Below are 922,746 nucleotides of genomic sequence, written 5' to 3' on the forward strand. Positions count from 1 at the left end.
CTGCTCGAAGATGCCTGTCAGGCTATCGGCGGTAGCTACAAGGGTCAGGCTCTTGGCACTATCGGTGATGTAGGATGCTACTCGTTTGACTCGGTCAAGACCATCACCTGTGGTGAAGGCGGCGCGGTAATTACCAACAACGACACCATCTATGACCATGCCCACATGTTCTCAGATCATGGCCACGACCATGTTGGTAACGATCGTGGTGCCGAAGGTCACCCTATCATGGGTCTTAACTTCCGCATCTCTGAGATGAACTCAGCTATGGGTCTTGCCCAGCTGCGTAAGCTCGACACCATTATCGAGATCCAGCGTAAGAACAAGAAACTGTTAAAAGATGCCATGGCAGAGCTGCCAGAAGTCAGCTTCCGCGAGATCCCAGATCCTGAAGGCGACTCAGCAGGCTTCCTAAGCTTTATGCTACCAACTGAAGAACGTACCCAAGAGATCAGCAAAAAACTGGCTGAAAATGGTGTTGACGGCTGCTTCTACTGGTATGTAAACAATTGGCACTACCTGTCAAACTGGAAGCACATTCAAGAGCTTAAGTCACCAGCCGCTCTGCCGATCACATTAATCGAAGACAAGCCTGACTATACTCAGGTGTCCGTGCCTAAGTCAGACGCCATCATGAGCCGTACCATTTCGATGCTGATCAAGCTGTCTTGGAGCGAAGAAGAGATCGCCCAGCGCATCGAAAACATTAAGCGTGCTTTTGCGGCCTAAGTCTCAAGTCACTCATTTTACCTGTCGCGTCGGCCACACGCCGCGCGACGTTACTTTTTACAGTAGAAGTCTCAACGGAGAATGTTGTAATGAGTTTTAAAAATTTCAAATGCGTACCAAAAATGATTTTTGGTCGTGGCTCTTTCGCTCAGCTAGATACCGTCCTGAGTGAAGAACGTCAGCAAGCAGACGATTTCGTGGTGTTCCTGGTTGATGATGTTCACCAAGATAAGCCGCTTGCCAAGCGCGTTCCAGCCCAGCCCCATGATCTGGTGATTTACGTCAACGTGGACGAAGAGCCAACCACAGAGCAGGTTGACTCGTTAACCGAACAAGTACAAGCCTTTGCTGGCAAGCTACCTGTTAGCGTAGTCGGTTTAGGTGGCGGTTCGACCATGGACCTTGCTAAAGCCGTTTCTTTGATGCTGACCAACCCAGGCGGAAGCGCTATGTACCAAGGCTGGGATCTGATCAAGAACCCTGCAGTACACCACATCGGAATCCCAACCGTTTCGGGTACCGGCGCCGAGGCGTCTCGCACCGCGGTACTGTGTGGCCCGGTTCGTAAGCTAGGTTTAAACTCAGATTATACTGTCTTTGACCAAATCATCATGGACTCTGAGCTGATTGCCGGCGTACCAACTGACCAATGGTTCTACACAGGTATGGACTGCTACATCCACTGTGTTGAGTCACTGCAAGGTACTTTCTTAAATGAGTTTGCCAAGGCCTTCGCCGAAAAGTCTATGGATCTATGCCGTGAAGTCTTCTTGGACGATCACCCAGAGAAAGATGACAAGCTGATGATGGCCTCTTACATGGGCGGCATGAGCATAGCTTATAGCCAAGTCGGTGCCTGCCATGCGGTCTCTTACGGTCTGGGTTATGTACTGGGTTACCATCACGGTATCGGTAACTGCCTAGCCTTCGATGTGCTGGAAGAGTTCTACCCTGAGGGCGTTGCCGAGTTCCGTCAGATGATGGACAAGCACAACATCACTCTGCCAAAGAACATCTGTAAAGATCTGCCAGATGAAACTATCGCTAAGATGGTTGCCGTTACGAAGAGCATGGGACCACTATGGGCCAATGTGTACGGCGAAGGCTGGGAAGAGAAAGTTACCGACGAGATGTTGACTAAACTGTTCCGTCGTATCTAATCTGTAAGCTCAAGGAGTAAGGGGCTCTCAATGAGCCCCTTCTCTATATATACACTGTGCGAAACTGTAAATGGTAGGTATATCCAAATGAATGTGACTCTGTTAATCCCAGCTCGCTATGGTTCAAGCCGATTTCCCGGGAAGCCACTGGCGCCGATTAACGGTAAACCCATGATCCAGCACGTATACGAACGTGCGGCACTGGCAAAAGGCTTAACTGCCATTTATGTGGCAACCGACGATCTGCGTATTAAAGAGGCGGTCGAAGCCTTCGGTGGTAAGGTGGTGATGACAGATGAGAACGCCGCATCAGGCACCGACAGGATTGAGGATGCCATCACGCAACTGGGTTTGGCCGATGATGATCTGGTGATCAACCTTCAGGGCGATCAACCGCTGATCGATCCTATCTCCATCGAACAGATCATTACCCTGTTTGAGCGCCACCCTGGCGAATTCGCCATGGCAACCTTAGGCTATGAGATCACCGAAGAGCACGAGCTTAACGACCCTAAACACGTCAAGATGGTGTTCGACAACCAGTTTAACGCGCTTTATTTTTCACGGGCACGAATTCCTTTCGGTCGCGATACCCAGGATTACCCTGTGTATAAGCACCTTGGCGTCTATGCTTACACTCGTGAGTTTGTTCGCATCTTCAATAAATTACCACTAGGTCGCCTGGAAGATCTCGAAAAGCTCGAGCAATTGCGCGCCTTAGAACACGGTTATAAGATCAAGGTCGCGATCAGCGCCTTCGACTCTCCAGAGGTGGATACACCAGAAGATATTCGCATCTGCGAAGCCCGCCTGGCAGTCGACTAACTAACGTCTGGGAGATAGCCGATGTCGAGTCTCGAAGTTTGGCTCATAATCATCTTGGTACTTGGTGTTATCGCCAGCAACTTGGCGGTGCTCAAATACAGTAATAAGTTTAAGTTGCCGCCATTTGGTAAACCTAAACCAGAAGACAAGAGTGCTAAGCAGCAAAGCGTGCAAAAACCTGAGGACGCTTCTCATCCGAATGGGAAGCAGACAGACCCTAAGCATCGGGATGACGCCGCTGATACGGATAAACGCGACAGATAGCTAGGATAATTAAGCGCAGCCAATAAGCTGAGCGATAATCGACGTTCCAAAAAAAGATAAAGGCTTACCAAGGTAAGCCTTTTTTATCATTGTGAAGCCAAACATTGGCGCTTATGGTTACCCATCTAGCCAGATGTTATCACCCATATTAGCTCGTGAGACTCTCGACCCAAGTTTCGGGGTTCGCCACAATAAACTGGTATTTGTCGCCATTACTCAGACTCACCTGGATCCCATCTGGCGTAATAGGCAAGATCCCCGCGCCCTTACCCCAACAGGTCTCCACCTTAACTATCTCTTTGAGGGGTAAATGATAAGGACCATAGAGGCCATCGGCACTAAAAGACTTAAAATCGAGGGTTTCTCGATTTAGGCTCAAACGTCCATCGACTCGAATGGCATTCTTCTGTAGGGTCGCCGGGCTTGATTTTGCCTGTCGCTGTTCAGTCTCAATTGATAATCTCATTGCATATCTCCCTGCTGCAACTAAGTACCACTCTACTCTACTATAGCCTGTTCACCTTGTTAATAAGCCTTTGGTTGACTGTGGCTTTGCCACATCTATACGATGCCGTCATCTATCGATGCTTAGGTGTTGGTGAAATTAAAGTCAAACACCTAGACGAAAGCGATAAAAAGGCCAATCTTGCGATTGGCCTTTAAGAACTAGTTGCGCATATCCTGTTTTAACTCCTCTTCGAGGCGCTGACTTACCGCCTCTGGGGAACCTGTATTTCGGGCGATTAAGCCATAAGCGACAGGGATCACCAAGAGCGTAAAAAAGGTCGCCAGTATGATACCCGACAGCACCACGACCCCGATCACAAAACGAGTTTCTGCACCGGCGCCCTGAGCCATAACCAAAGGTATGGCCCCCGCAGCCGTCGTGATCCCCGTCATCAGGATAGGACGCAGACGCTGGCTGGCCGCCTGAATGATCGCCTTGTCGAACTCGAGTCCTTTATCCCTTAATTGGTTAGCAAATTCGACAATCAAGATGCCATTTTTAGCTGCAAGGCCCACCAACATGATAATCCCTATCTGGCTATAGATATTCAGGCTCTGCCCTGTTAACCAAAGGCCAATCAGTGCCCCCAGCGTCGCCAACGGCACGGTCAGCATGATCACCATAGGGTGAATGTAGCTCTCAAATTGCGCCGCCAATACCAAGAAGACAATCCCCAAGGCTAACAGGAAAACGAAATACATGGAGCTACCCGATTCCTGATAATCGAGCGACTGACCCTTATAGCTGATCACCGCTTCGGCTGGCAGATAGGTGTAAGCCAGATCGTTGAGGTAGTTAAGAGCCTCGCCCAAACTATAGCCATCGGCTAAGTTGGCTTCTATGGTGATCGCCCGCATACGGTTGTAGCGATTCAGCTGGCTGGCGTCGGCAAACTCCTCAACAGAGACAAGGTTAGCCAGCGGGATCAACTCGCGACTACGGTCAGAGCGAACATAGATGTTACTCAGATCGCTGGCGGTATTTTGATTATCCCGGTTACCCTCGATGATCACGTCATACTCTTCACCATCGCGCATAAAGGTCGTCACCAGACGCGAACCCAGCATAGACTCCAAGGTTCGGCCGATGTGAGAGATAGAAACCCCAAGATCCGCCGCTCTATCCTTATCGATCACCACCCTGAGCTGTGGCTTGGTTTCTTGATAGTCATGATCTAAACCGACAAGGTTAGGGTTTTCCTTAGCTTTCTCCAGCAAGATGTCACGCCATTTGGCGATCTCTTCATAGCTTGGGCCGCCCAGAACGAACTGCACAGGTTTTCCCACACCTCGGCCGAAGGCCTGGCGCATGACAGGGAATGCTCTCACCCCAGCCAGATCAGACAGGCGACCGCGTATATCGCCTATGATCTCAAAAGCACTGCGACGTGTTGCCCAGTCTTCGAGCACGATAATGGCCATACCATTAGAGAAGTTGGCGCTGCGACCAAAACCACGTGGTGCACGAATCAGCAGTCGCTTAATCTCACCACTCTCTACCAGCGGCATCAGGCGTGCTTCAATCTCATCCATATAAGGCGTGATATATTCAAAACTCGCCCCCTGCGGACCGTTAACGATCAGGAACATAGAGCCCCTATCTTCCCTCGGTGCAAACTCCTGAGGTACCTTAGTCATCAGGTAGCCACTGAGACCTAACGCAATAACCACCAGAGAACTGACGATAAAGGGATGGGTCAGGGCGCGCTTTAAGGTCGCCTGATAACCATTTGACAGCCAGTCCATCCCTGCATCGATTTTGCGCACCAACCAAGGGTCTTGCCCAGCCGGTTTAAGCAACTTAGAACACATCATTGGGCTTAGGGTCAGCGCCACTAAGCTTGAGAAGATCACCGCGGCGCTCATCGCTACCGCAAACTCTTTAAAGAGCTTGCCCAGATCCCCTTCAAGGAAAGTGATCGGCATAAATACGGCCACGAGGACTAGCGTCGTTGCCACTACGGCAAACGCCACTTCGCGGGACCCCAAGTACGCGGCCTTGAGGGGTGAGTCGCCCTCTTCGATACGTCTGTGAATGTTCTCCAGCACTACGATGGCATCATCCACCACCATACCGATGGCTAAGATCATCGCCAGCAGAGTCAACAGGTTAATGGTATAACCCAAGGCATAGAGGACGATAAAGGTGGCCATTAAGGACACAGGCACAGTTAACGCCGGGATCAACATAGCGCGCACACTGCCAAGGAACAGATAGATCACGATTATCACCAGGAACATGGCGATAAACAGTGTCTGATACACCTCCTTGATAGAGGCCTCGATAAACACAGAGCTGTCGTAAGAGCGTTTGATCTCCATCCCAGCAGGTAATGTGGGGTTGATCTTATCGACCAGTGCATTAGCGGCGCGGGCCACTTCCAAGGTATTAGAGGTAGATTGCTTGGAGATCCCCAGACCAATCATGGCCTCACGGTTACCACGGAAGGTGATACGTTCCTCTTCTGAGCCAATCTCTACCCTGGCCACATCGCCAAGCTTGATAAGATAGCCATCTTCCCCTTCAGCCAGTACCAGATTGCTAAAGTCTTCTTCCGTCTTAAAGGTGCGCTCCAAACGCACGGTGAAATGACGGTCTTTCGACTCTACCGAACCGGCCGGCAGCTCGACGTTTTCTGATCTCAGTACAGATTCAATATCCGACACTGTCAGGTTACGAGCTGCCAAGGCTTGACGGTCTATCCAGATCCGCATGGCGTAAACCTTGCCGCCGCCGATACGGATGTTTGCCACGCCGTCGATCACCGAGAATCTGTCGACTAAATAACGGCGGGCATAATCGGTGAGCTGCAAGGTACTCATCTGATCTGAGACCAGGTTGAGCCACATGATCACCTCATCACCACCATTAGCCTTTTGCACCTCTGGTGGATCGGCCTCTTCTGGCAGGTTGTTGAGTAGCCCTGAGATCCTGTCTCGCACATCGTTAGCCGCCGCTTCAATATCGCGGCCCACATCGAACTCTAAGGTTACAGAGGAGCGACCATCGCTACTCGAAGAGTTGATGTTACGGATCCCCTCAACACCACTGATCCTGTCCTCTACCAATTGAGTAATACGACTCTCTACCACGGCCGCACTGGCGCCGCGGTAGTTTGTTTGCACCGACACTATCGGCGGATCGATATTGGGATATTCCCTTAAGGGCAGTTTATCAAAAGAAACCAGACCAAAAGCGATCAATAACATGCTGATGACGGACGCAAAAACCGGTCGTTTTACCGACAAATCCGTCAAGATCATACTAGGGGCTCCACCTTAGCTTGTTGACTAAAACTAAAATTTTCGCTGAACTGCACCTTAACGGTATCGCCTGGACGCACTTTAAGAATACCGCGCACCATCACCTGCTCACCCACGTTTACGCCGCCGACAATCTCGACCCAACCGCGTTTACGCAAGCCGATTTGTACCTGACGACGCTCGACCACATTCTCGTCATTAACCAAGTAGACGAAATGATTTTTCTGTATCGGAATAATCGCCGCTTCAGGAATAATGAGCGCATCTCGGCTCTGCTTAATAAGCTTCACCTTCATCAACATACCCGGCAATAGACGTAGATCCTTGTTAGCGATCTCAGCGCGTACCATCACCGCGCGGGTGATGGGATTAACGCGGCTGTCGACCGACACAACCTTGCCGGTAAAGAGTTCACCCTCAAAAGCCACAGCGCTGGCTTCAACCGATTTGCCTATGGCCAAGGACTGTAAGAAACGCTCAGGCACCGAGAAGTCGAGCTTGATGGTGGAGATATCATCCAGGGTGGTGATCACAGTACCAGGTGTCACTAGGCTTCCCTGGCTCACTTGCCGTAGACCCAAGCGTCCCGAAAATGGCGCTCGGATCCGTCTGTCCTTAAGGGATGACTCCGCCTGCTCCAGCTCTGCCTTAGCGGTGTCGATAAGGGTTTGCAGCCTGTCACGCTCCAGGGCGGCAACGGTCTGGCTGGTCACCAAAGAACTAATACGAGCCAGTTCGCGCTCATGATCTTTCATCTTAACTTTGGCGACTGTCACTCTGGCGATCTGCTCTCTATCTTGCAAACGCACCAGCAATTGGCCCTTTTCCACCAGTTGACCGTCTTCAAAATTTAACTCGGTGACCATGTCAGTCACCTTAGGCGTCACAGTGATAGACTCATTCGCCTTGCCCGTACCCAGGGCTTCGACTTCGTCGCGAATAGGCTGCATCTCAGCCTTAGCAACCACGACATTTGGCGTCGGCCTGGCACGTGGTTTAGTTGTAGATTCCGTCTGTTGATTGAAATAGTAGGTGGCGGCGCCTGCCGCTAAAAGTATTGAGATTATTATCGTTTTTTTCATCAATCTTCCGAATGAATACACATTATGTTAACGGTAGTTTACCTAGTAATCTAAGTGCTTCAAGGCGTTTTACTTTTGCTTACAAACTTAACGCTTGGTTTACACTCAGGGCGATTTTCCAACACCAGAGAGGATTCCCTATTCCTCGTCACACTCGCACATATCATCTATAAAAGGGTGACTCTTTCAGCATAAGCAATAGGTTTTCTGCGCTCATAGAGGGATTCATAAACTGTCCCTGACCATAGTCGCAACCTAAGCTCTGCATCGTTTGATACTGCTCTTGTGTTTCAATTCCTTGCGCTACGGTTTCAATATTGAGTGTATTGGCCAGGTTAATAATGGTTTCAAATATCACCTTGTTGTCATAAGCCATCACCATGGGACTAATCAGGCTGCGCGCAATCTTTAGGCGATCGAAGCGGAAACGCTGCAGATAATGAAGGCTTGCATGGCTTGCGCCAACATCATCCAAACTAACTTGAATGCCAAGGCGTCTCGCTCTGGCTATCAGCGCCGACACTTCCCCCATCTCGGTGGCTAGACTCGGTTCAGCCACTTCTATTGCTAACAAGCTTGCAAGCTTAACCCCCAGCTCGCCTTGCCCTTCTAAACTGTCGAGCAAATAGCGCCCATCACAGGCAATATTCTGACTGATCCTAAAACCCTGCGGAAAAGCGTCATGGTGATCTTGCAGCAGCGCCAGTAATTGTTTCGCCACATAGTTATCTAACGAATCTAACCCTTCCTGGTGCCTCAGTTGAGGCAATAATCGCTTTGCCGAGATAATTCCAAGTGTAGGATGTCGCCAACGCAGCAGCGCCTCGGCGCCAAACAGTTTTCCATCCTTAAAGCGATACAGGGGCTGAAACTCCAAATAAAGTTCACCGTTTGCAATTGCCTCCATGAAGGCTTTTGCCAATTGCTCCTCATCACAACTCTCCTGCTCCGTGTCAAACTGACACATTTGCGCCCGCCCCTGCAACTTAGCACTTAGCAGCGCCTGGTCGGCCTGGCGCATCAGCGACGATTCACTCTGGTGCGGAGAAAAACAGGTCACCATCCCCAAACTAAACGAGAGAGAAATAGAGATCCCCCCCAAATCATGCACCTCCATCATCTGCTGGCGCAGCGCCTCAACCCTGTCATAGCATTCAGAGGGAGAGCTAATGCCTTCGAGCAGCAATGCAAACTGGTCTCCCCCAAGGCGGCTGAGGGTATCATGGGCTTGCAATGCCCCTCTGACGCGATTGGCAACCAACTTAAGCAACTCATCACCAATTTGATGGCCGTAAGCATCATTTACCGCTTTAAAATGATCGATATCGAAGAACACCAGGCCGAAGCCAAGAGGCGCATTTTCTTCTGGCTGAGTGATAGTACGTAACGCCTGACCTAAACGATCAATGAATAAACTGCGATTAGGCAACTTGGTTAAACTGTCCTGCAGGGCTAATTCGGTTAGACGGGACTTCAGCTGCATTCTGGCGATGGCATTACAGATATGTTTAGCGACAAAAACCAGTAACTGCAGATCCTCTTCACGATAACGGTAATCACCATGATAACTCTGCACCACAACAATGCCGCGACAGGAGTCACTGTCAAAAGGAACCCCCAGCCAGGCAAGGGGGAGCGCGCCGTTGATCACTATATCCCCATCACTCACCATCTGCTTAAGCCTGTTTTCATCTGCCAACAAGGGCTTATTTTTCAGCAGCACATACCCTGTGATGCCGAGTTCCCCCGGCGACATGGCGAACTGGGCATCTTGAGGCACCTCATCATATTCATCCACATGATAGGGGAAATGTAAGAAGTGACCATCATCGCTCATTAGCGCGACATAGAAATTGTCCGCCAAAATAAGCCGAGAGATACATTGATGTAGCTTGCTATAGAAGTGTTTGATCGAATCAGTCTCAAAGATGATCTCGGCGATCGCAAACAGGGTGTCCTGGATCTTACTGGTGTACTCCAGCGCCTCTATCCGCTTTTGCAAGCTAACCAGATTATTCGCTCGATGGATCTTCAGCGCCGTGATAGTCGCCAGTGCAAATAAAATATGCTCATGCTGTGCCGTGTAGAAATTCTTCTTGGGATGCTCAGTGTCTATTACTCCTATTACCTCACCGTCTACCAGCATTGGCACGGCTAACTCAGATAACCTTGGGGCATCATCGACAATATAATTAGGGAATTGGCGAGTGTCGGCGACGATCAGAGGCTGCTTTGTCTTGGCCACAGTGCCGACAACGCCCTCGCCGATTTTGAGCTCTATGGGCGCGAGGATCTCGTGAGCTGTGGGGTTTTTCGCACCGAAGGTGGCCTTTTGCACCAGCAATCCACGCTCTTGATCCAATAGATAGACCACCACATCATCGAACCCAAGTTGTGACACCACGTTTTGTGCCAAATGCCATAGGATCTCTTCCACGCCACTCAGTGAAAGCATGTCGATGGCAAATTCACTAATCACCTTTAAATACTTAGCTTCGACATCCTGCAGTTGAACCTTAGATCCCATGCCTACTCCGGCGCTATTGTGGTATCAGACTAATGAATGACAATCTCAATAACTATATGGCATAGATGGCTGACCCGCCATTTTGGCCACTACCAAAGAGGTAGTTGTTTCGTCTAACGACTCACTGTGTTTCTGTCTTAACGGATCAGGTTTTCCGCAATCTTGGCTTCCTTGGGCTAACAGCCTTTTCAGGCCCAAAAAAAAGAGGCCTAAGGCCTCTTTTCTAGTTTTTATCTGCAATCGATTATCTGACTTTGCGATCTTCGTTCATCAGCTCTGCTAAACCGCTATAAACAGCCTCGACCACCTCGTTAGATACAGGCTCATCTTCTTTATCTTTTAGATAGATGCGTGTCTTACTCACATCTACTTTATCTTGCTCAATTTGCAAGCGATAAGAACCCTCTTCTATCGGCAGCTTCTTCTCGCTCCACAGTGAGCTCCAGAAACCTGAATCATCATTGACATTGATATAGTAAAGCCCCTTGTTATTGTCCATGTCGACAATTTCAAAGCCCATCTCTGGCAGTACCAGGCGTAAACGCTCCCAAGTACGGCTGAAACTAGCATCGGCTAACCAGTAACTTATCTCGGCTGTCTCAGCATCGCTCGTTTCTGACGCCTTCACCATCTCAACATCTATGCCCAGGCTATCACGTAAGCGTTTCGCCTTAATCGCCTTAGCACGCTTAATGCTCATGTAGGCGATGGTGCTGTTAAGCATATCAACGGTGTAACGACGCTTATCTTCACCAGTTAGCAAGATATCCTGCGCCTTACCATCGAAGCTCTCTTCGTGATCAATTAATTCGATAGCAAGATTACCGTTACGGCCATGAGGACGCACATTTACACTGAATCGATAGCGTTGACGCACAGAGTAAACCTCATCGGCGCCCCACATAGAGGTCTCAATAACTTCTTGATTTTCTATCCAATCAGTCTCGATGATGCCACTTTCTCTGTCTTCTTTTACCAGCTTGATATTATGCTGATTAAAATATTCATCCAAGATACCAAAAATTTCAGTGCGCAGATCGATATCATTGTCGATAGATTCGACCACGATCTTAATGCTGTCACTGGATTCTTCTACATGGGTACCTTCTGCCATAGGCAATACTTGCAGCGGCGGACGAATATCGAGCTTCTTACCCACCAGGTTTTTATCAGCCTTGCGACCGACCTGTGGGATCTCGTATTCGGTATTGTACTTAGGCTCATTCAATCCCGCCGGGATCACCAGCTTAGGCTGTACAGTCACGTTAGCATAGTCGTCATCGCCATTGGCCTGGCGTCTGTCGATAGGTGTACTGCAAGCCGTTACGGCGGCGACCAGTAAGATTGGGGTTACTTGCTTTAGCATTTAATTATTGAACCTCTATTCGGGCATTTTTCATCGCTTCTAGCAACAGACCATGATATTCATCAGAAAGTTCCGTTAACGGCAAGCGAATATGTCCTTGGCTAATCAACCCCATACGATGAGCGGCCCATTTAACCGGAATGGGATTGGCTTCGCAAAACAGTGCTTTGAACAGATCTTTCATCGGTGCCTCTGCCTGCAGAGCAGCGTCAACATCACCTTTTAGCGCAGCATCACACATTAACTTAAACTGCTTAGGCACTATGTTGTTAGCCACTGAAATAACCCCATTACCACCTAAGGTTAGAAATTCCCGCGCCGTAGCATCATCACCGCTGTAAAGCATAAAGTCGTCACCACACAGCTGACGCAACTTAGCGACACGACTCAGATCGCCGGTGGCTTCCTTAACACCAATGATATTGGGCACTTCAACCAACTGAGCTACGGTTTCTGGCAGCATATCGACTGCCGTACGTCCGGGCACATTGTAAAGAATTTGCGGAATATCAGTAGACGCCGCTACCGCACGATAATGAGCGATAAGCCCCTTAGGCGTGGGTTTGTTGTAGTAAGGCGTTACACCTAACATGGCCGCAACCCCAAGGTTGGATTGGGCCTTGGTCAGTTCGATCGCTTCTGCGGTCGCATTGGCACCGTTACCGCCGATAACGGGTACCCTTCCTGCGGCAAATTTAACCGTGTGGGCAACCACCTCTATATGTTCTGAAATAGGTAAAGTGGCAGACTCGCCAGTCGTACCAACGGCAACAATGGCGTCAGTACCTTGCTCAATATGGTATTCAACCAGCTTCTCGAGACTGGCGTAATCGACAGAGCCATCACTATTCATGGGAGTGATTAAGGCTACGATGCTTCCGTTTATCATGTGATTTCCCCAAGGATTCAGGACTGGCTATGGTACTGATGCTAACAGGTAAAAACAAGCATAAGTATCCCAAGATCATTGAGAATGATAACAGCAGACGTTGTAGGTCAATTGTTTGACTCTTTATCACGACAGGGATCTCAAAACTGATAACATGTGTTAGCATAACCCTCCTTAAAAACGACGAATTATTCAATCGACGTTTATTTGTACAACGAGTTACCAATCAACGGGGGAGTTTCATGTCCAATCATCTGGTCGTTACCGCACTGGGTTCAGATCGTCCTGGTATCGTCAGTAAATTTGCCAGACTCGCAAGCGAATGTGACTGCGATATTGTCGATAGCCGAATGGCTCTCTTTGGTGGCGAGTTTACACTGATCATGATGATTTCGGGCGCCTGGGCATCGATCACTAAGATGGAAGCCAGCTTGCCAGCCCTGAGTGTAGAACTCGGCCTGCTGACTGTTATGAAGCGTTGTTCACAACACACGCCGCCTAACTATATCTCTCGTCTCGAAGTCACCTTCAACGGTAAAGACCAACGCGGCACCATGAATCGAATCACCCAGTTCCTGGCGGATCGCTCGCTGGATCTTGCCGCCGTTCGCTCCCACGCCGAAGAAACGCCAGATGGCGAGCCTGTGCAGAATGTGTTCCTCACTATCAATGTGCCAGAAAAGGTCGATATCGAAAAACTCGAACAAAATATCGCCTCTCTCGCCGAAGAGATGAACCTAAGCTGCCATATCGAACGTATGCAGGGTATCGAAACACAACCTAAGGATGATCTATGAAGACCTTAATGAAAGGCGATGTCGCGCCAAACTTTACCTTGCACAATCAAAATGATCAGGCCATCAGTTTGGCAGATGCCCTTAAACAGGGCCCTGTGCTTGTCTATTTTTACCCCAAGGCACTCACCCCTGGCTGCACCGTTCAGGCCTGTGGCCTGCGAGATACCAAGCCTGAGCTAGACAACCTTAAGGTAACCGTATTTGGGATTAGCCCAGATCCTGTTGCTAAACTTGGCCGTTTCGCTGACAAGCATGAACTTAACTTTAGCCTGCTCAGCGATGAGGATCACGCTGTCGCCGACGCCTTTGGCGTTTGGGGAGAAAAGAAGTTTATGGGTAAAATCTACGATGGAATTCACCGTCTTAGTTTCCTCATCGGACAAGATGGCAAGGTGGCCCATGTATTTGATAAGTTTAAGACCAAAGATCACCATGAAGTAGTGTTGAACTATATTCAACAAAACAGTTAAACATTGACTTACGAAAATCAAAAAAGCCGGCAATGCCGGCTTTTTTTAGATTAAATTATTTGATGTATGGCCATAATAACGCCGCCGCTATGCCCCACATGGTGAGACAGATAAAACGATCCAGGTAACACCATGCCTTAGGTTGTTTAAATAGCGGACTTAAATATCTCGCCCCCAGGCTCAGACCGAAAAACCACACAAATGACGCCAGCACCGCACCGGCTCCAAACAGTTGCCTATCCTCTTGCTCAAACTGAGTACTGATACTGCCCAGCAGCACCACGGTATCTAAATAGAGATGAGGATTAAGCAAGCTTATACCAAGCGTCGTTAAAATCGCCGCCCTCAGAGTATCCGCTCCTTGCGTTGCCTCCGTATCCAGTCCCTGGGCATGAAACGAAGATCGTAAAGCCCGGGCTCCATAAGCCAGTAAGAAAATGGCGCCGCCAATGCTAGCGATATCCTTAATTAACGGAAATGCCAGGATAAGGTGGCCAAGACCCGCAACCCCGGCGGTGATCATCACCGCATCAATAAAAGAACACAGGGCTGCAATAGGCAGCGAATGCGACTGCTTTAAACCTTGTTTCAACACAAAGGCATTTTGTGCCCCCACGGCGATAATTAAGCTGCCGCCAACGCCAATCCCCTGAATAAAGGCTTGCACTTTTTACACTCCATCAATCTGTCACTGTTCAATGGCGGCAAGCATAGCCAGTCTGGATAAATAAACACAGCTAATAATTTTAATGTATCATTAGCCACGCTTATTAAACCTATTGAGATCATTTATGCTGGATTATGCTCATTTAAAAGCCCTGAGTGTGGTGATCACCGAAGGGGGATTCGAACGCGCCGCCAAGGTACTCTTCATTACCCAATCTGCGGTATCACAACGAATCAAGGCTCTGGAAGAGCGTGTGGGACAAACCTTGCTGATCCGCAGTAATCCGGTGCAGGCAACCCCCATGGGTAAACGTCTGCTGCGCCACTATGCTCAGGTGAGTCTGCTTGAGAGTGAGCTTAGCGCCGAGATAGATGCCGACGATCCGTCCCTGCCCACAGTGGTTAAGATAGCCGTAAATGCCGATAGCCTGGCCACCTGGTTTCTACCCGCCATTGCCGAACTGTTTAAGCGCCACCGTTGGTTGTTAGAGTTGATCGTCGACGACGAATCCTATACCCATCACTTGCTTAAAAGCGGTGAAGCCGTAGGCTGTGTCACCACTACAGAGGCACCGCTAGCGGGCTGCTCCAGCGAATACCTGGGACAAATGGAGTATCAATGTGTTGCCACCCAAGCGTTTATCCAGCGTTACTTTGCCGATGGCGTGACCCCACAGAGTCTGCGACAGGCACCGGCGGTGGTGTTTTCCACTAAAGACAAGTTACATGAGAAGTTTCTCGGCGAATTTTTCGCCATCGAGCCAGAGCAGTGGCGCGAACATCAAATTCCCTCATCTGAGAGTTTTCTTGAGGCCATCATACAAGGCATGGGTTATGGTTTGGTCGGTCACCTGCAGGCTGAGCCTTTGCTAAAAAGCGGGGCTCTGAAAGTCATAGCGCCAAATTGCGCCATGAGCGTGCCCCTTTTCTGGCAGCACTGGAACATCAAGGCCAAACAAACCACGCTCGTCTATCGCGCCTTAGCGGCTACCGCTAAACAAGCCTTAAAGTAAAAGGGAACCTAAGATACAAAAAGGGAGCCAACTGGCTCCCTCTTAGGTCAAGTCAATCGGCGACTAACTGGCGGTCTGCTCAGTATTCTGGTCACCTTTATCGACCTTAGGCCAGGCATTGACCACTGCCTTTACCAAGGAGGCGAGCGGAATCGCAAAAAAGACGCCCCATACGCCCCAAAGACCACCAAATATCAATACCGCAGCGATAATAAACACAGGGTGCAGATCCACCGCATCGGAGAAGAGGATAGGCACTAAGAGGTTGCCATCAAGCGCCTGAATGATGCCATACCCCAACATCAGGTAACCAAACTCAGGACTCAATCCCCACTGAAAAAAGGCCACCAGCGCAATAGGCAGAGTTACCAAGGTCGCGCCCACATAAGGGATAAGTACAGAAAATCCCGTTAACACACCAAGCAGGGCTGCATAACGCAGGTCCATCACCGCAAAGAAGATATAACTGGCCGCGCCGATGATCACTATCTCAATCACCTTGCCGCGAATATAGTTAAAGATCTGCTGATTCATCTCCACCCATACCTTACGAGCCAATTGACGATTGGAAGGAATAAAGCGCTTACTGCCTTTTATCAGCTCATCTTTATCTTTTAAGAAGAAAAACACCAATAGCGGCACTAGAATCGCGTACACCATAAGCACCAACAGAGAGGCTGAGTAGCCGAGGAGTTGTTTGCCCAGATCAAAAATATGTTGGGTATCAAGCAGCTTTTTTATCTCACCAACCGAGGCATCAAGCTGTTCTACACTTAAAAACTGTGGGTAGCGCTCGACAAAACCTTTGAGTGTAATAAAACCTTTATCCAGCATGGTGGGCAGGTCTGTCACCAAGGCGACCCCCTGCTTCCAGATACTAGGCACCAGCCCGAAGGTAATAAGCAACATCACTCCCACAAACAGCACCAATACCAAAGAGGCTCCCGTCGTGCGGTTTATTCCTATTCTCACCATTTGTGCCACGGGCCACTCAAGCAAAAAAGCCAACACTAATGCCACTAGCAGCGGCGCCAATAAGCCCCCCGCAAAATAGATGGTCAAGGCGATCCCTAGCAAAATAAGTACTAAGGTCACTGCCTGGGGATCGCTAAATCGCTCTTTATACCAATTGGTAATTATCGAAAACATCTACACTTCCTAATTAGAAACCACTGCAAACAGAGCCTTATCTAGCCTCTGTTGTTAAATGACGCCATAAAAAACGGTTTAACTTACATTCATGCCTATCATCCAAATGAGATTAGGCGCCTTTCTTGATAGATAACACTAAAGCTTGTGCATCATTTTGTATCTCGGCAAATTGCCACTGGGCCTTCACCAGATACCTGGGCACATCTTGCCGTGAGCCTGCATCAGCCAAGGAAACCTTGAGTTCACCTTCATCTGGCAACTGTTTCAACGCCATCTTTAGCTTAACTAAGGCTAAGGGACATCGGTAGTGGGTTAAGTCAATAAAAGTCATAATGATCTTGCTAAAGGCAAACTCGCGCTATTATCCTAAGTCTCCAGTGAAACCACAAGCTAACAATCTCGACATGCTGTACTGACTCGCTAGTGTCAGATTTTGCCAGCAAGCTGAACTAATTAGTGGCTTTGGGCTCCAATAATCAAAGTAAGTTACATATTAACCGCTAAGGATAAGTTTGAGTAAAGTAAACAAAGCAAAATCCCTGGTTGCCGGTGCACTGTCAATGGCACTGTTTTTTAACCCGCCCTTAGGTTTTGCCAACAATGACCTCCCAGATCTTGGCACGGCAGCGGTTAATACCTTCAGTTTGGAAAAAGAGAGCAGTTATGGTGACGCTTATATGCGGGTGATCCGCTCCTCGGCGCCCATGCTAAACGATCCTGTATTAAATCAATATCTCACCGAACTGGGTAACAGACTGGTGGCTCACGCCACAGGGGTGAAGACCCCCTTCTATTTTTTCATGCTGCGTAATGATGAGATCAACGCCTTCGCCTTCTTCGGTGGACATGTTGGCGTACATACGGGACTATTTCTCAATGCCGACAACGAAAGCCAACTAGCTTCGGTATTGGGACACGAAATCACCCACGTTACTCAAAGGCACTTAGCGCGATCGATAGAGGCGCAGCAGAAAAGTTCACCCGCCACCATTGCGGGTTTATTAGGGGCGATACTGCTCACTATCGCCGCACCTCAAGTCGGTATGGCCGCCATGGCCACCACTCAAGCCTTGGCAACCCAAGCGCAAATTAACTATACCCGTCTGCATGAAAAAGAAGCCGACCGCATTGGCATGCAGATCTTGGTAGATGCCGGTTTCGATCCTAACGGTGCGTCAGATTTCTTTGCCAAACTCGCTACCCGATACCGCTTTACCACTAAACCACCTCAAATGTTATTGACTCACCCTCTCCCCGAGTCTCGTATCGCCGAAGCCAGAAACCGTGCCGCCCAGTATCCCCACAGATACATCGCCGATAATCTGGACTTCCAACTCGCCAAGGCCCGTATTCAGGTGCGCTTCTCCAGCTACAGTGAAGAGGCCGCACTTGCCTTGTTTAAGGGGCAATTGAGGAAGAACAGCTATCAGTTTAAAGAGGCGGCGCAATATGGCCTCGCCCTCGCCTTACTTCGCGCCGATAAGGCCGAGGAGTCTGAGAAGATCATTGATGAGCTTCTGACTAACGACCCTCACAATCTTTTCTATATCGATACCAAGACAGATCTGCTACTTGAAAGGGAGCAGCACCAGCAAGCGATTGATCTATTAACTCAGGAACGCAAGTTAAAACCCACTTCGCAGGTGATTAATATCAACCTGGCCAATGCACTGATTGAAGCGAATCAAGCTCGCAAGGCTATCCCCTTGCTGGAGGATATGATCTTCCTCGACAAACAAAATCAGTTGCCACTGCTACTGCTCAGTGATGCTTATAAGCAAACGGGTAATCGCGCCATGGAACATTTTGTCAAAGCCGAGTCTATGGCCTTGGCCGCCGACTACGACGGCGCGATCGATCAACTCAACTTTGCCTATCGTTTATCCGAACAAAACCCGCTGCAATTGGCAAAAATTGAGGCCAGAATTCGCCAATTTAAACAGTCCAAGAAGGCACTTGATCTACTTTAGCCCAGGAGGGTGAGCCAACTCCCTGTGACTCGGCTCACCTTTTCAAGTAGAATATCGGCAAATTTCTCTAACGGACCGAACAGTCATGACGCAAGTAAGCATTATTCATAACCCTCGTTGTTCAAAAAGCCGTCAAACCCTGGCACTACTCGAAGAACAAGGCTGCGACATCCAAGTCATCGAATACCTAAAAACCCCCCTGACTAAGGTTGAGATCCGCAGCATCTTGGATAAGTTAGCGATATCTCCACGGGAATTGATGCGTACCAAAGAAGAGGAATACAAAGCTCAAAACCTGGCTACAGTCGAAGAGGACGAGGCGCTTATCCAAGCCATGGTCGATACCCCTAAGCTGATTGAACGTCCTATCGTACTGGCCAATGACAAAGCGGCCATCGGCAGACCGCCTGAAAGCGTGCTGGCGATCCTATAGGTGCCACCTGATATGAGTTCAAAGACACTGTTTCAGATCAGCCGCGCCGCTTATGTTGCACTGCTTTTACTTATGATCGCTTGGTTTGGCAACCAGGGCCTCACCGGACAATACTCCTTAATCTTTAGCCTACTGTGGATCTTGCCACTGTTAGCACCGCTTAAGGGGATCTTAACCGGCAAGCCATATACCTATGCCTGGGCCAGCTTTATCATCTGCCTCTATATGCTGCATGGCTTAACCTTGCTCTATGTCACTGAGACCGCCCGTTTGTTTGCCGTGGTAGAGGTACTGCTCCTGAGCCTGCTGATGGTCACTCTGCCCTTCTACGCCCGTATTCGTGGCCGCGAGTTAGGCTTGGGCCTTAAGAAACGTCAAAAATAGCAGATAGCGAATAAGACAGTAACACAGACAGCAAAAAGGCACCTTAGGGTGCCTTTCTTATGCCTGATGAACAGCAGCTTTTTACTACTGCAGTTATAACCTAAGCATCTCTTTAACAAAGGGAATGGTTAACTTACGCTGATGAACTAAAGAGGCTTTATCCAAGCGGTCGAGTACATCAAACAGGGTGCGTAGATCTCTGGCTAAGCGGTTCAGCAAAAAGCGCCCCACATCTTCTGGTAACTGCAGGCCTCTCATCGCGGCACGCCTTTGCAAGGCAGCCAATTTCTCTTCATCAGCCATAGGTTGCAGTTGATAGGTGAGCCCCCACTGCATGCGCGATACCAGATCTGGCAAGGCAAAACCGCTCTCACTAGCAGAGGCGCTGGCGCTGACCACTAGGGCGCAACTCTTCTGCTCTGCGACTCGGTTATACAAATCAAATAGGGCTTCTTCCCACAGCGGATGGCCGGCAATGGCATCGATATCGTCAATACAGACAAGATCCACCTGCTCCAAGCCTTCTAAAAGCTCTGTAGAGATACTGGCATGTATCCCCAACGGCAGATAGAAACTGTTGCGATTAAGCTCATTGGCTCTGGCACAGGTAGCATGCATTAAATGGGTGCGGCCCGACTTAACCGGTCCCCAGAGGTATACCGCATTATTGGCGCTCCCTTCGGCACACCCCTGCAGGCTCTGGATTAGCTCGTCATTACCTGCCGCCGGATAATAACTGTTAAAGGTTTCATCGTCGGGCAGATAAACAGGTAAAGATAGCTGTAACGGTGAATGGGGTGACACGTATTCTCAATCTCGATGTAATTAGTACTATGCATGGGCAAGCAAACAATGGCCGCCCAGCTTACATTAACGGCCTTGCCAGATATACTCCTGAGGCGGAGTCTGTGACGATGATAACGGATCTAACATTGGCTCAGCATTCAACTTATCCTGGCTATGGATCCTTGGCTCTAGGCTAATGAGACGATAAAGATCTTCCTCACTACCAAAAAGTTGCAATGAAAACTCCGCGGTGATCCCTTGCAAACGAGTCAGGGAAACAGACTTCACAGCACTGAGCTGGCGCAGATAGCTTTCAATATCCAGCAACTGCTGGCGGTCAGTAATGTCGATAAAAGTCACCTGTGTAGTGTTAGCCTCACCGCTATCGGCAATGGCATAACGCTCAACATAATACTGGCTAATGGCCTCAAAGATAGCACTTAACGCGGCATCGACATCGGCCACTTGAGCCGTTTGAGTGACCAATGGATTGAACAGAGGCTGTTCGCTACTGGCCGGATATAAGGTTAAGTTATAACTGAACTGACCGTCTGGAGTGCTATCAAGAGAGACCATCGCAAAATAATCGCTGTGATAACGCTGACTAGCCTTAGCGACCTGATCGGCAAACATGCCTCTGACATCATTTACACTAATGGCCATTGAATCGTCCAGATCCATAATAGGCAGCATCATAGGTAAACCTCGAGCCTGAGAAAAATCGGCTATCGAGGCGCGGTTTTCTGACAGGGAGGAGTCATTTAACAGTTCACGCTGACCGTCATTTTCTTGTGCCAACCAAAGCAAGGTCAGCGGACGCTGCTTACCCCATACTGGGAGCTGGGCTTGCCTTAACAGATTGATGATCTTGGTATGATCAAACGATGCCTGCAGATATTGCTGGCCTTCCCGTTCTTGATAACCAAATTGACGTATATAGGCGGTAGGCTCGGCAATAGCTTGTTGAACCAGGGGGGCGTCGAGGGCCTCTCTATTACCGGTATTCTTCAATACCACATCTTGCATCGCCTGTTTTAAGGCTTGATTTTTCTCTTGCTGGCTGCGATCGGCAACCTTAACCGCACTCTTGTCGAGCTCGGCCACTTCAACCGCAGACGCCTTCAGACTCGATGCACACACAAGGGCAAAGATCACGACAGAAATAAGACTCTTAAACATCCGTATCTATTCTATTGACGAACACAATGGCGGGAGTGTAACACATAAGCCTAAGCCATGCCTGTGTTCGATAAGGGTCAAAAAGGCTTTTTTTGTCTCTTTGGCAAAGGCTCGCCGCAGAATGTGATCAAGATATGTGCAAACATCTTAGCAAAACGATAACATTGAACGGTTTAGCCTAAAAAGAGAATAACAATGAAACGTTTAGCAATTCCCCTACAGGGCGCACAAATGCTATTTGTCGCCTTTGGCGCACTGGTATTGATGCCGCTTCTTACCGGACTCGACACCAATGTTGCCCTGTTTACCGCAGGTATAGGTACTCTGCTATTTCAACTGGTCACAAAGCGTCAAATCCCCATCTTCCTTGCCTCCTCGTTCGCCTTTATCGCTCCTATCCTCTACGGCGTACAAACCTGGGGGATTCCAGCCACTATGGGCGGATTAATGGCGGCAGGCTGTGTCTATTTGATATTAGCCAGTCTGGTGAAATTAAGAGGTGACAGCTTTATTAAGCGCCTGTTGCCCCCTGTAGTTGTAGGCCCGGTGATCATAGTTATCGGTCTGGGTCTGGCCCCCGTAGCCGTTAACATGGCCTTAGGAAAGAGTGGTGACGGCTCGCTGGTTTTGGTGGATCCAGAACATGCCCTAATCATCTCTTTAGCATCACTGCTGACCACAATCGCCGTGGCAATCTTTGCTAAAGGCATAGTCAAACTCATGCCAATTTTAGCTGGAATCATAGTCGGTTACGGCCTAAGCCTCTTCTTCGGAGTGGTGGACTTCTCTCCAGTTGCCCAGGCAAGTTGGTTGGCCATGCCTAACTTTGTTGCCCCCGAATTTAACTGGCACGCGATCGCCTTCATGATCCCGGTCGCTATTGCTCCAGCGGTAGAGCACATCGGCGATATTCTGGCCATATCTAACGTGACAGGCAAAGACTACATGAAAAAGCCCGGTCTGCACCGTACCCTAAGCGGTGACGGCATTGCGACTATCGCTGCATCAGCCTTAGGTGGACCGCCAAACACCACCTACTCTGAAGTGACTGGCGCCGTTACCCTGACGAAATCCTTTAATCCTGTGATCATGACCTGGACCGCGATTACCGCCATCTTACTGGCCTTTATTGGTAAGCTTGGTGCCCTGATGCAAACCATTCCAGTTCCTGTGATGGGTGGGATCATGTGTTTGCTGTTTGGTTCAATCGCCGCAGTTGGTCTGAACTCCTTGATCAAAAATCATGTTGATCTCAGCGAGCCAAGAAACCTTTGCATCGTTGGTGTCACTCTGGTCTTTGGCATTGGTGGCATGGCATTTGGTATTGGTTCATTCAGCCTAACAGGTATCAGCCTTTGCGGGATTGTGGCCATTACCATGAACCTCCTGCTTCCTCAGAGTAAGCCAAAACAAGAAGTTGCCTAACCTTTTGCTTTAGACACAAAAAAAGCCCTTCTTGGAAGGGCTTTTATCTATCGCTTGGTTAGGCCTGAGGCTGATTAAGCTTCGCCTTCTTCGCTCGCGTATTTCGCGGCGGTATCGGCGATCAAGGTTTGTAACTCACCCTTTTGATACATTTCAGTCAGGATATCACAACCGCCAATCAGCTCGCCTTCAACCCACAGCTGTGGGAAAGTTGGCCAGTTAGCATACTTAGGCAGCTCGGCACGGATATCTGGATGCTGCAAAATATCAACATAGGCAAATTGTGCACCGCAGTTGATCATGATCTGCGCCACTTGTGAAGAAAATCCGCAGCTAGGTAGCTTAGGAGAACCTTTCATGTAGAGAATGATAGGATTTTCAGCGATTTGCTGTTTGATTTTTTCTACAGTTTCGTTTGTGTCCATCTTCTTTCCTAAATTTTGCAGCAAAGCTACGTCAACAAATTTAGCCTATTGTACGCTAGGTTCTATCATAACAAAAACCTACTTTTTTCAGGGATATTGGTTAAGTTAGATTGCCGATTGAATTAATCTAAAAAATCAACCAAACAATGATTCACATCACAATTTTATCAGGTAGAATGTGCCCTTGTGAGCAAACCTAAAAAGACAATTGAATGTCAATGGAGAAAAAACATGGCTTTTGAATTACCAGCACTGCCTTATGCGAAGAACGCACTCGAGCCCCATATTTCCCAAGAAACCATCGAGTACCACTATGGTAAGCATCACAACACCTATGTAGTGAAACTAAATGGTCTTGTTGAAGGCACTGAACTTGCCGAGAAGAGCCTAGAAGAGATCATCAAGACTTCTACTGGCGGCATCTTCAACAATGCAGCTCAAATCTGGAACCACACTTTCTACTGGAACTGTCTGTCACCTAATGGCGGCGGCGCAGCCACTGGCGATATCGCTGCTGCAATCGATGCCGCTTTCGGTTCATTCGATGCATTCAAGGCTCAGTTCACTGACGCAGCTGTTAATAACTTCGGTAGCGCTTGGACTTGGTTAGTTAAGAAGGCTGACGGTAGCGTTGCAATCGTGAACACCAGCAATGCTGCAACGCCTCTGACAGAAGAAGGCGTTACACCTCTGCTGACTGTAGACGTATGGGAACATGCCTACTACATCGATTACCGTAACGTTCGTCCAGACTACATGGCAGCGTTCTGGAACCTGGTTAACTGGGATTTCGTAAACAGCAACTTCGCTGGTTAATCCTCATTAACTACCTTAATTAAGGAGCCTTAGGCTCCTTTTTTTATGGGATTTTATCTATCGGTCTAACCCGGTTTCACTAAAGCTCCCTCAAGCACTCTTCATGCCTTATGACTAAGCCTTGTTATCGTTAGCAATCCACTGTCACCTGCTCACTACAGTTGCAACAATTGCATTTGCAACGATTTGTCATTGTTTTTATTGTACTTTTTTGATACCCAGATCTCATATTGCGACTATTATAAGTAGTAGGTCACTGATTTTCAGTTGTCCCTAAAGACATATCGTTGGCTTTTCAGGGGGTGGAACATGGGCATTTTCGAGCATTACCAACAGCGCTATGAAAAAAAACTAGACGAAGAGTATTCACTGCAAGAGTTTCTGTCTATCTGTAAAGAAGACAGGATCGCTTACGCCTCGGCTGCCGAGCGCTTATTAACCGCGATCGGCGAACCAGAGGTAGTAGACACATCCAAAGATCCGGTATTAAGCCGCATCTTCTCTAATCGGCTAATCTCCCGCTACCCTGCCTTTAAAGATTTCTATGGCATGGAAGACTCTATCGAGCAGATAGTCGCCTACCTCAAGCATTCTGCTCAGGGGTTGGAAGAGTCCAAACAGATCCTCTACCTGCTTGGGCCTGTAGGTGGTGGTAAATCCTCTTTGGCTGAGAAGCTAAAGTTCCTGATGCAAAAGGTGCCCATCTATGTCCTCAGTGCCAACGGTCAACGTAGCCCAGTCAATGACCATCCGTTTTGCCTGTTTAATCCCGAGGAAGATGGCGAGTTACTTAAGAGCGAATATAATATTCCTGAGCGTTACCTGAAGACCATCATGTCCCCTTGGGCAGTTAAGCGTCTGCATGAGTTTGGCGGAGACATCTCCAAATTCAAGGTGGTTAAAGTCTTCCCAGCCATTCTGGATCAGATAGGTATCGCCAAGACAGAGCCTGGTGATGAAAACAATCAGGATATCTCCTCCTTGGTCGGTAAAGTCGATATTCGCCAACTAGAACACTTCGCCCAGCATGATGCTGACGCCTACTCCTATTCTGGCGCCCTTTGCCGCGCTAACCAAGGTTTGATGGAGTTTGTCGAGATGTTTAAGGCGCCCATTAAGGTGCTACACCCGCTACTCACGGCCACCCAAGAAGGTAACTATAACGGTACCGAAGGTTTATCCGCCCTCCCCTTTAACGGCATTATTTTGGCTCACTCCAACGAGTCGGAATGGACCACATTTAGAAACAATAAGACTAACGAAGCCTTCCTTGATCGTGTCTATATCGTCAAGGTGCCATACTGTCTCAGGGTCTCTGAAGAGATCCAGATCTATGAGAAACTGCTAACCAACTCAGAGCTATCCCAGGCGCCCTGTGCCCCTTACACACTAGAAACTCTGGCACAGTTCAGCGTGTTGTCGCGCATCAAGGCACCAGAAAACTCATCGATTTACTCTAAGATGCGCGTCTATGATGGCGAGAGCCTCAAAGATACCGATCCTAAGGCGAAATCCTATCAGGAGTATCGAGACTACGCCGGTGTCGATGAGGGAATGCAGGGGCTGTCCACCCGATTTGCCTTTAAGATCCTCTCTAAAGTGTTTAACTTCGATCACAGTGAAATCGCCGCTAACCCTGTGCATCTCTTCTATGTGCTGGAACGGCAGATTGAACAAGAGCAGTTCCCGCCGGAAACTGCCGAGCGCTATCTGGAGTTTCTCAAAGGTTATCTGACACCTAAATATATTGAATTTATCGGTAAGGAGATCCAAACCGCCTACTTAGAATCTTACTCTGAATATGGTCAGAATATTTTCGACCGCTATGTCACCTATGCCGACTTCTGGATCCAAGATCAGGAGTACCGAGACCCTGAAACCGGCCAACTGTTCGACCGCGCGGCCCTAAATGCCGAGCTGGAAAAGATCGAGAAGCCTGCCGGGATCAGCAACCCTAAAGACTTCAGAAATGAGATAGTCAATTTCGTGCTGCGGGCGAGAGCTAACAATGAAGGGTCCAACCCACTTTGGACCAGCTATGAGAAGCTGCGCACCGTCATCGAGAAGAAGATGTTCTCTAATACCGAAGATCTTCTCCCTGTCATCTCCTTCAATACCAAGACATCTACAGATGATCAGCGTAAACACGATGACTTCGTTAACCGTATGATGGAGAAAGGCTACACCAAGAAACAGGTAAGACTCTTGTCTGAGTGGTATCTACGGGTTCGTAAATCATCTTGATCACCCGTAAACGGGGAGCTTGCTCCCCGCTAGTCTTGGGAGGTGCGCATGGCTAATTTTATAGACAGAAGATTGAATACTAAGGGAAAGAGTACAGTCAATCGTCAACGATTCATTAACCGATATAAGCAGCAGATCAAAAAGGCCGTCAGCGATGCCGTTACTCGCCGCAGTGTCACCGACATAGATAAAGGCGAGAAGATCAGCATTCCGACCAAGGACATTAGCGAACCTTCGTTCCATCAAGGCCAAGGGGGGATGCGTGAGCGCGTGCATCCTGGAAACGATCAATTCTCCCGTGGTGATAAAGTGGAACGCCCTCCCCAAGGTGGTGGGCAAGGCAGCGGTCAGGGAGATGCTTCAGATTCTGGTGAAGGTCAGGACGATTTCGTATTTCAAATCTCGAAAGATGAATATTTGGAACTGCTTTTTGAAGATCTTGAACTGCCAAATCTACAACGCAATCGACTCAATAAACTGGTGGAGTATCAAACCTATCGCGCAGGTTTTACCAATGATGGGGTTCCCGCAAACATCAACATAGTGCGCTCGCTACGCTCGTCTTTGGCTCGACGTATCGCCATGTCCTCGTCGAAAAAAGCCCTGCTGGCTGAGTTGAAAGCCGAACTTGAATTACTGGAGCAAACACCGGGATCCCAGGCAGAAAAGATCATCGCGCTGAAAGAGCAAATAGCAGAACTGGAAGCCAAGATCGCCAAGGTGCCCTTTATCGATACCTTTGACCTGCGTTACAACAATTTTGCCAAGCGCGAGGTTCCCTCAAGCCAGGCAGTCATGTTCTGCCTCATGGATGTTTCAGGATCCATGGATCAAGCCACCAAAGATATGGCTAAACGCTTCTATATCTTGCTCTATCTGTTTCTTACCCGTACCTATAAAAATTTGGAGGTGGTCTATATCAGACATCATACCCAAGCCAAAGAAGTAGACGAGCACGAGTTTTTCTACTCTCAGGAAACCGGCGGCACTATAGTCTCCAGCGCGCTAAAACTCATGCATGAGATCCAGCAAGAGCGTTACCCTGAAAGCGAATGGAACATCTATGCGGCTCAGGCATCAGACGGCGACAATTGGGCGGACGACTCACCAACCTGCCGACAACTGCTAGACAAGAAGTTACTGCCCGTGGTGCGCTATTTTAGCTATATAGAGATCACTAATCGCGCCCATCAAACCTTATGGCGCGAATATGAAGGACTACAAAAGACTCACGATAATATTGCAGTTCAACACATCAAACAGGCAGAAGACATTTACCCTGTATTTAGAGAACTGTTTAAGAAACAAGCTGTTTAGGGGGCCTTATGAGTTCAAAAAAGCGCACTGTATTAGATGACGGTCCAGATTGGACGTTCGAATTGCTGGAATCTTACCTCACCGAAATTGAACGCGTGGCGGCCCACTATCGACTCGATACCTATAAGAATCAAATCGAGGTGATCACCGCAGAACAGATGATGGACGCCTATGCAGGCATAGGTATGCCTATCGGCTATACCCATTGGTCTTTCGGAAAGAAATTCATCGAAACTGAACAGGGGTACAAACGCGGCCAAATGGGGTTAGCCTACGAAATAGTCATTAATTCCGATCCCTGTATCGCCTACCTAATGGAAGAAAACACCATCACAATGCAGGCGCTGGTCATGGCTCACGCCAGTTTCGGTCACAACAGCTTTTTTAAGAACAACTACCTATTTAAAACCTGGACTGACGCCGGCTCCATCATAGATTATCTGGTCTTTGCCAAGAACTATGTCAGGGAGTGTGAAGAAAGATACGGCGCCGAACAGGTGGAAATCATTCTCGACTCATGCCATGCCTTAATGAGTTATGGTGTCGACCGCTATAAGCGTCCGAGCGAGATATCCCTGAAGGAAGAGAAGGTTCGCCAAAAAGAGCGTGAAGCCTATCTTCAAAGTCAGGTGAATGATCTCTGGCGCACTATCCCGCTGTCACCTGATGTCAAAAAGCAGAAGGATGTGCCCAACTTTCCAGCCGAACCTCAGGAAAATATTCTTTATTTTATCGAGAAGAATGCACCGTTACTCGAACCCTGGCAACGGGAGATCGTCCGTATCGTACGTAAGATGGGACAATATTTCTATCCCCAGAAACAGACTCAGGTAATGAATGAGGGATGGGCGACCTTCTGGCACTACACCATACTCAATCACCTCTACGATGATGGCCTGGTCACCGACAGGTTTATGATAGAGTTTTTAAAAAACCACACTAACGTGATTGCACAGCCCAGCTATAACAGTCCCTACTACTCAGGCATCAACCCCTACGCCTTGGGCTTCAATATGTTTGTCGACATACGCCGTATCTGTGAATCGCCAACCGAAGAGGATAAGCGTTGGTTTCCGGAGATCGCCGGCAGCAACTGGCTAGACACGCTTCACTTTGCCATGGAAAACTTTAAAGATGAGAGCTTTATTAGCCAGTACCTGTCACCCAACATCATACGTCAGTTCAAGTTTTTCAGTATCTTAGACGATGACAAGAAAAACTACCTCAGTATCTCGGCGATACATGATGATATCGGCTATCAAGAGATACGTCAGGCACTGTCGCAACAATATAATTTATCGAACATCGAACCTAATATTCAGGTGCAAAGCGTAGCTATTTCCGGCGATCGCTCCTTAGTCTTAAGGTATATTCCAATCAATCGTATCCCGCTACATGAGAGCAGTCATGAGGTCGTAAAACACCTACACAGGTTATGGGGCTTTAATGTCACCTTGGAAGAGATCAATGAACTAGGGGAGCCTATTGTTATCGCTAGCTGCCCCGTAAAGCCAAAAGAGAACGAATAGACTTGCTACAGACATAAAAAAAGCGCCTCTCGGGCGCTTTTTTTAATTTCAAATACGCGATTAAGCGTAAACGAAATCCACGTGCTCAATCATAGGCTTGAACGCGTGACGTTGCATAGCTTGAACACGAACTTTAACTTCTTTACCGTCTAGAACGATAGTGATGTCGCTGTTGTAAAAATCATCATTCGCTTGAATGTTGATGATTGAACGGTGTTCGAATTCAATAGAAACGGCTTCTTTGCCCGCACCATAAATAACAGCAGGAACTTTACCAGCATGACGTAGGCGGCGGCTCGAACCTTTCCCTATTTCAGTACGGGTTTGTGCGGTAATTGTGTAAGACATAATTTACTCACTTAATAAATAGTAATATAGGTGGTCACCGTTTTCGACCAACAGTGACCTCATTTAAAGCGAGCGAATACTAGCACAGAGTATCGGCTTTAACAAACATAAGTTGTTTAGCCTCTCCTTTTAACTACCAGGTCCGCACTGGGCCTGTATCGACATGAACGAAACCAGAGCTTGGATAATAGCCGACACCGCCAAGTTTCAGAGAAACCGCTGCATCACGTAAATCCTTAAGGTTCACGTCAGGCAATGCAATATCCATCGCCATTCCCTTCATGTGATAACTCTTCTTCGCCACACCTGAGCTTTTGTTGGCCAACATCTGATTGGTCCTGGGCGAGCGATAGCCAGAGATCACATGAAAGTCCTCATCGACCTGCAATGTTTGCTTTAACGAAAACAACAGGTCAAACAGGCGCTTATCCATCGGCGCGGCTTCATTTTGACGATGATCGCGCAATAAATGATTAAAATCACTTAAGGTATTTGCTTGATAATCACCATCTATCCAATAGCTTCCCTGCCCCCGCTCTCCAGTATGCCGGTTATAAAACCCTAATGACCTCACACCTTGAGTCGAACGACTCGCTCGTGCTTTAGACGGCACCATAGAAAACATTGCTACACCACCTAGGCCTAATAACAACTGCCTACGTGCAGGACAAACTATTGTCACATTAACACCACCGATTACTTTTTGAACAAAACAGCGGACAAATTACCCGTTATTGCCAAGGAGATCAAGTATTAGTTTTTGCTGTAGGCCAGATAAACACTGGGTTAGCGGCTATTTTGAGGCTTGTAGATCGAGGCTAAAATTCTGATTCTTTTTATATATATCTTCTCTAAATTGGGCGATGTTGTTTCCATCAACCCAAGAGGTCCAATAGACAAGGTGGATAGGCAAACCCGAGTCAAAAGCAAACCACTGTGTCTTTTCGCGCTCTATCTGCATCCGTACCCAGGTCTGTTTATCTCGCACTAAATGAGACGCCATCCAGTTGGCCAGTTGCTCAACCTTCTCAACCCTGATACAACCCGATGACAGCGCCCTATCGCTGCGGGCGAACAGCTCCTTGTCTGACGTATCGTGGAGATAAACACTGTACTCATTGGGAAAGAAAAACTTATAACGTCCAAGGGTATTCCCTACACCTGGCTTTTGCACCAAGCGATAGGGAAACTTACCTTTGGCAATATCCGCCCATTCATCATCGGACTTGGTAACCCGATCCCCCTGATAGTCAAACACCTCAAAATTTCGACTGGTGATATAACTGCCATCTTCACGCACCTTAGGTAAAAGATCATGGGTTAACAGCCTTCGCGGAACCCGCCAACTGGGGTTGAGCACCAAGTTTTTTATCTCACCGCTGATAATAGGCGTTTGACGATAAGGTTTGCCGACAATCACCTTAGAGCGCAAGGCCACTCTGTTGTCATCCACCAGTAGCATCTCGTAGGCGGGTATATTGATCAGCAGATAACGGTCGCCAAGATTGGCCAGAAATTCGGCGCGACGAATAAAATTATACGCCAACAGCTGCGCGCGCGCCTTGGGATCGCGATTTAGCCATCTCAAGGTTGCCGGGCCTATGATGCCATCTTGCTTTAGGCCATGGCGCGCCTGAAACCTCAGTACCGCCTCTTCGAGTAATGCATCATAAAAGTACGAACCAGTCTCCCCTTGAGGATAGTCGCCTAACGCCTGTAAACGGCCTCTAATCTCACTAATCGCTCCATGGGTGTCTCCGGGTTTTAACCAACCTTGAGGAGAGATCATCCCCCAGGGCTGATGCTGAGCCAACCATAAGAGATAGCGCACTCGATTACTTAACATCAAATAGTCAGGAACTTGAGGCTCACTGGCGATAACCGCCGCATAGGGATCATTTTGTGTCAGTGGCAGAATGCCTGTAGCAATGCCTTGTTGATGCCAGAACTGAGAGACAGCTTCGGCAATGGAATAAATACGTGCAGGAGATAATGGCTGCTCATCACTTAGCTGTTGACGATAAGCTGAAAACTGGCTTTTACCACTCGCCAAAGTGATCACCTCAAGCTGATTGAGCAGTGATTCATTGGCCGCGGCAAGGCGCTCATCGGCAAAAGCTTGAGGTGGCAAACCTAATAAAAGCAAGATGCAAAGCAGTCTAACAACCATAATGACCTCCTTGGGTAATTATGGCTCATAGATTTAACGCCAACCTAGCCGACTAAAGACGGATTTTTTATAAGCTAATACCCGATCCAAACAAATCGGGCACTCATAACTGTATTTTTGAGATGCTGGTTAACTGAGAGTCGAGCGTGTTATTAAGGTTTTTCCCGTGCCAGGGTAATATCTTAGCTGCCAATTCTCACTACCTTTAGCCCGGTTGTCACGAATATAATTAAAGTAGCAATAGGTGTTACTCTCATCGATCTTTCCGCCTGAATACCAGTAAACAATATCGTTACTGCCGCCAAAAGCTGCATCACCATGTAAGGCTAACTGGTATTCGTTATTATCGAGTAAGCCTTGCCAAAGTTGACGGCAAAAATCCCCTTGCAACTGTGTTCCATTGTTTCCACCGGTCTGAGTTGCCTGCCCTAAAGGATAGCCTGTCGTGGTCGAGTCTAGAGTGCCGTCCCCAAAACAGGCCAGATCCAATACATGACCACTGGCCCCCGAAGCGGCCCAACAGCTGTGATAAAGAGATACACCGGAAGTAAAGGCGGCAAATGCTCCCTTAGCAGCACTGTCATGAGCATCCTGGCTGACCGAAATAAATCTAGGCACAGCAACCACAGCAAGAATCGCCAAAATGACAATTACCACCACTAATTCAACCAGAGTAAACCCACTTACTTTACGCATCTCGCTTATGATCCTTATTAAGCTGACTCAGATAACTATTGTATAGCTTTGTTGTAAAAAGCCGATCGGTTAAAGTTATAAAATGAGATAGAACATTGATTTTTATAGAATAAGAACAAACAAAAAGGCCTCAACATAGGTTGAGGCCTTTTTGTCATCAATTGATGGTACCCGAGGCCGGACTTGAACCGGCACGCTGTTACCAGCGAGGGATTTTAAATCCCTTGTGTCTACCAATTCCACCACTCGGGCAAAGTGTGTTTTATCGCAAAGTTGCATTAAAACATAAAGTGGAGGCGCGACCCGGAGTCGAACCGAGATCGACGGATTTGCAATCCGCAGCATAGCCATTCTGCCATCGCGCCTTAGGCTAAGATTGGAGCGACATATCGGGTTCGAACCGATGACCTATACCTTGGCAAGGTATCGCTCTACCAACTGAGCTAATGTCGCCTATTCATCTTATTTCGCGTCAGTGTCTTACAACTTGTTTCCCCTGACTGCGGATTGGCATTCTACCGATTTACCCTCAAGTGTCAACGCTCTATTTCACCTTAATTTGTCGTTTGCACACTTAGTGATCGCATTGCATTTTAATTGTGCGATTCGTCGGTAAGATCAGACCAAGCCGCCATGATATAACTCACCATCGACCAGAAAGTTAACACGGCCGCTACATAAAACAGTGCAAATGCCAAATAAGTCAAAAAGGGATTGGGCTGCCAAATAAGCCCTATGATAGCTATCATCTGGGCTGCCGTCTTATATTTACCGATCCAGGAGACGGCAACGGCGCCCCTTTTTCCTATTTCAGCCATCCATTCCCTTAGCGCAGAAATCACTATCTCACGACCAATCATGAACAGCGCAGGCAAGGTTAACCAGATACTCTGATATTCAGCCACGAGCAGCACCAGCGCCGTGGTCACCATGATCTTATCGGCTACAGGATCGAGGAAGGCCCCAAAACGGGTCGATTGCTTTAATTTTCGAGCCGCATAGCCATCTAATGCATCAGTCACAGCAGCCAACCAAAACACCAAAGCGGCCGCAAGGGGTGACCAAGAATAAGGCACATAAAAAAGCACTACGAAAACAGGTAGTAATATTAATCTAAAAAACGTGAGAGCTATCGGTACATTAAACGGCATGTGAAAACCAATTATCTAAAAGCAGCGCCAATCTTGCCTTAATTTTCTCACCCTCGCAACGCATCATGTATTGTTTGTGCCATTTCTAGGCTAATGCCCGGCACTTTTGACAATTGCGCTACGCTGGCCCCTTTAACTTGCTGTAATCCCCCCAGGTATTGCAACAAGGCCTTGCGACGTTTTGGTCCAACACCGGGTATGGCTTCAAGTGTCGATGTATTACGCGTCTTTTGGCGTTTATTGCGATGACCCGTTATCGCAAACCTATGTGATTCGTCGCGAATATGTTGAATAAGATGCAGCGCCCCTGAATCTGCGGGCAGGTGGAAGGCTATCTCATTTTCACCATAGATGAGCGTCTCAAGCCCTGGTTTACGTCCCTCACCCTTGGCGACACCTATCAGCGTGGGAGCTACGTCCAAGTGCGCAAACTTTTCATTAACCACTTTCTGAGCGATCCTGAGCTGACCCATACCGCCATCGATAAACAAAATATCAGGGATCTTGCCATCGGCCTCAATCTTATCGAAGCGGCGACTGATCGCTTGCTTCATTGCAGCGTAATCATCCCCTGGGGTGATCCCAGAAATATTATAGCGACGATACTCACCTTTGCTTGGCCCTTCTCGATTAAATACCACACAAGAGGCCACGGTACTCTCGCCCATGGTATGACTAATATCGAAACACTCCATGCGACTAATAGCCTGAGTCTGCTCAAGCGCCTCTTCTAGCAACAAGAAACGCTCTTCCACGGTATTTTGATGAGACAGGCGGGTTTCCACTGCATTCTTGGCATTGGCATCGGCAATGCGCAAAAAGCTGGCACGCTCGCTGCGCACCTTGGTCTTGATCAGCAGTCGCCTGTTTGAGGCCTGCTCGATCGCCTGCTCAAGTTCATGGATATCCTCAAACTCGTGACTGACAATTATCTCTTTTGGCAGGGTTCTCTGGCTATCCAGATTAAGGTAAAACTGCAACATAAAGGCGCGTAGCACTTCACTCACTTCAGTTTCATCAGGTACTGCCGGGTAATAGCTGCGACTACCGAAGATCTTGCCGTTCCGAATAAACAGCAGATGAAAACAGGCGATGCCCGAGGCGTAATAGGCACCAATGACATCCATATCCCCCGAATCGTTTGACACCTCCTGCTGCTCGGCCACGCGGCGCAGTGCACTTATCTGATCGCGAAAGCGGGCCGCCTCCTCATAGTGCAGCGCTTGCGCCGCCTGCTCCATCTTGGCCACTAAAGTCGCTATTACCTGCTGATCCTTACCGCGAAGAAATAGCATTGCCAACTTAACCTGCTCGGCATAATCTTCATCGCTAATCTTGCCCACACAGGGCGCGCTGCAGCGGGCTATCTGATATTGCAGGCAAGGACGCGAACGCGCTTTATAGTAAAGATCGTCACACTGACGAATAGGGAATAGCTTCTGCATCAGATGCAGGCTCTCTCGTACCGCACCGCCATTCGGATAGGGGCCGAAGTAGAGTCCCTTCTCTCGCTGAGGCCCACGATGATAGGCCAGACGAGGATGGCGGTGGCCACTTAAGAAGATATAGGGGTAGGACTTATCATCACGCAGCAGCACATTGTATCTGGGCATATACTGCTTGATGTAATCGTTTTCCAGGATCAGTGCATCGGTTTCACTGGGCGTCAGGGTCACATCGATATTGGCGATATGGGACACCAATGCCTGGGTCTTCACATTAGGCAAATTACGCCTGAAATAGGAACTCAGTCGCTTCTTAAGATCTTTCGCTTTACCCACATAGATAACGACGCCTTGGGCGTCATACATGCGATAGACGCCGGCTGAAGAGGAAACGGTTCTTAGAAATTGGGACGCATTAAAAGTATCTGTCACATCAAGGCCATAACACAGGGGTTAACACACTAAAATTGGCCTGTATCTAACATCTTGTAGCGAATGGCCAGTCGGGTTAGTTCCACATCGCCACTGATCCCCAACTTAGCAAACAAACGATAGCGATAGCTATTAACTGTCTTTGGACTCAAGTTGAGTTGCTCAGAGATATCACTCACCCGCTCGCCGCTGGTGATCATCATCATGATCTGCAGTTCGCGTTCAGATAACGACTTAAACGGATTTTCTTCCGACTGATTAAACTGACTCAACGCCATCTGCTGAGCGATCTCTGGAGATAGATAGCGTTGCCCGTGAGCCACCTGACGAATGGCCTGGATCACCTCGGGCGGTGTGGCTCCCTTGGTCAGATAACCAGACGCCCCCGCTTGCATTACCTTGGTAGGAAAAGGATCTTCGGTATGTATGGTCAAGACGATGATTTTAGCATGGGACTGATAGCGTAAGATTTTGCGCGTCGCCTCGAGGCCCCCAATACCCGGCATATTCATGTCCATCAGGATCACGTCAGCCTCATTGTTTCGACACCACTGCACCGCTGACTCGCCATCCCCTGCTTCGCCGACAACCTTGATCCCGCGCTCATCTTCTAAGATGCGGCGGATTCCTGTTCTTACTAACTCGTGGTCATCAACTAAATATACAGAAATCAACTTCAATCTACCCTGTCAGCGAATACCTAACCTACATGAATGGCGCGTAGGAACACTCTGTAATTTAGCCCAAATGGGGTAAAGAAGAAAGCGGAAAATAAATTCAACTAAGCATATGAATTATAAGTGAACTATTTTTACTCGCTTTCTCACTAATGGGAACATTCGGCTATTTTACTTCCCATAGTCATCAGCGCTCATACTTAAGCATGAGCGAATAAAAGTAAAAAGGATGCCTTGCATCCTTTTTATAGCTCATGTTGCGCTTAGCCTAGGGATTCAGGCACACAGACCCATCCCTGCATCAAGACTCGGGCGCTGCGACTCATGCTCACCTTTTCTACCTGCCAACGGCCAGCTTGTTCTATGGCCTTGGCACCCACCTTAAGCGTCCCAGAAGGATGGCCGAAACGCACGCTTTCGCGCTCGCCGCCACCCGCTGCCAGATTCACTAAAGTGCCGGGAATAGCCGCTGCCGTGCCAATGGCCACCGCGGCGGTTCCCATCATGGCATGATGCAGTTTGCCCATGGACAGGGCGCGCACATGCAGGTCTATCTCATCGGCCGCGATCTGCTTACCGCTAGAGGAGATATAGCCCTTAGCTGGTGCCACGAAGGCTATTTTTGGCGTATGCTGGCGTGTTACCGCCTCATCGAGCGACTGGATCAGCCCCATCTGCAAGGCGCCGTGGGCACGAATGGTTTCAAAACGCTCAAGCGCGGCTGCATCACCATTGATCGCCTCTTGAAGTTCTGTGCCTTCGTAACCTAGCTGCTCCGCCTTTAAAAAAATGGTCGGGATCCCAGCATTGATAAAAGTCGCATCAAATACTGGCTCACCTGGCACAACTAAGGTATCGACCAGATTGCCTGTAGGGAACATGTCGCCCTCGCCATCGGCGGGATCGACAAACTCCACTAGCACTTCTGCCGCAGGAAACGTAACGCCATCGAGCTCAAAATCGCCCAGTTCCTGCACCTCGCCATCCACCATAGGCACATGGGCAATGATGGTCTTGTGAATATTTGCCTGCCAGATACGTACTACTGCGATACCGTTATTAGGCACCTTGGCACTATCCACTAAGCCCTGAGTGATCGCGAAGGCGCCAACCGCCGCGGTCAGGTTACCGCAGTTACCGCTCCAGTCGACAAAAGGCTTATCTATCGCCACCTGACCAAAAAGGTAATCGACGTCATGATCACTACGCTCACTCTTAGCAAGGATCACAGTCTTACTGGTGCTCGATGTCGCGCCGCCCATGCCGTCCGTGTGCTTACCATAAGGATCTGGACTGCCGATCACGCGAAGCAGTAAGGCGTCACGGGCCGGTCCGGGCTCCTGGGCATTTTTAGGCAGATCCTTTAACGCGAAAAAGACACCCTTGCTGGTGCCGCCGCGCATATAGGTAGCCGGAATTTTCATCTGTTTCATTGGGTTATCCTTTAAAAAGCGGGTAAGACGCACTTGCCCTACCCGCCATTAACTGCCCTAAGCGTTCGCTTCGAGGAAGTCCTGCGCGAAGCGCTGCAACACGCCGCCCGCCTGATAGACCAACACCTCATCGGCAGTGTCTAGGCGACAAGTGACAGGCACTTCGATACGCTCACCGTTTTGACGGGTGATCACTAAGGTGAGATCAGCCCTCGGCGTCGGCTCGCCTAATACATCGAAAGTTTCGCTACCGTCGATGCCGTAAGTGTGACGGTTTTCACCGGCCTTAAACTCCAGCGGTAGCACGCCCATGCCAACGAGGTTGGTGCGATGAATGCGCTCGAAACCTTCGGCAACAATCGCCTCAACACCTGCCAGTCTTACGCCTTTGGCTGCCCAGTCGCGAGAAGAACCCTGACCATAGTCGGCTCCAGCAATGATGATCAGTGGCTGCTTACGATCCATATAGGTCTCGATGGCTTCCCACATACGCATCACCTCACCTTCTGGCTCGAGGCGGGTCAGTGAGCCTTGCTTGACCTCACCATCCACCAGCGCCATCTCGTTGAGCAACTTAGGGTTAGCAAAGGTCGCACGCTGGGCCGTCAAATGATCGCCCCTGTGAGTCGCATAAGAGTTAAAGTCCACCTCGGGCAGCCCCATCTTCGCCAGGTATTCACCAGCGGCGCTGCTGGCCAAAATAGCGTTTGAAGGCGACAGATGATCTGTGGTGATGTTATCCCCAAGAACCGCCAACGGACGCATGCCTTTGAGGGTACGTTCACCCGCCAAGGCGCCTTCCCAATAGGGGGGACGACGAATATAGGTGCTCTGTGGGCGCCAGTCATACAGTGGGCTAACCTGCTCGCCATAGTCAACCGCCAGGTCGAACATAGGGGTATAAATATCCCTAAACTGCTGAGGCTTCACGCTCGCCTTCACGATAGCATCGATCTCTTCATCACTTGGCCAGATATCCTTAAGACGGATAGGCTCACCCTTGTCATCATGGCCTAAGATATCTTTTTCGATATCAAACCTGATGGTACCGGCGATAGCATAGGCCACTACAAGTGGTGGCGAGGCCAAAAACGCCTGCTTAGCGTAAGGATGAATACGGCCATCGAAATTACGGTTGCCCGACAGTACCGCCGTAGCGTATAGGTCTCGGTCGATCACCTCTTGTTGGATCACAGGATCCAGAGCGCCACTCATACCGTTACAGGTGGTGCAGGCAAAACCGACGATACCAAAGCCCAGCTGTTCCAGTTCAGGCAGGAGTTCGGCATCTTTAAGATAAAGCTCAGCCACCTTAGAGCCTGGCGCAAAAGAGGTTTTCACCCAAGGCTTACGCACTAAGCCAAGTTCATTGGCCTTCTTGGCTAAGAGGCCCGCTGCAATCACGTTTCTTGGGTTACTGGTATTAGTACAGCTGGTGATGGCGGCGATGATCACCGCGCCATCTGGCATCAGCTTCTCATCTTGCTCTACCACACCGGCAATGCCTTGACTGGCCAGCTCACTGGTGGCCACCCGGCGGTGCGGGTTAGACGGCCCGGCGATGTTACGCACAACGCTTGAGAGATCGAAGGTCAGCACACGCTCATACTCAGCGTCTTTAAGACTATCGGCCCACAGACCCGTCGTCTTGGCGTAATTTTCCACCAGTTTGACCTGCTCGCTGTCACGGCCTGTGATGGTGAGATAGTCTATGGTTTGCTGATCGATATAGAACATACCGGCCGAAGCGCCAAATTCCGGCGTCATGTTGGAGATAGTGGCACGATCCCCAAGAGTCAGATCCGCGGCGCCTTCACCAAAGAATTCGAGATAAGCCGAAACCACCTTCTCTTTGCGTAAAAACTCTGTCAGTGCCAGCACGATATCTGTCGCCGTAATGCCGCTTTGACGCTTACCTGTCAGTTCCACGCCGACGATATCGGGTAGACGCATATAGGAAGGACGCCCGAGCATGACGTTTTCGGCTTCCAGACCGCCAACACCAATGGCGATAACGCCCAGCGCATCCACATGAGGCGTATGGCTGTCAGTCCCCACCAGAGTATCTGGAAATGCCACGCCGTCACGAGCCTGGATCACAGGCGACATCTTCTCCAGATTGATCTGATGCATGATGCCATTACCGGGCTGGATCACATCGACGTTTTTAAAGGCGGTCTTGGTCCAGTTGATAAAATGGAATCTATCTTCGTTGCGGCGATCTTCAATGGCGCGGTTTTTTTCGAAGGCATCTTTTTCAAAGCCCGCATGCTCCACCGCCAACGAGTGATCCACAATTAACTGAGTCGGCACCACAGGGTTCACCTTGGCAGGATCGCCCCCCTTCTCTGCGATGGCATCACGCAGACCAGCCAGATCCACTAAGGCAGTCTGACCGAGAATGTCGTGGCATACCACACGCGCCGGATACCAGGGAAAGTCGAGATCGCGCTTGCGTTCAATCAGCTGACCCAAAGCATCGTTAAGTAATTCGGGTTCGCAGCGCCTGACTAGGTTTTCTGCCAGCACCTTAGCGGTATAAGGCAGTTTGTCATAGGCACCTGTGCTCAAGGCTTCGACGGCGCTGCGGGTATCAAAATAATCAAGAGAGCTGCCGGGAAGCGGTTTACGGTGTAAAGAGTTCATAGGGTTATCCACGGTGTTATGAATTAAAGCAACCAAACCAAAAACAGCCCCTGAGCCTTAAAGACAGAGGGGCTGATATCTAGGCTTATCTTTCGCTGATAGGAACCACTTTACGTGGCTCAGAACCTATATAGTCCGCGCTTGGTCTGATGATGCGGTTGTTCGCACGCTGCTCCATCACGTGAGCCGCCCAGCCTGTAAGGCGTGAGCAGACAAAGATAGGGGTAAACAGCTTAGTTGGGATCCCCATGAAGTGATAAGCCGATGCATGGAAGAAGTCGGCGTTACAAAATAGCTTCTTGGTGTCCCACATGTACTCTTCACAGGCTACAGAGATATCGTAAAGCGAGGTATCACCAAACTCTTTAGCCAGCTTTTCAGACCAGGCCTTAATGATCACGTTACGCGGATCGGATTCGCGATAGATGGCGTGGCCAAAGCCCATGATCTTCTCTTTACGCTCCAGCATGCCCGCCATCTGCACCTTGGCATCTTCTGGCGAACTGAACTTTTGGATCATCTCCATCGCCGCCTCGTTGGCGCCGCCGTGCAGTGGGCCGCGAAGCGAACCGATAGCGCCGGTAATGCAAGAGAACATATCTGACAGGGTTGAAGCACAAACGCGTGCAGTGAAGGTTGACGCGTTAAATTCATGCTCAGCATAAAGGATCAAGGACACATCCATGACGCGGCGATGTTGATCCGATGGCGTCTTACCATTAAGCAATTTCAGGAAATGACCGCCTAATGAATCTTCATCGGTGACGCAGTCGATCTCAACACCGTCATGACTGTAGCGATACCAGTAACACATGATTGCCGGAAACGCCGCCAGCAGACGATTAGCTGCCTTATGCTGTTGACTAAAATCCGTTTCTGGCTCTAGGTTACCCAGGAAAGAGCAGCCGGTACGCATCACATCCATAGGGTGGGCATCGGCTGGGATACGTTGTAATACCTCTTTAAGTAACTGAGGCAGGTCACGCATAGACATCAGCTCACTCTTGTAGGCATCCAGCTGAGCCGCGGTTGGCAGTTCGCCATTAAATAGCAGGTATGCGACCTCTTCGAAGGTGGCGTTATCAGCCAGATCAGATACATCGTAACCACAATAGGTTAAGCCTGAGCCTGATTTACCCACTGTACATAATGCTGTTTCGCCCGCACTCTGTCCGCGTAGTCCAGCGCCGCCTAATTTCTTATCTACCATAACGTCTTCCTATTATATTTTTGTCTATCCCTAGTACTGCATCATCTAGGTTGTAGGGTGAATGTGCTGTCTAGGGTGCCCCTTTACCGAGGCACCTGGCTGTATTACTTATTCTTACCTTCGGCAAACAGGCTATCGAGCTTCTGCTCATACTCGTGATAACCGAGGTAATCGTATAGCTCCATGCGGGTCTGCATGGTATCGAGTACCGCTTTCTGATCGCCATCGCGCAAGATAGTTTGATAAACGTTCTCAGCCGCCTTATTCATGGCTCTGAAGGCACTTAGTGGGTAAAGCACCATGGCTGCGCCCCACTGACCAAGTTGCTCACGATTCCACAGCTCGGTTTGACCAAATTCGGTGATGTTGGCCAGGATTGGCACATCTAACGCCTCGGCAAAGGCGCGGTAATGCTCTTCAGTCTTTACCGCCTCGGCAAAGATACCGTCGGCGCCGGCAGCCACATAAGCCTTGGCACGTTCGATAGCCGCTTCCAATCCTTCCTGCGCGAAGGCATCGGTGCGGGCCATGATGAAGAAATCAGGATCCGTTCGCGCATCCACTGCCGCCTTGATACGATCCACCATCTCATCTACCGAGACGATCTCTTTGTTGGGGCGATGACCACAGCGCTTTTGAGCAACCTGATCTTCCATATGTACAGCTGCGGCACCGGCTTTTTCCATATCTTTGATGGTCTTGGCAATATTAAATGCGCCCCCCCAACCGGTATCGATATCGACAAGTAATGGGAGATCGCACGCTGAGGTGATGCGCTGCACATCCACGATCACATCGTTTAATGAGGTCATGCCCAGATCCGGCAGACCATAAGAGGCATTTGCCACGCCGCCGCCAGAGAGGTAGATCGCCTTGTGACCGATCTGCTTGGCCATCATGGCCGTGTAGGCATTAATAGTACCGACGATTTGCAACGGCTTATTGTCGGCCAATGCCTGACGGAATTTCTTTCCTGCGCTCATGCTCGCTTCCTCTTATGACTGAATGGGTGAAAGTTTGTTTCGAATATTATTTCGTGAATAGGTGATATGCCTGCGCATCAAGATCTCGGCTAGCTCTTCGTCTCGATTGGCGATCGCCTGGACGATATGCCTATGCTCATCATAGGCTGTGGTGACCCTAGGCCCCGCCATGCCAAGCTGTACGCGGTACATACGCACCAGATGATAGATACCCTCGAACAGCATAGAGATAAGGTGCTTATTCTTGCTGCCGAGTATGATGCGATAATGAAAATCCACATCACCGGCTTCCTGATAATAGGACTCCCCCTGTTTGACGTCGTCAAAATGACTTCTGAGCAGTGCTTCCAGCTCAGCAATCTCTTCATCACTCATGTTTTTGGCCGCCAGACGTGCCGCCATGCCTTCGAGGGATTCGCGGATCTCATACAGGGCCATTAAGCCCTCTTCGCTCAGTGCCACGACTCTGGCACCGACATTGGCGCGCCGTTCGACGATATGGCATGACTCGAGACGATTAATCGCTTCGCGGATCACGGCTCGGCTCACACCATAAGTTGTCGACAATTCAGTCTCACTGAGTTTTGACCCGGATGCGATCACCCCTTCGACAATATCCTGCCTAAGTTGGTAGAAGGTTTTATCTGCCGTGGTGACCGGCGTTTGGCTGTATCGCGTCATGAATTATGTGATCGTCATCAAACATTTGGTTGTCGACAATATAGCCATGAAATAGGATTTTCTCAAGCCAAAACCCGATAATTGTCGACAAAAAGACTGGATTATCGACTAAAGTCTTAAGTGGTCCACCTTAAAAAAGTCTATCTTTATGCCTCAAATCCTCGCCCCATCTCAGCGGAAACTAACGAGTTGAGGTCGACTAAGCGCACAAACGCCTTGGTAAGGCCACAAAGCAAGTAGGACGTACTCAGCAAACGAATAAACAGCGGCCCGTCACCAGGATTGTCGACAAACTGGCTTGAATAAGCCAAAAACAGCGAAACTTAGAGAGAGGCTGAGCGAAACTGTGCTAACATCAGGCCATGTTTACATAATTCGCCCCAATTAATGATCGCACACTCAATCGACATTGCCGCTTTATCGCCTCAATTTCAGTTACCTCAGGTAGACCAGCTTAACGCCAATCCACACAGCCGATTACTGGGTCAGGAACGCACCCTGGATGCGTTTAACCTGCTTGCTAATACTCAGGGGCAACACATGTACCTTGCCGATCACAGCGGCATAGATAGAGAGCAGCTACTCAAGGCCTTAGTTGACCATCAGGGATACAGACCGGCTCACTACCTTAACCGCCTGGCGCCAGACGCTAAGTTGCAGTGGCAAACACAAGCCGGCGAAGACTGCGTCTGTGTTGCCAACACTCCCTATCGCTATCTGAGTGGCGCCATAAAGCGTCGCGATCTTATCGGCCACCTCGACGCCCATGATCCCAGTGTCTACCATCCGGGCGCCCTAGCCGACTGCGATTACCTGTTTATCTGCGCCGAATCTCTCTGGAAACGTGAGGGCCTGTGGGAACTTGTGATGGAGGCGGCCCATAAGGGTGAATATCAACTGCATTCTCGCTGGTCTTCAATTCCGCTGCACAGCAAGATAATCTTAGTGGGCAGCAGCACGCTTTATAGCATCAGTTATTTAGAAGAGCGTAACTTTCCCGCCGCCTTTCCCCTGCTGGGTGAGCTAGTAGATGAAATTTCATTGGCAGAGTTTAGCGAGCAAGATTATGGCAACTGGCTGGTCACTATCGCTGCCGCCAACCAGCTCACCTTAGATCAGTCTGCCCTGCAGCCACTGTTTACCCATAGTGCACGTCTAGCCGAACATCAACGCCACCTGAGCCTCGAAACCATAGGCATTAGTCAGCTGATGGTACAAGCCAGCCTTTATGGCAAGAGCACTCAACTGAGCGGCGACAGCATCGAGATGGCACTGGCTCGCCACAAGGCGAGGCACAATGCCTCACAGAGTCTGTCGGCGCAGAGCTTCGACGATAACTTCATTAACCTGCCCACCCAAGGCGCCATGATTGGCCAGATCAATGGCCTGACCGTGCTGGACGCCGCCGAATACACCTATGGCGAACCGGCGCGAATCACTGCATCGGTACATTATGGTGACGGTGAAGTCGCCGATATCGAGCGTAAGTCAGAACTGGGCGGAAACATACACGCAAAGGGTTTAATGATCCTCTCCTCTTGTTTGTATCGCATATTCGGTAAAGATGCCCCGCTGCACCTCAATGCTAATATTGTTTTCGAACAGTCATATCAGGAGATCGATGGTGACAGCGCGTCACTGGCCGAATATTGTGCGCTAATGTCTGCCATCGCCGAGCACCCCATAGAACAAGGCATTGCCGCCACAGGCGCCATAGATCAATTTGGCCAAGTGCAGGCCATCGGCGGTGTAAATGAAAAAATTGAGGGCTTTTTTGACCTGTGTCAGCGACGCGGCCTGACGGGCACCCAAGGGGTTATCATCCCAAGCTCTAACGTACAGCAGCTCAACCTGGATCCCCAGGTCATTAAAGCCGTTGAAGACAAAGCGTTCCACCTGTACCAGGTAGAGCATATCGATCAGGCTGTGGCCATCCTAATGAACAAACCTGCCGGCAGCCGTGATGAAAATGGTCAGTTTCCCGAAGAAAGCCTCTATGGCATGGTCCAGGCGCGATTGGAAGGCTTAGCGGGCTATCCCGATGAGGAACGCTCATTTTTTGCCAACTTGCTCGATAAATTGAAACTTTCTAGCTGATCGGAGTTGTTTGGCGTACACGTGTTCGCTAACCTTGGCGACTCAAATTGCTAGAGTGAAGTTAACAATGAATAAAGCTAACAGTTTCAGTAAAGAAGAATTAGTCGCCTGTGGACACGGTAACCTATTTGGCGCCAACTCGCCTCGTCTGCCTATCGACAACATGTTGATGATAGATCGCATCACTAAAATTAACGATAACGGCGGTGAGTTTGGTAAAGGTGAAATTGTTGCTGAGCTAGATATCGACCCGTCACTTTGGTTCTTTGGCTGCCACTTCGAAACCGATCCTGTTATGCCAGGTTGCCTGGGCCTAGACGCCATGTGGCAGTTGGTTGGCTTCTTCCTTGGCTGGGAAGGTGCGGAAGGTAAAGGTCGTGCACTGGGTGTTGGTGAAGTGAAATTTACCGGTCAGGTACTACCAGATGCCAAGAAAGTCACCTACAAGTTGACTATCAAGCGAAAGGTCTATCGCAAATTAGTGATGGGCATCGCTGATGCCGTGATGGAAGTAGATGGCCGCGAGATCTATTCGGCGACAGATCTAAAGGTGGGTATCTTCACCGACACATCAAGTTTCTAAACGTTTTACCTGTTCCAGATATGAAAATGCCCTCTTAACAGAGGGCAAATATCTAAATCACTTGTTAAATAATCCGCTAAGTCGGCCATCGACACCTTCGCGCCATCCTCCGAGCCAGTGTGATTTAGAGTCCAATGTAGAATAAGGACAGTTATCCTTAGAGCGGCCACCTATCCCGGCCTGGAATCCCTTTGAAAAAGCTCTATCTAGACGATCTCGTTTTTGTCTTTTCATGCAAGCATCCTCTGTTCTTAAATCCTAAAGGCCGAAGCCTCATTGATAGAAATAGAACTTTTTCAGCACGAGATCAATCAAAAATTTCGCTTTACGCCTGGTTATTTTTTAAACTCATGAGATCATTATTTAAAAAAAATCGGGGAAAAAACCCCGACTTTTATTTCGATATGTTCTAACGAGCATTAGCCTCTAAAACGACGCCTTAGCCAAACCAGTGGAAGCACAAATAACCAAGCGAAACTTGCCGCACCTTGGCGTGTATAGTTACCATCACTTGAATTGTCATCCTCTACCACTTCACAAGCACTGCCTGAAGTGGTTGGCTTAAGTACTACCATACGTGGCAGAAAAGCCGTCACAGGCTGACCATTAGCATTAAGCAAGAATAAAGGCTTACCATTCTCACCTATTACCAGATTACCTTCAGTATCAAACTGATAAGAAGGCTTACGAATAAATGCCGTGCCGACTATGGTGCCATCATCGTTAATGCTGCTCGCCTCAACGATACGAATTTCACTGTCATAAAAGAGCACATCGCCGTTGCCATCGACCACTTCAACCTTATTGCGGGCCCATTTACCTTCTCCGTCCTGTACATAGCCTTTTGACTCACAGACCAAGAGATCGTCGATAACATTGAATTCATCACTGTTCTTGTCATACAAGAAGGCGCCTTTCATGCGTGGCTTTTCCTTCTCACTGGTGACTTCAACAAAACCGACAACCTGATCTTTATTGTTGATATCCCTTGGACGAGAGCTGCGATCGGACATCACAGGGTAAAAATCATTCGGGGTTACAAAAGTGGGGTCCGCGGCATTGGTGTCTAAGTAGAAGAACTTGTCGCGCTGATAACCTTCTATATAACGACGATAGCTACCCACTAAGATACCATTATCATTGATATCATAGGCCACAGAGGAGAGCTGATCATTGGTCATCTTCACCCAGTGGTACTGGTATTGACCTTCGTTGTCCTTGGCCCAATAGGCCGCATCGAACGCCAACTTATCTTTGTCATTGTTACGATAGACGTGAGAACGACCAGCGACAACACCTTGACTGTTTATCCCTAAACCCTGAGCAGTAAACACACTGTCAGAAGTCGATTCAAGTCCCAGAGGCAGCTCGGTTGGGGTCACATCTGTGCCATCAAATTGCCACACAAAGGCGCGTGTCTGATAGAGAATACGGCGGACATTGTTACGATCTGGGTATTGTTCGTTTTGTACACACACATCTATAGGGAACTTGTCGCCTGTAATACAATTATCGACACGAGTCTTACTGCTCTTGGCCAGATCAGTAGTGGCATAACCTGTCACCAGGTTACTGTCGTTAATCGCCGCGGCCACCGAGACGCCGCCCACGACAACATCGGTATCATCTTTGGTGTATACAGTGTAAGGCGGCACCAAAGAGATATCTGTACCATCGGCTGCCTTTAAGAAACCACGTTCCTCAAACTCACGGTAGTACCAATATTCCTGATCTTGATTGTTGTCGTTACGCTCACCGGTAAATTCGGTTTTTTGCTCCGGTGCCGTATAGGTACCCACCTTGATTCCATTGTTGTTAATGCCGTAGTAATAGGCATTGACTGAGTTAATGGTTTCAGGTTGCTCTTCATTAGTATCTTTAGGGTGCGTGGTCCCAAAAACGGAATCGAAGGTGGGAAGCCAGCTACCTGCTGCGCCGTTACCGTCAGCAGTAAAGGTAAAGTTGTTGGCTAAAATAGGGAGATTGATTGAGTAAGAGACTAACTGCTCAGGCGGAATCCCGTCTTCGATATCAATAGGGCCGTCCGAGTCTTCGTCGACTTCGAGCTTTTTCTTACCCTTAGAGATCCCAACCAGCTGATCTTGCTGATTCACAAACATACCATAACCATTAATGGTCGACTCTAAGGTGCCATTTAAGTCATAGTCTTCAATATTCTGAATCTCATAGACAGGTGCTGCGTGAGCCGTTTGCAACGCTGTGATCACCCCGGCAGCGACTAACGATAAGGCTCTATCAAACTTCAACTTCATTTATTTTTCCTATTATTCTATCGTCTATTTGAGGGCTTCAAGCTCTTCCCAACGTTCGAAACAAACTTCTAATTCCTGCTCAAGTGACGCCAACTCACTTAAACGACTGTTCACCACCTCTTGCGCCTGCGAATAGAAATCGGGCTCATTGATGACAGTTTGTAAGGCTTCTATGTCGGCTTCGAGTTGCTCCATCTTAGCCGGCAAGGCATCCAGTTCTCTTTGCAATTTATAAGACAGCTTCTTCTCAGCCTTTGCTGCGGCCTTAGTCTCGCGCTTGACTGGCTCGGCAACCTTGGGTTGGACAGCGTCCTTGGCAACTGGTTCCTCAGAATAAAATTTTGCCCCTTGCGAAACAGCATCTTGGTAACCGCCGACATACTCGCTCCAACCGCCATTACCGGTAAACCACCAGGAACTGGTGACTGTGTTATCGATAAAGGCACGATCGTGACTGACTAACAGCAAGGTCCCCTGATAATCGGTCAGTAGCGACTCTAGCAACTCTAAGGTCTCAATATCAAGATCGTTTGTCGGTTCATCGAGAATGATCAAGTTGGCGGGTCTTAGCAACAGGCGAGCTAAAAGCAGTCGGTTTTTCTCTCCACCCGAAAGTGCCTTGACTGGCGTGCGGGCACGCATAGGCGAAAACAGGAAATCTTGCAGATAACTAAGAATGTGTCTGTCCTGACCGTTAATGGTCACGGTTTTCTTACCTTCGCCGACGTTGTCTTCGACAGTTTTCTCTGGATCAAGTGCCTCTCGATACTGATCGAAATAGGCAACTTCCAACTTAGTGCCAACCTTAACTTCTCCTGATTGGGCCTCAAGTTGGCCAATCAACAACTTGATAAGCGTCGATTTCCCGCAACCATTAGGACCGATAAGTGCAATTCGATCGCCTCGCATCACAGAGGTGGTAAAGTTCTTGACCAGGTTTTTATCAGGCAGGTTGTAGTTAAGATCTTTGATGTCAAACACCAACTTGCCCGAACGCTCGGTATCGGCGACGGCCATCTTGGCCCCGCCCTGACGGTTAATACGCGCCATGCGCTCCATACGTAGCGCCTTAAGTGCGCGCACGCGTCCTTCATTACGTGTTCGACGCGCCTTAATCCCTTGACGGATCCAGGTTTCCTCTTCGGCAAGTTTCTTGTCGAACTGAGCGTTTTTCTCCTCTTCGACCCTCAGCCACTCAGCCTTGCCATCAAGATAGGTCTGATAGTCGCCGGGCCAAGAGGTGACCACGCCGCGATCAAGATCCACGATACGCGTCGCCATGCGCTGAATAAACCCACGGTCATGACTGATAAACACAATCGCGCCACGATAGCTGAGCAGAAACTCTTCGAGCCATTCGATGGTATCGATATCTAAATGGTTAGTCGGCTCATCGAGCAGCAGCAGATCGGGCTCGCTCACCAAGGCTCTCGCCAAGGCAACCTTACGTTGCCAACCACCCGATAGGCTGTTTAGGCTGGCATCGGCATCCAGGCCGAGCATCTCACAGGTCTGATTAATGCGGGTATCTAGCTGCCAGCCGTTAAGGTGGTCGAGATCAGACTGAAGACGTTCCATCTGTTTGAGCATACGCTCCATCTCATCAACGCTGGCGCTAGCGATGTCATGGGAGAGTTGATGATAGCGCTCTAGCTTTTCGCCGACCTCTTGCAGACCGGCCGAAATATAGGCGTATACCGTCCCCTGCTCTGCCTTAGGTGGATCTTGCTGTAAACGGCTGACCTTAACATCTGTTGCGATATTAAATTCGCCATCATCGAGCAGCACTTCACCACCAATGACCTTCATCAAGCTAGATTTACCTGCGCCATTTCGCCCTACAATACACACTCGCTCGCCAGCTTCTATGGTGAAATCGGCATTTTGTAATAAGGGGGTGTAGCCATAGGCCAATGAGCCGTTATTTATACGAACCAGACTCAATTTATACTCCTGTAAACTGTTGCAGCTGCTCTCGATCAAAAGGCCAATCGAGCTCTGAGCCATCTTCTTGGTTGCGCAGCACCGGGATACGAACGCCGTAACGCTCGGCTAAAACGTCATCGTCACAAATATCCTGCAAGGCATAGTCGATATCTAAAGTGGCGATGATCGCCTGAGCCTGCTCACACAGGTGGCAGGCCTCGGTATGAAATAAGATATAGGCACTCACTTTAAGCATGGGTGATCAACCAAGTATTATGAATATGGGGATTGCGCTTGTAATCCAGCGGTAGCGTCTGCTTATCCAGGTTGCTTACCGTGACCCCAAGGGCACACAAGGCGTCGATTTCCATCTTGAACTTACGCTTATTGTTCGAAAACAGTATCTCTCCGCCTGGACGCAGCAGCTTCACCAAGGCGCTCAGCAGCTTGACATGATCCCGCTGTACATCGAAGGAGTCTTCCATCCGCTTAGAGTTTGAGAAGGTCGGCGGATCGATAAAGATAAGATCGTACTGCTCCTGGCAATCATCTATCCACTGCAAGCAGTCTCCTTGAATAAACTGATATTGCTTGCCTTTAAGGCCATTTAATTCGAAGTTGTCTTGCGCCCAATTAAGATAGGTATTAGACATATCCACGGTGGTCACCGACTTAGCGCCGCCCAGCGCGGCATGCACAGAGGCACTGCCTGTGTAGGCAAATAAGTTCAGTACATCACGGTCTTTGGCTTTCTCGCCCACGAGTTTACGGGTTAGCCTGTGATCCAGGAACAAACCTGTATCCAGATAATCTTTCAAGTTCAGCTTAAACTTGGCGCCATATTCGGTAGTGACTAGCTCAAGCTTGGTGGCATCCAGTTTTTGGTACTGATTGGTTCCCTTTTGACGCTCGCGGGTCTTGAGAATGATCTTGTCAGGGTCGACACCAATCGCCTGCGGCAGCACCAAGAGGACATCGGTTAGACGCCTTTTCGTCACCGCCTCTGGAATCGTCTTAGGCGCCGAATACTCCTGAATCACCACATGATCCAGATAAATATCCACGGCGACATTATACTCAGGGATGTCGGCATCATAGAGACGATAGCTGTCTATGCCCTCTCGCTGAGCCCATTTGCTCAGCTGTTTATGGTTTTTCTTAATCCGATTAGCAAACGCGCTGGCGACCTCGCTTACCTCACCGCCTTGGCTCAATACCTGACCAGGGTCGATGCGTCGAGTGCTATTGGCGTGCAGCGTATAAAGGTTAAAAGCACATTCGAGCGCACCATTATACATCTTCATCTGCTTGTCAGCTTTGAGCTTAAGGGCTGATAGCAGCTCGATATCGCTATTGAGTACTGCCACCTGCCAACCGCCGAATTCGGCCTTTAGCTTGTCGCCCAACTGATAGTAGAGCTGTAAAAGCGAGGTGACATTACCAAGGCGTTCACCATAAGGAGGGTTAGTGATTAGATAGCCCTGCTCCACAGGTGGGGTGACATTAAGCGCATTGGACACCGAAAACTCAATAAGCTCAGCCACACCGGCATTTTGGGCATTACGTTTAGCCAGTGCCACCAGGCGCGAATCGATATCCGAGCCATAAAATTTAAGGTCACAGCGCTTCACACCCATAGAGGCGCGAGCCTTGGCTTCACTAAGCAGTTCCTGCCACACGCCATCTTGATGGCGCAACCAGTGGTCGAAACCAAAACGACGACGCTGCAGCGCTGGTGCGATATCACAGGCCATCATTGCCGCTTCAATCAAGATAGTACCGCTGCCACAAAAGGGGTCGAGCAGATCTTTAGGAGCTTGCTGCCAACCACTACGAACTAACATATTTGCTGCCAGATTTTCCTTGAGGGGCGCCTCACCTGTTGTCGCGCGATAACCACGTTGATGTAACGCAGGGCCAGAGAAGTTAACCCCTAAGGTGATTTGACCCCGGCGAAAATGGGCGTCTATCTTGAAGTCTGCATCGACACGAGCCACATCTGGTCGTGGGCAACCATCGTCACGAAAACGGTCAACTACCGCATCTTTAACCTTTAGCGCGCCAAATTGTGAGTTTTTAATAAAACCACCGACACCATGAAAATCTATGCTAAAGCTGCTCTTATTAGAAAAATGTGTTTGCCAGTCTATGCAATAAGCCGCGTTATAAAGCTGCTCAGGTGTTTCGCACGGGCCTTTGTAGATCACTAAGATGATACGGCTGGCCAGGCGTGACCAAAGCGTAATGCGGTAAGCTAATTCCAGCGGCGCTGTAAAATAAACGCCGGCAACACTTTCTTTTATTTCCGTAGCGCCAAGTTCTGCCAACTCAAGGGACAACGCGTATTCATAGCCTCTTGGGGCTGCAGCAAAAAAATTTAACATGGATAGATAGACACACTTCAAAAATCAATCCGTCATTATACCTTGTCCACAGATTAAATGATAAAAAGTTCTGTCAGATGAGTGCCTAAAATTTCGCTGCGTGATCAATAAGCCCGCACTCTGTTGGATAAATAAACGCTTAACACCAAATCCTCGATTGTTACTTGCATTGCTCGTCTCATATCGATATAGTTCGCCCCGCTTTGACGCAGAGAGCACTGACTTAACCCAGGTAACATGAGTTAACTTAGCATCAAGTTCGAAGGTCAAAGTGTGTTAGAGAGGATAATATCGCTCTCAATACGGACGCGGGATGGAGCAGTTTGGTAGCTCGTCGGGCTCATAACCCGAAGGTCGTCGGTTCAAATCCGGCTCCCGCAACCAATTTCTTTTGTAGCAAGAATCAAAACAACTACGGCGTTTCTTACGGACGCGGGATGGAGCAGTTTGGTAGCTCGTCGGGCTCATAACCCGAAGGTCGTCGGTTCAAATCCGGCTCCCGCAACCAATTTCTTTTGTAGCAAGAATCAAAACAACTACGGCGTTTCTCACGGACGCGGGATGGAGCAGTTTGGTAGCTCGTCGGGCTCATAACCCGAAGGTCGTCGGTTCAAATCCGGCTCCCGCAACCAATTTCTTTTGTAGCAAGAATCAAAACAACTACAGCGTTTCATACGGACGCGGGATGGAGCAGTTTGGTAGCTCGTCGGGCTCATAACCCGAAGGTCGTCGGTTCAAATCCGGCTCCCGCAACCAATTTCTAATGAAATAACTTTTCTAAACACTCCCTTGGTTATTCCCCTTTCTCAAACAGCTAAAACCAAAACGCTAAGCAAAAAGCTCATCGGGCTCAGCTCTTATAAAAGCCGCGAAGGTCGTCGGTTCAAATCCGTTCCTCCAACCAATTTCTAATGAAATAACTTTTCTAAACACTCTCTTGTTTAACCCTTTTCTCAAACAGCTCAAACCAAAACGCTAAAGCAAAAAGCTCATCGTGCTCACTCTGATAAAAGCCGCGAAGGTCGAAGGTTCAAATCCGGCTCCCGCAACCAATTTCTAATGAAACGACTTTCTAAATACTCTCTTGTTTAAACCCCTTTCTCAAACAGCTCAAACCAAAACGCTACAGCAAAAAAGCTCGTCGCGCTCACTCTTATAAAAGCCGCGAAGGTCGAAGATTCACAACCCGTTCCTCCAACCAATTTCTAATGAAATAACTTTTCTAAACACTCCCTTGTTTAACCCCCTTTTCTCAAAAAGCTAGAGCAAAACGCTAAAGCAAAAAGCTCGTCGCGCTCAGCTCTTATAAAAGCCGCGAAGGTCATTGATTCACAGTCTGCTCCCGCAACCAATTTCTAATGAAATAACTTTTCTAAACTCTCTCTTGTTTAAATGCCTTTCACAACAAGCTAAAGTAAAATGCTTGGCTGCCCTACACCAATCGGGCCGTTTCAAAATTTTCTGCATGCTCAAAAACCAATGTCCGGTTAAAAAACAATCTATAGCCGTTAACTGTTTTCTCGCGCTTTAATTTACCTTAGCAAGCTAGCCCTTCTATAAAGCCCTTCTATAAAGGCCTTCTATAAAGGATATGGGAGTTGTCGATTTTATAGCATTAAGCGAGAAAAACGCGAGAGGTTGATTTAATCAATAGATCGGAAAAATGATTTACGAGCAATCGTCGTAATAAAATAAATTGATCAAAAAACAGGCATAAAAATAGGGAGCATCTGCTCCCTAAATAAATCTTGAAATTTTTTAAGCTGCCGCGATCTGACGATTGGCTTTTAATGGATGCAATCTATCATTCATCACTTTAATGCAGTCAAACTGGCGCATCGTCTTACTGTCACTCAACTGCAACTGGGGTGATAACAGCATAACCAGGGAGGCCTGAATATTCGATTCGACCACTAAAACCTGTCCCACTTCCCCTTGGCATTTCAACTGGAAGACCTTGCCTAGCTCACTGTAAACACACACTGCCGATGTATCAAAAAACCATGACTTAGGCATCTGTGGCTTTAACAAATAATGAGCCGCTGTTGCGTTCAACGCCAACTGAACCCTCACCGCATCGGCAATATTTAAAGACTTTCCAATACGCTCAATAAATTCGATATAGAACTTGGCATGTTCTACACTAAATTCCGTCGTCGCCAAGGCATCTGGAATAAGTGCTTTCGTTTGATAGGGAGTCAGAAATTCCATATCCGAACCTAACGAAACGCTTAATACCCCATACGAATCGTTATATATCCATTGCCAATCCCTTTGTGGCATTAATAACATAACGTGTACCTATATACCTTAATACAGCTCGATAATAGATTATATTTCACTCAATATCAAAAAAAATTTTACAAATATGATATAGATAACAACATGTTATATTGATCTAACGCGATCTAAATAAGATCGCGCGATCATTTTGAGATCTAAATAAGATCTTATTTATTTTTTACGCGATATGCGTCGACGATCTCTTTAATTAATTCTGGGCCACGATAAATAAAACCAGAATAAATTTGTACCATAGTCGCTCCTGCATCCAATTTATCAAATGCATCCTCCGCACTATTAATACCACCAACACCGATAATAGGTACTTGCCCTTTAAGACAAACCGCTAACTGTTTGATCACTTTAGTTGATAATGAATTCAATGGCTTACCGCTCAAACCACCGGCTTCATTAGAATTAACCAAACCACTAACACCATCACGTGTCAGGGTTGTGTTGGTGGCGATGGCACCATCAAACTCATTACGGATCAAAGATTCAGCAATCTTTTCTATTTCTTCAGGTTGCAGATCCGGGGCAATTTTTAATGCGATCGGCACATACTTACCATGCTGCTCGGCAAGATCTTTTTGCTTGGCTTTTAATGATCCAAGGAGATCATCAAGCAGGTCTCCATACTGTAAACTGCGCAGACCAGGAGTGTTAGGCGAGGAAATATTCACGGCAATATAGGCCGCATAAGGATACACCTTGTCCATACAGATAAGGTAATCTTCCTTGCCCTGCTCTACCGGTGTGTCCTTATTTTTACCTATGTTCACCCCAACCATGGCGCCAGACTTAGCCGCTTTTAGATTGGCCACCAAGTTATCAACACCTTTGTTGTTAAACCCCATACGGTTAATGATCGCCTTAGCCGGCTTCAAACGAAACAAACGTGGCAAGTCATTACCAGGTTGAGGTCTCGGTGTAACAGTACCAACCTCTATATGTCCAAAGCCCATCGCATGGAACGCATCGATACATTCACCATCTTTATCCATGCCGGCAGCGAGTCCAACAGGATTTGGAAACGTAAGTCCCATAAACTCTACCGGCGCAGCTTGCAGCTTCTGCGCGTAAAAGCAGTTTAACGGCGAATTCGCAGTTGATTTCAGACTACCTATAGCTAAGTTGTGCGCCTTCTCTGGGTCCATCTGAAACATCACTTTCTGTGCGATTTTGTAAAACATGCATTCTCCTAGACCGAAAAAAGCCCCGGCATTTGCCAGGGCTGATGACTATATTTTAGTTTTATGATTAACCTTCACAATGAAGGATCAACAGATTTAGCTCACGTAGGGCGACTGAGAACTTAGCAAACTCATGAGTCTGCGAGGTCTTAAAGTCTGCAAGCATGTGGAACCATCTTTCCAATAAGCCCTGATTGGATTCGACCCACTGTTCAATAATGGCATCAGCGTCACAAACCGATGTGCAAGTACGTAACACCGCTGAACTCAGTGAACGTTGCTGCCAATCAAGCTCTTCCCTAAATGCCGCTCGCGCCAACGCTTGCCAATGGTTCGCCACTGGTTGTGCGCTGATCTGCTCAAGGAACCAGTGCAGGTCGATGCGCGCACCAAGTTTATAGTAAGTCTCGGCAACTAAGGCTACCGGCTTATCTTCCAACTCAGCAATTTGCGAGATATCCAAGGCGGAGAACAGCGTACTCATATTAACGACATCAGTCGCTACCTGCTCTGGCACACCCTCTCTCACTAGGGCAGCGATCTCGGCGCGTATACCGTTGACTTCATCTTCCACCATATATTGGTGAACATTTTGACGAAGCTCTTGGAATACAGGGCTGAAGAATGCCACTACCTGTTCAATCGTCTGGTTACGATTACGATGACGTAAGAACCAACGACATGCGCGGCGTAGATTACGACGCAATTGGTGTAGCATCTCACCCTGAACAACCGCAGGGACCACACCATTTAGCGCCGTGATCGATTTAGTTAATTCAGCTAAACCAAATACTTCACGTGCCATAGTGTAGCAGATCGCTGCTTCAGCGACTGAGGCACCTGTCTCATCTTTCATACGCTGTACGAAATTTAATCCCATATCGTTGACCAACTCGTTGGCCAACGAAGTCGCGATAATTTCAGCTCGCAGCGGGTGAGTCACCATACGGTCGCTATACTTCTCTTGTAGCTGACGCGGGAAATACTCAATCAACAGCTGACTTAAGAATGTATCGTCAGTAATTTCCGGTGTCAGCAACTGCTCTTTCAATACCATCTTGGCGTAAGCCACTAATACCGACAGTTCAGGACGAGTTAGTGCCTTGCCATTAGCTAAGCGCTCTGCCAGCTCATCATCAGATGGCAGGAACTCTAAGGCTCTGTCGAGCTTGTCTTCTTTTTCTAGGTAATGGATGAAGCGGATCTGCTCTTTCAACTGCTCGGCGCCGCGCACCTGAGTCACAGAGATGGTACGGGTCTGATCCTTACAGTCTTGCAGTACGATGCGGCTGACTTCGTCAGTCATCTCAACCAACAGACGATTACGCTGTTTCACCGTCATCTCACCTTCGGCCACCATGGCGTTTAGCAAGATCTTGATGTTAACTTCGTTGTCCGAACAGTCCACACCACCCACGTTATCCACGAAGTCGGTGTTCATACGGCCGCCGTTTGCAGCATATTCGATACGACCAAGCTGGGTACAACCTAAGTTACCACCCTCGCCTATGATGCGAGCCTGAACTTCTTTACCGTTAACACGCAGCGCGTCGTTGGCACGGTCGCCTACTTCAGCATGAGTTTCGCTGGTAGCCTTAATATAAGTACCGATACCACCGTTCCAGATCAGATCCACCTTCATCTTCAGCAACTCTTTAAGCAGCTCGTTAGGTGTCATAGATGCTTTCTTAGTATCAAGCATCTTCTTCATCTCTGGTGTCAGTGTGATTGACTTGGCCGAGCGCAGGAAGATGCCGCCACCCTTTGAGATCAAGTCTTTATTGTAATCTTCCCAGCTAGAACGCGGCATTTCGAACAGACGTGCACGCTCTTTGTAACTGATCGCCGCATCCGGATTAGGGTCGATGAAGATATGCATATGGTTGAAGGCTGTCACCAGACGGGTGTGCTCAGAGAGCAGCATACCGTTACCAAATACGTCACCGGCCATGTCACCAATCGCCAAACAGGTGAAATCAGTTGTCTGGCAATCGATACCAATTTCGCGGAAGTGGCGTTTAACCGATTCCCATGCACCACGTGCCGTGATACCCATCTTCTTATGATCGTAACCGTTGCTACCACCAGATGCGAAGGCGTCACCTAACCAGAAGCCATACTCTTCAGAGATAGCGTTAGCGATATCTGAGAAGGTCGCGGTGCCTTTATCGGCCGCCACAACCAAATATGGATCGTCTTCATCATGACGTACCACATTAATAGGAGGAACGATTTCACCTTCGACAATATTGTCAGAGATATCCAGCAGTCCACGGATAAACAGGCGGTAACATTCTTGACCTTCGGTAAAGAAGGCATCGCGTCCACCGTCTGTTGGCAGTTGCTTACAAACGAAGCCACCCTTGGCACCTACAGGGACAATTACGGTGTTCTTCACCTGCTGGGCTTTCACCAGACCCAACACTTCGGTACGGAAATCTTCACGACGATCTGACCAGCGCAGACCACCACGAGCCACCTTACCACCACGAAGGTGAACACCCTCTACTCTTGGAGAGTATACAAAGATCTCAAACTTCGGCAGCGGACGTGGCATTTCTGGGATCTCTTCAGGCGAGAACTTAAATGACACGTAAGGCTTGTTACTACCATCTGGCAGCACCTGATAGAAGTTGGTACGCAGCGTTGCATTGATCAGATCCAGGTAACGACGAATGATACGGTCGTCATCTAGGCTAGACACATCTTCCAGACGCATATCAATCTGCTCAACAAACTTAGCTAAAGTACGAGTCTTGAGCTTAGGGTTGAACTTACGGATAAACATCTTCACCAGAAGATCGGCTATCTGTGGGTAGCAACTGAAGGTCTCTTCGATATACGCCTGACTAAAGGTCGCATCGATTTGACGCATATATTTTGCGTAGGCACGTAGCACTGAAACTTCACGGCCCGATAAGCCAGTAGCCAGAACCAGACGGTTAAAGCCGTCATCTTCAAGCTCTTTACGCCAAACCTGTGATAATGCTGTCTGGAATCTATCTTGGCTATCGGCCAAATTATCGACCGCTGCACCTTGTACCGTCATCAAAAAGTCCAAGATCCAGAAGGTTGCACCATCTGCGGTGATCACTTCATAAGGACGCTCATTGATCACACGTAGGCCGAAATTTTCCAGCATAGGCAATACGTCAGATAGATGGATCGGCTCATCTTTATGGAACAGCTTTAGACGGACTTTGTTGTCTTTTAATGCCGTTTCCTGTGGCTGATAGAAGAGCATGCCCAGTTTATGGTCATCGTCAAGGGCCTCTAGGTGCTCGACATCAACCACGGCTGAGCTAGGCAACACATCTTCTTTATAGCTACGGGGGAACGCATTAACATAACGCTTCACCAAACGGTTACCCGACTCTTCGCCTTGGGCAGTGATCAGCGCTGTGTTTAACTTATCTTCCCATGAACGCGCAGCTTCAATTAGATTGTTTTCGATGGCAGCCACATCTACATCCGTAATATTATTTTCAACTTTGACTATGTAATGAGTACGCGCGAGCGTTGACTCAGAAAAATAAGTCGTAAATTCAACATCTTCTTTAGTATTGAAGTGTCGAGCCAAGATACGCTGAGTATCTTCACGCAGCTTAGTGTTGTATCTGTCCTTAGACACATACACCAGGCAAGAGAGAAAACGGCCAAAGCCATCTTTACGAACAAATAGCTTAAGCTTGTCGCGATCTTGCATCTCAAGCACGCCGCGGGCCATGTTGGCCAGTTCAGTTTCGCGCGCCTGAACAATCTCGTCTCTTGGCAAGGTTTCGAGAATATGCATCAAAGCCTTGTAGTCATGAGAGTGTGGCGTCAGGCCAGAGTCGTCGAGCACACGCTGGATTTTCTCTGCCAGCAGCGGGATCTCACGTGGGCTGCGGTTGTAAAGATTAGAGGCGTACAGACCGATGAATCTATCTTCACCTATCACATTGCCTTGCTCGTCAAATCGCTTAATACCGATATAATCAACATATGCAGGACGGTGAACACGGCTCTTCTCTGTGCTCTTGGTCAGAATAAGTAAGCTGCTATCCAGTGCTTCCTTACGAGCAGAATCAGACAAGCTTGAAAGCATCAAGCCTTTAGTATTCTTAGGTTTTCCCGGTACGTTCATCAAGCCAAGACTGGTCTCGTTTGCCGGTACCAGTTCAAGGTCACCTTCCACCTTATGCAGGTCGTAACGACGATAGCCCAACAAGGTAAAGTGATGATTGTTAAGGTAAGTTAAGAAGTTAATCGCTTCATCTAACTCACGCTTCTCACCAGGAAAAGGACGGTCTGGCAGCTCGGCAATGGTCTCGGTCAACTTGTTAGACATGGCCTGCCAATCGTTAACCGAAGCGGCGACATCACCCAGAACAGACTGAATCTCTTTCTCAAGGCTCTTGATATCAGCGTCGCTGCTGAGTCTATCGATCTCAATCAGGAACACAGCCACTCTATCGTTATGCTCGTCCTTATCGTCGTTATAGCTGACACTAGTGATGTCGCCTTGCTCACGCTTCACGGTCAAAGGCGTATGCAGCATCATATGGGTAGTGATCCCCATACGGTTTAGCGCCATCCCCACAGAGTCAACCAGGAAAGGCATATCAGGTTGAATCACCTCGATAATCGAGTGGGATGATTTCCAACCATGCTTAGATTGACTCGGATTAAACACGCGAATATGGGTCTCGCCAACAGGCGTTTTGTTCGCGGCATTCCAGAGACTGAGTACGGCGCCGTAAAGATCACTGTCATTGCGGTGTTGCAAGTCATCTTTTGACATATGGGCATAAATACAAGTTGCGAACTGTTCAACTTGTTTGGCTTGTGTATTGGGAACTTTGGAGTGAATGAGGCTGACTACGTTCTCAAGTAGTACTGAAGGCATTGCATCTTTCAAGGCCATGTTGCTGTTTCCTTTAGGGTCTATGGCAGCGTTTTTGTAATTTTATGGATGCTTGAGCATATGACAGGCCAAATCTAATTATGTGACCTAAGTCATAGCGCGAAGTTTATTACTAAATGTGCCAATTTTCGAGAACTATTTTAGTGGTAGATCCTCATCCCTCGGGGTTTTGCGGCCATATGGAAGCTCATGATGAAAAAACAATCGTAAAGTAAGCGTAACTATGCAAAAAAAGAGAGAGCCAATGCTCTCTCTTTCAGTCCACTATCGCGGCTTACGCCAAAAAACAGCGCCGATCGCCGGTAAAATAATTATTGCGCCTAACATATTCACTAAAAACATGAAAGTTAACAGGATCCCCATGTCCATTTGGAACTTTAGCGCAGAAAAGAACCAGGTACTTACGCCTATGGCTAAGGTCAGGCCGGTAAAGATCACCGCACTGCCCCGCTCGACTAAGGCCTGATGATAGGCCGTCTGTACTGGCATACCGTCTCTGAGTTTCACCGCCATGGTCGACAAGATATAGATGCCGTAATCGACACCTATCCCCACGCCGAGGGCAATAACAGGTAAGGTACTTACCGCCAAGCCGATGTCGAGTTGGGTCATCAGCGCCTGGGCCAGTGTGGACACCACATAGAGCGGCAGGATCACGGCAATAGTTGCTCTAATCGACCTAAAGCTGATTAGACAGAGCACAAACACTGCGCCATAAACATAGAGCATCATCGGCATCTGCGCCTCGGCAACCGCCTCGTTGGTGGCGGCCATCACCCCCACAGGCCCCGATGCCAGCTTAAACTTAAGCTTGTCGTTGTCCATCTTGGCTGACAGGGTTTTAACCTTATCGATCACCGTCTCTATAGTTTCTGCCTTGTGATCTTTAAGAAACAGATACACAGGCATCACAGAGCAGTTCCCGTCGAGCAAGCCCGAAGTGGTTGGGATCTGCCCTACCGCCTGAACCAGACTCGCAGTGGTGCGCGGCAACACCTGCCACTTGGGATTACCTTCGTTAAAGCCGGCGTTAACCCGCTTAGCAACAGACGCCAGGCTCGCAGTAGACTCCACACCAGGGGTATTAGCCACTAACCACTCAAACTCATCTATCTGTGTCAGCACATCATGGTAGGTACAGGCCTCAGGGAAGGCTTCGACAATCACAGTCATCACATCTGTGGTGATAGAGAAGTGATCGGTAATATAGAAAGTGTCCTGGTTGTAGCGACTATCAAAATGTAGCGCCGGCGCTCCACCTTGCAGATCGCCTATTTTCATCTTGTTCGCTTGCTGCAATCCGACGCCATACAGCACCACAGTGGCGACGAGTACTACGGCTGCATACTTAGGCGTGGCAAAATAAGAGAGTTTACGCCAAAGCTCATCGACACGGCTATTTTCCTTGGGTGGCAGCGCCTTCACTTCGGTATATGAGATCAGCAGCGGCAGAAGCACCAGGTTGGTCAGAATGATCACTGCCACACCCAAGGAGGCCGAAATTGCTAGCTCACGGATGATACCGATATCAATCGCCAGCAGAGTCATAAAACCAACGGTATCAGAGAGCAGCGCAATACCGCCCGGGATCAGCAGGCTTCTAAAAGCCAGCGCCGCCGCGGCTTTGGTGATCTCGCCCTCACCAACACGGCGTCTGACCGCGTTGATCATCTGCACCCCATGACTCACCCCGATAGCAAACACCAAGAAAGGGATCAGTATCGACATGGGATCTAGGCCAAAACCCACCACAGTGAGCAAACCTAGCTGCCAAACTACGGCCACCAAACTACATACTAGAGGCAGCAGGGTCAGCTTTACGGATTGCGAGAACAGATAAACCATCACGGCGGTCACTAAGATGGCAATCGCGAAGAAAAGCACGACGCCCTTGGCGCCTTCGGCAACATCGCCGGCCATCTTTGCAAAGCCGATAATATGAACCTTTATCTGATCGTTTTCATATTGACCTCGCAGCTCATTTTCAAGCTGACTGGCAAAGGCCAAGGTATCGAGGGGCTCACCGGTTTGCGGGTCAAAATCCATCAATTGGGCCGTTACCATGGCTGCCGAGTAATCTTCCGCAATGAGGCGCCCGACGATACCGGCCTTCTCAATATTACTGCGGACCACCTCTAGCCCGGCAGGCGTTGTGGAAAAATCAGCCGGAATCACCGGGCCACCGGCAAATCCATCTTCCACCACCTCGGTAAAACGGGTTGAGGGTGAATAGAGAGACTTTACCTGAGCACGATCGACCCCAGGAATGAAGAACAGCTGATCATGGACCTGCTTAAGGGTATTGAAAAAATTGGGATTAAATATGTTACCGCTGGTGTCCTCTACCGACACCATGATGCTGTTAGCGCCGCCGAACTGCTTCTGATGCTTCAGATAAGTCTGCATATAGCTATGATTAAGCGGAATATTCTTAACAAAAGCCGCATCCATCTTCAGATGACTGGCTTGAAACCCGAGAAACAGAGTTGCCAGCAAAAAGGCGAATATTACATAGGCCCGTTGCCGAAACAGGAAGGACTCTAATCCATTAACTAATTTATCTAACATGCCTGGGCCTTATTATTCTTGTTGTAATGCAACGAAGCCTTTTGTACCAGCAAGCCAAAGCTTGCCTTTGGTATCCTTACCAATTGACACTAGGTTTTCCCCTTGGCGCTGTGCCACCAACTCGACGCTATCATCGGCGGTAACATCAATGACCACACCACCGTTGCCCACGAGCCTGACTTTATCGTCACTGAGCACTATGCCGCCATTGAGGGTAGAGTTAGTGGTGAGCGCTATTTCCTGCCACTGCTCAAGATCCCCATCGCTCTTAAACAGATTCCCCCTGAGACCGAGCACATAGATCCCCTGCTTAGCCACTAACACATTAAAAAGTGACCCTTCATATGGGAAATCAATACGTTGCCAGCTCAGACCATTGTCTTGTGAAACAGCAGCTAATCCGAGCTCGCCCACCATCAAAAGACGGTTATCGGCTAAGCGTACAACGCGATTAAAATGCGGCAATAAAGTACTACGCTCTTGAAGATAAAGGCTTTCATCCTCCGCTTTTAGCTCCTCTAGATAAGCCTGATCTTCTTCATATAACAGCTCAGTATGAAACTCCTGCTGCCACTGCTTACCGCCATCGAGAGTACGATAGAACAGGCCATAAGCGCCAATGGCGATCCCCTGCTGGGCATCAAAGAACAGCACATCTAAGAAAGGCTTTTCGATTTCAGCAGAGCTCATCTGTTTCGCCCAAGTCTTGCCGCCATCTTGAGTATGCAAAATGGTCGCATCATGCCCCACTGCCCAGCCAAGCTCAGGCGTTAGCAGCGTCGCCTTGGTTAACAGTGCACGGGTTGGTGAACTAACCTGCTGCCATTGATCGGTAAAATGAAATAGATGACCACGATCGCCAACGGCAATCACAGTCTCTCCCTGCTTGGCAATATCCAATACCAGAGAGTGAGTGGCCAAGGGTTGTTTATCTGAGCCAACCACTTCTTCCGCGCTATAAGCAGGAAACGTGGAGGCAATAAACAGAGAAGATAACGCGACAAGCCGAAGCATGCTAAACCACATACAAACTTCCTTTCGTGAAATGAGGGGCCTGTTGGCCCCTCTCCCCTAATTCTTTATAGAATTAGTCCATAACGCATAAGTGCTTAACGAATACCAGCACGTCTCAATGCCGCTGGCGTAAAGTTGGCTTCACTCAGCTGGGCATCAAAGTTATACATACGTCCTTCGTTGTCGAGACCCATAGCCAGATAACGACGTGACTGTAGATCATGGATCACTTCAAGCGTGGTCCAGTGTGTTGGTACTTCATAGTAGTTAATCGCATGAGCGACGGCGACACGGTATAACTCGTCGCGGTTGTCATACATATCCGACAAAGACACCTGCCATGAATCTTCATCTAGGTAGAAGACACGTGTCTTATAGATATGACGCATCCCCTCTTTTAGTTGCGCCTTGACCACCCAAACACGGTGTTTCTCCCAACGAACATGCTCTGGATTGATATGACCAGGCTGCAGGATCTGCTCATATTTTAGCTTGTCTGAATGGAGCTTATAGTCGTTGTAGGGAATGTAGATCTCTTTCTTACCCATTAACTCCCAGTTGTAACGAACTGGCGAGCCGTTGAACATATCGAAATCATCTGTTGTGCGCAGACCATCAGACACTGTGCCCGGGGTATCGAAAGCGACATTTGGCGCCTTACGTACGCGGCGCTGCCCTGTGTTATAGGTCCATGCCTGACGAGGCAAGGCTTCCTGATCCATGGTCTCTTTAACCAAGAGCGCGGTACCTGCAAGACGAGCTGGCTGTGTCACGACCTGCTTAAAGTAAAACAGGGTATTAGACTCTTTCAATTTATCCAGTGTCATCTCTGGGCGAGAATACTCAAAACGTATCTCTTCGGCGGTTTCTACTAAGGTGTAGCTACCCGATGCCGTTGGCGCTGCCTGGCTACGGGCAGTCTCAACGTCTACGCCACGAAAACGCAATACGTGGTTCCAAATCGCTTCTAAACCATTTTGTGGAATAGGAAACGGCACACCAATCGAGCCCCCAGAAATCCCGTTACCATCGGCAACCAATTCGGCGCGAGTGGCATTGGCTTTAGTCGCGTCGTACACAAACTGAGGAACAGAAGCGGTTCGGCGAGTCTGATACACATTCATCTTGAACGTATCAGGATAAAGATCAAATAGCTTTAGCTGACCTTCGGTGAGATGGTCCTTATACTGATCTTTATTGGCATTGGTGATAGTAAACTCAATCTTATCGGCTGCGAAGGGATCGGGATGATGCATACCTTTCTCATAACCCGCCACAGCTTGGGTAATACCGCCATCCCAGGCTGGAATAGAACCGTCGGCGTTACCCGCCTTTTCGCCACCTAGCGGCGTCAGTTCGGTACCGAGTTTTGCCGCCTGCGCCTCTGATACTTTCGCAAAGGCCGTTGGCGCAGTTAAAGCAACGATCACAGCTGCCGACAATAGTGTTAATTTTTTCATTCTTATTGTCCTTGTGAATTAGATTGAATACTTGATGTTAAATGACACGTAATCACGATCTGACATCAGATTCGTGGTGCCAACACCACCGAAGAAAGAGTTATAGGAAACATCGGCTCCCCAACGGCTCTGGTAATCGAAGTTAATGCCGATGGCGACTGACTTCTTACCTTCGGTGAAAAGGAACATAGGATCGGGTGTGATCCCTTTAACATCATGGGAGAAGATGATGCGCGGTGCCATGTTGACCCCGGCAAACAGGTTGTTGTATTCAGCCTTGGCCACAAAACGATAGCCCCAGGCAAAATCGGTCGGGAATGGGTTGGTTTCAGGGCCATTGTGAACAGCCTCGATGATCCCTGGCATATCAGGGTTACCGCCTGAACGTGCCGTCCCCGGTCCATTGAGACGCAGCTCGTCAAAGCCAGGCATATCATGGATCCATACGCCACCGACCTCGGCCAACACCACCAGGTTATCAGTGCCCAGAGTCGGACCAAATAGATGAGTAAAGGTCACCTGCGCTTGTGTGGTATCACGCAGAATATAGCCTTCGGCCGCTTCACCCGAGCCGATGCCCTTCACCTGTGAAATACCGTCTAAATCTGGGCGAAGACCCGCGTTGGCTAGCTGCTGTGGCATAGCGGCAAACAGCAATTCTACATCATCGATCTGCAGTGGCTCATCTTGACGATGGGCAATTTCACCAGCTACCGAGGTATCGCCAACCAGAGTATTGAAACTAAAGCCGTATAGTTTGATATCTTCCGGGTATTCAATCTGCGCCTTGGAGAAGGTCTCTAACCCCAGCAAGGTTTGACGGTCAACTTCACCACCTGTCGCGCCAATGGCAGCCAGGGTCGCTAAATCTTTACCTATTGCCTCTTGGGTAAAGTTAGCCGCTGTACCGCTGATCAACGGACGTCGACTATGGTAATTCATGTAATAGAAACCAAACTCTGTCTCACCTAGCTCAGGGGCATAGTAACCTAGCTTAATACCATATTGGCCCGAGTCACTGGCGCTGGCCTGATCTTGCATCAGGGTCACTTTGGTTGGATAAGCCAAGGCAAGTGATCCTAAGGTCGCAGCATCATACTGGCCTGACGCCACCATAGCGGACAGCTGTTGATACTCTTCGATCAGAAAATCTAGATTAATATCTGGGTTGGCGTTAAAGCCAAGCTGAGCGTTTTGCGAGTAACCACCGTAACCGGCGAAATCATTGGTTGAGAAATAAGAACCAGGTGTTGGAACCCAAACAGGCTGCCAATCATACTGATAAAAGGCTTCAAGGGAGAGCGATTCACTAATACCCAATGATGCCCAAATCATCCCTTGAGGTCTGAAGGCTTCTTTCAGTTCTGCACCCGGTGCATTAAGAATATTCAGGTCAACTGGATTGATCACACCAATACCATGTGGAATAAGGGTACTTTCACCCCATGACACCACCTGGTTACCGATACGGACGCTAAGTGGATTGGCACCATCGTTAAAGTCGAAATCACCATAGATGAATGCATCCAGCAAGCGCACATCTTTACATTGCACTTCAGAAGCTTCTGAGTCGGCACAAGGATCATATTCCTTGCCCGTTATCGGATCGCTGTAGCCGTAGCTACCATTGTTGGCTTTCTGATCGTAGAAATACATGCCACGAGCAAACAAACCGAAATTCTTATACTTTAACGACAACTCGTGCAGGCCTTTAAAGACCATGGAGGTCACATCGCCCTGTGAGTAGAGCAAGTTACCCAAATCACCGTTGCTTGAGTAAGACCCTGGCTGAGCCCAAATCTCAGTCGAAGTGTACTTAGTATTATTAAATGCCGAATAATTAGACCAATCGAAGCGCGGGTGATTAACCTTGCCAATCTGGTCATTCCAATCACGTTCTTCTACCCGCCAACTTGCACCGGCACTGAAGGTTGAATCGAATGAACCTTGCACTTCTCCCCAATCGAATGACACGGCTTGTACGCCAGATGTCACCCCAACACTCAACGCCGCAACGATCCCCAAAGCTAGCGCTGACTTGTTAAAGCCATTTTTAACGTTTTTCATTTTTAGCTCTTCTCCGTAACCTGCTGGATTCTTTGTTATAGGAATGATGGCCAACATCTTGTTAGCGTACAGGTAACACCATTGTTACAGCATTTAGGTGGGATGAGCAAGGCGAAAAAACAGAAAATTACCTTGAGATTTGTACACTTAAGCTAAAGGACTTATCTATTTTCAAACGACTGATTTAAATTCTTTCTAACAAGTCATACCAGATGAAAAACGGCTATTGAAAAAACAAGCAGAAACAGGCAATTAAACTTTTAGATTGGGAGACAAAATTTTGAGTGGAGCACAATCATTCGTTTGAAGTATATACTCTAAAACTTATAGTGGAGTGAGGGAAACGAACTGTCCGTTATCATCGAGTTCCAGTCGAAAATAACCCTTTATGCCTGACGTGGTTAAAAAAGGCCGAAAATGGCGAGCGTGTATCCAGAGGATCTTCCCTGAAATATCTCTAACCTCAATTTTATCGATACTTCCTTGATAGTAATTGAGAAAATCCTGGTAACTCACCTGAATAGGAAAAGTAAATATCATCATAGTCTTAGTTTAAAAAAATGGCGAGATGCTAAGCACCTCGCCCTACTAACTTATGCCAGCGCCTTAGACACCTTCTCGTAAAGGTCCTTCGACAGATCTGGCAAGGCCAATATCTCTTCTAGCGCAGCTCGCATCAACTTCTGACGCTGCTCATCAAACTTCTTAAATTGGATCAATGGCGTGATAATACGCGCAGCAACCTGAGGATTTAAGGTATTGAGTTTAATGATTGCCTCGGTCAAAAATCGATATCCGCTACCATCAGGCTGATGGAACGAGAGCGGATTAGCCGCAGCAAAAGCGCCAATCAAGGAACGTACGCGATTAGGGTTGGAGAAGCTAAAGGCACTGTGCAGTGTTAACTCACGCAGCGCCGTCACGCGATCCTCACCTAGACAACAGGCATGTAGAGTCAACCACTTGTCCATCACCAATGGCGTATCGGCCCATTTCTGGTGAAAATCAGAAAGTAAACTGTCTCGTAATTGAGACGCTTCCTGATTCAACGCAGCCAGGGCGCCTAGGCTGTCGGTCATATTGTTGGCCTGTTCATATTGTCGCTGTGCCAAGACTTGATGAGCATCAGACATCTGCAATAGCAGGGTTAAACAAGCATTCTTTAAGGCTCTGGCTCCGGCATCATCCTGGGAGGCCAACTCACGATAGCGCGCCACAAGTTCATCTTCACAACCTGAGGCAATTTCCTCAATCAAAAACTCTCGCGCCGCCGCCAATGCGTCCAGATCGACCTGTCCCACCTGCTCTACCAAGGTATTCAGGCTTGGGAAGTTCAGCACCTCTGCAAGTAACGCCTTGTCCAAGGCTTCATCGAGCAGCAAGCCTTTAACCGCATCGACGAGTCGAGGGTCAACATACATAGACTGCTGCGCCTTAAGATGTTCAACGTTACCCCAAACGGCCTGGCTAAATAAGGCTGCAGAAGCCTCCCATTTAGCCACTTCGCTACTCGCATAACGCATCAAATGAATGAGTTGCTCGACGCTATAATCAAACTTGAGTCTGACTGGCGCCGAAAAGTTTTGCAGTAAAGACGGCACAGGGCGCTCAGCCATCTCACTAAATACCAGTTCTTGCTCTGTCTCTGTGACGCTAAAGACTTGACTGAGTAGCGAACGACCATCGCTAGCGATCAGCTCAAGATCCAACGGAATATGTAAAGGCAGCTTCTCGCTTTGATCAGGCGTTGCCGGAGTATGCTGGCTAACAGTGAGGCGATACTCTTGCTTATCCGCATCATAGGCCTCAAGGATAGTCAGCTCAGGCGTACCGGATTGACTATACCAACGCCTAAACTGGCTCAGATCTACACCGCTGGCATCTTCCATCGCCGCCACAAAATCATCACAGGTTACCGCCTGTCCATCATGACGCTCGAAATAACACTTCATCCCCGCCTGGAAGCCCTGCTCACCTAATAAGGTGTGCATCATGCGGATCACTTCGGCGCCCTTGTTATACACGGTCACGGTATAAAAATTGTTCATCTCAATGACGGAATCTGGACGGATCGCATGGGCCATCGGCCCACTATCTTCGGCGAACTGCTGATTCTTGATCACCTTGATCGCATGAATACGATTAACCGCGCGTGAGCCCATATCGGAACTGAATTCTTGGTCTCTAAAGACAGTCAGCCCCTCTTTCAGGCTCAATTGGAACCAGTCGCGACAAGTCACCCGGTTGCCGGTCCAGTTATGGAAATACTCATGCCCTACCACAGACTCAATACCGTGATAATCCTCATCGGTGGCTGAGTCTTTATCGGCCAACACATATTTTGTATTAAATACATTCAGACCTTTGTTTTCCATGGCGCCCATGTTGAAGAAATCCACCGCGACGATCATGTAGATATCAAGATCATATTCTAGGTCGAAGCGGCTTTCATCCCAGGCCATCGACTTTTTCAGTGACAGCATCGCATGATGTGCCTTGTGCAGATTACCTTTATCGACAAATACCTGCAGCGCCACTTCGCGGCCGCTCTTAGTGGTAAAGCTGTCGCTAAGCAGATCAAAATCACCAGCCACCAAGGCGAACAGGTAAGCGGGTTTGGGGAAAGGATCTTGCCAACAGACAAAATGACGCCCATTGCCCAGATCGCCACTGTCGACGCGGTTACCATTACTCAACAGATAAGGAAAGGCTGCCTTATCGGCTTCGATACGCACCGAATAGACAGCTAGAACATCGGGGCGATCGAGGAAATAAGTGATACGTCTAAAGCCTTCCGCCTCACACTGAGTACAATAGGCGCCATCAGACATATATAGCCCTTCGAGTGCCAAGTTTGCCTGGGGATCCAGCTGAGTCACTATGGTTAGCTCAAAGGATGCTAAATCGGTATCAAGATGCAACTGGCCTTCGACCTCGCGGTACTCATGAGCTTGGCCATTGACCAGCAACTGACTCACTGTCAGGCTCTCACCATCAAGTACCAAGGTCTTGGCTGTGTCGTTAACTCGGCGAACCTGGCTCACCGCCGTTACCTGAGTGTTAGCACCATCCAATACAAAGGAGAGATCCACCTGGGTTATTGTGTGGTCCGGTGCTCGATAATCTTTTAAATATTTGGCCTTAACCTGTGCCATTCACATTCCCTCATCTGAAAAGATTATAAAAAAACGCGCCAATAGCGCGTTTTTATTAAGTCTGGCTCAATACTATTTCACCTGATTTTTAGCCACTTTATCCATATCCACCAGATCCAGTGTGATATAGACAGTTTCATCTAAAAACGCATCAGGCGCTTTCACATCGTCTTCGGCGTCATCTAGCGATTTAAGCGCTTCTAACCCTTCCACCGCACGGCGCTCGTTAAGACGGGCAAGTTGCTTATCGTCATTGGCTTCACGCTCGGCGATACGCTCTTTCTCCACCAGAGAAACACTGGTTTCTTTATGGCTCTTCTTAAACTCTGCGATATCTTGCTCGATATAGCCAAATTCAACATCTTTCTTAATACGCTGCTGATGACGTGAGTCCAAATGAGTCACTAACTCAGGGTTTATATCGCCAAGGGTACCGTATTGAGCAACAGGCACCTTGTCCCATGGCAGTGCATTGTCTTCTTCAGCCTCGCCATACTCACCAGGCTCCAGAGCACTCGGGAATGGAATATCCGGTGTGACCCCTTTTAGCTGTGTACTACCACCATTGATACGGTAGAACTTGGCAATAGTGTACTGCACATGGCCTATCGGCTTGTCGTACATATCATAGATACGACCAAGACTCTTATGCTGTTGTACCGTGCCTTTACCAAATGTCGACTCACCGACGATCAATGCTCGGTCATAATCTTGTAAAGCAGCAGCAAAAATTTCTGATGCCGAAGCACTATAGCGATCTACCATCACGGTAAGTGGCCCTGAATAGGTCACACGGCCGTCGTTGTCGCGATTTTGTGACACCTTACCGTTTGCGTCACGGATCTGAACCACTGGACCCTGCTCGATAAACAGACCGGTTAACAGTGTTGCTTCGGTTAAGGCACCACCACCATTACCACGCAGGTCAATCACCACACCTTCGACTTTAGCTTCTTTGAGTTTCACCAACTCTTTGGTGACATCCTGTGACAGGTTCATGTAGAAGCCAGGGATCTTAATCACTCCCACCTTGCGACCAGCATAATCACCGGTTGATGGTTCAATCACTTCTGAGGTCGCGGCGCGATCTTCTAAGCGTATCTTGTCACGAACTATGGTGACATCGATAGGCTTAGCCGCTGAGCCCCCCTTCTTAGGCAGGATCTGCAAAATCACCTTGCTGCCTTTAGGGCCCTTGATCAACTCGACCACATCGTCCAGTCGCCAGCCGATCACATCGACTATCTCTTTACCTTCCTGGCCGACACCCACAATACGATCTTCCGGCGCCAGTTTTTCACTGTTAGCCGCAGGGCCACCAGCAACCAGGCTCTTGATCACCGTATAATCATCATCCATCTGTAATACCGCGCCTATGCCTTCAAGGCTTAGGTTCATCTCCATCTGGAAACGTTCGGCGTTGCGAGGTGACAGGTAACTGGTGTGTGGCTCGACGCTACGAGAGAAGGCGTTCATCACACCCTGGAATACATCTTCACTCTTGGTCTGACTCAGACGCTTGATGGCATTGTTATAACGCTTCTCAAGTACCTCAACGATCTCATCCCAGTTCTTACCGGTCAGTTTAAGGTTCAAGGCATCGTATTTAACACGTTGACGCCACAGTTCGTTAATTTCAGCCTCATCTTTCGGCCAGGCGGCTTCATCTCTGTCGTACTGGTAACTATCACCAGGGAGATTAAAGTCCATCTCCTTATCCAGCAGGGATAACGCATAGGCGAAACGATCGTAACGACGCTGCTGCACCAGATCGAACATCTTATAGGCCGGCGCTAAATCACCGCTCTTCAGCATATCATCGAACTGATTTGAATACTGTTTGAAACTGTCGATATCGCTTTGAAGCAGGACATTGCGACGGTAATCGAGCTGCTTAAGATAGCGCTCGAACACCTGCTGTGAAAAGGCATCATCCAGATCGAATCTGTGATAATGGGCGCGAGTGAACAGGCCTGTCACTCGCTTGCTTGCCACTTTATGTTGCGGCTCTTGTGTTAAAGAGGGCAACTCGCTAGATGGAATACTGGGCGTCAGTGCCCAAGCCGAGAATCCTACAAATATGCTGGCAATGGATGCTGCCAGAGTGAGTTTTCGCATCAACAAGTTACTCCTTTATACGATGAACAGTTATAGCAGGATATGTTCTACAGGTACTTTTACCGTCAATCCCGAATCTAACTGCACTTGAACATCTTCTTTCTTGATGTCCAGAATAACGCCTGCGACAGGCGATTTACCTAATTTGACACTCACGCGTTGATTTGGTTTCAACTCGGTGAGTACGGCAGGACTTAAATTTTGCGCCTCAACTTGCGGCTTAGTCACCTTAGGAGCAGGCTTGCTGCGCTTAGGTAATGGCTTTTTAAAGGCCTTCTTTTCTGCCTTAGGGCCTGGCTTGTCAGTCTTCTCCGCAGCGGCTTTCGCTGCACGCTTAGCCTTGGCCTTCTCCTGACTTTCTTTCAGTGTAGCCTGAGCATGATCAATATGCTCTTGCTCCAGCTCGCCACACTCATTACCGTCAAGATCGACACGCTGCGCCCCAGCTTTAACGCCTTTAAGATAACGCCAGCTACTGGTGTAACGGCGCAAGGCGATTCTTAATTGCGTTTTACTGACTTTAGAATCATCAGCTAACCTTTCAGCCAAGTCTTGAAACAATCCTATTTTTAGAGGCTTAGTTTCACCTTCAGCGATAAAGCATAAAGGAAATGTTTCATATAAATACGCAAGAATTGCGTTGGTGTCGGTCAACTTTTCTGTTGATTCCATCATTACTTCCACAGTTTAAAAGGGACTATCACCTTGTCACGTTATGGCGTGGGTCGGCGTGTCGTTCATATTGGTTAGACATCGGGTCGTTAATTAAGGCATTTCAGCCCTCGACCGCACAATCCAACATACCTTATCAATTACATTAAACAAACGCCAAGTATTCATTTCAACTAATGAAATGTAAAAGCGTGTGATTTTGCATTCATCAAGCGGCCTATTATAAAGGTGCGCGAGATGAAAGCGACCATCAATTGTGCAAAATTGGTTGTAGTTTAAGCAAATAAAGCCTTTTCTAGGCTTTTTACGCAGGACTCCAGCCCCAATTGATCTTTCTCATCGAAACGGGAGAAGGATGGACTATCAATATCTAACACGCCAATGACCTCTCCATCACGGCGCAGCGGAATTACAATTTCTGAATTACTTGCCGAATCACAAGCAATGTGCCCTTCGAAACTATGCACATCGGCAACGCGTTGGGTGCTATCTGTTTGAGCAGCAGTGCCACACACCCCCTTCCCCATAGGAATGCGCGTACAGGCTACTTTGCCTTGAAAAGGCCCCAGGATCAGTTGCTCACCTTGAAGCAGATAAAATCCCACCCAATTGATATCCTCAAGGTGCTCATTAAGCAGCGCTGAGAAGTTCGCTAACGCCGCGATAAGGTTATCTTCCCCGGCGAATAAGGCGTCAACTTGACGGGAGAGTGTCGAATAACAAGGTGCAGTCATACTATTTTCCTAACTATATTAAGTTTTTGCTTCAGCTTTTTTCGCCGGTTTCTTCGCGGGTGCGGTCTTAGTGGTCGCGCCGCCTTTTAACAGGCCCATTAACTGATCTTTATTTTCTGCCATGTAGAAACATAGCTGCTCGATTGCATTTTCGTCTAAGCCTAAATCAACTTGCTCGATAAAAGGAAGAAGATTATCTGCAATATCGAGCATCTTATCGTAGGCATCGGCCTCCTTCTTAGATGTGAATGTCATCTTCTCCACCCCTTCTCTGACTACGACAAATTTCGTTATAACTGCCATATCACCCTCACACTGTTTTTATATACAGTTGTAGAATCTCATAAATACAACTTCTTATGCAAGTATCAAACTTTATCTGATAGAATCTGCTGCACTATTGGCTCCAGTTTAAGGGGTATCCTTAATAAGGATTTCAATAGATTGGCTATAGTAATATCTTATAGGCAGTAGATTACTGGTCTATATCAAGAAATTGCTCGTTAATAGATGACCATAGCAAACAGGAAACGCCCGAATATAAGTATGAAAACAGAGGTGTTAGACAAGAGTATTGTGCTTTGCCGCGCTTGCGATCTCGTCGTAAGAAAGCGCGCTTTGCCTACGGGCGTAAGGGCTCTGTGCCCCCGCTGTCATACCAATCTATATGATACTCCCTACTGTTCCATCAACGGCATGCTAGCCCTTTGTATTACGGCGTTGATCCTCTATTTTCCCGCCAATTTTTTCCCTGTGCTCGAGATGCATTTTCTCGGTAGTATTCGTACCACCACCATCACTGGCGGCGCCATGTCGGTCGCGTCGCAAGGCTATTGGGTCGTGGGCATAGCAGTATTGGTCGCGGCGGTCATTGCACCAGGACTGCTAATATTATCCATACTGAGTCAGATACTTATCATCAAGTATCGATTGAAAACCCCCTTCTTTCGCGCCATCTATAAGAAGTTGCTCAAACAACACAGTCTTCTGGCACAGCTTTCTATGTTAGAGATCTACATGATCAGTATCTTCATATCGGTTTTTCAGCTTTCAGATTACACGGATCTCTACTTCGGCATAGGTACCTTCAGCTTTACCATGCTGTTTATTATGGTTATTTTCATGCAGCGCGAATATGACATAGAACATATGTGGAGTGTACTGGATGAGTAAGCAAGTACAGTCAGCACAGGGCGAAGCACTGGGGTTAACTAACTGCCCAACCTGCAAATTTTTATGTCATGTAGAACAGGGCACCTGCCCACGCTGTGGCCAACCCGTGCAAAGTAGGGATCGCACCAGCGTGCAAAAAAGTTGGGCCTTATTGATCACCGCTGCCATCTTATTATTTCCGGCCAACCTCTACCCCATCACGATTATGACCAGTCAGGGGCAGGTACGACAGGACACCATTTTGAGCGGGATCAGCCATCTGGTGCATCTGGATCTCTTACCGATTGCCATTATTCTTTTTACCGCCAGTATCTTAGTCCCCATGCTAAAAATCTTTGGCCTGGCACTATATTTGACCGCCATCAGTTACCGCTTGCCTATCTCGAAAAAGACACTGATGACCGGCTTTCATATAATCGAATGGATAGGCCGCTGGTCTATGTTAGATCTATTTGTGATCTCCATTACCGCAGCGCTGATCAATATGGGACAGATATGGGATGCCAAACCCGCGCCAGCGGCCACCGCCTTTGCCTTAGTCATTTTGCTCACACAACTTGCCGCAAAAGTATTAGATACACGTTTACTCTGGGACCGATTGGAATCGAAAGATGACACAAATTGAAACACCAAAAGTCGTTAAGAAAAAGCTCTTCTCTCCCATCTGGTTGCTGCCGTTAATTGCGCTAGCACTTGGGGCTTGGCTCGGTATTAAGAGTATTCGAGAATCCGGTGTCGAAGTGCGTATCCATTTTCCCAGTGCGTCGGGGATAGATGTTGGCAAGACATTAGTCAGATACCAAGGCTTAACCGTAGGTAAGGTGGTCGACATCAGTATTGACGATCAGCTGCAAGGGGTTTATGTCGATCTCTTGATGGACTATCGCTCTACCCCTTTCCTTAAAGATGAAACTAAGTTCTGGTTGGTTACCCCTAAGGCCTCCATTACCGGCGTCGAAGGCTTAGATGCACTTTTCTCAGGTAACTATATTGCCATTCAGCCAGGCGATGGCGACTACAGAAACGAATTTATTGCCGAAGATCAGGCACCGCCCGTGGCCCCCGGCGCTGATGGCTTGATGATAGAGCTCACCAGCGAGGGACTAGGCTCACTTGATGTCGGCTCACAAGTGTTTTATCGCCAAATCCCGGTCGGCAACATCGTCGGTTATCGTCTGGTTAACGACGACAGCATCTTGTTTAATGCCTACATCGAAAAGAAATATGCCCACTTGGTTAAACAAGACTCGCGCTTTTGGAATGTCTCGGGCTTAGCGCTGGATGCAACCCTCTCTGGTATCAAGGTCAAAACTGAGAGCCTGGCGGCTATCTTAGCCGGCGGCGTAAGCTTCTCCTCATCTCCTGGCAGCGACAAAGCCGAGGCCAACCAAACCTTCGCCATTTTCGAAGATAAAGACAGCGCGCTGGGCGGTATTAGCTTTACCTTGACCGCAAAGGATGCCGATAGCCTGAGTACTGGCGCCGATATCGTATATAGAGGGATTAATATCGGCCGCATCACCCATACCCAGCTTAGCGAAAGCGGGGTGAGCTTTGATGCAGTGATAGAAAACCAGTATGCGGATCTTGTAGGCCAAGACAGTCAATTTTGGCTCGAGGGCGCCGACCTATCACTCAGTGGCATCAAACATGCTGCTCGTCTAGTCACCGGCAATGTGGTGGCATTCCTACCTGGCAGCGGCGAACGTCAAACGAGCTACAAACTACTGGATACAGCGCCGCAGCAAGGCTTATTCCCTGTTATTGTGCACCTTACATCCGATGAAAACCCTGGGATCCGTGCTGGCGCCCAGGTACGCTATAAACAACTGCCCATAGGCGAAGTCAGCGCCGTCGAGTTTAAACAAGATTTTTCCGCGCTGGACTATCAAATTAACATCTGGCCAGAGTTTGCTTCCCTACTGCGCCAAGACAGCTATTTTGTTGCCGAATCGGCGCTGGCTATCGACGCGTCACTCGAAGGGGTTTCGGTAAGCACCCGGGATCTGGACACCTTCACTAAGGGTGCTATCAGTCTCAACCCAGGCAAGAGCGACAAAACATTTAATCCCAAGCAACCACTGCCTTTATTTGCCAACACTCAGCAGGCGGAGAGCTATTTTAGTCAGCTAAATCGTCTCAGAGTCGAGTTAAGCAGCGCAGATGGTGCAGGCCTTTCAGCACACTCTCCTATCTATTATAAGAAGATGCAGATCGGCGAAGTCGAGCGGGTCGACTGGCACAGTGACAGTGAGCAATTCAAATTAGTGCTCGGCATAGACAAGGCCTTTGCTAAGTTAGTGAAACCCAACAGCGTCTTTTGGCGCAATGGTGCGCTGAGCGTCGACGCCAGTTTAAATGGGCTAAAGGTCGATCTGGCACCTCTTGAAGGCGCAATTAAAGGCAGTGTGTCCCTGGGTCTATTGGATGCCGATAGTCAAGGCAATCAAACCCACCTCTATGGCTCTGAAGAAATGGCCCGCGCCAAGGCAACGCCCATCAATATAAGCTTTGACGCCAACACACGATTAAGTGCCCATGCCCCCATACGTTACCTGGGTCATCAGATAGGCGAAGTGGAGCGCGTTAAGCTTAATCAAGATCTACAAACTGTCACGGTCGATGCCTACCTCTATGGCGACTACGCAGCCCCTTTCCTTGCCGATGATGCCCAATACTTCATCGTCGATGCCGAGATCTCACTCTCAGGCGTCTCGGCGGCAGAAACCTTACTCACAGGCCCCTATGTCTCAGTGCTACCTGGCCAGAGTCAACACAGCATCAGTCAGTTTATCGGGCGTGTCGAGTCACCAGCTAAGCTCAGCCAGGATGCCCTCACCTTTACCTTAGTCGATGACAATCTGGGCTCCATGAAGGTTGGTACACCTATAGTGTTTCGCGGTATAAAAATAGGTGAAATCAAGCAGGTGCAGCTATCAGATAATGGCACTCAGGTACTGATGACGGCGCAAATCGCCAAGCATTATCGTCATCTGGTCAATCAAACCAGTCAATTCTGGGATCTCTCAGGGATCAAGGTCGACCTAGGTCTCTTCTCTGGTGCCCAGATTGAAACCGGCTCATTAGAAACTATCATCGCAGGTGGTATAGGCGTGGCAACCGAAAGCAGCAGCTCACAAACCAATCAAATCGCCGAGGGACAGCAGTTTGAACTGCACCCCAAAGTCGACCCCAATTGGCTAAAGTGGGCGCCAAATCAACAAACTATTGATTAGCAAGCACTAGTATTAAACTGCAGCTACCCCCTTTCGCGGCTATGCTTGAAGAAGCCAGCGCTTAGGGGGCATAGCCAGGCACTAAGCGCGAACAGAGTGACAAGTTTCCCCTTACAGGCTAGGCCCAGACCAGCTGTTTTAGGAGTCGATATGAGCAAAGATTTGATGCGCGAAGCCGCTATCAACCTCAAGAAAGCCGTACCCTTGATGTTAAAGCATCAAATCCCAACGACACCGACCAACTACGCCTTGTGGTATGCCTATGTCGGTCAACAAAATCCCCTACTCATCGACAAATTAGACAAGATAGTTAACCAGTACAATACCTGCCCACCAGTGACCGCCGAGTTGCTCTACCGCGAGCATATCGCCGACCCCAACGAGGTCAATGTCCTCAACATGCGTCAGAACCTTGAGGCCATGACCATAGAACTGTCGCAATCGATTAAAGACACCAACCAAGATGCCACGGTTTTTCAGCAGCGTATCGACAGTAACTTTAATCGGCTCAATCGCATCGAAGAAGAAGGCTTAAGCCTGGAGAAGGTGTTAGGTCTGGTGCGGGATCTGGTGAAAGAATCTGATGAGATCCGTCAGACCACCGAATATTTTACCGGACGATTGGACAAGGCCCAGGAGGAGATCGCAGCCCTGCGCGCCGAGTTACAACGCTCCGAGCGTGACGTTTACCATGATGCCCTTACCGGCGTGCTTAACCGCCGCGCCTTCGATCAAGATCTGAAAGGCCTGTTAGCACAGTCACCTGAGGGAACCTGTCTCATCTTGGCCGATGTGGATCACTTTAAAAACGTTAACGACACCTACGGCCACCATCTGGGCGACAATGTGTTAAAAGCGGTTGCCAAACGCCTGGGTGAATCCTGCCGAGATGGCATTAAGCTCTACCGCTACGGTGGTGAAGAGTTTGCTTTGCTGGTGCCTAACAGTCATCAGCGTAAGGCACGGCAACTGGCCGATGCCATGCGCCGCTCACTCGAGAAGATCACATTGAAAGATAGACGTAAAGATCAGCTTATCAATAAGATCAGCGCCTCTTTTGGTGTCAGCGAATGGCAGACTAAGGACACCTTCGAGTCGCTGATCGAGCGAACTGACGGTTTCTTATATGATGCTAAGCATTTAGGCAGAAACCGGGTAATGCCTCTGTAACTCAGCCGACTTAGGTAGAGCAGGCTCAATGAGCGCTACCTCACTTTCTAGCGGCGCGGCAACCACCACAAAGCGCTGTCGACTCTGACCAAGTAGACTATCGAAGGGATAGCAGGTCACCAGAGTCAAGCGCAATTCAGATTCATTAGTCAGCAAGCGCGTATCTTCCTCATCCACTACCTTGGTCCCCAGGACGCGGTAGCGCACTATCTGAGACGAGGCATCCTGCACAGTGATCATCTGGCCCGAATGTATCCCCCGAAGACGCGAGAAATGAGTGTCTCTATGACCGGCAATAACTGTGTTCCCCCAATGATTGATCTGATTATCCGCCAAAATAGCGGCGGGACCAAAAGCCAGGTTACGTCCTGAGGCGCCCGCCAACACATAAAAGGGTTCACCGTGCTGTCTGCCCTGCTCATCGATAAAATGCAGCTTAGCCACGGGGTAGGTATCGGCCCAGCTCCAGGGCTTATGCTGCTGACGATCGCTGAGGGTTTTATCCCATGCTCGCTCAATCAAAAACTGAGCAAAATGCGCCTTAGCTTGCATATATCCTCCTTTGAATATCAGTGTCATGGCCGCCATCAGTGCGGTAAACAGCAACACATGCCTCAGGCCTAAGCGTCTGCGACGGTTCATGAGTGCACCTCACTTAGACGTCTGCGCCACAAACGGTGCAAACAGGGTAGATAACTGAACCAATAGGCAGCGATTAAGGCGAGCATCATAGCGCCAACAGCCAGATACAGACGGCTCTCGGTCGCCGTCTGAGGCCACTGCTGTTGAACGGGAAGCATAGCAGGTTTAAACAGCTCCATTGCATCGACGCTTTCAGGACGCGACGGTGTCTTATCCACGGCAATCAGGCTGGTATAGGGACTGACCAGATGATAATCCATCGCCAAACGGGTCACACTTGCCTTCACCGCATCGAGATTATGAGGGTTTTTACCAAGCTCCAGACTGGCAATTTGATTGCGAGCCCAGATAAGATCGATGCCGCGCGGCTTTTCCTGTGCCGACAGGGCCAATCTTCGCTGCCAGTTCTTACCATCCAGATCCCCAGAAATGATTAACGCATCACTCACGGCGCGTTGAGTAGCGGTTAATCTCAGGGCCACCATAATGGGTTCATGGGCATAGAGATCCCCAATCTGCACCGGCCAGTAATCTGGGATAGAGCCATCATCTAGGGTGAGAGTCACATTGCTGATCTGTGGCGACTCTATCTTTTCTAACAACTCCCCTATCTTGGCGTCCACCTCGCTGATCTTGCCAACATAGGTATAAGTGCCGCGCCCAGCCCTGGCGGCGCGCTCCATAAAGTAGCCATTGGGGGCCGCGCCTATCCCTACGGTAAACAGGCGCTGGCGACCGATATTGGCGGCAATCAGGGCAAACAGAGAGGCCTCGTTACCTATGGCACCATCGGTAATAAACACCACCTGTTTTAGGCGTTGTGACATTGAAGTGGCTGGATCCGGCTGACTCAAGGCCCGCAGTAGTGCCGGCGCCATCTCAGTTCCGCCATCGGCTTCAAGACTTTGTACAAATAGATTGGCCTTACCTAAGTTTGCCGCGGTCACCGGCAGCGCCATGGGTGATAGGCTGCGCACTGAGCTGTCAAAGGCGATCACATTGAAGGTGTCCTGGCTACCAAGTCCAGCCAAGGCATTTAAAATGGCGGATTTGGCCTGCATAATCGAATCCCCCGACATGGAGCCTGAGGTGTCGATTACCAAGGTCAGCTCCCGAGGCAGACGCACACGAGCCTTATCTTGAGGTGGCATCAGCATCACCAACGCGTAGCTATCTTGCTCTTTGACCTGAGCTGACGGCTCTCCATGAGTCTTACCTAATTGGCTAAACATGACCGCGCTGGGCTGCTCGGCCAGCTGCGGGCGCCACTTAAGCATAAAATCCCTGTCAGGACGCAAGTTATTGGTCAAACTAAGGCCAATTTTAGTGCCACCAAGTTGCGTCTGACGCATCTTGTGATACGGGGTTTCCAAGCGACTGATGGCCATGCCGGCATCTAGTACCACGTCCAGATAGAGCTTCTGCTCTCCTGATGCTTCTGGGACTCTATTGCCGAATGCCGATTGACCATCTCTCAGGTTAGCCTCTGCGTTTGGATCATATCTTGGGGTTATGGCGGTTGGAAAACGCAGGCTAAATTCGCCATCTTGATAACGCACCTGCTGCTGATAGGCTATCTCCACCACTAAGGCCTCACCCGGTCCAAGGTTAGCGACCTCAGATGAAAAGATATTCGGTCTTTGCTGACTGACCAGACTGGCCTTCTTACCACTGGCCTTGGCTTGCTCAAAGGTTTGCCGTGCCACCGCCTTAGGTTGGATCTCCCCGACGATCACGCGCTGACCTATCTGCAGTGTCAGACTATCGACCGCCGCATCGTGAGGCAGAGGAAACTGATAGCGGCCATTGAGCCAATGGTCGCTGTCGTTCACAAAAATTTGCTTTACCGAGACACGGTTGATCCAGCCAGAAATATTCATCTTCACTTGCGTATCCACAGCCAACGCCGTGGAAGACACTGACTTCTGACCCAGCTCGCCGCCGAGCTGATACTCCAGCACGCCTTGTCCAAGCACCTCAAGCTCATCTTGCTTAGTTTGAGTAAAGTGGCTTTCACTGACACTAGGAATTGCCCGCCCCCAAGCCGGGGTTGTCAGGCCAATCGTAGTCAAGCCAATCGTAGTCAAGCCAAATGCAGTTAAACTCGTCATGGCGAACAGGGTCATGTTCACTTCCCATAGCCGCGCCAATAGGCGGCGTCCTAGGGGAAAAAAAGCCCCCCTCGGGGGGCAAGGGTCGGTCTGGGATATCCTTAGACTCGCGCGCGGCAACATTTTAATTCTCCTTCTTACACGCTGCTTCATGGGCCTGACTTAGTTAGCTGCCAGTGCGGTATCGCCTGGCACTAACTTGATGGTCACGCGGCGATCGAAAAAGTCATTCTCGAAACTCTGTTCATCTTTCACTGGCGCGCTGGCACCAAAGGCCTTAGCGTCAAGGCGAGATGCATCCACCCCTTTGGCAAGCAAGTAACTTCTTACCTCGGCAACCCGCTGCTCAGAGAGCGCCTGGTTATAGCTGCTGTCACCTCGTCTGTCGGCATAACCGGTAAGATCTAACTTGAGCTGAGGTGATATCACCATGGCATCGGCTACCTCATCGAGCTGGCTCTGAAAATGGGGCTCAACGGTAGAGGAGCCGGTTTTAAACTGAACATTCAACCCGAGCGCCAACTCCTCTAGACGAGTGCCCTGATGCTGTCTGAGCTGGGCCAGCTCCACCTTGGCCTCTTGATACTCCTCCTGCACCGTCATGAGCGCCTCATTTTGCTGCTTGAGTGCCATCAGCCGAGACTCTTTTTCTGCCAGTGCCGTCTGTTGCTGTTTAATCTCACTGTCATTGGCCACCGTCTGACCTATCATGCCGCCGGTAAATGCGCCGATGATCGCGCCCACAGGGCCTGCCACCACGGCGCCCAGCACTATGCCTGATCCAACGCCGATCAGCGCTTCTTTATCACTCGATACCTCGGTTGTCGCTTGAGTGTTAGGGGCAGCGAAGGCCGCTGAGCTGCCAAATAACGAAACACTGATTAACACGGCAATGATCTGCTTCTTCATGGGAAATTCCTCAAGTTGACATGGATGGGTTATTTAGAACCTTGTGGTTCCTGTCGATGAGGTCATTAAATAACAGTGAAGTGGCAAGTCAGGGGTGCAAAAATGACGATGCAGCGACCAAATGTGGCAACAAAATGGCATTTTAGCCACACCACTTTTTTCGCCGAAAATTTGCTGTATAGTCACTTCCCAGAAACACGAAGCTGTATTGGATAGATAATGAAGCGTATTGCAATAGTGGAAGATGAAGCGGCTATCCGCGAGAATTACAAAGAGGTGCTACAGCAGCAAGGCTATAGTGTCCAGGCCTATGCCAACCGCCCTAGCGCCATGGAAGCCTTCAATACTCGTTTACCAGATCTGGCGATCATCGATATTGGCCTCGAAAATGAGATTGATGGCGGCTTTACCCTGTGCCAATCCCTCAGAGCCATGTCTAACACTTTGCCGATCATCTTTCTGACTGCCCGTGACAGCGATTTCGATACCGTCTGTGGGTTGAGACTCGGCGCCGACGACTATTTGAGTAAAGATGTCAGTTTTCCCCATCTGATCGCCCGCCTGGCGGCACTATTTCGACGCTCGGACATCCAAAATGGCGCTAACCCCCAAGATGGCATGATAGAGCACGGCAACCTGACCATAGATGTCAACCGTATTCAGGTCTACTGGAAACAGCTGCCTATCGAGCTGACGGTTACCGAATTTTGGATGGTACATGCCCTGGCCAAACACCCCGGACATGTACGCAGTCGCCAAGCGCTGATGCAAGATGCCAAGATCTATGTGGACGACAGCACCATCACCTCCCATGTAAAGCGGATCCGTAAGAAATTTATTAGCCAAGATCCTGAATTTGATTGCATAGATACCGTATATGGCATGGGTTATCGCTGGGACAACCAAGACTAAGCATGTTTAATCTACCCATCGGCCTGCGCACTAAGGTCGCCATCCTCTCCCTGTTTCTGCTCTGCCTGCCTTGGTTGGGCTACCAGTATGTGTGGGAGATGGAAAAATACCTGCGCTATGGTCAGGAAAAAACCTTGGAAGGGACCACTCAGGCCCTGGCCACCGCTCTACACGAACGCCCTAAACTATTCGACAAACAAGCCAGTTTCCTGTCACAGGTAAAAAAAGGACGGGATCTCTACGCCTATCCTTTAAGCGGTCCCATACACCTAGATGGCAAATTAGGCGAGTGGCAAAACAATCGTCATCGCGCCCTGGTTTATGGCGCCGACCACCAGCTATTTAAGGCCGATGACGGCAAGCCCCTTAATGTCAGTTTTACCCATATGGTGGGTAAATACGCCGGTTACCTGTACGCCTATTTCGAGGTAACCGATCCTAAGGTGATCTACCGCGGCACTAACAGCCTGAGAATCGACAATAACGACCATCTGGCCATCGCCACCTTGGCGCCCGATGGTCATTTTCGCCGCTATATCGTCGCCACCATACGCGATGGCTGGATAAGCGCCTTCGAACTGCCTGCCGATCCCAAACGCTCTCAACCGGTTACTCCAGAAGTGCGCATACAGGGCAAATGGCTCAAAACCGAAAAAGGCTACAACATAGAACTCAGAATGCCGCTGGAGATGGTAGGCAGCAAGCTGGGCTTTGCCATCGTCGATGTCAACGACAGGCGTAAACGCAATGTTGAGGCGATTGTCGGTACTTCGGCCACCGACGATGTCACCAAGCTAGGCACTGTGCTTGTACCTTCGCCAGAAATTGAAAGCATCATCAAGGGGATGAGCCATAACAGCTCACGGATCTGGGTGGTGGATCGCCATGGCCGGGTATTGGCTAAATCCGGCGATATCTACAGCAGCACCAATGTCTGGGCGCAAACCGCCACAGAACAGACACCCGACAGCTTCTGGGGGCGATTTAAGCAAAACTATTTGCATCCCCTCTACTACCGCATTTTGACCACGCCGCCGAAACATTTTGTCGACTCCCTGAAAGACTCGACCGTATTGGAGGGCAGCCATATTCGCAAGGCCTTAGCCGGTCAGTTTGGCTCCACCTGGCGCCTGTCGCCCGATGGCAAGGCGGTGATCCTCGCCGCCGCCAGCCCCATCTGGATCGATAACACCGTCATGGGCGTGGTGATCGCCGAGGAAACCACCCACGGCATCCGTACCCTGCGCAACAAAGCGCTCGAGAAATTGTTCAACGTGATCTTAACCGTGATGAGCATGGGCACCCTGGCGCTCTTCTTCTTCGCCTCCAGTATCTCCAGCCGTATTCGCAAGTTACGCGATGACGCAGAGCAGGCGATCGACAGCCAGGGACGGATCAGAAAGGCGATTGTCGGGTCAAAGGTGCGTGATGAAATTGGCGATCTTAGCCGCAGTTTCGCCAGTATCGTCAGCCGTTTGAGCCAATATACCCATTATCTGGAGAATATGTCCTCCCGTCTGGGCCATGAACTGCGTACGCCAGTAGCCGTGGTTCGCTCATCGCTTGAGCACCTCAACAGCCAGGGACTGCCGCCTCAGCATCAAAAATATGTGGACAGAGCCCATGAAGGGGTTAGCCGACTCAATATGATCCTCAATAACATGAGTGAAGCGACGCGCCTCGAAGAAGCCCTGACCGATGCCGATGTCGATAACTTCCCCCTCGACAAGGTGATCGCCGGCTGTATGCAGGGCTATCAGATGACCTACCCCAATCAGCGCTTTGAACTGGAGATCGATAAGGAGCCGATGCCGATGCGCGGCGTGCCTGAATATATCGCCCAGTTAATGGACAAGCTGATCGCCAATGCCATCGAATTTAGCCAGCCTGAAACGCCCATCAAGGTGTCACTCAAAGCCAAGGGCAAACAGGCACTGCTGTGCGTCAGCAACCAAGGGCCATCTCTGCCGGCGAACATGGGCGAACAGATCTTCGAGTCCATGGTCTCGGTACGCGACCAGAAAGTGCAAGACAAGCCTCACTTAGGGCTAGGACTCTATATTGCCAGGCTGATCACCGATTTCCACGACGGCAGTATTCGCGCCGAAAATCTGATGCAAGACAATCAAGCCATAGGTGTCGCTATCCACATCCGTCTGCCACTTAAAACCCAATAGATGCAGGCCGATTTGCCAGGGTAAACACATAAGTAAATCTCACTTTCATTTAGCCGTATAGATGTTAAGATGGCTGCATTGCCTAGCCAAGATGAGTAGATGGGATGAAAAAAGAGACCAAGATAGTTAGCGTCGGCCGTGACAAGAAATGGAGTAAGGGGGTGATCAATCCCCCGGTATTTCGCGCTTCCACCGTGGTATTCGACACCATAGAAGAGATGCGTTACGCCACTAAAAACCGCGCCAATGGCGAGATGTTTTATGGCCGCCGCGGCACCCCTACCCACTTTGCCTTTCAGGCGGCCATTGCCGAACTTGAAGGTGGCGTGGGCACCGCGCTCTATCCCTCTGGTTCAGCCGCCATCTCGGGCGCACTACTCTCTTTTCTCAAGGCAGACGATCATCTCTTGATGGTCGATACCGCCTATGAACCCACACGGGATCTGTGTGACAAGCTGCTCAAAGGCTTTGGCATAGAAACCACCTACTACGACCCGCTGATCGGCAAAGGTATTGAGGCGCTAATCCGCCCCAATACCAAGGTGCTGTTTCTTGAGTCTCCCGGCTCTATCACCCTAGAGGTGCAAGATGTGCCGACCTTGAGCCGCATTGCCCATGAGCATGGTCTGGTGGTTATGCTGGATAACACCTGGGCCTCCCCTATCAACAGCCGCCCTTTCGAACTGGGCGTCGATATCTCCATTCAGGCCGCCACCAAATATATTGTTGGCCATTCAGATGTGATGCTGGGCACGGCAACCGCCAACGAGGCTCATTGGGAGCAGCTTAGAGAAAACAGCTATCTCATGGGGCAATGCACCTCGGCGGACGATATCTACCTCGCCAGCCGTGGGTTGCGGACCCTTGGGGTTCGCATGGCGCAACATGAAAAAAATGCCCTTAAGGTTGCCAATTGGTTGGCTACGCGCCCAGAGGTGGATCACCTGCGTCACCCCGCCTTTACCACCTGCCCTGGGCATGAGTTTTTTAAGCGCGATTTCAGCGCGTCTAACGGCCTCTTCTCCTTTGTACTCAAGGAAGGCAACATCAAGTCGATCACCGCCTTTGTGGAAAACATGCAGCACTTTAAAATGGGCTTCTCATGGGGCGGCTATGAAAGTCTGATTCTGGGTGTTTTTGGTATCGACAAGCTGCGCACCGCCACTCAGTGGGACAGCAGCAAACCCCTGATCCGCTTGCATGTGGGGCTGGAAAACCCTGACGATCTCATCAAAGATCTCGAGGCCGGCTTTGAGCGCTATAATGCGGTATTAGATGGCCGCAACGAGTAATGCATTACCTACGTCTTACCCATAGTGATTAAACAGTGGCAACTCAACTGCAGCAATTACACTGGCGTAAATAACCCACAGCAAAACGCCGTCAAAGATGACGGCGTTTTGTTTTTGGCTCAACTTATTTTGGCTCTACTTATTTTAGTTTGACGCTGGCTGTCCATTTGCTGAGCCACTCGTTTGCCAAGCCTGTGTGCCATAAAGCGGCACGGTGGACAGGCTGTGTTTATGGCTGCCATCAGTCTCCTTAGTCGAATAGGAGAGGTAAATCAGCGTCTGGTTATCAGCGTCATAGATGCGTCTCACCTTTAGCGACTTAAACAGTATGCTTAGAGATGCCTTAAACACCACCTCGCCCTTTGGACTCTTGTCGATATTGGCGAGATCTCCAGGCAATATAGGTCCGGTTTGACGACAAGCAATCCCCATATCTGAAGGATCGGCAAAATCCAGATTGGCCTCGACACGACTAATATGACAGGTCACGCCAGGGATCATAGGGTCACGGCGCGCTTCGATGATCACATCTTTAGTGGTAAACAGGCCCAGGCTCACCTTACCCACATCATCACCACAGCCACTGAGTACAAATAGCGCCGCGACGCCCGCCAGCCGAATTAATGCTTTCATGCTTACTCCATCTCTTCTTAGGAAAACAGCTTTTGAGCCCAGCGCGTCAGACCTGCTGTCACACTGCCAAAATGATCGCCCACCACTATCTCTGTCTCAGGATACATCTGGGCGATCTTTCGATAAATCGCCGGGCTCTTGGCCGTGCCGCCTGTCACATAGATAATATCTGCTTGTGTTGCTGCCTGGTCCATCGCCTGACGCATTAGCGATTGGATCAGGCTAACGGGTTGTTCGATAGCCTGGCTAAAGCGCTCAAGGTCGACATCGGCATTAAGCGCCGCGTCGATATACTCCAGGGTAACACAGGTGGCTGGCGCGTCCGACAGCGCAATCTTGGCCGCTTCGGCGCTGCGTACCAAACGGTAACCCAGTTGCTCCACTTGCACTTTTAGCAATCTCGCCAAAAGATCGGCACGCGTAGCGTCCTTGATAAGCTCCTCAATCATCTTGCGGCTCGTTAAACTGGCAAAATCGCGCTGAGCACTGATGTCGTTAACCGCCACCGCATTCCAAAATGGCTGACTCGGCACCGGCAGTCCATTCACCATATGAGAACCAAGCCCCAGGTGCTGCATAAAGGCCTTCATCGCCAGGGCGATATCCAGATCGTTTCCGCCGATACGTTGACCACTATGACCGAGAAAGTCTTCACTACGATCTGCCTTATTGATATGAGATGGTCCCATCTTCACCACTGAGCAGTCGGTCGTGCCGCCGCCGACATCCACCACCAACACTGTCTTATCTTGGTTAAGACTGGCCTCAAAATCCATACCCGCAGCCAAAGGCTCAAACAGAAAACTCACCCGCTCAAACCCGGCACGCTTGGCGGCCAGGGCTAAAATAGCTTCGGCCTGACGATTACTCTCCTCACCGCCTATGCCTTGAAAATTCACCGGGCGCCCGATCACGGCATGAGTGGCAGTGCCGTGAGCCTGGAGCTGCTTATCAGCCAGTTGTTTAATATGCATCATCATCAGGGTGACGATATCTTCAAATAGGGCGATTTGGTCCGCTCGCAAACCAGTGGCACCGAGAAAAGATTTGGGCGAGCGTACATAAAAGCCCTCTTCGGGCATATCCAGATAGTGCTGCACCGCCTGCTCACCGACAAACACCGCCTGCTCGTCGCTATCAAGATCCAACGCCTGACGGGCGTGGCGTGCGCGGCTTAACTGAGCCGAACGAAGCTTGGCATAATCCGCCTTAAGATCGCTCGCAAGCGCCTGATACACAGCTTCGCTGATCAGTTCCCGATCGAACGCATACAGGGTCGATACCAGATAGTGAGAATCCCCCGCAAGAGGCAAAAGCTGCACCTTGCCATCCAACATCACACCAACGGCGCAGTTAGCGCTGCCATAATCGAATCCAACAAACATGCTTAGCGGCTCCCGCCCATCAAAAAGCCGAGAAAAATAACACACTGAGCTGAAAAGACAAGCAAAGGCGGCGCGCAAAATCGACTAGACTTAAATAAGTCATAAGGAGTCGCTATGCGGGTTTGTATTGGGCGCATCATACGTTTAACAACTCTGTTCCTACTAATCGTACTGAGTCTGGGTCAGGCTATGCCCGAAACGAACACAAACGCCTCAACCGTCTCATCTGAGCCACAAGTTAAAGCGGTGCCACTGATGCGTTTTAGCGGCGCCATAGGTCCCGCCATCGCCGAATACCTAGGCAGTGAGATCCAACATGCCAACGAGCTACTCGTGGCTGAGCGCCCGCCGTTGCTGATCATTGAACTCGATACGCCTGGCGGCTTAGTGTCAAGCTTACGCAGCATTAACCAAGCTATCCTCAGCTCCAAGGTGCCTATCGCCTGTCTGGTCGCTCCTTCAGGGGCCCGAGCCATGAGCGCCGGTACCTATATGCTATACGCCTGTCATATCGCAGCCATGGCACCCGCCACCACTTTGGGCGCCGCCACACCTGTACAAATGGGAATGCCCAGCCAAAATGAGAAACCATCAAACCCAAGGGACAAAGATCCATCCAAAGGGGATGACAGCAAGCAGCAGGGATCTAACGACAACGCCATGACCCAAAAGATACGTAACGATGCCATCGCCTATATTCGTTCCCTCGCCAATTTAAGAGGCCGCAATGTTGAATTTGCCGAGCAAGCGGTGAGTGATGCCGCAACGCTCACTGCCACAGAGGCTCTGGAACAGAATGTGATCACCCTGATGGCAAGTGACGCAGGTGAACTCCTGACAAAACTCGACGGTATGGAAATTGTTTTAGACGGCGAGCCCCATACCTTCAACCTTAAGCAAACAAGGCTAGTGCCCCACGAACAAAGCTGGCGAAGTCACTTCATCGCCACCATTACCGACCCCAACATCGCCTATATCCTGATGTTAATCGGTATCTATGGCTTGCTGCTTGAATTTTATAGCCCTGGCGTAGGTATCGCAGGCGTCATTGGGGGCATCTCCCTTCTGGTCGCCCTCTATGCATTTCAGTTGTTGCCCATCAACTATGTGGGTTTGGGTCTTATCCTGTTAGGCATAGCCCTGATTATCGCCGAGTCTATGGTGCCAAGTTTCGGCATTCTCGGCCTTGGCGGGATCGTCGCCTTCGCGCTGGGATCCCTGTTTTTGATCGACGCCGATGGCGGCGACCTCGCCATCTCGCTGCCATTGATAGCGGCAGTAACCGTCACCGCCGCTGGCTTTTCTCTCTGGGTACTCTCAAGTCTCTGGAAAACGCGCAAGGCCGCCAATGTCAGCGGCGATGATCTCATCATAGGCGCCATGGCTACCGTAGTCAGTGGATTTGAACACTATGGTCTGGTCAGGCTCAACGGCGAATGCTGGCAGGCCCGCTGTGACACTCACACCCAAACAGGGCAAACCGTCATTGTGCAGGGCCGCGAACGACTCACTTTAATCGTCGCCCCCATACCTAGCCCTACCGAGGCAAACCCGCCTCAGGACTCCGGAGGTCGCTAATGGAAACCTTTACCTACGATACGCAACTCTTTTTCGTCGCGCTTATCTTCTTATTGCTAACATTGCTGCTCAGCGCCTTTAAGATATTGCGAGAATATGAGCGTGGAGTCATCTTTATGCTGGGCCGTTTCTATCGCGTCAAGGGACCCGGTCTCATCATAGTGATCCCTTTAATTCAACAGATGGTACGGGTCGATCTGCGTACTGTGGTGATGGATGTCCCCACTCAGGATGTGATTAGCCGTGATAACGTCTCGGTACAGGTCAATGCGGTGATCTATTTCAGAGTGCTCGATGCGCAAAAGGCGATCATCAATGTGGAGGATTTTCTTCAAGCCACCTCACAGCTTGCCCAGACCACGCTACGATCTGTGCTGGGGCAACATGAGCTGGATGAGATGCTGGCCAACCGTGACATGCTCAACACGGATATTCAATCTATCCTCGACAACCGCACCGATGGCTGGGGAATAAAGGTCTCCAATGTCGAGATAAAACATGTAGATCTTAACGAAACCATGGTACGAGCTATTGCTAAACAGGCCGAAGCAGAGCGGATCAGACGTGCTAAAGTTATTCATGCCTCAGGGGAAATGGAAGCCTCAACCAAGTTAGTTGAAGCGGCACAAAACCTCAAAAAATCCCCCAACGCCATCTTACTGCGCTACCTGCAAACGTTAACGGAAATTGCCGGCGAGAAAAATTCCACCATCCTATTCCCCTTGCCAATGGATCTGCTCAAAGGGGTCATGCGCCGCTCGGCCGAAACTGACGAAGCGGCGGAGAAAAAGCCTCAGGACTAATGGCCGAAGCGAGTCACTTCAAAGCGATTGAGGAGCCGATGCACCAGATAACAGGCCATCAGGGTTAACACTATGGCGCCAAAAATACTGGATGCCCGATAGAGGCTGCTATAAAAAAGATCATTTGATGGCGTCAGGTTTTGCCCATAAAGCGTCCCTAAGGTAGTCATAGCACCAAACCCGACACCCGACCCCATCGCCTCGGTCACGTGGGCCTGGCTGAACAGCAGGGTCACTAACCAAAACAGCGGCAGCAAGAGCAGCAACTCATGGGACCAGGTATAGAGGAACAACTGCATTAAGAGACCACAACTCACTCCAAGTACAGTCCCTATGGCGCGGCGTCTGGCATAACCTAAGGCACCATTCCAATGCATGGGAAAAAGTAACATCAAGGTCGTCCCTTGGGCTGCCAGGGAGTCCCGCAGATCAAACACCTGAAACACCACAAAAGATAGGGTGGCGATAGTCGCCCCCATCAGCGCCTCGTGACGCATGCGATGAGGAGCCTTGGGAATGGCCGCCATCGGCGCCCGCTCTTCAACGTCAGGAAATAGATACATCATCAGGTAAGCGATCAAAATGGAAACGCCACAGCCCATAAAGTTGTTGATCGCCAACTCGGTCACATCGGTATCTGGATAACTGGCAAAATGCAGCATGATGCTCAGGCTAATCACCCCGGTGGCACCAAATAGAAACAGGCTCCCGCGGGACATACAGGCAAAACGATAGAGAAACAGCAAGAAGGCTACCATGGACATCACCAAAGGGTGTGAGCCCAAATACTCGGCCAGCAGCGCCACTTCTATGATGGCGATGGCCGAGGAGGCCATCACCTGTCGCACCACATGCAGTGACATCTTAGGTAAGATCCCCAGCATCAACATGGGCAGTACGGTAAAGAACACCCCATAATTGAACTCAAGCACCTTACAACAGAGAAACCCCAAAGTCGCACCGGTAGCGATTCGCAGACACTGACGCAGATCGTTAGCGCTTAAGGCATGATGACGAATTAACACACAACGCCCCTAGTAGATATAATGCAGCAGGCTGATGAATTTTATCTGCAGCTTGGCTAAGAACTCATAGATCACGTTACTAGGCTGAAGTTGCACCGTCGCCTTGGCACCCGCCGGCAGTGTCATGGTCACATCTGGCGCCAACTGGAGGTGAAGACGAAAACGCTGAGCATCACGCACCCAACGATTGGATTCTGTCGGAGTTGCCAGGCGTCCATTGGCATCAAATTGCGCCTGACTGACACCAGCATCGACACTGCTTACACTTGCCTGAAACAGCTCACCAGGACGGCCATCGAAAGCCACCAGCGCGCTTGCACCTGGGTGAACATTTCGCAGGTTTTTCTCACGAAAATCGGCAATCACATCGACATTATCGAGCAGCAGTGCCATCACAGGCGTAGACTGGTTCACCATGTTACCAGAGGCTAACTGCACGTTAGTGACCACACCATCATGCTCGGCGCGGATCTGGGTATAGCTCAGGGCCAGTCTGGCCTGAGAAAGACGATTCTGCGCTTGACGCAACTTAAGGTTATCTTCTCCAGCCTGACCTCTTAGTGTCTTAACCTTGGCAAGCTGCGCCTTGGCAGCCAAGAGCTGTGAACGACTGGCTTTCACTTCTGTTTGCGCCTGATCGATCATCTGTTGTGACACGCTCTGATTGGCATAAAGAGATTGCACACGTTTGGCCTCACGCTGCTTAAGTGCGTAGGCGATCTCCTTGGCATTCACCTCAGCGTTAGCCGCCGCGATGGCAGCATCCAGTTCAGCGTTATCTTGTCTGGCCTGCTCCAGCGCCAGTTCAGCCTGCTCCTGAGCCAGCAAAAACGGCGTCTTGTCCAGGCTGAACAGTAGATCCCCACGCTTTACCTTCTGGTTATTGGCGACCTCAACCGCTACAACCCTACCACTCACCTGAGGGGCTACCTGGGTAATGGTGCGAGTGGCCATCGCCTGGGTAGTCAAAGGCATCTTAAGATCGGCAAACAAAAAGTAGCCAAACAGCATAATAAAGCCAATACAGGCAAACTTAACTAAACGGGCAAATTGCTGATCCGGTGTCATTGTCTTTATTTTTCCTCTTTGGTCATTGTGTGTGATTGTAATTTTCTCGTGGCGTTTTCACTGATACGGTTAAGGACAAGCTCAAAAACCTTGAGCTCCTCTGGGCTGATCCCCTGATAGAGTTCGGCGCGCAGATCAATAATGCGCTGACAAATGAAGGTCAGCAGATCTTGCCCTGCCTGTGTTAAGGAGACGCGTCTGACCCGCTTATCATGCTCACAACAGTGGCGCTCGATAAGCGACTGCTGTTCTAGCTGGTTTAAGGTACGCATGAGCGAAGCCAGCTCAATCTCAAGGGCTTCGGCAAGGGCTTTCTGGCTCGTTTCCTGACCCATACGAAAGAGCTTCCATAGCACGCTCCAACGACTATGGGTTAAGCCCAAAGGCGCCAGTTCAACATCGGCGACCATGCGCCACAATCGCGCCAATCTGGCCACGCGCTCGGCATTGGATGACTCAGTCCAATCTCTGTCTTGATCTGTCATATGGGCTCTCCTTGCGAGGTTATGACGCTTGACATATTACTTAGCAGGCTAAGCATTGTATTTATTTAGCAGGCTAAGTAAATAGCTAAATGAAAATTAAAGACAACATGTCATTAAACTAAAGCGCCTAAAACCTTAATCTTTAATCACTTAATCTGTCTTATTCTGCAATGGCTAATCAGGTTCCAACACAATAGACAAAAAATGAGCTGCAAGTGTAAGGCAAGCTGAAACACACAAGAGGTAGAAAAGATTGGGATATTGACAACAACACCGCTTAAGCGGATGGGAAAAGATGGCGAAAATAAAAAGCGAGCATTGCATAACACAACACTCGCCTTTGCTTCTTACGTTGAATACATTGGCAGACACGCTCTAAACTCAAGCTACCTAAACCTCTGCCAATACTGCTCTTCAAGCAGACAGTCGCCCGATGCAACTCATCTCTAGCAGCCATTTAAGTATAGACTCAGATCTTAAAAAACGCGCAAGTTTCGAGGTAAAAAAATTAGCGAACACCCTGCTCTGCTTGGCGCTGACGACGCTGTGTCTTGTCCTGACGTCGCTGATCAATAACCTGTTTTACATCACTACCAATATGGGATTCGCCGCGCGCCTTGGCTAACTGCACCTGACGCTCGCGCTCGAGGAAACGCTTGCGCTGCTTTTCAGACAGCTTGTCGATGCAGTGAGGACAGCTGACGCCCTGCACATAGTGCTCGCTTTGCTTGTCTTCCTCTGTGATCGGCAGGCGACAGGCATTACATTGATCGTATTGCCCTTTTTCCAGGTTATGGTTAACCGACACACGGTTATCGAACACAAAGCATTCACCTTCCCAGAGACTCTCCTCTGGCTGCACCTCTTCCAGGTACTTGAGCACACCGCCTTCTAAGTGATAGACCTCATCAAACCCTTGCTCTTTCAGGTAGGCTGTCGACTTCTCACAGCGAATACCGCCGGTGCAGAACATGGCCACCTTCTTATGCTGGCTAGGATCCAGATTCTGCTTTACGTAATCGGGAAATTCACGAAAAGTTTGTGTCTTAGGATCGACGGCATTTTTAAAGGTGCCTATGCTGACTTCATAGTCGTTGCGGGTATCGATAAGCAGCACCTCGGGATCAGAAATTAGTTTATTCCAATCTTTAGGCTTCACATAGGTACCGACCACCTTACGAGGATCGACACCTTCGACTCCCATGGTCACTATCTCTTTCTTCAGCTTAACCTTAGTGCGATAGAAAGGCATCTCATCATCAAACGACAACTTGTAGACAATGTTATCGAGTCCTGATTGACCATCTAACCAAGCCAGCAGTGCCTCAATTCCGGCCTGACTGCCGGCAACGGTACCGTTTATTCCTTCACTGGCGAGCAGGAGAGTCCCTTTAATCCCCAATGATTCCATCTCCTTCAGCAAAGGCTGCTGCAGGGCGGCAAACCCTGGCAGAGAGACGAACTTATATAACGCACATACAACGACTTGAGACATATTGACCTCTTTTACTGCTCCCTGAGGCTTAATCCCCAGTGCATAACAAAGCGCCTTTGTGATCTATGGCGCAAAATGGAGGCGAATTCTACCTAAATCACAGTCAAACAAACAGGGAGAAAAAGTAAGGGTATTAGGCCGCGGGGCCTGACCGTAAAACTATGGGGTTGCGATCTCGACCAAAGCCATGAAAAATAGCGTGCTCAACAAGGAGACTTACATGCCAAGGCCTATTTTATACTCATTTCGTCGTTGTCCCTACGCAATGCGCGCCCGTCTGGGGCTCTATTTAGCCCAGCAAGAGGTGGAACTGCGGGAGATAGTGTTAAAGCATAAGCCTGAGCCCATGTTAGCGGCGAGCCCAAAGGGCACAGTGCCTGTGTTAGTACTCGATGATGGCCGCGTCATCGATGAAAGCCTTGAGATCATGCTCTGGGCATTAGCCCAGCAAGATAGTCACCAACTACTTAGGGCTGCACCGCAAGTTCATCAAAGCACCATGGCACTGATAAGCGACAACGATAACCAGTTCAAACCTTGGCTAGACAAATATAAATATGCCGATCGTCATCCAGAGCACTCGGCAAGTGACTATCGCGCCAAAGGTGAAGCGTTTGTTCGCACCCTTGAAGCGCGGTTAACGCAATCAGCGCAGCTTGTCTCAGATAGGCCTAGCCTCGCTGACTATGCCATCTTCCCCTTTATACGTCAGTTTGCCCATGTGGATAAACAGTGGTGGCAACAGGCTCCCTACCCTAAGGTGCAAGCTTGGCTCAGCGAGCATATCAATAGCCAGGCTTTTGTTGCGATCATGAAGAAGTACCCCACCTGGCTTGAAAGTGGTGAGAGCTTCTCTCTGTTTTCAAAATAAAAGATAATTTAGCCCAATAATAATATGTAAAAAGGCGCCATATTGGCGCCTTGATCATCCTCTAGCCGTTAAACAGGCTCATCAGTGCAGTGACAACTGATACACGCTGATGCTACCGCTGACCTCGTTACCTATGATGAGCAGAGGCTGAGCAGTTGGGCTGTCGCTGGCGGAAACAAAAGCCATGCCTTCAGGGCCGAGATCTCCTGCCGCTTCAGGCGTGCCAGTGATATCACTGCCATCAATTTCGAAACCCACCTCAAAATCACGATTAACGACATAATCAACAAACTTAGGCGCAAATGGATTGGTGATCTCATAGATCATAAAACCCGACGTTCGTTCTAAACCGATAAAGGCGTAGCGCTTACCGTTAACCTCACCAATCGCCAGCGCCTCAGGCTCGGCGCCTTTATCGTCGCTGCGACTGTCCCCCTTGTTCTCTTCATTGCTGTTGTTAAAGTTGCTGCCCAGCAACGCGGCAGTAATGCGGGAAAAGTCGCTGCCGCTATCAAACACCTGCTGACCATTTTGATCCCAAATAGAGAAAGACCGACCACCATAGGCCACTATCTTGTCATAGTCGCCATCACCATCTTGATCGCCCATGGAGGTCGTCACCTTTAGACGTCCTAACTGCGTCTTATCTTGAGCCGCAGCATATTGAAGATGATTGGGATCGAGCAGCAGGTCGGCTGCACGCACTTCTTCAGAAAATCCCCCATAATCGCGCGAGTCACCTTCGTTGGCCGTCACCAAAAAGTCACTGCCATGCCACTGAAAACTGGCGATGGTATCGGGCTGATACAGACCCACTACGCCTGGATAGGCCTGAAGGTTAACGCGATCGTCTTTGTCACTGGCATCGATGGCATTTTGCGCTGCGCCAAAATCCTTCTCCCCCAAAGGCCAGATACTGATGACCTGCTTCTGAGCGATATCGATCACCGCGATGGCATTGTTTTCCTGCAGGCTGACATAGGCGCGGCGATTATCTGCCGACACGCTGATATATTCAGGCTCTAAATCCTGCGCCACGCTGGCACCTGGGCCATTGATCTTAATGTTAGCGGCCAATTCACTCTCTCTGGCGGCGCCCACATTAAAGTCACTGAAATTGAGCAGCGTGGCACTGGTTGCCGGTACGCCATCGACCACATCGATGAAGGCAATCGTCCCGAGGGGATCGACCAGATAGTCATCGCTTGGCTCCCCCTCACCCGCCACCAAGACCTGTTTACCGTCATGGCTAAATACCAGGTTATCCGGCAACGCGCCCACCTCGACTCCGTGCATAAAACTCACCTCGCCCGATGTGCCGATTCGGTAAAAGGCGACGTAGCCCATGTCTTGCTTGCTGTTGCCAAGGGTATCGCCGCGCTCAATGGCCGCCGCCAGCAGATCGCCATGAATGGCCAGACTATTAACGCCTCCAAGGCGCTCATGACCAAGATCTTGCGCGACATCCAGTTCACGCAACTTAGGTAAATTGTTAAGGGTCAATGCCACCTCAGCACCTACTGGCTGCCCGCTAAGACCCGAGGCATCAATGATATCCACCTTACCACTCTGGGCATTGACCACAAAAACATGACCGGTCGCGCCATGAAAACCCAGGATCTCCGCGGCGCTTTGGCCAAACACACCCGAGGCGTAGCGACCAATCAAGTCGGCCATTAGCTGCTGCTCAGCCTCTCGACATAGATATTGGCTCTGCTCAGCGTTGATCTCGGCGCTATCGAGCATGCCATTGCCATTGAGGTCCAGTCCCGTCTGTATCAGCTGGCCACCTAACGGGCATTGGCTATCTCCTGCGGCAACCTCTGTCAATTTCACCAGGCTATTGGCGCCATGACTGCCATCCACACCGTCCTTGCCGTCGTCACTATTACAGGCCGTCACACCTATACTTGCCACCACCAATGCTATTACCGTTTTTTTCATGGGATTATCCTTTGTCGTTAGCGCTAATCGGCACGATTTACCATCCTAAAAAAGAATGATAAGTGGCCTGTAAATGGCGCTAAGCTAAGAGGCAGATAAGGCAAACTCATGACAGGTAGATGACAATTTAACGACACTCAACCACCATTTCGGGGTCGCTGGTAAAATTTCACTTTGTCACTGATTAAAATCGCGCTAAATTTTGGTTCGGTATGATTACGGATAGAGAATCCATGTGCAGATTTTTAACCTATAGTGGCCCCAAGGCCCTGATGTCCCCCTTGATATTTAAAGCATCTAACTCTTTAGTGATGCAAAGTAAATACGCGCAAAAACGTAAGGTGCCCACCAATGCCGACGGCTTTGGCTTGGGCTGGTACCCTACCCAGGATGATCCCATTCCGGCCACTTTCGTCAATGTCGACCCCGCCTGGAGCAACCGTAACCTTAAGATGATCGCTGAAAAAGTGGAGACACAGCACTATTTCGCTCATGTGCGTGACGCCTCCAAGGGAATGCCCGTCAGCCAGGCTAACTGCCATCCCTTCTCCTGCATGCACTACCTTTGGATGCACAACGGCCGTCTGGATCAGTTTGATAAATTTCGCCGTCAGTTACTTAATCAACTTTCAGATCGTGCCTTTGCATTGATCAAGGGCAACACAGATTCCGAATATGCCTTCGCCCTTTTCATGGATAAACTCGGCTTTGTCGAGCAGGCCAGCCTGGGTCAACTGGAACAGGCGATGGAAGACACTATCGCCAGCATCATGAGTCTTCGAAAAGCAGCCGGTGCCGACACCAATGCCTTCATTAATTTTGCGGTGACCGACGGCAGACATACCGTTGTGACCCGTTTCGCTACCTTAGAGGGCGCTAAACCAGCCTCACTTTTTTATGGCCGCGGCCTGATAGGTGAAACGCAAGAGAGCATCGACTTTATTCCCCATAACGGCAAAGATGCCTGCATCATCATCTGCTCCGAGCCCCCTACCGATCAGAGTGAGTACTGGACTAAGGTGGAGCGCAACCACATGGTCAGTGCCATAGGCAACGAGCTGGTGAGCCAGCGAAAAATTCTCCTGCCTTATCAGGCAGAGCTCTAACCCAGAACTGGCGGGCTCGTCCCGCCAGATACCTGCAAGGTTTTGTTACAAAAGCACCAAAGGCGCTTTGGTCAAAGCGCGATAAAGCATTAGCCAAGACTTGGCCAGATCCCTTACAATATCCCTTCCCCCGGATAACACCCTTTCTCTGTTATCACACCCAAAAAATAACCCTAAACCCGTCACAAGAGGTATGAGTGAACAATACGTCGATCCCGCCATTTCAGTCTTCAAGACCACAGGGCACTCTGAGTCTCGCCCTGTTAATCCCCATGTTATCCGCTATCGTGGCCATCACGCCGCTGGCGATCGATATGTATTTGCCTGCCATGGCGACCTTGGCAAGCAGCTTTAATTCCAGCATCACCACAGTCCAGCAGTCACTAAGCCTCTACCTAGCCGGTTATGCCATGGGCATGCTAACTTTCGGCCCTATCGCCGATCGCATTGGGCGTCGCCCCTTAGTGATCATCGGTCTGACGGGCTTTATGCTGGTGAGTTTGGCGCTCGCCTTTGTGACGAATGTCGAGCTGTTTTTGGGGCTGCGCTTTGTGCAGGCCTTCATTGGCGCCGCGGCCACTGTTGTTGTGCCTGGCTATATCAAAGAGGTGTACGGCCAAAATACCGCTAAGGGGATGTCTTACGTCAGCCTGATCATGATGCTCGCCCCCCTTGTGGCGCCCACTTTGGGCAGTCTGATCCTGGAATTTGGTGACTGGCATCTGATCTTCTTTATTCTCGCCTTTTATGCCAGCCTGTTACTTTGCTTGGTGCTCACTAAACTGCGCATGCCCAGTGACAATCAACATGAGGGGCGCAGCCAGAAATCTTTCTTCGGTGCCTATGCCGTTGTCTTTACCAAACCTGGCGTTAAGCTGCATATCGCCAGCGGCGTCATGACCTCGTTTGCGTTTTTCTGTTACCTCACCGCATCACCATTCGTTTACATGGAGGTGTTTGGTCTGGATAAGAGCCTGTTTGCTATTCTGTTTAGCACCAATGTGGGCGCCCTGATGCTGGCCAATGTGATCAACAGCCGTATTGTGGTCAAATATGGCTCTCGCAGAATGTTAAAAGTCGCGACCTTCCTCGCGGCGATTTCTGGTATCTGCCTGCTGAGCGTCAACCTCCTCGGGCTCAGTTTTCACTTTACCGTTGCTATGCTAATTCCCTTCATGGGCTTTTTAGGCATCATGTCGGTCAATGCCGATGCCATCGTCTTGATGAAATTCCAGCAAGAAACTGGCACAGCAACGGCTGTCATTGGCACCTTAAGATTTGGTTTTGGCGCCCTGGCGGGCCCCTTGCTGGCACTCTTTTATACAGGGACGGCCGTCCCCTTCTCAGCCCTCATGCTGGGTGCTGTCACCTTAGTGGGGCTGTTTCAATTTCTTGCCCATAACCAGCATAAAAAGTATTAACTATGCCAAGATAGTCCAAAAGGTCGCCGATACCAGCCATGTCGGCGCCCTATCAGGTTAACTAGCCTAACTATATGATACTTATGTCTAATGATACACTAAGCATATAAGCGGGCCCTTGATACATCACAGTATACCTCGACTAAAAAGCGCTATTTTCCCCTCTTAAACGTGAGTTTTGCTCAAGTTGTCATTTTTTTGCAGAGAAAAGGCTTGAATTCATCATTCTTTGGCATATGATGAAATTCTGTTCATTAGCAACAGTCACCTGAACTTAGGAGCCATACACTGGCTTTTAAGATAAAGCGCGAGTCTGAATTACCCTTCAGACTCTTTGTTTAGAGCGATTACCGTCGCTGTAGCAAGATACTGCATACCGTCGCGGTAACTATGAGGGATCAATAATGGAAAAACTTTCCGGCGCCAGCATGATCGTCCGATCATTAATCGATGAAGGCGTTAAACACATTTTCGGCTACCCTGGTGGCTCAGTTCTCGATATCTACGATGCTCTGCATCAAAAATCTGGCATTGAACATATTCTCGTACGCCATGAACAGGCCGCCGTGCACATGGCCGATGGTTATGCCCGCGCAACAGGTAAAGTGGGTGTGGTACTTGTCACCTCAGGCCCAGGTGCCACCAATGCGATCACAGGCATCGCCACCGCCTACATGGATTCAATCCCACTGGTCGTCCTCTCGGGTCAGGTGCCCAGCAACTTGATTGGTAACGATGCCTTCCAGGAATGCGACATGATCGGCATCTCTCGCCCCGTGGTGAAACATAGCTTCCTGGTCACTGATGCCAAGGATATTCCGGGCATCATTAAGAAAGCATTTTATATCGCTTCAACCGGTCGTCCCGGCCCTGTGGTGGTAGACATTCCTAAAGATTGCCTTAACCCGCAAATTTTGCATGAATATCAATATCCAGATGAGATAAACATGCGCTCTTATAACCCCACGACTACGGGACACAAAGGACAGATCCGCCGCGGACTGCAGGCACTGATAAAAGCCAAGAAGCCTGTGCTTTATGTGGGCGGCGGTGCGGTGATTTCCGGCTGCGACCAACAGATCCTCACCCTGTCTGAACGTTTAGGCATTCCTGTCGTCAGCACACTCATGGGCCTAGGGGCATTCCCCGGCACCCACGCCAATAGCGTCGGCATGCTCGGCATGCACGGCTGTTATGAGGCCAATATGGCGATGCACAATGCCGACCTTATCTTCGGTATCGGGGTAAGATTTGACGATCGCACCACCAACAATGTTGAGAAATATTGTCCCAATGCCACCATATTGCATATCGATATCGACCCGTCATCCATCTCTAAGACGGTCAGGGTCGATATCCCTATCGTAGGCTCGGCGGATAATGTGCTCGATAATATGCTAGCCCTGCTGGACAGTGATCCAGCAATGAAAAACGATGAAGGTGCCATCGATTATTGGTGGAGCGAGATCAATCAATGGCGCAGTCGCAATAGTCTGGCCTACGACACCAATAGCGAGCGTATTAAGCCGCAACAAGTGATCGAAACGCTGCATAAGCTGACCCAGGGCGATGCCTATGTGGCCTCTGACGTGGGACAGCACCAGATGTTTGCAGCCCTCTATTACCCCTTCAACAAGCCGCGTCGCTGGATCAACTCAGGCGGGCTGGGCACCATGGGATTTGGCCTGCCAGCCGCCATGGGGGTGAAGATGGCGATGCCTGAAGAAACCGTCATCTGTGTCACAGGTGATGGCTCCATTCAGATGAATATTCAGGAGCTATCAACGGCGCTACAGTACGACACACCTGTAAAAATAATAAACCTAAACAACCGTTTCCTTGGCATGGTAAAACAGTGGCAGGACATGATCTACTCGGGTCGTCACTCCCACTCCTATATGGACTCAGTGCCTAATTTTGCCAAAATTGCCGAGGCCTATGGCCACGTGGGCATGACCATTAGCGATCCCGCCGAGCTAGAAGCCGGCCTGGAAAAGGCCCTTGCAATGAAAGACAAGCTGGTTTTTGTCGATATCAGTGTCGATGAAACTGAGCACGTCTATCCCATGCAGATCCGTGGTGGGGCAATGAATGAAATGTGGCTAAGCAAAACGGAGAAAAGCTAATGCGTCGAATTATTTCTGTATTACTCGAAAACCAGCCCGGCGCCCTATCTCGTGTAGTAGGCCTTTTCTCTCAGCGAGGCTACAACATCGAAAGCCTGACGGTAGCGCCGACAGATGATATCACCCTGTCACGACTGAATATTACCCTGGTGGCTGACGAAGCAGTACTTGAGCAAATTGAGAAGCAGCTACACAAACTCATTGATATCCTTAAGGTATCTAACATTACCGAGTCCAGCCATATCGAGCGGGAGCTGGCCTTGGTGAAGGTAAAGGCCAAGGGAGCGGGTCGCGAAGAGGTCAAACGCACAGCAGACATCTTCCGCGGTCAGATAGTGGATGTGACGGCCGAGCTCTATACCATTCAAATGGCAGGCACCTCAGACAAACTCGATGCCTTTATCACGGCTATCGGTGAGGTCACTAAGGTTATCGAGGTATCACGCTCTGGCGTTGTCGGTCTGTGCCGCGGCGAAAAAGCGATGCGTGCCTAAAACGATAAATTAATCTTATTTAGGCCTCAACTAAAAACGCCAGCAGCTGCTGGCGTTTTATTATTGATGCTGGACTGATGCGCTTAGTAACCACCCTCGGCAAGTTTGACCTCCTCCAATAGGCAGCATAACCAACACCTTAGCTAAAGCTAGCTAGCCCAAGACAAACTTTGAGATAGGGCTACCTAAAAAACGGCCAGCTAGCTATCATGAAACCAGCTAAGCCATCCCTGACGGAACGCCCATTGAAAACATTCGACTTTAACCTGCTGCCCTTACTGGAAGTTTTACTCGAGGAGCAAAGTGTCACCGCTGCGGCAGAGCGCCTACACCTCAGCCAGTCAGCGGTAAGTAAGCAACTCAATAAGCTCAGAGAGTCCTTCGACGATCAACTGTTTGAGCGCACCGCCCACGGCCTTCGCCCAACACCTAAGGCTAAACAGCTCGGGCCTGAGATCCGCCAGATCCTGAACCAGGTCTCCTCTCTTACCCGCCCCAGTGACTTCGATCCCTCAATGAGCCACAGGCGTTTTCGCCTCGAATTGGTCGAGACAGCTTACTCGCTAACCTATCCGCGTTTCATGCCAACCCTGCTTAAACAAGCGCCTAAGATCACTATAGATAGCCAGACCTGGCACAACGAGAGCATGGAGCGTCTGCTGCGCTGCGATACCGATCTGGGGATTGCCTGCCGAGAATGGGACGAACGCTCACTACAGCATGTCAATAACCTGCCCAGCGCCTTGCGCTACGTCGAACTGACCCGTGACATCTCTCTATGTCTGGTACGCGAGGGCCACCCACTGCTTAGCGAAGAATGGAACCTCAATACTTTCCTCAAGTATCGCCACATACAGGTCACCTTTGGCGGTATCTCCCACTGGCTGCTTGATGATGTACTGCAGATAAAACACCTTAAACGGGATATTGCGGTTAACCTCACCGATTTTAATAGCGCCATGCAACTGTGTGAGCAGAGCGATCTTATCCTCTGTTCACCGGCAAAATACGCCAAAGAGATGATGGGTCAATATAAGCTGGTCTCCTTGCCCGCCCCCACACAAATGGTCCCCGGCACTTATCTGCTGCTCTGGCACAAACATTTCGATCTCGACCCCAGTCATCGCTGGCTGCGGGAGTTAATCATCGACTCTGTGCAAGGGTAAGAAACTTGAGAAAGGCCCATAAAAAAACGCCAGCGAGATGAAGGCTGGCGTTTTGCTTGGAGATGGAATCTTAGGCTAGAAGCCTTCGACTCCTTTCATGTCAGGTAAGTGGTGAGCAATACCCTTATGACAATCGATACAGGTTTTCTCGCCACTGGCCAATGACGTGGAGTGCATATTGGCCGCACGTGTCGATTGACGAGTAAAATCCATGTAGTCGAAATTGTGGCAGTTACGACATTCGAGCGAATCGTTGGCTTTCAGTCGTGCCCATTCATGCTCGGCCAGTTCACGGCGCTTGGCCTCAAACTTTTCACGAGTATTAATAGTGCCAAATACCTTACCCCAAACCTCTTTTGAGGCCTGCATCTTACGGGCTATTTTGTCTGTCCAGTTGTGGGGAACATGACAATCAGGACAGGTCGCACGCACACCACTTCGGTTAGTAAAGTGTATGGTTGTCTTCAACTCTTCATACACGTTATTTTCCATCTCGTGGCAACTGATACAGAAAGCTTCCTGGTTGGTCGCTTCTAAGGCAGTGTTGAATCCCCCCCAGAAGATGACCCCGGCAATGAAGCCGCCTAATGTGAGAAAACCTAAGCTGTAATGCACGCTGGGCTTTCTTAACACCTGCCAGATTTTTTTCAACTTATCTAACATACGGCCGCTCCTAGTGCTTAGTTGCTTCAGCTTTGATTAAGTGGTCGATATCGATAAATTCATTATCTACCAGAGTTTTAGCATCCAGCTGTGGCACGTGGCACTGAGTACAAAAATAGCGACGTGGTGATAGATCCGCTAAGAAGTTGTTCTCTCTATCCATGTAGTGAGTCACACTCACCATAGGCGCCTGTGAATCCCCTGTACGCTTGCGGGCGTGGCAAGACATACACTTGTTTACCTTAAGGTCGACCTGATAACCGTCGATCTTATGTGGGATCACAGGCGGCTGCATGGGGTAGTTACGCACCTGCTTAACGTCTGTGTTACGAACCTTAGGCATCACAGGTGGCGTCGGGTTAGTGTCAAGCGGCGCCTGTCTCAGGGTGGCCACCTTTTCATCTGGCACACTGGCAGCGCTGACGTTAAATACTGCAGCCGCAGAGAGACTCACCAGGGTCGCAAAAGTTACAAATTTCAATGTTTTCATGGTGATCCTCCTTATGCCTTAACCACTTTAACTGCACACTTCTTAAAGTCAGTCTGTTTAGACAAAGGATCCGTCGCATCTAGCGTAACCTTGTTAATCAGCTGGCTGGCATCGAACCAAGGTACAAAGACCAGGCCGACGGGTGGCTTGTTACGACCACGGGTCTCGACGCGTGTCTTTATCTCACCACGGCGTGACACCACCTTCACCTCATCACCACGGCGCAGGCCGCGCTTCTTGGCATCATCTGGATGCATGAAGCAGACTGCATCTGGGAAGGCGCGGTACAGCTCAGGCACACGTTGAGTCATAGAACCTGAATGCCAGTGCTCTAGCACACGACCGGTCGATAACCAGAGGTTAAACTCTTCATCTGGTGACTCAGCGGCAGGCTCGTATGGTAGTGCGTAGATAACCGCCTTACCATCTGGCTTACCGTAGAACTGGAAGCCTGTACCTGGTTTCACATAAGGATCGCTACCCTCACGGAAACGCCACTTGGTTTCTTTGCCGTTCACTACAGGCCAGCGTAGGCCATGCACTTCATGGTAGGTATCGAAGTCCGCCAAGTCATGGCCGTGACCGCGACCGAAAGCAGCGTACTCTTCAAACAGGCCTTTTTGTACATAGTAACCAAAGTGCTTGGCTTCATCGTTCATGTACTTAGGATCCGCCTGCTCTAGGGGGAAGTTATCGACATTACCGTTTTGATAAAGAACCTGGAACAAAGTCTTGCCCTTGTATTCTGGATTGGCCGCCAGCACCTCTTTTGGCCAGACTTCGTCGGTAGTAAAGCGCTTAGAGAACTCCATCAACTGCCAGAGATCTGAGCGAGACTCGCCCGGCGCTTTGACCATCTGATGCCAGAACTGGGTACGACGCTCTGCATTACCATAGGCGCCCTCTTTCTCCACCCACATAGCGGTAGGCAGGATAAGGTCAGCAGCCTGAGTCGTCACCGTTGGGTAGGCATCTGACACTACAATGAAGTTTTCAGGGTTACGGTAACCAGGTAAGCCCTCTTCATTCATGTTAGGGGCGGCCTGCATGTTGTTGTTCACCTGCACCCAGTAAGCATTGATGTCGCCATCTTTGAGGCGGCGATTCTGCTCTACCGCATGATAGCCAGGCTTAGGTGGAATGATGCCATCAGGGATCTTCCAAATCTTCTCGGCAATCTTTCTGTGCTCTGGGTTATTCACCACAAGATCTGCTGGCAGACGATGTGAGAAGGTGCCCACTTCACGAGCGGTACCACAGGCTGAAGGTTGACCTGTCAACGAGAATGGGCTGTTACCCGGCGTTGAGATCTTACCTGTTAGCAGGTGGATGTTATAAATCAGGTTGTTACACCACACACCACGGGTATGTTGGTTGAAGCCCATGGTCCAGAATGAGGTGACCTTGGTATTCGGATCGGCGTAGAGTTTCGCCAGTTCAATCAACTTATCTTCTGGCACGCCTGAAAGCTTGCTGACTGATGCCACATCATAGTCGGCAACAAAGGCCTTGAAGGCGTCAAATTCAATCGGGGTAGACTTGCCAGCCGTCTTCACGTTCTTAGCTTTTTGTTGTAGAGGATGGCTTGCACGCAGACCGTAACCTATGTCGGTTTCACCCTGACGGAAGTTGACATGCTTTTTAACGAAGTCCCAGTTCACTGCATCGTTTTGAATGATGTAGTTGGCAATGAAGTTAAGGATTGCCAGATCTGTCTGCGGCGTAAAGACGATACCGAGATCGGCTAAGTCGAACGATCTGTGAGTAAAGGTCGATAGTACTGACACCTTAACATGCGGTGCACTCAGACGACGGTCGGTGACACGGCTCCAAAGGATGGGGTGCATCTCGGCCATGTTAGAGCCCCAAAGCACAAAGGCATCGGCGTGCTCCATGTCATCATAACATCCCATAGGCTCATCGATACCGAAGGTGCGCATAAAGCCACCCACAGCAGACGCCATACAGTGACGGGCGTTAGGGTCAATGTTGTTCGAGCCAAAGCCTGCCTTCATCAGCTTAGAGGCGGCATAACCTTCCCAAACTGTCCACTGGCCTGAGCCAAACATACCAATAGCGGTTGGGCCCTTTTTCTTAATGGTGGCTTTCCATTTTTCCGCCATAGTGTCGAAGGCGGTGTCCCAGCTAACCGGCGTGAATTCACCATGCTTGTCGTACTTACCATTGGTCATACGCAGCATAGGGGTCTGTAGTCTGTCTTTGCCGTACATGATCTTAGACAGGAAGTAACCCTTGATACAGTTCAGACCGCGGTTCACCTCACTCTCAGCATCACCATGGGTGGCAACGACTTTACCGTCGCGTGTTGCAACAATGACCGAACAGCCAGTGCCGCAGAAACGACAAGGTGCCTTGTTCCACTCAAGCTTAGTCTGCTCTGAACTGGTAATCAGGTTGCTTGCTGTTGCAGGCAGGGCTAAACCAGCTACTGAGGCAGCGGCCATAGCCGCATTTGCCTTCATAAATTCGCGTCGATTCATCTTCATTTTTCAACCTCTTCAAGCACTTCACTCTGGTGATACACCATGGCTGCGGACAGCACGCCCTCAATTTTGTTGATCGCCTCAATGTCAGCCATCAGCCCCTTCTGGGTCATGCCTTCGAGCACAACAACCAACTTGATCTCATCATTGACAGACAAATCAGCGTTTTCCATCTTCATGATTGTCTGTCTGACACTGGACATAAATTCAGGCTTAACCTGAACCACTAAACTGGTGACGTGAAGTTCATTGCTCATTGATATTTTCACTCTTTTATATTTGTTTGATAGCAGTGGTTTAACCTGCACCTGGTGGTCCGGTTAGTATCTGGCTAAACCAGATAGCAAACCCCAAACCAGAAACGAGTATCACTGACAGCAGGGGAGCAAGAAAAACGGTTAGAAACACAAATATTTTCAGCTCTAAACTTTTCTCTTCATTAGGTGTGGAACTCATGCATCCTCCAACGGGTCATGCCGATTTTCATCTCAGATAAAGCCGGCTTGCCAGTGGTTGGTGTGGGCCAATCAATCGATAAAACCGTACTTTTTTTCCTGGTATTTATGGTATCAATAACTTATTAACATTCTGTATACCCCTAAATCGGTAAATTCTATGCAGGTTTGATCTGGATCATCCTTTTGAAGCAGATAAAACCCGGATCACTTCTCCTAGACATATTTTTCGATTGAGAAAGCAACAAAATGAATAAATTAGCTATTCACAAACAACTAAAACATAGTCATAAAATCGCGATTTAGTAAGTCAAAACGTGATCTAAATCGTAAAAATATATCAATGGGGGTAGACTCGGTTTTCCAGAGGTAATAAAAAAGCACCCATTGCGGGTGCTTTTTTAGTCATAATGACAACAATCAGGCTTCGGCGATACGGTTCAGGATACGCTTCTCAGAGATGGGATAGGCGGTACCCAGCACCTGAGCGAAACAGGAGACGCGATACTCCTCTATCATCCAGCGCGCCTCTTGCAGCGCCTCGGGAACGGCTGCACTACGCGGCACCTTGGCCAGCTGTGCCGCCAGCGTCTGCTGCACATTATTGATACTGTGCAGGTGCAAACGATCGCGATTGGGATCGACCGGCAGCTTATCCAAGCGATTATCAATCGCCTTAATATAACGAATTAAATCTGCCAGGCGCTGCCAACCGCACTGCTCTACAAACCCTTTAAACACCAGGTTATCCAGCTGAGTTTGAATATCACTCATCGCAAAGGCGATATCCAGACTAATCTTGCCTTTAAGACGCTTTTTCACCTTTTGATACAGGGTCAAAATCTCCTCTACCTGCAGGGCTATCTTGGCCGCCATAGGGTTAAGATCCTGACGCACGATATCTTTTGCCTGTTCAAACTGCGCTTCGCTGCGCACATTTAAGCCCTTCTGATCCAGCAGCTGCTGCACCGCCGCCGACAAGATATCATCGATTAAATACTGCACCTGCCCAAAGGGATTAAAATACATCGCCAATTTAGCCTTGTTGGGCAGGGTATTCTGCAGGTGCTTAACTGGCGATGGCATATTGAGCAGCAAGAGTCGCTGCAAACCGGCCTTGTGACTGCGACTGGCTTCATGCTCATCGTCAAATAGCTTAATCGCCACACTAGTCTTATTATCCACCAGCGCAGGAAACGCCTTCACCTGGAAATTACCGCGGCGCTTTTCATACTGCTTGGGCAGCTCACCGAAGCTCCACTGAGTTAGCTCACTCTGCTCAATACCACTCTCGGCCACATTGCGGATCGCCTGGGTCACCTTACCCTGTAACTTATCTTTAAGCTGATCCAGTTCCCGCCCTTGGGCCAACAGCTTGCCGTTATCATCTTCAACCTTAAAGTTAATAAGCAGGTGCGGCGCCAATTGAGAGAGGTCAAAATCATCTGGCGAGATACGCACGCCGCTCATCCGCAGCAGCTGCTTACACATGGCCTCCAGCAGACTCATCTCACCGCTGATATTCGTGCTGCTCTTAATGCTGCTCTTAATGCTAGTCATCGCCTGCAGGCAGGCTCTGGCGTAATCTGGTGCCGGCACAAAGTTACGTCTAAGGGTTTTCGGCAAAGATTTGATCAGCGCAGTGATCTTCTCTTCCCTCAGCCCAGGCACTAACCAGTCGAAGCCTTGAGCCTCAATCTGATTAAGCAGCGCCACAGGCAGATGCACTGAGACGCCATCGTCAGGATCGGCGGGTTCAAAATGGTAGCTCAAGGAGAGGTTAAAGTTGCCCTGATGCCAGCTGTCGGGGAAATCCAGCGCAGAGACATGCTCATCGCTGCGTTTCATCAGCTGTTCACGCTCGAAATCCAGCAGATGGGGCTGGCGCTTCTTCTCCTGCTTCCACCAGGTCAATAACTTAGGCGCGTTGTAGATCCCCTCGGGAATGCGCGCCTGATAGAAATCCACCAGCGCCTGCTCGTCCACCAAGATATCGCGGCGACGAGACTTATGTTCCAGTGCTTCGATATCTTCCAGCAGGGCGCGATTTTTAACGAAGAAGGCTTCCTTGGTGCGAAGTTCCCCTTCTGCCAATGCACTGCGAATAAAGATCTCACGGGCCTCAACAGGCTCGATCGGGCCATATTGCACTCGGCGGCGATTGACTATGGTTAACCCATACAGCTGCTGATTCTCCAGCGCCACCACACTACCCTGCTTGGCCTCAAAATGAGGTTCGACATAACTCTTTTTTACCAGATGGCCGGCCAGTGGCTCGACCCATTCTGGCTGGATCTTGGCACAGCAGCGGGCAAACAGACGCGAAGTCTCGGTCATCTCCGCCGCCATGATCCATTTTGGCCCCTTCTTCGCCAGCGGCGATCCTGGGAAAACGAAGAACTTGCGATTGCGGGCGCCAAGATATTCGTTGTCCTTATCCTTAAAACCAATATGGCTCAGCAGGCCGGTCAGCAGGGATTTATGCAGCAGCTCATAGTCGGCGGGCTCACTGTTGAGCTTCCACTTGAGGTCATGCACTGCCTGACGCAATTGCGTATAGAGATCCTGCCACTCACGCACCCGCAGGTACGCCAGGAATTCCTGCTTACATAACTTGCGGAACTGACTGGCCGACAGGGCCTTTTGCTGCTCCTTGATATGATCCCACAGCTTAACCCAGGCGATAAAATCGGAATCCTTATCGTTAAAGCGGCGGTGGGCCTCATCGGCGGCCTGCTTCTTATCCATAGGACGCTCACGAGGATCCTGAATCGACAAACCCGCAGTGATCACCAATGTCTCATGCAGACAGCCATAGTCTTTGGCCTGTACCACCATGCGCGCCAGACGCGGATCCACCGGAATACTCGCCAGCTGGCGTCCAAGAGGCGTCAGTTGCAATTGCCCCTTGTGCTTGCTCACTGATTGCAACTCTTCCAGCAGCAAGAAGCCGTCGCGAATGTAACGCGCATCGGGCGGCTGAATAAAGGGGAAACCTTCGATGTCGCCAAGGCCAATGGAGAGCATCTGTAGAATCACCGAAGCCAGGTTGGTTCGTAAAATCTCGGGATCGGTAAACTCGGGGCGATTGTTAAAGTCGGCTTCATCGTACAGACGAATACAGATCCCCGGCGCCACGCGGCCACAACGGCCCTGACGCTGATTGGCGCTGGCCTGAGAGATAGGTTCAATTGGCAGGCGCTGTACCTTAGTGCGGTAGCTATAACGACTGATACGTGCCGTCCCCGGATCAATTACATACTTGATCCCTGGTACCGTCAGCGAGGTTTCCGCCACGTTGGTGGCCAGCACAATACGTCGCCCACGATGGCTCTTAAACACCTTAGACTGCTCTCCATAGGAGAGGCGCGCATAGAGAGGCAGAACCTCGGTATCTTGATACTGCTGTTTGTTGAGTTGATCCGCCAGGTCGCGGATTTCACGCTCGCCATTGAGGAAGATAAGGATATCGCCGGGCCCCTCGCCCATCAGCTCCTCAACCGCAGCAAAGATGCCGTCGGTGAGATCCAAGTCTTCATCCCGCTCGCGCACTAAAGGACGATAGCGGGTCTCCACCGGATAGGTTCGACCCGACACCTCGATAACGGGCGCATTGTTAAAATGCTTGGAAAAACGATCCACATCTATGGTGGCCGAGGTGATGATCACCTTGAGATCCGGGCGGCGCTTGAGCACACTCTTGAGGTAACCCAGAATAAAGTCGATATTCAGGCTGCGTTCGTGGGCCTCATCGATAATGATGGTGTCATATTGATCCAGGTATTTGTCTGAACTCAGCTCCGCCAACAAGATACCGTCGGTCATCAACTTAATATAGGAGGTCGGCTTAATGGCATCGGCAAAGCGCACCTTAAAGCCCACCACTTCGCCTAAGGGACTGCCTAGCTCTTCGGCCACACGGCTTGCGACGCTGCGAGCAGCAAGTCGACGGGGCTGGGTGTGACCGATAAGGCCGCGACTGCCAAGGCCAAGCTCGAGACAAATTTTAGGCAGCTGAGTCGTCTTACCCGAGCCGGTTTCACCGGCCACAATCACCACCTGATGGTTGGCGATCGCCTCGGCAATTTCCGCACGTTTTTGTGAGATTGGCAGGGCTTCGGGATAGCTGATCTCGGGTCGGTTTTGCAAACGTTCCTGTGCCTTGGCCGCTGCAGCAATGGCCTGCTCAGCTAACTTAGCCAATTGCTCATTTTTCTGCTCACCATCGGCCTGTTTTTTTAACCTATGCAAGCGGCGTTTGATACGTGAGGCATCGGCCTGATAACACTGATTCAAGAAGGCATGAGACAAGGGGTGACGTGGCGAATTCAAATGCAAAACCCATATAGCAAAACACAAAGCAGAGATCCTACCAAGTAACGGTCCACTTTGGTATGGAAAATCGCGCCAGACGGGCGAATTTGTTCACCTTTTCTCTTACTGAGGCCCCAATACTGGGATACGAAAAAAGGTGAACTGAAGCATAAGCTTAGGCAGGCTTGAGATAACACTCCTGCATAGAGTTATTGATCGCCCTCAGCACGGCATTTCTATCTATAATGCCAATGACCCTGCCCTGATCGACAACCGGATAGATTTTTGGCTTAGGCAGCAGCATCTGCTCGGCAAGGCTTATGATGGACTCATCTTTAGCAACGCTAAGCACATCGGTGCGCATACAGTCGCTCACGTTGGCGGTAAGATCACAATGATAGGTACTCTTTAGCATCACGGCTAAACAATCTTGTTGCGACAAAAACCCCACTAAATGACCCTGTGTATCAACCACAGCCGCGCCTAATTTTTTTTGTGTTAACAGCTTTTCGACTGCAGCAGCCAGTGTCATATCCGCCTGTAATAACACGGGTTGGCGATCCATATAATCAACGACTTTCATCGACTCCATATTCTGACTCCTTTTTAGTGTCTGCACCTTAAGTGTATATAAGGTTGGTCTAAAAAGCCGAAGATTTGACCAATTTTATTTATAAGCAGACAAAACAGCCACTTACTGAACAATCAAAAAATTTGAAGCCGATCAATTTCACCCGTCAAATTGGGACATTTTGACCCACATTTTAAAATTAACTTGATCCAGCTCATATCGCGGCAAGCTTAAAAGCCCTTGCGATTCACAAGGTTTACAAATGTTGACATATATCAACATTCGCGCAGAACTTGAGGCCTAAACTAAGTCATTGAAACGTGCCACTACATTTTCGCATCAAAAAGAAAACAAAGGGTTAACCATGGACACACATGCCGCCTTATATCAGCAAGGCCAAGCACGCCTCGAAGAGTTACGTCGCTTAGCGCCTCGTCATGCTCATACATTGCAAGACAAGATGGAAGAGCATGGCATTAGCCGTCGAGACTTTATGAAATGGAGCGCCGCCGTTACCGCGATGCTCGCGCTACCATTACCATTTAGTACCTTAGTTGCCGAAGCCGCCGAACTGGCCGATCGGGTACCGCTCATTTGGCTGCACATGGCCGAATGTACTGGCTGCTCCGAATCATTAGTTCGCGCAGACACGCCTAACCTCGACTCCCTTATCTTCGATCATGTTTCATTGGAATACCATGAGACCTTGATGGCCGCTGCGGGTTGGCAGGCTGAAGAGAACCTGGAGCATGCCCTGGAAGCCTATAAGGGCAACTATCTACTCGCGGTCGAAGGGGCTATACCTACGGCCAACAACGGTGCCTTCCTAACGGTAGGATGTAAGGGCCATACTGGACTTGAGATCGTCACCCATGCAGCCGAGGGCGCAGCCGCCATCATCTCTGTGGGTACTTGTGCCGCCTTCGGTGGCGTTCAGGCCGCAGCGCCGAACCCAACCGGCGCTAAAGGTGTCGACAAGGTGATCGATAAGACAGTGGTTAACTTAGGTGGCTGTCCACCGAGCGAAAAGAACATAGTCGGTACACTCATGTACTTCATCATGTTCGGTAAACTTCCCGCACTGGATATGTTTAACCGTCCTAAATGGGCCTATGGCGCACGGGTACACGATAACTGTGAACGTCGCGGCCGCTTCGATGCCGGCGAGTTTGTCGAAGAGTTTGGCGATCAAGGTGCAAAAGACGGCTACTGCCTCTACAAAGTGGGCTGTAAAGGACCTTATACCTATAACAACTGCCCCACAGAAAGATTCAACCATCACACCAGTTGGCCAGTACTCGCAGGTCATGGATGCATGGGCTGTTCTGAACCTAACTTCTGGGACGATATGGCCGACTTTGAAAAACCCCTTGGTAGACAGCTCCTTCATGGACTGGACGCAACGGCCGATACTGTCGGCGCAGTGATCTTGGGTGCCACAGCTGTAGGTATCGGCGCTCACGCTGTTGCCAGCGTATTTGCCAATTCTAAGGAGGACTAATTCAATGAGCAAACGTGTAGTTATCGACCCTATCACTCGAATCGAAGGCCATCTGCGCATCGAGGTCGAAGTCGACGAAAATAATGTTGTTCAAAAAGCCTGGTCCTCTTCCACTCTTTGGCGTGGCATCGAGGTGATCCTTAAGGGACGTACCCCGATGGATGTGGGCCTTATCGTACAACGTATCTGTGGTGTCTGTACCTATTCCCACTATCGCTGTGGTACCGAGGCGGTTGAGAACGCCTTAGGATTGAAGATCCCACTAAACGCCAAGTATCTGCGCTCGCTGATGCAGACCTCGCTTTATATGCACGACCATATAGTACATTTCTACCACCTCCACGGGCTGGATTGGGTAGATGTGGTCTCAGCACTAAGCGCCGATCCTGCTGCAGCGGCACAAGTTGCCCTTAAGTATACCGACAAGCCAATCGCCGCCGGTGAAGGTGAACTACGTGCAGTACAAGAGCGTGTTAAAGGCTTTGTCGAAACCGGTAAACTCGGCCCCTTCGCCAACGCCTACTGGGGTAACAGCACCTATAAGTTTACCCCAGAGCAGAACCTAATCGCCCTGTCACACTACCTTAAGGCACTGGAAGTACAGCGCGTTGCCGCCGAAATGTTGGCCATCTTTGGTGGTAAGCAGCCACATCCACAGTCACTGGTAGTCGGCGGTGTTACCTCGGTACGTGACATGCTCAGCCCTGCCCGTCTGCAGGAGTGGAAACAGAAACATGCCATAGTGACCGACTTTATCCATCGCGCCTACAAGGCCGATATCGTCATGGCAGCAGAAGCCTTCGGCGGAGAGCCTAGCGTGCTGGGCGGCGTCAATGTGAAGAACTTCATGGCAACTAATGACTTTGTCTTAGCCGATGGCCAATACATGTTTGATCAGGGTGTGATCATGAATGGCGATCTTGCCAATGTCAGTGATTTAAACCCAGATCTGATCAAAGAAGACGTTAGCCACGCCTGGTACGATGCAGAGGGTCCTCAACATCCATATGACGGCACCACTATCCCTAACTACACAGGTTTTGTAGAACGCGACACTGTGTACGGTAAGTTGCCGACACTGGATGGCGACGGTAAGTACAGCTGGGTGAAATCACCACGCTATCAAGGTGAGCCTGTCGAAGTGGGACCACTTTCTAGCCTGCTGGTCAGCTATGCCCGCGGAAACAAGGTGGTTGTCGATGCCGTTAACGGTCTGTTGGAAGTGACAGGTCTGCCGGTTGAGGCGCTGTTCACCACGTTAGGCCGCACTGCGGCGCGCATGCTGCAAACAGTGATTGTTGCCGAAGAAGGCCTTAAAACTTTCGACGCCCTCATTAGTAACATTCAAGTCGATGAAGCGACCTATGTGAAACCTGAAATCGATTCGAACAAGGAGTATGTGGGTCACGCCATGATTGAGGCGCCACGCGGCATGCTCAGTCACTGGATCCGTATCAAAAATGGTTTAGTCGAAAACTACCAAGCTGTGGTGCCCACCACCTGGAACGCAGGTCCTGTGGACGCAGCGGGTAAGGTAGGTCCTTATGAGGCATCGCTAATAGGACTGAAGATGGAAGATCCGACTAGGCCCCTTGAGGTGATACGTATCATCCACTCGTTCGACCCTTGTATGGCCTGCTCGGTACACGTAATGGACTATAAGGGTCAAGACTTGGGTGAGTTCCGTATCGACCCAAACGGCAATAACTAAGGAGCAACTCATGGCTACACACAATGTACCCTATGAGAGAGCCTTTATCTTCAGCGCCGCGATCAGGATTTTTCACTGGTTGCGAGCGCTAGCCATATTGGTTCTTGTCATTACAGGTTTCTATATTGCCTGGCCGTTCTTGGTCGCACCAAGTAGCTCTGATGTCTTGGTTCAGGGATGGATAAGATTTGCTCATCAAGTGTTTGGCTTTCTGCTATGTGCCATCACTTTAGTCCGAGCTTATCTGTTCTTTTTCAGCAAGAGTGATATTGAGCGGCGATCCTTTAAAGATGTCACCAGTGTCAACAGCTGGATAGTGCAGCTTAAGTCCTATCTCTGGATGGGACACCTGGACAAGAAAGGTGTCTACGGCCCATTACAGTTTGTCACCTACTTTGCCATTTCTGTGGTCGCAGTACTTATCTGCATTACGGGACTGGCACTGTATGCCAATGTCTACCACTTAGGTCTAGGCGGCATGTTGGCTGATATGGCTGCTTGGGTAACCAGTGCCATGGGCGGTTTGGCTCAGGTACGTATCTGGCACCATTACTTTACTTGGGTGTTTATTATCTTTGTCGTCATTCACGTCTACATGGCGGTATGGACCGGCATTAGATTTAAACATAATTCGGTAGATTCTATTGTCTCTGGCTATGACTACCACCCTAAGAAACATTAAATAAGGGCGCCATGAAAATACTGTTACTCGGTATTGGTAATGTGCTGTACGCCGATGAAGGGATCGGCGTACATTTTGTCAATTACCTACAAGAAAACTATCGCTTTAGCCATCCGTCGCATCAGCTCGATGTGATGGATGGTGGCACCTTAGCCCAAGGGCTAATTCCCATTATCTGTAAATACGACTATCTTGTAGTAGTCGATACGGTCAACGCCCACGGCGTAGGCCCAGGAGAAGTTTATTTTTTCGATTTCGACAAGGCTCCCAGCGAAATCGATTGGCAAGGAAGCGCCCATGAGGTGGAGATGTTACAGACATTGACCATGATGGAGATGGTCGGAGACAGACCTAAGACCTTCGTACTTGGCTGCACGCCAACCGTACTCGAACCTATGACACTGGGGCTCACCCCGAGTGTCGCCGCCGCCGTTCCCCTGATGGAAACGACAATACTGACCCATTTCAAGTCCCTCGGATTCGAGATCGAACGAATCAACCACGTGGCGATTGAAACTCTCATTCCAGATTCTTATAAGCGCGGTGTATCACTAAATGAAGACAATAAAATTTGAATTTACCTGTTCACGACAGGTGCCGCTTTACGCGCATTTATGTAACCGATACCTAAATTATGGTGATCTAAACATCCATATCGGTTATCAAGGTGGCGCCTATTTTATCGAAGCCCAGGGCCAGCAGAGCGAGCTCGAAACCTTAGCTGATGCCATCGCGCAAGACTTCTTAATTTCTGTCTGGCTCACCGATTCTCGTATCGCCCTAATCGACGCCCCAACGGGCACAAGCAAATCTTTACCCACAGAGTCCCTCTCCCAAGAATTTTGTCAGCAGTGTGCGCCGCACTTTGGTGATAACCAAGCGTCCCAATTTGGTCAACTGGATCTTGTGTGCGACTGCTGCCACGGCGAGCAACGCATTCATCAGGACTATCGAGGCCTGACCGCCACCGACATTCAGGCCATGTATAACACCCTGATGGCTGAGGGTGAACTTAAATTGGCAGGCGGTATTCACCTTAGTCTCAATCCACTAGCTATCCCTGCTCGTCCGCGCCTGCTTATCTGTAACCCGAATACCCTCAATGCGCAGTTCCACCTTAGCGATCCTCAGGTGCTGGCCCTGTCGAGCATTGAAAAACCCCTTATCTGTGTCCGCCCCATCAAAGAGCATCCAAAGCTCGCCGAGCCACTATACGATCTCTGCTTTGCCTACAACCGCCTACTGGTGATCTTGGCTGAGCACCTGCGCCAACATGGCACAGATTGGGTCTACCTAGACGATCCCGCTCAAGGCGAGGCACTGGCCTATATCGATGGCCAATGGGCCGACATTCACAGCTCACAGCCCAGCAGTATCCGCATTGATTCGGCAAAACAACCACTGCATGAGGCTGTGCTGTTAGCAGATCAAGACACCTATTATTACGCCAGCCACAGCGATAAGCCGAAGGGACACTATCGGGTGGAAAAAGGGCCTAAGATCAAGGCGCAACATAGAGAGCTAAACGAGGCAATTCTCGGCGATGACGAACTGGCGCTGTGCGCCTTGCATAGCGTCAATCTTGAACATGGCCTTAGCAAAAACAGCGCCGTTATCTATCTTAGCCGCGAATATGGTGGACAGATCTACACCTTAGATAGCAAGTGTGAAGCCGAGCGTTTCTTTGCCCTGCCCGAGTTGCCTGAAAACGGCTATGAGATCTATCATCAGTTGGAACAGAGTCCACAGCGTAAGGTGCTCGAAAAATTCAAACAGCATTATCCTGAAGATTACCTGCGCCTTCTCGATCTTAAACTGCCCGCTAAGCGCCATAGCCTCAGCGCCCTCTGGGCCGTTGGCGCCGTGATTCTGGGGCTAGAGAGCCGCTCACTAAGCCTTAGCGATCTTAACGATGCCCTGATTGCCAGCGCGCTGGCCCATCGCGGCGCTAACTCTCCGCGCATCGACTATCCACTCACCCGAGGCGAGGCCTATCGCAGCCTCAACTGGTGCAAGACGCTGGGCAGCTTGATCAGTTTCCGTCTGGCTGATGACAGAGACAGCAATAAGCTCGCCTTTGGCATGCACGACTCCTTTGCCGACTATCTGGCCAACTGGATTGAGCATCTGGACCTCAACCTTGGGGTCAAGTCAGTTGCCCTGGCCGGTAGCGAGTGGGCTAACCCGCTTTTGTGTCAGCGCGTTGCCCTGCGGATCGGCAAAAACTTCCCCATCAAACACAATCAGCAGCTTGAGATAGATGGCAACAACCATGCTGTCGGCGCCCTGCTGCTGAAAAAACGCAGGCTTTAACCATGTCACGCACTTTGCCAAAGGCCGCAACAGCGACCAAGCGAGTGAGACTGGAGATCACGGGTATCGTCCAAGGGGTTGGTTTTCGCCCCTTCGTCTATCGCTGGGCGATTGAGCTTGGGCTGCTAGGCTTCACCTTTAACCACAGCAAAGGGGTAACGGTAGAACTTCAGGGAAACAGTGAGGCCATTAACGCCTTCATTGAGACCCTTAGCCAGACGCCGCCTCCTTTGGCGCGCATCGACAGCTTGAGCGAGATAGAGATCCCCCTTGAAGATTGCGACAGCTTCGAGATCCAGCACAGCCAAGCCGATGCCAAGGCCGTAGTTGCAGTGTCCAGCGATAAAAGCAGTTGCCAGGAGTGTCTCGATGAGATCATGGACCCGAGTAACCGCCACTACCAATACCCTTTTACCAACTGTACCAACTGTGGCCCCAGGTATACCCTGATCCGCGCCCTGCCCTATGACAGACCCAATACCGCCATGGCTAACTTTGCCATGTGTGACGCCTGCGCCGCCGCCTATCAAGACCCGCTAGACAGGCGCTACCATGCCCAGCCGGTAAGTTGCCCCCAATGTGGGCCGCAGCTGTCGCTACTCTCGGCTGAGCAAAGCCTGGTTGCCGAGAAAAATGCCGCGCTGGAACAGGCCGTTGAACTGCTTGCCCAAGGTAAAACCCTGGCCATCAAGGGATTGGGTGGCTTTCATCTGGTGTGCGATGCCACCAATGATGAGGCGGTGCAGAGACTGCGCAGGCGTAAGCAGCGCCCCGCCAAGCCCTTTGCGGTCATGTGCGCCTCACTGGAGATGGCGAAAACCTTGGCCAGGGGCAGCGAGGCTGAATGGCTGCTGCTACAAAGCGCCGAGCGCCCTATCACACTGCTGCAAAAAGCGCCGCACCAAGGTGCCCTAAGCCCAGCCGTGGCGCCCGGCATTGATAGACTAGGGCTATTTTTACCTTATACCCCCTTACATCAGCTACTGCTTGTCAGGCTTAACCGACCTCTGGTAGCCACCAGTGCCAACCGCAGCGGCGAGCCCATCATCACCCATGCAGAAGATATCTTCAAACGCCTAGCTGGCGTCGTCGATGCCGTGCTGGATCATAACCGTGAGATCCTTAACGGCTGTGACGACAGCGTGGTGCAGATGATTGATGACAAGCTACAGGTGATCCGCCTCGCCCGAGGCTACGCACCGCTGACTCTGGCCATGCCCGAGGCTGTTCCCCAAGAAACGCTGGCAGTAGGCGCTCAGCAGAAAAACAGCATTGCCTTTGGCTTCGATCACAACCTGGTGCTCAGCCCCCATATCGGCGATCTCTTTAGCCTTGAGGCAGAACAATATTTTACTGACACCCTAGCCACCTTTAAGCGCCTGTACCAGTTCAGTCCTAAGCTGTTGGTGAGCGACAAACACCCAGATTACGCCTCGACCCAGTGGGCGCAGCAAGAGTGCCAACAACAAAACAAGGTGATTAGCTACACTCAGGTGCAGCACCATTACGCTCATATTCTCAGCGTGATGGCGGTCAATCAGATCACTGACAAGGTGCTGGGCTTTAGTTTCGATGGTACAGGCCTTGGTGATAAGCGCCAGCTTTGGGGCGGTGAAGCCATGCTTGCCGATGTCAATAATTACCAGCGCGTCGCCCATCTGAGCCCCATGGCACTGATTGGCGGCGAGCAGGCGATTAAAGATCCCCGCCGCATCATGCTGGCACTGTTATTCGAGCGCTACTCGCCTGAAGAGATTAAGGCGCTCCCGCTCAACGCACTTAAGGCACTGCCCGGCAGCCTTATCGGCAACCTGCACACCCTGTGGCATAAAGGTGTGGCCACCCAGATGACCAGTTCTATCGGCCGTCTGTTCGATGCCGCCGCCTGTCTGCTAGATCTGATGCAAACCACCCAATTTGAAGGCCAGGCGGGCATGTTGATCGAAGCAAAGGCCAATGCGGTTACCGAGTCGCAGCTAAGCCAATCGGAAATAGGCTTTACCCTCAAGGAGATTGACGGTGTTTGGCAACTCTCGGCGCTCTGGCAAGAAATGGTCGATGCCCTGCTGCATTGGCAGGATAAGCCCGACGGCATAAGCCTGATCGCCCGCGCCTTTATGAATGCGCTGGCACAGGCGGTAACTGATTGCGCCGCGAAACATAAGGGGCTTGATGTGGTGCTCTGCGGCGGCGTGTTTCAAAACCGCTACCTGCTTAGCGAGACACGCAAGCGCCTGAATATGGCAGAAATTAAGGTACTGGATTCAGATCAGGTACCGGTGAACGATGGCGGCATTGCCCTGGGGCAACTCTGGTACGCCATACACAGTAATAGCAAGGCCCAGGGTAAGTGGGAACGCACTATCGAATAACGATTTACGATAACCGTTATTTCCCACAACAACTTGAGCCAATTTGATTAACAGGATTTTGCCTAAAACTGACCCGCGTCAATGAAGTCTTTGGGTCCCTAGCGCAAAATGGCATTAACGCCTTAGATTTTTTGGAGTTCATTATGTGTAAAGACTGCGGTTGCTCTATCACTCGAGATCACAGCCATGAGCACGACCACGGCCATGAGCACGGTCATTCCCATCATCACGACCACGGCACCCTGCGTAGCAATCCTCAGCTCAACGACAAGAAAACCCTGTCGGTGATCCATAAAATCCTCGATAAAAACGACCATGAAGCGGCCCACAACCGCGCCCACTTCGAAGCTCACAATATCACCGCCTTTAACCTGATGAGCAGTCCGGGCAGCGGTAAAACCACACTGCTGGAACACCTTAAAGAATACACAGATCTTAACTATGGTGTGGTCGAAGGCGACCTGGAAACCTCCCGCGATGCCGACCGCCTGCTGGCTAAAGGGATCCCCGCCTTTCAGATCCAAACCGGCTCCGCCTGCCACCTGGACGCCTTTATGGTGCATGACGCCCTGCATCATGTGGATCTGGCATCGCTGGATATTTGCTTTGTCGAAAACGTCGGCAACCTGGTCTGCCCCGCCTCTTATGATGTTGGCACCCATTTCAATGTGGTGCTGGTCTCAGTGCCCGAAGGCGACGACAAGATAGAAAAATATCCTGTAATGTTCCGCAAGGCAGACCTGGTGTTGATCACTAAGGCGGATCTGCTGCCCCACTTTGACTTTAGCGTCGAGGAAGCCAAGGCACAGGTAAAACGCCTCAATCCTGAGGCCGAGGTGATCATTACCTCCATTAAGGATGGCGACAGCATGCGCGCCGTTGTCGACTGGCTAAACGCTCACAGGAGCCATTAATTATGTGTTTGTCTATCCCATCACGAATTGTCGAGTTGCATCCTGAGGAGCAGGCCGTCACGGTAGAGACCCTAGGGGTTAAGCGCAAGGTCAGCAGCCATTTAATGAGTGAGCCTCTGGAGATCGACGACTATGTACTGATCCATATTGGCTTTGTGATGAACAAGATAGACAAAGCCGACGCCGAGCAGAGCCTGGACCTGTATCAGGAGATCGTTGCCAAAATGAATGAACAGGAGGCCCAATCATGATAGAGCTAAAACAGCTGTATCAGGGCTTTAGAGATCCTGACACCATTCACAACCTAGCCAAAGAGATCGCCCTTCACGCCGCCAAGCATGAGGGCAATATCTACATCATGGAGGTGTGTGGCGGCCATACCCACACCATCATGAAGTATGGGCTTAATCAGCTGCTACCAGACAATATCGAGTTTGTGCATGGCCCAGGCTGCCCCGTGTGTGTCATGCCCAAAGAGCGTATCGACCATGCCGCCATTCTGGCATCCCTACCCGATGTGATCCTGGTGACGTTAGGGGATATGATCCGCGTGCCCGGTTCAAATGGCAGTCTGGCCGAGTTTAGAGCCAAGGGCTGTGACATTCGCCCCCTCTACGACCCCATGGATGCCTTAGCTATCACCAAGGAGAACCCGGATAAAAAGGTGATCTTCTTCGCTATCGGCTTTGAGACCTCAACGCCCATGACGGCGGTGTTAATTGAACAGGCTGAGCAGCAAGGGCTGGATAACCTACTGTTTCATATTAACCATGTGCTGGTGCCGCCGGCGATCGATGCTGTGATGGCCGATCCACAAGCCAAGGTAAATGCCTTTATCGGTCCCGCCCATGTCAGCGTGATCTCAGGCGCCAAACTCTACCGCCCCGCCGTTAATCAATACGGTACTCCGGTAGTGGTGTCCGGTTTTGAGCCTGTGGATGTGATGGAATCCATCCTGCGCATCGTTAAGCAAAAGGTCGAGGGGAAAGCCGAGCTCGACGTGCAATATAGCCGCGCTGTCAGCGAAGATGGCAATGTGCATGCCCAGCAAAAAGTGAACCAATACCTCACCATCAGACCACATTTTCGCTGGCGAGGTCTTGGGCCACTAAACGAGTCGGCATTAATGCTTAAGCCCGAATATTCCCACCGCGACGCCGAGGTGATCTATCGCGACATGCTCAATGTGGCCGATATCGACGATCACAAAGCCTGTCAGTGCGGTGACATCTTAAGGGGCATCGCCAAACCTAAAGATTGTAAAGTCTTCGGTCGTGGCTGCACCCCTGAAACGCCCCTTGGTAGCTGCATGGTCAGCTCAGAAGGTGCCTGCAATGCCTATTACCGCTATAACGGAGTCTAATCATGGCCGACAACAGCAATGAAAAGAAAGTACAACTCAGTCACGGCGGTGGCGGCAAAGAGATGAATCGTCTGATCCAGTCGATCTTCTTTAAAGCCTTTAACAACCCGATTTTAGCCAGTGAGGAAGACGCCGCCCTGCTCCACTTCGATGGCCAAACCGCCTTTACCACAGACTCTTTCACTGTCTCACCGCTGTTTTTTGCCGGTGGCAACATAGGCAAACTCGCCATCGCGGGCACGGTTAACGATCTGGCGATGATGGGCGCCGAGCCCCAATACCTAAGCTGCAGCTTCATCATCGAAGAGGGCTTTGCCATCAAGGATCTCAAGGCGATTGTTGCCAGCATGGCCGAGGAGCTGCACAAAAGCGGCACCCGCATCGTCTGCGGCGATACCAAGGTAGTGCCTAAGGGCTGCGCCGATGGCCTGTTTATCAATACCTCTGGTGTGGGCCGCGTGTTAAAGCCACAGCTCTCCGTGAAAAATCTGCAAGTAGGCGATGCCATCATAGTCTCAGGAGATATCGGCCGTCACGGCGCCGCCATCTTGATGGCCCGCGAGGGACTCACCCTAGAATCTGAGCTGGTCAGCGACTGCGCCAACCTCTGGCCCGTGGTCGAGCAACTTATCGCCTGCAACATCCAAGTTCACGCCATGCGCGACGCCACCCGCGGCGGCCTGGCAGCTGTGCTCAACGAATGGGCCAGTGCCTCAGAGGTCGGCATTACCGTGGAGGAGAGCAGAATCCCTGTGTGTGACGAGGTTAAAGGCCTGTGTGAACTCTATGGCTTTGAGCCCCATGACCTGGCCAACGAAGGCACCTTCATTATGGCGGTACCGGGCGAAATCGCCGAGGGCGCACTAGAGATCATTCAACGCTACGGCCAGTGCCAACAGGCAGCCATTATCGGCCATGTCGAAGAGGCTCACACAGGTAAGGTGGTGCTCAAGACCCCTTGGGGAAGCAGTCGCTATCTCGACCTGCCCCAGGGTGAATTGCTACCAAGGATCTGTTAATGCACGAATATTCGATTGTCACGGCCCTGCTGGAACAATGCGAGCAGCATGCTGTCGCCAACCAGGCGAATCGCATCACTAAGGTGGTGATAAAAATCGGCGTCTTGAGCGGTGTTGAGCCCGCCCTACTGGCTACTGCCTTTGAAACCTTCAAACTGGAGGGGCGCGCCAGAGAGGCCGAATTGGAGATCATACATCAGGAATTGGTGCTCGAGTGTCAGGCTTGCCATAGCACTCATACCATCAAGGAACGAAGTGTCATTTGTCCTAGCTGCAACAGTTTTCAGACCCGCATTACCGAAGGGGAAGAACTACTGCTGATGCAACTAGAGCTAGAAACCGATGAATAAAACTAAACATAAATGGAGTATTACAATGAAAAAAGCCTTACTGCTACTCGCTAGCCTTCTTCCCGCAGCAGCCTGGGCGCACCCAGGGCACAACGGCGTAGGTCTGTTCCACCACCTTAACGACCTACTCCCCATCATCGCCCTGGTGATCATCGTCGCCGGCGTGATGCTGTGGAAGAAACGCTCTTAAACCAAGCGTTACCGCAAGACGTAAAGACAGCGTTAGACTCCCCACAGAGTCTAGCGCCGTTTAGATCCGCCTAGCTAAAGCTGAATTTCAATTAATTAGCTTCAATAGGTTCACTGTGATACTCAGCATTTCGATTAAGCAAGCACCTCTCAACAAACCACGCACTCATCACTCTTCACTCTTCAGCGTGTCAGCAGCCCGTTTCCTCTCCCACCAATTAGACTTAAAACCGACTAGAGCAACTCAGATATGACTCTTCAAGCCTTGCAACGAGCCTTAACGATAAGCAAGACTAGTTAAATAAAATTAATTATATAAAACTTAACCAAAACATTTATTAAATTATACAGGAGGTGTCGTACATCCAAAATTTAAAGTCTTGGTGCTGGCATTCCAAAATATAGCTTCCAATGTGATTTCCATTTATCATTTAAAGAAAACAATGGCTTTCTACCATTCTCTTTAAAAACCAACCACTCCAAACCTAAAATATTATCTTTTCTAAGCTCACGAGACATATTGTTCGTAGCGATTTTTGGTCTGCTCACACTGAAAGTCACATGCTCGTTTATTACTTTAGTTAGCTCCGATGCATAGCTAGTGTCGTGCCCTTTTGCTTTTCTTAACACTAGTGCCACCAAGATAATTGGAATATAAATAGTACCACCTACTTTTATTGTTCCAATATTTACAGGGATCGCCTTCAAAAGATCTTTATCAAGAGATTTGTCAACAATTATTGTTCTTTTGTTTTTATTAATTGGTAATTGTAAATGCTCTGTAGAAGTAACTAAATCAAGCCTAGACTGACCCTTAACCATATCTAAATTTAATATTGAGTTTCTAACAGACCTATAGTCTGACTTAGGAACTTCAACATATTGATCCTCATCATTTTCATCCGCTTCAATGATCAACCCCTGCGGCGCATTTTTAGATGACATTAACTCAACGTAACATCCGTAGTCCAGCACATATAAAGTATACTTCTTACCAACTGTATTTTGCGCTGAAACCCCTTGTTTTAGCACGTGGATAATTCTCATATCATAAAGATAATCTATTAGCTCATGATTTCTTTCATTACTAATTAGGAAGCCACGTGATTTTCTAATACCTATTACTTCATTAATGATTTTATCTAGCAATGAAACTGCTGAAGGTCTACTGTTAAGCGCTGCATGTTTATTTACTTGGAACCATTTCCTAGCAGAATTACGAACATGTGGTATTGATATTTTGTAGTTAAGAGCAACTTGCGCCGCTAGAGAGATTATATTAATAGCATCACGTGGAACGCCTTCAGCTGCACGAACAAATTCATCAAATGATGAAGCTTGACTAAACACATCGTTTATAAACAGGTTAGCCTCTTTATCGCACAAAGAATTTTTATCTAAAGCAACAACATGTCGATGCAGTAAATTCTTAAAAAACTCTTTAGCTGCTTCACTGTCATTGTCAAAGACCATATACTCATCTAGATTTATTACTGATGAGGCATCAGATCCTAATTCAATACCGATACAGGCATTAGTATCTGATTCGCGTTCCATAAAATTACACCTATGAGAAATAGCAGCAATTTTTACGGTTATACCTGGAATAGGGAAAAGAATCCTTCGTAATAACTCTGCAAGATAGGGCTGAAGGTCTAAAGGGGTTTCAGACCATTCATCAATTAATACCCATAGTTCTTTGCGAGGTAATTTTGAAACAATTTTACTAAGTAATTTAGTTATTGCTCCAAAGTGAATTCTTAGAACTTTCTTACCAGTAACCTTATTTCTCTCGGCATTAGCTAAATTATTTGACTCTGTAGCTGAAAATCCGACCGACATGCCATTTAAAGACAAATCAGCCTTCGATAAATTACTATTAATTAACTGTCTAGATGAGTTTAACTCCTTTTCTGATATACCATCTATACTTATGGCTGTAGCTTGCTCAATAAATTCATTCAGTAGCACAGCTATTTCAGTCGCATTTTCTAGATTATTTTCAAAAACATATTCAAGAATAACTTCATGGATAATGCATAATGTATCAGATAAAAGTCTTGTAGCTCTTTCACTCAATGGAATATCTTGGTCAGAAAAAATACCACCCGAAGAACCTATTAATCTCATGTCAACAGGAACACTGATAATACCATTATTATTTATTTCATTATTAAGCACGGCAAAAAAGTGTGTCTTGCCAGTCCCTCTTCGGCCAAACATTATTTGATTGTCTGTACTTGAGAGCAGAGTGTATGTGGGGCCAACATCAACAAATGACTTCACTAAATAATCAGGCTGCAATTTCTCTGCTCGTTTAGCGAGTCTCATTAAAATTGAATTAATAGCTCTCATAACAATCCATTATTTACTAGTTTTCATAATATTAACTGAATGAATACTTATAATCCAGAGACTTTCAAGCTACCTTTTGACTCTCTACTCTTCCTAAATGCAGCCAAATCGAAGAGACATTGGATACCGAGTGTAGATACGCCGGTGAGCTTCCGAAACAGGGATGTTTCGGTAGAGCCTATATGGATATATTTACGGCGTCTCACAGGCGTATCTGCACGCCCCCCCGCCGGGCAGGCGATTGATTACTGTGAAGGTACAACCTTAAACCCACTCAACAGATAAAATTGCCGCCAAAAGCTACAAATTAACTTAGAAGCGGCACCCAGAAACCCAACTATTGAAATGTCACGTCAATATCCATAAACATCCGACGACAAACCGATTTAGGTCTAATCGCTGGACAGGCAATTAACAATAATAAAGATCCGAGCGCCCAAACCGCTCGCTACACAACCCACCTCAAATTACAACTTCGCACTCATCGCGCCAATCAAAAATAATGCCAACTCTCCCAGCACTTCCGACAAAGAGTCAAAAAACAGGCTGTTTGCTAATAAACTGACAGCGTCATTTTTACCTACATAAGCAACCCCTTAATAAATTTTTATCCATAAAATACAAATGGTTACACCTTAGATTAATACACTAAAAAGCGGCAAAACATTGACAGTTTATTTCTTGAAATTTAGGGCGTATAGTGCGTTTCTAGTTAAGTGATACCAGGGTGAAAATGATGTTTCGTTTTACAATGTACTCCATCGTGGCTTATGCCTTTTGGCTAACCTTTGTCGATGTTTCCACCTACTTGGAGCAAGAGACAGACAACAGCTGGCTGACGAACATTAAACAGGAATGGGCGAGCTTTAAACAAGATGAGCAGCCTGTCGATGTGAGCAGCATTAGCGTGCAATATGATGATTGCGAGGCCCGCAATAGCTGCAACGATCAGAGTGTCCCAGTGGGCGAATAGCCCATTGGCCTCAATTTGATATCTGAACTTGCAAACGCTAAGTCTAGCCTTGGGTTAATTTCTAAATCGCCTAGTCAGCCCTGGAAGATCCCCGCTAACGTAAAACCACTGACCACCACGAAGAAGATCCACTGAAACAGGGAGCGAAATGCCCCCTTTACCTCCGCAAAATAACCTATATAGATCTGCCAGATCGCAAACAGCACAAAGTTTAGCGCGATAAACAGCAATAAGGCATAGCTTTGCATATTCGACATCAGCTCAAAAGCGCAGGCGATCAGCACTAAGGCCGATAACACCAAAAACACTGAGATATAGTGAAACACACAATGCATGATGGACTTAGCGATAGGGTCAAAGTCTGCCTCAAGCATAGGCTTGAGAAAGCGCTGCTTTCCTATCGTGAAATGGCCGATACAGGTAAAAGTGGCGATAACGCCAGCGATGAGCAAATAGATATTCATCGAGTCTCCATGAAAACAAGCATTAAGAATCACTCCTAACTAGACCAGTCTAGTCGATTCCCTGTTTCATGCCCGATAACAAAAGAGTGCGCAAGCGCACTCTTTTTAATGACTCTTTAATGACTCTGCTTTCATGACTAAATTTTAACTTTAATCACTGAGCGGGGACGATTTAGTCTCTAAACCTATATAGGCCTACATGGTCGCCATGATCCAGTAATCCAGACGTTCCTGTGGATTGGCCATCAGCTTCTGGCAAGGGCCCTTATAACGCCCCATCAAGCTACCCAGGTTATTGTTGCTTGGTAGGCTCGCTCTTTGCTTGGCGACTGTGGTTTCAAGTTGCTGCTCAACTTGGTCGGCAGCCTGGTATTTCTTCGCCAGTGTGACGGCATCTTCGCCAGACTTTTTTAAACGCTCGCCAACCGGTTTCATTTGCGGTGCATTCATACCCGCAATGGTTTCTGATGCAATTTGATAATAGGCGGCGCATTCCAGCACCTCTTTATTAAATGCCAGTTCCGCGTCTGAGGGAGTGTTAGCGGCCACTGCGCCGTTGGCCATCAGGGCTAACAATGAAATTATGAGAGTCTTGCGCATCAATACTGTCCTTGTGCAGTGATAGATAATGAACCATTTCTACTTTAGATGTCACTGAATATCAAGGCTATAGCTTAAAAATTCTTGCTCGAGGGTAAAGCCAAGAGATTCATAGAGAGCCTGCGCCTGGTGGTTTTCTTTATGGGTTTCTAAGAATATCGATGCGACGCCTTTGGCCTTGGCATAGTCGATAGCAATATTCATCAATCGGCGCCCCACCCCGACACAGCGGGCGTGCTGAGTCACGTAGAGATCGCTTAAGATCAGCATGCTACTAGCATGAATTGAGCTAAAGCTAGGGTAAAGCTGGCAAAATCCCAAGGCATTGCTCTGACCATCGAGGACCACAAAAATCACAGCATCCTGATTGCTTAAACGTGAATGAATAAATTTAGTAGCGAGTTCGATATCACTCTTTTGGTGATAGAACTGGCGATATTCATCAAATAACGCAGCCACGACTGCCGTGTCTTCCAACCTTGCTCTGCGTAATTCTCCTGACATTAATCCTCCCTGTTGTTGAATCGTCACTTAGATTAGCCTTCATCTTGATATTGCTGCATACGAAACTTAAGCCCCTGCTTAACCGATGGCCACTCAGAGTCTATGATGGAATAGACTACTGTGTCTCTGATGGTGCCATCTTTGAGGATACGATGGTTTCTCAACACCCCATCCTGCTTGGCCCCCAGACGAGTGATCGCCTCACGGGATGGTTGATTGTGCCAGTGAGTTCTAAACTCTACTGCAATCACATCTAGCACCTCAAAGGCATAGGTCAGCAGCAACAGCTTACACTCGCTGTTGATCCCGGTGCGCTGAGCGCTCTTGGCATACCAGGTATGGCCAATCTCGATCCGCCTGTGGGTCTGATCCCAAGACATCAAGCGAGTACAGCCAACTATCTGACCAGAGCGTTTGTCTCGCACCGCAAAGGCCAAAGCTTCCCCTCGTTGTTCGCTGGCTAACGCCTGCTCCACATAGGCCTTCATCTCATCGGGATGGGGCGCAGAGGTGTACCATAAGTTCCACAGCTCACCATCACTGACCGCAATAGACAGCGCAGGTATATGCTCCTCTTGCAGTGGCTCTAACACCACATGCTCACCGTTTAAACAGCCTCTCAAGAGATCTTGATTCATGCTCATGCTCCGATGCTCTGGTTGTAACAAATTCAGATGAAGAATAGATGAAACTAACATGGCACTTAACGCCAGTAGGATATAGTAGGAGCTCTGCCCCCCGCCCCTATTTAGCTTGTCCAGCCTTGCATTATCTCCTTCGTACTTTGACACCATGATGTTTATCTTGGTGCCTTGCTACACCTGTAGGCTAGCCGATACCAACACGCTAACAAAATAATCAATTTAATTAAAGTGTTATCTTATATAGCATCACCTCATCATCCTCAGCCCAAGGCATGGTCCCTTGGCTCTCGAACCCGAGTTTAGTCAGTAGCGCACGCGATGCTTGATTGTCGTGATTCACTATTGCCAGCAATGTTTGCAGCTTAAGCTGTTTGGCATGAGCCAGCACAGCCTTACTCGCTTCTAACGCATAACCTTGGCCTAAAAACTCAGGTAGCAGCGCATAGCCCAGATCCGTCTCGGGTAGTTGCTCCCTGCGAACCAAACCAGCCAAACCTATGATCTCTCCACTGGCCTTTAGCACTATGCTATACATGCCATAACCGTGTTGCTGATAGCTGCTTATCGGCCCTTCGATAATATAGTTTTCTGCCTGCATTAAGGTGCGCACACCGCGATCACCAATATTATTGATAAAGCCTTCGCTATTGAGCAGCCTAAGCATAAATGGGGCATCTTTTACCGTCATCTCACGCAGGAGAAGACGCTCGGTTTCTAGGGTAAGCAATTAATTCTCCTAGGTTACTTTCAGTTCCGATGATCTCGACTATACTGTGATTGGTTCTACATAGGAAGTGGCACTAATGACAAAACATACGCCGAAAATCAGTCAATATCATGTCATTGCGGCTGTGGTCGCAGCGGAGCTCAACCAAACCTTAAGTTACTGTAAACAGATCAATTTGACCGCTAGTAATGCTCAGGCCGCTTCAGCTCGGGTGGGCAATGCCGCCTTGGGATTTAAAGCCTTAACGGGTTTTATCGATGACCTGGCGTCCTACACAATGAAAGCCGCAACAGATATCAATCAACTTGCCCATAGGGCCAGTCGACTCGCCACCGAAACGGCCAGAGCAGCGGTTGCCCTCAACCATTTCCAACAGGCTAAAGTAAAAGCTGCTAATGCGCCCTATGGCAATACCATTAACCCCGCCGTCGAAGCCACTGAAGCTAACCACAGTCGCCTGCGGCACGAATTTGATCGCCTCATCGATAAGATGGAAAACCAACTCTATGAGCTGAAACGCAATCTGCGCACCGCCAATATTCTTGCCTCTATCTGCCGCATCGAAGCCTGCCGCGTCGACACGGCCAACCAGGCCATCTTTAACGATGTGGCGAATCGGGTCGACGATGTAGCCCAGCTGATCCGTAAAAGGGTCGACCATGCCATCGCCCTGTTTGGCAACACAGCCCCCTAACCACGGCACCACCCATAATCATAAAACAAGGAGTCGATTCCATGAAAAGTGAGCTGATCATCGAAACCCCCACCCATAAGTGGCTCTACTTTGGTCGCGACCCCGAAAAACCCGATAAGATCATCGACACCAACCAGTACATGGTCGTCAGTAGCCATAAGGCCCTCTTGATGGACCCTGGTGGTATAGAGCTATTTGCCGCTATGCTGGCCAATATTGTCAAACATATTCCACTGGAGCAGTTAACCCACCTGTTCGCCTCTCATCAGGATCCGGATATTATCTCGTCGCTGGGACTATGGGATCAGACGCTACCCAAGGCGAAACTCTACTCGCCCTGGCTGTGGGAAGGCTTTATTCGTCACTTTGGCATGAACAACATCAGTTATGAGCCCATTGCCGATAATGGCGGCAGCCTCGCCCTGGATCAGGTGGAGCTGCAATTTATTCCCGCCCACTACCTGCATGCTTCAGGTAATTTCCATGTCTATGATCCTGTGACTAAGGTCTTGATGAGCGGCGATGTTGGGGCAGCCCTAGAAGATGCTCAAGCCGATATCTATGTGGATGATTTCGAGCAGCACTGTGCCAAGATGGCCTATTTTCACCAAAGGTGGATGCCCTCGAATCGGGCCAAGAATGATTGGATAAACCGGGTGAGAAAGCTGGATATTCAATACCTCTGCCCGCAACACGGCAGGATATTTCGCGGTCCTCAGGTCAAGCAGTTCCTTGACTGGTTCGAAACCCTCAATGTCGGCGTGGGCGTCTAGGCCTGGCATTGGTAACACACCACAAAAAAATGCCCGCTAATCGCGGGCAACACAATCACTTAGGGTGAAAACCTTGCATAGGTAGGATGCAGGCTCCCCTTCACTTTGCCAGTTTTCTCCACAGTGTAAACCCGACCAAAGTCGAAGTTTTCCTCATAAAGGGCGACCTAAAGATAGCGCACCGCTGATTCGGGTGACTTTTGCGGCTTTAAGGGCGCCTTCACGGCAGGGGTACCCAGATAAAGAAAACCCACTATCTGATCTTGCGCCGACAAGCCCATCGCCTGGTGCAGATGGCGATTAAACGCCAAGGGACCTGTGCGCCAAATCCCCCCTAACCCCATGGCAAAGGCTGCTTGCTGCATCGCCATGCAGGCACAACCCGCGGCAATATGCTGTTCAAGTGGCGGTACCTTAGGGTGCTCCGTCACCTTAGCCACCACAGTCACGACCATAGGGGCGCGCAGCGGCATATTGCCCGCCTTGGCCAGCGCCGCTTCATCGGCACCTTCACTTTGCATGGCTTCGACAAATAAGGCGCCCAGACGTGTTAAGCCTTCATCTTTGGCAATAATAAACTCCCAGGGACTGAGGCTGCCATGATCCGGCACGCGCACAGCCGCTGCCAGGATCTGATTTAACTGCGCTTCATCGGGCGCTGGCGCCACTAATCTGGGACTAGACTGACGGGTTAACAGAAGTTCGATAGCATCCACGAAGATTATCCTGTAATTAAAATCTTGCTCGAGAGTAGCAAATTGGCAATAAAAATCCCACCAAATTGGTGGGATTTCGTCACTCGAGGCCAAGGTGATTGTTTAGCCTATATCTATGACTTGCCTATGTTTTAACTAGGTAACGCCGCGCGATAAAATAATCTAGGCTGGTATAACGACCACCGCCTATCACCAGCAAGGCCAACAACATAAACAGATAAGTGATGGCAAATTCGATACCATTGTTCAAGATCACAAAGTTACCCGACGATGTTAGCCAATCATAGTGGCCATGTTCCTGAAGCAAAGACTTGGCTGCTGCCAGTTTCTCCGCCGAGGCCAATACCTGCTCGTTGGCCAGCCAGGAGTTAGGATCGGCTATCGCTAACCAGCCATTCTTCCAATGCACGCTAAAGGCCGCCACCGCCATGGTGACCATCAAGGGGATAGATATCAGTCGGGTGGCTAAGCCCAGGATCAACAATATGCCCCCCAAAAACTCACTGCCTGCAGCCAGAGCCACCATCACCTCGGGCATTGGCAAGCCAAGACCCCACTCGGCATTACCAAACCAGGCCGCCGTATCGCTAAAATTGGACAGCTTATTGTAGCCAGCTTGCATGAGAACCGGCGCCAGATAGAGTCTGAGGGCCAAGGCCGCGATCCCGTCTACCTGACCTATGGCTTTAATAAATTGGGCGTACAACTTCTGCATAGCTTACTCTCTCATTAATTTGTTATGACCTAATAGACCCAAATCAGAGGATTTAAATTTCGGCCGATAAATCAATCGCGTCAAATCTGTCTATTTGAAGATAGTCTATGACACTAAAAATGAGAGTTCTGAATAGAATTAGGCTATTAACGCCATAAAGTCATCGAAACATTGCAGGTAGTCAGCCACACTATGGGGCAGACTCGCATCAGGCTCGGTCTGCACGCCTTGAAAGCATGCCCCCCCCTGACTTGCCATCAGCAGAGCCCAACAGGCTGCAAACATCCAGTAGAGGGCGACCGCGTTTGGAATCGCTGCCTGCGCCCTGTCGTTAAGGTGGGGGTGTTCGCTTAGGTAGCCCAAGATCAAACTATGACGCTGGTTTGAGGAGAGCCTGTGGCTCGCCAGTACACTGGCAAGATCCACTAGAGGATGGGAGCTACAGGCATATTCATAATCGATACACCACAGACGCCCCTCACTCATCAACAGGTTATGAGGATTCAAGTCCCTGTGACTGTATTGGGGTGACACCATGCAGGCATCTAAGCTCAGCAGTAACTCATCGACTCGCTCGCTAAGGGCCTTTAGTGCCTGCCATCTCTGCTGCCATGCCTGCTGGTAACTTTCGGGCAAACTTGGGCCATCGGCCATCGTTTGAAGCTGCTGATAATAGCTATGCCACTGTTCCCCTACCGACATAGAATTAGCCGGTAACGGCAGTTCGCTGAGCCCTTTCAGCAGCCTCAACAGCGCCTGCTCGCCACCAGGCCAACACTCATGTTCCTCTATAAGCGGATGAGCGGGATTAGCCGTCATTAGCTGACTCCAGTCCTGCTGGGTCTGAATATAGCGACTCAGATAAAAACGACTGTCGTCTGACACATAAAGTAACTCAGGCGCCAGTTGCGCTGTTTGGGCCAGGCGCCAATTCATCACCTCATCGTCTCGCTTGCAGATCTGACTGCTGGCCTGGCTATTGATCCGCAGCACAAACTGCCCGTTGCCAGTCACTAGGTGATAGTTCTGATTACTCAGACCGCGGGACAAGGGAGCGACTACCCAGCTGTCATCTATGTAGCAACCCAGCTTTGCGAAAACCCTTTCCACCTCGCTTAGTACATTAGAAGGCAGATGGCATTGCAACCAAGTTGTTGCCTGTTGACGATTAAGCGCCATAGTGGCCCTTACTTATGCGTAAAGGGTAACAAGGCAGCTTAATCATAGGAGTAAGCGCCATCCTCGCCCATCCCCTGATGCATGCTGGTGCGCCACAAAAAGTAACCACCTATGGCCATGCCCACATACAGAATAAACAGCAAAGAGGTCAGCATCAGTCCCTTATTGAGATACAGGTAGATGGAAACAAGGTCGATCACTACCCAATAAAGCCAATTTTCCAGTACTTTACGGGCCACCAGGTAAGTTGTCATCACGGCAAAGCAGCTGGTTGCTGCATCGAGATAGGGATAGGACGCCTGGGTGTAACTGGCCATCAAGTGACCGACCACTAAGGAAACGACGCTGGTAGCCAGAATAAGATAGAGGTGTCGCCCTAGCGACCAGCTAACCACTTCTACGCCGTTATCATCGCCACCACCGTATCGCCACAGCCAGAAGCCATAAACCGCCATCACCATGTAATAGACATTTAGCAGCGACTCCATCAGCAAAGAGACCTCCCAAAACAGCACGGTATAGATAGCCGTACTCACTAAGGCTGCCGCCCAGCACCAGATGTTGCCGCGCATGGCGAGCGCCAGATAGGCCAAGGCCAGTAATACCGCCACGGCTTCCCAGGCTGTCAGGCCATTGGCCTCGGCGAAGGCGCCGGAAAGTGTCGCCAATAAGGCAGACCAGAGATCTGTCATAGCTTAAGCATCGCTCCTGTTATCAGTGGGTCAGTCTTGAATTACTGTTGGTGAGAGAGATCCAACTCGCCGCCAATAAACTTGACCACAAATACCGCCTTGCCCCACTTCTCATGTGCCGCCTGCATTTCGGTTGCCAGCATCGCCATCACCTCGCCATACTCGCCGCACACCTGTGTGGCCATAGCATTGGTTCGCCGCTCGATATTGGCATAGGTATCTACCCTATCGATAAACCATTGAATGGGGTCGATATAATTATCCTTTAACGGATACATGCTGATTTCAGCTGTTAGTTTCATCTTAGCTCCTTTTGGGGGCGATTGAATGCTCGCCCCTTAGTGAGGGTTATTACATGAATTTGACGTTAAGGGTGACGCCTAGCTGACGCGGATCGCCGTAACGAATATATTGTTTATCCGCCCAGCCGTTATCAGGCTCATTACCGAAATAGAAACCGCGCACGCCGTACTTTTCATCAAGCAGGTTGCGTCCCCACAGATAAGCCGACCAGGTCTCTGTCTCATAGCCTAAGCGGGCATTAAACAAGGTATAGGCCTCAGACTGAGAGTCGTTACTGTCAGAGTAGTAGAACTTACTCTTCCCACTGGTCGTTAAGTTAACAAACCAGCCCATTTCACTACGATAGGTGGCGCCAGCACTGTAGGTAAAGTTAGGCGAGTGAGCCAATTCGCGTCCGCTCAAATCCACTTCCCCACCATATTTATCCTGGTAGACATAATCGCCATAGGCTGTCTCGAGCCAGCCCAGTGTGCCATAGAGTTTTAAGTTATCGGTGGCATACCAGTTGGCTTCAAGCTCGGCACCATAGTTGTGTGAGCTGCCCGCGTTTTCGACGTATAGGATAAATTTCTGTGGCTCATCGGGATTTTGCTGAGAAGCCGAGACCTGTTGATCCCGTCTGTCCATGTAGAAGAGGGAGAAATGGGTGCTTGCATCACCATCGAGCCACTCAGACTTGATGCCAAGCTCATAGTTATACAAGGTCTCTGCCTGGAACTCTTTTTTGTCGCTTAGCGATAAGGGAAGTGACATGTTAAAGCCACCAGCCTTATATCCTCTGGCAATACGGGCATAGGCTTGATGCTGATCGCTCAAGGCTTTACTCAGGGCGATATGACCGCCCCACATGTTTTCCGATGGTGCAAAGGCATCTTCGGCCGAGTCACTGTATTCGCTTTCACGGCGCTCGAAGCGTACACCGACAGAGAGCGCATAGCCCTGACCTAGCTCGCTATCTAACTGACCGAAGAGTGCTAAATTGGTTGCCTCATATTCGGCAGTCAGCCCATCTTCCCAGCCGTTATAGAATTCAAGGGTGTCGTTGTCTTCGGTGAGCCTGAGACCATAGATGCCCACCAACCAGTCGGTACTGTCGTTAAAGAGTCGACCTGCATCCGTCGAGCTTAGACGAAACTCTTGCGATAGCGTGGTTCGATCCCCCAGTTTGTTCCAGGTATAGTCATACTGACACGGCTCCCCGTCACAACTGCGCGCCGCCCAATATTCAGGGTTGGCCCAGTCACCATCATAGCCATGATGAGTATCACTTTGTGCCATAGAGCTTAAGGAGACCAACTCGAAATGCTCGGCGCCCGAATAGGTCAATTTTAGCGAGCCGCCCGTAGTGCGCTGCTTATCCACGCCCGGTTCATCGGTTAAGGTATCAAAACCGTTATTATCTAATGTCCAGGCATCATAGCCGTTATTGAAATTGGCGTGCATCAGGTTGAAATCGGCCACTAAATCATCGGTGGCATACCAGCGCAGTTTGATGCGCCCGGTAAATTCATCCCGCGCATTGGTATCATCACGGCCCAGGTAAAGGTTATCTCGGTAGCCATTTTGATCATGTTGTTGCAGCGACACGCGATACAACAACTTGCCTGAATCACTTAAGGGGCCTGAACTAAAGCCGCTAAAGGTACGCAGATTATCGTCACCTAGCTGCAGCTCGGCGCCATGCTCAAATACTGAGGTCGGGTCGTTACTCTTAAGGTAGATAAGGCCTGCCAAAGCGTTAGCTCCATATCGCGTCCCTTGCGGTCCGCGCAGTACTTCCACCTGCTGCAGGTCATACATGCTGGAGACCATCCCCAGACCCGACAGATCGATATCGTCTATGATGTAACCCACAGAAGAGTTAGGCGCTCCCTGATACTCTTCCTGCTCACCCACTCCGCGGATCTGAAAATATTTGGCTCTGGAGCTGCCGCCAGACCAGTTAAAGTTAGCAATAGAGTTGAGCACATCTTCAAAATGCTGCGCCCCTTCATCTTCTATCTGCTGCTGCTCGATAACGCTAATGCTGGAAGGCACCTTATCTAAGCTCGACTGACGAAAGTCGGAGGTGACAACAATCACTTCCATCTCATCTGTGGTGACAGGCGTATCGCTGGCGAAAACGGTGGTTTGGGTTAATGCAGCCGCCACGGCAAGGGCGACAGGAGAATAGGATTTTAATGTAAACATAGGACCTCAAATAAATATTGAGATCCGGCACTTAAAAAAGCGAGAAAGAATGCACAGTTAGATAGTGTTAAATCTAGTGTTGTGGCCCATTCCTACGCCGGTATTAGCCGGATCAGGTTCTAAGGGTTTGTCTAGCGAACATCTCAGTCAATGCGAAGCCTTTAGCTTGGCGTTAACACCCCTTGGCGAGGCCGATTATACATGAGTCATACAAAGAGTTGACATTTTTAACGCATATTTTGCGCATGGCCCATAAAAAAACGCCGGCAATGCCGACGTTTTAATCAATATATAGCGACCTTAGTTTGAATAGGCCTGTCTAACATAGAGCTCACAACGCACTGCATTAGCATTGGGGGACAAAGCGGTCACCTGCATCTGCTGCTTGCCATGTAACTTAAGGGACTTCCAGCTAACTCCCTCATCTTCGATGGTGGCGCCGTTAATGTCATACCAGGTAAACTTATATTGCAGCTGCAAATCTGTCTTTGCCTTACTGATAATAGTGCCGCGGGCCCTTAAAAATCCCGCATCTACTACAGTCAGGACTCCTGTGACATCCACGTCGGAATGAAAGGAGCGGTTATCAACCCTGCTTTCACCGGTAGAGCTCGCCATGATCCCGCCGGTATGGGGCGCACAGGCACTCAGCCCGAACAGAATGGCAACTATGGCTAATCCCTTCTTCATCAGTATTCTCCTTACACGCCGAAGCGTATCTGATCACTCAATCAAAAAGTGGGCTCGGGCAGTGGCAATGAGCGCCTTACGATTGGTTTGCCAGCAGTTGATATTCACATTGGCCACACGGCGGCCCTGACGGGTAATTTTACACTCGGCAAAACTATCTCTATGGTGTCCCGCCCTTAAATAGTCTATCGAGAAATCGACGATCTTAGGCACCTTAGTGGTTTGCATAAACACCATTAACTGCACAATAGCCGACATTTCCATAAATCCGGCAATCACGCCACCATGGAGTGCTGGTAAGGTAGGGTTGCCGATATTTTCATCTTTTTTGGGTAACTGAAACACCAACTCATCACCGAAACGCACCACCTGCATACCAATAAACTTAGCATAAGGTACGTGATCTAAGAGATGGCCGAAATCATTAAGCTCGGTCGCCTTCTTAACGATATCTTTAACATTCAAAGCTTTGTGGGTATCTTGCTCAGGTACTGTCATTGGCCCTCTCCCATTAGCGCCTGTCTAAAGGCTTCACCCACCATTTCAGGACTGATACGCATAAATGAACCCACGGCATGGGCAATAGGATCATCGATAGAATCCTGATAGGCGATCGCCCGGGTAAAAGCCACGCTCGATGACAATTTATAGCACTCGGCAAAACCGTAGACACTCTTGTTTGGCTCGGCGGCCTTCATATAATCGACCCGCAGATCTAAGGTTGGCGACAACTCCAGCGACTTGTACTTGTCAAAGATATTACAGACCACTGCTGTGCCACTGGCGGTATCCATAAGCGTGGTGATCACGCCGCCGTGGATCACACCTGTATCGGGGTAACCAATCAATTCGCTACTGTAGGGAAGCTCGATCAACACATGCTGTTCGCTGGCTTCAAGCACGCTGAGGCCGAGACGGCGACACTGTACCAGCTGGTCCACAAAGCGAGTCGCCAAATCAGTCAGCGGAAAAAAATCAGGATTTGTCTTCATATGCTCTCCAGCGTTTTTCAGCAATCGCCATTAGCGACGAGACACTAGCGGGCCTAAGAAATCACCGCCCAGCAGATGCATATGAATATGGAATACTTCCTGCCCACCATGTTTATTGCAGTTCATGATCAGGCGGTAGCCATCTTCGGCAATACCAGCCTCGTCAGCGAGCTTTGCCGCCACTGTCATCATCCGGCCCAGGGCCTTTTCGTCCGATGCCTTGACATCATTCACTGTGGGGATCAAATGATTAGGCACAATAAGAATGTGCGTCGGTGCCTTTGGCTCAATATCTCTAAAAGCTGTCACTAATTCATCTTGATATAAAATATCGGCAGGGATTTCGCGTCGAATAATTTTACTGAAAATGGTCTCTTCGGCCATTGCACTATCCTCGATATAGGGTTAACCCTGTCAGTATACTCACAAAATACCATTTTGTGATCCGTCATATAAATAAAGGAGTTATGCCCTGTATCGAGTGGCGAAATTTATATCAGCTAAGCTGTTTAATACATAAAAAAAGCCCGCCACCTTAAAGGTGCCGGGCCACTATAGGTGCTAGCAGTTATCTAATCGAACGCTAATTTATCGCTATTTAATTTATCTTGCTGCTTGAGCTGCTTCAACTCTTCGCGCTCGGCTTCAATCTCCATCAACTCGGGTGATTTGAAAGTCATTTTGATATAGGCATCCTGGCGGGTTTTTGCCAGCTGCTCGAGCGCAACATAGGTACCGTCTTCATCGATAGCATACCAACGTTTACCCGAACAGGTTCCCTGCAACACGCATTGATAAGAGCTCAACTCACTGGCAACATAGTCTGTCTTTAGATAGCCAGACTTAATAAGAGACTGTTTAACGATTTGAAAATCATCATTTAGCTCATCAGCATGCACGCCATATTTGTAACTCGTCATGGTAACTTGCAACAAGCCATGCTGCACATCACCGGACAGCAAATAATGTTCTGCGATAGAGAGGGCCTTAGGTACAACTTGGGTCTGCACCCAAATATCATCTCCCTGATGCTTAGCCTCTTCATACAGGCTAACATCATCGCCCCATTTAAGACCAAAAGGTGCCACTCCATGTGCATAAAGAGGCAATAACACTAATAATAATGCTAACTTTTTCATGGCTTTTTATTCAGCAAGTCAAAAACTTGACGAATTGTACTAAAAGCTTGCTGAGTTCGACATAGACACACAAAGAATAAGGCAATAATCTTTTTAAAATTAACTACTAAGTCACACTAAGTGATAAGAACTATTACTTAGTCACATTATTTTTTTTGCGTCAGTTTTCTAGCGTTTAATAAGCACATCAAGTACATTTTTCTTGCCTAAACCACCAAGAGAGTAGAGATGTATCCAGTTTTGACTTGTTCTGACTGACTTATCCCTGGCTGACTTTGGCCATCACCCTGGCTTCCGAGTGTGCCTCTAACCAATATTTTTGTAACACTGGGCTGCGAAGGCCACTGGCTTGATCCGCTAAATTCCACGCACCTTTCCAGATCCCATCGGCGATCATATGCACTACGGCACTTTCAATTGCCGAAGCAACGCACAAACTCACTGGCTCATTGGAGGTATAGCCCAGCTCTGATTCAAGTAGCTCCTGGGCATCGATAAACTTAAATACACCAGCGGTGATCTCTTTAGAGAGGATAGACTTAGTCGTCGTCACGCTGCTGAGCAAGCGTCCGGTTCGAATATCCACAGCCCTCAGGTTAACCGTGACGGTATCAACCCTAAACTGGGTAGCGGCACCTATGCCTAAATAGCGAGCACCCGCCCCGCCAGTTCTTACATTTGTGTCATAGGCGACAATACCGCCCTCCATCAAAATCTGCGCCGAATTCAACTGGGGGAGCTTGTTGGCATCGCCTTTTAAACCCGCCCTAACAATTTTGCGCTCGGTGAGCAGATTCTGCAGACCCTCACGCTCTACCGGAATAAACCAACTTGAATCATTTAATGCCTGCGCCAAAAAGGCGGTACCGCTTTGGGGGACGGCGGTAGAGAAGTTACTCGAGGGGATCGGCTTATACTGGCCCGTCTGGTCGCGAAAATCATAAACAGCGGCGAGCATGACACCTTGAGGCGCGGGTAAGTTGATGAGATCGTAATAACTCTCACCTTTTGGCATCAGACTTGATGAGGCCTGTACTCGCTCAAGCTCACTAGTGCTTGAGCATCCGCCCAAGATCACTAGGCTAATGACTATTAAAAAATGTTTCATTTTTAGCCACCTACACTCGAACTGTCACTCAGGCCACCCACTTCGATCACTGTCGTTTCCCCAGTAAGCAGATCGGTAATATGCACCAGCAGCATGCCATCTTCGTTGACTACTTGAATCTCAAAATCTGTGGTTTTAAGGTAGCCTTCGCCGCCATTGGCCGCATCGTTAAACAGCTGACTCATTAAACGAGACTCTAAGGAACTTGCCATTCGTTCCAGCGCACTTGGCGGTGTGTAACCTGAGCCGCCCTTATGATCATTTTGCGCTGAGGCATTGGCCAACAGATAGGAGCCATTAAGGTAGCTGCCGCCAAAATTGGGGTTAACTGGGGTGTAGATAAGCTGTGTTGCCTGACTATTGAGGCTTAGTGTGCCCATCAATAGCACAGCGACAGCCAGATAAGGCTTAGCGTGATTCATCATTCAATATCCCTATTAAAATTCATCAGGCGCTAAATCGGGATCCAACCACTGAGCCCAGCTCGCCTGTTGCTTATTTTGCTTCAAAATCGCATCAACCCGCTTTGCCGACTGAAGTGCCAGCTTATCCAGCTGACGGCTTGCCGGTGAAACGACTGTCACAAACACCGGCTTGCGATTGTGCAGTACACTGATCTTGCTACCGCTTCGCGCTGTAGCCAGCTCGACAATGCTTAAGCCGCCATGGTCCGTCATACCGCCAATATCGCGATAGGCGGCCACAAATTCTCGATAAAACCTGTGGCCTATTCGCGTCATAGCGCGGTTGAGGATCAAACCATCGATGAGATCTGACTCCTGGCTAGGCGCGGCATCACTGGTGCTCTGCGCGGCCATGCGAGAACGCTCCTCCACATCAGTCACCTGACAATAAACGGGTGCCGAAATGGCCGCTAACAAGAGTAAGCGGCCGAAGACTATCACTGCTGTACCTCATGCAGATGCGTCTGTGCCCAAGCAATAGCTTGACCACGACTCGACACACCTATTTTTCTAAACACACGATAAAGGTGAGTTTTAATAGTGCTCTCACTGACAAACAGCTGATTGGCAATGTCCACATTGGTGCTGCCGGTTAATAAAGCTTGCAGTACCTCGCGCTCTCGAATGGTAAGATTATCGGTACCTTCAAGCTGTTCCTGATCCAAAGTGGCACTGAGCAAATCAGCAGGAATAATAGTTTGCCCCCGCAGCACATTCGCCAACGCCTTACCTATCTGTTCTAGCGAGGCGTCACCATAAAATACAGCGGCGGTTATGGGAGAAATTAAAAATCGTGCATCGATGAGTTTGGGGTAATGTAGAAACACAACGCGGGCACTATAGCGTTTCTCTATCTGTTTTTGTAACTGATAGGCACGCTGTACATCTATCGTCGCCAAATCAATCACAACCAATGAGTAATTCCCTTCACTCATAGTCACTTCTACAGACTCAGGCGCCACTTTTGTCAATTTAACCAAAAACTCTTGTGGCCAACGTGTCTCCAATAGATCGATCAAGAGTTGCGACCGAGAAACGACTACCCAATTTATCACTTTGAACATCCTGCTCACTCCATGTCACTAGCTATTAGCGTATTCCATCAACCGATATATCATAACAACTATAGATTTAAAAAATAACATCTTAATTGCGCTAATTTTATGAAGCATGAGCAGAATAATTCGTTAGCCTAGGTTACATTCGCCCGACATTTCATCATTTCCCGGGTTTTAACGATAACCCTGGGTAATAGTTGCCCGCTGTGCATTGCCCCATTGAGTAACGATAACCCCATGACCCGAGCCATTTTGGTAAATAGTCACCCCATTGTCGGCGCCAGATTGTTGTACAAATGCGCGATTGTCATTACCTAGTTGCTCGGCATCCACCGATAAACTCACGCCCAATTGCGACACGATCAAACTATTATTAACGCCAACCTGCAATAAACTGGCTTCAATAGCCTCTCCCTGCTGTAGTAAATAGGCCTGATTACCGATCCCTTGCTGACGAAGATCCGCGCTATTTGCCTCGCCCAGCTGTGACATTCTTGCGTTATTATCTACACCGGTTTGTACTATCTCACCCTGTAAAAGATTTCCGTTTTGGAAAATAATGGCCTGATCACCGCCACCTGCTAACTCATTAAACTCACTAAGATCCGCAGCAACAACTGTCACCGAGTTTAAGCCAAAACTCAGTAATAAAAATAAATACCGGCTAACTATACTGCGCAAAAAAACGGCTTTTAAACTAGGAATCATCTGCTTAGTTAGGGTCATTTGACGCACCAGATTGCTTTTAGTGGCCAAGATTATCTATCTAAGTCACAGCTTGTACGTCCACAATGAGTATTAACTCCAGTTAGCCAAAGTATCTATTCAGCAAATAGGACTAATACTTTTCTACTAAACAGGAGTCTCAGCGACTTAGATTCGGCAGTAAGCAAAGAGAGTAACGGCGATAGGAAAGTCAATAAAACAGAAGAAGGAAGGAGTTACGCTTTGCTGCAGACATAAAAAAACACCGACGATAAGTCGGTGTTTTTTCACATTATAAATCTGTTTACTTCAGCACAGATTCAGCAGTACGACCGTCATCATGACAGCTGTCACAAGTCGGTTTGTCACCTACGTTAGAATCATGAGGAGCATGGCAGTCAGCACACATCAGATTACCGTCGTGTGGCTTATGCACTGCATCCATCTCAGACAAGGTACCGTGACAGCTTTGGCACTGCTCAAACTCGTGAGCACCATCTGCAGAAGGCTCGCCATCGGCGTGACATGCTTCACAACCTTCCATCTCAGCGTGCATTTCTGCAAGTTCCTGAGGTTCAGCCATTGCCGCAGGAGACAAGGCAAGTGCCGCCAAACCTGCACCAAATAACGCACTTAATATTTTATTGCTCACGATAATATCCTCTTTTATGTTTGGTTTGGCTGTGTGGGGTCTAGTTGTTATATCCCATCATGCCTTGTTCCTAATTGCACAACTTAGCTTAAAATAGCTAAGGTTTTGCAAATAGGCAAATTTTCTCTAGCGGCGATAGTAACAACAGCAATTCCTTAAAAACGTGCACTTAATCAAATATCTATGCCGCAAACCACAGAGTTACAAACAAATTTGATCTAAATCACACTAATATCATGCGATTTGGCAAGTCGAACTCCTCATCATGGCAATTGATGGATAAAAACGAAAAACGGGAGCGATTAGCTCCCGTTTCATTTTAACCTACCCTGTTTTACTGGGCACGTAACGCTTCGATACGCTTCTCAAGTGGCGGATGGCTCATCAACAGCTCAGCCATCGACTTCTTACCATTGATACCGAAAGCCGCCATCTGCGCTGGCATCGCACCCGTTTCAGGGCCTTGACGCAATCTATCAAGGGCTGCGATCATCTTATGCTTACCCGCCAACTTAGCACCGCCAGCATCGGCCTTAAACTCACGAATACGAGAGAAGTAAGCCACAATCATAGATGCCAGAATACCAAACAGCATATCAAGCACAAACACAACCGCCATGTAGGCAAACATACCTAGACCTTCGCCCTCTTCATCATTGCTGGAAACGAAGTTGTCGATAATGCTTGCCACTACACGGGCAGCAAAGATCACAAAAGTGTTTACCACGCCTTGGATAAGCGTCAGGGTCACCATATCACCGTTAGCCACATGGCTTACTTCGTGGGCCAATACCCCTTCAATCTCATCCTGCGTCATGCCATATAACAGCCCGCTACTCACGGCGACCAAAGAGTTATCTTTGCTCGGACCTGTGGCGAAGGCATTGAGTTCTGGCGACTGATAGATAGCCACTTCAGGCATCTTGATACCCGCCTGATCGGCTTGACGCGCAACAGTTTCAAGCAGCCAGCACTCCATGTTGTCACGAGGAGTCGTGATCACCTCACAACCCATGGTCTTTTTCGCCATCCACTTAGAGATCGCTAGACTGATAAAGGCGCCACCGAAACCGAAGATCGCCGCAAACACTAACAAGCCGCCCATGGTCGATGTGTTAACACCGAGAATGGACATCACAATTGACGCAACCAGCAAAATTGCCATGTTTGTCGCTATCAATAAAAAAATACGCTTCATGTCAGCTCCTATAAGCTTCTATATGAGACACCCTATGTGTCATCTGTCTACCTAACTGACATAATATGTCCACTTTGACAGAGTTCAAGGGGGGAATCATAAAAAATTTTTCAGGCAATGGGATTGAGAGTGTATCCACGCCTAAAAGTGTAGATCTTGATGTGGAGTCTAGAAGCCCCATATTAAGCGAATCTTAAATTTAAGGGCTTTAAAAAGATAAGCCGTTAATCTTTATTAATAATTACTCAACTGACGCTGATTCAGGCGATAACTTGCTCAAATCAAGATATTGCGCAGCGTTCTCGGCGTTAGATTCTGCTAGGTAAGGGATTATGCCTAAACAGGGTGCCTGCATTAACGTCGTGAGTGTCGATAGATTATCACTGGTCACATCCATTAGAGGATCGACACAATTTGCCACCCAGCCCGCAATCCTCACGCCGTCATTAAGGATAGCTTCTTGGGTTAACAAGGCGTGATTGAGACAGCCCAGCTTCACGCCAACTACTAAGATCACAGGCATATCAAGTTGCGACACCACATAGGAGAGAAACCCTTGAGGATTGATCTTACCTGCTTGCCTCAGATTTTCGTTTAGAGGCAGACGCCAACCACCAGCTCCTTCAACCAGAGCAAAATCCACATCCATCAAAGGTAGCGACGCTAAATGCTCAGCGACCGTCTGAGCATCAAGGTTTACCCCAAGCTGCTTAGCCGCAATATGGGGCGCAATCGCAGGTTCAAAGGCAAAAGGATTCACTTGTGTATAATCCAGGCGCACACTCGAGTGTTCCATTAAAGCCAAGGCATCAGGATTTCTAAGTCCCTCTGTGGTCAACTCGCAACCTGACGCAATGGGCTTAACGCCCAGCGTACTGCCCTGCTGCTTGGCAAGATACAACAAGGATGAGGCGACCAATGTCTTACCACTGTCGGTATCGGTTCCGGCGATAAAATAGCGCATAACAGCTTTCCTCAGCTAACCTTTGCGGCTGGCATGAATAAATAAGATTTTATAAGTCAGCGGGATGCCTTGTGGCTGACGCAAACCCTCTGCAAGCGCCTTCAGCGCCTGCCAATCTTTACGTCCCCGAAGCTGCGACTGTGTCTGCTGCGCAGCGCCATCTACAGCCGCCGAAGCCCCAACGCCTTTGATGGAGTAAAGCAAGGATTTCAGCTCGTCGAAATGCACCTGTAGGGACTCTACGACGCCACTTTCCACTTGCCAATTTGCCTCATCGAAGCAGCTAAGAAGCGAATCGGGCTCGGCAAAGGGATTGACTCTCAACCCCAGAGTTTGCAATTCAGGCAGGCTGCCATCGACCACTATAGCAAGATGACACTGGCCTTCAGCGCGCACCACTCGGGTAAGCTCTGTGACAACACTGTCAAAGTCGCGGCACCATTGCAGGGCTAAGTTTGAGTAAAGCGTATCGATACAGGCATCTTGCAAGGGCAGTGCCTGAGCATCGGCGCATAGGGCGCCAAAATGGGGAAATCTTACCTGCATCTGTGACAGCATGCCAGGGGCGATATCCAGACCTATCACCTGGGTATTGTTTGAGCTATCGTCAAAAGCAGTGCCCGGGCCACAGCCCAGATCCAACAAACGCCCTTGAGGCGTGATCTTAGTTAGCAATCTGGCCGCGCTTTGACGCTGCAAGAGATCGTGGCGCTGATACTGGCTTGCCGCCTGGGAAAATTGCCGCGCTATCTTATCGGCGCAGCTGACCCCAGCTTGGGCAGAAAACTCGACTGCTGTACTCACAAGTCTACTACTCACTAATTAGGCATCCTTTGGCTTATCTGTTACGCCTTGCTCCCTCAACACGAGATTAAGCTGTTTCACCAAGGCATCAATATCGGCCCGGCTATGATTAACATTGAGGGTGATCCTCAGCCTGGCGCTACCCTGAGGCACTGTGGGCGGTCTGATGGCACCCACCCAAAATCCGGCGGCTTTAAGGTTAGCATTCACCTCAGATAGGGTGTTGATGGCACCAACCACCAAAGGCTGAATAGGAGTCTCGCTGCCGAGCAGCTCGATACCTTGCTGCTGACAAACATAGCGAAAATAATCGACCACCTGTTTCAATCGCTCACGCAGCTGACTGTCTTCTCCCACCCGCTGCACCGCCTGCTTTGCCACGTAGGCATTAGCCGGCGACAAGGCGGTAGAATAGATATAGTCCCGGGCATGGGCTACCAGGAAATCAATACAGGTGCGAGAGCCTAAAATGGCGGCGCCTTGGCACCCAAGCGCCTTGCCAAAGGTGACGATTTGAATATCACAGCAAGCGGCAGTCATCGCCTGTCCAGAGCCAAGTGGCAAGACCCCAAAACCATGGGCATCATCGACGATCAACCAGGCATCATTCGCCTTAGCTAAATCATACAGGGCTTGAACAGGTGCCTGATCGCCATCCATGCTAAACACGCTTTCTGTGACGACAGCGACAGGCTGATGCTTTTGCACCAGACGCTGAGCCGCCGCTAAATCATTATGGGCAAATCGCCTGAGCTCGGCGCCGCTCTCTAATAAGCCATCGATAAGGGAGGCGTGGATTAGCTTATCGGCTACCACTACCGCCTCTTTATCAAATAACGTCTTCATTAGGGCGCTGTTAGCACTAAAGCCACTGCTAAAGAGTAAGGCCGCCTCATGGCCTGTGGCCTCACACAAGGCCTGCTCTAACTCATAGTGTGCCTGACTATAGCCGGTCACCAGTGGCGAAGCGCCGCTGCCCACACCATAACACCTAGCTCCCTCTGCCAGCGCCGCGATCAAATCGGGAGACTGACTCAGCCCCAGATAATCATTGCTGGCAAAGTTACGCTTAAGTTCCTGCTCATGAGTTATCAGACCAGGCGATTGGGCCGTTTGGCTCAGCAGCTTTCGTTGCCTGAGCAACCCCCTGGCCTCGGCGGCCTGCATCTTAGTGAGGATCTTATGATCGAGTCTGGTCATGGCTCTGATTCATGCCTCTGATAAGGGTTCTGGGCGACTATAGCGCCGCAGCGTCGTAGAAAGCTTGGCTTGCTTTGTCTTTAACCGCTTGAGCCTTGGCAAACACCGCCTTCTCCTCTTCTACCGTTGCCGCCTGGCCCTGCTCAGGATGCAGTCCGAGACGCTTAAACAGCGTCATATCTTCATTCTCTTCAGGGTTACTCGTGGTCAACAGCTTACAGCCGTAGAAGATAGAATTGGCACCAGCAAAGAAACACATGGCTTGCAGCTCATCGGTCATCTTTTCACGCCCAGCCGACAGACGTACGCGAGAAAGCGGCATCACAATACGGGCCACGGCGATGGTACGCACAAATTCCAGCGGGTCGAGATCGTCCAGATTCTCAAATGGGGTACCGGCAACCTTAACCAACATATTAATGGGCACAGACTCGGGATGCTTCTCCATATTCGCCAGCTGTTGCAACAATCCGGCGCGATCGCTCGCCTGCTCGCCCATGCCCACAATACCGCCCGAGCACACCTTCATGCCCGCCGCGCGCACATTGTCCAGGGTATTGAGTCTGTCCTGATAGGTACGTGTAGTGATGATATCGCCATAGTATTCTGGCGAGGTATCAAGGTTATGGTTGTAGTAATCAAGACCGGCGTCGGCCAGCTCTTTTGCCTGAGAAGGAGACAGCATACCCAAGGTCATGCAGGTCTCCATACCCATCGCCTTCACTTCGCTGACCATATCCTTAAGGTAAGGCATGTCACGCTCATGGGGATTACGCCACGCGGCGCCCATGCAGAAACGTGAAGCGCCAGCAGCCTTGGCGGCTTTCGCCTCGGTGAGCACTTTCTCAATTTCGATAAGACGTTCTTTTTCGAGCCCGGTATCGTAGCGGGCGCTCTGAGGGCAATACTTACAATCTTCCGGGCAAGCGCCAGTCTTGATCGACAAAAGACGTGAGATCTGTACTTCGTTCGGGTCGAAGTGCTGGCGATGAATGCTATGGGCTTTAAACAGCAGATCATTCATAGGTAGCGCGAAAAGCGCTTCAATTTCATCACGTTGCCAGTCATGACGTAAGACTAATTCGGACATTATTTACCAACCCTCACCTTGCAATTTTTACGTCGAAACCATCAACTCCGACGACATTTATGTTGCTTAGCATACCCTTAGGTCTTAATCTGTCAACGCCAACCAGTTTAATTGGTTTACTAATGATTAAAATTTAACCAGGGAGTTTTATGTCTTCACTCACCCCCATAGATCACCAATTTGACAAAGAGCATATCTGGCACCCTTATACCTCTATGACCCAGGCGCTACCCGCCTATGGTGTGGTGTCTGCCAGTGGTTGTGAACTGACCCTGGAAGATGGCAGTAAGCTCGTCGACGGCACCAGCTCCTGGTGGGCCTGTGTCCATGGTTACAGTCATCCCGATATCCTAGAGGCGATGCAAAAGCAGCTATCGACCCTAAGTCATGTGATGTTTGGCGGTATCACCCACCACAGCGCCATCGAGGTGAGTAAGAAGTTGCTGGCCATGACCAGCGACAATCTGACTAAGGTGTTTCTGGCCGACTCAGGCTCCATTGCGGTCGAAGTGGCGATGAAGATGGCACTGCAATATTGGCAAGGGCGTAATGCACCGCGTAAGCAAGGTATTCTAACGGTTAAGCAGGGCTACCATGGTGACACCTTTGCCGCCATGAGCGTGTGCGATCCCGAAGGCGGCATGCACACCATGTTTGGCGAAGCGGTAACAAAGCAGTTATTTGCCCCCGCCCCCAAGACCCCCTTTGGCGAAGCCCTGCAAGAGGGCGATCTCGAGGCGATGGAAGCACTGCTAGAGACCAATCACGAGACAACAGCGGCGGTGATCATCGAACCCATTATGCAAGGCGCCGGTGCCATGCATTTCTATAGCGCCGACTACCTTAAAGGGCTGCGCGCCCTGTGCGATCGCTTCAAGGTGTTGTTGATTTTAGATGAAATCGCCACCGGCTTTGGCCGCACCGGCAAGCTGTTTGCCTACCAACATGCCGATATTCAAGCCGATATTCTCTGTCTGGGTAAGGCGCTAACCGGAGGCTATATCTCGCTGGCGGCGACCCTGTGTAGCGACGAGGTGGCACTAGGGATCAGCGACTCGCCATCTGGGGTCTTTATGCATGGGCCCACCTTTATGGGCAACCCTCTAGCCTGCGCCGCGGCCTGCGCCAGCTTGGATCTGATCGCCAAAAACCGTTGGCAAGATCAGGTCGCAGCCATCCAGACTCAGATGAAACAACAGCTCTCGCCAGCGCGTGAGATTAAGGGAGTAAAAGCGGTGCGCTGTTTAGGCGCCGTCGGCGTGATTGAGATGGAAAAGAGTGTCAATACCGGTAAACTGCAGCAGGCCTTCGTCGAGCGCGGAGTGTGGATCCGTCCCTTCTCAAAGTTTATCTACATCATGCCACCTTACACCATCAGCGAGACCCAGGTCAGTCGACTCACCCAAGCCATGCTTGAAGTCGCCGCCTTAGCTGGCGCCCAGACAAGTGAAGCTGCAGATTTTATCAGCCACGGTTAACCTCAACTTGGCCCATCGAGACATTAGTCAAAGATGGGCCCAATGAGATCTTATAAGGCATTTAGCGCCGCTTTGCGGCCAAAGAAGGAGCCTGACGGAAGGTCAAGCATTACAGACGACAGGTCAATTGCGTACCTGGTTAAACCTGCCCAGTCTTAACCAACCAGGCTTTAAGGTGAACCATCCCCTCGTCGATAGAGACGAGCGGCTGATAACCAAGATCTTGCTTTGCGGCCGAGATATCAAAATAGTGGCTGGTAGAGAGCTGTCTGGCGACAAAACGCGTCATGATCGGCTCCTCGCGCTTACCCAGCAAACCGTAAACGCCCTCAAGCACAGCGCCCGCCAAGTAAGCAAGCGCAACCGGCACCCGTTTATTGACCTGTGGCAGCGCCGCACAGGCCAAGATCTTATTGAGCATCGCCGCCATGGTGATAGGCTCATCGTTACTCAAGAAGTAACATTTTCCCGCGCAGCGATCCGGGTCGCGCTTTAAGGTCAGCGCCGCCAAGATATGCGCATAGGCAGCATTACCGACATAGATGGTATCAACCCGTTTGTCCTCTTTACCCACCAGTTTCAGCTTGCCCGCGCGGGCCCTGGCGAGCACTCTGGGCACCAGGTGTGGATCTTCCGGCCCCCAGATAAGATGAGGTCGAAGGGAGACGGTTTTAAGCTGGCCACCGCCGGATACTGGCGAACCGTTGGCGGCCGTGACATGCTGCTCGGCAATCGCCTTAGACTCACCATAATAATTCAAAAACCGACTGGCATAGGGCGCACTTTCATCTATGCCCGACTCATCCTCACCAGCAAAGGTAACGCTGGGCGTACTGGTATAGACAACACTTTGAATCCCCAAGCTTTGACTGGCCTTGAGTATATTGTCACAGCCTTGCACATTGGGGCTAAAGTAACTCTGTTTACTGCCCCAAACCCCCGCCTTAGAGGCCACATGGAACACCAGATCGCAACCTGCCATGGCGCTGGTTAGCGCCTTAAGATCGCAGATATCACCGCTGATCATACGCACGCCCATGGCCTCAAGCTCGGGATACGCTCCTCTGGCAAAGCCAGTGACTTGAATACCCGCGGCGCAAAGGCGCTGACATATCGCCTTGCCCAAAAAGCCGCCGGCTCCCGTGACGAAGGCGTGACGGCAGTGAGTGGCAAGCTGGCTGAGGGCCTGCTGCTCTTTAGGAGCCAGACTTAGTTGGTTGGCTAAACTCTGATGTGTCATGGTCACGCCTAGCTACTCCTTGTAGGTTGACTGGGCCCATATCGCGAGTTTTTCTCTAAAGATTTTCGCGTTATGGCGGATATCCACCGGAAAGCCCGGATGAATAAGAAATCGGCTGATCCCTTGAGTTTGCTCGTGGGCTTCACCAATCAGCCTCAGCTCGGTATAGAGTGCGGCGGCATTGCTGCAGCTTAGTCCCTGTTTCAGCTCCAAACAGATGAGTGGCGCTACTTCTCCGTTAACCTTAATGCCAACCAGGGCCGAACGCTTAATATCGCTGTGGGTGTTGTAGATGCGCTCACAGGGAATAGAATAATAACTTTTAGGCTTGCCTTCTAGATAGCAATCAACCCTATGGGCCTTACGACCACACATCCACAGGCGTCCTTGACTGTCTAAATAGCCCAGATCCCCCATGCGGTGATAGTGCTGCCCCTGCTCATCGAAAATCTTGGCTTCTCGAGTGGCCTTATCACGGCGATAGTAGCTAGGGCTCACCATGGGCCCTCGCACCACTATCTCACCTATCTGGCCAGTTGGCAGACAAAGATCCGGTGACCAAGTGGGGATCTCGGCTTCATCTATGGCGATGATGTTAATTTCTACGCCGGAAATGGGCTTGCCGACACAGATCCCGCCGCCATTGTCGGTAATCTCCGTCGTCTCAAACAGGGCCTTGCTGCCAATCATGCTAAGCGGCAATGACTCGGTCGCCCCATAGGAGTTAAGTACGGGCGCCTCGGCATTTAGCATCTGGCTAAAACGTTTTATCGAGGCGATGGTCGCCGGCGCACCGGCCGAGATCACCCGCCTCAAACTGCTTAACTTGAGCTGAGTGCTGCGGGCCTCAGCTGCCTGTCCCAAACGCTCAATCAGCGCAGGATTAACAAACATATTGCTGCACTGATAACGGTCAATCGCCGCAAATATATAATCAGGATTGGCGGTAATGGGCTTGCTGGCATCCATGTCCGGCACGATAGAGGCCATCCCCAGCGCTGGCCCAAACAGGGAGAACAGCGGAAAGGTCGCCAAATCCCGCTCACCGGGCGCAATTTGATAGTCGGTTTTTAAGGCGCTTATTTGCGCCTCAAACATGCGATGTGAATAGACAACCCCTTTTGGGGTACCTGTACTGCCACTGGTAAATAAGATGGCGCACATCTCATCATCATCCAGCTGCGCCATAGTAAAGCGCCCTTTCGAGGCGCCCATAGCGGCGAGCTGTTTCAGGTTGGTACCACCCCACAGGGCGCTGCCGCCAACGGTCACTAAACGGGTCAGGCTAGCCTTACCCCAGCCAAACAGGCGTCTGGCCAAATGAGCTTTAGGGATACCGATAAAGGCATCGGGCTCAGCCTCTTCAAAACATTGCTTAAGGTTTTTAACCCCCATACCGGGATCCACCAAGATAGGGATAATCCCCGCCTTAAACAGGGCAAATGTCAGGGCAAAAAACTCAAGGCTGGGGGTAACCATCAATACAGCCTTATCACCGCGCTTAATGCCGTAGGCGTTAAGCCCATGGGCTAAGGTATCGCTCATCTCATCGAGCTGAGCAAAATTAAGCTCTTGATAAGTCAGCTTTTTGGTAAATAAACCTCTAGCCTGCTGCACGGCAACCGCCAATTGCTCAGGTAAGATCTCGGCGGCATGATGCAGATGACGGCACAGATTAGCGCCCGCTTGAATACCCTGTGACATATTGGCCAACCTTATCTTGAGTTACTGCGCCATGAATTTTTGCACCTGGGGCACCACTTGCTCGCTGGCGTCTTCCAGAATGTAATGACCACAATCGGCAAACTCGTGCACTTCGGCGTTGGGGAAACGGCGCTTCCACTCATCGAGGAAATGCTTGTCGAATACGAAATCTTTCAATCCCCAGCAGATCAGCATAGGTAGTTGGCTAAAGTTAGACAGTTTATCGCTGATCTCGTTTACCAATTCGTAGTTACGATCCCCAGGTTTTAACGGGATATCCTGCACGAAGCGCAAGGTTGAGATACGATTAGCCCATGAGTTAAATGGCGCGACATAGGCCTCGCGAATAGGCTTAGGCATAGGCGCACGTTTCACGCCCACGTATGAAGCTATCGAAGAAAAAGCATTAAAACCGCGCACCAACACTGTGCCTAACAAGGTGTTACGGCAGATCCACAGCGACCTGGGAAAAGGCTTAGCCTCAGGCAGATGAAAAGCGCCGGTATTGAGCACCACCAGCTTCTTAATCCGCTCAGGGTAACGCGCCGCAAAGCCCATGCCTATCATGCCGCCCCAGTCATGGACGATCAGGGTGATATTCTCTTTCACTTCGAGATGATCCAGCAGTGCTTCCAAATCGTCGATACGATTCTTCAGGGTATAGTCATAACCGACATCGTCAGGCTTATCGGACAAACCACAACCAATATGATCTGGCACTATGCACTGGTGCGTCGGGCTAAGGCTTGAGATCAGATTGCGATAATAAAATGACCAGCTGGGGTTGCCGTGCACCATGACCACAGGCTCACCTTGGCCTTCATTGACATAATGCAACTTATGGCCATTGCGATCTAAGTAATTGCGCTTAAACGGAAATAGCGAATCAAGCATGGAGGTTCCTGTTTTAATTATTCTTTGCCAGGCGCCGCCTTAGGGCGCCGCCAATATGCAATGCTATAGGGAATGATACGAAAAAGGCACTACCACTTGAGGCCGAGCATCATGCAGTTGAGTCCACTGCCGATCCCCAGAAAACTTACCTGATCGCCCTTACGCAAAAAGCCCTGATCGTGTGCCATCGCCGCAGTAACAGGCAAAGATACTGTGCCCATGTTGCCCAGCAACTGATAGGTAGGAAACTCTTTCTCTTGCGGGATATTCAGCGCGCTCAATACCTGTTTACGGTTTGATGCACCAACCTGATGACAGATCACCTTGTCCACCTGTTCCACCAGCCAGTTACGCTGCTCAAGGAAATGTTCCCAGGTGTGTCTTGCCAGCTCGACGCCCTCTTTTAACAGCGCCACGCCGTCGGTACGCATAAACTCACGATACAGCTGAGTGCCCGCCTCCTGTAATCCCCACTGACAGAGATTATGATGTTCGGGCGCCGAAAGATGACTCGCACCTAACAGCTGATGCTGACGCTCACCTTTTAGCGGCAGGCTGCCATCGGTCAAGAGCACGGCCACCGCGCCCGAACCACCGGTTAGGGTTGCCAGCGACTGAGCATAGTTTTGCATGGTGGGCTCGGCGAGCATGTTATCTATGGTGATATCGACAATGTGACGGGCCGATTCACAAGAGACCACTAGGCCAGCTTTAATCTGCCCAAGCTCGATGCGATTGGCGATGTCGAGAATACCAGAAAGTACGCCCAGACAGGCGTTACTGATGTCATAGATAGCCGTGTCTTTAGACACTCCCAGCTCGGCCGCGATACGACAAGCGGTTGCAGGCTCATGTTGATCGCGACAAACGCCGGTATACACCACGGCGCCGAGATCACTGACACTGATCCCCGTCTCCTCGATAGACTTGTGAGCCGCCGCCAGAGCGCCATCAGACAATCTATGGCCCTTGGGCCACCAACGACGCTCATGAATCCCCGTTAAGGCAGCAAGTTGCCCCATAGGGATCCTAAACTTTTGGTACAAGGGAGCTAATCGAGACTCTAACTCTGAAGTCGAAACCACTTCAGGTGCTAGCTCATAGGCCAGACTATTTATAAAAACGCGAGAATATTTCATGAAACCGTTCTGTTTCGCTCATTATATCGGCACTTATTTGGCCAATTTTTATCATTCAGTGTTAACCCGCCATTTGAGCAAGAAACGGCGCATGATTCAATAAAAAACGGCCATAGGGCGGCTTTTTTAGACATAATTAACGAAATTATCCCAAAGACGCCACGCTTTGATCCGTCATGCAAAGTTTCAGAAAAAAACGGCTGGTCACAAATTAAACGTTAAAAGGACAAAAACACCATTAAGGCAAATTGGCCAAAATAAGCGCATTTCTGGGAGTCAGATTCAGATCGCAAAACCGGGTTAACGCCACCTCATACCCCTGCTCTTGCAAAAAGTTCACCCTGTCGAGCAGCAGCCAGGCTTCAAGACTTTCACGAAACAGATGGGCCACCAGGTCAATTCGCCTGGTCAAACGTTGACGGGCAAGCCCTCGGGCCAGATAGACCTCTTCATCCCACTGGGCTGGCAAATCGACCTGCTTTTGCGCCGCGGCCCAGAGACAAAACGCCTTGAAGCTACCACTTAACTGGCTCTGCTTCAGCGCGGGAATAGGCAGATAATGCGCAGCCCCCCTCACATCACGCTGTAAGCTATCAAACCCTAGACGCCAAGCCACCTCTTGCAAACGCAGCGCCCTCGCCTTAGGGTTTGCGATAACCGAACGTTGTAGCGGCAATTGCAGATCGTGCTTGCTGAGCCTCAATTTGCTTGCCTGACCTAAACCAGAGAGCGCTTGATAATGGCTATGGGGGATCAGGTGGTAGCAACAAGGAGCCACCGCCAGCGCGCGGGTCCCCGCCTTGGCGGCGCCGCGCAGCAAGCTGAGGTGAAGCTCACCGCAGGCATGGAGCGCCACGGCATGTTGTTCGGCCTTAAGCAGTCGCTGAGCCTCGCCAGATAAGGCATCACCGCATACAAACCTCTGTGATAGCTGCCACTGGCTGGCAAACTGCTGGCCGGCGTCACATAGGCTCTGCTGCCACTCCAGGCTCACGACTGAACTTGCCTTGCACTTTGCCAAGAGCCGTCCTAGGTGCCCCTTGCCGGCGCACCACTCGAGTACCTCATAGTCGCCTGAGTTCACCCTACTGGCAAAGGCAAGGATCTGCTGCCACTTGCGCCCCTTGATATGGGCGCTAAAGTGGCCCAGCTCACTCTCATCGAGCTCAACATCTTTCGCTGATGACACTTGGCTGCCCGCCCGTGCGCTTTCACTCATCAAAGCTAGGGGCCATGAGCATCCGCGGGCGGTGAGATCTTCAGCCAATGCCGGAATTAAGCGCTCGTTAAGGGCTTCACTGTCACTGTCCAGCCCATCGAGCTCATCGTCTGCAATTTGCCATACCAAGTCTGCAAGGCGAGGAAATTCCGCCTGCCAGGGCAAGTCATCAGCCTCGAAGGCCTTAACCTGCCACAATGCCCTGCTGTCTGTCAGTAGACTATCTAAGGCGGTAAACGCTTGTGCATACGACATCTGAGTTCCTTAACAAAAAAACGCCGGTTAACAAAGACCGGCGCCCATAAATTGTAAACCAGCTTGGTCGCCAATCACAGCCTGGAGCATGTTAGCGTTACGAAAAGCTTAGCTTTGTGGCTGTTTCAGCGCCATCCGCTTACCCAGCCAAACCCCTAATCCCAGGGGAGCAAAGAAACAGACCACAAAAAACAGCACCAGATAGAGAATTAGACTCTTAAAGGTTTTAGTCAGCTCTTGAAACGCCAGCTCAACGGCATGTTGACTGATGGTATCAAGATCGGCAGCCGCCGCGACTCGCTGCCGATCCACCATCTCTTCCAGCGCCAACCGTTCCTGCTTAACCATCTGCGCTAATGCCTGACGCTCAATAGACAGCTTGGCTAACTTGTCATCGGTTGATTCGCTAAGCTGCGCGAGCAAAGGGGCCAGCTCACGACGCAGATCCACCGCCAGCGCTTGCATCATCTCAGGACTTTGCGCCATCAACTGCTGAAACTTGGCCGAGGTGTCACTGATGCTCAGTAGGGTGTGCTGGACTGTCTCAGGGTTAATGTTGGCATGGAGCGCGTATAATTCAGCCTTCCAGCCCAATATTTTCGGGGTCTGCTCGGCAATCATCGCCATACGATCCGATACATCGCTCATCACCTCAGGTACAGTGCCGAAAGTGGTCACCGCCTCAAACTCGTTAATCTTGCGATAGGCTAGCCAGTCATTAAAGGCTGAGTGTCTTGCAAAGGTTAGATCGTTAATCGGATTTTTCGCCACATAGTCTTTGATAAAACCCTGATATTTCTCAAATTCAGTCGGCGTCACAAAACCTTTTACCGAACGTTCAAAATCGGCCTGCAGCACCTTACTCACTTCGATGGCGATCCTTTGCTGCTCACCAAAGAGCGACTGACCGGCACCGCTGTCGAAAAACGCGCTCATCTGCGCCGTCAGCGTCCAGGTATCCACCATGGCGGCAATGGGGGAGGCCTGAAAAATCGCCCGCTGCAGCGCCTGTTCACTGTTAATCTTCCACATCAGGGTATTAGATTTGATCGTTAGCTGATCGCCCTGAGCCTGAGCTATTTGATCTGCCCCCTGCTCCACCTTGGCATAGAAGGTATGACTAAAGTCGCGGCTAAAGACACGCATGTTGAGCTGTGCCTGAGGCAAGGGCTCAATACCGCTTTCTAGCTTAACTTCTAATAATGAACAGGCCGATAAACTCAACATACCGATCACCAGTAGGACAGCTCTGTATCTCAGCCCCATAACAACACCCCATAAAATTTCACAAACAATTGAATTTAAACAATTAAATGGTGAATGCTAACAGTTGTACCTGCAAGGTTCCAGCGGCAGACCAAGGTTGAATCACGGCACTAGCTACTTTAGAATGCGGCCAGGATCACAAATTGAGTAAAAACAGAAACGATGCAATCACCCTGCGTGGCCCGCTGCGGCTTAAATGATGAAGATATCTGTATGGGCTGTTTTCGGCATATCGATGAGATTGTCGGTTGGGGGCAAGCTGACGAGTCACGCCAAGCCCAAATTTGGGATAATGTTGAGCGTCGAAAATTGGCTGGGCATAGGAGCGAAAACCGGCAGATCATCAGCCGTCAGAAGTGGCTTGAGGCGGAGCAGCGTCTCGCAGCGCAAGACGCGAAAATCTAACAAGGCGCGAGCCTTACTTCTTATTCATCATACTCTTAAGGTCGGCGAAGGGATTATAGGTGGCCGCTTCTACCTGAGTTTCACTCGTCGGGCCATACTGAATTAACTCTTCATACTTGGCATGTTCGTTATCGTGACAATAGAGACAGAGCAGCTCCCAGTTTGAGCCATCGCTCGGATTATTGTCATGATTGTGATCCCTGTGATGCACTGTCAGTTCTCTGAGATTGGAATGGGTAAATTCGCGGGTACAACGTCCGCAGATCCAGGGGTAGAGTTTCAGTGCCTGCTCGCGATAACCTGACTCGCGCTTGGCCTTATATTCACGTGCTTCGGCCAGCACTTTATCTAATTTACTTTGACCTTGATGGGTAGACATAAGCTCGTCTCTCTTTTTGCCCAAGCGTCGGGCGACTTAATTCAGTGGCAATATACCTATACTTGCCGTAAAAGGGAATCGGCGGCGTGGCACCTTAGCGCTCAACATCCCCTTTAAGCATGAGTATAACGAGTTAACGCGATGAATTAGCGGCGTACCAGCCAAGCGCCAACGCCAAAGTCTCAACCATAAAATCTGCCTTTAACGCCATATAAGCTTCACTGTCATGCTGACCCTTTTTTGCAATGCGCTGCTTTAGCCGACCATACTCACCCGCCATTTGTGGATGCGCGATAAGATAATCACGAAAGGCGAGATGGGCAGTCAGCTGCGCACTCCCAGATTGAAACGCATGCAGATGATGGCTGCGCTGCTCTCCCCCTTTTTGAAAATAACGGCGACCGGCAATACCATGCTCACCACGTGCCCGATAACCCAAGCGCTGAAGTTGGCTGCTTTTGGCGTCAAGCGCCGCTAGGCTATCAACCTCAACCAAGATATCGATAATGGGTTTGGCCGCCAGTCCAGGCACCGAGGTACTGCCAATATGCTCGATAGTGATAACCCTATCGCCCAGCACAGCTAGCAACAGCACCTTCTCCGCCTCAAAGACTTCTGGCCAATGCCTCTGGTAATCGAGTACCTCTATGATACGGCTCATCGCACCTCTTTAGTCCTTACACTTCGCAACATATACAGGGCAAACAGGCCACTCAACAAAAACACGAAGGAGAGCAGCGGCTGGAACTCCCCTTTTCCTATCAGGTTCGCTATCGACACCAGCTCATCGATATTCACCCAGATATAAGCCCCAATGAGCGCCAGTAAGACCAAGGCAAAATAACGCACCATCCAGACGCCTAGCTTATCATCACCATCCAGTCGACGATTAAAGCGCGCCACACCAAGCCCAAATAGCGGTGTAAGCAGGAGTGTCCAGACCGCCAGGTAGTTAAGCCCTAGGGGCAAGGTGCCCGCAAAGGAGAACAAAGGGTAAACGATAGTGTAAAACAGTGCCATCAACAGCATCTGCCCCAACAGCGATAACAGCGCAGCCCAAAGAGTGCTGGCTTCGCTATCTAGGCCTCGTCTGGCAGCCAAGATCTCAATCAAGGTGGTGTAAGCAGCAGGAATAAGCGCCACCATGGCCACGGCGCCAGAGAATATGACCATCAGCATAAATTCACGATAGAAGGGAAAGTCTGACAGCCGATTGGCAATGGTGAAGTAATCAAACTGCGCCCCATAGGGACCATAGGCTAAGGTCAAAAACCAATCATTCAGCTGACCTAGACTTGGCGCCTCGCCGCCAATCAAATAATTGCTCAAGGGCCAATAACCAAGATAAAAGAGCGTGGCGGCAAATAGTGGCAGGGAAAACAGCATTACTAGGGTAACCAAGACGCTAGTACTCTGACGTCCGCCAAACAACAAGATCAAGCAGAGTCCCCACGCGGGGTTAGTGAAGATAAAGAAAGGTTTAGTACGAGCTACCTCAGCCAGATAAAGGTAGCCCCCCTTAGTCAGGCTATAGGCCAACAGCGCCGCAAATAATATACCGATACCGGCGCTCACCTTACGCCCTTTAGCGCTATCAAACATCGCTAACACGATAACAAGCCTCCCTTTGTGACTCTTAATGCCCGGCTTTACGAGCCAAGGTTGATTAAACTGATTTGCAGCCTTACTTAGCCTAATACACAACCCTTCAACAAAGCTTAACCGGTAACAGCTATCCCTTTCTCACTATTAACCCTAAAGCCAATAGTCATCAAGCAATGACCAAGATAACACTATCAAGGACAGGGCCTCGCTTTAAGCAAAAAACGGCATAAAAAAAGCAGCCTAGGCTGCTTTTAATTAACTCATGATCTTACCATCATGATGCTGGCTCATCTAAGCTAGGCTTAAATCTGCTTCATCTCTTCATAAGTGGTATGACGCACATCTTTACCCTTAACATAGTAGATGATGTATTCACAGATGTTCTGGCATCTGTCGCCCACACGTTCTACCGCACGCGCCGCCCAAAGCACATCGAGTACCTCAGGGATAGAGCGTGGATCTTCCATCATGTAGGTCATCAGCTGACGAATAATGCCTTCATATTCGCTGTCGAGCTTAGCGTCTTCCTTGTGCAGCTCGATGGCGACATCGGCGTCCATACGCGCCAGTGCATCCAGGGTCGAGTGCAAGGTACGGGTCGCGTGGCGTCCCATATGCTCGATACTCACCAACAGCGGCTGCTGATTCTTGAGGCGCTTGTCCAGCGCCGCATTCGCGATCTTTACACAAGCATCACCGATACGCTCAAGGTCGGCAATCGTCTTCGAGATGGCGATAATAAGGCGTAAATCACTGGCGGCAGGCTGACGCTTAGCGATGATACGGGTGCACTCCTCATCGATAGAGACCTCCATACCATTGACGCTATGGTCGCCATCAATCACCTTCTGCGCCAGTTCGGCATCCAGGTTGCCCAAAGCATCCAGAGCTTGCTCCAGCTGACGCTCAACCAAGCCCCCCATGGCCAATACGCGGTTACGGATATCATCGAGCTCGGCATTGAACTGACCCGAGATATGTTTATTTAAGTTCATGTTTTCCATTGACATTCAACCTTATCAATTCTTGCAATTCAAATCCGGCTCAGGCCCAATTAACCGTAACGACCTGTGATGTAATCTTCGGTCTTTTTCTTCTTTGGCGTAGTAAAGATGGTGTTGGTGTCGGCATACTCCACCAATTCGCCCATATACATGAAGGCCGTCTGATCCGATACTCGGGCCGCCTGCTGCATGTTGTGGGTCACGATCACCACGGTATATTTCGACTTAAGCTCAGTGATCAGCTCTTCGATGGTCAAGGTTGAGATAGGGTCGAGCGCAGAAGTTGGCTCATCGAGCAGCAAGACTTCTGGCTCGATAGCGATAGCGCGGGCAATCACCAGACGCTGCTGCTGACCACCTGACAGACCGAAGGCGTTGTCATGGAGACGATCTTTCACCTCATCCCAAATCGCAGCGCCACGCAGTGAACGCTCGGCGGCTTCATCCAGTTCACGACGGTTATTGATCCCTTGCAGACGCAAACCGTAAACCACGTTCTCATAGATAGACTTAGGGAAAGGGTTAGGACGCTGAAACACCATACCCACGTTACGACGTAAGGAGGCCACATCCACCTTCTTGTCATAGATGTTCTGGCCGTTCAGCAAGATCTCGCCGCCGATATGGCAGTTATCCACTAGGTCATTCATGCGGTTGATACAGCGCAGCAAGGTTGACTTACCACAACCACTGGGGCCGATAAAGGCAGTCACCTTCTTCTTGGGGATCTTCATCGATACGTCAAACAGGGCCTGCTTGTCGCCATATTTTAGATCTAAGTTACGGATCTCAAGTGCGGTCTGTTCGCTGCTTAAATTATTTAAGTCTAAAGTCTCTGTTTTCATTACCGACTGATCTATCGAAATCATATCTGTTCCTAATCACTTCAGGATAAAGGTTATTCGCGCCCTAGCCTAGCCCAGGCGCGATTAATTCAGGTTTTAGGTTAGTGTTCCAGCGAGCGATATTTCTCTCGCAGGTGATTACGTACCGCGATGGCGGTCAGGTTAAGACTCACAATCACAGACACTAACAAGAAGGAGGTCGCGTAAACCAATGGACGCGCCGCTTCTACGTTAGGGCTTTGGAAGCCCACATCATAAATATGGAAACCCAGGTGCATGAACTTGCGCTCAAGATGCACGAAGGGGAAGTTCATATCGATCGGTAGGGTCGGCGCTAACTTCACCACACCCACCAGCATCAAAGGCGCTACCTCACCGGCCGCGCGGGCGACCGCTAAAATCAAACCTGTCATAATCGCCGGGCTCGCCATAGGGATAATGATGCGCCACAGGGTCTCGGCCTTGGTGGCCCCCAGTGCCAAGCTTCCCTGGCGTACCGAACTCGGAATACGGCTAAGGCCCTCTTCGGTCGACACAATCACCACTGGCAGCGTCAGAATAGCCAGCGTCAATGCCGACCAGATAACCCCTGGTGAACCAAAGGTCGGTGCCGGCAATGCCTCAGGGTAGAAGAGTTGGTCGATTGAGCCACCAAGCATATAGACGAAGAAGCCCAGGCCAAACACGCCATACACGATTGATGGCACACCCGCTAAGTTAATGACCGCGATGCGGATCATCTTAGTAATAGGGCCCTTTTTCGCATATTCATGTAGATAGATAGCCGCGACCACGCCAAATGGAGTGACGATAACCGCCATCAGCATCACCATAAACACGGTACCGAAAATGGCCGGGAAGACACCGCCCTCTGTGTTGGCTTCACGGGGATCGGCGCTGACAAAGTTACCCACGCCACTAAACCAGTGACCCAGCTTACCCAAGATCCCCAGACGGTTTGAGTAGGTTACGCCCAAGATGCTATCTAGCTTGAGGGTCACCTCTTCACCGCGCATATCACGCACGATCACCGCATCACGGCCAGCCTCGGCGCGCAGGTCAAAGAAGGCCTTTTCCAGTACCTGGTATTCGGCCTGAAGCTTATCGCGCTCGGCTTGAAGCTCAAGCTTACGACTGTCGGTCAGGGCGTTGTCCAGTTCATAACGACGCTGTTTAAGACGCAGGTTTTCCAGCGCATAGTTGATGGCACCAATCTCGCTCTTTTGCAAGCTGGTCGCCTTATCGCTTAGGGCTACCGCTCGGTCAATATGTTCCTCAAAAGAGGCTTCCACATCCTTGAGCGGCAGACGCTTACCGTCTTCAATGATGGCGATAGGATAACCGAAGAAGTCACCGTTTTTTGCACGTTCAAGCTTGGCAACATCCTCCGGGATTGTGCGCGACAAGATATCTGTCTCCAGCACCCAGCGAAAATCTAGACCGACAAACTCACGGTTACCAGTTTTGATCAGATAGCGGGTCACCAGCTCACCGGGATCTTCACTAAACTTGTGTCCAGCTGAGACCAGACGTTCGGTAGGCACAGCCTCCTTATCGTAGATCTCACCGATAATGGTTGAGCGCTTGCCCTGCTGATCCACCACTTCCCACTGGTAGATCTGCGCTGGCCAGAAGTAACTCAAACCACGCCATGCGATTAGGAGCAACAAACCTAATACAGCGATCAAACTGATACTCACGGCGCCACCTGTCATCCAGATCCAGGGGGAACCCGACTTAAACCACTTACCCATTACACTGGCCTCTTAACGTCACAGGCGAAAAATTAAATATCGATAACATGCCAATCTCCCTTACAGTGAACTGTAGCGTTCACGCAGACGCTGCCGCACCACTTCAGCAATGGTGTTGAAGAAGAAGGTAAAGATAAACAGCACGAAGGCCGCCAGGAAGAGCACGCGATAATGCGAGCTGCCGATAGCCGATTCTGGCATCTCCACGGCGATATTCGCCGCCAGGGTACGCATCCCCTCGAACACGCTCCATTCCATGATGGCGGTGTTACCTGTAGCCATCAGCACAATCATGGTTTCGCCAACGGCGCGGCCGAGTCCCATCATGACTGCAGAGAAGATCCCCGGGCTGGCCGTCAGCAAGACAACCCGTGTCAGCGTCTGCCAGTTGGTGGCACCCAGTGCCAGGCTGCCGTTAGAGAGATGGCGCGGCACAGAGAACACGGCATCTTCAGCAATAGAGAAGATGGTCGGGATCACCGCAAAGCCCATGGCGATACCCACCACCAGCGCATTACGTTGGTCAAAGGTGATCCCCAGCTCGTTAGTGATAAACTGACGGCTATCACCGCCAAAGAAGGCCACTTCGATCGTCGGGCTGATATAGAAGGCAAACCAACCGACGAAACAGATCACTGGCACCAGCATTAGCTCTTGGTAAGTCTCAGGCAGACGCTGTTTCCAGCGACCGGGCAGCTTGTACCAAGCCAGTGCGGTCAACAAGATACTGATAGGCAGAAGCACCAGTAACATAAAGATTCCCGGTAGGTGATCTTCAATCAAAGGCGCTAGCCAGAGACCGGCTAAGAAACCAAGAATAACCGTCGGCAAGGCTTCCATGATCTCAATGGTCGGCTTCACTACGGCGCGCACTTTTGGCGACATAAAATAAGCGGTGTACACGGCACCGGCAATGGCCAGCGGCGTGGCGAACAGCATGGCATACAGCGCAGCCTTCATGGTGCCGAACGCTAGCGGCATCAAGCTAAGCTTGGCCTCGAAGTCATCGGAACCTGACGTTGACTGCCATACATATTGCGGCTCAGGATAACCTTCGTACCACACCTTGCTCCACATGGCGCTCCAAGAGACCTCAGGGTGACTGTTTTCGACCGCAAACAGGTGCAGCTTGTTACCGGCCTCGACCACCAGGGCGTTGGCTCGTGGACTAAAGCTCATCTGACTGGCGTGGGCCAGATCAAAGGTTTCGGTAAAGAGTTTGCGCTGACTCGTAGTGTAAAGCAGATCCAACTCGCCAGACTCGCTGACGGTGGCAAAGCTCTTGCGATAAAACTCACCGGCAATACGCTTCACACCCGCCTTGTTTTTAAATTCGCGGATCTCCTGGTATTGACGCCCCTTGTCACCATTAACCTGGAAATATTGGAAGACTTGACCATTGTCATAACTCACCAGCAGTGAGCTGGCACCGGCCAACAGAGCGACATCAGTCACCTTGGTCTTAGCGCGTTCCAGCTCAATCACCTGACTTAGGGCGACCTCATCGACATAACGGATATCGTAAACAAACAGACGATTACCCGAGCGCAGTAAAAGCTGGCGCTGATCTGGGGTCATCAGTTGCTGATCCACTTGAGTAGGCGCTTCCTTGATAGGACTCGTGGTCGCTTGCCACTCCACCTCTTCGGTCATCATGTTCTCTTCACCGTTATGGCGGGTCAGGAACCAACGACCGTCAGCATCACGGTAGGCGAAGCTGAGTTTGTCAGAGGCTGTGGCAAATGTCAGTTGATACAGAGGCTTACCCGCCTCAGACACCTGCAGCGGCGTTTCACCCAGCATATAACGTACGCTTGGGGTGATCAGACGCTTATTGCCCGGATAGCTCACCGCGAAATTCACGCCAGCGATAATCACCTGGCCGTTAGAGAGGCCATAGGCAAAACGCTGCTCACTTGGCACAGAGGCAACGCTGCTGACGATCTCTGCGTCCGAGGGCACCTGCACTTGCTCATGCTTAACTAAGCTGGCGTTCAGCGAACTGTAGAAGCTCACTTCACCATTTTGTGCCACTCGATAGAGGATCTCATTTTGCTCATCACTCCCCACCATCAGCGCTGGCGACGTAGCGTTTTGCAGTTCGACATTCATCACAGGCGCGACATCTGCCCCATCAAAAATCGGCTTTACAACATAGAGTAGGTAGAAAAAGATCAGCAAAAGGGCCACAAACACCATGGTGCCGCCCATCGTCACCCCAACTTGGGTAAGCTTATCTTTAAATGCTCGCTTGCTGGAGCCCTTGCCCGTCAACAAATTTGTTGCAGTAGAACCAGGTTGAATTACCTGAGTTTCCATTAAGAACCTCGTTTATTTTTGTTCAGTAGAGTTTTCGCTGGGATTGTCGTTTCTGCTATGTTAACTATAGTGAATCGAGGCAAGCCCTTTTTCTGACAGTCGGGATTATATGACGCAAAGATGACACTATTGTTACAGCTCGAAAATGTCATCATTATAAGAGGTTATTTAGCTTTTTGAGCCGCTTTTTAGAGTGTTAACGACTAAGCTAAATAAGGTCCCACCTTGCCCTGGTCTTCTCGATACACAGCACTCAACCAACTGATGGAGCCGATGCGAAATGTTACGATACTTAGTTACCCTGCAAGTTGCCGATAAACCGGGATTGGTCGAACAGATAGCCCATAGCGTTAGCCGCCACGGCGGTAATTGGCTCGACTCTGAGCTGCGCCACATCGACGGTATCTTCGCGGCTATTTTGCTACTCGAAGTGCCCGCGGCTAACTGGGACACACTGCTGGAAAACCTAGAGTGTATCGAAGGCCTGACCCTCACCTACGCTAAGACCCGCAAGGCACTGGCACCAAAAACCATCCGCCGCTACTCCTTGGTGGCCTATGACAGACCCGGGCTGGTACATGACATTTCAAATAAGATCAACGAACTGGGGGCCAACATCGAACGTCTCTCCACCCATTACGAGACCGCCAGTCACACGGGTGTCGCCCTGTTTCGTGCCAACTTTAGCTTAAGCGTAAAAGATGAAGCCGCCGAGCAGCGGCTCACTCAGGCGCTATACACCATAGGTGACGACGTAGTACTGGATATTGTCGATTAACGCCTAATTCTTAATAAAGGCTCAAACAAAAAGCGGCAATTATGCCGCTTTTTGTTGTCTCGATTTTATCAAATACCGCAGCGGCAACTGGCTTATCAACATCCCCAGCAGCATCAAGCCACAGCCGAAAAGCGCCCGACCTGACAGACTTTCACCCAGAAATAACACGCCACCTATGGCGGCAAATACCGTCTCCAGGCTTAAGATAATGGCCGCGTGGGCCGGATGAGCATGCTTTTGCGCCAACACCTGCAGCGTATAGGCCACCCCGACAGAGACCAAACCGGCATAGGCCAGTGCGCCCCAGGCGGCTTGAATTCCCGCCATGCTAGTGGTCTCCATAGCCAAAGAAACCACAAAACTGGCCAGAGCGCACACCAAAAACTGGCCACAAGCTAATACCACAGGAGCAACTCTGCGGGCAAAATGGTCCACCGCCAGTATATGCATTGCCCAAAAGAGTGCGCCAACCAGCTGCAAACCATCACCGTATGCAATGGTAAAATTCTCACCCACACTTAAGAAATAGAGCCCCACCGCGGCGACGGCGCAACCAAGCCAAGTGTTGCTGCCGGTGCTGTGTTTTAAAAACAACCCGAGCACTGGCACCAGCACTATGTAGAGCCCGGTAATAAAACCAGCATTAGCGGCCGTGGTGTGCAATAAGCCAACTTGCTGGAAAGAAGCTGCGATAAATAAAATACCGCCACATCCAAGTGACCCTATAAGTACTTGGCGTAAAAAATCTTTGTCAGCCACGCCTTTGAGTCTGCCCCGACGTTTCAATATCCAGATCAGTGGCAGCAAACTCAGTGCGCCAATGACAAAACGCAGACCATTAAAGGCAAAAGGCTCGAGACTCTCCATCCCCAGACGCTGCGCCACGAAGCCAAAGCCCCAAATGGCAGCCGCCATCAATAACATCAAATTCGCCACACTTCCCCCAAACCTCTATAAGCCAATAGCAGGCGACTATTCTGCCGAGGCGATGATCACTTTACAATGGTGTGTGCAGAATAAAAAACGGCGCCTCAATCTAAAAGACCGGGCGCCAAATACACAAGTACAAAAAGGGCCTCATCCCTGAGGCATTACAGACAGAAAGTGAATCGTAAAACCTAAAAATCTCCGATAGCTAGCGGCCTTATCACGCTGTGGTCAGCCCAGGTAAAGCCGCATGCTCACCAGGAGCCCAAAGCCAGGCAGCCCCTCGAACGCCTGATGAAGCACCGTGGCGATTTTTCACCACCTGCGTCGCACACTCACCACCAAGCACATACTTGGGAAGTAGTGCAGGCAGATACTCATAAATCAGATCTATGTTGGAGACACCTCCACCAAGCACGATCACATCGGGATCCAATGCGTTTATCACATGAGCCAGCGCCCGAGCCAGACGATCGATAAAACGACCAAATGCCGCCTCGGCCAGAGGGTCGCCCTTGGCCATCAAGGCGACAATCTCGATACCGCTGGCTGCCTCGCCTCCATGAGCGCGAAAGTCACGTACAAAACCTGTACCGGATACGAAGGTCTCGATACAGTCGGCATTGCCGCAAAAACAGCGTGTAGAGTTGAACTCGTCGGCCGTCATCCAAGGCAAGGGGTTATGGCCCCATTCGCCGCCGATACCGTTGCCGCCGCCGTGCACCTTATGGTTAATAGCGATCCCGGCGCCACAGCCTGTTCCCAGTATGGCGCCAAACACTACAGCTTTACCTGCTCCGCTACCGTCGACCGCTTCAGAAAGCGCAAAGCAGTTGGCATCGTTGGCGATACGCACTTCACGTGACAGCATAGCTCCCAAGTCTTTATCCATAGGTTGGCCATTGAGCCATACTGCATTGGAGTTTTTTACCCTACCAGTGACTGCAGATACCACTCCAGGGATCCCTATGCCAATGCTGGCCACCTGGCCGGTCTCGTTTTCAGAAGCGTGAACCAGGGATGCTACCGCCTCCAGCGTGGCACGGTACTCCTTTGGTGTGGCAACGCGTTTGCGAAACACCTCTTCGCCATTGTCGTTCAAGGTCACCAACTCAATCTTGGTGCCGCCCAGATCTATCCCACTTCGGTACATGCTGCTCTCCAAATACCTGTTAAATCATTAAAGTGACTGAAGCTTGCCGCAATCTGACAGCAAAACATGAGGCGATGGCGAATCGCTACTTTGTGCTTTGGCCTCTTCAATCGCGATATTTGCCAAGGTGAGTACATCACCCGCACCAAGCGCTAAGGTCATGGGGCTAAACACGCTACTCAGCTCTTTGACACCAAGGCTAAAGCAGCTAAGTGGCACCTGATAGCGGCGCCATTGGCCATCGGCCACCAAACTCGTACTCAGATTAAGCGCCTGACCACATGCACCTTCGCACTGCATGGAAAGCTCAGCATTGGCAGGTGTTTTCTCAAGCACAGCATCAAAGCCCAGCACCGCTGTTTCACGATTAAAGCGGCGCAGGTCCATGGGGAAATCATCCCTAAAACTCAAGCGTCCAGCAGCGGCAAAGCTAAAGCGGCGCGCATCTTCCTGTACCTCTCGGTTAATGCTTCTTACCGACCAGGGCCCTTGCTGCCATACTCCTGCCCCTACCCTATGCATGCTAGCCTCGTCCCCTACGGCCAGATGCCAGGGCGCCTTCAGAGCCTTATCGAAAATGGCCAGTCTGGTTGGAACCCCTTCATCACCGCTGGACTCATCGAGCTTGGTAAGCGAGGCATCCTCTTGATAACTAAAACCTTCCCAAAGGGGGAACAGTGGCGCCTTCGACGATTCAGCCTGGGCGCTTGCATTGCTACCCGCTAATTGAAAACCATCGTCAGCAGGGGTTGCCGGCCAGGGAAACGGCAGACGTCCAACAAAGTCCTGTCTTGGCTTAGCCGCTTTATCGCCTACCAGCACATCGGCCACACCTGCGCCCTCGCTGCCTGGTAGCCAAGCAGCGACAAAGGCATCTGATGCGTTAAGCTCAGGGTTCATCCATAGCGGCCGGCCTGACAAGAACACAGACACCAAGGGCAAATCTGCCGCCTTGACGCGTGCTAACATGGCTAAATCACGCTTATCGCCACGCTGGTATTCAAGATTATCCAGGTCGCCATTGCCCTCGGCGTAAGGCGACTCACCAAACACAGCTACCACTAGGTCCGGCTTAAAATCTTCGGGAATACTGCCATCGACACTGAGACGTGCCTCACCGCCGCCGGCCTTAAGCGCCTCGGCGAACCCAGCAAAAATAGAGGTGGCACTTGGGAAGTCAGCATTGGTCACGTCAGTACCCTGCCAGGTCATGCTCCAGCCACCAGACTGCTGGGGAACATTATCCGCCCCTTCACCTATCACCAGCACCTTGGCAGATGACTTGATGGGCAACAAAGGCGCTCCATCAACTGGGTTGTTTTTCAGCAGTACCAAAGACTCTGCCACCGCTTTTCTGGCAAGCGCCCTATGCTCAGGATGTCCAATCCAGCTGGCATCACCGGCAAAAAGTCGTTTTGCGGGAGACACCCCATCAAAGAGTCCGGCGCGCAGCTTAACCCGCAGAATACGCTTCACCGCATCATCGAGACGACTTTTCGGTACGGCACCAGATTTAACGTCGGCAATGGTATTCGGATAAAGCGCCTTCCAGCTATCACCAGGGGCCATCAAAATATCCACCCCTGCGTTGATCGCGGCGGCGCAGCGCTCATAGCTGCAGCCTGGCACAAAGCCATGCCCCAACCAATCGCCTACCACAACACCGTCAAATCCCAACCGCTGTTTAAGCACTTGAGTGAGGAGATACTGGCTGCCATGAAGCTTTTCACCATTCCAGCTGTTAAACGAAGCCATCACGGTTTGCACGCCTTGCTCAAGCGCCCCCACATACCCCAGACCATGCCTGGCGATAAGGGTCTGTTCATCTACCCGGGTATCGCCTCGGTCATCGCCATTTTCTGTGCCGCCATCACCGATGAAATGCTTGGCAGTCGCCAGAGTATGCTCGCCATCCAGCCAGGCATCACCCTCGCCCTGCATACCTGCCACAAAGGCGCGAGCATAACGTTCGATCAGTTCTGGATCGCGGGCATAACCTTCGTAAGTTCGACCCCAGCGCAGGTTGTCCACCAGCGCCACAGTGGGGGCAAACACCCAGTCGATCCCCGTCGCCCGCACTTCCTTGGCCGTCGCTGCCGCGATTGCTTTGATAAGCGCTGGGTTTTGCGCTGCGCCCAAACCTATGTTGTGCGGGAACAAGGTCGCGCCAAACACATTGCCATGACCATGTACCGCATCGGTACCCCATATGGGCGGTATGGCAATGCCATCTAGCTCAGTATCCATGGCCGCCTGATACATAGCATCTGCAAGCTTTACCCAATCGGCTGCGGTGGCCTTGCTATTGTTACCTGGAAAAGAACCGCCACCGTTTAAGAAAGAACCAAAACCAAAGCGGCGCATATCCTCTACGCTAAAATCACGTATTTCAGGCTGGATGATTTGCGCCACCTTCTGCTCAAGGCTCATCTGCTCAAGCAGTGCATCAACTCGGGCCTCAAGGGTGGCATCTACAGGCGCGCGATACACGCCTTGTGGCCACAACTCGACACGTTTGCCATCTATGGATGAGCCAGATTCTGCGGTTGTTGCCCCGCTTGGCGCAGCCATCACAGTGGTCAACCCCAGCACGCCACAGATCAGCGCCGCTGTTCGCGTTAGCGTCCGTTTCATGCGCGTTCCTCCGCAGGCTTTGATCCGTTAAGTCCATAAAACAAGATATAGGCGTAACAAAGAACCGGCAGTAAGAAGGACACGGATAAGCCCGCCGCATCGGCAAGCATACCTTGAGCCAGTGGCACGACTGCTCCACCCACAATCGCCAGACATAAGATACCGCTACCCTGTGCAGTGGCTGGACCTAAGTTTTTCAATGCCAAACTGAAAATGGTAGGGAACATAATAGAGTTAAACAGGCCCACAGCCAGAATCGACCACATGGCCACGGCCCCTTCGCTGACCACAGCGACCACCACCAGGAGCGCTGCCATGGTGGCATTAAAGCCAAGCACCTTGCCCGCCGGAATTTTTTGCATCACAGCAGCCCCGATAAAGCGACCGACCATGGCGCCTCCCCAGTAAAAGGCGATATAGTGCGCCGCTTCGGCTTCAGCCATTGCCGCCACATGAGCTTGACCGAGGAAATTCACCAGCAGACTGCCGATAGCCACTTCGCCGCCCACATACACAAAAATACCGACAGCCCCTAATACTAGATGACGATGACTCAGCGCCGAAACCGGCTTACTTGCCTCAGCACCTGTTAAGGTTTCTTCTTCCTGCCCTTGAATATGGGGTAATTTAAGCAGCGCAAACACCACAGCCAGGATGAGCAACATGCCACACAGGAGCAGATACGGCAGTTTGACCGCTTCGGCCTCTGCCTGCGCTGATGCTTCCACCGCGACCGACAAAATCAGCACTGAACCAAAAGCTGGTGCAACTGTGGTGCCAAGGGAGTTAAACGCCTGAGTCAGTGTCAGGCGGCTCGATGCCGTCTCCACCGAACCTAGGGCTGTCACATAGGGGTTCGCTGCCACCTGTAACACGGTTATACCGCTGGCCAAGACGAAAAGCGCGCCCAGAAATAATCCGTAGCTGGCTATAGCCGCTGCCGGGTAAAACAGGCCACAGCCAAGCGCAGCGATGAGCAGCCCCAGTACTATGCCCTTTTGATAACCCAAGCGTTTTACCATGACGCCCGCTGGCACGGATACCAAGAAGTAAGCGCCGAAGAAGCAGAACTGGATCAGCATCGCCTGGGTATAATTTAAGTTAAATACCGCTTTAAGATGCGGAATTAGAATGTCATTCAGGCAGGTAATAAACCCCCACATAAAAAACAAAGTCGTCAATGAGACCAACGCAAAACGGTTGTTTTCCGTCTGGCCGCCTTGCGATACTGCAACACTCTGGCTAGGTGTGGTTGCCATCTTCTCTCCCCTAAATTTGCTGCGTTGGGCAGTGTGAACCATATTGGTGATTGACCTTTTTCGGTTCTGCCACTAGATTAATGTAAGCGCTTTCATTTTTAACATTACCTTAACCCTTGTCAACCTATTTTGCCCAAGGAATCATTGAATCCATCAGGGTCAGTGGCAGGCACCACAGGTGAGTAGGGACAATTTCAGGAACAGAACAACAATGAAACAAATACCAGCATTCACACTACCGAGTGATTCGGCCATGATGCAAAAAGACTTTTTGTTCGGGGTCGCCACTGCTTCTTTTCAAATTGAAGGTGATCTTCACCATCGTCTTCCCTGTATTTGGGATACTTTTTGCGCCCAGCCCGGAAAGATTGCCGATGGCTCGAATGGCGAAGTGGCCTGCGATCATATCAACCACTGGCGCGAAGATGTGGCATTAATCGCTTCCCTCGGTGTCGATGCTTACCGGTTGTCAATCTCCTGGGGGCGAGTGCTGAACCAAGATGGCAGCATCAATCGTGAGGGAATGGCGTTTTACTCTGGCCTGATCGATGCGCTTAACCTGCGTAATATCACGGTGTTTGTTACCTTATATCACTGGGATTTACCTCAACATCTTGAAGATAAGGGAGGCTGGCTTAACCGAGATACTGCCCTCGCCTTCGCCCATTACACTCGCATTGTGGTTCAGGCACTAGGAGATCGTGTCTATGCCTACTCCACCCTTAACGAACCATTTTGCAGCGCCTTTCTTGGCTATGAGGTAGGTATTCACGCCCCCGGACATTGCAGTCGCAAGGAAGGCCGTGCCGCCGCCCATCACCTGCTGTTAGCCCATGGCCTGGCCATGGCTGAAATTCGCCGTTTCGCCCCCCATGCCAAGGCTGGCATAGTCCTTAACTTCAGCCCCGCCTACGCCTTCCAGGACTGCGAAGCAGATCGAGAGGCTGCCCGCAAAGCTCATGAATACCATAATATTTGGTATTTGATGCCACTGATGGAAGGCCGTTATCCCGACATCATCAATAGCCTAGACGCAGATGAGCAGCCACCCGTACAGCCCGGTGACATGGAGATCATTCAAGAGAAAATGGATTACCTCGGCATTAACTATTACACCCGTAATGTGTATCAAGCCGGTGGCGATTTGGGCTTTGAGGACGTGCGCATAGCGAATGTTCCCCGCACAGCCATGGACTGGGAGATCTGCCCACATGCCTTTACCGATCTGTTAAAAGACCTGTCACAGACATTTGACCTGCCACCTATCTACATCACTGAGAACGGCGCCGCCGAAGACGATATGGTCCGTGAAGGTGAGGTACATGACCCAATGCGACTCGACTATCTGCAATCACACCTGCTGGCAGTACATGACGCGATTGAAGCAGGCGTAGAGGTTAAAGGCTACTTCGCCTGGAGTTTGATGGATAACTTCGAATGGGCCGAAGGCTATCGTAAACGCTTTGGCTTGGTATACGTTGACTACACCACCCAAGAACGCACCCTCAAATCGAGCGCCAAGGCCTACCAAGAAATGCTTGCACTCAGACACTCGCTAAGCCAACAATAACAAAGGAGGTCGCCATGTTAAGCGTCAGAGAAAAAATCGCCTACGGGCTTGGCGATACCGCCAGCAACATAGTATTCCAAACCGTCATGCTGTTTTTGACATTTTTCTACACCGACATTTTTGGAATATCGGCCGCCTTTGTTGGCACCATGTTTTTAGCCGTACGCATAATGGATGCGGTGACCGATCCCCTGATGGGCTACTTTGCCGATCGCACCAAGACCCGCTTCGGCCGCTATCGTCCCTACCTACTTTGGTTTGCCTTTCCTTTTGGCGCCATCAGTGTGCTGGCGTTTACCACACCCGACTTTAGCGAAAGCGGCAAAGAGATCTATGCCCTAATCACCTATGCGTTATTGATGCTGGCCTATACCGCTATCAACATCCCCTATTGTGCCCTCGGCGCAGCCCTGACCACCAATCCGGCCGAACGGGTGTCGGTGCAATCCTACCGCTTTGTGTTTGCCATGTTGGGTGGACTCATGGTCACTTCCCTCACCCTTCCCCTGGTGGATTTTTTTGGTGAAGGAGACAAGGCCAAGGGCTATCAGCTCACTATTCTTGCCATGAGCATAGTGGGCACTGTGATGTTTCTGCTCTGTTTTGCCGGCACCAAGGAACGGGATTTCTCTACTGATGATAGCGGCGATGATCCAAAGGCTGCAGCCAAGGCGCTGTGGGCCAATGATCAGTGGCGAGTTCTGTCGGGAGCGGCCATCTTCTTGCTCACCGGCTTGGTACTCAAATCGACGCTCGCCATCTATTACGTTAAATATGTGCTGGGACGCGAGGAGATGATCAGTCTGTTCGTCACCTGCGGCGTGATCGGTAATATCTTTGGGGTGGGACTGGCGAAAAAGCTTGCCGACAAGGTATGTAAGGTCAAGGCCTATATCCGGCTACAGCTGATTGCCGCCGCACTTTGCCTACTCGCCTGGTTTGTCCCAAGCGATCAATATATGCTGGCACTGGTGCTCTATGTCGCCTGGAACTTCACCATCAATATGGGCACACCACTGTTATGGGCCAAAATGGCTGATACCGTGGATTATGGCCAATTTAAAACCGGGGTGCGCACCACTGGATTGGTCTACTCATCGGTGATCTTCTTTATCAAGCTTGGCCTGGCTATAGGCGGAGCCTTAGCTGGTTGGCTGCTTGCCGCCTACGGATATCAGGCTGATACCGCCCAAAGCCAGGACACACTGAATGGCATGGTGCTCTGTTTTACCCTGTATCCGGCACTGGCTTCAATCGCGGTTGCCTTTATCATGCGACGCTATACACTAGACAGTCAGCGCGTGGCACAAATCAGTCTGGCGCTGGAACAAAAACATTCAGGCACATAGCAGTTCAAGGAAAGCCAGCTCTCATGGCCACAATTTATGACGTTTCCATCCTGGCAGGCGTGTCGCTAGCGACCGTCTCCCGGGTAGTCAACAACACAGGCAAAGTCAGCGAAAAGACATGCAAAAAAGTCCATGATGCCATGGAGCAGCTGGGTTATCGCCCTAACAGCATAGCCCAGTCATTGGCGTCCAACCGTTCTAACAGTGTTGGCGTCTTGGTCTCCCAGCTCGATGGGCCTTTTTACGGTCCCTTGATGCGGGAAATCGAATCGGTACTACGCGCTGCCAACAAGCATGTGATCATTGCCGCCGGACACAGTGATGCTGCCCAGGAAAAGGATGCGGTAGAGTTTCTGTTATCTCGCGGCTGCGATGCGCTGATTGTGGATGCCGAAATCCTGTCCAATGAATACTTGCAGAAACTCTGCAAGGGCAAAACCCCTGTGGTACTGATCAACCGCCATGTGGATGGCATTGAAGATCGCTGTGTACACCTGAATAATCTCGAGGGCGGCCTGCTTGCCAGTCGCCACGTGCTGGAACACGGTCATCAGCAGGTGGCCTACATTTCCGGGCCGCTCTTTAAGCTCGATGCCAGAGAACGTCTCGAAGGCCATAAACAGGCGCTGACAGAAAAAGGGCTAACCTTCGATGAACGGCTGTTTTTCGAAGGCGATTTTCGTGAAGAAGGTGGCTATGAGGGCATGGCGGTGCTACTTGAGCGTGGTCAGCCCTTTACCGCTGTGGTGTGCGCCAACGATCAGATGGCATCGGGTGCTATTGCGCTCTGCCTCGAGCGAGGATTACAGGTCCCCCAGGATATCTCCTTCGTGGGATTCGACAATATCCCCTTCCCCAGGTATATCTCTCCCAAGCTCACGACCGTGTGTAACCCGATACAAGATATGGGACACATGGCAGCCAATTGGGTCTTAAAAGAGGTGTATGACAATCGCGAGGTGAACTTTAGTCATCGCTTCGAACCTGAGCTGGTTGTACGAGAATCGGTTCAACCTCCTAAGGCATAATCTATTTTTTCTCCATCCAGGGGTGCCAAAATCTGAAAAGCTGTAAGCGCTTACATTTTTTCAGATGATTATTTGAACGCCCCGACATACCATCTAAATCACGCCATTACAATGAGTTAGATTAAGTTATGGCGAATATCACAAAAATTTAGGCAAACATTTTTCCAACATTTGACCCACAAATGGTTGACATAAAAACGTCATCATCTTAATTTATGTAAGCGCTTACATTTATACTCGCAGGCGAAGTTGTATGCAAACCTGTAAGCTTTACAACAATAGCGTCCCGAGCTGCACCGCAGCCAAGGGTCTCTGGGAGAGGAACCTGATGCAACAATTACAATTCAAAAAATCAAAGCTAGCTACCAGTGTATCTCTGGTACTGGGCTTTCTGTCTGCCCTACCCGCCATTGCCGAAGAAGCCCCTGTGGTGAACGGTGATATCGAAGTTATCCAAGTCACAGGTGTACGAGGTTCGCAGGCTAAAGCCATGGAACTCAAACGCCAATCCGCCGGTGTAGTGGATGCCATTTCTGCCGAAGATATCGGTAAATTCCCCGACACCAACCTAGCCGAATCGCTACAACGAATCACTGGTGTGTCTATCGACCGTGTCAACGGTGAAGGCAGCAAGGTGACAGTACGTGGCTTTGGCCCAGACTTTAACCTGGTACTACTGAATAATCGTACTATGCCCACCGCTCAGGTAGCAGGCGAATCGACCCGTTCGTTCGAATTTGCTAACCTCGCCTCTGATGCGGTCAGCGGTGTAGAAATTTACAAAACCGGTAAGGCCGATGTCAGCTCTGGTGGCATAGGTTCAACCATTAACATCCGTACTGCCCGCCCTTTCGACACCCGTGATCTTGTGGCCAACATTGGCGTGAAGGCCCATCATGACACTAGCGTAGAAGATGGCAGCTCTGTGACGCCTGAGATCTCAGGTATTTTCAGCAACACCTTCTTGGATGACTCTTTCGGTCTGGGTTTATCAGCCTCTTACCAGAAGCGCGACAGCAACACCAAGAAAGCCACGATTGACGGATGGCGCCAGAACATAGATGGCGAGTTAAACCCTAACGCCGTCGTAGTAAACGAAAACAAAAACCCTTACGGCAATACCTTCTACGCCCGTAACATAGGTTTTGCCAGCCAGGATACCGAGCGTGAACGTACCAACGCTCAGCTGGTATTCCAATATGCCCCTAACGATGACATCGAAATGACGCTGGATTATACCTACTCCAAGCTGTCTGATGTCTCCAATACTGACACTTGGGGTCTATGGTTCTCAGGTCCAGGCAACGCCACCGAAGCTCATATCAATGAAAACGGCACCTTTGATTATGTGACCGAAGTGGGCGGCGACTACTCAAGTACCATGCAGCAAAACGCTTCAGACAATATCAACAATTCGCTTGGCTTTAACATTAAATGGCAGGCGACAGATAACCTTGCGCTAAGCTTCGATGCCCATGATTCTAACGCCACCGCCGAAGGTACATTGGGTGACTATGCCGATAACAAGTTCTTTATCCTAGGCGCGCTCAACATCGCCGACAAGACCTATGATGCCACCAGCACAGAGATCCCGCTGCTTGGTGCCAACTATGGCACACTCAACCCTAACGGCGAACCACACCTGCTGCCTGAGCATTATGCCTCGCTATTTGCCGGGGTTCGTGCCGGTCGCAACGAAACCGACGTTAATCAGTACCAGTTCGACGGACAATGGGTAAATGATAACAACGACGCCCTGTCATCTATCGACTTTGGTGTCTCTTTCACCTCTATGGAAACCCGTGCACAGGGCTCTTACACAGGCCCGATCAGCGCAGGCTGGTACGGCAACATGGGACTATGGAAAGACGATGTAAGCTATGTGGGACTGGGCTCAGACTTCTTGTCTGACTTCTCAGGTGGTGGTAGCGACATGTTGATCCCCTACTACTACAGCTACGATCAGCAAGCCGCTATGGAAAAAGCCGAGGCTCTCTATGACGTAGAGTATGTCTCAGCACCTTGGCAGGACGATCACCTGATCGAGGAAGACACTACAGCTGCCTACATCCAGGTAAACATCGACAGTGAATTTAACGATATGCCTCTGAGTATCGTTGCCGGTTTACGCTATGAACAAACAAACGTTACTGCCAGCTCCATGCAACAAGAAGCTCAGCAACTGGTTTGGCTAAACCCCACAGAGTGGCAAACCGTTTATGCCGATGATTTCTCTTACAGCCATGAAACCCATGACTACAAAGAGTTTTTACCAAACCTAGATATTAACCTGGAAGTGGTTGAGAACCTGGTTGCACGTTTGAGTTATAGCCGTACCATTACACGCCCAACCTTAGCGTCAATGCGTGCCACTACCGCTCTGACACCCATCCCGAAAGTCGGTTCACGTACCGGTTTCGCCGGTAACACGTCGCTTAAGCCTTTCAGCTCGAATAACATCGATTTGTCGCTGGAATACTACTACGACGATGCCAGCTACGTATCTGTGGGTTACTTCAACAAGGAAGTGGAAAACTTCCTGATGAATACCATTGAAACCGTAGAATACGATCACCTGCGTGATCCATACTCAGGCCCAGCTGCCGAGCAAGCCCGTGCTGAGCTGATCGCCAACAATGAAACCCCAAGTGATGAAGCCGTGTTCCAATGGCTGATTGACAACGGTTATGGCAATGCCGACGGTCGCGTACCTCAATCAGGAAATGATCCCGTTGCCGAGTGGAACATCAGCAAGCCTAACAACGTCGAAGATCTAAACATCAACGGCTTTGAGATTGCATGGCAACATTGGTTCTGGGATACAGGCTTTGGTTTTGCCGCTAACTACACCTTAGTAGATGGCGATACCGAGTATGACGTAGAGCGCGTGGACGAGCAGTTTGCCCTGCCCGGAATGTCTGACTCTGCCAACATGTCTGTATTTTATGAAAACTATGGCGTGCAGGCGCGTCTGGCCTACAACTGGCGCGATACCTTCCTGTCAGGCATGGGTCAGGCTGAAGCCGGTGGTCCTGCTCCTCAGTTCACTGAGGCCTATGGTCAGTTGGACATCAGCGTGAGCTATCAGATCACCGACGGCCTGTCCATCTTTGCCGAAGGCATCAACGTACTTGAGCAGGAAAAACGCGTCTACGGCCGCTACGAGGAGCAAATGCTGCTTGCACAGCAGAACGCTGCCCGTTACTCCGTTGGCGTACGTTACAACTTCTAAGCAAGAAAAACAGGCGCTATCAATTTAGCGCCTTGGGTGAGCCTACCCTGCTTAATAAGGTAGGCACCCTAACTGCAAACGAATATGGAAACCCTTTAGGTCATTGACAGGGATTAGGTCTTTGCCGCGGCACCCGCCGCGGCTTTTTTTATCTACACAGAAAGGAATCGAGTTTCGCAATGAAACTGTGCTATGACGAAGCCAACCGATTCCACATCGATGCAACATCAATTAATGCACCATATAAGTTATCAATACCGCGTTTAGTCTGGCGACTACTTTACGTTAACCAATAACAGCCAACACCATTCGACACCGGCCTGTGCTGTCAGTTATTAGGTTGGGAAGAGAGGCGGCGGAGGAAAAACTACAGAATAACCGAGTAGTATTTATGCTGGGCAATGCATGAATATATCAAGTTAATTCACACAACTGGGAGACCTGAATGATGAGGCCCCCAGATGCGATTGTTCACGTGCCAGCTTTGGTGTCAATTTGATTTTTTCGCTAATACTGATATGGCCTTGAAGCGCTAACGCTCACCGTCTTTCTTTTGTTCGTACATCGCCGCATCAGCTGCCGCCATCATTTCTTCTAACGAGTGCTCTGTCTCATATGAGAAATTCGCCACACCTGCACTGTATTCTATAAGATAAGGTTTGTTGATAGCCTTGTTCATTGCGTCCATTTCTGTTTTAAATCGATCCAGAATGATCGCAATTGTTTCATCACTGACGTCTGTCAACATGGCAACAAACTCATCCCCGCCCAGCCTGCCAATCACATCACTCTCACGGAACACACTGCGCATCACTTCTGCAAATTGCTGTAATGCAAAATCACCTTCATGATGCCCGAAATTATCATTAATCGGTTTAAACTTATTAAGGTCAAATAAAATCACTGACATTGGTATTTTTTTTCGCCGGCAGACCCGTTGGCTATGCTCGGCCAGTGTTATAAATCCTCTTCGGTTCGATATTAAGGTTAATTCGTCAAGTGTTGCCAATTGAATTGATCTGATTTCTTGCTCAATCATGGCTCCCAAGTCGTTTAATAGCTGCTTATCTTCTTCATTCAAATGCTTAGGCTTCGAGTCGATTAAGCATAATGTCCCTATCTTTATCCCTTGTCTCAATTTCAGTGGATAGCCCGCATAAAAACGGATATTAGGCTCTTGGGTAACTAGAGGGTTATCAGCAAACCGGACGTCTTCAATCGCATTAGGAATAATGAATAAACCATCTTGATTAATGGCATGGCCGCAAAACGATATATCGCGCGGTGTTTCAGATGCATCCAAACCTTGTTTAGATTTAAACCACTGCCTATTTTCATCAACGAGGCTAACCAGTGAAATCTCTACACCAAACATACGCTTAGCCATTCGAGTGACGCGATCAAACCTTTCTTCATGCGAGGTATCGAGGATTTTCAGTGTTCTTAAGGCATGAAGCCTCTCTCTTTCATTGGCAGGCAGTTCAGGCTTAATCATATGGCTCCTATATCTTGAAAGACTTGCTAGAACCTAGTGTACCTCAATAACTCCATAAAAAAATAACCAAACACTATTCAGCAAACACAATAAATCCCCCCCATCCCCTCACCCACCCAAAGCAACATGTTCAAATTCTCCATGGCAGCACCTAGATGCTGGCCCACGCCATTTTCATCTTGCCCCCTTTAACTGTTACACTCATCACAAATTAACGAAGAGTCAGCGCTGCGGCGAATGACTCCAACGCAATTGAGAGTGTCATGCAAGGAACCTTGAGAAAAATGCGCACCAGGCTCGATGAGCAGGGCCTGGCCAGTTACCATATGCTGTTGGGCGACAATGAAGTCGAGCTTAACCCTCTGATCGGCAGCAAGATAAACTTAACCCACACAGGTAATATCTTTTGCTGCAACTGCGGCAAGAAAACCAAGAAGAGTTACTCCCAGGGCCACTGCTTCGTCTGCATGAAGAAGCTAGCAAGCTGCGACATGTGCATCATGAAGCCCGAAACCTGTCATTTTGCCGAAGGCACCTGCCGCGAACCCGAGTGGGGTGAGGCCAACTGTTTTGTGCCTCACTATGTCTACCTCTCCAACACCTCGGGACTTAAGGTCGGGATCACTCGTCATACTCAGTTACCAACCCGCTGGATAGATCAGGGCGCCACTCAGGGCCTGCCTATTCTTAAAGTCTCCAGTCGTCAGCTATCTGGCCTTATTGAAGTAGAGCTAGCCAAAATGATTGCCGACAAGACCAACTGGCGCGCCATGTTGAAAGGTAATGCCGAGCCCTTGCCGCTAAAACAACACGCCGAGGAGTTGCTGCCGCAAATTGAGCAGCATATACATAGCCTGGCGATGGCCCATGGCGAATATGCCATCGAGCGACTGGATGAGGAGATAGTGGCTATCGACTACCCGGTGAGTGAGTTTCCGACCAAGATAGCCTCCCACAACTTCGACAAAGACCCGAATGTAAGTGGCACCTTGTTGGGCATTAAGGGTCAGTATCTGATCTTCGACACCGGCGTCATCAACCTGCGTAAGTTTACCGCCTACGAGGTAAGCTTTAGCGCTAATTAAACGTCTGATACGCAATTAGGCCTGCATACCATCGATGTGTGCAGGCCTAAAGCCCCACTCAAAGGCAATAAACAGCTTAATTAGCCAGCCTAAATGACCCCATAGCAACAGCCGCCCTAATAAATACATCGTTCAATACGTTACTGCCAACCTCTTTAAAATGTAACATATGTAAATTCCAAGCAAATACAAATGATAATCTATATCATTCGCATCAAATAATTGTTACCCATTATTCGGACACACTTAGGATAATTTGATGCCATCACACTTCACCCTAAAAAAATCCCCTTTAGCTCTCTATACCAGTCTGTTTTGTCTTGGCCTGATAAGCCCTAGCGTCATCGCCGATGATACTGGCATAGAGCGTATCATTGTCACCGGTAGCCGCAGCGCCGAGAGCATCGAAGAGGTGCCCTCCTCTGTCACCTTGATCGACAACAAGACCTTGGCGCAGGACATGCAGATCACCTCCGAGCTACAAAACATGTTGGCCTTTCGTGTACCGGGCATGGCGCCCAGCACTGGCACCTCGAGTAATGCCGGCCAGACTTTGCGAGGTCGTAAGGCATTGGTGATGATCGACGGTGTACCTCAGTCCACTCCGCTGAGAAACGGCAGTTTAGGTATACGTTCTATCGATCCTAGCGCAATTGAGCGTATCGAAGTGATCAAGGGCGCAACCTCTATCTATGGTAATGGCGCGTCAGGCGGGATCATCAACTACATCACCAAGACCCCTAGCAGCGATGCCAAGGCGAGCGTCGAACTGGGGGCATCGAGCAAATTCAGTGCGGTTAAATTTGAAGACAGCGCAGGTTATCGCTATCACGCCAGCCTGGACGGGACACTGGACAAATTCAGCTATGTGGTCAGCGCGGTAGAAGAAGAAACAGGCCTGGAATATGACGCCGAGGGCGACATCATAGGGCTTATCTACGGCCTGTCTGAAACCAAGTCGCAAAACCTGTTTACCAAGCTGGCCTATGAGTTCGACAGTGAGAAACAACTTCAGCTGACCTACAACTATTATGAGGCGCAGCAAAATGCCGAGCTGGTGGATGTCACTGGCAGTGTCAACAGCGGCGAGAAGACCTATGCCATCAAGAGCAGCGCGCCTAAACCCGGTGTGCCACAAGGGCCAAGAGGCAACCACAACCTGATGCTCAAATACACAGATCAGGAGCTCTTCAACCAGACTCAACTGACCTTAGATGCCTACTATCAGAAGATTGAAAACATGTTCTTCTACTCGGCGGCGCTGGCCAATCCCAGCGAGGGGTATGATGGTGGCCAATCGCTGATCCGCTCGGAAAAACGTGGCCTGAGGGTGAACTTCAACAGCTACACTGACTGGGACAATGTGTCGGCAAGCTTCATCTATGGTATCGATGCCCTGAACGATATCAGCTCGCAACCTCTGAATGATGGCCGCATCTGGGTGCCCGAGATGGACATGAGCAACCTGGCGGGTTATCTGCAAACTAAGTGGGTGATCTATGATGACTGGATCCTCAAGGCGGGATTACGCCACGACAGAGTCGACATTAGCGTCGATGACTATGAAACCCTTAAGGTGTGCCGCACCGCAGAGACTTGCTCTGTCCCCTTCGATGTCACAGGTGGTGAACTTAACTTTACCTCCACCACTTATAATCTAGGGCTGCGCTATCAGCTAAGCGATGCCTTTAGCCCATTCGCCAGCTTCTCTCAGGGCGCCGACATCTCTGATCTAGGCAGATTACTGCGCACGGCAACCGTTAACGATATCTCGCTGATTCAGACCGAGGCCTCTATCGTCGACAACTATGAGATTGGTTTCTCAGGCCAGTATGACAAATTGAGCTATGAGCTGGCGGCCTATCGCAGCACCTCAGAGCTGGGGACCAGCAATGCCTATGATCCGGTAACAGGGGTCTATATGCCGGTGCGCGCCCCGCAAAAAATTTGGGGCTATGAGGCACAATTGGCCTACCAATGGTTGGATAACCTAGGCACAGATTTCAGCTACAGCTGGGTAGAAGGAAAAGATACCGAAAAGGATATCTATTTGGACGGCCAGGTGATCTCGGCGCCGAAATTCACCGCTTCGGTCAACTGGCAGCCGATTGACGATGCCAACATCGCCATCAACTACCTGTATGTGGGCGATCGCAAGCGATTTGAGCCAGTCAATGGCCAGTATGTGGGTGCCCAAGGTCCAGTCAGCCATTACAACCTGGTTAACCTAAGCGGTAGCTACCAACTAGATAACTGGCAGTTTAGCCTAGGGGTAGAGAACCTGTTAAATGAAGACTACTACTCTGCGCGCTCTCAGGCCTTTACCTATAGCGGCTACAACACTAAAGGGTTGGGGACCACCATCAACCTTGGCGTGAAGGCACGTTTTTAGCGGCCAATAAAAAGCGCCGCACAGTCTAACTGGCGGCGCTTATGACATACTTTTGATCGGTAAAGGGCTAATGGTTAAGCGATGCATGTCGCTTTGACGTTAGCCATTTTCAGCTATTATTTTAGTCGTCTGTTGCCTTATGTTTCCCCAGCACAGTGATCTTACCCTTCTTGGAGACCCCGGCAAGGCCCAATGCCTGGCTACCGACGCTGTCATAGGTGAGTTCAATTCGCTCAAGGTGCGCCTCTCCTTTTGGCACTATGATCGCCCGGCTCGATAACCCTTTGGTTAACACCCCGAGATTATCTACCTTCTTAGACTCACCATCGGACATAAACAGCTCTACCTGCTTGAGGTTCACCGTCCCTTGTTCACATTTAAGCTTAATACTGACTAAGTCCTGCTCCTTGCGACCCAAGTTTATCTTATCCACCTCGGCCTTATAGTCGACCGTCTTCTGAGCGATCTCACTCCACTCCCCAGCCTTCACTGGTTGCGTCAACAAAGGCAGTAGTAGCCCCATCACCATTAAGCCTTTAACTGTGTGTCGTAACATCTCAATACTCCTTATCTCAAACGGTCACAATAATCATTGCCACACACTAGCTTAGTCTATCTGTGCGGCGCTGATGATCCGTTAAAGTTGTTGCGGTAGCTCGCTGAGCATCTTAGTGATCACCCTAGACAATCTGCTATCAGTCCCCTCTTTTGCCTGTGCATTGTCCTGACTCAAAGGCGTAAACCCTTGTGCCAGCACCTGCCATCTTGGCGAAGCGAGTTTGGGATCAAACACCATTAACAGTACAGTTCCCTTCTCATAGCGCCCCATGTCGACTCCCTGATTAGATGCACCAGGCACTAGCCCAACCTTTTGCAAGATCTCGCTATCACTCATCTTGTCGCCTAATGCCACACCATAGCCTATCAACAGATCCGGCGATTGTGACATTGAAACTTCTTGATACCCCTTGGCCAACATCACTGCCTGAATCGCCTCACGCATACGCGTCTTTAACGCATCGGGCTGCACCTCATCACCTACCCTTAACTCGGCAACACCAGGATGTAACGCAAAGCGAGATGGCTGGTCACCAAGAAACCTCAAATCGCCGCTGGCCACCAGGGTTAAACGATCCTCAGGTGTCATAGGCAGTTGCAAGGGCGTCTCCTCGGTAACAGTGCAGGCGGTGACACTCATCATGAGTATCAGGCTAAGCAAGCATGTTTTCATTGGCTATCCTTATCAAAAGTGTAAAAGTCAGTATCTAAAATCAGTCGCATCGTGACCAGAATGAACAAAGTATAAGCTAAGTATCATGAACCTAGGCTGACAAAACGTTAACATTCATCTCCTTAGTGTATCTGTTCACATTTTGGCCCTTTCAAACCCGCCAGGACCAAAAGTAAAAACGCCAGCACAAGGCCGGCGTTTATCATGGTGAGGCGTATCGCTTTTAGTTCGCCTCGAGCGTCACCACTAAACTGGCACCACTGCTCGAAGGCGCACCATCTGCGCTGACATAGAACCAGCCTTCTGTCGGTGCGGCCACACGGATCTTTTCCTGATTACCGGTATTGTCCGACTTGTACTGATAATCTGAAGGGCTCGCCCAGGTCGCGCCATTGGCGTATAGATCCAGGTTACCACTGCCGTGATCCGTATTGATCTCAATGGCCGCAGTGTTGGCCGGCACATAGAAATAGTAACTGGAGTGCCCGTCGGCCACACAGACGGCTTGGCCAAATTCTACGCCACCATAGCTGTATGGGGTGTTGCTAACGCAGGCATCCTCGACACCAGCATCACCACCATTATCGGGAGTTCCATCAGCTGTTTGACTTACCTTTAGGGTCACCCCATCAAACGCAGTAACGGCCACTGTCGAAATATAGACCCAACCACGATTGGCAATAACACTTATCAGCTCATCGTTACCTGTGCTCTGTGACTTGACGTCATAGTCACTGGTCGAGGCCCAGGTTTGCTGGTTAAAGTAGATATCCAGATCCCCTTCACCACCTGAGGTACTGATGTACAGCTGTGTATTATCTTGATCGACATAGGTGTAGTAATAATTGATCCCTGTGCCCGCCACACATTCAGCCTGCTCCTGAATGAGTTTGCCATCGGTAATGCTTGTGTCGCCGCAATGGCTCACGGGCCCACCACCATTGGCGGCATCGGCGTTATCGCCAATACCATTTCCGTTCTCATCGGCCCACTCGGTAGGATCGCTTGGAAAGGCATCTTCACTGTCGATCACCCCGTCGCCATCGCTATCAATCGGCGTGACTATGCCGCCATCAAGTGGTGTGTCATTACTGGATACCGTCAAAAGCCAGCTATTCCATTCACTGTCATACTGAGTGCCAATAGTGTTATCGATATAGCTGAGCCAAGCAGCCGCATCTCCGGCGCGGGCGTACACCAGAAGCGCGTCAACATCACTTCTGTGCTGTTCAAACAGAAAGCGCACTGCTAAGTAGCCCCAACGGTAGACTCTCTCTGTACCACTGTCATAGGTATTGGCCAGGATCTCACTGAGGCTGAAGCTTTGACTACGCCCAATAGCGATCGCCTCGTCATTACGATTTTGCTGAGAAATATATTCAGCCAATCCTTCTGACCACCATACCGATTTACCAGTATCGATATCGAAATGGCTAAAACCACCGTACAGATTAAAGCGACCATCGAGATAATGCACATACTCATGTCTGAGATTCCACACCAAAATATCTTCAGTCCAGGTGGCCTCATGTGCAATAAAACGGGCTTGGTTATCCGGGTTGGAGGGGGTGCCTTCGAGGTACATACCGCCATTGTCTGTGTTGATGCCAAAAATAATACCGGCATAGGCATCATAGTCATCATAACTGTCGAAGATATTGACCTCGAGATCCTGATTGTAATCATCGGCCACGGGGTCGCCGCTGGTCGCCAGCACCTGATGGAACAGCACTTCTTCATCCCCCATCAAATCACACGACTGCTGTAGCTCCTGATTGGTAAGTTGCTGCGCGCGGATCTTAATGGTGTCAGAGCAGCTATAGTGAATACCAAGCACGCTACTTTCCAGCTCAGCTTCCCAGCCGCAGATCCCAAAGCTGTCGCACTGTCCAGGGTTGTAGTAATCCAGATAACCAGCGGCATCAGCCCACTGCTTAGACAGGCGGGCAAACTTACTCATATATTGCTGCACGCCATCGTTGAGCGAAAGCTTCAGACTCTCAGGCAGCCCCCAGTATTTCTGGTACTCATAGAAACGGCCAAACTCATGAAAGGCATCTGAGGATTCGAAGGCATAATTAGAGTTGATGATATAGTCTGAGGTCGCCACCTTAAGCAGCGCGGCGCGCAAAGCATCATACTCCATTGAGGCCTTAGTGTACTTCTCATCCCAATTGCCACGATAAAGGGTGGTTAGCGCCTTAGTCAGTGCACTTCTATGATACCAGGATGCCAGATGCTGCTCGCTAAACTGATCAAGATATTGTGTGATCACCGCCACCGAATCATAGTAGTTGTAAGAACTGTCCCAAGCGATGAAATACTCCTGCAATGTGTTGCCCTGCATGTCGCTCAGGCTGGCCATAGCCGGGTTTTTCGCATATTCGAGTAGCAGTTCGCGCATGGCATCGCTGGCGCGAGTATCGCTATAGCTCAAATCCTCGTTATAGTATTCGATATAAAATGCGCCACGTAGAAAGTAGAACAGGTTAAATAACTCACTACCGCTACTGCTGTCATAGGTCGCCGCGCTGGCCTTAGCCAAATTCGCCACCGCGACCACATTGTCGGCCTGATACGCCTTTACCGCCGTGGCGTCGTTACGAGAATATAACTCAGAGATACAGGAAAACTCCGCCTGACGAACAAAATCATACAGAGCCTGATCGGTTAACGTATCGAACTGGCTATAACCATTACAGGGGTCCGTCTCAGCCGCTGGCCCTTCAGCACCTTGATTGCCCTGAGCGCCCTGAGCGCCAAAAGGGCCTTGCAGAGCAGAGTGGCCATTAACCCCCTGCTGTGACTCTTGCCCTGTAACTGGTGGTGGCACCTTATCACCCTCAGTAACCAATGCGGCGCCTCTTGGCTTACGCGCAGCCTTATCGAAGCGCGCTTTGCTCTGGCCATTGTCAACATCAGCCCGTTGCACCGCCGCTTTCATCGTCTGTTGCGGCATGGGTTTAGAACGCGGCGCGTCATTGGCACTCACAACCTGTGGCGCCACAAGCAGTGAACAAGCTAACGCCAGGGCGGTGGGAGTAAAACGGCGAGTAAGCACACCGCGAGATATAATTGTCTTTGTCATAGTTGGTCTCCAGACCTATCGGCTCGGGCGAGCCGATCATTACTCAGGTTTAAGTCACTCGATTCACCTTCTTTGAGGTGTCGTTATCGAGCATTTAGCACATCCTTGTTAACCCGTAGTTAACAATTTATTGCAAGCAAGTTATATTTTATACAATATATAATTGCAAGCGAGACAGAGAAGATTTACATCACCAGATAGGTAAATCTGCCGATTTAAAGCTAAATAGTTAATGATTTACAGTGAGTTATAAAATGTGCAAAAGCTTGGGAAATTTTTCTGGTCAGAATGTCTTATGTCGGCGATCATAGGCCATCGTTAACAGGTACTAGAGACACACGCTACATGGAACTGGTTTTTGCCATCGCCCTTTTCGCCTTTTCCTCAGGGATCACCCCTGGGCCCAACAACATTATGTTGATGACCTCTGGCGTCAATTTTGGCATCAAGCCCAGTCTGCCCCACCTGGCGGGGATCTGTATTGGCTTTCCCTGCATGGTTCTGGCGATCGGTTTGGGATTGAGCGCCGTCTTTCAGGCCTACCCACTCTTGCACCTGATCATCAAATATATTGGTATCGCCTACCTGCTCTACCTGTCTTGGCTCATCGCCAACAGCAGCAGTAAGATGGAGGGTAAACAGACCGCTAAGCCACTCTCTTTTCTCCAAGCGGCGGCCTTTCAATGGGTCAACCCTAAGGGCTGGATCATGGCCGTGGGCGCTATTGCGACCTTTACTGTGATTGACCAACCACTAACACCACAAGTTCTCACCATCGCCAGCGTCTTCTTCAGCGTGGCACTGCCCTGCGCCTTGGTGTGGTTAGGCTTTGGTGTGGCACTCAAACGGTTACTTAAAAATCAACGTCAACAAAAAGGCTTTAACATTGCCATGGCACTCTTGCTTGTGGCCTCTATCATCCCTATGATCGCTCCTCAATAACGAGATCAAACGGAGCTGCCGGTGTCTGATACACAGGTCTATCACTGCGCTGAGGATGCGCCAATCGCCTTAGAAACCCAGAATTGGGTGGAAAAGGTGATCATGAAATACAACATCTGCCCCTTTGCCCGCCGTGAAGTGGAGCGTAACAGCATCCGCTATACGGTCGCCCAGCATAGTCAGATTGATAAAGTATTGGATGAGCTGATTCAGGAATGTCATTTGCTGGAGCAGCAGCCACAAATCGAGACCACACTGTTTATCATGCCACGGGGCTTTGAGGGCTTTTATCTCTACCTGGATCTGGTGGATATCGCCAACGACCTGCTTATCGAGCAGGGCTTTGAGGGGGTCTTTCAGCTCGCCAGTTTCCACCCGGATTACTGTTTCGAAGGCGAGCCCCAAGACAGCGCAGCAAACTACACCAACAGGGCTCCTTACCCAACACTGCATATCATACGAGAAGCCAGTATGGAGCGCGCCTTGGCCGATTATGACGATCCTGAGTCTATCCCCGAGCGCAATATCGCTTTTGCCGAACGTAAAGGCGAGGCCTTCTTCGTCAAGTTACTACAAAGCTGCAAACAGACCGATTAATTCAAGGGAAAGAGCAACCGATGGCAAGCAAATATTATGTGGTATGGGCAGGACGCGAGACGGGCATCTTTACCAGTTGGCCGCAAACCAAGGCGCTAGTGGACGGCTTTGCCGGGGCGCGCTATAAATCCTTCAAGACATTGGCAGAAGCAGAGGCCGCCTTTGGCGCTAAGCCCTCTCAGACCAGCAAGCCTAAAACGGCCAGTCGCAAAGCAAGCAGTCAGATCGCCGCGAGTGAACACCCCGACAGCGATATCGATATCTATACCGATGGCGGCTGTGAGCCCAATCCCGGCGAAGCAGGCTCAGGCCTGGCACTCTATCAAGCGGGTGAATTGACTGAGCTCTGGTATGGGCTTTATAACCCCAAGGGCACCAATAACACCGCCGAGTTAAACGCCCTATATCAGGCTCTCTTAATGGCGCAGCAATATAGCAAAATGGGCAAGAGCGTACATATTCACAGTGACTCCCAGTATGCGATCAATTGCATCACCAACTGGGCCTATGGTTGGAAGGCCAAGGGCTGGCAACGTAAAACCGGCGAGATAGCCAATCTTGAGATCATCCAGCAAGCCCATGAGTTATATGACAGTTTAAAAGCGGCCATCAAACTCACTCATGTGGCGGCGCATGTCGGCATTGAGGGCAATGAGCTGGCCGACCGCATGTCTATCCACGCCATCGACAGCAAGGAACCGAGCTTTTGCCGCTACTCGGCGCCGTTAGATATTCCGGCTTTATTGGCACTGCGGACGGGCTAATCCCCGTCCATAAAACACTCTCTAGATCACGACAACACAGTCGCGGCCATTCTCTTTAGCCCGGTAGAGCGCCTGATCTGCATCATTAAACAGCCTGTCTTGATCATCGTCCCAGCGATAGAGTGAGACGCCGGCGCTGACGGTGATAACCACCGGAAAGTCGCTCTCTTGGCTGCGATGTTTGATATCTTGCCTAAGTTTGTCGGCGAAAGAGGTCGCCCCTTCGCTGTCGGTATCCTCGAGAATGATCACAAACTCCTCGCCCCCCCCAGCGGCCAACAAAATCTGTCTTACGTATCGCCTCTTTGAAGATTTTAGCCACCCGCTGCAACACATCATCGCCCACCAGATGGCCATGCTTATCGTTGACCGCCTTGAAATGATCGATATCGAAGATACACACCGCCAGCGAGGTCTGCTGTCGATTGCTGCGACTAATCGCTGCCGCCAGTTGATGGTTAATGGCGCGACGATTGGCGACCTTGGTTAAGGGATCGGTATTGGCCTGAGACTTATACTGCATCTCGTCACTGAGATCTTTAATCACCACAATGCTGTGTTTCTCACCACCAACCCCATAGGTGGCGATAGAGATACTGGCGGGAAAAACATCACCATTCAATTTCTTACCGTAAAAAATAGTATTACGTTGGGACATGGGTTGCACCCGGTCTGACTTTTGAAACTCCATACGCAGCTTCTTATGCTTCTTCTTGGTAGCACTGGGCACCAGATCATCGACATTTATTTTATTTAGCGCCCGCTCAGAAAACCCAAACAGCCGCATGGTTTCCCTATTGGCAGAGATGATGGTGCCATGCTCGTTGACCGAAAAGATAGCATTAGGCGCACAGCGAAAGATCATTTCGAGATCTTTTAGCTTGATGGCCAGACGTTTATTCACATATCGGATGAAGCTAAACACTAAGATACTAACCAGCACCAGGGCAAAGAGGATCACCAGCAACATTTGATTCAGACGTTGATGGGCACTTTCCGCCCGTTGAAACAGGCTGTTTGGCACCTGGCTCTGACTGGCAAGAATGGTGGCTATCGCCGCAATTGCAGCAGTGTCATCCACCCTCACCGCCAAATCGATAGCTTGAACGTCGCGCTTTTGCTCCACCATCTGGCGCAAGCGTGGCAGATGTTGTCGATATTGTTCCACTACAGACGCTATCGCCTTCACCTGAGCCTCATGTTCGGGAGCAAGCTGAGCATACTTACCTAATGAGCGCAGCCCTAGCTCAATCTCAGCTTCAGCGCGCCTCAAATAACTGAGATCGTGACGAATAACGGCATTTTTGAAGTCGTGAATAAAGCCTCCGTAGCCTAATGCCACCATGGCATCGTTAAACAAGGCCGTCTTATCCAGTTCCTCATAGGTGTGATGCTTCCAGTCCTGCTGAGACTGATTAATGCTAGCCATCAAAATATAAAACGCCGCGATGAGAAAGACGAGATACAAGATAGCCAAACTGTATATTTTAAAAACCTTCATGGGATGGCGCATTCACGTTTCATCCTTAAACAGAACAGCCGCCATACGGCGATGATTCGTTGCAGGCGCTGTGCTCACATTACTGGCGGCAATAGCCACTAAATAGGAACGCGGTTAAGCGCCGCCAACAGAATGAAAAGTATAGTCCACTTCAACCTAGATACCTGAAATTAAGCACAAAAGTCGTAGTTGCTGCGGGTCATTAATCCAACGCTGCTTGGCTCTGCTGCAGGTTTTGGCGTGCCAGACGTTTGTGCATCAGCGCGATAAGCTTACCCACCAGCACAATAATCACAGCCCCGGTCAACACAGGCGAAAAAAGAAACCACCAATCCTGGCCTGTCAACATCACCAATAACGGCGTCGCACCCGCCGGTGGATGAGTTGTCTTAGTCAGTAGCATGGCGCTAACAGCAAGGCCGCTGGCCAGAGCCAGGGTAAACGGATTGACACCGACATAGTGGAAAAAATAGAGGCCGATGGCGCAGGTTAACAGATGACCGAAGATCACGTTTCTTGGTTGCGCCAGCGGGCTCTCAGGCACGCCAAACACCAACACAGCCGTGGCACCGAACGGGACCATCAACAGCACCAGATCGGACTGCAGCGTTTCGGCGTATGACAGAAGGCCAATCGCCAAGGCGGCACCCATTCCAGAAATTAACGCAAAAGCCAGTTTATTCATCTTGATCTTTTCACTCCGCAAATGTAGACAAGTCTGTCTACTCGCAAGAGTAGACAACCTAGTCTACCGATGTCAAGATATAAAAAAGCGAGGCGATCATGACAGATAAGCGACAACAACTAATCGATACCGCCCTCAGCCTCTTTATTAAGCGAGGGATCAATCTGGTGGGCATCAACGAGGTGCTTAAAGTCTCTGGGGTGGCCAAGAAGACTCTTTATCACCACTTCAGCAGCAAAGAGGCGCTGATCGTTGCCGTGCTTGAGACCCGCCACAAAATTTACATCGACTGGCTCAATCAGAGGTTAAGCCAAGGCCAGGACGACTTTGGTAAAATTGAAGGGCTCTTTGCCGCCCTCGATGATTGGTTTAATGATCGCGTGCCTGAGCTGAGTGAATTTCATGGCTGCCTGTTTATCAATTCGGCCATTGAATGTGGTGACAGTCGCTGTCAGGTATCACGCTTTGCCAAGTATCATAAGCAGGCCGTCAGAGAACTGATTCGCGAGCATCTCGAGCAGCAAGACGACGCCCTGCTGGACCTTATCTGTCTACTCAAAGAAGGGGCAATAGTCTCGGCCATGGTGAGTCAGAATAAACAGGCCGCTAAGCCTTGCCCGGCGTTCATTGCCACCTACCTAAATGGAAAAAAGTGTGAGTGAGCATGGTAAAGAATTGTTCTCACTGACGCGCCATAGGGTAAGGATCAAGTTCATGCCCGAATTGGCCTTAAGCCTCCTGAGTATCAAGCATAAAAACAGCAATATTAAATGTTGGGTCTCATCGATAGCTTGTGAGACAATCGCGCCATGAAAATCTATCGTAAGTTACACAAGGCCCCTTTTAGAGTGCTGCGCATTAGTCGCCGCCGCTTTGGGCTGCGTTTGAAACGGGACATGCTTGCGCTCAAAGATGCCCTGGCCCAGGAAAAACAGGAAACCAAGGATATGTTGGTTGCCTATAAGCGTTACACCCGCAAACAGGCCAGTAAAGAGGAGCTTCGCCTGGCCAATAAGCAGCTGGCAGACCTGATCAAAGGCCTGGGGCTTAGCGTCTTTGCCGTACTGCCTTTTGCCCCTATCACCATTCCCGTAGTGGTAAAACTGGGGAAGTTAGTCGGGGTCGAAGTACTGCCCAGCTCCTTCAATAATCTCTCCGAACGCAAGGTGCAACTTGGCCGTGAGGCTCAAGCCACTAAACGTGCTCTCAAGGCTGTAGAAAAAGCCAGCAGTGAATAATCCTCCGCTTTCGTCTCAAGGGGCGGGCATGCTAATCTAAGTTGAATTTTGACCTCAATAAGATGATGCCCAATGACTCAAATACTCCTCTCTGGTTCCGAAGGGATCCCACTGACACTGCTCAGTACCAATGATTATAACGACTGGCTAAGCAGCCAAGACAAAACGGTAAAAAACTGGTTAACCAACACCCAATTCAGCGGTAAAGGCATGAGCCTGATCCCAGGCAGTGAGGGCGCACTCAGCCAAGCCCTCTATGTCACCGATGATAAAGACTCCCACTGGGTTTTCGGCGATCTGGTTAACGAGCTACCTGCGGGCCAATACCTGCTCGATGCCGATGCGCAAACCTGTAAGCTCGCAGGCTTTAGCTGGGCCTTAGGCGCTTACAAGTTTGATCGCTACAAACGCAATGACAAGACCTACCCTCAACTGGTACTCAAAGACGCTGCACTGGTTGCCCAGACCTTACAGATGGTGCGTTCGGTATCGATAGTGCGCGATCTGGTCAACACCCCTGCCGCCGACATGATGCCTCAGCACCTTGGCGAAACCATGGAGTCATTGGCAGCCGAGTTCGGTGCCAAGGTCACCCAGATCGTCGGCGATGACCTGCTAACCCACAACTACCCCACCATTCATATGGTTGGCCGCGCCAGCCACAATGCGCCGCGCCTGATCGACCTCACCTGGGGCGATGAAGATGCACCTAAGGTCACCTTGGTGGGCAAAGGCGTCTGCTTCGACTCAGGCGGATTAGATCTTAAACCTGGTGCAGGCATGCGCCTGATGAAGAAAGATATGGGCGGTGCAGCTCATGTTATCGGCCTTGCCCACCAGATCATGGCAGCTAAGTTGCCAGTGCGTCTGCGTGTATTGGTGCCTGCGGTGGAAAACGCCGTGTCGGCCAACGCCTTCCGTCCAGGTGATGTGATCACTACCCGCAAGGGGCTTACGGTCGAAATTGACAACACTGACGCCGAAGGCCGTCTGGTACTGTGTGACGCCTTGGCCGAAGCCAATGACGACAAGCCCGATCTGCTGATCGATTTCGCGACCCTCACGGGCGCCATGCGTATCGCCCTGGGTACCGAGCTCCCTGGCTTCTTCAGTAACGATGATGAGGTCGCAGCGGGGATCACTGCATCCGGTCTGGCGGTAGAAGATCCTGTGTGGCGCATGCCGCTGCACAAGCCTTATTTTGACCTGACCGGCAGTGATATCGCCGATCTGGCCAACTGCGGCAAGGTGCCCTTTGGCGGCGCCATCACGGCGGCCCTCTACCTGGAAGCCTTCGTCGACGAGGAGATCAGCTGGACCCATTTCGACGTTATGGCCTGGAATACCCGCAAACTACCGGGTCGCCCCATCGGCGGTGAAGCCTTCGGTATCCGCGCCGTGTTCGACTACCTGGCCGAACGCTTCGCCAAGTAGCCTGATACAAAAATAAGCGATAAAAAAGCCCAAGTGATGATTCACTTGGGCTTTTTATTAGCCTAACAGACTAGGTTCTACTGACAGCTGACGAGATTTATTCCTCTACGCCTTTGCTGCGCAGGAACTCATCATAGGTGCCCTTGAAGTCATTCACGCCCTGTGGGGTGATCTCTATGATGCGGGTGGCCAGTGACGACACGAAAGCGCGGTCATGACTGACGAAGATCAAGGTACCTTCGTACATCTCCAGCGCATTGTTCAGTGACTCGATAGATTCCATATCCAAGTGGTTGGTCGGCTCATCCATCACCAGAATATTTGGCTTTTGCATGATCAGCTTGCCAAACAGCATACGTCCCTTCTCACCACCTGAGAGTACGCGTACCGACTTCTTAATATCGTCGGAGCTAAACAGCATACGGCCAAGGTAGCCACGTACACTCTGATCGTCATCTTCTGGTTTACGCCACTGACTCATCCAATCAAACAGTGTCATGTCATTTTCGAAATCCGATTCATGATCCTGAGCGTAGTAACCAATGGCAGCGTTTTCTGACCAATGAATGGTTCCTGTATCCTGTGGAATATCGTGGATCAGGGTGCGTAGCATGGTTGTCTTACCCACACCGTTTTCACCCAATACGGCGATACGCTCACCCACTTCGGCGATCAGGTTGAAGTCTTTAAACAACGGGCCGTTGTCATAACCTTTAGACAGCTCTTCAACCACCAAAGCATTACGGAAAAGTTTCTTCTCCTGCTCGAAGCGGATGAAAGGGTTAACACGGCTTGATGCTTTAACTTCTTCGAGCTTGATCTTATCGATCTGCTTAGCACGTGAAGTCGCCTGCTTCGCCTTAGAGGCGTTGGCAGAGAATCGCGCCACGAAGCCTTGAAGCTCGGCAATTTGCGCTTTCTTCTTGGCATTGTCAGACAATAGACGCTCACGGGCCTGAGTCGCCGCCGTCATATATTCGTCATAGTTACCCGGATAGACACGCAGCTCACCATAATCGAGATCCGCCATGTGGGTACACACAGAGTTGAGGAAGTATCTGTCGTGCGAGATGATGATCATGGTGCTGTTACGCTGGTTGAGCATCTCTTGCAACCAACGGATGGTATCGATATCCAAGTTGTTGGTGGGTTCGTCAAGCAGCAAGACATCTGGATCACTAAACAGCGCCTGAGCCAACAGCACACGTAGCTTGAAGCCTGGGGCGATTTCGCTCATTAAACCAAAATGTTGCTCTAGCGGAATACCTACACCGAGTAACAGTTCGCCGGCACGGCTTTCTGCGGTGTAACCGTCCATCTCGGCAAATTCCATCTCCAGCTCGGCCACCTTGATGCCATCTTCTTCGCTCATCTCTGGTAACGAATAGATGCGATCGCGCTCCTGCTTCACCTTCCACAGCTCGGTATGTCCCATGATCACAGTATCGACAACATTGAACTCTTCGTAGCCGAACTGGTTCTGGCTCAGTTTACCCAGACGCTCATTCACATCCAGAGAAACATTGCCCGATGTCGGCTCAAGCTCACCGCCTAGGATCTTCATAAAGGTTGATTTACCACAACCATTGGCGCCGATAAGACCGTAACGATTGCCGCCGCCAAATTTTACTGAGATGTTTTCAAACAGTGGCTTAGAGCCAAACTGCATGGTGATGTTCGCTGTAGTGATCAATGTGAAATTCCGAATAATTTAGTTAAGCGAAGCGCCGCCTGCCGGGTCGAAAACCCTCCATGGCAAACCTAAAGGTCGCCGGTGACAAGCTGATTAAAAACCGCGCTAAAGGGATATTTTAAAGCGCGCTACTATAGCCACTTTAGTCTGTTTTATCAACTTAAGCGGACTATTTTCCCACCGAGGCGATCGCAGCGAGCGAGTGACAAAGCGGCAGAATTTAGTGGCGTAAGGCCTCACCATTATCGATCAGTAACAGCGAGCGCTGATCAGCCTGACTGTCAGCTGGGCTAAAGCCAAACACCTGACCATAGAAGGAGAGCTCGGCATTTAACGCGGCAACACGATTGCGCGGCTTTTTCACCCCATGCCCTTCATCATCAAACAGCAGGTATGCCACGGGCACACCCCGACGTTTAAGGGCGGCATAGATAACATTCGATTGCTGCGCCGGCACCACAGGATCATTTGCGCCTTGCACAAGTAATAATGGCTCTTTCAAGTCATCCAGATGATAGAGGGGCGAACGCTCGCGGTAGAGAGGGGAATTGGGCTTAAGCTCTCCCACTAAATGATGCAAGTATCCCTGCTCGAACTTATGGGTCTCCCTGTCCAGAGCCATCAGATCGCTCATTCCCGAATAGACCACGCCCGCCTTAAAGGTGTTATAGAATGCCAGCGCCGAAAGCACGCTAAACCCGCCGGCGCTCATGCCGCGGATCGCCAACTTGTCAGGGTCGACCCAGCCACGACTCATTACGTAGTTGGCTGCCTCGATAGCATCTTCTACCTCCGCGCGGCCCCACAAACCATAAAGACTCTGACGATAGGCTCGGCCAAAGCCTGAGCTACCACGATAATTCACATCCAGCACCGCAAAGCCACGGCTGGTCCAAAACTGAATATCTCGGCGAAAGCTTAAACTGGCGCGCCAGGTGGGGCCACCATGGAGCATGATGATGAGAGGTGGGCGTTGATCATCCGGCGCGATATATTCAGGATTCATCGGGCCATAAAAATAACCATAAACAGGCAGGCCGCTGATATCGGATGTAAATTTAATCGGCTCTGCGCGTGAGACATATCGTGGATCCATTATGCAGAGTTTCGGGGCGTACGCCAGCTCCACCCCGCGCCCACGAATACGATAGATCCCCTTCTCTGGCGTTATCTTGCTGCCGACGAAATAAACACTATCAGGCCCCTTAACCAGTTGTTTCACCTCGGCGAACTCGGCGGCGATAGACTCGGTTATCCTAAGCTGGGTATAGAGACGCAAAAGATGAGTCTTGCCCTCATGCTGCACACTGGCGATGAGTTGATCATCGGTTTCAAAAGCATAGCTATGATTACCCAGTTGCCAGTCAGGGCTAGCAAACTCGGCCGCTTGTTCCAATACAGCCTCTGGCGAGCCATCAGGTTTGATACGATAGATATTCCACCAGTTTGTAAAATCGGCGATCACATACAGCTCGCCGCTGGGGCTGTATAACGGCTGGGTAATTGCCCCCTGCATCTGACTTAACAATCGTCTCGGGCGTACAATCCCCAGGTCAGGATCGAGGTCCGCCACCCAAAGCTCTGTGTTATCCCAGGGCATATTGGGCTGTTGCCAACTTATCCAGGCCAATTGGGTACCATCGGGCGATACTCGCGGCGAGCTGTAAAAGTCGCTGCCGCTGACCAAGGTTTCTCCCTCATTTTCAAAGTTGAGGTTAAGCGCTACCAAGCTCGCCTTAGGCACACCTGACACGCGATGATCTTCCCGTACACAGATAAGCCGAGACCCCTTTGAGTAAGAGACACAATCGGCATGTCGGGTATTGGCGGGCGTAATGACAACAGGCTGCTGATTTGGCGCGATACGATACAGCCTTTGATCATCGCGTTTTACCGCAAACAGGCTGCTGCCAATGGCCAGAATAGGCGCGCCGCCATATTCATGAACACGGCTTTTCACATCAAACTCTGAAGGGATAATATTGACTAAATCACCGGATAAGCCAAGTTTGTTGACCCCGACCTTGCCGCCGAGATTTGCATCAACCTGAGTGAAATAAACACCATCTTCGATGGGCATAAGTACCCCGAAGCTATCGGAGGGAGCATATACCGCCTTGGCTGACAGCAAAGAGTGCCAGCTGCCGTAATCTGCGATGAGGCGTCCGCTGCGCTCGTCGCGCAAAGGCTCAGGGACGGGGACTTGAAAAAGGCGCATCAAGAGCATGGCAGCCACGGCAAGCCACACAAGCACCCAAGTCAGGTTTTTTAACCGCCTCGCCATAGCATCACTTCACTAGTACTTTCGCCAAAAGAATATTTTACGTCGCAACCATATGAGGGTGAGTTTCTGCTTCTCGGCGCTTAGGCCAAAATAGATGCAGAGCCAGGGGGAGATCAGGATATACCAGGGTAAGACGTTGGCCGATGACTGCGTCACCAGCAGAAAGAAGAAACCAGTATAGATCACCACCACCCCAAGTACGCCTACAATCAACATCAGCGTCTTGGTCGCTTGTTCAAACCATATCATCTTTCTTTTCTTACTCATAAGGTTATACCAATCCTAGTGAATAACTGATCATTTCGGCTTGTTAACACGTCCGATAAGGGGATTTCTATTTTTGACTGTAGAATAACTACTTATCTAAAAATCCTGCCTTGTTCTCGAACGTTTTTCCCGCGCGATGTCTGATCACTTACTTACCGTGATTGGTATTAGATTACATCAAGTGGTGCGCCTTCGCACATTGCACTTTCACACAATGATTAGGGATAGACGTCACCATAAAAAAACGGGCACAGGGCCCGCTTTTACCTATCACTTCGTCAAGTGTTAGATACGAATACCACCGTCGATCTCAAATACGCGACCATTAACATAGTCGTTTTCGATGATGAACTTGACGGTAGAGGCGATTTCGCTTGCCTGGCCTAAACGTCCAACCGGCACCATCTTCTCCAAACGCTCTAAAGCTTCTGGCTTCATGGCCGCCGTCATCTCAGTTTCGATAACACCTGGCGCCACCGCCGCGCTGCGGATATTGTAGCGTGCCAGTTCTTTGGCCCAACCCACAGACATAGCTGCAACGCCAGCCTTAGAAGCGGCGTAGTTGGTCTGACCGATATTACCCGCTTTTGCCAAGCTAGAGATGTTGACGATCACCCCTTGCTGCTTAGATTCGATCATGGCTGCCGCCGCTTCACGTCCGCAAAGGAAAGAGCCTGTCAGGTTAACATTGATCACCGCCTGGAACTGCGCCAGTGACATGCGATCTGTCACCTTGCCCTCTTTGGCTTTGACCAACATGCCATCGAGTAAGATGCCTGCGTTGTTGACCAACACATTGACCTGGCCAAAGTCTTCTAGGATGTAACCGAAACCGGCCACCACATCTTCTTCATCGGTAATGTCGAAAGCGTAACCTTGAACCTCAGTGGTATCGCCAATATCGGCGCAGGCGCGTTCAAGCTTCTCCTGATCCACATCGATAAGTGCCAACTTGGCACCCGCAGCGGCAAGTTCTTGTGCCATCGCAAAACCTAGACCACCGGCACCACCTGTGATGACAACAACCTTATCTTTTAAATCCATCAACTTACCCTTTCTTATTAAACTGCTCAAAAATACTGGAGAAATCACGCTTACCATTACCCTGACGGGCATGATTGACATACAGGCTACGAGCCAGCGCCCCCATAGGGGTACTCGAGTTAGAGAGCAAGGCTGCCTCTTGGGACAGACCTAAGTCTTTCACCATAAGATCAACCATGAATCCACCCTGGTAACCATTTGATGATGGCACGTTTTCCATCACATCTGGACAAGGATTATATTTATCTAGCGTCCAATTACCACCACTACTGACTTTCATGATCTCAGAAAGGACCTTAGGATCCAATCCATGGTCTATCCCCATCTGAATAGATTCGCTAGTACCTACCATAAGTACAGACAGTAGCATGTTGTTGCAGATCTTCGCGACCTGACCGGCACCTGGGCCACCGGCATGGAAAATATTAGCACCCATGACGTTTAGCACACCCTGAGCCTGCTCAAAGGCGGTATCGCTGCCGCCACAGATAAAGGTCAGCGTGCCCGCCGCTGCACCTGCGGTGCCGCCCGATACTGGCGCGTCGATAAACTCGAGATCCTTAGCTTTGGCCTGCTCGGCAACAAAACGTGCGCTCTCGGCGTCTATGGTTGAACAATCGATCAGCAAGGTGCCTTGGGCCACCACATCTATGATGCCTTTATTCTGCTCATCTCCCAGATAGAGACTGCGCACATGCTTACCCGCAGGCAACATGGTGATCACTACATCGGCCGCAGCCGCTGCCGCGCAAGCACTCGGCGCCGACATTGCACCTTGCTCGACCACATGGCTAAGTGCCGCCTGAGAGAGATCGAAGGCTTTAACCGTATAACCGGCCTTCACCAGGTTGACCGCCATTGGGCCACCCATATTACCTAATCCGATAAATGCAACTGTATTCATGTTTTGCTCCTTTTCTTCAGGCTTTGCCTGAAAAATTATTGGCCTAAGGTGCGCAGTGGATCGTTTTGTGGATCCCATGGCGAGGTCATTAGTGATTTAACCATCTCTTGTGGCACGGCCTCGACAGTCTCATACAGCCACTGTGGCCGACGGTCCTTATCGATAAGCAGTGCCCTCACCCCTTCAGCAAAATCACCGATTGAGCAGCAGTTACAGCTCAGTCCCAGTTCCAACTGGAAGACCTGACTCAGACTCAACTCTGTGCCAAGTAGCGACTGCTGATACACCAGATGCAGACTCAAAGGACTACCTGCCAGCATGGTGCTTAGGGCGCGCGCCAGCCAAGGCTCACCGTCTTCCACCGCCTTTACCTTGGTCATGATATCAGCCAGCTCACCCTCCATTAGGGCATCGATCTCGGCTTGATGTTGCTCGAGGACACTCGCGCCCATAGGTTGTTCGCAGCGGCTCGACATCGCCTCGAGTAGCGCGTTTAATTTGCCATGATTAGCACAAACATCGCTTTCCCAGTCGACGCTGGAAAGCGCGTCAAACAGTGGCTGCTTGTCATTTGAGTTAAGGAAGTGATTACCTAGGCCCACATAGAAGGCATCGGCGCCATCCATGTTATAGGCGGTCATCCCTAAGAAACGGCCCATATGGCCCGGCATTCGGTTGAGGAAGTAGCTGCCACCTACATCAGGATAGAGGCCTATGGTCACCTCTGGCATGGCGATGCGTGAACGCTCGGTCACTATTCGATGACTGGCGCCAGCCATCAGGCCGAGACCGCCACCCATAACTATGCCATCGCCCCACACCAATACCGGCTTGTCGAAGGTATGCAGCAGATGATCGAGGAAATATTCTCGGGTAAAGAACTCCTGAGTCACCTCAGGGATCTCACCGGGCTGCTCTCGCGCCGCCTGATAGAGAGCACGCACATCACCACCGGCACAGAAGGCTTTCTCGCCAGCGCCGTCCAGCACCACCATGGCAATGGCATCATCATCGGCCCAGTCGGTTAACTGAGCGGTCAACGCTTGCACCATATCCATGTTAAGGGCGTTGAGCGCCTTCTCCATGTTGAGGGTAGCAACCCCAACCCTTTTGCCGGATAGGGTGCCTAAGGTCTGAAAGACCACACAATTTGTCTGCTCAGTCATTAGCGGTTTTTCCAGTTTGCTTTGCGCTTCTCAAGGAAGGCGTTAACCCCTTCTGCCTGATCTTCGGTATCAAACAGCCCCACAAACAGCTCACGCTCAAGCGGCAACGCCTGGGTGCGCGGCATGGTGCGGCCAGACTGAATAAGCTGCTTACACACGGTCACACTACTTGGGCTCTGGTTCGCCACCTTCTCGGCTAGCGCCATGGCAGTAGCTAAGGCTTGCCCCTTCTCGACCACCTCTTCGATAAGACCGATACTTAGCGCCTTGTCGGCATTAACACGCTCACCGCACAGGATCATACGCTTGGCCCAACCCTCACCCACCAGGGCGGTCAGGTTTTGGGTGCCGCCCGCACAGGGCAGCAGGCCAACGGTGGCTTCTGGCAGAGCTAACACTGATTGCGCCTCGGCAATGCGAATATCACAGGCCAAGGCAACCTCTAAACCGCCACCCATAGCATAGCCGTTGATGGCAGCGATAGAGACGCCACGAAATGCGCTTAACGCCTCAAACGCCTCACCAAAATGTTTCGCCATAGTGGCCGCATTACCCTTGTCGCCGTCGGCAAATAACTTGAGATCGGCGCCGGCGCTGAAAAACTTCTCGCCTTCACCAGTCAGTACCAGAGCGTAGATCTCCTTGTTGGCGTTGAGCTCGGTGACCTTCTGCTTAAGCAGCGCCAGGCTGTCTGCCGTCCAGGTATTGGCCGGTGGATTGTTCATGGTCAGTACGGCGGTATGGCCGATGATCTGTTCAACTATCGCTGTCATCTCTCTTCTCCCTGACTATAAGATTTGGCTGGCATTTTCGTCGAGTAAACGACGGGCAATGATAAGACGCATGATCTCATTGGTGCCCTCTAGGATCTGGTGTACGCGTACGTCGCGGAAGTGACGCTCCAGCGGATATTCGCGGATGTAACCGTAACCGCCGTGCAGCTGCAACGCGCTATCACACACGTTAAAGCCCACGTCGGTGGCAAAGCGTTTGGCCATGGCGCAGTAGGCTGTGGCTTCTGGATCGCCACTATCGAGTTTAAAGGCAGCCAGACGCACCATCTGACGGGCAGCCACCAATTCGGTCGCCATGTCGGCTAGCTTAAATTGCAACGCCTGGAAGGCGGCGATCGGCTTACCAAACTGCTGACGCTCGTTCATATATTGCTGGGCGCGCTCAAGGGCTGCTTGAGCAGTACCGACTGAACAGGTAGCGATGTTGATACGACCACCGTCGAGGCCCTTCATTGCGAAGGTAAAGCCCTGGCCCTCTTCACCCAATAGGTTGGTCACGGGCACACGCACCTTGTCAAAGGTGATCTCGCGGGTCGGCTGGGCATTCCAGCCCATCTTATCTTCCGCCTTACCGTAAGTGATCCCTTCGGCATCGGCCGGAATGGCAATCGCCGAGATCCCCTTAGGACCTGCTTCACCAGTGCGGCACATGACCACTAGCAATTCGGTAGAGCCTGCGCCCGAGATAAACATCTTGGCGCCAGAGATCACATATTCGTCGCCTTCGCGCACGGCCTTAGTCTTGAGTGAGGCCGCGTCGCTGCCCGCCCCCGCCTCGGTCAAACAGTATGAGGCTAGCTTGCTGCCAGTCGTTAACGCCTCAGACCATTCGTCGCGAAGATTCTGAGAGCCAAAGCTAGTGACCATCCAGGTGGCCATATTGTGAATGGTCAGCATGGCGGTAGTCGCGGTACAGCCCATGGCGAGCTGCTCGAAAATAATGGAAGAATCCAGACGAGACAGGCCCATGCCCCCTTCCGACTCGGGCGAGTAGAGTGAGCAGAAACCTAGCTCACCGGCTTTTTGAATCACGTCTTTAGGAAAATGATGTTCTTCATCCCACTTGGCGGCAAAAGGTGCCAGCTCTTCCTGGGCAAATTGGGTAGCCAGTTCGGCGAACTGACGTTGGTCTTCATTCAGATTAAAATCCATCTGATCTCTCCTTTCGCGCCTTTGTATTTGCCTTGAATCTATGATTCGGCTTATTTATGGCGGCGCTTAACTTGTTGAAGGCTAGTAATGATAAAAGCGATTCGGCCCCGGCCTTATCGCTTTTACCTTGCAAGGTCTCTTATTGCCGCCTATTTCAGGGCAATTGTCATGTTAGGCGCATGGTGCTCCGCCTCGACGATATCTGTCTCAAACCAGCGAGCGGTGATCGTCTTAGTCTCTGTGTAGAAACGCACCGCCTGCTTACCGTAGGCGTGCTGATCGCCGTAGAAGCTGCCTTTCCAACCGGTAAACGAGAAGAATGGCAGTGGCACAGGAATAGGCACGTTGATCCCTACCTGACCCACTTCGATGTTGTGCTGATACTTACGAGCAGCGGCGCCACAAGCGGTGAAGATAGAGGTACCGTTACCATATGGGCTGTTGTTAACCAGCTCGATCGCCTCTTCCAGCGACTCCACTTCCATGCAGCACAATACTGGGCCGAAGATCTCTTCCTTGTAAATGCTCATGTCTGTGGTCACATTGGTAAACATGGTTGGGCCAACCCAGTTACCGTTTTCATAACCTTCGACGGTAAAATCGCTACCGTCCAGCAGACACTCGGCGCCCTCTTCCTTACCCTGGGCAATCAACTTAAGCACGCGCTCCTTGGCGGCAGGGCTGATAACAGGGCCATAGGCCGCATCTTTGTCGTCCCATACGCCCGGTCTGACCTTGGCGATAGCGTCACGCAGCTCAGGGATCCACTTCTTGGCTTCGCCGACAAATACCGCTACCGACAGGGCCATACAGCGCTGACCGGCCGCGCCCACAGAGGCGCCTACTAAGTTGTTGATCACCTGCTGCTTGTTGGCATCTGGCATGATAACGCAGTGATTCTTAGCACCGGCAAAGGCCTGAACGCGCTTGAGGTTGTCGGTACCTGTCTTATAGATGTACTGACCCACGCCTACAGAGCCAACGAAAGAGATCGCCTTGATATCCTGATGACTAAGCAGCACGTCTACCGCTGTCTTGTCACCGTGTACCAGTTGCAGTACGCCCTTAGGCGCGCCAGCTTCTTCGAACAGCTCAACCAGACGCTGGGGCGTCAAAGGATCTTGCTCAGATGGCTTAAGCACGAAGGTGTTACCACATGCTATTGCCAGTGGGAACATCCACAGTGGGATCATTGCCGGGAAGTTAAACGGCGTAATACCAGCGCACACGCCCAGCGGCTGAGTGTAACTATAGGTGTCTATGCTGCGGGCCACGTTTTCAACGGTTTCACCCATGATAAGGCTAGCGATATTGCAGGCATGTTCTGCCACTTCGATACCGCGCCATACGTCGCCCTTGGCATCTTCGAAGGTCTTACCGGTTTCCTGGGCCAGGATTGTCGCGATCTCGTCATGATGCGCTTTCAGCAGGTGCTGGTAGCGGAACATCACGCGGGCGCGCTCAGACACAGGCACCTCTTTCCAGGTGGCAAAGGCTTGCTTGGCGCTGGCGATCGCGGTTTCAACTTCTTCTACCGTGGCGGCGTTGATCGTGGCAATCACCTCGTTATTCGCCGGGTTAGTGACAGAGATCTGTTGCTGGCCGCTACCTAAAATAAACTGACCGTCGATGTAATGTTTTACTTGAGTTGTCATATCGCTTTCCTAAATACGTCTAACAGGCATGGACAAATGCCGCTACCTGATGATCTGCTATGTAAGTGACAGCAAAAAACTCACATAATCATGGGTGAATGCATAGGCTCGCTGACGCGAGCCCAAAAAAGGGAGTTACACTTCGATAGCCATAGCGGTCGCTTCACCACCACCGATACACAGTGATGCCACACCGCGCTTAAGGCCTCTGGCCTTCAGGGCATGAATAAGAGTGACCAGTACGCGGGCACCTGAGCAACCGATAGGATGACCCAGGGCGCAGGCGCCGCCATTGACGTTGACCTTAGCCTCGTCAAGGCTCAGCTCAGAGATGGCCAGCATGGTCACCATGGCAAAGGCTTCGTTGATCTCAAACAGATCCACATCGTCTTTCGACCAGTTAACCTTATCCAGCAGCTTGTTCATCGCGCCCACTGGCGCTGTGGTAAACATTGAAGGCTCTTGTGAATGCGTCGTATGGCCCTTGATGGTGGCCAGCACTTCTAAACCGCGCTTGCTCGCCTCGTCTGCGCTCATCAGCATCAATACCGCGGCGCCATCAGAAATGGAGCTTGAGTTGGCCGCCGTGATGGTACCCTCTTTCGCGAAAGCTGGACGCAGGGTTGGGATCTTCTCGGGTCTGGCGTTGCCAGGCTGCTCGTCAGTATCAACCACGATATCGCCTTTACGGCTGGCCACGGTAACCGGCACTATCTCAGCCTTAAAGGCACCAGATTCGATAGCGGCATTGGCTTTTTGCAACGAGCTTAGGGCAAAGTTATCCATTGCCTCGCGGGTGATACCGAAATCATCGGCGGTCTTCTGGGCAAAAGTACCCATGGCGCCGCCCGTGTAGGCATCTTCTAGACCATCGAGGAACATATGATCCAGCACCTTGCCATGGCCCATGCGCATGCCGCCGCGCGCCTTATCTAACAGGTAAGGTGCCTGACTCATGCTTTCCATACCACCGGCAATAACCACCTCGGCGCTGCCGGCTTTAATCAGATCATGAGCCATCATGACAGTCTTCATGCCTGAACCACACACCTTGTTGACTGTGGTCGCACCCACTGACAGAGGGAGATCGGCACCTAAGGTCGCCTGACGCGCTGGCGCCTGGCCGAGACCCGCTGGCAATACGCAGCCCATCAAGACTTCGTTAACATCGTCGCCCTGAACGCCTGCAGCGTCCATGAGTCCCTTAATCGCCGTGGCGGCGAGTGTCGGTGACGGCACGCTGGAAAGGGATCCTTGGAATCCACCCATAGGGGTGCGTTTCGCCGCAACAATCACGATTTCTTGGTTAGTTTGCTCTGTACTCATCTTCCGCTCCATTCAAGGTACTTATGCGCTCATGTCACACGGCTTCATGGTGAAAGCGTGATCATGTTCAAATAATATCACTGTGACGTTTACGCGAACGTAAAGCAAGCATTAACTGGTCGAATTTCACTAACTTTAGTCTAATGTTTTGTCAGGCTGCATTTACAGCGCAGGCACAAGATGCTGCACTTTGACGGCGCGTCATCAAAAACGAACGCAGCGGGAAAATTTAACAATAACGACAAAAACCCATACTAAACAACACTTTGTGTTGCTCGAGTTCAATCTAGGCTTATTTAGTAGGAAAATGAGTCACTATTTATGGGGGCAAAAACAGCAAAAAATAATGTCGCAGATCGATCCATTGCGAGTTGGTTTAGCCAGGGAATATCAGATGCTAGCAGCGATTAGTGGGACGAGTATCTTACCCTTAGGGTCAACCTTTCACCATTGGTAAAAGATGAGCCTCTGGTGCGGAACAGACACTGATGAGACAACCCCTTGGGCCAGCAAGAAACGGCACAAATGCCCGCTCAACCAGGTGTCCTTGAACAATTAAGCGCTATGGTGAACAGTGAATGCCTTGTTTAATTGTGGAGACTCTTAAGCAAAACGTTAGCCCTACAGAGAGAGCGCCATCAAGCCCACGCCATCGAAAAGCAGTGGTTGACCGAAACCGCGCAGCCCAGCCTTGGTGACCAATACGGCATCCTCATCGCTACAGAGTATGAGGGGATACTCAGCCAAACTCGATGCCTCGAGTTGACACGCGGCCCTGACGCTCATTGCCACTCCGCCGTCACTGAGATCGCAATGGGGTAAAAATTGATAGGGGAGCAAGCCCAGACCACTCAAATCGCTAAGCGCCTGGTGATTAACATCACCGCACAAGGGAGCACAGGCAATCGTCGGGGTCATCAGCATAGCGCCAGCGCTCATGCCAATTAAGATCCCACCTCGGTGACAATAGTCAGAAAACTCCGTCATCAGTCCGCGGGCATGCACTTGCGCTAAAAAGCCAAAGGTATCACCACCGGCGAGATGAATCGCTCTGTAATTTAGTAACCTATCCAACCCCGCCGTAGAAAAGCCTTGCTCAAGATCCAGATAATGCTCAAGCCTCAAGCCTAAACGGGAATATTGCTCCTGCGTCGCCTTATAGTAACTTTGCTCCGACTCATGGCCTGAGGCCAAATAACCCAGGCTATCGCCTTCGCTGAGCACCTCGGCGATAGCCGCCTGCGACGCCATGCAATCTAGATCACTCATCAGTACTGATGACACCTTGCTCCTCCTTGTGGGCGTTTGCCATACCAGACAAAATACTCGGTTTATATCCTTTAAAGCTTGCTTTTGACCTTTGCCACGGCTCGGTTATAACGACACATCAAGCTCACCTTGAAACACGCAATAGTTAACCTTGATATTGGCGCTTTATCTCGACTATTTCGACCTGGTAACTCTTGTACCAAGCTTGCCTGCCTAGCTGCTGGGCAACTCTATGTTCGCTATCTTGTTTCCAGGCCAAAATATCGGCTTCGCTGCGCCAATAGGAGATGGCGATCTCCAGCTCCCCTTCGGTCACAGCAATAAAGTCCTGGCAGTGGTATTTCTCCATCGCTAATTGCCGCATTTGAGCTGCCATCTCACTGTATCTGGCATCCAAGTGGGCCACCTTGGCCTTAAAGATCACCGCAAACATCTCCTTCCTCCCCCATATCGATATAAATGGGCTGCGCTGCTTATAACTGCTCGAACTGACGCGCCATCGCCTGGATCTGTTTGAGCCCTAAGCCATGTTGATTGCGCTCTGCACACAGACGCTGATGAGCCAAGTCACCAGGATTGCCTATGAGCACGATGCGCACCTGATAGCCCATCGCCTTGGCGGCAGCCTCATAGGCCATAAACTCCCAATGAGCCATGTTGGTGTTATCGCAAATCACTATGCCTTCGCCCCTTGATAGAGCTTGAATAAATGCAGTGAGATTAAACTGATGGTACTGGGCGAGTCGACTGGCGTCGAAACGATACTCGCCCTCTTTGACAAAATAACTGTCAGTTGAAAAGTAGCCTCTACGGCGAATCGCCTCACCGTCACTTTTCCCTGCAATAAATTGCTCCACCCAGTAACTCTTTCCGCTACCCGGCAGGCCGCGCATGATAATCGCGAGTCTGCTGTGAGCGGCCGGTGCCGCTTGCGGCTCACGCTCTGGGTGGCTCACCCCTGAGCTCACCCTTTAGCGGCCTGGCTGAAGGGCTGATCGCTAATCACATCACCAGCAAGGATCTGCTCAACCAGCTGCGGTACTATCTTGCTGGCCTTGCCTTGTAGGTGATACTGGAACTGACTATGGCGATCCGCTGGCATTAGATTCACTTCCACTGTTTGGGCACCATGATGGTTAGCAGTATCGACAAAGCCTGCCGCAGGATAAACCGTGCCTGAGGTGCCGATGGCAATGAAGAGATCACAGGTATCTAACGCATGCTGAATACGGTCTAACCCTATGGGCATCTCACCGAACCAAACCACATGGGGGCGCAGGCGCTGGGCGGGAATACAGCAGGTACAGGTATGGTTAACGCCAAAGTGATCCGTCAACAAAAAGGTCTGGTGAGAACGCGGGCAGCGTCCCTTGGTCAATTCACCATGCATATGCAGCAGGCGACGAGAACCGGCACGCTCGTGAAGATCATCGATATTTTGTGTGACCACCAACAGCTGGCCGTCGAACTCCTGCTCCAACCTTGCAAGTGCTTTGTGCGCGTCGTTAGGCTCTATCTCGCCATTATGGAGCTGTTGCCAACGTTCATTATAGAAACGCTCAACCATCTCAGGGTCGCGCGCATAACCTTCTGGCGTGGCGACATCTTCAATTTTATGCTCTTCCCAAAGTCCATCTTGATCCCTAAAGGTTCTCAAACCGGACTCTGCCGAGATCCCTGCCCCGGTTAACACTACAATCTGCCGATACATCCCGCTTCCTTCTCGTTATCATTATACTGGGGCCCAGTTCACCACCAAGGCACACTCAGGCCAGAATCTCATCCTGCCAGATACTTCTGTGTAAGACTATTAGGCATTAGTCTCAATAACATTACAAAAAGTACGCCTTAAATTCAGCCTAAATTCCACAGGTAGGGCCAATTTAGAACAAATTTCTGCCGATGCGAACAATATGCAAGATCAAAGGTTTAAGTTTTCAATTTCACCCCCTATAATGGTTCTCAACATCAACTACTGAACCACTATTGGCAATGCTAATGGTTCTTCAATCCAGAGATTAATAATGACAGATGGAAATCAAGCGCTAAAAAAAGCGGGATTAAAGGTCACCTTACCACGAGTCAAGATCCTCGAGCTGATGCAGGAGCCCGAAAACCAGCATATCAGTGCAGAAGAACTATATAAAAAACTGCTCGATATTGGCGAAGAAATAGGTCTGGCTACGGTTTACCGTGTATTAAACCAATTCGATGATGCAGGTATTGTTACCCGTCATCACTTTGAAAGCGGCAAGGCCGTGTTTGAACTGTCCTCTACCCACCATCATGATCACCTGGTATGTCTCTCATGCGGTAAAGTGATCGAGTTTTCTGATGAAATGATTGAGCGACGCCAAGACGAGATTGCGATGAAGCACAACATTAAGCTGACCAATCATAGTTTGTACCTCTATGGCGTATGCACCAACGACGAGTGCGACCACGGCGACGAATAATTCGGTGCTAAGTCACCCATAAAGAAAAACCAGCATTATGCTGGTTTTTTTGTTTAAGGTGACACCTAAGGTTTAGTCACGCTGATTTACAATACCTTATGAAACACTTTCACCTTGTGGCCCATAAATTTACTGTGTTCGCGCTCGACCATGCCCAACTTGCGCGCTACTCTTTCTGAGCCTTTATTCGCAAGCAAAATCAATGCAATGGCCTCATCTATACCATGAGCTTTAAATCGTGATAACGCTGCTTGTCCCGCCTCCGAAGCGATCCCCTTGCCCCAATATTCAGGCAGGTAGCGATAACCTAACTCAACCTCATCAAACTCTTTGATATAGGTTGGGCCACAAAAACCTATCACCTTGTTATCGGCCTTGTGTTCAACCGCCCAGCGACCATAGCCACGTTCGCGGTAGTTTTTAAGCAACACGTTTTCAAAAATATCCTGAGCCTGCGAGCGACAGGTCATTGGCGCACCAGGGATATAGGTTAATACCTCAGGAATGCTGTTTAGCAAGTAGAGACTCTCCACATCCTGTGCCTCAAATTGGCGTAAAATCAGCCTTTCTGTTTCTGCGATGATCACCACCCGCTCCTTTCATTTCCCCATCTAGCGTTTCAATATACCCATAACACGTTAGATTAGGAAGTATTCATCCAAGCTTAAGCGGGCATAGCTTTACACTAACCTCGCTTAAAATAAGTAAAAATAACATAAGTCTCAACGTGAACAATTGCTAAAACAATTGCAATGGCGTTCAATAGACAGCTAAGGATAAGTGTCTGCAATACTGGAATGCGTTATGACTATCATGCAAAAGGTCTTTTGGCTTATCGCCACCCTAGGCAATGGGGCCGGACTCTATTACTACCTCAAGTTTGGCGGCACTGGCGCCGCGTTTCTCCTCGGCTTTACCCTGCTCTACACCCTAATCGGCGCCTATGATCTGCTGTTTAGCTCTCATACACTCAACCGCCTCTACCCAGTGGTCGCCTATCTACGTTATTTCCTTGAATCTTACCGGGTGGAAATACAGCAATATTTTATCGCCGGCGACACAGAAGAAGCCCCATTCAATCGCGAGCAGCGATCCCTGGTCTACCAAAGAGCCAAAAATGTACGCGATACTATCGCCTTCGGAACCCAGCGCGACCTATTAGAAGAAAATTATTTAAGCCTGTGGCATTCACTGTCACCTAAACAGATCGACGAACAGGCCAAACGGGTGCGCATTGGCGGTCCTGACTGCACTAAGCCCTACGACGCCTCCTACTTCAATATCTCCGCCATGAGTTTTGGCTCCCTCAGCGCCAATGCGATTGAGGCCCTTAACCTGGGCGCCAAAAAGGCAGGCTGTTACCACAATACGGGGGAAGGCGGTGTCAGTCCCTACCACCTCAAACATGGAGGCGATTTAGTGTGGCAGATAGGTTCTGGGCTATTTGGCTGTCGCGACGATGAGGGCAATTTCAATCCCGACACTTTCGAGAAGATGGCCAAGCACCTCCAGATCAAGATGATAGAGATAAAGCTCAGCCAAGGCGCTAAACCGGGTAAAGGAGGCCTGTTACCAAAGGCCAAAATCACCCCGGAGATCGCCCGTATTCGGCATATATCCATGGATAAGGATTGTGTCTCCCCGGCGGTCAACCCTGAGTGCACCACGCCCATTGCTCTGCTCAACTTCGTCAATCGCCTGCGAGAGTTAAGCGGCGGTAAGCCTGTGGGCTTTAAGCTCTGTATAGGCAATCCGGCGGAGTTTCTCGCCATCTGTAAAGCGATGCTAAAAACCAATATCACACCCGATTTCATCACCATAGATGGCGCCGAAGGCGGCACAGGGGCCGCACCAGTGGAGTTTAGCAATCGTTTAGGCATGACATGTCTCGAAGGGGTCTACTTTGCCAATAATGCCTTGGTTGGCGTGGGACTGAGGCATAAGATCACCCTGATCGCTGCGGGTAAGACGGCCTCAAGTTTCGATCTACTGACCAAGATTGCCATGGGCGCCGATCTGGTCAATGCCGCCCGTACCATGATGCTGTCGCTGGGCTGTATTCAATCGAGAAGCTGTAACACCAACATGTGCCCAACGGGTATTGCTACACAAGATCCTGCGCGCTCCAAGGCCCTGGATGTAAAGAAGAAAAGTGAACGGGTGAAGAACTTCCACCAAAACACCTTAAAAGCCTTCTATGAATTGGTAGGCAGCATGGGACTGGATAATCCCGACAAGTTAAAGCCAAGAATGATTAAACGCCGTTCACCTTATGGCCTGCTCATCTCTACCGGTAGCCTGGTAGCGCCCCTGACCCATAACGCCATCATAGAGAATAAACTGCAAGGCACAGCCTGGGCATCTTGGTGGCAACAGTGTAGCGCCGAAGATTTCTATTGCGAAGACACCTATATCCTCACCCCTGCCGAATTTGGCCTATCTCACCGTAATGAAAATGAACGCAGGGAAACCCGTAGTGACCATAGGCAGTCATAAAGGTTATCTAAAGCAGTCATAAAAAAAGGCGCCCTAAGGCGCCTTTTTTATCAAATGCTTAAAGACTTAGCGAATTACCAGCCAGTCTTAGCACGCAGTGCACTACCGATGTCGGCAAGTGAACGAACTGTAGTCACGCCTGCCGCTTCTAGCGCTGCAAACTTGTCTTCAGCCGTACCTTTACCGCCAGCGATGATCGCACCAGCGTGACCCATACGCTTACCCGCAGGTGCAGTCACACCGGCAATGTAAGACACTACAGGCTTAGTCACGTTAGCTTTGATGTACTCAGCCGCTTCTTCTTCAGCAGTACCACCGATCTCACCAATCATCACGATGGCTTCGGTCAATGGATCGTTTTGGAACATTTCCAATACGTCGATGAAGTTAGTGCCTGGGATTGGGTCGCCACCGATACCAACACAAGTTGATTGGCCGAAACCTTCATCGGTAGTTTGCTTAACCGCTTCATAGGTCAGCGTACCAGAGCGAGACACGATACCCACTTTACCTGGCTTATGGATGTGACCTGGCATGATACCGATCTTACATTCGCCTGGAGTGATAACACCTGGGCAGTTTGGACCGATCATACGTACGCCAGTCTCTTCCAGCTTAACCTTAACTTCCAGCATATCCAGAGTAGGAATACCTTCAGTAATACAAACGATTAGCTCGATACCACCGTCGATAGCTTCTAGGATAGCGTCTTTACAGAAAGGCGCAGGTACATAGATAACAGTTGCAGTCGCACCCGTTTCAGCTACAGCATCTTTTACTGTATTGAAAACAGGCAGACCCAGGTGAACCTGACCACCCTTACCTGGTGAAACACCGCCAACCATTTGCGTGCCATACGCGATAGCTTGCTCAGAGTGGAAAGTACCTTGACCGCCAGTGAAACCCTGACAGATAACCTTGGTATCTTTATTAATTAATACAGACATTATTTGCCCTCCGCAGCAGCAACAACTTTAACAGCAGCATCGGTTAGCGACTCGGCTGCAATAATGTCAAGACCAGAGTTAGCCAGTACTTCGCGACCGAGATCTGCGTTAGTACCTTCTAGACGAACAACCACTGGCACTTCAACACCTACTTCTTTAACCGCGCCAATAATACCTTCGGCGATCATGTCACAACGTACGATACCACCGAAGATGTTGACAAGAACCGCTTTCACGTTAGCGTCAGACAAGATGATCTTGAATGCTTCGGCTACACGCTCTTTAGTCGCGCCGCCGCCCACATCAAGGAAGTTAGCTGGCTTGCCGCCGTGCAGATTAACGATGTCCATAGTACCCATTGCTAGGCCGGCACCGTTTACCATGCAACCTACGTTACCGTCTAGGGCAACATAGTTCAGCTCGAACTTGGCCGCGTGTGCTTCACGAGCGTCATCTTGTGATGGATCGTGCATGTCGCGGATCTTTGGTTGACGGAACAGAGCGTTGCCATCGATACCGATCTTGCCATCCAAGCAATGGATGTTGCCTTCTTCAGTGATAACCAGAGGGTTAATCTCAAGCAATGCAAAATCGTGGTCGTTGAACATAGTCGCCAGACCCATGAACACTTTGGTGAACTGCTTCATTTGCGTTGGGTTTAGACCCAGCTTGAAGCCAAGATCACGTGCCTGGTAAGGCTGAGGGCCAGTCAAAGGATCGATAATCGCTTTGTGGATCAGTTCTGGAGTCTCTTCAGCAACTGTTTCAATCTCAACGCCACCTTCGGTAGACGCCATGAAAACAACGCGACGTGTCGCACGGTCAACAACGGCACCTAGGTACAGCTCGTTTGCGATATCAGTGCAGCTTTCGACTAAGATCTTAGCAACTGGCTGACCTTTCTCGTCAGTCTGATACGTTACTAGGTTCTTACCTAACCAATGCTCGGCAAATGCTCTGATCTCTTCTTTATCGCCGGTAACTTTTACGCCACCTGCTTTACCACGGCCGCCAGCGTGTACTTGACACTTAACAACCCACATATTTCCGCCAATATGGCCAGCCGCTTCTACCGCCTCTTGAGGGGTATCACAAGCATAACCTTCTGACACTGGTAAACCATATTCGGCAAATAGGGCTTTTGCCTGATACTCATGCAAATTCATGATGATCTATCCGTATACTTCTAATCTAATCCAACCGACTCTGTTGAGCCGGTAGCGAGGGGTGATGCCTACCGTTACCGACAGGCATCTAAACAACATCGTCTTACAGGTCTAATAGCAGACGAGTTGGGTCTTCCAGGAAGTCCTTAATGGCCACCAAGAAGCCAACAGACTCACGACCATCGATGATACGGTGGTCATAAGAGAGTGCTAGGTACATCATAGGTAGGATTTCTACCTGACCATTAACCGCCATTGGGCGATCTTTAATGGCATGCATGCCTAAGATCGCGCTTTGTGGCAGGTTAAGGATAGGCGTAGACATTAGCGAGCCAAACACACCACCGTTAGTCACGGTGAAGTTGCCGCCAGTCATATCTTCAACGGTAAGCTTGCCATCACGGCCCTTGATCGCCAATTCACGCACGTTACGCTCAATGTCGGCCAAGCTCATGGTGTCAGTGTCACGCAGTACTGGGGTTACCAGACCACGAGGCGTAGATACCGCGATGCTCACGTCGAAGTAGTTGTGATAAACGATATCATCACCGTCAATAGAAGCGTTCACTTCTGGGAAACGCTTAAGCGCTTCGGTTACCGCCTTCACATAGAAAGACATGAAACCAAGACGGATACCGTGCTTCTTCTCAAACAGATCTTGATACTGCTTACGAATGTCCATGATAGGCTTCATGTTGACTTCGTTGAAGGTAGTCAACATCGCCGTAGAGTTCTTCGCTTCTAGCAGACGGTTAGCGATAGTCTTGCGCAGGCGCGTCATAGGTACACGCTTCTGGCTGCGCTCGCCAAGCGGAGCAACAACCGCTGGCTCAGCAGTTTTAGCCGCAGGCGCTGACTTAATAAAGGCTTCCACATCTTCTTTAGTGATACGTCCACCAACACCAGTGCCTTTAATCTTGGCAGCATCTAGGTTGTGCTCGGCGATCAGACGACGTACCGATGGGCTTAGCGCATCGTTAGACTCGTCAGATTCAGCCGCTTGAGGCGCTGCAGCTTCGGCCTCTTCCTTAGATACTTCCTGACCAGCAACGGCGCCAGCAACAAACTTAGCAATAACGGCTTCCGCTAGCACTGTGTCGCCTTCTTCAGCCAGGAACTCAACGATTGAACCATCTTCAGGCGCAACCACTTCTAAAACTACCTTGTCGGTTTCGATATCGACTAGGTTTTGATCACGAGACACTTGCTCGCCAGCTTTAACATGCCATGTGGCGATGGTTGCATCAGCAACTGATTCTGGCAGTACGGGTACCTTAATTTCGATACTCATGGAAAGCTATCCTTTTTATATTGTCTATTACTACAGTTTTAATGCGCTATTAATTAAAGATTCTTGCTGCTGAGCGTGCAGAGCCGGATAACCGCATGCGGGTGCTGCCGAGGCTTCACGACCTGCATAGGTTAATTGGGCACCGGCTGGAATGGCCGACCAGAAGTGGTGCTGGCTGCAATACCAAGCGCCCTGGTTCTGAGGCTCTTCCTGACACCAAACGAAATCTTTAACGTGCTGATACTGGGCGAGGATCTGCGCCATATCTTCGTGTGGGAACGGGTACAGTTGTTCTACACGAATCAGCGCAATGTTGGTCTGGTTCTCTTTACGACGCTTCTCAAGCAATTCGAAGTAAACCTTACCACTACAGAAGACCACGCGATCGACCTTGCTGCTATCAAGCTCATCAATCTCACCAATCACATTTTGGAACGTGCCTTCGGCAAGTTCTTCCATGGTCGACACGGCCAGCGGATGACGCAGCAGTGACTTAGGTGACATAACCACCAGAGGACGACGCATAGGACGCACCACCTGACGGCGCAGCATGTGATATACCTGAGCTGGTGTCGAAGGAACACACACCTGCATATTGTGGTTTGCACAAAGTTGCAGGAAACGCTCCAGACGTGCACTCGAATGCTCTGGGCCCTGTCCTTCGTAGCCATGAGGCAACAGCATGGTTAAACCACACAGACGGCCCCACTTCTGCTCACCAGAAGAGAGGAACTGATCGATAACCACCTGAGCACAGTTAGCGAAGTCACCAAACTGGGCTTCCCAAATGGTTAACCCGCCGGGTTCTGCTGTGGCATAGCCGTACTCGAACGCCAATACTGAGGCTTCAGACAATACCGAGTCAGAAATATCGATAGGGCCTTGCATATCAGACAGCTGACGAAGCGGCAGATAGGCAGTCGCGTCATTCTGATTATGTAGCACGGCATGACGGTGGAAGAAGGTACCACGGCCTGAGTCTTGACCCGTAATGCGCACGCGCTTGTTGTCGTCCAAAATAGAGGCGTAAGCTAAGGTCTCGGCAAAACCCCAATCCAGTAGCTTGTCACCAGCTGCCATGGCCGCACGATCTTTGTAGATCTTAGCAACGCGTGACTGCAACTTATGGCTCTCAGGCACATAGCTGATCTTCTCAGCCAAGGCTTTAAGGCGCGCCAGCGGCAATTCGGCAGGATAAGCCTCATCCCACTCGCGATTCAGATAAGGCGTCCAGTCAACTGTGTGCAGCGTCATCGGACGCCACTCTTTCACCACGCAATCCCCCTTATCCAGGGCATCGCGATAGTCGTTGATCATCGACGTCACTTCATCTGCACCAAGCGTCTTCTCTTCGATCAGGCGATCGGCGTAGATCTTACGTGGTGTTGGATGCTTTTTAATCTTGGCATACATCAGCGGCTGAGTCGCACTGGGCTCATCGGCTTCGTTATGGCCATGACGTCGGTAACAAACCAGATCGATCACCACATCACGCTTGAACTCGTTGCGATAATCAACCGCAACCTGAGCCACAAAAGCAACGGCTTCTGGGTCATCTGCATTGACGTGGAAAATGGGCGCCTGAACCATCTTAGCGATGTCGGTACAGTACTCAGTAGAGCGGGTATCTTCAGTCAGGTTGGTGGTAAAGCCCACTTGGTTGTTGACCACGATACGGATACTGCCACCCACTTTGAAAGCACGGGTTTGAGACATGTTAAAGGTCTCTTGGACAATACCTTGACCGGCAATCGCGCTGTCGCCATGAATAGTGATAGGCATGACCTGCAGACCAGTCTTACAGCCGCGGCGGTCAAGACGTGCTCTTACCGAGCCCATAACCACAGGGTTAACGATCTCAAGATGCGAGGGGTTAAAGGCCAGGGCTAAATGCACATTGCCACCTGGCGTTTCGAAATCTGATGAGAAACCTTGGTGATATTTAACGTCACCCGAACCATTGAGCTCATCGCTATGCTTACCAGCAAATTCGTCAAACAGTTCTGATGGCTTCTTACCTAAGATGTTAACCAGCAGGTTTAGACGACCACGGTGAGCCATGCCCACGACAATCTCTTTGGTACCCGCTTCGCCACCGCGATAGATGATTTCACGCATCATTGGCACTAGCGCATCACCACCTTCCAGCGAGAAACGCTTGGCACCTGGGAACTTGGCCCCAAGATACTTTTCCATCCCCTCGGCGGCATTTAGGCCTTCAAGAATTCGGGTTTTAGTGCTTTTATCGTAATTAGCGCTACCTAATGATGGCTCCAAGCGTTGTTGAATCCAACGCTTCTCATCAGTATCCGTGATATGCATGTATTCCGCGCCGATAGCACCACAATAAGTGGTCTTCAGTGCTTTCACCAGATCACCTAGCTTCATGGTGTCGCCACCGTGAGCAAATGAACCAGTATTGAATTCACGCTCCATATCTTCGCTGGTTAAGCCATGGAAGGCAGGGTCCAATTCAGAGACGGTTTCGCGTTTCCATATACCGAGAGGGTCCAGATTCGCATTCTGGTGGCCACGGAAACGGTGCGCGTTAATCAACTGAAGAACTTTAACCTGTTTAGCGTCGACTTCGGGATCCGTCACACGAGCAGCGCTCTTGTGGCGGCCTTCTAACGCCAAACTACGGAAATATTCACGTACTTTAGAGTGGGCAGCTTCGGGTACATCTGCTGTTGCACCGTTGGCATATGGGAGGTTATCAAACACCGCTCGCCAGTCGTCTGAAACTGACTGAGGGTCCTCTTGATAGGCTTCATACATCTCTTCTACATAGGTCGAGTTCGCGCCACTCAAGTGAGACGAATCGAGCCAGGCTTTCATGATGCCTTGGTGCATTTCTATTCCTTTCAAACTTTATACACGTGTTTTTAGCCAAAGTATTGAAAATGCAATCCCAGTTAAACGCCCTGCAATTGCAAAATATCTGCCGCCCCTAGAGTCCAGATTTCACGGCATGTGTAGTTCCATTACATAAAAGAGCCACTTCTCACATAGGAGAAGTGACTCTCAATGAGCTATATAATTATTAAAATTAGCTCAGTGTGTTGCATTTATACTGCTCGCTTCAGCAACATGGACTTAATGTGTCCAATTGCTTTCGTCGGGTTGAGTCCTTTCGGACACACATCAACACAGTTCATGATGCCATGGCAACGGAATACGCTGTATGCATCGTCAAGCTCAGACAAACGCTCTTCGGTCGCGGTATCGCGGCTATCGATAAGGAAACGATAAGCATGCAACAGGCCGCTTGGTCCGACGAACTTGTCTGGGTTCCACCAGAATGATGGACAAGCCGTTGAACAACACGCACACATGATACACTCATAAAGACCATCTAAGTGCGCACGCTCTTCTGGCGATTGCAGATGCTCACGAGCTGGTGTCTTTTCATCGTTGATCAGGTAAGGTTTGATCTTCTCATACTGCTTGTAGAACTGAGTCAGGTCGACAATCAGGTCACGCACAACAGGCATACCCGGCAGTGGACGTATTTCCAGTTTCTTACCCTTGAAGGTAGAAATAGGCGTAATACAAGCCAGACCATTCTTACCATTCATGTTCACGCCATCACTACCACATACACCTTCACGGCATGAGCGACGGAACGCCAACGTTGGGTCTTGAACCTTCAGCTGCATCAGGACATCCAATACCATCATATCGGTACCTTCAGCCACTTCCAGCGTGTAATCCTTCATGTAAGGCTTAGTGTCTACTTCAGGATTATAGCGATAAATAGCAATCTTCAAATTCATCTTATCTTCCTTAGTAGGTACGCTTGATTGGCGGGAAGGCTTCACGAAGCTTAGGCTCCATGTTCACCGCACGCTTGGTCATCTGCTCTGTCACAGGATCGAACAGGCTGTGGCATAACCAGTTGTCATCATCACGCTCGAGGTAATCTTCGCGTGAGTGCGCCCCACGACTCTCTTTACGGAAGTTAGCCGCGTAAGCCGTGGCGATGGCTGTTGCCATCAGGTTGTCCAGCTCTAGACACTCGATACGCTGAGTGTTGAACTCTTTCGAGTTATCAGACAACTTGGCATTGGCCAAACGCTCACGAATCGCCTTAAGCTCTTCGAGACCTTCTGCCATGGCGTCACCGCTACGGAATACTGAGAAGTTAAGCTGCATACACAACTGAAGATCTTTACGGATCTTCGCAGGATCTTCACCGTCTTTGTTACTTTCCCAACGGTTTAGACGCTCAAGTGATTTCGCGATGTCGGCATCGGTAGCATCTTTAGGATCAGCAGTCTCATCCAACGCCTTACCCAAGTGTTGACCCGCTGCGCGGCCAAAGACCACAAGGTCAAGTAGCGAGTTACCACCGAGACGGTTGGCACCGTGAACCGATACACAGGCAATTTCGCCCACGGCAAACAGACCAGAAACATCAGTTTCGCTGCCGTCTTCATTCTTACGAATCACCTGACCGCTCACCTTAGCAGGTAGACCACCCATCATATAGTGACAGGTTGGCAATACAGGGATTGGGCCATCGGCCGGATCGATATGCGCGAAGGTACGAGACAGTTCACATACGCCAGGTAGACGTGCTTCGAGGGTCTCTTTACCTAAGTGATCAAGTTTCAATAGACAGTGAGGACCTAATGGGCCATCGAGACCACGACCTTCACGAATTTCAGTCATCATAGAACGCGCAACCACGTCACGCGATGCTAAGTCTTTCGCGTTTGGCGCATAACGCTCCATGAAACGCTCGCCGTCTTTGTTTAGCAGATATCCGCCTTCACCACGACAGCCTTCAGTGACCAGTACACCCGCGCCGGCGATACCGGTTGGGTGGAACTGCCACATTTCCATATCTTGCATCTGCACACCAGCGCGCATCGCCATACCGACGCCGTCACCCGTGTTGATGTGAGCGTTAGTGGTAGAGGCGTAGATACGGCCAGCACCACCTGTCGCTAAGATAGTGGCTTTAGACTTGAAGTAAACAATCTCACCGGTTTCGATTTCGATTGCAGTACAGCCAACGATAGCACCATCTTCGTTTTTCACGAGATCCAGTGCGTACCACTCAGAGAAGACTTCAGTCTTATGCTTAACGTTCTGCTGGTATAGGCAGTGGAGTAGCGCGTGACCAGTACGGTCGGCCGCAGCAGCGGTACGAGCTGCTTGCTCGCCACCGAAGTTTTTAGACTGGCCGCCAAAAGGACGCTGATAGATCTTACCGTTTTCGAAACGAGAGAATGGTAGACCCATATGCTCAAGCTCGATAATGGCTTCTGGACCGGTTTGACACATAAATTCGATAGCGTCTTGGTCACCGATGAAATCGGAACCTTTTACCGTATCGTACATGTGTTGTTCCCAATGGTCTTCATGGGCGTTTCCTAGGGCTACGGTAATACCACCCTGGGCTGAAACGGTATGAGAACGCGTTGGAAATACTTTAGATAACAGCGCGCAGCTCTTACCTTCTTTAGAAATCTGTAGTGCAGCTCGCATACCCGCGCCACCGGCGCCAATTACGATTGCATCAAATTCACGAACTGGAATACTCACTTAAACACCCCACACAATAACAATGCCAGCAGCCAGATAAGAAAGTGCTGCTACGACGAAGACGAATTGGAGTACGCCACGAACTGCGACCGGCTTAACATAGTCGGTTAACACTTGCCAGATACCGATCCAGGAATGAACCAGAATGGCAACCAAGGCTAAAAGCGTAAACACTTTCATCGGCAAAGCACTGAATAACCCGTGCCATACGTCATAAGTGAGAGGAGCACTAGCGGCAATGAATCCTACTAAAAAAATAGTGTAACAAGTAAGGATCACGGCACTAGCACGAAGAAGAATAAAATCATGAACGCCACTGCGTCCAAGACTCGCTGCATTTGTTACCATACCCAAATCCCCGCAATGATTGACCATGCCGCAGCAATAACAAACGCGGCTTTCGCTGAAGCGTTACCTGAGTCCAACTCTTCCCAACAACCGGTATCCATAATCAGATGGCGTAAGCCAACAATCAGGTGATAGCCAAGCGCAGTAAGAATTCCCCAGACGACAAACTTAACGATGAAGTTATCAAATAGAGATTGAATGCCCGCGAAACTCTCAGCAGATGCGAGTGACTCACTCAACAACCAGATAAGAATGCCGACGGCAAACAGCATGATGACACCGGAAACACGGTGTAGGATTGACGCAATCGCTGTTGCAGGAAAGCGAATGGTCTGCAGATCTAGATGGACAGGTCTTTGCTTTTTCACGTTCTGCTCACTCTGCTCCATTGAGCATTATTTTTGTTATTGAACCTCTTTCGAACGAAATTTGACCAGCAAGCAAACTTACCACCTCCTCTCGCCTCAAAAGAAAAGTTGAAACAAACAGTTAACTAATTCAAAAAACACTAATTAAGCTTGTAAATAATGGTTTTCGAATTGGTTTGTTTGTAGCTCTTTCGAGCCGAAGCAAGTATACGCCCCACAAATGTCAAATACAAACATCACATTATGCAAATTTTGTTTTTTTGGTAAAAAATTCTAGCAAGTTGCTTTAATGACGGGCACTTACGTCAAATTAAGACCATGGTCTAACAAATTTAAACAGTTATTTAAATTGAAATGTGATCTAGATTCACTGTAAAGTATTGGCGTTTGACAAAGCCGCACTCACATAAGAATGAAGTAAGGAGAACGGGGTATGGCTGATAATATAGCCAAATTGGAACTACCAGGGAACGATTCGATTGAACTGCCTATTAAGAAAGGAACGGCGGGATTTGATGTTATCGACATCAGTAAACTCGGTAGCAAAGGTCATTTTACATTTGACCCAGGATTCCTAGCGACAGCATCCTGCGAATCAGCTATCACCTACATTGATGGCGCCCAAGGTATACTTTTACACCGTGGTTACGCTATCGACGAACTTGCCGTCGATTCAGATTATTTAGATCTTTGTTATCTGCTGCTTTACGGTGAGCTACCTAACAAGGCTCAATACGACAAATTTGTCTACACGGTAAAGACACACACTATGGTTAACGAGCAACTTGCGTCGTTCTTCCGTGGTTTCCGCCGTGATGCACACCCAATGGCTATGCTATGTGGTGTCACAGGTGCATTGTCTGCATTCTATCAAGACTCTCTCGATGTTAACGACGAACACCACCGCGAAATTGCGGCGTTCCGTTTAGTCTCTAAGATGCCGACTATCGCCGCTATGTGTTACAAGTATTCAATTGGTCAGCCATTTGTTTACCCACGTAACGACCTAAGCTATGCGGGCAACTTCCTAAGCATGATGTTTGCGGTCCCTTGTGAAGAGTACAAGGTTAACCCTATCATCGAGCGTGCTATGGACCGTATCTTTATCCTGCACGCAGATCATGAGCAAAATGCTTCTACCTCTACTGTGCGTCTGGCTGGTTCTTCAGGAGCGAACCCATTTGCGTGTATCGCAGCGGGTATTGCCTCACTGTGGGGACCTGCACATGGCGGCGCAAACGAAGCTTGCCTGAACATGCTAGAAGAGATTGGTACTGTTGATCGTATTCCTGAGTTTATCGAACGTGCAAAGGATAAAGATGATCCATTCCGTCTGATGGGCTTCGGTCACCGCGTTTACAAGAACTTCGACCCTCGCGCCAAAGTCATGCGTGAAACTTGCCACGAAGTGCTTGCCGAGCTTAAGGTTAACGATCCACTGCTCGACGTAGCGATGGAGCTTGAGCGTATCGCACTGGAAGATGAATACTTTGTGTCTAAGAAGCTTTATCCAAACGTAGACTTCTACTCAGGTATCATCATGAAGGCTATCGGTATTCCAACTAGCATGTTCACCGTACTGTTCGCTCTAGCGCGCACTGTAGGTTGGATTGCTCACTGGAAAGAGATGTTGGATCAGCCTGGTCACAAGATCAGCCGTCCACGTCAGCTTTACACAGGTTCGGCAGAACGCGGCTTCGTCAAACTAGATCAGCGTTAATCCCTGCCTAATCTTAAAAAGCACCCTTAAGGGTGCTTTTTTTATGCCTATCTCGCTTTATATACGCCTTTTTAAGCCTGTCCTTTTATGGCTCGTCTAATATCACGCATCCATGCCATGATGTTCTAGACCTATTTTTTGCTCACATTCGGCCCGCCAAACAAGAGAGGCTTCGACTAGAATATTAAAGATACATTTTGTATCAAATCCAATTTGCGCTCCCATGGCTAACAGTCATAACTTTAAGTAGTCAAAATCATCACTTGTTAAACATTTTCGCTACAAACCAATTAACAAGTTCATCAACTCAAGGGTTTAGTTGATTCAAGCAATTGAAAAATATAGATTTAAAATTTTGGCACACCTTGTGCTTACTAAGGCTAATTGGATAAATAACATAGGTATCTTCACATGGAATCTTTTTCAAAGTTTAAGTTGGCACTTCCCCTACTATTTGTTGCCGTACTCAGTGCATGTGGCAATGAGGAAACAAAAAAAGAAGAAGAAAAATACGCCGTTCCCGTTGAAACCACGACTGTAATACAAGGTGACGTCTCCTCCTTTTATAGCACTACTGCAACCCTGGAAGCGCCTCAGGAAGCCGATGTCGTTAGCCGTATCGCGGGTCTTATCGAAGAGATTAAGGTTGAAGAAGGGGATCGCGTCACCAAAGGGCAACTGTTAGCCGTGATTGATGCGAAACGCCAACGCTACGACCTGGCGCGCTCTCAAGCCGAAGTGGAGATCATCGAACAAGAACTGAATCGTTTGAAGAAGATGGGTAATAAAGAGTTTATCAGCGCCGACTCCATGGCCAAACTCGAATACAACCTGCAGGCCGCCATCGCCAAACGCGACTTAGCAGCACTGCAAGTAGAGGAAAGCATGGTCCGCTCACCCATCGACGGTGTTGTCGCCAAGCGCTATGTCAAGGCCGGTAACATGGCCAAAGAGTTCGAGCAGCTCTTCTATGTGGTTAACCAAGATGAACTTTACGGCATCGTCCACCTACCAGAAGCACAGCTGCAGAGCCTGCGTTTAGGTCAGGAAGCTGAGCTATATGCCAACAAGCACACCAAAGAGACTGTTCACGCCAAGGTTCTTCGCATCAGTCCGATAGTGGACCCACAAAGTGGTACCTTTAAAGTCACTCTGTCTGTTCCGAACCAAAATGCCCAACTCAAGGCGGGTATGTTTACCCGGGTAGAGTTGAGATACGATACTCATAGCAATGTGATAACCGTTCCCTACAACGCTGTAGTCAATCAAGATAATCAATACGCCCTATATGTCGTCCAAGGTGACAATGCCCTGCGCCGCGAAGTCTCACTAGGTTACCGCGAAGCCGATACCGTTGAAGTCGTGTCTGGATTGGAACCCGGTGAGCAGATAGTGATCCGTGGGCAACAAAACCTCAAAGATCAATCCTTAGTTGAAGTGATCAGCCAACTAGACGTTGCTCGCGCACAACAATAACGGGAACTCAGCTTATGTCGATTATTAATACTTCCGTTAAACGGCCGGTATCCGTGTGGATGTTTATGTTAGCCGTGATCCTGTTTGGCATGGTGGGCTTCTCTCGTCTGGCAGTGAAACTACTGCCGGATCTCAGCTACCCTACCATCACCATACGCACCCAATATGAAGGCGCCGCGCCGGTCGAGGTGGAGCAGCTTGTCTCTAAGCCGATCGAAGAAGCCGCCGGTATCGTTAAAGGCCTGCGTAAGATTAGCTCCATCTCCCGCTCTGGCATGTCCGATGTCGTACTCGAATTTGAATGGGGTACAGACATGGACATGGCGAGCCTAGAGGTCAGGGAAAAGCTAGATACCATTGAGCTGCCGCTGGATGTGAAAAAGCCACTCCTGCTGCGCTTTAACCCTAACCTGGATCCAATCGTCCGTCTGGCGCTCTCCCTACCCGACGCCGATGAACAGTCACTCAAGCAGATGCGTACTTTTGCCGAGGAGGAGCTAAAGCGTCAGCTGGAATCTCTTAGCGGCGTCGCGGCCGTCAGACTCTCTGGCGGTCTGGAGCAAGAAGTACATATTCAACTCAATCAGGAAAAACTGACCCAACTTAACCTTAATGCCGACAAGATCCGTGAGCGAATCGCTGCCGAGAACATCAACCTTTCTGCCGGTAAGGTGGTTCAGGGTGAGAAAGAGTATCTGGTACGTACGCTAAATCAATTTAACTCCTTAGATGAGCTTGGCCAGATCATCGTCTATCGCGACAAGCAAACCCTAGTGCGTCTGTTCGAGGTAGCCGACATCATAGATGCCCACAAGGAACGTAACGATATCACCCGTATCGGCTCGGCGGAATCTATCGAACTGGCCATCTATAAAGAGGGTGATGCCAATACGGTTGCTGTGGCGCGCAAGGTTAGCGCTAAATTAGATGCCCTCAAAAAGCTTAACGAAAAAGCGGAGCTTAAGGTGATCTATGACCAATCCGAATTTATCGAAAGCGCGGTGAGCGAAGTCACCTCGGCAGCACTGATTGGTAGTCTGCTTTCGATGCTGGTGATCTATCTGTTCCTTAGAGACATAGTGCCGACCCTTATCATCTCTATCTCGATTCCGTTCTCCGTGATCGCCACCTTTAATATGATGTATTTTGCCGACATCAGTCTCAATATTATGTCACTGGGTGGTATCGCCCTGGCGGTGGGACTTCTGGTTGATAACGCCATTGTGGTGCTGGAAAACATCGATCGCTGTCGTAAGCTGGGAATGAATAAACTAGACGCCGCGGTAACAGGCACCAAAGAGGTAGCGGGTGCAATCTTTGCCTCGACCATGACGACTCTGGCAGTATTCGTGCCTCTGGTATTTGTCGATGGCGTAGCCGGTGCGCTTTTCTCGGATCAGGCGCTAACGGTAACCTTCGCCCTACTGGCCTCACTACTGGTCGCGCTGACCACGATTCCAATGTTGGCATCGCGCGAAGGCTTTAAGGCGCTGCCCCACCTGGTACAGAAACGTGAAAAACCTGTGCTAGACACTAAAATGGCCAAGGTAAAGCATTACGGCGCAACCGTTTGCTCCTTCCCTTTCGTACTGCTATTTAGTTACTTACCGTCACTACTGCTAACCCTGGCACTGATACTCAGCCGCGCCTTCTCCTGGCTTGCGGGCTTGGTGATGCGCCCAATCAGCTTAGCCTTTAACTGGTTTTATCATCTCCTCGAATACCTGTATCACAAGCTGCTGAGTCAGGCCCTGAAATTTAGCTGGGTAACGCTGGCCATTGCCCTCACCCTCACACTAGGCACCATGAGTTTGATCCCAAGGCTTGGCATGGAGCTTATCCCGCCGATGAACCAGGGTGAGTTCTATGTGGAGGTCCTACTGCCTCCTGGCACGGAAGTGAGCGAGACAGACAGAGTATTACAGAAGCTGGCATTATCTATCAAAGACAGAGAAGATGTTAAACATGCCTACAGCCAAGCCGGTAGCGGCGGGCTAATGACTTCAGATACCTCTCGCGGCGGTGAAAACTGGGGACGTCTGCAAGTGGTACTGGCCGACCACCAAGCCTTTAATGAGGTCACCCAGGTGCTGCGCACCACAGCGATGCGTATCCCTGAGTTAGAAGCCAAAATTCAACATCCTGAGCTGTTTAGCTTCAAGACGCCACTGGAGATAGAGGTGATTGGCTATGACTTAGCTCAGCTCAAGCAGACCGCAGATAACCTTATCAGCGCGCTGTCTGACTCGGATCGTTTCGCCGACCTTAACACCAGCCTGCGTGACGGTCAACCAGAGCTTAGTATCCGCTTCGACCACGCTCGCCTGGCTGCCTTGGGTATGGACGCACCGACGGTTGCTAACCGTATCGCCCAGCGCATCGGCGGCACAGTCGCCAGTCAGTACACTGTCCGTGACAGAAAGATCGACATCCTGGTACGTAGCGAACTAGAGGAGCGTGACCAGATCAGCGATATCGATTCGATGATCATCAACCCCAACAGCAATCAGCCGATCCCGCTGAGCGCCGTTGCCGATGTGTCTTTGAATCTGGGGCCCTCAGCCATCAACCGTATCAGCCAGCAACGAGTAGCTATTGTCTCGGCTAACCTTGCCTATGGCGATCTCAACGATGCAGTAGTTGAGGCCAGAAGCATCATAGATCAGCAAAACCTACCAAGCTCGATTCAGGTACGTTTTGGCGGACAAAATGAGGAGATGGAACACTCCTTCCAGTCACTGCAAATCGCTTTAGTATTGGCAGTATTTCTGGTCTACCTCGTTATGGCCAGTCAGTTTGAGTCGCTCATTCATCCCCTGCTTATTCTTATCGCCGTACCTATGGCGGTCGGTGGCAGTATCTTTGGCCTGTTCATCACCCAAACTCACCTGAGCGTTGTGGTGTTTATAGGTCTTATCATGCTGGCAGGCATAGTGGTGAACAACGCTATCGTTTTGGTGGATCGCATCAATCAGTTGCGTCAACAGGGCATCGCTAAGCTAACGGCCATCGAAGAAGCCGCGAGATCCCGCCTGCGCCCCATCATCATGACCACAATGACGACAGCCTTAGGTTTGGCACCTATGGCACTAGGCTTAGGCGATGGTAGCGAGGTACGTGCACCTATGGCGATCACCGTTATCTTCGGTCTGTCTCTGGCAACCCTGCTAACACTCGTGGTGATCCCGGCGCTCTACGCCCTGTTTGACCGCAAGGCATTTGATGTACCTGCCGAAGTCGCTCAAAAGGGAGAATGAGTATGAATATCACTCGTTTAGCCATCAGTCGGCCTGTGACCACCAGCATGTTCTTCGTCGCTATCTTGCTCTTTGGCTTAGCATCGAGTCGTCTGCTGCCTCTGGAGATGTTTCCTGGCATCGAGATGCCCCAGGTGATGATAGAAGTGCCCTACAAGGGCTCTACTCCCGCCGAAGTAGAGCGGGAGATCACCAATGTGCTAGAAGAGTCCCTCGCCACCATGGGAGGGATCGAAGAGCTGAGATCGCGCTCATCGCAAAATGGCGCCGAAATTGAACTCAGGATGAAGTGGGGCGAAAACGTCTCCACCAAGAGTCTGGAAGCCAGGGAAAAGGTGGATGCCGTGCGTCACCTGTTGCCTAAAGATGTGGAACGCGTCTTTATCCGCCAGTTCTCTACCGCTGATATGCCGGTACTGACCATACGTATCTCTAGCGAGCGGGAACTCTCTGGTGCCTTTGACCTACTGGACAAGCAGCTTAAGAAGCCGCTTGAGCGAGTCGAAGGGGTCTCTCAGGTGAGTCTTTATGGCGTTGAACAAAAGCAGATTGAGATACGACTCGATGCCGATAAACTCAGCGCTACCGGCGTAAGCAGCACGGCATTACAACAACGTCTGAGCCAGGAAAACTTTATCGTCAGCGCCGGTACACTCAGGGCCAACACTAGGGTGTATCAAGTATCGCCTAAGGGCGAGTTTCGCGACCTTGATGATATCTCAGCCTTAGTGTTGATCCCTGGCGTGACCTTAGGGGACGTCGCCTCGATTCGCTACGCCCTGCCTGAGCGCCTGGACGGTCGTCATCTGGATCAGAAATATGCCGTCGGTCTGGATGTATTTAAGGAATCCGGTGCCAATCTGGTCGATGTATCTGAACGGGTACTCAAGGTTATCGAAGCGGCTAAGCAAGATCAGCAGTTCAACGGCATCAAGCTGTTTATCATGGAAGATCAGGCCTATGGGGTTAAATCTTCCCTATCGGATCTGCTGACCGCAGGCTTAATCGGCGCCCTGCTCTCATTTGCTGTGCTGTATCTGTTTCTGCGCAACCTCAAGATGACACTTGTGGTGGTTTCCTCTGTGCCCATCTCACTGTGTATGACACTGGCGGGCATGTACTTCTTAGGCTATAGCCTGAACATTCTCTCGATGATGGGCTTGCTGCTGGCAGTGGGGATGCTGATCGACAATGCAGTGGTGGTAAGTGAAAGTGTGTTGCAGGAAAAACAACATCAGGGCAAAGCATCGACCTCTCAAGCTGTGCTCACCGGGGTTAACAAGGTTGCTCTGGCGGTACTGGCTGGGACGCTCACTACGGCTATCGTGTTCCTGCCCAATATCTTTGGGGTAAAGGTGGAGCTGACCATCTTCCTGGAACATGTCGCCATTGCGATCTGTATCTCGCTGGCGGCGTCACTCTTGGTCGCCAAGACGCTGATCCCCTTGATGTTAAGCAAGCTGCATTTTGAGATTGAGACCGACCCTAAGCCAAGCAAACTGCAATCTTTTTATGAGCGCAGCCTTGCATGGATCTTGTGCAGACCCAAGCGTTCAGGCGTGATTGCCGTGATCATCTTGGCATCGACTGCCCTACCACTGAGCATGGTGCAGCAAGACCAAAACGATGGTGAGGGGAACAACCGCCTCTACATCAACTATCAGGTAGAGGGACGCCACAGTCTGGATGTAACCGAGGCGATGATCAACCGCATGGAAGATTACCTCTATGCCAATAAAGAGGAGTTCTATATCGACTCAGTCTACAGCTACTTCTCTGCTGACCGAGGTCAATCGACCCTGCTATTGCAAGAAGATGCCGACATAGATATCAAGGCGCTGAAACGCAAGATACGTGAAGGCTTTCCTAAGTTCTCCATCGCCAAGCCACAGTTTGGTTGGGGCAATGATAACAATGGCATTCGCGTAACCTTAACTGGCCGATCAACTAGCGAACTGATCACCATCAGCGAACAAGTGGTTCCTTTGTTGGCCAAGATTGAAGGCCTTAGCGATGTGCGTTCAGAGCTCAACAGCACGCAGCAAGAAGTGATAATCGAGCTGGATCGCACTATGGCAGCGAGACTTGATTTAAGCCTCAGCGAGCTGGCGCGTAATGTCTCTATGGCGCTTCGCGGCTCACCACTACGCTCTTTTAGACACGATCCAAGCGGTGAACTTCGCATCGAGTTAGCCTACGATAAGAAGTGGCGCGAATCTTTGGAAAAGCTCAAAGAGCTGCCAATCGTCCGTCAGGGCAGTCGCGTCTATACACTTCAGAGCCTGGCCGAGATCTCGATTCGTCCACGATTTGACACTATCCGCCACTACGATCGTCAAACCGCGCTCTCTATTGGCGCTAACTTAGATGAGATGACCACTGAAGCGGCGCAAAAAGCGATAAAGCAGGTGATGGATACCGTACAGTTCCAACCTGGCTATGGTTACTCGCTACGTGGCGGTTTCCAGCGCCAGGACGAAGATCAGGCCATCATGGCGACCAATATGATCTTGGCTATCGCCATGATCTATATCGTCATGGCTGCCCTGTTTGAATCTTTGCTGCTGCCAACGGCCATCATTACCTCTATCCTATTTTCCATTACCGGAGTTTTCTGGGCACTGTTACTGACAGGCACGTCAATGTCTATCATGGCAATGATTGGGATTCTGATCTTAATGGGCATAGTGGTTAATAACGGGATAGTCTTGGTGGATCAGATAAACCAGAAAACACCTGAACTGGATCGCCTCTCCGATACCATACGCCAAGTGTGTATTACACGTTTACGTCCGGTATTGATGACGGTTGGTACCACAGTATTGGGACTTATTCCGCTCGCCATGGGAGATACCCAAATCGGTGGCGGCGGTCCCCCTTATGCGCCTATGGCAATTGCCATCATAGGTGGCTTAAGCTTCTCGACGCTTACCAGTCTCTATCTGGTGCCGCTCTGTTATCAAGCACTTTATCGTATGCGCCATCAGGCAGCGATAAAACTTGGCAACGCCGATCAGTTTACCCGCCGTATCATGCCGTGGGCGCACTAAAACTTAAGGAAAAGAAAAGGCTGCTTCTTGCAGCCTTTTTAATATGCAACTATATAAACTGATTCAACAAATATAAAAAGGCTCCCCAATGAATAGCATGGCTCGCTTCACTCTAACCAGCTTACTGCTTTACTGTGTAAGCATTAGCTACACTGCCGCTGAGGATAAATTTGCACAGGTAAAAATCTCAGCCACCAAGTTAACCGAGCATATCTATATGCTTAGCGGTGCTGGCGGCAATATCGGTGTGTCCGCCGGCGAGGATGGTGTACTTATCATAGATGATCAATTTGCCCCTTTAGCCGACAAAATTAGTGCGGCGCTGGCCAATATTCAAACTGGCAAACCCAAATATATCGTCAATACCCACTATCATGGGGATCATACTGGCGGCAATGGTTTCTTCGGACAAACTGGCGCCATATTCGCCCACGATAATGTACTTAAGCGATTAGCCAGCGACGAAAATTTTTCACCCGAGGCGCTACCAAGCATCACCTATGAACAAGGGATCAAGATCCATTTTAACCGCGATACCCTGCACCTAGTACATCTGGGCGCTGCCCATACCGATGGCGACAGTGTCGTGTTTTGGCGCAACGCACCTGTGGTGCATATGGGCGATCTCTTCTTTAAAGACAGATTCCCCTATATCGACCTGAAGGCAGGAGGCTCTGTGCTCGGCTATCGAGACAGTGTTGCCACCATATTAGCCAGGGTCGATGAAGATACTAAAATCATACCTGGCCATGGCGATCTCGCCACAAAACAAGACCTTATTCGTTTCAAAAAGATGCTAGATCTGTCTATCGACTGGATGATGCAGCAACTTAAAGCCAAAAAGTCTCTCAACGAGATAAAACAGCAGGGATTACCCGAAGCACTACAGGGGTGGGGCTGGAAATTTATCTCACAAGAAACCTGGATAGACACTCTCTATAACGGCCTAAGTGAGCAATAACGACAATGAGGAGACTTTGTCTCCTCATTTTTTGGCGAATGCTGTCATTACTGGCTAACTCATATCACTCAAAAAGTCATTTTATAGCCAGACACTCAAAGGGTTAGCAAGTAGCATATCATTCAACTGAATTGACTAAATTCATGAAAGAAAATCCCGCCCATTGTTCGACCTTCAAACAGCCTTTTTAAAGACTCAGTAAAATCACAATTAGAAACACTACCAACTTGCATTACTCCCTAGCTATCCTAAAATTTAAACATCCTTCATAGCAAATGCATTGGCTGTCTTGGGGCCCTCGCTGAGGATTGACTGTGAGTAATCGCAATAGGAATTTGGCTCACAAGGAACGTAACATATTGGTATTAAACCTTACGGACGAAAGGTGTTTTACCAATAAACAAACTGACTCATCCCAGTGGCAATTTAACCTTGCTTGCACCTTAGAGTGCGCTTACCAAACATTGCAACACACCCCCTGCCAGGTTGCGATAGCCGTCATAGACTCTGCCCATCAACAGGTTGTCTTACGCGCTGTAGAGTTACTGTCAGCGCGTCAGCCTGACCTATTATGGGTGGCGCTTTCCGTAGACTGCCCCAAGAAAATGAAGGAGCTCTGCTTCTGTTTTACAGACTACTTTTTAGATCTACACCACCTGCCTATTGACTGGCCACGACTCGAACATACCTTAGGTCACCTCTATGGCATGGCGAAAATAAATGAGCAATGGAGTCAAAAGCACCCTTCCAATAAGCCCGCATCCTTTTTCTTTGGTAAATCCGAAGCAATGCAAAGCTTGCGCGACACCCTCTATAAAGTTGCCAAATCCGACGAAACTGTGCTTATCGGTGGTGAAACAGGCACCGGCAAGGGGCTATGTGCTAACTTGATCCACTCGCTATCTGGACGTAAAAACGGTCCTTTTATCACCGTAAATTGCGGCGCCCTGCCCCCAACGCTTATCCACTCGGAGCTATTTGGCCATGAAAAAGGCGCCTTCACCGGGGCCGACAGACAATACATAGGCCGAATTGAGCGCGCCGATAAAGGCACGCTATTTTTAGATGAAATAGGCGATCTCTCTCTAGAGTTACAGATCAATCTTCTGCATTTTCTTGAGGAACATTACATCGAGCGGATCGGTGGCCAAAGCACAACCGACGTAGACTGTCGCATCATCTTTGCCACTCATGTTAATCTAGAGAATGCCATTGAAGAAGGCAGATTTAGAGAAGATCTTTACTATAGAATCAATATCATACAAATAGAAATTCCCAGTCTAAGGCAACATAAAATTGACATTCCCCTGCTTGCCGAGGATTTTTTGGCCAGATTGGCCCCCCCCAACCGTCGAGTTGCGTTTAACCAAGATGCCTTACAAGCCATGACCCAATACCAATGGCCTGGTAATGTGCGTGAGCTTAAAAACCGTATCCAGCGAGCCATCATCATGGCCGAAAGTGATGTGATCACCGAAGCCGATCTTGGCATTAAATTGGCCTGCCCGGCTAACGATGAGTCAGACGTAGTCGATTTTGCTAAACACAGAACCGAAATTGACACAGAACTGCTACTGGCTGCTATTAAGCGTAATCATCACAATATCTCAGCAGCCGCCCGTGAACTCAATATCTCCCGAACGACTTTCTATCGCCTCATCAAGAAGTGCAAGATAACGCTATAGCTAAGTTTAAGTGGCACAAACAGAGGATCGACTTATGCCATCAATTCAATCGACAGTAATTGTCTGCCTGTCCTTGCTCTTCCTCAGCACTGGATGTCAGCAAAAAGAGGATGAGAAAGTGCATCAGGAACTCGCCTATCTTAAACAAGAAGTCGGTCAGCTTAAGCAGCAAGTAGCCATTATGAGCAGCCAGGTTAAAGAGATACATGCCATTGCCATGCAGAGCCAACAGCCACAACACAAAACCCTACCCAACCAGAATGATCCTGATGAGCAAGGCAAATTACCCTCATTAGGCGCAGCAACGGCACAAGTAGCTATCGTCGAATTTTCAGATTACCAATGCCCTTACTGTAAACGTTATATAGACAATACCTTCGCAAAAATAAAAGCCAACTATATCGATAAAGGTAAGCTGAAATATATCACCAGAGATTTCCCACTGGGCTTTCACCCCAAAGCCAAAGGCGCCGCTATTGCCGCAAATTGCGCCCAACAACAAGAAGCTTATTGGCCAATGCGCGAGGCCTTGTTTCAAAATATGCGTCAATTGGGCGACAAACTCTATCAAGACACGGCGATGCAACTCTCACTGGACATGACCAAGTTCGCCACTTGCCTCGAAGATCAAACCATCCTGGCTAAGATAGAACAGGATATCGTTTATGGCTCATCGATAGGCGTTCGTGGTACGCCAAGCTTCCTCATAGGTAAACTTGAAAACAATCGACTCATAGAGCCCAAGTTAGTGGTTGGAGCACAAAGCTATGACACTTTTAAAGCGGTGATCGACGCCTTAGAAAAACCGACCCAGACCAATTAACGGAACTAACTCGACTAACTCAACGAACTTAACCCTTAATTAAGCTAACTAACTCAAATCTGGCGCCGCAAAGCACTTTATAAAGGCATTTATCTTGTATCACTTGACGGCGCTTTACCTTCCTCACCCAGCACCATTTTTTCAATAACACCATAAGTTTGGCCAATCATTAAAATCTCATCTTTAGCAAGCGTCATGTCCACGTTTCGTTTGGACAACGCACAGTGTTACACATATGTAACACCCCACCTAATCCAATCGCCCTAAAAGCAAAGTAATCCGCTATTTATCAAAAACTTATCTTTCTGGCCCAATGCTTGCTCTTATTAGGCCATCTATTTGGACGCTGCACCATGAGGCACTGTTTTATTCGCCATCAATGCAGCCACTAAAAGCGGCATACGCCGAAATAGTAGTAATAACCTAGCAACAACGAATAGGCACTTAGTCGAAATTGATCCCAATTTCAACGACGTAAAGTGATGAACTAACAAGACGTTTTATCCATATTAACTTGTTAATAAAGGTCAATATTATGAAACGATTTAAATCTAACCGGCTTGTCAGGGCATTGGGTATCGCCCTCATAAGCAGCGCCAGTCTATATGGCGCTACCACCTCGACCGCTAATGCAGACCTTTTCCCTGGATTAGAACGGGAATATTGTATGGCAAATGCCTATCTGGCAGAGGACTCACGTAATTCTCTACCCCAGGACTCCTTAAACTGTACCGCCAATGATGTGGAAATCACTGAGGTAACTAATCCAAGTCTAAAAGAGTGTACACCAGGTGATATCATCACCTTCACTGCAGATATAAAGGTGAGAACCAACGCTAACGAGCGTTATGACACCACCTTCTACCTACCATTGACCGATCAGAGCCCTCAGGATGTTTCCGTGCAGCTCTCCAATGATGAAAACATCAATGGCTTAACTTATCCCTTCTATTGCAGCCTGTTATTACCTATGGCTAGCGACGCACTACCTGAACAGACTTATTCCAACCTTGATTTCGATGCATGTGGTGATATCACGAAAAAGTGGGGTAATGATACCTATGAGTTAAAAGAGCAAAGCATCACTATGCTGTGTATCGACGAAGACGATAACAACGAAGCAGACTTTCACTACTGCGCCGCTTGGGATAACCAAGAACGAGACAATTGTACTGTAGATCGCGACCCAGTCCCTGGCCAAGTACCAAACACCAAATCTAAGTGTAATTGTGCCACCCTTAATGTTCCTATCCTGATTAAGGCACCAACTGTTGAAAAAACACTGATTGGTACCAATACCCATGACGAACCCGGTGGGGTCTACGAGTTCTCATTAAGCTTAACCAACCCCAATAAATTATCTTCTCTATTCATCGCTTCACTTAGCGATGAGATTGACATAGGTGCCGATGGTAACTACGACAAATCCATTGACTTATGGGGACCTACAGAACCTGTGGGAACTGACGACGGTATTTACCTAGTCTTTAGCAACTGTGAGAAACCTGTAGATCCGGAAACAAGGTTTGAGATTGCCCCAAGTGCAACTTACAGCTGTACTTTCAAGGTACACATTGTCGACACAGATCTGCCAGATCTCCCTGATACTCCAACGGAACTCTACAATGACGTTATCAAATTAGCATTGGAAAAAAGAAATGAGTCTCCAGTTTTAGACGGCGTAAGCTGTTCTAGTGTTGGTGTTTCAGCGGTAGATGGCGAACACTGCTCTAACATAAAACAGGTGCAGGTAACAAATAAATCACCAGTCATTAAAGTAACGAAAACTCCCTACCCAACTCAGGTTCCGGAGTCTGGCGGTGATGTTGAATATACCGTTACTGTAGAGCTTATCGCTCCAACCGGTACTTGGGATTCCCCTATGAAACTAACCTATCTAAACGATGATAAGTTTAACAATGTCTTCGGCATTTCCGGTACTGATTGCACCATAAATACTATGATTTACCTTGGTGTTCCTTACACTTGCCATTTCACAGGGCACATTGATGCCACTAATGACCCATCCCACAAGAATGAAGTGACGGCTTGGGCGTATGACAATGAAAACACCAAAGCTGTAGCGAGTGGGTCAGCAACTGTGCTCATCAGTAATATTCCATCCTCCATCACCCTTGAGAAAACCGCTAATCCAACCTCAGTTCCTGAAACTGGAGATGACCTTAGCGTATTCAGAAAAGTGAACTACACCTTCAAGTTCAGTGTTGATGATATGGTAAATGGCCAAACCACTGTTGATCCAGTCACATTCAGTAGCCTGACAGATGACGTTTTCTTAGACCTCACTGACAAATGTAAGGTAGATACTAGAAATGGAAATCCAATTCCCGAAGAACCGCTATTAGGATTTGTCCTACTACCCGGTGAGAGCGCAAGTTGTACCGTCGAGGGTTTGGACGTGCAAGGTAATTTCGGAGATACCCACACTAACGAAGCGACTATCAAAGGTAAAGACGAAGATGGTCAAGATGTAATGGCTATGGATACCGCGGATGTAACCTTCATCAAATCTGAAGGTAAAGTTAAACTCGACTTTGCAGCCAGTATGCTTGTGGTTGTCCGTATGACCAACGATGACATATTTAATGCAACACTAACAGGTATGACAGTTGGTGGAAAAGATGTCTTTACTGAAGAAGCTCTAATCGGTTCATTCAGGCTGTTGAACAACGGTGGTGATTTTGATATGACTCCTTATGGCGATTGTGTAAAAGATCACCCCTTCGGTTACCTAGGTGCAATCGATGACTTTTACGAGTGTGCCTTTACCATTGAATTTGAGCCGGGCTTGGAAAATAAAGATGCAATTGGCTTATTGCAGGATATTATCGTCACACTAACTAACAGTCGCGGCGATACTTTCAATGCATCAGTCACTGTTAAAGTAGAAACTCAAGAATAAGGTTTGTATCTTCAACTTGTTGATATAATAAAAATAAAGCAAAAGCCAAGGGTATTGCCCTTGGCTTTTTATTATGAGTATAGTTTATTTTTTACCATTACCTTTACCACCGGTACCACCACCGCTTTGACCTATGGTCACTGACGCCGTCGCGGTTAACTCACCGTCGCTGATAGTATAGCTAAAGCTATCACTCCCCTTGAAACGCTTACCCGGTGTATATTGCACACGGCCATCGGCCAGCAAGGTTACGCTACCTTTGCTACCTTGAGTCACGCTAACCAGAGTTAAGGTATCACCTTCAGGGTCACTGTCATTGCTCAGCACCGCGATGATGACTGATGAACCGCTAGATACAGATGCACTGTCGTTTACCGCAACCGGTGCTGTATTCGCTTGCTGAGCCACCTTGTACTGTGCCTGTGCGCTTGCTTGATATTGATTGTCGCTCTTGTCTGCCGCGCTAAAGCCCAGACCATAGGCACCTGCGGTCGCAGACTGCGCAGAGCTAACACTCACCACGACACTCGTACTTTGACCACTTGCTAGGCTAACGGTCGCCCCGTTGGCGTTCCAGCCCTGAGGTACGGTTGCGCTGATCGCAAACACGGCATCGGCACAGCTGTCTGCATTCTGGTTTGTCACTGTCACTGTATAGGGAACCAGGCTACCCGCATCATATTCGCCTGCGCCACCGCTCACGCTGACACTTGGTTGAGCTAGAGTGCATTGCTTGGCAGGATCAAGAACCGTATAGCTGGCATTCGCACTGCTTTGTAGTCCCGCATTTTGACCATTGCTAGCAATCAGGTTGAAATCAAATTGTCCATCGGCTGCGCTTAGGCTAGAAGTCACCGTTAGGCTGACGTTCTGGCTTTGGCCAGGAGCAAGATTCACCATAGTCGCAGTTGCCGACCAACCCGCAGGCACATTGGCAGCCAGATTAAAGTCGCTCACATCACAGCTATCACTGTCTAGATTAGTCACTATGCCTTGGTAAACCACGCCTGTACCAGGTGCAACCTCACCGCTGCTGTTGTTGGTCAGTACGAACTGAGGTGCTGCTAACACACACTGTGCAACTGGAGCCTGAACAACATAGCTAACCAGTCCGGTAGCCACTAGATTGCTATCTTGTGCATTTTGCGCAGTGACATCTAGGTCATAGAAACCGTCGTTGGCATCACCGCTCGAAACGACACTAAAGCTCACATTGGCTGTAGCGCCGGGTGCCAGGCTTAGGCTTGCACTGCTGGCACTCCAATTAGCGGGTACCTGAACGCTAACACTAAACTGAGAATCACCGCACTCTAAGCTATCGTTGTTTGTTACTGTTGCGCTGTAAGTAACGGCTGTACCTGGTGCAACCCAATCACTGTTTTGTGAAAGCGCAAGTGTAGGATTAGCCTGTACACATGTGCCACCTGAATAAGACACGGTAACTTCAGCCCCAGAGCGATCTGCTGATTCAGTGGTTATCGTCACACCAGCGTCATTATCTGTATAGCTATAACCAGCTTTCAATCCAGCATCATCCAAATCTGCAACGCTACTTTGTGGAGTCATATCAAGTATCAAACTACTATCTATTCCCGTCTTACTGCTATTTAGATGCACTAACACCCCTTCGGTCACAGCCTTTCCTGATAAGTAACTGTCGAAACCTACTGCTTGACGATACTCAAGGTAATACCATAGTGGCTCACCACTCAGGCTATCGGTACCGCGACGCACCTTTAATCCTTTAGCGCCACCTTGTGACTCACCCACTAATGGCTCAAGACGATAAGTACCATCTACATTAACCGTTACAATCTCGCCACTTGACTCACTCAGCCAGCCTAAACGTGCCTTATTAAACACATTGAAGTGGCCTTGAGAATCACCCATCACATCCAGTTTGTCACCATATGTAATATCCACGCACGTGTTACTAAGATATCCACTACCACAACTCATTTCTTTGGCATGTCGTAATCCTAGGTTATGACCTAACTCATGGCCGATCGTTTCTAAATTTAACTCACCATTGATCCAAGCACGCGAAGGATTCCCCCCTAATGTACCTTGTCCTAACCAACCACAGCCTTCCATTTTTGGCATCATGTAAACCAAGCGCTGATACTGGCTCAAATCGATACCGCTATCGCGGGCCGCCTGCTGCGCATAACTATCCATACCATAGTAATCACAAGTGCTGTTGATTGGCAGCGTTAAATAACCTTTAACATCGCCGCTTAACCAAGTCTGACCGTATGAAGCCTCAAGATAGAAATCATTTACCTTGCCAAATACCATCTGTTGTACTTCGGCTGGTGTCCAAGGTTGTTGAGGATTGTCCTGGAAATTAAGCAATAGCACTAAAATGCGCTGTTCACCCGTGGTATTTGCAAGAGAAAGCGCCGCACCGGTACCGGAAGAAGAAACTGTGTTGCCATCGGTTAAAGCGAGCACTTCGAGATCGCCAATTAAGGCATCGCCAGCCTCATCGCCGCCAAATAGCCAACCTTCTGCACGAACCTTTGCTCCGGGTTGTAATTGATTTGCCTGTGCCTTTGAACTGCCCGAAGCCAAGAAAAATTTAATTAGACCAGTTTCGGTACGCACCATGTACTGCAGACGATGTTCACCTGCGTCATCAAAATCTTCATAGACCATTTCCAGCTCACCGCTGATCGTCTTTTTCTGGGCTAGTTTGGCCTGGATCTCGGCGGGCATGCCACGACGCTTTGCCATAGGCAATACAGAAGAGACGACGCTATAAGGATCGAGTGTTAGAAGAGCCTGCTGTTCTACTTGTCTAGCCGCCACCAGCGCTTCAAGTTGCTGGTAAAGCGCCGCGTCAGAAGCATGAGATGCACCTTCATTTGACTTAGTGGCGTTCAGGAATTGTGCAGCAGCTGCTGATAGTTGTAGCGTCTGAGTTTCAAGCTCCGCCTTATGAGTCAGACGTGCCTGTTGCTTGGCTTCACGTTTAGCTTGAGCCGCCGCAGAGGTTTGCTCACCATGAGTGCCTGCATGCACTGGCATGATAGCCGACGCCGACAACAGGCCTGCGCCCAAAAGGCCCAAACCAAAGGTTTTTAGGAAAGTAGAATCGGTACGCGCAGCGGCGCAATGAACTGAACTCATAGCTAGGGCCTCTCAAAGTCAACATCACTTCGAAAGCTCCCAGTACAAGTACAGGGCTCTATCAACGCTCATTCGGTAACCCAGCCACCCTTTGCTATGCAATTAGGGCCTGTGGCTTTGCGTACATTAATTTCTTAATGCTTGCCGTTTCGAGAGTGCTTTCGAAAAAACCTTCTGGGCCGTGAAGCCCAGAGAACACGGGCATTCTAGCAAGTTGATTAGGTTTAACTCAACCAAAAAATGATTATTTTTTAACCAATTTTTAAAACCTCATGAAAATCAACGCACAATGAATGTATAAATGCCACACAGGCTGACGCAACCAGAATAAACATTGGTGCGGCGCCACCGATAAAGGATGTTTCACCACAAATTAAGCTAAACCCGATATTTTGAACCAAGAAAGACTAAAAAGAAGAAATCACCTCGAAACACCAGTGACTATTTTGGCGCCTCGAAGCGGAACAGATAAGAAATGATGAACTAAGCGATATCTTTAAAATGTTTTAATAACCAATAGACTGGACGAAGATCTTTACCACCAATGGACTTTAGCGGTGCGATGAGATAATTCAACCACTGCCACTTTAACATCTGCTGCTGAGATTCCTGCCAGAGTGATTCGCCACCAGCGTTGCGATAGGCGGCAATCACAGGCTCGGCGATCTCTGGGTGGGGACCAATATAACGATAGAGGCTGTGAATATAGACTAAAAGATCTCTGATCTGTTGCTGATGCATATCGCTGTCTTTCTGATTTGCCTCGAAATCGATAAACGCCACCTGCCCATCATCCCAACAAATATCGCGCAGCGCGGGTCTACCGTGCGCTAACCCTTTCAAATGCAGCTGTGCTAGGCCTGCGGCGCTATCTTTTAATATCTGTAATTTCTCGGCCTCAGAAACATCTGCATTCAACCAGCGATTCACCGGCATGCCCACATCGGCCACCACCAAAAAATCCTCGCCGCTTGCAACCAATTCAGGCACAGGAGCACCTTGTTGTGCAAGTTTAGCCAGGGTGGCGATTTCAAGCTGTAACGAAGCGTGGGGCTGTGCCTTGAGCAAACGCATGGCGCCAGTTAGGTGCTCAGCCTGCTTAAGCCAATATTTATGCCCTTGATGTTCGAAACTGACTACTCGTACACCTTGATTTTCCGCTAACAATTTTTCAATCACGCTTTGAAGGCTAGTAACAGTCACACAAGGTACTCCGATAAAAATGAACAGGGATTATCAGTGCTGGCGGAGGCAAAAGCAATATTTGGGGCAACGGACGTGGGTTCTGTGAGCAATTGGGGGGATAAAATGAAAGAGACGCGCCTGTCATCACGCGTCTCAATAAAAGGATTAAGCTTCTTCAGTCCAAGGTGTTGCCTTGGTTTCCAACAGCACAGGGATCCCTTCATTAATGGCATAGGCTAAACGGTCAGCCTTACAGATAAGCTGTTGATTAGCTTTGTCATACTCAAGCTTACCCTTACACACTGGGCAGGCTACTATCTCTAAAAGTTTCTTATCAAACGCCATGTTATTTTCCTTGTTGTACTTCTTTTCGCTGCTCAAGCAGCCTAAGCAATTGCAGTTCAAACTCTGGTGATATCTTGGCATCTACCGGCAAATACCACCAGTTAGACTTTGCAAAATCGCGACATTTAACCGCATCTTTCTCTGTCATCAACACCTTAGCACCATGGGCAATGGCCTCAACATCCTCGAGCCGATAGGCCTGATGATCATCAAACGCATGTTGGATAGCTGGATTAATCCCCATACTGGCTAAGGTATCGAAAAAACGCTGGGGATTGCCAATTCCAGCCATAGCAACCGCATCTGCCGTTGAATCAATATCGGCCTCAATGCCATTTGCTACATTGCGCCATGACGCAGGCACTAGACCCATGGTAAATTCATCCGAGTGCGTGCTCTGCCCATTGACTAGCGTAAGGTCTACCCTCTTTTGACGCCAGCGTCCTTCTCTTAACGGCCCGGCAGGCAAGAGCAAGCCATTACCGAATCGACGCTTGCCATCGAGCACTAAGATCTCAATATCTCTTTGCAGGGCATAGTGCTGTAAACCGTCATCGCTGATGATGATATCGACCTTTTGCCACTCCAGCAGTGCTTGCCCTGCCGCAACTCGGTTACTGCCAATCACCATAGGCACCTGAGTGCGCGCAACTATCATGGCGGGCTCATCCCCTACCTCACTGGCTGACATGCCAGCAAGCACCTGCTTAGTGCCGGTGAACTCAACCCCATAACCACGACTTATCACCCCGGGGTGATAGCCATGACGGCGCAGCAGCTCAATAAGATAGATGACGGTTGGTGTTTTACCGCTTCCTCCAACTGTGATGTTACCAACAACGATAACAGGCACAGGGAGTTGCTGACTTTGCTTCATGCCTAATACAAACAGGCGTCTTCTTACACTGGTGATCAGATAAAACAGACCACTAAGCGGCAACAAGAGGCAGATAAGCAACCAGTGGAAGCCTAACTGCCTGTCGTACCATAGGCGATTAACGAGATCCTGCATTAACTACCAAACTGCATCTGATAAAGGTTGTAGTAGATCCCCTCTTTCGCCAGCAACTCTTTATGAGTGCCTCGCTCAACGACCTTACCCTGATCAACGACCAGGATCTGATCGGCATTTTCAATGGTCGACAAGCGGTGGGCAATGACGATGGAGGTACGATTCTGACGCAGGTTATCCAGACCTGTCTGAATAGCCTTTTCCGATTCGGTATCCAGCGCCGATGTTGCCTCGTCGAGGATTAATAGCGGCGCGTCGCGCAGTATCGCTCTTGCAATGGCGATACGTTGTCGCTGTCCACCCGATAACATGACGCCGTTTTCACCCACCTGAGTATGAATCCCCTCAGGCATATTACTGATAAACTCCCAAGCATTGGCAAGCTTAGCAGCGTCAATGATCTGCTTCTCGGTCACCTCTCCGGGATACGCGTAGGCAATGTTGGCAGCTATCGTGTCATTGATCAGGGTGACCTGCTGGGAAACCATGGCCACTTGCTGACGCAAAGAGGCCAGCTTGTAATCTCTCAGGCTGACATCATCGAGGCGAATATCACCACTTTCAAGGTCAGAATAGAAGCGGGTGATCAGGCTGGCGATGGTCGATTTCCCCGAACCGCTGCGGCCAACCAGTGCCAGGGTTTCCCCAGGGTTCACGCAAAAATCCACCTCTTTAAGTGCCAAGCCTTCTTGATTGTCATAGCGGAAGTTAACCTTATCAAAGCAAAGGCGCCCCTCAACTCGCTTAGTTTCAAAGGTACCCTTGTCTACCTCTGTCGGCGTATCCAGAATGGCGAAGATAGTGCTACACGCAGCGATACCTCGCTGAAATTCGGCGTTAACCCGCGTAAGGCTCTTGATTGGCTGCAACATGGCGAGCATAGCCGCTAGGATAGTAGCGAAAGTCCCCGCAGTGAGATCGACGCGCATGCTCTCAAGACTTGAGGCATATAGCACGAAAGCCAACGCAAAAGAGCCTATCACCATCACCAGTGGCTGGCTGATCGCCTGAGCCAGTGCTAGCTTCATGGTGCGTGAACGGTTTTCGTCATTGACCTTGGCAAAGCGTTCAGATTCGGTTTTCTGTCCACCAAATACCAACACATTCTTGTGCCCTTTGATCATCTGCTCAGTAACTGAAGTCACGCCACCCATGGCGGTCTGGATCTGCTTTGATACTTTGCGAAACTTCCGACTGACCACAGCAATCACCAGACCAATAAGCGGCCCGACAATCAGGATGCATAAAGAAAGCTTCCAAGAGTTGTAGAACATCACACCTAACATACCGATAACGGTAATACCGTCTCGTACTATGGTGATCAAGGCGCTACCCGATGCCCTGGCAATCTGCTCTGTATCGAAGGTTACTCTGGAGATCAAATTACCACTGCTCTCTGCATCGATATAGCTAACAGGCAGTTTAAGGTAATGTTCAAACACCTGCTGACGCATATCCATGATCATTCGTGCACTGATATAGGAGATACCATAGGTAGATAAAAAGTTCGCTAAGCCACGTAAAGTGAACAAGCCTATCACCACAAATGGTGCGGTTTTTAACACGTCACTGTCTGAGTTAAAGCCGCCGCCCATGCCCAGATCGACCCCTTCAACCAATCCAGGGGTTGCTGGCACATTACTAGCAAACCCTTGATCGATAAAAGGTTTGATTGAATAAATAAACGTTGCGTCCACCAAGCCATATAACACTAGGCCGAACACAGACAGAAATAACACCCCTTTAAGCGGGACAAAATAAGTAAGCAGTCTCAGGAAAACGCTGCGCACTTCACTTTTCGAAGAATTTGTCATTCAGGATCTATCGTCGGTGCAAAAAAGCGTATTCTACTCTGGATTAGCAAACTCACCAAATTCAAAGCGTTGATTGTACCAAAAAGGCGCCAGATCCCGCCGATAGCCCCTGACTCGAATACCGCTCTCATCTAGGCTAATCGTCAGTTGGCCATTGTCTGATACGCTATATTGCTTGGCCTGTGCTCCGGCGTAGCGGCTCACCACATGCGGCTTTGGAAAACCATACCGATTGTTGAATCCCGCCGCATAGAGGACGACTTTTGGTTGCACAGCGCTAATAAAGGCCTGGCTGGATGAGGTGTTACTACCATGATGCGGCGCAATCAAGATATCGCTATCTAGCAAACTTATTCCAAGTAAGGCTTGCTCCCCCTCTAGCTCTATGTCACCCGGGAGCAAGACATGGTGGGTACCGTCGCCGATTCGCATCACACAGGAGCCGTTGTTACCCGCCAGCGGCTGAGCCGGCCCAAGTATCTGCACATTCAATCCTTGCCAAGCTATCTGTTTAGGGCGACAGTCGATAGCACCACGATAAGGTAGATCGGTTATCAAGCTCAGCTTGGGAAACTGAGTCTGCAAAAATTGCGCGCCACCAGCATGATCGTTGTCGCCATGGCTTAACACCAAATAATCGACATCACTAATGCCTTTATACTGTAAAAATGGCACTATCACCCGCTCTGCGTAACTAAAGTGGTCACCAAAGGCCGCCCCGGTATCATAGATAAACGCCCTATTTTGTTTCTCGATCACCAAACTTAACCCCTGACCCACATCCAAAAGGTGCAGCTGCCAATGCTTGTTCTCAATCAGCCTTGGTGGAACAAGCCAATAAAGACATAAAGGCAAAATTAACGGCAGGGACAACCAACGCCAGCGATGGGCTCCATAGCGCCAAACCGCAAATGCCGCCCATAAAAACAGCATGCCTGCAAGTAAGACAGAGGCGGCCGGCAGCCAGTGCAGTGGTAGAGATGGCAGCAGATTAAAACTGCTCGTCAGGGGCGCAATGGCCCAATCGAGTAAGCTAAGCGGCAACGACAGGCTAAGACCTAAGCGCTCAGCTAAGGCCCAACACATCATAGAAACAAAAGTCAGTGGGATCACTACAAGGCTAAACCAAGGTACAAACACTAAATTGTAAAGCACACCATAAGGCGCAAAGCCGCCAAATAACAGCGCCTGTAACAGGCCAAGCATAATGCTTAACCGCCACTGAATTTGCCACAGTGCGCTGATGCGCTGCCTGATATGCCCGCTAAGCGACATGTTTTTGGGCACCGATGGTATCCGCTGGGTCATATAAAGGATCAACGCTAGCGCGCCGAACGAGAGCCACAAACCAGCGCTAAGAATACTGACGGGATCCAGTAACAACACCACAAAAAGCGCCCACAATAAACGTTCAAACGCCGAGGCGTAACGTTTTAATAAGCCCAGAACAATCACCATGAACAACATGATCAGTGCCCGCTGGGTTGGCAGTCCCAGCCCAGCAAGATAGGCAAAAAGCATACAGCAGCAAAGCGCCAGCAAGGCGCTGAATTGACGGTTAGACAGGCCGATACTGGGACGTTGACGCGCCAACAGGTAGCCGCTCAATCCCATCACCCACAGCGCCAGAACCGACAGGTGCAAACCAGAGATAGTCACCAGATGACCAGTACCCGTTTGCCTCAATCCCTGCCAGTGCTCCTTAGTGATCCCTTGCTTATCGCCTAACATCAAGGCTCGGATGAGATCGCCATTATCCTTGCCCGTCACCGCCTGTTGTAGTTGGGTGATCAAATGAGCCCTGACTCCCTTGGACTCAGATAAACGCCTGGCTGACTGCACATTGCCCTTGCCAATAATATGCTTTGACAACAGAAACGCTTGTTGATTAAAGCCTCCCTGATTAAGCACACTGGTAATCGATTTAGGGGCCAGCGTGAACTGCCACACCTCACCAATGGCGACTTTTTGTTCGGTTTGCCAACGCAATCGTAAATATTTACTCGGGAAATTAATGGGATAGTCAGATAAGAGGCGAATATCCAGATTAATCCAGTCGCCGTTTCGATAAACTAGTGATATGATTTCGCCCCTTACTGATGGACGTTTGCTTGTGTTATCAGGCGTTAATAGCAAAAGTTGGTGACAAAATAGGCTCATCCAAGCCAAGGCCAACAGGCTTCCGGCCAGTAGCTTAGACCATTTAAGCATGATGAAAGCGAGTAAGAGTGCTATACATGCCAAGGAATAGGTTAACAGAGATGGCCAGAGCAGCGCTGAAATGAGCGTGGCGCAATAGCCAAACATAAATCGATTCATAATGAATAATTTAAGACTGCAATACTAAGCTATGCCAAAAAAATTCATTCAGCGTTATATGCCCAAGCCTGAAACGCTGCAAAACCATAAGCATTTACAGATGTTTGGTAAGCTGCTTCATAAACCCAATCTTTGGGCACTGAATCGACGCTCCGCGCCGCTAGCCTTTGCGGTAGGACTGTTTGTAGCCTGGATCCCCATGCCATTTCAGATGGTGTTAGCCGCCGCTCTTGCTATTTTGTTTAACTGTAATTTACCTCTAGCTGTCGTTCTGGTTTGGGTAACTAATCCTATAACCATGCCGTTTATGTTTTACGCCGCTTACCTCCTTGGCGCAAAGCTCCTGCATCATCCCCCCCAAGAATTCGTGTTTGAAGCCAGCTGGCATTGGATAGAATCTTCACTCTTTACCATAGGCCCACCCTTCCTGCTTGGCTGCATAGTACTAGGACTTATCTTTGCTGCCTTGGGCTACTTTATCGTCCACAACCTGTGGAAATACTCCATTCTGTTTAAATGGAAAAATCGTCCTAAATAATCCCTGCTGACATCGGCAACTTTTGCGCTGCCCCTGCGACCAAGCAATGTATTGATTCACCGCCAACGAAATTGAGACACATCAAGGATGAAGCAAGCAGGAGATGACACTAAGGTCTGCTTTGGCATTTGTAGCAGATAAAACAAAACACGCTGTAACTTCCTGCTTTGACATTCAAACTTAGCTTCTGGCGTAAACTTAAGTTAGAATAAACAAGTCATTTACATAAATAATACATTTCTTCTGCTCGACGACATGCCTTGAATGACATTACTTGTTAAAGATAATCAAAAAAAAATGCAGGTAGGCCATGTACTTAGGTTCAAATAGAAAACATATTGCGATCTTTTCTCTATTCTCCTTTCTCTTCCTGATCGCCACCATATTGACCATCACTGCGCTGGCAAAATATTTTGTGGATAATGAGATTCAACAAGCAGAAGAGAATTTACGTAAAAATCTGGCTCTAATCCGCTTTAATTTTGAAGCGACCATCTATAAAGATACCTATCTGGCAGACAGTCTCGCCACCGTCGTCACCATAGATCCTGAGTTTGCAATGACAAACTGGGATGTCATCGCAGGTAAACTGCTAGGTAAGGCCCAGTACGTGAGAAGCGTAGCCATTGCCCCCAATAACGTCATCTCCTTAGTGTATCCGCTTGAAGGCAACGAGGCCGCTTTGGGTTTCGATTTCAGAACCCAACCGGCACAACTAAAAACCGTGCTACTCGCAAAAGCACAACAGTCTGTGTTTATCGCAGGGCCGGTGAATTTGGTTCAGGGAGGATTAGGCCTAATAGCCCGTTACCCTATTTTTGCTGATTACCCCATAAATAACCAATACTGGGGCGGCGTGAGCGTCGTCATGAATTACAACCAGCTACTTCATGACACTGGCATCACTCAATTTCAGGGTGGCGATATTGCCATCAAAAAACAGATCACGGCAAATGAAGCCGAAGAGGTCTTCTATGGCGACCCAAGCATCTTTGACAAACCTGATGTGGTCTACCCGGTGAAGCTTCCTAGTGGCACCTGGAATATGGCGGCAAAATTCCACATCGAAAATATGGCGGAAATCACCAAACTGAGAATGAGTGTCATCAGTGTCGGGGCTGTTGCTGCCTTTATTCTGTACCTCGTGAGCATATTTCTATTTCGCACTTATCAAAGTACCCATAAAGCGGCGTTACATGACGAGCTGACCCACCTCCCCAACCGCCGTTTCATTATCACTGAACTTGACCAGCTGATTAACAAGCAGAATCAGCCCCAATTTACGCTGCTCAATATCGATCTTAATGACTTCAAAAGGGTTAATGACGACTTAGGCCACGAAGCGGGTGATGAACTACTGAAATATATCGCCAGTCGTCTCGTGGCAGAGGTAGGGATAAAAGGGACCGTCGCCAGATTTGGCGGCGATGAGTTTTTAGTCTTACTCTATGATCTTAATGATGAGCAAGCGATCGAATCGATAATGAACCAGATCACTGCTTCAATTGAGTCACAGCCTTTTAGCTGGCAATCTCATCATCTCACGCCATCGCTCAGCATAGGCTATGCCATCTACAAGGGCCAAAATGCCAACATCAAAGAGTTACTCTCCGATGCTGACAGGCGCATGTATCAGCAGAAACGCGCCTACCGAGAAAATCGATTGGCTTAACGTCCGGCCAGAGCCTGCGCCGGATGAATGCGGCTTGCCTTCCAGGCGGGATAAAGAGTGGCCAACAGGCTCATCAACAGCGCTAAACCGATCACCAGTAACACGTCCTGCAATAACAGTTGTGAGGGAAGAAAGTCGATAAAATAGACATCGGCCGACAATAACTGCACGCCCAATACCTGCTCTATCGCGCTGGCTATGGTACTCAAATTCAGCGCCAGGGTGATGCCTAAGCTTGCCCCAATAAGACAACCTAAGATGCCGTTGAGCGCCCCTTGCACCACGAAGATCCCCATGATGGTCGCTTTTGCCATGCCCATAGTGAGCAAGATAGCGATTTCAGACTGTTTGTCACGTACCGCCATCACTAAGGTCGACACAATATTAAAGCAAGCCACGGCGATCACTAACGCCAAAACTAAATACATCACGGCTCGAACCAATTGAATGTCCTGATAGAGATGTCCCTGGGTTCGGGTCCAGTCAGACAGGTACATATATTGCTGTTGGCTATAACCTAATGAGCGGATCAATCTTGGCGCCGAAAACACATCATCGACCTTAATACGCACGCCACTCACTCCCTCATCAATCCCAAGGAGCTCTGCCCCGTAGGCCATAGGAATGTAGGCCGTGGTGAGATCTAACTCTCCCCCCAGCTCAAAGATCCCCACCACCTTAAATTGATGACTCTTGGCCGAACCGATTCGAGAACCGCCCTCTTTTTTCGTCGCAAAATTGGGCGTGTAGAGGCTCAAGGTGCTACCAAGAGAAAGATCTAACGCATTGGCAAGCCCTTTACCTAACACGATATTATTGGTGGATTCGCCTAGGGCCTGCCAGGCATCGCTTGGCATAAAATCGGCGATAGTGGAGACCTTAGCCTCCAACTCCGGCGAAATCCCAATGACAGTCAACCCTTGAAAGCCACCAGGCTTTTGAATTAACCCCTGCAGGCGCACAAATGGCGCAGTTGCGACGATTCCCGGGATCTTTTGTGCATCCTTAGCGATTTGTGGCCAATCATGCAGCGGCTCGTTCACCCCAATTAACTCACCATGGGGCACCACGCCCAGTAAACGCTGCTCAAGTTCCTGCTCAAAGCCATTCATGGCCGATAGCACTGTGATCAATACGGCAACGCCTAGGGCAATCCCCGCCGTCGAGGCAAATGAGATAAAACTGATAAATCGATTCGACTGACGCGCCATATAGAAGCGCCAGCCTACCCAGAAGGCAAGATGCTGTCTCATGCCATCTCCCAGGCGGCGAGCTCACAATCTTGCATCTTAAGCTGTCTGTCCATGCGCGCGGCAAGTTTAGGGTCATGGGTTACCACCACAAATGCCGTACCCAACTGACTGCCTAACTCTCGAATCAGCTCATAAACGGTATCACCACTGGCAGCGTCAAGGTTACCTGTAGGTTCATCGGCCAGCACAAGTTTAGGGCGATTGATCAAGGCGCGGGCAATCGCAGTACGTTGTCGCTCACCGCCTGACATCTCTGCCGGCGTATGATTAAGCCTGTGAGCCAATCCCACACGGGTTAGCAGTTCGGTCGCCTGTTGCTCTACTTCTTGACGTGGTCGCTGCTGAATGAGTCCTGGCATGGCCACATTCTCAAGAGCGGTAAATTCAGGTAACAGATGATGAAACTGGTAGATAAATCCCAGTTCCTGATTACGTATGGCGGCCTGACGTGAAGGCGTTAGCTGATATAGATCTTCACCATCGAATAGCACCTGACCGCTACTGGGTTTGTCCAGTGTGCCCATAATATGCAGTAAGGTACTCTTGCCCGAACCCGAACTCCCCACTATGGCTATCTGCTCGCCCCGATAGATGCTTAGGTTCACGCCGTTTAGCACTTGAGTATCTATGCTGCCCTCGTGATAGCGCTTGCTGACGTTACTGACTTGAAGTAACAAAGATTTTTCTGGTTGCGTCATAGATCACTCATACCTTAAAGCTGTGGCCGGTTGTACACTTGCCGCCCGCAGCGCGGGATAAACGGTTGCCAAAAAAGTGATAGCTAAGGTGCCGACAACGATAAAAGAGAGCTGACCTAACTCCAACTGCACCGGCAGGCGTTGCCCTGCCCCTAAAATAGCTATCCCAAACATAGAAAAAAGCGTGTTGATATTCACGGTGGCCAGCACACCTATGACTAAGCCACCAAGTAACCCCAAAACGGCATTGAGTGACCCCTGGATCATGAAGATCCCCATAATACTGGAGGTTGTCAGCCCTTGGGTTTTTAGCACGGCGACATCTGTGGTTTTGTCCACCACCATCATCACCAGCGCCGACACGATATTAAAAGCGGCCACGGCAATGATTAGACTCAACATGAGCGACATCATGTTCTTCTCCATCTTCACGGCAGAAAACAGATGACCATAATTATCGCGCCAGTCACTGGTAGTAACAGGCTCACCAGCCGCCTCGAAGGCCGCCTTCACCTGAGGAGCCAGTTTGCTGGCCATAAAGGGATCGTTTAAGTAAAGACGTAATGACTTAATCGCCTTAGGGGGTTGGCGCATTAATCGCAGTGCATCGTCATGATGCACATAAGCCAGGCTAGCATCGACCTGTGAGCCCATCTCGAATATGCCCGATACCAAAAAATTACGCTGACTGGGCACAGGTCCAAGTGGCGAGTAGACAACGCCATCACCGCTCAACACCCGCAGCTTATCGCCGATGGCGACATCTAGACGGCGTGCCAACTCGGCGCCGATAACGATGCGATATTTGCCAGATTCTAAGCTAGAGAGCGAACCATTAAAGTGACTATTTAACCGCGCTAGATTTTCTTTTTCCAGCTCAGGGTAGATACCATAAATTTGCACCGCACTGATATTGGTCGGCGCCTGTAACATCGCCTGAGTCGCTACGCTCGGGCTAATGGCCAATATCTGCTTACCATCCACCAGTCTATTGGCAACTTCCTGCCAATTCTCTAAGGCCTGTTCGCTGTGCACCGTCAGTTGTGGCACAGCACCGAGAATACGCTGCTTAAGCTGCCCTTCCAGTCCATTCATCACTGAGCTGACAATGATCAAGGCAGCAACACCGAGCAAGATCCCCGACACCGCAAACACTGTGATGAAAGAGGCAAAAGGGTTAGCCTTACGTGCTCGCCAATATCGGTAACCTATGGTCCAAGATAACGCTAAATTCATGTTTGGCAGGGTCTCTTCACGCCGGAGTCTTGATAAATCATTAAGATGCGCACGATAATAGGGGTAATGGCACCCTAAAAACAAGAGGCAATCCGTTGAACAGCCAATCAAACTCCTATTTTAGCGTCGCGCATAGGTTCGCCGCTTACCTATCGCCCTGGCCGGAGGAGCAACCGCTGCCAAACGAAGCCCAGCTAAAAGCCATGCTGCCACTGGGGATGCAGTTGATTAGCGAAGTGAAGGCCATGGAATCCGATTGCCTGCTACAGCTTAGAAATCTGGATGATGACGCCCGTATTGTGGTCGATTATCTTAAGCTGCAATCGCGTAAAATCGACTTGGTATTACAGCATATACTGGAACAGCAACCCCATGAGGGCGAGCGCTGTACGGGTTTACATTTTGGTGGCAGCGGCGTACATCTGACAAGTCCATCTCAGCTTGAGCCCGGGCGGGCCTATCGCGTCACCCTCCACATCAAAGAAGCCTTAATATCCATGCTTTGCATCGCCCAGTGCACACGCTGCGAGAGCGATGATACACAAGGCGGTTTTGACTGTGAGTTAACCTTTATTGAAATTCTCGATGAAGACGTTGAACAACTGGTCAAGGCCAGTCTGAATATTCAACAAAAACAACTACAACAACGTAAAAAGCAACAACAGAACCCGAGTTAGTTTTCACTGGCACTGGCGGGGCTAAGTCTCTACAATGACGGGCATCATTGTCGATTTTTGGCCTTAGTCTGTTTTCATGAATGCTTTTTCCGTTCTCACCCCACCGAAAGTCAAAGGGGTTAAGTCACCCCAAACCCTGAGCCAACTGACAGGTGCCGCCCAGGCCATCAGTCTGGCGAAGCTATGCGGGCAACATGACGGTCTCACCTTAGTCGTGACGCCAGACACGCCTAGCGCCCTGAGACTCGAGGCGGAGCTAAGCTACCTGCTGTCGCCAAGTTCGATACCTGTGTTGCTCTTTCCCGATCGAGAAACCCTGCCCTATGACAGCTTTTCACCCCATCAGGATCTGGTATCTCAGCGCTTAGAGACTCTGTCGCGTATTCCCAGTGCAACTCAGAGCCTAGTCATAGTGCCGATGAGCACCCTGATGGTGAAATTGCCGCCGCAGTCGTTTTTAACCGGCAATGTTCTGCTGCTTAGCAAGGGGGATAACTATCCCTTAGAAGCCGTTCGTAGCAAACTGGTAAACACAGGCTACCATCATGTCGAACAGGTCTATGAACATGGTGAGTTCGCCGTTCGCGGCTCAATTATCGACCTCTTTCCCATGGGATCCCAGACCCCTTATCGTATCGAGCTGTTTGACGATGAAGTGGAGTCTATCCGCCAGTTCGATCCGGAAACCCAGCGCTCCAGCGGTGAAATCGATGCTATCCGTCTACTGCCGGCCAAGGAGTTTCCCACCCATGACGAGGCTATAGAGGGATTCCGTCAGCGCTATCGCCGCCAGTTCGAGGTGGTTGTCAAGGAACCCGAGTCCATCTATCAGATGGTCAGTCGTAAGGTGATGCCGGCGGGCATTGAGAGTTATCTGCCGCTATTTTTTGATGAAACCGCCAGCCTGTTCGATTACCTCCCCTCAGGTTGTCAGTTGGTGGAGATAGGCGAATTAGAGGGCGCCGCCAAGAGCCACCTGCAAGAAGTGCATCAGCGCTATGAAAATCGCCGAGTCGATCCCTTAAGGCCACTGCTGCCCCCTAAAGATCTCTATCTGCTCACCGAGCAAGTCTTCGAGGCCTTTAAGCAACTGCCGCGTTTTTTGATTAAAGGCAATGATTATGCGGGCACCAGCGTGCCGGCCAAGCTCGATGCCCTGCCTGACGTGGCCGCCAATCATAAATTAAAGCAGCCGCTGCTCGCCCTGAAAACATTTGCCGACAGCGGCACGCCGATATTGTTTTGCGTGGAATCTGAAGGTCGACGCGAAGCGCTACTAGATCTACTGGCCAAGATTGAAATTAAACCAGTCCTTTTGGATCACATAGATACCTTTGCCCAGCAGCCACAGCCATTTGGCTTGATTGTCGCGCCGCTGGCGCAGGGCGCCATCTATCACCCCAAGAAAGGCCCTCACTGGGCGCTGATTTGTGAGACTGAGCTGTTTGGTCAGCGCATCGCCCAGCAGCGACGTCGCGATAAACAACGTCAAGTTAGCCAAGATGCGCTCATTAAGGATCTGGCCGAGCTAAAGGTGGGTCAGCCTATCGTCCATCTGGATCACGGCGTCGCGCTCTATCAGGGCCTGGAAACCTTGGACACAGGCGGCTTGGTCGCCGAATACCTTAAATTAGAATATGCCGGTGGTGACAAGCTCTATGTACCTGTCGCCTCGCTCAACCTGATCAGCCAATACAGCATAGGCGCAGATGATGCGCCCCAGCTCAATAAACTAGGCAATGAAAGCTGGACTAAGGCCAAGCGTAAGGCAATAGAGAAGATCCGCGACGTTGCGGCTGAACTGCTGGATGTCTATGCCAGACGCCAGGCTCGCCCAGGTGAAGCCTGCCGACTGGATCGCGAAGAGTATGCTCAATTTGCCGGCAGCTTCCCATTTGAAGAAACCGTGGATCAGGAAACCGCCATAGATGCCGTCCTCACCGACATGTGCAACCCCATCTCGATGGACAGACTTGTGTGTGGCGATGTGGGATTTGGTAAGACAGAGGTCGCCATGCGCGCCGCCTTTGTGGCGGTCAATGACGGTAAACAGGTAGCGATACTCGTCCCCACTACCTTGCTCGCGCAACAGCACTATGAAAACTTCAAAGACAGGTTTGCTGACTGGCCAATTAAAATTGAGGTGATGTCTCGCTTTAAGACCGCTAAAGAGCAGCAAACCGTTCTCAAGCAATTAGAACTTGGTCAAGTCGATATTGTGATCGGCACCCATAAGTTGCTGCAGTCCGAGGCTAAATTTGAAAATCTCGGCCTATTGATCATCGATGAAGAACACAGATTCGGTGTGCGCCAGAAAGAGAAGATCAAGGCGCTACGCGCCAATATCGACATTCTCACCCTGACCGCCACGCCCATCCCTAGAACCCTCAACATGGCGATGTCTGGGATGCGAGATCTCTCCATAATCGCCACGCCACCGGCCAAACGCCTGGCGGTCAAAACCTTTGTGCGCGAATATGACGATGCCACGGTGCGCGAAGCCTTATTGCGTGAAATCTTAAGGGGCGGCCAGGTTTACTTTTTGCACAACAGCGTCGAGACCATAGAGAAACGCGCCCGTGAAATTGAGGCTTTGCTACCCGAGGCGCGAGTCATCACCGCCCATGGTCAGATGCGCGAGCGCGATCTGGAAAAGGTGATGTCAGACTTCTATCACCAGAAATACAATGTATTGGTCTGCACTACCATCATAGAAACCGGTATCGATGTGCCAACGGCCAACACTATTGTTATCGAGCGGGCCGACAACTTCGGCCTGGCTCAGCTGCATCAGCTTAGGGGCCGCGTAGGTCGCTCGCACCATCAGGCGTACGCCTATCTGATGACGCCTCATCCTAAGCGGATGACCAAGGATGCCATTAAGCGACTTGAGGCCATTGGTGCCCTTGAAGATCTCGGCGCGGGCTTTATGCTGGCCACCCAAGATCTTGAGATACGCGGCGCCGGTGAACTTCTTGGCGACGAGCAGAGCGGCCACATCTCTAAGATCGGCTTTACGCTCTATATGGAGATGCTCGAAGATGCGGTAAAGTCCCTTAAAGAAGGCAAAGAGCCCTCGCTGGATCAAATGTTAAGGGGCCAGTGTGAAATCGACCTGCGCATCCCGGCCTTGCTGCCGGAAGATTATGTGGGCGATGTGAATATACGCTTATCTCTCTATAAACGTATCGCCAATTGCAGTAGCTCTCAGGCGCTGGACGAACTCAAAGTGGAGTTGATTGACCGTTTCGGCCTACTGCCGCAAGCCACCAAGAACTTGCTCGAGATCTCCCTGTTTAAACATCAGGCCACGGCTCTTGGCATCGCCAAGATCGAGATGCACGCCAAAGGCGGTAGCTTGGAGTTTAATGATGATCACTGCGTCGATCCTGGCTTTATTATCGGCTTATTACAGAGCCAGCCACAAAATTATCGTATGGACGGCCCAAGTAAGTTAAAATTCCTGATGCCGACAGAGACAGACAAGGATAGGCTAGACCTCTTGTCGCTGATCATCTCTCAACTAATGCAACATCGCCTTGGAGAACCGCGTGCTTAAAAAGAGTCTTTTATTGGTAACCACCCTCACCTCACTGTCTTTTCCAACTTGGGCAGACGCAGAGCGTTGGTTTGAAGTGGAAGTCTACCTGTTTGAGCGTCAGGGAAGCCAGCTGGAAGAAACCTTGTCAGCACCGACGAGCCGCCATACTCGTCAACCCATAGACATGATCTCCCCCCTGTTTGCTACCGATATCACAGGGGCAAGTTTGGGATTGGAAGGTTGTAGTGCCCAGCAATGGTTAGAAACACCTGATGCGTGCGACAAACAGTTGCAACAGGCACAGGTCACCCATCCAAGCAGCATTCCCGTTACCATAGGCGCAGCGACGCCACAATATGCGACACCAGGTGCTGGCACAGTATTACTGGCCGATTCTCAGTCACAGTTTGGCGACATGATAGCCACCCTAAAACGAGAAGCGGGCCACAAGGGGCTGCTACATATGACTTGGCAACAATCTATGTTGCCGCGCCATCAAGCCAAACCTGTGCGCCTCTTTGCTGGAGAAGATTACTCAGATCGCTTTAATGAGAGCGGCTTTGCCACCAATGGGACTCAAGCGTCACAAAATGAAGCGATTCCACAGTTTAACTTCGATCTAAATTTCGACGACAAACAAGCAGAGCCTATCTGGGCACTCGATGGCACGCTCAATATCTATCTGAATCACTATCTTTATGTGGAAACTGGTTTAACACTCCATAGAGAAGGGAGCAAACGTCAGCCACAATTAGCTGATGAGACAGCAATGCTCCAGGTCCCCTATTTGCACAGTATCTATATGACGCAAAACAAGCGGGTGAAGAGTGATGAAATACACTACTTTGATCATCCGAACATGGGAATGATTTTACAGATCAGAAAGATGGAGCAGCCCAGCGAATCTGGCTCGCTTTAGTACAAAGCTAGGCTGATATATCCCAAAGCTAACTCATAGAGAGAAAAATCGAGGTCGATCTCATCTTCCTCGATTTCTTCGACCAACACCATTAACCACCGCGCTTCCAGATAGCTGCCATTATGCTCACGTCATTATAGCAATGGTGTTAAGCATCAATTCGAGCATCGCTTAGTGCTTTGGTGTAACCCTAAAGAAATACCAGTAAGTGAGAACACCTTAGCGGCGAACTTGCGTCAATAGACAGAAAAATCGAGGTAGATCTCGTCAGCCTCATCTTCTTCGACTAACACATTGTCTACTACAGACTGAGGCGAGCCCTGCTCACTCCAGGCAATAAAACGGTCTACCGCCGAGCCACCACCTTGCAATAAAATCATCACACGGCCATCTTCAAGATTTTTCGCATAACCTGTCAGCCCCAGCTCATTTGCCTTAAGCTGACTGTAGCGCCTAAAACACACGCCCTGAACCTTTCCCGATATTGTCAATAATACCCGCTTCATCTGCGCCTCATTCTTCTTATCATCTAACCCTTTGAAGATAACCCAATCTGGTGGGATGGGCAAAAAACAGACAAAAAAAACAGCTAACTAATAAAGTGGTTAGCTGCATCGGGCGACATACGCAAACTGGGAAAAGGTCTTTAAGACCATCATGTAACAATATGTATCATGTTGTATCATAAAATGGATAAGTGATGCTAGATTTGAATGGCAAGAAATGACTATTACATACGATTGCGCAGTCATCTGAACACAGAATAATCAACTAAACTTTGCTCAAGCTTTCTCATAAGTCGCTAGCAATCTGTCATTGGCAGCAGAAGTCCCCCGTTAGAAGGTCTAAATGACGCCCATAAAAAAGGAGCCCTCAGGCTCCCATTTCAAGAGGTTTAGTTTACTGCTGCTCTTTAAAGGCTTTAATCTCAGTCAGGTGCGCAGACAAGGAAGGAAACTTATGTAACTGCTCTTCATCCCATACTATGGGATAAAACGGGGTCAACGCATCGGCAACCGCCTCGTTGTCATGCACCTCATCCTGACGGGATAAGATACACATGCCGCGTCCCTTGTGCTTCTCTCTGAACTGGCTGACACACTTGCTGGCGATATCCGCATATTCCTCAGGCCTGTCAATTTTTCCCACCATGTTGTCTTCCGGATGCAGATTAGGATTTATCATCACTGTCTTAAGACCATTCAAAAATCCTATACGCTCTGCCCAGTAGCCTCCAAGGCCGACGCCAATTGCCAGTGGCGCTGGGTCATCACTCTGTTTCAATTGACGACTCACCTCATTAAGCAGATATTGCATATCATGCTTGGGATGAAGCGTGCTGTAACTGACCAGACGCACATCGGGATCGACAAACTGCAACTGGCGCATTTTTTCATGATTACCTGGACTGGTGGCATCAAAACCATGGAAATAGAGGATCATCCTGTTACCTGCTGATAAAGAGTGAATATTAACTTTAGCTAACTCATCACAAGCTGTTGTTGCGCTACATCAAATTTAGCCCATACAAATCTGCTCTGCTATCCTTCTTGCCTCAAGATAGCGAGATTCATCCTCAAGCGCCTTGGCCACCTGAGTGCTATTAGCCAAGAGTTTACGCGCCGGTACTTGCGGGCCCTGCTCCGGCCAGGTAAAAGTGGAAAGCAGCTGATTGACGCCTTCACTATCGTTACAGAGCAAAATCATGTCACATCCGGCCTCAATGGCCGCCTTTGCACGCTCGGGATAGCCGCCAACAACACCTGCGCCTTTCATACCCAGATCATCAGAGAAGATCACGCCATCAAACTTGAGCTCTTCCCTTAACACCTGCTTTAGCCAATAGGCAGAGAAACCTGCCGGATTGTTATCCACCTTAGGATAGATAACATGAGCCGGCATAACCCCTTGCAGGCGCTGCTTAGCCATCAATTGTTTAAATGGCTTCATGTCCAAGGCGCGGATCTCATCTTCACTACGCTCATCAACTGGCTTGGCGATATGTGAATCGGCCGCCACACTACCGTGGCCGGGGAAATGTTTCCCAACTGCAGCCATTCCAGCATCGACCATTCCCTGAATAAAGGCATCGGCCAGCACAATAACCTCGTCGGGCTTATCGCTAAAGGCGCGCTTACCGATCACCTGGCTGATACCGTTCAGATCCAGCACAGGAGCAAAACTCAAATCGATATCACAGCTCAATAGCTCCACAGCCATCAGAAAACCCAGCTCGGTAGCCCACGCCTTCGCCAAGGTCATATCCTGCTTTGCCGCCGGTAAGATATCCCCCATCGCTGGGATCTTGCTAAAACCATCAATAAAGCGCTGAACCCGGCCCCCTTCGTGATCCACGGCAATGAGGAGTTCAGGGCGCACGGCACGCATTGAAGCCACCAGCTCACAAAGCTGCTGGCGATCCTGATAATTGCGGGAAAACAAGATGACGCCACCCACCATAGGGTGCATAAGTTGGCGGCTCTCCAGCTCATTCATTTGAGTGGATAACAAATCCATCATTAAATAACTCAAAACTCCCCCTAAAAAAACTGTTAAACAAGCTTAATAATCAAACTTTAGTAAAAAACAAGTTGAATAACTAGATGGCATAAGTCTTTGTATAAATTTGATAAAGCAGCCTTTATCTCACTCATGAATCAAGAGACAAACTCATTAGCAATAGTATGCCTAATGCGAAAGTAATTCCTAAAAAAAACTAATGCGAAAGCTGCGACTAAAGTATGGGATACTTAATAATTGATAATCTTAATGTGCTCGCAAGATTAGCACAACAGGGCAATATTGACGCCCCTTGGGCATGAATAATTTATTTAGCCTAAAATCACTGAGACTGAATAACGAAAATAATGAATACGACAGGGTTTTATAATGATTAGCGTTTTTGACATGTTTAAAATTGGTATCGGTCCCTCAAGCTCCCATACCGTAGGCCCCATGAAAGCGGGGAATATCTTTATTCAAGATTTAGAGAAACATGGTCACCTTGCAGAAACAGATGAGCTGAGATCTGAGCTGTTTGGCTCCCTAGGGCAAACAGGTAAAGGCCACGGCACAGGTAAAGCCGTGATCCTCGGCCTCATGGGCGAAGCCCCCGAAACCGTCGATACAGACAAAATCGATGCCACACTGGCACAGGTACACGACAGCCAAACCTTAACCATGCCCAATAACAAGGTGGTACGCTTTAGTCGTGAAGATGGTATTACCTATCACAGACGCAAGAGTCTACCGGCCCATGCCAACGCCATGACCCTATACGCCTATGCAAAAGGCAATTGCATCTATCAGCGCACCTACTACTCGGTAGGCGGCGGCTTCATCTTAGATGAAGATGAGATTCTCGCTCAAGACGCCTCCCCCGCCTCGCCCATCGAAGCAGCGCCCTATGACTTTAACAGTGCCGCCGAGCTGCTCGACATGTGTGTCGAAAACGGCCTGAGCATCTCTGCGCTGATGATGGAAAACGAACTGTCCATCGCCAGCGAGAAAGAGGTGAAAGAGCGCCTGTGGACCATATGGCAAACCATGAAGAGCTGTGTCGAACGTGGCTACCAAAAAGAGGGCATACTCCCAGGTGGTCTTAAACTCAGACGCAGAGCGCCAGCGCTTTATCGTCGCCTCAAGGCTGAGAGCAAGACTGTCGTCGATCCTCTTACTGCCATGGACTGGGTCGATCTGTTTGCGCTAGCGGTAAACGAGCAAAATGCCGCAGGCGATCGCGTAGTAACCGCGCCAACCAATGGTGCTGCGGGCATCATCCCTGCCGTACTTTGTTACTATGACACCTTTGTTCAAGAGGTGGATGTGGATATCTGCTGTCAGTACCTGCTGACCGCTGCTGCCATCGGTATTCTTTATAAGAAGAATGCTTCCATTTCAGGCGCCGAGGTAGGCTGCCAGGGTGAAGTCGGTGTAGCTTGTTCTATGGCCGCTGCAGCGCTTACAGAGATCATGGGCGGCACGGTAGAACATGTGGAAAACGCTGCCGAGATCGGTATGGAGCACAACCTGGGTCTGACCTGTGATCCTGTCGGTGGCTTAGTACAGGTACCTTGTATCGAACGCAACGCCATGGGCGCGGTCAAGGCCATTAACGCCTCACGCCTGGCGATGCGCGGCGACGGTAACCACAAGGTCTCACTCGATAAGGTGATTAAGACCATGATGGATACAGGTAAAGATATGCGCAGTAAATACAAGGAAACCGCCAAAGGCGGCCTCGCGGTAAATATCGTAGAGTGTTAATCCACTGCTTAAAGAAAAACTCGCCTTAAGGCGAGTTTTTTATGGGACCAGTACAGCTTGTTAGCGTATGGGCAGTTCCACATCCGCAAAAAGATTCTCAATCAGTTGTGGATCTCTAAGCGCCACCGCTTTTTCTACAACCTCTTTGGTCAGGTGCGGCGCAAAGTGCTCGATAAACTCATACATATAGTTACGTAAGAAGTTGCCCTTCCTAAAGCCTATCTTGGTCGTGCTATGGGCAAACAGATGGCTGGCATCTATGGCCACCAAATCTTTATCAATCACAGGGTCGATCGCCATCGAGGCGATAACCCCCACACCTAATCCTAATCTGACATAGGTTTTTAACACATCGGCACTGGTGGCGGTAAATACCACGCGAGGATCAATACCAGCGCGGTTAAAGGCCTTTTCAATTTCAGACTCTCTGTCGAAACCAAAGACATAGGTCACCAAGGGGAAACGCCCGAGGTCTTCAATGCTTATCTGAGTACGTGACGCCAGCGGGTGATCTTTGGTCACCACAATTGAGCGGTTCCAGTGATAACAAGGCAGCATGATCAGATCGGAATAGAGGTGCATCCCCTCAGTGGCAATGGCAAAGTCCGCGTCACCACGTGCCGCTAACTCGCTAATCTGAGAGGGTGTGCCCTGGTGCATATGCAGATTAACCTTAGGATAGCGGTCAATAAAGGCTCGGATAATACTGGGCAGCGCATAACGGGCCTGGGTATCTGTGGTAGCTATATTCAACTCCCCCTGATCCGGCTTGGTATACTCTTCCGCAACCTTTTTAATGCTTTCTACCTTACCCAGAATATCATTGGCGATATTGATCACCTGCTGACCGGCAGGAGTCACATGGGTAAGATGCTTGCCACTGCGACCAAAGATCTGAATTCCCAACTCATCTTCTAACATCCGCACCTGTTTACTGATCCCAGGCTGAGAGGTGTAAAGGTTCTCTGCTGTCGCCGATACATTAAGGTTGTGGTTAACCACTTCGGCAATATATCTGAGTTGTTGCAGCTTCATCGTCTATCCTTTGCAAAGGCCGGCTTCTCCAGGGGAGTCACAGCCAGAATTCAGTACGCTAACATAATAGTTATGTATAAGAATTAGTTATAGTACAGGCATAAAATTAAATCAAAGGGGAATATAGCATAGAGGTGAGATGAATCACACGACATTAAGATAAAGCTAGTCTAAGATAACTATGCTAGCGTATTGATTTATAGTAGCATTAATGGAATTACAAAAAGAATGGTAGCTCTATGATATTTACTTTGGTTCTGATCCTCATTGGTGCGTTGCTGCTACTGGTTATTGGCATCAATGTGATCCAACAACAAAAAGAACGCGCCGAAGCCGAACGCAGAACTGAATTAGCCAGACAGAGAGCCATTATTGACGAAACCGAGAACGTGCTTTCATGCACAGGCATGTTCCCCTGCTCTACCAATCTGGTTCTGATCCTCTATAAGCGTGTACAAGAAGCGTTGACCTTGTCAGTCTCTCTCGGTGGCCCTCAAGCTAACGATTACAAACGTCGACTCACAGATCTCAGTGGTCAGATTGAAAACTTACAAAACGCTCAAAAACAGACACCCGCCATCGAAGGTTTTCGCCTGCCGGATACCGATAAGCAGATCTTAGATTTAGTCAAAGTGCTTAAGAAGCTCAAGGCGATATTGCGCGCCGAGCACAATAAGGGCAAAGTTGACCCAAACATTTTTGCTCAAGAAGAAGCTCGCGTCGATAATCTGCAGCTGAGAATTAATGTCGATTCCATGCTTTCCCGCGCCCGCAGCGCCTGTTTTATGAAACAATATGGTTCCTCTAAACAGATGGTCACTAAGGCGTTAGCCACGCTGCACACGATTAAGGCGCTGACGCCAAACGATCCTTTTATCACCAATAAAGTGGACGAAGCCAAATTACTACTCGATGAGATCATGGGCGCCCAGAAGATGGCGCAGCCTAACGCGCCGCAGCAGAAGAGTGACGAGGATGATATCGACGTGCTGTTCCAGCCGAAGAAGAAATGGTAACAGCGGTCGCTACGACACAAAAAAACCACCGCATTGCGGTGGTTTTTTTATAGCTCAAACACTTTGATATCGGAACGCTTAGGGCGCCAGCCGGTCGATATCCCAGGCGTTTTCTTTACCGCTTGAATCTTTACGGGTATAGAGGAAACGATCATGCAGACGATATTCGCCGCCTTGCCAAAACTCTATGCTGCTAGGACGTACTCGATAGCCACCCCAGAACTTAGGTAGTGGCACTTCGCCCTGGCTAAATTTAGCCTTCATCTCGGCAAACTTGCTCTCCAATGCCTGACGGGCCGATATCTTGCTGGACTGTTTAGATACCCAGGCGGCAATCTGACTCTCTTTAGGACGCGTCACGAAGTACTTGAGCACCTCTGCAGTCGACAGCTGCTCCGCAACCCCTGTCACCGCAACCTGACGCTCCAGAGCATGCCAGGGAAACAGCAAGCTCACCTTGTTATTCTGCGCAATCTGCTCCGACTTACGACTAGCAAGGTTGGTAAAAAACACAAACCCCTCGTCATCGAAGCGTTTTAACAACACGATGCGCTGAAACGGCTGACCATCGGCGTCGACAGTCGCTACCGACATGGCGGTAGGATCCGGCAGGATCTCAGAATCCCTAATCTGCTCTATCCACTTCTCGAACAAGACCATAGGGTTATCCGGCATTTCTTCTCGATGCAGCCCACCCAAGGTGTACTCACGTCTAATATCACTTAAGTTCGACATCTGCTTCCTTACCCGTCCTGATTTAGCTTACTTCTTATGTGCGCAGGCCCAAACGTGCAGCATCTCTAGCCCTAAGGTTGCGCCCGCAAGCGCCGTAATTTCGGCGCTGTCATAGGCGGGGGCCACTTCGACGACGTCCATGCCCACTACATTCATGCCGCGCAGACCACGGATGATCTTCATCGCCTTGTCGCTGGTGAGACCACCACAAACAGGAGTGCCCGTGCCAGGGGCAAAAGCAGGATCCAAACAGTCGATATCGAAGGTGACATACAATGGCATATCGCCGACACGGTCTTTAATCTGGGCAACAATCTCATCGGCGCTTTGCTCATTGGCAGCGGCCGCATCGATAACCTTGAACAGATGGCTTGGCTTGTCATATTCGGTACGGATCCCCACCTGCACTGAATGAGAGGCATCGATGATCCCTTCATTAGGCGCGTGGAAGAACATGGTGCCATGGTCGTACTTGCTGCCTTGGCTATAGGTATCTGTGTGCGCATCGAAATGCAGCAGCGCCATCTTGCCATGTTTCTTATAGTGAGCACGCAGCAGCGGCAGGGTCACAAAATGGTCACCACCAAAACTGAGCAGCGCCTTACCTGAATCAAGGATCGCCGTGGCAAAGTCTTCGACACGCTGGGTGAAATCGGCTGCATCGCCACAGTCGTATACGAGATCGCCCGCATCGACCATTTTTAGGTGATCGGACAACTTAAAATCCCATGGCCAGCGGCACTCTTCCCAGGCCAGATTCACCGACGCCTGACGAATAGCGCCAGGGCCCATACGACCACCCGAGCGACCTGTAGTGGCCATATCAAACGGCAAGCCCAAAACCACCACGTCAGCATCGCTTTCAAGCGGTTTAAAATCCAGTGGTTGTCTTAAATAACCAAATGCATTTGAGTAAAGCGAGTAATCAGGCTTATCTGCAATAGTGGTCATATTTGCTCCAAATAATAGAAGTAAAGATCACAGCGTAACGGGCAATAACTGCTCACAATCGCGCTGCTTATAGTGTTTTATATAAAGGCCTAGGCCATCTGCCAAAGTTAATTCACCGCTGGCCTGCAGGCTATACTGCTCGGCGCAGTATCCCGGCTCCTGGGCCTCAAATCCTGAAACATCCCAACTTACCGGATTTAAGCGGTTTAGCAACTCATTTACTATACCGCCAAGATCTTCGCCGAGCGACAAATTCGTTTCCAGGCTCACATAGGAGCTCGCCTCTTGTGGGGTGATGTGCACCGTGAAATAGTCATCCCCCCTAAGGGCATTGAGTGAATAGCCCAGTGGCGAGAACAGGTGCGCATCAAAATAAAAACCCGGTAACAGCTGAGATAAATTGAGCCTGGTGGCTATCCCCTCGGCCGTTTGCCTGTCGCTAAGCAGATAGTCGGCCAACTCACCACGAATATGATACATCTGCACCGTTTGAACCGGCTTAAGTTGCACCATCTCTCCAGATAAAAAAAGCTGGTGATGATGACCATCCAAATGGCCAATGCGATAGGCATCGCCGCTTAGCATCCCCCTAAGCCGGGCGATATCGTCTTCAAAGCGGCTGCTTTGCAAGGCGGGTAAAATCTCGCTCTTACGCTGGTAACTCAAGCTGGCAATCTGAACATTACCGAGTGATTCAACCAGACTCAGTACCGTCTCGATAAGCCGGGTATTACCACAGGTGATGAGCACCAGATTATCGTGCCAAACAAACAAGCTGGACTCGCTGAGCAGGTACGCATCGCACTGCTCACAGCTCAGCTTGGAGAGGATCTCTGTATCACTCTTTAAAAGAGCGCGGCGCCAAAAGTCATCGCCCAAAGATCTTAGCGACGGACTAGCTGCCACTAAGGTTAGCGATAAGCGTTTCTCCGCCCCTTCAAAGTACATCGACTCGCTCCTTATCGTCTTAAAGGATCTCGGCTGGCGTTAGCCGAGATCCCTAGGCGAAACAGGCTAGCTTGCCAATCAGGAGAAATCTTCCAGATAGGTGTAGCCTTTCAGTCCAATCTGCAGCTCTTCAAGAATATTGGCGCGCTCATCTTCTTGAATATGCAGGTTTACCAGCTCTTCATAGGTACGCATGAAAGAGACAGCGTCTAGGTTCACATAACGCAGTACATCGGCCACGGTATCGCCAGCCAGAACTGACTCAATATTCACTAGACCATCATCGTCCAGTCGCACTACGGCAGAGTTGGTATCACCAAACAGGTTGTGCATATCCCCAAGGATCTCCTGATATGCACCCACCAGGAAGAAACCGATAAGATAAGGACTCTCTGCACTCCAAGCCGGGACTGGCAGGGTAGTTTCAATACCTTGACCATCCACGTACTGATCCACTGTACCGTCTGAATCACAAGTAATATCCAGCATCACGGCGCGGCGCTCAGGCGCCTTATCTAGGCCACTCAGCGGCATTATTGGGAACACCTGATCAATACCCCAGGCATCTGGCAGTGACTGGAACAGTGAGAAGTTCACGAAGAACTTATCTGCCAGTTTCTCATTGAGTTCGTCGATCACAGGGCGGTGGAAACGGTATTTACCACTCATCACCCCCTTCAATTCGTAACAGACGCGCAGATTCATCTGCTCCGCCCAAGCTCTGTCGGCCAGACCCATCTGCCCCAAAGCAAATAGCGAATGTACCTCAGCCAGATCGCTTTGCACATCATGGTAAATCTCAATCAGGGCACGTTGATCGGCGCGGCCACTCACCTCTCCCCAAGAGTCCCACATATTTTTCAGCTGCTGCGGCGCGTCATCATCCGGAGCTTGTAACTGCTCAGGCTGATAGGCTTCGGTGCCAATCACGTCGGTGATCAACACCGCGTGATGAGCCGTCAGGTACCGACCAGACTCAGAGATGAGGCGTGGCATAGGCTGATCGTGCTCACGGCACATGTCATTGAGCACACTGACGATATTATTGGCATATTCGGTCAAGCCATAGTTCATCGAGTTACTGCTCTGGCTGCGGGTACCGTCATAGTCAACGGCCAAGCCGCCACCCACGTCGAAGCACTTCACATTGGCGCCCATCTTCTGCAGTTCACAGTAGAAACGCCCCGCCTCACTCACACCGCTGCGGATATCGCGAATATTGGCAATCTGCGAGCCCAAGTGGAAGTGCAGCAATTGCAGGCTATCCAGCATGTCGTGGTCTTTAAGCGAGTTGATCACGTTCAACACCTGAGCCGCTGACAAACCAAATTTTGATTTTTCACCGCCGCTGGCCTGCCATTTACCCTTGCCTTGGAAAGCCAGACGCACACGCAGACCCAAACGAGGAGTCACACCTAGCTTCTTAGCTTCGTCGAGAACAACCTTAAGCTCAGATAGCTTTTCAAGTACGATATAAACTTGATGGCCCAGCTTTTCACCGATCAGCGCCAAGCGGATATATTCGACATCTTTGTAACCATTACAGATGATCACCGAGCTGGCCTTCTGCGCCATCGCAAGCACAGCCATCAACTCAGGCTTACTGCCAGCTTCCAGACCCAGCTGTGGCACCTCTTTAGACACTTGGCTGGCTAAGATCTCTTCTACAACCGTTTGCTGCTGGTTAACCTTAATAGGATAGACAAGCAGATAGTCTGATTGGTAATCGTAACGAGTGATCGCCTGATTGAAGGCATTACACAGGCTATTGACCCTGTGATGTAAAATTTGTGGGAAACGCACTAAGACGGGCAATGCTACGCCGGATTTAACCATATCCTTGGCGAGTTCATTTAAACCAATAGTGTGCTCAGGATGATTTGGATCGGGCGATACCGTCACCTCACCGGCCTCGCTTATGCCGTAGAGCCCAGAGCTCCAGTAATTTACGTTATAACCAACATAAGCATCTTTAATAGACCAATTACTCATATTTTCTCAACCTGTCTATTTACATTTATATTCGGCAGATACTTTGTCTGCCAACACATTAATGTTACTTACTATCGCACCTATCAGGTAAATAAGCCGCAACATCAACACCGTTTCTTGGGTGTCAGATATCGAAGTTATCCTTCGAGTCCCCGCCATATTAGTTAACTCAATTTATACTTGTCTAAAGTAAAAAAAGGCGCGCAATTAAACCCCTGAATTTAACTAAATGCAAGTATCATTATCACATTAATTTATTACAAGGTTTTTTGCACCCAAACAGGCGACAATACTGACTTTTATCCCTGACAGGTGTTCAAGCTTTTTTACAGTAAATTCAGCTTGCTGCCGGATAGCAGCATGCAGATTAACGCCCCTTTATCGGCGCCTTTCTGCCCACTCGTCTCACTGACCTTTAGCTCAAACCCCGCTGTCACCAAAACGCATCTACACCCAGGGCGTTAAATTAATGAGATTAACCCCCTTAGGCTAAAGCATCTTGCTGAGAATTCCACTATAATCGCCACACTTAAACTTGTTAGTAATGTCATAGAGAACCCCATGATAGAGATAGGAAAGAGTTGTACCCTGGAGATCGCCAAACGTGTCGACTTCGGTGTGTACTTAAATGCCCACGAATTTGGCCAAGTCTTGCTGCCTAACAAAGTCGTACCTAAAGAGTGCGAGGTCGGCGACAAAGTCGAGGTGTTTCTCTATCTGGACTCCGAAGATATGGTGATCGCCACCACTAAACGTCCTAAAGCTCAGGTGGGGCAATTTGCCTATCTAAAGGCCATCGCAACCGGCCCTTACGGCGCTTTTCTCGACTGGGGACTGGATAAAGACTTGTTTCTTCCCTTCGGCGAACAGCACAGAGAGATAGAAGTCGGTCGCTCTTATCTGGTCTATGTCTATGTCAATAGTGCCGATGAGCGCATCGTCGCCTCATCGAAGATCGATAAATTTCTTGATAAGACACCGCCCCCGTATCGTAACGGCCAAGAGGTGAATCTCATCATCGCGGGCACCACAGATTTGGGCTTTAAGGCGATTGTCGATAATGCCCATTGGGGTGTGCTGTATAAAAATGAAGTTTATCAGCCGCTCAAATTTGGTCAGCGAGTCAAAGGCTTTATTAAGCGCGTGCGCAGTGATGACAAGATAGACTTAATCCTGCAACGCGGTGCAAAAGATGAGCTTGATAAGCACGCCACTGCCATCTTAATGAAGCTCAATCAAGCAGGTGGCTTCCTGCCACTTACCGATAAGACGGATGCTGACGTCATCTATGCCCAACTTGCCATGAGCAAAAAAGCCTTTAAGAAGAGTATCGGCGGCTTGTACAAAAGTGAGAAGATCACCATCGAAAACGACGGCATACGTTTGACCGAATAGAAGTTGAGCATTGGAGGCGCCAAGCCTCTGATTGTCTTTGCATAAAAGCATAGCTCTGATATAACAGGGCTATGCTTTTCTTATATGGATATCTTAACCATGAAACTCACCTCCCATGAAGCACGTGTCATCGGCTGCCTGTTGGAAAAAGAGAAAACCACCCCAGAGCAATATCCACTCTCTCTCAACGGTCTGACCTTAGCCTGTAATCAAAAATCTAGCCGCGATCCTGTGATGAACCTGTCGGAAGCGGACACTCAGGCAGCTATCGATTCTTTAGCCAAGAAGCGCCTGATTGCTGAGCAAAGCGGCTTTGGTTCCCGAGTGGTGAAATATAAGCATAGATTCTGCAACACCGAATTTAGCGATCTCCAACTCAGCGATGACAAGGTCGCCATCATCTGCCTACTGCTATTAAGAGGCCCACAAACGGCGGGCGAGCTCAGAACCCGAAGCAACCGCCTATATGGATTTACCGATGTTGGCCAGGTAGAGCAGGCATTGGAGGCGCTATCGCAAATGGAGTCCCCCTTGGTACGTCAACTGCCTAGAGAGCCGGGCAAAAGGGAATCTCGCTTTGTCGAGCTATTTAGCGACACCGCCGAGCAACTCCCCACACAAGCCTATACCCAGCCACAAAATGAGCCACCAGGTGATGCACTAAGCCATGCACTAAACGAAAGAGTCACCCAGCTTGAACAGGAAGTCGCCGAGTTAAAACAGCAACTTGCCGACCTTGCTGGTAAAATTTAACGACAATCTGACACACTTAGACAAACCTAGAGATGTTAGGCTGGGTGCAAATTTAGTGATAAAGGAATCATATTTGGAAAACGTAACCCCCCGGAGCTCATGGAGTGCGGCCTTGGAACTGGCCAAATTCGAGCTTAAAAAAATCCTCTTTAGCACTCGCGGTATGATAGGTTTGGCAACGTTCGCGCTGGTCTGGTGCCTTATTCTCTGGTATCCGGTAAAACAAGCTTCTATCTATCTGTTCTCACCAGATTTTAAACAATTACTCGAAGGCGTATTTGGCGCTGCCAATGTAGGCGAACTGCTGTCATGGAACGTGGCGGAAATGGCCATTGTCTGGGTTGCGGCTCTCTATCTGTTCCCTATCTTTAGCCTGTTCGTGGGCGCCGATCAGTTTGCCTCCGACAGGGCCAGGGGAAGCTTTCGTTTTCTCACCTTGAGAGTCAGCCGAGATACACTGTTTTTCGGCCGTGTCACTGGGTACCTGCTAATCCAGGGAATTTTGCTCCTATTGACTCTGGTAGCCACCCTGCTGCTGGTCGCCTATCGTGATCCATCCCTTGTCTGGCTGGCCATGGGCTCCGGGCTCTTGGTGTTTACCAATATCATGATAGTCTTGCTCCCCTTTACTGCGCTGATGGCCCTGTTGTCATTGCACGCCAACTCGGCGAGGCAGGCCAGTATCTATGCGGTTTTGATTCTTGCGGGTGGCACTATCATCAATGGGATAATCTCTCATTACCTACCGGATCTCAGCGCCGCTCTGCAATGGTTGATACCTGGCGCTCAGCTCTCAATGATGATCAATACCAAAGGACTCAGCAGTCTCGCTGTGGCGGCCATTCCTTTGCTTCAAGCCTGTGTACTCCTGCTATTAGGAAGAAGTTATATGGCGAGGATCGCACTATGAATCTGATCACCTGCACACACCTTGGTAAACAATACGGCAGCAAACGAGCACTTAATGATGTCAATCTTGAGCTAACCTCGGGTCAGCCCATTGCGCTGGTTGGCCCTAATGGCGCCGGTAAAACCACACTGTTTTCGCTGCTATGCGGCTATATTCGCCCAAGCGAGGGCAAAGTCACCATTTTAGGCCATGCACCGGGTAGTAATGCACTACTTGGTAAGGTAGCCGCCCTCCCCCAAGACGCAAGACTCGATCCTAACCTCACTGTTGAGGCACAACTGGGTCTGTTTGCCCGCCTTCAAGGCTTTAGCGGCACAGACGCGCAGCAAGAGGTCAAGCGTGTATTGGCTCTGGTGGATTTGGCTGATATCGCCCCACAAAAGCCCTTATCTCTCAGTCATGGCATGAGCAAACGCGTATCGATCGCCCAAGCGTTAATTGGCTCTCCCGAGTTAGTGCTGCTTGATGAGCCCACGGCGGGGCTCGACCCGGCGAATGCCAAGGCCATTCGCGACCTGGTGCGCTCACAAATCGGCAAGACGACCTTTGTGATCAGCTCTCACAACCTAGCAGAACTGGAAAAACTGTGTGATAAGGTGCTCTATCTAGAGAAAGGTGTTCTGAACCAATCTATCTCAATACAAGATGATCAGGCCGACGAATATCTAACTCTGACCATGCACAGCTGTGATGATGAGGCATTGCTGGCAGCTCTGCGTGAGCTTCCTCAGGTACATTCGGTAAAATCTAGCCAGGCTCAGGAGTTTGTCCTCCACTACCAGTTGGGCGCCGATTTTGCCCTAGAGACCCAGCTGTTTACCCTGTTTAAACAGCACAATTGGCGTTATCGCGCCATCCAGCGTGGCAGAACCTTAGAAGATAAGCTGTTCTCTCAAGCCTAAGCTCCTGCTCCATCAAAACAGAAAGCCAGCATTATGCTGGCTTTTTTATCTCCTACTGTAAGGGCTCTGCTATCCCTGTGCCTTAGTTGCGTATCTTTGTCTAAAGCGGTTAGAGCTTTATACCTAGATGCTAAGCCTTTAGGTAAATTGCAGACAAAAAAAGAGCTGTGATAAAAATCACAGCTCTTGGAATTCTGTTGTTAAATAGCGCTTGGCTACTTAAAGGTCAGCTTAGATAACAGTTACGTTCTCAGCTTGTGGACCTTTTTGACCTTGAGTCACAGTGAACTGCACTTTCTGACCTTCGTCTAGAGTTTTGAAACCGTCAGAGTTGATCGCACGGAAGTGTACGAAAACGTCTGGGCCAGACTCTTGCTCGATAAAACCAAAACCTTTGTCAGAGTTGAACCACTTAACAACGCCAGTAACTTGAGACATGATATAAATCCTGTAACTAAATAAAATAAAGCCTTAAACGGCAGTAGAGCTGGAAAATGCCGGTATTACTTATGTTAACAGGACGAACTGGTCGTATTGAACACATAAAGTTAAGCCCAACCTTCAAGCTGAGTTCACTATAAATCATTCTGACCGTATGTCAACAAACATTCAAAGGGCTAAATCCTATTTTTTACTTACATATCTGTCAGTTGTTAGAAAAAATTCATCTTAAAAGTCGTATAAAAACACTAATTTATTTTAAGCGGATAAAAATAGACAAATGAAACAATGATTAACCAGCTAGCAGGCACGAAAGACCTCAAGCTTAAAGTCGAGCTCACAGGTTAAAGGTGCGGCGATTAATGCCTGCTTCTGAGCCGCAGTAAATTTCCAGTGATATGGGGTCATCGCTAAAAAATGGCCAATATCCTCCCCTTGGGAAATGGTCATTTCCTGGGTCAGCCGCTCGCTGTGAAGTCGCTCAAATCCCTCAATCTGGCTATCCACCTCGGGATTTTCCCTTGGTGTATCATAAATCACCCGCTTCAAAGCAAAATGATGCTGCGGACCTGCGGCCACAGTAATTAATATGGCCCCCGCTTTGGCCACGCGCCTTAGTTCCTGATCTTGCGATGGCGCATAGATACGCAGCATAAAATCGAAACTCTGATCGGCAAAGGGCATTTCATAACTACTGGCAACACAAAAACCTATCTGAGGATAGCGCTTGGCAGCATATTTTAGCGCCGACTTGGAAATATCCAGTCCCTGCAAATCAAACTCATGGTTAGCAGTCATCACCTGGTGCAGGCGGTGAGAGTAATAGCCTTCACCACAGCCAATATCCAACCCATGCCGCGTATCGTCGGCATATTCAAGAGCCAGAGCATTCACCCTATCACTCATGGCCTGATAATACCCCTTATTTAAAAATTCGCGTCGGGCGAACATCATCTCTTTGTTGTCACCAGGATCTTTTGAACGCTTTTTTTGCACCGGCAAGAGATTAACATAGCCCTCTTTAGCGCAATCAAACCTGTGGTTTGCCTCACAGCACCAGGTGCGCTCCATAAGCGAAAGCGGGCACCGACATATAGGACAAAGGTAATTCATTTACTCTTCCAAAGCTTGTTTGACCCTAAAGCCCCAAGCTAGTCTTCTAAAAACATCTGCTCAACCATCAGGTTTAGCTCGGGCGGGGCGAGAAGTTGGTATGACTCAAGCTTACGTTTTAGAGTATCCAGGTCCTCTTGCTGATTAGCGGCATCTTGCCAATTAGGTCGTTGCACGCTTTGATAGTAACGATGGGACAAGAGTTGCTTCTTACGCAGCAACTGTCCATCCACGTTAGTCACTTCGCTCAACATTACGCCGTGTTGCTTAACACTGTTATGATTAGCATAGTGCGCCAGCTCCTGTCTGACCTGTTCAATCTCACCGATTTCCAACAGCAGGCCCTCGGCCGACAGGGTATGGTCCTGGCATCTAGCCAACACAGCATTAGCGCGGCGTAACTCTCTTGGGCCCCCAAATAAACGTAGATCACGCTCTAATGGAACCAAGAGCCATTTATGATCAAATTGAGGGTGAAAGATGACTTCCTGATTGATCTGCTCTACGCCAATAGTTAGCCCCGCGCGCAACATCTCTGCACACATGACAGGCGACATGCCGATGGCGCTAAACAAACGCCAGCCTTGACCATGTGTACGAGACAGGGGTTCTGACACAACACCAGCATCGAAGGTGCGAGCCTTACCTGATATCGGGTCGCAAGTTAGATAGGGATGCGCCCTGACAATCAATGCACTTGTCCCTTGCGAGGTTTGGCTAATCACGCACTCGAGTAAGTGCCCTCCCATCGTCTGCTGCAAGCTGAAATCGCTCACTGGCTCACGTAAACGGAGATGTAACTGACCCGTCTGCGTCAGTTCGATAAATTGCGGCTGCGTGAGTAGTGGTTCAAACATGGGTTATTCCTCATTAGCCGACCATTGTAACTGGCTAGCCAAGTGACTGCCAACTTCAAAGTGACGTTATTTCAATCAAATAGGGCAAATAACCCGTTAAACTAGTGCAGGCATAAATCAGGGTGCTATGATAAGTGCCACTAATCACACTCTAGCCTTACTCTATGCCAGCGAATCAATCACCCAGCATCTTTTGGCACGATTATGAAACTTTCGGTGCCAACCCGGCCAAGGACAGACCCTCGCAGTTTGCCGGTATCCGCACTGACATGGATCTCAACATCATCTCAGAACCTGAAACCTTTTATTGCAAATTGGCCAGCGACTATCTGCCCTCCCCTGAAGCCATCTTAATCACAGGGATCACTCCACAGCTGGCAAACCTGAAAGGCATGCCAGAAGCTGAGTTTATGGCAAAGATCCACGCCCTCTTTACTGAGCCCAACACCTGTGTAGCAGGTTACAACTCGTTAAGATTTGACGATGAGGTGACCCGCTATGGCTTCTATCGAAACTTTTATGATCCCTATGCGCGCGAATGGCAAAACGGCAACAGCCGTTGGGATATCATAGATTTAGTCCGCGCCTGTTACGCCTTAAGACCACAAGGTATTGTCTGGCCCGAAAAAGAGGATGGCAGCCCAAGTTTTAAACTAGAGCTGCTGACAAAGGCCAATAACCTCAGCCATGAAAAAGCCCATGACGCCATGTCGGATGTCTACGCCACCATTGCCATGGCGAAACTGGTTAAGCAGCAGCAACCTAAGCTATTCGACTATTACTTTAATCTGCGTAAGAAGAACGAAGTCAGCAAGCATATTGACGTACTCAATATGCAACCCTTAGTGCATGTGAGCTCAAAGATAAGCGCCCTTAACGGTTGCACCACACTTATTGCTCCTGTTGCACACCATAGCACCAATAAAAATGCCATCATCTGTGTCAACCTTGCTATGGACATCACGCCGCTGCTTGAACTCAGCGCCTTAGAGATACGTGAGCGCATGTACACGCCAAGGGCCGACTTGGCCAGCGACGAGTTGCCCGTAGGCTTAAAGCAATTGCATATCAATAAATGTCCGTTCATTGCATCCGCCAAGACGCTAACAGATGAAAACGCAGAGCGTTTAGCGATAGATAAAGATTTTGCTCGCGAGCAATACAAGCGCCTTCGTCAACATCCCGAGATCCGAGAGAAACTGGTCGCCGTCTTTGACATCGAACATGACAATGCAAGCAGCGATCCCGACTTGCAGCTCTATAGCGGCGGCTTTTTCAGCCATGCAGATAAGAGCAAGATGGAGATCATACGCCATACAGCCCCCCAGCATCTGGCGGCACTAGAACTGCAATTTGACGATCCCAGATTACCTGAAATGCTATTTCGTTATCGGGCACGCAACTACCCTGAAACCCTGGATGATACAGAGCTGAGACGCTGGCGAACATTCTGTCAGGCGCGCTTAAATGATCCAGACTATATGATAAAGCTGGAGACCTTAGTCAATGACACTGAGTCAGATGAAGAAAAGCAAAAATTATTGACGGCGTTATGTCATTATCTTAGCAATCTTTAAGGGAAACAGCGGTCGAAATGGGAGTAAGATCCCGTTATCATGGTAACTTAGTTACTAAAATGATTTTCCAATAGCTTAACAATTTAAGGATCAAGCTCATGCAAGATAGATTTGTTCACTGCATAGCTCAACTGCCACAACCTTTGGCAGATCATTTAGTCCCTTTATTGAATCAGGACTTTGTCGGCCACATGGATGCCCAGCAAGTCGACGACTTAGCCAAAGCCGCTAATATGTCGCACGATGAGTTACTGCTTGCCATCTTGCCCGTGGCAGCAGCATTGGCAAGACCTCCCATCAGTGAGTTTTATGTGGGCGCCATCGCCAAGGGAGCTAGCGGTGATATCTATATGGGCGCTAACCTGGAGTTGGATGGTGAGGCACTATTTCATAGCGTACACGCCGAGCAAAGCGCTATCAGTCACGCCTGGCTAAGCGGTGAAACGGGTATTAAAGATATCATAGTCAACGCCTCGCCTTGCGGACACTGCCGCCAATTTATGAACGAGTTGGTTCAAGGTCAAGCCATTAAGATCCACCTGCCAGAGCAAGCAACTCAACCTTTATCTCACTATCTACCCTATGCTTTTGGGCCAAGCGATCTGAATATTAAGACTCCCTTACTGTCAAAACAGCAACATGATTTTGCCCTGGAAAGTTCAGATCCCATGATCATAGAGGCGCTGGATCACTTAAGTCTCAGCTACGCCCCATACAGCCAGAGCTATGCCGCCGTAGTGTTAGAAACCCGAGACGGAGCCACCTTCTGCGGACGGTATGCGGAAAATGCAGCGTTTAACCCTTCCATGCTCCCCATGCAGATGGCGTTATCAGCCATGGCCAGACATAACCGTGATTTCAGCGAGATCAATCGCGCCGTACTGATCGAGTCCAGCCAAGGTAAGATCTCCCTAGTGGGTGCAACCATGGATGCCTTGCACGCGGTCGCGGCGGTTGAGCTTGAACATATCATGGTCGATCCGGTTTAATCGATAAGTGCCTGCCCGCTTACCGAGGCTCAGATTAAACTCAAGTAAAAAAGGACTGCCTAGCAGTCCTTTTTTGTGTCTTAGCATCGGCTCTTTTCTAAACGCGCCAGGAGACTCGAAGTATCCCAGCGCTGACCACCTTGAGCCTGCACTTCGCTATAGAATTGATCCACTAAGGCGGTCAATGGCAGGTGTGAACCATTGCGGCGCGCTTCATCCAGAGCGATGCCCAAATCTTTACGCATCCAGTCCACCGCAAAGCCAAAATCATATTGTCCCTGCCACATGGTTTGATAGCGATTCTCCATTTGCCAGGATTGAGCGGCCCCTTTGCTGATCACTTCGACCACTTTTTCACCGTCAAGACCTGCACTGCGGGCAAAATGTAAACCTTCAGCCAAACCCTGCACCACACCGGCAATACAGATCTGATTTACCATCTTGGTTAGCTGACCACTGCCCACCTCACCCAGCAACTCGGCGCAACGAGCATAGGCTTGCATTACCGGCTTGGCAGCCTCAAAGGTTTGAGCCTCACCGCCCACCATCACGGTTAACACACCATTTTCAGCTCCAGCCTGACCACCAGATACTGGCGCATCGATGAAACCAACGCCTTTAGCCTTCGCTGCGGCGCCTAACTCCCGGGCGACATCGGCAGAAGCCGTTGTATGGTCAACTAAGATACTGCCCTGTGCCATGGCGGCTAAAGCGCCGGTATCACCCAAGACGACGGAGCGTAGATCGTCATCGTTACCTACACAGACAAACACAAAGTCTTGCCCCTTGGCGGCTTCAAAAGGGGTTGCGCACCAGTTACCGCCATAATTATCACACCAAGCTTGTGCCTTGGTCTGGGTGCGATTATAGACAGTAACCTCATGACCGTGCTTCACCAGGTGACCCGCCATAGGGTATCCCATCACGCCTAATCCTAAAAATGCTACCTTTGCCATCTTCTGTCCTATCTCTTTATTAATTAATACTGTTTATTCACCTTCTTGAAGAAAGGTTTTATTTGGGGGTACAAGGCCTTGTGGGCTGTAAACACGGGGCATATTGTGCCACATGCTAAACGATAGATTCGAATTTTTCACTAGGGCGCCGCATCTGTACTCTTAAGCAATCAACAGTCGGACAAAGCTTTCTTCTGTTAGAGCTTTAAACAAAACGCCGCTACATCACCACACTGACACAAATTGCAGATGTCGATTCCCTAGTGCAATATCAAAGCATGTACAAGCGCAAAGCTTCATCGTCCAAAGCGAAAAAATAGGGGGAATCACTATGGCTAAGGACGCTAGCAGCGTCTATCGAAAGACAGCCCTGAGTGATAGACGCGAGCAGACAGATTAAGGCTTGAGATGGGCTTCCATCTCAGTGCCAATCCTCTTACGCATATCCATCAGACGGATGGCCGAATCTCGCATCACCTTATCCTCCTCAGTGACCGGCACCCATTCTGGCACCGGCGTAGGGTGACCCTCATCATCTACCGCCACCATGATCACTATGCAGTGCGTGGTGAGGTGACGATCAGCATTTTTAGGATCGCCAGCCTTTACATCTATTCCCAGATGCATAGAGGTGCGACCGGTATAGACAACCTTAGCGCTCACCTCTACGATATTGCCGACATGAATAGGCTTTATGAAGCGTATGCCGCCGGCATAGGCGGTAATACAATACTTGCCACTCCATCCAGCGGCGCAGGCATAAGCCGCCAAGTCGATCCATTTCATCACAGCGCCACCATGGACCTTGCCACCAAAATTGACATCGGCTGGTTCGGCCAGAAATCGTAAAGTGATCTCTCTATCTTGTCCTGCCATTGCTTGTCGCCTCATTCTAAATAGTGAATCTAAAGTGTACTGCAAAGCAGGCTGAGATAGTAACGAAGAATCACGCTACTCACTGATTAGCCCCAGTTAATCACGCCATGACATGCCATTACAATCAAAGGCAAGCTTAACCGATACAGCCAAACCTGCGCACTTGCGCCTAGCAAACGAGACAGATCGACAAACCGATAAAGCAAGAAACCCAGGGCGAAAAACATTAGCACCTCGATCCCGGCAAACGAGTCGCTCTCTCCCCCGCCATAAATGGCAGTGATCAGCAGCGCAAACCAAACACAGGCAAAGGCGCAAGCCGCGGCGGTTAAAGTCTTTAAACCAATAGGGATACTTAACTTCTGCTCACCACGGATCAAGGCATTCAAATTAGCAGTTAACAAACCAACAATAGGCAGTAAGGGAACAACGACGGGATTTAACACAATGGCACCAATAAAGTGAAGTGAATAGAGCCGGATTATCTGCCCAGTTTTAAGTGCTGCCAAGAGAGATGAATAAAGCTTCATCGACGCGTCATTTGGGCTTAATTCAAACATAAAAAAAGCACCATTAAGGTGCTTTTTTCTAATTACTGCTAGCTTTTACTCACCACGTTTAAACAGGAGTGAGCCATTTGTACCGCCAAAACCAAATGAGTTGCACAGTGCGTAATCAAACTGATGAGCTCGAGCCGTGTGAGGTACAAAATCAAGATCACAGCCTTCATCTGGATTATCCAGGTTAATTGTTGGCGGAATAATCTGATCGCGCAGCGCAAGCAAGGTGATAATCGCTTCGACTGAGCCTGCAGCCCCTAACAGGTGTCCTGTCATCGACTTGGTAGAGCTCACCAACAAGTTGTAGGCATGATCGCCAAACACACTCTTCACCGCTGAGGCTTCAGCCTTATCGCCGGCGGGTGTCGATGTGCCATGAGCATTGATATAACCTACACGTTGCTTTTCGATGCCCGCATCTTTGATGGCATTTTCCATCGCAGCGGCGGCGCCTGCACCATCTGCCGGTGGAGACGTCATGTGGAACGCATCACCGCTCATACCGAAACCTACGAGCTCGCCATAGATAGTCGCGCCGCGCGCTTTAGCGTGCTCGTACTCTTCCATCACCATGATGCCCGCACCGTCGCCGATGACGAAACCATCTCTGTCTTTATCCCAGGGACGACTCGCCGCAAGCGGATCATCATTACGGGTAGACAGCGCCTTGGCAGAACCAAAGCCACCCACCGCTAGCGGACAAGTCACATCTTCAGCGCCACCAGCAATCATCACGTCCGCATCACCATAGGCGATGGTACGTGCTGCAAATCCTATGTTGTGCACACCTGTAGTACAGGCTGTGGTCACCGCAAAATTAGGGCCAGTCATACCATATTTGATCGAAAGATGACCCGCGATCATATTGATGATGGTACTAGGGACGAAAAAGGGAGAGATTTTGCGTGGACCGCCTTTTAACAAGGCAGAATGAGCCGCCTCGATGAGCGGCATGCCACCCATACCCGCGCCGATAGCGGTACCGACCCGAGCAGGGTCTTCTACTTCCATATTCAGTCCAGCATCTTCAATGGCTTGAATACCAGCCGCCATACCATATTGAATAAAGAGATCCATCTTACGGGCCTCTTTCTTAGGTAGGTACTGCTCAACATCAAAATCTTTGACTGAACCGCTAAAACGAGTTGAAAACTCGCTGGCATCAAATTTGGTTATGGGTGCGATACCGCTTTGTCCTGCAAGCAGTGCTTTCCAGGACGCCTCTACGGTATTGCCCACAGGCGTGACCAGACCAATACCTGTAACGACTACACGACGTTTAGACACGTTTTCACCTTTGACTAAAATGAGATGAAGGTCTCCTTTGAGACCGAAATAAAAAGGCCTACTAGGTTATAGCACAAGAAAACGGGATAGGCGTTCGCCCCCTAATGCTCCTAGTTCGCAAACAAAAACAGGCGGCATAATTGCCGCCTGTTTTAGAGAATTCAGTATTACTGATTCTTAGAAACGTAATCGATCGCTGCTTGAACAGTAGTGATCTTTTCAGCTTCTTCATCAGGGATCTCAGTGTCAAACTCTTCTTCTAGAGCCATTACCAACTCAACGGTGTCCAGAGAATCTGCACCTAGGTCGTCAACGAAAGATGCTGCTGGTTTTACGTCTTCTTCTTTAACGCCCAGTTGCTCGATAATGATTTTCTTTACACGTTCTTCGATGTTGCTCATTAGTTTTCTTTCCTATTCAAATTACGCACTTGCGTAAGATTGCGAGTAGTTTATTCAATTTGGCACACAATGCAAGCTTAACTTTTGTGGTCTAACCACAAAACCTACGTAAGTCTACGCCAAAAATCAATCAAAATCAGTCGGTTGTTATAACCAACGTTTAAACCATGTACATGCCGCCGTTTACATGCAGAGTTTCCCCTGTAATGTAAGCCGCTGAATCCGATGCCAAAAACAGTACAGCATTTGCAATCTCTTGCGGCTGCCCCAGTCTTTCCATTGGAACTTGTGACATAATACCTTTTTGCTGCTCTTCCGTCAGCTCATCCGTCATATCTGTCTGGATAAACCCAGGAGCAATAGCATTCACTGTTATTTGACGAGATGCAACCTCTCTTGCAAGAGATTTTGTAAATCCAATCAAACCAGCTTTTGCTGCGCAATAGTTCGTTTGGCCTGCATTGCCCATTGTACCTACAACAGAGCCAATGTTAATAATACGGCCACTACGCTTCTTCATCATTGAACGCATCACCTGTTTAGAGGTGCGATAGAGAGATGTCAGGTTGGTATCTATGATATCTAACCACTCATCTTCCTTCATTCGCATCAAAAGATTGTCGCGTGTGATACCCGCATTGTTGACTAGAATATCAACTTCACCGACTTTTTCTTTGATCGAGGCAAATAATTGGTCAATTGAATCGCTATCTGTCACATTTAAGACCAAGCCATGGCCTTTATCGCCCAAATATTCCTGAATCGCAGCTGCGCCGCGTTCACTGGTTGCCGTGCCAATAACCACAGCACCTGCTTCCACTAAGGTTTCGGCAACTGCACGGCCAATACCACGGCTTGCACCTGTTACCAAGGCAACCTTGCCAGTTAAATCTAGATTGAAACTCATCTATTACTCCTTATTCGCTCAGTGCAGCAACTGAGGCTGGATCATTAGCCACTTTTGCACTCAGCGATCGATTAATTCTTTTTGCCAGACCCGTTAATACCTTACCCGGACCGACTTCAACCAACTGGCTGACGCCATCTGCGGCCATCATCTCGACCGTTTCAGACCAGCGAACCGGACAGTAAAGCTGACGTACCAAGGCATCTTTGATCGCTTCAACATCACTTGGCTGAGCCACATCAACGTTATTGATCACTGGAATGCTCGGCGCTGTAAAGCTGATAGCACTTAATGCCTCAGACAATTTCTCTGCGGCAGGTTTCATTAATTCGCAATGAGATGGCACGCTCACCGGCAAGGCAACAGCCATCTTGGCACCGGCTGCCTTACAAGCATCGGCAGCACGCTCAACCGCAGCCTTCTCACCAGCAATAACGACCTGACCAGGACTATTAAAGTTAACCGGTGCAACCACTCCGCCCTGCGCTGCGTCTTCACACGCCTTAGCAATAGCCTCGTTATCTAAGCCGATAATAGCAAACATGGCACCAGTACCAGCGGGCACAGCCTGTTGCATCAGTTGTCCACGCAGCTCAACCAGTTTAACGGCATCTTTGAAATCGATAACACCGGCGCAAACCAATGCCGAGTATTCACCTAAGCTATGGCCGGCAAGCATTGCAGGCTGAGGCGCCGAGGTAGCTTGAATCGCGCGCCAAATTGCTACGCTGGCAGTTAACAATGCAGGCTGCGTCTTATCAGTTTGATTCAGAGTTTCAGCTGGGCCTTCTTGTACCAGTTGCCATAGGTCATAACCCAAAGCTTCGCTGGCTTGGGCAAACGTTTGACCAATGATTTCATTCTCTGCAGCCAATTCGGCAAGCATGCCTACGGCCTGAGATCCCTGCCCAGGGAAAACATAAGCAATCTTTTCCATTTTTATATACCTTTGCTAAATCAATGTATTCTAGTACTAAAATCGACTAAAAACGAACAAGCGCACTGCCCCAGGCAAAACCAGCCCCAAAGGCTTCGAGCAGCAGGAGTTGACCACGTTGGATACGACCATCACGCACGGCTTCATCCAGCGCGATAGGTACTGAGGCGGCAGAGGTATTACCATGCTTAGCTAGGGTCAATACCACCTTGTCCAGACTCATATCTAACTTCTTGGCCGTCGCCTTAATGATACGGAAGTTAGCCTGGTGGGGAACCAACCAGTCAATTTCAGATTTTTCCACGTTATTGATACGTAACGTTTCGGTGACCACATGAGACAGTTGAGTCACGGCAACCTTGAAGACATCGTTGCCTTTCATGGTCATGTACCCTACGGCCTCAGAGGACTCGCCAGCACGTGGTGGGAAGGAACACTTAAGCAGATCGCCTTGACGGCCATCGGCATAAATATGGGTAGAGATGATACCGGGCTCTTCAGAAGCACCAACCACAGCGGCGCCGGCACCATCACCAAAGAGGATGATGGTGGAGCGGTCGTCAGGCTCGCACAAACGTGACAGCACGTCGGCGCCGATAACCAGCACCTTTTTGGCGGCGCCAGTTTTTACAAACTGATCGGCAACAGATAACGCATAGACAAAGCCTGAACAGGCCGCAGCCACATCGAACGCCGGAATCGTATGCACACCTAACATGGCCTGAATTTCACAGGCGGCGGCAGGAAACGCGTTGCTGGCACTCGTGGTACCGCAAACAATCATATCCAGCTCTTTCGGGTCAATGCCCGCCATTTCCAGGGCCTTGACGGCAGCGGCATAACCCATGGTTGATACAGATTCGTCTTTGGCGGCTATTCTGCGCTCTGAAATACCGGTACGTTCAACAATCCACTGGTCATTGGTATCCACCATCTTTTCCAGATCTTGATTGCTACGGACTTGCGCTGGCAAATAACTACCAGTTCCGAGAATTTTTGTATACATAAGGAGATATCAGTTATTTATGTCTAAAAGGATCGACTCAAGACGTTCTTCAATCATCTTAGGGAGTCGACGTTGTGCTTCGGTCACTGCCAAACTAATTGCTTGTAAATAGGCAGATTCATCCGCACTTCCATGACTTTTTACTACAATGCCGCGCAATCCTATCAGACTTGCTCCGTTATAGTGGTCGGGGTTCATCTGATTTAAAACACTATTAATGCGCGGCGCGATTAACTTGGCCATTAATCGTACAAAAAAGCCTTGAGTTAAGCCTTTCTTCAACTGATGTACGAGGAGTCTTGCGATCCCCTCTGAGGTTTTCAGGGTAATGTTGCCGACAAAACCGTCACATACGATCACATCGACATTTCCCGAATAGATATCATCGCCTTCAATAAAACCGGCGTAATTGAGCTGTGGGCTTTGTTGTAACAGCTGCCCCGCTTGCTGTACCTGATCGTTACCTTTGATCTCTTCAATCCCCACATTAAGCAGGGCCACCTTAGGCTCAGGATTTTTATCCACCGCCTCACACAGCACAGACCCCATTACAGCAAACTGAAACAGAGTTTCTGAGCAACAGGAAACATTGGCACCAAGATCGAGCAAATATACAGGCTTGTGGTTGACCGCAGGCAAACAGCTCACCAGCGCCGGACGATCGATCCCCGGCAGGGTTTTCAGCAGCACCTTAGAGATGGCCATCAAAGCGCCCGTATTGCCGGCACTTAGACACGCTTGGGCTTTCTCGTCTCTAACCAATTCGATAGCCAGACGCATTGAGCTTTGCTTACAGTTACGCAGCGCATGCACGGGTCTATCGCTCATCTTAACCACTTCAGTGGTATGCAGGAGTTCGATACGAGAAAGCAAGTCAGATTCAAGGTGGCTCAGTAAAGGTTCGATTTGCGACCTGTCACCCACCATGATGACGTGTAAGAAGGGGTATAAGCGAAGTGCCTGCAAGGTTGCAGGCACTGTGATGCGGGGGCCAAAATCGCCCCCCATCGCATCTAACGCAAGCGTCAGATTAGTCATTAGCTATCAACAGATTACTTGTTGATAACCTTTTGACCACGGTAGAAACCGTCTGCAGTCACGTTGTGACGACGATGGATTTCACCACTCGTTGCATCCACAGACAGTTGAGCAGTGCTCAATGCATCGTGTGAACGGCGCATACCGCGCTTTGAACGAGATTTTTTATTCTGTTGTACAGCCATTTGACCTGTCTCCTAGATTACTTGCTCTTCAGTTTTTCTAACACTGCAAACGGATTTGGACGCTCCTCTTGAGCGGGTTCAATCTCGCCTACCACTATATCTTGATCGCCTTTGCTGCAACTGTCGTCAACATGCATAGGAATCAAAGGCATAGCTACTATCAATTCATCTTCAATCAATTGATGCAGACGAATTTCACCTATCTCATTGCACTCAATAGGGTCATACGCATCCGGGAGCTCATCGATTTCTGCCTCAGACCCGCAAGGGCTAAAACAAAAGTCGACCGTAACCTCAGTGGTAAATAGCGTCATGCAACGTTGACAATTCAGAGTGAGCTCCGTCACAGCCTTCCCTTTCAGGTAGACTATCCCCTGTATATCCACACCACATTCAAGCGACACTGCCACATCGGAACAGTCGCCGGCACATAACTCATTTAATCGCTTTAATTGCACACCGGGAACAACGCCTTCATAAGAAAGCTTGCTGGCCGCTGCGCGTATAGGATCAATTGAAACCGGTATCTTTACTGTTTGCATAAGGCGCGCATATTATAGTTTGAATTACGCTGAGTCAAAGGAAAATTTATCTCCTTTACCGTTCCCGATAACGAAAGCTATAAAACCCATCATTAATTCAAAAATTATTGGAACGAAAATTTTACCCAAGGGCCGATGGATACTCAAGCCCTACACGCTTAAAATAGAAGCATTCGCGCAGCCTTAGCACCCGCTTTTTATCACCCTTGCTTAAATATAGCCCGTCTGCAGCCAAGCGGGTTAAACACCTGACTCCCGTGATATTCAAACCCGCCGATATAATAAGGTCAGTCGCCTTAGCTAACACCTCCCTTTTTGGATAAAATCGCTTATCATGGCCACCAGAAACTTTCTGCCAACGACGTTTATCCTGTGACATTCAATCTTGGCATAACAGAAGAAATTTAGGGCCAATCGATGAGACCACCAATCATACTCGCCTCCACCTCAGTTTTCCGTCAATCCTTACTCGAGAAACTCGCCATCAAGTTTGATACCTGCGCACCAGAAGTCGATGAGACTCCCCGCGAGGGAGAGTCTGCAATCGCTTTAGTTGAAAGACTTGCACTGGCCAAAGCAAGAGCCGGTGCCGATGGCCGAGAGCAAGGCCTAGTGATTGGCTCAGATCAGGTCGCTCTGATACAAGGCGATATTGTGGGTAAACCTCTCACAAGAGAGCGAGCAATCGCCCAACTCGAGCGCGCCTCAGGCAAATCCATCACCTTCTATACAGGGCTCGCTCTGTATAATGCGGCCACAGGGGCAAGCGAGGTCATCTGTGAACCCTTTACCGTGCATTTTAAAACACTTAACTCGCAGCAGATAGCCTATTACGTCGACACAGAGCAACCTTTATACTGCGCCGGAAGCTTTAAATCCGAGGGCTTAGGTATCGCACTGTTTGAACGTCTCGAAGGCCGCGACCCCAATACCTTAGTGGGTCTGCCTTTAATTACCTTAACAGAGATGCTGCAACGACAAGGTGTGGATGTGCTAAGCCCTGCACCTAACAATGCCTAGACAGCGATTTACACTGGCATAGCTGACATATCCAGCAGAACACACCAAATTCAAACTTCACAAACTGGGAAAAACTGTTTAACTTGATAGTGTCCTATCACACTTTGATAACATAAACAGCGACAAGGAAGTCATTTATTTGGGTGGTTATCTGTAATGACTGATCTTGAAGAAGCGCTGGCTCTGCTTGCCGCGCCCTGTGTTGATGAGCGTTTCTTTCAACGCGCTCTCAAGGCGCTTGCCTTGGTCACTCAATGTCGTTGGGCAGCCTTTGCCCGGCCTTCGACTCATCGAGGAAAAATCGAAGTAGTCGCCTTTTGCGATCTAAAACAAAGCATTCCCGGGTTTGAATTTGATTTAAAAGGCTCCCCCTGCGAAGCCATCTATGAGATGCGTTATCCCAACACCCATCTTTTATATGCTAACGATCTACCTCTTCGCTTTCCCGATTTTCAACTCATTAAAGATCTGGGCGCAGTCAGCTACCAGGCTGAGTTGATCTTAGATGATGAGGGGCGCCCCATAGGACATATCTTAGTCATGGATACCCTACCCCAGCGTGAGAATACTAAGTCCCGCGAATTTTTCAGATTATTGGCGCAGCGTATCGGCATCGAATATAAACGACTCTTACTCTCCAGGGAGCTATCTGTGCATAAGGAGATGATCGCCTCGACCCATCATATGATGTCTTTTGTCGATCAGGATTATCGCTATCTAGTCGTTTCTAAAGGTTATGAGCATATGCTCAACTGCGATGCCAGCGATATTATTGGTAAACATGTCAGCGAGATCCACGGTAAAACTATCTTTAATGACTATTTAAAACCGCTACTGGACAAAACTCTGGCTGGCGAGTCAGTCAACACCCAGACTAAAATCCACCCACCCTCTCATACTGAGCCTCAATATTTAAATGTGCATCATAATGCGCATCTGGATGAAAACGGCCAAATCAAAGGGGTCATAGTATCTGCCCACAACATTACCGAACTGCAAAAGGCTAAAGAGGAGAGTGAGTACCTGGCGCTCCACGACTCACTGACCAAATTACCTAACCGTCTCGCCCTGTTTAATCGTTTTTCAGAGATACTCCCCGAGCTTCCACCGCAGGAGATAAGCTTAGCCGTGCTCTATCTCGATTTGGACGATTTCAAGTTAATCAACGACAACTACAATCATCAAATCGGGGACAAAGTATTACAAGGGGTAGCCGAGATTCTCAGGCAAGCCTGTCCTCAGGCCGAGATGGTCGCGCGCATCGGCGGTGATGAGTTTATTATCCTGCATAGTTTTAAAACACAAGACAGTGCAGAGAAACACAGGCAGTTAAACCAGCTGTGCCAGCAACTCAATCAGATGCTAGATGAAGGGATATACCATGAAAGCGAGCACTTACGTCTTGCGGCCAGTATTGGCTGTCATTGGGTCAATCCTGAACAGAGAGACGTTTCGGCACTGATCTGCCAGGCTGACAAATCTATGTACCGAAACAAAAAGCAGAAACGGCTAAACTAAGCTTGACCCGTAATAAGGGGTAACAACTCCAATGGCCGTGCCGCAATGGCTACTGGGTTAGCTTCACTCAATTTTTGCGCCGAATGGGCACCGTAACTTACACCGATACCATCTATGCCAGCATTGTTGGCCATATTGAGGTCGTGCACCGAATCACCAATCATCACCGCCTTCTCAGGTGCCACACCTACGAGCTCAAGTAGCTCATGCAACATCTGCGGATGGGGCTTACTCTTAGCTTCATCCGCGCAACGACTCGCCATAAAATGTTCAACGAAACCTGTCTCGTTGAGCACCCTGTCTAAGCCAGCGCGAGCTTTGCCTGTTGCCACCGCTAATTGATGACCCGAGGCTTTGAGCGTTACCAATAACTGTTCTGCTCCTTCAAACACTGGGCTTGGCGTCTGATTCAACTGTAAATATTGCTTTCGATAAACATCGATCATGGCTTTGCGAGTCTGCTGACAGGCACTTGGATGCAGAACATTTAACGCCTCATCCATAGACAAGCCAATAATATCGCGGATCGATGATTCGCTTGGCACCATCATGCTCAACTCGATGGCGGTCTGCTGCATACAGGCAACAATCTTACTCACCGAATCCATTAGGGTGCCATCCCAGTCGAAAATGACTAATTCGTATCGTTTCATGCCTTATCCAACTTATCCAATAACTTTTGCAATACAGTATCAAGTGGCGCCTTAACCTGCATTATCTCTTCTGTCACCGGATGGGTAAACTTAAGCTGCGCCGCGTGCAAAAATAGGCGATTAAGCCCTAATTCACGCATGGCGTCATCGAACTTTTGCTCGCTATATTTATCGTCACAGGCAATGGGATGACCCGCATATTGGCAATGTACGCGGATCTGGTGCGTTCGACCTGTCACAGGACTGGCCTGCACTAAGGTTGCCCCCTTATAGCGCTGCTTTATCTTAAAGCGAGTCTCTGAAGGTTTGCCTTCTTGGTTCACCCGCACGATACGCTCACCCGACTTCAGCGTTAATTTAAGTAGCGGCGCATTAACTACTTTATCATGGCTCTGCCATTCGCCGCGCACTAAAGCAAAGTAGTCTTTCTGCATCTTCTTATAACGCAACTGATCATGTAGATGTTTCAGGGCGCTGCGCTTCTTGGCAATAAGCAAGACACCAGAGGTATCCTTATCGAGACGATGAACCAATTCAAGAAACTTCTGCTGCGGCCTTAGAGAGCGCATCGCTTCGATGACACCAAAGTCGACGCCGCTACCACCATGGACGGCGATCCCCGCGGGCTTATTGAGTACAATAATCGCCTTATCTTCAAATAAGATGCGATCTTCTAACTGAGACACCTTGGTCAACTTAGCACTCGGACCTGGCTTATCCTCGTTGCTAGATATCCTGACAGGCGGGATCCTGACCACGTCACCATCTTGCAACTTGTACTCAGGCTTAATACGTTTCTTATTGACCCGTACCTCACCCTTGCGCACAATCCGATAGATCATGCTCTTAGGTACGCCTTTCAGTTTAGTGACTAAAAAGTTATCGATTCGCTGGCCCAAATGGTCCTCATCTATGGTGACCAACTCGACCTTGTTTAAAGCTTGTTGACTATTCATGCTACGCCTTGTCTCTTTCAAGCCGCATATTGTACATCAGATAAGAAGTTTTGTGCCTTTCCATTTGCTGATTTTCTGGATTGTTGCTATATTTGCCACGCGAATGGGGATAAATAGTGAATAAAGTGTTCACAAATCGCCCAAAGCAAGCGCGAAGAGCGGAGACTAAAAGATATTTTTACTGAGTAGTAAGTTATTGACTTACAGGTTGTTATACAAAAATAAACCGAGAAAACGAGTTTAAACAACTAAACACAGTATGAATACCACATTTCAAAGTGGTTTCTCTAAGAATAGCGCCCCAAATTCGAAGTTTAATTTTAACTTGTCGTCAGACGAGCACATATCGATTTTGGCATTACCGGAAAGCACATTAGAATTTATGGGGTTGGTTGACGTTTTACAACGAATTCCTTGTTTTTAGCGATTTTAAAAAATAAGCCATAAATAGGATGCGACACGCAGCGATTGCGTCTTACAAAGATTGCGCACCTTTGCCCAGACCCAAGCCGTGAGGCTTTGCTCGTCAATTCTGGGCCCGTAATGCATCGAAAAAGCTTGGTTTGATGACCTTATTTTAAGAAGAAATACGTCATCATGAAACGGATGTTAATTAATGCGACTCAATCTGAAGAGTTGCGCGTTGCCCTAGTTGATGGGCAACAACTGTACGATCTAGACATCGAAAGTCCAGGTCACGAACAGAAAAAAGCCAATATTTACAAAGGTAAAATTACCCGCGTAGAACCTTCACTCGAAGCGGCTTTCGTTGACTATGGTGCAGAGCGCCACGGTTTCCTTCCCCTCAAAGAGATTGCACGCGAATACTTCCCCAAAGGCTACTCCTTCCAAGGCCGTCCTAACATTAAAGAAGTCATTAAAGAAGGTCAGGAAGTCATTGTTCAGATTGATAAAGAAGAGCGTGGCAACAAGGGCGCGGCCCTTACCACCTTCATCAGCCTGGCAGGTTCATACCTAGTATTGATGCCTAACAACCCTCGTGCTGGCGGGATATCACGCCGTATCGAAGGTGATGAGCGCACCGAACTCAAAGCGGCTATGTCTGAGCTTGAAGTGCCACAAGGCATGGGGCTTATCGTTCGCACCGCCGGTGTAGGCAAAGACGCAGCTGAGCTAAAATGGGATCTTAAGGTGCTTCAGCACCACTGGGCCGCCATCGAAGAGGCAGCGCAAAACCGTCCAGCACCTTTCCTGATCCATCAGGAAAGTAATGTTATCGTACGCGCCATCCGTGACTACTTACGTCGCGATGTAGGCGAAGTGTTGATCGACCACCAACGTATCTACGAACAAGCCAAACAACACGTGGCTCTCGTTCGTCCTGACTTCGTTGATCGTATCAAGCGCTATGAAGCAGAAGTGCCTCTCTTTACCCATTTCCAGATTGAAACCCAGATCGAGTCAGCCTTCCAACGTGAAGTACGCCTGCCATCGGGTGGCTCTATTGTGATCGATCCTACTGAGGCTCTAACCTCTATCGATATCAACTCTGCCCGCGCAACTAAAGGCGGTGACATCGAAGAGACGGCACTCAACACCAACCTTGAAGCGGCTGACGAAATCGCCCGTCAGTTGCGTCTGCGTGACTTAGGCGGTCTGGTAGTTATCGACTTTATCGATATGACACCCGTCAGACACCAGCGCGAAGTGGAAAACAGAATGCGCGATGCCGTACATCACGACAGAGCTCGCGTTCAATTAGGCCGTATCTCTCGCTTTGGTCTGATGGAGATGTCTCGTCAACGTCTGCGCCCATCGCTTGAAGAGTCTGCCGCGCACCTCTGCCCTCGCTGTCACGGCCAAGGTACGATTCGTGGTACAGAATCTCTAGCGCTTTCTATTCTGCGTCTGATGGAAGAAGAAGCGATTAAAGAGAACACCTCTCAAATCGAAGCTGTAGTACCTGTCGATGTAGCCGCCTTCCTGCTTAACGAAAAGCGCAAGGCTATTCGCATCACAGAGCAGCGCCACAATGTCGAAGTCTATGTGATCCCAGATCCAAACATGACTACGCCAGACTATCGTGTGACACGTCATCGTAAAGATGATCAAATTAGCGAATCTAGCTACAAGTTACTGGAGAAGCCAGAATCTAAGCTTTACGAACCCCGTAAGCTTGAACGCGCCGCCTCTCCTGAGCCAGCACTAAAAGGTTTCTCAGCACCCGCTAAGGCTGCCCCTGTCAGCGAAAAGCCTGCTCCTGTGAAGGAAGTGGCTAAGACTCATGCAGAACCAGGCCTCATCGCCAAGCTATTTACCGCTATTGGTAAACTATTTAGCAGCGAGCAAGAACAGCCGAAGGAAGAGAGCAAGAAAGAACAGCCTCGTCGCAACGCGCAAAACCGTAACAGTCGTCGTAACAACCGTCGCAACGACCCACGTAAGAGCCGCGATGAGAGCAGAGAGACCAAAGAAAGCGACAACAACAAGCGTAGCCGCAGCGCTAAGCCTGATGACGATAGTCGCGCCGCTAAGGGCCGCAATGATAAACGCCAAAAGCGTGATGAGAAGCCGCAAAGCCAAGCCAAGGAGACTGAAAGTCAAGAGCAGCAACCTAAGCAGGAAGCCGCTCGCGAACGTCGTCAACGCCGTAACATGCGCCGTAAGGTCCGCGTACAAACTGAGCAGCAAAAAGCCGATGAGGCCGCATTAGCTCTCGAGGTTGCCGAGCAGGCAAACGAGAAGTCTGTTCAGGTTGAAGCCGATACAGCCAAGACGGATGATAAACCACAACGTCAAAAGCGTCAGCCGCGTAAGAGCAAGCCAAAGCAGGAAAAAGTTAAGGCTGAAGATGAAGTGCTGACTACCCCAGTCGAAGGCGAAGAGCAGACAGAAACAGCAGCACCTCAAGTTGAAAAACAGGTCGATGACGTTGAAGCCCAAGCCGATACTGCAAAAGCTGATGTTGTAAAAGCTGAACCAGCAGAGGCCACCGCATCTGAAGAGGAAACCACCGAGGCTTCAGGCCAAGAGGGTGATACTGAATCTAAGCGCGAGCCTCGTGAAGGACAGCGTCGTAGTCGCCGCAGCCCTCGTCATCTACGCGCCGCGGGTCAACGCCGTCGTCGTGATGAAGAAAGCAACGGTGAAGCCAATCAAAATGCCGAACCTGCGTTTATTCCAAATGATGTGGAAACCGCGCCAATCCTCTCAGTTGAGCAGGAAGCAACAGAAACTGGTAACCATGTCGATGACACAGTACAAGAGAAGCTCACTCAAGAGAGTGTTGCCAATCAACCAGAAGCGCAAGACGCTGATGTCGTCAACGAAAAAGGCGAAGCTGCTAAAGAGGAAGTAAAGGCCAAACCTAAACGCCGCGCACCTAAAGCAAAAGCCGTTGCAGAAGAAACTGAGGCAGATAACACGCAACAAAATCTGCCACTAGCTGAGGAGGCTCAGGCTAGCCTGAAAGAGGAAGTTCAGGTAGAACTAGACTTGACCAGCACAGTTGAAGAAGTCAACGAAAGCCAAGCTGAACAAGCGCCAATAAGTGAGCCAGTGGCTACTGAAGCGCCAGCAGTTGAAGTTGCACCGGCAGAAACCTCGAAACAAGAGCAAAAGCCTGCGCAAGTTGAAACTCCATCAGTTGACGTCGCAGCCAAAGTTGTTGAAACAGAGGTTGTGGTTGAGACTGCAGCACAAAGTGCAGTTAATGAGCCAGCACAGTCAGAGGCTGAACCAGTCGTGACTAAAGCCGAGAGTGTGCAGGTTGCAGCAACACAAGTGGCCTCAGCACCAATGGCTAAGCCTGCTCAGGTACAAGCGCCTCAAGTTAAGGTTGCTGTAAAACCAGCTCCTGCAGTTGAAGCGAGTACGCCATCGCCAAAAGCGGAAGATAAGGTTGCAGCAAGAACCACTAGCCGTTTTGGTGCTATGGTGAGTTCGACTATGACCAAACCTGAAGTCGAAGCCAGAGCCCATGTAGAGATCCCATCGGGTCGCCAATATGAGCAAACGGCGAAGGAGGCAGCGGCTGAGTCAACCAAGCGCGCCAACAGCGCAAATTCGGACATGGCTCGTCCCTAGGGTATAATTAGCCTCTACTAAAAAAGCCATGCACTATTGCATGGCTTTTTATTTTATTGGCGCAACTATTTTGCTAGTATGCGCGGCCGATAATCATTCAACTAACAAACTAATAACAGAGGCTAAATGTTCGATCTTATTCGTCACAAAACTGCCAGTCACAGGGCTGACTTGTTATCCGGACTCACGGTTGCCTTGGCACTGGTTCCCGAAGCTGTAGCATTTGCATTCGTTGCAGGTGTTGAACCTATGGTAGGCCTATATGCAGCCTTTATCATGGGACTGGTGACGGCGCTAATTGGCGGTCGGCCCGGCATGATCTCCGGCGCGACGGGCGCTATGGCTGTGGTTATGGTGGCTCTGGTTGCCGAACATGGCGTGCAGTATCTCTTTGCCGCTGTGGTGTTGGCAGGCCTCATACAGGTTGCCTGTGGCCTGCTAAAACTAGGAAAGTTTATCCGTATTGTGCCCTACCCTGTCATGATAGGCTTCGTTAACGGCTTGGCGATCGTGATCTTTCTCGCCCAGCTGGGGCAGTTTAAAGTTCCCGATGCCAACGGCGTATTAACTTGGCTGCCGCAGGATCAGTTATTGCTGATGTTAGGGCTTGTGGCATTAACCATGGCCATTATCCACTTTTTACCTAAGCTGACCACGGCATTTCCCTCGTCCCTGGCGGCAATTCTTACCGTAACGGCCATCGTAGTCTACTTCGAACTCGATACCCGAAATGTATTGGATTTCTTAAAATCCATGACGGGAGAAGAGAATGCCACCATAGCGGGTAGTCTGCCAAGCTTCTCGATTCCGGCTATTCCATTCAGTTTGGAAACCCTCTACATCATTCTACCCTACTCCTTTGTTCTGGCTGCTGTGGGCCTAATCGAGTCGCTGTTAACCCTTACCGTGATCGACGAAATGACCAGTACCCGAGGTAAAGGCAATAAGGAATGTGTCGGCCAGGGAATAGGTAATATCACCAGTGGTTTCTTTGGAGCCATGGGGGGCTGTGCCATGATTGGTCAGTCAATGATCAACATCAACTCTGGTGGCCGAGGTCGCCTGTCAGGCATCACAGCTGCCATCGCGCTACTCGCCTTTATTCTGTTTGGCTCGGCACTGATTGAGATGATCCCGCTGGCGGCGCTGGTTGGTGTGATGTTCATGGTGGTATTAGGCACCTTTGAATGGGCCAGCTTTAAGGTAATGCGTAAAGTACCTAAACATGACGCCTTCGTGATTGTTCTGGTAACGGTTGTAACCGTATTTACTGACCTTGCCTTTGCTGTATTTGTCGGGGTGATCGTCTCGGCCCTAGTATTTGCCTGGGAGCACGCCAAACATATCAATGTCGATGTCAGCGAAGACGCTAACGGCTGGAAAGTCTATAAGCTTAATGGCCCGCTCTTCTTTGGCTCTGTTGCCGAGTTTTTAGAGCTGTTTCACGCCAAGACAGATCCTGAAGATGTGATTGTCGATTTCCAAAATTCTCGGGTATGTGATCACTCGGCGTTAGAAGCCATAGACACCCTGGCAGAGCGTTATGTCAGCTCTGGCAAGCGTCTACACCTTCGTCACCTCAGCTATGACTGTAAGCAGTTACTCCACAAGGCTGGCGATCTGGTAGAGGTTAACTTAATCGAAGATCCACATTATAAGGTGGCCGACGACAAGTTAGACTCTTAAGCAAATCCACTTAAGCAAAAAGGCGCAGATTGCGCCTTTTTGCTTTTTATACCGTGCCGGATTTTAGCCGCTGTTTAAACAAGGCCTTCACCTTCTCGACCTTAGGCTTAACCACCATCTGACAATAAGGCTGTTCACTATTATGCTCAAAGTAGGCGTCATGATAACTCTCGGCAGGATAGAAAGTATCTAACGCTACCAGCTCAGTCACGATTGGCTTATCGAAGACATTGGCATCGGCGAGCTGCTTGATCATCTGAGTCGCTATTTTTATCTGCACATCATTATGGGCAAATATCGCCGAACGATATTGGGTTCCCACGTCGTTGCCCTGTCGATTAAGCGTGGTGGGATCATGACTTTGCCAGAATACCTCTAGCAACTCTTCAAAGCTGATAATGTGGCTATCAAACTCTATCTGCACCACCTCGGCATGCCCTGTATCACCGCCGCAAACTTCACGGTAGTTAGCCGTTGTAGCGTCACCACCTGCGTAACCCGACTTTACCGAGATAACCCCTCTTAGCTGAGCAAAAATAGCCTCCAAACACCAGAAACAGCCCCCCGCCAATGTCGCCCACTGTATATGGCTGTCGGCCGCCTGAGACCTTGACTCCCCCTTAAACACCATAGAGACTGAATTTACACAGTGTCGAAGGTTTTTATCTGTCAAATACTCCCCCTCAAACAGATGTCCAAGGTGCCCTCCGCACTGGTGACACACTATTTCAGTGCGATGTCCATCGGCATCCGGAACCCGTTTCACTGCGCCAGGGATCTCATCATCAAAGGCTGGCCAGCCACAATGCGCATTAAACTTGTGCTCAGACAGGTAAAGCGGTGCATCGCAGCGCTTACAATGGTATACACCAGGCGCATCATGCTGATTGTATTCACCACTAAAGGGCCGCTCAGTGCCCTTATCTTCAATAACATGTCTTTCAAATTCAGTTAATTTGCGCATAGTTAAATACTCTTACTCTTCCATACTTCTATTACTACCACTGATGCGGCTAGACCGCTTTCATATCACATAATAAAAGAGACAACAGCAGATAAAGACCCACTATTTTACTAGGTTATTTCAGTATTATAATCTTTTTTCAGCTGTTTAGTAGCTAATGGCTGATTGTAGTATTGAAATGGCGCTCCAAAAACTCATTCATTTCCTTAATCAAACAATATAAATGTGATTTTAGTCACACCCGATTGCCCTAAAAGGATCGCGGCGGTACACTTTCTGCGGGGTTCAATAACAAGAAAACAAAATATGAAATTAGAAACAATAGACTACCGTGCCCAAGACAGTGCCAAGCGATTCGTCGAGTCCTTACGCGAAACTGGATTTGGCGTACTCTCCAACCACCCAATCGACAAAAATTTAGTCGATAAGATCTATGAAGAGTGGCAAGCCTTCTTCAACAGCGATGAGAAACAAGACTTTCTTTTTAAAGCCGAAACCCATGACGGCTTCTTTCCAGCCGAGGTATCAGAAACCGCCAAAGGCCATACAGTTAAAGATATCAAAGAGTACTATCACGTCTATCCCTGGGGACGTATTCCAGAATCACTCAAGGCGAACATCCTGCGCTATTACCAAGAAGCCAATGCCCTGGCGGAAGAGTTATTAGGTTGGGTTGAAGAGCACACCCCTGCCGAAGTTGCTGCCCACTACTCTATGGCGCTGCCAAAGATGATAGAGAACAGTCATAAGACCTTGCTGCGTATTTTGCACTATCCACCCATGTCGGGAGATGAAGAGCTGGGTGCGATTCGCGCTGCCGCCCATGAAGATATCAATCTGCTCACCGTGCTACCTGCAGCTAACGAGCCTGGTCTTCAAGTGCAAACCAAATCCGGTGAGTGGTTGGATGTACCGAGTGATTTCGGCAACCTGATCATCAATATTGGCGATATGTTACAAGAAGCTTCCGGCGGCTACTTCCCGTCGACGACCCACAGAGTGGTCAACCCTCAAGGTGCCGATAAGACACGTTCGCGCATCTCGCTGCCCCTCTTTCTCCACCCTAAGCCAGAAGTCGTGCTTTCCGAGCGCTACACCGCCGATAGCTATCTGATGGAGCGTTTACGCGAACTAGGCGTTATTTGACGACATACACTATTATAAAAAGCGCCTGTTGGCGCTTTTTATTTATGATTTTTAAGCCATATCAAGGTAAAATCCCTCCCCAAATTTTCAAGAAATAGAGTACAAAGATGGCAATTCAGTGGTTTCCGGGTCATATGCACAAGGCACGCAAAGAGATTGCAGAGGTCATGCCTCAGGTCGACTTGGTGATCGAGGTGCTCGATGCCCGTATTCCCTACAGCAGCGAAAACCCTATGGTCACCAGTTTGCGTGGTGATAGACCCTGTATCAAGCTACTCAATAAATCAGATCTTGCCGATCCGGCCATCACCCAGCGATGGATTGACTACCTTGAACAGGAACAAGGGGTTAAGGCTATGGCCATCACCACCTTACAAGCTGCTCAAGTACGCAAAGTACCTGAATTATGCCGTAAGTTGGTTCCCAATCGTGACACCGTCGAGAAAGATATTCGCACCATGATAATGGGCATTCCCAACGTAGGTAAGTCAACGATTATCAATACCTTGGCGGGAAGAGTAATTGCCAAGACAGGTAATGAGCCCGCAGTCACTAAAACGCAGCAGCGCATAAACCTGAAAAATGGCATCGTGCTCTCTGATACGCCCGGCATACTCTGGCCCAAAGTAGATAACGAAGCCAGTGGTTATCGTCTGGCGGTGACAGGTGCCATTAAAGATACGGCAATGGAATATGAAGATGTAGCCATGTTTGCTGCCGAGTATTTCTTACAAGCCTATCCAGAGGCGATGCTGGAGCGTTATAAGCTGAAAGAGCTACCCAAGGACGACATAGGCTTGCTGGAAGCCATTGGACGTAAGCGCGGCGCTCTCAGACCGGGCGGCAGAATCGATCTGCACAAGGCCTCTGAACTGCTCCTGCACGAATTCCGCTCGGGTAAAATAGGCCAGTTGTCACTGGAAACCCCTGAGATGGCCGAAGCCGAGAAGGCAGAAGTAGCACGAATCCTGGCCGAAAAGGAAGCCGAGAAGCAAGCCAAGCTAGAGGCTGAACGATTAAAGCGCTCAGGAGTGCGCCACAACGATTAATCTGTGTCTGTTTTCGCTCGACAATGACAAATGAGAGCGACGATACCATGAGATTGCGATGAGCCATGAAAGGGCTCATCGCCATTCAAATTAAGGTGCAATACGAAGCAATAGCTGCTCACAGCTGGCCTCGAGGAGATCAAGCACCTGCTCAAATCCCTCATCACCACCATAATAAGGATCTGGTACTTCACGCTCCCCCTCGCCTAAAAAAGAGAGCATTAATGCCAGCTTAGACTGATGCTGAGTCGGACAGCGCCCTCTTAACTCACGCAGATTAGCCTTATCTGCCGCTAATATCAGATCAAAACGTTCAAAATCTTCATCCACCACGCCCCTCGCCTTAATACCGCTAAAATCTAACCCTCGACGCTCACCCGCCAGACGTGCTCGCCTATCAGGCCCTTCCCCCTCATGATAGGCCGAGGTGCCCGCCGAATCACAAACCAAAGTGAGACCACGTTTAGCAAGTAATCCCCTGAAAACCGCCTCGGCCGTTGGCGACCGACAAATATTACCCAAACAGACAAAGAGTACTGAGCTAACTGAAGACATAATTTTCCTTTTACTCTATAGCGGCTCTCTAATGCGCAAAAAACTGGCAAATCTCGGCACGCCCTTACTGGTATAGCCATAATACTTGTAGGTAACGGTACTGCCAATGGCTGGCGGCTGGCGGCGCTGGGCATCACTAAAGCCGCTACCGATTTTAAAACGTATCCCTTTACTGGTTTCAACCAACAGCGCCCCCATCATGCCTTGGTACTTACCTTTGCCTGGCAGATGAGCGAGCACCTTTGCCTCCGCATCTTGATAAGACTTAACTTTAACCAGATCGCCATTTCGTCCAGCACGGTAACGGGCGCTTTCATGATGCAGCATCAAACCTTCACCACCTTGGGCGACAAGCTCTGCCAGGGCTCGATTCAACGCTTCTTGACCCTCGATGCGACTCTGTTTGATAACCTCAAGGAACTCTGACAGCTCAGAATAACGCTTTAGGGCCTCGGCGTAGCGTTCGCTAAAGGGTAATAGGATAGCCGGGTAGTCAAATACCATAAACTTGACGTCGCGCCACCGCTCTGGATTGGCATCCGAATCTCGTACCAAGGCCGAGATCTCTTCAAAGCCTTGGCGCTTAATCCAAAGTTCACCATCGAGTGGCTCGTTAGGAAAACCTTGAGTAAACCAAATAGGTAATTTAATAGGGTGCCCTGAGCGTGTCCACATTCTAGCGCCATCCCAGCGACCTCTCACACCATCGAACTTTTCACTAACCAGATACTCATACAACGGATGGCTAGCTTCCTTGCTACCGGCCAATTGCAAGCCAGATTGAGAGGCTGTTACGGTCGAGCCAGCGCTATCATCTAGATTATCTGCTAATGACCAAGCTGAAATGCTCGTCATCAGCATCGTTAAGGCTAACCACCAAGGACAAAGATAGCGACTGAGATAATAAGTAGTGAAATGCATAAGCTCCTCCGTGAGCAAATGGATAATAAGACAAAGATTAAGTTTAGCGTAAAGCCTTTCAGGCTGATGTTTTGCTGGTTATGAGAGTGTTATACTAGCGCCCACTTTGAGACAGGGCCCCTCACACAGCACAATTTGCGCCACAAACGGACCCAATAAAACAATAGTAACGAATGGACACCTATGAAACCGGAAAATAACCACGGCATCAAACGCATCTTTAGGGCAACAGGTTTCTCTATCCAGGGCCTTAAACTCGCATGGCAATCAGAGGCTGCTTTTCGACAGGAATTAATCTTGGTCGCCTTCATGTTGCCGGTTGCCTTCTTACTCGACGTGACTGTTGTTGAGCGTATTCTTCTCATCATGACACTGATGATTGTCTTAATCGTCGAGCTGCTTAATTCAGCCATAGAGGCGGTTGTAGATCGTATCGGCCCTGAGATCCACCCCCTCAGCGGTCAAGCAAAAGATATCGCCTCCGCAGCCGTGTTTATCGCATTGGCTCTTTGCGGGCTCACCTGGCTACTCATTATTTGGCCATTAATATTTTAAATTCTGTCCCGTTCTCTTCGTCTCTGACACCTATTTTGAGACGAAGAGAATAAACTTAACCTAACTCTCATATTCAACAAAAACGCTGCTACCTTGACATTTTTTGATACAAATCATTCACAATTAAAAATATCCTGCTAGAATGATTTACGTGTAAAAAAGTCTTACTAAAAAAATCAATAACTTATTATAATTATTAGTTGATAGAGGTTGTAGTTAGTGGTTAAATCGGTCGCCATATTAAGCTTAGGTCTAATAAGCTCTTCGGTATTCGCTGCAGGGACTGACAGCTCATATTCGGTATCGAAACCAGTAGAACCCAGCGAAGTCATGCTAAAAGTCGGCGGCTTCTACTCCAACTCTAACTCCAGCATGGATGTTACTAACCCACTTCTGGGTAATAATTTCAAACTCGATTTCGAAGAAGACTTAGACTTAGAAGAGTCGCAATTTCTGCCATTTTTTGAGGCAAGCTATCACTTTAATTCTCGCCACAGTATCTATGTCGATTGGAAACAGCTGCACCGTAAAGCAGAGGTACAGAAACTCACTGTGCCCTTTCAGGTCACCTTAGACGATCAGGTTTACGATATTCAGTCTGGTGCCAGGTTAGAAACCACCCTCAATATAGATATTGCGCGTCTAGGTTATGCTTATAACTTTTACCAGGGAAATAACTTTAACCTGGGAATGACACTTGGCTTGCACACCATGTTTATCAAGACAGCGTTTGATGGCGACATCGGTGTCTGCGCCAAGGGTGAGACCCTACAGCAATGCGCACAAACGGCCACCCCAAGATTTGTCGATGAAGAGGTAACGGCCCCGCTGCCTGATGTAGGCCTGTATGGCGACTATGAGTTTAGCCCAGGCTTTAAATTTAATGCCCACGCGCAATATTTCTACATCAAACTCGATGATATCAAGGGAAGCTTGGTGGATATTCGTGCAGGTGTCGAAGCCGAAATCACTAAGAACTGGCATATGTCAGCCTCCTTTAACTACTACAAGGTCGATGTCGATTTTAAGCGTAATGGCTCAGATGAGCTGAATGTCGCCGACTACAACCTTTATTACAGCTTTATTGGCCCTATGTTGTCGGTCAGCTACCGCTTCTAATCACCAGCCTATTTCTTAACCATAAAACTGATAACAGACCCAGATGGCGGCGCAGATCCCTGCAAAGTCTGCGCTAAGCCCACACACTAACGCGTGGCGGCCATTACGTATCCCCACGGCGCCAAAATAGACGGCTAGCACATAAAAAGTGGTCTCAGTACTCCCCTGTAGGACCGCCGCCAAACGTCCGGCAAACGAATCTACTCCATGATACTGCATGGTTTCCAGCATCATTGCCCGCGCGCCAGAGCCACTAAAAGGCTTCATCAGCGCTGTCGGCAAGGCATCGATAAAGCGGGTATCGCCTCCCAACAAGTTAACCAGTGCTGCAATCACCCCAAGCAGATAATCGAGAGCCCCTGAGGCGCGCAGTAATGCAATCGCCAGCAACATGGCTAACAGATAGGGAATCAGCTGTACTGCCTGGGTAAACCCCTCTTTGGCGCCACTCACAAATTCATCATAGACCGCCACCTTGCGTAGCCCTGCGACCAAGATAAAACTAAAAATCAGTAGCACTAAGATGCCATTGCCCATCGTTGTTGAAAATTCGCCGATAGCAGTGACAGTCAAGGTGCCAAGGTAGAAAACCAAGGCCGACATTGCAGCCAGCAGTAGGGCGCCATACCCGAGTATGACGCTATTAAATAACGATATCCTTTGATACAGCGCCACGACCAATACACCAACCAGGGTCGAAGCCGTCGTCGCCAACAAGATAGGTAGAAAGATATCCGCCGGCGCCTCGGCACCTTGCTGGGCGCGGTAGAGGAATACCGTCACGGGAACTAAGGTCACCGAGGAAGTATTGAGCACCAGAAAAAGGATCTGTGCGTTGGTGGCCACACTCTTCACCGGATTGAGCGTTTGCAAGTCATGCATCGCCTTAAGCCCTAAAGGGGTTGCAGCGTTGTCCAGTCCGAGTACATTGGCAGTCAGATTCATTGTCACACTGCCAAAAGCGGGATGCCCTCTTGGCACCTCTGGCATCAGGCGACTTAGCAGCGGTTCAAATAGCCGTGCAAAAACACCGACTACACCTGCTTTTTCACCGACACGCATTAACCCCATCCATAAAGATAAGACGCCAATCAACCCCAAGGCAATTTCGGCGGCCAACTTGGCACTGGCAAATAGGGCATCGACCACAGCAGACAATATCTGCCATTGGCCTTGAAACAGGCTAATGGCGATCGCCACTAAGGCGACGACAAAAAAGGCAAACCAAACACGATTTAACACCCGGGACTCCTTTCACCCAAAGCTTTACTCAAGGCGCAATAATGGATGTGGTATACTGCCGAATAACAATATCTCTTTTCTGCTTCCTATGGTTCAACTAAATCAAAAATTTATCAATAGCATAGCTAAAGATATGCCGGATCATCTCTCGATGGATGAGTTTATCAGCTACTGTGCCAAGCCCCTTCGCCCTTCTATCAGGGTTAACACTCTCAAAATAGCAACTTCAGACTTCATCACGCTGATGAGTGCCAAAGGCTGGCTATTCGAGCCGGTGCCTTGGTGTGTTGACGGATTTTGGGTAAAGGTCGACGAGTCGGTGCAGTTAGGCAACACCATAGAGCACATTCAAGGGCTATTTTATATTCAGGAGGCCAGCTCTATGCTGCCGCCTACGGCTCTCTTTCCCGAGCCTATAGAGGATGCAGCGTCCCTGACTGTACTCGATATGGCGTCTGCCCCTGGCTCAAAAACCACTCAGCTGGCCGCCATGATGACCAATCAAGGCTTACTGGTCGCCAATGAATACTCCTCCAGCCGCGTGAAGGTACTGCATGCCAATATGTTGCGTATGGGCGCCAGCAATATAGCGCTAACACACTTCGATGCCAGAGTATTTGGTCAGTACCTTTATGAGACATTCGATGACATATTGCTCGATGCCCCCTGCGGCGGCGAAGGCACAGTACGTAAAGATCCTGACGCGCTCAAACACTGGGACGAAGATGAGATTGAAACCATCGCTGCGGTCCAGCGCGACCTTATCGAGTCGGCGTTTTTGGCGTTAAAACCTGGCGGCTCTCTGGTCTATTCAACCTGTACCCTAAACCGACGTGAAAACCAAGATGTGTGTCTACACCTCAAAGCCAAATACGGTGAGGCTGTGCAATTTGAATCCCTTGCAGCACTATTTCCCGGCGCCGAAAAGGCCTGTACCAACGAGGGCTTTTTACATGTCTGGCCACAGATCTTTGACAGCGAAGGCTTCTTTATCGCCAAGATTTCAAAATTGTCCACTGTTCCTCGCGCTGATGAGGAGCCTCGCAGACAGAAGAATTTTCCCTTCGCGTCTGCGGGCAAGAAAACGAGTCAGGCGCTGTGCGACTACTTTGACACTAGCTTTGGGATCGATCTCACTACGCGGGGCGAGATAATGCAAAGAGACGATGAATTTTGGTTGTTCCCCTACAATATTCAACCGCTCATCGGCAAGATACGTTTTCAGCGCATTGGCCTCAAACTGGCCGATGCATTAAAGAAAGGCTTTAAGCCCCGCCATGAAGCCTTGATGGCGCTGGCCAATAATACGCAAGGGATCCCGCTGGACGAAGTTCAGGCGATTCAATACCTAATGGGACGTGACATTACTTTAGCCAATAAAGAGAAACCTCAAGGTGAGCAGTTGGTTAGCTACCATGGGGCCCATTTAGGCCTGGTAAAACATTTGGGAAATAAACTCAAAAATAGCCTGCCACGGGATCTGGTGCGAGATAAAATCTGCCATTCTGAAATGAGTGAAGTTGAACCGATATCCAAGTAGATCGACTTAAGTCGATCCTTCTGCGGAGGCCTCAATTACCAGTTGAAAACATTTTGTTACAATTTGACTGAATATTTACCAAGGGTAGCTCGGCAGTGAGGCTGAGTTTGACTACACTAAAAGCCTGAGACAAATTCGAGGCAATCTCAAACAGTAGCGCACGGCTCTGCAAAGAGCCATTCCCCTAGACCCAGAACAATTGGAATAGTTTTGGGTCTTTTTTTGTCTCAAATATCTAGAAGCTATTATATAGAGACAATACAGGGGTCGATATTTAAAGCCCTAACCTTTCACCAGCCTAGAGAAGTTTAGCTGCGTCTTTAAACAGCCTAAAGAAGTTGTCACCGGTATATTGAGCAAGTTCTTCATACTTCTCGCCACGCAGTTCGGCCACGAACTCGGCCACATCACGTACAAATGCAGGCTGATTCTCTTCACCGCGATGGGGAACAGGTGCAAGATAAGGCGCATCAGTCTCCACTAGGAGTCTGTCTTTAGGTACCTTACGGATAACGGAGCGCAACTCCCCTGCATTTTTAAAGGTGACAATGCCAGATACTGAGATATAAAAGCCGAGATCGATAGCGGCCTTCGCCATATCCCAATTTTCAGTAAAGCAGTGCAGTACTCCACCGACTTTGTCGGCCTGGCCCGCTTTTAACATGGCAATGGTATCCTCGCGCGCATCACGGGTATGAACGATAAGCGGCTTATCAACCTCTACCGCCAAGGCGATCTGCTGCTCAAAGCAAGTTTGTTGCAACGCCTTGGTCTCACCAGAGTAGTAATAATCTAATCCTGTTTCACCGATGGCGACCACTTTTGGATCTTTGAGGTAAGCATGTAACTGCGCCGTATCAAGCCCCTCCTGTACATCGAGCGGATGTACGCCAGCCGACAAGAACACCTGTTCAAACTCTGCCATTTTCGCCTGCATGGCCGCAAAACCTTGCTGACGAACATTGACGCACAAAAAGTACTCCACACCTCTGGCCTTAGCCTGGGCAAGTATATTTTTCAATGAGTCCTGATCTGGCGCCGCCTTTAGACGATCAAGATGGCAATGGGAATCGATAAGCACGCAAAAATCCTAAGTCACTACTAAAAGGAGGCAAAGGATAGCTATCTACATAGTGCAGGTCAAATCGCCTGAAGCGAGTTCGCGAGAAAGTAGGTTTTCGATATGATGTTTATGGGTAGAGGCATCGGTAACGATCTTTACCCCTATGCCTGCTGGTCGACCGCCCGAGGCGCCCAACGGATTGATCCAAACAACCAAGCCTTGAAACTCATGACGAACGGTAGAACCAGGCAGTTGATAGGCAATGGTTAACTCCTGCCCTAAATAATGGCTCTCAGTTGTAGCCACAAATAAGCCCGCCGGCTGGATAAAGGGCATGTAAGCTCTATATAGCTGATGTAATGTATCAAAATTAACCACGAGATCGACCATATTATTTTAACTTGTTGTTAGCGACTGATACTCTAAGATAAACGCCTGAAAAACGGCCATAAAATTCACATTGGGCATCATACTCAAGCTATGATACGTCTCCATCACCTCGGCTGCAAATTTTGTTATCTTAATGTTAATTAGCGCGTCAGCATTTTTCTGCTTGACCAGTTTTTGTCGTAGAACAACATACAAAACTTTAAGTGCATCAGAAACTTGCTTTTCATTTATATTAGTTAAGTTAGCACACAGGTGTCCAGACGACAAACTTTGTATCCAGGCTTTTCTAAGGCTAACCAAGGTCTCATAACGCTCATCTTTTAAAGCACTTAACAGATCGACAGGTCCGCCGACCACAGGCAAGCACCAGGTGACATCGCGCTCCAGGCTAAACTGCTCGTTAAGCCAAGTCTGTACCGCTTGCCTGCTAGGCAACTGGCAATGTAAGCGCTGACAGCGGCTACTTATGGTAGCCATCAAACGGCTAGGGGTATCACTCTGGAGCAGTAGCAATGTTTGCTTTCCTGGCTCTTCCAAAGTTTTCAACAAGGCATTGGCCGCCGCCGTGTTGAGGCGTTCACAGTTTTTCAGTACTGCCACCCGCATCCCGCCCTGCTGAGCGGTTGCCGTCAGTTTCTGACACAGTTCACGTACTTGATCGACCTTGATCTGATTACCATCGGCCTCGAGATTATAAAAATCCGGATGATTACCCGCAGCAAATAACTGACAGCTCTTGCAAACGCCGCAGCCTCCTGTGGTCGTTGTCGCCGTGCAAAGAGCGGCTTTGCCTAATGTCTGCGCCAGCTCCATGCCACCGTAGCCTTGGTGAATCCCCAAGAGGTAGGCATGCCCTTGCTGCCCCGTCATCAGCTGATGACAAAAAGATGCGGTAGGCTCTGTTAACCAAGGCAGCAGCATAGTCCCTTCCTGTTTTATCATTACCAATCTTGGCGCTGTAGCACAGCTAAGATCTCTTTATGCACTTCAGCCATAGTCTGACTTGCATCGATCACCACGATAGACTCGTCCTCGTTAGCGATTTTCAGATAGGTCGCCCTGGCACGCTCGAAAAAGCTCAGGGCCTGCTGCTCAATTCTATCTAACGCGCCACGATCCCTTGCTCTTTGCAGCCCAAGCTTTGGGTCGATATCCAAGTATAAGGTGAGATCGGGTTTAAAACCCTTTAGGGTCGCCTGGCTCACGGCCTCGACCAAAGGCATCAATTGACGACCACCACCTTGGTAAGCCAAAGAGGAAAGATTGTGACGATCACCTAGTACCCAACGGCCCTTTGCTAATGCAGGCTTGATCACATTGGCAACCAGTTGAGCCCTAGCGGCATAAATGAGTAAACACTCTGATTCGTCACACAAGGGGTCATTCGGATCGGCAATCTTAACCAAGTCACGAATGCGCTCGGCCAACGGTGTTCCACCCGGTTCACGAGTGCAAACGGGCACCTCACCGTTGTGCTTTTCAATAAAGTCTCTGACCAAGGCGATGGCACTGGATTTTCCTGCCCCTTCCAAGCCCTCAATAACAATAAATTTCGCGCTGCTTTGCTTCATCGATTTCTCTGGTATTTATCTACAGCACGGTTGTGCTCGTTTAATGTTTTAGAAAAGATATGGCTGCCGTCATTCTTCGACACGAAATAGAGGTAATCAACATCAGCTGGTTGCGCCGCCGCCATTAAGGATGCAGTGCTTGGGGCTGCTATGGGAGTTGGCGTCAAACCATTAATACGATAAGTATTGAATGGCGTTTGCTCCCGCAGATCTTTACGTGTGATGTTACCTTGATAGCGATCACCCATACCATAGATCACGGTTGGATCGGTCTGCAAACGCATCCCCTTACGCAACCTATTGGTAAATACCGCCGAGATCCACGGGCGCTCACTGGCCTTGCCTGTCTCTTTCTCAATAATAGAGGCCATGATAAGCAGCTCATAAGGACTTTTTAACGGGATGCTTTTATCCCGCTGTTGCCAGGCCTTATCGAGTTCCTGCTGCATCTTTTGGTAACTCTGCTGCAAAATCACCAACACAGAATCACCGGCGCCATAATGATAGGTATCTGGGTAAAACTTACCTTCGGGCAAGTTGGACTCATCACCATTATTTCGCAGCACTCGCAGGAAAGGCTCCTCCTGCCACTGAATGCGAGGCAACTGCTTCAGAAGTGCTCGCCACTCTTTGATACTTTGACCTTCGATAAGGGTAACTGAAAACACCATCTCACGTCCCTGATTGAGCTTCTCAAGCAACTCGATAATGCTCTCATTCGGGGTGATTTGATACAAACCACTGCGGATCTTGGCAAGCTCAGGATGTAGCTTGACCAACACCTTAAGCTTCCAAAGCTGATCTATGGCACCGGTTTGCTCCAATGCCAGAGCCATCTGCGAAAAAGAGGTGCCGCGAGCAACTTCAAATTCCATAGGCTGTTGAAGCTTAAGGGGCGTCTGGCTATAACTCACCACACTTTGATAAACCCAATATAAACCTACCGCACTCACACATAGCAGGGTGAAGAGTGTAGCAAGCACACCAATAATCAGTTTTCTCATAACGTTAGTTTTAATTCTTGCCTAATGTTTGCCAGCAGCGGACTTAGGCTAAATGAATGGTTATCTATTTGGGTAATGCCAACGGCCCCAAACAAGCTATTACTGGCCAGGACATGGTCAAATTTCGCGAGTTCACTGGGCAACACCTGACGCGCCTCAACATTAAAACCGGCAGCGACAAACCAGAGTATCAACTGCTCACGCATCACTCCCGCCACACCAGAAAAATGCAGGCTCGGCGTTACCAGTGTTTGTCCTTGAATAAAAAAGAGGTTTGCCATAGACGCTTCAACAATACCAGTATCAGTGTCGCAGACCAGCCAATCATCAAAGCCTTCGGCGAGCGCCTGAGCCCTGATCAACACTTGCTCGAGTCGATTTAAGTGTTTGATGCCGGCCAGCAGCGCCTGCTTGGCCAGACGCACCTGACTGGTTTGCAGTCTGATGCCTGTTTCTTGCCACTGGCGATAATGAGCAGGGATCTCATGAAGCGATATGACCTCTGTTAGCTGCGGGCTTTGTGGTGGCATGTAACCTCGTCCACCGACGCCTCTGCTAATGAGTAGCTTAAGACAAAAATCGTTTGAATACTGGGTATCGCCCTGCGCACAAGCTTCTGCCAGTTGACTACGCAATGCCTGAGTCGCTTGCCAGGGGATCCCCAAGCGCTTCGCGCCTTGTGCTAATCGCAGTAGATGGTTTTCTAGGAAGGCTATCTCACCACCTTGGCAACGCATGGTAGCAAAAAGGCCGTCGCCATAGGCGAGGCCTCTGTCGAGCGCCGACACGCTGGTGTTTCGCTGGCCGTTAATCCAAATCGCTTCAGACATTAGTTGTCCTGGCTGATCCGACTAGCAAGGGCTTCTTGCAGAGCGTTGTGTTGGGACCACTAAGCTCGATATAAGGAGCCCTACGGCCTTGAAATACGCAGAACTGATCACTTAATTTAACATCGCCACTGACGCCACTGACGCCACTTATGGTATCAGCACCCAGACGCGGCGCGATCACAATATTGCCGTGGTCTAAACATGTTTCAATGTCTAAATCAGTTAAACGCATCCCAGCCGAACTCCCAAAATACCTAATCTATTTTGCTAAAAGATGTTGAATTCTAGCTTTTAATATATCGGTCGCAATGCGGTTTTTACCACCGCGAGGCACAATAATGTCAGCGTATTGTTTAGAAGGATCAATAAACTGCAGGAACATAGGACGCACAGTCTGAGTATACTGCTGCATGACTGACTCCATAGTGCGGCCACGCTCTGCCACATCACGCGTCAAGCGGCGCATAAAACAGATATCCAGAGGCGTATCCATAAACACGCTGGCATCCATCTTCTCACGCAGATTTGGATCGGTTAGCAGTAAGATCCCTTCAAGAATAATCACCTTCTTCGGGGTCATAGTGACAGTCTCAGCCAAACGTGTATGTTCTGTGTAGCTATACTGAGGAATTTCCACCGCCTGACCGTTTTTCAGCGCGCTAAGGTGCTCGCACAAGAGTTGATGATCCAGTGCCTTGGGGTGATCATAATTGGTCAATACTCGCTGATCCATCGACAGATGACTCTGATCTTTATAATAAGCATCTTCGGCAATCACACCTATCTGGTCAGTGCCCAAATCACGACATAACTCCTCATAGATAGTCTTCGCGATTAGACTCTTACCCGACGCCGATGCCCCAGCGATACCAATTATGACACATTGCGAATTCATGCTTTTAAACCTTACTCATCATCTGAAATTGAAATAGATACGACACTCTGTGTCTGGCTCAGGGCAAGTTGTGCCCCGACTTTTCTGGCAATCTCCTTATACAGCAAGGCCACTTGGCTCTCACCGTCGGCGACCACAGTCGGCACACCTTTATCCACATCCTCACGAATATTGAGTTGCAGAGGCAATTGGCCCAGCAACGGCACATTATAGCGCTCAGCCATCTTAAGACCGCCATCTTCACCGAAGAGGTGTTCCTTATGACCACAATCACTGCAAATATGGAAGCTCATATTTTCCACTATGCCCAGCACAGGTATATTCACCTTCTGGAACATGCTTATCCCCTTCTTGGCATCTGCTAGGGCGATATCCTGCGGCGTAGTCACCACGACTGCACCGCTCACAGGCACCTTTTGCGATAAGGTGAGCTGAATATCACCTGTCCCTGGTGGCATGTCGATCACCAAGTAATCCAGTTCTGGCCACAAGGTCTCGTTGAGGAGCTGTGCTAAGGCGCCCGCCGCCATAGGGCCGCGCCACACGGCAGCTTCATCACCACTGACGATAAAACCAATCGACTGTGCAGCGATGCCATGGGCCTCGGCAGCCGTCATCATCTTGCCGTCAGGCGAAACAGGGTTAAAGTTGGGCACACCAAGCATTAAAGGAATTGAGGGACCATAAATATCGGCATCGAGTATACCCACCTTGGCGCCTTCGGCTGCGAGCGCCAACGCCAGGTTAACTGAAGTGGTTGATTTCCCCACGCCGCCTTTACCAGAAGCTACGGCGATCACCTGCTTGACGTTTGGTAAGGGTTCAACGGCGCCAGAAGAGATAACGGCAGGTTGAAAATCGATTTCACATTCCACTTCATCGATGGCATCGAGCACTGCTAACTTATTGGTGATTGCCATAACGGTGTCGCGATACTGGCTCTGACAGGGATAAGGATAACAAAGCCCAAGTTGCAATCGCTTGCCTTCGATATCTAGCTTGGTCACACAACCTGCGCTCACCAAACCTTGCATTAAATAGGGATCTTGATGGGCATCTAAAATCGCCAAAACCGGACCAAGCAGATCATCACTGAGATGATAATTCTGAGACGCTGAAGACAAAACGACTACCTCCGAAAATAAATTTGAATAAGTGTATCAGAAAAACTCTTCATATTCGGATAGATTTAATTCACTTAAAGCAGCTTTTGATGAAACTTTAGCGATGATCGGTTAGTATCTATGCCATTCTTTTTGGGCACTTACTGATTTAGAGACAAGATGGCAACTTCACAACGTAAAATTCTCGTGACCAGCGCACTTCCGTACGCCAATGGCCCCATACATTTAGGTCACATGCTTGAATATATTCAAACCGATATCTGGGCGCGTTTTCAAAAGCTACGCGGCCACGAATGTCACTATATCTGTGCAGACGATGCCCACGGCACACCCATCATGCTTAAAGCACAACAGCTGGGCATGGCGCCTGAAGAGATGATCGCTCAGGTACAGAAAGAACATCAGCAAGATTTTGCCGACTTTAATATCCAGTTCGATAACTTCCACAGCACTCACAGCGATGAGAACCGTGAACTGGCAAGCGAGATCTACTTAAAGCTGCGCGATGGTGGCTATATCAAGTCGAAAACCATCTCTCAGCTATTCGACCCTGAAAAGTCTATGTTCCTGCCGGATCGCTTCGTGAAAGGCACCTGCCCTAAGTGTAAGTCTGTCGATCAGTATGGCGACAACTGTGACAGCTGCGGCGCGACCTACAGCCCAACGGATCTGATCGATCCTAAGTCGGCGGTATCAGGCGCAACACCTGTGATGAAAGAAACTGAGCACTTCTTCTTCGACCTTCCCGCCTTCGAAGAGATGTTAAAAGAGTGGACCCGCTCAGGCTCACTGCAACAAGAGATGGCCAACAAGCTGGGCGAATGGTTCGACCAAGGCCTACAGCAGTGGGATATCACCCGTGATGCCCCCTATTTTGGTTTCGAGATCCCTGATGCGCCGGGTAAATTCTTCTACGTCTGGCTCGATGCTCCTATCGGTTATATGGGCTCATTCAAAAATCTGTGTAACAAGCGTAGCGACCTAAGCTTCGACGAATTCTGGGCCAAAGACTCTACCGCCGAGGTGTACCACTTCATCGGTAAGGATATCGTTTACTTCCACAGCCTCTTCTGGCCAGCCATGCTTGAAGGTGCAGGTTACCGTAAGCCAAACAGCGTATACGCCCATGGTTATGTGACGGTAAACGGCGCCAAGATGTCAAAATCTAAGGGTACCTTTATCAAGGCCAGAACCTATCTGGATAACTTAAACCCTGAGTACCTGCGTTACTACTACGCGGCTAAACTCAGCAGCCGTATCGATGACCTAGACCTTAACCTGGAAGACTTCGCTCAACGCGTCAACTCAGATCTCGTGGGTAAACTGGTTAACCTCGCCTCACGCACCGCAGGCTTTATCAGCAAGCGTTTCGATGGCAAGCTCGCCAAGGTAGCCGATACCAGCCTGAGCGAAACCTTCCTCGCCAAAGCCGATACGATTGCCGAGTTTTACGAAACCCGCGAATTTGGTAAAGCAATGCGTGAAATCATGGCGCTTGCCGATATCGCCAACGCCTATGTTGCCGATGCTGCACCTTGGCAACTAGTTAAGCAGGAAGATAAGCAAGAGGAAGCCCATCAGGTGTGTAGCAATGCGCTGAACCTGTTCCGCATCCTGGTTACTTATCTTAAGCCTGTGTTGCCTAAACTGGCCCAGGATGTTGAGACCTTCCTGCAACTTGAACTGACTTGGGATGATTTAGCCAAAGATCTGAGCGGTCACGAAATTGCGCCATTCAAGGCCCTGATGCAGCGCGTCGAAATGAAAAACATCGAAGCCATCATTGAAGCCTCGACCGAAAACCTCCAGGTAACTGAAGCCCCTAAAAGCCAGCTGGAGCTTGACCCTATCAGCGAAGAGATCAGCTTCGATGATTTTGCCAAGTTGGATCTGCGTATCGCTCGCATCGCCAAGGCAGAGCATGTACCTGAAGCCAACAAGCTACTTAAGCTGCAACTCGACCTAGGTGGCGAAACCAAGCAGGTCTTTGCCGGTATCAAGTCAGCCTATGCCCCAGAAGACCTAGAAGGCAAGCTAACTGTGATGGTGGCCAACCTGGCACCACGTAAGATGCGTTTCGGCATGTCTGAGGGTATGGTGCTTGCCGCAGGACCGGGTAAGAAAGATCTGTGGATTCTGGAGCCCCATGAAGGCGCTCAACCTGGCATGCGAGTCAAGTAAGCCAAATCCCCTTTGATTTAAAGCAAAAAGGCCGCTAATTAGCGGCCTTTTCTTTTAGGTTATCACCTAATAATAAGCTCAGTTCACAGCGCCACTACACTGGGTTGTGGATATCCACAAAGTGATGGGTCAAGCCAAACTCATTCGCCAGATGCTCGCCCAATGCCTTGATACCAAATCTTTCTGTGGCGTGGTGACCCGCAGCGTAGTAATGAATATTTTGCTCTACGGCGCTATGGAAGGTGCGCTCAGATACTTCGCCGCTAATAAAGGCATCGACACCTAGCTCAACCGCGATATCGATATAATCTTGAGCGCCGCCACTGCACCAGGCCAGATGATGGATAGCTTTATCACTCTCGCCAAGATGCAGCGCCTCACGTCCTAGTACGCTGGCAAGATGAGCAGCAAACGCACTTGGCGCCATAGGTTCATCCAAACGTCCTTGCCACACAAGGCCTTGAGCAACCCCTTCTACCGATTCCGCATCGATAATGCCTAGCTCTCGAGCCAGCTCAGCATTGTTGCCCAGCATAGGATGACCATCGAGCGGAAGATGATAGCCATAAAGATTAATATCATTATTAATCAGCGCCTTAATACGGCGATACTTCATGCCGGTAATGGTCTCTGACTCCCCCTTCCAAAAGAAACCATGGTGCACCAGCAGGGCATCGGCATTTAGCTCAACCGCTCTATCGATCAACGCCTGACAGGCGGTCACTCCAGTCACAATCGTCTTTATTCGCTCCTTACCTTCCACCTGTAAACCGTTGGGGGCATAGTCCTTATAATTGCCCACCTGCAGAAATTCCGTAAGGTAGCGGGTTAATGCTGTGCGATTCATCTAAGCTCCTAATCTGAATCAGATAAGATAAGCCAACCTCTCACTCAAGCACGAAAAATTAGCTGTGATATTAGCGCCTAGTTTAGCCATATCTGGGGCTCAGTTCATAGAAATACGTTGAATTTCTGTGAAAATTGGACATTTCGGGCGTTTCAACTATAAAATTAGGCCAAACCTTCAATTACACATTAAAAGAAATAGGTTAATACTATGTCAAAGTTGACCAAAGAAGAGGTAATTAGCTCACTCGAAACGGCCTTGAGTAAAGCCCAGGGTAAGAGCGTGACTATCGAGCAGAAAGGAAGCTGGTATAAGATCGATGGTGGTAAATCTCTTCGTTTTAGTGATTTAGAGGCCATGTTGGCCGAGCAAGGCACAGCGACTCCAGCTGCAAAAGCCACACCTAAAGCAGAAAAGCCAAAGGCTGCTCCTAAGAAGGCGGCGCCAGTAAAGGCTAAAGCTACTGCTAGTAAATCAACTTCTGGCGGTATGACGCCAAAAGAGCTATGGCGAGCCAAGCTTGCAGGTAAAGGACAACTACCTCGCGGTTTCTAAGTTAAACCGGCAAATAATGCAGAAGAAAGGAGCCTAGCGGCTCCTTTTTTATTTGTACTATTGCTCAACAAATAATGCCAGCTACATGGCCAGATCGACCCGCACCCGGCCTTGCAGGTACACCACTCGAACTTCATCATCGACATTAAAAATCATACCTGGGTCATAATCTTGGATAACCATCACCTCTTGGCCATCTTCATAGCGGATCATCAACTCCACGAGTTTGAGTTGCTGATAATAATCGTCGCCCGCTCTGTGGCCTATACCGCCACCTATTAAGGCACCTAATACGGTCGCCACATCCTTACCGCTACCACCACCAAACTGGTGACCTATGACGCCGCCTATGAGCGCGCCGCCAAATGTACGCCACCCCTGATTACGATCTTCAACCAATTGAGTTTGTGTAATATTGCGCACCGAGGTTACATAGCCATATTCGACCTTCTCAACTGGCACAGCTTGATTCCGCTCATAGGCTGCATTCACACCAGCACACAGACCCAAACTTGCCGCTAAGATAAAAACTGACCAAATAAGGCGAAAGTGAAGCGCTGCAGGTTTCAACATAAGAGGTTTTCCGCTAACTTATAAAGAGGCCGATAACTAATTTTACTCAATTGTGAACTCACTGTCCTATTTAAATCATGAACTGGCAAAGTTCCCCTCACCGGAGTTTGCCTTAACCGATCCAAACGGACTCTTGGCCATCGGTGGCGATCTTCACCCCAAGCGACTACTCAACGCCTATTATGAGGGGATTTTTCCTTGGTTTAACGAAAACGACCCCATACTTTGGTGGTCGCCAGACCCGCGTGCCGTATTCGTACCGGGTGCACTCAAGGTTAGTCGTAGCCTCAAGCGTCACATCAAACGAAGCAAGTGGCATTTCAGCGTTAACCGCGCTTTTAATCAGGTAATTGAAAACTGCGCCCTTACTCGCCAAGGCAAGGAAGGCACCTGGATCACAGCTGAAATTCAAACTGCCTATAAAGCCCTTCATCAGCAGCACAAGGCGCATTCGGTGGAGGTATGGGATGATAATAAGCTCATCGGCGGCCTCTATGGGGTCGCCATTGGCCAGGTATTTTGTGGCGAGTCCATGTTTCACCTGCAAAGCAATGCCTCCAAGGCCGCCATGGCGATGTTGCATCAACATCTGCTCGCACACAAGTACCGCCTAATCGATGCCCAGGTCATGAATCCTCATCTGGCGTCACTGGGCGCAAAAGCGCTTAAGCGTAACGATTTCATCAACTTGTTGAAGCGTTTTCGCGATGTTGAAGTCGCCAGCGATGCCTGGCATCCCCAAGAGGTGCAGCTTGAGCTCTAGATCGGATACCATTCAAGTGGGCATGACCCACACTTTCGACTGCAGTTACCTGCCCAACAAACAAGAACAACTGTTGGTACTGCAAGAAGAATCGCTCGACTTAACCTTGTTTGAAAAGTTACTCGCCTTAGGGTTTAGACGCAGTGGCGAAACCATATACAAGCCTCATTGTCCCCACTGCCAGGCTTGTCTGCCAATAAGGATCCCCGTAGGCGCTTTTCAGCCCTCACGTCGGCAGAAGCGCACCCTAAAGCAAAATCAGGATATCAGCTGGTCTCTGGTTGATGCCTGCAGCGACGAGCACTATGCATTGTACGAGACATACATCAAGGCGCGTCATCATGACGGTCCCATGTACCCGCCATCGAGAGAACAATACGATCATTTCGTGCAGTGCAGTTGGCATCCCCCCCAATTGCTGGAACTCAGGCTTCAAGGCAAACTCATCGGCGTTGCGGTGACCGATATACTGCCTAACAGCCTATCTGCCATCTATAGCTTTTTTGCGCCTGAATTGGATAAACGCTCTCTGGGATCCTTTATGATCCTACTGCAGTGCCAGCTTGCAAAACAGATGAATAAAGCACATGTTTATCTGGGTTATCAGATCCATGAGTCGCGTAAGATGAATTACAAGACCGCCTATCACCCCTATGAGATCTTAACCACAAACGGTTGGCAACGAAGCGAATAAAGCGAAGAAATCAGAAAAAAGAAAGCAAACAGATATTTGCCCAGATAACGAACACCTCTTTACAGCAGCGCCAATTTGCGGCATGATACGCCCGTTTTTAATATTTGAAGGCTAACAGGATAACTGATTAATGGCGAAAGAAGACAACATTGAGATGCAAGGCACTATTCTTGAAACCTTGCCAAATACAATGTTTCGAGTAGAGCTAGAGAATGGTCACGTAGTAATCGCCCATATCTCAGGCAAAATGCGTAAAAACTACATCCGTATTCTGACGGGTGATAAGGTCACTGTACAGCTGACCCCTTATGATTTGAGCAAAGGGCGCATCGTCTTCCGTTCACGCTAAAGTTAGCTAACGAAATAAAAACCGGCAGAGCCGGTTTTTTTTGTTCCTGCACGGATAGTTCCTGACCAGAGAACAGGCGGCGTTATCCTTTGTGATAAGCCCATAACAAATCATAAAAAAGGCTGCAATTGCAGCCTTTTTTCTTTATGTCTGTGTCAGCTTTTCCGGTCGCTCGACCTTAATGCTCAGCTTATCACCGTCAACATCAACATAGGCCGTACCGCCCTTCTCAAGTTGGCCAAAGAGGATCTCATCGGCAAGCGGACGTTTAATCATCTCGGTGACCACGCGCGCCATTGGCCGCGCGCCCATCGCCTTATCATAGCCCTTCTCGGCCAGCAAGGTTCTGGCTTCATCGCTCACCTCAAGCACCACAGATTTCTCATCAAGCTGCGCCTGTAACTCGACCAGGAACTTATCAACCACCTTGGCAATCACTGTCATATCCAGATGATTGAACCAGATGATCTCATCTAAGCGGTTTCTAAATTCAGGCGAAAAGACTCGATTAATCTCAGACAAGGCGTCCTGACTATGATCTTGCTGCTTAAAGCCAATCGATTTACGCACCGTCTCCTGCACACCGGCGTTAGTGGTCATCACTAAGGTCACGTGCCTAAAGTCCGCCTTACGGCCATTGTTGTCCGTCAAGGTGCCGTGATCCATCACCTGAAGCAACAGGTTATAGACATCAGGATGCGCTTTTTCAATCTCATCGAGCAATACCACACAGTGAGGATTCTTTATCACTGCATCGGTCAACAAACCACCCTGATCGTAACCAACATAGCCTGGTGGTGCACCGATAAGGCGAGACACGGTATGACTCTCCATGTACTCAGACATATCAAAACGCACCAGCTTGAGGCTAAGACAGGACGCCAGTTGGCTGGTTACCTCGGTTTTACCTACACCGGTTGGCCCGGCAAACAAAAAGCTCCCCACAGGCTTGTGAGCGCCGCTCAGGCCACTGCGCGACAGACGTATCGCCGAGCTAAGTGCTTCAATGGCCTTATCTTGACCAAATACCACCATCTTGAGATTACGCTCAAGATTTTTCAGCATATCCTTGTCGTTTGCCGAAACCGTCTTCTCAGGGATCCGCGCCATCTTGGCGATAATCGACTCGATCTCCGCCTGGCCTATGGTCTTCTTACGCTTGCTAGCAGGTTGCATCGCCATACGAGCCCCTGCCTCATCGATAACGTCTATCGCCTTATCGGGCAAGTGTCTGTCATTGATATGCTTATCCGATAGCTTAGACGCAACCGAGAGTGCTGCCAGGGTATAGCGCACACCATGGTGCTCTTCATACTTGCTCTTGAGGCCTTGTAGGATCTTGGTGGTTTCTGCCACCGAAGGCTCATTAATATCGACTTTCTGGAAGCGTCTTGCAAGGGCTCGATCTTTCTCAAAGATACTCTGGTATTCCTGGAAAGTGGTTGAGCCCATGCAACGCAGGTGACCGCTAGACAGAAGCGGTTTTAATAAGTTAGACGCATCCATCACACCGCCTGACGCGGCGCCGGCACCAATGATGGTGTGGATCTCGTCGATAAACAAAATTGCATGTTCGTCTTGCGCCAGCTCCTTAAGTAGGCTCTTGAAACGTTTCTCAAAATCCCCGCGGTATTTGGTGCCCGCCAGCAGTGCACCAAGATCTAAAGAGTAGACGGTGGCATCAGCCATCACCTCGGGCACTTCATCGTTAACGATGCGATAGGCTAAACCTTCAGCGATTGCCGTCTTACCCACGCCCGCTTCACCCACCAATAGCGGGTTATTCTTACGACGGCGACATAAGATCTGAATCGAGCGCTCAATTTCATCGGCGCGGCCAATCAGAGGATCGATATTGCCCTTGCGTGCCTCTTCGTTGAGATTCGCAGTAAATTGCGACAGCTTACTGCGCTCTTCCGGTTCGCTATTATCTTCAATCTGCTCAGGCTCTTGGGCATTGTCCAGTTCATCGCGCGCAACACCGTGCGAGATGTAGTTCACCACATCAAGACGGGTGATCTCACCGTTGCGTAACAGGTACACCGCCTGGGATTCCTGCTCGCTAAAAATAGCCACTAAGACATTGGCGCCGGTGACTTCATTGCGACCAGAAGACTGCACATGAAAAACCGCGCGCTGCAGAACACGCTGAAAACCTAAGGTGGGTTGGGTTTCTCTATCATCATTTGGGTCGCTGATAATAGGAGTGGTTTGTTCGATGAAACTCGACACATCTTCTCTTAGTTTGTCGAGATTCGCACCGCAGGCCAATAACGCCTCTTGGGCCGCTGGATTGTCGATTAACGCCAATAGCAGATGCTCTACGGTCATGTATTCGTGCCGCGCGTCTCTGGCTTGCTGAAACGCCAGATTCAAGGTGACCTCTAAATCTTTATTTAACATAAGCACCCCCTAAAATAATCACAAAACTTCGATCTTCAGGCTTTCTCTAATGAACACAGTAACGGATGTTGGTTTTGTCTTGCAAACTGATTTACTTGTGCGACCTTAGTTTCTGCAATGCCAAAAGGGAAAACGCCGCAAATTCCCTTACCCTGATGATGTATCGCCAACATGATATCTGTGGCTTCTTGTTCGTTTTTATTAAAAAAGAGTTGTAACACCTCGATGACAAAGTCCATCGGGGTATAGTCATCATTATTTAAGATCACTTTGTACATAGAAGGCGGCATAAGCTCTGTTTCCGCGCGCTCTTCAATGTGCTCAATATTACCTACTTTACCCATATTTCAATATTAGCCTCTAGTTTTGGCTTCTTCCAAATGTTACTACCTACCCAGGATAAACCTATCACTCATCCGACCATTAAAACCATTTCCCGGTATTCCCGCGCCAATTGTTGCCTTTTTGTTAAATTAATCTTGACATCCGCTTTTACTGGTTTCATTCTGTTCATCGAGCGGTGAATTTACCCCGCCTCATTAAGTTTTACTATCTTACTGGTCAGTAAACAACAGAAGGAAGTGGAAGTATGGCAAACGGAACTGTGAAATGGTTCAACAACGCCAAAGGATTCGGGTTTATCTGCCCTGAAGCTGGTGGTGAAGACGTTTTCGCACACTATTCTACCATTGAAATGGAAGGCTATCGAACTCTAAAAGCAGGCCAATCAGTCCAATTCGAGGTGGAACAGGGGCCTAAAGGGATGCACGCGTCAGCGATATCGCCCACTAAATAGTGGGTTTAAAAAAACAAAAAAGGCAGGGTTATCCCTGCCTTTTTTATTTATTGTGAAAAAGGCGCACAAGGCGCCTTTTTCAACCAGCTATTAGCTTAACAGCTGATTAAGTGTTGCACTTGGACGCATCGCCGCTGTTGCCTTAGCAGCATCCAGGCGATAGTAACCACCCAAGTCAACTGCCGGACCCTGTGCACCGTTTAACTCTGCAACTATCTTAGCTTCGTTATTGACAAAGGCTTCCGCTAATGGCGCAAACTTAGCCTTAAGCTCAGCATCACTGTCCTGCGCTGCTAATGCCTGAGCCCAGTACATGGCCAGATAGAAATGGCTACCACGGTTATCCAGCTCACCCACACGACGTGAAGGCGAACGATTCTCGTCGAGGAACTTACCAATGGCATTATCCAATGCATCGGCCAATACCTGGGCCTTAGGATTATCATAGTTTTGGCTCAAGTGCTCGAGTGACGCGCCAAGGGCCAAAAACTCACCGAGAGAATCCCAGCGCAGGTGACCTTCTTTCTCCACCTGTTGAACGTGCTTAGGCGCACTACCACCAGCACCTGTCTCAAACAATCCACCACCACTCATCAATGGTACGATTGAGAGCATCTTAGCACTGGTACCCAGCTCAAGAATTGGGAAAAGGTCCGTTAAGTAGTCACGCAATACGTTACCCGTCACCGAAATGGTATCCAGGCCTTGTTTGATTCGCTCCAGTGAGAAACGAGTGGCTTCAACCGGCGCCATGATATGGATCTCTAGACCATCGGTATCATGCTCAGGCAGATACGTGTTCACTTTGGCAATCAGTTGGGCATCGTGGGCACGGTTCTCATCAAGCCAGAAGACGGCAGGCGTTGACGACAGACGCGCGCGGTTTACCGCCAGCTTAACCCAGTCACGGATAGGCGCGTCTTTCACCTGGCACATTCTCCAGATATCACCCGCTTCCACATCGTGAGACATGAGTAGATTGCCGGCAGCATCGATAACCTTCACCACACCGTCTGCAGCCATTTCAAAGGTCTTGTCATGGCTACCATACTCTTCGGCTTTCTGTGCCATCAGGCCAACATTGGGTACGCTACCCATGGTAGTTGGATCGAAAGCGCCATGCTCTTTACAGAACTGGATGGTTTCTTGGTACACACCGGCGTAGCAACGATCTGGGATCAACGCCTTGGTATCTTTCAGCTTGCCATCTGGTCCCCACATCTGACCTGATGAGCGAATAGCCGCAGGCATAGAAGCATCGATAATCACATCGCTTGGCACGTGTAGGTTGGTGATACCGCGGTCAGAATCAACCATGGCCAACGCAGGACGCTCGGCGTAGATAGCGGCGATATCCGCTTCGATTTCGGCCTGCTTTTCCGCTGGTAGGCTAGCGATCTTGGCATAGACGTCACCGAAACCATTATTAACATCGACACCTAGCTCTTCAAACAGCTGGCCATGCTTGTCAAATAGTGACTTGTAATAAACCTTCACCGCGTGACCAAATAAAATAGGATCTGACACCTTCATCATGGTGGCCTTCAGGTGCAGTGATAACAGCACATCTTCAGCTTTTGCAGCCTCAATTTCGCGCTCCATATAAGCCACTAGCGCCTTCTTGCTCATGGTTGAGGCGTCAATCACTTCGCCAGCCAGCAGCTCAAGGCCAGATTTTAGCGTCTTGCTGCTGCCATCTTTACCTTCAAACAGAATATCGACACTGGTTGGCGCATTGACAGTAACAGATTGCTCACTGCCGTAAAAATCACCTGCATCCATATGGGCAACGTGTGACTTAGAATCACGGCTCCAAGCTCCCATTGAGTGTGGGTTCTTTTTGGCGTAGTTCTTTACCGAAGTTGGCGCGCGACGATCTGAGTTACCTTCACGCAATACTGGGTTTACGGCACTGCCCTTAATCTTGTCATAACGCGCCTTGATATCGGCTTCTGCATCATTTTGGGGCTCATCAGGATAGTTAGGCAGCGCGTAACCTTTTTCCTGCAGCTCTTTGATACAAGCTTTTAATTGAGGGATAGAGGCACTGATGTTAGGCAGTTTGATGATATTGGCTTCTGGCTTAGTGGCCAATTCACCCAATTCAGCGAGGGCATCTGAGATCTGCTGTTCTGGGCTTAAAAATTCAGGAAAATTAGCAATAACACGGCCAGAGAGTGAAATATCACGAGTCTCAACACCGACGCCTGCGGCGGCAGTAAAGTGCTTGATGATTGGCAGTAAAGATAGGGTCGCGAGTGCCGGAGCTTCATCAGTCTCCGTATAGATGATCGTTGGATTGTCGTTCATTTTATTTCCTACGTTTTTATAAAATAAATTGTTTATGAATCAAATCACTATGATGTAATTATTATAATTTTACGATGGCGAATGCGAGGCATGAAAAGGATAAACTGTAAGGGTGAACGCCCAAGGGACATGCCCTGACACTTAAACCGATTTAATGCAAAACAAAGCGCGGTTAACATCTCAAATTCTGTTCACGTTTTGCTATCGATCACATTTAATTGGCCGACATCATAAATCATTCACGCCAATATTCAAATTCCACTAATGGCGAATGCACAGTACAATGTCAGCATTAGCATACACTACCCCAGAAGTTTGCCACTTGAGTCAGACCAAACCCACAAAATCTAAAATCACTCGTCGCAGCCAAGGCCCAAAAACCTCGAGCGCCGTCAATCCCAAAGGCAAACCTCGCTTGCATAAGCCGGGGAAATTTACCTCGAAAAAGCCCAAGCCGCGTCCGGAAAATCCCATCATAGTGCTGTTCAACAAGCCATTCGATGTCTTGTGTCAGTTTACCGATGATCAAGGGCGTAAGACCCTCAAAGACTTCATCCCCATAGAAGGGGTTTACGCCGCCGGGCGTCTGGATCGCGACAGCGAAGGCCTGCTGCTACTCACCAACGACGGCGTGCTGCAATCTCGTATTACCGAACCGAAAAAGAAAACCTATAAGACCTACTGGGTGCAGGTCGAGGGCATTCCAACCGACGAGGCCATCGAAGCACTCAGAAATGGCGTGAATCTAAAAGATGGCCCAACGCTGCCGGCAAATGTCACTCGTATGCCTCAACCTGACATCTGGCCGCGCACGCCGCCGGTAAGAGAACGCCAGCAGATCCCCACAAGCTGGTTATCTATTGAGATCTGTGAAGGACGCAACCGCCAGGTCAGACGAATGACGGCCCATGTCGGTTACCCTACCCTCAGATTAATTCGTTATAAAATAGGTCAGTGGTGCCTAGATGAGATTAAAAACGGCGAGTATAGAGTCTTACCCCAATCCTAACGAGGTCATAGATGGAGCGCTATAAACCCAATGTCACGGTAGCCTGTGTGATCGCCTGCGAAGATAAATACCTAATGGTAGAGGAGCTTATCGATGGCAAGCTCACCTATAATCAGCCCGCAGGTCATCTGGAAGCCCATGAAAGTTTAACCCAAGCCTGCGCGCGCGAGGTGCTGGAAGAGACAGGACTTGCCATCAAACCACAATCACTCATCAAGATTTATCAGTTTCAAGCCAATGAAGATTTGGCCTTTCTTCGCTTCACCTATGCTTGCACCCTTGATGAGTTACTCACACCAGCGCCCCAAGACAATGCCATCTGCCGCGCCCTGTGGATGACCCTCGATGAGATAGAGCAACGCAAACTACAGCTCAGAAGCCCTCTGGTATTGCAATGCATACACGACTATCGCCAGGGAAAACTCTTTTCGACTGACGTGGTCAATAGCCAGTTTCTCCTGTTAGCCCAAAGCCACAATGCATGATAGAATATGCCCCCGCATATTACGGCGACACATTTTCCAGATAGCAGGTCAAATTGGGATCTGCCCGACTTAGGCGAAAGCCACTTTAGACAGCTGGACAAAACGCCGTAGCTACACATATTTAATTGGTTTTTAGGATTTATGGCATCAATCGAACCCAATCCAAACGGTAAAAAAGTGATCGTCGGCATGTCCGGCGGTGTTGATTCATCTGTTTCCGCCTATCTTCTCATACAGCAGGGCTATCAAGTCGAAGGCCTGTTCATGAAGAACTGGGAAGAGGACGATACCGATGAGTATTGTGCCGCGGCAGAAGATCTTAAAGACGCTCAAGCCGTTTGTGACAAGCTCGGCATCAAGCTGCACACGGTCAACTTTGCCGCTGAATACTGGGATAACGTGTTCGAATACTTCCTTGCCGAATACAAGGCCGGTCGTACCCCTAACCCAGACATCATGTGTAACAAAGAGATTAAATTCAAAGCATTTCTTGAGTTTGCCGACGATATCTTAGACGCCGACTACATTGCCATGGGGCATTACGTGCGCCGCAGCGATGCTTCGGGCCAGAGTCAGATGCTGCGTGGCGTCGATGGCAACAAAGACCAGAGCTATTTCCTCTACACCTTGAGCCACGAGCAGATCGCTCGCTCACTGTTTCCCGTTGGTGAGCTGGAAAAAAGCGAAGTGCGTGACATCGCCAAGAAGATGGGTTTAGTTACCCATGATAAGAAAGACAGCACGGGCATCTGCTTTATTGGCGAACGTAAGTTTACCGATTTTCTAAGTACCTTCTTACCAGCACAGCCTGGCAAGATAGAAACCGCCGAAGGTGAAGTGATTGGCGAGCATCAGGGCTTGATGTATCACACCCTGGGCCAACGCAAAGGTCTGGGCATTGGCGGAATGAAAAACAGCAATGACGATCCTTGGTATGTAGTAGATAAAGATCTCGAACGTAACGTATTAGTCGTCGGCCAAGGCGGTCAGCACCCTCGCCTCATGTCAGTGGGTTTCTATGCCGATCAACTGCACTGGGTCGACAGAAAGGGGCCGGCCGATGGCGCAGCGATCACAGTTAAGACGCGTTATCGCCAGCAAGACGTTGCCTGTACCCTTACCTATGAAGGGGAAGATCGCATCAAAGTGATCTTCGACGAGCCGGTAGCGGCCGTGACCCCAGGCCAGTCAGCCGTGTTTTATGACGGTGAAGTCTGCCTTGGCGGCGGTATCATAGACACCCTGATAAGAGAGTAAACCGTGAGTGAGCCGATTTTCGACAGAACCATGGCCTTTGCCGGTATTCTTCAGGCAATTGGCCAAGTACAGAAGGTCGCCAGACATGGCCAGGCTGACGATGAGATGCTTGGCGCTTGTCTAAACACCATTATGGTGACCAATCCCGATAACACTGCCGATGTATACAGCGACAAGGCTGCATTGAATCGTGGCTACCAACTGGTGTTGAATCAGTTGGGCGATGACAAGCAGAAAGATGTTGAGATCACCCGTTACCTCATCGGCATTTTGGCGCTAGAGCGCAAGCTATCCCGCAGTGCGAACGCCATGGGCATGCTGGCCGAAAGGATCAATCAGGTACACAGACAGCTGCACCATTTTGCGATTACCGATGATCAGGTAGTCGCCAACTTTGCCGGCATCTACAGCGACATTATCAGTACCTTAGGTCCCAAAATACAGATATCGGGCAATCCCGAGTTTCTGAAACAACCTCTGGTACAACAAAAGATACGTGCCCTGCTACTGGCTGCCATGCGCAGTGCAGTGTTGTGGCGCCAACTTGGAGGCAAGCGCAGACACCTTGTCTTCTCGAGAAAAACAATAGTTGATACAGCTAAGAAAAGCCTCACCCTATAAATAATAAGCTAAGTTCATTAAAGGAGCTTCTAATGGAACTTTCCGCACTAACTGCTATCTCTCCGGTAGACGGTCGTTATGGTAGTAAAACCGCCTCATTGCGAGGGATTTTCAGCGAGTACGGCCTGACCAAATACCGTGTTCAAGTCGAAATAAACTGGCTAAAGCTGCTATCCAGCTGCCCAGAAATTGAAGAAGTTCCTCCTTTTAGCGAAGCCGCGCTGGCTTTGCTCGATCAGATCAAAGACAACTTCAGCGAAGCAGATGCAATGCGCGTCAAGGCCATCGAAGCCACCACCAACCACGATGTGAAGGCGGTCGAGTACTTTATCAAAGAGAAGATCGCGGATAATAGTGAGCTGGTTGCTATCGATGAGTTCGTGCACTTTGCCTGTACCTCTGAAGATATCAATAACCTGTCTCACGGTCTGATGCTTAGCGAAGCTCGCGAGCAGGTGCTGGTGCCTTACTGTCAGCAGATTGTAGACAGTGTTAAGAAGCTAGCGACCGAGTATCGCTCTGTGCCACTGATGTCTCGTACCCACGGCCAGCCAGCCTCTCCTTCTACCTTAGGTAAAGAGATGGCCAACGTAGCCGTGCGTCTTGAGCGTCAGCTTAAGCAGATCCAAGCGGTTAAGATCATGGGTAAGATCAACGGCGCCGTAGGAAACTACAACGCTCACCTGTCAGCCTACCCTGAAGTTGACTGGCACACCCTGTCTGAACGTTTCGTGACCAGCCTGGGACTCAACTGGAATCCTTACACCACACAGATCGAGCCACACGATTATATCGCTGAGCTGTTCGATGCCGTTGCGCGATTCAATACCGTATTGATCGATTTTGACCGTGACATCTGGGGTTATATCGCCCTGGGTCATTTCAAGCAGAAAACCGTTGCTGGTGAAATTGGTTCATCGACCATGCCGCACAAGGTTAACCCAATTGACTTTGAAAACTCAGAAGGCAACCTGGGTATCGCAAATGCTCTGATGCAACACTTGGCGGCAAAACTGCCAGTGTCTCGTTGGCAGCGCGACCTGACCGACTCTACAGTGCTACGTAACTTAGGTGTGGGCATGGCTCACGCGTTAATTGCCTACCAGGCGACCCTTAAAGGGATCAGCAAGCTGGAGGTGAACGAGGTTCACCTGCGTGAAGAGCTGGACCAAAACTGGGAAGTACTGGCTGAGCCAGTTCAAACCGTTATGCGTCGTTACGGCATCGAGAAACCATACGAGAAGCTTAAAGAGCTGACCCGTGGTAAGCGTATCGATGGCGAGCAACTGGCACAGTTCATCGACAAGCTGGAACTGCCAGCTGAAGTCAAAACTGAACTCAAGAAGATGACGCCGGCAAACTATATCGGCCGCGCCGAAGCCTTTGTAGATGATCTAAAGTAATCATCCCATAGGGTTAACATAAAGGCGGTAGGCAAATGCTTACCGCCTTTATTATTTTCAGAATATGATCTTTTGGGCTTATACTGCCCCCATTTCCCCACCACAGCTTGGCGAATCACTCTATGTACAGCCTCAATTTCGATACACAAGATTTTTTAACCCATCACTGGCAAAAGCAGCCTCTGGTGATCAAGGGCGCCTTTAAATCTTTTCATGATCCTATCGCCGCCGATGAGCTGGCAGGACTCGCCTGTGAAGAGGAAGTCGCCTCGCGTATCGTGCTGACCCAGCAGGATAACTGGCAAATCATTCAGGGGCCTATCGAAGACTATGCCCCTTTTGGCGAAAATAACTGGCAGCTCCTGGTGCAGGCCGTCAACCATTGGTACCCAGATGCGGAGCCTTTGGTAGACGCCTTCCGCTTCATCCCCGACTGGCGCTTCGATGATCTTATGGTCTCTTACGCCACACCGGGCGGCGGCGTAGGCCCCCATATCGACAACTATGATGTCTTCTTGCTGCAAGGCGAAGGCAAAAGGCGCTGGAAAGTCGGTCCCAAAGGCCATTATGCCCCACGTGGAGGCGATACCCACACCGCGCTTATTGATGACTTCGAACCAATAATCGATGTAGTGCTCGAAGCCGGTGACATGCTTTATATTCCGCCAGGCTTTCCCCACCGAGGCGAGACCATAGAGACGGCACTGAGTTACTCAATAGGCTTTCGCGCACCTAGCCAACAAGAACTCTTTAGCAGTATTGCCGATCATTTAATCGACACCAATAGCGGCAATAAGCGCTTTACCTCTAATCAGGAACCTACAAGCCCTGGCCTATTGAGCATTGAGCAGCAAGAAGGCATGTTAGCCTTGGTCTCTGAGATCTTGTCTCAGCCAGAACACTATCAAACGTTACTGGGTCAGACCCTAAGTCAGAACCGCTTCGAGCTGGATCTTTGTAAGCAAGGGGACAATTACGCCCAGGTAGAGCTAATGGAAGCCCTGGAAGATGGCGCCAGCTTACAGCGCATCGGCGGACTTAAAGTGATTCGTCTCGAAGGCGATAAACACGCCAGACTCTTTATCAATGGTGAGATCTACACCTTTAGTGAAGACGATGAGTTAGATGAAGAACTCCTGCTGCTAGCCAATCAGTTTAGCTTCGAAGGCGAACAGGCAATGAACCTCTGTCAGCAGCAAGCAATTGGGCAATATTTTGTTTGGCTGCTCAATTCGGGATACGCCTACCTCGCCTAAGGATATGGCTCATATTGAGCGCAAGTCCGAACGAAAAACACAAAAAAGCCGCCTCTGATGGGCGGCTTTTTTGTTGCTATAAAGGCGCTTGTTAAAAGCTGTAGCTGTTTAAAACGCTTAGCCTTCTTTCCACAATTTTTCGTCGTTGTGGATCTGATACAAGCTCTCGGCACGCGACACGAGTAGCTGAGCAAACTGAGCCTGAGTCTTATCTTTTACGGCACCTGATTTAACCAGATTTTCCGCTTTAAGCTGCCACATCATAGAGAAATGACGGATCGCATCGCGAGCCGTGGCGGCAACCTTAACGTCCACATAGTCTGAAGGCAGGTCGCCAGACATGACCCAGAAGGTTTGTGGTTTTGGCTGCTTTGACTCCATTTTCCACACGGCAAGAAATGGCGCAAGGTAACGGCTCTCTTCGGCAATCACTTTACTCGGGATAACCCCTTTCTCCGCCAGAAAGCGGTTAGCCTTCTGAAAATGCTCTTTAACCCATTGTTGTGTCATTGCTTCTTGCTCTTCTGGGGTGAGCGGTTTGCTGTTCTCGACTGCTTGTTCCGTCATACTGCTTCCTATTGTTATAGTTATGTTGTGAAGGGCGAATTAAGCTTGGCAAGCTGCATTTCTGGGGAAAACCCACAGACAACTTTACGTTAACGTAAAGTGGAAAGCAAAATTGCCACACCGATCACAATAAATACCAATCTTTGCTTTGTTGAGAGTATCGCTAAATGCTATCGTTCTGCAATAAATATAACAAGCCGTCGACAGAGCCAATTTGGCGTTCGGCGTTTTAATTCCCAAGCGGAGAACTCATAAAGTGGCAGTATTTAATCATATCTCATTTGATGACCACGAACAGGTCGTATTTTGTCATGATAAGGAAAGTGGTTTACGTGCAATCATAGCCATTCACAACACCAACCTGGGCCCAGCTGTAGGTGGTTGCAGAATGTGGAACTATGAGTCTGACGACGAGGCGTTGACCGATGTATTGCGTCTGTCTCGCGGCATGACCTACAAGAATGCCCTTGCAGGTCTATCTATGGGTGGCGGTAAATCAGTGATCATTGCCGACCCTAAAGTAGAAAACCGTGAAGCCCTATTCCGTGCCTTCGGCCGTTGTATTCATACCTTGGGCGGCAAATACTACTCAGCCGAGGATGTGGGAGTATCTACCAGCGACATCATGATCGCTCACCAAGAAACCCCTTATATGGCAGGTCTAGAAGGCCAAAGCGGCGATCCATCACCATATACTGCACTGGGTACTTATCTGGGCATTAAAGCCGCCGTTAAGCACCAGCGTGGCTTGGATAGCCTTAAAGGCCTTAAAATCGCCATTCAGGGCGTTGGTCACGTAGGTTACTACCTATGCCGTCACCTGCATGAAGAAGGTGCCGAGTTGATCGTGACTGATATTCACCAGTCATCACTGGACAAAGTGGCTTCCGAGTTTGGCGCGACTGTTGTTGCTCCTCAAGATATCTATCACCAAGACGTTGATATTTATGCGCCATGTGCCTTGGGCGCCACCATCAATGACACGACGATTCCACTACTGAAAGCCAAGATTGTGGCAGGTTGTGCCAACAACCAGCTTGCTGAGCTACGCCATGGTGAGAAGCTCAAAGAACTGGGTATCCTGTATGCCCCAGATTACGTGATCAACGCTGGCGGTATCATCAACGTCTCGTTCGAAAAAGATTATGACCCGCAGAAATCCACCGCTAAGGTTGAAGAGATCTACAACACGCTACTAAAGATCTTCGAACTTTCTGATGCGCAAAACCGCACGACAGCAGACGTTGCCGATGAACTGGCACGCGCCATCATCAATGGCAAGAAGTGATCTAATCGCCTAGTTTTGCCATTAGCGCTAACACCTAAAACCACCGATATTCGGTGGTTTTTTTGTCTTCAAACTTTTATGCTCCATTTGGATACCAAATATTTCATCCAATTTACCGAATGAAACTCCTGAAAAATAATTTTCCTTTTACCGCCAAAGGGATAATTTTCAGACATAGATTTTTCACAAAAGCGTACTGGAAATTGTCATATTCCTCTGCTTGACTTAGAGGCTCATCATCTTCGCTAGGATTGCATTATGATTAGTTTCAAGTACAACTTTAATCAGGATTTGGTGGAGTTACAGGCCAGTAATTGGATAGGCCTAGAGCAGGTATTTGTTAATGGTAAGCGGGTCTCTCGCAAGCTAAACTTCGGTCCAAAGAGCGAACATCAAGTTAAGCTTCATGATGGTAAACCTTGTAAGTTTCAACTATTTATCGATCCCAACAGTGACCAGATGATCTGCCGCATCTACAAGCATAACCGCTTGATTGCCAGTATCAAACAGGGCAAAGAAAACCTGATGCAGAGCAGACTAATGTTACAATCTGTCATCATACTCACGGCGATTTCAGGCCTGGGAATGCTCTTGGTGGTCTAGCCCCTTCCTATTTATTTAACACACCAAGCTCAGTCGACTGAACAACACAAAAGGAATTTATCACCCGCAGACATAGCAATAGACAATGACCTCTGTGACGGTGAGATTCTGATAATTTGGGCCGCTCTCTGTCCGAAGAGCTGTCAATGTCGTAGCCTCACATCCATGGACGAGCATGCTCAGCCAGCGACTCATGCACTGATGAGCTCTAGGGCCTAGCTAAGGGATTAAAACAAGCCACACGAGTGCCAAGCTCGAGCGTTGCAGTTAACAGAGCTTTAGGGATATTCATCTTGATGACATAAAATCAGATTTACATTCAGCCTGTTTAAGACAAGCCATTAATCTTATTGAGTAGATAGATAAACTGCTGCGATTCGAATTCGGATAGATTACCAAGGAACTGCTCATTAACGCGCTCCGCCTCGCAGATCAGATCCTGTTCAAGCGCCTTAGCGCTATCGGTTAGAAAAATCTTAAAGGCGCGACGATTATCCGCTTCCTGGTGACGCGTAATATAACCCTGCACCTGAAGCTGATCCAATAGGCGAGTCATAGTGTAGTTCGCAACATCACAGCGCTTAGAAAGTTCTGTCTGGGTGATCCCCTCCTCTTGCCATAGGGCAAACAGTACGGGCCAGAGTTTAATGTCTAGTTCATAGCGCTTTAGCCTCTCATCCAAGGCCTTTTGAAGTTCGATATTCAGATGAGATACCAAGTATCCCAAGCTTTCATAATGTTTCAATCAGCACCTCCAGAAACAGCGGGCATACATTAATACTAACATCTGGTTCTAAAGAAACTAGGGCTAGGAGACGGGTAATTCGTAACGAAAAACCATTTGCCTTATCTAAGAAAGGCTTAGCTGTTATCCCAAGTCTTCATCTTCATGCAGCAGGTATTGTGCGATAAAGCGGTAATAACAAGCTCTTCCAAGTTTAGCCGATAATCCGCTCGCTAAGCCGACAGATATTGTCTCCTCGCCCACCACAAAGGCCTGATAACCCGTGATAGACAACTGGCTACCTATGGAAGTCATCAAGCTGAAACTACCGTCATCATTAGATTCATAATCATTGATAACAAAAGGATAATCAGCAACATCCACCAGCACTTTCTCTGCCGGGGTAACCAGAAGATAATCCTCACCTTGGCGACGCAAGATGGTGGCAAATAGACGGCAAAACTTATCAGGCAGGGGCTCTTGACGATAAAACCAGCGCCCTTGCCCATCGATATGAAATAGTGGCCTCTCATCACACAGGGGCGCTCCCTGTGTGATCTGCTTTAATTGCGCTACAGGCTCAAGCTCAGTCACAATATCTGCCTCAGTTATTGTCGATAAGACTCAACAGGGCCTGTACCGGATGTTTAGGCTTAAAGCCTCCGAAGCGTTTGACCTGGCTGCGACATGAATAACCTGAGATCAGTATCTCTTCCTGTGGCAGTGACTTAATGGCTTCATCCCAAGACATTTGATAGAGAGCCTTAGAGCGTTTAAGGTTATCATTCTCATGGCCATAGGTGCCCGCCATACCGCAGCAGCCAAGACTGAGAGTCTTTAACTCGGCACCAAATCCTTCGAAGATCGCCTGCCACTCTTTGGCGGTATTAGGCTTAGCCGTCGACTCTGTGCAGTGACTAAACCAAGTAAAACGCTTGCCGCAGCTTGTTGCTGGTTTACGGGTTTTCATCACCTTAAGCAACCACTCATTGGCCAGCAGCACGTTAAAGTCGCCGCGATTTTCTGCCAAGATCTCTTTATATTCATCACGATAGCAGAGCACCATAGCTGGGTCCACGCCCACCATTGGCATGCCTAGGGCATGCACCTGATTAAGGAAGTCGGCACTTGACTGAGCCGTCTTGGCAAACTTATCTAAGAATCCCTTAATATGGATTGGCTTACCGTTGGGCTTAAAGGGAAGTAGCACTGGCTTATAACCCAGCTTTTCGATCAGCTTGATAAAGTGATAAACCGTGTCGGCCTCGTAGAAGCTATTGAAGGGATCTTGTACCACCAGCACATATTGCTCACGCTCAGCGGCCGGGATCTGCTGCAATGCATTCAGATCGTAGCCGCGGCAAGCATGATTCTCCAAACGCTGCTTGAGTGTTGGTACCGAGAGGGCTGGTGCATCGACATAGCCGATAGATTGCTTAATGACCCACTGACTCAGCTTGTTTTGTGAGGCAAAGTTGGTAATTTGAGGCACCTTAGCCATCAATGGCAGACTCTCTTCAATCCCCGCCACCAGATAATCTTTCACCGGGCGCAAATAACGCTGGTAGTAGATGTTAAAGAACTGCGCCCTGAACTTAGGCACATCCACCTTTACGGGACATTGCGAGGTGCATGCCTTACAGGCCAGGCATCCCTTCAACGACTCCATTACCTCATGAGAGTAATCATACTCACGCTCTTTCTTTAGGGTGTTCTGCGTGCGCTGCAGCCAGCCAAGAGGCTTGGCTTTTGCTAAGGCATCGACATCAACGCCTTCGGCTTCCAATAAACGCAGCCATTCACGCATTAGACCCGCACGGCCCTTGGGCGATTGCACCCTGTCCCCGGTCACTTTAAACGAGGGACACATAGGCGAATAGACACTGTAATTAAAGCAGAGACCATTACCGTTACAGTTCATCACATCGGGGAAAGCTTCACGGGTTTGGACCGGAATTTGACGGTCAAAGGCGCCGCGCTTAGTGCTATCCACATTATAGAGTAATGGTCCTGTGCCCTTAGGCGCTACCAGCTTGCCAGGGTTCAGCTTATTGTGAGGGTCGAAATACCCTTTTACTTCCTCCAGCAAGCCAAATAGCGTCTCACCAAAGACCGCTGGGCCATACTCTCCGCGCACCCCTTTGCCATGCTCGCCCCACATCAGGCCGCCATATTTAAGGGTCAATGCTGCCACCTGATCCGATACCGTCTTGAGCAGTCGTTCATCTTGGGGATCGCACATGTCCAGCGCCGGACGCACGTGTAGCACGCCCGCATCCACGTGGCCAAACATGCCATATTGCAACTGGTGACTGTCCAGTAGCGCTCTGAATTCCATGATAAAGTCGGCAAGCTTCTCTGGTGGCACAGCTGTGTCTTCGGCAAAAGCGATCGGCTTGCGACTCCCTTTGGTGGCGCCAAGCAATCCCACGGCCTTCTTACGCATGGCGTAGATGGTGTTAATACTCGCCCTATCGGCAGTTACCTGATATCCCAGTAAACCCGCCTGCTTTGCTTCAAGCTGACTGTCGAGCATGGCTTGTAACTGCTTAACCTTCTCTTCGACTTCCTCTTGCTCGCCGGCAAACTCCACCATATTCAGGCCATCAATAGAGGCGCCAGGCACCTCCTCAATAAGTGATGCAACCGAATGCCAGATGATGTCCTGTTTGGCAAGATTAAGTACCTTAGAGTCCACGGTTTCTACTACAGTGGCCTCGGCCTTCACCAGATCGGGGGCATGACGCAGCGCCGATTGAAAAGAGTCATACTTGATGTTTACCATCATGCGAGTCTTGGGCAGTGGCGTGATATCAAGTTTCGCCTCAGTGATCACCGCTAGCGTGCCTTCGGAACCCGTTAGAATGCGTGACAGGTTGAACTCATCTTGTGAGGCGTTCCAGACATTTTTCAGGTCATAACCGGTCAAGAAACGGTTAAGCTTGGGAAAACGCCTCTCCACCTCGTCTCTATGTTCACGTGTCATACGGGCGATATCCCGCTGCAGCGTCTCGCCCAAACTAGGAGATTCGAGCGCATCGAGCGTTTCGAGCGCTTGCAGATCCAGCGGCTTAGTTTCCAGCACACTACCATCATGCAGCACGCTGGTGAGCTCAAGCACATGATCAGAAGTCTTGCCATACACAAGTGAACCGGCGCCCGAGGCATCGGTATTGATCATGCCGCCCATGGTCGCGCGGTTAGAGGTCGACAGATCCGGACTAAAGAAAAAGCCATGAGGTCGCAAAGCATCATTTAGTGCGTCTTTGACCACACCAGCTTGCACCCGCACCCAACGCTCTTTCTCATTTATCTCAAGCACCTGAGTAAAATAACGTGATAAGTCCAAAATCAAACCATGAGTCAAGGCCTGACCGTTGGTACCAGTTCCGCCACCTCGGGCACTGAAAACTACCTTATTAAATTCAGGCTTAGCCGCCAGGCTCATGATCAAGCTGACATCGGCCTGAGTCTTAGGATATAGCACCGCCTGGGGCAGAAACTGGTATACAGAGTTATCCGTCGCCTGGGCTAAACGGGCACTGTAGCGCTTATCGATATCGCCGCAATAATGACTCTTGGCAAGAGCATCAAGAAACGCCAGATAAACAGGCTCAAGGGTCTGCTGATGGGATAACTTTGGGAGCATGATGACTTCTTTATTAAGGTAATTATTAAAATAATGTTGCCATTATAAACAAAAAAAAGCCGCTAAAAAGCGGCTTTCGTCAATTAGATTACTCTATTTAAAGAATAATTAAGCGTGTGCTTCACCTAGGTATAACCAGGTATCGATAACCGTATCAGGGTTTAGCGATACTGTGTCGATACCCTGCTCCACCAACCAAGCTGCAAAATCAGCATGGTCTGAAGGACCTTGACCACAGATGCCCACGTACGCGCCTTTGGCTTTAGCGGCTTTAATAGCCATCGCCAAGAGGGCCTTAACGGCTTCGTTACGCTCATCGAACAGGTGGCTGATGATCCCTGAGTCACGGTCAAGACCTAGCGTCAGCTGAGTCAAGTCATTTGAACCGATAGAGAAACCATCAAAAATCTCGAGGAACTGGTCGGCTAGTAGCGCGTTAGAAGGCAGCTCACACATCATGATGACGCGCAGACCATCTTTACCACGCTCAAGGCCTTGCTCTTTCAGCAACTCGATAACCTGACGACCTTCTTCCAGCGTACGAACGAATGGGATCATGATCTCTACATTCTTCAGACCCATCTCGTTACGAACACGCTTGATGGCTTCACACTCTAGGGCGAAGCAGTCACGGAACGATTCAGAGATATAACGGCTAGCACCACGGAAGCCCAGCATTGGGTTCTCTTCCTCTGGCTCGTAACGGTCACCACCTACTAAGTTAGCGTACTCGTTAGACTTGAAGTCTGACATACGTACAATCACTTTCTTCGGATGGAAAGCCGATGCTATAGTCGCAATACCTTCAACCAGACGCGCGATATAGTATTCAACAGGAGACTCGTAGCCAGCAATCATCTCGTGGATCTCTTGCTGCAGCTCGGCGCTTTGGTCGTTGAACTCAAGCAGTGCCTTAGGGTGAATACCGATCATACGGTTGATAATGAACTCAAGACGGGCCAGACCCACACCTTCGTTAGGTAGACGGGCAAAGTCAAAGGCGCGGTCAGGGTTACCCACGTTCATCATGATCTTCATTGGTAGTTCAGGCATAGCATCTACGCGAGACGACACGACATCGTACTCTTGAATGCCTTCGAAGATGTAACCTGTATCACCTTCGGCGCAAGAAACAGTAACCGGCTGGCCATGCTTGATCTTATCAGTGATATCACCACAACCCACTACCGCTGGTACACCTAATTCACGGGCGATAATCGCAGCGTGACAAGTACGGCCACCACGGTTTGTGACGATAGCGCTAGCACGCTTCATGATTGGTTCCCAATCTGGGTCTGTCATGTCAGTAACCAGAACGTCGCCTTCTTGGATCTGATCCATATCTTCGATAGAAGCCAGAACCTTAGCGGTACCGTTACCAATCTTGTGGCCAATCGCGCGGCCTTCACCAATCACTTCACTCTTGGTCTTCAGGTGGAAACGTTCAATCAGCTGCACGTCTTCACGTGAACGAACAGTTTCAGGACGCGCCTGTACTATGTAAAGCTTGCCATCGTTACCATCTTTTGCCCACTCGATGTCCATTGGACGACCATAGTGTTTCTCGATGATCATGGCTTGCTTAGCCAGCTCCATCACTTCTTCGTCGCTAATTGAGAATTGACGACGCATGTCGGCAGGCACATCTTCAATCTTCACCTGCTTACCATGGCTCAGGTCATCAGAGTAAACCATCTGAATCAACTTGCTACCAATGTTACGACGAACTACAGACATGTGACCTGCAGTTAAGCTTGGCTTGTGAACATAGAACTCATCAGGGTTTACGGCACCTTGTACAACCATCTCACCCAGACCAAATGAAGAGGTCACGAAGACCACATCGTTATTACCGGACTCAGTATCCATGGTGAACATCACCCCTGAAGCCGCGGTGTCAGAGCGAACCATACGCTGTACGCCAGCAGAAAGGGCAACACCTTTGTGGTCGTAACCTTGGTGCACACGGTATGAGATAGCTCGGTCGTTAAACAGTGAAGCAAATACATGCTTGATGGCAACCAGCACAGCTTCGAAGCCTTTCACGTTTAGGAAAGTTTCTTGCTGACCGGCAAATGATGCATCGGGCATATCTTCGGCAGTCGCTGAAGAGCGAACAGCGAAAGATGCATCGCTAGTTTCTGAGGCAAGCTTGTCGTACGACTCACGTACAACCTGCTCAAATTCGCTATGGAATGGGGTATCGATAACCCACTGTCGGATCTGTGCACCTGCGGTAGCGAGTGCATTCACGTCATCGACGTCTAGAGCTTCTAGCGTCTCGTATATCTTCTGGTTAAGTCCGCTTTGTTCAAGAAATTCATTGAACGCAAAAGATGTGGTCGCAAAGCCACCAGGCACTTGAACACCTGCATTAGCTAGATTGCTGATCATCTCCCCAAGAGAGGCATTCTTACCGCCTACCTTGTTGACGTCACCCATGCCTAATTCTTGATACCAGAGTACATATTGCTGCACAGTTCTATCTCCGCAAGTTTATTTCAGTGTGGCCCCTTCACACGAGGGCAGCGGCATTTTACACTCCACAGCAAGACGCGTAAATCTATAATTTTATTTGTAATTTTATTACTACAAGAGGTCAAAATGTCACGTAAAGTCTTTTATATCTCAGATGGGACGGCGATCACAGCCGAGGTTTTTGGCCATGCAGTATTGTCTCAATTTCCAGTTGTGTTTGAAGCACTTACTATTCCATTCGTTGAGACCACTCAGAGAGCCGAAGCGGTAAAAGCACAAATAAATGATTGTTTTATTACAACAGGCGAACGACCACTTGTGTTCCATTCTATCGTTAAAGCTGAGATTAGAGACATCATCTATAGCAGCGAGTGTATAGATTATGACTTTTTGAACACCTTCGTGGCGCCACTGGAAGATCAATTGGGCGTTAAGGCTGTTCCGGTGACGAATAGAACCCATGGTAAGGCAAATCATAGTTATGAAGCGCGAATCGACGCTATCAATTACGCCATGGAAAACGATGATGGTCAGACCCTAAAACATATCGACAAGGCAGACATAGTATTGCTGGGCGTATCCCGTTGCGGCAAAACCCCCAGCAGCCTCTATCTGTCAATGCAGTTTGGCATCAAGGCTGCCAACTATCCTTTTATTGAAGACGACATGGATAACCTTAAACTGCCCGAGGTGTTGAAAAAGAATAAACACAAGTTGTTCGGCCTGACTATCGATCCCGTTCGACTACATGAGATCCGCCAAAGCCGCATGGAAAACAGCCGCTACTCTTCACTGAGACAGTGTCGCATCGAGGTAAAAGAGGTTGAAATGATGTACAAGCGCGAGCGTATTCCCTTTGTCAATACCACTAACCACTCGGTTGAAGAGATCGCCACCAAGATTCTGGATATGACAGGACTCGAGCGTCATATGTTCTAAAACGTCATCTATATAAGTCTTAGAATCCTTGTAAATCGCAAGCTAACTGCACAGATGTAAAGAAATACCGGAAATTTTCATCTGTTTACCCCTGTGCAGCTAGCAACTATTGGTTATAATCCGAGGCAATCAGGCGAAAGCCAAGACAAACGCTCGGTATATTGAATGACCATTAAAACAGACGAACTACGCACCACATTACTATGTAAGGCCATTTCACCTGCTAAACTCGCATCTGAATACCCGCTTACTCAAGACGCTGCCGATTACCTGGTTCAACAAAGACGTGAAGTTGAAGCCATATTGACCGGAGAAGACAAACGACTTCTGGTGATCATCGGCCCCTGCTCTATTCATGACACTCAGGCCGCTATCGAATACGCCAAGCGTCTTGCCGTGTTACACAGAGAACTAAAAGACTCACTGTGCATCCTGATGCGCGTCTATTTCGAGAAACCACGTACAACAGTGGGCTGGAAGGGACTGATATCAGACCCTGATCTCGATGGTAGCTTTAATGCGAACAAAGGACTAAGGCTAGCTCGTCATCTGCTACAAGAGATCACCGAGCTAAAACTGCCAATCGCGACCGAGTTTCTCGATATGGTCAACGGACAATATATTGCCGATCTCATTACCTGGGGCGCAGTTGGTGCTCGCACCACCGAAAGTCAGATCCACCGCGAGATGGCCTCAGCGCTCTCTTGTCCGGTTGGCTTTAAAAATGGTACAGATGGCAATATCAATATCGCCATCGATGCTGTGCGCGCCGCCAAGGAACCACATATCTTTTACTCGCCAGATAAAGATGGCGCCATGGCCGTTTACCGCACCAGCGGCAACCCCTATGGCCACATCATACTGCGTGGGGGCAAACAGCCTAACTATCATGAAGCCGATATTCAGGCTGCCGCTCAAAAGCTGAAGGATGTTGGATTGTCTCATCGCATGGTAGTTGACTTCAGCCATGGCAATAGCCAGAAGGAACACAAACGCCAGCTAGAAGTCGCCAAATCGATTATGGCGCAGCTTGAGCAGGGCTCCACTGCTATTGCAGGCATCATGGCCGAAAGTTTTATCGAAGAAGGCAATCAAAAGGTGGTGGCGGGTGAACCACTGGTTTACGGCAAGAGCATCACTGACGCCTGCCTGAACTGGGATGATTCTGAGCGCTTACTGCGAGATCTCGCTAAAGCATCTCAAGCGCGTATGGCCAAGCTTGGCTAACGACAGCGCGCTGGGTAAAAAGGCTTCCGCTAGGAAGCCTTTTTTATTTGAGCAAAACAAAGTTTGCACCACAAGATACAGCGCTGTCATTTAACTGGGATTGAAAGTATAATCCGCCAGTTTTTTTATGCATAACCTTAAGGTTGCCGTATGCCCCTAACCCACACAGACACTCACTTTAGTGAAGAAATTCTTGCGCGCATCGAACAGTCAGAAGCGCGGGTGATAAAAGCGATTTTCCCCTCGATCACCAACCACCACAATACCCTCTTTGGTGGCGAAGCCCTGGCATGGATGGATGAAACTGCCTTTATCGCTGCCACACGCTTTTGCCGTAAAACCTTGGTCACCGTCAGCTCCGACCGTATTGATTTCAATAAATCGATTCCGGCCGGCACTCTAGCAGAGATCATCGCCAAGGTGATCCATGTAGGTAACACCTCACTCAAGGTTGAGGTGAATATTTTTGTCGAAGATATGTATCACGATCATCGTGAGCATGCTATTCGCGGTGTATTTACCTTTGTGGCGATAGATGAAGATCGTAAGCCCACTCAGGTCTGGACAAAAAACTAATCTCTCCTTAAGGCGAGTGTTCACTCGCCTTACGTCTCCTATCCAAACACTTAAATAAGCACAAACATCTGGGCCGATGCCGATAGCTTTCCATTAGACTTAAGTCTAATAATCATTTGTAAAATAAAAAAATCCGCTGCCCTTGACACAAAAGCAATAGAATACTGAGTCAGTTATCTGGTACATTGAGTTTACCTTCAAGTGCAACAAAGATAATCAAAAAGCAATGAAGCTAGAAAATTTGCACATCATCATCGCCGATGATCACCCGTTATTTAGAAATGCGTTGCGACAGGCTCTGAGCGGCGCATTTACCGATACCCAGTGGTTTGAAGCCGACAGCGCCGATGCGCTGCAATCTCTATTAGAACAGGGAGATGCAGCCTACGACCTAGTCTTGTTGGATCTACAGATGCCAGGTTCCCATGGCTACTCTACCTTGATCCATCTCAGAACCCACTTTCCGGAACTTCCAGTGGTGGTGATCTCCGCCCATGAAGATGCCATGACCATCAGCCGCGCCGTGCATTACGGTAGCGCTGGTTTTATACCGAAGTCCGCCTCTATGGAAACCTTGGCCGAGGCCCTCACCTCAGTCTTGTACGGTGATATCTGGTTACCGCAAAATATAGAGCTGCAAGAAATTAACGAAGATGCCACCGATCAGATGGCAGCCAAGCTTGCCGATCTCACGCCTCAGCAATACAAGGTGCTACAGATGTTTGCCGAGGGCCTGCTGAACAAGCAGATCGCCTACGATCTTGGTGTGTCAGAAGCCACAATTAAGGCCCATGCTACTGCAATCTTTCGCAAACTTGGGGTCAGAAACCGCACTCAGGCGGTAATTGCCCTGCAGCAACTAGAGATGGATAAAGTCGAGCTCTAAACAGCGCGAAACCATTATTTTAGACCTAAAAAAAGCCGAACATTTGTTCGGCTTTTTTGCGCTTCATCAAAACCTCTAATTACGAAAGATTACGCGCATGAAACCTCAGGTGGTCTTCGATAAAGCTGGCGATAAAGTAGTAGCTATGATCATAGCCCTCCTGCATACGCAGGATCAGCGGATAAGCTTTCTCCTCGGCCACAGCGATCAAAGCCTGAGGTGTTAACTGCTCCTCGAGAAAATTATCGCTGCTGCCTTGGTCAATCAAAATTGGCAGATCGCAACTGGCTTCTTTCATCAATTCACAGGCATCATAGGCCTGCCAGTCATCACGATTCTTACCCAGATACTGGGTAAAAGCTTTCTGTCCCCAGGGGCAATTCATCGGGTTAACGATAGGACTAAAGGCAGAGATAGACCGATAGCGCTCAGGATGCTTCAAGCCTATGGTTAAAGCGCCATGACCGCCCATGGAATGACCAGCAATGGCACGCGCCTCCGTCACAGGGAAATGGGCTTCGATAAGAGCTGGCAGCTCCTCAACCACATAATCGTACATCTGATAATGCGCCTGCCAAGGCGCCTGGGTCGCATTCAGGTAAAAGCCTGCCCCCTGACCTAAGTCATAGGCGGGATCATCGGCCACCTCCATTCCTCTCGGGCTGGTATCCGGCGCAACGATAGCCATACCTAACTCGGCGGCAATACGCAAAGCGCCCGCCTTTTGCATGAAATTCTCATCCGTGCAGGTGAGCCCTGAGAGCCAGTAGAGCACTGGCACCTTTTGCTCACTGGCCTGGGGCGGCAGATAGATGGCAAAGCGCATTGGGCAGTTAAGCGTACTCGACTGATGCTGATACTGCTTATGCCAACCACCAAAGCTTTTGTTACTACTGATATTTTCTATGGTCATTGTCTCATCCCTAAAGGGCGCTGCGACTAACAGCGCCGCATCCTGTTTTATCGGTTAAAGTGCACCACAGAGCGGATACTCTTACCCTCATGCATAAGATCGAAAGCCGTGTTGATCTCCTCAAGTGCCATAGTATGGGTAATAAAGTCGCTCAGTTTAAACTCACCACGCAGATACTTTTCGACAATCTCTGGCAGCTCTGAACGCCCTTTGACACCGCCAAAGGCACTGCCACGCCAAACACGCCCGGTGACCAGCTGGAACGGACGGGTCGAGATCTCTTGGCCTGCACCTGCAACACCTATGATCACTGACTCACCCCACCCCTTATGACAACACTCAAGGGCTGAGCGCATCACATCGACGTTACCGATACATTCAAAAGAGTAATCAACGCCACCATCGGTTAACTCGACAATCACTTCCTGAATCGGCTTGTCATAATCCTTCGGATTAATGCAATCGGTCGCACCTAACTGACGTGCCAGTTCAAATTTGCTCTCGTTGATGTCGATGGCAATGATACGTGTGGCGCCCGCCATGGTCGCGCCTATGATGGCAGATAAGCCGATACCGCCTATGCCGAAGATAGCAACGCTGGCCCCCGGCTCAACTTTTGCTGTATTGAGCACCGCCCCCATGCCTGTGGTCACGCCACACCCCAGCAGGCAGACCTCTTCCAGTGGCGCCTCAGGGTTCACCTTGGCCAGTGAAATTTCAGGCAGTACTGTGTATTCGGAGAAGGTTGAGCAGCCCATGTAGTGGAAGATCGGCTGACCATCTTTATAGAAGCGAGTGGTGCCATCTGGCATCAATCCCTTACCTTGGGTCTCACGGATCTTTTGACACAGGTTCGTCTTGCCCGACTTACAGAACTTACATTCACCGCACTCAGGGGTATAGAGAGGAATAACATGATCCCCCACAGCGACACTGGTGACACCTTCGCCGACGGCCTCAACGATACCGCCACCCTCGTGACCCAAGATCGCGGGGAAGACACCTTCAGGATCATCACCCGACAGCGTGAATGCATCGGTATGGCAAACACCCGTCGCCACTATCTTAACCAAGACTTCACCCGCCTTGGGATACATGACATCCACTTCTTCTACCGACAGAGGTTGACCTGGACCCCAGGCGATTGCTGCCTTAGATTTAATAAATTTGTCTGTCATCTCGCTTGCTCCATTAACTGTTTCTGTCTGCCCACTTCAATGTAGTCGCTGGCCATTGGCTTGTCGTGCCAGCAGTTGCATCGCAGTGAATTTGATTACTTGCCTCTATTTTATTTATTTCTTATAAGATGATAATCTGCATTTTAAGCAAATCATTTTTACCACCTGGTAATAATAAAGGACCATCTATGCAAGAATGGGAAGGGGTCAGCGAATTTGTAGCGGTCGCCGAAACCGAAAGCTTCACCCAGGCAGGGAAGCGACTGGGGATCTCTACCGCCCAGGTAAGTCGCCAAATCGGCGCACTGGAACAGAGACTAAATACTAAGTTACTGTACCGCACCACGCGTAAGGTCTCGATGACAGAAGAAGGTAATCTCTACTACCGCCATTGCCGTCAGGTGCTTGATGGTCTGGATGAAGCCGAACGCGCACTTAGCAGTTTAAAGGGCCTGCCCCAGGGCTTACTGCGCATGACAGCCCCGGTTGCATATGGCGAAAAATATATTCTACCCGTCGTCAACGATTTCCTATTAGCCTATCCGAGCGTCGAAGTGGATATCGAACTCACCAACCGTCAGGTCAAGCTAATCGATGCAGGCATAGATCTGGCAATCCGCATCGGCAAACTCGCCGATTCCAGCCTGATGGCCAGACGTGTGAGTCAACGGATCAACTATGTTTGTGCATCGCCCGATTATCTTAAGCGCTTCGGTGAACCCCATAGCCTGTCAGAACTCAGTCAGCACAACTGCCTGCAGGGTAACTATGACTATTGGCGTTTCATCGAGCAAGGACGAGAGCGTCAAGTCAAAATAAAGGGCAACCTGCGCTGTAATACGGGCCATGGATTAAGGGATGCGGCGCTCAAAGGCCTAGGGCTAGTGCAGCTGCCCAACTACTATGTCGGTCAGGATCTTAAAGCGGGGCGTTTGGTGTCTGTGCTCAACGCCTATCAGGAACCAAACGAAGGCGTCTGGGCCCTGTATCCGCAAAATCGCCACCTCTCCCCTAAGGTCAAGCTGATGGTCGAATTTCTCGGCGAGAAGCTCCCTTAATCTTTAGACTTAGGTTAATCGCTAAAAAGCGGCTTAAAATGCAGCGATAGCAACAAAAACGCCGCCTCCACTCTAGGTGAAGGTGCGTTTTTATCTGTTGAACTAAATCTGGCCTATACCACAGGCCAATATTTAGGTACTGGCGGCGAGCAAACGCTGATAGAGGGCATCTTTCAGCTCAGCCCTTTCGTGCTTCAACTGACTCATGGCGCTATCGTCGATAGGCGCATCATTTAACTCTAAGGTTCGGATCTCTTTATCGAGTGCGCTGTACTTTTTGTTGTCTGTGGCGAACCCTTCATCGGATTCAGTCAATTTGAGGATCAAGTCTTGATAATCTGGAAAGTCGTTCACGAGCGAGTGGTTTTCACCGAGCATAAGGCCTCCTTTATTTGAGCAGATAAATGGATCTAAATTATGCCTTGTTGATAAATGTAGCACGCCATCACGCTCCCGATCAGTATTCACCTCACAAAATACTGCAAAGAGTTGATAAATTAAGTTTTAACCCGCTGTTTAATGAGGTTTACAGTGATGATTCTTTCCGCGGCAGACTATCTGAAATGCTCCATCATGCGGTAGTAAAGCATCCCGAGTGCCATACCTTGATTACCCAGCCAATCGCCTACTGGCAAGCGGATCTGCTTCATGCCCGCAAATAGATCAAACTCGGCTAGCTGCCCACGTACCGCCTGACTCATGATTTCCCCCATGATATGAGAGGTCGCCACGCCGTGGCCAGAATACCCCTGACAGTAAAACAGATGCTCTGAGACCTTACCAAGCTGTGGAATGCGATTAACCACGATACCCGCCATGCCGGTCCAGTCGAACTCTATCTCGACCCCTTTGAGGCGTGGGAAGGTGCGTTCTATCGCCGGACGTAACTCGGCGGCGACATTTTTTGAATCCCGCCCTGAATAGTTGGTGCCACCACCAAACATCAGTCGGTTGTCGGCGGTCATGCGATAATAGTCGAGCACGAAGCGGCTATCGTATACGGCTATGTCATGGGGATTAAGCTGCCTGGCCAATTGTGGGTCTAGCTTCACTGTGGCGCAATTACCCAGTGATGCGGGAAACAGCATACCGCTCAACTTACGCCGCGCCAGTTTATGATAAGCATTGCCCGCAAGTACCGCGCAGTTGGCAGTAATTCTGCCTTTATCCGTTGTGACCGTCACTCGCTTGTCATCACGAATATCGAGCACCTGTGAGCCTTCGAAAATTAAGGCGCCGTTGGCCTCGGCGGCCCTCGCCTCGCCGATGCAGAGGTTGACCGAGTGCAGATGCATGTTACGGCGATTCAATAAGCCACCATGATACAGCGGCGTGTCCAGATAGTCGGGAATGTCGGCCTTACTCAGCAAGGTTAGCTCATCCCCCATGCCCCTTCTGAGCCCCTCTTCATAGGTAGCCTGCATCTCGGCCATATGAGCCGGCTTATAAGCTGTGTGCAGATGACCAAACTTGAGATCGCAATCTATCTGATATTTCTCGACCCGCTTCTTAATGATCTCATGGCCACGCCAACGCAGATTCCAGACAAACTCTTCCGCTTCTTGGCCGATACGATTGCGGAGCTGTTTTACCATAGCGTTATCGCCGGAGAGACTGCCGGTTACCTGGCCACCATTGCGTCCGGTCGCCCCCCAGCCCACCTTATTGGCCTCGACGACTGCGACTTTAATCCCTTGCTCTGCCAACTCCAGGGCTGTTGCCACCCCGGTAAATCCAGCACCAATGATCACCACATCAACATCAACCTCCCCCTCCAAAGCAGGGTACTGTGTCTCTTGTTTGATGGTAGCGTTATAGTATGAGTTACAACGGGGTAATGGCATCTGGCTTTCCTTAGTTGATCAATTAGTTGCGCAGCTTACAGCAGCTTTGTTTTATATTTTTTACAACATGTTTGATATTCGAGTATACCTAGGTGCAAACTTAGGTCAACTAAATAAAGTCAGAGAAAACAGTGAGAGGTTAGCGCTGGCTAATACAGCGCTAAATAGCGACTATCAATCCAATAGCCAACAAGCGTAACAAGCACAAATTGAGTTGATTTAAAGTAAGGCCGATGTGGCTTTCCCCCCCTTACCTAACCAAGCACAGAAAGCCAAGCACAGAAAGCCAAATACAGAAAGGCAAGCACAAAAAGCCAAACACAGAAAAATCTTTTCCCCGTTACATACAGACAAATATGATTTGGTTAAATTTGTTTATTGCGCCAGCCAGCTGTGACTGATCAGCAGCCTATCATCTTGATAAAGGCTCAATGTAAAACACTCGCCAGCAACGATCTGCCCTACCCCTTTAGGCGTGCCCGTCATCAGGATATCGCCATCCTCAAGCTGCATGAAAGTGCCTAGCTCAGCTAAAATAGCACCAGGCTGATTAATCATCATAGTCACATCACCAGACTGACGTAGCTCCCCATCGACAGCTAAACGAAACGATAAGGAGGCCAACTCCCCACTCAAAGGCACAAACTCGCTAAAGAGTGCCGCGCCGTCAAAGGCCTTCGCTCGCTCCCAAGGGAGTCCCTTGGCCTTCAGTTGACTCTGTAACTGGCGTTTGGTGAGATCTAAGCCGACACCGACCGCCTCAAATCGACCCGCCTTCACCATGAGGCAGAGTTCAGCCTCATAATGCAGTGGCTCCTGATGCACACTTAATAAGGTGTCTGAAATCGCCGAGTTGGGCTTAACAAACAACACCATATCGTCTGGGATCTCGTTGTTGAGTTCCTTGATATGCTCGACATAATTTCGTCCGACGCAGACTATCTTGCTCGGTGTCAGGTGTTGCTCTAAATATTTAACCGAACGCAATCTTCACTCCTTCGCTGTTAATTTAGATAATTTTTACTTCACTAAGCTGGATATCAGCGCTCGCAGCGCTGCGGGTTTAACCATCTTAGCCATATAGTGATAGCCACGCAGCTGCACATCGTCCACCAAATCCTTACGGGTATTAGCGGTGATCAAGATCCCCGGAAGATGCTCGCCATACAGAGCCCGGATCCCATCCATGGCATCAACCCCATTTTGGCCATTATCCAAGTGGTAATCGGCGAGCACAATATCTGGAGCAACCCCTTTCAAACCCAGCTTGATACGAGCATCGGCCAGATCACTGGCGCAGATCACTTCACACTGCCAACGACTGAGCAAGCTTTCCAAGCCTGCAAGAATTGCCTCTTCGTTATCGATACAAAGCACCTTGACGCCTGCAAGCGGTTGCATCACAGGATTAGCCTTCTTGGGTAGTGCCACCTTGGTTTTTTCACCTAAGGGGACGGTAATGGAAAACATTGAACCCTGCCCTAATTTGGACACCACGCGTATATCATGATCCAGCACCCTGGCAATGCGATCGGCAATAGCAAGACCTAACCCTAAACCGCTAACGCTCTTACTTTGAGGATTATCCAATCGTTTAAACTCTTTAAAGATCTCCCCAACTTCCTGCTCGTCGATGCCACAACCCGTGTCGATCACTTGGATCTCCAGTGCGCCGGCTCGGTGACGACACCCCAGCAATACCCGATTCCCCTTGGCATAGCGGTAGGCGTTGGTTAGAAAGTTCTGCAGCACACGCCTAAGCAAGCTGAGATCTGAGCTGATGATGCTTGAGCTAGCCACCATGGAAAACTTGATACCATAGTCCTTGGCCATCGCATCAAACTCCACCGCTAACCCCTCTAGCAATTCTGCCACCGAGAAATCGCGTCGATTCACTTCCACCATGCCCGAATCCAGCTTGGAGATATCCAAGAGATCGGTCAGCAGCTCGCCAGCTATCTTGAGCGAGCTATTAACATGAGACAGTGTGGTGCGCCCCTCCTGATCCAGATTCGGATATTGTGCCAATGAGGCGGTAAACAGACGAGCGGCGTTTAGAGGTTGCATCAGGTCGTGGCCAACAGCCGCCAAAAAACGGCTCTTAGAAGCATTGGCATTCTCTTCCTGCGCCTTAGCCTCTAGCAACTCACTATTTAATAGCGCCAGCTCATAGGTACGCTCTTTTACCCTGGCCTCCAGGGTTTCGTTAACCTCCTGCAGCGCCTTAGCATGTTCACGATACTGGGTGATGTCGGTAAAAGTCATCACAAAACCGCCGCTGGGCATAGGATTGCCCTGAATCTTAATCACCTTGCCATCCTGGCGCTCGCGCTCAGACACGTGAGCCGTACCATTACGCATATGTTGCACCCGCTTGGCTACCTGCTCCTCCACATCGCCCGGGCCGCAATAACCACGCTCAGCATTGAAACGCACCACATCAGCTATCGGCATCCCCGTTTGCAGGAAATCCTCCGGGTAGTCATACAGCTCAACATATTTGTAGTTCCACGCAACCAGATTCAGGTCTTTATCCACCACGCTCATCCCTTCGTAAGCGTGCTCTATCGCGCCTCTGAGCATATCCTGACTCAAAATGATCTTAGAGGAAGCTTCATCCACCAGGCTGAACACCTCATCAAGCGCCAAATCGCGCCCTTGCAGCACTGAATCCATCACCAAAGAGGCGCTGGATCCCCCCAAGACGCCAGCCAACATATGCTCGGTATGGGCTATCAGCTCAGGCGAAGCGACCTTATGCCAACTGTCACTGCGCACCGCTTCATCGGAAAAACGTGAAAAACTCTCATAGGCGCGTGTCGGGCTGACAAAGCGGCTGGCCAAGATCAGCAGATCTTGCTGTGAGATAGGGCTTGCCTTACGGTTACTGGTGTTTTTCAGCTCACCTGGTGTCACGAAGGCACTGGCCTGGATCCGCTCTGCCACACCGGCACGAAACCAGATAGAACCCAGCACATAGCAGGCAAGGTTGGCCAGCAGCGCGGTGAGAATATCACGCACATTAGGATTGATGCTTTCAAGCAGTGCCAGTTCACCACCAAATACCCCCTGACTGTCGCTTATTCCCTGCACGAGTATGTAACACCAGAGACTGAAACCGACGATCAGTCCTAAATAGACTCCACCACGATTACCATGTTTCCAGTACATGCCACCGATCAGTGCAGGAGCCAACTGCGCGAAGGCGCCGAAGGAGAGCATGCCGAGCGCGGACAGCGAATCACTGTTCATGAAAGAGAGGTAACTGAAATAACCCAGGCCTAAGATTAAAACGATGGCAATGCGGCGAGCATTTAGTAAAAACTGAGAAAACTGACTGAAGTTCTTCTGACGGATCTTGCCTGAGTGCAACATCAAAGGCACCAGCCATTCGTTACTGACCATAACGCTAATGGTCACCACGGCGACAATCACCATGCCTGTCGCTGCCGAAAGAGTACCCAGCAGCGCAATCACCGCCAGCATAGGCTGATCCAACGCCAAAGGCAGATTGATCACATAGGTATCGGCCGACACACTGTCCCCCAGTATCAACTTACCTGCGAGGGCGAGCGGCGCTACAAACATGCCAAAGAGGATCAGATAAAGCGGAAACAGATACTTGGCCTTTACCAAGGTGGGCTCATCCTTACACTCCACCATCATCACGTGAAACTGACGCGGCATACAAAGAAATGCCGCCATGCCCACCAACAACTGGGGCATCAGATTCTCAAGGCGAAGCTCTGGATGACTAATAAGCTGACGTTCACTTGCCTGCTGCCAGATATCACCAAAGCCATCGAAGAAACCGAAACTTATCACCACGCCGACTAAGAGAAACGCCGCCAATTTGACCAGAGACTCGAAGGCAATAGCCAGCATCATCCCTGGGTTATGCTCTGTGGCATCAAGTTTGCGGGTACCAAACAAGATCGCAAACAAAGCTAAAATGCCGGTCACGATAAGCGAAACCCAAGCGCCATCATAGAGGGCACCCTCGGGCTGGAACAGATTGAGACTAAACACCATCGCCTTAAGCTGCAAAGCGATATAGGGCATGATACCAAACAGGGCAATAAGGGTGACGATAGCGGCAATGGTTTGCGACTTGCCATAACGCGCGGCAATAAAATCGGCCACCGAGGTGATGTTTTGCGCCTTTGAGACAATCACCATCTTACGCAGTAAACCAAACCCAAAGGTAAAGATAAGGATAGGACCAAGAAAAATAGGCAAGAAGGACCAGAGATCCTGCGCCGACTGACCTACAGTGCCGAGAAAGCTCCAGGAGGAGCAATAAACCGCTAAACTTAAACCATAAGTCCAAGTCTGTATTTTCTTAGTGATCCGCCCAAACCAACGCTCTGCTCCCCAAGCCAACAGGAAGAGTAGCGAGACATATAATAGGGCAATCACACCGACAACCAGCGTCAGATTCATAGCAATTCCAATTCTTTTAATTATTCTGCGCTAAATACTAGCTTAAATCTCATGCAAATATAATCACAACAGACTAAAAATTAAGGATATTTTTTTACTAGACCAAGGTCTAATAGAGGTAAAGAGCCTAAGCATTCCATACTTTATCCACGCACAATTAGAAATAAAAGGAAGTCAGATGAGCACCCAGTCTCTCTACAAAGTTCCAAGCGAAATCGCGGCGAATGCCCATATTAATGACGAAAAATATAAAAAAATGTATCAGGAATCAGTGGTTAACCCCGAAGGTTTCTGGAGAGAGCACGGCCAGCGCATCGATTGGATGAAGCCTTTTACCAAGGTAAAGAAAACCTCTTTCGACGACCATAACCTGTCGATTAACTGGTTCTACGATGGCACGCTCAATGCGTCAGTTAACTGTCTCGATCGTCACCTGGCAGACAATGCTGACAAGCTTGCCATCATCTGGGAAGGTGATGATGCAGCAGAGCAACGCACACTCACCTATGGCGAGCTGCACAAAGAAGTATGTAAGTTTGCCAATGCGCTGCGTAGCCAAGGGGTACGTCGCGGTGATGTGGTGACGGTTTACATGCCCATGGTGCCAGAAGCTGCCGTCGTCATGCTAGCTTGTGCTCGCATAGGTGCCATCCACTCTGTGGTCTTTGGTGGTTTCTCGCCAGACTCTATTGCCTCTCGTGTTATCGATGGCAAATCTAAGGTAGTGATCACCGCTGATGAAGGGGTGCGCGGTGGACGTACCATTCCACTAAAAGCCAACATAGATGCGGCACTCTCTCACCCTGACGTCAATTGCGTTGAAAAGGTGATCGTGCTTGAGCGCACAGGCAACCCAGTCAACTGGGTAGAAGGCCGCGACATCAAATGGGATGCACTGATGGAAACCGCATCAGAGCATTGCGTTGCCGAAGAGATGGGCGCCGAGGACCCACTTTTCTTGCTATACACCTCAGGCTCAACCGGTAACCCCAAGGGCGTACTGCACACCACTGGCGGCTACCTGGTCTATGCTTCGATGACTCACGAATATGTGTTTGATTACAAAGAGGGTGAGATCTACTGGTGTACCGCCGATGTGGGTTGGATCACCGGTCACTCTTACATGGTCTATGGACCGCTAGCTAATGGCGCGACCATATTGATCCACGAAGGTATTCCTAACTACCCAAGCCCTGCTCGTATGGGTGAGATGATCGACCGCCACAAGGTCAACATACTGTATACCGCCCCCACCTTGATTCGCGCCCTGATGGCCGAAGGTAAAGAACAATTTGATAGCTTCGATGGCAGCTCGCTGCGCATCATGGGTTCGGTCGGTGAGCCGATTAACCCTGAAGCCTGGCGCTGGTACCATGAAGTGATCGGCCATGAGAACTGCCCTATCGTGGATACCTGGTGGCAAACCGAAACCGGTGGCATCTTAATTTCGCCACTACCGGGCGCCACAGACACTAAGCCAGGCTCGGCTACTCGCCCATTCTTCGGCGTACAACCTGCACTGGTGGACAACATGGGTAACATCATCGACGGCGCCGCCGAGGGTAACTTAGTGATCCTCGACTCTTGGCCAGGGCAGATGCGCACCGTGTATGGTGATCATGACAGATTTGCTCTGACCTACTTCAAGACATTCCGCGGCATGTATTTCACCGGTGACGGTGCTCGCCGTGATGAAGATGGCTACTACTGGATCACGGGTCGTGTCGACGACGTGATTAACGTATCGGGCCACCGTCTGGGTACAGCCGAAGTTGAGAGTGCTCTGGTAGCACACGAACATGTCGCCGAAGCGGCTGTAGTGGGCTACCCTCACGACATCAAGGGCCAAGGCATCTATGCCTATGTCACCTTGACTAAGGGCACTCAAGAGAGCGAAGAGCTGCGTCAAGAACTGCGTCAGTGGGTGAGAAAAGAGATTGGCGCCCTGGCGACGCCGGATCTCATCCAATGGGCTGGCGGTCTGCCTAAGACACGTTCAGGCAAGATCATGCGACGCTTCCTGCGTAAGATCGCCGCTAACGAAGTGACTAATCTGGGTGATGCATCGACACTGGCCGATCCAGCGGTGATCGACACCCTTATCGAGACACGTCTCAATCGCAGCGAATAAACGCTCAATAGACTAAATTCTCTCTTCTAGCCCCTCTTTGAGGGGCTTTTTTTATATTTCTCCCCTAGCCGCTACAAATCTACGCTGCTATCCTGACTGACCCAATCACAGATCACATAGCCGTTTTGCAACTTAGAGACTACCAACGCCAGGCCGTCGACGCCGCCATCAATCATTTTAAGCGCAGCGATGAGTCAGCCCTCCTGGTACTCCCGACCGGTGCAGGGAAGAGTATCGTCATCGCCGAATTGGCTCGCATTGCCAAGGGGCGCACCCTAGTGCTTACCCATGTCAAAGAACTGGTAGCGCAAAATGCCGAGAAGGTTGGTTTACTGACCGACGAGGCCAGTATCTTTTCCGCTGGCCTTAAACAGAAATCCACCCGCAACAAGACAGTGCTCGCCAGCATCCAATCGGCAGTGCGTAATCCCGAGCAGTTTAACCAACCCTACTCTTTAGTGATCATCGACGAATGCCACCGCGTCTCCAACGAGAAAGAGAGCCAGTATCAGCAACTTCTTAACCATCTCAAGGCACAGAACCCGAAACTCAGGTTATTAGGTCTAACGGCTACCCCCTATCGTCTTGGCAGTGGTTGGATCTACCGCTATCACTATCATGGCAAAGTCGGGAATACTGAGCAGCCAGTGTTTGAACACTGCATTTTTGAACTGCCGATGCGCCCGCTCATTAAGCAGGGGTTTCTGACGCCCCCCAAGGTGCTTGACGGCCTATCAGCCCAGTATGACTTTAGTGAGCTCTCACCCAGTGCCAATGGCGAATATAGCGAGACCGAAGTTGACTCCCTGCTAAACCACGCCGGACGCGCCACAAAGGCGATTGTGGAACAGATAAGGCAACTGACCAACACCCGAGCAGGCACTATCATCTTCGCGGCGACCGTGCGTCATGCGCAGGAGATCATGACGCTGCTCGACAGCCCCCAGGCAGGGCTTATCACAGCCGATACGCCAAGCCAGGAGCGCGATGCCATCATCGACGCCTTTAAACGTCGGGAACTCAGCTATCTGGTCAATGTGGCCGTACTGACCACAGGCTTTGACGCCCCCCATGTGGACCTTATCGCCATCTTAAGACCCACGGCTTCAGTGAGCCTGTTCCAGCAGATGGTTGGTCGGGGCCTAAGGATCTGTGAAGGCAAGCGGGACTGCTTAGTGATCGACTATGCCGCCAATGGCTTCGACCTCTTCTTCCCCGAAGTAGGGCGTCCCAAGCCCGACAGTAAGAGCGTGCCGGTACAGGTTCCCTGCCCTGTCTGCGGCTTTGCAAACATCTTCTGGGGACTGGTAGATAATGATGGCGATATCATCGAACATTTTGGCCGGCGCTGTCAGGCAACAGTTGCAGGGCCTGATGGCAAGCAGCAGTGCGACTTCCGTTTTCGCGCTAAGGCTTGCCCTGAATGCGGTGAAGAAAATGATATTGCCGCTAAGGTATGTCAGCACTGCCAGTCGACATTAATTGACCCAGATAAGCGCCTTAAAGAGGTACTGCAACAGAAACATCATCATCTGTTCCGATGCCAGGAAATGCTTTTCGAGGTCGATAACGACCGACTCAAGGTGCGTTACCTGGATATCGAGGGTAACGATTTCTCCTGTTATTTTAATTTTGCTACCAAGGCACAAATTCGGGCTTTTTACGGCGTATTTGTGCATCAACATACACGCACTCCAGGCCAGAAACAGCCCTCATTTAACAAGCCAGAGCAGGTAGTCGCCGCGCGGGAGCTTTTCCGAATACCGGATCTTTTGTTGTTGAAAAAAGGTAAGCGAGGCTGGGAGTTGGTTGAGCGTTTCTTCGACTATCGTGGGCGATTCGACAGCCAGCATAAGTTTGTATGATCTGGCATATGCAAACCTCGCTGCCCTGTGGTATAAAGTCAGCAACATTTACTTCTGGAGCGAATATGTTTGTTGTAATTTTCGGCCGCCCAGGCTGCCCTTACTGCGTTAGAGCGGTACAACTGTCAGAACAACTGGTTGAATCCCGTGATGATTTTAAGTTTAAGTATGTCGATATTCATGCAGAGGGTATCACCAAGGCCGATCTGGAAAAGACGGTAGGTAAGCCAGTTGAAACTGTGCCTCAGATCTTCATCGATCAGGAGCACATTGGTGGTTGCACCGAATTTGAACAATATGTTCGCGATAAAAATTTGCTATGATTGATAAAAAAGGAGGCTAAGCCTCCTTTTTTTTATTTTAACGTCACGTCCTAAAGGACATATTTCACCGAGAAGATAACGCGGTTTAATTCACCCTTATCACCATTTTGCTTAGTGTTTTCAGCGTACATATATTCCACCCCAACCGTCATAGGTTTCACTGGCGAATAGAGCAAGTTAATGTAGCCAGAATAGGACTCTTCATTCACCAGACCACCGGTCAATGCCACATCATTGTCCGCCTTAAAGCCAGATAGGGTAAAGCTCGAGCGCCATTTATCATTCCACCAATGACGGTACGAGGCAAAACCGCCATAGGAGCTGATGGTCTCAATATCGCCATCGGCATCCAATACGCCCGCATTGGCATAGTTAAGCGCCATATAACGCCCCATGCCATCACCAGCAGTTGCCGACAGTTTAAAATCATCATCACCAATCGGGATCACCCCAGTAAAGCTGACACCGTAACCCATGGTTTGAGAGTCAATATCACCCTTTTCAAGATTCAACTGGCGTGCCAGACCCGCCAAGGTAAACTTAGAGCCACCTTGGGTGTTAAAGTTATAACGCACAACAAAATCTGGCACCATGCCGCTACCGCTGGTTATACGACCGCCACCACCGTTAGGCGTTACTGTGGTTTCAGGGTTTTCTAAGGCAAACTGGAATCCACCATTGGTATATCTCACCTGAGTCTGACGCACGAAAGGCGTGCCATCTGCCGCACCAACAAAGTCTAAGTTTTCTGGCAATGCACCAGGATTTTGGAAGGTCGTCCAGGTCTGGCCCACGGTCCAATTGTCAAAGCTCACAAAGGCGTGACGAATACGTGGCGAGTAACTGTTAGATACTCTCTCGTTACCATCTGTATGCGTCATGAAGTCTAATTCGATGAATCCAGTCAGCTTGTGACCATCGAGATCTGTTACTGTCTTAAAATTGAAGCGAGACTCTCTCGCTTGAAAATCAACAACTTGCTCGCCATTCCCAGGTGTTCCATAGATGGTGCCTGGTACATAAAATTGGCGAGAAAGATTGCCCGAGTCTGGTGCCCCATTGCTGTAATCACTAAACATGACATCGGCTTTTACATAGCCACCAAACTTAAATTCTGTCTCGGCCATCGCAGCACTGGAACCTAGCGCCAGTATGGTTGCTGCAGCTGCCACAGACATTTTTGCGTGTTTCATCTGTCCTCTCCCTTTTTCATTATTATCGCAATGAATATGACGGAGTTAACAAACAAGTAACATTAGCAAAACGTCTATAAGACAAAGGTCGAATAGCTAAGGCTAATATGCGAGAAAAAGCTAGTGAATTAGTCTAGGTTGGGCGAAGTACAGTCTAATCGTCAAAACCAGTCAGCAAATAATGCGACGCATTAAACCGACTAATGCTTAGCGGCAATAAACATGGATCAACGAAGTTAGAAATATTTTAAGAAGAAAAATTAAAGCGAGGAAGAAAAAAGGTGGGCGTGAAGGCTTCGAACCTTCGACCAATATGGATTAAAAAAGTAAAGCCAACTGCTTCTTTACTTAAAGCACATCCAATGAGTTATTAGATCACTAATATTGGGTCACTCCTATTTGAACTGTGGCTAGTTAACCGAAATCGACAACAAATAATGAGGAGTTCAACAAAAACAGGGATGATTGAAGAAGTGGTGGGTCGTGAAGGATTCGAACCTTCGACCAATGTGGATTAAAAAGTAAAGCCAACTGCCTCTTTGCCTAAAGAGCATCGACTGAGCTAACAACTTTCTAAATTATCAGAAGAATTTAACACTTAGAGGAAGTGGTGGGTCGTGAAGGATTCGAACCTTCGACCAATTGGTTAAAAGCCAACTGCTCTACCGACTGAGCTAACGACCCATCTTGGATGCCTAACTGTTTAGCCACTGTCAGAAAAGTGGTGGGTCGTGAAGGATTCGAACCTTCGACCAATTGGTTAAAAGCCAACTGCTCTACCGACTGAGCTAACGACCCATTTTAGATGCCTAACTGTTTAACCACTGTCAGAAAAGTGGTGGGTCGTGAAGGATTCGAACCTTCGACCAATTGGTTAAAAGCCAACTGCTCTACCGACTGAGCTAACGACCCATCTTAGATGCCTAACTATTTAACCACTGTCAGAAAAGTGGTGGGTCGTGAAGGATTCGAACCTTCGACCAATTGGTTAAAAGCCAACTGCTCTACCGACTGAGCTAACGACCCATCTTAGGTGCCTAACTGTTTAACCACTGTCAGAAAAGTGGTGGGTCGTGAAGGATTCGAACCTTCGACCAATTGGTTAAAAGCCAACTGCTCTACCGACTGAGCTAACGACCCATCTTAGGTGCCTAACTATTTAACCACTGTCAGAAAAGTGGTGGGTCGTGAAGGATTCGAACCTTCGACCAATTGGTTAAAAGCCAACTGCTCTACCGACTGAGCTAACGACCCATCTTGGATGCCTAACTGTTTAACCACTGCCAGAAAAGTGGTGGGTCGTGAAGGATTCGAACCTTCGACCAATTGGTTAAAAGCCAACTGCTCTACCGACTGAGCTAACGACCCATTTTTCAGACTAAATCTCGTTGATTTAGCGCCCAACCGACTACGTCGCTTTGAGGGCGCCTATAATACCTTTTTCATCTTCTCATGCAAGTGCAAATTCCCCATTTTTTTTTGTTTGCATGAAAAACAGACTAAGAGTATGTTTTTTAGTTAAATAGAGATTAAAGTCCCACCATCTGCTGTTTTGCTATGCGCGCTGCAGCACTATTGGCATATTCGCTGACAACTTGCTGGTAATAACGTTTCGCCGTAGCATTGTCATTACGCTTTTGCGCTATCATACCGAGTTTCACCAGGCTATCGCCTCGTTTATTAGAATCTTTAAACTGATTCACCACAGTATCGAAGGCTTTTGCCGCTTCGGCAAACTCACCTTTGTTATACAATAACTGCCCAAGCCAATAGTTGGCATTCGCGGCATAGGTGGAATCAGGATATTGACGTATAAATTCACGAAACGCCGGAATGGCTTCATCATACTGACGCTCTTTCAACACCAGATTAACCGCACGCTCATAGCTTGCTGTTTCACCTAAGGAAGAGCTCGCAGGACCTGAATTAACTGGCGTTGCTGCCACTTGAGTAGTCTTCGTTTTACTCAAGTTAGCGATATCTTCATAGAGCTGGCGTTGGCGCTGCAACATCTGATTGATTTGATAGCTTTGTTGCTCTGTGAGCCCGCGCAAATCCAACACCTCTTGCTGAAGTGTATCCAAACGCTGCTGCATCTCAAATTCGGCCGCCTGTTTGGCTTTTATGATCCGCTCTAAACGCGCAACTCTATCATCGGGGGAACCGCCTGCAATATCCTCAACGGGTGCAGGTGCCGCGACTGCGACACCAACACTCATTAGAATAGCCGCGGTAACAACGGCAGTTTTCATAGTTAACCCTATCTAACGCTTAGTAAACCAATACCGCACGGCGGTTCTTAGCAAAACCATCATCGGTGCGAGAGAAATCTTGTGGTTTCTCTTCACCATAGCTGACGATGCTCATCTGGCTTGGCAATACGCCCATGCTTTGCAGATACTTGGCAACGGCTTTAGCACGGCGTTCACCCAAGGCAATGTTGTACTCTGGCGTACCACGTTCATCGGCGTGACCTTCGATCATCACGCGCACGTTAGGGTGCTCAAGCAGATACTCGCCATGGGCATTTAGCACTTCAGAGAAATCAGACGATACTGAGCTTCTGTCAAAATCAAAGTAAATGATATGCTCTTTACGCAGCTCTTGGTATTTAATGCGCTGCTGCTCCTCTGGTGTCAAAATAGGGGCCACACCACCGGTTTCAACACCACCGCCAGCAGTCATTTCGCTACTTTCGCTGCCACTCATTGAACCGCTCGCATCGGTTTGTGACTCAGAAGTTGAGCTACACGCGCTAATAGCCATAATAGGCAGTGCAACAACCATAGCTTTCAACAGCTTATTCAGATCCATTTTGTAATCCTTAATCTCGTTCTCAGTAGTAAATTTATAAGAAAGGTGACCAAGCAGGAGATTTCACCTCCCCTTGACCCACTGGCAATCTCGCCTTAAATCGTCCATCCATAGAGACGGCAGCCAACACCTGCTGACCTTGATAAGTTGTGCCATAGATCACCATAGTGCCGTTAGGCGCTATGCTGGGCGACTCATCCAGACGCGTACTTGTCAGCACCTGCATAAAGCGGGTCTCAAGGTCCATACGGGCAATATTGAACTTACCCTTGGTGCGATTCACAAACACCATGCTGCGACCATCAGGTGAAATAGAACCACCCAGATTCCACTCCCCTTCGAAGGTCAATCGTGTCACTTTGCCTGACGCCAAAACCACTTGGTAGAGCTGTGGGCGACCGCCACGCTCAGAGGTAAATATCAGCGACTTACCATCAGGTGTCCAAGAAGCCTCGGTATCAATCGCATAGTGATTCGTCACGCGCTTAATCGCCTTGGTGGCAATATCCACCACATAGATCTCTGGCTGGCCATCTTTCGATAGGGTTATCGCCAACTTCTTGCCATCGGGCGAGAATGACGGCGCGCCATTGATTCCAGGGAAGCTGGTGACCTTAGTTCGTTGCTGAGTATAGATGTCCTGAACAAAGACTTCGGCCTGCTTGTTCTCAAAACTGACATAGGCCAGACGACGACCATCGGGAGACCAGGTCGGCGACATCAGCGGCTCGGGCGAGCGCAATAGCATCTGCTCGTTATAGCCATCGTAATCGGCAATCATCAGCTTGTATGGCGATTTGGCCTTATGGTCAACCACCACATAGGCGATTCGGGTCAAGAAGGCACCGCGGATACCGGTGAGTTTTTCATAGACGATATCACTGATGCGGTGGCCATACTGCCTAAACTGAGCAGCGCTAATCACGGTTTCACGGCTATCGAGCAAGTATTCACTCGCCGCCTGAGGACCGCCCGATTGCATCTGGGCTTTAACCAGATCGATAAGCTCGAAATTCACTAAATACTGGTCTGGTCCATAAGGTTTTACCGTCCCTATCACCACGGCTTCGGCAGCCACATTTGACCAAGACTTGAGATCCATCTGTGACAGGGAGCCTATGTTACGCTGAGGCAATCCCAGTTCATCCATGGGTTTAAAGGTTCCACTGCGGGTCAGATCTGACATCACCACGTCAGAGATCTGTTGCGGCATAGGTGTGTTGCCCTGCCACACAAAAGGCACTACGGCGATAGGACGCGCGGCATCGACCCCTTCAGTGATCACTATATCCAGTGCCGCCTTGGCCGGAATGGTTAAAAATGCCAGCCCCAAGATGAGCCATCTTCCCAAGTTTTTCATGGAACTCCTTTAATTAAACTCCGGTTGTACGGTGAGATTAATCTCTTTTAGCTTGTTATAAACATCGGCTTCCGGCGAGACAGGTAGACGTCCAGCCTTGTTAATCGCCGCCTTCGTGGCACGGCAGACCACAGGATCACCGGACACGATTTCATTACCTGTCACAAAACCATCTTTTGCCAAACGAATAAAGACCCGACAGCTCTTGCCTCGCATCGACTCATCGACAACCAAATGACGTTGAATCGTCGCACGTATCATTGATGTATAACGCTGCACCTCGCTCATCACCTGCTTATTGCGAGTCTGCGACAGAGCGGCCTGCTCGGCGGCTAACGCCTCTTGCATCATACGTTCTTGTTCGCGGCGTGCGGCTTCTTCAGCCTTACGTTTAGCCTCTGCCTCAGCCTTGCGCTTACGCTCTTCGGCCGCTTTCTTAGCGGCAGCCTCTTCAGCCTTGCGTTTTGCCTCGGCTTTGGCAGCGGCTTCTTCAGCAGCTTTACGTTCAGCCTCTTTCTTCTTGCGCTGCGCCTCAGCCTTAGCGGCCTTCTCCTTTTCCTGCTGCTCTTTAAGCTTGGCGGCCTGAGCGGCCTTGGCAGCATTTTGGGTCTCTATCTCTTTCTGCTTGCGCTCTTGCTCTAACTTTTTAATACGTTGCTGTTCGCGCTCACGAGCCTCGCGAGCCTCTCGCGCCTTACGATCCAGCTCTTCTTGTCGCGCCTTCTCTTTGCGCTCTGTCGCCAGCTTCTCGGCTTTTAATTTTTCCACCTGTTCGTTGACCCGCTTCTGATCAACGATCACAGCTTGGATCGCCGGGGCGCTCGCCTGTGGCACTACCTTGGGCTTCTCACTGAAATCAACGCCCATGACTAAGATCACTATCACACCAATATGAATACTGGCTGAAACGATGAGTGGAATGGTAAAATCTGATTTCCCTGACACCTGCTACTCCTCAGGCGAATCTGTCATCAAGCCTACCGAAGGTACACCTGCTTTTTGTAACGTCACCATAAGCTGGATCACCCGCTCATAGGGAATACTTCTGTCGGCTTTAACCACCACTGGGCGCTCTGGCTCTAACTGCACTATCGCGCTCACTCTCACAGCAATCTCTTCGAGATCCAGCACCTCTTTGTTACTGGTACTGCCAATATCCAGATAGTAATCACCATCGGCATCGATAGAAGCGACCACAGGTGGTTTGCTATCGGCAGGCAGGCTTTCAGCCTCCCCTTGGGGCAGATCAACCTTCACCCCTTGGGTGACTATGGGCGCTGTTACCATAAAGATGATCAGCAGCACCAACATCACGTCGATATAAGGTACAACGTTGATCTCGGCTACCGGGCGACGCCTCTTACGTTGATAACCCTGCTGCATTAGCCGGCTTCCTTCTCGCTATAGGCTTGACGATGCAAGATGCTGGAAAACTCTTCCATAAAGTTGGCGTAGGACATCTCAATTTTCTCAACTTGGGTCGAGAAGCGGTTATAGGCAATGACCGCCGGGATCGCCGCAAACAGACCCATAGCGGTTGCAATCAGGGCCTCAGCAATACCTGGTGCGACCATGGCAAGCGTGGCATTTTCTACCGCACCTAAGGCGATAAAGGAGTTCATGATCCCCCAAACAGTGCCAAACAGGCCGATATAGGGGCTGGTCGAGCCGATAGTGGCCAGCAGCGGCAAATGGGTTTCCAGCTTCTCAAGCTCTCTTGAGAGCGAGACTCTCATGGCTCGGTAACTGCCATCCATCACCGCCTCGGGGACCTTGCCATTAAGGGTACTTAGGCGGGCATACTCTTTAAATCCGGCGTAAAACATCGCCTCCAACCCTGTGTTACTCTCTTGCCTCGCTGATAGCTCTTTGTAGAGTTTATTAAGATCGACACCGGACCAAAATTTGTCTTCAAACTTGAGTGAACGCTGACGAGCCGACGTCAGCAGGCGTCTGCGCTGAATAATCACCGCCCATGACATCACTGACAGCGCCAGCAGGGTCAACATGACAAATTTAACTAACAGACTGGCCTGTAAAAACAGCCCGATAAAAGAGATATCAGCTTCCACCCTTTAACTCCTGAACAATATGATGGGGAATGGCTTTGGGCCGCATGCGCGATAGTGCAACACAGGCCACCTGAATGAGTCCTTCACAATAGAGTGTGCCAGCCTCGTCAAGCAAACGTTGCCTGAATACCATAGAGGCCTTCTTCATCTCTATGACTTCAGACTCGACAAAAAGGTCCTGCTCGAACCGAGCTGCCACTTTAAAATCCAACTCGGCATGTTTAACGACAAAAGCGATATCGTCTGCCAATAGCTGGGTCTGCTTAACGCCTATATGTTTGAGCCACTCGGTGCGGGCTCGCTCGAAGAAATTAAGGTAGTTTGAGTGATACACCACTCCACCAGCATCAGTATCTTCGTAGTAAACGGATATAGGCCAACGAAACATAGCGTGAGACTGCCCAGCATTCAGATTAAACAGACGCCTACTATACCGAGTGCCCAGGCAATTGTGAATGCTTGAAGCCCTGCAGACTAAGACTTAGTGCATAAAATTTTGTTAATAAAAAAGGGAAGTTATTCACTTCCCTTTTAACTCTGTCTGCTTAACCACCAATCTTACTCGGCACTGCAAGGCCAAAGTTGTGCATTAAGAAACTATAAATATCGGCAAACTCATCTATCTTCATCGCTGTCGGCTTACCGGCACCATGGCCCGCCTTAGACTCGATACGCATGATGATAGGCGCATCACCCGTCTGCCTGTCTTGTAACAGGGCACCAAACTTAAAGCTGTGCAGAGGCACGACGCGGTCATCATGGTCGGCCGTCATTACCATAGTAGCTGGGTAATCACGTTCGGCGATATTATGGTATGGCGAATAGGCAAGCAGCGCAGGGAACTGTTCGGCGTTATCGGCACTGCCATACTCACTGGTCCACGCCCACCCAATGGTGAACTTATGGAAGCGCAGCATATCCAGCACACCAACAGCTGGCAACACGGCGGCAAAAAGCTCTGGTCGCTGAGTCAAGGCGGCGCCCATCAACAAACCACCATTACTACGACCATAGGCACCTAGCTTACTGCTATTGGTGTATTTGTTGTCGATCAGATACTCGGCCGCAGCAAAATAATCATCAAATACATTTTGCTTCTTATCGAACATCCCGGCCTGGTGCCAGCTCTCACCATACTCGGCGCCACCACGTAGGTTAGGCACGGCGTACACGCCTCCCATATCCATCCAGGCAATATTGGCTGGGCTGAATCTTGGAGTAAGCGAAATTGAGAAACCACCGTAGGCATACAACAGAGTTGGATTTTCGCCATTTAGGGTCAAACCTTTCTTATATGAGATCATCATTGGCACGCGGGTACCATCTTTACTGGTGTAAAACACCTGCTCTGACACATAGTTTTCAGGGTTAAAGGCGATCTTTGGCTTGGCATACAGGCTAGACTGACCGGTTTTAAAATCAAACTTATAGGTTGTCTGTGGCTGCACATAGCTATTGAAGGTGTAATAGAAGTAATCTTTACTGCGCTTGCCATAGGGACCGGCAATCTTACCCTTGCCCGGAAGATCGACATCCTGACGCTTAACACCGTCCATGCTAAAAATGGTTAACTTACCCAGCACATCGTGCAGATAGCTCACCACCAGATGATCATTGATAATGGATACAGCTGCGATGGGGTCGCTCGACTCAGGAATAACGGTCTTCCAATTTGCCTTAGCCGGACGATTCACATCGATAGCCACTATCTTACCGTTAGGCGCATTTAGATCAGTCTTAAAATAGAAAACAGACTTATCATTACCCAGGAAGCTGTATTCTGCTTCCAGCTCACTGATCAGCTCCACTACCGGGGCGTCAGCTTGGGTAAGCGACTTATAGAAGAAACGATTTCGGCTGTCAGTCCCTTGAGAGATAGAGATCAGCAGATAATCGCCTTGCTCTGACACTTCGGCGCCAAAGCCCCAATCTTTGTTTTGAGGACGCTCATAGATTAACTTATCTTCAGATTGGTCTGTGCCTAGCTTGTGAAAATAGACCTTCTGATTAAAGTTAACGTCGGCCAACAGGTTGCCACCTTCGGGCGCGTCATAACGAGAGTAGTAGACACCCTGATTATCGTGACTCCACTCAGCACTAGAAAACTTAATCCACTTAAGTTCATCTTTTAGCATTGCGCCACTTGCCACATCGACAAACTGCCACTGCTGCCAATCCGAACCTGACTTCGAAACGCCATAGGCAATAATTTTACCATCGCCACTAACCGAGACACCGCTTAATGCCACAGTGCCATCAGTGGAGAAGCTATTGGGATCTAAGGCCACTTTTTCTTCGCCAGCCTTGTTTTTCACATAAAGCACAGACTGCGCTTGTAAACCGTCGTTGCGGTAATAGAAGGTGTTATCGCCACGCTCGATGGGTGCCGTCACTTTCTCGAAGTTCCACAGCTCTGTAATACGATCGACAATCGCCTGCTTATTTTCCAACTGGGCTAGAAAATCATGTCCTGCCTGCTGCTGTTGCTTGACCCAGCTGTGAGTCGCTTCACTTTCTTCCTCTAGATAACGGTAGGGATCAGCGACCTCTACCCCATGCAAAGTCTCGACAACCCCTTGAGGCTGAGTAGCAAGCTGTGCCGATGTCGGTTCACTGGCATGGTAGTGACAGCCCATGAGTGCCAAACCTATCCCGGCAAGCAAAAGGTGTTGCTTTGATAATATCGTCTTAAGAGCCATGTGTAGCCATCCTGGATATCTCGTTATTATTAATGGTAAACCTGTGAGCAAGCGCCCAATTACGACGTACTATACAAGTAAAAAAAAACCGTGCAATGGTTACAAATAAACTAATCAGGGGCTTGCCTGAGATACCTGTTAATAAAAAAACAACATGGATGAATTATATAAATCGTGAAATTATGCAACAATTTTGCTTAATCAAGCGCAAATAGCCAATATGTATGAATTCACCACTTCCAGAGCGCTCATTTGATATTAGAAATACTAATCTGAGGCGGGAATTTTTCTAGTTTGTAGGAGCAATGGTCTGACCCTATAATTCGTCTCGTTTTCAGGAAGTGTCTACCGCGCTGGTAGATATGAAAACAAGAACTCCGATTTCCCGTGCCAGTCACGTGAATTCATCCCTGGTTCTTATGCTTGACTTCCTTCCTTCAATTTGTTGATTGCAATATATTATTTGCGGCCCACTTAAGATTAAGTGGGCTTTTTTTTTGCCTTAAAATCCCACTCTCCTTAAATATCGTAATCAATGCCTGCCAAACGCCAAACGACAGAAACAACAAACCGGCCATTAAGACCGGTTTGCTAATGCATGAAACGCTTCTGGAAAAAGTTAGAGCGGTTTACTCAGACGGATCACGACACGTCGATTTCGGGCACGTTCATCTATGGTCGCATTGGAGGCCACATGACGACGCTCACCATGACCTAGAGTGTGAATTCGCTCCTGTGGGATCCCTGCAGACAGGAATAGCTGCTTAACTGAATCCGCTCGTTTCTCTGATACCTTCTTATTGACCGAACGCCCACCGAAACTATCGGTATAAGCATCAATCAACACAAGTTCGACTTCAGGATCATAAGAGAGATACTCCTGAACCTTGGCGATCTGCGCCTTGGAGTAACGGGTTAACTCTTGTCCCCCAAACTCATAGGTCAGCACAGTAAAGGCAATATCTTCAAAACTATAAGGCAAAAGGTTGGCCAGACATGATTTAAACTCGGCATAACGACGGCCAAAATTGGCCGCGGATAGGCCGACTGCCACCTTACTGGAACGGTTATACCAATCGGCATAATAAAAGGTTGGCTGCATGCCGCGCTCAAGTTCATTGAGCATGGACCAAGCCGCCTTTTTCGGCACTTCACCGCTAAAGTATTTTTGATAAGTCAGCTCGGTGATTGGACGAGACACCACACCCGGGCGCCAAGCAGGTGCCATGCTCATCAGCTTGGCATTAGTGACCTCATCGGGCTTCACCCACATATCCAGACTAAAGTTCAAATCATGATCTTTACCGGCGCGACTGGTAAACACCGCCTTTCCGTATGCTGGGATCTCATGTTCGAGACGACAGATGATGGGACTGGCGTCGCTTAAACGCCATGAGGACTGTTCCAAAGAGGCCACATAGTGACGCAACTCTGCATGTGCCGTCGTCGTAAGACTCAAGCCAATACCGAATGTCATCGCACTTAGCACTCTCAACCACATAGACAATCACTCTTATTAATTAGGTTACTTATCCCTATCGGCCTTATTTAGCTTTCCTTTAGCCTATATATTGACCAATCAAACATGACAAGCTCCCACCCGATACTTCATAATAGCCACCCACTCATCATTTTGGATATTTTAATGAGCGAAATTTGCGACGCAAACAAACTTAACCACAGATTTCGTGGTTACTTTCCCGTGGTTATTGATGTTGAAACTGCGGGCTTCAATGCCCAAACCGATGCGTTGCTGGAGATCGCCGTTACCATGTTAAAGATGGATGAGAAGGGTGATCTGGTATTAGACAAGACACTGCACTACCACATCGAGCCCTTCGAAGGGGCTAACTTAGAGCCTGAAGCCCTCGCCTTTAACGGCATAGATCCAAGCAATCCACTGCGCGGCGCAGTGAGTGAGAAAGAGGCCTTTTTGGAGATCTTTAAAGAGGTCAAAAAGCATCAAAAAGCCTCTGATTGTCATCGCAGCATCATAGTGGCCCACAACGCCTCCTTCGACCATGGTTTCGTGACCAAGGCGATAGAACGTAATGGCTTAAAACGCACGCCGTTTCATCCCTTCGCGACTTTCGACACTGCGGCTTTGTCAGGTCTGGCTCTAGGGCATACAGTGCTAGCTAAGGCCTGCGAGATTGCCGGCATCCCATTCGATAATAAAGAGGCACACTCAGCCCTCTACGATACCGAGCGCACCGCCGAGCTGTTTTGCCATATTGTGAACAAATGGAAAGCTTTAGGCGGATGGCCACTTAGCTCTGATAATGCCGACGATTCAATGGAAGAACAGAGCGAAAGCCAAGATAGCAGTTCAAGTTAGCGCGATGATCAAATCCAGTTAATGCACTCTAGATAGTGCCACTTTAACGGTTTACCTCATCACAATATCAAAGGGGATGCAGCGCAATAGCACCGCTATCCCCTTTTTAACAATGAAACGATATTAAAGCACCGTTTACAACCCAGTGTATTGATTTAATTTTAGCGTATTAATTAGCGCAAAAATCTCTTCTAACTCTTTAAACAATTGTTCAATATCTTCTTGAAAGCTTAACTCTTTTTGGATATCTAGTTTAGATTGGAAATAATCATGACTACTCGCTATTTTAAGCAGTAACTTCCCGTCTTTAAAACAAGCTTCCAGTTCAGAATTATAGAAGCGCCCTATTGAGAGCAAGCGTTCCATCGTCGCGGTATTAAGCAAGTAACGAGCTTCAACCTGATCGCTACTGTACACTTCAAACTCTCTTTCAAAGTTTACATCTTCGAGCCTAACCCGCGATAAATCACTTTTGAAGGCATCCAATTTGTTACCGAACATGCCTCTATCTTTGCTAATCAGGGTAATACCTGAAAAACGTTTAGAGATATCAAATTCAATTAATATGCCATTGAAAATATTTTTGTATCGGGTTTGATTATCATTATTAGTACTATCTTTTACATCCAACCCTAATTCCCGTAGCAAAAATTTAATGCCTTGATACTTCCCTTTGAAGGAGTCTTTAAAATAGCCACGGTCATATTTAGGTAAGATACCGTAATCTTTGTACGTTTCTAACTCTGGCAAATTTGGCGGATTGAGTTTAAATTCCTTACCAAAATAACGAATGAGAATAGGATAAAGCTCACTAAAAATGTCTCCGCTTAATTTAGTCACTTCGCCACATGCCCAAACATAAACGCCTGCGATCATTGCAAATACCGTCATGGTACCGAGCAGACTTATGGTGAATAGTTGGCCGTCATCAAGCACTGCTAAGCTATAATACATCACGGCAAATCCGACGAGAAATAATGGGATGACGAGTTGGCCTAAGGGTTTAGCAATTTTGGCTCGTTCGTTGTATCGCTTGACAGCATCTAAGCGCATCTTTTCATAGGATGCACATTTTGGGGCAATATTGCGCTTGTAGTACTGACTAAAAGAAAGTTTATCCTTTTCAGGAACATCAAACTCCATCGGATTCATTTATCACTCCTTGAATATGTTTTAATGCGACGTAATACCTACGAGCCTATAGTTTTGGTCCTTAACCGTATCAACGTGCATCATTTATATAGCAAAAACAAAAAAGCCGCGATCCTCGCGGCTTTTTTAGCTACAAACTACTATCTTAAGATTATAGTGAGTCAGCGTTGTCAGTCAGGTAAGAAGCAACACCTTGTGGGCTTGCGTCCATACCCTTGTCACCTTTTTCCCAACCAGCTGGGCAAACATCACCATGCTCTTCGTGGAACTGAAGCGCATCGATCATACGTAGCATTTCATCAACGTTACGACCTAGTGGTAGATCGTTAACCACTTGGTGACGAACCTGACCTTCTTTGTCGATAAGGAAAGAACCACGGAAAGCCACACCGGCTTCTGGATGCTCAACGTCATAGGCTTTACAGATCTCATGCTTCACGTCAGCAACTAGCGTGTATTGCACTTGACCGATACCACCCTTGTCTACAGGAGTGTTACGCCATGCGTTGTGAGTGAACTGAGAGTCGATTGAAACACCGATAACTTCTACGCCACGCTTCTTGAACTCTTCCATGCGGTGATCGAAAGCAATCAACTCAGATGGGCATACGAAAGTGAAATCAAGTGGGTAAAAGAATACTACAGCTGGCTTTCCTTTAATCGCTTCGCTCAGGGTAAAGCTATCTACGATTTCGCCATTACCAAGAACTGCTGCAGCAGTGAAATCAGGAGCCGGACGGCCTACTAATACGCTCATTTTATATCTCCATCTATGGATTGAAAAAGCTTTTAATTATGAACTCCAAAGCATTATAGGCAGTCACCAGCGGGACACAAGTAATTTGGGATCATTGTCACCTTTTATAATAAAAATTCATCGAGTTGCCTAACTTATCACCTGCGGCCCCCGACCTTGGTATGCATGTTTACACTTACGCAGTAAACTTGAATACAGTTCAGTTACATCTCTGTCTTATTTCAAAGTTAAAACGCCTTGGCGCTGGACAACACGGGCTATTGCTGGCAAAAATAGCTTCCCATTACAGATTAAAAAATCAGATTGAATCAATATGAATGCAGTTGTTATAGCCGTTTGCTTGATGTTGGGCCTTAGCCTTGCGCGAGTAAACGTCGTCATCGCGCTCACCGTGAGTGCCCTGGTCGCCGGGCTCGTCGGCGGCATGGACCTTCAGCAAACGGTCGAAGCCTTTAATACCGGCCTGGGCGGGGGCGCGCAGATAGCCCTGAGTTATGCCCTACTGGGCGCCTTTGCCGTCGCCTTGTCGCACTCTGGCCTCACCACGCTTATCTCCCGTAAGGTGATCGCTCAGCTAGGTCAAGAACAAAGCCCTGGTAACATCAACAAGGTACGCTGGCTCTTGCTACTGGCTATCCTGGCGATGGCGGTCTCTTCACAGAACATTCTGCCGATCCATATTGCCTTTATACCGATTCTGATCCCGCCGCTACTGCATGTAATGTCTAAGCTCAAAATGGATAGACGACTAGTCGCTTGCGTGTTGACCTTTGGCCTAGTGACCACCTATATGATCTTGCCTGTGGGCTTTGGTGGCATCTTCTTAAATGACATCTTGCTATCGAACCTCACCAGTAACAACTTGGAAGCCGTGCGTGAGCAGATCCCACCAGCCATGCTGATCCCAGCCCTGGGCATGGTATTTGGCCTGTTTATCGCCGTGTTTATCAGCTACCGTAAGCCTAGAGAGTATAAAGAAGAACTGATTCTGGCGGCCGAGCCCGAAGAAACCCTAAATCGCCGTAATATTTTCATCGCCCTGATCGCCATTGCATCGACTCTCATCGTCCAGCTCTATACTGGCTCAATGATCTTCGGTGCACTCATCGGCTTTATCATCTTTAGCTTTTCAGGGGCGCTCAAACATGTCGCCGATCAGGATATCTTTAACCAAGGCGTGCGCATGATGGCCAACATAGGTTTCATCATGATCTCCGCAGCAGGCTTTGCCGCTGTGGTCAAAGCCACTGGGGATGTAAGCACCTTGGTAGACTCCCTCAGCCATCTTATTGGTGATAACAAAGCCTTGGCAGCATTCTTAATGTTGGTGGTCGGCCTGCTCATCACCATGGGGATTGGCTCATCATTTTCTACCATTCCCATTATCGCCACTATCTATGTACCACTGGCCATTAGCTTTGGCTTCTCAGTACCAGCCACCATCGCCCTCGTGGGCACGGCAGCGGCGCTAGGCGATGCAGGCTCGCCAGCATCAGATTCGACCCTGGGGCCAACTGCGGGTCTTAACGCCGACGGTCAACATGACCATATCCGCGATAGCGTTATCCCAACCTTTATCCATTACAATATTCCGTTGTTGATCTCGGGTTGGATAGCAGCCATGGTGCTGTAATTATCACGAGCAATAAAAAAGGAGCCTAAGGCTCCTTTTTTATTGTGTTATTGATTGCGCGGCAACTTACTACTTATTAAAACTTACTACGCATTAATTAGTTCACGGTAATTACTTAGTACCGAAAATCTTATCACCGGCATCACCCAGACCTGGCAGAATGTAGCCATTCTCGTTGAGACACTGGTCGATAGAAGCGGTATAAAGCTCAATATCAGGATGCGCTTTTTCCAGTGCAGCAATCCCTTCAGGCGCCGCCACCAATACCAATGCTTTGATTGCGGTGCAGCCGCGCTCTTTCAGCAGGTCGATGGTCGAGATCATAGAACCACCTGTAGCCAGCATAGGGTCTACGACCAATGCGATACGCTCATGCATATTGCTGGCAAGCTTCTCGAAATATGGCACTGGCTCTAGGGTTTCTTCATCACGATAGATACCGACTACCGAAATACGCGCGCTAGGTACATGCTCAAGCACGCCATCCATCATACCCAGACCGGCACGAAGAATTGGCACGACGGTCACTTTCTTACCTTTAATCTGCTCAACTTCAACTGGACCGTTCCACCCTTCAATGGTGACCGTCTCGGTTTCAAAGTCAGCTGTCGCTTCATAGGTTAACAGGCTACCGACTTCTGCCGCTAACTCACGGAAACGCTTAGTACTGATGTCTCCCTCACGCATTAATCCAATCTTATGACGTACTAAAGGATGCTTAACTTCGACCACTTTCATCGTTCTCTCCTGATGCTATTCCAGTTTTTTTCAGCAAATTGTACCGATTCTAGTAGATTTGTTCACAATCGAAAACTTAAAGTTTTACAAACACGGCAAATCGTGACCTAAGTCCGTTTGAATATTCAAAATCATCCCTTTCGAGTGCCCACACAAGCTGATAGAATAGCGCCGCATAAAAATCCAATAACGATGTACCCGAGAGGATCCTCCGTGAGCACTCCTACCCAGCTAAGCTATAAAGATGCAGGTGTTGATATCGACGCAGGCAATGCCCTGGTTAACAATATCAAATCTGCTGTTAAACGTACCCACCGTCCAGAAGTTATGGGCAACCTAGGTGGTTTTGGCGCACTTTGTGAGTTGCCAACTAAGTACAAACATCCAGTTCTTGTGTCTGGCACCGATGGTGTTGGTACCAAGCTTAGACTGGCTATCGATTATAAAAAGCATGACAGCGTCGGCGTCGATCTCGTGGCAATGTGTGTTAACGATCTTATCGTTGCCGGTGCCGAGCCACTGTTTTTCCTCGATTACTACGCCACAGGCAAGCTAGATGTAGAAACAGCCACCTCTGTCGTTAACGGCATCGCTGAAGGCTGTGCTCAGTCAGGTTGCGCCCTGATCGGTGGTGAAACCGCCGAAATGCCAGGCATGTATGAAGGCGAAGACTACGACTTAGCTGGCTTCTGTGTTGGCGTTGTGGAAAAAGAAGATGTACTCGATGGCTCTAAAGTCGTTGCCGGTGATGCGCTTATCGCGCTGGGCTCAAGCGGTCCTCACTCAAACGGTTACTCGCTGATCCGTAAGGTTCTCGAAGTCAGTCAAGCGGATCCGCAGCAAGATCTTGAAGGTAAGCCACTTATCGATCACCTGCTGGAACCCACCAAGATTTATGTTAAACCGCTGCTTAAGCTGCTTGAAAAGCACGACGTTCACGCAATGGCTCACATCACTGGTGGCGGATTCTGGGAAAACATCCCACGCGTACTACCCGATGATGCCAAAGCCGTCGTAAAAGGTGACTCTTGGCAATGGCCAACTGTATTTAACTGGTTGATGGAAAACGGCAACATCGCAGAATTTGAGATGTACCGTACCTTCAACTGTGGTGTCGGCATGATCATCGCCCTACCACAAGATCAGGTTGAATCTGCTTTGGCACTGCTAAAGGCTGAAGGTGAAAACGCTTGGCTAATCGGTGACATTGCCAACCGCAATGGTGACGAAGAGCAGGTGGAGATCCTCTAATGACAGATTGCTGTCGCGTTCTCGTCCTTGTCTCTGGTAACGGCAGTAATCTGCAAGCTATCATTGACGGGTGTGATGACAACCTGCAAGCCGAAGTGGTTGGCGTTATCAGTAACAAGCCAGACGCTTACGGTTTAGTGCGCGCGCATCACAGCGAGATAGACACCAGCTGCGTGATCCCCCATCAGGGTGAATCTCGCAGCGACTACGATCTGCGTCTCAAGGCGGCTATCGATAAGTATCAACCCGACCTGATCGTGCTTGCGGGCTTTATGCGTATCCTAAGCGATGATTTCGTGAAACAGTTTGAAGGGCGAATGATCAACATTCACCCCTCGCTACTACCGAAATATACCGGCTTGCATACCCATCAGCGGGCTATCGACGCCGGTGACAGCGAGCACGGTGCCAGCGTGCATTTTGTGACGCCAGAACTGGATGCTGGCCCGGTGATCCTGCAGGCAAAAGTGCCCGTCTACTCTGAAGACGATGCCAGCATGCTGGCAGCAAGAGTACATGAACAGGAACATGCCATCTATCCGCTGGTCGTAAAATGGTTTAGTCAGCAGCGTCTGCGTATGGCAGACGGCAAGGCCTACCTTGACAACGAGCCACTTGGCCCAATGGGCTATGCCGCCGACTAAGCACTTTGAGACTAAGCGTTGTGAGATTTAGTGCTGTGAGACGAACAAAAAAAGAGACCCAAGGGTCTCTTTTTTATTGCCCAGGCGAAACTCAAAAAGAAAAGTTAAGAGTGGGAAGTGCCACTCGCGCCCCAAACACTTATGACTAAACCACTTATGACTAAATCAGGTCTACTAGCGGCAAGGCTAAATATTTCACTAAATTACATTGTTTTTAAAGCACAATTGGTTTTAGATGAAGGCAATTGACTTTCTGCTAGCAAGACGAGACCTAAGATGAAAAATGTAATTTGTGATATTGATGGTGTGCTGCTACATGACAATAAGTTGATCCCTGGCAGCGATAAGTTCATCCATCGCATTCTTGAACAAGGGAATCCTCTGGTCTTATTGACCAATTATCCGGTGCAAACAGGTAAGGATCTGCAAAATCGTCTCGGCGCCGCCGGGATCCACGTACCAGAGGAGTGCTTTTACACCTCAGCCATGGCCACGGCCGATTTTCTTAAACACCAGACTGGCGACAAGGCATACGTGATTGGCGAAGGCGCCCTCACCCACGAGCTCTATAAAGCGGGCTTTACCATTACCGACATCAACCCCGACTTTGTGATTGTCGGCGAGACCCGCTCCTACAACTGGGATATGATCCACAAGGCCGCCCAGTTTATCGCCAGTGGTGCCCGTTTTATCGCCACCAACCCAGATACCCACGGCCCGTCGCACAGCCCAGCCTGTGGCGCACTGTGTGCCCCAATCGAGCGCATTTGCGGCCGCAAACCCTTCTATGTGGGTAAACCCAGCTCCTGGATCATCCGCAGCGCCCTGAACCATATCGGCGGGCATTCGGAAAACACTGTGATCATCGGCGACAATATGCGCACCGATATCTTGGCAGGCTTCCAAGCCGGTCTTGAAACCATCTTAGTCACCAGTGGCGTCAGCCAGGTCAAAGATATCGACAGAGAACCCTTTAGACCGAATCATGTGTTTGACTGTGCTGGCGATATCGACGTCATCTAAGTCTATTGACCACAGAAATCACTAGCTAAATCGCGCGGCCCAGACCGCGTGATTTTTATCCCTAGCCTAAACAAGATTTATCGCTAACTGCCCTGCTTTCATTCACTCTCTGCTAAACATAAAGCGTAACATTTAATCGCCCCACCTCCCTTGATATTGACGCTCTTCTTAGTTCATCATGTTGGCGCGATTAATAATACCCATCACAGTAAGTCAGTGATCAGAAACAGCCTAAGAAAAACGTTCGAGAACAAGGCAGAACTTTTTGATAAGTAGTTATTCTACATTCAAAAATGCTAACGCAGTTATCGGGTGTTTTAACAAGCTAGTATGATCAGCGATTTACTACGATGATAACAATAACAATAGGAAGTCACATGCGATTTGCCCTACCTGCCTGTGCACTGGTACTACTTAGTGCCTGCAGTCAGCATACGTCAGACATAAGCGCCGACGCCAAAACTCCAGAATTTAACGAAGCCAGATTCAGACTGGATATTCAAACCCTATCTTCAGATAAGTTTGAAGGGCGTGCCCCAACCACCCAAGGTGAAACTCTCACCTTAGATTATCTCAGTAAGGCCTTTGCCGCCGCCGGGCTAGTCGGAGCTAACGACGGTAGCTTCTTACAAGCCGTGCCTATGGTCAGTTACACCGCCAGCGAGTCACAGCAAGTGACTCTGGGCGACCTGCCGATGCAATACCGCCAGGATATCGTCCTGGGTAGCCGCCACGATAACCAAGGCATCGACATCAAAGATGCTCCTTTAGTCTTTGTCGGCTACGGCATCACGGCGCCAGAATATGACTGGAACGATTATGAAGATCTGGATATGAAGGGCAAAATAGCCCTTATCCTGGTCAACGACCCAGGCTTTGCCCTGCCCGAGTCGGGCAAATTTAACGGCAAGGCAATGACCTACTACGGCCGATGGAGCTATAAATTTGAAGAAGCCAGTCGCCAGGGCGCTCTGGGCGCCATCATCATCCACGACACCAAGCCGGCCTCTTATCCTTGGTCTGTGGTAGAGAACAGCTGGACTGGCGCTCAACAAGATCTGGTGCTCGATAAAGCGATCCAGGATAGCCGTGTACAGGTAGAAGGCTGGATCACTAAGGAAAAAGCCAACGAACTGTTTAACAGCGCAGGGTTATCCCTAGCCACTTTACGGGATCGCGCCGCCAGCAGCCCGGTCAACGTCGCATTAGAAAAAACCGCCAACATTACCTTTAGCAATAAGGCCGAATACGCCAACAGCTATAACGTGGTTGCTACGCTCCCCGGACAGGACGCCAGAGATGAACATATCCTCTTTACCGCCCACTGGGATCACATAGGAATGGACCAAAACAAGAGTGGCGATCAGATCTATAACGGTGCTCTGGACAATGCCTCGGGCACAGCTGGTATCCTTGAAATCGCTCGTCAGTTTGCTACGCAAGCCAAACAGGGTAAGCCACTCAAGCGTTCGCTCACCTTTATCGCCACCACTGGCGAAGAACAAGGACTACTGGGCTCGCGATACTACGCCGCTAATCCACTTTATCCACTAGAAAAAACCGTTGCAGTGTTTAACCTGGACAGCACCAATATCTATGGCCGTACATCGGATTTCACCATAGTGGGTAAAGGTAAGTCTCAACTTGAAACTTACCTTGTCGATGCGGCCAGCAGCCAACAACGCACCGCGGTCAGTGAAACACGGCCTGAGTCAGGCGGCTTCTTCCGCTCAGATCATTTCAGCTTTGCCAAATATGGCGTACCAGCAGTGTTTGCCGGCGGCGGTAATAACCCTGTCGATGAAGCCACGGCAAAATACAAGGCGGAGATGAAAGAGCAGATGAAAGGCTGTTACCACAATGTGTGCGATGAGTATCGCGCCGATTGGGATCTCTCTGGCGCCATAGAAGATCTTGGGGTCTACTATCAGGCTGCCCAGCGCCTAGGCAACAACGGCGACTGGCCAGGCTATTATGCGGGCACAGAGTTCCATCAACTGCGTCCGGCCAAAACAACGACAACAGCAACCGCCGAATAAATCCGCTTTTGGCAAGGACATAAGTAAAAAGGCTTCCATTGGAAGCCTTTTTGTTTATTTATCCGCCAGTCACGTCGCTTTTTGCCAACTCGACCAAAACCCGGACTGAGATTCAGAATGCACAAATCTCACCGACAATTACAAACTAAAATTGTTGATTTCACAATTAAACCTAAAAAAGACAAAACAATCCTCAAAAACAAGGCCAAATTAACGACAAAAACACCTTTGTAATCGACAATTTTATGACGTTTTGACAATCAAAAGCCTTGGCAGATGAAGAAAATGCTGTCAAAGTGATTGGCAACTGAGATTTATACCGTTTTTTGGAGCTTTCATTATGTGTTCAATATTTGCGATTCTCGACATCCAAACCGATGCCACGCCGCTGCGCCAGGTTGCGCTAGAGATGTCAAAGCTGCTGCGCCATCGCGGCCCAGACTGGTCTGGGATCTATGCCAGCGATAAGGCTATTCTGGCCCACGAGCGTCTGGCTATCGTCGATATTGAGCACGGTGCTCAGCCGCTGTTGTCAGAAGATGAAAGCCTGATCCTTGCCGTTAACGGCGAGATCTACAACCACAAGGAACTTAAAGCCGAACTCGGTGACAAGTACAGCTATCAGACCAACTCAGATTGTGAGGTGATCCTCGCCCTGTATCAGGAATACGGCACCGAATTTTTGGACAAGCTCAACGGTATCTTCGCCTTCGTGCTCTACGACAAGCGCACAGACAGCTATCTGATTGGCCGGGATCACATGGGTATCATCCCCCTCTACACAGGTCATGATACCGAGGGCAACTTCTACGTGGCCTCAGAGATGAAGGCACTGATGCCCGTCTGTAAGACAGTCGAAACCTTTAAGCCTGGCCATTACCTGACAAAGGGTGGTGAGACCCACTACTACCAGCGCGACTGGAAATCCTTCGAAGCGGTGCAAGACAACCCAGCCAGCGTCGAAGAGCTGCGAGGTGCACTGGAAGCCGCCGTCAAGCGTCAGCTGATGTCTGATGTACCCTATGGCGTGCTCCTGTCCGGTGGACTGGACTCCTCTGTCATATCGGCCATTACCCAAACTTTCGCTAAACGCCGTATCGAAGATGACGGTGCCAGCGATGCCTGGTGGCCACAACTGCACTCTTTTGCCGTAGGTCTCACTGGCGCACCGGATCTCGCCGCGGCGCAAAAGGTCGCCGATGCCATTGGCACCATTCACCATGAGATCACCTTCAGCTTCCAGGAAGGCTTGGACGCACTAAAAGATGTGATCTATCACCTGGAAACCTACGATGTCACCACCATACGCGCGGCAACGCCTATGTACCTGATGGCCCGTAAGATCAAGGCGATGGGGATCAAGATGGTCTTATCTGGCGAAGGGGCTGATGAACTGTTTGGTGGCTACCTCTATTTCCACAAGGCGCCAAATGCTCAAGCCTTCCACGAAGAGCTAGTACGTAAGTTAGACAAGCTGCACCTGTTCGACTGCCTGCGCGCTAACAAGGCGATGGCGGCCTGGGGCTTAGAGGCTCGCGTGCCCTTCCTCGACAAAGCATTTATCGACACCGCCATGCGGATTAACCCTGAGGCCAAGATGTCCAAAGGTGGCCGCATCGAGAAGCATATTCTGCGTGAAGCCTTCGAGCACAAGTTGCCTAAAGAAGTGGCTTGGCGTCAGAAGGAGCAGTTTAGCGATGGCGTAGGTTACTCTTGGATCGATGGTCTCAAGGAACATGCTGCGGCGCAGGTAGACGATCTGCAACTGGCAAACGCCAAATTCAGGTTCCCTTACAACACACCGGAAACCAAGGAAGCCTACTTCTACCGTTGCTTCTTTGAAGAGCACTTCCCGTTACCGTCAGCGGCTGAAACTGTACCGGGTGGTAAGTCGGTCGCCTGCTCGACACCAGAGGCTTTGGCATGGGACGAGAGTCTACAGGGGATCATCGACCCCTCTGGTCGCGCAGTGCAGTCGGTACACGAAAGCGCTTACTAAATCTACTCAGTAAAAAAGAGACCAAATGGTCTCTTTTTTAATAGTATTCGATGTTCTGCTCAGCGAAACGCTCGATCTCCCGCATAAACAGCCCCTCTTCATAAGCTTGACCGATCAGCGCCTGCATCTTAGCCAGCGGCAGGCCGATCTGATGGCGCTTACTCACGGCAAAATAGACCTGACGCTCCTCTTCATAGCTGTAGGGATGCACCTTTAACTTGTTTTCAAAATCGCTGAAACGCGCTTTTAGGCTAGGCAAAACCACCTCGGAGACGATGAGCAAATCGAAGCGTCCCTTAAGCAACATATTAGTCGCCGAAATCACATCATTAGTCTCCACCTTATGCAGACTTACATCCTTATCGAAACGCTCGAAATACTCTGTCTGACGGGAGATAGCTATGGTGAGCGGCGTAAGATCCTCATAGCTTGTCACCGACGTCAAGGTTTTCTGACTGATAAAGACAAAACGGCCATCGGAGCGATAGGGCAGAAAGTCGCTATAGACTTCGCGCTCGGGCTTGGCGTAGAGTCCCGCCAGTAGATCGACGCCACCATTTTCCAGCATGTGTAGACAACGGGCAAAGTTGGGACTGGTAATATACTCGAGTCGCCGCTCTAACAAAGCGGCAAACAGCTCAAGTGCTGCGATGTGCTCCCCTTTTGGGGCTTCACCCGGCACCAAAATTTGAAAAGGGGGATAATTATCGACACAAACTCGTATCGCGCCCTCCTCCTTCGCCACTAAGCTAGCAGAAAACAGGCTAGCAGATACAAGCCCTGCCATTAGCCACAAGCCCTTAGTAAACTTCATTCAATAACAACTCCTCGAGCTTTCCTCACCCGCAGACCATGATGCTCCTGATAAATTACACTCAGCTAGCCATTTATCCGCTTAAAGTAGTGCGCTTTCGCTATGTCTAACACCTCTATGGTGATACTGGACACTTGCCTACACAGGGGCGCGATGCGCCTATCGATAGCCTGTAACAACAGCTGTTTCTGCTCATCGGTGCGCCCGGGCATAATCTTCAGCGTAATATGAATGAAACTGGCATCTTCGATTTCGCCGACACAGCTATACTCGGCGCCATAGGCACGAGTCTTAATCGCGGCAGGCTCAAACAGTTCGCTCTCTATGGCACCTTGATGCACAGCCTTTACCAGCGCTGAAATCGCTATTTGCTGCGCCAAGGGGGCGCTATATTCCACGATACAATGAGGCATACTTACTCAGACCATACCGCAAACTCGTTACCGTTTGGGTCCTTAAAATGAAAACGACGACCACCGGGAAACGAGAAGATCTCCTGTGTGATCAAGGCGCCCGCATCGGCAGCTGTGGTCAAACATACCTCCAGCGCCTTGGCATAAATGACGATCAAAGGCGCGCCGGAGGCGATATTAAATCCTTTATCCGACAGATAAAATCCACCCGCAATGCCGGCATTGGTAAAACAGCTGTACTCGGGGCCATAGTCTTCAAACTGCCAATTGAACACCTTTGAAAAGAAGGCCTTAGTCGCGGCGATATCCTTAACAGGGATCTCAATATAATTAATAGTTAAATTTTGATTCATTGCATCTCCTTGCTGCGAATCTGCCCAGGCAAACGAGCAGATTATTCTGCACTCAATTTACTCACTATCCTAAGCGAAAGCGAGTATTAAGTCCTATCGGCTTGTTAGTAACAGCCACCAATCAGGCATAAAAAAAGGGAGCCAGGCTCCCTTCATTATTTACTCGATATTATCCCAGCAGCGCCGCCAGTAAACCAATCAAGCCACCGAATACACCACCCCAGACCACCAACCAGCCTAAGTGCTGTTTGATCATCTGCTGCACTATCTCTTTCACCAACTGCGGGGTCAGCTCGGCCAATCTTTGATCGACAATGCTCTTTACCTTGGCCCTGAGATCCGCCAACACATCAGGCTGCTCAATCTCATTTTTGAGCAGTTCATAGAACTCATCACTCTGAGAAAGCTCTACCAAAGAGGCTTTCATTTTGTTGATAAATGGCTCTTTCAGTGGGGCAATCGCCTCTGTGCCACCAAACATAGCCAGCATGCCGCCAAATGAGGATTGTTCGACCGTGGTCACCAAGGCATCGAACGCCGGCGTCATGTCCACTTTTTCAATCACAGGTTCAAGATTAATATGGGCAACGCTCCCTCCTTGCTGAGACAGAAATTTATCAATGTTTTCATTGGTAAAAAACTGCTCCATCATCAAGTGGGCGATCCCCGCCTTAAACTCTTCGAATCTTGCAGGTACCACGCCGCTACCATAGAGGCCCGGAACCTTTTCAAACAACATATGAATGGCCAGCCAGTTGGTCACGGCGCCAGACAGAGCAAACAGACCGACGCTAAACAGGATAGGCAGGTCAAGAAAATAGCCGCAGACCACCAGCACGGCGGCCAGTAAATTAGTGATAAGGCTCTTATTCACTGATTTATCTCCAAGGATCCAAACTAAAAAAACGCGCTATCTTACCACAAGCAAAATCCCTGAAGACAGACTATCGATTTTAGTTAATAGCGTACTCGGCAAACAAAGTATTGATTTCACTCTCATCGACCATGATAAAGCCATCGCCGCTTAGGTGTTCGCGACGCACTGCAATCACGTTAGTATCATCGGCAAGTTCTTTGGCTTTTTTCACCAAACACCTGGCAATACCGCGATGGCGGAAGCTTTGTTCGACAAACAGATCATCGAAATACCAGACAGGCTTGAGTAAGCGAGAGCAGAAAGAGGGGTATAACTGAATAAAACCAACGACCTGATCTTCAACCTGAGCAATAAAAATAACCGAATCATTCTCGTGCAGACGAGCACGAATGAACTCAAGGCTTTCGGCCAAGGCCGTATCCTCCCCCAGACTTTGACGATAACAGTCAAATAGGGAGGTTAACGCAGTCAAGTCATCTTCAATCGCAATTCTAATCAGCATATTCCGTCCTTGAAACCTGTATTGACCCAGGATGATAGGTGACCAATACAGTTACATCCTCATGATTTATTTGATGTTATCATAAAGAGACCGAAAAAACAGTGCAAACCTGAATGAAATCGTCGGACCTCTCAGACTAGCCTCGCGGACGGGTGCGCAGATCTTTATATTCGAAAGAGAGGCTATGGATCCGCTCGATGGGAAAGCCATTTAAGAAGGCTACTTCTCGACTCTCATTGACTAAACCAGGCTCACCACACAAAAACAGCTGTTGTTGACGATCAAATTGATGACTCTTTAGTGCCTCTGTAAAAGGGTTGGCATGGATCACTCGACGGCCCTTGCTCTCACTCTGTCCCGTGATGCACGCCTGGTACTGAAACTGGCGATGTTCCAGCATCATTTTTAACAACTTATGATGGAGATAAAGGTCGTTATCATCCCGCGCGCCGACATAAAGAAAAATCTCCCCTTGATGTCCCTGCGCCAAGGCCTGATTCAGGATGCCATAAGCCACCCCCAAGCCACTGCCAAAGGCAACAATAATCAACTTAGTGTCCCGATAGGCGTTACGATAGTAACGACTACCCAATGGGCCCTGAACCAAGAGTGACTCACCAATCCCTGCATGGTGGTAGAGCCAGTCACTAAACTGACCATTATACTTGCGCCTGACATGCAGCTCGATCAGCGAATCCCCCGGCTGATTCACCGGCGAATAACTTCGGGTGAGGCCGTCGAAACGTCTAACATTAATATATTGACCAGGATGGTGAAGCAGCGGCTCATCGAGAGAAAGACAGATACGCACCACAGCCTCATTGATAAATTGCTTTTGCTGAATCTTGGCACCGATGAAGAGATCCTGAGGCAAAATGGATTTCAGCCGCAAAGAGGGGGTCGGCTTACATTGGCAGGAGCAGAGGTAATGTCGCTGCTTTAGACCCAAGGTCAGTCCACGCTGGGCACCTATCGCCATTTCTCCATCGACATGTTGCAACAGACACGTTTTACACACCCCCTTCTTGCAGGAGTAGTTTACTCTCTGGCCATGACGGATAAGGGTGTCTAACACGGACTCTCCCGCTTGTGCCTCAAATGCCTGACCGTCGAGGTAAAATGTTGTCATAACTATCGATTTATCTCGTAAAAATGTAAATTATTTAATGTTTGGTCGTTCATTATCGTTAATAATACGACTAAAATTATAGCGACTGATTCACAAACGTGCGGACAGTAATTTTCACCGCGCCCTTCCCTGAATCTTTATCAGTTCGTCTACAACATCATTAAGGTCATTATGTCTTCCGTCCCATCTTTTTTTACTCAATTAGGACAAAAATATAAGCAGTTACCTAAATATCAACGATATATTGGTATCAGTCTTACCCTGTATTTAACATGGACCCTATTATTGGGTCTACTGCTTCCTTATGTTTTGACCCAACAAGTCCCAAAACAGCTATCCAAGCAGTTGCAAAGACCCGTGGCGCTGGCAGAGGTGAAGATCAATCCCTTTACCTTAGAAGTCGGGATCAAGGGATTTGCCATCAATGAAAAAGATGACCAAGCCTTTGTCGGCTTTAACGCCCTCAATCTGAATATCCAGTTTTGGGATTCTCTGTTTCAGCAAGGCCTGAGCCTAACCGATATCACTTTAGATCGCCCCCATGTCAAGGTTAAACGCGTCCAAAGTGAGCAACCGCTGCGGTTTAATTTCTCCGATATCCTGGAGACGTTAGCCCAAAACGGGAAAGCCGACCCAGCGCCAGAACCTGAGACCAGCGAAGCGATCCCCCATTTTATCTTGCATAACCTCGCAATCGTCGATGCTAACCTGCAGCTCATCGACGAGATAACCCAAGGCGAAGTAAGCTACCCCAAGGTTAACCTCAAGGTCGCCAGTTTCGACTCACACAACCCCATAGCCGAAACCCAGATTGATAGCCAGAACGGCGATAAGGTCAACCGCTATCATATGGAATTCCACAGTGCTCATGGTGGCAAAATAGCCCTCACAGGTCAGGTTCAATTAACACCTTTCGATCTCATTGGTGAAATCAGTCTGACCCATATCGATCTACCGCAGCTTTGGCCCTTTGTTGATGAATACTTTGATGTGTCTCTCGACCAAGGCTATGTGGACTTCGCCACTCATTACCGTGTCTCTCTGGTCGATGACAAACTAGAAGCCAGCGCAACCCAAGGAGAGCTCAGCTTTAACGCCCTGCGGCTCGCTCATGAGCAACAGCCACTGATCACCCTTGGCCGTTTGGCTCTGGTTAACATCAACGCCGATCTGGCTAGCCAAAGCCTTGAAGTCGACGCCTTGCAATCTGAAGACCTAACAGTCAATGCCCGCCTCGACGATAAAGGGATAGACTTAGCCATGTTGCTCACCCCTAAATTCAGCGGGGATTCACCAGCGCCAGCCTCTGCGCCTAAGAGCGGCGACGAGCAAGCAAGCGCCGACAAGCCAGATACAGAGACCTCACTGGCGGAGGCTGAAGCCGGTGCGACAAGCTGGCATGCAAAGCTAAGCCAAATCGCCATCAGCAACTATCAACTTAACCTTACCGAGCAGCTATTTAAAGATGAGAACCACTGGCAAATTGAGCAGTTCGAGCTGACCACAGGGCCTGTAGACGAAAGCCTGAGCCAGCCTATCGACTACCAACTGGCGCTGGTGATTAATCAACAAGCCAAGCTACAGAGTCAGGGGCAAGTCAACGCGCTCGCTAAAACGGTCAGCACCCAGGTGGCCCTTTCTGACCTAGGTCTTAACTGGTTCCAGTCCTATCTTGCACCTTACGTCAATATCAAGGTGGATGGCGGTCGCTTGAGCAGCCAAGGAACGCTGACTGCCGACGCCAGTGGGCAAATGAACTATCAGGGTGCGCTGCAGGTGGACGAACTGCAGGTCAAAGATACTATGGCCAACAAGACGCTGGTCAAGTGGCAGCAACTGGATGTGAATCAACTGATCTTCGATATGCAGGAAAATAGCCTGGCCATAGATCAAGTGACCTTGAGTAAACCCTACGGCCGAATTGTCATTAACGAAGATCGCACCACAAACTTTCAAGATCTTCTGGTCGCAAGCGATGCTCCAGACCAAGAGAGTGTGAAAGACACACCAGCGAATGACACAGCACAGGCGGCCAAACCTATGGCACTGAGCGTCAATAAGGTCCTCTTTAAAGATGGCTCAACCTTCTTTGCCGACAACTCCTTAACGCCCAACTTCGCCGCCAGCATAGAGCAGCTCGAAGGCAATATCGCCAATCTCTCGTCAGGCAGTGACAAGGCGGCAGGTGTCGATATCAAAGGTAAGATAGACAGATACGCTCCGGTCACCTTAAAAGGTGAGATCAATCCGCTACTGGAGCTGCCCTACCTGGACCTGGATCTTAGCTTTAAACATGTTGAGCTCACCTCGGTGAACCCCTATTCCGGGACTTATGCGGGCTACTATATCGATAAAGGTCTGATGTCACTGGATTTAAAGTATCAGCTAGAAAACAATCAACTGGTAGGAGACAACCACTTGGTGGTCGACCAGCTCCAATTAGGCAAGAAGAGCGACTCGAGTCTGGCTACCTCACTCCCGGTCACCCTAGCCATCGCCCTGCTGCAGGACAGACATGGGGTCATAGATCTTGGACTGCAGGTCTCTGGCGATCTCAACGAACCGGACTTTAGCTTTGGCAGCATTATCGCCACCGCCATTACCAATGTGATAACCAAAGCCGTGACGGCCCCCTTTAGTCTGCTGGCTGGACTGCTGGGCTCGGACGATGAGCTCGACAAAGTAGCCTTTGAGCCTGGTCAAGCACAGCTCCCTGAAGAGAGCCAGTCTCTACTAACCAAGCTGTCTAAGGGCTTGGCAGACAGACCTAAGCTGACCGTCAGCGCCAAGGGAGCAGTAGATCTTACCCGTGACAGCCAGGCCCTGATGACAGCTCAGCTGCATCAAGCGCTCATCACCGAGGCTAAGATTGAAGCAACGGCTCTGCCAGCAGATCTCACCGCCAGCACCTTCCCCACCAAGGGCGTGCTATCGGATGCGCTTAAGTCTCTCTATGAGAAAACATTACTACGGGATCCCGACGAGATACTCAAAGAGATAAAGCAGCGAAACACCGAGCAGGAGGTAAGCCAAGAGGAGCTGCAAACCCGTTGGCATATCGCCCTATACAACTATCTGGTATCTGCGCAGCAACTCACTGACGATGCCCTTGGCCTGCTCGCCCAGCAGCGCGCATTGGCGGTCAAACAATATCTGATTGAAGACGCTAAGGTTGATGCTGGACGAGTCTTTGTTCTCGACAGTCAGGCCGCGCTCGATACCAGCGCACCTCAGGCACTGCTCACCCTCAGCGCCCAGTAAAGAAGCAATTGTCACACAGCGGCCAAGGTAAATTCTTGGCCGCTTTTTAATACCTTTTCATCCCCCTAGCCAACTAAAACCCGCTCCTTTTTTCCTTATGAGTTCACATTTAAGCTCAGGGCTTTGATCTCAATCACGCTTGCGATAGAATCCGCTCCATCAAAAACGTAGAGGAGTCGTTAATGTTTATTGTTCGTTGGGTTTTAGGTCGAATTATCCTGTTTCTGAATTTTGTATTTACCCCTAAGAAGCGCCAACGTCCGCTGGCCGAGCAAGCCAAAGTCGATGAGCAGACCCAAAGCCTGCAACTGTATCAGTACGCCGCCTGCCCCTTCTGCGTCAAGGTACGCCGAGCCATTCGTCGTCAGGGATTAAATATCGCGACCATAGATGCCAAGCAGACAGATCATCAGCAGACACTGGTAGAACAAGGTGGCCTAGCTAAGGTACCTTGTCTACGCATCGAAGAAGCTGGTGAAACTAAATGGATGTATGAATCTTCAGATATCATAGATTATCTCAATAAACGTTTCGCTTAAGCGATTAAGGGCACCAAAAGGTGCCCTTTTTTATTGACCAAACCTAAGCTTAGAGTTGGGGCATCATCCCTTTAAGGACGATATCATCGTAGGTTACGACACCAAGGATCTTACCCGCCTCAATCACGGGCGCCTTGTTGATGCCAAAGCGTTCGAATAACCTGGCGGTATAGCGAATGTCCATGTCGGCGTGCACAGATAGCACAGGTTTTATCATGATCTCATAGACATTAACCCGCTCTGGCGATTTGTCTTTGGCCAACACCTTACGCGCGATGTCGCTCATCAATACCATGCCGTATTCGTCATGCTCGTGGCGTTTATTAACCAAAAGCATACTGACATCATTGCCCACCGCTAACTTGATCGCCTCTGCTACGGTATGCAGACCATCGACCATCACATAACTGTCTTTCATGACGTCACTGTTCTTAATTAGCCTGCTTGGTTTCATAGTTGATCCTCAATCTCTTTGCTGAGTTTTTCGACTTGATGGGCGACACCCACGGCGTCCTCCACATCTATCTGTATAGCAATCCCCTGCCCTGGGTTAGTGTCGAACTCCCCTACCCGGCAAATGGTTTCCAAAATGCTGCGACTCATGTGCTCCTCTACCAACCAGAGGATCACATCACGCTGAATATCCAGCCCCAACCCCATGAAGGTCTTTTTCTTTTCCAGTCCTTCACCGCGGGCATGGTTAATCACTGTAGCCCCCGTGGCGCCCGCCTCTCGCGCCGCATCGAGCACGGTATCGGTACAGGTGTCATCGACAAAGGCGACGATAAGTTTAAAGCGCATGGTCTCGCTCCTTAGCGGATTTTCGCTGACTTAAGAATTCCACTAGCTGGGCATAACCCATCACAGTGATCATAGGAAACAGGCTAGCAAAGGCAATCAAGCCAAAGCCATCGATAAGTGGGTCACGCCCTGCTACATTGGTTGCCAGGCCCAGGCCAAGCGCCGCCACCAAGGGAACCGTCACGGTCGAAGTGGTGACCCCGCCCGAATCATAGGCCAGCGGCACTATCATCTTAGGGGCATAATAGGTCTGGATCACCACCAGCACATAGCCAGCCATGATGTAGTAATGAATAGGATCGCCCACTACGATACGAAAGCAGCCCAGTGATATCCCCATGGCGACACCTATGGCAACTGAGATTCTAAGCCCTTGAATGCCGATGGCGCCGCCCGATACTTCGTTGGCCTTGATTGCCACGGCAATCAATGAGGGTTCGGCAATTGTGGTACTAAATCCTATGGCGGCGGCAAACAGATAGACCCAAAGGTAGTCTTGCCAAATAAAGGGCGCATCCCCACCCTCGGGGTGAAGGAAGTCCGGCGAGGTTAATTGACTGGCCATACTCTGGCCGATAGGAAACAGCGCCAGTTCCAGCCCCACCAGGAACAGGCTGAGCCCAATGATCACATAGACAAAACCCAACAACACCCGGCGCCAATTGGCGATGGCACGCTTAAGCACCCCAAGCTGGAAACCAAACAAAATAACCGCTATCGGCACCACATCACGGGCGGTCAATAACAGTGTGTCGAGCATAGTACTGAGATAGTTCATCACAACACCCACATGCCATAGAGCAAAACGAAAATCATAGGTGTCAGACTGGCAAAGGCGATCAGCCCAAAGCCATCTAGCATAGGGTTTCGCCCCTTAATCACACTGGCCAACCCGACGCCCAAGGCGGTCACCAAGGGCACGGTAATGGTGGAGGTGGTAACACCACCAGAGTCATAGGCGATACCGATAATATTTTCCGGGGCAAACGCCGTCAGCACCATGACACACAGGTAACCGCCGATGATCAGATAATGAATTGGCCAGCCTTTGAGGATACGAACCACCCCGAGCAGAATAGCCAGCCCCACAGAGATGGCCACAGTCAGCCGGAGTCCCATGGCATAACGATCCATCGCCTCAACACTCGCACCGATAGCACCTGAGTTAGCCGCCACCTCGGCGGCTTCGTTAGCCACGGCGGTTAAAGCCGGCTCTGCAAGCGTAGTACCAAAGCCGAGGGAGAAGGAGAAGACGACTAACCAGAAGACACTGCCCTTACGCGCCAGCGCCTGAGCCAAAGACTCACCAATGGGAAATAGCCCCATCTCGAGACCGAATACGAAGAAAGTCAGGCCAAAAACGATAAACACTAAGCCAAGTAGGATCTCGGCCAGGTTTGCCGGAGCCTGTTGCAGCACAAATATCTCAAAGAATGCCACGACACAGATGATAGGCACCAGATCTCGAAAACTACCGAGTAATGAGCGAAACAGGCTGATCAAGGCCGACATGCAGACTCCTTAGCATTGAGGAACTCCTAACACATTTCCCCTTACCTTGAGTGTGCCAACACGCTAACAAATAACAACATTTTTTTCACAAAACCCCACATTTACGTGAGCGACATCAAGTTAAGCGGAGAAAGTCAGCCAAAGTAAGTCTGTTAACTTGGGGTGCTATCCCCTGACAATTGGGGTATGCTCCTCGAGTAACGCATAGCTAAGACTAATAACCAGCGAAATAAAGATAACAATCAAATGCCAATACGCTCATTACTCTGTTTCATCCTGCTTATCAGCCTGAGTGGCTGCGCCAGCAAACGCGATGTGGACGATTTCAACATCCGAGTCGAAGATACCTTTCAAACCGCCATCAAGGGCAATGGTATTAAGCTATTCACCTATAGAGTCAAATACGCCGAACTGCCGACTCTAGAACAGCCCCATATGCAGCGCGTCAGGCAGATTGAAAGAATGAAACGTTCGGGCAGTAACAAACGCTCTATCTATCAGCCTGATTTAAGTCGCTGGACAGAGCAGATAGAACTAGGCCTGGAGAAGACCATCGCCATGACAGGATACTGCCGTGAAGGTTATCTGGAACTGAGCCGCATCATAGAGGAAGGACGCGGCGAGATCCGTGGTGAATGCAACGATGGCGCGACCGATGCCGACATCAGCAAGTTTGCCGACAACCATTAAGCCAGCTTATCTTAGGCCTCGTGACTAAAACGGCCGTGGGCTAAAAAATGGACTGTCTGAGCAATCACAGCCCCGCTATTCATCATAAAGGGGTGAGTCACGGGCAGACAGATATGATCCCGCATGCCATCAAGCTTAGTGTTAGCCACCGAGACCTTACCATCATTGGGATCTGGCAATAGCGTCGACAGTAATAGATTGATGCTGCGGGTTCCGGCAATCACCCCTAGTTCAAAATTTGCCGGGCCTAAGCTGTTGGGCACACTATCTCTTTCTGTACCAAGCTGCATTCCGGCCGGGCCGTTGATCCACTTAAATCCAGGAAAATGCTTTAGGCTATCCACAACCTCACTCCCCTGATTGGGCGGGCCTAACATCACCACGCGGCCAAGGGCAGGCAGAGGGTTGATACTTAGGTACTGACGCACCAAGATCCCCCCCATTGAATGGGTCACGAAATGGATCTTATCGCCACAGCACGCTTTCAACGCCTTGTCTATGTGCTCGGCCGCAAGCGTCTGAATATCGAAACGTGTTGAAGGATAGCCAAGGTTCACGCAGTGATAACCAAGATCCGACAAGGCGGCCGCCATCTTCTCCATCGAGCCTCGCGTGCGGGCTAAACCATGCAATAAGACCACTGATTCAGAGTTGCTTGTCATCGTATTATCTGCCACTTACGCTTAATCAACTTAGTCCATCGTCGACTCAGACGAGTTCAGCCTTTGCCTGCCAACACTTTGCCAACGACCACGATTCTGAATGCGTTGTAACAAAGCAAATTCCCAAGGGCAATCATCCGTGCTTAGTGTTGTCATGTGATTTTGTAAGGCTTGGCTAGCCGACTCCAATCCATTGTGCTGGGCATACAAAAGTAAACTCAAGGTCAATGAACACTGCTCTATGGGATTGCTAATTAAGGCCAAATGCTCAATAGCATTGGATAAATTCATATTCTGCTTGATGATTTCCAGTGTTTCTTTTTCACTGGCCTCAGGCAAATGCCTCATCGCTAAATCAAGCATGTCCCAATCAGGCTCGCTCTCAATGGACTGGAACACAAAGTCTCTAAAATAAGAAGCCCCCATAGGACAAAGGTACTCATCACCGGATCGCTTAATGACCTCTTCGAGTAACGATTCTCTTCTTTCACGCCATTGCTGCCAATCAGCCCCCGTATCGATATCGTCAAAAAGGAAAGCCAACTCACCTAGATTGATTGCTGAATACACACCAGCGCAAATAAAGTCTATCCCAGTTTGATAGACTTTTTGATGCCACTTCACCGTTTGACTGACATCAACGGGTAAGCCGTTTTCTCCTGTAAACCTGTGGGTCGCCATGATATTCATGCAACCAGCATGGCCACTTTCGGCACACCTTTGCCATAAATCATAGGCTTTAACGGGATAATTAAGCAGATGCATTGCCACATGACCACCGGCGTAGAGTATGTGATCAGAGCCGGTCTGTTGACTAACAAACTCGATATCTTCTAAGGCCATCTCAGACTGAACATAATCGACTCTTTGACCAGAGTTTAACCTGTACATGTTAATGTTCTTCAGACTCAAGCCCCTGACTCTTCTTAACAGTACCTGATCATCTATATTCCACTCATTGGTCTGTAGCACTTGACTCAGTTGCGATATCACCTGTTCGGCAGTTTGAATATCCTGACCGCTATAATCAAACACCTGAATGACATTTTCTCTCAGATAATTAATATCGCGATTAATTTGCTCAAGGGACTCTTCTGCCAAACCATTTGCTGACAAAAATAAAAATAGAGCCGTACAGCAAGCTGCTAAATATCTAGTCATTTTTCGCATCCATTCGTCTTCAACGCCAATCATTGAAGCTGGTTAATGTACCACTCGCAATACTAAGCTTACTGAGAATTCATCAACTGAAATTCAATCAGGTACAGTGTCTGAATCTCGCCATATATCTCAGTGATCACCGCCTTTAACTGCTCCAGCGTCATATTCTCCTGCTCGGCGTGCCGCGGGTTTAGTGCATCAAAGGCGAGCTTTTCGACTCGCAGCACTTGAATGTCGCAAAAGTGTCTCCCGGTTTCAAAGGTCGACACTGACAACACCTGCCCTGGGGAAAAATGAGACTCGCTCTCATCCCTAAGGGTGATAGTTTTAGCACCACTTAAAATATCTGCCTCGAAACGCTCAAAGAAGGTGATCTTGCCATCACAGCTTAATGAAGCCATATTTCCTCTATCTGCTATCTTTGCCTATAGCCGCTTGGCACAGATTAGGTTAAAATCCGCCCCCGGTTTAAGCTATCTGGGTTTAAACCCTTATTTTATCTGAATCAAAGACCCTGGTGGAAGTATGAACAAGAAACAAAAGATGCTTAAAAAGACGGCAAAAAGAGCCAAAGCCCGTCACAACAAACATACGCCGCCGACAGTGAAGAAATATATCTCTAAAGGCGATCGCGCCAAGATGCTGGCTCAAGAGCAAGCTGAAATGGCCGCTAAAGCAAACGCTGCTGAAAAAGCCAAGAGCGAGGAGCAAGAGGCTCCGACTCAAGAAAGTGATAACTCAGAGGCTTAATCTCGCTCCTGACCGACCACTAACTCGGTCACTTTGTTACTCGCTTCACAATCTTGCTCTTCACTGATCTGCGCCATCTGGGCGCAGGATGAAGAGAGTGGGTTTGGGCTACTCGGGCTCAGTTCCTCATTCAGATCATCGTTAGCACTTTCTTGCACGGCGCCATTTTGCACCTTATCCACCAGACGATAGGCAGTCCATACCCCCAGGACCCCAAAGAGGATCGCTCCGAGCACCTGACCTATCAACACCCCTTCGACGCCCCCAAGCTGGCCGCCATAATAGACGAAAGGTATGGTACCCAGCGTCGCCTTACCTACGTTAAACAGGGTCGAATATTTAGCTTTGCCCAAGTTATTAAACGAGGCATTGGCCACGAATAATGCCCCTGAAAACACAAAAAACACGGCAATATAACGGCAGAAGAAGCGGATCAACTCGGCGCTCTCCCCCTGCATGGCAAACAGGGTCACTATCTGCTCCTGCAGCAGAAGCAACAACAGCGAGACCGAAACCACGTAGATGGCGCAAAATTGCAGCGCCTTGGTCAGACTCTGTCGTACCCTAGCATACTCCTGCGCACCAAAATTCTGCCCAACGATGGGGCCGATGGCGCCACTCAGCGCGAAGATCATGCCAAAGGCCACCGGCGTCAACCTGCCAATCACAGCCCAAGCCGCCACATAGCTATCACCAAAATCGGCAATGGCCCTGGTCACCACAGCATTACCTATCGGGGTCGCAATATTAGTCATCATGGCAGGGCCCGCAATGGCAAAGATAGGCTTAATATCCTGCTTGAAAGCGGTTAGATCGAAGCGGCCAAACAGCTTATGTTTCACCACTACACCGCGAGCGGCAACCACGAGCACGGTAAGGCGCGCGAGCACAGAAGCCAGCGCCGCGCCCTCAATGCCCATGGCCAACAAAAAAATAAAGATGGGATCGAATAGCAAGTTTACGCCACCACCGGCCAGCGTCGACAGCATAGACAGTTTGGCATCGCCAACCGCGCGCAGCGCAGCGCCCAGAGCCATAGCCAAACAGATAATGGGCATGGAAGGCACTAAGATATAGAGATAACTCGCCGCCAATTCGGCAGTACGCCCACTGGCTCCCACTAAGGTAAGCAGCTCAGGAATATACCAAGTCACCACCAGGGACACCAAAGTCGCCACCAACACGGTTACGACGGCGCTATTGAGCAATAACCGTTTAGCCAGTTCAAACTCTTTTGCCCCCACAGCTCGTGACACCAAGGCGCCAAGTGCGATAGCTAAGCCGATACCGATAGAAGTGGTAAAAAAGGAAATTGTACCCGCATATCCCACCGCGGCCGCCAGCTCCTGCTCCCCCAACATACTGAGGAAAAAGATGTCGATAAGATCGACGACAAACAGCGCCGATACCCCTATGGCGGCGGTAGAACTCATTACCCAGATGTGGCGCATAATAGAGCCCTGCACAAACTTTGCAGTGGTCATAATTCTATTGTTATTCCTTGGCTATTGGCACAGACAAAAACTTCTAAAGATCGGTTTCCAGTTCGCTGCCACACTTATCACAGTAGAGGGCTGACACTTCGTGTCCCATCTTAAGGCAGTTGCTACAACGGCGCAGATCTTTCTTACGCACCATCTCCTGTGAGATCTCAGAGGTCAAGATACCTGTAGGGATGGCAATAATTGAGTAACCGATCAGCATGGTTAGCGCGGCGATCCCCTGCCCCAGAGTGGTCTGCGGCGTGATATCGCCATAACCCACTGTAGTGATGGTCACTATGGTCCAGTAAATCGACTTAGGCATGGAGGTGAAGCCATGCTCCGGCCCCTCCACCACATACATGATGGCACTGAGCACCATGACGATCAGGCTGACAGAGAAGAAAAACAGAAACACCTTGCGACCCGACTGCATCATGGCGCGCAGCAAGAGGTTGCCCTCGCTGAGATAGCGCAGCAGCTTAAGCACTCGAAATATCCGAAACAGACGCAGCACACGAATAACGAGGGTAAAGCTGGCTCCGGGGAAAAGGAGCGCCAAATAACTTGGCAAGATAGAGAGCAAGTCCACTACGCCGTAGAAGCTGCGGGCATATTGCACCGGCTGAGCCGAGCAGTAAAGTCTGAGCAGGTACTCTATGGTGAAGATGCCGGTAAAGCACCACTCGGCGATACGGATCCACTCGCCATAACGACTGTGAATACTGTCAATGGTATCAACAAATACTAAGGCAACACTCAGCACGATACAGACGATGAGACTGATATCGAAATACCGTCCCGCCTTTGTGTCTGTACCAAAGATGATCTGCCTTAGCTTTAGTTTCAGTGTCTCTTGGGGGATATCGTCCATCGCAATCAAAAATCCTTATGACTCTCGCCTAGAGGCGCATACCAGATGTCACCGGCAGCAACATCGAATTAACCGATCCAGCTTAATCTAAAATAAGGTATGATGAACACCCAAGTTGTGGCTTTATTTTACCGAACCAAGATGATGCAGACATTTTTTAAACAACTCCTGCTGCTTTGCCTGCTCGCCCCAGTGGGGGTTACCTGGGCGAAATCGAGTGGCTTGAGCTCACCACACAGTGCCAGCAAGAGCCAGCTGGGCAAGGTCGATCTTGTGGTGGTCAATAAATCTGAAGCCAGTATGCTATTGATGCGACAGGGTAAAGTTGTTAGACGTTACAAGATAGCCCTGGGCGATCGCCCTGTGGGTCACAAACAACAAGAGGGCGATCAGCGCACTCCTGAAGGTCGCTATATTCTTGACTATAAAAAGGCCGACAGCGCCTACTACCGCGCCATTCATATCTCCTACCCAAATGATGAGGACAAGCTCAGAGCCGCCGCCCTGGGTATCGATCCCGGTGGACAGATCATGATCCACGGCCAAAATCCTAACTCCTCACTCACCCCGGACGAAGCCCAGCGCCTCAACTGGACCGACGGCTGCATCGCTATCAAGAACGAAGAGATAGACGAGCTGTGGCGCGCCGTCGATACCGGCACCCCCATAGAGATCTGGCCGTAAACGGTTAACTTTACCTAATAACCATCATCCGCAATCGCCCCACCATGGACTAAGGAGTATGTATAATGACATTCAGAAATGAAATCATTACCCTAGCCACCTTAGCAGCGCTTACCCCCGCCTTATCACTTGCAAACGCCACAAATTTAGGTCCATTAATGACCTATTCCCAGTCGCCACTGCAATCTAATTCGTTATCGCCACAACTGCGTTCTGGTTTCAGTTTGGCGCACCAAACCAAAGAGTTCTATATTTCGGCGACGAGCTCCAGTGTTTGGGCTGAAAATGAGGTATATCATGCGGACTACTATCAAAATAGTGTACTGATGGGCACCAAATGGCAGTTTACGGAAAAATGGCAAGCAAACATTCAATATCGTTGGAATTTTTCCGCCAATAACCATTTAGATAATGTCACCGATAAATTTCACACACTATTTGGTTTCGATGCGAACGGACGAGATAAAATTAAGCACAATCAAAACAACATTATTATTCCTGAATACGGCATCAAGGTGACCGATTTTGAAGGTGAAACCTTATCCAGCGCATTCAGCTTCTACACTCAATATCAGCTTATCCAAACTCCCCATCACGGCCTCTCTGTCGGGGGAAGTCTCTATTACAATCATGTGGGCTCAGGCCCTTTTAAAGACTCAAGATTCGAACAGGGACTTCAATTAAACTACAGCTATCAAAATCGTAGTCATCATATTTACACCAGCCTTGGGGTTTCATATCGCCACAACGAAGAGGTATTTGCCCAATTACCCTATCGTAACACCACCTTTGCCATGCTATTCGGTTACCAATATGACCTGGATGACAATCAGGAACTCATGTTCGAACATCATTGGTATGAAGGCTCAGCGAGCAACATTGCCGATATCTCTGACCCCTCTAACGAAATTGTTCTTGGGTATCGTTATAACTGGCAGAAAACATCACTAGAATTTGTCATATTAGAAAATATCTTCAATATGGATAACAGTGCTGATATCTCATTTACGCTTTCTTTAAGACACAGAATCAAATAGGGTTTCTGCAAAATGCAAAATCAAACCATAACAAGTCAGCTCGTTCAAGATTGGGCGGATTTTTCACAACAGATTCAGAATTTTATCGCAAATTTAGGACTAAATGACTTAAGTTGCGATCATGTCGCAATTCGGGTAAACAGCAATGCTGTAGCAGATGAACTGCGAGATTATTTTCTGCAGCGGGGGCAGTTGATCTCAAACAACCTCATCAATGGCCGTCCTATTTTAATCTTCGAACTTTCCGAACCACTGCAGTTAGGCGAGTTATCCATCGAGTGTGTCGAACTGCCCTATCCTGGCGACAAAGCGTACCCTATGGAGAGTTGGGAGCATATCGAACTGGTGCTGCCTGGCGGTGCGACCAGCATTGAAACACTGCGTGAGCAGCTACTCGAGCGGGTGCCAACACTCGCCCCTGTGCTGGCTCAGGAAACAGAGATTAAGGTGAAAATGAGCTCGCCAAAGGGAGAGCACGAGCGCCTGCCAAACCCCACTATCGCCTTCAAACGCGGACATCTCTGCATTAAGGTTCATCCCCACGGCATTAAAACGGTTATCGCCTCTGAAGCTAAATAGCTAAATCACCATAGAAGCCAAGTAGCCAGTTAGATTGGCACTTGGCTTCTGGTTCAGTCACAAAGGCACGATTTAAGCGGGTTTAATGTTCTGATTCACCCTAAACAGATTGTTCGGATCGTACTGCTTCTTCAGTTGCTGCAAACGCCCATAGGTTTCACCATAGGCTGCCTCGGTGCGATCGGTTTCATCATCGGTCAGGAAGTTGATATAGGCGCCGCCGCTGGCAAAAGGTTTGGTCTTATCAAAAAACTCCCGCGCCCAGGCGATACAGCGTTTATCGTCATCGGCAGACTCCCAGCGAACATGCACATTTAACACGTACTGAGCATCACGGGCCGAATACGCCATGGCATCGGCAGCAGGCAGGCAAGTAGCACAACCTATAGAGGCGATAAAGATCTCACACTGATCTGTGGGCAGGGTGCCGGCATATTCAATGGCCGTATCGATAGCCGCTTCACTAAGATCGGTAAAATTGTGAGATTTCCAGTAATTACGTGCACCAGGCGTCAACAAGGGGTCGAAGGCTTGCTGCCAGGCGGCAAAGGGTTGTACGCCAACATGCTCACCGACAGGTGTGCCAAATTGACGAAGCGGTGCGATCAACTTTTCACCTTCCACGGGATCGCCGGCATAGCATATCGCCAACACGACCACCTCTTTTCCATGTACCGCTTCGGGTAAAAATGGCAGTGGCGGCGCCTTACGTGCCACCATCCAGACACTCAAATCGTCAGGTGCGCTAGCGGTAAAGTTGGCAAACTGGCTGATAACTGATTTTGCCTGTTCGAAGGGATATACAATCAAGCCACTGAGGAGGTCAGGCCCCACAGGGTGCAGTTTAAACTCAAATTGAGTGACTATGCCGAAGTTACCGCCACCACCCCGTAGTCCCCAGAAGAGTTCTGGCTCGCTGGCTTGACTGGCAACATGCTGATTTCCATCGGCAGTCACCACATTGGCAGAGATCAGGTTATCGACAGTCATACCAAACTTGCGGCTTAACCAGCCAAAACCGCCACCTAAAGTTAATCCTGCAATCCCTGTGGTGGAATTAATCCCCACAGGTGTCGCCAGGCCATGTTTTTGTGTGGCACTGTCCAAATCTTCAAGCGTACAGCCCGGCTCAACCCAAGCCACTTGTTTGTCGGGATCGACCTTGACCTGTTTCATTAGTGACAGATCGATCATCAAGCCATCGTCACACAAGGCCTTACCCGCAATATTGTGTCCACCGCCGCGAACCGAGATGAGTAATTGATGTTCTCTGCCGAAATTAACGGCTTTGACCACATCGTCTGGCGAAGTGCATCGGGCTATCATTCCCGGTTTTCGATCTATCATGCCATTCCAGATCTGTCGCACTTCATCGTAATGGCTGTCTTGGGGCAATATAACATCGCCACTAAATTCAGCCTTAAACCTGTCCACCTGAGATTGTTGTAAGCCTTTCATACTAAGCTGCCTCTTATGAGTCACATCGTCGCGCAAACAATGTATGTGCTAATAAGTGCTATGCTCACTCCCTTAAGTTCAACAACTATCTTAGTGCTAGTTAGAGTAATGAAGTCAATTTACGGATTTAATTACGGCAATTTAAAAGAGCATAAGTCTTTATCTTAGTAGAAGTCAGCCAGTTTAGATAACCAGACTCACACTAAAACAGCGGTGTATTGGTTAATAGAGGACAACTTTAAAGAGGTTTAACTTTAGTGCTTCTCGATATAAAGGATAACTTCTCCCACTTTAATGCCAAACTTGCTCATTTCGGTCTTGTTAAATAAGCGCTTGTCATCGAGCAGAAACATCCAATCGTCTAGCGTTACCTGGTAGATCTCACCATCTACTGGGATCTCAAGTTCATATTGCCAAAACAAGGCGGCGCCTCGGGTGCGACCGAAAGCTGTGCCAACAACATCCTCAGCACTCCCTTGATAGGAGTTCTCATCAAGCTTGGTTAACTGCCAGGTGCGTTGAGTCTTCTCACCATCATCAAACAGAAACCACTCCTTTATCTCTCCCTTTTCGCCTTGCCAGTGAGCCAAGATATCCACTTCGAAACGTCTTAACAGGGTACCGGACCGGTCAAGTACTATGCCATAGGCCGTTAGCTTACCGTCGAAAAACTCATCAAGATGCAAGGCTGGTGAGGTATCACTGTAGTCCTCTAAAGATGCACTACCGCAGCCACAAAGCAGCAACATAGGAAACAGCAAACATGCTAAAACGAATTTTTTCATTGTCTTAATCCCAATAGGCCTTGTCTTAGTTCTGGCTCCGAAGTGCGTTCAGACAACCAGATGGCGAGAAACGCTTCGCCAAAGGTCTGATCCTGGATCTGCCCCAGCTTCTTGTCGCCAAAGTAGAAATGACTGTCACCCTGGGTGTTGACCCATAACGTCAGGCTGTCTCCCTGACGCACATCTGGCCACAGCCCCTGAATATGTGCCTGCCAACGCACTATCTGCTCATCTGAGTAGCCCAAGTGACGCCACTGGTCTATGGTGGCCTCAATAAGCGCATCATTGTCGATGTCGCGGTAGTAATTGATCCGCAGCGCCTTATCACCGGCGGCTTGATAATCCGGCTCTGCGCCGTAGAGCTCGGCGCGATATAAAGTCCAAAACAGAAACTGCATCTCGCCGCTACCTATCTTGTGCAACCTATCGAGATCAGCGGCCTGAGCGCTCAGACTAAAGAGTAGTAGCAATAAATATTTGCCCATGACTCACCTCACTTTATGACCTTGTTAGCCTTAGCTGGCTGGGCCGATAAGAGCCCCTGCCCCCAAAACAACAAAGGAAAAATCACGGCCCAAACCGGCGCTGCGATCAACCAAAAATTAAGAGCAGACTGCCCAGAGGCTAACGCGCCCAGATTGAGGCCGGCCCAATAACTGCCCGCCCCGCCAAAAGCGCCGATAAGCATCAGCCATGGCAGTCCCAGCCGCGACAAGGGCCTGAGACTGTGATTAAGACTCATTAGGAAGATAACCCAGAGCAAGACAAGCCAGAGAGGAAACGCCGACTCTAGACCTCTAAATACGCCAAGCGCAATGAGTCCACCATCCACCAGGAGTCCAAGAGGCAGCAGCGCCATCAATCTGAGATCCGCTTTTAAACTGGGCGACAACAGACAGTGCAGTACAATCAGCGCAGCGATGATATAACTGGCCGACTCGGTCAATAATGCCGCCGACCACCAGGCAAGCTGGAACAAGCCAAGATTAATAAGCCAGAACGCTTTCATCCTGCAGCCCCTTATATCTAGGCTTGCGCGCTACCAGATGATGAGTCGCAATTACCCGCTCCTTAAACGCCCCTTCGCAGTAGCAGAAGTAAAATAGCCATAGGCGCTTAAAGTTATCGTCATAACCCAAGGCGTTAAGCTCGGGCCAAGCCTGCTCAAATGCCTGACGCCAGTCATTAAGGGTTCTGGCATAATGCAGACCAATATCTTGCAAGTCGCAGATCACCATGTCGGTGCGCGCAGCAATATGCTCGCCCATCACGGCTACCGACGGCAGGCAACCTCCGGGGAAAATATACTTCTGAATGAAGTCGACCCCTTTACGGTATTTCTCGTAACGCCCATCGCTGATAGTAATGGCCTGAATCAACATCTTGCCATCTTCCTTAAGCAGCTTGGAGCAGGTAGAAAAGAAAGTCCCCAGATATTCATGACCTACAGCTTCAATCATCTCGATTGAGACCAGCTTGTCATACTTGCCAGACAGGCGGCGATAGTCTTGCTTTAGCAAGGTTACCTGCCCAGTCAACCCAAGCTTTTCAATACGCGCCTTGGCAAACTGATATTGAGCATCTGAGATGGTTGTGGTGGTGACGCGGCAGCCATATTCCTGTGCCATAAAGATCGCCAGCGCGCCCCATCCCGTGCCTATCTCCACTACATGATCGCCACGCTTAAGCTCTAATTTGTCGCAGATGGTTTGCAGCTTGTTTTGCTGCGCCTGGGCGAGGGACTGAGCAGATTCGCTGTAGAGGGCGCAAGAATAGAGCATAGAATCATCAAGAAAACGCTCGTAAAGCTCGTTACCTATGTCGTAGTGAGCCAGGATGTTGCGCTTAGATCCAGTTTCGGTATTGAGGTTTTTTCGTCTCAAGAACAGGTTTTTAACCCGGGTCAGCCAGGCCATTTTAGTTTCGATCGCATCCAACTTCGCCTGGTTGCGAGCCATCACCTGAATCACAGCCGTCAAATTAGGGCTAGTCCATTTACCATCGAGAAAAGCCTCGGCGGCGCCAATACTGCCGCCTTGTATCACATCCCGGTAAAATCGCGGGTCATGCACCACTAATTGGGCGTTTAGGGGCGCCTCACGGTCACCAAGTACCAGATGATTATCGCCTTCAATAAGCTCAAGGCTAGCATTGTCAAGTTCACCCAGTAATCGGATCACCAAATTACGATACTTGTTGTTGGTGCCAACAGAGATTGCCGCGCCGCGAGGCCTTACACCGTTTTCTTGTTTTACTATCTGTTCCATTTCTACCTCGCTAACTGAAAATACCGTCACATTGTGACTATTGGTTTTGGCTAACTCTGGCTAGTCGTTCTCGCTAACTCTGGCCGTCGCTATTTTGTTGAACCACTGGCGCCGTCCGTATCTGGATGGGAAATAAAAGGCACCCGCTTAAGATACAGCTTGAGCGCCTGCCAGTAGATCCCAGCGACCATTTTCACCGTCATCGATGGTATGCTTATCCAGGTACGCAACAAACTCTTCTGGTTTATTGCCTCCCTGGTCAATGCCATGGTCGCGTCGAACACCTTATGCTCTTTGTGATTCTCGATATGCACTAAGGCCTTAGCTGAGGGGGGGGAGACGCGCCAATGATAGGTCATCTCCATCTCCATAAAGGGCGACACATGAAAAGCCTTCTTTATCTTCATCTCGCCATCTAACCTCAACAAGTAGTAATGCCTTTGATTCCAAGGCGTATTACTCACTTCGGCCAACATATACTTACAACTGTCTTGCTCGTCATAGCAGAAGTAGAAATTAATCGGGCTGAAATAGATCCCTAAGCAGCGGCACTGGGCTAACATCAACACCCGGTTACTCTCCTGCCAACTACCACCTAATGCTCTGACTTTGTGACCAATACGTTGCTTTAAGCTGCCAGGTTCATTTTTGAGGTAATCTTTTTCATTAAATCGAATGGGATTGAACCAATCAGTGCCAAACAACCGACTCCGCTGGGTGAGTGCTGGCAGCTCATCAAGGTCCAGCCCCATCATGAAGAGGCGATATTGAAAGGCATGCTCAACATCGCCAAAGCGGCGATGACGCACCTGACCTGTGTAAATGCCGCTATGCTTTTGAGGCGAGGTTTTTAACGCGCTCATAGGGTCATGCCAAAGCGTTTGGTCACATCCAAGGCACTACGCACCCCGTCTTCATGGAAGCCGTTATACCAATAGGCCCCAACAAAATGGGTATGATGCTGGCCGCAGATCTCCAGACGTCTTTGTTGAGCTCGGCAGCTGGCCTCGTTCAGCACAGGGTGGTGATAGACAAAGCTTCGCAGCACCTTGCTCTGGTCAATCTCCTCACTCTGATTAAGGGTGACGCAGAAGGTCGTGTCGCTGTCTATGCCCTGTAAAATATTCATGTTGTAGGTGACGCAGGCCGGACGACTGACATTATCGTCCAGCCGATAATTCCAGCTTGCCCAGGCTAAGGGCCGATTGGGCAACATGCCAACATCCGTGTGCAGCACCACCTCGTTGCGACTATAGGGAATTGCGCCCAAGACAGCTTTCTCGGCTTCACTGGCATCTCCCAGCAGGGCCAAAGCTTGGTCCGAGTGACAGGCAAAGATCACCTCATCAAACTCATGTGACTCGCCCGATGCCATCATAAGCTGGACGCTATCGTCTTGGCGGGTCACCTTGTCGATACGGCTATTGAGGCGCACCGGCTGTGAAAGGCTTGCCAGAATCGCCTTAACATATTGGCGCGAGCCACCAGGGACCACGTACCACTGGGGTCTGTCACTGATATTGAGCAGGCCATGGTTGTAGAAAAAACGAATAAAAAACTTCAGCTCAAACTGTTCCATCTCGGCCAGACTGGTGGACCAAATCGCTGCACCCATGGGCAAGATGTAATGTTCACAGAAGAAACGAGAAAAGCCATGCAACTGCAAAAATTCGCCCAGACGCATTCCCTCAGGAATATCGTTATCGGCATAACTTTGCTTACAAAGGGCATTGAATTTTAATATCTCACGGATCAAGCGCCAGAAACGGGGACGAAACAGGTTACGGCGCTGAGCAAACAGCGAGTTCAACCCGTGCCCATTGTACTCAAATCCGCTCTGTCTGTTATGGACACTAAAGCTCATCTCTGTGGGCTGACCGCTTATTCCCAACATCTCCAGTAGTCGATTGAAATGGGGATATGTTCTGTCATTAAACACGATAAAGCCTGTGTCGATGGCATAGTCCCGCCCTTGGTGATGCAGGTCCACTGTGGCGGTATGGCCACCAACATAATCGTTATGCTCAAACAGGGCCACCTCATAATGCTTATCGAGCAGATAGGCACAGGTTAACCCTGAGATCCCCGAGCCAATAATGGCAATTTTTTTCATTGTTATACCATCCTTAATGCCAGACGGCGCCAGAGAGGGAAAGGTAGCAGCGCAAGCAGGCGCATCATAAATACAAACAGGCGTGGGAAGCGGATCTCGCTCTTGCCCTTGGCAATGCCGCGTATAATGGTTTCGGCAGCCGACTCTGCGCTGATGATCATCGGCATGGCAAAGGTATTACGATCCGTCAGCGGAGTCTGAACAAACCCTGGGTGTACTAGGGTTACGGCAATATCATGTTTTGCCAAATCGATTGCCAACACTCTGGCCAGATAACTCAGTCCCGCCTTAGAGGCACCATAAGCCTCGGCACGCGGCAGGGCCAGCAGTTGTGCGCTGGAGCTTATCAGCACCAAACGACCACCGGGTGCCATTAATGGCAGCCACGCCTGTAACGCATAGCCTATAGAGATAAGGTTAATATTGATTATCTTGTCGAAACGCTCTGCATCAAAGTTGAGTGCATCGTCTATGTACTCACAATCACCAGCGTTAAGGATCAAGAGATCCAGCGGCCCCTGATTGGGATCGGGCTGAGGGTAACTATCATATTGCAGCAGATCGAAACACAAACCACTGATATTGGGCTGGCTCGCCGTGAGGGTGGCAAGTTTGGCCTGACTACGGCCGCAGGCCAGTACCTTATCGCCCGCTTTGGCGTAAGCCAAAGCTAACTGCTGCCCTATGCCAGAAGTGGCGCCAGTGATCATTACATTCATCATCTGATCCCCTATTTGACTGCTCGGCGCTTGACCGCAAGAATAATGCTACCTAACACGGGCAGGTGCTCATACAGCATGGTGCCCAAATCAAAATAGTCCCTGTGGTAGATCACCTTATTATCTTTGGCGCCGAGTCGTGAATGCCCTTCCACCTCAATAGGTTGGCTTGCGTTTAATTGCTTGTGCCTAAACGTCATGGTCCAGTAGACAGCGGCTTCACTTTGTTGCTCGATGACATGATCGATAGTGAAATCACAGCTGACCACCTGTAAATAGAGACCGTCAAAATAATCCAGCAACTCCTCTAGCCCCTTGAGATTATGGAGAGGATCGATAAATTCAACTTCGGGATGATAGACCTGACGCAACGCCTCCAGGTTATCTGTCCCCAGTTCGCCATACACGGCGATAAAGTTTTGTAACCATAATGCCTGCGTCATCGTCTTTATTTTCCTATTCCACTTTATAAAAGGCTAAGGCCCGCAAGCGCGCCGCCTTGTGATCGACTATCGGCGCCGGGTAGCTTCCAATCTTCCCCTGACTCTCTAAATATTCATGGGGAAAGTGAATCTGCTTATCCGGCACATCATTAAGCTCTGGTAGATACTTACGAATAAACTGACCTTGAGGATCAAATTTCTGACTCTGAGTAATGGGATTAAAGATCCTAAAGTAAGGCTGAGCATCACAACCTGTGCTTGCCGCCCACTGCCAACCGCCGTTATTGGCACTGAAATCACCGTCAATGAGATGCTGCATAAAAAAACGTTCACCCCAGTGCCAATCCACCAGCAGGTGTTTAGTCAAAAAGCTAGCCACTATCATGCGCAGTCGATTGTGCATCCAGCCGGTGTGTCGAAGCTGTTTCATCGCCGCGTCCACAATGGGATAACCTGTGCGACCTTCGCACCAAGCCTGAAAGTGAGCCTGGTTATTGGGCCAAGGCAGCGACTGATACTTGGGCTGAAAACTATTGCCCTTGATAAGCCCAGGAAAGTGAAACAGCAGATGCTTATAAAAATCACGCCAGATCAACTCATTAAGCCAACTAAAGGCCCCATGCTGCATGTCATAGATCACCTCTGGGTGGCGCTGCACCAGTTGCAATGCCAACCAGCGTGGGCTAATCGCGCCAATCGCCAGATAGGGAGAGAGTCCTGAAGTGCCCTTGATAGCTGGAAAATCCCGCCGCTCAGCATAATCGAGCAGTTTGTCTTCCCAGAAACTCGGTAACAGGTTCTCCATCACCTGAGCACTATCTGGCCAACGACTCGAATCTACCTTGGGATAGTCAAACTCAATCGACTCAAGAGTGAGATCAGCGGTGGTCTGCAAAACAGGGGGTGAGGGTTTAGCTGGCGTTGGTAGACACTCAATGCCGGAACTGGCGACAAGCTTAAGCCAGGCCTTCTTAAAGGGGGTAAAGACCTTGAACATCTCGCCCTGCTGGTTGCGTACGCTCCCCGGGGGCAAGATAGTATCGTTTTGCCACAACCTTAGGTCCAGGCCTGTATCCAACAGCTGCTTGTCTCGTATCACCTCATCGAGTTCAGGTTCGCTGTTGGCCAGCAGCAGCCTTATCCCCTGGCGTTGACAAAAGTCGGTAAGCAAGTTCACCTGCTGCGTATAATCAGCCGCGGAGAGCACCTGTAGCGCGATACCATACTCTTTTAACTGACTTGCCATCAGAGCAAGATGGCGACGAATAAGATCGACCTTTATCGGCGCCATGTCATGGTGTTGCCACTGGCCCGGGGTCGCGATAAAGAGTGCCTGTTTCACTCCCAGCCTCAACGCCTCGGTCAAGGCTGGGTTATCATGGACGCGAAAATCTCGCCTCAGCCACAATAGTGCACTCAATAGCCATACCTCAATCTCAACTCCTTAGGATGAGGGTTCAGGTAAGTCTGCTGCTGCAGATACTCATTAGGAAACTCAATCAGATAGTGCTTGATCAGTGTCAAAGGCACCAGCAACGGCGTCAGCCCCTCACGATAGGCGGCGATCTCCTGGGTCAGTTCATGGCGCTTCTTCTCATCGAGTTGACGCTTAAAATAGCCTTGTAGATGCTGCAGTGTATTGGTGTGACTACGACGAGATGCCTTGTGCTTGAGCGCTTCCATCAGGCCAGAGATATAAAGCTGTGCTTGCTCCTCGATGCTGATATCAGCTCGCGCCAACAGGCGTCCCAAGGCACGATAACTCTCCACATGATGGCTCATTACCAGATACTTATGGGCACTGTGAAACTGAATAAGCTTATGACGGGTGATCCCCTCAGCCTGCAGTTCCAACCACTTCTGATAAGTAAAGATACGTGTCGTGAAGTTTTCCCGAATAATGGGGTCGTTCAGGCGGCCATTTTCTTCACAGGGTAACAAGGGGTTAGCCTTCATCACCTGCTCGGCAAATATTCCCACGCCGGTAGACTCAGAGCCTTTACCGTGGTGGTGATACACCTTAACCCGCTCCATGCCGCAGCTTGGGCTCTTGGCACAAAACACGAAACCCGCTAACCCCTTATAGCCTTGGGCCGCTTTAGCACCAAAAGCCTTCAAGTCTTCTGTGACATCTCCGCTGCCGTCAGGACGAGAGACAGTAATAATATTGTCTCTGATGATCTGCCTAATCGTCGGTCTGGGCACCGGCAGGCCAATGGCCATCTCGGGACAAACTGGCTTAAATTCGGCAAAATCAGCCAACTGCTCCATACAAAAGCCCGATCTCTTATGGCCTCTGTCAAAACGCACCGGCTCTCCCATTACGCAGGCACTAATGCCAATCTTTAACTTTTTTGTCATGGCTCCTCCACTTAGCACATTGGGCCTTATCAGAGATTAGTAGATAAATCGTCCTATGGGGTTTAAGAGTTGACTCATCCCCTGGGTGAAATGAATGGCGTCGCTGGACACAGTTAGACAGACACACCCCTCTTGAGTAACGGGTTGATGAGTATGTTCGCCATCAAGCCAGATGAAGTCACCTCTATGATATTCACCCATCTCATCACTAAAGCTACCCTGTAGCAGCAGAGTGATCTCAAACCCTTTGTGGGTATGACAAGGTACGCTGCCACCTTTGTCTATATGCAGTAGGCTCATCCTGAGTTCGCCATCATCCAGCGCCAGACGTGAGCGAGATAACTTGCCAAGTCCTTGCCACTCCTTCAAGGCGATAGATTTCAGCGCCCCTGGCAGCGGGATACGTTGACCAGCGACAGCAATTTCGGTGACGGTTTGTGGCAACTGACGAGTGTCGTCACTCTCCTGAGCCGTGATGGCCGCGATGCAATCATCAAACTCATCTACTGTAGTGGAACTATTTAAATTACTTACACCCAATGAATCCTCAAAACCCAATGAGTTGTCCAGGTCATCAAACAGCGCCTCTATGGCTTGGGTCTGCTCAGTCGCATCAGTCACCCCGTCAGTCATCTCGCCGAAGACGTCGATGGCGGCCTGCTCGGTGAGAGCCTGCACGGCCAGTTTACACTGGTCGCAAAGCTCTACATGGCTGGCCACCACGACGGATACGGAAGCTGGTAAGGTACCGGCGACAAATTGCGCCAAGACGTCAGAGTTGGGATGGTAATTAATCATGCTGCTGGTCTCCCATCTGCTGTTTAAGTTTCGCTAGGGCAAGTCTGAGTCTGGACTTTATCGTTCCAATGGGGACACCAAACTGTTGTGCTAATTGCTCTTGAGAAAGCTCTTGATAATACACGCCTTTAACCACGGCGCGTTGAGCTTCAGGAAGGCTGTCTACATAGGCGAGCATCTGCTTTTCCATCAGGTGATCGGAAAATTCTGCAACCTCCTCTTGAACCTGGCTTTGAGCCTGCTCTAGGGGCCAGATGTCGTCACCCAGGTTAACCTCGGCTTTCGCCTTTACCCGCCTGAGCATATCGAATGCGGCGTTGCGCATCACGGTATAGACCCAAGTGGTCGCTGCGCCTTTGTCGCCATCATAAAGATGAGCCTTGCGCCATACATTGCTCATTGTCTCTTGCACCAGTTCGCTTGCCTGGGCTTCGTTGCCTAGCTGCTTAATCCCAAAGCGTTTTATTTTGGGTGCAAAAAAGTGAAACAGCTCGGTAAAGGCCTGTTTATCCCGTGTCTGAGCGACTAAGGTGAGCCAGCTCGACAGCTCAGCCGGCACCTGCGTCTCAAGGTGACTGTTAATTTTTACACTCCCTTTATCTGGAGCGCTTGCACTAGTTATTTGCTGCATCTCTACTCACGTATGACCCAAACTTAAGGAGCAATACGTTGGCGCAAGCGACAAGGATCAATTAATTTTGTCTTGTCCCAAAATTAATGTATCGAGAAAGGACTTCGCCTGACGAAAACTGCCTGGCAAAATAAATTTCTCTTTCTCATTCAAAGATAAAGGCAATATCTCTAAAAAGCGAGCGCAGACCCAATCCAGTTGCTTAAATTGTGGTTGCGGGTACAGCTCAGCGAGCTGAGGATGCTGAGCAAACAGTTCTTGCAGCGCCTGGCCCAGCTCACCGCTTCTCGTCAGCGGACTATCGTCCGGCCAGTGAGCACGGTAGCGGCTTTTGGCCATCAACAATCCATCCTCTTGCTGATAAAAGCCATCAAGGCTCACCAGATGCATCGCCTTAACATCGATCACCAAGAGACCGTCTTCGCTGGTGTGGAAATCCACTATCTCCACCTTAGTGCCCCAATTAGGGACATTAAATGCAAACTGCTTATCGTAGCGAGCAATCACAAAGCCCCCTTGACGACTGGCCTGGGCAACCATGTTGATATAACGCTGCTCGAAGATTTTCAGTCGCTGCACGCCGCCTGGCAGGATAAACAGCGGCAAAGGGAACACTGCCAAGGTTTGCTCGGCCGCGGGTGCAGGTATTTGGCTCTGGCGCCCCTCTCGAGGCGATTGGCTATCATGGTCTTTAATCACAATTACTCTCGGATTATCTCTTGATAAATTAGTGCTTAAAGAGTCGAGGCTTATAAATCAGGAATTAACAGTTAAACGGTTAATGACCTAGCGCACTCAAGTCTTTAAACCTGATGCAAAAGATACGTAATCCCCTTGGGTATCGATCACCCAAATGACGAAACGGTAAATGGAGATAATAAATGCCATAAAAAAAGCGACCCTCAGGTCGCTTTATAGTGATATCACGCGGTTACGACACTGATCACTTGGCTTGTTTTACCACGCTGGCCATGGGCGGCACGACTGTGACGGGATCGAGGCGCATCTGAAACCAGTTAAGACGCCAATCGAGATGCGGCCCCGTCGCCCTACCGGTAGCCCCCACCTCGGCGATTGGCTGACCCTGTTTAATCTGGGTGCCCGGCTCGACATAAAGCTTGCTCAGATGCAAGAAGCTTGAGCTCACACCATAGCCATGATCAATAATCAGCGTGCCACCAGAATAAAACATATCGGGGACAGAAAGCGTGACAATCCCATCGGCCGGCGCCACGACGACTGTGCCCGTCTTCGCCGCCACATCGACACCATAATGAGGATTGCCCGGCTTGCCGTTATATACCCGCTGACTGCCATAAACCCCTGAGATCCGCCCGGTCAGAGGCCAGATAAACGGCTGTGAAAAGGCGGTCTGGCTCGAGAAGGTTTCCCGAGCGGCCTTAACCTGCTTGCTATCTTTCGCCGCGCGTTCCAGCGCCTTTGGATCAGGCTTCATGATCTTCTTAGCGATACCATTAACCTTGTCGATCTTATAGGCCTTCTCGCTTATCTTGAGCGGCATGATCTGCGTCAGGCCATCGGGATAGACCAGTTTGAGTTGCTGCTCAAGCGGGGCTTGTCGCTCGAAACCGAAGGCAAACAATCCCTCGGGACTCACCTTGACCGGCTCACCATTTAACCAGACCTGAGTCCCAGACTGGGCTTGGCCGCGAATAAGCGCCCCCTGCTCCATCTTGCCACTCAGACTCACCTCGGCTAAGGCGCCAGTGACGGTACCAAGTAACACTAATCCAACGACTGCTCGCAACCAGTTCAAATCAATCTCCTTTGCTCTTAACGCTTCATACCTTTCGACACAATGGCGCCTTTGCCAACCCCTTCATAGGCAATAACCTTAAAGTCACTCTCAGGGTTTTCAGTTGCCAGGGTTGTGGCAATAAAGTCTGCGAGCAGCTCTACCGTGGTATCGTGGGGAATGATCTCGCAGCGCTTCTTAGGCATGGCCAGCTGAAAATCGCCTTGGGGTGCCACATAGTGAAAACCATAATGAGTTTCATCGCTTACCGTGGTTTGTGGTGACAACTCCAGCTCATCGACCTCGACTAAGTCCTCTTCAGATCCCAGATAGATATCTTTCCAGCGGCGGGCCCAATACTCATCCCATTTAGGCGCTGCGATGCCATTTTCAAACACATTGATGGGGCTGCGATGACCGTGAGCGATACGCTGGCAATTGCCGTCATGTTTCTTCAGGCCGTGAGAATAATGATAGTAAGGGGTTTCATGCAGCTCGTTGCGCAGCGTCAGGGCGATACCCTGCACATTCTCTGGCAACACCTCTTTTAAGGCTTTTTGCAAGAAGGCATTAACGCTCTCGAAATCGATGATCTCGGTTGGGATCAGGGCAAAGGCCTGAGCCGGACAGGCAAGATGGATATCGCCCTGGAGGCTATTGAAATCCATCCACACACGGTCGCCTTGCTGTTGCCATCTGACTTCGGCGCAGGCCGTGGGGATCAGCAATCTGTGGTCGGCAACATCGTCGATGGTGTTTTTTATCGTGCGTTTGACCTTGGCAAAGTCCAGCACCATATTTTGCTCATCAAGGCCGCCATCGAGCAGCACATCGACAATCCAACTCTCCCCTACCATGCCACGGATTGGGCAAAGGTATGAAAAATCGATTACGGTTAAATCTCTAACAAAAAGTTGCATTTACGCTCCGTAGGCAGAAAAACAGTCCACCTTAGTTGGTCCCATCGGCAAACGGCCGGAGGACCCAGTAGTTTCAACAGATAATTTCAACTCATCTGCGATATTTTAGCAAGTCGCGCAGGCTCAAGCGTTTAACACTTAAGCCAGCCGACCCACTTTAAGCATCATAAGGTTAATGGACTTACTGACCACCCTTAAGGCGGCGATCTAACTGATCTTTCAGGTTAGCCGGCACGCCTTTGATAAGAATCGAGTCAGAGATAGGGTCATAGATCACCCGCTCACCCAGATGCTGACCATCGAAACTAATAGTGACGCCACCGCCTGTGCCCGAAAACTTCTTCAGCTGACGCAGGGTCGGCTTATCGCCGGGAAACTCATCTTCTAGCTCATAGTCTCCGCCTTGGGCGAAGTCATAGAAAGAATCCATCCCCGCATCGGCCAGTTCATCCGCCAGATCTTTTAGCTGAATATCGGCACCGGTATCCACCCGCTCAGTACAATATTCGAACACTTTCTCACGGCACTGTTGACGCTCATCTTTGGTCAACTCGCTGCTGGCGACAAAATCTTCAACCGCATTCATCAGCGACTTGTTCTGTGCCTTAGTGTTAACCCCTTCGACACATCCCATGAAGTCGAGGAAAAAATCGGCGACTTTACGACCGGCGCGGCCACGCACGAAGGAGATATATTTAAGTGAATCAGGATCGGCCTGCCACTCGGTCAGGTCGATACGTGCCGCCAACTGCACATTGTTCAGATCCAAATGGGTATTTTGTGACAGCTCCATATCGTCGAGCACAGTCATCGACGACTTGGCATTAAGCAGCGACACAAACAGATAATCACTGGTCATATAGGTGTAGCAGGCCATCAGCAAAAAGCCGCCTTGGCTAAAGTCATATTTGGCCAACTCTTCCTGCAACAGTTTCCCCGCCAAACCGGAAAACTCAACAAAGCCCAGTTCGCCACCCAAGTAACTACTTAAGGCCTCTTTAAACTTGGGATTGGCTTCACCATCTTCGCCATGGGTACCAAAATGGCCAAACCCTTTGCCCGATTTGCTGGTGTAGGTTTGATGTAGCTCTTCGAGCATGGTTTCAACCGCCTGACTATTTAATAGCGGTTGTGGGCGCAATCGACAGCTAAGTTGGCCTTCGCCATCTTGGGATATTGCGTGAATAATTGCTTGTTCGACGTTAATACTCATAAGCCTCGATAGTGATGTTGGTAGAAATCCGTTATTATATGCTGCTATTTCAAATTAAAGTGAAAAAATTTTAAATATGGCTATCCAATCAAAATATTCAAACACCCAGGTAGAAGCCGTTATCGCCGAGGTCCTGGCGGTACTCGACAAGCATCAGGCGCCTACCGACTTAAGCCTCATGGTACTGGGTAACTGTGTCACCGACCTGCTTCACCGCAAGGTGCCCGAAGAGGCTCGCCTACAAGTGGCCGAGCAATTTGCCAAAGCCTTGTCGCAATCGGTGAAAAGCTAAGGTTGATGCCCTTCTTGCGCAGTAAAAATCCTGTTTTTATTCGCAAAAAACTGGCCAATACGCCTTAAAAAAAATTAAGATAGACAAGTATTTCAACTAATAACGGATCCCTATGATCGAGCGAAAAAAAGAGATGGGCCGTGATCGCGTGTCACGCTTAGTCAGCTGGGGGCACTGGTTCGCCTTCTTCAATGGCTTCTTGGCGATGATTGTCGGCGTCCGTTATATTGAAACCGTTGGGGCTCCCGAGTCCTGGATAGGCTGGAGCTATCTGGCCATCAGCACCCTGGGGCACTTCAGTTTTCTCGCCTTTATCGTCTATCTGGTGGTGCTGTTCCCCATCACCTTGTTACTCCCCTACTCCAAGATATTGCGTGGGCTAGGAGCCTTTGCGGCCACCCTAGGGCTCTGTATCTTGCTGTATGACACCCTGATTTATGACGACTACGGCCTGCACCTTAGTCCTTTTGTGTTCGACATTGCCTGGGCCGATATTAACGCCCTGTTGCAGGGCACATCCTATATCGTTACTCCCCTAGGGATCATCATTCTCGAACTGACCGCAGCCAACTTTTTGTGGAAACGGATAGAGAAGATCCGCAAGTCCAACTATGGTCCCAAAGTGGTGCTGGTGATTGGCCTCTGTTTTGTCAGTAGTCACCTTATCCATATCTGGGCAGATGCTGCAGACATTACAGAGATCACTCGTCTGGATGACGCTTACCCGCTCTCTTATCCGGCCACGGCGCGCTCCTTTATGGAAAGCCATGGCATCGAAAAAAGCAGCATAGGGCAAGATGCAAGCAAGCTACAACCCACACTGAATTACCCTATTAAGCCACTGCAATGCAGCGCCGGCACTGACATCAATATGTTAGTCATCGCCATCGATGGCTTCAGAGCCGATCTGGTAGACAAAGAGACCATGCCGTTCCTGTATACATATGGCCAGGCTAACCATGAATTTAAGCAGCATCTCAGCGGTGGCAATATGCACGCCAGTGGCATGTTCTCGCTGCTCTATGGCCTGCAAGGCAGTTATATTACCGCCGAAGATCTTAACTACCGCCCACCCGTCTTTACCCAGGAGCTGGTTAAGCTTGGCTACAGCCTAGCTAGGTTCGCCCCAGAGATGGAGAATCAGGTGCCTCAGGCCATCTATCAAGACTTTACGCCGCACCTGCATTCCCTTAGCAGCGGTGTCGCTGATGCCGATATTCAGTCTATCGATAGCTTTAATCAGTGGCAGACCCAGCAGGACAAGCCCTGGTTTGCCCTGATCAATCTGCAAAGCCCAGACAGTTACGACACGCCCGTAGGCTTCTTAGGCATTGAGACGGTGAAACCTGCGACGCCGCTGAAACCGGCGCAAAAGGTACTGTTTAATCAATATCGCCAATCACTGAATTTTATCGACAAGCAGCTACAACGCCTGCTCGAACGTCTGCCAAGCAGTACCTTTGTCATGATCACAGGCGTATCAGGTAAAGCCTTTACTAGCGACAACGATAACCAACGGGGCAATCTGTCTCCGGCGAATGTGCATGTGCCAATGATCATCCACTGGCCCGATATGCAGTACGACAAGACGGTCAGCTACCCTAGCAGCCACTATGGTGTCGTACCGACCCTAATGACCCAGCTGCTTGATTGCACTAATAAGGCCACCGACTACAGCGCCGGGCGCAGTATTTTGCAGCCTCAGAGTGAAAACTGGACCTATATTGGCGATAACTTGGTATTTGGTATCTATCAAGAAGATGAGATCACTGTGATCGACAGACACGGCAAATATCGTATCTATGATCGTGACTATAGGAAGCGCCTTCACAACAAGAAGATTAGTGCACCTGAACTCATTCAGGTAATGCGCGAAGGGCGTCGTTTCTATAATCACTAGCGACCTAGTACTTAGGCTAAGAGGGCTAACGACTATAAACTAGCCAGTCGATCATGCTCCGCAGTTGAAAGGCTTGCACTGGCGCAAACGACTTGATAAAGTTCGGCGTGTTCAGAGCAGACCCCAAGTCTTTGCTGCTTTGGATAAAATCGGTATGTAGCGCAGCCCGGTAGCGCACTGTCATGGGGTGTCAGGGGTCGGAGGTTCGAATCCTCTCATACCGACCACATTCTAAAACAAAAAAGCCTGTACTTTTTAATGAGTTACAGGCTTTTTTGTGTCTAATGATTTATTGTTGGTAATTCAAACATAGTCAAACTCTGGTCAAACTCTGGTCAAACCTACGACGAAAATCCGCATTAAATCTGGTGTCCTTTCGATTACTTTTTGTAGTGCACGCAACAAAATGTTTTGGGCGCCAACGATAAATTGTTCCCCATTCCTCACATAAATTAGTTCTTTATTTTTCCAACATTATCGACCCTAAACCAACAATTCCCTCCCGAGATCCTAAATACTCATACGACTAATAAGGTCGCATCTGGACAAGAAAGGAAGAGTATGAGTAACACATCCTTCAACCATCAGTTGATCTGGCTAAGCAGCTTGATCAAGCAACTCTGTAAGGCCATCGGTGACGAGCTGAGCTACGCCAGTGTGCAGGAATTTGAATTAGAAACAGAGCGGGAGTTTCTGTTGGTTTCGGTACGCAGATACCTCCTGCGAAATGGCTTAGATGAGCGTGAGACAGAGCTCACTTTGAGTTTCTTAGAGGAATGTTTGAATAGTTCGCCGCTGGCGAACCTAGTTATCAAGGAAAACATTCACTAGGAGACTAGGAACAGCAATGAGCAACAAGAAATCACATGTTAATTTGCATACTCAAACTGCCGCCCAGCAGCTGATTTGTCTGAAATGATGCAGCTCTCATCATCGATATCTAAATTAGCTTAATCGATTTCCAACCAAGGTCGAAATTAATTACAAGTTGATAGCTATACTTAATAATATTTAAATTGTATTACTTAACAAAACATCTTATTATTCAGTTTTATTTGGAGCTTTTAAAAATCACATTATTTATACTAATGTGATTTTTATTATTAAGGGTGTTGTTATGAACCATAAAATCAAAGCATTACTTATTATGTCTAGTATAGCGCTAACACTGACTGGCTGTATTACCACGAGTGCTGAGCGTGAAGCTGAGCGCATTAAGGTTGAACAAAATAAAGCTGAATATGTTGCTAAAATGGAAAATAGAAACAAAACGCTAATTTATAATCATGCTTGTTATTACGCTATCGAAGGTATGAAATATCACTCACTGGGTGAGGAACAGGGTGTTCGGGATCAAATCCAAACCTATGATAACGTGAAAATGGAATATTTTAGATGGATCGTTAACGGTAATTCAGCCAATCGCGTTCAAGAACAACAGGCTCGAGCTTTAATCCCAAATACAAATTCACGTGATATTATTAAGTGGTATAAAGAAAGCAACTGCCTTCAGCCTAAAGGGTGAGGAACAAAAGTGCCTAAGAGTCGTTGGCTTATGCAGGGACAAAAACGATTTTGAAATTTCCTCTAAATTTTATCCGTGATATTACATTTTGTACCGCTGTTTGTGTATTTTCGATATTGTTTTCAATTTCGAAATGAATAAATATGTTAAAGGAAAGGTTTGACCTTGCCTTATCATTTTCCTGTTAGCTGTACCATCCGTTTGGGATCGCTTCCGATTGTTCGTGTGGGTATTTCCAGTGACGAAGTTAACGTCTAACAAGATTCCGCATTCTTGCTCGAACACTTTCGCTCTTTTGCCATTCTACAGTTGCAGATTTCCTAATCTGATTGGAGTGGAAAATGAAAGGAGAACGGTGTCAGCCGTTCTTATTTTTAAAGATAGTTGGGACAAAAGCGCCTTAGGTCGCAGGGTTAGGCTAGGACATTTTTGAGTTACGATTCGTCACAAAAATGGCTGATTTTGGGTTAGACAAAGTATGGAAAAGCTCAAAGTCTATGGCCAATTTTTATTGGCCACGATATTCAAATATTTTTTAGTCTAAATATTTTATGATGTTGGTTTTAATATTTGAATTAATACCCCAATAATGACAACTACCATTATAAATATGATAGGAATGTTAGTGCTTTTGGGGCATGTATTGTTATTTGAATTTGTACTAACTTTTTGTGTTTTATCATTTGATTGAACTTGTGGCTTTGCTGTAGTTTGTTGAGTCTTTTGAGTAGGTTGAACCTTTGGCTGATTATTGTTTGCTATCGATTTTGAGGCGACATCGAAGCCGAATGCCTTCGCTGTATTCATTTGCATAATCAATTCGGTTTGTGTTACATCCAAACAGAAATATAGCTCGCCATTGTCCATATGATTATAGGTTATTGGCATAAAAAATAAGTGACTAAGTTCTGGGTGATAAATATCGATACCTATGCCTTCAGTTTGTGTTTCATTTTTTCCAAACGAAAAGAAGGTAACCCAATCTGCTTCTGCATTTTTAATTCTTTCTGATAAATTTTCCGATAGAGGGTCTGGCCCAAGATCTTCAGGTGCATTGACTAAATTATCCACCTTTCCATTTATGACACTGAATCCAGTATGAAGCCTATCTGTTAGTCCGAATCTAGTCGTATTCATAGCGTTATAGATGAGACTAAACATACAATCATTGAGGTTTTCGTATCCCAAAGCTGCAATTGATGGAAACTTGAAAAGTTTAGGGTTAATAAGTATGTCGAGCGGCTCCTTCATGTTTTCAATAAGCATTTTCGCAGTGTACTGATTAGGTCCAATCCCTCGAATATCTGCAAACATGCAAATTTCGGCATTATATTCAGCTTTTATAAGGAAAAGACCTTTTGATTCTTCAGTCATTTTTGGTCACTACTGTCATTGGTATAAGAGTGTTTGAATTTTATTTTTCGAGAATCGATTTGTCGAGTATTTAGCTCAAAGTTTCGAAGTTTAGTTGATGTTTATTTTAATTCTCTTAAAATTTGATAGTACTCCTATAGACACATGGTCACATTACTAAAATTTGGCCAACAGAACTGGTTAAACTGTTTAGGCTCCCTAAGTCCATATCTAACTAAAAGGTGTCTAGGAAATCAGTGGCGATTCAAGTTGAATCGCCACTCCACAAGGTATAAAAAAATAGCGCCCAGATGGACGCCATTTGTATGAGATTGAAATCTGATCAAAACTGCATTCTTAATTCTTTTATGTTTATTTAAAAGTGACCTAGACAGCTGATTAAATTATATCTGACGCCATTAACACACAAAGAACTAACCCAAAGATTGATTAAGATTATTTTCAATCTATTCAACATCAAACCTTAAAGTTTCAGTAAAAACATATTTGCGTTGATTTCCGGCAAAGTCCTTAATATTTAACTCAGTTAACCCCCAAGTACCTGGGGCTGAACCCACTGGCAAAATAGTTTCAAAAATATATTGAATTGGGGTTGTTGCATTACAGTGCTCAATTTTTTCAAGTGCGTGAGCATGACATGAGAAGTATCTTGTATGAGAATTAGGTGAATGCCCCTCTAAACCATTAGATGAATCTCCATGCCAATAATGAAACTCTTGACCTTGAGGATTTCGTAAACGAATTCCCGATATAGCGAGTCCAGATGCATTAGAAATTGGCTGATCTTCATAAGCCCAATAGTAAATTCTAACTCTTGTTTCACCATTTGGTTTTTCAGGGTTTAAAGGTTCCCCAACAATACGTAAACAACGCTCTTCTAAATCGTCACTTTGACAAGCTTCAGCTTCTAAAACAGGTGCTTGTATATCTGGCGTACTACCTTCCAGTTTCAGTGACACTGGGTTTTCATAAGTCGGATGATCAAAAGCAAAATCTGCTCTTCCATGATTTAATGCATTGTCGCGCATGGACACATATGCAGGAGAGTAATCACCTGGTGGAGTAAACCGAGTGACTAACCAATTTATTTCACATAGATGCGAAGCTTCTGGGTCATCAACTTCAGGAATCTCATAAGCATAAAGATCATGGCTATATAAGCCCCACTCTCTATCCGCACTAATATTAGCTATTCTTGTAAAACAATTCCCTCCATCCATAGAGCGATCCTCATCAATTAACCAAGAGACCTGTAAAATCTGCTCATCATCATGAATTTCAAAAGGCAAATTCTCAGACTCATGATTGAATAATTTAAGAGACATACTATTTGCTACATATTCAGGTGGTGTATAGTCAGCATCAGGGTTATTAACATATAAACGCCAGCCATAATCTGAGCTACTAAACTTCTCGATTCGTCTGTTACCAACTTGGTCTGTAACTACAATTTCCTTAGGAGTCCACCAACCCGCTGCAGCCATAGATGGCAATGTAAATTCAGCATAAAGTTGTGAATCCAAAGTTTCACCATTAACAGGTACCAAGTACTGATCATGATAAGTGCCTATAGGGCTGTATAATCTCATGTATGCTTGTGCAGCCCCCTCAAAGCAGTATTCCTCTTCTACATCACCACATTGTTCATTAGTATGTAAACCAAGTTGTACTCTGACTAATTTCTCATCAGAAGGACCACCATCAACAGTGATGCTTACTTCATTAATTTTTCCAGGATAGACATAATCTGGATATAAGTTCAGTACTTCAAAAGTTAGATCTGGACGAATTACACTAAGGTAAATAGATCCTTGCATAATATAGTCACGAATAAACTCATACTTAGGCAAAGATCTCGAGCGCAATAAATCTGGATTATTTAGAAAGAAAGCAATACTTTCGGCCATATCTTCATTTGGGTTTAATTGGGCAGAGTAGGCTGTAACAAACTCAGTTGTGCTACATGATGCCCAATCTTTATCAATAATTGGCTCTCCATTTAAAGGAGGGTGATCATGAGCTTCAGTTTTTATCTCTAAAGTATCTGGATCAACATTCTGTGGTACCCACTTATTTCTATCCGCTTGCCAAGAAGTACAGTCACCATCACCATTTCCAGGAATATACCAGCCAGACTGCTTAAGCCATTCATATTTCAACTCTGAGCTAAAAACATGATCCCACATAAAATGAGCTTTCTCATGAATCACTAGGCGTTGAATATCAGATGCAAAAAATTGTGTAAAAGCTGACTCCATATATTCAATATAATGAGCACTTGTCCAAGCGACTGCCGGAGCTTGTGCATAGAGCGGATGAGGCAAACCATTACGGCGTCTTAACAAGTAGCGAAGGCCATCATCTTCATTCGGGAAGCTTAAATCATGCATTCCAGGAGGAAATTCTTCAAAAGTAGCAATAATTTCAATAAGCTCAGATGGCTGAAACATTTGCCAAACACTTGGGGAACGGTCTTCTTCAATGACAGGTATTGTTTGATATAATCCTTCAAAATTAGCGTCGACCGCAATTTTTATACCGTATCTATTTTTCAATATATCTGCAGCAAGTTCTATGTCGTTTCCATTGTCGGTAAAAAACCGCACACCAGCTTTAAATAACCTATTAGAGTAAAATTTGCCTTTCTTACCGTCTACAGTCGCAATGACTGGTGATGCGTAAGTAAAACTTTCGCTATAAATTCTAACTAGTGGTTGTTGACCTTCTCTTTTAATAATTTCAATATCATTATGGATATATTCATCAGTTAACTCCCATTGGCTTTGAAATTTTTTATTGTCACTATTATCGCCACTTTCACCTGGTAAAGTTTCTAGGCCTGTTCTTAAAAGTGATTCAAATAACCTGTAAGCATGCTCTGGAGTCCAATTTACATCGGTATCCAACAAGCTAATTCCAAACATATTGAACAGGTTAATACTTGCATGAGAATCAACATCACTAAAATCTGGGCCAGTAATTTCAATTGGTAGTGGCTCATTAATGTAAGAAGAATGTTCCCGTCCAGAAACATTTACATCTTCAGACCAATAATAGCTATATCTCCCTTGCTCTAAGCCATCGATGATTTCACCATCAAATTCAACTTTTTTACCAGGCTGAATAATAATTGAAGAGCTAGAATCACGACGATTCAAAGAATCTTGAATGCTTTGAAAGTGGTAACCACCTTGGCTGACTGTAATAATATAATCTTGGTTTTTATTGAGCCCCTTGAAATGAAACTCTCCATTGGAGTCGATAGAAGTAGTTTTTAGCTGTGTATCATTACCTACAGATATCAGTGTCACTATAGCAGAGCGCTTATCGTCGAAATTATTCAATAAACCAGCGATCTCTGTATCAGGTATAGGAGGAAGAGGTTCAGTAATAGGAGTCTCTCCTTCACCAGGATTCTTATCCCCACCATCACCGCAATCAACAAAACAAGGGTCTGTAATTGGTGTACCTTCTACTGGAGGTATAATAGGATCAGTAATAGGAGTCTCTCCTTCACCAGGATTCTTGTCCCCACCATCACCGCAATCAACAAAACAGGGTTCAGTGATTGGCGTACCTTCTACAGGAGGAAGTGGCTTAACATCTGATGAAGAATCTGAACCACATGCGGTCAAAACAATTGTTAGAGAACAAGCAAGTAAAATTTTATTCATTAAAGGTATTCATCTAAACTTTAAAGTGACGTTCATTGTCATGCATTAAAAATAATGCGAGACTTTAATCGAAATCGAAGTGTCTGAATATTAATTTGAAAAGAAATCAATCAAATAAAACCTCAAAACAACAGAAAATCAACGTTACATTTCCAAGTAAAACAGCCAACTTACTGGTAGCCAACACAAACAATACATCCCCTTTTTTTGATTTCAGATATCCGTTGCCAAGATACTGACGTACCTTCCTCTTTTTAAATAAAAAATGTCTAGTAATTTGAGGAAAGATCAAACACCTTTCGACTGCAACCACAAAAGAGTGATAAGAAACATTTGGTTAGCAATTAACTAGTGATTCACTTACACTTCATATAACAGCCCAAGTGGCATCACTGGGCGGCTGTAGCCATGGAGCTTAGATAGGGAAGAATATCATTGATCAATAAGAATCATCTTGGTTTTGCAATGCTGCTGGGTGGCCTCGGCCTTCTGGTTAACCTGTCGCCTATCCCTCTGTTTGGCAACCAGCAACTTATTATAGGTAATCTCTTCTTCGTGATCGTGGCCATTTTTCTCGGCCCCTGGTATGCCCTGCTCACCGCCCTGTTATGCGCCATCGGCCTCTTTATTACCTGGGAGAGCTGGCATGTGTTCCTGCTTTTCCCCATAGAAGCCCTCTGGCTAGGTTATGCGCGGCGCAAGGAGTTTTATACTCTGTACGCCGACATCACTTTTTGGTTACTGCTTGGGATGCCCATCTTCTACCTGTATGCCCACTTAGTATTTCAACTGCCAAATAGCTATATGAGTTTTATCACCCTGAAACAGGGGATCAACGGCATACTTTACACAGCTTTGGGGGTCATGGTGGTAACCCTGCTGCCGGCCCATCTGCATATTAAAGACAAGTTAGTTAATCGAAAACGTAAGAGTTTCAATGCTCAGCTCACCTACACCTTTACCCAGGTATTAACCCTGGCACTGCTAGTCTCGGCGCTGATCTTCAACAACAACGCCATCGAACAACAGCAGAAAGATGTGAAACTCAATCTGGAGGACTCGGCCGCTCATCTGGGGAAAGCGACCGAAAGTTTTATCGATGGCCATATTAACGCCATCGATAATGCGGCGCGCTGGTTAAGCCTGTCTAAATACGATCCGGGCGAGTGGCAGGGATTACTATCAAAACTGCATCAAAGCTATCCATTTTTTATCTCTATGCTTATCGCCGATGACAAAGGGGTGATCTCAGCTGCCAGCCCTACCTCACGACTGGACAAAGACGCGATCGCAAACAAGAGCCTCAGCGTCATGGACAGGCACTATTTTCAAGAGTCCTTCTATAACCAGCTGACTTTCGTGTCACCGGCCTTTCTCGGGCGAGGATTTGGAAGTGATCCTATCGTTGCCATTAGTGCGCCACTGTACGCTTACGACAACCCTATTAATCCTATTGGCATTATCGAAGGCTCGTTAAACTTAACTAAGTTTGCCAGCATAGATGAGCGCAATCGCGAATTTAATGAACAGGCCATGATGTTGACCGATGAGAATAATCTGGTGATCTATGCCTCGGAATCACTCAAGCTGGCCCCCCTAACCCCGCTTAAGGTCAACACCTCAGGCCACCTTTATCGTACCAGCCTGAATATGATCAATATTCACCAACTCGACAGCGCTAACCCCGAGTTTGCCTACGCCAAATATGTGTTAAAGAACGGCTGGTCGCTCTATGTGGTCATGCCCTTCTCGCCGCTGGTAAAACAGGTAGAACATCAATACCTGACTACCTTCAGCGTGCTATTTCTAGCCTTTATCATTACCATCTTGTTGATCAAGGTGATCAGTCGCCGCTTAACACAGCCGCTGGAAACCATCGCCCAAAAATTCAGTCAATGGGGCATGGCTGAACACAGTGATGAGATTCAGTTAGATTCAGCGCCAAGAGAGATCTTTGCCCTCTCCACTAGCATACAGAAGAGCAAACAGGAGCTCATAAGCTACCAACTGGAACTAGAGGAGAAAGTGGCGCTGCGTACGGTAGAGCTTGAAGAGGTTAACCGTAAGCTTCAGTCTCTGGCCGAGCGAGACGAACTGACCCAGCTCTTTAATCGCCGCTACCTCGAGCAGCATTTCGAACCGATACATGATCTGTGTAAACGCAGCTGTGCTGCCTTGGCCTTCTGCATCATAGATATCGACCACTTTAAGCAGATCAACGACACCTACGGCCATCAGGCGGGCGATACCGCGCTCATCGCCATGGCACAACTGATGCGACAATTTTTTAAACGAGATACTGATATCGTCTCCCGCTATGGCGGCGAAGAGTTTCTGGTTATATTGCCGCAATGCAACGCCCTTCAGGTAGAGCAACACCTCAACCAATTTAAAGAGGTAGTGGCTAACCATAAAATAACTATCCAAGGAGAGCAGGAGATCGCGCTCACCGTCAGTATCGGCGCTGTGATAAGTAATGCTGGCTATATGAAGGATATTGACCACTGGTTTAAGATGGCCGATCTCAATCTATATGAAGCTAAAGAGAACGGCCGTAATCGTGTAGTCTGCTCCCTGCTATCGGACGACGATCAGATAGAAGCTTTTCAAGTTTTATAGACATACCACTCACGATGAGTGAAGTGCAGACCTTGACTCATTTATTATCAGTACTGGCTTCTCTATCGGCAATAAAGCTGTCCACACGCTGCAGCACGTAAGGAAAGAAGGGGTTCCACTTCTGCCTGAGTATTTCTCCGGGTGACACACCTAAGATCCCCCGCTCGCCACGGGCCGCAGCGGCGCCTATCTGTACCCTGTCGATCCCTTTATCAAACTCAATACCATACAAGTTATCTGTCGCCGGATAAGGTAAGGCAACATGTGACAGAGAATAAACCCCTGTTGGCCAACTCAGGCCTAAGGGCAGTTGCTCAACCGCCTGATCGGGTCGATAGCGGTTAGCCTCTACTTCGGCAATACGTTTAGATTCCCCAGGCTCTTGCCGGTTCTGCACTAACGTCATATCGAAACTTGGTGTATCGGGTTGCAATACAGGCAACAGGCTAACTAAGGGGTCTTTGACTACCAAGGCCTGATTTATCGTCAACCGATTAATATCAAACAGCACCAATTGATGATCTTTTACCGGCAAACGTTGATAGAGATCTCTTACCACGGCGGGGGTCGATACCGTGCTGTCGGCGACAGACTGAAAGGTGAGAACACTGCCGAGCTGAGCCAAAACCTCTGGCGAGAGTCCATCCATTAGACGCTGATTATGCTCGGCTAACTGGTACACCACATCTCCAGCATTCACTGCAAAGGAGTTGTACTTGAAGGGATCATATTCGGTCAAGATAGAGTTCCAGCTGAGTTTCTCCAGCCCCAGCAACTGCCCTAACTTGTCTTGCCACTTGGCAGCTGCAGCCACAGGTGACAGACCGATAGCAGGCGAAAGAAAAATCATCCCCCGATAACTGGTATCGTCGCCGCGCTTTAGCGCCTCAAGTTCATGGTTTAATGCAAGCGCCGCCCCGGTTGAAAACGCCACCACATAAATTGGCTTATCGCCTAATTGCGCCTTAAGGTGCTCTGTAGCCAAAGAGACCGCCTTCGCCATCTCTTGCCAGGTGAGATCCACCAATCCCGAGGGGATGGTGCCATGACCTGGTAATCTCAGCCCCACCAGGTGAGCGCTTGATTTGAAATGAGTCGCGAAATGAGACAAGGCGTAGGGAGAGTCTGACATGCCATGCAGCAACAAGACACCAAACTCTGCCTTGGCATTTGGCCACTCATAACTGCGATTCCATGCCGTTAACCAATTATCGGGATCGGCATAGCTACCATGTACATAGCGATTGAGAGGTTGATCCACCCAGTTCTGGGTCTTGTGATAAACCTTACGTTCCACCTCGTCAAACAGCTTGGCCTCAAGGGACTGGTACTCGCGAAAATCTTGTACCTGCTTGTCCAAGCGAAATTGATGTTCAAGGTGGGTGGTATGCCATAACGAGAGATCTGGACGGGCATTTAAAAACCAGATCCCAAACGCCAGCGCTGCACTGACGATACCGACACAGGCATAAGTGATAGCAATAGTAAGATGTTTGGTCGAATGAATAAGAAATGTCTTCATAATGAAAAACCGCGGCTCCTTTTGCGTTACCCATTAACATACACGGCTTTATTGCGTAAACTCCAGCCCCAAACGCCAAGGAATGAGTAATATGCCTCACAATGTGAACGCTTTAGGCCAGCCTAAGGCCAAGCGCTGCTTTTACCTGCCCAATCCCCCCGCACTGCCACCCGATTGGCAATGTGAGCAGCCAGGCAGCCTGGACAGCCTTATCGCTCTCAATGGCAACCATTGGCGTAAGATCTTAGTGATCATGGCCAAGATCTGTGCACCAGGTCCCCAGTGGCGCCCCTACTTGAATCTGTTACTCAAACACAATGAACAGATACGTTTTGGCGCAGCGCAGCTAAGCCCCTACGCCAGAGAGCATTTTATCTGCGGCCAACAAAGCGCCATCGCCCTAGGGCTTCAGCCCCTTACCCAGCCGCAGCAGTTTTCGCATCAGACCCTAACCGCCGGTCAGGTATACTGCCTGCCCTATCTGGATTACCGCCAGTGCCCTAACGCGCTGATTGAGTCGCTGCGTCAACAACTGACTCAATTTGACTAGCGATATCTTGCGTCGTCTAACCAGAGAGTAAAGTAAAAAAGGCGCCATTGGCGCCTTTAGTCTGCTTAATCCCTATCAATGATATTCCCTAGCAATCATATTCCCTATCAATCATACAGGGTCGGGATAGGCTTACGCTTATGCTGGGTTGCATTATAGATGGCGATCAGCCGCGCCTCGACGGCGGCATCCACAGGCTTACCCTCAAGAAAGTCATCAATCTGATCATAGGTTAGTCCAAGGGCAACTTCGTCTTCTAGCTGGGGTTGGTCGCACTCAAGATCGGCCGTAGGCGCCTTATCCACCAAGATAGCTGGCGCGCCCAGCGAAGCCGCCAACTGACGCACCTGACGTTTACTCAGACCAAATAGGGGCGCAAGATCGCAGGCGCCATCTCCCCACTTGGTATAAAAGCCAGTGATATTCTCGGCGCTATGGTCTGTCCCCACCACCAGGCCACCGGTGAGACCCGCGATCTCATACTGGGCAATCATACGCATTCTGGCTTTCACATTGCCTTTAACGAAATCGACACTGCTTTGAGGATGAGAGATGACGCCGGCTGACTCTAATCCGGCTAAGGTTTGATGGTGGATCCCTTCAACCCCTTCACCTATGTTTACCGTCACCAGTTTGCTGGGCTGGATAAACTGACAGGCTAACTGAGCCTCGTCCTCATCTTTTTGAACCTTAAAAGGTAATCTTACCGCGATAAACTGATAGCTTCCCTCAAACTCGCCTTCGCTGTTAAGCTCATCCACGGCCAATTGGCACAAGCGGCCCGCCAGGGAAGAATCGACGCCACCGCTTATCCCAAGTACTAGACTGGTAGCGCGTGCCTCTTTGAGTTTCGCTTTAATAAAGGCAACACGTCTTTGTACCTCATATTCCACTTCAATATGGGGCTGCACCTTCATTTCACGTATGATCTGTCCTTTCACTGGTCCGACTCCAATTTGGTTAATTATCAGCGTTATTCTCGGCTGTCCATTATGAGCCAAATCATCGGGAAATTCACGACCAAAGCATAGCCTTGAACAATAAATCCACCTTGAACCAGCAATTATTTACTAGTCATAGGAAAAGTCGCTAGGCTACACTGGCCAGAGAATCAACAGCACAGTGGAATCATCTTGTCTGGCACGGTAGAAAAAATTGATTATTGGCAATCGAGCATCTTAAAAGAGGTGGAGCTCAGCCGCGCCCAATTTACCCACTTTGCCTTCGAGAAACATGTGCATCTTGACTATCACATAGGTGTCGTCTGCCGCGGAGGTCAGCGCTATCACCATAAGGGATGCGAGTACCGCCTGACGCCAGGCAACCTCTCCACACTCAACCCAGACGAGAGCCACAATGGCCAAAGCATCACCGACACAGGCTATGAAGCCCTAGTGATGTCCCTACCCACCAGCTATGTAAAACAGGTAGGCGACGCCCTAAACCAGAGCGAGCTCTATTTCAGTGCGCCGCTGTTAGACGATGCCAGACTCAGAACCTACTTTATCCAGCTGCACAGACAGCTGACCCATTACCAGCAAAGTACCAGCGCCCTTGAAGCCGAAACCTTACTGCTGGGTTTTATCAGCGAACTCTTTTATCGTCATGGTCAATTGCACAACCTGCCAGAAAACCGGGCTAAATTAAGCGGCTTGCAACTTGAGCAGATAAAACAACAATTTCATGAAGGACTGGATCAGGAGTTCGATCTTGAGCAGTTGGCACTCTCTGTTGGGCTGAGTAAGTTTCAGTTTCTGCGTCAGTTCAAGGCGGCTACCGGCATGACGCCCCTTGCCTATCTTAAACGCCTCAGACTGGAATATGCCAAGAAGGCGCTGATGCGCGGCGACAGTGCTATCAGCACAGCCTATGAACTGGGCTTTTTCGATCAGAGTCATTTCAACAAGGCCTTTAAGCGGGCATTTTTAACCACACCGGCACATTTTCAAAAACTGGTCACGGCTTAGGTCTGTGAAACTAGATGTGCAATATTTTACAATCCTGGCAAGCGCAATCGGCCTAGTATCGCCATAAAGCCCAATCTCCAAAGGTCAAAACACACAATGGAATTACAACTACAACTACTGGTTTCACTGGCAATCATACATACGGTCGCCCTGGCTAGCCCGGGGCCGGACTTCGCCTTGGTGGTTAAACTCGCAGCGCAGGAACACAGACGCACGGCAGTCGCTGCCGCATTAGGGCTGGCCGTCGCCATCACAGGTCACACATTACTGAGCCTCACCGGCGTTAGCCTTATCATTAAAAGCTCGCCGACCCTCTTTATTGCGGTGCAGTTGATTGGCGCCAGTTATCTTGGCTGGATGGGTATAGGCGCAGTACGCGCCGCCGTCGCACACTGGCGAGATGAGCAAAAGCTCAGCCCCACGAGCACTCAAGGACATGGCCTAGGTACCACCCAAGGCTTTATACAGGGGGTCTCGACTAACCTGCTCAACCCCAAGGCGCTGGTGTTTTTTATTACCTTGTTTTCCACCTTGATCACCCCTGAAGTGACGCTGGCGACCAAGGTGGCTGCCACAGTAATGATATTCGCGCTCTCTCTGGGCTGGTTTAGCCTGATTGCCCTGGTGCTGTCCCATCCCAAGATGCAGCTCAAAATGAAGCGTGCCACACCGTTAATCAACCTGATGACGGGCTTGTTATTTATCTTTGTGGCAGGAGTGATTCTATTAGGCGCCCTCGCCCGCTAAGGGGCGAGACGCCTTAGTGAGCAGATTAAGCGCTGGCGAGCTGAGTTTTGATATAGTCCAGCGCCGAGCAGACAGCCGTAACCTGCGCCTGAATGCAATTTTCATCATCAACTTGGGGACTGTCAGGATAGACTTCTGTGGTGGTGTTGTATTTAGCATCACTAAAACCGCTGCACAGACCCAACGCCTTGGTCGCATAGTTGATCACCCCGAACTGGGTAATGGGCGCACCAATCAAGCGTCCCTGCTCGTCGGCAGGTGCGATATGGGTCACTTTAGATACCGCCTTGATAATGGCCGACTGCATCTCTTCGTTCGGGTTTTCACTATCGCCTACCAAGTAAAAACCGTCAGGGATATTCCAGTTGCTGTGCACTGTGGCGTCTCTGGCCGCCAATGCCGGGCGAAACTCGCTGTTATCTGTGTCAGTGGTCTCGTGCAGATCGATATGGGCCATCAGCGACAATTCAAAACCCGCTACCCATTGCATTAAGGCACGAGACTCCTGCGCCGGACTATCGGCATAAAAAGAGCGGTTAGGATCAATCGCCTCGGGATTCCAGCGATTGATGGTCTCGTAACCCCATGGGCTAACGCAGGGTGCCACCAGAATATTAAAATCCTCGCGGTACTCGGCAGCCTTAGTGCTCAAAAACCGCAGCGCTCCCTGAACACCACTGGTTTCATAGCCATGCACACCACCGGTCACCAAGATTGTCGGCTTATTTTCATCCCAAAGACGTGACTTAAAACCAAACAGAGGATATTGCCCCTCAGCATAGTTGAGCTCGCCATACTGCACGGCTTCAAATGCATCATTCACCTGACTGAACTTAGCCTGCACCTCTTGTTCGTAAGAGCGCTTTTTTTGCTGCGCCTCACGCCACTTAAGCTTTTCAGCATCGCCCCACGGCTTACCCGCCTCACCAATCCAATAACCCTGCTTATTCGTCATTATGCTTATCCATAGTGCTTTTCGTATTTGTTTCTGCCGAGCTGCGTTAGCAACACTGCGACACCTTGGCCTATCATACCCAAACTTGCCCCAAGATAGAGACTCTTGAGTAAAAATCATCGCGGCCAGATAAAAAGCCAACGCCTTGAAGACGCTAGCGGGATAGGCACGGCGGGCAATCTTTGTTAGGATCGCCGCCGAGGAGAAACCATGAAAATTTTTAGCTACCAGCCCCCGGCCATTCCCTGGCTCGATATACGTTATCAGGATCGTGACATCGTCATACTCAATAAGCCATCAGGCCTATTGTCTAATCCTGGCCGCGCCGAGGAAACCCATGATTGTGCCATCAACCGTCTGTTACAGCGCTTTCCCGAAGCCATCTTAGTACACAGATTAGACTGCGCGACCTCGGGGATCATGGTGTTTGCCCTCAACAAGAAAGCCGAGTCTAATCTCAAGACCCAGTTTCAAAATCGGACGACAGAGAAATATTATGTGGCAGAGGTTCAGGGCATCATGGCCCAGGATAGCGGCAAAATCACGCTGGCAATGAAGGCAGATAGCGAGCAGCCACCGCTACAAAAGATCGCCGAAGATGGCAAACCGGCCACCACCTATTTTGAAGTGTTAGAGCGGCGCAGCAATAGTACCTTAGTGAAGCTCAAGCCGATCACGGGCCGCACACATCAGCTCAGACTGCATATGAAAGCACTGGGACACACCATACTAGGGGATGATTTCTATGGCGATGAGACGGTGATCGCAGCCGCGCCACGTCTGCATCTACACGCGGAGCACCTGGGAATTACCCACCCCTATAAACAGAAGCGACTCAGCTTCTATAGCCGTCACCCCTTCTAAGTCGATGGCAGGTTTAGACAGTGTAAAAAAGGCGCCCTCTGGCGCCTTATAACGATTTATGCCGCTCGTTTAGCGGTGTAGAAGCATTCGTCGCTATTGCAAAACTGCAGGTTATGATCTTTCGACAGCAGGAAATACTCGCCAAATAGATTGCCACCTAAGTCTTCAAGCTTTAACCCATGTTCCAACGGAGTCGCCTGCATCTCATCTAGGCTATGGCAACCGTCGTTGTACCAGGTCTCTAAAAACAGCTTATCGCCCTGACGGTAAAGCGTGATCTTGTCGCCCAATGAGGGACGTTCATCTATCCACTGGCCGATAATTTCGCGTGTATCCATATCTTGCTCCTGCCAATTTAACCGCTTGCGCTTTTCAACAACCGACATTTCGATAACTTGAAGTAATGACTGCGAACCACTTGCGCAGGTTTTGTCTAACATTACCCTAAGCTCAGATCTCATATTTATTTAACCTCTAACACCCGCAAATGTTGCAAAACTGTAAACAAAAGTCATCTTAAACCAACAAGTTAAACCGTATTATCTTGTCCCTTTATGTGAAATTGTACCCCAGGAGCGAAATAAAAACGCGATCTAAATCACTTTTGATGCATTATTTAAGTAAAGTGTAATACAAATTTTTTTCAAGACGCTAGGCGGAAAAGATATTACAAGCGAACAATGAAGTGGCAAATCGGTTCATTCACCTGGGCGGAAGGATACCCGCCATAAAAAAAGGAGCCCGAGGCTCCTTTTTACAATTGGGTCTTTCGATTCAGATCCCTTAGACCTGTTTTTCTGCCGCCTCGCAGGCCGATGCGGTAAAGAGCACATCGGTTGAACTGTTGAGTGCCGTCTCTGCAGAGTCTTGAATCACACCTATGATGAAACCAACGGCAACCACTTGCATAGCGACATCATTTGAGATGCCGAACAAGCTACAGGCCAGGGGGATCAGCAGTAACGAGCCACCGGCCACACCTGACGCGCCGCACGCCGATACCGCCGCAACAACACTTAATAGAATCGCAGTCAGAATATCCACCTGGACCCCTTCGGTATGCACGGCAGCCAGTGTCAGCACTGTAATAGTGATCGCAGCGCCCGCCATGTTAATGGTTGCTCCCAGCGGAATTGATACCGAATAGGTATCTTCATGCAGATCTAACTTCTCACACAGGGCCATGTTGACCGGTATATTCGCCGCGCTTGAGCGAGTAAAGAAGGCGGTCACGCCACTCTCTCGTAAGCAGGTAAACACTAACGGATAGGGATTACGACGGATCTTAAACCACACGATAAGTGGATTAACGATCAGGGCGATAATCAACATAGAGCCTAGGAGCACGCCAAGCAGTTGAGCGTAACCGGCAATAGCTTCAAAGCCTGTTGCGGCAAAGGTGTTCGACACTAGGCCAAAGATACCTATAGGTGCCAAACGGATCACGAAGCGTACCATTTGCGACACGCCATGGCTGACGTCGGCAAATACCGTCTTAGTGGTTTCAGAGGCGTGGTGCAGCGCAATACCTAAACCGACACCCCAAGCCAAAATACCAATATAGTTCCCTGTCATCAGGGCGTTAACTGGATTATCGACCACTTTAAACATCAAGGTACTGAGTACTTCACCAATCCCTTCTGGCGGGGTTGTTCCCTCGGCACCGCTCACTAGTACCAGCGTGGTCGGGAACAGAAAACTCATGGTGACAGCGGTAATCGCAGCGGCAAAGGTACCAAACAGGTAAAGCACTATGATAGGACGCATATTGGTTTTGGTATTCTTCTTCTGATTGGCAATCGATGCCGCCACCAGAACAAAAACCAAAATAGGAGCAATCGCTTTTAACGCGCCGACAAACAGATCACCAAGGAAAGCGACACTTTGCGCCGATGAAGGTGACATACTCGCAAGCACCACACCGGCAATAATCCCCAAGATAATTTGCAGCACTAAGCTGCCATCTGCCAATTTGGCAAATAAAGAACGATTTTGATTCATTGATTGACCTGTCATTATAATTAATTGTGTTTTAACGCTTGCTGATCACAGCCAGTGTTTGTCGAGATGAACAGTCTTCATTATCATATTTGTATTCTCAATTACCGCTCATCTACCTGCCATACAAGCCAGACGAGAGCGCAATCGAGCGAAGACACACTTTCAAACACAGGGCCAGCGCAAGGTTAAACTTCCTTCATCCTGTGTTTTATAGAAACTCCCTTCCCTTGTCTAGCAATCGACGTGATTTCGTTTTAGATATTACCCATTAGCATCATAAACATAACAAAAATCTAATCTTTACTCTGCTTGATGCCGCTTAGCCCCTCTGAGCATCGCCTCGATCAACTCATGAGCATCGAACTTGGTCAGGGCTTCATTTGCGCCCACCTGATGGGCCTGGCTCACACTGATCTCGCTAGAGAGAGAGGTATGCAAAATAATATAGGCATCGGCTAAGGCTGGAGTGTTCTTCACCTCGAACGCCAGCTCGTAACCATCAAGGCCTGGCATCTCGATATCGCTCACCAAGAGATCTACCGGACGACCTTCCTGGGCAGCATGTTCCATGATAGAGAGGGCTTCGCGGCCATCTGACGTGACCAGATAAGGGATATTGATGCTGTCCAGCGCATCGCTAAGTTGTTTGCGAGCCACCATAGAATCATCCACCAGCAGAATATTCAGCGGCTTTAAGATCTCTCGCTGCACGTCGGTTAAGATAGCGCGCTGGGCTGCGGGATTAGCAGGAAATATCTTTGACAATAGCAGCTCAACATCCAAGAGCTGCACCAACTTATCATCGACACGGGTCACCCCCGTGAGGAAAGCATGTTTTCCCAAGTTCTCTGGCGGCGATTCAATATCGCGCCAATTGCACTCAATGATCTTATCTATACTACGCACCAGAAACCCCATCACCATGCGTTGGCAATCGGTAATGATGATATAAGCGTTGGCACGCTCTTCTTGGGTGATTGGCGCATAGCCTACGGCGGCGGCCATATCGATAATGGGAATAGTATGGCCCCGCACGGTCGCAGCGCCAAGAATGGCGGGATGGGATTGGGGAATGGCGCTGAGATTGGTATAGGGAACCAGTTCACGAATTTTCAAGGTTCCCAGGGCAAACAGCTGAGTGTGCGACAAGCGGAACAACAGCAACCCTTGAGATTGGCTCGCCTTACTTTTCATAATCTTACCGACATTCTTATGTTTATTTATCGATGAGTTTAACCCTAGCACAGCCTGATTAAATTGACGATGCTCAAGGCTTGATAATTTATCTCTACAACTGAGATTCTATCGGCAATAGACCGATGAAGTCTGCCATAAAACGGCGCCAGAAACTGGCATCGGGATCGGCATAATAGATCTTACCGTCAAAATCATCGTGCCAGATTAACTCATCCCCCTGCAGGGCCAAACGATAGCTGCTGCGCTTAAGGGATTGCTCGATAGAGGAAACCACTTCGCGTGCAAACTCGCTCTGCTCGACTATCAACCCCATCTCTGTGTTAATCCAAGCCGATCTCGGGTCGAAATTAAAAGAACCAACAAACACCGACTTTCGGTCCAAAATAAAGGTTTTGGCGTGCAGACTCGTGCGCGAACTGCCTTTCCAGGCACTGGGACGGCGATTGATATCGACTTTTACCTCATACAAGGCGATACCATTTTCCAGCAGACGCTGACGATACTGTTTGTAGCCTGCATGCACCGCCAGTACATCTGTGGCCGCTAAACTGTTAGTGACGACTGTGATCGCGATACCTCGCTTAGCGGCATTAATCAACGCCTGAGTGCCTGAATCGGTTGGCACAAAATAGGGCGATACAATCAATACCTCTTTTCGCGCCTGGGCAAGAAACTCACCGAGATCAGAGAGCAGCCATTCTTGTTTAGACTCGCTATTTGCCTTCTGGGGTGGATCAAAAATCAGCTCGGCATCCCCCCAATACCAGGGAATCCCTTTTTGGGTGATCTGTTTTACAAGTTCGCTGAATTCGAGTCGCTCAAGGTACTCATCGTGAACAAAATTTTGTTTATTTGTGGCCATGGCTTTAGCTGCGGCCTGATGCATTTCGCTGGTCGCCGCCGGCACCAGATTCGTAATACTCTCCACCTGCTCGCTATTCCAATACAGATCAAATTGATCCGATACCTGGTCCACCACGGCGCCTATGGTCAAAAGATCAAAGTCGCCGAAGTCTACATCGCTGTTCTTGGAAAAATACTCATTTCCTATATTGCGCCCGCCGACAATGGTGATCTGATTATCTACGGTGAGCGATTTATTGTGCATCCTATGATTAAGGCGTGAAAATCCAGTCAACATCGCCACACTTCTGAAAGTGCGCTCATAGGACGGGTTGAACAAACGGATCTCGATATTAGGATGACTTGCCAACAGGATCAGGGCATCGTCCAAGGTTTTAGTGGTGAGATCATCGAGCAGCACCCGCACCCGCACCCCGCGTTCGGCGGCATCTATCAGATACCAGCTCAACAGGCGGCCGGTCTCATCGTTATGGTAGATATAATATTGCAGATCGATACTGGTACGCGCAGACTTGACGATGGCAAGACGCGCAGCAAAAGCATTGACACCAGAGGAGAGAGGTAAGATACCGGTTTTACCTGGATGCGCCGACAAATCATCGGTCAGATATCGCGTCATCGGGGAATTATCTGGCGTCTCAAGTTTATAACTCGGTGTTACCGGATGGGGAGGTGGCAAGCTGCTACAAGCAGACATTGCCAATATAAAGAATAAAACCAGGCTATTTTTTACCATTGAGAATTTCATAACGTCCTGTAAAACCTTTTGATATCAGCGCCTAGGCTATAACATAGGTATTAGTATCACGCCTGTAAAGCATATAAAACATCATAAACAAATTGATCCCACCCGTCGGAACTAAAGGCGATATCGCGTACGGCTCGAACCTGACTTACCGCGTGCAAAGGCGCCGCGCCATTTTCCATCAGATAATAGGCCATCAGTAGACCGGTTCTGTCTTTGCCAGAGCGGCAGTGGATCATAACCGTTAAGCCTTGAGCCTCACACTCGCGGATAAAGGCCAGGGCCTTGGGCAACTGGGCCACACATAACGCCTGGTCGCCCTCTTGAGGTGGAATATTCTCCGATAGAGGAATGCAGGCGTAGCGAAGGTCCAGCCTAGCCATCTCTTCGGGATCACAGAGTTCCCCCTGGTTAACCGATAAAATAGCATCGATCCCCTCAGCCTTAAGCTGCCCGAGATCCCACTGGATCAAATTCGGGCCACAACGACCGGCAATCACGCCTTCTACTAACCAAAACAGCTGCTGCATACGCCCTACTTTTTCTCAATATCTGCCATTAAACGCCGCATACTATGACGGATTCTTCCAGATCCCGTCATTGATCTTTGGTAACTTTTTACGCTTTTTTTTACCGGTTCCGGCGGGCTTTGCCACAGGTTTCCCTTGGCGTGATGGACAATCTTGCGGCGCTTCGTCGTCGGCCTCGAAACCAGCATACTGCTCTCTTGGCAGACGCAGCTTATTTTTCTTTTCTATTACTGAAAAATGATGATATTCATCGTGGCTGATCAGCGAAATGGCTTCTCCCTGCTCCCCTGCGCGACCACTACGCCCAATGCGATGCATGTAATCTGCGGGGCTACGTGGCAGCTCAAAGTTAATCACCACAGGTAACTTGTCGATATCGATGCCGCGAGCCGCTATGTCTGTAGCGATCAGCACGGTTGTCTCGCCGCTTTTGAAATCCTCAAGTACACGGCTTCGGGTCCCCTGGGCCTTATCGCCATGGAAGACTTGCGCGCTAATGCCGCGCTTGGCCAGTTTCTGCGCCAGGTGATCACAGCTACGCTTGGCACTGGCAAACACCAATACCTGACGCCACTCACTAGTCTTAATCAGTTCGGCCAGCAATGCCGTCTTACTGCTACGATTGACCGTATAGACGCGCTGGATAATATCGGCGCGCTCTTCATCTTGCAGTTCAACCACCTCAGGGTCGACCAACAGCGCGTTGGTCAGTTCTCGCACCTCTTCAGGAAAGGTCGCCGAAAACAGCAGTGTCTGTTTCTGCTTAGGTAAAAGCTTTAGGATCTCGGCGAGTTCTTCAGTAAAACCCAGGTTGAGCATACGGTCGGCTTCATCAAGCACCAGTGCCTTAAGCTGAGATAAGTTAACCGCATTGCTAGAGACAAGATCCAACAGACGACCAGGAGTCGCCACCAAAATATCTGTGCCGCCGCGCAGCGCCAGCATCTGGGTATTGATAGAAACACCACCAAAAACGGCAACCACTTTCGCCCGGGGAGCCAGTTCTCCGCCGTAGCTGATAAAACTGTCAGCCACCTGCTGGGCTAATTCACGGGTCGGCACCAAGACCAAACCACTGACATGATTACCGCCGCTAGCCCTTTGCCCCGCCAGTTTTTGTAATAAAGGTAAGGCAAAAGCCGCCGTCTTACCCGACCCCGTCTTAGCGCCGGCCAACAGATCACGTCCGGCTAGGATAGCGGGGATCGCCTTGGCCTGAATGGGCGTGGCCTTTTGATAGCCAAGGTGATTCAGCCTGGCTTGTAATGCCTTAACCAAATTCAACTGGCTAAATTCAACCGTCGACACGGGCAGTTCTGAAGGAGCGGATGGGGTCATGATAAAAGTAAGCTACCAATACAAAATACAGCCGACTATTGTACCTAAGATTGGTCCACAACACCTAATCTTTAGCGCATCATCTTTATCAGATTATATTTGCGATATCACCTTGGCCACATCAGCCAACCAGACGCTAGCGGCCAAGATCTGACTCAAGGCTTGCGATATTGGCCTCTAACGTCAGCAGCTTTTGCTTTATCGTCAGCCCATAGGCATAGCCGGTTAAGGCGCCCCCTTTACCGATAATACGATGGCAAGGAATGATGATGGCGATACGATTGGCACCATTAGCACTGCCGACGGCACGCACCGCTTTGGGATTGCCTATGGCATTAGCGATGTCGCTATAACTGGCGGCCTGGCCAAAGGGGTGAGTCAACAAAGCTTGCCACACCTGATGCTGAAAAGCCGTCCCCACAGGCGCCAGCGCTACGCTAAAGGCTTTCAGTTGACCAGCAAAATATGCTACCAACTCCTCCTCTGCCTGCTTAAGATGCGCCTCGGCTCTGGCCTGTTCCTGCTCGCTAGCCGTAATAAGACTGACGGGGCGAGCGACAAAGCCGTCGTCTTCTCCAGGCAGAAAGCTTAGGTGTGACAGACCAAACTGATTGGCAGCCAGACTCAAGCGGCCAAGAGGCGTATCGAGCACTTTTTGCGCTAAAGCCTGATCGCCAGCAAGACCAAAGTCGCGGCTTAGGGGCGTGTATTCAAGTTGTGGGTTCTGTGCACTCATTGTTGATTCCATAGTTGCAGGGTGAGATAGCTGCCCCAGGGCGCAACCTCTTGTGCTAATTGATGACTCAGCTCTTGATAATATTTCTGAGCTTGTTTTTTTACCGCCTTAGGGTCTTCACACGCTTGCCTCGGCCATGACCCAGGCGAGTTCAGCAAAAGCTGCTGTTTGACCACGAGATCGCTACTAAGTAGCACATCAGGCAGGCTCAGCCCGCGCAGGCGCACATAATCCAATGTCCAGGGGCCAATGCCTTTTATCTGCAGCCAGGACTCGATATCCGCCTCGGGGGCTTTAGCCACAAATGTCGCCAGCGCCCGAATCGCCTCTTTTCGCACTCCCGGCATCTTCAGCCCTTCCAGGCTGGCACCAGTTAGTTGCTCTGGCTGCGGAAACAGGCGTAGTGTGCGCTCACCCAAGGTTACCGTCTCGCCATAGTCGGCCACCAGTTGTCCCAACAGCTTAACCGCCTGGGTGACGCTCACCTGTTGACCCAATATGGCTCGGCACGCTGCCTCAAAGGGTGACCAGACACCGGGAATACGCATTCCGGCTTGTACCTTGGGCAAGGCAGCCCCTAAGCCGCTCAGTCTATCGCCTATGGTGAGGGGCTCCGCGTCGAGATCTAATAGGCGACGAATATGGCTGACAATCCCTTTTAACTCCCTGAGATCTTCCGCCCTTGCCAGATGAATGTCCACATAAAAGCAGGCCTCCTCTTCACTGTGTTTGGCGGTGAAATGCCCCCTAACGCCATTCAGTGTAAAGCTGCGCCCATAGCTCTGCTCATCAATCCATTCCATCTCTGGAACCATTCTCTGGGTGTAGAAATCCCTGAGATGCGTCCAGTCATAGGGCGGCCGATAGGCAAGTTTTAAGGTCAGTCCCTGTTTAGCCGACGGCGCCTTTGCTCCAGTTTTGCGGATCTCGCTCGGAGTCAATTGCAGCTGCTCTCGAAAGATCTCATTAAAACGTCTGACACTATTAAACCCAGCGGCAAAAGCGACTTGAGTGATCGGCATCTGAGTCTGATGCAGCAACTGTTTGGCAAACATCAACTGCTGATAGAGGGCATATTGCTTGGGAGAGGTTCCTAAGGATTGCTGAAACAGCTGGCGTAGATAACGCTCGCCTATGCCTAAACGCTCGGCCAGTGCGCTCATTGAGATCGCCTGCGGCCCAGCTAACACGCCGGCATTAATCAAATTGAGCGCGCGATTAAGACTCGTCTGCGTACCAAGCCAAGGGTTGGAACCGGGGGCACTGTCGGGTCGGCAACGTAAGCAGGGTCTTAGCCCAGCCTGCGCCGCCGAGATAGCATCAGCGAAATACCTGACATTAGCCTCATTGGCGGGCACAGCCGGACAGATAGGTCGACAATAGATCCCGGTGGAGAAGACACCGACAAAGAAAAGCCCATCGAATCTGGCATCTCGGGACAAACGAGCAATTCGGTATTGCTCCGCTTTGACGGGATCATGTAGCACGCCCTGGCCTGACTTGGCTAGCATGAGGAGTACCCCAAAGATCGCTTAAAATCACATTGCAATGTCACTGAGTTAGGCTCATTTAATATAGGAATAGACTCACTCTAATGGAGGAGAAGTTCAGATACTAGCGGAAAACGGTACTCATGCTAACATGCCCGATTAAGTAACAATACATCGCACTCAACCCGCGGCTACTATATGATTGAGGCATATCAAGTCTGATGATAACCCTCAACTTTATAAGGACTTAAATGTTTAAGCGTTTTGAATCATGGGTTTCTGCTCTACCAGATGATGAGGCAGTACAGCCACCGCGCGGCATCTATAAGTTTTGCCGTCACTACACTCGCGGCTTCGAATTACCATTGGCCTTGATGTCGATACTCACCGCCCTTCTGGCGATACTCGAAGTGTCACTGTTTGCCTTTATGGGTGATCTGGTGGATCTGCTGGCCAACCACAGTCCAGAGACGCTGTTTGCCGAACAGGGTGACAAGTTGTTATTGATGTCGGTATTGGTTCTGGTGGTTATCCCGTCTCTGGTGCTGCTTCATGCCCTTGTTGTCTACCAAGGTCTGCTGGGCAACTATCCCATGTCGATCCGCTGGCTTGCCCACCGTTATCTGCTCAAACAGAGCATCTCTTTTTACCAAAACGATTTTGCCGGGCGTATCGCCACTAAGGTGATGCAAACTTCGCTAGCAGTGCGGGAGACAGTAACTAAGCTATTAGATGTATTGGTTTATATCTTAGTTTACTTTCTTTCTATGCTGGTCATCATCGCCGATGCCGATCTGCGCTTGATGCTACCTATGCTGGCTTGGTTGGCCCTCTATGTCGGCCTGCAATTTTATTTCCTACCCAAGCTGAAAAAGGTCTCCACCGAACAGGCCGATGCGCGCTCCACCATGACAGGGCGTATCGTCGACAGCTACACCAATATCGCCACAGTGAAACTGTTTTCACACACCCAAAAAGAGGCCCAATATGCCAAAGACAGCATGACGGGCTTCCTCGATACCGTGTATCGGCAGATGCGCCTGGTCACTGGTATCAACGTCAGCGTGCAGGTCATTAACTACTTACTTGCCTTTACCGTCGCCGCCGTCTCCATCTGGCTGTGGCGTGACAGCGCCATCACCATAGGGGCCATCGCCGTAGCAGTGAGCTTGTCGCTCCGACTCAACGGTATGTCTCAATGGATCATGTGGGAGATCAGCTCACTGTTCGAAAACATCGGCACGGTTGCCGATGGCATGAATACTCTATCGCGTCCGACCAGCGTGCAAGATAAAGAAAATGCCGCCCAACTTACCGTCTCTCAAGGCGAAATCGCCTTCGAACAGGTGAGTTTTCACTATGGCGAAGCCAGTGGCGTGATAGAAGATCTCAACCTGAAGATCAAACCCGGTGAAAAAGTGGGTCTGGTGGGTCGCTCCGGCGCGGGTAAATCGACTCTGGTGAACCTGCTCATGCGTTTTCACGATGTCGAGCAAGGTTGTATCACCATAGATGGGCAAAATATCCGGGAGGTAAATCAGGACTCGCTGCGAGCAAACATCGGCATGGTGACCCAAGACACCTCTCTGCTGCATCGTTCGATCCGCGACAACATACGTTATGGAAGACCTGACGCCACAGAGGAAGACCTGGAAAATGCCATCAAACAAGCTCAAGCCTATGATTTTATTCAGAGCCTGAGCGATCCTGAGGGCAACCATGGCTTGGATGCCCAAGTCGGTGAGCGCGGTGTAAAACTTTCTGGCGGGCAGCGTCAACGCATTGCCATCGCCAGGGTGCTACTGAAAAACGCTCCGATTTTACTCTTAGATGAAGCCACCTCCGCGCTCGACTCCGAGATTGAGGCCGCAATTCAGGAGAGTCTCTATCAGCTGATGGAAGGTAAAACGGTGATCGCCATTGCCCACCGTCTGTCGACCATTGCCGCCATGGATAGGTTGATCGTGTTAGATCAAGGCAAAATCGTCGAGCAAGGCACGCACCAGGAGCTGATAAAACAAGGTGGGATTTACGCCCAGCTTTGGGCCCATCAAACTGGTGGCTTCCTGGGTGTAGACTAGGTTCTTCACTGTCTCAAACTGGATGCCTAAAGATCTGTTCCTTAGGCATTGCTACCCGCCCTAACCTATTGAGCTAGTTTGTCGGGAACCATCCCGGCTCGGTGAATACCCAGTCATTGTCTTTCACTGGGGTATGACAACTGACACACACCTGCATCCCTCCCTCAAATGGCGTCTGCTCGGCGCCAACCCAACGCGCCCATCCCCAGCCATAGGTGTCGGCATACTTAACCGAGTCCTTGAACATAAACTCGGCATGGACAAAGTCTTTAGGCCCTATCGCCTTAGGCCAGTGAGCTAATTCACCCGCTTTCCACACCACCTTGGCCAGAATGGCACCGTCAGGCCAGGGAGAATGTTCACCGCTACGAGCCGCCTTAATAGCCACGTCATTGCCCAAAATAGCCCTTACCGTATTATTGTCGGTTCTATGGGACACGGCGATGCTTGACCAGGTCTGCCAACCTAGTGGATAGTCAATGCCATGGGAAGGTAAAGGCGTTTTGTCAGCTGCATAACCATTTGATGAAAATAATGAAACGGCTGATAACAGTATTAAAAGAATTGTCTTCATTGTCTGACTCACTCTGTTGCGAAAAGCACAAATTACTGGCTTAACTATTAGTGTGTCAGTGTAGTCTCAATAGGAAAGCTTTGCCGAAGGTAATGTAAGAAAGGAATTATGTAATGAGTTCAAGCTTGGATGAAAAGGCCGTAGCTTTGATATCAAAAAACTTATCATTTCGCTTCTGTTTCATCGCACGATAAAAGAACAAATCAACTAACTTACTTGCGTTAAGCTCCTTTGTCGTAAAGTGAATCTCAACTTGGTTCGGTAAAAGGCTAAAACTAAAATCAAGACTCATATTCAATAGCTTACGTGCAATGGCCTTCCCCCTTGCTTCTTTATCAACATAGATTTGACCGATGTAAGTGACTGATTTTTTGATATGGTGCCTGAAGTAACAATAACCAATAGGACTCTCATCTTCGACCGCAACCATTACCCAACGAAGATACTCAACATCATTAATCTTGCTCTGTGTGATATCAGCTAACACTAAATTCTCAAAGTCTCGTGCTAGTTCACTTGAAACCTCAGACAGGTCGAATTCTGATTGGAAAACATCGAGATCTCTAGATATGAACATCAACATAATTGCCCTAATGCATCAGGTTAACGATTTTCCTGAAGTGCGGCACATAATGCCCCGCTCGGCGAAAGCAGATTAGTTTGGCGAAAATAGGCGAGACACAAGCAATTGGATAGGCTCCTGCTCTGTAAGTATTTGATGGCCTCATTTTGAGGCATCAGGGTGCCAATCAAATTCGTGCCATTGCAGCTGAGGAGATCGAAGGAAGGATAAGAGAAATGACAGATGAAAAAAAACCACCCTATTGGGTGGTTTTTTCCGCGTAACTAAACGCTTATTTGGTGGAGCCTAGCGGGATCGAACCGCTGACCTCAACACTGCCAGTGTTGCGCTCTCCCAGCTGAGCTAAGGCCCCGAAACTGGTTGTGACTATACAGTAAAACCTGAATAAACACAATGTCTTATTTCAAAATTTCTTAAAATAAGAAGTGGTATCCCATAGGGGATTCGAACCCCTGTTACCGCCGTGAAAGGGCGGTGTCCTAGGCCTCTAGACGAATGGGACGCCGTCCTTACGTTTAGACTCCGTAAGCGAGTGAATACTCATTGAAACCTGTAGGCTAAGCTTCAATGCTATCGAATCGTCAACTTAATAGTCAACCACTCAAAAAAGTGGTATCCCATAGGGGATTCGAACCCCTGTTACCGCCGTGAAAGGGCGGTGTCCTAGGCCTCTAGACGAATGGGACACTGTTGGTACCTTATACTCTGTACCGAGTGAATACTCGTTAAAGCCAGTAGGCTATTGCTTCAACGCTATCGAATCGTCAACTTAATCAGTCAACCACTCAAAAAAGTGGTATCCCATAGGGGATTCGAACCCCTGTTACCGCCGTGAAAGGGCGGTGTCCTAGGCCTCTAGACGAATGGGACACTGTTGGTACCTTATACTCTGTACCGAGTGAATACTCATTGAAGCTAGTAGGCTATTGCTTCAACGCTATCGAATCGTCAACTTAATCAGTCAACCACTCAAGAAAGTGGTATCCCATAGGGGATTCGAACCCCTGTTACCGCCGTGAAAGGGCGGTGTCCTAGGCCTCTAGACGAATGGGACACTGTTGGTACCTTATACTCTGTACCGAGTGAATACTCATTGAAGCTAGTAGGCTATTGCTTCAACGCTATCGAATCGTCAACTTAATCAGTCAACCACTCAAAAAAGTGGTATCCCATAGGGGATTCGAACCCCTGTTACCGCCGTGAAAGGGCGGTGTCCTAGGCCTCTAGACGAATGGGACACTGTTGGTACCTTATACTCTGTACCGAGTGAATACTCGTTAAAGCTAGTAGGCTATTGCTTCAACGCTATCGAATCGTCAACTTAATAGTCAACCACTCAAAATAAGTGGTATCCCATAGGGGATTCGAACCCCTGTTACCGCCGTGAAAGGGCGGTGTCCTAGGCCTCTAGACGAATGGGACACTGTTGGTACCTTATACTCTGTACCGAGTGAATACTCGTTAAAGCCAGTAGGCTATTGCTTTAACGCTATCGAATCGTCAACTTAATAGTCAACCACTCAAGAAAGTGGTATCCCATAGGGGATTCGAACCCCTGTTACCGCCGTGAAAGGGCGGTGTCCTAGGCCTCTAGACGAATGGGACACTGTTGGTACCTTATACTCTGTACCGAGTGAATACTCGTTAAAGCTAGTAAGCTATTGCTTCAACGCTTTTCAAATTAGATGGTGGAGCCTAGCGGGATCGAACCGCTGACCTCAACACTGCCAGTGTTGCGCTCTCCCAGCTGAGCTAAGGCCCCTTACCTAACTTGTCACCTTTGAGTGCACCGCGAGCATCTGCCGGCTGTGTCTCAACTGCGAGGCGCATTCTATGCAGCACACCCAAAAGTGTCAACTCGTTTTTTAGGAATTTATTCTATTTGCTACAAATTCAATCGCTTTGGAGATTCTTTGCTCACAACGAGCCTTTCCAACCAAAAATGCGGTTAAATCTACAGCAGGCGACATACCGGCACCCGTCACGGCGACACGCAGTGGCATACCTACCTTACCCATGCCAACTTCTAACTCTTCAGCAGTCGCTTCGATCGCTTGATGAATAGCTTCAACAGTCCATTCGTTTAGCTCAGCAAACTTCTTCTGTAATAACTGCAGCGGCTCTAATGCAACGCCACGCAGATGTTTCTTAGCCGCGGTTTCATCGAAATCATTAAAATCTTCATAGAAGTAGCGGCTAGAGGCTGCCAACTCTTTTAATGTCTTGGCGCGCTCGGCCAGTGCCGAAACCACTTCAGCCAAAGCTGGGCCGTTTGAAGTCTCGATATTTTGATCTTGCATATGCCACTCGAGATGCTTGGCTACATACTCAGGTGCCAGCTCCTTCATATAGTGCTGATTCAACCAGATCAGTTTTTCGGTATTAAAGGCAGATGCCGCCTTATTGATATCATCGAGCTTAAATAGCTGCTTCATCTCGTCAATAGAGAAGACTTCTTGATCGCCGTGTGACCAACCTAGACGCACCAGGTAGTTAAGCAGCGCTTCAGGCAGGTAACCGTCATCACGATATTGCATAACGCCTACAGCACCATGACGCTTAGACAATTTGGCGCCATCGTCACCCAAAATCATCGCTACATGAGCGTATTCTGGTACTGGGGCGTTTAACGCCTTCAGAATATTGATTTGACGCGGCGTATTGTTGATATGATCTTCACCACGTACCACGCAGGTGATCCCCATATCCCAGTCATCGACCACAACACAGAAGTTATATGTCGGCGTGCCATCGGTACGGGCAATGATTAAGTCATCGAGTAAGTCGTTTGAGATCTCGATACGACCACGCACGTGATCATCAAAAACCACACTGCCTTCTGTTGGGTTTTTAAAACGCACCACAAAAGGCTCATCGGTATCACGCGGCGCTTTATCACGACAACAGCCATCATACTTTTGCTGTTCGCCTTTAGCCGCCTGCTCTTCACGCATCGCTTCGATACGCTCACGGCTGCAGTAACACTTATAGGCTGTGCCCTGCTCTAACATCTGCGCGATGATCTCGTTGTAACGATCGAATCGTTTGGTCTGGTAGTAAGGACCCTCATCCCAGTTCAGTCCCAACCACTCCATACCTTCTAAAATTGCAGCACAGGCCTCAGGGGTTGAACGTTCGAGATCCGTGTCTTCGATACGTAAAACAAATTCGCCTTGGTTAGCGCGGGCATATAGCCATGAATAAAGTGCCGTACGAGCACCACCTACATGAAGAAAACCGGTAGGACTTGGAGCAAAGCGCGTCTTAATCGTCATAATGGGACAGTAACCTGTTATCGAATCGTCTAAATATAGACTGAGCTATTTAAATGTGGGGGCTATTCTAACAGCCAAATGGGATAAGAGAAAATAGCTAGCCCGCTGCCTGGGCTCACTAGGCATAAAAAGTTGATCCCCTATCACTGGGGGTTTAGACGCACTGCAATAATTGTGTGCCTTTATTGGCTAAGAGCATATGGGATAAGCACAGCGTTCATAAAAGAGAACCACCAAGGATACGGTTTCCCCAAGCAGTTACACAAATAGGTAGCTTATCCAGGCTAGCTAGAGCCATATCAACGTATCGCCTCTGCTTACTCTATAAAGAGACACGCTAGAGCGCTCGTTCATCTCAACCAATCGTTATTCTCAACCAATAAAGAGTCTTACTCGAACCCTCAGCTTTTCAATTGTAGAAACATGACGATTCGGCGTTGCCCAAACCACAAGCTAAGTGAATGTAACTGCCTGCTTATACTTGCTACAAAGCACAAACACCTCCCCTAGCCTTTTCTTTTGTTCAACAAGCTAACCACAAAGGCTAACGATTTGCCTAAAGCCAAACGAGTAAACCATCTATTGCTGCGCTCAGCATCCCCGCCTCTGTGCAGGCTTTAGTCAGACGGTGATAGTAAATAATCCTGATTTGTTTAACATTAAGTCAATCCGAACAAATTTGAACCGGACTCATTATTTTCTCGAAAAAAGCGTTGACAGTAGATCGTTCCCCCCTATAATACGGCCCCACACAGCGAGGTCGATTAGCTCAGCTGGGAGAGCACCTCCCTTACAAGGAGGGGGTCACTGGTTCGAGCCCAGTATCGACCACCATACACTGTATGGCTGTAACAATTTGAAGTATCCCAGGTCGATTAGCTCAGCTGGGAGAGCACCTCCCTTACAAGGAGGGGGTCACTGGTTCGAGCCCAGTATCGACCACCATATTTTGGTAATACCGAAATAAACACTTCAAATTAACGTTGTGAGATATTCCCAGGTCGATTAGCTCAGCTGGGAGAGCACCTCCCTTACAAGGAGGGGGTCACTGGTTCGAGCCCAGTATCGACCACCATCTCATTTAGTGAGAGAGTATCGAATATAATAATGTCCCAGGTCGATTAGCTCAGCTGGGAGAGCACCTCCCTTACAAGGAGGGGGTCACTGGTTCGAGCCCAGTATCGACCACCATTGTTATCACAATTTGCAAGACTACTGTATTTATCCCAGGTCGATTAGCTCAGCTGGGAGAGCACCTCCCTTACAAGGAGGGGGTCACTGGTTCGAGCCCAGTATCGACCACCATATCTTCAAGGTATGGCTAAGAAAAATCACAGTCAGTATCCCAGGTCGATTAGCTCAGCTGGGAGAGCACCTCCCTTACAAGGAGGGGGTCACTGGTTCGAGCCCAGTATCGACCACCATATTTCTTCTTCATCGCTCAATCCCCCTATTTATAATCAAACAGCCTAGCAACAAGCCTTTGCAGCTTAGATGCGCTATTGCGATTCCCTTAGCCTCAACTATTCTTCATTAAGACTTTGCTCAAACCCAGTATGATTAAAGGTGGTTGACTATGGCCGATGTCACTCAATCTGCGTCGCTCGCAAGCATTGCCGCATACCTTAAGCTCACCCATGATTGTGATGAGCAGCAAGCTATGATCGAAGCCAAAGAGGTGATGCAAAACCTTGTTTCAATGAGGCAAAAGGGCTTTATCACAGGCTGGTACTTCGACACCCAGGGGCATCTGGAATTGCTGCCAAGTGAGGCGATACTCAAACGCATTAATCCCGCCAAATAAGTCGCAAGTCATCCAGAAACATATATCTTAGTGTATCCATTTGTCTCTCCAGCCATTTAAATAAACAAAATACTTTACTTAATATATTGCTGAGGTAAAGTGAGTCTATTCTCAGACTCTTTTGAAAGGCCGTCATGCTCTCCATCAGCTCTTTGAAACCCGCCGAACACAGGACGGCACAAAGCATTCTTGGTGTCACCTTAGTAGTGACCTTAATCAGTGTCGCGGGCATCGCGCTGCCCTACCCTGTGTTAGCACCGCTATTTCATGACAATAGTTCACCACTCACTCAATTTATGGGCCTGCCTAGTGAATTTTTGATGGGGATAGTTCTTGGCATCTATCCCCTTGGAATCATCATAGGCGGCAGTTTTATCGGCAGTTGGTCTGATACCTATGGCCGCAAGCGATTGCTTAGCCTAACCTTAGTCGGCAGTGCATTTGGATATGCCCTCACAGCTCTGGCCGCCTATTCGGAACATTTCTTGCTCTTTTGTCTTGCCCGTTTACTGACTGGGATTTGCGAAGGTAATATTGCTATCGCCAGGGCGATTGCCGCCGATCTGCACCCTCAAATAGATAAAACACGTAGCTTTTCGCTGATCAGCGCCATGGGCTATGGCGGTTACCTTCTAGGTCCTTTGGCCGGTGGGTACCTGATTACCTGGGGAATGGAACTGGTATTTGGCGCAGCGGCAATCGCCTGTCTGTTGTGTGCCCTGCTCAGCCATCAACTACTGCCTCGGCAACTGGATAACCCACAGACCAACGCTGAAAAAGGTTCGAGCTTAGTTCTTCTCAAGGAACCCGCCCTGCGGCGATTTTTCCTGCTCTATCTGCTGCTGACCATGGGGGTAAATTTCTATTACGAATTCTATCCACTGCATCTAGTGCAGCAGCAAGACTTCACGCCGGCGCAGATAAGTTGGGTGACAGTGCTGCTCACCGCTTGCATGATCGCCACCAGCATCTGGTTCACCCCAATGTTACAGCGCAAATTAAATCATGCCAGCGCCAGTCTAGTGGGCATCACGCTATTTGGCGCTTCCCTCGCCTGCTTTCCCTACCTAAGCAATAGCAGCTACCTCATCACCTTTATGACTATCGGTGCAGGGATTGCCATCTACAACAGTTTTCTACCCAGCTATCTTTCTACCGCTTATCAAACCAGGCCTCAAGGGCAACTGATGGGCATGTTGGTGACCATCTTCTGTATCGGTAACCTATTAGCCGCCATCACAGGTGGCCTGTTGGCGATACTCGATGTCAAACTCGTCCTGCTCATTGGTGCCTTTTGTGCAGCCGCCGCAGGAGGTGTTTTATATCACGGTCACTTCAAGGCGCAATATTGGCCTACGCACAAATCGCCGCAACTATGAGACAAACATCAAATTTACTCCAGTCAAAATGGGTGGTTTTCCACCCATTGACCTAAGACGAATGGGCGACATCCTCCCCATCTCTGGCGATTGCCGCCCACCAAGAGTTTTGCAACATGCTGATATAGTTTGATTTACATTATTTAAACATCTTTGGCCTGGTCCTTGCCTATAATTCCTATGAGTTAATCAATTCGCGAACCGGCAGTCGCCCTAAGGCACTGAAGGATTAACAATAAAAGGGATAACAAAATGACCAAACTCAACACCTGTACCTTTATCAAACAGATCGTCAAGATGACCTCAATTGCCGCACTATTGGGGGCCAGCCTCAACAGCTGGGCGGCGCCAACCGAAATTAAGTTTTCACATGTGGTCGCCGAAAACACGCCTAAAGGCCAAATGGCGTTAAAATTTAAAGAGTTAGTCGAAGAGCGTTTACCTGGCGAGTATCAGGTCAATGTGTTCCCTAACTCACAGCTATTTGGTGATAACAACGAACTTTCAGCACTACTGCTAAACGATGTGCAGTTCGTGGCACCGTCACTGTCGAAGTTCGAACGCTACACCAAGAAATTACAGATATTCGACCTTCCTTTCCTGTTTAAAGACATGGATGCCGTCAACCGCTTTCAACAAAGTGAAGCTGGTCAGCAACTGCTGAACTCAATGAAACGCAAAGGGGTTGTTGGCTTAGGCTACCTGCATAACGGCATGAAGCAATTTTCAGCCAGTAGCCCGCTAGTGTTGCCAAAAGATGCCGAAGGTAAGAAGTTCCGCATCATGGCATCTGATGTCTTGGCGGCGCAGTTCCAGGCTGTCGATGCCATTCCAGTGAAGAAGCCTTTCTCTGAAGTCTTTACCCTGCTGCAAACCCGTGCCATCGATGGTCAGGAAAATACCTGGTCAAACATCTACTCTAAGAAGTTTTTTGAAGTACAAAGTAATATCACTGAAAGTAATCACGGCGTACTGGACTACATGGTAGTCACCTCAAACACCTTCTGGAAGTCACTCCCGGCAGACAAGCGTAAAGTCATTAAAGCGTCACTGGATGAAGCGATTGCTTATGGTAATGACATCGCCGCAGCTAAGGTGAACAAGGACAAACAAGCCATCATCGACTCTAAGCGCTCAGAGATCACCTATCTGACACCTGAACAGCGCACCGCATGGGTCGATGCCATGAAGCCTGTATGGGCGCAGTTCGAAGATAAGATTGGTAAAGATCTTATCGATGCAGCTGTTGCATCAAACCAATAATAAGCGCTAACCCCCTAACTTAATAGGAAGATATTGAGGCCGTTTCCAATGGCATTCGGCCTCATTCCTATTTAAGGAGTTCTTGAGATGATATCTCGGTTTTTTTCCCATATCGAAGAGTTAGTGCTCAACACCTTGATCACTTCGATGACCCTACTGGTCTTTGCAGAGGTCATCGCCCGCTTCTTCTTCAACACAGGCTTCTTATGGATCCAGGAGCTCACCCTTACCATCTGCGGCTGGTTCGTTCTCTTTGGCATGTCTTACGGTGTGAGAGTTGGTGCTCATATTGGCGTGGATGCTTTCGTCAGGAAACTCCCTAGAGCTGGGCGTAAATATACCGCCACCTTGGCCGTCGCTATCTGTCTGGCCTACTGCGGCATGTTTCTGGTGGGTAGCTGGGATTATCTGGCCAAGATGTACCAAATTGGCGTACCGATGGAAGATATCGACCTGCCCCATTTCTTAGTCAGCGGCCTCGACCCTGACGCTGCCTGGGAATACCTGCGTATCGACGTGGAAGAACCGGCCGTGCCTTTGTGGATATCCCAGAGTATTTTGCTACTTGGCTTTGCGTTACTCACTTGGCGGTTCCTACAGCTGGGTGTCGCCATCATCACCAACAAGACAGATGGTTTTGTCTTTGCTGATGAAGCTAAGGAGAGCATGCACCTGATCGATCAAGAGGCTCAGGCCGACAACGAGCAGCCGGGAGACAAAAAATAATGACTATAGCAACCCTGTTTATCAGCCTGTTTTTCTGTATGCTCCTAGGCATGCCGATCGCCATTGCGCTGGGTTTTTCCAGCATGTTGACCATCTTGCTGTTCTCCGATGATTCACTGGCCTCGGTCGCCTTAAAACTCTATGAGTCCACCTCAGAGCACTATACCCTGCTGGCGATCCCCTTCTTTATTCTTTCGTCGGCGTTTCTCTCCACCGGTGGCGTCGCGAGGCGTATCATCGAATTTGCCATGGACAGTGTCGGCCATATCCGTGGTGGCTTGGCGATGGCCTCAGTAATGGCCTGTATGCTGTTTGCTGCTGTCTCTGGTTCATCGCCAGCAACTGTGGCCGCTATCGGCTCCATCGTTATTGTCGGCATGGTAAGAGCCGGTTATCCGGAAAAATTTGCCGCAGGGGTGATCACCACCTCGGGCACCTTAGGGATCTTGATCCCCCCCTCTATCGTGATGCTGGTTTATGCGGCCGCTACCGAAGTTTCTGCAGCGCGCATGTTTATGGCAGGCCTTATCCCAGGCCTGATGATGGGGCTATTGTTAATGCTGGCTATCTATATCGTGGCCCGCATTAAAAACCTACCCTCTCGCCCCTTCCCTGGCGTGCGTCCCTTGGCTATTTCAAGTGCTAAAGCAATGGGTGGCCTTGCGCTTATTGTCATCGTTCTGGGTTCCATCTATGGCGGTATCGCCAGCCCCACAGAAGCGGCGGCGGTCGCCTGTGTGTATGCCTATTTTATTGCCGTGTTTGGCTATCGAGATATCGGGCCGCTGAAAAACGTCAGCTGGCGTAACAGCGATGAACCTCTGTTTAGGGCCACAGCACGCAACCTCGCCTTTATGGTGTTGGCTGTTATTAAAACCCCAGCAGACAAAGAGATCCGCCACGTGGTACGTGACGGTGCGAAAGTCAGCATCATGTTGCTGTTTATCATCGCCAACGCCATGCTATTTGCTCATGTGTTAACCACAGAGCGGATCCCCCATATCATCGCAGAAACCATAGTGGGTATGGGACTGCCGGTTTGGGGCTTCCTCATCATAGTCAACTTGCTGCTGCTGGCGGCGGGTAACTTTATGGAGCCATCGGCCATCTTGCTGATCATGGCGCCCATTTTGTTCCCGATCGCAACTCAACTCGGCATAGATCCTATCCATCTAGGTATTATCATGGTGGTGAACATGGAGATAGGTATGTTGACGCCTCCGGTTGGGCTCAATCTATTTGTGACCGCCGGGATCACTGGGCGCAGCATGGGGTGGGTGATTCAATCCTGTATCCCTTGGCTAGTGTTGCTGCTCTTCTTCCTGGCCCTGATCACCTATATTCCGCAGATCTCCCTGTTTCTACCGGAATATATAGATAAGTTAAACGGTTATTAAAATACTTGATTTTGTTTAACAATTGGGCGAGTCTGAAACGGGAACAAGCTCCCACTATTTCAGGCTCGCTTTTCAATTGGACATGCCTTTTATGTCAATAACGATAACAAGAAAAAAATACCTCGGCATCGGCTTAATTATTTTGCTGGGCCTCGCCTTTATCCTACGCGCCGCCTATTGGTTTCATCTAGAACACGGCTATGAGATGACGCGGCAACAATCTAATGCGCAAATGAAAGAGTTACTGAGCTTTCTCTCAGGCTCTCTTAGTCGCTATGAAAGCATTCCTCAAGTGCTATCAACCAATCCCTTGCTGGCTAACGCTTTGGCACAACAAGACGATCCAGAAACCATCACGCCACTCAACCTCTATTTGGAGGAGATCCAAAGCATTACAGAGGCACTGGATATCTATCTGGTCAATATCAATGGCGACGCTATCGCTGCCAGCAACTGGCAACAGAGCTACTCCTTTATCGGCAAAAACTTTGGCTTTCGCCCCTATTTCAAAGACGCAATGAACGGAAAAATGGGGCGTTATTTCGCCGTAGGAACCAGCTCCAACAAGCGTGGTTACTACTTCTCCTACCCTATCTACAACCAAGGCTATCCGATTGCCCCGAATCAGGGCGATGCCAAGGTTGTCGGCGCTATCGTCGTCAAGGTTGATGTCACAGAGATCGAACAACAAAGTACTGGCATGGCCAGAGGTAGCAACTATGAATTTGCTATCAGCGATCCCGACAATATTATTTTCCTCTCCAGTCAACCCAAGTGGCGCCTCACCTCTCTGGTGCCTGTGACCCGTCAACTCAAACAGCACATTACCGCATCACGGCGCTACGCCAACCGCGACATTAATCCGCTAGAGATAGAACCACCCTTTACCGCATCATTGGCGGAAGATTATCAAATCTATCAAATTGGCGGCGATAAGCATGGCAAAGAGTATATGGATAACGCCGCCATGATGAATGATGCCGGCTGGCGGGTGCATATACTTTCCCCTATGGCACCCATCTATCAATCACTGCCGCCACTACTCTTGCTCTATGGCGCCCTCTACCTGTTATGCGCCCTGGCACTGCTGTTTGCTATTGAAAGGCGCAAAAATATCCGCCGCATGCAACAGGCGCACGAACAACTTGAGCAGAGAGTCAAAGAGCGCACTCAAGCGTTGGAAACCAGTCATCAAGAGTTAAAAGAGACGCAGGATGAGCTGATCCAGGCCGCTAAGTTAACGGTTATCGGTAGTCTCTCGGCCAGTATCAACCATGAGATCAACCAGCCGCTGGCAGCTATTCGCAGCTACGCACAAAACACCCAGACGCTGTTGTCCCGCGCTAAGTGGGACGATGTTTCTAGCAATATCATGACCATCATAGAGCTGACCGATCGCCTGGCCGCGATCGTATCGCAATTTAAGAGCTTTACCCGCAAGAGTAAGGGTAACGATAAGGCGGTCAGCGTGGCTCAGTGCATTAAAGATGCCCTAACCATAGTTCAGCCCGAAGTCGATAAACAAGGCATTAATCTTGTGCTCAGAAACACTGACTGTGAGACGCTGATCTGGGGCGACCCCATCCGCTTACAACAGGTATTGATTAATCTGATGAGCAACGCCATGGTGGCCATGCGCGCCAGCAGCCCAAAACAGTTAATCATCAGCGTTAACCTCAATGACCGCGTCGAGATCACCATTGAAGATACCGGCACAGGCATAGATGAGAGTCAGATGCAGAAAATTTTCGACCCTTATTACACCAGCTCCCGTCAGGGTTTGGGACTGGGCCTCTCTATCTCCAGGCGAATCGTCGAGGCAATGCAGGGCAAAATCAGCGTGGCGAATCGCGCCGAAGGTGGCGCCATCTTTAATATTACGCTTCCAATACATGCAGCGGGTTAGCCATGCAAAATCAAATTTTTAATCAATACGATATCCTTATCGTCGACGACGAGCCCTTGATAGGCTCGGCCCTGGTACAGCTGTTTGAATTAGAATCCTACCGCGCCCTCTCCTTAACCGACGCCAAGCAGATTGGTCAGGGACTACCAGATAACTGGCCCGGCATAGTGATCTCAGATGTGAACATGCCCGATACCGATGGCCTCGCCTTGATGCGCACTCTGCTTTCCCAGGACAAAGATATCCCTATCATCTTGCTGACTGGTCACGGTGACATCGCCATGGCGGTACAGGCGCTCAAACAAGGTGCCTACGATTTTATTGAGAAACCTTTTAACAACGAGCATATGCTGGATATCGCCAAGCGCGCCCTGGAAAAACGCGCGCTGACGCTGGAAAACCGCAGCCTGAAGCGGGAGCTTGAATCCCAAAGCACCCCAGGACCGCGTATCTTGGGCCATAGTCCGGGGATCAAGCAGATGCGCCACATCATACATCAGGTGATCGACATGCCCGCCGATGTATTGATTGAGGGTGAAACAGGCACAGGCAAAGAGCTGGTTGCCCGTTATCTGCACGATCACAGCCCTCGCAGTGAGGCCAACTTTGTTGCCATCAACTGCGGCGCTATTCCTGAAACCATCATCGAGAGCGAGCTGTTTGGCGCCGAATCAGGCGCTTTCACCGGCGCCGATAAGACCCGCATCGGCAAGTTCGAGTATGCCAACGGCGGCACACTGTTTCTCGATGAGATTGAGAGCACCCCCTTGTCCTTGCAGGTCAAACTGCTGAGGGTATTGGAAGACAGGAAGGTGGAGCGCCTTGGCTCCAACAAAAGCATAGATTTGGATATTCGCATCATAGCTGCGACTAAGGTAGACCTGAAAACCTTGTGCGATACCGGTGAGTTTCGCCAAGATCTTCTTTACCGTCTTAACCTGGTGACAGTGCCAATCCCGGCCCTTAGGGAGCGACGTGAGGATATCGGATTACTGTTTCTGCACTTTGCCCGCATTGCCTCGGCGCGCTACCACAAGGCACTGATCCCCCTCACTGCGGAATACACGGCTCAGCTGGTCTCCCACGACTGGCCCGGTAATGTACGCGAACTGCGTAACCTGGCCGAGCGCTATGTGTTACTCGGCCCAGAAGCGGCCTTTGCCACCTCGCTGGGTCAAAGCAATCAGCTCAATGCCAATATGTCACTACAACAGCGGGTAGAGTTTTTTGAGCGATTATTGATTGAAGAAGCGCTGAGTAACAACAAGGGCAGCATCAAGCTCACCATGGAGCAGCTCGAACTGCCGCGCAAAACGCTTTATGACAAGATGCAAAAATTCGGTCTCAGCCGAAAGACCTTTCTAAGCTAACCCTTCATCCATTAGCTCGCCGCATCAAGCAGTGGCGAGCGTGGTCTGTGGGTGCGCTTTAGCATCGCCACGATGAGAATCACGCCACTTAGCAATGTCAAGCTGCCAGCCACCACACCGCTCCAGCCCCAATGCTGCCAAAACGGCAACAGGAATGGCCCGCCGAGCGCCGCACCTAAATAGTAGCTACACAAGTAGAGCGCCGTGGCTTTCGCCCTGTGCTGCTGAGCACGTTGGGCCACCCAGGCATTGCAGACGCTATGAAAGGTAAAGAAGCCAAAACTCGACAGCAGGAAACCTATGATGATGGCGCTGCTGGTATCGCCTAGGGTGATCAGGCTACCGACACACATCATCGCCGCCGAGAGTACAAATAGTGGTTGACGCCCTAAGCGTGTCACCCATTTCGCCGAGCGAAATGAGGCATAGGTGCCACTTAGGTAACACAGGAAGATCAGTGTGACCTGAAACTTGCCCCAATAAAATGGCGCCTGCATCAGGTGCAGCTGAATATAGCTAAACTGATTGACCATCACCATAAAGGCGAGCGCGCCTAACAGATAGAGTTTCACTAAGGTGCTGTCACCAAGGTGCAAGCCAAAGCCCTTCAGATCGGCAAGGCCGAAGCGACTCTTGTGTTGACGGCGACGGATCCGCACTCGGTCGAGCCGCGGCAGTAATGCCAGCACACCCATTACACCAGCCAGGGTTAACACAGTCACTAAGCCCATGGCCTCTACCCAGTTTAAATACTCTGTCATCAAACCGCCGAGCAGACGCCCGGCAATCCCTCCAAGGCTGTTGGCGCCTATGTAGATGGCTCCAGCCTTGAGCAGCACGCTGGTATCGAGCAGATCCTTAAAATACGCCATGGCGATGGCTGGCACCGCCGCCAATAACACCCCTTGAAATAAACGCACCGCCACCAGCGCTGAAAAGTCCTGCACCCAGATCAACATGAAATCTGCCACCACCAGCAAAGCCAGGCTCCATAGCAAGGGCTTGCGCCGTCCCAGCTTGTCCGACAGGGTCGCATAAAAGAGCAGCGAAAAGGCCATGGAAAAACTGGTAACCGACAACAACAGGGTGGCGTGCGCCGGTGACACACTAAAACTGCTCGCGATCAGCGGCAACATCCCCTGCACCATATACAGGTTGATGTAGATCACCACGGAGGCCAAAGAGAGGCCCCAGATCAAACGAAGTTGTAGTGCACGGCTGGCTGTCATTTTCTGCGAGTTCAAAGGAGTCGATAGACACAGGCTAACACCGGCGCTAACATAACAAAAATAGATTATAACTATGATGTCGATAAGATGATGTTATAGGTAAATTGAAGATCAGCCCATTAAAACGAGCCTTTAAACAACAAGGCATTAGCTCTGGTGATTCAAGATGGATATCAAACAGCTTAGGCAGTTCGAGGCGCTCACCACCAAAGGCAGCTTTACCCTGGCGGCTAAGCAACTCAACATTGCCCAACCAGCCCTGAGCCAGGGAATAAAGCGCCTTGAGCAGACGCTTGGGGTCACGCTGATCAATCGCAACAAACACTATCGTGGTCAAGATGGCAGTCGTCTCACCCTTACCGCCGAAGGCGAGGCCCTGGTACAACACGCCAGGCTGATCCTCAAGCAGGTCAAACAGGCTGAGGCCCATATTAAATCCATGGCCAACCTGACCAAAGGCGAAGTGCGTATCGCAGTACCAGGCATGCTGGGCTCCTACTATCTGCCGTCGCGCCTGATGGCCTTTCGCCACAGATATCCGGATCTCAAGCTATCACTGTTTGAAGGCGGTACCCGCGACAGCTTGCGGATGTTGCAAAACGAAGAGGTCGATATCGCCATCATCACAGGGCAAGACCTACAGCCTAATTTCGACAGCCATCTGCTGCTCAGAGAGCAGATGGTGGTAGCCGTGGGTGAAGAGCATCCGCTGGCCGAGCATGCAGCCATCACGCTAGAGCAGTTTTTTGAGCAGGAACTGGTGATGTTTAAGCCGGGCTATTTTCACCGTGAGTGGATGCTGTCACAAGCCAAAGCCTTGGGTCTTGAAGCCGATATCGCGTTTGAAACTAACCTGATCAATCTCATCAAACAGGTCGTCGCTCAGGGCTTTGCCATCACCAGTGTGCTGGAGATGGTGATCGAGGCAAGAGATCCTATCCGCGCCATCCCCTTCTCTCCGGCCGTACACCTTGATCTGCACATCGCCTGGAATAGAGAACGCCCCATAGGTCTGGCCGACAGGGCGTTCGTCGAGTTCTTAATGAATAACCCCTAGCGAGCCGCTAACGGCTTCATTAGGCTAATCTAACTGGCATCGGCCTGACGCTCGGGCGCCGCCAATTGAAAGGCTTCAAGCTGATGACAATTATCCCAAATACGGCGAATATTCGGATATGGCGTCAAATCGACCTTGAAGCGATTGGCGTTATAGACCTGAGGGATCAGGCAAAGATCCGCCAGCGTGACCTCATCGCCATAGCAATAGCTACCGGCGTGTTTTTCCAGCTGCTTTTCAAACGCGCTAAAGCCCTGATGGATCCAGTGGTGGTACCAGGCGTTTTTAGCCTCTTCATCGAGACCTAGGGTATTCGTCAGATACTGCAACACCTTGAGGTTATTCAGCGGATGTACCTCACAGGCGATTGAGAGCGCCATGGCTCGCACCTCGGCTCTTGCCTTGGGCTCCTTTGGCAACATCAAGGTTCCACCATACTGCTCGTCGAGATATTCGATGATCGCCAGAGACTGAGACAGAACAAATTCGTTGTCACCTTCGATAAATGTTGGCACCAACTCCTGGGGATTAAGCGCTGCATACTTAGGCAAGTGCTGCTCGCCACCCTCTTTAACCAGATGCACTGATTCGAGCGTGGCATCCAGCCCTTTTAAATTGAATGCGATGCGAACCCGGTATGCGGCGCTTGAGCGCCAATAACCCAATAATTTCATCACATGGCTCCTTTTCTCTTTCCGCCCATTGCCCGGCGGCAGTTACAAAAACGGGGCAACCTTAGCCGCCCCGAAGTCTCAATAAATCTGAGAATTAACCTTTGTACTCAACCACCTGCTGGTCGATAGCACCAAAGATTGATTGCTCGTTTTCATCCAGCATCTCGATACGCACGCGATCGCCAAAACGCATAAATGAAGTCGATGGCTTACCGTCGCTGATGGTCTCTAGCATACGAGTCTCCGCCAGACAGCTAGAGCCAGCGCTGCGATCATAGTTAGAGATAGTACCTGAACCTATGATTGCGCCAGCGCCCAATGGACGAGTCTTAGTGAAATGGGCAATCAACTGGCTAAAGTTAAAGGTCATATCGATGCCACAGTTTGGCTTACCGAACAGCTCGTTGTTCAGATGAGTGATCAATGGCAGATGCACCTTAGACTCACGCCACTTATCACCCAGCTCATCCGGGGTGACAGCGACAGGTGAGAAGCTGCTTGAAGGCTTAGACTGGAAGAAACCGAACCCCTTGGCCAATTCAGCAGGGATCAGGTTACGCAGCGACACATCATTCACCAGCATTAACAGCTTGATATGCTTCTCAGCTGAATCAGCGTCTATGCCCATAGGCACGTCATCGGTGATCACAGCAACTTCAGATTCGAAATCTATGCCCCACTCTTCGCTGGCCAGCTCGATATCCGCCTTAGGAGCGATAAAACAGTCCGAACCACCTTGATAAACCAAAGGATCTGTCCAGAAAGTTTCAGGCATCTCGGCGCCACGTGCCTTACGTACCAATTCAACATGGTTTACATAGGCACTGCCGTCGGCCCACTGATAGGCACGCGGCAAAGGTGACAAGCACTTGTTCTCGTCAAAATCGACGGTGTTCTCAAGCACACCTTGGTTAAGCGCCTCATAAAGCTCTTGCAGTTGCGGCTGAAGCAGATCCCAGGCATCCAGCAGTTGCTGCATGGTGTGCGCGATAGCCGGAACCGCAACGGCCTTGGTTAAATCCTTACTCACAAGCATCAGCTGACCGTCACGACGGCCGTTGTTATAACTTGCTAACTTCATACCCACTCCTATCGAAATCTTATTCTGCCAGACCAGACAAACACACAGGTCAATGGTCTGGTGCAATCAATTTGGCATAGAAATACCCTATGCGCGCCGAGATAGGAATAGCGTGACACAAATCACATTAAGCCTATCACTTACTCAATATGTAAACATTTAATTACAGCCAGTAAAAACCCCAACACTATGGGGTTTTCACTTTAGCTCTGCCGGAAAAAGCAGCAACTCACTGGCAATAAGGTTTTACATCCCTTTTTGCTTGTTGATCTTATACTCTCTCAGTTTGTTGGCGATGGCAGTATGTGACACCCCAAGCTTTTTGGCCAACTGACGTGTACTCGGATACGCAGGATAGAGGCGTCTAAGCAGGCTTGCCTCAAACTGTTTCATCGCCTGATCTAGGCTGCCCTCAAACTGATGATCGAAGTAGCCAAAGCCCTCGGCATAAGAAGGGAGTTTAAGTTGATCCACTGTCAATTCCGCCGAGCCATCCCACATAGATACCGCGCGGAAGATGGCATTTTTCAGCTGACGCACGTTACCCGGCCAGGCATAACCCAAGAGATGTTCACGGCACGGAGCCGAGATACGACGGATAGGTATGGAAAGCTGCTGACTGTAGTGCTCGAGGAACATCTCGGTCAGAGGGATGATATCCACCTTGCGCTCTCTGAGTGACGGCATATGGAAACTCAGCACATGGATGCGATAGTAAAGATCTTCACGGAATTCACCGCTTTGACACAGCTCCGCCAGGTTCTTCTGGGTCGAGCAGATGATGCGCACATCCGAGCGCACCTCCACATCACCGCCCACACGGCGGAAGGTGCCATCCTGTAGAAGGCGCAGCAGTTTAACCTGCGCCGCCTTAGACATCTCGGCTATCTCATCTAAAAAGACAGTACCGCCCTTGGCCTCTTCGAAGAAACCACGTTTCACCACTTCGCCACCACTGACGTAACCAAAGAGTTCCTCTTCGGCGGCGCTATCTGGCATGGCGGCGCAGTTAATCGCTATAAAGGGATGCTCGCGGCGCATGCTGGCATCGTGGCAGGCTCGGGCCATCAACTCCTTGCCTGTGCCGGTTTCGCCCGTAATCAGCAAAGGTGCGTCGAGCTGGGCCATACGTCTGGCCTGAACCAACACCTCTTTCATCTTATCGCTGACCGCCAACACATTTTCAAAACCAGTAGTCTGATTCTGTAGGGCATTAAATTGCTTACCGACTCTTGCCGGTGACTTGAGCGACACCACGGCGCCGGCCAAAATGCTCTTATCATTCTCATCGGGTAGATAGATAGGCAGCATTTCAGCCAGGTACTCGCTCTGACCAATATTGACTCGAGTTGCCTGAGCCAGCACCAAAGGTTCACTGAGCCAACGATTGAAATTAAACCCTTGCACCCAGTGGTTAAGCGGTTCATCGAGGACTTCATGTTCGCCCATATTAACCGTCATCAGCGCCGACTCGTTAATGATACGAATGCGTCCCTTGACGTCGATGGAAAACACAGAATCTGGCAGGGTTTTTAGCAGCGTCTTAAGCGCATAATGCTCCTGCTCCGATGGCATGAAAGAGACGGTGCGCACATCATGCACCCCCTCCACCTTTCTGATCAAAGGTAACAACTCGCTGAGCACATCAAAGTTAACTTCAGCAAACTGCAGATAGAGAAATCCCTGGTTACTGGCATCGATAGCTATCAGGTTAATACCATAGCCTTCGAGGATCTCCAGAATATCTTTTGCTAGACCCACGCGGTCGATGCAACTTACTTCTAAGCGCATACCCTTTCGTCCCTTTTTATATTTATTACTTCACGGTTTTTGGGATTATCGCGAGCATGGTTGCGCATCATGTCAAAACAGGTGTGACACACGACGCAGAAATGCCGATAAAACGCCTATACGTTAGAGTGTAATGAGATTTGTGGCAAGAGTTGTTTACAGTAGATTATAGGTGCTGCCAAAAAAACAGCGCCATAGCTAGGCTATGACGCTGATTTTATATTAGTTTTTACTTAGCCTAATAACTGGTCTGTCTTGGCAGCCATGATGAAATCATTACGGTGCAGCCCTTTAATCGAGTGAGACCACCAGGTCACTGTCACCTTGCCCCATTCGGTTAAGATCCCCGGATGATGAAACTCCTCTTCCGCTAAGTCTGCCAATTTATTGGTAAACTCCATTGCCAGCTTAAAGTTTTTAAACTTATAGACACGCTCAAGCTGCATGATACCGTCACGCACTTCTACGCCCCAATCTGGGATCATGCGGATCAGCTCGGCCAACTCGGCATCGGTCACCTTAGGCGCATCGGCTTGGCAGGCTTCACACTTCATTTGGGCTAATTCAGTCATACTTCTTCCTTCTCGTTTTCTTAACTGGCTTGCTTAACTGGCTTTAGATTTTGGCTCAAACAGCGGGGCATGTAGCCCAAGCTGACGCGCCTTAGTCACGGCGCCCATGATATCCATTTTGACGATTTCATCTAAATAATCGATTGATTCAATGGTGTAATAAATCGGCTGCATGATGTCGATACGATACGGCGTGCGCAAGATATCGATCAAATCGAAAGGCTTAACCACAGGGGTATCGCTCATGGCATACAGTGTCTCACCCGGCGAGCTCAAAATGCCACCACCATAAATCTTTAACTCATCGTTAGCCTGACGGATCAAGCCAAATTCTACGGTAAACCAATACAGACGCGCTAGAAACACGCGTTCCTCTTTCGACGCGGCCAGACCCAACTTACCGTATTCGTGAGAGAAACGGGCAAAAGAGGGGTTGGTCAACAATGGGCAATGACCAAATATCTCATGAAAGATATCCGGCTCCTGCAGATAGTCGAACTCCTCTTTGCTGCGAATAAAGGTCGCGACCGGAAACTCCTGGTTCGCCAACAACTGGAAAAACTTCTCGAACGAGATCAAGGCCGGCACGGCAGCGGTCTTCCAACCGGTAGCCTGTTGTAGCACAGCATCGATCTCGCCTAGCTGCGGGATCCTGTCTGAAGCCAAGGCAAGATCCTCGAGCCCTTTCAGGTAAGCATCACACGCATAGCGGGGCAAATTGCCCTTCTGTCTGTCATACAGTGCTTGCCAGATCTCATGTTCGTTGTCAGGGTATTTGATGAACCCATGACTATCAGGCAATCTCGCCTGATAAGTGGTTTGTTTACTCATGATAAATACTACACAATTGACTGCTCCTGCCTCCATATTTGACTAAACGCCATGTTTTGTTAACAGGATCACACTTTATAGTTTTGACCACACTGGGCTAATTGTGTAATCCAAAATTTACACTTATGGATAACTAACCTACAGAAACAAATAAAATCAACAAGATAAAAAACAAACAAATGTAACAACCGTGAAACAAATGCTGAGTTTTAGACCATTCTCATTGGCTTAGCGAACCCTGACGAGATTTATGTAAGGGTATTTTTCACTTATGGTGGCTCGCCACACAGTCAAGGACCTCAGATCACCAGACAAACAGAGGTTAATAAAGCTTCACACTTTACATAGGCCTAAATCCCCTGACTTTTCAGAGCGCTTTTATTAGAATAGAAAGGCATTTGCGCAGCCAACTAGGATTAGGATGAAACAGCAAAAAGTTAGTAAGGCGATCATTCCCGTCGCGGGTCTTGGCACACGCATGCTTCCGGCAACTAAGGCTATCCCCAAGGAGATGTTGCCCATAGTGGATAGACCCTTAATCCAATACGTAGTCAACGAGGCTATCGCCGCCGGGATCAACGAAATCGTCTTAGTCACCCATGCCAGTAAAAATTCCATCGAAAACCATTTCGACTCGAGTTTTGAGCTCGAGGCGCAGCTTGAGCGCAGGGTAAAGCGCCAATTGCTGGCCGAGGTACAGGCCATCTGTCCCAATGACGTAACCGTTATCAGCGTACGCCAGTCCCAAGCCAAGGGATTGGGGCACGCCATCCTATGTGCCCAGAAAGTCGTCGGCGATGAGCCCTTTGCCGTATTGCTGCCCGATGTCATCATTGACGACGCCTGCTGCGATCTGACTCAAGACAACCTCGCCGAAATGGTCAAACTGTTTGATGAAACCCAGGAGGGTCAGATCATGGTCGAAGGGGTACCCGAAAACTGTGTCGATCAGTATGGTATCGCCGATGTGAATGGTCATCAGCTCGAAGTGGGTCAATCTAAACCAATCAATGAATTAGTGGAAAAACCTAAGGTCGGCCAGGCACCATCCAATCTGGCAGTAGTAGGCCGCTATGTGTTGCCCAAACAGATCTGGCCCCTGCTGAGTAAGACGCCAGCCGGCGCCGGGGATGAGATCCAACTGACCGATGCCATCGCCATGCTGATGGAGAAACAAACAGTCAACGCTTACTATATGCACGGCAAGAGCCATGACTGTGGTAACAAACTCGGCTATATGCGCGCCAACGTAGAGTACGCGCTGCGCCATCACGAAGTGGGCAGGGATTTTGTCGACTACCTCAAAACATTAGTATCAGATTTATAACAGGATAAAGATTAATGACGATTTTAGTCACAGGTGGAGCCGGCTACATAGGTAGCCACACTGTCGTTGAGCTACTCAATGATGATCAACAGGTGGTCATCATAGACAACCTGAGCAACTCCAGCGTCGAAGCGCTAAAACGGGTCGAGCAGATCACTGGTAAAGGGTTCACCTTCTATCAGGGAGATGTACTCAACAAGGCCTTCCTGCAGAAGGTCTTTACCGACCATAATATCGATTCTGTGATCCATTTTGCCGGGCTTAAAGCGGTCGGTGAGTCAGTTGCTCAGCCACTGAGATACTATGAAAACAATGTCACCGGCACCCTAGTGCTGTGCGAGGTGATGGCCGAGTTTAACGTGAAAAACCTGGTCTTTAGCTCTTCGGCCACCGTCTATGGCGATCCGGCCTCACTGCCCATCACTGAAGACTTCCCTACAGGAGCGACCAATCCTTACGGCCAGTCAAAACTCATGGTCGAGCATATCCTTAAGGATCTACACCATTCAGATCCTAGCTGGAACATCGCCAGATTGCGCTACTTCAACCCTGTGGGCGCCCACGAGAGTGGCCTTATCGGCGAAGATCCCAACGATATTCCCAACAACCTGATGCCCTTTATCGCCCAGGTTGCTGTTGGACAACGTGAGAAGCTCAGCGTGTTTGGCGATGACTATGACACCCACGATGGCACTGGTGTGCGCGACTATATTCATGTGGTGGATCTCGCCAAGGGTCACCTCAAAGCGCTCGAAAAGCTTAATACTCAACCAGGGCTAGTCACCTATAACCTGGGCACAGGTCAAGGCTATAGCGTACTGGACATGGTTAAGGCGTTTGAGAAAGCTTGCGGCCACACCATCGCCTATCAGATCGCGCCCCGTCGCCCTGGCGATATCGCCGCTTGTTACGCCGATCCACACAAAGCGCAGAGTGAACTCAACTGGCAGGCGACGCACAGCATCGAAGATATGGCTAACAGTAGCTGGCATTGGCAGTCGTCCAATCCCAACGGCTACAAGGCCTAAATCAGACTTAGGGAGCCTTGGCTCCCTTAAAACCTCAGAGTAAAACTATGAGCAATCGCATCAACCAAAGCCGCCGTAACCTCTTTAGTCGCCGCAAGAACCAGGTGATCCGTCCGCCTTGGAGCCGCACCGATGTAGAGTTTACCGACATCTGCACTCGCTGCGACAAATGTATCGAGGCGTGCGAGACCCAGATCCTCTTTCGCGGTGATGGTGGTTTTCCTGAAGTGAATTTCAGTCGAGACGAATGCACCTTCTGCGGCGAGTGCGCCAAGATCTGTCCCGAGCCGCTGTTCACCGATCTTGAGCGAAGCCCATGGCAGATAAAGGCATCGGTCAACGACACCTGTCTGGCCAATAGCGGCATCTATTGTCAGACCTGTAAAGATGCCTGCGATCCCAGAGCGATCACCTTTACCCCAGGCATAGGTCGAGCCCCCAAGCCTGAGATAGACACTGAGCTGTGTACCGGCTGCGGCGCCTGTGTTGCCCCCTGCCCTAACCAGTCAATCAAGCTGGCTTGAGCCTAGCGCAAGGTTGCCAAAAATCTGACAGCGAGCGCCAAATATTAGTGGTTTTGCTGCACAAAATTTAAGGGTACTATTGGTCCAAACGGGCCAAAAAGTTAATCATTATGTTTGGAAAGAAAAATAACAACGCAGGTCTCACTTTTATAGCACAAGGGACTAAATTATCCGGGGAAACGCATTTTGCGGGCGAAGCCCTTATTGGCGGCGAAGTGCACGGTAAGATCAGTGCGACCGGTAAATTGACCATTGAAGCCGATGGTTATATCGAAGGCGAGCTGCAGTGCAAAGAGCTTAAAGTCTCTGGCGTGTTTAAGGGTAAGATGAAGTGTGAAAAGCTTAACATTACCAGCACGGGCAGTGTCGAAGGCGAGATTGCCTGTAACTCGATGGAGATCTTCGAAGGCGGCCAGTTTATTGGTATGCGAGTGCGAGAAGAAGTCGCCCTGCTCTCCAGTGAGCCTGACAACACAGACTTTCAGAGCAAAACAGAACATCAAGGCGAGTCTCAGCTAGATAATTATATTAAAGAACTGACAACCTCTTCATAGACTCCCAGCTTTCTATAAAAGCCCAGCATGGCTTGAGTAACAAGGCCACACTATTGTGTGGCCTTGTTTTTATATTCCCGAACCAGGGCGATAAACTCCCTCGGCTCCCGGTCTAAACAATCCACCGGCAGATAGACATGGTAACCCAGTTGCGTGTTGAGCTGCTCGCAGCGCCGGGCAAACATTGCCTGTACCCCCTTAAGCTGCTCTCCTTCCAGGGTAAATGGGGTGAACTCAGAGTTAAGATAACGCTCCAGATCCGCCAGCTCACCATCTAAGGTCAGCGAAGACATTAACAGCGGGCGCTGCTCACTCAATAGCCCGGTAGCCAGTCTTGGCGGAATATCATCGATCAACGGCCACAAAGACTTTAACCTTACCCCTATGTAGGGAAGATCATGGCTATCAAAAGACTGAATACTTCGCGGAATATCGACTCGCTGTATGTTCTGCCACTCCATATAGATGGTGCCCCTGTGATGGTGATACACCAAGCCTCTAGGGCGCAGCTCTATACTCACGTCTGGTTGCAACCACTTAGCCGCTCCCAGCACAGTAAAGATCATACCGAAAATAAAAAACACCATCCCCGGCCCCATAAGCGCCTTGGAGACGATAAACATCACCAAAGCACAGGCCAAGGCGATGATGCCAACTAAGGTGAATGTGCGCGCATTGCGCTTGGTCATTGCGCGAATGACAACAGCTTCTTGTTCCATAATCTCCAAACGTTAATCTGCTAGGGCAAATTTAATCTTCAGCCAAACCTGTCCCACATACTCATGAATGGCCCGCTGAGAAGCCAACAGATTACGGGCATCTAACTGCCACCAGTAGCCGCCACGGGCAATAAAATCGGCAGGTGCCGCTTGAGGATGCATGCCTGCCTGGTGAAATATCATCATAGCTCTGGGCAGATGAGTCGCCGAGGTCACCAGCCTAAAGGGCCTATCACCAATTTCCCACTCGAGAAATTGTGCCTCTTCCAGGGTATCCTTTGCCAGCGGAAACTGAATGATCTGCTCAGGTTTTACCCCAAGCTCCATGGCAGCATTGGCCATTACCTGAGCCTGAGGAATGGCGTCGCTGCCTCCCCAACCGCTAACCACCAGCTGACATTGCTGACCAAGCCCGAGTTGCCTCACGCCTTCTGTTAGGCGAGCCAGCGCCGTGGCCGACAGCTGCAGCGTTGCCCGCTCAGAGATGCTTGAGTCATGGCCAGAACCGAGCACCATCACCACGCAGCCCTGCGCCATGGGCGTATTATTCACCGGATATTGTTGCTCAAGGGTATTGGCCAACTGATAACTGCCCCACTGACTGCTGAGCAGCAAGAGGATAGTAAAGGATGAAGCAATCAGCGTCTTGACCAGTTTACGTCGCCTGAGGATTACGATGGCGATAAGCAGAAGAAATACCGATAACGGGATCGGCATTAACAGTTGTGAAATTAGTTTTTTTACCCAGAACATGGCTATCCTTTGCCCCCAATGAAAAGTGGGGGCAAGTGTAACCTAGCGCCGGACGTAAGTCATTACCACAGCCAAGCGGCGCCGCGCACGCCAGATGAGCCGCCATACATATTTTGCACCACTGGGGTACGACATTCGCCGCCAAGCACATACTTAGACAGCACGGCAGGTAGTCTTGGGTAGATGGCTTCGATGTGAGACACACCGCCACCGAGCACGATAATGTCTGGGTCGAGCATATTGATCATATGCGCCAGTGAACGCGCCAGACGATCGATAAAGCGCTCAAATGCCGCAGTTGCCAGCTCCTCACCCTGCTCCATTCTGCGGGCAATCTCGATACCGCTTGGGGCATCGCCGCCAGCCGCCTTATAGTCGCGCACAAAGCCGGTACCAGAGATAAAGGTTTCAATACAATCTTTGTTACCGCAGAAACATTCGGTCGAATTAAATTCATCAGGGGTCATCCAAGGCAGTGGATTGTGTCCCCACTCGCCGCCGATGCCGTTACCGCCACCATGCACCTTGCCGTTGATGGCAATACCACCACCACAGCCTGTGCCTATGATCACCCCAAACACCAATCCCTTACCTGCCGCAGCACCGTCCACAGCCTCGGAAACCGCGAAACAGTTGGCGTCATTGGCCACGCGAACCTCCCGCTCTAAACGTGCACCTAAGTCTAAATCGAGGGGATGGCCGTTGATCCAGGTAGAGTTAGCATTCTTTACCAGACCAGAGAAAGGCGAGATCACCCCGGGGATACCGACGCCCACAGTGCCCTTTTGGCCCAATGTGGATTCGGCTTCGTTGACGAGTGCCTCGATAGCATCCAAGGTGGCATTGTATTCTCGTGGTGTGGGGACCCGCTTTCTGAACAGCTCCTTGCCCGCTTCGCTCAGGGCCACCAGCTCTATCTTGGTTCCGCCCAAATCAACACCCATTCTCATCATTCTCTGCTCCAATCTTATTCTCTTTATCTTACTTTTCGAGCCAATGCTTCGCCGTGGCAATAAAGTAGGGATTTAAAATGTCTTCTTTCTGGTTGTAATCCAGTGGTAGCCCCGTGTCGGCATTGATCACACTACCGCCAACACTCTCTAATACAGCCTGGGCCGCCGCAGTATCCCACTCGCTGGTGAGGCCCAGTCTGGGATAGATATCAGCCTTACCTTCCGCCAGCAGACAGAACTTAAGCGAGCTGCCGATACTGGTCATAGTGTGCTCGCCCAGCTCATCGAGATAGGCGGCTAAGCCAGGACTCACATGGGAGCGGCTTCCTACGACTCTTGGCACACTCGGCGCCTTGATTTGCTCTTGTGTCAACTCAACCAGCTGATCGCCGTGGGCTAACCAGGCTCCCAGATGCAGGGCGCCGTAATAGCACTTATCTAATACAGGTGCGTAAACCACACCTGCCACGGCGCGACCATTTTCGATATAGGCGATATTGACGGTAAACTCGCCATTACGCTTAATAAACTCTTTGGTGCCATCAAGCGGGTCTATTAGCCAATATTGCTGCCATTGACGACGGGTCTCCCAAGGGATATCGGCCGCCTCCTCTGACATCACGGGGATCTCAGGGGTTAAACGCGCCAACGCATCAACAATCACCTTGTGACTGGCCAGGTCGGCGGCCGTCACAGGACTATCATCAGCCTTGGCCGTGACTTCAACCTCATCGGTGCCGTAAACGGCCATAATTGCCTCGCCCGCTTGTTTGGCTATCTCGACCAACTCGGCTAACCATTCTTGCTTAAATGTATGACTCACAATATGAATTCTCTTCTTTGCTCGATGCCTTTTAGTATGCCATCTATGATCCCAAGAATTTAATAACAATTTGATCATACTTTGTTTAAAAGATACTAAGCTAGCCACTACCCCAAGAAAAGCCTTTAACACGACTTGCATTCGTATTCAGGCATGTGTCACTTTGGGCTAAAGCAGGCTTATACACGGCTTCATTTCTACTCTGCTACGTAATACTGACAACGACTCACCAACTCAAGTCTCACAAATACAATACCGATAAGCCACTGCTTTGAAACAGCTAAATGACAAATACGCTCTCATCGCACAAAAATGTACAATTACCTTGTATATTAATTAATTACTTATAAAATCTGCCCATGATTAAATGACAGAAATTTCGCCTTCATATGAACAAATATCTCCCGGCAGGCCTACTGCTTATGTGCAGTTTCTCCAGCCAAGCGGCTTGGTGGATTGAGCCGACAGATCTACCGCTACGCGCTGACATTCAATTGCTTGCCGATACCGGGATCATCAAGCAACCTGTGACGACCTATCCCTTGATGTGGGCAGGTATCAAACAAGATCTCGATAGCGCAGAACTCCCTCAGCTCACATCCGCCCAGGCTGCTGCCTACGACAGGGTGATAAACGCTTATGCCAAAGATCATCAAGGCTTAGACACCAGCTTTACCCTGAGCGCAGCAACCGATACCGCGCGCTTTTTGGGGTTTGGCCATGACTACCGAGATAAGGCGCAAGCCACGGTAGATGTCGAGGTCACTAAAGAATGGTTTAGCGGACGACTCTCTGCCAGCTACCATGACGATCCAATAGATGGTAAAAGCGCTCGACTGGACAACAGCTTTGCTGCGGTAATGCTAGGTAACTGGATTATCAGCGCCGGCGCGCAGCATAAATACTGGGGACCGGGCTGGGATTCAGGTCTAATCCAAACGACCAACGCTCGCCCTATGCCGGGCATTACTTTTAGTCGCCATAACAGCGCTGCCTTCGAGACGCCTTGGCTTAACTGGATAGGCCCTTGGACCTTTACCACCAGTTTCAGTGAGATGGAGAGTGACCGCTATGTGCCTGAAACCAAACATTGGGGCGCTCGAGGCACACTCAGACCTATCTCTCAACTCGAGGTAGGCTTCTCCTGGACCATGCAGTGGGGCGGCGAAGGATATGGCAATAGTCTGGGTGACTGGTGGGACGGTTTGTTTAATGGCGGACAATCAGAAGGCGAAATTGAAAATGGCCAAGAGAACATGCTCGCTGGCTATGATTTTCGCTGGTCAGACACCGCCTTTGGCATCCCCTATGGTATCTACTATGAGCGTATTCATGAAGACTATCACCACGGCAAAAACAAGTTGATCAACGCCGCCAACATGGGTGGGGTCGATTTTATGATTAGCGAAATTAACACTCGCTTCTTTGTTGAATATTCCGATACCAAGGTTGCCTGCGGCATTGACCCCAATGCGTACAACTGTCTGTATGAACATGGTTTTTATAAAAGCGGCTACCGCTATTATGGCAAAAGCCTCGGCAGTACCTATGACAATGATTCTGAAACCTTAGTCATTGGTGGGATCACTCAGTTAGGGCGCGGCCACAGTATCACCAATAAATTCCGCTGGCTGAGACTCAACACCGATGGTATCGATACCGGCAATGAAGATGGCGGCAACCCCGTATCCCCTGGTGAATATGAGCGGGTATACCAACTTGATACCAGCTACCATAGGCCTTGGCTAAAGGGCACGCTAAAACTTGGCGGCACAGTGAGTTATCGTGAGTTTGTACGGGCAGGCGATGACGATTGGGACGCGACCCTCTATGCCCTGTGGGAGAGAAGTTTTTAAGCCTTAGCATCAACAGGCATTGAAGTTTTCCCCGTGAGCCACCTCCTCCATACACTGGCGCCAACCTATTGATTAGGAGACGCGCCAGCTTGCTTGGGTTTACTCGATTTGAATTGCCCAAATTCACTATCCTGCTGCTAATCGCAAATATGCAAAATTTAAGCAAGCGATAGAGTCCCTCTATATATAACAACTTTCTGATACTAATCGAGTAATTCCAGCCTCAACAATTTGTCATTGTTTTTAGCAATCCTAGACCCATTGCACTTGTTCAAATTGCTGCTATACCTTATGGACGAAAAGGCAAACCTGTAGCAATACAGAGACGCAAAACCACGGGTCTCCTCCAAGTTCGAGATAGCCGGGTTACCGTTAACTACATTATAACGGAGCCCGTTTTTTATCGGCGTAATATGCACCGATAGCTTTCGGACAAGCAAGGAGCTAAAGAAATGAAAAAGAGTAATGTGTTACTAGCGTCAGTAATTGCGAGTTTCTCGCTTTCCGCACTCGCAGTGAATGATGTTATTTATCTTTCAGATACCATGGGACCTGCTGATGGAAAATCAGCCTTATATCGCGTTGATATAGACTCAGTTAGTGGGCACGCAAACCTGTCGTTGTTGCCAGACGGCATCGTTGATTTCAACCATGTCGATTCACTCGCCGCAGAACAAGACGGCAGTATCATATGGTTAATCGATAACAATTCCCTCATTAAATATGAAGTCGCCACCGCTACAGTAGATCTAATTGGCCCACTAGCGAACTTTTCAGGAGACTCAGATCAAGCTGCCGTATCTCCAGATGGAACGCTATATGTTACCAATAAGACTACAGGCGGACTCTATTCAATAAACAAGTCTACAGCAGAGGCTACTTTAGTCGGGACATTAACGGTAGGTAATGGTGGTGATATCGCATTTGATCAATACGGCACACTGTATATGGTCAACCAGAATGGTCTTTTCGAGCTTACCCTTCCCATTCCTCCCTCAGAAACAGTAGGCGCAGAACTTATCGGTCCTGTTTCTGAGCGCTACACGGGGCTGGCATTTCGTGCTGGAGGCCTGGGCAACCTTTTAGGCTCAAATGGTATAGGTAACGCTATTAGAGAGTTAAGCGTCGTTGACGCTTCTGCCGTAGCTAACGGTAATTATCCAATGTACAAAGATGATCTGCCATTTGATCACCTTTATGGTGACATGACTACAGGCCCATTAGTCATGTGCAGTAAAACGATTGGATATTGGAAGAACCACGCATGGAATGGCGCTACTGTTACCATTAACGGCTTGCTAATCGATGAAATCATTGGCCGTTTCGGTGATAAAGAGGAAGGTGATAAACCCTATAATGGATCACTTTGGAGTGCTAAAGGTAAAACCTACAGCATGCTCTATGCCCAGTTGATAGCGGCTAAGCTCAATACAAATAATTCTTATACTGTACAGTTACTTAATGACGCTGAAGCTTTCTTATTCGAGAAAGACTTTAATGATGTAGTAAGCAAAGCGGATAGATCAGAGTATTCGGCATTTGTTCAAGCCGTCACAGCATTCAATGAGGACAATCACTGCGATAGTGAATAAACATTATTAGCATGTTGGCACGGTCTTCTGGCAACAGAAGACCGTTTTTTAGCTTTGAGTAGAGGTGAAATGAATATCCGCTACTGAACTATATAACTTTTAGCTAGGGAAAGGTTATAAGGTTCATACTCTTATACGGAGTAGGAGTTGGACTCTTGGTTAAACGGTATTAGGACGCTATAGCTCTGTAGCAACCGCGCTCAGCAGCCCCTGCTCGGCGAGATAATCCACTACCTGCTCGGCGCACTGCTGCACCGATTGCTCAGCATTGTTGACATGCACCTCTGGCGACAGTGGCGCCTCGTAGGCTGAGTCTATGCCGGTAAAGTGTTTAATCTCCCCTGCTCGGGCCTTTTTGTAGAGCCCCTTAGGATCGCGCTGCTCACAGACATCAAGCGGCGTATCGATGAAGATCTCGATAAACTGCCCCGCGCCCAGCAGGTCACGCACCATCTTACGATCGGCGCTAAAAGGTGAAATAAAGGCGGTTGAGACCAGCAAGCCAGCATCGACAAATAACTTAGCCACTTCACCGATACGGCGAATATTCTCAACCCTGTCTTCGTCGGAAAAACCTAAGTCGCCATTAAGGCCGTGACGCACATTGTCACCGTCGAGCACATAGGTCTTACAGCCTTTGTCATGCAGCAGACGATCAACCGCATTGGCGATAGTCGACTTGCCCGACCCACTCAGACCGGTAAACCAAAGCACGGCACCTTTATGACCATTGGCCTGTGTACGCTCATCATGAGACACGCTGGCCTGGTGCCACTGGACATCGCTGGATTTCACATTTACATCGACTGTCTTATAGGGGGACATCGGCTTTCCTTAAAAATCAATTTTTACTGCTAGGCAGTGAATTAAGACTGAGCAAACCCATGGCTAAAATGGGAAGAACACAGGCACGGCTAACAAAACAATCGCGCCATAGGCCAAACTTACGGGAACACCTACTTTTACAAAGTCCATCAGGCGATAACGCCCGGCGTTATACACCATGAGATTGGTCTGATAACCGTAAGGGCTGATAAAGCTACCGCTCGCCGCAAAGGCCACCGTCATCACGAAGGGCAGAAAATCCACCCCAAAGCCTAAGGCGATACTGTAGGCGATGGGAAACATCAAGGCTGCCGCCGCGTTATTGGTAACAAGCTCGGTCATCAGCCAGGTGGCCAGATAGACCAGCAGTAACGCCAGCATCAGATGATCGCTATCTGCGCTACTCTCTACCCAGTTTGCAACTAACTCTGCCACACCGCTATTAACCAGCGCGTGAGACAGCAAGATGGCCGAAGCCACCACCAGCCAGATATCCACAGGGAAGCGGCGCACCACCTCATTGACATTGAGGCACTGACTGAAGATCAACACGCCCAGCAGTAATAACATGCCTTGTAGCATCTCGACCACGCCAGTGGCGGCAAGGGTCAAGGTCAACACAAAGCCGCCGATGGAGATCCAGGCTTTCTTGCCATTAATGCGGGTCTCAGGCTCAACGCCGCTAATCACAATAAAGTTCTTGCTGATATTGTGGCGGGTAAGGAAGTCCTTACCGACCGCCAGCACTAAAAAGTCACCCGCTTTAATCTGCACCTCACCGAGCTTACCGGAGATCTCTTCGCCATCACGGCGAATGGCCACCGCAGCGGCGTCAAACAGGGCACGAAAGCCCGCCTTCTTCATGGTCTTGCCCACCAGCACACTTTCCTGTTTCACCACCACTTCGGTGAGGTTAGTGTCGAGCAGACCATTTTTTTCGGCAAACATCTCAAGGCCTGAGAACTGGCTGAGCTGCATCACCTTAGTGATATCGCCGCTGAAGATTAGTCTGTCGTCGAGTTGCAGTACCTCGGTGGGCGTGACCGGACTGATAAGGCGCCCGTTTCGCACCACCTCAACTAAGAACAGCGATTCGAGATGCCTTAGGCCATTATCTTCTACCGAGCGGCCGATGAGCTCTGAGCCCTCGACCACCTTGGCATCGATGAAATAGCCTTTAGAGCAGGTCTCCTGATGGGCGATATCCGGCAGCCAGCGTGACACCAAACGCAGTACCAGGCCGCAACCCACAACCAGCAAGGCTCCTATCGCAGTAAAAGAGAAGAAAGAGAGCGACTGGCCTGATGCATCAATCACCATACTGTTGACAATTAAGTTGGTCGAGGTACCGACCAGGGTCAGTGTGCCCCCCAGAATTGCCGCATAAGAAAGCGGTAGTAATAACTTACTCGCCACATGATGGGGGTTATTGCGGATCGGCGACAACAAGGTGGCCACCACGGCAGTGTTGTTGAGCAAGGCAGAGCTCAGCGCCGTCATGCCAAACAGACGCAGCCAGGTGGTGCGATAACCGCTCACTATCACCTTTGAGGCGATAACCCGCAATAGCCGGGTCTTCTCCAAAGCAAAAGAGCAAAGGATCAAGAGCACCAAGGTCACCAAACCCGGGTTCGACATACTGGAGAGTAGCTGCTCTTTAGTCACCAGGTTAAACGCCACCAACACCAGCAGGGTCACGCCAAACACCAGCGCAGGCCGGTTTTGAAAGCGCACCAAGCCCGCGATAGTCGCGACAAAGATGGCGATGGTGAGATAAGCGTTAAATGTCATAGTGTCCTAATGTCATAGTGTCCTATCTTAATCCGGCAACATGCTGCTACGCTAATGCGAGCAGCATCGGTTTAGATTCGCTTATGCCTTGGAGATATCCTTCACACCCCAATGCGGGAAATGCTTACGCACTAAGGCGTTCATCTCAAGCTCGAAGGCAGAGATCTCACGTTGCTTGCCCTTACCAGCATCGATCGCCTTGCGGATCATCCCCGCGCCCACAGTCACATTGGTGAGCCTGTCGATGATGATAAAGGCGCCCGTTGCACGATTGTCATCATAGGCATCAAACTGCACAGGCTCGGTGACCGAGAAGTGACAGTTGCCCATCTCGTTCAGCGCCAGTTGCTGGGTGCTATGCTGGGTCAGATGATTGATATCCACCTTGTAATTAATGGCATCGGCATAACCGTATACCGCCTTACTGCCTAACTTGAGCGCATACTCTCGGTCGACACACAGGGGTTCTTCAGTCATCCACACCACGTCGGCCTCAAAATGAGTGGTCGAATTGGGTTTATCGTGAGGACGCACCAACATGTCACCGCGGCTGATATCTATCTCATCGGTAAGCGTAAGGGTTACCGCTTGCCCAGCCACCGCTTTTTCCAGCTCACCATCGAAGGTGACGATAGACTTGATGCGGCTCTCTTTACCTGATGGCAAGGCGGCAATCGTATCGCCGACACGGATCTCGCCCGACGCAACCGTACCGCAGAAGCCTCTGAAGTCGAGGTTTGGACGATTGACATATTGCACCTTGAAACGGAATGACTCGCTTCTGTCCTGCTCCACAGAAACTGTATTGAGCAGTTTAATCAGCGTTGAGCCTGGGTACCAGGTCATGTTCTCGCTTTCGTTCACCACGTTATCGCCCTTAAGCGCCGAGATCGGCACGAAGCGCACGTCGGTAAAGGCTAAATCTTTAGCAAATTCACGGTAAGCCTTCTTGATCCCCTGATAGATACCTTGGTCATAGCCGACGGCGTCCATCTTATTGATGGCGATGATCACATGCTTGATGCCAAGCTGTGAGCAGATATAACTGTGACGACGGGTCTGTACCTGCACCCCGTGACGGGCGTCGATTAGAATAATCGCCAGATCAGAAGTTGAGGCACCTGTTGCCATGTTGCGAGTGTACTGCTCGTGGCCTGGGGTGTCGGCAATGATGAATTTACGCTGCTCGGTGGCAAAATAGCGGTAGGCCACATCGATAGTGATCCCCTGCTCTCGCTCTGACTGCAAACCATCAACCAGCAAGGCCAAGTCAAAAGCCTCATCTGTGGTGTTAAAACGCTTAGAATCTTTCTCAATGGCCGCCATCTGATCTTCGAAGATCATCTTGCTATCGAACAACAAGCGTCCGATCAGGGTCGACTTACCATCGTCCACGCTGCCACAGGTCAAGATACGCAACATATCTTTGTTTTCGTGAAGCTTTAGGTAACCTTCGATGTCAGTCTGCAATAATGTGTTTTCAGTAGTCATGGTGTTTCTCGTATTCGTTATCTGCTGCGTACCTGGCCTATGGGCCGTGGGTGCTTAAAACCTCAAAGCCTTGAGTTAGAAGTAACCTTCCATCTTCTTCTTTTCCATCGAGCCGGCGGAGTCGTTATCGATCACCCGTCCTTGTCGCTCTGAGGTAGTACACAACAACATCTCCTGAATAATTTCCGGCAACGTGGTTGCCTGAGACTCGACGGCCCCCGTCAGCGGATAACAGCCCAAGGTTCTAAAACGCACCATCTTATGTTCTGCGGTTTCACCGGGCTCAAGCTCCATGCGATCATCGTCGACCATGATTAACGTCCCATCGCGCTTCACCACAGGACGCGGCTCGGCAAGATAAAGCGATGGGATCTCAATATTTTCCAAATAGATGTATTGCCAAATGTCCAGCTCGGTCCAGTTAGACAGCGGGAATACACGGATACTCTCGCCCTTGTCGACCTTACCGTTGTAGATATTCCACAACTCTGGGCGCTGATTCTTAGGATCCCAGCGGTGCTTGCTGTCACGAAACGAGTAGACCCGCTCCTTAGCGCGAGATTTCTCTTCATCGCGGCGCGCGCCACCAAAAGCGGCATCGAAACCGTGCATATCAAGTGCCTGCTTAAGCGCTTGTGTCTTCATGATATCGGTGTGTTTGGCGCTACCATGGGTAAAGGGCGAGATATTCATCTCCAGGCCGCGAGGATTCTTATGCACGATAAGGTCGAAACCATGCTGCTTAGCCATGCGATCGCGAAACTCGATCATCTCCCTGAACTTCCAGTTGGTATCGACATGCAGTAAAGGAAACGGAATTTTGCCAGGATAAAATGCCTTGCGCGCCAGATGCAGCAACACCGAGGAGTCTTTGCCTACGGAATATAGCATCACGGGATTCTCAAACTCTGCGGCAACTTCACGCATGATCTGAATCGATTCTGCCTCGAGTTGTTTAAGGTGGGTTTGCTGTGTCGACATATGGCTTTCCGTTTTATTCCAATGTTATCAATTTGCTATTAACCGATACGCCAACCTACTCTACATTTCATTCAACATAAAATCTAAGCATGGTTAACCAAAATTCGGCATATAACAGGATAATACCAGCACGGCGCTCTTTTAGAAGTTATAAATATTAATTTATTTATACCAAAAAGAAATAACAAGTAATCGAAGGGAAGATGGAATGGTAGTCGAAGTGGTTGCTACCTGGATGTCGAAAAGTGAGAGCTTGAGTAGTTGAGCGTGGGGCTTCGGTCGGCAGCCTTACCTAACCATAAGTGATAATACAATAATGTGAATCGCCGCTTCAATCTGTAGACTTCAGCGGCGTAAGCAAGGTGAGTTGCAATTGAAGTGAGCTTCTTAACGCTCCATATTCATCGATTTTAGCAACACAGGGCTGTTGTAATCGGAAACTTCGGATTTAGCATTGTTCCAAAACTGACGGCGAGTCAAAAAGTAACCAAACAAGAGTGATAGCAATAAGATCTCAACGAAATTATACCGAATAAATAATAGCGCTGATGCTATTTGTTGAGCTAACTCTTCAACATACTTGGCCTGATTGGCTGCTTCACCAAACGCACCATTTAGCATGGCGATAGCAAATTGCAACGCAATATATAGCGCAGCTGCGACGACTAAACCAACAGGTTTTAAGTACCACTTTTTAGGTTTGCTGACACCAAGTACTAATAGGTATAAACCGGCAAACAGTGCACCACCAGTTAACGCATTGAGAAGCTGCGGTGGGTGTTGAAACGCTGTTATTGTGTTGTAATAAAGACTCAGCGCGACATGGGGGAAAAGCAGTGTAAACCCTAGTGCCAAAGCTAAGGTTTTGCCTTTGCCGATGTTTTTCCAATAGTATCGCTTTATCAATTGATAGCTAGCGTAGAATAATCCTAATACCATGACATAATTCGCCAGCGGATGTATGCCAAACAAGGCAAAGTCAGCTTTTATTACGGCTAACACCCATTGAGGGTATTCCATGATCCCCATTCGCATTTGCGTTTCATCGGCAAACTGAGGAAACAGTAGCGCGATGATAATGCCCAAAGTAAGAAACAAGTAGCTGTATTTAACGAAACTACCCAGCATATTAGGGATGATACCCTTAACACTTTGCTTTTTAAGCTGCGCTACCAGGCTGGTATAATTAGCAACTACGGCATCTTTGATATCTGTCGATACCCAGTTCTCCTTTAACAGGGCAATATCACTCTTGGTCGCATCCGCTTCTATAATATTTTTAATGGCTGGTGTTGCAAGTGCATCGGTATCATGCCTTTTATTACCCGCACCAAGTTTCTGGCCAACTTGCCATACGGCAGGATCGTAGATACCACCTGCATCATGAGTCAGGTTTTGTTTACCTGCAAAGCACATTTTTGTGTTTACGTTGTCAATGCTGGCAGTGAATTGCAGTGTCGGTAATGTGGCTGTAAATGCGTAAACAAAAGTGCAACCATCAAGATCGCCTTCTACATCGACCTCTTTAATATCGGTAAGTCCATGAACAATTTTGAGCCCTGTACGCTTGATAAAATCGCCAGTCCACTCATGGTAGTCACTGCTGGTATATTGCCATTTCGAACTACGTTTGGCTTCGCCATCTATGGTGTAACTGTAATAAAGGTAACCTCCACCATCACATGTTCTACAAGTGACATGACCTTTACCATTACAGCTTGAACAAGTGCTTCTACCGCTACCGTAGCATGAGGAGCATGACTCTGTAGTGTAAACGGTTCGATTATTATAACTGTCATACCGACTCACACTTTGTCGACCACTACCATTACAGGAATAACAACTTGAGCTCCCACTGCCATGGCAGCTACGACAAGTTGTACAGCCAGAACCACTGCAGTTGCTGCAAATGTCTTGACCCACATAAGTATCAGGCGCTGAGTCTAAGCGGGTATTTTTGATTAGAAAGTTTTTTGATACATCAGGTCCCAAAATCTTAATAAAGCGCTCATTGAAGAGTGGATCTCTGCCGCTGACATATTCTTTTGCGGCTTTATTGGCTTCATCATTCGCATCAGAAGAGGTGCCACAGTTAACCCCCGCAGGGCGATGACCGCCATGTTCGTGGGCGTTAACGCCAATTTCAATTCTCCAGCCAAATGTAAAATTCAGTTGGGGGTGTTTGGCTTGTTCATCCGACAAGTTCACTGGCACATCCACGCCAGTGAGTTGCTTACCGTTATTTCTAATAAAATCTTGAAATTGTTGTAACTGACTCATGTGATTACCTCTATTGATCACAGGTTAAAGCGTGATGGTAAATTGGGTTTTGTCTGCTTTTAAATACACCCATTGCCGTACATCCTGGTGCCCTGGCGCACTGACTTTGATGTCGTAACCACCCGGTGATAAAAGCATGCCAGCCTTATACTTAGGTTTAATGTTCATCACAGAAATCTTAGCGTTATCAACATTGGTATTTATCGTCAGGGGTAACTTTACACTTGGTTTTTCTGAGTGAGTGTTCGCAGCGACTGGGGTCATTCCGTGCTCGGGTAACACGGCTAAATCAAACTGATTAAGGGGGCCGCTAACAGCATCAAAGCCTTTGGTGATCAGCAAGGTGTTATCGATAGCAGAGCCGATAGGCTGTACCAAGGGCTGCGTAACTAATAACCACTTAAGAGCGAATGAGACGCTAGCCGAATCATTCTTCTCCATCTGATCGAAGAAGTAGTTCACGGCCGAGTCTTCCATGGTGTACTCGTTATCCCCTATCGACATAGGCACAATAAATATCGATGCCAATAACGTCATGGTGATCGCCGGCTTGACGTAAGGTTTATTGTTCTTCTTCTCAACAGATTTAGCCTGTTTGGCTTGCACCAGTTCTACCAACTTCATAGGCAATTTGAGCACGGTTAATAGCACTAATGTCAAGCTTATCGACATCGAAATTGGAGGGATGATGGTGGCTCGCAGTGCCGACTTACCGGTGGATTCAAAGGCTCCCCCGTCAGCAAACTCAGCTTTTTGTGCCTGTAGAACGTTGAGATACTCGGTGGTTTTACGTTGAATATTGGGCTCAATGATTTGTTGTTTAAATTGACGATTATTCCAATCGGCCAGAGTCGGCTTCACATAAAGATCGCCCATTCGTTTGGCAATAAGCTGCTGGATACCACTGTCGCGTTGGAATTGAGCCCAGCTCAGGTTTGGCGCCAGATCGAGGTTCTTCGCGCGCATATTGTTACGCCATTGGCTATCGGCCTCCTGCTGCACCTTACTCGCTACGGCATTATCGAAGGTGCGGCGATCGGTGAGCGACCAAGCGGTCGGTAGCGTCAACCCCTTTTGCTTTAGCTTGCTATTGACCTTAACGCTTGTTAATTCATGCACTCTGAAGGTGTGTAGCGAGTCGATCCCTAATGGATAGCCGCCAGACTCTTTAATAAAGTCCGGCTCCATTTTTACCATTAGCACTCGTTTATAATGATTTACGTCATTGGTATAAACCATGCGGTGATCTTTGAAACCCGCATCGCCTCCTGTCACCGCATCAGCCGCCTGCAAGGCAGTGAACAGCCCAAAACTCATCACGCCGGCAATGAGAGAATTACCGATGTTTTCTGCCGTAGAGACCTCTTCCCGCACGAGCCAATCGTCAGGTGGAATATAAGGAATGCTGTATTTCTTTATCTCTCGGTCATAGCCATCTTGTAGGCGTTGGAAACAGCGGTCACGGGAGCTGCCCTTACTCCTATCGGCACATTTATTCCGTTGCTCAAAATAGTCATAGATCTTAGGGGCGATCTGCTGGGCACGTGAATCCACGCGCGCTTCATACGCAGTGACGCCTTGTTTGTAATCCTCCCAGCCTTGCTTAACCTGATTTTGGACATCCAACCAATACTCATCAGCACGTTCAGGTGAGTTTGCAATGGTTTGATTGTATTTGGTTGAGCCCTGGGCATACTCCAGGTAATTGTCTCTTAGTGTTTGACGAAACTGATCATAATCTTGGTAATGGCTATCAAAGTTTGACATCGCTTTATCACGGATAAACTTCTCCATAATCATGCGTTTCTTTTGTGACAGCTCACTGACCAGCTTGTCGTCGGCATACACCAGTCCGCCAAATACTGATAAGAACGCTTTTTCTGTCCCACTGTGGGCTTTGTCGGGATCGTATTGAATGCCTTCAAATTGGATCGACTTTTCGATTAAGGCACTGCGCAATACTTGAGAGAAATACGCTTGTTGACGCTCTTCAGGTGTCGAGGCATCAATAATAAAATGATCCACGAGCCACTTTTGACCAAAGAAAACAGTCGGCCAGGTGATTAACGCGATCACAGCAAAATACCCAAGAGCACGGCCAACCTTGGCGACTTTTCGGCCCCTTAATAGAAGATCGGCAAGCAGTAAAGTAACGCCAATACCACTAATGGTGCGACCAAACAGTTCGACTGCCCTTAACTCTTCATCACTCGAATTATGTCCGCCAGCGACATCGGTCAAAGCGGCGTTAAATACCGCTTCAGGAAAGAGATAGAGTACTGAGCAGATAAACATAAGCAGCATCCACCAGAAGGGTTGACCTGCGCTGGCTATCTGCTGCTCAATCTTTTGTTGTTTTTGCTGTTTAACGGCCTTTGAAGCTTGCTTTTTTTGCACCTTTTTCAGCTGCTCTTCTGCAGCAGCCATCTTACTTTGTGTGGGTGCAGTGTTAAGCAACTCTGTGGCAAATGGACTGTGTTTTTTATCGGTCATTTTTGCTATTTGGTAGAGTTATAATAATGGTGTTGCTGACATTTGTTTCCAACTGCTCATCGACAATGGTCGGAAACTGATGGGGATTACTTAATGGGGCTTGCTGCTTAGTCGACGATTGCACCGGCTGAGAAGACGTTGAGCGGTTCGCAATCGCTTTCAGTCCGTCGTTTAAAGAGATGTAGTAACCCTCTTGCTGGTACCCTAACATTTCGTTAAAGCGATCGAAGTCAGCATCCGCAGGTAGCGCGGCTATGTATTGTCCCGTTAGGCTCACAGGTTGATAGCGTCCGCTAGGTTGTGCGCTATTAAACAGCTTTTGGCATATTTGATAAGGCGTGCTATCGACAATGACACCATCGGGCAGTTTGGTGCGAGGTAAGTTTTTAAGCTTGGATTGATGATAGTCGGTGCCATTGATTGAATATGTGTACACTTTCATGCCGTTGCTTCTGGCACTTATCAATACGCTCGGGTTTTGCACGTAACTGCGAATATCAAGGTGTAAACCGGAATTGCGCCCGATGCGCTTAATGATGGTGTTGAGGCCTGAGGTGGAGGCATAATTCTTATAGCGTGAACGGTAACGCTTAGTGCCATATTTACCCGCTAATTCTAGGTGGTTTTGATTATCTTGATAGAACCTATCATTTTGGGTCGCTTTACGGAGATCGCCGCGCAGTTTTTCTACGCTACTTGGATGGGCACCTTGCACAAAACCAAGGTAAACCGTGGGATTTATTCCTCTCAATTTTTCTAAAATGTCGAGATCTGCAGCCGAATAATAGTATCCACCAAGGCCGATTGTGCTGCGTAGCATATGATCTAGCTCAGCAAGATCATGACCATTGGCATCAGATTTAATTTCGACATTGAGTTTCTGATTAGCACTACGACGATAACCGGCAAAGGCACTAAATGCCTCGTATGCAGTGATCGGACGGATGTCTATCAATGCATTTGACTCTTTAAGACGTAATTTTAGGTTGGCATATTGCTGCCGACTCATCTGTTTAATCTTATGACGTTCACCTGTGTAATACACCGTGGCCCGGCCCGTTTGGCTGTCGTGATGGTTAACCCAGGTGCCATCCTTTAGCTGCATGACATCGATTTCAACGCTATTGTAGTTATCCTTCAGGGCTTCGACGATTGCGCTAGTGCTGCTTTCAGGGAAACGAAAGTCACCTCGGTGCGCCGAAATATCTAACGGGCATTGCGCAGTAGACACCATCTTAATATTGCCATTTTCGGCAAGGTATAAATTTCGATCGGCAAGCGCCAGTTGAATATCAACCATATCGAGTCCACCAACCCTGACATCGCTGGGCAGGTGACTCAATGAAGATGGAATGTGCTTTGAAGGGGGAGGAAGCTCATTTTGCGTCGATTTACAGCCCGACAGAGCAAGTAGCGCCAGAGCCAACGCCACGCAATAACGGCGGGACTTGCAGAAGTAATTCACCATAGTGATAAAATTAAACGTTATTAATAATCAAATCCTTATAATTAACGATGATAAATTAAAAAAGGCGCCATTCATAGACTAGGCATAAAGTTTTATTAAGAAAAATTTATGTTAACCAATACGTTACGTGGTTATGTATTAATCAGTTAAGCGGATAAAACAAAACCCTTTGCGCCGTTTATGTGTCAGATATTCAGGCAACACACTTTCAGTGCAAAGCATCGATTTGTTGTTCGGTATTTGTCATATGGGCCCTGGCGAGCCTAGTTTTACATTCAGCGTGATAAATGAACTAAGTACGTATGAGTAAGTGTCAGGTTTTTCAGGCCTTACCAGTCCGCGCTATAGGATAAAGTAGATTATCGAAGGAATCGCTACCGATGCACATCTCGTCAAAATGAGTCCTGACACGTTTGAAGTCGCCTTGAAAGGAAATCGCCAAATACCTTGAGGCCGGAACCCAGTCCACGGCAACCCGACTATCTGCACTAGTCTAGGATGGACAGAAGGTCCTAGTTTTGTCGGCTTTGTTTTTCTCTATCGACCCTTAAACAATCCCCGCGTACTCATCCAGCCCTTTATGACCTCTTGCCGTTAAAAAGTCTAGCAGCGCTTTGGGACTGCGATTCAAGATCCGCTCAATCGGAAAATCAACTGCTTGAATCAACTCGATAGCTTTCTCGAAATCACCCAAACTGAAAGCAACATGGGAGTCTGAGCCCACAACCAAATAGCCTCCAGCCTCTTTTACTGCCTGGGCAATCGCGGTGCAGTTTTTCAAGCTACCTTTTCGTGACGTCAAAAATGAGGAGTTGTTGATCTCAAGGGCAACATTGTGAGTCGCCGCCGCTTCGGCAACACGTTTAATGTCTATGGGATAAGCAGGATTACCCGGATGACTGATGATGTCTACATTGCCACTTTCAATGCAATTGACTAATGCTTGAGTGTGGGCAGCTTGAGTGGATGGTGGAAAAACGGGCTCATGAAACCCGGCTAGCACGATATCTAGTTCATCAAGGTAGTCACCAAAGAAATCAATATCACCCTTGTCGTTTTTAATATTGGCTTCAATACCTCTCAGCACACCGATACCATCGACAATCCGAGGCAATACACGCATGTTGACGAAATGCCAAAAGTGAGGCGCATCAGCCATATCTGGGCCATGGTCAGTGATTGCAAACAGCTTAACGCCCTTCTCTTTTGCCACAGCCAGATAATCATGGACCGTACTATAGGCATGGGTTGAGGCAATGGTATGGGCATGAACATCAACAAGGAACTTCATCGGCGATTCCGTTAGCATGAGGCCAGGTTAGAGAAGAATGACAATAGAGAGACTAGTCTACTCATTTCAACTGCATTACTCCATAACGCAGCACTCAGAAACCGCAGCACTCAGAATGAAACCGATTGGCCTGCTCTATCTCTTCAGCGTTCAAAAGAGTTGATGAATTAAACAATCAGTTTGTCCCAATGACTAAATAGTTAGTGCCTATTGCCATTAAAAAGACGTTGTATGTTTTTATATCTAAATAAGGATAATGAAATAATCGCTAGTAATCATTATTTAATGAACTAAGAATGCAGCTTAATTTGGCTGTTCATGCGCTGCGAAATTGAATTCGCACATGGTTAGATAGGGATCCTGCGAAATGTGATGAAAATGCTAAAGCTTCTTGATTATTACTTCTGTCTTAATTTCCATCACACCGAAAAAACATTGAACGACACCACTTTGATCGCTAGCCTTTCTTCTTCCTGTGTAGTGGCATAGTGAATTTGGCCACCTGAATAGACGAAGTGATAGACTAACTTCTGGAAAAAAGGTGGTAGAAATGAAGAACACAAGACCGACATTCAGTGCAGAGTTCAAATTAGAAGCTGCGCAGCTGGTAACGAAACAGGGATACAGCATAGCTGAGGCTGCAAGCGCGATGGGCGTGAGTAATTCAGCCATGCGTAAATGGGTAAACCAGCTTCGACAAGAGCAGCAAGGCATATCCCCCAAAGGCGCACCGCTCACCCCCGAACAACAGCGGATCCGTGAGCTGGAGAAGAAAATCCGCCGCATTGAAGAAGAGAACACCATTTTGAAAAAGGCTACGGCTCTCTTGATGTCAGACTCACTGAACAGTTCTCGTTAGTCGAGAAACTCAAGAAGAGCCATAGCGTAAAACGGATTTGTTCAGTATTTGGTATTCACCGCAGCAGTTACAAGTATTGGCGAGGCAGACCTACCACCATTGACTCGCAGCGGGTAAAACTGCACAGCTTGGTGCGGGAGGCTTATGAAGCCAGCAATGGGTCAGCGGGTGCCAGAACCCTGGCTGATATGGTGACGACTGCTGGCGTTAGGTTGACGCGCTATCGTGCCACAGGACTGATGAAGAAGCTGGGGCTAGTGAGCTGCCAGGTGCCGCAACATCGCTACAAAAAGGCAGACAAGGAGCATGTCGCCATCCCTAACCTCCTTGACCGCCAGTTTGCAGTGACGGCTCCCAATCAAGTGTGGTGTGGCGATGTGACCTATGTGTGGACAGGCAAACGATGGGCTTACCTTGCCGTTGTTCTGGACTTGTTTGCACGGAAACCGGTGGGGTGGGCGATGTCATTTTCGCCCGATAGTGCGCTAACAAGCAAGGCACTAACCATGGCCTTTGAGGCGCGAGGAAGGCCGAAAGACCTAATGTTCCATAGTGACCAAGGAAGCCACTATACCAGCCGCCGCTTCCGCCAACAGCTCTGGCGTTATCAGATTAAGCAGAGCATGAGTCGACGAGGAAACTGCTGGGACAACAGCCCGATGGAGCGCTTCTTTAGAAGCTTAAAAACAGAATGGATACCGATGACAGGCTATCGGGATATCGGTGAGGCTAAGAGTGAGATTTCGCGATATGTGACGGGGTATTACAGTCAGCTGAGACCACATCAATATAACGGTGGGCTGACACCCAATGAGTCAGAGCGAAGATACTGGCTTGAATACAAAACCGTGGCCAATTTTAGTTGACCACTACAGTTATAAAAAAGAGGACCTACGCAGTGAAAGCCAAAAAGTGATAGACCAGCTTTATATCGAACAAATAAGACAAATGCCCATCAATAACTTCGACTTCTCAAAAAGCGGCTTATCTTCCAATGAGGCTGGCACCATGTACGGCAAACTGATGGGTAGGGCAGTATATGAAACCAAGTACTCCCTTAAAGTATTGGATGTGATTGCGGTATACGGTTTACCAGCGAGTGTACTGCACAAGCAAGAATAAAATCAGATGCTAGTTGACCAGCGTTTACCGCTCAGAAATGAAACGTCATCCCTTCGTTTCTTTAAATTGCAGCAGCGATAGGGTCATGATTGAGGGTAAGTGGCACTTGATCGCTTCTATTAGGGTCTGCAAGACAGTACTGAAGTCATCGAAGGGCGTTTGCTTAGGCTTATTTTCAAGCGCTGATCTTTCGCACCGTTTCGGTATTAGAAAAGTCATTATGAAGTGATGAATTCAAGCAGAAACCACTGGACAAAAAACCAGTAGTTGATATATTGAAAGCTGTCTTTTTAACCAATACTTGCGATGTGCGGACTATTGGGAAATGAGGCGTTCAGGTTCAGTTGCGGGTTTTAATAACCCGGTTAACCTGATAAAGAAGCAGTTGGGACAGGATGGCGGCAACCACCCTGCCCCGTATCGGCTGCAGAAGACTATTAACCACCCCCAGCCGATGGCGAGATCTTAACGAATTCCATCGGATAGGGACAGATCTATTTGATGGAGACGATTATGGCTCATATTCGTATTCGCCCTAATGGGCGTATTCAGTTCGACCTACACCTCTACGGCCAACGCTTTCGTGAAGGCACCAAAATGATGGCCACCCCGAAAAACTTAGCCAGTGCTAAAGCCACCCTAAAGCAGATGAATGCTGAGATAGACTTAGGTAGCTTTCAGTACCGAGACTACTTCCCCAACAGTAAAAAGGTCGCTCTGTTTGAACAACTGCAACGCACACGACATCCCGACCGTCAGTACCCTTTCTTTGATAACTACGCCAACCAATGGTTTGAACGCCAAAAGGCCAAGTGGAAGCAAAGTTATCAAGGCAGTGTTCGGACAGCGCTGACAAAATATCTCATCCCAGAGTTTGGCAATACCTTAGTCAATGAAGTCAGTCTGACTCAAATTGATTTCTTTCGTCAGAAATTACTGGATATAAAGAAGGAAGATGGAACTCGGCAACTCTCCAATCGCCGCGTGAATAACATTCTGTGGCCACTCATCGCCATTACCAGCCTAGTATCTGAAGAGTTTAAGTTTGAGTACCCATTGAGGCGCTACCGCTCCTTGAAAGAAGAAAAGGCAGAGTCTTACCCCATGACCATTGCCGAAGTGCGCTGCTTTCTTTCTGTGGTCCCTAAGCAGTGGAAAGACTATTTCATTATCCGGTTTTGGACTGGCATGCGAAACTGTGAGGTGCATGGATTGGAATGGGAACATATCGATTTTGAGCACCGATTGATCCGTATTCGACAAAACTGGGTCAACGGGGTGGTATGTGATGTGAAAACACCGAAATCGCGTCGAGATCTGAAAATGTGCGACACTGTGTATGATGCATTTAAGCGGATCAAAGCCGCCAATCGCTCAGGCAATAATTTTGTGTTTACAGGGCCTTCAGGTACGCCACTGCAAACCCACTATGTCAGTCGCAAATTATGGTACCCGACATTGAAAAGTGCGGGGCTAAAAAAGCGCCGCCCCTATGAAACTCGTCATACAGCTGCGGTATTACATATCGCTGCCCTTGAAAATCCACTCTACATATCTCAGCTGCTGGGCCACAGTGATACACGGTTACTGTTTGACGTCTATGCCCCTTATGTCGTTAATGCGTCGCGCAATGACGGCAACGCTTTTGATCAACTCATGAGCTCAGAAGCCGTCGCGTCGTAGATCCGCAATCAACTGGTTTATTCAATTGCTCACTGAAATTGAGTGGGCAATTGTTCCAGTTGGTTCCTCTCTCCCATCGAACACTAAATGGGTGGCTTGTACTTGGGTGGCGCAACCGACAAAGCTGACTGTTCAACGAGTCCTATGCAAAACATTGAAGCAAGCACTAATATCCATTGTCAGCAGTCTTAGCCAGTCGCTTTCTCAGCTCCCTCATGACTAATACAAACCTAGCACAGCTTTCCTTTACTAAGCCCTATGGGGACAACAGTGAAAGTAAGTACTGACCATAGCTGTTATTCAGCATAGGCTTGGCAAGACGATGAATATCCTCATTGGTCAGCCAGCCATTACGCCAGGCTATCTCTTCAAGACAGGCTACTTTTAAGCCCTGCACTGTTTCTATGGTTTGAACAAAAGATGAAGCCTGCTGCAGACTGTCGAACGTACCGGTATTGAGCGGATAATAGATCATCGGCTTGTCATAGACAGGCAGCTGCTTAGATACGCCGCGTGTAATGGGGTATAACCGCGTGCCAGTACCATCCGCTAATAAAATACCTTTCACTATACCGCTCTCATTTAGTCTTAGCTTATAACTCTAAATAGATAATACACTACCCTGAAATGAAAAATGCCCACTTCAGCAAGCCAAAGTGGGCATTAAAATTCTCACCTAGATTATTGTGCTAGCAAGTTCTCTAACTGCTGACGAAACTCTTTACCCAGCTTTTCATTACGTAGGCCGTATTCAACAAAAGCCGTCATATAACCGAGCTTATCGCCACAATCATGAGATTTACCTGCCATATTGAAGGCTTCTACAGTATCAGATTCAATCAGCATATCAATCGCGTCTGTCAATTGGATCTCATCACCTGCACCAGCGGGGGTTTTAGCTAGCAAATCCCAGATTTTTTCTGACAAAACGTAACGACCTACAACAGCAAGATTAGATGGAGCTTCATCGATGGCCGGCTTTTCAACCATAGCCTTAATGACTGATGATTCACCAGGTGCGATATCCACTCCGCCACAATCGGCAATCCCGTACTTGTTTACTTCATCTAGAGCCACTGGCGCAACCATAATTTGGCTAGCTTGAGTCGCTTTATAATGTTTGATCATCGCAGCCAGGTTTTCTGAGCTTTGGTCGGCACTGTATTCATCCAATATCACATCGGGCAATACAACAGCGAAAGGATTATTGCCAATACAAGGTTTAGCGCAAAGCACGGCATGGCCAAGCCCCTTAGCCTCACCCTGACGTACATGCATAATTGTCACGTCTTTAGGGCAGATTGATTGCACCTCTTCAAGCAGCTGACGCTTTACACGCTTCTCTAGCGTCGATTCGAGCTCATAGGAGGTATCAAAGTGGTTTTCGATAGCGTTCTTACTGGCGTGAGTCACCAACACAATCTCTTTTACACCTGCTGCAACACACTCATTCACTATGTATTGAATAAGCGGTTTATCAACAAGCGGAAGCATCTCTTTGGGGATAGCCTTGGTAGCAGGAAGCATACGGGTACCAAGCCCAGCTACTGGAATAACAACTTTCATAAAAAATACTCGAAAAAGAAAACTCCACAAAATAAGAGGAGTTATATTGGATTGAGAAAAAATTAAGACACCAGAGGAATGACCTTGTTGTCCTTAATGTCATTGTTCTTGCTATCTTGATTTTTCTGTAACCAGACTAAATCACAAATACCGTCTGTTGGACTAAACCCTGTTGGCGTAGAAAGAAGAATATCTCTTATCACTTCATGCTGGAATTCATGACATGCTTTATCTAAACGCGCCAAGATCGCTTGAAGTTCAGCCCAATTTAAAAAGGCCTCATTGGCCGTCATTATGCGCTCATGCTCAGTACCGGTAACGTCGTCACCAATCAGTAACTCTTCATAGAGCTTCTCACCTGGACGCAAGCCTGAAAACTCAATCGCTATATCACCATCAGGATGATTATCATCTTTGACTTCAAAACCACTCAGGCGGATCATCTTAGTGGCCAAATCAACGATCTTCACTGACTTGCCCATATCCAAAACAAAGACATCCCCGCCTTTGCCCATTGCACCGGCTTGAATCACCAACTGAGAAGCTTCGGGTATGGTCATAAAGAAGCGGGTAATTTCTGGATGGGTTACTGTTACAGGACCACCATTTGCGATCTGTTTTCTAAATAGCGGCACAACAGACCCGGAAGAGCCCAAAACATTACCAAATCGGACCATACAAAAACGAGTAGCACTTCCTTTATCCGCTAATGCTTGAAGAACTAACTCGGCCATACGCTTCGTTGTCCCCATCACATTCGTTGGCCTAACAGCCTTATCAGTACTAACTAACACAAATGTTTCAACATTAGCAGCAATAGCGGCGCGAGCAGTATATAAAGTACCAAACACATTGTTACGCACACCTTCAACAACGTTATGCTCGACAAGAGGTACATGCTTATAGGCTGCTGCGTGATAAACCGTTTGCACCTTAAAAGCTTCCATCACAGCTTGAACACGATTCTCTCGCTGTACAGACCCCATCATGGGATAGATTTTCACATCGAGAGATAACTCTTTTGCAATGGCATTAAGTTCGCGCTCAATGGAATACAAACCGAACTCAGACAGTTCAAAAAGCACCAATTTCTTAGGTGACTGCTTTAAAATCTGCCGGCATAACTCCGAGCCGATTGACCCCCCGGCCCCGGTAACCATCACCACTTTGTTACGAATGTTAGCTGCCAACAGATCAGCTCTAGGCGTCACACAATCGCGACCGAGCAAATCATCGATTTCAACTTCTTTAATATCGCTATAAAGCTTATTGCCACTAACAAGATCCGCCATGGCAGGCAAGGTAAGCACTTGCACAGCTAACGACTCTAACTGCTCCAAAATGGCCTGTCGACGAGAGCGAGATGCACTCGGAATAGCGAGTAAGATTTTGGTAGCCGCTTTTTGCTTGATTAACTTGCGAATGATAGAAGGAGAATGAACATGAACCCCTTGGATAACAGTGCCGTGAAGCGTTTCATCGTCATCAACAAACGCAAACGGATAATATTCATGGCTTTGTACCAGAGCAGTTAACAACTGTCTGCCACTGACACCCGCGCCATAAATAATGACGGGTTCCCCGACACGCTTCATTCCAGACCCTACCATAGAGCGCACTATTGCCCTGGTGCCACCGATAAACACTAATGAAAATGCGGCATAAATTATTGGTACGGTTCGCGGCAGTTGCGCATCAACATAAAAGGCAAAAAGCACCAACATGATGGTTGAGAGCATCACACCGAAACCGATCGCCGTCAGGGCTTGCAACCCCATGTAGCGCAATACTGCACGATATAACCCAAGCTTTGCAAAACCCACTAAGCTCAAAGGAACTACGATAAAAAGTAACAGCCAGTAGTGGGAATTGGCCAGCACAGAAATGTCATCGATGCGCACGAGCAATGCGGTCCAAAACGCAAAACTGAGAAAGAATGCATCAATGATGAGACTAACAACACGCTTATGCGTGCGTTTCAAACCAAACAAGCTTTGCAAAAAATCCATTTTTCGCTCCAAAAAATTAAAGTTCATAATGTACTACATCTTAAAGTACGTGACTCAACCATAATACAACCGCAAAGGCACTCATATTATCACATCAATCGTGCCATGGGGATCACCATCGAAGCTTGTTACGAAAGCATACAAACTCCAAGTAGTAACTAACAACTCCCCCTAGGAGAGTAGGATACTCTAAGCTATCGGTTTTGGAGACCGAATTTTAAAAATACCTCGTGAGACACGATTCGCGTGGTTATAGAAAACTGAGACAGTTTGCATCGGCAACATTCTAGCTATACAGAGGCAATACAGTGTCTCTTCCAATAGATAGAACTATTCTTTGAACAAAAAGTTAATCAGAACCGAATAAATCACGTGTATAGACCTTTTCAATCACATCATGCAGTTCTTCCACCATGCGATTTGAAACAATCACGTCACTGCACTCTTTAAATTCACCGAAGTCTTTTATAACTCTTGAGTGAAGAAATTCGGCATCATCCAATACAGGCTCATAAACCACAACTTCAATCCCTTTCGCCTTTAACCGTTTCATGATCCCTTGAATGCTTGACGCACGGAAGTTGTCCGAGCCCGTCTTCATGATCAATCGGTAAATCCCCACCACTTTAGGCTGACGTTTTAAAATCGAATCAGCGATGAAATCTTTACGGGTACGATTAGCATCCACAATGGCCCCGATGATGTTATTGGGCACATCCTGATAATTGGCTAACAGCTGCTTGGTATCTTTAGGCAGGCAATACCCCCCATAACCAAATGAAGGATTGTTATAGTGATTGCCAATACGCGGGTCTAGCCCCACCCCTTCGATGATTTGACGGGCATCTAAGCCATGAGCTTCAGCATAGGAATCCAGCTCGTTGAAATAAGCAACGCGCATCGCAAGGTAAGTATTCGAAAACAGCTTAACCGCTTCGGCTTCTGTCGACTCAGTAAACAGCACAGGAATATCTTGCTTCTGCGCCCCTTCAACCAACAAGTTCGCGAATATTTGGGCACGTTCTGAACGTTCACCCACAATGATGCGCGATGGATGAAGGTTATCAAACAGTGCTTTACCTTCACGCAGAAACTCTGGCGAGAAAATAATGTTATGGCAATTGAACTCTTGCTTTATGCGCTCGGTGTACCCTACCGGAACAGTAGATTTGATCACCATGACCGCGTTGGGATTAATCGCCATCACATCCTTTATGACCGCCTCGACTGAGGAAGTATTGAAATAGTTGGTCTCGACGTCATAATCGGTCGGCGTGGCGATCACCACATAGTCAGCATCTGTATAAGCCGTTTGTTTATCTAAGGTTGCTGTAAAATTAAGCGCCTTATTTGATAAAAAGTGTTCGATCTCGGCATCCACAATTGGGGACTGCTTATTATTCAGCATCGCCACCTTATCAGGGATGATATCCACGGCAACAACTTGGTTATGCTGGGAAAGCAGCATGGCGTTTGAGAGGCCCACATATCCTGTGCCCGCGATGGTTATTTTCATTATTAAAATTCCTAAAAAATGAAACGGTACTAATTTTAAAAAAGTAAGTGCCAATTAAAAGCAAATGAACATAACGAAAATAACCTACTTTATCGCATCACCAGAACCAGTTCCTGTGACAGTCATCAAAATATACTTAAAGTATTTTTTTACGGTAAGTGTATCAACCATTTCTTTATCTGTTTGAGCCAATAATTTAGGTGTCGACATATCAATATTTTGTACTTGGGCTAAACCTGTAATCCCAGGCAAAACATCATACACGCCTAAAACATCTCGTTCTTTAATTAGTTCCTCTTGATTGTATAAATTCGGACGAGGACCAACTAAGCTCATTTCACCTTTGAGAACATTAATCAATTGTGGTAATTCATCGATTTTAGTCTTACGAAGGAATAACCCTAACTTAGTAATTGAGGCATTACTGGCTAGATGGCTAGCTACAGACTTAGTTTCAACTGACATTGTACGAAACTTAATCAGCTTAAAAGGTATCTGATTCTTGCCTACACGTGTCTGGACAAAAATTGGTGAACCTGTATCAAACATGCCAATAATTGTCACAATGAGCAAAATTGGCCAAAGTAACAGCAAGCCCAAAAAGGCTGCTAGGAAATCAATTAGACGAATCATGTAAGTACTCTATTTGTTTTTTTTAAGTAAAAAAGCTTCTGCCGTTTGTTTGAATCCTTCTTGCAAGCTCTGAGGAGGATTCCAACCTAAGGCTTCTTTTGTATGACTAATATCAACTTGCAATGAGCCGGTTAGTCTATCCACAACATCTGATTTGTTGAATAATTTACCTACCCACTTATACAACCAAACGGGAACAGGTAATTGTCTAGTAGTCTTGCCTAGAGCAGTGGCTATTTCGCTAACCATTTCAGAAGTCGAGACATCATAGCCATCTGACACCAGAAACACTTGGTTAGCCGCCTTCGGGTGTTCAATGCACCTGATGATCAAATCAACTAAATTATCGACTGATACCAAGCTTCGCTTGTTATTAGTAATACATCCAAATGGAAGCGGTATACCTTTTGAAACAAAACTCATCAACGAAGCAAAATTTGCTTTCACACCAGGACCATAGACCAATGTTGGACGAATAATCACCACATCCATTCCTGAACCTTTGGCAACTGCCTGCAACTGCAGCTCTGCTTCCGACTTAGACAAACCATAATCATCTTGAGATGCGTGAGGGTCGCTTGAAGTAAAAGGCTTACTTGGTTGACTACTTTCACCATTAACCTTGATACTGCTGATAAAGACAAATCGCTTCACACCGGCCCTAATAGCTTGCTTCGCTAGGTTAACGGTTCCAGCTGTATTTACCTCTCGATAGAGTGCTAATGGGTCTGTCACGTTATCATCCATTACATGGACTCGCGCAGCACAATGAATCACAGTTCTACATCCGATAAGCGCCTGGGAGTAATCATCAAAACTATTTATTTCTGTTTGAAAAAACGGATAGTCTTTATGTTTACTCTCTGCACCTCGGTCTAGAAGGACAAGATCCTTACTGAGACTCCGCTCTACAATACGACTACCTAAAAATCCATTGGAGCCAGTAATCAAAATCATTTAAAAATCAACCCCATAATTTTCTCCGGGTACTTACTCAGTACTGACAACCAAGAACAATGTAACCCATTATTTCTACAAGATTGAATAATTTCTCTATTAAGCAAAATATTTGAAGTAAATCCCGATGTACTGATCCCCCCCTCCCGCATTTTAACAATCTCTTCTTGTAAATAACAGAACGAAGAATTAGGGATAGCAAATGCTCTCACTAAGAAATCAAAATCAGCCGCGATTTTAAAGTCCAAACTATATAAACCAACCTGACTAATAAAAGATCTTTTAAAATAACAGGATGGATGGGCTGGCATAAACCCTCTTGAGAATTTGTCTTTATGAAACCCCTTTGATGAGTAATGACGCGTTTTTTTAGTCAATGTGAAATCGTAATAGCCAACATCACCATAGACACCATCAACACTTTCTACATTCTCAACAGCTCGCACAATACGTTGAATACTGTTGCTATCAGCCAGTATATCATCTGAGTTAAGGATGCCTACTAGCTCACCCGTAGCTAGGATTAATCCTTTATTCATTGCATCGTATAATCCTTTATCTGATTCACTAACATGAATAGCAACAAACTCACTGTATCTTTCAACAATAGAGTTTGTCGCGTCGGTAGAGTTACCATCAATTACTATATGTTCGATATTGTTATATGTCTGTTGAGCAACCGACTTAAGTGTATCTTCAATCGTATTTTCTGAATTATAACAAACAGTGATTATTGAAACTTTCATTTATGCTAAATACTTCTTATGGAATTCAAAGTGATCCGAACCAAATCAGTTGCCCTTAAATAACTATCGGCCTCAGCGTAACACCTTAATTCAGGTGCGTTCCCTGATGGACGTAGATGCACAACCTCACCATTATCAAGCCTCAAACGCAACCCATCAGTATCATCCATACTATCAATATTAAAATCACTTAAACCACACTGTAACAACAAACCTTGAGGGTCTATCAAGCCTTTATTAATAATAGCTAAACTCTTGCTGCGCTCAAAATTTTGAATCCGATCACTCGCGGTATAAATATTTGGTAAATCACTAACTAAGTCTGAAATACTACCAGTACCGACACTAGTTAACACTGCCAAGGCAGGAAGGAGTGCGTCTCGTGTAGGCAAAGAACTAAGGGTAAGACCATTCACATTGATAGCTGTTCCGAGTATAAATCCACCATTAGCTTCAAACCCTGCTACATCAAAGTTGGATAGCTTTAACTTATCAAATGCGGCAATCACATAAGGTGAACCAATTTTTGTTCTAACAACCTTTTTAAATGCACCACAATCTTCAATCGCTGAATTACAGCTAACCGGAACGGCTAATGCTTCAATTCCTAAGTGTTTTGCGGCAAGTAAGCATAAAATATCACCACGTAAATAGTTACCAGTTTCATCGGATAACAGAGGTCTATCACCATCACCATCTGTAGAAAAAATCGCATCAAGCTGAAACTCTTTCTGCCATTTAACAGCCATATCGATATCAGATTTGCAAACTGCTTCTGTATCAATCGGAACAAAGTTATTACTGCGACCAAGGCTAATTACTTTTGCTCCTAACTTCTCAAACAAACCTACGTATAAGTCGCGTCCCGCACTAGAGTGCTCATAAACCCCTATGCGCTTACCTTTTAATGAATCAGCACTAAATAAATTGAGATATCGCTCTACATAAGCATTCGCTGCTCGTTCAGAAACATCAGGTAATGAAGCAACGCTGAAATCAATAAGAGCGCATTCAGAAGCTAAAATTGCCAATTCCTCAGATTTGCTTATTTCACCATCTGGGCGATAAAACTTCAGCCCATTTCTGTCAAATGGAATATGGCTACCAGTAACCATAATAGCAGGGACGTTATCCGAAATTGAAGTAACAGCAAGTGCAGGTGTTGGAATCACACCGTAATAATCAACTTCTAAGCCAATTGCTTTTGCTGCTGCAATACAAGCTGCAGCAATATCAGGACTACTTGGGCGGTTATCAATCGCAATAGCCAAACGCTTAAAACTAAAGTTTTGTTGCATGACTTGAATAAACGCTAAAGTAAAGGCGGCGCATACTTCCGGTTTAAAGTCTGTAACCAAACCACGAGCGCCACTAGTACCAAAAGCAACCCCACTTTCTTTGATGACTAGGGAAACACTTACCTGCATCATCAATTTACCCTGCCGTATCTGTCTTCAAAACGCACAATATCATCTTCTCCAAGGTAAGAGCCTGACTGTACTTCGATTAACTCAAGTGGCACTTTGCCAGGATTTTCCAGCGCATGGACTACCCCGACCGGAATATAAGTGGATTGGTTCTCGGTCAGCAAAATATCTTTATCACCATTGGTGACTCTTGCCGTACCAGTTACCACAATCCAATGTTCAGCACGATGATGGTGCATCTGAATAGAAAGCTTCTCACCTGGCTTAACCGTAATGCGTTTGACTTGGAAGCGATCACCATTATCAATCGAATCGTATTTCCCCCAAGGACGGTAAACTTCACGGTGATGTTGCCACTCGCCACGATCTTCTGTTTTTAGCTGCTCCACAATCTTTTTTACTTGCTGTACTTCAGCTTGTTTCGCCACCAAAATCGCATCTTTGGTTTCGACTATTACTACGTCGTCCAAACCAATTGTAGTAACGAGCTTTTCTGTCGCGTGAACATACGTATTACGAGTATTGAGGTTAATAACATCACCTCGACAAGCATTACCATATTCGTCTTTATCTGAAACTTCCCACAGTGCAGACCAACTTCCTACATCACTCCAACCGCAGTCCATAGGCACAACTACCGCTTGCGCAGTTTTTTCCATCACCGAGTAATCAATCGAATCATCAGGACACGCTTCAAACGCCTCTTTATTAACACGTATAAAGTCCAAATCGGCTTGTGTTGCCGCCATGGCTTGCTCACATGCACTAAATATATCGGGCCGATGGGTTTTAAGCTCAGCCAAATACGCACTGGCTTTGAATAAAAACATACCACTGTTCCAGTAGTATTCACCTGACGAGAGATATTCCTGAGCAGTTTCTAGATTAGGTTTTTCAACAAACTGTGCCACGCTAAAACCAGCATTATCACCTTGCACGTTGCCACGCTTGATGTAGCCGTAACCTGTTTCAGGAGCAGTAGGTACAATACCAAAGGTTACTAACTTATCCGCTTTCGCAAACGGCAATGCTTGCTTAACCGATGAACAAAATGCCTCTTCGTCTTTTATAACGTGATCAGCCGCCAACACAAGTAATAGCGGGTCACTACCATTTTTCAGAGCTTGCATCGCTGCTAAAGCGATTGCAGGTGCGGTATTACGTCCCGCCGGCTCCAAGATAATACCGCTGGTTTGGATGGCGTTAGCTCGAAACTGCTCAGCGACCGAAAAACGGTGTTCTTCATTACAAATAACCAAAGCTGGCACATGCTCAATCCCTTTTAAACGCTGCGCGGTAGTTTGCAGCATGGAATCTTTACCCAATAAGGTTAAAAACTGCTTAGGAAATTGTTGACGTGAAAGCGGCCATAAACGCGAACCAGAGCCGCCGGCCATGATGACAGGTAATATCATTTTTAATCCTTTTCGAGTAAGTCAGTTGTGTGATTCTCAAAATACCACCTAGTGTGTTTGTGGACCTTAGCATTGGTCATCAATTGAGGGATATCGAACCACTGATACCCCCCGTGCTGTAAACCTAAAGGTAAATTATCCAACTCACATTCAAGCTTCAAAATAAAGGCAATGGCCACATAGTGGGTAGTTATCTCATCACCAAACACATAGTCGTCATAAAAATGGTCAAAAGGACCCAACAAGCTCGCCTGTTCCGTGGTAAACACTTGACCGAGTTCATCTTGGGTTAGACGCTTTAAGGCATCAGCTATGGCTTCATTTTTTAGTATTCGCCCACCAGGCACAAACCAATAGTCCTTAGCAGGGCGATTTAAACGCCGCCCTAACAAAGCTTGTCCCTTCGTATTGATAACAACCAAATCAATGGAGACTAACGGCGTACTGGCAATCACCGCTTTGAAAGTGTCTTGGTCTAAAAACATCACACAGCCTACTTTCTAAAATTATCTTGGTTGGCTAAGAACCAGTCATAGGTCAATGCAAGACCTTGCTCTAATTCAATTTTTGCCTGCCAACCCAGAGCTTTAAGGCGAGATACGTCCATAAGTTTGCGCGGAGCGCCGTCAGGTTTGGTCGCATCAAACTCAATCTCACCTTCAAAGCCAACCACTTTGGCAACCGTTTCTACCAGCTCTCTAATCGTACAATCAACACCAGTGCCGACATTAATGTGACTTAACATAGGCTCTGTGTTTGCTTCATAGACTGCTTGCGAGAGGTTCATGACATAGATAGATGCGGCTGCCATATCATCCACATGCAAGAATTCTCGCATCGGTTTACCAGAGCCCCATGCAACTACCTTCGCATCACTGTTAAGTTTGGCCTCATGGAAACGACGTAATAGTGCAGGAATAACGTGAGAATTTTCTGGGTGGAAATTATCGTTCTCACCGTACAAGTTCGTTGGCATCACCGAGCGATAGTTTCGACCATACTGGCGATTGTAAGACTCGCACATTTTGATTCCGGCAATTTTTGCTATAGCATAAGGCTCGTTGGTCGGCTCTAAAGTGCCTGTCAGTAGCGCCTGCTCTGTCATCGGCTGCTCAGCCAGCTTAGGGTAGATGCACGACGAGCCTAAAAACAATAAATTCTGCACGCCCGCTAAATGTGCACTGTGAATAATGTTGTTTTGAATTGTCAGGTTTTCATAAATGAATTCAGCTGGGTAAGTATTATTTGACACAATCCCACCTACTTTGGCAGCAGACAGGTAAACTTGGTCGATTTGCTCTGATGCAAAAAATTCACGTACAGCTTGCTGGTCAAGTAAATCAAGCTCGGTGCGGTTACGTGTAACAACCTGAACATTTTCACTAGTATGCAATTGACGAGTTATGGCTGAGCCAACCATGCCATTATGACCCGCCACAAATATCTTCTTCATTCTCAGCCCTAATTTCTTTCAAAACGAAAAGCTAGTATTTAGCCAGCTCTTTGTAAATACCATCTACCCTAAAAGCCTATTCGACCGAAACGCTAACATCGTAGCCATAACTTTTTAATATGGCATGCTGCTTAGCCTTATTTAAATCGTTTCTAACCATTTCTTCACACATTTCTTCAACTGTGATTTGTGGTTCCCAACCTAGTTTGTGTTTCGCCTTAGACGGGTCACCTAATAGCGTTTCTACTTCAGCAGGGCGAAAATAACGTGGATCCACCTGAACGATTACATCACCCACTTTAAGTGCTGGCGCATTATCTCCTTCAATGCCCACTACCGTCGCCACCTCCTGAACGCCTTTACCGCTAAACTCTATTGTAACACCCAGTTCAGCCGCAGACATACGTACAAACTCACGAACAGAGATTTGCTTACCAGTTGCAATAACAAAATCTTCCGCGGTATCTTGTTGGAGCATCATCCACTGCATACGCACGTAATCTTTAGCATGACCCCAGTCACGTAATGCATCCATGTTACCTAGGTATAAACACTTCTCTAAACCTTGAGAAATATTCGCTAATGCGCGAGTAATCTTACGGGTCACAAAGGTTTCACCTCGACGTGGAGACTCATGATTAAACAAAATGCCATTACAAGCGTACATACCGTATGATTCGCGGTAATTAACTACGATCCAATATGCATACATTTTTGCCACTGCATAGGGTGAACGCGGATGAAATGGTGTAGTTTCCTTTTGCGGAATCTCTTGAACTTCACCGTAAAGCTCGGACGTCGAAGCTTGGTAAAATTTTGTTTTCTTTTCCATGCCTAAGAAGCGAATTGCTTCTAGCAAGCGCAAAGTACCGATCGCATCGACATCAGCCGTGTACTCTGGCGCCTCAAAAGAAACAGCAACGTGAGACTGCGCACCTAAGTTATAAACTTCATCTGGCTGCACCTCTTTTAAAATACGAGTTAGATTAGAGGTGTCGGTTAAATCACCGTAATGCAGGAAAAAATTAGGGTTTGACTCATGACGGTCTTGGTAAATATGATCAATTCGCGATGTATTAAAAGAGGATGCTCGACGTTTAATACCGTGCACTTTATATCCTTTCTCTAATAATAACTCAGCTAAGTAAGACCCGTCCTGGCCTGTTATTCCTGTAATTAATGCAACTTTCATATTATTTATCCTAACAAATTCTAAATCTTGACACTATTTTTAGCAATGAAAAGACTCTTATGTACACCTTAAATGCTAAACTATTACCCTCGCTGGCACCACCATTAGAAACATTAGAACCATGTCTGCGATATAAGAGTAATGGTTCATCTATAAGTGATACACTAAAATAAAATTCAGAAACCAACGTCAACCAAGAGTCGTGAGTAATAACTTTATATTTCAACGGCATTGGATTAGCTTTATCAAGCACTTTACGCTTAAATGCCATACAACACCCCAAGTAACCTATCCGAACAAAATTTGCAACAAAACCTGGCTTTACATTCCTATAATCAAAATAAGAATCCATCAGAATTTGTAGATTATAATCTACGACTTTAGCATCATGAACAACAAAATCTGACTTTTTCAGCTCCTTAAGACATTTTTCAACCTTACTAGGAAGCCATATATCGTCTTGGTCAGACAAAAAAATTACATCGCCAGTCGCTTTTTCAATCGCGTTGTTAAAGTTTGTGCTGTAACCTCTGCTCCCCTCATTAATGAACACTTTTATCCTGCCATCATTAAAAGCACCGATTATAGCCAGAGTATCATCAATTGAGCCATCGTCAGAGATAACAAGTTCATCATTGGGACCCAATTGACTTAATATGGAACAGATTTGTTCCCTTAGAAATTCAGCCCCATTAAAAGTTGCCATACACACACTAATCAAAATGAACCCCTTTTAAAACTCAATGCCAAAGAAAAAGTCAATTACTACGTTCACGAGACGTTCTATTACAATTAGCCAAAGCGAACACCAAAAGAAAAAAAACAGGCATAAATATAGAAGAAAAGAAAGCGTATATCTTAACATTGTAAATCAGAAAAAAAGTCAAAAACACTAGCACGGGAAAAAAATCTGCAACTCTTCTTATTAATGTGAGCGGAATTAAGATTACTATTGACAATTGGAACAGAAAATATATAAGACCACCATAATGCAGAGTTTTCAAATAACCTAAATCAACCCCTACCAAGTCCTTCCCAGTTCCTAAAAAAGATATATAATCAGCTACCTGAGCAGCCCAAATTATAAGTCTTCCGGTGGTATCATAATACCCATCGCCCTGCCCTATTGAACTTAAGCCTTCAATAAACAGAATAAGAAAAGGAAAAATCTGATTAACAATTAAAGAAAACAAAAAAAGCACTAGTATAAAAATTAAAGTAACCGCAAATCTTTTCTGGAAAACAAAATGATAAATAAAAAATGCTATTGGACCTAATACCATAAATGTTCTACCAGTAAAAAATCCTGCAGCAAGAAGAAAAAAAGCAAGAAAAGTTTTAGTTTTTGTAACATTAATTGAAAGTAAAATAATGGCAGTTAAAATCAAAAAGCCTGCAGCATCAAAGGAAGTTGTTAATCCATTACCTCTACCATACCACCACAGCTTTTCATAGCGAATGAATGCTCCTAAAAACTCAAAAACCTGCTGATTCAATGCTCCTGCAACAACTAAAATAGAATGTACGACTACAAATACAACAAAAACCGTATATAGAATTTCACGAAATCTAACAAACAACTGACTAATCACATAATAATATAAAGGAACCCTAAAACTCCTGAGGACTTCATTTAAATAATCTCCACCATGATAAGTAATAATGAAAATTGAGTGGCAAATAAATATTATAAACAATAAATACAATATTTTTTCATTGCTGCTAACGTTATACTTTAAATTATCACCTGCAGTTAACAACACAACCGCAATCAGTGTAAAGATATCTGATAAAAATACTGGCCCAACAGACAGATTGTTGAACATAAGGCTAAAACAAAACAGTAAACTTGCTGAGAAAAAGTCTACTTTTCTATCATTTATCAACAGATACACTCTCTAAAATTTGAGACAACTGTACATCCCAACTAAAATTGGACCTACAAAACTCGTTGATCGCGAGCCTATTGCTAGTGGTTAAAAGTTTCTGATACAGTGTAAGGAGATTATCAATATTTATAATAGACTCATCATTCTTAACATTAAAAACAAACCCCGAACTATCAATACTCTTATCGATATGCGATTTTAAAACAGGAAGACCATAAGACAGGTACTCTTTTGATTTAAGTGAATTGTTACTCAAGTTGCCAGATCTGAACCGTCCCAACGAATCGACTCCAATATGAGTACTTAAAAGTATTGACTCCAATTCTTTACCTGTGAGTTGCCCATGAAATAAGACATATTGTGAAAGATTTTTATCTTCCACCATATTTTTAAGCGGAATTAACTGAGGACCATCACCGACAACATTAAACTTGATTTTGATCGAAGTTCCAATCTTTCTAATATAAGCTTCAATTGAATTTATAAATCTATCAATACCATGCCAAGAGTGCATAGAAGATACTGCGGTAAACACAATTGTTTCAGGAAAGGTCGCAGACTCTAATTCCCTCAAAGTTTCTCCCCGTTTCTCAATTGCCATCCTATCTACAGCATTGGATATGCAAATTGTTTTCATGCCAAGAATATCCTTATCGTTTTCAGTAAAGGTAACGGCATAATCAACAAACTCATGTAACCTACACCTGAAAACCTTGTCAATCTCTAGTTTAACTTTCGACAAAAAGCCCAAAGAATTGTATTCAGAGTCGTACGGAAAAGTCGGAAATTCAAGCACTATTATAATATTATGTTTCTTTAACTCACATAAAAAACGAAGAAAAGTCGGCGAAGAAAAGTGAGTGTACCTAATGTAAATCAGTTCAATATTATTATCAATTATAAACCTTAATAGATTGTCAAATTGATAACGTAAAAGCAAAGGTGTAAAAGCCCACCTTTCTTTCAATACACTACCATCACTTGATACCCTGTATTTAGAACTATCATGGGCATAAATGAAGTAATAATCATCTGATAAAAATGACATAGCTTTAGATTGAGAGGTTATCTTTATTCCAACACCAGTGCTAAAATCAACTTTATCATTTACAAAGAAAAGAATATTCAAAAAACACCACCAATCGATTATTACTTAAATTATTTGAAGATCATCTCTGCCCACTTCTTAGCAAGACTTTGACGGCCTGAAATATCCAAGACGCTTGAATCCACCGAATGAAAATTATTTATTTTCAAAACTGATTCAAGGTTATTTACTGTATACTCCGCACAAATATTACCGTGCTTTTTTTTAGCAAAATAAGAAAAGGCACTTTTATTAACCAATACATTGCAACCGAATGAAATCGCGTGATAAAAAACGCCAGAAGCAATCATTGTAGAATCATCGTTATTAACAATTACATGCTTACAAGTTAATAGCTTTGAATTAAGCTCTTTTATATCTATAAACTCATTTCGCCAGGTTACAGAAAGCGCTCTCTCACAAATTATTTTACATATTTCTTGTTCCAGTTCAGTATCATTGCACTTACCCCAAATTGTAAGAGCAATATTTTCTGGCCACTCGTTTAAAAGCTTGTGTAATTTTTTATAACGACTAACTGTACCGAAAATGAAATAATCGACACTCCTTTCACAAATATTATTGAGAGCCCCCAAGAAATCCTCATCATTCAAATACAATGGGTGAGGAACAAAATCAAAGCCATCTATATTATCAGTATGAGCAACTTTTTTTGAAGCCATTTTCTCAATAAGATACTTACTTAAAGAAAAAATCAAGGAACCGCTTTGTGAACCATGCGGCTTATAGTTATGTTTAATATAAATAACTTTACTGCAAAGACTTTTTATATACAAAACTTTTAAAATAAAAATAAAAAATAGAGACCACCTATATTTAATGCTTCGCCTATCAAAGACAGAATCTTCATACCAATTCAATATTGCACAATTTCGCTTTCGTTCAAAGATATTATAAAACTTTAGGCAATTAATACCCTTAACTCTAACGCCACATATATCAGATATAATGTTATTTGTAATATGCAGATATTCATTATCAATGTTTCCTGAAGGTGAAATAAAAACATTCATAATTTTCTCCGACGATAGTAAATAGACCACCCTACCTTTTTTATTAAATCACCAAGCATAGAGTCATAAACACTATAAAGTCTTCCGTTTGAATTAACAGTAATAGCAGAAAGTCTTTTTTCGTTTAAAATGGCCTCAGCTTTTCTATAAATCAACTCTAAATCATCTGAATGCGATTTATACCATGAGTGCTGCTGTTGGTCTACTGGCCTTAACCAAGAATTAATATGTGCAGATAATTCAGAGCAAACCCTTTTGTTGCTGAATGAAATATACTTATCAGTTACCCTTTCAATACATTCGCGACCACTAACGATAGCTTCACTGAATCTTTTAACCATCTTTACATTTGCCATAAAAAGATAAGTAGAAACCCAACTACTAAAAGCCATTCCATCCAGTGAACATATTCTATTAGTTCTGCATACTTCTCCAATAATAACTGGTTCAGGTTTTTTAAGCTTACTAGCCATCCATTTGAATAATAAAGAATCTAAAACAGAAAAGCTACGGTGATTATTAAATGTATCATTACCAAAAAGAAAAATGTCACCTTCATTAACAATATTACACTTTTTGATGTAATCTATTCCTTTTGCCCATCCACTGAATTCAGATAAAGTATTATCACCTGTTATAAATGTAACATCACCCGAGGCCTTGTAGTTAAATACAGAAGATAAGTTATTTTCAACAACCAAAATAGTACAATCAGAACCCAAAATTAATTTAGAATGAAAAACAAAAGATTCAATGACACTTTGCTTACAGATGTTTGAATAGACCAATAGTATTGCGTATTTTTTACCCAAAACAAAACCTTTAATTAGTAAATTAGACCTAGCAAATTAAATAAAAACTATCTTAATATGACAACATCGAGATATATAGATAAACAAATTTATTTTAGCAACTTACATAAAATCAAGATTATATATTAAGAAATAAAAAATATGTTACAACAGAAATATTTTAGGAAACAATTATTTATAATTTTTTTTTAATTCATCGCCACCATAGAGCCAAATAAAAATTGACGCTTATGTATGACCAAATCCATTTAAATTATAAGAAATAATTCCACATATAACATTAACACTTATCAAAAATTAACTTAGAAAAATCTCGCACTTGCTTTTTAAATAAGGCCTTTTCTGACCTAATGTTATTTCTATAATCTTCAAATTTGCTGTGATGCTCATTAAAATTATCAAATACATTTCTAATTAATGTTCCGATATTATCAATAGACTCTTGAGACTCCAAAAATTTATACTCATCACAAATATATACATCCTCCTTATAATCCGCACTTCCTTTTCGCCCTGTAATTACAACCGCGTCGGCCATTGCCGCTTCTCTTGGGATTCTATCTTTTCCGGGATGCTCACCAAAGTCTATGTAAACTTTACTCCTTGCTAGAAGGTGTGATACTTCCTTAGCGCTCATATTCTGAATAGGAACAAAACTTATATCATTTAACTTACTAATAACACTAGCTGTAAAGTCGACTCCCTTTTTAGGGTTGAATGCTACAATATTTTCCTTTACCTCATTTACTTCTAAAAAATGCTCACTACTTAAGTAGTCACTTAGCATGTATGATCTTTCTATTCCATTTTTTTCAAGAAACTTTCTTGCGTAAAAACTTTGAGTTAAGTGTGTGAACTGTTGCATCTCATTAACTAATAAAGGCTTAGCTCTATTCAGAAAATGCTTTTCAATTAACCACTTGAGCTTTGACTTTATAGTTTTTGGTAGCTTTTTGGTATAATTGTCAACTGATAACCACCAAATAGCAGCATTTTTAAACTTTATACCACTTAAATAATCGGTAGCGACTTCAGGAACAACTAAATAAGTACTCTCTTTACAGCAATCTTCCAGCCTAATTTGAGGAGCATTGTACATCTTATACGCTTGTGGAGTTTCAGCTCTTCCTTCAAAAGGATAATATAAAATTTTAGAAGGTACTTTCAATAAGTTCATCTCATGCACAAACTGATGTAATAACTCAGGGCCACCTGTAGTCACATTTGCAGGACAAAGTACAACTAAATTTTTCATATTATACCTCTATCTTATTAACTGTATTTAATGCCGAACGTATGACTTGATGCATATCATAGTACTTATATTCTGCCAATCTTCCGCCAAATATAACATTATCAGCCTTAGGGAGACTGCGATATCTTTTATATAACTCCATGTTTTTACTATTATTTACAGGGTAATATGGTTCATCCCCTTCCTTCCATTCTGAAGGGTATTCCTCTGTTACAACCGTATGATTAGTGTCCACAGGATCAAAATGCTTATGTTCTATAATCCGGGTATAAGGAATATCTCGTTCTGTAAAGTTTATTACAGCATTACCTTGGAAATTTGCTTGCTGCAAAACTGAAGTTTTAAACTGCAGAGTTCTATATTCTAACTTCCCTAACTTACATCCGAAATATTCATCAATAGGCCCCGTATAAATTACACTCTTAGCACAAGCTTCTAACTCGTCTCTATTTTCAAAGAAATCTACATTCAGTCTAGTATCTACACCATCAAGCATTTTTTCAATCAATGCTGTATAACCACCTAATGGTACACCTTGATACTTGTCTGAAAAATAGTTGTTATCGTAAGTAAAGCGGACTGGTAACCGACGAATTATAAAAGCAGGTAAATCAGTGCAGTTTCTACCCCATTGCTTTTCTGTATATCCTTTAATTAACTTTTCATAGATGTCACGACCAACTAAAGATATTGCTTGCTCTTCTAAATTTGTAGGCTCTTTACCATTTAACTCTTGACGTTGCTTATCAATCTTTTCCTTTGCTTCTTTAGGAGTTTTTGTTCCCCAAAGTTGATAAAACGTATTCATATTAAATGGCAAGTTGAATAACTGACCTTTATAATTTGCTAATGGGGAATTTGTAAACCTATTAAACTCTACAAATGAATTAACGTAATCCCATATAAATTTATCATTAGTGTGGAATATATGGGCACCATATCTATGCACTTGAATTCCACCTTGGTCCTCTGTATATATATTACCACCTATATGTTCTCTTTTATCTATAACCAGTACTTTTTTACCTTTTTTTTGCAGTTCGTGAGCACACACAGAGCCAAAAAGTCCAGAACCAACAACCAAATAATCGTATTTCATTTATTTAAACACCCGTAAATCAAACTTAAAAAGTGGTATTTGCCTTTTAAACACCTTTTGCAACATTAGCAAAGTAACGATACTCTCGGTGATAACAACGGAGATAGCGGCGCCCTCAGACTCCAACAAATAACATAGTGGAATCAATGTCACCAAACTAATAACTCCTGAAAGCATTAACACTCTTGAGAAATCTTTCTTGTAGCCATGAGTTAGTAAAACTTGAACCCCCAGAATATTACTAAAGCCGACTATAGCGGGGAGCACACTGAGAATTCTTAACACTACGCCACTTCTTTCATACTCCTCTCCAAACAACAACTCGACAACTAACGGCGCGAATATAAAAACCACTAGACTAATTATGCAAGTCAATATCATTTGGAGCTTCATCAAATACCTTACGACCTCTAAAGCATCTTTTTTACTTTTAGCCATCAAATTATTTATTCTAGGATAGAACGAAGCTGATATTGGAGAATAAATACCCTGAGCAGCCTGAATAAGTTTATTAGCAGATAGATATATAGCTACACTAACTGGGCCAGAAACAATACCTAATATAACCGTAGTACTAGTTGTATACAAACTAATTGCGGCAGTAGACAAAAACAAATGCCAACCATCAGACATTTCTTTTTTTATACCACTTATGGAAGGTGGTGACCACACAACCCATTTTCGTTCAAAGATAATGTACGAAGAAAAGAATACTATAGACAGTGACGGCAACGAACTAATTAGCGCAGCAATCCAAATATCATTACTGTCATTAACAAACATAATTAAAAACGGAATATTAATGATCTGAACTACTATTCTGAATATTGATATTACCCCTAGTTGCTCCTTCCCCTGGAATAACCACTGCGGAAACAAGGCTGTTCCTATCACAGATATATATGCGCACAGCAATACCGGAAAAATTTCATTTATATTGCTTATAACACCTGAAAGCAAAAAAAGTATTAACAACCCTATAATTGATAACATCATCCTAGCGGTTATTACGCACCAAAATATAGCACTTACTTTATCTTTCTCATCATTGAGTTTTGCTATTTTTTGTGTAGCAGATAAATCAAAACCATAATTAACTACAATTATAAAATACTGAACTATTGCTAGACTAAATCCCAAAGTACCATAGCCTTGAGGCTCTAACACCCGAACAAGGTAAGGCAGAGTAATTAAAGGAATCACATAACCTGCAATACGTATACTAAAAAGAGATGTGATATTTTTAATTATCGTTCTATCTAACATTTAGAAAAAGCCTTAAATGCCATCGCTTTACAGTCTTTTTCTGATAACATTACTTTATGTGTAATAGGCCAATCAATCCCTAAGTAGTCATCATCCCATTTAATAGATATCTCAAATTCCGGGCTGTAGTAATTTGTACATTTATAAACAAATTCAGCCTCATCACTCGTCACATAAAAACCGTGGGCAAACCCTTCAGGCACCCAAAGCTGTCTTTTATTTTCCGATGACAAATACACGCCAACCCACTGACCGAACGTTGATGAATTTTTTCGAATATCTACTGCTACATCAAATACCTCTCCAGCAATGACCCTTACGAGCTTCCCTTGAGTATTTTCGGTCTGGTAATGTAACCCTCGTAAAATTCCTTTCTTGGATTTTGAATGATTATCTTGCACAAATTGCGTTGGTTTACCAGTTACGAGCTTTTCAAATTGTTTTTGATTCCATGTTTCCATAAAGAAGCCACGCTCATCACCAAATACTGTTGGCTCAATGATTTTTACATCTGGAATTTTAGTGTCGATTATTATCATGCTTAATATTCTTTAATTTTGGTTAATGCTTTTTTCCAGTCACTGGGTAAAATGCCAAAAATACGTTTTATCTTGTGACAATCCAGCGTTGAATTAGCCGGTCTTTTCGCTGGTGTAGGATATTGGTGAGTGGAGATAGAAGTTAACTTTGGTGCTTTTTCCAATGTGTTTTGCTCTAAAGCTTGAGTAAAAATAGCGTGTGCAAATTGATACCAATTAACGTAAGGCATACCTGAGAAATGATACACTCCCCAAGCATTTTTTCCTGCATGCGACTGATGCGCGATACAGATTAACGCTGCAGCTATATCTGCGGCATAGGTTGGGCCACCAAACTGATCTCCAACAATACTCAGTGAATCGCGTTCTTTCCCTAAACGAAGCATAGTTTTAACAAAATTATTTCCGTGCTGACCAAATACCCAAGCAGTTCGAAGAATGATGTGTTTTTCACACGCTTGTATAACAGCCTGCTCTCCTGCTAGTTTACTTGCGCCATACACACCTTGGGGATTTGTTACATCATCTTCGTTATACAAGCCATCTTTATTGCCTTCAAATACATAATCGGTCGATATATGTAAGATTGATGCCCCAATGGATTGTGCTGCTTGAGCCAAATACTTCGGCCCATCACAATTTACTTTATACGACAGTTCTTGCTCTGTTTCTGCTCGATCAACAGCCGTATGGGCAGCAGCATTGATAATTACATCGGGCTTAAATTTATTAACTACATCGTTAACCGCTTGCTGTTGAGTAATATCTAACTCTTGTGCATCTACAGCTAAGACTTCAGCCTTATCTTGTAATTGTTCAACCAAAAAATGACCAACTTGCCCATTGCAACCTGTAACTAATACTTTCATGTTGACTCGCTATTTATTAGACTTTGTAGCTAGTTTATGTAGATACTGACCATAATCGTTTTTCAACATAGGCCTTGCAATTCGTAATAAATCTTGTTGATTTAACCAGCCCTGTTGAAATGCTATTTCTTCTAAACAGGCAACCTTTAAACCTTGTACATGCTCTAATGTTTGAACAAATGAAGCCGCCTCATGCAAACTTTCATGTGTTCCAGTGTCTAACCATGCAAAACCACGTCCTAAAAGCTCTACATTCAAAGAACCATCGTTAAGGTACATTTCATTGAGCGTGGTAATTTCTAATTCTCCGCGTTCAGAAGGTTTCACCTGTTTTGCCAATTCGACAACACGGTTATCGTAGAAATACAAACCTGTTACAGCGTAATCGGACTTTGGATTTTGTGGTTTTTCCTCTATAGAAATAGCGCGCATATCGTCATCAAACTCTACCACGCCAAAACGCTGTGGATCTTTCACCTGATATCCGAATACCGTCGCACCCTGCTCACGAGTAGCCGCATTTAGTAACATTTTAGTAAAAGATTGACCATAAAAAATATTGTCACCTAACACTAAACAGCAACTATCATCACCTATAAAATCTTCGCCAATAATAAAGGCTTGCGCTAAACCATCAGGGCTTTCTTGAATAGCATACTTAAGATTAATTCCGTAATCACTACCATCACCTAGCAGGCGTTTAAAGCTTTCATTATCCTCTGGCGTAGTAATGATTAAAATGTCCCGGATACCTGCCAACATCAGCGTTGATATAGGGTAATAAATCATTGGTTTGTCGTAAACGGGCAACAATTGCTTAGATACGCCCCTAGTCAAAGGATATAATCGAGTTCCTGAGCCACCGGCTAAAACAATCCCTTTCATTACTTATCCCCTTCCTGTGAGCTACTAATTACGCCTAAACGTTCTCTTTGATAAGAACCGTCTTGCACACGTTGACTCCAAACCTGATTATCAAGATACCACTGTACCGTTTTGCGAAGTCCTGTTTCAAAGGTCTCTTCAGGCAACCAGTTCAGCTCTTTACTCATTTTGCTAGAATCAATAGCATAGCGACGGTCATGACCTGGACGATCTGTCACATAAGTAATTTGTTCTGAGTAAGGAGCACCCTTAGGCATTAGCTCATCTAAAATGGCGCAGATAGTTTGTACTACTTCCAAATTTTGTTTTTCATTGTGACCACCAATGTTATAGGTTTCACCAATCACACCTTCAGTAACCACCTTGTATAACGCACGAGCATGATCTTCTACGTATAGCCAATCACGGATCTGGTCACCTTTGCCATAAACTGGCAAAGACTTGCCTTCTAATGCATTCAAAATCACTAGAGGGATCAGTTTTTCAGGGAAGTGGTAAGGACCATAATTATTGGAGCAATTGGTCACAATTGTTGGCAAACCATACGTGCGTAACCAAGCGCGAACAAGGTGATCACTAGATGCTTTAGATGCCGAATATGGACTACTAGGAGCATAAGGAGTTCTTTCAGTGAATAGGGGTAACTCGTCTGAATTTTGCACTTCATCGGGATGAGGTAAGTCACCATAAACCTCATCAGTAGAAATATGATGAAAACGAAAGGCTGTCTTTTTATCTGCAGATAGCTCGTTCCAATAAGCACGAGTCGCTTCAAGAAGGGTGTAAGTACCAACGATATTGGTTTGAATAAAGTCAGCTGGACCTGTAATTGAACGATCTACATGAGACTCAGCAGCTAGGTGCATAACAGCATCTGGCTTGTGTTCATCGAAGACTCTATCTAGTTCAGCGCGATCGCAAATATCAACTTGCTCAAAAGCGTATCTTTCATCTTTATCTATGCTTACGAGTGACTCAAGATTGCCAGCGTAAGTTAACTTGTCGACATTAATTGCGCTATCTTGTGTATTGTTGATAATATGGCGAATGACAGCAGAGCCGATGAATCCGGCTCCACCTGTGACTAGAATCTTCATTTTTTACTACCAAATTTGATGAGTTTAGCCATACTAAATGGCTATTTAGGAATGATAAATTTCACTTAAGGATCTCAGCTTTTCAAACACTGCTGAGACTATTTTTTTGAATTTGAGACAATCGAATCTTCGTTATCCCTTGAGGAGCCTAGGTTTTACGTTATTTCCGAAAACGGTCCCAATAGGCCCTTAAAATTTTTTGATCTAACTTTCTTTTCTTACAAAATGTCTTATAAGAACCAGCATTACAGCTAACATACCGCCTAGCATGGTACCTAGTACGCAAATCAGCGCACGTTTCGGCTTAGCCTTTTCTTCGGGTACTAATGCAGGATCTATTGTTTTAAATACATATTCGTCTCGTACTTCAGCAAACATGATGGTTTTGGCTTGCTCTTCGATTAGCTTGTATAAAATCGTGCGGATATCTGCTACGTTAGTTTGTGCAATTTGCTTGTTTAAAAAGTCACTGCTTCGAATAGCCTCTGCGACATCACGCTCTTTCATGACTTTATTGATATCTTCAACTAGCCAATTAACCCATTGCTGAGCTATCGCTGGCGACAAATGCTCAACAGATACGGTTACCATACCCGTGTCCTTTGCAGAATTGACGCTAACTATCTTACTAAACTCTTTATAGGCTTCCTGCATCGATGGTTCAGGCTTAAAAGGGGCTTTAACTTCTCTTACCCATTTTTGGGTTCCTGCATCATATAGCTCGTTATCATATACAATGCTGTTATCAGCCATATTCCACTTTTCAGCGGCCATCAAATCAGGCAACAGATTGTGCTTTTTAATAAAATCACTGGCAAATTGGCGTGATTTCATGACCTCAATGGCCATCTGAGTTTTATCAACACCACCACCGCTACCTAAGTTAATACCAGCCATACTCGCCAAGCCGCCAAACTGAGAAGCTAAAGCACTTAAGCCGCCGCCTTGCTCCTCACTGGCTGGGGCTAAAAGCGCTTCAGACTTGTAAATATTTGGCTGCATAATGGCAAAAATCACTGAGCCAATGGCAAATATGGCGGTTATCGCAATAATCAGCCATTTGCCTTGCCAGATAACGGAAAACAACTCTCGTAGGTCGATTTCATCATCTGCTTGTTGTACTTGGGCGCGCATATCGGAGAATTGGGCATCGCCGTAGTTTTTTATCTCGGTGGACATAGATTTTGTGTCTCTGAGTCTCATTATCCTAAAAAGAAACCAAGCACTTTAATGAGAGGCTCATCAAAGTGCTCATATATAAGGTTATAAATTGGCAATAGTCGCTAACGCAACGGCGCTGTTATAAATAATGCCTGTCACTTGCGTCCACAGTGTCAGGTTATCTTTATACTCTGTGTCTAATGGCACAATAATGGTGTCACCGGGATTAAGCTCTGTCTTATTGCTAAACCACATAGAACGATTAGGGAGCAGTACAGACCCATTAGCCTTAACGATATAAGTTCTATCTTCATCGGCACGTTCTCTGGCGCCACCAGACATTTCAAGGTATTGCTCTAACGTTAGACCTTCCTTAAACCTGTGGGTAGCAGCGTGTTGCACTTCGCCCATTACGGCAATCGTCTGCTTCACTGACGGCACATAAAGAATATCTTGATCTTCAAGTTGAAGATCTGCCTGTTCAATACCAATTGATATGGCGGATAAATCAACAACTAAACGCCCTACTGCTTTGATGTTTTCAAGGTCATCTAGCATCATCTTAGCATCGCTATAGTTCACCACTGATCCATCTTTGGATACTCCGCGGGTCGCTATATCACGTCTAAGTTGATCGGCTAACTTTTTAATTTCTAACTGCTCTTGCTGACGCACTGACTCACGTACAAACACAGAAGAAGGCAAATAGGCATACTGGGTAAAGCCACCCGCACGATCGATAACATCGGCTAGCGTCTCACCTCGGCGAATACTATAAACACCAGGGAATTTAACTTCACCGCGAATTTCTACCGCTTTACTTTCCTGCCAATCAGGCGTTGTCATCACTGTAAGGATATCTCTCGGACTAAGAAGCACGTTGGCATCAGCACTTTCAGCTAAAGCTTCATCCAAATTGATACTCGAATGGCTAACAGTAGACTCCTCATTACCTAATACAGTCGAGGTTAACTCTGCTCGAGCAGTATAGGCACCTTCTACCAGTCCGCCGGCTGCAGCAACTAAGTCCTTAACCTTGGCGCCTTGCGTAAGCGGATACACACCTGGATGACGCACTTTGCCGCTTATCGCAACAACTTGCGTGCCGTTATCTGAATTTCCTTGTGAGGCCAACTGAGCAACAACCGGATACAAGAGTTCACTGCGGTTCATAACGCCACTGAGCTTAATAAGCTCCTTGTCGTCGAACAAGTTGGCCAACATCTTACTAACTTCACCTTTGATTAATTGCTCTTTATCATCGGGTGCTTCTTTAGCAATCACCACGCCACCAAGTTGGCTACGCTTTGATAACTGCATCTTGTCTAACTGAGAAAATCCCGCTTTAAACAGATCGTTACCCACCAGGCTGTCACCGGTGAGAGAGGTGACCTTTTTAACTCTCTGCTTTACTAACTTATTTAACTCATAACGGTTTTGGGTGTCATCGCTATAGTTAAATAGCATGATCTTATCACGAGGCGCTAATCGCAAATCTTGAGTTACGTCTTTCTCAGCAATAGCGCGACTTGGCGAAAACTGTAATACCTTAACCTTGCCGTAGCGATTGACCTCTCGCACGATAATGGCGTAGTTAAGATCGGCCGACATTGAAAGATCACCCCAAAGAGACGGCAAAAGATCACTGATTTTTTGGCCGTCAAACCATTGGTACTTTCCAGGACGAACTACGGCGCCAACAACGGTAATAGCTTCTTCAAACTGACCCGAGGCGTTTTTAACGCGAATGAAATCGCCAGCCTGCGCCTTAGTTGATTTTCCTTTTGAGGAAGTCAGGTCAACATTGACTATGCTACGAAGACCATTGCTATTGTAACGCTCAATGCTGCTGCTCTTTGGATAGGCACCGGGTTTTACGCCCGCTGCCATAGCGACAATATCGGCAACCGTTTCATTGCGTTTTAACTCATAAATGGCTGGGCGGCGCACTTCACCAGTAATGCTAACCAATCCACCTACTGGAGGAACAAACACAACATCGCCAGAACGCAGACGAATATCGCCCGACGCATCACCGCGCATTAAGAGATCATAAAGATCCATGCTGCCAACTAACTGACCGTTGCGCTTGACCTGAATGTTACGTAGTGAACCGATTTCATTTACGCCACCAGCAACAAATAATGCTTGAGTAATAGTAGACAAGCTAGAAACGGTATAAGAACCAGGCTTGTACGCATCACCGGCAATAAAGATACGAATAGAACGCAGCTCACCCATAGTGATATTTGACTCGATACCAATCATCTGCTGCGAAATGCGATAACTGAGTGTCTCTCTTAGCTCAGCAAAGCTTAAACCGGCAACTGAAATAGGCCCCAGCTCAGGAAATTGAATAACCCCTTCACGATTAATGACTAGGTCATACTCTTTATTCTCTTTACCAAAAAGCTGCACCTTAATGCCGTCACCTGGACCCACTAGGTACTCACTAGGCACAGGGACATCGGAAACTGGCGCAAAGGTGGTGGGTTCACCTTGAAAAAGCTCATAACCGAAGCGCTTTAACTCACTTTTCTGTTGATCTTGTGAAAAGTTAAATTCACTCTCTGCCTCAGCAGAGTGGTCAACCACGTCATTAGTCGCTCGAGGCTGCACTACTTGAGGGTTATCAAGCTTCTGCTGCGAAGCGTTAGCTCCTCCAAGAATAGAGGGATCAATGCCGTACTGACGTGCTAATCGTTGCTGCTCAGAAGCAGGCAGATTTTTAAACTGCTCTATCATTTGCGGCGAAGGAGTGATCGCCTGCGCCTGCGTCCCCATCAAAAATAGGGCTGCAACCGCCGTTATTATGATTTTTTTGGTTCGTTGTAACACCGATAATCTCCGTTGATAAAGGCAAGGTTTAAATGTTGATTCGAGTTTTAAATTTTTAATCTGTAAGTATGAAGAGTTAAGTTTTAAGGCTCAGAGCTCAATTCAAGAATTCAAGGCAACGCTGGCGATCAGTCAATGTGCCAGCCCCATACTTCCAAGCAGTTGCTTTAAGGCACGCTACCGATTATTCCGTATGTCCATATACTCCACCCAGCAGGCTTGCTAAAGCAATTTAGAAGTGTTCCTGACACTTCTATTGCGTGGCGGCGACCTGACTTAGTACATCCTATATTTCGCTCTTCGAGCCAGCTAAAGCTGTTAATGATTGTTCCCGACAATCATTTTCGGCTATCGCTTAACGAATACTCTCTCAAAATGCTAAGTGTTCATTCGATGCCCTGCGGGCACGCTACCGACCCGCGTGGCGGTCGACCTGACTCTGTACATCCTGTACTTCGCTCTTCGAGCCAGCTAAAGCTGTTAATGATTGTTCCCGACAATCATTTTCGGCTTCACTAAAAGACAGAAACTGTTCTGTCTTTTGCCTTTCAGGCACGCTACCGCCCATAGGTTGCGGCTCCCAACATGCCCTTCGCTCTCGCGAAACATCAGATTTTAACTTCGTCTTGTCTAAAACACTTTGATTAAGATGCCCAGAAAGCTGACATACTAATCAAAGTATTTTGTACTACCTTGTAGCAAAGCGACTCATTGTAATAGAACGATGAGACAAATACTGCTTATATATGCACCAGTCGACGCTAAAAAGTGATTGCGACGAATGTATCAATACAAAAGCTGTACAACATTTCCACTCAGTCCTACTCTTACGTTACTTTTCAGAGCAAGATGTCAACAAATCCCACAAATAAAAATGCATTTTGCATAGCCTTATGGCAGATCTCTTACAAACATTAGCGTCAACAACCTACTTCTTAGTGCTAAATGAAGCTTCATTTGCCTAAATCGGATCAAATCCCCTTAATACTGGCTCTGGGTACTGACACCCTTTTTTGTTGGCCCATGATTTCAAACAAAATATGACAACGCTTATCGCCGTTCTGCTCCTCGAAAATCCCTTCCAGATCTACAAACGGTCCTTCGACAAACTTCACCTTGTCACCAACAGCTAACTTAGGTTCAGCATTTTCATCAAGCAGATCATCACTGGGCAGTTGTAAGGCGTTAAGCATCTTAGCCTCACGCATCTTAATCGAATGAATGATGGCATCGTCGATCGCTGTCATCTCTTCTCGGCAGCCAATGATGCGCGAAACACCACGGGTAGAGTGAATTTTGCTCACGCTAATCTCAAGTGGATCAAAATAGATAAACAGGTAACAGGGAAATAGGGGCAAACGCTTAACGCTGGTTTTGCCGGCCTTGGTGATCTGTTGGGGAAGCGTAGGTAAGTAAGTCTCTATCTGTTGCATTGCAAGATTTTGCTGCGCACGGGTTTCACCGCGAGGTTTGCAATATACAAGATACCAAGACTTCATAATTTCCTTAAGGACCTAGTTTTATCGTTAGCTAAAAGGTTAGTTTCCGCTGTGGCAGGATCCACAGTGGTCTTACTTTACACTCTGAGAGTGTTTTGCAAGACGCATCAGATTAACGCGTAATGCAAAGATAACGAGATAATTCAGGTGACATCCAATTCACGGCCGAAATCATAGCAAATACTCTAGTGCAAAGAAAAGAGCAAATACACTCTTTTTGGTGTACCCATTTTGTAATCAGTTCAAGATGCAAATTTTCACTAGAGACTGATATAGATTTAAGCAGGCTGGCTTTCAACGAGTAGTAATTCCAGTGGCGATTTGTTAGTCACTTAGGCCAGCTAAATTGACTTTTAGGCGATTAAAAGGGTATATAAGGTGGGCTTGATAAAATTTAATACGCTAAATATTAAAAAATAATAAATTCTCGCAACACATATAGAACGCTGTTAATCATATTGACCAACATTATCATATGGTTAAGCCAAGTCAGGCAGTTCTATCTATAAAGCGATGAATATTAGCAACAACCATTTTTCTACATAGTTTTTGTTATGTAGGCAATCACAAGCTGAAGGTGGAAGACTTACATGAGCGCAGCAAAACCCCAAGGTACGATGCTCGGGCATCCTAAGGGACTGTTCCTGTTATTTACAACAGAGTTATGGGAACGTTTCAGTTACTATGCGATGCGAGCCATTTTGGTACTTTATCTCGTCGACGCAGTACAATCCCAAGGGGGCCATGGTCTAGGTTGGACCCAGGCCGACGCCCTTAACCTCTACGGAACATTCACAGGTCTTGTTTATTTAACCCCTCTCATCGGTGGCTGGCTAGCCGATGCTTTCCTCGGTCAACGTAAAGCCATCATAATTGGTGGTGCGCTTATGGCCGCTGGTCAATTTATCCTAGGTACGCCCCATGCTTGGGTGCAGGGCATGGAAACCGAAGTCTTTTATGTAGGTTTAGGTGTGCTTATCTTAGGTAACGGCCTATTCAAGCCAAACATTTCTACCATGGTAGGTGACCTGTATGAAGAAGGCGATCATCGCCGTGACGGTGCATTCACCATCTTCTACATGGGTATCAACGTAGGTGCTTTCCTATCGGGTATCATAGTGGGTTCAGTCGTAGCCTACTTCGATGGTAACTTCCAAGCAGGTTTCATCTGTGCCGGTATCGGTATGGTCATCTCGCTAATTATTCAGTTCATGTTTGCACAAAAGCTACTTGGCGATATCGGTCGTACGCCGGCAGCCCAGCTTGAAAAGCAAAGAGCGGCAGAAAAAGGTGAAATCCGTAAAGAGCCACTAACTAAAGTTGAGCGTGATCGCATCAAGGTGATCATGATAATGGGTCTTTTCACCATCATCTTCTGGGCGGGCTTTGAGCAGGCCGGCGGCCTGATGAACCTATTCACCAACGACTTCACCAACCGTATGATAGGCGGCTGGGAAGTGCCAACCACTTGGTTCCAATCTTTGAACGCCATGTTCATCGTGATCTTCGCCCCAGTCGTGGCCTCTATTTGGGTACGTTTAGGCGCTAGAGAGCCAAACTCTCCGGTTAAGTTCGCCTTAGGTCTGGTATTACTGGGCATTGGCTTCCTATTCATGATCGGTGCAGTACTTGAAATGGGTGGCGACGCCAATGCTAAATCAAGCATGTGGTGGTTGGTTGGTGCTTATTTCTTCCACACCATGGGTGAGCTATGTCTGTCTCCTATCGGTCTGTCTATGGTGACCAAGCTGGCTCCACTTCGCATTGCATCACTTATGATGGGTGCTTGGTTCCTGTTTGTTGCCGCAGCTAACAAGATTGGCGGCATCATCGGTTCTTTCATCGGCCATGGCGGCGCGAAAGAAGAGCAGCTAGCTAACGCTATGTCTATCTTCGCAGGTATCGCGGTAACTGCTGCGCTATCAGGTATCATCCTTTACTTCATGGCTGACAAGCTGGTTGACTGGATGCACGGTGCTGAAGATAGCCATCATCACACCGAAGAAGAAGCATTAGAAGAAGAGATCGCTGTGACTGCTGAACATGAAGCAATTAAGCGATAAGTAGCCATAATTAGTCCTCAATGTGTTAACACATTTTAGAACGAGACAACGTTACTAAAAAAGCTTGGCAATGATTTGCCAGGCTTTTTTATTTTTGAATTTCGAATCACAAGCTTGATACTTTCAGCCCATTGCTTAACCGGCTATTCGTGATTAGTGAAGACGACTAAAAGCTCATCTGAATATAACCACCGGCGGCTACCTCAGGACTGTAGCTCAAACCAACAAACTCATTATTCAATAACATGTCTCTATGCTCAGCGATACTGGAAATCACACACAGGCTCTCTCCCGGCATTAAATTACGAAACTGCGTACTGGGTTGGCCCCACTCTAAAATCCCCAGTTGCAGCGCATCAGGTAATGCCAGAGGCATTAAGCCTTCCTCGTTACGGATATAGCACCTCAGTCCCTTACCTGCCTGAGCAATAGATGCTCGATAGTGCGTCAGTTCAACCACGGCGTAGACGATATCCACATAGATATCTAAACCCGACTTACTCATCCGCTCGTTGAGATAACTGAGCATGTTAAAAGGCTCAATGATGGTCTCTGTTTCACCACTGCGAAAACGTTTTAGTTTCTGGTTGACGAAGCTCTTCAGTAGCACGCTGGCAAAGGCGCAGCGGTTGTCCTGAGGATGAAAATGAGCCATATACATGATCAAATACTGTTCGCCTACGTTGACGCTATCAATAAAATAGGCACTCACTTCATCATGCTTGAACAAGCTGTAATCTATTTTAGCCTTGGGGTAATCAATCACCGATGGGGGGAAAAGCTGTTGTTGAACACTCCTGGCAGCCTCGGCATTTTGCTCAAGAAGGCTCAAGTGCTCCTCTAACTCTTGATAGGATAATTCATCGAACTCTTCAAGCTGCACATCTTGTTGGCTCGAGCCACCCACACACTGGCGGATAGCGTTTTCGATAAGACAAAGATCGTTGACTGGCTTTACCAAATAGTCACTGGCACCGACTCGCAGCGCCTCAACGACATCGGCCATCACCTGGTTGCCTGAAATCACAATAGAAAGGGTATCCGGTTTACGCTTGATCATCTGTTTGAGCATATCTAAACCACCCAGAATAGGCATACTTAAATCGGCGAGGACAATGTCGAAATCCTGCTGGCTAAACTTTTCTAACCCTTGCTGACCATCATCGGCCTCCACCACGGTTGCGCCGCGATTCACCAGAAAGGCAGCCACAATGCTCCGAAATACCGGATCGTCTTCCACCAACAAAATCACTAGATCTTCTAACGCCATTAAGCTTCCCCGGGCTTGCACTCTGGCTAAGCCGAAAAATCTAGTACATCCCTATACGCCTAGATAAGCAACATCTTATCACTTATTTACTCGCCTAATATAAAACAATGGGTTATGCGAAACACTGATGTTAATCAAGCTCAGTCATATACTCGTCGAGCAATTCATCGTCATCTGTCGATTCAGGTATATCGCCGTCATACACTTTATAGTCAAGATGCTGAAAATACGCTTCCTTAACAAAAGTGTAGGGGTCAAGTGCATTATCGACAAGTCTTTCTTGGTCAATCGCTGAAGCACGATTATGCAGGTTCTTTAACCCCCACTTGGCTAGCGATTGCCACAGGGTTAACTCAGACAAGGGGAAATAGAGACCATCTACCCAATCCGAGGCGATCTCTCGGGTAACGTAAGGCCCTAAAAACGGCGCCATAAAATAGGGACCATTGGGCACGCCGTAATAACCTAACACCTCGTTAAAAGCATCCTGTTTGCGCGGCAGGCCCATCATGTCGGCGACATCGATCACTCCCAGCAAACCTATGGTGGTGTTAATGGTAAATCGTCCACCGGCATTTGCAGCCCAACCCCACTTGCCTTGTAGGGCGTTATTCACCATTGAGCTAGGCTCTTCGAAGTTGAGCACAAAATTATTAACACCCGTTTTTACCGGCCTAGGTAGAATATCGTTATAACCATGAGCCACTGGGCGGTAAAAGTACCTATCCAGATAGAGATAGTTAAAATCCCACATGGCGCGGTTAAAACCTTCCCAGGGATCTCGCTCATCATTGTAGATAATCTTTACATCTGCTGTAGTGCCGTCCGTTGCACCCTCGCTGTTTGTCTCTGCCTGGGCCATCGCCAGGGGACCAACCAATAGCAGACTCAACGCAATCCATTTACACTTCATATAAATTAGTTTCCTAATTAGTATTGATCACGGCTAAAGTCCCAACCCTAGGTTGACGATAAAGTATCAATACTAGACTACACAGTTTGGTTTTCCTTTTCAGTTCGCTAAGGATACTCAGCTATAACTGTAGGTCAAATTGAAATTTGTAATAAGACATTCACAGCGCATCAATTTTGAGGTAACGCTTGACTCATAATCGTATCGATTTACCCACAGCCAATGGTCTAGCAGCCAAAGCCTCGCCTGTGCCTGCTGCTAAGGTGGAAGCGCAAAATATCCCCGTTGAAATATTGCCCTCCCCCGCTGGCGATAGACTCAGGCTCAATGGTCGTGAACTGCTCATCACCTATATCGATGCTAAAGACCAACAGCGACTTAGCCAAGATGCCATTCGTCTTACAGTATTGACCCAATTAAGCGCCGCCGCGAATTCAACCAGCCAATTTAGTGGACAAGTCATGGCCTTAGGTGAGCCACAGACCATGACAATCCCCAAGGGATTACTCGCCTACATTCATGGTAATCAAATAAGCCTGGAGCAACTCACCGCATTCGCTTCCCGCCCTCAGGGATATCCGTTAGGAGAGGTGCAGGTATCGGCAAATAACCTCTATTTTAATGAGTCACAACTCGTCAGGTTAATGGGCGCGCAATTACCCGCAGGCCAGTACATAGCCAAAATAGAGCTGCACCAAGGTCAGTTAGCCCTAACACTTACACCAAAACTTGCTCAGGCTAATCTGCAGCTTTCAGCTACATCGGCTCTCGTGACTAACACAGCCACGGCAACCAGTGCTCAGGCGATTGAATCGCTGCTGACCCAAACCCTGGTGAGCAAACCTGAGTTAGCAAGTGCTTACCAGGTGCTTACCCAAAAGTTATCTGGGCAAGCCTTAGGCCGGGAGATGTATCAAGCACTAGCGCGAGAGCTGAGCTCAATCAAAACAACGACCGCGCTGCAACCGCCAGCTGTGGAGTCGGTTAAACAAGGTGTGCAGCAGAGTCTCCCCCCACTTGTTGAAAAGCCGCTAATAAACAAACAGCCAGATAGCTCCCCTCAAACCCTTGGGCCTGCTAGCAATCAAGCACCAAGCAAGAGAGATATTTTGGGATTAACCGCGCTAGCCAAAATGCCCATCAACGGCCCTGATAGTGCTTTGCGGTTAAGCGAGACTCGCATTAATACTCTGGCATTAGCAAACGTCAGCGAGCTCCGTCAAAGCTTGCTCTTTAAACAGATAGCAAGCATGCAAACCGGTATCAAACTGCAAACCGATTTAACCAGCCAGCAAGGCGCTGGCATGAAAGCAAACTTAGGCCAAAATGCCAATTTGACCTCACAGCAAGCAGTAGGCATAAAACAGAGCCAAGCGGATATGTCCCTTAACCAACTGGGACTTAATGACAAAGGTCTTAATGATAGAGGACTTAATCATAGAGGCCTTAACCTGGCACTCGGGCAGTTGGCCGATAAGGCGCTAGTCGCCCAAAAAGCGATGGGCGGAAAACTTTCGCTACTCAATTTAATGCAGCAAATGCTACCGCTAGCCTTTCCCCGCCCTCTCAGCCAGTTAGCAAGTCCTAGCTTTTTAAAACAGGAACTTGTCGATAGCCTTGCGGGCATCACCAATGGCGCCGCGCCCGTCTCCTCGCTATCCAGTATTAGTAGTCATGCGGGCACCATAGGGGTGCTGTTTCAATTACTCCTGGGCAGGCAGGTACAAACAAATACGTCTGCAAAGACGCCAGCAAGTTTACAGGGACTACAAAAGCTTGCCTCGGGTAGCCAACTGCTCGGCATACTGGAAAAGGCCGGGGGCTTAGAGTTAATGGGGAAATTGCTCTCAAACTTCTCTTTATACCAGCAGGCAAGTAGCGATACACCTCAGTCGACTAACTGGTACTTCACCCTCCCCTACATGATAGAGCACAGGCATGAGGAGCTAGAGGGGCATTTTGAGCAAGAACAGCAAGACAAAGACACTCAAACTCGTTGGCGGCTGCAGCTCAAGTTTAACCTGTCAGACGCTAGCCTATTGATCAATGCCGAGGTGAAGCAAGGTAGGCTGAATTTAGGGTTTACCTCAGAGAGTCAGACCCTACTTGATAGCATAGGGAAAAGGCTTACCGCCCTGGAACAGAAGATCATCGCCATCGGCTTAACACCAGAGCATATTCACACAAAGGCCTCTCAGGTCCCGGCGTCACTGCTCCCAGGCGATCACTATTTGGTTAAAGTAAAGGCTTAATGATGACGATATCAGACAAGGACCATAGATCCACACAGGCTGTCGCCTTACAGTATGACGGTAAAACGGCGCCACAGATCACCGCAAAAGGCGAAGACCTAGTTGCCGAAGAGATCATCGCCATCGCCAAAGAGGCGGGGATCTATATTCATCAGGATGCTAACTTGAGTAACTTTTTACAGAAACTCGAGATTGGCGAAGAGATCCCCAAGGAGTTATATCTGCTCATTGCAGAGCTCATCGCCTTCGTTTATATGCTCGATGGGAAATTCCCCGAGCGGTGGGATAACATGCATAAACGTATCATGCAGGAGGTATAATCAAGCCAAGATAGGCTTTAACGCCCCTTGCCATGCAGTCTGAGCAATAACTCTGCCTCGGCTTTTGGCAGTTCACACTCTTTAACTAACTCATCGATATCGGCCCCCAACTCCACCATCTTCATGGCGCGGGTATAGAGCCTGGCTTGAGGCTCATCGGCAACCGACTCGTCGATGCGAGCCTCTTGTTTCGTCACCCGCTTCTCAAGCTCAAGCATGCGACGCCCCACCCCTATGGTGCCTGATCTTAGTTCCTGTAACTCTTGTTTAACAGCCTCGCGCTGGCGATCATTTTCTTTTACCAGCAAGGTTAAGGCGTCAATCTTCGCCCTGAGCTTATTGGTCTGTTTCTGCTGATACAACACCAAACCAAGACAAGCAACCACATACAGTAATGCCGCAATTAAGATCTCATCACCTATCATAGATGCGCTACTCCGATATCCTTTGAGCCAAAGGTCGCTATAAGCAATATTTTACTTTCACCATTAAAAAAGCCATCGAATCCAGCGACGGCTTTTTTACAACTTAACAGTAGATAGTTTAAAGCTGCGCCAGTTCCATCCACTCTTCATCTGAGAGTAACTTATCAAGATCCACCAAAATGAGCAGCTCATTGTCACGGTTGCTGACGCCTTGGATAAACTTGGCACTCTCTTCGGTACCCACGTTCGGCGCATTATCAATCTCAGAACCACGCAGATAAACCACCTCTGCCACACTGTCGACCAAGATACCGATCACTTGCTTTTCAGCCTCAATGATCACAATACGGGTAGAGTCATCCACTTCGGCAGAAGGTAGACCAAAGCGTGAACGGGTATCAATCACAGTCACCACATTACCGCGAAGGTTGATGATACCCAATACATAGTGAGGAGCCCCTGGTACAGGCGCTATTTCAGTGTAACGTAACACCTCTTGCACCTGCATGACATTGATGCCATAGGTTTCGTTATCTAAACGAAAAGTGACCCACTGTAACACTTCATCATCTTTACCTGCGGCAACTGCCGCGACGTTTTTTGCATCTGCCATATAAACCTCAGCCAATAGAGTCCTGACTACCTAAACCCAAATTTAACAACTCAATCAATGCCTGCACATGTAATATGCCGCACATCTGTTCTTTTACGACGCCGGCCAGCCAAGGGCGTTTGCCCGCTTTGGTGCGCCAATTTACTTCTGACTTTAAAATTTTTACCGAATTAACCAAGGACTCACAGGCCAGTCCCCAATTGCTGTCCTCTAAGAGTACAATATATTGGTAATCAACAGATTGCGCCAGTTTATCGTCATATTTTTCCGGCATCACCCAAGCGCCGGAATCGACCACATTAAGTTGTGAATCCCTATGGGTCTGCACCCCAAGATACCAAGCAGGTCGCCCCATAATATGGTTAATGCGCTCCACCTTCACTATGCCGCCCAAGCTCACTAAGGGAACCGCCAGAGTCAGTCCGGCGACCTTGAAAAACAGCACCTGGAACTCATCATCCAACTGCTCAACCAACTGCTCAGTCACACCGGGCGGTGTCGCCCCAACTTGTGTCTGTGGCGCCTTGGTTAAATCAAGTTCTTCGACTGTCTTATCCTTTAGCTTAATATTAGCCGAAGTTTCTAATTTTTCTTCTATTTTTGCCTTTACTTGCGTCGATGTAACTGTGCTAGTTTCGGTTTTAACTTGAGTCGGTTTAGCCGTTGTTGATTTGATATGAGTCGATTTGACATGAGTTGCAGCCTTTAGCTGTTCAAGCGCGGCCGTCTCTGTCTGTACTTGAGTCTCTGTCTTAGCATCGGCCTCGGCAACCGGGGCAAGGAGCTGCTCAAGAGCTCGCTTATTTAACGACGTCGTAGCGGGTAATGCCTGGGTATTGACCGGACGCGCCTCTGCCTGACGAGATTGCGGCTGCAATTTTACTTGTGGCTCACTCTTTGGTTGTTGAACCGGTGGTGCCGCTTTTAGCTCATCTTCAGGACCTTCTGATAAAAGAAGCGCAAAATAATCAAAAACCGCCTCATCAGCCGAGTTTGACATGGGCAAACTCCTTACTCAGCAGATGATCGAGTAACCTCTCATAGGCTTTTACACCGCGAGTGTGACTGGCGTAATGGGAGGCCGGAAGATGCGCCAAGCTGGCATCACGAAACTTAGTATCGACGGGAATAACATCGGGCCAGAGAACGTCACCGTAGTCCTCGCCAAGTTGTTGCAAAGCCGCCGGAGAGGCCTTGGTGCGTCGATCGTACATGGTTGGAATAATGGTGTAGCTGTAAGTGGTATTCTTTGATCGTCCCATCAGGGTCATGGTTTTAACCATGCGATCTAGCCCCTTAATCGCCAAAAACTCTGTCTGCACCGGAATAATGATATGCTCGCTGGCTGCCAAAGCATTGACCATTAAGACCCCCAGCACGGGTGGGCAATCGATTAACGCGACATCATATTGGTCGGCAACCAGATTAAGTAGCCGCTTGAGGATCAGCCCCATCCCTTCTTGATGACCTAAAGAACGGTCGAGTGTGGCGAGCGCCATGGTTGCAGGCAACAGATGGATACCTTCAACCTTAGTTGGCACTATATGCTCAAGCACCAGCTCTCGGGTCAGGCTCTTGTGTTTTAAAAAGAGATCATAGAGTGACGCTGGTACCTCTTCCGAATCTATGCCGAGGTAATATCCAAGGGAAGCATGGGGATCTGTGTCTATCATCAAGACACGTTTGCCCCGCTTAGCCAAAGCGCCAGCCAGACTCGCCACTGTGGTCGTCTTACCAACGCCCCCTTTTTGATTTGCAATGGTCCAGATCTTCAAGAAAAACCCCTTAAATCCGCAAGCTTATCGCCATCAGGTTATTGTTTTAGTTATCTTCGCGAGTCGTGACTCGAATGCCGCCATGGGGCAGACTTATTACTTTAACACCATCTTTATTTTCTGACAGCTTAACCGCTTGAGGCGGCGTTTGACTATCCTGATCGCCGTTATTTGCGGCGCTCACCACCTTTTGTGGCGCTTTTATTTCATTGCTCGCTTGCTCAGCATCTGCCATAGGGAGCAGTGGCGACAGATTGGGCTGAACCTCGGTCGCCGTCAGCGCAATCGCTTCTGGCACTTCAGCCTCCTCAGGTCCTATCTGTACCCTCACCTCTGCTCCAGGCTCTGCCTGTTTAAGCAAAGATTGGGTAAACTCAGGGTTAGACTCCATCCAGTCAGCGAGTGCCTGTGCCTGCTCGTCGGGTACCATTAGCAGAACCTGACTCTTTTCCAGCTCGGCTATCTTCTCTTCGAGCAGCGCGTTTTTGTGGCGTAACTCCAGATAAAGCAAGCCAGTAGTAAAACTACAAACCAACAACAAGAAAAACAGCAGCAAGACTATGCTACTGACGCCCTGTCGTTGCTTAGCCACGGCCACTCTCACGTAAGATAGACTCGGCCATGTCATCAAGCGCGATCGACTGGCTGGCTATTCCAGCGGCCGTCACCGCCTGAGGCATACCATAAACCACGCAGCTGGCTTCATCTTGTGCCCAAATGGTTGCGCCAACATTTTTCAGCATACGCGCCCCTTCACGACCGTCCGCACCCATACCGGTTAAGACCACGGCAAGCGTCTCGCCGCCACTCAATTTAGACGCAGATGCAAAGGTGATATCAACGCAGGGCTTATAATTCATATCGGCACTGCCCGCCACTATCTTAATGCGCCCGTAGGTTCCGCCGCGCTCAAGCATCATCTGCATGCCACCCGGAGCCAGATAGGCACAACCTGCCCTGAGTTGGTCGCCATTTTGCGCCTCTTTAACCTCTATGGCACACAAGCCATTTAAACGAGTGGCAAAGGCAGGCGTAAAGGCTGCCGGCATATGTTGAATGAGCAGAATAGGATGAGGGTAATTTGCAGGAAACTTGGTCAATATGCGCTGCAAGGCAACCGGTCCGCCAGTAGAGGTACCAATGACGAGCATTTTATACTTCTTACCGCTGGCTCTGGTTACCGGCGCGCTCGTACGCGGTGCTGGCCGCTGGGGCTGAGCCAACTCTCTAGACGGTGCAGTGGTAGCTTTAGGCTGGGGCGTTCTCGGCAAAATGGGCCTGAACAAACGACGGCGACCCAATGCCTTAATGCGCTGCTGCAGCAGCGATATCGCCTCATCCTTATTCGTAGCAATATCTTCGAAACGCTTAGGGAGGAAATCCAGTGCTCCGGCTTCCAGAGCATCCAGTGTCGCTTGCGCCCCGTCGTGGGTCAGCGATGAAAACATCAAGATGGGAGTTGGACATTTTGCCATGATCTCACGTACGGCGCTGATACCGTCCATCACAGGCATCTCGATGTCCATGGTGATCACTTGTGGTTTCAGTTGCTGCGCCAACTTGACCGCTTCGGCGCCATTAGAGGCTGTACCAATGACTTCAAGATCCGCATCCTTAGTGACTATTTCACTGACTCTGCGACGAAAAAAGCTTGAATCATCGACAACTAATACTTTTATGGCCATTCAAATTCCTATGAAGAGCAGGACCTTTGCCGAAACAAAGCGTGACGCCATATGGCATCACGCTGCTCCTATACGTCACTGTATCACTAACTGTTATTTTTTGTTTTTGGCGTAATGCTTTAATAATCCAGGCACGTCTAAAATCAGTGCAATGCCACCGTCCGAGGTAATGGTGGCGCCCGCCATACCGGGAGTTCCGTGTAACAAGGTTCCCAGCGGCTTAATGACCACCTCTTCCTGACCAATCAGAGCATCGACCACAAAACCGATCTGCATGGTACCTAACTGAACAATCACCACGTGACCATGTTGCTTGTCACCATGCTTAAAGGTCACCGCCTTACGGCTTAGCCAATGCTCTAGATAGAAGAGCGGCACGGCCTTATCTCTAACGATCACAGTTAATTGACCATCGACGATATTGGTCTTGGTAAGATCCAGGTGGAAGATTTCGCTAACACTGGATAACGGCAGGGCAAACACTTGCTGCGCCACTTCCACCATCAGGGTCGGCATAATCGCCAACGTGAGCGGCACCTTAATCTCAAGGCAAGTCCCCTTACCTTTCATGGAGTCAATATGCACAGTACCGTTTAGCTGGGTAATGCGTGTCTTGACCACATCCATACCTACGCCACGGCCCGAGATATCAGAGATCTCAACCTTAGTGGAAAAACCTGGCGCAAAGATAAGATTGTAGGCTTCTGCATCAGACATGCGCGCAGCAGCGTCTTCATCTAAAACACCGCGGCTAATGGCTATCTGCTTAAGCTTTTCAGGGTCCATCCCTGCGCCATCATCCTCGATCTTAAGCAGGATATGATCGCCTTCCTGACTCGCCGACAGTGTAATGGTACCGGTACGGGATTTACCGTTGGCCTCACGCTCGTCAGGCATCTCGATACCATGATCCACCGAGTTACGCACCAAGTGCACTAACGGGTCGGCAAGCGCTTCAACCAAATTCTTATCAAGATCAGTATCTTCGCCTATCATGCGAAGATCGATCTCTTTATTCAGACTACGGGCTAAATCGCGTACCACTCGAGGGAAGCGGCCAAACACTTTCTTGATTGGCTGCATACGGGTCTTCATCACCGCACCTTGAAGATCCGCCGTCACCAAATCGAGGTTAGCTAGCGCTTTAGACATATCCTCGTCATCACGGGAGATCCCTAAGCTAAGCAGGCGATTACGCACCAATACCAGCTCGCCCACCATATTCATGATCTGATCGAGTCTTGCCGTATCAACACGCACTGTGGTTTCAGCTTGTGGCATGTTGGCAGCAGGGGCTTTAGCAGCCACTTTCTCTTTCACCACAGGTTTAGCTGCTGGCGCCTCGACAGGCTGAGCTTTAGGCACACTTGGAGCAGGAGCACTGGCTTTGGCTGGGGACGCTTGAGGGGCTTTCGTCGCAGGAGCAGTTACCGCTTTACTGTTTTCCTTACCAGGGCCCGCGCCGCTACCATGTAATTCATCTAACAGTTTTTCAAATTCATCGTCGGTGATCTCATCTGCGTCAACCGGCGGTGCGCTTGGCTCTGGCACCTTGGCAATGGGGGCCGATGGTGCCTTAAATTTCCCAGACCCATGAAGTTCATCGAGTAGTGATTCAAACTCATCGTCAGTGATGTCATCGCTGTCGCTAGCCGCTGCTGGCGCGCTCTCACCATTTGATGCCGTTGACGGCCCCTTACCGCTGCCATGCAGAGCATCTAAAAGGGCTTCGAATTCAGATTCGTCAATCTCATCGATATCGCCTTCACCGGCGATGGAAGTCACAGGGGTATCGCTAACTGGCTCGTCAAAGAGTTCGACGCCGTCATCGGCGGGTTGGTCAAACAGTTCAACACCGTCATCGCCAGGCAGGCCAAACAGTTCAATGCCATCGTCAACAGGTGCATCAGCGACAGGAGTACTGTCACTACTGGCCTGCGACGCAGCACCGCCCTGCTCTGAAGGCAATAATTCACCTGAACTTAATAACTTTAAGTTAGCCAACAAGACGTCATCGGCAGGGCTCTGCTCAACACCCGCTTGGGTTTCGGCAAACATTGAGTTGATGGAGTCTACCGCCTGAAGAATGATATCCATCAGCTCGGCAGAAACACTGCGCTTACCCGTGCGCAGCAGATCGAAGGTATTTTCTGCTTCATGGCAGACGTCTACCATGGGCGTCAAACTAAGGAAGCCTGCCCCGCCCTTTACGGTATGGAATCCGCGGAAAATGGCATTGAGTAGTTCGGTATCGTCAGGATTATTTTCTAACGCCACCAACTGTTCAGAGAGAAGCTCAAGAATCTCACCCGCTTCAATCAAAAAGTCCTGCAGTATCTCTTCATCAACATCAAAGGACATTCATATGACTCCTACTTAGAAACCCAGACTCGAAAGCAAGTCATCGACTTCATCTTGCCCTGTCACGACATCATCACGCTGATCAGCGTTCATAATAGGACCTTCTGCTTCGACACACTTCTCTGACGCACGAGGCTTGTCCGTTGCTGGCTGTTCGCCAAACACGGTTAACATAGAGACCAAGTTGCTCTCTACCTCTCGCACCAACTCAATGACCCGACGGATCATCTGTCCGGTCAGATCTTGGAAATCTTGGGCAAGCAGGATGTTATTGAGTAACTCTTTTAACCGATTAGAATCCGATTCGCTTCGCTCGATAAACTGCTGAACATCGTGACAAAGCGCCTTAAATTCATGCAGCTCAATATCACGTCTCATCAAGCGATCCCATGAGGGTTTCACCGACTGAACATTCATGGTGAGGGCATCTGCAAGGGGCAGAGACTCTTCAACGGCGTCCATGGTTTTGTTAGCGGCCTGCTCTGTCATATCAATGACATAATTGAGGCGCTCTTTTGCATCGGGGATTTCACTGTTCGCCAACTCAATGAGACGACCATCCACTTGAAAGTCCACAATGGCACTGTGAAGCTGACGGGTAAGACGACCTACCTCATCAAACAGCTCTTTCTGAATCGGGCTGGCGATATCACGTATGAGTTCGTCGGCCTGCTCTTGTTGACCAGCTTCTAGCAAGTCCACAAGCTCCTTAGCCTGTGCTAGATTGATCAGCCCTGAAGTATCTGCCTGCATAGCCCAACCTTGATTAACCGAGTCGTTCGAAAATTTTGTCTAACTTCTCTTTCAATGTCGCCGCAGTAAAAGGTTTAACTACATAGCCATTCACACCAGCCTGAGCCGCCGCAATGATCTGTTCCCTTTTTGCTTCCGCAGTGACCATTAACACTGGAATGTGTTTCAGGTCGTCATCGGCACGGATAGCCTTTAACAGGTCGATCCCCTGCATACCTGGCATGTTCCAATCGGTTACGACAAAGTCAAAATCACCCTTTTGCAACATAGGCAGGGCTGTCGAACCGTCATCTGCTTCCTGAGTGTTATTAAAACCCAAGTCTCTCAACAAGTTCTTGATGATGCGTCTCATTGTTGAGAAGTCGTCAACAACGAGAATCTTCATATTCTTGTCCAAGGTTTCCTCCGCGGAGCTGTTTTTATATTGCTCATGTAATCGTTATATTTTGGTCCAATGCTTGAGTTTCGCTTTAAGTCTGAGCATCGCCTGGCTATGAATCTGGCTAACTCTGGATTCGCTGACATCAAGTACGGCACCGATCTCTTTTAAATTTAATGCTTCGTCATAATATAACGACAAAACTAATCCATCTCTTTCTGGCAGTAACTTAATCGCCTCCACAAGGGCCTCATGAAACTGTGTCTCTGCCAGTGCTTCAAAAGCATCATCTTGATGATCGTCTTCGTCTCTTACTACATCGACCGATACACCAAGATCTTCAATTCCAACTACTTTCCCGACAGAAACATCATTAAGAATATGATGGTACTCATCGAGCGTCATATCAAGTCGATCTGCAATTTCATTGTCTTTTGCATCTCGCCCAAGCTCTTGTTCTAGCTCATCTATCACCTGGGCAACACGTCTCTGATTACGATGTACTGACCTGGGCACCCAGTCACCACGACGAATCTCATCCAACATGGAGCCACGGATACGAATACCAGCAAAGGTTTCAAACTTGGCGCCCTTGCTGCCGTCGAACTTGGTTGAGGCCTCAAGCAGGCCCATCATACCTGCTTGTATAAGATCATCCAATTGCACCGAAGCGGGCAGACGAGCAAGTAAATGGTGAGCAATCCTTTTAACCAACGGTGCATACTGTTCGACAATAGAAGCTTTGTTATCTAAACAAGTATACGCAGCGGCTTTACTCACTCGTACGATCCTCTTGATATTCAGGGCGTTGAACTAATCTTTCCACAAAGAACTCTAGGTGTCCGCCGGGCTGTTGCGGCACTGGCCAGCTAATAATCTTGTTAGCTAAACCATGGTAAGCAATTGATGCCGGCGACTTAGGAAATGCCTCGACAATCAATTTTTGTTTACGAACTGATTTGCGAAGGTTTTCATCGAAGGGGATTGTCGCAACCAGCTCCAACGCCACGTCGAGAAAACGGTCGGTTACTTTGCTAAGTTTAGCAAATAACTCCATTCCTTCTCGTAAACTTCTGACCATATTGGCCACAATCTTAAATCTGAATACACCATGCTCTCGGCTAAGAATCTTAATTAAAGCATAGGCATCGGTAATTGAGGTAGGCTCATCACACACAACCACCAGGACATCTTGTGAGGCGCGAGAAAAGCTTAGCACCATATCTGAGATCCCGGCAGCCGTATCGACGACAAGAATATCAAACTGGGTTCTCATCTCACTAAAGGCACGAATAAGACCCGCGTGCTGCGCTGGTGTCAGCTCGACCATAGCCTGAGTGCCTGAGGTGGCAGGAATAATACCAATTCCCTTAGGACCACGAACGATAATATCGTCAAGGTCTGCATCGCCCGATAATACGTGGGAGAGATTGCGTTCAGCTCTGAGCCCCAACATGACGTCGACGTTCGCTAAACCTAGGTCAGCATCAAGTACAAGCACGCGCTTGCCCTTCTCAGCCAGGGAGACCGCGGTATTGATCGAAACGCTGGTTTTACCCACGCCACCTTTACCACCGGTTACGGCAATTACTTTTACTTTTTCGTTATATGGTTGATTCATCATACGTAAACCGCTTGCTTGATCCCGACTCATTATATTACTCAAATGCGTAGGCCCGTTCATATGACCTTTCGTTATTCTGTATTGGTTGCACTTTCTTTTCGAGTACCGACAACGCCTTGTTGGCCAGGGCTAAGGTGTCGGCGACTTGCATATCTTCTGGAACTCTTTGTCCATCAGTGACATAACTCAATGGTAACCCACTTTGAATCAAAACACTTAATGCCGGAGCCAAGGCCACTGATTCGTCTAATTTGGTCAAAATCGCGCCGGACAATGGGATCCGAGTAAACTGCGCGACGGCATCTTCAAGCACTCTTCTTTGACTTGTAGATGACAGTACCAGATAACTGCGAATAGGTAATCTGCTATTTGCAGTTAAATTATCAAGTTGTTGGAACAATCTCACATCTCTTTGTCCCATTCCCGCCGTATCTATCAATACTAGCTTGCGATTGCGAAACTGATAAAGAATTTGTTCCAACTCATTGAGATCATGTGCTTGCTTGACCGGGCACCCCATTATTTTGCCATAGGTTGCCAGCTGCTCATAGGCTCCAATGCGATAATGATCCGTTGTTATTAACGCAACTTGATCTGAACCATGATGTGCAGCAAATCGAGCGGCTAATTTTGCAACACTTGTGGTCTTGCCCACACCTGTAGGACCCACAAACGCGACGACGCCTCCCTGACGAACAATGTCATCTCCTTGGTTATCCAGCAGATTAGCCAGACTACGCGGCAGCGCTTTCACCAAATCAGCAGGGGTGTAATGTTCGCTCAAGGCCGATAACTTAGCGGCGACCTCTGGACTAAACTCAGCATCAAGCAGGCGACTCTCTAACATGGCACCCACAGGGTCCAAACGTCTCTTCTGCTCAGAGAGCAAAGAGGTGACTTGATCGGTTAATAGGTTGCGCAAAGATGCCAGCTCTTCGCGCATAGATTCAATCTCACCACTGGCGACACTATGCTTATCACGCTTAGGTCGGCTTTGGGTTTCAACCTGAGAGGGAGCGGTAGCCTCTGCTTTTGGCGCCTTCAAACCTTGTGCCCATGCAGGCATCTCGAGCTCGTCGCTTGACTGATTCAATTGCTGACTGACACGATTTTGTTGACGCTCTAATAAAGCTTGCAGCGAATCTGCCACCGGCGCAGGTTGTTTTTTTGACTCCGCCTTAATGGGCTGACGACCAATAGAAACCTTCTCTTCAGCCAGGTCGAGAAAACTGGGGGGAATAGCGCTGGCTTCACTTGCCAAGGACACACTAGGCTTAGTCACACTAGCCTTCTTAGGCTCGTCATAATCGACCGCCGCCACAATTTCGATGCCACCAGTGACCTTCTTGTTAGACATGATCACCGCATCTGAGCCTAATGTTTCTTTAACCTGGGCCAATGCAGAGCGCATATCTTTTGCCAAAAAACGTTTAATTTTCACTTAAATACCCTCTACTGGCCGACCGCTGATACGATACGAATTTGTTTCTCATCGGGTACCTCTTGATAAGAGATCACCCTTAAGTTTGGAATCGTATGTTTAACAAAACGCGACAGCGTCGAACGTAACATACCCGAAGTCAGTAAGATGGCTGGCTGACCCACCATCTCCTGACGCTGGGATGCGTCAAGTAACGACTTTTGCATCCTCTCGGCAAGGCTAGGTTCGATATTCGGCCCCTCGCCTCCCGTTGCCTGCATAGACTGATGCAACATCTGTTCCAATTCCGGCGCCAAAGTTATGACGGGGATTTCCGGTTCTGGCCCGCTTATTTCTTGTACAATCATGCGTTTAAGCGCGATGCGCACTGCCGCTGTCAACACCTCGGTATCATTGCTCTTAGGCCCGTACTCAAGCAAAGTCTGAACTATGGTCTTAAGATCGCGTATCGACACGCCTTCATTGAGCAGGTTCTGCATTACCTTCACCACAGTACCCAGCGGCAAGACATCGGGAATAAAGCCACTGACCAGCTTAGGCGAGTGCTTGGCAAGCATATCCATCAGCTGTTGTACCTCTTCGTAACCCAGCAGCTTAGAGGCGTTATTGGTTAGCAGCTGACTCAGGTGAGTGGCCACTACGGTCGCGGCATCTACCACGGTATAACCTAAGGTTTGAGCATGCTCTCTCAGTTCAGGGGCGATCCATACAGCCTCTAACCCGAAAGCGGGATCTGTTGTCTCTACACCATCGAGCTTGCCGTAGACCTGACCAGGGTTAATCGCCAGTTCACAGTCATGACGGATCTCTGCTTCACCCGAGGCCACTCCCATCAAAGAGATGCGATAGGTGTTTGGCGCCAAATCTAAATTGTCGCGAATATGCACCGCCGGTACCAAAAAGCCCAGTTCTTGTGACAGTTTTTTGCGTACGCCCTTGATACGTCCAAGCAGTTCACCACCCTGACCCTTATCGACCAAGGGGATCAGACGGTAACCCACTTCCAGACCAATGGTATCAACCTGCTGCACATCGTCCCAGCTAAGCTCTTTGGGCTTAGCATCACCCGGCGTTGCTGGTGAGGTCTTAGCAATCTCCAGGGCGCGTTGTCTATCGAGATCTTTTTTACGATGCAGAAAATAGGCGCCTGCCGCAGTGATCAAGCCAAAACTGAGAAAAGCAAAATGGGGCATGCCGGGCACTATACCCATTATCAATAGCACGCCAGAAGCAATGATCAGCGACTTAGGATTATCGAACATCTGGCTCATCACCATCTGTCCCATATCCCCAGATTCATTTTGGCGTGTCACCATAAGGGCCGCCGCGATCGACAACAAGAGGCCTGGGATCTGCGCCACCAAGCCATCACCTATGGTTAGCAGGGTGTAAATCTCAACTGCCGAGGAGAAATCCAGCCCATGCTGGACCATACCGATAACGAAACCACCTAAGATATTGATCACTAAGATCATGATGCCCGCGATAGCATCGCCTTTCACAAACTTAGAGGCACCATCCATCGCGCCATAGAAGTCGGCTTCTTTGGTCACTTCGGCGCGGCGAATACGCGCCTGATCTTGATTAAGCACGCCAGCATTAAGGTCAGCATCGATCGCCATCTGCTTACCCGGCATAGCATCCAAGGTAAAACGAGCGCTCACTTCTGAGATTCGTCCGGCGCCCTTAGTGACCACGGCAAAGTTAATGATGATGAGGATCAAGAACACCACCAAACCCACGGCATAGTTACCGCCAATAACCACTGAACCAAAGGCCTCAATCACCTTACCGGCGGCGTCGCCACCATTATGACCTTCGAGCAAAACGATACGGGTTGAGGCAACGTTGAGCGCCAAGCGCAGCAAGGTCGCTACCAAAAGTACGGTCGGGAATGCGGCAAAATCTAATGGACGGTCGGTGTAAATGGCCACCAATAGCACCACTAAGGCCAAGGCAATATTAAAAGAGAACAGAATATCCAGCAGGAAAGCTGGCATAGGCAAAACAATCATCGCCAATGCAGCCAGCACCAGTATAGGAGTACCTATACCTTTGAAGTTGGCAGGTTTTACCTGTTTAATCTGACCGAGCGTTGCTTTCAAATCCATCAATCTAGCGCCTGAACTTTGACATCTAGTGATGGTTCAGCAAAAAATACGCCAACTTAAGGGGTGAATAAACAAGGCAACAACAATCGCTTAAAGATTAAACACAGGTCGCCATAAAATGATGTTCAACCAAGAAAGCTGCCCATTAATACTTGAGGTCGTTTGGGATTGGCTGATTAAGCGGGATAGGCGTCGGACGTTTGCCGCCCTTTTGTTGGTACTGTCTTAGCTGGAATACATAGGCCAGCACCTGAGCCACGGCGGTAAATAGGCCCTCGGGGATCTCCTGATCTATCTTGGTAGTATGATAGATAGCCCTGGCAAGCGGCGGCGCCGACACAATCGCCACATCATGCTCACGTGCTATCTCTCTGATTCTAAAGGCCACATCATCGACCCCTTTCGCCAGCACATAGGGCGCAGCCGCTTTGGTGACGTCATACTTAACCGCCACCGCATAGTGCTCTGGATTCACGATAATCACATCGGCATTGGGCACCTCTGCCATCATGCGACGCTGAGCCATCTCACGCTGCATCTGCCGTACCCGGCCTTTCATCTCGGGCTGCCCCTCGGTATCTTTATATTCATCCTTGATCTCTTGCTTGGTCATTTTCAGCTGCTTGTTGTGATTCCAGATCTGAAACGGCACATCAATTACCACTATGATGACCGTTGAAGAGCAGAGGATAATAAACATCCACACCAACAGATCTAACGCGTTATAGACATTCCCAGGCAGATGCCCCTGGGAGAGCGTAAGAATATCGACAAAATAATAACTCAGCAGCAGATAAGCCATGATGGCGACAACAGAAAACTTGGCGATCCCCTTAGTCAACTCCACTAAGGCCTGCACGCCAAACATCCGCTTAAAGCCACTGACAGGGTTCATCTTGCTGCCCTTGGGCATAAAGGCCTTAACCGAGAAGGTGATCCCCCCCAGCACCACATTCCCCAAAAAGGCAACAAAAGCCAGAAACAACACAAAACTGGCCATGGGGATCGTCAGTTCACTGAGCACCATCTGCCAGATGTTTAACATGCTATTGGTGTCGAAGATCTCGCTTCTGTCCATGGTAAACAGGTTACTCATCACAACCATCAGCGACTGACCCAAACTGGGCCCTACGATAGCGAAGCCTACAGCCGCCGACATCAATACGGCAGAGGTTCCTAACTCTTTAGAACGGGCGACCTGACCTTTTTCTCGCGCTTGTTCGCGTCGCCTGGGGGTCGCCTCTTCGGTCTTCTCCTGACTGGTATCATTATCTGCCATCAGAAGCTCCCGTCTGTACTACATTGCAGCTGCACCAGATCGCATAGCAACAACTGAGCCGAACGCCAAACCTCATCGAAATGAGCCATAATAGGCGTGAGCGTTAACCAGAGAATAATCAAGCCACTAACCATGGTCACAGGGAAGCCAATGGCGAAGATGTTTAGCTGGGGCGATGCTCGCGTCATCACACCAAAAGAGAGGTTAATCAATAATAAAGCAACGATGGCGGAGATAGACATAGTCAATGCCGCGCCAAACATATAGGCGCCCCACTCCGCCAAACGGCGATAACTGGCAATGCTGATCCCCTGTTGAGACACTGGAATGGTGTCAAAGCTGGCTACTAGCATCCGGATAAGCACCAGATGCCCATCGACTGCCAGAAAAATCATGGTGGTCAGCAATAGGAAAAAGTTACCAATCACCGGAGTTTGTTGCCCAGAGCCTGGGTCGACCATGGAAGCGAAACCTAAGCTGGTCTGCATACCTATGATCTGACCGGTCAAGACGAACGTCTGCATGATAAGTAGAGTCACAAACCCCATGGCGACACCGATCAAGATTTGCTGCGCGGTCACAAAAACTGCGCCCAAGGAAAACAGCTCTATCTCGGTATTAACGGGTAACACAGGCGCTATGGCGAAGGTGATCGCCACAGACAACAGTAAACGCACTCGGGTCGGTGTGGTGTTAGCGCCAAACACCGCCATCACCATCAACATGCTAGACACCCTAAACAAGGGCCACATATAGGCTGACAGCGTCTGCATTATGGTCGACAGCAAGATCTCCATCTCAGTGAGACTCGCAGCTCAGCAACACCTGGCTATTCATGGCTAGCCCACCACCAGAGGGATCTGGTTGACCATCTCTAGGAAAAACTCCATCATGGTCTGTACTAGCAGGTGGCCTAAGAACATCAGGGCAAAGAGTGTCGTCAGCAGACGCGGCAAGAAGCTCAAGGTCTGCTCGTTAATAGAGGTCGCCGCCTGAAACACTGCCACCACCAGACCAATCACCAGCCCAGGCACAATGATCATCGACACTATGGTCACGATAACCGAGAGTGCTTCACGAAAGATGTCGACTAGGGCTTCGGGTGACATAAGCGCTCCTAAATCCCAAAACTATTGGCTAGGGTGCCCATCACCAGGCTCCAACCATCCACCAGCACGAATAGCATGATCTTAAATGGCAATGAAACGATCATTGGCGACAGCATCATCATACCCATGGCCATTAAGATACTGGCCACCACTAAATCCAACACCAAAAAAGGCACAAACAGCATAAAGCCTATCTGAAAGGCGGTCTTAAGTTCGCTAGTGATAAAGGCTGGGATCAACACGCTCATCGGCGCCTCTTCCGGCGACTGAATATTCTGATAACCAGAGATCTCGACAAAGGTTTCCAGATCGGTCAGCCGCGTCTGCGCCAACATAAAAGCCCGCAGCGGCTCTTTGCCCTTGTCATAGGCCTGCTCTATGGTCATGCCGTCATCGATATAGGGTTTGACTGCCTGATCATAAATTTTGTCAAACACCGGCGCCATGATGAAGAAGGTCATAAACAGACTCATGCCGATCAACACCTGGTTTGACGGTGTCTGCTGCAAACCAATGGCTTGTCGCAAAATCGACAATACCACAATGATGCGGGTAAAAGAGGTCAGCATGATCACCATGGCAGGCAGGAAGCTTAGCGCCGTCATTAGCAGCAATATCTGCATAGTGACAGAATATTGAGTCGAGCCATCGGCGCCTGTAGTTACGGTTACCGCTGGGAGTATCCCGTCCTGCGCCAGCGCCAGTTGCGGCGCCATCACAGCCAGGAGTAGCAAGAATGAGGTCAAGATCCGTTTCATGTTTTTAATTAGGTTCATGACTGTGATGACTTTGCCTGGCGCAGACGGCTGGCAAAGGAGTCCTGTTCTATGGTGATTGGATTATCGAGCTTATCGATAAGTGAGACTTGCTGCGGCGTTACTCCCAACAGATATTGTTGACCGTCGACTTCGACCAACACCATCTTTTCCCTCTGCCCCAAAGGGGTAACGGCCAGGGTTTTCAACACCCCGTGTGAACTAGGAACCAACTTCAAGCGCTTCACCAGATAAGCGAGCAGAAAGATCAAGGCAATGACCAAGATCAATCCACCCAGCATATTGGTCATGGTGGTTAACGCCGGCTCTCGCTCTATGCTCGCCTGAGTAGTCGTCGCGGCGGCCGCAACGACCATCAAGGATGAGATCCCCATAGACCTTCCTTATTTGAGTTTCTTAATCCGCTCAGTTTGGCTGATAACGTCGGTCAGACGGATACCAAACTTATCGTTGACCACGACCACCTCACCGTGGGCGATCAGGGTACCATTGACCATCACATCTAACGGCTCACCGGCAACACGATCCAGCTCCACCACTGAGCCTTGGTTCAGTTGCAGCAGGTTACGGATATTAATAAAACTGCGACCCACTTCCATGGAGATGGTTACAGGAATATCCATGATAGTATCGAGTTTGGCCGCTTCCTCTTCGGTCAGCGGTTTGCCGCTATCGGCCAGCTCATCGAGTTCGACTGCCTGAGCCTCCTCCAGCGCCTGTTCGGCCATGGCTGCGGCCCAATCGTCACCTGTATCTTCTGTGCTCATTGATTTTTACCTTAAACGCTTTGGTTAAATATTGTTGAGATCCCGAGACTTACTCTTCTTAGTCACCAGTTGTAACTCTGTCTTTACCGTCTCAGGTCTTGGAATTTTCTCACGGATATTGAGTGCCAAATTCTCTCGTGAACGGCCAAGCTTACAGCGGTAGGTCGGCAAATCCTCTACCCGCAGCACGATATATTCGGGCATCTCCACCGGAATAATGTCACCCGCCTTAAAGTTCATCACCTCTTTTAACGAGATCTGTTTCTCAACTATGGTGGCGTCAAGCCCCACTTCGACATCCATGATCTCATCTTTAAGGGCCTGGGACCAACGCATGTCGGTATCTTGGGTATCACTTTGTACCCCGGCATCGAGCAGTTCACGAATTGGCTCTATCATGGAGTACGGCATGGTGATATGAAAATCGCCGCCACCACCATCGACCTCAATGTGGAACGAACTTACTACCACCACCTCTGTCGGACTCACTATGTTAGCCATGGCGGGGTTGACCTCAGAGTCTAGGTAATCAAACTCCACGTCCATCACTGGCGCCCAGGCTTCTTTATAATCTTCGAAGATAATCTTCAGCAGCAGCTGAACGATACGTCGCTCAGTCGGGGTAAACTCGCGTCCTTCAATCTTGGCATGAAAACGGCCATCGCCGCCGAAAAAGTTATCCACCAAGATAAACACCAAACGGGCTTCCATGGTGATAAGTGCCGTGCCTTTTAAGGGACTAAAACGCACCATGTTTAGGCTGGTCGGCACAAACAGCGTATGCACATATTCGCCAAACTTGAGCATCTGCACGCCGTTAATCGACACCTCGGCAGCACGACGCATCATGTTAAACATGCTGATCCTCAGATGCCGCGCGAAGCGTTCGTTGACGATCTCCAGGGTCGGCATGCGCCCACGGACAATACGATCTTGTGACGAAAAGTCGTAAGAGCGGGCATCTAAAGCGGAATCGCTTATCTCTTCCTCTTCGACATCGTCGACACCATGAAGCAGCGCATCAATTTCGTCTTGGCTTAATAGATCACTCACAATATCGTCCTATCATACTTATTACCCTCGATGGCGCCGGCTTATTGCATTACAAAACCGGTAAAGAGCACCTTTTCAACCACTTTACGCCCGGTCACCGGCTGCAAGGTATTTTGTACATTCAGCAAAGCTAGTTGACGCAGCTCATCTTTACCCGCCAGGGAACTGAGTTTCTGCACGTCGGCACTACTAAAGGTAGTCAGCAGCGCATCTTCAATCAGCGGAATATGTTTCTTAATCAAAACATCGTCGTCCGAACCACGTACCATGAGCTGCACCTTGATCTCCACCAAACGCGAGCGATTCTGCCCCGGCAGATTAAACAAAAATGGTCTGGGCATCCCCACATAGAAGGCTTCGCGGTTATTGACCGGCTCACTCTGCTCGGTTTTCTCGCCTTCGGCGCCCACCTCTTCACTGGGCTCACTACCCGAAAACATAAACCAGGCACCAACAGCCAATAAGATCACCAACACTGCACCGATCGCGGCGAAGATAATGAGCTTTTTCTTGCTCTTGGGCTCTACATTTTCTTCAAGTTCTAACGATTCTTCTTCAGCCATCTCTTATCCCTATAACACGCTGCATCGTCATGATTTTTTAGCGCATATCAAACGATTGAGCAATCATCTCTGCCTATAGGTTACCTGCTTATGCATAATAATCTATACCCGAACGGTAACTTGTTGCGTTATTCGACGCTAGCAGGCTTTCTTCTGCCGAAATTTCATCCATATCAGATAAACCTTGGCCTGAAGCTTCCCCCTGCTCTGAACCATCACCTTGCTCTTGGCCACCTTGGGAGACATTACTATCGGTCAGTTGCATCCCTTGCTCGGCAAGCATCTCGCGTAAACGGGGAATAGCCTGTTCGACCAATTCCCGAGTCTGGGTCTGGGTCACATGAAATTGCACCTGAGTATGCTCACCCTGTACCTGCACCCTCACCATCATATGCCCAAGCTCTGGAGGATCGAGCCTGATCTCTGCCTGTTGCACCCCTTGACTCACCATGGCCACCAACTGCTGCCGCATCACAGGAGAGAACTTTTGAATCATCTCCTGCATCTGCGCGGCAGGCTCACCCTGGGGTTTGATGGATAGCTGGTACTGAGGCGTACTCTCGGCCCTGAGCCCTGTTAACGACTGAGCAGAAATGAGCCCTGATTTATCCAAACCAGAGATATCAGAGCCCTCACCCGCTTTAGGCGTCATACTCACCGCGAGATTGGCATCCTTTAGCGCATCGACTGCGGCCTTAACGCCGCGAGTCTGCATTGAAGTCGCCGCGATAAACTCAGTCTGACGACTCTGCTCTGCGCTTGGTTTCATCTCTGGCTTTGGATCAGCCAATATAGATTGCGCCTCTTTACCGGCGGCAAGACCTGCAGCAAAGGTTTTTTCCTGCCCTGCTAAGTCACCTTGTTGCGAACTCGGCGCGATGGAAACAGTACCAGATTGCACACTATTGGCTGCCAAATACTGTTTTGCTTGAGCAATCAGAGCTTTAATATCCTGCTGAGCGCTTGTCAGTGCATTATCATTCTGGCTAGCAGCGCTTTGGCCATTAGCGGCCTGTGAACCAAGACCTTCAATACCATGAATAATGGCTTGTAGCATCTGCGGCGGCAAGGCGATTAACTCCTCCTTGGTCAATCCGCTTTGCGCCATGATCTGATCGAGTGATGCCTCGGGCAACTGGGCGACTATGGCCTCGCTGCCTAATCCGGCCTCACTTCCAGACCCTTGGCCATTTGGTGTGATCACAGGTAAGATCTCTGGTGGTGTAACAATGGGAGGGACGAGCGCCACTATCTCTTTCAGCTCCCCCTCTTCCAGCTCTCCATCTCTCATCTCAAATTTATCTGCCTGCCCCTTTACTATGCTGGGCATCAGCTCATCGTCGCCAGCCATATCAGCTTCACTCTCATCCGGCGGCAAAATGGCGCCGCCAGCGGCAATCTCAGAGCCCGTTTCAGCATCAACGCCGAGCTTAGAGGCAAGGTCAATCTGCGCCAACACATTGGCGACATCACCACTTTCATTGGCCTTGTCCTGAGACTCATCCTGTACTTGGTCGGAACTCGAACCCTTGGCGCTATTGTCCGCACCTTGGCTCAGCTCAACCTGGGTATCCGTTCCCTTTTTGGCCTGACTATGCTCAACCTCTTTTGTACTGGCTTTCGCCAAAGCCTCTGAAAAATCGTTATTTTCTGACTTTGACTCACCTACCAAACTAACATCTGACGGGTTAGGCTTTACTCCACCTTTTTCTCTGCCTGACTCGGCATTAGAGAGGAGTATTTGGGTCATCTGTGGCATGCTTCCTCCAACACTCGTCGCGGGAGCCAACATTATGCGGCTACACCTAAGCGTCAATTATTCGCTGTCGCGATAAACTCATGATCAATTACAAAGCAATAAAAATGCCAAGTTAAGCTCAGCAAGCAAGAAATAAGGGATTAGATAGGAGACTAGCACTAGGAATTGCGCCAGGCGAAAGCCAATGGGTTAACGACTGGACTGGCGGAAAAACTGCTGCGAGGCAAATTCGTCAATCACCTTCTGTTCCTGTTTAGCCTCAAACTTTTGTTTCGCTTCCGCCTTGTGACTGAGCAGGAGTTCTACCGCCTTTCGCTTTTGCTGCTTAGTCTGCCAAAACTGCTGTGCTTTCAGCCGCTGCTTGTCTGTCTCTGACACGGCAAATAACTGCTTTTCGATAGCATCATCGATCTGGCGAATAAATTGATGAAATTGATGATAACTACTAGCGGCAATCACTTGCCCCTGCTGACCTTCCATCTGCTTCATATAATCGAGACGATATTGCTGCAAGGCATCAAGCTGCTGACGACATTTATTGAGCGTCAATTGTGCCGTTCTAAGCTGAATTGCCGCCTGTTCTTCGGCCTCAAGCGCCAACTTAAGCACTGTCTCCAGGGGATCATGTTTTGCCATAAGCGTTAATCTCTCCGGTCAACTTAGCGCTAAACCTGACACTGGGCACTTAACTGCCCCAACATCAAGGCACTGGAATCGAAACTGATCGCCTCTTTCATGGTTTGCCGTAGGAAGGCATTCATGGCCGGCTGCAACCGAATCGCGTTATCGATACGCGGGTCGCTGCCCTGAGTGTAGGCGCCGATGGAGATAAGATCCCGGTTCTGTTGATACAGAGAGTACATCTGCTTTACTCGTCGTGTCGCTTCCAGATGCGCCTCGCTGATCACCATGGGTGCCACACGGCTAATAGACGCTTCGACATCGATCGCCGGGTAATGACCCGAATCGGCCAACGTACGCGACAGTACGATATGGCCGTCGAGGATCGCCCTCGCTGCATCGGCGATGGGATCTTGCAGATCGTCGCCTTCGGTTAATACGGTATAAAAAGCGGTAATTGAACCTTGGCCCGCGCCGCCGTTCCCGGCACGCTCCACCAGCTTAGGCAATTTGGCAAACACCGAAGGCGGATAACCTTTGGTTGCTGGCGGCTCACCAACGGCCAACGCGATCTCTCGCTGCGCCTGAGCATAGCGGGTCAGGCTGTCCATCAGAAGCAACACGTTATAGCCAAGGTCACGAAAATACTCGGCGATACGGGTCGAGGTTTCACAAGCCCTTAGCCTCATCAAGGGCGATGTATCGGCTGGCGCCGCCACCACCACGCTGCGGGCGCGGCCCTCTTCCCCCAGGATCTCTTCGATAAATTCTTTCACTTCGCGGCCACGCTCACCAACCAGCCCCACCACAATCACATCGGCGGTGGTGCCGCGAGTCATCATCCCCAGAAGCACACTCTTACCCACGCCTGAACCGGCAAACAGGCCCATACGCTGCCCCTTACCCACGGTTAACATGGCGTTAATAGCCCTTACCCCAACGTCCAACGGCTCGCTAATGGCGCGGCGAGCCAGAGGGTTTAACATAGGAGCACGACGAGTCGCTTTCTGATCTGTGTGCAATTGCCCCAAACCATCGATTGGGGCGCCATTGCCGTCAAGCACGCGGCCAAGCAGCCCCATACCGACATTAATTCCTGCCTGCTCACCAAGCGGGGTGACCTTGGCCCCTGGCATCACGCCATTTAGCTCTTCGATGGGCATTAGATACAGCAATTTATCGTCAAAGCCTATCACCTCGGCAACAAGATCTCCTGCCATGGTGGCTATGCTACACAGACTCCCCACGGGTGCCTTGCAACCCGTCGCCTCAAGGGTGAGACCCACCACGCGCACCAGCTGACCACTGGCCTCTGGCATAAAAGGGACAACGCTATGGGTGTGTTGCCTTAGCTTATCAAGCAGTCGGCTTTGACGGGTCTTCATTTTGACTGGTCTCTTGTGGTGCATCGCTTGAAGCAGTATCGTCTGCCGACTCGCTATCGCTTGTCTCAGTGACTGAAGGCTGCGACCCAGACTCTGCTGAATCCGCCTCTGGCATTTTCTCCATCGCGGCTATCTGTTGTAATCTTTGCTGCTCGAGACGCTGCTCACTCTGCACTAAACCTTCGAAAACGGCTTTGATGCGATGCTCAAGCCCCATATCAATCCTGCTGCGGCTATTGCTGACGATGCACTCACCGCGGCTTAGAGTTGGATCGGACTCTAATTCCCAGTGATTCTTGGTTAATTGCGTACTCTCGTAGAGTCGCTCGACGATGGCGATATCCTCAGGGTGCAAACGCAGATGCGCCCCTTGCTCTTTAAGTGGCAAGGCATCGACCCCTTGACGCAGAGCAGCGAGAATATGCTCGGGATGTGTATGTAGTTCGTGACCTATCACCGCCTTGGCTAAGGTCATACTGAGCTGCACCAGGGCTTGTTCTATTTCGGTATCCAGCAAGGACAAGGGCGCCGATAATTGCTGCATTATGGCTTCAAACTGGGCAACATTTTGCTGCGCCTGCGCCAATCCCGAAGCTAAACCCTGCTCTTCTCCCTGGCGATAACCTTCTTGATGCCCCTGCTCTAACCCTTGCAGTCGTCCCTCTTCTAGCCCTTGGGCAAAACCGGACTCTTTTCCCTGGGCAAAGCCTTCAGCTTCGGCCTCGGCGCGAATCGACTCTATCTCCTCCAGGGTTGGCGGCATCACAGGCTCATCGAGCGGTTTCTTCTCTTTTTGTGCGTCGAAACGCCCAAACATATTCTCTTTGGGCTCTTCGATAACAGGAGTGACATCGGGCAACTGCCAATGGCTAAAATCGGCCTGGGATGAGCCACTAACATGCGGGGTTTTCTTATCGTCGGCATTACTCATTAGAGGAACTCATCTCCGCCGCTACCACCGAGGATGATCTCACCGGCATCACTCAAACGACGTGCAATCGATAGGATCTCTTTCTGAGCCACTTCCACTTCGCTGATCCGTATTGGCCCCATGGCCTCAAGGTCATCTTTAAGCAGCTCGGCGGCACGTTTTGACATGTTACCCAGTATCTTCTCTTTAAGTTGGTCGTCGGCGCCTTTAAGCGCTTTCATCAAGACATCCTGCTGCACTTCACGCAGCAAGGTTTGAATACCCATATCGTCAACATCTGCAAGGTTTTCAAATACGAACATAAGATCTTGGATCTGCTGCGCCATCTCTTCGTCGCTTTCGCGCAACGTCTCCATCAACTGACTCTCAACACCTGTGTCGAGATAGTTCATGATATTGGCCGCCGCCTTCAAGCCGCCCATCTTAGCCGCCTGTGCGCCGCCTTGACCGGCAAACTGTTTCTCCATGATGTCATTAAGCTCTTGTAGGGCTGCCGGTTGCACCTCTTCAAGGTTGGCGATACGCATCATCAAATCGAGACGGGTATTTTCTGGCGCCTGAGCAAAAATCTCGGCGGCCTGATCCGGCTCCAGATATGAGAGCACTATGGTCTGAATTTGTGGGTGTTCGTTTTGAATGATAGTCGCCACCTGACGGGCGTCCATCCATTTGAGCGACTCTAGCCCCTTGGCGCCACCGCCCATGATGATCTGTTCGATCAGGTTGCCGGCCTTGTCTTCACCTAGGGCCGCAGTAAGGGCATTACGCACAAACTCTTCGCTGTTAAAGCCGATAGAGGAGTATTTTTGTACCTCCTCCAGAAACAGCTTGTGCACACCGATCACCTTACTTTGCCCAAAGTCTTTCATGGCGGCCATTGCCATGCCCACCTTCTGAACCTGTTTAGGCTCGAGGTGTTTTAGAATCGAGGCTGCATCGGCCTCACTCAGGCTAAGTAGCAGGATGGCTGTCTTCTCGATGCCAGTAAGATCTTTGGTATTGAACTCACCACTGGCTGTGTCGATCTCTTTATCATTACTCATTTTCTTGTAACCATCCCTTGACGACTTGGGTAGAGAGCTCAGGCTCATTAGCTACCAATGCACGTATCGCCTTTATCATATCATCGTCTTTATGCAGATCCGGTATCAAAATCGAGCCATCGTCAGCATAGCTGTATTCCGCATCGGGACGATTGAGCATACCCAGCGTATCGGCGGCGTATTGATCTTCAATCTCGGCCAATTCATCACCCAGTGTTGGTGCGTCAGGCATCTTCTGTCCATCTGGGTAGATGAGACGCTTCAGCATTGGCCTCACGACGAAGAGGATAAGCGCCAGAATGATTAAGCCGCCCATCACCAGTTTGATCGCTCGCCAGAACCAAGGCTCTTCGTAGATAGCAAGCGCAGGCGCTTCTTCGACCAGCTGATCCATAAAGGGCACTGTCACAACCTCAATCATATCACCGCGCTGGGTATTGAAGCCCACAGCGCCTTCAAGTAGGCGACGAATATTGCTCAGCTCCTGCTCGGTACGGGCAACGCGCGTCACCTGACCATCTTCTCCAGCAGGCCCAGTCTTGAAGTCGACCGCCACCGAAACGCTCACACGTCTAACCACACCTATCTGCTGACGGGTATGGCTAATGGTGGTGTCTAACTCATAGTTACGAGTTGCCTCTTTATGACTGGATCCTGGCAGGATTTTTTCCTGAGAGCTTCCGGTGGCTTGCTGAGGAATATTGGCTTCCATTGGCGGCTGATTGCTCAGCGCTCCGGCAATACCGCCAGTGCTGGCGCCGGTTGAGTTATTCTCCACCGTCATTTCACTGCGTACTGCAGGAAGGTCAGGGTTATAACGCTTGGCGGTCTGCTCGACGGCAGTGAAGTCCATATTGACATCCACCTGAGCGGTAAAGTTTTCTGGCCCCAAAATAGGCATCAAAATCGATTCAACCTTGTTGCGATACTCGGCTTCCTTTTGCTGTACTAGCTCAAGTTCGCGGCGCGCTCGGGCGGATACTGCCGTCTGACTTCCCGAGTTTAGCAAGCGACCGTTAGAATCAGTCACTGTCACACGGGTCGGCTCCAAACCATGAACGGCTGAAGCGACGATATCAACAATCGAGTCAACCTCTTCTTGACCTAGTCCACCGCGACGGGCATTGACGACCACAGTTGCGCTTGGCTTAGAACGATTACGGGCAAAAACATTTTCTTTAGGAATCGCTAGGATCACCTTGGCACGGCTGACACTCTTAAGCTCTTCGATAGTGCGGGCCAGATTTTGCTCCTGACTGTTCTTCAGTCTCGCCGCTTCCATCCGCTGGCTAACGCCAAAACCACTGTCTTTAGTAAGAAAATCATCACGGCCAGGCGAGTTGTCGATGCCTGCGCGGCTGAGCATCATCTTGACGTCTTGATACTGATCTTCAGGCACCTTAAGCACATCGACGTCAATTTGGTAATTGACTTTGTTCTTGTCCAGCACATCAAGCACCTGCACCATCTCTTGGGTATCCATCTTGCCTAGAGGACGGTATTCAGGCTCCTGTGCCCACAGCATGACGAAAACTGCCAATGCTAAACAGATAGCCAGCGCCAGGATCATGGTGATCTGCCTAAGCATATCGACACCGCCAAACATGCCGCCGCTTGGCTTATGCTCTTCTTGTACGCCACCAGCCAACATATCCTGTGCTGTGCCAGCGCCTGTTCCGACTACCATATCTGTACTCACGATAAATACCTGCTGTTTTGAATCATCTTAGGGTGATAGTCACCAGCCATGCCTAGACAGGCATACTCATGATCTCTTTATAGGCTTCGACCAACTTATTACGCACCTGAACGGTCGCTTCAAAGGCAACGCTGGACTTTTCGCGAGCGATAACGGTATCAGACAAGGTCACACGGGTGTCCCCCATGTCGAGACGTGTCTGTAACGAGGAAGAGGCTGCCTGCAGGGCATTAACGTTTCCGACAGCCTGCGACAGCAAGTTACCGAAGTCACTGCCACTGGTATTAGCCACTTGTTGAGTGATATTGGGCGTGATCGCACCAGGCTTAATCTCGCCTGTGAGTGACTGCATCTCTTGCAGTAATGAATTGGCACCTATCTGCATATTGGCCTCCGCTATCGTCGTGAATTTGACGAAATCTATTCTTATTCAGTCCAATGCAATATGTTTGCCAAAAATGGAAATAGCGTGACGCCAGCAGCTTTAAACAAGGGCATAGGCGAGAATGAAAGAGACAATGAGGAGAGAAATAGAGAAAATGATGGGCAACAAGAAAAGCGAAATGCAGGCACTAGGTGAGCATTTCGCTTTTCTCTTTTTACGCTTTTACCGACTTCATGCGGGGATCTGAATCCCCATATCGCGCATTCGCGCCATCTTATACCTTAACGTCCTGGCGCTGATCCCCAGCTTTTCAGCCACCTGCTTACGACTGCCATTACACTGGTTAAGAGTTTCAAGAATGATCACATGCTCTTGGGCCTTAAGCTCATCCCCGAGACCATCGGGCTCAGTTTGCTTATGCTCACTGTCACTCAGTGGTTCCAGCATCACATCCTGTGTATCGATAATGATATCCTTGGCACCAATGGCATCACCTGACTGTAAAATCAGCGCGCGCTGTACCACGTTATCCAGTTCACGTACGTTGCCAGGCCACCTATGTCCTAACAAACGCCGACACGCCTGATCGTCCAAAGTTGGCGCCTGCGCTAGACCCGCCGCTTTAGCATGACGCAACACTAAGTGCCGCGCTAAAGGCAAAATATCGGCCGGACGTTGATGCAAGGCTGGCCAAGTCAAAGGGAATACATTGATGCGATAATAGAGATCTTCCCTAAACTCTCCTTTAGTGGCCATCGACTTGAGATCTCGGTTCGACGTTGCCAAAACGCGCACATCGAGCTTAATGGTCTTACGCCCACCGAGTCGCTCAACTTCACGCTCTTGCAACACCCGCAGTAATTTGGCTTGCAACCCCAGATCCATCTCTGAGATCTCATCGAGCAGCAAGGTGCCGCCCTGAGCCTGTTCAAATTTACCCGGACACGCCTGATAAGCCCCGGTAAAGGCGCCTTTCTCATAACCAAATAGCGTGGCTTCTAGCATATTCTCGGGGATCGCGGCGCAGTTTATCGCCACAAACGGCTGCTCAGCCCTTTGACTGTGCTGATGTATGTAGCGTGCAAGTACCTCTTTACCCGATCCACTTGGTCCCATGATCATCACAGAAGCATCGGACTGCGCCACTTTCTGCGCCAACGAGAGTAGCGCCAGGCTGCGCTCATCGGCGACCACGGGTTGATCCTCAATGAGTTTAGGCTTGAGGTAACGAGAGACCTGATTAAGCAGCACCTCTGGTGCAAAGGGTTTGGCGAGATAATCCACCGCCCCTAATTTAATTGCGCTGACGGCGCTGTCTATGGTCGCATAGGCTGTCATGAGCAAGATGGGGATCTGTGAGCAGTGCTGCTGCAGGTAAGCCACTAAACCCAGGCCACCTATGCCTTCCATCTGCACATCACTGATCACCATATCGAAATCGTGCCCCTTGAGCGCGATTATCGCTGCTTCGGCCGACTCGACATCGACACATTCATATTGAGCAAGTAACAGAGTATCCACTAATGCTTCGCGCAGTGAAGCATCATCTTCAACAAGTAGTATCTTGGCTTCAGCCATGGCTCACCTCCGGGGTCGACTCGGCTTGGACCGCTGGCAAATTAAATGAGGCGCGGCATCCCTTCCCCGCAATACAATTGAGCAGCAGGCGCCCTTGGTGGTTAGCAACCACAGTTTGCACAACCGCCAAGCCAAGACCTGTACCTTGCGCCTTGGTCGTGAAGAAAGGCTCAAGCACCTTCTCCTGCATTGCGGTGTCTAACCCTTTTCCGTTATCGACGACTTCAAAGGCTATCGCATGCCCATCATCGACGGCATTTAGCCATACCTGACTGGCGCCGGCTTCTATGGCATTGATCACCAAATTGTTAATCGCTGAGCTAAGCGCGGCAGGATTAGCTTTAAATAACTGAGTGGATGCAAGATTTAAATGCAACTGACAAGATTTTCGCTCGGCAATGGGCTCGCAGTTTGCCATTACAGACCCCATGACATGCTGCATATCACAGACCTCGCTCAACTCCTGCTGACGCCCCTTGGCCATCAGCAACATATCATCTACCTGCTGTGACAACTCGTTGAGCCTATCAATCAACTTACCTTGGAAACGTTCTCTGGCCGGTTGTGCCAAACTAGGACTTCCGAGGTTAGCCGCATATAACAGCGCCGCCGATAAAGGCGTGCGAACTTGATGAGCTAAACTGGCCACCATTTTGCCAAGAGCGGAGAGTCGCTGCAGATGGGAGAGATTTTTTTGTAGCAAGCGGGTTTCGGTCAAGTCTGTCAAAACAATAAGCTGACCGGGTTCTGGCGTTAGTGGGGTGATAGCCAGTTTAACTCGGCGACCATTTTTCAATGATACCTCGTGGCCATCATCATCCTGTGGAGAAAAGGCGCGATTGATGATCTGCAACCAGCGCATTCCAGTTAAGGGCTGTCCCAACAGTTGCACGGCGACAGGATTGGCATCGGTAACTACACCATCCCCATTGATGATCACTACGCCTGAAGGCATGGCCTGTAAGATATGCTCCATGCGACTGGACATAGCATCATTGGCAACGACACCGGCGACCATAGAAGGTCCCCGTGTTGCCTGCGCCTGTGCTGAATATGCCACCTTGGGATTTGCGGCCATAACCACTCCGTCAATAAATTGCTGCTAACCGAGTGAATGCAGATAATATGCCAATTAAAAAATCATAATTAACAAAGAATTATAGTTAAGAAACGACAAAGGCCCTGAAATGGGCCTTTGTTTGTTGCATTGTGGCGAGCTGGAATTAATCTTTACTCATGCCGTACTTACGCATCTTCTCAACCAGCGTGGTGCGGCGAATACCAAGCATTTCAGCAGCGCGGGCAACGACGTTGTCTTGTTGATCCAATGCCTGGCGAATCATGTCTATCTCAAGCTCTGCCAGCAGATCTTTAAGGTTAACGCCTTCCGGCGGCAACTCGCTAGGGAAACGGCTCTCTGGAATATCGACCGCTACCTCATCACTAAAGATAGACGCCAACGCATCGCGCTCCAGCTCCTCTTCGCTGACCTGCACCTGATATTCCGGCACATCAATATGGCGGTATTTCAACGGCAGATCGTTCACATCGACCAAGCCACCAGGATAAAGGATGGTAAGACGCTCAACCAAGTTAGACAGCTCACGCACATTACCCGACCAGCTATGTTCTTTAAGAGACTCAATAGCCCGCTGGGTAAAACGTACCTTGCCACGACCTTCGTTGTAGACGCGGCTGACTAACTCTTGCAATAGTAATGGAATATCGTCTTTGCGCTCACACAGAGCCGGCATCTCTACAGGGAAGACATTGAGGCGATAGAAGAGATCTTCTCTAAACTCGCCATTGGCGATCATGGTCTCTAGCTCTCTGTGGGTCGCGGCGATAACACGTACGTTGGTATGTATGGGCTTACTGCCACCAACCCTTTCAAACACGCGCTCCTGCAAAACCCGAAGCAGCTTAACCTGCATCTGCAGCGGCATATCACCTATCTCATCGAGAAATAGGGTGCCCCCTTCGGCAAGTTCAAAACGCCCTTTACGGGCGCTGATGGCGCCAGTAAACGAGCCCTTCTCATGACCAAATAGCTCACTCTCCAGCAGCTCTGGCGGTATAGCGCCACAGTTCACCGGAATAAATGGGCCATCGCGGCGATCAGAAATATAATGAATATTACGGGCAACGACCTCTTTTCCCGTACCAGACTGGCCTAAAACTAATACTGTGGCATCTGAACCCGCGACCTGATTAATCAGATGGCGAACCTGAGCAATACCTTCACTGCGGCCCACTAAACTACGAAATAACTTGGTCTGATTACCACTGGTTGGCACATCGGGACGTTTGGTGTGCACAAACACCTGACAAAAATGCAATAACTCTGTCAGCTGGGGATAGTTCAGCGGCTCTTCGATACAACCTAAAATATTACTTGCTGAGACATCACCGTTAGCACCCAGCAATAAAATCGGCTGCCAAGGCATGGAAGTAGCAATAGATTGCAACAAGGTCTTAGACTGAGCCTCTTGTGCAATAACAAGCGCTCTATAGCGGGTATTCGACATTCGAGATTCGAGTTTATCGACAGGAAGCAATTCGACTTGCTCACCAAGAAACTCAAAAACACAAGATAAGCGATTAATTCGCTCTGACTGATTACCGACAAGTAGAATTCGTTGATCTGTATGCATCATTTAAGAAGGCCGTAAAGCACTCAGTGTTATTCGCATTAATTATTAGTGTTAGTTGCTTAGAAAGCGAGATAATCGTTTTAAATCAATTTTGCAAAAAACGACTATCACACGGAATAGTGTATTATCAGCAGCATATTAGCAAGTATCAGATTCATTTTCTGACAAACTCATCTGATTTTAGAGCAAATTCTCAACGTATCAAGCAACAGGCGCCAATCAATTGACGCCTGCCAAAAAGTTATTGTTCAGAAAGGTAGTAACTAAGGCTAAATTGCTTCTGTGTGCGATGCCAAATGATGCTCATTTTGAGGAATCGCATCCCAACCTTCTTTGATGGTTTTAAGCAGTGTGACCACATCGTCTATGGCCTTAACATCATTGTTAACATTAGCCTCAGACAAACGTACCAGCATATAGTCGTAGAGCTGTGAAAGATTTGCGGCAACATCACCTTCAGCATCCATATTTAGGCTGCCATTCAGACCATTTACAATGCCGATGGCCTTGCCGATCAATAAACCTCGCTGAGCCACATCGTCCTGTTCAATGGCGCATTTCGCTTGGGCTAAACGCTCTATTGCACCAGTCAACAACATTTGGATAACCCGATGCGGTGAAGCAACACTTAAATCACTCTCCACTGAAACCTTTCGATATGATTGCATTGAACCACGCATATTTACACCTACCTGTTTGATTCTATTGCTTGATAAGCCTTAATTTGACGCTTAGCAGCAGTATTTGAATGTAATAATGACAAACGATGACTCAACACCTTTTTACTTTTAACCGTTAATCTTTGACTGAGTATAAGCTGATGTTCAAGTGCTTCTCTGTCGGTAAAGTCATCATCAGACACTAAAGCTTGCAACAAGGTTGCCCGCTTCTCTATTAATTCATGCAATTCCTGCACCAAACTAGACGACAATTCATCCTCAGCACTCACACTGTTGATTTTATCTAAAACTAACAGTGCCTTACTATTAATATCGTCTAACAGATTAATATACTCGTTCACTCCGACCTCAACCATTCATTCAATTGGTGCTAGCAGTGTTAATCGTCATGCCAATATTTCGACTCAGCTATCAGCAGCTTTGAAACGCAAATAACATCACTCTTTTGAAACTAGTTATTTTGCTTCACCACGCCTGGCAACGAGTCTAAACGGGAAATCAACATATTCGACTGTGAGTTTAAGTTCGCAACCACCAAGTCCATCGCGTTAAACTGCTTATATAATCTATCTTCATACGCAGCCATTCTGCGGTTTAACTGTTCACGACTATCGGCAATACGCGACAACTGCTCATCTAACGAATTGTCGCGTCCATCGATAATCCCTCCCGACTTCACATAAGTATCAACCAGGTTCGACATTTTGTGGGCAAGACCAGTTTCTTCAGTGGAAAACAGTTCGGCAATAGCTGACTGATTATTTTCAATCGAATCTTTCAGCTTATCAGAATCGATTTCCAGTAAACCTTCACGAGTCGTCTTCACCCCGAAGTTAGCTAACATCTGCATGCCATCTGAGGTGTCTACACCAGATGATACCATTCCACGTAACTGACTCTGGATGCTTCGGGGTAAAGCATCGCCCTGTAATATACCCGCTTGCTTAGTATCGGCGTCATATCCGGTGAGGTCCTGAATCGTAGTCATTAACGCATTATATGACTCGACAAAGCCTTCAATTGCGCCCTTGGTTTTGGCAGTATCCTGGCTGACTGTCAGGGTCGTGGTCTTAGCAATATCGGCATCAGTTAGGGTTAGTGACACGCCTGTTATCGCATCGTCTATACTATTGGTTTGTGATACCACTTTAACGCCATCAATGTGCACTATGGCATTTTTAGCGGGCGTCAGCTCGCTCATAGTAAAGGTATCAGAAAGCCCTGTACCCACACCAGTGTCGGTAGCCGTCACCGAAATGCTGTTATCTTCGCCAGTCTTTTTCGAACCCAAGACCAACTGAGGCCCTAACTCACCATGAATAATAGTCGCCGTAACATCTGTGTTGTCTTCGGCAGTATTAATCTTTTCCATGATATTGGTGAGCGAGTCGGTATCCGACACATCAATATTAAAGGCTGTACCGCTACCGACACTAATAGATAAAGAGCCTTCACCTATGGGAGAAGTATCATCGGCAACCACAGCGGTACCAACTTTTTGGCTTTGTGCCAGTTGCTCCACTTGCACTTGATAAACACCCGATACCGCGGATTTATCTACGCTAGCAGACAGATAATCTTTGGTTGAAGTAACCACTTTTTGACTACCAAAGGTCTCTGCCTTAGTTAAGGATTCAAGTTTACTGTTAAACTCAGACATGGCGCTTTTTAATGCCCCAATGCCTGAGATTTGGGCATTAAGCTTACCTTCGTTGACATCAAATTTAGCAATTTTGCTGGCACTCTCAGCATTAACCAATGCCGAAACAATACCACCAATATCTATACCTGAACCAATACCGACTGCAGTTAAACCCATAGTAACCTCTACTAGACCTCAGTTTTCATTAACAAGCCCGCCACTTCATTTAGCTTTCGGGCGATCTCTAATGCTTCCTCATTGGGGATCTGACGGATCAAATCACCGCTTTGTACGTCAATCACCTTGACCACTTGCAAACCTGAATCTTCGTCGATATTAAAGGCTAAGCCTTTTTGCATCAAACTCATACTCGCAGCAATGTCATTAACAGCTTGATTGAGTTCTTCGGCGTCTGCTTTTGATACCTGATTTACCTGACTCACCGAACGCTCGGTATCGCCTGCGGATTGAATACCCTCATCCGCTAAGGGGGGCGACACCAGCTCGGCCTTTTTATCGACCATGTGCGCCAAGCTATCTTTTCGCTGCGACGGCATCGAAGTATTAGGAAAATTAACGTCCATGATACACCTCAATCTATTACTTTTAAGCAATTAATAAGCCAAAAATGACTTTCATCGATTGTCTAACCGCTTAATATTGAATACACCCCACTTATAAGGCAAAGGGAGAGCCGTTGCCGACTCTCCCTATCCACCTTACTCACTAACGGCTTATCACTCGATTATAGTAGTGATAGGGCCACCTGTGGCAGCTGATTCGCTTGAGCTAGCATGGCAGACGAAGTCTGAGACAGAATCTGTTGCTTGGTCATCTGTGCGGTTTCCTTGGCGAAATCGACATCCTGGATTCGACTACGGGCGTCGGATACGTTAGTCGCAATGCTATTGAGGTTGTTGATGGTAAAGTTCATGCGGTTTTGTACTGCACCTAAATCCGCTCGTTGGCTGTCAATGCCTGCAATAGCTGAATCAATAATAGCCAACGCACTTTGAGCCCCCTCAGCAGTACCTATATCAATAGTGGATACTGAAGCCAAAGAAGAAGCTGTAGCCCCTAATGCTTCAGCTGTAGTACTGCCTGTAATAGTAAAGCTGCTAGAGCTATTCACTTCAACATAACCAGATGCGGTCACATCCGCAGCAGCTGTAACTGCCGAGCCACTCAAATTACCATCAGCGTCATAGGAGTCCATGGTAAATGCTGTAACGGCAGTTCCTGATACTGAGTAGCCGGTAATACTTATGTTATCGCCATTTTCGTTGACGAGCTCAATCTTGCCCCCCTCCAACTTGGCACTCAAACCTACACTGCTTGCACCGGCATTGATTTGATCCACGATATCTTGAGAAGAAGTGGCACTGGTAATACTAAGAGTATTTGTACCGCTGGCCCCTCCTACATCCAAATCAAAACTCACAGAATTCGTGCCCGCAGCTGGTTGAAAATCCAACTGCACAGCAGTTCTTGCTTCTGCTTTTACACCTGTACCAGTTGCACCATTTATAGCTGCAGCGTATTCAGCCGCTGATGAATTGGCACCAACACTCAGACTACCAACTGTCTTACCATTACCTGACACAGTTAAAGTGTCGGCAGTTACAGTGTTTGTCGTGCCAGCAACAACAGCACCGAACTTACTTCCACCACCTGCAATCTGATTGCTACCAATCGCAGTCGCAGACACATTACCAAGTGTTACAGAAATCGTTTCATTAGCATTGGCACCAACCTGAAATGCCTGAGTTCCATAGCTACCATTCAACAACTTTTGGCCACCAAAGGAAGTAGTATCAGCTATACGAGTAAGTTCTGTTTGCAGTGAGGCAATTTCTTTCTGCATAGAAGCGCGATCTTCTGCAGAGTTAGATCCGTTAGCTGACTGTAGGGACAAGTCACGCATACGTTGCAGAATATTGGTTGACTCCTGCATCGCGCCTTCGGCAGTCTGCGCAATCGAGATACCATCGTTGGCGTTACGTTGCGCCACCCCCAGACCATTGATCTGGCTGGTCAAACGGTTGGAGATTTGCAGACCGGCGGCATCGTCTTTGGCGCTATTAATACGCAGCCCCGATGACAACCGCTCCATTGATGTTTTCAATGCGTTATTGGCATTGCTGAGGTTCTTTTGTGAGCTCAGTGAAGTCACGTTAGTATTGACGGAAATTGCCATAGTTGGTTCCTCTCTTGCTGGTTGACCGCTGGCTAGCTGTCAAGCCAGGCGGAGCTAATCTGTACATTAACTGTAGCGGCGGCCAGCAGAGAAACTTTAGCCAAAATATATTATTTTTTACCAACCTCATTAAGTCTATGTATTTTATAGATTTAAATGCGAGATATAGCCATAGCAATCAACTAACGACTGTACTACTTTAACCAGCAGCAAGAGTAAATGAGACACAAGGGGCCTTTAGACCCCTTGTGTCTCATTATATAATTTCCAGTTCAAAGTTAGCCAAGTAACGACAAAGCTACCTGTGGTAGCTGGTTCGCCTGGGCCAACATGGCAGACGAAGTCTGAGACAGAATCTGCTGCTTGGTCATCTGTGCGGTTTCCTTGGCGAAATCCACATCCTGGATTCGACTACGGGCGTCAGATACGTTAGTCGCAATGCTATTGAGGTTGTTGATGGTAAAGCTCATGCGGTTTTGTACTGCACCTAAATCCGCTCGTTGGCTGTCAATGCCTGCAATAGCTGAATCAATAATAGCCAACGCACTTTGAGCCCCCTCAGCAGTACCTATATCAATAGTGGATACTGAAGCCAAAGAAGAAGCTGTAGCCCCTAATGCTTCAGCTGTAGTACCGCCTGTAATAGTAAAGCTGCTAGAGCTATTCACTTCAACATAACCAGATGCGGTCACATCCGCAGCAGCTGTAACTGCCGAGCCACTCAAATTACCATCAGCGTCATAGGAGTCCATGGTAAATGCTGTAACGGCAGTTCCTGATACTGAGTAGCCGGTAATACTTATGTTATCGCCATTTTCGTTGACGAGCTCAATCTTGCCCCCCTCCAACTTGGCACTCAAACCTACACTGCTTGCACCGGCATTGATTTGATCCACGATATCTTGAGAAGAAGTGGCACTGGTAATACTAAGAGTATTTGTACCGCTGGCCCCTCCTACATCCAAATCAAAACTCACAGAATTCGTGCCCGCAGCTGGTTGAAAATCCAACTGCACAGCAGTTCTTGCTTCTGCTTTTACACCTGTACCAGTTGCACCATTTATAGCTGCAGCGTATTCAGCCGCTGATGAATTGGCATCAACACTCAGACTACCAACTGTCTTACCATTACCTGACACAGTTAAAGTGTCGGCAGTTACAGTGTTTGTCGTGCCAGCAACAACAGCACCGAACTTACTTCCACCACCTGCAATCTGATTGCTACCAATCGCAGTCGCAGACACATTACCAAGTGTTACAGAAATCGTTTCATTAGCATTGGCACCAACCTGAAATGCCTGAGTTCCATAGCTACCATTCAACAACTTTTGGTTACCAAAGGAAGTAGTATCGGCGATACGAGTCAACTCTGATTGCAGAGCAGATAACTCTTTTTGCATGGCAGCTCGATCTTCCACGGAATTAGAGCCATTAGCCGATTGCAGCGACAGATCACGCATACGTTGCAGAATATTGGTTGACTCCTGCATCGCGCCTTCGGCAGTCTGCGCAATCGAGATACCATCGTTGGCGTTACGTTGCGCCACCCCCAGACCATTGATCTGGCTGGTCAAACGGTTGGAGATTTGCAGCCCGGCAGCATCATCCTTGGCGCTGTTGATCCGCAGGCCAGATGATAGACGCTCCATAGAAGTTTGTAGGTGGTTATTGGCACCATTCAGGTTTTTCTGCGCCTTCAGTGAAGTAACATTAGTGTTAACTGTAATAGCCATATTGCTTTCCTCTTAGTAGTAGCATTGCCAAGACTAGGAGCTTGGCTAAACGTGTTAATCAGGTTAATCAACCAAACTGCTCATATACTCTCTAGATCTCTAGAACAGTAACTTCAGGTCGATAACCCTTGAACATTGCTGATATAAAATATCGTGGTAATCGATGCATTCAATCTGCTTGCTAATTAGTCGCCTTGCAGATCATTCGATTCAAATTTTTCTATATATAGTCAAACAAGGTTGTTGATCCGACTTTAGTAAATACGCTAGACACCGCATTTAGTGCCACCTGCTGCTTTTCAAGCTCAGTAATGGCTTCGGCAAAATCGAGATCTTCTAACAGCGACAGTGCAGAGGTATTCACCAGTTTTTCCTCAGTGTGGCTTGATAGATAACTTTCAGCCCGTTTAAGGTCATTACCCGCTATGCCTCTGTCAAAATCTATCTGTTGCATACCGTTACTCATTTGATTCAATAACTGTGCCAATTCAGAATCACCTTGCGGTGTATTGACTTTTGATGGATCTTCAAGAAGCGCTATCGCCTGATTAATGGTGTCGAAAATACTCACCTCGGTTTGCGGTGACAGCGTAAAGGAGTCTCCCGCAGCGGGCGCCCCGTCGATTGTCACTTCTATACCGTTAAAGCTAACTGGGTTACTGGCATCAAAATTAGCAAACGTCCAGGTAGTCGCAGGAGTAGCAGAGTCTGTTACCGTTAAATCAAGACCACCCGCGCCATTATCGGCAAAATCAAAGGTGTACTGCTCGGGAGCTACAGGCACGTGACCTGCTTGATCGACTATTTTTGCGCTTTCAATATAGATATCGCCTGTTTGCCCCGGCAAATAATTGACACTAAAGTCGCCCAATGGATTGGCTGCTTTCATAAAAGCACTATCACCCGGCAAATTGGTGCCTATGGTAACGCTCGATGCCACGATTGCTTGCCGTATGCCGCTATCGCCGCTGTAAATAACTTGCCCTGTACCGTCGAACGAAAACGGTTTAGTCGACGTCTTGTTGCCCGAAAAAAGATAATTGCCTGATTCATCTTTGCTGTTGGCAATACTGAGTAACTCTTCGAGGCTCGATTTCATCTCATTGGCAATAGTTTGCCGGTCTGTTCCGCTAAGGGCACCATTGATCGTCCTTAATATTTGATCCTTTACTGAGCTAGCCAGCGTCTCGGCACTGCCTAGCTTGCTCTCGGTCAAGGCCAGGCGATTGGTGGCATAGTCGATATTCTTCATAAACTGATCGACCAAGGCATTTTGCTGATTGAGGTTATCGATACCAATCGCCGCCACAGGATCGTCACCCGCGGTATTGACTCGCTTGCCGCTGGCGATCTGATCGATGATCTTGCTGGTTGCCGATTGCTTGTTAAGCACGCTATTAATGTTTTGATTAAACATCTGCGCCGTTGAGATCCGCATAATAAAAGCTCCTATCTCACCGAACTAAATAAGGTGTCGAAAATTTCAGTGGCCGTGGTCATGATACGAGCCGATGCCTGATATGACTGTTGAAAACGCATCAAGTTGGCAGCTTCTTCATCCAGGTTGACCCCTGATTCACTCTGCACTCGGGTATAAGCTTGGGAGTAAACCGCTTCGGCAGACCCCAGAGCGACCTCGGCAGCTTTTGCCTTGCCGCCAACCTGCAACTTTGTGCCTTCATAGACGTCGGCAAGGGTCGAACCGCCATTGTTCATCAGCTTGGTTTCCGCAAGCTTAGCCATGGCGACCGCATTGGTGTTATCCCCTTCGGCAAAGCTGAGATCGAAGGTAAATCTATCGGTTGTCGAGACGCTGGCATCCACCTCAAAGGTGAAGCCATAAGCGCTGATAGACGGCGGCGTATAAGCTGCCGTACCAAGGGTATTTCCGGCTGCATCAAACACTTCAAAGGTACTCGTCCCAGTATCTATCGCAAAGGTCAGCTCACTGCCGGTTAACGGAAAATTAGCCGCATTGCGATTATCGATACTCACCAGTTTGACCAGTTCGCTGCCCGTACTGGTATTGCTGGAAATCTTGGGTGCGGCAGCGGCGATCCCTTTAGGATCTGTCATCACCACCTTGATACCGGCTGCGGCGCCTGATGTTGGACGTATCTCAAACCTGTCGCCCGACGCCATGACACCAGAATCAATATTAATGCTAAAGCCATCGCCGCCGGTCAACTGAGTGCCATTTAAGGTCAATGGCGTCACAGTGCCGGTTTCTTGATCCCTGAGTTCATAGGTAGCTGGCGCAGTGAAGCTCAGCTCATAGCTGCCGCCAGACAGGGCACTGACATCATCAATGTTGACCCTAAGTGCTGCATTGCCTGTGTTGTTCTCATAAGCCCCGACACGGCCAACGGACATGGCGGGATCATTGATATCCAAGAAGAGATCACTCCCCACCTCACCATTAAGAGCGAAACCTTGAGACTGGGCTTGATTAAAACTGTCGGCGATCCCTAAGGCTAACTGACCCATCTCCAGCTGAGACGGAATTAAAGTGTCATCACGAAATTGAAACAATGCCCCTAGGCTGCCACCCATCTTGCTGGGGTCGACAACTAACGTCTGGCTGCCAGCGGTGCTGGTGATGCGCAACTCGCCAGGATAAGGATCGCCAGTGGTTGAGCCCATCTGCATCGAAACCTCACCAGACACCAGCATCACAGCGCCGCCCAGCATAATGCTCTTAGCGCCAGATTCGAGTGGGATCACGTTAACCTGAGCGTATTCGCTGAGCTCCTGGATCAAGGAATCTTGCTTGTCGAGCAACTGCATATCAGCACCCTGGGACTTCATCAACTCTTGGTTGATATGACCAAGCTCAGTGCTGATCTCGTTAATCCTATCTGTCATCGCCGAGATCTGGTCATTGGTCTGTTTCATCTGACCATCGAGATGCGACTGCATCTGGTTTAGCGCCTTGGCGATCTGATCGGCATTGCCCAGCAAACTGCCACGAATACCCATGTCGTCAGGTAAATCCGCCAAACTATTCAACCCGGCAAAGAGATCGTTAAGGCTCTGAGGCACAGCCTTGCCTATCTGAGAAAACAGCTGGTCAAGCTCGCTCATCTTGGTCTGTGTCGTCTGCGCCTGACTCATCGCCGTCTGACCGATGCGCAGCTCACGCGCAGCGTATTCGTTATAGATACGTTTCACGTCGGTAATATAGGTACCGGCACCATAAAAGCTATTGCCCAGACGTTGAGATTCCAGGCTAGATTGCTCTGCCACCTGACGATGATAACCATGCGTATTGGCGTTAGTGATATTGTTACTGGTCACCGCCAGCTGTGACTGTGAGGCAAGCACGCCGGTACGGGCGATATTAAGCAGATCCATCGACATTATGCTTTACCCCTTGTTTCACCTGTTGTTAATTGAGAATTCATCACCTATCACTCTCCGATCATTACTCGCCAAGCATGGCTGCGCCGAGTTCTTTGGTTACGGCCTGCATCACCTTGATCACCTTATCGGCGTAATCTGGATCTGTGGCATAACCGGCGTCTTGCAGGCCACGGATAAAGGCTGCGGGATTAGCGGCCTGCTCCATAGCCTCTTGATAACGAGCGCCCTCGGAAATGAATGAGACGAAATCGTCAAAACTTTGTTTAATATCCTGGTACACCCTAAAGTCGGCGCGCTGTTTCACCGCAACCCCATGTTCAAACTCCAGGGTACTCACGCCGGCGCGTTCGCCATCCCAGCGGCGATCGGCCTTAATATTGAATAGATTATTGCTGGGCTGACCATCGGCGCGGCGCACCATTTTCTGTCCCCAACCGGTTTCGAGTGCCGACTGGGCAATCAATACCTCTGGGCTGGTACCCAGCGCTTTCGCAGCCTGCTCGGCATGGGGATAAATCGCCTTCACAAACGCCTCGCGGCTCTCAAAGCCCTTATTTGCCAAAGCAGTCGGTGCCTGCGACGGCAATACTTTGCCGCTCACCAGTTCATCAAATATGTGAGGCAGGGGCTTGTCGGCGCTCGATGCCTTGCTTTGAGGCTCAGTCTGAGGCACTGCTTGTTGGGTACTATTGGCAATCGGACTCACCATGCCACCACGCAGCACAGAAGCCGGCGTCAGCTGACTGGTCTGCGGCGAAAGTTGCTGCACCATGAGATCAGCAAGGCCCAGCATCCCCTTGTCCGACAGATTGACCGACATCTGCTGATCGTGCATCTGCTCGTAAAACTTGGTGTATTGGCTATTCATGGGGCTGTCGGACTCAAACACGGCATTGGCGTCACGCATGCTTTTCATCAGCATCTGCACAAAGATACCTTCGAACTGCTGCGCCACCTCTTTAAGCGCTGCCTTGTCATCTTTTTGCGCCTTGGCACGTAGGGAGTCCAGGCCCCCTATGTCCAAGAAATGCGATGCGTTTGACAGCTTATCCATGTTGAGTCCCGATGCCTTTGCGACGACTAAATCGTCTGTGACAAAATTTAGATGATGATAAGTTCACCATGCAAAGCACCTGCCACCTTTAACGCCTCAAGTATCGCCAACACATCTGAAGGCGCGGCGCCAACCAGATTCACCGCACGAACCAACTCATCCAGCGTAGTGCCGGGATTGAACAGGAACATACGGTTATCCTCTTGAGAGACATCTATGGTGCTGTCAGTGGTCACGACTGTATTGCCGCCCGCCAGCGGATTAGGCTGAGATACCTGAGTCGCCTCGGCAATGGTTACGGTTAGGCCACCATGGGTCACAGCCGCTGGGAGTAGACGTACATCTTTACCCACCACTATGGTACCGGTGCGGGAATTCACAATCACCTTGGCCGACTCAGAGGCAGGCTCTACTTCGATATTTTCAAGTGTCGCCAAAAATGCCACACGCTGAGAGACATCACGCGGCGCGCTCACCTGCACAGAGGCGGCATCTAACGGACGGGCCATGCCTGGACCTAACAGCTCGTTGATAGAGTCGGCCAGACGTTTTGCGGTCGAAAAATCGGCGCGGCGTAGGTTAAAGGTCAAATGATCCCCTGTCGAAAATGGGGTCGCAACGGTGCGCTCAACAATGGCGCCATTAGGAATTCGGCCGACAGTGGGGGTATTTTGAATCACCTTTGAGCCATCGAGCCCTTCGGCGCTAAAGCCACTGACCACCATACTGCCCTGTGCGATGGCATAGACATTACCATCGACCCCTTTTAGGAAAGTCTGCAACAAGGTGCCACCGCGCAGGCTCTTGGCTTCACCAAGACTTGAGACGGTCACATCCAAAGTCTGACCCGGCTTGATAAACGCCGGCATATTAGCGTGCACCGCGACAACGGCGACGTTTTTAATCTTAGGGCGGAAGTTATCGGGCAAATTGATGCCGAAGTTCTTCAGCATGGTCTTAAAAGTCTGCTCGGTATAACGCGTCTTCTCACCCGTACCAGGCAAACCCACCACTAAGCCGTAGCCAATCAGCTGGTTGCTACGCACCCCTTGTACATTAGCAATATCTTTGATGCGCTGGGCCGAACTGACGCTTGAAAACACCATCAGGGCACAGGCCAAAATTATTTTGATCTTCATGGCATCGCTCCTTAGAAGGGCCACCAGTCACTCATAAAGAACTGGCTTAACCAGCCCACTTTCTGAGCATCGGCAAAGGTGCCTGTACCACTGTATTGAATACGGGCATTGGCCACGCGTTGAGAATCAATCGTGTTATCGGGGCGAATATCTTGCGAGCGCACTATCCCGGTTACCCTGACAAACTCATCGCCATTATTGATGGTGATCCACTTTTCGCCGCGGATCACCAAGTTACCGTTGTTAAGCACCTGCATCACATTGGCGGAGATACTGCCAGACAGGCTGTTGCTCTGATCCGCATCTGACTCACGCTTGGTATTCATGCTGTCTTTGTAGCGCAGATCGATAGGCGTACCGCCTATGGTCACATTGCCGCCACCGGCATAGATGGGATCTAAACTCAGATCCGAGCCCTTCTTGATCTCATTGTTGGCGCTCTTTTTCGCCTGAGTCGACTCTTGCAATATCACGGTAATGATATCGCCAACCTTAAGCGCCTTGATGTCTGAATAGAGGCTAGATGCTTGGCTGTCTTGATACATGGAGCCAGTTGCCGCAATTTTTGTCGGCGGCGCCTCGGGATACACTGGCGCATAATAAGGGTCATCGGCAATCGGCTTCTGAATGGTTGAGCTGCAACCCACCAGCGCCATGGCGACCACTAAAATAAGCGACTTAGTCATCTCAAACCTCTACAAATTCTGATTGACGTAAGAGAGCATCTGGTCGACGGCCGAGATCACCTTAGAGTTCATCTCATAGATTCGCTGACTCTCAATCAGATTGACCAGCTCTTCGGTCACGTTAACATTAGAGGTTTCCAGCGCCCCCTGACGTATTGCGCCCATACCATCCAGTGATGCTGTCCCCTGAATAGGTGTGCCACTGGCGCCTGTTTCCAGGTAGAGGTTCTGCCCCATAGGGTCCAAGCCACTCGGATTGATGAAATCAGACATACTCAGTTGACCCACCACTTGGTTTTCAGCCGCGCCGGGTGTCTTCACCGAGACTTCCCCTTCGGCGGACACCGTAATGCTGGTCGCATCATCGGGAATAGTGATAGCAGGTTGCAGTACATAGCCTGAACCCGGGGTCACGATTTGCCCGGTATCATCTAAGGTAAACTGACCATTTCGGGTATAGGCCGTAGTGCCGTCTGGCAACTGCACCTCGAAGAAGCCTGGGCCCTCAATCATCAGATCCAGTGAGTTATCTGTGGTCAGCATATTACCTTGGGTAAACATCTTCTGAGTCGCGACCACCTTAGTACCTGCGCCTATGTTTAAACCATTCGGCAACTTGGTATTGGAGGCACTGATCCCGCCCGCCTGATTCACAGTTTGATAGAGCAGGTCTTCGAAAACGGCTCGGCTTTTTTTGTAACCAACAGTGCTGGCATTGGCAACATTGTTGGAGATCACCGAGATATCTGTTTGCTGGGCATCTAAGCCAGTCTTACTAATCCATAACGCCGGATGCATAATCTATCTCCTAACTAATGCGCATTAATGACGAAGAGGCACGATCCATCTCTTCGGCGGTTTTCATCATCTTGACCTGCATCTCAAACTGTCGTTGCAGATCGATTAAAGAGACCATCTCATCGACGGCATTAACATTACTGCCTTCGATAGCGCCGCTCTCCACACTGACATTGGGATCGGCTGCGGCGACAACGCCAGACATTTGACGGAACAAGCCATCCTCGCCGCGCATCAGGTTTTGATTACCTGGGTTAACTAATTTGATACGACCGACCTCTTCGATCACCTCGGCGGTTGAGCCAAGCGGTCTCACCGAGATAGTGCCGTCTTGGGCAATCTCAATTTTTTCGATAGGAAGCGGTAATACGATAGGACCTGCGTCACCCATAATAGGGTTGCCTCTGTCATTACGCAGTAGGCCTGTGGTATCGAAACTCAAGCTACCTGAACGGGTATAGGCCTCGCTGCCATCGACAGCCTGCACGGCTATCCAGCCATCACCTTTTACCGCGATATCAAGATCACGCCCCGTGGTCTTTATCGGTCCGGCGGCATAGTTGGCCGACGGATTCTCTGTCATGGAAAACACCCGCGTTGGCAACCCTTCACCAAAGGCCTGCATGGATCTGGCTTGCTCCATATCTGACTTAAAACCATCTGTGTTGGCGTTAGCAAGGTTGTTGGCACGCACCGCCAGCGAATGCATATTCTGCTTGGCACCACTCATGGCGACGTAGAGTAATTTATCCACTTGCTGCTCCGTCAATGTTTCAACTAAAACTGTCTAATAACAGAACAAAGCAAACATCATGCCAAGCAATAGGGTACGTTGCAGGGGGAAGATCAAGCAGTTAAAAGCAAAGAAAGGACAAATAAGAGAAAGCGGCAAAAGAGGCGGAAATGTGTTGCCGCTTGGCAACACATTTCTCGGGGTAAGATTAACGGATCTGCAGTACCGTCTGCTGTAGCGTGTTGTTTACTTCCAGCGTCCGTGAGTTTGCCTGGAAATTACGCTGAGCCGAAATAAGGTCCACCAGCTCTGTCGTCAGATCGACGTTTGACTGCTCTAGCGCCGATGAGCGTATGCTACCAAAGGTACCACTGTTGGCTTCACCCGCCAGTGCCGGGCCAGAGTCCAGGCTCTCTTTCCAAGAGGTATTGCCTACCTGGGTCAGTCCCTGCTCATTTGAGAATCTGGCTAATGCAACGCGTGCTAAAGGAACAGTAGAACCATTGCTATAGCTGGCGTTGATCAAACCATCCGCGCCGACTTCCACGTTAGTCAAACGACCTACTGTGGTGCCGTCTTGGCTCAACTCAGTCACCTCAAATGGCGAGGCGTACTGAGTCGGGCTGTTAAAGTTAAGCGTGAGTGTCTGGGTGCCGTCAGTGCCTGGACCCAAGACGTTGGCGCCGCTCACGCCCAGCTGCTCAGTGGTAATGACGGCCGGATCGCTACCTGTATAGGCACCCGTGTCATTGAACGAGAGCACTGAGCCTTTCCAACCACCGGCATTAACGGCTGTACCACTTGAATCTGCTACGCCGTCACCTGTGGTATCACGACCGTATGTACCCGCAGCGCCTGCCAAGTCAACCTGCTTGCCGTCTACCGCGTAGAAGGCCACCCAGTTACTGGTGCCGGTATAAGCGGCTTGCGGTGGACGTACGAAATAGGTCGTCAGAATATGTGGCTCACCCAATGAGTCATACATGGTCACCGAAGTCGAATTGTTGTAGGTGTCGGGATCGTTTGGATCAAAGGCCGCAGGATCTAAGGTTGACTCACCCGCATTAAGGTTCATCTGAATGCCAATGTTGTCAGTTTTCTGCGGACTGCCGGCAGTGTCGGGGATCTTAACCGGCTGAGTGGTGGTTAAACTCACCGACGTTGAGTTACCATCTTTATCCACCGGGAAGGTTTGCAGATAATTACCGGCCGAATTAACCAGATAGCTATCGGCATCGACCTTAAAGGCCCCTGCACGTGTGTATGAGAGATCTTGTGAACCCACTTCAGAGGAGGTCACAAAGAAACCGCCGCCATTGATCGCCATATCCAGCGCGTTACTGGTAAATTGCAGACTCCCCTGCTGGAATTGCTGCGCCACCTGCGCCGTAGTAACACCGCCACCGACTGTCGTTTTGCTGTTGGCAAAAATTGAACTGGCATAGACGTCGGCAAACTCTGCGCGCGACTCTTTAAAACCTGTGGTGTTGACGTTGGCTATGTTATTCGCCGTGGTATTGAGATCTTTTTGCGCCGCCGCGATACCACTCAATGCAATGTTAAATGACATAAATCACCTCACTAAAAATTTGTAATCTGTTCTGGATCGAATGCCCTAACGCTCTGCTTTGTCTAGGTTTCAGACACGGCCAGAACATCACCGAGTTTGATACCGCCTATGCCTCTGAGATTGAGAATCGCCCCGGTACTTGCCGTTCCTAGGGAAACACTCGTCACATGAGCGTAAGTCGATACGGCTAAATCTTCACTCTTACCATCTACCTTGCCCGATGCCTTGATGGCGTAATTGCCGCTGGCAACAGGTTCGCCATTCTTATCAAGACCATCCCAGGCCACATCGATATTGCCGCCTTCACTGCCATCGACGGTAAAGGTCTTAATCAGTTGCCCCTTTTCATCTTCGATGCGTACCGTGATTGACTCGATAGGCTCTGGGGTACTGATCACCCCTTTCAATACCGGGTCTTCGGCTGAGATATGCCCGGTATCAGAGGGGATCAATACCTTCTGTCCGACCAACCCAGATGCCTGCAGTGCCTGACTCGAGGTCATCACAGTATTGAGGTTAACAATCTCTTCATTAAGCTTGCTGATGCCATCTACGGTCGAGAACGAGGCCATCTGCGCGATCATCTGGTCGTTATCCACCGGCTTGAAAGGATCTTGCATCGATAGCTGCTGACTGAGTAAGGAGAAGAAATCCTCTTGAGTCAGCTCCTGGCTCTTAGCTTCAGGAATTGATGACTTCTCTTGCAGACGCATACTGTCAAGAAACGGATTACCCGTGGTCTGAGTAGCCTGTTGACTACTCGACGCCTGGGGCGACACAGATTTACTGCTCTGCGCAGCTGAGCTCTGAGAAACCTGGCTATTTAATGGATTAACTAGGCTCACAACCTACCCCCTAGGATTTGCCAATGCGTAAGGTCTGTTGCAGCATAGATTTTGCCGCTTCAGCCACCTGTACGTTCATCTGATAGGAACGTGAGGCTGAGATCATGTTGGCCATCTCCTCCATCACATTGACGTTAGGCTTATAAATAAAACCGTCAGCATCGGCTAATGGATGATCGGGTGAATACTCTTTCTGTAACGGTTTATCGCTCTCCACTATGCCGGCGACTTTAACGGACTGACTGGTTTGCTGCTCATGGCTTGCCTTGGCCAGCTCAGCCTCAAACACAGGGTGACGAGCACGATAGGTCTTATCTATGCTACTAGAGACTGAATCGGCGTTGGCAATGTTGCTGGCAGTGGTATTTAGTCTTACCGACTGCGCTGACATGCCTGAGCCCGCCACATTGAATATATTAAAGAGGCTCATGATTAGGTTCCTTTAAGTGCTTTTTTCAATCCGGAAAACTTACCGTCAAGAAAACCCAACGACATTTGATACTCGAGGGCATTCTGCATAAACTCAGACTGCTCCTGCTGGATATCTACGGTATTGCCGTCGCCTGTGTCGGGTTGGTTAGGCACCCGATAACTAATGTGTTGCTTTGATAAGGCCGCCAAGTCGAAATGCTTTACGTCGCTGCGACTCATTTCCAGCCCACCTTGAGCCGTGCGAGCCGCTTGAAGTGCCTTATCAAAATCCAGATCTTTAGCTTTGTAATGAGGGGTATCGGCATTTGCTATGTTAGATGAGATCACCTCGGCACGCGCCGAGCGTATACCCAGCGTATACTGATGTACCCCCAATGCCTTATCGAAACTAATCGCCATAAAATTGCCTCCTCACACGAATGCCATAAACAAAGCAATACTTGTGCCAATAAAAACCATTCAAACGAAAAGCAGAGATAAAGGCGAAGCATAAAAAATGCCAGCAGAGGCTGGCATTAGAGAGGTTTATTGCTAACTCAGGTAATTAGCGTCTTAAGTACGCTTTTGATAGTAGATCCCGGGATTACATCGCACCATATCAAACTCGTCGGTCAAACCGGCAATCGACTCAGATGCCCCCAAAAACAGTATCCCTTTAGGATTAAGGGCGGCAGCAAATTGCCGCAATATCTTGGCCTTTGCCTCTGGGGCAAAATAGATAAGCACATTACGGCAAAAAATAATGTCGAACTTGCCGAGCAGAGTGTAGCTTTCCAGCAGGTTGTGGGCTCTAAAATTCACCAAACGCTTAACATTAGCCTTCACCACCATAGAGCCGTTGGCTCCTGGTTCAAAAAACTGACGCTTGCGCTCATCAGATAATCCTCGTCCCAAGGCCAGGTTATCGTATTCCGCGGCTTTACAACGCTCTAGCATGGAGGGGGACAAGTCTGTCGCTAATATGGTCGCACTACCAGGTAAGGCTCCTGGCTTACGCTGCTGATATTCCAAGATAGTCATCGCCAATGAATAAGGCTCTTGTCCAGATGAACAGGCGGCAGACCAGATCTTAAGCGGCCGCCCTAAACGGGAATATTCAGGAAGCAAACTATTGCCCAACAGCTCAAAAGGATAACGATCGCGAAACCACAAGGTTTCGTTGGTGGTCATAGCATCGATCACTTCAGCCCTAAGCTGACGCTCGGTGGGCTTCATGGAATGCTTAACCACCTCAGACAAGGAAGGAAGGTTGTACTTACCCATCAAAGGTGCGAGTCGGCTACGAACCAAATATTGCTTATTGTCACCCAACACGATGCCGCTGTGTTGCTCCAGAAACAATTTAAATTGGTTGTACTCAGCTTCGGCAAGTGATTTATTCGGCACCTTGATATCCCAATATCAAAAAATAAAACAGGCTACAACATACACTATAGCAAGCATGACAGAGCTCAGCGTTATACATTAGCTAAGTCACTGATACAAGTTTAAACTTATCAAACTTAGGCTTAGGACCGACTTAGGTCAAATTACAAACTAAGATGCTTGTTAACCGCAGCCGCTAACTCATCAGGATTAAATTTCGCAATAAAATCATTAGCGCCCACCTTCTCCACCATCGCCTGATTGAATACACCGCTGAGCGAGGTGTGCAGTACAACCTTAATATCTTTCAGTTTAGGGTTATCACGAATCTCCGCCGTCAAGGTATAACCATCCATCTCTGGCATCTCAATATCTGAGATGATTAGCGGAATTTCGGTTGCGACATTGTCCATCTCCGCCGCGACACTCACCAATTTTTCTAAAGCCTCACGCCCATCTTTTGCGGTATCTATCTGCAGGCTCAAGGACTCGAGGGCACGAATGATCTGCTTGCGCGCCACCGCCGAATCATCAATCACCATGATGTGATAATGGCGATCTCTGTCGATAGTAAGCTGCGCATCCACTTCCTGACTGATCTGGGTTTTCACTGGCGAAATCTCATCAAGGATCTTCTCGACATCTAAAATTTCTACCAGCTCACCTTCTATCTCGGTAACCGCCGTGAGATAAGAATAACGCCCCGCACCTTGTGGCGGCGGCATGATAGCTTCCCAGTTCATATTGATGATACGCTCGACCGACTTGACCAAGAATCCCTGCACGCTACGGTTGTACTCAGAAATAATAATGAAACAACCTTCGGTATTCTCTAACGGCTTGCCGCCTGTTGCCGCGCTAAGATCAATCACAGAAATGGTTTGCCCACGTATATGGGCCACGCCTCTCACAAAAGGATTCAACTTAGGTAGTGCGGTTAACGGCGGGCACTGCAGTACTTCTTTCACCTTAAATACGTTAATGCCAAACCTTTGCCGCCCATTTAACTTAAACAGCAGCAGCTCTAAGCGGTTTTGTCCTACAAGTTGGGTGCGTTTATTAACTGATTCAAGAATACTCGACATAATGCCTTTGCCCTGTTGTCGGGTGAATGCGAAGCCGTTCCCATGGTAAGTATGAGTATAGGCATAGTAATTGCTTTATCTAGTTATATGACAACCAGACCTCTACTTTGTCAAATTTATGACTCTAATTTCTCACAAAAAATGGCAAAGTCTGAGCCTTCAAACGAAGTATAGGTGTAATCTGGCTAATCAAGCTAGTCAATTCAATATGAAAGTAAATTTTGCATATTTTCTGTTTTTGTTACTCACCTCTCTGCCGACAATGGCAGCGGAGCCAGCCAGCGTTCCCTCCGTCTCGACCATAGCAAGATTAGCAACAGAGGTGGTGCAAGAAAAAATCACCTTACCCAAGGATGCCAAGCTGATCATCACGCCACAAAGCTTGGACACCAGGCTATCACCGCCAGCCTGCCTGGGTATGCCTAAGGCCGAGATTGCCAGCGATCGCGCCATCAGTAAAAACAACACTGTCAAAATCAGTTGCAGTAGCCCGGAGCTCGATTATCCCTGGCAGATATTCATTTCGGTTCGGGTCGAAATTCTTTTTCCCGTGGTTGTCGCCAACCAGACATTGGGACCGGGCGAGCTCATCGAAGCCGATCAGATCCGCGTCGACTATGTTGAGCAGAGCCAACTTAGAGGCCAACAATTTGATGATCCAGCAAGCGTTGCCGGGACCCGAGTTAAACGCAGAATCCCCATCAACCAGCCTCTTTTTAGCAGTAATCTCTGTTTCGTCTGCAAAGGCGATAGTGTGGCAATTTTTGCGCGTTCAGAAAATTTCGAGATAAAAACCAACGGCGAAGCGCTAAATGATGGTAACCTTGGTGACAGGATTCAAGTACGTAACAGCCGCTCACACAAGAGCGTTGATGCACACGTTATAGGCATTGGTGAAGTGGAAGTCAGGATGTGATCTTGATGACCTTTAACACGCAAAAATTTATACTGTTTTTTGAAACTTATTGCTAAAGCTTTGACCATGAGTGCCGATAGACAAGTATGTTGATCTCATTTATGTAAGTTGGACCCCAAAATGCCTATAGATATAAAACACGTAAATACAAATACTAACAGTCGAATTGGCAGCGCCAATTCAAGCAAAGCGTCACTGGGCAAAGACTCAGCTGCAACTGCTAGCACTCAATCAAATACGATAAAGGGTGACTCTGTCTCTATCACCTCTCAGGCGCAACAGCTCCAGAGTGCACAGGCCAAATTAAACGATATTCCTGAAATCGATATCAAAAAGGTTGAGCAGATCAAAGCCGCCATCGCTGAGGGGCGCTATAAAATAGATGCCGATAAACTGGCCAGCAATATTGCCCAGTTTGAAAAGGAACTCCAGGATCTTAACTAAGACGTTATGACGCAGATAACCGATATCATCGCCAATCAACACAAATTGCTAGACAACTTGAAGCAAACCATTGAGTCAGAGAAAGCTGCCTTGATCGCGCAAGATGCCGATCAACTGTTGCGTCTGGCTAATGAAAAAGCCGAGTTGTTAAATGAGATCAAACTAGGTGATACCGAATTAGCTGCGCATCCTGAACTAGGCAAGCTCACTCAAGAGCCTGCGCTTATTGCGTTAGTTGACGACGCCAAGCAGGCATTGGCCGAATGTAAACAGCTTAATGAGCAAAATGCCGCGCTTATCGAACACAGCATGGCCAGTGTCAATCGATTCTCACAGGCGCTACAGGCAAGTCGCAACGCCAACAGCCTGACCTATGATGGTAAGGGGAAGACCTCGACCATCTCGACGCTTGGCAATAACCTGAAAGCCTAGTTATTGCTCTGAAGCCAGGTTTCCAAAAAGTCACGGCTCATAGTAAATCTGAAGACATAAAAAAGCCTCTTTAAAGAGGCTTTTTTATTTGGCTGATGTAGTTGACTAATTCAGTTCCCTATCGCACTTAAAAATAGGTCACTTCCTTCACTGTTTGCGGCCTATTCTGCTGTTGGTATAAGGCCCAAACCTGCTGAAAATCAAGCTCAAGCTCAGTGACATAATGATCGCCAGCCGGATAACTCTTCACTACCTTCGCGCCGCGAATCACGCCGCTCACCGAGGCCTGAATATTGTCATCGGATAACATCCAATCTTTTACATTGCTCGAGGCTGACAACTGTTGGCCATACACCTGCTCGGCCAGCTCTCGGTAGGCAGCTATCTTAGACGCCTGCATTGCCATCAATACCCGTTGAGAGGCCTCTTTTGCTGGCTGGGTCGCCAGCGGCGCATAACCAATAGCGGTTAATTTAGGAAAACTCTCCGGCGCCTGGGTTTCCCATTGGATATATCTATCTTGAGAGGCACATCCACCTAGCATAAGCAGCAATGCCACTATCATGATTCTCATTGGTTAACCCCCTTAATCTGCACATCAGCCTGCCCTTCGGCGCTGTAACGAAAAAGCACACCGCCTTGGGAAGTCACCTTTTCTGACAGGCTAAGATAATCTGCCAGCTCTGACTGACCCACACTCGCGCCAGCCACAGAAACAACACGATTATTGGTCACATTCACTATGCGACTATTAATCACCACCCCATTGGGGTTAAGGCTCATGGTCGAGGCCAATACATGCTCTACGGGCAGATCCGTCGGCAGCTGACGCCAATCACGGGTCAAGATAAGCTCTCCCTGCTCAGTCACCCGCAGGTTCTCGCCTACGTTAATATCCACCAGATTAAACTGATGGTCGTGCATGGCCGCGATCAATCCCTGCTGTATCTGTAACCCCAGTGCATTGGTTATCTTGAGGTTGTCCAATAATACAGGTGTCGCAACCAACAAGGGTTGTTTGGGCGTCAGCTGATCGTTTTGACGCACTAGCTCATTAGCCAGCTGCTGGGTCAAATGAATCACTGCCGAACTGGCAGGCAAACTATTGCCGCTCTGCAAAGTCGGCGTATCACTCTCATTTGCCGCACAGGCTGCTAACAGCATGAGGGAAGATATTATCAAAGCGTTTCGCATCTTGATGTCCCATGGTTTCTCGATATTGGCGTGAACCAATATACCAACTTGGCGGCGTCATATATTCGGCCAGCCAAACCTATTGGCAATTATGCAGCAATATATATGCCATAACCTATGGATGTTCTCCTTACGCGCAAAGACTTGCTCGACTTTGGCTCATTACAGGATTAACCCATAGTGACGTAGTCATAAGCCTAGGTACTATCGAATGCCATAACCTCTCCGACAGAGAGGTTAAACTCAGGCACGGATATTGCTTTGAGCTTATTCATCAATCAGGAACATGAAAAAGGGTGCGAAACTGTCAGCATTTTGGCACCCCGTACTGGATTAATCTGCTCAATTGAGACGATACAATGAAACGACTCCACTTAATATTGCTGTTACTTGCCAGCTTTCACACTCATGTGATGGCGCAGTGGCTAGAGGCTCAGGGCGAAGCCAAAATCATCAACGGCAATATTACCCAGGCCCGCGAAGATGCCATTGCACAGGCTCTAAGCTATGTCACATTACGCTCTGGCGGCCAGTTTACCAGCGTGCAGCGCACCCAAAATGGTCAACTCACTCAAACCGAGCTTTCCCTGAGCCAGCAGGGTCAGGTCGAACTGATCAGCGAGCAGATCCAAGGCGACAAACTGACCCTGAAGCTGCGCGTCGACGTGATGCAAAACAATGACCTCCCCAGCTGTCAACCACAGCTTAAAGCCGCCATTTTAGTGCCTCAGGCACAAATCGCCGATCGAACCCAATTAAGGTATGGCAATTTGGGAAACTTTGAAAAGGCGCTGTCTGAAAAACTTGGCACCATTATAGATCGTGAAGGTAAAGCAAGCTTTGCCCACGTTCATGCCAATGAACGTCTCGATATTGAGGAGTCTTTGATCGACATTCGTGGCTACCGACTCCCCAGCTGGCTCAGCGAGATCACCGACAGCCAATATATATTGCTACCCGAAATCCTCGATATATCAACAGAGCCTGTAGAAAGCGGTCTTTTTGGAATGTGGAACAACTACCCTCAGCGTCAATTTCAGCTAAGGCTTTCTCTTTACCATGGTATCAGCGGCGAGCAGATCTGGAGTGAGTACTATGACGCTCCAGCGCCATGGGAATTTGAGCGTCAGGCCACAGTACCGGCCCAAAGCAATCGTTTCTGGGCCTCTAGCTATGGCAAGAATATCGAAACCCTATTGAGCCAAGCCGGTGAGGATATCGACAAGGTGCTCAACTGCCGTCCCATATTGGGACAAGTGGTTTCACGCGTCGATAACCGGGTGATCATCAATCTGGGCCGTAACCATGGCGTTAAAGTCGGTGATCAGTTCCAATTGGTACTTCAGCAAAATCTGCCAGATCGCCTGGATAATATGCGCGCCGTTGCCAGCGAATCTCGCGCAAAAATAACCATAGAACAGGTCACCCAAGAAAGCGCTACCGCACTGTTGCAAGGTGCCAATGGGGCCATCAACATACAAATTAACGACATCGCGATAAAAATCTAGCTTGGTTTAGCGCACTAATTAAGCAACTAAATCTAAAGCCTTTTCATCGTGATGAAAAACAGTATAATCACTTGCGTCTCCCTATAGCTCAACAGGATAGAGCAGTCGCCTCCTAAGCGATCGATCGGGGTTCGAGTCCCTGTGGGGAGACCAGTTAGACCTTTTTACTCATAAAATTCAACCGCTTACGATTTTAGCAAAATCTGGTGCCGCCCCTGTACCGCCATAGAACAGGTCTTTTTTAGCACTTTTTGTTATTACTTTTCTGAATAACGCCTGTTTTACACAGTTATCCTCAGTTGTAGACTTTTTGCCCCATTTTTAATAGTTTTTGTCTTACTCTAGACAAGGAAATACCTGAAAATGGATGAGTCTTCGGAACAAAATAAAAATCCCCCCATGACCTCTTCAGCCACACCCTGTGGCTTAAGCAAAGCGCAGAGAATATTGAGTGGAGAAGAATCCACTAAAGAATTTGAATCATACAGTAATGCAATGCGTGCATTAGATAAATATATTAAAGGTGGCGATCGATATGGAGCAGAAAATGCTTCACAAGAAGAGCAACTTAAAATTCTGGCAAAAGATCCTGATGGACTAGACCTACTCGATGAGAGCAATAAAGCGATAGCTAAAGTTTTTAGTGCACTTTCTCAACTTGTGATTAAAGCTCTCGATATCCAACCAGACCCAGAGAAAGTTAAATTGGTTGCTTCTTCTAAAACCATTTCAGAGCTTTTGATAAACATAAAACCTGTACTAGGAATTCTCCTTGAAGACTTCAAGGGAGTAAGGCCAATTATCTACATTGAAGGTGATGAAGATAGTGATGAGAATATTCAAAGATTTAATCTTTTAAAAAGTGCAATCGCCTGTCATCTTGGGAATTTACCAGAGCAATCCACTATGTTTTTTGATCAGCTTTGGGGAAAAGTTTTGGGGCAAGAAAATCCAAATAGTAAATCCCTTAGAGAGGAAATCCTTAAAGTACAAGGTGTCATAGAGTCGGCAAAATCTTATTCAAAAAAGGGCGAGCCATCTCGACATTCCAAAAATCGCCAGCGTAAAGATTACGCCATCTCACTCTATCGGAAAAAGTCTTACCAAAACCCAAGTCAAGCCAGAATCACCCTCTACACTGCGATTGCAGCCTATGCGAAGGATATCAACCACCCATTTAGTTCTGAATATCAAGGCATGCAAACCGTCTACAAATGGTTTTTGGAAGAAGAACGTATTAAAAATAAGTTGTCTTGACTCAAGTAACAAAGTCCATCTAAACTCACATTTAGGCGCCCGCCTCACTTGCATGTGAGTGAAAACAGGCAATCTGACGAAAGTCCTGAAAATACAGCTTTACCCATCTATCACATTCATAGACAAGCCGGGTCGAGTTCGCTTTCCATAATCACATGCGGAACTGAAACACAGTACAGCGCTCGATCCGTGGAGTTTGTTTATGAACATGCTTTCCACTCAGGCCTATAACATTTTCGTTAAGGCCCAATCTCTGCCGAATTGTACCCTCACCCGAGCCCAGGTGTACGAAGTCATTGCCGCCTACTTTGGTCAGCAAAGTTATGCCGCATTAAAAAACGCAGCAGATCCTTCAAAGCTCGATAAGCCAATTCCTGAAGAGGCATACCAACGCTGTATTCAAAAATCGGCGACACTGAAACAAACCGAGGATGTCGCTGCCAAGTTGGCACATTTGGTAGCTTCCGAATTGGAGTTCGTTAACTCATCACATGCAGAGCTTATAAACCGGCAAGTATTCAATTATCTGTATTGTATTTTTGACGAAGATGACTCGTTAGATACTTTGCCTAGTGATCACACCTTTGAGTTTGAAGGCATAAAAATCGACGTGCCGACGCTGTTCGAAAGGCTTAGAAAGATATCCCGAGAAGGGAATAAAGAGTCAAGGCTTTTGGAAATGCTTTGGTTAGATGCAGAGTACTCAAGGGTGTACCAAAATGACGCCAGCGAACACTGGTACAAGCGCAAACTTGCAGGTGATAGTTTAGGTGAAGTTCAAATAGAGTGGGCAGATAACTACGGCCGTATGTTTTCTGCTAAACAAGCTCTGGAAGCTTTTCGAGCTGCCACAAATGTTTCCGACCTTGCGACCCCCAATGTTGAAGAGATTCTTACCACCGAAGATTATTCACTTCCCAAACAGTCCATTTGCTATCAACTGGACGCAGGTGAAATCATGTGGCGAGTAATTGAACTCTGGGAAATCGCATTGGACGACGAGTCAAAGACCGAAATCGAATTTCTGAACCAATGGGACAAGTTGTTTGCATTTCAAGAACCTCGGCGTGACTCACTTGCTCAGTTAGCCGAGTCCGAAACAGACCCTGTAAAGCAACATGCTTGGCTTGAGTTTGCCAAATCAAACGATATCGACCTTGAGCAAGATAATATGTACCTCATCAATTCGTACACTGGCGAAGTGTGGGAACATGACTTTGATGGCCCCGTAGAAGCGGCTGGCTATCAAGCGATATCTTTGCCCCCATTGCCTCCAAAGCTAAAGCCGCAGGTTTCGGAGCGCGTTGAGGCCATGCTTAAGCTTCAGCAAATAATCCATAAATTATAATTAGTTAAGATATGCTTCTCAGGGTGAGAAGCACCTTTTACACCCTGAGCGGCGCATACATACTAACCGCCCTTCCCTAACCTTGCTCCTGACTCATTCAAATTGATCAGGAGCAACCATGACAAATCCACTGTTAACCCCTGCCGAAGTTGCCAAGACGCTTGGCGTGACTGAAGGCACCCTATCCGTTTGGCGCTGCACCGGGCGCTATCCTCTCAAGTTCGTCAAAGTTGGGCGGCGGGTGATGTACCGCCAAATCGACATAGACACTTTCGTTAACGGGAGGGTCTATGAACATACTCTTTAACGGCTTTATTGCCTTCTGCATCCTGTTGCAACTGATACAGATGCTTTTTGGCCTGTCGAAATTTGGCGACGACTTAACGTCACATTACGAGTCCAAGGCTCCATTAACGGCCCCGGCTAACGAGTACCCATCAGCCGCAATTAGCCCCATGTACCCGTTAACGGGTACGGAGTGCAAAACCCAAACGGGTACAAGCACCGTTAACGGGTACGGTTCAATCACCAAATTCGGTGCCCGTTACCTAACGGGGGCCAAAACATCCATCCCGAATTGGCCCTACTCTACTTGCCATAGTTCGGCCCCCCAGCTTGGGGAGGTGCAGCCATGAGCAAAGCGAAGCGGAACAAGCACCATAACGGCAACCGAAAGCCCGTACCGAATTTGGAAACGGCATCACCGAACCTAACCAAAGCAGATACCCAACTCAGCACCGAACAGGCAACTTTGCTGGCGTGGCTGACAAAAGGCCGTTCGGTGGACGTCTGCACCGAACTTTGCGCGGATTTGGGTAAGGTCGCCGAAATGGCGGATTATCCCGGCCACTTCAATAAGCGCAGCCTGTTTGCGCTCAAACGGGAAGGGCTGACACAGGAGCAAGATTGCTTCTTTGCCGGAATGCGCTGGTGCCGGGTCGGTTTAAGCCCCAAGGGGCAACAGCTTGCCGCCCTGATTGCGGAAACAGCTTTACCTAAAAGCGACCTGTTAACGGGGGCCGACTATGCCTGAAGTCCATCCACACGATAACGAATGGCTGAACAAACAGCTTTATGGTGTGCCCGAGGTATTCCGGCAAGAGATCATGGCCGACTATGCCGCCAAAGACTCTCGCCGGGAAGCAAACCTGCATGTGCTGGCCGAGCGTAAAGCCATTGCCGCCGTTATGGGAAAGTTCGAGCGTTTCTATCACATCAACATTCAAGACAGAGATTGCACACAGGCAGCCAAGATCCACTCCCGCCATGTACTAAGGCTACTTGCCAACAACCCCCGCCTGAATCTGGTCGCGCTCTATGCTCTGATTACTGGCTACATCCAAAGCCAAGGCATAACACCGCCGCAGCTTGCAAAACGGGTTTTAAAAGCCATCGCTTTGGGCCATATCGCCGGGAATGACGCCATTAAGGTAAAGGGCGCAATCAATCGCGCCAAGGATGAGCAGTGGTGGCGCAGAAAGCTTAAAACCATACACATCAGGGAAAGTGAAACCCTGTCTCGGCGCTACAACCAGGTAAACCGGGCAAAAGGGATTTACATCAGCAACCTAGGCCTTGGAAAAATCCGCCACCGCTGGCAGGAAAACCAAAGCTTTTTGGAAGGTACCATAGCCACAAACGAGCTGGGCTTCAGTGCCAGTCTTGCCGAACTCTCAAGCCTGAATGTGTCCAATCCCAGCATTCGCAGGCAGGAACTTATGGTCAGAACCCGAGGCTTTGAAGAGTGCAGTAAAGCCATGGGCCATCAGGCGCTGTTTATCACCCTCACCTGCCCGTCAAAGTATCACCGCAGCCTGTCAAAATCCGGCAGCAAAAATCCCAACTGGAACGGCGCAACCCCGCTCGATGGCCAACAATACCTTCGCCGCACCTTTGAGCGAATTCGCGCCGCCCTTGGCAATCAGGACATTGGCATTTTCGGCTTTCGAGTGGCCGAGCCTCACCATGACGGCACGCCCCATTGGCACCTGTTACTGTTTGTTGAACCCGAGCAGGCCAAAGCCCTGTTAAAAGTGTTTCGCCGCTACGCCTTTGAAGAAGACGGCAATGAACCGGGCGCAGCCAAACACCGCCTTAAGGTGGAAGAAATAGACCCAAGCAAAGGCTCTGCAACTGGCTATATCGCCAAGTACATCTCCAAGAACATCGATGGTGAAGGCATAGACCAAGATCTGTATGGCAAGGATGCCAAAGACTCAGCTATTCGGGTTCGCGCTTGGGCCTCGCTGTGGGGCATTCGCCAGTTTCAACAATTGGGCGGGGCCAGTGTCACCGTATGGCGGGAACTAAGGCGCATGGAAGCCATTAAAGCCGTGGAGCTGGATTGGATAGAGTCTATCCGCCAGTGTGCCGACCAAGGCGACTGGCAAGGCTACACCGAGCAAATGGGCGGCGTCTTTTGCAAACGCCGGGAGCAAGTGATCCGCCCCTTATATGAACAGGTACGGGAAGCCAAGCAAAATCCAGAGTCAGTTCCGGAAACCAGCCCCGGAAATCCTGAACATTCCCGGATTAACCCGGAAATAGCGCCTGAAACAGGGCCCGGAACCATTCCCGAAAATTCGGAAACACTTGCGGGAATAGAAGCCGGGATTCCTGAAACTGGCCCGGACGAGTGCCAGCCATTCTCGGAGTTGATATCGGAACCGATGCCAGAAACAAACCGGAAATTGCCGGAAATTCCCGCAATCAAAACTAACCGCTACGGCGATGAAGCCCTAACCCGCCTCAGAGGCATTGTCAGCTTTGGGGTGGAAATCATCACCCGAATCCACCAATGGACGCTTTCGCAAGCAGACAGCACAGACCGCTTTTCCTTGGAGTACTGTCAATAAGTGTACAGACCATGCAGAACCGCAAACGCGCAGTGACACAAGTCATTTAAAAGCCGGATGAAAGACGGTAACATCACACGTCAATTACTAGGCACCCTAGTAGTCGAACAAGAAACCCGCAAAGCCGTTAGTTGAGCAAACTTAACTTTTTGTACGAAAGAGCAAATGTCCTACAGACGATTGAAAGGTACTGTGGTACGTTCAAGCTAACTGAAACACTTGTTCCATACAATCATACCCTTAGGGGACAGCAGGAACGCTGGAATCCGAAATCCAGTGCGGAAGCGTGTCTGAAAGATAAGCGATAGAACAATTTTTGTCGCTTAGCTGGAGCCGAATGGCCTCTGGCTCGCCACGCGACAAAAATGTCGGGAACATTTTTGAGCGGCTTTAGCTATCCCGAAGGGAGAAGCACAGGATGTGCAGAATAATCGGAAGCAAGCCCAAAGGACAAAAAGCCTTCGCAGCAGCTAAATAAGCTACCTGCTGTTGGTACTTTTTTGTTCGCCGATACATAAATCACCCCCTTCCTCAGAAGAAAGAACAAGCTTTTAAGGTAAGCGACCTTGCGAAATATCACTGACAAAATGTTAGAGATCCATTAATAGTTCCAAGTGTATTTGTTGTATGAAACAATTCAGAAAGACAGAAGATTGAAACAAGGTATTTAATTTAAATGGCAAATGAAAATAGCGGTTTGCAGTCAGCAAAACGTAATAAAAAAGATGAGTTCTACACTCAATTAGTTGATGTAGAGCGTGAGTTGCGCCACTACCGAAATCACTTTAAAGACAAGGTTGTCTATTGCAACTGCGACGATCCTTATGTCAGTGCATTCTTTGAGTATTTCACGAAGAACTTTGAGTTTCTGGGTCTTAAGAAGCTAGTTACAACCTGCTATAAAAGCCAGAAAGTCGACTTATTCAGCCAGAACGACTCTGAACAAGCAACTAAGCTAGAGTATTTAGGCGGTGCTAAAAATAGCCTACCGACGCCGGATGACATCGGTGTGACCATTCTCAAAGGTGATGGTGATTTTCGAAGTCAAGAGTGTATCGAAATTCTAAAGGAAGCGGATGTTGTAGTTACAAACCCACCTTTCTCTCTATTCAGCGAATACGTGGCTCAATTAGCAAGTTTAGACAAAAAATTTATTATCATCGGTCACCAAAACGCAATCACTTACAAAGAAGTCTTCCCCGTTATTAAAAGTAATCGAATGTGGCTAGGATATGGATTCAAGCGAAACATGGCTCACTTCATAGCCCCCCATTATGAAGATACAGCGTCGGATGCCGACCACAAAGAAGGGATGATTCGAGTATCAGGCGTGGTTTGGTATACCAGCTTAGATCACAATAAGCGTCACGAAGAGATGATATTAGTTCAGCGTTACTCTGGAAATGAGGAAGATTATCCAAAGTATGATAATTACAATGCTATTGAAGTATCAAGAACGCAAAATATACCTATGGATTATGCTGGCTTTATGGGCGTCCCTATAACCTTCCTTACCAAGTACAATCCTGAACAGTTCGAGATAGTTGGCGCAACCGAAAGTGAAGGTAAAGGCTTCTCAAATGGTCTTTGGAATCCTGAAAGTGGAGTTGCTCAAGCGATGATTAATGGAAAAAAAGTCTATAAACGGCTCTTTATCAGAAATTTGAACCCCATGAACCAAGAGGTATAAATGGATATTGCGTTAAATAAAATAACGATTAGAGAGCTCATTTCTAGCTATCAAGATAATGATGAGGCTGGAGTTGTTGGTTTCAACGGTTTGTTAAATATCCGACCACCATATCAAAGAGAGTTTGTCTACAATGACAAGCAGCGTGAGGCTGTAATTGATACCATAACTAGAGGTTTTCCACTCAATACTATGTATTGGGCGGTAACTGATAGTGGTTTCGAAATTATTGATGGCCAGCAAAGAACCATTTCAATCTGCCAATATGTGGATGGTGTGTTCTCATATAAAGATCGTTACTTTCACAATCTTCAGAAAGACGAAAAAGATTCAATACTTGACTACGAGCTAACAGTTTATCAGTGCAGCGGCACAGATAGCGAGAAGCTTGATTGGTTTCGAACAATCAATATAGCGGGCGAAAAGCTAACTGACCAAGAATTGAGAAATGCAGTTTATGCTGGCTCATGGACATCTGACGTTAAACGCTATTTTTCGAAAACACAATGTGCCGCATCTCAGATTGCTGATAAGTACATGACCGGTTCCCCTATTCGACAAGACTATCTTGAGACAACAATTTCATGGATAAATAATGGCGATATAGAAAACTATATGGCTGAGCATCAGCATGATAAAAACGCAAATCAAATATGGCTGTATTTTCAAACAGTAATTAACTGGGTGAAGGCAATATTTCCAAATTATCGTAAGGAAATGAAGGGGATATCTTGGGGTTTGTTATACAATACTCACAAGGAAGATAGCCTAGATCCCAATACGCTAGAGGCCGAAATTGTAACTCTCATGAGTGACGATGAGGTTACTAAAAAGAAGGGGGTATATGAGTATTTGCTTACCCGTAATGAGAAATACCTGAGCATAAGGTCCTTTACTGACAGCCAAAAAAGAACCCTATATGAGCGTCAAAAAGGTATTTGCCCTGCCTGTTCAGAACATTTTGAATTTGATCAAATGGAGGCCGATCACATTACTCCTTGGTCGCAAGGTGGGAAAACAGATTTGAATAACGGACAGATGCTTTGCCGTGATTGTAACCGAAGGAAATCTGACAAATAAGATGTCCAACTGTGTTCAGGCGACTGTCGTAAGTGCATATTGCCTGTCCGGTTTTCAGCTGCGCGGAATGCCACCCACAAATGCGGACGTTGATTTCTTTCCTCAACTCTCGCCGCTCATCCGGCGAGAGTATCCGCTTATCATTTCAACATCCTCCTGACCAATTTCGCTACTTTACCGCTCTATTTACTTTCCAGCAAAAATGGCCAGCATCAAATACGACCCTCATTTCAACCCTCAATGTTTAGTTGATCGAAAATATTTTGATGATGCTCTAAATACCTTTCAAATCTGGATATATCATCCGTTTTCAGCTTTCCAGTAGCTAACGCGTCCCCCTCCACAATTCCAAGCTGTTTCAGTAGTGCTCTATCAAGTTTATCGCTAAGTTTAAGACGGTATTCATTCCCTACTCTTTTAAAAGTAATCAGATGTTGGTCAAATAGACGGTCAATATGCGCACACAGAAGAACTCCATTTGCACCGTCTAATCGTTCGTTTGTGGTTTCACAGCTTCGCCACGCTTTAATATGCGATGCCACTAACATCTCTTTTATAGGAGTCAACGTCACAGCACAAATCTCACCACCCCAGACTTTAATAACATCTTGCCTGAATTTCCCTTGCCCGATTCGCGCCTGAATCAACCGTTCGCGCTCAGACTCTTCTAACGACATAAGAGCGTTCAAATCATGATAGAAGTTCCCCATACCATCATTTGTGATTTCCTTGTCGTAGGTTTTATTCAGTGCAGAAGTATCTAAATCAAATAGCTGATAAAGAAATTTCTTATCAGGCCCAATCTTTTCGTAGTGCTCAGCTAGTTCTTTGCTAATTCTTTTTTCTTCAATTTCATTTAATGAATATATATAACGAAAAACAAATGCATCATTTTTCGAATTTTCATCCCAAACTATGGCAAATAGAGGCTTCGAGTACCCTTGCTCTCTAATGTAATCGTTACCGTTATTAAATAATGCAACGACCCCCCTGCTTGGGTCATTTTTAGCGTAATGGATACTTTCAAACCGAGAGCGAGTCCTCCACTCACCTTTTTCATGTAAAGCATTTAAATGGATGTATTTTGATGCACCTTTCCTGCTCATATTTTAGTCCTTAATTGTAAATGCTGGTCACTCAAACACATTTATTGATAATCCCTAGCAGTTCTAGTCGTTCGTTCTGAGAAAGTGTATTAATTTCTCTTGCGATCCTTTCAACCTTCGACTCTTGCTCCGCAGTGCCCAATAGCTGCGCAGTAGTGATTCCCAGCTCGTGTCTCACCTGCTCTATGTCCAAGTGGGCATAGGTGCTGGCGGTGATACTGATATCACTGTGTCCTAAAAGCTTACTGGTGGTTTGAATGTTACCACCACGCATAACGCTCCAACTGGCGATGGTTCGGCGCAAGTCATGAATGGTGACGCTCTCGCCCTTCTTTTCACTTCTCAGCCCTGCTCTTTCAGTAATACGCCACCAAAAGCTGCCCTTACCCGACTTTTCAGTAATGTGACCTGACAGACTTTTGTTTGCGGGGAAGACATATTTCTCACCCCGTTTCATCTCGCTACTTCGGCGCTCAAGTATTTCCATCACCTCTTTGGTTAATGGCACTGCATGGGGCTTTTTCACTTTCATCTTAGTGGTTGGGATAAGCCAGATACCGCGCTGATGGTCGATCTCCTTCCACTCCATACTGAACACGCAGCTTTTACGTTGACCAGTAAGCAGTAGCGTCATGACCACATCTCGGTAAATGGCTTCTTCACTATTGAGCGCCTCAAGCAGATTTTTAACTTCCAACTGACTCAGAATGCGCTCACGTTTGGTATCGGCCAGTTTTTTGATTTTGCTAAAGGGATTAGTTTGCTGTTCGGCGAACATCGACTTAAGCAAGGTTAAGCACTTATTGCGTACTGATACCGAGCGTTTAGTTAGAATCAGTTTTAACAGATTACTGGCTTCCTGCTCAGTGATCTTATCGATAGGCAAATGGCCGATTCGTGCTTGCAGATGGGTTCGCCATGTGGCGCGAATATCTTGTAAGGATTTTTGACGCCGCTCACCCGATTTAATCTTTAACTCAAATTCCACTTCAAAAACGTCAAACAATTGCTGTACCGACATTGAAAGCGCGCGTTCAAGCTCAGCATCAAGTTTCTGCTGGCGTTTTACCTCATTGGGGTTCTGACCTTCGGCCAATTCAGATGCGTGTTTTGCGGCGAGTTTACGGGCGTTTTCTATTGTAATTGTTGGGAAGTGCCCTATAGTAATTGTGACGTCTCGACCTAAGCGCTTGCGTCGAAAGCGAAAAATGGTTTTTCCAGACGGCAAAACGTCTAAAAATAAGCCTTTAATTGAGTCTCTATGGGCAATATCATGGATTCTATAGCGTTTTTGGGGTAATTTTAGCTGTTCAAAACTACGTTTTGTGAAAGGTATTTCAGTGTTCATAATGACTTACCTGTAAATCCGGTGCCGCCCCTGTGCCGCCATAGGGAGTAATTTTAACCAATTTACAGTAATTTCGGTTAATGTCAAAAATGCCAAAATACACCATAAAGTGTTGAATAATAAAGAATGATTAAAAATCATCAATTTTCGTTAAAGTCGCTAAAGCTCTCCTGTGGGGAGACCAGTTAGTGAACTTACCTATAATATGAAGCATGACTTCAAGGGACAGTGTCAATGACTGAGCTTTTTAATGCCAATCTCAACATCATCAGCCAGCGTTGGCCAATTATTGCCTCTGCACTTCAACACGCATCTTTTGAGCATTTAGACGCAGCTCTCGTTACCGGCCAAAATCAAACCATTAGCGTTAATAGTACTTACCTCGGTTGTCGTCTTAATCGAATGTATCGTTCCCCAACGAGTATCTGTATATCAATTGGATCTCTTGCCTAGCCTTTGAGCGAGAATCACAATCGGTTTCAATCTTGATTTGCCCATTAGAAATAGGCTCATGTTGGATGAGAATAATCAAGCAGCGCTCAATTATCTCAAACAAATAAAGCCCTAAAGAATATTTAGGCGCCTCGGGTAAATTTATCCTAGGCGCCGTTTCCCTTGTCCCCGGCAAACCGTATAATAGCGCCCGTTAACCAATTTTATTGCCGATAGCGAGGTCCTGTGGCGCACACCTATATCCCACTCGAACAATACAAACGTAAATGGATCTTTAACCATAAAGATCTGCCTGTCACTGATGAAGATAAGGCGCATATCAAGCCACTTGATCAAAAATCATCGATGACGGTCTGGAATCAGTGGGTGAGCAATAAGAGCAGCCGAAGCGATCAATTTACCAAAGGCGAGTGGCCCGCAAAAGGCGATGCCTGGCTGGAAACCGACCACTGGCAAAGCGCCTGGGACAGCGAATCTCCGGCATTACCTGAACTGTTTCAAGGCCATTTCGATTGGAGTGATGATACTCAGGTGTATTTCTGCTACGACAAATATCAGATAATAGAAACTCGCTGGGACGTGTTCGTACGCAACTGGAAATGTTTTCTCTTCTTCGATGACGGCCCACTGCTGATCTCCCCGAAGAAAAAACAAGCGGCTTTCTTTCATCAAAGTGGTCAATATCAAGTCGGCCAACGCGGCTAATCATCTTTTACAATAACTTGAGGTTTTATGAAGTCACTCATCCGCAGTCTGCTATTCGTTTCACTTTGCTTTAGCATGCCGCTGGCCGCCAAGACGGTCGCCGATGTCTCACTTGACGAGCAGCTCACCCTGAGCGACCAGAGTCTGCAACTAAATGGCGCAGGGGTTCGTAGCAAGTTTTTTATGGATCTCTATGTCGGTAGCCTCTACACCCCGAGCCCTAGCACCTCACTACAAAGTGTCCTAGAAGCTCCTAGGGTGGCCATTCGCTTAAACATCATCTCAGGCATGATCACTTCAGAGAAGATGCAAGATGCCATTATCGAGGGATTCGATGATGCTACAAATGGTAGCCCCCAAGGCATTCAAGCTGAGATCGATGCCTTTATGGCCCTCTTTTCGGCGCCTATCGTAAAAGGCGATCAATTTACTCTGGAAGCAAACAAAGATCTTGGCGTCACCGCCTACAAGAATGGCGCAAAACAAGCCACGGTTGAAGGCGAAGCCTTTCGCCAAGCACTGCTGAAGATCTGGCTGGGCGACAAGCCGGCCCAAAAAAGCCTAAAGAAAGCTATGCTAGGTAAGTAAAAAGTTAAGTAAAAAAGTTTGAGATACAAAAATGGCCTGCAACGAATGTTCAGGCCATTTTTATATTAAATATCAGCATACTAGAATCGGTACTGGGCAGAAAAAGCCAGTGCAACTTGGTTATCAAGCGACTCTTGGGTCTGGGGCGCCGAGAGCTCTATCTCGCTGTTAAAGTAATAACCTAAGTAGGCATTAAAACTCAGCGGCTTACTGGCTTGCCAACCGGCCCTGACAAAACCAACCCACTCGTCAATCTCTATAGTGACATCGTCATCTTCTACCAAAAAGCGCTGAGTGCGCTTCGAACTGCCAATACCGATATCGATAGACTCATACCACTGATAACTCAACTCCAGCCCCGCTGGGCCGCTAAAGCCAGCAGAGAAAGGGTTAGCCAATTTCAGTTTGTCGGTTATCTGCCAATTCACCGCCAGGTAAGGAATGGTTCTCACCTCTGAGATATCGTTTAGGTAGGCAACCCCTAACCCCAACATGCTACCGCCGTCAAAGCGGTACATACCCGAAGCGACCAGACCATAGCTCTGGGCATTAGAGCCGGACGCACCATCGGCGTAGGCATATTGAAGCTTAGGGGCAAAGAGTAACAGCCAACGATCGGTAGGACGGTAGCTAAGCCCTATTCCGACGCCATATCTGTCCACACTTGACCAAGGCTGGACCCCATCGAGTAGGGTCGCGCCCCGTCCGCCCCAGTCAAAGTCTAACCTGTCGTAATTCAGGCTGGCACTGATAGACAACTTACGGCTTAAGGGATAACTTGTCTGCGCGCTGAACAGCCAGGTATCACGCTGCAAATCCAGTCCGCTATCACCCACATCGGCCGCACCGACCCCAATCCCCGATACCGACAGTGTCAGCGGAGAATAGCGACGCTCTGCCGCCTCGGCAGATGCACTCGCCATTAGGGCAACAGTCACTAACAAGGTTTTAATCTTAATGATAGAGCTAATACTATGCTTCATACCCTCTCCCTGGGGATACTTAGATGGGATTAAATTTTGGCTAACATCTATTTGATATCGTTGCGCCAATTTACTCTCTATAGCTTAGTACGAACAAAGCGTTTAAAAGATCACTTAGTCTGCCATTTATAACTGAGCATCAAACTTGGCAACTATCGTTTGTCAGCAAAAGGTTGGCAGCGATAGGCACGCAAGAACATAGTCACTGTCTCTTGAATATAGCTGGACCGATTCGCGATTAAATCATCCACAGGTAAGCCTAACTCAAGCTTAAGACGCATCTCGCCAAACAACATCATACACAGCCTTACCGCAGCACTGCGCAGATCGCCAAAATGATATTGACCTAGCTTCTCAACCTGTTCGAAATACGCTTCGAGCAGTTTCAATAAAAATTCGGGACCGGCATTAAAAAAGAGCTCAGAAATTTCCGGGTGGGTGTCGGCCTGGGCCACGCAGGTCTTAAATACTTCAATCGCCTCGGGTGAAACAATCATCTCGCCAAAGTAGTTGCCGAAATTCAACAGCGCCTGCTCGGGCTGTTCTGGGCTGGTAAACAACTCTGCCGTTACCTGATGTACAACACACTTAGATTCGATTGATGCGACGAACAGATCATCCTTGCTACCAAAATGTGAATAGACGGTCTGCTTAGAGACGCCCGCCAGTTTTGCGACCTCATCCATGCTGGTATTGGGAAAACCTTGCCCACAGAAGAGATCTATCGCGGCGTTTAAGATCTGCGCCTTCTTCTGTTCGCTGCGGCTAAGGGGGGCTTGTGCCATTGAAACTCCGTATAAGGTTTCTTTTTTATTACAAGATAATTTATACACAAACTAGACTAGACAGTCCAGTTTTATCAAATTAGACTAACAAGTCTAGTTTAACGTTTTATTCACCAACTGTTAACCACGGAAGCGTATCAGTATGACTTTGTTTTCTGCTAAATCCCTCACGGGCATCTTGCTATGGAGCAGCCTCACCGCCATCATCACAGGATGTCAGCAGGCGCCGACGCCTGACAGTGACCCCAGTGCCAGCAGCGAACATTTTCCCAAAGTCTCCAGCCAGCGCCTGATCCCCTCCGATGGATACGACACCACTCAGGTCTTTACCGGCAGCATACGCGCGGGCAACACGACCGCCATCGGCTTCGAGCTGGCGGGCAAGATCAAACAACTGGCGGTCGACAGTGGTAACCATGTTAAGCAGGGAGAGCTGCTGGCCAAACTCGACACCTCACTACTAGAGGCCGAAAAGCGTGAGTTAATGGCGAACCTGGCCCAAAACAAGGCCGATAGAGAACTGGCACAGAGTACACTTAAGCGGACTCAAGCCCTGAAGCAACAAGGCTACGCCTCGGATCAACAAATTGATGAGCTCAAAGGACAGCTAAGCAGCCTGCAAGCCGCCGAGCAGCGGCTAAGAGCGGCTATCGAAGCCAACGCGCTGCGCATCGAAAAATCGACATTGGTGGCGCCCTTCGAAGGCGTTATCGCTAAACGCAACAACAATTTAGGCGAAGTGGTTGCTTTAGGCGCGCCGCTGTTTACCCTGATCCAGCATAACAATCCTCAAGCGATTGTCGGCGTGCCTGTGAGTCTTGCACAAAGCCTGCAAGATCGGCAGGAGCTGCAGCTTACGGTCAATGACAGCCCATATCTCGCCACCGTTGCCGGTATCGGCGCCGAGGTTAACCCTATAACCCGCACTGTGCCTGTGCGCCTCACCCTGCCCCCCGATGCCAAGGTGATCAATGGTGAGCTAGCCTATCTGCACCACAACAAAACCGTTACCGCCCAAGGCTTTTGGGTACCCATCTCGTCACTCACCGACGGACTGCGCGGCCTATGGAACCTCTATGTGCTGGTCGAGCAAGGCCCAAATCAATACCTTATCGAGCGGCGCGATATAGAGATCCTCTACGCCCATGGTGACCAAGCTTATATCACAGGCGCCCTCAATGCGCAGGAGCACTTTGTCACCCAAGGCTTACACAAGGTAGTGGTCGGCGAGCTGGTCACCCTCAACACGCAAGTCGCGACGAGGTAAGTGATGATTAAAGCTCTAGTGGAAAATGGCCGCCTGGCTAGCCTAGTCATCGCCCTGCTGATTGTCGCTGGCCTTGGCGCCATTAATAGTTTGCCACGTATGGAAGACCCCAGCATCACCAACCGATTCGCTTCTGTGGTCACCCATTACCCAGGCGCCTCGGCAGAGCGGGTCGAGGCCTTGGTTACCGAGGTACTGGAAAATCAGCTCAGACGCCTGGAAGAACTTAAACTGGTGCAATCCACCTCGCGCCCCGGGATCTCAGTCATCCAACTTGAGCTAAAAGATAGGATAACCGACACAGACCCCGTCTGGTCTCGGGCCAGGGATCTGATTAACGATGCCAAAAATATTCTTCCCCCCGGCGCCCAAGATGCCCTGCTTGATGATCAGCTCGGCTACGCCAATACCGCCATCTTAGGCTTAGTCTGGCAAGGCCCGGGCGAGCCGCGCCAGGATATCCTCAACCGCTATGCTAAAGAGCTTCAAAGCCAGCTCAGGCTGATCCCTGGCACAGACTTTGTGAAACTCTACGGCGCGCCCACCGAAGAGATCTTGGTGCAGATAGATAGCATGAAGGTCAATCGCATTGGCCTAAGCGCTGCGGCCATCGCCCAGATCTTGGCCAGTGCCGACACTAAAGTCTCTGCGGGCGAGATCACCAACGACAGCTTTCGCGCCCTGGTCGAAGTGTCCGGCGAGTTAGACTCGGTCACCCGTATCAAACAGGTGCCGCTCAAAGTCGATGCCAATGGCCAAATTATTCGCCTTAGCGAGGTAGCCAGTGTACTCAGGCAGCCCAAGACACCGGCGACCAGCATTGCCCTTATTGAGCAGGCGCAAGGGATCATGGTGGCGGCGCGCATGCTCAATAACACTAGGGTCGATCTCTGGCTGCAAAAAGTCCATCAGGTGGTCGAGCAGGTACAGGGAGAGCTGTCGGCAAATGTGGAGATCCAGTGGCTGTTCGATCAAGAAGGCTACACCACTACCCGCCTTAGCGATCTTATCGCCAGCCTGTTAATGGGCTTTGTGATCATTCTTGTCGTACTTATGCTGACCCTGGGACTGCGCAATGCGGTGATCGTCTCGCTTTCACTGCCACTGACCGCCCTCTTTACCTTAGCCTGCATGAAATATGTCGGGCTGCCGATACATCAGATGTCGGTGACAGGCTTAGTGGTGGCTCTTGGGATCATGGTCGATAACGCCATCGTCATCGTCGACGCCATCGCCCAGCGCCGTCGCCAAGGACTCGATCGCCTCAGCGCCGTTGGTGAAACCCTTAAACATCTCTGGCTGCCGCTGGCAGGCTCAACTATCACCACCATGCTAGCCTTTACCCCCATCATCCTTATGCCCGGAGCCGCCGGGGAGTTTGTCAGTGGCATCGCCATTTCGGTGATCTTCGCCCTGCTGGGTTCTTATCTCATCTCCCATACGCTGATCGCCGGATTTGCCGGCCGTTTTGGCGCCAAAGGAGATGCCAGCCATTGGTATCAGCGCGGGATCAATTTTCCCATTATCGCCAGCGCGTTTAGCAAGACCCTGGATATCGCCCTAAAGCGCCCTCTGCTGGCTGGTATGATCATCGGCATCCTACCGGTAAGCGGGTTTATCGCCTCGGGGCAGATGACTGAGCAGTTTTTTCCGCCTTCTGACAGAGATATGTTTCAGATAGAGGTGCATCTAGCGCCGCACTCCAGCATAGACAATACCCGCGCCCTGGTGGAGCGTATCGACGCCAAACTCAGAGCCACAGGGCAGATGCAAAGGCTTGACTGGGTGATAGGCGGTAATGCGCCCTCTTTTTACTATAACTTGCTACAGCGTCAACAAGGCGCTGCTAATTACGCCCAGGCCATGATTAAAGTGGCCAATTTTGAGCGCGCCAACCAGCTGATCCCCAGGCTTCAAATTGAGCTCGATGCCGAGTTTCCCGAGGCGCAGATCCTGGTACGTAAACTCGAGCAAGGGCCTCCCTTTAATGCCCCCGTTGAGCTGCGCATCTCTGGCCACAACTTAGATACCTTACGAGAAATTGGCGATGAAGTGAGACGCATACTGATCACCACAGAACATGTGATCCACACCCGCGCCACCCTGAGCGCCGGCGCGCCTAAGGTATGGTTTCAAATCGACGAAGATGCCAGCAAGATGAGTGGTCTGAGCCTCACCGATATCGCCAGCCAGATCCAGATGGCCACCACAGGGATCAATGGCGGCAGCATCTTGGAGCAAACCGAATCGCTGCCGATACGGGTGCGCACCCAAGATCTGATGCGCGAGCAGCAAACCCAGCTATCGCAGCTCAATCTATTGTCCACCAGTGGTGTCGGCATTCCACTATCGGCGCTGTCCACCAGCCGCATCGATGTCAGCCTGGGCGCTATTCCGAGGCGTGACGGTCAGCGCGTTAACACAGTAGAAGCTTACCTTGAAAGTGATGTATTGCCGCAGCAGGTGCTGGATCAGGCCAAGACTAGAATCGATGCCCTATCGCTTCCAGCGGGCTATCGTATCGAAGTGGGCGGCGAGAGCGCCAAACGCAACGAGGCCGTGGGCAACCTGCTATCAAACATCGTCTTGGTGATCACCTTGTTACTTGCCACCGTGGTGCTATCGTTTAACTCCTTCCGTCTCACCGGCATCATACTGCTTAGCGCGGTGCAGTCGGCGGGCCTCGGACTACTGGCCGTCTACCTGTTTAACTATCCTTTTGGCTTTACCGTGATCATCGGTCTATTAGGCCTTATGGGACTGGCGATTAATGCCGCCATCGTTATCTTGGCCGAACTGGAAGATATGCCCAATAAACGTGAGGCGCCTATCGATGCCATAGTAACAGTCGTGAGCAGCTGCGGCCGACATATAGGTTCCACCACCATCACGACCATAGGCGGCTTCCTGCCACTGATCATCGCAGGCGGCGGATTTTGGCCACCATTTGCCATCGCCATCGCAGGCGGCACCGCACTAACTACCCTGCTCTCGTTGGTCTGGGTACCTACTATGTATCAGCTGCTGATGACCAAACGCCATACCACGCCAGCCGCCGCTTTTCAGCCAAGCTAACCCGTGAACACTAAGATGCGCAGGCTCGCCCAGCTATGGGTGATCCAGCGCATATTTAGACTAATTGCCGACATCGACCTCATATTTTCCTTTACTTAAATAGACCTACGTCAAAACAATCTTACATCGCCTTGGTTACATTTAGCGACAGTATAACCACAAGGTGGATTAACAAGATGAATTATAAAAATTGGCCTATAGCCAAGCAGATAGGCACCCTCGCCCTGATCCTAACCATAATCGTATTCGCCATCATCAGCAGCGTATCCTACTTCACTGCGGCCAAGGTGTTGGAAGAAAAAGCCATGACCGCCGTTAAGGCGCAGATGCACAGTACAGCCGACCTCATTGAGCTGGAATATAACAGCCTGTTGTCGCTGGCCAGACGCAACGCTGACGTACTCAGAGCCATGTATCCAGGGCAGTTTTTTAAACCCGATAAAACCGTGATGGTATTGGGTAAACCAACACCCGCCCTGGCTCATGAACGCGAGCAGATCAATGCTTCCAAGAGTAAAGTCGATCGCTACTCTAACCTCACCGGCGGCAATGCCACCGTCTTCGTCCGTGATGGCGATGACTTTATCCGTATCTCTACTTCGCTAAAAAAAGCCGATGGTAAGCGAGCCCTGGGCACCTACCTGGGCAAGAAACACCCTGGCTATGCCTCGTTAATTGCAGGCAAAGAATATGAAGGTTATGCCAAATTATTTGGCAAAGATTATATGACAGTCTACCGCCCCATTACCGGACCTCAGGGCGATATCATAGGCATACTCTATATCGGCTTCGATATCTCTGAAGCCTTAACCGAGCTGCAAAGCTCGATGAACCAACTGCAACTGGAAGAAACCGGTTTCTTTACCCTTATCCACACTGCCTCCAACTCAATCATCGCACGCCCTAATCAAGCGTCAGGCACCCAACTGACCGAGGCTCTACTCGATGGTTTACCTTTAGAGCAAGCCAAGCGCAACGACCAGGAAAGCGAATACTTAAACAGTAACAACGAACCCATGTATAGCTACGCCGTCAGCATCCCGGGTTGGCAATGGACCTTGCTTGGCCAAGTGAAAAAGAGCGAACTTAACGAAGAGAGCCTGAAACTCTTGACCATCAACGTGGGGGTCGCGGCCATGGGAGTGTTACTCATTACCACACTCCTCTCTATGGTGCTGATCAAAACCCTGCGACCACTGCGTCAGCTACAGCATCAGCTCACCGAGCTGGGCCAAGGCAACCTGACCCAAGAATTTGACGAAGTCAGCGTCGACTCCAACAATGAGGTCGATAAGATCACCCTAGGTGCCCGCCAGATGGCCATCAGCCTAAGAGAGCTGGTCAATGCGCTGCGCACCTCGGTCGATACCCTGGAAGAGCAAGCCCAAAATGCCCAGGAAGTTGCGCGCCTCAACGGCGAAGAAGCTCAATCGCTGATGGCACAAACAGATCAAATCGCCACCGCCATCGAAGAGATGTCTGCCTCGGTGCGTGATGTGGCCAACCATGCTAGCGAAGGTGCGACCCAGAGCCAACAGGTCGACAATGCCTCCCGCGAAGGTCATCAACAACTGGATCAACTGGTCCAGGGACTGGGCAGACTTAGCGAACAACTCGATGCCAGCCACCTGAGTGTTGAAAACGTCAGCAAAGAGAGCGAGGCGATCAGCCAGGTCACCGAAGTGATCAACAGCATTGCCGAGCAGACCAACCTACTAGCGCTCAACGCTGCCATCGAAGCCGCCCGCGCCGGCGAACAAGGCCGCGGCTTCGCCGTGGTTGCCGACGAGGTGAGAACCCTGGCCCAGCGTACCCAAACCTCGATTGCAGAGATCAGCCAGACCATCACTCAGCTGCAGCAGCAGATCAAGGTCACCGCCGAGCAGATGGGGCAAAGTCATCAGCTGGGTACAGCCTCGGCCACCCAAGGCCAGGAGGCTGCAACCAACCTCAACCAGATCACCATCAGCATAGGTGAACTGGCTGTCGCCTCAACCAGCATCGCCAGTGCCACCGAGCAACAGAGCGCCGTGGCCGATGAGATCACCCGCAACCTTCACGAGATAACAGAGCTCGCCCGCGAGGGTGATCAGCGCGCCAGCGACACCGTCGACGCCGCCCAGAGCCTCTCGCTCATCGCCTCCGACATCAAACAGAAGATCAGCGTGTTTAAGTCATAGCTTCTGGCTAACGCTCATCTCAACGAAAAAAGCCGCTTCAAAGCGGCTTTTTTATGTCTGGCTAACATAGCAGTAGCTGAGTTTGCGTAGCGAGGTGTCGACTCTTGGAAATTTATTGCCCAGGTAGTTTAACGATTGAAGCGCTGTGGCTTGGAATGGATGTTTAACGTTTGCCGGCATAGCCATCGGCAAGGAAGCCTTAACCATGGCTTCATAGTGTATCAATTGCCTGCCGCAGGCCTTATGTGCAAACACATTTGTGACACGCTGCAAGCACTTCCTTGTGAGCTCTACCTCGGCATCCATGCCTCGGAAGGTCACAAATGTGTTTACACCAGTATCTATCGTCTCTTCGATTTGGCGCCTTTTGGTACCCTAAGACTGCCCAAGCATACAATCTAATGCGTTTGTTAGCCGTATTGCAGCTTACTCGAATTATCGAAGTAAGACAGTTTGTTAGAAGATTCGGTCAAACTCTTGATTTCACTTAAAGGGGCGTCGGTAACATAGTGCGCGCGAGTTTTCATGATTTGAGCTTGCCAAATTTGTCTGTCGCTTCGTAGCTCCCATTCCAGCTTAAAATGATCATTTTCAAAGACAACATTGAGGTATTTAAGGCGTTCAACGCCATGACAAACACCATCAATCTCAACACTGTTCATATCCGGCTTCAAAACTACAAGGCTTGGATCGCTATACATCCTGTAAATTCTGTAAGATAACCAAATAAAAAAAATCGGAATATAGAGAGAGATAACAATAGCTTTACCCACTAGATCTGGTGGAAATCTTTCTAAAAAAATATAAAAAGGTAAGAAAGCCAGAATACACAGCAATGGTACAGTTAATTGATCCACTGAATAGACTTTTTTAAACGAGGCATCAGTCAAAATTCGACCTCATAAAAGAGCATAGATATACAACACCGTTGTTTAGGGTTATCGAAAAAGAACGGAGCAGCGTGTAAATTGCCACAGCTGCGCGCATTATGCGCGGCGAACGACTCAACCCTATAATGTGACATGCAAGTTATTGGCACTTAAACTCAATCTCAGTTTGTAGTGGCATAGTGAATTTGGCCACCTGAATAGACGAAGTGATAGACTAACTTCTGGAAAAAAGGTGGTAGAAATGAAGAACACAAGACCGACATTCAGTGCAGAGTTCAAATTAGAAGCTGCGCAGCTGGTAACGAAACAGGGATACAGCATAGCTGAGGCTGCAAGCGCGATGGGCGTGAGTAATTCAGCCATGCGTAAATGGGTAAACCAGCTTCGACAAGAGCAGCAAGGCATATCCCCCAAAGGCGCACCGCTCACCCCCGAACAACAGCGGATCCGTGAGCTGGAGAAGAAAATCCGCCGCATTGAAGAAGAGAACACCATTTTGAAAAAGGCTACGGCTCTCTTGATGTCAGACTCACTGAACAGTTCTCGTTAGTCGAGAAACTCAAGAAGAGCCATAGCGTAAAACGGATTTGTTCAGTATTTGGTATTCACCGCAGCAGTTACAAGTATTGGCGAGGCAGACCTACCACCATTGACTCGCAGCGGGTAAAACTGCACAGCTTGGTGCGGGAGGCTTATGAAGCCAGCAATGGGTCAGCGGGTGCCAGAACCCTGGCTGATATGGTGACGACTGCTGGCGTTAGGTTGACGCGCTATCGTGCCACAGGACTGATGAAGAAGCTGGGGCTAGTGAGCTGCCAGGTGCCGCAACATCGCTACAAAAAGGCAGACAAGGAGCATGTCGCCATCCCTAACCTCCTTGACCGCCAGTTTGCAGTGACGGCTCCCAATCAAGTGTGGTGTGGCGATGTGACCTATGTGTGGACAGGCAAACGATGGGCTTACCTTGCCGTTGTTCTGGACTTGTTTGCACGGAAACCGGTGGGGTGGGCGATGTCATTTTCGCCCGATAGTGCGCTAACAAGCAAGGCACTAACCATGGCCTTTGAGGCGCGAGGAAGGCCGAAAGACCTAATGTTCCATAGTGACCAAGGAAGCCACTATACCAGCCGCCGCTTCCGCCAACAGCTCTGGCGTTATCAGATTAAGCAGAGCATGAGTCGACGAGGAAACTGCTGGGACAACAGCCCGATGGAGCGCTTCTTTAGAAGCTTAAAAACAGAATGGATACCGATGACAGGCTATCGGGATATCGGTGAGGCTAAGAGTGAGATTTCGCGATATGTGACGGGGTATTACAGTCAGCTGAGACCACATCAATATAACGGTGGGCTGACACCCAATGAGTCAGAGCGAAGATACTGGCTTGAATACAAAACCGTGGCCAATTTTAGTTGACCACTACAGCTTGCGCATCCGACCTGAACGGAACCATATCTTTAGGAACAGCTTTAATGAGTTGAAGTTCTTTCCCTTGAGCTTGGCAATAAGAATTTGCTTCTTTTAAAGCATCGGCTTTGACCGCTGAACCAGTGACATCGAATCCCTTTTCAGATCTAGAGATCATATAGCTATCATCGCCTAATGGGACGACTCCAGATGATTGCGCGCAGGCGGTTAATATTGAAATAAAGCCAATTACTATAACTCGATTAATTTTCATTTTTCTCTCAATTCACATAACGCTGCATTAAGAGGTGAACAACACCACCAACCAACCTAACGCATTGTGCCATAAACACTAAATTTAAAGTAGAGCCAAAAATGCCCAGCATTGAGAATCCCTTATAAATGCTTTGCTGTGTATGTTTTTCAACCTAGCCACTTGATTCCAACTGTACAAATACCCATATGTGAATTGTGTGGTTGCACACACAGGTGATCCATTAACTTATTCATTTGAGGAAACTATATGGCTAATAAAGACTACAACGTTTATCAAGGTGCTGACGGCACATGGCGAGGTAAACGCCAAGATGCTAATAGAGCAAGTGTAACAGGTAGTACCCAGAAAGAGGTTTTTGAAAAAACTAGAGAACTAGCTAAAAAAGCTCAATCTGAAGTATCTATACACAGAGGTGACAATAACAAAATCCGTGATAAGCATAGCTATGGGAATGACCCTAAAAGCTCAAAGGGCTAACAATTAATCATTTGGGGAAATGGATGTCCCCAGAATATACATAACGCCACCAGCAGGGACCGAAAACCAGAGCGAAGCGACCGTTTTTGGTTCTTCTGGCTGACTTTGTTAGGCTGGAGCATTACCCCACGCCTCCGACTTAAACCTATCCACTGTTTCTTCAATAGCCTCTTTGGGGCCTAGCTATAACAATAAATGGAATCAGAGTTAACTTTTTGAGGGAGTTGATTAGCGCGTATTGATTGGCTTTTTCATTCCCTGAATGGCGTCGTCGATGTTTGATTCGAGTTGGCCTAACTCAGTCCTTGATTGGTGATACTTTAATCTATCTTGTAGTAGGCATTCAACATGTCACCTCACATTTTAACGCGCTTTTTTCTCTAAAAATAATAACTTGTATCAGTGAGCAACAAATGCCGCCAAATCGAAGAGACATTGAGACACCAGTGTAAACAGGTTTTTGGCCCTCGGCGGCATGGACGCCGCCGTGGAGCGTATAGGGATATATTCACAGCGTGCCAAAAACGTGTTTGCACATCCCTCGCCGGGCAGGCGGTAGGTTGCCATGAAGGTACAACCTTCAAATGACCTCAACAAACGCCAATGAAGTCTGCGGCAAGCACTAAATATCAATAAAGGTACGACTTTCAAATCCCCATCCAATCCAAATACCGCCAAACGCTCAACCACTGTCACTCCAAGCGCTAACCCGTGCGCCTAAAACACGGGCAATAAAAAACCCCGCATTCTCATACGGGGTTTTTCGACTACGAATTCAAAGCTTAATCTTTATGCTCTGGATCCCTATCCATGTTCTCAGTATTCTCTAACCACAAGGCGTTAATAATACCGAAAGAACACGCCAGCAAAATGCCTAATATCCAAGCAAAATACCACATAATGTCGGCTCCTATTAGTAAAGTGACGTCTTGTTGTCTTCGATGTAGCTACGGCTTAAGCGACCAAACATCTTGAAGTAAGTCCAGATGGTGTAGCTTAGCACGATAGGTACGAAAATAGCGGCCGCCCAGGTCATGACCGTCAGGGTCATGTGACTGGCTGTCGCATCCCACATAGTCAGGCTCACGTTAGGCTCAAGTGAAGATGGCATCACGAATGGGAACATTGCTGCACCACAAGTTAGAATCACCATAGCCACTGCCAGCGAGCTGAACAGGAAGGCAAAGCCAGAGCGGTTAAAGCGGCTCGCCAGTAGCGCCAGTAACGGCATAGCAACACCCAAGATAGGGAACAGCATAGTCACTGGATACTTATCGTAGTTAGCCAGCCATGCGCCCGCCTCTACAGCAACCGTCTTAAGAGCTGGGTTAGATGCACCGTGGGTGTCGATAGTTGAGGTAATCACATAACCGTCGATACCGTTGGCTAACCAAACGCCCGCCAGGGTAAAGAGCACAGCGACTAAAGCCGCAGCCACTTGGGTAGCTGTCGCCGCACGAACGCGCAGCTCGCCTTCTGTCTTCATCTGTAACCAAGAGGCACCTTGCATGATGATCATAGATACGCTCACCAGGCCGGCCAGCAGACCGAATGGATTGAGCAGACCAAGCAGACCGCCGTGGTAAGTTGCACGCAGGTACTCGTCAAAGTTAAACGGTACACCTTGTAGCAGGTTACCAAAGGCAACACCTATGATGAGCGGGGGGACGAAGCCACCCACAAACAGCGCCCAATCCCAGGTCTTACGCCATCTTGGATCTTCGATTTTAGAACGGTAATCGAAGCCCACAGGACGCAGGAACAAGGCAAACAGTACCAACATCATGGCGACATAGAAGCCAGAGAAGGATACCGCATACACCATAGGCCAGGCAGCAAACAGGGCGCCACCTGCGGTGATCAACCATACCTGGTTGCCATCCCAATGGGGGGCAATAGAGTTAATCATAATACGGCGTTCGGTATCGTCCTTACCTATGATAGGTAGCAAGGCACCTACGCCCATGTCAAAACCGTCGGTAACGGCGAATCCGATGAACAGCACACCAATCAGCGCCCACCAGATAAATCTTAATATTTCATAATCAAACATAATGAGATCTCCGGCTTAAGCTTCTAGATTTTCAAAGTGATAGCGGCCCGTCTTAAGACTACTCGGTCCCTTACGTGCAAACTTGATCATCAGGTAAAGCTCAATCACCAACAGGACTGTGTAGAACAGCGTGATAGAGATGATACTGAACCATAGATCCGCCACCGTTAGGCTAGAAGCTGACATGAAGGTTGGCAGTACCTCAGAGATGGTCCAAGGCTGACGACCGTATTCGGCGACGAACCAACCACACTCGATGGCAATCCAAGGCAGTGGTAGGCTGTATAGCGCGGCCTTAAGTACCCATGGCTTCTCTTCGATCTGATGACGTGTACTCTGCCAGAAGGCAGCAGCAAACACGAACAGCATGACAACACCCAGGCCAACCATCACACGGAAGCTCCAGAACATAGGCGCAACCGATGGAATAGAATCTTTAGCCGCGGCCTTGATCTGCTCTTCGGTGGCGTCAACTACATTGTCTGTGTAACGCTTAAGCAGCAAACCATAACCCAGGTCGACTTTCGCCTCTTCAAACGCTGCACGAAGCTCTGGCGTTTCGTTGCCGGCACGTAGCTCGGTCAACATGGCGTACGCCTTCATGCCTTTGCGGATACGCTCTTCGTGTTCAACGATTAGGTCACGAATACCGGTAACCTCTTCATCAAGAGAACGAGTCGCGATGATACCCATAGCATATGGGATCTTAATGGCATAATCTGTGTGCATGGTTTCCTGATTTGGGAAACCAACGGCAGTAAAGGCCGCAGGAGCAGGTTCTGTGTGCCATTCGGCTTCGATAGCCGCGAGCTTAACGCGCTGCGCCTCACCCACCTTATAGCCAGACTCATCACCCAGTACGATAACCGACAGGATAGACGCCATACCGAAGCTTGCTGCGATAGCAAAAGAGCGACGGGCAAATGGCAGGTCACGCTTTTTGAGGATGTAGTATGAGCTGATGGCCAGTACAAACATGGCGCCAGCCACATAACCAGAAGCCACAGTGTGAACAAACTTCACCTGAGCAACAGGGTTAAACAAGACTTCTGCGAAGCTTGTCATCTCCATACGCATGGTTTCGTAATTGAACACGCTACCCACTGGGTGTTGCATCCAACCGTTAGCGACCAGGATCCACAGCGCAGACATGTTAGAGCCCAGCGCCACCAGCCAGGTAACCGCCAAGTGTTGACGCTTACTGAATCTGTCCCAACCGAAGAAGAACATACCCACTAGGGTCGATTCCAGGAAGAAGGCCATCAAACCTTCAATAGCCAGCGGTGCTCCGAAGATGTCACCAACATAGTGCGAATAGTATGACCAGTTAGTACCAAACTGGAACTCCATCGCCAAACCTGTAGTAACACCCAGGGCAAAGTTAATACCAAATAGCTTACCCCAGAACTTGGTCATATCTTTATAGATCTGCTTATTGGTCATCACATAGAGTGATTCCATAATGGCCAGCAAGAACGCCAGCCCCAAGGTCAAAGGTACAAACAAGAAGTGATACATAGCCGTCAGCGCAAACTGCAAGCGCGAGAGCTCTACAACCTCTTCAACAATCATCAGTGACTCCTTAGGTGGTGCGATCATTCTTCAAGGTAAGATCCCCATCAACCCTGAAAAATGCCTAATTAGGAATTTTATCATTCAAGTAATTTGTCAGACCTGAATCTCACAAACCGCCAAAATTAAACTTTTTGCCTTTCTCAAACGTCTCTGACGCTCAAAAAAGCACGCTTACCAACAATTTCGAGACAGGGCTCACAAAACCCAACACTTTTTGAACACGCGTCTCAAAAATCAGCCAGCACAATCAATTTAAATTATTTTTTTCAGAAACTTACATTAAGGCGTACCAAACGTACCCTGGCCATTTTATACCATTCAAATTTGATTCAAATCAATCAATCCCGGCGGGGATAGTGGGTTTTGCGGACAGCGCCACACTTCACCCCGCAACACGCTTGCCTAAATACCAAAAACGTGGTAGGGGAAAATATAACCAAGATAAAACCAATAGTTTCTATAGATTTAAACCAAATTCACACCAAACCCAATATTTAACAAGTTTTAACAAATGTTGAGTCAATATATCTCAACACAAAATACAAGTAGCCAAATAAATAGACAAATAAAAACATGCACTTAAAGAATTAAAACAACTGATACCACAATCAAATCAAGCGCAGTTAATTAGAAAAACTAATGGTTAGCTCTAATTTTAATCGTTTGTCGACAAGAGCACATTTGCTTACTATATCCCTGTGTTAAGGAGACGCCTCAATCAACCCGGTGACGTAGCCCGGTAGGCCAAGACTCCGCTCACATCATTAATCACTGTGTGGAGAATCCAATATGAAAAACCTATTTGAACGTCTAGTTAACTGCTACAAGCGCACTTTTGTTGAACTCTATACTGCAAGAGAGATGTAAATAGCGCTTCTGCCCTAATTACTTGAAGTTTTGTTAGCGCAAAACGGCCACCGTTTTCTCCTCGAAAGCGGTGGCTTTTTACTATCTAACGCATCATTACTGTTGGTTTGAATTTAGTTTAGCAGAAGCTAAATAAATGAAGGGCTAAATTCCTCCTTTTCACCTTTAGTTAGCTAATGCCCTACTTTGCTGGCACTTAAGGTAAAAACTCTAATAAAGTCGTTTTTATTGCTATTTAGTAGTTCAAGATGTAGTGATATACAAATAAGTGCATGTATATAAGACGGTTTAACCTACCCCTTTATGGCTATAAAAAAAGGGCCTCGAAATTTCGAGGCCCTTTTTGTGTCACTAAACCGTGCTGACTTAGGTTAGCCTAATTTAGCTCTGACGTTTCTGAACATTCTCATCCATGGGCTATCTTCGCCCCACTCGTCAGGATGCCATGAGTTAGCAACGGTTCTAAATACGCGCTCAGGGTGTGGCATCATAATAGTCACACGACCATCAGTGCTACAGATCCCTGTCAGTGCATTCGGAGAACCGTTAGGGTTCTCTGGGTACTGAGTCGCTATTTGGCCATGACCATCGACGAAACGCAGTGCGATAGTACCAGAGGCTTCTGCGGCGGCTAGCGCCTCAGGCGATGCGAACTCGGCGCGACCTTCACCATGAGACACAGCGATCGGCATACGTGAGCCTTCCATGCCTTCAAAGAAGAGTGACGGACTCTTCTGCACTTCGACCAGGCTGAAACGTGCCTCGAAGCGCTCAGAGCGGTTACGCACGAAGTGTGGCCAATGCTCAGTGCCTGGAATAATATCTTTCAGGTTAGAGAGCATCTGACAACCGTTACACACACCAAGGGCAAAGCTGTCGCTGCGCTCAAAGAACTGACTAAACTGTTCACGGGCGCGGGTATTAAACAGAATCGACTTAGCCCAACCTTCACCAGCGCCCAGTACGTCACCGTAAGAGAAGCCACCACAGGCCGCCAGGCCCTGGAACTCTTCTAGGCTGATACGGCCAGAGAGGATATCAGACATGTGAACGTCGCGGCTCTCGAAACCTGCGCGATCGAAGGCCGCAGCCATCTCAAGGTGTGAGTTAACCCCTTGCTCGCGCAGAATCGCCATCTTAGGTGCAGCCCCCTTGAGAATGTAAGGCGCGGCAATGTCTTCACTTGGATCGAACTTGAGATCCACCGTCAGACCTGGCGCGTCGGCCACCTGCTTAAGCTTAAACTCTTCCTCTGCACACTCTGGGTTATCACGCATCGCCTGCATGCGGTAAGTGGTTTCGGCCCAGATGGTACGCAGCTCGGTACGAGACTCGGCCAATACCTCATTCGATGCATCGCGAATAATAATGCTGTCACCGGCTACCGGCTTAGCAACGACGTGACAAGCCACACCGGCCGCTTGATATTGCGCCTTGATCGCTTCGCTATCGGCGGCACGTACCTGAATGACGGCGCCCAGCTCTTCGTTAAACAGACGCTCTAGGTGAGTGCCCGTAAGCGCGCTGAGATCCACATCTAAACCTGTGTTGCCGGCAAAGGCCATCTCAACCAGAGTCGTGAACAAACCACCGTCACTACGGTCGTGATAAGCCAGTAGCGCCTTATCGGCCACCAGCGACTGAGTCACCTCGAAGAAGCCACGCAGCAGCGCAGCATCGGCTAAATTTGGCGCCTTGTCGCCCAGCTGACCGTAAACCTGCGCCAGACATGAGCCACCCAGACGCTGTTCACCCTGACTTAAGTCAACCAGTAACAGCTCGGTGTCACCCTTATCGCTTCTCAGCTCAGGGGTTACCGTCTTACGAATATCTTGCACCGCACCAAAGGCTGTGATCACCAGCGACATTGGCGAGGTTACCGCCTTCTCTTCGCTACCATCTTGCCAGGCGGTCTTCATCGACATTGAGTCTTTGCCTACTGGGATGGTGAGATCCAGCTCAGGACATAACTCTTCACCCACGGCTTTGACCGCTTCATACAGACCGGCATCTTCACCAGGGTGACCAGCCGCTGACATCCAGTTGGCCGACAGCTTGATGCGCTTAAGCGAACCAATATCACTGCCCGCGATGTTCATAATAGACTCGGCCACCGCCATGCGCGCCGAGGCGCCAAAGTCTAGCAGTGCCAATGGCGTACGCTCACCCATAGACATAGCTTCACCCGTGTATGAGTCAAAGCTTGATGCGGTCACGGCGCAATCGGCGACTGGCACCTGCCAAGGACCGACCATCTGGTCGCGATTCACCAAACCGGTAACCGTGCGGTCACCAATGGTGATCAGGAAGGTCTTCTCGGCGACAGTTGGCAGACGCAGTACGCGGCGCACCGCTTCTTTTAGCTCAATGGTCTCTTGTGCCAGGGCTGGCGAATCGGCCTTTTGTGACACGACGTCACGGCTCATCTTAGGCGCCTTGCCTAATAGCACTTCCAGCGGCAGGTCGATCGGCTTGTTGTCGAAGTGCTCGTCTGACAGAGTCAGATGACGCTCTTCGGTCGCCTCACCGACAACGGCAAATGGCGCGCGCTCACGCTCACAGATGGCAGTAAATAGCTCAAGATTTTCCGGCGCAACAGACAGTACATAACGCTCTTGCGACTCGTTACACCAGATCTCCAGCGGGCTCATGCCTGGCTCGTCTGACGGTACGTTACGCAGCTCGAAACGGCCACCACGTCCACCATCGTCAACCAGTTCTGGGAAGGCGTTCGACAGACCACCTGCGCCCACATCGTGAATAAATTGGATCGGGTTATCTTCACCCATCTGCCAGCAGCGATCGATCACTTCCTGACAGCGACGCTCCATCTCAGGGTTGTCACGCTGTACCGAGGCAAAGTCGAGATCTTCACTTGATTGGCCTGAAGCCATTGAAGATGCCGCGCCGCCGCCCAGGCCGATATTCATCGCAGGGCCACCAAGTACGATAAGCTTGGCACCAACGGTGATCTCACCTTTTTGGACATGCTCTTCGCGGATATTCCCCAGGCCACCAGCCAGCATAATGGGCTTATGGTAACCACGTACTTCGACACCGTTGTGGCTCGACACTTCCTGCTCGTAGGTACGGAAGTAACCCAAAAGAGCCGGACGACCAAATTCGTTGTTAAATGCCGCGCCGCCCAGTGGACCTTCGGTCATGATGTCCAGCGCTGTAACGATACGATCTGGCTTACCGTAATCCCCTTCCCATGGCTGAACAAAACCAGGGATCTTAAGGTTAGATACGCTAAAGCCTGTCAGACCCGCCTTTGGCTTAGAACCACGACCGGTTGCGCCTTCATCACGGATCTCACCGCCTGAACCTGTGGCCGCACCTGGGTATGGGCTAATCGCTGTCGGGTGGTTGTGTGTCTCCACCTTCATCAGGATATGCATCGGCTCGGTGTGATAAGCATAAACACCATTTGGCTCAGGGAAGAAACGACCGGCAACAGAACCTTCCATTACGGCAGCGTTATCTTTATAGGCAGATAGCACGTGGTCCGGGGTCTTTTCAAAGGTGTTTTTAATCATCTTGAACAATGATTTAGGCTGCACTTCGCCATCAATGGTCCAGTCGGCATTGAAGATCTTGTGACGACAGTGCTCTGAGTTTGCCTGGGCAAACATCATCAATTCAACATCGTTAGGGTTACGGCCCAAACGAGTAAAGTTTTCAACCAGATAGTCAATTTCATCCGGCGCCAGGGCTAAGCCTAACTTAAGGTTAGCGGCCTCGAGCGCTGCCTTGCCTTCACCCAGCACATCGACGCTGGTGAAGACCGCAGGCTCGGTGCGGGCAAACAGACTGGCAGCCTGTTCGAAATCAGACAGGATCACTTCGACCATACGGTCGTGGAGTAAACCGACTAACTGTTTTTGTTGAGACTCATCCAGATTATCGGCCTGAACATAGTAGGCAATGCCGCGCTCCAGGCGCTTAACCTTATTCAAACCACAGTTATGTGCGATATCGGTCGCTTTCGACGACCATGGAGAGATGGTGCCCGGACGTGGCGTCACGAAATACAAAGTGCCTTGAGGCGCATGTGCTTCGATTGCAGGTCCATAGGTTAACAACTTGGCTAGCTGCTGGGTTTCACCAGCATCCAACGCCTCTGTCAAATCGGCTAAATGAATGAACTCAGCATAGATGTCCTGTACAGGAAGCGCCGCACTCTTACAGGCTTCCATTAACTTTTGAACTCTAAACGCTGATAATGCAGGGGCTCCGCGGATGATCTCCATCACGTCTATTCACCTTATTAATTATAATTGCAGGGTCAGATCTGGCGCTATTATAGGGAAATGTGGGGCACAAATCATCCGTAGAGTCGCTTCAAAACCGAGTTTCCCTCGATTTATTATCACCATAGCGCGAAAACAGCTTTACGTAACAAAGAAACTGGCGCGGCCCTAATTTCATGCCCCATAATTAAGCTGCCAGAAAGCAAAAATCATCCAACAAATATAAGCCATTCACGGCCGAAAAAATCGTCATTATTGCGTTTGTTCACCTTGTGATATAATCGTCGGCCGCGTTTTATAAAACGGATTCAAAAATAGTAACTTAATGAGAGTTTTCCTGCTGATTCTATTCTGTGTTTCGCTACTGACTGGCTGTCAGGGCGAGCGCGTGGACGCAGCAAAAGTCTCTACGCCTGCACCGAAAACGCAACTTAATGTCGGCACCCTCTATGGCGCGCAGATCTATGTCACCACGGGTCAGGGCGTAGCCGGCTTCGACTATGAGATGGCTGAGCGATTTGCCAACCATCAGGGGCTTGAGCTCAACATGCGGCCCTACTCCACCATAGGTGAGCTCTACCGCGCCATGCAAGCAGATGAGATAGATCTTATCGCCGCGGGGCTGGGCGATACCCAAAGCCGACGCGAACAGTTTAGACTCGGTCCACCGCTCTATTATGTTAATCAGGTATTGGTCTACAAGCAGGGGGTAAAATACCCTACAGATATCAGCCAGCTTGATGACAACATTACGGTGATCTCTGACTCCTCCTTTATCGAGACGCTGGCGGATCTGCAAAAGCTCTACCCTGAGCTGGTGTGGGATCAGCATGGCGACAAAGACAGCGAAGAGCTGCTGGCGATGATCGCCCGTGATGAGATCAGCTATACCATCGCCGACTCAACCACCTTTGAGATCAATCGCCGCTACATGCCTGAGCTTAGAGCCGGCCCTGTGCTAAGAGAGGAACAGGCGGTAGTCTGGCTGTTACCGCCCACAGGTAGCGATCAACTGATGAGCGATCTGCTGAGCTTCTGGCATCAAGAGAAACGCGCCGGCACTCTGGCTCACCTCAATGAGAAATATTTCGCCCATGTGAAGCGCTTCGATTATGTCGATACCCGCGCCTTCCTGCGCGCCATAGATACTAAGCTGCCCAAATATCGCGACGACTTTGTCCATTATGCTGGCGATCTCGACTGGCGCAAGCTGGCAGCGACCGCCTATCAGGAATCCCACTGGAATCCCAATGCCCGCTCGCCGACCGGGGTACGCGGCCTGATGATGCTCACCCTGCCGACAGCAAAACAGATGGGGATCGATAACCGTCTCGACCCTGAGCAGAGTATCCGCGGCGGCGCTAAATACTTAAGCGACATCCTCAATCGCCTGCCGGAATCGATCCCGGAAAACCAGCGGATGTGGTTTGCCTTGGCGTCATACAACATAGGCTATGGTCATGTAGAAGATGCTCGCAAGCTGGCGCAGTCTATGGGACTTAACCCCAGTGCCTGGCGGGACCTGAAAAAGGTTCTGCCCCTGCTACAGAAGCGTAAATATTACAAACATACCCGCTATGGCTATGCCAGAGGCAGCGAGGCAGTGCATTATGTGGATAACATCAGACGTTATTACGACACCCTAGTGTGGATTGACAACCAGCATCAGGAATTACAAGATGACATAATGGAAGCGCAACAACAAACGGCCGAAAAGCAATCACAAAGCGAGATTTCCGGAGCACAGCCCGAGTAAAAGTCACAGGCTTGTGGTATAGAAGAATGATAGGCCTAGAGGAGGTTCAAAATGAGAAAAAAATCCTTAAACAATCTGTCTTCACGGCGACGCACGCTACTTAAGATACGCCATCAACACACGATAAACCGACAGAAGCAGTTCTTCACCTTTATCAAGCAGCCCAGCAGCGATAACTCACTGGACTAGGCTAAACGATAGCTAAACAACAAAAACAAGGGCTTATTGCCCTTGTTGCTTTTCTGCCTGCTTCAAGGCCTTCTTCTCTTTACGTCGGCGGCGAAAAAAAGCGCTAAGCTGCTCACCGCACTCTGTTGCGAGTACCCCTGAGGTGACACTCAGCTGATGATTAAAGGCGCTGTTTCGCACCAGATCCAGCACACTTCCGGCCGCGCCAGTTTTAAGATCATCGGCGCCATACACCAGACGGCCGATTCTGGCGTGCACCATAGCGCCGGCGCACATGGCGCAAGGCTCTAGGGTGACATACAAGGTAGTATCGAGCAGACGATAATTCTCCACCATCTGCCCCGCGGCGCGAATACACTCCATCTCGGCATGAGCACTGGCATCATGACGACAGATGCTGAGGTTATAGCCTGTCGCTATCACCTTATCATCCTTAACCAGCAGGGCGCCGACCGGCACCTCGCCTTGCAGCTCAGCCTCGGCCGCCAGCGTCATGGCTTGACGCATATAGTCTTCATCTTTTAGCGCCTGTTCATCCAGGCTGACTGGGGTTTCCAATGGGTTACTCATCTTTGTCGATCTTTAGTCACTAACGCTATTAGGATAATGGCCTGTGTCAGAAATGTCTCTTAGATAAAAAAGGGACATATCACTATGCCCCTTCCATTATTGTTTACAAGCTATCGCAGGATTATTCCCACTCGATAGTTGCCGGTGGCTTACCTGAGATATCGTAAACCACACGAGAGATACCGTCGATCTCATTGATGATGCGGTTTGACACTCTGCCAAGGAAATCATATGGCAGGTGCGCCCAATGCGCCGTCATAAAGTCGATGGTCTCTACCGCACGTAGCGATACAACCCAGTCGTACTTACGGCCATCACCCATTACACCTACGCTGCGCACAGGCAGGAAGACGGTAAAGGCTTGGCTCACCTTGTTGTACAGATCGGCTTTATGCAGCTCTTCGATGAAGATGGCATCGGCACGGCGCAGTAGATCGCAGTACTCTTTCTTCACTTCACCCAGTACACGTACCCCCAGACCTGGTCCTGGGAATGGGTGACGGTAAAGCATGTTATAAGGCAGGCCAAGTTCCAGACCTATCTTACGTACTTCATCTTTAAACAGCTCACGCAGCGGCTCAACCAGACCCAGCTCCATATCATCTGGCAGACCGCCGACGTTATGGTGTGACTTGATCACATGGGCCTTACCTGTGGCACTGCCTGCCGATTCGATAACATCTGGATAGATGGTGCCTTGGGCTAGCCACTTAGCGTTCACACACTTACGTGACTCTTCATCGAAGATATCGACAAATACCTTACCGATGATCTTACGCTTGGCTTCTGGCTCGGCTTCACCAGCTAGGGCGTCGAGGAAACGGTTTTCGGCGTCCACATGAACGATGTTGAGACCGAAATGGTCGCCAAACATCTCTAGTACCTGGTCGGCTTCATTCAGGCGCAGCAGACCATTATCAACAAACACACAGGTCAGTTTGCTGCCAATAGCGCGGTGCAGCAGCATGGCCACTACCGATGAGTCAACACCACCAGATAGACCTAGGATAACCTCGTCATCCCCAACCTGCTCCTTGATACGAGCAACCGCGTCTTCGATGATAGAAGAAGGTTTCCAGTTGGCTTCACATTGGCAGATATCCAGGGCGAAATGCTCAAGCATACGCTTACCCTGACGGGTGTGAGTCACCTCTGGGTGGAACTGAACACCGTAGAAACGCTTCTCTTCGTTGGCCATTGCCGCGTAAGGACAAGTATCTGTCTTAGCCACAGTCACGAAACCTTCAGGGATCTCAGAAACCTTATCGCCATGACTCATCCAGACGTCAAGCAGCGCCTTGCCGCTATCGCTGACCGCATCTTCGATGCTCTTGAACAGCTCTGAAGGAGACTGTATTTCAATCTGGGCATAACCGAATTCACCTTCGCCAATCCCCTGGATCACCTTGCCGCCCAGCTGCTCTGACATGGTCTGCATACCGTAGCAGATCCCCAGTACAGGCACGCCTGCATTAAAGACATATTCAGGAGCACGAGGTGAGTTGTCGGCAGTGACACTCTCTGGGCCACCGGCCAGAATAATACCGTTAGGCGCAAAGCCCTTGATCTGCTCTTCAGACACATCCCAGGCCCAAAGCTCACAGTAAACACCGATCTCACGGATACGGCGGGCAATCAATTGCGTGTACTGAGATCCAAAATCGAGAATGAGGATCTTATGATCATGAATGTTGCTCATGCTTTACCTTTTATCTTTCAGAATTTTCGCCAATGTTCGACATTTATCGATACCTGGCTTAAGAAAAGGCAGTGTATTTTTCAATGACACTGCCTGATTTCAATAATTAAGAACGGCTACGATAGTTAGGCGCTTCTTTGCTGATGGTCACATCATGGACGTGGGATTCACCCATACCCGCCGAGGTCACCTTCACAAACTCCGCCTTCTCGTTAAGATCTTTAATAGTAGGACAACCTGTGAGGCCCATGCATGAACGCAGGCCACCCATGTACTGGTGGATGATCTCTTTTAGCTTACCCTTGTATGGTACGCGACCTTCAATACCCTCAGGTACCAGTTTGTCGGCGGCGTTATCGCTTTGGAAGTAACGGTCAGAAGAGCCTTGAGTCATGGCGCCCAGAGAGCCCATACCGCGATAAGACTTATAAGCGCGACCATTGTATAGCTCAGTTTCACCTGGCGCCTCGTCGGTACCGGCAAACATTGAACCTGCCATGATGCATGATGCACCTGCGGCCAGCGCTTTAGCTAAGTCGCCTGAGAAGCGGATACCGCCATCGGCGATAACAGGAATATCCAGATGCTTAACCGCTGCGGCGGCATCTGATACTGCGGTGATTTGCGGCACGCCCACACCTGTTACGATACGTGTCGTACAGATAGAGCCAGGGCCAATACCCACCTTAACGGCGTTCACACCGGCTTCAACCAGTGCCAGAGCACCTTCGGCTGTCGCCACGTTACCACCAACAATCTGTAGATCTGGGTACTTAGCGCGGGTGTCGCGAATACGCTGTAGCACACCTTCAGAGTGGCCGTGAGAAGAATCGATAAGCAACACGTCGATACCGGCTTTTACCAGTGCATCGACACGCGCTTCGTTACCGGCACCGGCACCGACAGCGGCACCAACACGCAAGCGACCAAATTCGTCTTTACAAGCGTTTGGCTTCTCTTCTGCTTTTTGGAAATCTTTTACGGTAATAAGACCTTTGAGTCTAAAGTCAGCGTCAACCACCAGGACTTTCTCGACGCGGTGAGCGTGCATCAACTTCTGCACTTCATCCAGCGGAGTGCCTTCTGGTACGGTTACCAGGCGCTCTTTAGGTGTCATCACCTGGTCGACGGTACGAGACCAATCGGTAATGAAGCGCACATCACGACCTGTGATGATACCCACCAACTCATTGGCTTCATCGACTACAGGATAACCGGCAAAGCCGTTTTTCTCCGTCAACACTTTCAGTTGCTCAAGTGTGGTATTTGGCGTGACCGTTACAGGTTGCTGAACGATACCGGCTTCATAGATCTTCACTTGGCGAACTTGCTCGGCCTGCTGCTCTATGCTCATATTTTTATGGATAAAACCAATACCACCTTCCTGTGCCATCGCAATGGCAAGGCGCGCTTCAGTCACGGTATCCATGGCTGCAGACACAATTGGCATATTGAGTTCTATCTTTTGGGTTAAACGAGTCTTGAGAACGGCAGTGTTAGGGAGTACGGTCGAGTGTGCAGGAACAAGCAACACATCATCAAAGGTTAGTGCTTCTTTTTTTAAACGTAGCATGGCAACATCTCCCCATGTAGGTGATATAAGAGGTAAAATATTGCGGCGGGATTATACCTTGCATATTGGGCTTGGTAAATGGAAAATAGTAAAAAAGTCGCTTTAGTTGCAAAATATCTATGAAAATGCCGAAAAATAATGTTTACACCGTCTCGCGCCTCAATGGCGAAGTCAGGCAATTGCTCGAAGGTGAACTGGGTAAAGTCTGGCTTGAAGCAGAAATATCCAATTTTTCGGCCCCCAGTTCAGGCCATTGGTATCTCACCTTAAAAGATAATTATGCCCAAATCCGCGCCGCCATGTTTAAGGGACGCAACCGCGCTGTCACCTTTCGTCCGGCCAATGGTCAACAGGTATTAGTTAAGGGCGCCATCAGCGTCTACGAACCCAGAGGCGATTATCAACTGATTATCGACTCCATGTTACCCGCAGGTGATGGCCTACTCGCCCAGCAATATGAAGCCCTTAAGCTGAAGCTGGCCGCTGAAGGACTCTTTGCTGCCGACACTAAGCGACCATTACCAAGCAATATTCAGCGTATCGGCGTGGTTACCTCGGCTACAGGTGCCGCCATCAGAGATGTTCTCCATGTGCTTAAACGGCGTGATCCCTCCATTGAGGTGATTATCTATCCAAGCCAGGTACAGGGGGAACATGCCGACAAATCGTTATGTCACGCCATCATGCTGGCTAACGACAGGATGGAAGTCGATGTATTGCTGCTCACCCGAGGGGGCGGATCCCTGGAAGATCTCTGGAGCTTTAACAGCGAGGCCTTGGCTCATACCATCTACAACAGCGCACTACCTGTGGTCTCGGCGGTGGGTCATGAAGTGGATACCACCATCAGCGATTATGTGGCCGACCTACGTGCCCCAACCCCTTCGGCGGCGGCTGAGCTGCTGTCCCAAGATGCCTTAAGTAAGGCTGATAAGCTCAAGATGGCCATGACCCGCCTCAGGCAGGGCTGGCAGCATTACGGCCTCAAACAGGCGCAGCGCTTTTCGCAACTCGAGCATAGGCTACAACGACAAGATCCCAAGCGTCGCTTACAAGTGTATGAGCAGCGCTTCGATGAGATGCAGCTTAAGCTTTGCGCCGCGCTAAATTCAAAATTACATAAACTAGAGCGTAACCAACAACAGCTACACGCTAGATTACATCGGGTCTCACCCAGCCATCAGCTCGCCTTGGCCAGCAACCGCCTAACCAACCAGGAGCAAAGACTGCATAGCGCCATGCAGGCAAGGCTTAATGATGCCCAGCGCTCCCTAGAGTATGCCGCCCATCAGCTAGAAACCGTCAGCCCCTTAGCAACCCTAAGCCGTGGCTACAGCATCACCTTAGATGCCAAGGGCAAGGTACTACAGCGCTGCTCAGATGTTAAAGCAGGCGATCGCCTCACCACTAAGCTGCTCGATGGCGAAGTGCACTCTACCGTCAATTGAGTCAGGTTAAGATCAAAAAACGCCCTTGCGGGCGTTTGAGTCAGACAGTGAATCTTTTACTTTCTCGGGCCAACAGGCACCATGATATGAGCATAGGGCGTGCCCTTCCACATCACATAAGGACCTCCCGCATAGGGATCGGTTGGTAGACTATCGAGTAATGCCGGATCAGGCATGATGATCATCAGATGCGGCCCTTCTACAATCCATTGATTGTCTTGGGTCTCGCCTTCGGCGTAGGGATCTGTGTTACTCGCTCCGCCATCACCAGCCAGCATGTAGGAGATACCTACCGCCTTGGCTTGAAACGGCTTCTTGTTACTCCAGGCATCGGCCCACTCCATCCAGGGGCCATCCATACACATAGGCGCCGTACCTTTTAAGCTTGGTGGCGTTGGAAAGCAGGTATAATTGCTGCTGCCTTGTTGCAGGACATTCTTGTCCCAATCCATCACTGTGACCTTATCCCTCAGGGTCGGCGGTGCGGCGCTGAGAGCATCCGCCAATAAGGCCTGTTTATCTGCTGCTTGAGCGGCGCTAGCCAAAAATGCCAGAAAAATAGCAAGCAACAGGGGTTGTTGGTGTTTCATAACATATCCTTAGGTGAGTTTAACTACCTTAAATACTGCACTTTAAGCATAGTCGCCATCAACACAAAGACTCGCCAAAGCCATCCTTCACGGCATATAAAACCAAAAGATAAGCACAGGACAGATTAATACACCAATACGCCTGGGCGACGATTTTAAACAATCAGGCATGACCAATAAAAAAGGCCAGCACAATAGCTGACCTTTGATAACGACAAGAAAGATTACTTCTTCTTGTCTTTGATGTGGCTCATCATACGCTTACGACGACGCTCCTGACTCACAGTCAACTTCTTAGTGTTGAGGCCATCGAACGGGTTGCCCCCTTCCTGGAAGCGCACCTGAATTGGCGTCCCCATCACCTTGAGCGAGCGGCGATAGTAGTTCATCATGAAGCGCTTGTAAGAGTCCGGCAGCTTCTTCACCTGATTACCATGGATCACCACGATAGGCGGGTTATATCCGCCAGCATGAGCGTACTTAAGCTTCACTCGGCGACCGTTAACCAATGGCGGCTGATGATCTTCCTGCGCCATCTGCATGATGCGCGTCAGCATTGAAGTGCTGACGCGGCGAGTCGCACTCTCGTACGCTTCCTGCACAGATTCAAACAGATGCCCCACCCCAGTGCCATGTAACGCCGAGATGAAGTGAATACGGGCAAAATCGATAAAGCCCAAACGACGGTCGAGCTCGCTCTTTACCCGTTCTTTAATTTCTTGATCGATACCGTCCCACTTGTTGACGGCGATCACCAGCGCGCGACCTGCGTTCAGGGCAAAGCCCAGCAGGCCAAGATCTTGCTCGGCGATACCTTCACGGGCATCGACCACCAAGAGCACCACGTTGGCATCTTCCACCGCTTTAAGGGTCTTGATCACCGAAAACTTCTCAACGGTTTCATGTACTTTGCTACGACGACGCACACCGGCAGTGTCGATAATCACATATTCCTGTCCATCGCGTTCCAGTGGAATATAGATGCTGTCACGCGTCGTACCTGGCTCGTCATACACGACAACGCGCTCTTCGCCCAGGATACGGTTAGTCAGCGTCGACTTACCTACGTTTGGCTTACCGATAATCGCCAGTTTGATCGGCAGATCCTGCAGACGCTTCTGTTCGGCTTCGGCTTCTTCCTCTGTGTACTCACGCTCGTCGCTTTCCTCATCGCCCTCATCGTCGCGGGTGAGTCCTAAAGCTTCGGCATAAGGGGTCAGAGCATATTCGATCATATTAGTCACGCCGCGCCCTTGGGCGGCAGCCATCTGGTAGACCTCACCCAATCCCAGCGCCCAAAACTCGGCGCAAGACGAATCGGCATCGATACCATCGACCTTGTTAGCAACGACGAAGGTAGTCTTCTCACGGCGGCGCAGATGCTCGGCAATCGCCTCATCGGCAGCGGTCAAACCGGCGCGGGCGTCGGTTAAAAACAGCACCACATCGGCCTCTTCGATCGCCGCCAGCGACTGCTCAGCCATGCGGGTTTCGATCCCCTCTTCGGTACCATCGATACCACCGGTATCTACTACGATGAATTCATAACCAGATAGATGTGCACGACCATACTTACGATCCCGAGTCAGACCTGGGTAGTCAGCTACCAAGGCGTCTCTGGTGCGCGTAAGACGATTAAACAGGGTCGACTTACCTACGTTTGGTCGGCCAACCAAGGCCACAACTGGAATCATTTTCTTGCCTCTAATTTACAAATCTATCTGAATATCTTAAATAAAAAGCCCCCAGCACAAGGTCCAGGGGCTTTAAAAACTGTTAAAGCTCGCCTTAGGGAAGCGTAATTCTTGCTACCTTGCCATCGCGACTCTGGACGTAGATCTTATCATCTATTACCAGTGGCTGGCTAAACAAACCTGAATTATCCACTTCAACCCGTCCCACAAGCTTACCTGAGGCGCGATCGATGAAATGCAGATAACCTTCAAAATCTCCCACAACTAAATAGTCTTTATAGACCATAGGTGAGGTCAATTCACGGTTAGTCAGCTCGCTGTTGCTCCAGCTTTCCAGACCGTTGCGCTTGTCGACCGCGTAGATACGACTGTGATCATCTACCAGATAAAGGTTTAGACCAGCAGAGTCCAACTCGTTGAAGCTTGAATACTTACGGCTCCAGACAATACGTCCGGTGCGTAGTTCCATCGACACCAGGTTACCATTGTAACTCACGGCATAGATGTTATCGCCCACGATCAGCGGCTTCATATCCACATCAGCCATGCGAGTAAACTCGTTACCGCCTTTGGGCGTATAGATAGGCTGTTCCCATGCGGCCTGACCATTGGCTTTCACTATCACAGCAACTTTGCCATCGGCAGTACCAACGAAGAAACCACCAGCTTCATAAGCCGCGGCGCCAGTGCCTCTAAGGGTCAGTGTCGGTAGCTTATTCTCATAAACCCAGAGCTTCTCGCCATTGTCGACATTGTAGGCTTCTAGGCTACCTGTACTGGTGTGAACCACGACCACATCTTCACCGACGGTCGGTGCAGATAACAGCTCACCGCCAGCAATAACATGCCAAATCATCTCGCCAGTTTCAGCATCGGCAGCAGCAAGCAAACCACTCTCACCACCAAAAAACACCTTGTTACGAGCGGCGGTGATGCCAGAAGAGAGACGCGCGCCTTTATTTTTGGCCAGCGCCCGCTCTTTAAACCAGGAGCTGATATCAATAGACCATACCTGCTCGCCAGAGGCCTCATCATAGGCAGCCACTTCGCCATGACGATCCATCACAAACAGCTTGTCGTATCGCACCGCCGGACGGATATTGGAGTAGTAATCTCCCACTCCCTTACCGACAGAGGTACTCCAGCTCACCTCAGGAAAGACACTTGCTTCGATCTCCGGCAGCGGACTGACCGGCTCTTCTTCGACATCATTGGAAGAACAGGCCGACAGCAAACCCAGGCTCAGGCTACACGCCAGTAATGTTTTGCACCAAGACTTCATGGGCAGCTTCCTTATGCCTTGTTCAGGTTATCTAGCTTCATCTGTAATGCTGGGCTTGAAGTCGCACCGCCATTATCTAGGGCTGATTGATAGGCACTCTTGGCCTTGTCGGCTTCGCCTTGACGTACCAGGAAATCACCTTTTAACTCGTCGCGTTGTACGCTAAAGGCTGGGGTATTGATCTGCTCAAGGGTTGCCAGCGCAGTGGCCAACTGACCTTGCTCAGCTTGTACACGAGCAAGACGCAAAGCCGCCAGTGCCACAAGCCCCTCTTCTGGCTTGTCGGCCAGGATCTGCTTAAGCGCCTGCTCAGCCTTCTCCAGCTCACCGGCTTCTACAGCCGCTTTAGCTACAATCAGTTGTAACAAAGCTTGATAGCCTTGCTGGCTACCATGATCTTTAGCAAAGCTCTCGGCCGCAGCCAACATGCTTGAATCGGCCTTCACCGAATTGCTAATAGTTTGGAAAGCTTCAGAGGCTTGTTCGGCCTGAGCCACTTTATAATCTGAATAGTAGTTCCAGCTATACAGGCCACCCAGGCCCACTACTGCACCTATGACAATCGAGCTGCCATAGTCTTTCCAGAACTGTTTGATAGCATCGACTTGTTGTTCTTCTGTGCTATAAATTTCCACGTTTCTCTTCCTCTTTAAATCAGTTCTGCAACGTAAGCTGCTAACGAATCCTGTGCAACTAATTCTTGTTCTTTATCTTCGCGCAGATATTTCAGCGCCACCTGGCCATTGGCCAGTTCGGTTTCACCGATCACTATCGCGAGCTTAGCGCCACTCTTGTCGGCACGCTTCATCTGCTTCTTAAAGTTTCCGCCGCCACAATGGCTCATCACCTTGAGGCCGTCAACTTCTCTTAACTGCTGCGCCACCTTTATGGCAGCAACGCGGCAATCATCACCCATGGCGGTAACATAAACGTCAACCGGTCCAGATACGTCATCGGTCAGGCTGAGTGTTTCCAGCATCAGCACGATGCGCTCAAGTCCCATGGCAAACCCCACCGCTGGGGTATCTTTGCCACCAAGCTGACCAACCAGGCCGTCATAACGACCACCCGCCAAAACGGTCCCCTGAGCCCCTAAGCTATCGGTGACCCACTCGAACACTGTGCGGTTATAGTAATCTAAACCGCGCACCAGGCGAGGGTTAATTTCGTATTTGATGCCAACGGCATCAAGTAGTTCACATAAATGTGAAAAATGGCCGCGACTTTCTTCGCCCAGATAGTCCATCAGCGCCGGAGCATCTCCCAGAAGCGCCTGCACATCCGGGTTCTTGCTATCTAATACGCGCAGCGGATTAGAGTACATACGGCGCTGGCTGTCTTCATCAAGCTTCTCTTTATGCTGCTCGAGGAAAGCGACCAGGGCGTCACGGTATGCAGCGCGCTCATCGGCATCGCCTAAGGTATTCAGCTCGAGTTTGACATGCTCGCTGATCCCCAGCTTCTGCCACAGGCGAGCTGACATCATCAAGACTTCGGCATCGATATCGGCCGAGGCGATACCATAAACCTCAACGCCAAACTGGTTAAATTGGCGGTAACGGCCCTTCTGAGGACGCTCATGACGGAACATAGGGCCCATATACCAGAGGCGCTGCTCTTGGTTGTACAGTAAACCATGCTCGTTACCCGCACGTACGGTCGAGGCGGTGCCTTCAGGACGCAGAGTTAAGAGGTCGCCATTGCGGTCGGCAAAGGTATACATCTCTTTCTCGACAATGTCTGTCACTTCACCGATAGAACGTTTGAACAGGTCGGTACTCTCGACGATGGGGGTACGGATCTCGCTGTAACCATAGGCGGCTACGGTATCACGCAGCACGGCTTCTAATTTTTGCCATAGAGGGCTCTGGGTCGGCAGAATATCGTTCATTCCGCGAATCGCTTGAATCTGTTTTGCCACTGTATCAACTCGTCCGAATTTAGCTGTAAAAAATAAAAAAGCGCCTCGCATTATAGGCGCATCATCAATAAACGCAAAACCGGCGCTATGCGCCAGTGAGCTGCGCCACAAATGAAGTTATTCACCTCATCTTGTGCGCAGCAACTTACCCTTTATTCAGTGATATCTTTGGCGGCAATACGTGCGTCAACACTGGCCACCTTGGCGCGGATCTTTGCCTCAAGCTGATCGACAATATGTTCGTTGTCGAAACGCTCTTTTTGACGAACGCCATCGTCGTAGTAGCCACTCTTACGGTTGCCACCTGTCAGACCAATATCTGACACTAAGGCTTCGCCGGGACCATTGACCACACAGCCAATGATAGAGACGTCCATAGGGGTCACGACATCTTCTAAACGACGCTCTAGCTCGTTGACCGTGGCAATCACATCAAACTCCTGACGAGAACATGATGGACAGGCGATGAAGTTGATACCGCGTGAGCGAATTCGCAGCGATTTTAGGATATCGAAGCCAACTTTGATCTCCTCGACCGGGTCAGCCGCCAACGAGACTCGCAGGGTATCGCCTATTCCTTCGGCCAGCAACATGCCTAGGCCAACCGCGGATTTCACCGCGCCTGCGCGAGCACCACCAGCCTCAGTGATCCCAAGGTGCAGTGGCTGTTTAATCTGTTTGGCCAGCAAACGATAAGACTCCACCGCCAGGAAAACATCTGACGCCTTCACGCTCACCTTAAACTGGTCGAAATTGAGTCTGTCGAGAATATCCACGTGACGCATGGCGGACTCTAGCAGAGCTTCGGGGGTTGGCTCCTTATACTTGTCCATCAGATCTTTCTCTAATGAACCACCGTTCACCCCGATGCGAATAGGAATATTCTTGTCACGGGCGCATTCCACCACATTACGGATGCGCTCTTCGTTGCCTATGTTACCTGGGTTGATACGCAAGCAATCCACGCCATATTCAGCCACCTTCAATGCAATACGGTAATCGAAGTGAATATCGGCGATCAGCGGGATCTTAGTCTGTTGCTTGATGAGCTTAAACGCCTCGGCGGCGTCCATGGTAGGCACTGAGACACGTACAATATCGGCGCCAACATTTTCCAGCGCGCGGATCTGTGCGACTGTCGCCTCCACATCCGTGGTGCGAGTGTTGGTCATAGATTGCACAGCGATGGGGGCACCATCACCAATAGGAACATCACCCACATAGATACGTGTCGAAGGGCGGCGGATGATTGGAGACTCGTTGTACATCTTTAATTCACTCTTTTACTTCAAAGATTGGCGGAACTTACCGTCAGTCTGGCAACACGGCCACTGGGGTACTTGGCCAGATCGATATCTTCACCGTTAAGTCGCATGGTCAGCGACTGGGGAGCGCCCAATATAACCTTAAACGGCTCCTGACCAAAGAGATTCATCTCCTTGCCAGCCTGCTTAAGTCCGTTAACCAATACTTTGCCCTCTGCATCGGTAATTTTTATCCAGCAATCACCGCTGAGGCTCAAGGCTAACTCCGCCTCAGCGCTTACCTGCTCGGTCTGCACCGCTTGGGCAGGTTTAACTTGTTCATCAGATACTTGCGGCAATGACTCGCTCGCAGTTGGCTCTAAAACCTTAGCGCTCTGTGTCGATACTTGTGACGCAAGGGCTATATCACCTTGTGGCTCTTGGACTATCGGCTCGCGATCTTCTTCTATGCCTGTCATGGCTTGAGGATCCTCACCCAAAGGCAAATCACTACTCAGCATCGATAACTCGGCAGCCTCTTCAACCGATGGCTGAGAGAGATCTACATCGGCCACCAAGGCCGATTTCTGCACCCACCAAAGTACGAGCAGGGCAAGCAACACGAAGACGATTAGATAGGTCACTAACATCAGACGACCATCTCTGGCCTGACGAGTGGTCTTACGCGAGAAGCTCTGCATGGTCGGCGCGGCGACCACAGGAAAACTCTCAGCAAGATAGGTATCGACCTTGGCCTTATCCAAGCCAAGAATACGGGCGTAATTTTTCACATAGCCTTTGACATAGGTAACAGAGGCGATGTTGTCATAATTATCAGCTTCGATATCGCTGACAATGGAGGGACGTAGATTTAACTGTTCAGCAACGCTGGTCAGCGTCATCTGACGCGCTTCGCGCTCAGCCTTTAGCCACTGGCCCAATGTTTCACTGGTTTCCTTTGGTTTTTCTGCATCATCCTTGAGCATATCAATTTGATTTTCAGTCATTAGTGCAAACTTGCTCTATACTGCTTAGCCTCATTGGAAGCGGGAAACTTAGCCAGGAGAAGAATACCAAACTTTCTCACCGCTTCTGGGTCATTTAGGCCTTGCTCAATTTTAATTCCCAACGCTAGACTCTGAGCCGATTCGGGCACCACTCTATGGTAACGCGCCAAGCCTTTCTTAGCGGCGGAGTAGTTCCCCAGATCCAGTTCGATCTCAGACAGTTCTATTAGGGAGTTGGCACGACGGGGGTCATAATTAAGTGCCATCTCGAAGTAGCGTTGTGCTTTTTGAAGATCACCCGACTTGCGGCTACAGATCCCTAGGTTCTCGTAGCTAGAGGCAGAGCGGGTATATTTGGGCATCTTTACTGCCCGAAGAAACATCTTTTCGGACTCATCGTATTTCCCCTGCTGGCAGAGAAACACGCCGAAATTGTTCATTGAATCACCGGTGGCGTCGTTGACACTAATGGCATTACGATATGCCTTTTCTGTCAATTCGAACTCACCAACCGATTGATAATAATAGGCTAATGCCACATGTACATCTTCGATGTTGGGCGCAAACTCAAGCGCCTTATCCAGATTGTATTTGGCTTGTTCACTATTGCCTTTTTGCAGATAGGTCAAGCCGAGCTGCACACGTTGACGCGCAGCGGCCACGTTATCAAAAGTGCGCTCGGTAACAGGCACATCTGTGCCGCTATAGGTTCTTTCGGTTACACATCCCGACATCAGCGCAGAAGTCAGAATGACTAACAGGGTCAATGTGGGCTTTTTGCTTAACATACGCAAGCCTATCTAGTAGCAGATACAATAAGTTAGTTTATTGTGACTGAAATCTGACTATCTTGCATGCGTTTTTTCGCTAAACGTTTGGTTCTGTCGCGAATATCTCCGGCTAACTGGCCACAGGCCGCGTCAATATCGTCTCCGCGGGTCTTACGCACTATCACGGTCAAGCCATATTCCATCAAGACTTTAGAGAATCTGTCGATACGAGAGTTCGACGAGCGCCCATAGGGAGAACCCGGATAGGGGTTGAAAGGAATCAAGTTGATCTTACAAGGAGTATCCTTCATCAACTTTGCCAACTCGTGCGCCTGATCTGTGCTGTCGTTAATATGATCTAACATCACATACTCCAGCGTCACACGGCCACGGTTAGCGTTAGACTTAGCTAAGTAACGACGAATCGCCGCCAGGAAATCCTGCAGCGGATACTTCTTGTTCACCGGCACCAGCACATCACGTAGCTCATCATTAGGCGCGTGAATACTCACAGCCAAGGCCACATCCAAGTTATCACCCAAGATATCCAAGGCAGGCACAACACCCGAAGTCGATACCGTCACGCGGCGCTTAGAGAGACTAAAGCCAAAGTCGTCCAGCATGATATCGATAGCAGGCATGACGTTTTTGAGGTTAAGCAGCGGCTCACCCATGCCCATCATCACGACATTAGAGATAGGTCGCTCACCGGTGTCTTTCTGAAAACCGAGAAAATGCGACACGCGCCAGATTTGACCGACAATTTCAGACACTGTGAGGTTACGGTTAAAGCCCTGCTGGGCGGTAGAGCAGAAAGTACATTCCAGCGCACAGCCCACCTGAGATGACACACACAAGGTAGCGCGGTCTTCTTCTGGGATATAAACCGTTTCAACTTCCTGACCATTACCTACGTTGATAGCAAACTTAATGGTACCGTCGGCAGACTTCTGATAGCTAGAGATCTCAGGCGCCACCACCTCACAACGCTCTGCTAATTTTGCCCGCAGCACTTTATTGATGTTGGTCATCTGTTCGAAGTCGCTTACGCCAAAATGATATAGCCACTTCATCAATTGATCGGCACGAAATGGCTTTTCACCCATCTCGGTAAACAATGCTCTCAATCCTTTACGATCGAGATCCAATAAATTGATCTTTTTTTCACTCATTTTGACTAACCTCAACACCAAAACCTGCCACAGGGCGGCGAATTATACAGATATCAATAAATTTTAGCCAGTAACGAAATAGACTATGCTAGAATCGCCCTCAAGCTAATATTGGCTTGCTACTCGGAGTTGTTTTACCTCCCTCATGATAACCCTTATTGTTATTGTCTTTGTCGCTATTGGGATCTCTTTCCTATGTAGTGTGTTTGAAGCTGTGCTTCTGTCTGTTACACCTAGCTTTATTGCGAACCTAAAAGAATCTCACCCCGTTGCGGCCGAGCGTTTAAGCCGTCAAAAAGAGAATGTGGAATCGCCACTGGTCTCTATTTTGACCCTAAACACTATTGCCCATACCGTCGGCGCCGCCGTTGCCGGTGCGCAAGCTGCGAAAGTATTCGGTGATGAGATGCTGGGTGTTTTCTCGGGTGTGCTCACCTTCTTGATCCTCTTCTTCTCAGAGATCATCCCTAAGACCCTAGGCGCTAACTATTGGCGTAGCCTGGCACCAAGCGTGTCCTTAGCACTGCTATGGATGGAGCGCATCACTAGGCCGCTAATTTGGATGTCTCAGCAGGTCACCCATAAATTGGGTAAAGGCGACGAGGGACAATATATTCGTCAAGAGATGAGCGCCATGGCAAAGATTGGCCATGAATCAGGCGAGCTGGACGAGCAGGAGTCTATGATTCTGACCCAGATGCTGTCGGTGAAAGAGATGCCGGTAACTGCCATCATGACCCCAAGAACCGTGATGTTTAGCGTACCAGCAAGCATGACCCAGTCGGCATTTGCCAAGGCGCACAAGAAAAGCCCCTTCACCCGCATTCCAGTTTTCGATGGTGATCGCGACAATATAGTCGGTTATGTCAACCGTAATACTATCTTGTTATCTGAGCGTGAAACGCCCCAGGCACCTATCTCGGCGGTGAAACGCAATCTGGTTATCGTGCCAGAAACAGCCAAAATCTTACCCCTATTTCAGCTGATGATTAAGCGCAATACTAAGATTGCCATGGTGGTAGATGAATACGGTAGTGGTCTGGGCATAGTCACTCTAGAAGACATTATTGAGTCGCTATTGGGACTTGAAATTGTCGACAGCAACGATCCTGTGACTGACATGCAGCAGTTAGCTCGACGTTTGTGGAAGCGCCGCATGACCCATAAGGGGATACGCATCTCTGATGAGGGCTCGGCAGAAGAGGATGATCTCCCGAGAAGTGACCCACAGGAAAGCAGCGTCACCGAGGCTCAACCTCTGGGTAAAATAAGTAAATAACTTAAGATGAGTTTATAAAGGGAAGCAAATGCTTCCCTTTTTCATTTAGTGCCGCTGAGGTATACTAGCCCGCTTCACAATATGAGGCCTACATGACCAACAGATACTCGCTCAAGCTTGCACATATCAACGACACCCACTCCCACTTCGATCCCTCACGCGTTCAATTTCTGCTGACTCACCAGCATCAAAGCTATGAGGTCTACAGCCATAGTGGTGGCTATGCCAGGATCGGCTATCAGGTGGCCAAGGCGCGTCAGCAAGCGGCAGATGCCGAGCAAGATTTTCTGTTTCTGCATGGAGGCGACAGCTTTCAAGGCACCCTCTACTTTAACCAGTTTAAAGGCGTGGCCAACGCCGATCTGCTCAACCGCCTCGCGCCAGATGCCATGGTGCTCGGTAACCATGAGATAGATGCGGGCAATCAACCAGTTAAGCAGTTTCTCGATAACATCAATTTCCCTCTAATGGCGGGTAACATGGATCTCAGCCAGGAAGATCTTCATAAACAAGCCAGACTTGCGGGGCACCCGAGGCTCTTAGACTACTGCTCCCAAAGCCAGACGGCCAAGGTGCTGTTTAAACCCCTTGGCGACAAGCAATTAGCTATCATAGGCATCACCTTAGATCAGATGAAGGAGATCGCCCGGCCCGATGAAGATACCCACTTTGCCAACGCAATAGAAACCACCGCCAATACTGTGGCTAAGCTCAAAGCTGAGGGGATAGATCATATCCTAGTGTTGAGTCACCTAGGTTGGGATAAAGATAAAGTGTTAGCCCGTGAGGTCTCAGGGATCAGCCTTATCGTCGGCGGTCACTCTCACACCTTGCAGGGAGAATTTAGCCAGCTTGGCCATAGCGCCCTGCCCTATGGTGAAAGCGTCAATCACACGCCCATACTGCATGCGGGAAAATATGCGGAAACCTTAGGCTTGTGCGATATCGAATTTGACCAGCAAGGCCGTGTCACTCACTTAGCCGGACACAACTACTTCATGCTCGATAAACATCTAATTATCGAAGGCGAGCAACAGATCTCCAGCGCGACTTACGCAGCACTAAAGCAGCAACTCAGTGAACACCCTGGGGTCTTGTGGGACGAAGAGCTGACAGAGATCAACCAAGTGATCAGAGAGCAATACCAGCCCGCTATCAGTGCACTGGAACATCAGGTACTGGGCTTTGTCCCAAGAAACCTTATTCATACACGTCTGCCCAGTAAGGCACTTCCCCATGGCAGTGAAATTGCGCCCTGGGTGTGTAAGAGCATATACCACGAGACGCGCCAGCTGGATCTTCAGGTCGATTTTGCCCTGCACAATGCCGGCGGCGTGAGACAATCACTGAATAAAGGCGCAGTCACCATGGCCGACGTGCTTGGCCGTCTGCTTCCTTTTGCCCTGCCATTGGTCAGATATAAGATTTTAGGTCGTTTCCTCTATCAAACCCTAGAGTCGGCCATTAACTCTGCCACCAACAACAGCATCACAGGAACCGGCGCAGGCAGTTTTCCCTATACTTATGGTCTTAAATATTGCTATGACGGCAGGCAACCTCAGGGCTCAAGGATCCTACAGCTGGAGGTATTGACCGAAATCGCCGGTGAGATGCAATGGCACAGCGTAGTGCCCAACAGACTGTACTGCGGCGTCTCATCGGCCTACACGGCATCTGGCAAGGAAGGTTATCAAGATCTGCTTAGCGCCGAAGAGCAGCAGTCGATAGCCTCGCTGACCCTACCAGAGGCTTTTATTCGCTTCATGCAGCGAGAACAGGGATTGCACGGCGCCATGCCGCCCCATATCCAATACACGAGTCACCTAGAGTTCTTATAATACCTAAACTCCATGACTCATGGATTTCACCAGGTAATAGGCCATAAACACCTGGCCCAATTTCTCCTGATAACATTTATGGCGCAGGGTAAAACCTCGGGCGATAAATAGGGGGCGTGACAGGCAGGAAGCATCCACACTCAAGGTTTCTATCGCCTGGGAGTAGGCCCAGTCTTCAAGATGACGCACTAACTCGGTGCCCACTCCCAGTCCCTGATAGTCAGGATGCACATAAAGACTGTCGATATAACCTCGTGAGCGATAGTGAGTCTCAACATTCACAAAACCCACACAGAGCGGCAGCCCTCCCAGCAATCGCTGTATATCCACAGCCAGCCAGGCTTGCGAACGCGTCAGGCGTTTATGCCAATGATAGCCAGAGCGTGGGGCCTGTGACCAAGCATGTTTCTGCGCCTTTGAATAATGGGTCTCATCTATAGCCTGTACCGCCTGATGATACAGGTGACTCACTGCAGTCGCATAACCCTTGTGATAGGGAATTATTTTAATCATCGCTAAATGCATGAAAATGTTATGAGCCAGCGAAAAAAATGCGGCCCGCCAATAGCTGCTTATATTAGTGGCAGATTAGGCAAAAAAATAGTGCCGATAATTACTTAGCGGCACTATATCTTTATTCGTCAACTAGGCTGAACGATCAGCTCTATGTTTATTTCTTGTCGATGCGACCCACAAACAACAGCTCATCGAAGGTACGATTAAGCGTCTTGCTGGTAAAATCATTCATCCACATCTGCTCTTGTACCACAACAACGTCGCCTTTTTTGACCTCAACCTGAGGACCAGCAGCCCAGAAAGTCTTATCGGCCTCTTTGATCTGAACATAGGTATAACCGCCACCGTTCATGGTATCGACCACAGTGCCCTGATGCACAACACCAGCAGCCCAGGCACTTGAAATTCCCAGTGCCAATGTAGCCGCAGCGGCTAAACGAACTAATTTAGTTATCATTGTCATTCCTTAAGTGTTTGCCTTTAACCCCTGCATTAAAACATGGCGTTAACCATAAATCTCTACCAAGACCCTCTAAAACAGCAATCAATGAATCAGTTTTAGATCAAGCTCTCATTACCGACTTTTATCCCTGAGTCCGCGGAACTAATAACGGCTTTAACATGCCTTCTAATCCATTAAGCTTCACTTCATAGATCAGCGCCAGTTGTTGGCCCAACTTACCTTCGGGAAATCCCTTCCCATGAAACCAGACTAAATAGGGCTCAGGCAGCTCTAATAGTCGCAATCCGGCATATTTACCAAATGGCATTTTTTGATTAATTGCCTCAATTAAGGCCTGTTGATCCATCTGCTCATCCTAAATGGCTGCGAGTTACTCTGTTAGCCCAAGCTTACGTGACAGCGTCTACCAGGCCAAGCCCTGACAGCGGACATTGCCTAATACTTGTTATTTTTTAATAAGCGCCTTTGAAACATAAGACAATTTTCTGTTGCGGTAGGCCAACCAAGTTCAAAGTTTTAGTTATTACACATATAACATTTTTAACTATACGGCATAGCTTTAATCAACAAATGAAATAACGATAAGATAAAAGTCTTACACTTTTAAGGTCATGGAACGTAAACCCCCTCCAAAAAACTCACAAAACAACAATAACTAATTGTTTTTATTAAATTTAAAATCTTTTTGCTTAATTAAAAGCTAGTGGCGTCAAATATCTGCCAAAACACCAAAAACGTCAAGTTAATGACAAGCGCCATAATCAAAAAAAACGTCAAATTTCATGTAGTTGACCAACAATTAATTAACACCTAAATTGAACACATACCCAAACAGGTGAAGTCACAAGACTGAAGTACATCACTTGGGAACCTAATAACAAACATCGGCAATCATTGGCAGTCGAGAGGAAATAGAATGATCATTTTAGTTGGCGGTGAAAAAGGCGGCAGCGGTAAAAGCTGTCTAGCCCAAAACATAGCGGTATTTCTCACAGTAGAATGCGGCGCCTCAGTCATCATGGTCGATTGCGATCCCCAGCGGACCACCTCAGATTGGATTCAAGCCCGTAACAACAACGGCACCCTGGCCAGCATCAACTGTGTTCAGCTTTACGGTAAGATCCGCAACGATCTGCTCAGCCTAGAGCAACACTATGACTATGTACTGGTCGATTGTGGTGGTCAGGATAACCTGGCGCTACGTGCAACCATGTCTGTTGCCTCTCACGTCTTGATGCCACTGCGTCCTAAGCGCAGAGATTTAAAGACTGTTAGCCACATGGATGACATCGTCGCCACCTGTATGATGATTAACCCTAAGATGCGCGCCTCTTTCGTTATCACTCAATGCCCAAGCTTGCCAAACCAGGCCAACCGCATTTTCGAAGCGAAAGAAGTCTGTAAAACTTATGATATCAACGTACTCGACGCTATCACCTATAGCCGTAACATTTATGACGACAGCGAAGAGTCGGGTTTATCTGTGATGGAAACTCAGCCTAAAGGAAAGGCGGCCGATGAGATCCGAGCAATCGCCTGCGAAATGCTTCAGGCAGCCAATGCCACTGAGATTCGTAATCGTCTCGCTGAAAAACAGATGGATAAGTTAAGGGGTAATTATGGGTCTGGCCGATCTCAAGAAAAACTCTACGCAGTCTAGCGCAGCAAGGCAGAATCGAAAGCTGCTGAACATTTCGCTCGACACCTTAATCGATGACTTCATCGACGATGCGACCCACTATGCGGCCGGGCAACCTGCGCAAGTTCAGCAGATGGCCGAGATTATCGCTTTAGAAACCGGATTTGACGGCGAGTTTAAAGCTCGTCATCAAAGAAAGGCCGCTCCTAAGGTGGTGCCAAAAGGTACTGGGCCCTACCGCAAGGCCACTTTTACCTTGAGCGAGTCAGCCATTGCGCACCTCGCTGAGTTGGCAAGTGGCTGTGATGTGGCAAAATCTAAGCTGATCAGGTTTCTGATTGAGCACCATTATTCCTTGTCGGAAGGTGAGCGACAACAGAAGGAGCAATCCATCATAGTCGACTGATCTCGCTTCCACATCGCACTGGGCTACGCATCACCCAGTGCGACCTAAGTTTCATTCCAATCTCCCAACCCTTTTCTGGCAGCGACAGATTTCATTTGTCCAAATTTACTGGCTGCCAGCTTTTTTTCTTACGGCTTTACGATTGAATTCCTGCCACATGGCCACATATCTTGCTATATCATTAGGAGATTTTTATGTTGGCGCTCTTTATTATTGCCTTGGTGAGTTGTGCGGCCATCGGCTACATACTGTTTAAACCAAGTTATATCAGACACAGACGCGCCCAGATCGCCAAGCGGCCGTTTCCCACCAGTTGGCGAGCAATATTAAAGCACCGCATGCCCTACTTTCGCGCCTTGCCAAGTGATCTACAATTGCAGCTCAAGCGCCATATTCAAATCTTTATCGCCGAAAAGGAGTTTGTCGGCTGTCAGGGGATAGAGATAGATGATGAGATTCGAGTGACCATTGCCGCTCAGGCGTGCTTGCTGCTGCTTAACCGCGATACAGACTACTATCCAAAGTTAAGGCAGATCCTTGTCTATCCCAGCCTGTTTATTGTCACTCATCATCAACAAAACAGTGATGGCGTGCTTTGGGAGCGGCGAAACATTCTCTCGGGGGAGTCTTGGGAGTATGGCAAGGTGATCCTCTCTTGGCATAATACTAAGGAAGATGCCGCCCAACCCTATGATGGCCATAATGTGGTGATCCATGAGTTCGCTCACCAGTTAGACCAGGAGGACGGTCATTCCAACGGTGCACCTATCCTGGCAAGCCCCCATGATTATCAAAGCTGGTCTGTCGTCATGACCCAGGAATTTGAGCAACTTTGCCACGATGCAAAATGGCAGCTCCCCAGCTTATTCAACTACTATGGAGCCACCAATGAGGCCGAGTTTTTTGCGGTGATCACAGAAACCTTCTTCGAGCGTCCCCATGAGTTTTACCAGCAACATCAAGCGCTTTATCAACAGATGAGTCATTTTTTCAAATTAGATCCGGTAAACTGGCACTAATATTCGCAAAAAGGAGTTGCACCATGACCGCAAGGCTACCCCATTTTTCTCTGCTCTTAGCAAGCTGTGCCCTACTATTTTCCAGCCTGTGCCGGGCCGAAATTCCAGCGGCGGCAACCGAAACCCTAGATAATTTACATCGCTACGCGGCGAGCGCCGACTGGGACAGGTATTTTGATCTCTACACGGAAGATGCCCACTTCATCGGCACTGACGCCAGTGAAAATTGGACCATGACACAATTTGCCGAGTACGCCCGTCCCACCAAGGGCTGGCGTTATAGCTTAATCTCTAGGAGTCTTCAACAGCACGGTGATGTGATTGTGTTTGATGAGCATCTGAGCAGCAATTCCTACGGCAACTGCCGGGGTACAGGCACCTTAGTGCTTACCGATACTGGCTGGAAGGTACTGCAATACCACCTGAGCTTTCCTATCCCCAACGCCATGGCCAAACGGATCACGGCGCAGATTAAGGCGACTCAGGGTAAATAACCTTAGTGTACCGACACCGACAGGCAGAGATTCGTCAGCTGGGCAAAGTGAGTAAAACGCTCGAAATCTTCATCGGCTAGCTTACGCTCAGAACTGTGTCTGTCGGCATATAACAAGCCGATCACCTTGTTATCAACCAATATGGGCGCCAACATAAAGCCCTGTGATGAAGTGTGTTTCTTTAACTCTTCATCTAGGTACAAGCGCCATTTTTCAGATTGTGGATTGTCGATAAACAGCGGCTTCTTAAGATCTATACTTTCGGCAAACACATTCTTGCCCTGATACAACTCGACAATAAATTCATTTTTCATTTTGTCGACATTATCACCAAGGACGACTCTTGGTTGTATGCGTTTCCGATTAGGCGACAGCAACATTACGGCGCAGCGATCCATGCCGATACCATCGAGCAGACCACTCAGGGTAATAGTGATCACTTCATTGAAGTTCGCCTTGTTGATGGCGCAATCGGTCAATTCACGCAGTTTTTTAAGCTGCAGACTCACATTGAACTCGCGTACCTTTATCGGCTCATCTTGTTGCGATGGTGCCAAGGTAAGTTGATGAGTATCGGGCAAAAATGCCACCAACACCTTTGCGCCATAGGTATCGGCCAGCTTTCTGGTGGCGTGACTGCACTGGATCATACGCCCCTTGAATTCATCCACTTCAAGTTCCAACATATCGGCCGCTTGCTTAATTCTGCGGTGTAGATCTTCGATATCATCCTTAGCGTCACTAGCCATTAACTCGCTGATCTTATTAGCAAGGAATATAGAGCGGATCTCAGGGGTTCGTTCATTAGGATTAGACAGTGACTTGACCAGCACCTCACCTAGGCCCCAGTTTTTGGCGATCCCCATCGAAAGTTGAGTAAAGGAGGTTCCCAGCACCTCTCTGACCACGGCGCTGGCTTCTTTAGCATCTACCTGATTCAGGCGGGCATCGAGCCTCTCAGTGGTCTCGCCCCCCATGCTCCAAAAAGCGCTCTCACCCAGGTGATACAGAAGCGCGGCAATAAACACCTCCTCCTGCAACTCCTCGTCGTGATCCCTTAGCATCATCTTAGCGAGCATGGCTGCCTGAAATGCTCTGGCCATCAGGGTCAGTAGCCTATGATAAACAGGTTCAGACAAACCTTTGTTTTCCAGAAGGCTACTAAGCAGCTTTGCCGTAATACAGATGTTGCGAATGGTATCGAAACCCAAGACTACCGCCGCGCGGCTCACCGTAGTGACATGGGAGATCCCCTTGTTATAGATGGCGCTGTTAGCCACCTTAAGAATACGCGAGGTCAAGGCATTATCATGCATTACACTGCGGCCTAGTATCGCCAAAGATGACACATCATCTTTAGCCAACTGCTCCAGGGTCTTAACCGTCGAGCTCAGCGCCGGCATCTCCTGTTCGCTGATGCGTTTAGTCCAGTATTCGGCACCTTTTCCTGACGTTGCACTATTCAATGCGTTTTTACTCTTAATGAAGGGTTTGCAAATACGCCAACGAAAAACGGCGCGATTGATGAATTATAGGCAGAAAAACTTATAACATAACAATTACATCAGTCGCCAGTCGCAAATCGTGTTTAGTCCACAATGCTCTGTTACTTGGCGAGGATTTCACCTTTATATCGACACTGCAGGTAATTTGATGAGCACAAAATAAAAAAGGCGGCTCAAGAGGGACCGCCAAGGCAAGCAAAATAAAAAAGTATTGAAAGGAAAGAAAAACCTCGCACTGCACGTAGGAACACAGTGCGAGGAACAACCGCTGCTAAAGGACAGCAAGTCGAAACTTTAGAACTGATCCTCTTCGGTCGAGCCAGTCAGTGCTGTCACCGATGACTGACCACCTTGAATCACGTTGGTGACCTTGTCGAAGTAGCCTGTACCCACCTCTTGTTGGTGCGCCACAAAGGTATACCCCTTCTTAGCCGCCGCAAACTCAACTTCCTGCACCTTCTCAACATAATGCTTCATACCTTCACCACGAGCATAGTCATAGGCTAGGTCGAACATGTTGTACCACATGTTATGGATACCGGCTAAGGTGATGAACTGATACTTATAGCCCATGTCCGACAACTCCTGTTGGAAGCGAGCGATAGTGGCATCATCCAGATTCTTCTTCCAGTTGAAAGAAGGTGAGCAGTTATAAGCCAGCAATTGATCTGGGTACTGGGCATGAATCGCCTCTGCGAAACGACGTGCCTCTTCAAGATCTGGCTTGGCAGTTTCACACCAAATGAGGTCGGCGTAAGGAGCATAAGCCAAGCCGCGAGAGATTGCCTGATCTAAGCCAGCGTTTACGCGGTAGAAACCTTCAGAAGTGCGCTCTCCAGTGATGAAGTCACGATCATATGGGTCGCAGTCTGAGGTCAACAGATCCGCTGCGTTTGCATCGGTACGGGCGATAACCAGAGTCTCTACGCCACTGACATCGGCTGCCAAACGTGCGGATACCAGCTTTTGCACAGCTTCTTGTGTCGGCACTAACACCTTACCGCCCATGTGACCACACTTCTTCACCGAAGCTAGCTGATCTTCAAAATGCACACCTGCGGCGCCGGCATCGATCATATTCTTCATCAGTTCATAGGCGTTAAGTACACCACCAAAGCCCGCTTCGGCATCGGCAACAATTGGCAAGAAGTAGTCGGTGTAACCTTCATCTTGCGGATCTACCTGGTTGCTCCACTGGATCTGGTCAGCACGGCGGAACGAGTTATTGATGCGCTGTACCACAGCTGGCACTGAGTTCGCCGGATAGAGAGACTGATCGGGATACATGGTACCGGCTAGGTTAGCGTCTGCGGCAACCTGCCAGCCCGACAGATAGATAGCTTCGATACCTGCCTTAGCTTGTTGCACAGCCTGGCCACCCGTCAGGGCGCCCAGCGAGTTGACATAGCCCTTCTTGGCACCGCCATTAACCAGTTGCCATAATTTCTCAGCGCCGCGAGTCGCTATGGTGTTTTCCGGGACAATTGAACCGCGTAAGGCCACTACGTCCTCTGCTGAATAGGGACGGCGAACGCCTGCCCAACGTGGATTTTCAGCCCAATCCTTTTTTAACGCATCAATCTGTGCTTGACGTGAATTTTGTGTAGTTGCCTTAGTCATAATCTTCTCCATCTCAGGTGTTTACATCCAGCTCCCTTAATACCACTCACATTCAAAGGCGCTAAATAAGTAGGGGTCAAAGACCCTTTTCAATTGTGTAATCAATCAGGTGTTAAGCCTCTTCGGCCTGGGTCAAAATCTCGTAGCCTGGTAGGGTGAGAAAATCCACCAACTCATCGGCCGTTGTTATCTCTTCTAGCAACACCGCCGCTTGGGTATATCTACCGTGGGTAAAGCGATCTGGGCCAACTTCTAACTTCACATTGGCTAACTCTTCTACCAGCATCTCTTTGAACAGTTCCTTGGTCACCAACTTGCCGTTTGACAGCTTCTGCTCATGTTGGATCCACTGCCAGATAGAGGTTCGGGAGATCTCTGCAGTCGCCGCATCTTCCATTAATCCATAGATGGGCACACAGCCATTGCCGCGAATCCACGCCTCGACATATTGCAGCGCGATACGAATATTCAGACGCATGCCTGATTCGGTACGCTCACCGTCACAAGGCATCAGCAAGTCCCTGGCCAGAATCGGTGCATCCACATCACGGGTGATATGCAGCTGATTAACGTGATCTTCACCTATATATTCGTTGAAGATCCCCATGGCAGTGTCGGCCAGCCCAGGATGTGCCACCCAGGTGCCGTCATGACCATTTCGCGCCTCAAGCTCTTTATCGCCACGCACCTTGACCAATACAGCTTCGTTTTGCGCCTCATCTTTGGCGGGAATAAAGGCCGCCATCCCGCCCATCGCCAAGGCGCCACGCTTGTGGCAGGTCTTAATAAGTAGACGCGAGTAAGCACTTAAAAACGGCTTGTCCATGGTCACCGCCTGACGGTCTGGCAAGATACGGTCACTATGTTTTTTCAACGTTTTGATATAGCTAAAGATGTAATCCCAACGACCACAGTTGAGCGCGACGATGTTAGAGCGCAGCTCATAGAGAATCTCCTCCATCTCAAACACCGCAGGTAATGTCTCAATCAAACAAGTACATTTAATGGTGCCAGGTGCAAGGCAGAAGCGTTCTTCAACAAAGGCAAATACCTTGGCCCACCAACGCGCCTCAACATGGCTCTCTAACTTAGGGATATAGAAGTATGGGCCGCTACCCTTCTCCAACAACTGACGGTAGTTGTGGTAAAAGTAGAGGCAGAAGTCGAACAGTGACCCTGGAATCGCTTCACCATTGAAGGTCACATGCTTTTCTTTAAGGTGCAGACCACGAACACGCGCAATAAGCACTGCGGGATCGTCATTCAAGGCGTAGTGCTTACCTGTGTCAGGCGCTGTGTATTCGATATCGCCACGTACAGCATCACGCAAATTGATCTGCCCCTGAATCACCTTAGGCCAGCTAGGTGCAAGAGAATCCTCAAAATCGGCCATAAAGACCTTTACGTTGGCATTGAGCGCGTTGATGATCATCTTGCGATCAACAGGTCCGGTGATCTCTACCCGTCTGTCCTGTAGATCCTCTGGGATGCTACGGATCTGCCATTCACCGTCTCTGATAGCACGGGTTTCTGGTAAAAAGTCAGGCAAGGCGCCTGCATCGATCAGCGCTTGCTTTTGCTTACGCATTTCAAGCAGTTTCGGAACCTCTGCCGCAAACTGGCTACACAAGACGTCGAGGAGACTCAGTGCACCTTCATTAAGCACAAGCTCTTGACCCTCGACAGGCGCCCCTAGGATAGATAATCCCGTATCTTGCTGATGTTCATTCATTACTTGTTCAGTCATCCCGATATCTCCCAAGCGCTTATTTACCGCATAAAGCCAATTAATCTGCTGTGAACCATACCCTTGTGGGTCATACACCTTGAAACACTGTGTTAAAAGTTCCAAATGTACGTTTTGAACAAAACCTACTAACAAACAGTTGTGATTGCAACAATACCAACGTCTATAAAAGCAGCAAAAAATGACAATAAACAAGATAAAAAATTGGTAATACCAAGCTAAGAATAACAACTTAAAACATTGATTTACAACACATTAAAATATCAAAAACTTTATAAACACCACCTAACAATTAAAGTTGTCTGACAAATTAACCAATCACCCGCCACTGAAAGTTATTACGTAATTTAAATACGTATTGTAAATTTAAAATTACACAAATAATGCTTTAATCCCTAAGAAATTAAACTCTACAGCGTTTTGCTTTCCCCGCCAGTCAACTCCACAAAAGGCATTAAAAACAATACTTTGACAAAAAATGCACAAACACGAAAATCAAACGAGCGTTTTAATTTTACGTTTACGTTAACGACACCCAAAGCCATTCCAATTGTCTGTCACAAATTGGTAACGTTTGTCGATCAACATCACGATTTTTTTTGGTTAGCTGCGAAAATAATTAGAAAAACCGTCGTTTTTGCATATTTATCCGAGTGATGAGCTTAATCTCTTATCGAGACGCTCTCCCCGGTTGCTATTTAGAGGCTCGATATAGATAGCATCAAAGGTAATCGCCGCTGTTCAGCGACAAACTCCATCCAAGCTGTCCCGCAGGTAGGGAGAAATGAACCAAGGTAAACAAGAGATCATGCCAGGGATATAACGGTCTGAAGCATAAACGGCAGAGCAAAGCCGTGATTTAAAAAGAAGGGTAAGTGATAAGGTCAGCACAAAGGTCCTCACCTCAATAGCCAATAGCCAAAAAGCAAAAAGAAAAACTGGTAACGGTAAACGCAATCAACCTGAGACGGTTTAATAAGATTAGACGCTTGAGTCACCAATCTGACTTAACTCAACTAAAACACCTTAATTTCCCTTTCCACCTAATCAAAATCACTGAGGCACAGTAAAAAATAAGGTGAATAAAGATAAAGTGAATAGATGTAAGCCTTGAGCAAACTCAAGGTTTACAACAGAAGGCGAAGGTTAGGACTTATATTTCGGCTGCGAGACAGAGTGATAGTTTGACTTTGTTTATTACGCTTCATCTGCCAAAGGTTAAGCGTTGGCAGCCTGCTCTAGCACCCTGTCCATGCTAGGGCGATAGGTCACCACACAATTTCGACCATTTCGCTTAGCCTGATACATAGCCAGATCCACTCGTTTCATCAGGGGATCCAAACTGAGATCAGCTTCGAGACTGCTACAGACACCGAAACTGGCCGTGATACTTAAATCATTATAATGAGGGCGAGTTTGAATAGCCTCTATTGCATTGCAGCACTGCTTGGCGATCTTTAAGGCCTCCTGCTCCCCCACATAAGGTAAGAAAATGGCAAACTCTTCGCCCCCCATTCGAACAAAAAGATCTTTGCTCTTCAAGTGGGGAGACACAGCTTCAACGACACGTCTTAGCGCCCAATCTCCAGCGCTATGACCGTAGTTATCATTGATGCTCTTAAAATGGTCTAGATCGAACATAATCACACTAAACACACTTCGGTGGGCTAGCACATCAATAAACAGATTCTCAGCAAAATCTTGCCCTGTGCCACGATTTAACACCCCGGTTAACGGATCAAGCTGAGAGATACGCTTATATTTTCGCCTTTGCACAAACATAGTGGCGCCAAAGATGATAAGCCCCACGGAACAGCCCAAGGCGATCGTTAAGGCCATACTTTCATTGTATCTTTCGAGTTCGACCACCTTTTGTTGTGCGGTGTAGAGTGCCCGATCCTGATTTAGCATCTTAATTTCACGAGTCTTCTCGGCATTTTCAAATTTAGCCATCTGGTAAGCATAAGCTTTGGCCTTAGTCTCATCTATGCTCGCCTCGCTCAGCTTCATATATTGATCGAGATATTGATAGGCTTGCTGATAGCTCCCCTCCATTGCCAATGCATCGGCCATGACCTTTATGGCGCGTTTTCTCTCTTCAAGTACGCTAGGCTCATCTGGCTCGTCAATCACTCGCTGGGCATATTGTTTGGCGCTATCAATCTCTTTTTGACTTAAATATGTTTCCGCCAATAAGGCGCTAACATCGATGATCTCTAGCTTAAATTTAAATTTTTCATATTCAGAGAGTGCAGACAACAACAGAGTCTGTGCCTGTTTAAGCTCGCCGAGTCTAAGGTGTGAAGTGCCTTTGCCTTTATCTGCCATGGCAACAATTAATGGAATATTATGCTCTTCACAAAAAATATGAGTGTCAGTAAACTGCTGTTTTGCAAGTTCATAATTTAAAAGTTTTAATTCGGCCGCTGCCAACAGTAATTGGGCATAACACTGCTCTTTGGGCGATGTTCCCCGGCTAAGTCCAAAAGCCATTAACCCATAGCGTTTGGATTCATCATAGACTTCAAGATCCAGATACAGATTGGCCAATCTTAAATAGGAGGTCATCTTGATGGTGACATCATCTATCTGTTCTATCCTATCCAGATTTTTTGCCATGGCATCCAACGCACCTTGATACTCTTTCATGGCGATCAGTGAGGTGGCTTGGTAAAGGTAGATAGAATTGAGGGTCTCAGGGGATTGGCTAAGTTGTTCGGCCTGTTTAAGCAACTCAAATGCACGCTGATAGTTGCCGTTATAAACTTCTTTATTACTTTCTAGGGTCAGAACCCTAGCTCGCTGCTCTCTAGTCAAGTGCTGACTATTTTCATTAAGGTAGGCAATGACCTCAGACGATTTGGTTGGTTCGGCAATCAGCGAGGCTTTTAGCTCATCAATAACCGCATCATAATCTACATCGTCCGCCACTGCTTGATAGCTGGCAAACAGAGCGAAAAGAGAAACCAATATGAGTCTGAGGTAATACATGGCCGTTAACTACAGCTTAGTTGCTGTCATCTGGATTAGTGACAATCAAGTAAGCTTGCGTGTCACTGCTGTCACCTGATAGCGAATCTATCTGCTCTTTATCACCAGACATAACAGCTGCAATCTCTTCATCCGACAATCCATAGTTCTGCATCACCCCTTCAGGATCGGCCTTATAAGCCTCTAATAGCGCGGCATCCGATCCTAATTTTTGAAAAAAATCACTTAGCTTCGACATATCATTCTCCATTGTTATGTAATAACACTAGTTGCTAGAAAAATGTTTGACCACTTGCAGCTAATCAAACTTAATTTGCTCTTTAACCCAGTAAGTCTTCAGAAATTCCCAGTTTTGCCAAAATCTTATGATTCACTTTTAACGACTGCGACGGCGGAATCAGCAGTGTTGTTATCGACGTCAACTTCGCATGAGGCAGATCTTTGAGTAATAGCCTATCGATTCTCGGCGACTGCACCGGCAAATTCGGCGCCTCGTAGAGAATGACCTCATGCTCTAAGGGATACCACTCATTAAGCTGCTCGACTAACACCTGCAAGCAATCGGCGTTAGTATGAAACTTGGTTAAGGTGTGCTCACCGGCAATGCTAATCTGCCATAGTAATAAGTGGGTGGAGGGATCTGGTGTGTGACAATAAAACATGAACTGACTGGCTTCGAAACTTTGATGGCCCGATTGACCAGGATCTATTCCAACATCGGCCCATAAACAGGCTTCTGCCGAGATCCCAGGCTCCATTTTAGCATCAAAGCCCTCTTGCCGAGCCCGTTTAATAGCAAGATGTGAAACACAGGCAAATACACCAGGATGGCCATACAAGGCGCACACCACTCGCTTTCCCGCTCGCACCTGAGTGAGTATTGCCTCAACCATCTGCTGATAGGTATCTCGCCGACTCTTAACCTCATCGCCTTGAGCATAGTAACCATGCAATGAACGGACGTCGCTATTCAGGGTTGTTAACCACTGCAGCGCGAAGGCATCGGGTACCAAGGAAAACACGACATCGGCTAGTTCGATATAACTCTTACTAAGCACAGTTATCTGACCGCCTAGGTTTAATCCAGTGCCGACACAAACTAAACTACCTTTTTTACAGGCTTGATCCATTTATGTATTTCCAACTTGTGCCATACGCTGTGACAACCACCCATTGATATCAGACTTACTGTACCTTTTTTAACCACGGCGTCGACTGGCTATACCGTAGAGGGGTAAACCAAATTAACTTACCACAATTCGGGATAAAACAAACACTAACAGTTAATATCCCAATCAATTTTCAACACTAAATTGATCTTCTCGCCCTTTTCTGCATGTCAATTTATCCGCTAGACAAGAAACTTAATGCCAAACCATCGGTCTGACCTATTCACACAAGCTGCCTTAGTCAATTAGCAAGGCTAACACCAGGCTGACACCGACAGCGCAAGGAGACGTATAAAAAGTCGATAGCGCTTGTCAGCATAGGGAATGCTTGGGTATCATGGCCGACAGATTTTTAGGGAAGTAGCGCATTTCAATGACCATAAAAAAACATAGTATGACTCTATTAGGCGCTGCGGCGCTGTCTCTTTCATTAAGCGGATGTGGCGCTTTTGACTGGCTGGTTTACAAACCTGACGTGCCGCAAGGCAACTATATGGAAACCCAGCAAGTAGAAAAGCTCAGAATCCAGATGACCAAAGAGCAGGTCGAATATATCTTGGGGCGTCCGGTTCTTAGAGACAGCTTCTCAGATGATACCTGGTACTATGTCTACCACTACAAAAATGGACGTGATGCCAGCATTACCCACAAAGAACTCGTGCTGCACTTCACTGGCGACAAATTGACTCAAGTCGATGGCGACTATGAACTGGCCGCCGACTTTAATACGCCGCTTGATCAAAGTGAACTACCTGAACTTAGCGCCCCCAAAGGTGACCTAGTGCCGCTTAACCCTGAGCAGCGTCCAGATACCAAGCCGCTCGTAGAAGAGAAAAAGACGCAGGAACTCAACGAAGTCAAAGAGTTTGAATAACATTGCTTGAAGCGTTACGCATACATTAAAAAAGGGTCTAAAGCTTAGCTTTAGACCCTTTTTTAATGATAACTCACTCGGCTAGCTCACCTTAGCCCCTGTGGTTTTATTGGCTCGCCCCTCATTTTTAGCCTTTTCAGCACGTTGACGGCGTACATCCTTAGGATCGGCAATCAAGGGACGATAAATCTCTACCCGCTGACCAGGGTGCAACACCTCATCATGCTTAACTGCGCGGCTAAATATTCCCAATTTGACCTTCTCCAGATCTATCTCAGGGAAAAAACGACACATACCGCTCTGTCTAACTGCCTCGATACAACTGGTGCCAGGCTCCACCATCACATTGATACGCTTTTGCTGCGAGGGCAAAGCGTAAATAACCTCAACGGCAAACTTATCTTGATCGCTCATCTTACTTCCTAGGAATCTTAAAAATCGCTATTGGCTGTAAACCACTTTGGCACGACTGGTAAACGCAGTAACCATAGATGACATCAATTCTTTAAAAACCTTACCAAATGCCATATCTGCAATCGGGCTGGAAAATTCAAAGCTAAGCTCAAAGTCCACCTTACAGGCATCTTCGGTTAATTCAGTAAACTCCCACCGGCCATGTAGGTGTTTAAAAGGCCCATTTTCAAGCTCCAACTCAATTCGCTTACCAGGGATCACTTGATTGCGCGTAGTAAATGTCTTACTAATCCCCGCCTTAGACACATCGACCGAAGCCAACATGGTTTTGCCATCAAACTCGAGCACCTTACCACCGACACAGCCAGGCAAAAACTCCTTGTAGGATTCAACATCATTGACTAACTCGTACATCTGCATAGCACTAAAGCGGACTAACACACTGCGGGAAATCTTGGGCATATGACTGTTTAACCTGAAACCTTGGCCTTTACACCATAAAGCAAAAAAATGATTTTAACATGCTAGCCATGGCGGGTCACCTCAACCATTAAGCTTGCCTCGAACAAAAAAACGCCATCTCGACCACTTAAAGTGGGCAAATTAAACAAATAATCGCGGTAGCCAATTCCAAATTGATCAAGCGCGCGTATAATAGCCCTCCTATGGCAAAGAAAAACGCAAAAAAATCAAAGAACCCACCGGCAACGATTGCTCGTAATAAACGTGCAAACTTCGACTATAAATTTGAAGAAAAGTTTGAAGCCGGCTTGTCCCTGATGGGATGGGAAGTGAAATCGATCCGAGTCGGTAAGGTCAACCTGTCTGAAAGCTATGTGTTTCTCAGAGACGGTGAAGCCTACCTATTTGGCTGCACTATCACACCTCTAAACACCGCTTCGACCCATGTGGTGTGCGACCCTATGCGCGATCGCAAGCTACTGCTTAACCGCAGAGAGCTGGATAAGTTGCAAGGTCTGGTAGACCGTCAAGGCTACTCAATTGTGCCGATCTCTATGTACTGGCGCAAAGGCGCTTGGGTTAAAATTGAGATAGGTTTGGGTAAAGGTAAGAAAGAACACGATAAGCGCGACGATACCAAAGAGCGCGAGTGGAAGATTGAAAAATCTCGTACCATGAAAAAAGCCGTTCAACAGTAATTAGCGTAAGCTTACTGTTTAAACAGGTAAAATGGTCGGATAACGAACAATCAATTGTAACAACATGATTTATCCTTGGTGTTAGAGGATTTAGCAGGTTACAATCAACATTGTACTGGGGGCGATTCTGGATTCGACAAGATTCACGAAACCCTAGGAGCATGCCGAGGGGCGGTTGGCCTCGTAAAAAGCCGCACAGTTATAGTTGCAAACGACGATAACTACGCTCTAGCAGCTTAGGCTAGCTAGCCATCTTGCTCACGTTTCTCAAATGGGCAGAGTATTAAGATGGTCACCTTTACATTTGATAGCGAGGGAACCACGTTCAGGGGTGAACCGCGAAACAGTACTGAACTCGCCAATTGCAATCCTGTCTTTCGGAGTGTACTTGGTTAACCAAAAGAGAGACTAAGCATGTAGCGCCGAGGATGTAGGCTTTTTGGACGCGGGTTCGAGCCCCGCCGCCTCCACCAACACAAAGGTTAGCAATAACCTTCAAAGGCCGCTAAACCCTTACCAGACGGGTTTAGCGGCTTTTTTGTATCTGTCGATGTCACATTACCCACTAAAGCCAAATAAAGTACTTAAATTCAGATATTAAGACACAAAAAAGCCCCGACATATGTTGTCGGGGCTTTCATCAACGATTCTGACTTTAACTAGCCTCTAATTTAGAGCACTAGACACAGTCACTTAACTTAGCACTTCACCAGCGACTGTTCGACGCTTTGCATCTGGCTAGCGAGTTGGCCGTAATCATCCATCATGAAGTTGATGTGTCCTAGCTTGCGGTTGGGCTTGGCGGCCTTGTTGTACCAGTGCAGGCTAGCGTTGGCACTCAGGGCGTCCATAGGCGGTGCAGCAACCCCTAACAGGTTCAGCATGCCCGTCTTACCTATGGCCGAAGTGGCCCCTAGGGCGAGTCCGGCGACGGCACGAATGTGGTTCTCAAACTGGCAAGTCTGAGCGCCGAGCTGGGTCCAGTGACCGCTGTTGTGCACCCTTGGCGCCAACTCGTTGACCAGCAGCTTATCACCCACCACAAACAGCTCCATGGCAAGTACACCTACATACTGCTGTGCTTCCAGCAGCTTGGTCATATAAGTTTGCGCTTGCTGCACCATCTCGGCACTTAACCCTCTAGCCGGTGCCATTGAGCGCACCAGAATACCGTTCTGATGTTGGTTCTCGGTTAGGGGGTAACAGCTCACCTCACCACTTGCACTACGCACACCGATAATAGACACTTCGGCGTCAAAGGGGATCCATTGCTCAGCCAAATAATGACCTGCTTTCAGCTCAGGCAATACCTTGGCAAGCTCCTCATCGCTACGCACTACCCACTGATTTTTGCCGTCATAGCCTTCATCGAGCGACTTGATCACCATGGGGTAACCTAATGTCTTGGCACTCTCTTCAAGGCTGACGTCATAGGTAAAAGGCGCGCAAGGAATATCAAGCTGGGCTAACAGCTGCTTTTCATGAATACGGCTCTTGCACTTGGCAATACTGTCAACATTGGGCCTAATAGTGCAATGTGCTTCGAGTGCACGCACTAAATCCAGATCCACTTGCTCCTTCTCGACCGTAATAACGTCCGGTTGTCCCAAGGCCTTATAGAGTTCGCTTACACTCTGTCCTAGCTGCCAGGGAACCACAGGGCCCAGGCCTTCGACACAACTGAGATCCGTATCAGGGCCACCATCGGCCACAAAGCTAAATTTAAGGCCTAAGGGAATGCCCGCCAGCGCCATCATACGCGCCAGCTGACCACAACCTATGATGCCAATGCGCATTATTCTACCTCCAGCGACACACCTGAGGTTTGGCTAGCGCGCCAGTCACATAGACGCTTGGTCAGTTCTGCATCGCCCAGCGCCAAAATTTGCGCTGCCATTAGGCCGGCGTTAAAGGCGCCTGAATCACCAATTGCCTGAGTGGCTACCGCGACTCCTTTTGGCATCTGCACGATAGACAGCAGGCTATCCATTCCTTTTAGGGCCTTACTCATTACGGGTACAGCGATCACCGGGAGATGTGTCATGGCCGCCGTCATGCCCGGCAGATGCGCCGCGCCGCCAGCACCAGCGATAATCACCTCAATCCCCTCGTCTGCTGCGCCATGGCTAAAGCTCACCAGACGCTCAGGCGTGCGATGGGCCGAAACCACCTGTTTACTGTAAGCGATACCTAGGGCATCCAGGACTGTGGTGGCATTTTTCATGGTCGGCCAATCGCTCTGTGAACCCATGATGATTGCTACTCTTGCTTTGCTCATACGTGCCTCTTAATTTGATAACCAATTTGTGAACAGCGCATAGGTAGGAATGCCCACCAATACGTTGAACGGAAATGTAATTGCTAATGAATAGGTGATCGACAGACTCTGGTTGGCTTCGGGAATAGCGACCCGCATGGCCGCCGGCACCGCGATATAAGACGCGCTAGCCCCCAGTACAGCCAGTAAAGTTGCGCCGCCGTTCGACAGCCCCATCTGTAAACCTAAAATACAGCCCAATAAACCGCCTAGCAGCGGCATAAATACGCCGAACGCCAGCATAAAGTTGCCCATATGCTTGAGATCTTTAAGCCTGCTGGCCGCGAGCATGCCCATCTCAAGTAAAAAGAGTGCCAATATGCCATGAAACAGATTGAAGAAGAGCGGCGTGATCCCTTCAATACGCTCAGCCCACAAGTAGCCAATGATTAGGGCTCCGACGAGCAACACTAAGCTTTGATTGCAAAACACTTCATGAATCAGCTCGCGCCACTTAACATTAGTACCCGAACGTCTAGCAAGGGCGATACCTACTGCAATGGCAGGGACCTCCAGCAACACCACAAATAGCGGGAAATAGGCTTCATAACTGATGTTTTGCGTCTCTAGAAAGGCCACGGCCACCGCATAGGTGCCTATACTGACAGAGCCGTAGTGAGCGGCGATAGAGGCCGCATCTTCAAGCTTAAGCTGGCCGATAAAACGCAGAATGGGAAAGGCGATCAGAGGAAGAACCAAACCAAGCCCAATCACCAAAAGTGACTGAGGCAAAAGGGCTATCGAGCCGTATTTAGACAACGCCACGCCACCTTTAAGACCGATGGCCAACATAAGAAATAGGGTCAGACTCTGATACAGCGCCTTTGGAAACTGGATGTCAGATCTCAATAACGTTGCCAAGGCGCCGAGGATAAAAAAGGCTATCGTGATATCGAGCTGCATCTTATGCGCCCTTGACTTGCAGGCTAGGCGCAGGTTTTACGGCACGACGCTTAGATGACATCTTGATGGCAATTGACACTAGACTCAGTGAAATCAAACTGATGCCAACAATAAGCAGTCCCATACCGTTGTGACCTTCATTCATGGTGGCAAAGGCGAGTGCCGCAACCATTAAGCCAACAAAGATACTGAAAAGTGATTGTTTCTCTGCCAAAACAAATTGAAATAGGTGTTTCATAAGATCCCCCGTTTACGACTGATACCGCAACGTTTTCGGTGTTCTTTCAATAGCGACGATCTTGCCAAAAATAATTTATATATAAAAATAGATATTTTTATGTTTTTATATAGATAAAAATCTATACATGGAGTGACGACTATGTCTCTTAGGCTACAGGCACACTTAGGCACCCTCAGACAGATGGAGATCTTATTGGCTGTCTATGACTGTGGCAGTGTCAGTGGCGCGGCCGAAACGCTACACCTCACTCAGCCCACCATCTCTATGCAGCTAAAAAAACTGGCTGAAGTGATAGGTTTTCCGCTGTATAACATTGTCGGGCGTAAGGTGATATTTACCGAAGCGGGATTGGAGGTCGTTAAGGCAGCGACCGAAATCCTCGACAGTTTTGCGCGGCTAGAAATGTCCCTGTCTGATATGGGAGAGTTAAAGTCGGGCACCCTGCGTCTGGCCGTGGTGACCACCTCAAAGTACTTTATTCCCCATCTGCTGGGCCCCTTTTGCGAGCGTTACCCCAATGTCGCCGTTCAGCTAAATGTGGGTAACCGACAACAGATCATCGAGCGACTCAAACAAGGGATTGATGACTTTTATGTGTTTAGTCACCCGCCAGGAGAGCTCAATACCGAGAGCATAGAGTTCTTCAACAATCCCCTGGTGGCCATAGCCCCCGAGAATCATCCCTTCGTCAGTCAGGAAGGCGTCTCTCTGGCAGAGCTCTGCGAGGCACCCTTCTTGATGCGTGAGAATGGCTCGGGCACTCGCTTGGCCATCGAGCGTTTTATGGCTAAACAGGGCGTTAAACTCAACGTCAAGATGACCATAGAGAGCAACGAGGCGATCAAGCACTCTGTAATGTCAGGGCTAGGCGTCAGCATACTCTCGGCCCATACCCTCGCCTTTGGTGGAAATACCGGATTGGCTCAGCTAAATGTTAAGGAGCTGCCGATCAACTCCAACTGGTATTTTCTCTGGCTAAAATCTAAACGCCCCTCGGCGATCGCCCAGGCCTTTTTGACCCATGTGGAAAGCGAGGGACGCGAAATGTTGCTGACCGAGCTCGCCAAGCACAAGCTATAAAAAAGCCCCAGAGAATGGGGCCTTTTATTGTGTCCTGGTGAAGATCTAGCTTATCTATGCGCCATTTTGCAGACATTTATACAAGCTAGGTCATTAGGGGGCGCCACTATAACTGACCCCCATAGGCAATGGCTGACAAATTCAGGCTTACGGATTATCTAAACTAGACCTAGCGAAACCCATTGTTACCAAGGTGCTTGAGGTGACTGTGGCCAGCCAACACCAGTAAACCTGCGAATATACCTAGATTCTTAATGAAATTTTGCATCTCATGTGCCGCTTCAAGCCCTTCGAAATGCCAAAAATCATGCAGTGTAACGTTAATCAGTAACACCATCATAGCTAACAGCGAAGCAATCACTGACGTATAACGGTTTAATATTAAACAAATTCCCGCAACAATCTGGCTAACGCCGGCACTGGCAAGCAGCAGCGGAATTAGCACCATCTGATGTCGCTCCATTAAGGCTACATGCATATCCCAACTGACAAACTTCATGAGCCCAGGGACAAGAAAATAGAGCGCAAGCATGATACGCCCAACTATGATACCCGCAGAAGCGAATCGTTCATCCATCGAATGACTATTCATAATTTGCACTTACAAAGACTCACCATTAACCATTAGTCCTACGTCAATGCTGTTGCTTACGGCGTTAGAGTAAGGACAAATCTGATGAGCCGTTTTAACCAAGTCAGAAGCTTGCTCCTGCGGCAAATCCAGCTCGACACTTAGGGCCACAGTCAAGGCAAAACCGCCTTCGGCGCGAGGCCCTATACCAACCTTAGCGGTGACTGGCGCCTGAGACAATTTGACTTTTGCTTCTTTGGCAACATGCAAAATGGCATTTGAGAAACAAGCGCTGTAGCCCGCCGCAAATAACTGTTCCGGGTTGCTCGCCTCGCCAGTTCCGCCCATCTCTTTAGGGTAGCTAAGAGCAATAGATAGCTTGCCATCATCGGTTGCTACCTGGCCATTACGCCCTGCACTGGCTGTTGCTTGGGTTTCATATAAGGTTTTCATGTTAACTCCTAAGATCACTTCAAAAGATAAATTTAAATTGCGCACAATTCATTTAACCCAAGTTATACCCCCAAATTAAATTGCGTGCAATTTAAATTTTAATTCCTGCGACAAAGCGCTCACACAACACCAAATTGAAAGACCCAGTCGATGCCCTGAATGAGATCAATATGAAAACCTAAAAACCGTACTGTGAGAGAAAACGATAAAAGGCGCTAATGACCACTAGCCTCACCTTCATAATCCACCGCAAACCATCCCATACCTCTAAAAGTTAGCTGACTTCAAACTGAACCTCTCCCCACCCCAAGAGATAAAGACCAATACTCTACCCAATTGGTGTTATACAAAATAAAGCACCAATAAATGCTTGCTATTCAAACCTTAATAAGATTAAACTCCGAAATTGTAACAACTGAGTAACATTTGTTAACACCAATAAAAATAACCTCAATCAAAAGGAAAAATTGATGAGCAAACTATTCAAATTATCAACACTCGCCATCGCTACCACCTTACTAAGTCAATCGGCCCTTGCCGATGGGATCGCCGCTAAACTGCAAATGAGCCAAGACAGCTTTAGTAGCGATCAAGACGTCATGGTGACCCTGACGTTAACCAACGAAGAGAATGTACCGGTAAAACTACTTAAGTGGTTTACCGCGGCAGAGGGTGTTGAAGAGTCGCTCTTTAAAGTCACAGCAGATGGTCAAGCTCGCCCTTATTTAGGCGCTCATTACAAGCGCCCAGCACCAAGCCATAAGGACTACATCAAGCTAAAAGCGGGTGAGAGTATCTCTTACCAAGTAGAACTGTCTTCACTATATGACATGTCGGCAACCGCCAACTATGAGATCAGCTATGATGTCAGCTCTATGCAACTGTTTTCTCCTAACCCGGGTCAGGCGAAAAAACTAGCTCGTCTCGGTATCGAAGGGATACAGTCTGAATCAGCCAGTTTCTATTTGGAAGGTCGTGAGTTTAAGGGCGGTGCCAATAAAGGTAAACCCGGCACTGGTGATGGCGGTGGTACGACACCAGACGGCATCTCTTTCACTGGACGCTGCAGCAACTCACAACAAAGCGATATTCTGGCGGGTCTAGCCGCGGCGAAAAACATGTCAGCCGATGCGAACCAGCACCTAGCCACTGCCAGCAGCAATTCACAGCGTTACAGCACCTGGTTTGGCGCATACAGCTCATCTCGCTGGAACACGGTGAGCAACAATTTCAGCAAAATTGATAACGCGTTAAACAACGAGCCCCTCACCTTCGACTGCAGCTGTAAGAAGCAATACTTTGCTTATGTTTACCCAACGCAGCCATATAAGATCTACATGTGTAATGCCTTCTGGTCTGCCCCGACAACAGGTACCGACTCTAAGGGCGGTACTATTATCCATGAAACCAGCCATTTTAATGTCGTGGCTGGTACCGACGATATTGTCTATGGCCAAAGTGGTGCAAAATCATTGGCGATCAGCGATCCAGCTAAAGCAATACAAAATGCTGACAGCCATGAATATTTTGCTGAAAACACACCTAACTTGAACTAATCTAGTTGTACTCTTTCTTGTCATTATGGGCGGAAGTTTCCGCCCTTTTTTGTTCTCACCTGTTCCTATAAATGCCTATTCGATAAATGCTTATGTCAAATCCCTTAGGATACTTATCAGTTAGCCTCTTGATGCTTTGGATGGTCAGTATGAATAGTCTTGCTCAGCAAGCCATGCCCAGCTGTCGCCTATATAAGGCGGATCAGGCAAATAGCCTCACCTTTGAGATCAGCGCGCCGCCAGATAGCCAATGGTACCTGCTTAGCCGTGCCACACCTTTCGATGCCTGGTTTAGTGAATTTTTGACCCTAACCGATACTCAGCGCCAGACAGTTCTCGAGTATCAAGGCGCACTGGCCAAGCGCGGCCAGCCCAGCGACGATGAATACCTGCTGTTACCAACGGATAAACCGTTAACCGCATCGCTGCAGCTTTCTCAGGCCTACGTTATCGCACCTGGCGAGTATCGGGTATCGCTCAAGACTTTGCATCTAATCCAAAGTTTGGACCACAAAGAAGATGCGACTTACCTTGAATGCCCCAGCTTATTAATAAGTCTGCCCTGATCTTCAGACATAAAAAAACCACCCAGAGGGTGGTTTTTTATCAATGAAACTCGACGCCGATTAGACCAATTTCATCTCTTGAATGATCTCATGGGCTATCTCTGGTGTCGTACTTACTGGCTTTTGATGTAAATCTGCCTTCAACTGACCTTTTCTATGCTTTAGCGCCGCATCAAGTTTTTTGGCTGCAGCCGCTATAGCCGGATACATAACATCGTCACTCCCAGAGGCTGATATCCGACTACCTTCATAATTCGTACTGAGTTCGACCTGATACTCTCCATGCTCTTTGGCAATGATGACATCGAGTGAGATTAACGTGGGGAAATGGGTCGCGATTTTGGAAAACTTTTGATTCACATGCTCTTTTATTGAATCGGTAATGTCTACGTGGTGACCAGAAAGATTTATTTTCATAGGTTTTCCTTTTTAGGATGACTTCAATAATGAACTTGGGATGAGTGAAAGAAAAAACAAGGGGTGAAACGCTTTTTTTTCATTTAACGCCTATTTAAGCATGGGCGAAATCCAAGTAAATATCCATTCAGTGTCTACTAATGTGTACTCCCCATAGAGGTTAAAAGCAAGCAGGCAAAACAGAATATCAGGCACAAATGGGGTATATCGAGCATAAATCCCACAAAGTAAACAAAATTTAATCAATTTGTCTTTTATCTACCACACTCATGATAATCGGTTAGCTTTACATGTAAATGCGAATGAGAATTTATGTCAACAAGGGTAAGATACCGTATACCTAACACACCATGACATAACCGATAGTGAATAGCGCCATAGCCAAGTATCAGTCGCTGTTTGAGCGAGACCTCTCTCCCACAGCTTCCGTCATTATACGTTTACTCTGCTCTCTTCTCGGCGGTTACGGCACTGCAGCACTCGCCTGCGTCTTACTGACAGAGTTATTACCCCTTAGCCGAATCGATGCGGTACTGATTGCAACCATGAGCTCTTTTAGCCTGTTTGCTGCCATGATCATTCGACTTTTTAGCCTGAAATCCCACAAACGCGTGGTACTGGAACCTCTGACAGTTTGCTTAGCGCTCTATTGCCTCACCTTAGCTTTGGGTTAATACCATGAAAGAAACCTTTTTCCGCTCTATGACCTGGCTGCATACTTGGGCGGGTTTAGCCGTCTGCTGGCTACTCTTGCTTATCTTTTTTGCGGGTAGCTTGAGCTACTTTCGCCATGAGATCACCCTTTGGAGCAAACCTGAGCTACACCAGGAAGTATTTCAAAGCTACTCTCAAAAGCTACTAAACAAACAGATCGCACAAGGCCAGAACTACTTGGCCGAAGTCGCACCCGATGCTAATAGCTGGATCATCAGTCTGCCTACCGAGCGTAAACCTTACCTAAGCTTTGCCTGGCAAGATGCCCCGCTTAAAGGCGAGCGCCGCGGTAAATATCACGAACATGTGGTCAGTCAGAATAGTCAGCAGATGATCACCGAAATACGCGATTCGAAAGGGGGCAACTTCTTCTATCGCTTACACTTTGATCTTCATTACCTTCCGGTAGCGACTGCGCGCTGGATTGTTGGCCTGGCCACTATGGCGATGCTTATCGCCCTGATCAGCGGCGTGGTGATCCATAAACGCATCTTTAAAGACTTCTTCAGTTTCAGACGCGCCAAGGGAAGCCGCTCATGGCTCGACGCCCACAATGTGAGTGCCGTCATGGCGCTGCCCTACCACCTGATCATCACCTATACAGGCCTGATCACCCTGATGTTTATGTTCATGCCTTGGGGCGCCTTAACTCAATATGATGGCGATGTACGCGCCTTTCGCGCCGACCTCAATCCCGCCCGCATGCAGATTAAACCAAGCCAAGTATCCGCCGAGTTGGTTCAAGCAAAGCAGCTATTACCACAAGTAGAGCAGCAGTGGGGCTTGGCGCCATTAAAACAGGTGACCATAAACGCGCCAGGACGTGATAACAGCCGCATCAGCTTCACCCTCAATAGCGCCCATAAGGTGACAGACAGCCGCACTATGCTTAGCTTCGATGGCGTCACCGGCCAGCCACTCTTTAAAGAAGATCTCAAAACGGCGACCTATCAGACCTATGATACCCTGATGGCCTTGCATACCGCGCGCTTTGCCGACTGGGCACTAAGGGGGCTGTTCTTCCTCTGCGGACTGATGGGCTGCGCCATGATCGCCACAGGCACACTTCTTTGGGCGGTAAAGATTGCTCAAAAACAGCAAAAAGCGATACTGGCAGGCGCTAAGCCTTCGATGGATCTTAAACTCGTCAATGTCCTCAATATCAGCGTGATCTGCGGGCTGCCGCTGGCTAGCGCAGTGTTTCTCTACGCTAACCGCTTACTGTCCGTCGACCTGAGCGACAGAGCCCAGCGCGAAGTCGATAGCTTCTTTATCACCATAGCGGTTATCGCCTGTATCGCCATCTGGGACGCAGTACGAAACCAACAATCATTAGCACGCTGGCGACAATGGCTAATGCTGACCGCCTTTGCGTTTGGGGCACTGCCACTACTCAACGCGGTGACCTCAGGACAACACCTTGTCGGCAACATAGTCGCCGGTCAATGGACCTTGGCCGGAGTAGACATCGCTTGTTTGCTGTTTGCCTTAATCGCTGGCTTTGCCGCCAAGCGAGTATCTCAAGCTCCAGGTCTGATTGAGCGCTCTATGCCTGCTAAGCACACTGGCAAAATGAAGGAGGTACGCCCATGATCGCGGCACTGTCACTGACTTTTACCGCCTTTGGCGCACTGGCGCTGGCCATGTTCACTCATTTTAAGAGCTGTTTTAATAAGGCCCCCAGCAGTAAACAGCAAAGGATATTCACCTTGCTGGGCTGGGGCTTATTAGCACTCAGCTTTAGCCTATTGATTCAAGAGTATGATATCGCTTATGCCAGTATCACCTTTTTTGGTGTCATGAGCGGCGCAGCGCTTACCGTTATCTTGCTACTCAGCTATCAAGCCAAAACCCTGCCCACCGCCATGATAACCGCGACAGTTATTGCGTTAGGCAACCTCGTTATATGAGATAACAAGCTAGGTTAAAAAGGAGCTAGGGGATTAGTTTACAAAGCTGAGTTTACAAAGCTGAGTGCACAAAGCTGAATATATAAAGCTGAGTGCAGAGAATCAGTTTCGATTGATAGACACTTCAACTAAAGCTATTAACTTAAGCCTGTTAACTTAAGCCTCTAAACTTAAATCGCCTGTTTGCACATATTTCATTCAGCCTGGATTCAGTCACTGTTGTTTATCATCTGCTTATACTCAGGCAGATATTAACAGGCATCTAGGTGCGAATTTCAAAAACGACGGCTTACCAGAAGTGGATGCGTCACGATTCCAGCGCAAATGGAAAAACTAAGTCCAAGGCTCAAGTAGGGCTTTATCGGCAATTGGCTAACGCCGCAGACCATACCCAAGACAAAGTCACACTGTCGCCATTGGCGCTGCAGTTAAGTGCTCAGGCACATCAAAAAAACTGAGACCCCAAGCGAGCTCTGGCAGCGCAAAAGCGCCTTGCAAATCTAACCTTTTAGATTCAATAGATTTTGCTGAGGGCAAAGCCAGCAATCTTTGCTATATTGGCCATCTCAGTCACTAACTCCCAAGCCAGATGTCTTTTTCAGTCACCATCTCTTGGCCGCAAACCAGAGATCAAGATCAACGCAGCAAAGATCATCAACTCGATTTTGCCAGTGGCCAAACACTTGAAGGTTCTGCGGCTCCTGAGTATCAAGGCAGCCAGGATAAGGTCAATCCAGAGGAGAGCCTGCTTAGCGCACTCGCTGCCTGTCATATGTTGAGCTTTCTAACCATAGCGCAGAAGAAACGCCTTGAGGTAATTAGCTACCAAGACTGTGCCAGCGCCGAGCTTGGCCGCAATAGCCAGGGGCGCACGGCAATCACGCAAATCACGCTAAATCCTAAAGTGATATTTAACACAGAGCAGAGCGAAGAGACGTTAGCCAAGCTGCATGCTTTGGCTCATAAACATTGTTTTATTGCCAACTCCTTAACCAAAGAGCTGACGATAAAGATAACACCTAGCTAGAATCGACAGCTCGAGCATTGCAGTCCGGATTGAGTTCCATCCCCCGATACATCGAGTCAAGACAGGCAGATAAGCGAGGCTATGGCAATCCATTAGCCATTCATTTGGCTATCACTCTTTTCGATTGATATCTGCCACGCGACAACCAATCGTTTCAAATCAAGCCATCTTTCAATAAAAATGGAGGTTACCGACCTGGGAACTGCTTGGTCGGTAACCCCCTAAAACTTACTTAGTTAACACAAGGCGTTAATGCACAGTTTATTTAATGTCTTGGGCCATCCCTTTTGCAGGCATAGGCTGTGCCTTGATCGGCAACACAGGTTCAACTTCCAATTTCTGCTTAAGGTAGTTGATCGCCTTGGTCAGCTGGGCATCTTGTCCCTTGAAGGTGGCATGGGGCAGGTTATCCACCTCGATATCCGGACTGATACCACGCCCCTCGACAATCCAGCGACCATCCATCGCATATTGCGGATACTCGGCAACTCGCGCCATCCCCTTATCGGTCAGAGCGTTACGTCCAGACAACCAAACGCCTGCGCCTGCGGTTTGCTTACCGATAAGCGGCGCCAAGCCTAAGGCCTTGATGCCAGCAGAGAAGGTCTCACCGTCTGAATAGGTTAGCTGATCTGTAAGCACCACAAGATGACCACGGAAGGTCTGCTGCATATTGGTGTTTGGCGTGCCTTGAGTCGGCTGCCAGAACATCCAGGCACGGCGCAGCAGTTTTTCGATCACCCAGCTATCGATATTACCGCCGCGATTACGGCGCACATCGATAATTAGGCCTTTCTTATCGATATTAGCGTAGAACTCGCGGGCAAAGCTGGCGATATCACCCGCGCCCATGGCATAAAGATGCAGGTAACCTATCTCGCCATCGCCCGCCTTGGCGACTTTCTGGTTATTGTTACTGACCCAATCCAGGTATCTCAGCTTGGCATCGTTGCGATTGGATACAGGCAACACTATGGTCTTGATCTCACTGCGTCCACGCTTGAGCGTCAGCAACACCTGCTTGCTAGCCTGATTGCGCAGATAACGCGCCACATCGGCAACGCTAGTCACCGGCTTACCATTAATCGCAAGAATGAGATCGCCCACCTTGGCATTCACATCCACCTTTGCCAGCGGCGCAGCCAACTCAGGCAGCTCACTATCGTTTTGATAGATATGTGCAATCTTGACCCCATTTTCTGTTTGCAACAGACGAGCCCCTAGATTGGCCCCCTGAGGAAGGTTAGGGTTTTGCGGCAGATCGCCACCACGCACCTGCGAGTGCAAGGCATCCAGCTCACCCATCATCTGTTTGAAGATATCATTAAGCTCATGGCGATCTGTCAGCCTGGCCAACAGCGGCTGATACTTGGTCTTGGTCGCCTGCCAGTCGAGACCGCGCATCTGCTTATCGAAGAAGGAGTCTCTGTGCATCAGCCAGGCATCTTCAAACATCTGTTGCCACTCTAGCTGAGGCGAAATGGCCAGTTGCCACTGCTCGGTCTGCACTCTGGCGTGGGCCAGATCTTTCGGCAAGGCATCACCCGCATCGACAATCAGCATCTCTTCGCCGCCTTTACTGTGACGACGCAAAAATAACTTGCTGTCGTCGGCCGAAAGCGCATAGCTGGCGACATCTTCGCTGAAGGTCTCCACCTTAGGCGCCAGTGGATCAAATTTAATCCAATCGAGCTTAGGAGCCTGGTTAGCATCCACCGACCGCGAGATGAGATAAAGGCCTTTGTCTGTCACCTGTAGCTTACTGTAATTCCCCGAAGCGACAGGCACCTGCCACAGGCGCTCGCTGAGCCCCTGCCACTGCACCTGTATCTTTGCATCATCCGCTTCGTCCTTTTTCTCAGCTGTCACGCTGAGCTCATTCGGCTTACTGAAGGGAAAGCGCGCCTCAGGTGTCAGCGCCAGGGCAAAGATCTGCCCACGCTTGTCAAAAACCGGGCCCATGTTACGATCGCCCCAAGGCGATGTCGGCGTGGCGTTAAAGGCACGGTTTGAAATGAAATAGAGCCATTGACCATCAGTGCTGAAGGCTGGCGAGAAAGATTCATACTTGTCGCTGGTCAGCGCCTGGGCTTTATCTTCCTCCAGTGAATAGAGCACAATTTGAGGCCTAAGCTGGCCACGTTCATCCTTGGTCACGGCGATAAAACGGCTATCGTTAGACCAAACCACATCACCATAAGGGCCAAGTCCCTGACCATTGGTCATGATCTTAGTGTTGCGAGCCTTCTTGAGATCCAATAACCAGAGATCGCCGTTGTAATCATCATGGGCAATATATCGGCCATCGGGTGACAGGCTCAGCCCCATGCGCAGGGCGCTGGCATCCTGAGTCAACTGCTTAGCCGACGCACTGCCATCGGCCGCGTAGCGCCAGATCTCCTGCTCGCCAGAGGCGTCGCTGATACCATAGACCCACTTGCCATCTGGGCTCATCACGGCGCCGCGCACCCGGTAATCCCCTGGCAAGGCCAGCTCCACCAGCCGCGACCCATCTGTACCCGCCACAGCAACATGGCTACGAGCTGTGATCACCACCTTGTCCCCTTTAGGAGCCAAGTGCGTAGAGGTGGCAAACTTCATAGGTTGGTTGACCCAGTGCTCGCGACGCTCGGCAAAATCAGAGGTTAAGTGGATCTCCTCTGTGGTGAGGCGATTACTGGCAATATCGAAAAGCTTGATGTCGGCGCCTTGCTGAAACACGATACGGCCATTATCCAATCGGGCACCACGCACCTGCCAGGCATCAAATTGTGTGTGTTGACGCAGATCTTTGCCATCGAGCGTCATCGACCAGATGTTATCGTTGCCACTGCTATCACTGACAAAATAAAGACGCTCTTGCCACAGCATAGGCTGACGAACAGAGCCATCATGGCCCGCGGTTAACGGCTCCGCTTCCTGCTCGCTACCCAGCTTAAAGCGCCACAACTCTCCTTTGGCGCCGCCGCGATATACCTTAGCGTTATCGCCCGTGGCCTGCAGACCGAAGCGGGTAAAGTAGACATATTGCCCTACACTATCAATCACGCCCTCGATGGCATCCGCCAATGGCAGATCTTGCGTCTTGAGTGTCTGAGGATCGACGCTGCGTAGCACCCAGTAGTTCGCCGGACCAAAGGCATTATCGGTGGCATACAGCACCTGGCCATCATGGGTCCAGCCTTGAACCCGCACTCGGCTATTTTCGAAACTGACTCGTTTGGCCACGCCGCCCTTAAGCGGCATCACATAGACCTCACTCGCTCCCTCATAGTTGGCGACAAAAGCCAGCTGGCGACCGTCGTTTGAAATCGCTGCCCCGAGCTCCTCTGCCGGAAGACTGGTTAAACGCCTGGCCTGGGGATCACCCAGTTGCTGCAGCCAAAGATCGCCTTCAGCGGTAAAGACCAAGGTATCGTCATGTAGGGCTGGAGAGCGGTAATAGCCAATATTCTCTGACGCGGTTGAATTGACAGTCTGAATATTGTTGGTCTGAGAAGCAAAAAGCGGAGAGGATGAAGCCGTGCCCAATGCCAAGACGCAACAGGCAAAAAGATGAGAAAGTTTCATAATACGCTCAAAGTAAGATCAAATTTATTCTTATGGGGCAACAAGGTAGCAAACTTTCCTTAAATCTACAGTAATTTATAACCAAAGAAGTATTAGCAAATGTGTACAAGTTTACTGAGGCGTAACAACTCCTCACCTGAGGTCGCTAGAGGACAAGATATGGATAATAAGGTAACGGCTAAGGTTTCAGCTTCTGCGGACAGAGTAAGCGCATTGGGTAGTTTTTCTCGAGCCAGCCTGAGGCGCTGGCGGCAAGCGTTAGTCAGGCACAACTTTGATAGATAAGGCCTGGCAGCGACACGCCATAGCCAGCCTAGGCACCTTTTTCATCCCTTTTATCCCTTCTCCACCTTTTATCATCTGACGTTTTGACTAGATATTGCTCCTTATGAGCAATCTATTCGAGAGTCGCTGGGGATTTTGGATGCGATAACATACCTGATTGCATAAGCAAAACGGGGCGCTAAGGCCCCGTTTATCATGCTAATGCTTCAGCTTAAGTCACTCTTTCCCCTGTCGATGGGCCTTAATTTTATCTACAAGCGCTAACCACTGAGCATGCTGAGGATGGCCGCTGTCTTGCAATCTTGGACGCTCCTTCAACAGTCGCTGGTACAGGGTATCGGCATCGCTCCACAACTCACTATCGACCAGCTGTTGTAGATGATTTACCGCCTGAATATCTGAAATATTCGCCTTAGCTTGGCCATCCGCGTTTATCGGTGCTGCCAGCTTATGACTCTTTTCGCTTTGCGCAACAGGTCCCTGCTGCTCACTAGATTCTGGTGCTTGCTGCGACATTGTCCGCGGCTGCATCTGACTCGCACCGTCTGACGGCTTGACGGCTCTCATCGACTCGACGGCTTGATCGCTGGCCATCATAGGCATCATCTGCTCAGTAATGGGGGGCTGTGGCTGATTTAAATTAAGCAGTAACAAGCTTGAAAGCAATAAAACCGAGGCAGCCGATGATAATGGCCAGCGATATTGACGCCAGAAACTGACGACCTTAACATCCCCATTACCCGCCGACTCATTAAGCTTGCTTTGATGTTGGCTCGCCATAGCCAATATTCGCGCGTCGAGTTCGGCCGAAGGCTCTTCGTTAGCCTTAGCCTGATACAGGGCTTTTAGCTGAAGATTCGAGATCTCCTGTTCGCTTCTATCTGACATTCGCGTGCTCCTGCCATTTCTGTTGCACACAGGCTTTGAGCGCCTGACTGGCATAACGAATACGGCTCTTGGTCGCCTCCATGCCCGCACCGGCTATTTCGCCGATCACTGCCGCCGTAAATCCCATCTCCACACTGAGCAAGAAAGCCTCCTTCTGCACATGGGGAAGCTGGCTAATGCAATGCTTTAAAATTATCGCCTTCTGTTCTTCTTCAAGCTGACTATCGGGCACCGCCACATCACTTGTTAACTGTGACTCTAATGTCTGCTCTTCCCCTATAGGCTCACTCAAGCTGTCTACCGGTTTAAGGGCTCTGACGTGATCGATCAGTAAATTATGAGCGATTCGATAGAGCCAGGTGGTGAACTTGGCTCTTTGCTGATAACCACTGGCCGCCTTTATCACTCGGCTCCAGGTCTCTTGATAAAGATCCTCAGCCAGGGCACTGTCACCTATCTGACGCATGAAATAACGATACAGGCCACCCTTGTGCTTATGGTAAAGCAGCTCAAAGGCCTTCTGATCTCCTTGGGCATACTGCGCCATTAAAGCCTGATCACTATCTGTCTCGATTTCAGATACTTGTTCCACGCTGGGACTCCCTCATGTCAGCTCCTTCAGCGGAGAGAAATGGATGCTATAGTGAGTCTGCATCGCCCGACGTGGTTTGTCCATGCTTAGCCAATAACTTGCGAGTTAATTCAACTATATGGCTAACTAACGCACCAAATTTTCAGTGCTTCGCGTACTGAGTTTTAGGTAAGCCTTTAGTGATGTAAACGTATCAGCTAGCAAAAGGGGTTATTGCTGCCCATAAAAAAACCGCGAACCTAAGGCTCGCGGTTTATTTTCGATAAGTTGCGCAATTATGCTTGAGCTAGCTTCTCTTGCAGCTTGGCATCTTTGGCTTGTACGGCTTCTGCCGATTTGGCACGTTCTTCTTTTACCGCTAGCGCCAAGGCATCGTCACCAACTGCAAGCATTTGCGCTGCCAGGTAACCTGCGTTCTTCGCACCTGCGCTACCAATCGCCACAGTCGCAACAGGTACACCGCCAGGCATCATGACAGTTGATAATAGGGCATCGTGTCCCTGCAGTGGACCACAATCAACTGGCACACCAATCACTGGACGAGTAGTGATACCCGCTACAGCACCTGCCAGGTGAGCAGCCAGACCCGCTGCGCAGATAAAGACTTTACAACCACGCGCTTCGGCATCGGTAACGTAAGCGTGTGTTGCCGCTGGCGTGCGGTGCGCCGAGGTAACTTTAGCTTCAAATTGAATACCGAAGGTTTTTAACACATCTAAGGTGGCTTGCATTGTTGGGAGATCAGAATCTGATCCCATTAATACGGCAACAAATGGCTTAGTCATCTTTTATCCTTTTTGTAGGTAAGGCTATTGTTTTGCGCGCATTATAGTCATTTTTAAATGCAGATAACAGGGGCCGAGCGGATTAACTCAACCAAAGAAAAAAAGCATAAGCAGCAAAAGCTTAGCTTAAATTCACCTTAAAAATATTGTACCGCTGATAAAACAGTGAGTTCTGACCTGTTGCTTACCCAAAAAACAACCGCCACAACCAGGAAGAATCTAAGTTTTCCTGACAAGTGCGATACTGAGCCGCATAGCGCTTAGCACGCTTATCCACCTTGTCGGCCACCTTAATCAGCCAGGGTTTTTGCTTATAAGTACCACGCTTATAGCCTCCCCAACCTTCGTGATAGTTAAGATATTGATTGCGAGCATCCCACTTAGACACGCCGTTGATCTTCTGGGTCTTGTAGATGAACCACCCCATGAAATCCATCGCATCATCGAAGTTACTGCGACTGGACCAGGAATTACCTGTCTCACGGACATAATCATCCCAGGTCATGGTTTTGGCTTGTGCATAGCCATAGGCGTCACTGGCTCGCCCAATAGGGATAAAGCCGAGGAAATATTCCATCGGCGGAGCAGCGTTGTGTTTGAATGAGCTTTCCTGGTACATCATGGCTAAGGGCACATGCACGGGCACGCCCCACTTTTCACGGGCATCGACCGCGGCCTCATACCAGTCACGGTTCTCCTGGTAGATGGCGCAAAGATTTTCTGGATCCTTAGGCGGAGAAGTGGCGCAGCCTCCAAGGGAGAGCAATAACATGGCGGTAACTAGGGCGGAAATTCTTGTCATCAAAAGACCCAAAACAATAAGCGATTCAAAATAGGGGCTATTAACCTTTGTCGTTAGTTTCTGCGTCCGTTTATCGGCGATTGCTTGTTTGTTGCCATTGACATCGCGAAACAGTACTTCAAGATTCGCGCTTGGCTCAAAATGCGTTTAAATCAAACAGAAGTAAACTTCAAAGCTCAACAGAGCTTAGTTTCACATCCTTACCCACGAGAAGCAATCGGCAGCGGTCAAATTTAACGCCAAGAGGCTGTTTACTAATTGGTTTCGCTAATAAACTCACATTCATGGGGTTCCTGCGCCCAAACGACAGGCTGCCAGTAATCGGTATCTAAACCTCGATAGATCTTATCCTGATTAAATTGGGCGGCCAGATGGTAGCGTTGGTTGGCTTCAAGGTGCAGGGTCAAAGTCTTGGTTTGGCGCGCCGCGAGTTTCACTTTCAATCGCGGCGAGTCGATAAGCTCGGCTAGGGTAAATTGATACTCCCCTGGCGCCAGGCGATAATTTGGCCTTGAGATCACCGGCTTACCATTAAGGTGTGTCACCACGGCGCGATAGAGCCCCTGGGATTCATCCGGCATCTGATAGCCGGACACAGTTGCACATAAGGCGTCTTCGTCAGGCCCAGAGGCGCAGCCTGACAAGATAGCGAGCGCCGCAAGATAACAACTGACTTTTCTACAAGCTGAACTGACTCTCATGTCACTCGCCTTAACCTTATACCACTTGTTCTATTGGCTGCGGCGCCTCGGCAAAGTAATCGGCTAGGTACTGTTCAAAGTCCTGCACCGACTCGGCTTCAAGCTGAGCCTGGTCCTGCAGCGACTGCTCGGCCGCCGCCTCATAATCCGATGCAACCTTAGGGCTCAAGGGATAATCCAACAAGGCGTGATAATACTCTTTAGCCAGCTCCTTAACCCATAGACTGTGATCGACGCCTTTAGCCATCAAGGCCGACATCACTCTGCCAGACAGTGTCTTAGCAGGGTCTTGAACCGCCTCATACCAATGAGCCAAACTCTGTTGATACGCATCTTCCTCGCCATCGAGCAGCTTAGCTAAGGTTTCTAGCTCGCCAAATAGCGATTCTAGCCAGTCTTTCAACCCTATCTCTTCTCCTGCCTTACACAAGGTGAGCCCAGGTTGACGCCCATGGGTGATCACTCGGTTCAGGTTCTCGCTAATCGCCGCCTCATCTTGAGCATCGCTCTTAGGCGATGGCGTAAGCAGGCAGTAGAGCAAGAAGAGATCGAGAAAACGCACCTGGTCGGCCTCGATACCTACCGGGCTAAATGGATTGACATCCAGCGCTCGCACCTCGATATATTCAACCCCGGCACGGGCGAGCGCCTGAGAGGGTTTCTCTCCCGCCTGGGTCACGCGCTTAGCACGAATAGGCGAGTAAAACTCATTCTCTATCTGCAATACATTAGAATTTAACTGGCGAAACTCACCATCAACCTTAACGCCTATTTTCTCAAAATGGGCTGACGGCATCTTAATGGCAGCATTGATCCCCGACAGATATTCGCCGAGGGAGTTGTAACTGATATTAAGCCGTTCCTGCTCCTTGTTGGTATAACCAAGGTCACTCATGCGCAGCGAGGTGGCATAAGGTAGATAAAGCGTGCCCTTGCCTAGCTTTTCGAAAGCCAGATCGGTTTTCTGATCCTTGATAAAGGAGCTACACAATGCCGGAGAGGCGCCAAATAGATAAGGGAGTACCCACACCAGACGGCGGTAATTTCGAATCAATCCGAAATAGGACTCTGAAATAAAATCGCCAAGGTTCAGACGCTTATCTGACACTTGATAAAGCTTTTGCCACAGGTCATCGGATACGGAAAAATTAAAATGCACTCCAGAGATGATCTGCATCTGCGCACCATATCTGTAGGTTAGCCCTTTACGATACAAACGCTTAAGTTTGCCAGTGTTAGAACTGCCATAGTCGGCAATGGGGATATCGGCCACATCACCGACATAACAGGGCATGCTAACCGGCCAGAGCTGTTGCTCTCCCAGATGACGAACAGTGAAGGCGTGGGTTTGAGTAAGATCCGTCAGCAGTGCGTCAATGTCTTGATACACGGGTGTAATGAACTCGAGCAACGACTCGCTATAATCAGTAGTGATCCGCGAATTCGTTAGCGCTGCTCCTAATGCCTTTGGGTGCTTATCTGTTGCCAGATGACCAGATGGTTCGATACGTAATGCCTCGCGCTCTATGCCCCGTATCATCCCCGCCAGTGCGGCTCGTCCCTGCTCATTATCGAGTAGGCCAATCACTTCATTGAAAGAGTTCAATATCTTTGTCTCTCATTGCTTCAACCGTTTGCCTTGCAAGTCAGACCTGCAATAAGCGCGTTTGCTTTCGCCATCACCACAAAATAGCCGCTGTGCTAGATCCTTGGCAAGGGAAAAAAATAAAGCGGTGAGCAGAGTTAATGCTCACCGCTGATGCCTTATATATGGGCGTAATATCGAAATTACAACTCCAAATGACTCACCTTGTAGCCTAAGGCTTTAATCTCGGTCTCGATTTTAGCGCTATCACCGACGATTAACACTATCATATTGTCCATTTCGAGTTTTTCCTTGGCCAGGCGATTAAGTTCATCTTTTCCTATTTGCTTGATGATCTTTGCCTGCTGCTCGGTATAGTCGGGTGACAGATTATAGCGCTGGATCTTACGCATGAAACCCGCCTTTTGATAGGGGGTTTCATAATCTAGCGCCTGTCCCTGTGAGATCGAGCTGCGCATAAAGGCCAGTTCTTTGTCCGTCATGCCTTTGGCCTGATAGCCCTCAATCTCTTTGGCAAATTCAACTAGTGCCTTAGCCGTCACATCACTGCGTACACTGGCTGAAGCCTCGAACAAGCCTTGCTCGCTGCCGCCACTGAAGTAGCTACGTGCACCATAGGTATAGCCCTTATCTTCACGCAGATTAAGGTTAATTCGGCTGTTAAAGGCACCGCCTAAGGGATAGTTCATCAAATAGGACTTAAAGAACTCGCCGGTGGCGTCAAATGCCATGGCACGCTTACCGATTTTAATCACAGATTGCGCCGCGCCCGGCTTATCGAGAATGTAGACAGTACCGGCATCGAGTTTAGGCAGCTCCGCCAGAGTTGGCAGTTTACTCGCCTCTCCAGTCCACTTTGATAAGCCTGTTAACTTAGGCATCAGCTCCGACTGTGACAAGTTAGTCACGGCCACTATCTGGGCGTTACCGGCGCGATATTGCTTGTCGTAGAAAGCCTTAACATCATCGAGTGTCAGCTGAGACACTGTATCTGGGGTGCCCATGGCGCTCACACCCAGTGCTGTGTCACCACCATAGAGTAAGGCGTCAAACCGAGTATCGGCCAGATAGTTAGGGTCGGACTGCATATGCTGCAGGCTCTGCATGTGTTGCCCAATCACACGGGTAAAATCTTGCTCTTTAAACCCTGGGTGAAAGAGTTTCTCCTCCACTATGGCCAAGGTCTCATCAAGGTGCGAGGTTAGCGCTGAGACTTTGATATAGCTTTGATAAACACTGCTACCAAAGCTGACGCTACTGCCTATCATCTCCAGTGCCTGTGCCAGCTCCTCGGTGCTGCGCTGCTCGCTCGACTCATTGAGCATGGCTGCCGTCAGGCTGGCAAGTCCCGCCTGTTTAACGTCAACAAGACGATGCCCGCCATTGAGGTAGATAAGCAGCTCGACCGTGGGGGTCTCGTCGCTTTCAGTTCCCATTACTGCGATACCGTTACTTAATGTATCTGTCCACAGACTCGGCGCAGTGATCACCGGCGCCTGTTGGGCGCTTGGCATTTGACTACGATCGAAGCTGCTGTGGGCCTCAGCCACCTCTGTTACGCCTGTTACCGCCTCAGCAGCCACTCGCGGCGCAGGCGGCACAAAGTTATCCTCATGGGCGATCAGCTGCTTCTGCCCCTGGGGCACTACACTCATCACAACCATAGGTTTGTCCTTGATATAGGTGTTAAACACCCGCATCACATCTTCTTTGGTCACGCTGGCATAGCGCTTAAGATCGTGCGCTATCATATCGGGATTACCAAAGAAGGTTTGATTCAGCGCAAGTGTCGATACCTTACCCTTGACGCTTTGCAGGCCAAAGATAGTGCTGGCCTCGAACTGAACCTTTACTTTTTGCAGATCGTCGTCTGTTACGCCCCGCTGTTCAAACTCGGCGATAGACTCCTTGATACGCTGCTCCACATCAGCCAGCTGACCGCCTCGTGCTGGATTGGCCAGGGCGTAGATAGAAAACTGACATGCCAGCTCTTGGCAAGGATGGCTTACACCAGCCTGCACAGCATAACCATCTTTCACTAAGTTTTTATAAACCAGTGATGTGGGGCCGCCGCCGATAATGTTGGCTAATAGGTCCAGCGCCGCTTCATCTTCATGGCTGGCATAGACGGTTGGAAATGCCATGCGCAGCAGCGGCAAATGTACCCTGTCTTCCATCGAGATATAACGTGTCTTGTCCAAGGTCACCAGTTGCTTGGGCTCAGGTTTCACCTCTGGGCCTCTTGGGATCTCACCAAAATACTTGTTCACCCAAGCAAGGGCCTGCATCTCGTCAAAATCACCACCTATGGTCAAGGTGGCATTGTTAGGTCCATACCAACGCTGGAAGAAATGTTTCACATCATCGAGCTCGGCGCGGTCAAGATCTTCTGGCCAGCCAATCACCGGCCAAGAGTATTGATGACCCGATGGATAGAACGCCTGATTGAAGCGCTCGTTCATCCGACCATAGGGCTGGTTATCGATACGTTGTGCCCGCTCGTTCTTCACGGTTTCACGCTGCACCTCAAACTTGTTCTCGGTCAAGGCTGGCAAGAAATAGCCCATGCGATCCGACTCTAACCAGAGCATCTTTTCCAGCTGATTGCTGGGTACAGTCTCAAAATAGTTGGTTCGATCTGTGTTGGTGGTACCGTTAAGGGTGCCTCCGGCTTCCGTCACCGTCTTAAAATGCTGCTCATCGCCTACATGTTTAGAGCCCTGGAACATCATATGTTCAAAGAGATGTGCAAAACCTGAACGTCCAGGCAACTCCCTTGCCGACCCCACATGGTAGGTCACATCGACGTGAACCAATGGATCGGAACGATCTTGATGCAAGATAACCGTCAGGCCGTTGGCCAGTTGATATTTTTTATAGGGGATGCCAACACCTGATTCGGCTAAGGCCACATTCTCAATCAGGGAGACGCCCTGAGGGAGCGCCGTTTGCACAGGCGCAGTCGCGCAGGCGCTCAATGCCGCTGAGATAGCCGCGGCCAATATCCATTTTTTCATTTATTACTCCTACAAGAAACAACCAAGGTTTACTGCCGAGGTTAACGCCCCAGGGTAGCAGCCAAATAGCTTACACCCAATGTAGCGCTAATGCCGCAACTAGCAGATAACGCAACCCTTTCCCGATCAAAATCATCAGACTGGATTTAAGCAAAGGCATCTTCATCCAGCCCGCAAGTAGACACAAGATATCGCCGATAAGCGGCGTCCAGGCGAGCAACAGGCTCCAATAGCCATAACGCTCAATCAATTTAACGCTATGACGATACCGACCACTGGCCAGTTCCTCAGGCGTCTTGGCCACACGGCCCAAAGCCCCCAAATAATAACTGGTCAAGGAACCTAATGTGTTCCCCAGGGTAGCCGCGATTACCAAAGCAAGCCAGGTCTCAGGCGCCTGATCGATCAGCGCCACCAACAAAACCTCAGAACCTCCAGGTAGCAAGGTTGCGGCGAAAAAGGCGCCACTAAAGATCAACCATAACGCGGTCATAATTTGCTACCTAATGAAAAAAAGTAAATTTTTATGTGCAATCTATTCAAAATAATAATGTTACCTAAAAGTGAAAATTTAATCTTATTAAAACAAACTCTTATATCACAATAAGTTATAACAAAATCGCTTTGGTAAGCAAGGTAAAGCCCAGATACAATGTCAGGCTCTCTCGTTAAGGTTGAAATACCTGGATGGCTCATGCTAGAACAAGCAATTCACGATTGATAAAAAACGCCATCCACAATAACAACTTAAAAAATTTGGAACAAACCCATGTGGCAAACAATTAAACAGATCCCCTTTTGGCAAAAAGTTCTCGCCGGTTTTATTTTAGGGGTGAGTCTGGGCATTATTCTGGGCGAACAAGCAACACACCTTAAGCCTTTGGGCGATCTTTTCATCGCAGCCATCAAGATGTTGGTTGCCCCGCTCATCTTCTGCGCTATTGTCGTCAGTATCACCTCACTGGGTAATGATGTCAGCCTTAAACGCCTAAGCTTTAAGACACTGGCAATGTTTATGCTAACCGGCACTATCGCCTCGCTCATTGGCCTCACCGTGGGTAGTCTGATCGACATGGGCGGCTCAATGGAGCTAGCCACCACAGAGGTGCGTGAACGCAACGTGCCAGGCTTTGCCCAGGTGCTACTGGATATGATCCCCGTTAACCCTTTTGCTTCTCTTGCCGAAGGTAAAGTACTGCAGATCATCGTCTTTGCTGCCTTAGTCGGTATTGCCATCAACAAGATTGGCGAAAAAGCCGAGCCTTTGAAACGTACGATTGAAGCCGGTGCAGAGGTGATGTTCCAGCTTACCCGTATGGTGCTGCAACTAACGCCTATCGGCGTATTTGGTCTGATGGCCTGGGTGGTTGGCGAATATGGTTTGTCGACCCTGCTGCCGCTAGGTAAGTTTATTGGCGCCATCTACATTGCCGCCTTGATCCACATACTGTTCGTTTATGGCGGCCTGATTAAATTCGCGGCAGGGCTAAGCCCAGTCCAATTTTTCAGAAAGGCGATGCCAGCTCAGTTGGTGGCCTTTACCACGGCCTCTAGCTTCGGCACTCTGCCAGCCAGTACCCGCGCCACAGAAACCATGGGCGTATCCAAAAAATATGGCGCCTTTGTACTGCCGTTAGGTGCCACCATGAACATGGATGGTTGTGGCGGTATCTACCCGGCAATCGCGGCTATTTTCATCGCACAAATCTACGGTATTCCGCTAGAGATGACCGACTACATGCTGATTGCGGTCACCGCAACGGTTGCTTCAGTGGGCACAGCCGGTGTACCTGGTAGTGCCATGGTCATGCTCTCGGTAACCTTAGGCGTAGTTGGTCTGCCACTTGAGGGAATCGCCTTTATCGCCGCCATCGACCGAGTGATCGATATGATGCGCACAGCGACAAATGTGACGGGCGACATGATGACTGCCGTGGTGGTTGGTAAGTCTGAAGGTCAGCTAGATGAAGAGCAGTTCTACCGCAATGATGAAGTTGAAACTTCAAAGGCCACAGGCTAAGCCTTACCAGCTCCCCAGAAAACAATAAGCCGCTTAATGCGGCTTTTTTATTGCTAATTGCTTGTTAAAACAGAAATACTGGGTTTAAATCATATAAGACTCGCCTCTAGCAATAAGGTACTGATAAACCATTATGGCTCGCATGTTTTTACTGCCGATCATCTTAAGTCTATTCTGGGCACTCTTTCTCTATCTTAACGGCGTGCCGTTACGACAAGGCAAGAAAGGCTTCATCTATATCATAGCAATCAGTGCAACCCTGATGCTGTCACTCGGCTTCCTGCTCTGGCTCACCGCCGAACAAAATCTACGGGGCTAAAACAGCAATGCCGAGTACAGGCACAAATTTTATAACAACACTTACTTCTGGTCAGTGAATGCCGCTAAGTGCGCTTCCAACTCTGCTTCTGTGGTGGGCAGTTCGCTTAACTCAAAGGTCAATGGATGGCCGCCATTCAACATAAACACTGAATGCTCACCGTGATCATAATGAAACCATTTACCGTTAACACAGATATCGGTATAGCAATTAGGTCGTAACTCCATCATTCGATCCTCTCTCAAAATGGGCTTAGGCTCACTAAAACACAGCGAATGCGAACCAGATCACACTTATAAAACACTAAAACGACACACTAGGCGTTGATCTGCATCAATTGCTTTAGCATTAGCTTGATTAAGTTATATCGCATAGACCACACGTAAAACGGCCAGCACGCAGGCTGACCGTTCAAAACCGAGTAAAACTTTAGCGATTAGCCACCCAATACCGCTAAGAGAACCCCGGCGGCAACGGCGGAGCCCAGGACACCCGCTACATTGGGCCCCATGGCGTGCATCAAGAGGAAGTTCTGCTGATTAGCCTGCAGCCCTACTTTATTGACCACCCTAGCCGCCATAGGCACAGCCGATACACCGGCCGCACCAATCAGAGGATTGATAGTGCCTCCAGACAACTTGCTCATCAGTTTGGCCATCAACACTCCGGTCGCCGTACCAATACCAAAAGCCACGGCGCCCAAGACTAAAATACCTAAGGTTTCCACCTGGAGAAATTTATCCGCCGATAGCTTAGAGCCGACCGCCAAACCCAGAAAGATAGTGACTAAGTTAATCAGCTCATTCTGCGCCGTACTAGATAACCTATCGACCACACCAGACTCTCGCATTAGGTTACCCAGACAGAACATGCCCACCAAAGGTGTTGCTGCCGGCAAGAAGAGTATGGTCAACCCTAGTACCGACAAAGGAAAGATGATTTTCTCTTTCTTACTCACCTCACGCAGTTGCTCCATCTTGATCTGACGCTCGGCCTCTGTCGTCAGCAGCTTCATGATAGGCGGCTGGATAATAGGTACCAGAGCCATATAAGAGTATGCCGCTACCGCAATTGCACCAAGCAGATCTGGCGCCAGCTTAGAGGCTAAGAATATAGCCGTTGGCCCATCAGCGCCGCCGATGATGGCAATCGCCGCCGCATCTTGCATCGAGAACTCAAAACCAGGTACGGCATTGAGAGCGATAGCACCAATTAAGGTGGCAAAGATACCAAACTGCGCCGCCGCCCCCAGAAGCAACATCTTAGGGTTAGCGATAAGGGCACCGAAATCGGTCAAGGCGCCGACCCCCATGAAGATCAATAGCGGAAAGACGCCGGTTTCAATCCCTACATGATAGGCGTAGTAAAGCATGCCGCCCTCTTCGGTGAAGCCCCCATTAGGGATGTTAGCCAAGATGGCACCAAAGCCTATCGGCAACAGCAACAGCGGCTCAAATCCTCTGGCGATAGCCAGATAGAGTAACACCACGCCAACCGCCATCATAAATAGCTGGCCAGAAGTGAAATTGGCGATCCCCGATTCCGCCCAAAAGGCAATTAATCCGTCCATTGTGGCTCCTAAGCTATGGCAAGCAGTTGATTGCCAACGGCAACAGAGTCACCTTCCTTAACGCAAACCTTGGCAATCACACCATCTGATTCGGCGCGGATTTCGGTTTCCATCTTCATGGCTTCGAGAATGATCACCACATCCCCCGCCTTAACGGCATCGCCAGGCTGCACATTCACCTTGAAGATATTGCCCGACAACGGCGCATTCATGGGCGAACCCTCACCAACACTGGTTGCAGCGGGTTCTGGCGCCGCAAAAGGCACGACATTCTCGCTAGGCACTATTTGACTGATATCGCCACCCGGTGAGACCTCAACCACAAAGCTCTGACCTTGTACATTGACCGTATAGGTCTCTTTACCTTTCGATGGAACGGCCTGCTGTACATCGTTGCTAATCGACGGCTGAAGCGCTTCTGGCTTAGGCTCAAAGGCATCTGGGTTATTGCGGTTTTTAAGGAACTTAAGACCGATTTGTGGAAAGAGTGCATAAGTCAGCACATCATCGTCCAATTCTGCAGCCAAGCTTATCTGCTCGCTACTGGCTTTGTCCCTCAATTCAGCCCTAAGGCTGTCTAGCTCGGCTGGCAGCAGGTCGGCAGGACGACAAGTGATCGCCTCACCACCGGCCAATACTTTCGCCTGCAGCTCACTATTCACTGGCGCCGGCGTAGCGCCGTATTCACCCTTGAGTACACCTTCTGTCTCTTTAGTCAGTGATTTATAACGCTCACCTGTGAGTACGTTAATCACTGCCTGTGTGCCAACAATCTGTGAGGTAGGGGTCACCAATGGAATAAAGCCAAGGTCTTCACGAACCTTAGGGATCTCCTCAAGCACGAGATCTAACTTGTCTGTAGCCCCCTGCTCTCTCAGCTGATTTTCCATATTAGTGAGCATGCCACCAGGCACTTGGGCACGTAGAATGCGCGAATCGATCCCCTTTAGTTCCCCTTCAAAGGCAGCGTATTTCTTGCGTACCTCTCTGAAATAGGCTGCGATCTCTTCGAGCAGCGCCATGTCATAACCTGTGGCTCTGTCTGTGTCTTCCACCATGGCCACTAAGGTCTCTGTGGCGCTGTGGCCATAGGTTTGGCTCATAGAGGAGATAGCGGTATCTAGCACGTCAATACCGGCCTCAATAGCCTTCTGATAGGTCGCTGTACTTAACCCTGTGGTCGCATGACACTGCATGGAAACGATCAGATTGGTCTGCGCCTTTAGCTGGCTAATCAACTCATAGGCGTCAAATGGCTTTAGCAGACCTGCCATATCTTTGATACAGAGTGAATGGCAGCCCATATCTTCCAGGCGTTTCGCCATATCGACCCAAGTCTTTAAGGTGTGGACCGGGCTGGTAGTGTAAGAGATAGTCCCCTGAGCGTGGGCGCCAACGTCGACCACAGATTTAACTGCAGCCTCAAGATTGCGCACATCATTCATGGCATCGAAAATACGGAAGACATCTACACCATTGTCATGGGCTCGCTCAACGAAACGATGTACTAGATCATCACCATAGTGGCGGTAGCCCAAAAGGTTCTGGCCTCGAAGCAGCATCTGCTGCGGCGTGTTAGGCATAGCTTTCTTTAATTCACGAATACGCTCCCAAGGATCCTCTCCCAGATAACGAATACAGGCATCAAAAGTCGCGCCCCCCCAAGACTCCAATGACCAAAACCCAACTTTGTCTAATTGGGCGGCGATAGGAAGCATATCTTCGATACGAAGACGTGTGGCAAGAATCGATTGGTGTGCATCTCTTAGAACAACATCGGTTAATGCAAGTGGCTTGCTCATAAAAACTCCCTACTCTTTATTATGCTTTGGCGCGGTATTGATGTATGGCTGCAGAAATTACGGCGACCATTTTAGGATCTACACCAGTAAAATGGGGTACACCTTCGTCAGAAGCGTCTGATACAGGCGGTACATGGGCCTCTGGTGCAAATTTCCAAGCAACCAATTTCACAACCCCAATGAGTATAGTGAGGAATATAAACACCAATCCCATACCTAGCCCCATGATCATCAACGCTTCCATTATCTGTTGAGCCATTGAATCCATACAGTCCTCTCAGGTTAATCGCGCTCTTAGATTGACGATTCAGCCATCTACAAGCTATTTATTCACAATATGCGCATTTAAATAAACACAAGTCGCTACAGGTGTCGACCGGTTAAGCGCAAAAAGCTCTCCTGCGACCAGGAAACCTTAACCAATCTATAACAAAAAGGCGAGCACATTGTAAATTGGTCTTACCATAATAAGACTAATTGATGATAGGCCGTCTTACATTCCATAATAAATTAACTGTAATTTTAGCGATTCATCAGAAATTTAGGCACCAAGACTAGATTTACGTTAAAAACCTAGAAATGAGTTAAAAATTGAATTCACAAAAAAGAACAAGGCATAGTTGAATATGCAAGTTTATGCATAAAAAACAGTAAACAAAGGACTATCTAGGCAAGACTGGATAAATGAGCAGGGAAAATCAAGACATAAAAAAACCCGCAACCAAAGTTGCGGGTTTTAATAATGGCGGAGAAGGAGGGATTCGAACCCTCGATGGGAGTTAAAGCCCATACTCCCTTAGCAGGGGAGCGCCTTCGGCCACTCGGCCACCTCTCCGTCTAAAATGGTACGCGTGAGAGGATTCGAACCTCTGACCGCCTGGTTCGTAGCCAGGTACTCTATCCAGCTGAGCTACACGCGCAAATTCTAGTCTTACAAACAAAACGACGGTAAAAACCGTCGATTTTTTTAAATATGGTACGCGTGAGAGGATTCGAACCTCTGACCGCCTGGTTCGTAGCCAGGTACTCTATCCAGCTGAGCTACACGCGCACAGAATAAAACAGTAGAAGAAATAGATGGTACGCGTGAGAGGATTCGAACCTCTGACCGCCTGGTTCGTAGCCAGGTACTCTATCCAGCTGAGCTACACGCGCATCTTATATCTATAAACCTACTTTCACTGAAAAACAAATGGTACGCGTGAGAGGATTCGAACCTCTGACCGCCTGGTTCGTAGCCAGGTACTCTATCCAGCTGAGCTACACGCGCCCTGTTTTGTCAGTTAAGAAATGGCGGAGAAGGAGGGATTCGAACCCTCGATGGGAGTTAAAGCCCATACTCCCTTAGCAGGGGAGCGCCTTCGGCCACTCGGCCACCTCTCCGTTTTCTTGGCGCACATATTACTGTTTGAAGAAAATAAGTCAAACCATTTCTCCTAAACAAATACTGTTTGAGCTGTTTTTAAGCAGTTACCCCTGATTATCCTACAGCCCTGTATGCTATGTCGCCGTAATGGTTAAAAAGCTTACAATGAAAAACAAAAAAGCCAGCAAAATTGCTGACTCTTATCATGTTACACTGGTTAAATCTTTCGCTTAAAAATTGCCGCCTTCAGAAGAGCCACCTGACTTTTCAGACTGGATACGCTGATAAATCTCTTCACGATGAACCGAAACTTCTTTTGGTGCATTGACACCAATACGAACTTGATTGCCCTTTACGCCTAAAACGGTGACAGTAACTTCATCACCAATCATCAGTGTTTCACCAACACGACGAGTCAATATCAGCATTTTTTTGCTCCTTTAGTTCCTAATTCTGCTTTTACGGCACTATTCCGTTATAACCTTATTATACGGTCAGCTTAGTACAAATTAATAGTGTTCTGACAAAAAACACCCATTTATTGCATGTTAATTCGTTTAAATGTGCCACACATCGCTGATTTATCAGATATGAGCATAAGAGATAAATGGGATAGTAAGGACGATCAATTAAACCAGCATTAAATTTAGCACTTTAAACTGTACCTTAGCTTAAGAGAGCATCAATTTGACACAAAAAAAGCGCTCAAAGAGCGCTTTCTTTCATTAGACAACTTATGCCAAACGTTCTGATAACCAAGGGATAACAGAATCAAGCGCTGAACTTAAGTTTTCAGGTTCGCTACCGCCTGCCTGTGCCATATCAGGGCGTCCACCGCCCTTACCACCCACCTGAGCGGCAACCATGGCCACCAGTTCACCGGCCTTCACCTTAGCGGTCAGATCTTTGGTCACACCGACAATTAGGTTCACCTTAGCATCACCTGCAATACCCAATACGACTATGCCTGACTGCAGCTTCTGCTTAAGTTCATCCTGTAGCCCACGCAGCGCTCCAGCTTCAACGCCTTCAAGCTGCTTCACCAGTACCTTTACACCACCAAGCTCTTGCGCTTCACCAGCCAGATCGGCACTGGTCGCCGCAGCAAGCTTATCTTTAAGTTGTGACAACTCTTTCTCTAACTGCTTGGTCTTATCCAGCTGCGCCTTCAGCTTGGTTACCACTGAGGCGTTGTCGCCTTTAAGTAGCGCGGCAGCTTGTTCAAGCTGTGCCTGCTGCTCAGCCACATAGGCCATTGCTGCAGCACCTGTCACGGCTTCAATACGGCGAATCCCTGCTGCAATCCCCCCTTCTGAGGTGATCTTAAACAGACCTATGTCACCAGTGCGCCCCACGTGAGTACCACCACAGAGTTCGATAGAGAAATCACCCATAGTGACAACGCGCACCTGAGAGTCATATTTCTCGCCAAACAGGGCCATGGCACCTTTTTCTTTAGCCTGGTCGATATCCATCACCTCAGCCTTAAGCTCATGGTTACGACGGATCTGAGTGTTCACCAGATCTTCAACCTGTTTTAGCTCTTCACGCTTCACGGCTTCGAAATGAGAAAAGTCGAAACGTAAGCGATCAGGTTCAACCAAAGAACCTTTTTGACTGACATGACTACCAAGAACCTGACGCAAGGCGGCGTGAAGCAAGTGTGTCACAGAATGGTTAAGCTCAGTGCGATGTCTCAGCTTCTTATCAACTGCTGCGTAAAGGGACTGACCTAAGTTGATGCGACCACTCTTCACCTGACCAATATGGCCAACGGCCTGGCCATACTTTTGCGTGTCTGTAACGGTAAACTCAATGCCGTCGGCGTTAAGAAGCCCTTTATCACCACACTGACCACCAGACTCACCATAGAAAGGCGTACTTTCAAGTACGATAACGCCTTGTTCACCTTCAGCTAAGGCATCGACTGCCTGACCATCGGCGTAGAGGGCGACGACCTTAGCTTCACCGTTCAGATTGTTGTAGCCACAAAACTCTGTCTCGGCATCGATCTTAAGGCTGTCGTTATAGTCAGTATCAAACTGACCTGCTGCCTGAGCACGACTGCGCTGCTCGGCCATCGCGGCTTCAAAACCGGCTTCATCTACCGTGATATCACGCTCGCGGCACACGTCTGCAGTGAGATCAACAGGGAAACCATAGGTGTCATAAAGTTTAAACGCGGTTTCACCATCGAGTACCTTACCTTCAAGCTGGCTAAGGGCATTGTCCAGAATACCAAGACCGCGCTCTAGGGTACGCGCAAACTGCTCTTCTTCGGCCTTAAGTGCCTTCTCGACGATCGCTTGGGTGGCCACCAACTCTTTGGCGGCGTCGCCCATCACTTCAATCAGGGTTGGTACCAGTTTATAGAAGAAAGACTCAGTAGCCCCTAACTTGTTACCATGACGCACGGCGCGGCGAATAATACGGCGTAACACATAGCCACGGCCTTCATTAGATGGCATCACGCCATCGGCCACTAAAAAGGCACAAGAACGGATATGGTCAGCAATTACGCGCAGTGACTTGTTTTCCAAGTCAGTCACACCGAGGATCTCAGCCGTCTTCTTGATGAGTGACTGGAAGATATCAATCTCATAGTTAGAGTGCACACCCTGCATGATCGCAGCAATACGCTCTATGCCCATACCTGTATCAACAGAGGGCTTTGGAAGCGGTTCCATGGTACCGTCGGCTTGACGGTTATATTGCATGAAAACGATGTTCCAGATCTCGATGAATCTGTCACCGTCCTCCTCTGGCGTGCCAGGTCGACCACCCCAGATATGCTCGCCGTGATCGTAAAAGATCTCAGTACAGGGACCACAAGGACCTGTATCACCCATCTGCCAGAAGTTATCTGAGGCGAAGGCGGCCCCTTTGTTATCACCGATACGTATGATGTTTTCAGCGGCTACACCAATCTCTTTGTTCCAGATCTCAAAGGCTTCGTCATCAGTCTCATAAATCGTGACACACAGGCGCTCTTTGGGCAGCTTGAGTTCTTCGGTAAGAAAGGTCCAAGCGAAACGAATCGCGTCGTGCTTAAAATAGTCACCAAAGCTGAAGTTACCCAGCATCTCGAAGAAAGTATGGTGACGGGCAGTATAACCAACATTATCCAGGTCATTATGTTTACCACCGGCGCGCACACAGCGCTGGGCAGTCGTGGCACGACTATAATCGCGCTTGTCTTCCCCCAGGAAAACATCTTTAAACTGGTTCATACCAGCATTGGTAAATAGCAAGGTGGGATCATTACCAGGTACCAGTGAACTGCTGTCCACAACCTGGTGACTGTTTCTGCGGAAAAACTCCAAGAAAGCACTTCTCAGCGCTGCAGTGGTTTGATACATGAAATCATCCTGAATTAGATTATTTTCGCGGTGAAGGCTCGAGCTCCACCGACAGCTCTAGTTAGCCAAGCATTATAAGCAGTCTATTAGTGAACAACCAGAGGTTTAACTGAGGATAACTAAAGAAACCCTAAAAAGCGTGCGTTTGCCCCAGGGGCATAGCTAAAAAAGGTCTAGTCATTAAAAGCGAATTACAGGTCGGGTTCGACCTCTAACGCATAGGCCACCTGGTCAAAGGCGAAACCTTGGGAAAGTAGATAACGAACGCGTTTAGCGCGCTCTTTTTGATCTTCTATCGGGCCGCTGGCAGCATATTTCTTGGCCGCTTTCTGTTTCGCCAACTCGAACCAGTCGCAGTCACTTGCATTAAGCGTATCTTGAATAATCTCTTTAGCCAGTCCCTTCTGCGCCATCGATTGGCGTATTTTGTTCTGACCATGGCCCTTAGCAATATGAGAACGTAATAGTAATGCAGCAAATCTGGCGTCATCCAGATAACCTTGACTTTCGCACTGGGTCAAAACAGCCTCTATCTCGCTATCGATAAAGCCTTTTTGCGCCAACTTACTCTTAATCTGGTAGCGAGAATAATCGCGGCGGGCCAAAAGACCCACCGCAACTTGCATGGCCGACATGCTCATAAGGAAACGTGTAGCTTATGACTAAGGCTTAAAATACTTCGCCAGTTTCCAGGTCGATATTTTCATCGCCCGTCGCCGATTTTGCGACCACTTCACCACCGCCAAGTAACATGGCACGCAGCGCATGATCGATCTCTGCAGCCACCTCTGGGTTTTCAACCAGATACTTACCTGCGTTGGCACGGCCTTGACCAATCTTGTCACCTTTGTAGCTATACCAAGCACCTGACTTCTCAATCAGCTTATGGGTAACACCCAGATCCACCAGCTCGCCAGTACGGTTAATGCCTTCACCATATAGAATCTGGAACTCAGCCTGTTTAAATGGCGCAGCAATCTTGTTCTTAACCACTTTCACCCGGGTTTCGTTACCTATGACTTCTTCACGATCTTTGATGGCGCCGGTACGACGGATATCCAGACGAACAGATGCGTAGAACTTAAGTGCGTTACCACCCGTAGTCGTTTCTGGGTTACCAAACATTACACCAATCTTCATACGAATTTGGTTAATGAAGATCAGCAAGGTATTCGATTGCTTGAGGTTACCCGCGAGCTTACGCATCGCCTGACTCATCATACGCGCCGCTAGACCCATGTGAGAATCACCAATTTCACCTTCAATCTCAGCCTTAGGCGTCAGAGCCGCTACCGAGTCAACGATGATCACATCAACCGCACCAGAGCGAGTCAGGGCGTCACAGATCTCAAGGGCCTGCTCACCGGTATCAGGCTGTGAACACAAGAGGTTATCAATATCTACACCGAGTTTCTGAGCATAGATAGGATCCAATGCATGCTCGGCGTCGATAAAGGCACAAACCTTACCCTCGCGCTGCGCCGCAGCAATCACTTCCAGTGTCAGTGTCGTTTTACCAGAAGATTCAGGGCCATAGATCTCAACGATACGACCAAGAGGCAAACCGCCGGCACCCAATGCAACGTCCAGCGACAGAGAACCTGTTGAAATGGTTTCAACATCCATAGAGCGGTTTTCACCTAACTTCATGATGGAACCTTTACCGAACTGCTTTTCAATCTGACCAAGGACCGCGCTCAGGGCTTTCTCTTTATTCGCATCAATCTTCATTCTGCTTTCCTCTCAATCACAGACGCTGCGCTGTGGGGTATCCGTTATGGTTAAGCCTGGGAAACGGCAACTGCATCGTTTTAGGCTATCTGAATATGCAACCTAGTATACTGTACAATCATACAGTATCAAGTACTGTATGAGATTATTTTTGCCTAAATCGGTTTAGGCCCGCTAGAGACATTACTGGTTTATTCGCGCTAAATTTACCCAAACGAGCGGGATAAATGCGCAACCAGTCTAAATTTATTGTTAGTATTGACGCCATTCATTCTGTAATAATCTGCACGCTATTACAGACTCTTTTCGCAGCAGGAAACCTTGGTTAATTCATGAACGCCGTCGATACTCAACACCTTGAAAAGCACACCCCTATGATGCGTCAATACCTGACGTTGAAAGCCGAAACGCCTGATATGCTGCTTTTTTATCGTATGGGAGATTTTTACGAGCTATTTTATGACGATGCAAAGCGTGCATCTGAGCTGTTAGGGATCTCCCTCACAGCCCGGGGCAAGAGCGGCGGCGATCCCATCCCTATGGCGGGCATTCCCTACCACGCAGTGGAGGGCTATCTGGCTAAGCTGGTGCAATTAAGAGTCTCTGTGGCTATCTGCGAACAGATAGGCGATCCGGCAACCACCAAGGGGCCGGTGGAGCGAAAAATTGTTCGCATCGTCACTCCCGGCACTTTGACCGATGAAGCCCTACTTCAGGAACGGCAAGATAACCTGTTAGCGGCCGTTTACCACGGGAAAGTGGGCTTTGGCTACGCGACGCTAGACGTCTCCTCGGGTAGATTCGTCGTGACAGAACTCGCTAGTCGCGAGGCACTGGAAGCGGAGTTGCAGCGTACTAATCCCGCCGAGCTCCTCTATAGCGAAGATTTTAACGAACTGAGCCTGATTAACTCCCTGTCCGGCAAACGCCGCCGTCCAGAGTGGGAGTTCGATTATGACACCAGCTACAAGTTACTGCTCGAACAGTTCGGTACCAAAGATCTGTACGGTTTTGGCCTGGGAGAAGTGCGCCTGTCGCTGCAGGCGGCGGGCTGCCTTATCCAATATGTCAAAGATACCCAGCGCACCGCCCTGCCCCATATCAATGCGATCACCCGTTTTAACCAGTGTGACAGCATAGTACTCGATGCCGCGACTCGTAAGAATCTCGAGCTTACTCGTAACCTTCAAGGGGGCAGTGAAAACACACTCGCTTCGGTACTTGATAACACGGCGACACCTATGGGAAGTCGCATGTTACAAAGGTGGATCCATGAACCACTGCGTAACCACAACATCATCAATGCCCGCCACGATGCTATCGACGAGCTGTTAAACAATGGCTTTCATGAGCCGCTACACGAACAATTAAAAGCCCTTGGCGACATTGAACGCATTACGGCACGTCTGGCAATACGCAGTGCTCGGCCAAGAGATTTCGCCCGTCTGCGCCAGGCATTAACCCTATTACCTGACATTCAACAGACACTGAGCCAATGTCACAGCGCTCACCTAAGCACGCTATCGCAGTCAATGGGTGAGTTCCCACAAGAACATGCCCTGCTCAGCCGCGCTATCGTCGACAATCCCCCAATGCTGATCCGCGATGGCGGCGTGATCAAAGAGGGCTACCATGCCGAGCTGGATGAGTGGCGCAAACTCAGCCAAGGGGCGACCGATTACCTTGCCGAACTCGAAGCCCGTGAGAAAGCCGCCACCGGCGCCTCCACCTTAAAAGTGGGCTATAACCGAGTGCACGGTTACTATATCGAGGTGAGTCGGCGCGAGTCCGATCTCGTCCCAATGAGTTATCAACGCAGACAAACTCTTAAAAATACCGAGCGTTATATCGTTGCCGAGCTTAAAGAGCATGAAGAAAAAGTGCTCTCCAGCCAAGGTAAGGCGCTGGCGCTCGAGAAACAGCTGTGGGAAGAACTGTTTGACCTGCTGATGCCTCGCCTGCATGAGTTGCAAGAGTTTGCTCGGGCGGCGGCAGAACTGGATGTGATCACTAACTTTGCCGAGCGCGCAGAGCAGCTTGACTATCACAGGCCCGAACTGACGGCCCAGAGCGGCATTTATATCGAGGCAGGGAGGCACCCTGTGGTCGAGCGCGTCAGTCAAAGCCCGTTTATCGCTAACCCAGTGTCACTTAATCCCGCAAGACGCATGCTAATTGTCACCGGCCCCAACATGGGCGGTAAATCAACCTATATGCGCCAGGTCGCCCTGATCACCTTAATGGCGCACATCGGCAGCTTTGTGCCGGCACAAAAGGCCGCGATAGGGCCGGTCGATCGCATCTTTACCCGTATCGGTGCCGCCGACGATCTCGCCTCGGGGCGCTCAACCTTCATGGTGGAGATGACTGAAACCGCCAACATACTCCACAATGCCACGCCAGAAAGCTTAGTGCTCATGGATGAAATTGGCCGCGGCACCTCAACCTATGATGGCTTATCGCTCGCTTGGTCGGCTGCCGAGCATCTGGCGCAAAGCCTCAGGTCGATGACATTGTTCGCCACCCACTATTTCGAGCTAACTCAGCTACCCGAACAAATCGAGAATGTGGCCAACGTACATCTAGATGCCATAGAACATGACGATACCATCGCCTTTATGCATGCAGTACAAGAGGGAGCGGCAAGCAAAAGCTATGGCCTACAGGTCGCCGCGCTGGCTGGCGTGCCCGCCAAGGTCGTGCAAGCAGCCAAGCATAAGCTACATCACTTGGAAAGCCGAGACAGAGAAGAGGGATTGCCCGAGTTAAGACAAGCACAGCTAAGCCTCGCCATGCCTGAATCTTCAAAAGCACTGGACAGATTAGACACTATCGATCCTGATAGTCTCACCCCCAGACAGGCGCTTGATCTCCTTTATGAGCTAAAACAACTTCGTTAAACAGCAAAAAGCGCACCTTAAGGTGCGCTTTTTTAAATAAGGTATGGGGTCGACTCTCAAAACAAAGAATATCTTCCTTGGGCTTCAAATTACCATAACACACTAGCATGGCTCTTCCAGGCTCAACACCTTTGAAGAGGCATCAACTTTGAACCACTAAGCCTACACCCCACTTGCTCTTGTTAAACTCGGAATATCGCTTCTACCGATAGTCCTTGTGCGCTGAGGAGATCCTTCAGACGCTTCAGGGCTTCAACCTGAATTTGGCGAACTCTTTCACGAGTGAGTCCTATCTCTTTACCCACATTTTCCAGGGTCGAAGGCTCATAACCCAGCAGACCAAAACGACGGGCAAGTACTTCTCTTTGTTTGCTGTTTAGCTCATCTAACCAACGCACTACAGACTTAGACATATCATCGTCTTGTACCTTGTAATCTGGCCCTACGCTATCATCATCGGCGAGCACATCCAGCAAGGCTTTGTCGTTGTCGCCACCAAGTGGAGTATCGACTGAGGTGATACGCTCATTAAGCTTTAGCATCTTGCTCACGTCACTACTTGGCAAGTCCAGTTGCTCGGCAATCTCTTCTGCCGTTGGCTCATGATCTAATTTGTGCGCAAGCTCCCTGGCAGTACGAAGGTAGACATTAAGCTCCTTGACCACATGAATAGGTAGGCGAATGGTGCGAGTTTGATTCATGATCGCACGTTCTATTGTCTGGCGGATCCACCAGGTGGCATAGGTTGAAAATCTGAAGCCGCGTTCGGGATCGAACTTTTCGACCGCACGGATCAAACCTAAATTACCTTCTTCAATCAAATCCAGTAATGCCAAACCACGATTGTTGTAACGACGTGCAATTTTTACGACGAGTCTGAGATTACTCTCAATCATACGGTTGCGAGACTTATCACAGCCTTTTAGGGCTTTACGTGAGAAATATACCTCTTCTTCCGCACTCAATAGGGGGGAAAATCCGATTTCACTTAAATACAGCTGTGTCGCATCTAAGTTCTTTTGTAAGTCATCTTGTACTTGCTGTTCTAGTTCTGCGTCTTTGATCACCTTCTTGCTGTTAGTCACTGATAGATCAGACTCGTTCTTAGACAAGTCAACCAAGGGCTCCGCGACGGCGGTAGATTGTTTACGACCCATAATATACTCTCCCAAATTTTACATGCTAATTTACTGCACTTTGCTATCCTCCAATTGCCAAAATGGCGCCTATAAAAATTATGATTTAGGCAAAAATTTAAGTGGGTCAACGGATTTTCCATGATACCGAATTTCAAAATGCAGCATCACCTGGTTGGTGCCCGTCTGTCCCATACTCGCTACCGTTTGTCCTGCAGTAACGAATTGCTTCTCTTTAACTAAGATCTTATCGGCATGGGCGTAAGCACTGAGATAGTCATCGCTATGCTTAATAATCACCAAATTGCCATATCCCCTCAGCGCACTACCTGCATACACTACCCGCCCATCAGCCGCAGCCTGTATGCGATCGCCCCGAGATCCTGCGATCTTAATTCCTTTATTACCTTGTTCCTTGGTAGAGAATTTTCCGATCAACTTGCCCTTAACAGGCCAATGCCACCGCTGCACCTTCTTAGGTAGAGTACTACTCGGCTTGTGGATAACAACGTTAACATCTTGTTGGTCAGTTGTAACAGCGTATGCTGATTTATCGCCCCGATCAAGTGATTTTTTCACCGGTGCCATTTTACTGACGGTCGGCGCCTGACTTTGCTTAACCGGTTGTTTATTAAAACTTTTGCGAGTGTCTTGCTGCCTATTACTCGCTAATACTTGACTGCTTTGCTTTGTTTTGGCATTTGTAACATTCTTTGTCGATTTTAGCTTTAAAACCTGTCCGGGATAGATGGTATATGGCTTGCGAAGCCCGTTATATCGGGCGATTTCGGCAAAATCTTTATTGGCGGCCCAGGAGATCGAGTACAGGGTATCTCCACGCTTGACCTTATAGTGGTCGGATGTGAGGCCACCTCTTTTATAGGCAGTCTTCACCGGAGTGTTTACGTTAACGACAGGTGCTGGTGTATGGGCCTGAAAGCTACAACCCGTCATCCAGATCGACAAGAATAATATAACAAAATGAACGACGCTCTTTGACAAGACTCTCATCATAGCGCCAGCCCTCTGCTCCAAGGCAGAGGCCTTTCTATACGTGTCACAACCACTAAGCCAATTCACCATTAACCAGAGGGACAAATTTGACCATTTCTATGGTTTTCGAGAAAAATTGATTGCCCTGGCGACTGACTCGCATCAACTGCTGAGTCTCTTCCCCTACGGGGATCACCAGCACACCACCATCTACCAGCTGCTCCAGCAGTGCTTCGGGAACACTGCTTGCCGCGGCTGTCACCATGATGGCATCGAAAGGCCCCTTATTGGCCCAGCCTTTCCAGCCATCACCATATTTAAAGGAAACATTATGAAGATCGAGTCGCTTTAAACGTTGACGCGCCTGGATCTGTAAACTCTTAATCCGCTCAACGGTACACAACTCGTCAACCAACTGGGCGAGAATGGCCGCCTGGTAACCCGAGCCTGTGCCAATCTCCAATACCCGCTTGGGCTTGGTTTCCAATAACAGCTCTGTCATCCGCGCGACAATATAGGGCTGAGAGATCGTCTGACCCTGGCCGATAGGCAAGGCAGTATTTTCATAAGCCTTGTGCCCCAGAGCCGCATCAAGAAAAAGTTCTCTTGGCGTGTTAGCCACCACAGATAATACATCAGTATTGTTAATACCAGCTCGCTGAAGGCTATGTGCCAGATTCAGTGCCGCCGTGGTGGTTACCCCATTCATAATTGCTCTACCCATTGCTTTATTTTTGGAACTTGTTCAAAGGCCGTCAGATCAACAGTTAAAGGCGTCACAGATACATAGCCATTAGCAACCGCGTGAAAGTCTGTCCCTTCACTGGCATCTTGCTCTTCACCCGGAGGGCCGAGCCAAAATATTTCACGTCCGGCAGGATCTTGCATGCGCACCATCCCCTCAGCCCTGTGCCGCGCCCCAAGGCGTGTCACCCTTATTCCTTTAATTTCATCCAGCGGCAGATCCGGCACATTCACATTTAAAATTTGGTCCGATGCAATAGGGCTTTCAATAAGCCCTGCCACTATCTTACAGGCATAATAGGCGGCGCTATCATAATGTTTCAACTCTCGGCCTACCAAAGAGATGGCAATGGCGGGTAAGCCTAAAAAGCGCCCTTCCATCGCGGCGGCAACCGTCCCTGAATAAAGGGTATCGTCGCCCATATTGGCACCGGCATTGATGCCAGAAACCACTATGTCTGGCTCCTCAACATAAAATTCACGAATCGCCAGATGGACACAGTCGGTTGGCGTGCCACTGACTGAAATATAACCATTGTCTAACTTATTAATTCGCAAAGGGTTAGTCAAGGTCAATGAGTTACTGGCGCCAGAGCAGTTACGATCTGGCCCTACCGTCATCACCTCATATTGTTTTGCCAAGGCATTAGACAGTGCGGCAATTCCAGGTGCCGCTATACCATCGTCATTGCTGACTAATATTTTAATCATGGGCTTGTTCACTCGCTGCGGCTCGACGAGCCTGAAACTCTCGCTCTTTGACATCCTGATAATCCACCAGTTCCCGCAGTACAGAAGTGGCAAAGCTGCCCGCTGGTAGTGCAAACTTGAGGACCAAGGTATCGTCGTTAATCTCGTAACTGAGTTGCTGGGGTAGCAAGATAAGCGGGCGACGTTCTTGATTCAATCCCGCCTGCTCAAGGCCTGCACAATCTTCAGCAAAGGGCTCACACACACTCTGCTCAAACGTCAGAGCCTCGGCTTCACACAGCGCCTGACCACGCCCCCATAAGGGCGCCGAGAGCAAAATATCTTGCTCATCCAATCGCTTGTGTAGCGCCTCATCCCAAGGGTTGGCGACAAAGTAACTCTTACTGCCCGCCAGCATCACGCAATCCCCCTCGAGCACCTTAAGCTCGAACTGACGTAAACGCTCGCTGACCACTTGATTAAAGAGATGTGAGCGCACTGCTGACAGATAGATACTGCGCTTATTTCTATCCTTGACCTTCTTGCTGCCGTTGAGCATCTGACGGCCAAAAATCAAATTTTTACCGTCATGACCAAATCGCTGCTCACCAAAGTAGTTGGGCACACCTGTGTGTTTAATCAGCTCAAGACGCCTGACCACTTCATCCATATCGGAGACGGCTCTGAGCGTCAGGGTAAAACGATTGCCTGCAAGTGCGCCGGTGCGCAGCTTCTTACCGTGACGGGCACTGGAAAGCACAGTTAGCTGTTCACTGTTTAGCGATTGCCAGTCGGGCATGCTCTTACCCGGGATCCTTACCCCAAACCATTGCTCTGTGATAGCGTGTCTGTCTTTCTGCCCCGCAAAGGTCACTTCTTTCGGGTGCACACCGGCAAAGCTAGAGAGCATACGTGCCACATCGGCGGTATTAAGCCCCGACTTGCGAATATGCAGCATATGATGCTCCCCCTCACCAGTGGGTAGAAAGGGCAGGATCTCCTGCACGATAAAATCACTGTTATGGGTTCTCAAATCGGCACTCGCCTGAGGCTGGCCAAACAAATAATGCAATGGGGTCATAACTCTCTCTTATCTTGGCTCAGCGCACATGAGCACCACGGCTTCTACGGCGATGCCCTCTTTTCGGCCAGTAAAACCAAGCTTCTCGGTTGTGGTAGCCTTAACATTAATAGCCTCAATATCGCTGGCTAAGTCTTCACTCAAGCACTGACGTATGGCATCAATATGCGGCAGCATCTTAGGTGCCTGGGCAATAATGGTCACATCAAGGTTGCCTAGCTGGTAGCCTTTATCCCGCGCGAGCTGATAACAGTGGCGCAGTAACACTCGGCTGTCAGCACCTTTGAACTCAGGGTCGGTATCGGGAAAATGTTTGCCGATATCCCCCAGCGCCATGGCGCCAAGAATGGCATCTGAGATGGCATGCAGCACCACATCCCCATCGGAATGGGCAACCAAACCGGTATCATAAGGCACTTCAACACCGCCTAAAATCAGCGGCAACTCACCACCAAACTTGTGTACGTCGAAACCGTGGCCGATACGTATATTCATCTTTCAGTCACCTTTAGTTGAATCTGGGTCATCTGCCTGGGCCGCCTGTAGAAACAATGCAGCCAATTGCAAATCGTCTGGATGGGTTACCTTAATGTTGTCAAAGCGGCCACTTACCAGTAGTGGCTGACCACCAGCCCACTCCATCGCCGAGGCCTCATCGGTAATAGCAACTCCCGACGACAGTGCCTGGGCAAGATTTTGTCGCAAAGACACCACAGGAAACAACTGCGGGGTCAGAGCATGCCAAAGGTTTTCTCGGCAAACCGTATTCGCTATCTTGCCATCGGCCGTTGAGCGCTTCATGGTGTCTCGCACTGGCATGGCTAAGATGGCGCCCTGGTGCTTACCAGCTTCGGTTTCACAGGCGGCGATCAGCTTATCGATATCGGCATGACTTAGACAGGGACGAGCCGCGTCGTGAACGAGCGCCCAGGCAGAATCTGGCGCCACATTGAGCGCGCTCAGCACAGAATCGGCACGCTCTTTACCGCCCACGACAGTCATGAGTTTGGGATGCGTTGCCTGAGTCAGCTTGGCAAAATGAGTATCTTCTGGGCTCAGGGCTAGGATCACCTGCGTTATACGCGGATGTTCCAATAGGCGATCTAGGGTATGCGCCAGAATAGCTTGATGATTTAACATCAGATACTGCTTAGGGATCTCAGCGCCCATGCGCGCACCAATACCGGCGGCGGGAACGATGGCAACGAGATCTTTGATGGAACTTGTCATTGATTTGAACTCATGTCAGGTTTCAAGGCCATGGCGGGAGCCATTACCTACTGCTCGCCTATCTCGGCTTTACGCTGAGGCTCGCCCACTACACGAAAAAAAGTTTCGCCCTGTTTAACCATACCCAGCTCATTACGAGCCCGCTCTTCAAGGGCCTCAGTGCCGCGACGAAGATCGAGGATCTCTTCTTTGAGTACCTGATTGCGTTCGATTAATTTGGCGTTGCTCTCACGCTGCAACTGGATCTGTTCTTGCAGCTGAAAAGATTCGGGTAAACTATTTTGCCCCCACCAGAGTCGATACTGGAGCAGGCCAAGCAGCGCAAACATGGCGATAAGAAGTCGCTTCATCCTTAATGGGCTTTATCTCTGTTAAAAGGCTGAACTGATATTACAACAAAAAAGGCCACCAAGTGGTGGCCTTTTACCAATTTAACCGCAAAAAACTCGGTTATGCTTGGCCTTTAATCTCGCTACGGCCCTTATATGGCGCTTTTTCACCTAACTGCTCTTCGATACGTAGCAGCTGGTTGTACTTAGCCACACGGTCACTACGACACAGTGAACCAGTCTTGATTTGACCCGCTGCAGTCGCTACCGCAAGATCCGCGATAGTCGCATCTTCGGTTTCACCACTACGGTGAGAGATAACCACTGTGTAACCTGCGTCTTTCGCCATGCGAATTGCCGCTAAGGTTTCAGTCAGTGAACCGATTTGGTTGAACTTGATCAGAATAGAGTTAGCGATCTTGTTCTCGATACCACGGCTTAGGATCTTAGTATTGGTAACAAACAGGTCATCACCGACCAGCTGAATCTTGTCGCCAAGGATTTGTGTCTGGTATGCCCAGCCATCCCAATCTGACTCGTCCAAACCATCTTCGATAGACACGATAGGGTACTCTTCGGTCAGTGACTTAAGGAAGTCAGAGAAGCCGTTTGAGTCAAATACCTTACCCTCGCCAGATAGATCATACTGACCATCTTTGTAGAACTCAGATGCTGCACAGTCAAGAGCCAGTGTTACATCTTCACCCAGCTTGTAACCTGCTTTTTCTACCGCAATCTTAATCACTGCCAAAGCATCGGCGTTAGACGCTAAGTTAGGCGCAAAACCACCTTCATCACCCACAGCAGTGTTAAGACCCTTCTCTTGCAGAACCTTCTTCAGGTTGTGGAAGATTTCGGCGCCCATGCGCAGTGCTTCACGGAAGCTCTTAGCACCAACAGGCTGAACCATGAACTCTTGGATATCAACGTTGTTGTCGGCGTGCTCACCACCGTTAAGGATGTTCATCATAGGCACAGGCATAGAGTACTGGCCAGGAGTACCGTTTAGCTCGGCGATGTGTGCATACAAAGGCATACCTTTAAAAGCAGCAGCGGCTTTAGCAGCAGCCAGAGACACGGCCAGGATAGCGTTAGCGCCTAGCTTGTCTTTGTTCTCAGTGCCATCCAGGTCGATCATGATCTGATCCAGCTCGGCCTGTGCCGTTGCATCTTTACCCATTAGGGCGTCACGGATCTGGCCGTTGATGTTAGCGACAGCAGTCAATACACCTTTACCCATGTAACGGCTCTTGTCACCGTCACGCAGTTCTAGTGCTTCACGGCTACCGGTAGAGGCACCCGATGGCGCAGCAGCCATACCAACAAAACCACCATCTAGATGTACTTCCGCTTCAACCGTTGGGTTACCGCGTGAATCCATGATCTCGCGACCAATGACATTGATAATTTTAGCCATAATTTCCTCGACTTTAAGTTTAAGATTTAAGTTTAAAAAGTTAATGCAAAACTAAAATTCTTATCGCTAAATTTACATCATCTGAAACAAAAAAGCCGCCTCCGAGAGTCGGAAGCGGCCCTTGTATATAGATTAGCCTAAATCGCGTTTTTGGTACGCTACGGCTGCAGCAACAAAACCTTGGAACAATGGCTGACCATCGCGAGGTGTTGATGTAAATTCAGGGTGGAACTGACCCGCCACAAACCAAGGGTGGTTAGGGAGTTCAATCATTTCAACCAGCTGACGATCTGTTGACAGACCGCTAAATACCAAGCCAGCTTTCTCTAAACGTTCTCTGTATGTGTTGTTCACTTCGTAACGGTGACGGTGACGCTCTACACAGGTTAGGCCCTTGTAGGCTTCTGCCGCCTTAGTACCTTCGATCAGATGACACAGCTGTGCGCCTAGACGCATGGTGCCACCGAGATCTGATTCTTCATGACGTTGCTCGATATTACCTTGTTCGTCAATCCATTCTGTGATCAAGCCCACAACTGGATACGGCGTGTCTTTGTTGAACTCGGTTGAATGCGCATTTTCTAAACCAGCCACGTGGCGAGCGAATTCAATCAGTGCCACTTGCATACCTAGACAGATACCGAAATAAGGTAGGTTATTTTCACGGGCATACTGAGCCGCCATGATCTTACCTTCGACGCCGCGCTCACCGAAACCGCCCGGTACCAGGATACCGTCAAGGCCTTCCAGTACTTCTGTGCCTTTGGCTTCGATATTTTGTGAATCGATATACTTAATGTTCACCGATACGCGATTAAACAGGCCGGCATGTTTCAGCGCTTCGTTAACCGACTTATAGGCATCTGGTAATTCAGTGTACTTGCCCACCATACCGATAGTAACTTCGCCTGTTGGGTTGGCTTCTTGGTAGATAACGTTTTCCCACTCAGACAGATCGGCTTCTTTACAATCAAGACCGAAACGCTTGGTGACCAGATCATCCAGACCTTGCGCCTTCAGCAGTGCTGGGATCTTGTAGATACTATCGACATCTTTTAGTGAGATCACCGCACGCTCTTCAACGTTACAGAAAAGCGAAATCTTCGCCTTCTCGTTAGATGGAATCGCGCGATCACCACGGCAAACCAATACGTCTGGTGCGATACCGATAGAACGCAGCTCCTTCACAGAGTGCTGTGTCGGCTTGGTTTTAACTTCGCCCGCCGCGCCAAGGAAAGGCACCAGGGTCAAATGCATAAATAGGGTACGATCACGGCCTAGTTCTACGCCCAACTGACGAATTGACTCAAGGAAAGGCAATGACTCGATATCACCAACGGTACCGCCGATCTCAACGATCGCCACGTCGTGCCCTTCTCCGCCCTCAAGCACTTTCTCTTTAATTGCATTGGTAATATGTGGGATCACCTGAATGGTGGCGCCCAGATAGTCGCCACGACGCTCTTTGCGCAGCACTTCTTCGTAGATACGACCCGTGGTGAAGTTGTTACGACGGTTCATCTTAGTACGGATGAAACGCTCGTAGTGACCCAAGTCGAGGTCAGTTTCAGCCCCATCTTCAGTCACGAATACTTCACCGTGCTGAGTTGGGCTCATGGTACCTGGATCCAAGTTAATATAAGGATCCAACTTCATAATGGTTACATTAAGGCCTCTAGCCTCTAAAATTGCCGCCAATGATGCTGCTGCAATGCCTTTACCTAGTGATGAAACCACGCCACCAGTAACGAAGATATACCTTGTAGTCATGCTGAACCTGAGAAAATGAGTTGGAAATATGTGCTTGTATGAAAGCACTAGGACGGGGCGTTATTATACCAAAGCCCATCGGTTTCGACAAATAGGTAACGGCAACTATTTTAGTCTTTTAGGGGATCATTTCGCTTGACTTGCTCCCAATAAGCGTCCAGTTCAGCGAGCGTATGCTCCTGCATCGATTTATCCGACTGGGCAGCCAAGGCCTCGACGCCGCGAAAGCGATGCTCAAATTTATGCGTTGCCCGGCGCAGCGCCTGCTCAGGATCCAGCTTAAGATGCCTTGCCAGATTCACTACGGCAAACAGCAGATCCCCGAGCTCATCTTCCATCTTGTCTCTATCCTGGGCAGCAACCTCGACCATCACTTCGTCGATCTCCTCATGGATCTTGGCCACCACAGGCGCTAAATCATTCCAATCGAACCCGACCGTCGCCACTCTTCGCTGCACCTTGGCCGCGCGGGAAAGGGCCGGCAGGGCTTTGGGAATATCATCGAGCACCGAATGCAGTGAGCGACCGGCGCGTTCTTTGGCTTTGATGCTCTCCCAGGTTTCACGTACCGTCTCACTAGAGGCCTGGTTCATCTCGCCAAACACATGGGGATGACGCTCGGTGAGCTTAGTGCAGATCTTTTCCACCACCAGCTCAAAATCGAAACGCCCCTGCTCCTTACCCAGCTGACAATAGAAGATCACCTGAAACAGTAGATCCCCAAGCTCCCCCGGCAGCTCATCGAGGGCGCCGCGCTCTATGGTGTCGGCCACCTCGAAGGCTTCCTCCAAGGTAAAAGGAACTATAGTCTGATAGCTCTGCGCCTTATCCCAGGGGCAACCAGCCTCTGGGTCTCGAAGCCGCTCCATGATGGTCAGCAGCTTCTGGATATCGGATTTACTCTGCATCATCTTCCCTATCAAAAAGGCGACCTAGGCCGCCTCTTAGTTTTATCGTTTCAGCGATTAGCGAATGACTTAAAGACGTCTCGCCTCGATAACACCGCTCACCTGAGACAGCTTGGCGATCACTCGCGACAAGCCCTCGAGATTATACAGCTCAAGCTCCAGCTCGATGGCGGCGGTCTGGGTCTTCACATCGGAAGATGAACTCATGGCCAGCACGTTCGATTTCTCGGCCGCCAACACAGAGGTAAGGTCCCTGAGCAGACCGCTGCGATCATTGGCCAATACCTTAAGCTTTAATTTATAACCACCAGAATAGTTCTCGCCCCAGACCACATCGACGCTGCGCTCTGGATGCACCCGCATCAGCTCTTTGACCTGCTCACAATCGGCCCGATGCACAGAGATCCCTCTACCCTTAGTGATAAAACCAAAGATCTCATCCCCAGGCACAGGCTGACAGCATTTTGCGATATGACTAAGCAGGTTACCGACACCATTGACCTCAACCTGGCCTTTGCCTTTTCCGGTTGAGCGCGCCTGATTCTTCTTCAGCAGATCTTCAAGGGCTTCCTCTTCAGACACCTCATTGATGCGCATCCGGCTCTGAACATGGTTAACCACCTGATTAAGCCTGACATCACCACCGCCGATTCCGGCCAGCAGATCATCCATGCCCACCATGTTGAAACGTTCCACCGCGCTTTGGGCATCTTTAAGAGTCAGGCCTGAGCGCGCCAGCTCGGTCTCGAGCATCTCGCGGCCGGCGACAATATTCTTGTCTCTGTCTTGCTGCTTAAACCAATGCTGGATCTTAGAGCGGGTACGCGAGGTCTTGATATAGCCTAGGTTAGGGTTCAGCCAATCCCGCTTAGGGTTGGGATGCTTAGAGGTGATGATCTCCACCCGCTCACCGGTTTCCACCTGATAGGTAAAGGGTACGATACGACCATCGACCTTGGCACCAATACACTTATGCCCCACCTGAGAGTGAATATAGTAGGCAAAATCGAGCACGGTTGAGCCCATAGGCAGATCCACTACGTCACCGTTAGGGGTGAAGACATAGACCCTGTCCTCAAAAACCTGGCTGCGGACTTCATCCACCAAATTGCCACTCTCGGCCACATCTTCCTGCCACTGCAGGATCTTACGCAGCCAATTGATCTTCTCTTCGTAGCCGCTCTGCTTACCCGTGGTGCCCTCTTTATATTTCCAGTGGGCGGCCACCCCAAGCTCGGCATCTTCATGCATCTGCTCGGTACGGATCTGTATCTCTACCGTCTTGCCCTCTGGGCCTACCACTATGGTGTGAATAGATTGATAACCGTTAGGCTTAGGGTTAGCAACGTAATCATCGAATTCGCGCGGGATATGATGCCAAAGGGTGTGCACCACACCTAAAGCGCCATAGCAGTCTTGTAAACGCTCGGTGACGATACGCACGGCGCGCACATCAAACAGCTCATCGAAGGTGAGATCTTTGCCGCGCATCTTCTTCCAGATGCTATAGATATGCTTAGGTCTGCCATAGACCTTGGCGCGGATCTGCTCCTCATCCAGCCGCTGCTGCAGCTGGTTAACGAAATTCTCGATATAGATCTCACGATCCACCCGCTTGCCATCAAGCTGCTTGGCAATATCCTTGTAGACCTCAGGGTGCAGATAGCGAAATGAAATATCTTCCAGCTCCCATTTGAGCTGACCTATCCCCAGACGGTTGGCTAGCGGCGCATAGATATCGGCGATCTCACGGGCCAACAGCACACGAGTCTCCTCGTCGGCATTTTTCACTTCCCGCAGCAAACAGATACGTTCGGCCAGCTTGATCACCACGGCGCGGACATCTTCCACCATGGCCAGCAGCATCTTCCGAATGTTATCGATTTGAGGTTCGGCGTTGCGGCTCTGCTCATTGACCTTTAGCGCACCTATGGCATCCATAGTCACTACGCTGTTCACTAAGGTAGTTAACTTGTCGCCAAACAGCTCAAGCATCTGCTCCTCAGTCAGCAGGCCGGCATCAAACACCACGAAGATCACTGCCGCTTGTAGGGTTTCGATATCCATGTTGAGTGGGGCTAGGATCTCAATCAACTCGCGGGCACGACCGATTAGCAGGGTATCGTTAGCATCATGTTTCGCCACCAAATCCTCGACCTGTTTGATCAGAGCGAGTAAGGTGCTGGCCTCTTCGGCGTCACTCAGATAACGATTAACCCATTCGGTTAATTGAAAATCTGTGTCTTTAAAATGTGCTTCTCTAACAGATACCATCTACTGCATGTCCTTTATAACTTAAGTTATTGCCCCTAAATTGCTCGACCTGTTCTGTCATCCTGAAAGTGTCACATGACATAGCCAATACCGAACCCACTATCTTGGGGATTCCCCCGCCAATGTCAATTGATATGCGTCGACTATTTGGCCGCTTAATCGACTTATTTATCCAACTCAAACAAGGCCATGGCCTCGATATGATGAGTCTGGGGAAACATATCGATAAGCCCGAGACGGCTCAGTACATATCCCTGTGCCAGTAGCGGCTCACAATCTCTGGCCAGGCTCACTGGATTACAGGAGATATAGACAATCGCCTTGGGCTTCATCTTCTTTAACCATTGTAGACTCTCAAAGGCGCCGGCTCTGGCGGGATCCAGCAATAACTTATCAATCCGCCCAAGCCAGTGCGCATTAGAGAGATCGGCACTCAAGTCGGCATGGTAAAACTCGGTGCCTTCGACACCGCTCGCCTCGGCATTGCGTTTAGCCTGGGTAACCATAGCCTCGACTCCTTCGACCCCTACTAGCTTAGCGCCGGCCTTGGCCAGCGGCAGGGTAAAATTCCCCACGCCGCAGAAAAGGTCGAGCACCCGCTCGCCCGGCTCGACTTGGAGCCAGTCGATCGCCTGAGTGATCATCTGCTGATTGATCTCGCCATTGACCTGAATAAAGTTACCCGGCGAGAAGCCAAGCTGACTTCCATCATTCAGGCGGTAATAAGGTAAACCCGATTCACCAGTTACAGTCTCTAACTGACCATCGTCGTCCAGCAGGGTGACGCTGACCTGATGGGCCTGTCCAAAGGCGATTAACAGCGCCTTATCCTTATCATTTAGCGCAGTAGTGATACGCACCACCACACCATCGCCCGAGTCCACCGACAAAAGCTCCACATGACCCAAAGTGCGTTTGCCACTGAGTTGATTCAGACAAAGGTTTAAAGGTTGCAGCAGATCCGATAGCGACTTAGCCAGCACAGGGCAAGCATCGATATTGACCACATCGCTACTGGCCAAGGCGCGAAAGCCTAAATTGAGCTGCTTGCTATCTCGCTGATATTGCGTTGCCATACGAGCGCGGCGGCGATAATGCCAGCCCTCACCCGACAACGACGCACTGATATGCTGGGCTTGGGTACGCCCCATCTTCTCAATAAGATTCACCAGGGCAGCTTGCTTGGCATCACGTTGTGAATCCAGCGCCAGATGCTGCAGGTCGCAGCCGCCGCAGCGACCATAATAGGGGCAGTTGGGCTCAATACGCGCAGTGCTTGCGCTCTCAACCTTAATGAGCTTGGCTTTGGCGTGACGCTTCTTCTGTTCTGTTATCTGCGCCGTCACTCTCTCACCGGGCAAGGCACCAGGAATAAAGACAATTTTTCCCTCGCCATCTGCTATCCCTGCCCCCAGATGGTCGAGCTGGGTAACATCGAAACTTTGCTTGGCGAGAGTTCGCTGAGTTTTTCGGGGTTTAGCTTTATAAAATTGTGCCATCTAGGCCTCTAAAACAATAAAAATACTAGTAAAGACTGCACAAAGTCTGGCAGTCTAATGTAACCTATAACCAACGCAGACGAATAAAACCAACTCCATGAATAGTGCAGATAATATGACTAAATACAGCCTGAGAGCCTGGGTTCTCGTGCTGGCATTAGCGCCCACTATTTTGGTTGGTATTTTGCTTGGCAGCTATTTTACCATAAATCGTTTCTATGAACTGGAAGAAAGCTTAATCGAAAGGGGCAGCAATATCATCGAGCCCCTGGCCATTTCCGCTGAAATTGGCCTGGAAACCAAAAATTTCGAAACCACCAAACGCCTGATCACCTCGGTGCAACTCAACAAGTCTAATCTGGTGCAGTTTATCGCCATTTTCGACACCAACAACCGGGTAATAGTGACCTCGCACCACTATAAAAATCATGAGTTTATGCGCTATAACGAGCCCATAGATTCGTTGCAGACCACAGCAATTGAACCCTTTGGCGACAGCATCATTATGCGCAGTCCCATCTTCTCCAGCCAGCGCGAGCTCTTGGTCAGCCCCTACGACAGCAACACCATGGCACAGCAAGTTAACTCTGCCAAGCTTGGCTATATTGCCGTGTTGCTCAACAAAGAAAACGCTCTGCTGGAACAGCACAGAGCAGCCGTAGCCGCCTTCATCATAGTGCTGATCGGCGTACAGCTGAACCTACTGTTTACCTTCCGCCTGGTAAAAAACGTCACTCACCCCATCACTGAAATGGTGCGCGTAGTGGCCAAGATCCGTGAGGGCAAGCTAGACACAAGGGTCGATGGCAACCTAATCGGTGAGTTGGATCTGCTCAAACGTGGTATCAATGCCATGGCAAGCTCCCTGTCGGAATACCATGAGGAGATGCAGCAAAATATTGACCAGGCGACCTCAGATCTGCGGGAAACCCTAGAGCAGATTGAGATCCAAAACGTCGAGCTGGATCTGGCCAAAAAGCGCGCCCTCGAGGCCAGCCGTATCAAGTCTGAGTTCTTAGCCAACATGTCCCACGAACTACGTACGCCGCTCAACGGGGTGATAGGTTTTGCCAAACAGCTACTCAAAACGCCACTGCATGCCAGTCAGCAGGACTACATCAAGACCATAGAAAAGAGCGCGACTAACCTGCTGGGGATCATCAACGACATTCTCGACTTCTCCAAGTTGGAAGCGGGCAAGATGGAACTGGAGAACATGCCTTTTGCCCTACGCGAGGTGATTGACGATACCATCTCTCTGCTGGCCAATAGCGCCAAGGACAAAGACCTCGAACTCGTGGTCGACATAGATCCGAGCATCAACGATAACGTCTCGGGTGACGCCCTGCGGGTTAGCCAGGTGATCACTAATCTGGTGGGTAATGCCATCAAGTTCACCGACAGCGGCAGCGTTCATCTTAAGATACGCCTCACCAGTGAGGAGCCAGAAAAGATCAATATTCGCTGTGAAGTGACAGATACAGGTATAGGCATAGACAAACAGCATCAGGCCCAGCTATTCCAGGCATTTGGTCAGGCTGACTCCTCTATCTCGCGCCGTTTTGGCGGCACAGGTCTTGGTCTCATCATCACCAAGCGACTGATCAATCGTATGGGCGGCCAGATTGGTTGTATCTCGGCACCGGATAAAGGCTCCACCTTCTGGTTCACACTGCCACTTAAGTTAAGCCAATACCCTATCAGTCAGGCGCTGGAAACCGACAAGCTTATCGATAAGACAGTATTGTTATTCGAGCCACGCAAGCTTTCACGCAAGGTACACGAAAACTTACTGCAGCATTGGGGGATGCAGAGTGTCAGCATCACAACGCCCGAGGACTTGGCCCGTATTGCCGGTGAAGAGGGGCGTCACTTCGACTACGCCATCATCAGCTGCAACGATCTGGCCAGCAGCCCAGATCTGCTAGAGGTACTCAACAAGATTGCCCAGATCAGCGACTACACCCTCTATATATGTAGTAGCAGCGATAGCGCCACCAAGATGAACCTTATCCAGCCAAACGTCGACAAGGTGATGCAGGCGCCTGTAGGCGAGCGCGCCCTGGCCGTTACCCTAATTAATCCCCACCGCGCTCAATATGAAGCCATGCCCTTTAAAGAAGCGGTGAAGGCAACTCAGATTCGTGAGCCGATGAGCGTATTGGCGGTGGATGATAATCCGGCCAACCTGAAACTCATTGATACCCTGCTCAAGGAGCTAGTCACCAAAGTGACTGTGGCCAACAACGGCCAGGCGGCGGTAGAGCTTGCTAAGGCAAAGAGCTTCGACCTTATCTTCATGGATATTCAGATGCCCGGCACTGACGGATTTAGCGCCACCAAGCAGATACGCGAATATTCGCTCAACCGCAATACTCCCATAGTGGCGGTGACTGCCCACGCGATTGCCGAAGAACGAGAACGTATCGACCAGAGCGGTATGGACGGCTACCTGCCAAAGCCTATCGATGAGGCAGCGCTTAAGAGCGTGATCAGCCGCTGGAAGACAAGGCCTCAGTTTACCCACTTCGATCAGCACACCCTTAATTGGGAACTCTGCCTGACCCAGGCCAACCAGAAAACCAGTCTGGCACTAGAGATGTTGCAGATGCTGATCGATTCGCTGCCCGAAACCCGAGAGAATATCTCAACCGCCTTGGAACATCAGGACAGTGAGGCGATGATAGCCCATGTTCATAAGCTCCACGGCGCCAGCTGCTATTGCGGCGTACCTACCACTCAGCGGCTCTGTCGAGAGATTGAACAGTCACTCAAGCAAAATGCCGGTGTCGATCTGGTCGAGCCGGAAATACTTGAGTTACTTGACGAGCTTTCTAAGGTAGAATCGGCCGCAAATCAAGTAATAGCCCAGTTATCTATGGATGTGATCGATGAGTAATAAACCCGGTTTTTTTAAACGCCTTAAGGCCCTCGAACTGGAGCAGAAGAAGCTCTTCGCCATCGCCCTGTGTCAGCGCATGTATCCCAACTATCAGTTGTTTAGCGAAGTGTGCGAATTTGGCGATCCTCAAGTGCTAGACACCCTGCTTAACCTGCTGTGGCAATCTATGTACGATCAAAAGCTTAAGCTCAATATCGAACTCTACCTGGAGCGTCTGGATCTCAACACGCCTGAGCCCGCCGATTTCGATGTTTATGGCGTCTACCCGGCCATGGATGCCGCCGTTGCCCTAACCTCCTTGCTAAGCGCCATTCAAAGCAAGGTAGAAGACGATATCACCAATATCAGCAAACTCTCCTCAAGTACCGTAGCCAACTACATCGAGGCAACAGTCGATGAGGAGATGGATGAAGAAGCGCTGGATGAGTTCATCTTCAATCATGAGGTGATGCAGGAAGAGAAAACCCTGCAGGCATCATTACTGGAAATCATCGAAGAAAATCCAAAAATCACTGCCGACTTCGTCAAGGCGCTGCGCAAAGAGATAGTGCAGTCAGGCGTTTCCAACATAGGGATCTCCGTGGGTGCGTGATGCGCAAACTTATCTACCAAGGATTTGTGCTCACTAACCCGGATGGGTTAACTAATACCTGGTGTCTGACTATCGGGGAGCAGCGACGCGTCGGCTCCCTATTTGAACTCAGACGCCAGATCCATTTCTATCAGGAACTTGGCATCTTACCGCCGCCCAAGCCTCTGCAAAGACGACCAGGCCCCCAGCATTAGACTTTCGCGTTATAGGGACTCGCCAGGCTAAGTGTTAACCTTAAGGTCAGTATTAAGCGAAAGCGGATATTCCCCCCGCTAGACTCACGCCAAGGAAGCAGCCTGTCTATGTTACCCACTCTCTCGCCACTGATAGTGGTGTTCGGCATCATGATCACCGGCTTTATAGTCCAGAAAGCCCGGCTACTGCCCGAGGGCAGCGACAATGTGCTCAACCAATATGTGTACTACATCGCCTTTCCCGCGATCATGATGATAGTGCTGGCCGAAACCCCAATTGAAGCGATCACTAACTGGGGCTTTATCGGCGGCTACAGTCTGGCGATGGCCGTTATCTATCTGATCACAGGCTTATTTTCCCTCTGGATGCAGCCCAAAGACAAACCCTTAGCCGCCATTCGCGCCCTTAACACTACCTTTGGCAACACCTCGTTTATCGGTATTCCGCTGATGATGATGCTATTCCCCGGCGATCAACTGGCCCTGGCCGCCGCTGCGCTGGCCAGCCTATTGTCGGTTACGGTATTTGCCATTGTACTGGCCCAGCTGGCGCTGTTTCAGGGACAAACCGACAGTGCGCTGAAGACAGTGTTCTTCGCCCTAATCCAAAACCCCATCATATTGGGTAGCTTAGCGGGGGTTGCTTTATCGGCGGCCCACATAGAGCTGTATCGCCCCATCGCCGATATCATCAGGCAGTTTGGCATGACTTCTAGCCCCTGCGCTCTGTTTGCCATCGGCATGGTGCTGTGTAAAGCCAATCAAGGAAGCCGCAACGCAGCTGGAAACCAGTCGCGCATTGTCGAACTGACTATGCTTAACCTAAGCAAACTCCTACTGCAGCCCCTATTGGCCTATCTACTGCTCAGCACCCTTGGCATCTCAGGGGCACTACTACAGATGGGAGTGCTCTTGGCGGCGCTGCCCACCGCCGCCAGCGTCTATCTGCTGGCACACAGGTTTAACGTGGGCGCCACCAGTAGCGCACAAACCATCAGTCTGGGGATAGTCATTAGCTTTGTCACCATTCCCTTACTGCACCACTGGTTACTCTCTGGCGGTGAAAATCTATTTTAACGGGTAAAAAGCACACAGGTATTTACTGTATAAAAAATCAGTATATACTGTGCATGAATACAGTACTTTGTAAAAGGATGTCATCATGCTTTGTCAGCTCAGCATCAATAACTTTGCCATTGTCCGCTTTTTAGAACTCGACTTTAAGTCCGGTATGACCAGCATTACCGGTGAAACCGGCGCAGGTAAATCGATCGCCATCGATGCCTTAGGGCTTTGCCTCGGTAACCGCGCCGATGCCAACACAGTCAGACCGGGCGCCACCAAGGCAGAAGTCAGTGCTCGCTTCGCCCTCAACGATATCCCATTGGCCAGACGTTGGTTAGAAGACAATGATCTTGAGCTTGACGACGAATGCATACTGCGCCGCACCATTGGCAGCGATGGACGCTCACGCGCCTACATCAATGGTAATCCAGTGCCTCTTAATCAGATGCGCGCCTTAGGCCAGCTGCTTATCGGCATCCACGGCCAACATGCTCATCACGCTATGTTAAAGAGTGAGCATCAACTTACCCTGCTCGACAGTTACGCCAACCACAAGATGCTGCTCGAAGCCTGCAGCGCCAGCTACCAACGCTTTAAGCTGATCCAAAAGGAGCTGAGCCAACTGCAGCAGTCACAGCATGAGCGCATCGCCCGCAAACAACTGCTGCAATATCAGGTTGAAGAGCTGGACGAATTCGCCCTGGGCGAAGAAGAGTTTGAAGAGATAGAGGCCGAGCATAAGAAACTCGCCAACGGCACAGCGCTGATCCAGGCCTGTCAGCGTACCCTCTATCTGCTACAGGATAGCGAAGAGGGCGCTATCGAATCTTTGCTCAACATGAGCCTAGATCAAGCCCAGGAGCTCGAAGGTTACGATCCTGAGCTTAAAGGGGTGGGTAACATGCTCAATGACGCCTTGATCCAGGTTCAGGAGAGCAGCAGCGAACTACAACGTTACTTAGATAGATTGGAGCTGGACCCAGATCATTTTGCCGCCCTGGAGCAGCGCCTATCGAAAATCATGATGCTGGCACGTAAGCACCATGTAAGCCCCAAAGATCTCTATCAGCACCATCAGGCACTGAGCCAGGAGTTGAGCGAACTGGACTCAGATGAAGAGAAACTCGATGAGATCGCCCAGCAGCTTGAAAGTTGCCGCGAGAGCTTTATCGCTCATGCCCAAAAACTCAGTCAGAGCCGCCAGCGTTACGCTAAGGAGCTAGACAAGCAGGTAACCCGCTCGATTCATGAACTCAGCATGCCCAAGGGCAAGTTTGTCATCGACGTGCAGTTTAACCCCGAAATGATGTCGCCCAACGGCTGCGACACGGTGGAGTTTCAGGTAACCACTAACCCTGGGCAGCCGCTGCAACCCATCGCCAAAGTGGCCTCGGGCGGCGAGTTGTCTCGTATCGGTCTAGGTATTCAGGTGATCACCGCCAAGAAGGTAGCGACGCCAACACTTATATTTGATGAGGTCGATGTGGGGATCTCAGGTCCTACCGCCGCCGTGGTCGGCAAGATGCTGCGCAGCTTGGGCGAATCGACTCAGGTGCTCTGTGTGACTCACCTGCCCCAAGTCGCCGGTAATGGTCACCAACATATGTTCGTCAACAAACAGAGCAAGGCTGGTCAAACCGAGACCTCTATGGTGCCACTGGACAAGCACCAACGTATCGAAGAGTTGGCTCGCCTGCTGGGCGGCGATGTCATCACCAACAACACCCTGGCCAATGCCAAGGAGTTACTGCAGGGCTAAGCCAGTAAGATCAAAAAATTGGCCACTATTAGGCTAGTTAGCAAGCAAAGCGCGGCAATATTCTAGCCGCGCTTTTTTATTTGTGTCCGATAGCAGGTCTCGCCAACGCACAGCTATTTGCACAAAAAAAGCTGACTCTGATAGACTGAGTGCTCAGCTGTCGATACGGCATCGAACACCACAAGGATTTGAAATGCGTCATTTTTTACATGCTTTGAAATGGATCTTATTCACCCTGCTACTCATTCCCGTCGGCGGCTATCTCATCTTACTCTTGGTCAATCTGCAAGATAGCGAGCCATCAGCGCAGGCGAGCGCCTATCTTGAGCAGGTAAACACGGAAGAGGCCGCCTTGAGTCAGCATCTTGAACAAAACCCTTATCTTTACGCCTTTGGCTTTGATGCGCCGAAAGATGATGACCCGATGGCAATAGGGCTTAAACGCTATCAAGCGCTCAAACAACTTGCTGTTTTAGAAAGGCCAACACCGACTGTCGACGAAAAATTCGAGCGTCCCCAATGGCCAATTACCACTTGCCTCAAACAAGAAGACTATCTCGATGACTGCGCAGCCCTATTGGCCGAACCAGAAAAGCTTAAGGCCACACTCAATGACTATGCCTGGCTGGTTGAGCGCTACCACACCCTGCTCTCTCTCGGTCATTGGCAAGATGATACCCACTTCAACTCGTATAGTAGCCTAATACCTATCCAACACCTTATCGCCGCTCAACAACTGTACCTTATCGACGCCTACCTCAACACGGTAGAACCAAGCTCTCTAACAGCGGCTATCGATAAAGATATGCAGTTCTGGCAGCAGGCAGCGATGCGGATCAACATGCTAGGCAATAAATTTTTATCCATAGCTGCACTCAAGCAAAACATGAAACTGGGGGAGGTACTCGTAAGTCATATGCGAACAGAGGGTGAGGAGACTCAATTACCTAGCCTCTGGCAGCAGCCCATCTCAGAAGAAGTGTTGTCCCTAAAGCGGGTTAAACGTGGTGAGTGGCACTTCCTAACTAAAGTGAACCAATCATATGAGGCAGGTGAAGACGCCAGCATCACAGCTAAGGTCGCCGAGGCGCTGCTTATGCCACTGTTGCAACAACAAGATACCGCCAACCGCTACGCAGATATCTTAACTGGCAAGGCCAACATTAAACCGTGTCCCGATAACTTCTCACTATCGACCCTAACAGAGTACGGCTATAACCCAATGGGTAAATTTATCCTCTGTTCTGGTATTCCATCGTTTGAGAGTTACCAGGCCAGTGCAAATCAGGTGGAGTCGCTGCGCGCCGAGCTTATTACACGCTTAACCGCTAACCCTGCCAATTCGGCTGAGATGGAAGCTGAGGTTAGAGAAGAAGCTAGAGAGAACTCGCCAGAAGAATAAGCCTTCTGATTCGATCATCGTCTTGCTCTCATCCCCTGACACATATCAGGGGATCTTTAACGCATAAGTTTATTCCGGTATGCGATCGAAACCGGGCACAGCTAATAGATCCTGACCCCAAGTTGCTCGCTCGGCCATAAAAAGCTTTGCTGTCGGCGCAATAGGCACCTCGACATCCAGACAGCCTGCAGGCACCACGACCAGATTTAACGCCTCCAGCCGGTAAGGCATAGGCGAGCCACACACCTTACAGAAACAACGGCTATGCCGACTGTTCGCCAGTTGAAAATGTTGAACTAACGCCTCCCCTCGCCGCCAGCTGAGGGCTAAATGATTGGAAAACAGATTGGCTCCATGAAGCGAGCCTGTGCCCTTCTGACAGCGGCTACAGTGACACAAATAAAATGCATCGAAACGACCCACTAAGGTAAAGGCCACGCCGCCACAAAGGCAACTGCCACTGAACTCAACGTCCGACTTGTTTTGATTAGGGCTCTCATCATCCATAACCTGTCTCCTCTTGCCTGACAGCAACTAAAACTGAGCATATATTTATGCCCCACAACAAATCAAATTTTCCCTGCAGTGCTAAAAACAAAAATCCCGATTGTCTTGACACTCAGGTCTTCGACACTCGGGATTTAATTTGAACTTAATTTGAACTCAATGACAATTGGGCAAGCCAATCTCTATGCAACCAGATAGACAATCCCCTGCAAGCACAAAAACGCAAACACCCCAGCAAGCACATCGTCTATCATAATGCCGATACCGCCATGGACCTTGGCATCCAATACCTTGATAGGCCAAGGCTTGAGGATATCGAAGAAGCGAAATAGCACAAAACCAACTGCCAACCAGGTCCAGCCTGCTGGCGCGGCGATGAGGGTGATAAGCAGCCCTGCCACCTCATCCCAGACAATAGCGCCGTGATCATGCACTCCCATATCTTTAGACGCCCTTTCACAGATGTAGAAACCGGCGAGTACGCAAAGCAGGGTCAGTCCCAGATACCAACTGAGCGGAAGCCCTACCATCAAGAAGTAGAGGGGGAAAGCCGCCAAGGTACCAAAGGTCCCTGGCGCCTTGGCCGCAAGACCTGAGCCGAATCCCAGTGCCAAAAAATGAATAGGATTTGCTAACGAAAGTTTTTTAAGAACCGGATCGGTTGACCATAACTGCATGCTTAAAAGTGCTCAAAACCAAAATTTGTCGGTGCGTAAGGCTCGCCATCTTTGATAAGGCGCAGCTTATCACCTGTAGCAATCTGGCCAACTTGGCTAAAGCTCACGCCAGCGTGAGCCAGCGCCGTTTCCAATGCGCCGCGCTGGGCCTCGGGAACGGTAAACAGTAGCTCGTAGTCTTCACCACCGGTCAGGGCATAACCCAATGCTTCGGCCTCATCAAGAGACTCGCGCATCTGGGCCGATAAAGGCAAACGATTCACATCCACCACGGCACCCACCGCCGAACGCTTAAGAATATGACCTATGTCTGAAACAAAGCCATCTGACAGGTCGATAGCGCTTGAGGCCAAGCCCCGTAGCGACTGCCCCGCTAATACCCTAGGGGTTGGAAAATAGTGACGCTGAATAAAGTGCTCCCGCGCCGCGCCCGAAATGGCCAGCTTATTGCCTAAAATAGCCAGTCCGACGGCCGAATCACCCAGCGAACCGGTAACATAGATCCAATCACCATTCTTGGCACCGCCTCGGGTTAACGCCTTGCCCTCTGGCACCTGACCATTGATCGTGATAGTGATCGACTTAGGGCCGCGCGTGGTATCGCCACCCACTAACGCAACGCCATAATACTCCGCCGCATCATTAAGCCCCTGGCTAAAATCCTCGAGCCAGCTCTCATCTACCTCGGGCAAGGTAAGCGCGAGCGTCATCCAGGCGGGCTCAGCCCCCATAGAAGCTAAGTCTGACAGGTTAACCGCCAGCGCCTTATAACCCAATGCCTTGGCAGGCATGTCTGCATAAAAGTGCACGTTTTCAACCAAGGTATCGCAGGAGATGGCTATCGCCTTGTTCTCGGCGGGCTGAACGAGGGCGCAGTCATCACCAATACCAAGATGAACGTCCCGGCGGGTCTGACCAAGGTTGGCAAAGAAATGATCTATTAGTTTAAACTCTTTCACAGTCTTAAGAACCATAGTAAGGGTTAATCAGCTAGCACACTTTTTGACGAGGGAGGTGTCGAGGCTAAACCTGTACATAAAAAACGGCATCCTGGGACGCCGTTTACTGTATCACTTTTTAGCGACTATCTTGTCGAGAATGCCGTTAACGAACTTGTGACCATCTTCAGCCCCGAAGGCCTTAGCTAGTTCAATCGCCTCGTTAATCGCCACCTTGTAAGGCACATCCTTACGGAAAGTCAGCTCATAGGCAGCAATGCGCAGCACTGCTTTCTCGATAGGCGAAACCTCATCGAATGGGCGCTCGAGGTGAGGGATAATCAACTCATCCAACTGAGCCGATTTAGTCGTGGTGCCTGATAGCAATTCACGGAAATAGCTAACGTCGACACCATCGATCTTCTGCTCGGTGAGAAATTCATGCTCCACATCGGCAACATTATTACCGCTTAGCTGCCATGAATAGATAGCTTGTACCGCTAGACGACGGGCTTTACGGCGCTCTGAAGGTTTCATTTTGGTTCCTAATCTTACAACTGCTGTTCTAGTTCTTGCAGAACATTGACCATCTCTAGCAGACCAAGTGCCGCTTCGCCGCCCTTGTTACCTGCTTTAGTACCAGAACGCTCGATAGCTTGTTCAATGGTATCAGTGGTCAAAACACCGAATGACACAGGAAGATCGAACTCAAGCGCTACCTGAGCCAATCCCTTGTTACATTCGCCTGCAACAAAATCAAAGTGTGGCGTACCACCACGGATCACGGCGCCTAGCGCTATGATGCCGTCAAATTTACCGCTTGCTGCAACACGACGTGCCGCAAGTGGCAGCTCTACGGCACCAGGTACACGAACAACAGTAATGTTGTCATCGGCAACCTGACCGAAGCGCTTCAATGTATCCACCGCGCCTTCTAGCAGACTCTCAACCACGAAGCTGTTAAAACGTGATACCACGATTGCCACTTTGGCATTTTTCGACTCGATATTACCTTGAACTACGTTCATTTATCTTACCTAAATTAGCTTAACAAACCCGGCACGGGAAAAAAGAGGCGGTATAATACCACAGCCTACGGCGTTGATCCCCATGCAATTTATATCAAATAGGTGAAATCCTATCCGTGTGAATTATTCTGCAATATATTCAGTCACTTCTAAACCGAAGCCCGATAGCGAATGATAACGCTTAGGCGAGCTGAGCAGACGCATACTGGTGACACCAACATCGGCCAGGATCTGCGATCCCACACCCACTTGGCGTGAAGTGCCCTGCCACTGTGCTGGCGCTGCCGCCTCGCCCTTATCTTCAGCTTCAAAGGCTTTTACCTTAGCAACCAACTCTTCGTTACTCTGCTGATGGCCAAGTACTACTAGCACGCCGCCTTCTTCGGCAATACGCGCCATGGCTTTTTCTAGCGGCCAGCTGCGCTTCTCATCACGCTCTGAGTGCAACAAATCATTAAAAGTGTTTTGCAGATGCACACGCACCAAGGCATTAGGCTGTACTTCGCCCTTCACCAATACATAGTGCAACTGGTTATCTATGGTGTCGCGGTAGGTGATCATATCAAACTCACCGAAACGAGTCGGTAGCTTGCACTTAGCCTCACGCACCACTGTGGTTTCTTTGGTGTTACGGTATTCAATCAGATCCGCAATGGTGCCTATCTTAAGGCCATGCTTCTCGGCAAACACCTCAAGATCTGGGCGACGGGCCATGGTGCCATCTTCGTTAAGGATCTCAACGATCACGGCCGACGGCTCATGACCAGCCAAACGAGCCAGGTCGCAACCGGCCTCGGTATGACCAGCGCGGATCAGTACTCCGCCCTCTTGGGCCATCAGAGGGAAAATATGCCCTGGCTGCACGATATCAGATGGCTTAGCGTCGCGGGCAACCGCCGCCTGAACGGTGACGGCTCTGTCATGGGCAGAGATACCCGTGGTCACACCTTCAGCCGCCTCGATAGACACAGTGAAGTTAGTGGAGAACTGAGCATTGTTGTTAGTTACCATCAGCGGCAGGTTAAGCTGCTCGCAGCGGGCCTTGGTCATGGTCTGACAGATGAGGCCGCGGCCATAGGTGGCCATAAAATTGATCGCCTCGGGCGTCACCAGGTTGGCGGCCATGATCAAATCGCCTTCGTTCTCTCTATCTTCGTCATCCATCAAGATAACCATCTTACCCAGACGGATATCTTCGATAATCGCTTCTATACTGTGTAGTGCCATTGTTAGACCTTGAATTGTTAGACCTTGAAATATTTTTATAGTAGGAGTTATTTAATCTGCTATTGGCTGGGATTGCCAGCGTCTATCTTAAAAAGCCGGAGCGAGCTAACAGATCCATAGTGACTGCTGAGCTTTTGGCTGGATTTTCCTCTGCCGACTGAAAACTTAGTAAGCGCTCCAGATGCCGGGCGATCAGATCCACCTCGATATTGACCCTGTCACCCGCCTTAAGATCGATGAGTGTCGTTTCGCTGGCGGTGTGGGGCACTATGGTCAAACGAAAACGCTCACCATCCACCTCGTTTACTGTAAGGCTGACGCCATCTATGGTGATAGAACCTTTATGGGCGATATAGCGCGCCAACCCCTTAGGTGGGGTCAACCAGAATTCGATCGCCTTGCCGCGATACTGTCTGTCATCCACGCTGGCCACACCATCGACATGACCACTTACCATATGGCCACCAAGACGCGTTGTGGGGGTAACCGCCTTTTCCAGATTAACCTTTTGTCCCACCTGATAGTGGGCAAAGCCGGTAAGCGCAACGGTTTCGGCAGAGATATCGGCCACATAGCCATCGGCCATCTGCTCAACCACGGTCAGACACACGCCGTTGGTCGCTATGCTGTCACCCAGCTTAACGTCACTTAAGTCCAGCTTGCCGCTAGCCACTGTCAGGCGAATATCATCGCCGCGACGTTCAATTTTTCTCAGGCTGCCTACAGCCTCAATGATCCCAGTAAACATGACTAACTACTCTTATCGCTAGGTAAATGATTGTGACTCAATTGAAAGGTAAAACGTCTATCGGCTCCGACGCGCCTTTCATCGCAAAGCTTTAGGGCAGGCAACTGCGCCATCTCAGTATAGTCTGGCAATGCCAATAGATTTCGCCCATGGCCACCTAAGATTTTTGGTGCCTGATACAGCACCAACTCATCGGCAAGCCCTTGTGCCATAAAGGCGCCGGCCAGGGTCGCCCCGGCCTCGACCATCACGCTGTTGACCTGAGTGCCCAGATGTTCCAGCAGTGCCTTTAACGGCACCTGTCCATTATCGCTCGGCAGTTGCAACTGACTCACCTGCTCAGGCCAGGCGCTCACCACAGCATCAGGATAGGGCCGGCAGCTCACCAGTAGCACGGGCGAATCTGTGTCAAACAGCTTTGGCTTAGCGCCAAGACGCGCGCGGGAATCGAGCACGACTCTCAGTGGCTGACGAATGTCGGCATCGGTTAATTGCTCACCTAAGCCGCCCAGCTCCTGATGGCGAACATTCAGACTTGGGTCATCGGCCAGTACCGTCTCTATGCCGGTCACGACGGCATCAAAACGGGCACGCATACGCTGCACATCACGGCGTGCCTCTGGACCGGTTATCCATTTAGAGACGCCGTTAGAGAGCGCCGTCTTGCCGTCGAGACTCGCCGCCAGCTTGATGCTGACCCAAGGGAGGCCGGTACGCATACGTTTCATGAAACCTGGGTTGAGGGCGGCGGCATCTTCTTGTTGCAAGCCAACCTCGACCTGAATGCCAGCCTCTTCAAGCATCTTGATGCCACGACCAGAAACTTGGGGGTTGGGATCGGTTACCGCCACCACGACGCGGGCCACTTGAGCCTTTATCAGCGCCTCGGCGCAGGGCGGTGTTCGCCCATAATGGCTGCAAGGCTCTAGGGTCACATAGGCGGTGGCACCTTTAGCTTTTTCACCTGCCATGCGCAGGGCATGCACCTCGGCGTGGGGACCACCAGCGGCGATATGAAAACCTTCACCCACCAGAGTTTCCCCTTGTACGATCACACAGCCGACATTGGGATTGGGGCTTGTGGTGTATTGCCCCTTGCGGGCCAATTGGATGGCGCGCGCCATCATCTGGGAATCAAATTTGGACCAAGCCATGTGTCGCTCGCCATCTCGTCAGAAAAAGGGGGAAGCCCCAGATACGCATTTGTCCTACTTGGCCGGTTTGGCCTTATCGTTTTGCAACTTGGCAATCGCCTCGCCAAATTCGGACACATCTTCGAAAGCGCGGTATACAGAGGCAAAGCGGATATAAGCCACCTTATCGAGATTCACCAGATGATCCATCATCAGGTTACCTATCATCTTAGAGGTCACCTCACGCTCGCCTGTGGCTCTCAGGGTCGATTTAATCTTGCTCAGCGCCTGCTCTATCTCATCCATGGACACTGGGCGCTTCTCTACCGCCCTCAGCATACCTCCGCGTAACTTATCTTCGTCGAAGGGTTGGCGACTACCGTCTTGTTTAATCACTCTGGGCATCACCAGTTCGGCGCCTTCGAAGGTGGTAAATCTTTCATGGCAAAGCAGACACTCGCGGCGACGACGTACTTGATGACCATCGGCCACCAGACGAGAATCGATCACCTTAGTGTCGGTTGCGCTGCAAAACGGACAATGCATTGAGCCTCCAGCAAATGCTAATCAGTATCTCAGAGAGTTTTCCCTTGCAATAGATACAAAAATGGCCGCTACTAATATTAACATCAGTAGCGGCCATCGAAGTTTACCCGATTTAACCCTTAAGGTTAACCGTAAACAGGGTACTTAGCGCACAATTCAAGCACCTGGTTCTTCACGCGCTCGATAGTGGCTTCATTGCTGATGTCATCGAGAATGTCACAGATCCAGTTAGTCAGCTCAACCGCTTCAGCTTCTTTGAAGCCGCGACGAGTGATGGCTGGAGAACCGATACGCAGACCTGAAGTCACAAAAGGTGAGCGTGGGTCATTAGGTACTGAGTTCTTGTTTACCGTGATGTTGGCACGGCCCAGCGCCGCATCAGCATCTTTACCTGTGATATCTTTAGCGATCAGATCCAGCAGGAACAAGTGGTTTTCTGTGCCGCCAGATACCACATCGAAACCACGCTCGATAAATGTGTTAGCCATCGCCTTAGCGTTCACAACCACTTGCTGTTGATATTCCTTGAACTCAGGAGACAGCGCTTCCTTAAAGGCTACCGCCTTACCGGCGATAACGTGCATCAATGGGCCACCCTGACCACCAGGGAATACCGCAGAGTTCAGCTTCTTGTAAAGGTCTTCATCATTCGCCGCAGACAAAATGATACCGCCGCGAGGACCGGCTAGGGTCTTATGGGTAGTAGAAGTTACCACGTGTGCATGTGGCACTGGGTTTGGATAAACACCGGCGGCGATCAGGCCAGCAACGTGGGCCATATCGACAAACAGGTAAGCACCAATCTTGTCGGCGATTTCACGCATACGTGCCCAATCGACGATACCAGAATAGGCAGAGAAACCACCAATCATCATCTTAGGCTTGTGCTCAAGGGCCAGACGCTCCATCTCGTCGTAGTCTATCTTGCCAGACTCGTCGATACCGTAAGGAACGATGTTGTATAGCTTACCAGAGAAGTTAACTGGAGAGCCGTGAGTCAGGTGACCACCGTGAGCTAGGTTCATACCCAGTACGGTATCGCCTGGTTGCAGTAGCGCCATGTAAACTGCGCTGTTGGCTTGTGAGCCGGAGTGAGGCTGAACGTTGGCGTATGTCGCGCCAAACAGTTCCTTGGCACGTTCGATGGCCAGGTTTTCAACGATGTCAACATGCTCACAACCGCCATAGTAACGCTTGCCAGGATAGCCTTCGGCGTACTTGTTGGTCAGCTGAGAACCTTGAGCCTCCATCACGCGAGGAGAAGTGTAGTTCTCCGAAGCGATAAGCTCGATGTGCTCTTCTTGACGACGAGTCTCTTCCTGGATCGCTTGAAACAGTTGCGGATCAAAGTCAGCGATGTTCATCTCTTTTTTCAGCATTGGTCACTCCAGCTGTGAAAGTCTTATAAGGTAGGGTTGCGCCGTATTCTACAGTGCATTCGATCACAATCCCAGCATTTGCGACATGAAAATAGTTGCGATTAAGACTGAGAAATGCTCATCAAATTGGCCCTTAAGGCAAAATAACGCCACTGACGCCTTGTTTTGCAACAATTACTCTTTGATGCGGGATAAAAAGGCGCGATTACAGCCTTTTGTACGAAAACACTGTTTTGAAAACTTAACAACAATGCGGGTCACTAACGGTCATTTCGTCTGCGTAATGGTCAACAAGTTGCAGCCAACAGCCTTGCTCGCGGCCATCGACCTCTCTTAAGCGATATGCGTATCTATGCAGCAGCTTGCTCAGCGGCAATTATTTCATTCACCACGCAGTTTCAGGCCCGAGTTGTGGTGTATAGTCAACGCCAATTAAACGCGAACTCAGTTCATTAATCGCGGTGTTATTACGTCCTGATGAACAAATGCGGCATTGAGGCTCGAAACAAAAGTTTGCCGTCATCGAATCAGGTACTAAAGCCGTCAAAAATCCGATTTAAGTTCAAACTCGATTGCAGTAGAATTGCCCCCATTGTTTCGTCAGTGAGTAAATTTTATGGCTCAGTTTGTATACAGCATGCTACGCGTGGGCAAGATAGTCCCGCCCAAGAAGCAGATCCTCAAAGATATTTCCTTAAGCTTTTTCCCCGGCGCTAAGATTGGTGTCTTGGGCCTCAACGGCTCGGGTAAATCCACCTTACTGCGCATCATGGCCGGTATCGATACCGAAATTGAGGGTGAAGCGCGTCCGATGCAAGATCTTAAGATAGGTTACCTGCCTCAGGAGCCTAAGCTAGATCCGAATCAAACCGTGCGCGAAGCCATTGAAGAGGCCGTCAGCGAGGCCAAGAACGCCCTGACCCGTCTCGATGAAGTCTACGCCCTGTACGCCGAGCCTGATGCTGACTTCGATGCACTGGCCAAGGAGCAGGGAGAACTGGAAGCCATCATTCAGGCACAGGATGCCCATAACCTTGACAACATTCTTGAGCGCGCCGCCAACGCCCTGCGTCTGCCTGACTGGGACGAGAAGATTGAGGTACTCTCAGGGGGTGAACGTCGCCGTGTCGCCATCTGCCGTCTGCTGCTAGAAAAGCCAGACATGCTGCTACTGGACGAGCCGACCAACCACTTGGATGCAGAGTCTGTGGCCTGGCTTGAACGCTTCCTGCAGGAATACATAGGCACAGTTGTGGCCATTACCCACGATAGATACTTCCTCGACAACGCCGCAGGTTGGATCTTAGAACTCGACCGTGGTGAGGGTATCCCATGGGAAGGCAACTACTCTTCTTGGCTGGAACAGAAGGATGCGCGTCTGCAACAGGAATCTGCTGCCGAGAGCGCTCGTCAAAAGACGATTGCTAAGGAGCTTGAGTGGGTTCGCCAAGGTGCTAAGGGCCGTCAGTCTAAGGGCAAGGCCCGTATGGCGCGCTTCGAAGAGCTCAACACCAACGACTACCAGAAGCGTAACGAAACCAACGAGCTGTTTATTCCGCCAGGACCACGCTTGGGCGATAAGGTGATCGAGGTAAACAACCTCACTAAGTCATATGGCGATCGCGTGCTGATCGACAATCTGAGTTTCAGCGTTCCTAAGGGCGCTATCGTCGGCATTATCGGTGCTAACGGTGCCGGTAAATCTACCCTGTTCAAGATGATATCCGGTACAGAGCAACCCGATAGCGGAAGCATCGAAATAGGTGATTCAGTGCAGATCGCCTCTGTGGATCAGTTCCGCGACTCGATGAATGACAAGCACACAGTGTGGGAAGAGATCTCAGGCGGTCAGGATATCATGCGTATCAACAACACAGAGATCCCAAGCCGCGCCTATGTGGGTCGTTTCAACTTCCGCGGCGGCGATCAGCAGAAGATCATCGGCACCCTATCGGGTGGTGAGCGCAACCGTGTGCATCTGGCCAAACTGCTCCAGGCGGGCGGCAACGTGCTACTTCTCGATGAGCCAACCAACGATCTCGACGTCGAAACACTACGCGCCCTAGAAGAAGCCCTACTGGAATTCCCAGGCTGTGCCATGGTGATCTCGCACGACCGTTGGTTCCTCGACAGAATCGCTACCCACATCCTGGATTACCGCGATGAGGGTCAGGTGAACTTCTACGAAGGTAACTACACCGAATACTCGACTTGGCTGAAAGAGACCCTGGGCACGGATGTGATTGAGCCGCACCGTCTTAAGTACAAGCGCATCAGCTAATTCGCAAAGTCTTACAAAAGTAAGTTAAGCGAATTAAGTCGAGCAAAAAACCAGACAAACGGAGGCAGAAGCCTCCGTTTTTTTTATCGCCTTTGACTAGATCTTCCCTCCCCCGACAGGCCATTCAAAACTCTCTGGCACCTAGATAAAAGCGTGGTAGGATTGAACGCCTATCCGCCCACAACATCAGAATAATAAAAGGATTTGTCTTGAAAAGATCACTCTGGCTAATGCCTGTAAACTCAGCGCTAAAGACTACTACCTGGTGCCTAGCCAGTTTGTTGGCCCTACAGACCGCATCCGCCCAGACTCAAGTAGCGCAAGATACAAACGCAGTGACTCAAACGATTACTAATTCAAGTATTAGTGACGGCCCCTACCTATTTCTCAACCCCAAGGCTGAGATGGCCGATTGGATCTGTAAAGGCGAGCACAAGCAGACCCGCGTCAACCAAGGTAAATTACACCGCCCCGACCATTGTGGCCAGCTACCCGAGCCCGTGCTAAATCCACATGCCACTGAGATACTGGCCGACAGCTACCAAGGCGTCGATAAGATAGCGGCCCTCAGCGATGTTCATGGTCAATATGAGGTGCTCATTCAGCTGCTGCAACAGCACAGAATCATAGATAAAAATAACGACTGGTCCTTTGGTAAGGGCCATATGGTGATGACAGGGGATATGTTCGACCGTGGCCCTCAGGTCAACGAAGTGCTCTGGCTGATATATAAGCTCGACAAACAGGCCAAGGCCGCAGGTGGTCAACTGCACCTCTTGATGGGTAACCACGAGCAGATGGTGATGCGCGGCGATCTGCGCTATGTCAACGAGAAATACCATACCGCCAGCTCGCTGCTTAATCGCAGCTATGATGCTCTCTACGGCCAAGACAGCGAACTCGGCCAATGGCTGAGGAGTAAGCACACTATCGTGAAAATAAACGATACCCTGTTTCTACACGGTGGCATCAGCAAGGAGTGGGTCGACCGCGGGTTAACACTCGCCAGGGCCAATCAACTCTACCGGGACAACGTCGACAAATCTAAGCCTGAATTGAAACAAGATGATCTGCTGAACTTTCTCTTCTTTGGCAATGGCCCCACCTGGTATCGCGGCTACTTTAAGCCAAATTTCGATACCCAGGAACTGGCCAGCATCCTAGACTACTTTAAGGTCAAACGGATTGTAGTGGGCCACACCTCACAAACACGCGTGCTTGGTCTGTTCGACAACCGGGTTATCGCCATCGACAGCAGCATCAAACTGGGGCAGTCCGGTGAGCTGCTGCTCATGGAAGAAGACACGCTCATTCGCGGTCACTATGACGGGACACAAACGCCGCTGTAAAAAACTAGCATGCTTAAACTGACAAGCCGCTAACTATCGCCGCAGTCCTCGGGCTAAACGCCTAGCCTGAGGACGAGATGATTTCCCACTAATGCTCCAGTGATCCAGTGAAACATGTACGCCAGAACGATAACCCCAAGCTATCCTTGCACTTTGCTGAATCGAACTAAAGCCCCTCCTGAAACGCCGACCTTCTCTCACCTAAAACGCTGACCTCCTCTCACCTAAAATGCTGACCTCACCTCTCCCAAGTCTTACGGCAAGCCTTTGCTAAGCCCTTTTGCCATAAATGTGACCCGTTTTACATTACACAAGTTGATAATGAAATTGATTCTCATTAAGATTGATGGCTAGTTTTATTTTTTAGCCAAGCTTGTCCCCTCCGAGGGAGAAGACTAAGGCGCCAGATCACTAAAGGCATTAAATCCTATGCGTCGTCTCTTATGGAAATGGCATGGCTGGCTCGGACTTGTCGCCGCCCTGCCACTGTTTATTATCGCTCTGACCGGCAGTGTGCTGGTGTTTAAAAATGAACTTGAACATCTGTTGATGCCTGAAAAGGTGCTCGCCGCCAACGAGACTCGCCTGAGTTTCACCCAGCTCCTCAGAACAGCTGATGAGGCGTTACCACAGCATGAGATCCTTGGTTGGCAGTTTGCGGCTCACCCTGGCGAGGCAGACAAGCTCTATGTAGCCAAACAGGGCACCTACGACTGGCAGATACTGTTTGTCGACCCAAGCCGAGGCGAACTACTGAGCCAACCCGTCGGCTTGAGTCACTACTTGCTGGATTGGCTGCTGGAGTTACATTACACCCTGCTGGCGGATCATCTGGGGCTTACCCTCACGGCGATAGTATCTATCTTACTGATCTTAATGTCACTTTCTGGATTTATTCTACATCGTCAGTTCTGGAGAACCTTCTTCACCCTGAGATGGGGCAAGAGTCTGCGACTCTTTCTCAGCGATAGCCACAAGATGCTGGGGATCGTCGGCGCGCCGCTGTTTCTTATCTTAGGCTTCACCGGCGCCTGGTGGAACATAGCGCATCTGATAGAGGAGTGGCACGAGCCGGATCCTAAGACCCTCACCATCACCCAGAGCTACTACAATAAGCAGCTGGATGTCGATGGACTATTGACCCAGGCTAGCCAGGTGATCCCTGGTTTCGAGACTCACTATGTTCGCTTCCCCGACAAGAGCTATGCTGGTATCCATCTATTTGGCGCCGCTAGCGATCGCGGCGCGTTTCGCAGCGACTATGGCTCTATCGTCAGTTTTGATGATAAAACCGGTCAGCTCACAGCCAGCGTCGATGCCACCCAGGCGGGCGTACTTTATCAGTTTGTCGACAGCTTCCGCCCACTGCATTATGGTCACTTTGGCGGGCTCATCAGCAAAATTATCTGGTGTCTGGTAGGCTTTTTCCCAAGCCTGATGGCCCTTTCCGGTTATCTGATGTGGCGGGCGCGGCGCAAACCGCAAAAACGGCGCCATGGGAAGCAAGCCAAAGACACCCCAGGCAAACGAGGCACTAAAGAAAGCTTGGCCAAGGCCTGATAAGATAAAAAAGCCGGGTGATAACCCGGCTTTTTCGATGACGACTCGATAGCGCTCTCGATGGTACTCTTGATAGCAATTAGCCCTCCATGGGCTCACTATGCTCTAGTATACGCCCCTGACTGGTGCTGAACGCCTCCTCTTTTTTGACACACTCGTAGACACGCTTCACCATCATGGGTTTACCATCTGTGTGCGGCAATGCGGGCAGCTGACGACCGATAAGCTGCTTTTTATATTGTGGCGCCTTGCTGGGCTGCCAAGAGAAACGCACCAAGGTCTGCCCCTTATTGGTTTCGATAAAACACTTATAGTCTTCGCGAGGTTCGGCCCTCAGCGGCCCAGCCATCACACTGCATGCCAGTAACACAGTCCTAGCCCTGCTTTAGGACTAGGCTGAAAGATATAACTAACGACTTAACTTAAGCATTTCTCCATGCGTAAATGGCTCTTCACTTAGCTAAGGGCTTTCTGCCTAGCTAAGGGCTTCTTGCTTAGCAATGGCCTCATCGAGCTGCTGGGCCACAAAGCCTGGTGAGCGGGTGCGCCCCGAGATCAGACGATACATGGCTGGGATCACCAACAGAGTAACCAAGGTCGCAAACGCCATCCCGAAGAAGACGACTGTACCGACAGCGACACGGCTCTCTGCGCCAGCGCCAGTGGATAAGATCAAGGGAACTGCGCCAATAAGCGTGGTAACGGCTGTCATTAAAATTGGTCGCAGTCGCCGCGCCGAGGCATCGATAATCGCCTGATCCAGCGACACTCCTCGATCCCGCAACTGATTAGCAAACTCGACGATTAATATGCCGTTTTTGGTCACCATGCCGATCAACATGATCATGCCAATCTGACTATAGATGTTAAGCCCAAGCCCCATAATATAGAGGCCGATAAAGCCGCCCAAGATCCCCATAGGTACAGTTAACATAACCACTAAGGGATTGATAAAACTTTCAAATTGCGCCGCAAGCACCAGATAAGCCACCAGCAGAGCTAATGCAAAGACCAGCATGACGCTACTTTGATTTTCCTTAAACTCTTTGGATTCACCCGTATAGCTGATACTGATATCCCCAGGCAGCAGGTCGATCGCCTTGGCATCGAGAAAATCCAATGCCTGACCTAAGGTATAACCCTCACCGAGATTGGCCTTAAGGGTGATAGACTTCTGTTTATTGGTGTGGCTGAGCTTATGGGCCGAGGCGACCTCCTCGACATGGGTTATGGCATCTAGGGTCACTAACTCACCGTTGGCGGCGCGCATATAGATCTGACTCAGATCTGCCATGCTGTTAAAGCTCTCCTCCCGGCCCCGCAGATAGACATCATACTCTTCTCCACGCTCAATGAAGCTGGTCTCGCTGCGCCCACCCAGCATCACCTCCAGGGTCTGAGACACCTGAGAGACACTGATCCCAAGCTCGGCGGCGCGCTGCCTGTCCACACTCACCAGCAGCTCGGGTGTGGTTTCGGCATAATCGAGATCGGCGCCGGTCAGCACAGGCGATGCATCAGCGATGGCCTTAAGCTCACTGGCCCACTGAAACAGCTCATCATAATCTGTGCCCCCCAGAACAAACTGCACCGGCTCACTGGACTGCCCTCTAAAGCCTGGCAACATGGGCCTGACCATCACATCTGGTATGCCTTTTAAGGCCTTAGCAACGATACCTAGCGCCTGCTGCGCATTAATATCACGCATCTTCCAATCTTCGAGCTGCATGATAACAAAACCGGTTTGATCTCCGGCTCGGCCACCAAAAGCTGGCGCCTGGATGCTAAAAGATTTGATCACCCCCTGACTGAGCAAGGGCATCAAACGCTGCTCGACGATATCCATATTGGCGGTCATTCGGTTGTAACTGGTCCCCTCTGCCCCTTTAACAAAGGCGAAGATAACTCCCCTGTCTTCCTGCGGTGCCAGCTGCGCGGGTACTTGGCGCATCAAGAAAGCGCTACCAACCACGCAGGCGATAATGACCACAGGCGCCGCCAGTCGATAGCGCACCGCCCAGGCTACGCAGCGACGATAAACCGCTTCCAGGCGGCAAAATCCCTTATCCATGAGCCGATTAAGGCCATTGGGCTGGTGCTTATGCTTGAGCAGCTTACTGCCCAGTACCGGGGTCAGGGTTAGCGCGATAATAGATGAGAAGATCACTGCCACGGCAAGCATCACGGCAAACTCGGTAAAGAGTCGACCCACCATGCCATCCATAAATGAGATGGGTAGAAACACCATCACAAGTACTGCCGTCGTCGCCACCACCGCAAAACCGACCTCTCTCGCGCCTTTATAGGCTGCCAAGATAGCCGACTCACCGCGCTCGATATGGTGAAAGATATTCTCCACCACCACGATGGCGTCATCCACGACCAGGCCGATGGCTAAAATGAGCGCCATCAAGGTCAAAAGATTGATGGAATAACCCAGATAGTTGGCGGCGATAAAGGCAGAGATCAGGGAAACAGGCACAGTGACCGCCGGGATCAGGGTCGCCCGCGCCTGACCGATAAACAGGTAGAGCACCAGAACCACTAAGGCACCTGTGATATAGAGGGTGTTATAGACTTCGCCGATAGATTGGTCGATAAACACGGTCGAGTCATAATCGACCGACAACTGAGTTCCTTCTGGCAGGAATTTCTGCAGCTTGTCCACTTCCTGATGTACCCGCTGTGCCACCAGCAGTGGGTTAGCATCTGACTGAGCCACGATTCCTAAGCTCAGGTTGGGCACACCATCGCTCTTAAAGGTCGAGTTTTCATTCTCGGCGCCAATAAACACCGAGGCTACATCTTTAAGATAGATGGGGCTGCCATCGCTGGCACTACGCACCACTAAGTAATCGAAATCTTCAGGATGCAGATAGAGTCTGGCGGTGCGCACCGTCATCACTGTCGTGTCGTTACGCACCTCGCCGCCAGGGCTCTCCAGGTTCTCGCTGCGCAGCGCGTTGATAATATCTGTAGTAGTCACCCCGCGCCCGGCCATCAACTCAGGATCCAGCTGCACATACATCACCTTGTACAGGCCGCCGGAGAGGTTGACCGAACTCACCCCGGTGATCAGGCTAAACCTGTCCTCCAACACCCGCTGGGCATAATCGGTCAGCTGGGTTCTGTCCATGGTGCTGGAACTTAAATTGATATAGACCGAGGGCTCGCCGGAACCATTATCCTTAGAGACGATGGGCTCATCGGCCTCATCGGGCAGACGTCGCTGCGCCCGAGCGACCGCATCGCGCACATCGCTCACCCCTTCGGTCAGATCCCAATCTAAATCAAAGCTAATGGTAATACGGGACATGCCATTGCGAGTCACAGATGTGATCTCATCTATACCACTGATACCTGTCAGCTCATCTTCTAACGCTGTGGTGATCTGACTCTCCATGATGCTGGCGGAGGCGCCGCTATAGGTGGTCATCACTGTCACCACAGGACTCTCAACATCCGGCATCTCTCGCACCGCCAGTTTAGAGAAACTCACCAAGCCGAAAACAGACAGCAGCAGACTGAGCACAATCGCCACAACCGGACGTTTAACCGATATATCCGACAGCAACATTAGCCTTGCTCCCCAGCTGATTCACTCATTGAGCCACCGTCGGCGAGCTGCGCGCCCTCAACATCTTCAACCTTGATGCCATCACGCATATTGACCAATCCCTTAACCACAATTCTCTGCCCTAACTCAAGGCCACTGGCGATCAGCACCTGATCATCGATACGCGCCCCCAGCGTTACCTGAGTGCGACGGGCAATCTGGTTATCGTCAACCACATAGACAAAACGCTTAGTGCCCGAGTATTCCAGCGCCTGCACCGGCACGACGGCCTGGGTGACAGGGGCAAAGTTTAACCTGGCCGATACCAGCATCCCCGGCCTGAGCTGGCGACTGGGATTGTCGAAATTCACCCGCACCTTAAGATTGAGTGTTTCGGGATTAATCCTGGGGGCCATGGCGACCACCTTGCCGTGAAATAGCTCCCCCGGCCAGGCGCTGCTGCTCGCCGCAACCGGCATACCAAGATAGATCTGCGACAGATAGCGCTCTGGGATCTGCAGATCCAAACGCATGGTGGAGAGATCATCCAGACTCACCAGTTCACTGCCGGCGCTAACCATCTTACCCAGACTAAAATCCACCAGCCCCACGACTCCGGCAAAGGGCGCCCTCAGAGTGTGATAATCCAGATCCGCCTGCGCAGCCGCCAGACGCGCCTTGGCAATATCGACACTGGCCAGCTGAGCATCTATCTCAGTTTGGGTGATGGCGTGCTGGCCGATAAGACGATTAAACTCGCTCAACTTTCGCTGCTCATCTTTCAGATAGGCTTTCGCCTCGGCCAGATTGGCCTTAACCTTGGCATCGGCCAGACGCACGAGTATCTGTCCCTGGGCAACCTCTTGATTATCGGTCAGATCGATCTGCTGAATTTTACCCGGCACCTCTGAGGCGATCTGCACCGAGCGATTTGCCGCCAACTTTCCAATTAAGGAGAGATGCTGAGAAACCTGATGCTCTGCCACTAAAGCACTGGCGACAGGCACTGTCCGCTGCGCCGCACTTGGGGCACGCTTTGCCGAGGCATGGTCACTTTTTCCGCTATTAGCAAGGGCAACGCCTAAGGTGAGTAGCAAAGCCAGCGCGGTAAAAATGAGAGGCAAATATTTCTTGTCCATGAAGGCGGTATCTTATTCTATGGGATTATTGAGAGGCGCTATTGTAAAATGACGCCTTCACTTAAAGGGTAAAGCAATGTAAAGCTGAGCAAAGCGGCGCAAGGTTTTAATCGAAAGAGTGCAAGCAGATATGTCGGCCAAGCCTGGCAAGGGAGATTAAGCGCCAAAATGCGAGATAGTGAGCAGATGAGGATACAACTCGACTGGCTTGAGCCGGAGCATCGCAGGGCAGCCTTTAGCTTTTACAAAGCATTCATGCCCCACGCTAGGATCAGCAAAAAAGAGGCGCTATGCGTCGCCTATCTTGATGCAAATGCTGGGCAGCTTATGGCCGGCGAGGTCATCGCTGCGGCGCGCCTGCGCCCCATAGGTCCCTATCGCCTGCTCACCGGCGTGTTGATTCACCCTAAGCTTCAAGAGCAGGGGCTTGGGTCTCAACTGATGCAAGCGCTAAAACCAGAACTTGGTCGCGCCCCCAAGCTTTCTGCTATGTGAAGCCGCACTTTGCAAATTTTATCAAAGACATGGATTCGCGCCGCCTCAACACCCACCAGCCGAATTGTCACAGCTTCAGCGACGCTATCAAGAACAAGGTAAACCACTGCAGCTGATGCAATACCTTGATAAGACCCCAAGCTAACTTGAGTTTTTCTGCAATAACATTAAAGTAAAGCCACTATAACAATACCTAAACACCCGACAGAAGGTGGCCTTGTTGCATCAATCTTGTTTCGATAGACCTATTATCATCATCTCAGCACCGAGATCCGGCAGCACCCTGCTCTTTGAACTCCTTAGCCATAGCGAGTCGCTTTGGACCATTGGCGGCGAAAGCCATGGCGTGATTGAGAAGCATAGACAGCTCAACATTACCGCCAAGGGGTTTGCTTCAAATGCCCTGGATGAATCTGACTGGGATCTTGAGATCAACCGCCAATTGAAAAATGACTTCAAAGCGGCATTGATCGATAACCGGGGCCAGCCCTATCATGACGATATGGGCCCCGTGCGTTTTCTGGAGAAAACCCCAAAAAACAGCCTGCGGATCGATTTTCTCAACAAGGTATTTCCCGACGCGCGCTTTATCTATCTGGTGCGGGATCCCAAAGAAAATGTCGCGAGCATAATGCAGGCCTGGCGCAGCGGTCGTTTTCGTACCTATCCCGGACTCCCGGGCTGGAATGGTGACTGGTCTCTCCTGCTGCCACCTAATTGGCAAGCGCTCAGGGGCGCGCCATTAGAAAAGGTCGCTAGCTTCCAATGGCGTCAGGCCAACGACCACATCATGGCCTCGTTAAGCAAGTTACCCGACGAGCGCTGGCACCTGGTGAGCTACCATGATCTGGTCAGCGATCCTCAAGGCACCACCCAAAAGATTGTCGACTTTTGCCAGATCCCCATGGATGACTCGCTGAGCAAGTGCAGTAGTGGCGAGCTGCCCCATTCGCGCTATACCGTCTCGGCGCCCAAGGCAGATAAATGGCTGGCCAACTACCCGGCTATCGCCGCCATCTGGCCAGAGGCACAAGCATGCCTTAACAAGATAAATCACCTGCTCACCGCTCGTGGCATGCGCCCATTTAATACCGAGTTGCCCACGCCGCCAAAGGATATTGAAACGCCATTAGCGCCGAGGACTGCAGATTCAGCGCAGCAAGGCTATCCCAACACACCGCGCAACGCCCCCTGCCCCTGCGGCGCAGCGAAACGTTATAAAGAATGCCACGGCAAATTGGCCTAGGGATTAACAGATTATGAAGTTAGCAAAAGAGTTCTATCGTCTTCCACTCAGCTTCGATGTCGAGCGCCTCCAGCAAGAGTTAGCGGCATTTAGTGAAGCCGATTGGCGAGCTCATCACGAGAGCTTTAAGGGCAATTCGGCTATCGCCCTTATCTCGGTAGGCGGCAGCTTTAACAACGAATTTAAAGGCCCCATGAGCCCAACCCCAGCGCTGCAACAAAGCCCTTATCTGCAACAGGTGATCGCCTCTTTCGGTGAGGTGATTGGCCGCTCGCGCCTGATGCGTCTGGCCCCTGGCTGCGAAGTGCCCCTGCATAGTGACATCAACTATCATTGGCACAACCGGGTGCGTATTCATATCCCCATAGTCACAGACGAGGCGGTGCAGTTTCACTGCGACGATAAGCAAGTGCATATGGGCGTGGGAGAATGCTGGATATTCGATTCCTGGAAGTATCACAAGGTGGTAAACAACAGCGATAAGATGCGGGTGCACCTGGTAATAGACACCATGGGCTCGAGTCGCTTCTGGCAGATGATCAATGACGCCTCACTGGCCTACGGCGATTTAGATAATCCAAGCTTTACGCCTGAGCACCTAAGTTTCATCCCAAATAAACAGGTTGATATCATCACAGAGAAAGTGAACTTCCCCTTGGTGATGCCCCCGAGCGAAGTGCGCCTGCTGACTCAGGAGCTCAGCGATCAGATCCAAAGCGCAACACATAATGACCTCGAGGCGAGCCAGCGCTTTATCAAGTTACTCAATGATTTCGCCTTAGACTGGCAGGCGCTTTGGTCACAATTTGGTGACGATAAAGCCGGGTGGGACGCCTTCCATCGCTTAAGACAACAGACGCTGGCACAGGCAGCGCCGCTAGAGGATCGGGTGATGGTGGACAGCCAGACATCGGCGATGAAGGTGCTGGTACACCTCATCATGGGGCCAGCCATGAGCCCGGAATTGGCCCAGGCAAACACGCCCGCGCCTCAATCAAGGTCGCAATCGACGCCGCCAGAAGCTTCACCACAGCCTCGAGGGGCAAGAACACAGCCTCTAGCGACAAGACAGCCAAGCGATTCTCGATTAGAGCAGTCAAGCGGCCCGATAAAAGCGCCACAGACAGAAGCGGGACTGACTCGCAACAGCCCCTGTCCCTGCGGCTCAGGCAAAAAATATAAACAGTGCCATGGACAGCTTAACTAGCTAATAATGGGCTGGGACGCCAAGTTTGGACTCAAAAAAGGGCGACATGAAAGTCGCCCTTTTTATATTAGAGTGATTAACTCAAGAAGGTATGGCGGGCGTTATCGGCAATCTCAGTCAGGGTGCGATAAGCATTAGGGATAAAGCTTGCGTACACCTCGCTCTGACCTATCGCCTTAACATTCATCGGTCGTCTTACCTGGCTGGCGCTGGGCGTTAACACGCTGCGCTTTGACTCATAAAACTTAAGACAAGCTGGCTCAAACCCTAAACCGGCATAATCTAGCATGGCCGGGATCTGCTGATCAGGCTGCTTCACCAACGCCTCGAAACACAGATGGTAGAGACTGTCGCCATAAACTTGTTGCCAGTGCTGCATCAACTCCAGGTATTGCTGCCAGTAATGACAGATATCGTCCAGATGGTAAGAGTAATCGTGACCATGGCTAAAGTGCTGCTTATAGACCCCCATGGCATTATCTCTGGCATCGCGGATCACATTGATAACCTTGGCCTCGGGGAACAAGGTTTTAATCAGCCCGATATGAAGAAAATTATTGGGGTTCTTGTCTATCACCAGAGTCGGTGACTCGACGCCTTGCGCCTCAAGATATTGATTTACCTGCTCGATATAGCGTTGGCGCATCTCGGCAATCAGCTCACCTGAGAGCTGAGGTAACATGGCGCCATAGCCCCCCTTTATCTCAAGACTCAGCGCCAAGCGCTCTATGAAGGGCAGCTCGTCGGTGGCCGCCACCTGAGTGTGACTCGCCAGGATCTGTTCACACAGGGTTGTGCCCGAGCGCGGCATACCGACGATAAAGATAGGCGTCCAAGGTCCGCTAGTCTCCTCTAAGCGCGGCGTCACCTTAGCCGACTTCAGGCTGGTGACCAGCTGAGTAAAGGCCTCCTTTTTGAAAGGACGCTGAGGTCGCATCAGTTGATTAGCGACTCGCACTGCTTCAAAGGCCTGCTCGGTTGCTTGTTGCTGCTCATAAACGCGATTGAGGGCAAAGTGAAACAGTGACTGACTGGCTTGAGAAAATGCCTCTGAGGCGATATTGGCCTTGAGCGCGGCTTCATCCTGCTCGGTAAAACGATAGTTTTTCAGATCCGCCAGACTCCAGTAGGCTGTGGCCTGCTGGCTCGGCGCGAGACGAATGTAGTCATGATAATAAGCCGCGGCCTTGTCTGTATCACCCTTGGCCTTGTAGACATGCCCCAGATTGAGACTGGCCTGCGCCGCATGCTCAGTGCTGGATAACGCCGCGAGCAACCCCGACTCAGCCAAGGCCATGTCACCGGTTTTGCTGGCATTCATCCCTAATCTAAACTGCAGGCTCAGGGCCTCGGGGGCCTTTTCTACCAATGGTTTAAGCAGCTTCACCGCATCGAAGAAGGCTTCCTGGCGTTCATACAGGCTCACCAGATTGAGCGTCGTCGACTCATCAGCCTGATAACCCAGCTGCAGCGCCTTAAGGTAGGCACTCATCGCCTGGGGAAACTCGCCATTTCGAAAGGCGAGGTGCCCCGATAGCACCTGGGCCTCAACATTATCAGGATCTCGTCTCAGCACCTTACGAACATAGATACCGGCAGAGGAAAATTTTCCGCTCTGATAGAAATCTTTGGCTTCCTCTAAATATCGCGCTTCTCGGCTCAACTCAAACTCCTGTTGTTATTGTTATTCTAACTACTGATGTTGGCAGGCCTATTCTAAACACCGCCCAGATGCAAAAGCAACGAAGTGATAACAATCTCATCTTTTGCCGTAAAAGCCTTTGTCTCTTTGCACTGCTGAGTTATGGTCAGTACATCATCTCTTTGCCAGTGAGTCTGCGTGAAACGTATCGCCCTGTTCGTCGATGTGCAAAACATCTATTACACCTGTAAGCAAGCCTATGGCCGCCAGTTCAATTACCGTGAGCTGTGGCAGCGGCTGAGTCAGGAGGGCGAGATAGTGCAGGCAAACGCCTATGCCATTCACAGAGGCGATGACGGCCAGCTAAAGTTTCAGGATGCGCTCAAACATATTGGCTTCGAGGTCAAGTTAAAGCCCTTTATTCAGCGCAGTGACGGCAGCGCTAAGGGGGACTGGGATGTGGGGATCACCATAGATATCATGGAATCTGCCGCCAAGATCGACACAGTGATCTTACTCTCGGGGGATGGCGACTTCGCTATGCTGCTTGAACATGTCGCTCGCAAACATCCGGTAGAGACTCAAGTCTACGGCGTGCCAGAGCTGACAGCCAGGGCGCTGATGGAAGCTGCGACAGAGTTCCATCCCATAGCCTCCCCGCTACTTTGCTAAGACCAAGCCGCTATTGCGCAAAGGCCAAGCCGTTATTTTACTAAGCCTTAGCCGCTATCAAGAGAGGCGATAGAGCTGTTGGCAATAAGCCTTGGCCGAGTCCGCCCAGCTAAAACGTTTTTGACTGGCCCGCTTACAGATCGCTTGCCAAGGTTCGGTGCCTATCATAGGCAGCACCTCTTCAAGCGTACTCAAAAGCGATTTAGCCTGCTCCGCCAGATTATCACCATAGAAGACAAAACCATCCTCGCCGTGAGTAACTGTATCCTTAAGCCCGCCAACCCCATGCACCAGACAGGGCTGGGCGGCGCGCATCGCCAACATCTGACTGATCCCGCAGGGCTCAAAGGAGCTCGGCATAACAAACAGGTTCCCCTTCTCGTAGAGGGTTTCCGATAACGGCAAGTCAAAGCCATTGATAAACAAAAGATTTGAATATCGCCCCGCCAGCTCAGCCAGTTGGCGCTCGAGCGCCTCATCGCCACTGCCCAGGATGGCCACCAAGCCGTTAAGCGAATGCTGGGCCAACATCTTAAGCAGATGTTCCAGGGTGCTAATCCCCTGAGCATCACGGTAGCAGAGGATCGCCATCTTCTGATCCGTCAGTCGCCCTACAGAGGTCAGCAATAAGCAGGGAAGATCTTGCTCTTCGGCTTGGCGTCTTAACCTTGCCAGGGTAAGCAGCGCCAATTGATCCACGCTGCGCACCCAAGGCGTGGCGCTCAGCCAACCTTGAATGGCGCGCTCGGCGCTGTCGATGAGGGGTAACAAGGTATCTATGCTGCCCTTGAGCAGTGCCTGACGCTTGGTTAGCTGACCTGCTCGTCTGGGCTGGCTCGGGTATTCGCAGCCATTTAGGATGCCAAACAAGGCGCCCTCCTGCTGCTTGTGCTGGAGATCGTCCTCCAGCCCTTCGCCGCCAACAAAGCCATCAGGTGCCGATGAGGGGCGCAGCACCTCCTGGGCATAACTGGGTGAGACCAGATGCACCCGATCGCAAAGCACAATTGCCGCGCGTAGCGGGTTAAAACATTGGGGGTATCTGGGATCTGTCACCTTAGCCAGCGCCTCAGCACCAAGGCCGTCAAACAGCTGCGGCAACCAGGCCTGCAAAGAGGAGTGCTCCTGACACAAAGGCCGGGTCCCTTGTATGGCCAGATTATGAATAGACAAGATAGCCGGAATGGCCCGCAGCGCCTCATAGTCTGGGGCAAAGGCGCGCAGCAGCGCCAGCACGCCGCAATGCCAGTCATGCAGGTGCAGATAATCGGGCCGAGGGAAAAGCGCTGAGACTATTGCCTTTCCAACCCCTAATCCAAACAGGGCAAACTTATTGGCGTCCTCGGCAAAGGGGCGCTCACTGCTGCCTGGGGTATAGATCTTCCCCCCCTGATCAAACAGGGGGTGATCCAGCAGATACAGATTCACTTCAGGCAGACTCGGATGAACGGCCCGGTAAAGCCCCAGCCAGTGAGGCTCACCGTAGAAGTTCACCACCAGCTCCCCCACAAACTTGGCTTCCTGCTGCCGATGCAAGAAGCCATAACTTGGCATGATCACATCGCTGCAGACCCCAAGTGGATAGAGCGCCGCCGGCAGGTCACGGATCACATCGGCCATGCCGCCCACTTTAGCGCCCTTTAGCGCACCATTTTCGGCGGCAACCATCAACACGCGCTTCATGGCGCCTTCTTCATGCGTTTTATTCATAGCCCACCGGTAGCCCCAACATGTCGCGGGTCACTAAGGTGATCCCCCCTTCCGAGACCCTAAAGCCGCGCGCCCTGTCATGGTCGTGGCAATGACCGATAACAGTCCCCTCTGGAATAATGCAACCGCGATCTAAGATAGCATTCTTAATCTGACAGTTACGCAGCACCACCACATCGGGCAGCACCACAGAGTTTTCCACCGTAGAGTAAGAGCAGACCTGCACCTCGTTAAACAGCACGCTGCGCCGCACGGTTGAGCCTGAGATGATACAGCCACCTGAAACGATAGAGTCCACCGCCATGCCGCGGCGATCGTCATCGTCAAACACAAACTTGGCTGGCGGCATCTGCTCCTGGAAGGTCCAGATGGGCCACTTGGCATCATAGAGGTTAAGCGCCGGAGTGGGTGACAGCAGTTCCATGTTGGCCTGCCAGAAAGAGTCCAAGGTCCCCACATCGCGCCAGTAAGCCTCCTCGTCGGTGAAGCCGCTTCTGAAGGGGTGGGCGTAGACCTCATGCTCCTCGATGATAGAGGGGATGATATCCTTGCCAAAGTCGCGATCTGAGTTCTCGTTCATGGCATCTTTCTTAAGCTGCTCAAACAGAAACTCAGTGTTAAACACATAGTTACCCATGGAGGCCAGGCACATCTCAGGCTGTTCTGGCAGATGTTTAGGCACCTCCGGCTTCTCTTCGAACCCCAAGATCTTATTCCGCTGATCCACCTCTACCACCCCAAAGGCACCGGCGGCCTCGGCCACAGGCACCTCGAGACAAGAGACCGTCATGTCGGCGCCCGACTCGGCATGGGCTGCCAGCAAACCGGCATAATCCATGCGGTAGACGTGATCGCCAGAGAGGATCATCACATACTTAGGCAGCTCGTGGCGTATGATGTCGATATTCTGGAACACGGCATCTGCGGTGCCCTTATACCAGCTTTCAGAGTAGCGCTGAGACGCAGGCAATATCTCCACCGACTCCCCCAGCTCCTTCTTAAAATGCCCCCAGCCGCGCATCACGTGGCGGATCAAGGAATGGGATTTATACTGCGTCACCACACCGATACGACGGATGCCCGAGTTGATACAGTTCGACAGTGGAAAATCGATGATACGGAACTTGCCGCCGAAATAGAGCGAAGGCTTAGCGCGCCAGTCGGTCAATTCATGTAAACGCGAACCTCGCCCTCCAGCCAAGATTAATGCATAGGTTTCCCGGGTTAAGTTACTGATATATCGTGGGCTAGGATTCATGTTAGGCATAAGTACTCACTCCTTGAGATAAAAAACACACCTGTTGTTTGACCGCCATAGCGGCGCGATTGACCCTATAAGATTTCATTAGGCTATCCCCCAAATCTCGTCTCGGTATTGACCAATGGTGACATCGCTGGAAAAGCGACCACTGGCGGCGGTATTGCGTATGCTCATCTGTGTCCAATGATGGGGATCCCGATAGGCCTTGGCCGCCTGCACTTGGGCGAGCCGGTAGGACTCAAAATCGGCGGCGATCATCCAGGGATCCTTGGGACAACGAATGCTGTCGATGATGGGGTCGAAGATCCCAGGTTCAAGCAGATTAAAGTGGCCGCTTTCCAGCAGGCTCATCACCTCACTTAGCGCCTGGGACTTGGCGATAAAGTGCTGAGGATCGTAGTGAGGTTTCAACGCCTCCACCTCGTCGGCGGTGAGGCCAAAAAGAAAGAAGTTATCTTCGCCAACCTCTTCGAGCATCTCGATATTGGCGCCATCTAATGTGCCTATGGTGAGGGCACCATTCATCATAAACTTCATGTTGCCCGTGCCCGAGGCCTCCTTTCCGGCGGTGGAGATCTGCTCGGAGAGATCCGTCGCCGGGCAGATACGCTCCATGGCACTGACGTTATAGTTGGGATAGAAAGCAAAGCGCAGGTAAGGGGTCACTAGAGGGTCTGAGTTGACCATATGGGCCACATTATTAGCGAGCTTGATCAGCAGCTTGGCCATGGCATAGCCCGGAGCCGCCTTGCCACCAATCAACACACATCTTGGGGTAATATCGGTAAGCTTGCCCTGCTGGATCAGGTGATACAGATGGATCACATGCAAAATATTGAGCAGCTGGCGCTTATACTCATGAATGCGTTTCACCTGCACATCAAACATCATTTTAGGGTCAAAGCTCACGCCGCATTCTTGTTTCACCAGAGCCGCCAACTGGCGCTTGTTACTCTGTTTCGCCGCCTGCCAGGCCTTGATAAGCTCCTTATCATCGGTAAAGGCATTGAGCGCGCTGAGCCGACTAAGATCTTTCACCCAGCCCTCCCCTAATCGCTTATTGAGCAGCTGCGCCAATGCAGGGTTGCTCTGGGCCAGCCAGCGCCTTGGGGTCACGCCATTAGTCTTGTTGTTAAACTTCTCGGGCCACAGGGCGTAGAAGTCCTTAAACAGGCCAGAGGTCAACAGCTGGGTATGCAAGCCAGCGACGCCGTTCACCGAGAAGCTGGCGACAATCGCCAGATAAGCCATGCGAATATGAGACTCATCTCCCTCTTCGATAATGGACATGGCGCGCAGCTTGTCGCCGTCACCTGGCCAGTGATGAGCCACCATATCCAGGTAACGGGCGTTGATCTCATAGATGATATCCAGCAGCCTGGGCAGCATGTGAGCAAACATGCGCACCGGCCAACGCTCCAGCGCCTCGGGCAGCAATGTATGGTTGGTGTAGGCCATAGTCTGGCTGGTGATTGTCCAGGCCTGATCCCAGCCCAAGCCATACTTGTCCATCAAGAGGCGCATCAGCTCAGGGATCGCCACACTGGGATGAGTGTCGTTAAGCTGCATCACATGCTGACGGGCAAAATCGGTGAAATCTGCACCATGCTGACTCACCCAGGTATTGAGCAGATCCTGCAGGCTGGCAGAGGAGAGAAAGTACTGCTGACGCAGCCTCAGCTCTTTGCCATTCTCGCTGGCATCATTGGGATAAAGCACCATAGTGATCTGCTCGGCTAAGTTTTTACGGGCAACCGCCTCGGTATAATCCCCTTGGTTAAACTCTTCGAGATCGAAGTCGTCCGTGGCCTCCGACTTCCACAACCTAAGGGTATTGATCCGCTCGTTACGGTAGCCGGGCACAGGCATATCATAGGCCACCGCCAGCACATCCTGAGTCTCCACCCAGGTGTATTGGCGCTTACCATCGCGGTCGATATAGGACTCGGTATGACCGAAGAAAGGCACGGTCACATTATGGCTGGGCACACGCACCTCCCAGGGATTACCATCGCGCAGCCAGCGATCGGGACGCTCTACCTGATAGCCATCCCACAGCTTTTGGGCGAACATGCCGTACTCATACCTGATGCCATAGCCGGTGACATTGAGATCCAGGCTGGCACAGCTGTCGAGAAAACATGCCGCCAAGCGCCCAAGACCACCGTTGCCCAAGCCAGCATCATGCTCCTGCTCCTCCAATTGTTCGAGCGCCACGGCATAGTCCTTCAGTACCTGCTCAGTTTCCTGATTCATGTCCAGATTCAGCAAGGCATTGCTCAGGGCTCGCCCCATAAGAAACTCAAGCGACAGATAAGCCACCCGCTTATTGCCCGCCTCTCGATCCTGCTGGCGGGTGGCGCGCCACTTGGGCAGCATCTGATCTTTTACGCTCAACGCAAACGCATAAAACAGCTCCTGATCGTCCCGCTCCTTGGGGGCCAGACTCTTATCGATATGGCGCTCAAAGCAGGCTCCTAAGGTCTCACAGGGATCGCAGATGAGACTGGCGGGCGACACCGACTCATCACTGGTGCTTGTCACTTTCACCTTACGTTCACTGGCCTTGTTCGTGGTCGCTGGTTTACTGGTCCTAACTGGCTTATTGGTCCTAACTGACTTAGTCGTCTTAGTTGAACTCATCTAGACTCTCCTGTCGCTTGTGGCGCTGAAGTAAATTGCGCGTAATAGATCATCAGGCTTCTGTCTTGCAAGACCAGGCTGGCCCCCTGCAACAAGCCCTGCCTGTTAGTGGCCTTGCCATCTTGAGGACAGTCCTGGGTGCTGAGCAGGCATTGCCACTGCACTATCCCCTCAAGACTTGGCAGGGTGAACTGCTGTGGTCTGTCGTCGGCATTGAACATCAAGAGTAACGCCTGACGGCAACCGGTCTGCGCCTCCAGCTCGCCGCTGATCACCAGGCTCAGGGTACGGGTCTGTGCCTCGCCCCAGTGCGCCTTAGTCATGGGCTCTCCCTGGCGGCAGAACCAGTCGAGACCTGGTGAGGCAAAATTGGCGCTCTCGTGGATATAGTCTCTGTGGCAGAGCATGGGGAAACGGCGGCGCAACTTGATCAGATTCATGGTGAAGCTCAGCAGTTCATCGCTGGCGATATCCTTGCGCCAGTCGAGCCAACTACTGGGGTTATCCTGACAATAGGCGTTGTTATTGCCGTGCTGACTATGGCCCACCTCGTCACCGGCCAGCAGCATGGGCACCCCTTGAGACATAAAGAGTGTGGTGAGCATGTTGCGACACTGACGGGCCCTCAGTGACTTAAGCTCCACCTCATCGCTCTGCCCTTCATGGCCATAGTTGTGGCTATAGTTTTCGTTGTGCCCGTCGCGGTTCTGCTCACCATTGGCCTGGTTATGCTTATGGCGATAGCTCACCAGATCCATCAGGGTAAAGCCGTCGTGGCTGGTGATAAAATTGATGCTGGCAGCGGGTTTGCGCCCCGCATGTTCAAACAGGTCACTGGAGCCGTGAAAGCGAGTCGCAAACTCGGGCAACATGCCGGCATCGCCACGCCAGAAACGACGCACCGTATCGCGATACCTGTCGTTCCATTCGCTCCAGCCAATGGGGAACTGTCCCAGCTGATAGCCTCCGGGGCCGATATCCCAAGGCTCAGCAATCAGCCGCACCTGGCTGAGCACTGGGTCTTGACCTATGGCATCGAAAAAACCAGAGCCAACATCGAACCCATGTTCTTCACGGCCTAAGGTGGTGGCCAGATCGAACCTAAAGCCGTCGACCCCCATCACCTCAACCCAATAACGCAGCGAGTCCATCACCAGCTGCAATACTCTGGGATGGGACAGATTCAGGGTGTTACCACAACCGGTATCATTGATGTAGTAGCGTGGCTCACTCGGATGCAAACGGTAATAGCTGAGGTTATCGATCCCCTTAAAGCTATAGGTTGGCCCCAGGCGGTTGCCCTCGGCGCTATGGTTGTAGACCACATCCAGTATCACCTCGATACCGGCGCGGTGCAGGGCGCTGACCATGTCACGAAACTCATTGATCCCGGCGCTGCCATGCTGGCCACCCGCTGCTGCGGTACTGCTGAGATAGCCATGATGGGGCGCGAAAAAACCTATGCTGTTATAGCCCCAGTAGTTAGTCAGTCCCTTCTGCTGCAAGAAAGCCTCAGAGACAAACTGCTGCACAGGTAACAGCTCCACCGCCGTGATCCCAAGGTGATTGAGATAGCCAATACTGGCCGGATCCCCAAGGCCGGCAAAACGACCTCTGTTTTCCTCTGGCACCTCTGGGTTTTGCTGACTAAAACCTTTGACATGCAACTCATAGATCACGCCGCGTCTAAGCGACAGCGGGCTCTCTCGCTGCTCACCGGGATTCATTAGCGGCGCAATAGGCGCTAAGCCCTCAAGGTCAACCACCACACATTTGGGCATCTCAGCGGCGTTATCCAGCTCGCAGAAGCTTAAATCCTCCAGCTCATGACCAAACTGATAACCATAGTGAGATTTGTGGTCAATGATCGGCCCCGACAACTGCTTGGCATAGGGGTCGAGCAGCAGCTTGTTGACGTTAAATCTATGACCAATAAGTGGCTGATAGGGACCATCGACCCGATAGCCATAACGGCAGCCCGCCTTCAGCTCAGACACATGGCCATGCCAGATCTGCTGAGTCTGGCGCTCCAGACGAAAACGGGCTATCTCAGTCTCTTCCTCATCAAACAGACAAAGATAGACGGCGCTGGCATGGGCCGAAAACAACGCGAAGTTAACCCCGTCACTGTCCAAGGTGGCTCCTAAGGGATAGGGCTTGCCTTGGGTCAGTCGCATGACACGCTCTCATCAAGCTCCAACACCAGACAGGCCAATGGCGGCACGCTGATACAAGCGCTTTGGGCCTGGCCCTGATAGGCAAGTGGCTCACTGTGGATCATCCCCTGATTGCCCACATCGCTACCACCGTAATAGTGACTGTCACTGTTAAGCCGCTCGCGGTAATCGCCAGGTAGAGGCAGGCCGATACGAAACTCGCGGTAAACCTCAGGGGTCATATTAACGATGAACACCAATTGCTTATCGCCGCTTTGACGGATAAAGCTAAGCACTCCGGCGCTGGCGTTGTCGCAATCGAGCCAGCGAAAGCCCTCACCATGATGATCATCGCCATAGAGGGCAACACTCTGCCGGTAAAGGTTATTGAGATCTTTCACCCAATGCTGCATCCCCTGGTGCGGGGCATAGGCCAGCAGATGCCAATCCAGGCTGCGTTGATGATCCCACTCATCTCGCTGGGCAAAATCGTCCCCCATGAAGAGCAGTTTCTTACCTGGATGACCCCACATAAAGCCCAAGTAGGCTCTTAGGGTGGCAAACTTCTGCCAGTCATCGCCTGGGATCTTATGCAGCAAAGAGCCCTTACCATGAACCACCTCGTCATGACTGAGCGCCAAAATAAACTGCTCGGTGAAGCAATACATGAGGCTGAAGGTCAACTCATTATGATGATGACTGCGGTAAATGGGGTCACGGCTAAGATAGCTCAGGCTGTCATTCATCCAGCCCATGTTCCATTTAAAACCAAAGCCCAGGCCGCCCTCTTCCACCCGCTTAGTAACACCGGGCCAGGCGGTCGACTCCTCAGCAATCATCATGATGCCGGGAAATCCTTGGTAAAGACGGGTGTTGAGATCTTGCAAGAAAGCGATGGCATCGAGATTTTCGCGACCGCCATGGACATTGGGTAGCCACTGATGAGGCTCGCGACTGTAATCGAGGTAGAGCATAGATGAGACAGCATCCAGCCTCAGACCATCGAGATGAAACTCCTGCAGCCAGTAGTGGGCATTGCTAAGCAGATAGCTCTGCACCTCGCCGCGGCCATAGTTGTAGATCAGAGTATCCCAGTCGGGATGCTCCCCCTGACGGGGATCTTGGTGTTCATACAGGCAAGACCCATCGAAACGCATCAGGCCGTGAGGATCCTTGGGAAAATGCGCCGCCACCCAATCGAGGATCACCCCAATGCCGGCCTGATGACAGGCATCGACAAAGGCCTTAAGCTCATGGGGCTGACCAAACCTGTGAGTCGGTGCATACAGTCCCACGGGTTGGTATCCCCAGGAACCATCGAAGGGGTATTCACTCAGTGGCATAAGTTGCAAATGGGTATAGCCCATCTCGACGACATAAGGGATCAGCTCATCAATCAGCTGGATATAGCTGAGATATTGCTCGCCGCTCTCCCCCTGACGGCGCCAAGAGCCCAGGTGCACCTCATAGATGGAGACGGGCTCAGCATGCCACGCCTGCTTGGCGCGTTTGGCCAACCAGGACTTGTCCTGCCAGGCATAATCGAGCTGCGGTGGCACGATAGAGGCATTACCCGGCGCCCCCTGCATGGCGCGGCCAAAGGGATCAGCCTTAAGGACCCGCTCACCCTCTTGAGTAACAATCTCATATTTATAGTGGGTCAGCGCCTTCATCTCTGGGATAAAGATCTCCCACACACCATTGGCCGGATGATGGCGCATCACCTGACGCCTGCCGTCCCAATCAATTCCATCGTGCACCAGCGACACCCGCTTGGCATTGGGCGCCCAGACACAAAACTGCACGCCGTTGACACCATCGACCTCACGCCAGTTCGCCCCCATGAAACGATAGGCCTGCTCCTGACGCCCTTCGCTGAACAGATACAAGGCCTCCTCACTGAGCTGGCTGGCATATTGATAAGGGTCGCTGCGCTCCTCGACGCTAAAGGGATAATGCACTCTGAGGCGGTATGCAAACGGATTCACTCGCCGTCCTGCCAGCCCGGCAAAGACGCCCTGGTCACCATATGGGGTCAACTCGGCTACTTTGCGACCATCCTGAGCAGCGATCAGCTCGACTCGCTGCGCGCCGGGCAAGAAACAGCGCACCACCAGACGTTTGACCATGCTTGCCCCTGGGGTTTTAGGTGTCTTGCTGCCCTTAGCCATAGAAGCCACCTCAATGGGATGCATGCCCAATAAGGCAAAGATATCGACATAGTTGGCAGCCAGCAGAGCTTCAATGTCACTTGGCGCAATCAGTGGTGTTGGCATAATCGGCATAGTCATCTGTTATCCCTTTGCTTGTTTGTATCATCGGCTGAAATTAGACTGACGCAGCTGCTCGTCCGCCTGGCGAAATGTGGCCTTAGCTTGAGCTTGCTCTGCGGTGCGCCCTTGAACGATCAATCCCAGTAACCGTTTAATCGAGGGCGACTGTCTCAAGCTGGTCAGGCTGTAGGGCAGACGACGCTGCCAGTTGGCATATTCCTGCCAGGTACCGGGAATATTGACCCCATGGCTTTCACAGCAGAGATCCGCCAGCTGCACGCTAAAGAGGCTTGAAGCAGACTGCGCCGCCACCTCAACCCAGGCGGCCAATAGCTGCAGATAATCTTCCTCTAGCTGCCCCTTGGCGCCATTGACGGTTAGCCAACTGAGCAGCTGCTGACGCTCTTCGTCTCGCAAACCAATCGCCTGCGCTAACGCCTGATCACTGTCGATGAGCCCCAGCTGGCGTTTTAGTTGCAGGTCGCTCTTGGACCACCAGGCCTGCAGATTGGGCACATCATGATTGGCCAGCATCATTAAACTGGCCGCCTTGTGTTCACCGGGCGGCTTAAAGCTGTCCCCATGACGGCAAAAATAGAAGAGCTCGTTGGCATAGATCCCCGCCTCGCCGAGTTTGGCGCGCACCTCATCGGGCACTATGCCTAAGTCTTCACCTATCACCACACAGTTGCGGCGCATGCTCTCAAGGCGCACAATCGCCAGCAAGGTATCCAGCGGATAAAACACATAGGCGCCAGCGCCATCGGATTGCTGGCTCGGCCACCACCAGAGTCGCAAAAGCCCCATTACATGATCTAATCTGAGTGCGCCGTAATAACGCATGTTGCTGCGGATCAGCGCAATAAACTGATTAAAGCCAGACTGAGCCATGGCGATAGGATCGGGCGGTGTCAGCCCCCAATTTTGCCCTTTGGGCGCAAAATCGTCTGGCGGTGCGCCTATGCTGGCCTGCTGGCAATAGAGTGAAGCTTTATGATTCACCTCGGCGCCATCGCCGCGCACACCTACCGCCATATCGCCGATCAGCCCTATGCTCATGCCTACGGCAATAGCATGGCGCTGGCAATCGATAAGCTGGCCGTGAGCAACAAACTGCAAATACTGATGAAAACCTACCTTTGCCGCCTCACTTGCCCCATGGGACTCTGCCTTAATCGCCTCTAGCTCGCAGAAACTCAAAAGCGCCTCTCCCTCCTGCGCAATAAACTGCTTAAAGGCCTTTTCACGCGCTCCGCCACTGCCGAGCACATCGCGGCAAAACACCCGATAAAGGGCGTTAAACAAACGGTATTTCAGCTGAGTTAATTTGGGGTAATCGAGCCAGTCATCGCGATTAAGCCGCTCTCTATCTAAGGCACAGGTTTGTAATAAGGCAGTGATCTCGTCCGCCTCACTCACCGATTCAATATGAATATAGAGCGGATTTAGCCTGCGTCTGTCACTGGGGCTATAGGGGCTGATATAGGCCTCCTCCTTATTAAAGGAATCGCCTAAGGCGTGTAGCGGATTGAGTTGAATAAAGTCACAGCCATAATCACTCAACCAAGCGATCAGACTGTTAAGATCGCCAAAATCGCCTATCCCCCACTGGCTCTCACTGCGCAGGCTATATAAGGCAATGCTGATCCCCCAAGGCTTACTCCCCTCGCTAAGCTGCTTGGCCTTAGGCGGTGCCAGCAGCATGGTGCCATGGTGTGCTTCGCTATCCCAATCTACGGGCTGCGACCCTGGCTCGGTGCAGCAGACGGATAATCTGTGATAGCCCATGGGAAGCGGCCGCTCAGCATTGATAAAGGGGGCTAGCGAGACACGATAGCGATAATAGGCATGTGAGTCGTAAAAATAATCACCGACCAGCTCAAGATCTGCGAAGGGAATAGTCAGTTCGATAGGCGTACCTGCCTCAGTGATGATACGCACCCTAAGCTCCCGCGACCAATGACTTGGCAGGGAGATAATAAAACTTGGCGCAGACAGGCTGGCATATTGAAACGGCGCCAGCGGCCGCTGCCATGGCGCGACATCCAAGTCATAATTACGCTGATTGATGGCCTCCTGGTTGGCACGAACAAACGCCTCTGGACTGAGTTCTTCACAGTTAAACTTAGGCTGCTGGCACGTACTCAACATGCAGGCCAGTATACCGATACGATCGGTCAAATTATGCTGCACTGTCCGTCCAGAGTAGTCGGTATAGCTTGCGCCCACGCCCTGCAAATAGAGTAACTTATCTAAGCTCATCGCCGATTTCCCTGCACGTCATCAAACCGCCCTAATATCCTGAGCAGTAAACATGCCAAACACAGGTAACAAGTTGACGACAGATTTATGTCAATCAGGTGAAGCGTTTTAAGCGATAAAAATCATAAAGTTAATAGAATACACTCCACACAGTCCCGCAAAGTAACCTGCAAGTGATGAATGAATCGACAGGAATGCTTGCACAAATATTGTGCAGGCGAACTAATTCGATGCAGCAAATCTTGGTCAATCCGGTTTAACCCAAAATAACGCTGAACAGGTAAATTGACCTTATTTCAACCTTTGAAAGTCACAGTTATAGATTTTCAAAACTGAAAATCCATCAAATTTCGTATTTGTCATAAATTTACAATTTTAGTTGTACAGATCTAAGTTCTCGCCATCCTTTAGGCTATCCAACCCCTTTTTACGAGATAGATCACACCTTTGGAGCAACCTGATTGGTACTTTAGTTACCAGAAAAGATAACAACTTTTAACTTTAAGCATAAAAAGGTGATTTTATGGCTGCTAAATTTTTTATCCCATCCGTTAACGTATTAGGACAAAATGCAGTTGACGACGCCATTGGTGATATTAAAACCCTGGGCTTTCAGCGTGCGCTGATCGTCACCGACAAGCCACTGGTAGAGATAGGCCTGGTTGGCCAGATCGTCGAGAAATTCGGCGCGGCGGGTATCACATCGACTATCTTCGATGGCGTGCAACCTAACCCGACCGTAGGTAATGTCGAGGCGGGTCTGGCGCTACTCAAGGCAAACGACTGTGACTTCGTGGTATCTCTGGGCGGCGGCTCACCACATGACTGCGCCAAGGGTATCGCCTTGGTCGCGACTAATGGCGGCAATATCAAAGACTATGAGGGTCTGGATATGTCGGCAAAACCTCAACTGCCACTGGTTGCCATCAATACCACGGCAGGTACCGCCAGTGAGATGACTCGTTTTTGCATCATCACCGACGAGTCGCGTCACATTAAGATGGCCATTGTCGACAAGCACACCACACCTATCCTATCGGTCAATGATCCTGAACTTATGCTGCTCAAACCTGCTGGCTTGACCGCCGCAACAGGTATGGACGCCCTGACCCACGCCATCGAGGCCTATGTGTCTATCGCGGCCAACCCTATCACAGATGCGTGTGCCATTAAGGCGATTGAGCTGATTAAAGCTAACCTGGTGGAAGCGGTAGAAAATGGTCAGAGCCTTGAAGCCCGCGATCAGATGGCCTACGCCCAATTCCTAGCGGGTATGGCCTTTAACAACGCCAGCTTAGGTTATGTTCATGCTATGGCCCACCAGTTAGGCGGCTTCTATGACCTGCCACACGGTGTCTGTAATGCCCTGCTGCTGCCACACGTTCAGGCCTACAACGCACAAGTGGCCGCGCCACGTCTAAAGGATGTTGCCAAAGCCATGGGGGTCGATGTTGCCGGTATGACTGATGAGCAAGGCGCAGCTGCCGCTATCGAAGCAATCAAGGCGCTGTCTGTCGCAGTGAAGATCCCTGAAAACCTAACCATGCTGGGCGTTAAAGCCGAAGATATTCCAACATTAGCCGACAACGCATTGAAAGATGCCTGCGGCCTGACGAATCCAAAACAGGCGACCCACGAAGAGATCTGCCAGATCTTTACTAACGCACTATAGCTAGTCCAACAGTTTAGAATTTCTCCCTGCAAACTGAAATTCTGCCAAGGCCCACCATTGGTGGGTCTTTTTAATGGCGATGGCAAATGATGACTTTAAGCGGAATAAAGCGTGCCGATACAGCTAAGTTTACTAATAGACGCAAAAAGTCAGCTTTTTCGATGTTTTAAATATAAAAAACCAGCACTAATAGCTAAATGCTCTTTTTACGTCACACTTTCGGACTAGTCCATTTGGATACGTCTGTTATAAACTGATGTCAGCTCGCTTTTTCCCTGCAAAGATTCAGCTAGCTAAAAGGCTCGCTGCCCAGATTGGGCGACGAGCCTTTGTCTTATGGCGAACTATTACGAATCTTGGCACTAAGCTTCGCCATCAATACCAACAAGGACGTAACTTTTTTATTACCATAAGCCAATGAAAGCATTGCAATATAAGTTTAACGTAGTAAATAACCACTCTGATAATGAAAATAAACCCTAGGTAAATGGCTAAAGTGTGTTATCGTAGCCGTGCTCTGTTGTTCAGGGTTATTAGTTAAAAGTATCAAGTAAAAGTCAAAACCTTAGTCAAATCTGCTACATTTTTGTCCTCAGTTTTCCCTTAGCTTCATCGTAATACTTAATAATTCAACGGCTCGGCATACCGCAACGTCGCGGTTTTTAAATGAATTAAATAAGGGACAAATATGTCTAATACAACTGGTACAGTTAAGTGGTTTAACGAAGATAAAGGTTTTGGTTTCATCGAGCAGGCAAATGGCGGCGCAGACGTGTTCGTACATTTCCGTGCTATCGTATCTGAAGGATACAAAACCTTAGCCGAAGGCCAAAAGGTTTCTTTCGATGTTGAACAGGGTCAAAAAGGCTTGCAAGCGACGAACGTAGTTCCAGCTTAATTGACTGCTTGATGAAAAAAGGCGACCTAAGGTCGCCTTTTTTGTGCCCTGATTTTAGCATTTAGCTATTGGCTCGCCTGATGTTCCCCTTTCAAGCGTTCACGCAATCTCTGCATAATCACATAAAACACAGGTACTAACAGGGTACCTACCAATGTTGCCGCCATCATGCCACCAAAGACTGAGTAACCCAACGCCCGGCGACTCCCAGCTCCGGCGCCAGTGGCTATCACCAAAGGCAATACCCCCAGCAAGAAAGAGAAGGCCGTCATCAGCACCGCGCGAAAACGCAATCTGGCCGCAGTTTCTGCCGCATCCAAAATACTCTTGCCCTCTTCCCTGAGTTGCTTGGCAAACTCGACGATCAAGATGGCATTTTTACAGGCCAGGCCGATCAAGAGCACTAAGCCTATCTGAGCATAGAGGTTGAGCTCGCTTCCCACTAACAAGATATTGAGGAAAGCCCCTAAGATGGCAATAGGCACCGCCAACATCACCGCAAAGGGAATACTCCAACTCTCATATTGCGCCACCAAGAACAGGTAGGTAAACACCAGCGCTAAGGCGAAGATCACCGGCGCCAGGTTACCCGCCTTGATCTCCTGATAAGTCTGCCCTGTCCACTCAAACTTATAGCCCGAAGGCAGAGATTGCTGCGCCGCTCGTTCCATCGCAGCAATGGCGTCACCCGAGCTATAACCGGGCGCAGGGAAACCATTGATGGTGGTCGAACTAAACATATTGTAGGCGTTCATCACATCCGGCCCCAAGATAGGCGTCACCTTAACCAGGGTACTGAGGGGCACCATCTCACCAGTGGCGGAGCGCACATAAAAATTAGCGATATCCTTGTCAGAATTTCGAAACTCCCCTTCGGCCTGCAATATCACCCTAAATACCTTACCAAACCGATTGAAATCGTTGACATACATAGAGCCCAGCATGGTCTGCATGGTCGCGAAGATCTCGTTTAATGAGATCCCCAGCGCCTTTGCCTTGTCACGATCCACATCCACAAACATCTGCGGTACATCGGCACGGAAATTACTGAATGCCATGGCGATTTCGCTCTGCTCGTTGGCCTTCATGATCAAGGCCCGCATCACGGCAGCCAGCTCCTGTGGTGAGCGTCCTTGTGTATCTTGCAGCACAAACTCAAAGCCACCTACGCTCCCCACCCCGGGAATAGGTGGCAGAGAGAAGGCCATCGCCTTCACCGAAGGATTGGCGGCATATTTTGCCTGTAGTCTGGCCACAATAGCGGCCTCGACCATATCAGGCGAGCTGCGCTCCTCCCAGGTGGACAGGGTCACAATCATCAAACCACCGTTGGAAGAGACAGAACCGGTTAAGATACTAAAGCCACTGGCATGAATCACATTTTCAACCCCGGGCTCGGCAAGCGTCTGTGTTACCAGCTCACGCATCACCTCCTCGGTACGGTTGAGCGATGCCCCATCGGGTAGTTGAATGTCCACCATAAAGGCTTTCTTATCTTCCATGGGCACAAAGCCTGAAGGCAACACCTTGGCAATCCCCCCCGTCAGGCCGATAAGACAAACATAGGCTACACCGACCAACACCAATTTACGCACCAGAGAGGAAACCAGCTTCATATAGCTGCCGGTAAAGCGCTCGAAATAGCGGTTAAACAGATAGTGAAAACCTTGTGTATGTGTCTTGGGCGGCTTCAACAAGGAGGCACACAGTGCCGGACTCAGGGTAAGCGCATTGACCGAGGAGATCAGCACAGAAATACAGATGGTCACCGAAAACTGGGCATACATCTGCCCCGTGATCCCCGGCATCACAGCCGTGGGCGCAAACACCGCCAGCAGCACTAAGGTGGTGGCGATAATAGGTCCTGTCACCTCTTTCATCGCCTTAGAGGTCGCCTCAGCTGGCGAGAGTCCCTCATCTTGCATCAGACGGGTCACGTTCTCCACCACCACGATGGCGTCATCCACCACGATACCAATGGCCAAGATCAACGCGAACAAAGAGACGGTATTGATACTCATGCCAAAGAGCAGAAGAAACGCAAAGGTACCCACCAAGGAAACGGGAATCGCGATGCCTGGCACTAAGGTTGAACGCCCATCTTGCAGGAAGATAAACACCACAAAGACAACCAGAGCGATGGAGATAAAGAGCGTCTGAATCACCTCTGTAATTGAAGTCTGAACAAATTCAGTGGTGTCATAAAGCACCTTGTATTCCAGATCGTCCGGGAAACGGCTAGCCAGGTCCTCCATCTCGTCCTTGATCGCCGCGGCCACATCCAGCGCATTAGCGTCAGGAGCCTGATAGATGGCGATAATGGCCGACGGTTTATTGTTCAGCTTGCCCTGTGCGTCATAGGTTTGCGAACCCAGCTCGACCCGAGCGACGTCGGAAACGATCACCTTAGAGCCATCGGGGTTAGCACGAATCATCACCCGGCCAAACTCCTTGGGATCCTTAAGGCGTCCCTTAGTCTGCAGGGTATATTGAAACTGCTGATCGGGATCCACAGGCGCGGCACCGATACGACCGGCCGCAACCTGAATATTTTGCTCTTTCAGGGCGGCAATCACATCGCTGGCTGTCACGCCAAAGCTGGCCATATTATTAGGATCCAGCCAGATACGCATGGCGTAATCCAGCGCGCCAATCACCTGTACCTTAGAGACACCATTTTGCCTCGCCAGCGCATCTTTAACGTTCAGGCCGGCATAGTTAGTAATAAAAAGGGAATCAAAGGTCTCATTGGGTGATACCAGGTTTACCACCATTAAAATGTTGGGACTTTGCTTTTCGACTTTAACGCCCTGGCGCTTAACCTCCTCGGGCAGTCTGGGCATGGCCTGCTGCACCCGGTTTTGCACTTTCACCTGCGCCATATCGGCATCGGTGCCCACATCGAAGGTAACATTCAGTGAATAGCTACCGTCGTTGGCGCTCTTGGACTGCATATAGAGCATGCCTTCGACGCCGTTGACCTCTGCCTCAATAGGCTGAGCTATGGTGTCTTTGACAATATCGGCGCTGGCCCCCGAATAGCTAGTGCTCACATTAACCTGAGGCGGCGCTATCTCGGGAAACTCGGCGACCGACAAGATAGGAATAGAGATTAAACCTACCAAGGTCAACACGGTCGAGATCACGAAGGCAAATTTTGGCCTATGAATAAAAAACTCACTGATCATAATGACTCCCGATTAGCCATTGTTGATATCTTGAAAAGGCACAACCTCTTGTTCAACGGCATTGACCTCAATCCCGGGGCGGATCTTCTGTAGACCATCCACCACGATTCGCTCTCCCTCATTGAGACCACTCAGGACACGCCAATCGACACCGAAACGATTACCCAGTTCAACGACCCGCTTCTGCACCTTGTTTTCATCATCCAGTACCATCACGAATCGGCCTTGCTGATCTTCCTGCACTGCTGCCTGAGGGATCAAAATGGCCTGCTCACTGATGGGCGACTCTATCACTAAGGTGACAAACAGACCTGGCAGCAACAATGTGCTGTCATTCTTAAAGGTGGCTCTGAGTTCTAGCGTGCCGGTCGCGGCGTCGACTCGGTTACTGACAAAATCGATATAACCTGTCTCCTCAAACATGGTGCCATTGGGCAAACGTAACCTTATGACAATATCCGACAACTCAACCTCATGCTTGGCCGCCTTGGCAAAATTCTGTTTAGCGGAAATGATGGTTTTTTCGGCGACCTGAAAATTAACCCACATGGGTTGTAACTGCACCAGACTGGCCAGCTCGGATTGTGGCGTAATGATATCGCCCTGACTCACTTTGGCACCACTGATGCGACCAGAGATTGGCGCATACACCTTGGTATAGCTTAGCTGTAACTCGGCGGCTTTCACTGCGGCCTCTGCCTGAACGACGCCCGCTGCTGTGGTCAATTTTCGACTGGTGAGCTCATCCATATCCTGGGCGCTGATCATGCCATCGGGCAACAGGCGACTTCCACGCTCCCAATTCATCACTGCCACATCTCGCGAGGCAACCGCCTGTTTAAGTAGCGCCTTTTTCTGCGCCAGCTCAGCTTCAAAAGTAGAGGGATCTATCTCAAACAAAAGATCCCCCGCCTGCACATCATCCCCTTCGACAAAGCTCCGCTTTAACAGCTGACCCTGGATCTGGGATTTGATCACCACATCTTCCGAGGCCCGCGTGCGCCCCACGATCTCTGTCTTAGCCCTGATCTCCTTCAGCTCTGCAGTATTCACCACCACACTGGGCAATACCGCGGGACCGGGAGCTGGCGCCTTGCCACAACCGGTCAGCAGCAGTGCCCCTGTCACCAGAGCAAACCAAGAAAAAGATGATACATTTCTAGCAAACATTAGGGCCTCCAGAGCACCAAGCGACAAACCACGAATAACGTCTATCAGACGGCAGACAGGTTAGATTGCCAAATTAAAGTCTTACAACTGCTTATCATATTAGTAACAAGCTAATGCTTTAACCAGGAATAGCAAGTGCAATTAGCTGACCTAGTTAGCATTTTCATCAAGTTTTCGACTGGGAATGACTAGCCATCATGGGTGATTGAAACAGCAACTGGCATAGCAGGGAAAGAGGAGCCGTCTCCATTAGCTGATGCTTTATTAAGCAAATGGCAAAACGCGCTTAAAAGTGAGACACAGCACAAGGTTATGCCTTAGCCCATCGTGCTACAACAGGTTAAGGGTCTCTCCACTAGACAAAGTGTATCCGGACAGGCCTGGCGAATAAATCTTGACCCTAAAGAAATGCAGTGCCTATGATGGCCCTTGTATCCATAATCAGGAAGGTAATTTATGACAGCCATTTCCCATGTCTATAACTACACAGTTAGATGCCCGCACGTTAAGGATCCCGCCCACCCAACTACCTGGCAAAACCATATCGAATTCAATCAGTCATGCGAAATAGGCCTCAATCGCATCACCAAGTGGCACGATAGATCTGGCCACCGAATCTTCGAACAAGATGGCTTTATCGTAAGAGAAGCCGATGGTGAAAGCGCCTACTTCTCCATGCAGAGCGACCGACTGAAAAATGATGGCCACATTTTGGTGACCTTTAAGATCTTCATGGACGATGCGACCAAGGACAGCTCGGTGCAGGAGATCATGGTGCATCTGATCAAAGACTATCATCAGAGGTTATCTAAGCTAAACTCCATCGCTTAGCCATCCCTCCAGAGCCAGACCGCACAAGATCTGGCTCACATTTTTCTGGTTACAAAACAATCTAGATCACATTTATCGTGCGCCAGAATGTGATACACACCGCCTTAAAACGAAAAAACCAAAATTGTAAAGCATTAAAATACAACAACATACCTAACAAAAGCTTTGTTTCGGTCCGTTATCCCCACCATTCCAGGCTAATTGCCTAAATATCATCACAAGCTTACACTTTTCTGAAATTGAAACAGTTCTTTCTGGCGTATTACGTCAACCTAGCCTCAACTTAAGTTTAAAATAGGAGCAACAACCTCATGGGTGCAGTGGCCAATATCGTCATCGTCGGCGGTGGTGCAGGTGGAATGGAGATCGCAACCAAACTGGGTCGTAAACTCGGTCGTAAGGGCAAGGCAAAGATCACCCTTATCGATTGCGCCGACAGTCACATCTGGAAACCCCTACTCCACGAGGTCGCCACAGGCGCATTGGATATCGGCATAGACGCCATCAGCTATCGCAGCCACGCTGCCGCCCATGGCTACCACTTTCAACAAGGTGCCATGACAGATATCGACCGCGAGCACAAACAGGTGATCCTGGCGCCGATTAGCGATGACAAGGGCAACGAACTCCTACCGGCAAGACGCATCGACTACGATTACCTGGTGCTGGCCATCGGCAGTATTGCCAACGACTTTAATATCCCAGGCGTAAGAGAACACTGCGTCTTTCTCGACAACACCGAACAGGCGATGCAGATACGCACCATGTTGCTTAACAAGTTCATGCGCTATGCCAGCCATCATCAGCTGGACGATAAGATCAAGATTGCCGTAGTCGGTGCTGGCGCAACCGGAGTCGAGATGTCGGCCGAGATGCACCACGCCGTGGAACAGCTCAGCGGCTTCGGCTACAAGATAGATACCAGCCTATTAGAGGTCACGCTGATCGAGGCAGACTCGCGCATTCTGCCCAAGGTGGAGAAACAGGAGATCTCACTGGCGGTGACCAAACAGCTCAACCAGATAGGTGTTCGGGTCATGACAGGTACGCGCATAGACAGGGTCGAAGAAAATCAACTGCATACCTGCGACGGCCAGACCATTGCCAGCGACATGACTATCTGGTCTACCGGGGTTAAGGCACCGGACTTTATGCGCGACATCGGCGGTCTGGAAAGCAACCAGATTAACCAGGTGATGGTGAAGCCCAATATGCAAACTACCCGAGATCCCTATATCTTCGCCATCGGCGATTGCGCCGCCTGCCCACAACCAGACGGCTCCTGGGTACCACCAAGAGGCCAGTCGGCGCGCCAGATGGCGCTAATGACCGCCGATAATATCTGTTTGATGTTAGCTGGAAAAACGCCTAGCAAGGAGTATCTGTACAAAGATCTCGGCTCTCTGGTCAACCTGTCTAAGTTTCATACCGTTGGAAACTTAATGTCCTTTATCGGCGGCGGTGTTCTGGTTGAAGGTAAGATAGCCCGCTTCGTCTACACCTCGCTCTACAGACGTCACCTGATTGAGCTGCATGGCATTTTTAAAGGCACTCTGCTGATGTTCGCCAAGGGGATCAGCCGCATTATCCACCCCCACCTCAAGCTGCACTAAGTATCAAACAGCAAGGTATCAAGCACTATGCACCAATGGCCTCCCTCATGGGAGGCTGTTACTCTTAGCGCTTACAGGTTAAAATAGGGTTGCATTTGTAACTAAGAGATCATTATGAAAAAAATTATTAGCGCTATTATGATCCTTGGCGCCCTCTCGGCTTGTGCCGAACTTAAAGACGCCGGTCGTACCATAGGTCAGACGACCAAAGAAGTCACCACAGATATCGGCCACGCCACCCGCGACACCACTAAGGCTATTGGTCACGCCTCACGCGATGCGGTTAAATCGGTAAAAGAAGATCTCAGCAAAGAAAACTAGCGCCGGCATAAATACCAGCGCTAGCAAAAGAAAAAGATAACAAAGGGCAGTTAATGCCCTTTTTTGTTAGGCGGCGTTAGCACGTATACCGTGGGGCTTAGGCAAGCCGCTCTCATCCACATTGACAAATATCATCTTGTTTATAGTCACCACAGGCAGTCGTGTCACCTTGTTGCGCACCTCACAACAGACGGTAATAGAACTCACCCCTGCGCTAATCAACTCTAAGCCAAACTCAATCACATCACCCTGACGGGCCGGGGTCATAAAGTTTATCTCAGAGATCAATTTGGTCACTATGCTTTGACTGTTCATCTGACAGGCAGCAAAGATAGCCGCCTCCTCGTCGATCCAACTTAATAGCTGTCCGCCGAACAATGCATTGGCGGGATTTAAATGTTCAGGTTTAATAAACCGACGGCTGTAATATTTCATTTCAGGCTCTCCCTTCTGAATTCACCCTTTAGCCGTACAAGAAACAGACCAACAAACAATAACAAATAAAAACAACAGCTTAAAAACTTACACTGAATAATCAACTCACTATTTTAGTGCTTGGTGCACCAAGTTAATTCAAAGGTAGCGCCTTGGCTTACATCTTAGCTTCATATAATTGCAATCAAAATTCATCAATTCTGTCATCTGCATCCCTGACAATCAGGCCGCTTTATCTCAAATAGCGAACAATTTACTTCAACCCAATACGGATGATGAAAGTGATGATGATAAAAAGATTAGCTGCGTTGATCTCTTGCAGCCTAGTAACCATGGCCGCCAATAGCGCCGTGTTACCCAGCGTTCAAACTGATAGCCATTGGTATAAGGAAAGTGCCGAGCGGGTATCAGACAAGGCCACACTAGAAACCAAAGCTAAGGCCAAAAACGTCATTCTGTTTGTGGGCGATGGCATGGGGATCTCCACCCTGACCGCCGCGCGTATCTACCAAGGCCAGCAGCAGGCAGGTAACCAGGGCGGCGAAGAGAACTTCTTAAGCTTCGAGAAGTTCGACCATACCGCCCTGATAAAGACTTATAACACCAACCAACAGACCCCAGACAGCGCCGGCACCATGACAGCCATCGCCACAGGCGTTAAGTCTAAGGCGGGCGTACTCTCGGTATCTGATCAAGCGCTACGTGGTAACTGCCTGTCATCTAAGGGCAACGAGTTAGTCACCCTGGTGGATCTCGCTAATGCCAAAGGCCTATCTACCGGTGTGGTAAGTACCGCACGTATCACCCACGCAACACCAGCTGCTACCTATGCCAACAGCCCTGAGCGTAACTGGGAAGCCGACAGTAACCTACCAGCCGAGGCCGTTGCCAACGAATGTAAAGATATCGCCTATCAGATGGTAATGCGTGATAAGGACAATGCCCTGTCTGTCGCCCTGGGTGGCGGTCGCCGCGCCTTTATTCCTGAAACCGTTACCGATGGTGAAAACAAAACAGGTAAGCGCAAGGATGGCTTGGATCTCACTAAGGCCTGGGTCGAGAACTTCGACAACGCCGCTTATGTGTGGAACAGCGAAGCATTTGACGCCATCGATGCCAGCACCACAGATCACCTGCTAGGCCTGTTCAACTCCTCTCACATGGAATATGAAGCCGATCGCGCCGACGATGTGGGCGGCGAACCTTCACTGACCGAGATGACAGAGAAATCGCTCGAGATTTTGAAGAAGAACGACAACGGCTACCTGCTGATTGTCGAGTCCGGTCGTATCGACCACGCTCACCATGCGGGTAACGCCAAGCGCGCGTTGGCCGATGCCGTCGAACTCTCTAACGCCGTTAAGGCCGCGGTAGAAAATACCGACCCTGAAGAGACACTGATCCTAGTGACCGCCGACCACAGCCATGTGTTCACCATCGCAGGTTATCCAAAGCGTGGTAACCCTATCCTTGGCTTAGTACACGGCGTTGACGGCACTGTTTCGACCGCCCTGGATGGCAAACCATACACCACCTTGGGCTATACCAATGGTCCAGGCGCCGTTGTGGGTAATCGTGACGATCTCTCCTCTGTCGATACCCAAGACAAAGACTTCATGCAACAGGCACTTGTCCCTATGGGCAGCGAAACCCACGCTGGTGAAGATATCAGCCTGCATGCCACAGGCCCAGGCGCAAATCTGGTTCAAGGCGTGATGGAACAGAACGTCATTTTCCACATTATCAACCAAGCACAAGCGCTTGGCGGTACTAAGTATTAATTGGGAGCAATAAAATGAATAAGAAATTACTTGTACTGTCTTTAGCCGCCATTCTCGGCCTAGGGGCTTGTGGTAGCGACGGTGACAACGGCAAAGACGGCGTAGCCGGAACACCAGGCACAGACGGTAGCAACGGCGCAGATGGTAAAGATTGGACCGGCGTGAATCAATGGTACGTCGATGGTCAAAACCGCGTCACCAAGGCGGCAGACATGGCCAAGAACAACCAAGCGGGCGCCGCCAAGAACATCATTCTTTTCGTGGGTGACGGCATGGGCGTATCAACCGTGACGGCGGCACGTATCTTAGATGGTCAGCTTAAGGGGCAAACCGGTGAAGAGAACTCGCTCTCTTTCGAAACCCTGCCTCATCTGGGTCTGGCCAAAACCTATAACGTCGACGGTCAGACACCTGACTCTGCCGGCACCATGACGGCTATGGTCACAGGTGTGAAGACAGACGTAGGGGTGATCTCCCAGGCCGAAGGCGTCGAGCGCGGTGTCTGTTCAACGACCTCAGGACAAGACCTGGTCACCTCACTGGAACTGGCCGCCATGGCGGGCATGTCTACTGGTGTGGTATCAACTGCTCGCGTTACTCATGCGACACCGGCAGCAACCTATGCCCACGTACCAGAGCGTAACTGGGAAGCCGACAGCAATCTACCGGCCGAAGCTGTGACCAACGGCTGTAAAGATATTGCCGCCCAGATGCTGGACTTTAACAACGGCAAAGGGATCAACGTGGTCATGGGCGGCGGTCGCCGTGCCTTTATCCCCAATACTGTGGTGGATCCAGAAGGTAAGTCGGGTAAGCGTAATGATGGTCGCGATCTAACGGCCGAGTGGCTAGCGCAGTATCCTAACGCCAGCTATGTTACCGACCGTGATAGCTTCCTGGCGATGGATACAAGCACCACAGAGCACGCCTTAGGTCTGTTTAACTCATCTCACATGGAATATGACTACGACAGAGTCGAAGCTGGCGTTAATGGCGAACCTTCACTGGCAGAGATGACGGCCAAGAGTATCGACATTCTGAGCAAGAACGACAAAGGTTTCGTGCTGATCGTCGAAGCGGGTCGTATCGACCATGCTCACCACGCAGGTAACGCGGCTAGAGCCCTGTACGACACCATAGCGCTCTCTGAAGCGGTACGTGTCGCTATGGAAAAGACTTCGGCTAAAGACACTCTGCTGATGGTTACCGCTGACCACAGCCATGTGTTCACCATCGCAGGTTATCCAACCCGAGGTAACCCAATCCTTGGCTTAGTGAAGAGTAACGATGCCAACGGTCAACCCTCGGTCACTAACTCTACCGATGCCAACGGCCTGCCCTACACCACAGTGGGCTATGCCAACGGTCTGGGCTTTGGCTCACTGACAACCGGTGGTGACGAGCGATACAACTACGCCGCAGCGCCTGGTCGTGTGGATCTGAACTATGTCGACACCCAGAGTGCAGGTTTCCATCAGGAAGCTCTGGTACCACTAGGAAGTGAAACCCACGCCGGTGAAGATGTGGCCATCTTCGCTCGTGGCCCTGGCGCCAGCTTAGTGGAAGGCACAGTCGAGCAGAATCACATCTTCCATGTGATGAACTTCGCCGGTGACCTAGTCAACAAGGCAGAAACCGCCGCAGCGCAATAAGGCGCTACGCCCCGCAGCCTGATGCCCTTTTAGACACTAAGGTATCAGGCTGCTTATTTGATTTTAGAGAAACATCAGTAGGTCTAATATGTCTCGCACAACACTCAAGTCTGTCTCACTCTTCCTAGGCGTTGCCTGCACTTTGGCCTTCAGCCTACCCACTTTGGCACACAGTCAGGGGCATGCTCATGCCCAAAGCGGCGCTTTTATCTGTGACAGCGCCACTCAGGCCACACGCTTTCAGGCCAACTATCAAATCACTATTGGCACAGGCGACAAGGCTCAGCAGCATCAGCTAACCCTGACACGCTTCGATGACACCATCATCTACCAACGAGGCCCCATCAGCTATGAAGCCTGGCAGAAGAACGGCGAGTATGTGCGCTACTTTCCCGAGCATAAGCGCTCTATCAGCTATCGCCGTAGCGATCTGCTAGCACTCAATATCCACACGGATCTCGACAAACAGTTTCACCTGCTCTCACCTGCCGCAGTGAACCAATTCGATAAGGGCGAGCAACATCAAGATGCCTGCTTCTCGCGCCAAGCCTACCAGCATCAAGGTGAGCAACAATCCTTGACTCTCGACTGGATAAGTGACCTCAAACTGCCCGCCAGCCTAACCATCACTCAGGGCGAGCAAGTGGTTCACTACCAGCTGACCAAGCTGACTCAGGTTAGCCAGGAACATTTTGCCAGCTTAACCTCGGGGTATCAGGATCTCGACTTTGCCGATGTGGGCGACAGCGAAGCCGACCCTTTCATCGCCAAGATGATCACCCAGGGCTTTATTCAGCATGGCAGCTCAGGCTTCTACTCAGCAGACGGCCAGCAGCTTGAAGGCGGCCACGGCCATCAGCATTAATCATGCCTAACAGCGAATCGCCCCATGCTTGAGCATAGAGTTGCTAGGTAAGAGCGCTTAAGTAAAGAGCGCTTCCGTAAAAAGTACTTAGGTAAAAAGTGCTTAGGTAAAAAAGTGCATAAGTAAAAAAGCCATCTCAAGGATGGCTTTTTGCATTGTGGTGCACGCACAAAATCTGACTTAGAGCAGCGCCTTGAGCTTATCGATAAAGAAGTCGATATCTTCGCGGCGGATATCGGCGTGGGTGACCAACCTCAGTGTCTTACCAGGACTAATCAAGATGCCATGTTGCTTCAACGACTTAGCCAAGCTGTCGATAGCGAGCCCGTCGGCCACCCGGGCAAACAACATATTGGTCTGCACTTCATTAAGGTCCACCTCAAACTCATCGAGGGTGCTTAACCGTTCAGCCAGATAACGGGCGTTGTCATGATCGATTGCCAGGCGTGATACCTGATCGTTCAGGGCAATCTCACCGGCAACCGCCAGAATCCCCGCCTGACGCATGCCGCCGCCGAGCATCTTACGCCAGCGGCGGGCCTTGTTGATCAGTCGTTCATCGCCAAGTAGCAGCGAGCCTACCGGGGCGCACAACCCTTTTGATAGGCAGATCGAAACTGAGTCGAAGTGTTGGGTAATGTCGGCAATATCCAGATTCTGCGCCACTGCCGCATTGGCAACACGGGCTCCATCTAAATGGATCTTGAGTCGCTTATTAAAGGCCAGTGCCTGGGCATCGGCCAGATAAGACTGGGGCAACACCTTGCCACCTATGGTGTTTTCCAGGCTCAACAAACGAGTGCGGGCAAAGTGGAAATCGTCCGGCTTAATGGCCGCCTCGATATCTGACAGCAAGATGCTGCCATCGGCCTGATTAGTAAGTGGCTGAGGTTGAATACTGCCCAGCACGGCGGCGCCACCACCTTCAAACTTATAGTTATGCGCCTGCTGACCACAGAGATACTCGTCGCCTCGATCACAATGGGACATCAACGCCAGCAGGTTAGCTTGGGTGCCCGACGAGGTAAACAGGGCACTTTCGAAACCAAAACGCTCGGCGGCCATCGCCTCGAGACGATTTACACTGGGGTCGTCACCATATACATCATCGCCCACTTGGGCATCAGCCATCGCACGGCGCATTGCGGCCGTTGGCTGGGTTACCGTATCACTTCGAAAATCGATCATTTTCCCCCGTCCTACTCATCTTAAACTGCTACACAGAGCTGAAATAGTACTCTTCACCGACGGGGCTCGCTAGCACCAACAACAAAAATTCTTATCTAAAGCCTAAAGACGGGCCAGTTAACCTGAAGAAACTAATCCGGCTACTTTCTCCAGCAAGTGCCAAAACGGCAAAAAATCGGCAACCAAGAGTTCTAAGCAACAGGTAAAAGATTAAAAAATCTAACCCTAAATCCTCAAAAAATCTCGCTGTTCTTTGTCATTGCTCACTGGCAATATGCGCTCTCTTTTTTTCCGACTGAATCGACAATGCAAGAAGCTGAATTTATCACCCTACTCTGGCTCATCGGCATACTGGCCGAGGCCATGACAGGCGCCCTATGCGCCGGCAGAAAACAGATGGATCTGTTTGGTGTGGTCATCATAGGCTGCGCCACAGCCATAGGTGGCGGAACCCTGCGGGACATTCTCCTGGGCAATTATCCCCTTATCTGGGTAGAGAATATTCACTACCTGCTGGCCATCGCCTTCGCTTCACTGCTGACTGTGATTATCTCGCCCGTGATGCGCTACCTCTCCAAGCTATTTCTTACCATAGATGCGCTGGGGCTAGCGGTGTTTTCCATTATCGGCGCCCAGAAGACCTTGATGTTAGGCTATAGTCCGACGCTGGCCATCGTCATGGGCGTCGTAACGGGCGTCTTCGGTGGCGTGATCCGCGACATTCTCTGTAATCAGGTGCCACTGATCTTTAAAAAGGAGCTCTACGCCTTGGTCGCGCTGACCACGGCTAGCCTCTATATCTTACTGCGCAGCTATGAGGTCGCCGAGTGGATTAACCTGGCCATCAGCCTGAGTGTCGGCTTTAGCTTCCGCATGCTGGCCATTCGCTACCACTGGGGTATGCCTAAGTTCGACTATCAGCATGGCAACCAGGACAGTCAGGCCCACTAAATGGGGTAGTGCTCAGCCTGGAGCGCCTACATTCAGGCACAAAAAAGGTCGGCAATTGCCGACCTTTCTCATATCAAATCACCAGGCTTATGCCGCTGGCGTCTCTTTGACATAGATATCCATCTGTGGATAAGGAATACCTATGTTGTTCTCGTCCAGTGCCATCTTGATCTGCTCTAAGATCTCAAAACGGGCTGGCCAGTAGTCGCTGCCTTTCACCCAAGGACGCACCACGAAGTTAACCGAAGAGTCGGCCAGCTCGGTCAGTGCCACAGTGTAAGCGGGATCTTTAAGGATGTAAGCGTTGTTATCGAGTACATGCTTAAGCACTTCCTTGGTCTGCTTAAGGTCGGCATCGTAAGACACACCAATCACTAAATCGATGCGGCGCGTCTCCATAGCTGAGTAGTTGGTGATGGTGCCATTCATGATTGATGAGTTAGGCGCCACAATCACCTTATTATCTGGGGTGCGCAGCTTAGTTGAGAAGATAGTGATCTCGTCAACCGTACCGGCAATACCTGCAGCCTCGATGTAGTCGCCTACGCGGCAAGGACGGAACAGAACCATGAGCACGCCTGAGGCGAAGTTAGATAGCGAGCCTTGCAGCGCCAAGCCAACAGCCAAGCCGGCGGCACCGATAACGGCAACCAAAGAAGCCGTTTGCACGCCAATCTGACCCAGTGTGGCGATCACGGTAAACACAAACACCAAGGCCCAGGCCATGTTGGCCACGAAAGAGACCACGGTTTTGTCAATCTTACGCTTATTCATCAACTTAGTGGTAAGCTTCTTAGCCACATTGGCCAGATACTTACCGATGATAAAGATGATAATGGCGAAGACCACCTTAAGACCATAGGTCACGATCAGATCAGGCGCCTGCTCGATATACTTATCCAAATTTTCCATGTAACGCTCCCTAATTAAACGGGCCAGTCATTATCTGGCCTCAACCATAAACTCAACGCGGCGGTTCAAGGCTCTCCCGCTCTCCCCTTCATTATTACTGATGGGCTCGCTGGCGCCTTTGGCGACGATTGAAAATCGCTCCGCCTGAAATCCATAATCTTCTACTAAAATCTGTTTTACCCGCTCGGCTCTCTGACGCGATAGTGCAAGATTGAAGGCTTCTGAGCCTATATTATCCGTATGCCCCACCAAGATAAGCCGTGCATTCTTGTGCTGCAAAAAAGTTTTCACCCGGGCCAGCTGCGACCACTGGGATATTGCTATCTCGGCACTGGCAAAGGCGAAATAGATGCTCACAGTCCCCTTATCACAGTCGGTAAGTAACTGTCCCTTAGCCATAAGGCACTGGCTATCGGCCTCTTGTATCTCACAGCCTCTGGCATCGACCGCCACATTAGCGCGCGTCTTAGGGCAAGCATCTTTACCGTCGGGCACGCCATCAAGGTCACTGTCAATGCCCCCTTGAGCGGCGATGGCGCCAGTGAACCACAAGCTGCCAAGCAGACTTAGCATCAAGCGTTTTAGCTTACGGGTAGAAGTCTTGCTCATTTCAAGCCTAGCCACTTTTAAGTTACTCATGCCGAAGGTACCTCAAAAGGCATGAAAAACAATCAAATATAAAGATGCAGACAGGAATACATTTTATATCCTTCTGCCTGCATCTCCAATATAAGAATATCTATCTAATGAAATTAATTCTCATTTTAGCCATTACTTAGCCAGTTAATGCCAGCTTATGCTTTCGAGTTAAGGCGTTGCCCATAAAACTTAGATCTTGCCCAATCAAAAAGCCAGTTAAAAATAATGGCATAGAAGAAAAACACCACGAGGAATACCGCTTCCAGCATCAGTGCCTGCCAAATAGCAATGCCCAGAAACCAGGCCACCGCAGGTACAGACACAAATACCAGGCCGCCTTCGAAACCCAGGGCGTGAACCACACGCAGCTTAAGCGAGCGCTTGGTGCGCTCATCCCCCAAATACCGATCAAACCAAAGGTTATAGCCATAGTTCCATATCATGGTATACAGGCTAAGACCCACACCGACCGCCGCCATCTCACCCAAGCTGTGACCAGTAAACCAGATAGCAATAGGCACCACAAATGCCAAGGCAAAGAGCTCAAACAGCGCAGCATGTAGGATTCTTTCTGTAGTAGACATTATCTGACCTCCAACAAATTAACTTGCGCCTATTTTCATCCCTAAATAAGATAGGTAAAAGTTAGATACCATCTGGTTTTACGATATGCCGACACTGGAACAACTGCAGCTCTTCTTAGCGACGGTGGAGACAGGCTCCTTCTCGGCCGCCGCCAGGCACCTTAACAAGGTGCAATCTGCCGTGAGCCAGCAGATCATCAACATGGAGATAGACTGTGGCCATGAGCTGTTCGATCGCTCTGGCCGCTATCCAATACTCACTGCGGCTGGAGAGGCCCTGCTGCCTCAGGCCAAGGCAGTGATCGCCCAGCACCTTAGGCTGCAATCACTTATCACCTCGCTTGACGCTGGCTTGCCACAGCAGTTCCGTCTGGCGATCGATGAAGGGGTGCCCTTCTCTGAGCTTAGCCAGCACCTGAATCTATTTGCCGATAAATATCCCTTGATCCAGCTTGAGCTTCGCACCCTGCCCAGTCGGGAGATCATCGAGCAGGTGAGGCAGCGAAGTGTCGATATGGGGGTGATTTTTAGTGAAGAGATTTACCCACAGCAGATAGATTTTGAATCTCTGGGGTCGGTGAAATTTGAACCTGTGGTCAGCCCACATCATCCGCTGGCTCAGGAGAAAATGAATAATCTCGACAGCTTAAAACTCTACCGTCAGCTCACCATTGGCAGCAAGCAGGGTCAAGAGTGGAGTTTTCAGGCGGAGCACTCGCCGCAGCTCTGGCTGGCAGACAATTATTATGCCCTGCTCGATTTGGCAAAGTCGGGTTTCGGTTGGGCGCTACTGCCAGAGCATCTGGCGCAGGAAGCCTTGGCCAAAGGGCAATTGCGGCATATTCCGCTCGACATGGAACAGATGGGCTGGATAGCCAACGTGGATTTGATTCAGCACAGCAGTGTCAACCAAGAGGTGAGTCAGGTATTTCGTCAAATCTTGCGGGCGGCCATCGCCTAACGCCTATAAAGTAGATAAGCCGAATCCGCTTACCCTGTCAGGTAGAGCATTTGCGGTTCATCCAGTGATGATAAGTGAGCTGAAAGAGGCGAGCCTATCGCCCGCCTATTGTATCTTTAGTGGCTCAGTGACGCCTGTTGATACCAGTGGCTCCAGGCAGGCCTTGATGAAGTGGCCAACTGAGATTGCAAGCCTTCAAGCAAACGAATCAATAATGCCCTGTCTTCACTCTTAGCTGAATAAAACAGGGGATCATAGAAGCAGCGACGTTGCAGCGGCTCTAACTGAGTGTCGAAGCCGCGATCCACACCTGAGACGCAAAGGTCGCGTGCCTTAAGTTGCAGTGACAGCGCCGCTTCGTCTTCCAGCAAGTGAGCGACCGGTCCCATGAGAAGAATTAACGCTAGGCGTCCTGGCGGATTCTTCTGCCAATGCTCAAGCTCGCCCGACTTGGCACCGCTCAATAGCTGTTGCCAATGAGTGAGTGTCTCCTGACTTAGCTCTTTCGCCTCGACACCCTCGCCCTTCTCATAGTGCTGAAACCACTGCTGTAAAAACTGTTCCACGCTGCCCCCTAGATACGATTAAATCATGAGTTTAAAAAGTCCTGGCCGAGGCAGCATAACACCTGGGCTGTACTCGAATAACTTGGACTTTGGTCGAATCCTCGAGGGCGCTACACTTTTATCGAAAAAAAAAGAGATAAAAAAAGCGACCTACAGGCCGCTTTAATCGCAAGATGATGGGCTATTTAGCCTCTTTCTGTGGTGGATAGTTGAGCATCATAGCCGCTACCGCCTTGTTAACCACTTCGACACGCTCTTCTGGCGTACTCTTATCCCGTATGGTATCGGCTACCGAGCCGCGCCAAATCAACTTTCCTGATTCTCTATTGATCATGTCCAGCACTAGGGTACCCACCTCGTACTCTCGCACCGTGGTCTGGGTACGTACACTGCTGCCCCAGCCCCAACCTGGGCCATAGTAATAGGGGTCATAACCAAAGTTGGTATTAAAGGTATCGACATTGATCTTCTTATCCACCTTGGTGAAGTAGTTCACCAGTATATCGGCGCTATCGGCTTCAACCTGACTTAGGCCCTTCATCTGCAGCTCACGATTAACCGCCTCACGGACACGCTGATCCATTAAGCCATCTAAGTTATAGGTGGTGTCATCAGTCTTCTTAACCACCCATGCATAGCTCTTTACCTCATCGAAATTGACTTTAGGATCGTAATCAGAGCTGGTTTTTAGTGTGCTACACCCAGATAAGGCCAGTGCGGCGGCTAAGATAATCACCTTTTTCATAAACTCTCCAGCATGTTTTAGACATGACTAATATCAGGATTTATCCTAAAGCTTACATAGCAAACCTCTGTTCTACAACTCTTCTTTATTGTAAATAACGATTCATTCAGCTTGACTTCAACAAACACCTAAATGATAATGATTATCAATTAAGGTTATAGAGGTTTTAGCCATGACTTGGTTTATCACTGCATTTATTATCGCCAGCGCCATCTTTATGTTTGCCCCAAAAACGTTGGCAGCTCCCATGGCCGACAATGCCAAAATTCAGCCGTCACAGTGGCTGCTTTTTACTCTGCCCTTGCTGTCACTCATCATCTTGATGATTGCCCTGGCATTAGGCTATACCTCAAGCCATGCCAGCATCGCCATAGGCTTCGCCCTGACGGGCTGCAGCGTAGCCATCAGCCGCTTTCACCGCTTTATTTTGCCCTGCGCCGCCTATACCGGCCTGTCACTAGTGATGTTAGCGCTGCAATATCTCTAATTTTTGCATGAACAGTTTTGCTCACTAATTGCGTCAGCACGCCTGTCGCCTTGGGATACCTCCCTGCATTTGGTATCTGTTTCTATCCATGACCACCTTAGGGTGGTCTTTTTTTTGTATCTAACGATTACTCCTCCCACAAGGGAGTTTCAATTTGATAAACTCAGGGTATCTTAGTTAAGCGTGTGATAGATGATGAGAATCGATCCCAATATCGCCCTGGTGTACAGCACAGATGGCGGCAAAATCGACCAACCCAAAGAAACCAAAGCCGTGCCCCAGGGCGACGGCATAGTCAGAATCCATAAAGACAGTAAGGGCCGTAAAGGCAAAGGCGTCTCTGTGATCAAGGGCTTGGGCCTGGATGAGAAAGAGCTTAAAGCGTTAGCACAGAAACTCAAAAAACAGTGTGGCTGCGGCGGCACAGTAAAAGAGTTCAACATAGAGGTGCAGACAGATAACAGAGAGCTGCTGAAAACCCTACTGGAAAAACTCAATTATCAGGTCAAACTGGCGGGTGGATAACCCATTGGAGTGCTAGATGGATAGTTTGCAAAATCATTTACTCATTGCCATGCCATCGCTCAAAGATACTTTCTTCGAGCGCAGCGTGATCTACCTGTGCGAACACAATGAGCAAGGTGCGATGGGGCTGATGATCAATCGCCCTATAGGGGTCGATGTCAATGAGCTGCTCAGACAGATGGAGCTGGATGATTTTCACACCATAGACAGCATTAACAGTAAGGTTGTGGTGGGCGGCCCCGTGGGGCAAGAGAAAGGCTTCGTACTGCACACGCCGCAAAATCAATGGAGCAACAGCCAGCAGATCAGCGACGATCTTATGCTCACTACCTCAAGAGACGTGCTCACCTCATTGGGCAGCAAAGAGGCACCGGAGCAGTTTATCGTCGCCCTGGGCTACGCGGGTTGGGGACGCCACCAGCTTGAACAGGAACTGGCCGACAACACCTGGCTCTCCATCCCCGCCAATACGGATCTTATGTTCAACACTGAGCACGATCAGCGCTGGCAAAAGGCCACCGAATCATTGGGCTTTGATATCTGGCAACTCTCATCCCAGACAGGTCACGCCTAACAGCAAAGGATAAAATTCGTTATGAGTTCAGCAAGTGTCTTGGGCTTCGACTTCGGCACCAAGAGCATAGGCGTCGCCATCGGCCAGCAGATCACCGGCAGCGCCACCCCCCTCGCCTCTCTCAAGGCCAACGACGGCATTCCCAGATGGGAAGAGATAGAGGCACTGATTAACGAGTGGAAACCCGACCTTATCGTCGTCGGCCTGCCCCTCAATATGGATGGTACAGAACAGGAGATGACCCAAAGGGCCCGCAAGTTTGCCAACCGCATCAACGGCCGCTTCGGCGTCAAGACCGCCACCCAGGATGAACGCCTCACCACCGCCGACGCCAAGGCCAGGCTGTTTGAAATGGGGGGCTACAAGGCCTTGTCGAAGGGCCAAGTCGATTCCATGTCGGCGGTGCTCATCATCGAAAGTTATTTCGAGAATCTCTATTAAGATTTGATGTTTAGATGGCGGCCAATCAAGGCCGCTTTTTGTTGCCCGACTTTTATTGCCTAGAGTTAGACTTACCCTTTTTAACCTATTCCCAAAGGTTGCTGGCTTTTATCTAGCTACCGCTAGCGTTAACCGTCACTGTTTTGAATTGCTTGGCAGCAGGTGCAGTGCAAAGACGCACCAATGTCGCGAACACAGAGATGTGTATGAGCGACCTTTTTGTGTATTGGAAAGGGCTTAACCCGGACTTAGTTTGTTCCTTAGTAAAGCTAACTGTAGCGTTAACCGTCACTGTTTTGAATTGCTTGGCAGCAGGCTTTATGTGCAGATACGCCTGTGAGACGCCGTGAATAAATCCCTTTAGGCTCTGCCGAAACATCCATGTTTCGTAAGCTCACCGGCGTATCTACACCCAGTTATCCATCTCTTCGATTGGACTGTATGGGAAAGTTCTAGACAAAAAAACGTTAGGCTTACAGAGCTAAAATTTGGCTTTCGAACAAAACTTCTATGGGATAACACCCGCATAACGGGTAATAACACGTAGGCTAAAATTGGAGCGAAGCGACTGAGCCTACGTGTTATTGTCCCAGAGAGCCTGCGAGCGAGTTCATGCGTTTGTTATACAAATTTACTTGCTACTGTCGCGTTCGTTAATTCCTTTCAATTTTTCAGCCGGTAGGCTGTTATATATATCTTCAATCTCTTTAGGTTCGGTGATCATTTTCTGGGCAATAAAATTTACGAGACGAAAAAGTTGATTAGCGATATCTCTATTATCATTTAAATCAATTGTTCCAGGATGCACTGCATCGTTACCTATAACTCTTACACTGTCTAATGCCTCTTGTACTTTGGGAGGCAAACCTTTTGCTACAAGAGCTTTAATATCCGCGTTAATATTCTTTCCCGGTTGTCCAAGGTGAGCACACAGCTTTTGTATGCCTAATCGCAATAAAGCAGCTGCTCCTCTTGGAGAAAGGTTTACAATAGTTCTCGCTTCCTCATAATCAAGTTTTACATCATTAGGTAAGTCTTCGTTTGGCCCTTCAACTGAGATATTTGAGGGGAATAGTAATGTGTCTTTGTGCCAAATTGTTGGAAAATTGCAGTGGTCACAGTAAGAAATTCTAAAACGATCGTCTTCTCTCTGTCCTCCATAACCACTAGATAGAGTTGAACCTTTCATAAAATACCACTGCTGTTTAGTATAAACATGGCAATTTGCACAGTTAAATGCATCACCACCTAAGAAAGGTGGAATATATTTACCCTTCATTCAAAACTCCATTTCGAGAATTCGTACAACCTTTAATTAGTACATATGTGCGTTGGACCAGTGAAAACGCGCATGGTTAACTAATTGTATTACAAAGAAGTTATCACCTTTACTTCAAATACACCATCCAGAAAAACGCGCATGCGCGTTTCCCAAACCTACTATCTACTTAACGAATTTCGTAAGTGATAGATTTTAAAGATATTTATTTAAACCGAAATGGGGAAACGCGCACGAACATAGGATAAAAACTTCTAAGCCAGAAAGTCGGTTTGCTACTGAACCACCGCCAACTTCCTAACTCATTATTGGGTAAAATAAAGTTATTTTTCAGCTCCCTGATCATACTAAACAAGGTCAAATCGAAGAGATAATTAACCCGGTGTAGATGCATCTGCGGACGTCGATGGCAGGGATGCCATCGTCGAGCCTCCACGGACGGATGCACGGCGTGTAGCAGATGTATCTGCACAAGAGCGAGCCGCAGGCTATTGATGACATTGACGCTCAGTGTTGCAATCACTGCCATAAATTGAAATGAAGCCGAAAGCTTCAAAAAATTGCAGCCACTCCCTCGAAGAAAGGCAGCGAAACTTCCTATAACAATGACTCTCGAAACGAGAGAAAAGTGAAGACTCAATATTCAAAAACAAAAATGCCGAGTCCTTTTCAAGACTCGGCATTTCACCAATGGCCACCTTGAGGCAACCAAGCCCCCCCTTTAACCTTCCCAGTTAAAGATAAGGCCTCACCAGATTCGCCATCATCTCAATATGATCATCCCTATCATTAAGACAGGCAATGTAACGATACTTTTCGCCACCCGCCTGAATGAACACTTCCCGATTCTCATGTTCAATCTCTTCGAGGGTTTCCAGACAGTCGGCGCTAAAGGCCGGACAGGCAATGGCAATATCATCGACGCCTTCTTTTGCCAAGGCTTCTAAGGTGGCATCCGTGTAGGGTCCAAGCCACTTGGCCTTACCAAAGCGCGACTGGAAGGTGGTGATATAGTCGCCATCGGTGAGTCCTAGACGCTCCACTACCAAACGGGTCGTCTTCTGACACAGGCAATAATAGGGATCGCCAAGGTGCAGGTTACGCTCGGGCATGCCGTGGTAAGAGAGCACTAACTTCTTCGGCTTACCATGTTGCTCAAAATCATTAGCGATAGAGTCCGCCAGCGCCGCAATATAGTCGGGATGATCATGATAAGTGTTGATAAAGTGCAGCGATGGCAGGTAGCGCCACTGGGCAAGCTCTTTGGTCAGGGCATCGAAGGCTGAGGCCGTGGTGGGCGCTGCGTACTGAGGGTAAAGCGGCAAGACAATAAGCTTGTCTGTGCCCTCACTATGCAAACGTCTCAAGGTCTCCTTGACGCTTGGCTGACCGTAACGCATGCAGAATGCCACATTGACGTCACTGCCACTCAATTGCTGCGCGAGCTTGTCCCTTTGCGCCTTAGTGATCGCCATCAAGGGTGAACCCTGCTCTGTCCAGATAGATTGATACAGGGCAGCAGACTTGGCCGGGCGCACTCTGAGTATGATGCCGTGCAATATCAGCATCCATAGCAGCTTAGGGATCTCCACCACTCTGGGATCTGATAAAAACTCCGCCAGATAACGGCGTACGGCGCCTGTGGTTGGCGCATCTGGGGTGCCCAGGTTCATCAGCAGCACAGTGGTCTTGCCGCGAGCGCCATGACCCTGCTGTTTGCTCAATCCAAAATAGTTAGCCAATTTGCTTCCTTGTTTTTACGCTAAGATGCCAATTACTTTATTGTGAACAGGCACCTGGGTGAATACCAAAATTTAAATTACTCGAATTAGGTCCCACTTTAACCATGGCTGACCTTATACCCAGCCAAAGTACGCAGCCAAGGCCTGTGAGGATCAAGGCTGACACATAAAAAAACCGATAAATGCTTTATCGGTTTTTCGCGAAGGCAATAACACCTAGTCGAGATCCAGCGTCACACCTTCCATAAAGCCTGAACTTGCAGACTCTGAGCTTTGCAGCTTAATCATCAAGCGCAGATCGTTTGGCGAGTCGGCGTGATGCAATGCATCCGAGTAGCTGATCTCACCTTCCACATAGAGCTTGAGTAGCGCCTGGTCGAAGGTCTGCATCCCCTGCTCGTTGGATTTCGCCATGGTTTCCTTAAGCAGATGCAGCTCGTTCTTCTGGATAATGCTGGAAACCCTTGGGGTGTTAATCAATACCTCGATCGCCGCACGGCGACCCGTACCGTCACTCTTTGGTACCAACTGCTGCGCCACAATGCCGCGCAGGTTTAACGACAAGTCGAACAGTAACTGCTGATGCTTACTCTCTGGCACCAGGTGCATGATGCGGTCCAGCGCCTGGTTAGCGTTGTTGGCGTGCAAGGTTGCCATACAGAGGTGACCGGTTTCGGCGAACGACAGGGCAAACTCCATGGTTTCCTGGGTTCGGATCTCACCGATCAGAATCACGTCTGGTGCCTGACGCAAAGAACTCTTTAGCGCAGCATCGAAAGAATCAGTATCTATACCTACCTCTCGCTGAGTGATGATGCTCTTGCGATGGTCATGGACAAATTCCACCGGATCTTCGATGGTCAGAATATGGCCGCGAGCATGGGCATTGCGATAGCCCACCAGGGCCGCGAGCGAAGTCGACTTACCCGTACCCGTACCACCCACCATGATGATAAGACCGCGCTTACTCATCACTAAGTCTTTCAAAATTGGCGGCAGATGAAGATCTTCGACTAGCGGGATCTTGGTCTCGATGCGACGCATAACGCAACCTGGCGACTCTCGCTGCCAGAAGGCGCTAACACGGAAACGCCCCAGATCCTTCTCGCCATAGGCGAAGTTACATTCGCGGGTCTCGTGAAACTCTTTGCGCTGAGCCTCTGTCATCAAGGCTTCGACAAACTCCAGTGACTGAGCCGGCGTAAAGGGATTTTCGGCAAGGGGTCGCACCTCACCATCAACCTTGGCGCTGGGAGGAAAACCAGCCGTGATGAATAGATCCGATGCCTTACGCTCTACCATCACCTTTAAAAATGGACGAACTTCCATAATCAAACCTTACTAGAAACTAGCGTTTTTATTAGAACTCTTAGACATTGCATCTTCACGGGTGATCAGGCCGCGATTGACCAGATTCTGCAAGCATTGATCCAGAGTCTGCATCCCGTGAGCCATACCCGTTTGAATGGCCGAGTACATCTGGGCCACCTTGTCTTCACGGATCAGGTTACGAATAGCCGGTGTACCCATCATGATCTCGTGAGCTGCCACACGGCCGCCGCCTACCTTTTTGATCAGGGTTTGCGAGATAACCGCCTGCAGTGATTCAGACAACATGGTACGTACCATACTCTTTTCACCTTCAGGGAAAACGTCGACCACACGGTCAATGGTTTTCGCCGCTGAGGTGGTGTGCAGTGTACCGAATACTAAGTGACCGGTTTCCGCCGCCGTCATGGCCAGACGAATGGTTTCAAGGTCACGCATCTCACCCACCAGGATCACGTCCGGGTCTTCACGCAGTGCGCTACGCAGCGCCGCGTTGAAGCTGTGGGTGTGTCTGTGCACTTCCCTCTGGTTGATCAGACATTGCTTATTCTGGTGCACGAATTCGATAGGGTCTTCGATGGTCAGGATATGGTCGTGACGGTTTTCGTTCACATAATCTATCATGCCCGCCAGGGTGGTACTCTTACCCGAACCTGTGGGGCCGGTTACCAGCACCAGGCCACGAGGGAAGCTGGCAATCTTTTTGAAAATATCGGGGGCACCGAGTTTTTCCAGGCTTAAGATCTCGCTGGGAATAGTACGAAACACCGCCGCGGCGCCGCGCGATTGGTTAAAGGCGTTCACACGGAAGCGAGCTAAATTGGGCACTTCGAACGAGAAATCTATCTCTAAGTGCTCTTCATAATCTTTACGCTGTTTGTCGTTCATGATGTCATAAACGAGGCTATGTACGCCTTGATGATCCAGGGCCGGCAGATTAATCTTTCTGACCTCGCCATCAACACGTATCATGGGAGATACTCCCGCTGAAAGGTGTAGATCCGACGCGTTGTGTTTTACACTAAAGGCAAGTAACTCTGTGATTTCCATAGTATGGGATATCCATTCAACCAAAAACTTACAACATGACAACAATAGCAGACAGACTGGCTGACGCCCACCAAAGAATCGCTCAAGCGGCGCAAAATTCATCACGTGACAGCAAGGACATACAGCTGCTGGCAGTCAGCAAAACCAAGCCTATTTCACAGATAGTAGCGGCATATGATGCCGGGCAACGGCTTTTTGGTGAAAACTATGTCCAGGAAGGGGAAGAGAAGGTTAATGCCCTACGTGAAAGCCACGGTGACATAGAGTGGCATTTTATCGGCCCACTGCAATCGAACAAGAGCAAGAGTATCGCCGAACATTTTGATTGGATGCATACCCTGAGCCGAGAAAAAATCGCCAGACGCCTGAGCGAGCAGCGCCCAGAGGATCTGCCGCCGCTTCAGGTCTGTATACAGGTGAATATCAGCCAGGAAGAGAGTAAGTCGGGAGTCTCGCCAGAGGAGATAGCGCCGCTGGCCGATGCTATCTCGGCCCTGCCCAAGCTGACACTCAGAGGGCTAATGGCCATTCCGACCGCCACCTCTGATCAATCGGTACAGCAGGCTGAGTTTCGCCAAATGCAAACCCTGTTTAAACAGCTACAACAGAGCTATCCGGCAATTGATACCCTCTCCATGGGAATGAGCCAAGATCTGGAACTGGCTATCGCCTCGGGCTCGACCATGGTGCGTATCGGCAGCGCCATCTTTGGCGAGCGCGACTACGCCAAAGCTTAAGCTTTGGCCTTGTAATTTAACCCAGTGCCCAAATATAGATAATTAGACGAATAAATAGAGAGCCTTATGACACAGAAGAAGATTTGCTTTATCGGCGCAGGAAACATGACCCGCAGTATCACCAGTGGCTTGGTAAAAGGCGGCTATGCGCCGCAGCTGATTCATGCCACCAACCCCAGCGAGGCCAAGCTGGTCGCCCTGAAAAATGATTTAGGCATCATAGTCTCCCACGACAATCTTAACGCGGCCAAAGATGCCGATGTTATCGTGCTAGCGGTGAAACCTCAGCTGATGCAGCAGGTGTGTGAAGAGATGAGCGGCCTAGATCTCAAAGATAAGCTGATTGTCACCATCGCCGCAGGTGTCACGGCCGAGCGTTACCATAGCTTCTTTAAGCAGCCAATAAAGCTTATCCGCACCATGCCCAACACTCCCACTCAAATCGGCCTTGGCATGACAGGCCTCTATGCCCAGCCAGGGGTAAGTGAAGCCGATCGCCAGCTGTGTGAGCAGATCATGAAGACGGGTGGCGAAGTAGTCTGGGTCGAAAAGGAAGATGATCTCAATCAAGTTATCGCCCTCGCAGGCAGCTCTCCGGCCTATTTTTTCCTTATGATGGAGGCTATGATTGACAGTGCCAAACAAGATGGCGTCGATGAGCAAACCGCCAGAGAGATGGTGCAGCAGGCAGCCTTAGGCGCGGCCTCTATGGTAAAGCAAAATCCGCAGCTTTCTCCGGCGCAGTTAAGAGAAAATGTCACCTCTAAGGGCGGCACCACGGCGCAGGCGCTGGCGGCGTTCGAACGCGCAGGTCTAAGAGAGATAGTGCGCACCGCCATGCATGACTGCATGGACAGAGCCCAGGAGATGGCAAAACAGTTTTAGGTCTAGCCCTTTTTTATTCGAACAGATTCATTCGATACATATAAGTAGAGAAACACAATGGATGCATTTAGCTTTTTAGTGAACACCCTGTTTGACCTGTACCTTATGGTGGTCATTATTCGTATCTGGCTGCAGCTTGCCCGCGCCGATTTTTACAACCCCTTCAGTCAGTTTGTCGTGAAGGCGACCCATCCTATCGTCGGCCCTATGCGTCGCGTCCTGCCGCCATTGGGCAGTTTAGATACGGCTTCTGTGGTACTCGCGCTTGCGGTGGTCGTGATTAAGTTTGTGATCCTCAGCCTGATGGCGGGCGCTGATATAAACCTGCCGATCATACTCCTGGTAGCCCTGGTCTCTGTGATTAAGCAGGCAGGCGTCTTGCTGTTTTGGATGCTTATCCTGCGGGCGATTCTTAGCTGGGTCAGCCAGGGACATAACCCGATTGAGATGGTAATGGCGCAATTGACTGAGCCACTGGTTGCTCCAATACGCCGAATCATTCCCCCCATGGGCGGCCTGGATTTCTCTGTAATGATCTTCATGTTCGGCCTGATCTTTATCAACAAGTTGCTGTCTCAATACGTTCCCTTCTGGGCCAACGTCTAGATGCCACCCGTAACACGAGAGCAGGAAGATCTATTAATCAGGCTCTATATTCAGCCGAAAGCCAGCCGGGACCAGATCATTGGTCCCCATGGCGACGAGCTTAAGGTTGCCATTACCGCTCCCCCCATCGACGGTAAGGCTAATGCCCACCTTTGCAAGTTTCTGGCGAAGCAGTTTAAAACTGCCAAGGGCAATATCCTTATCGAAAAGGGGGAACTGGGGCGCCACAAGCAAATCCGCGTGTTGATGCCCAAGGCGATCCCTGAGGTGATTGCGACCTTAATCCCATGAAATGTGTAAGCAAATAAAGCCAGCGGCCCCAGGTTAAGACTTTAATAGCTATACTAGAATCAATTGTTCCGTGACAGGAGTCCACCATGATACGTACCCTTTTCTGTGCCTTGGCGCTTATGCTGCTTTCCATGAGCAATGCCTTTGCAGAGCAAAAACAGACAGTCGGTAATTTCGATATTCACTATGTTGCCCTGGGCAGCACCTTTATTACGCCATCGATTGCTAAGACCTATGGCATCACACGCAGTAGCTATACCGGGCTGATTAACATCTCGGTGCTGGATACCAATGCCGAGGGCAATCCGGCCGTGCCCGTGGAGATCTCAGGGATCGCCAACAACCTGCTCGATGCCAGGGTTGAACTGTCATTTAAAGAGATCCGCGAAGGTGATGCTATCTACTATATTGCCGAGGTGCCCTACCGTGACGATCAGGAGATCAACTTTCAGATCGCCATCAAGCATGGCAATAAGCTCAACACTCAGCTGAAGTTTAAGCAGAAATTCTACGTCGATTAATCAGTCAAAACCGATAGCTCTCAATAACGCCGCGCACTTAGATTCGCGGCGTTATTTTTGCTGGCTTTGCTCTATCGTTTCCCGCCCAGCTTGGGTATCATTGCCGCCAATGAAACCTGCCACAATGAGTCACTAAACATGAATCAAATCGTACTAGCCAGCGGCAACAAGGGGAAACTGAAAGAGTTTGCCGAGATCCTCGCCGAATATGGCATAGAGGTCCTGCCTCAGAGCCAATTCAATGTCGAAGAGGTACCGGAGACGGGCACCACCTTCGTTGAGAATGCGATCATCAAGGCGCGTCATGCCGCCGAGGTCACCGGCCTTGCCGCCATCGCCGACGACTCAGGTTTAGAGGTGGATGCGCTTGAAGGCGCACCAGGGATCTACTCCGCCCGTTACGGCGGCGAAGGGGCAAGCGATAGCGACAACTACACTAAGTTGCTCGGCGCCCTAGGAGATTCAGACCAGCGCCGCGCACGCTTTCAGTGCATCTTGGTCTATATGCGCCATGCCAAAGATCCTACTCCCATCATCTGCCAGGCGTCTTGGGAAGGCACCATAGGTTTCGAGGCTAAGGGTGACAATGGCCACGGCTACGACCCTATCTTTATTCCCGCTGAGCATGAATGCAGCGCCGCCGAACTGAGCAGCGATGAGAAAAATGCCCTCAGCCACAGGGGCAAGGCGATGCAACTGCTGCTAAGCGAACTTAAGGCTAAGGGTGTATTAGGTTAATGCTACAGCTACCTCCGCTCAGCCTCTATATTCATATTCCCTGGTGCGTGCAGAAATGTCCCTACTGTGACTTCAACTCCCATGGACAGCATGGTGAGCTGCCGCAGCAAGAGTATGTCGATGCGCTACTAGCGGACTTAGCAGCCGATGCCGCTTATGTTCAGGGACGTAACCTGCACTCCATCTTTATCGGTGGCGGTACTCCGTCTTTGTTTGATGCCAGTCAGATTAAGCGTCTGCTCGAGGGCGTCGCTGGGCAGATCCCTTTTGCAGCGGATATAGAGATCACCATGGAGGCCAACCCAGGCACGCTGGAACATGACGACTTTAGCGCTTATCGCGCCGCCGGCGTCACTCGACTCTCCATAGGAGTCCAGAGTTTTTCCAGCGATAAACTCAACCTCTTGGGCAGGATACACGATAAGCAGGAGGCTGAAGTCGCGGCAAGCAAGGCGGCCGAGGCTGGCTATCAAAGCTTTAATCTCGATCTGATGCATGGCCTACCAAACCAAAGCTTTGAAGAGGCGATGCGTGATATCGACACGGCGGCGGCGCTTAATCCGCCTCATCTCTCCTGGTATCAGCTCACCATAGAGCCCAATACCCTGTTTCACTCTAAGCCCCCTCAGTTGCCTGACGATGAAGATCTTTGGCAGATCTATGAGCAAGGTCAACAGCGCCTCAAGGCACTCGGCTATGAACAGTATGAGATCTCCGCCTACGCCAAGCCGGGATATCGTTGTCGCCACAACCTCAACTATTGGCAATTTGGTGACTATCTGGGCATTGGCTGTGGGGCCCATGGCAAGATAACCACTGCCCAAGATCAGCGTATCTGGCGCACGGTCAAAATAAAGCACCCCAAGGGCTACCTTGGTGCCAGTGATTACCTTTTCGATAAGAGCGAGGTATTGCCAGAAGACAGGGCATTGGAATATCTGATGAACCGCCTCAGGCTAATGTCACCTATTCCCAAAAGTGAATTTGAAAGCCGCACCGGCTTGTCCGCCCAGGTGCTCGATGAAGGTATGGCACGCGGCGCCGCCAAAGGCCTGGTCATTATCGGCGAGGAGCATTGGCAACTCACAGCCAAAGGCAACATGTTCGTCAATGAACTCCTTGGACTCTTTTGCGAATAATCTTTCCCCTCATCAGAGGGGAATAGAAACATTTTCTAACACTTAGTTCGCATATTTAATTGTCAGCTTTATTAGGATAATGGGCACCAAACAACGGAAGCCCTACTTATGCCTATAAAAACAAAAACGACAATTATCGCCTTCTCTCTGGCGACCCTTATTTCCGGCGCCCTTCACGCCGCTCCTATCTCTCTATTACATAGTGCCTCTGAGCCAAGCGCCCAGTTGAGCACTCAGGAATCATTAAAAGCCAATCAACTGTTTGAAGCCATCTTCATGGAGAATGTGATGGCCAGCCCCATCCGACAGACACACCTGGGGATTAAGAAAGACTACGACAAGTGGGATGAGCGTGGTGAAGCCGCCGATAAGGAGAGCCTGGCACGTAACAAGAAACACCTTGCTCAACTTAAGCAGCTAGATATCGCTAAACTCAATGCACAGACTCGCTTAAGCTATGACCTGCTGACCCAAAAGCTTGAAAACAGCATCAGCGATTATAAATGGCGCTTGTACAGCTACCCGGTAAACCAGATGTACGGTGGTCACTCTATGGTGGCCTCTTTCCTGATTAACCAACACCAAATAGACAGCGTCTCAGATGCCAAGGCCTATATCAGTCGACTCAATGGTGTGCCTCGCTATATGCAGCAGCTAGAGGCTGCGCTGGAAGAGCGCGCCAAGGTGGGGATCATCGCGCCTAAGTTTGTCTTCGCCTATGTGTTATCCGACAGCCGTAATATCATCAATGGCGCCCCCTTTAACCAGGGAGAGGATAGCGCCATCTGGGCAGACTTTCAGCGTAAAGTCGCCAAGTTAGCCATAACAGAAAGCGAGCAACAGCAGCTACTTGATGAAGCTAAACAAGCTCTCACCGCTCAGGTTAAGCCTGCCTATGACAAGCTGATCGCTTACATAGAAACCCTTGAGAAGCGCGCCAATACCAAAGATGGGGTGTGGAAGTTCAGAGATGGCGAAGCCTTCTATGACAATGCCTTGGCACGCACTACAACCACAGATATGACTGCCGATAAGATCCACCAGCTGGGTCTTGCCGAGGTCGATCGTATCCACCAAGAGATGCGCGCCATCATGAAGAAGGTCGGCTTTGAAGGCGATCTTAAGGCCTTCTTTAAATTTATGCGCGAAGATAAACAGTTCTACTATCCAGATACTGAAGAAGGTCGCAGCGCCTACTTAAATGACGCCAAGACGCTGATCGATAACATCTCTTCCCGTCTGGATGAGGTGTTTTATGTTAAGCCCAAGGCGCCCATGATAGTCAAGCGCGTCGAAGCCTTTAGAGAAAAGTCGGCGGGCAAGGCCTTCTACAACCAACCTACCCCAGACGGTAGCCGCCCAGGCACCTACTACGCCAACCTTTACGACATGGAGGCCATGCCCAAGTATCAGATGGAGGCACTTGCCTATCATGAAGGTACCCCTGGCCACCACATGCAAATAGCCATCGCCCAGGAATTGGAGAGCATTCCTAAGTTCAGAAAGTTTGGCGGCTATACAGCCTACATAGAAGGCTGGGGACTCTACAGTGAGTACTTCCCTAAGGAGATGGGCCTGTATCAAGACCCTTACTCTGATTTTGGTCGCTTGGCCATGGAGCTGTGGCGCTCATGCCGTCTGGTCGTCGATACCGGCATACACGCTAAGAAGTGGACCCGCGAGCAGGGCATTCAGTATTACATGAATAATACCCCTAACGCCGAGTCTGATGCAGTTAAGATGGTCGAGCGCCATATTGTGATGCCATCTCAAGCCACAGCCTACAAGATTGGTATGCTAAAGATTGTCAATATTCGCGAGAAGGCCAAGGAGATCATGGGAGACAAGTTCGATATTCGTGAGTTCCACACCTTAGTGCTTAAGAATGGTCCGCTACCCTTGGATATATTGGAATCTAAGGTGATGAACTGGGCCAACAATGCCTAAGTCGCTAATACTTAAGTCACTAATGCTTAAGTCACTAATGCTTAAGTCACTAATGCTTAAGTCGACAATGCTTTATTGAACAATGTTTCATAGCCTCATTAAAAAGGCCGCTCCTTTGAGCGGCCTTTTTATCTAAGTGCTATCTTAAGTGGCATCTTAATGCCTTTCTGAGTGCAGCAATACTTGGGCGATGAACGATGGAAATTACCGCATAGCTTTAAAGCAGCTATTAATCAGCCTCAAAGCCTTTATCTGACACCTTAATGCTTTCTTGCATTACTTTCGCTGGTTGCTGAGCCATGCTCTGCTCATCGCCATGGGTCAGGTAACTGACAACCAGGCTTGAGGTAACATCGAATGGCTCATCGATTGTAAGCGACTTTATCTCGATTCTGTCGCCAAGCAGATGCGTGCCAAGCTGTTTTATTTCACCACTTTGATGATTAAGGCTAAACAAGCCCAAATAACAAAACACGCCACTGCCCTGATTGGAAACAAAAAAGGGCGCGACAAATAGCATATTCTTGCTTGCATCAATGCCTGCGCCATTAATCGGCAGAATCTTTTGATAATCCAGGTTCACGCTGCCACGCTCTGGGCCATCCTGGTAGTCACCACTGACAAAAGGGCTGTCGCCTAGGCCAACCCTGGTTAATTGTGCCTCTGCGTCAGACTCAGGCAATTGGATAACCCAGTGCTTATGAGTCTTGATACTAAACAGAGTCAGAATGACATTATCCCTGTCTTCATTAAGGGGAACCACAGTACCATCTTGCTGTACGACATAGAGATCATCGTCAGTAAAGTTAAACCGGTAGATCCCGGCTAGGATAACAAGACCAATCAAGGCGGCAATAAGTAATACAATTTTCTTAATCATAAACATCCCTTTAACTGCCATGGGCATAAACATGCGAACATTCACAGCACAATACCCTGAGTTTTAATCCAGTACCATAATAGATAAATTAAATAATCTTTATTAGACAGCTATATTTCACCACAAACTTAGGTAAGCCTGCGCAAAAAAGAAGTGAAGAGATAGCATCGCATGACGAAATAGCGGCCGAATTGAGAGGGGGAAAAAATGAGGACGCTTAAAAGAAAAATACCCCAGCAATAATTGCTGGGGTAAACCAAAACTAGGATGATGGTTTTAAGGCTAGCATTGTTTTAGTTCTTAAACCGCTGCCAGCATTGATCCAAGATTGCAGTAACGCCGACCTGTGTAACCAAACATGAGAGGGGTCATTCTCATCCTCAGCTATCTGAATCAGGTCATCCCGATATCAACTGCAACTATTGTATTAAATAAAGAACAGACTGCAACGTGAATTCTGTTCAAGGATTAGCTCAACCTAAATAAGCCATTGCAAATCAGATAGGCAATACTTTTTTAACTATATGATTTTAAAAAAATAACCCTGGGCATTTCTCACGCCCAGGGTTATCGTCTTGTTAAGAGAACAATGTTTTTAAGTTATTGATAACTGAAAGTAGCAATAACCTTGACGCTGACATGGACAAAATGCTGCTTTTTCAGTCACTTCAGGTTATTTACGCTGAGCATACAGGGCTGCATATGGTTCATCCCAATATGGAGGCGAGCCAATATGGTCTTTAATAAAATCGATAAAGGCACTGACCTTTGGCGCCAAGTGCTTACGTCTTGGGTAAACCGCCTGCAGAGGCAGGTGATGCGTCAATTGCCACTCAGGCAATAATGGCACCAAAGTCCCCTTCTCTATCTCATCTTCGAGCAGGTAACTGGCCAGATAGACGACACCTAAACCGCTCACAGCGGCAGACTTAAGTGCTGGGGCATTGTCGACTCTGAAATTACCCGACACACCTATCTCGCAGTAATCATCACCCTTCTTAAACTGCCACACGCTATGTTCGTGCCACTCACCCTGGTAAACGAGACAGTTATGATCTACCAACTGCTCGGGGCGATCAGGATAACCATGCTTAGCTACATAGTCTGGCGATGCGGCTAACAGAAACTGACACTTCATCAAAGGTCTGGCAACCATGCCCAGCGGCAACTGCTCTGACATGGTCAGTAAAAGATCTAGTCCTTCGCTGACCACATCGACCTTATGATCCAGCAAACTGACCTGCAACTCCAACTCAGGATGTCTGGCCATAAAATCAGGCAATGCAGGAATGATATGCATGGTACCGAAAGACTGCGAAATCCCCACCTTGAGTACACCACGTGTCGCATCATTGAGATTATGCACACTGGCAACCGCCTGGTCTGCGTCGCGAAGTAACTCCTCACCTTGTGCATAAAGTAGCTGTCCGGCTTCGGTTAAACTCAGGCTTCGAGTGGTACGCTGTATCAGCTGAACACCTAATTTATGCTCAAGATCGGCAACCTGAGTACTGACTTTTGACTTAGAAATCCCCAATTTTCGCGCTGCAGAGCTAAAACTCCCGGCGCGAGCAACATGAGTAAAAATTGCAATAGGTTCTAAAAGTTCTAACATTTAAATAGCCTTAAGGTGTATGCGACACTATAAATACCAATTATAAATCATAGAGATACCTCAATGGTTTAGAGTTATCCCCTTGACTATGCAGATTATTTTAAGAGTAGAGTCAGACTGTTAGCCATTTCAATTTCGTTATCGAAATTTAGCCAGCATTGTTATTATTTTTACAAGTATACCAAAGATTTGCACTTTGATTCTAATACCTATTTTTTAGTCACTATACACCCAGATAGGACATTAGGAAAAGCCAATAACAAAAACCAACTTGAAGGCAAAAAAAAGCCCTGCACCCAAGGTAAGTGCAGGGAAATGTGGATCTTACGATGCCAGAGGAATTAACTTGCGAATTACTCGCGCAGCGGCTGCTGTTTAGCGCTCACTAATGGGAAATCGCTCAGTGCGGGGACTTCGCTGCGCAGCTGTGACTCAATCATAACCAGCTGCTGAAAGTTGTCACACAGCTTGTCGGCGCGCGCTTCTAAATCTGTTGCCTGTTGCTCGATTTGGGCTTCGATATCATCACCGACTCGCTCCATCTTGGCAGAAAAGGCGTTCATCTTCTCTTCGAAGGTATCACCATCGCCGTTCATCATCTCGCTGCCCAGGGTCATCATCATGCTACCGATTGAGCTTTGCACTACCTGCTCCATCTCTTTTTCAAACTCCTTACCAAAGGTGTCTTCCAGAGAGGACTCGGTTGCGCCAAGGTAAAACTTATCGCCATTTTGATAGGCTACGGTATCGATACGCTTAGCCAGGCTATCCATCATCTCATCAATCTTAGCGCCGGCGGCATCACCGAGTAGCGGCGTTAATGCCATGCTTACGGCGGTAGAGGCGATATCCACGGCGTCATGTACCACATCGATCACCTCAGGAAGTTGCTTAGACACCTCCCCCGCATACTGATTAACCAGTGCCTGCTGTTTGTCATTAAGCTGGACTCTGTCGCCATCGACATAGAGCTGACCCAGCTCGATACGATAGACCTCTTTTTTTGATTTACTGACAACCAACTTGCTCGGCTCCACCGAGACATCATAGTTGAGACTCACCTCGCACTGCTTGTCGTCACGGCCAAAGGAGATCTGGTTATCTTTACCCTCGCCGGCCCAAGCCGAACTCGTTGTCGCTAGTACAAATGCAGTCAGTCCAAGAGATGCTGTCAGTTTCTTCATGTTCTTATTCCTTAAGTCGTCGATGATTCACATAATGCGTAGCTCAAGGGGCACCATGTGTCGTTGATTACAGAGAATACAGATATCATGCCAAAATTAACCAACCCAATACAATCAACAAGATAGCCATATTCAATAGGATAGACCGAGTGAGAAAAGTTAACTCTCCAACCAGTTTTTAGTGAATTTTACTAACTGATAAAGCGGCGATCGCAGCCTTTAAAAGATAGAGCGGCCCAAGGCCTGGGAGAGATGTTCAAGTGCGGCGGTTCCCGCTAATGAGTTGCCATTCTTATCTAGCTCGGGTGACCAGACACAGACACTCATATCACCTGGGATCACGGCAATAATACCGCCCCCGACGCCACTCTTACCTGGCATACCTACCCGATAGGCAAACTCTCCTGCTCCATCATACAGGCCAGATGTCGCCAGTAGGGCATTGAGTTTACGGGTCTGGGTGGGTGATACCACAGGCTTACCGTCTATGCTCTTGCCAGCGTTTGCCAGGTAGAGCATCGCCTTTGACAGATCGGCGCAGCTCATCTTAAGGGCGCAGTAATGAAAGTAGTTTTTTAGCACCTTATCGACATCGTTATTAAAGTTGCCGAAAGACTTCATCAGATAGGCGATGGCCGCGTTGCGGGCGCTGTGTTCATATTCAGAGGCCGCGACACGCTTATCGTAAATCACATGGGGATTGGTGCTCAGTTTTCTCACCACCTCTAGCATATGATGCTTGGGTGCACCCAAACGGCTTTGCAAGAGATCGGCAATGATCAGGGCGCCAGCATTAATAAAGGGGTTTCGCGGCACGCCGCGCTCAAGTTCAATCTGAACCAGAGAGTTAAAGGACTGTCCCGAAGGCTCTTTACCGACACGAGACCAGATCTCCCTCTCTTCATACAGGGTTAAGGCCAGCGTGAGGCTAAATACTTTAGAGATACTCTGAATCGAAAAGGGCTCGAGATAATCTCCAGCCCCTATCGTTTGACCATCAACTGTGGTGACGGCGATCCCCAATTTTTGGGGATCCACCTCGGCTAAGGCTGGAATATAATCGGCAACCTTACCCTTGCCCAGCAGCGGACGGACCTGCTCGATAATATTTTCGAGCAGTGCCTTTTGCGGCATTAGTTCCACCAAATATCGTACAGTTCGCTAACCACAACATCTTTAGCTGGCTGATTCTTCCAAAAATCGCTCACGGCTTGGCGATCTTCTTCGGTGCACTTGCCTATGGTCTGGGTCGCGATGATCCCTTCCCACTCTTTATGACCGCCACCATGAAAACCCAGTTTTCTGGCTTCAATCACCTGATCGATAAACTGATCGACAATGTCATCGATCTGTTCTTCGCTTACCGAGTCTTCGAAGGTCCAGTTTACGTCGAAACCTAACTCTTGAAATTCATCGATGCGTAATTTCTTGCGTAAACGACGACTACGTGTTGCCATGTGTATACCCTCTCTTTATAGAAATTCAGCTTACTCGGTACGCTCAAACATCAGATCCCAGACACCATGGCCTAAGCGATGGCCTCTGGCCTCAAATTTGGTCAAAGGGCGATGATCGGGGCGAGGCACAAAATCGCCACTGGCAGATTGGTTTTTATAACCTGGTGCCGCGCTCATCACCTCTAACATATGCTCACTGTAGTTTTCCCAATCGGTCGCAAGGTGGAACACACCACCCACTTTCAGGCAGCGGCGAATAAGCTGAGCAAACTCAGGCTGCACGATACGACGCTTATGATGGCGCTTCTTATGCCAAGGATCGGGGAAGAACAGCTGCACCCTGGCTAAACTACCGCTTTGAATGCTATTTTCCAATACTTCGATGGCATCATGGTGAAACACGCGCAGGTTTGTAACACCCGCTTCTGCCGCATCGGCCAAGCAGGCGCCCACGCCAGGCTTATGCACTTCGATGCCGATAAAGTTAAGCTCAGGCGCCGCCTTAGCCATCTCGACCAGTGAGGCCCCCATACCAAAGCCAATCTCAAGCACAGTATCAGCCTCACGGCCAAACACCTTAGCCAGATCCAGCGGCTCGGGAGAGTAATCCAATCCCATGATAGGCCATTGCTGCTCCATGGCCTGCGCCTGGCCTTTGGTCAGACGTCCTTCACGTAATACAAAGCTTCTAACTTTACGAAGGTACTTACCCTCTTCGTTAAACTCTGCTGTGGTCACTTCGCTCATTATTTTTCAGCCTCTGATCTGCCATTAGTTGGCCATATAGCGCCGAGAAAAAGTAAGCGTCAAGCATCTCAAGGCTCGACTCACAAACTCATTTGATCCGACCAGGATCCTGACACTTATATGATTGGAAAATTATAAAAAGAAGGGCATTATCCAAAGTTACTGCGCTAAGGCAAGCCCTATGTTGCCAAAGTATACCAATAATCCCGACAGGCGCGAATTGTGCCTTAACAAGGATGCCATTTAGGTTGAGAAAAACCTTACCCGTCTATACACTGAGCGCCATGAAAACAGAGCAATTTCACCAGCGCATCGTCTCCTGGTATGACGAACATGGGCGCAAACACCTTCCCTGGCAACAAGATAAGACCCCCTACAAAGTTTGGGTATCTGAGATCATGTTGCAGCAGACTCAGGTAGCAACCGTTATCCCCTACTTCGAAGCCTTTATGAAGCGCTTCCCAACCATAGTGGATCTGGCAAACGCCGATCAGGATGAGGTGTTGCACCACTGGACAGGCCTTGGCTATTACGCCAGGGCCCGCAACCTGCACAAGAGTGCTCAGATAGTGGCTAACGACTATCAAGGGCAATTCCCCACAGAATTTGAGCAGGTGCTCGCCTTGCCAGGAATTGGTCGCTCCACCGCGGGTGCAATACTCTCACTATCTCTTGGTCAGCATCACCCCATCTTAGATGGTAACGTCAAGCGAGTGCTGGCCAGGCATGGCGCCATCGCCGGTTGGCCTGGAAAACGTGAGGTCGAAGAGCAGCTGTGGCAACTCACCCAAACATTGACGCCGCAAGAGGGCGTAACCAAATACAATCAGGCGATGATGGATATTGGAGCCAGCATCTGTACCCGCTCAAAACCTAAGTGCGAGCTCTGCCCTGTTGCCATCGACTGCAAGGCACAGTTAATGGGGCGCCAAACGGATTTTCCCGGTAAGAAGCCGAAGAAATCAATTCCAGAGAAGCTAGCCTTTATGCTGGTCATTAAAGAAGGCGATCAAGTACTGATGAGTAAGAGGCCCCCCGCGGGAATATGGGGCGGCCTCTGGTGTTTTCCTCAGTTTGACAGTCAAAGTGCACTCGAGGAGTTTGCCAATGCTAAGGGGCTTACCCTCAAGAGTCGTGACCCCTTTGACAGCTTTCGCCATACCTTCAGCCATTTCCATCTGGATATCAGTGCCTATATTGCCGAGAAAACCACAACTCCACATGAGATCATGGAAGAAGCGGCATCTCTCTGGTATAACATAGCCAAGCCACCCAAGGTTGGACTCGCCGCTGCAACGGAGCGGCTACTGTCTAACTTAGGTTCAGTATTAAATAAGGAGTAATCATGGCGCGTACAGTTAACTGCCAGTATCTAAAGAAAGAGGCAGACGGCCTAGCCTTTCAGCTATACCCGGGTGAACTCGGTAAGCGTATTTTTGACAACATCAGTCAGGAAGCCTGGTCACTCTGGCAGGCCAAGCAGACCATGCTTATCAATGAGAAAAAACTCAACATGATGAATGTTGACGATCGCAAGTTCCTCGAAGAGCAGATGGTAAACTTTCTGTTTGAGGGCAAAGAGGTCGAAATTGAAGGCTATGTGCCGCAAAAAGATGACGAATAATAAAAAAGCGCCGAAAGGCGCTTTTTTGTGTCTGGCAGATACTCTTTACTTCAAAAAGAGATTACTGGCGGATACCTTCGACCACAAGATCCAGGGTTACATGGCTAGAGGCTGGTCCAAGGTCCATCTTGATATCATAATCTTTCAGGGCAAATTCTGTTTGTCCAACAAAACCGGCGCGATAGCCTCCCCACGGGTCTTGCCCCTCACCGATAAACTTACCATCTATCGCCACCGGCTTAGTGACACCATTAAGAGTCAGATTGCCATTAAGCACGAACTTACCCTGGCCTAAATCTTCCACCGAGCTTGAAACAAAGCTAGCCTTGGGGTGCTTGGCAACATTAAGGAAATCTTCGCTTCTTAAGTGCTTGTCACGTTCGGCGTGGTTTGAATCCAGGCTTGCAGTGTCGATTTCAACATTGACCTTTGCATCGCCGATCTGCTTGCTATCGAAGCTAAAGTTACCTTCAAAGTCGTTAAAACGCCCAACGACAAAACTGTAGCCCAGATGACTCACCTTAAACTGTATCGAGGCATGAGCACCTTGAGTATCTATTACATAATCGGCGGCTGATGCCGTCATAGGAAGCATGATTGCACCTGCACCTATTGCGCTTAAGAGTGTGGCGCCTAATAAAGCCTTCTTCATTGTGTCTCCTTAATGTTTAACATGCGTTTTAATGTTGCGTCTCTGTCTATGAGGTGATGTTTTATGGCGCCCAAGGCATGCAGCGATACCAAAGCGATAAAGCCATAGGCTAAATATTGGTGCAGCCAACCGGCAATATCCGCCTGCCCCTCGAACAAACGCCCGAGACTGGGTAACTCAAGCAGCGAAAACACACCAATCGCACGGCCGTCGGCCGTGGAGATCAGATAGCCGGTGATTAAAATGGCAATCAGCAACAGGTATAGCAGGCGATGAACTATGGCCGCCGATACCTGCTCCCACCTTTTATGCTCTGTTAACGCCTTGGGGGCCGGGTTAAATCCACGCCAAAGCAAGCGACACAGGGTGGCGACTAACAACAGGACACCGATACTCTTATGCAGATCCGGCGCCTGCTTGTACCAAGGGCTGTAATAGGTCAACTCAACCATCCATACACCAAGGGCAAACAGCACCAATACGACAATGGCCGACAACCAATGCAAGGCGATGCTGATAACCCCATAGCGGCTCTGAGTATTTTTAAACACGATTCATCCTCATTAACGACTTAACACCATGTTAACTTCGGTTTATCTAGATAAATATCGCGTAATTTCGCCAATTAACTTCTAGATTTTAGAAAGGTTTCAACCATAGAAGCCTTATATCGGGGGAAACAGAGGTAAGCTAGGAACAGATATGGTCTCTTTAAGACAAAACAGAGTAAAAAGTCAGATTTCATCACTCAATTTGTACTAAAAACCGACATCATTGCTAAAAAGCCAGCACTTTGAGCATTAACTAGCCATGCGGTTAAAATTATCCAAAAAAGCACTTGCAGGATAAATATCAGCGCTATATTATACGCGCACTCCAAACGGGACGGGTCACAAAGACCTGGTTTGAAGTAGTTAACTAGACACTTAGTTTAGTTGCCCGAATAGCTCAGTCGGTAGAGCAGAGGATTGAAAATCCTCGTGTCCCTGGTTCGATTCCGGGTTCGGGCACCACAATTTAGCCGGCATAGCTCAGTTGGTAGAGCAACTGACTTGTAATCAGTAGGTCCCGAGTTCGACTCTTGGTGCCGGCACCATATAAAGCAGCCTCGACATTGTCGGGGCTTTTTTATATCTGTAATTTACCGCCCCTTGATGGGATTCATTGCACTCCTGATACCAACCTCCCCTCTCTTAATAAAGCCGTCATTAACGAGTTGCCCCTTGATACTAGGCAACAAAAAAGGAGCACTAGGCTCCTTTTGTGGTTAAGTATATTTTTTAATATTACTTCCAGCTGCGCATCTTATAGCCTTTAACCGCATAGAAGAGAATAAACAGGTAGCATGGCAACATCACCATATAGCCGCCCTGCTGACCGAGAGAGGTCGCCGAGCTAGTGAGTCCCCAGAAAAGCGGGCCGAAGGCGCCGCCTGCAATCCCCATCACCAAGAGCGCTGAGCCAGTACTGGTCAGTTTGCCCATGCCAGAGAGCGCCAGAGGCCACACCGCAGGCCAGACGATGGCGTTAGCCAAACCTAAGAAGGCGATCATCAGCAGAGTGTCGGGCAACATTGCACCACCGAAAGGCACTAAGAGTATATTTGCAATGGTATAAGATTCGTTGTCGCCAAACAGGATACCTAAGGTTAGCAAGAGCCCCAATATCGCAGAGATCATCAACGCTTTAGGCTGAGAGATAAAGCGAGGAATCGTCAGAATACCAAGCGAGTAACCCAGAACCATACAGATCATGGTATAGGAGGTCATCACACCATAGTTCTCGACCCCCAAAGAGAGTGCGAAGGTGCCTATGGTATCACCGGCAATCACCTCGACGGCGACATAGAAAAAGAGCGCAACCACGCCAAGCGCCAGGTTGGGATGCGATAATGCCTCACGAGTATGGCCTTTGCTGCCTTCTTCTGGCTCATCCTCATTTTCAAGCTCAGGCAGTGGCGACTTCTTCACCAGCACAGCCAATACCCCGATAAAAATGGCCATTCCCAGATAAGGGAAAACCAAACCATTAGCCATCTCATCTATCTGAGCCTGAGTAAGCTCTGTGCCCACACGATCTTTAAAGCTATCTAAGATAAGTGCGGTAAATACCAGCGGCGCGATAACCCCAGCACCTTTATTGAGGATCCCCATTACGCTTACACGGGCTGCGGCCGATTCTTCGGGGCCAATTCTGACCACATAGGGGTTCACCGCAGTTTGTAGCAGCGTTTGCCCTGTGCCCATGACCAACTGAGCGAAGAGAAACAGTGCAAATATCTGAGTCTTAGCCGCAGGAATAAACAACAGACCGGCAATCATCATGATCCCCATCCCCATTGCCATACCAGTTTTATAACCTACCTTGCGGATCACCCATGCAGAGGGCAAAGCGGTAAAGGTTACGGCGATATAGAAGGAGAAGAGGATGAGGGAGGCTTGCAGAGGGGTGAGTTGCAGGATCTGTTTAAGGTAAGGCATCAAGGACCCGTTCAGCCAGGTCGCAAAGCCCAAAATAAAGAAGAGCCCTGCCACGATCGCCATAGGGATCACGCTGCTGCGCTTACTTTCACTATTTAATGTCATTTCCATAAGCCTGTTTTCTTATAGTAATTAATCTTTGGATATCAGTTTGCTGATATCGGCTCGGTACATTTACGGCTACTGCAACAAGAGAGCAAAGCGGCGAAAGCATTGCCTTACTCTGCTCCATTGTTTCATCGATGTTAAAACATAAACACAAAAAAGACAACGCTGTCATTTTGTGTTTTTAACAGGGAGACCTAACCCTGCGTTTTAGTTATCAAAATGTCACGCCATTATTCACACCCAGGCTTAAACCTTGATGAATATGCCGCGCTTATACATCCAATAGAGTAACAGCCACTGCACTAACAATAGGGCAAGCGCCGAAGCCAGTGGCTGCATATCAAAAGGCAGCGCATGGATCAAACCACCAAACAAACTGCTAGCCAGATATTCCCATTTGACCAGGCTTGATGCCAAATAGATGATGATGGCGTTGCACCCTATCACGACAAATACAAACGAGAGGCGATGTAGCTTTATCACATCCACCAGCGCGTAGAAGATAGCCAGTAGTATTAAGCTCCAGCCCGTAGTCACCAAGACAAAGCTGCTGGTCCAGAGATCTTTGTTTACCGGCAGGTAAGGGTCTATCAACCAGCCAAGAGCAACGCAAAGGACGCCCGCTAATAACAAGGTAATCACCTTGGCCCACTCACCTTTGGGATGAGCCTTAACGATAAAGTGACCGGTAAATACGCCAGCTAAGGCATTTACTATGGCGGGAAAAGTCGAGAGGATCCCTTCGGGGTCAGTTGCCCTCCCCTGGTACGTTATACCGGGAAGAAAATGACTATCTACATAGGCGTTAATAGAGCCAGACATAGACAGATCGCCGGCCACACCACCAGGAACCGGCAACCATAACTGCAGCGCGCCATAGCCAAACAAGATGCCAAACGCCAGCAATATCTGGGTACACAGACAGGTATGCCATACCAATAAGGCAGCAAAGAACCAGGCAAAGGCAATGCGGCCAAGCACGCTAGCATACCTTACCTCATCGCCAGCCATGGGGACGCCAACGCCCCAACCATGGTTATAAAGCACACCAAACACAAGTAGCAAAAACAAACGTTTTATTGCGTGACGGTAGAGCGGCAGCCGCTCAGTCCAGGCAAGGCTGTCGATACGTTTAGGAGAGAGACCTAAGGCAACACCAGAGAGGAAGATAAATAACGGAAAGATAAGGTCGTAGAAGGTAAAACCATGCCACTGACTATGGTGCATCTGGGCATCGGCGATGCGCCAGCCCTGCCAGCCAGTCCAGACAAGTAGCGCGGCAAACAGTGCCTCACCGCCCAAGATCCAGAACATATCGAAGCCGCGCAGGGCATCGAGTGACTTAAGCCTAGGTTTAACTGTAGGTTTTGGACTTGTCTTATTCATTGAATCCATCAGGGGATCTCTTATCATTGTTCTTATAGATTAAAGCCCCGAAAGCTAGCTTTCAGGGCTCGAGACTGCTGACCTACTTATTTAGGCCTGATACACCAAATGGCCATCAATATAGGTTTGAGCTACTCGATTATCCTGATCGAGCAGCACCATATCTGCCTTGGCGCCCACTCTAAAGACACCACGCTGGCGATGACCAATAAACTCGGCAGGATACTTAGCCGCCATTCTAAGCGCCTCTTCCCTTGGAACGCCGAGCATGGCCACACTATTATTTACCGCGCCCACCATATCCAGCACACAACCTGCCAGCTCACCCGTCACCGCATTGAGTCTGTCTCCTTTACGGATGACCTGGGTGCCAAATAGCTCGAAACTGGCGTTATCATCCATGCCCACTGGCGGCATGGCATCAGTCACCAGCATCACCTTGCCTTTTGGCTTGGCAGCAATAGCCACCTTGGCAGACGCTGGGTGCACATGATGACCATCGACAATCAATCCGCACCATGCGCTTTGGCTCTCAAGAGCCGCGCCTACCATTCCAGGCGCTCTTGAATCCATGGGAGACATGGCATTAAACAGGTGGGTAAAACCGCTCGCACCAGCCTCAAGTGCTTTAATCACAGTGTCATAGTCGGCATTGGAATGGCCAAGACAGACGCGAACACCTGAATCAACTAAGGTACGAATCACCTCAGGCGCCACATTTTCAGGCGCCAAGGTTACCACTTTAGTGCCCAGATCTTCCCTAGCAAAGATAGCAAGCTCAGCCTCTGAGATATGGCGAATAAAATTAGCCGGGTGCACCCCTTTTTTGGGGACGGAGAGGTGAGGTCCCTCAAAATGTATACCTAACACACCTGGGGTATTAGCCGCTAATGCCTCGGCGACTGTGTCTGCCGCCGCTTGCATCACACCAAGATCATCTGTGATCAGGGTAGGTAGAAAGCCCGTGGTACCAAACCTTGCGTGGGCCTGGCCAATGGTTTTAAGACACTCGACACTTGGCGCGGCATTAAAGAGTGCGCCGCCCCCGCCGTTCACCTGCACGTCGATAAAGCCGGGCACTAAGGTTCCAGCCAGATAGATGGGCTCGATGCCAGGCGCCTTTTCAAACGCGGTTATATGGCCAGCCTCTAGGGTAATGGCTTGGTTATGATGATAGTGCTCGCCATCGAATACTCGCTCGGCGATCAGTGTCTGTTTCATATACTCAATTCCTGGCAAAACATGGTCATACAATGATGGTTTAATCTTGGCTGATGCCGTGACGCTGACGCGCAAAATAAGCTGCGCCTAATTCTGGTGGCGCCAATATAGGAGAGATCTTCTCAACTACTCCCTTGTCTAACCAGGGTGCTAAAGGCTCCGCAAGTCCACCTATCATAGAAAAACGCGGTGGCTTAACCTCAAACAACCTCTTAGCCAAGGCACTGATATATTCTGCGCCTTCCATCACAATCGCTTTAGCGACCGGATCTTGCTCCTGGGCACAAGATAACACCGTACGAGCCAAGGTGGCATAACAACCTGAAGATTGACCAGCCAGATGCTCGACTATTCCCATGGCGTCGCTCACCTTGAAATGAGACAGTAATCGTTCGGTAAGTTGTGTAGCAGGGCCGAAGCCGTCGAGATGCAGAAGCACCTGCTGAGCCGCCTGCAGGCCTAGCCATGCGCCACTACCTTTATCACCCAGTGCGAAACCATGGCCGCCCAAGCTCAGAGATTTATCACCGACATGGGCATATCCACAAGAGCCAGTGCCAGTAATGATCACAGCGCCGTCACCGCCTCTATGAGCCCCAATACAGGCCGTGTGCAGATCTGTGGTGACATACATCTTCGCAAACGGGTGTTGCCAGCTGGTAATTTCATTATAGAGGTGCTGTACATTGACGCCGGCAAGACCGACACCCGCGATAAGTTGCTTGCTATCACCTGGCGCCAATCCCGCATCTTTAAGCGCTAACTCAGTCGCCCCAATGATAGAATCAAAGGTGTGTGTTAGACCGTAAAGCGGATTAGCACGCCCTGCCACACCTGTACCCACGACGCTATCATCGCTGGCATAAATCGTTGCACGGCATTTGCTGCCACCGCCGTCTATGCCTATGAACAGGGCTTGTTCCTCTGTCTGGTTAAATCCCATCACGGACCTCTTTCACAGTTTTATTATCCAGGGCGAGATCTAAAACCGCCCTGCCCACTGACTAAGTTAATGCCATGTTACACCAAAAATGACAACGCTGTCATTTAATATTTTAAATCGCCTTAAAGCTAATTAGCGCCTCTAAAAATAAGGCGTCTTCAACTGAACTTAAGTCCTTTAAACTGGCAAATTAGAAAGCGTAGCTTGAGAGCCTAAAAGCGGCTCTCAAGCTAGATGAAGCGTTAATTGACTCTAAGAATCCGCCCCTTGCGAACACCATCGGCGGCCACAGCTCTGACCTCAACCTTACCCGATACCTTCACCGCTTCGGTATAGGTCTGCCAAGGGCCGTCGTCGACGCGATATTCCACGCCAAGACCTGGATAGATAATATTGGTGTGCAGATAACCCTCTTTAATCTTGGCCCCTACTGTCGGCACTCGATAGGCGATACCTGCCTTGTCTAACTTAGCCAGCTCCTTGTGCCCTAGAGTATTAGCAAAAACTTGCCACTGGGCGGTTTGCGCAGCCCGCATCTCAGGGGTGAAAAAGTTAGACTCTGGGCCATATTTGGCTCCTTGATATTGGTAAGGCACTTCCCAATCAGCCTTGTGCCACGCCCTTTCGGCCAAGGCTAATAGTCGCGGAAACACCAGATACTCGACCACTTGATCGCTACGTACGGTCTCACTCCAAAGCTGTCCCTGGATCCCCTTGAATCGCACACCAGCATCGAGTGGCCCACTGATACGATTACCCTGCTCATCAAGCTTTAGGGTATCGTCGGCTTCGAAGGTGTTACCTTCGATATCAGTCCACTGCTCGGCATTGGCAGGCAGGTTATCCGGCATAAAGCTAAATAGCTTACGTTCATTAGTGCTGCGACTCGCCCAGTAATAACCATGCTCTTTAGGATCTGCCTCGTAGGGAAAATCGAAATAAAGCACCTCGGGATTACTTAATACTGTATCCCAACCCAAATTGGCCTGAGCATGGGCGCGTTTATGGCCGCCGTGTGCCACTACGTCCCAAATATTGGTTTGATTCTTCTTCGGCATACGCTCAGGACGGGTATGGCTCATGCCATCACTCCAACCTGCCGCTTCTATGCCTTTAGCTGCCAGCATGTTGGCAACTCGCTCGATAAAGTAAGCGCCAAAGTCTGCCTCATTGTCTAGGCCATTACCTTTCTCTTTGAGCAGTGCCTGGCACACTGGCGATTCAACCCAGGCGCCTGCAGTCTCATCGGCACCGATATGATACAAGGTCAATGTTTGCCCAGCCGCCTGATGCAACTTGGCTATCTCGCTAACCACCTTATCGACAAAGTGATAGCTTGAGGCCATACAAACGTTGAGCGTGTTGTCGTCATAATATTGAATAGAAGCATATTGCGTCGTATCCAGCGGATCGATCAGGCGATATTCATTAGCGCCGGCCTCATCCCCCTTAGCCATCAGCTTGCGATACCTGGCTTCCATCGACTTAATGGCGGCACGCGAATGCCCTGGCATGTCCATTGATGGGATCACCTGGATCTGTCTGGCACTGGCGTATTTGAGGATCTCAATATAATCGGCCTTAGAATAGAAACCGTTGACCTTACTGGTTGCATCAGGGCCACTTCCCAACTGAGGTAAGAGGCAGGTGTTTTCTTGCAGATCATGACAGCGGCGACTCCCCACCTCTGTCAGCTCTGGCAACCCCTCTATCTCCAGGCGCCACCCCTCATCGTCTGCCATATGCAGGTGCAACTTATTAAGTTTATACGCTGCCATCTGATCCAGCAGATTCAGGATAAACTGCTTACTGTGAAAGTTACGCGCCACATCCACATGCATGCCACGAAACTCATACCTTGGCTCATCTTCAATATGCATGGCACTTATCGATAGAGTATTTAAATCGATAAGACTCGCAAGTGATGACAGACCATAAGAGAAGCCGGCGTCTTCGGCCGCGGCAATAGTGATGCCGTCTTGACTAATAGTAAGCTGGTAGCTCCCCTCACTGACCGCAGATGGCAGAGTGGTGAGCTTGAGTAAAATCCCCTCGGCTGAAGCATTAACGCCCAAGCGAGATAATCTATCGAATGCAGCCTGTACCGATACCATAGAGACATCGCCCAGCATCAATCGATAGCCAGCTGCCAGTGAAATGGGTGCACTCTGGCTGTCTATGATCTGCTTTTTAGGGGTGGGAATAATGCTGTTAACGGCAAGTTCGGGACGGTTTTCGATATCTTGATTGGCATCGAACAACACCTGAGGTGTTGCCCATTTCAACTTATCGGTATCGCTGCGCTTATATTGAGTCTCAGCGCTAACATAGGCTTCGACATAGGGACGCTGCTCCATACCTGTTGCAGCATCTTTGCTTAATTGGGTACTGGCAATCACCTCAGGTTCAAGACCCGGTACGACAATATAGTAATTGGGCATGGCATCGGTTTCAGACAGCTGCCACAACTCACCTAAAAAGGTGATATCAACTGGCTGACCTTTTTGAAAGCCTGCAAACTTATCTGTCGGCGAGATCCTGTGTAGATCGCCTTTAACTTGTATCAGCTCAAACTCGTCGGTCAATACTTCTTTTACCGGACGCATCTGGCTGTAATAGATTGCCCAATCCTTTTCGGCAAAATCAGTACCTGGGAGCAATCGAATCTGCGCCGCAAAGCAGCGACCGTCGACACCTGCCGAGGTGCATTGCTCGGGGTAATTAGTTAAGGTGCTGTAGGTGACGTCCAGACTTGTGGCAAATTGATGCAGTGCTTGCTGCGCCGGGGCTTTAACTGAAATTTGAGTCTGCGCAGATTCGGGCTTTGACGCTTCGAGACTGGCCTGCTGACTACAGGCTGGTAATCCAAGGCTAAACAGCAGCGCCAATGGGATGAGCTTATTATTCATTGTTATCCTCACATCTTTATACAACTTGAAGCTTCAAGTCTTCTTGCGGCCACCTTTCCCCTTTCAGTATCGGCAATAAACATCCTTTATATTGCAAGATCTGAGATCGCCACCACTTTGATTTTTAATAAGGCCTAGCGCTTTTACCGGGCAAAATATGCCAGAAACTCAGCAGACTTCCTCATCACGACCGGTGAATTTAGCCAATAAGGTCAGCTTCCACCAGTAGCTGTGTAAAGTTTGCATTTAGCCTCCCAAGAAAAAAATGCTAGATGTGCCATGCTTCATCGACGCCGAACAAACAGCAAATCTTTGACTCAATAACACATCTAGCCATCTCTAGTATCTGGGGAGAGACTATAGGAAAAAACAAACACAATAACCATAAAGATAAATGGCTACTGCCAATGCAAGCGTTAGGAGACCTCTCCCTAACAATGCAAACCTTACAAAACGAACGTGTCACACAAGCAAATGACAACGCTGTCATTCATTAATCTACCTAAGAAAGAACAGAATTTCTACATTTTTTTGACATTTTGAGGCAATTTTTTCTGCCGATGATGACAAAGCGCCTTTCTGTGGTTGTTTCTGCCTAACTAGAGCGCCTCATTAAGTCACACCTGTGTGACAACGCTGTCAACTCTTGCTAACATCTTATGCGCTCATTTTAAAAGCCGCCTGCTTCGCCAAAACCATAAGCTCTTGTTAGCGTCAAACTGACATGGTTTAGGTAAATGATGAGATAGGCTCGATTTGGGGATCTGTGAAAAAACGTAACCTTAAGACGTTATCACTTGCACTTGGCCCCATTCAGACGGTAAAAGATAGACCAGTAGTTACCTGATAATTGTGTTCACATCTCAGGTAATCGCCACAAACTAAAATTAATTAAGGTATCAAGATGGCCAAGATAGTCCCTCTTTCAACGGAAAAGCATTTAAACACTAAGCTAACTCACTCAAACGATTTCAGCCGTTTCAGCAAAGAACATCTGATCCCAGTACTGGCTAGAGAGATCCCCAGCCTTGCCTCTGAGTTTCCGATCGTTTTTGTAAAGAATGGTGAAACGGGCCACTTCATCCCTGTGGCCATCATGGGAATTGAGCCAGAGGTCAACCTGTACTGCCAAAACAACCAGTGGGATGCCCCAATTAGCCCTATCGGCTTTAGCAATGCGCCACTCTCTATCGCCAAAACCTCAGCCGAGGGCGACAATGTGATCGTATGCATAGATGAAGAGAGCCACATGGTTTCTCAAGAGGAAGGTAATCGCCTGTTTACCGATGATGGCGAGCGAAGCGAGTACTTAACTGCCAGAACTAACGCCCTATTGGACGTGGCGGCAATGCACCAACAAACCCAAGCCATTTGCCAATATCTTGCGGATAAAAACTTACTTACCCCGCAGCAATTAACCATCAAGTTGGAAAAATCGGAGCAGAAGATCAACATCAATGGCGTCTATTTAATTGATGATAAAACCTTAAATGAACTTAGCGATGAAGAGTTCCTCGAACTGAGAAAGAAGGGTCTGCTACCCATCATCTACGCCCATAGAGCCTCGCTCAATCAGCTGTCGCGTCTTATCGCCAAACAAAACCAGTTCGATAAGCTGCAATAAGCATCCACTTTAAGCTAATGGCGGGACGTTGGAATCAACAACGCCCCGCCAAATCGATTTACCTCACACAAAATTTACCCATCTTAGAGCTTCTCAACTCAGCACTTTTGTAAGCCATACGCTGCGATTTTTTCTAGTAACTCTCTGTGATCGGGCAGCTCGCTCACAAGATGCTGCGCAACCTTAGCTATTTGCTGGGCCTGCGCTTGACTAGCCTCACTTTGCTCAGCCTGGGGCGCAGCTTTCGCCGTCGGGTAATGCATGCCATAGAGCACATAAAGATAGTTTTCTAAATCAAACACCTCAAACTTACTAAAAAAGTCTTGTCTGATAGGCACATGGTTGCGCCATAGGGCTAACCTGTTGGCCAATTCACTCGGCAACCCCGAAGGCGCACGATTATCTCGCCAGAAGGCGGAATCCTCTCTATCTGACAAGTAATAGTGCACCTTGATAAATTCAACCACCCGCTCCCAGGCATAGGTCATCACCTGATTAAACTGCTGTCCAAGCAGGTCGAGGGCATCCCTATCGGTAGGAAAACGGTTAGCAATGAATCCTGCGGCAAAATCGGTCAGTAAAATAGAGGTGGCCTCTAATGGCTCGAGAAAACCTTGGGCTAACCCCAGAGAGAGGCAGTTTTTATGCAAGAACTCCTTACGATAACCGAGCTTCATTGGCAACACTCGGTACTTATACTGCGCCAGATCTTGACCCAAATAGCGAGATAACTTATTCAACGCCTCGTCGTCATCCATATATTCAGACGAATAGACAAATCCTACCCCGCGTCTGTTAGTTAGGGCTATGTCCCATATCCATCCCGCCTGATGGGCGGTAGCCAAGGTATAAGGCGGAATCGACGCATCGGCAGCAATGGGCACCTGCACCGCTATCGCCTTATCGGCGAAGAGCTGATGGGATTTATCGACAAAAGGCACCTTGAGCGTTTTATCGATCAGCAGCGATTCAAAACCACTGCAATCGATATAGAAGTCAGCGCTGATACTGCCTCGGCTATCGGTTTCAAGGGAGCCTATATCGCCACTGCCCGTTAGCGAAACATCGAGAACATTCGCCATAATATGCTCAACATTAAAACGGCAAATGGCATTCTCGGCCAACAACTTGGCAAACTTAGCCGCATTGAGGTGATAGGCATAACCTAATGCCCCTTCATACTCGCTATGGGTGATCTGCTTTGGCGCCCGGCCCGCTTCGCACACTTTGTGCTGGGGCGAAACCAGATCGCCATAGGCCAGATCTGAATTGGTCAGCCAATGCTGAGTCAGATCCTCACCAAGTGGGCTTGGCATGTCGAAAAGATGATGGTAAAAATTGCCCTCTCCATGACGGCCCTTATCCATCCAATTAACAAACTTAATGGACTGTTTAAAGGTCACATCACAGCGGCGAATAAACTCCGACTCACTGATCCCAAAACGCTTCAGGCTCTGACGAATAGCCGGCACAGTACCTTCGCCAACACCGATAATGGGAATATCGGGCGACTCCACCAGACTGATTAGAACGTCCTCTCTATGCGCTAAAGCCTTACCTAAATGATTGGCCGCTAACCAGCCTGCCGTTCCGCCACCCAGAATAATGATACGTTTAATGTCCATAAACCACCTACGCTAATATGTCATTGGGCTTACTGCTAATAAAAAGCCCAGCAAATGCCGGGCTTCTTTAGATTTTACTTTAAGATTAGAATCTTAGTGCAATACCGACCTTGTATCTTGCTTCACCATCGAAGCTCCATACTGGGTAGTCATCCTTGAACTCGTTAATCACATCTGGGTTATCTATTGGTGACACACCAATCTGAATGCTGTCTTCTTCGGTCAGGTTAACCGCTTCGAAGGTCAGATCCAACCACTCTGTCACACTGTAGTTCATGCTCAGATCCAGTGAGCCATAGTCCTGATGCTGACGGTTGCCGTAGAAACCAGGCAGTTCACGCATCATATACTCACTGCGCCAGTTGTAAGCCAGACGAGCAGAGAAGCTCTCCATCTCGTAGTAGCCCACTAGGTTAACTGTGTGCTTAGAAGAGTCAGAGAATACACCGACTTTGTCAGGATAGTTCTCGGCAGGTGAGCCGGCATCGGCAAAGGTATAGTTAACTGAGTAACCTAAACCATTATCGAAAGAGTCTTGCAGCTGCAATTCCACCCCTTCAATACGGCCACCGTTAGCATTGTACTTCTCACTCACAGTCCAGCAGTCATAAACTCCCTCACCACAAGCACTACCACCTTGCTCAATCAGATTAGGATCTTCAATACCGATCTGCTGGTTAAGCTTTTGACGAGTGGTGATAAATGAGCTTACGTCCTTGATAAAGTAAGTCAAAGATGCCAAACCTTCACCGCCGAAGTACCACTCCAGGCTCACATCAGCTTGAGTCGCCTTAAATGGGTCTAGTGCCACTGAGCCGCGGTTCAATTTCTCGTTGCCAGGTGTACCATCGTTCAAACCTGGCAGCGTAGAAGTCGCAAACAGATCGGCATAGTTTGGTCGAGACATTACCTGCGCCGCAGTGGTACGCAGTAATAGATCAGGTGTCAGATCGAAAGTCACGTTGATGCTAGGCAACACGTCGCTATAGCTAGACTTGTCAGTGCTCAGTTCATCGGCAAACTCACCGGTTGAACTCAGCGCATAGTAATCAGACTCGATATCAGTTGAAATGAAACGCAGACCAAAGTTACCGCGAATACCTTCGCCTTCGAAGTTTGCCATGGCGTATGCAGCCAGGTTCTTCTCGTTCAGTGTACCGTAGCCAGACTTGTCACGGGTAAAGCCATCGACAGAGGCTTTAGCATCGCGGATCATGGCATCAAAATTAGGCTTAGGCAGAGTGAAACCAGCGCCCGCAGAGATAGTTCCTGAATAGTATTCAGAAGCATCTCTGGATACTATGTCACCGACGATAGCAGCATCCGTTTCCTGAGTCACATCATGATCGGCGTAGCGCACACCGGCCTTAATTGAGGTGATAGCCCCAAAATCGACAGGCACGGTGAAATCGACCTGAGCATAGGTCTCTTCGTCTGTGTTAGGTTGCTTCTTCAGCGCCCAGCCCGCAGTAGCTAATTCGCTGTTAAAATCACCCGCGTCGAATGACTTTTTGGCGATATCAATCAGGATTTTCTCACCAGTAGCATCGTAACGACCGGCAAAATCACCTGGCTGACCAATAGAGTTACCATAGTTAGAGGTTAAGCTAGTACCACCGTCAGCCTTGGTATTACCTACACGGCCTTCCATGGTGAATCTGTCACCTTCGTATTTGAAGTCAAAGTCATAGGTATCAGATGACATCTCGGCTTCACGAGCCCAAGTTTGCGCCCATGCAAATCCGCCTTCACCGGTGTGAGTGATATCAACACATACACCTGCAGCATTTGTCTCATTACAGGTACTAACACCCTGCTGTGTTGGGAAAAGGAAAATAGAGGTGTTAGCGTTGTTTGCCTTAAGATCCAGGCTAGTTGCAGTAAAGCCAAACTCTAGGTTATCGGTTGGACGATACTGTAGGGCAACGTTGTAAGCGGTACGCTCACGATCTTGTTGGAAGGTTGTTGGCACTATCTCGCCCCAACCAAGCAAAGTTTCAATACCGTTACGCTGATACTCGGTTTGCGAACCGGCAGCAGAAACCAAGATACCAAAGTTTTCACTTTCGTTGGTCCAGCTGTAAAGACCAGATAGCGCAGGATCTGTTGCTTCAGAAACCGTACCGTAGTCGCCTTTAGCGCTTAAAAACAGCGTGTTAGCGTCCAAATCTAATGGCTTGCGCGTCTTAACAACGACAGTACCACCAATACCACCTTCTGTGATATCGGCTTGAGAAGATTTATACACTTCAATACCACTGATCATCTCAGGTGGCAGCAAAGAGTAGTTAAAGCTACGGTCGATAGCCTGCTGATCGAACCAACCGGTTGAGGCTACCGAGTGGCCATTTAGTAAGGTGCGTGTTAATTGCGCCGAAGCACCACGGATAGACACCTGCTGTCCCTGACCAAATTGACGGTTAACAGATACCCCCGGGATACGACCCAGTGATTCACCTACGTCTCCGTCAGGAAACTTACCAATATCTTCAGCTGTTACTGCATCAACAACAGCATCAGAGAATCTTTTAGCGTTGATCGACGCCTTCATCGACGCACGTAAACCACGCACTTCAATTTTTTCAATATTATCCGTATTGACAGCTTCTGCATCGGCTTCAGCCGCCATTGCAGAAACAGACATAGCACCACTCATGAGCAATGCAATGTTTGTAGCTAGTACACTTTTCTTAAAAGTAGATGGTCGCATCTCGTTTCCCTTCCATAACTTTATTATCTTTATTCGTATTCATAACCATCCCCGAAGGAATGACAACGCTGTCATGTGAGTACAAAGATTACACAACAATTAACAGATGTGCCACAACAAAATAACCAAAAGCGGAAAATTCTTCGGTTTTATACATTTACCAAACAAATTTAAGAAACACGGTAACGATTTAACGTGCTGATTATTATCAATTATTTCAATATTGAATTCGTGTTACTAAACGAGAGTTAACTAAGGAAATCAATTTGATGATTGCTTAATAGGGTAAAAGTTAGCAATATTGTCGCCAGGGGAAGTGAGATTTGCTGTCTAACCATACAGTATATCGTTTGAGACATATTTATTTTCTGTTGCAGCTAAAACTGCACAGACACAACGAGTATCCGCTAGATGAAAGTCACCATAAACGATGTCGCAAAACATGCCGGCGTTTCGATAAAAACGGTTTCAAGGGTCACGAATAACGAACCGTCAGTGCGTCAGACGACCATAGATAAGGTAAATCAAGCCATTGCGGCATTGAATTACCAACCCAATGTCGCCGCCCGAAATCTAGCAGGAACTAAATCCTATGTAATTGCCTTCGTCTATGACAATCCAAACGCTTACTATGTCATTGATATGCAAAATGGTATTTTGTCATCATGCAAACAACGCGGATATGAACTGCTTATCCATCCTTGCGATGCCAAGTCAGACAATATTTGCCAGGAACTGGTCGATATGGTGCGCCATGCAAGACTGTCTGGATTAGTGCTGACACCACCGCTATCTGAAGATCCAAAAGTCTTGGCGGCGCTAGATAAAATTGGGGCCAACTATGTCCGAATCATCGCCGGGGAAGAGGCGGATTATGATACGGGTTTATCGATTATGGTAAACGACAAGCATGGTGCCATCTCAATAACCCAACATCTGATTGATTTAGGCCATAAAAAAATCGCCTTCTTAAGTGGCGATCATCAACACGAGTCGACTAAAGCCCGCCTGGCAGGCTTTACACTCGCTATGGAGAACAATCAATTAGAGGTTGACCCATCAAACATTATTAATGGCCAATATTCTTTCGAGTCAGGTGTGCAAGGTGCCAAACAACTCTTGGCTAAAGCAGAGCGCCCTACTGCCATTGTGGCCTGTAACGATGAAATCGCCGCTGGCGCGCTCTTTGCGGCTAGATTAGAGGGCGTGGCCATCCCCGAAGAGCTCTCAATTGTCGGGTTTGAAGACAGCCCCTTTTCCAGACAAACATGGCCCAAACTAACCACAGTCCATCAGCCCAATAAGCTGATTGCACAAACCGCCACCGAGCTGCTTATTGAGAATCAAGGTAATAAACAAAGCGAACTGACTTACCAGGTCTTTATTCCTCAACCTGTGATCAGAGACTCCTCATCGAGTCCTAGATAACTTGGTAAGATTAGCCTATGCCATAAAAAAGCCGCTGATATTAATCAACGGCTTTTTTAATCTTCATGTCTCGTCCTGAAATGTGTTTACACATTGAGGACGACACATCACCTTAAACTGCTTCTTCGTTCTCTTCACCGGTGCGAATACGAATCACACGCTCCACTTCGGTAACGAAGATCTTACCATCCCCGATTTTACCTGTTTTGGCGGTATCAACGATAACCTCTAAGGCTTGCTCCAATTGTTCATCTTGGATCACTAACTCAATTTTAACCTTAGGCAAAAAATCAACCATATACTCGGCGCCGCGATAGAGCTCAGTATGCCCTTTCTGGCGACCGAAACCTTTGACTTCAGAAACCGTCATGCCGGTAATACCGATCTCCGCCAGAGATTCACGCACATCATCTAACTTAAACGGCTTAATAATGGCCTCGACCTTCTTCATCAAACGCTCCCTAATATTACGTTAACCCTAAGTTTATGAAGTACTAGCTTACCACGTCCAATTAATCCGCCAAAGATGATTATATCGAGAGGTAAAACGATTCAATATTCATAGAACAGAACAATATATCAGTCCCCCATCAACCAGCATCTGCTTATCTATACTCTATAAACCCGCCGTAAAAAGCTGGGGCAAGTCATTGCAGGACGCATAGACTCAACAATCGCAAGGAAATGCCATGAAACTTAAAAATGGATTTACGCTCATTGAGCTAATGGTGACCCTGTCGGTCGCTACCATACTCCTCTCCATAGCGGTACCCAACTTATCCAGCCTACATCAGGCATATCGCGCCGATGCAGCGATAAGAATCATCCAACAAACACTTCAGTTTGCTCGAAATGCCGCCATTAATTATGGTGTGCGGGTAACTGTATGCCCAATCAAAGATAATCAATGCACTAATGATTGGCACTTAGGACTCAGTGTTTTTACTGACTCAGGAACCAGCAATCAACTCGATGGTAATGACAAACTATTGATGCAAACAGCCTCATTCGATCGCGATGACTTCGTTTACTACAACCGCGCTGCGGCGCGCTTTCAGCCTGATGGTCTAGCATCGGCTAGTAACGGAACATTAAGATATTGCCCAAGCTCGGCCGATAGCCCTCATTCTAAAGCGGTAGTCGTCAATCAAGCAGGTAGAGTACGCTTTTCAAAGGAGAAAAATATCAGCTGCAATCAGTAACTATCCCTTAGCTAGCAGTAGATGCCAAATTTAATCAAGCTGACAAATTATTGGCATTAAAAAGAATAGCTTATATATACTGAAATCCTAAAGCTTCTCGCTTATACTTTGTAACAGTAGCAGTGAGGATCCTTAAATGCGTAAGAACAAGAAAGGTTTTACCCTAGTAGAATTAATGGTGACAGTTGCCGTGGCAGCCATTTTGCTGGCCGTAGGTGTTCCCTCTTTAACCTCTATTTATGAAGCAATTAGGGTCAATAATAATATAGAGAAAATCAATAATATTCTCGCCTTTGCCCGCAACCAGGCCATCAGCTATGGCGCAACGGTGAATGTGTGTGTTATGAAGAATGGCAATGCCTGTGACACAGGAGCAAACTGGAACAAGGGTATTCGCATCTACACTAAAGACACCAACAATGTAGAACATGAATTACGTACGCTTGATGCCTTTAACGTCAACGATAAATTAAAAGGGCCTACAGCTGAAATCACTTTCTCTCCTGAGGGACTTTCCTCGAGCGGAACATTTATATATTGTCCGGGTGGCAAAGCCAATGGCTCTAAAAGCGTGACAGTGAGTAGCAGCGGCTTAGTTAGCTATGCAACAAACAATCAGTCTTGCTGAAGCTAAATTAATAAAAGTATCATCCACAAATAAGCCCGACATCTACTTTGATATCGGGCTTTTTTAAAAACATTGATTATTTTAATGTCTGTTTATCCTTCACTTTAGCTTGCTTACTGCTGAAGTCTTGACTCAGGGGCACGCACTCTTCAACGCTTTTAATAAAGTATTTCTTACCTTTATTATCGGTTCGCTGCTTGCCTACAAGACTTGCTGACTTTAGCTGAACATCTTTACTTTCCCAACGATAAAATACAACTTTGTACCCTTTAGCAGAACTATTAATAAAACATTTATAATCCTGCTTGGCTGCCAATATTGGCTGGCTTATAAAAATACCCAGCACGCTAACAATACTCATGATAAATATCTTCATTTCCAACACTCCGTCGAAGGCCCTTTTTCCCCTGTCGATGTCATTGTAATCGTTGCGCATGTTGAGTCCCTGCTCGCCTGTGCACCTTGCGCTGTTGCAGTAATTGTGAACGAGTTAGTACCCGATGATGCCACACTATAATGACCATGTTCAGTTAAAAAGGGGGATGTAGTAAAACCTAACTCAGTCATATTAGTGGCATAGGCACGATTATCCAGATAATACTGTTCTTGCAGGTTTGCTACCCTCATCACAGCAGCGACGCCTTCAGAGCGAGCGCTTTTTGTAATGTAATCAATATAAGATGGATAAGCGATCGCAGCAAGAATACCTATAATAATCACCACAATCATCACTTCTATTAAGGTAAATCCCTTCAACTTAAAACTTTTCATCAATACAGTTACTCATTTATGTGGTAATAAATTTTGTTGGTTATTAAGCACGCTCCAAGATCAATTGTGCCCGTACAATTAAAACCATTCTCATCACAAAGCCCACTACCAATGATCAACTTAGCTTTGGTCTCACAATCGAGAACCGACTTAGGGTCTGAATTAGGATCAGGCTCCGGCTTGGGTGGAATAATAATCTTTGGCGGCTGAGGAATACAATTATCACATACATTCTCCCAAGGGTCCCCTAAACCAGGAAGACCCGGTTCATAATCAGGATCATAAGTGAAATTAAACCGCCCACCTTTATGAAGATCAAGTGCATAAAGGCGTCCCTGTGAAGAAACTGTACAACTTTGACTATCTTCAACTACTGGCTGAGTCGGAATAAAAGAGGTAAAATACACCTTACCTTTAATAATCACAGAAGGCGCCAAACTTTTCTCTCCAGAAACTGAGAAGTTAAAAAACCAACCTCTCTTGGCACCAAATGCAATATTTTCAGCTTCGGTTTCAGGAGCTGCCGAAGTTACATCATACAAATTTTCCAATGTAAGTGGTGCTGGAATTGCTGTTACCCCAGTACCAGAACCAAATTGTTGAGTATTAACATTTCTATCTTGTAAGACAAAAAACATATCATTCACCCCTAAACCTAAGGGGTTCGCTCTGTTACCTGTACCAAGAGTCACTGCATCATAAGGCACATTTTGTGAAACAACCTCCGTTGTCGTTCCTGTCTCTGTCGTGATTGTCACATTAGTGATATTGGTAAAGGTCGTTTGAGCAACGACAGGCTCGTAGAAGAAACGACGGTCGCCGTTTGATAGAGCACTTCCTAATTCAGCAAACTTAAAACCACTCCAAGTATCCTCATCCTCTGAAGGTAAATCCATACGCCAAACATTACCTCCAAGATCAGCAGCATAAAGACGATCGGTATACCCATCACTATTGCTGTCAAGCGTAGCAATTGAGCCGACGATCGAATCTTCTATTCCTGGCAAATCTGTATTACCGCTGGCTCCGAACTTGTGAATTAAGGAACCATTTTTTGCATCTATTAAATACACCATTCTGCCATCTATATTAGTCCCTGAACCGGAGCTAGAATCATACCCTTGGCTGTAACCGCCGCCCACTATCATAACAGGGTTTTCATGACCTAATATTTTAGTAATAATAGGGGTGGACCAAGTTTGGCCTAAGCTACTAAAACCTAATGTATTATTTGACACTTCCCACAACAACGAAGGGGAATCAGGATCTGTAATATCAAAAGCAAAATAAGAATGCCCTCCACGACGCATACCTACGAATAACCAAGCTTTACTTATCGTACCAGAGGAACTTCGTTCAATATAAGCTGTTGGCGAACCATCCATACCATATACGTTATGTCCAGCCAAGTAGCTATTTCTACGAATCGTCGCTATGTTTGGTAATAATTGATAAGGCATAAACGCCCAACTCTCATCTACCGTATTTCCATAATCCCTAAATGCATGCAAAACCCCATGGTTAGTACCGACAAAAATACGCACATTGGTACCATCACCACCATAATCAATAGCTAAAGGCTGAGAATGAAGCGGGTCCCCCATTATATCCCCCCTGACTCCATTAAAATCGATTGAAGTTAAAGTACCGTCATCATAGGTATCGACATTCTTACCTTTAATCCATTCAAAAGTAGCATTTAATTCACTATTAACATCTAATGCTGGCAATCCTAAATAAACCGCTAACGCATCGTCACTACCTGCGTAAATTGAAGCATTAGTTCTCGTTAAATAATCTAGGCTCGCTTCGGAACCTATATCGCTATAAATAACTCGATTATCTGGAACAATAGCGCGTGCAGCTCCTCCAGCCACAACAACATTACCGCCATCTTGTCTATCGCCATTTTCATCAAGATAGCCGCTATCACCACCTGAAGTACAAGTACTCCAGAAAGTACAAGCTCCCTCTGAGATCCCCCCAGAACTATCGATAGCAGCCTTTCCTTTAGCATCAATAAGAGTTCCTGTTGAATCGACTTTTAACTTCTTCAAATTCCCTGCCCACTTAGGACTCTGTTGAGGACTAAAAAGCGCATAATAGGCTGTGTCTAGAGTTCTAGTAGGATCGGCGTTACTAAAAGCAACCCCTGGTGCAGAAAACCGCTGGCCGGTGGTTGAAAAGTTGTCAATAATATTGCTTATTGCCTCTTGCAGACCGACCACATCATCTGCACTATGATAGGTCCCTAATATTTTTCGACCATGAGGAGTATCTACATAGGAACGGTTTGCAGTTTCAATCAGCAAAGGCTCAGCATCAGACTCATCTCCAAGACTAAAGCCAATTGTATGTGTCACAACTCTTTGCTTATTTTCAACATTAGGCAAGATATCATTAGCAAACATATACTCCGCAAGCGCTGGTAAATAACTCACCTTAGGTGTGCCATCACTCTCACTGCCATAAGTGTAAGGATCATTATTCAATAATTTAATGTTATCGTCGGCACTGGTATCCAAGACTGGTGCGCCATCAGTAATATAAATAACATGTGCAACTTTATTACAGGCAGATAATGGGCTTATATAGCTTGCACCATTCTCAATGCTGATATCATATATAGGCTGATTAGCGGCATACTTAACATCACCACTATTATAATCACTATCACTATGCCCAAAAGTTATTGCCCCTCCTGAAAAATATTTATATGCTTCGAACAAAGTTTCACATAATGGCGTATTAGTTTCAGCAGGTAAATTTGTAATAGTATTGATCAATGCATCTTTTTCTGCAGCGGAGCGATTGCGGACTCCGGCGACTATACGACCACCATCACGATCACCTTCGTCTGGATAATTCAGATTAAAAACGGCCAAACCAAAATCCACTGATGGAATTGTACTGATCACCCCTGAGATAGCTGTTTTAGCAATGTCCAACCGATTTAATCCACTACCTGGAGGCAAGTCCGGCAATAAGCCAGCCTTATAAGCAGTATGCCAACGAAGATAATTATCTGTATAGAGAGTAACTAATTCACCGTTGTTCCACGCTAACTCTTTTGCTCGACCTTGTGCTCCACTTGTATTATCCCAAGGATTATCCACATCACCATCTTTAGGGTATCCATTGGGAAAGCCGGTCGCATAAGGCGAACCATCATCATTATTACTGTTCACCACTGCATCAATATCTTCCCAACAATCGACAGGGCTGTTCTTCTCTGCACCACTATTTTGTTTTATAGGTTGCCAGGTTCCTTTACCGCTTCCTGATGTTTTAAATTCTCGAATATACCCAGTAAAACGACCATATGTATTTAATGCATCACGTGCTGCTTTACAACCATTTACATAGTCGTTAAAACGTCTAGACTCTGAGGGACTATCCGGAACAGGTAATGACGATTCATCCATACCGGTACCAATTGTAAAATAAATCATTCGCCCCTGATAAGAATGAGAATTTCCTACCGGAGGATATGTTTCCTCCGAATCATAACTTCCTGGTAATCCATCAAGGATAGTGTCCATGCTATTGGAGTTATCAAATATAATCAGAACTTGAGGACGAACATTATTAACCGCAGGATTCAGGTATAAATCCGTATCGTCCGCGAAAGATTGTACCGGAAAGCATAAAGCCGCAACAGAGATTGTAACTAACCATTGATAAAATTTCATATTTAACTCCCACTGAGCACTTCTTGCTCAATCCCTGTAACGACTGTTACTTGACCCAAATTATTTCTTCCAAAACTCACTTGACTAGAAATCTGTATTCGGCGACATTTAAACAAATTAGTTCCACTTGCATTGACGCTGCGCTGGCAGCCCACATTCTCAGGTTTCACAATTAAATTACCTGCCCCATCATCAACTAAAGGTAACGGAGTAAGCACCTGCGTACCTTTAGAAAAAAAGTTCTGATCGTCGATAGTCGACATGTTAGCCAAAAAGGCTGGTGTTTTATTTAATAAAATCGCGGCGATTCCACCATCAGCCAAAGCCTTTGCTTCGACTCTCTCGGCTCCAGCACCGGCCATCCGCAATGATTGGGTTGAATTTACTGCAAGTGCAACACCAATCACAGTCATCATGATTAAGATTATTAACGAGAAAAACAGCACTACGCCTTTTTGTCTTGTTAAACTATTCATAGCTTTTTTCATAACTCCCCTTAACTCCGAATCAGCACCGGATTTTCAAGAACTATGGTTGTCGATAACACCTTGCGTCGATAATTATCTTTAGGGATATCAAGAAGTTTAAAGTCGGCACTAGGGGGAGCACTATATTTGTCACCAAGAATATAAGTCGTTTCATTTTTATAGTTGGGATCTGCTTTAATCGATCTAACGAGTACATAGACCTTAATCGCGACTAATCGTTGAAACGATTCGTTATCCCACATCAAAGAGCTCACTTCATTCTCAGGAATATATCGGTCTGGCGTACCATCACCATCATTATCAAACCCATACAGAAAGCGCATGTTCTCTATGCCTTCAACAAGCTGCTCATCATTTCCCATGCCGGAGCTATTAAGAGTTTTACGCCTTAAACTGGGGATGCCATTGCTATCGTTTGCGATAAAATACACATGATGCTGGTACTGCCAGATCCTGGCATTGGTCAACCCTGTAGATGGGACACCATCATTAAAGAAGATCGCCTGACTAGATGTTGCCGAAACAAAATAGTTACTGCTATTACCTGTAGCTACACTCGGACCAATAAAACGCTTAATCTGCAAAACATCGGTACCAGGTTTCACATTTGACGATGCAAGACAGGTTAATGAACTTCCACTTACACCACTCTCGTATCCCCATAAACGCCTAAAATGCGCAGGTTGATCAGCAGGAAGCGAAGCATTGTTTAATCCGGCTCCCACGCAATCAGTACCAGTAATTTCTGTGTCGACTGTAGTATTGACCCCTATAATAAAATCCGTCCCGGTCATATCTCCCATAAAACCCAGCTGTGAAATATCACGCTCCATTATCGCCAATGCTATGCGGCCATTTTCCTGTAACTGATTGAACTGACTAGTTGTAGTGACATTCGATGAAGACATGCTAAACATGGTAAACACGCCAGCGGTCAAAAACAGGGCGATAACCATGGCCACCATCAACTCGACCAATGACATGCCCAGTTGTGACTTTGTTACATGATACATTATAGTTTTCATCTAAATAATCACCGTCTTGATCGAAAACACTCGTCTATTTTCTTTATCTGATGCACAAGAAGTATCTACATTTGCTGCATCTATTGTTGTTTTCCGTATACCTCTCCATACCATTACTACTGTCACTGTGTTCGTTGCCACAGAAATACAAGCCGTAGGTGTATCCAAGCCACCGACATTATTTCCACCAGCAACCTCTGCAGAACCAGAAAATAATGTTTGCCACTCATAAACATCCCAGCTTTTCATTTCGCTAGGAGAACAAACCGCACTACCACTACAAGCTTTAGGAACTGTTCCAGTAGGAGCACCAGCATACATGTTCTCATAAGAAGTTAGCTGACTCGGATTCAATCTCATTCGGTTAATGATGTCGTTGGCGTAGTATGAAGCCTGGGTTTGCTGAAAAGACTCGAAGCTGCCTCGTTTAGAGACAACGTGAAGATTGAAGATGCCGATTAAGCCAATAACTAAAATGACGAGTGATACCATCACCTCAATTAGGGAAAACCCTTTCCCACGTTTTACCATGATGTCAAATCTCCGATAATAGCCATACTTTTGACAGTCGTTTCAGTTGTTTAGTCTTTAAAAATCTGAATGTTAGCATAACTTTAAACTATACTAGTTAATCATAGATTAGTCGAATATTACGCGCTAGTAATATTAAGTCTAAAAATGTATCTCCATATAGCCAGGATGATTTTTAAGCAACAAAAAAGGAGGCCTTGGCCTCCTTTTCTCATCAAAACAATCAGATATAGCTAACGCAATTCCGCCGGAACGGCAAACACCGTATCTTCTTTTCGCCCCTCAACCTCGGTAATAACGCTCGGCGCCAACTTGGCAATGGCATCTATAACCTGTTTTACTAGGACTTCAGGAGCTGATGCACCCGCTGTAACGGCAACCTTTTCGATACCGTTAAACCATTCAGAGTTTATGTCATCGGCATTATCGACAAGGTAAGACTGAGTCCCCTTCTTGATAGCCAGCTCCATCAAACGATTAGAGTTAGAGCTGTTTTTCGAGCCCACGACAATAAAAAGGTCAACGTCATCGGCAACATTACGTACGGCGTCTTGTCTATTTTGAGTCGCGTAACAAATATCATCCTTACGCGGTCCCTGGATAGACGGGAAACGTTTTTGCAGCGCCGCGATCACATCGGCAGTATCGTCCATCGACAAGGTGGTCTGAGTAACAAAGCAGAGGTTTTCTGGATCTTTAACAACCAAAGCTTCAACATCCGCCGGAGACTCCACCAAGAGCACGCCCCCTTCAGGGTTATCATACTGCCCCATGGTGCCCTCGACTTCAGGGTGTCCCGCATGACCGATTAAGATACATTCGATCCCTTTGCGGCTCGCACGAGTAACCTGAAGATGCACCTTAGTGACTAAGGGGCAGGTCGCGTCAAACACACGTAGTCCGCGTTTTTTCGCTTCGGCGCGTACCGCCTGAGATACGCCGTGGGCACTGAAGATCACTATGCTATCGTCAGGTACTTGATCCAGCTCATCGACAAAAACTGCGCCTCTGTCTTTGAGGTTTTGTACCACGTACCTGTTGTGCACCACTTCGTGACGCACATAGATAGGCGGTGAAAACAACTCAAGCGCCCTTTCGACAATGCTAATCGCCCTGTCGACACCGGCACAAAAACCACGAGGATTAGCCAGCTTGATCTGCAAGCTTTGTGGAGGTTGAGTCATAATTAGAGCTCCTGAACCACTTCCAATTCAAATGTCACTGTACGACCCGCTAACGGATGATTGAGATCGACGGTAACAGAGTCACCAAGTACATCGCGAACGATACCTGGAATCTCACTGCCGCCAGGACCTGCGAAACTTAGGATAACCCCGGCTTCGAGTTGCATATCGGCTGGAAACTTGCTCCTGTCCATATGATGAATCGCATCGGGATTCGACTCCCCAAAGGCATCTGCGGCCTCTAGGGTAAAGCTGTGTTTGTCCCCTTGCTTCAGGCCCTTCAGCTCTGCTTCAAAAGCAGGACTCAAGGTTTGATCGCCTATGTTTAACTTGGCAGGCTTACCTGAAGCTTTAGTACTATCGGCGGTAGAGCCATCTTCTAGCACTATATTCATATGACATAATAATGAACGCGTAACAGTCACTTAATACTACCCCTTTGCGACATCTTTGCCGTCTGGTTTACTCTCTGAGATAAACGAATCCAAGATAATAAGCCCGGCACCAACACAAATCGCCGAATCGGCAATATTAAAAGCAGGGAAATGGCTCGTCTTCCAATAAAAATCGAGAAAATCAACCACAAAGCCATGTTGCAGCCGGTCGATAAGATTACCCAGCGCCCCACCTATGACTAAGGTATAGGCCAGATTTAGTCGCCACATAGCGTTTGGTTGCTTACGCAGCCAAACAGTCAACAAGGTACTAAAACCGACAGCCACAATGGTAAACAGCCAACGCTGCCAGCCACCCGCATCGCTTAAAAAGCTAAAGGCAGCGCCATAATTTCTCACATAAGTGAAATTAAAAAATGGCAATAAGTTAATTGACTCTCTCAGGTCAAAATTGGCTAACACCCATTGCTTGGATAGTTGATCGGCGATAAACACCAATACAACTACCCAATACCAACGTAAGCCACTCTCTTTCCAGCTAGATGGCATTCTATTCCCTTATGCGAACTGACGTACTTCGCCATCACCTTCAATATTGGTGACGCAACGTGTACAAAGCAGTGGGTGCTCAGCAACCTGGCCCACATCTTCTCTATGGTGCCAGCAGCGGTCACACTTAGCCGCCTCGGTCTTAGCAACTAACAGTTTTAGACCGGCAAGCTCAGTAGCTACCGCATCATCACCCGCACTCGCCAGCGGCGCAATCTGAGTATTAGAGGTCAGCAGCACAAAACGCAGCTCATCTCCTAACAATGCTAGAGACTCGGTTAGGGAATCATCAGCGTAAAGCGTGACTTCAGCCTCTAAAGAACCACCAACGCGTTGTTCACGACGCGCTTGTTCAATCGCCTTGTTCACTTCGTCACGTACCGTGATGAGGTTTGTCCAGTACTCGTCGCTCAGGTCGCTATCTAGGGTGACTGAAGCTAAACCTTCAAACCAGGTCTGAGTAAACACAAACTCATCGCGCTCACCCGGCAGAGATTGCCATACCTCATCGGCAGTGAAGCTTAAGATAGGCGCAATCCAGCGCACCATGGCTTCGGCAATCAAGTAGAGTGCACTCTGACAGCTGCGACGAGCTAAGCTATCGCCCTTAGCCGTATATTGTCGGTCTTTGATGATGTCCAGATAGAAACTACCTAGTTCGACAGAGCAGAATTGCATCAGCTTCTGCGTCACCAAATGGAAATTATATTGCTCGTAAGCCTCTAAGATCTCAGCTTGCAAGGCTGCGGCACGGCGTACCACCCAGCGATCCAATGCCACCATATCTTCAACGGCAACGGTATCCTTAACAGGGTCAAAACCATTGAGGTTTGCAAGCAAGAAACGCGCAGTGTTGCGGATACGACGATAGGCATCGGCACTACGCTTAAGGATCTCGTCAGAGACGGTCATCTCACCGCTATAATCTGTCGCCGCGACCCAAAGGCGCAAAATGTCGGCGCCAAGTTTATTAGTGACTTGTAGCGGGGCGATCACGTTGCCGATAGATTTAGACATCTTACGGCCCTGACCATCCACGGTGAAACCATGGGTTAATACCTGCTTGTACGGCGCCTTGCCACTCATGGCCGTTGAGATCATCAGAGACGACATAAACCAGCCACGGTGCTGGTCACTACCCTCAAGGTAAAGATCGACAGGATGACCATTATATTCTGGACGCGCGGCAACCACAGATGAGAAGGTAGAACCTGAGTCATACCACACATCTAAGGTATCAGTGACCTTACGGTATTGGTCGGCCTCTTCGCCTAACAGCTCTGCTGCGTCAAGATCCCACCAAGCTTGAATGCCTTCTTGCTCGATTCTGTGGGCTACACGCTCCATTAAGGCAACGCTATCAGGGTGTAGCTCTTCGGTCTCTCTGTGTACAAACAGGGTAATAGGTACACCCCAGGTACGCTGACGCGAGATACACCAATCTGGACGGTTTTCAACCATCTTCTCGATGCGGCTCTGTCCCCAGTCAGGGATCCATTGTGTCTTCTCGATCTCACTCAGTGACTGACTACGCAGCCCCTTTTGATCCATAGAGATAAACCACTGCGGCGTCGCGCGGAAGATGATAGGTGTTTTATGGCGCCAGCAGTGTGGGTAGCTGTGACGATAGGCCACATGATTCAGCAGCGCGCCTTTCTCTTCAAGCAGCGCAACAACGTTATCGTTCGCTTTAAAGACATGTTGACCAGCAAAGAACTCAGTGTCTGGCTTATAAACACCATTGTCTCCCACAGGGTTAGCCACTTCCAGACCATACTTTTGACCAATCACGAAGTCATCCTGACCATGGCCAGGGGCTGTATGCACCACACCTGTACCCGAGTCGACAGTCACGTGATCGCCAATAATGACAGGTACATCAAAATCGTAGAAAGGATGCTTAAAGCGAAGCAGCTCTAATGCCTGACCTTTAACACTACCAAGTACACGGTGCGTCTCGGCGCCATAACGCTCAAGGCAAGACTCAACCAACTGCTGCGCCACTATGATGGCCAGTTGCTTGTCTTCTTTAGTGAACTCAACCAAATCGTAATCGATATCACCGGCCATTGAGAGGCCACGGTTCGCAGGCAGGGTCCAAGGGGTCGTGGTCCAAATAACGGTCGCGACATCGGCGTCACATTGCTCGACACCGAATTTAGCCAGCACTGCAGCCTTATCTACCGCCAAGAAGGCAACATCAATGGCTGGTGAGGTCTTATCTTCATATTCAACTTCAGCTTCCGCTAACGCCGAGCCACAATCGGTACACCAGTGTACTGGCTTAACCCCTTTGTGCAGATGACCATTATCAATAACCTTAGCCAGTGAGCGAACAATGTTGGCTTCGGTATCAAAATTCATGGTCAGGTAAGGATTTTGCCAATCTCCAAACACACCAAGACGGATAAAGTCTTCGCGCTGGCCGTCAACCTGCTGCGCCGCATATTCACGACACTTCTGACGAAACTCGGCTGCTGTCACCTTCTGTCCAGGCTTACCCACTTTCTGCTCGACCTTAAGTTCGATCGGCAGACCGTGACAGTCCCAACCCGGAATATAAGGCGCATCGAAACCCGACAAGGTTTTAGACTTAATAATGATGTCTTTTAAAATCTTATTTACTGAGTGACCAATATGAATACTACCGTTCGCATACGGCGGGCCGTCGTGCAAAATGAAGGGCTTGGCACCTGTGCGGCTTTCACGAATCTTTTGGTACAGCTTATTCTCTGTCCAAGATTTCAACATCTCTGGCTCGCGCTTTGCCAGGTTACCACGCATCGGAAACTCAGTTTCCGGCAAGTTTAAAGTAGATTTATAGTCGCTCATTGATCCTATACCGTTAATTTAGCTAATAGAGCTCAGCCTGCATCTAAGCCAAGCAGAGCCTTGGCTCTGTCAGCATCATCTTTAATTTGAAGCTTCAGCGCATCTAATGACTTAAATGGCTGTTCATCCCTAATCTTTGCCACCAACTCAACTTCAACTGTGCGGCCATAAAGGTCACCATCGAAATCAAACAGATGGACTTCTAACTGACAATTTTGTCCATTGACTGTGGGCCTGAAACCCACATTGGCAACGCCTTCGTAAATATCGCTGCCGTCCCAATACAGTTTCACCGCAAAGACACCTCTCACCGGAGAGACCTTGCGTTTTAAGGCGATGTTCGCCGTTGGAAAACCTATGGTTCGGCCAATTTTTTCACCGTGAGCCACCTTGCCACTGAGCGCATAGGGATGTCCCAATAGGCGCCTTGCCTGCTCCAGATTACCTTTAGCTAACTGAGAGCGGATCTCGGTGGAACTCACCCGCTTATCGCCAATGATAAAACTATGGGTATTGACCACAGCAAAGCCATATCGCTCGCCGGCGGCTTTCAGCATCTCAAAATTTCCACGTCGCTGCTTGCCAAAACAGAAATCATCACCGACCACCAGATACTTAACACCAAGCTGCTTAACCAAGAGATCTTCGATAAAGGCTTCGGCGGGCATCGAGGCAAACTTCTGATTGAAATTGACACATAGCAGACGATCTATGCCGAGCTCATCGAGCAAGACAATTTTATCGCGCAGCAAACTCAGCCTGGCAGGGGCATTCTCCCCTCTAAACAGCTCTTGAGGCTGTGGCTCGAAGGTCATCAGTGTCGCAGGAACCTTGAGTTGCTTTGCTTTTTTCACAAGGGCAGCAATGACTTCGGCATGACCACGGTGCACGCCATCAAAGTTACCAATAGTCAGCACGCAACCCTGGTGTCTGGGTAAAATATTATGTATACCGCGGATCAGTTCCATTACATTCAATAACTAGCAAGCATAAGTTCGCGGATTATATACTAGCTGAGAAGGATAATCAGCACTCAAAAGCCAGCTTTCATCCTCCAAGGGCGAATTCCTAACAATAACATAACCAACAGGTACACCACAGCCCCCGAACCGATCAACAAGGCCAGTTCTGTCGCCCGTCCCACAAAGGTAAAATTCAACCAGTCGTCCATGCTCGGCATCAAGTAATAGAGCACCGACATCATTAGCACTGCGGCGGTAATGGTTTTACCCATAAAGACAAAGGTTTGCTTTGGCACTTGATAAACACCGGCGCGATGTAAACCGCGATAGAGCAAACAAGCATTAAGCAGCGCCGACAGAGAGGTCGCAATCGCCAATCCCACATAGCCAAAGGGAAATACAAAGATAAGATTAAACACCATGTTGCTCACCATTGCGATAATGCCATAACGCACGGGCGTCTTAGTATCCTGACGAGAGTAATACCCAGGCGCTAACACTTTAATCAGCATGAAACTTAACAGTCCCGACCCATAAGCCATCAAACTGTATGAGGCCATATAGACATCATCGACGGTAAAGGCGCCGCGCATAAACAGCACCATCAGCATAGGCTTGGCTAACAAAATCAAGCCGCACATCGCTGGTACGCCCATCAGTAATATCGCTTTAATGCCCCAGTCCATAGTCTTGGCAAAGCCATCTCCCTCGGCATTTACATATTTCTTCGACAGCGCGGGTAAGATCACAGTCGCAATCGCGATACCAAACAAGCCCAAGGGAAACTCCAACAAACGGTCAGAGTAATAGAGCCAACTGATCGAGCCTGTCATCAAGAAACTGGCGATAAAAGTATCGAGCAGTAGATTGATTTGCGACACCGACACCCCAAACAGCGCCGGCAGCATCAAGGTGCGAATCTTCACCACGCCGGGATGATGCCATCCCCACGAGGGCTTAACCAAAGCCTTTTCTCGCATCAAGAATGGAATTTGAAACAGAAACTGAATTAAACCACCAGCAAAGACGCCCCACGCCAAGCCTATTTCCGGCTGTTCAAGCCTGGGGGCCAGGAAAATGGCAGCGCTGATAATTGCCACATTCAAAAATACCGGCGTAAAAGCCGACACGGCAAACCGCCCCCGAGTATTTAGGATAGATCCGGCCAGCGCAGTAAAGGTAATAAACCAGAGGTAAGGAAAGGTGATCTTCAGCATCAGCGAGGCTAGCTCAAATTTTTGACCATTGGGCTCATCGTTCAACCAAGCCAAAAACCAGCCGCCACCAAATAGTGCCGTCAAGACCGGAGAGGCGATCACTCCAATCAAGGTCACCAGGGTCACTACTACTCCGAGCGTGCCGGCCACTTTAGCCAGCAACAGCCTTACCGCCTCGTCATCATGCTTCTCTTGGTATTCGGTTAATACAGGCACGAACGCTTGAGCGAATGCTCCTTCGGCAAATAGTCGACGTAAAAAATTAGGAATTTTATTAGCGAAAAAGAAAACGTCTGCGCTGCTCCCAGCCCCCATTAGGTTTGCAATTACAACGTCTCTCACTAAACCTAAAACACGAGAAATCAGCGTCATAGCACTCACTATCATGCCTGACTTAAAAAGTTTCTTGCTCAAAGCTCCCCCTGAAACGAGCACCACAGGTGTGTCGAGCAAGTTAAAAAGTCGACTTACCCCCTGTCACCAAGCAGCAAATACTGCTAGAATTGCGCACCATATTACACGAGTTAGGTTGAAGAACGCCAAGTCTGCTCTGATTATTTATCTTTAAGATAAAGATCCGATCATTGTCATTGACAAACTGACTAAAAAAAGGCATATTCCTCGACCTTTAAAAATATCTAACCCTTTTAGGAGTTGCACCTTGGCTAATAGCAAGTCTGCAAAGAAGCGCGCGCTTCAATCTGAAAAACGTCGTCAGCACAACGCTAGCCGTCGTTCTATGCTACGTTCTTACGTTAAGAAAGTTATCGCTGCGATCAACACTGGCGATCACAAAGCGGCAACTGAAGCATTCAATGCTGCACAACCAATTGTTGACCGTATGGCGACTAAAGGCCTTATTCACAAGAATAAAGCTGCTCGTCATAAGGCTCGTCTAAACGCTAAGATCAAAGCACTGGCTGCTTAATCTGTCGCGATATAAAAAAACCGGCTTAGGCCGGTTTTTTTGTATCTAAAATATAGTGGGGCTGCTAAAAGCCGCTCAATCTCGCGCCCGAAAAAAAAAGCTGACAGCATACTGCCTATCAGCTTTTCTCCCTGCACTATATCATCTCTACCTAGTGGCAATAGATGGTATTGAGTAACTTAATAATCTCGGATACTTCCTTGCTTTTTAGCGAATAAAATACCGTTTGCGCTTCTTTTCGCGTTTCAACTAAGTTGTCTTTACGAAGCCATGCTAAGTGTTGCGATAGCGCAGATTGGCTAAGCCCGAGCTTTTTATTCATCTCACCGACACACATCTCACCTTCGCTCAACAAGTAGCATAAGATGAACAGTCGGCGTTCATTTGCCAGAGCCTTTAGCAATACAACAGCATTATCCGCTCGTTGCTGCATCAATTCTATATTCATTACGAGCAATTTCTCCTAAAACAAACCCCGGCACTAATATAGCGTTGACTTAAAGATATAGTCGGGACATAAAGCACACTTTTTGCTAGATTGTTTTCAAAAATGGGACATACGTAATAAAAATAAAGGAAACTCATGAAAAGCTCCCCTCTCCCCCTCTTATTCACCCTCTTTTTTACCGGACTAGCAGGTTGTCAAAGCACGACAACAGAAGACACAAATCAAAGTGTTAGCGCACAGCTACAACAAAAAGCACTCGAGTCCAGCTTATCTTACGATATTGTCGAGTCATTGACGGTTGAGGTTGGCCCAAGACTCGCTGGTAGCGAGAAAGACCTAATCGCCGTTCAGTGGGCCGAGAACAAGCTTAACTCACTCGGTTTTGACAAGGTCTATAAAGAAGCCGTTAAGGTTCCCGTCTGGCAACGCGGAGAGGCCAAGGCCAGCATTGTCTCCCCTTTCGCCCAACCTTTAGTGATCACAGCCCTCGGTGGCAGTGTGGGCACGCCAGAAGAAGGCATCAATGCCCCTATCGTACGCTTTGAGTCCCTCGAAGCGCTAAAACTCGCCGAGCCTAGCCAGGTATTGGGGAAAATCGTGTTTATCGATCACATCACCCCTAGGTTTAAGACAGGTAAAGGCTATGGCATCACAGTTGGTGGTCGTTCACGCGGCGCCATTGCCGCAGCCGAAAAGGGCGCCTTGGCCATTGTCATTCGCTCTATCGGCACAGATCATGACAGGATGGCACACACGGGTATGATGCGTTACCAAGAAGGGGTTGAGAAGATCCCAGCGGCCGCTATGTCTAACCCCGATGCCGATCTCATTGCCTTGATGCTAAAGCGCGATCCCAATGTCATACTCCACCTTAAGCTGACCCCTAAAAACCTGGGCTATGCCACCTCATATAATGTTATCGCCGAAGTCACTGGCAGCAGTAAACCCGATGAAATAGTGCTTATCGGCGCGCACCTGGACTCATGGGACGAAGGCACAGGGGCTATTGATGATGGTGCTGGTGTCGCAATTGTCACTACGGCTGGGCATCTTATCTCCCAGCTACCACAACGGCCAGCCCGCACGGTTCGGGTTGTACTCTATGCCGCAGAAGAGTTGGGGTTGATTGGTGGTAAGAGCTACGCTAAAGCACATCAACATGAGCTGGATAAACACTATATTGCCGCCGAATCTGACTTCGGCGCAGGATATATCTACCAGCTAGACTTTAACGTCGCAGACAGCGCCTTTGCGGCCATACAAGCCCATACAGCCTCAATGCAAGCCAACGGCGTTGCCATGGGGAACAACCAGGCTTCAGGCGGGCCCGATGTCTCTATGCTGCCTAACCATGGCGTTCCCGTCGCATCACTTAGACAAGATGGCACCGATTACTTTGACTATCACCACACGCCAAACGATACCTTAGACAAAATCGATCCCAAGGCCTTGGCACAAAATGCCGCCGCCTATGCGCAGTTTGCTTACCTGATGGCGCAATCAGAGATTGAGCTTAGACCGCTAACGTCTAAGGCCAAGTAGACAATCTCAGTTAAGCGAGAGTCGAAATTCCAACCTTAGTTTCAGACAAAAAAAGCAGCCGATGGCTGCTTTTTTCATGGGGTTGAGCCGTTGTGGCTCTGGCATTCGCTAGGCTTGCTCTTCTCTGAGGAATACAGGCTCATTAACGCTCGAATCCGCTTCACTGTAATAGTAGCCGGCCGTATCAAACTTAAGGAGATCTTCATAACGGCTGACATTATTGTCCAGCATATAACGCACCATCATGCCGCGCGCCTTCTTTGCGAAGAAACTAATGACCTTGTACTGGCCATTCTTCTTATCCTTGAAAATAGGCGTTATCACCTGACCTTGGATCTGCTTAGGCTTAACCGCCTTAAAATATTCATTTGAAGCAAGATTGACCAGAATGTCATCCCCCTGCTCGGCAAGGGCTTTATTGACCTCTGTGGTGACAATATCGCCCCAAAACTGATACAAGTTCGCTCCTCTTGGGTTCGACAGCTTAGTGCCCATCTCCAGTCGATAAGCCTGCATCAGATCCAATGGGCGTAGCAAGCCGTACAAGCCAGATAAGATACGTAAATGCTTTTGTGCTCGTTCAAGACTTTGCGCCGACAAAGTATCGGCATCCAGTCCGGTATAAACATCGCCACGAAATGCAAACAAGGCCTGTTTAGCATTGTCCAGATTAAAATCCTTGTTCCACTCGGCAAAACGCGCCACATTCAAACCGGCTATCTTGTCACTTACCTTCATTAAAGAGGCGATATCTGCTGGTGTTAGCTCTCGACATACCTCGATCAGCGCTTCACTGTGCTCAAGCAGTGTCGGCATGGTAAAGGTTTGAGTACTTGCTGGTGTTTCATAATCCAGGGTTTTAGCCGGAGAGACTAAAATCAGCATAAATTGTCCTTATTTCTAACGATCAACGAGACGTCTATCATACTGACGCTGACATAAAAAAACCACGCCCATAGGACGTGGTTTTTTAGATGGTACTAATAGATATTGGCTATTAGCGTCGAGGTATTAGCCTACACCTCAGGCACGGCTATCGACTTATCTTGATCTTTAGTCAGTACCGCCGCGTTAGGCTTACCTTTCCAGATCTGCTCATCGAGCCCATTTAACTCTGGGAACTGCGCCGCATCAAAGGTAGGCACCTTGCCTGCCTTCAGCTGTATTTCGTAATCTTTAATCACCGCATAGGCGACCTTAGAGAGCATGACAATCGCAGCAATGTTGACCAGCGCCATCAAGCCCATAGACACGTCGGCAAAATTCCATACCAACTGCAGTGAAGCAACGGAGCCCGCCATAACCATAGCTAGCACTGCAACACGGAAGCTATACAGTATCTTCTTACTCTTACTGAGGAACAGGATGTTGCTCTCGGCATAACTATAGTTAGCAATGATCGAGGAGAAACAGAATAAGATAATCGCAAATGCCACAAAATAGGCGGCCCATCCACCCACTTCATTGGTCAAGGCTAGTTGCAACAAGCCAATGCCTTTCTGCTCGCCAGGCGCATCTAACACTCCCGACAGCAAGATAATGGCTGCCGTTGCGCTACAGATCACGATAGTATCAACAAAGACCCCTATCATCTGCACAAAGCCCTGTGATGCCGGGTGATTAGGATTCGGCGAAGCCGATGCTGCAATGTTGGCTGCGCTACCCATACCGGCTTCGTTTGAAAATAGTCCCCGGGCGATACCCGCCATCATAGCGCCCATCGCGCCGCCGGCGGCTTCTTCCCAACCAAAAGCACTTTTTACTATGTAGGCAATCGCCGCAGGAACTTGCTCAATGTTCATCGCAAGCACCACCAGCGCAATCGCCAGATAAGCCACCGCCATGATAGGCACGATAAGCTCAGAAGCCTTAGCCACCTTCTTGAGGCCTCCGCTAATGATATAGGCCGATGCAGCAACTATGACTAAGCCAACCATGGTCTTATCAAAACCAAAGGCATTGTTAAGCGCGTCTGTCATGGTATTAGCCTGGGCGGCGTTAAAGGCAAAACCGAAGGCAATGATCAGCAAAATAGAAAACAGAGTTCCCATCCAACGCTTACCTAAGCCTTTTTCCATATAGTAAGCAGGACCACCACGATACTGGCCATCGCTGTCTTTGATTTTATAGACTTGTGCTAAGGTTGATTCAATAAAGGCGGTCGCCATCCCCAGCAACGCAATGAGCCACATCCAAAAAACGGCACCCGCACCACCGACAGTGATCGCCACGGCCACACCGGCCATGTTTCCGGTACCCACCCTTGCAGCCATAGAGGTACAAAACACCTGAAAAGATGAAATACCGTTTGTTTTCTCACGGCCCTGTAACACTAGCTTAGTGCCATGACCAAACATTCTGAGCTGAATAAAGCCCAATCTTAATGTAAACAACACGCCCGCAGCGACCAGCACGTATATCAGCACGCTACCCCACAACATGCCGTTAACCGCGTTAATCGCAGAGTCGATTAAATTTAATACAGATTCAAACATAGAACTTCTATAACCCTTAGGACGTTTACGGCGCCATAGTAAAACAAGTCGCCATCGTTGTTGAATTTCCTTCCCAATTTGATCGAATATTTTCGGCAGGATTATCTTTTCGAATTATCCTTTCATGATGCTAAAGCAACATGCCTGCCGAATCCGACACGCCAAAATAGCATACCATCAAAAAATCACCATGTGACACAGATCACACTTACCCATTTACATGACATTGGCATCACGCAACCAGACACAAACAAGCTACTGTATTAACGTGGATAACATAGTATTTACGACCAAAAATTTAACATTCTGTAAATTTTATCACTTTGCAAAAATAAGATATTGAACACGTTTTTGTAATAAAATTACAAATATAGTGCCTCACATAAGCTTTGATTAACTTTTTGCTTACTATAAATGGGGTTATTTATGTCACAACAGCAAGAGATCACCGCACTCAAGAAATTTGTAAGAGCAACCAACTTCTTGGCTACCTCGCAAATTTACTTAAAGCAGAACGTTCTGCATAAACGTCCGTTAGAACATAGCGATATCAAGCCCAGACTGCTAGGTCACTGGGGAACTTGCCCAGGTATCAACTTCGTCTACGCCAACGTTAATCGTCTCATCAAGAAAACCAATCGCCCTTTCCTTTACCTTGTCGGCCCAGGCCACGGCTTCCCAGCAGTGCAAGCTAACCTGTTTATGGAAGGATCGTTAAGCCATTTCTATCCTGAGACCATCCCTTACAACGAGACAGGTATCGAAGATATCTGTAAGAAATTTTCAGCCGCCTATGGTTATCCATCACATGCTAACCCTGAAGCACCGGGTCAGATCCTAGAAGGTGGTGAACTGGGTTACTCATTATCAGTGGCCTGGGGTGCTGTACTGGATAACCCTAACCTAATCGCTACCGTACTTATCGGTGACGGCGAGTCTGAAACCGGCCCATTGGCGGCATCTTGGTATGCAAACCGTCTGGTTTCGCCAGCCAACAATGGTGCCGTACTGCCAATCGTACACATTAACGGCTACAAGATCTCAGGCCCAACCCGTATGGGTCGCATGAGCCACGAAGAGCTTGAACTTGAATTTAAAGGCCTTGGCTACCATCCAATCATTGTCGACAGTGATCTTGAAGAAGATGTCTATCTGCAGATGACCAAAGCCATGGATGATGCCTATGCCATGATCGACGCGATTCAGACCAAAGCTCGCAGTGGCGAAGATGTCGTTAAGCCTCGCTGGCCAGTGATCCTGATGCGCACAGCTAAAGGCTGGACAGGTGTCGCCGAAGATAACGGTAAGAAGCTAGAAGGTAACTGCGAGTCGCACCAGGTTATCGTTAACAAGTGTGCTAAAGATAAACAGCACCTGGAAGCACTGGACCAATGGCTTGCCAGCTACAAGTTCAGTGAACTCTATAGCATCAACGAGCAAAACCAGATCGTCTTTGACAAAGATATCCAATCACTGCTTCCACCAAAAGAGCTTTGCTGTGGTCGTCAACACCTGAGCTATGGCGGTGAAGTGGTACGTTCACTGAACAACCCTAAGCTGGAAGATCTGGCCTACGGCGCAGAAACACCAAGAGGCCAGCGTGGTTACTCTATGCTGAAGATGGGTCAATGGATGCGTGACGCCTTCAAGCTCAACAGAGACCAGCGTAACCTGCGTATCTTCAGTCCAGATGAAACTTACTCTAACCAGCTTCAAGCTGTGTTTGAAGAGACAGATCGTGCATGGCAATGGCCAATTGAAAGCTGGGACGAAGATATGTCTCGCGATGGCCGCGTACTCGAGTTGCTATCAGAAAACTTGCTCTTTGGTATGCTGCACGGCTACACAGTAACAGGTCGTCACGGCATGTTCCCCACTTATGAGTCCTTCTCGCAAGTGGTGTCGTCTATGGCCGACCAATACTGTAAATATGTCTATGCCAGCCAGGGCGTACACTTCCGTAAGCCGGTTCCTGCTTGTAACGTCGTGCTCTCTTCACTGCTCGAGCGTCAAGATCACAACGGTTATTCTCACCAGAATCCATCATTCTTGGGCGCTATGCTTGAGAAACACCCAGAGATCATCTCGGCTTATCTACCTGCCGATGCAAACTCTACTCTGGTCTACACTGAGCGCGCCTTCGCCGACCGCGATAAACTCAACATCATTGCCGCAGGTAAGAAAGAACTACCACAGTGGCTAACGTTGGACGAAGCACGTCAACAGGCCAAAGATGGTGTCATGGTGTGGGATTTTGCCTCAGATGATAATCCTGATGTGGTACTGGCAGGCTGTGGTGACTATGTCACGCAAGAGTGTATGGCATCTCTGGTTATCCTACGCGAACTGTTACCAAGAGTGCGCGTACGCTTCGTCAGCGTAACAGAGTTGACCAGCAGCGGCCTGGGTAGCCGTAAGTTCCAAAGCAAACCTTGGATGATGGATGAGATCTTCACCGCCGATAAGGGAGTGGTATTTAACTACCATGGTTATCCAAACACCATCAAGAAACTGGTATTTGATTACAAAGGTAGCCACAGATTCCGCATTAAAGGCTATGAAGAAGAAGGCTCAACCACTACGCCTTTCGACATGGGTGTACGTAACGGTACCTCTCGCTACCACTTGGTTATCGACATGGCTTACAAGCTATTCCAGCAAGGTGTTATCGATGAGACCCAACATGTGGCCATCACCACCGACATGCTACAACGCTTAGTCGATCACCGTAACTATATTAAAGCGAACGGTGTTGACCCAGAAAACATCGAAAACTGGGTGTGGACACGTTAAGACTAGATTAACGCCACATTAATCATTCGACTAGAAAAAAGGCGCTTCCTAGAGGAAACGCCTTTTTTATTACCATATAACCACTAATCATAAAAAAATTACCTGTTATACATGGCAATTTCTATATCCTCGTAAGATAATAAAAAGGCTAGCGATAATACCAAAGGAATCCCCCCACAAAGTGCTGGCATGTTTTTACAGGGTAGAAACAGCATGGGGGACGATAAAAAACAAAGGAATTGGAAAATGATGAACAATACATTGAAAGCTATTCTGCTTACATCAATGCTCCCATTTGCAGCTAATGCAGCACAAGAACTTACTCCTTGGTACGTCGGTGGTGGTTTAGGCGTAAACAACTACGAACCTAACTGCGATCAGAAAACCATGAAAGAGTGTGGTGAAGATGATCCTTATGCTTGGGATGTATTTGGTGGTTATCTGTTTAACGACTACTTCGGTATTGAACTAGGTTATCGCGACCTGGGCCGCGCCGAATGGGTCGACTATGCCAACAAACTTAACGACGCTGGTGCACGAGGAATGACACTAGGCCTTGTCGGTTTCTGGCCATTTGCCAACCACTGGAGCATGTCTTTTGAAGCTGGTGCAATGAACTACCTGCTTTCAAACAACAAACAGTGGGGAAGCGAGTACTACAGCGATAGCGGTGTAGCGCCATACTTTGGCGCTGGTATCGGCTACAACTTCACAGAGAACCTCAAGTTGCAAGCCAAGTATCGTCGTTATGAAAATCTCGATGAAAACGAGTGGAACACACTCGAAATGGAGAGTAATTACTGGGGTCTTGAACTCAGCTACCGCTTTGGTCGTACAGCGCCTGCCGCCGCAGTAGCCCCTGTCGTTGTCGCACCAAAAGATTCAGACAATGATGGAGTCACAGACGATAAAGACCAGTGTGCAGACACCCCAAGCAACCACAAGGTTGACGCCAATGGTTGTACCATCTATCGCGAAGTCACTGAAAAGCATGAACTGGGCACCATTCGTTTTGCCAATAATTCAGCCGTTGTGAACTCGGCATCTTATGATCAAATCGAAAAACTGGCTAACTACATGAATACGCACCCACGCTCAACCGTGGTAATTGCTGGCCACGCCTCTAACGTAGGTAACCCAGATTACAACATGGAGCTGTCTGAGCGTCGTGCCAACGCCGTTGCCGAGCTATTAGTTAGCAAATATGGTATTAACCAGCAGCGCGTAAGTGCTAAGGGTTATGGTATCACTGAGCCGCTAATCGAAGGTAATAGCCCTGAAGCAAACAAGGCTAACCGCCGCATCGAAGCACACGTAACAGGCGTACAAAAAGAAGCGGTATTAAAGTAAATCGATAAGGATTCACTGAGATCTTCTTCACTAAAATCGCTGCTTAGGCAGCGATTTTTTTTCCTGTCATAATTTAATGGTTATACTCTAAATCCGTTTAGGGAAAACGTCAGCCTCACTAAATGGCTACGGTTAGAATGCCTTTTACTGATATTTAGCAACTTTTCTGTAATTTTTTTTCATTCACGGTTGGAAATATCGGCAAAATCGCGTCTAATAGCCGTTAGCAAACCACACACTTAAGCTGCTTCTTAAGAAGGATGTAATTTTCATGGCTAATACACTAGAGCAATTCAAATCGATCACTACCATAGTCGCCGATACCGGGGATATCGAAGCCATCAAGCGTTATCAACCGCAAGACGCTACCACCAACCCCTCTCTCATCTTAAAAGCAGCTCAAATACCAGAATATAAACACCTGATCACCAACGCTATAGAATGGGCCAAGACCCAGAGCGATGATCTGGCACAACAAGTCGAAGACGCAGGTGACAAACTCGCGGTCAACATTGGCTTAGAGATCCTGAAAATTGTTCCTGGCCGCATCTCCACTGAAGTCGACGCCAGACTCTCTTTCGATAAAGCCGGCTCCATTGAAAAGGCTCACAAGCTGATCAAACTTTATGAAGAAGCTGGTATCGACAAGTCACGCATCTTGATCAAACTTGCTTCAACCTGGGAAGGTATTTGCGCCGCAAAAGAATTAGAAAAAGAAGGTATTAATTGCAACCTAACACTGCTTTTCTGTTTCGCTCAGGCCAGAGCCTGTGCCGAAGCGGGCGTTTACCTTATCTCACCTTTTGTGGGTCGCATCCTGGATTGGTACAAAAAAGACACAGGTAAAGAGTACAGCGCAGAAGAAGATCCAGGCGTTGTCTCAGTCACCAGCATCTACAACTACTATAAGCGCCACGATTACAAAACTGTCGTCATGGGCGCTAGCTTCCGTAATACGGGTGAGATCATCGAACTGGCTGGTTGTGATCGCCTCACCATAGGCCCAGCGCTACTGGAAGAGATGGCCAACAGCAACACCCAAGTGGTGCAAAAACTGAAACCGACCACAGATATCCAAGCACCTGGTGCTCCGCTAACCGAAGCCGAGTTCCGCTGGGAGTTTAACCAAGACCCAATGGCCGTAGAGAAACTTGCCGAAGGTATCCGCAACTTTGCTGTCGACCAAGGCAAACTTGAAGAGATGTTAAAAGCAGAACTGGAAGCTTAAAAGGTAATTACGTTATGACTAAGCTTACTCAGCAAGCAGCCTGGGCTCAGCTCGAGGCTCAGACTAAACAGCTGCCCCATATGCGCGCGCTATTTAATGCCGATCCAAAACGCTTCGACAAGATGTCCTTGTCAGCTTGCGGCTTACTGCTGGATTATTCTAAAAACAGGGCCGACGAACAGACCTTGAACCTGCTGTTTGATCTTGCCAAGACTGCAGGCCTTAGCGAAAAAATTCGCGCCATGTTCAATGGCGAGATCATTAACAACACCGAAAAGCGCGCCGTGCTGCACACAGCGCTTAGAGCTAACGCCGACGAAGTTATTCTGGTCGACGGCGTCAATATCGTGCCAGAAGTCAAACAGACTCAGGCCAAGATGACCAAATTTGTCCAAGCCGTGACCTCAGGTAAATGGAAAGGTTACACGGGTAAGGCGATCACTGATATCGTCAGCATTGGCATTGGCGGCTCTTTCTTGGGCCCCAAAATCGTTACCCAGGCCCTAAGACCTTACTGGAACCCTGCCTTAAAATGCCACTTTGTGGCCAACGTCGATGCGACCTCTCTGTGTGAGAAGCTGCGTCTGGTCGATCCTGAAACCACCTTATTCGTGATGTCGTCTAAGTCTTTCGGCACTCAAGAAACGCTGACCAACACACTGAGCGCCAAAGCTTGGTTCCTGGAAAACGGTGGCTCTCAGGCCGATATCGCCAAGCATTTCGTCGCTGTGACCTCCAATGTCGCCAAAGCCACCGAATTTGGCATGGATGCGGACAATATCTTCCCTATGTGGGACTGGGTAGGCGGACGCTACTCACTCTGGTCGGCTATTGGTCTTCCTATCGCCCTGCTGATTGGTATGGATAATTTCTACGAGTTGCTTGCTGGGGCTAAGGCCATGGACAAGCACTTTGTTGAGACTCCTCTGGAAAGCAATATGCCGGTGATCATGGGGCTATTTTCATTGCTGTATGGCAACTTTTACCAGGCACAGTCTCACGTGGTATTGACCTATGATCATTACCTCAGAGGCCTACCAGCTTACTTCCAACAGCTGGATATGGAGAGTAATGGTAAATCTGTCACCCTTAACGGTGATAAGGTTGATCACTCCACAGGTCCAGTTATATGGGGCGGCGAAGGCACTAATGGCCAACATGCCTACCATCAGTTATTGCATCAAGGCACTGCGCTTATCCCAGCGGATTTCATTTTACCCTTGCAAAGCCACAACCCTCTTGGGGAGCATCACGTCCAGCTAGCGTCCAACTGTATTGGACAGACTCAGGCACTGATGCAAGGCAGAACCTTCGACGAGGCACTTGCCGAACTTGAAGGCAGCTCGCTAAGCCAGGATGAAAAAGCGCTAATCGCCAAACATAAGGTGATGGAAGGCAATAAACCAAGCAACACCCTATTGATGAATAAATTAACGCCTGAGACACTCGGTGCCTTAATTGCCCTATACGAGCACAGAACTTTTGTTCAAGGTGCGCTATGGGATATCAACTCTTTCGATCAGTGGGGCGTCGAGCTTGGCAAGACCCTGGGCAATGATGTGTTAGCAAGACTTCAGAGTCAGCAAGAGGCAACAGCTTTAGATGCCTCGAGCAATGCCCTCATCAACCTCTATAGACGAAGCACCATCTAACTCGTCTCGATAAAAAAGCCAGTTTTCACTGGCTTTTTTATTCTCTGCAGCAAATATCACCACACCTCTTCCTATTTTGTACGTCAACCACAAATAGAGAGACCGTGATGACGCCATAAACAATTCACCCAAAGTTAACATTGTTGAAACATTTCTCTTGCACCATAAATTGGAAGTGTGATATTTAATTGTTGAGAAAAAATACAACAACAGGAGGTTGCCATGAATCGTTTAGATTATGGTAGTGCGCTAGATGATACCGTCATTGAAAGACCAAACAGTCGTTCGCGAAGCTCCAATAAGAAGCGAAAATGGCGTGAAATAGAGGCTATCAAAGAAAAACAACGTTTGATTAAAGAGCTTCAGGATATCGATAGTAGTTTCGAATATGACTTAGATAACCTTCTGATGTAAAGAGATGAAAAAATAGCGCCACTGGCGCTATTTTTATGTCTGTTTTTCATCTAATCTTCTGCTCTAGCAAGATACTCTTTTAGTTCCTCGAAGAGTAAGTTGTCGTCGTCACTAAACAGGGGATCACTAATTAATTTCTCCTGGCACATATCGGCCACCTCTTCCCATTGCGCCGGCGTCATCCCAGCTTCCCAAATGGGAAACAATTTAGCTTCTTCATACATCATGTGTTTTCGTTGCGCTTCCACATAATCTTTTAAGGCCTGGCTCAAAATCTCATTCTGAACAGGTACATCACTTAATACTAAATTCAGGCTGGACATCAAGCTTGAAGAATTATCAATCAATTGATGATGTTCTTCACCTAACTGTTTCTCCAACTCTTCACCGGGGTGAGTCTTGATATAAAACTCATTGATTAAATCTTCGAGCGGATGATGACTATGTTCGGCATAGCTCTGCATGTACTCGACGATATCTCGGATCAGGTTAAAGTTGACGGCTTCGCCATTTTGCAGCCTTTGCTGCTTATTTTTAAGAACATTTAACAGTATCGCGATATGTTTATGGTCATTATGAAGTCTCGCTAACATCGTCACCTCCAACCTTCTTGGCGCCTTTAGTTACTATAGTAAATTGTTGAACTTTTACTCACACTAATATGTAAGCCGTCATGATGACGTGACTCAGATCAAGTAAAGTGAACATAAAATAGTCACTTAGGAACACTTGCTCCTAAAACATCCATCACCTTCGCCAGAGAAGACTGCAGGCGTGTAAAGGCGACACTGGCCGATTTCACCTCTTTTAAATTACGCTCAATCAGGCCCGTAAAGTAATCTTCCTGCTCTATGGTCATATCCAACACATGAAAGCTACCCCGGATCTCGGTATTCATGTTGATAAGCGCCGAACTAAATCGCTCATCATGCTCCAAGGTCGCCGCATTGATATCCGCAATCAGGGATTCGATATCGACAAATACCTTTTTCAAGGTCTGCTGCCGATTGATATCTAAGACTCTTGCCTCAAGGCCTTCGACCACGACCGCGATGATGTCACGTAACCGGCCGTACATGACTTCATCTTTAATCGGCATGTTTTTAATCAAAAAAGAGACATGTTTGTCGTTACATATAGTGCGACAACCAAAATCAAACAAGCGGCCATGCTTATCCAGCAGCTCAAGAATATTTGATTCAATTGGACTAATAGCGGCATGTTTAGGCGCAAAATACTCGACACATTCGCCGCGGATCTCCAAGCAGGTATTGAGATTTAGCTGCGCCATCAGATCAAAAAAGGCATCAGCCAATGACTGGTGGTCGTTACACAGAAAACATTGGCGGAAAAACTGCAGCACGCTGCCATACTGAGATGACTCAGTCATAGACTGAAACGCCATATTGCGGGAGACAGATTCCGCCTTGATTAACTCTCGCTGTTTAAGTTGATAATTCGCAACGCTATGAACCTTGGCTAGTAACTCTTTAAGCTCAAACGGCTTAGCGATAAAATCAACCGCATTAACTTCATAGGCCTTTAAGCGCTCTTCCAGCGTATTCATCCCAGAAACAAACAACACTGCCACATCCTGGTTAGAAGCCAGCAATTCGCTGCAAAGGGTAATACCATCGGTGTCGGGCAGATTAATGTCCATCAAGAGCATATCGGGTGTTTGCGCTTGCAGCGCGGCGCGAAACTCCCCAGCACCATAAAAAGGCCGCACCTTGAAATCATCCTGCAACATTTCGACGATTAACTCACAGTAATCCCTGTCATCATCGACTACCCAGATCTCCATGTTGGTCATCTTAAATCTCCTTGAACGAACTCAATTCCAACCCCTTCAAGTCCCCTCACGAAAGCGCGAAGATCAAAGGGTTTTTGTAACACCTGAAAAGGTAAATCTTCTCGGCTGCTGATCCCCACCTCCCCCACATAGCCAGAAATCAACAACACAGGGATGGTCTTGTGCTTGTTTAAGTCTGTGACCAGCTCATAACCGTTGATCCCGCCGGGCATCAGCAGATCCGAGATGATTAAATCGATATTGTCTATCCCCTCTTTGTATTGCTCTTTTACTAACAAGGGATCGGTATAGGCCAACACCTCCATCCCCATCATCTGACAATAGTCACAAAGCACCTCGAGCAGATCTGGCTCATCATCAACAATCAATACCCTGACAGGCTGCGTCACTTGAGGATAGTCCAGCGAGCTGCGCTCTCGCTCAACCGAGCGAGCCACAGGCTTAATAGCGGGAAACCAGAGACGGATCTCTGTGCCCTCGGGGCCAGTTCGTATAATGCTCATGTAACCGTTAGAGCGTTTAACAAACCCATACACCATAGAAAGGCCAAGCCCCGTGCCCTTACTCTTATCCTTGGTGGTAAAAAAGGGTTCAAAAATCTTATCCAGCACGTGATGGGCGATACCGCTGCCCTGGTCGATCACCGACACCCACACATAGTCCCGACTTTCTGTACTGACGGTATTTCCCACTCCAGGCAGATAGCCCGACAAATACTGCTCGCCGGTCTCTATAGTGATTAGTCCCTCGCCATTCATGGCATCCTTGGCATTAAGGACCAGATTGATCAACGCATCTTCAAGATCGCCACGATCGACGCAGATATCACGCATTTGATCCGCCATCTTGACGCACAGTTCAACCTGAGTGGTTAACGACTTACCCAGCAGCTCCTCAAGCCCCTCAATCACCTCATTCACCTGCAGAGGCTGGGCGCTAAACTGTTCCTGTCTGGAAAATTGCAGCAAACGCCGAGTAAGATCCGTACCGCGCTGGCAAGCCTTCAGCGCCGTGGCCAAATAACGGCCAATGGAATCATCCTTGCCCTTTAATTCCATTAGTTCTAAATTGCCTTTCAGCACACCTAAGATATTATTGAAATCATGGGCGACACCACCTACCAACTGCCCCATGGCCTGCATCTTTTGGGACCGTGCCATGGTATTTTGTAATAGCTTTTGCTGGGTAATATCGCGGCCAACCAAGGTAAACAGACTGCCATCTTCAAATGGTTCGTTAAGGGCGATCAGATGGGTATGTAAAATCACCTTTTCCCCTGTCGCTGTCGCACACTCCAGCTCACCCGCAAACTCCCGCCTCAACTCAATCGCCTCAAGCAGCTCTTGCGCCTTTTCATCATCACCGAAGAAAAGCTCGATAGACTTACCAATCAGCTGACTTCGGGGATACTGACTGATCGCCGTGGCCGCCGCATTGGCATACATAACAACGGGCGCCATGCCTTTCTGGCGCGACGCCACCACTATCATATCTTCACTATTGCTGACGATAGATTGATACATCTGGGTATCGATTGACTTAATGATCTGCGCATTGCGGCTCTGTAACCAATCCTGACTCTGTTGCTGCAACATGCCGCTGATACTGTCGGCAATAAAAGGCTGATAAGAGGTGAGAAAAGAGAGCCAGCCCTTCGCTGGCCGGTAGAAGAAGATATTGACGTCAAGCCCTTCGACAGGCCATACGGTAAAGCTCTGCCATTGATGCGCGCCCATATGTTCATCAAGAAAAGGCCAATCCTTTACCTGTCGCCAGAGGGTGATATAACGGATAGAGTCGCGACACCAACAGGTCACATTGGCGGGCATCTCGTCACTATCCAGCAAGCGCCGAGACAAGATCATCACAGACTCAGCGCCGCTACTTTCGGCTAAGATACGGCACAAAGGCAGTAGCACATCGTCGCCACGAATAAACTGCCCTTGTAACTTTCCCAGCTCAGCAATCAGCGCCGGGCCAAAGTCCATAAATTCAGATTGAGAGAGAGCCTTAAACACGATAGAGTCCATTCCGATAATGACTATTGATGGTTTAGGGGAAAATTCCCATTTATTGAGCATAGTCCAGCCCCGGAAAATCGCTTAAAAATCTTAAACAATTTATGAACTTGTTCGATATCCATGAGGGAAACATGTCAGAAAGCCATTGGGTTGGTGCCCATGTTAGCGCCGCCGGCGGTATCGCCAATGCACCACTAAACGCACAGAAGATCGGGGCCAACGCCTTTGCTCTGTTTACTAAAAACCAAAGACGTTGGCAGGCGGCTCCTCTAAGCCAGGAACAGATCCGTGACTTTAAAACCAACTGCCAACAGGCCAATATCAAACCCGAAGCCATACTGCCCCATGACAGTTACCTGATTAACTTAGGCCACCCTGATGAGGCCCAACTGCAGCGCTCAAGAGAAGCCTTTTTAGATGAGATGCAGCGCTGTGAGCAGATGGGGCTTAAGCTGCTTAACTTTCATCCTGGCAGTCATCTCAACAAGATAGGAATAGATGATTGTCTCGCTCGGATCAGTGAGTCGATAAACCTGGCACTGGACAAAACCCAAGACGTAAGTGCCATCATTGAAAATACCGCAGGTCAAGGGTCAAACCTGGGCCATAGCTTTGAGCAATTGGCGCAGATCATCGATAAGGTCGAAGATAAATCCCGTGTGGGTGTTTGTATCGACACCTGCCACATGTTTGCCGCAGGCTATGATCTAACCACCCAAGCCGCCTGCGAAGAGAGCTTCAAGCAGTTCGACGCCATAGTGGGTAACCGCTATCTTAAGGCGATGCATCTGAACGACAGCAAGACGCCGCTTAACAGTCGAGTCGACAGGCACCACTCACTCGGCGCCGGTTATATAGGCATGCAAGCCTTTAGCTTCATCATGCAGCACCCGGCCACTCGCCATATTCCACTCATATTGGAAACCATAGAGCCGGAGATCTGGCCCCAGGAGATCAACTGGCTACGAAGTCAGGCCAAGTCATTGTAAGCATTTGTACACTATGGCAATCACCCTGGCGCGATTGCCATGATCAAATTGGTCTTCCTGTAGCCAAACAATATGGCTGCCTTGCAGCGACTCGCCCTGCGTTTTAGCGCTCTCTTTCGCCGCCCTGAGCGGCGCATTGCCAGCTCCCATGCCCGTCACCATCGCGAAACTATCACAATGAGTCACCTCAAAGTCATAGGCTTCATTTATACGCGATTGCAACACAGGTTCGTTCGATGCACAGGCCGATAGGCCCACCAGGGCAAGTAACATCAATCTCAAAGGCAACACCTCATGACTCAACTTTATGAAAAAGGGCTGAAAGATAAGTTATTTACATCACTTTGATTGTGACGGCTATCACGCCTGATATAGGCCGATTGTTACATTTAGTATCTCAGGCTGAATGACCAAAAGATGAAATGAATAACCATTTAGGCAAACGACAGGCGACCTTAGTGTTACCTATCTTATTAGCACTTTCGAATTGACTACCCACCTCGGTTAAAGCAGGCCCAGAACTGAAAAAGAAAAACCAAGGCGCTAGGCCTTGGTTTGATACACTGCTAAGTTTTCAATAAGGGAAAAGACTCGGCTACTCAACGACCTATCTCACCCCTTTATCAATAGTACCGACTAGGCTAACACCTCAAACAGATGTGCCTTAAGCTTAGCGAAGTCTGAGGGCAGCTCTGCCGACAAGATCGGCTTATCCTTCACCGCCTGCAACTCTGGTGGCAGAGGAAGTGTGATTGCCAGCGCCTCTTCGACAACCTCTTTAAATTTTGCCGGATGAGCCGTACCGAGGAAGATCCCTTGCTCGTCTGATGACAGGGTTAAAGAGAGGGCTTTAGCCGCAATGGCAGCATGGGGCTCAGATAGATAACCACCTTGATGAAGTTCAGCCAATGCCTCGACCGTATCTTGCTCAGACAGTCCAACTCCCACAAGCTCACTCAACGGCCAGTTCATCACCTGCATAATGGCCTCGACTCTAGGCCAGTTGCTTGGCTCAGCCACATCCATGGCGTTTGATAGGGTCGCCACTGTCGCCTTAGGCGACCATTCCCCCTCGGCCAAATAACGTGGCACAGTATCATTACTATTGGTGGCTGCAACGAAACGCTTCACCGGCAGCCCCATCGCCTTGGCAAATAGGCCCGCCGTGAGGTTACCGAAGTTACCGCTGGGCACAGCGATTACAGGATCGCCTTGATTACTCTGCTTAAATTGAGCGACCGCCTCAAAGTAGTAACATATCTGCGCCAATAAACGACTGATATTAATTGAATTGGCTGAGTTAAGGTGCAAGCCATCACGCACATCGCTATCTTCAAAGGCAGCCTTAACCATCTCCTGGCAGGCATCAAAATCGGCCTGTACCGCCACGGTATGAATATTGTCACCCAGAGTGGTAAACATCTTCTCCTGCAACAGGCTGATCTTGCCCTTTGGATAGAGCACCACTACCTGCACCTTATCCAATCCATAAAAGGCATCGGCCACTGCGGCGCCCGTGTCACCGGAGGTGGCGGTCAATATGGTGAGCTTATCGTCCTGTGCCAAGCTATTGAGACACTGGGCCATAAAGCGCGCGCCAAAGTCCTTAAAGGCCAATGTTGGGCCATGAAACAACTCCAGACAATAGCGCTTGTCATCGGCCTTGGTCAGTGGCAACGCAAAGTTAAAGGCGCGTTCCACCAGCTTATTCACCATCTCCTGACCCAGCTCCTCGGCCAGCCAGGCACCAAGGATCGCCTTAGAGCGCTCGACAAAATCCATCGCCAGCAGCGCGTCGATATCTTCCAATCTTGGGATACTCGCAGGGAAAAACAGGCCGCGGTCCTTCCCTAGCCCTAATTTAACTGCCTGGGTGAAACTGACCTTCTGCGAAGGGTGTTTTAAGTTATAGAGTTCCATCTTGATCCGCCTATTGATCTAAAATTGATTCGTCTACGCGGCGCGTGCCGAGCATATCGATTTGACATATATGGGAAAAACCCGCGCCAGAAGTTACATAATGCGCGTCTAGCCAGGCCTTGGCCTGCTGAGCCGTTTGCAGGTTATCGGTAACCGAAAAGAGCGTGGGTCCGCTTCCTGAAATACCTGTCGTTGCCATACCCAGTTCGGCCAGTGCAGCGCGCGCCTCCTCATAGCCGGGAATTTCCGAGGCGCGGTAAGGCTCCGCCAATACATCCTTTAATACCTCGATGGCCAACTTGGCATCTTGGCGGTAGCTGGCATGTACAAATGCACTAAGGTAACGACCAAAATCAATCGCCACAGATTTATCATATTGCGCCGGCAACAGTGCCCGCATCTTGGCAGTAGAGAGGGAGATCCCAGGGTAAGCCACCACCCAATACCAGTCTGTAAATACGGGGAGTCCCTGACACACGACACTTGGGGTATCCAGCATCAACTGCATGCCACCAAGGTAACAAGGCGCCACATTATCATAGTGAACCGAGCCGCTGATCTTGCCCTCAAACTCCCCCATCAGCCTTAGCAGAGCATCACTGTCATAGGGACGGTCAAAGTGCTCGTTTAGGGCGTACAGGGCGGCAACCACTGAACTGGCACTCGACCCAAGACCACTGCCCACCGGCAGGTTTTTCTCTAACGTCATGGCGACGCCCGAATCGTTGCCGAGCTGCTCAAGAAAAAAGATCGCACATTGGAAAACAATATTCTCTTCGCTGGCCGCAGGCAGTTTATCGGCCCAGTGACCCGCTAAGGTCAAAGACACTCCATGGGGCGCAGATGTAATGGCTACTCGGTCTCCAAGCAAGCTACCATCAACAGGCGCCAAGGCGGCGCCAAGCAGGTCGAATCCGACCCCGACGTTGCCCATAGAGGCCGGTGCGTAAACCGTTAAACTCATACACCCATCTCCCGCGTCCAGTTAAGGGTTCTCAATAGATCGGCAAACACACCTGCCGCCGTGACTTCGGTACCCGCGCCATAACCACGCAGCACAAATGGGATCGGCTGGTAATAGCGGCTGTAGAAGGCCAGCGCATTCTCCCCACCTTTAACGCTGTAAAGCGGATCATTGGCATCGACCTCGGCGATCTTCACCCGGCAGCCAACCTCATCAATTTGACCGACATAACGCAGCACCTTGCCCTCAGCCTTAGCGCTAGCAACGCGCTGGGCCAGCTCGTCATCTAAGCTACTCAGATTCGCCATAAAGGTTTCGACATCACCAGAGGCATCAAAGTGACTTGGCAACACTGACTCAACCTCGATATCACTCAGCTCTATCTGCATACCAACTTCACGGGCAAGGATCAGCACCTTTCGCGCCACGTCCATGCCGCTTAGATCGTCTCGAGGATCTGGCTCGGTAAAGCACTTTTCGCGTGCGATACGTGTCGCCTCAGACAGGCTCATTCCCTCATCGAGCATACCGAAGATATATGATAGCGAACCAGAGAGTATGCCATTGAATTTCTGCAGCTGATCACCGGCAAACAGCAATTTCTTCAGGTTGTCGATAACTGGCAAACCGGCACCGACAGTCGTCTCATAGAGGAACTGGCGACGCTGATGCAGCGCCGTCTGTCTGAGTGCCCGGTAGTAGTCAAAATCACGGGTATTGGCCTTCTTATTAGGTGTGACCACATGCAGTCCGGCATTCATTACTGCAACATATTGGTCCGACACGGCTTCGCTAGAGGTGCAATCCACCAGCACAGGATTAAGTAGCTGTTGATCTTTGGCCCAAGCGAGCATCTTATCCAGATCGCACGCTTCTTGACTGTCACTTAGCAAGCCTTGCCAATGATTAAGGTCTATCCCCTTGGCATCGAGCAGCATGTTACGCGAGTTGGCGACGCCACAGACGCGCACCGTAATATGCTGCGCCTTAAGCATTTCAGATTGCTGCTTAACCTGCTCAAGCAGACCAGCACCGACATTGCCGCAACCTACCAGGAAGACGTCCAGATAATGCTGCACATCGAAGAAACTCTGATGACAAGCGGCGATGGCATGCTTGGTCTTACGCAGCTCAATTACCGCCGAAATAGAACGCTCAGAAGATCCCTGGGCAATGGCCACTATGTTGACATTGGCCTGCGCCAACGCCTGGAAAAACTTACCCGCAACGCCTTTGTGGGTGCGCATACCGTCGCCTATCAAAGAAACGATAGCCAGATGATGACGCATGGCGATCTCTTCGAGGATTTCACTCTTAAGCTCCAGCTCAAACTCCTGCTCTAGTGCCAAACGCACCCGCTCGGCATCTTGTGTCGCCACACAGAAGCTGATGCTGTATTCGGATGAACTCTGAGTGATCAAAGATACTGACACCCCGGAGCGAGAGATGGCGCCCAATGTGCGGCTCGCCATACCCACCATCCCCTTCATGCCAGGACCTGCAATATCAAACATGGTTTGATCGTCAAGGTTTGAGATCGCCTTGACGTTCAGGCCGGTTTCATCGGCTTGGTTAGAAACTAAAGTGCCAGGGGCCTGAGGATTGAAACTGTTACGTATATAGCAAGGGATATGATATTGAGCGATAGGGGCGATGGTTTTTGGATGTAACACCTTGGCCCCAAAATAGGATAACTCCATCGCCTCTTGATAACTGAGCTGAGTTAGCAGCTTAGCATCGGCAACCACGCGTGGGTCAGTGTTATACACGCCATCGACGTCAGTCCAGATCTCACAGCAACTGGCATCGATACACGCAGATAAGACGGCAGCGGAATAGTCTGAACCATTACGACCTAAGGTCACGATACGACCATTTTTATCGCCAGCGGTAAAACCAGGCATGACCCAGACTTGGTGAGCATCGAGAGAAAGCTGGGCAAAGCGCTGTTTGCTCAAGCCGATATCGACCACCGATTCCAGCGCAGGGCCGTTAGCTACAAATAACTGCTGTGGTACCAACTGGTTGGCCGATACACCTTGAGCAAGCATCAGCTGTTCCATCAGGGCGGCAGAGAGACGCTCGCCACCCACCACGATTTCGGCGCGAACAAAATCGGGACACTCACCCAGTAATACCACACCTTGAAGCTTATCTTGCCAGTGTTTAAGCTGACCGGCCAAAACCTCTTCGAGTCCAGCGGTTTGTTCGGCACTTAAGGATTCAAGCCCAGCCTGACCATATAAGGTCTTAAACACCCCATGTACCTGACCCAAGACCGAAGAGAAATCATCCCCTGCCACCGCCAGATCCACCATTTCCAACAAACCGTTAGTCACTGTTGCTGGAGCACTTAACACCACTGCCGTAGGTTGTTCACTGGCCGAGGCCAATACGATCTGCGCCGCACTGTTAAACCTCTGCCAATTGGCCAGCGAGGTACCGCCAAACTTCATTACCTTCATATTCTCTCCTTAGTACCGCGCCCCAGAAACAAAAAAACCCGCTCCTTGATGGGGAGCGGGCTTAGTCATTTCAAATCGTTTCTTTCGAGTATGCTTAGCCGGCCCCCACGCTGGTAATCGTGGTGGTAATAATGGTGGTTACTACTCGGTTTAGGCTAAACATATAAATTCTATTCGGTCACATTCAATGAGTTTGCGTCATGTCGTTACAGAATTGCCTTTTTTGCCCTCAGGTGTCAACCCCTGAAACGAAACTTTATAAAAATACAGTTTCAACAAGCATGGCAGCCAAGAGCGCAAAAACCTATACCCCACGACATCTAAACCATCGACAAAGCGCTACCCACGCTATCTCACAGAAGACACAGCTCAACCCAGCATCAAAAATTTTCATTTAAAAACAATAAAATAAAAACATCGCAAGCCCAAGCGCTCTAAAAATAGGGTTAAGCTGATAAATCAATTAAAAGCCTCAAAAATGACTATAGAAGGGCGTTAAACCCACCCCTCTAAATAATAATATTTTTTCACCTATAGTGAATAAAAATACAAAAATAGATTGAGGTAGCCGAACTCTACCTCCCACGCTGTATCTATCAGATCAAAAATTTATCGATTTACCTCTAAGAAGCAGTGTTAGGTCATCGCCAAGTGAGGAAAACCAAGCTAAAATGCCGCCACATTCTGAATTGGAGGCGATATGATAATCACCCAACACACAGCTGTTAGCATCCATTACAGCTTAACGAATCAACAAGGCGAATTGATCGAGAGTTCTTTTGAAGGTGAGCCAATGCTATATCTTCATGGTGCGGAAAACATGATCCCCGGCCTGGAAAAAGCGCTCGAAGGCAAAAGTGTTGGCGACAAACTCGAAGTCACCGTTGAAGCAGAAGAAGCTTACGGTCCTTATCACGATGGTTTACGCCAAGACGTTCCTTTAGCGGCCTTTGGTGATATCGAAGATATCGTTCCTGGCATGCGCTTTATTGCCGAAACAGAAATGGGTCAGCGTCCAGTACAAGTCACCGAAGTGAAAGATGATGTGGTTGTCGTTGACGGCAACCATCCACTGGCGGGCCAAACGCTCAACTTCAGTGTTGAAGTATTATCTGTTCGTGAAGCAAGCGAAGAAGAGATTGCCCACGGTCATATCCATGCTGCAGGCGGCTGCGGTGGGCACGAGCATAGCCACGAAGGTGGTTGTTGTGGCGGCGAAAGCCATAGCCATGGCGGTTGCTGCAGCGAAGATACTGAAAAACCAGCCAAAGAAGGCTGTGACGGTAACGGTGGATGTGGCTGTCGCCACTAACTGCTCAATCTCTTAACCTAAAGCGTTACATTGCCTCCAGAGAGTCAAACTCAGGTAGGAATATGAACAAAGCTGGCCACCTTTTACTAGGTGATGCCAGCTTTTTTACTTTATGCTGCAAAGGAAAGTGATAGAAGCCTGTATACGATAAGGATATCGAGAATGTTAGCTAAGCCAGTTTATGAAAAACTCCCTACCCTGTATCTGACCATCGGTACTGCAACCATACTACTGAGCGATGGCACCACCCCGAAGCTCTTAGCTATATTGGTCTTCATGCTCGGCGCCCACATATTTAATCTACGCTCACAGAATCGTCGTAGCGACAATCCTAAACGCCGCAAGAGTGGTCTTTGGCCAGATGCCCTCTATAATCTGCTGCCCTATGGCTATCTGCTGGCGGCAATATTTGTCTTTCGCCATACTTCTTCTAACACCTTGTTACTGGTTGCCGGAGCGTTAGGCTGTTACTCACTATTTCGCCTCGCTCAACGAAGCCACTATCGCAAACACCAGCTGCCACGGGCTATTAGAGTCATATAGCTAGAGGATCAACGCCTTAATTCTATCGCGTTGGGGCTCAGGCATATGCTTTAAGTAATTCGAGCAGCGAGTAATGGTCGCAATACTGATTTCAAACTCAGCGGCAATCTGTCGCTGACTCATCTCGCCGATAAGCAAAGCCTGAAACACCTTCAAACGTCCAGCAATGGCACTGCGCTCCTCTTCGGTTAATAGCAGCTCAAACAGATCGATCAAGGCTTCATGATCTTGATGATTAACCACCTTCTCTAATACCAGATCCCAACTTGCGCGCACATAGCCCCCTAAACTGTACTTGTTTACCATTACACGAAAGTGTACCAAGAATTGACCTACTCTGGCTATGAAGGATTCGCCAGCATTTAGCGAGCCGTATAGGAGTTAGACACATTCGGCAACATTTTGATGAGCATATTAGAGAAAAATCTATAGTATCTGATAGTTAAATAAGATTAGAATGCTTGCGCAAGATCACATAAACCAACAAAGTAGTGAGAATGAACGCCATGAAAAAACAGCTCAAACTTAGCCTGCTAGCCATAGCAGGTAGTGCCCTACTTGCTTCAGCGGTACAAGCCAATAATTTTAAAGAGACTGACGATGCCATTCACTACCGTCAATCTGCGTTTGGCCTAATCGCTCACAACTTTGGCGACATGGGTGCCATGTTAAAAGGCAAAAAGCCTTTCGATGCCGAAGTCTTTGCCATGCGCGCACAAAATGTTGCCGCCTTGAGCAAACTCCCTGCAGAGGGATTTGTCGCCGGTTCTGACAAGGGAGACACTGGTGCTCTGGCAAAGATTTGGAGCGATAAAGCAGACTTTGATAGCAAGATGAGCGCATTTCAAGATAATGCAGCCAAGCTCGCCGTTGCCGCGCAATCTGATGATCAAAATGCTATAAAACAAGCCTTTATGAACACAGGAAAAAGCTGTAAAGGTTGCCACGACGTCTACAAGAAAGATTAATAAAAGACGAATGAAAAAGGGGAGCCACTTAAGCTCCCCATCTTCTATCTCAAATGAGCCTTATAACATGGCTGCAATAGGCCAAATTAAATAGTTCACCACCAACCCCGCTAGGACCCCTACTAAGGTTAACGCCACCAGGCTAGAGCGAAACTCAAACTGAGTAACATGATCACGACTCACACGCTTATAGCCAGTTATCATCGCACCAACCAATTTATCTCCCTTAATGCTGTGCCAGACCACTGCAAGAATATGCAATAGTGCGAGAAGCAAGAGTAAATTGAAATTTTGCTTATGTAGCCAGGTCAAACTACTGGCCACTTCGCTGCTGACATAAGTGTACAAAGGACCTTCGGTAAAGATCTCATCGGTCGAAAACAGTCCGGTAGTCAGTTGCACAACCAGCACTAGGATCATGGCAACCACCATATAGCCACCGAGAGGATTGTGACCAATACTGTGCTTTTCGGGCTGCTTAACATAGGCCAGCACCTGAGAAGGCGGTTTAACAAAATGGCTAAAGCGCGAGGTCTCACTGCCTATAAGCCCCCAAAGTACACGAAATACAATCAGGACAAGCAGGCTATAGGCAAATACCTGGTGCCACTGCATCTCTCCCACGTCTGCGCTCCACCATAAAGCCGCTAACAAGCAAATCATCAACCAATGAAACAGGCGAGTAGGCAGATCCCACACCTTAATTTTAACTTTGGATTCTATAGCGTGTTTTTCTGAGGACATCCGATTACTCATCACGTTAGAAAATAATGAAATCGATGATATTTGAAGCGTGGTGGGGAGGCAAATAGATTTATGTAAGCAGTGTTATCCAGTCAAATATGCCCACTAAAATTGAGAAATACAAGCCAATCCTAATGTTTATTTTGCAATTTTGTCTAAGGGCTCAAATAACCAACGAACGGATATAATAGGCCTCAAAAAGTTGATCTAGATCACGTTTTAAAGGGGGTAAATTGGTAATCTGAAGTCAAGGAAACAACGAAAGGTTCGACATATGATAAAGATTACAAGTAAAGATTTCGAAGTCACAGCACCTATCCGTGAACGTATCGAGAGCCGTTTAGAGAAATTGAGCAGACACGATGTGCAGCTCATCAATCCACATGTAATCATAGGTCAAGAGAAGCAAGGGTTTAAAATAGAAGCTTCAGTCGGTATACCAAGTAACACCTTATTTGCTCAGGCGAAAGACAAAGATCTCTATGCAGCAATTAATGCAATGGGTCAAAAATTGGAGAAACAGCTAAATCGCCTCAGCCACAAACCAGAAGGAGCACGCTATACCGCTCCGGTGATGGAGCCAACACCTGATAGCGTCGACATCGACGATGAGTATGAAGAAACTTTAGATAAGGACTACGCAGCTTAACAGTTTTATTTAACGATAAGTGGCGAATCATCGCCTCAGGTGAGATACCGAGGAACGAACGCCAACGAATAGGCACAAAAGCCACTTACCCGACTTTGGTGAATCGCCACCAATCTAGAGGTCTATAGTCAGGCAAAGGGTAACGGGGACGCACAATCAGTAAGCCACAGATGCCATAAATAAGGCAGTGGAATTAAGCTAACAAACTAGCTATGTTGTCCGCCCTTGTTATACTTACAATAAGTCCTGTTTTTAGACGTCAAAATAAAAACAACACAGGAGTAAAAGGTCAAATCAATCTAGAACGAAACGTTATACCGTTAGCTTTGATTTTTACTGACGACTCACACAACCTAAGGCTTTTGATAAGCCCGCAATAGGAAACAGGCATAGCGCCAAACTAGTCGTCCCCTGAAGGTCAAAAGGATCGCCTTGCTAAAACCAATTAGCAAACAGCCATCCTGAGCAGATAAAGAGGAGCGCAATCCCATTTTAACATTGAGTTCTTTTTCCGTAACTGAGGCAGCCTGAAAGCCAATAAAGGCAAACCAACGTAATAGACGTTAACAGGCCATTGGATCACCGCTAGTCGATTAGCCCGCTGCCTCTTCCTTATCACTTGCCGCAGCTTATTTATAACTGCAGGCTGACAGAAAAGGAGGATGACCCATTTTAGATTCAGATCTTTTACTCTCTCGGCGCACCTTATTTAGGTGCGCTTTCTATTACAAGCGCCCAACCTCTCAGACCCGAGGCAATATGCCAAGCGATGAAAAGGATAAATTCTCACTTTGTCCTTTTTTTGATTGACAGGTCTGGGAGCAAGATTTAATTTGATGACTATGAAAACGATCACTAACGCTTTTTTTACTTTCTTTTTTATTCCACCCTTCTAGGGAGGCGGAATTTCGGTGTAAAAACGAAAGTAAGAATTCCAAAGCCTCCCTTTATGGGAGGCTTTTTTATTTGATGAATACAGCAAGAAGCGTTCAACGACAGAGGACAGCATGACCAAACCACAGCCCCTTAGCCACACACGGGAACAGATCACCGCGCTCGACAATGAACTGCTGGCACTATTGTCCAAACGAAGGGCACTAAGCTTAGATGTTGCTCGCAGCAAAGAGGTCGATATTCGCCCCATTCGTGATACTCAAAGAGAAAAAGAGTTGCTGGCACGCCTGGTAAAACAAGGACGCGAGCAAGGTTTAGACGCTCACTATGTATTATCTCTCTATCAGAACATCATTGAAGATTCTGTATTAAACCAGCAGGCCTATCTGCAAGGCCGAGCCAATCCAGACTTTCAGAAACAGCAATACAACATCGCTTACTTGGGCGCGCGAGGCTCCTACTCCTACCTTGCCGCCACCCGTTACTGCGAGCGAAGACAGGTTGGCATGCAAGATCTCGGCTGTAAGAGCTTCGATGAAATTGTCCAGGCAGTGGAATCAGGCCACGCCGATTATGGATTTTTACCGATAGAAAATACCTCCTCTGGCTCAATCAATGAAGTCTATGATGTGCTACAACACACCAGCCTGGCTATCGTTGGCGAAACCACCATCGAAGTTGGTCATTGCCTGCTAGCCAAACCTGGCAGCACCCCCAAACAGATAAAAACCATCTATGCCCACCCCCAACCTATCAGCCAATGCAGCCGCTACTTAAGTCAGCACCCTGAATTCAAATTAGAATACTGCTCCAGCAGCGCCGAGGCCATGGAGCGAGTGCTCGAAGCTAATGATGACAGTGTCGCCGCGATCGGCAGTGCCGAAGGTGGAGCCTTGTATCAACTCGAGGCCATTGAACGTGAGCTGGCCAATCAAAAGATCAACCAGAGCCGTTTTATCGTGGTAGCCCGCAAAGCCATCGCCGTGCCCGAACAACTGCCAGCCAAGACCACGCTGATCATGGCTACCGGCCAGAAGCCAGGCGCTCTGGTGGAAGCACTATTGGTGTTAAAAGCCCATAACCTCAACATGAGCAAGCTTGAATCCCGGCCGATCCCGGGTACGCCGTGGGAAGAGATGTTCTATCTGGATCTCGATGCCAATCTGGCCAGCAAAGAGATGCAACAGGCATTGAAAGAGCTCGAGCGTATTACTCGTTTCATTAAAGTCCTCGGGTGTTACCCCTGCGAAACCGTAAATCCAACTCAGCTAAGTAATAGCCAGCTGGCGATAGAGCCCACCACTAGCCGAGAGGCCCAGCAGGCCAAAGAAAGCTCGGATACTGGACATAAACGCCATGAGCTCTCGCAACATCCACTGGCAACCCAAGTCGTCACAGGTCAGCTGCGCATTGGAGATGGTCAATTTGGCGCCATTGCCCAGCTCGCCCTAGGCATAGATCTTAGTCAGTTCAGTCAAGTGGCCAAACAGATTAAAGAAGCGGGGTTTCAAGCGGTCAGCGTTAGCGAGTTCAACGCCAGCCCAGATGCCAAACAGCTACTGAGTGAAATGAGAAGAGCCCTCAATCAATTCGATCTCGCCTGTATTGTTGCCATCGAATACGAGACCGAGCTAACACTAGCCTGTGACTATGCCGACCTCTTGATGATCAGCGGTAAGCAGATGCACAACAAGCACCTTTTAGAGCGCGTTGGCGCCCTGCATATTCCGGTGATCTTAGAGCGCAATACCATGGCAAGCCTGGATGAATGGCTCGATGCGGCCGAAACCATATTGGCGGCGGGTAATCAGCAGCTGGTCCTTAGTGAAGCCGGCATTCGCACCTTTAACGAGCAGCGACCGACGTTAGATTTCTCAGGATTGATCAGCCTTAAACACAGCACGCATCTGCCTGTCCTAATCAACACTCGCTACGCCTGCGTAGATGATGAACTGGCGAGTCAGGCGAGCGCAGCAAGAACTCTAAAGGCCGATGGTCTTATACTTGGGATTAGTGACGCTATACTGGCGCAGCAACTGCAAACCCATAGCGAGATCCTAAGCCGTCTTTATCGGGGTGACTAATCATCTATCGCCCACAAAAAAGAGGACCTTAGGTCCTCTTTTTTAATTAAACTGCGCTAAATCGCATGACCATCAAGCAGGCTCATCCAACCCTTAATGGTGCGATGACAAAACCACAAGAGTGCCAATAAGGAAAGGCTGATCGTCAACCAGCCCTGGGGCACCAGATAAGCCAGTAGCAACATCGACAGTAGCGACACGATAGACCAACGCTGCCATCGAATGTGAGAATAGAGCAAACTGCTCATCTTATCGCTCTTCTGCCCAAGGCTGATCAATAGCGCAAACAGCGGTGGTAGCAGCAACAAAGGGAATGCCGACATCAAAGCATAGAGCAGATGCCCAAGGCTATGGTCGTCCAAGACGACAGGCTGTGACGTAGTCGATACCATAAGGGCAGCTCCAAGCAATCAATAGGGGTTAAACTAATGGTAGAAAGACGCAATACCGTGCCTTCATTATTAACCATACTGTGTCATTGCCCATAGCGCAAATTTGCGAGCTGATTTGATTAAAGCGACAGAGTTACATCCGATTTCAACCGCGTCGAACAAGCCAATACGAAACCTTGCTCTATCTCCATGGGTGTTAGCGTCATTTCACTGCTGGATTCTGTCTCACCGCTTAATACCTGACACTTGCAGGCGCCACAGACGCCGGAGCGACAGGCGGCAATAATAGGCAATCCTTTAGCTTCAATCCCCTCTAGTATCGTCTGCCCCTCATTTAGGCCAGCGGTTACATCACCTATTTGTAGAGTAAAATCCGTCCCGTCTTGAGCGCTTATCTCAGCCGAGGCCGCTGGCGCACCAAAGCTCTCTTCATGGTAGCGACTCATGTCGAAACCCGCATCATGCAGCATAGTCTTCACGGCTTGCATGTAAGGCGCAGGCCCACACACAAATACAGTACGCTCAAGATAGTCGGGTACTGCCTCTGACAAGGCCGCTAAAGTTAACCTACCCTCAACGCTCGCGAACGCTTCAAGCCGCTCTCCAGACTCTATAGCATAGAAGAGGTCCATGGCCTGATGACGCTCGGCCATCGTCGCTAGCTCGTCATGGAAAATAAGATCTTTGACTGATTTAGCACTGTGCACAAAGGCGATGTCGCTACCAATCTGAGTATCGGTTAACCAGCGCGACATGGAATACATGGGCGTGATACCGCTGCCTGCACTCAAAAATAAATAGCGGCTGGCAGATATATCGATAAGGTTAAAAGCGCCATCTGGGCCGGTCACATTAACGCTGTGACCCACCTTCAAATTATCGATAAGATAATTAGAGACGCGCCCACCGGAGATACGCTTAATGGTCACTACCAGCGAATAGGGACGCGAAGGCGACGAGGAGATGGTATAACTGCGCGCAACACGCTCACCATCTATGTCCAGCATAAAGGTAATAAACTGGCCAGGCTTAAAATGAAACTTTACCCGCTGAGCCCCCTGAAAGCGAAAGCTGGTGACATCATGGGTTTCCTGCCAGCGCTCTACACAGGCGAGTCTCACCTCGCCGCGCTGCCAGTTGGGAGATAGATAATCTTGTTGATTCATGGGTGACTTACCAAACAAAAGAAACGCCCACGACATTAGCGTGGGCGTTTAGAGGCATTTCTTACGCAACGTTCAAAATGGCATTGAGGTCTTGTTCAACCGTTGTGGTGCTGCGCAAACCGAACTTATCTTCTAACACCTTTAGCAGATTCGGTGTTAAGAAAGCCGGTGCACTTGGGCCAGTGCGAATGCTCTTCACACCCAAAGACAACAAGGTCAACAAGATGACAATAGCCTTCTGTTCAAACCAAGAGAGTACCAGGCTCAGTGGCAGCTCATTGATCTCACACTCAAATACCTCTGACAAAGCGATCGCCAGCTGAATGGCAGAGTAAGCATCGTTACACTGACCGATATCCAGCAGACGCGGAATACCATTGATATCGCCAAAGGAAAGCTTATTGAACTTATACTTACCGCAACCTAAGGTCATGATGATAGAGTCCTGAGGCGCCGCCTTGGCAATATCGGTAAAGTAGCTACGTTCAGCCTTGTCACCGTCACAACCGCCAACCAGGAAGAAGTGCTTAATCGAACCGTTTTTAACATTTTCGACAACGGCAGGCGCGGCGGCCATTAACGCATTGCGGGCAAAACCTATGGTGATGTGATGGGGGATCTCATCATAGGCAAAGCCCTCAAGGGATAAGGCCTTATCGATCACCGCAGAGAAGTCATCCCCCACGATATGGGTCACGCCCGGCCAACCCACTATGCTGCGGGTAAAGATACGGTCGGCGTAGTCGCCCACATTAGGATCGATAATACAGTTAGAGGTCATCACCACCGCACCAGGGAAGTTGGCGAACTCTTTCTGTTGGTTTTGCCACGCACTGCCGTAGTTGCCGACCAGGTGTGGATACTTTTTCAATTCTGGATAGGCCAACGCTGGCAGCATTTCACCATGGGTGAAGACGTTAATGTCCTTACCTTGGGTTTGTTGCAAGATAAGCTCTAGATCTTTCATGTCATGACCCGACACTAAAATCGCCTTGCCCTTCACCGCAACCGTATTGACTTGAGTCGGCTCAGGGTGTCCAAAGGCCTGGGTCTCGCCTTCATCAAGCATCGCCATAACCCGATAGTTAAGCTGACCAATCTCCATGGCAGTAGCAAACAACTTGTCGGCATCGACAGAATCAGAACCTAAGAAGGCCATGATCTGGTGAAACTTAGCTGCCACATCACTATCTGTCTGCTCCAGTACGCGGGCATGCTCCATATAAGCGGCCGCGCCTTTAAGACCATAGAGACAGAGTAAACGCAGCCCCATAATATCTTCATCGACCTGATCTTTACCGCGATTAGGCAGTGCCTGAGCCGCTTGCGCCAACATCTCTTCCTTAACACTGGCAAGTACTAAACTTGCTGCTGGGATAAGCGTCTCAACGGTCTTACCTTGTGCCTTACACGCTGCCTCATAGGCCGTTTGCAATTGGGTGCGATAGGCATATGCCTGCTGGGTATAGGCTATGATACGCGCATCATCAAAGTTAACATTGGTCAGGGTCGCGAAGAATGCCTTGGGAACGAAGGTGTCGATAGCCTCGTCAATAATGCCAAATTCACGGGCTTTCTCAGCATAGGCTGACACGCCTTGCAGAATATAAATGAGTAGATCTTGCAGATCTGAGGTCGCGGCCAGCTTGCCACACATACCTTGAGAATAACTACAACCATTACCGGCAGGGGTTCGAATCGTTTGCTCACACTGAATACAAAACACAATACTGCTCCTTTATTTAATCATGCCTTTTTTTTGCATGTTTTAAGGCAGTCTACTGTGGTAGCTTCAACGACAAAAGTGAATCTTGATAGCAATGTGAGAAACTATGAAGCGGATCAAATTAGTATTTTCGAATCTAAACCGTCAAATTAAAGAGTAAAGAAATTTTAAAACAGTTACTTGCTTCGATATCTCCCCATAAAAAAATGGCGCCATTAGTGAAAGTCACTTGGGCGCCCATAGGGAGGTTTGATCGCTAATAAGGGTTAGCCAGTCTTCATATCGTTGACTGATTGCAGCATGGCTCGACTCTCACGCTGGAATTGCGGCGCAAAATCCCCAAACCAGGCGGCCACTTCTTCAAACTCGCGGATAAAGCCCTGCCTGTCACCGCGTTTCAAGAGTTCGAGTGCGTGAGCATAATTGTCCAGGTAATCCCCAATGGCCGTTAGGCTCTCCTGCTGAGCGAAAATAATGTCGGCATAAAGCTCAGGACTCTGGGCAAAAAGGCGCCCCACCATGGCCAGTTCGAGCCGGTAAATCGGCGAGCTAAACTGCAACAGATTGTCGATATCGGCCGCCTCTCGGTATAGATTCAAACCATAAACGAAAGAGGAGAAATGACGCATCGCCTGCACTAACTGCATCGCCTTATCATGCTGCTGGGCATCGGCCTCAACCAGCCGCGCGCCCCATATACCTATCTGCTCCAGCAACCACTCATATTGCTCGCGACCACGGCCGTGACACACTACTACCACTTGCTTTGCCAAGCTGCCCACATCTGGACCAAACATAGGGTGCAGCCCCACAACAGGGCCAGGATGGCTGGCGAGCATCGCCTCAAGCGGCTTCTCTTTGACCGATGTCAGATCGGCCAAGATACAATGACTTGGTAAATGGGTTAACTTGTCACGGATCAGCTCACAGGTGATACTGATGGGCACTGTGACTATCACTAACCCAGCCCCATCGAATATGGCCTCGGCCTGCTGCCAGTCATCTTTATCAAGTGACTTCACCTGATAGCCAGACAAACTCAGCATCTGCGCAAACAGACCGCCTAACTTGCCCTCACCACCGACGATCACCACATGGCCAAGATCTGTCTTCACCTGTTTGAAACCGACATCTTTCTCGTTGAGATAAGACTCACGCATCAAACGGCGCAAAATATCTTCGATTAGCTGGGGCGAGACATTCATCTTAGCCGCCTCTTCCCGACGCTTGGCCAACATGGAAGCCTCTCGCTGCGGCGCATAGATAGGCACACCGGCGGCATGCTTGACGCCGCCCACTTGGGCGACCAGATCCAGACGCTTACGCAGCAGATGCAACAGCTGCTGATCGACGCTGTCGATATGTTCTCTCAATTTTTCCAGTTCTTGGGTGGTTTTCTCACTCATTTGCGCGTGTTCCATCAAGCATTGACCGCCTTGAGCATATCAAATCTGTTGGGTAAAACCGATGCCAATTGCGCCGCGCCCTGACGTAAAAGCTGTTCGGTAGTCTGCCAGTCAATGCAGGCGTCGGTGACCGACACCCCATAGGCCAGCTCACTCATAGGCTTATCACAACTCTGATTACCACCATTTAAATGGCTCTCTAACATGACACCGATAATCGACTTGTTACCATTGGCGATCTGATCGAACACATCTTGGCAGACCATGGGCTGCTTGGTGTGATCTTTACTCGAGTTGCCGTGGCTGCAGTCCACTATCAATCTGGCATTGAGATTAGCCGCATGTAACTGCTGCTCACTCTCGGCCACACTTTTGGCATCATAGTTAGGCGTCTTACCACCACGTAAGATCACATGCCCATCAGGATTACCCGCGGTTTGCAGCAGCGCAACCTGCCCTGCCTGGTTAATCCCCATAAATCTATGACTGCTGGCCGCCGATTGCAGCGCGTTGATCGCCACACCTAACTTACCGTCGGTGCCATTTTTAAAGCCCACAGGCATGGAGAGGCCTGAGGCCATCTCTCTGTGAGTCTGTGACTCTGTGGTTCTCGCCCCAATGGCCGACCAGGTCACTAGCTCAGAGATGTACTGTGGGCTAATAGGATCAAGTGCCTCGGTGGCCAATGGCAGCCCAAGCTCTGCTAACCAAATCATCAGCTCACGAGCCTGGCGTAAGCCTTTCTCGACATCGAAAGATTCATCCATATCCGGGTCATTGATCATCCCCTTCCAGCCCACGGTAGTACGTGGTTTCTCGAAGTAGACACGCATCAGGATGTAAAACTCATCTTTAAGTTCATCGTGTAAGGTCTTTAGTCGCAGCGCATACTCTTTGGCCGAAGCGATATCGTGAATAGAGCAAGGTCCACTCACCACCAATACACGGTTATCACGCTTGTGCACTATGTCCGATACCGTTTTGCGTGCATTAAGCACGTAATTATAGGCAGCATTCGACAGGGGCAGTTGTTGCTTTAACTCTTCCGGGGTCACCAGCACTTTTTCTGAACTGATGTGAACATTATTAATCGTATCTTGCTGCATACCTGTCACCAACCTAACGTCTCTTCTCATACCAACTTGTAATATTGTAATGCTACACCATTACACCAATGGAGTAACTATGCCTGTTGACCAAATTTAAATCAAGCAGAAATTAGCTTTTCAAACATAATTCACGATCAAAACCAATATGAGGTTACATAAACGCTGGGAGATAAGTTTTAACTGTCACTGAAAATGAGGGAGTAGGAACTTGGTGCCTAATACTAGAAAACTACTAGAAAACAAAAACCCGCCATTTAGGCGGGTCATTGTGCGAACACTGCATCTTATTTTACGTTTTAACGAGTGCTTACTTAGCAAGCTTCTCGCGGATACGTGCAGACTTACCTGAACGCTCACGTAGGTAGTAAAGCTTAGCACGACGAACACGGCCGCGACGCTTAACTTCGATGCTAGAGATGAGTGGGCTGTGAGTCTGGAACGCACGCTCAACACCTTCGCCATTAGAGATCTTACGTACAGTGAATGCAGAGTGCAGACCACGGTTACGCTTAGCGATAACAACGCCTTCAAACGCCTGTAGACGCTCTTTACCGCCTTCAACAACACGTACTTTTACAACTACTGTGTCACCTGCACCAAATTCTGGTACGTCTTGCTTCATTTGCTCATCGTTGAGCATTTTAATGATGTTATTCATGAATAAACTCCATACTAGTAATAACTGACCACTTTTACTCGCCTGCTTGGGCGGTATTAACAAACTCGGCTAATAGCTTGGTTTGTTCGTCAGTCAGAGCTAGATTTTCAAATAATTCTGGTCGTCGTAACAAAGTTCTTCCGAGACTCTGCTGCAAACGCCAGCGTCTAATATGTTCGTGGTTGCCACTAAGTAATACTGCCGGTACATCGATACCATCAAGGCTTTCGGGGCGAGTATAGTGGGGGCAATCCAGTAATCCGTCAGAGAAGGAATCCTGCTCTGCCGATGCCTGTTTTCCAAGAACCCCTGGAACCAAGCGTGATACCGAATCAATCAGGGTCATCGCTGGGAGTTCACCGCCCGAAAGCACGTAATCCCCTATCGACCACTCTTCATCCACTTCCGTTTGTATAATGCGTTCATCGATACCTTCGTAGCGACCACACACTAGAATCAAACGCTCCGATTTAGCTAACTCTTGGACGCCCTGCTGAGTCAGCTTGCGTCCCTGAGGAGAAAGATAAATCACCTTTGCCTTGTTACCCGCCGCCGCTTTAGCAGCGTGGATGGCATCGCGTAGAGGCTGCACCATCATCAACATGCCAGGTCCGCCGCCATAAGGCCTGTCGTCCACTGTTCTATGTTTATCATGGGTGAAATCTCGAGGATTCCACGTCTGCAACTCTAACAAACCGTTACTTACGGCCCGACCCGTTACACCAAAGTCTGTTACGGCACGAAACATCTCTGGAAACAGGGTTACTACCCCTAACCACATCTGTTGTCCCTCGACTTAGAAGTCCGGATCCCAATCCACCAAAATTTGTTTTTCCGTTAGGTTCACCTCAAGGATGAACTGCTCGGTAACAAAAGGAATCATACGTTCCGTTTTGCCAAAGCCATCTTTCGCGTTGGCCTTCACAAGTAGCACGTCGTTCGATCCTGTTTCCACGATCTGGTCGACCTTGCCCATGTTATAGCCTTTCGTATTCACCACGTCACAGCCGATAAGGTCACGCCAGTAGAACTCGTCTTCTGGCAGTTCTTTCATCGCCTCGGCGGGAATGGCAATCTCACAGTTAGTGAGCATTTGCGCTTGGTCTCGAGTGGTAACACCTTCTAGCACGGCGATAATCGCCTTGCCTTGGTAGCGCCACTGTTCAACCTTGACTTCGCGCCATTCACCTTGCTCTTTAATCAACCAAGGAGAATAGTCAAAAATATCTTCGACAGAATCGGTATAGCTAGTGATCTTCAACCAACCTTTAATGCCGTGACTAGCGCCTAATTTGCCTAGTACGACTGGGTCTTGGTGACTACTCATCAATCTATACCTTAACGCTATTAAGCAGCAGCTTTACGAGCGTCTTTGATCAGTTTCGCTACACGATCAGTAGTAGCAGCACCGTTAGCAACCCAGTGTTCTACACGATCAAGATCTAAGCGAAGCGCTTCTTCTTGACCTTGAGCAACAGGGTTGAAGAAGCCAACACGTTCGATGAAACGACCGTCACGAGCGTTACGGCTATCAGCAACAACGATGTTATAAAATGGACGCTTTTTTGCGCCGCCTCGAGCTAAACGAATGGTAACCATGCGTCTTTTATCCTCTAATGATTTGCTTCGTTATGAAGCAAAAATAAAAACTGGAACCCCGTGTTCGCGAAGAGTCCCAGATAGAAAGCCGCACGATTCTACCTGAATCGGCGACGAATGCAACATTTTTACACGACAATACTCTACAGCATATGACTTACTCATCATTGGGAATATGCAACTCAAACCGCAGGCAATAAGCTTAAAAAGCTAATTAATGGTAAGTGTAACCCAAAAGGTCAACGGCAACTTGACGGCTATTGAACATCCCCCACCCTAGAAGACTTATCCGCCAAAGTCTGCGTCTGTTGCTCTTCCTTAAGCACACCGCCACCGAGTGAGCGATATAGCTTGATCATCGCCAACAATTTGTCTCGTCTCACCTCACTTAAGCTAAGCTCGGCATTAAACAAGCTTCGTTGTGCATCCATAAGATCTAACGAACTCGATACGCCATTGCGATATCGTAACATCGCTAGGTGAGTATATCCGCGTGCTGCTTCGACCAGCTCTTCTTGCGCTTCAATCGCTAACTCAGAGCGCCGAAAACTATTCATGGCATCGTTAACTTCAAAATATGCTGCCAACACTGTGCTGCGATAAGCAAGTAGAGCCTGCTTCGATTCCTCTAGGGCTATATCGTATTGGGCCGCGATACTGCCAGCATTGAAAATAGGCGCAGTAATACCTCCAAGTAGTGACCAAGTGACTCCTTGACTATCAAAGATCTTATCTAAATCCTCAGATTCCGTGCCATAGCGACCAGTAATGTTAAATTTAGGGAAAAAAGCCGTTTTGGCCAACCCCACATTCGCGTTGGCCGCAATTAATGCCAGCTCTGCAGCTTTGACATCAGGCCTCTGTGACAGCATTTGTGACGGGATGCCCACCCTAAAAGAGGAAGGAAATGGCACTTCGGCAATGAGTGACGCTAAATCACCCTCTACTTTAAGCGGATAATCATATTCGCCGAGCAAAACCCTTAACTGATTAGCTTTTTCTTGACGTGCAAAATCGAGAGACGGCAAGGTGACTTTAGCACTCTGGTATTCCACTTCAGCTTGCTTAACCTGCAAGCTTGAAATCACCCCATTTTGTTTTCTTAACCTTGCCAAATCACGCTCTTTTTTACGCAACTGAACCGTATTGACAGAGATTTGATAACGCTGCTCAATATCAAGCCATTCATAATAACGACTGGCAACATCGCTTATTAGGCTAATAACCGCCAAATTAAGCGCTTCTTGTGCCGATAGAAAATGTGCATATTCAGCTTCACTGCGACGCCGATTAGCTCCCCAAATATCAAGTTCCCAAGACACTGTACCTGCAATATCGAAGTCATTGCTGTGAGTGGGATCTGCGCTGATTATCCCACTGTCGATTGAACGCTCTGCATTAGCCTCTAAGCCAATTTCCGGATAAAGCGTCGCGTCAGTCACTGTCACTTTCGAACGAGCAGCGATGAGGCGAGAACGTACCGCCTCAAGATCTAAGTTTTGCGCTAACGCATAAGAGATAAGTTTACGCACATTGGGGTCAAGGTAAAATGACTGCCATGCCACAAGACCATCATTGTCGATGGTATCTTGTACCAACTCGTGATGATATTGCGCCGGTAGCTCAAGGTCTGGATGCTGATAATTAGGCCCCATTGCACAACCCACTAAGCCCAGTACCATCGCTGTAACTCCTATGACCTTAGCCTTAGCAACCAAAGCGAGCTTTAACGCGAATCTAGCTTGATCTCCGAGACGTTGATTAGCCATGAGCATTGCCCTCCTGCGCAGGATGTTCATTCGCTGCAGTAGGGTTTATTTTAGACTTTAACCAGCCTGCGGTCGTGACGAAAAAGAGGGGCACCATAATAATACCTATAGTGGTCGCAAACACCATTCCGCACAGAATAGGGATAGAAATGCTCTGGCGACTCACAGCGCCAGGCCCCACAGATAACACTAGCGGCAACACGCCTAAAATGAATGCCATTGAGGTCATCAGAATGGGGCGAAAACGCATGTTGGCTGCCTCTAGCGCGGCCTCAAGATAGCCTTTTCCTTCCTTAAGCAATTGATTGGCAAACTCGACAATCAAAATAGAGTTCTTCGCCGCCATCCCAATCAGCGCAATAAAGGCGACTTGGAAGAATAAATTACTCTCCATGCCACTGACCCAAGTGCCTAAGGCTGCCCCCAACATAGCAATCGGTGCGATGAGCAATACCGCTATGGGGATAGTCCAACTCTCATAGAGTGCAGCTAGGAATAAGAATACAAACAACATGGCTAACGCGACAGCGATACTGGTTTGATTGGCTGACTGTACCTCCTGATAGGTGATTCCTGTCCATTCGTAACTAAACTCATTGGGTAAAATGGGTTTAGCAACTCGCTCTATGGCTCTAATCACATCACCAGAGGCATAACCCGCTGCCGGCGTTGCATTAATAGAGGCGCTGCTAAATAAATTGTAATGAGTTACCGCAGCAGGGCCAACAGAATACTCATACTTCGCCAGCACACCGATAGGCACCATAGCACCGCTGGATGAACGCACATAGTAATCTTTTATCTGCTCAGGAAACTGACGATAACTCTCCTCGGCTTGCACTTTTACTCGATACACACGGCCAAATAAATTGAAATCATTAACCGTAGAAGAATCTGTAAAAGTTTTTATCGTACTGTAGATATCAGCCACATTAACGCCAATAGCCATCGCTTTGGCTTCATCAACCGTTAAGTGCAGCTGTGGTATCGCACTTTGAAGGGACAGCCCTGCCGTCGAAATTTCTGGTTGTAATTTAAGTTGTTCAACCAGCTCACCAGCGGTTTCCATTAAGCCTTTAAAGTTTGTCCCAGAGGTGTCTTGTAGCTCCATTTCAACCCCAGAACCATTACCTAATCCTGGTACTGCCGAGGGTAAATACACGTTGAACTCAGCTTCTAATATATCGAGTAACGCGTGATCTATCTCTTTCATCACTTTTTTAACCGTTGCATCACTCTGCATCCGCTCAGACCAAGGCTTAAGAATAATTTCGAATTGACCATTTGCTTGGTTAGAGCCTGAACGACGATTCTCTCCGGCCAAGGTAAACGAATATGCAACAGCGGGATGGGCCAACACTTTGGCTTCGGCTTTCTTTAGCACAGCTTGTGAACGATTCACGGTTGCGCCATCAGGTAAGGTCATATCGATAAAAAAGCGACCTTGATCTTCATCAGGCATAAAACTCGACGGTAGGTTTGACATGATCATATAAACGCCACCGACCATAATGGCAAACACCAAATAACTGCGTGTAGCCTGCCGAGCAGTTAATGCAACGATCGCGACATATTTACTGGTACAAATATCCAGCTTGTCGTTCATCCATTTGAAAAAACCCGAGGTGGCCTTATCTCCTGGCCTTAGCAATAAGGCACACAAGGCTGGCGACAATGTCAGCGCCACGATCGTAGAGATCAACACCGCCACGGTAATCGCTATGGCAAACTCACGGTACATGATCCCGGTTATCCCCGATAAAAAAGAAACAGGCACAAATACCGCCGCCAAGACTAAGCTTGTTGCCACCAGCGCGCCAGAAAGCTCTTTCATGGCAACACCGGTCGCCTCAACGGAGTTTAAGCCCTTTTCATGCATTAAGCGCTCAACGTTTTCCACGACCACAATGGCATCATCAACCACAATACCGATCGCCAGCACTAAGGCCAGTAAACTAACAGTGTTGATTGTAAACCCAAACGCCAGCATGGCCGCCAGCGTGCCAATCAATGATACTGGCACCGCAATTGCGGGGATCAAGGTTGCCCGCAAGTTCTGCAGGAATAGATAGACCACCAATATCACTAGTATCAACGCTTCAATTAACGTTTTAACCACTTCTTCAATCGAGTTTTCAATAAAAATCGAGGCATCAAAAAAGACTTCCCAGTTCATACCTTGAGGGAACTTTTCTGCCAGTGTCGCCATTTCGTTTTTAACTTTTTTGGTCACCTCTAGGGCATTGGCGCCGGGTAACAGGTAAACCTGCAAAATGGTCGCATTGACCCCATTTAGTTGTGACTGTAGGGTGTAGGATGACGAGCCTAACTCCACCCGCGCAATATCACGCAACCTGATAAGAGAACCATCGCTATTGGCACGTACAATAATCTCTTTAAATTGCGGCACACTGCTCATACGCCCCTCTGCGGTGATAGGCATTGTCATACTTAGGGACTCTGCATTGGGCTGAGAACCAATAGCCCCCGCGGGCGACTCCTTATTCTGTGCTTTTACCGCTGCGATCACGTCGCTAGTCGTAAGGCCATAACCAGCCATAATATCGGGCTTTAACCAGACTCGCATTGAATAGCTTCGTGACCCGGTATTTCGCACTCGCCCGACGCCTGGGATACGTTTAAGGGCAGCTTGAATATTGATGGTAGCGTAGTTACTTAAATAAATTTCGTCATAGCGATCATCGGTCGATGTTAACGCCAATTTAAGTAGCTCAACCGAGGCTTCTTTCGATACAGACACCCCTTCGGTTTGCACATCAATGGGTAAGCTTCCAGCGGCTTGTTGAGTTGAGTTTTGCACATCAACCGCAGCCAAGTCAGGGTTAGTGCCAACATCAAAGGTAATGGTGACATTAGTGCTGCCAGAGTTAGTGCTCTTAGAGCTCATATAAATCATGTTCGGTAAACCGTTTAATTCTTGCTCTAACGGTGTAGCAACCGACTCTGCAGCCGTTGTTGATGCGGCACCAGGATAGGAAGCCGACACTTTAACTTGTGGCGGCGTAATATAAGGATATTGATCTATCGGCAGTTTAAACATGGCAATTAAGCCAAGCAGCACGATCACAATGGAGATAACACAAGCATAAACCGGTCGAGTCACAAAAAATTGTGCCATGGTTACTGCTCCTGTTCTTGTTCTAACGCTTGCTGCTTAAGCGCCTGTTCTTTTTGAGCTCGATCTTCGCGCTGTTGATATTCTTGTTGAGTTAATGGCTCAGCCAGTTGACCGTGACGAACGCGGTGCATACCTTCAACAATCACCAATTCACCCGCGCGTAAACCACTCTTAACCACTACCCCCATCTTACCCTGGTGCTCTATCACGATAAAACGCCGCTCGACCTTATTATCAGGTTGCACCACCATGACATATACCCCGCCCTGTTCGACCTGGGTAGCCTTTTGTGGGATCACTACGGCGTCATCTATCTCATCAAGCTTGATCCGTACATTGGTATATTGACCTGGTAGCAGCTCTTTATTGGGATTGGGTAGCTCAGCCCTTACTTGAAAGGTACCCGTTTCAGGATTAACTGACGGGTCGGTAAAGCGCACATCCCCCAAATATGGGTAAGCACTATTGTCGGGTAAGGTAATAGCCACAAAACCTTCGACGGCTTTACCTTCGGTCTCGGCTTCTTTCTTGTCAGAGTAACTCGTCATGCGACGACGGGCATTAAGGTAATCTAAAGCCGACATATTGAAGGTGACATAGATGGGGTTAACTTGCTTTACCCGAGTAAGCAAAGATTGACCATTACTGCCAACGAGTGCACCTATATCAACCTCTGAACGGCTAACTAAACCAGATATCGGCGATTTAATCTCTGTATAACTCAGCTCCAACTGAGCTTCTTCCAACTCAGCCATACTTGCCGCAAGACTTGATTTAGCTTGGGATAACACTGATAACGCATTATCAAAATCGAGCTGACTAGCAGCATCTTGCTCATACAAAGGCCTTAAACGGTCCACATCACGCTTGGCTTTATCCAAAGCTGATTGCTGTGATTCGACATTGGCTTTTAAACGATTTACCACTGCCAAATAAGGTCGATTGTCAATGCGATATAACACTGCACCTTTTTTTACCGCACTACCTTCGATGAAGCTTTTTTCTTCAACAAAACCATCAATACGTGCCCTAACCTCTACATCAAGTGATGCTTGTGTCACGCCAATGTAGTTGCCATAAAGTGGCACATTGGTTGAACTGACTTTCTCAACAACAACTAACTTAGGAATGATTTTCGGCTCAGTCTTCTCGCAGCCAACTAAAGAAATTAATGCCACAATGACAACGACTAAGTGTTTTGCCGGAAAAACTATTCTAATCATGAATATGTCCTAAATTAATCAATCGTACCACGCAGCACAAGGCTGCCCATTTCAAACTCAACGAATCAATGAGCAACGTTAATACGATGTGGTGTGCAGGAATAAGTGTAAATGCTAACATCCAACAACATCAAGAGAACAACCAAATAGCAGCAAGATAAAAAACCATAAAATCAGTCAATAACCTCAGTTGCAGCTTTCTTCGACATCGCAAAAAAAAGCTCAAGCGTATTGCTTGAGCTTTATGATTTGCGAATTTTAAAAAGACTTAATTAACGGCCAGGCATCTTCATGCCTGGAGGCAGCATGCCACTCATGCCGCGCATCATCTTCTTCATGCCACCTTTACCCGACATTTTCTTCATCATCTTCTGCATCTGGGTAAATTGCTTGAGCAAGCGGTTCACATCCTGGATCTGAGTGCCCGAGCCCATGGCGATACGACGCTTGCGAGACCCTTTGATAATATCAGGGCGCTTACGCTCAGCAGGCGTCATAGAGTTAATAATAGCCTCCATTTGCCCGGTTAGCTTACCATCTTGCACCTGAGCCAAGGCTTCTGGCGGCAACTGACCCACACCGGGTAGCTTCTCCAGCATATTCATCATGCCGCCCATGTTTTTCATCTGTTGCAGTTGCTCGCGGAAATCTTCTAAGTCAAAGCTGCCGCCCTTCTTGACCTTAGAGGCCAGCTTCATCGCCTTCTCTTTGTCGACGCCGCGTTCGACCTCTTCGATCAAAGAGAGGACATCGCCCATGCCAAGAATTCGTGAAGCAACACGATCCGGATGGAAAGGCTCTAACGCATCGGTCTTCTCGCCGACACCTAAAAACTTAATTGGCTTGCCAGTGATATGACGAATCGACAAGGCCGCACCACCGCGGGCATCACCGTCGACCTTAGTCAACACCACACCAGTCAGTGGCAACGCCTCATTAAAGGCCTTGGCGGTATTGGCCGCATCCTGACCTGTCATGGCATCGACCACAAACAGGGTTTCGATAGGCTTAACGGCGGCGTGTAATGCCTTGATCTCATCCATCATGCTTTCATCGACATGCAGGCGACCTGCGGTATCGACAATCACCACATCGATAAACTTGAGCTTGGCGTGAGCCATGGCTGCGTTAACGATATCGATAGGCTTCTGGCTAACATCCGATGGGAAAAATTCAACTTCGACTTCGGCGGCCAAGGTTTCCAGCTGTTTTATCGCCGCGGGGCGATAAACGTCGGCACTAACCACGAGTACCGATTTTTTCTCTCTTTCGCGTAGGAACTTAGATAGCTTGGCGACACTGGTGGTCTTACCCGCACCTTGCAGGCCCGCCATCATGATCACCGCGGGTGGCTGCGCCGAGAGGTTTAATGCCTCGTTGGCTTCGCCCATGGCGTTTTCCAGTTCACTCTGGACTATTTTGATAAAGGCCTGGCCAGGACTCAGACTTTTAGAGACTTCCTGGCCGACGGCACGTTCCTTGACGCTGTTGACGAAGGCTCGTACAACGGGCAAAGCGACGTCTGCTTCCAGTAGCGCCATGCGCACTTCGCGTAACGTTTCTTTAATATTGTCTTCAGTTAAGCGACCACGGCCACTGATGTTCTTCAGGGTTCGTGATAATCTGTCGGTTAGGTTCTCAAACATTATCGCGTTCTTTACCGGTTAGAATTTACATGATTGGGGCGTATTATAGCGATGCACAGATATTATGCTACCGCACTGCGTAAGTTATGGCTGGGACATCGCACTATTTTGCAGGCAAGAAAATGTCAAAACTTAGGAGTAACGCTCAGAAAGTGCTAATTTTTGTGTGTAAAGCCTCTGCCCAAAATAGTCTCCATCGTGTTATTCTAACAATCAACTAACGAGACAAACTCGGCCGCTTAGTGCGAGCCGTTTTACAACAAGAAAGCTAACATAACGGTAGGTTAATTTTCGATGGTGATTTTTTCGGCTTCTGCCATTCTATTTTACAGTATCGCGCTCGTCTTAGTGGTCAGTCGACTGTTTCATGCTGATGGCCCTAACCGTAAAGCCGTCGCGGCCGTTGCCGCTGTGGCCGTGGTACTTCATGCCGCCGCACTGTATCAGGCCATCTTTACCGGTAACGGTCAAAACTTTAGCCTGACCAATGTGATCTCCATGGTGAACTGGATTATCTCCTTCACCTTTACCATTTTGATGTTCCGTCTTAAGGTCATTGTGGTCGTGCCGGTTGTCTATGCCTGCTCGGTGATCTCTGTCGCCTTGCTGTGGCTACTACCGCCCGAATATATCACCCACTTCGAACTCTATCCTGAAGTCCTTGCCCACGTGGTGCTGTCGCTGATGGCATACAGTGCACTGATGATTGCTGCCTTGTACGCCATTCAACTGGCGATGATCCAAAACAAGCTGAAAAAGAAACAGTTGATGCTCAGCCCGGCAATTCCCCCACTAATGACAGTTGAAAAACAGCTGTATCATCTGGTGATTATCGGTGTGGTGCTGTTAAGCCTATCGCTGGCAACTGGCTTTATCTTCCTGGACGATATGTTTGCCAATGGCCAAGGCCATAAGGCTATTCTCTCTATCATGGCTTGGTTTACCTATATCGCCATGTTGGGCCAACAATACTGGGTAGGCTGTAAGATCCGCACCGCGGTCGCCTACACCTTGATAGGAGCGACTCTGCTCTCTCTCGCCTATTTCGGCGCCCGTATCGTTAAAGAGTTAATCCTGCAATAGTGAGCCCAGCAGAGGCTAAGTACTAACATTCATCTGGGTCAGTATTGACTAAAGTGCTACCCAGGTGAACTTGACTCTTTGTCCAAACCGCTGTATTTACTTATGCCTTAACGCTATTCTTACTCATCAACGCCAAAGTGGGGCCACTGATTGGAAGCTATATCCACCAGCGTACTTCTAATACTTCTATTTGTACTCATTATTATCTCCGCCTACTTCTCTGGCTCAGAAACCGCCATGATGTCGCTCAACCGCTATCGCTTACGGCATCTGGCTAATAGCGGGCACAAGGGCGCCAAGCGAGCCATCAAGCTGTTAGAGCGTCCTGACCGTTTGATAGGTTTAATTCTGATCGGCAACAACCTGGTGAATATTCTCGCCTCGGCCATTGCCACCATCTTAGGTATACGCTTATTTGGCGATCTGGGGGTCGCCATTGCCACTGGTGTGCTTACCTTAGTGGTGCTGGTGTTTGCCGAAGTGACGCCGAAAACCGTGGCGGCCTTGCATCCTGAACGCATCGCTTTTCCTTCGAGCATACTGCTCAAGGCGCTATTGGTCGTGCTATCACCTCTGGTGAAAATCGTTAACTTTATTACCTCCACTTTCCTGCGCTTACTGGGAATTCGTTCGGTGAAGGCCGATGATGCCCTGAGTCAGGAGGAGCTGCGCACTGTGGTGCACGAAGCGGGCGCCCTGATCCCTCAGCGCCACCAGGAGATGTTGCTGTCTATCATGGATCTGGAAAAGGTCACGGTCGAAGACATCATGATCCCCCGCTCGGATCTCTACGCCATCAACATTAACGATGACTTTAGCCGCATCAATAGACAGGTGATTCAGAGTCCCCATACCCGGGTATTGCTATACCGCGACAACATAGATGATGCGGTAGGCTTTGTGCACTTAAGAGATGCGCTGCGACTGCAATCTAAGCAGCAATTCAGTAAGTCCTCACTGCTAAGGGCAGTAAAAGAGATCTACTTTATTCCAGAAGGAACGCCCCTTAACGTGCAGCTGGCTAACTTTCAGCACAATAAGGAGCGCATCGGTCTAGTAGTGGATGAATATGGCGATATTCAGGGGCTGGTGACACTGGAAGATATTCTGGAAGAGATCGTCGGCGACTTTACCACTTCGATGATCACCACACCCAGCGAAGATATCAACAAGCAGCAAGACGGCAGCTTTTTGATTGACGCCACCATCAACATCCGTGATCTGAACAAGGAGATGGAGTGGCATTTCCCTATCGACGGACCTAAGACACTTAACGGGCTAATCTTAGAATATCTGGAAGAGATCCCCGAGCCCAATACTTCGATGCGTCTGTGTGGCTATCCGCTCGAGGTGGTAGAGGTTGCAGATAATATGGTCAAGACGGTACGGGTGATACCCCAGCACTACAAGGCGCCCAAGGGCAGTCGAAAATAGTGTTCCACCACTCACAAAAAAAGGCGCTCTAAAGCGCCTTTTTGCTTATTATCACTTATATGAACACTGTTATTAGCCGCCCTTACTGGCATGGGTTAAGGCGCGGCGCTTCTCTATCGCCAGAGGCGTTATCGCCTTGTCCAGCTCCTTCTCCAGCCCTAGCATAAAATAGAGCTCAGCCATCAGGAAAAAGGGGCCAATAAGCAGCTGGTTCAAGTCGTCGATAAAGGCCGGCTTAGCTTTCTCATACTTGTGGCCAATAAGCTGAAAGATCCAGCCAATCACGAAGATACTAATGGCGATAGGCCAAGCCTGATCCTGCAGTGACACTAAATAGGAGGTGTAGAGCACAGGAAGAATAAACAACATCAACCCAAGGGCGAGTCTCGCATGCAAGATGAAATAATAGAGCAAGACAAAAACGGTAAACAGCCCAGCCACATTAAATACCAGACCCGATGGTTCATGGGTAAAAAAGGTCACAGGTATGCTGTTTAACATCACAAAAGCCGCCCAGATGATCAGCGGTATCCCCACAAAATGCGTCTTAATATTAGTGGGATTGAGGTGAACGCTCTTATAGGTGGATAACTGCTCAATCGCAGATTTCATGGTTAGCTCCATTATCTTATGGCTTTTAGCGTTCCATCAACTCTTCCCAACCAGGCCATTAAGACTCAAGGGATGAAGCACAACGCTTGTCTGATTCAACCTAAGCTAAAACATTTCATCAACAGATACCAGCCTAAAACAAAAGCAGCATAAGTTTTTATAAATCAGGAGTATAAGACTCAAACACGCTAGAGCACTCAAGCCGAGTACTCGCGCCAATCCGAAAGAAGATTTCAAACAAAAAAGGTGGGGGTAGCATCCTGCCTTAGCAGGATTCCAGGATCACGGTTGCCGTAGCATAATGCTTTTCATCGGCAATGGAGATATGTGCGCGCGCACCGCCAAGTGTTGTGAGCCTATCTGCCGCACCATCGCTAAAGGTGATTGAAGGAGCGCCGTTGGCATCGTTACTGATGGCAATATGTTGAAATGAGACGCCGCGCCCTATTCCGGTACCCAATGCCTTGGCGGCAGCTTCCTTAGCGGCGAAGCGTTTGGCCAGGTAGCGCCCAGGCTGCGCGGAGGCAACAAATATCGCCATCTCAGTCTGGGTCAGCACTCGCTTGGCCAGTGGACATTTAGCCAAGGCTAACTCATCACCCGCCTCGGGCACCTTGTTGACGATACGCGCGATCTCGACGATATCAGTCCCTAAGCCTACGATCATAAGTTCTCCTTCAACACGCGCCCAATAAGGGCGCATGCCTTTACACTACTGACCGCTACGGCCTTCGACCATCAACTGCTTCATGTCGCGAACGGCCTTATCTAAACCGTCGATAGCGGCGCGGGCAATAATGGCGTGGCCAATATTAAGCTCATAGAGCTCAGGAATTGCCGCGATAGGCTTAACATTGTGATAGTGCAGACCATGACCCGCGTTAACCACTAAGCCTTTACCATGGGCATAGGTGGCCATCTCTGTGATACGCGCCAGCTCTTTTGCCTGCTCTGCATCTGTCTCGGCATCGGCATAGCAACCTGTGTGAAGCTCGATAACTGGGGCGCCCACGGCGACCGTTGCATCAATCTGCACGGGATCGGCGTCGATAAACAGCGATACCTTGATGCCAAGGGCGGTCAAACGCTCAACTGCGGCGCGGATCTTCTCCTGCTGACCGGCTACGTCTAAACCACCTTCTGTGGTCAGCTCTTCGCGCTTCTCTGGCACTAAACAGACATAGGCAGGCTTAACCTCACAGGCGATATCCAACATCTCCTCGGTCACCGCCATCTCGAAATTCATGCGCGTCTTGATGGTCTTAGCCAACAGATAGATATCGCGGTCGCAGATATGACGTCTGTCTTCACGCAGATGCACGGTAATGCCTTCGGCGCCCGCATGCTCGGCAACGGCTGCAGCATGTACGGGATCTGGATAGCTGGTCCCACGGGCCTGACGTAAGGTAGCAATGTGATCAATATTAACGCCTAGATGAATGCGGCTCATGGAGATTCCTTAAGTGTAGAGTTTAGCGATTTGAATTTTGTGCCTATTTTACTCAAGCTTAAGGGAAGGCCACAAGGAAAACACCAAATGAAAATACTCAAGTCTACGCCCTCACCGCGACTGCAGCGTTACTTACTGTAGCGAGATGGACGGTTACCCTTTAAAAACAGTGCCCGGGACTTGAGTGGCTTGTCTCCTAACAGCGGCGCCAGCAGCTGCCGCATCAACAGCTTAGCCTGCTTAAATTGGTCTGCGACTAGCTTATCTTGCTCCAGCGCCAGCAGCATCTTGCCACTAAAATGGTTAGGCTTAGGGCCAAGCGCCGTACTAAAGCCCTCCTCAGACAGCAGGCGATAATAGTAATCGGCTTCGATAGGGCTACCATCGATATCCCGGGTCAGGGAAGGCATCACCCCAAGCTCTTTAAGTAGTGCTAACTCAAACTGTCTGAGCTGGGCCTCGCTAAAGCTTGCCGCCATGGCCATCAGCGTCTTGTGATAGGTAAAGAAAAACTGCTCGGCGCCATGTTCAACCGACAGACAGCGTACCATCAACTCGTTAAGATAGAGACCAGCAAAGCTGTCGCTGCCACTTAAGGGCACGGCCGGACTGGCCGCTTCCACCTGGTACAGGCTCTTAAGACTGCTTCGACCCGACAGTTGAAACAATAGGGGCTGAAAAGGTTGCAGTATGCTCTTGATGGACGATTTACCGCTGCCAAGGCGCGCCACGGCATCGACCCGGCCGAGGCCATCCACCAATAGATTAACCAGCACACTCGACTCCCTGTAAGGGCGGGTGTGTAGTACATACCCCCTTTGCATGTATCCTTTTCCTTAATCGATACTCATAAAAAAGCCGAGATGACAAAAGTACTCACTTTCATCATCTCGGCTCAATCTTATCCTGCCGGCCTAGCTTTCGCCATAACCCAGTGAGCGCAGGGCACGCTCATCATCCGCCCAGCCGGACTTGACCTTAACCCATACCTCGAGGAACACCTTATTATCGAATAAGACCTCCATATCCAGGCGGGCCTGGGTGGCTATGGTACGGATGCGCTCACCCTTGTTACCGATCACCATGCGTTTTTGGGTCTCACGTTCAACCAGAATCAGAGCATTGATCTGATAGACGCCATTTTCCATCATCTTAAACTGCTCGATCTCCACCGTGGCATCATAAGGCAGTTCATCCCCTAAGAAGCGCATCAGCTTCTCACGCACGATCTCAGATGCCATGAATTTCTGCGATCTGTCGGTCACATAATCTTCCGGGAAGAAATGAGGTGACTCAGGCACAGACTCGAGCGCGAGATCCATGATGCGCTGCACATTGGTGCCATGGGTAGCCGAAATAGGCAGAATCTCATCAAATTCAAATTTAGCAGCTAAGCTCTGCAGATGCGGAAACAGCGCTTCCTTATCCTTGATGTTATCCACCTTGTTGATCGCCAGAATCGTCTTACGACCATCATCACGGCTTTGGAGCTTCTTCAGCACCATCTCATCGTCCGCGGTCCAGTTAAGACCATCGACCACAAACACCACCAAACTAACCTCGGCCAGGGAGCTGGACGCGGCGCGGTTCATCAGGCGGTTGATGGCGCGTTTTTCTTCGATATGCAGTCCTGGGGTGTCGATAAACACCACCTGACGCGGCCCATCGGTATGGATCCCCATGATGCGGTGACGCGTGGTCTGCGGTTTCTTGGAGGTGATCGAAATCTTTTGGCCTAACAACTTATTCAGCAGTGTCGACTTACCCACATTGGGACGACCAACGATCGCCACCATGCCGCAGTAGGTCACTTCATATTGAGTGCCACTGGCCCCTTGGTTCATTCGAGCCAAGAGTTCATCTAAACTGGGCTCTTGCGCCTGTTCGGGTTTATCGCTCATGATTTAATACGCTCCAATACTTCTGCCGCGGCAATCTGTTCTGCCTTTCTGCGGGAATTTGCCACGCCAACAACGGCCTCTTTCAACTGCTCCACTTTGCATTCCACGGTAAAGGTTTGCGCGTGGGCTTCGCCGCTAATATTCACCACCTTGTATACAGGTAGTGGCTGTTTAAATCCCTGCAGGTGCTCCTGCAGCAGGGTCTTTGGATCTTTCTGATTCACCGGCTCTATCACCGCCAAGCGGCTCTTATACCAGTTTAGTACTAAAGTGCGACAAGCCTCGATATCAGCATCAAGATAGATGGCGCCGATAATGGCTTCCATGGCATCGGCCAGAATAGATTCACGGCGGAATCCGCCACTCTTAAGTTCGCCAGGGCCTAACTTAAGATAGTCGCCAAGCTTAAACTCTTTGGCGATCTCTGCCAGCATCTTGCCACACACAAGCGTGGCACGCATGCGGCTGAGATCGCCTTCGGTCGCCTTGGGAAACTGTTGATACAAGGCATCTGAGATCACGATTGAGAGAATCGAGTCACCTAAAAACTCAAGTCTTTCATTATGCTTGCTGGCCGCACTCCTGTGGGTCAGCGCCTGCTCTAACAGGGCAATTTGCTGAAACTGATAACCTAAGGTTCTACCCAAACGCGGCAGATTTTTAATGGGTTCCATCTACACAATTCCGCCTACACGGTTAAAACGTACACCTGTCGGTACCCAAGTGGGCAAAAAGTCCGATGGCTTACGCTCAAATTCAAAACTAATCCAGATCGCTACCGCCTTGCCAACAAGGTTAGCTTCAGGCACAAAGCCCCAGAAGCGCGAGTCGGTACTATTATCGCGGTTGTCGCCCATCATGAAATATTGTCCCTCTGGCACCACAAACTCACCCACTGCCAGATTACCTTCACGGAAGTAGTAAGAGGTTGGCTCACCGCGCCCTGGGTTGATCAAAATATCGTGGGTCACATTCCCTAACTGCTCCTTGTAACGTAGCAGTGGAATATTATCTTGGGTGAACTCTCCCTGATTGACCCCAACGCGCGCTATCTTCTCAAGCTTTGGACATTCACTCTGTCCCTCTGGGCAGGCTTTTTGAATATAGAGGTCCTTGTTACGATAGACGATGCGGTCGCCCGGCAGGCCGATGACACGCTTGATATAGTCAATTTGTGGATTTTCCGGATATTTAAATACCGCCACATCGCCGCGCTCAGGCTTTCCTGTTTCTACCAGTTTGCTGCGCCACACAGGATCTTTTAGCCCATAGCTAAACTTCTCTACCAGGATAAAGTCACCCACCAACAGGGTTGGCATCATAGAACCTGAGGGAATTTGAAACGGCTCATAAAGAAAAGAGCGTAAGATCAACACGAAAGCGATAACTGGAAAAATAGAGCGCGAGGTTTCCACTATGGCGGATTCACGCACGATTTTTTCAGCACTCTCTTCACTGATCTCCTGATTAGCGGCCTGAGCTATCGCCAGCTTCTGTTGGCGCTTCGGCGCTAACACCAGGGCATCAAACATCCAGATCAAGCCACTGCCCAGTGTCACCAAGACCAAAATAAGGGAAAAATAAGCTGCCATACGCTAACTAACTCCTGCGAAATGAGATTGTCGGTACCTGCCTAGGGAGCAGGTCAATAGCCCATTTATACTGTAACAAACAAAGCGCCGCAAACCGCGGCGCTCATTATCGATCACTATTAACAATTATTAACTAAAAAGTGATTACTCGTTGAGCTTGAGCACTGCCAGGAAGGCCTCTTGAGGCACTTCAACATTACCCACCTGCTTCATACGCTTCTTACCCTCTTTCTGCTTCTGCAGCAGCTTCTTCTTACGCGACACGTCACCACCATAACACTTAGCGGTTACGTCTTTACGCAGTGCTTTCACTGAAGAACGGGCAATGATCTGACTGCCAACGGCGGCCTGAATTGCGATATCAAACATCTGTCTAGGAATAAGCTCTTTCATCTTGTTGACCAAGGCCAAACCTTGGTAACGCACGTTAGCCTTATGCAGAATCATCGCTAGGGCATCGACGCGATCGCCGTTAATCAACACATCCAGACGCACCATGTCGGCGGCCTCGAAACGCTTAAAGTTGTATTCCAGCGACGCATAACCACGACTGGTTGATTTCAGACGATCAAAGAAGTCCATCACCACTTCGGCCATCGGCATATCATAGGTGATTGCCACCTGATTGCCGTGGTAGACCATGTTGGTCTGTACACCACGTTTCTCGACACAAAGGGTGATCACATTACCCAGGTATTCTTTCGGTACCAGGATATTAGTCTCCACGATAGGCTCGCGCATCTCTTCGATATTATTCATCGGTGGAAGATCCGATGGGTTATCGACATAGATTGTCTCGCCCTTAGTGGTCACTACCTCATAAACTACCGTAGGTGCTGTCGTGATCAGATCCAGGTTATATTCGCGTTCCAGACGCTCCTGAATGATCTCCATGTGCAGTAGGCCGAGGTAACCGATACGGAAACCAAAGCCCAGTGCCGATGAGGTTTCTGGCTCGAAGAAGAGCGACGCATCATTAAGACTCAGCTTGTTGAGCGCATCACGGAAATTTTCATAATCGTCGGTCGAGATAGGGAATACGCCCGCATATACCTGAGGCTTCACCTTCTTAAAACCAGGAAGAGGCTTGTCAGCGCCATTCTTGGCCAGCGTCAAAGTATCGCCCACTGGCGCGCCGTGGATCTCTTTGATGCCCGCAATCACGAAGCCCACTTCACCCGTATTCAGCTGAGTCGTATCTGTCTGCTTAGGCGTGAAAATACCGACGCGATCGGCTGTATGGGTTTGGCCGGTCGACATCACCTTAAACTTGTCACCCTTCTTAAGCATGCCGTTCTTGATGCGCACCAAAGAAACCACGCCCAGGTAACTGTCAAACCAAGAATCGATAATCAATGCCTGCAGCGGCGCATCAGGATCGCCTTTTGGTGGCGGGATCTGCGCAACAATCGTTTCCAGCACATCGCTAATACCAAGACCCGTCTTCGCCGAACAGCGCACCGCGTCAGTGGCCTCGATACCTACAATATCTTCAATCTCTTCAGCGACTCGCTCTGGGTCGGCCTGAGGTAGATCTATCTTGTTGAGTACAGGAACCACGTCGAGATCCATTTCGAGAGCGGTATAGCAGTTTGCCAGCGTCTGTGCCTCAACACCTTGCCCGGCATCGACCACTAACAAGGCGCCTTCACAAGCCGCCAGTGAACGCGAAACTTCATAGGAGAAGTCCACGTGACCAGGAGTATCGATGAAGTTAAGCTGGTAGGTTTCACCATCTTTGGCTTTATAGTCGAGTGTCACACTCTGGGCTTTAATGGTAATACCGCGCTCACGCTCGAGATCCATTGAGTCCAATACTTGCGCCGCCATCTCGCGGTCAGACAAGCCACCGCACTCTTGAATAAGACGGTCAGAAAGGGTTGATTTGCCGTGATCAATATGGGCAATAATCGAAAAGTTTCTAATATGCTTCATTGTGCGAAATGACTAAACTCGAAATTGAAAATTATCTAAAAGTGCCGAATTGTACCCGATCGACAACCTAATACCAATTGGAATCATTCAGACGGTGAAAATAATAGACTAGCTGACTGAAGACACCTTGCTAAGGGGGTGCCCCAGACGGGAGATGATAACAGGTTGACTGTTTATCTCTATGGCCTTGGCCCAGCGGCGCCCGACCATCCAGGCACTAACAGCCCCGAGAATACCTGTGATAATGGCCGGTATATCATTGCCAGCGAGATCCAGACTTTGCGCCATAAAATGGCCTATGCCTGCGCCGATAAATAAACCCGCCAGCGGCATTAGATAGACGATAGCAGCGGCCTTTAAGATCACGCTTTCAGGCAGGCCAAGCTTAAGCAGTTCACCCGCTTCATATTGGGTATTACTGGGCAGCGAGAATCGCTGCACTTTAGGAGAAAAAGCCTTGGATACGGCAGAAGTTCCACAACTCTCATTGTTATCACAATGATTACAGGCATTTTTAACTTTCACTTCAACAGTAACCCAGCCATCGCCCGGGCACCTGATCACTGTGGCGGTTTCTTCCATCATAATCAGATCACTCTATAGTGATGCTTTTTGCGATACGGCTTAGTGTCTCTGCAGGCACCTTGCCCACAGCAACGACTTCGGCGTTACCCACCCTTTCAGTTGCTAAGGACAAACCGTTACGTGTCATCAACTCATCGGGCAGCGCGGTATCACCGGCTCTGGCCACATACACTGAGATATTGACTAAACCATCGCTTAGGGCAATGTACTCCACCGCCTCATGGCTACCAATCAGCCTGTGATTATCCTTCACCAAGATCTTAAAACCTTGGGGCAACCAAGTGAATTGCCAGTTATCGGCCTGTTCCCTCTGGGGCTGCGGCATGATCTCGGGCCAATCCTGCTTATAGGCTTCATGCAAAATCGCTGGCGCGTCATCTAGCACAATCAGCTCTACGACCAGTATCTGCTCGAGTAACTGCTTCTCAAGATTGAGCATGTCATAACGTAGAGGCAGATAGGTATCCATATCCAGCCACACCTGATAACCGTATCTATGGTCATCATTAGGAATAATTCGCACCAACTGACTGGGGCGCCCTGCAAGTCGCGAACGACCGCCGAGCACAAACTGATACCCAGCTTCCAGGTTGGAGATAGAGCCAGCAAAGGCGGGAGGTAATACCCCTTGGATACGATCAGCTCTCACGCTATAGGCGGGTTGGTCATGTTCGATAAAGGTGACGGTATTACCGACACGCACGGCATTTTTCGGCGGACCATTAAGGTGTTCGAGAAAAGCCACCTCTTGGTCATCGACCATACCGTGAATATAAACCAGGGGACGAATGTGATCCGCTTGAAGGTGGATCAAGGACATCTTGAATTCTTGCCCTTTCAAGGCAAGGCTCATATTTTCAAGCCAAGCCTTAGCGGACAGTTCTTCCTGCGCGCTGACAGGAAAAACCAGGACTAACAGGGCCAACCAAATAAGACGCAAGCTAACTCCTTAACCATACTAATCTACACATATAGGGTAACAGTGTGACCAGTATAAAAAGCTTTTAGTGATTAACCGGGATCGGTGTCATCTCACCATTGTCGTCTATATTGGCACTGTTGTTCAATCTTTGTTGCAGCATATGATCTTGAATATAGGTGTTAATGCGATGACGCTGCTCCATCACACGCTCATTGGTATAGCTTTGATTTTGCTGCACAGGGCCCGTCTGCAAACTCACCGGTGATGCGCTACCAATCAAAGGACGGGTATTGAGTACCGGCATAGGCGCCGCATCTTCGATACCAGTCTGATTATAATTTTGTACACCAATCACGGCTACCAGTGCCACACTGGCCGCAATGGCATACTGACCAAACTGCTTAAATAGCGGGACCACCTTGGCAAACTGACTTTGGGGCGCGACTTCAGGCGTATCGACACGCTTAGGCACCAGGATACTAGGCTCATGCTCGATAGCCGCAGCGATATTGGCACTGAGATCTAAATTGATCGCAGCTGGCAACTCACCACGCATTGCATCACCTATCATGTGATAATCACGCCACTTTTCATGCGAATCCGTATCGGCTGCCAATTCAGCCAATACCTGCTCGTCGACTTCACCGTCAACGGCAGCGGAGACCCATTCCTGACCTAATTTATCCATTTATCACCCATATAAATTTAGTGTATCGAGTTAAATGCTTTATCGTTCCAGCAAAGGCTGCAACTTCTTGTCGATGGCTTCACGCGCTCTAAAAATACGAGAACGCACAGTACCCACAGGGCACTCCATCACATTGGCAATCTCTTCATAACTCATCCCATCGAGTTCACGTAAAGAGATGGCCATCTTCAATTCTTCCGGCAAGGTATCGAGCGTATCGAAAACCACTTTCTGAATCTCATCTGACAACATAAGACGCTCTGGGGAGGCGAACTCCTTTAGCGCATCACTGCCGTCATAGTATTCGGCTTCTTCTGCATCGACATCATTGGCAGGCGCTCGCCTGCCCTGTGCCACTAAATGATTTTTCGCGGTATTCACCGCGATGCGATACAACCAAGTGTAAAACGCACTCTCACCCCTAAAGTTAGGCAGCGCACGATAAGCTTTAATAAAGGCTTCCTGTGCCACATCCGCCACATCCGCCTGATTCCGCACATAACGGGCAATCAGATTAATGACTTTGCTCTGGTATTTCTGTACCAGCAGGTTAAAAGCGTTTTTGTCTCCTTGCTGCACTCGCTCAACGAGTTGTTGATCACTTATCTGTCCACTCATCCGAGCCGACTACTCCTAAATCTAAAATGCTGATTTCTCAGTCGCTCGAATCATATTCACATATGTAGACTAGCCCACACCGAAAAAGTTCTAAAAAAAATTGCGATATCCAAATTTATTTTCTACCGCGAGATCTGTATCCATAAATTCCGTCTTGGTTTACCATAGACAATACTCGCATAACTTACCATGATACCTGATGAAACAAGTAGTTGAACATCAATCTGACGTTTTGGTTATCGGCAGCGGGGCTGCTGGTTTGACTTTAGCATTACATCTGGCTGAAAAATCAAACGTTATCTTACTCTCCAAAGGTCCACTCAGCGAAGGCTCCACCTATTATGCACAGGGTGGTATCGCCTCAGTATTCGATGAAGAGGATACCATCGAATCTCACGTGACCGATACCCTGATTGCCGGGGCGGGGTTATGCGACGAAGAAGTTGTGACCTTCACCGCCGAAAACGCCAAGAGCTCTATGGAATGGCTGATCCATTGCGGTGTCGCCTTCGATAAGGAAGAGACCGCCGACGGTGATAAAAGCAAGGCGCCGTACCATTTAACCCGTGAAGGAGGCCATAGCCATAGGCGTATCTTGCACGCGGCCGATGCCACAGGCAAAGAGGTACAAGTTACGCTGCAAGAGCGCGCGCTCACCCACCCCAATATCAAGGTACTGGAGCGCTACAACGCCATTGACCTGATCACCACCCGCAAACTCAAACGACCCGGCAACCGTGTTCTTGGTGCTTATGTATGGAACCGCGACGAAGAACATGTGGAAACCGTCAAGGCACGCTTTGTTGCCCTGGCCACAGGTGGTAGCTCAAAGGTATACCAATACACCTCAAATCCTGATATCGCTTCGGGTGACGGTATTGCCATGGCCTGGCGCTCGGGTTGCCGTGTGGCCAATATGGAGTTCAACCAGTTCCATCCGACTTGTCTCTACCACGCCGATGCGCGCAACTTCCTATTGACGGAAGCGCTTAGGGGCGAAGGGGCCTATTTGAAACGCCCGGACGGCACCCGCTTTATGCCCGACTTCGACGAGCGTGGCGAACTCGCCCCTCGTGATATCGTGGCTCGTGCCATCGACTATGAGATGAAGCGTCTGGGCGCCGATTGTGTCTATCTGGATATCACCCATAAACCCGCTGACTTTGTGATCAAACATTTCCCGACTATCTACAAACGTTGTCTAGAGCTGGGTATAGATATCACTAAAGATCCTATCCCTGTCGTACCTGCCGCTCACTATACCTGTGGGGGCGTGATGACAGATCTCCACGGCCAAACCGATCTCAATGGCCTCTATGCCATAGGTGAAGTGGCTTATACTGGTCTGCATGGCGCCAACCGCCTCGCCAGTAACTCACTACTGGAATGTTTAGTATTCGCCCGCGCCGCAGCCGAAGATATCGAGAGCCAACTGACTAAAATCCCTATGCCGGGTGCGCTGCCCGCCTGGGATGAGAGTAAAGTATCCAACTCAGATGAAGAGGTGGTGATTGCCCACAACTGGCATGAACTGCGTCTTTTCATGTGGGACTATGTGGGGATCGTACGCTCAGATAAACGCCTTGAGCGCGCGCTGCGTCGCTGCGCCATGCTACAGCAGGAGATCCAGGAGTATTACAGCAACTTCAAGGTGAGCAATAACTTACTCGAACTGCGTAATCTGGTTCAGGTTGCCGAGCTGATCATTCGCTGCGCCATGGAACGTAAAGAGAGCCGTGGGCTGCACTACAATATCGATTACCCGAATAAGGGCAATAACCCGCTACCTACCATATTGCTCCCAGAGCAATAACCTAAGTTAACCAAATCTGAGCAATAGACGACACAGGTGCCGATAGCCTGTGTCGTCAAACATATCCCGCCACAGAATCACCAAACGCTTATTGTCATCACTACAGAGCCAAAAGAGTACGGCAAAAGGACTCACCCACACCCGCCGATAATACAGAGCCACACAGTTTTCTGTTTGCGCAGCGCCTTGTGACTTTTCATCCAGCCCAATCTTACCGGACTCATCCAGCCAGAAGCCAAATGACCAGTGTTTGAGTATCCAAAATTGATAAACAAAGAAACCGACCACTGCCGATAGCAGGGCGTATTTGATAATAACAAACCAGAGAAGGGAAATTGGCGGCCAGACCAAGAATGAACTTAGACAAACGGCCGCAAAACATATCAGCGAGAGTCGCTGATCAAATGAAGCGACAAGGTCAAACTTATGGCGCCGCCCGGCCACGAACTTTTACGACCATATCGGCAAGCAGAGGATCGGGACACACTTCATGACCCATAAACCAGGCAAACAACTCGGGATCTTCACACTCTAACAAACGAACAAAAACAGCTTTGTCATCATTAGAAAGATGCTCATATTGCGTTTCAACAAAGGGTTGAAACAATACATCAAGCTCTAACATGCCGCGTCGGCACGCCCATCTTACTCTGGCAATGTTCATTGGCTCTGACACACAACTACTCCCTTATTTTTAATTGGCAATAGTGTACCAGTTAGGCTAACGGCTTCACACCGTTTTTATAAGCGTTCCACCTCAAGATCTTTACCGGCAAACAGATCACTAAAATCGGTTTCCAGCAATGATTTCACCGCCGGATGCTGAATCATCCGCTCGGCAAACATAACATGATAAACCTCTTTAATATCATTAGTTTCCCCTAAAAGATGAATATCATGGGCGAGAATATCTTGCTTATAGATGGAGGGCGCCACAAAGATCCCCTTCTTAAAGAAACCGAAGGCTTTCATCATGGCAGCATCATCGAACTCTCCAAGAATGGTCACATCCAGGCCATTCTCATCAAACCAATGGTGCAGCTGCTGGCCAAGCGAAGTACGTTTGCCCGGGATCAACAGCTTGCCCTGCTCCAGACAAGCGGGAAAGGGTTGTTCATAAGTAGTCGATGAGAAAAATGCCACGCCGCACTCCCCGAGCTTCTTAGATAAGATCTCGGGATATTTGAGTGACTCGCCGGCACAGTCGGACAAGATCATATCCAGCTTATGGGCTCTTAGGCGTTCCATCAGGCTCTCGTGGGTTGCCTCATAGCAAGCCAGGTGCATAGAGCCATCGCTGGGGACAACAGAAAGTAACACGCGGCTGGCCAACGCCTTAGACAAGGCATCGGCGATGCCTACCTCAAACAAGATGTTATTATCCTTTTGATAGTTAAGGATATCTAACATCTCATAACTCAGACTAAACATCTTGTCCGCATAACGGAATACCAGCTCACCCAGCTCAGTGGGCTCAAGGTTACGCCCTACCCGCTTAAATAGCGTGCCGTTGAGACGCTGCTCCAATACGCGGATCTGCCCAGTTACCGTCTGCGGGGTCAAACATAAGGTCTCGGCGGCCTTAGCCACCGAGCCTTTTTTGTGCACCATCCAAAAATAGTAGAGATGGTTGTAATTAAGATGGGACATCAAGGTTTGCGAATCTCCCGTCCTATTTCAGACGCTGGCAATCCATCAGGTCGTACATCACTTCGCTGAGGGAATCGACAGAATCGATTTTGCCCATCTCAAACGCCTCAGCGAGTCCCTGTACCAAGGTTTCCCTCTCTGGTAGACGGCTCTCACAATAGGTACGATTTGCTTCTTCGAAGCGTTTACCACTGCGATACTTAAGAGCGCGAGACTCATAACCATTACTCTCGACTCTTTTCCCCATAGCATTGGGCTTATACATCAGCGCACCGTCAACCACCCCTTCAAGGTAGTGCTGACAAGACTCGCTATTGATATCCTGATTACAGGCGGCCAGTTGGCTAGCCGAGGCGCCCCCAGCTAATCCCAACGAGAGCATGAGTGTCACGACGATTTTTTTCATGATTTTTCTCCTTTCTCTGGCAGCACTTTAGATAACCAAAAATACCCTATTACCGCCGACGCGATAGATCCTGTCAATATGCCCAATCTTGCTAAATCGCCATAGGCTTCACCTTCACCGATAAAGGCCAGGGACGAGATAAACATCGACATGGTAAAACCGATACCACACATTACGGCTACGGGCGCAATATGACGCCAGCCCATACCATCTGGCAGTGCGGCAAGTTTGAGCTTCACGGCCACAAAACTAAATAGCAGTACTCCAAGCGGCTTACCAAGCAAGAGTCCCAAGGCAATCCCTACTGGTACAGGCGATAGCAGATCCCCTAAACTCATACCCGACAGATCCACGCCCGCATTGGCAAAGGCAAAGATAGGCAAGATCACAAAGGTGCTCCAAGGGTGCAGACTATGCTCTAAATTTTCAGAGGGTGAGCTACCGTCTTTCGCCCGCAGTGGAATACAGAAAGCAATAATAACGCCCGCCAAAGTCGCATGGACCCCAGATTTGAGCACGGCAATCCACAGGATCAGGCCCACTACGCCATAAGGCGCCAATGAGGTGACCCCCTTACGGTTGAGCCCAACCAGAATCACTATCGCCAGCGCTGCCACCACCAGGCTGATGGTCGACAAATCTGTGCTGTAGAACATGGCAATGATCACCACCACGCCTAAGTCATCGATAATGGCTAACGCAAGCAGAAAGACCTTAAGCGCTACCGGCACTCGGCTACCCAACAGGGCCATGATACCCAATGCAAAGGCAATATCTGTTGCAGCAGGAATCGCCCAGCCCACCTGAGTGATGGGGTCGGAATAGTTAAAGATGAGATAGATCGCCGCCGGAAAGATCATGCCACCGATGGCAGCAAAAGTGGGCAGAGACGCCTGCTCACGGCTCGACAATGCACCTTCAAGCAGTTCACGCTTCACTTCCAAGCCGATCAGCATAAAGAACAGGGCCATCAAGCCATCATTAATCCAATGAATGAGAGTCTTATCGATATCTAGGCTACCGACTCTCACCTGCATTTCTGTATGCAAGAAACCCTGGTACAAACCAGACAAGGGAGAGTTGGCCATGATCATGGCTAGTAGCACTGCGGCCATCAAGAGGATGCCGCCAGCTGATTCTTGGCTTAGAAAATTTCTAATCGCCTTTTCCATAAATTAAACTCCAAAAAACACTTAATGGATCGAGTCTAGCGGAATGCAACCTAACTGAATAATCGTTTGCATCAGCATTAAACATCGGTAATTCCGAAGTATCAAGTGTAGACTCTCTATCGAGACTAATCAACGTGATGCAATTTGACAGCTTGTTCACCAAGCCTAAACCTTTATGTGACAACACATACAGGCATATACTCGATAAATAGAGGTTTTTTTATGCAGAATAAATTAATAAAGCTCCAGTGACGATAATCCGCCGCTGGAGCTTTACCTCAGAAATTCCTCAGTCTTATGACTGAAGGTTATACAGAGAAAGGGTACTGGATCGCGTCATGATGCTGGTAACCTGTCACTTCGAAATCATCCATAGTGACCCAGGTTTCAAGATCTTCGAGCGACTTGATATCAGGATTGATATGTAGCTGAGGGGATGGGAAGGGCTGACGCTTGAGCTGCACTTCTTGCATTAAAGGCAACTGATCTTCGTAAATATGAGCGTTGACTATCTTGTGGTAAGCCTTACCCGGTTTATGGCCAGTGATCTGAGCGACAATGGCCAACAGGGCAAACACCTGCACCTGATTAAAGTTAAGTCCAAGCGGGACATCGCATGAGCGCTGGAAACTATTGAGATAGAGAGTGTCACCTAGCAAGGAAAAGTTATGGGTGTGCATACAAGGGCGCAGACAGCCCATATGGAATTCACCAGGATTATAAAAGCTTAAGATCTCGCCGCGATCATCTATTCCCCTGGAGAGGTTATCGATAATTTTTCGAAGCTGATCCACTGTGCCGCCATCAGGTTTCGCCCAAGCTCTGCCCTGAACCCCATAGACCCGGCCCATATCATCATGACCTTTACGGTGGGGATTGTTAAGCCAAGCGGTATTTTCGTTAGCGTTAGCATCCCAAGTCTTGGCACCTAACTTTCTAAAATCAGCGGCGTTGTCATAACCTCTGAGATAACCCAAAAGCTCAGCGATAGCCCCTTTCCAAAAGCTTTTGCGTGTGGTGATCAAGGGAAACTCATTACCGGCCACATTATATTCCAGATCGGCGTTAATCACGGTTAAGCAGCGCTTGCCCGTACGTTCGTTCTCGACCCAAACGCCCTCATTGATGATTCGCTCACATAACGCCAAATACTGTTTCATCTTGTCCTACTTTTTATTGTTACTTATAAGTGCGCGCAAGACGCCCACTGCTTATTCATCCTTTCCCATTTGCCGATTAGGTCAGGGCTATCTTGATTCCCGTAAAGAATAACATGACGGCGAAGATCTTTTTCAGTCTTGCCGTCGGCCAAATACTGGCAGCTTTCGCCCCCAAGGGCGCCGTCAACATTGAGGTGCAGACTATGCCCAGCAAAGCCGGCAAATAGATATACCCTAAGGTGTACTCAGGCAGGCCTTGGGTCGCCCAGCCAGCAAAGACATAACTCAGGCTACCAAACAACGCGATCATCAGACCTGTGACCGATGAAAAGCCGATAGCATGGCGCATCTGCACGCCAGCCCAAGTCAGGAAAGGGATCAATAAGATGCCACCACCAATCCCCATCAGCGCCGCAATCACTGCAATAATACAGGCCGCAAGGAATAAGTAGGGCGCTGGGGGTAAGGAGCACTCGACCTCTGTAGCCTTAACGGGAAAAACCATCTGCACAGCCATAAGCACCAAGAAACCAGCAAATATCTGCTTAAGCAACTCGGCGGAAAAGAGTGAAGAGATAAAGCCTGCCGACAGAGCACCAATGATAAAACCCGGCAACATAATAGTCAGTAAATGCCAGGGAATATTACCACGGCTATGATGTGCCCTGGCTGAGGAGAGTGAGGTTAAAATAATCGCCGCCAGGGAGGTTGCTATCGCCACATGGGTCAGATGCTCGGGTACCACGCCCGCCTTAGGTAACAAAAACAGCAGTACAGGCACAGCGATCACACCGCCCCCTATGCCTAACAGACCTGCCATAAAGCCAATAAAGGCACCTAAAGCAATGCAGCTAACAACTATGGTGAACATGAAACCTCTATCGCGATGGCAAAATGAGGCATTAGCTTAATGGAAATAATGGCAGATTGAAATTACCCAAGCCCAGTTATAAGAACTCATCCAATTCGTTATCTTTAAGGTATTGAGTCAATAGCTGCCTCACCTCGGCTCCATTGCTGAGCGATAGTGCCTCATTGAGGATGGCACTGAGATCGCTATAGGAGACTCTGCGGATCAAATAATTGATCTTGGCAAGGTTACCCTGGTTCATACTCAACTGGGTGTAGCCCATAGCCACGAGCAAAAGGACGCCTATCGCCTCCCCCGCCAGCTCACCACACACACTGATTGGCAGTCGATAGTGCTTACAGGCTAATCTCGCCTGCTTCAAGGCCCGTAAAATACCTGGATGGTAGCAATCGTAAAGGGTGCTGACTCTGGGGTTGTTACGGTCGACCGCCAGTAAATATTGTGTCAGGTCGTTGGATCCTACTGAGATAAAATCGACCCGTTTAGCTACCTCTTCCAGCTGGAACAAGAGCGCTGGCACTTCCAGCATGATCCCTAACTTAGGTCGCTGTAGATCCGGATGAACATCTTGCTTCACCTCAAGATAGGCCTGCTCAAGATAGGCGATAGCCTGATCGATCTCATCGAGGCAACAAACCATTGGTAGCAAAATATGTAACTGATCGCGCCCACCGGATGCATTTAACATAGCCCTTAGTTGCACCAGGAAAAGCTCTGGATGATCTAGGCTTAGGCGTATTCCTCGCCATCCTAGGAAGGGATTCTCTTCGGTGATAGGCAGATAAGAGAGCGGCTTATCACCACCGACATCTAAGGTACGCATCACCACCGGGCGGCCAACCGCCGCATCTAATACCTGGCGATACACCTCGACCTGCTCAGCCTCACTGGGAAAGCGAGTCTGCAACATAAAAGGGATCTCGGTACGATACAGGCCAATACCATCGGCCCCTTCGGCTATTTCCGAAGCCAAGCTGCTCAAGAGTCCGGCGTTGAGATAGAGATGAATACGACGCTCATCGAGAGTTGTAGCGGGTTGTGAAAGCTCAGCCGCATACCGCTTTTGCAATGCCTTCTCGGCCGAAATCAAACTGCGATATTCACTAATCAGAGTCGGCGTTGGCGAGATGAGCACCTGCCCCCGATTGGCGTTGAGAATTAACTGCTTACCATCAATCCCCGCATTAAGGATCCCCTCTACCCCAATCACAGCGGGAACACCAAAGGCGCGCGCCAAAATCGCGGCATGGGAGTTTACTCCCCCCTGCTCAGTGACAATCCCAACGAGCTTATGCTGGGGAAATTCCGCCAACATGGTCGCCGTGGCTTCCTTAGTCACCAAGATCACCGGCACATCGAGTTCCAGCTGCATCTTTTGTGGCTCAATCAATTCACGCAGAACACGCTGACCTAAGTCACGAATGTCGGTGGCGCGCTCTTGCATATAGGGGTCTTGCATCTTAAGGAAGTGGTCGATGTAGCGCAGCGACACACGGCTCACCGCAGAGATCGCCGTCCAGCCCGCGTGGATCTCCCGCACATACTCACCGCCTAAGCTGGTATCATCAAGCAGTAAAAGCAGTGCCGAGAAGATAGATTGCACCTCTTTCTCATTCTCGCCATCGAAACGTTGCGACAGGGCACTTAGGGTATTGCGACAAGCATCTAACGCCTGACTCAATGCCTGTAGCTCAGTTTCGATATCCTGGGTCTGATGCTGCTGTTGATCTAAGGCTATTTCACCACCTAGCACCATAGCATGGGCAATCACCACGCCACTGGCCGCTGAAGTCCCGGTATAAAGACACTTATCTGGCGCCGATTTCACCTCAGCCTTCTTACGCTGCTCACGCACGGCTACCGCTAACTGGGCAGCCAGGGTCATCAGGAAGGCCTCTTCGGCCTCACTAAACTGGCGGGCATCGGCCTGCTGCACAACCAGCACGCCTAAGATCAATTTTTGAAAGATGATGGGAACGGCGAGAAAGGCACGAAAATCTTCCTCGTCGACTTCGGTAAACAACTTGAATCTGGGGTGTTGCTGGGCATCGGCCAGGTTAACGGGTTCTTCGCGCTCGGCCACTAGTCCGACCAAGCCTTGGCTCATGGGCATCTTGACTCGGCCAACGGCCCTGGGGTCCAGACCATCGGTCGCAGAAAGCACCAACTCCTGCTCCTCTAAGATATAGATAGAGCAGCATTGGGTTTCCATTGCCGATTTAGTTTGGCTAACGAGTAGCGATAAGGCAGATTGAAGATCTTCGGCTGCGGCTACGGCCTGAGTAATATCCCTGAGCGTTTTTAACACAGCCTATCTCTCCATCTTAATCTTACCTGCGGCGACCTCGCCTTCTGCCACTATGGGTATTTTCCTGCGCCTGAAACGCTAACGTCGTCGGCGCAAACTCTTTCATCACCTTGCGGTAAACATCACGTTTAAAGGATACCACCTGCCTGACAGGATACCAGTAACTGACCCAACGCCAATCATCAAACTCAGGATGCCCCGTGGCCGCCAGATCGATAGCCGACTCCTGACTCTTTAATTGTAATAAAAACCACTTCTGCTTCTGTCCGATACATAAGGGTTTACTGTCTTGCCTAATTAACCGTTTTGGTAATCTATAACGCAACCAGGAACGAGTTGAGGTTAACACCTGTACATGCTCAGGCTTTAACCCAACCTCTTCATACAACTCCCGATACATGGCTTGTTCGGCACTTTCGCCTTCATCCACGCCACCTTGCGGAAATTGCCAGGAATGTTGACCAAAGCGTCTGGCCCACATCACCTGCCCAAAGCGATTACAGATAATGATGCCTACATTTGCACGAAAGCCGTCACTATCAATCACATGGACTCCAAATTGAAATATTCTAATGAATCGATTGTTTCACAAAGCGGCGTCGGCGGCAATTCCCCGTTAACAGATATTGATTGGATAAAAAACCAATTTTTTTGCTTTTATCAACAGACACTCTCGATATCAACCGAGGATATCCACAAAATCTGTGGATATCTCTGTTTGAAACTCAGTTAAAATTGTCAATTTAGCCTAAATGAAGATCAAAAGCCTTCATTTGAGGCTGACAAAATACAAAGCTAAAACGCTGAATAAAAATAGAAAATTTTTGTAAAAACCATAGGGTCATTTGTTCACAAACTGCGATCGCACAAAAAACACCCAAAGGGTGAATGGAATAAAAAGACACTTGCAGTTATTTAAGGTTATTCACAGATAAAAGCAATTATGTGATATTGCGGCGCTAAACAGCCCGCTAAATCCCCTTGACATGAGCCTTTTTGTTCATCTTGCCAATCAACACTCACAGTTATCCAATAATTCTGTGGATAAGTATGTTGGAAAGAGTGGGGAAATCACGGAGTAACTCGATAAGCGACCAGAAGATATCAAGACCAAATAAGAGTTAATAGTTAAATTTCATTAACTTAAGCAAAGCTTCAGCTGTGGTTAACTCAGCACAAAGATTTCGGGCAAATTTTAACCGTGATTGCTAAAGTGTATAACTCGGGTAGAATCCTTCCTATGAAAAGCAGATCCTTACCACCGGCCTCCGTCGACGAACTCATGTCTCGGGCCCAAGATATGGCAGGCCTTACCTTAGGCCAACTGGCCGAACTACACGCCATTGCTGTGCCCGACAATCTCAAACGTGATAAAGGCTGGATAGGCCAACTCATTGAGCTTGAGCTGGGTGCCACCGCAGGCTCAAAACCTGAACAAGATTTCTTGCACCTGGGCGTAGAGCTCAAAACGATTCCTGTGGATGAGTCAGGTAAACCCCTTGAAACCACCTATGTCACTGTGGCACCACTTATCAACATCAGCGGCCTCAGATGGCAAGACAGTCTGGTCTTTCATAAGCTACAGCGGGTGCTGTGGATACCGGTGGAAGGAATTCGCCATAAAGCCGTAAGCGAAAGACGCATAGGTACGCCTATCCTCTGGACCCCAAACGAAGAGGAGCTGTCGCAGATCCGCCAGGACTGGGAGGAGATCATGGAGCTAATCGCGCTAGGCAAGGTAGAGCAGATCACAGCCCGCCACGGCGAAGTACTACAGCTAAGACCCAAGGGGGCTAACAGCCGAGCCCTCACTCAAAGTATCGCCAGCAATGGCCAAATAAAACTGACCAATCCCAGAGGCTTCTACCTCAAGATCCCTTTTACTCAGCAGATCCTTAACCGTTATATCTGTCCTTAATCAACGCCAAAACCGAGTGTGTTGATCCTCAAGTAGACTTATAAGCAATGGGCTGGCTGGCTAAATTTACATCAGTAAACGCTAAGAAAAAACAACAAACACGGTAGCTTAACAATTTAGAAACATAAAATTGTCGCTTTTTTGGCACATCTAGACTTCATTTGACCTAGATCACAAATATCACTGGAAATTGTAGGGGTGTTTTCTATACACTAGCGCATCCTGAGATTTGTGCAGCAGTTAGGAATTATCTGTCACCGTGAGAGCACGCATTCAAGCAAAGAAGCTCATATTTGCCATTTTCGCTTGGGCTATCGCCATGGCGGCGTTCGTCTTTTTCCGCTATGCCCAAACACCAGAGCTACCGCAATGGGCGGTAGGGACTGCCGATCTCGCGACGCTGGCAATCTACATGGGGATCATCTTTGGTAGCCTGCATTGGATGTCGAATCTCATCGCAGACTATAGCGCCATCAACCGCCTGCCCTATCTGTTTTCGGTGATCTTTAAGGGACTCTTCCTTCTGCTTGGGGCCACAACGCTGGCCTATATGACCCAGTTCCTTAACATGTGGGCCATCGAAAACCATATGTCGACCCTCAGGCAGATGCTGACCGCCCATATTCTATACAGTCCCGCATTTCAGGCACTTATCATCTATCTCGTCGCGGTACGTGTGGGTCTCGCCTTTATCGAGCAGATGGCACTGCTGGTCGGCCCTCGAATCTTGCTCAATATTGGCTTGGGGAAGTATCACAGACCCAGATATGAGCAGCGTCTGTTTCTCTATCTGGATATGGTAGCCTCGACCACCCATGCCGAGTCTCTGGGAGATTACCGCTTCAGTCGTCTGATCCAGGACTGTTTTAGCCTACTGTCGGATACCGTGGTGAATAATGATGCCGAGATCTATCGCTACATGGGCGATGCTGTGTTGATACACTGGCCACTGGAAAACGGCATCATAGAAGATCGCAGCTTCAACATTTACTATGAATTCAGTCAGCAACTCAACTGGCAGCGCAAATATTTCGAAGAGCAGTATGGTTTTGTGCCTAAATTTAAGGCCGCAGCTCACTGTGGGCAAGTGGTCGCGGCAGTCGTGGGTGTGCAAAAGCAAGAGATTAGCTTCTTTAGCGACGTGCTCAACACCCTGGCAAGATTGCAAGATCAGTGTAACCCTATGGGTCAACGCATGTTGATCTCAGGCTCCTTGCAAGCCCTCATAGATACCAGTAAAAGTCACTACGACTTCGCCAATCTCGGGCCGATTAAGCTCAAGGGGAAACAACACTCTATCGAGGTATATGGCGTTTCCCCCAAGGGTAGCAATAATTAGGACCTGTTTTCCTTTCAGATTTCATTTTTGTTCAATCTAAACCCGTTTTGCTCGAGGCATGAGTCTCGAGGCATGAGTCTCGAAACATGAGTAATGATGCATATTTGTAATATGTGAATTGCAAGCACCTAAGAACGAGCAACTAAGAACGAGCAACTAAGAAATCGTCTGAAACGATCTCTAACAGCTTTGCAGGCCATTTCATAATCAACAGGGTGCGTTTAGAAGAATACCCTTGAGCAGTATTTATGGGGCAGCGCTTGTAGGCCTTTGCTACTGCATTATCGCCGGTTTATGTCGCTCACTACAGATCACCGACTCTGCTAAATACAAATCACCTACAAACTTTCGCAAAAACAAACAGAAAAGATCAACAGCCCTTAGCTTTCCGCCTGCTCCAACAAACTTTGAATCGCCTTGCCCAAGGTTCTAAAGGTCATGATACGGCTGGAAGTCTGACGCCACACTAAACCTATGTCTCGATAGGGCGCCTCACCAGGTGGGGTCAATGCAATCAGATCTGTGTCGTTCAAAATCCCAGCATCTATCGCCATCTGTGGCAAAAAAGTGGTGCCTAACTTGCTGTTTACCATCTGCACTAAGGTATGCAGACTCGTAGCGGCAAAGGGGTTGATCTTATCACTGTCGGCCAGACGACAGGCACTGATGGCATGACCGGTAATACAGTGCTCAGATTGCAGCAGGAAAATACTCTCATCGGGCAGCGCTTTATAATCGATCGGCTGTTGTACCTCGCTGCTCAGCTCCTTATGCATCACCAGTTTAAAGGGATCTATGCCCACTTTCATGCTGTGGTATCCGCTGGTATCGACCGGTAACGCTAACAGTAAAAGATCCAGCTCGCCCTTCCCTAGCGCATCAAGTAACCGCTCTGTGGTATCTTCTTTTAAAAACAGGGTCAGCTCTGGATATTCCTGCTGACAATGTTTCACCACTCGGCTTAGCAGAAACGGCGCTATGGTAGGGATGCAGCCCAGACGAATATCACCTGTCATGGGTTGCCCCTGGTGCTTGACCAGTTCCACCAGATCATCGACATCGGTCAGCAGCTTGCGTGAACGCTGAACCACCTCTTCGCCAATGGCGGTAAAGATAAAAGATTTATGATCCCGCTCGATCAATTGATGGCCGAGTTGCTCTTCCAGATTTTGAATGCCACTCGACAGGGTAGACTGGCTGACATGGCACAGCTTGGCCGCGCGATTAAAATTCTGTTCCTGATAAAGATTCACCAGGTAGTAAAGGTTCTTTAGACTTGGCAGATGTTTCATAAAATCGATTACCAGCTTCCATTTACATTCAAATACTCTATCTAACTCTAGCACAAGCACCATTAGGATTAACCCACTCTTGTGCCAGAAGTGTGAAGCGCTACCCAAAAGCGGCTAATTAACGCACAAACTAAAACGCCCCCGATGATCACTCATCAGGGGCGTTGGTAAACTCAGTAGCTTAAGCTTAGGGCTTAGGCTTTCGACTCTAAGTAAGCCTTCAGCTCAGCCAAGTCGTTGCTAGCATTATCGACAATCACCTGTAACCAATTAGCGTGCTCGGCCGCCCACTCTGGCGCTTCGCCATGTTGCAATAACTGAGCATACTGCTGGATACGCTTTAAGCCAACAGAACCGGCTGCGCCCTTAAATTTGTGCGCTTCAGAACATAAGGTATCTTTGTCTTGTGCTTCTTTAGCATTCACCAGGTTGCCAACATACTCAGGCATCAACTGCTCAAACAAGACAACACTCTTAAGCAAGGTACCTGCACCAATAGCGCTGCAGTACTGCTCAAGGGTATTGAGATCCAATATTGATTCTAACTCGGCTGTTGCCATATTAAGGCACCTCTCGAAAAAATGCTGACGGGACAAGAATAAAATTTACCCCATAATAGCGCCTAGAATGGTGGGCGCAACTAATTGAAGCATATGCAAGTTAAATAGGCTCTTATTTAACCTTTCATTAACCACATATTAAATTAGTTGCCCAATTATTCACTTTTTTAGCCCCTAAATTGAAAATTGATCACTTAGCCTATCGGGTCAAATAATGCCCTTGTCCCCCGAGAGATTCGAGGTTCTTCACTATCGCGACTAACCCCTCCCAGCGATAGGCGCACCAATCGGGTGCCAACAAGATAGGCTTCTTAGCATAAGCAGTAACACGATGAAAAATCACCTCTTTAGGCGTATGGCGTATCAACTCTCCGACACTGTCGGCATAGGCTTGCTGGGACAATAATGTCATCCGCCCAGCGCGCCAAGCCTTAGCCATGGTGCTGCCTTCGACGATATGTAGTGGATGAATTTTTAATCCATCGACACCCGCGGCAAGTACCGCTTGGTGGCTAGCTAAAAAATCCTCATGTGTTTCACCGGGCAGCCCCAAAATAAGGTGGGTACAGACCTTTAACCCCGCCATTCTTGCCCGCGTCACTGTGTCTCTATACTCCTCAAACCCATGACCACGGTTGATTCGCTTAAGCGTCTCTAGATTGGCACTTTGCAACCCAAGTTCCAGCCAGACCTCAAGGCCGCGCGCCTGATAGCCCGCCAGTAACTCAATCACTTCATCGCTGACGCAGTCGGGACGCGTACCGACACACAAGCCGACAATATCTTTATCGGCCACCGCCTCATCATAGCGCTGCTTAAGTAATCGATACTCATCATAGGTACTGGTATAAGCCTGAAAGTAAGCGATAAACTTTGTGGTCTTGCCTTGAGCACGCTCGCGCCCCTTCGCCAGTTGCACCGCAATGGAATCGACAGTGCCATGCTCATGACTAAAAGAAGCCACGTTACAGAAGGTACAGCCACCTCGCCCCAGACTGCCGTCTCGGTTTGGACAGGTAAATTTAGCATCTAAGGTCAGCTTCTTTAGGCGCTGGCCATATTTGGCTTTGCAATGCAGACCAAAAGTATTGACGTGACTATCCAGTCCCACGGGGTTCTCTCTCGAAAAATAAAAGGCAGGGATTGTAACTGGCCCTAAAAATGAGTTCTTGGCGCTACATCAATGTTTAGCCCCTTAACCCGTGTCCCACATCACAAACTGAAGCTAAACTTAGCCCCGCTGCACACTCTGGCTAATACATTGGTCTTAGATTTGTTAAAAAATTCACTGTATCTGCAATAAAAATCATTTTTTTAGATTAAAAGACAATAACCCTATTTGTTACATTTTGGTAAAGGTCTTTTGAGACTTAAATCAAAATTCTTTTTATTCATAATGTTATAGCGCACCAAAAACAGTTTACGTTAACGTAAAGTTAAATTTAAAAGCGTATAAAACACGCCTTGCCAGTCACATTTTATGCATAAATTTGAATTGACCTTTTGCTGGGCAAAAGTTAATTTGGATGGTTCGGGTGCACATCAATCGCATGAATTTCCCCGACGAAGTATTGGTTAGTATTAGGGAGTTTTTATATGAGCTTGTATCACCCCAGTTTTGAACGGGATAACTGTGGTTTTGGCTTAATCGCCCAAATGGATGGCGAAGCCAGCCATAGAATTGTACGTACTGCCATTCATGGCCTGGATCGCATGAAACACCGTGGTGGTATTGCTGCCGATGGCCGTACCGGCGATGGTTGCGGCCTGCTTATGCAACTCCCCATTAAATTCTTCGAAGCCGTCGCCAATGAAAACGACTGGCACCTGAGCCGCAAGTTTGCCGTGGGCATGCTGTTTTTAAGCCAAGATGAGGCGGTAGCAGACTATACCAAGCGCACCCTTGAGCGTGAGTTAGAAAAAGAAACCTTAAGCGTAGCCGGTTGGCGTGAAGTCCCGGTTAATCCTGAGGTGCTTGGCCCTATCGGTCAGGCCAGCCAACCTAAGATCTGGCAAGTATTGATTAATGCCCCTATCGGTTGGCGAGAGAAAGATCTCGAGCGTCGCCTCTATATGGCGCGTCGCCGTCTCGAACAACAGATGACAGACTGTAAAGACTTCTATGTCGCCAGTCTCTCCGGCCAGGTGATCGTCTATAAAGGGCTAATGATGCCCGCCGATCTGCCAGCCTTCTATCCAGATCTGGCCGATATTCGCCTACAAAGCTCTATCTGCTTATTCCACCAGCGTTTCTCAACCAACACTTCGCCCAAGTGGCCTTTGGCGCAGCCGTTTCGCTATCTCGCCCACAATGGTGAGATCAACACTATCACGGGCAACCGCCAGTGGGCCCGCGCACGTGCCTACAAGTTTAATGCACCGCTACTCCCGGATCTGCAGCAAGCCGCTCCCTTTGTGAATGAAAGCGGTTCTGACTCCTCTTCGCTGGATAACATGCTGGAGATGCTGCTTGCCGGCGGTATGGATCTGTACCGCGCCATGCGTTTGCTTATTCCGCCTGCATGGCAGAGTAACCCAGAGATGGATGATGAATTAAAGGCCTTCTACGACTTCAACTCCATGCATATGGAGCCTTGGGATGGTCCAGCGGGGATCGTGATGACCAATGGTCGCCATGTGGCCTGCGCGGTGGACCGTAATGGCCTGCGTCCGTCACGCTATGTGATCACCAAAGACAGAATCCTGACCCTGGCATCAGAGATCGGCATCTGGGACTATGGACCGGACGAGGTACTCGAAAAAGGCCGTGTTGGCCCAGGTGAGCTATTGGTGCTCGACACCCTTAACGGTCAGCTCTACTCCTCGTTCGAGATTGATAACGATCTTAAACGCCGCCACCCCTATAAAGAGTGGATGGCCAAGAACAGTCAAACCCTAATCCCCGCCGAGCAGATGCCTGGCGAGGCCCAGGGCGTATGCGAGTTCTCTGCTGACACCCTAGTGCAATACCAGAAGCAATTTGGCTACTCTCGCGAAGAGTTAGAGCAAGTGATCTGGGTGCTGGCCGAGAAAGGCGAAGAAGCCACAGGCTCCATGGGCGACGATACGCCGATGGCGGTGCTGTCGAAAAAGTCTCGTACTCTGTACGACTACTTTCGCCAGAAATTCGCTCAGGTAACCAACCCTCCTATCGATCCCCTACGGGAAAAGCACGTGATGTCGCTGGCCACCTGTGTCGGCCGCGAACAGAACCTGTTTAATGAGACCACGGGTCACGCCTACCGCGTGATGTTTAACTCGCCTATCCTGCTCTACAGCGATTTCAATCAGCTGCTGGCGCTGGATTCGACCTACTACCGCGCTAATACGGTGGATCTCAATTACGATCTCAGCGAAGGACTAGAGGCGGCGATTCGCCGCGTCTGCGACGAAGCCGAGCGCCTGGCGCGCACCGGCACCACTCTGCTGATCCTGTCCGACCGAGCCACCGACAAGCGCAAGCAAGTGATCCCCGCCGCCATGGCCGTGGGCGCCGTGCAGCAGGTGCTGGTCGACAAGAGCCTAAGATGTGACACCAACATCATAGTCGAGACCGCCTCGGCCAGAGACCCGCACCACTTCGCCGTGCTGCTGGGCTTTGGTGCTACCGCCATCTACCCTTACCTGGCCTACGAAAGTATCTCTGCGCTGGCCAGCCGTCATGGCGTACGCGAAACCCAGCAGCTGATGCTCAACTTCCGTCAGGGCATCGACAAGGGACTACGTAAGATCATGTCCAAGATGGGGATCAGTACCGTTGCCTCTTACCGCTGTAGCCAGCAGTTTGAAGCTATCGGCCTCTCATCAGATGTGGTCGAACTCTGCTTCAAGGGTGTGGTCAGCCGCATCGAGGGCGCGAACTTTGCCCTACTAGAGAAAGATCAACAGGCGCTGCAGAAGCTGGCCTTCCAGGCCCATCAGCCGCTACCTCAGGGCGGTCTGCTGAAGTATGTTGAAGGCGGTGAGTACCACTGCTTCAACCCGGATGTGGTTAACACCCTGCAGCAGAGCCTACGAGACCAGGACTATGGCGTCTACAAGCGCTTCACCGAGTTGGTGGACGACAGACCCGTGGCAACCCTGAGGGATCTCTTCACCGTTAAGGCTGACAATAAGGCTGTCGAACTCGATAAGGTCGAAGCCGCCGAGACCCTTTACCCAAGATTTGACAGCGCCGCCATGAGTATCGGCGCCCTCAGCCCAGAAGCTCACGAGGCGCTGGCCGTTGCCATGAACCGCCTCGGCGGTCGCTCAAACTCGGGCGAAGGCGGGGAAGATCCACGCCGCTTTAATTCTGAGCGTAATTCGGCCATCAAGCAGATCGCCTCGGGCCGCTTCGGCGTCACGGCGCACTATCTAGTGAACGCCGAGGTACTGCAGATCAAGGTCGCCCAAGGCGCTAAGCCAGGTGAAGGCGGTCAGCTGCCTGGCGACAAGGTGAGCGTAGAGATCGCCGCGCTGCGTAATGCACGCCCAGGCGTCACCCTGATCTCACCGCCGCCGCACCATGATATCTACTCTATCGAAGACTTGGCTCAGCTGATCTTCGACCTTAAGCAGATCAATCCTAAGGCGATGATCTCGGTCAAGCTGGTATCTGAGCCCGGCGTGGGCACCATTGCCACCGGCGTGGCCAAGGCCTATGCCGACATGATCACCATTTCAGGTTACGACGGCGGTACGGGCGCTAGCCCTATCACCTCGGTGAAATATGCCGGCAGCCCGTGGGAGCTGGGTCTGGCCGAAGTACACCAATCACTGGTGGCTAACGGACTGCGCCATAAGATCCGCCTGCAGGTGGACGGTGGCCTTAAGACTGGCACCGACGTGATCAAGGCGGCCCTGCTAGGCGCCGAGAGCTTCGGCTTCGGTACCGTACCTATGATCGCCCTTGGCTGTAAATACCTGCGTATCTGTCACCTCAACAACTGCGCTACAGGTGTCGCGACCCAGAACAAGCAACTCAGAGACAATCACTACCACGGCCTGCCCGAGCGCGTGATGACCTACTTCGAGTTTATGGCCCGCGAGATCCGTGAGTGGATGGCGGCATTGGGCGTCACCGAGTTTGAACAACTGGTCGGTCGCAGCGACTGGCTCTCGGCCTTAGAAGGCACTACAGATAAACAGCAGCAGCTGGATCTGTCGGCCATTCTCTATAAGCCGGAAGTACCAGAAGGCTGCGCCCTCACCTGGCGTGAGACTAACCCAACCGATGACAAGGGCGAGCTTAACCAGAAAATTCTAAGTCATTGTCAGCAGGCAGTAGATCAGGGCGAAGCCTTAGAGGCACGCTTTGAGATCAACAATACAGACCGCTCTGTGGGCGCTGCCCTGTCTGGCTATATCGCCACCAAGGTTGGCCGTCAGGGTGCCAAGGCACCGATACAGCTTAACTTTAGCGGCAGCGCGGGTCAGAGCTTTGGCGTGTGGAATGCACCAGGCCTGTCCCTGAACCTCTGCGGCGATGCCAACGATTATGTGGGTAAAGGCATGTCGGGCGGCAAGATCACCCTCTATCCGCCAGTGGGCAGCATGTTCCAGAGCGAGAAGAGCGTGATCCTGGGCAACACCTGCCTCTATGGCGCCAGCGGCGGCAAGCTGTTTGCTGCCGGTCAGGCAGGCGAGCGTTTCGCCGTACGTAACTCAGGCGCCATCGCCGTGGTCGAAGGACTGGGCGATAACGGCTGTGAGTATATGACTGGCGGCATCGTCGTAGTGCTGGGCAAGACAGGCGTTAACTTCGGCGCAGGTATGACAGGCGGCTTCGCCTATGTATTCGACCGCTTCGGCCACTTCAACCGTCGTCTCAATACTGAGATGGTGGATATGCAGAAGGTGACGGCGCCGATACAGCAACAGCACCTAAAAGGATTGATTGAAGAGCATGTAGCCGAGACCGGCAGTGAGCACGCCAAGATGTTGTTAAACGATTTTGAAAACTGGATCGATTGTTTCGTCCTGATCAAGCCTAAGAATGTGGCGCTCGATGATCTCTTACGTCTGGAACAATCTGAACCTGCATTAGCAGTGGTAGCGGGGTAATGGCCATGAGTAACGATTTTCAATTTATTGAAGTAGGCCGTAAGGATCCGACCAAACACGACGCCAAGAAACGCGCAACGCAGTTTATCGAGATCTATCAGCCCTTTGCACAGCCTCAAGTGAAAGAGCAGGCTGACCGATGCCTAGACTGTGGTAACCCCTACTGTGAGTGGAAATGTCCGCTGCACAACTATATCCCCAACTGGCTGCAACTGGCCAAACAGGGACGCATTCTTGAGGCGGCTGAGTTGGTCCATGAGACCAACACACTGCCGGAGATCTGTGGCCGCGTCTGTCCTCAGGACAGACTGTGTGAAGGTGCCTGTACCCTCAACGACGAGTTTGGCGCCGTCACCATAGGCAACGTAGAGAAATACATTACCGACACCGCTATCGCTCAGGGCTGGCGCCCGGATATGAGCAAGGTGGTTGAACGTAAGGAGCGCGTCGCCATCATAGGCGCGGGCCCGGCTGGCCTTGGCTGCGCCGATATCCTCGCCCGCAACGGCGTCAAGGCGGTGGTGTTCGACAAGCATCCTCAGATAGGCGGCCTGCTCACCTATGGTATTCCCGCCTTCAAGCTGGATAAATCTGTTATGGCGACCCGCCGCACCGTCCTCGAAGGGATGGGGATAGAGTTCAGTCTCGGCGTTACCGTAGGCGAGGATATCGGCTTCGATACCCTGCTGGACGAATATGATGCCGTCTTCCTCGGCATGGGCACCTACACCCCGATGAAGGCCGGTCTGGAAAACGAAGATGCCAAGGGCGTCTACCAGGCCCTGCCCTATCTGATTGGCAACACCCACAACGTCATGGGCACCACAGACGATGAAGCCCCTTATCTGAGCCTGGCCGGTCAGAAGGTGGTGGTACTCGGTGGTGGCGACACCGCCATGGACTGTGTACGCACAGCCGTTAGGCAAGGCGCCAGCGAGGTGACCTGTGTCTATCGCCGCGACGAGGCCAATATGCCAGGTTCGCGCCGCGAGGTGCAAAATGCTCGTGAAGAGGGAGTCAACTTCCTGTTCAACCGCCAGCCGACGGCTATCAAGACTCATGATGGTGTGGTCAGCGGCATCGAATGTGTCGAGACCGCTCTGGGTGAGCCTGACGAGTCGGGGCGTCGTCGCCCTGAGCCGATTGCAGGCAGCGAGCAGCTCATCGAGGCCGATGCCATCATCATCGCCTTCGGCTTCCAGCCGAGCCCTGCCAAGTGGTTTGCCGACTATGGTATTGAGCTGGATCAATGGGAGCGCGTGGTCGCCCCTAAGGTCGCCGACAATCCGTTCCAGACCAGCAACCCTAAGGTGTTCGCCGGTGGCGACATGGTGCGCGGCTCAGATCTTGTGGTCACAGCCATCGCCGAAGGCCGTGATGCAGCATTGGGGATCTTAAACACCTTCGAAGCTTAGGTTCGTTAACTTGAGAATCTAAACTTCAACCGTTTGGCTTGTGATTGGCGCTTTAACTTTGAGTGAGAGTTAAAGCGCTTTTTTTGGCCTGGGGAAAACCAGGCTGGTTTTTTGGTTTTGTTGCTTCTGGCTATGTTGGTATTTGGTGGGGTGTTGAAGGTCACACCTTCATGGCTACCTAGCGCCTGCCCGGCGGGGGCGTGTGGGGGACTTATAGATTGTAGCGTCTGGCCTGTTTGGGCATTTGATGGGATTTTGAAGGTCGCACCTTCATGGCAACCTAACGCCTGCCCGGCGGGGGAATGTGGTAATACTTTCGGGTTGCAGCGTCTACCAGTTTGAGTATTGGGTGGATTGTTGAAAACCTCACCTTCATGGTAATTAATTGCTTGCAGCAGGCTTATGTGCAGATACATCTGCTACACGCCGTGAATCCATATATGGACACCTCGATAGATTCAATAGCTAATTTGTTAGTAACAAAAGATATTACTGCGTCCGTATATCCGACCTGTTTATGAGCAATTAGAGGCTCTGGCCTTAATGAGAACCGCGCCTCTACGCCTTAACCGTCCCTCCGAACTCTTAGGTTCATGGACTCTCTCAGGTGTTGTAGAGGCCGGTATTACCTGTTGTTACATTACTTTTTAGCAGTACATGGTTTGTTTTACTTACAGGTCAAACCGCTCTGAACTCCGTTTTCTTAAATAGAATAGCCCAAACAATTCTTGCTAACTTGTTAGCCAGTGCGACTGCAGACTTGTGACTGCCTCGCCGTTCGATAAGCGTTTTAACCCAAACAGACAGCCTGTCTTGCGCTGTTTTACAGTGTCTTATAATCGACCAAGCACATTGAATAAGTAGCTTCCTGAGGTAACGGTTACCTCGCTTCGTTATCCCGCCAAGACTCTGCTTTCCACCGCTTGAATGCTCTTTTGGCACTAAGCCAATGTTTGCTGAAAAATGTCTACCGTTTTTGTAGGACGAACCATTACCTGCAAACGAGACTACGGCTGTTGCCGTAATTTCTCCTATTCCCTTTATTTGCATTAGTAGTTTAGCTCCTTCGGAAGCCTGGGCCTGCTGTTTGATATCCTTTTCTGATGACTTTATGGCTTCATCAATCGCGCTCCACTCTTGGTGTAGCAGAGTAAAGTGGACTCGAGCTCTTTCGGTTAATTCATTTTCTGCATCTTCAATTAAGTCAGGTAATGCTGCTTTAAGGCTTTCTTTGCCTTGAGCAATAACGATACCATACTCATTTAGCAGGCCTCTGATTTGATTAATCAATGTTGTTCTGGCATCGACCTGCCTTTCTCTGATTCGATGCGCCAACATCATATCAACCTGCTCTAACGTTCTAGGCTCTACAAATTGAATATTAGGTCTATACGCTGCTTCACAAATAGCGAAGGCATCATTACGGTCGTTTTTATTACCTTTGACAAAAGGCTTCACATGCTGAGGGGGAATTAACCTTACTTGATAACCTTGAGCTTTTAAGCTTCTTCCCCAGTAATTTGACCCGCTACAAGCCTCCATAGCTATGATTGCATCAGGGTATTGGGCTAAAAACGCCATAAGTTGATGTCGACGAAGTGCACGATTAAATACAGATTTACAAGCCTGATTCACACCACAAACTTGGAAGACATTTTTTGCCAAATCGATACCAATTAGAGTAACTTTCATAGTGGACACCTTTTGTTGATATTGAACTCGCAAATTCAATATGGCGCTTTTGACGCCGACTTTACAAGAGGTGTCCATCTCATCATCCGTGGAGGCTCGACGATGGCATCCCTGCCATCGACGTCCGCAGATGCATCTACACCCGGTATCTAACGTCTCTTCGATTTGGCCGCTCTTGATAACGTTTAGGAAAACTAAATCAGCACTCTTTAGATTGCTCGCCTTTTTTGGGACCAGCTCACATTCTCCTTGTTATGCAACTATATTATTGGTATAAATTTCATGCGCTTAAAAGTTTTTATTACGAGATGCATGAGGTGATGACGATTTACATATCCGACATTCTCGCTAATAAGCCTTAACTGTTGCGATCGAACTATGAAGATTACTCAAATAACGAGAAGAGACCTCTTCGATGCAATTATCGTAGAGAAAATAGATTGGGCGGGCTCACTTGAAGAGCCTGAGTTTTTGGCACGTATTTACAATCTTCAGGAGATCAGCTCAACGGATCAAAGATTTCCAGATGCAGCCGGAGATATTTGGCAGCATAGAGTCAATAACTATGACTGGGAAGATCATTGGATTTTTCACGACTCTCGATTTCAGCTCATGAATGGAGATGACGAAATATTACTTAGGTTTCTAGCTGAAACAGTTCACCCAATCGTTTGGTCAGATGCAACTGAGTCGCAACGATTAGTACAGCTATATAACGAGTTCTTACGAAATGATGGCTTTGAGCTGGCGGAAAAAACACGTATTTCAGGGAAGCCCATTTACATAGGAAGAAATGTCGGCACGGCTTCAATGCCGGGAATGTCATCAGCTAAAGAAGTTCTTAGTGGTACAGACTTAGTATATGTTGCTCAACAGATTACTCGCATGGAGGCTGCGGTTAATAATGATCCTAGCTTAGCTATTGGTACAGCCAAAGAATTGATAGAAAGTTGTTGTAAAACGATTCTCGCGGAAAGAAATATCGCTGTGGGAAATTCTGATGACGTGCCAAAACTTGTGAAAGCAACTGTTAAGGAGCTAAAACTTACACCAAGTGATATCCCGGATGAAGCTAAAGCTGCTGACTCTATTAGAAAGCTTTTGAGCAATTTAGCAACGGTTGCGAGTGGAGTAGCTGAACTAAGAAATAAATACGGAACAGGCCATGGTAAAGAAGGAAATGCTAAAGGATTGAGCTCGCGTCATGCAAAGCTAGCGGTTGGAGCCGCATCAACATTGGCAGTATTTTTAGTTGAAACGCACCGTGAACAGAGTGACAGTTAACAAGCGCAAGCATCCTACTCGCTACGTTTCAGGCTTTTCCGAGCGTTAATTCGACAGATTTCAGAACCTGAATTTAAGGTATTAATGTTTCTTCGCAAACTCATACCTATCCAAGAATGATATAGCTTTGACAGGTATTGGATACCAGATGCGGCTAAATCGAAGAGATGGATGACCTGGTGTAGATACGCCGGTGAGCTTCCGAAACAGGGATGTTTCGGTAGAGCCTACAGGGAATGTATTCACGGCGTCTCACAGGCGTATCTGCACATGAGCCTGCCGCAGGCAATAGGTAAACCATAACCTAATGGTTATAAACCCCACCTTCAAACACCAAATAAGTTTAACGCTCAATTAGCGAAACCGAATTGCCGCAAGCAATTCAAAATAACGCCTGATGTCTCGGCGTGAGTCCCCCTATCTCGCCACCGAACCACTTTATTGATATATTAGCGGCCATTATCTATGACAGGCTGCGCCACGGGCGCGGCCAGATCCACCTCCACCATAAAGGGCATTCAATGAAAATTGGTATTATCGGCGCCATGGAGCCAGAAGTCGCTCATCTTATCGCGTCTATGACAGACACTCAGACCCAAACCATCGCCGGCATAGAGTTTGTTGCTGGACAGCTTGAGGGCAAAGAGGTGATCGTCACCCGCTCTGGCATAGGTAAGGTCACCGCCAGTGTCGCCACTACCCTGCTGATTGAGAAATATGCCCCAGATTACGTGATCAACACAGGTTCTGCTGGCGGCTTCGTCGACAGTCTGGCCATCGGCGATATCGTTATCTCCTCAGAGGTGCGTCACCATGACGTGGATGTCACCGCCTTTGGCTATGAAATTGGCCAGATGGCGCAGCAACCCGCCGCCTTTATTCCCGATGCTAAGCTGGTTGATGCCGCTAAGCAAGCCGTGGCAAGCCTGGGTGAGGTGAAGGCAATTGAAGGCCTTATCTGCACCGGCGACAGCTTCATCTGCGATCCTGAGCGCACTAAGGTGATGTTGAAAAACTTCCCCACCATGGCTGCCTGTGAGATGGAAGGCGCTGCGATTGCTCAAGTTTGTCACCAGTTCAAGGTGCCCTTCGTTGTGATCCGCTCACTGTCAGACAACGCCAACAACGACTCACCGGTCGACTTTGACAGCTATCTGGTCAAGGCGGGTCATCACTCGGCACTGATGGTGATCGCCCTGCTAAAACAGCTTTAAGCATCACGCCTTAAGGCTGACACCGCAAGATGCAGGATCTTATTCAGCAGTTACTGACGGACAGCCCCTTTTACCAAGGGGCTGCCATCTTGTTGGTGGCAATAGTGATGGCGCTGCTTGCGCCGCTCCCCCGGGAATACCAGGCCTTCTACTGGTTTTCTCACCTGGCCAAAAGCCTGTCGGCCAAGGTAGCTCGGAGCGATCGCGATGCGGGTCAGCAGCGACTGGCGGGCAGCCTCTCTATACTGCTATTAGTTGTTCCCTTCTGGCTGATCTTAAGCTTTCTGCTGGAGCTTGCTGCTTTTCCCTGGTTCTTCGAGTGCGTGTTTCTTTATCTCTGTCTGTGCGATGAGCAGTTTCATAAGGTGGCCGAAGAAACCGCTCAGGCGCTCAGCCGTCAGGATAAACAGCAAGCGCGCCAGCTGCTGAGTCACTGGGTCTATCGTGACACCCGCGAGCTTTCCGAGGTTGGACTCTGTAAGACAGTTATCGAAAAACTGCTTACCACTTCCATCTATGGCACGGTCGCCACCATACTCTTTTTCGCCATCGGCGGCGCGCCTTTAGTCCTGGGGGCGAGGATGATCAAACAGCTGGAGTACACCTGGCCGGCGCTCAATCCTGAGTATCGTGAGTTTGGCCGCCCGGCCTATCTGCTGAGCTCTTTAATCTATTGGCTGCCCACTCAGGCCTGGAACTTCACCTTGGCTATCCAGGGAGGCCCTGGCGCCCTGATGCAGCTGTTAAGACCACCTAAGAGCCCACAGCCGGTCAACAATTACCTGCCTACCTGCGCCTTGGCGGCTAAGGTGCTCAATACAGAGCTTGGCGGCCCACAAAAGTTTGCCGGTCACAAAGTGGTGCTTATGCGCATAGGTACAGGTCCCAAGCCGACCCTCCACACCATCAGCGCCGCCCTAAAACTGGCCCGGCTCAGCAAAGGCATCTGGATACTCTCGCTGCTTTTACTCCCCTGCCTCTGGGCTATCTTGAGGCTGCTGGCACACGCATAATCGCTACATCTCAGGTATCACGGCCCGTGCTTTTGACTAGACAAGCTTCAACCGCTTGGTATTATTCTCTTCTGGCCGCAACATCATGACGCTATAGGCATAACGACTTTGTTTGATAACCTCCATATTTCACTGACCACACCGGCGCTGCTATTTCCGGCTATCTCATTGTTATTGCTAGCCTATACCAACCGATTTTTCTCACTGGCGGCCTTGATCCGCAGTCTGAGCGCCGAGGGAAAGCCAGTACACTCTGGTCAGCTGAAAAACCTGCGCAGACGCATCGTCATCATTCGCCGCATGCAAGAGGCGGGCGTTTCCAGCTTCGCCCTTTGCGTTTTGTGTATGATCTTCATCTATATCGGTTTTAATAAAACAGGTTCTATCATCTTCGGCTCAAGCCTGCTGCTTCTGCTCTATTCTCTGGTACTGTCTGTGATTGAGATCCGTATCTCGGTCGATGCCCTGAACTATCACCTACAAGAGCTAGATCAATGAAGGAGTGGATCTACTTTTTCGACCTGTGCGGCACCGCAGTCTTTGCCCTCTCTGGCGCGCTAGCGGCAGGACGTCACCGTATGGACCCTTTCGGAGTCATAGTTCTGGCCTCGGTCACCGCCATCGGCGGCGGCAGCATACGCGATGCCCTGCTGGGAACCACACCGGTATTTTGGATCCGCGACCCTAACTACATCATAGTGATCCTGGCAACCGTACTGCTGACACTGATCTTTATTCGTAAACCCAAGAAGGTGCCGCAATACACACTGCCGGTAGCCGATGCCTTAGGTCTGGCGCTTTTTACCGTGATCGGTGCAGAAAAAGCACTCAATCTTGGCCTCAGCGGTATGATTGCCGTGGTAATGGGCTTGATAACTGGCGTGGGAGGCGGCATTATTCGTGACATACTCTGTCGCCAGGTGCCCATGATATTACGCACCGAAATCTATGCGACTGCCTCGATTTTTGGTGGGATCAGCTATACCTGTGCCATCGCCTGGGGCTTGGCAGATAAGGTGGCCTTGGCCGTCGCCATGATAAGCGCGTTAGTCATACGACTGGCCGCCATCAAGTGGCACCTACGACTTCCGGCGTTCGACTTAAAGAAAACATAAGATGATCAAGCAGTTTTTAGTTAGCATTCTGATGATATTGCCCCTGGCATCCCAGGCGGCACCTGGCGATATGCCCGCCGAGCAACAGATGGCGATCAAATATATCCAAGCGCTGACCGATCACGACTATCGCACCCTAGCCTCTTTCTATAATCGCGAGAGCATCTTTAAAGACCGCACTGCCAGCAAAACCTACACAGGGCAGCGCGATATTATCGAGTTTTTCGAGCGCGCCCATCGCGGCGTACTGGAATATGATTTCAACATAGAACATATGTATAACTCAGGCTCTTTGGTGGTGATGATAGGTAACTACCATTACCGTGGTCCGGGTAGTCTGTTTGGCAAACCGGGCAAGGTGATCGAGCTGGCTATCCCTGGCGTCACCACCGTCAGGCTGGATCTGGCCAATCACAGAGTCAAAGAGCATGAAGATCTAATGGATTATCAGACCATGCAAGACCAGCTCGCCACCCAGTAATACTTTACCACCAGCCTTCTGGCCGCTAAATTACTAGCATCAAACGAACATAAAAAAAGGCCTGCATCTGCAGGCCTCTTTACATTAATACTCTCAGTATTAACCGCTAAGCGGTTAAACCAGAGTGATCTTGGCAAACTTGCGCTTACCTACCTGGAACACACCTGTCATGCCAGAATTTAGCACTAGGCGGCTGTCTTCAATCTTATCGCCATCAAGCTTGGCGGCGCCTTGCTTGATCATACGCATCGCTTCAGAGGTCGAGCTCACCAAACCGGCGTCTTTAAGCACGTTGGCGATACCGATACCCTCACCGGCAACAATCTCAATCTCTTGGATATCATCGGGAATTGCGCCTTTTTGGAAGCGATTGATGAACTCCTGATGCGCCGCTTCTGCCGCCGCCTCGTCGTGGAAACGAGCGATGATCTCTTTAGCCAGGGCGATCTTCACATCTCTTGGGTTAGTGCCATTTTCGACATCGCTCTTGAGCTGGGCAATCTCTTCCAGTGGACGGAATGAGAGCAGCTCGAAGTAACGCCACATCAGGTCGTCAGAGATAGACATGATCTTACCGAACATCTCACCGGCAGGCTCACTCACACCGATATAGTTGTTGGCAGACTTAGACATCTTCTTCACACCATCCAGACCTTCCAGCAACGGCATCATGATAACCGTTTGTGGCTTCTGACCCGCGGCTTTTTGCAGCTCACGGCCCATCAACAGGTTGAACTTCTGATCCGTACCACCCAGCTCGACATCGGACTCTAACGCCACCGAGTCATAGCCCTGTAGCAGTGGATACATAAATTCGTGGATAGCAATCGACTGTCCCGAGGCGTAACGCTTCTTAAAGTCGTCGCGCTCCATCATACGTGCCACAGTTTGTTGTGACGCCAGACGTATCATGCCCGCAGCGCCGAGCGGCTCTAGCCAGCTTGAGTTAAATTCGATACGCGTCTTGGCTGGGTCCAAAATCTTATAGACCTGCTCTTTATAGGTTTCGGCATTCGCCAATACCTGCTCGCGGGTCAGCGGTGGACGCGTGCTGTTTTTACCACTCGGGTCACCTACCATGCCGGTGAAATCACCGATCAGGAAGATCACTTCATGCCCCAGCTCCTGGAAGGCACGCATCTTATTAAGGATCACCGTATGGCCAAGATGGATATCTGGCGCGGTAGGGTCTGCCCCCAACTTGATGCGCAGAGGACGTCCCTCTTTGAGTTTTTCCAGCAGATCCGATTCGAGCAAAATCTCGTCGGTACCACGTTTAATTTCTGCTAATGCTTGGTCTAAATCAGCCATCTTGGCAGCTACTCCTGAGAGCCGGTAAGTAAATAATGGGGACTAATGTTACTTGTTAGCCAGCACAAATGAAAGAGTGTACACTAACAGGATCGGCTTAAGTGTTAGAAATTGGTATCGGAGTCAATGGGAAAGATCATCACACTCTTAAAACTATTACCCAGATTGCACCAAATCATATTGAGTGCCTTAGTGATCATCACCCTAAGCGTGATATTTATTCCCTCAGAAGATGCTGAAGCCTCCCGCTCAACCAATACTGCGCTATCGGGTAAAATCACCTTTGGTGATCGCGACAACTCGCCCGCCAGCAAAGATGACACAGGCAGCGACGCTAAGTCTCATGCTTACCCTGTCCCGCTCGCCTTTCGCACGCCAGAACCTCCAAGCGCCGATGAAATAGCCCGTGATACCCAAGCGAGCGATAACCTAGATCTCAATGACAATGCCCTGACTCAGGTGAGCATTGCAGACGCAGCCCCTGAAGCGGAAAGAGAGAGCAGCGAAGAGTTTACCGTACGCCGAGGCGATACCCTGGCGGCGCTGTTTAAACGCGCCGGCCTGAGCGCCCGCGATGTCTATGAAATCACACTACTCCCCAAGGCCAAAAAGAACCTACTGAAGATACTACCTGGTGAAGAGATCATTATCGTCAAAGATGATGCGGGTCAGCTCAAGCGAGTGGTCTACCATTTAGACCCTATCTCTACCCTGAAGATCAGCAAAGATGCCAAAGGCTACAGCGAAGAGATCATCAAGAAGCAGGTGGAGCAGCGCACCAAATTCGCCAGCGCCACCATCAACAGCAACTTTTGGAACGCTGGGGTGGGCGCAGGATTAACGCCGAACCAGATCATGCAGCTGGCTACCATCTTCGGCTGGGATATCGACTTTGCCCTGGATCTACGCCAAGGCGACAACTTCGCCATTTTGTTTGAAGAGGAGTACGCCGACGGTGAGTTTTTGCGTAACGGTAATATCTTAGCCGCCGAGTTCTACAACCAGGGCGATCGCTATACGGCGGTGCGCTACAAAGATGGTAACTACTACTCAGAGGAAGGACGCAGCATGCGTAAGGCCTTCCTGCGCTCACCGGTCGACTTTAAGTATGTTAGCTCCAGCTTCAACCCGCGCCGCCTGCACCCTGTGACAGGCCAGGTAAAAGCCCATAGAGGGGTAGACTATGTCGCCGCCGTGGGAACGCCGATCAAGGCTGCCGGTAAAGGGCGAGTCACCAAGTCAGGTTATAACCAGTACAATGGCAACTATGTCTTTATTAAGCATAACGAAACCTATACCACCAAATACTTGCATCTCAAGCAGCGCAAGGTGAAACAGGGGCAGACGGTGAAACAGGGGCAGATCATCGGCACCCTGGGCGCTACCGGCCGGGTAACTGGCGCCCACCTGCATTACGAATTTATCGTCAACGGCGTGCACCGCAACCCACGCACGGTCAAGCTGCCACAATCACTGCCCATCGATAACAAGGAAAAATCTACTTTCCTCGCCCTAAGCAAACAATTGATGGCTAAACTTGAACAGAACAAGCAAGTGCAATTGGCCTCCCATTAGTCTCTCTTTTTAGGTCAACAGACCCCAGGACACCTTGATGAGCAAACATTACTATATCGGTCTGATGTCGGGCACCAGCATGGACGGTGTCGATGCCGTGCTAGTCGACTTCACCGATAACAAGATCACTCTGGTCGATACCTATACCGAGCCCCTTCCCAGTCATCTGCTCAGCGGCCTACAACGCCTTTGCCAGTCGGGCTCAGATGAGATCAACCGTATGGGCATACTGGACCGCAGCGTCGGCAAGCTGTTTGCTCAGGCCGTCGAAGGCTTGCTGGCCAAGAGTGGCGTAGACAGACATCAGATCACCGCCATTGGCAGTCACGGCCAAACGGTGCGTCACATGCCTAACCTGGAGCTGGGGTTTACCCTACAAATTGGCGACCCTAACACCATCGCCGCCCTCACAGGCATAGATGTTATCGCCGATTTTCGCCGTAAAGATATCGCCCTCGGTGGTCAGGGCGCACCTCTTGTGCCCGCCTTTCACCAGGAGCTGTTTGCCAAACCTGGCCACCAGCGAATGATCCTCAATATCGGCGGCATCTCTAACATCACCTATCTACCTGGCGATGCCAGCGCTGTGATAGGGTTTGATAACGGTCCGGGCAATACCTTGATCGACACCTGGATTAAACAGGTACAGGGCGAGGCTTACGATAAGGACGGTGCCTGGGCGGCTAGCGGCAAGACAGACGAGCAGCTGCTTAAGCAGATGCTGTCTCACTCCTATTTCTCACTCAGCGCCCCCAAAAGCACAGGACGCGAGCTGTTTAACCAGGCATGGCTAGAGCAGCAAACCGCCGACTTTGGTTACCTGGATGAAGCGGATATTCAATCTTCCCTGCTCGATTTGACCTGCCACAGCATAGCCAACGACTGCCTTAAGCTCACCGATAAGGCCGAGCTTTATGTCTGCGGAGGCGGCGCCTTTAACACTGAGCTACTCAAGCGTCTAAGTGAGTTACTGCCTAACTACCAGGTTAATACGACTGCCAGCCTAGGTATCGCTCCACAATGGGTCGAGGGGATCGCCTTCGCCTGGCTGGCGATGCGCCATAAGCTTGGCTTACCCGGTAACCTGCCCGCCGTTACAGGCGCTAGCCGCGAGACAGTCCTCGGCGGCCTCTTTCCCGGTAACTGATCACGACAGCTAACACTATCCAAGGCGCTGCGCACCGCCCGCCTCGGCAACAAAACTGTTAGCCTAGGGCGGCGCAGATTGCTATTATGGCGGCCAATCGGCCCAGCCACTAAATGATGAAAGAGACCACAATGACCAAGAGTGCACAACAAGCCAGCCAGATGACCCCAGAGGCGCGTTACGACTACCTCGTCGAGCAGGCCAAGGAGACCAAAACCCTATGGACCCTACAAGACGCCGACGGCTGCGTCATGCTGACCACAGAAGATGAAGATTGCATCCCTATGTGGCCCTGCGAAGAAACGGCCAAAATGTGGGCGGTCGATGATTGGGCCGACTGTATTCCCTTGGCTATCGCGCTGGACGAGTGGCTGGAACGCTGGGTACCTGGCATGCAAGATGACGATCTGTTTGTCGCCGTCTTCCCGGTACAGGAAGATCTTGGCGTGGTGATCCCACCCTATGAACTAGAGCAGCGCCTGACGCCCAAGGCGCGTCACTAATAGGCTCACCAATTAGCTCATGGGAGAGAACAAGTTGTCGACGCCAGAGATAACAGAGACAAAGGCCCAAATAGACGCCTCTCAAGCCGTTACAGAGCAAACTGCCAGCGCACAGCCTGCAAAGGCCAAGTTACCTAAGCGCTTAATGGCGCTGCTGGCGCTACTGACGCTCGCCTCCATCAGTGGTTTGATGGCTAAGCAAGGGGTACTGTTTTGCATGCTCACCCTGCTGATGGTGATAGCCGTTCTAGGCCGTCAGAAAGCAGGGCTCTATATGCTCAGGGGCTACACCCTTATCCAGCTGGGCCTGGTGAGTCTGCTGCCGGTGATCTTATATGACCCAGACAACCTGGTGGCAGGTCCATCAACTTTTCATCTGGGAGAGTGGCAAGGCAAATTGCCAGATTGGTTAGTGTTCACTGTACTGATACTGCTTGCTCTGCTGCAGGTCTGGATAGCCTTTACCCCAAAGGTGAAGGCCTACTGTCATATTAAGA

808 protein-coding genes, 39 tRNA genes, 1 other RNA gene, 2 pseudogenes, 3 riboswitches and 1 other annotated feature (2 of these 854 cut by a window edge) are annotated in these 922,746 nt (G+C 49.1%); of the genes and pseudogenes, 286 read left to right on the forward strand and 564 right to left on the reverse strand.

What is annotated here, in order from left to right:
- The 4 genes from kdnA to CFF01_RS10085 all read left to right on the forward strand — a co-directional run.
- Positions 1 to 729 carry the 3' portion of an 8-amino-3,8-dideoxy-alpha-D-manno-octulosonate transaminase KdnA gene (gene kdnA / locus CFF01_RS10070; protein WP_033538380.1) on the forward strand. The gene continues 459 nt to the left of window position 1, outside the view, so the window shows 729 of its 1,188 coding nt (coding positions 460-1,188); its start codon lies off the left edge, out of view; the stop codon is at positions 727 to 729.
- 89 nt (positions 730 to 818) lie between these two features.
- Positions 819 to 1,889: a 3-deoxy-alpha-D-manno-octulosonate 8-oxidase KdnB gene (gene kdnB, locus CFF01_RS10075; RefSeq protein ID WP_033538379.1), complete on the forward strand. Its 1,071-nt coding sequence runs from the start codon at positions 819 to 821 to the stop codon at positions 1,887 to 1,889.
- Positions 1,890 to 1,976: 87 nt separating this feature from the next.
- Positions 1,977 to 2,714: an 8-amino-3,8-dideoxy-manno-octulosonate cytidylyltransferase KdsB gene (kdsB, locus tag CFF01_RS10080; protein WP_088904709.1), complete on the forward strand. Its 738-nt coding sequence runs from the start codon at positions 1,977 to 1,979 to the stop codon at positions 2,712 to 2,714.
- 21 nt (positions 2,715 to 2,735) lie between these two features.
- Complete coding sequence (locus tag CFF01_RS10085) at positions 2,736 to 2,978, forward strand: DUF2897 family protein (RefSeq protein ID WP_088904710.1); 243 nt, start codon at positions 2,736 to 2,738, stop codon at positions 2,976 to 2,978.
- A gap of 148 nt (positions 2,979 to 3,126) precedes the next feature.
- On the opposite strand, the gene CFF01_RS10090 is transcribed toward CFF01_RS10085, so the two are convergent.
- The 6 genes from CFF01_RS10090 to dapA form a co-directional block, all read right to left on the reverse strand.
- Positions 3,127 to 3,444: a hypothetical protein gene (locus CFF01_RS10090; RefSeq protein ID WP_088904711.1), complete on the reverse strand. Its 318-nt coding sequence runs from the start codon at positions 3,442 to 3,444 to the stop codon at positions 3,127 to 3,129.
- Positions 3,445 to 3,644: 200 nt separating this feature from the next.
- Positions 3,645 to 6,749, reverse strand: a complete 3,105-nt coding sequence (locus CFF01_RS10100; protein ID WP_088904713.1) for an efflux RND transporter permease subunit — start codon at positions 6,747 to 6,749, stop codon at positions 3,645 to 3,647.
- On the reverse strand, positions 6,746 to 7,831 hold the full coding sequence (locus tag CFF01_RS10105) for an efflux RND transporter periplasmic adaptor subunit (RefSeq protein WP_033538375.1): 1,086 nt from the start codon (positions 7,829 to 7,831) through the stop codon (positions 6,746 to 6,748). Before CFF01_RS10105 ends, CFF01_RS10100 begins: the two co-directional genes overlap by 4 nt.
- 163 nt (positions 7,832 to 7,994) lie before the next feature.
- Complete coding sequence (locus CFF01_RS10110; RefSeq protein WP_088904714.1) at positions 7,995 to 10,358, reverse strand: EAL domain-containing protein; 2,364 nt, start codon at positions 10,356 to 10,358, stop codon at positions 7,995 to 7,997.
- A gap of 244 nt (positions 10,359 to 10,602) precedes the next feature.
- Complete coding sequence (gene bamC / locus CFF01_RS10115) at positions 10,603 to 11,724, reverse strand: outer membrane protein assembly factor BamC (protein ID WP_033538373.1); 1,122 nt, start codon at positions 11,722 to 11,724, stop codon at positions 10,603 to 10,605.
- 4 nt (positions 11,725 to 11,728) lie between these two features.
- Positions 11,729 to 12,613: a 4-hydroxy-tetrahydrodipicolinate synthase gene (dapA, locus tag CFF01_RS10120; protein WP_088904715.1), complete on the reverse strand. Its 885-nt coding sequence runs from the start codon at positions 12,611 to 12,613 to the stop codon at positions 11,729 to 11,731.
- A gap of 242 nt (positions 12,614 to 12,855) precedes the next feature.
- Between dapA and CFF01_RS10125 the strand changes: the two genes are divergently transcribed.
- Complete coding sequence (locus CFF01_RS10125; protein ID WP_033538371.1) at positions 12,856 to 13,410, forward strand: glycine cleavage system protein R; 555 nt, start codon at positions 12,856 to 12,858, stop codon at positions 13,408 to 13,410.
- Complete coding sequence (gene bcp, locus CFF01_RS10130; RefSeq protein WP_088904716.1) at positions 13,407 to 13,880, forward strand: thioredoxin-dependent thiol peroxidase; 474 nt, start codon at positions 13,407 to 13,409, stop codon at positions 13,878 to 13,880. The genes CFF01_RS10125 and bcp overlap by 4 nt, the downstream gene beginning before the upstream one ends.
- A 55-nt stretch (positions 13,881 to 13,935) precedes the next feature.
- Here the strand turns inward: bcp and CFF01_RS10135 are convergent, their stop codons facing one another.
- Positions 13,936 to 14,547: a LysE/ArgO family amino acid transporter gene (locus CFF01_RS10135; RefSeq protein ID WP_033538369.1), complete on the reverse strand. Its 612-nt coding sequence runs from the start codon at positions 14,545 to 14,547 to the stop codon at positions 13,936 to 13,938.
- Positions 14,548 to 14,671: 124 nt separating this feature from the next.
- Between CFF01_RS10135 and CFF01_RS10140 the strand changes: the two genes are divergently transcribed.
- Positions 14,672 to 15,559 carry a LysR family transcriptional regulator ArgP gene (locus CFF01_RS10140; protein WP_088904717.1) on the forward strand — a complete coding sequence of 296 codons (888 nt, stop codon included), beginning with the start codon at positions 14,672 to 14,674 and terminating at the stop codon, positions 15,557 to 15,559.
- 63 nt (positions 15,560 to 15,622) lie between these two features.
- Here the strand turns inward: CFF01_RS10140 and CFF01_RS10145 are convergent, their stop codons facing one another.
- Together CFF01_RS10145 and CFF01_RS10150 are read right to left on the reverse strand one after the other, a co-directional pair.
- Positions 15,623 to 16,708 (reverse strand): AI-2E family transporter, encoded by a 1,086-nt coding sequence (locus tag CFF01_RS10145; protein WP_088904718.1) that lies wholly within the window; start codon positions 16,706 to 16,708, stop codon positions 15,623 to 15,625.
- Between the two features lie 112 nt (positions 16,709 to 16,820).
- Positions 16,821 to 17,042, reverse strand: coding sequence for a sulfurtransferase TusA family protein (locus tag CFF01_RS10150; protein WP_033538367.1), 222 nt, complete (start codon positions 17,040 to 17,042; stop codon positions 16,821 to 16,823).
- A 181-nt stretch (positions 17,043 to 17,223) separates the two neighbouring features.
- On the opposite strand from CFF01_RS10150, the gene bepA reads away from it, so the two are divergent.
- The 3 genes from bepA (at position 17,224) to CFF01_RS10165 (ending at position 19,498) form a co-directional block, all read left to right on the forward strand.
- Positions 17,224 to 18,681, forward strand: coding sequence for a beta-barrel assembly-enhancing protease (gene bepA / locus CFF01_RS10155; protein WP_088904719.1), 1,458 nt, complete (start codon positions 17,224 to 17,226; stop codon positions 18,679 to 18,681).
- An 85-nt stretch (positions 18,682 to 18,766) separates the two neighbouring features.
- The gene (gene arsC, locus CFF01_RS10160) at positions 18,767 to 19,114 is read left to right on the forward strand and encodes an arsenate reductase (glutaredoxin) (protein ID WP_033538365.1); all 348 of its coding nucleotides are present in this window, start codon (positions 18,767 to 18,769) and stop codon (positions 19,112 to 19,114) included.
- A gap of 12 nt (positions 19,115 to 19,126) precedes the next feature.
- Positions 19,127 to 19,498: a DUF2069 domain-containing protein gene (locus tag CFF01_RS10165; protein ID WP_033538364.1), complete on the forward strand. Its 372-nt coding sequence runs from the start codon at positions 19,127 to 19,129 to the stop codon at positions 19,496 to 19,498.
- Positions 19,499 to 19,591: 93 nt separating this feature from the next.
- Here CFF01_RS10165 and hda read toward each other — a convergent pair whose 3' ends face one another.
- Complete coding sequence (gene hda / locus CFF01_RS10170; protein WP_088904720.1) at positions 19,592 to 20,302, reverse strand: DnaA inactivator Hda; 711 nt, start codon at positions 20,300 to 20,302, stop codon at positions 19,592 to 19,594.
- A gap of 66 nt (positions 20,303 to 20,368) precedes the next feature.
- Positions 20,369 to 21,463: a DUF2066 domain-containing protein gene (locus CFF01_RS10175; protein WP_088904721.1), complete on the reverse strand. Its 1,095-nt coding sequence runs from the start codon at positions 21,461 to 21,463 to the stop codon at positions 20,369 to 20,371.
- Between the two features lie 195 nt (positions 21,464 to 21,658).
- On the opposite strand from CFF01_RS10175, the gene CFF01_RS10180 reads away from it, so the two are divergent.
- Entirely contained in the window at positions 21,659 to 22,888 is a 1,230-nt protein-coding gene (locus CFF01_RS10180; RefSeq protein ID WP_088904722.1) for a uracil-xanthine permease family protein, read from the forward strand.
- Positions 22,889 to 22,962: 74 nt separating this feature from the next.
- On the opposite strand, the gene CFF01_RS10185 is transcribed toward CFF01_RS10180, so the two are convergent.
- Complete coding sequence (locus tag CFF01_RS10185; protein WP_033538360.1) at positions 22,963 to 23,313, reverse strand: Grx4 family monothiol glutaredoxin; 351 nt, start codon at positions 23,311 to 23,313, stop codon at positions 22,963 to 22,965.
- A 231-nt stretch (positions 23,314 to 23,544) separates the two neighbouring features.
- On the opposite strand from CFF01_RS10185, the gene sodB reads away from it, so the two are divergent.
- The 4 genes from sodB to CFF01_RS10205 all read left to right on the forward strand — a co-directional run bounded on the left by sodB (position 23,545) and on the right by CFF01_RS10205 (position 29,219).
- Positions 23,545 to 24,129 (forward strand): superoxide dismutase [Fe], encoded by a 585-nt coding sequence (gene sodB, locus CFF01_RS10190; protein WP_088904723.1) that lies wholly within the window; start codon positions 23,545 to 23,547, stop codon positions 24,127 to 24,129.
- Between the two features lie 309 nt (positions 24,130 to 24,438).
- On the forward strand, positions 24,439 to 26,373 hold the full coding sequence (locus CFF01_RS10195; RefSeq protein ID WP_088904724.1) for a PrkA family serine protein kinase: 1,935 nt from the start codon (positions 24,439 to 24,441) through the stop codon (positions 26,371 to 26,373).
- A 48-nt stretch (positions 26,374 to 26,421) separates the two neighbouring features.
- A complete protein-coding gene (locus CFF01_RS10200) occupies positions 26,422 to 27,690 on the forward strand; it encodes a YeaH/YhbH family protein (RefSeq protein ID WP_033538357.1) in 1,269 nt (422 codons plus the stop codon).
- An 8-nt stretch (positions 27,691 to 27,698) separates the two neighbouring features.
- Positions 27,699 to 29,219: a SpoVR family protein gene (locus CFF01_RS10205; RefSeq protein WP_088904725.1), complete on the forward strand. Its 1,521-nt coding sequence runs from the start codon at positions 27,699 to 27,701 to the stop codon at positions 29,217 to 29,219.
- 60 nt (positions 29,220 to 29,279) lie between these two features.
- On the opposite strand, the gene rplY is transcribed toward CFF01_RS10205, so the two are convergent.
- The 15 genes from rplY to CFF01_RS10280 all read right to left on the reverse strand — a co-directional run bounded on the left by rplY (position 29,280) and on the right by CFF01_RS10280 (position 43,091).
- Positions 29,280 to 29,567 carry a 50S ribosomal protein L25 gene (rplY, locus tag CFF01_RS10210; RefSeq protein ID WP_033538355.1) on the reverse strand — a complete coding sequence of 96 codons (288 nt, stop codon included), beginning with the start codon at positions 29,565 to 29,567 and terminating at the stop codon, positions 29,280 to 29,282.
- Positions 29,568 to 29,700: 133 nt separating this feature from the next.
- Positions 29,701 to 30,249 carry a DUF882 domain-containing protein gene (locus tag CFF01_RS10215; protein WP_088904726.1) on the reverse strand — a complete coding sequence of 183 codons (549 nt, stop codon included), beginning with the start codon at positions 30,247 to 30,249 and terminating at the stop codon, positions 29,701 to 29,703.
- 111 nt (positions 30,250 to 30,360) lie between these two features.
- Positions 30,361 to 31,737 (reverse strand): L,D-transpeptidase family protein, encoded by a 1,377-nt coding sequence (locus tag CFF01_RS10220; protein ID WP_088904727.1) that lies wholly within the window; start codon positions 31,735 to 31,737, stop codon positions 30,361 to 30,363.
- 129 nt (positions 31,738 to 31,866) lie between these two features.
- Positions 31,867 to 32,433, reverse strand: a complete 567-nt coding sequence (locus CFF01_RS10225) for a prepilin-type N-terminal cleavage/methylation domain-containing protein (RefSeq protein WP_081953777.1) — start codon at positions 32,431 to 32,433, stop codon at positions 31,867 to 31,869.
- Positions 32,434 to 32,598: 165 nt separating this feature from the next.
- Positions 32,599 to 32,685 (reverse strand) — tRNA-Leu (locus tag CFF01_RS10230).
- Positions 32,686 to 32,724: 39 nt separating this feature from the next.
- Positions 32,725 to 32,798 (reverse strand) — tRNA-Cys (locus CFF01_RS10235).
- A gap of 12 nt (positions 32,799 to 32,810) precedes the next feature.
- Positions 32,811 to 32,886, reverse strand: a tRNA-Gly gene (locus CFF01_RS10240).
- 140 nt (positions 32,887 to 33,026) lie between these two features.
- A complete protein-coding gene (gene pgsA / locus CFF01_RS10245) occupies positions 33,027 to 33,584 on the reverse strand; it encodes a CDP-diacylglycerol--glycerol-3-phosphate 3-phosphatidyltransferase (RefSeq protein ID WP_033538351.1) in 558 nt (185 codons plus the stop codon).
- A 47-nt stretch (positions 33,585 to 33,631) separates the two neighbouring features.
- A complete protein-coding gene (gene uvrC / locus CFF01_RS10250; RefSeq protein ID WP_088904728.1) occupies positions 33,632 to 35,461 on the reverse strand; it encodes an excinuclease ABC subunit UvrC in 1,830 nt (609 codons plus the stop codon).
- A gap of 29 nt (positions 35,462 to 35,490) precedes the next feature.
- Entirely contained in the window at positions 35,491 to 36,135 is a 645-nt protein-coding gene (uvrY, locus tag CFF01_RS10255; protein ID WP_033538448.1) for a UvrY/SirA/GacA family response regulator transcription factor, read from the reverse strand.
- A gap of 266 nt (positions 36,136 to 36,401) precedes the next feature.
- Positions 36,402 to 37,571, reverse strand: coding sequence for a 2-methylaconitate cis-trans isomerase PrpF (gene prpF / locus CFF01_RS10260; RefSeq protein ID WP_088904729.1), 1,170 nt, complete (start codon positions 37,569 to 37,571; stop codon positions 36,402 to 36,404).
- Between the two features lie 57 nt (positions 37,572 to 37,628).
- Complete coding sequence (gene acnD, locus CFF01_RS10265) at positions 37,629 to 40,217, reverse strand: Fe/S-dependent 2-methylisocitrate dehydratase AcnD (protein ID WP_198387034.1); 2,589 nt, start codon at positions 40,215 to 40,217, stop codon at positions 37,629 to 37,631.
- Positions 40,218 to 40,302: 85 nt separating this feature from the next.
- Positions 40,303 to 41,427: a bifunctional 2-methylcitrate synthase/citrate synthase gene (prpC, locus tag CFF01_RS10270; RefSeq protein WP_033538347.1), complete on the reverse strand. Its 1,125-nt coding sequence runs from the start codon at positions 41,425 to 41,427 to the stop codon at positions 40,303 to 40,305.
- Positions 41,428 to 41,531: 104 nt separating this feature from the next.
- Complete coding sequence (gene prpB, locus CFF01_RS10275; protein ID WP_088904730.1) at positions 41,532 to 42,410, reverse strand: methylisocitrate lyase; 879 nt, start codon at positions 42,408 to 42,410, stop codon at positions 41,532 to 41,534.
- A gap of 12 nt (positions 42,411 to 42,422) precedes the next feature.
- Positions 42,423 to 43,091, reverse strand: coding sequence for a GntR family transcriptional regulator (locus CFF01_RS10280; RefSeq protein WP_033538345.1), 669 nt, complete (start codon positions 43,089 to 43,091; stop codon positions 42,423 to 42,425).
- 387 nt (positions 43,092 to 43,478) lie between these two features.
- Here CFF01_RS10280 and CFF01_RS10285 point away from each other — a divergent pair, with 387 nt between their 5' ends.
- Positions 43,479 to 45,188 (forward strand): S16 family serine protease, encoded by a 1,710-nt coding sequence (locus CFF01_RS10285; RefSeq protein ID WP_088904731.1) that lies wholly within the window; start codon positions 43,479 to 43,481, stop codon positions 45,186 to 45,188.
- Between the two features lie 67 nt (positions 45,189 to 45,255).
- On the forward strand, positions 45,256 to 45,771 hold the full coding sequence (fabA, locus tag CFF01_RS10290) for a bifunctional 3-hydroxydecanoyl-ACP dehydratase/trans-2-decenoyl-ACP isomerase (RefSeq protein ID WP_033538343.1): 516 nt from the start codon (positions 45,256 to 45,258) through the stop codon (positions 45,769 to 45,771).
- A gap of 57 nt (positions 45,772 to 45,828) precedes the next feature.
- Here the strand turns inward: fabA and rmf are convergent, their stop codons facing one another.
- The 5 genes from rmf to rlmKL form a co-directional block, all read right to left on the reverse strand.
- A complete protein-coding gene (rmf, locus tag CFF01_RS10295; protein WP_011865614.1) occupies positions 45,829 to 46,005 on the reverse strand; it encodes a ribosome modulation factor in 177 nt (58 codons plus the stop codon).
- Positions 46,006 to 46,190: 185 nt separating this feature from the next.
- Positions 46,191 to 48,044 carry a DUF3466 family protein gene (locus CFF01_RS10300; protein ID WP_088904732.1) on the reverse strand — a complete coding sequence of 618 codons (1,854 nt, stop codon included), beginning with the start codon at positions 48,042 to 48,044 and terminating at the stop codon, positions 46,191 to 46,193.
- A gap of 24 nt (positions 48,045 to 48,068) precedes the next feature.
- Positions 48,069 to 49,988 (reverse strand): ABC transporter ATP-binding protein, encoded by a 1,920-nt coding sequence (locus CFF01_RS10305; protein ID WP_088904733.1) that lies wholly within the window; start codon positions 49,986 to 49,988, stop codon positions 48,069 to 48,071.
- Between the two features lies 1 nt (position 49,989).
- The gene (locus CFF01_RS10310) at positions 49,990 to 50,226 is read right to left on the reverse strand and encodes a glutaredoxin family protein (protein WP_088904734.1); all 237 of its coding nucleotides are present in this window, start codon (positions 50,224 to 50,226) and stop codon (positions 49,990 to 49,992) included.
- Positions 50,219 to 52,354, reverse strand: coding sequence for a bifunctional 23S rRNA (guanine(2069)-N(7))-methyltransferase RlmK/23S rRNA (guanine(2445)-N(2))-methyltransferase RlmL (rlmKL, locus tag CFF01_RS10315; RefSeq protein ID WP_088904735.1), 2,136 nt, complete (start codon positions 52,352 to 52,354; stop codon positions 50,219 to 50,221). Before rlmKL ends, CFF01_RS10310 begins: the two co-directional genes overlap by 8 nt.
- Positions 52,355 to 52,661: 307 nt before the next feature.
- Between rlmKL and CFF01_RS10320 the strand changes: the two genes are divergently transcribed.
- From CFF01_RS10320 to CFF01_RS10335, 4 genes are all read left to right on the forward strand, one after another.
- Positions 52,662 to 52,738 (forward strand) — tRNA-Met (locus CFF01_RS10320).
- Between the two features lie 47 nt (positions 52,739 to 52,785).
- A tRNA-Met gene (locus tag CFF01_RS10325) sits at positions 52,786 to 52,862 on the forward strand.
- 47 nt (positions 52,863 to 52,909) lie between these two features.
- Positions 52,910 to 52,986, forward strand: a tRNA-Met gene (locus tag CFF01_RS10330).
- Positions 52,987 to 53,033: 47 nt separating this feature from the next.
- A tRNA-Met gene (locus tag CFF01_RS10335) sits at positions 53,034 to 53,110 on the forward strand.
- 1,002 nt (positions 53,111 to 54,112) lie between these two features.
- On the opposite strand, the gene CFF01_RS10340 is transcribed toward CFF01_RS10335, so the two are convergent.
- The 13 genes from CFF01_RS10340 to CFF01_RS10400 form a co-directional block, all read right to left on the reverse strand.
- Positions 54,113 to 54,646 (reverse strand): cell division protein ZapC, encoded by a 534-nt coding sequence (locus CFF01_RS10340; protein ID WP_088904736.1) that lies wholly within the window; start codon positions 54,644 to 54,646, stop codon positions 54,113 to 54,115.
- Between the two features lie 158 nt (positions 54,647 to 54,804).
- Positions 54,805 to 55,830, reverse strand: coding sequence for a quinone-dependent dihydroorotate dehydrogenase (gene pyrD, locus CFF01_RS10345; protein ID WP_088904737.1), 1,026 nt, complete (start codon positions 55,828 to 55,830; stop codon positions 54,805 to 54,807).
- A gap of 67 nt (positions 55,831 to 55,897) precedes the next feature.
- The gene (locus CFF01_RS10350) at positions 55,898 to 60,736 is read right to left on the reverse strand and encodes an NAD-glutamate dehydrogenase (protein ID WP_088904738.1); all 4,839 of its coding nucleotides are present in this window, start codon (positions 60,734 to 60,736) and stop codon (positions 55,898 to 55,900) included.
- Between the two features lie 264 nt (positions 60,737 to 61,000).
- Positions 61,001 to 63,304, reverse strand: coding sequence for an efflux RND transporter permease subunit (locus tag CFF01_RS10355; RefSeq protein WP_088904739.1), 2,304 nt, complete (start codon positions 63,302 to 63,304; stop codon positions 61,001 to 61,003).
- Positions 63,305 to 63,316: 12 nt separating this feature from the next.
- Positions 63,317 to 64,330, reverse strand: coding sequence for a WD40/YVTN/BNR-like repeat-containing protein (locus CFF01_RS10360; protein WP_088904740.1), 1,014 nt, complete (start codon positions 64,328 to 64,330; stop codon positions 63,317 to 63,319).
- 83 nt (positions 64,331 to 64,413) lie between these two features.
- Positions 64,414 to 65,778, reverse strand: coding sequence for a DUF1329 domain-containing protein (locus tag CFF01_RS10365; protein ID WP_033538333.1), 1,365 nt, complete (start codon positions 65,776 to 65,778; stop codon positions 64,414 to 64,416).
- A gap of 18 nt (positions 65,779 to 65,796) precedes the next feature.
- Positions 65,797 to 67,845, reverse strand: a complete 2,049-nt coding sequence (locus CFF01_RS10370) for a DUF1302 domain-containing protein (protein ID WP_033538332.1) — start codon at positions 67,843 to 67,845, stop codon at positions 65,797 to 65,799.
- A 324-nt stretch (positions 67,846 to 68,169) separates the two neighbouring features.
- A complete protein-coding gene (locus tag CFF01_RS10375) occupies positions 68,170 to 68,385 on the reverse strand; it encodes a DUF2835 domain-containing protein (protein WP_033538331.1) in 216 nt (71 codons plus the stop codon).
- Positions 68,386 to 68,438: 53 nt separating this feature from the next.
- The gene (gene pepN, locus CFF01_RS10380; RefSeq protein ID WP_088904741.1) at positions 68,439 to 71,000 is read right to left on the reverse strand and encodes an aminopeptidase N; all 2,562 of its coding nucleotides are present in this window, start codon (positions 70,998 to 71,000) and stop codon (positions 68,439 to 68,441) included.
- 72 nt (positions 71,001 to 71,072) lie between these two features.
- Entirely contained in the window at positions 71,073 to 73,118 is a 2,046-nt protein-coding gene (gene prc, locus CFF01_RS10385; RefSeq protein WP_088904742.1) for a carboxy terminal-processing peptidase, read from the reverse strand.
- A 30-nt stretch (positions 73,119 to 73,148) separates the two neighbouring features.
- Positions 73,149 to 73,790 (reverse strand): RNA chaperone ProQ, encoded by a 642-nt coding sequence (gene proQ, locus CFF01_RS10390; protein WP_033538328.1) that lies wholly within the window; start codon positions 73,788 to 73,790, stop codon positions 73,149 to 73,151.
- A gap of 275 nt (positions 73,791 to 74,065) precedes the next feature.
- Positions 74,066 to 74,524, reverse strand: a complete 459-nt coding sequence (locus CFF01_RS10395) for a GAF domain-containing protein (protein ID WP_033538327.1) — start codon at positions 74,522 to 74,524, stop codon at positions 74,066 to 74,068.
- 18 nt (positions 74,525 to 74,542) lie between these two features.
- A complete protein-coding gene (locus tag CFF01_RS10400) occupies positions 74,543 to 74,827 on the reverse strand; it encodes a YebG family protein (protein WP_033538326.1) in 285 nt (94 codons plus the stop codon).
- A gap of 243 nt (positions 74,828 to 75,070) precedes the next feature.
- On the opposite strand from CFF01_RS10400, the gene CFF01_RS10405 reads away from it, so the two are divergent.
- The 4 genes from CFF01_RS10405 to CFF01_RS10420 all read left to right on the forward strand — a co-directional run bounded on the left by CFF01_RS10405 (position 75,071) and on the right by CFF01_RS10420 (position 80,103).
- The gene (locus CFF01_RS10405) at positions 75,071 to 75,697 is read left to right on the forward strand and encodes a paraquat-inducible protein A (protein ID WP_033538325.1); all 627 of its coding nucleotides are present in this window, start codon (positions 75,071 to 75,073) and stop codon (positions 75,695 to 75,697) included.
- Complete coding sequence (locus tag CFF01_RS10410; protein WP_088904744.1) at positions 75,690 to 76,322, forward strand: paraquat-inducible protein A; 633 nt, start codon at positions 75,690 to 75,692, stop codon at positions 76,320 to 76,322. The genes CFF01_RS10405 and CFF01_RS10410 overlap by 8 nt, the downstream gene beginning before the upstream one ends.
- Entirely contained in the window at positions 76,309 to 78,933 is a 2,625-nt protein-coding gene (locus CFF01_RS10415; RefSeq protein ID WP_088904745.1) for an MlaD family protein, read from the forward strand. The genes CFF01_RS10410 and CFF01_RS10415 overlap by 14 nt, the downstream gene beginning before the upstream one ends.
- Positions 78,934 to 79,083: 150 nt before the next feature.
- Complete coding sequence (locus CFF01_RS10420) at positions 79,084 to 80,103, forward strand: GGDEF domain-containing protein (protein WP_088904746.1); 1,020 nt, start codon at positions 79,084 to 79,086, stop codon at positions 80,101 to 80,103.
- Here CFF01_RS10420 and CFF01_RS10425 read toward each other — a convergent pair.
- From CFF01_RS10425 to pdsO, 3 genes are all read right to left on the reverse strand, one after another.
- Positions 80,074 to 80,745 carry a class GN sortase gene (locus CFF01_RS10425; RefSeq protein WP_088904747.1) on the reverse strand — a complete coding sequence of 224 codons (672 nt, stop codon included), beginning with the start codon at positions 80,743 to 80,745 and terminating at the stop codon, positions 80,074 to 80,076. The two genes, CFF01_RS10420 and CFF01_RS10425, sit on opposite strands and share 30 nt — an antisense overlap.
- On the reverse strand, positions 80,742 to 82,895 hold the full coding sequence (locus tag CFF01_RS10430) for a marine proteobacterial sortase target protein (RefSeq protein WP_157704977.1): 2,154 nt from the start codon (positions 82,893 to 82,895) through the stop codon (positions 80,742 to 80,744). Before CFF01_RS10430 ends, CFF01_RS10425 begins: the two co-directional genes overlap by 4 nt.
- A 123-nt stretch (positions 82,896 to 83,018) precedes the next feature.
- Positions 83,019 to 83,765, reverse strand: a complete 747-nt coding sequence (gene pdsO, locus CFF01_RS10435) for a sortase-associated OmpA-like protein PdsO (RefSeq protein WP_033538321.1) — start codon at positions 83,763 to 83,765, stop codon at positions 83,019 to 83,021.
- Between the two features lie 219 nt (positions 83,766 to 83,984).
- On the opposite strand from pdsO, the gene pdsR reads away from it, so the two are divergent.
- The 3 genes from pdsR (at position 83,985) to CFF01_RS10450 (ending at position 88,146) form a co-directional block, all read left to right on the forward strand.
- Positions 83,985 to 84,677 (forward strand): proteobacterial dedicated sortase system response regulator, encoded by a 693-nt coding sequence (gene pdsR / locus CFF01_RS10440; protein WP_033538320.1) that lies wholly within the window; start codon positions 83,985 to 83,987, stop codon positions 84,675 to 84,677.
- A gap of 2 nt (positions 84,678 to 84,679) precedes the next feature.
- Entirely contained in the window at positions 84,680 to 86,854 is a 2,175-nt protein-coding gene (gene pdsS / locus CFF01_RS10445) for a proteobacterial dedicated sortase system histidine kinase (protein WP_088904749.1), read from the forward strand.
- A 104-nt stretch (positions 86,855 to 86,958) separates the two neighbouring features.
- Positions 86,959 to 88,146, forward strand: coding sequence for a cystathionine beta-lyase (locus CFF01_RS10450; RefSeq protein WP_088904750.1), 1,188 nt, complete (start codon positions 86,959 to 86,961; stop codon positions 88,144 to 88,146).
- A 144-nt stretch (positions 88,147 to 88,290) separates the two neighbouring features.
- On the opposite strand, the gene CFF01_RS10455 is transcribed toward CFF01_RS10450, so the two are convergent.
- Together CFF01_RS10455 and yegD are read right to left on the reverse strand one after the other, a co-directional pair.
- Positions 88,291 to 88,779: a CreA family protein gene (locus CFF01_RS10455; RefSeq protein ID WP_033538317.1), complete on the reverse strand. Its 489-nt coding sequence runs from the start codon at positions 88,777 to 88,779 to the stop codon at positions 88,291 to 88,293.
- A gap of 17 nt (positions 88,780 to 88,796) precedes the next feature.
- Positions 88,797 to 90,164 (reverse strand): molecular chaperone, encoded by a 1,368-nt coding sequence (yegD, locus tag CFF01_RS10460; protein ID WP_088904751.1) that lies wholly within the window; start codon positions 90,162 to 90,164, stop codon positions 88,797 to 88,799.
- Between the two features lie 114 nt (positions 90,165 to 90,278).
- On the opposite strand from yegD, the gene CFF01_RS10465 reads away from it, so the two are divergent.
- Both CFF01_RS10465 and CFF01_RS10470 read left to right on the forward strand, forming a co-directional pair.
- Entirely contained in the window at positions 90,279 to 91,742 is a 1,464-nt protein-coding gene (locus CFF01_RS10465) for an NfeD family protein (protein WP_088904752.1), read from the forward strand.
- Entirely contained in the window at positions 91,742 to 92,545 is an 804-nt protein-coding gene (locus tag CFF01_RS10470; protein WP_088904753.1) for a slipin family protein, read from the forward strand. The genes CFF01_RS10465 and CFF01_RS10470 overlap by 1 nt, the downstream gene beginning before the upstream one ends.
- Here the strand turns inward: CFF01_RS10470 and CFF01_RS10475 are convergent.
- From CFF01_RS10475 to trhO, 4 genes are all read right to left on the reverse strand, one after another.
- Positions 92,542 to 93,570 carry a DUF2955 domain-containing protein gene (locus tag CFF01_RS10475; RefSeq protein WP_088904754.1) on the reverse strand — a complete coding sequence of 343 codons (1,029 nt, stop codon included), beginning with the start codon at positions 93,568 to 93,570 and terminating at the stop codon, positions 92,542 to 92,544. The two genes, CFF01_RS10470 and CFF01_RS10475, sit on opposite strands and share 4 nt — an antisense overlap.
- Before the next feature lie 9 nt (positions 93,571 to 93,579).
- Positions 93,580 to 94,638, reverse strand: coding sequence for an HlyD family secretion protein (locus CFF01_RS10480; RefSeq protein ID WP_033538312.1), 1,059 nt, complete (start codon positions 94,636 to 94,638; stop codon positions 93,580 to 93,582).
- Between the two features lie 5 nt (positions 94,639 to 94,643).
- Positions 94,644 to 95,123, reverse strand: a complete 480-nt coding sequence (gene slyA, locus CFF01_RS10485; protein ID WP_033538311.1) for a transcriptional regulator SlyA — start codon at positions 95,121 to 95,123, stop codon at positions 94,644 to 94,646.
- Positions 95,124 to 95,631: 508 nt separating this feature from the next.
- Entirely contained in the window at positions 95,632 to 96,618 is a 987-nt protein-coding gene (gene trhO, locus CFF01_RS10490) for an oxygen-dependent tRNA uridine(34) hydroxylase TrhO (RefSeq protein WP_088904755.1), read from the reverse strand.
- Positions 96,619 to 96,838: 220 nt separating this feature from the next.
- On the opposite strand from trhO, the gene CFF01_RS10495 reads away from it, so the two are divergent.
- Positions 96,839 to 97,489, forward strand: a complete 651-nt coding sequence (locus tag CFF01_RS10495) for a glutathione S-transferase (RefSeq protein WP_088904756.1) — start codon at positions 96,839 to 96,841, stop codon at positions 97,487 to 97,489.
- 81 nt (positions 97,490 to 97,570) lie between these two features.
- On the opposite strand, the gene CFF01_RS10500 is transcribed toward CFF01_RS10495, so the two are convergent.
- On the reverse strand, positions 97,571 to 99,433 hold the full coding sequence (locus CFF01_RS10500) for a choice-of-anchor I family protein (protein ID WP_088904757.1): 1,863 nt from the start codon (positions 99,431 to 99,433) through the stop codon (positions 97,571 to 97,573).
- A gap of 233 nt (positions 99,434 to 99,666) precedes the next feature.
- On the opposite strand from CFF01_RS10500, the gene CFF01_RS10505 reads away from it, so the two are divergent.
- The 5 genes from CFF01_RS10505 to CFF01_RS10525 all read left to right on the forward strand — a co-directional run bounded on the left by CFF01_RS10505 (position 99,667) and on the right by CFF01_RS10525 (position 105,746).
- On the forward strand, positions 99,667 to 100,539 hold the full coding sequence (locus CFF01_RS10505) for a class II glutamine amidotransferase (protein ID WP_088904758.1): 873 nt from the start codon (positions 99,667 to 99,669) through the stop codon (positions 100,537 to 100,539).
- Positions 100,540 to 100,736: 197 nt separating this feature from the next.
- Positions 100,737 to 101,960, forward strand: coding sequence for a multidrug effflux MFS transporter (locus CFF01_RS10510; RefSeq protein ID WP_232479422.1), 1,224 nt, complete (start codon positions 100,737 to 100,739; stop codon positions 101,958 to 101,960).
- Between the two features lie 404 nt (positions 101,961 to 102,364).
- Entirely contained in the window at positions 102,365 to 104,086 is a 1,722-nt protein-coding gene (locus CFF01_RS10515) for an acetolactate synthase 3 large subunit (protein WP_088904760.1), read from the forward strand.
- Positions 104,086 to 104,580: an acetolactate synthase small subunit gene (ilvN, locus tag CFF01_RS10520; RefSeq protein WP_033538304.1), complete on the forward strand. Its 495-nt coding sequence runs from the start codon at positions 104,086 to 104,088 to the stop codon at positions 104,578 to 104,580. The genes CFF01_RS10515 and ilvN overlap by 1 nt, the downstream gene beginning before the upstream one ends.
- A 245-nt stretch (positions 104,581 to 104,825) precedes the next feature.
- Positions 104,826 to 105,746, forward strand: a complete 921-nt coding sequence (locus CFF01_RS10525) for a LysR substrate-binding domain-containing protein (RefSeq protein ID WP_088904761.1) — start codon at positions 104,826 to 104,828, stop codon at positions 105,744 to 105,746.
- A 75-nt stretch (positions 105,747 to 105,821) separates the two neighbouring features.
- Here CFF01_RS10525 and CFF01_RS10530 read toward each other — a convergent pair whose 3' ends face one another.
- The 7 genes from CFF01_RS10530 to CFF01_RS10560 form a co-directional block, all read right to left on the reverse strand.
- Positions 105,822 to 106,409 (reverse strand): cytochrome c3 family protein, encoded by a 588-nt coding sequence (locus CFF01_RS10530; protein ID WP_033538302.1) that lies wholly within the window; start codon positions 106,407 to 106,409, stop codon positions 105,822 to 105,824.
- 10 nt (positions 106,410 to 106,419) lie between these two features.
- Complete coding sequence (locus CFF01_RS10535; protein WP_088904762.1) at positions 106,420 to 106,899, reverse strand: nitrate reductase cytochrome c-type subunit; 480 nt, start codon at positions 106,897 to 106,899, stop codon at positions 106,420 to 106,422.
- 11 nt (positions 106,900 to 106,910) lie between these two features.
- Positions 106,911 to 109,400, reverse strand: a complete 2,490-nt coding sequence (gene napA, locus CFF01_RS10540; RefSeq protein WP_033538445.1) for a nitrate reductase catalytic subunit NapA — start codon at positions 109,398 to 109,400, stop codon at positions 106,911 to 106,913.
- 2 nt (positions 109,401 to 109,402) lie between these two features.
- The gene (locus tag CFF01_RS10545) at positions 109,403 to 109,660 is read right to left on the reverse strand and encodes a chaperone NapD (protein ID WP_033538300.1); all 258 of its coding nucleotides are present in this window, start codon (positions 109,658 to 109,660) and stop codon (positions 109,403 to 109,405) included.
- 40 nt (positions 109,661 to 109,700) lie between these two features.
- Positions 109,701 to 109,859, reverse strand: coding sequence for a periplasmic nitrate reductase, NapE protein (locus CFF01_RS10550; RefSeq protein WP_033538299.1), 159 nt, complete (start codon positions 109,857 to 109,859; stop codon positions 109,701 to 109,703).
- Positions 109,860 to 110,278: 419 nt separating this feature from the next.
- Complete coding sequence (gene hrpA, locus CFF01_RS10555) at positions 110,279 to 114,190, reverse strand: ATP-dependent RNA helicase HrpA (protein WP_408640493.1); 3,912 nt, start codon at positions 114,188 to 114,190, stop codon at positions 110,279 to 110,281.
- A gap of 157 nt (positions 114,191 to 114,347) precedes the next feature.
- Complete coding sequence (locus CFF01_RS10560; protein ID WP_088904763.1) at positions 114,348 to 114,764, reverse strand: CBS domain-containing protein; 417 nt, start codon at positions 114,762 to 114,764, stop codon at positions 114,348 to 114,350.
- A gap of 343 nt (positions 114,765 to 115,107) precedes the next feature.
- Here CFF01_RS10560 and hyaA point away from each other — a divergent pair, with 343 nt between their 5' ends.
- From hyaA to CFF01_RS19200, 12 genes are all read left to right on the forward strand, one after another.
- Positions 115,108 to 116,244, forward strand: a complete 1,137-nt coding sequence (gene hyaA / locus CFF01_RS10565; RefSeq protein ID WP_033538297.1) for a nickel-dependent hydrogenase small subunit — start codon at positions 115,108 to 115,110, stop codon at positions 116,242 to 116,244.
- 4 nt (positions 116,245 to 116,248) lie between these two features.
- Positions 116,249 to 117,955, forward strand: a complete 1,707-nt coding sequence (hyaB, locus tag CFF01_RS10570; RefSeq protein WP_088904764.1) for a nickel-dependent hydrogenase large subunit — start codon at positions 116,249 to 116,251, stop codon at positions 117,953 to 117,955.
- Positions 117,956 to 117,965: 10 nt separating this feature from the next.
- Positions 117,966 to 118,637: a Ni/Fe-hydrogenase, b-type cytochrome subunit gene (cybH, locus tag CFF01_RS10575; protein ID WP_033538295.1), complete on the forward strand. Its 672-nt coding sequence runs from the start codon at positions 117,966 to 117,968 to the stop codon at positions 118,635 to 118,637.
- Between the two features lie 11 nt (positions 118,638 to 118,648).
- Positions 118,649 to 119,212 carry a HyaD/HybD family hydrogenase maturation endopeptidase gene (locus CFF01_RS10580; RefSeq protein ID WP_088904765.1) on the forward strand — a complete coding sequence of 188 codons (564 nt, stop codon included), beginning with the start codon at positions 118,649 to 118,651 and terminating at the stop codon, positions 119,210 to 119,212.
- A complete protein-coding gene (locus CFF01_RS10585) occupies positions 119,193 to 120,950 on the forward strand; it encodes a NiFe hydrogenase (protein WP_088904766.1) in 1,758 nt (585 codons plus the stop codon). Before CFF01_RS10580 ends, CFF01_RS10585 begins: the two co-directional genes overlap by 20 nt.
- Positions 120,951 to 120,952: 2 nt before the next feature.
- Entirely contained in the window at positions 120,953 to 123,322 is a 2,370-nt protein-coding gene (hypF, locus tag CFF01_RS10590; RefSeq protein WP_088904767.1) for a carbamoyltransferase HypF, read from the forward strand.
- Between the two features lie 143 nt (positions 123,323 to 123,465).
- Entirely contained in the window at positions 123,466 to 124,236 is a 771-nt protein-coding gene (gene hypB / locus CFF01_RS10595; RefSeq protein WP_088904768.1) for a hydrogenase nickel incorporation protein HypB, read from the forward strand.
- Between the two features lie 2 nt (positions 124,237 to 124,238).
- Complete coding sequence (locus CFF01_RS10600) at positions 124,239 to 124,487, forward strand: HypC/HybG/HupF family hydrogenase formation chaperone (RefSeq protein WP_033538291.1); 249 nt, start codon at positions 124,239 to 124,241, stop codon at positions 124,485 to 124,487.
- Positions 124,484 to 125,599, forward strand: coding sequence for a hydrogenase formation protein HypD (gene hypD / locus CFF01_RS10605; RefSeq protein WP_088904769.1), 1,116 nt, complete (start codon positions 124,484 to 124,486; stop codon positions 125,597 to 125,599). The genes CFF01_RS10600 and hypD overlap by 4 nt, the downstream gene beginning before the upstream one ends.
- Before the next feature lie 2 nt (positions 125,600 to 125,601).
- The gene (gene hypE, locus CFF01_RS10610; protein WP_088904770.1) at positions 125,602 to 126,618 is read left to right on the forward strand and encodes a hydrogenase expression/formation protein HypE; all 1,017 of its coding nucleotides are present in this window, start codon (positions 125,602 to 125,604) and stop codon (positions 126,616 to 126,618) included.
- Positions 126,618 to 126,968, forward strand: coding sequence for a hydrogenase maturation nickel metallochaperone HypA (hypA, locus tag CFF01_RS10615; protein ID WP_088904771.1), 351 nt, complete (start codon positions 126,618 to 126,620; stop codon positions 126,966 to 126,968). The genes hypE and hypA overlap by 1 nt, the downstream gene beginning before the upstream one ends.
- A gap of 25 nt (positions 126,969 to 126,993) precedes the next feature.
- Positions 126,994 to 127,158 (forward strand): hypothetical protein, encoded by a 165-nt coding sequence (locus CFF01_RS19200; RefSeq protein WP_181404186.1) that lies wholly within the window; start codon positions 126,994 to 126,996, stop codon positions 127,156 to 127,158.
- Positions 127,159 to 127,529: 371 nt separating this feature from the next.
- Here CFF01_RS19200 and CFF01_RS10620 read toward each other — a convergent pair whose 3' ends face one another.
- The gene (locus CFF01_RS10620; RefSeq protein ID WP_088904772.1) at positions 127,530 to 129,512 is read right to left on the reverse strand and encodes an ORC-CDC6 family AAA ATPase; all 1,983 of its coding nucleotides are present in this window, start codon (positions 129,510 to 129,512) and stop codon (positions 127,530 to 127,532) included.
- A gap of 736 nt (positions 129,513 to 130,248) precedes the next feature.
- On the opposite strand from CFF01_RS10620, the gene CFF01_RS10625 reads away from it, so the two are divergent.
- Positions 130,249 to 130,485 carry a hypothetical protein gene (locus tag CFF01_RS10625; RefSeq protein ID WP_088904773.1) on the forward strand — a complete coding sequence of 79 codons (237 nt, stop codon included), beginning with the start codon at positions 130,249 to 130,251 and terminating at the stop codon, positions 130,483 to 130,485.
- Between the two features lie 74 nt (positions 130,486 to 130,559).
- Here CFF01_RS10625 and CFF01_RS10630 read toward each other — a convergent pair whose 3' ends face one another.
- The 5 genes from CFF01_RS10630 to CFF01_RS10650 form a co-directional block, all read right to left on the reverse strand.
- Positions 130,560 to 130,949, reverse strand: coding sequence for a hypothetical protein (locus tag CFF01_RS10630; protein WP_088904774.1), 390 nt, complete (start codon positions 130,947 to 130,949; stop codon positions 130,560 to 130,562).
- Between the two features lie 195 nt (positions 130,950 to 131,144).
- The gene (locus tag CFF01_RS10635; protein ID WP_033538283.1) at positions 131,145 to 131,549 is read right to left on the reverse strand and encodes a hypothetical protein; all 405 of its coding nucleotides are present in this window, start codon (positions 131,547 to 131,549) and stop codon (positions 131,145 to 131,147) included.
- Between the two features lie 51 nt (positions 131,550 to 131,600).
- Positions 131,601 to 132,053: a GNAT family N-acetyltransferase gene (locus tag CFF01_RS10640; protein WP_033538282.1), complete on the reverse strand. Its 453-nt coding sequence runs from the start codon at positions 132,051 to 132,053 to the stop codon at positions 131,601 to 131,603.
- Positions 132,054 to 132,085: 32 nt separating this feature from the next.
- Positions 132,086 to 132,691, reverse strand: a complete 606-nt coding sequence (locus tag CFF01_RS10645; RefSeq protein WP_088904775.1) for a GNAT family N-acetyltransferase — start codon at positions 132,689 to 132,691, stop codon at positions 132,086 to 132,088.
- Positions 132,692 to 132,920: 229 nt separating this feature from the next.
- On the reverse strand, positions 132,921 to 133,424 hold the full coding sequence (locus tag CFF01_RS10650) for a GNAT family N-acetyltransferase (RefSeq protein ID WP_033538280.1): 504 nt from the start codon (positions 133,422 to 133,424) through the stop codon (positions 132,921 to 132,923).
- 76 nt (positions 133,425 to 133,500) lie between these two features.
- On the opposite strand from CFF01_RS10650, the gene CFF01_RS10655 reads away from it, so the two are divergent.
- Both CFF01_RS10655 and CFF01_RS10660 read left to right on the forward strand, forming a co-directional pair.
- Positions 133,501 to 134,118 (forward strand): chemotaxis protein, encoded by a 618-nt coding sequence (locus tag CFF01_RS10655; RefSeq protein ID WP_088904776.1) that lies wholly within the window; start codon positions 133,501 to 133,503, stop codon positions 134,116 to 134,118.
- 41 nt (positions 134,119 to 134,159) lie between these two features.
- Positions 134,160 to 134,891 carry an oxygen-binding di-iron domain-containing protein gene (locus CFF01_RS10660; RefSeq protein WP_033538278.1) on the forward strand — a complete coding sequence of 244 codons (732 nt, stop codon included), beginning with the start codon at positions 134,160 to 134,162 and terminating at the stop codon, positions 134,889 to 134,891.
- Positions 134,892 to 135,058: 167 nt separating this feature from the next.
- Here CFF01_RS10660 and CFF01_RS10665 read toward each other — a convergent pair whose 3' ends face one another.
- From CFF01_RS10665 to bioB, 22 genes are all read right to left on the reverse strand, one after another.
- Positions 135,059 to 135,607 carry an NAD(P)H nitroreductase gene (locus CFF01_RS10665; RefSeq protein WP_088904777.1) on the reverse strand — a complete coding sequence of 183 codons (549 nt, stop codon included), beginning with the start codon at positions 135,605 to 135,607 and terminating at the stop codon, positions 135,059 to 135,061.
- A 124-nt stretch (positions 135,608 to 135,731) separates the two neighbouring features.
- Positions 135,732 to 136,322, reverse strand: a complete 591-nt coding sequence (locus CFF01_RS10670; protein ID WP_088904778.1) for an HvfX family Cu-binding RiPP maturation protein — start codon at positions 136,320 to 136,322, stop codon at positions 135,732 to 135,734.
- A gap of 138 nt (positions 136,323 to 136,460) precedes the next feature.
- Entirely contained in the window at positions 136,461 to 137,501 is a 1,041-nt protein-coding gene (locus CFF01_RS10675; protein WP_088904779.1) for a phosphotransferase, read from the reverse strand.
- Positions 137,502 to 137,539: 38 nt separating this feature from the next.
- Positions 137,540 to 138,193: a nicotinamide riboside transporter PnuC gene (gene pnuC, locus CFF01_RS10680; RefSeq protein WP_088904780.1), complete on the reverse strand. Its 654-nt coding sequence runs from the start codon at positions 138,191 to 138,193 to the stop codon at positions 137,540 to 137,542.
- A gap of 41 nt (positions 138,194 to 138,234) precedes the next feature.
- Positions 138,235 to 138,495 (reverse strand): hypothetical protein, encoded by a 261-nt coding sequence (locus tag CFF01_RS10685; RefSeq protein WP_033538274.1) that lies wholly within the window; start codon positions 138,493 to 138,495, stop codon positions 138,235 to 138,237.
- A 49-nt stretch (positions 138,496 to 138,544) separates the two neighbouring features.
- Entirely contained in the window at positions 138,545 to 140,686 is a 2,142-nt protein-coding gene (locus CFF01_RS10690; RefSeq protein ID WP_088904781.1) for a TonB-dependent receptor, read from the reverse strand.
- A gap of 72 nt (positions 140,687 to 140,758) precedes the next feature.
- A riboswitch (TPP riboswitch) is annotated at positions 140,759 to 140,879 on the reverse strand.
- A 107-nt stretch (positions 140,880 to 140,986) separates the two neighbouring features.
- The gene (locus CFF01_RS10695) at positions 140,987 to 141,376 is read right to left on the reverse strand and encodes a YcfL family protein (RefSeq protein ID WP_088904782.1); all 390 of its coding nucleotides are present in this window, start codon (positions 141,374 to 141,376) and stop codon (positions 140,987 to 140,989) included.
- A 33-nt stretch (positions 141,377 to 141,409) separates the two neighbouring features.
- Positions 141,410 to 141,874: a PaaI family thioesterase gene (locus CFF01_RS10700; protein WP_033538271.1), complete on the reverse strand. Its 465-nt coding sequence runs from the start codon at positions 141,872 to 141,874 to the stop codon at positions 141,410 to 141,412.
- On the reverse strand, positions 141,871 to 142,368 hold the full coding sequence (locus CFF01_RS10705; RefSeq protein WP_033538270.1) for a PaaI family thioesterase: 498 nt from the start codon (positions 142,366 to 142,368) through the stop codon (positions 141,871 to 141,873). The genes CFF01_RS10700 and CFF01_RS10705 overlap by 4 nt, the downstream gene beginning before the upstream one ends.
- Before the next feature lie 30 nt (positions 142,369 to 142,398).
- Positions 142,399 to 142,752, reverse strand: coding sequence for a purine nucleoside phosphoramidase (gene hinT / locus CFF01_RS10710; RefSeq protein ID WP_088904783.1), 354 nt, complete (start codon positions 142,750 to 142,752; stop codon positions 142,399 to 142,401).
- Between the two features lie 188 nt (positions 142,753 to 142,940).
- Positions 142,941 to 143,507 (reverse strand): hypothetical protein, encoded by a 567-nt coding sequence (locus CFF01_RS10715; protein ID WP_088904784.1) that lies wholly within the window; start codon positions 143,505 to 143,507, stop codon positions 142,941 to 142,943.
- 259 nt (positions 143,508 to 143,766) lie between these two features.
- Positions 143,767 to 144,615 carry a CsgG/HfaB family protein gene (locus CFF01_RS10720; RefSeq protein WP_033538267.1) on the reverse strand — a complete coding sequence of 283 codons (849 nt, stop codon included), beginning with the start codon at positions 144,613 to 144,615 and terminating at the stop codon, positions 143,767 to 143,769.
- Positions 144,616 to 144,617: 2 nt separating this feature from the next.
- Entirely contained in the window at positions 144,618 to 145,037 is a 420-nt protein-coding gene (locus CFF01_RS10725) for a curli assembly protein CsgF (RefSeq protein WP_088905931.1), read from the reverse strand.
- A gap of 15 nt (positions 145,038 to 145,052) precedes the next feature.
- Positions 145,053 to 145,520, reverse strand: a complete 468-nt coding sequence (locus tag CFF01_RS10730) for a curli production assembly/transport protein CsgE (RefSeq protein WP_088904785.1) — start codon at positions 145,518 to 145,520, stop codon at positions 145,053 to 145,055.
- Positions 145,517 to 146,143: a response regulator transcription factor gene (locus CFF01_RS10735; protein ID WP_033538266.1), complete on the reverse strand. Its 627-nt coding sequence runs from the start codon at positions 146,141 to 146,143 to the stop codon at positions 145,517 to 145,519. The genes CFF01_RS10730 and CFF01_RS10735 overlap by 4 nt, the downstream gene beginning before the upstream one ends.
- Before the next feature lie 168 nt (positions 146,144 to 146,311).
- The gene (locus CFF01_RS10740; protein WP_157704979.1) at positions 146,312 to 146,863 is read right to left on the reverse strand and encodes a curlin; all 552 of its coding nucleotides are present in this window, start codon (positions 146,861 to 146,863) and stop codon (positions 146,312 to 146,314) included.
- 283 nt (positions 146,864 to 147,146) lie between these two features.
- Positions 147,147 to 147,494, reverse strand: coding sequence for a tetraheme c-type cytochrome CctA (gene cctA / locus CFF01_RS10745; protein WP_033538265.1), 348 nt, complete (start codon positions 147,492 to 147,494; stop codon positions 147,147 to 147,149).
- Between the two features lie 334 nt (positions 147,495 to 147,828).
- Entirely contained in the window at positions 147,829 to 148,692 is an 864-nt protein-coding gene (gene htpX / locus CFF01_RS10750) for a protease HtpX (RefSeq protein WP_088904787.1), read from the reverse strand.
- Positions 148,693 to 148,933: 241 nt separating this feature from the next.
- Positions 148,934 to 149,656, reverse strand: coding sequence for a dethiobiotin synthase (bioD, locus tag CFF01_RS10755; protein ID WP_088904788.1), 723 nt, complete (start codon positions 149,654 to 149,656; stop codon positions 148,934 to 148,936).
- A 15-nt stretch (positions 149,657 to 149,671) separates the two neighbouring features.
- Positions 149,672 to 150,475: a methyltransferase domain-containing protein gene (locus tag CFF01_RS10760; RefSeq protein WP_232479423.1), complete on the reverse strand. Its 804-nt coding sequence runs from the start codon at positions 150,473 to 150,475 to the stop codon at positions 149,672 to 149,674.
- A gap of 3 nt (positions 150,476 to 150,478) precedes the next feature.
- Positions 150,479 to 151,660: an aminotransferase class I/II-fold pyridoxal phosphate-dependent enzyme gene (locus CFF01_RS10765; RefSeq protein ID WP_088904790.1), complete on the reverse strand. Its 1,182-nt coding sequence runs from the start codon at positions 151,658 to 151,660 to the stop codon at positions 150,479 to 150,481.
- A gap of 37 nt (positions 151,661 to 151,697) precedes the next feature.
- Positions 151,698 to 152,750: a biotin synthase BioB gene (bioB, locus tag CFF01_RS10770; RefSeq protein ID WP_033538260.1), complete on the reverse strand. Its 1,053-nt coding sequence runs from the start codon at positions 152,748 to 152,750 to the stop codon at positions 151,698 to 151,700.
- A gap of 149 nt (positions 152,751 to 152,899) precedes the next feature.
- Between bioB and bioA the strand changes: the two genes are divergently transcribed.
- A complete protein-coding gene (gene bioA / locus CFF01_RS10775; protein WP_088904791.1) occupies positions 152,900 to 154,228 on the forward strand; it encodes an adenosylmethionine--8-amino-7-oxononanoate transaminase in 1,329 nt (442 codons plus the stop codon).
- 139 nt (positions 154,229 to 154,367) lie between these two features.
- Here bioA and oleD read toward each other — a convergent pair whose 3' ends face one another.
- From oleD to CFF01_RS10805, 6 genes are all read right to left on the reverse strand, one after another.
- Positions 154,368 to 155,468 (reverse strand): 2-alkyl-3-oxoalkanoate reductase, encoded by a 1,101-nt coding sequence (gene oleD, locus CFF01_RS10780; RefSeq protein WP_088904792.1) that lies wholly within the window; start codon positions 155,466 to 155,468, stop codon positions 154,368 to 154,370.
- A 12-nt stretch (positions 155,469 to 155,480) separates the two neighbouring features.
- Positions 155,481 to 157,172 (reverse strand): olefin beta-lactone synthetase, encoded by a 1,692-nt coding sequence (gene oleC / locus CFF01_RS10785; RefSeq protein WP_088904793.1) that lies wholly within the window; start codon positions 157,170 to 157,172, stop codon positions 155,481 to 155,483.
- A 21-nt stretch (positions 157,173 to 157,193) separates the two neighbouring features.
- Complete coding sequence (locus CFF01_RS10790; protein ID WP_088904794.1) at positions 157,194 to 158,066, reverse strand: alpha/beta fold hydrolase; 873 nt, start codon at positions 158,064 to 158,066, stop codon at positions 157,194 to 157,196.
- A gap of 89 nt (positions 158,067 to 158,155) precedes the next feature.
- Entirely contained in the window at positions 158,156 to 159,205 is a 1,050-nt protein-coding gene (locus tag CFF01_RS10795) for a 3-oxoacyl-ACP synthase III (RefSeq protein ID WP_033538255.1), read from the reverse strand.
- Positions 159,206 to 159,443: 238 nt separating this feature from the next.
- Complete coding sequence (locus CFF01_RS10800) at positions 159,444 to 160,679, reverse strand: methyltransferase (protein ID WP_088904795.1); 1,236 nt, start codon at positions 160,677 to 160,679, stop codon at positions 159,444 to 159,446.
- Between the two features lie 108 nt (positions 160,680 to 160,787).
- Positions 160,788 to 161,906, reverse strand: coding sequence for a chemotaxis protein (locus tag CFF01_RS10805; protein ID WP_408640494.1), 1,119 nt, complete (start codon positions 161,904 to 161,906; stop codon positions 160,788 to 160,790).
- Between the two features lie 201 nt (positions 161,907 to 162,107).
- On the opposite strand from CFF01_RS10805, the gene CFF01_RS10810 reads away from it, so the two are divergent.
- A complete protein-coding gene (locus CFF01_RS10810; RefSeq protein WP_033538252.1) occupies positions 162,108 to 162,350 on the forward strand; it encodes a DUF1289 domain-containing protein in 243 nt (80 codons plus the stop codon).
- Between the two features lie 13 nt (positions 162,351 to 162,363).
- On the opposite strand, the gene CFF01_RS10815 is transcribed toward CFF01_RS10810, so the two are convergent.
- From CFF01_RS10815 to CFF01_RS10845, 7 genes are all read right to left on the reverse strand, one after another.
- Positions 162,364 to 162,729: a YajD family HNH nuclease gene (locus tag CFF01_RS10815; protein ID WP_033538251.1), complete on the reverse strand. Its 366-nt coding sequence runs from the start codon at positions 162,727 to 162,729 to the stop codon at positions 162,364 to 162,366.
- Positions 162,730 to 162,862: 133 nt separating this feature from the next.
- Complete coding sequence (locus tag CFF01_RS10820) at positions 162,863 to 163,390, reverse strand: GrpB family protein (RefSeq protein WP_088904797.1); 528 nt, start codon at positions 163,388 to 163,390, stop codon at positions 162,863 to 162,865.
- Positions 163,387 to 164,340: a hypothetical protein gene (locus CFF01_RS10825; protein WP_157704981.1), complete on the reverse strand. Its 954-nt coding sequence runs from the start codon at positions 164,338 to 164,340 to the stop codon at positions 163,387 to 163,389. Before CFF01_RS10825 ends, CFF01_RS10820 begins: the two co-directional genes overlap by 4 nt.
- A gap of 296 nt (positions 164,341 to 164,636) precedes the next feature.
- Entirely contained in the window at positions 164,637 to 165,338 is a 702-nt protein-coding gene (gene phoU, locus CFF01_RS10830) for a phosphate signaling complex protein PhoU (protein ID WP_033538248.1), read from the reverse strand.
- A 50-nt stretch (positions 165,339 to 165,388) separates the two neighbouring features.
- Positions 165,389 to 166,207 carry a phosphate ABC transporter ATP-binding protein PstB gene (gene pstB / locus CFF01_RS10835; RefSeq protein ID WP_088904799.1) on the reverse strand — a complete coding sequence of 273 codons (819 nt, stop codon included), beginning with the start codon at positions 166,205 to 166,207 and terminating at the stop codon, positions 165,389 to 165,391.
- Between the two features lie 77 nt (positions 166,208 to 166,284).
- Positions 166,285 to 167,937, reverse strand: a complete 1,653-nt coding sequence (gene pstA / locus CFF01_RS10840) for a phosphate ABC transporter permease PstA (RefSeq protein WP_033538246.1) — start codon at positions 167,935 to 167,937, stop codon at positions 166,285 to 166,287.
- 60 nt (positions 167,938 to 167,997) lie between these two features.
- A complete protein-coding gene (locus CFF01_RS10845) occupies positions 167,998 to 170,256 on the reverse strand; it encodes an ABC transporter permease subunit (RefSeq protein ID WP_088904800.1) in 2,259 nt (752 codons plus the stop codon).
- Positions 170,257 to 170,536: 280 nt separating this feature from the next.
- Between CFF01_RS10845 and CFF01_RS10850 the strand changes: the two genes are divergently transcribed.
- Entirely contained in the window at positions 170,537 to 171,034 is a 498-nt protein-coding gene (locus tag CFF01_RS10850) for a glycine cleavage system protein R (RefSeq protein ID WP_033538244.1), read from the forward strand.
- A gap of 39 nt (positions 171,035 to 171,073) precedes the next feature.
- Here CFF01_RS10850 and CFF01_RS10855 read toward each other — a convergent pair whose 3' ends face one another.
- From CFF01_RS10855 to CFF01_RS10870, 4 genes are all read right to left on the reverse strand, one after another.
- On the reverse strand, positions 171,074 to 171,958 hold the full coding sequence (locus tag CFF01_RS10855) for a DMT family transporter (protein ID WP_088904801.1): 885 nt from the start codon (positions 171,956 to 171,958) through the stop codon (positions 171,074 to 171,076).
- A gap of 223 nt (positions 171,959 to 172,181) precedes the next feature.
- Complete coding sequence (mak, locus tag CFF01_RS10860) at positions 172,182 to 173,114, reverse strand: fructokinase (RefSeq protein ID WP_088904802.1); 933 nt, start codon at positions 173,112 to 173,114, stop codon at positions 172,182 to 172,184.
- A gap of 27 nt (positions 173,115 to 173,141) precedes the next feature.
- Complete coding sequence (locus tag CFF01_RS10865; protein ID WP_232479424.1) at positions 173,142 to 175,748, reverse strand: glycoside hydrolase family 3 protein; 2,607 nt, start codon at positions 175,746 to 175,748, stop codon at positions 173,142 to 173,144.
- Positions 175,745 to 177,007, reverse strand: coding sequence for a sugar MFS transporter (locus tag CFF01_RS10870; protein ID WP_033538241.1), 1,263 nt, complete (start codon positions 177,005 to 177,007; stop codon positions 175,745 to 175,747). The genes CFF01_RS10865 and CFF01_RS10870 overlap by 4 nt, the downstream gene beginning before the upstream one ends.
- A gap of 220 nt (positions 177,008 to 177,227) precedes the next feature.
- Between CFF01_RS10870 and CFF01_RS10875 the strand changes: the two genes are divergently transcribed.
- The 4 genes from CFF01_RS10875 to CFF01_RS10890 all read left to right on the forward strand — a co-directional run bounded on the left by CFF01_RS10875 (position 177,228) and on the right by CFF01_RS10890 (position 184,186).
- Positions 177,228 to 178,577, forward strand: coding sequence for a GH1 family beta-glucosidase (locus CFF01_RS10875; protein WP_408640517.1), 1,350 nt, complete (start codon positions 177,228 to 177,230; stop codon positions 178,575 to 178,577).
- A 14-nt stretch (positions 178,578 to 178,591) separates the two neighbouring features.
- Entirely contained in the window at positions 178,592 to 179,926 is a 1,335-nt protein-coding gene (locus tag CFF01_RS10880; protein WP_088904804.1) for a glycoside-pentoside-hexuronide (GPH):cation symporter, read from the forward strand.
- A gap of 23 nt (positions 179,927 to 179,949) precedes the next feature.
- A complete protein-coding gene (locus CFF01_RS10885; RefSeq protein WP_088904805.1) occupies positions 179,950 to 180,954 on the forward strand; it encodes a LacI family DNA-binding transcriptional regulator in 1,005 nt (334 codons plus the stop codon).
- Positions 180,955 to 181,282: 328 nt separating this feature from the next.
- Positions 181,283 to 184,186 (forward strand): TonB-dependent receptor, encoded by a 2,904-nt coding sequence (locus CFF01_RS10890; protein WP_157704983.1) that lies wholly within the window; start codon positions 181,283 to 181,285, stop codon positions 184,184 to 184,186.
- 532 nt (positions 184,187 to 184,718) lie between these two features.
- Here CFF01_RS10890 and CFF01_RS10895 read toward each other — a convergent pair.
- Positions 184,719 to 185,681 carry a sensor domain-containing diguanylate cyclase gene (locus CFF01_RS10895; RefSeq protein WP_088904807.1) on the reverse strand — a complete coding sequence of 321 codons (963 nt, stop codon included), beginning with the start codon at positions 185,679 to 185,681 and terminating at the stop codon, positions 184,719 to 184,721.
- 263 nt (positions 185,682 to 185,944) lie between these two features.
- On the opposite strand from CFF01_RS10895, the gene CFF01_RS10900 reads away from it, so the two are divergent.
- Both CFF01_RS10900 and CFF01_RS10905 read left to right on the forward strand, forming a co-directional pair.
- Positions 185,945 to 186,766, forward strand: coding sequence for a DUF2797 domain-containing protein (locus CFF01_RS10900; protein ID WP_088904808.1), 822 nt, complete (start codon positions 185,945 to 185,947; stop codon positions 186,764 to 186,766).
- A gap of 259 nt (positions 186,767 to 187,025) precedes the next feature.
- A complete protein-coding gene (locus CFF01_RS10905; protein ID WP_088904809.1) occupies positions 187,026 to 189,158 on the forward strand; it encodes a TonB-dependent receptor in 2,133 nt (710 codons plus the stop codon).
- Between the two features lie 121 nt (positions 189,159 to 189,279).
- Here the strand turns inward: CFF01_RS10905 and CFF01_RS10910 are convergent, their stop codons facing one another.
- The 3 genes from CFF01_RS10910 to CFF01_RS10920 all read right to left on the reverse strand — a co-directional run bounded on the left by CFF01_RS10910 (position 189,280) and on the right by CFF01_RS10920 (position 193,477).
- Positions 189,280 to 189,714 carry a hypothetical protein gene (locus CFF01_RS10910; protein ID WP_088904810.1) on the reverse strand — a complete coding sequence of 145 codons (435 nt, stop codon included), beginning with the start codon at positions 189,712 to 189,714 and terminating at the stop codon, positions 189,280 to 189,282.
- A gap of 81 nt (positions 189,715 to 189,795) precedes the next feature.
- Positions 189,796 to 190,389, reverse strand: a complete 594-nt coding sequence (locus CFF01_RS10915) for a DUF4136 domain-containing protein (protein ID WP_088904811.1) — start codon at positions 190,387 to 190,389, stop codon at positions 189,796 to 189,798.
- A 223-nt stretch (positions 190,390 to 190,612) separates the two neighbouring features.
- Entirely contained in the window at positions 190,613 to 193,477 is a 2,865-nt protein-coding gene (locus CFF01_RS10920; RefSeq protein ID WP_088904812.1) for a M9 family metallopeptidase, read from the reverse strand.
- Positions 193,478 to 193,822: 345 nt separating this feature from the next.
- Here CFF01_RS10920 and CFF01_RS10925 point away from each other — a divergent pair, with 345 nt between their 5' ends.
- From CFF01_RS10925 to CFF01_RS10935, 3 genes are read left to right on the forward strand one after another with little or no spacing between them, the layout of a single operon-like run.
- Complete coding sequence (locus tag CFF01_RS10925) at positions 193,823 to 194,419, forward strand: LysE family translocator (RefSeq protein ID WP_033540815.1); 597 nt, start codon at positions 193,823 to 193,825, stop codon at positions 194,417 to 194,419.
- 21 nt (positions 194,420 to 194,440) lie between these two features.
- The gene (locus tag CFF01_RS10930; protein ID WP_088904813.1) at positions 194,441 to 195,016 is read left to right on the forward strand and encodes a DUF1415 domain-containing protein; all 576 of its coding nucleotides are present in this window, start codon (positions 194,441 to 194,443) and stop codon (positions 195,014 to 195,016) included.
- Between the two features lie 20 nt (positions 195,017 to 195,036).
- Complete coding sequence (locus CFF01_RS10935) at positions 195,037 to 195,780, forward strand: ribonuclease H1 domain-containing protein (RefSeq protein WP_088904814.1); 744 nt, start codon at positions 195,037 to 195,039, stop codon at positions 195,778 to 195,780.
- Positions 195,781 to 195,801: 21 nt separating this feature from the next.
- On the opposite strand, the gene CFF01_RS10940 is transcribed toward CFF01_RS10935, so the two are convergent.
- The 3 genes from CFF01_RS10940 to CFF01_RS10950 form a co-directional block, all read right to left on the reverse strand.
- Positions 195,802 to 196,032 (reverse strand): diguanylate cyclase, encoded by a 231-nt coding sequence (locus CFF01_RS10940; protein WP_157704985.1) that lies wholly within the window; start codon positions 196,030 to 196,032, stop codon positions 195,802 to 195,804.
- Entirely contained in the window at positions 195,974 to 197,281 is a 1,308-nt protein-coding gene (locus CFF01_RS10945) for a sensor domain-containing diguanylate cyclase (RefSeq protein ID WP_198387036.1), read from the reverse strand. Before CFF01_RS10945 ends, CFF01_RS10940 begins: the two co-directional genes overlap by 59 nt.
- 202 nt (positions 197,282 to 197,483) lie before the next feature.
- On the reverse strand, positions 197,484 to 197,966 hold the full coding sequence (locus CFF01_RS10950) for an HPP family protein (protein ID WP_033540812.1): 483 nt from the start codon (positions 197,964 to 197,966) through the stop codon (positions 197,484 to 197,486).
- A gap of 98 nt (positions 197,967 to 198,064) precedes the next feature.
- Here CFF01_RS10950 and CFF01_RS10955 point away from each other — a divergent pair, with 98 nt between their 5' ends.
- From CFF01_RS10955 to CFF01_RS10965, 3 genes are all read left to right on the forward strand, one after another.
- Complete coding sequence (locus CFF01_RS10955) at positions 198,065 to 198,628, forward strand: TetR/AcrR family transcriptional regulator (protein WP_088904817.1); 564 nt, start codon at positions 198,065 to 198,067, stop codon at positions 198,626 to 198,628.
- 147 nt (positions 198,629 to 198,775) lie between these two features.
- Entirely contained in the window at positions 198,776 to 199,204 is a 429-nt protein-coding gene (locus CFF01_RS10960) for an LETM1 domain-containing protein (RefSeq protein WP_088904818.1), read from the forward strand.
- 72 nt (positions 199,205 to 199,276) lie between these two features.
- Positions 199,277 to 200,638 (forward strand): leucyl aminopeptidase family protein, encoded by a 1,362-nt coding sequence (locus CFF01_RS10965; protein ID WP_088904819.1) that lies wholly within the window; start codon positions 199,277 to 199,279, stop codon positions 200,636 to 200,638.
- A gap of 97 nt (positions 200,639 to 200,735) precedes the next feature.
- Here the strand turns inward: CFF01_RS10965 and CFF01_RS10970 are convergent, their stop codons facing one another.
- The 14 genes from CFF01_RS10970 to cobB all read right to left on the reverse strand — a co-directional run bounded on the left by CFF01_RS10970 (position 200,736) and on the right by cobB (position 215,903).
- Positions 200,736 to 202,331, reverse strand: a complete 1,596-nt coding sequence (locus tag CFF01_RS10970; protein WP_033539634.1) for an ABC-F family ATPase — start codon at positions 202,329 to 202,331, stop codon at positions 200,736 to 200,738.
- Positions 202,332 to 202,551: 220 nt separating this feature from the next.
- Positions 202,552 to 204,615, reverse strand: coding sequence for a S9 family peptidase (locus CFF01_RS10975; protein WP_088904820.1), 2,064 nt, complete (start codon positions 204,613 to 204,615; stop codon positions 202,552 to 202,554).
- A 12-nt stretch (positions 204,616 to 204,627) separates the two neighbouring features.
- Positions 204,628 to 204,882: a hypothetical protein gene (locus CFF01_RS10980; RefSeq protein WP_088904821.1), complete on the reverse strand. Its 255-nt coding sequence runs from the start codon at positions 204,880 to 204,882 to the stop codon at positions 204,628 to 204,630.
- 285 nt (positions 204,883 to 205,167) lie between these two features.
- Positions 205,168 to 205,926 (reverse strand): SDR family oxidoreductase, encoded by a 759-nt coding sequence (locus CFF01_RS10985; RefSeq protein WP_033539631.1) that lies wholly within the window; start codon positions 205,924 to 205,926, stop codon positions 205,168 to 205,170.
- A gap of 4 nt (positions 205,927 to 205,930) precedes the next feature.
- Positions 205,931 to 206,830, reverse strand: coding sequence for a 3-hydroxyisobutyrate dehydrogenase (gene mmsB / locus CFF01_RS10990; RefSeq protein WP_088904822.1), 900 nt, complete (start codon positions 206,828 to 206,830; stop codon positions 205,931 to 205,933).
- 35 nt (positions 206,831 to 206,865) lie between these two features.
- Positions 206,866 to 207,996 carry an enoyl-CoA hydratase/isomerase family protein gene (locus tag CFF01_RS10995; RefSeq protein ID WP_088904823.1) on the reverse strand — a complete coding sequence of 377 codons (1,131 nt, stop codon included), beginning with the start codon at positions 207,994 to 207,996 and terminating at the stop codon, positions 206,866 to 206,868.
- Entirely contained in the window at positions 207,996 to 208,769 is a 774-nt protein-coding gene (locus CFF01_RS11000) for an enoyl-CoA hydratase (RefSeq protein WP_033539628.1), read from the reverse strand. Before CFF01_RS11000 ends, CFF01_RS10995 begins: the two co-directional genes overlap by 1 nt.
- A 15-nt stretch (positions 208,770 to 208,784) precedes the next feature.
- Positions 208,785 to 209,942 carry an acyl-CoA dehydrogenase family protein gene (locus CFF01_RS11005; RefSeq protein WP_033539627.1) on the reverse strand — a complete coding sequence of 386 codons (1,158 nt, stop codon included), beginning with the start codon at positions 209,940 to 209,942 and terminating at the stop codon, positions 208,785 to 208,787.
- A 149-nt stretch (positions 209,943 to 210,091) separates the two neighbouring features.
- Positions 210,092 to 211,597: a CoA-acylating methylmalonate-semialdehyde dehydrogenase gene (locus CFF01_RS11010; protein ID WP_088904824.1), complete on the reverse strand. Its 1,506-nt coding sequence runs from the start codon at positions 211,595 to 211,597 to the stop codon at positions 210,092 to 210,094.
- 135 nt (positions 211,598 to 211,732) lie between these two features.
- On the reverse strand, positions 211,733 to 212,923 hold the full coding sequence (locus tag CFF01_RS11015; RefSeq protein ID WP_088904825.1) for a thiolase family protein: 1,191 nt from the start codon (positions 212,921 to 212,923) through the stop codon (positions 211,733 to 211,735).
- 621 nt (positions 212,924 to 213,544) lie between these two features.
- A complete protein-coding gene (locus tag CFF01_RS11020; protein ID WP_157704987.1) occupies positions 213,545 to 214,207 on the reverse strand; it encodes a Type 1 glutamine amidotransferase-like domain-containing protein in 663 nt (220 codons plus the stop codon).
- A gap of 130 nt (positions 214,208 to 214,337) precedes the next feature.
- Complete coding sequence (locus CFF01_RS11025; RefSeq protein ID WP_033539623.1) at positions 214,338 to 214,625, reverse strand: antibiotic biosynthesis monooxygenase family protein; 288 nt, start codon at positions 214,623 to 214,625, stop codon at positions 214,338 to 214,340.
- A gap of 40 nt (positions 214,626 to 214,665) precedes the next feature.
- Positions 214,666 to 215,085 (reverse strand): AAA family ATPase, encoded by a 420-nt coding sequence (locus CFF01_RS11030; RefSeq protein WP_088905933.1) that lies wholly within the window; start codon positions 215,083 to 215,085, stop codon positions 214,666 to 214,668.
- A gap of 71 nt (positions 215,086 to 215,156) precedes the next feature.
- Positions 215,157 to 215,903, reverse strand: a complete 747-nt coding sequence (cobB, locus tag CFF01_RS11035) for a Sir2 family NAD+-dependent deacetylase (RefSeq protein WP_033539622.1) — start codon at positions 215,901 to 215,903, stop codon at positions 215,157 to 215,159.
- 313 nt (positions 215,904 to 216,216) lie between these two features.
- Between cobB and fur the strand changes: the two genes are divergently transcribed.
- Positions 216,217 to 216,648 (forward strand): ferric iron uptake transcriptional regulator, encoded by a 432-nt coding sequence (fur, locus tag CFF01_RS11040; RefSeq protein WP_033539621.1) that lies wholly within the window; start codon positions 216,217 to 216,219, stop codon positions 216,646 to 216,648.
- Between the two features lie 86 nt (positions 216,649 to 216,734).
- On the opposite strand, the gene CFF01_RS11045 is transcribed toward fur, so the two are convergent.
- Complete coding sequence (locus CFF01_RS11045) at positions 216,735 to 217,235, reverse strand: GNAT family N-acetyltransferase (protein ID WP_088904827.1); 501 nt, start codon at positions 217,233 to 217,235, stop codon at positions 216,735 to 216,737.
- Between the two features lie 217 nt (positions 217,236 to 217,452).
- Between CFF01_RS11045 and CFF01_RS11050 the strand changes: the two genes are divergently transcribed.
- On the forward strand, positions 217,453 to 219,144 hold the full coding sequence (locus tag CFF01_RS11050; RefSeq protein WP_088904828.1) for an FMN-binding glutamate synthase family protein: 1,692 nt from the start codon (positions 217,453 to 217,455) through the stop codon (positions 219,142 to 219,144).
- Positions 219,145 to 219,218: 74 nt separating this feature from the next.
- Here CFF01_RS11050 and sucD read toward each other — a convergent pair whose 3' ends face one another.
- The 8 genes from sucD to sdhC form a co-directional block, all read right to left on the reverse strand.
- A complete protein-coding gene (gene sucD, locus CFF01_RS11055; RefSeq protein ID WP_033539619.1) occupies positions 219,219 to 220,091 on the reverse strand; it encodes a succinate--CoA ligase subunit alpha in 873 nt (290 codons plus the stop codon).
- On the reverse strand, positions 220,091 to 221,257 hold the full coding sequence (gene sucC, locus CFF01_RS11060) for an ADP-forming succinate--CoA ligase subunit beta (protein ID WP_033539618.1): 1,167 nt from the start codon (positions 221,255 to 221,257) through the stop codon (positions 220,091 to 220,093). Before sucC ends, sucD begins: the two co-directional genes overlap by 1 nt.
- 103 nt (positions 221,258 to 221,360) lie before the next feature.
- Complete coding sequence (gene odhB / locus CFF01_RS11065) at positions 221,361 to 222,548, reverse strand: 2-oxoglutarate dehydrogenase complex dihydrolipoyllysine-residue succinyltransferase (protein ID WP_033539617.1); 1,188 nt, start codon at positions 222,546 to 222,548, stop codon at positions 221,361 to 221,363.
- A 30-nt stretch (positions 222,549 to 222,578) separates the two neighbouring features.
- Complete coding sequence (sucA, locus tag CFF01_RS11070; protein ID WP_088904829.1) at positions 222,579 to 225,401, reverse strand: 2-oxoglutarate dehydrogenase E1 component; 2,823 nt, start codon at positions 225,399 to 225,401, stop codon at positions 222,579 to 222,581.
- A 215-nt stretch (positions 225,402 to 225,616) separates the two neighbouring features.
- The gene (locus tag CFF01_RS11075) at positions 225,617 to 226,324 is read right to left on the reverse strand and encodes a succinate dehydrogenase iron-sulfur subunit (RefSeq protein WP_033539615.1); all 708 of its coding nucleotides are present in this window, start codon (positions 226,322 to 226,324) and stop codon (positions 225,617 to 225,619) included.
- A 10-nt stretch (positions 226,325 to 226,334) separates the two neighbouring features.
- Positions 226,335 to 228,101 (reverse strand): succinate dehydrogenase flavoprotein subunit, encoded by a 1,767-nt coding sequence (gene sdhA, locus CFF01_RS11080; protein WP_033539614.1) that lies wholly within the window; start codon positions 228,099 to 228,101, stop codon positions 226,335 to 226,337.
- Positions 228,102 to 228,449 (reverse strand): succinate dehydrogenase, hydrophobic membrane anchor protein, encoded by a 348-nt coding sequence (gene sdhD / locus CFF01_RS11085; RefSeq protein ID WP_033539613.1) that lies wholly within the window; start codon positions 228,447 to 228,449, stop codon positions 228,102 to 228,104.
- Positions 228,443 to 228,838, reverse strand: coding sequence for a succinate dehydrogenase cytochrome b556 subunit (gene sdhC, locus CFF01_RS11090; RefSeq protein ID WP_033539612.1), 396 nt, complete (start codon positions 228,836 to 228,838; stop codon positions 228,443 to 228,445). The genes sdhD and sdhC overlap by 7 nt, the downstream gene beginning before the upstream one ends.
- 412 nt (positions 228,839 to 229,250) lie before the next feature.
- Between sdhC and CFF01_RS11095 the strand changes: the two genes are divergently transcribed.
- The 8 genes from CFF01_RS11095 to CFF01_RS11130 all read left to right on the forward strand — a co-directional run bounded on the left by CFF01_RS11095 (position 229,251) and on the right by CFF01_RS11130 (position 244,712).
- Positions 229,251 to 230,537: a citrate synthase gene (locus CFF01_RS11095; RefSeq protein ID WP_033539611.1), complete on the forward strand. Its 1,287-nt coding sequence runs from the start codon at positions 229,251 to 229,253 to the stop codon at positions 230,535 to 230,537.
- 411 nt (positions 230,538 to 230,948) lie between these two features.
- Positions 230,949 to 232,013, forward strand: a complete 1,065-nt coding sequence (locus tag CFF01_RS11100; protein WP_033539610.1) for an efflux RND transporter periplasmic adaptor subunit — start codon at positions 230,949 to 230,951, stop codon at positions 232,011 to 232,013.
- A 14-nt stretch (positions 232,014 to 232,027) separates the two neighbouring features.
- Complete coding sequence (locus tag CFF01_RS11105; protein WP_088904830.1) at positions 232,028 to 235,270, forward strand: efflux RND transporter permease subunit; 3,243 nt, start codon at positions 232,028 to 232,030, stop codon at positions 235,268 to 235,270.
- A 2-nt stretch (positions 235,271 to 235,272) separates the two neighbouring features.
- Positions 235,273 to 238,320, forward strand: coding sequence for an efflux RND transporter permease subunit (locus CFF01_RS11110; protein ID WP_088904831.1), 3,048 nt, complete (start codon positions 235,273 to 235,275; stop codon positions 238,318 to 238,320).
- Between the two features lie 88 nt (positions 238,321 to 238,408).
- The gene (locus CFF01_RS11115) at positions 238,409 to 239,281 is read left to right on the forward strand and encodes an MBL fold metallo-hydrolase (protein ID WP_088904832.1); all 873 of its coding nucleotides are present in this window, start codon (positions 238,409 to 238,411) and stop codon (positions 239,279 to 239,281) included.
- A gap of 314 nt (positions 239,282 to 239,595) precedes the next feature.
- Positions 239,596 to 240,966, forward strand: a complete 1,371-nt coding sequence (locus tag CFF01_RS11120) for a sigma-54 dependent transcriptional regulator (RefSeq protein ID WP_088904833.1) — start codon at positions 239,596 to 239,598, stop codon at positions 240,964 to 240,966.
- A gap of 34 nt (positions 240,967 to 241,000) precedes the next feature.
- Positions 241,001 to 241,789 (forward strand): thioredoxin domain-containing protein, encoded by a 789-nt coding sequence (locus CFF01_RS11125; protein ID WP_088904834.1) that lies wholly within the window; start codon positions 241,001 to 241,003, stop codon positions 241,787 to 241,789.
- A 535-nt stretch (positions 241,790 to 242,324) separates the two neighbouring features.
- A complete protein-coding gene (locus tag CFF01_RS11130) occupies positions 242,325 to 244,712 on the forward strand; it encodes a hypothetical protein (protein ID WP_198387037.1) in 2,388 nt (795 codons plus the stop codon).
- A gap of 84 nt (positions 244,713 to 244,796) precedes the next feature.
- On the opposite strand, the gene CFF01_RS11135 is transcribed toward CFF01_RS11130, so the two are convergent.
- The 6 genes from CFF01_RS11135 to CFF01_RS11160 all read right to left on the reverse strand — a co-directional run bounded on the left by CFF01_RS11135 (position 244,797) and on the right by CFF01_RS11160 (position 254,519).
- Positions 244,797 to 247,844 (reverse strand): Ig-like domain-containing protein, encoded by a 3,048-nt coding sequence (locus tag CFF01_RS11135; RefSeq protein WP_088904835.1) that lies wholly within the window; start codon positions 247,842 to 247,844, stop codon positions 244,797 to 244,799.
- 71 nt (positions 247,845 to 247,915) lie between these two features.
- A riboswitch (cyclic di-GMP riboswitch) is annotated at positions 247,916 to 248,000 on the reverse strand.
- Positions 248,001 to 248,327: 327 nt separating this feature from the next.
- Positions 248,328 to 249,047 carry a BUD32 family EKC/KEOPS complex subunit gene (locus CFF01_RS11140; protein WP_033539603.1) on the reverse strand — a complete coding sequence of 240 codons (720 nt, stop codon included), beginning with the start codon at positions 249,045 to 249,047 and terminating at the stop codon, positions 248,328 to 248,330.
- A gap of 147 nt (positions 249,048 to 249,194) precedes the next feature.
- Positions 249,195 to 249,374, reverse strand: a complete 180-nt coding sequence (locus tag CFF01_RS11145; RefSeq protein WP_033539602.1) for a Trm112 family protein — start codon at positions 249,372 to 249,374, stop codon at positions 249,195 to 249,197.
- Position 249,375: 1 nt separating this feature from the next.
- The gene (gene lpxK, locus CFF01_RS11150) at positions 249,376 to 250,386 is read right to left on the reverse strand and encodes a tetraacyldisaccharide 4'-kinase (RefSeq protein WP_088904836.1); all 1,011 of its coding nucleotides are present in this window, start codon (positions 250,384 to 250,386) and stop codon (positions 249,376 to 249,378) included.
- Complete coding sequence (gene msbA, locus CFF01_RS11155) at positions 250,386 to 252,200, reverse strand: lipid A export permease/ATP-binding protein MsbA (protein ID WP_088904837.1); 1,815 nt, start codon at positions 252,198 to 252,200, stop codon at positions 250,386 to 250,388. Before msbA ends, lpxK begins: the two co-directional genes overlap by 1 nt.
- Positions 252,201 to 252,233: 33 nt before the next feature.
- Entirely contained in the window at positions 252,234 to 254,519 is a 2,286-nt protein-coding gene (locus CFF01_RS11160; RefSeq protein WP_088904838.1) for a DNA internalization-related competence protein ComEC/Rec2, read from the reverse strand.
- 31 nt (positions 254,520 to 254,550) lie between these two features.
- Between CFF01_RS11160 and CFF01_RS11165 the strand changes: the two genes are divergently transcribed.
- On the forward strand, positions 254,551 to 255,057 hold the full coding sequence (locus tag CFF01_RS11165) for a DUF2062 domain-containing protein (RefSeq protein WP_088904839.1): 507 nt from the start codon (positions 254,551 to 254,553) through the stop codon (positions 255,055 to 255,057).
- Between the two features lie 310 nt (positions 255,058 to 255,367).
- Positions 255,368 to 256,729: a diguanylate cyclase domain-containing protein gene (locus CFF01_RS11170; RefSeq protein ID WP_088904840.1), complete on the forward strand. Its 1,362-nt coding sequence runs from the start codon at positions 255,368 to 255,370 to the stop codon at positions 256,727 to 256,729.
- On the opposite strand, the gene lolE is transcribed toward CFF01_RS11170, so the two are convergent.
- From lolE to CFF01_RS11185, 3 genes are read right to left on the reverse strand one after another with little or no spacing between them, the layout of a single operon-like run.
- Positions 256,726 to 257,982 (reverse strand): lipoprotein-releasing ABC transporter permease subunit LolE, encoded by a 1,257-nt coding sequence (lolE, locus tag CFF01_RS11175; protein WP_088904841.1) that lies wholly within the window; start codon positions 257,980 to 257,982, stop codon positions 256,726 to 256,728. The genes CFF01_RS11170 and lolE overlap by 4 nt on opposite strands.
- A complete protein-coding gene (gene lolD, locus CFF01_RS11180; RefSeq protein WP_088904842.1) occupies positions 257,979 to 258,680 on the reverse strand; it encodes a lipoprotein-releasing ABC transporter ATP-binding protein LolD in 702 nt (233 codons plus the stop codon). The genes lolE and lolD overlap by 4 nt, the downstream gene beginning before the upstream one ends.
- Before the next feature lie 3 nt (positions 258,681 to 258,683).
- The gene (locus CFF01_RS11185; protein WP_088904843.1) at positions 258,684 to 259,916 is read right to left on the reverse strand and encodes a lipoprotein-releasing ABC transporter permease subunit; all 1,233 of its coding nucleotides are present in this window, start codon (positions 259,914 to 259,916) and stop codon (positions 258,684 to 258,686) included.
- Positions 259,917 to 260,011: 95 nt separating this feature from the next.
- Here CFF01_RS11185 and CFF01_RS11190 point away from each other — a divergent pair, with 95 nt between their 5' ends.
- From CFF01_RS11190 to CFF01_RS11200, 3 genes are all read left to right on the forward strand, one after another.
- The gene (locus CFF01_RS11190; RefSeq protein ID WP_088904844.1) at positions 260,012 to 260,593 is read left to right on the forward strand and encodes a hypothetical protein; all 582 of its coding nucleotides are present in this window, start codon (positions 260,012 to 260,014) and stop codon (positions 260,591 to 260,593) included.
- A 76-nt stretch (positions 260,594 to 260,669) separates the two neighbouring features.
- Positions 260,670 to 264,152: a transcription-repair coupling factor gene (gene mfd, locus CFF01_RS11195; RefSeq protein ID WP_088904845.1), complete on the forward strand. Its 3,483-nt coding sequence runs from the start codon at positions 260,670 to 260,672 to the stop codon at positions 264,150 to 264,152.
- Between the two features lie 13 nt (positions 264,153 to 264,165).
- Positions 264,166 to 265,053, forward strand: coding sequence for a peptidoglycan binding protein CsiV (locus CFF01_RS11200; RefSeq protein WP_232479425.1), 888 nt, complete (start codon positions 264,166 to 264,168; stop codon positions 265,051 to 265,053).
- Positions 265,054 to 265,289: 236 nt separating this feature from the next.
- Here CFF01_RS11200 and CFF01_RS11205 read toward each other — a convergent pair whose 3' ends face one another.
- The 3 genes from CFF01_RS11205 to nagZ form a co-directional block, all read right to left on the reverse strand.
- Positions 265,290 to 265,559: an acylphosphatase gene (locus CFF01_RS11205; protein WP_033539639.1), complete on the reverse strand. Its 270-nt coding sequence runs from the start codon at positions 265,557 to 265,559 to the stop codon at positions 265,290 to 265,292.
- Between the two features lie 394 nt (positions 265,560 to 265,953).
- Positions 265,954 to 266,496: an alpha/beta hydrolase YcfP gene (gene ycfP / locus CFF01_RS11210; protein WP_033539591.1), complete on the reverse strand. Its 543-nt coding sequence runs from the start codon at positions 266,494 to 266,496 to the stop codon at positions 265,954 to 265,956.
- Between the two features lie 75 nt (positions 266,497 to 266,571).
- Positions 266,572 to 267,585 carry a beta-N-acetylhexosaminidase gene (gene nagZ / locus CFF01_RS11215; protein ID WP_198387038.1) on the reverse strand — a complete coding sequence of 338 codons (1,014 nt, stop codon included), beginning with the start codon at positions 267,583 to 267,585 and terminating at the stop codon, positions 266,572 to 266,574.
- A 357-nt stretch (positions 267,586 to 267,942) separates the two neighbouring features.
- On the opposite strand from nagZ, the gene CFF01_RS11220 reads away from it, so the two are divergent.
- Positions 267,943 to 269,319, forward strand: coding sequence for an L-serine ammonia-lyase (locus tag CFF01_RS11220; protein WP_088904847.1), 1,377 nt, complete (start codon positions 267,943 to 267,945; stop codon positions 269,317 to 269,319).
- Between the two features lie 60 nt (positions 269,320 to 269,379).
- Here the strand turns inward: CFF01_RS11220 and cysB are convergent, their stop codons facing one another.
- On the reverse strand, positions 269,380 to 270,354 hold the full coding sequence (gene cysB, locus CFF01_RS11225; protein ID WP_088904848.1) for an HTH-type transcriptional regulator CysB: 975 nt from the start codon (positions 270,352 to 270,354) through the stop codon (positions 269,380 to 269,382).
- Positions 270,355 to 270,593: 239 nt separating this feature from the next.
- Between cysB and CFF01_RS11230 the strand changes: the two genes are divergently transcribed.
- A complete protein-coding gene (locus CFF01_RS11230; RefSeq protein ID WP_088904849.1) occupies positions 270,594 to 271,370 on the forward strand; it encodes a hypothetical protein in 777 nt (258 codons plus the stop codon).
- Between the two features lie 78 nt (positions 271,371 to 271,448).
- Here the strand turns inward: CFF01_RS11230 and pdxH are convergent, their stop codons facing one another.
- The 4 genes from pdxH to speA all read right to left on the reverse strand — a co-directional run bounded on the left by pdxH (position 271,449) and on the right by speA (position 275,996).
- Complete coding sequence (pdxH, locus tag CFF01_RS11235) at positions 271,449 to 272,105, reverse strand: pyridoxamine 5'-phosphate oxidase (protein WP_088904850.1); 657 nt, start codon at positions 272,103 to 272,105, stop codon at positions 271,449 to 271,451.
- A gap of 27 nt (positions 272,106 to 272,132) precedes the next feature.
- Positions 272,133 to 273,056 (reverse strand): agmatinase, encoded by a 924-nt coding sequence (gene speB, locus CFF01_RS11240; RefSeq protein WP_088904851.1) that lies wholly within the window; start codon positions 273,054 to 273,056, stop codon positions 272,133 to 272,135.
- A gap of 27 nt (positions 273,057 to 273,083) precedes the next feature.
- The gene (locus CFF01_RS11245) at positions 273,084 to 274,004 is read right to left on the reverse strand and encodes an adenosylmethionine decarboxylase (RefSeq protein WP_088904852.1); all 921 of its coding nucleotides are present in this window, start codon (positions 274,002 to 274,004) and stop codon (positions 273,084 to 273,086) included.
- A gap of 78 nt (positions 274,005 to 274,082) precedes the next feature.
- Positions 274,083 to 275,996, reverse strand: coding sequence for a biosynthetic arginine decarboxylase (speA, locus tag CFF01_RS11250; RefSeq protein ID WP_033539583.1), 1,914 nt, complete (start codon positions 275,994 to 275,996; stop codon positions 274,083 to 274,085).
- A 561-nt stretch (positions 275,997 to 276,557) separates the two neighbouring features.
- Between speA and CFF01_RS11255 the strand changes: the two genes are divergently transcribed.
- The 4 genes from CFF01_RS11255 (at position 276,558) to CFF01_RS11270 (ending at position 279,956) form a co-directional block, all read left to right on the forward strand.
- Positions 276,558 to 277,391, forward strand: a complete 834-nt coding sequence (locus CFF01_RS11255; RefSeq protein WP_088904853.1) for a CvfB family protein — start codon at positions 276,558 to 276,560, stop codon at positions 277,389 to 277,391.
- A gap of 99 nt (positions 277,392 to 277,490) precedes the next feature.
- Positions 277,491 to 278,144 carry a YceH family protein gene (locus tag CFF01_RS11260; protein ID WP_088905935.1) on the forward strand — a complete coding sequence of 218 codons (654 nt, stop codon included), beginning with the start codon at positions 277,491 to 277,493 and terminating at the stop codon, positions 278,142 to 278,144.
- 55 nt (positions 278,145 to 278,199) lie between these two features.
- Complete coding sequence (locus CFF01_RS11265) at positions 278,200 to 279,054, forward strand: ABC transporter permease subunit (RefSeq protein ID WP_088905936.1); 855 nt, start codon at positions 278,200 to 278,202, stop codon at positions 279,052 to 279,054.
- The gene (locus CFF01_RS11270) at positions 279,051 to 279,956 is read left to right on the forward strand and encodes an ABC transporter ATP-binding protein (RefSeq protein WP_033539580.1); all 906 of its coding nucleotides are present in this window, start codon (positions 279,051 to 279,053) and stop codon (positions 279,954 to 279,956) included. The genes CFF01_RS11265 and CFF01_RS11270 overlap by 4 nt, the downstream gene beginning before the upstream one ends.
- Positions 279,957 to 280,187: 231 nt before the next feature.
- On the opposite strand, the gene CFF01_RS11275 is transcribed toward CFF01_RS11270, so the two are convergent.
- The 3 genes from CFF01_RS11275 to CFF01_RS11285 all read right to left on the reverse strand — a co-directional run bounded on the left by CFF01_RS11275 (position 280,188) and on the right by CFF01_RS11285 (position 282,367).
- Positions 280,188 to 280,394 (reverse strand): cold-shock protein, encoded by a 207-nt coding sequence (locus tag CFF01_RS11275; protein WP_011865413.1) that lies wholly within the window; start codon positions 280,392 to 280,394, stop codon positions 280,188 to 280,190.
- A 303-nt stretch (positions 280,395 to 280,697) separates the two neighbouring features.
- On the reverse strand, positions 280,698 to 281,510 hold the full coding sequence (gene rlmA, locus CFF01_RS11280) for a 23S rRNA (guanine(745)-N(1))-methyltransferase (RefSeq protein WP_088904854.1): 813 nt from the start codon (positions 281,508 to 281,510) through the stop codon (positions 280,698 to 280,700).
- A 38-nt stretch (positions 281,511 to 281,548) separates the two neighbouring features.
- Entirely contained in the window at positions 281,549 to 282,367 is an 819-nt protein-coding gene (locus tag CFF01_RS11285; protein WP_088904855.1) for a hypothetical protein, read from the reverse strand.
- A 164-nt stretch (positions 282,368 to 282,531) separates the two neighbouring features.
- Between CFF01_RS11285 and sbcB the strand changes: the two genes are divergently transcribed.
- Complete coding sequence (gene sbcB, locus CFF01_RS11290) at positions 282,532 to 283,944, forward strand: exodeoxyribonuclease I (protein WP_088904856.1); 1,413 nt, start codon at positions 282,532 to 282,534, stop codon at positions 283,942 to 283,944.
- A gap of 98 nt (positions 283,945 to 284,042) precedes the next feature.
- Positions 284,043 to 284,933, forward strand: a complete 891-nt coding sequence (gene cdd / locus CFF01_RS11295; RefSeq protein WP_088904857.1) for a cytidine deaminase — start codon at positions 284,043 to 284,045, stop codon at positions 284,931 to 284,933.
- 80 nt (positions 284,934 to 285,013) lie between these two features.
- Here the strand turns inward: cdd and CFF01_RS11300 are convergent, their stop codons facing one another.
- The 11 genes from CFF01_RS11300 to yceD form a co-directional block, all read right to left on the reverse strand.
- Entirely contained in the window at positions 285,014 to 285,889 is an 876-nt protein-coding gene (locus CFF01_RS11300) for an NAD(P)-dependent oxidoreductase (protein ID WP_088904858.1), read from the reverse strand.
- 396 nt (positions 285,890 to 286,285) lie between these two features.
- Complete coding sequence (locus tag CFF01_RS11305) at positions 286,286 to 286,765, reverse strand: acyl-CoA thioesterase (protein ID WP_033539574.1); 480 nt, start codon at positions 286,763 to 286,765, stop codon at positions 286,286 to 286,288.
- Between the two features lie 86 nt (positions 286,766 to 286,851).
- Positions 286,852 to 287,325: a hypothetical protein gene (locus CFF01_RS11310; RefSeq protein ID WP_232479426.1), complete on the reverse strand. Its 474-nt coding sequence runs from the start codon at positions 287,323 to 287,325 to the stop codon at positions 286,852 to 286,854.
- A 45-nt stretch (positions 287,326 to 287,370) separates the two neighbouring features.
- A complete protein-coding gene (gene fabF, locus CFF01_RS11315) occupies positions 287,371 to 288,612 on the reverse strand; it encodes a beta-ketoacyl-ACP synthase II (RefSeq protein WP_088904859.1) in 1,242 nt (413 codons plus the stop codon).
- Between the two features lie 167 nt (positions 288,613 to 288,779).
- Positions 288,780 to 289,013 carry an acyl carrier protein gene (gene acpP, locus CFF01_RS11320; protein ID WP_011865403.1) on the reverse strand — a complete coding sequence of 78 codons (234 nt, stop codon included), beginning with the start codon at positions 289,011 to 289,013 and terminating at the stop codon, positions 288,780 to 288,782.
- A 160-nt stretch (positions 289,014 to 289,173) separates the two neighbouring features.
- Positions 289,174 to 289,920, reverse strand: a complete 747-nt coding sequence (gene fabG, locus CFF01_RS11325; RefSeq protein WP_033539572.1) for a 3-oxoacyl-ACP reductase FabG — start codon at positions 289,918 to 289,920, stop codon at positions 289,174 to 289,176.
- 10 nt (positions 289,921 to 289,930) lie between these two features.
- Positions 289,931 to 290,857 carry an ACP S-malonyltransferase gene (gene fabD / locus CFF01_RS11330; RefSeq protein WP_033539571.1) on the reverse strand — a complete coding sequence of 309 codons (927 nt, stop codon included), beginning with the start codon at positions 290,855 to 290,857 and terminating at the stop codon, positions 289,931 to 289,933.
- A gap of 46 nt (positions 290,858 to 290,903) precedes the next feature.
- Positions 290,904 to 291,863, reverse strand: a complete 960-nt coding sequence (locus CFF01_RS11335) for a beta-ketoacyl-ACP synthase III (protein ID WP_088904860.1) — start codon at positions 291,861 to 291,863, stop codon at positions 290,904 to 290,906.
- Positions 291,864 to 291,872: 9 nt separating this feature from the next.
- On the reverse strand, positions 291,873 to 292,901 hold the full coding sequence (gene plsX / locus CFF01_RS11340; RefSeq protein ID WP_033539569.1) for a phosphate acyltransferase PlsX: 1,029 nt from the start codon (positions 292,899 to 292,901) through the stop codon (positions 291,873 to 291,875).
- 14 nt (positions 292,902 to 292,915) lie between these two features.
- Positions 292,916 to 293,086 carry a 50S ribosomal protein L32 gene (rpmF, locus tag CFF01_RS11345; protein WP_033539568.1) on the reverse strand — a complete coding sequence of 57 codons (171 nt, stop codon included), beginning with the start codon at positions 293,084 to 293,086 and terminating at the stop codon, positions 292,916 to 292,918.
- Between the two features lie 17 nt (positions 293,087 to 293,103).
- Positions 293,104 to 293,628 (reverse strand): 23S rRNA accumulation protein YceD, encoded by a 525-nt coding sequence (gene yceD, locus CFF01_RS11350; protein ID WP_033539567.1) that lies wholly within the window; start codon positions 293,626 to 293,628, stop codon positions 293,104 to 293,106.
- Between the two features lie 417 nt (positions 293,629 to 294,045).
- Here yceD and CFF01_RS11360 point away from each other — a divergent pair, with 417 nt between their 5' ends.
- Positions 294,046 to 294,648, forward strand: coding sequence for a Maf family protein (locus tag CFF01_RS11360; protein WP_088904862.1), 603 nt, complete (start codon positions 294,046 to 294,048; stop codon positions 294,646 to 294,648).
- 156 nt (positions 294,649 to 294,804) lie between these two features.
- Positions 294,805 to 296,166, forward strand: a complete 1,362-nt coding sequence (locus CFF01_RS11365; protein WP_088904863.1) for a diguanylate cyclase domain-containing protein — start codon at positions 294,805 to 294,807, stop codon at positions 296,164 to 296,166.
- Here CFF01_RS11365 and CFF01_RS11370 read toward each other — a convergent pair.
- Both CFF01_RS11370 and rluC read right to left on the reverse strand, forming a co-directional pair.
- Positions 296,163 to 296,819, reverse strand: coding sequence for an HAD family hydrolase (locus CFF01_RS11370; RefSeq protein ID WP_033539563.1), 657 nt, complete (start codon positions 296,817 to 296,819; stop codon positions 296,163 to 296,165). The two genes, CFF01_RS11365 and CFF01_RS11370, sit on opposite strands and share 4 nt — an antisense overlap.
- Positions 296,816 to 297,775, reverse strand: a complete 960-nt coding sequence (gene rluC / locus CFF01_RS11375; protein ID WP_088904864.1) for a 23S rRNA pseudouridine(955/2504/2580) synthase RluC — start codon at positions 297,773 to 297,775, stop codon at positions 296,816 to 296,818. The genes CFF01_RS11370 and rluC overlap by 4 nt, the downstream gene beginning before the upstream one ends.
- Before the next feature lie 597 nt (positions 297,776 to 298,372).
- Between rluC and rne the strand changes: the two genes are divergently transcribed.
- Positions 298,373 to 301,822 (forward strand): ribonuclease E, encoded by a 3,450-nt coding sequence (gene rne / locus CFF01_RS11380; RefSeq protein ID WP_088904865.1) that lies wholly within the window; start codon positions 298,373 to 298,375, stop codon positions 301,820 to 301,822.
- Positions 301,823 to 301,948: 126 nt separating this feature from the next.
- On the forward strand, positions 301,949 to 303,508 hold the full coding sequence (locus tag CFF01_RS11385) for a SulP family inorganic anion transporter (protein ID WP_088904866.1): 1,560 nt from the start codon (positions 301,949 to 301,951) through the stop codon (positions 303,506 to 303,508).
- 46 nt (positions 303,509 to 303,554) lie between these two features.
- On the opposite strand, the gene CFF01_RS11390 is transcribed toward CFF01_RS11385, so the two are convergent.
- On the reverse strand, positions 303,555 to 304,472 hold the full coding sequence (locus CFF01_RS11390) for a bifunctional methionine sulfoxide reductase B/A protein (protein WP_088904867.1): 918 nt from the start codon (positions 304,470 to 304,472) through the stop codon (positions 303,555 to 303,557).
- A gap of 306 nt (positions 304,473 to 304,778) precedes the next feature.
- Here CFF01_RS11390 and CFF01_RS11395 point away from each other — a divergent pair, with 306 nt between their 5' ends.
- Both CFF01_RS11395 and ylqF read left to right on the forward strand, forming a co-directional pair.
- Positions 304,779 to 305,618: an isopenicillin N synthase family dioxygenase gene (locus CFF01_RS11395; protein ID WP_088904868.1), complete on the forward strand. Its 840-nt coding sequence runs from the start codon at positions 304,779 to 304,781 to the stop codon at positions 305,616 to 305,618.
- 107 nt (positions 305,619 to 305,725) lie between these two features.
- Positions 305,726 to 306,667 (forward strand): ribosome biogenesis GTPase YlqF, encoded by a 942-nt coding sequence (gene ylqF, locus CFF01_RS11400; protein WP_033539557.1) that lies wholly within the window; start codon positions 305,726 to 305,728, stop codon positions 306,665 to 306,667.
- Between the two features lie 90 nt (positions 306,668 to 306,757).
- On the opposite strand, the gene CFF01_RS11405 is transcribed toward ylqF, so the two are convergent.
- Positions 306,758 to 307,222, reverse strand: a complete 465-nt coding sequence (locus tag CFF01_RS11405) for a low molecular weight protein-tyrosine-phosphatase (protein WP_088904869.1) — start codon at positions 307,220 to 307,222, stop codon at positions 306,758 to 306,760.
- Between the two features lie 15 nt (positions 307,223 to 307,237).
- Positions 307,238 to 308,077, reverse strand: coding sequence for a DNA ligase (locus CFF01_RS11410; protein ID WP_088905938.1), 840 nt, complete (start codon positions 308,075 to 308,077; stop codon positions 307,238 to 307,240).
- A gap of 249 nt (positions 308,078 to 308,326) precedes the next feature.
- Between CFF01_RS11410 and CFF01_RS11415 the strand changes: the two genes are divergently transcribed.
- Together CFF01_RS11415 and CFF01_RS11420 are read left to right on the forward strand one after the other, a co-directional pair.
- A complete protein-coding gene (locus CFF01_RS11415) occupies positions 308,327 to 308,698 on the forward strand; it encodes a diacylglycerol kinase (protein ID WP_088904870.1) in 372 nt (123 codons plus the stop codon).
- 219 nt (positions 308,699 to 308,917) lie between these two features.
- Entirely contained in the window at positions 308,918 to 309,817 is a 900-nt protein-coding gene (locus tag CFF01_RS11420) for a hypothetical protein (RefSeq protein WP_033539554.1), read from the forward strand.
- A gap of 15 nt (positions 309,818 to 309,832) precedes the next feature.
- Here the strand turns inward: CFF01_RS11420 and CFF01_RS11425 are convergent, their stop codons facing one another.
- A complete protein-coding gene (locus CFF01_RS11425) occupies positions 309,833 to 311,059 on the reverse strand; it encodes a nucleoside recognition domain-containing protein (RefSeq protein WP_088904871.1) in 1,227 nt (408 codons plus the stop codon).
- 88 nt (positions 311,060 to 311,147) lie between these two features.
- Here CFF01_RS11425 and rsmF point away from each other — a divergent pair, with 88 nt between their 5' ends.
- Complete coding sequence (rsmF, locus tag CFF01_RS11430; RefSeq protein ID WP_088904872.1) at positions 311,148 to 312,599, forward strand: 16S rRNA (cytosine(1407)-C(5))-methyltransferase RsmF; 1,452 nt, start codon at positions 311,148 to 311,150, stop codon at positions 312,597 to 312,599.
- Positions 312,600 to 312,897: 298 nt separating this feature from the next.
- Here rsmF and CFF01_RS11435 read toward each other — a convergent pair whose 3' ends face one another.
- From CFF01_RS11435 to apbC, 8 genes are all read right to left on the reverse strand, one after another.
- Entirely contained in the window at positions 312,898 to 313,680 is a 783-nt protein-coding gene (locus CFF01_RS11435) for a TatD family hydrolase (RefSeq protein WP_088904873.1), read from the reverse strand.
- 45 nt (positions 313,681 to 313,725) lie between these two features.
- Entirely contained in the window at positions 313,726 to 314,052 is a 327-nt protein-coding gene (locus CFF01_RS11440) for a PilZ domain-containing protein (protein ID WP_033539550.1), read from the reverse strand.
- Between the two features lie 6 nt (positions 314,053 to 314,058).
- Positions 314,059 to 314,994 carry a DNA polymerase III subunit delta' gene (gene holB, locus CFF01_RS11445; RefSeq protein ID WP_232479427.1) on the reverse strand — a complete coding sequence of 312 codons (936 nt, stop codon included), beginning with the start codon at positions 314,992 to 314,994 and terminating at the stop codon, positions 314,059 to 314,061.
- Positions 314,994 to 315,623, reverse strand: a complete 630-nt coding sequence (tmk, locus tag CFF01_RS11450; protein ID WP_088904874.1) for a dTMP kinase — start codon at positions 315,621 to 315,623, stop codon at positions 314,994 to 314,996. The genes holB and tmk overlap by 1 nt, the downstream gene beginning before the upstream one ends.
- The gene (gene mltG, locus CFF01_RS11455) at positions 315,620 to 316,627 is read right to left on the reverse strand and encodes an endolytic transglycosylase MltG (protein WP_088904875.1); all 1,008 of its coding nucleotides are present in this window, start codon (positions 316,625 to 316,627) and stop codon (positions 315,620 to 315,622) included. The genes tmk and mltG overlap by 4 nt, the downstream gene beginning before the upstream one ends.
- Positions 316,624 to 317,457 (reverse strand): aminodeoxychorismate lyase, encoded by an 834-nt coding sequence (gene pabC, locus CFF01_RS11460; protein WP_088904876.1) that lies wholly within the window; start codon positions 317,455 to 317,457, stop codon positions 316,624 to 316,626. The genes mltG and pabC overlap by 4 nt, the downstream gene beginning before the upstream one ends.
- 259 nt (positions 317,458 to 317,716) lie before the next feature.
- On the reverse strand, positions 317,717 to 318,352 hold the full coding sequence (gene udk, locus CFF01_RS11470) for a uridine kinase (RefSeq protein ID WP_033539545.1): 636 nt from the start codon (positions 318,350 to 318,352) through the stop codon (positions 317,717 to 317,719).
- Positions 318,353 to 318,363: 11 nt separating this feature from the next.
- Positions 318,364 to 319,476 carry an iron-sulfur cluster carrier protein ApbC gene (gene apbC, locus CFF01_RS11475; protein ID WP_033539544.1) on the reverse strand — a complete coding sequence of 371 codons (1,113 nt, stop codon included), beginning with the start codon at positions 319,474 to 319,476 and terminating at the stop codon, positions 318,364 to 318,366.
- 159 nt (positions 319,477 to 319,635) lie between these two features.
- On the opposite strand from apbC, the gene metG reads away from it, so the two are divergent.
- Positions 319,636 to 321,657, forward strand: coding sequence for a methionine--tRNA ligase (gene metG, locus CFF01_RS11480; RefSeq protein WP_088904878.1), 2,022 nt, complete (start codon positions 319,636 to 319,638; stop codon positions 321,655 to 321,657).
- Between the two features lie 94 nt (positions 321,658 to 321,751).
- Here metG and CFF01_RS11485 read toward each other — a convergent pair whose 3' ends face one another.
- Positions 321,752 to 322,504, reverse strand: a complete 753-nt coding sequence (locus CFF01_RS11485) for a Nif3-like dinuclear metal center hexameric protein (protein WP_088904879.1) — start codon at positions 322,502 to 322,504, stop codon at positions 321,752 to 321,754.
- 210 nt (positions 322,505 to 322,714) lie between these two features.
- Between CFF01_RS11485 and CFF01_RS11490 the strand changes: the two genes are divergently transcribed.
- Positions 322,715 to 323,059, forward strand: coding sequence for a hypothetical protein (locus CFF01_RS11490; protein WP_088904880.1), 345 nt, complete (start codon positions 322,715 to 322,717; stop codon positions 323,057 to 323,059).
- 81 nt (positions 323,060 to 323,140) lie between these two features.
- Here CFF01_RS11490 and CFF01_RS11495 read toward each other — a convergent pair whose 3' ends face one another.
- Complete coding sequence (locus CFF01_RS11495) at positions 323,141 to 323,632, reverse strand: outer membrane lipoprotein (RefSeq protein ID WP_232479428.1); 492 nt, start codon at positions 323,630 to 323,632, stop codon at positions 323,141 to 323,143.
- Positions 323,633 to 323,684: 52 nt separating this feature from the next.
- Here CFF01_RS11495 and aat point away from each other — a divergent pair, with 52 nt between their 5' ends.
- From aat to infA, 3 genes are all read left to right on the forward strand, one after another.
- Positions 323,685 to 324,395 carry a leucyl/phenylalanyl-tRNA--protein transferase gene (gene aat, locus CFF01_RS11500; protein WP_088904881.1) on the forward strand — a complete coding sequence of 237 codons (711 nt, stop codon included), beginning with the start codon at positions 323,685 to 323,687 and terminating at the stop codon, positions 324,393 to 324,395.
- Entirely contained in the window at positions 324,385 to 325,089 is a 705-nt protein-coding gene (locus CFF01_RS11505) for an arginyltransferase (RefSeq protein WP_033539538.1), read from the forward strand. The genes aat and CFF01_RS11505 overlap by 11 nt, the downstream gene beginning before the upstream one ends.
- Before the next feature lie 130 nt (positions 325,090 to 325,219).
- Positions 325,220 to 325,438 (forward strand): translation initiation factor IF-1, encoded by a 219-nt coding sequence (gene infA, locus CFF01_RS11510; RefSeq protein WP_011865366.1) that lies wholly within the window; start codon positions 325,220 to 325,222, stop codon positions 325,436 to 325,438.
- 144 nt (positions 325,439 to 325,582) lie between these two features.
- Here infA and clpA read toward each other — a convergent pair whose 3' ends face one another.
- On the reverse strand, positions 325,583 to 327,841 hold the full coding sequence (clpA, locus tag CFF01_RS11515) for an ATP-dependent Clp protease ATP-binding subunit ClpA (protein ID WP_088904882.1): 2,259 nt from the start codon (positions 327,839 to 327,841) through the stop codon (positions 325,583 to 325,585).
- 35 nt (positions 327,842 to 327,876) lie between these two features.
- The gene (gene clpS, locus CFF01_RS11520) at positions 327,877 to 328,185 is read right to left on the reverse strand and encodes an ATP-dependent Clp protease adapter ClpS (RefSeq protein ID WP_011865364.1); all 309 of its coding nucleotides are present in this window, start codon (positions 328,183 to 328,185) and stop codon (positions 327,877 to 327,879) included.
- A 245-nt stretch (positions 328,186 to 328,430) separates the two neighbouring features.
- Here clpS and cspD point away from each other — a divergent pair, with 245 nt between their 5' ends.
- A complete protein-coding gene (cspD, locus tag CFF01_RS11525) occupies positions 328,431 to 328,637 on the forward strand; it encodes a cold shock domain-containing protein CspD (RefSeq protein WP_011865363.1) in 207 nt (68 codons plus the stop codon).
- Between the two features lie 90 nt (positions 328,638 to 328,727).
- Here the strand turns inward: cspD and CFF01_RS11530 are convergent, their stop codons facing one another.
- Positions 328,728 to 330,947, reverse strand: a complete 2,220-nt coding sequence (locus CFF01_RS11530) for an NADP-dependent isocitrate dehydrogenase (RefSeq protein ID WP_088904883.1) — start codon at positions 330,945 to 330,947, stop codon at positions 328,728 to 328,730.
- A 283-nt stretch (positions 330,948 to 331,230) separates the two neighbouring features.
- Here CFF01_RS11530 and rluE point away from each other — a divergent pair, with 283 nt between their 5' ends.
- From rluE to CFF01_RS11560, 6 genes are all read left to right on the forward strand, one after another.
- Complete coding sequence (gene rluE / locus CFF01_RS11535) at positions 331,231 to 331,956, forward strand: 23S rRNA pseudouridine(2457) synthase RluE (RefSeq protein WP_232479429.1); 726 nt, start codon at positions 331,231 to 331,233, stop codon at positions 331,954 to 331,956.
- An 11-nt stretch (positions 331,957 to 331,967) separates the two neighbouring features.
- Positions 331,968 to 332,441 (forward strand): NUDIX hydrolase, encoded by a 474-nt coding sequence (locus CFF01_RS11540; RefSeq protein ID WP_088904885.1) that lies wholly within the window; start codon positions 331,968 to 331,970, stop codon positions 332,439 to 332,441.
- Positions 332,442 to 332,582: 141 nt separating this feature from the next.
- On the forward strand, positions 332,583 to 333,698 hold the full coding sequence (mnmA, locus tag CFF01_RS11545) for a tRNA 2-thiouridine(34) synthase MnmA (RefSeq protein WP_088904886.1): 1,116 nt from the start codon (positions 332,583 to 332,585) through the stop codon (positions 333,696 to 333,698).
- Between the two features lie 3 nt (positions 333,699 to 333,701).
- Positions 333,702 to 334,319 carry a high frequency lysogenization protein HflD gene (hflD, locus tag CFF01_RS11550; RefSeq protein WP_088904887.1) on the forward strand — a complete coding sequence of 206 codons (618 nt, stop codon included), beginning with the start codon at positions 333,702 to 333,704 and terminating at the stop codon, positions 334,317 to 334,319.
- Between the two features lie 32 nt (positions 334,320 to 334,351).
- Complete coding sequence (purB, locus tag CFF01_RS11555) at positions 334,352 to 335,722, forward strand: adenylosuccinate lyase (RefSeq protein WP_088904888.1); 1,371 nt, start codon at positions 334,352 to 334,354, stop codon at positions 335,720 to 335,722.
- Positions 335,723 to 335,844: 122 nt separating this feature from the next.
- Positions 335,845 to 336,978: a cupin domain-containing protein gene (locus tag CFF01_RS11560; protein ID WP_088904889.1), complete on the forward strand. Its 1,134-nt coding sequence runs from the start codon at positions 335,845 to 335,847 to the stop codon at positions 336,976 to 336,978.
- A gap of 117 nt (positions 336,979 to 337,095) precedes the next feature.
- Here the strand turns inward: CFF01_RS11560 and CFF01_RS11565 are convergent, their stop codons facing one another.
- The gene (locus CFF01_RS11565; RefSeq protein ID WP_088904890.1) at positions 337,096 to 337,545 is read right to left on the reverse strand and encodes a DUF4826 family protein; all 450 of its coding nucleotides are present in this window, start codon (positions 337,543 to 337,545) and stop codon (positions 337,096 to 337,098) included.
- A 256-nt stretch (positions 337,546 to 337,801) separates the two neighbouring features.
- On the opposite strand from CFF01_RS11565, the gene CFF01_RS11570 reads away from it, so the two are divergent.
- Together CFF01_RS11570 and CFF01_RS11575 are read left to right on the forward strand one after the other, a co-directional pair.
- On the forward strand, positions 337,802 to 338,833 hold the full coding sequence (locus CFF01_RS11570) for a Glu/Leu/Phe/Val dehydrogenase dimerization domain-containing protein (protein WP_088904891.1): 1,032 nt from the start codon (positions 337,802 to 337,804) through the stop codon (positions 338,831 to 338,833).
- Positions 338,834 to 339,091: 258 nt separating this feature from the next.
- Positions 339,092 to 339,436: a hypothetical protein gene (locus tag CFF01_RS11575; RefSeq protein ID WP_088904892.1), complete on the forward strand. Its 345-nt coding sequence runs from the start codon at positions 339,092 to 339,094 to the stop codon at positions 339,434 to 339,436.
- Positions 339,437 to 339,764: 328 nt separating this feature from the next.
- On the opposite strand, the gene CFF01_RS11580 is transcribed toward CFF01_RS11575, so the two are convergent.
- From CFF01_RS11580 to ppsA, 4 genes are all read right to left on the reverse strand, one after another.
- A complete protein-coding gene (locus tag CFF01_RS11580; protein ID WP_033540720.1) occupies positions 339,765 to 340,181 on the reverse strand; it encodes a MarR family winged helix-turn-helix transcriptional regulator in 417 nt (138 codons plus the stop codon).
- Between the two features lie 123 nt (positions 340,182 to 340,304).
- Entirely contained in the window at positions 340,305 to 340,754 is a 450-nt protein-coding gene (locus CFF01_RS11585) for a DUF1285 domain-containing protein (RefSeq protein WP_088904893.1), read from the reverse strand.
- 10 nt (positions 340,755 to 340,764) lie between these two features.
- Positions 340,765 to 343,809 (reverse strand): D-2-hydroxyglutarate dehydrogenase YdiJ, encoded by a 3,045-nt coding sequence (gene ydiJ / locus CFF01_RS11590; protein ID WP_088904894.1) that lies wholly within the window; start codon positions 343,807 to 343,809, stop codon positions 340,765 to 340,767.
- 108 nt (positions 343,810 to 343,917) lie between these two features.
- Positions 343,918 to 346,287 carry a phosphoenolpyruvate synthase gene (gene ppsA / locus CFF01_RS11595; protein ID WP_033540717.1) on the reverse strand — a complete coding sequence of 790 codons (2,370 nt, stop codon included), beginning with the start codon at positions 346,285 to 346,287 and terminating at the stop codon, positions 343,918 to 343,920.
- A 126-nt stretch (positions 346,288 to 346,413) separates the two neighbouring features.
- On the opposite strand from ppsA, the gene ppsR reads away from it, so the two are divergent.
- The 4 genes from ppsR (at position 346,414) to CFF01_RS11615 (ending at position 349,915) form a co-directional block, all read left to right on the forward strand.
- Positions 346,414 to 347,226, forward strand: a complete 813-nt coding sequence (gene ppsR, locus CFF01_RS11600) for a posphoenolpyruvate synthetase regulatory kinase/phosphorylase PpsR (protein WP_033540716.1) — start codon at positions 346,414 to 346,416, stop codon at positions 347,224 to 347,226.
- A gap of 165 nt (positions 347,227 to 347,391) precedes the next feature.
- Positions 347,392 to 348,453 (forward strand): 3-deoxy-7-phosphoheptulonate synthase, encoded by a 1,062-nt coding sequence (locus CFF01_RS11605; RefSeq protein ID WP_088904895.1) that lies wholly within the window; start codon positions 347,392 to 347,394, stop codon positions 348,451 to 348,453.
- Positions 348,454 to 348,603: 150 nt separating this feature from the next.
- A complete protein-coding gene (locus CFF01_RS11610) occupies positions 348,604 to 349,029 on the forward strand; it encodes an acyl-CoA thioesterase (RefSeq protein WP_088904896.1) in 426 nt (141 codons plus the stop codon).
- A gap of 226 nt (positions 349,030 to 349,255) precedes the next feature.
- The gene (locus CFF01_RS11615) at positions 349,256 to 349,915 is read left to right on the forward strand and encodes a response regulator transcription factor (protein ID WP_033540713.1); all 660 of its coding nucleotides are present in this window, start codon (positions 349,256 to 349,258) and stop codon (positions 349,913 to 349,915) included.
- A 79-nt stretch (positions 349,916 to 349,994) separates the two neighbouring features.
- On the opposite strand, the gene fghA is transcribed toward CFF01_RS11615, so the two are convergent.
- On the reverse strand, positions 349,995 to 350,828 hold the full coding sequence (fghA, locus tag CFF01_RS11620; protein WP_088904897.1) for an S-formylglutathione hydrolase: 834 nt from the start codon (positions 350,826 to 350,828) through the stop codon (positions 349,995 to 349,997).
- 47 nt (positions 350,829 to 350,875) lie between these two features.
- Positions 350,876 to 352,006 carry an S-(hydroxymethyl)glutathione dehydrogenase/class III alcohol dehydrogenase gene (locus tag CFF01_RS11625; RefSeq protein WP_033540711.1) on the reverse strand — a complete coding sequence of 377 codons (1,131 nt, stop codon included), beginning with the start codon at positions 352,004 to 352,006 and terminating at the stop codon, positions 350,876 to 350,878.
- A gap of 188 nt (positions 352,007 to 352,194) precedes the next feature.
- Between CFF01_RS11625 and CFF01_RS11630 the strand changes: the two genes are divergently transcribed.
- On the forward strand, positions 352,195 to 353,064 hold the full coding sequence (locus tag CFF01_RS11630; RefSeq protein ID WP_088904898.1) for a LysR substrate-binding domain-containing protein: 870 nt from the start codon (positions 352,195 to 352,197) through the stop codon (positions 353,062 to 353,064).
- Positions 353,065 to 353,196: 132 nt separating this feature from the next.
- On the opposite strand, the gene CFF01_RS11635 is transcribed toward CFF01_RS11630, so the two are convergent.
- From CFF01_RS11635 to CFF01_RS11650, 4 genes are all read right to left on the reverse strand, one after another.
- On the reverse strand, positions 353,197 to 353,442 hold the full coding sequence (locus tag CFF01_RS11635; protein ID WP_088904899.1) for a YdcH family protein: 246 nt from the start codon (positions 353,440 to 353,442) through the stop codon (positions 353,197 to 353,199).
- Between the two features lie 176 nt (positions 353,443 to 353,618).
- A complete protein-coding gene (locus tag CFF01_RS11640; RefSeq protein ID WP_088904900.1) occupies positions 353,619 to 354,908 on the reverse strand; it encodes an NAD(P)/FAD-dependent oxidoreductase in 1,290 nt (429 codons plus the stop codon).
- 375 nt (positions 354,909 to 355,283) lie between these two features.
- Positions 355,284 to 355,895 carry a fumarylacetoacetate hydrolase family protein gene (locus CFF01_RS11645; protein WP_088904901.1) on the reverse strand — a complete coding sequence of 204 codons (612 nt, stop codon included), beginning with the start codon at positions 355,893 to 355,895 and terminating at the stop codon, positions 355,284 to 355,286.
- A gap of 33 nt (positions 355,896 to 355,928) precedes the next feature.
- The gene (locus CFF01_RS11650) at positions 355,929 to 359,351 is read right to left on the reverse strand and encodes a hybrid sensor histidine kinase/response regulator (RefSeq protein ID WP_088904902.1); all 3,423 of its coding nucleotides are present in this window, start codon (positions 359,349 to 359,351) and stop codon (positions 355,929 to 355,931) included.
- 178 nt (positions 359,352 to 359,529) lie between these two features.
- Here CFF01_RS11650 and acs point away from each other — a divergent pair, with 178 nt between their 5' ends.
- From acs to CFF01_RS11665, 3 genes are all read left to right on the forward strand, one after another.
- Positions 359,530 to 361,482 (forward strand): acetate--CoA ligase, encoded by a 1,953-nt coding sequence (acs, locus tag CFF01_RS11655; RefSeq protein WP_033540705.1) that lies wholly within the window; start codon positions 359,530 to 359,532, stop codon positions 361,480 to 361,482.
- Between the two features lie 125 nt (positions 361,483 to 361,607).
- A complete protein-coding gene (locus CFF01_RS11660; RefSeq protein ID WP_088904903.1) occupies positions 361,608 to 363,347 on the forward strand; it encodes a DEAD/DEAH box helicase in 1,740 nt (579 codons plus the stop codon).
- Positions 363,348 to 363,412: 65 nt separating this feature from the next.
- Complete coding sequence (locus CFF01_RS11665; protein WP_088904904.1) at positions 363,413 to 363,670, forward strand: GrxA family glutaredoxin; 258 nt, start codon at positions 363,413 to 363,415, stop codon at positions 363,668 to 363,670.
- A gap of 50 nt (positions 363,671 to 363,720) precedes the next feature.
- Here CFF01_RS11665 and CFF01_RS11670 read toward each other — a convergent pair whose 3' ends face one another.
- The 17 genes from CFF01_RS11670 to CFF01_RS11750 all read right to left on the reverse strand — a co-directional run bounded on the left by CFF01_RS11670 (position 363,721) and on the right by CFF01_RS11750 (position 375,285).
- Positions 363,721 to 364,863 (reverse strand): DcaP family trimeric outer membrane transporter, encoded by a 1,143-nt coding sequence (locus tag CFF01_RS11670; protein WP_088904905.1) that lies wholly within the window; start codon positions 364,861 to 364,863, stop codon positions 363,721 to 363,723.
- Positions 364,864 to 365,471: 608 nt separating this feature from the next.
- A tRNA-Lys gene (locus CFF01_RS11675) sits at positions 365,472 to 365,547 on the reverse strand.
- Between the two features lie 38 nt (positions 365,548 to 365,585).
- A tRNA-Lys gene (locus tag CFF01_RS11680) sits at positions 365,586 to 365,661 on the reverse strand.
- Between the two features lie 38 nt (positions 365,662 to 365,699).
- Positions 365,700 to 365,775: transfer RNA gene (locus CFF01_RS11685), tRNA-Lys, on the reverse strand.
- 38 nt (positions 365,776 to 365,813) lie between these two features.
- Positions 365,814 to 365,889: transfer RNA gene (locus CFF01_RS11690), tRNA-Lys, on the reverse strand.
- A gap of 38 nt (positions 365,890 to 365,927) precedes the next feature.
- A tRNA-Lys gene (locus CFF01_RS11695) sits at positions 365,928 to 366,003 on the reverse strand.
- Between the two features lie 38 nt (positions 366,004 to 366,041).
- Positions 366,042 to 366,117: transfer RNA gene (locus CFF01_RS11700), tRNA-Lys, on the reverse strand.
- 38 nt (positions 366,118 to 366,155) lie between these two features.
- Positions 366,156 to 366,231 (reverse strand) — tRNA-Lys (locus CFF01_RS11705).
- Positions 366,232 to 366,392: 161 nt separating this feature from the next.
- Positions 366,393 to 367,115: a tol-pal system protein YbgF gene (ybgF, locus tag CFF01_RS11710; protein WP_033539974.1), complete on the reverse strand. Its 723-nt coding sequence runs from the start codon at positions 367,113 to 367,115 to the stop codon at positions 366,393 to 366,395.
- 19 nt (positions 367,116 to 367,134) lie between these two features.
- Positions 367,135 to 367,677 carry a peptidoglycan-associated lipoprotein Pal gene (pal, locus tag CFF01_RS11715; protein WP_033539975.1) on the reverse strand — a complete coding sequence of 181 codons (543 nt, stop codon included), beginning with the start codon at positions 367,675 to 367,677 and terminating at the stop codon, positions 367,135 to 367,137.
- 34 nt (positions 367,678 to 367,711) lie between these two features.
- Entirely contained in the window at positions 367,712 to 369,037 is a 1,326-nt protein-coding gene (gene tolB, locus CFF01_RS11720; protein WP_088904906.1) for a Tol-Pal system beta propeller repeat protein TolB, read from the reverse strand.
- 9 nt (positions 369,038 to 369,046) lie between these two features.
- Entirely contained in the window at positions 369,047 to 369,982 is a 936-nt protein-coding gene (tolA, locus tag CFF01_RS11725) for a cell envelope integrity protein TolA (protein ID WP_033539977.1), read from the reverse strand.
- 3 nt (positions 369,983 to 369,985) lie between these two features.
- A complete protein-coding gene (tolR, locus tag CFF01_RS11730) occupies positions 369,986 to 370,420 on the reverse strand; it encodes a protein TolR (protein WP_033539978.1) in 435 nt (144 codons plus the stop codon).
- Positions 370,420 to 371,109, reverse strand: a complete 690-nt coding sequence (tolQ, locus tag CFF01_RS11735; protein ID WP_033539979.1) for a protein TolQ — start codon at positions 371,107 to 371,109, stop codon at positions 370,420 to 370,422. Before tolQ ends, tolR begins: the two co-directional genes overlap by 1 nt.
- Positions 371,099 to 371,497: a tol-pal system-associated acyl-CoA thioesterase gene (gene ybgC / locus CFF01_RS11740; RefSeq protein ID WP_033539980.1), complete on the reverse strand. Its 399-nt coding sequence runs from the start codon at positions 371,495 to 371,497 to the stop codon at positions 371,099 to 371,101. The genes tolQ and ybgC overlap by 11 nt, the downstream gene beginning before the upstream one ends.
- 157 nt (positions 371,498 to 371,654) lie before the next feature.
- Positions 371,655 to 373,808 carry a prolyl oligopeptidase family serine peptidase gene (locus CFF01_RS11745; protein ID WP_088904907.1) on the reverse strand — a complete coding sequence of 718 codons (2,154 nt, stop codon included), beginning with the start codon at positions 373,806 to 373,808 and terminating at the stop codon, positions 371,655 to 371,657.
- Positions 373,809 to 374,427: 619 nt separating this feature from the next.
- A complete protein-coding gene (locus CFF01_RS11750) occupies positions 374,428 to 375,285 on the reverse strand; it encodes a flagellar protein MotY (protein ID WP_088905941.1) in 858 nt (285 codons plus the stop codon).
- A gap of 168 nt (positions 375,286 to 375,453) precedes the next feature.
- On the opposite strand from CFF01_RS11750, the gene rnt reads away from it, so the two are divergent.
- On the forward strand, positions 375,454 to 376,146 hold the full coding sequence (gene rnt, locus CFF01_RS11755; protein ID WP_088904908.1) for a ribonuclease T: 693 nt from the start codon (positions 375,454 to 375,456) through the stop codon (positions 376,144 to 376,146).
- Between the two features lie 135 nt (positions 376,147 to 376,281).
- On the opposite strand, the gene CFF01_RS11760 is transcribed toward rnt, so the two are convergent.
- Entirely contained in the window at positions 376,282 to 377,298 is a 1,017-nt protein-coding gene (locus CFF01_RS11760) for a DUF3137 domain-containing protein (protein WP_088904909.1), read from the reverse strand.
- A 151-nt stretch (positions 377,299 to 377,449) separates the two neighbouring features.
- Positions 377,450 to 378,055: a peroxiredoxin gene (locus tag CFF01_RS11765; protein ID WP_033539985.1), complete on the reverse strand. Its 606-nt coding sequence runs from the start codon at positions 378,053 to 378,055 to the stop codon at positions 377,450 to 377,452.
- 313 nt (positions 378,056 to 378,368) lie between these two features.
- Here CFF01_RS11765 and CFF01_RS11770 point away from each other — a divergent pair, with 313 nt between their 5' ends.
- Positions 378,369 to 379,688 carry a Na+/H+ antiporter family protein gene (locus CFF01_RS11770; protein WP_088904910.1) on the forward strand — a complete coding sequence of 440 codons (1,320 nt, stop codon included), beginning with the start codon at positions 378,369 to 378,371 and terminating at the stop codon, positions 379,686 to 379,688.
- A gap of 111 nt (positions 379,689 to 379,799) precedes the next feature.
- Here the strand turns inward: CFF01_RS11770 and upp are convergent, their stop codons facing one another.
- The gene (gene upp, locus CFF01_RS11775; RefSeq protein ID WP_033539987.1) at positions 379,800 to 380,426 is read right to left on the reverse strand and encodes a uracil phosphoribosyltransferase; all 627 of its coding nucleotides are present in this window, start codon (positions 380,424 to 380,426) and stop codon (positions 379,800 to 379,802) included.
- 213 nt (positions 380,427 to 380,639) lie between these two features.
- Here upp and purM point away from each other — a divergent pair, with 213 nt between their 5' ends.
- The 5 genes from purM to asnB all read left to right on the forward strand — a co-directional run bounded on the left by purM (position 380,640) and on the right by asnB (position 387,382).
- On the forward strand, positions 380,640 to 381,677 hold the full coding sequence (gene purM / locus CFF01_RS11780) for a phosphoribosylformylglycinamidine cyclo-ligase (protein ID WP_033539988.1): 1,038 nt from the start codon (positions 380,640 to 380,642) through the stop codon (positions 381,675 to 381,677).
- Positions 381,677 to 382,321, forward strand: coding sequence for a phosphoribosylglycinamide formyltransferase (gene purN, locus CFF01_RS11785; protein WP_088904911.1), 645 nt, complete (start codon positions 381,677 to 381,679; stop codon positions 382,319 to 382,321). The genes purM and purN overlap by 1 nt, the downstream gene beginning before the upstream one ends.
- Before the next feature lie 276 nt (positions 382,322 to 382,597).
- Positions 382,598 to 383,344: an HAD-IIA family hydrolase gene (locus CFF01_RS11790; RefSeq protein WP_033539990.1), complete on the forward strand. Its 747-nt coding sequence runs from the start codon at positions 382,598 to 382,600 to the stop codon at positions 383,342 to 383,344.
- A 377-nt stretch (positions 383,345 to 383,721) separates the two neighbouring features.
- Positions 383,722 to 385,383 (forward strand): M28 family metallopeptidase, encoded by a 1,662-nt coding sequence (locus CFF01_RS11795; protein WP_088904912.1) that lies wholly within the window; start codon positions 383,722 to 383,724, stop codon positions 385,381 to 385,383.
- Positions 385,384 to 385,723: 340 nt separating this feature from the next.
- Positions 385,724 to 387,382, forward strand: a complete 1,659-nt coding sequence (gene asnB / locus CFF01_RS11800) for an asparagine synthase B (RefSeq protein WP_088904913.1) — start codon at positions 385,724 to 385,726, stop codon at positions 387,380 to 387,382.
- Positions 387,383 to 387,419: 37 nt separating this feature from the next.
- Here the strand turns inward: asnB and CFF01_RS11805 are convergent, their stop codons facing one another.
- The 6 genes from CFF01_RS11805 to CFF01_RS11830 all read right to left on the reverse strand — a co-directional run bounded on the left by CFF01_RS11805 (position 387,420) and on the right by CFF01_RS11830 (position 391,470).
- The gene (locus tag CFF01_RS11805; protein ID WP_088904914.1) at positions 387,420 to 388,196 is read right to left on the reverse strand and encodes a substrate-binding periplasmic protein; all 777 of its coding nucleotides are present in this window, start codon (positions 388,194 to 388,196) and stop codon (positions 387,420 to 387,422) included.
- Positions 388,197 to 388,261: 65 nt separating this feature from the next.
- Positions 388,262 to 388,609 (reverse strand): 5-carboxymethyl-2-hydroxymuconate Delta-isomerase, encoded by a 348-nt coding sequence (locus CFF01_RS11810; protein ID WP_088904915.1) that lies wholly within the window; start codon positions 388,607 to 388,609, stop codon positions 388,262 to 388,264.
- A gap of 2 nt (positions 388,610 to 388,611) precedes the next feature.
- Complete coding sequence (locus CFF01_RS11815) at positions 388,612 to 388,962, reverse strand: VOC family protein (protein WP_088904916.1); 351 nt, start codon at positions 388,960 to 388,962, stop codon at positions 388,612 to 388,614.
- 169 nt (positions 388,963 to 389,131) lie between these two features.
- Entirely contained in the window at positions 389,132 to 389,836 is a 705-nt protein-coding gene (locus CFF01_RS11820; RefSeq protein ID WP_033539996.1) for a hypothetical protein, read from the reverse strand.
- Positions 389,837 to 389,915: 79 nt separating this feature from the next.
- Positions 389,916 to 390,341 (reverse strand): GNAT family N-acetyltransferase, encoded by a 426-nt coding sequence (locus tag CFF01_RS11825; RefSeq protein WP_088904917.1) that lies wholly within the window; start codon positions 390,339 to 390,341, stop codon positions 389,916 to 389,918.
- A 136-nt stretch (positions 390,342 to 390,477) separates the two neighbouring features.
- Complete coding sequence (locus CFF01_RS11830; RefSeq protein WP_088904918.1) at positions 390,478 to 391,470, reverse strand: 2Fe-2S iron-sulfur cluster-binding protein; 993 nt, start codon at positions 391,468 to 391,470, stop codon at positions 390,478 to 390,480.
- A 171-nt stretch (positions 391,471 to 391,641) separates the two neighbouring features.
- Between CFF01_RS11830 and CFF01_RS11835 the strand changes: the two genes are divergently transcribed.
- Positions 391,642 to 394,731 (forward strand): DUF748 domain-containing protein, encoded by a 3,090-nt coding sequence (locus CFF01_RS11835; protein ID WP_088904919.1) that lies wholly within the window; start codon positions 391,642 to 391,644, stop codon positions 394,729 to 394,731.
- Between the two features lie 182 nt (positions 394,732 to 394,913).
- The gene (locus CFF01_RS11840) at positions 394,914 to 395,270 is read left to right on the forward strand and encodes a glutathione S-transferase N-terminal domain-containing protein (RefSeq protein WP_033540000.1); all 357 of its coding nucleotides are present in this window, start codon (positions 394,914 to 394,916) and stop codon (positions 395,268 to 395,270) included.
- Between the two features lie 49 nt (positions 395,271 to 395,319).
- Here CFF01_RS11840 and CFF01_RS11845 read toward each other — a convergent pair whose 3' ends face one another.
- The 4 genes from CFF01_RS11845 to CFF01_RS11860 are packed head-to-tail and all read right to left on the reverse strand — an operon-like array spanning position 395,320 to position 397,583.
- Positions 395,320 to 395,724, reverse strand: a complete 405-nt coding sequence (locus CFF01_RS11845) for a CBS domain-containing protein (protein ID WP_088904920.1) — start codon at positions 395,722 to 395,724, stop codon at positions 395,320 to 395,322.
- Entirely contained in the window at positions 395,721 to 396,071 is a 351-nt protein-coding gene (locus CFF01_RS11850) for a P-II family nitrogen regulator (protein WP_033540002.1), read from the reverse strand. Before CFF01_RS11850 ends, CFF01_RS11845 begins: the two co-directional genes overlap by 4 nt.
- On the reverse strand, positions 396,061 to 396,849 hold the full coding sequence (locus CFF01_RS11855; protein WP_181404188.1) for a DUF1538 domain-containing protein: 789 nt from the start codon (positions 396,847 to 396,849) through the stop codon (positions 396,061 to 396,063). Before CFF01_RS11855 ends, CFF01_RS11850 begins: the two co-directional genes overlap by 11 nt.
- Positions 396,849 to 397,583, reverse strand: coding sequence for a DUF1538 domain-containing protein (locus tag CFF01_RS11860; RefSeq protein ID WP_033540004.1), 735 nt, complete (start codon positions 397,581 to 397,583; stop codon positions 396,849 to 396,851). Before CFF01_RS11860 ends, CFF01_RS11855 begins: the two co-directional genes overlap by 1 nt.
- A 246-nt stretch (positions 397,584 to 397,829) precedes the next feature.
- Here CFF01_RS11860 and CFF01_RS11865 point away from each other — a divergent pair, with 246 nt between their 5' ends.
- On the forward strand, positions 397,830 to 398,273 hold the full coding sequence (locus CFF01_RS11865) for a hypothetical protein (RefSeq protein WP_033540005.1): 444 nt from the start codon (positions 397,830 to 397,832) through the stop codon (positions 398,271 to 398,273).
- 11 nt (positions 398,274 to 398,284) lie between these two features.
- Here the strand turns inward: CFF01_RS11865 and CFF01_RS11870 are convergent, their stop codons facing one another.
- The 3 genes from CFF01_RS11870 to yqfB form a co-directional block, all read right to left on the reverse strand.
- Positions 398,285 to 398,935, reverse strand: a complete 651-nt coding sequence (locus CFF01_RS11870) for an esterase/lipase family protein (protein ID WP_088904922.1) — start codon at positions 398,933 to 398,935, stop codon at positions 398,285 to 398,287.
- A gap of 30 nt (positions 398,936 to 398,965) precedes the next feature.
- The gene (locus CFF01_RS11875) at positions 398,966 to 400,096 is read right to left on the reverse strand and encodes a hypothetical protein (RefSeq protein ID WP_088904923.1); all 1,131 of its coding nucleotides are present in this window, start codon (positions 400,094 to 400,096) and stop codon (positions 398,966 to 398,968) included.
- Positions 400,097 to 400,164: 68 nt separating this feature from the next.
- Complete coding sequence (yqfB, locus tag CFF01_RS11880; RefSeq protein ID WP_088904924.1) at positions 400,165 to 400,497, reverse strand: N(4)-acetylcytidine aminohydrolase; 333 nt, start codon at positions 400,495 to 400,497, stop codon at positions 400,165 to 400,167.
- A gap of 124 nt (positions 400,498 to 400,621) precedes the next feature.
- Between yqfB and CFF01_RS11885 the strand changes: the two genes are divergently transcribed.
- Positions 400,622 to 400,846, forward strand: a complete 225-nt coding sequence (locus CFF01_RS11885; protein ID WP_033540009.1) for a DUF2986 domain-containing protein — start codon at positions 400,622 to 400,624, stop codon at positions 400,844 to 400,846.
- Here CFF01_RS11885 and CFF01_RS11890 read toward each other — a convergent pair.
- Positions 400,843 to 402,330 carry an MATE family efflux transporter gene (locus tag CFF01_RS11890; RefSeq protein ID WP_033540010.1) on the reverse strand — a complete coding sequence of 496 codons (1,488 nt, stop codon included), beginning with the start codon at positions 402,328 to 402,330 and terminating at the stop codon, positions 400,843 to 400,845. The genes CFF01_RS11885 and CFF01_RS11890 overlap by 4 nt on opposite strands.
- 43 nt (positions 402,331 to 402,373) lie before the next feature.
- Complete coding sequence (locus tag CFF01_RS11895) at positions 402,374 to 403,201, reverse strand: ion transporter (RefSeq protein WP_088904925.1); 828 nt, start codon at positions 403,199 to 403,201, stop codon at positions 402,374 to 402,376.
- 144 nt (positions 403,202 to 403,345) lie between these two features.
- Between CFF01_RS11895 and CFF01_RS11900 the strand changes: the two genes are divergently transcribed.
- From CFF01_RS11900 to CFF01_RS11910, 3 genes are all read left to right on the forward strand, one after another.
- Positions 403,346 to 403,885, forward strand: a complete 540-nt coding sequence (locus tag CFF01_RS11900) for a L,D-transpeptidase family protein (protein WP_408640518.1) — start codon at positions 403,346 to 403,348, stop codon at positions 403,883 to 403,885.
- Between the two features lie 65 nt (positions 403,886 to 403,950).
- The gene (locus CFF01_RS11905; RefSeq protein ID WP_088904927.1) at positions 403,951 to 404,922 is read left to right on the forward strand and encodes a DUF3187 family protein; all 972 of its coding nucleotides are present in this window, start codon (positions 403,951 to 403,953) and stop codon (positions 404,920 to 404,922) included.
- Between the two features lie 12 nt (positions 404,923 to 404,934).
- Positions 404,935 to 405,501 (forward strand): VOC family protein, encoded by a 567-nt coding sequence (locus tag CFF01_RS11910; protein WP_088904928.1) that lies wholly within the window; start codon positions 404,935 to 404,937, stop codon positions 405,499 to 405,501.
- A gap of 72 nt (positions 405,502 to 405,573) precedes the next feature.
- Here CFF01_RS11910 and CFF01_RS11915 read toward each other — a convergent pair whose 3' ends face one another.
- The 17 genes from CFF01_RS11915 to yejK all read right to left on the reverse strand — a co-directional run bounded on the left by CFF01_RS11915 (position 405,574) and on the right by yejK (position 420,965).
- On the reverse strand, positions 405,574 to 406,959 hold the full coding sequence (locus tag CFF01_RS11915; RefSeq protein ID WP_088904929.1) for an FAD-binding oxidoreductase: 1,386 nt from the start codon (positions 406,957 to 406,959) through the stop codon (positions 405,574 to 405,576).
- 254 nt (positions 406,960 to 407,213) lie between these two features.
- Positions 407,214 to 407,744 carry a DUF3833 domain-containing protein gene (locus CFF01_RS11920; protein WP_088904930.1) on the reverse strand — a complete coding sequence of 177 codons (531 nt, stop codon included), beginning with the start codon at positions 407,742 to 407,744 and terminating at the stop codon, positions 407,214 to 407,216.
- Complete coding sequence (locus tag CFF01_RS11925) at positions 407,741 to 408,229, reverse strand: chalcone isomerase family protein (RefSeq protein ID WP_033540015.1); 489 nt, start codon at positions 408,227 to 408,229, stop codon at positions 407,741 to 407,743. The genes CFF01_RS11920 and CFF01_RS11925 overlap by 4 nt, the downstream gene beginning before the upstream one ends.
- 8 nt (positions 408,230 to 408,237) lie before the next feature.
- Positions 408,238 to 408,753, reverse strand: a complete 516-nt coding sequence (locus CFF01_RS11930; RefSeq protein ID WP_088904931.1) for a DUF2878 domain-containing protein — start codon at positions 408,751 to 408,753, stop codon at positions 408,238 to 408,240.
- Positions 408,731 to 410,011, reverse strand: a complete 1,281-nt coding sequence (locus CFF01_RS11935) for an SAM-dependent methyltransferase (protein WP_088904932.1) — start codon at positions 410,009 to 410,011, stop codon at positions 408,731 to 408,733. Before CFF01_RS11935 ends, CFF01_RS11930 begins: the two co-directional genes overlap by 23 nt.
- Before the next feature lie 89 nt (positions 410,012 to 410,100).
- On the reverse strand, positions 410,101 to 410,874 hold the full coding sequence (locus tag CFF01_RS11940; protein ID WP_088904933.1) for a DUF1365 domain-containing protein: 774 nt from the start codon (positions 410,872 to 410,874) through the stop codon (positions 410,101 to 410,103).
- Positions 410,871 to 412,124 carry an NAD(P)/FAD-dependent oxidoreductase gene (locus tag CFF01_RS11945; protein WP_088904934.1) on the reverse strand — a complete coding sequence of 418 codons (1,254 nt, stop codon included), beginning with the start codon at positions 412,122 to 412,124 and terminating at the stop codon, positions 410,871 to 410,873. Before CFF01_RS11945 ends, CFF01_RS11940 begins: the two co-directional genes overlap by 4 nt.
- A gap of 2 nt (positions 412,125 to 412,126) precedes the next feature.
- On the reverse strand, positions 412,127 to 412,843 hold the full coding sequence (locus tag CFF01_RS11950; RefSeq protein ID WP_088905942.1) for an SDR family NAD(P)-dependent oxidoreductase: 717 nt from the start codon (positions 412,841 to 412,843) through the stop codon (positions 412,127 to 412,129).
- A gap of 11 nt (positions 412,844 to 412,854) precedes the next feature.
- Positions 412,855 to 413,286, reverse strand: coding sequence for a nuclear transport factor 2 family protein (locus tag CFF01_RS11955; protein WP_033540020.1), 432 nt, complete (start codon positions 413,284 to 413,286; stop codon positions 412,855 to 412,857).
- 13 nt (positions 413,287 to 413,299) lie between these two features.
- Complete coding sequence (gene phrB, locus CFF01_RS11960) at positions 413,300 to 414,706, reverse strand: deoxyribodipyrimidine photo-lyase (RefSeq protein ID WP_088904935.1); 1,407 nt, start codon at positions 414,704 to 414,706, stop codon at positions 413,300 to 413,302.
- Complete coding sequence (locus tag CFF01_RS11965) at positions 414,703 to 415,647, reverse strand: YbgA family protein (protein ID WP_088904936.1); 945 nt, start codon at positions 415,645 to 415,647, stop codon at positions 414,703 to 414,705. Before CFF01_RS11965 ends, phrB begins: the two co-directional genes overlap by 4 nt.
- 36 nt (positions 415,648 to 415,683) lie before the next feature.
- The gene (locus CFF01_RS11970) at positions 415,684 to 416,445 is read right to left on the reverse strand and encodes a ChrR family anti-sigma-E factor (RefSeq protein WP_033540023.1); all 762 of its coding nucleotides are present in this window, start codon (positions 416,443 to 416,445) and stop codon (positions 415,684 to 415,686) included.
- The gene (locus CFF01_RS11975) at positions 416,438 to 417,076 is read right to left on the reverse strand and encodes a sigma-70 family RNA polymerase sigma factor (RefSeq protein WP_033540024.1); all 639 of its coding nucleotides are present in this window, start codon (positions 417,074 to 417,076) and stop codon (positions 416,438 to 416,440) included. The genes CFF01_RS11970 and CFF01_RS11975 overlap by 8 nt, the downstream gene beginning before the upstream one ends.
- Positions 417,077 to 417,133: 57 nt before the next feature.
- Positions 417,134 to 417,775: an LON peptidase substrate-binding domain-containing protein gene (locus CFF01_RS11980; RefSeq protein ID WP_088904937.1), complete on the reverse strand. Its 642-nt coding sequence runs from the start codon at positions 417,773 to 417,775 to the stop codon at positions 417,134 to 417,136.
- 244 nt (positions 417,776 to 418,019) lie between these two features.
- Positions 418,020 to 418,853 carry a M23 family metallopeptidase gene (locus CFF01_RS11985; RefSeq protein WP_232479432.1) on the reverse strand — a complete coding sequence of 278 codons (834 nt, stop codon included), beginning with the start codon at positions 418,851 to 418,853 and terminating at the stop codon, positions 418,020 to 418,022.
- 17 nt (positions 418,854 to 418,870) lie between these two features.
- Positions 418,871 to 419,752, reverse strand: a complete 882-nt coding sequence (locus CFF01_RS11990) for a 6-carboxytetrahydropterin synthase (RefSeq protein WP_088904938.1) — start codon at positions 419,750 to 419,752, stop codon at positions 418,871 to 418,873.
- Positions 419,753 to 419,933: 181 nt separating this feature from the next.
- Positions 419,934 to 420,965 (reverse strand): nucleoid-associated protein YejK, encoded by a 1,032-nt coding sequence (gene yejK / locus CFF01_RS11995; RefSeq protein WP_033540027.1) that lies wholly within the window; start codon positions 420,963 to 420,965, stop codon positions 419,934 to 419,936.
- A gap of 76 nt (positions 420,966 to 421,041) precedes the next feature.
- Between yejK and CFF01_RS12000 the strand changes: the two genes are divergently transcribed.
- From CFF01_RS12000 to CFF01_RS12020, 5 genes are all read left to right on the forward strand, one after another.
- Positions 421,042 to 421,257, forward strand: coding sequence for a YejL family protein (locus CFF01_RS12000; RefSeq protein ID WP_088904939.1), 216 nt, complete (start codon positions 421,042 to 421,044; stop codon positions 421,255 to 421,257).
- Positions 421,258 to 421,369: 112 nt separating this feature from the next.
- Positions 421,370 to 423,157, forward strand: coding sequence for a DUF3413 domain-containing protein (locus tag CFF01_RS12005; protein ID WP_088904940.1), 1,788 nt, complete (start codon positions 421,370 to 421,372; stop codon positions 423,155 to 423,157).
- A gap of 150 nt (positions 423,158 to 423,307) precedes the next feature.
- Positions 423,308 to 423,384, forward strand: a tRNA-Pro gene (locus tag CFF01_RS12010).
- Positions 423,385 to 423,718: 334 nt separating this feature from the next.
- Positions 423,719 to 423,988, forward strand: a complete 270-nt coding sequence (locus tag CFF01_RS12015; protein WP_088904941.1) for a hypothetical protein — start codon at positions 423,719 to 423,721, stop codon at positions 423,986 to 423,988.
- Positions 423,989 to 424,274: 286 nt separating this feature from the next.
- Positions 424,275 to 424,682 carry a hypothetical protein gene (locus tag CFF01_RS12020; protein WP_157704989.1) on the forward strand — a complete coding sequence of 136 codons (408 nt, stop codon included), beginning with the start codon at positions 424,275 to 424,277 and terminating at the stop codon, positions 424,680 to 424,682.
- 549 nt (positions 424,683 to 425,231) lie between these two features.
- On the opposite strand, the gene CFF01_RS12025 is transcribed toward CFF01_RS12020, so the two are convergent.
- Positions 425,232 to 426,056 carry a hypothetical protein gene (locus CFF01_RS12025; RefSeq protein WP_088904943.1) on the reverse strand — a complete coding sequence of 275 codons (825 nt, stop codon included), beginning with the start codon at positions 426,054 to 426,056 and terminating at the stop codon, positions 425,232 to 425,234.
- A 446-nt stretch (positions 426,057 to 426,502) separates the two neighbouring features.
- Positions 426,503 to 429,730, reverse strand: a complete 3,228-nt coding sequence (locus CFF01_RS12030; RefSeq protein ID WP_088904944.1) for a carboxypeptidase-like regulatory domain-containing protein — start codon at positions 429,728 to 429,730, stop codon at positions 426,503 to 426,505.
- Positions 429,731 to 430,165: 435 nt separating this feature from the next.
- Between CFF01_RS12030 and CFF01_RS12035 the strand changes: the two genes are divergently transcribed.
- Complete coding sequence (locus CFF01_RS12035) at positions 430,166 to 432,349, forward strand: sensor domain-containing diguanylate cyclase (RefSeq protein ID WP_088904945.1); 2,184 nt, start codon at positions 430,166 to 430,168, stop codon at positions 432,347 to 432,349.
- A gap of 37 nt (positions 432,350 to 432,386) precedes the next feature.
- On the opposite strand, the gene CFF01_RS12040 is transcribed toward CFF01_RS12035, so the two are convergent.
- Entirely contained in the window at positions 432,387 to 433,871 is a 1,485-nt protein-coding gene (locus tag CFF01_RS12040) for an alpha/beta hydrolase (protein WP_088904946.1), read from the reverse strand.
- A 91-nt stretch (positions 433,872 to 433,962) separates the two neighbouring features.
- Between CFF01_RS12040 and CFF01_RS12045 the strand changes: the two genes are divergently transcribed.
- Entirely contained in the window at positions 433,963 to 434,421 is a 459-nt protein-coding gene (locus CFF01_RS12045; RefSeq protein ID WP_088904947.1) for a DUF6942 family protein, read from the forward strand.
- Between the two features lie 107 nt (positions 434,422 to 434,528).
- On the opposite strand, the gene nadE is transcribed toward CFF01_RS12045, so the two are convergent.
- A complete protein-coding gene (gene nadE / locus CFF01_RS12050; RefSeq protein ID WP_088904948.1) occupies positions 434,529 to 435,362 on the reverse strand; it encodes an ammonia-dependent NAD(+) synthetase in 834 nt (277 codons plus the stop codon).
- 192 nt (positions 435,363 to 435,554) lie between these two features.
- On the opposite strand from nadE, the gene CFF01_RS12055 reads away from it, so the two are divergent.
- Positions 435,555 to 436,388: an AraC family transcriptional regulator gene (locus tag CFF01_RS12055; RefSeq protein ID WP_408640495.1), complete on the forward strand. Its 834-nt coding sequence runs from the start codon at positions 435,555 to 435,557 to the stop codon at positions 436,386 to 436,388.
- A gap of 96 nt (positions 436,389 to 436,484) precedes the next feature.
- Positions 436,485 to 437,135, forward strand: coding sequence for a LysE family translocator (locus CFF01_RS12060; RefSeq protein ID WP_088904950.1), 651 nt, complete (start codon positions 436,485 to 436,487; stop codon positions 437,133 to 437,135).
- A gap of 25 nt (positions 437,136 to 437,160) precedes the next feature.
- Here CFF01_RS12060 and CFF01_RS12065 read toward each other — a convergent pair whose 3' ends face one another.
- Positions 437,161 to 438,090: a M14 family metallopeptidase gene (locus CFF01_RS12065; RefSeq protein WP_088904951.1), complete on the reverse strand. Its 930-nt coding sequence runs from the start codon at positions 438,088 to 438,090 to the stop codon at positions 437,161 to 437,163.
- A gap of 210 nt (positions 438,091 to 438,300) precedes the next feature.
- Here CFF01_RS12065 and CFF01_RS12070 point away from each other — a divergent pair, with 210 nt between their 5' ends.
- The gene (locus CFF01_RS12070) at positions 438,301 to 438,954 is read left to right on the forward strand and encodes an RluA family pseudouridine synthase (protein WP_088904952.1); all 654 of its coding nucleotides are present in this window, start codon (positions 438,301 to 438,303) and stop codon (positions 438,952 to 438,954) included.
- Positions 438,955 to 439,010: 56 nt separating this feature from the next.
- Here the strand turns inward: CFF01_RS12070 and CFF01_RS12075 are convergent, their stop codons facing one another.
- From CFF01_RS12075 to CFF01_RS12110, 8 genes are all read right to left on the reverse strand, one after another.
- On the reverse strand, positions 439,011 to 439,415 hold the full coding sequence (locus CFF01_RS12075) for a hypothetical protein (RefSeq protein ID WP_088904953.1): 405 nt from the start codon (positions 439,413 to 439,415) through the stop codon (positions 439,011 to 439,013).
- 322 nt (positions 439,416 to 439,737) lie between these two features.
- Positions 439,738 to 440,955, reverse strand: coding sequence for a serine/threonine transporter SstT (gene sstT, locus CFF01_RS12080; RefSeq protein ID WP_088904954.1), 1,218 nt, complete (start codon positions 440,953 to 440,955; stop codon positions 439,738 to 439,740).
- Positions 440,956 to 441,255: 300 nt separating this feature from the next.
- On the reverse strand, positions 441,256 to 442,149 hold the full coding sequence (locus CFF01_RS12085; protein ID WP_088904955.1) for a chemotaxis protein CheV: 894 nt from the start codon (positions 442,147 to 442,149) through the stop codon (positions 441,256 to 441,258).
- Between the two features lie 94 nt (positions 442,150 to 442,243).
- Positions 442,244 to 443,635, reverse strand: a complete 1,392-nt coding sequence (locus CFF01_RS12090; protein ID WP_232479433.1) for a phospholipase D family protein — start codon at positions 443,633 to 443,635, stop codon at positions 442,244 to 442,246.
- Positions 443,636 to 443,820: 185 nt separating this feature from the next.
- Complete coding sequence (locus CFF01_RS12095; protein WP_088904957.1) at positions 443,821 to 444,291, reverse strand: dual specificity protein phosphatase family protein; 471 nt, start codon at positions 444,289 to 444,291, stop codon at positions 443,821 to 443,823.
- A 42-nt stretch (positions 444,292 to 444,333) separates the two neighbouring features.
- Positions 444,334 to 445,629, reverse strand: coding sequence for a DEAD/DEAH box helicase (locus CFF01_RS12100; RefSeq protein WP_088904958.1), 1,296 nt, complete (start codon positions 445,627 to 445,629; stop codon positions 444,334 to 444,336).
- Between the two features lie 136 nt (positions 445,630 to 445,765).
- Positions 445,766 to 446,365 (reverse strand): methylated-DNA--[protein]-cysteine S-methyltransferase, encoded by a 600-nt coding sequence (locus CFF01_RS12105; RefSeq protein WP_088904959.1) that lies wholly within the window; start codon positions 446,363 to 446,365, stop codon positions 445,766 to 445,768.
- The gene (locus CFF01_RS12110) at positions 446,362 to 447,876 is read right to left on the reverse strand and encodes a DNA-3-methyladenine glycosylase 2 family protein (RefSeq protein WP_088904960.1); all 1,515 of its coding nucleotides are present in this window, start codon (positions 447,874 to 447,876) and stop codon (positions 446,362 to 446,364) included. The genes CFF01_RS12105 and CFF01_RS12110 overlap by 4 nt, the downstream gene beginning before the upstream one ends.
- A 230-nt stretch (positions 447,877 to 448,106) precedes the next feature.
- Between CFF01_RS12110 and CFF01_RS12115 the strand changes: the two genes are divergently transcribed.
- Positions 448,107 to 449,936, forward strand: a complete 1,830-nt coding sequence (locus CFF01_RS12115) for an ABC transporter ATP-binding protein (RefSeq protein ID WP_033540050.1) — start codon at positions 448,107 to 448,109, stop codon at positions 449,934 to 449,936.
- Positions 449,937 to 450,009: 73 nt separating this feature from the next.
- Here the strand turns inward: CFF01_RS12115 and CFF01_RS12120 are convergent, their stop codons facing one another.
- The 12 genes from CFF01_RS12120 to gltX all read right to left on the reverse strand — a co-directional run bounded on the left by CFF01_RS12120 (position 450,010) and on the right by gltX (position 454,368).
- Positions 450,010 to 450,510: a cytochrome P460 family protein gene (locus CFF01_RS12120; protein WP_088904961.1), complete on the reverse strand. Its 501-nt coding sequence runs from the start codon at positions 450,508 to 450,510 to the stop codon at positions 450,010 to 450,012.
- Positions 450,511 to 450,616: 106 nt separating this feature from the next.
- Positions 450,617 to 451,087, reverse strand: a complete 471-nt coding sequence (locus CFF01_RS12125) for a GNAT family N-acetyltransferase (RefSeq protein WP_157704991.1) — start codon at positions 451,085 to 451,087, stop codon at positions 450,617 to 450,619.
- A gap of 282 nt (positions 451,088 to 451,369) precedes the next feature.
- A tRNA-Ala gene (locus CFF01_RS12130) sits at positions 451,370 to 451,445 on the reverse strand.
- Positions 451,446 to 451,519: 74 nt separating this feature from the next.
- Positions 451,520 to 451,595: transfer RNA gene (locus CFF01_RS12135), tRNA-Glu, on the reverse strand.
- Between the two features lie 108 nt (positions 451,596 to 451,703).
- Positions 451,704 to 451,779 (reverse strand) — tRNA-Glu (locus CFF01_RS12140).
- A gap of 108 nt (positions 451,780 to 451,887) precedes the next feature.
- Positions 451,888 to 451,963, reverse strand: a tRNA-Glu gene (locus CFF01_RS12145).
- Between the two features lie 108 nt (positions 451,964 to 452,071).
- Positions 452,072 to 452,147: transfer RNA gene (locus CFF01_RS12150), tRNA-Glu, on the reverse strand.
- Between the two features lie 108 nt (positions 452,148 to 452,255).
- Positions 452,256 to 452,331 (reverse strand) — tRNA-Glu (locus tag CFF01_RS12155).
- 108 nt (positions 452,332 to 452,439) lie between these two features.
- Positions 452,440 to 452,515: transfer RNA gene (locus tag CFF01_RS12160), tRNA-Glu, on the reverse strand.
- Between the two features lie 107 nt (positions 452,516 to 452,622).
- A tRNA-Glu gene (locus tag CFF01_RS12165) sits at positions 452,623 to 452,698 on the reverse strand.
- Positions 452,699 to 452,779: 81 nt separating this feature from the next.
- Positions 452,780 to 452,855 (reverse strand) — tRNA-Ala (locus tag CFF01_RS12170).
- A 103-nt stretch (positions 452,856 to 452,958) separates the two neighbouring features.
- Positions 452,959 to 454,368 carry a glutamate--tRNA ligase gene (gltX, locus tag CFF01_RS12175; protein ID WP_088904963.1) on the reverse strand — a complete coding sequence of 470 codons (1,410 nt, stop codon included), beginning with the start codon at positions 454,366 to 454,368 and terminating at the stop codon, positions 452,959 to 452,961.
- 758 nt (positions 454,369 to 455,126) lie between these two features.
- Here gltX and CFF01_RS12180 point away from each other — a divergent pair.
- The 13 genes from CFF01_RS12180 to CFF01_RS12240 all read left to right on the forward strand — a co-directional run bounded on the left by CFF01_RS12180 (position 455,127) and on the right by CFF01_RS12240 (position 464,213).
- Positions 455,127 to 455,202, forward strand: a tRNA-Val gene (locus tag CFF01_RS12180).
- A gap of 35 nt (positions 455,203 to 455,237) precedes the next feature.
- Positions 455,238 to 455,313: transfer RNA gene (locus CFF01_RS12185), tRNA-Val, on the forward strand.
- 54 nt (positions 455,314 to 455,367) lie between these two features.
- Positions 455,368 to 455,443: transfer RNA gene (locus tag CFF01_RS12190), tRNA-Val, on the forward strand.
- Positions 455,444 to 455,483: 40 nt separating this feature from the next.
- A tRNA-Val gene (locus CFF01_RS12195) sits at positions 455,484 to 455,559 on the forward strand.
- Positions 455,560 to 455,597: 38 nt separating this feature from the next.
- Positions 455,598 to 455,673, forward strand: a tRNA-Val gene (locus CFF01_RS12200).
- A gap of 43 nt (positions 455,674 to 455,716) precedes the next feature.
- Positions 455,717 to 455,792, forward strand: a tRNA-Val gene (locus CFF01_RS12205).
- 152 nt (positions 455,793 to 455,944) lie between these two features.
- Positions 455,945 to 456,172 carry a hypothetical protein gene (locus CFF01_RS12210; RefSeq protein ID WP_088904964.1) on the forward strand — a complete coding sequence of 76 codons (228 nt, stop codon included), beginning with the start codon at positions 455,945 to 455,947 and terminating at the stop codon, positions 456,170 to 456,172.
- Between the two features lie 134 nt (positions 456,173 to 456,306).
- Positions 456,307 to 457,551, forward strand: a complete 1,245-nt coding sequence (locus tag CFF01_RS12215) for an MFS transporter (protein WP_088904965.1) — start codon at positions 456,307 to 456,309, stop codon at positions 457,549 to 457,551.
- Between the two features lie 297 nt (positions 457,552 to 457,848).
- The gene (locus CFF01_RS12220; RefSeq protein WP_232479563.1) at positions 457,849 to 458,814 is read left to right on the forward strand and encodes a TRAP transporter substrate-binding protein; all 966 of its coding nucleotides are present in this window, start codon (positions 457,849 to 457,851) and stop codon (positions 458,812 to 458,814) included.
- Positions 458,815 to 458,901: 87 nt separating this feature from the next.
- The gene (locus tag CFF01_RS12225; RefSeq protein ID WP_088904967.1) at positions 458,902 to 459,540 is read left to right on the forward strand and encodes a TRAP transporter small permease; all 639 of its coding nucleotides are present in this window, start codon (positions 458,902 to 458,904) and stop codon (positions 459,538 to 459,540) included.
- A complete protein-coding gene (locus CFF01_RS12230; RefSeq protein WP_088904968.1) occupies positions 459,540 to 460,937 on the forward strand; it encodes a TRAP transporter large permease in 1,398 nt (465 codons plus the stop codon). The genes CFF01_RS12225 and CFF01_RS12230 overlap by 1 nt, the downstream gene beginning before the upstream one ends.
- A gap of 82 nt (positions 460,938 to 461,019) precedes the next feature.
- Positions 461,020 to 462,843 carry a sensor histidine kinase gene (locus tag CFF01_RS12235; RefSeq protein WP_088904969.1) on the forward strand — a complete coding sequence of 608 codons (1,824 nt, stop codon included), beginning with the start codon at positions 461,020 to 461,022 and terminating at the stop codon, positions 462,841 to 462,843.
- 2 nt (positions 462,844 to 462,845) lie between these two features.
- A complete protein-coding gene (locus CFF01_RS12240; protein ID WP_033540059.1) occupies positions 462,846 to 464,213 on the forward strand; it encodes a sigma-54-dependent transcriptional regulator in 1,368 nt (455 codons plus the stop codon).
- Between the two features lie 11 nt (positions 464,214 to 464,224).
- On the opposite strand, the gene CFF01_RS12245 is transcribed toward CFF01_RS12240, so the two are convergent.
- On the reverse strand, positions 464,225 to 465,442 hold the full coding sequence (locus CFF01_RS12245) for an MFS transporter (RefSeq protein WP_088904970.1): 1,218 nt from the start codon (positions 465,440 to 465,442) through the stop codon (positions 464,225 to 464,227).
- A gap of 166 nt (positions 465,443 to 465,608) precedes the next feature.
- On the opposite strand from CFF01_RS12245, the gene CFF01_RS12250 reads away from it, so the two are divergent.
- A complete protein-coding gene (locus tag CFF01_RS12250) occupies positions 465,609 to 466,499 on the forward strand; it encodes a LysR family transcriptional regulator (protein ID WP_088904971.1) in 891 nt (296 codons plus the stop codon).
- A gap of 29 nt (positions 466,500 to 466,528) precedes the next feature.
- Here CFF01_RS12250 and maiA read toward each other — a convergent pair whose 3' ends face one another.
- From maiA to phhA, 5 genes are all read right to left on the reverse strand, one after another.
- Positions 466,529 to 467,173 (reverse strand): maleylacetoacetate isomerase, encoded by a 645-nt coding sequence (gene maiA, locus CFF01_RS12255; RefSeq protein WP_033540062.1) that lies wholly within the window; start codon positions 467,171 to 467,173, stop codon positions 466,529 to 466,531.
- 94 nt (positions 467,174 to 467,267) lie between these two features.
- Positions 467,268 to 468,254, reverse strand: coding sequence for a fumarylacetoacetate hydrolase family protein (locus tag CFF01_RS12260; protein WP_033540063.1), 987 nt, complete (start codon positions 468,252 to 468,254; stop codon positions 467,268 to 467,270).
- A 246-nt stretch (positions 468,255 to 468,500) separates the two neighbouring features.
- Positions 468,501 to 470,045, reverse strand: a complete 1,545-nt coding sequence (gene tyrR / locus CFF01_RS12265; RefSeq protein ID WP_088904972.1) for a transcriptional regulator TyrR — start codon at positions 470,043 to 470,045, stop codon at positions 468,501 to 468,503.
- Between the two features lie 233 nt (positions 470,046 to 470,278).
- Complete coding sequence (locus tag CFF01_RS12270; protein WP_088904973.1) at positions 470,279 to 470,617, reverse strand: 4a-hydroxytetrahydrobiopterin dehydratase; 339 nt, start codon at positions 470,615 to 470,617, stop codon at positions 470,279 to 470,281.
- A gap of 33 nt (positions 470,618 to 470,650) precedes the next feature.
- Positions 470,651 to 471,448 (reverse strand): phenylalanine 4-monooxygenase, encoded by a 798-nt coding sequence (gene phhA, locus CFF01_RS12275; RefSeq protein WP_198387041.1) that lies wholly within the window; start codon positions 471,446 to 471,448, stop codon positions 470,651 to 470,653.
- Positions 471,449 to 471,869: 421 nt separating this feature from the next.
- On the opposite strand from phhA, the gene galU (CFF01_RS12280) reads away from it, so the two are divergent.
- The 4 genes from galU (CFF01_RS12280) (at position 471,870) to CFF01_RS12295 (ending at position 474,881) form a co-directional block, all read left to right on the forward strand.
- Positions 471,870 to 472,775, forward strand: a complete 906-nt coding sequence (galU, locus tag CFF01_RS12280; RefSeq protein WP_088904975.1) for a UTP--glucose-1-phosphate uridylyltransferase GalU — start codon at positions 471,870 to 471,872, stop codon at positions 472,773 to 472,775.
- 14 nt (positions 472,776 to 472,789) lie between these two features.
- Positions 472,790 to 473,803 carry a UDP-glucose 4-epimerase GalE gene (gene galE / locus CFF01_RS12285; RefSeq protein WP_033540067.1) on the forward strand — a complete coding sequence of 338 codons (1,014 nt, stop codon included), beginning with the start codon at positions 472,790 to 472,792 and terminating at the stop codon, positions 473,801 to 473,803.
- A gap of 47 nt (positions 473,804 to 473,850) precedes the next feature.
- On the forward strand, positions 473,851 to 474,327 hold the full coding sequence (gene napF, locus CFF01_RS12290; RefSeq protein WP_088904976.1) for a ferredoxin-type protein NapF: 477 nt from the start codon (positions 473,851 to 473,853) through the stop codon (positions 474,325 to 474,327).
- Between the two features lie 110 nt (positions 474,328 to 474,437).
- A complete protein-coding gene (locus CFF01_RS12295) occupies positions 474,438 to 474,881 on the forward strand; it encodes a bactofilin family protein (RefSeq protein ID WP_088904977.1) in 444 nt (147 codons plus the stop codon).
- 50 nt (positions 474,882 to 474,931) lie between these two features.
- Here the strand turns inward: CFF01_RS12295 and CFF01_RS12300 are convergent, their stop codons facing one another.
- From CFF01_RS12300 to cysQ, 4 genes are all read right to left on the reverse strand, one after another.
- Entirely contained in the window at positions 474,932 to 475,600 is a 669-nt protein-coding gene (locus tag CFF01_RS12300; RefSeq protein ID WP_088904978.1) for a DUF2982 domain-containing protein, read from the reverse strand.
- Positions 475,601 to 475,612: 12 nt separating this feature from the next.
- Positions 475,613 to 476,353, reverse strand: a complete 741-nt coding sequence (locus tag CFF01_RS12305; protein WP_088904979.1) for an ElyC/SanA/YdcF family protein — start codon at positions 476,351 to 476,353, stop codon at positions 475,613 to 475,615.
- Positions 476,354 to 476,415: 62 nt separating this feature from the next.
- On the reverse strand, positions 476,416 to 477,306 hold the full coding sequence (mak, locus tag CFF01_RS12310; RefSeq protein ID WP_033540072.1) for a fructokinase: 891 nt from the start codon (positions 477,304 to 477,306) through the stop codon (positions 476,416 to 476,418).
- Between the two features lie 28 nt (positions 477,307 to 477,334).
- On the reverse strand, positions 477,335 to 478,129 hold the full coding sequence (gene cysQ, locus CFF01_RS12315; protein WP_232479434.1) for a 3'(2'),5'-bisphosphate nucleotidase CysQ: 795 nt from the start codon (positions 478,127 to 478,129) through the stop codon (positions 477,335 to 477,337).
- Between the two features lie 389 nt (positions 478,130 to 478,518).
- Here cysQ and CFF01_RS12320 point away from each other — a divergent pair, with 389 nt between their 5' ends.
- Both CFF01_RS12320 and CFF01_RS12325 read left to right on the forward strand, forming a co-directional pair.
- Positions 478,519 to 479,985: a capsule assembly Wzi family protein gene (locus tag CFF01_RS12320; protein WP_088904980.1), complete on the forward strand. Its 1,467-nt coding sequence runs from the start codon at positions 478,519 to 478,521 to the stop codon at positions 479,983 to 479,985.
- 292 nt (positions 479,986 to 480,277) lie between these two features.
- Positions 480,278 to 480,359: riboswitch (cyclic di-GMP riboswitch) on the forward strand.
- Positions 480,360 to 480,437: 78 nt separating this feature from the next.
- Positions 480,438 to 481,577 carry a YncE family protein gene (locus CFF01_RS12325; RefSeq protein ID WP_088904981.1) on the forward strand — a complete coding sequence of 380 codons (1,140 nt, stop codon included), beginning with the start codon at positions 480,438 to 480,440 and terminating at the stop codon, positions 481,575 to 481,577.
- A 177-nt stretch (positions 481,578 to 481,754) separates the two neighbouring features.
- Here the strand turns inward: CFF01_RS12325 and cysC are convergent, their stop codons facing one another.
- The 8 genes from cysC to CFF01_RS12365 all read right to left on the reverse strand — a co-directional run bounded on the left by cysC (position 481,755) and on the right by CFF01_RS12365 (position 494,197).
- Positions 481,755 to 482,402, reverse strand: a complete 648-nt coding sequence (gene cysC, locus CFF01_RS12330) for an adenylyl-sulfate kinase (RefSeq protein ID WP_088904982.1) — start codon at positions 482,400 to 482,402, stop codon at positions 481,755 to 481,757.
- Positions 482,403 to 482,465: 63 nt separating this feature from the next.
- Positions 482,466 to 484,193 (reverse strand): SLC13 family permease, encoded by a 1,728-nt coding sequence (locus CFF01_RS12335; protein WP_088904983.1) that lies wholly within the window; start codon positions 484,191 to 484,193, stop codon positions 482,466 to 482,468.
- An 81-nt stretch (positions 484,194 to 484,274) separates the two neighbouring features.
- Positions 484,275 to 485,684: a sulfate adenylyltransferase subunit CysN gene (cysN, locus tag CFF01_RS12340; protein WP_088904984.1), complete on the reverse strand. Its 1,410-nt coding sequence runs from the start codon at positions 485,682 to 485,684 to the stop codon at positions 484,275 to 484,277.
- Positions 485,685 to 485,759: 75 nt separating this feature from the next.
- Positions 485,760 to 486,665 carry a sulfate adenylyltransferase subunit CysD gene (gene cysD, locus CFF01_RS12345; protein ID WP_088904985.1) on the reverse strand — a complete coding sequence of 302 codons (906 nt, stop codon included), beginning with the start codon at positions 486,663 to 486,665 and terminating at the stop codon, positions 485,760 to 485,762.
- Positions 486,666 to 487,052: 387 nt separating this feature from the next.
- Positions 487,053 to 488,945, reverse strand: a complete 1,893-nt coding sequence (locus tag CFF01_RS12350) for a DnaJ-like cysteine-rich domain-containing protein (protein ID WP_088904986.1) — start codon at positions 488,943 to 488,945, stop codon at positions 487,053 to 487,055.
- A gap of 24 nt (positions 488,946 to 488,969) precedes the next feature.
- Complete coding sequence (locus CFF01_RS12355) at positions 488,970 to 491,438, reverse strand: hypothetical protein (protein ID WP_088904987.1); 2,469 nt, start codon at positions 491,436 to 491,438, stop codon at positions 488,970 to 488,972.
- A complete protein-coding gene (locus CFF01_RS12360) occupies positions 491,428 to 492,738 on the reverse strand; it encodes a glycerophosphodiester phosphodiesterase (protein ID WP_232479435.1) in 1,311 nt (436 codons plus the stop codon). Before CFF01_RS12360 ends, CFF01_RS12355 begins: the two co-directional genes overlap by 11 nt.
- Before the next feature lie 715 nt (positions 492,739 to 493,453).
- Complete coding sequence (locus tag CFF01_RS12365) at positions 493,454 to 494,197, reverse strand: phosphatase (protein ID WP_088904989.1); 744 nt, start codon at positions 494,195 to 494,197, stop codon at positions 493,454 to 493,456.
- Between the two features lie 550 nt (positions 494,198 to 494,747).
- Here CFF01_RS12365 and CFF01_RS12370 point away from each other — a divergent pair.
- The 3 genes from CFF01_RS12370 (at position 494,748) to CFF01_RS12380 (ending at position 497,861) form a co-directional block, all read left to right on the forward strand.
- A protein-coding gene (locus tag CFF01_RS12370; protein WP_088903906.1) for an IS3 family transposase occupies positions 494,748 to 495,922 on the forward strand; the annotation gives its coding sequence in 2 pieces (ribosomal slippage) (positions 494,748 to 495,006 and positions 495,006 to 495,922; 1,176 coding nt in all).
- The gene (locus CFF01_RS12375) at positions 495,867 to 496,178 is read left to right on the forward strand and encodes a hypothetical protein (RefSeq protein WP_157704993.1); all 312 of its coding nucleotides are present in this window, start codon (positions 495,867 to 495,869) and stop codon (positions 496,176 to 496,178) included. The genes CFF01_RS12370 and CFF01_RS12375 overlap by 56 nt, the downstream gene beginning before the upstream one ends.
- A gap of 513 nt (positions 496,179 to 496,691) precedes the next feature.
- Entirely contained in the window at positions 496,692 to 497,861 is a 1,170-nt protein-coding gene (locus CFF01_RS12380; protein ID WP_088904991.1) for a site-specific integrase, read from the forward strand.
- A 256-nt stretch (positions 497,862 to 498,117) separates the two neighbouring features.
- On the opposite strand, the pseudogene CFF01_RS12385 reads toward CFF01_RS12380, so the two are convergent.
- The 28 genes and pseudogenes from CFF01_RS12385 to rfaH all read right to left on the reverse strand — a co-directional run.
- Positions 498,118 to 498,321 (reverse strand): annotated as a pseudogene (locus CFF01_RS12385) (glucose-1-phosphate thymidylyltransferase); the annotation flags it as partial.
- A 3-nt stretch (positions 498,322 to 498,324) separates the two neighbouring features.
- A pseudogene (locus CFF01_RS19375) lies at positions 498,325 to 498,429 on the reverse strand (sugar phosphate nucleotidyltransferase); the annotation flags it as partial.
- 113 nt (positions 498,430 to 498,542) lie between these two features.
- Positions 498,543 to 499,427, reverse strand: coding sequence for a UTP--glucose-1-phosphate uridylyltransferase GalU (gene galU, locus CFF01_RS12390; protein WP_088904993.1), 885 nt, complete (start codon positions 499,425 to 499,427; stop codon positions 498,543 to 498,545).
- 62 nt (positions 499,428 to 499,489) lie between these two features.
- Entirely contained in the window at positions 499,490 to 501,436 is a 1,947-nt protein-coding gene (locus CFF01_RS12395; protein ID WP_088904994.1) for a nucleoside-diphosphate sugar epimerase/dehydratase, read from the reverse strand.
- A 349-nt stretch (positions 501,437 to 501,785) separates the two neighbouring features.
- Positions 501,786 to 502,952, reverse strand: a complete 1,167-nt coding sequence (locus tag CFF01_RS12400) for a nucleotide sugar dehydrogenase (RefSeq protein WP_088904995.1) — start codon at positions 502,950 to 502,952, stop codon at positions 501,786 to 501,788.
- Between the two features lie 84 nt (positions 502,953 to 503,036).
- Positions 503,037 to 503,585, reverse strand: coding sequence for a sugar transferase (locus tag CFF01_RS12405; protein WP_088904996.1), 549 nt, complete (start codon positions 503,583 to 503,585; stop codon positions 503,037 to 503,039).
- A 9-nt stretch (positions 503,586 to 503,594) separates the two neighbouring features.
- Positions 503,595 to 504,542 carry a UDP-glucose 4-epimerase family protein gene (locus CFF01_RS12410; RefSeq protein WP_088904997.1) on the reverse strand — a complete coding sequence of 316 codons (948 nt, stop codon included), beginning with the start codon at positions 504,540 to 504,542 and terminating at the stop codon, positions 503,595 to 503,597.
- Positions 504,539 to 505,288: a glycosyltransferase family 2 protein gene (locus CFF01_RS12415; RefSeq protein ID WP_088904998.1), complete on the reverse strand. Its 750-nt coding sequence runs from the start codon at positions 505,286 to 505,288 to the stop codon at positions 504,539 to 504,541. Before CFF01_RS12415 ends, CFF01_RS12410 begins: the two co-directional genes overlap by 4 nt.
- A gap of 5 nt (positions 505,289 to 505,293) precedes the next feature.
- The gene (locus CFF01_RS12420; protein WP_088905945.1) at positions 505,294 to 506,715 is read right to left on the reverse strand and encodes a phosphomannomutase; all 1,422 of its coding nucleotides are present in this window, start codon (positions 506,713 to 506,715) and stop codon (positions 505,294 to 505,296) included.
- 2 nt (positions 506,716 to 506,717) lie between these two features.
- Positions 506,718 to 508,130 carry a mannose-1-phosphate guanylyltransferase/mannose-6-phosphate isomerase gene (locus CFF01_RS12425; RefSeq protein ID WP_088904999.1) on the reverse strand — a complete coding sequence of 471 codons (1,413 nt, stop codon included), beginning with the start codon at positions 508,128 to 508,130 and terminating at the stop codon, positions 506,718 to 506,720.
- Between the two features lie 2 nt (positions 508,131 to 508,132).
- The gene (locus tag CFF01_RS12430; protein ID WP_088905000.1) at positions 508,133 to 508,615 is read right to left on the reverse strand and encodes a GDP-mannose mannosyl hydrolase; all 483 of its coding nucleotides are present in this window, start codon (positions 508,613 to 508,615) and stop codon (positions 508,133 to 508,135) included.
- 8 nt (positions 508,616 to 508,623) lie between these two features.
- On the reverse strand, positions 508,624 to 509,583 hold the full coding sequence (fcl, locus tag CFF01_RS12435; protein WP_088905001.1) for a GDP-L-fucose synthase: 960 nt from the start codon (positions 509,581 to 509,583) through the stop codon (positions 508,624 to 508,626).
- 76 nt (positions 509,584 to 509,659) lie between these two features.
- Positions 509,660 to 510,775 (reverse strand): GDP-mannose 4,6-dehydratase, encoded by a 1,116-nt coding sequence (gmd, locus tag CFF01_RS12440; RefSeq protein ID WP_088905002.1) that lies wholly within the window; start codon positions 510,773 to 510,775, stop codon positions 509,660 to 509,662.
- Between the two features lie 10 nt (positions 510,776 to 510,785).
- A complete protein-coding gene (locus CFF01_RS12445) occupies positions 510,786 to 511,481 on the reverse strand; it encodes a glycosyltransferase family 2 protein (RefSeq protein WP_088905003.1) in 696 nt (231 codons plus the stop codon).
- 52 nt (positions 511,482 to 511,533) lie between these two features.
- Positions 511,534 to 512,661, reverse strand: a complete 1,128-nt coding sequence (locus tag CFF01_RS12450; protein ID WP_088905004.1) for a hypothetical protein — start codon at positions 512,659 to 512,661, stop codon at positions 511,534 to 511,536.
- Positions 512,651 to 513,793 carry a glycosyltransferase gene (locus CFF01_RS12455; protein WP_088905005.1) on the reverse strand — a complete coding sequence of 381 codons (1,143 nt, stop codon included), beginning with the start codon at positions 513,791 to 513,793 and terminating at the stop codon, positions 512,651 to 512,653. Before CFF01_RS12455 ends, CFF01_RS12450 begins: the two co-directional genes overlap by 11 nt.
- Positions 513,794 to 513,822: 29 nt before the next feature.
- Positions 513,823 to 514,785, reverse strand: coding sequence for a hypothetical protein (locus tag CFF01_RS12460; RefSeq protein WP_088905006.1), 963 nt, complete (start codon positions 514,783 to 514,785; stop codon positions 513,823 to 513,825).
- Positions 514,782 to 515,597: a hypothetical protein gene (locus tag CFF01_RS12465; protein ID WP_088905007.1), complete on the reverse strand. Its 816-nt coding sequence runs from the start codon at positions 515,595 to 515,597 to the stop codon at positions 514,782 to 514,784. The genes CFF01_RS12460 and CFF01_RS12465 overlap by 4 nt, the downstream gene beginning before the upstream one ends.
- Positions 515,598 to 515,877: 280 nt before the next feature.
- Positions 515,878 to 516,852: a hypothetical protein gene (locus CFF01_RS12470; RefSeq protein WP_088905008.1), complete on the reverse strand. Its 975-nt coding sequence runs from the start codon at positions 516,850 to 516,852 to the stop codon at positions 515,878 to 515,880.
- Position 516,853: 1 nt separating this feature from the next.
- Positions 516,854 to 517,951, reverse strand: coding sequence for a UDP-galactopyranose mutase (gene glf / locus CFF01_RS12475; RefSeq protein WP_088905009.1), 1,098 nt, complete (start codon positions 517,949 to 517,951; stop codon positions 516,854 to 516,856).
- Positions 517,952 to 519,217, reverse strand: a complete 1,266-nt coding sequence (locus tag CFF01_RS12480; protein ID WP_088905010.1) for a flippase — start codon at positions 519,215 to 519,217, stop codon at positions 517,952 to 517,954. It abuts the gene before it with no gap.
- On the reverse strand, positions 519,211 to 519,756 hold the full coding sequence (gene rfbC, locus CFF01_RS12485) for a dTDP-4-dehydrorhamnose 3,5-epimerase (RefSeq protein WP_088905011.1): 546 nt from the start codon (positions 519,754 to 519,756) through the stop codon (positions 519,211 to 519,213). The genes CFF01_RS12480 and rfbC overlap by 7 nt, the downstream gene beginning before the upstream one ends.
- A gap of 2 nt (positions 519,757 to 519,758) precedes the next feature.
- Positions 519,759 to 520,625: a dTDP-4-dehydrorhamnose reductase gene (rfbD, locus tag CFF01_RS12490; protein ID WP_088905012.1), complete on the reverse strand. Its 867-nt coding sequence runs from the start codon at positions 520,623 to 520,625 to the stop codon at positions 519,759 to 519,761.
- A 9-nt stretch (positions 520,626 to 520,634) separates the two neighbouring features.
- A complete protein-coding gene (gene rfbA, locus CFF01_RS12495) occupies positions 520,635 to 521,510 on the reverse strand; it encodes a glucose-1-phosphate thymidylyltransferase RfbA (protein WP_088905013.1) in 876 nt (291 codons plus the stop codon).
- Positions 521,510 to 522,607, reverse strand: a complete 1,098-nt coding sequence (gene rfbB / locus CFF01_RS12500) for a dTDP-glucose 4,6-dehydratase (protein WP_088905014.1) — start codon at positions 522,605 to 522,607, stop codon at positions 521,510 to 521,512. The genes rfbA and rfbB overlap by 1 nt, the downstream gene beginning before the upstream one ends.
- 204 nt (positions 522,608 to 522,811) lie before the next feature.
- The gene (locus CFF01_RS12505) at positions 522,812 to 523,786 is read right to left on the reverse strand and encodes a Wzz/FepE/Etk N-terminal domain-containing protein (RefSeq protein WP_088905015.1); all 975 of its coding nucleotides are present in this window, start codon (positions 523,784 to 523,786) and stop codon (positions 522,812 to 522,814) included.
- An 84-nt stretch (positions 523,787 to 523,870) separates the two neighbouring features.
- Positions 523,871 to 526,606 (reverse strand): SLBB domain-containing protein, encoded by a 2,736-nt coding sequence (locus CFF01_RS12510; RefSeq protein WP_088905016.1) that lies wholly within the window; start codon positions 526,604 to 526,606, stop codon positions 523,871 to 523,873.
- Between the two features lie 971 nt (positions 526,607 to 527,577).
- A complete protein-coding gene (rfaH, locus tag CFF01_RS12515) occupies positions 527,578 to 528,105 on the reverse strand; it encodes a transcription/translation regulatory transformer protein RfaH (protein ID WP_088905017.1) in 528 nt (175 codons plus the stop codon).
- Between the two features lie 590 nt (positions 528,106 to 528,695).
- Here rfaH and CFF01_RS12520 point away from each other — a divergent pair.
- On the forward strand, positions 528,696 to 530,168 hold the full coding sequence (locus CFF01_RS12520; protein ID WP_088905018.1) for a peptide MFS transporter: 1,473 nt from the start codon (positions 528,696 to 528,698) through the stop codon (positions 530,166 to 530,168).
- A 166-nt stretch (positions 530,169 to 530,334) separates the two neighbouring features.
- Here CFF01_RS12520 and CFF01_RS12525 read toward each other — a convergent pair whose 3' ends face one another.
- Both CFF01_RS12525 and CFF01_RS12530 read right to left on the reverse strand, forming a co-directional pair.
- Complete coding sequence (locus CFF01_RS12525) at positions 530,335 to 531,438, reverse strand: response regulator (RefSeq protein WP_088905019.1); 1,104 nt, start codon at positions 531,436 to 531,438, stop codon at positions 530,335 to 530,337.
- Positions 531,439 to 531,568: 130 nt separating this feature from the next.
- Entirely contained in the window at positions 531,569 to 532,300 is a 732-nt protein-coding gene (locus CFF01_RS12530; RefSeq protein ID WP_408640519.1) for an MlaA family lipoprotein, read from the reverse strand.
- 239 nt (positions 532,301 to 532,539) lie between these two features.
- On the opposite strand from CFF01_RS12530, the gene CFF01_RS12535 reads away from it, so the two are divergent.
- Together CFF01_RS12535 and CFF01_RS12540 are read left to right on the forward strand one after the other, a co-directional pair.
- The gene (locus CFF01_RS12535) at positions 532,540 to 534,603 is read left to right on the forward strand and encodes a hypothetical protein (protein ID WP_088905021.1); all 2,064 of its coding nucleotides are present in this window, start codon (positions 532,540 to 532,542) and stop codon (positions 534,601 to 534,603) included.
- Complete coding sequence (locus tag CFF01_RS12540) at positions 534,603 to 534,923, forward strand: EscU/YscU/HrcU family type III secretion system export apparatus switch protein (protein ID WP_232479436.1); 321 nt, start codon at positions 534,603 to 534,605, stop codon at positions 534,921 to 534,923. Before CFF01_RS12535 ends, CFF01_RS12540 begins: the two co-directional genes overlap by 1 nt.
- Positions 534,924 to 534,940: 17 nt before the next feature.
- Here the strand turns inward: CFF01_RS12540 and CFF01_RS12545 are convergent, their stop codons facing one another.
- From CFF01_RS12545 to CFF01_RS12790, 50 genes are all read right to left on the reverse strand, one after another.
- Positions 534,941 to 535,345, reverse strand: a complete 405-nt coding sequence (locus CFF01_RS12545; RefSeq protein ID WP_181404219.1) for a DUF2802 domain-containing protein — start codon at positions 535,343 to 535,345, stop codon at positions 534,941 to 534,943.
- A 121-nt stretch (positions 535,346 to 535,466) separates the two neighbouring features.
- A complete protein-coding gene (locus CFF01_RS12550) occupies positions 535,467 to 535,961 on the reverse strand; it encodes a chemotaxis protein CheW (protein WP_011865192.1) in 495 nt (164 codons plus the stop codon).
- A 7-nt stretch (positions 535,962 to 535,968) separates the two neighbouring features.
- A complete protein-coding gene (locus CFF01_RS12555) occupies positions 535,969 to 536,961 on the reverse strand; it encodes a chemotaxis protein CheW (protein ID WP_088905023.1) in 993 nt (330 codons plus the stop codon).
- Positions 536,945 to 537,736 (reverse strand): ParA family protein, encoded by a 792-nt coding sequence (locus tag CFF01_RS12560; RefSeq protein ID WP_088905024.1) that lies wholly within the window; start codon positions 537,734 to 537,736, stop codon positions 536,945 to 536,947. Before CFF01_RS12560 ends, CFF01_RS12555 begins: the two co-directional genes overlap by 17 nt.
- Before the next feature lie 46 nt (positions 537,737 to 537,782).
- Positions 537,783 to 538,328 carry a membrane anchored protein in chemotaxis locus gene (locus CFF01_RS12565; RefSeq protein ID WP_088905025.1) on the reverse strand — a complete coding sequence of 182 codons (546 nt, stop codon included), beginning with the start codon at positions 538,326 to 538,328 and terminating at the stop codon, positions 537,783 to 537,785.
- Positions 538,321 to 539,421 carry a protein-glutamate methylesterase/protein-glutamine glutaminase gene (locus CFF01_RS12570; RefSeq protein ID WP_088905026.1) on the reverse strand — a complete coding sequence of 367 codons (1,101 nt, stop codon included), beginning with the start codon at positions 539,419 to 539,421 and terminating at the stop codon, positions 538,321 to 538,323. Before CFF01_RS12570 ends, CFF01_RS12565 begins: the two co-directional genes overlap by 8 nt.
- 93 nt (positions 539,422 to 539,514) lie before the next feature.
- Entirely contained in the window at positions 539,515 to 541,782 is a 2,268-nt protein-coding gene (locus CFF01_RS12575) for a chemotaxis protein CheA (protein ID WP_088905027.1), read from the reverse strand.
- A gap of 15 nt (positions 541,783 to 541,797) precedes the next feature.
- Positions 541,798 to 542,535 (reverse strand): protein phosphatase CheZ, encoded by a 738-nt coding sequence (locus CFF01_RS12580; RefSeq protein WP_033540674.1) that lies wholly within the window; start codon positions 542,533 to 542,535, stop codon positions 541,798 to 541,800.
- A gap of 13 nt (positions 542,536 to 542,548) precedes the next feature.
- Positions 542,549 to 542,932, reverse strand: a complete 384-nt coding sequence (cheY, locus tag CFF01_RS12585) for a chemotaxis response regulator CheY (RefSeq protein WP_081953870.1) — start codon at positions 542,930 to 542,932, stop codon at positions 542,549 to 542,551.
- Positions 542,933 to 542,974: 42 nt separating this feature from the next.
- Positions 542,975 to 543,694 (reverse strand): RNA polymerase sigma factor FliA, encoded by a 720-nt coding sequence (locus CFF01_RS12590; protein ID WP_088905028.1) that lies wholly within the window; start codon positions 543,692 to 543,694, stop codon positions 542,975 to 542,977.
- Positions 543,687 to 544,568: a MinD/ParA family protein gene (locus tag CFF01_RS12595; protein ID WP_088905029.1), complete on the reverse strand. Its 882-nt coding sequence runs from the start codon at positions 544,566 to 544,568 to the stop codon at positions 543,687 to 543,689. The genes CFF01_RS12590 and CFF01_RS12595 overlap by 8 nt, the downstream gene beginning before the upstream one ends.
- A 4-nt stretch (positions 544,569 to 544,572) precedes the next feature.
- On the reverse strand, positions 544,573 to 545,979 hold the full coding sequence (flhF, locus tag CFF01_RS12600; protein ID WP_033540678.1) for a flagellar biosynthesis protein FlhF: 1,407 nt from the start codon (positions 545,977 to 545,979) through the stop codon (positions 544,573 to 544,575).
- 11 nt (positions 545,980 to 545,990) lie between these two features.
- Positions 545,991 to 548,090, reverse strand: coding sequence for a flagellar biosynthesis protein FlhA (flhA, locus tag CFF01_RS12605; RefSeq protein ID WP_088905030.1), 2,100 nt, complete (start codon positions 548,088 to 548,090; stop codon positions 545,991 to 545,993).
- A gap of 145 nt (positions 548,091 to 548,235) precedes the next feature.
- A complete protein-coding gene (gene flhB, locus CFF01_RS12610; protein ID WP_088905031.1) occupies positions 548,236 to 549,369 on the reverse strand; it encodes a flagellar biosynthesis protein FlhB in 1,134 nt (377 codons plus the stop codon).
- Complete coding sequence (gene fliR, locus CFF01_RS12615; protein WP_088905032.1) at positions 549,369 to 550,166, reverse strand: flagellar biosynthetic protein FliR; 798 nt, start codon at positions 550,164 to 550,166, stop codon at positions 549,369 to 549,371. Before fliR ends, flhB begins: the two co-directional genes overlap by 1 nt.
- Before the next feature lie 42 nt (positions 550,167 to 550,208).
- A complete protein-coding gene (fliQ, locus tag CFF01_RS12620) occupies positions 550,209 to 550,478 on the reverse strand; it encodes a flagellar biosynthesis protein FliQ (protein WP_088905033.1) in 270 nt (89 codons plus the stop codon).
- 8 nt (positions 550,479 to 550,486) lie between these two features.
- Positions 550,487 to 551,194 carry a flagellar type III secretion system pore protein FliP gene (gene fliP / locus CFF01_RS12625; RefSeq protein WP_232479565.1) on the reverse strand — a complete coding sequence of 236 codons (708 nt, stop codon included), beginning with the start codon at positions 551,192 to 551,194 and terminating at the stop codon, positions 550,487 to 550,489.
- A gap of 56 nt (positions 551,195 to 551,250) precedes the next feature.
- Positions 551,251 to 551,628 (reverse strand): flagellar biosynthetic protein FliO, encoded by a 378-nt coding sequence (gene fliO, locus CFF01_RS12630; protein ID WP_033540683.1) that lies wholly within the window; start codon positions 551,626 to 551,628, stop codon positions 551,251 to 551,253.
- Positions 551,629 to 551,637: 9 nt separating this feature from the next.
- The gene (fliN, locus tag CFF01_RS12635) at positions 551,638 to 552,021 is read right to left on the reverse strand and encodes a flagellar motor switch protein FliN (protein ID WP_033540684.1); all 384 of its coding nucleotides are present in this window, start codon (positions 552,019 to 552,021) and stop codon (positions 551,638 to 551,640) included.
- A gap of 24 nt (positions 552,022 to 552,045) precedes the next feature.
- The gene (gene fliM, locus CFF01_RS12640; RefSeq protein WP_088905034.1) at positions 552,046 to 553,074 is read right to left on the reverse strand and encodes a flagellar motor switch protein FliM; all 1,029 of its coding nucleotides are present in this window, start codon (positions 553,072 to 553,074) and stop codon (positions 552,046 to 552,048) included.
- Positions 553,075 to 553,115: 41 nt separating this feature from the next.
- On the reverse strand, positions 553,116 to 553,637 hold the full coding sequence (gene fliL / locus CFF01_RS12645; RefSeq protein WP_088905035.1) for a flagellar basal body-associated protein FliL: 522 nt from the start codon (positions 553,635 to 553,637) through the stop codon (positions 553,116 to 553,118).
- 88 nt (positions 553,638 to 553,725) lie between these two features.
- Entirely contained in the window at positions 553,726 to 555,396 is a 1,671-nt protein-coding gene (locus CFF01_RS12650) for a flagellar hook-length control protein FliK (RefSeq protein ID WP_232479437.1), read from the reverse strand.
- Positions 555,397 to 555,585: 189 nt separating this feature from the next.
- A complete protein-coding gene (gene fliJ / locus CFF01_RS12655; RefSeq protein ID WP_088905036.1) occupies positions 555,586 to 556,032 on the reverse strand; it encodes a flagellar export protein FliJ in 447 nt (148 codons plus the stop codon).
- A gap of 29 nt (positions 556,033 to 556,061) precedes the next feature.
- Complete coding sequence (gene fliI, locus CFF01_RS12660) at positions 556,062 to 557,402, reverse strand: flagellar protein export ATPase FliI (protein ID WP_088905037.1); 1,341 nt, start codon at positions 557,400 to 557,402, stop codon at positions 556,062 to 556,064.
- Positions 557,374 to 558,333 carry a flagellar assembly protein FliH gene (fliH, locus tag CFF01_RS12665; RefSeq protein WP_088905038.1) on the reverse strand — a complete coding sequence of 320 codons (960 nt, stop codon included), beginning with the start codon at positions 558,331 to 558,333 and terminating at the stop codon, positions 557,374 to 557,376. The genes fliI and fliH overlap by 29 nt, the downstream gene beginning before the upstream one ends.
- The gene (gene fliG / locus CFF01_RS12670; RefSeq protein ID WP_033540690.1) at positions 558,333 to 559,376 is read right to left on the reverse strand and encodes a flagellar motor switch protein FliG; all 1,044 of its coding nucleotides are present in this window, start codon (positions 559,374 to 559,376) and stop codon (positions 558,333 to 558,335) included. Before fliG ends, fliH begins: the two co-directional genes overlap by 1 nt.
- Positions 559,369 to 561,063 (reverse strand): flagellar basal-body MS-ring/collar protein FliF, encoded by a 1,695-nt coding sequence (gene fliF, locus CFF01_RS12675; RefSeq protein WP_033540691.1) that lies wholly within the window; start codon positions 561,061 to 561,063, stop codon positions 559,369 to 559,371. Before fliF ends, fliG begins: the two co-directional genes overlap by 8 nt.
- A 64-nt stretch (positions 561,064 to 561,127) precedes the next feature.
- On the reverse strand, positions 561,128 to 561,460 hold the full coding sequence (gene fliE, locus CFF01_RS12680; protein ID WP_088905040.1) for a flagellar hook-basal body complex protein FliE: 333 nt from the start codon (positions 561,458 to 561,460) through the stop codon (positions 561,128 to 561,130).
- 231 nt (positions 561,461 to 561,691) lie between these two features.
- On the reverse strand, positions 561,692 to 563,038 hold the full coding sequence (locus CFF01_RS12685) for a sigma-54-dependent transcriptional regulator (protein ID WP_088905041.1): 1,347 nt from the start codon (positions 563,036 to 563,038) through the stop codon (positions 561,692 to 561,694).
- The gene (locus CFF01_RS12690; RefSeq protein ID WP_232479567.1) at positions 563,031 to 564,056 is read right to left on the reverse strand and encodes a sensor histidine kinase; all 1,026 of its coding nucleotides are present in this window, start codon (positions 564,054 to 564,056) and stop codon (positions 563,031 to 563,033) included. The genes CFF01_RS12685 and CFF01_RS12690 overlap by 8 nt, the downstream gene beginning before the upstream one ends.
- Positions 564,057 to 564,261: 205 nt before the next feature.
- Entirely contained in the window at positions 564,262 to 565,695 is a 1,434-nt protein-coding gene (locus CFF01_RS12695; protein ID WP_033540695.1) for a sigma-54 dependent transcriptional regulator, read from the reverse strand.
- Positions 565,696 to 565,961: 266 nt separating this feature from the next.
- A complete protein-coding gene (fliS, locus tag CFF01_RS12700; protein ID WP_088905043.1) occupies positions 565,962 to 566,372 on the reverse strand; it encodes a flagellar export chaperone FliS in 411 nt (136 codons plus the stop codon).
- Between the two features lie 8 nt (positions 566,373 to 566,380).
- Positions 566,381 to 566,713 (reverse strand): flagella biosynthesis chaperone for FliD, FliT, encoded by a 333-nt coding sequence (locus tag CFF01_RS12705; protein WP_157704997.1) that lies wholly within the window; start codon positions 566,711 to 566,713, stop codon positions 566,381 to 566,383.
- Between the two features lie 110 nt (positions 566,714 to 566,823).
- Positions 566,824 to 568,191 (reverse strand): flagellar filament capping protein FliD, encoded by a 1,368-nt coding sequence (fliD, locus tag CFF01_RS12710; RefSeq protein ID WP_088905045.1) that lies wholly within the window; start codon positions 568,189 to 568,191, stop codon positions 566,824 to 566,826.
- Between the two features lie 11 nt (positions 568,192 to 568,202).
- Complete coding sequence (locus CFF01_RS12715) at positions 568,203 to 568,598, reverse strand: flagellar protein FlaG (protein WP_232479438.1); 396 nt, start codon at positions 568,596 to 568,598, stop codon at positions 568,203 to 568,205.
- Positions 568,599 to 568,759: 161 nt separating this feature from the next.
- On the reverse strand, positions 568,760 to 570,211 hold the full coding sequence (locus CFF01_RS12720) for a flagellin (protein WP_088905046.1): 1,452 nt from the start codon (positions 570,209 to 570,211) through the stop codon (positions 568,760 to 568,762).
- 278 nt (positions 570,212 to 570,489) lie between these two features.
- Positions 570,490 to 571,944 carry a flagellin gene (locus tag CFF01_RS19380; RefSeq protein WP_088905047.1) on the reverse strand — a complete coding sequence of 485 codons (1,455 nt, stop codon included), beginning with the start codon at positions 571,942 to 571,944 and terminating at the stop codon, positions 570,490 to 570,492.
- A gap of 220 nt (positions 571,945 to 572,164) precedes the next feature.
- Positions 572,165 to 573,382 (reverse strand): flagellar hook-associated protein FlgL, encoded by a 1,218-nt coding sequence (gene flgL / locus CFF01_RS12730; RefSeq protein ID WP_088905048.1) that lies wholly within the window; start codon positions 573,380 to 573,382, stop codon positions 572,165 to 572,167.
- 11 nt (positions 573,383 to 573,393) lie between these two features.
- Positions 573,394 to 575,304: a flagellar hook-associated protein FlgK gene (flgK, locus tag CFF01_RS12735; RefSeq protein ID WP_088905049.1), complete on the reverse strand. Its 1,911-nt coding sequence runs from the start codon at positions 575,302 to 575,304 to the stop codon at positions 573,394 to 573,396.
- Between the two features lie 64 nt (positions 575,305 to 575,368).
- A complete protein-coding gene (gene flgJ / locus CFF01_RS12740) occupies positions 575,369 to 576,361 on the reverse strand; it encodes a flagellar assembly peptidoglycan hydrolase FlgJ (protein WP_088905050.1) in 993 nt (330 codons plus the stop codon).
- A gap of 47 nt (positions 576,362 to 576,408) precedes the next feature.
- Complete coding sequence (locus CFF01_RS12745) at positions 576,409 to 577,500, reverse strand: flagellar basal body P-ring protein FlgI (RefSeq protein WP_033538469.1); 1,092 nt, start codon at positions 577,498 to 577,500, stop codon at positions 576,409 to 576,411.
- A gap of 11 nt (positions 577,501 to 577,511) precedes the next feature.
- Positions 577,512 to 578,186, reverse strand: coding sequence for a flagellar basal body L-ring protein FlgH (gene flgH, locus CFF01_RS12750; RefSeq protein WP_033538470.1), 675 nt, complete (start codon positions 578,184 to 578,186; stop codon positions 577,512 to 577,514).
- A gap of 9 nt (positions 578,187 to 578,195) precedes the next feature.
- Positions 578,196 to 578,984 carry a flagellar basal-body rod protein FlgG gene (flgG, locus tag CFF01_RS12755; RefSeq protein ID WP_011865151.1) on the reverse strand — a complete coding sequence of 263 codons (789 nt, stop codon included), beginning with the start codon at positions 578,982 to 578,984 and terminating at the stop codon, positions 578,196 to 578,198.
- A gap of 10 nt (positions 578,985 to 578,994) precedes the next feature.
- The gene (gene flgF, locus CFF01_RS12760) at positions 578,995 to 579,738 is read right to left on the reverse strand and encodes a flagellar basal-body rod protein FlgF (protein WP_033538471.1); all 744 of its coding nucleotides are present in this window, start codon (positions 579,736 to 579,738) and stop codon (positions 578,995 to 578,997) included.
- Positions 579,739 to 579,925: 187 nt separating this feature from the next.
- Entirely contained in the window at positions 579,926 to 581,287 is a 1,362-nt protein-coding gene (flgE, locus tag CFF01_RS12765) for a flagellar hook protein FlgE (RefSeq protein WP_033538472.1), read from the reverse strand.
- A gap of 62 nt (positions 581,288 to 581,349) precedes the next feature.
- Positions 581,350 to 582,132: a flagellar hook assembly protein FlgD gene (gene flgD / locus CFF01_RS12770; RefSeq protein WP_088905051.1), complete on the reverse strand. Its 783-nt coding sequence runs from the start codon at positions 582,130 to 582,132 to the stop codon at positions 581,350 to 581,352.
- Positions 582,133 to 582,142: 10 nt separating this feature from the next.
- Entirely contained in the window at positions 582,143 to 582,562 is a 420-nt protein-coding gene (gene flgC / locus CFF01_RS12775) for a flagellar basal body rod protein FlgC (RefSeq protein ID WP_033538474.1), read from the reverse strand.
- A gap of 2 nt (positions 582,563 to 582,564) precedes the next feature.
- Entirely contained in the window at positions 582,565 to 582,963 is a 399-nt protein-coding gene (flgB, locus tag CFF01_RS12780) for a flagellar basal body rod protein FlgB (RefSeq protein ID WP_033538475.1), read from the reverse strand.
- 153 nt (positions 582,964 to 583,116) lie between these two features.
- Positions 583,117 to 583,956, reverse strand: a complete 840-nt coding sequence (locus CFF01_RS12785) for a CheR family methyltransferase (protein ID WP_198387162.1) — start codon at positions 583,954 to 583,956, stop codon at positions 583,117 to 583,119.
- A 137-nt stretch (positions 583,957 to 584,093) separates the two neighbouring features.
- Positions 584,094 to 585,014: a chemotaxis protein CheV gene (locus tag CFF01_RS12790; RefSeq protein ID WP_033538477.1), complete on the reverse strand. Its 921-nt coding sequence runs from the start codon at positions 585,012 to 585,014 to the stop codon at positions 584,094 to 584,096.
- A 208-nt stretch (positions 585,015 to 585,222) separates the two neighbouring features.
- Here CFF01_RS12790 and flgA point away from each other — a divergent pair, with 208 nt between their 5' ends.
- From flgA to CFF01_RS12805, 3 genes are all read left to right on the forward strand, one after another.
- Positions 585,223 to 585,930, forward strand: a complete 708-nt coding sequence (gene flgA / locus CFF01_RS12795) for a flagellar basal body P-ring formation chaperone FlgA (protein WP_088905053.1) — start codon at positions 585,223 to 585,225, stop codon at positions 585,928 to 585,930.
- Positions 585,931 to 586,050: 120 nt separating this feature from the next.
- Positions 586,051 to 586,374 carry a flagellar biosynthesis anti-sigma factor FlgM gene (gene flgM, locus CFF01_RS12800; protein ID WP_088905054.1) on the forward strand — a complete coding sequence of 108 codons (324 nt, stop codon included), beginning with the start codon at positions 586,051 to 586,053 and terminating at the stop codon, positions 586,372 to 586,374.
- A 6-nt stretch (positions 586,375 to 586,380) separates the two neighbouring features.
- A complete protein-coding gene (locus tag CFF01_RS12805) occupies positions 586,381 to 586,806 on the forward strand; it encodes a flagella synthesis protein FlgN (protein ID WP_088905055.1) in 426 nt (141 codons plus the stop codon).
- Positions 586,807 to 586,933: 127 nt separating this feature from the next.
- On the opposite strand, the gene CFF01_RS12810 is transcribed toward CFF01_RS12805, so the two are convergent.
- Positions 586,934 to 587,380: an LPP20 family lipoprotein gene (locus CFF01_RS12810; protein WP_033538481.1), complete on the reverse strand. Its 447-nt coding sequence runs from the start codon at positions 587,378 to 587,380 to the stop codon at positions 586,934 to 586,936.
- Positions 587,377 to 588,000 carry a FlgO family outer membrane protein gene (locus CFF01_RS12815; protein ID WP_088905056.1) on the reverse strand — a complete coding sequence of 208 codons (624 nt, stop codon included), beginning with the start codon at positions 587,998 to 588,000 and terminating at the stop codon, positions 587,377 to 587,379. The genes CFF01_RS12810 and CFF01_RS12815 overlap by 4 nt, the downstream gene beginning before the upstream one ends.
- Positions 588,001 to 588,359: 359 nt before the next feature.
- Between CFF01_RS12815 and CFF01_RS12820 the strand changes: the two genes are divergently transcribed.
- The 9 genes from CFF01_RS12820 (at position 588,360) to CFF01_RS12865 (ending at position 597,738) form a co-directional block, all read left to right on the forward strand.
- Positions 588,360 to 589,508, forward strand: a complete 1,149-nt coding sequence (locus tag CFF01_RS12820; protein WP_088905057.1) for a flagellar assembly protein FlgT — start codon at positions 588,360 to 588,362, stop codon at positions 589,506 to 589,508.
- A 77-nt stretch (positions 589,509 to 589,585) separates the two neighbouring features.
- Positions 589,586 to 589,661, forward strand: a tRNA-Arg gene (locus CFF01_RS12825).
- A gap of 210 nt (positions 589,662 to 589,871) precedes the next feature.
- Positions 589,872 to 590,765, forward strand: a complete 894-nt coding sequence (locus CFF01_RS12830) for a hypothetical protein (protein WP_088905058.1) — start codon at positions 589,872 to 589,874, stop codon at positions 590,763 to 590,765.
- A gap of 202 nt (positions 590,766 to 590,967) precedes the next feature.
- Positions 590,968 to 592,113: a hypothetical protein gene (locus tag CFF01_RS12835; RefSeq protein ID WP_088905059.1), complete on the forward strand. Its 1,146-nt coding sequence runs from the start codon at positions 590,968 to 590,970 to the stop codon at positions 592,111 to 592,113.
- 118 nt (positions 592,114 to 592,231) lie between these two features.
- Positions 592,232 to 592,420: a helix-turn-helix domain-containing protein gene (locus CFF01_RS12840; RefSeq protein WP_039034371.1), complete on the forward strand. Its 189-nt coding sequence runs from the start codon at positions 592,232 to 592,234 to the stop codon at positions 592,418 to 592,420.
- A 324-nt stretch (positions 592,421 to 592,744) separates the two neighbouring features.
- Positions 592,745 to 593,146 (forward strand): hypothetical protein, encoded by a 402-nt coding sequence (locus CFF01_RS12850; RefSeq protein WP_088905061.1) that lies wholly within the window; start codon positions 592,745 to 592,747, stop codon positions 593,144 to 593,146.
- Positions 593,139 to 594,968 carry a replication endonuclease gene (locus CFF01_RS12855; protein WP_088905062.1) on the forward strand — a complete coding sequence of 610 codons (1,830 nt, stop codon included), beginning with the start codon at positions 593,139 to 593,141 and terminating at the stop codon, positions 594,966 to 594,968. The genes CFF01_RS12850 and CFF01_RS12855 overlap by 8 nt, the downstream gene beginning before the upstream one ends.
- Before the next feature lie 676 nt (positions 594,969 to 595,644).
- Positions 595,645 to 596,658, forward strand: coding sequence for an adenine-specific methyltransferase EcoRI family protein (locus CFF01_RS12860; protein WP_088905063.1), 1,014 nt, complete (start codon positions 595,645 to 595,647; stop codon positions 596,656 to 596,658).
- A complete protein-coding gene (locus tag CFF01_RS12865) occupies positions 596,659 to 597,738 on the forward strand; it encodes an HNH endonuclease family protein (RefSeq protein WP_088905064.1) in 1,080 nt (359 codons plus the stop codon).
- A 230-nt stretch (positions 597,739 to 597,968) separates the two neighbouring features.
- On the opposite strand, the gene CFF01_RS19325 is transcribed toward CFF01_RS12865, so the two are convergent.
- Together CFF01_RS19325 and CFF01_RS12875 are read right to left on the reverse strand one after the other, a co-directional pair.
- Positions 597,969 to 598,844, reverse strand: a complete 876-nt coding sequence (locus CFF01_RS19325) for an HNH endonuclease (RefSeq protein WP_232479439.1) — start codon at positions 598,842 to 598,844, stop codon at positions 597,969 to 597,971.
- 31 nt (positions 598,845 to 598,875) lie between these two features.
- Positions 598,876 to 600,192, reverse strand: a complete 1,317-nt coding sequence (locus CFF01_RS12875; RefSeq protein ID WP_088905065.1) for a tyrosine-type recombinase/integrase — start codon at positions 600,190 to 600,192, stop codon at positions 598,876 to 598,878.
- Positions 600,193 to 600,870: 678 nt separating this feature from the next.
- Here CFF01_RS12875 and CFF01_RS12885 point away from each other — a divergent pair.
- Together CFF01_RS12885 and CFF01_RS12890 are read left to right on the forward strand one after the other, a co-directional pair.
- The gene (locus tag CFF01_RS12885; protein ID WP_033538491.1) at positions 600,871 to 601,350 is read left to right on the forward strand and encodes a DUF2947 domain-containing protein; all 480 of its coding nucleotides are present in this window, start codon (positions 600,871 to 600,873) and stop codon (positions 601,348 to 601,350) included.
- Positions 601,351 to 601,377: 27 nt separating this feature from the next.
- A complete protein-coding gene (locus tag CFF01_RS12890) occupies positions 601,378 to 601,938 on the forward strand; it encodes a chalcone isomerase family protein (protein WP_088905067.1) in 561 nt (186 codons plus the stop codon).
- Positions 601,939 to 602,018: 80 nt separating this feature from the next.
- Here CFF01_RS12890 and CFF01_RS12895 read toward each other — a convergent pair whose 3' ends face one another.
- Positions 602,019 to 602,921 carry a DUF6268 family outer membrane beta-barrel protein gene (locus CFF01_RS12895; protein WP_088905068.1) on the reverse strand — a complete coding sequence of 301 codons (903 nt, stop codon included), beginning with the start codon at positions 602,919 to 602,921 and terminating at the stop codon, positions 602,019 to 602,021.
- A 152-nt stretch (positions 602,922 to 603,073) separates the two neighbouring features.
- Positions 603,074 to 603,706, reverse strand: coding sequence for a TetR/AcrR family transcriptional regulator (locus CFF01_RS12900; protein WP_033538494.1), 633 nt, complete (start codon positions 603,704 to 603,706; stop codon positions 603,074 to 603,076).
- A 142-nt stretch (positions 603,707 to 603,848) separates the two neighbouring features.
- Here CFF01_RS12900 and CFF01_RS12905 point away from each other — a divergent pair, with 142 nt between their 5' ends.
- From CFF01_RS12905 to CFF01_RS12915, 3 genes are all read left to right on the forward strand, one after another.
- Positions 603,849 to 604,973, forward strand: coding sequence for an efflux RND transporter periplasmic adaptor subunit (locus CFF01_RS12905; protein ID WP_088905069.1), 1,125 nt, complete (start codon positions 603,849 to 603,851; stop codon positions 604,971 to 604,973).
- Between the two features lie 3 nt (positions 604,974 to 604,976).
- Positions 604,977 to 608,048, forward strand: a complete 3,072-nt coding sequence (locus CFF01_RS12910; RefSeq protein ID WP_088905070.1) for an efflux RND transporter permease subunit — start codon at positions 604,977 to 604,979, stop codon at positions 608,046 to 608,048.
- 176 nt (positions 608,049 to 608,224) lie between these two features.
- Positions 608,225 to 610,228 carry a methyl-accepting chemotaxis protein gene (locus CFF01_RS12915; protein ID WP_088905071.1) on the forward strand — a complete coding sequence of 668 codons (2,004 nt, stop codon included), beginning with the start codon at positions 608,225 to 608,227 and terminating at the stop codon, positions 610,226 to 610,228.
- 410 nt (positions 610,229 to 610,638) lie between these two features.
- Here CFF01_RS12915 and CFF01_RS19140 read toward each other — a convergent pair whose 3' ends face one another.
- The gene (locus CFF01_RS19140; protein WP_157704999.1) at positions 610,639 to 611,118 is read right to left on the reverse strand and encodes a hypothetical protein; all 480 of its coding nucleotides are present in this window, start codon (positions 611,116 to 611,118) and stop codon (positions 610,639 to 610,641) included.
- Between the two features lie 241 nt (positions 611,119 to 611,359).
- Between CFF01_RS19140 and CFF01_RS12930 the strand changes: the two genes are divergently transcribed.
- A protein-coding gene (locus CFF01_RS12930) for an IS3 family transposase (RefSeq protein WP_088903906.1) occupies positions 611,360 to 612,534 on the forward strand; the annotation gives its coding sequence in 2 pieces (ribosomal slippage) (positions 611,360 to 611,618 and positions 611,618 to 612,534; 1,176 coding nt in all).
- Here the strand turns inward: CFF01_RS12930 and CFF01_RS12935 are convergent.
- Complete coding sequence (locus CFF01_RS12935) at positions 612,527 to 612,799, reverse strand: hypothetical protein (RefSeq protein WP_088905074.1); 273 nt, start codon at positions 612,797 to 612,799, stop codon at positions 612,527 to 612,529. The genes CFF01_RS12930 and CFF01_RS12935 overlap by 8 nt on opposite strands.
- A 249-nt stretch (positions 612,800 to 613,048) precedes the next feature.
- Between CFF01_RS12935 and CFF01_RS12940 the strand changes: the two genes are divergently transcribed.
- The gene (locus CFF01_RS12940) at positions 613,049 to 613,279 is read left to right on the forward strand and encodes a DUF2188 domain-containing protein (RefSeq protein ID WP_088905075.1); all 231 of its coding nucleotides are present in this window, start codon (positions 613,049 to 613,051) and stop codon (positions 613,277 to 613,279) included.
- A 782-nt stretch (positions 613,280 to 614,061) separates the two neighbouring features.
- Here the strand turns inward: CFF01_RS12940 and cydX are convergent.
- From cydX to purL, 4 genes are all read right to left on the reverse strand, one after another.
- Positions 614,062 to 614,178 (reverse strand): cytochrome bd-I oxidase subunit CydX, encoded by a 117-nt coding sequence (gene cydX / locus CFF01_RS12945; protein WP_033538500.1) that lies wholly within the window; start codon positions 614,176 to 614,178, stop codon positions 614,062 to 614,064.
- 14 nt (positions 614,179 to 614,192) lie between these two features.
- A complete protein-coding gene (gene cydB / locus CFF01_RS12950) occupies positions 614,193 to 615,332 on the reverse strand; it encodes a cytochrome d ubiquinol oxidase subunit II (protein WP_088905076.1) in 1,140 nt (379 codons plus the stop codon).
- A 15-nt stretch (positions 615,333 to 615,347) separates the two neighbouring features.
- Entirely contained in the window at positions 615,348 to 616,904 is a 1,557-nt protein-coding gene (locus CFF01_RS12955; RefSeq protein ID WP_033538502.1) for a cytochrome ubiquinol oxidase subunit I, read from the reverse strand.
- Positions 616,905 to 618,145: 1,241 nt separating this feature from the next.
- Positions 618,146 to 622,027 (reverse strand): phosphoribosylformylglycinamidine synthase, encoded by a 3,882-nt coding sequence (gene purL / locus CFF01_RS12960; protein ID WP_088905077.1) that lies wholly within the window; start codon positions 622,025 to 622,027, stop codon positions 618,146 to 618,148.
- Positions 622,028 to 622,352: 325 nt separating this feature from the next.
- On the opposite strand from purL, the gene mltF reads away from it, so the two are divergent.
- Both mltF and CFF01_RS19145 read left to right on the forward strand, forming a co-directional pair.
- Positions 622,353 to 623,783, forward strand: a complete 1,431-nt coding sequence (mltF, locus tag CFF01_RS12965) for a membrane-bound lytic murein transglycosylase MltF (protein ID WP_088905078.1) — start codon at positions 622,353 to 622,355, stop codon at positions 623,781 to 623,783.
- 51 nt (positions 623,784 to 623,834) lie between these two features.
- The gene (locus CFF01_RS19145) at positions 623,835 to 623,972 is read left to right on the forward strand and encodes a hypothetical protein (RefSeq protein ID WP_157705001.1); all 138 of its coding nucleotides are present in this window, start codon (positions 623,835 to 623,837) and stop codon (positions 623,970 to 623,972) included.
- Between the two features lie 33 nt (positions 623,973 to 624,005).
- Here the strand turns inward: CFF01_RS19145 and tadA are convergent, their stop codons facing one another.
- From tadA to guaB, 3 genes are all read right to left on the reverse strand, one after another.
- Positions 624,006 to 624,542 (reverse strand): tRNA adenosine(34) deaminase TadA, encoded by a 537-nt coding sequence (tadA, locus tag CFF01_RS12970; RefSeq protein WP_088905079.1) that lies wholly within the window; start codon positions 624,540 to 624,542, stop codon positions 624,006 to 624,008.
- 121 nt (positions 624,543 to 624,663) lie between these two features.
- The gene (gene guaA / locus CFF01_RS12975; RefSeq protein ID WP_033538505.1) at positions 624,664 to 626,241 is read right to left on the reverse strand and encodes a glutamine-hydrolyzing GMP synthase; all 1,578 of its coding nucleotides are present in this window, start codon (positions 626,239 to 626,241) and stop codon (positions 624,664 to 624,666) included.
- Between the two features lie 106 nt (positions 626,242 to 626,347).
- Positions 626,348 to 627,814 carry an IMP dehydrogenase gene (guaB, locus tag CFF01_RS12980; protein ID WP_088905080.1) on the reverse strand — a complete coding sequence of 489 codons (1,467 nt, stop codon included), beginning with the start codon at positions 627,812 to 627,814 and terminating at the stop codon, positions 626,348 to 626,350.
- A gap of 119 nt (positions 627,815 to 627,933) precedes the next feature.
- Here guaB and xseA point away from each other — a divergent pair, with 119 nt between their 5' ends.
- Positions 627,934 to 629,262 (forward strand): exodeoxyribonuclease VII large subunit, encoded by a 1,329-nt coding sequence (xseA, locus tag CFF01_RS12985; RefSeq protein ID WP_088905081.1) that lies wholly within the window; start codon positions 627,934 to 627,936, stop codon positions 629,260 to 629,262.
- Positions 629,263 to 629,318: 56 nt separating this feature from the next.
- Here the strand turns inward: xseA and CFF01_RS12990 are convergent, their stop codons facing one another.
- The 9 genes from CFF01_RS12990 to CFF01_RS13030 form a co-directional block, all read right to left on the reverse strand.
- A complete protein-coding gene (locus tag CFF01_RS12990) occupies positions 629,319 to 629,852 on the reverse strand; it encodes a hypothetical protein (protein WP_088905082.1) in 534 nt (177 codons plus the stop codon).
- A 224-nt stretch (positions 629,853 to 630,076) separates the two neighbouring features.
- Positions 630,077 to 631,546 (reverse strand): ribosome biogenesis GTPase Der, encoded by a 1,470-nt coding sequence (der, locus tag CFF01_RS12995; protein ID WP_033538509.1) that lies wholly within the window; start codon positions 631,544 to 631,546, stop codon positions 630,077 to 630,079.
- 94 nt (positions 631,547 to 631,640) lie between these two features.
- Complete coding sequence (bamB, locus tag CFF01_RS13000; RefSeq protein ID WP_033538510.1) at positions 631,641 to 632,828, reverse strand: outer membrane protein assembly factor BamB; 1,188 nt, start codon at positions 632,826 to 632,828, stop codon at positions 631,641 to 631,643.
- Positions 632,829 to 632,839: 11 nt separating this feature from the next.
- Positions 632,840 to 633,463 carry a tetratricopeptide repeat protein gene (locus tag CFF01_RS13005; RefSeq protein WP_088905083.1) on the reverse strand — a complete coding sequence of 208 codons (624 nt, stop codon included), beginning with the start codon at positions 633,461 to 633,463 and terminating at the stop codon, positions 632,840 to 632,842.
- Positions 633,464 to 633,477: 14 nt separating this feature from the next.
- Positions 633,478 to 634,749, reverse strand: a complete 1,272-nt coding sequence (gene hisS, locus CFF01_RS13010) for a histidine--tRNA ligase (RefSeq protein WP_033538635.1) — start codon at positions 634,747 to 634,749, stop codon at positions 633,478 to 633,480.
- A 152-nt stretch (positions 634,750 to 634,901) separates the two neighbouring features.
- Positions 634,902 to 636,017 carry a flavodoxin-dependent (E)-4-hydroxy-3-methylbut-2-enyl-diphosphate synthase gene (gene ispG / locus CFF01_RS13015; protein WP_033538512.1) on the reverse strand — a complete coding sequence of 372 codons (1,116 nt, stop codon included), beginning with the start codon at positions 636,015 to 636,017 and terminating at the stop codon, positions 634,902 to 634,904.
- A gap of 20 nt (positions 636,018 to 636,037) precedes the next feature.
- Complete coding sequence (locus tag CFF01_RS13020) at positions 636,038 to 637,000, reverse strand: RodZ domain-containing protein (RefSeq protein WP_088905084.1); 963 nt, start codon at positions 636,998 to 637,000, stop codon at positions 636,038 to 636,040.
- Positions 637,000 to 637,788, reverse strand: coding sequence for a type IV pilus biogenesis/stability protein PilW (gene pilW, locus CFF01_RS13025; RefSeq protein ID WP_033538514.1), 789 nt, complete (start codon positions 637,786 to 637,788; stop codon positions 637,000 to 637,002). Before pilW ends, CFF01_RS13020 begins: the two co-directional genes overlap by 1 nt.
- A 32-nt stretch (positions 637,789 to 637,820) precedes the next feature.
- Positions 637,821 to 638,942 (reverse strand): bifunctional tRNA (adenosine(37)-C2)-methyltransferase TrmG/ribosomal RNA large subunit methyltransferase RlmN, encoded by a 1,122-nt coding sequence (locus CFF01_RS13030; protein ID WP_088905085.1) that lies wholly within the window; start codon positions 638,940 to 638,942, stop codon positions 637,821 to 637,823.
- Between the two features lie 145 nt (positions 638,943 to 639,087).
- On the opposite strand from CFF01_RS13030, the gene CFF01_RS13035 reads away from it, so the two are divergent.
- Both CFF01_RS13035 and CFF01_RS13040 read left to right on the forward strand, forming a co-directional pair.
- On the forward strand, positions 639,088 to 640,221 hold the full coding sequence (locus CFF01_RS13035; RefSeq protein WP_088905086.1) for a CNNM domain-containing protein: 1,134 nt from the start codon (positions 639,088 to 639,090) through the stop codon (positions 640,219 to 640,221).
- Positions 640,222 to 640,313: 92 nt separating this feature from the next.
- On the forward strand, positions 640,314 to 642,059 hold the full coding sequence (locus tag CFF01_RS13040) for a bifunctional metallophosphatase/5'-nucleotidase (RefSeq protein WP_088905087.1): 1,746 nt from the start codon (positions 640,314 to 640,316) through the stop codon (positions 642,057 to 642,059).
- A gap of 3 nt (positions 642,060 to 642,062) precedes the next feature.
- Here the strand turns inward: CFF01_RS13040 and CFF01_RS13045 are convergent, their stop codons facing one another.
- The 3 genes from CFF01_RS13045 to CFF01_RS13055 all read right to left on the reverse strand — a co-directional run bounded on the left by CFF01_RS13045 (position 642,063) and on the right by CFF01_RS13055 (position 643,384).
- Positions 642,063 to 642,572: a GNAT family N-acetyltransferase gene (locus CFF01_RS13045; protein ID WP_088905950.1), complete on the reverse strand. Its 510-nt coding sequence runs from the start codon at positions 642,570 to 642,572 to the stop codon at positions 642,063 to 642,065.
- 157 nt (positions 642,573 to 642,729) lie between these two features.
- Positions 642,730 to 643,032, reverse strand: coding sequence for a hypothetical protein (locus tag CFF01_RS13050; protein WP_033538518.1), 303 nt, complete (start codon positions 643,030 to 643,032; stop codon positions 642,730 to 642,732).
- A 127-nt stretch (positions 643,033 to 643,159) separates the two neighbouring features.
- Positions 643,160 to 643,384, reverse strand: a complete 225-nt coding sequence (locus CFF01_RS13055) for a DUF3820 family protein (RefSeq protein ID WP_033538519.1) — start codon at positions 643,382 to 643,384, stop codon at positions 643,160 to 643,162.
- Between the two features lie 570 nt (positions 643,385 to 643,954).
- Here CFF01_RS13055 and CFF01_RS13060 point away from each other — a divergent pair.
- From CFF01_RS13060 to CFF01_RS13075, 4 genes are all read left to right on the forward strand, one after another.
- Complete coding sequence (locus CFF01_RS13060) at positions 643,955 to 644,698, forward strand: AAA family ATPase (protein ID WP_033538520.1); 744 nt, start codon at positions 643,955 to 643,957, stop codon at positions 644,696 to 644,698.
- Positions 644,658 to 645,083: a CopG family transcriptional regulator gene (locus CFF01_RS13065; protein WP_088905088.1), complete on the forward strand. Its 426-nt coding sequence runs from the start codon at positions 644,658 to 644,660 to the stop codon at positions 645,081 to 645,083. Before CFF01_RS13060 ends, CFF01_RS13065 begins: the two co-directional genes overlap by 41 nt.
- A 194-nt stretch (positions 645,084 to 645,277) precedes the next feature.
- Positions 645,278 to 646,102, forward strand: coding sequence for a M90 family metallopeptidase (locus tag CFF01_RS13070; RefSeq protein WP_088905089.1), 825 nt, complete (start codon positions 645,278 to 645,280; stop codon positions 646,100 to 646,102).
- Between the two features lie 23 nt (positions 646,103 to 646,125).
- Positions 646,126 to 646,596, forward strand: coding sequence for a nuclear transport factor 2 family protein (locus tag CFF01_RS13075; RefSeq protein ID WP_088905090.1), 471 nt, complete (start codon positions 646,126 to 646,128; stop codon positions 646,594 to 646,596).
- Positions 646,597 to 646,598: 2 nt separating this feature from the next.
- On the opposite strand, the gene CFF01_RS13080 is transcribed toward CFF01_RS13075, so the two are convergent.
- The 6 genes from CFF01_RS13080 to CFF01_RS13105 all read right to left on the reverse strand — a co-directional run bounded on the left by CFF01_RS13080 (position 646,599) and on the right by CFF01_RS13105 (position 655,589).
- Positions 646,599 to 647,999 (reverse strand): HDOD domain-containing protein, encoded by a 1,401-nt coding sequence (locus CFF01_RS13080; RefSeq protein ID WP_088905951.1) that lies wholly within the window; start codon positions 647,997 to 647,999, stop codon positions 646,599 to 646,601.
- 396 nt (positions 648,000 to 648,395) lie between these two features.
- A complete protein-coding gene (aceA, locus tag CFF01_RS13085; protein WP_033538525.1) occupies positions 648,396 to 649,721 on the reverse strand; it encodes an isocitrate lyase in 1,326 nt (441 codons plus the stop codon).
- 112 nt (positions 649,722 to 649,833) lie between these two features.
- A complete protein-coding gene (gene aceB, locus CFF01_RS13090; RefSeq protein ID WP_088905952.1) occupies positions 649,834 to 651,468 on the reverse strand; it encodes a malate synthase A in 1,635 nt (544 codons plus the stop codon).
- 1,218 nt (positions 651,469 to 652,686) lie between these two features.
- Positions 652,687 to 654,459 (reverse strand): GGDEF domain-containing protein, encoded by a 1,773-nt coding sequence (locus tag CFF01_RS13095; RefSeq protein WP_088905091.1) that lies wholly within the window; start codon positions 654,457 to 654,459, stop codon positions 652,687 to 652,689.
- Between the two features lie 16 nt (positions 654,460 to 654,475).
- Complete coding sequence (locus tag CFF01_RS13100) at positions 654,476 to 654,697, reverse strand: hypothetical protein (protein ID WP_088905092.1); 222 nt, start codon at positions 654,695 to 654,697, stop codon at positions 654,476 to 654,478.
- 82 nt (positions 654,698 to 654,779) lie between these two features.
- Entirely contained in the window at positions 654,780 to 655,589 is an 810-nt protein-coding gene (locus tag CFF01_RS13105; RefSeq protein ID WP_088905093.1) for an SAM-dependent methyltransferase, read from the reverse strand.
- Positions 655,590 to 656,001: 412 nt separating this feature from the next.
- Here CFF01_RS13105 and CFF01_RS13110 point away from each other — a divergent pair, with 412 nt between their 5' ends.
- On the forward strand, positions 656,002 to 656,502 hold the full coding sequence (locus tag CFF01_RS13110; RefSeq protein WP_033538528.1) for an outer membrane protein assembly factor BamE: 501 nt from the start codon (positions 656,002 to 656,004) through the stop codon (positions 656,500 to 656,502).
- A gap of 81 nt (positions 656,503 to 656,583) precedes the next feature.
- Here CFF01_RS13110 and CFF01_RS13115 read toward each other — a convergent pair whose 3' ends face one another.
- On the reverse strand, positions 656,584 to 656,916 hold the full coding sequence (locus CFF01_RS13115) for an RnfH family protein (protein ID WP_088905094.1): 333 nt from the start codon (positions 656,914 to 656,916) through the stop codon (positions 656,584 to 656,586).
- Between the two features lie 27 nt (positions 656,917 to 656,943).
- Positions 656,944 to 657,378 carry a type II toxin-antitoxin system RatA family toxin gene (locus CFF01_RS13120; RefSeq protein WP_088905095.1) on the reverse strand — a complete coding sequence of 145 codons (435 nt, stop codon included), beginning with the start codon at positions 657,376 to 657,378 and terminating at the stop codon, positions 656,944 to 656,946.
- Between the two features lie 203 nt (positions 657,379 to 657,581).
- Between CFF01_RS13120 and smpB the strand changes: the two genes are divergently transcribed.
- The gene (gene smpB, locus CFF01_RS13125; protein WP_033538531.1) at positions 657,582 to 658,076 is read left to right on the forward strand and encodes an SsrA-binding protein SmpB; all 495 of its coding nucleotides are present in this window, start codon (positions 657,582 to 657,584) and stop codon (positions 658,074 to 658,076) included.
- 117 nt (positions 658,077 to 658,193) lie between these two features.
- Positions 658,194 to 658,549: a transfer-messenger RNA gene (ssrA, locus tag CFF01_RS13130) on the forward strand.
- A 225-nt stretch (positions 658,550 to 658,774) separates the two neighbouring features.
- On the opposite strand, the gene CFF01_RS13135 is transcribed toward ssrA, so the two are convergent.
- From CFF01_RS13135 to CFF01_RS13150, 4 genes are read right to left on the reverse strand one after another with little or no spacing between them, the layout of a single operon-like run.
- Positions 658,775 to 659,872: a 5-(carboxyamino)imidazole ribonucleotide synthase gene (locus tag CFF01_RS13135; RefSeq protein ID WP_088905096.1), complete on the reverse strand. Its 1,098-nt coding sequence runs from the start codon at positions 659,870 to 659,872 to the stop codon at positions 658,775 to 658,777.
- Entirely contained in the window at positions 659,872 to 660,354 is a 483-nt protein-coding gene (purE, locus tag CFF01_RS13140) for a 5-(carboxyamino)imidazole ribonucleotide mutase (protein WP_088905097.1), read from the reverse strand. The genes CFF01_RS13135 and purE (CFF01_RS13140) overlap by 1 nt, the downstream gene beginning before the upstream one ends.
- Positions 660,355 to 660,363: 9 nt before the next feature.
- Positions 660,364 to 661,296 (reverse strand): sodium-dependent bicarbonate transport family permease, encoded by a 933-nt coding sequence (locus CFF01_RS13145; RefSeq protein WP_033538546.1) that lies wholly within the window; start codon positions 661,294 to 661,296, stop codon positions 660,364 to 660,366.
- A 1-nt stretch (position 661,297) separates the two neighbouring features.
- Entirely contained in the window at positions 661,298 to 661,534 is a 237-nt protein-coding gene (locus CFF01_RS13150; protein ID WP_088905098.1) for a hypothetical protein, read from the reverse strand.
- A gap of 141 nt (positions 661,535 to 661,675) precedes the next feature.
- Between CFF01_RS13150 and CFF01_RS13155 the strand changes: the two genes are divergently transcribed.
- Positions 661,676 to 662,617 (forward strand): LysR family transcriptional regulator, encoded by a 942-nt coding sequence (locus CFF01_RS13155; protein WP_088905099.1) that lies wholly within the window; start codon positions 661,676 to 661,678, stop codon positions 662,615 to 662,617.
- A gap of 169 nt (positions 662,618 to 662,786) precedes the next feature.
- On the opposite strand, the gene CFF01_RS13160 is transcribed toward CFF01_RS13155, so the two are convergent.
- Together CFF01_RS13160 and CFF01_RS13165 are read right to left on the reverse strand one after the other, a co-directional pair.
- Positions 662,787 to 663,209: a DoxX family protein gene (locus CFF01_RS13160; protein ID WP_232479440.1), complete on the reverse strand. Its 423-nt coding sequence runs from the start codon at positions 663,207 to 663,209 to the stop codon at positions 662,787 to 662,789.
- A gap of 9 nt (positions 663,210 to 663,218) precedes the next feature.
- On the reverse strand, positions 663,219 to 663,641 hold the full coding sequence (locus CFF01_RS13165) for an organic hydroperoxide resistance protein (RefSeq protein ID WP_088905100.1): 423 nt from the start codon (positions 663,639 to 663,641) through the stop codon (positions 663,219 to 663,221).
- Positions 663,642 to 664,111: 470 nt separating this feature from the next.
- On the opposite strand from CFF01_RS13165, the gene CFF01_RS13170 reads away from it, so the two are divergent.
- Together CFF01_RS13170 and CFF01_RS13175 are read left to right on the forward strand one after the other, a co-directional pair.
- The gene (locus CFF01_RS13170; RefSeq protein ID WP_088905101.1) at positions 664,112 to 665,197 is read left to right on the forward strand and encodes a M35 family metallo-endopeptidase; all 1,086 of its coding nucleotides are present in this window, start codon (positions 664,112 to 664,114) and stop codon (positions 665,195 to 665,197) included.
- Positions 665,198 to 665,346: 149 nt separating this feature from the next.
- On the forward strand, positions 665,347 to 665,763 hold the full coding sequence (locus CFF01_RS13175) for a hypothetical protein (protein ID WP_088905102.1): 417 nt from the start codon (positions 665,347 to 665,349) through the stop codon (positions 665,761 to 665,763).
- A 60-nt stretch (positions 665,764 to 665,823) separates the two neighbouring features.
- Here the strand turns inward: CFF01_RS13175 and hpf (CFF01_RS13180) are convergent, their stop codons facing one another.
- Positions 665,824 to 666,180 (reverse strand): ribosome hibernation-promoting factor, HPF/YfiA family, encoded by a 357-nt coding sequence (gene hpf / locus CFF01_RS13180; RefSeq protein ID WP_033538551.1) that lies wholly within the window; start codon positions 666,178 to 666,180, stop codon positions 665,824 to 665,826.
- Between the two features lie 365 nt (positions 666,181 to 666,545).
- Here hpf (CFF01_RS13180) and CFF01_RS19150 point away from each other — a divergent pair, with 365 nt between their 5' ends.
- The 5 genes from CFF01_RS19150 (at position 666,546) to CFF01_RS13195 (ending at position 669,831) form a co-directional block, all read left to right on the forward strand.
- A complete protein-coding gene (locus CFF01_RS19150; RefSeq protein WP_157705002.1) occupies positions 666,546 to 666,854 on the forward strand; it encodes a hypothetical protein in 309 nt (102 codons plus the stop codon).
- A gap of 4 nt (positions 666,855 to 666,858) precedes the next feature.
- A complete protein-coding gene (locus CFF01_RS13185; RefSeq protein WP_088905103.1) occupies positions 666,859 to 668,487 on the forward strand; it encodes a PepSY-associated TM helix domain-containing protein in 1,629 nt (542 codons plus the stop codon).
- Entirely contained in the window at positions 668,484 to 668,804 is a 321-nt protein-coding gene (locus tag CFF01_RS13190) for a DUF3325 domain-containing protein (RefSeq protein ID WP_088905104.1), read from the forward strand. The genes CFF01_RS13185 and CFF01_RS13190 overlap by 4 nt, the downstream gene beginning before the upstream one ends.
- 266 nt (positions 668,805 to 669,070) lie before the next feature.
- The gene (locus CFF01_RS19155) at positions 669,071 to 669,262 is read left to right on the forward strand and encodes a hypothetical protein (RefSeq protein ID WP_157705004.1); all 192 of its coding nucleotides are present in this window, start codon (positions 669,071 to 669,073) and stop codon (positions 669,260 to 669,262) included.
- 131 nt (positions 669,263 to 669,393) lie between these two features.
- Positions 669,394 to 669,831: an OsmC family protein gene (locus CFF01_RS13195; RefSeq protein ID WP_033538554.1), complete on the forward strand. Its 438-nt coding sequence runs from the start codon at positions 669,394 to 669,396 to the stop codon at positions 669,829 to 669,831.
- 261 nt (positions 669,832 to 670,092) lie between these two features.
- Here CFF01_RS13195 and CFF01_RS13200 read toward each other — a convergent pair whose 3' ends face one another.
- The 9 genes from CFF01_RS13200 to CFF01_RS13240 all read right to left on the reverse strand — a co-directional run bounded on the left by CFF01_RS13200 (position 670,093) and on the right by CFF01_RS13240 (position 682,570).
- A complete protein-coding gene (locus CFF01_RS13200) occupies positions 670,093 to 673,401 on the reverse strand; it encodes a S41 family peptidase (protein ID WP_088905105.1) in 3,309 nt (1,102 codons plus the stop codon).
- Positions 673,402 to 673,902: 501 nt separating this feature from the next.
- Positions 673,903 to 674,574 (reverse strand): hypothetical protein, encoded by a 672-nt coding sequence (locus CFF01_RS13205; RefSeq protein WP_088905106.1) that lies wholly within the window; start codon positions 674,572 to 674,574, stop codon positions 673,903 to 673,905.
- Entirely contained in the window at positions 674,564 to 675,121 is a 558-nt protein-coding gene (locus tag CFF01_RS13210) for a sigma-70 family RNA polymerase sigma factor (RefSeq protein WP_088905954.1), read from the reverse strand. Before CFF01_RS13210 ends, CFF01_RS13205 begins: the two co-directional genes overlap by 11 nt.
- 320 nt (positions 675,122 to 675,441) lie before the next feature.
- Positions 675,442 to 675,951 (reverse strand): 5-(carboxyamino)imidazole ribonucleotide mutase, encoded by a 510-nt coding sequence (purE, locus tag CFF01_RS13215; protein WP_088905107.1) that lies wholly within the window; start codon positions 675,949 to 675,951, stop codon positions 675,442 to 675,444.
- A gap of 184 nt (positions 675,952 to 676,135) precedes the next feature.
- On the reverse strand, positions 676,136 to 676,753 hold the full coding sequence (locus CFF01_RS13220; protein ID WP_088905108.1) for a transglycosylase SLT domain-containing protein: 618 nt from the start codon (positions 676,751 to 676,753) through the stop codon (positions 676,136 to 676,138).
- A gap of 254 nt (positions 676,754 to 677,007) precedes the next feature.
- On the reverse strand, positions 677,008 to 677,454 hold the full coding sequence (locus CFF01_RS13225; protein WP_088905109.1) for a hypothetical protein: 447 nt from the start codon (positions 677,452 to 677,454) through the stop codon (positions 677,008 to 677,010).
- A 16-nt stretch (positions 677,455 to 677,470) separates the two neighbouring features.
- Complete coding sequence (gshA, locus tag CFF01_RS13230) at positions 677,471 to 679,060, reverse strand: glutamate--cysteine ligase (RefSeq protein WP_198387045.1); 1,590 nt, start codon at positions 679,058 to 679,060, stop codon at positions 677,471 to 677,473.
- 182 nt (positions 679,061 to 679,242) lie between these two features.
- Positions 679,243 to 682,077, reverse strand: a complete 2,835-nt coding sequence (locus tag CFF01_RS13235; RefSeq protein WP_088905110.1) for a M16 family metallopeptidase — start codon at positions 682,075 to 682,077, stop codon at positions 679,243 to 679,245.
- A 70-nt stretch (positions 682,078 to 682,147) separates the two neighbouring features.
- Positions 682,148 to 682,570, reverse strand: coding sequence for a YqaA family protein (locus tag CFF01_RS13240; protein WP_088905111.1), 423 nt, complete (start codon positions 682,568 to 682,570; stop codon positions 682,148 to 682,150).
- Between the two features lie 276 nt (positions 682,571 to 682,846).
- Here CFF01_RS13240 and CFF01_RS13245 point away from each other — a divergent pair, with 276 nt between their 5' ends.
- Together CFF01_RS13245 and CFF01_RS13250 are read left to right on the forward strand one after the other, a co-directional pair.
- Positions 682,847 to 684,097 carry a dicarboxylate/amino acid:cation symporter gene (locus CFF01_RS13245; RefSeq protein WP_088905112.1) on the forward strand — a complete coding sequence of 417 codons (1,251 nt, stop codon included), beginning with the start codon at positions 682,847 to 682,849 and terminating at the stop codon, positions 684,095 to 684,097.
- A gap of 133 nt (positions 684,098 to 684,230) precedes the next feature.
- The gene (locus tag CFF01_RS13250) at positions 684,231 to 684,416 is read left to right on the forward strand and encodes a hypothetical protein (protein ID WP_033538564.1); all 186 of its coding nucleotides are present in this window, start codon (positions 684,231 to 684,233) and stop codon (positions 684,414 to 684,416) included.
- 41 nt (positions 684,417 to 684,457) lie between these two features.
- Here the strand turns inward: CFF01_RS13250 and CFF01_RS13255 are convergent, their stop codons facing one another.
- From CFF01_RS13255 to recA, 14 genes are all read right to left on the reverse strand, one after another.
- Positions 684,458 to 684,643, reverse strand: a complete 186-nt coding sequence (locus CFF01_RS13255) for a hypothetical protein (protein ID WP_033538642.1) — start codon at positions 684,641 to 684,643, stop codon at positions 684,458 to 684,460.
- Positions 684,644 to 684,852: 209 nt separating this feature from the next.
- On the reverse strand, positions 684,853 to 685,986 hold the full coding sequence (locus CFF01_RS13260) for a sodium ion-translocating decarboxylase subunit beta (protein WP_033538565.1): 1,134 nt from the start codon (positions 685,984 to 685,986) through the stop codon (positions 684,853 to 684,855).
- 8 nt (positions 685,987 to 685,994) lie between these two features.
- The gene (oadA, locus tag CFF01_RS13265; RefSeq protein WP_088905113.1) at positions 685,995 to 687,788 is read right to left on the reverse strand and encodes a sodium-extruding oxaloacetate decarboxylase subunit alpha; all 1,794 of its coding nucleotides are present in this window, start codon (positions 687,786 to 687,788) and stop codon (positions 685,995 to 685,997) included.
- A 19-nt stretch (positions 687,789 to 687,807) separates the two neighbouring features.
- Positions 687,808 to 688,056, reverse strand: coding sequence for an OadG family protein (locus CFF01_RS13270; protein WP_088905114.1), 249 nt, complete (start codon positions 688,054 to 688,056; stop codon positions 687,808 to 687,810).
- 475 nt (positions 688,057 to 688,531) lie between these two features.
- Positions 688,532 to 688,623 (reverse strand) — tRNA-Ser (locus tag CFF01_RS13275).
- Positions 688,624 to 688,631: 8 nt separating this feature from the next.
- Positions 688,632 to 688,708: transfer RNA gene (locus CFF01_RS13280), tRNA-Arg, on the reverse strand.
- A 54-nt stretch (positions 688,709 to 688,762) separates the two neighbouring features.
- Positions 688,763 to 688,839, reverse strand: a tRNA-Arg gene (locus tag CFF01_RS13285).
- A gap of 27 nt (positions 688,840 to 688,866) precedes the next feature.
- Positions 688,867 to 688,943 (reverse strand) — tRNA-Arg (locus CFF01_RS13290).
- Between the two features lie 38 nt (positions 688,944 to 688,981).
- Positions 688,982 to 689,058: transfer RNA gene (locus tag CFF01_RS13295), tRNA-Arg, on the reverse strand.
- Between the two features lie 21 nt (positions 689,059 to 689,079).
- Positions 689,080 to 689,171, reverse strand: a tRNA-Ser gene (locus CFF01_RS13300).
- A 213-nt stretch (positions 689,172 to 689,384) separates the two neighbouring features.
- On the reverse strand, positions 689,385 to 689,582 hold the full coding sequence (gene csrA / locus CFF01_RS13305) for a carbon storage regulator CsrA (RefSeq protein WP_033538568.1): 198 nt from the start codon (positions 689,580 to 689,582) through the stop codon (positions 689,385 to 689,387).
- A 306-nt stretch (positions 689,583 to 689,888) separates the two neighbouring features.
- Positions 689,889 to 692,513: an alanine--tRNA ligase gene (gene alaS / locus CFF01_RS13310; RefSeq protein ID WP_088905115.1), complete on the reverse strand. Its 2,625-nt coding sequence runs from the start codon at positions 692,511 to 692,513 to the stop codon at positions 689,889 to 689,891.
- A gap of 191 nt (positions 692,514 to 692,704) precedes the next feature.
- Positions 692,705 to 693,154, reverse strand: coding sequence for a recombination regulator RecX (gene recX, locus CFF01_RS13315; RefSeq protein ID WP_081953784.1), 450 nt, complete (start codon positions 693,152 to 693,154; stop codon positions 692,705 to 692,707).
- A gap of 28 nt (positions 693,155 to 693,182) precedes the next feature.
- Positions 693,183 to 694,244, reverse strand: a complete 1,062-nt coding sequence (recA, locus tag CFF01_RS13320; protein ID WP_033538570.1) for a recombinase RecA — start codon at positions 694,242 to 694,244, stop codon at positions 693,183 to 693,185.
- Positions 694,245 to 694,576: 332 nt separating this feature from the next.
- Between recA and mutS the strand changes: the two genes are divergently transcribed.
- Positions 694,577 to 697,144: a DNA mismatch repair protein MutS gene (gene mutS / locus CFF01_RS13325; protein WP_088905116.1), complete on the forward strand. Its 2,568-nt coding sequence runs from the start codon at positions 694,577 to 694,579 to the stop codon at positions 697,142 to 697,144.
- 182 nt (positions 697,145 to 697,326) lie between these two features.
- On the opposite strand, the gene rpoS is transcribed toward mutS, so the two are convergent.
- The 13 genes from rpoS to rlmD all read right to left on the reverse strand — a co-directional run bounded on the left by rpoS (position 697,327) and on the right by rlmD (position 711,215).
- On the reverse strand, positions 697,327 to 698,301 hold the full coding sequence (gene rpoS / locus CFF01_RS13330) for an RNA polymerase sigma factor RpoS (protein ID WP_033538572.1): 975 nt from the start codon (positions 698,299 to 698,301) through the stop codon (positions 697,327 to 697,329).
- 78 nt (positions 698,302 to 698,379) lie between these two features.
- Positions 698,380 to 699,291 carry a peptidoglycan DD-metalloendopeptidase family protein gene (locus CFF01_RS13335; protein ID WP_088905956.1) on the reverse strand — a complete coding sequence of 304 codons (912 nt, stop codon included), beginning with the start codon at positions 699,289 to 699,291 and terminating at the stop codon, positions 698,380 to 698,382.
- A 55-nt stretch (positions 699,292 to 699,346) separates the two neighbouring features.
- Complete coding sequence (locus tag CFF01_RS13340) at positions 699,347 to 699,982, reverse strand: protein-L-isoaspartate(D-aspartate) O-methyltransferase (RefSeq protein ID WP_033538573.1); 636 nt, start codon at positions 699,980 to 699,982, stop codon at positions 699,347 to 699,349.
- Complete coding sequence (gene surE, locus CFF01_RS13345; RefSeq protein ID WP_033538645.1) at positions 699,979 to 700,728, reverse strand: 5'/3'-nucleotidase SurE; 750 nt, start codon at positions 700,726 to 700,728, stop codon at positions 699,979 to 699,981. The genes CFF01_RS13340 and surE overlap by 4 nt, the downstream gene beginning before the upstream one ends.
- The gene (truD, locus tag CFF01_RS13350) at positions 700,721 to 701,788 is read right to left on the reverse strand and encodes a tRNA pseudouridine(13) synthase TruD (protein ID WP_088905117.1); all 1,068 of its coding nucleotides are present in this window, start codon (positions 701,786 to 701,788) and stop codon (positions 700,721 to 700,723) included. The genes surE and truD overlap by 8 nt, the downstream gene beginning before the upstream one ends.
- 9 nt (positions 701,789 to 701,797) lie before the next feature.
- Positions 701,798 to 702,283 carry a 2-C-methyl-D-erythritol 2,4-cyclodiphosphate synthase gene (ispF, locus tag CFF01_RS13355; RefSeq protein ID WP_088905118.1) on the reverse strand — a complete coding sequence of 162 codons (486 nt, stop codon included), beginning with the start codon at positions 702,281 to 702,283 and terminating at the stop codon, positions 701,798 to 701,800.
- A 3-nt stretch (positions 702,284 to 702,286) separates the two neighbouring features.
- Positions 702,287 to 703,018, reverse strand: coding sequence for a 2-C-methyl-D-erythritol 4-phosphate cytidylyltransferase (gene ispD, locus CFF01_RS13360; RefSeq protein WP_088905119.1), 732 nt, complete (start codon positions 703,016 to 703,018; stop codon positions 702,287 to 702,289).
- 47 nt (positions 703,019 to 703,065) lie between these two features.
- Positions 703,066 to 703,368: a cell division protein FtsB gene (ftsB, locus tag CFF01_RS13365; RefSeq protein WP_033538577.1), complete on the reverse strand. Its 303-nt coding sequence runs from the start codon at positions 703,366 to 703,368 to the stop codon at positions 703,066 to 703,068.
- Positions 703,369 to 703,468: 100 nt separating this feature from the next.
- Positions 703,469 to 704,764, reverse strand: coding sequence for a phosphopyruvate hydratase (eno, locus tag CFF01_RS13370; RefSeq protein WP_033538578.1), 1,296 nt, complete (start codon positions 704,762 to 704,764; stop codon positions 703,469 to 703,471).
- Positions 704,765 to 704,896: 132 nt separating this feature from the next.
- Entirely contained in the window at positions 704,897 to 706,534 is a 1,638-nt protein-coding gene (locus tag CFF01_RS13375; protein WP_033538579.1) for a CTP synthase, read from the reverse strand.
- 110 nt (positions 706,535 to 706,644) lie between these two features.
- A complete protein-coding gene (gene mazG / locus CFF01_RS13380) occupies positions 706,645 to 707,442 on the reverse strand; it encodes a nucleoside triphosphate pyrophosphohydrolase (protein WP_088905120.1) in 798 nt (265 codons plus the stop codon).
- A gap of 69 nt (positions 707,443 to 707,511) precedes the next feature.
- On the reverse strand, positions 707,512 to 709,716 hold the full coding sequence (relA, locus tag CFF01_RS13385) for a GTP diphosphokinase (RefSeq protein WP_033538581.1): 2,205 nt from the start codon (positions 709,714 to 709,716) through the stop codon (positions 707,512 to 707,514).
- A 164-nt stretch (positions 709,717 to 709,880) separates the two neighbouring features.
- Positions 709,881 to 711,215 carry a 23S rRNA (uracil(1939)-C(5))-methyltransferase RlmD gene (rlmD, locus tag CFF01_RS13390; RefSeq protein WP_088905121.1) on the reverse strand — a complete coding sequence of 445 codons (1,335 nt, stop codon included), beginning with the start codon at positions 711,213 to 711,215 and terminating at the stop codon, positions 709,881 to 709,883.
- A 115-nt stretch (positions 711,216 to 711,330) separates the two neighbouring features.
- On the opposite strand from rlmD, the gene barA reads away from it, so the two are divergent.
- The 6 genes from barA (at position 711,331) to CFF01_RS13420 (ending at position 719,129) form a co-directional block, all read left to right on the forward strand.
- On the forward strand, positions 711,331 to 714,114 hold the full coding sequence (barA, locus tag CFF01_RS13395) for a two-component sensor histidine kinase BarA (RefSeq protein WP_456299952.1): 2,784 nt from the start codon (positions 711,331 to 711,333) through the stop codon (positions 714,112 to 714,114).
- Positions 714,107 to 714,709 (forward strand): YjaG family protein, encoded by a 603-nt coding sequence (locus CFF01_RS13400; RefSeq protein WP_033538584.1) that lies wholly within the window; start codon positions 714,107 to 714,109, stop codon positions 714,707 to 714,709. Before barA ends, CFF01_RS13400 begins: the two co-directional genes overlap by 8 nt.
- Positions 714,709 to 714,903 (forward strand): hypothetical protein, encoded by a 195-nt coding sequence (locus CFF01_RS13405; protein WP_081953785.1) that lies wholly within the window; start codon positions 714,709 to 714,711, stop codon positions 714,901 to 714,903. Before CFF01_RS13400 ends, CFF01_RS13405 begins: the two co-directional genes overlap by 1 nt.
- A 108-nt stretch (positions 714,904 to 715,011) precedes the next feature.
- The gene (locus CFF01_RS13410) at positions 715,012 to 715,980 is read left to right on the forward strand and encodes an AEC family transporter (protein WP_088905123.1); all 969 of its coding nucleotides are present in this window, start codon (positions 715,012 to 715,014) and stop codon (positions 715,978 to 715,980) included.
- Positions 715,981 to 716,065: 85 nt separating this feature from the next.
- The gene (gene recN / locus CFF01_RS13415) at positions 716,066 to 717,727 is read left to right on the forward strand and encodes a DNA repair protein RecN (protein WP_088905124.1); all 1,662 of its coding nucleotides are present in this window, start codon (positions 716,066 to 716,068) and stop codon (positions 717,725 to 717,727) included.
- A 193-nt stretch (positions 717,728 to 717,920) separates the two neighbouring features.
- Positions 717,921 to 719,129 carry a hypothetical protein gene (locus CFF01_RS13420; RefSeq protein WP_088905125.1) on the forward strand — a complete coding sequence of 403 codons (1,209 nt, stop codon included), beginning with the start codon at positions 717,921 to 717,923 and terminating at the stop codon, positions 719,127 to 719,129.
- A 69-nt stretch (positions 719,130 to 719,198) separates the two neighbouring features.
- Here CFF01_RS13420 and CFF01_RS13425 read toward each other — a convergent pair whose 3' ends face one another.
- From CFF01_RS13425 to glyA, 10 genes are all read right to left on the reverse strand, one after another.
- Positions 719,199 to 719,636, reverse strand: coding sequence for a GFA family protein (locus tag CFF01_RS13425; RefSeq protein WP_088905126.1), 438 nt, complete (start codon positions 719,634 to 719,636; stop codon positions 719,199 to 719,201).
- Between the two features lie 182 nt (positions 719,637 to 719,818).
- Complete coding sequence (locus CFF01_RS13430) at positions 719,819 to 720,313, reverse strand: phosphatidylglycerophosphatase A family protein (RefSeq protein ID WP_088905127.1); 495 nt, start codon at positions 720,311 to 720,313, stop codon at positions 719,819 to 719,821.
- A 2-nt stretch (positions 720,314 to 720,315) separates the two neighbouring features.
- The gene (thiL, locus tag CFF01_RS13435; RefSeq protein WP_198387046.1) at positions 720,316 to 721,272 is read right to left on the reverse strand and encodes a thiamine-phosphate kinase; all 957 of its coding nucleotides are present in this window, start codon (positions 721,270 to 721,272) and stop codon (positions 720,316 to 720,318) included.
- 111 nt (positions 721,273 to 721,383) lie between these two features.
- Positions 721,384 to 721,788, reverse strand: coding sequence for a transcription antitermination factor NusB (gene nusB / locus CFF01_RS13440; protein ID WP_033538590.1), 405 nt, complete (start codon positions 721,786 to 721,788; stop codon positions 721,384 to 721,386).
- A 14-nt stretch (positions 721,789 to 721,802) separates the two neighbouring features.
- Entirely contained in the window at positions 721,803 to 722,279 is a 477-nt protein-coding gene (gene ribH / locus CFF01_RS13445; protein ID WP_033538591.1) for a 6,7-dimethyl-8-ribityllumazine synthase, read from the reverse strand.
- A gap of 123 nt (positions 722,280 to 722,402) precedes the next feature.
- On the reverse strand, positions 722,403 to 723,506 hold the full coding sequence (gene ribBA, locus CFF01_RS13450; protein ID WP_033538592.1) for a bifunctional 3,4-dihydroxy-2-butanone-4-phosphate synthase/GTP cyclohydrolase II: 1,104 nt from the start codon (positions 723,504 to 723,506) through the stop codon (positions 722,403 to 722,405).
- Positions 723,507 to 723,588: 82 nt separating this feature from the next.
- On the reverse strand, positions 723,589 to 724,254 hold the full coding sequence (locus CFF01_RS13455; RefSeq protein ID WP_088905129.1) for a riboflavin synthase: 666 nt from the start codon (positions 724,252 to 724,254) through the stop codon (positions 723,589 to 723,591).
- A 2-nt stretch (positions 724,255 to 724,256) separates the two neighbouring features.
- Positions 724,257 to 725,408, reverse strand: a complete 1,152-nt coding sequence (gene ribD, locus CFF01_RS13460; RefSeq protein ID WP_088905130.1) for a bifunctional diaminohydroxyphosphoribosylaminopyrimidine deaminase/5-amino-6-(5-phosphoribosylamino)uracil reductase RibD — start codon at positions 725,406 to 725,408, stop codon at positions 724,257 to 724,259.
- 54 nt (positions 725,409 to 725,462) lie between these two features.
- On the reverse strand, positions 725,463 to 725,933 hold the full coding sequence (nrdR, locus tag CFF01_RS13465) for a transcriptional regulator NrdR (protein ID WP_033538595.1): 471 nt from the start codon (positions 725,931 to 725,933) through the stop codon (positions 725,463 to 725,465).
- A gap of 125 nt (positions 725,934 to 726,058) precedes the next feature.
- A complete protein-coding gene (gene glyA / locus CFF01_RS13470; RefSeq protein WP_033538596.1) occupies positions 726,059 to 727,312 on the reverse strand; it encodes a serine hydroxymethyltransferase in 1,254 nt (417 codons plus the stop codon).
- Between the two features lie 616 nt (positions 727,313 to 727,928).
- Here glyA and ettA point away from each other — a divergent pair.
- The 3 genes from ettA (at position 727,929) to CFF01_RS13485 (ending at position 732,502) form a co-directional block, all read left to right on the forward strand.
- Positions 727,929 to 729,593, forward strand: coding sequence for an energy-dependent translational throttle protein EttA (gene ettA, locus CFF01_RS13475; RefSeq protein ID WP_088905131.1), 1,665 nt, complete (start codon positions 727,929 to 727,931; stop codon positions 729,591 to 729,593).
- Positions 729,594 to 729,823: 230 nt separating this feature from the next.
- Positions 729,824 to 730,942: a metallophosphoesterase gene (locus tag CFF01_RS13480; protein ID WP_088905132.1), complete on the forward strand. Its 1,119-nt coding sequence runs from the start codon at positions 729,824 to 729,826 to the stop codon at positions 730,940 to 730,942.
- 429 nt (positions 730,943 to 731,371) lie between these two features.
- Positions 731,372 to 732,502 (forward strand): PepSY-associated TM helix domain-containing protein, encoded by a 1,131-nt coding sequence (locus CFF01_RS13485; protein ID WP_088905133.1) that lies wholly within the window; start codon positions 731,372 to 731,374, stop codon positions 732,500 to 732,502.
- Positions 732,503 to 732,581: 79 nt separating this feature from the next.
- On the opposite strand, the gene CFF01_RS13490 is transcribed toward CFF01_RS13485, so the two are convergent.
- The 3 genes from CFF01_RS13490 to CFF01_RS13500 all read right to left on the reverse strand — a co-directional run bounded on the left by CFF01_RS13490 (position 732,582) and on the right by CFF01_RS13500 (position 737,197).
- Positions 732,582 to 732,872, reverse strand: coding sequence for a TapY2 family type IVa secretion system protein (locus CFF01_RS13490; protein WP_157705006.1), 291 nt, complete (start codon positions 732,870 to 732,872; stop codon positions 732,582 to 732,584).
- 105 nt (positions 732,873 to 732,977) lie between these two features.
- Positions 732,978 to 736,079 carry a multidrug efflux RND transporter permease subunit gene (locus CFF01_RS13495; protein WP_088905134.1) on the reverse strand — a complete coding sequence of 1,034 codons (3,102 nt, stop codon included), beginning with the start codon at positions 736,077 to 736,079 and terminating at the stop codon, positions 732,978 to 732,980.
- Complete coding sequence (locus CFF01_RS13500) at positions 736,079 to 737,197, reverse strand: efflux RND transporter periplasmic adaptor subunit (protein WP_088905135.1); 1,119 nt, start codon at positions 737,195 to 737,197, stop codon at positions 736,079 to 736,081. Before CFF01_RS13500 ends, CFF01_RS13495 begins: the two co-directional genes overlap by 1 nt.
- Before the next feature lie 168 nt (positions 737,198 to 737,365).
- Between CFF01_RS13500 and CFF01_RS13505 the strand changes: the two genes are divergently transcribed.
- The 3 genes from CFF01_RS13505 (at position 737,366) to CFF01_RS13515 (ending at position 740,145) form a co-directional block, all read left to right on the forward strand.
- Positions 737,366 to 737,692 (forward strand): GNAT family N-acetyltransferase, encoded by a 327-nt coding sequence (locus tag CFF01_RS13505; protein WP_088905136.1) that lies wholly within the window; start codon positions 737,366 to 737,368, stop codon positions 737,690 to 737,692.
- A 220-nt stretch (positions 737,693 to 737,912) separates the two neighbouring features.
- Positions 737,913 to 738,938, forward strand: coding sequence for a sulfotransferase family protein (locus CFF01_RS13510; RefSeq protein WP_088905137.1), 1,026 nt, complete (start codon positions 737,913 to 737,915; stop codon positions 738,936 to 738,938).
- A gap of 13 nt (positions 738,939 to 738,951) precedes the next feature.
- Entirely contained in the window at positions 738,952 to 740,145 is a 1,194-nt protein-coding gene (locus tag CFF01_RS13515; RefSeq protein WP_088905138.1) for an aspartyl/asparaginyl beta-hydroxylase domain-containing protein, read from the forward strand.
- A gap of 76 nt (positions 740,146 to 740,221) precedes the next feature.
- Here CFF01_RS13515 and CFF01_RS13520 read toward each other — a convergent pair whose 3' ends face one another.
- A complete protein-coding gene (locus CFF01_RS13520) occupies positions 740,222 to 741,808 on the reverse strand; it encodes a tetratricopeptide repeat-containing sulfotransferase family protein (protein ID WP_088905139.1) in 1,587 nt (528 codons plus the stop codon).
- 177 nt (positions 741,809 to 741,985) lie between these two features.
- Here CFF01_RS13520 and CFF01_RS13525 point away from each other — a divergent pair, with 177 nt between their 5' ends.
- Positions 741,986 to 742,459, forward strand: a complete 474-nt coding sequence (locus tag CFF01_RS13525) for a LabA-like NYN domain-containing protein (RefSeq protein ID WP_088905140.1) — start codon at positions 741,986 to 741,988, stop codon at positions 742,457 to 742,459.
- 57 nt (positions 742,460 to 742,516) lie between these two features.
- Here CFF01_RS13525 and CFF01_RS13530 read toward each other — a convergent pair whose 3' ends face one another.
- From CFF01_RS13530 to malQ, 6 genes are all read right to left on the reverse strand, one after another.
- Positions 742,517 to 744,169: a glycogen synthase gene (locus tag CFF01_RS13530; protein WP_088905141.1), complete on the reverse strand. Its 1,653-nt coding sequence runs from the start codon at positions 744,167 to 744,169 to the stop codon at positions 742,517 to 742,519.
- Complete coding sequence (glgC, locus tag CFF01_RS13535) at positions 744,162 to 745,436, reverse strand: glucose-1-phosphate adenylyltransferase (protein WP_033538607.1); 1,275 nt, start codon at positions 745,434 to 745,436, stop codon at positions 744,162 to 744,164. Before glgC ends, CFF01_RS13530 begins: the two co-directional genes overlap by 8 nt.
- A 78-nt stretch (positions 745,437 to 745,514) precedes the next feature.
- Positions 745,515 to 748,073 (reverse strand): glycogen/starch/alpha-glucan phosphorylase, encoded by a 2,559-nt coding sequence (locus CFF01_RS13540; protein ID WP_088905142.1) that lies wholly within the window; start codon positions 748,071 to 748,073, stop codon positions 745,515 to 745,517.
- On the reverse strand, positions 748,070 to 750,250 hold the full coding sequence (gene glgX / locus CFF01_RS13545; RefSeq protein ID WP_088905143.1) for a glycogen debranching protein GlgX: 2,181 nt from the start codon (positions 750,248 to 750,250) through the stop codon (positions 748,070 to 748,072). The genes CFF01_RS13540 and glgX overlap by 4 nt, the downstream gene beginning before the upstream one ends.
- Positions 750,241 to 752,514, reverse strand: coding sequence for a 1,4-alpha-glucan branching protein GlgB (glgB, locus tag CFF01_RS13550; protein ID WP_088905957.1), 2,274 nt, complete (start codon positions 752,512 to 752,514; stop codon positions 750,241 to 750,243). The genes glgX and glgB overlap by 10 nt, the downstream gene beginning before the upstream one ends.
- A gap of 30 nt (positions 752,515 to 752,544) precedes the next feature.
- Positions 752,545 to 754,764: a 4-alpha-glucanotransferase gene (malQ, locus tag CFF01_RS13555; RefSeq protein WP_088905144.1), complete on the reverse strand. Its 2,220-nt coding sequence runs from the start codon at positions 754,762 to 754,764 to the stop codon at positions 752,545 to 752,547.
- A 523-nt stretch (positions 754,765 to 755,287) separates the two neighbouring features.
- Here malQ and yiaY point away from each other — a divergent pair.
- Positions 755,288 to 756,436 (forward strand): L-threonine dehydrogenase, encoded by a 1,149-nt coding sequence (gene yiaY / locus CFF01_RS13560; RefSeq protein WP_088905145.1) that lies wholly within the window; start codon positions 755,288 to 755,290, stop codon positions 756,434 to 756,436.
- Between the two features lie 688 nt (positions 756,437 to 757,124).
- Positions 757,125 to 757,334: a transcription antiterminator/RNA stability regulator CspE gene (gene cspE / locus CFF01_RS13565; protein WP_033538611.1), complete on the forward strand. Its 210-nt coding sequence runs from the start codon at positions 757,125 to 757,127 to the stop codon at positions 757,332 to 757,334.
- 65 nt (positions 757,335 to 757,399) lie between these two features.
- Here cspE and CFF01_RS13570 read toward each other — a convergent pair whose 3' ends face one another.
- Together CFF01_RS13570 and CFF01_RS13575 are read right to left on the reverse strand one after the other, a co-directional pair.
- Entirely contained in the window at positions 757,400 to 760,522 is a 3,123-nt protein-coding gene (locus tag CFF01_RS13570; RefSeq protein WP_088905146.1) for an efflux RND transporter permease subunit, read from the reverse strand.
- A gap of 12 nt (positions 760,523 to 760,534) precedes the next feature.
- Positions 760,535 to 761,692, reverse strand: coding sequence for an efflux RND transporter periplasmic adaptor subunit (locus CFF01_RS13575; RefSeq protein WP_088905147.1), 1,158 nt, complete (start codon positions 761,690 to 761,692; stop codon positions 760,535 to 760,537).
- Positions 761,693 to 762,148: 456 nt separating this feature from the next.
- On the opposite strand from CFF01_RS13575, the gene CFF01_RS13580 reads away from it, so the two are divergent.
- The 3 genes from CFF01_RS13580 to CFF01_RS13590 all read left to right on the forward strand — a co-directional run bounded on the left by CFF01_RS13580 (position 762,149) and on the right by CFF01_RS13590 (position 764,457).
- Positions 762,149 to 762,523, forward strand: coding sequence for a hypothetical protein (locus tag CFF01_RS13580; RefSeq protein ID WP_033538613.1), 375 nt, complete (start codon positions 762,149 to 762,151; stop codon positions 762,521 to 762,523).
- 311 nt (positions 762,524 to 762,834) lie between these two features.
- Positions 762,835 to 764,136 (forward strand): NAD(P)/FAD-dependent oxidoreductase, encoded by a 1,302-nt coding sequence (locus CFF01_RS13585; RefSeq protein ID WP_033538614.1) that lies wholly within the window; start codon positions 762,835 to 762,837, stop codon positions 764,134 to 764,136.
- A 114-nt stretch (positions 764,137 to 764,250) separates the two neighbouring features.
- The gene (locus tag CFF01_RS13590; protein ID WP_033538615.1) at positions 764,251 to 764,457 is read left to right on the forward strand and encodes a hypothetical protein; all 207 of its coding nucleotides are present in this window, start codon (positions 764,251 to 764,253) and stop codon (positions 764,455 to 764,457) included.
- A 66-nt stretch (positions 764,458 to 764,523) separates the two neighbouring features.
- Here CFF01_RS13590 and CFF01_RS13595 read toward each other — a convergent pair whose 3' ends face one another.
- Complete coding sequence (locus CFF01_RS13595; RefSeq protein WP_033538616.1) at positions 764,524 to 764,892, reverse strand: acyl-CoA thioesterase; 369 nt, start codon at positions 764,890 to 764,892, stop codon at positions 764,524 to 764,526.
- Positions 764,893 to 765,176: 284 nt separating this feature from the next.
- Here CFF01_RS13595 and CFF01_RS13600 point away from each other — a divergent pair, with 284 nt between their 5' ends.
- The 3 genes from CFF01_RS13600 to CFF01_RS13610 all read left to right on the forward strand — a co-directional run bounded on the left by CFF01_RS13600 (position 765,177) and on the right by CFF01_RS13610 (position 769,190).
- Entirely contained in the window at positions 765,177 to 766,673 is a 1,497-nt protein-coding gene (locus tag CFF01_RS13600) for an alkaline phosphatase (protein WP_033538652.1), read from the forward strand.
- A gap of 14 nt (positions 766,674 to 766,687) precedes the next feature.
- Entirely contained in the window at positions 766,688 to 768,325 is a 1,638-nt protein-coding gene (locus CFF01_RS13605) for an alkaline phosphatase (protein ID WP_088905148.1), read from the forward strand.
- An 88-nt stretch (positions 768,326 to 768,413) separates the two neighbouring features.
- A complete protein-coding gene (locus CFF01_RS13610; protein ID WP_088905149.1) occupies positions 768,414 to 769,190 on the forward strand; it encodes a hypothetical protein in 777 nt (258 codons plus the stop codon).
- Positions 769,191 to 769,370: 180 nt separating this feature from the next.
- Here the strand turns inward: CFF01_RS13610 and ltaE are convergent, their stop codons facing one another.
- A complete protein-coding gene (ltaE, locus tag CFF01_RS13615; protein ID WP_088905150.1) occupies positions 769,371 to 770,378 on the reverse strand; it encodes a low-specificity L-threonine aldolase in 1,008 nt (335 codons plus the stop codon).
- 306 nt (positions 770,379 to 770,684) lie between these two features.
- Between ltaE and CFF01_RS13620 the strand changes: the two genes are divergently transcribed.
- Complete coding sequence (locus CFF01_RS13620) at positions 770,685 to 771,329, forward strand: trimeric intracellular cation channel family protein (protein WP_088905151.1); 645 nt, start codon at positions 770,685 to 770,687, stop codon at positions 771,327 to 771,329.
- Positions 771,330 to 771,416: 87 nt separating this feature from the next.
- Here CFF01_RS13620 and CFF01_RS13625 read toward each other — a convergent pair whose 3' ends face one another.
- The 3 genes from CFF01_RS13625 to CFF01_RS13635 form a co-directional block, all read right to left on the reverse strand.
- Positions 771,417 to 772,241, reverse strand: a complete 825-nt coding sequence (locus CFF01_RS13625) for a mechanosensitive ion channel family protein (RefSeq protein WP_033538621.1) — start codon at positions 772,239 to 772,241, stop codon at positions 771,417 to 771,419.
- 30 nt (positions 772,242 to 772,271) lie between these two features.
- Complete coding sequence (locus tag CFF01_RS13630) at positions 772,272 to 772,880, reverse strand: OmpA family protein (RefSeq protein WP_088905152.1); 609 nt, start codon at positions 772,878 to 772,880, stop codon at positions 772,272 to 772,274.
- A 155-nt stretch (positions 772,881 to 773,035) separates the two neighbouring features.
- The gene (locus CFF01_RS13635) at positions 773,036 to 773,464 is read right to left on the reverse strand and encodes a PACE efflux transporter (RefSeq protein WP_033538623.1); all 429 of its coding nucleotides are present in this window, start codon (positions 773,462 to 773,464) and stop codon (positions 773,036 to 773,038) included.
- An 85-nt stretch (positions 773,465 to 773,549) separates the two neighbouring features.
- Here CFF01_RS13635 and CFF01_RS13640 point away from each other — a divergent pair, with 85 nt between their 5' ends.
- Positions 773,550 to 774,425, forward strand: a complete 876-nt coding sequence (locus CFF01_RS13640) for a LysR family transcriptional regulator (RefSeq protein WP_088905153.1) — start codon at positions 773,550 to 773,552, stop codon at positions 774,423 to 774,425.
- A gap of 116 nt (positions 774,426 to 774,541) precedes the next feature.
- Here the strand turns inward: CFF01_RS13640 and CFF01_RS13645 are convergent, their stop codons facing one another.
- A complete protein-coding gene (locus tag CFF01_RS13645) occupies positions 774,542 to 774,991 on the reverse strand; it encodes a DUF924 family protein (RefSeq protein ID WP_033538625.1) in 450 nt (149 codons plus the stop codon).
- Between the two features lie 181 nt (positions 774,992 to 775,172).
- The gene (locus CFF01_RS13650; RefSeq protein ID WP_088905154.1) at positions 775,173 to 775,736 is read right to left on the reverse strand and encodes a DUF4136 domain-containing protein; all 564 of its coding nucleotides are present in this window, start codon (positions 775,734 to 775,736) and stop codon (positions 775,173 to 775,175) included.
- 172 nt (positions 775,737 to 775,908) lie between these two features.
- Here CFF01_RS13650 and CFF01_RS13655 point away from each other — a divergent pair, with 172 nt between their 5' ends.
- The 4 genes from CFF01_RS13655 to ruvX all read left to right on the forward strand — a co-directional run bounded on the left by CFF01_RS13655 (position 775,909) and on the right by ruvX (position 777,763).
- Positions 775,909 to 776,223, forward strand: a complete 315-nt coding sequence (locus tag CFF01_RS13655; RefSeq protein ID WP_088905155.1) for a hypothetical protein — start codon at positions 775,909 to 775,911, stop codon at positions 776,221 to 776,223.
- 195 nt (positions 776,224 to 776,418) lie between these two features.
- Positions 776,419 to 776,748, forward strand: a complete 330-nt coding sequence (yciH, locus tag CFF01_RS13660) for a stress response translation initiation inhibitor YciH (protein WP_033538653.1) — start codon at positions 776,419 to 776,421, stop codon at positions 776,746 to 776,748.
- Positions 776,749 to 776,764: 16 nt separating this feature from the next.
- Complete coding sequence (locus CFF01_RS13665; protein WP_088905156.1) at positions 776,765 to 777,322, forward strand: YqgE/AlgH family protein; 558 nt, start codon at positions 776,765 to 776,767, stop codon at positions 777,320 to 777,322.
- A gap of 21 nt (positions 777,323 to 777,343) precedes the next feature.
- Positions 777,344 to 777,763, forward strand: a complete 420-nt coding sequence (ruvX, locus tag CFF01_RS13670; protein ID WP_088905157.1) for a Holliday junction resolvase RuvX — start codon at positions 777,344 to 777,346, stop codon at positions 777,761 to 777,763.
- A 631-nt stretch (positions 777,764 to 778,394) separates the two neighbouring features.
- Here ruvX and CFF01_RS13680 read toward each other — a convergent pair.
- From CFF01_RS13680 to CFF01_RS13695, 4 genes are all read right to left on the reverse strand, one after another.
- Positions 778,395 to 779,042: a DUF4145 domain-containing protein gene (locus CFF01_RS13680; protein WP_088905159.1), complete on the reverse strand. Its 648-nt coding sequence runs from the start codon at positions 779,040 to 779,042 to the stop codon at positions 778,395 to 778,397.
- A 734-nt stretch (positions 779,043 to 779,776) separates the two neighbouring features.
- Positions 779,777 to 780,784, reverse strand: a complete 1,008-nt coding sequence (hemH, locus tag CFF01_RS13685) for a ferrochelatase (RefSeq protein ID WP_088905160.1) — start codon at positions 780,782 to 780,784, stop codon at positions 779,777 to 779,779.
- Positions 780,785 to 781,000: 216 nt separating this feature from the next.
- Positions 781,001 to 782,113 (reverse strand): PilT/PilU family type 4a pilus ATPase, encoded by a 1,113-nt coding sequence (locus CFF01_RS13690; protein WP_033539856.1) that lies wholly within the window; start codon positions 782,111 to 782,113, stop codon positions 781,001 to 781,003.
- Between the two features lie 12 nt (positions 782,114 to 782,125).
- Positions 782,126 to 783,163 carry a type IV pilus twitching motility protein PilT gene (locus CFF01_RS13695; RefSeq protein WP_033539855.1) on the reverse strand — a complete coding sequence of 346 codons (1,038 nt, stop codon included), beginning with the start codon at positions 783,161 to 783,163 and terminating at the stop codon, positions 782,126 to 782,128.
- Positions 783,164 to 783,198: 35 nt separating this feature from the next.
- On the opposite strand from CFF01_RS13695, the gene CFF01_RS13700 reads away from it, so the two are divergent.
- From CFF01_RS13700 to CFF01_RS13735, 8 genes are all read left to right on the forward strand, one after another.
- Positions 783,199 to 783,900 (forward strand): YggS family pyridoxal phosphate-dependent enzyme, encoded by a 702-nt coding sequence (locus tag CFF01_RS13700; protein WP_088905161.1) that lies wholly within the window; start codon positions 783,199 to 783,201, stop codon positions 783,898 to 783,900.
- A 66-nt stretch (positions 783,901 to 783,966) separates the two neighbouring features.
- A complete protein-coding gene (gene proC, locus CFF01_RS13705; protein ID WP_088905162.1) occupies positions 783,967 to 784,785 on the forward strand; it encodes a pyrroline-5-carboxylate reductase in 819 nt (272 codons plus the stop codon).
- 57 nt (positions 784,786 to 784,842) lie between these two features.
- Positions 784,843 to 785,391: a YggT family protein gene (locus tag CFF01_RS13710; protein WP_033539852.1), complete on the forward strand. Its 549-nt coding sequence runs from the start codon at positions 784,843 to 784,845 to the stop codon at positions 785,389 to 785,391.
- Positions 785,392 to 785,682 carry a DUF167 family protein YggU gene (gene yggU, locus CFF01_RS13715; protein ID WP_088905163.1) on the forward strand — a complete coding sequence of 97 codons (291 nt, stop codon included), beginning with the start codon at positions 785,392 to 785,394 and terminating at the stop codon, positions 785,680 to 785,682. It begins immediately after the preceding gene.
- Between the two features lie 86 nt (positions 785,683 to 785,768).
- Entirely contained in the window at positions 785,769 to 786,203 is a 435-nt protein-coding gene (locus tag CFF01_RS13720; protein WP_088905164.1) for a DUF4426 domain-containing protein, read from the forward strand.
- A 138-nt stretch (positions 786,204 to 786,341) separates the two neighbouring features.
- Positions 786,342 to 786,941 (forward strand): RdgB/HAM1 family non-canonical purine NTP pyrophosphatase, encoded by a 600-nt coding sequence (gene rdgB / locus CFF01_RS13725; RefSeq protein ID WP_088905958.1) that lies wholly within the window; start codon positions 786,342 to 786,344, stop codon positions 786,939 to 786,941.
- A complete protein-coding gene (gene hemW, locus CFF01_RS13730) occupies positions 786,941 to 788,080 on the forward strand; it encodes a radical SAM family heme chaperone HemW (RefSeq protein WP_088905165.1) in 1,140 nt (379 codons plus the stop codon). Before rdgB ends, hemW begins: the two co-directional genes overlap by 1 nt.
- 108 nt (positions 788,081 to 788,188) lie before the next feature.
- Entirely contained in the window at positions 788,189 to 790,027 is a 1,839-nt protein-coding gene (locus tag CFF01_RS13735) for a DUF885 domain-containing protein (RefSeq protein WP_088905166.1), read from the forward strand.
- A gap of 229 nt (positions 790,028 to 790,256) precedes the next feature.
- Here CFF01_RS13735 and CFF01_RS13740 read toward each other — a convergent pair whose 3' ends face one another.
- From CFF01_RS13740 to trmB, 6 genes are all read right to left on the reverse strand, one after another.
- Positions 790,257 to 790,907: a hypothetical protein gene (locus CFF01_RS13740; protein WP_088905959.1), complete on the reverse strand. Its 651-nt coding sequence runs from the start codon at positions 790,905 to 790,907 to the stop codon at positions 790,257 to 790,259.
- Positions 790,908 to 791,580: 673 nt separating this feature from the next.
- A complete protein-coding gene (locus tag CFF01_RS13745) occupies positions 791,581 to 792,522 on the reverse strand; it encodes a LysR family transcriptional regulator (protein WP_033539847.1) in 942 nt (313 codons plus the stop codon).
- Positions 792,523 to 792,875: 353 nt separating this feature from the next.
- Positions 792,876 to 793,706, reverse strand: coding sequence for a YggN family protein (locus tag CFF01_RS13750; protein WP_088905167.1), 831 nt, complete (start codon positions 793,704 to 793,706; stop codon positions 792,876 to 792,878).
- A 219-nt stretch (positions 793,707 to 793,925) separates the two neighbouring features.
- Complete coding sequence (gene glsB / locus CFF01_RS13755) at positions 793,926 to 794,840, reverse strand: glutaminase B (protein WP_088905168.1); 915 nt, start codon at positions 794,838 to 794,840, stop codon at positions 793,926 to 793,928.
- Positions 794,840 to 795,163, reverse strand: a complete 324-nt coding sequence (locus CFF01_RS13760; protein WP_033539844.1) for a YggL family protein — start codon at positions 795,161 to 795,163, stop codon at positions 794,840 to 794,842. The genes glsB and CFF01_RS13760 overlap by 1 nt, the downstream gene beginning before the upstream one ends.
- 30 nt (positions 795,164 to 795,193) lie before the next feature.
- Entirely contained in the window at positions 795,194 to 795,910 is a 717-nt protein-coding gene (gene trmB, locus CFF01_RS13765; RefSeq protein ID WP_088905169.1) for a tRNA (guanosine(46)-N7)-methyltransferase TrmB, read from the reverse strand.
- A 284-nt stretch (positions 795,911 to 796,194) separates the two neighbouring features.
- Between trmB and mutY the strand changes: the two genes are divergently transcribed.
- Together mutY and CFF01_RS13775 are read left to right on the forward strand one after the other, a co-directional pair.
- Positions 796,195 to 797,253: an A/G-specific adenine glycosylase gene (gene mutY / locus CFF01_RS13770; protein WP_232479570.1), complete on the forward strand. Its 1,059-nt coding sequence runs from the start codon at positions 796,195 to 796,197 to the stop codon at positions 797,251 to 797,253.
- Between the two features lie 2 nt (positions 797,254 to 797,255).
- Complete coding sequence (locus CFF01_RS13775) at positions 797,256 to 797,534, forward strand: oxidative damage protection protein (protein ID WP_011864926.1); 279 nt, start codon at positions 797,256 to 797,258, stop codon at positions 797,532 to 797,534.
- 61 nt (positions 797,535 to 797,595) lie between these two features.
- On the opposite strand, the gene CFF01_RS13780 is transcribed toward CFF01_RS13775, so the two are convergent.
- Both CFF01_RS13780 and CFF01_RS13785 read right to left on the reverse strand, forming a co-directional pair.
- On the reverse strand, positions 797,596 to 798,186 hold the full coding sequence (locus CFF01_RS13780; RefSeq protein ID WP_088905171.1) for a YceI family protein: 591 nt from the start codon (positions 798,184 to 798,186) through the stop codon (positions 797,596 to 797,598).
- Positions 798,183 to 798,737 (reverse strand): cytochrome b, encoded by a 555-nt coding sequence (locus CFF01_RS13785; RefSeq protein ID WP_088905172.1) that lies wholly within the window; start codon positions 798,735 to 798,737, stop codon positions 798,183 to 798,185. The genes CFF01_RS13780 and CFF01_RS13785 overlap by 4 nt, the downstream gene beginning before the upstream one ends.
- 386 nt (positions 798,738 to 799,123) lie before the next feature.
- On the opposite strand from CFF01_RS13785, the gene CFF01_RS13790 reads away from it, so the two are divergent.
- Together CFF01_RS13790 and CFF01_RS13795 are read left to right on the forward strand one after the other, a co-directional pair.
- A tRNA-Phe gene (locus tag CFF01_RS13790) sits at positions 799,124 to 799,199 on the forward strand.
- 7 nt (positions 799,200 to 799,206) lie between these two features.
- Positions 799,207 to 799,282, forward strand: a tRNA-Thr gene (locus CFF01_RS13795).
- Between the two features lie 190 nt (positions 799,283 to 799,472).
- On the opposite strand, the gene nagP is transcribed toward CFF01_RS13795, so the two are convergent.
- From nagP to CFF01_RS13820, 5 genes are all read right to left on the reverse strand, one after another.
- Positions 799,473 to 800,777: an N-acetylglucosamine MFS transporter NagP gene (gene nagP, locus CFF01_RS13800; RefSeq protein WP_408640496.1), complete on the reverse strand. Its 1,305-nt coding sequence runs from the start codon at positions 800,775 to 800,777 to the stop codon at positions 799,473 to 799,475.
- A 243-nt stretch (positions 800,778 to 801,020) separates the two neighbouring features.
- Entirely contained in the window at positions 801,021 to 802,160 is a 1,140-nt protein-coding gene (gene nagX / locus CFF01_RS13805; protein WP_232479442.1) for a transmembrane glucosamine N-acetyltransferase NagX, read from the reverse strand.
- 90 nt (positions 802,161 to 802,250) lie between these two features.
- Complete coding sequence (gene nagA / locus CFF01_RS13810; protein ID WP_033539839.1) at positions 802,251 to 803,381, reverse strand: N-acetylglucosamine-6-phosphate deacetylase; 1,131 nt, start codon at positions 803,379 to 803,381, stop codon at positions 802,251 to 802,253.
- A gap of 40 nt (positions 803,382 to 803,421) precedes the next feature.
- Entirely contained in the window at positions 803,422 to 804,324 is a 903-nt protein-coding gene (gene nagK / locus CFF01_RS13815) for an N-acetylglucosamine kinase (RefSeq protein ID WP_088905174.1), read from the reverse strand.
- Positions 804,325 to 804,566: 242 nt separating this feature from the next.
- The gene (locus CFF01_RS13820; protein WP_088905175.1) at positions 804,567 to 807,233 is read right to left on the reverse strand and encodes a family 20 glycosylhydrolase; all 2,667 of its coding nucleotides are present in this window, start codon (positions 807,231 to 807,233) and stop codon (positions 804,567 to 804,569) included.
- Between the two features lie 904 nt (positions 807,234 to 808,137).
- On the opposite strand from CFF01_RS13820, the gene CFF01_RS13825 reads away from it, so the two are divergent.
- Positions 808,138 to 808,857: a SapC family protein gene (locus tag CFF01_RS13825; protein WP_033539836.1), complete on the forward strand. Its 720-nt coding sequence runs from the start codon at positions 808,138 to 808,140 to the stop codon at positions 808,855 to 808,857.
- A gap of 98 nt (positions 808,858 to 808,955) precedes the next feature.
- Here CFF01_RS13825 and CFF01_RS13830 read toward each other — a convergent pair whose 3' ends face one another.
- Together CFF01_RS13830 and CFF01_RS13835 are read right to left on the reverse strand one after the other, a co-directional pair.
- The gene (locus tag CFF01_RS13830) at positions 808,956 to 810,482 is read right to left on the reverse strand and encodes a tryptophan halogenase family protein (protein ID WP_088905176.1); all 1,527 of its coding nucleotides are present in this window, start codon (positions 810,480 to 810,482) and stop codon (positions 808,956 to 808,958) included.
- Positions 810,483 to 810,567: 85 nt separating this feature from the next.
- Positions 810,568 to 813,192: a TonB-dependent receptor gene (locus CFF01_RS13835; RefSeq protein ID WP_088905177.1), complete on the reverse strand. Its 2,625-nt coding sequence runs from the start codon at positions 813,190 to 813,192 to the stop codon at positions 810,568 to 810,570.
- A gap of 411 nt (positions 813,193 to 813,603) precedes the next feature.
- Here CFF01_RS13835 and CFF01_RS13840 point away from each other — a divergent pair, with 411 nt between their 5' ends.
- Positions 813,604 to 814,620 carry a LacI family DNA-binding transcriptional regulator gene (locus tag CFF01_RS13840; protein WP_088905178.1) on the forward strand — a complete coding sequence of 339 codons (1,017 nt, stop codon included), beginning with the start codon at positions 813,604 to 813,606 and terminating at the stop codon, positions 814,618 to 814,620.
- Between the two features lie 112 nt (positions 814,621 to 814,732).
- Here the strand turns inward: CFF01_RS13840 and CFF01_RS13845 are convergent, their stop codons facing one another.
- Positions 814,733 to 815,071: a P-II family nitrogen regulator gene (locus CFF01_RS13845; protein WP_033539833.1), complete on the reverse strand. Its 339-nt coding sequence runs from the start codon at positions 815,069 to 815,071 to the stop codon at positions 814,733 to 814,735.
- Between the two features lie 238 nt (positions 815,072 to 815,309).
- Here CFF01_RS13845 and CFF01_RS13850 point away from each other — a divergent pair, with 238 nt between their 5' ends.
- Both CFF01_RS13850 and CFF01_RS13855 read left to right on the forward strand, forming a co-directional pair.
- Positions 815,310 to 815,822, forward strand: a complete 513-nt coding sequence (locus tag CFF01_RS13850) for a GspH/FimT family pseudopilin (RefSeq protein WP_088905179.1) — start codon at positions 815,310 to 815,312, stop codon at positions 815,820 to 815,822.
- A gap of 136 nt (positions 815,823 to 815,958) precedes the next feature.
- Positions 815,959 to 816,450, forward strand: coding sequence for a GspH/FimT family pseudopilin (locus CFF01_RS13855; RefSeq protein WP_088905180.1), 492 nt, complete (start codon positions 815,959 to 815,961; stop codon positions 816,448 to 816,450).
- A gap of 76 nt (positions 816,451 to 816,526) precedes the next feature.
- Here CFF01_RS13855 and CFF01_RS13860 read toward each other — a convergent pair whose 3' ends face one another.
- The 12 genes from CFF01_RS13860 to murJ form a co-directional block, all read right to left on the reverse strand.
- The gene (locus CFF01_RS13860; RefSeq protein ID WP_088905181.1) at positions 816,527 to 816,826 is read right to left on the reverse strand and encodes a TapY2 family type IVa secretion system protein; all 300 of its coding nucleotides are present in this window, start codon (positions 816,824 to 816,826) and stop codon (positions 816,527 to 816,529) included.
- Complete coding sequence (locus CFF01_RS13865) at positions 816,823 to 817,221, reverse strand: type IV pilin protein (protein WP_088905182.1); 399 nt, start codon at positions 817,219 to 817,221, stop codon at positions 816,823 to 816,825. Before CFF01_RS13865 ends, CFF01_RS13860 begins: the two co-directional genes overlap by 4 nt.
- Before the next feature lie 8 nt (positions 817,222 to 817,229).
- Positions 817,230 to 820,913, reverse strand: a complete 3,684-nt coding sequence (locus CFF01_RS13870) for a pilus assembly protein (protein ID WP_088905183.1) — start codon at positions 820,911 to 820,913, stop codon at positions 817,230 to 817,232.
- A gap of 2 nt (positions 820,914 to 820,915) precedes the next feature.
- Positions 820,916 to 821,401, reverse strand: coding sequence for a pilus assembly PilX family protein (locus CFF01_RS13875; RefSeq protein WP_232479443.1), 486 nt, complete (start codon positions 821,399 to 821,401; stop codon positions 820,916 to 820,918).
- Between the two features lie 8 nt (positions 821,402 to 821,409).
- Positions 821,410 to 822,426: a PilW family protein gene (locus CFF01_RS13880; RefSeq protein WP_088905184.1), complete on the reverse strand. Its 1,017-nt coding sequence runs from the start codon at positions 822,424 to 822,426 to the stop codon at positions 821,410 to 821,412.
- On the reverse strand, positions 822,427 to 822,957 hold the full coding sequence (gene pilV, locus CFF01_RS13885; protein ID WP_088905185.1) for a type IV pilus modification protein PilV: 531 nt from the start codon (positions 822,955 to 822,957) through the stop codon (positions 822,427 to 822,429).
- 233 nt (positions 822,958 to 823,190) lie between these two features.
- Positions 823,191 to 824,120 carry a 4-hydroxy-3-methylbut-2-enyl diphosphate reductase gene (gene ispH, locus CFF01_RS13890; RefSeq protein ID WP_181404220.1) on the reverse strand — a complete coding sequence of 310 codons (930 nt, stop codon included), beginning with the start codon at positions 824,118 to 824,120 and terminating at the stop codon, positions 823,191 to 823,193.
- Positions 824,121 to 824,143: 23 nt separating this feature from the next.
- Positions 824,144 to 824,566 carry an FKBP-type peptidyl-prolyl cis-trans isomerase gene (gene fkpB, locus CFF01_RS13895; protein ID WP_088905186.1) on the reverse strand — a complete coding sequence of 141 codons (423 nt, stop codon included), beginning with the start codon at positions 824,564 to 824,566 and terminating at the stop codon, positions 824,144 to 824,146.
- Positions 824,567 to 824,572: 6 nt separating this feature from the next.
- Complete coding sequence (lspA, locus tag CFF01_RS13900) at positions 824,573 to 825,085, reverse strand: signal peptidase II (RefSeq protein WP_033539822.1); 513 nt, start codon at positions 825,083 to 825,085, stop codon at positions 824,573 to 824,575.
- A gap of 9 nt (positions 825,086 to 825,094) precedes the next feature.
- Positions 825,095 to 827,917, reverse strand: coding sequence for an isoleucine--tRNA ligase (ileS, locus tag CFF01_RS13905; RefSeq protein ID WP_088905187.1), 2,823 nt, complete (start codon positions 827,915 to 827,917; stop codon positions 825,095 to 825,097).
- Positions 827,918 to 827,949: 32 nt separating this feature from the next.
- Positions 827,950 to 828,885, reverse strand: coding sequence for a bifunctional riboflavin kinase/FAD synthetase (gene ribF, locus CFF01_RS13910; RefSeq protein WP_088905188.1), 936 nt, complete (start codon positions 828,883 to 828,885; stop codon positions 827,950 to 827,952).
- A 65-nt stretch (positions 828,886 to 828,950) separates the two neighbouring features.
- Entirely contained in the window at positions 828,951 to 830,510 is a 1,560-nt protein-coding gene (murJ, locus tag CFF01_RS13915; protein WP_088905189.1) for a murein biosynthesis integral membrane protein MurJ, read from the reverse strand.
- 247 nt (positions 830,511 to 830,757) lie between these two features.
- Here murJ and rpsT point away from each other — a divergent pair, with 247 nt between their 5' ends.
- Entirely contained in the window at positions 830,758 to 831,024 is a 267-nt protein-coding gene (gene rpsT, locus CFF01_RS13920) for a 30S ribosomal protein S20 (protein ID WP_011864900.1), read from the forward strand.
- A gap of 151 nt (positions 831,025 to 831,175) precedes the next feature.
- On the opposite strand, the gene CFF01_RS13925 is transcribed toward rpsT, so the two are convergent.
- Entirely contained in the window at positions 831,176 to 831,472 is a 297-nt protein-coding gene (locus CFF01_RS13925; RefSeq protein WP_011864899.1) for an ArsR/SmtB family transcription factor, read from the reverse strand.
- A 135-nt stretch (positions 831,473 to 831,607) separates the two neighbouring features.
- On the opposite strand from CFF01_RS13925, the gene CFF01_RS13930 reads away from it, so the two are divergent.
- Complete coding sequence (locus tag CFF01_RS13930; protein WP_088905190.1) at positions 831,608 to 833,014, forward strand: M28 family peptidase; 1,407 nt, start codon at positions 831,608 to 831,610, stop codon at positions 833,012 to 833,014.
- Positions 833,015 to 833,122: 108 nt separating this feature from the next.
- Here CFF01_RS13930 and yaaA read toward each other — a convergent pair whose 3' ends face one another.
- Both yaaA and CFF01_RS13940 read right to left on the reverse strand, forming a co-directional pair.
- On the reverse strand, positions 833,123 to 833,899 hold the full coding sequence (gene yaaA / locus CFF01_RS13935; protein WP_088905191.1) for a peroxide stress protein YaaA: 777 nt from the start codon (positions 833,897 to 833,899) through the stop codon (positions 833,123 to 833,125).
- Positions 833,900 to 834,030: 131 nt separating this feature from the next.
- Positions 834,031 to 835,509 (reverse strand): alanine/glycine:cation symporter family protein, encoded by a 1,479-nt coding sequence (locus CFF01_RS13940; RefSeq protein WP_088905192.1) that lies wholly within the window; start codon positions 835,507 to 835,509, stop codon positions 834,031 to 834,033.
- 426 nt (positions 835,510 to 835,935) lie between these two features.
- On the opposite strand from CFF01_RS13940, the gene CFF01_RS13945 reads away from it, so the two are divergent.
- The 5 genes from CFF01_RS13945 (at position 835,936) to CFF01_RS13965 (ending at position 842,946) form a co-directional block, all read left to right on the forward strand.
- Entirely contained in the window at positions 835,936 to 838,302 is a 2,367-nt protein-coding gene (locus tag CFF01_RS13945; RefSeq protein ID WP_088905193.1) for a phosphoketolase family protein, read from the forward strand.
- A 246-nt stretch (positions 838,303 to 838,548) separates the two neighbouring features.
- Positions 838,549 to 839,652: an OmpA family protein gene (locus tag CFF01_RS13950; protein WP_033539814.1), complete on the forward strand. Its 1,104-nt coding sequence runs from the start codon at positions 838,549 to 838,551 to the stop codon at positions 839,650 to 839,652.
- A 271-nt stretch (positions 839,653 to 839,923) separates the two neighbouring features.
- Complete coding sequence (gene tal / locus CFF01_RS13955; protein ID WP_088905194.1) at positions 839,924 to 840,880, forward strand: transaldolase; 957 nt, start codon at positions 839,924 to 839,926, stop codon at positions 840,878 to 840,880.
- 14 nt (positions 840,881 to 840,894) lie between these two features.
- Positions 840,895 to 842,532 carry a glucose-6-phosphate isomerase gene (gene pgi / locus CFF01_RS13960; protein ID WP_088905195.1) on the forward strand — a complete coding sequence of 546 codons (1,638 nt, stop codon included), beginning with the start codon at positions 840,895 to 840,897 and terminating at the stop codon, positions 842,530 to 842,532.
- Between the two features lie 222 nt (positions 842,533 to 842,754).
- Positions 842,755 to 842,946 carry a DUF3545 family protein gene (locus tag CFF01_RS13965; protein ID WP_011864891.1) on the forward strand — a complete coding sequence of 64 codons (192 nt, stop codon included), beginning with the start codon at positions 842,755 to 842,757 and terminating at the stop codon, positions 842,944 to 842,946.
- Between the two features lie 50 nt (positions 842,947 to 842,996).
- Here the strand turns inward: CFF01_RS13965 and CFF01_RS13970 are convergent, their stop codons facing one another.
- The 3 genes from CFF01_RS13970 to CFF01_RS13980 all read right to left on the reverse strand — a co-directional run bounded on the left by CFF01_RS13970 (position 842,997) and on the right by CFF01_RS13980 (position 846,777).
- Positions 842,997 to 843,539, reverse strand: a complete 543-nt coding sequence (locus CFF01_RS13970) for a hemerythrin domain-containing protein (protein ID WP_033539811.1) — start codon at positions 843,537 to 843,539, stop codon at positions 842,997 to 842,999.
- Between the two features lie 122 nt (positions 843,540 to 843,661).
- Positions 843,662 to 844,759 (reverse strand): response regulator transcription factor, encoded by a 1,098-nt coding sequence (locus CFF01_RS13975; RefSeq protein ID WP_033539810.1) that lies wholly within the window; start codon positions 844,757 to 844,759, stop codon positions 843,662 to 843,664.
- On the reverse strand, positions 844,756 to 846,777 hold the full coding sequence (locus CFF01_RS13980) for an ATP-binding protein (protein ID WP_232479444.1): 2,022 nt from the start codon (positions 846,775 to 846,777) through the stop codon (positions 844,756 to 844,758). The genes CFF01_RS13975 and CFF01_RS13980 overlap by 4 nt, the downstream gene beginning before the upstream one ends.
- A 134-nt stretch (positions 846,778 to 846,911) precedes the next feature.
- On the opposite strand from CFF01_RS13980, the gene nfo reads away from it, so the two are divergent.
- Positions 846,912 to 847,769 carry a deoxyribonuclease IV gene (nfo, locus tag CFF01_RS13985; protein ID WP_088905197.1) on the forward strand — a complete coding sequence of 286 codons (858 nt, stop codon included), beginning with the start codon at positions 846,912 to 846,914 and terminating at the stop codon, positions 847,767 to 847,769.
- Here nfo and CFF01_RS13990 read toward each other — a convergent pair.
- From CFF01_RS13990 to thrA, 4 genes are all read right to left on the reverse strand, one after another.
- The gene (locus tag CFF01_RS13990; RefSeq protein WP_088905198.1) at positions 847,761 to 848,042 is read right to left on the reverse strand and encodes a hypothetical protein; all 282 of its coding nucleotides are present in this window, start codon (positions 848,040 to 848,042) and stop codon (positions 847,761 to 847,763) included. The two genes, nfo and CFF01_RS13990, sit on opposite strands and share 9 nt — an antisense overlap.
- 363 nt (positions 848,043 to 848,405) lie before the next feature.
- Positions 848,406 to 849,689, reverse strand: a complete 1,284-nt coding sequence (thrC, locus tag CFF01_RS13995) for a threonine synthase (protein WP_088905199.1) — start codon at positions 849,687 to 849,689, stop codon at positions 848,406 to 848,408.
- Between the two features lie 10 nt (positions 849,690 to 849,699).
- A complete protein-coding gene (gene thrB / locus CFF01_RS14000) occupies positions 849,700 to 850,653 on the reverse strand; it encodes a homoserine kinase (protein WP_088905200.1) in 954 nt (317 codons plus the stop codon).
- Positions 850,650 to 853,118 carry a bifunctional aspartate kinase/homoserine dehydrogenase I gene (thrA, locus tag CFF01_RS14005; protein ID WP_088905201.1) on the reverse strand — a complete coding sequence of 823 codons (2,469 nt, stop codon included), beginning with the start codon at positions 853,116 to 853,118 and terminating at the stop codon, positions 850,650 to 850,652. The genes thrB and thrA overlap by 4 nt, the downstream gene beginning before the upstream one ends.
- A 700-nt stretch (positions 853,119 to 853,818) precedes the next feature.
- On the opposite strand from thrA, the gene slyD reads away from it, so the two are divergent.
- Together slyD and CFF01_RS14015 are read left to right on the forward strand one after the other, a co-directional pair.
- Positions 853,819 to 854,430 carry a peptidylprolyl isomerase gene (gene slyD / locus CFF01_RS14010; protein WP_033539803.1) on the forward strand — a complete coding sequence of 204 codons (612 nt, stop codon included), beginning with the start codon at positions 853,819 to 853,821 and terminating at the stop codon, positions 854,428 to 854,430.
- Between the two features lie 162 nt (positions 854,431 to 854,592).
- On the forward strand, positions 854,593 to 854,973 hold the full coding sequence (locus tag CFF01_RS14015) for a hypothetical protein (RefSeq protein WP_088905202.1): 381 nt from the start codon (positions 854,593 to 854,595) through the stop codon (positions 854,971 to 854,973).
- On the opposite strand, the gene trpR is transcribed toward CFF01_RS14015, so the two are convergent.
- A complete protein-coding gene (gene trpR, locus CFF01_RS14020) occupies positions 854,974 to 855,249 on the reverse strand; it encodes a trp operon repressor (RefSeq protein WP_088905962.1) in 276 nt (91 codons plus the stop codon). It lies immediately after the preceding gene.
- Positions 855,250 to 855,479: 230 nt separating this feature from the next.
- Between trpR and CFF01_RS14025 the strand changes: the two genes are divergently transcribed.
- Entirely contained in the window at positions 855,480 to 855,941 is a 462-nt protein-coding gene (locus CFF01_RS14025; RefSeq protein WP_033539861.1) for a c-type cytochrome, read from the forward strand.
- Between the two features lie 60 nt (positions 855,942 to 856,001).
- On the opposite strand, the gene CFF01_RS14030 is transcribed toward CFF01_RS14025, so the two are convergent.
- A complete protein-coding gene (locus tag CFF01_RS14030) occupies positions 856,002 to 856,685 on the reverse strand; it encodes a cytochrome b/b6 domain-containing protein (RefSeq protein ID WP_232479445.1) in 684 nt (227 codons plus the stop codon).
- Between the two features lie 274 nt (positions 856,686 to 856,959).
- Between CFF01_RS14030 and hpf (CFF01_RS14035) the strand changes: the two genes are divergently transcribed.
- Both hpf (CFF01_RS14035) and pheA read left to right on the forward strand, forming a co-directional pair.
- On the forward strand, positions 856,960 to 857,334 hold the full coding sequence (gene hpf, locus CFF01_RS14035) for a ribosome hibernation-promoting factor, HPF/YfiA family (protein ID WP_033539800.1): 375 nt from the start codon (positions 856,960 to 856,962) through the stop codon (positions 857,332 to 857,334).
- An 847-nt stretch (positions 857,335 to 858,181) separates the two neighbouring features.
- Positions 858,182 to 858,301, forward strand: a sequence feature (Phe leader region).
- 40 nt (positions 858,302 to 858,341) lie between these two features.
- Positions 858,342 to 860,312 (forward strand): prephenate dehydratase, encoded by a 1,971-nt coding sequence (gene pheA, locus CFF01_RS14040; RefSeq protein WP_088905204.1) that lies wholly within the window; start codon positions 858,342 to 858,344, stop codon positions 860,310 to 860,312.
- 56 nt (positions 860,313 to 860,368) lie between these two features.
- Here the strand turns inward: pheA and CFF01_RS14045 are convergent, their stop codons facing one another.
- The 13 genes from CFF01_RS14045 to ffh form a co-directional block, all read right to left on the reverse strand.
- A complete protein-coding gene (locus CFF01_RS14045) occupies positions 860,369 to 860,704 on the reverse strand; it encodes a hypothetical protein (RefSeq protein ID WP_088905205.1) in 336 nt (111 codons plus the stop codon).
- Between the two features lie 119 nt (positions 860,705 to 860,823).
- On the reverse strand, positions 860,824 to 861,870 hold the full coding sequence (locus CFF01_RS14050; RefSeq protein WP_088905206.1) for a hybrid-cluster NAD(P)-dependent oxidoreductase: 1,047 nt from the start codon (positions 861,868 to 861,870) through the stop codon (positions 860,824 to 860,826).
- Between the two features lie 61 nt (positions 861,871 to 861,931).
- Entirely contained in the window at positions 861,932 to 863,596 is a 1,665-nt protein-coding gene (hcp, locus tag CFF01_RS14055; RefSeq protein WP_088905207.1) for a hydroxylamine reductase, read from the reverse strand.
- A 266-nt stretch (positions 863,597 to 863,862) separates the two neighbouring features.
- On the reverse strand, positions 863,863 to 865,002 hold the full coding sequence (gene tyrA / locus CFF01_RS14060) for a bifunctional chorismate mutase/prephenate dehydrogenase (RefSeq protein WP_088905963.1): 1,140 nt from the start codon (positions 865,000 to 865,002) through the stop codon (positions 863,863 to 863,865).
- Between the two features lie 14 nt (positions 865,003 to 865,016).
- Positions 865,017 to 866,108, reverse strand: coding sequence for a 3-deoxy-7-phosphoheptulonate synthase (locus CFF01_RS14065; RefSeq protein WP_033539795.1), 1,092 nt, complete (start codon positions 866,106 to 866,108; stop codon positions 865,017 to 865,019).
- A gap of 310 nt (positions 866,109 to 866,418) precedes the next feature.
- Positions 866,419 to 866,769 (reverse strand): 50S ribosomal protein L19, encoded by a 351-nt coding sequence (gene rplS, locus CFF01_RS14070; protein ID WP_011864870.1) that lies wholly within the window; start codon positions 866,767 to 866,769, stop codon positions 866,419 to 866,421.
- A gap of 34 nt (positions 866,770 to 866,803) precedes the next feature.
- Positions 866,804 to 867,550, reverse strand: a complete 747-nt coding sequence (trmD, locus tag CFF01_RS14075; RefSeq protein ID WP_088905208.1) for a tRNA (guanosine(37)-N1)-methyltransferase TrmD — start codon at positions 867,548 to 867,550, stop codon at positions 866,804 to 866,806.
- 15 nt (positions 867,551 to 867,565) lie between these two features.
- On the reverse strand, positions 867,566 to 868,096 hold the full coding sequence (rimM, locus tag CFF01_RS14080) for a ribosome maturation factor RimM (protein WP_033539793.1): 531 nt from the start codon (positions 868,094 to 868,096) through the stop codon (positions 867,566 to 867,568).
- Positions 868,097 to 868,116: 20 nt separating this feature from the next.
- Entirely contained in the window at positions 868,117 to 868,368 is a 252-nt protein-coding gene (gene rpsP / locus CFF01_RS14085; RefSeq protein WP_033539792.1) for a 30S ribosomal protein S16, read from the reverse strand.
- A gap of 257 nt (positions 868,369 to 868,625) precedes the next feature.
- The gene (locus tag CFF01_RS14090; RefSeq protein ID WP_232479446.1) at positions 868,626 to 870,137 is read right to left on the reverse strand and encodes an efflux transporter outer membrane subunit; all 1,512 of its coding nucleotides are present in this window, start codon (positions 870,135 to 870,137) and stop codon (positions 868,626 to 868,628) included.
- Positions 870,130 to 873,276 carry an efflux RND transporter permease subunit gene (locus CFF01_RS14095; protein ID WP_088905210.1) on the reverse strand — a complete coding sequence of 1,049 codons (3,147 nt, stop codon included), beginning with the start codon at positions 873,274 to 873,276 and terminating at the stop codon, positions 870,130 to 870,132. The genes CFF01_RS14090 and CFF01_RS14095 overlap by 8 nt, the downstream gene beginning before the upstream one ends.
- Positions 873,277 to 873,278: 2 nt before the next feature.
- Positions 873,279 to 874,499 carry an efflux RND transporter periplasmic adaptor subunit gene (locus tag CFF01_RS14100; protein WP_088905211.1) on the reverse strand — a complete coding sequence of 407 codons (1,221 nt, stop codon included), beginning with the start codon at positions 874,497 to 874,499 and terminating at the stop codon, positions 873,279 to 873,281.
- Positions 874,500 to 874,771: 272 nt separating this feature from the next.
- Positions 874,772 to 876,145 carry a signal recognition particle protein gene (gene ffh, locus CFF01_RS14105; protein WP_033539791.1) on the reverse strand — a complete coding sequence of 458 codons (1,374 nt, stop codon included), beginning with the start codon at positions 876,143 to 876,145 and terminating at the stop codon, positions 874,772 to 874,774.
- Positions 876,146 to 876,439: 294 nt separating this feature from the next.
- Here ffh and CFF01_RS14110 point away from each other — a divergent pair, with 294 nt between their 5' ends.
- Both CFF01_RS14110 and CFF01_RS14115 read left to right on the forward strand, forming a co-directional pair.
- The gene (locus CFF01_RS14110) at positions 876,440 to 877,228 is read left to right on the forward strand and encodes a cytochrome C assembly family protein (protein WP_088905212.1); all 789 of its coding nucleotides are present in this window, start codon (positions 876,440 to 876,442) and stop codon (positions 877,226 to 877,228) included.
- 150 nt (positions 877,229 to 877,378) lie between these two features.
- Positions 877,379 to 878,662, forward strand: a complete 1,284-nt coding sequence (locus tag CFF01_RS14115) for an HlyC/CorC family transporter (protein ID WP_088905213.1) — start codon at positions 877,379 to 877,381, stop codon at positions 878,660 to 878,662.
- A 72-nt stretch (positions 878,663 to 878,734) separates the two neighbouring features.
- Here CFF01_RS14115 and CFF01_RS14120 read toward each other — a convergent pair whose 3' ends face one another.
- From CFF01_RS14120 to rpoE, 12 genes are all read right to left on the reverse strand, one after another.
- Positions 878,735 to 879,274, reverse strand: a complete 540-nt coding sequence (locus tag CFF01_RS14120; RefSeq protein WP_088905214.1) for an Mpo1 family 2-hydroxy fatty acid dioxygenase — start codon at positions 879,272 to 879,274, stop codon at positions 878,735 to 878,737.
- 265 nt (positions 879,275 to 879,539) lie between these two features.
- Positions 879,540 to 879,941 (reverse strand): holo-ACP synthase, encoded by a 402-nt coding sequence (gene acpS / locus CFF01_RS14125; protein ID WP_088905215.1) that lies wholly within the window; start codon positions 879,939 to 879,941, stop codon positions 879,540 to 879,542.
- Positions 879,942 to 879,986: 45 nt separating this feature from the next.
- Entirely contained in the window at positions 879,987 to 880,724 is a 738-nt protein-coding gene (gene pdxJ / locus CFF01_RS14130) for a pyridoxine 5'-phosphate synthase (RefSeq protein WP_033539786.1), read from the reverse strand.
- A 128-nt stretch (positions 880,725 to 880,852) separates the two neighbouring features.
- Entirely contained in the window at positions 880,853 to 881,548 is a 696-nt protein-coding gene (gene recO / locus CFF01_RS14135; protein ID WP_088905216.1) for a DNA repair protein RecO, read from the reverse strand.
- 90 nt (positions 881,549 to 881,638) lie between these two features.
- Entirely contained in the window at positions 881,639 to 882,625 is a 987-nt protein-coding gene (gene era, locus CFF01_RS14140; protein WP_033539784.1) for a GTPase Era, read from the reverse strand.
- Positions 882,622 to 883,299 carry a ribonuclease III gene (rnc, locus tag CFF01_RS14145; protein WP_033539783.1) on the reverse strand — a complete coding sequence of 226 codons (678 nt, stop codon included), beginning with the start codon at positions 883,297 to 883,299 and terminating at the stop codon, positions 882,622 to 882,624. The genes era and rnc overlap by 4 nt, the downstream gene beginning before the upstream one ends.
- Positions 883,300 to 884,217 carry a signal peptidase I gene (lepB, locus tag CFF01_RS14150; RefSeq protein WP_088905217.1) on the reverse strand — a complete coding sequence of 306 codons (918 nt, stop codon included), beginning with the start codon at positions 884,215 to 884,217 and terminating at the stop codon, positions 883,300 to 883,302.
- Between the two features lie 144 nt (positions 884,218 to 884,361).
- Entirely contained in the window at positions 884,362 to 886,152 is a 1,791-nt protein-coding gene (lepA, locus tag CFF01_RS14155) for a translation elongation factor 4 (protein WP_088905218.1), read from the reverse strand.
- Positions 886,153 to 886,260: 108 nt separating this feature from the next.
- The gene (locus CFF01_RS14160; protein WP_088905219.1) at positions 886,261 to 886,737 is read right to left on the reverse strand and encodes a SoxR reducing system RseC family protein; all 477 of its coding nucleotides are present in this window, start codon (positions 886,735 to 886,737) and stop codon (positions 886,261 to 886,263) included.
- Between the two features lie 7 nt (positions 886,738 to 886,744).
- Positions 886,745 to 887,677 (reverse strand): MucB/RseB C-terminal domain-containing protein, encoded by a 933-nt coding sequence (locus CFF01_RS14165; RefSeq protein WP_088905220.1) that lies wholly within the window; start codon positions 887,675 to 887,677, stop codon positions 886,745 to 886,747.
- Positions 887,678 to 887,741: 64 nt separating this feature from the next.
- Positions 887,742 to 888,347: a sigma-E factor negative regulatory protein gene (locus CFF01_RS14170; protein ID WP_033539778.1), complete on the reverse strand. Its 606-nt coding sequence runs from the start codon at positions 888,345 to 888,347 to the stop codon at positions 887,742 to 887,744.
- Between the two features lie 39 nt (positions 888,348 to 888,386).
- On the reverse strand, positions 888,387 to 888,965 hold the full coding sequence (rpoE, locus tag CFF01_RS14175) for an RNA polymerase sigma factor RpoE (RefSeq protein ID WP_033539777.1): 579 nt from the start codon (positions 888,963 to 888,965) through the stop codon (positions 888,387 to 888,389).
- A 199-nt stretch (positions 888,966 to 889,164) separates the two neighbouring features.
- Here rpoE and nadB point away from each other — a divergent pair, with 199 nt between their 5' ends.
- Positions 889,165 to 890,778, forward strand: a complete 1,614-nt coding sequence (gene nadB, locus CFF01_RS14180; protein ID WP_033539776.1) for an L-aspartate oxidase — start codon at positions 889,165 to 889,167, stop codon at positions 890,776 to 890,778.
- A gap of 6 nt (positions 890,779 to 890,784) precedes the next feature.
- On the opposite strand, the gene CFF01_RS14185 is transcribed toward nadB, so the two are convergent.
- The 9 genes from CFF01_RS14185 to rppH form a co-directional block, all read right to left on the reverse strand.
- The gene (locus tag CFF01_RS14185) at positions 890,785 to 891,222 is read right to left on the reverse strand and encodes a protein YgfX (RefSeq protein ID WP_088905221.1); all 438 of its coding nucleotides are present in this window, start codon (positions 891,220 to 891,222) and stop codon (positions 890,785 to 890,787) included.
- Positions 891,203 to 891,442, reverse strand: coding sequence for an FAD assembly factor SdhE (locus CFF01_RS14190; protein WP_033539774.1), 240 nt, complete (start codon positions 891,440 to 891,442; stop codon positions 891,203 to 891,205). The genes CFF01_RS14185 and CFF01_RS14190 overlap by 20 nt, the downstream gene beginning before the upstream one ends.
- 77 nt (positions 891,443 to 891,519) lie before the next feature.
- A complete protein-coding gene (nhaR, locus tag CFF01_RS14195; RefSeq protein WP_033539773.1) occupies positions 891,520 to 892,428 on the reverse strand; it encodes a transcriptional activator NhaR in 909 nt (302 codons plus the stop codon).
- A 22-nt stretch (positions 892,429 to 892,450) separates the two neighbouring features.
- A complete protein-coding gene (locus CFF01_RS14200) occupies positions 892,451 to 892,834 on the reverse strand; it encodes a hypothetical protein (protein ID WP_033539772.1) in 384 nt (127 codons plus the stop codon).
- On the reverse strand, positions 892,831 to 894,006 hold the full coding sequence (gene nhaA, locus CFF01_RS14205) for a Na+/H+ antiporter NhaA (protein WP_088905222.1): 1,176 nt from the start codon (positions 894,004 to 894,006) through the stop codon (positions 892,831 to 892,833). The genes CFF01_RS14200 and nhaA overlap by 4 nt, the downstream gene beginning before the upstream one ends.
- Before the next feature lie 308 nt (positions 894,007 to 894,314).
- Positions 894,315 to 895,166 (reverse strand): thymidylate synthase, encoded by an 852-nt coding sequence (locus tag CFF01_RS14210; protein WP_088905223.1) that lies wholly within the window; start codon positions 895,164 to 895,166, stop codon positions 894,315 to 894,317.
- A 76-nt stretch (positions 895,167 to 895,242) separates the two neighbouring features.
- A complete protein-coding gene (locus tag CFF01_RS14215; RefSeq protein WP_088905224.1) occupies positions 895,243 to 896,037 on the reverse strand; it encodes a sulfite exporter TauE/SafE family protein in 795 nt (264 codons plus the stop codon).
- Between the two features lie 76 nt (positions 896,038 to 896,113).
- On the reverse strand, positions 896,114 to 898,345 hold the full coding sequence (gene ptsP, locus CFF01_RS14220) for a phosphoenolpyruvate--protein phosphotransferase (protein WP_088905225.1): 2,232 nt from the start codon (positions 898,343 to 898,345) through the stop codon (positions 896,114 to 896,116).
- A 22-nt stretch (positions 898,346 to 898,367) separates the two neighbouring features.
- Positions 898,368 to 898,892 carry an RNA pyrophosphohydrolase gene (gene rppH, locus CFF01_RS14225; RefSeq protein ID WP_033539767.1) on the reverse strand — a complete coding sequence of 175 codons (525 nt, stop codon included), beginning with the start codon at positions 898,890 to 898,892 and terminating at the stop codon, positions 898,368 to 898,370.
- 693 nt (positions 898,893 to 899,585) lie between these two features.
- Here rppH and mutH point away from each other — a divergent pair.
- Both mutH and CFF01_RS14235 read left to right on the forward strand, forming a co-directional pair.
- Complete coding sequence (mutH, locus tag CFF01_RS14230) at positions 899,586 to 900,263, forward strand: DNA mismatch repair endonuclease MutH (RefSeq protein WP_088905226.1); 678 nt, start codon at positions 899,586 to 899,588, stop codon at positions 900,261 to 900,263.
- Positions 900,264 to 900,522: 259 nt separating this feature from the next.
- Positions 900,523 to 901,602, forward strand: coding sequence for an adenylate/guanylate cyclase domain-containing protein (locus CFF01_RS14235; protein WP_033539765.1), 1,080 nt, complete (start codon positions 900,523 to 900,525; stop codon positions 901,600 to 901,602).
- A 380-nt stretch (positions 901,603 to 901,982) separates the two neighbouring features.
- Here the strand turns inward: CFF01_RS14235 and oxyR are convergent, their stop codons facing one another.
- From oxyR to CFF01_RS14250, 3 genes are all read right to left on the reverse strand, one after another.
- Entirely contained in the window at positions 901,983 to 902,894 is a 912-nt protein-coding gene (gene oxyR / locus CFF01_RS14240) for a hydrogen peroxide-inducible genes transcriptional activator OxyR (protein WP_052125687.1), read from the reverse strand.
- Between the two features lie 194 nt (positions 902,895 to 903,088).
- A complete protein-coding gene (locus CFF01_RS14245) occupies positions 903,089 to 903,454 on the reverse strand; it encodes an Hpt domain-containing protein (RefSeq protein WP_033539764.1) in 366 nt (121 codons plus the stop codon).
- Between the two features lie 199 nt (positions 903,455 to 903,653).
- Positions 903,654 to 904,565: a TIGR01212 family radical SAM protein gene (locus tag CFF01_RS14250; RefSeq protein WP_088905227.1), complete on the reverse strand. Its 912-nt coding sequence runs from the start codon at positions 904,563 to 904,565 to the stop codon at positions 903,654 to 903,656.
- A 485-nt stretch (positions 904,566 to 905,050) separates the two neighbouring features.
- Between CFF01_RS14250 and gltB the strand changes: the two genes are divergently transcribed.
- Both gltB and CFF01_RS14260 read left to right on the forward strand, forming a co-directional pair.
- Complete coding sequence (gene gltB / locus CFF01_RS14255) at positions 905,051 to 909,499, forward strand: glutamate synthase large subunit (RefSeq protein ID WP_088905228.1); 4,449 nt, start codon at positions 905,051 to 905,053, stop codon at positions 909,497 to 909,499.
- 5 nt (positions 909,500 to 909,504) lie between these two features.
- Positions 909,505 to 910,914, forward strand: coding sequence for an FAD-dependent oxidoreductase (locus tag CFF01_RS14260; RefSeq protein WP_088905964.1), 1,410 nt, complete (start codon positions 909,505 to 909,507; stop codon positions 910,912 to 910,914).
- A gap of 5 nt (positions 910,915 to 910,919) precedes the next feature.
- Here CFF01_RS14260 and CFF01_RS14265 read toward each other — a convergent pair whose 3' ends face one another.
- Entirely contained in the window at positions 910,920 to 911,330 is a 411-nt protein-coding gene (locus tag CFF01_RS14265; RefSeq protein ID WP_088905229.1) for a hypothetical protein, read from the reverse strand.
- Positions 911,331 to 911,592: 262 nt separating this feature from the next.
- Positions 911,593 to 912,606: an IS110 family RNA-guided transposase gene (locus CFF01_RS14270; protein WP_088905927.1), complete on the reverse strand. Its 1,014-nt coding sequence runs from the start codon at positions 912,604 to 912,606 to the stop codon at positions 911,593 to 911,595.
- A gap of 378 nt (positions 912,607 to 912,984) precedes the next feature.
- On the opposite strand from CFF01_RS14270, the gene CFF01_RS14275 reads away from it, so the two are divergent.
- The 6 genes from CFF01_RS14275 to CFF01_RS14300 all read left to right on the forward strand — a co-directional run bounded on the left by CFF01_RS14275 (position 912,985) and on the right by CFF01_RS14300 (position 917,713).
- Positions 912,985 to 913,890: an abortive infection family protein gene (locus CFF01_RS14275; protein WP_088905230.1), complete on the forward strand. Its 906-nt coding sequence runs from the start codon at positions 912,985 to 912,987 to the stop codon at positions 913,888 to 913,890.
- 521 nt (positions 913,891 to 914,411) lie between these two features.
- Positions 914,412 to 915,104 (forward strand): 5'-methylthioadenosine/S-adenosylhomocysteine nucleosidase, encoded by a 693-nt coding sequence (gene mtnN / locus CFF01_RS14280; protein ID WP_033540084.1) that lies wholly within the window; start codon positions 914,412 to 914,414, stop codon positions 915,102 to 915,104.
- A 29-nt stretch (positions 915,105 to 915,133) separates the two neighbouring features.
- Entirely contained in the window at positions 915,134 to 916,117 is a 984-nt protein-coding gene (locus tag CFF01_RS14285) for a cobalamin biosynthesis protein CobD/CbiB (protein WP_088905231.1), read from the forward strand.
- A 108-nt stretch (positions 916,118 to 916,225) separates the two neighbouring features.
- Entirely contained in the window at positions 916,226 to 916,615 is a 390-nt protein-coding gene (locus CFF01_RS14290) for a DUF2721 domain-containing protein (RefSeq protein ID WP_033540085.1), read from the forward strand.
- A complete protein-coding gene (locus tag CFF01_RS14295) occupies positions 916,612 to 917,232 on the forward strand; it encodes a trimeric intracellular cation channel family protein (RefSeq protein WP_033540086.1) in 621 nt (206 codons plus the stop codon). The genes CFF01_RS14290 and CFF01_RS14295 overlap by 4 nt, the downstream gene beginning before the upstream one ends.
- Before the next feature lies 1 nt (position 917,233).
- Positions 917,234 to 917,713, forward strand: a complete 480-nt coding sequence (locus tag CFF01_RS14300; protein WP_033540087.1) for a nuclear transport factor 2 family protein — start codon at positions 917,234 to 917,236, stop codon at positions 917,711 to 917,713.
- A gap of 114 nt (positions 917,714 to 917,827) precedes the next feature.
- On the opposite strand, the gene tyrS is transcribed toward CFF01_RS14300, so the two are convergent.
- On the reverse strand, positions 917,828 to 919,024 hold the full coding sequence (gene tyrS, locus CFF01_RS14305; RefSeq protein WP_088905232.1) for a tyrosine--tRNA ligase: 1,197 nt from the start codon (positions 919,022 to 919,024) through the stop codon (positions 917,828 to 917,830).
- Between the two features lie 126 nt (positions 919,025 to 919,150).
- Between tyrS and CFF01_RS14310 the strand changes: the two genes are divergently transcribed.
- The 4 genes from CFF01_RS14310 to CFF01_RS14325 all read left to right on the forward strand — a co-directional run.
- A complete protein-coding gene (locus CFF01_RS14310) occupies positions 919,151 to 920,599 on the forward strand; it encodes a peptidoglycan DD-metalloendopeptidase family protein (protein WP_088905233.1) in 1,449 nt (482 codons plus the stop codon).
- Positions 920,600 to 920,636: 37 nt separating this feature from the next.
- On the forward strand, positions 920,637 to 921,746 hold the full coding sequence (locus CFF01_RS14315; protein WP_033540090.1) for an anhydro-N-acetylmuramic acid kinase: 1,110 nt from the start codon (positions 920,637 to 920,639) through the stop codon (positions 921,744 to 921,746).
- 131 nt (positions 921,747 to 921,877) lie between these two features.
- Positions 921,878 to 922,249, forward strand: coding sequence for a DUF2750 domain-containing protein (locus tag CFF01_RS14320; protein ID WP_408640497.1), 372 nt, complete (start codon positions 921,878 to 921,880; stop codon positions 922,247 to 922,249).
- A gap of 19 nt (positions 922,250 to 922,268) precedes the next feature.
- On the forward strand, positions 922,269 to 922,746 hold the 5' portion of the coding sequence (locus CFF01_RS14325) for a hypothetical protein (protein WP_373681759.1). 23 nt of this gene lie beyond the right edge of the window; 478 of the gene's 501 nt are visible here — the first part of the coding sequence; it begins with the start codon at positions 922,269 to 922,271; its stop codon lies off the right edge, out of view.

It is taken from the genome of Shewanella marisflavi (assembly GCF_002215585.1).
Taxonomy (GTDB): Bacteria; Pseudomonadota; Gammaproteobacteria; order Enterobacterales; family Shewanellaceae; genus Shewanella; species Shewanella marisflavi.

Excerpts from the sequence above, each read along its gene's own strand:
- nhaR (WP_033539773.1), bottom strand. The coding sequence starts at position 892,428 with ATGTCCCATCTTAATTACAACCATCTCTACTATTTTTGGATGGTGCAC.
- CFF01_RS10195 (WP_088904724.1), top strand. The coding sequence starts at position 24,439 with ATGGGCATTTTCGAGCATTACCAACAGCGCTATGAAAAAAAACTAGAC.
- CFF01_RS11260 (WP_088905935.1), top strand. The coding sequence starts at position 277,491 with ATGAAACTCACCTCCCATGAAGCACGTGTCATCGGCTGCCTGTTGGAA.
- CFF01_RS11185 (WP_088904843.1), bottom strand. The coding sequence starts at position 259,916 with ATGAATTTAGCGTTATCTTGGACCATAGGTTACCGATATTGGCGAGCA.
- flgC (WP_033538474.1), bottom strand. The coding sequence starts at position 582,562 with ATGAGCCTCTTTAATATATTCAATGTGGCGGGCTCAGGCATGTCAGCG.
- fliO (WP_033540683.1), bottom strand. The coding sequence starts at position 551,628 with ATGGGGATCTCATCCTTGATGGTCGTTGCGGCCGCCGCGACGACTACT.
- hypF (WP_088904767.1), top strand. The coding sequence starts at position 120,953 with ATGTCACGCACTTTGCCAAAGGCCGCAACAGCGACCAAGCGAGTGAGA.
- der (WP_033538509.1), bottom strand. The coding sequence starts at position 631,546 with ATGATTCCAGTTGTGGCCTTGGTTGGCCGACCAAACGTAGGTAAGTCG.
- CFF01_RS13745 (WP_033539847.1), bottom strand. The coding sequence starts at position 792,522 with ATGTTAGAACTTTTAGAACCTATTGCAATTTTTACTCATGTTGCTCGC.
- flgE (WP_033538472.1), bottom strand. The coding sequence starts at position 581,287 with ATGTCATTTAACATTGCATTGAGTGGTATCGCGGCGGCGCAAAAAGAT.
- CFF01_RS11130 (WP_198387037.1), top strand. The coding sequence starts at position 242,325 with ATGAAACGATTTAAATCTAACCGGCTTGTCAGGGCATTGGGTATCGCC.
- CFF01_RS10530 (WP_033538302.1), bottom strand. The coding sequence starts at position 106,409 with ATGTTAGATAAGTTGAAAAAAATCTGGCAGGTGTTAAGAAAGCCCAGC.
- CFF01_RS12875 (WP_088905065.1), bottom strand. The coding sequence starts at position 600,192 with ATGAACACTGAAATACCTTTCACAAAACGTAGTTTTGAACAGCTAAAA.
- CFF01_RS10985 (WP_033539631.1), bottom strand. The coding sequence starts at position 205,926 with ATGGATTTAAAAGATAAGGTTGTTGTCATCACAGGTGGTGCCGGTGGT.
- CFF01_RS10980 (WP_088904821.1), bottom strand. The coding sequence starts at position 204,882 with ATGAGTAAGAAAAGAAAGATGATATGGTTTGAACAAGCGACCAAGACG.
- CFF01_RS13605 (WP_088905148.1), top strand. The coding sequence starts at position 766,688 with ATGAATAAGAAATTACTTGTACTGTCTTTAGCCGCCATTCTCGGCCTA.
- CFF01_RS10640 (WP_033538282.1), bottom strand. The coding sequence starts at position 132,053 with ATGTCAGGAGAATTACGCAGAGCAAGGTTGGAAGACACGGCAGTCGTG.
- cysB (WP_088904848.1), bottom strand. The coding sequence starts at position 270,354 with ATGAAGCTGCAACAACTCAGATATATTGCCGAAGTGGTTAACCACAAC.
- fabA (WP_033538343.1), top strand. The coding sequence starts at position 45,256 with ATGAATAAAGCTAACAGTTTCAGTAAAGAAGAATTAGTCGCCTGTGGA.
- hpf (WP_033539800.1), top strand. The coding sequence starts at position 856,960 with ATGATAAAGATTACAAGTAAAGATTTCGAAGTCACAGCACCTATCCGT.
- CFF01_RS13405 (WP_081953785.1), top strand. The coding sequence starts at position 714,709 with ATGCGCAAACTTATCTACCAAGGATTTGTGCTCACTAACCCGGATGGG.
- CFF01_RS10945 (WP_198387036.1), bottom strand. The coding sequence starts at position 197,281 with ATGAAGGTTTTTAAAATATACAGTTTGGCTATCTTGTATCTCGTCTTT.
- CFF01_RS10140 (WP_088904717.1), top strand. The coding sequence starts at position 14,672 with ATGCTGGATTATGCTCATTTAAAAGCCCTGAGTGTGGTGATCACCGAA.
- CFF01_RS11300 (WP_088904858.1), bottom strand. The coding sequence starts at position 285,889 with ATGGCAAAGGTAGCATTTTTAGGATTAGGCGTGATGGGATACCCTATG.
- CFF01_RS12570 (WP_088905026.1), bottom strand. The coding sequence starts at position 539,421 with ATGGCCATAAAAGTATTAGTTGTCGATGATTCAAGCTTTTTTCGTCGC.
- CFF01_RS11565 (WP_088904890.1), bottom strand. The coding sequence starts at position 337,545 with ATGACGGAACAAGCAGTCGAGAACAGCAAACCGCTCACCCCAGAAGAG.
- xseA (WP_088905081.1), top strand. The coding sequence starts at position 627,934 with ATGAAAATGCCGAAAAATAATGTTTACACCGTCTCGCGCCTCAATGGC.
- pstA (WP_033538246.1), bottom strand. The coding sequence starts at position 167,937 with ATGGGTAAGTGGTTTAAGTCGGGTTCCCCCTGGATCTGGATGACAGGT.
- CFF01_RS12540 (WP_232479436.1), top strand. The coding sequence starts at position 534,603 with ATGATGACGATATCAGACAAGGACCATAGATCCACACAGGCTGTCGCC.
- mltF (WP_088905078.1), top strand. The coding sequence starts at position 622,353 with ATGAGAGTTTTCCTGCTGATTCTATTCTGTGTTTCGCTACTGACTGGC.
- CFF01_RS13245 (WP_088905112.1), top strand. The coding sequence starts at position 682,847 with ATGTGGCAAACAATTAAACAGATCCCCTTTTGGCAAAAAGTTCTCGCC.
- cysD (WP_088904985.1), bottom strand. The coding sequence starts at position 486,665 with ATGTCGACACAGCAAACCCACCTTAAACAACTCGAGGCAGAATCGATT.
- CFF01_RS12860 (WP_088905063.1), top strand. The coding sequence starts at position 595,645 with ATGGCAAATGAAAATAGCGGTTTGCAGTCAGCAAAACGTAATAAAAAA.
- CFF01_RS12295 (WP_088904977.1), top strand. The coding sequence starts at position 474,438 with ATGTTTGGAAAGAAAAATAACAACGCAGGTCTCACTTTTATAGCACAA.
- CFF01_RS13100 (WP_088905092.1), bottom strand. The coding sequence starts at position 654,697 with ATGTCGAAGCTAAGTGATTTTTTTCAAAAATTAGGATCGGATGCCGCG.
- CFF01_RS11230 (WP_088904849.1), top strand. The coding sequence starts at position 270,594 with ATGATATTTACTTTGGTTCTGATCCTCATTGGTGCGTTGCTGCTACTG.
- relA (WP_033538581.1), bottom strand. The coding sequence starts at position 709,716 with ATGGTATCTGTTAGAGAAGCACATTTTAAAGACACAGATTTTCAATTA.
- CFF01_RS11575 (WP_088904892.1), top strand. The coding sequence starts at position 339,092 with ATGATTAGTTTCAAGTACAACTTTAATCAGGATTTGGTGGAGTTACAG.
- CFF01_RS13990 (WP_088905198.1), bottom strand. The coding sequence starts at position 848,042 with ATGTTACTTGCCCTGGTGGGCCTATCGGCCTGTGCATCGAACGAACCT.
- CFF01_RS10375 (WP_033538331.1), bottom strand. The coding sequence starts at position 68,385 with ATGATATTTACTTTTCCTATTCAGGTGAGTTACCAGGATTTTCTCAAT.
- CFF01_RS12840 (WP_039034371.1), top strand. The coding sequence starts at position 592,232 with ATGACAAATCCACTGTTAACCCCTGCCGAAGTTGCCAAGACGCTTGGC.
- CFF01_RS13235 (WP_088905110.1), bottom strand. The coding sequence starts at position 682,077 with ATGAAAAAATGGATATTGGCCGCGGCTATCTCAGCGGCATTGAGCGCC.
- CFF01_RS11485 (WP_088904879.1), bottom strand. The coding sequence starts at position 322,504 with ATGAATCGCACAGCATTAACCCGCTACCTTACGGAATTTCTGCAGGTG.
- CFF01_RS12355 (WP_088904987.1), bottom strand. The coding sequence starts at position 491,438 with ATGACCGATAAAAAACACAGTCCATTTGCCACAGAGTTGCTTAACACT.
- CFF01_RS13110 (WP_033538528.1), top strand. The coding sequence starts at position 656,002 with ATGACCATAAAAAAACATAGTATGACTCTATTAGGCGCTGCGGCGCTG.
- mmsB (WP_088904822.1), bottom strand. The coding sequence starts at position 206,830 with ATGAATACAGTTGCATTTATCGGATTAGGTAATATGGGTGGCCCAATG.
- CFF01_RS12365 (WP_088904989.1), bottom strand. The coding sequence starts at position 494,197 with ATGAAGTTCCTTGTTGATGTTCATGCCCATACCATTGCCTCAACCCAT.
- acpP (WP_011865403.1), bottom strand. The coding sequence starts at position 289,013 with ATGAGCAACATCGAAGAACGTGTAAAGAAAATCATTATCGAGCAACTG.
- CFF01_RS14295 (WP_033540086.1), top strand. The coding sequence starts at position 916,612 with ATGAAGGAGTGGATCTACTTTTTCGACCTGTGCGGCACCGCAGTCTTT.
- CFF01_RS11920 (WP_088904930.1), bottom strand. The coding sequence starts at position 407,744 with ATGAAAAAATTCGTTTTAGCATGTTTGCTGTTTCCTATGTTGCTGCTT.
- truD (WP_088905117.1), bottom strand. The coding sequence starts at position 701,788 with ATGACCCCATTGCATTATTTGTTTGGCCAGCCTCAGGCGAGTGCCGAT.
- hypB (WP_088904768.1), top strand. The coding sequence starts at position 123,466 with ATGTGTAAAGACTGCGGTTGCTCTATCACTCGAGATCACAGCCATGAG.
- fliR (WP_088905032.1), bottom strand. The coding sequence starts at position 550,166 with ATGGAGATCTTGCTGTCGACCATAATGCAGACGCTGTCAGCCTATATG.
- acpS (WP_088905215.1), bottom strand. The coding sequence starts at position 879,941 with ATGATCGTAGGCTTAGGGACTGATATCGTCGAGATCGCGCGTATCGTC.
- mutY (WP_232479570.1), top strand. The coding sequence starts at position 796,195 with ATGAAAACAGAGCAATTTCACCAGCGCATCGTCTCCTGGTATGACGAA.
- glgX (WP_088905143.1), bottom strand. The coding sequence starts at position 750,250 with ATGCGACTGACCCAAGGCAAGCCCTATCCCTTAGGAGCCACCTTGGAC.
- pal (WP_033539975.1), bottom strand. The coding sequence starts at position 367,677 with ATGGATCTGAATAAGCTGTTGAAAGCTATGGTTGTTGCACTGCCTATT.
- CFF01_RS14025 (WP_033539861.1), top strand. The coding sequence starts at position 855,480 with ATGAAAAAACAGCTCAAACTTAGCCTGCTAGCCATAGCAGGTAGTGCC.
- CFF01_RS13945 (WP_088905193.1), top strand. The coding sequence starts at position 835,936 with ATGTCACAACAGCAAGAGATCACCGCACTCAAGAAATTTGTAAGAGCA.
- CFF01_RS13425 (WP_088905126.1), bottom strand. The coding sequence starts at position 719,636 with ATGGATGATGAGAGCCCTAATCAAAACAAGTCGGACGTTGAGTTCAGT.
- CFF01_RS13430 (WP_088905127.1), bottom strand. The coding sequence starts at position 720,313 with ATGCAGTTATGGTCAACCGATCCGGTTCTTAAAAAACTTTCGTTAGCA.
- CFF01_RS14030 (WP_232479445.1), bottom strand. The coding sequence starts at position 856,685 with ATGTCCTCAGAAAAACACGCTATAGAATCCAAAGTTAAAATTAAGGTG.
- CFF01_RS12745 (WP_033538469.1), bottom strand. The coding sequence starts at position 577,500 with ATGAAGATCAAAATAATTTTGGCCTGTGCCCTGATGGTGTTTTCAAGC.
- CFF01_RS10850 (WP_033538244.1), top strand. The coding sequence starts at position 170,537 with ATGTTACGATACTTAGTTACCCTGCAAGTTGCCGATAAACCGGGATTG.
- lolE (WP_088904841.1), bottom strand. The coding sequence starts at position 257,982 with ATGAGACAGCATCTTGCCTTCTGGGTAGGCTGGCGCTTCTATATGGCG.
- CFF01_RS11915 (WP_088904929.1), bottom strand. The coding sequence starts at position 406,959 with ATGAAAGGCTTACAACAATCTCAGGTGGACAGGTTTAAGGCTGAATTT.
- CFF01_RS14215 (WP_088905224.1), bottom strand. The coding sequence starts at position 896,037 with ATGTTCACCATAGTTGTTAGCTGCATTGCTTTAGGTGCCTTTATTGGC.
- CFF01_RS12850 (WP_088905061.1), top strand. The coding sequence starts at position 592,745 with ATGAGCAAAGCGAAGCGGAACAAGCACCATAACGGCAACCGAAAGCCC.
- CFF01_RS10660 (WP_033538278.1), top strand. The coding sequence starts at position 134,160 with ATGAAAAGTGAGCTGATCATCGAAACCCCCACCCATAAGTGGCTCTAC.
- mak (WP_033540072.1), bottom strand. The coding sequence starts at position 477,306 with ATGATGAGAATGGGTGTTGATTTGGGCGGAACCAAGATAGAGCTGGTG.
- csrA (WP_033538568.1), bottom strand. The coding sequence starts at position 689,582 with ATGCTGATATTGACTCGTCGTGTTGGTGAAACACTGATGATTGGTGAT.
- CFF01_RS13695 (WP_033539855.1), bottom strand. The coding sequence starts at position 783,163 with ATGGAAATCACAGAGTTACTTGCCTTTAGTGTAAAACACAACGCGTCG.
- CFF01_RS11830 (WP_088904918.1), bottom strand. The coding sequence starts at position 391,470 with ATGACAACATTTTACCTCGACGGTCAGGCATTTGAGGCACAAGCGGGA.
- CFF01_RS13845 (WP_033539833.1), bottom strand. The coding sequence starts at position 815,071 with ATGAAGAAGGTCGAGGCCATTATTAAGCCGTTTAAGTTAGATGATGTG.
- cdd (WP_088904857.1), top strand. The coding sequence starts at position 284,043 with ATGCAAGATAGATTTGTTCACTGCATAGCTCAACTGCCACAACCTTTG.
- CFF01_RS19325 (WP_232479439.1), bottom strand. The coding sequence starts at position 598,844 with ATGAGCAGGAAAGGTGCATCAAAATACATCCATTTAAATGCTTTACAT.
- CFF01_RS12430 (WP_088905000.1), bottom strand. The coding sequence starts at position 508,615 with ATGTTTTTAGACCAAGACACTTTCAAAGCGGTGATTGCCAGTACGCCG.
- CFF01_RS14170 (WP_033539778.1), bottom strand. The coding sequence starts at position 888,347 with ATGGATAAATTAGGTCAGGAATGGGTCTCCGCTGCCGTTGACGGTGAA.
- CFF01_RS13665 (WP_088905156.1), top strand. The coding sequence starts at position 776,765 with ATGGATAGTTTGCAAAATCATTTACTCATTGCCATGCCATCGCTCAAA.
- CFF01_RS14015 (WP_088905202.1), top strand. The coding sequence starts at position 854,593 with ATGTTAGCTAAGCCAGTTTATGAAAAACTCCCTACCCTGTATCTGACC.
- CFF01_RS11855 (WP_181404188.1), bottom strand. The coding sequence starts at position 396,849 with ATGAACTATCTCAGTACTATGCTCGACACACTGTTATTGACCGCCCGT.
- CFF01_RS13595 (WP_033538616.1), bottom strand. The coding sequence starts at position 764,892 with ATGAAATATTACAGCCGTCGGTTTATTAAACCTGAACATTTAAATCCC.
- recA (WP_033538570.1), bottom strand. The coding sequence starts at position 694,244 with ATGAAGATTGATGCGAATAAAGAGAAAGCCCTGAGCGCGGTCCTTGGT.
- CFF01_RS12000 (WP_088904939.1), top strand. The coding sequence starts at position 421,042 with ATGGCTATCCAATCAAAATATTCAAACACCCAGGTAGAAGCCGTTATC.
- CFF01_RS10365 (WP_033538333.1), bottom strand. The coding sequence starts at position 65,778 with ATGAAAAAATTAACACTATTGTCGGCAGCTGTGATCGTTGCTTTAACT.
- fliP (WP_232479565.1), bottom strand. The coding sequence starts at position 551,194 with ATGGCGCCGCAACTGGCGCTGGCGCAGGACGGGATACTCCCAGCGGTA.
- CFF01_RS10625 (WP_088904773.1), top strand. The coding sequence starts at position 130,249 with ATGTTTCGTTTTACAATGTACTCCATCGTGGCTTATGCCTTTTGGCTA.
- CFF01_RS11665 (WP_088904904.1), top strand. The coding sequence starts at position 363,413 with ATGTTTGTTGTAATTTTCGGCCGCCCAGGCTGCCCTTACTGCGTTAGA.
- CFF01_RS11270 (WP_033539580.1), top strand. The coding sequence starts at position 279,051 with ATGAATCTGATCACCTGCACACACCTTGGTAAACAATACGGCAGCAAA.
- tyrR (WP_088904972.1), bottom strand. The coding sequence starts at position 470,045 with ATGCGCTTAGAAGTAAGTTGCATCGACCGCGTGGGTCTAGCAAAAGAT.
- CFF01_RS10350 (WP_088904738.1), bottom strand. The coding sequence starts at position 60,736 with ATGGCCTTGAAAGATGCAATGCCTTCAGTACTACTTGAGAACGTAGTC.
- phhA (WP_198387041.1), bottom strand. The coding sequence starts at position 471,448 with ATGAGTAAACAAACCACTTATCAGGCGAGATTGCCTGATAGTCATGGG.
- CFF01_RS14300 (WP_033540087.1), top strand. The coding sequence starts at position 917,234 with ATGATCAAGCAGTTTTTAGTTAGCATTCTGATGATATTGCCCCTGGCA.
- CFF01_RS10975 (WP_088904820.1), bottom strand. The coding sequence starts at position 204,615 with ATGGCGAGGCGGTTAAAAAACCTGACTTGGGTGCTTGTGTGGCTTGCC.
- tolB (WP_088904906.1), bottom strand. The coding sequence starts at position 369,037 with ATGAAAAACTTGGGAAGATGGCTCATCTTGGGGCTGGCATTTTTAACC.
- CFF01_RS11050 (WP_088904828.1), top strand. The coding sequence starts at position 217,453 with ATGACTATCATGCAAAAGGTCTTTTGGCTTATCGCCACCCTAGGCAAT.
- CFF01_RS11495 (WP_232479428.1), bottom strand. The coding sequence starts at position 323,632 with ATGTTGAAACCTGCAGCGCTTCACTTTCGCCTTATTTGGTCAGTTTTT.
- proQ (WP_033538328.1), bottom strand. The coding sequence starts at position 73,790 with ATGGAATCAACAGAAAAGTTGACCGACACCAACGCAATTCTTGCGTAT.
- speB (WP_088904851.1), bottom strand. The coding sequence starts at position 273,056 with ATGACCACTATTGCAGATAAGCCTGATTACTCGCTTTACTCAAATGCA.
- fabG (WP_033539572.1), bottom strand. The coding sequence starts at position 289,920 with ATGAGTTTCAATCTAGATTTAACTGGCAAGGTTGCCTTGGTAACAGGT.
- CFF01_RS13400 (WP_033538584.1), top strand. The coding sequence starts at position 714,107 with ATGAGTAATAAACCCGGTTTTTTTAAACGCCTTAAGGCCCTCGAACTG.
- cspD (WP_011865363.1), top strand. The coding sequence starts at position 328,431 with ATGGCAAACGGAACTGTGAAATGGTTCAACAACGCCAAAGGATTCGGG.
- CFF01_RS12855 (WP_088905062.1), top strand. The coding sequence starts at position 593,139 with ATGCCTGAAGTCCATCCACACGATAACGAATGGCTGAACAAACAGCTT.
- CFF01_RS10425 (WP_088904747.1), bottom strand. The coding sequence starts at position 80,745 with ATGAACCGTCGCAGACGCTTAGGCCTGAGGCATGTGTTGCTGTTTACC.
- CFF01_RS10735 (WP_033538266.1), bottom strand. The coding sequence starts at position 146,143 with ATGTTCAAAGTGATAAATTGGGTAGTCGTTTCTCGGTCGCAACTCTTG.
- CFF01_RS10225 (WP_081953777.1), bottom strand. The coding sequence starts at position 32,433 with ATGCGTAAAGTAAGTGGGTTTACTCTGGTTGAATTAGTGGTGGTAATT.
- ppsR (WP_033540716.1), top strand. The coding sequence starts at position 346,414 with ATGTCACGTAAAGTCTTTTATATCTCAGATGGGACGGCGATCACAGCC.
- CFF01_RS12830 (WP_088905058.1), top strand. The coding sequence starts at position 589,872 with ATGGATGAGTCTTCGGAACAAAATAAAAATCCCCCCATGACCTCTTCA.
- CFF01_RS10495 (WP_088904756.1), top strand. The coding sequence starts at position 96,839 with ATGCCAAGGCCTATTTTATACTCATTTCGTCGTTGTCCCTACGCAATG.
- odhB (WP_033539617.1), bottom strand. The coding sequence starts at position 222,548 with ATGAGTATCGAAATTAAGGTACCCGTACTGCCAGAATCAGTTGCTGAT.
- cydB (WP_088905076.1), bottom strand. The coding sequence starts at position 615,332 with ATGTTTGATTATGAAATATTAAGATTTATCTGGTGGGCGCTGATTGGT.
- CFF01_RS11135 (WP_088904835.1), bottom strand. The coding sequence starts at position 247,844 with ATGAGTTCAGTTCATTGCGCCGCTGCGCGTACCGATTCTACTTTCCTA.
- phoU (WP_033538248.1), bottom strand. The coding sequence starts at position 165,338 with ATGGAAAACATGAACTTAAATAAACATATCTCGGGTCAGTTCAATGCC.
- CFF01_RS13760 (WP_033539844.1), bottom strand. The coding sequence starts at position 795,163 with ATGGCAACACGTAGTCGTCGTTTACGCAAGAAATTACGCATCGATGAA.
- CFF01_RS13775 (WP_011864926.1), top strand. The coding sequence starts at position 797,256 with ATGGCGCGTACAGTTAACTGCCAGTATCTAAAGAAAGAGGCAGACGGC.
- CFF01_RS13740 (WP_088905959.1), bottom strand. The coding sequence starts at position 790,907 with ATGATTAAGAAAATTGTATTACTTATTGCCGCCTTGATTGGTCTTGTT.
- CFF01_RS11165 (WP_088904839.1), top strand. The coding sequence starts at position 254,551 with ATGCCAAAAAAATTCATTCAGCGTTATATGCCCAAGCCTGAAACGCTG.
- rne (WP_088904865.1), top strand. The coding sequence starts at position 298,373 with ATGAAACGGATGTTAATTAATGCGACTCAATCTGAAGAGTTGCGCGTT.
- CFF01_RS12525 (WP_088905019.1), bottom strand. The coding sequence starts at position 531,438 with ATGGCGTTAGAAGATCTAGTGATTTTGTTGGTGGAAGACGATCCGGTA.
- CFF01_RS12395 (WP_088904994.1), bottom strand. The coding sequence starts at position 501,436 with ATGGATTTTTTGCAAAGCTTGTTTGGTTTGAAACGCACGCATAAGCGT.
- CFF01_RS12250 (WP_088904971.1), top strand. The coding sequence starts at position 465,609 with ATGGATATCAAACAGCTTAGGCAGTTCGAGGCGCTCACCACCAAAGGC.
- pnuC (WP_088904780.1), bottom strand. The coding sequence starts at position 138,193 with ATGACAGATCTCTGGTCTGCCTTATTGGCGACACTTTCCGGCGCCTTC.
- galE (WP_033540067.1), top strand. The coding sequence starts at position 472,790 with ATGACGATTTTAGTCACAGGTGGAGCCGGCTACATAGGTAGCCACACT.
- asnB (WP_088904913.1), top strand. The coding sequence starts at position 385,724 with ATGTGTTCAATATTTGCGATTCTCGACATCCAAACCGATGCCACGCCG.
- CFF01_RS10725 (WP_088905931.1), bottom strand. The coding sequence starts at position 145,037 with ATGAATCACGCTAAGCCTTATCTGGCTGTCGCTGTGCTATTGATGGGC.
- CFF01_RS12865 (WP_088905064.1), top strand. The coding sequence starts at position 596,659 with ATGGATATTGCGTTAAATAAAATAACGATTAGAGAGCTCATTTCTAGC.
- nagX (WP_232479442.1), bottom strand. The coding sequence starts at position 802,160 with ATGAATAAGACAAGTCCAAAACCTACAGTTAAACCTAGGCTTAAGTCA.
- trmB (WP_088905169.1), bottom strand. The coding sequence starts at position 795,910 with ATGAGCGAAGTGACCACAGCAGAGTTTAACGAAGAGGGTAAGTACCTT.
- clpS (WP_011865364.1), bottom strand. The coding sequence starts at position 328,185 with ATGGGTAAAGTAGGTAATATTGAGCACATTGAAGAGCGCGCGGAAACA.
- CFF01_RS10600 (WP_033538291.1), top strand. The coding sequence starts at position 124,239 with ATGTGTTTGTCTATCCCATCACGAATTGTCGAGTTGCATCCTGAGGAG.
- CFF01_RS11970 (WP_033540023.1), bottom strand. The coding sequence starts at position 416,445 with ATGATTAATTACCATCCCAACTCTGACGTCTTGGCGCAATTTGTCGCC.
- fliI (WP_088905037.1), bottom strand. The coding sequence starts at position 557,402 with ATGAAGACCCGTCAAAGCCGACTGCTTGATAAGCTAAGGCAACACACC.
- flgL (WP_088905048.1), bottom strand. The coding sequence starts at position 573,382 with ATGCGGATCTCAACGGCGCAGATGTTTAATCAAAACATTAATAGCGTG.
- CFF01_RS11840 (WP_033540000.1), top strand. The coding sequence starts at position 394,914 with ATGTTTATTGTTCGTTGGGTTTTAGGTCGAATTATCCTGTTTCTGAAT.
- galU (WP_088904975.1), top strand. The coding sequence starts at position 471,870 with ATGAAACAGCAAAAAGTTAGTAAGGCGATCATTCCCGTCGCGGGTCTT.
- CFF01_RS10655 (WP_088904776.1), top strand. The coding sequence starts at position 133,501 with ATGACAAAACATACGCCGAAAATCAGTCAATATCATGTCATTGCGGCT.
- CFF01_RS10165 (WP_033538364.1), top strand. The coding sequence starts at position 19,127 with ATGAGTTCAAAGACACTGTTTCAGATCAGCCGCGCCGCTTATGTTGCA.
- mfd (WP_088904845.1), top strand. The coding sequence starts at position 260,670 with ATGAATGCTTTTTCCGTTCTCACCCCACCGAAAGTCAAAGGGGTTAAG.
- pilV (WP_088905185.1), bottom strand. The coding sequence starts at position 822,957 with ATGGTAAAACGTGGGAAAGGGTTTTCCCTAATTGAGGTGATGGTATCA.
- sodB (WP_088904723.1), top strand. The coding sequence starts at position 23,545 with ATGGCTTTTGAATTACCAGCACTGCCTTATGCGAAGAACGCACTCGAG.
- CFF01_RS10085 (WP_088904710.1), top strand. The coding sequence starts at position 2,736 with ATGTCGAGTCTCGAAGTTTGGCTCATAATCATCTTGGTACTTGGTGTT.
- CFF01_RS14245 (WP_033539764.1), bottom strand. The coding sequence starts at position 903,454 with ATGGCAACAGCCGAGTTAGAATCAATATTGGATCTCAATACCCTTGAG.
- CFF01_RS13250 (WP_033538564.1), top strand. The coding sequence starts at position 684,231 with ATGGCTCGCATGTTTTTACTGCCGATCATCTTAAGTCTATTCTGGGCA.
- CFF01_RS13170 (WP_088905101.1), top strand. The coding sequence starts at position 664,112 with ATGAGCAAACTATTCAAATTATCAACACTCGCCATCGCTACCACCTTA.
- CFF01_RS10200 (WP_033538357.1), top strand. The coding sequence starts at position 26,422 with ATGGCTAATTTTATAGACAGAAGATTGAATACTAAGGGAAAGAGTACA.
- CFF01_RS11825 (WP_088904917.1), bottom strand. The coding sequence starts at position 390,341 with ATGCTGATTAGAATTGCGATTGAAGATGACTTGACTGCGTTAACCTCC.
- CFF01_RS12650 (WP_232479437.1), bottom strand. The coding sequence starts at position 555,396 with ATGCCACAGATGACCCAAATACTCCTCTCTAATGCCGAGTCAGGCAGA.
- fabD (WP_033539571.1), bottom strand. The coding sequence starts at position 290,857 with ATGGAAAAGATTGCTTATGTTTTCCCTGGGCAGGGATCTCAGGCCGTA.
- CFF01_RS19380 (WP_088905047.1), bottom strand. The coding sequence starts at position 571,944 with ATGGCTATTACAGTTAACACTAATGTTACTTCACTGAAGGCGCAGAAA.
- CFF01_RS12095 (WP_088904957.1), bottom strand. The coding sequence starts at position 444,291 with ATGCAGCAGCTGTTTTGGTTAGTAGAAGGCGTGATTGCCGGTCGTTGT.
- CFF01_RS13175 (WP_088905102.1), top strand. The coding sequence starts at position 665,347 with ATGAATAGTCTTGCTCAGCAAGCCATGCCCAGCTGTCGCCTATATAAG.
- CFF01_RS12685 (WP_088905041.1), bottom strand. The coding sequence starts at position 563,038 with ATGGCTGAAGCCAAGATACTACTTGTTGAAGATGATGCTTCACTGCGC.
- prc (WP_088904742.1), bottom strand. The coding sequence starts at position 73,118 with ATGCGAAAACTCACTCTGGCAGCATCCATTGCCAGCATATTTGTAGGA.
- lspA (WP_033539822.1), bottom strand. The coding sequence starts at position 825,085 with ATGCCATCTAGCTGGAAAGAGAGTGGCTTACGTTGGTATTGGGTAGTT.
- CFF01_RS12810 (WP_033538481.1), bottom strand. The coding sequence starts at position 587,380 with ATGAGAATCATGATAGTGGCATTGCTGCTTATGCTAGGTGGATGTGCC.
- CFF01_RS12890 (WP_088905067.1), top strand. The coding sequence starts at position 601,378 with ATGAAGTCACTCATCCGCAGTCTGCTATTCGTTTCACTTTGCTTTAGC.
- CFF01_RS10405 (WP_033538325.1), top strand. The coding sequence starts at position 75,071 with ATGAAAACAGAGGTGTTAGACAAGAGTATTGTGCTTTGCCGCGCTTGC.
- purB (WP_088904888.1), top strand. The coding sequence starts at position 334,352 with ATGGAACTTTCCGCACTAACTGCTATCTCTCCGGTAGACGGTCGTTAT.
- CFF01_RS12025 (WP_088904943.1), bottom strand. The coding sequence starts at position 426,056 with ATGACTGAAGAATCAAAAGGTCTTTTCCTTATAAAAGCTGAATATAAT.
- CFF01_RS10125 (WP_033538371.1), top strand. The coding sequence starts at position 12,856 with ATGTCCAATCATCTGGTCGTTACCGCACTGGGTTCAGATCGTCCTGGT.
- CFF01_RS14045 (WP_088905205.1), bottom strand. The coding sequence starts at position 860,704 with ATGGTATCGACTACGTCACAGCCTGTCGTCTTGGACGACCATAGCCTT.
- CFF01_RS13075 (WP_088905090.1), top strand. The coding sequence starts at position 646,126 with ATGACCGCAAGGCTACCCCATTTTTCTCTGCTCTTAGCAAGCTGTGCC.
- fliN (WP_033540684.1), bottom strand. The coding sequence starts at position 552,021 with ATGAGCACAGAAGATACAGGTGACGATTGGGCCGCAGCCATGGCCGAA.
- hemW (WP_088905165.1), top strand. The coding sequence starts at position 786,941 with ATGCTACAGCTACCTCCGCTCAGCCTCTATATTCATATTCCCTGGTGC.
- CFF01_RS10805 (WP_408640494.1), bottom strand. The coding sequence starts at position 161,906 with ATGTTGAGTTTATCGGCCTGTTCATTATTAGAAGTTAAGCTAGAAAGC.
- CFF01_RS11670 (WP_088904905.1), bottom strand. The coding sequence starts at position 364,863 with ATGAAACACGCAAAAATGTCTGTGGCAGCTGCAGCAACCATACTGGCG.
- CFF01_RS11940 (WP_088904933.1), bottom strand. The coding sequence starts at position 410,874 with ATGAGCGCGTTAAAAACCTCGCCTCAAAAGCATAGCGGCATTTACACA.
- surE (WP_033538645.1), bottom strand. The coding sequence starts at position 700,728 with ATGATTAAAATATTAGTCAGCAATGACGATGGTATAGCGGCACCTGGA.
- CFF01_RS14270 (WP_088905927.1), bottom strand. The coding sequence starts at position 912,606 with ATGAAAGTTACTCTAATTGGTATCGATTTGGCAAAAAATGTCTTCCAA.
- CFF01_RS11010 (WP_088904824.1), bottom strand. The coding sequence starts at position 211,597 with ATGACAACTCAAGTAAAACATTACATCGACGGTCAGTTTATTTTAGGT.
- CFF01_RS13880 (WP_088905184.1), bottom strand. The coding sequence starts at position 822,426 with ATGAAAACTATAATGTATCATGTAACAAAGTCACAACTGGGCATGTCA.
- CFF01_RS12805 (WP_088905055.1), top strand. The coding sequence starts at position 586,381 with ATGACGCAGATAACCGATATCATCGCCAATCAACACAAATTGCTAGAC.
- CFF01_RS14210 (WP_088905223.1), bottom strand. The coding sequence starts at position 895,166 with ATGAAACAGTATTTGGCGTTATGTGAGCGAATCATCAATGAGGGCGTT.
- ribF (WP_088905188.1), bottom strand. The coding sequence starts at position 828,885 with ATGGAACTGATCCGCGGTATACATAATATTTTACCCAGACACCAGGGT.
- CFF01_RS10960 (WP_088904818.1), top strand. The coding sequence starts at position 198,776 with ATGAAAATCTATCGTAAGTTACACAAGGCCCCTTTTAGAGTGCTGCGC.
- fliD (WP_088905045.1), bottom strand. The coding sequence starts at position 568,191 with ATGGGTTTAACTGCAGTCGGTATTGGTTCAGGTATAGATATTGGTGGT.
- CFF01_RS12520 (WP_088905018.1), top strand. The coding sequence starts at position 528,696 with ATGAGCGCAGCAAAACCCCAAGGTACGATGCTCGGGCATCCTAAGGGA.
- pdsR (WP_033538320.1), top strand. The coding sequence starts at position 83,985 with ATGAAGCGTATTGCAATAGTGGAAGATGAAGCGGCTATCCGCGAGAAT.
- CFF01_RS13835 (WP_088905177.1), bottom strand. The coding sequence starts at position 813,192 with ATGCGACCATCTACTTTTAAGAAAAGTGTACTAGCTACAAACATTGCA.
- CFF01_RS13540 (WP_088905142.1), bottom strand. The coding sequence starts at position 748,073 with ATGAGTTCAACTAAGACGACTAAGTCAGTTAGGACCAATAAGCCAGTT.
- CFF01_RS11835 (WP_088904919.1), top strand. The coding sequence starts at position 391,642 with ATGTCTTCCGTCCCATCTTTTTTTACTCAATTAGGACAAAAATATAAG.
- CFF01_RS11255 (WP_088904853.1), top strand. The coding sequence starts at position 276,558 with ATGATAGAGATAGGAAAGAGTTGTACCCTGGAGATCGCCAAACGTGTC.
- CFF01_RS12065 (WP_088904951.1), bottom strand. The coding sequence starts at position 438,090 with ATGACGAATAAGCAGGGTTATTGGATTGGTGAGGCGGGTAAGCCGTGG.
- sdhD (WP_033539613.1), bottom strand. The coding sequence starts at position 228,449 with ATGGTAACAAATGCAGCGAGTCTTGGACGCAGTGGCGTTCATGATTTT.
- CFF01_RS13120 (WP_088905095.1), bottom strand. The coding sequence starts at position 657,378 with ATGCCCAAGATTTCCCGCAGTGTGTTAGTCCGCTTTAGTGCTATGCAG.
- nagK (WP_088905174.1), bottom strand. The coding sequence starts at position 804,324 with ATGGGATTTAACCAGACAGAGGAACAAGCCCTGTTCATAGGCATAGAC.
- flgJ (WP_088905050.1), bottom strand. The coding sequence starts at position 576,361 with ATGGATAAGCTGTCAAACGCATCGCATTTCTTGGACATAGGGGGCCTG.
- CFF01_RS10180 (WP_088904722.1), top strand. The coding sequence starts at position 21,659 with ATGAAACGTTTAGCAATTCCCCTACAGGGCGCACAAATGCTATTTGTC.
- CFF01_RS10925 (WP_033540815.1), top strand. The coding sequence starts at position 193,823 with ATGGAACTGGTTTTTGCCATCGCCCTTTTCGCCTTTTCCTCAGGGATC.
- CFF01_RS13865 (WP_088905182.1), bottom strand. The coding sequence starts at position 817,221 with ATGAAAAGTTTTAAGTTGAAGGGATTTACCTTAATAGAAGTGATGATT.
- CFF01_RS12305 (WP_088904979.1), bottom strand. The coding sequence starts at position 476,353 with ATGTTCTGGGTAAAAAAACTAATTTCACAACTGTTAATGCCGATCCCG.
- hyaB (WP_088904764.1), top strand. The coding sequence starts at position 116,249 with ATGAGCAAACGTGTAGTTATCGACCCTATCACTCGAATCGAAGGCCAT.
- flgG (WP_011865151.1), bottom strand. The coding sequence starts at position 578,984 with ATGCATCCGGCGTTATGGATTAGTAAGACTGGCTTAGATGCCCAGCAA.
- rpoS (WP_033538572.1), bottom strand. The coding sequence starts at position 698,301 with ATGGGTCGTAAACAATCTACCGCCGTCGCGGAGCCCTTGGTTGACTTG.
- glsB (WP_088905168.1), bottom strand. The coding sequence starts at position 794,840 with ATGCCGCAAAAGGCACTGCTCGAAAATATTATCGAGCAGGTCCGTCCG.
- CFF01_RS10100 (WP_088904713.1), bottom strand. The coding sequence starts at position 6,749 with ATGATCTTGACGGATTTGTCGGTAAAACGACCGGTTTTTGCGTCCGTC.
- CFF01_RS12555 (WP_088905023.1), bottom strand. The coding sequence starts at position 536,961 with ATGTCAAACTCGGCTGATGAGGCGGTTTTTGATTATTTTGCGCTTCTT.
- nrdR (WP_033538595.1), bottom strand. The coding sequence starts at position 725,933 with ATGCATTGTCCGTTTTGCAGCGCAACCGACACTAAGGTGATCGATTCT.
- CFF01_RS12380 (WP_088904991.1), top strand. The coding sequence starts at position 496,692 with ATGGCTCATATTCGTATTCGCCCTAATGGGCGTATTCAGTTCGACCTA.
- CFF01_RS13825 (WP_033539836.1), top strand. The coding sequence starts at position 808,138 with ATGGCCAAGATAGTCCCTCTTTCAACGGAAAAGCATTTAAACACTAAG.
- CFF01_RS12935 (WP_088905074.1), bottom strand. The coding sequence starts at position 612,799 with ATGAAAATTAATCGAGTTATAGTAATTGGCTTTATTTCAATATTAACC.
- rlmD (WP_088905121.1), bottom strand. The coding sequence starts at position 711,215 with ATGGCACAATTTTATAAAGCTAAACCCCGAAAAACTCAGCGAACTCTC.
- CFF01_RS10585 (WP_088904766.1), top strand. The coding sequence starts at position 119,193 with ATGAAGACAATAAAATTTGAATTTACCTGTTCACGACAGGTGCCGCTT.
- CFF01_RS13870 (WP_088905183.1), bottom strand. The coding sequence starts at position 820,913 with ATGAAATTTTATCAATGGTTAGTTACAATCTCTGTTGCGGCTTTATGC.
- CFF01_RS14315 (WP_033540090.1), top strand. The coding sequence starts at position 920,637 with ATGAGCAAACATTACTATATCGGTCTGATGTCGGGCACCAGCATGGAC.
- CFF01_RS11885 (WP_033540009.1), top strand. The coding sequence starts at position 400,622 with ATGAACAAGAAACAAAAGATGCTTAAAAAGACGGCAAAAAGAGCCAAA.
- CFF01_RS11815 (WP_088904916.1), bottom strand. The coding sequence starts at position 388,962 with ATGAATCAAAATTTAACTATTAATTATATTGAGATCCCTGTTAAGGAT.
- CFF01_RS13640 (WP_088905153.1), top strand. The coding sequence starts at position 773,550 with ATGCCGACACTGGAACAACTGCAGCTCTTCTTAGCGACGGTGGAGACA.
- CFF01_RS10310 (WP_088904734.1), bottom strand. The coding sequence starts at position 50,226 with ATGCTTAAAGTGAGTGCCTATATCTTATTTCATACCGAGGCCTGCCAC.
- hypA (WP_088904771.1), top strand. The coding sequence starts at position 126,618 with ATGCACGAATATTCGATTGTCACGGCCCTGCTGGAACAATGCGAGCAG.
- flgA (WP_088905053.1), top strand. The coding sequence starts at position 585,223 with ATGAAAGTAAATTTTGCATATTTTCTGTTTTTGTTACTCACCTCTCTG.
- rmf (WP_011865614.1), bottom strand. The coding sequence starts at position 46,005 with ATGAAAAGACAAAAACGAGATCGTCTAGATAGAGCTTTTTCAAAGGGA.
- nagA (WP_033539839.1), bottom strand. The coding sequence starts at position 803,381 with ATGAAACAGACACTGATCGCCGAGCGAGTATTCGATGGCGAGCACTAT.
- CFF01_RS10935 (WP_088904814.1), top strand. The coding sequence starts at position 195,037 with ATGGCAAGCAAATATTATGTGGTATGGGCAGGACGCGAGACGGGCATC.
- CFF01_RS10870 (WP_033538241.1), bottom strand. The coding sequence starts at position 177,007 with ATGGCAACCACACCTAGCCAGAGTGTTGCAGTATCGCAAGGCGGCCAG.
- CFF01_RS12420 (WP_088905945.1), bottom strand. The coding sequence starts at position 506,715 with ATGCAGGTAAGTGTTTCCCTAGTCATCAAAGAAAGTGGGGTTGCTTTT.
- trmD (WP_088905208.1), bottom strand. The coding sequence starts at position 867,550 with ATGTGGTTAGGGGTAGTAACCCTGTTTCCAGAGATGTTTCGTGCCGTA.
- CFF01_RS13930 (WP_088905190.1), top strand. The coding sequence starts at position 831,608 with ATGAAAAGCTCCCCTCTCCCCCTCTTATTCACCCTCTTTTTTACCGGA.
- cspE (WP_033538611.1), top strand. The coding sequence starts at position 757,125 with ATGTCTAATACAACTGGTACAGTTAAGTGGTTTAACGAAGATAAAGGT.
- CFF01_RS12230 (WP_088904968.1), top strand. The coding sequence starts at position 459,540 with ATGACTATAGCAACCCTGTTTATCAGCCTGTTTTTCTGTATGCTCCTA.
- CFF01_RS12360 (WP_232479435.1), bottom strand. The coding sequence starts at position 492,738 with ATGGTTGATATTCAACTGGCGCTTGCCGATCGAAATTTATACCTTGCC.
- CFF01_RS13160 (WP_232479440.1), bottom strand. The coding sequence starts at position 663,209 with ATGAATAGTCATTCGATGGATGAACGATTCGCTTCTGCGGGTATCATA.
- CFF01_RS10450 (WP_088904750.1), top strand. The coding sequence starts at position 86,959 with ATGAAAAAAGAGACCAAGATAGTTAGCGTCGGCCGTGACAAGAAATGG.
- CFF01_RS13045 (WP_088905950.1), bottom strand. The coding sequence starts at position 642,572 with ATGATTAAAATAATTCCCTATCACAAGGGTTATGCGACTGCAGTGAGT.
- lepA (WP_088905218.1), bottom strand. The coding sequence starts at position 886,152 with ATGAAGCATATTAGAAACTTTTCGATTATTGCCCATATTGATCACGGC.
- infA (WP_011865366.1), top strand. The coding sequence starts at position 325,220 with ATGGCGAAAGAAGACAACATTGAGATGCAAGGCACTATTCTTGAAACC.
- CFF01_RS11605 (WP_088904895.1), top strand. The coding sequence starts at position 347,392 with ATGACCATTAAAACAGACGAACTACGCACCACATTACTATGTAAGGCC.
- CFF01_RS10795 (WP_033538255.1), bottom strand. The coding sequence starts at position 159,205 with ATGAAATATTCTCGCGTTTTTATAAATAGTCTGGCCTATGAGCTAGCA.
- CFF01_RS10300 (WP_088904732.1), bottom strand. The coding sequence starts at position 48,044 with ATGAAGTTGAAGTTTGATAGAGCCTTATCGTTAGTCGCTGCCGGGGTG.
- yejK (WP_033540027.1), bottom strand. The coding sequence starts at position 420,965 with ATGAGTATTAACGTCGAACAAGCAATTATTCACGCAATATCCCAAGAT.
- CFF01_RS11950 (WP_088905942.1), bottom strand. The coding sequence starts at position 412,843 with ATGAATGTAATGATCACTGGCGCCACTTCTGGCATAGGGCAGCAGTTA.
- CFF01_RS12940 (WP_088905075.1), top strand. The coding sequence starts at position 613,049 with ATGGCTAATAAAGACTACAACGTTTATCAAGGTGCTGACGGCACATGG.
- acnD (WP_198387034.1), bottom strand. The coding sequence starts at position 40,217 with ATGAACTCTTTACACCGTAAACCGCTTCCCGGCAGCTCTCTTGATTAT.
- CFF01_RS10410 (WP_088904744.1), top strand. The coding sequence starts at position 75,690 with ATGAGTAAGCAAGTACAGTCAGCACAGGGCGAAGCACTGGGGTTAACT.
- hinT (WP_088904783.1), bottom strand. The coding sequence starts at position 142,752 with ATGGCCGAAGAGACCATTTTCAGTAAAATTATTCGACGCGAAATCCCT.
- CFF01_RS13210 (WP_088905954.1), bottom strand. The coding sequence starts at position 675,121 with ATGGCGCAGTATGCCCAAGGAGATCAGAAGGCCTTTGAGCTGCTTTAC.
- CFF01_RS11395 (WP_088904868.1), top strand. The coding sequence starts at position 304,779 with ATGAAATTAGAAACAATAGACTACCGTGCCCAAGACAGTGCCAAGCGA.
- rnc (WP_033539783.1), bottom strand. The coding sequence starts at position 883,299 with ATGGAACCCATTAAAAATCTGCCGCGTTTGGGTAGAACCTTAGGTTAT.
- CFF01_RS11095 (WP_033539611.1), top strand. The coding sequence starts at position 229,251 with ATGGCTGATAATATAGCCAAATTGGAACTACCAGGGAACGATTCGATT.
- CFF01_RS13055 (WP_033538519.1), bottom strand. The coding sequence starts at position 643,384 with ATGGATCAACAGGCCTTAATTGAGGCAATTAATCAAAAAATGCCATTT.
- CFF01_RS13195 (WP_033538554.1), top strand. The coding sequence starts at position 669,394 with ATGTCTTTTTCAGTCACCATCTCTTGGCCGCAAACCAGAGATCAAGAT.
- CFF01_RS11990 (WP_088904938.1), bottom strand. The coding sequence starts at position 419,752 with ATGCAACTTTTTGTTAGAGATTTAACCGTAATCGATTTTTCATACCTT.
- CFF01_RS12220 (WP_232479563.1), top strand. The coding sequence starts at position 457,849 with ATGACCTCAATTGCCGCACTATTGGGGGCCAGCCTCAACAGCTGGGCG.
- CFF01_RS13780 (WP_088905171.1), bottom strand. The coding sequence starts at position 798,186 with ATGAAGAAGGCTTTATTAGGCGCCACACTCTTAAGCGCAATAGGTGCA.
- CFF01_RS11410 (WP_088905938.1), bottom strand. The coding sequence starts at position 308,077 with ATGACGAGCATTTCAGCTTGGTCATTAGCAGATAATCTAGATGATAGC.
- fliG (WP_033540690.1), bottom strand. The coding sequence starts at position 559,376 with ATGAGTAATGATAAAGAGATCGACACAGCCAGTGGTGAGTTCAATACC.
- CFF01_RS12835 (WP_088905059.1), top strand. The coding sequence starts at position 590,968 with ATGAACATGCTTTCCACTCAGGCCTATAACATTTTCGTTAAGGCCCAA.
- udk (WP_033539545.1), bottom strand. The coding sequence starts at position 318,352 with ATGAATTCGCAATGTGTCATAATTGGTATCGCTGGGGCATCGGCGTCG.
- CFF01_RS12060 (WP_088904950.1), top strand. The coding sequence starts at position 436,485 with ATGGAATTACAACTACAACTACTGGTTTCACTGGCAATCATACATACG.
- nadB (WP_033539776.1), top strand. The coding sequence starts at position 889,165 with ATGAAACAAGTAGTTGAACATCAATCTGACGTTTTGGTTATCGGCAGC.
- CFF01_RS13115 (WP_088905094.1), bottom strand. The coding sequence starts at position 656,916 with ATGAGCGATCAAGATAAGTTTGCCGTTGAGGTTATTTACGCTTTGCCC.
- CFF01_RS11000 (WP_033539628.1), bottom strand. The coding sequence starts at position 208,769 with ATGACAGCGATAGTTGAACAGATCATCGGCCATACCGCCGTACTGACC.
- CFF01_RS11405 (WP_088904869.1), bottom strand. The coding sequence starts at position 307,222 with ATGTCTTCAGTTAGCTCAGTACTCTTTGTCTGTTTGGGTAATATTTGT.
- yegD (WP_088904751.1), bottom strand. The coding sequence starts at position 90,164 with ATGTTTGTTGGATTCGATTATGGCAGCGCTAACTGCGCCGTTGGTGTG.
- CFF01_RS10515 (WP_088904760.1), top strand. The coding sequence starts at position 102,365 with ATGGAAAAACTTTCCGGCGCCAGCATGATCGTCCGATCATTAATCGAT.
- CFF01_RS10370 (WP_033538332.1), bottom strand. The coding sequence starts at position 67,845 with ATGAAAAACGTTAAAAATGGCTTTAACAAGTCAGCGCTAGCTTTGGGG.
- CFF01_RS12900 (WP_033538494.1), bottom strand. The coding sequence starts at position 603,706 with ATGGCACAAGCCCCCCTTAGCCGCAGCGAACAGAAGAAGGCGCAGATC.
- CFF01_RS12120 (WP_088904961.1), bottom strand. The coding sequence starts at position 450,510 with ATGAAGACAATTCTTTTAATACTGTTATCAGCCGTTTCATTATTTTCA.
- thrB (WP_088905200.1), bottom strand. The coding sequence starts at position 850,653 with ATGAGTTTAACGGTTTACGCACCGGCCTCTATGGGCAACGTCGGGGTC.
- CFF01_RS11945 (WP_088904934.1), bottom strand. The coding sequence starts at position 412,124 with ATGAAAAAAATTGCCATTATTGGCTCGGGGATCTCAGGGTTAACCTGT.
- slyA (WP_033538311.1), bottom strand. The coding sequence starts at position 95,123 with ATGACAGATCAAGACAGAGATTGGACTGAGTCATCCAATGCCGAGCGC.
- CFF01_RS11305 (WP_033539574.1), bottom strand. The coding sequence starts at position 286,765 with ATGGCAGGACAAGATAGAGAGATCACTTTACGATTTCTGGCCGAACCA.
- pgsA (WP_033538351.1), bottom strand. The coding sequence starts at position 33,584 with ATGCCGTTTAATGTACCGATAGCTCTCACGTTTTTTAGATTAATATTA.
- CFF01_RS11965 (WP_088904936.1), bottom strand. The coding sequence starts at position 415,647 with ATGACAAAAAAGTTAAAGATTGGCATTAGTGCCTGCGTAATGGGAGAG.
- CFF01_RS14265 (WP_088905229.1), bottom strand. The coding sequence starts at position 911,330 with ATGTATCTGCACATAAGCCTGCTGCAAGCAATTAATTACCATGAAGGT.
- CFF01_RS11145 (WP_033539602.1), bottom strand. The coding sequence starts at position 249,374 with ATGGCGTTTGATAAGAAACTTTTAGAGATAGTAGCCTGCCCAGTGTGT.
- CFF01_RS14160 (WP_088905219.1), bottom strand. The coding sequence starts at position 886,737 with ATGATGGAAGAAACCGCCACAGTGATCAGGTGCCCGGGCGATGGCTGG.
- CFF01_RS13165 (WP_088905100.1), bottom strand. The coding sequence starts at position 663,641 with ATGAAAACCTTATATGAAACCCAAGCAACAGCCAGTGCAGGGCGTAAT.
- CFF01_RS11910 (WP_088904928.1), top strand. The coding sequence starts at position 404,935 with ATGCAAAATCAAACCATAACAAGTCAGCTCGTTCAAGATTGGGCGGAT.
- CFF01_RS10395 (WP_033538327.1), bottom strand. The coding sequence starts at position 74,524 with ATGACTGCACCTTGTTATTCGACACTCTCCCGTCAAGTTGACGCCTTA.
- ribH (WP_033538591.1), bottom strand. The coding sequence starts at position 722,279 with ATGAACGTAGTTCAAGGTAATATCGAGTCGAAAAATGCCAAAGTGGCA.
- fghA (WP_088904897.1), bottom strand. The coding sequence starts at position 350,828 with ATGACCATAGAAAATATCAGTAGTAACAAAAGCTTTGGTGGTTGGCAT.
- CFF01_RS10505 (WP_088904758.1), top strand. The coding sequence starts at position 99,667 with ATGTGCAGATTTTTAACCTATAGTGGCCCCAAGGCCCTGATGTCCCCC.
- tadA (WP_088905079.1), bottom strand. The coding sequence starts at position 624,542 with ATGAGTAACCCATTGGAAACCCCAGTCAGCCTGGATGAACAGGCGCTA.
- CFF01_RS13970 (WP_033539811.1), bottom strand. The coding sequence starts at position 843,539 with ATGTTAGCGAGACTTCATAATGACCATAAACATATCGCGATACTGTTA.
- CFF01_RS10765 (WP_088904790.1), bottom strand. The coding sequence starts at position 151,660 with ATGACCAGACTCGATCATAAGATCCTCACTAAGATGCAGGCCGCCGAG.
- CFF01_RS12270 (WP_088904973.1), bottom strand. The coding sequence starts at position 470,617 with ATGACTGAATTAGCCCAAATGAAGTGTGAAGCCTGCCAAGCCGATGCG.
- yceD (WP_033539567.1), bottom strand. The coding sequence starts at position 293,628 with ATGCAAACAGTAAAGATACCGGTTTCAATTGATCCTATACGCGCAGCG.
- prpB (WP_088904730.1), bottom strand. The coding sequence starts at position 42,410 with ATGAGCGCAGGAAAGAAATTCCGTCAGGCATTGGCCGACAATAAGCCG.
- CFF01_RS12815 (WP_088905056.1), bottom strand. The coding sequence starts at position 588,000 with ATGCGAAACGCTTTGATAATATCTTCCCTCATGCTGTTAGCAGCCTGT.
- CFF01_RS12595 (WP_088905029.1), bottom strand. The coding sequence starts at position 544,568 with ATGAGTCGGGATCAAGCAAGCGGTTTACGTATGATGAATCAACCATAT.
- CFF01_RS12210 (WP_088904964.1), top strand. The coding sequence starts at position 455,945 with ATGGCCGATGTCACTCAATCTGCGTCGCTCGCAAGCATTGCCGCATAC.
- CFF01_RS14285 (WP_088905231.1), top strand. The coding sequence starts at position 915,134 with ATGCAGGATCTTATTCAGCAGTTACTGACGGACAGCCCCTTTTACCAA.
- CFF01_RS13965 (WP_011864891.1), top strand. The coding sequence starts at position 842,755 with ATGAATCGTTTAGATTATGGTAGTGCGCTAGATGATACCGTCATTGAA.
- nhaA (WP_088905222.1), bottom strand. The coding sequence starts at position 894,006 with ATGGAAAAGGCGATTAGAAATTTTCTAAGCCAAGAATCAGCTGGCGGC.
- smpB (WP_033538531.1), top strand. The coding sequence starts at position 657,582 with ATGGCAAAGAAAAACGCAAAAAAATCAAAGAACCCACCGGCAACGATT.
- CFF01_RS14190 (WP_033539774.1), bottom strand. The coding sequence starts at position 891,442 with ATGAACATTGCCAGAGTAAGATGGGCGTGCCGACGCGGCATGTTAGAG.
- CFF01_RS13505 (WP_088905136.1), top strand. The coding sequence starts at position 737,366 with ATGCGAGATAGTGAGCAGATGAGGATACAACTCGACTGGCTTGAGCCG.
- upp (WP_033539987.1), bottom strand. The coding sequence starts at position 380,426 with ATGAAAGTGGTCGAAGTTAAGCATCCTTTAGTACGTCATAAGATTGGA.
- CFF01_RS11635 (WP_088904899.1), bottom strand. The coding sequence starts at position 353,442 with ATGCTCGGTGAAAACCACTCGCTCGTGAACGACTTTCCAGATTATCAA.
- CFF01_RS10535 (WP_088904762.1), bottom strand. The coding sequence starts at position 106,899 with ATGAAAACATTGAAATTTGTAACTTTTGCGACCCTGGTGAGTCTCTCT.
- guaA (WP_033538505.1), bottom strand. The coding sequence starts at position 626,241 with ATGAGCAACATTCATGATCATAAGATCCTCATTCTCGATTTTGGATCT.
- CFF01_RS10810 (WP_033538252.1), top strand. The coding sequence starts at position 162,108 with ATGCAATCACCCTGCGTGGCCCGCTGCGGCTTAAATGATGAAGATATC.
- flgM (WP_088905054.1), top strand. The coding sequence starts at position 586,051 with ATGCCTATAGATATAAAACACGTAAATACAAATACTAACAGTCGAATT.
- CFF01_RS11075 (WP_033539615.1), bottom strand. The coding sequence starts at position 226,324 with ATGAATTTGAAGATTGCTATTTATCGCTATAATCCTGAAGTAGACACT.
- CFF01_RS10360 (WP_088904740.1), bottom strand. The coding sequence starts at position 64,330 with ATGTGGTTTAGCATGCTTCGGCTTGTCGCGTTATCTTCTCTGTTTATT.
- yaaA (WP_088905191.1), bottom strand. The coding sequence starts at position 833,899 with ATGCTGATTTTAGTCTCTCCGGCTAAAACCCTGGATTATGAAACACCA.
- mtnN (WP_033540084.1), top strand. The coding sequence starts at position 914,412 with ATGAAAATTGGTATTATCGGCGCCATGGAGCCAGAAGTCGCTCATCTT.
- CFF01_RS10580 (WP_088904765.1), top strand. The coding sequence starts at position 118,649 with ATGAAAATACTGTTACTCGGTATTGGTAATGTGCTGTACGCCGATGAA.
- aceA (WP_033538525.1), bottom strand. The coding sequence starts at position 649,721 with ATGACTAAGGCAACTACACAAAATTCACGTCAAGCACAGATTGATGCG.
- era (WP_033539784.1), bottom strand. The coding sequence starts at position 882,625 with ATGAGCGATAAACCCGAACAGGCGCAAGAGCCCAGTTTAGATGAACTC.
- CFF01_RS12910 (WP_088905070.1), top strand. The coding sequence starts at position 604,977 with ATGATTAAAGCTCTAGTGGAAAATGGCCGCCTGGCTAGCCTAGTCATC.
- CFF01_RS10340 (WP_088904736.1), bottom strand. The coding sequence starts at position 54,646 with ATGTTATTAATGCCACAAAGGGATTGGCAATGGATATATAACGATTCG.
- CFF01_RS10895 (WP_088904807.1), bottom strand. The coding sequence starts at position 185,681 with ATGATTAAGCCTGAACTGCCTGCCAATGAAAGAGAGAGGCTTCATGCC.
- CFF01_RS12260 (WP_033540063.1), bottom strand. The coding sequence starts at position 468,254 with ATGAAGTTAGCAAGTTATAACAACGGCCGTCGTGACGGTCAGCTGATG.
- CFF01_RS19145 (WP_157705001.1), top strand. The coding sequence starts at position 623,835 with ATGAGAAAAAAATCCTTAAACAATCTGTCTTCACGGCGACGCACGCTA.
- bamB (WP_033538510.1), bottom strand. The coding sequence starts at position 632,828 with ATGAAGTCTTGGTGCAAAACATTACTGGCGTGTAGCCTGAGCCTGGGT.
- CFF01_RS13040 (WP_088905087.1), top strand. The coding sequence starts at position 640,314 with ATGACCAACAGATACTCGCTCAAGCTTGCACATATCAACGACACCCAC.
- CFF01_RS10630 (WP_088904774.1), bottom strand. The coding sequence starts at position 130,949 with ATGAATATCTATTTGCTCATCGCTGGCGTTATCGCCACTTTTACCTGT.
- CFF01_RS10965 (WP_088904819.1), top strand. The coding sequence starts at position 199,277 with ATGACTCAAATACTCCTCTCTGGTTCCGAAGGGATCCCACTGACACTG.
- CFF01_RS13410 (WP_088905123.1), top strand. The coding sequence starts at position 715,012 with ATGTTACCCACTCTCTCGCCACTGATAGTGGTGTTCGGCATCATGATC.
- CFF01_RS13610 (WP_088905149.1), top strand. The coding sequence starts at position 768,414 with ATGTCTCGCACAACACTCAAGTCTGTCTCACTCTTCCTAGGCGTTGCC.
- CFF01_RS11760 (WP_088904909.1), bottom strand. The coding sequence starts at position 377,298 with ATGAATCCGATGGAGTTTGATGTTCCTGAAAAGGATAAACTTTCTTTT.
- mutH (WP_088905226.1), top strand. The coding sequence starts at position 899,586 with ATGAAAAGCAGATCCTTACCACCGGCCTCCGTCGACGAACTCATGTCT.
- CFF01_RS13340 (WP_033538573.1), bottom strand. The coding sequence starts at position 699,982 with ATGAATGGGGTAACCACCACGGCGGCACTGAATCTGGCACATAGCCTT.
- flhA (WP_088905030.1), bottom strand. The coding sequence starts at position 548,090 with ATGGATTTGAAAGCAACGCTCGGTCAGATTAAACAGGTAAAACCTGCC.
- CFF01_RS12070 (WP_088904952.1), top strand. The coding sequence starts at position 438,301 with ATGAAAATTTTTAGCTACCAGCCCCCGGCCATTCCCTGGCTCGATATA.
- CFF01_RS12400 (WP_088904995.1), bottom strand. The coding sequence starts at position 502,952 with ATGAAAATAACCATCGCGGGCACAGGATATGTGGGCCTCTCAAACGCC.
- CFF01_RS12215 (WP_088904965.1), top strand. The coding sequence starts at position 456,307 with ATGCTCTCCATCAGCTCTTTGAAACCCGCCGAACACAGGACGGCACAA.
- CFF01_RS13480 (WP_088905132.1), top strand. The coding sequence starts at position 729,824 with ATGCCTGTAAACTCAGCGCTAAAGACTACTACCTGGTGCCTAGCCAGT.
- CFF01_RS10175 (WP_088904721.1), bottom strand. The coding sequence starts at position 21,463 with ATGTTTAAGAGTCTTATTTCTGTCGTGATCTTTGCCCTTGTGTGTGCA.
- purE (WP_088905097.1), bottom strand. The coding sequence starts at position 660,354 with ATGAGCAAAGCAAGAGTAGCAATCATCATGGGTTCACAGAGCGATTGG.
- CFF01_RS12350 (WP_088904986.1), bottom strand. The coding sequence starts at position 488,945 with ATGAGTCAGTTACAACAATTTCAAGATTTTATTAGAAATAACGGTAAG.
- CFF01_RS13070 (WP_088905089.1), top strand. The coding sequence starts at position 645,278 with ATGTTGGCGCTCTTTATTATTGCCTTGGTGAGTTGTGCGGCCATCGGC.
- CFF01_RS11810 (WP_088904915.1), bottom strand. The coding sequence starts at position 388,609 with ATGCCTCATTGTATCGTGGAATATAGCGCCCCCTTGGCGCAGCAAATA.
- CFF01_RS10865 (WP_232479424.1), bottom strand. The coding sequence starts at position 175,748 with ATGAAACGGACGCTAACGCGAACAGCGGCGCTGATCTGTGGCGTGCTG.
- ybgC (WP_033539980.1), bottom strand. The coding sequence starts at position 371,497 with ATGTTTCGTTGGCCTATATCCGTTTACTACGAAGATACTGATGCTGGT.
- CFF01_RS11385 (WP_088904866.1), top strand. The coding sequence starts at position 301,949 with ATGTTCGATCTTATTCGTCACAAAACTGCCAGTCACAGGGCTGACTTG.
- recN (WP_088905124.1), top strand. The coding sequence starts at position 716,066 with ATGCTTTGTCAGCTCAGCATCAATAACTTTGCCATTGTCCGCTTTTTA.
- CFF01_RS12090 (WP_232479433.1), bottom strand. The coding sequence starts at position 443,635 with ATGACGCGATATCTGACCGATGATTTGTCGGCGCATCCAGGTAAAACC.
- mak (WP_088904802.1), bottom strand. The coding sequence starts at position 173,114 with ATGTACCGAAGTGGGATAGATCTGGGCGGCACCAAGATTGAGTTGGTG.
- slyD (WP_033539803.1), top strand. The coding sequence starts at position 853,819 with ATGATAATCACCCAACACACAGCTGTTAGCATCCATTACAGCTTAACG.
- rfbC (WP_088905011.1), bottom strand. The coding sequence starts at position 519,756 with ATGATAATAATCGACACTAAAATTCCAGATGTAAAAATCATTGAGCCA.
- pstB (WP_088904799.1), bottom strand. The coding sequence starts at position 166,207 with ATGATTTCGATAGATCAGTCGGTAATGAAAACAGAGACTTTAGACTTA.
- CFF01_RS11110 (WP_088904831.1), top strand. The coding sequence starts at position 235,273 with ATGAATATCACTCGTTTAGCCATCAGTCGGCCTGTGACCACCAGCATG.
- recX (WP_081953784.1), bottom strand. The coding sequence starts at position 693,154 with ATGAGCATGTCGGCCATGCAAGTTGCGGTGGGTCTTTTGGCCCGCCGC.
- kdnB (WP_033538379.1), top strand. The coding sequence starts at position 819 with ATGAGTTTTAAAAATTTCAAATGCGTACCAAAAATGATTTTTGGTCGT.
- CFF01_RS12075 (WP_088904953.1), bottom strand. The coding sequence starts at position 439,415 with ATGAGATCTGAGCTTAGGGTAATGTTAGACAAAACCTGCGCAAGTGGT.
- plsX (WP_033539569.1), bottom strand. The coding sequence starts at position 292,901 with ATGACTAATCTGACGCTTGCGTTAGATGCGATGGGGGGCGATTTTGGC.
- CFF01_RS11335 (WP_088904860.1), bottom strand. The coding sequence starts at position 291,863 with ATGTATACAAAAATTCTCGGAACTGGTAGTTATTTGCCAGCGCAAGTC.
- CFF01_RS11370 (WP_033539563.1), bottom strand. The coding sequence starts at position 296,819 with ATGAAACGATACGAATTAGTCATTTTCGACTGGGATGGCACCCTAATG.
- CFF01_RS11765 (WP_033539985.1), bottom strand. The coding sequence starts at position 378,055 with ATGAGCGTATTAGTAGGCCGTCCGGCTCCTGATTTCACTGCTGCAGCA.
- bamC (WP_033538373.1), bottom strand. The coding sequence starts at position 11,724 with ATGCTAAAGCAAGTAACCCCAATCTTACTGGTCGCCGCCGTAACGGCT.
- oadA (WP_088905113.1), bottom strand. The coding sequence starts at position 687,788 with ATGAGCAAGCCACTTGCATTAACCGATGTTGTTCTAAGAGATGCACAC.
- CFF01_RS13690 (WP_033539856.1), bottom strand. The coding sequence starts at position 782,113 with ATGGAAGTTCGTCCATTTTTAAAGGTGATGGTAGAGCGTAAGGCATCG.
- CFF01_RS12550 (WP_011865192.1), bottom strand. The coding sequence starts at position 535,961 with ATGGCAGATGCAAAAAACGTCGCGGCAGTTGCCGCAGGTAAAGATGAT.
- CFF01_RS11170 (WP_088904840.1), top strand. The coding sequence starts at position 255,368 with ATGTACTTAGGTTCAAATAGAAAACATATTGCGATCTTTTCTCTATTC.
- rplY (WP_033538355.1), bottom strand. The coding sequence starts at position 29,567 with ATGTCTTACACAATTACCGCACAAACCCGTACTGAAATAGGGAAAGGT.
- CFF01_RS12695 (WP_033540695.1), bottom strand. The coding sequence starts at position 565,695 with ATGATGCATACAGATCAACGAATTCTACTTGTCGGTAATCAGTCAGAG.
- CFF01_RS14095 (WP_088905210.1), bottom strand. The coding sequence starts at position 873,276 with ATGGCACAATTTTTTGTGACTCGACCGGTTTATGCTTGTGTTATCTCC.
- nfo (WP_088905197.1), top strand. The coding sequence starts at position 846,912 with ATGTCAGAAAGCCATTGGGTTGGTGCCCATGTTAGCGCCGCCGGCGGT.
- CFF01_RS12470 (WP_088905008.1), bottom strand. The coding sequence starts at position 516,852 with ATGAAAAATTTAGTTGTACTTTGTCCTGCAAATGTGACTACAGGTGGC.
- CFF01_RS11205 (WP_033539639.1), bottom strand. The coding sequence starts at position 265,559 with ATGAAGCGGGTATTATTGACAATATCGGGAAAGGTTCAGGGCGTGTGT.
- CFF01_RS12045 (WP_088904947.1), top strand. The coding sequence starts at position 433,963 with ATGCCTCACAATGTGAACGCTTTAGGCCAGCCTAAGGCCAAGCGCTGC.
- CFF01_RS13700 (WP_088905161.1), top strand. The coding sequence starts at position 783,199 with ATGACAACAATAGCAGACAGACTGGCTGACGCCCACCAAAGAATCGCT.
- CFF01_RS13335 (WP_088905956.1), bottom strand. The coding sequence starts at position 699,291 with ATGAGAGTCTTGTCAAAGAGCGTCGTTCATTTTGTTATATTATTCTTG.
- bioD (WP_088904788.1), bottom strand. The coding sequence starts at position 149,656 with ATGCGCTATTTTATCGCCGGAACCGATACCGACAGTGGTAAGACATTG.
- CFF01_RS10645 (WP_088904775.1), bottom strand. The coding sequence starts at position 132,691 with ATGAATCAAGATCTCTTGAGAGGCTGTTTAAACGGTGAGCATGTGGTG.
- pgi (WP_088905195.1), top strand. The coding sequence starts at position 840,895 with ATGACTAAGCTTACTCAGCAAGCAGCCTGGGCTCAGCTCGAGGCTCAG.
- CFF01_RS10550 (WP_033538299.1), bottom strand. The coding sequence starts at position 109,859 with ATGAGTTCCACACCTAATGAAGAGAAAAGTTTAGAGCTGAAAATATTT.
- CFF01_RS11875 (WP_088904923.1), bottom strand. The coding sequence starts at position 400,096 with ATGACTAGATATTTAGCAGCTTGCTGTACGGCTCTATTTTTATTTTTG.
- CFF01_RS10480 (WP_033538312.1), bottom strand. The coding sequence starts at position 94,638 with ATGACACCGGATCAGCAATTTGCCCGTTTAGTTAAGTTTGCCTGTATT.
- CFF01_RS13600 (WP_033538652.1), top strand. The coding sequence starts at position 765,177 with ATGATGATAAAAAGATTAGCTGCGTTGATCTCTTGCAGCCTAGTAACC.
- napA (WP_033538445.1), bottom strand. The coding sequence starts at position 109,400 with ATGAATCGACGCGAATTTATGAAGGCAAATGCGGCTATGGCCGCTGCC.
- maiA (WP_033540062.1), bottom strand. The coding sequence starts at position 467,173 with ATGAAATTATTGGGTTATTGGCGCTCAAGCGCCGCATACCGGGTTCGC.
- tmk (WP_088904874.1), bottom strand. The coding sequence starts at position 315,623 with ATGAAGCAAAGCAGCGCGAAATTTATTGTTATTGAGGGCTTGGAAGGG.
- CFF01_RS11805 (WP_088904914.1), bottom strand. The coding sequence starts at position 388,196 with ATGAAGTTTACTAAGGGCTTGTGGCTAATGGCAGGGCTTGTATCTGCT.
- aceB (WP_088905952.1), bottom strand. The coding sequence starts at position 651,468 with ATGACTGAACAAGTAATGAATGAACATCAGCAAGATACGGGATTATCT.
- CFF01_RS10905 (WP_088904809.1), top strand. The coding sequence starts at position 187,026 with ATGCCATCACACTTCACCCTAAAAAAATCCCCTTTAGCTCTCTATACC.
- rpoE (WP_033539777.1), bottom strand. The coding sequence starts at position 888,965 with ATGAGTGGACAGATAAGTGATCAACAACTCGTTGAGCGAGTGCAGCAA.
- CFF01_RS11615 (WP_033540713.1), top strand. The coding sequence starts at position 349,256 with ATGAAGCTAGAAAATTTGCACATCATCATCGCCGATGATCACCCGTTA.
- CFF01_RS12005 (WP_088904940.1), top strand. The coding sequence starts at position 421,370 with ATGATCGAGCGAAAAAAAGAGATGGGCCGTGATCGCGTGTCACGCTTA.
- pilW (WP_033538514.1), bottom strand. The coding sequence starts at position 637,788 with ATGTTAAGCAAAAAGCCCACATTGACCCTGTTAGTCATTCTGACTTCT.
- mazG (WP_088905120.1), bottom strand. The coding sequence starts at position 707,442 with ATGCAGAGTAAATCCGATATCCAGAAGCTGCTGACCATCATGGAGCGG.
- rluE (WP_232479429.1), top strand. The coding sequence starts at position 331,231 with ATGTCAGCATTAGCATACACTACCCCAGAAGTTTGCCACTTGAGTCAG.
- CFF01_RS12105 (WP_088904959.1), bottom strand. The coding sequence starts at position 446,365 with ATGAGTGCACAGAACCCACAACTTGAATACACGCCCCTAAGCCGCGAC.
- glgC (WP_033538607.1), bottom strand. The coding sequence starts at position 745,436 with ATGCCTAACATGAATCCTAGCCCACGATATATCAGTAACTTAACCCGG.
- CFF01_RS10620 (WP_088904772.1), bottom strand. The coding sequence starts at position 129,512 with ATGAGAGCTATTAATTCAATTTTAATGAGACTCGCTAAACGAGCAGAG.
- CFF01_RS14320 (WP_408640497.1), top strand. The coding sequence starts at position 921,878 with ATGACCAAGAGTGCACAACAAGCCAGCCAGATGACCCCAGAGGCGCGT.
- arsC (WP_033538365.1), top strand. The coding sequence starts at position 18,767 with ATGACGCAAGTAAGCATTATTCATAACCCTCGTTGTTCAAAAAGCCGT.
- gmd (WP_088905002.1), bottom strand. The coding sequence starts at position 510,775 with ATGAAAGTTGCATTAATTACAGGAATAACAGGCCAGGACGGGTCTTAC.
- ettA (WP_088905131.1), top strand. The coding sequence starts at position 727,929 with ATGGCTCAGTTTGTATACAGCATGCTACGCGTGGGCAAGATAGTCCCG.
- CFF01_RS11540 (WP_088904885.1), top strand. The coding sequence starts at position 331,968 with ATGGAGCGCTATAAACCCAATGTCACGGTAGCCTGTGTGATCGCCTGC.
- CFF01_RS13260 (WP_033538565.1), bottom strand. The coding sequence starts at position 685,986 with ATGGACGGATTAATTGCCTTTTGGGCGGAATCGGGGATCGCCAATTTC.
- CFF01_RS10470 (WP_088904753.1), top strand. The coding sequence starts at position 91,742 with ATGGAAACCTTTACCTACGATACGCAACTCTTTTTCGTCGCGCTTATC.
- rfbB (WP_088905014.1), bottom strand. The coding sequence starts at position 522,607 with ATGAAGATTCTAGTCACAGGTGGAGCCGGATTCATCGGCTCTGCTGTC.
- CFF01_RS10110 (WP_088904714.1), bottom strand. The coding sequence starts at position 10,358 with ATGGGATCTAAGGTTCAACTGCAGGATGTCGAAGCTAAGTATTTAAAG.
- cobB (WP_033539622.1), bottom strand. The coding sequence starts at position 215,903 with ATGTATCGGCAGATTGTAGTGTTAACCGGGGCAGGGATCTCGGCAGAG.
- CFF01_RS13035 (WP_088905086.1), top strand. The coding sequence starts at position 639,088 with ATGATAACCCTTATTGTTATTGTCTTTGTCGCTATTGGGATCTCTTTC.
- proC (WP_088905162.1), top strand. The coding sequence starts at position 783,967 with ATGACACAGAAGAAGATTTGCTTTATCGGCGCAGGAAACATGACCCGC.
- CFF01_RS10845 (WP_088904800.1), bottom strand. The coding sequence starts at position 170,256 with ATGGAAACTCAGGTAATTCAACCTGGTTCTACTGCAACAAATTTGTTG.
- CFF01_RS10800 (WP_088904795.1), bottom strand. The coding sequence starts at position 160,679 with ATGTCGTATGCACAAGCGTTTACCGCCTTAGATAGTCTACTGACAGAC.
- CFF01_RS10910 (WP_088904810.1), bottom strand. The coding sequence starts at position 189,714 with ATGTTACGACACACAGTTAAAGGCTTAATGGTGATGGGGCTACTACTG.
- CFF01_RS11105 (WP_088904830.1), top strand. The coding sequence starts at position 232,028 with ATGTCGATTATTAATACTTCCGTTAAACGGCCGGTATCCGTGTGGATG.
- mnmA (WP_088904886.1), top strand. The coding sequence starts at position 332,583 with ATGGCATCAATCGAACCCAATCCAAACGGTAAAAAAGTGATCGTCGGC.
- CFF01_RS10560 (WP_088904763.1), bottom strand. The coding sequence starts at position 114,764 with ATGGAGTCGATGAAAGTCGTTGATTATATGGATCGCCAACCCGTGTTA.
- CFF01_RS12410 (WP_088904997.1), bottom strand. The coding sequence starts at position 504,542 with ATGATTTTGATTACTGGCTCCAATGGATTTTTAGGTAGTCGTATTGTA.
- bioB (WP_033538260.1), bottom strand. The coding sequence starts at position 152,750 with ATGTCCGAATTAGTCTTACGTCATGACTGGCAACGTGATGAAATTGAA.
- CFF01_RS13485 (WP_088905133.1), top strand. The coding sequence starts at position 731,372 with ATGCGTCGTCTCTTATGGAAATGGCATGGCTGGCTCGGACTTGTCGCC.
- CFF01_RS13020 (WP_088905084.1), bottom strand. The coding sequence starts at position 637,000 with ATGACTGAAAATCAAATTGATATGCTCAAGGATGATGCAGAAAAACCA.
- lolD (WP_088904842.1), bottom strand. The coding sequence starts at position 258,680 with ATGACGCAACCAGAAAAATCTTTGTTACTTCAAGTCAGTAACGTCAGC.
- CFF01_RS13650 (WP_088905154.1), bottom strand. The coding sequence starts at position 775,736 with ATGAAAAAGGTGATTATCTTAGCCGCCGCACTGGCCTTATCTGGGTGT.
- CFF01_RS11285 (WP_088904855.1), bottom strand. The coding sequence starts at position 282,367 with ATGTTTGAACCACTACTCACGCAGCCGCAATTTATCGAACTGACGCAG.
- CFF01_RS13105 (WP_088905093.1), bottom strand. The coding sequence starts at position 655,589 with ATGGATCAAGCCTGTAAAAAAGGTAGTTTAGTTTGTGTCGGCACTGGA.
- CFF01_RS13135 (WP_088905096.1), bottom strand. The coding sequence starts at position 659,872 with ATGCGCATTGGCATCATAGGTTGTGGTCAGCTGGCGCGTATGATGGCG.
- CFF01_RS10720 (WP_033538267.1), bottom strand. The coding sequence starts at position 144,615 with ATGAAACATTTTTTAATAGTCATTAGCCTAGTGATCTTGGGCGGATGC.
- CFF01_RS12580 (WP_033540674.1), bottom strand. The coding sequence starts at position 542,535 with ATGCAGGCAGATACTTCAGGGCTGATCAATCTAGCACAGGCTAAGGAG.
- CFF01_RS10205 (WP_088904725.1), top strand. The coding sequence starts at position 27,699 with ATGAGTTCAAAAAAGCGCACTGTATTAGATGACGGTCCAGATTGGACG.
- CFF01_RS12915 (WP_088905071.1), top strand. The coding sequence starts at position 608,225 with ATGAATTATAAAAATTGGCCTATAGCCAAGCAGATAGGCACCCTCGCC.
- CFF01_RS12575 (WP_088905027.1), bottom strand. The coding sequence starts at position 541,782 with ATGTCCTTTGATGTTGATGAAGAGATACTGCAGGACTTTTTGATTGAA.
- hpf (WP_033538551.1), bottom strand. The coding sequence starts at position 666,180 with ATGAAAATAAATCTTTCTGGTCACCACGTAGACATTACCGATTCAATA.
- recO (WP_088905216.1), bottom strand. The coding sequence starts at position 881,548 with ATGCAAAGGGGGTATGTACTACACACCCGCCCTTACAGGGAGTCGAGT.
- tyrS (WP_088905232.1), bottom strand. The coding sequence starts at position 919,024 with ATGGCTGATTTAGACCAAGCATTAGCAGAAATTAAACGTGGTACCGAC.
- CFF01_RS12245 (WP_088904970.1), bottom strand. The coding sequence starts at position 465,442 with ATGACAGCCAGCCGTGCACTACAACTTCGTTTGATCTGGGGCCTCTCT.
- CFF01_RS11245 (WP_088904852.1), bottom strand. The coding sequence starts at position 274,004 with ATGTACTTTGAAGGGGCGGAGAAACGCTTATCGCTAACCTTAGTGGCA.
- CFF01_RS10880 (WP_088904804.1), top strand. The coding sequence starts at position 178,592 with ATGTTAAGCGTCAGAGAAAAAATCGCCTACGGGCTTGGCGATACCGCC.
- CFF01_RS10995 (WP_088904823.1), bottom strand. The coding sequence starts at position 207,996 with ATGACTGAGCAGACAAATTGTGTGGTCTTTCAGACCTTAGGCACCCTA.
- CFF01_RS12990 (WP_088905082.1), bottom strand. The coding sequence starts at position 629,852 with ATGAAACACCAACAACCCCTGTTGCTTGCTATTTTTCTGGCATTTTTG.
- flgK (WP_088905049.1), bottom strand. The coding sequence starts at position 575,304 with ATGTCGATGGATCTGCTTAATATCGCCCGTACCGGCGTGCTTGCCTCA.
- CFF01_RS12320 (WP_088904980.1), top strand. The coding sequence starts at position 478,519 with ATGAACAAATATCTCCCGGCAGGCCTACTGCTTATGTGCAGTTTCTCC.
- sucD (WP_033539619.1), bottom strand. The coding sequence starts at position 220,091 with ATGTCTGTATTAATTAATAAAGATACCAAGGTTATCTGTCAGGGTTTC.
- CFF01_RS11925 (WP_033540015.1), bottom strand. The coding sequence starts at position 408,229 with ATGGGCAAATATTTATTGCTACTACTCTTTAGTCTGAGCGCTCAGGCC.
- CFF01_RS13820 (WP_088905175.1), bottom strand. The coding sequence starts at position 807,233 with ATGAATAATAAGCTCATCCCATTGGCGCTGCTGTTTAGCCTTGGATTA.
- CFF01_RS13065 (WP_088905088.1), top strand. The coding sequence starts at position 644,658 with ATGGGTCTGGCCGATCTCAAGAAAAACTCTACGCAGTCTAGCGCAGCA.
- CFF01_RS11795 (WP_088904912.1), top strand. The coding sequence starts at position 383,722 with ATGCGATTTGCCCTACCTGCCTGTGCACTGGTACTACTTAGTGCCTGC.
- CFF01_RS10685 (WP_033538274.1), bottom strand. The coding sequence starts at position 138,495 with ATGAAACTAACAGCTGAAATCAGCATGTATCCGTTAAAGGATAATTAT.
- CFF01_RS14100 (WP_088905211.1), bottom strand. The coding sequence starts at position 874,499 with ATGATTAGAATAGTTTTTCCGGCAAAACACTTAGTCGTTGTCATTGTG.
- CFF01_RS13570 (WP_088905146.1), bottom strand. The coding sequence starts at position 760,522 with ATGATCAGTGAGTTTTTTATTCATAGGCCAAAATTTGCCTTCGTGATC.
- CFF01_RS13830 (WP_088905176.1), bottom strand. The coding sequence starts at position 810,482 with ATGGACATTAAACGTATCATTATTCTGGGTGGCGGAACGGCAGGCTGG.
- CFF01_RS12015 (WP_088904941.1), top strand. The coding sequence starts at position 423,719 with ATGAGTAACACATCCTTCAACCATCAGTTGATCTGGCTAAGCAGCTTG.
- CFF01_RS11610 (WP_088904896.1), top strand. The coding sequence starts at position 348,604 with ATGCCCCTAACCCACACAGACACTCACTTTAGTGAAGAAATTCTTGCG.
- CFF01_RS10855 (WP_088904801.1), bottom strand. The coding sequence starts at position 171,958 with ATGTTATTGATGGCGGCTGCCATTTGGGGCTTTGGCTTCGTGGCGCAG.
- CFF01_RS10715 (WP_088904784.1), bottom strand. The coding sequence starts at position 143,507 with ATGAAAAAGTTAGCATTATTATTAGTGTTATTGCCTCTTTATGCACAT.
- rlmA (WP_088904854.1), bottom strand. The coding sequence starts at position 281,510 with ATGAATTACCTTTGTCCTATATGTCGGTGCCCGCTTTCGCTTATGGAG.
- ruvX (WP_088905157.1), top strand. The coding sequence starts at position 777,344 with ATGAGTTCAGCAAGTGTCTTGGGCTTCGACTTCGGCACCAAGAGCATA.
- CFF01_RS13875 (WP_232479443.1), bottom strand. The coding sequence starts at position 821,401 with ATGAAAAAAGCTATGAATAGTTTAACAAGACAAAAAGGCGTAGTGCTG.
- glgB (WP_088905957.1), bottom strand. The coding sequence starts at position 752,514 with ATGCCGATTATGCCAACACCACTGATTGCGCCAAGTGACATTGAAGCT.
- prpC (WP_033538347.1), bottom strand. The coding sequence starts at position 41,427 with ATGGTAGATAAGAAATTAGGCGGCGCTGGACTACGCGGACAGAGTGCG.
- CFF01_RS13375 (WP_033538579.1), bottom strand. The coding sequence starts at position 706,534 with ATGACTACAAGGTATATCTTCGTTACTGGTGGCGTGGTTTCATCACTA.
- CFF01_RS11630 (WP_088904898.1), top strand. The coding sequence starts at position 352,195 with ATGCAAGAATGGGAAGGGGTCAGCGAATTTGTAGCGGTCGCCGAAACC.
- CFF01_RS13225 (WP_088905109.1), bottom strand. The coding sequence starts at position 677,454 with ATGAGAGTCAGTTCAGCTTGTAGAAAAGTCAGTTGTTATCTTGCGGCG.
- ribBA (WP_033538592.1), bottom strand. The coding sequence starts at position 723,506 with ATGGCACTACACAGTATAGAAGCGATTATCGAAGATATCCGTCTGGGT.
- acs (WP_033540705.1), top strand. The coding sequence starts at position 359,530 with ATGAGCACCCAGTCTCTCTACAAAGTTCCAAGCGAAATCGCGGCGAAT.
- CFF01_RS13580 (WP_033538613.1), top strand. The coding sequence starts at position 762,149 with ATGACAGCCATTTCCCATGTCTATAACTACACAGTTAGATGCCCGCAC.
- CFF01_RS11890 (WP_033540010.1), bottom strand. The coding sequence starts at position 402,330 with ATGACCACTGCAAAGTTTGTGCAGGGCTCTATTATGCGCCACATCTGG.
- cydX (WP_033538500.1), bottom strand. The coding sequence starts at position 614,178 with ATGTGGTATTTTGCTTGGATATTAGGCATTTTGCTGGCGTGTTCTTTC.
- CFF01_RS11865 (WP_033540005.1), top strand. The coding sequence starts at position 397,830 with ATGCCAATACGCTCATTACTCTGTTTCATCCTGCTTATCAGCCTGAGT.
- CFF01_RS12240 (WP_033540059.1), top strand. The coding sequence starts at position 462,846 with ATGCAAAATCAAATTTTTAATCAATACGATATCCTTATCGTCGACGAC.
- CFF01_RS10920 (WP_088904812.1), bottom strand. The coding sequence starts at position 193,477 with ATGACAAAGACAATTATATCTCGCGGTGTGCTTACTCGCCGTTTTACT.
- tolR (WP_033539978.1), bottom strand. The coding sequence starts at position 370,420 with ATGCAGCAGGGTTATCAACGTAAGAGGCGTCGCCCGGTAGCCGAGATC.
- CFF01_RS12110 (WP_088904960.1), bottom strand. The coding sequence starts at position 447,876 with ATGCTAGCCAAGTCAGGCCAGGGCGTGCTACATGATCCCGTCAAAGCG.
- rfbA (WP_088905013.1), bottom strand. The coding sequence starts at position 521,510 with ATGAAAGGGATTGTTTTAGCCGGTGGCTCAGGAACTCGATTATATCCT.
- CFF01_RS12325 (WP_088904981.1), top strand. The coding sequence starts at position 480,438 with ATGAAAAAGAGTAATGTGTTACTAGCGTCAGTAATTGCGAGTTTCTCG.
- CFF01_RS12445 (WP_088905003.1), bottom strand. The coding sequence starts at position 511,481 with ATGGCAACTTTTAATGGGGCTGAATTTCTAAGGGAACAAATCTGTTCC.
- CFF01_RS13500 (WP_088905135.1), bottom strand. The coding sequence starts at position 737,197 with ATGGACAAGAAATATTTGCCTCTCATTTTTACCGCGCTGGCTTTGCTA.
- CFF01_RS10285 (WP_088904731.1), top strand. The coding sequence starts at position 43,479 with ATGATCGCACACTCAATCGACATTGCCGCTTTATCGCCTCAATTTCAG.
- nusB (WP_033538590.1), bottom strand. The coding sequence starts at position 721,788 with ATGAAACCTTCAGAGCGCCGTAAAGCCCGTCGTCTAGCGGTACAAGCT.
- CFF01_RS11125 (WP_088904834.1), top strand. The coding sequence starts at position 241,001 with ATGCCATCAATTCAATCGACAGTAATTGTCTGCCTGTCCTTGCTCTTC.
- ribD (WP_088905130.1), bottom strand. The coding sequence starts at position 725,408 with ATGGCTTGGTCCAAATTTGATTCCCAGATGATGGCGCGCGCCATCCAA.
- CFF01_RS13150 (WP_088905098.1), bottom strand. The coding sequence starts at position 661,534 with ATGAAACACCTATTTCAATTTGTTTTGGCAGAGAAACAATCACTTTTC.
- CFF01_RS11530 (WP_088904883.1), bottom strand. The coding sequence starts at position 330,947 with ATGAACGACAATCCAACGATCATCTATACGGAGACTGATGAAGCTCCG.
- CFF01_RS19200 (WP_181404186.1), top strand. The coding sequence starts at position 126,994 with ATGAAAAAAGCCTTACTGCTACTCGCTAGCCTTCTTCCCGCAGCAGCC.
- fliJ (WP_088905036.1), bottom strand. The coding sequence starts at position 556,032 with ATGGCAAAACATGATCCCCTGGAGACAGTGCTTAAGTTGGCGCTTGAG.
- CFF01_RS13590 (WP_033538615.1), top strand. The coding sequence starts at position 764,251 with ATGAAAAAAATTATTAGCGCTATTATGATCCTTGGCGCCCTCTCGGCT.
- CFF01_RS14050 (WP_088905206.1), bottom strand. The coding sequence starts at position 861,870 with ATGAATCAACAAGATTATCTATCTCCCAACTGGCAGCGCGGCGAGGTG.
- CFF01_RS10415 (WP_088904745.1), top strand. The coding sequence starts at position 76,309 with ATGACACAAATTGAAACACCAAAAGTCGTTAAGAAAAAGCTCTTCTCT.
- CFF01_RS10790 (WP_088904794.1), bottom strand. The coding sequence starts at position 158,066 with ATGCTTGATTCGCTATTTCCGTTTAAGCGCAATTACTTAGATCGCAAT.
- fliH (WP_088905038.1), bottom strand. The coding sequence starts at position 558,333 with ATGAGTAATGCCGACGATAAGAAAACCCCGCATGTTAGTGGCTCATCC.
- nagP (WP_408640496.1), bottom strand. The coding sequence starts at position 800,777 with ATGGAAATGACATTAAATAGTGAAAGTAAGCGCAGCAGCGTGATCCCT.
- glf (WP_088905009.1), bottom strand. The coding sequence starts at position 517,951 with ATGAAATACGATTATTTGGTTGTTGGTTCTGGACTTTTTGGCTCTGTG.
- CFF01_RS11650 (WP_088904902.1), bottom strand. The coding sequence starts at position 359,351 with ATGAATCTGACGCTGGTTGTCGGTGTGATTGCCCTATTATATGTCTCG.
- CFF01_RS13050 (WP_033538518.1), bottom strand. The coding sequence starts at position 643,032 with ATGATAACTAAATTAGTTCGTTTAGCCGCTGCGGCTACATTGGCACTG.
- CFF01_RS13840 (WP_088905178.1), top strand. The coding sequence starts at position 813,604 with ATGAAAGTCACCATAAACGATGTCGCAAAACATGCCGGCGTTTCGATA.
- CFF01_RS12720 (WP_088905046.1), bottom strand. The coding sequence starts at position 570,211 with ATGGCAATTTCCGTCAATACTAACGTGACTTCACTGAGCTCACAAAAG.
- CFF01_RS11275 (WP_011865413.1), bottom strand. The coding sequence starts at position 280,394 with ATGTCTCAAGTTACTGGCGTTGTTAAGTGGTTCAACTCTGACAAAGGT.
- CFF01_RS11750 (WP_088905941.1), bottom strand. The coding sequence starts at position 375,285 with ATGACATTCGGTATTGGCTTGAGTCTTACGACGACGGCACATGCAGAG.
- rpsP (WP_033539792.1), bottom strand. The coding sequence starts at position 868,368 with ATGGTTACCATTCGTTTAGCTCGAGGCGGCGCAAAAAAGCGTCCATTT.
- CFF01_RS14090 (WP_232479446.1), bottom strand. The coding sequence starts at position 870,137 with ATGGCTAATCAACGTCTCGGAGATCAAGCTAGATTCGCGTTAAAGCTC.
- rnt (WP_088904908.1), top strand. The coding sequence starts at position 375,454 with ATGAGCGAAATTTGCGACGCAAACAAACTTAACCACAGATTTCGTGGT.
- CFF01_RS14260 (WP_088905964.1), top strand. The coding sequence starts at position 909,505 with ATGAGTAACGATTTTCAATTTATTGAAGTAGGCCGTAAGGATCCGACC.
- rfaH (WP_088905017.1), bottom strand. The coding sequence starts at position 528,105 with ATGAAGTCTTGGTATCTTGTATATTGCAAACCTCGCGGTGAAACCCGT.
- CFF01_RS13530 (WP_088905141.1), bottom strand. The coding sequence starts at position 744,169 with ATGAATAAAACGCATGAAGAAGGCGCCATGAAGCGCGTGTTGATGGTT.
- rfbD (WP_088905012.1), bottom strand. The coding sequence starts at position 520,625 with ATGAAAGTATTAGTTACAGGTTGCAATGGGCAAGTTGGTCATTTTTTG.
- ybgF (WP_033539974.1), bottom strand. The coding sequence starts at position 367,115 with ATGAAAACTGCCGTTGTTACCGCGGCTATTCTAATGAGTGTTGGTGTC.
- purN (WP_088904911.1), top strand. The coding sequence starts at position 381,677 with ATGACAGATTGCTGTCGCGTTCTCGTCCTTGTCTCTGGTAACGGCAGT.
- CFF01_RS14310 (WP_088905233.1), top strand. The coding sequence starts at position 919,151 with ATGGGAAAGATCATCACACTCTTAAAACTATTACCCAGATTGCACCAA.
- clpA (WP_088904882.1), bottom strand. The coding sequence starts at position 327,841 with ATGTTAAATAAAGATTTAGAGGTCACCTTGAATCTGGCGTTTCAGCAA.
- CFF01_RS10885 (WP_088904805.1), top strand. The coding sequence starts at position 179,950 with ATGGCCACAATTTATGACGTTTCCATCCTGGCAGGCGTGTCGCTAGCG.
- CFF01_RS12425 (WP_088904999.1), bottom strand. The coding sequence starts at position 508,130 with ATGATATTACCTGTCATCATGGCCGGCGGCTCTGGTTCGCGTTTATGG.
- fliE (WP_088905040.1), bottom strand. The coding sequence starts at position 561,460 with ATGCAGATAGGTGCCAATTCATTACTGCAAGAGATGCAGTCACTCACA.
- barA (WP_456299952.1), top strand. The coding sequence starts at position 711,331 with ATGACTAAATACAGCCTGAGAGCCTGGGTTCTCGTGCTGGCATTAGCG.
- CFF01_RS11490 (WP_088904880.1), top strand. The coding sequence starts at position 322,715 with ATGTCAAAGTTGACCAAAGAAGAGGTAATTAGCTCACTCGAAACGGCC.
- CFF01_RS12505 (WP_088905015.1), bottom strand. The coding sequence starts at position 523,786 with ATGTCCACCGAGATAAAAAACTACGGCGATGCCCAATTCTCCGATATG.
- galU (WP_088904993.1), bottom strand. The coding sequence starts at position 499,427 with ATGAAAGTTGTTATTCCAGTAGCTGGGCTTGGTACCCGTATGCTTCCT.
- CFF01_RS12115 (WP_033540050.1), top strand. The coding sequence starts at position 448,107 with ATGTTTAAGCGTTTTGAATCATGGGTTTCTGCTCTACCAGATGATGAG.
- CFF01_RS13925 (WP_011864899.1), bottom strand. The coding sequence starts at position 831,472 with ATGAATATAGAATTGATGCAGCAACGAGCGGATAATGCTGTTGTATTG.
- CFF01_RS10700 (WP_033538271.1), bottom strand. The coding sequence starts at position 141,874 with ATGACAGTACCTGAGCAAGATACCCACAAAGCTTTGAATGTTAAAGAT.
- ispD (WP_088905119.1), bottom strand. The coding sequence starts at position 703,018 with ATGACAAGTTCCATCAAAGATCTCGTTGCCATCGTTCCCGCCGCCGGT.
- CFF01_RS14275 (WP_088905230.1), top strand. The coding sequence starts at position 912,985 with ATGAAGATTACTCAAATAACGAGAAGAGACCTCTTCGATGCAATTATC.
- CFF01_RS10950 (WP_033540812.1), bottom strand. The coding sequence starts at position 197,966 with ATGAATAAACTGGCTTTTGCGTTAATTTCTGGAATGGGTGCCGCCTTG.
- yggU (WP_088905163.1), top strand. The coding sequence starts at position 785,392 with ATGCCACCCGTAACACGAGAGCAGGAAGATCTATTAATCAGGCTCTAT.
- CFF01_RS11895 (WP_088904925.1), bottom strand. The coding sequence starts at position 403,201 with ATGGACGATATCCCCCAAGAGACACTGAAACTAAAGCTAAGGCAGATC.
- CFF01_RS11850 (WP_033540002.1), bottom strand. The coding sequence starts at position 396,071 with ATGCGCTTTAAACTTATCGTCGCCTTTGTCGATGACACCTGTACCGAT.
- CFF01_RS12895 (WP_088905068.1), bottom strand. The coding sequence starts at position 602,921 with ATGAAGCATAGTATTAGCTCTATCATTAAGATTAAAACCTTGTTAGTG.
- CFF01_RS11900 (WP_408640518.1), top strand. The coding sequence starts at position 403,346 with ATGCAGACATTTTTTAAACAACTCCTGCTGCTTTGCCTGCTCGCCCCA.
- CFF01_RS13095 (WP_088905091.1), bottom strand. The coding sequence starts at position 654,459 with ATGTATTACCTCAGACTCATATTGGTTTCTCTTTTCGCTCTGTTTGCC.
- CFF01_RS13850 (WP_088905179.1), top strand. The coding sequence starts at position 815,310 with ATGAAACTTAAAAATGGATTTACGCTCATTGAGCTAATGGTGACCCTG.
- hyaA (WP_033538297.1), top strand. The coding sequence starts at position 115,108 with ATGGACACACATGCCGCCTTATATCAGCAAGGCCAAGCACGCCTCGAA.
- CFF01_RS13735 (WP_088905166.1), top strand. The coding sequence starts at position 788,189 with ATGCCTATAAAAACAAAAACGACAATTATCGCCTTCTCTCTGGCGACC.
- alaS (WP_088905115.1), bottom strand. The coding sequence starts at position 692,513 with ATGTATCAAACCACTGCAGCGCTGAGAAGTGCTTTCTTGGAGTTTTTC.
- CFF01_RS13270 (WP_088905114.1), bottom strand. The coding sequence starts at position 688,056 with ATGGATTCAATGGCTCAACAGATAATGGAAGCGTTGATGATCATGGGG.
- CFF01_RS11745 (WP_088904907.1), bottom strand. The coding sequence starts at position 373,808 with ATGGCTCTTAAGACGATATTATCAAAGCAACACCTTTTGCTTGCCGGG.
- CFF01_RS12300 (WP_088904978.1), bottom strand. The coding sequence starts at position 475,600 with ATGGAACAAGAAGCTGTTGTCATTCGCGCAATGACCAAGCGCAATGCG.
- pyrD (WP_088904737.1), bottom strand. The coding sequence starts at position 55,830 with ATGTTTTACAAAATCGCACAGAAAGTGATGTTTCAGATGGACCCAGAG.
- holB (WP_232479427.1), bottom strand. The coding sequence starts at position 314,994 with ATGATAAAACAGGAAGGGACTATGCTGCTGCCTTGGTTAACAGAGCCT.
- CFF01_RS13950 (WP_033539814.1), top strand. The coding sequence starts at position 838,549 with ATGATGAACAATACATTGAAAGCTATTCTGCTTACATCAATGCTCCCA.
- hypE (WP_088904770.1), top strand. The coding sequence starts at position 125,602 with ATGGCCGACAACAGCAATGAAAAGAAAGTACAACTCAGTCACGGCGGT.
- CFF01_RS10635 (WP_033538283.1), bottom strand. The coding sequence starts at position 131,549 with ATGCGCAAGACTCTCATAATTTCATTGTTAGCCCTGATGGCCAACGGC.
- thrA (WP_088905201.1), bottom strand. The coding sequence starts at position 853,118 with ATGAAGGTAATGAAGTTTGGCGGTACCTCGCTGGCCAATTGGCAGAGG.
- CFF01_RS11905 (WP_088904927.1), top strand. The coding sequence starts at position 403,951 with ATGACATTCAGAAATGAAATCATTACCCTAGCCACCTTAGCAGCGCTT.
- CFF01_RS11930 (WP_088904931.1), bottom strand. The coding sequence starts at position 408,753 with ATGAAAGCGTTCTGGCTTATTAATCTTGGCTTGTTCCAGCTTGCCTGG.
- tal (WP_088905194.1), top strand. The coding sequence starts at position 839,924 with ATGGCTAATACACTAGAGCAATTCAAATCGATCACTACCATAGTCGCC.
- CFF01_RS11100 (WP_033539610.1), top strand. The coding sequence starts at position 230,949 with ATGGAATCTTTTTCAAAGTTTAAGTTGGCACTTCCCCTACTATTTGTT.
- CFF01_RS11860 (WP_033540004.1), bottom strand. The coding sequence starts at position 397,583 with ATGTCGGCCTTGATCAGCCTGTTTCGCTCATTACTCGGTAGTTTTCGA.
- htpX (WP_088904787.1), bottom strand. The coding sequence starts at position 148,692 with ATGAAGCGTATTTTTTTATTGATAGCGACAAACATGGCAATTTTGCTG.
- CFF01_RS13200 (WP_088905105.1), bottom strand. The coding sequence starts at position 673,401 with ATGAAACTTTCTCATCTTTTTGCCTGTTGCGTCTTGGCATTGGGCACG.
- fliL (WP_088905035.1), bottom strand. The coding sequence starts at position 553,637 with ATGGCTGAAGAAGAATCGTTAGAACTTGAAGAAAATGTAGAGCCCAAG.
- rluC (WP_088904864.1), bottom strand. The coding sequence starts at position 297,775 with ATGAATAGTCAACAAGCTTTAAACAAGGTCGAGTTGGTCACCATAGAT.
- CFF01_RS11030 (WP_088905933.1), bottom strand. The coding sequence starts at position 215,085 with ATGCGCGGCCTGCCGGGTAGCGGAAAGAGTTACTGGGTGGAGCAATTT.
- CFF01_RS11415 (WP_088904870.1), top strand. The coding sequence starts at position 308,327 with ATGAAACCGGAAAATAACCACGGCATCAAACGCATCTTTAGGGCAACA.
- sdhC (WP_033539612.1), bottom strand. The coding sequence starts at position 228,838 with ATGGAGCAGAGTGAGCAGAACGTGAAAAAGCAAAGACCTGTCCATCTA.
- flhB (WP_088905031.1), bottom strand. The coding sequence starts at position 549,369 with ATGGCAGATAATGATACCAGTCAGGAGAAGACCGAAGAGGCGACCCCC.
- CFF01_RS12335 (WP_088904983.1), bottom strand. The coding sequence starts at position 484,193 with ATGACATTTAACGCTTATCTCACCATCGCCATCTTTGTCGCGACTATC.
- CFF01_RS13860 (WP_088905181.1), bottom strand. The coding sequence starts at position 816,826 with ATGAAGATATTTATCATGAGTATTGTTAGCGTGCTGGGTATTTTTATA.
- CFF01_RS10690 (WP_088904781.1), bottom strand. The coding sequence starts at position 140,686 with ATGTTTACATTAAAATCCTATTCTCCTGTCGCCCTTGCCGTGGCGGCT.
- pepN (WP_088904741.1), bottom strand. The coding sequence starts at position 71,000 with ATGGCACAGGTTAAGGCCAAATATTTAAAAGATTATCGAGCACCGGAC.
- CFF01_RS13620 (WP_088905151.1), top strand. The coding sequence starts at position 770,685 with ATGCAAGAAGCTGAATTTATCACCCTACTCTGGCTCATCGGCATACTG.
- malQ (WP_088905144.1), bottom strand. The coding sequence starts at position 754,764 with ATGAGCTTAGATAAGTTACTCTATTTGCAGGGCGTGGGCGCAAGCTAT.
- CFF01_RS11160 (WP_088904838.1), bottom strand. The coding sequence starts at position 254,519 with ATGAATCGATTTATGTTTGGCTATTGCGCCACGCTCATTTCAGCGCTG.
- sucA (WP_088904829.1), bottom strand. The coding sequence starts at position 225,401 with ATGCACCAAGGCATCATGAAAGCCTGGCTCGATTCGTCTCACTTGAGT.
- ffh (WP_033539791.1), bottom strand. The coding sequence starts at position 876,145 with ATGTTTGAGAACCTAACCGACAGATTATCACGAACCCTGAAGAACATC.
- CFF01_RS11005 (WP_033539627.1), bottom strand. The coding sequence starts at position 209,942 with ATGGATTTTAATCTGAATGAAGACCAACGTCAGTTCGCCGAACTGGCT.
- kdsB (WP_088904709.1), top strand. The coding sequence starts at position 1,977 with ATGAATGTGACTCTGTTAATCCCAGCTCGCTATGGTTCAAGCCGATTT.
- mltG (WP_088904875.1), bottom strand. The coding sequence starts at position 316,627 with ATGAGAAAACTGATTATTGGTGTGCTTGCTACACTCTTCACCCTGCTA.
- eno (WP_033538578.1), bottom strand. The coding sequence starts at position 704,764 with ATGGCTAAAATTATCAATGTCATTGGTCGCGAGATCATGGATTCACGC.
- CFF01_RS11440 (WP_033539550.1), bottom strand. The coding sequence starts at position 314,052 with ATGGTCGATCTCGTGGTTAATTTTGATACATTACATCAGCTATATAGA.
- CFF01_RS10890 (WP_157704983.1), top strand. The coding sequence starts at position 181,283 with ATGCAACAATTACAATTCAAAAAATCAAAGCTAGCTACCAGTGTATCT.
- guaB (WP_088905080.1), bottom strand. The coding sequence starts at position 627,814 with ATGCTACGTTTAAAAAAAGAAGCACTAACCTTTGATGATGTGTTGCTT.
- bcp (WP_088904716.1), top strand. The coding sequence starts at position 13,407 with ATGAAGACCTTAATGAAAGGCGATGTCGCGCCAAACTTTACCTTGCAC.
- CFF01_RS12905 (WP_088905069.1), top strand. The coding sequence starts at position 603,849 with ATGACTTTGTTTTCTGCTAAATCCCTCACGGGCATCTTGCTATGGAGC.
- CFF01_RS11365 (WP_088904863.1), top strand. The coding sequence starts at position 294,805 with ATGACTGATCTTGAAGAAGCGCTGGCTCTGCTTGCCGCGCCCTGTGTT.
- CFF01_RS11625 (WP_033540711.1), bottom strand. The coding sequence starts at position 352,006 with ATGACAGACAAATTTATTAAATCTAAGGCAGCAATCGCCTGGGGTCCA.
- CFF01_RS10820 (WP_088904797.1), bottom strand. The coding sequence starts at position 163,390 with ATGAGCCGTATCATAGAGGTACTCGATTACCAGAGGCATTGGCCAGAA.
- CFF01_RS13720 (WP_088905164.1), top strand. The coding sequence starts at position 785,769 with ATGATACGTACCCTTTTCTGTGCCTTGGCGCTTATGCTGCTTTCCATG.
- CFF01_RS13255 (WP_033538642.1), bottom strand. The coding sequence starts at position 684,643 with ATGGAGTTACGACCTAATTGCTATACCGATATCTGTGTTAACGGTAAA.
- yqfB (WP_088904924.1), bottom strand. The coding sequence starts at position 400,497 with ATGGCTTCATTAAGCTGTGATGGCAAGATCACCTTCTTTGAGCGTTTC.
- rlmKL (WP_088904735.1), bottom strand. The coding sequence starts at position 52,354 with ATGTTAAATTTTTTTGCTGCAGCCCCAAGAGGCTATGAATACGCGTTG.
- flgH (WP_033538470.1), bottom strand. The coding sequence starts at position 578,186 with ATGACTAAGTCGCTTATTTTAGTGGTCGCCATGGCGCTGGTGGGTTGC.
- CFF01_RS13940 (WP_088905192.1), bottom strand. The coding sequence starts at position 835,509 with ATGTTTGAATCTGTATTAAATTTAATCGACTCTGCGATTAACGCGGTT.
- CFF01_RS11790 (WP_033539990.1), top strand. The coding sequence starts at position 382,598 with ATGAAAAATGTAATTTGTGATATTGATGGTGTGCTGCTACATGACAAT.
- oleC (WP_088904793.1), bottom strand. The coding sequence starts at position 157,172 with ATGTCACAGGGTATTCAAGCGGGCGCTAATCTGTGCCGTCATCTGCAT.
- fliQ (WP_088905033.1), bottom strand. The coding sequence starts at position 550,478 with ATGTCACCCGAAGCCCTAGTCGACATCTTTCGTGAAGCACTCTCGGTT.
- CFF01_RS10220 (WP_088904727.1), bottom strand. The coding sequence starts at position 31,737 with ATGGTTGTTAGACTGCTTTGCATCTTGCTTTTATTAGGTTTGCCACCT.
- CFF01_RS10105 (WP_033538375.1), bottom strand. The coding sequence starts at position 7,831 with ATGAAAAAAACGATAATAATCTCAATACTTTTAGCGGCAGGCGCCGCC.
- CFF01_RS12480 (WP_088905010.1), bottom strand. The coding sequence starts at position 519,217 with ATGTTAGATAGAACGATAATTAAAAATATCACATCTCTTTTTAGTATA.
- CFF01_RS10900 (WP_088904808.1), top strand. The coding sequence starts at position 185,945 with ATGCAAGGAACCTTGAGAAAAATGCGCACCAGGCTCGATGAGCAGGGC.
- CFF01_RS10500 (WP_088904757.1), bottom strand. The coding sequence starts at position 99,433 with ATGAAAAAAACGGTAATAGCATTGGTGGTGGCAAGTATAGGTGTGACG.
- CFF01_RS10670 (WP_088904778.1), bottom strand. The coding sequence starts at position 136,322 with ATGCAGAAGTTGTACGCCCAATTTATTAAAGCCATAGGTCAGGTAGAC.
- CFF01_RS11310 (WP_232479426.1), bottom strand. The coding sequence starts at position 287,325 with ATGTTTGAATTAAGCCCAAATGACGCGTCGATGAAGCTTTATTCATCT.
- CFF01_RS13455 (WP_088905129.1), bottom strand. The coding sequence starts at position 724,254 with ATGTTTACTGGGATCATTGAGGCTGTAGGCAGCCTGAGAAAAATTGAA.
- CFF01_RS13625 (WP_033538621.1), bottom strand. The coding sequence starts at position 772,241 with ATGGAAAATTTGGATAAGTATATCGAGCAGGCGCCTGATCTGATCGTG.
- CFF01_RS10355 (WP_088904739.1), bottom strand. The coding sequence starts at position 63,304 with ATGTTAGATAAATTAGTTAATGGATTAGAGTCCTTCCTGTTTCGGCAA.
- CFF01_RS10280 (WP_033538345.1), bottom strand. The coding sequence starts at position 43,091 with ATGACGCGATACAGCCAAACGCCGGTCACCACGGCAGATAAAACCTTC.
- ilvN (WP_033538304.1), top strand. The coding sequence starts at position 104,086 with ATGCGTCGAATTATTTCTGTATTACTCGAAAACCAGCCCGGCGCCCTA.
- CFF01_RS12040 (WP_088904946.1), bottom strand. The coding sequence starts at position 433,871 with ATGAAGACATTTCTTATTCATTCGACCAAACATCTTACTATTGCTATC.
- trhO (WP_088904755.1), bottom strand. The coding sequence starts at position 96,618 with ATGTCTCAAGTCGTTGTATGTGCGTTATATAAGTTCGTCTCTCTGCCA.
- fliS (WP_088905043.1), bottom strand. The coding sequence starts at position 566,372 with ATGCGTGGTTCAATGCAATCATATCGAAAGGTTTCAGTGGAGAGTGAT.
- CFF01_RS12020 (WP_157704989.1), top strand. The coding sequence starts at position 424,275 with ATGAACCATAAAATCAAAGCATTACTTATTATGTCTAGTATAGCGCTA.
- CFF01_RS11015 (WP_088904825.1), bottom strand. The coding sequence starts at position 212,923 with ATGAGTACAGAGCAAACTAACCAAGAAATCGTGATTGTTGCGGCGAAA.
- gltB (WP_088905228.1), top strand. The coding sequence starts at position 905,051 with ATGAGCTTGTATCACCCCAGTTTTGAACGGGATAACTGTGGTTTTGGC.
- CFF01_RS12820 (WP_088905057.1), top strand. The coding sequence starts at position 588,360 with ATGAAACGACTCCACTTAATATTGCTGTTACTTGCCAGCTTTCACACT.
- CFF01_RS11975 (WP_033540024.1), bottom strand. The coding sequence starts at position 417,076 with ATGCAGCAAATAACTAGTGCAAGCGCTCCAGATAAAGGGAGTGTAAAA.
- CFF01_RS12530 (WP_408640519.1), bottom strand. The coding sequence starts at position 532,300 with ATGGCCCAGGCAGAGACAAACAGCGAGGGTGCAACGGACGGCACTACA.
- napF (WP_088904976.1), top strand. The coding sequence starts at position 473,851 with ATGAGCAATCGCATCAACCAAAGCCGCCGTAACCTCTTTAGTCGCCGC.
- CFF01_RS13635 (WP_033538623.1), bottom strand. The coding sequence starts at position 773,464 with ATGTCTACTACAGAAAGAATCCTACATGCTGCGCTGTTTGAGCTCTTT.
- CFF01_RS10705 (WP_033538270.1), bottom strand. The coding sequence starts at position 142,368 with ATGAAGACAAATCCTGATTTTTTTCCGCTGACTGATTTGGCGACTCGC.
- prpF (WP_088904729.1), bottom strand. The coding sequence starts at position 37,571 with ATGAAACAGATGAAAATTCCGGCTACCTATATGCGCGGCGGCACCAGC.
- gltX (WP_088904963.1), bottom strand. The coding sequence starts at position 454,368 with ATGACGATTAAGACGCGCTTTGCTCCAAGTCCTACCGGTTTTCTTCAT.
- CFF01_RS13185 (WP_088905103.1), top strand. The coding sequence starts at position 666,859 with ATGAAAGAAACCTTTTTCCGCTCTATGACCTGGCTGCATACTTGGGCG.
- CFF01_RS11115 (WP_088904832.1), top strand. The coding sequence starts at position 238,409 with ATGAATAGCATGGCTCGCTTCACTCTAACCAGCTTACTGCTTTACTGT.
- CFF01_RS14110 (WP_088905212.1), top strand. The coding sequence starts at position 876,440 with ATGGTGATTTTTTCGGCTTCTGCCATTCTATTTTACAGTATCGCGCTC.
- pdsO (WP_033538321.1), bottom strand. The coding sequence starts at position 83,765 with ATGAAGAAGCAGATCATTGCCGTGTTAATCAGTGTTTCGTTATTTGGC.
- CFF01_RS12030 (WP_088904944.1), bottom strand. The coding sequence starts at position 429,730 with ATGAATAAAATTTTACTTGCTTGTTCTCTAACAATTGTTTTGACCGCA.
- CFF01_RS10420 (WP_088904746.1), top strand. The coding sequence starts at position 79,084 with ATGAGCAAAGATTTGATGCGCGAAGCCGCTATCAACCTCAAGAAAGCC.
- rpmF (WP_033539568.1), bottom strand. The coding sequence starts at position 293,086 with ATGGCTGTACAACAGAATAAAAAATCTCGTTCAAAGCGCGGTATGCGC.
- CFF01_RS12085 (WP_088904955.1), bottom strand. The coding sequence starts at position 442,149 with ATGAAAAGTAAGGCGAGCCAATCTCAAGGGTTGCTGTTGTTCCGCTTG.
- ftsB (WP_033538577.1), bottom strand. The coding sequence starts at position 703,368 with ATGAAGCGACTTCTTATCGCCATGTTTGCGCTGCTTGGCCTGCTCCAG.
- dapA (WP_088904715.1), bottom strand. The coding sequence starts at position 12,613 with ATGATAAACGGAAGCATCGTAGCCTTAATCACTCCCATGAATAGTGAT.
- CFF01_RS13240 (WP_088905111.1), bottom strand. The coding sequence starts at position 682,570 with ATGACCGCGTTATGGTTGATCTTTAGTGGCGCCTTTTTCGCCGCAACC.
- CFF01_RS11360 (WP_088904862.1), top strand. The coding sequence starts at position 294,046 with ATGAGACCACCAATCATACTCGCCTCCACCTCAGTTTTCCGTCAATCC.
- CFF01_RS12235 (WP_088904969.1), top strand. The coding sequence starts at position 461,020 with ATGCCTTTTATGTCAATAACGATAACAAGAAAAAAATACCTCGGCATC.
- ltaE (WP_088905150.1), bottom strand. The coding sequence starts at position 770,378 with ATGATCGATTTTCGAAGTGATACGGTAACCCAGCCAACGGCCGCAATG.
- CFF01_RS11870 (WP_088904922.1), bottom strand. The coding sequence starts at position 398,935 with ATGACAAGCAACTCTGAATCAGTGGTCTTATTGCATGGTTTAGCCCGC.
- CFF01_RS14200 (WP_033539772.1), bottom strand. The coding sequence starts at position 892,834 with ATGAAAAAAATCGTCGTGACACTCATGCTCTCGTTGGGATTAGCTGGG.
- CFF01_RS10675 (WP_088904779.1), bottom strand. The coding sequence starts at position 137,501 with ATGGCGCTTAATCGTCAACAGGCAACAACTTGGTTGCAATGCCATCTG.
- sbcB (WP_088904856.1), top strand. The coding sequence starts at position 282,532 with ATGCCAGCGAATCAATCACCCAGCATCTTTTGGCACGATTATGAAACT.
- lepB (WP_088905217.1), bottom strand. The coding sequence starts at position 884,217 with ATGGCAGCTTATTTTTCCCTTATTTTGGTCTTGGTGACACTGGGCAGT.
- CFF01_RS14065 (WP_033539795.1), bottom strand. The coding sequence starts at position 866,108 with ATGCAGCAAGATACGATTAATAATGTTCACATCAGTTCAGAAAAAGTG.
- fliF (WP_033540691.1), bottom strand. The coding sequence starts at position 561,063 with ATGGTAGTCGGAACAGGCGCTGGCACAGCACAGGATATGTTGGCTGGT.
- ycfP (WP_033539591.1), bottom strand. The coding sequence starts at position 266,496 with ATGATCCTCTATTTCCATGGTTTTGATGCCACCAGTCCAGGTAATCAT.
- pdxJ (WP_033539786.1), bottom strand. The coding sequence starts at position 880,724 with ATGAGCCGCATTCATCTAGGCGTTAATATTGATCACATTGCTACCTTA.
- CFF01_RS12225 (WP_088904967.1), top strand. The coding sequence starts at position 458,902 with ATGATATCTCGGTTTTTTTCCCATATCGAAGAGTTAGTGCTCAACACC.
- sstT (WP_088904954.1), bottom strand. The coding sequence starts at position 440,955 with ATGAATCAAAATCGTTCTTTATTTGCCAAATTGGCAGATGGCAGCTTA.
- ileS (WP_088905187.1), bottom strand. The coding sequence starts at position 827,917 with ATGAGCGACTATAAATCTACTTTAAACTTGCCGGAAACTGAGTTTCCG.
- purE (WP_088905107.1), bottom strand. The coding sequence starts at position 675,951 with ATGACTAAGCCATTTGTTGCCGTATTAATGGGATCAGATTCTGATCTC.
- CFF01_RS10185 (WP_033538360.1), bottom strand. The coding sequence starts at position 23,313 with ATGGACACAAACGAAACTGTAGAAAAAATCAAACAGCAAATCGCTGAA.
- CFF01_RS11955 (WP_033540020.1), bottom strand. The coding sequence starts at position 413,286 with ATGACGCAGGCATTATGGTTACAAAACTTTATCGCCGTGTATGGCGAA.
- thrC (WP_088905199.1), bottom strand. The coding sequence starts at position 849,689 with ATGGAACTCTATAACTTAAAACACCCTTCGCAGAAGGTCAGTTTCACC.
- CFF01_RS10090 (WP_088904711.1), bottom strand. The coding sequence starts at position 3,444 with ATGAGATTATCAATTGAGACTGAACAGCGACAGGCAAAATCAAGCCCG.
- CFF01_RS12955 (WP_033538502.1), bottom strand. The coding sequence starts at position 616,904 with ATGATTGTTGAAGAGGTTGTAGAGCTCTCGCGCTTGCAGTTTGCGCTG.
- CFF01_RS13585 (WP_033538614.1), top strand. The coding sequence starts at position 762,835 with ATGGGTGCAGTGGCCAATATCGTCATCGTCGGCGGTGGTGCAGGTGGA.
- CFF01_RS13495 (WP_088905134.1), bottom strand. The coding sequence starts at position 736,079 with ATGTTGCTGTCGGATATATCGGTTAAACGTCCGGTTGTGGCGATTGTG.
- CFF01_RS10465 (WP_088904752.1), top strand. The coding sequence starts at position 90,279 with ATGCGGGTTTGTATTGGGCGCATCATACGTTTAACAACTCTGTTCCTA.
- pdxH (WP_088904850.1), bottom strand. The coding sequence starts at position 272,105 with ATGTCGAACTTAAGTGATATTAGACGTGAGTACACCTTGGGTGGGCTG.
- CFF01_RS13655 (WP_088905155.1), top strand. The coding sequence starts at position 775,909 with ATGACTTGGTTTATCACTGCATTTATTATCGCCAGCGCCATCTTTATG.
- CFF01_RS13750 (WP_088905167.1), bottom strand. The coding sequence starts at position 793,706 with ATGAAGAAACTGACAGCATCTCTTGGACTGACTGCATTTGTACTAGCG.
- CFF01_RS13975 (WP_033539810.1), bottom strand. The coding sequence starts at position 844,759 with ATGACCAACATGGAGATCTGGGTAGTCGATGATGACAGGGATTACTGT.
- CFF01_RS10695 (WP_088904782.1), bottom strand. The coding sequence starts at position 141,376 with ATGAAGAAGGGATTAGCCATAGTTGCCATTCTGTTCGGGCTGAGTGCC.
- bioA (WP_088904791.1), top strand. The coding sequence starts at position 152,900 with ATGTCTTCACTCACCCCCATAGATCACCAATTTGACAAAGAGCATATC.
- CFF01_RS11770 (WP_088904910.1), top strand. The coding sequence starts at position 378,369 with ATGAATGCAGTTGTTATAGCCGTTTGCTTGATGTTGGGCCTTAGCCTT.
- CFF01_RS10740 (WP_157704979.1), bottom strand. The coding sequence starts at position 146,863 with ATGACCCTAACTAAGCAGATGATTCCTAGTTTAAAAGCCGTTTTTTTG.
- CFF01_RS10955 (WP_088904817.1), top strand. The coding sequence starts at position 198,065 with ATGACAGATAAGCGACAACAACTAATCGATACCGCCCTCAGCCTCTTT.
- oleD (WP_088904792.1), bottom strand. The coding sequence starts at position 155,468 with ATGACACATCAGAGTTTAGCCAACCAACTAAGTCTGGCTCCTAAAGAG.
- CFF01_RS11640 (WP_088904900.1), bottom strand. The coding sequence starts at position 354,908 with ATGCCATTACCCCGTTGTAACTCATACTATAACGCTACCATCAAACAA.
- CFF01_RS12790 (WP_033538477.1), bottom strand. The coding sequence starts at position 585,014 with ATGTCGAGTATTCTTGAATCAGTTAATAAACGCACCCAACTTGTAGGA.
- yiaY (WP_088905145.1), top strand. The coding sequence starts at position 755,288 with ATGGCTGCTAAATTTTTTATCCCATCCGTTAACGTATTAGGACAAAAT.
- CFF01_RS13575 (WP_088905147.1), bottom strand. The coding sequence starts at position 761,692 with ATGTTTGCTAGAAATGTATCATCTTTTTCTTGGTTTGCTCTGGTGACA.
- rimM (WP_033539793.1), bottom strand. The coding sequence starts at position 868,096 with ATGAGTAGTCACCAAGACCCAGTCGTACTAGGCAAATTAGGCGCTAGT.
- CFF01_RS13420 (WP_088905125.1), top strand. The coding sequence starts at position 717,921 with ATGCGTCATTTTTTACATGCTTTGAAATGGATCTTATTCACCCTGCTA.
- CFF01_RS10545 (WP_033538300.1), bottom strand. The coding sequence starts at position 109,660 with ATGAGCAATGAACTTCACGTCACCAGTTTAGTGGTTCAGGTTAAGCCT.
- CFF01_RS13630 (WP_088905152.1), bottom strand. The coding sequence starts at position 772,880 with ATGAGTAACTTAAAAGTGGCTAGGCTTGAAATGAGCAAGACTTCTACC.
- ispG (WP_033538512.1), bottom strand. The coding sequence starts at position 636,017 with ATGTACAACGAGTCTCCAATCATCCGCCGCCCTTCGACACGTATCTAT.
- rdgB (WP_088905958.1), top strand. The coding sequence starts at position 786,342 with ATGAATCAAATCGTACTAGCCAGCGGCAACAAGGGGAAACTGAAAGAG.
- CFF01_RS12415 (WP_088904998.1), bottom strand. The coding sequence starts at position 505,288 with ATGAAAGTTTCAATAATCACTGTTTGTTATAATTCAGAAAATACGATT.
- flgB (WP_033538475.1), bottom strand. The coding sequence starts at position 582,963 with ATGGCGATTAGTTTCGATAAGGCATTGGGGGTACATCAGTATACGCTG.
- cybH (WP_033538295.1), top strand. The coding sequence starts at position 117,966 with ATGGCTACACACAATGTACCCTATGAGAGAGCCTTTATCTTCAGCGCC.
- sucC (WP_033539618.1), bottom strand. The coding sequence starts at position 221,257 with ATGAATTTGCATGAGTATCAGGCAAAAGCCCTATTTGCCGAATATGGT.
- CFF01_RS11220 (WP_088904847.1), top strand. The coding sequence starts at position 267,943 with ATGATTAGCGTTTTTGACATGTTTAAAATTGGTATCGGTCCCTCAAGC.
- pheA (WP_088905204.1), top strand. The coding sequence starts at position 858,342 with ATGACCAAACCACAGCCCCTTAGCCACACACGGGAACAGATCACCGCG.
- CFF01_RS12715 (WP_232479438.1), bottom strand. The coding sequence starts at position 568,598 with ATGGACGTTAATTTTCCTAATACTTCGATGCCGTCGCAGCGAAAAGAT.
- msbA (WP_088904837.1), bottom strand. The coding sequence starts at position 252,200 with ATGACAAATTCTTCGAAAAGTGAAGTGCGCAGCGTTTTCCTGAGACTG.
- CFF01_RS13205 (WP_088905106.1), bottom strand. The coding sequence starts at position 674,574 with ATGTCAGATAGAAGCGAACAGGAGATCTCGAATCTTCAGCTAAAAGCC.
- cysC (WP_088904982.1), bottom strand. The coding sequence starts at position 482,402 with ATGTCCCCCTATAAGACAGTCGATGTAAATGTGAAATCCAGCGATGTC.
- CFF01_RS12375 (WP_157704993.1), top strand. The coding sequence starts at position 495,867 with ATGAGTCAGAGCGAAGATACTGGCTTGAATACAAAACCGTGGCCAATT.
- pdsS (WP_088904749.1), top strand. The coding sequence starts at position 84,680 with ATGTTTAATCTACCCATCGGCCTGCGCACTAAGGTCGCCATCCTCTCC.
- CFF01_RS11935 (WP_088904932.1), bottom strand. The coding sequence starts at position 410,011 with ATGGAACAGATAGTAAAACAAGAAAACGGTGTAAGGCCTCGCGGCGCG.
- CFF01_RS14120 (WP_088905214.1), bottom strand. The coding sequence starts at position 879,274 with ATGAAATCTGCGATTGAGCAGTTATCCACCTATAAGAGCGTTCACCTC.
- CFF01_RS13155 (WP_088905099.1), top strand. The coding sequence starts at position 661,676 with ATGTCTCTTAGGCTACAGGCACACTTAGGCACCCTCAGACAGATGGAG.
- CFF01_RS11025 (WP_033539623.1), bottom strand. The coding sequence starts at position 214,625 with ATGTTTGCGGTGATCTTTAAGGCCAAGGTGGCCCACTTGGATGCCAGA.
- glyA (WP_033538596.1), bottom strand. The coding sequence starts at position 727,312 with ATGCTGAAAAAAGAGATGAACATCGCTGACTTTGATCCGCAACTGTTT.
- CFF01_RS11845 (WP_088904920.1), bottom strand. The coding sequence starts at position 395,724 with ATGAAACCAAGCAGGCTAATTAAGAACAGTGACGTCATGAAAGACAGT.
- cysN (WP_088904984.1), bottom strand. The coding sequence starts at position 485,684 with ATGACTACTGAAAACACATTATTGCAGACTGACATCGAAGGTTACCTA.
- CFF01_RS13855 (WP_088905180.1), top strand. The coding sequence starts at position 815,959 with ATGCGTAAGAACAAGAAAGGTTTTACCCTAGTAGAATTAATGGTGACA.
- rsmF (WP_088904872.1), top strand. The coding sequence starts at position 311,148 with ATGGTTCAACTAAATCAAAAATTTATCAATAGCATAGCTAAAGATATG.
- CFF01_RS12125 (WP_157704991.1), bottom strand. The coding sequence starts at position 451,087 with ATGTTCATATCTAGAGATCTCGATGTTTTCCAATCAGAATTCGACCTG.
- hypD (WP_088904769.1), top strand. The coding sequence starts at position 124,484 with ATGATAGAGCTAAAACAGCTGTATCAGGGCTTTAGAGATCCTGACACC.
- CFF01_RS10150 (WP_033538367.1), bottom strand. The coding sequence starts at position 17,042 with ATGACTTTTATTGACTTAACCCACTACCGATGTCCCTTAGCCTTAGTT.
- CFF01_RS13080 (WP_088905951.1), bottom strand. The coding sequence starts at position 647,999 with ATGCCGGCGCTGAGCTCGACGGTTAAGACCCTGGAGCAGTTGGCTAAA.
- speA (WP_033539583.1), bottom strand. The coding sequence starts at position 275,996 with ATGAGTAATTGGTCTATTAAAGATGCTTATGTTGGTTATAACGTAAAT.
- CFF01_RS13515 (WP_088905138.1), top strand. The coding sequence starts at position 738,952 with ATGAAGTTAGCAAAAGAGTTCTATCGTCTTCCACTCAGCTTCGATGTC.
- CFF01_RS11560 (WP_088904889.1), top strand. The coding sequence starts at position 335,845 with ATGTACAGCCTCAATTTCGATACACAAGATTTTTTAACCCATCACTGG.
- CFF01_RS13710 (WP_033539852.1), top strand. The coding sequence starts at position 784,843 with ATGGATGCATTTAGCTTTTTAGTGAACACCCTGTTTGACCTGTACCTT.
- yciH (WP_033538653.1), top strand. The coding sequence starts at position 776,419 with ATGAGAATCGATCCCAATATCGCCCTGGTGTACAGCACAGATGGCGGC.
- CFF01_RS10455 (WP_033538317.1), bottom strand. The coding sequence starts at position 88,779 with ATGAAAGCATTAATTCGGCTGGCGGGCGTCGCGGCGCTATTTGTACTC.
- ispF (WP_088905118.1), bottom strand. The coding sequence starts at position 702,283 with ATGAATATACGTATCGGCCACGGTTTCGACGTACACAAGTTTGGTGGT.
- CFF01_RS12690 (WP_232479567.1), bottom strand. The coding sequence starts at position 564,056 with ATGGTCGCCGGTGTCGTTGCCAATGATGCTATGTCCAGTCGCATGGAG.
- CFF01_RS13030 (WP_088905085.1), bottom strand. The coding sequence starts at position 638,942 with ATGAGTGAAAAAAAGATCAATTTATTGGATCTCGATCGTAAAGGATTG.
- CFF01_RS13190 (WP_088905104.1), top strand. The coding sequence starts at position 668,484 with ATGATCGCGGCACTGTCACTGACTTTTACCGCCTTTGGCGCACTGGCG.
- pabC (WP_088904876.1), bottom strand. The coding sequence starts at position 317,457 with ATGTCTGAAGCGATTTGGATTAACGGCCAGCGAAACACCAGCGTGTCG.
- ylqF (WP_033539557.1), top strand. The coding sequence starts at position 305,726 with ATGGCAATTCAGTGGTTTCCGGGTCATATGCACAAGGCACGCAAAGAG.
- CFF01_RS10915 (WP_088904811.1), bottom strand. The coding sequence starts at position 190,389 with ATGAAAACATGCTTGCTTAGCCTGATACTCATGATGAGTGTCACCGCC.
- CFF01_RS12460 (WP_088905006.1), bottom strand. The coding sequence starts at position 514,785 with ATGAATGTTTTTATTTCACCTTCAGGAAACATTGATAATGAATATCTG.
- mutS (WP_088905116.1), top strand. The coding sequence starts at position 694,577 with ATGAACGCCGTCGATACTCAACACCTTGAAAAGCACACCCCTATGATG.
- CFF01_RS10815 (WP_033538251.1), bottom strand. The coding sequence starts at position 162,729 with ATGTCTACCCATCAAGGTCAAAGTAAATTAGATAAAGTGCTGGCCGAA.
- CFF01_RS11390 (WP_088904867.1), bottom strand. The coding sequence starts at position 304,472 with ATGCGCAAATTAACTGAATTTGAAAGACATGTTATTGAAGATAAGGGC.
- ydiJ (WP_088904894.1), bottom strand. The coding sequence starts at position 343,809 with ATGCTCCCAAAGTTATCCCATCAGCAGACCCTTGAGCCTGTTTATCTG.
- CFF01_RS13145 (WP_033538546.1), bottom strand. The coding sequence starts at position 661,296 with ATGCAGCTCGATATCACGATAGCCTTTTTTATCCTCGGCGCCTTGGCA.
- oxyR (WP_052125687.1), bottom strand. The coding sequence starts at position 902,894 with ATGAAACATCTGCCAAGTCTAAAGAACCTTTACTACCTGGTGAATCTT.
- purL (WP_088905077.1), bottom strand. The coding sequence starts at position 622,027 with ATGGAGATCATCCGCGGAGCCCCTGCATTATCAGCGTTTAGAGTTCAA.
- CFF01_RS12100 (WP_088904958.1), bottom strand. The coding sequence starts at position 445,629 with ATGACCCCATCCGCTCCTTCAGAACTGCCCGTGTCGACGGTTGAATTT.
- rplS (WP_011864870.1), bottom strand. The coding sequence starts at position 866,769 with ATGAATAACATCATTAAAATGCTCAACGATGAGCAAATGAAGCAAGAC.
- lpxK (WP_088904836.1), bottom strand. The coding sequence starts at position 250,386 with ATGCAGGATCTCGTTAATCGCCTATGGTACGACAGGCAGTTAGGCTTC.
- tyrA (WP_088905963.1), bottom strand. The coding sequence starts at position 865,002 with ATGAGTGAGAAAACCACCCAAGAACTGGAAAAATTGAGAGAACATATC.
- CFF01_RS13680 (WP_088905159.1), bottom strand. The coding sequence starts at position 779,042 with ATGAAGGGTAAATATATTCCACCTTTCTTAGGTGGTGATGCATTTAAC.
- fcl (WP_088905001.1), bottom strand. The coding sequence starts at position 509,583 with ATGAAGAAGATATTTGTGGCGGGTCATAATGGCATGGTTGGCTCAGCC.
- CFF01_RS13060 (WP_033538520.1), top strand. The coding sequence starts at position 643,955 with ATGATCATTTTAGTTGGCGGTGAAAAAGGCGGCAGCGGTAAAAGCTGT.
- metG (WP_088904878.1), top strand. The coding sequence starts at position 319,636 with ATGGCAACTTCACAACGTAAAATTCTCGTGACCAGCGCACTTCCGTAC.
- CFF01_RS10145 (WP_088904718.1), bottom strand. The coding sequence starts at position 16,708 with ATGTTTTCGATAATTACCAATTGGTATAAAGAGCGATTTAGCGATCCC.
- fur (WP_033539621.1), top strand. The coding sequence starts at position 216,217 with ATGACAGATGGAAATCAAGCGCTAAAAAAAGCGGGATTAAAGGTCACC.
- CFF01_RS10400 (WP_033538326.1), bottom strand. The coding sequence starts at position 74,827 with ATGGCAGTTATAACGAAATTTGTCGTAGTCAGAGAAGGGGTGGAGAAG.
- CFF01_RS13220 (WP_088905108.1), bottom strand. The coding sequence starts at position 676,753 with ATGACAAGAATTTCCGCCCTAGTTACCGCCATGTTATTGCTCTCCCTT.
- CFF01_RS12405 (WP_088904996.1), bottom strand. The coding sequence starts at position 503,585 with ATGATTCGTCTAATTGATTTCCTAGCAGCCTTTTTGGGCTTGCTGTTA.